General features: G+C 64.1%; 785 protein-coding genes, 6 tRNA genes and 8 pseudogenes (1 of these 799 only partly in view). 438 read left to right on the top strand and 361 right to left on the bottom strand.

The window, feature by feature from the left end; genetic code table 11:
• From ACEN9O_RS26705 to ACEN9O_RS26665, 9 genes and pseudogenes are all read left to right on the top strand, one after another.
• Positions 1–1,145 carry the 3' portion of a TadA family conjugal transfer-associated ATPase gene (locus ACEN9O_RS26705; RefSeq protein ID WP_495614817.1) on the top strand. 646 nt of this gene lie to the left of the window's left edge, so the window shows 1,145 of its 1,791 coding nt (coding positions 647–1,791); its start codon lies off the left edge, out of view; its stop codon occupies positions 1,143–1,145.
• The gene (locus ACEN9O_RS26700) at positions 1,142–2,002 is read left to right on the top strand and encodes a type II secretion system F family protein (protein WP_495614816.1); all 861 of its coding nucleotides are present in this window, start codon (positions 1,142–1,144) and stop codon (positions 2,000–2,002) included. The genes ACEN9O_RS26705 and ACEN9O_RS26700 overlap by 4 nt, the downstream gene beginning before the upstream one ends.
• Positions 2,003–2,010: 8 nt before the next feature.
• Positions 2,011–2,931: a type II secretion system F family protein gene (locus ACEN9O_RS26695; RefSeq protein ID WP_495614815.1), complete on the top strand. Its 921-nt coding sequence runs from the start codon at positions 2,011–2,013 to the stop codon at positions 2,929–2,931.
• Between the two features lie 12 nt (positions 2,932–2,943).
• Positions 2,944–4,227, top strand: a complete 1,284-nt coding sequence (locus ACEN9O_RS26690) for a DUF192 domain-containing protein (protein WP_495614814.1) — start codon at positions 2,944–2,946, stop codon at positions 4,225–4,227.
• Positions 4,224–9,554 carry a DUF6765 family protein gene (locus tag ACEN9O_RS26685; RefSeq protein WP_495618545.1) on the top strand — a complete coding sequence of 1,777 codons (5,331 nt, stop codon included), beginning with the start codon at positions 4,224–4,226 and terminating at the stop codon, positions 9,552–9,554. The genes ACEN9O_RS26690 and ACEN9O_RS26685 overlap by 4 nt, the downstream gene beginning before the upstream one ends.
• The gene (locus ACEN9O_RS26680; protein WP_495614813.1) at positions 9,554–10,585 is read left to right on the top strand and encodes a right-handed parallel beta-helix repeat-containing protein; all 1,032 of its coding nucleotides are present in this window, start codon (positions 9,554–9,556) and stop codon (positions 10,583–10,585) included. The genes ACEN9O_RS26685 and ACEN9O_RS26680 overlap by 1 nt, the downstream gene beginning before the upstream one ends.
• 1,192 nt (positions 10,586–11,777) lie before the next feature.
• Positions 11,778–12,104: pseudogene (locus ACEN9O_RS26675) on the top strand (helix-turn-helix domain-containing protein); the annotation flags it as partial.
• A gap of 509 nt (positions 12,105–12,613) precedes the next feature.
• A complete protein-coding gene (locus ACEN9O_RS26670; protein ID WP_495614812.1) occupies positions 12,614–13,783 on the top strand; it encodes a metallopeptidase domain-containing protein in 1,170 nt (389 codons plus the stop codon).
• A gap of 57 nt (positions 13,784–13,840) precedes the next feature.
• Positions 13,841–15,859, top strand: coding sequence for an alpha/beta hydrolase family protein (locus ACEN9O_RS26665; protein WP_495614811.1), 2,019 nt, complete (start codon positions 13,841–13,843; stop codon positions 15,857–15,859).
• On the opposite strand, the gene ACEN9O_RS26660 is transcribed toward ACEN9O_RS26665, so the two are convergent.
• Both ACEN9O_RS26660 and ACEN9O_RS26655 read right to left on the bottom strand, forming a co-directional pair.
• Entirely contained in the window at positions 15,842–16,450 is a 609-nt protein-coding gene (locus ACEN9O_RS26660) for an isochorismatase family protein (protein ID WP_495614810.1), read from the bottom strand. The genes ACEN9O_RS26665 and ACEN9O_RS26660 overlap by 18 nt on opposite strands.
• A gap of 17 nt (positions 16,451–16,467) precedes the next feature.
• Complete coding sequence (locus tag ACEN9O_RS26655; protein WP_495618544.1) at positions 16,468–17,307, bottom strand: pirin family protein; 840 nt, start codon at positions 17,305–17,307, stop codon at positions 16,468–16,470.
• Between the two features lie 108 nt (positions 17,308–17,415).
• Between ACEN9O_RS26655 and ACEN9O_RS26650 the strand changes: the two genes are divergently transcribed.
• Positions 17,416–18,306 (top strand): LysR family transcriptional regulator, encoded by an 891-nt coding sequence (locus ACEN9O_RS26650; protein WP_495614809.1) that lies wholly within the window; start codon positions 17,416–17,418, stop codon positions 18,304–18,306.
• Here ACEN9O_RS26650 and ACEN9O_RS26645 read toward each other — a convergent pair.
• Positions 18,260–19,663: an MFS transporter gene (locus tag ACEN9O_RS26645; protein WP_495614808.1), complete on the bottom strand. Its 1,404-nt coding sequence runs from the start codon at positions 19,661–19,663 to the stop codon at positions 18,260–18,262. The two genes, ACEN9O_RS26650 and ACEN9O_RS26645, sit on opposite strands and share 47 nt — an antisense overlap.
• A gap of 111 nt (positions 19,664–19,774) precedes the next feature.
• Here ACEN9O_RS26645 and ACEN9O_RS26640 point away from each other — a divergent pair, with 111 nt between their 5' ends.
• The gene (locus ACEN9O_RS26640) at positions 19,775–20,326 is read left to right on the top strand and encodes a hypothetical protein (RefSeq protein ID WP_495614807.1); all 552 of its coding nucleotides are present in this window, start codon (positions 19,775–19,777) and stop codon (positions 20,324–20,326) included.
• Positions 20,327–20,349: 23 nt separating this feature from the next.
• Here ACEN9O_RS26640 and ACEN9O_RS26635 read toward each other — a convergent pair whose 3' ends face one another.
• From ACEN9O_RS26635 to ACEN9O_RS26615, 5 genes and pseudogenes are all read right to left on the bottom strand, one after another.
• Entirely contained in the window at positions 20,350–20,784 is a 435-nt protein-coding gene (locus ACEN9O_RS26635; RefSeq protein ID WP_495614806.1) for a copper chaperone PCu(A)C, read from the bottom strand.
• Positions 20,781–21,398 carry an SCO family protein gene (locus ACEN9O_RS26630; protein WP_495614805.1) on the bottom strand — a complete coding sequence of 206 codons (618 nt, stop codon included), beginning with the start codon at positions 21,396–21,398 and terminating at the stop codon, positions 20,781–20,783. Before ACEN9O_RS26630 ends, ACEN9O_RS26635 begins: the two co-directional genes overlap by 4 nt.
• 85 nt (positions 21,399–21,483) lie before the next feature.
• Positions 21,484–21,846 (bottom strand): DUF2946 family protein, encoded by a 363-nt coding sequence (locus ACEN9O_RS26625; protein WP_495614804.1) that lies wholly within the window; start codon positions 21,844–21,846, stop codon positions 21,484–21,486.
• Between the two features lie 119 nt (positions 21,847–21,965).
• Positions 21,966–22,736 carry a methyl-accepting chemotaxis protein gene (locus tag ACEN9O_RS26620; protein ID WP_495618543.1) on the bottom strand — a complete coding sequence of 257 codons (771 nt, stop codon included), beginning with the start codon at positions 22,734–22,736 and terminating at the stop codon, positions 21,966–21,968.
• Between the two features lie 27 nt (positions 22,737–22,763).
• Positions 22,764–23,831: pseudogene (locus ACEN9O_RS26615) on the bottom strand (Cache 3/Cache 2 fusion domain-containing protein); the annotation flags it as partial.
• 489 nt (positions 23,832–24,320) lie between these two features.
• Here ACEN9O_RS26615 and ACEN9O_RS26610 point away from each other — a divergent pair.
• The 3 genes from ACEN9O_RS26610 to ACEN9O_RS26600 all read left to right on the top strand — a co-directional run bounded on the left by ACEN9O_RS26610 (position 24,321) and on the right by ACEN9O_RS26600 (position 32,281).
• Entirely contained in the window at positions 24,321–26,579 is a 2,259-nt protein-coding gene (locus tag ACEN9O_RS26610) for a carboxy terminal-processing peptidase (RefSeq protein WP_495614803.1), read from the top strand.
• A gap of 250 nt (positions 26,580–26,829) precedes the next feature.
• Positions 26,830–30,051, top strand: coding sequence for a ligand-binding sensor domain-containing diguanylate cyclase (locus ACEN9O_RS26605; protein WP_495614802.1), 3,222 nt, complete (start codon positions 26,830–26,832; stop codon positions 30,049–30,051).
• Positions 30,052–30,133: 82 nt separating this feature from the next.
• Positions 30,134–32,281: a gluconolaconase gene (locus tag ACEN9O_RS26600; protein ID WP_495614801.1), complete on the top strand. Its 2,148-nt coding sequence runs from the start codon at positions 30,134–30,136 to the stop codon at positions 32,279–32,281.
• A 9-nt stretch (positions 32,282–32,290) separates the two neighbouring features.
• On the opposite strand, the gene ACEN9O_RS26595 is transcribed toward ACEN9O_RS26600, so the two are convergent.
• Entirely contained in the window at positions 32,291–32,956 is a 666-nt protein-coding gene (locus tag ACEN9O_RS26595) for a hypothetical protein (protein ID WP_495614800.1), read from the bottom strand.
• A 347-nt stretch (positions 32,957–33,303) separates the two neighbouring features.
• Here ACEN9O_RS26595 and ACEN9O_RS26590 point away from each other — a divergent pair, with 347 nt between their 5' ends.
• The 4 genes from ACEN9O_RS26590 to ACEN9O_RS26575 all read left to right on the top strand — a co-directional run bounded on the left by ACEN9O_RS26590 (position 33,304) and on the right by ACEN9O_RS26575 (position 38,145).
• Positions 33,304–35,136 (top strand): glycoside hydrolase family 16 protein, encoded by a 1,833-nt coding sequence (locus tag ACEN9O_RS26590; RefSeq protein WP_495614799.1) that lies wholly within the window; start codon positions 33,304–33,306, stop codon positions 35,134–35,136.
• A 217-nt stretch (positions 35,137–35,353) separates the two neighbouring features.
• Positions 35,354–36,544, top strand: a complete 1,191-nt coding sequence (locus ACEN9O_RS26585; protein ID WP_495614798.1) for an acyl-CoA dehydrogenase family protein — start codon at positions 35,354–35,356, stop codon at positions 36,542–36,544.
• A gap of 9 nt (positions 36,545–36,553) precedes the next feature.
• Positions 36,554–37,693: an acyl-CoA dehydrogenase family protein gene (locus ACEN9O_RS26580; RefSeq protein WP_495614797.1), complete on the top strand. Its 1,140-nt coding sequence runs from the start codon at positions 36,554–36,556 to the stop codon at positions 37,691–37,693.
• A complete protein-coding gene (locus ACEN9O_RS26575) occupies positions 37,693–38,145 on the top strand; it encodes a MaoC family dehydratase (protein ID WP_495614796.1) in 453 nt (150 codons plus the stop codon). Before ACEN9O_RS26580 ends, ACEN9O_RS26575 begins: the two co-directional genes overlap by 1 nt.
• Here the strand turns inward: ACEN9O_RS26575 and ACEN9O_RS26570 are convergent.
• The 16 genes from ACEN9O_RS26570 to ACEN9O_RS26495 all read right to left on the bottom strand — a co-directional run bounded on the left by ACEN9O_RS26570 (position 38,142) and on the right by ACEN9O_RS26495 (position 58,397).
• Positions 38,142–39,086, bottom strand: a complete 945-nt coding sequence (locus tag ACEN9O_RS26570; protein WP_495614795.1) for a diguanylate cyclase domain-containing protein — start codon at positions 39,084–39,086, stop codon at positions 38,142–38,144. The genes ACEN9O_RS26575 and ACEN9O_RS26570 overlap by 4 nt on opposite strands.
• Positions 39,083–43,660 (bottom strand): PAS domain-containing protein, encoded by a 4,578-nt coding sequence (locus ACEN9O_RS26565; protein WP_495614794.1) that lies wholly within the window; start codon positions 43,658–43,660, stop codon positions 39,083–39,085. The genes ACEN9O_RS26570 and ACEN9O_RS26565 overlap by 4 nt, the downstream gene beginning before the upstream one ends.
• Positions 43,661–43,757: 97 nt before the next feature.
• Complete coding sequence (locus ACEN9O_RS26560) at positions 43,758–44,825, bottom strand: phosphotransferase (protein ID WP_495614793.1); 1,068 nt, start codon at positions 44,823–44,825, stop codon at positions 43,758–43,760.
• 92 nt (positions 44,826–44,917) lie between these two features.
• Positions 44,918–45,481 carry a prepilin-type N-terminal cleavage/methylation domain-containing protein gene (locus ACEN9O_RS26555; protein WP_495614792.1) on the bottom strand — a complete coding sequence of 188 codons (564 nt, stop codon included), beginning with the start codon at positions 45,479–45,481 and terminating at the stop codon, positions 44,918–44,920.
• Positions 45,482–45,521: 40 nt separating this feature from the next.
• Positions 45,522–46,244, bottom strand: a complete 723-nt coding sequence (locus ACEN9O_RS26550; protein WP_495614791.1) for a hypothetical protein — start codon at positions 46,242–46,244, stop codon at positions 45,522–45,524.
• A 2-nt stretch (positions 46,245–46,246) separates the two neighbouring features.
• Positions 46,247–47,023, bottom strand: coding sequence for an ABC transporter permease (locus ACEN9O_RS26545; RefSeq protein WP_495614790.1), 777 nt, complete (start codon positions 47,021–47,023; stop codon positions 46,247–46,249).
• A complete protein-coding gene (locus ACEN9O_RS26540) occupies positions 47,020–47,730 on the bottom strand; it encodes a prepilin-type N-terminal cleavage/methylation domain-containing protein (protein ID WP_495614789.1) in 711 nt (236 codons plus the stop codon). Before ACEN9O_RS26540 ends, ACEN9O_RS26545 begins: the two co-directional genes overlap by 4 nt.
• A complete protein-coding gene (locus ACEN9O_RS26535) occupies positions 47,720–48,184 on the bottom strand; it encodes a hypothetical protein (RefSeq protein WP_495614788.1) in 465 nt (154 codons plus the stop codon). Before ACEN9O_RS26535 ends, ACEN9O_RS26540 begins: the two co-directional genes overlap by 11 nt.
• Positions 48,181–48,864, bottom strand: coding sequence for a hypothetical protein (locus ACEN9O_RS26530; protein WP_495614787.1), 684 nt, complete (start codon positions 48,862–48,864; stop codon positions 48,181–48,183). Before ACEN9O_RS26530 ends, ACEN9O_RS26535 begins: the two co-directional genes overlap by 4 nt.
• Positions 48,861–50,429 (bottom strand): hypothetical protein, encoded by a 1,569-nt coding sequence (locus ACEN9O_RS26525; RefSeq protein ID WP_495614786.1) that lies wholly within the window; start codon positions 50,427–50,429, stop codon positions 48,861–48,863. The genes ACEN9O_RS26530 and ACEN9O_RS26525 overlap by 4 nt, the downstream gene beginning before the upstream one ends.
• Positions 50,430–50,436: 7 nt before the next feature.
• Positions 50,437–51,639, bottom strand: coding sequence for a type II secretion system F family protein (locus ACEN9O_RS26520; protein ID WP_495614785.1), 1,203 nt, complete (start codon positions 51,637–51,639; stop codon positions 50,437–50,439).
• Positions 51,639–53,354, bottom strand: coding sequence for a GspE/PulE family protein (locus ACEN9O_RS26515; protein WP_495614784.1), 1,716 nt, complete (start codon positions 53,352–53,354; stop codon positions 51,639–51,641). The genes ACEN9O_RS26520 and ACEN9O_RS26515 overlap by 1 nt, the downstream gene beginning before the upstream one ends.
• 23 nt (positions 53,355–53,377) lie before the next feature.
• Complete coding sequence (locus tag ACEN9O_RS26510) at positions 53,378–54,868, bottom strand: tetratricopeptide repeat protein (protein ID WP_495614783.1); 1,491 nt, start codon at positions 54,866–54,868, stop codon at positions 53,378–53,380.
• Complete coding sequence (gene mshL / locus ACEN9O_RS26505) at positions 54,865–56,697, bottom strand: pilus (MSHA type) biogenesis protein MshL (RefSeq protein WP_495614782.1); 1,833 nt, start codon at positions 56,695–56,697, stop codon at positions 54,865–54,867. Before mshL (ACEN9O_RS26505) ends, ACEN9O_RS26510 begins: the two co-directional genes overlap by 4 nt.
• Before the next feature lie 63 nt (positions 56,698–56,760).
• Positions 56,761–57,678: an ExeA family protein gene (locus ACEN9O_RS26500; protein ID WP_495614781.1), complete on the bottom strand. Its 918-nt coding sequence runs from the start codon at positions 57,676–57,678 to the stop codon at positions 56,761–56,763.
• 2 nt (positions 57,679–57,680) lie between these two features.
• Positions 57,681–58,397: an ABC transporter ATP-binding protein gene (locus ACEN9O_RS26495; protein WP_495614780.1), complete on the bottom strand. Its 717-nt coding sequence runs from the start codon at positions 58,395–58,397 to the stop codon at positions 57,681–57,683.
• 167 nt (positions 58,398–58,564) lie between these two features.
• Between ACEN9O_RS26495 and ACEN9O_RS26490 the strand changes: the two genes are divergently transcribed.
• The 16 genes from ACEN9O_RS26490 (at position 58,565) to ACEN9O_RS26415 (ending at position 74,884) form a co-directional block, all read left to right on the top strand.
• On the top strand, positions 58,565–60,271 hold the full coding sequence (locus ACEN9O_RS26490) for a GspE/PulE family protein (protein ID WP_495614779.1): 1,707 nt from the start codon (positions 58,565–58,567) through the stop codon (positions 60,269–60,271).
• A gap of 1 nt (position 60,272) precedes the next feature.
• Positions 60,273–61,508, top strand: a complete 1,236-nt coding sequence (locus ACEN9O_RS26485; protein ID WP_495614778.1) for a type II secretion system F family protein — start codon at positions 60,273–60,275, stop codon at positions 61,506–61,508.
• Positions 61,508–62,044, top strand: coding sequence for a type II secretion system protein (locus ACEN9O_RS26480; RefSeq protein ID WP_495614777.1), 537 nt, complete (start codon positions 61,508–61,510; stop codon positions 62,042–62,044). Before ACEN9O_RS26485 ends, ACEN9O_RS26480 begins: the two co-directional genes overlap by 1 nt.
• Positions 62,045–62,112: 68 nt before the next feature.
• Positions 62,113–62,571, top strand: coding sequence for a prepilin-type N-terminal cleavage/methylation domain-containing protein (locus ACEN9O_RS26475; protein ID WP_495614776.1), 459 nt, complete (start codon positions 62,113–62,115; stop codon positions 62,569–62,571).
• A 33-nt stretch (positions 62,572–62,604) separates the two neighbouring features.
• Positions 62,605–63,147, top strand: a complete 543-nt coding sequence (locus tag ACEN9O_RS26470) for a prepilin-type N-terminal cleavage/methylation domain-containing protein (RefSeq protein WP_495614775.1) — start codon at positions 62,605–62,607, stop codon at positions 63,145–63,147.
• Entirely contained in the window at positions 63,137–63,700 is a 564-nt protein-coding gene (locus ACEN9O_RS26465; RefSeq protein WP_495614774.1) for a hypothetical protein, read from the top strand. Before ACEN9O_RS26470 ends, ACEN9O_RS26465 begins: the two co-directional genes overlap by 11 nt.
• The gene (locus ACEN9O_RS26460) at positions 63,697–64,530 is read left to right on the top strand and encodes a prepilin-type N-terminal cleavage/methylation domain-containing protein (protein WP_495614773.1); all 834 of its coding nucleotides are present in this window, start codon (positions 63,697–63,699) and stop codon (positions 64,528–64,530) included. The genes ACEN9O_RS26465 and ACEN9O_RS26460 overlap by 4 nt, the downstream gene beginning before the upstream one ends.
• On the top strand, positions 64,527–64,955 hold the full coding sequence (locus ACEN9O_RS26455) for an agglutinin biogenesis protein MshP (protein WP_495614772.1): 429 nt from the start codon (positions 64,527–64,529) through the stop codon (positions 64,953–64,955). Before ACEN9O_RS26460 ends, ACEN9O_RS26455 begins: the two co-directional genes overlap by 4 nt.
• A 10-nt stretch (positions 64,956–64,965) precedes the next feature.
• The gene (locus ACEN9O_RS26450; protein WP_495614771.1) at positions 64,966–68,136 is read left to right on the top strand and encodes a DUF6701 domain-containing protein; all 3,171 of its coding nucleotides are present in this window, start codon (positions 64,966–64,968) and stop codon (positions 68,134–68,136) included.
• Between the two features lie 149 nt (positions 68,137–68,285).
• Complete coding sequence (gene pilM / locus ACEN9O_RS26445; protein WP_495614770.1) at positions 68,286–69,224, top strand: type IV pilus biogenesis protein PilM; 939 nt, start codon at positions 68,286–68,288, stop codon at positions 69,222–69,224.
• Entirely contained in the window at positions 69,221–69,886 is a 666-nt protein-coding gene (locus ACEN9O_RS26440; protein ID WP_495614769.1) for an MSHA biogenesis protein MshI, read from the top strand. Before pilM ends, ACEN9O_RS26440 begins: the two co-directional genes overlap by 4 nt.
• Complete coding sequence (locus ACEN9O_RS26435; protein ID WP_495614768.1) at positions 69,883–70,698, top strand: type II secretion system protein M; 816 nt, start codon at positions 69,883–69,885, stop codon at positions 70,696–70,698. The genes ACEN9O_RS26440 and ACEN9O_RS26435 overlap by 4 nt, the downstream gene beginning before the upstream one ends.
• On the top strand, positions 70,683–71,054 hold the full coding sequence (locus ACEN9O_RS26430) for an MSHA biogenesis protein MshK (RefSeq protein WP_495614767.1): 372 nt from the start codon (positions 70,683–70,685) through the stop codon (positions 71,052–71,054). Before ACEN9O_RS26435 ends, ACEN9O_RS26430 begins: the two co-directional genes overlap by 16 nt.
• Positions 71,051–72,859 (top strand): pilus (MSHA type) biogenesis protein MshL, encoded by a 1,809-nt coding sequence (mshL, locus tag ACEN9O_RS26425; protein ID WP_495614766.1) that lies wholly within the window; start codon positions 71,051–71,053, stop codon positions 72,857–72,859. Before ACEN9O_RS26430 ends, mshL (ACEN9O_RS26425) begins: the two co-directional genes overlap by 4 nt.
• A 1-nt stretch (position 72,860) precedes the next feature.
• Complete coding sequence (locus tag ACEN9O_RS26420) at positions 72,861–73,754, top strand: ExeA family protein (protein WP_495614765.1); 894 nt, start codon at positions 72,861–72,863, stop codon at positions 73,752–73,754.
• Complete coding sequence (locus ACEN9O_RS26415; protein ID WP_495614764.1) at positions 73,751–74,884, top strand: tetratricopeptide repeat protein; 1,134 nt, start codon at positions 73,751–73,753, stop codon at positions 74,882–74,884. Before ACEN9O_RS26420 ends, ACEN9O_RS26415 begins: the two co-directional genes overlap by 4 nt.
• An 85-nt stretch (positions 74,885–74,969) precedes the next feature.
• Here ACEN9O_RS26415 and ACEN9O_RS26410 read toward each other — a convergent pair whose 3' ends face one another.
• From ACEN9O_RS26410 to ACEN9O_RS26400, 3 genes are all read right to left on the bottom strand, one after another.
• Positions 74,970–75,959, bottom strand: coding sequence for an HD-GYP domain-containing protein (locus ACEN9O_RS26410; protein ID WP_495614763.1), 990 nt, complete (start codon positions 75,957–75,959; stop codon positions 74,970–74,972).
• Between the two features lie 16 nt (positions 75,960–75,975).
• The gene (locus ACEN9O_RS26405) at positions 75,976–77,157 is read right to left on the bottom strand and encodes a pyridoxal phosphate-dependent aminotransferase (RefSeq protein WP_495614762.1); all 1,182 of its coding nucleotides are present in this window, start codon (positions 77,155–77,157) and stop codon (positions 75,976–75,978) included.
• A 69-nt stretch (positions 77,158–77,226) separates the two neighbouring features.
• Complete coding sequence (locus ACEN9O_RS26400; RefSeq protein ID WP_495614761.1) at positions 77,227–77,676, bottom strand: putative toxin-antitoxin system toxin component, PIN family; 450 nt, start codon at positions 77,674–77,676, stop codon at positions 77,227–77,229.
• A gap of 35 nt (positions 77,677–77,711) precedes the next feature.
• On the opposite strand from ACEN9O_RS26400, the gene yaaA reads away from it, so the two are divergent.
• Positions 77,712–78,479 (top strand): peroxide stress protein YaaA, encoded by a 768-nt coding sequence (gene yaaA / locus ACEN9O_RS26395; RefSeq protein ID WP_495614760.1) that lies wholly within the window; start codon positions 77,712–77,714, stop codon positions 78,477–78,479.
• A 155-nt stretch (positions 78,480–78,634) separates the two neighbouring features.
• On the opposite strand, the gene ACEN9O_RS26390 is transcribed toward yaaA, so the two are convergent.
• Complete coding sequence (locus tag ACEN9O_RS26390; RefSeq protein ID WP_495614759.1) at positions 78,635–79,435, bottom strand: outer membrane protein assembly factor BamD; 801 nt, start codon at positions 79,433–79,435, stop codon at positions 78,635–78,637.
• Between the two features lie 89 nt (positions 79,436–79,524).
• Here ACEN9O_RS26390 and ACEN9O_RS26385 point away from each other — a divergent pair, with 89 nt between their 5' ends.
• Together ACEN9O_RS26385 and pgeF are read left to right on the top strand one after the other, a co-directional pair.
• Positions 79,525–80,547 carry an RluA family pseudouridine synthase gene (locus ACEN9O_RS26385; RefSeq protein ID WP_495614758.1) on the top strand — a complete coding sequence of 341 codons (1,023 nt, stop codon included), beginning with the start codon at positions 79,525–79,527 and terminating at the stop codon, positions 80,545–80,547.
• The gene (pgeF, locus tag ACEN9O_RS26380; protein ID WP_495614757.1) at positions 80,547–81,335 is read left to right on the top strand and encodes a peptidoglycan editing factor PgeF; all 789 of its coding nucleotides are present in this window, start codon (positions 80,547–80,549) and stop codon (positions 81,333–81,335) included. The genes ACEN9O_RS26385 and pgeF overlap by 1 nt, the downstream gene beginning before the upstream one ends.
• 17 nt (positions 81,336–81,352) lie before the next feature.
• Here pgeF and ACEN9O_RS26375 read toward each other — a convergent pair whose 3' ends face one another.
• Positions 81,353–81,577 carry a hypothetical protein gene (locus ACEN9O_RS26375; RefSeq protein WP_495614756.1) on the bottom strand — a complete coding sequence of 75 codons (225 nt, stop codon included), beginning with the start codon at positions 81,575–81,577 and terminating at the stop codon, positions 81,353–81,355.
• A 46-nt stretch (positions 81,578–81,623) separates the two neighbouring features.
• Here ACEN9O_RS26375 and phaC point away from each other — a divergent pair, with 46 nt between their 5' ends.
• From phaC to ACEN9O_RS26335, 8 genes are all read left to right on the top strand, one after another.
• Positions 81,624–83,360 carry a class I poly(R)-hydroxyalkanoic acid synthase gene (gene phaC / locus ACEN9O_RS26370; protein WP_495614755.1) on the top strand — a complete coding sequence of 579 codons (1,737 nt, stop codon included), beginning with the start codon at positions 81,624–81,626 and terminating at the stop codon, positions 83,358–83,360.
• Between the two features lie 201 nt (positions 83,361–83,561).
• Complete coding sequence (gene phaR, locus ACEN9O_RS26365) at positions 83,562–84,125, top strand: polyhydroxyalkanoate synthesis repressor PhaR (RefSeq protein WP_495614754.1); 564 nt, start codon at positions 83,562–83,564, stop codon at positions 84,123–84,125.
• Between the two features lie 172 nt (positions 84,126–84,297).
• Positions 84,298–85,677: a GH1 family beta-glucosidase gene (locus tag ACEN9O_RS26360; RefSeq protein WP_495614753.1), complete on the top strand. Its 1,380-nt coding sequence runs from the start codon at positions 84,298–84,300 to the stop codon at positions 85,675–85,677.
• Positions 85,678–85,733: 56 nt separating this feature from the next.
• Positions 85,734–86,975 (top strand): ABC transporter substrate-binding protein, encoded by a 1,242-nt coding sequence (locus tag ACEN9O_RS26355; protein WP_495614752.1) that lies wholly within the window; start codon positions 85,734–85,736, stop codon positions 86,973–86,975.
• A 3-nt stretch (positions 86,976–86,978) separates the two neighbouring features.
• Positions 86,979–87,863, top strand: a complete 885-nt coding sequence (locus tag ACEN9O_RS26350; RefSeq protein ID WP_495614751.1) for a carbohydrate ABC transporter permease — start codon at positions 86,979–86,981, stop codon at positions 87,861–87,863.
• A gap of 32 nt (positions 87,864–87,895) precedes the next feature.
• The gene (locus ACEN9O_RS26345; protein WP_495614750.1) at positions 87,896–88,834 is read left to right on the top strand and encodes a carbohydrate ABC transporter permease; all 939 of its coding nucleotides are present in this window, start codon (positions 87,896–87,898) and stop codon (positions 88,832–88,834) included.
• 3 nt (positions 88,835–88,837) lie between these two features.
• Positions 88,838–89,923, top strand: a complete 1,086-nt coding sequence (locus ACEN9O_RS26340; RefSeq protein ID WP_495614749.1) for an ABC transporter ATP-binding protein — start codon at positions 88,838–88,840, stop codon at positions 89,921–89,923.
• 97 nt (positions 89,924–90,020) lie between these two features.
• Complete coding sequence (locus ACEN9O_RS26335) at positions 90,021–91,349, top strand: glycoside hydrolase family 27 protein (protein ID WP_495614748.1); 1,329 nt, start codon at positions 90,021–90,023, stop codon at positions 91,347–91,349.
• A 19-nt stretch (positions 91,350–91,368) separates the two neighbouring features.
• Here the strand turns inward: ACEN9O_RS26335 and ACEN9O_RS26330 are convergent, their stop codons facing one another.
• The gene (locus ACEN9O_RS26330) at positions 91,369–92,388 is read right to left on the bottom strand and encodes a LacI family DNA-binding transcriptional regulator (RefSeq protein WP_495614747.1); all 1,020 of its coding nucleotides are present in this window, start codon (positions 92,386–92,388) and stop codon (positions 91,369–91,371) included.
• 159 nt (positions 92,389–92,547) lie between these two features.
• Between ACEN9O_RS26330 and rimO the strand changes: the two genes are divergently transcribed.
• On the top strand, positions 92,548–93,939 hold the full coding sequence (rimO, locus tag ACEN9O_RS26325) for a 30S ribosomal protein S12 methylthiotransferase RimO (protein ID WP_495614746.1): 1,392 nt from the start codon (positions 92,548–92,550) through the stop codon (positions 93,937–93,939).
• 58 nt (positions 93,940–93,997) lie between these two features.
• On the opposite strand, the gene ACEN9O_RS26320 is transcribed toward rimO, so the two are convergent.
• Genes ACEN9O_RS26320 through ACEN9O_RS26310 form a run of 3 tightly spaced genes read right to left on the bottom strand, consistent with a single transcriptional unit; the run spans position 93,998 to position 96,057 of the window.
• On the bottom strand, positions 93,998–94,939 hold the full coding sequence (locus tag ACEN9O_RS26320; RefSeq protein WP_495614745.1) for a hypothetical protein: 942 nt from the start codon (positions 94,937–94,939) through the stop codon (positions 93,998–94,000).
• Between the two features lie 21 nt (positions 94,940–94,960).
• On the bottom strand, positions 94,961–95,452 hold the full coding sequence (locus ACEN9O_RS26315; protein ID WP_495614744.1) for a hypothetical protein: 492 nt from the start codon (positions 95,450–95,452) through the stop codon (positions 94,961–94,963).
• A gap of 11 nt (positions 95,453–95,463) precedes the next feature.
• Positions 95,464–96,057 carry an RNA polymerase sigma factor gene (locus tag ACEN9O_RS26310; protein WP_495614743.1) on the bottom strand — a complete coding sequence of 198 codons (594 nt, stop codon included), beginning with the start codon at positions 96,055–96,057 and terminating at the stop codon, positions 95,464–95,466.
• A gap of 133 nt (positions 96,058–96,190) precedes the next feature.
• On the opposite strand from ACEN9O_RS26310, the gene ACEN9O_RS26305 reads away from it, so the two are divergent.
• Positions 96,191–97,360: a cystathionine beta-lyase gene (locus tag ACEN9O_RS26305; protein WP_495614742.1), complete on the top strand. Its 1,170-nt coding sequence runs from the start codon at positions 96,191–96,193 to the stop codon at positions 97,358–97,360.
• Positions 97,357–98,421, top strand: coding sequence for a histidinol-phosphate transaminase (gene hisC, locus ACEN9O_RS26300; protein WP_495614741.1), 1,065 nt, complete (start codon positions 97,357–97,359; stop codon positions 98,419–98,421). The genes ACEN9O_RS26305 and hisC overlap by 4 nt, the downstream gene beginning before the upstream one ends.
• Here hisC and ACEN9O_RS26295 read toward each other — a convergent pair whose 3' ends face one another.
• Positions 98,422–98,790 (bottom strand): DUF4870 family protein, encoded by a 369-nt coding sequence (locus tag ACEN9O_RS26295; protein ID WP_495614740.1) that lies wholly within the window; start codon positions 98,788–98,790, stop codon positions 98,422–98,424.
• Positions 98,791–98,920: 130 nt separating this feature from the next.
• Here ACEN9O_RS26295 and ACEN9O_RS26290 point away from each other — a divergent pair, with 130 nt between their 5' ends.
• On the top strand, positions 98,921–99,511 hold the full coding sequence (locus ACEN9O_RS26290; protein WP_495614739.1) for a UdgX family uracil-DNA binding protein: 591 nt from the start codon (positions 98,921–98,923) through the stop codon (positions 99,509–99,511).
• Here the strand turns inward: ACEN9O_RS26290 and ACEN9O_RS26285 are convergent.
• Positions 99,478–100,368, bottom strand: coding sequence for an alpha/beta hydrolase family protein (locus ACEN9O_RS26285; protein WP_495614738.1), 891 nt, complete (start codon positions 100,366–100,368; stop codon positions 99,478–99,480). The two genes, ACEN9O_RS26290 and ACEN9O_RS26285, sit on opposite strands and share 34 nt — an antisense overlap.
• 10 nt (positions 100,369–100,378) lie before the next feature.
• Positions 100,379–101,347, bottom strand: a complete 969-nt coding sequence (locus tag ACEN9O_RS26280; protein ID WP_495614737.1) for an AraC family transcriptional regulator — start codon at positions 101,345–101,347, stop codon at positions 100,379–100,381.
• Positions 101,348–101,413: 66 nt separating this feature from the next.
• Between ACEN9O_RS26280 and ACEN9O_RS26275 the strand changes: the two genes are divergently transcribed.
• The 5 genes from ACEN9O_RS26275 to ACEN9O_RS26255 all read left to right on the top strand — a co-directional run bounded on the left by ACEN9O_RS26275 (position 101,414) and on the right by ACEN9O_RS26255 (position 104,481).
• Complete coding sequence (locus ACEN9O_RS26275; RefSeq protein ID WP_495614736.1) at positions 101,414–101,896, top strand: low molecular weight protein-tyrosine-phosphatase; 483 nt, start codon at positions 101,414–101,416, stop codon at positions 101,894–101,896.
• Between the two features lie 79 nt (positions 101,897–101,975).
• Positions 101,976–103,367 (top strand): serine hydrolase, encoded by a 1,392-nt coding sequence (locus ACEN9O_RS26270; protein WP_495614735.1) that lies wholly within the window; start codon positions 101,976–101,978, stop codon positions 103,365–103,367.
• 10 nt (positions 103,368–103,377) lie between these two features.
• Positions 103,378–103,827: a nuclear transport factor 2 family protein gene (locus ACEN9O_RS26265; RefSeq protein WP_495614734.1), complete on the top strand. Its 450-nt coding sequence runs from the start codon at positions 103,378–103,380 to the stop codon at positions 103,825–103,827.
• A 7-nt stretch (positions 103,828–103,834) separates the two neighbouring features.
• The gene (locus ACEN9O_RS26260) at positions 103,835–104,263 is read left to right on the top strand and encodes a GNAT family N-acetyltransferase (RefSeq protein ID WP_495614733.1); all 429 of its coding nucleotides are present in this window, start codon (positions 103,835–103,837) and stop codon (positions 104,261–104,263) included.
• A 5-nt stretch (positions 104,264–104,268) separates the two neighbouring features.
• Positions 104,269–104,481 (top strand): DUF6434 domain-containing protein, encoded by a 213-nt coding sequence (locus ACEN9O_RS26255; RefSeq protein ID WP_495614732.1) that lies wholly within the window; start codon positions 104,269–104,271, stop codon positions 104,479–104,481.
• Here ACEN9O_RS26255 and ACEN9O_RS26250 read toward each other — a convergent pair.
• On the bottom strand, positions 104,469–105,416 hold the full coding sequence (locus ACEN9O_RS26250) for an aspartyl protease family protein (protein WP_495614731.1): 948 nt from the start codon (positions 105,414–105,416) through the stop codon (positions 104,469–104,471). The genes ACEN9O_RS26255 and ACEN9O_RS26250 overlap by 13 nt on opposite strands.
• A gap of 203 nt (positions 105,417–105,619) precedes the next feature.
• Here ACEN9O_RS26250 and ACEN9O_RS26245 point away from each other — a divergent pair, with 203 nt between their 5' ends.
• Positions 105,620–105,949, top strand: coding sequence for a DUF3471 domain-containing protein (locus ACEN9O_RS26245; RefSeq protein ID WP_495614730.1), 330 nt, complete (start codon positions 105,620–105,622; stop codon positions 105,947–105,949).
• A 17-nt stretch (positions 105,950–105,966) separates the two neighbouring features.
• Here the strand turns inward: ACEN9O_RS26245 and serB are convergent, their stop codons facing one another.
• From serB to ACEN9O_RS26230, 3 genes are all read right to left on the bottom strand, one after another.
• On the bottom strand, positions 105,967–106,809 hold the full coding sequence (gene serB, locus ACEN9O_RS26240; RefSeq protein ID WP_495614729.1) for a phosphoserine phosphatase SerB: 843 nt from the start codon (positions 106,807–106,809) through the stop codon (positions 105,967–105,969).
• Between the two features lie 71 nt (positions 106,810–106,880).
• Positions 106,881–110,312, bottom strand: coding sequence for a transcription-repair coupling factor (gene mfd / locus ACEN9O_RS26235; protein WP_495614728.1), 3,432 nt, complete (start codon positions 110,310–110,312; stop codon positions 106,881–106,883).
• Between the two features lie 151 nt (positions 110,313–110,463).
• A complete protein-coding gene (locus tag ACEN9O_RS26230) occupies positions 110,464–111,393 on the bottom strand; it encodes a 5'-nucleotidase (protein ID WP_495614727.1) in 930 nt (309 codons plus the stop codon).
• Positions 111,394–111,567: 174 nt separating this feature from the next.
• On the opposite strand from ACEN9O_RS26230, the gene ACEN9O_RS26225 reads away from it, so the two are divergent.
• The gene (locus ACEN9O_RS26225) at positions 111,568–112,701 is read left to right on the top strand and encodes a GGDEF domain-containing protein (protein WP_495614726.1); all 1,134 of its coding nucleotides are present in this window, start codon (positions 111,568–111,570) and stop codon (positions 112,699–112,701) included.
• Between the two features lie 17 nt (positions 112,702–112,718).
• On the opposite strand, the gene ACEN9O_RS26220 is transcribed toward ACEN9O_RS26225, so the two are convergent.
• The gene (locus ACEN9O_RS26220; RefSeq protein ID WP_495614725.1) at positions 112,719–113,309 is read right to left on the bottom strand and encodes a DUF4337 domain-containing protein; all 591 of its coding nucleotides are present in this window, start codon (positions 113,307–113,309) and stop codon (positions 112,719–112,721) included.
• A gap of 283 nt (positions 113,310–113,592) precedes the next feature.
• Between ACEN9O_RS26220 and ACEN9O_RS26215 the strand changes: the two genes are divergently transcribed.
• Positions 113,593–113,901 carry a hypothetical protein gene (locus ACEN9O_RS26215; RefSeq protein ID WP_495614724.1) on the top strand — a complete coding sequence of 103 codons (309 nt, stop codon included), beginning with the start codon at positions 113,593–113,595 and terminating at the stop codon, positions 113,899–113,901.
• Positions 113,902–113,903: 2 nt separating this feature from the next.
• Here ACEN9O_RS26215 and ACEN9O_RS26210 read toward each other — a convergent pair whose 3' ends face one another.
• Together ACEN9O_RS26210 and ACEN9O_RS26205 are read right to left on the bottom strand one after the other, a co-directional pair.
• Entirely contained in the window at positions 113,904–114,824 is a 921-nt protein-coding gene (locus ACEN9O_RS26210; protein ID WP_495614723.1) for a lipase secretion chaperone, read from the bottom strand.
• A gap of 7 nt (positions 114,825–114,831) precedes the next feature.
• Complete coding sequence (locus tag ACEN9O_RS26205) at positions 114,832–115,746, bottom strand: lipase family alpha/beta hydrolase (protein WP_495614722.1); 915 nt, start codon at positions 115,744–115,746, stop codon at positions 114,832–114,834.
• 177 nt (positions 115,747–115,923) lie between these two features.
• Here ACEN9O_RS26205 and ACEN9O_RS26200 point away from each other — a divergent pair, with 177 nt between their 5' ends.
• Positions 115,924–116,604 (top strand): TetR/AcrR family transcriptional regulator, encoded by a 681-nt coding sequence (locus ACEN9O_RS26200; RefSeq protein WP_495614721.1) that lies wholly within the window; start codon positions 115,924–115,926, stop codon positions 116,602–116,604.
• Positions 116,605–116,610: 6 nt separating this feature from the next.
• Here the strand turns inward: ACEN9O_RS26200 and ACEN9O_RS26195 are convergent, their stop codons facing one another.
• Complete coding sequence (locus tag ACEN9O_RS26195; RefSeq protein ID WP_495614720.1) at positions 116,611–118,950, bottom strand: penicillin-binding protein 1A; 2,340 nt, start codon at positions 118,948–118,950, stop codon at positions 116,611–116,613.
• 174 nt (positions 118,951–119,124) lie between these two features.
• Between ACEN9O_RS26195 and glpD the strand changes: the two genes are divergently transcribed.
• Entirely contained in the window at positions 119,125–120,669 is a 1,545-nt protein-coding gene (gene glpD / locus ACEN9O_RS26190; protein ID WP_495614719.1) for a glycerol-3-phosphate dehydrogenase, read from the top strand.
• A 138-nt stretch (positions 120,670–120,807) separates the two neighbouring features.
• Here the strand turns inward: glpD and ACEN9O_RS26185 are convergent, their stop codons facing one another.
• A complete protein-coding gene (locus ACEN9O_RS26185) occupies positions 120,808–122,307 on the bottom strand; it encodes a peptide MFS transporter (protein WP_495614718.1) in 1,500 nt (499 codons plus the stop codon).
• A 256-nt stretch (positions 122,308–122,563) separates the two neighbouring features.
• Between ACEN9O_RS26185 and ppnN the strand changes: the two genes are divergently transcribed.
• Entirely contained in the window at positions 122,564–123,934 is a 1,371-nt protein-coding gene (gene ppnN / locus ACEN9O_RS26180; RefSeq protein WP_495614717.1) for a nucleotide 5'-monophosphate nucleosidase PpnN, read from the top strand.
• Positions 123,935–123,988: 54 nt separating this feature from the next.
• Here ppnN and ACEN9O_RS26175 read toward each other — a convergent pair whose 3' ends face one another.
• A complete protein-coding gene (locus ACEN9O_RS26175) occupies positions 123,989–124,762 on the bottom strand; it encodes a substrate-binding periplasmic protein (RefSeq protein ID WP_495614716.1) in 774 nt (257 codons plus the stop codon).
• A 208-nt stretch (positions 124,763–124,970) separates the two neighbouring features.
• Here ACEN9O_RS26175 and ACEN9O_RS26170 point away from each other — a divergent pair, with 208 nt between their 5' ends.
• Together ACEN9O_RS26170 and ACEN9O_RS26165 are read left to right on the top strand one after the other, a co-directional pair.
• Positions 124,971–125,333, top strand: coding sequence for an NlpC/P60 family protein (locus ACEN9O_RS26170; RefSeq protein ID WP_495614715.1), 363 nt, complete (start codon positions 124,971–124,973; stop codon positions 125,331–125,333).
• Positions 125,330–125,806: a DUF3828 domain-containing protein gene (locus ACEN9O_RS26165; protein ID WP_495614714.1), complete on the top strand. Its 477-nt coding sequence runs from the start codon at positions 125,330–125,332 to the stop codon at positions 125,804–125,806. Before ACEN9O_RS26170 ends, ACEN9O_RS26165 begins: the two co-directional genes overlap by 4 nt.
• 45 nt (positions 125,807–125,851) lie before the next feature.
• Here the strand turns inward: ACEN9O_RS26165 and lysS are convergent, their stop codons facing one another.
• From lysS to prfB, 3 genes are all read right to left on the bottom strand, one after another.
• On the bottom strand, positions 125,852–127,381 hold the full coding sequence (lysS, locus tag ACEN9O_RS26160) for a lysine--tRNA ligase (protein ID WP_495614713.1): 1,530 nt from the start codon (positions 127,379–127,381) through the stop codon (positions 125,852–125,854).
• A 26-nt stretch (positions 127,382–127,407) separates the two neighbouring features.
• Complete coding sequence (locus ACEN9O_RS26155) at positions 127,408–128,085, bottom strand: HAD family hydrolase (RefSeq protein WP_495614712.1); 678 nt, start codon at positions 128,083–128,085, stop codon at positions 127,408–127,410.
• A protein-coding gene (prfB, locus tag ACEN9O_RS26150) for a peptide chain release factor 2 (protein ID WP_495614711.1) occupies positions 128,085–129,189 on the bottom strand; the annotation gives its coding sequence in 2 pieces (ribosomal slippage) (positions 128,085–129,107 and positions 129,109–129,189; 1,104 coding nt in all). Before prfB ends, ACEN9O_RS26155 begins: the two co-directional genes overlap by 1 nt.
• Before the next feature lie 268 nt (positions 129,190–129,457).
• On the opposite strand from prfB, the gene ACEN9O_RS26145 reads away from it, so the two are divergent.
• From ACEN9O_RS26145 to ACEN9O_RS26100, 10 genes are all read left to right on the top strand, one after another.
• Complete coding sequence (locus ACEN9O_RS26145) at positions 129,458–131,473, top strand: bifunctional 2',3'-cyclic-nucleotide 2'-phosphodiesterase/3'-nucleotidase (RefSeq protein ID WP_495614710.1); 2,016 nt, start codon at positions 129,458–129,460, stop codon at positions 131,471–131,473.
• Between the two features lie 11 nt (positions 131,474–131,484).
• Positions 131,485–132,015: a tetratricopeptide repeat protein gene (locus ACEN9O_RS26140; protein WP_495614709.1), complete on the top strand. Its 531-nt coding sequence runs from the start codon at positions 131,485–131,487 to the stop codon at positions 132,013–132,015.
• Between the two features lie 197 nt (positions 132,016–132,212).
• Complete coding sequence (locus ACEN9O_RS26135; protein WP_495614708.1) at positions 132,213–133,370, top strand: ABC transporter substrate-binding protein; 1,158 nt, start codon at positions 132,213–132,215, stop codon at positions 133,368–133,370.
• A 79-nt stretch (positions 133,371–133,449) separates the two neighbouring features.
• Positions 133,450–134,340: a branched-chain amino acid ABC transporter permease gene (locus ACEN9O_RS26130; RefSeq protein WP_332855825.1), complete on the top strand. Its 891-nt coding sequence runs from the start codon at positions 133,450–133,452 to the stop codon at positions 134,338–134,340.
• Positions 134,341–134,343: 3 nt separating this feature from the next.
• Complete coding sequence (locus ACEN9O_RS26125) at positions 134,344–136,293, top strand: branched-chain amino acid ABC transporter ATP-binding protein/permease (RefSeq protein ID WP_495614707.1); 1,950 nt, start codon at positions 134,344–134,346, stop codon at positions 136,291–136,293.
• A gap of 12 nt (positions 136,294–136,305) precedes the next feature.
• A complete protein-coding gene (locus ACEN9O_RS26120; RefSeq protein WP_495614706.1) occupies positions 136,306–137,028 on the top strand; it encodes an ABC transporter ATP-binding protein in 723 nt (240 codons plus the stop codon).
• A 73-nt stretch (positions 137,029–137,101) separates the two neighbouring features.
• Entirely contained in the window at positions 137,102–137,941 is an 840-nt protein-coding gene (locus ACEN9O_RS26115; protein ID WP_495618542.1) for an aldo/keto reductase, read from the top strand.
• 9 nt (positions 137,942–137,950) lie between these two features.
• Positions 137,951–138,676: a hypothetical protein gene (locus ACEN9O_RS26110; protein WP_495614705.1), complete on the top strand. Its 726-nt coding sequence runs from the start codon at positions 137,951–137,953 to the stop codon at positions 138,674–138,676.
• Positions 138,677–138,724: 48 nt separating this feature from the next.
• Positions 138,725–139,798: a DUF4272 domain-containing protein gene (locus ACEN9O_RS26105; RefSeq protein ID WP_495614704.1), complete on the top strand. Its 1,074-nt coding sequence runs from the start codon at positions 138,725–138,727 to the stop codon at positions 139,796–139,798.
• A gap of 13 nt (positions 139,799–139,811) precedes the next feature.
• Positions 139,812–140,267: a YbaK/EbsC family protein gene (locus tag ACEN9O_RS26100; RefSeq protein ID WP_495614703.1), complete on the top strand. Its 456-nt coding sequence runs from the start codon at positions 139,812–139,814 to the stop codon at positions 140,265–140,267.
• Here ACEN9O_RS26100 and ACEN9O_RS26095 read toward each other — a convergent pair.
• Together ACEN9O_RS26095 and ACEN9O_RS26090 are read right to left on the bottom strand one after the other, a co-directional pair.
• Positions 140,264–140,890, bottom strand: a complete 627-nt coding sequence (locus tag ACEN9O_RS26095) for a pyridoxamine 5'-phosphate oxidase family protein (protein ID WP_495614702.1) — start codon at positions 140,888–140,890, stop codon at positions 140,264–140,266. The two genes, ACEN9O_RS26100 and ACEN9O_RS26095, sit on opposite strands and share 4 nt — an antisense overlap.
• A 25-nt stretch (positions 140,891–140,915) precedes the next feature.
• Complete coding sequence (locus tag ACEN9O_RS26090; RefSeq protein WP_495614701.1) at positions 140,916–141,461, bottom strand: carboxymuconolactone decarboxylase family protein; 546 nt, start codon at positions 141,459–141,461, stop codon at positions 140,916–140,918.
• 116 nt (positions 141,462–141,577) lie between these two features.
• On the opposite strand from ACEN9O_RS26090, the gene ACEN9O_RS26085 reads away from it, so the two are divergent.
• The 3 genes from ACEN9O_RS26085 (at position 141,578) to ACEN9O_RS26075 (ending at position 145,456) form a co-directional block, all read left to right on the top strand.
• Positions 141,578–142,477, top strand: a complete 900-nt coding sequence (locus ACEN9O_RS26085; protein ID WP_495614700.1) for a LysR family transcriptional regulator — start codon at positions 141,578–141,580, stop codon at positions 142,475–142,477.
• 183 nt (positions 142,478–142,660) lie between these two features.
• Positions 142,661–144,019, top strand: coding sequence for a nucleobase:cation symporter-2 family protein (locus ACEN9O_RS26080; protein ID WP_495614699.1), 1,359 nt, complete (start codon positions 142,661–142,663; stop codon positions 144,017–144,019).
• 75 nt (positions 144,020–144,094) lie between these two features.
• The gene (locus tag ACEN9O_RS26075; protein WP_495614698.1) at positions 144,095–145,456 is read left to right on the top strand and encodes an 8-oxoguanine deaminase; all 1,362 of its coding nucleotides are present in this window, start codon (positions 144,095–144,097) and stop codon (positions 145,454–145,456) included.
• Between the two features lie 7 nt (positions 145,457–145,463).
• Here the strand turns inward: ACEN9O_RS26075 and ACEN9O_RS26070 are convergent, their stop codons facing one another.
• A complete protein-coding gene (locus ACEN9O_RS26070; RefSeq protein WP_495614697.1) occupies positions 145,464–146,150 on the bottom strand; it encodes a GntR family transcriptional regulator in 687 nt (228 codons plus the stop codon).
• Positions 146,151–146,403: 253 nt separating this feature from the next.
• On the opposite strand from ACEN9O_RS26070, the gene ACEN9O_RS26065 reads away from it, so the two are divergent.
• The gene (locus tag ACEN9O_RS26065; protein WP_495614696.1) at positions 146,404–148,251 is read left to right on the top strand and encodes a carbohydrate-binding module family 20 domain-containing protein; all 1,848 of its coding nucleotides are present in this window, start codon (positions 146,404–146,406) and stop codon (positions 148,249–148,251) included.
• On the opposite strand, the gene ACEN9O_RS26060 is transcribed toward ACEN9O_RS26065, so the two are convergent.
• The 3 genes from ACEN9O_RS26060 to ACEN9O_RS26050 are packed head-to-tail and all read right to left on the bottom strand — an operon-like array spanning position 148,248 to position 149,708.
• Positions 148,248–148,577, bottom strand: a complete 330-nt coding sequence (locus ACEN9O_RS26060; RefSeq protein WP_495614695.1) for a DUF2288 domain-containing protein — start codon at positions 148,575–148,577, stop codon at positions 148,248–148,250. The two genes, ACEN9O_RS26065 and ACEN9O_RS26060, sit on opposite strands and share 4 nt — an antisense overlap.
• A 3-nt stretch (positions 148,578–148,580) precedes the next feature.
• Positions 148,581–149,270: an RES family NAD+ phosphorylase gene (locus ACEN9O_RS26055; RefSeq protein ID WP_495614694.1), complete on the bottom strand. Its 690-nt coding sequence runs from the start codon at positions 149,268–149,270 to the stop codon at positions 148,581–148,583.
• On the bottom strand, positions 149,271–149,708 hold the full coding sequence (locus ACEN9O_RS26050; RefSeq protein ID WP_116990893.1) for an antitoxin Xre/MbcA/ParS toxin-binding domain-containing protein: 438 nt from the start codon (positions 149,706–149,708) through the stop codon (positions 149,271–149,273).
• 70 nt (positions 149,709–149,778) lie between these two features.
• Here ACEN9O_RS26050 and ACEN9O_RS26045 point away from each other — a divergent pair, with 70 nt between their 5' ends.
• Positions 149,779–150,225 (top strand): YybH family protein, encoded by a 447-nt coding sequence (locus tag ACEN9O_RS26045; protein WP_495614693.1) that lies wholly within the window; start codon positions 149,779–149,781, stop codon positions 150,223–150,225.
• 5 nt (positions 150,226–150,230) lie between these two features.
• Here the strand turns inward: ACEN9O_RS26045 and ACEN9O_RS26040 are convergent, their stop codons facing one another.
• From ACEN9O_RS26040 to ACEN9O_RS26020, 5 genes are all read right to left on the bottom strand, one after another.
• Entirely contained in the window at positions 150,231–150,845 is a 615-nt protein-coding gene (locus tag ACEN9O_RS26040) for a hypothetical protein (RefSeq protein ID WP_495614692.1), read from the bottom strand.
• Positions 150,821–151,216 (bottom strand): VOC family protein, encoded by a 396-nt coding sequence (locus tag ACEN9O_RS26035; protein WP_495614691.1) that lies wholly within the window; start codon positions 151,214–151,216, stop codon positions 150,821–150,823. The genes ACEN9O_RS26040 and ACEN9O_RS26035 overlap by 25 nt, the downstream gene beginning before the upstream one ends.
• A gap of 68 nt (positions 151,217–151,284) precedes the next feature.
• Entirely contained in the window at positions 151,285–153,351 is a 2,067-nt protein-coding gene (locus ACEN9O_RS26030; RefSeq protein ID WP_495614690.1) for a response regulator, read from the bottom strand.
• Between the two features lie 128 nt (positions 153,352–153,479).
• On the bottom strand, positions 153,480–155,174 hold the full coding sequence (gene recJ / locus ACEN9O_RS26025) for a single-stranded-DNA-specific exonuclease RecJ (protein ID WP_495614689.1): 1,695 nt from the start codon (positions 155,172–155,174) through the stop codon (positions 153,480–153,482).
• 1 nt (position 155,175) lies between these two features.
• A complete protein-coding gene (locus tag ACEN9O_RS26020) occupies positions 155,176–156,219 on the bottom strand; it encodes a hypothetical protein (protein WP_495614688.1) in 1,044 nt (347 codons plus the stop codon).
• Between the two features lie 162 nt (positions 156,220–156,381).
• Between ACEN9O_RS26020 and ACEN9O_RS26015 the strand changes: the two genes are divergently transcribed.
• From ACEN9O_RS26015 to ACEN9O_RS25955, 13 genes are all read left to right on the top strand, one after another.
• Positions 156,382–157,647 (top strand): lipoprotein-releasing ABC transporter permease subunit, encoded by a 1,266-nt coding sequence (locus tag ACEN9O_RS26015; RefSeq protein ID WP_495614687.1) that lies wholly within the window; start codon positions 156,382–156,384, stop codon positions 157,645–157,647.
• Positions 157,640–158,335 (top strand): lipoprotein-releasing ABC transporter ATP-binding protein LolD, encoded by a 696-nt coding sequence (gene lolD, locus ACEN9O_RS26010; protein WP_495614686.1) that lies wholly within the window; start codon positions 157,640–157,642, stop codon positions 158,333–158,335. The genes ACEN9O_RS26015 and lolD overlap by 8 nt, the downstream gene beginning before the upstream one ends.
• A 4-nt stretch (positions 158,336–158,339) precedes the next feature.
• Complete coding sequence (locus ACEN9O_RS26005) at positions 158,340–159,146, top strand: TatD family hydrolase (protein ID WP_495614685.1); 807 nt, start codon at positions 158,340–158,342, stop codon at positions 159,144–159,146.
• 101 nt (positions 159,147–159,247) lie between these two features.
• Positions 159,248–159,763 (top strand): FxDxF family PEP-CTERM protein, encoded by a 516-nt coding sequence (locus ACEN9O_RS26000; protein ID WP_495614684.1) that lies wholly within the window; start codon positions 159,248–159,250, stop codon positions 159,761–159,763.
• Between the two features lie 175 nt (positions 159,764–159,938).
• A complete protein-coding gene (locus ACEN9O_RS25995) occupies positions 159,939–160,745 on the top strand; it encodes a CsgG/HfaB family protein (RefSeq protein ID WP_495614683.1) in 807 nt (268 codons plus the stop codon).
• Between the two features lie 110 nt (positions 160,746–160,855).
• Positions 160,856–161,032, top strand: a complete 177-nt coding sequence (locus ACEN9O_RS25990) for a hypothetical protein (protein WP_495614682.1) — start codon at positions 160,856–160,858, stop codon at positions 161,030–161,032.
• A gap of 67 nt (positions 161,033–161,099) precedes the next feature.
• Positions 161,100–162,110, top strand: coding sequence for an ATP-grasp domain-containing protein (locus ACEN9O_RS25985; protein ID WP_495614681.1), 1,011 nt, complete (start codon positions 161,100–161,102; stop codon positions 162,108–162,110).
• On the top strand, positions 162,095–162,973 hold the full coding sequence (locus ACEN9O_RS25980) for an SDH family Clp fold serine proteinase (protein WP_495614680.1): 879 nt from the start codon (positions 162,095–162,097) through the stop codon (positions 162,971–162,973). Before ACEN9O_RS25985 ends, ACEN9O_RS25980 begins: the two co-directional genes overlap by 16 nt.
• Positions 162,970–163,926, top strand: coding sequence for a MauE/DoxX family redox-associated membrane protein (locus tag ACEN9O_RS25975; protein ID WP_495614679.1), 957 nt, complete (start codon positions 162,970–162,972; stop codon positions 163,924–163,926). Before ACEN9O_RS25980 ends, ACEN9O_RS25975 begins: the two co-directional genes overlap by 4 nt.
• On the top strand, positions 163,923–164,723 hold the full coding sequence (locus ACEN9O_RS25970; RefSeq protein ID WP_495614678.1) for an ABC transporter transmembrane domain-containing protein: 801 nt from the start codon (positions 163,923–163,925) through the stop codon (positions 164,721–164,723). Before ACEN9O_RS25975 ends, ACEN9O_RS25970 begins: the two co-directional genes overlap by 4 nt.
• Positions 164,699–165,673 carry an ABC transporter ATP-binding protein gene (locus tag ACEN9O_RS25965; RefSeq protein ID WP_495614677.1) on the top strand — a complete coding sequence of 325 codons (975 nt, stop codon included), beginning with the start codon at positions 164,699–164,701 and terminating at the stop codon, positions 165,671–165,673. Before ACEN9O_RS25970 ends, ACEN9O_RS25965 begins: the two co-directional genes overlap by 25 nt.
• 54 nt (positions 165,674–165,727) lie before the next feature.
• The gene (locus ACEN9O_RS25960; protein ID WP_495614676.1) at positions 165,728–167,335 is read left to right on the top strand and encodes a GMC family oxidoreductase; all 1,608 of its coding nucleotides are present in this window, start codon (positions 165,728–165,730) and stop codon (positions 167,333–167,335) included.
• 122 nt (positions 167,336–167,457) lie between these two features.
• Positions 167,458–169,935: a DNA internalization-related competence protein ComEC/Rec2 gene (locus ACEN9O_RS25955; protein ID WP_495614675.1), complete on the top strand. Its 2,478-nt coding sequence runs from the start codon at positions 167,458–167,460 to the stop codon at positions 169,933–169,935.
• A gap of 38 nt (positions 169,936–169,973) precedes the next feature.
• Here ACEN9O_RS25955 and ACEN9O_RS25950 read toward each other — a convergent pair whose 3' ends face one another.
• On the bottom strand, positions 169,974–171,350 hold the full coding sequence (locus ACEN9O_RS25950) for an oxygenase MpaB family protein (protein WP_495614674.1): 1,377 nt from the start codon (positions 171,348–171,350) through the stop codon (positions 169,974–169,976).
• A gap of 130 nt (positions 171,351–171,480) precedes the next feature.
• Here ACEN9O_RS25950 and ACEN9O_RS25945 point away from each other — a divergent pair, with 130 nt between their 5' ends.
• Entirely contained in the window at positions 171,481–172,314 is an 834-nt protein-coding gene (locus ACEN9O_RS25945) for an alpha/beta hydrolase (RefSeq protein ID WP_495614673.1), read from the top strand.
• Between the two features lie 55 nt (positions 172,315–172,369).
• Positions 172,370–172,936 (top strand): dCTP deaminase, encoded by a 567-nt coding sequence (gene dcd, locus ACEN9O_RS25940; RefSeq protein ID WP_495614672.1) that lies wholly within the window; start codon positions 172,370–172,372, stop codon positions 172,934–172,936.
• A gap of 4 nt (positions 172,937–172,940) precedes the next feature.
• Here dcd and ACEN9O_RS25935 read toward each other — a convergent pair whose 3' ends face one another.
• Together ACEN9O_RS25935 and ACEN9O_RS25930 are read right to left on the bottom strand one after the other, a co-directional pair.
• Positions 172,941–174,491 (bottom strand): sensor histidine kinase, encoded by a 1,551-nt coding sequence (locus ACEN9O_RS25935; RefSeq protein WP_495614671.1) that lies wholly within the window; start codon positions 174,489–174,491, stop codon positions 172,941–172,943.
• Positions 174,492–174,494: 3 nt separating this feature from the next.
• Positions 174,495–175,187 (bottom strand): response regulator, encoded by a 693-nt coding sequence (locus tag ACEN9O_RS25930; RefSeq protein ID WP_495614670.1) that lies wholly within the window; start codon positions 175,185–175,187, stop codon positions 174,495–174,497.
• Positions 175,188–175,393: 206 nt separating this feature from the next.
• Here ACEN9O_RS25930 and ACEN9O_RS25925 point away from each other — a divergent pair, with 206 nt between their 5' ends.
• Both ACEN9O_RS25925 and ACEN9O_RS25920 read left to right on the top strand, forming a co-directional pair.
• Entirely contained in the window at positions 175,394–175,939 is a 546-nt protein-coding gene (locus ACEN9O_RS25925; protein ID WP_495614669.1) for a Spy/CpxP family protein refolding chaperone, read from the top strand.
• 26 nt (positions 175,940–175,965) lie between these two features.
• A complete protein-coding gene (locus tag ACEN9O_RS25920; RefSeq protein WP_495614668.1) occupies positions 175,966–176,838 on the top strand; it encodes a dioxygenase family protein in 873 nt (290 codons plus the stop codon).
• On the opposite strand, the gene ACEN9O_RS25915 is transcribed toward ACEN9O_RS25920, so the two are convergent.
• The 6 genes from ACEN9O_RS25915 to ACEN9O_RS25890 all read right to left on the bottom strand — a co-directional run bounded on the left by ACEN9O_RS25915 (position 176,839) and on the right by ACEN9O_RS25890 (position 184,929).
• Positions 176,839–177,645 (bottom strand): lipid II flippase Amj family protein, encoded by an 807-nt coding sequence (locus tag ACEN9O_RS25915; protein ID WP_495614667.1) that lies wholly within the window; start codon positions 177,643–177,645, stop codon positions 176,839–176,841. It lies immediately after the preceding gene.
• 115 nt (positions 177,646–177,760) lie between these two features.
• Positions 177,761–179,194: a DUF1501 domain-containing protein gene (locus ACEN9O_RS25910; RefSeq protein ID WP_495614666.1), complete on the bottom strand. Its 1,434-nt coding sequence runs from the start codon at positions 179,192–179,194 to the stop codon at positions 177,761–177,763.
• Between the two features lie 10 nt (positions 179,195–179,204).
• The gene (locus tag ACEN9O_RS25905) at positions 179,205–181,001 is read right to left on the bottom strand and encodes a DUF1800 domain-containing protein (protein ID WP_495614665.1); all 1,797 of its coding nucleotides are present in this window, start codon (positions 180,999–181,001) and stop codon (positions 179,205–179,207) included.
• A 352-nt stretch (positions 181,002–181,353) separates the two neighbouring features.
• Entirely contained in the window at positions 181,354–183,606 is a 2,253-nt protein-coding gene (locus tag ACEN9O_RS25900) for an Orn/Lys/Arg family decarboxylase (RefSeq protein WP_495614664.1), read from the bottom strand.
• 190 nt (positions 183,607–183,796) lie between these two features.
• A complete protein-coding gene (locus ACEN9O_RS25895) occupies positions 183,797–184,417 on the bottom strand; it encodes a DUF4337 domain-containing protein (protein WP_495614663.1) in 621 nt (206 codons plus the stop codon).
• Between the two features lie 5 nt (positions 184,418–184,422).
• On the bottom strand, positions 184,423–184,929 hold the full coding sequence (locus ACEN9O_RS25890; protein ID WP_495614662.1) for a dihydrofolate reductase: 507 nt from the start codon (positions 184,927–184,929) through the stop codon (positions 184,423–184,425).
• A 266-nt stretch (positions 184,930–185,195) separates the two neighbouring features.
• Here ACEN9O_RS25890 and ACEN9O_RS25885 point away from each other — a divergent pair, with 266 nt between their 5' ends.
• On the top strand, positions 185,196–186,962 hold the full coding sequence (locus ACEN9O_RS25885; protein ID WP_495614661.1) for a methyl-accepting chemotaxis protein: 1,767 nt from the start codon (positions 185,196–185,198) through the stop codon (positions 186,960–186,962).
• 16 nt (positions 186,963–186,978) lie between these two features.
• On the opposite strand, the gene yidD is transcribed toward ACEN9O_RS25885, so the two are convergent.
• Genes yidD through ACEN9O_RS25865 form a run of 4 tightly spaced genes read right to left on the bottom strand, consistent with a single transcriptional unit; the run spans position 186,979 to position 189,531 of the window.
• Positions 186,979–187,431 carry a membrane protein insertion efficiency factor YidD gene (gene yidD, locus ACEN9O_RS25880; protein WP_495614660.1) on the bottom strand — a complete coding sequence of 151 codons (453 nt, stop codon included), beginning with the start codon at positions 187,429–187,431 and terminating at the stop codon, positions 186,979–186,981.
• An 11-nt stretch (positions 187,432–187,442) separates the two neighbouring features.
• Positions 187,443–188,159, bottom strand: a complete 717-nt coding sequence (locus tag ACEN9O_RS25875) for a hypothetical protein (protein WP_495614659.1) — start codon at positions 188,157–188,159, stop codon at positions 187,443–187,445.
• Positions 188,160–188,219: 60 nt separating this feature from the next.
• A complete protein-coding gene (locus ACEN9O_RS25870) occupies positions 188,220–189,005 on the bottom strand; it encodes an anti-sigma factor family protein (RefSeq protein ID WP_495614658.1) in 786 nt (261 codons plus the stop codon).
• Positions 188,995–189,531 carry a sigma-70 family RNA polymerase sigma factor gene (locus ACEN9O_RS25865; protein ID WP_495614657.1) on the bottom strand — a complete coding sequence of 179 codons (537 nt, stop codon included), beginning with the start codon at positions 189,529–189,531 and terminating at the stop codon, positions 188,995–188,997. The genes ACEN9O_RS25870 and ACEN9O_RS25865 overlap by 11 nt, the downstream gene beginning before the upstream one ends.
• 174 nt (positions 189,532–189,705) lie before the next feature.
• On the opposite strand from ACEN9O_RS25865, the gene ACEN9O_RS25860 reads away from it, so the two are divergent.
• Entirely contained in the window at positions 189,706–190,587 is an 882-nt protein-coding gene (locus tag ACEN9O_RS25860; RefSeq protein WP_495614656.1) for a metallophosphoesterase family protein, read from the top strand.
• 6 nt (positions 190,588–190,593) lie between these two features.
• Positions 190,594–190,947: a cupredoxin domain-containing protein gene (locus ACEN9O_RS25855; RefSeq protein ID WP_495614655.1), complete on the top strand. Its 354-nt coding sequence runs from the start codon at positions 190,594–190,596 to the stop codon at positions 190,945–190,947.
• Here ACEN9O_RS25855 and ACEN9O_RS25850 read toward each other — a convergent pair.
• The 11 genes from ACEN9O_RS25850 to wrbA form a co-directional block, all read right to left on the bottom strand.
• Positions 190,937–191,635, bottom strand: coding sequence for an alpha/beta fold hydrolase (locus tag ACEN9O_RS25850; RefSeq protein ID WP_495614654.1), 699 nt, complete (start codon positions 191,633–191,635; stop codon positions 190,937–190,939). The two genes, ACEN9O_RS25855 and ACEN9O_RS25850, sit on opposite strands and share 11 nt — an antisense overlap.
• Positions 191,632–192,606, bottom strand: coding sequence for a thymidylate synthase (locus tag ACEN9O_RS25845; protein WP_495614653.1), 975 nt, complete (start codon positions 192,604–192,606; stop codon positions 191,632–191,634). The genes ACEN9O_RS25850 and ACEN9O_RS25845 overlap by 4 nt, the downstream gene beginning before the upstream one ends.
• An 84-nt stretch (positions 192,607–192,690) precedes the next feature.
• On the bottom strand, positions 192,691–194,235 hold the full coding sequence (locus ACEN9O_RS25840) for a DEAD/DEAH box helicase (RefSeq protein WP_495614652.1): 1,545 nt from the start codon (positions 194,233–194,235) through the stop codon (positions 192,691–192,693).
• A gap of 62 nt (positions 194,236–194,297) precedes the next feature.
• The gene (locus ACEN9O_RS25835; protein ID WP_495614651.1) at positions 194,298–195,383 is read right to left on the bottom strand and encodes a threonine aldolase family protein; all 1,086 of its coding nucleotides are present in this window, start codon (positions 195,381–195,383) and stop codon (positions 194,298–194,300) included.
• Positions 195,384–195,407: 24 nt separating this feature from the next.
• The gene (locus ACEN9O_RS25830; RefSeq protein WP_495614650.1) at positions 195,408–196,181 is read right to left on the bottom strand and encodes a sterol desaturase family protein; all 774 of its coding nucleotides are present in this window, start codon (positions 196,179–196,181) and stop codon (positions 195,408–195,410) included.
• Positions 196,182–196,246: 65 nt separating this feature from the next.
• Positions 196,247–198,082 carry an ABC transporter transmembrane domain-containing protein gene (locus tag ACEN9O_RS25825; RefSeq protein WP_495614649.1) on the bottom strand — a complete coding sequence of 612 codons (1,836 nt, stop codon included), beginning with the start codon at positions 198,080–198,082 and terminating at the stop codon, positions 196,247–196,249.
• Between the two features lie 66 nt (positions 198,083–198,148).
• On the bottom strand, positions 198,149–199,237 hold the full coding sequence (locus ACEN9O_RS25820; protein WP_495614648.1) for a lipocalin-like domain-containing protein: 1,089 nt from the start codon (positions 199,235–199,237) through the stop codon (positions 198,149–198,151).
• The gene (locus tag ACEN9O_RS25815) at positions 199,237–201,792 is read right to left on the bottom strand and encodes an FtsX-like permease family protein (RefSeq protein ID WP_495614647.1); all 2,556 of its coding nucleotides are present in this window, start codon (positions 201,790–201,792) and stop codon (positions 199,237–199,239) included. Before ACEN9O_RS25815 ends, ACEN9O_RS25820 begins: the two co-directional genes overlap by 1 nt.
• Before the next feature lie 20 nt (positions 201,793–201,812).
• The gene (locus tag ACEN9O_RS25810; protein WP_495614646.1) at positions 201,813–203,219 is read right to left on the bottom strand and encodes an FAD-binding oxidoreductase; all 1,407 of its coding nucleotides are present in this window, start codon (positions 203,217–203,219) and stop codon (positions 201,813–201,815) included.
• Positions 203,216–203,623 (bottom strand): DUF2069 domain-containing protein, encoded by a 408-nt coding sequence (locus ACEN9O_RS25805; RefSeq protein WP_495618541.1) that lies wholly within the window; start codon positions 203,621–203,623, stop codon positions 203,216–203,218. The genes ACEN9O_RS25810 and ACEN9O_RS25805 overlap by 4 nt, the downstream gene beginning before the upstream one ends.
• A 13-nt stretch (positions 203,624–203,636) precedes the next feature.
• Positions 203,637–204,248: an NAD(P)H:quinone oxidoreductase gene (gene wrbA / locus ACEN9O_RS25800; protein ID WP_495614645.1), complete on the bottom strand. Its 612-nt coding sequence runs from the start codon at positions 204,246–204,248 to the stop codon at positions 203,637–203,639.
• A gap of 65 nt (positions 204,249–204,313) precedes the next feature.
• Here wrbA and ACEN9O_RS25795 point away from each other — a divergent pair, with 65 nt between their 5' ends.
• The gene (locus tag ACEN9O_RS25795) at positions 204,314–205,687 is read left to right on the top strand and encodes a YihY family inner membrane protein (RefSeq protein WP_495614644.1); all 1,374 of its coding nucleotides are present in this window, start codon (positions 204,314–204,316) and stop codon (positions 205,685–205,687) included.
• Here ACEN9O_RS25795 and ACEN9O_RS25790 read toward each other — a convergent pair.
• Both ACEN9O_RS25790 and ACEN9O_RS25785 read right to left on the bottom strand, forming a co-directional pair.
• Complete coding sequence (locus tag ACEN9O_RS25790; RefSeq protein WP_495614643.1) at positions 205,684–207,144, bottom strand: aminotransferase-like domain-containing protein; 1,461 nt, start codon at positions 207,142–207,144, stop codon at positions 205,684–205,686. The genes ACEN9O_RS25795 and ACEN9O_RS25790 overlap by 4 nt on opposite strands.
• A 9-nt stretch (positions 207,145–207,153) precedes the next feature.
• Positions 207,154–207,738: a LysE family translocator gene (locus tag ACEN9O_RS25785; RefSeq protein WP_495614642.1), complete on the bottom strand. Its 585-nt coding sequence runs from the start codon at positions 207,736–207,738 to the stop codon at positions 207,154–207,156.
• 175 nt (positions 207,739–207,913) lie between these two features.
• Between ACEN9O_RS25785 and ACEN9O_RS25780 the strand changes: the two genes are divergently transcribed.
• From ACEN9O_RS25780 to ACEN9O_RS25770, 3 genes are all read left to right on the top strand, one after another.
• Positions 207,914–209,050: an HAF repeat-containing protein gene (locus tag ACEN9O_RS25780; protein ID WP_495614641.1), complete on the top strand. Its 1,137-nt coding sequence runs from the start codon at positions 207,914–207,916 to the stop codon at positions 209,048–209,050.
• Between the two features lie 136 nt (positions 209,051–209,186).
• The gene (locus tag ACEN9O_RS25775) at positions 209,187–209,822 is read left to right on the top strand and encodes a hypothetical protein (protein WP_495614640.1); all 636 of its coding nucleotides are present in this window, start codon (positions 209,187–209,189) and stop codon (positions 209,820–209,822) included.
• 3 nt (positions 209,823–209,825) lie between these two features.
• Positions 209,826–210,503, top strand: coding sequence for an RES family NAD+ phosphorylase (locus tag ACEN9O_RS25770; RefSeq protein ID WP_495614639.1), 678 nt, complete (start codon positions 209,826–209,828; stop codon positions 210,501–210,503).
• Here the strand turns inward: ACEN9O_RS25770 and ACEN9O_RS25765 are convergent.
• Together ACEN9O_RS25765 and ACEN9O_RS25760 are read right to left on the bottom strand one after the other, a co-directional pair.
• On the bottom strand, positions 210,500–211,309 hold the full coding sequence (locus ACEN9O_RS25765; RefSeq protein WP_495614638.1) for an alpha/beta fold hydrolase: 810 nt from the start codon (positions 211,307–211,309) through the stop codon (positions 210,500–210,502). The genes ACEN9O_RS25770 and ACEN9O_RS25765 overlap by 4 nt on opposite strands.
• A 1-nt stretch (position 211,310) precedes the next feature.
• Positions 211,311–212,621 carry an O-acetylhomoserine aminocarboxypropyltransferase gene (locus ACEN9O_RS25760; protein WP_495614637.1) on the bottom strand — a complete coding sequence of 437 codons (1,311 nt, stop codon included), beginning with the start codon at positions 212,619–212,621 and terminating at the stop codon, positions 211,311–211,313.
• A 196-nt stretch (positions 212,622–212,817) separates the two neighbouring features.
• Here ACEN9O_RS25760 and ACEN9O_RS25755 point away from each other — a divergent pair, with 196 nt between their 5' ends.
• Positions 212,818–213,273 carry a CBS domain-containing protein gene (locus ACEN9O_RS25755; protein ID WP_026334688.1) on the top strand — a complete coding sequence of 152 codons (456 nt, stop codon included), beginning with the start codon at positions 212,818–212,820 and terminating at the stop codon, positions 213,271–213,273.
• A 77-nt stretch (positions 213,274–213,350) separates the two neighbouring features.
• Here ACEN9O_RS25755 and ACEN9O_RS25750 read toward each other — a convergent pair whose 3' ends face one another.
• A complete protein-coding gene (locus tag ACEN9O_RS25750) occupies positions 213,351–215,612 on the bottom strand; it encodes a putative bifunctional diguanylate cyclase/phosphodiesterase (RefSeq protein WP_495614636.1) in 2,262 nt (753 codons plus the stop codon).
• 252 nt (positions 215,613–215,864) lie between these two features.
• Between ACEN9O_RS25750 and aroC the strand changes: the two genes are divergently transcribed.
• Positions 215,865–216,989: a chorismate synthase gene (gene aroC / locus ACEN9O_RS25745; protein ID WP_495614635.1), complete on the top strand. Its 1,125-nt coding sequence runs from the start codon at positions 215,865–215,867 to the stop codon at positions 216,987–216,989.
• Positions 216,990–216,995: 6 nt separating this feature from the next.
• Positions 216,996–218,147, top strand: a complete 1,152-nt coding sequence (locus ACEN9O_RS25740; RefSeq protein WP_495614634.1) for an MFS transporter — start codon at positions 216,996–216,998, stop codon at positions 218,145–218,147.
• Between the two features lie 4 nt (positions 218,148–218,151).
• Here the strand turns inward: ACEN9O_RS25740 and ACEN9O_RS25735 are convergent, their stop codons facing one another.
• From ACEN9O_RS25735 to ACEN9O_RS25720, 4 genes are all read right to left on the bottom strand, one after another.
• Positions 218,152–219,648, bottom strand: a complete 1,497-nt coding sequence (locus tag ACEN9O_RS25735; RefSeq protein ID WP_495614633.1) for an HDOD domain-containing protein — start codon at positions 219,646–219,648, stop codon at positions 218,152–218,154.
• Positions 219,645–221,318: a putative bifunctional diguanylate cyclase/phosphodiesterase gene (locus ACEN9O_RS25730; protein ID WP_495614632.1), complete on the bottom strand. Its 1,674-nt coding sequence runs from the start codon at positions 221,316–221,318 to the stop codon at positions 219,645–219,647. Before ACEN9O_RS25730 ends, ACEN9O_RS25735 begins: the two co-directional genes overlap by 4 nt.
• Positions 221,319–221,582: 264 nt before the next feature.
• The gene (locus ACEN9O_RS25725; protein ID WP_495614631.1) at positions 221,583–222,857 is read right to left on the bottom strand and encodes an enoyl-CoA hydratase/isomerase family protein; all 1,275 of its coding nucleotides are present in this window, start codon (positions 222,855–222,857) and stop codon (positions 221,583–221,585) included.
• A 2-nt stretch (positions 222,858–222,859) separates the two neighbouring features.
• Complete coding sequence (locus tag ACEN9O_RS25720; RefSeq protein ID WP_495614630.1) at positions 222,860–224,074, bottom strand: acetyl-CoA C-acetyltransferase; 1,215 nt, start codon at positions 224,072–224,074, stop codon at positions 222,860–222,862.
• Between the two features lie 109 nt (positions 224,075–224,183).
• Between ACEN9O_RS25720 and ACEN9O_RS25715 the strand changes: the two genes are divergently transcribed.
• The 6 genes from ACEN9O_RS25715 to ACEN9O_RS25690 all read left to right on the top strand — a co-directional run bounded on the left by ACEN9O_RS25715 (position 224,184) and on the right by ACEN9O_RS25690 (position 229,153).
• Complete coding sequence (locus ACEN9O_RS25715; RefSeq protein WP_495614629.1) at positions 224,184–225,344, top strand: acyl-CoA dehydrogenase family protein; 1,161 nt, start codon at positions 224,184–224,186, stop codon at positions 225,342–225,344.
• Positions 225,341–227,017 carry an isovaleryl-CoA dehydrogenase gene (locus ACEN9O_RS25710; protein WP_495614628.1) on the top strand — a complete coding sequence of 559 codons (1,677 nt, stop codon included), beginning with the start codon at positions 225,341–225,343 and terminating at the stop codon, positions 227,015–227,017. Before ACEN9O_RS25715 ends, ACEN9O_RS25710 begins: the two co-directional genes overlap by 4 nt.
• A gap of 15 nt (positions 227,018–227,032) precedes the next feature.
• Positions 227,033–227,614 (top strand): TetR/AcrR family transcriptional regulator, encoded by a 582-nt coding sequence (locus ACEN9O_RS25705; RefSeq protein ID WP_495614627.1) that lies wholly within the window; start codon positions 227,033–227,035, stop codon positions 227,612–227,614.
• 37 nt (positions 227,615–227,651) lie between these two features.
• A complete protein-coding gene (upp, locus tag ACEN9O_RS25700; protein WP_495614626.1) occupies positions 227,652–228,302 on the top strand; it encodes a uracil phosphoribosyltransferase in 651 nt (216 codons plus the stop codon).
• Between the two features lie 5 nt (positions 228,303–228,307).
• Positions 228,308–228,664 (top strand): Hpt domain-containing protein, encoded by a 357-nt coding sequence (locus ACEN9O_RS25695; protein WP_495614625.1) that lies wholly within the window; start codon positions 228,308–228,310, stop codon positions 228,662–228,664.
• Between the two features lie 285 nt (positions 228,665–228,949).
• Positions 228,950–229,153, top strand: coding sequence for a cold-shock protein (locus ACEN9O_RS25690; protein ID WP_008448165.1), 204 nt, complete (start codon positions 228,950–228,952; stop codon positions 229,151–229,153).
• Positions 229,154–229,237: 84 nt separating this feature from the next.
• Here ACEN9O_RS25690 and ACEN9O_RS25685 read toward each other — a convergent pair whose 3' ends face one another.
• Positions 229,238–230,149 carry a LysR family transcriptional regulator gene (locus ACEN9O_RS25685; RefSeq protein ID WP_495614624.1) on the bottom strand — a complete coding sequence of 304 codons (912 nt, stop codon included), beginning with the start codon at positions 230,147–230,149 and terminating at the stop codon, positions 229,238–229,240.
• A 200-nt stretch (positions 230,150–230,349) separates the two neighbouring features.
• Here ACEN9O_RS25685 and aceB point away from each other — a divergent pair, with 200 nt between their 5' ends.
• Positions 230,350–231,948, top strand: a complete 1,599-nt coding sequence (aceB, locus tag ACEN9O_RS25680) for a malate synthase A (RefSeq protein ID WP_495614623.1) — start codon at positions 230,350–230,352, stop codon at positions 231,946–231,948.
• 95 nt (positions 231,949–232,043) lie between these two features.
• Here aceB and gloB read toward each other — a convergent pair whose 3' ends face one another.
• Positions 232,044–232,850 carry a hydroxyacylglutathione hydrolase gene (gene gloB, locus ACEN9O_RS25675; RefSeq protein ID WP_495614622.1) on the bottom strand — a complete coding sequence of 269 codons (807 nt, stop codon included), beginning with the start codon at positions 232,848–232,850 and terminating at the stop codon, positions 232,044–232,046.
• A 21-nt stretch (positions 232,851–232,871) separates the two neighbouring features.
• Between gloB and ACEN9O_RS25670 the strand changes: the two genes are divergently transcribed.
• From ACEN9O_RS25670 to ACEN9O_RS25655, 4 genes are all read left to right on the top strand, one after another.
• Positions 232,872–233,651 carry a class I SAM-dependent methyltransferase gene (locus ACEN9O_RS25670; RefSeq protein ID WP_495614621.1) on the top strand — a complete coding sequence of 260 codons (780 nt, stop codon included), beginning with the start codon at positions 232,872–232,874 and terminating at the stop codon, positions 233,649–233,651.
• Complete coding sequence (gene rnhA / locus ACEN9O_RS25665) at positions 233,644–234,084, top strand: ribonuclease HI (RefSeq protein ID WP_492925467.1); 441 nt, start codon at positions 233,644–233,646, stop codon at positions 234,082–234,084. Before ACEN9O_RS25670 ends, rnhA begins: the two co-directional genes overlap by 8 nt.
• A 53-nt stretch (positions 234,085–234,137) precedes the next feature.
• Positions 234,138–234,854: a DNA polymerase III subunit epsilon gene (gene dnaQ, locus ACEN9O_RS25660; protein ID WP_495614620.1), complete on the top strand. Its 717-nt coding sequence runs from the start codon at positions 234,138–234,140 to the stop codon at positions 234,852–234,854.
• A gap of 63 nt (positions 234,855–234,917) precedes the next feature.
• Positions 234,918–234,992 (top strand) — tRNA-Val (locus ACEN9O_RS25655).
• 649 nt (positions 234,993–235,641) lie between these two features.
• Here the strand turns inward: ACEN9O_RS25655 and ACEN9O_RS25650 are convergent.
• Positions 235,642–236,674, bottom strand: a pseudogene (locus ACEN9O_RS25650) (IS110 family RNA-guided transposase).
• 197 nt (positions 236,675–236,871) lie between these two features.
• Positions 236,872–237,048 (bottom strand): hypothetical protein, encoded by a 177-nt coding sequence (locus ACEN9O_RS25645; RefSeq protein WP_495614619.1) that lies wholly within the window; start codon positions 237,046–237,048, stop codon positions 236,872–236,874.
• Positions 237,049–237,937: 889 nt separating this feature from the next.
• Here ACEN9O_RS25645 and ACEN9O_RS25640 point away from each other — a divergent pair.
• Positions 237,938–238,114 carry a hypothetical protein gene (locus ACEN9O_RS25640; protein WP_495614618.1) on the top strand — a complete coding sequence of 59 codons (177 nt, stop codon included), beginning with the start codon at positions 237,938–237,940 and terminating at the stop codon, positions 238,112–238,114.
• Between the two features lie 174 nt (positions 238,115–238,288).
• Entirely contained in the window at positions 238,289–239,251 is a 963-nt protein-coding gene (locus tag ACEN9O_RS25635) for a PDR/VanB family oxidoreductase (protein WP_495614617.1), read from the top strand.
• 89 nt (positions 239,252–239,340) lie between these two features.
• Here ACEN9O_RS25635 and ACEN9O_RS25630 read toward each other — a convergent pair whose 3' ends face one another.
• Positions 239,341–239,463 (bottom strand): hypothetical protein, encoded by a 123-nt coding sequence (locus tag ACEN9O_RS25630; protein ID WP_495614616.1) that lies wholly within the window; start codon positions 239,461–239,463, stop codon positions 239,341–239,343.
• A 314-nt stretch (positions 239,464–239,777) separates the two neighbouring features.
• Entirely contained in the window at positions 239,778–240,248 is a 471-nt protein-coding gene (locus tag ACEN9O_RS25625; RefSeq protein WP_495614615.1) for an Lrp/AsnC family transcriptional regulator, read from the bottom strand.
• A gap of 136 nt (positions 240,249–240,384) precedes the next feature.
• On the opposite strand from ACEN9O_RS25625, the gene ACEN9O_RS25620 reads away from it, so the two are divergent.
• Positions 240,385–243,864, top strand: coding sequence for an indolepyruvate ferredoxin oxidoreductase family protein (locus tag ACEN9O_RS25620; protein WP_495614614.1), 3,480 nt, complete (start codon positions 240,385–240,387; stop codon positions 243,862–243,864).
• A gap of 16 nt (positions 243,865–243,880) precedes the next feature.
• Here ACEN9O_RS25620 and ACEN9O_RS25615 read toward each other — a convergent pair whose 3' ends face one another.
• The 4 genes from ACEN9O_RS25615 to ACEN9O_RS25600 form a co-directional block, all read right to left on the bottom strand.
• Positions 243,881–245,308, bottom strand: coding sequence for an FGGY-family carbohydrate kinase (locus ACEN9O_RS25615; protein WP_495614613.1), 1,428 nt, complete (start codon positions 245,306–245,308; stop codon positions 243,881–243,883).
• Positions 245,305–245,457 carry a hypothetical protein gene (locus tag ACEN9O_RS25610; protein ID WP_495614612.1) on the bottom strand — a complete coding sequence of 51 codons (153 nt, stop codon included), beginning with the start codon at positions 245,455–245,457 and terminating at the stop codon, positions 245,305–245,307. Before ACEN9O_RS25610 ends, ACEN9O_RS25615 begins: the two co-directional genes overlap by 4 nt.
• Positions 245,458–245,515: 58 nt before the next feature.
• Positions 245,516–246,328: a DeoR/GlpR family DNA-binding transcription regulator gene (locus tag ACEN9O_RS25605; RefSeq protein WP_495614611.1), complete on the bottom strand. Its 813-nt coding sequence runs from the start codon at positions 246,326–246,328 to the stop codon at positions 245,516–245,518.
• A 119-nt stretch (positions 246,329–246,447) separates the two neighbouring features.
• Positions 246,448–246,675, bottom strand: coding sequence for a hypothetical protein (locus tag ACEN9O_RS25600; protein WP_495614610.1), 228 nt, complete (start codon positions 246,673–246,675; stop codon positions 246,448–246,450).
• Here ACEN9O_RS25600 and ACEN9O_RS25595 point away from each other — a divergent pair.
• The 3 genes from ACEN9O_RS25595 to ACEN9O_RS25585 all read left to right on the top strand — a co-directional run bounded on the left by ACEN9O_RS25595 (position 246,674) and on the right by ACEN9O_RS25585 (position 251,424).
• Positions 246,674–248,782 carry a bifunctional rhamnulose-1-phosphate aldolase/short-chain dehydrogenase gene (locus ACEN9O_RS25595; RefSeq protein WP_495614609.1) on the top strand — a complete coding sequence of 703 codons (2,109 nt, stop codon included), beginning with the start codon at positions 246,674–246,676 and terminating at the stop codon, positions 248,780–248,782. The genes ACEN9O_RS25600 and ACEN9O_RS25595 overlap by 2 nt on opposite strands.
• Positions 248,783–248,897: 115 nt before the next feature.
• Positions 248,898–250,193, top strand: a complete 1,296-nt coding sequence (gene rhaI, locus ACEN9O_RS25590) for an L-rhamnose catabolism isomerase (protein ID WP_495614608.1) — start codon at positions 248,898–248,900, stop codon at positions 250,191–250,193.
• Between the two features lie 181 nt (positions 250,194–250,374).
• Positions 250,375–251,424 (top strand): Rieske 2Fe-2S domain-containing protein, encoded by a 1,050-nt coding sequence (locus ACEN9O_RS25585; RefSeq protein ID WP_495614607.1) that lies wholly within the window; start codon positions 250,375–250,377, stop codon positions 251,422–251,424.
• 176 nt (positions 251,425–251,600) lie between these two features.
• Here ACEN9O_RS25585 and ACEN9O_RS25580 read toward each other — a convergent pair whose 3' ends face one another.
• Positions 251,601–251,867 (bottom strand): LysR substrate-binding domain-containing protein, encoded by a 267-nt coding sequence (locus ACEN9O_RS25580; protein ID WP_495614606.1) that lies wholly within the window; start codon positions 251,865–251,867, stop codon positions 251,601–251,603.
• Between the two features lie 231 nt (positions 251,868–252,098).
• On the opposite strand from ACEN9O_RS25580, the gene ACEN9O_RS25575 reads away from it, so the two are divergent.
• From ACEN9O_RS25575 to ACEN9O_RS25565, 3 genes are all read left to right on the top strand, one after another.
• Positions 252,099–253,118: a porin gene (locus tag ACEN9O_RS25575; protein WP_495614605.1), complete on the top strand. Its 1,020-nt coding sequence runs from the start codon at positions 252,099–252,101 to the stop codon at positions 253,116–253,118.
• 85 nt (positions 253,119–253,203) lie between these two features.
• Complete coding sequence (locus ACEN9O_RS25570; protein WP_495614604.1) at positions 253,204–253,632, top strand: cache domain-containing protein; 429 nt, start codon at positions 253,204–253,206, stop codon at positions 253,630–253,632.
• A gap of 337 nt (positions 253,633–253,969) precedes the next feature.
• Positions 253,970–254,758, top strand: coding sequence for a substrate-binding periplasmic protein (locus ACEN9O_RS25565; protein WP_495614603.1), 789 nt, complete (start codon positions 253,970–253,972; stop codon positions 254,756–254,758).
• Positions 254,759–254,857: 99 nt separating this feature from the next.
• Here the strand turns inward: ACEN9O_RS25565 and ACEN9O_RS25560 are convergent, their stop codons facing one another.
• The 3 genes from ACEN9O_RS25560 to ACEN9O_RS25550 form a co-directional block, all read right to left on the bottom strand.
• Entirely contained in the window at positions 254,858–255,910 is a 1,053-nt protein-coding gene (locus ACEN9O_RS25560) for an alpha/beta hydrolase (protein ID WP_495614602.1), read from the bottom strand.
• Positions 255,907–256,854 (bottom strand): alpha/beta hydrolase, encoded by a 948-nt coding sequence (locus tag ACEN9O_RS25555; protein ID WP_495614601.1) that lies wholly within the window; start codon positions 256,852–256,854, stop codon positions 255,907–255,909. Before ACEN9O_RS25555 ends, ACEN9O_RS25560 begins: the two co-directional genes overlap by 4 nt.
• Positions 256,855–257,582: 728 nt before the next feature.
• Complete coding sequence (locus tag ACEN9O_RS25550; protein WP_495614600.1) at positions 257,583–258,506, bottom strand: LysR substrate-binding domain-containing protein; 924 nt, start codon at positions 258,504–258,506, stop codon at positions 257,583–257,585.
• A gap of 64 nt (positions 258,507–258,570) precedes the next feature.
• Between ACEN9O_RS25550 and ACEN9O_RS25545 the strand changes: the two genes are divergently transcribed.
• Positions 258,571–261,273 (top strand): family 78 glycoside hydrolase catalytic domain, encoded by a 2,703-nt coding sequence (locus ACEN9O_RS25545; protein ID WP_495614599.1) that lies wholly within the window; start codon positions 258,571–258,573, stop codon positions 261,271–261,273.
• 89 nt (positions 261,274–261,362) lie between these two features.
• On the opposite strand, the gene ACEN9O_RS25540 is transcribed toward ACEN9O_RS25545, so the two are convergent.
• The 13 genes and pseudogenes from ACEN9O_RS25540 to ACEN9O_RS25480 all read right to left on the bottom strand — a co-directional run bounded on the left by ACEN9O_RS25540 (position 261,363) and on the right by ACEN9O_RS25480 (position 276,607).
• Positions 261,363–262,595 carry a metal-dependent hydrolase family protein gene (locus ACEN9O_RS25540; protein ID WP_495614598.1) on the bottom strand — a complete coding sequence of 411 codons (1,233 nt, stop codon included), beginning with the start codon at positions 262,593–262,595 and terminating at the stop codon, positions 261,363–261,365.
• A gap of 100 nt (positions 262,596–262,695) precedes the next feature.
• A pseudogene (locus ACEN9O_RS25535) lies at positions 262,696–262,962 on the bottom strand (MFS transporter); the annotation flags it as partial.
• Positions 262,963–263,049: 87 nt separating this feature from the next.
• Entirely contained in the window at positions 263,050–264,240 is a 1,191-nt protein-coding gene (gene argE, locus ACEN9O_RS25530) for an acetylornithine deacetylase (protein WP_495614597.1), read from the bottom strand.
• 257 nt (positions 264,241–264,497) lie between these two features.
• Positions 264,498–266,888: a TonB-dependent receptor gene (locus ACEN9O_RS25525; RefSeq protein ID WP_495614596.1), complete on the bottom strand. Its 2,391-nt coding sequence runs from the start codon at positions 266,886–266,888 to the stop codon at positions 264,498–264,500.
• Positions 266,889–267,101: 213 nt separating this feature from the next.
• Complete coding sequence (locus tag ACEN9O_RS25520) at positions 267,102–268,037, bottom strand: NAD-dependent epimerase/dehydratase family protein (protein WP_495614595.1); 936 nt, start codon at positions 268,035–268,037, stop codon at positions 267,102–267,104.
• A complete protein-coding gene (locus ACEN9O_RS25515) occupies positions 268,034–269,029 on the bottom strand; it encodes a fumarylacetoacetate hydrolase family protein (protein ID WP_495614594.1) in 996 nt (331 codons plus the stop codon). The genes ACEN9O_RS25520 and ACEN9O_RS25515 overlap by 4 nt, the downstream gene beginning before the upstream one ends.
• The gene (locus ACEN9O_RS25510; RefSeq protein WP_495614593.1) at positions 269,026–269,598 is read right to left on the bottom strand and encodes a cupin domain-containing protein; all 573 of its coding nucleotides are present in this window, start codon (positions 269,596–269,598) and stop codon (positions 269,026–269,028) included. The genes ACEN9O_RS25515 and ACEN9O_RS25510 overlap by 4 nt, the downstream gene beginning before the upstream one ends.
• 122 nt (positions 269,599–269,720) lie before the next feature.
• Positions 269,721–270,863 (bottom strand): FAD-dependent oxidoreductase, encoded by a 1,143-nt coding sequence (locus ACEN9O_RS25505; RefSeq protein WP_495614592.1) that lies wholly within the window; start codon positions 270,861–270,863, stop codon positions 269,721–269,723.
• Positions 270,864–270,977: 114 nt separating this feature from the next.
• On the bottom strand, positions 270,978–271,328 hold the full coding sequence (locus ACEN9O_RS25500) for a Rieske (2Fe-2S) protein (protein WP_495614591.1): 351 nt from the start codon (positions 271,326–271,328) through the stop codon (positions 270,978–270,980).
• A gap of 8 nt (positions 271,329–271,336) precedes the next feature.
• The gene (locus ACEN9O_RS25495) at positions 271,337–272,308 is read right to left on the bottom strand and encodes a VOC family protein (protein ID WP_495614590.1); all 972 of its coding nucleotides are present in this window, start codon (positions 272,306–272,308) and stop codon (positions 271,337–271,339) included.
• Between the two features lie 3 nt (positions 272,309–272,311).
• On the bottom strand, positions 272,312–273,481 hold the full coding sequence (locus ACEN9O_RS25490; RefSeq protein ID WP_495614589.1) for an alpha/beta hydrolase family protein: 1,170 nt from the start codon (positions 273,479–273,481) through the stop codon (positions 272,312–272,314).
• A gap of 16 nt (positions 273,482–273,497) precedes the next feature.
• Positions 273,498–275,879 (bottom strand): efflux RND transporter permease subunit, encoded by a 2,382-nt coding sequence (locus ACEN9O_RS25485; protein ID WP_495614588.1) that lies wholly within the window; start codon positions 275,877–275,879, stop codon positions 273,498–273,500.
• Positions 275,876–276,607, bottom strand: a complete 732-nt coding sequence (locus ACEN9O_RS25480) for a WD40/YVTN/BNR-like repeat-containing protein (RefSeq protein WP_495614587.1) — start codon at positions 276,605–276,607, stop codon at positions 275,876–275,878. Before ACEN9O_RS25480 ends, ACEN9O_RS25485 begins: the two co-directional genes overlap by 4 nt.
• Before the next feature lie 9 nt (positions 276,608–276,616).
• On the opposite strand from ACEN9O_RS25480, the gene ACEN9O_RS25475 reads away from it, so the two are divergent.
• Entirely contained in the window at positions 276,617–276,910 is a 294-nt protein-coding gene (locus ACEN9O_RS25475) for a hypothetical protein (RefSeq protein ID WP_495614586.1), read from the top strand.
• A gap of 47 nt (positions 276,911–276,957) precedes the next feature.
• On the opposite strand, the gene ACEN9O_RS25470 is transcribed toward ACEN9O_RS25475, so the two are convergent.
• Both ACEN9O_RS25470 and ACEN9O_RS25465 read right to left on the bottom strand, forming a co-directional pair.
• The gene (locus ACEN9O_RS25470) at positions 276,958–278,307 is read right to left on the bottom strand and encodes a DUF1329 domain-containing protein (protein WP_495614585.1); all 1,350 of its coding nucleotides are present in this window, start codon (positions 278,305–278,307) and stop codon (positions 276,958–276,960) included.
• Positions 278,308–278,329: 22 nt separating this feature from the next.
• The gene (locus tag ACEN9O_RS25465) at positions 278,330–279,994 is read right to left on the bottom strand and encodes a DUF1302 domain-containing protein (protein WP_495614584.1); all 1,665 of its coding nucleotides are present in this window, start codon (positions 279,992–279,994) and stop codon (positions 278,330–278,332) included.
• A 128-nt stretch (positions 279,995–280,122) separates the two neighbouring features.
• Here ACEN9O_RS25465 and ACEN9O_RS25460 point away from each other — a divergent pair, with 128 nt between their 5' ends.
• Complete coding sequence (locus ACEN9O_RS25460; RefSeq protein ID WP_495614583.1) at positions 280,123–281,031, top strand: LysR family transcriptional regulator; 909 nt, start codon at positions 280,123–280,125, stop codon at positions 281,029–281,031.
• A 302-nt stretch (positions 281,032–281,333) separates the two neighbouring features.
• Here the strand turns inward: ACEN9O_RS25460 and ACEN9O_RS25455 are convergent, their stop codons facing one another.
• Positions 281,334–281,603 (bottom strand): tyrosine-type recombinase/integrase, encoded by a 270-nt coding sequence (locus tag ACEN9O_RS25455; RefSeq protein WP_495618540.1) that lies wholly within the window; start codon positions 281,601–281,603, stop codon positions 281,334–281,336.
• A 148-nt stretch (positions 281,604–281,751) separates the two neighbouring features.
• Here ACEN9O_RS25455 and ACEN9O_RS25450 point away from each other — a divergent pair.
• A tRNA-Val gene (locus ACEN9O_RS25450) sits at positions 281,752–281,888 on the top strand.
• Between the two features lie 302 nt (positions 281,889–282,190).
• Here the strand turns inward: ACEN9O_RS25450 and ACEN9O_RS25445 are convergent.
• Positions 282,191–282,559 (bottom strand): annotated as a pseudogene (locus ACEN9O_RS25445) (transposase); the annotation flags it as partial.
• A 150-nt stretch (positions 282,560–282,709) separates the two neighbouring features.
• Here ACEN9O_RS25445 and ACEN9O_RS25440 point away from each other — a divergent pair.
• A complete protein-coding gene (locus ACEN9O_RS25440) occupies positions 282,710–284,314 on the top strand; it encodes an ATP-binding response regulator (protein WP_495614582.1) in 1,605 nt (534 codons plus the stop codon).
• A gap of 5 nt (positions 284,315–284,319) precedes the next feature.
• On the opposite strand, the gene ACEN9O_RS25435 is transcribed toward ACEN9O_RS25440, so the two are convergent.
• From ACEN9O_RS25435 to ACEN9O_RS25425, 3 genes are all read right to left on the bottom strand, one after another.
• Complete coding sequence (locus ACEN9O_RS25435) at positions 284,320–288,705, bottom strand: response regulator (protein WP_495614581.1); 4,386 nt, start codon at positions 288,703–288,705, stop codon at positions 284,320–284,322.
• Between the two features lie 10 nt (positions 288,706–288,715).
• Entirely contained in the window at positions 288,716–289,873 is a 1,158-nt protein-coding gene (locus tag ACEN9O_RS25430) for a response regulator (protein ID WP_495614580.1), read from the bottom strand.
• A 130-nt stretch (positions 289,874–290,003) separates the two neighbouring features.
• On the bottom strand, positions 290,004–291,242 hold the full coding sequence (locus tag ACEN9O_RS25425; RefSeq protein ID WP_495614579.1) for a glycoside hydrolase family 88 protein: 1,239 nt from the start codon (positions 291,240–291,242) through the stop codon (positions 290,004–290,006).
• 152 nt (positions 291,243–291,394) lie between these two features.
• On the opposite strand from ACEN9O_RS25425, the gene ACEN9O_RS25420 reads away from it, so the two are divergent.
• The 4 genes from ACEN9O_RS25420 to ACEN9O_RS25405 all read left to right on the top strand — a co-directional run bounded on the left by ACEN9O_RS25420 (position 291,395) and on the right by ACEN9O_RS25405 (position 298,807).
• Positions 291,395–293,584, top strand: coding sequence for a glycoside hydrolase family 88 protein (locus ACEN9O_RS25420; RefSeq protein ID WP_495614578.1), 2,190 nt, complete (start codon positions 291,395–291,397; stop codon positions 293,582–293,584).
• 217 nt (positions 293,585–293,801) lie between these two features.
• On the top strand, positions 293,802–296,246 hold the full coding sequence (locus ACEN9O_RS25415) for a TonB-dependent receptor (RefSeq protein WP_495614577.1): 2,445 nt from the start codon (positions 293,802–293,804) through the stop codon (positions 296,244–296,246).
• A 160-nt stretch (positions 296,247–296,406) separates the two neighbouring features.
• Complete coding sequence (locus tag ACEN9O_RS25410) at positions 296,407–297,465, top strand: LacI family DNA-binding transcriptional regulator (RefSeq protein ID WP_495614576.1); 1,059 nt, start codon at positions 296,407–296,409, stop codon at positions 297,463–297,465.
• Positions 297,466–297,475: 10 nt separating this feature from the next.
• A complete protein-coding gene (locus ACEN9O_RS25405) occupies positions 297,476–298,807 on the top strand; it encodes an MFS transporter (protein WP_495614575.1) in 1,332 nt (443 codons plus the stop codon).
• Here the strand turns inward: ACEN9O_RS25405 and ACEN9O_RS25400 are convergent.
• Entirely contained in the window at positions 298,785–299,606 is an 822-nt protein-coding gene (locus ACEN9O_RS25400) for an NAD-dependent epimerase/dehydratase family protein (protein WP_495614574.1), read from the bottom strand. The genes ACEN9O_RS25405 and ACEN9O_RS25400 overlap by 23 nt on opposite strands.
• A gap of 221 nt (positions 299,607–299,827) precedes the next feature.
• Here ACEN9O_RS25400 and ACEN9O_RS25395 point away from each other — a divergent pair, with 221 nt between their 5' ends.
• Complete coding sequence (locus ACEN9O_RS25395; protein WP_495614573.1) at positions 299,828–301,381, top strand: GH39 family glycosyl hydrolase; 1,554 nt, start codon at positions 299,828–299,830, stop codon at positions 301,379–301,381.
• 79 nt (positions 301,382–301,460) lie between these two features.
• Here ACEN9O_RS25395 and ACEN9O_RS25390 read toward each other — a convergent pair whose 3' ends face one another.
• A complete protein-coding gene (locus ACEN9O_RS25390) occupies positions 301,461–303,011 on the bottom strand; it encodes a sulfatase family protein (RefSeq protein ID WP_495614572.1) in 1,551 nt (516 codons plus the stop codon).
• Positions 303,012–303,117: 106 nt separating this feature from the next.
• Between ACEN9O_RS25390 and ACEN9O_RS25385 the strand changes: the two genes are divergently transcribed.
• The 3 genes from ACEN9O_RS25385 to ACEN9O_RS25375 all read left to right on the top strand — a co-directional run bounded on the left by ACEN9O_RS25385 (position 303,118) and on the right by ACEN9O_RS25375 (position 309,146).
• Positions 303,118–305,535: a polysaccharide lyase 8 family protein gene (locus ACEN9O_RS25385; protein WP_495614571.1), complete on the top strand. Its 2,418-nt coding sequence runs from the start codon at positions 303,118–303,120 to the stop codon at positions 305,533–305,535.
• Between the two features lie 234 nt (positions 305,536–305,769).
• Positions 305,770–308,784: a polysaccharide lyase family 8 super-sandwich domain-containing protein gene (locus tag ACEN9O_RS25380; protein ID WP_495614570.1), complete on the top strand. Its 3,015-nt coding sequence runs from the start codon at positions 305,770–305,772 to the stop codon at positions 308,782–308,784.
• A gap of 98 nt (positions 308,785–308,882) precedes the next feature.
• Positions 308,883–309,146: a hypothetical protein gene (locus ACEN9O_RS25375; protein ID WP_495614569.1), complete on the top strand. Its 264-nt coding sequence runs from the start codon at positions 308,883–308,885 to the stop codon at positions 309,144–309,146.
• A gap of 497 nt (positions 309,147–309,643) precedes the next feature.
• Here the strand turns inward: ACEN9O_RS25375 and ACEN9O_RS25370 are convergent, their stop codons facing one another.
• Positions 309,644–310,372, bottom strand: coding sequence for a DJ-1/PfpI family protein (locus tag ACEN9O_RS25370; RefSeq protein WP_495614568.1), 729 nt, complete (start codon positions 310,370–310,372; stop codon positions 309,644–309,646).
• A gap of 114 nt (positions 310,373–310,486) precedes the next feature.
• Here ACEN9O_RS25370 and ACEN9O_RS25365 point away from each other — a divergent pair, with 114 nt between their 5' ends.
• Positions 310,487–311,503 carry a GlxA family transcriptional regulator gene (locus tag ACEN9O_RS25365; protein WP_495614567.1) on the top strand — a complete coding sequence of 339 codons (1,017 nt, stop codon included), beginning with the start codon at positions 310,487–310,489 and terminating at the stop codon, positions 311,501–311,503.
• 126 nt (positions 311,504–311,629) lie between these two features.
• Here the strand turns inward: ACEN9O_RS25365 and ACEN9O_RS25360 are convergent, their stop codons facing one another.
• The 6 genes from ACEN9O_RS25360 to ACEN9O_RS25335 form a co-directional block, all read right to left on the bottom strand.
• The gene (locus ACEN9O_RS25360; protein ID WP_495614566.1) at positions 311,630–313,168 is read right to left on the bottom strand and encodes an alpha-L-fucosidase; all 1,539 of its coding nucleotides are present in this window, start codon (positions 313,166–313,168) and stop codon (positions 311,630–311,632) included.
• A gap of 312 nt (positions 313,169–313,480) precedes the next feature.
• On the bottom strand, positions 313,481–313,597 hold the full coding sequence (locus tag ACEN9O_RS25355; protein ID WP_495618539.1) for a hypothetical protein: 117 nt from the start codon (positions 313,595–313,597) through the stop codon (positions 313,481–313,483).
• The gene (locus ACEN9O_RS25350) at positions 313,546–314,025 is read right to left on the bottom strand and encodes a DUF4188 domain-containing protein (protein WP_495614565.1); all 480 of its coding nucleotides are present in this window, start codon (positions 314,023–314,025) and stop codon (positions 313,546–313,548) included. Before ACEN9O_RS25350 ends, ACEN9O_RS25355 begins: the two co-directional genes overlap by 52 nt.
• Before the next feature lie 176 nt (positions 314,026–314,201).
• On the bottom strand, positions 314,202–314,570 hold the full coding sequence (locus ACEN9O_RS25345) for a nuclear transport factor 2 family protein (protein WP_495614564.1): 369 nt from the start codon (positions 314,568–314,570) through the stop codon (positions 314,202–314,204).
• A gap of 56 nt (positions 314,571–314,626) precedes the next feature.
• Positions 314,627–315,157, bottom strand: coding sequence for a hypothetical protein (locus ACEN9O_RS25340; protein WP_495614563.1), 531 nt, complete (start codon positions 315,155–315,157; stop codon positions 314,627–314,629).
• Positions 315,085–315,564 carry a hypothetical protein gene (locus ACEN9O_RS25335; RefSeq protein ID WP_495614562.1) on the bottom strand — a complete coding sequence of 160 codons (480 nt, stop codon included), beginning with the start codon at positions 315,562–315,564 and terminating at the stop codon, positions 315,085–315,087. The genes ACEN9O_RS25340 and ACEN9O_RS25335 overlap by 73 nt, the downstream gene beginning before the upstream one ends.
• Before the next feature lie 136 nt (positions 315,565–315,700).
• Between ACEN9O_RS25335 and ACEN9O_RS25330 the strand changes: the two genes are divergently transcribed.
• Positions 315,701–316,087 (top strand): VOC family protein, encoded by a 387-nt coding sequence (locus tag ACEN9O_RS25330; RefSeq protein ID WP_495614561.1) that lies wholly within the window; start codon positions 315,701–315,703, stop codon positions 316,085–316,087.
• Between the two features lie 11 nt (positions 316,088–316,098).
• Here ACEN9O_RS25330 and ACEN9O_RS25325 read toward each other — a convergent pair whose 3' ends face one another.
• On the bottom strand, positions 316,099–316,926 hold the full coding sequence (locus ACEN9O_RS25325) for a helix-turn-helix transcriptional regulator (protein ID WP_495614560.1): 828 nt from the start codon (positions 316,924–316,926) through the stop codon (positions 316,099–316,101).
• Positions 316,927–316,928: 2 nt separating this feature from the next.
• A complete protein-coding gene (locus ACEN9O_RS25320) occupies positions 316,929–317,555 on the bottom strand; it encodes a YbhB/YbcL family Raf kinase inhibitor-like protein (RefSeq protein WP_495614559.1) in 627 nt (208 codons plus the stop codon).
• Positions 317,556–317,787: 232 nt separating this feature from the next.
• Between ACEN9O_RS25320 and ACEN9O_RS25315 the strand changes: the two genes are divergently transcribed.
• Together ACEN9O_RS25315 and ACEN9O_RS25310 are read left to right on the top strand one after the other, a co-directional pair.
• Positions 317,788–319,986 carry a putative bifunctional diguanylate cyclase/phosphodiesterase gene (locus ACEN9O_RS25315; RefSeq protein WP_495614558.1) on the top strand — a complete coding sequence of 733 codons (2,199 nt, stop codon included), beginning with the start codon at positions 317,788–317,790 and terminating at the stop codon, positions 319,984–319,986.
• Positions 319,987–320,073: 87 nt separating this feature from the next.
• Positions 320,074–320,478 carry a bacteriohemerythrin gene (locus ACEN9O_RS25310; protein WP_495614557.1) on the top strand — a complete coding sequence of 135 codons (405 nt, stop codon included), beginning with the start codon at positions 320,074–320,076 and terminating at the stop codon, positions 320,476–320,478.
• A gap of 8 nt (positions 320,479–320,486) precedes the next feature.
• Here the strand turns inward: ACEN9O_RS25310 and ACEN9O_RS25305 are convergent, their stop codons facing one another.
• From ACEN9O_RS25305 to ACEN9O_RS25285, 5 genes are read right to left on the bottom strand one after another with little or no spacing between them, the layout of a single operon-like run.
• The gene (locus ACEN9O_RS25305; protein WP_495614556.1) at positions 320,487–320,951 is read right to left on the bottom strand and encodes a DUF4405 domain-containing protein; all 465 of its coding nucleotides are present in this window, start codon (positions 320,949–320,951) and stop codon (positions 320,487–320,489) included.
• 3 nt (positions 320,952–320,954) lie between these two features.
• Positions 320,955–321,779: an FAD:protein FMN transferase gene (locus ACEN9O_RS25300; protein ID WP_495614555.1), complete on the bottom strand. Its 825-nt coding sequence runs from the start codon at positions 321,777–321,779 to the stop codon at positions 320,955–320,957.
• Positions 321,776–322,312, bottom strand: coding sequence for an FMN-binding protein (locus tag ACEN9O_RS25295; protein ID WP_495614554.1), 537 nt, complete (start codon positions 322,310–322,312; stop codon positions 321,776–321,778). Before ACEN9O_RS25295 ends, ACEN9O_RS25300 begins: the two co-directional genes overlap by 4 nt.
• A 1-nt stretch (position 322,313) precedes the next feature.
• On the bottom strand, positions 322,314–323,615 hold the full coding sequence (locus ACEN9O_RS25290) for a putative porin (protein ID WP_495614553.1): 1,302 nt from the start codon (positions 323,613–323,615) through the stop codon (positions 322,314–322,316).
• Positions 323,616–323,631: 16 nt separating this feature from the next.
• The gene (locus ACEN9O_RS25285) at positions 323,632–324,846 is read right to left on the bottom strand and encodes a cytochrome-c peroxidase (protein WP_495614552.1); all 1,215 of its coding nucleotides are present in this window, start codon (positions 324,844–324,846) and stop codon (positions 323,632–323,634) included.
• Positions 324,847–325,008: 162 nt separating this feature from the next.
• On the opposite strand from ACEN9O_RS25285, the gene ACEN9O_RS25280 reads away from it, so the two are divergent.
• From ACEN9O_RS25280 to ACEN9O_RS25270, 3 genes are all read left to right on the top strand, one after another.
• The gene (locus tag ACEN9O_RS25280) at positions 325,009–327,225 is read left to right on the top strand and encodes a TonB-dependent receptor (RefSeq protein ID WP_495614551.1); all 2,217 of its coding nucleotides are present in this window, start codon (positions 325,009–325,011) and stop codon (positions 327,223–327,225) included.
• Positions 327,212–328,309 carry a metallophosphoesterase family protein gene (locus ACEN9O_RS25275; RefSeq protein ID WP_495614550.1) on the top strand — a complete coding sequence of 366 codons (1,098 nt, stop codon included), beginning with the start codon at positions 327,212–327,214 and terminating at the stop codon, positions 328,307–328,309. Before ACEN9O_RS25280 ends, ACEN9O_RS25275 begins: the two co-directional genes overlap by 14 nt.
• Positions 328,310–328,391: 82 nt before the next feature.
• Positions 328,392–329,147 (top strand): substrate-binding periplasmic protein, encoded by a 756-nt coding sequence (locus ACEN9O_RS25270; RefSeq protein ID WP_495614549.1) that lies wholly within the window; start codon positions 328,392–328,394, stop codon positions 329,145–329,147.
• Here ACEN9O_RS25270 and ACEN9O_RS25265 read toward each other — a convergent pair.
• Positions 329,131–331,353 carry an ATP-binding protein gene (locus tag ACEN9O_RS25265; RefSeq protein WP_495614548.1) on the bottom strand — a complete coding sequence of 741 codons (2,223 nt, stop codon included), beginning with the start codon at positions 331,351–331,353 and terminating at the stop codon, positions 329,131–329,133. The two genes, ACEN9O_RS25270 and ACEN9O_RS25265, sit on opposite strands and share 17 nt — an antisense overlap.
• 9 nt (positions 331,354–331,362) lie before the next feature.
• Complete coding sequence (locus ACEN9O_RS25260) at positions 331,363–332,514, bottom strand: pyridoxal phosphate-dependent aminotransferase (RefSeq protein WP_495614547.1); 1,152 nt, start codon at positions 332,512–332,514, stop codon at positions 331,363–331,365.
• 134 nt (positions 332,515–332,648) lie between these two features.
• On the opposite strand from ACEN9O_RS25260, the gene ACEN9O_RS25255 reads away from it, so the two are divergent.
• On the top strand, positions 332,649–333,803 hold the full coding sequence (locus tag ACEN9O_RS25255) for a branched-chain amino acid ABC transporter substrate-binding protein (RefSeq protein ID WP_495614546.1): 1,155 nt from the start codon (positions 332,649–332,651) through the stop codon (positions 333,801–333,803).
• A gap of 97 nt (positions 333,804–333,900) precedes the next feature.
• Here ACEN9O_RS25255 and ACEN9O_RS25250 read toward each other — a convergent pair whose 3' ends face one another.
• Positions 333,901–336,099: a TonB-dependent receptor domain-containing protein gene (locus ACEN9O_RS25250; protein WP_495614545.1), complete on the bottom strand. Its 2,199-nt coding sequence runs from the start codon at positions 336,097–336,099 to the stop codon at positions 333,901–333,903.
• 165 nt (positions 336,100–336,264) lie between these two features.
• Here ACEN9O_RS25250 and ACEN9O_RS25245 point away from each other — a divergent pair, with 165 nt between their 5' ends.
• From ACEN9O_RS25245 to ACEN9O_RS25235, 3 genes are all read left to right on the top strand, one after another.
• Positions 336,265–336,654 carry an OsmC family protein gene (locus ACEN9O_RS25245; protein ID WP_495614544.1) on the top strand — a complete coding sequence of 130 codons (390 nt, stop codon included), beginning with the start codon at positions 336,265–336,267 and terminating at the stop codon, positions 336,652–336,654.
• 153 nt (positions 336,655–336,807) lie between these two features.
• A complete protein-coding gene (locus ACEN9O_RS25240) occupies positions 336,808–337,890 on the top strand; it encodes a choice-of-anchor J domain-containing protein (RefSeq protein ID WP_495614543.1) in 1,083 nt (360 codons plus the stop codon).
• Positions 337,887–339,299, top strand: coding sequence for a PA domain-containing protein (locus ACEN9O_RS25235; RefSeq protein WP_495614542.1), 1,413 nt, complete (start codon positions 337,887–337,889; stop codon positions 339,297–339,299). The genes ACEN9O_RS25240 and ACEN9O_RS25235 overlap by 4 nt, the downstream gene beginning before the upstream one ends.
• Here the strand turns inward: ACEN9O_RS25235 and ACEN9O_RS25230 are convergent.
• The 4 genes from ACEN9O_RS25230 to ACEN9O_RS25215 all read right to left on the bottom strand — a co-directional run bounded on the left by ACEN9O_RS25230 (position 339,280) and on the right by ACEN9O_RS25215 (position 345,574).
• The gene (locus ACEN9O_RS25230) at positions 339,280–340,716 is read right to left on the bottom strand and encodes an efflux transporter outer membrane subunit (RefSeq protein WP_495614541.1); all 1,437 of its coding nucleotides are present in this window, start codon (positions 340,714–340,716) and stop codon (positions 339,280–339,282) included. The genes ACEN9O_RS25235 and ACEN9O_RS25230 overlap by 20 nt on opposite strands.
• Positions 340,713–341,960, bottom strand: a complete 1,248-nt coding sequence (locus ACEN9O_RS25225) for an efflux RND transporter periplasmic adaptor subunit (protein ID WP_495614540.1) — start codon at positions 341,958–341,960, stop codon at positions 340,713–340,715. Before ACEN9O_RS25225 ends, ACEN9O_RS25230 begins: the two co-directional genes overlap by 4 nt.
• A gap of 1 nt (position 341,961) precedes the next feature.
• Positions 341,962–345,168 (bottom strand): efflux RND transporter permease subunit, encoded by a 3,207-nt coding sequence (locus ACEN9O_RS25220; RefSeq protein WP_495614539.1) that lies wholly within the window; start codon positions 345,166–345,168, stop codon positions 341,962–341,964.
• Between the two features lie 70 nt (positions 345,169–345,238).
• Positions 345,239–345,574, bottom strand: coding sequence for a PilZ domain-containing protein (locus tag ACEN9O_RS25215; protein ID WP_495614538.1), 336 nt, complete (start codon positions 345,572–345,574; stop codon positions 345,239–345,241).
• Between ACEN9O_RS25215 and ACEN9O_RS25210 the strand changes: the two are divergent.
• Positions 345,465–347,192: pseudogene (locus ACEN9O_RS25210) on the top strand (RecQ family ATP-dependent DNA helicase); the annotation flags it as partial. The gene ACEN9O_RS25215 and the pseudogene ACEN9O_RS25210 sit on opposite strands and share 110 nt — an antisense overlap.
• Before the next feature lie 22 nt (positions 347,193–347,214).
• On the opposite strand, the gene ACEN9O_RS25205 reads toward ACEN9O_RS25210, so the two are convergent.
• Complete coding sequence (locus ACEN9O_RS25205; RefSeq protein ID WP_495614537.1) at positions 347,215–348,645, bottom strand: MFS transporter; 1,431 nt, start codon at positions 348,643–348,645, stop codon at positions 347,215–347,217.
• 78 nt (positions 348,646–348,723) lie between these two features.
• On the opposite strand from ACEN9O_RS25205, the gene ACEN9O_RS25200 reads away from it, so the two are divergent.
• Positions 348,724–349,581, top strand: coding sequence for a LysR family transcriptional regulator (locus tag ACEN9O_RS25200; RefSeq protein ID WP_495614536.1), 858 nt, complete (start codon positions 348,724–348,726; stop codon positions 349,579–349,581).
• Positions 349,582–349,592: 11 nt separating this feature from the next.
• Here ACEN9O_RS25200 and ACEN9O_RS25195 read toward each other — a convergent pair whose 3' ends face one another.
• Positions 349,593–350,507, bottom strand: a complete 915-nt coding sequence (locus tag ACEN9O_RS25195) for a LysR family transcriptional regulator (RefSeq protein ID WP_495614535.1) — start codon at positions 350,505–350,507, stop codon at positions 349,593–349,595.
• A 140-nt stretch (positions 350,508–350,647) separates the two neighbouring features.
• Here ACEN9O_RS25195 and ACEN9O_RS25190 point away from each other — a divergent pair, with 140 nt between their 5' ends.
• Together ACEN9O_RS25190 and ACEN9O_RS25185 are read left to right on the top strand one after the other, a co-directional pair.
• A complete protein-coding gene (locus tag ACEN9O_RS25190; protein WP_495614534.1) occupies positions 350,648–351,379 on the top strand; it encodes an SDR family NAD(P)-dependent oxidoreductase in 732 nt (243 codons plus the stop codon).
• An 11-nt stretch (positions 351,380–351,390) separates the two neighbouring features.
• Positions 351,391–351,603, top strand: coding sequence for a 2-hydroxymuconate tautomerase family protein (locus ACEN9O_RS25185; protein WP_495614533.1), 213 nt, complete (start codon positions 351,391–351,393; stop codon positions 351,601–351,603).
• A 7-nt stretch (positions 351,604–351,610) separates the two neighbouring features.
• Here ACEN9O_RS25185 and ACEN9O_RS25180 read toward each other — a convergent pair whose 3' ends face one another.
• Complete coding sequence (locus ACEN9O_RS25180) at positions 351,611–352,276, bottom strand: Crp/Fnr family transcriptional regulator (RefSeq protein ID WP_495614532.1); 666 nt, start codon at positions 352,274–352,276, stop codon at positions 351,611–351,613.
• On the bottom strand, positions 352,273–352,992 hold the full coding sequence (locus tag ACEN9O_RS25175) for a helix-turn-helix domain-containing protein (RefSeq protein ID WP_495614531.1): 720 nt from the start codon (positions 352,990–352,992) through the stop codon (positions 352,273–352,275). The genes ACEN9O_RS25180 and ACEN9O_RS25175 overlap by 4 nt, the downstream gene beginning before the upstream one ends.
• 138 nt (positions 352,993–353,130) lie before the next feature.
• Here ACEN9O_RS25175 and ACEN9O_RS25170 point away from each other — a divergent pair, with 138 nt between their 5' ends.
• Positions 353,131–354,876: a putative bifunctional diguanylate cyclase/phosphodiesterase gene (locus tag ACEN9O_RS25170; RefSeq protein WP_495614530.1), complete on the top strand. Its 1,746-nt coding sequence runs from the start codon at positions 353,131–353,133 to the stop codon at positions 354,874–354,876.
• 3 nt (positions 354,877–354,879) lie between these two features.
• Here ACEN9O_RS25170 and hmpA read toward each other — a convergent pair whose 3' ends face one another.
• The 3 genes from hmpA to ACEN9O_RS25155 form a co-directional block, all read right to left on the bottom strand.
• Positions 354,880–356,061, bottom strand: a complete 1,182-nt coding sequence (hmpA, locus tag ACEN9O_RS25165) for an NO-inducible flavohemoprotein (protein WP_495614529.1) — start codon at positions 356,059–356,061, stop codon at positions 354,880–354,882.
• A gap of 51 nt (positions 356,062–356,112) precedes the next feature.
• Entirely contained in the window at positions 356,113–358,383 is a 2,271-nt protein-coding gene (locus ACEN9O_RS25160) for a TonB-dependent receptor (protein ID WP_495614528.1), read from the bottom strand.
• 71 nt (positions 358,384–358,454) lie between these two features.
• The gene (locus tag ACEN9O_RS25155; RefSeq protein WP_495614527.1) at positions 358,455–358,811 is read right to left on the bottom strand and encodes a DUF2946 domain-containing protein; all 357 of its coding nucleotides are present in this window, start codon (positions 358,809–358,811) and stop codon (positions 358,455–358,457) included.
• 88 nt (positions 358,812–358,899) lie between these two features.
• On the opposite strand from ACEN9O_RS25155, the gene ACEN9O_RS25150 reads away from it, so the two are divergent.
• A complete protein-coding gene (locus ACEN9O_RS25150) occupies positions 358,900–360,969 on the top strand; it encodes a TonB-dependent receptor family protein (protein WP_495614526.1) in 2,070 nt (689 codons plus the stop codon).
• Positions 360,970–360,971: 2 nt separating this feature from the next.
• On the opposite strand, the gene ACEN9O_RS25145 is transcribed toward ACEN9O_RS25150, so the two are convergent.
• Positions 360,972–361,136: a hypothetical protein gene (locus tag ACEN9O_RS25145; protein ID WP_495614525.1), complete on the bottom strand. Its 165-nt coding sequence runs from the start codon at positions 361,134–361,136 to the stop codon at positions 360,972–360,974.
• A gap of 236 nt (positions 361,137–361,372) precedes the next feature.
• Between ACEN9O_RS25145 and ACEN9O_RS25140 the strand changes: the two genes are divergently transcribed.
• Positions 361,373–362,821 (top strand): SulP family inorganic anion transporter, encoded by a 1,449-nt coding sequence (locus ACEN9O_RS25140; RefSeq protein WP_495614524.1) that lies wholly within the window; start codon positions 361,373–361,375, stop codon positions 362,819–362,821.
• Here the strand turns inward: ACEN9O_RS25140 and ACEN9O_RS25135 are convergent.
• The 9 genes from ACEN9O_RS25135 to ACEN9O_RS25095 all read right to left on the bottom strand — a co-directional run bounded on the left by ACEN9O_RS25135 (position 362,811) and on the right by ACEN9O_RS25095 (position 373,827).
• On the bottom strand, positions 362,811–363,266 hold the full coding sequence (locus tag ACEN9O_RS25135) for a DUF29 domain-containing protein (RefSeq protein WP_495614523.1): 456 nt from the start codon (positions 363,264–363,266) through the stop codon (positions 362,811–362,813). The genes ACEN9O_RS25140 and ACEN9O_RS25135 overlap by 11 nt on opposite strands.
• Positions 363,267–363,275: 9 nt before the next feature.
• Entirely contained in the window at positions 363,276–363,728 is a 453-nt protein-coding gene (locus tag ACEN9O_RS25130) for a DUF29 domain-containing protein (protein ID WP_495614522.1), read from the bottom strand.
• A 57-nt stretch (positions 363,729–363,785) separates the two neighbouring features.
• Entirely contained in the window at positions 363,786–366,155 is a 2,370-nt protein-coding gene (locus ACEN9O_RS25125) for a hypothetical protein (protein WP_495614521.1), read from the bottom strand.
• Entirely contained in the window at positions 366,152–366,883 is a 732-nt protein-coding gene (locus ACEN9O_RS25120; protein WP_495614520.1) for a hypothetical protein, read from the bottom strand. The genes ACEN9O_RS25125 and ACEN9O_RS25120 overlap by 4 nt, the downstream gene beginning before the upstream one ends.
• Positions 366,884–366,944: 61 nt before the next feature.
• Positions 366,945–368,384, bottom strand: coding sequence for a catalase (locus ACEN9O_RS25115; RefSeq protein ID WP_495614519.1), 1,440 nt, complete (start codon positions 368,382–368,384; stop codon positions 366,945–366,947).
• Between the two features lie 75 nt (positions 368,385–368,459).
• Positions 368,460–369,785: a chloride channel protein gene (locus tag ACEN9O_RS25110; RefSeq protein WP_495614518.1), complete on the bottom strand. Its 1,326-nt coding sequence runs from the start codon at positions 369,783–369,785 to the stop codon at positions 368,460–368,462.
• Between the two features lie 60 nt (positions 369,786–369,845).
• Positions 369,846–370,370 carry an OmpA family protein gene (locus ACEN9O_RS25105; protein ID WP_495614517.1) on the bottom strand — a complete coding sequence of 175 codons (525 nt, stop codon included), beginning with the start codon at positions 370,368–370,370 and terminating at the stop codon, positions 369,846–369,848.
• A 136-nt stretch (positions 370,371–370,506) separates the two neighbouring features.
• Entirely contained in the window at positions 370,507–372,690 is a 2,184-nt protein-coding gene (locus ACEN9O_RS25100; protein ID WP_495614516.1) for a 3'-5' exonuclease, read from the bottom strand.
• Positions 372,691–373,827: a LacI family DNA-binding transcriptional regulator gene (locus ACEN9O_RS25095; RefSeq protein ID WP_495614515.1), complete on the bottom strand. Its 1,137-nt coding sequence runs from the start codon at positions 373,825–373,827 to the stop codon at positions 372,691–372,693. It abuts the gene before it with no gap.
• 192 nt (positions 373,828–374,019) lie between these two features.
• Here ACEN9O_RS25095 and ACEN9O_RS25090 point away from each other — a divergent pair, with 192 nt between their 5' ends.
• From ACEN9O_RS25090 to ACEN9O_RS25060, 7 genes are all read left to right on the top strand, one after another.
• Positions 374,020–375,270 (top strand): Hsp70 family protein, encoded by a 1,251-nt coding sequence (locus ACEN9O_RS25090; RefSeq protein WP_495614514.1) that lies wholly within the window; start codon positions 374,020–374,022, stop codon positions 375,268–375,270.
• Between the two features lie 15 nt (positions 375,271–375,285).
• Positions 375,286–375,906 carry a 3'-5' exonuclease gene (locus tag ACEN9O_RS25085; RefSeq protein ID WP_495614513.1) on the top strand — a complete coding sequence of 207 codons (621 nt, stop codon included), beginning with the start codon at positions 375,286–375,288 and terminating at the stop codon, positions 375,904–375,906.
• A 54-nt stretch (positions 375,907–375,960) separates the two neighbouring features.
• Entirely contained in the window at positions 375,961–376,311 is a 351-nt protein-coding gene (locus ACEN9O_RS25080; protein ID WP_495614512.1) for a hypothetical protein, read from the top strand.
• A gap of 74 nt (positions 376,312–376,385) precedes the next feature.
• Positions 376,386–377,873, top strand: coding sequence for a putative porin (locus tag ACEN9O_RS25075; RefSeq protein WP_495614511.1), 1,488 nt, complete (start codon positions 376,386–376,388; stop codon positions 377,871–377,873).
• A 10-nt stretch (positions 377,874–377,883) separates the two neighbouring features.
• Positions 377,884–378,789, top strand: a complete 906-nt coding sequence (locus tag ACEN9O_RS25070) for a metal ABC transporter substrate-binding protein (RefSeq protein WP_495614510.1) — start codon at positions 377,884–377,886, stop codon at positions 378,787–378,789.
• Complete coding sequence (locus ACEN9O_RS25065) at positions 378,786–379,568, top strand: metal ABC transporter permease (RefSeq protein WP_495614509.1); 783 nt, start codon at positions 378,786–378,788, stop codon at positions 379,566–379,568. Before ACEN9O_RS25070 ends, ACEN9O_RS25065 begins: the two co-directional genes overlap by 4 nt.
• Before the next feature lie 106 nt (positions 379,569–379,674).
• Positions 379,675–381,060, top strand: coding sequence for a tetratricopeptide repeat protein (locus ACEN9O_RS25060; RefSeq protein WP_495614508.1), 1,386 nt, complete (start codon positions 379,675–379,677; stop codon positions 381,058–381,060).
• Between the two features lie 5 nt (positions 381,061–381,065).
• Here ACEN9O_RS25060 and ACEN9O_RS25055 read toward each other — a convergent pair whose 3' ends face one another.
• Complete coding sequence (locus ACEN9O_RS25055) at positions 381,066–382,886, bottom strand: GGDEF domain-containing protein (protein ID WP_495614507.1); 1,821 nt, start codon at positions 382,884–382,886, stop codon at positions 381,066–381,068.
• A gap of 166 nt (positions 382,887–383,052) precedes the next feature.
• Between ACEN9O_RS25055 and ACEN9O_RS25050 the strand changes: the two genes are divergently transcribed.
• The 6 genes from ACEN9O_RS25050 (at position 383,053) to ACEN9O_RS25025 (ending at position 393,536) form a co-directional block, all read left to right on the top strand.
• Positions 383,053–383,697, top strand: a complete 645-nt coding sequence (locus ACEN9O_RS25050) for a methylamine utilization protein (RefSeq protein ID WP_495614506.1) — start codon at positions 383,053–383,055, stop codon at positions 383,695–383,697.
• A gap of 14 nt (positions 383,698–383,711) precedes the next feature.
• A complete protein-coding gene (locus tag ACEN9O_RS25045) occupies positions 383,712–386,129 on the top strand; it encodes a putative bifunctional diguanylate cyclase/phosphodiesterase (protein WP_495614505.1) in 2,418 nt (805 codons plus the stop codon).
• A 116-nt stretch (positions 386,130–386,245) separates the two neighbouring features.
• Complete coding sequence (locus ACEN9O_RS25040) at positions 386,246–387,328, top strand: DUF5694 domain-containing protein (RefSeq protein WP_495614504.1); 1,083 nt, start codon at positions 386,246–386,248, stop codon at positions 387,326–387,328.
• Between the two features lie 157 nt (positions 387,329–387,485).
• Positions 387,486–389,657: a prolyl oligopeptidase family serine peptidase gene (locus ACEN9O_RS25035; RefSeq protein WP_495614503.1), complete on the top strand. Its 2,172-nt coding sequence runs from the start codon at positions 387,486–387,488 to the stop codon at positions 389,655–389,657.
• Positions 389,654–392,152 (top strand): zinc-dependent metalloprotease, encoded by a 2,499-nt coding sequence (locus tag ACEN9O_RS25030; RefSeq protein ID WP_495614502.1) that lies wholly within the window; start codon positions 389,654–389,656, stop codon positions 392,150–392,152. Before ACEN9O_RS25035 ends, ACEN9O_RS25030 begins: the two co-directional genes overlap by 4 nt.
• Positions 392,153–392,333: 181 nt before the next feature.
• Positions 392,334–393,536: an ammonium transporter gene (locus ACEN9O_RS25025; RefSeq protein ID WP_495614501.1), complete on the top strand. Its 1,203-nt coding sequence runs from the start codon at positions 392,334–392,336 to the stop codon at positions 393,534–393,536.
• A 99-nt stretch (positions 393,537–393,635) separates the two neighbouring features.
• On the opposite strand, the gene ACEN9O_RS25020 is transcribed toward ACEN9O_RS25025, so the two are convergent.
• On the bottom strand, positions 393,636–394,211 hold the full coding sequence (locus ACEN9O_RS25020) for a helix-turn-helix domain-containing protein (RefSeq protein ID WP_495614500.1): 576 nt from the start codon (positions 394,209–394,211) through the stop codon (positions 393,636–393,638).
• A 159-nt stretch (positions 394,212–394,370) separates the two neighbouring features.
• Here ACEN9O_RS25020 and kbl point away from each other — a divergent pair, with 159 nt between their 5' ends.
• The 6 genes from kbl (at position 394,371) to moaD (ending at position 401,181) form a co-directional block, all read left to right on the top strand.
• Entirely contained in the window at positions 394,371–395,576 is a 1,206-nt protein-coding gene (kbl, locus tag ACEN9O_RS25015; protein WP_495614499.1) for a glycine C-acetyltransferase, read from the top strand.
• A gap of 26 nt (positions 395,577–395,602) precedes the next feature.
• On the top strand, positions 395,603–396,574 hold the full coding sequence (locus ACEN9O_RS25010) for an NAD-dependent epimerase/dehydratase family protein (RefSeq protein WP_495614498.1): 972 nt from the start codon (positions 395,603–395,605) through the stop codon (positions 396,572–396,574).
• 33 nt (positions 396,575–396,607) lie between these two features.
• Positions 396,608–398,011 (top strand): L-serine ammonia-lyase, encoded by a 1,404-nt coding sequence (locus ACEN9O_RS25005; RefSeq protein ID WP_495614497.1) that lies wholly within the window; start codon positions 396,608–396,610, stop codon positions 398,009–398,011.
• Positions 398,012–398,231: 220 nt separating this feature from the next.
• A complete protein-coding gene (gene thrC, locus ACEN9O_RS25000; protein WP_495614496.1) occupies positions 398,232–399,710 on the top strand; it encodes a threonine synthase in 1,479 nt (492 codons plus the stop codon).
• A gap of 2 nt (positions 399,711–399,712) precedes the next feature.
• A complete protein-coding gene (locus ACEN9O_RS24995) occupies positions 399,713–400,927 on the top strand; it encodes a molybdopterin molybdotransferase MoeA (protein WP_495614495.1) in 1,215 nt (404 codons plus the stop codon).
• Complete coding sequence (gene moaD / locus ACEN9O_RS24990) at positions 400,927–401,181, top strand: molybdopterin converting factor subunit 1 (protein WP_495614494.1); 255 nt, start codon at positions 400,927–400,929, stop codon at positions 401,179–401,181. The genes ACEN9O_RS24995 and moaD overlap by 1 nt, the downstream gene beginning before the upstream one ends.
• Before the next feature lies 1 nt (position 401,182).
• Here the strand turns inward: moaD and ACEN9O_RS24985 are convergent, their stop codons facing one another.
• A complete protein-coding gene (locus ACEN9O_RS24985; RefSeq protein WP_495614493.1) occupies positions 401,183–401,431 on the bottom strand; it encodes a hypothetical protein in 249 nt (82 codons plus the stop codon).
• Positions 401,432–401,470: 39 nt separating this feature from the next.
• Between ACEN9O_RS24985 and ACEN9O_RS24980 the strand changes: the two genes are divergently transcribed.
• Positions 401,471–402,706, top strand: coding sequence for a TIGR03862 family flavoprotein (locus tag ACEN9O_RS24980; RefSeq protein WP_495614492.1), 1,236 nt, complete (start codon positions 401,471–401,473; stop codon positions 402,704–402,706).
• Between the two features lie 4 nt (positions 402,707–402,710).
• Here the strand turns inward: ACEN9O_RS24980 and ACEN9O_RS24975 are convergent, their stop codons facing one another.
• The 5 genes from ACEN9O_RS24975 to hpnD form a co-directional block, all read right to left on the bottom strand.
• Entirely contained in the window at positions 402,711–403,517 is an 807-nt protein-coding gene (locus tag ACEN9O_RS24975) for a head GIN domain-containing protein (RefSeq protein WP_495614491.1), read from the bottom strand.
• Between the two features lie 12 nt (positions 403,518–403,529).
• Positions 403,530–404,327, bottom strand: a complete 798-nt coding sequence (locus ACEN9O_RS24970; protein WP_495614490.1) for a DUF1700 domain-containing protein — start codon at positions 404,325–404,327, stop codon at positions 403,530–403,532.
• A 4-nt stretch (positions 404,328–404,331) separates the two neighbouring features.
• On the bottom strand, positions 404,332–404,469 hold the full coding sequence (locus tag ACEN9O_RS24965; RefSeq protein ID WP_495614489.1) for a hypothetical protein: 138 nt from the start codon (positions 404,467–404,469) through the stop codon (positions 404,332–404,334).
• 116 nt (positions 404,470–404,585) lie between these two features.
• Positions 404,586–405,998 carry a hydroxysqualene dehydroxylase HpnE gene (gene hpnE / locus ACEN9O_RS24960; protein WP_495614488.1) on the bottom strand — a complete coding sequence of 471 codons (1,413 nt, stop codon included), beginning with the start codon at positions 405,996–405,998 and terminating at the stop codon, positions 404,586–404,588.
• Positions 405,991–406,824 carry a presqualene diphosphate synthase HpnD gene (gene hpnD, locus ACEN9O_RS24955; RefSeq protein ID WP_495614487.1) on the bottom strand — a complete coding sequence of 278 codons (834 nt, stop codon included), beginning with the start codon at positions 406,822–406,824 and terminating at the stop codon, positions 405,991–405,993. The genes hpnE and hpnD overlap by 8 nt, the downstream gene beginning before the upstream one ends.
• An 87-nt stretch (positions 406,825–406,911) precedes the next feature.
• On the opposite strand from hpnD, the gene ACEN9O_RS24950 reads away from it, so the two are divergent.
• Positions 406,912–407,322 carry a VOC family protein gene (locus ACEN9O_RS24950; RefSeq protein WP_495614486.1) on the top strand — a complete coding sequence of 137 codons (411 nt, stop codon included), beginning with the start codon at positions 406,912–406,914 and terminating at the stop codon, positions 407,320–407,322.
• A 20-nt stretch (positions 407,323–407,342) separates the two neighbouring features.
• On the opposite strand, the gene ACEN9O_RS24945 is transcribed toward ACEN9O_RS24950, so the two are convergent.
• Positions 407,343–407,507 (bottom strand): hypothetical protein, encoded by a 165-nt coding sequence (locus ACEN9O_RS24945; protein ID WP_444843486.1) that lies wholly within the window; start codon positions 407,505–407,507, stop codon positions 407,343–407,345.
• A gap of 115 nt (positions 407,508–407,622) precedes the next feature.
• Positions 407,623–408,438 carry a squalene synthase HpnC gene (gene hpnC, locus ACEN9O_RS24940; protein ID WP_495614485.1) on the bottom strand — a complete coding sequence of 272 codons (816 nt, stop codon included), beginning with the start codon at positions 408,436–408,438 and terminating at the stop codon, positions 407,623–407,625.
• 198 nt (positions 408,439–408,636) lie between these two features.
• Here hpnC and ACEN9O_RS24935 point away from each other — a divergent pair, with 198 nt between their 5' ends.
• From ACEN9O_RS24935 to ACEN9O_RS24875, 13 genes are all read left to right on the top strand, one after another.
• Positions 408,637–409,731, top strand: a complete 1,095-nt coding sequence (locus ACEN9O_RS24935) for an efflux RND transporter periplasmic adaptor subunit (protein ID WP_495614484.1) — start codon at positions 408,637–408,639, stop codon at positions 409,729–409,731.
• Positions 409,728–412,823 (top strand): efflux RND transporter permease subunit, encoded by a 3,096-nt coding sequence (locus ACEN9O_RS24930; protein WP_495614483.1) that lies wholly within the window; start codon positions 409,728–409,730, stop codon positions 412,821–412,823. The genes ACEN9O_RS24935 and ACEN9O_RS24930 overlap by 4 nt, the downstream gene beginning before the upstream one ends.
• Before the next feature lie 209 nt (positions 412,824–413,032).
• Positions 413,033–413,119: transfer RNA gene (locus ACEN9O_RS24925), tRNA-Leu, on the top strand.
• Between the two features lie 32 nt (positions 413,120–413,151).
• On the top strand, positions 413,152–414,492 hold the full coding sequence (tig, locus tag ACEN9O_RS24920) for a trigger factor (RefSeq protein WP_495614482.1): 1,341 nt from the start codon (positions 413,152–413,154) through the stop codon (positions 414,490–414,492).
• Between the two features lie 167 nt (positions 414,493–414,659).
• Entirely contained in the window at positions 414,660–415,277 is a 618-nt protein-coding gene (clpP, locus tag ACEN9O_RS24915; RefSeq protein WP_495618538.1) for an ATP-dependent Clp endopeptidase proteolytic subunit ClpP, read from the top strand.
• A 173-nt stretch (positions 415,278–415,450) separates the two neighbouring features.
• Complete coding sequence (gene clpX / locus ACEN9O_RS24910) at positions 415,451–416,719, top strand: ATP-dependent Clp protease ATP-binding subunit ClpX (RefSeq protein WP_008448338.1); 1,269 nt, start codon at positions 415,451–415,453, stop codon at positions 416,717–416,719.
• A gap of 282 nt (positions 416,720–417,001) precedes the next feature.
• On the top strand, positions 417,002–419,413 hold the full coding sequence (gene lon, locus ACEN9O_RS24905) for an endopeptidase La (protein ID WP_495614481.1): 2,412 nt from the start codon (positions 417,002–417,004) through the stop codon (positions 419,411–419,413).
• A 213-nt stretch (positions 419,414–419,626) separates the two neighbouring features.
• Positions 419,627–419,899 carry an HU family DNA-binding protein gene (locus tag ACEN9O_RS24900; protein ID WP_008448340.1) on the top strand — a complete coding sequence of 91 codons (273 nt, stop codon included), beginning with the start codon at positions 419,627–419,629 and terminating at the stop codon, positions 419,897–419,899.
• A 49-nt stretch (positions 419,900–419,948) separates the two neighbouring features.
• Positions 419,949–420,024: transfer RNA gene (locus tag ACEN9O_RS24895), tRNA-Val, on the top strand.
• 39 nt (positions 420,025–420,063) lie between these two features.
• A tRNA-Asp gene (locus tag ACEN9O_RS24890) sits at positions 420,064–420,140 on the top strand.
• A gap of 27 nt (positions 420,141–420,167) precedes the next feature.
• A tRNA-Asp gene (locus tag ACEN9O_RS24885) sits at positions 420,168–420,244 on the top strand.
• 335 nt (positions 420,245–420,579) lie between these two features.
• Positions 420,580–422,490 carry a SurA N-terminal domain-containing protein gene (locus tag ACEN9O_RS24880; protein ID WP_495614480.1) on the top strand — a complete coding sequence of 637 codons (1,911 nt, stop codon included), beginning with the start codon at positions 420,580–420,582 and terminating at the stop codon, positions 422,488–422,490.
• A 234-nt stretch (positions 422,491–422,724) separates the two neighbouring features.
• Positions 422,725–423,234: an FxDxF family PEP-CTERM protein gene (locus tag ACEN9O_RS24875; RefSeq protein WP_495614479.1), complete on the top strand. Its 510-nt coding sequence runs from the start codon at positions 422,725–422,727 to the stop codon at positions 423,232–423,234.
• Between the two features lie 73 nt (positions 423,235–423,307).
• On the opposite strand, the gene mnmH is transcribed toward ACEN9O_RS24875, so the two are convergent.
• Together mnmH and ACEN9O_RS24865 are read right to left on the bottom strand one after the other, a co-directional pair.
• Positions 423,308–424,378, bottom strand: coding sequence for a tRNA 2-selenouridine(34) synthase MnmH (gene mnmH / locus ACEN9O_RS24870; protein WP_495614478.1), 1,071 nt, complete (start codon positions 424,376–424,378; stop codon positions 423,308–423,310).
• Positions 424,375–425,025, bottom strand: coding sequence for an arylesterase (locus tag ACEN9O_RS24865; RefSeq protein WP_495614477.1), 651 nt, complete (start codon positions 425,023–425,025; stop codon positions 424,375–424,377). The genes mnmH and ACEN9O_RS24865 overlap by 4 nt, the downstream gene beginning before the upstream one ends.
• Positions 425,026–425,056: 31 nt before the next feature.
• On the opposite strand from ACEN9O_RS24865, the gene ACEN9O_RS24860 reads away from it, so the two are divergent.
• A complete protein-coding gene (locus ACEN9O_RS24860) occupies positions 425,057–425,776 on the top strand; it encodes an ABC transporter ATP-binding protein (protein WP_495618537.1) in 720 nt (239 codons plus the stop codon).
• Positions 425,777–425,783: 7 nt separating this feature from the next.
• Here ACEN9O_RS24860 and ACEN9O_RS24855 read toward each other — a convergent pair whose 3' ends face one another.
• Positions 425,784–427,289 (bottom strand): NAD(P)H-hydrate dehydratase, encoded by a 1,506-nt coding sequence (locus tag ACEN9O_RS24855; protein WP_495614476.1) that lies wholly within the window; start codon positions 427,287–427,289, stop codon positions 425,784–425,786.
• Positions 427,290–427,385: 96 nt separating this feature from the next.
• Here ACEN9O_RS24855 and ACEN9O_RS24850 point away from each other — a divergent pair, with 96 nt between their 5' ends.
• The 3 genes from ACEN9O_RS24850 to ACEN9O_RS24840 all read left to right on the top strand — a co-directional run bounded on the left by ACEN9O_RS24850 (position 427,386) and on the right by ACEN9O_RS24840 (position 431,791).
• Entirely contained in the window at positions 427,386–431,000 is a 3,615-nt protein-coding gene (locus ACEN9O_RS24850) for a hydantoinase B/oxoprolinase family protein (protein ID WP_495614475.1), read from the top strand.
• Between the two features lie 104 nt (positions 431,001–431,104).
• Positions 431,105–431,530 (top strand): GNAT family N-acetyltransferase, encoded by a 426-nt coding sequence (locus ACEN9O_RS24845; RefSeq protein ID WP_495614474.1) that lies wholly within the window; start codon positions 431,105–431,107, stop codon positions 431,528–431,530.
• Between the two features lie 123 nt (positions 431,531–431,653).
• Positions 431,654–431,791, top strand: a complete 138-nt coding sequence (locus ACEN9O_RS24840) for a hypothetical protein (protein WP_495614473.1) — start codon at positions 431,654–431,656, stop codon at positions 431,789–431,791.
• Here ACEN9O_RS24840 and ACEN9O_RS24835 read toward each other — a convergent pair whose 3' ends face one another.
• The gene (locus ACEN9O_RS24835; RefSeq protein ID WP_495614472.1) at positions 431,792–433,432 is read right to left on the bottom strand and encodes a response regulator; all 1,641 of its coding nucleotides are present in this window, start codon (positions 433,430–433,432) and stop codon (positions 431,792–431,794) included. It abuts the gene before it with no gap.
• 268 nt (positions 433,433–433,700) lie between these two features.
• Here ACEN9O_RS24835 and purL point away from each other — a divergent pair, with 268 nt between their 5' ends.
• A complete protein-coding gene (purL, locus tag ACEN9O_RS24830) occupies positions 433,701–437,750 on the top strand; it encodes a phosphoribosylformylglycinamidine synthase (protein ID WP_495614471.1) in 4,050 nt (1,349 codons plus the stop codon).
• A gap of 41 nt (positions 437,751–437,791) precedes the next feature.
• Here the strand turns inward: purL and ACEN9O_RS24825 are convergent, their stop codons facing one another.
• The 7 genes from ACEN9O_RS24825 to ACEN9O_RS24795 form a co-directional block, all read right to left on the bottom strand.
• Positions 437,792–438,484, bottom strand: a complete 693-nt coding sequence (locus tag ACEN9O_RS24825; protein WP_495614470.1) for a DNA alkylation repair protein — start codon at positions 438,482–438,484, stop codon at positions 437,792–437,794.
• 124 nt (positions 438,485–438,608) lie between these two features.
• Positions 438,609–439,385, bottom strand: a complete 777-nt coding sequence (locus ACEN9O_RS24820) for a peptidylprolyl isomerase (RefSeq protein ID WP_495614469.1) — start codon at positions 439,383–439,385, stop codon at positions 438,609–438,611.
• Between the two features lie 103 nt (positions 439,386–439,488).
• Complete coding sequence (locus ACEN9O_RS24815) at positions 439,489–440,268, bottom strand: peptidylprolyl isomerase (RefSeq protein ID WP_495614468.1); 780 nt, start codon at positions 440,266–440,268, stop codon at positions 439,489–439,491.
• 122 nt (positions 440,269–440,390) lie between these two features.
• Positions 440,391–440,663, bottom strand: coding sequence for a BolA family protein (locus ACEN9O_RS24810; RefSeq protein WP_495614467.1), 273 nt, complete (start codon positions 440,661–440,663; stop codon positions 440,391–440,393).
• The gene (locus tag ACEN9O_RS24805; protein WP_495614466.1) at positions 440,660–441,289 is read right to left on the bottom strand and encodes a septation protein A; all 630 of its coding nucleotides are present in this window, start codon (positions 441,287–441,289) and stop codon (positions 440,660–440,662) included. Before ACEN9O_RS24805 ends, ACEN9O_RS24810 begins: the two co-directional genes overlap by 4 nt.
• A 13-nt stretch (positions 441,290–441,302) precedes the next feature.
• Entirely contained in the window at positions 441,303–441,698 is a 396-nt protein-coding gene (gene msrB, locus ACEN9O_RS24800; protein ID WP_495614465.1) for a peptide-methionine (R)-S-oxide reductase MsrB, read from the bottom strand.
• A gap of 14 nt (positions 441,699–441,712) precedes the next feature.
• Positions 441,713–443,191, bottom strand: coding sequence for a protein adenylyltransferase SelO (locus ACEN9O_RS24795; RefSeq protein ID WP_495614464.1), 1,479 nt, complete (start codon positions 443,189–443,191; stop codon positions 441,713–441,715).
• 146 nt (positions 443,192–443,337) lie between these two features.
• On the opposite strand from ACEN9O_RS24795, the gene ACEN9O_RS24790 reads away from it, so the two are divergent.
• The gene (locus ACEN9O_RS24790; protein WP_495614463.1) at positions 443,338–444,984 is read left to right on the top strand and encodes a 3-(methylthio)propionyl-CoA ligase; all 1,647 of its coding nucleotides are present in this window, start codon (positions 443,338–443,340) and stop codon (positions 444,982–444,984) included.
• A 12-nt stretch (positions 444,985–444,996) separates the two neighbouring features.
• Here ACEN9O_RS24790 and ACEN9O_RS24785 read toward each other — a convergent pair whose 3' ends face one another.
• Positions 444,997–446,421, bottom strand: coding sequence for an MDR family MFS transporter (locus ACEN9O_RS24785; RefSeq protein ID WP_495614462.1), 1,425 nt, complete (start codon positions 446,419–446,421; stop codon positions 444,997–444,999).
• A 2-nt stretch (positions 446,422–446,423) separates the two neighbouring features.
• Entirely contained in the window at positions 446,424–446,873 is a 450-nt protein-coding gene (locus tag ACEN9O_RS24780; RefSeq protein WP_495614461.1) for a MarR family winged helix-turn-helix transcriptional regulator, read from the bottom strand.
• Positions 446,874–447,194: 321 nt separating this feature from the next.
• Between ACEN9O_RS24780 and ACEN9O_RS24775 the strand changes: the two genes are divergently transcribed.
• On the top strand, positions 447,195–448,283 hold the full coding sequence (locus ACEN9O_RS24775) for a type II asparaginase (protein ID WP_495614460.1): 1,089 nt from the start codon (positions 447,195–447,197) through the stop codon (positions 448,281–448,283).
• A 68-nt stretch (positions 448,284–448,351) separates the two neighbouring features.
• Here ACEN9O_RS24775 and ACEN9O_RS24770 read toward each other — a convergent pair whose 3' ends face one another.
• The gene (locus tag ACEN9O_RS24770; RefSeq protein WP_495614459.1) at positions 448,352–449,044 is read right to left on the bottom strand and encodes a DUF4197 domain-containing protein; all 693 of its coding nucleotides are present in this window, start codon (positions 449,042–449,044) and stop codon (positions 448,352–448,354) included.
• Positions 449,045–449,257: 213 nt separating this feature from the next.
• Between ACEN9O_RS24770 and ACEN9O_RS24765 the strand changes: the two genes are divergently transcribed.
• Together ACEN9O_RS24765 and ACEN9O_RS24760 are read left to right on the top strand one after the other, a co-directional pair.
• The gene (locus ACEN9O_RS24765; protein ID WP_495614458.1) at positions 449,258–451,345 is read left to right on the top strand and encodes a 3-hydroxyacyl-CoA dehydrogenase NAD-binding domain-containing protein; all 2,088 of its coding nucleotides are present in this window, start codon (positions 449,258–449,260) and stop codon (positions 451,343–451,345) included.
• Positions 451,346–451,526: 181 nt separating this feature from the next.
• The gene (locus ACEN9O_RS24760; protein ID WP_495614457.1) at positions 451,527–452,177 is read left to right on the top strand and encodes a PEP-CTERM sorting domain-containing protein; all 651 of its coding nucleotides are present in this window, start codon (positions 451,527–451,529) and stop codon (positions 452,175–452,177) included.
• Between the two features lie 125 nt (positions 452,178–452,302).
• Here the strand turns inward: ACEN9O_RS24760 and ACEN9O_RS24755 are convergent, their stop codons facing one another.
• A complete protein-coding gene (locus ACEN9O_RS24755) occupies positions 452,303–454,000 on the bottom strand; it encodes an MFS transporter (RefSeq protein WP_495614456.1) in 1,698 nt (565 codons plus the stop codon).
• 197 nt (positions 454,001–454,197) lie between these two features.
• On the opposite strand from ACEN9O_RS24755, the gene ACEN9O_RS24750 reads away from it, so the two are divergent.
• The 9 genes from ACEN9O_RS24750 to ACEN9O_RS24710 all read left to right on the top strand — a co-directional run bounded on the left by ACEN9O_RS24750 (position 454,198) and on the right by ACEN9O_RS24710 (position 462,431).
• Positions 454,198–455,376, top strand: a complete 1,179-nt coding sequence (locus ACEN9O_RS24750; protein ID WP_495614455.1) for an acetyl-CoA C-acyltransferase — start codon at positions 454,198–454,200, stop codon at positions 455,374–455,376.
• Between the two features lie 3 nt (positions 455,377–455,379).
• Positions 455,380–457,272 carry an acyl-CoA dehydrogenase gene (locus ACEN9O_RS24745; protein ID WP_495614454.1) on the top strand — a complete coding sequence of 631 codons (1,893 nt, stop codon included), beginning with the start codon at positions 455,380–455,382 and terminating at the stop codon, positions 457,270–457,272.
• 14 nt (positions 457,273–457,286) lie between these two features.
• The gene (locus ACEN9O_RS24740; protein WP_495614453.1) at positions 457,287–457,589 is read left to right on the top strand and encodes a Dabb family protein; all 303 of its coding nucleotides are present in this window, start codon (positions 457,287–457,289) and stop codon (positions 457,587–457,589) included.
• Positions 457,590–457,707: 118 nt separating this feature from the next.
• Positions 457,708–458,490, top strand: coding sequence for an SDR family oxidoreductase (locus tag ACEN9O_RS24735; RefSeq protein ID WP_495614452.1), 783 nt, complete (start codon positions 457,708–457,710; stop codon positions 458,488–458,490).
• A gap of 2 nt (positions 458,491–458,492) precedes the next feature.
• On the top strand, positions 458,493–459,500 hold the full coding sequence (locus ACEN9O_RS24730) for an NADP-dependent oxidoreductase (protein ID WP_495614451.1): 1,008 nt from the start codon (positions 458,493–458,495) through the stop codon (positions 459,498–459,500).
• A 2-nt stretch (positions 459,501–459,502) separates the two neighbouring features.
• Positions 459,503–460,408, top strand: a complete 906-nt coding sequence (locus ACEN9O_RS24725; RefSeq protein ID WP_495614450.1) for an SDR family oxidoreductase — start codon at positions 459,503–459,505, stop codon at positions 460,406–460,408.
• 159 nt (positions 460,409–460,567) lie between these two features.
• The gene (locus tag ACEN9O_RS24720; RefSeq protein ID WP_495614449.1) at positions 460,568–461,281 is read left to right on the top strand and encodes a hypothetical protein; all 714 of its coding nucleotides are present in this window, start codon (positions 460,568–460,570) and stop codon (positions 461,279–461,281) included.
• A gap of 215 nt (positions 461,282–461,496) precedes the next feature.
• Complete coding sequence (locus ACEN9O_RS24715) at positions 461,497–461,931, top strand: GNAT family N-acetyltransferase (RefSeq protein ID WP_495618536.1); 435 nt, start codon at positions 461,497–461,499, stop codon at positions 461,929–461,931.
• 11 nt (positions 461,932–461,942) lie between these two features.
• Positions 461,943–462,431 (top strand): SRPBCC family protein, encoded by a 489-nt coding sequence (locus ACEN9O_RS24710; protein WP_495614448.1) that lies wholly within the window; start codon positions 461,943–461,945, stop codon positions 462,429–462,431.
• Positions 462,432–462,433: 2 nt separating this feature from the next.
• Here the strand turns inward: ACEN9O_RS24710 and ACEN9O_RS24705 are convergent, their stop codons facing one another.
• From ACEN9O_RS24705 to ygfZ, 3 genes are read right to left on the bottom strand one after another with little or no spacing between them, the layout of a single operon-like run.
• Positions 462,434–463,177 carry an NRDE family protein gene (locus tag ACEN9O_RS24705; RefSeq protein WP_495614447.1) on the bottom strand — a complete coding sequence of 248 codons (744 nt, stop codon included), beginning with the start codon at positions 463,175–463,177 and terminating at the stop codon, positions 462,434–462,436.
• On the bottom strand, positions 463,168–463,455 hold the full coding sequence (locus ACEN9O_RS24700) for a DUF4936 family protein (RefSeq protein WP_495614446.1): 288 nt from the start codon (positions 463,453–463,455) through the stop codon (positions 463,168–463,170). The genes ACEN9O_RS24705 and ACEN9O_RS24700 overlap by 10 nt, the downstream gene beginning before the upstream one ends.
• Before the next feature lies 1 nt (position 463,456).
• The gene (ygfZ, locus tag ACEN9O_RS24695; RefSeq protein ID WP_495614445.1) at positions 463,457–464,473 is read right to left on the bottom strand and encodes a CAF17-like 4Fe-4S cluster assembly/insertion protein YgfZ; all 1,017 of its coding nucleotides are present in this window, start codon (positions 464,471–464,473) and stop codon (positions 463,457–463,459) included.
• 156 nt (positions 464,474–464,629) lie between these two features.
• Between ygfZ and mltG the strand changes: the two genes are divergently transcribed.
• The 5 genes from mltG to ACEN9O_RS24670 are packed head-to-tail and all read left to right on the top strand — an operon-like array spanning position 464,630 to position 468,284.
• The gene (gene mltG, locus ACEN9O_RS24690) at positions 464,630–465,619 is read left to right on the top strand and encodes an endolytic transglycosylase MltG (protein WP_495614444.1); all 990 of its coding nucleotides are present in this window, start codon (positions 464,630–464,632) and stop codon (positions 465,617–465,619) included.
• A gap of 14 nt (positions 465,620–465,633) precedes the next feature.
• A complete protein-coding gene (tmk, locus tag ACEN9O_RS24685) occupies positions 465,634–466,257 on the top strand; it encodes a dTMP kinase (RefSeq protein WP_495614443.1) in 624 nt (207 codons plus the stop codon).
• A gap of 41 nt (positions 466,258–466,298) precedes the next feature.
• Positions 466,299–467,333 carry a DNA polymerase III subunit delta' gene (locus ACEN9O_RS24680; RefSeq protein ID WP_495614442.1) on the top strand — a complete coding sequence of 345 codons (1,035 nt, stop codon included), beginning with the start codon at positions 466,299–466,301 and terminating at the stop codon, positions 467,331–467,333.
• Between the two features lie 10 nt (positions 467,334–467,343).
• Complete coding sequence (locus ACEN9O_RS24675) at positions 467,344–467,724, top strand: PilZ domain-containing protein (protein ID WP_495614441.1); 381 nt, start codon at positions 467,344–467,346, stop codon at positions 467,722–467,724.
• Between the two features lie 38 nt (positions 467,725–467,762).
• Entirely contained in the window at positions 467,763–468,284 is a 522-nt protein-coding gene (locus tag ACEN9O_RS24670; protein WP_495614440.1) for a GNAT family N-acetyltransferase, read from the top strand.
• 3 nt (positions 468,285–468,287) lie between these two features.
• On the opposite strand, the gene ACEN9O_RS24665 is transcribed toward ACEN9O_RS24670, so the two are convergent.
• The gene (locus tag ACEN9O_RS24665; protein ID WP_495614439.1) at positions 468,288–469,292 is read right to left on the bottom strand and encodes an alpha/beta fold hydrolase; all 1,005 of its coding nucleotides are present in this window, start codon (positions 469,290–469,292) and stop codon (positions 468,288–468,290) included.
• A gap of 68 nt (positions 469,293–469,360) precedes the next feature.
• Here ACEN9O_RS24665 and ACEN9O_RS24660 point away from each other — a divergent pair, with 68 nt between their 5' ends.
• The 3 genes from ACEN9O_RS24660 to ACEN9O_RS24650 all read left to right on the top strand — a co-directional run bounded on the left by ACEN9O_RS24660 (position 469,361) and on the right by ACEN9O_RS24650 (position 471,962).
• Positions 469,361–470,140: a TatD family hydrolase gene (locus ACEN9O_RS24660; RefSeq protein ID WP_495614438.1), complete on the top strand. Its 780-nt coding sequence runs from the start codon at positions 469,361–469,363 to the stop codon at positions 470,138–470,140.
• Positions 470,141–470,146: 6 nt separating this feature from the next.
• Positions 470,147–470,818, top strand: coding sequence for an ankyrin repeat domain-containing protein (locus ACEN9O_RS24655; protein ID WP_495614437.1), 672 nt, complete (start codon positions 470,147–470,149; stop codon positions 470,816–470,818).
• Positions 470,819–471,149: 331 nt separating this feature from the next.
• Positions 471,150–471,962 carry a type II toxin-antitoxin system death-on-curing family toxin gene (locus tag ACEN9O_RS24650; RefSeq protein WP_495614436.1) on the top strand — a complete coding sequence of 271 codons (813 nt, stop codon included), beginning with the start codon at positions 471,150–471,152 and terminating at the stop codon, positions 471,960–471,962.
• A 105-nt stretch (positions 471,963–472,067) separates the two neighbouring features.
• Here ACEN9O_RS24650 and ACEN9O_RS24645 read toward each other — a convergent pair whose 3' ends face one another.
• Complete coding sequence (locus tag ACEN9O_RS24645; RefSeq protein WP_495614435.1) at positions 472,068–472,841, bottom strand: hypothetical protein; 774 nt, start codon at positions 472,839–472,841, stop codon at positions 472,068–472,070.
• Between the two features lie 193 nt (positions 472,842–473,034).
• The gene (locus ACEN9O_RS24640; RefSeq protein ID WP_495614434.1) at positions 473,035–473,337 is read right to left on the bottom strand and encodes a cyclic-phosphate processing receiver domain-containing protein; all 303 of its coding nucleotides are present in this window, start codon (positions 473,335–473,337) and stop codon (positions 473,035–473,037) included.
• A 352-nt stretch (positions 473,338–473,689) separates the two neighbouring features.
• Here ACEN9O_RS24640 and ACEN9O_RS24635 point away from each other — a divergent pair, with 352 nt between their 5' ends.
• Together ACEN9O_RS24635 and ACEN9O_RS24630 are read left to right on the top strand one after the other, a co-directional pair.
• The gene (locus ACEN9O_RS24635; RefSeq protein WP_495614433.1) at positions 473,690–474,613 is read left to right on the top strand and encodes a class I SAM-dependent methyltransferase; all 924 of its coding nucleotides are present in this window, start codon (positions 473,690–473,692) and stop codon (positions 474,611–474,613) included.
• Between the two features lie 59 nt (positions 474,614–474,672).
• Positions 474,673–474,921: a hypothetical protein gene (locus tag ACEN9O_RS24630; protein ID WP_495614432.1), complete on the top strand. Its 249-nt coding sequence runs from the start codon at positions 474,673–474,675 to the stop codon at positions 474,919–474,921.
• A gap of 14 nt (positions 474,922–474,935) precedes the next feature.
• Here the strand turns inward: ACEN9O_RS24630 and ACEN9O_RS24625 are convergent, their stop codons facing one another.
• On the bottom strand, positions 474,936–476,675 hold the full coding sequence (locus tag ACEN9O_RS24625) for a hypothetical protein (protein ID WP_495614431.1): 1,740 nt from the start codon (positions 476,673–476,675) through the stop codon (positions 474,936–474,938).
• A 131-nt stretch (positions 476,676–476,806) separates the two neighbouring features.
• On the opposite strand from ACEN9O_RS24625, the gene ACEN9O_RS24620 reads away from it, so the two are divergent.
• Complete coding sequence (locus ACEN9O_RS24620; RefSeq protein WP_495614430.1) at positions 476,807–477,007, top strand: hypothetical protein; 201 nt, start codon at positions 476,807–476,809, stop codon at positions 477,005–477,007.
• A gap of 13 nt (positions 477,008–477,020) precedes the next feature.
• Here the strand turns inward: ACEN9O_RS24620 and ACEN9O_RS24615 are convergent, their stop codons facing one another.
• Positions 477,021–478,121: a phospholipase A gene (locus tag ACEN9O_RS24615; protein ID WP_495618535.1), complete on the bottom strand. Its 1,101-nt coding sequence runs from the start codon at positions 478,119–478,121 to the stop codon at positions 477,021–477,023.
• A gap of 207 nt (positions 478,122–478,328) precedes the next feature.
• Between ACEN9O_RS24615 and fusA the strand changes: the two genes are divergently transcribed.
• Positions 478,329–480,440: an elongation factor G gene (fusA, locus tag ACEN9O_RS24610; RefSeq protein ID WP_495614429.1), complete on the top strand. Its 2,112-nt coding sequence runs from the start codon at positions 478,329–478,331 to the stop codon at positions 480,438–480,440.
• A 95-nt stretch (positions 480,441–480,535) separates the two neighbouring features.
• Here the strand turns inward: fusA and ACEN9O_RS24605 are convergent, their stop codons facing one another.
• Complete coding sequence (locus ACEN9O_RS24605) at positions 480,536–481,027, bottom strand: hypothetical protein (protein WP_495614428.1); 492 nt, start codon at positions 481,025–481,027, stop codon at positions 480,536–480,538.
• Between the two features lie 60 nt (positions 481,028–481,087).
• Complete coding sequence (locus ACEN9O_RS24600) at positions 481,088–482,233, bottom strand: alpha-hydroxy acid oxidase (protein WP_495614427.1); 1,146 nt, start codon at positions 482,231–482,233, stop codon at positions 481,088–481,090.
• Between the two features lie 158 nt (positions 482,234–482,391).
• Here ACEN9O_RS24600 and ACEN9O_RS24595 point away from each other — a divergent pair, with 158 nt between their 5' ends.
• The 12 genes from ACEN9O_RS24595 to ACEN9O_RS24540 are packed head-to-tail and all read left to right on the top strand — an operon-like array spanning position 482,392 to position 494,178.
• The gene (locus ACEN9O_RS24595) at positions 482,392–483,042 is read left to right on the top strand and encodes a cytochrome c3 family protein (protein WP_495614426.1); all 651 of its coding nucleotides are present in this window, start codon (positions 482,392–482,394) and stop codon (positions 483,040–483,042) included.
• A gap of 4 nt (positions 483,043–483,046) precedes the next feature.
• Positions 483,047–485,836, top strand: a complete 2,790-nt coding sequence (locus ACEN9O_RS24590; RefSeq protein WP_495614425.1) for a 4Fe-4S dicluster domain-containing protein — start codon at positions 483,047–483,049, stop codon at positions 485,834–485,836.
• Positions 485,833–487,221 carry an NrfD/PsrC family molybdoenzyme membrane anchor subunit gene (gene nrfD / locus ACEN9O_RS24585; RefSeq protein ID WP_495614424.1) on the top strand — a complete coding sequence of 463 codons (1,389 nt, stop codon included), beginning with the start codon at positions 485,833–485,835 and terminating at the stop codon, positions 487,219–487,221. Before ACEN9O_RS24590 ends, nrfD begins: the two co-directional genes overlap by 4 nt.
• Positions 487,218–487,742: a DUF3341 domain-containing protein gene (locus tag ACEN9O_RS24580; RefSeq protein WP_495614423.1), complete on the top strand. Its 525-nt coding sequence runs from the start codon at positions 487,218–487,220 to the stop codon at positions 487,740–487,742. The genes nrfD and ACEN9O_RS24580 overlap by 4 nt, the downstream gene beginning before the upstream one ends.
• A complete protein-coding gene (locus tag ACEN9O_RS24575; protein ID WP_495614422.1) occupies positions 487,739–488,413 on the top strand; it encodes a c-type cytochrome in 675 nt (224 codons plus the stop codon). The genes ACEN9O_RS24580 and ACEN9O_RS24575 overlap by 4 nt, the downstream gene beginning before the upstream one ends.
• Positions 488,410–489,531, top strand: a complete 1,122-nt coding sequence (locus tag ACEN9O_RS24570) for a hypothetical protein (RefSeq protein ID WP_495614421.1) — start codon at positions 488,410–488,412, stop codon at positions 489,529–489,531. The genes ACEN9O_RS24575 and ACEN9O_RS24570 overlap by 4 nt, the downstream gene beginning before the upstream one ends.
• On the top strand, positions 489,524–489,853 hold the full coding sequence (locus ACEN9O_RS24565; RefSeq protein ID WP_495614420.1) for a hypothetical protein: 330 nt from the start codon (positions 489,524–489,526) through the stop codon (positions 489,851–489,853). The genes ACEN9O_RS24570 and ACEN9O_RS24565 overlap by 8 nt, the downstream gene beginning before the upstream one ends.
• Entirely contained in the window at positions 489,850–490,776 is a 927-nt protein-coding gene (locus ACEN9O_RS24560) for an SCO family protein (protein ID WP_495614419.1), read from the top strand. Before ACEN9O_RS24565 ends, ACEN9O_RS24560 begins: the two co-directional genes overlap by 4 nt.
• A complete protein-coding gene (coxB, locus tag ACEN9O_RS24555; protein ID WP_495614418.1) occupies positions 490,773–491,717 on the top strand; it encodes a cytochrome c oxidase subunit II in 945 nt (314 codons plus the stop codon). The genes ACEN9O_RS24560 and coxB overlap by 4 nt, the downstream gene beginning before the upstream one ends.
• Positions 491,701–493,305, top strand: a complete 1,605-nt coding sequence (gene ctaD / locus ACEN9O_RS24550; protein WP_495614417.1) for a cytochrome c oxidase subunit I — start codon at positions 491,701–491,703, stop codon at positions 493,303–493,305. The genes coxB and ctaD overlap by 17 nt, the downstream gene beginning before the upstream one ends.
• A complete protein-coding gene (locus tag ACEN9O_RS24545) occupies positions 493,277–493,876 on the top strand; it encodes a cytochrome c oxidase subunit 3 (RefSeq protein ID WP_495614416.1) in 600 nt (199 codons plus the stop codon). The genes ctaD and ACEN9O_RS24545 overlap by 29 nt, the downstream gene beginning before the upstream one ends.
• Positions 493,873–494,178 carry a cytochrome C oxidase subunit IV family protein gene (locus tag ACEN9O_RS24540; protein ID WP_495614415.1) on the top strand — a complete coding sequence of 102 codons (306 nt, stop codon included), beginning with the start codon at positions 493,873–493,875 and terminating at the stop codon, positions 494,176–494,178. The genes ACEN9O_RS24545 and ACEN9O_RS24540 overlap by 4 nt, the downstream gene beginning before the upstream one ends.
• 5 nt (positions 494,179–494,183) lie before the next feature.
• Here ACEN9O_RS24540 and ACEN9O_RS24535 read toward each other — a convergent pair whose 3' ends face one another.
• On the bottom strand, positions 494,184–495,965 hold the full coding sequence (locus ACEN9O_RS24535) for a thiamine pyrophosphate-requiring protein (protein WP_495614414.1): 1,782 nt from the start codon (positions 495,963–495,965) through the stop codon (positions 494,184–494,186).
• A 165-nt stretch (positions 495,966–496,130) separates the two neighbouring features.
• Here ACEN9O_RS24535 and ACEN9O_RS24530 point away from each other — a divergent pair, with 165 nt between their 5' ends.
• Positions 496,131–496,586, top strand: coding sequence for a beta/gamma crystallin domain-containing protein (locus tag ACEN9O_RS24530; RefSeq protein ID WP_495614413.1), 456 nt, complete (start codon positions 496,131–496,133; stop codon positions 496,584–496,586).
• The gene (locus ACEN9O_RS24525) at positions 496,583–499,465 is read left to right on the top strand and encodes an FAD-binding and (Fe-S)-binding domain-containing protein (protein ID WP_495614412.1); all 2,883 of its coding nucleotides are present in this window, start codon (positions 496,583–496,585) and stop codon (positions 499,463–499,465) included. The genes ACEN9O_RS24530 and ACEN9O_RS24525 overlap by 4 nt, the downstream gene beginning before the upstream one ends.
• 61 nt (positions 499,466–499,526) lie before the next feature.
• Here the strand turns inward: ACEN9O_RS24525 and ACEN9O_RS24520 are convergent, their stop codons facing one another.
• Entirely contained in the window at positions 499,527–500,810 is a 1,284-nt protein-coding gene (locus tag ACEN9O_RS24520; protein ID WP_495614411.1) for a glucoamylase family protein, read from the bottom strand.
• Entirely contained in the window at positions 500,807–502,270 is a 1,464-nt protein-coding gene (locus tag ACEN9O_RS24515; RefSeq protein WP_495614410.1) for a GH39 family glycosyl hydrolase, read from the bottom strand. Before ACEN9O_RS24515 ends, ACEN9O_RS24520 begins: the two co-directional genes overlap by 4 nt.
• A 173-nt stretch (positions 502,271–502,443) precedes the next feature.
• Here ACEN9O_RS24515 and petA point away from each other — a divergent pair, with 173 nt between their 5' ends.
• Positions 502,444–503,010 carry a ubiquinol-cytochrome c reductase iron-sulfur subunit gene (petA, locus tag ACEN9O_RS24510; RefSeq protein WP_495614409.1) on the top strand — a complete coding sequence of 189 codons (567 nt, stop codon included), beginning with the start codon at positions 502,444–502,446 and terminating at the stop codon, positions 503,008–503,010.
• A 19-nt stretch (positions 503,011–503,029) separates the two neighbouring features.
• A complete protein-coding gene (locus ACEN9O_RS24505; protein ID WP_495618534.1) occupies positions 503,030–504,025 on the top strand; it encodes an SDR family oxidoreductase in 996 nt (331 codons plus the stop codon).
• Here ACEN9O_RS24505 and ACEN9O_RS24500 read toward each other — a convergent pair.
• Both ACEN9O_RS24500 and ACEN9O_RS24495 read right to left on the bottom strand, forming a co-directional pair.
• Positions 504,022–504,372, bottom strand: coding sequence for a hypothetical protein (locus ACEN9O_RS24500; RefSeq protein WP_495614408.1), 351 nt, complete (start codon positions 504,370–504,372; stop codon positions 504,022–504,024). The two genes, ACEN9O_RS24505 and ACEN9O_RS24500, sit on opposite strands and share 4 nt — an antisense overlap.
• Positions 504,373–504,476: 104 nt before the next feature.
• Positions 504,477–504,629, bottom strand: a complete 153-nt coding sequence (locus ACEN9O_RS24495) for a PEP-CTERM sorting domain-containing protein (RefSeq protein ID WP_495614407.1) — start codon at positions 504,627–504,629, stop codon at positions 504,477–504,479.
• Here ACEN9O_RS24495 and ACEN9O_RS24490 point away from each other — a divergent pair.
• A complete protein-coding gene (locus tag ACEN9O_RS24490; RefSeq protein WP_495614406.1) occupies positions 504,628–504,780 on the top strand; it encodes a hypothetical protein in 153 nt (50 codons plus the stop codon). The two genes, ACEN9O_RS24495 and ACEN9O_RS24490, sit on opposite strands and share 2 nt — an antisense overlap.
• 13 nt (positions 504,781–504,793) lie before the next feature.
• Here ACEN9O_RS24490 and ACEN9O_RS24485 read toward each other — a convergent pair whose 3' ends face one another.
• Genes ACEN9O_RS24485 through ACEN9O_RS24475 form a run of 3 tightly spaced genes read right to left on the bottom strand, consistent with a single transcriptional unit; the run spans position 504,794 to position 509,776 of the window.
• Positions 504,794–505,855: an acyltransferase family protein gene (locus ACEN9O_RS24485; protein WP_495614405.1), complete on the bottom strand. Its 1,062-nt coding sequence runs from the start codon at positions 505,853–505,855 to the stop codon at positions 504,794–504,796.
• Positions 505,856–505,866: 11 nt separating this feature from the next.
• Entirely contained in the window at positions 505,867–507,045 is a 1,179-nt protein-coding gene (locus tag ACEN9O_RS24480; protein WP_495614404.1) for a DUF5009 domain-containing protein, read from the bottom strand.
• Entirely contained in the window at positions 507,032–509,776 is a 2,745-nt protein-coding gene (locus ACEN9O_RS24475) for a TonB-dependent receptor (protein ID WP_495614403.1), read from the bottom strand. Before ACEN9O_RS24475 ends, ACEN9O_RS24480 begins: the two co-directional genes overlap by 14 nt.
• A gap of 169 nt (positions 509,777–509,945) precedes the next feature.
• Here ACEN9O_RS24475 and ACEN9O_RS24470 point away from each other — a divergent pair, with 169 nt between their 5' ends.
• From ACEN9O_RS24470 to ACEN9O_RS24460, 3 genes are all read left to right on the top strand, one after another.
• Positions 509,946–510,602 carry a response regulator transcription factor gene (locus tag ACEN9O_RS24470; RefSeq protein ID WP_495614402.1) on the top strand — a complete coding sequence of 219 codons (657 nt, stop codon included), beginning with the start codon at positions 509,946–509,948 and terminating at the stop codon, positions 510,600–510,602.
• The gene (locus ACEN9O_RS24465) at positions 510,599–511,990 is read left to right on the top strand and encodes a sensor histidine kinase (protein WP_495614401.1); all 1,392 of its coding nucleotides are present in this window, start codon (positions 510,599–510,601) and stop codon (positions 511,988–511,990) included. The genes ACEN9O_RS24470 and ACEN9O_RS24465 overlap by 4 nt, the downstream gene beginning before the upstream one ends.
• Before the next feature lie 61 nt (positions 511,991–512,051).
• Positions 512,052–513,449: a DUF2799 domain-containing protein gene (locus tag ACEN9O_RS24460; protein WP_495614400.1), complete on the top strand. Its 1,398-nt coding sequence runs from the start codon at positions 512,052–512,054 to the stop codon at positions 513,447–513,449.
• Positions 513,450–513,455: 6 nt separating this feature from the next.
• Here ACEN9O_RS24460 and ACEN9O_RS24455 read toward each other — a convergent pair whose 3' ends face one another.
• The 4 genes from ACEN9O_RS24455 to ACEN9O_RS24440 are packed head-to-tail and all read right to left on the bottom strand — an operon-like array spanning position 513,456 to position 517,147.
• A complete protein-coding gene (locus ACEN9O_RS24455) occupies positions 513,456–514,742 on the bottom strand; it encodes a glycosyltransferase (RefSeq protein WP_495614399.1) in 1,287 nt (428 codons plus the stop codon).
• A 58-nt stretch (positions 514,743–514,800) separates the two neighbouring features.
• Positions 514,801–515,529 (bottom strand): class I SAM-dependent methyltransferase, encoded by a 729-nt coding sequence (locus tag ACEN9O_RS24450; RefSeq protein WP_495614398.1) that lies wholly within the window; start codon positions 515,527–515,529, stop codon positions 514,801–514,803.
• On the bottom strand, positions 515,526–516,473 hold the full coding sequence (locus tag ACEN9O_RS24445) for a DUF2867 domain-containing protein (protein ID WP_495614397.1): 948 nt from the start codon (positions 516,471–516,473) through the stop codon (positions 515,526–515,528). The genes ACEN9O_RS24450 and ACEN9O_RS24445 overlap by 4 nt, the downstream gene beginning before the upstream one ends.
• Positions 516,474–516,481: 8 nt before the next feature.
• Positions 516,482–517,147 (bottom strand): TetR/AcrR family transcriptional regulator, encoded by a 666-nt coding sequence (locus ACEN9O_RS24440; protein WP_495614396.1) that lies wholly within the window; start codon positions 517,145–517,147, stop codon positions 516,482–516,484.
• A 173-nt stretch (positions 517,148–517,320) separates the two neighbouring features.
• Between ACEN9O_RS24440 and ACEN9O_RS24435 the strand changes: the two genes are divergently transcribed.
• Entirely contained in the window at positions 517,321–519,195 is a 1,875-nt protein-coding gene (locus tag ACEN9O_RS24435) for a serine hydrolase domain-containing protein (protein WP_495614395.1), read from the top strand.
• A gap of 5 nt (positions 519,196–519,200) precedes the next feature.
• Here the strand turns inward: ACEN9O_RS24435 and ACEN9O_RS24430 are convergent, their stop codons facing one another.
• Positions 519,201–520,883 (bottom strand): S53 family peptidase, encoded by a 1,683-nt coding sequence (locus ACEN9O_RS24430; protein WP_495614394.1) that lies wholly within the window; start codon positions 520,881–520,883, stop codon positions 519,201–519,203.
• A 197-nt stretch (positions 520,884–521,080) separates the two neighbouring features.
• Here ACEN9O_RS24430 and ACEN9O_RS24425 point away from each other — a divergent pair, with 197 nt between their 5' ends.
• Together ACEN9O_RS24425 and ACEN9O_RS24420 are read left to right on the top strand one after the other, a co-directional pair.
• A complete protein-coding gene (locus ACEN9O_RS24425) occupies positions 521,081–521,635 on the top strand; it encodes a sigma-70 family RNA polymerase sigma factor (RefSeq protein WP_495614393.1) in 555 nt (184 codons plus the stop codon).
• Positions 521,632–522,519, top strand: a complete 888-nt coding sequence (locus ACEN9O_RS24420; protein WP_495614392.1) for a hypothetical protein — start codon at positions 521,632–521,634, stop codon at positions 522,517–522,519. Before ACEN9O_RS24425 ends, ACEN9O_RS24420 begins: the two co-directional genes overlap by 4 nt.
• Here the strand turns inward: ACEN9O_RS24420 and ACEN9O_RS24415 are convergent.
• On the bottom strand, positions 522,512–525,427 hold the full coding sequence (locus ACEN9O_RS24415; RefSeq protein WP_495614391.1) for a DUF2135 domain-containing protein: 2,916 nt from the start codon (positions 525,425–525,427) through the stop codon (positions 522,512–522,514). The two genes, ACEN9O_RS24420 and ACEN9O_RS24415, sit on opposite strands and share 8 nt — an antisense overlap.
• A 164-nt stretch (positions 525,428–525,591) precedes the next feature.
• Between ACEN9O_RS24415 and ACEN9O_RS24410 the strand changes: the two genes are divergently transcribed.
• The 11 genes from ACEN9O_RS24410 to ACEN9O_RS24360 all read left to right on the top strand — a co-directional run bounded on the left by ACEN9O_RS24410 (position 525,592) and on the right by ACEN9O_RS24360 (position 534,592).
• On the top strand, positions 525,592–525,783 hold the full coding sequence (locus ACEN9O_RS24410) for a hypothetical protein (protein WP_495614390.1): 192 nt from the start codon (positions 525,592–525,594) through the stop codon (positions 525,781–525,783).
• A gap of 4 nt (positions 525,784–525,787) precedes the next feature.
• Positions 525,788–526,981 carry an acetate/propionate family kinase gene (locus ACEN9O_RS24405; protein WP_495614389.1) on the top strand — a complete coding sequence of 398 codons (1,194 nt, stop codon included), beginning with the start codon at positions 525,788–525,790 and terminating at the stop codon, positions 526,979–526,981.
• Complete coding sequence (gene fabI / locus ACEN9O_RS24400; RefSeq protein WP_495614388.1) at positions 526,978–527,754, top strand: enoyl-ACP reductase FabI; 777 nt, start codon at positions 526,978–526,980, stop codon at positions 527,752–527,754. Before ACEN9O_RS24405 ends, fabI begins: the two co-directional genes overlap by 4 nt.
• Positions 527,755–527,823: 69 nt before the next feature.
• Positions 527,824–528,219, top strand: coding sequence for a GNAT family N-acetyltransferase (locus tag ACEN9O_RS24395; protein ID WP_495614387.1), 396 nt, complete (start codon positions 527,824–527,826; stop codon positions 528,217–528,219).
• A gap of 97 nt (positions 528,220–528,316) precedes the next feature.
• On the top strand, positions 528,317–528,793 hold the full coding sequence (locus ACEN9O_RS24390) for a helix-turn-helix domain-containing protein (RefSeq protein WP_495614386.1): 477 nt from the start codon (positions 528,317–528,319) through the stop codon (positions 528,791–528,793).
• The gene (locus ACEN9O_RS24385) at positions 528,775–529,992 is read left to right on the top strand and encodes a nucleotidyl transferase AbiEii/AbiGii toxin family protein (protein WP_495614385.1); all 1,218 of its coding nucleotides are present in this window, start codon (positions 528,775–528,777) and stop codon (positions 529,990–529,992) included. Before ACEN9O_RS24390 ends, ACEN9O_RS24385 begins: the two co-directional genes overlap by 19 nt.
• A 188-nt stretch (positions 529,993–530,180) precedes the next feature.
• Positions 530,181–530,528, top strand: a complete 348-nt coding sequence (locus tag ACEN9O_RS24380; RefSeq protein ID WP_495614384.1) for a hypothetical protein — start codon at positions 530,181–530,183, stop codon at positions 530,526–530,528.
• 53 nt (positions 530,529–530,581) lie between these two features.
• The gene (locus tag ACEN9O_RS24375) at positions 530,582–531,940 is read left to right on the top strand and encodes a TolC family protein (protein ID WP_495614383.1); all 1,359 of its coding nucleotides are present in this window, start codon (positions 530,582–530,584) and stop codon (positions 531,938–531,940) included.
• The gene (locus ACEN9O_RS24370; protein WP_495614382.1) at positions 531,937–533,328 is read left to right on the top strand and encodes a multicopper oxidase family protein; all 1,392 of its coding nucleotides are present in this window, start codon (positions 531,937–531,939) and stop codon (positions 533,326–533,328) included. The genes ACEN9O_RS24375 and ACEN9O_RS24370 overlap by 4 nt, the downstream gene beginning before the upstream one ends.
• Positions 533,329–533,339: 11 nt before the next feature.
• The gene (locus ACEN9O_RS24365) at positions 533,340–533,711 is read left to right on the top strand and encodes a copper resistance CopC family protein (protein ID WP_495614381.1); all 372 of its coding nucleotides are present in this window, start codon (positions 533,340–533,342) and stop codon (positions 533,709–533,711) included.
• Entirely contained in the window at positions 533,711–534,592 is an 882-nt protein-coding gene (locus ACEN9O_RS24360) for a copper resistance D family protein (RefSeq protein ID WP_495614380.1), read from the top strand. Before ACEN9O_RS24365 ends, ACEN9O_RS24360 begins: the two co-directional genes overlap by 1 nt.
• Before the next feature lie 15 nt (positions 534,593–534,607).
• Here ACEN9O_RS24360 and ACEN9O_RS24355 read toward each other — a convergent pair whose 3' ends face one another.
• Entirely contained in the window at positions 534,608–537,799 is a 3,192-nt protein-coding gene (locus tag ACEN9O_RS24355; protein WP_495614379.1) for a di-heme oxidoredictase family protein, read from the bottom strand.
• Between the two features lie 275 nt (positions 537,800–538,074).
• Here ACEN9O_RS24355 and ACEN9O_RS24350 point away from each other — a divergent pair, with 275 nt between their 5' ends.
• The 4 genes from ACEN9O_RS24350 to ACEN9O_RS24335 all read left to right on the top strand — a co-directional run bounded on the left by ACEN9O_RS24350 (position 538,075) and on the right by ACEN9O_RS24335 (position 541,952).
• Positions 538,075–538,398 carry an ArsR/SmtB family transcription factor gene (locus ACEN9O_RS24350; RefSeq protein WP_495614378.1) on the top strand — a complete coding sequence of 108 codons (324 nt, stop codon included), beginning with the start codon at positions 538,075–538,077 and terminating at the stop codon, positions 538,396–538,398.
• Complete coding sequence (locus ACEN9O_RS24345; protein ID WP_495614377.1) at positions 538,395–538,808, top strand: SRPBCC family protein; 414 nt, start codon at positions 538,395–538,397, stop codon at positions 538,806–538,808. Before ACEN9O_RS24350 ends, ACEN9O_RS24345 begins: the two co-directional genes overlap by 4 nt.
• 128 nt (positions 538,809–538,936) lie before the next feature.
• Positions 538,937–539,665 carry a hypothetical protein gene (locus ACEN9O_RS24340; protein WP_495614376.1) on the top strand — a complete coding sequence of 243 codons (729 nt, stop codon included), beginning with the start codon at positions 538,937–538,939 and terminating at the stop codon, positions 539,663–539,665.
• A gap of 85 nt (positions 539,666–539,750) precedes the next feature.
• Entirely contained in the window at positions 539,751–541,952 is a 2,202-nt protein-coding gene (locus tag ACEN9O_RS24335) for an OsmC domain/YcaO domain-containing protein (RefSeq protein WP_495614375.1), read from the top strand.
• A 67-nt stretch (positions 541,953–542,019) separates the two neighbouring features.
• Here ACEN9O_RS24335 and ACEN9O_RS24330 read toward each other — a convergent pair whose 3' ends face one another.
• Entirely contained in the window at positions 542,020–542,913 is an 894-nt protein-coding gene (locus ACEN9O_RS24330) for a LysR family transcriptional regulator (RefSeq protein ID WP_495614374.1), read from the bottom strand.
• 200 nt (positions 542,914–543,113) lie between these two features.
• Here ACEN9O_RS24330 and ACEN9O_RS24325 point away from each other — a divergent pair, with 200 nt between their 5' ends.
• Together ACEN9O_RS24325 and ACEN9O_RS24320 are read left to right on the top strand one after the other, a co-directional pair.
• On the top strand, positions 543,114–544,130 hold the full coding sequence (locus ACEN9O_RS24325) for an alpha/beta hydrolase (protein WP_495618533.1): 1,017 nt from the start codon (positions 543,114–543,116) through the stop codon (positions 544,128–544,130).
• On the top strand, positions 544,127–545,338 hold the full coding sequence (locus ACEN9O_RS24320; protein ID WP_495614373.1) for an MFS transporter: 1,212 nt from the start codon (positions 544,127–544,129) through the stop codon (positions 545,336–545,338). The genes ACEN9O_RS24325 and ACEN9O_RS24320 overlap by 4 nt, the downstream gene beginning before the upstream one ends.
• A 45-nt stretch (positions 545,339–545,383) precedes the next feature.
• Here the strand turns inward: ACEN9O_RS24320 and ACEN9O_RS24315 are convergent, their stop codons facing one another.
• A complete protein-coding gene (locus tag ACEN9O_RS24315; protein ID WP_495614372.1) occupies positions 545,384–546,322 on the bottom strand; it encodes a LysR family transcriptional regulator in 939 nt (312 codons plus the stop codon).
• Between the two features lie 115 nt (positions 546,323–546,437).
• On the opposite strand from ACEN9O_RS24315, the gene ACEN9O_RS24310 reads away from it, so the two are divergent.
• From ACEN9O_RS24310 to ACEN9O_RS24245, 14 genes are read left to right on the top strand one after another with little or no spacing between them, the layout of a single operon-like run.
• Entirely contained in the window at positions 546,438–547,424 is a 987-nt protein-coding gene (locus ACEN9O_RS24310; RefSeq protein WP_495614371.1) for a 2Fe-2S iron-sulfur cluster-binding protein, read from the top strand.
• Between the two features lie 23 nt (positions 547,425–547,447).
• A complete protein-coding gene (gene gtdA / locus ACEN9O_RS24305) occupies positions 547,448–548,476 on the top strand; it encodes a gentisate 1,2-dioxygenase (RefSeq protein WP_495614370.1) in 1,029 nt (342 codons plus the stop codon).
• A gap of 32 nt (positions 548,477–548,508) precedes the next feature.
• Positions 548,509–549,210: a fumarylacetoacetate hydrolase family protein gene (locus tag ACEN9O_RS24300; RefSeq protein WP_495618532.1), complete on the top strand. Its 702-nt coding sequence runs from the start codon at positions 548,509–548,511 to the stop codon at positions 549,208–549,210.
• 2 nt (positions 549,211–549,212) lie between these two features.
• Entirely contained in the window at positions 549,213–550,466 is a 1,254-nt protein-coding gene (locus tag ACEN9O_RS24295) for an aromatic ring-hydroxylating dioxygenase subunit alpha (protein WP_495614369.1), read from the top strand.
• Entirely contained in the window at positions 550,463–550,942 is a 480-nt protein-coding gene (locus ACEN9O_RS24290; RefSeq protein ID WP_495614368.1) for an aromatic-ring-hydroxylating dioxygenase subunit beta, read from the top strand. The genes ACEN9O_RS24295 and ACEN9O_RS24290 overlap by 4 nt, the downstream gene beginning before the upstream one ends.
• Positions 550,943–550,952: 10 nt before the next feature.
• Entirely contained in the window at positions 550,953–551,267 is a 315-nt protein-coding gene (locus ACEN9O_RS24285; protein WP_495614367.1) for a non-heme iron oxygenase ferredoxin subunit, read from the top strand.
• A 24-nt stretch (positions 551,268–551,291) separates the two neighbouring features.
• Positions 551,292–552,458: an ABC transporter substrate-binding protein gene (locus ACEN9O_RS24280; protein WP_495614366.1), complete on the top strand. Its 1,167-nt coding sequence runs from the start codon at positions 551,292–551,294 to the stop codon at positions 552,456–552,458.
• 11 nt (positions 552,459–552,469) lie between these two features.
• Positions 552,470–553,393, top strand: coding sequence for a branched-chain amino acid ABC transporter permease (locus ACEN9O_RS24275; RefSeq protein WP_495614365.1), 924 nt, complete (start codon positions 552,470–552,472; stop codon positions 553,391–553,393).
• A complete protein-coding gene (locus ACEN9O_RS24270) occupies positions 553,390–554,403 on the top strand; it encodes a branched-chain amino acid ABC transporter permease (protein ID WP_495614364.1) in 1,014 nt (337 codons plus the stop codon). Before ACEN9O_RS24275 ends, ACEN9O_RS24270 begins: the two co-directional genes overlap by 4 nt.
• Entirely contained in the window at positions 554,400–555,152 is a 753-nt protein-coding gene (locus tag ACEN9O_RS24265; RefSeq protein WP_495614363.1) for an ABC transporter ATP-binding protein, read from the top strand. Before ACEN9O_RS24270 ends, ACEN9O_RS24265 begins: the two co-directional genes overlap by 4 nt.
• Positions 555,149–555,871, top strand: a complete 723-nt coding sequence (locus ACEN9O_RS24260; protein ID WP_495614362.1) for an ABC transporter ATP-binding protein — start codon at positions 555,149–555,151, stop codon at positions 555,869–555,871. Before ACEN9O_RS24265 ends, ACEN9O_RS24260 begins: the two co-directional genes overlap by 4 nt.
• Complete coding sequence (maiA, locus tag ACEN9O_RS24255) at positions 555,871–556,536, top strand: maleylacetoacetate isomerase (protein WP_495614361.1); 666 nt, start codon at positions 555,871–555,873, stop codon at positions 556,534–556,536. Before ACEN9O_RS24260 ends, maiA begins: the two co-directional genes overlap by 1 nt.
• A 54-nt stretch (positions 556,537–556,590) precedes the next feature.
• A complete protein-coding gene (locus tag ACEN9O_RS24250) occupies positions 556,591–557,691 on the top strand; it encodes a porin (RefSeq protein WP_495614360.1) in 1,101 nt (366 codons plus the stop codon).
• Between the two features lie 15 nt (positions 557,692–557,706).
• Positions 557,707–558,174, top strand: coding sequence for a cache domain-containing protein (locus ACEN9O_RS24245; protein ID WP_495614359.1), 468 nt, complete (start codon positions 557,707–557,709; stop codon positions 558,172–558,174).
• 68 nt (positions 558,175–558,242) lie between these two features.
• On the opposite strand, the gene ACEN9O_RS24240 is transcribed toward ACEN9O_RS24245, so the two are convergent.
• From ACEN9O_RS24240 to ACEN9O_RS24225, 4 genes are all read right to left on the bottom strand, one after another.
• Positions 558,243–560,219 carry a beta-L-arabinofuranosidase domain-containing protein gene (locus ACEN9O_RS24240; protein ID WP_495614358.1) on the bottom strand — a complete coding sequence of 659 codons (1,977 nt, stop codon included), beginning with the start codon at positions 560,217–560,219 and terminating at the stop codon, positions 558,243–558,245.
• 89 nt (positions 560,220–560,308) lie between these two features.
• Entirely contained in the window at positions 560,309–560,668 is a 360-nt protein-coding gene (locus tag ACEN9O_RS24235) for an alpha-L-arabinofuranosidase C-terminal domain-containing protein (protein WP_495614357.1), read from the bottom strand.
• A gap of 391 nt (positions 560,669–561,059) precedes the next feature.
• Complete coding sequence (locus tag ACEN9O_RS24230; RefSeq protein WP_495614356.1) at positions 561,060–563,213, bottom strand: galactocerebrosidase; 2,154 nt, start codon at positions 563,211–563,213, stop codon at positions 561,060–561,062.
• Between the two features lie 401 nt (positions 563,214–563,614).
• The gene (locus tag ACEN9O_RS24225; RefSeq protein ID WP_495614355.1) at positions 563,615–564,505 is read right to left on the bottom strand and encodes a hypothetical protein; all 891 of its coding nucleotides are present in this window, start codon (positions 564,503–564,505) and stop codon (positions 563,615–563,617) included.
• Positions 564,506–565,021: 516 nt separating this feature from the next.
• Here ACEN9O_RS24225 and ACEN9O_RS24220 point away from each other — a divergent pair.
• Positions 565,022–567,622, top strand: coding sequence for a glycoside hydrolase family 3 C-terminal domain-containing protein (locus ACEN9O_RS24220; protein ID WP_495614354.1), 2,601 nt, complete (start codon positions 565,022–565,024; stop codon positions 567,620–567,622).
• Between the two features lie 89 nt (positions 567,623–567,711).
• Entirely contained in the window at positions 567,712–570,675 is a 2,964-nt protein-coding gene (locus ACEN9O_RS24215; protein WP_495614353.1) for a TonB-dependent receptor, read from the top strand.
• Between the two features lie 80 nt (positions 570,676–570,755).
• On the opposite strand, the gene ACEN9O_RS24210 is transcribed toward ACEN9O_RS24215, so the two are convergent.
• Together ACEN9O_RS24210 and ACEN9O_RS24205 are read right to left on the bottom strand one after the other, a co-directional pair.
• Positions 570,756–573,143 (bottom strand): glycoside hydrolase family 3 N-terminal domain-containing protein, encoded by a 2,388-nt coding sequence (locus tag ACEN9O_RS24210; protein ID WP_495614352.1) that lies wholly within the window; start codon positions 573,141–573,143, stop codon positions 570,756–570,758.
• 108 nt (positions 573,144–573,251) lie between these two features.
• Positions 573,252–574,382 carry an endo-1,4-beta-xylanase gene (locus tag ACEN9O_RS24205; RefSeq protein ID WP_495614351.1) on the bottom strand — a complete coding sequence of 377 codons (1,131 nt, stop codon included), beginning with the start codon at positions 574,380–574,382 and terminating at the stop codon, positions 573,252–573,254.
• A gap of 232 nt (positions 574,383–574,614) precedes the next feature.
• On the opposite strand from ACEN9O_RS24205, the gene ACEN9O_RS24200 reads away from it, so the two are divergent.
• Positions 574,615–575,658 carry a LacI family DNA-binding transcriptional regulator gene (locus tag ACEN9O_RS24200; protein ID WP_495614350.1) on the top strand — a complete coding sequence of 348 codons (1,044 nt, stop codon included), beginning with the start codon at positions 574,615–574,617 and terminating at the stop codon, positions 575,656–575,658.
• Here ACEN9O_RS24200 and ACEN9O_RS24195 read toward each other — a convergent pair.
• The gene (locus tag ACEN9O_RS24195) at positions 575,655–576,668 is read right to left on the bottom strand and encodes a cupin-like domain-containing protein (RefSeq protein ID WP_495614349.1); all 1,014 of its coding nucleotides are present in this window, start codon (positions 576,666–576,668) and stop codon (positions 575,655–575,657) included. The genes ACEN9O_RS24200 and ACEN9O_RS24195 overlap by 4 nt on opposite strands.
• Before the next feature lie 359 nt (positions 576,669–577,027).
• Between ACEN9O_RS24195 and ACEN9O_RS24190 the strand changes: the two genes are divergently transcribed.
• The 8 genes from ACEN9O_RS24190 to ACEN9O_RS24155 all read left to right on the top strand — a co-directional run bounded on the left by ACEN9O_RS24190 (position 577,028) and on the right by ACEN9O_RS24155 (position 585,855).
• Positions 577,028–577,714, top strand: a complete 687-nt coding sequence (locus tag ACEN9O_RS24190) for a response regulator transcription factor (protein ID WP_495614348.1) — start codon at positions 577,028–577,030, stop codon at positions 577,712–577,714.
• Positions 577,701–578,978, top strand: coding sequence for a sensor histidine kinase (locus ACEN9O_RS24185; RefSeq protein ID WP_495614347.1), 1,278 nt, complete (start codon positions 577,701–577,703; stop codon positions 578,976–578,978). The genes ACEN9O_RS24190 and ACEN9O_RS24185 overlap by 14 nt, the downstream gene beginning before the upstream one ends.
• Before the next feature lie 75 nt (positions 578,979–579,053).
• Positions 579,054–580,418 (top strand): TolC family protein, encoded by a 1,365-nt coding sequence (locus ACEN9O_RS24180; RefSeq protein WP_495614346.1) that lies wholly within the window; start codon positions 579,054–579,056, stop codon positions 580,416–580,418.
• The gene (locus ACEN9O_RS24175) at positions 580,415–581,482 is read left to right on the top strand and encodes an efflux RND transporter periplasmic adaptor subunit (RefSeq protein ID WP_495614345.1); all 1,068 of its coding nucleotides are present in this window, start codon (positions 580,415–580,417) and stop codon (positions 581,480–581,482) included. The genes ACEN9O_RS24180 and ACEN9O_RS24175 overlap by 4 nt, the downstream gene beginning before the upstream one ends.
• Positions 581,479–584,589 (top strand): efflux RND transporter permease subunit, encoded by a 3,111-nt coding sequence (locus ACEN9O_RS24170; RefSeq protein WP_495618531.1) that lies wholly within the window; start codon positions 581,479–581,481, stop codon positions 584,587–584,589. The genes ACEN9O_RS24175 and ACEN9O_RS24170 overlap by 4 nt, the downstream gene beginning before the upstream one ends.
• 60 nt (positions 584,590–584,649) lie before the next feature.
• On the top strand, positions 584,650–584,982 hold the full coding sequence (locus ACEN9O_RS24165) for a metalloregulator ArsR/SmtB family transcription factor (RefSeq protein ID WP_495614344.1): 333 nt from the start codon (positions 584,650–584,652) through the stop codon (positions 584,980–584,982).
• Positions 584,979–585,410: a YeeE/YedE family protein gene (locus ACEN9O_RS24160; RefSeq protein ID WP_495614343.1), complete on the top strand. Its 432-nt coding sequence runs from the start codon at positions 584,979–584,981 to the stop codon at positions 585,408–585,410. Before ACEN9O_RS24165 ends, ACEN9O_RS24160 begins: the two co-directional genes overlap by 4 nt.
• Positions 585,411–585,420: 10 nt before the next feature.
• A complete protein-coding gene (locus tag ACEN9O_RS24155) occupies positions 585,421–585,855 on the top strand; it encodes a YeeE/YedE family protein (protein ID WP_495614342.1) in 435 nt (144 codons plus the stop codon).
• Here the strand turns inward: ACEN9O_RS24155 and ACEN9O_RS24150 are convergent.
• Positions 585,814–586,077, bottom strand: a pseudogene (locus ACEN9O_RS24150) (chromate transporter); the annotation flags it as partial. The gene ACEN9O_RS24155 and the pseudogene ACEN9O_RS24150 sit on opposite strands and share 42 nt — an antisense overlap.
• 59 nt (positions 586,078–586,136) lie before the next feature.
• Positions 586,137–587,960, bottom strand: coding sequence for a glycoside hydrolase family 35 protein (locus ACEN9O_RS24145; protein WP_495614341.1), 1,824 nt, complete (start codon positions 587,958–587,960; stop codon positions 586,137–586,139).
• Between the two features lie 200 nt (positions 587,961–588,160).
• Between ACEN9O_RS24145 and ACEN9O_RS24140 the strand changes: the two genes are divergently transcribed.
• The 3 genes from ACEN9O_RS24140 (at position 588,161) to ACEN9O_RS24130 (ending at position 591,127) form a co-directional block, all read left to right on the top strand.
• Positions 588,161–589,210 (top strand): ABC transporter substrate-binding protein, encoded by a 1,050-nt coding sequence (locus tag ACEN9O_RS24140; protein ID WP_495614340.1) that lies wholly within the window; start codon positions 588,161–588,163, stop codon positions 589,208–589,210.
• Positions 589,211–589,673: 463 nt separating this feature from the next.
• Complete coding sequence (locus ACEN9O_RS24135; protein ID WP_495614339.1) at positions 589,674–590,441, top strand: substrate-binding periplasmic protein; 768 nt, start codon at positions 589,674–589,676, stop codon at positions 590,439–590,441.
• Positions 590,442–590,461: 20 nt separating this feature from the next.
• Positions 590,462–591,127, top strand: coding sequence for a DUF6901 family protein (locus ACEN9O_RS24130; RefSeq protein ID WP_495614338.1), 666 nt, complete (start codon positions 590,462–590,464; stop codon positions 591,125–591,127).
• Here ACEN9O_RS24130 and ACEN9O_RS24125 read toward each other — a convergent pair.
• The 5 genes from ACEN9O_RS24125 to ACEN9O_RS24105 form a co-directional block, all read right to left on the bottom strand.
• On the bottom strand, positions 591,102–591,995 hold the full coding sequence (locus ACEN9O_RS24125; RefSeq protein WP_495618530.1) for a ribose-phosphate diphosphokinase: 894 nt from the start codon (positions 591,993–591,995) through the stop codon (positions 591,102–591,104). The genes ACEN9O_RS24130 and ACEN9O_RS24125 overlap by 26 nt on opposite strands.
• The gene (locus tag ACEN9O_RS24120; RefSeq protein WP_495614337.1) at positions 591,995–593,521 is read right to left on the bottom strand and encodes a thymidine phosphorylase family protein; all 1,527 of its coding nucleotides are present in this window, start codon (positions 593,519–593,521) and stop codon (positions 591,995–591,997) included. Before ACEN9O_RS24120 ends, ACEN9O_RS24125 begins: the two co-directional genes overlap by 1 nt.
• A complete protein-coding gene (locus tag ACEN9O_RS24115; RefSeq protein ID WP_495614336.1) occupies positions 593,518–594,879 on the bottom strand; it encodes an MBL fold metallo-hydrolase RNA specificity domain-containing protein in 1,362 nt (453 codons plus the stop codon). Before ACEN9O_RS24115 ends, ACEN9O_RS24120 begins: the two co-directional genes overlap by 4 nt.
• A gap of 113 nt (positions 594,880–594,992) precedes the next feature.
• Entirely contained in the window at positions 594,993–596,882 is a 1,890-nt protein-coding gene (locus ACEN9O_RS24110) for a sensor histidine kinase (protein ID WP_495614335.1), read from the bottom strand.
• Positions 596,883–596,889: 7 nt separating this feature from the next.
• Positions 596,890–597,579: a response regulator gene (locus ACEN9O_RS24105; protein WP_495614334.1), complete on the bottom strand. Its 690-nt coding sequence runs from the start codon at positions 597,577–597,579 to the stop codon at positions 596,890–596,892.
• A 280-nt stretch (positions 597,580–597,859) separates the two neighbouring features.
• On the opposite strand from ACEN9O_RS24105, the gene ACEN9O_RS24100 reads away from it, so the two are divergent.
• From ACEN9O_RS24100 to ACEN9O_RS24090, 3 genes are all read left to right on the top strand, one after another.
• On the top strand, positions 597,860–599,434 hold the full coding sequence (locus ACEN9O_RS24100) for a jacalin-like lectin (RefSeq protein WP_495614333.1): 1,575 nt from the start codon (positions 597,860–597,862) through the stop codon (positions 599,432–599,434).
• A gap of 85 nt (positions 599,435–599,519) precedes the next feature.
• Positions 599,520–600,611: a hypothetical protein gene (locus ACEN9O_RS24095; protein ID WP_495614332.1), complete on the top strand. Its 1,092-nt coding sequence runs from the start codon at positions 599,520–599,522 to the stop codon at positions 600,609–600,611.
• A gap of 8 nt (positions 600,612–600,619) precedes the next feature.
• Positions 600,620–601,447: a hypothetical protein gene (locus tag ACEN9O_RS24090; RefSeq protein WP_495614331.1), complete on the top strand. Its 828-nt coding sequence runs from the start codon at positions 600,620–600,622 to the stop codon at positions 601,445–601,447.
• A gap of 3 nt (positions 601,448–601,450) precedes the next feature.
• Here ACEN9O_RS24090 and ACEN9O_RS24085 read toward each other — a convergent pair whose 3' ends face one another.
• A complete protein-coding gene (locus ACEN9O_RS24085) occupies positions 601,451–602,248 on the bottom strand; it encodes a ferritin-like domain-containing protein (RefSeq protein WP_495614330.1) in 798 nt (265 codons plus the stop codon).
• 158 nt (positions 602,249–602,406) lie between these two features.
• Here ACEN9O_RS24085 and ACEN9O_RS24080 point away from each other — a divergent pair, with 158 nt between their 5' ends.
• On the top strand, positions 602,407–603,576 hold the full coding sequence (locus ACEN9O_RS24080; protein WP_495614329.1) for a diguanylate cyclase domain-containing protein: 1,170 nt from the start codon (positions 602,407–602,409) through the stop codon (positions 603,574–603,576).
• Here ACEN9O_RS24080 and ACEN9O_RS24075 read toward each other — a convergent pair.
• From ACEN9O_RS24075 to ACEN9O_RS24060, 4 genes are all read right to left on the bottom strand, one after another.
• Positions 603,569–604,495 carry a S66 peptidase family protein gene (locus ACEN9O_RS24075; protein ID WP_495614328.1) on the bottom strand — a complete coding sequence of 309 codons (927 nt, stop codon included), beginning with the start codon at positions 604,493–604,495 and terminating at the stop codon, positions 603,569–603,571. The genes ACEN9O_RS24080 and ACEN9O_RS24075 overlap by 8 nt on opposite strands.
• A 101-nt stretch (positions 604,496–604,596) precedes the next feature.
• On the bottom strand, positions 604,597–607,362 hold the full coding sequence (locus tag ACEN9O_RS24070; RefSeq protein WP_495614327.1) for a TonB-dependent receptor: 2,766 nt from the start codon (positions 607,360–607,362) through the stop codon (positions 604,597–604,599).
• Between the two features lie 195 nt (positions 607,363–607,557).
• The gene (locus ACEN9O_RS24065; RefSeq protein WP_495614326.1) at positions 607,558–608,448 is read right to left on the bottom strand and encodes a LysR family transcriptional regulator; all 891 of its coding nucleotides are present in this window, start codon (positions 608,446–608,448) and stop codon (positions 607,558–607,560) included.
• A 25-nt stretch (positions 608,449–608,473) separates the two neighbouring features.
• Positions 608,474–609,358: an N-acetylmuramic acid 6-phosphate etherase gene (locus tag ACEN9O_RS24060; protein WP_495614325.1), complete on the bottom strand. Its 885-nt coding sequence runs from the start codon at positions 609,356–609,358 to the stop codon at positions 608,474–608,476.
• A gap of 150 nt (positions 609,359–609,508) precedes the next feature.
• Between ACEN9O_RS24060 and ACEN9O_RS24055 the strand changes: the two genes are divergently transcribed.
• The 15 genes from ACEN9O_RS24055 to ACEN9O_RS23985 all read left to right on the top strand — a co-directional run bounded on the left by ACEN9O_RS24055 (position 609,509) and on the right by ACEN9O_RS23985 (position 626,595).
• Positions 609,509–610,777, top strand: a complete 1,269-nt coding sequence (locus tag ACEN9O_RS24055) for a serine hydrolase domain-containing protein (protein ID WP_495614324.1) — start codon at positions 609,509–609,511, stop codon at positions 610,775–610,777.
• Positions 610,778–610,781: 4 nt separating this feature from the next.
• The gene (locus ACEN9O_RS24050) at positions 610,782–612,020 is read left to right on the top strand and encodes a D-amino acid dehydrogenase (protein ID WP_495614323.1); all 1,239 of its coding nucleotides are present in this window, start codon (positions 610,782–610,784) and stop codon (positions 612,018–612,020) included.
• A gap of 63 nt (positions 612,021–612,083) precedes the next feature.
• Entirely contained in the window at positions 612,084–613,562 is a 1,479-nt protein-coding gene (locus ACEN9O_RS24045) for a sensor domain-containing diguanylate cyclase (protein WP_495614322.1), read from the top strand.
• 140 nt (positions 613,563–613,702) lie between these two features.
• Entirely contained in the window at positions 613,703–614,218 is a 516-nt protein-coding gene (locus ACEN9O_RS24040) for a PRC-barrel domain-containing protein (protein WP_495614321.1), read from the top strand.
• A gap of 108 nt (positions 614,219–614,326) precedes the next feature.
• Positions 614,327–615,409 carry an ABC transporter substrate-binding protein gene (locus ACEN9O_RS24035; protein WP_495614320.1) on the top strand — a complete coding sequence of 361 codons (1,083 nt, stop codon included), beginning with the start codon at positions 614,327–614,329 and terminating at the stop codon, positions 615,407–615,409.
• A 75-nt stretch (positions 615,410–615,484) separates the two neighbouring features.
• Positions 615,485–616,915, top strand: a complete 1,431-nt coding sequence (locus ACEN9O_RS24030) for a circularly permuted type 2 ATP-grasp protein (protein ID WP_495614319.1) — start codon at positions 615,485–615,487, stop codon at positions 616,913–616,915.
• A gap of 9 nt (positions 616,916–616,924) precedes the next feature.
• On the top strand, positions 616,925–617,875 hold the full coding sequence (locus ACEN9O_RS24025) for an alpha-E domain-containing protein (protein WP_495614318.1): 951 nt from the start codon (positions 616,925–616,927) through the stop codon (positions 617,873–617,875).
• Between the two features lie 13 nt (positions 617,876–617,888).
• Positions 617,889–618,692: a transglutaminase family protein gene (locus ACEN9O_RS24020; RefSeq protein WP_495614317.1), complete on the top strand. Its 804-nt coding sequence runs from the start codon at positions 617,889–617,891 to the stop codon at positions 618,690–618,692.
• A gap of 44 nt (positions 618,693–618,736) precedes the next feature.
• Entirely contained in the window at positions 618,737–619,612 is an 876-nt protein-coding gene (locus ACEN9O_RS24015) for a proteasome-type protease (RefSeq protein ID WP_495614316.1), read from the top strand.
• A gap of 58 nt (positions 619,613–619,670) precedes the next feature.
• Positions 619,671–620,069 (top strand): Hpt domain-containing protein, encoded by a 399-nt coding sequence (locus ACEN9O_RS24010; protein WP_495614315.1) that lies wholly within the window; start codon positions 619,671–619,673, stop codon positions 620,067–620,069.
• Between the two features lie 540 nt (positions 620,070–620,609).
• Positions 620,610–621,026: a hypothetical protein gene (locus ACEN9O_RS24005; RefSeq protein ID WP_495614314.1), complete on the top strand. Its 417-nt coding sequence runs from the start codon at positions 620,610–620,612 to the stop codon at positions 621,024–621,026.
• An 84-nt stretch (positions 621,027–621,110) separates the two neighbouring features.
• Positions 621,111–622,022 carry a LysR family transcriptional regulator gene (locus ACEN9O_RS24000; RefSeq protein ID WP_495614313.1) on the top strand — a complete coding sequence of 304 codons (912 nt, stop codon included), beginning with the start codon at positions 621,111–621,113 and terminating at the stop codon, positions 622,020–622,022.
• A gap of 104 nt (positions 622,023–622,126) precedes the next feature.
• Positions 622,127–624,055, top strand: coding sequence for a serine protein kinase (locus tag ACEN9O_RS23995; RefSeq protein ID WP_495614312.1), 1,929 nt, complete (start codon positions 622,127–622,129; stop codon positions 624,053–624,055).
• A 9-nt stretch (positions 624,056–624,064) separates the two neighbouring features.
• Positions 624,065–625,207, top strand: coding sequence for a DUF444 family protein (locus tag ACEN9O_RS23990; RefSeq protein WP_495614311.1), 1,143 nt, complete (start codon positions 624,065–624,067; stop codon positions 625,205–625,207).
• On the top strand, positions 625,204–626,595 hold the full coding sequence (locus ACEN9O_RS23985) for a SpoVR family protein (RefSeq protein ID WP_495614310.1): 1,392 nt from the start codon (positions 625,204–625,206) through the stop codon (positions 626,593–626,595). The genes ACEN9O_RS23990 and ACEN9O_RS23985 overlap by 4 nt, the downstream gene beginning before the upstream one ends.
• On the opposite strand, the gene ACEN9O_RS23980 is transcribed toward ACEN9O_RS23985, so the two are convergent.
• Both ACEN9O_RS23980 and ACEN9O_RS23975 read right to left on the bottom strand, forming a co-directional pair.
• Entirely contained in the window at positions 626,552–627,613 is a 1,062-nt protein-coding gene (locus ACEN9O_RS23980) for an SDR family oxidoreductase (protein WP_495618529.1), read from the bottom strand. The two genes, ACEN9O_RS23985 and ACEN9O_RS23980, sit on opposite strands and share 44 nt — an antisense overlap.
• Complete coding sequence (locus ACEN9O_RS23975; RefSeq protein WP_495614309.1) at positions 627,613–628,893, bottom strand: nucleotide sugar dehydrogenase; 1,281 nt, start codon at positions 628,891–628,893, stop codon at positions 627,613–627,615. Before ACEN9O_RS23975 ends, ACEN9O_RS23980 begins: the two co-directional genes overlap by 1 nt.
• Before the next feature lie 185 nt (positions 628,894–629,078).
• Here ACEN9O_RS23975 and ACEN9O_RS23970 point away from each other — a divergent pair, with 185 nt between their 5' ends.
• Both ACEN9O_RS23970 and ACEN9O_RS23965 read left to right on the top strand, forming a co-directional pair.
• Positions 629,079–631,505 (top strand): hypothetical protein, encoded by a 2,427-nt coding sequence (locus ACEN9O_RS23970; protein ID WP_495614308.1) that lies wholly within the window; start codon positions 629,079–629,081, stop codon positions 631,503–631,505.
• Complete coding sequence (locus ACEN9O_RS23965; RefSeq protein ID WP_495614307.1) at positions 631,499–632,254, top strand: S1 family peptidase; 756 nt, start codon at positions 631,499–631,501, stop codon at positions 632,252–632,254. Before ACEN9O_RS23970 ends, ACEN9O_RS23965 begins: the two co-directional genes overlap by 7 nt.
• Here ACEN9O_RS23965 and ACEN9O_RS23960 read toward each other — a convergent pair whose 3' ends face one another.
• Together ACEN9O_RS23960 and ACEN9O_RS23955 are read right to left on the bottom strand one after the other, a co-directional pair.
• A complete protein-coding gene (locus ACEN9O_RS23960; RefSeq protein WP_495614306.1) occupies positions 632,255–633,007 on the bottom strand; it encodes an N-acyl amino acid synthase FeeM domain-containing protein in 753 nt (250 codons plus the stop codon).
• A 108-nt stretch (positions 633,008–633,115) separates the two neighbouring features.
• The gene (locus ACEN9O_RS23955; RefSeq protein ID WP_495614305.1) at positions 633,116–633,724 is read right to left on the bottom strand and encodes an XrtA/PEP-CTERM system exopolysaccharide export protein; all 609 of its coding nucleotides are present in this window, start codon (positions 633,722–633,724) and stop codon (positions 633,116–633,118) included.
• A 156-nt stretch (positions 633,725–633,880) separates the two neighbouring features.
• Between ACEN9O_RS23955 and ACEN9O_RS23950 the strand changes: the two genes are divergently transcribed.
• Genes ACEN9O_RS23950 through ACEN9O_RS23890 form a run of 13 tightly spaced genes read left to right on the top strand, consistent with a single transcriptional unit; the run spans position 633,881 to position 651,034 of the window.
• Positions 633,881–635,407 (top strand): XrtA system polysaccharide chain length determinant, encoded by a 1,527-nt coding sequence (locus ACEN9O_RS23950; protein WP_495614304.1) that lies wholly within the window; start codon positions 633,881–633,883, stop codon positions 635,405–635,407.
• 9 nt (positions 635,408–635,416) lie between these two features.
• Positions 635,417–636,181, top strand: coding sequence for an XrtA-associated tyrosine autokinase (locus ACEN9O_RS23945; protein ID WP_495614303.1), 765 nt, complete (start codon positions 635,417–635,419; stop codon positions 636,179–636,181).
• Entirely contained in the window at positions 636,165–637,694 is a 1,530-nt protein-coding gene (locus tag ACEN9O_RS23940; RefSeq protein WP_495614302.1) for a TIGR03016 family PEP-CTERM system-associated outer membrane protein, read from the top strand. The genes ACEN9O_RS23945 and ACEN9O_RS23940 overlap by 17 nt, the downstream gene beginning before the upstream one ends.
• Positions 637,695–637,706: 12 nt before the next feature.
• A complete protein-coding gene (wecB, locus tag ACEN9O_RS23935; protein ID WP_495614301.1) occupies positions 637,707–638,849 on the top strand; it encodes a non-hydrolyzing UDP-N-acetylglucosamine 2-epimerase in 1,143 nt (380 codons plus the stop codon).
• The gene (locus ACEN9O_RS23930) at positions 638,849–639,682 is read left to right on the top strand and encodes an XrtA system polysaccharide deacetylase (protein ID WP_495614300.1); all 834 of its coding nucleotides are present in this window, start codon (positions 638,849–638,851) and stop codon (positions 639,680–639,682) included. The genes wecB and ACEN9O_RS23930 overlap by 1 nt, the downstream gene beginning before the upstream one ends.
• Entirely contained in the window at positions 639,682–640,710 is a 1,029-nt protein-coding gene (locus ACEN9O_RS23925) for a FemAB family XrtA/PEP-CTERM system-associated protein (protein WP_495618528.1), read from the top strand. The genes ACEN9O_RS23930 and ACEN9O_RS23925 overlap by 1 nt, the downstream gene beginning before the upstream one ends.
• A 4-nt stretch (positions 640,711–640,714) precedes the next feature.
• Positions 640,715–641,944 carry a TIGR03087 family PEP-CTERM/XrtA system glycosyltransferase gene (locus tag ACEN9O_RS23920; protein ID WP_495614299.1) on the top strand — a complete coding sequence of 410 codons (1,230 nt, stop codon included), beginning with the start codon at positions 640,715–640,717 and terminating at the stop codon, positions 641,942–641,944.
• Positions 641,941–643,512: an exosortase A gene (xrtA, locus tag ACEN9O_RS23915; protein WP_495614298.1), complete on the top strand. Its 1,572-nt coding sequence runs from the start codon at positions 641,941–641,943 to the stop codon at positions 643,510–643,512. Before ACEN9O_RS23920 ends, xrtA begins: the two co-directional genes overlap by 4 nt.
• Positions 643,496–644,668: a TIGR03088 family PEP-CTERM/XrtA system glycosyltransferase gene (locus ACEN9O_RS23910; RefSeq protein WP_495614297.1), complete on the top strand. Its 1,173-nt coding sequence runs from the start codon at positions 643,496–643,498 to the stop codon at positions 644,666–644,668. Before xrtA ends, ACEN9O_RS23910 begins: the two co-directional genes overlap by 17 nt.
• 10 nt (positions 644,669–644,678) lie before the next feature.
• A complete protein-coding gene (locus tag ACEN9O_RS23905; RefSeq protein WP_495614296.1) occupies positions 644,679–646,604 on the top strand; it encodes an XrtA/PEP-CTERM system amidotransferase in 1,926 nt (641 codons plus the stop codon).
• Between the two features lie 2 nt (positions 646,605–646,606).
• A complete protein-coding gene (locus ACEN9O_RS23900; RefSeq protein ID WP_495614295.1) occupies positions 646,607–647,815 on the top strand; it encodes a TIGR04063 family PEP-CTERM/XrtA system glycosyltransferase in 1,209 nt (402 codons plus the stop codon).
• Entirely contained in the window at positions 647,812–650,274 is a 2,463-nt protein-coding gene (locus ACEN9O_RS23895) for a glycosyltransferase (protein WP_495614294.1), read from the top strand. The genes ACEN9O_RS23900 and ACEN9O_RS23895 overlap by 4 nt, the downstream gene beginning before the upstream one ends.
• A gap of 13 nt (positions 650,275–650,287) precedes the next feature.
• A complete protein-coding gene (locus tag ACEN9O_RS23890) occupies positions 650,288–651,034 on the top strand; it encodes a class I SAM-dependent methyltransferase (RefSeq protein ID WP_495614293.1) in 747 nt (248 codons plus the stop codon).
• Here ACEN9O_RS23890 and ACEN9O_RS23885 read toward each other — a convergent pair.
• Genes ACEN9O_RS23885 through ACEN9O_RS23865 form a run of 5 tightly spaced genes read right to left on the bottom strand, consistent with a single transcriptional unit; the run spans position 651,031 to position 658,312 of the window.
• Positions 651,031–652,215, bottom strand: a complete 1,185-nt coding sequence (locus tag ACEN9O_RS23885; RefSeq protein ID WP_495614292.1) for a hypothetical protein — start codon at positions 652,213–652,215, stop codon at positions 651,031–651,033. The two genes, ACEN9O_RS23890 and ACEN9O_RS23885, sit on opposite strands and share 4 nt — an antisense overlap.
• A gap of 2 nt (positions 652,216–652,217) precedes the next feature.
• Entirely contained in the window at positions 652,218–653,702 is a 1,485-nt protein-coding gene (locus ACEN9O_RS23880; protein WP_495614291.1) for an MBOAT family O-acyltransferase, read from the bottom strand.
• Positions 653,692–654,765 carry a glycosyltransferase family 4 protein gene (locus tag ACEN9O_RS23875; RefSeq protein ID WP_495614290.1) on the bottom strand — a complete coding sequence of 358 codons (1,074 nt, stop codon included), beginning with the start codon at positions 654,763–654,765 and terminating at the stop codon, positions 653,692–653,694. The genes ACEN9O_RS23880 and ACEN9O_RS23875 overlap by 11 nt, the downstream gene beginning before the upstream one ends.
• A 10-nt stretch (positions 654,766–654,775) precedes the next feature.
• Positions 654,776–656,221, bottom strand: coding sequence for a lipopolysaccharide biosynthesis protein (locus tag ACEN9O_RS23870; protein WP_495614289.1), 1,446 nt, complete (start codon positions 656,219–656,221; stop codon positions 654,776–654,778).
• Between the two features lie 9 nt (positions 656,222–656,230).
• Positions 656,231–658,312: a glycosyltransferase gene (locus ACEN9O_RS23865; RefSeq protein WP_495614288.1), complete on the bottom strand. Its 2,082-nt coding sequence runs from the start codon at positions 658,310–658,312 to the stop codon at positions 656,231–656,233.
• A gap of 99 nt (positions 658,313–658,411) precedes the next feature.
• Between ACEN9O_RS23865 and ACEN9O_RS23860 the strand changes: the two genes are divergently transcribed.
• Together ACEN9O_RS23860 and ACEN9O_RS23855 are read left to right on the top strand one after the other, a co-directional pair.
• Positions 658,412–659,707: a putative O-glycosylation ligase, exosortase A system-associated gene (locus ACEN9O_RS23860; RefSeq protein WP_495614287.1), complete on the top strand. Its 1,296-nt coding sequence runs from the start codon at positions 658,412–658,414 to the stop codon at positions 659,705–659,707.
• Positions 659,704–660,594 carry a polysaccharide deacetylase family protein gene (locus ACEN9O_RS23855; RefSeq protein WP_495614286.1) on the top strand — a complete coding sequence of 297 codons (891 nt, stop codon included), beginning with the start codon at positions 659,704–659,706 and terminating at the stop codon, positions 660,592–660,594. Before ACEN9O_RS23860 ends, ACEN9O_RS23855 begins: the two co-directional genes overlap by 4 nt.
• Here ACEN9O_RS23855 and ACEN9O_RS23850 read toward each other — a convergent pair.
• The 3 genes from ACEN9O_RS23850 to ACEN9O_RS23840 are packed head-to-tail and all read right to left on the bottom strand — an operon-like array spanning position 660,571 to position 665,230.
• A complete protein-coding gene (locus ACEN9O_RS23850; RefSeq protein ID WP_495614285.1) occupies positions 660,571–662,403 on the bottom strand; it encodes an asparagine synthetase B family protein in 1,833 nt (610 codons plus the stop codon). The two genes, ACEN9O_RS23855 and ACEN9O_RS23850, sit on opposite strands and share 24 nt — an antisense overlap.
• Positions 662,400–663,641 carry a pyridoxal-dependent decarboxylase, exosortase A system-associated gene (locus ACEN9O_RS23845; protein WP_495614284.1) on the bottom strand — a complete coding sequence of 414 codons (1,242 nt, stop codon included), beginning with the start codon at positions 663,639–663,641 and terminating at the stop codon, positions 662,400–662,402. The genes ACEN9O_RS23850 and ACEN9O_RS23845 overlap by 4 nt, the downstream gene beginning before the upstream one ends.
• A complete protein-coding gene (locus tag ACEN9O_RS23840) occupies positions 663,638–665,230 on the bottom strand; it encodes an acyl-CoA ligase (AMP-forming), exosortase A system-associated (RefSeq protein WP_495614283.1) in 1,593 nt (530 codons plus the stop codon). Before ACEN9O_RS23840 ends, ACEN9O_RS23845 begins: the two co-directional genes overlap by 4 nt.
• A gap of 154 nt (positions 665,231–665,384) precedes the next feature.
• Here ACEN9O_RS23840 and ACEN9O_RS23835 point away from each other — a divergent pair, with 154 nt between their 5' ends.
• Genes ACEN9O_RS23835 through ACEN9O_RS23810 form a run of 6 tightly spaced genes read left to right on the top strand, consistent with a single transcriptional unit; the run spans position 665,385 to position 669,849 of the window.
• A complete protein-coding gene (locus ACEN9O_RS23835) occupies positions 665,385–666,104 on the top strand; it encodes a GNAT family N-acetyltransferase (RefSeq protein ID WP_495614282.1) in 720 nt (239 codons plus the stop codon).
• Positions 666,095–666,337: an acyl carrier protein gene (locus tag ACEN9O_RS23830; RefSeq protein ID WP_495614281.1), complete on the top strand. Its 243-nt coding sequence runs from the start codon at positions 666,095–666,097 to the stop codon at positions 666,335–666,337. The genes ACEN9O_RS23835 and ACEN9O_RS23830 overlap by 10 nt, the downstream gene beginning before the upstream one ends.
• Positions 666,334–667,140 (top strand): hydrolase 2, exosortase A system-associated, encoded by an 807-nt coding sequence (locus ACEN9O_RS23825; protein WP_495614280.1) that lies wholly within the window; start codon positions 666,334–666,336, stop codon positions 667,138–667,140. Before ACEN9O_RS23830 ends, ACEN9O_RS23825 begins: the two co-directional genes overlap by 4 nt.
• Complete coding sequence (locus tag ACEN9O_RS23820; protein ID WP_495614279.1) at positions 667,137–667,967, top strand: hydrolase 1, exosortase A system-associated; 831 nt, start codon at positions 667,137–667,139, stop codon at positions 667,965–667,967. Before ACEN9O_RS23825 ends, ACEN9O_RS23820 begins: the two co-directional genes overlap by 4 nt.
• Positions 667,961–669,208 (top strand): glycosyltransferase, encoded by a 1,248-nt coding sequence (locus tag ACEN9O_RS23815; protein WP_495614278.1) that lies wholly within the window; start codon positions 667,961–667,963, stop codon positions 669,206–669,208. The genes ACEN9O_RS23820 and ACEN9O_RS23815 overlap by 7 nt, the downstream gene beginning before the upstream one ends.
• Positions 669,205–669,849 carry a tetratricopeptide repeat protein gene (locus tag ACEN9O_RS23810; protein ID WP_495614277.1) on the top strand — a complete coding sequence of 215 codons (645 nt, stop codon included), beginning with the start codon at positions 669,205–669,207 and terminating at the stop codon, positions 669,847–669,849. The genes ACEN9O_RS23815 and ACEN9O_RS23810 overlap by 4 nt, the downstream gene beginning before the upstream one ends.
• Before the next feature lie 3 nt (positions 669,850–669,852).
• On the opposite strand, the gene prsR is transcribed toward ACEN9O_RS23810, so the two are convergent.
• Genes prsR through ACEN9O_RS23795 form a run of 3 tightly spaced genes read right to left on the bottom strand, consistent with a single transcriptional unit; the run spans position 669,853 to position 674,613 of the window.
• Positions 669,853–671,199, bottom strand: coding sequence for a PEP-CTERM-box response regulator transcription factor (prsR, locus tag ACEN9O_RS23805; RefSeq protein ID WP_495614276.1), 1,347 nt, complete (start codon positions 671,197–671,199; stop codon positions 669,853–669,855).
• Positions 671,200–671,215: 16 nt separating this feature from the next.
• Positions 671,216–673,231 carry an XrtA/PEP-CTERM system histidine kinase PrsK gene (prsK, locus tag ACEN9O_RS23800; protein ID WP_495614275.1) on the bottom strand — a complete coding sequence of 672 codons (2,016 nt, stop codon included), beginning with the start codon at positions 673,229–673,231 and terminating at the stop codon, positions 671,216–671,218.
• Positions 673,231–674,613 (bottom strand): TIGR03013 family XrtA/PEP-CTERM system glycosyltransferase, encoded by a 1,383-nt coding sequence (locus ACEN9O_RS23795; protein ID WP_495614274.1) that lies wholly within the window; start codon positions 674,611–674,613, stop codon positions 673,231–673,233. The genes prsK and ACEN9O_RS23795 overlap by 1 nt, the downstream gene beginning before the upstream one ends.
• A 185-nt stretch (positions 674,614–674,798) precedes the next feature.
• Between ACEN9O_RS23795 and nadB the strand changes: the two genes are divergently transcribed.
• Together nadB and ACEN9O_RS23785 are read left to right on the top strand one after the other, a co-directional pair.
• The gene (gene nadB / locus ACEN9O_RS23790) at positions 674,799–676,412 is read left to right on the top strand and encodes an L-aspartate oxidase (RefSeq protein WP_495614273.1); all 1,614 of its coding nucleotides are present in this window, start codon (positions 674,799–674,801) and stop codon (positions 676,410–676,412) included.
• A 9-nt stretch (positions 676,413–676,421) separates the two neighbouring features.
• On the top strand, positions 676,422–676,958 hold the full coding sequence (locus tag ACEN9O_RS23785) for a GNAT family N-acetyltransferase (RefSeq protein ID WP_495614272.1): 537 nt from the start codon (positions 676,422–676,424) through the stop codon (positions 676,956–676,958).
• 24 nt (positions 676,959–676,982) lie between these two features.
• On the opposite strand, the gene ACEN9O_RS23780 is transcribed toward ACEN9O_RS23785, so the two are convergent.
• Together ACEN9O_RS23780 and ACEN9O_RS23775 are read right to left on the bottom strand one after the other, a co-directional pair.
• On the bottom strand, positions 676,983–677,765 hold the full coding sequence (locus tag ACEN9O_RS23780; protein WP_495614271.1) for a PEP-CTERM sorting domain-containing protein: 783 nt from the start codon (positions 677,763–677,765) through the stop codon (positions 676,983–676,985).
• A 124-nt stretch (positions 677,766–677,889) separates the two neighbouring features.
• Positions 677,890–678,279, bottom strand: a complete 390-nt coding sequence (locus ACEN9O_RS23775) for an ester cyclase (RefSeq protein ID WP_495614270.1) — start codon at positions 678,277–678,279, stop codon at positions 677,890–677,892.
• A gap of 97 nt (positions 678,280–678,376) precedes the next feature.
• Between ACEN9O_RS23775 and ACEN9O_RS23770 the strand changes: the two genes are divergently transcribed.
• Positions 678,377–679,270 (top strand): LysR family transcriptional regulator, encoded by an 894-nt coding sequence (locus ACEN9O_RS23770; protein WP_495614269.1) that lies wholly within the window; start codon positions 678,377–678,379, stop codon positions 679,268–679,270.
• 20 nt (positions 679,271–679,290) lie between these two features.
• Here the strand turns inward: ACEN9O_RS23770 and nadC are convergent, their stop codons facing one another.
• The 6 genes from nadC to ACEN9O_RS23740 all read right to left on the bottom strand — a co-directional run bounded on the left by nadC (position 679,291) and on the right by ACEN9O_RS23740 (position 686,816).
• Positions 679,291–680,157 carry a carboxylating nicotinate-nucleotide diphosphorylase gene (gene nadC, locus ACEN9O_RS23765; protein ID WP_495614268.1) on the bottom strand — a complete coding sequence of 289 codons (867 nt, stop codon included), beginning with the start codon at positions 680,155–680,157 and terminating at the stop codon, positions 679,291–679,293.
• Positions 680,154–681,299, bottom strand: a complete 1,146-nt coding sequence (gene nadA, locus ACEN9O_RS23760; protein WP_495614267.1) for a quinolinate synthase NadA — start codon at positions 681,297–681,299, stop codon at positions 680,154–680,156. The genes nadC and nadA overlap by 4 nt, the downstream gene beginning before the upstream one ends.
• Positions 681,300–681,465: 166 nt before the next feature.
• Positions 681,466–683,067, bottom strand: coding sequence for an ABC-F family ATPase (locus tag ACEN9O_RS23755; protein ID WP_495614266.1), 1,602 nt, complete (start codon positions 683,065–683,067; stop codon positions 681,466–681,468).
• Positions 683,068–683,179: 112 nt separating this feature from the next.
• Positions 683,180–684,802 carry an ATP-binding protein gene (locus tag ACEN9O_RS23750; protein WP_495614265.1) on the bottom strand — a complete coding sequence of 541 codons (1,623 nt, stop codon included), beginning with the start codon at positions 684,800–684,802 and terminating at the stop codon, positions 683,180–683,182.
• Positions 684,803–684,835: 33 nt separating this feature from the next.
• Positions 684,836–685,816, bottom strand: coding sequence for a substrate-binding domain-containing protein (locus ACEN9O_RS23745; protein WP_495614264.1), 981 nt, complete (start codon positions 685,814–685,816; stop codon positions 684,836–684,838).
• A 16-nt stretch (positions 685,817–685,832) separates the two neighbouring features.
• Complete coding sequence (locus tag ACEN9O_RS23740; RefSeq protein ID WP_495614263.1) at positions 685,833–686,816, bottom strand: porin; 984 nt, start codon at positions 686,814–686,816, stop codon at positions 685,833–685,835.
• A 284-nt stretch (positions 686,817–687,100) separates the two neighbouring features.
• On the opposite strand from ACEN9O_RS23740, the gene ACEN9O_RS23735 reads away from it, so the two are divergent.
• Positions 687,101–688,030: an EDSAP-1 family PEP-CTERM protein gene (locus tag ACEN9O_RS23735; RefSeq protein WP_495614262.1), complete on the top strand. Its 930-nt coding sequence runs from the start codon at positions 687,101–687,103 to the stop codon at positions 688,028–688,030.
• A gap of 76 nt (positions 688,031–688,106) precedes the next feature.
• Here ACEN9O_RS23735 and ldcA read toward each other — a convergent pair whose 3' ends face one another.
• The 5 genes from ldcA to queE form a co-directional block, all read right to left on the bottom strand.
• Entirely contained in the window at positions 688,107–689,036 is a 930-nt protein-coding gene (gene ldcA, locus ACEN9O_RS23730) for a muramoyltetrapeptide carboxypeptidase (RefSeq protein ID WP_495614261.1), read from the bottom strand.
• A gap of 10 nt (positions 689,037–689,046) precedes the next feature.
• Positions 689,047–689,991 carry an alpha/beta fold hydrolase gene (locus ACEN9O_RS23725; RefSeq protein ID WP_495614260.1) on the bottom strand — a complete coding sequence of 315 codons (945 nt, stop codon included), beginning with the start codon at positions 689,989–689,991 and terminating at the stop codon, positions 689,047–689,049.
• A 73-nt stretch (positions 689,992–690,064) separates the two neighbouring features.
• Positions 690,065–690,547 (bottom strand): tRNA adenosine(34) deaminase TadA, encoded by a 483-nt coding sequence (gene tadA, locus ACEN9O_RS23720; protein WP_495614259.1) that lies wholly within the window; start codon positions 690,545–690,547, stop codon positions 690,065–690,067.
• The gene (gene queD, locus ACEN9O_RS23715) at positions 690,540–690,986 is read right to left on the bottom strand and encodes a 6-carboxytetrahydropterin synthase QueD (RefSeq protein WP_028819556.1); all 447 of its coding nucleotides are present in this window, start codon (positions 690,984–690,986) and stop codon (positions 690,540–690,542) included. The genes tadA and queD overlap by 8 nt, the downstream gene beginning before the upstream one ends.
• Before the next feature lie 2 nt (positions 690,987–690,988).
• On the bottom strand, positions 690,989–691,624 hold the full coding sequence (gene queE / locus ACEN9O_RS23710; protein ID WP_495614258.1) for a 7-carboxy-7-deazaguanine synthase: 636 nt from the start codon (positions 691,622–691,624) through the stop codon (positions 690,989–690,991).
• Positions 691,625–691,767: 143 nt separating this feature from the next.
• Between queE and ACEN9O_RS23705 the strand changes: the two genes are divergently transcribed.
• A complete protein-coding gene (locus ACEN9O_RS23705; RefSeq protein WP_495614257.1) occupies positions 691,768–692,589 on the top strand; it encodes a sensor histidine kinase in 822 nt (273 codons plus the stop codon).
• A 24-nt stretch (positions 692,590–692,613) separates the two neighbouring features.
• Complete coding sequence (locus tag ACEN9O_RS23700) at positions 692,614–693,600, top strand: sensor domain-containing diguanylate cyclase (protein WP_495614256.1); 987 nt, start codon at positions 692,614–692,616, stop codon at positions 693,598–693,600.
• Here the strand turns inward: ACEN9O_RS23700 and ACEN9O_RS23695 are convergent.
• From ACEN9O_RS23695 to ACEN9O_RS23680, 4 genes are read right to left on the bottom strand one after another with little or no spacing between them, the layout of a single operon-like run.
• Entirely contained in the window at positions 693,597–695,321 is a 1,725-nt protein-coding gene (locus ACEN9O_RS23695) for a DUF4214 domain-containing protein (protein WP_495614255.1), read from the bottom strand. The two genes, ACEN9O_RS23700 and ACEN9O_RS23695, sit on opposite strands and share 4 nt — an antisense overlap.
• A 53-nt stretch (positions 695,322–695,374) precedes the next feature.
• Positions 695,375–695,623: a hypothetical protein gene (locus tag ACEN9O_RS23690; protein WP_495614254.1), complete on the bottom strand. Its 249-nt coding sequence runs from the start codon at positions 695,621–695,623 to the stop codon at positions 695,375–695,377.
• On the bottom strand, positions 695,620–696,408 hold the full coding sequence (locus ACEN9O_RS23685) for a DNA/RNA non-specific endonuclease (RefSeq protein WP_495614253.1): 789 nt from the start codon (positions 696,406–696,408) through the stop codon (positions 695,620–695,622). The genes ACEN9O_RS23690 and ACEN9O_RS23685 overlap by 4 nt, the downstream gene beginning before the upstream one ends.
• 32 nt (positions 696,409–696,440) lie before the next feature.
• Complete coding sequence (locus ACEN9O_RS23680; protein ID WP_495614252.1) at positions 696,441–697,403, bottom strand: helix-turn-helix transcriptional regulator; 963 nt, start codon at positions 697,401–697,403, stop codon at positions 696,441–696,443.
• 85 nt (positions 697,404–697,488) lie between these two features.
• Here ACEN9O_RS23680 and ACEN9O_RS23675 point away from each other — a divergent pair, with 85 nt between their 5' ends.
• Positions 697,489–698,118 carry a LysE family translocator gene (locus ACEN9O_RS23675; protein ID WP_495614251.1) on the top strand — a complete coding sequence of 210 codons (630 nt, stop codon included), beginning with the start codon at positions 697,489–697,491 and terminating at the stop codon, positions 698,116–698,118.
• Positions 698,119–698,225: 107 nt separating this feature from the next.
• Here ACEN9O_RS23675 and ACEN9O_RS23670 read toward each other — a convergent pair whose 3' ends face one another.
• Together ACEN9O_RS23670 and ACEN9O_RS23665 are read right to left on the bottom strand one after the other, a co-directional pair.
• The gene (locus tag ACEN9O_RS23670; RefSeq protein ID WP_495614250.1) at positions 698,226–700,568 is read right to left on the bottom strand and encodes a WD40/YVTN/BNR-like repeat-containing protein; all 2,343 of its coding nucleotides are present in this window, start codon (positions 700,566–700,568) and stop codon (positions 698,226–698,228) included.
• A 495-nt stretch (positions 700,569–701,063) separates the two neighbouring features.
• Entirely contained in the window at positions 701,064–701,294 is a 231-nt protein-coding gene (locus tag ACEN9O_RS23665) for a hypothetical protein (RefSeq protein ID WP_495614249.1), read from the bottom strand.
• A gap of 377 nt (positions 701,295–701,671) precedes the next feature.
• On the opposite strand from ACEN9O_RS23665, the pseudogene ACEN9O_RS23660 reads away from it, so the two are divergent.
• Positions 701,672–702,727: pseudogene (locus tag ACEN9O_RS23660) on the top strand (methyl-accepting chemotaxis protein); the annotation flags it as partial.
• A gap of 123 nt (positions 702,728–702,850) precedes the next feature.
• Here the strand turns inward: ACEN9O_RS23660 and ACEN9O_RS23655 are convergent.
• Entirely contained in the window at positions 702,851–703,513 is a 663-nt protein-coding gene (locus tag ACEN9O_RS23655) for an HAD family hydrolase (RefSeq protein WP_495614248.1), read from the bottom strand.
• A gap of 101 nt (positions 703,514–703,614) precedes the next feature.
• Here ACEN9O_RS23655 and ACEN9O_RS23650 point away from each other — a divergent pair, with 101 nt between their 5' ends.
• The gene (locus ACEN9O_RS23650; RefSeq protein WP_495614247.1) at positions 703,615–705,981 is read left to right on the top strand and encodes a diguanylate cyclase domain-containing protein; all 2,367 of its coding nucleotides are present in this window, start codon (positions 703,615–703,617) and stop codon (positions 705,979–705,981) included.
• A gap of 6 nt (positions 705,982–705,987) precedes the next feature.
• On the opposite strand, the gene ACEN9O_RS23645 is transcribed toward ACEN9O_RS23650, so the two are convergent.
• Together ACEN9O_RS23645 and ACEN9O_RS23640 are read right to left on the bottom strand one after the other, a co-directional pair.
• The gene (locus tag ACEN9O_RS23645; protein WP_495614246.1) at positions 705,988–706,629 is read right to left on the bottom strand and encodes an FABP family protein; all 642 of its coding nucleotides are present in this window, start codon (positions 706,627–706,629) and stop codon (positions 705,988–705,990) included.
• Between the two features lie 29 nt (positions 706,630–706,658).
• Positions 706,659–707,078 carry an ATP-binding protein gene (locus tag ACEN9O_RS23640; RefSeq protein ID WP_495614245.1) on the bottom strand — a complete coding sequence of 140 codons (420 nt, stop codon included), beginning with the start codon at positions 707,076–707,078 and terminating at the stop codon, positions 706,659–706,661.
• A gap of 40 nt (positions 707,079–707,118) precedes the next feature.
• On the opposite strand from ACEN9O_RS23640, the gene ACEN9O_RS23635 reads away from it, so the two are divergent.
• Positions 707,119–707,580, top strand: a complete 462-nt coding sequence (locus ACEN9O_RS23635; RefSeq protein ID WP_495614244.1) for a FecR family protein — start codon at positions 707,119–707,121, stop codon at positions 707,578–707,580.
• Positions 707,581–707,583: 3 nt separating this feature from the next.
• Positions 707,584–708,171 carry an OmpA family protein gene (locus ACEN9O_RS23630; protein ID WP_495614243.1) on the top strand — a complete coding sequence of 196 codons (588 nt, stop codon included), beginning with the start codon at positions 707,584–707,586 and terminating at the stop codon, positions 708,169–708,171.
• On the opposite strand, the gene ACEN9O_RS23625 is transcribed toward ACEN9O_RS23630, so the two are convergent.
• From ACEN9O_RS23625 to ACEN9O_RS23615, 3 genes are read right to left on the bottom strand one after another with little or no spacing between them, the layout of a single operon-like run.
• Positions 708,172–710,283 (bottom strand): CHASE2 domain-containing protein, encoded by a 2,112-nt coding sequence (locus ACEN9O_RS23625; protein WP_495614242.1) that lies wholly within the window; start codon positions 710,281–710,283, stop codon positions 708,172–708,174. It abuts the gene before it with no gap.
• A gap of 7 nt (positions 710,284–710,290) precedes the next feature.
• Positions 710,291–711,259, bottom strand: coding sequence for an MBL fold metallo-hydrolase (locus ACEN9O_RS23620; protein ID WP_495614241.1), 969 nt, complete (start codon positions 711,257–711,259; stop codon positions 710,291–710,293).
• Positions 711,256–711,609 (bottom strand): STAS domain-containing protein, encoded by a 354-nt coding sequence (locus ACEN9O_RS23615; RefSeq protein ID WP_495614240.1) that lies wholly within the window; start codon positions 711,607–711,609, stop codon positions 711,256–711,258. Before ACEN9O_RS23615 ends, ACEN9O_RS23620 begins: the two co-directional genes overlap by 4 nt.
• 147 nt (positions 711,610–711,756) lie before the next feature.
• On the opposite strand from ACEN9O_RS23615, the gene ACEN9O_RS23610 reads away from it, so the two are divergent.
• Positions 711,757–713,055, top strand: coding sequence for an NCS2 family permease (locus ACEN9O_RS23610; RefSeq protein WP_495614239.1), 1,299 nt, complete (start codon positions 711,757–711,759; stop codon positions 713,053–713,055).
• Here ACEN9O_RS23610 and ACEN9O_RS23605 read toward each other — a convergent pair.
• Positions 713,040–713,339: a hypothetical protein gene (locus ACEN9O_RS23605; RefSeq protein ID WP_495614238.1), complete on the bottom strand. Its 300-nt coding sequence runs from the start codon at positions 713,337–713,339 to the stop codon at positions 713,040–713,042. The two genes, ACEN9O_RS23610 and ACEN9O_RS23605, sit on opposite strands and share 16 nt — an antisense overlap.
• 126 nt (positions 713,340–713,465) lie before the next feature.
• Here ACEN9O_RS23605 and ACEN9O_RS23600 point away from each other — a divergent pair, with 126 nt between their 5' ends.
• Positions 713,466–713,924 (top strand): Lrp/AsnC family transcriptional regulator, encoded by a 459-nt coding sequence (locus ACEN9O_RS23600; protein WP_116989168.1) that lies wholly within the window; start codon positions 713,466–713,468, stop codon positions 713,922–713,924.
• An 83-nt stretch (positions 713,925–714,007) separates the two neighbouring features.
• Entirely contained in the window at positions 714,008–714,820 is an 813-nt protein-coding gene (locus ACEN9O_RS23595; protein ID WP_495614237.1) for a beta/gamma crystallin-related protein, read from the top strand.
• A 69-nt stretch (positions 714,821–714,889) separates the two neighbouring features.
• Here the strand turns inward: ACEN9O_RS23595 and ACEN9O_RS23590 are convergent, their stop codons facing one another.
• From ACEN9O_RS23590 to ACEN9O_RS23575, 4 genes are all read right to left on the bottom strand, one after another.
• Positions 714,890–715,753, bottom strand: a complete 864-nt coding sequence (locus tag ACEN9O_RS23590) for an outer envelope protein (protein ID WP_495614236.1) — start codon at positions 715,751–715,753, stop codon at positions 714,890–714,892.
• An 87-nt stretch (positions 715,754–715,840) separates the two neighbouring features.
• Complete coding sequence (locus ACEN9O_RS23585; RefSeq protein WP_495614235.1) at positions 715,841–717,142, bottom strand: NCS2 family permease; 1,302 nt, start codon at positions 717,140–717,142, stop codon at positions 715,841–715,843.
• Between the two features lie 190 nt (positions 717,143–717,332).
• Complete coding sequence (locus ACEN9O_RS23580; RefSeq protein ID WP_495614234.1) at positions 717,333–718,958, bottom strand: HAL/PAL/TAL family ammonia-lyase; 1,626 nt, start codon at positions 718,956–718,958, stop codon at positions 717,333–717,335.
• Between the two features lie 108 nt (positions 718,959–719,066).
• On the bottom strand, positions 719,067–720,305 hold the full coding sequence (locus ACEN9O_RS23575) for a urate hydroxylase PuuD (protein WP_495614233.1): 1,239 nt from the start codon (positions 720,303–720,305) through the stop codon (positions 719,067–719,069).
• A 223-nt stretch (positions 720,306–720,528) separates the two neighbouring features.
• Here ACEN9O_RS23575 and ACEN9O_RS23570 point away from each other — a divergent pair, with 223 nt between their 5' ends.
• The 9 genes from ACEN9O_RS23570 to ACEN9O_RS23530 all read left to right on the top strand — a co-directional run bounded on the left by ACEN9O_RS23570 (position 720,529) and on the right by ACEN9O_RS23530 (position 731,690).
• Entirely contained in the window at positions 720,529–721,473 is a 945-nt protein-coding gene (locus tag ACEN9O_RS23570) for a LysR family transcriptional regulator (RefSeq protein WP_495614232.1), read from the top strand.
• Positions 721,474–721,662: 189 nt separating this feature from the next.
• Positions 721,663–723,417, top strand: coding sequence for an allantoate amidohydrolase (locus ACEN9O_RS23565; RefSeq protein ID WP_495614231.1), 1,755 nt, complete (start codon positions 721,663–721,665; stop codon positions 723,415–723,417).
• 13 nt (positions 723,418–723,430) lie between these two features.
• Positions 723,431–724,921 (top strand): xanthine dehydrogenase small subunit, encoded by a 1,491-nt coding sequence (xdhA, locus tag ACEN9O_RS23560; protein WP_495614230.1) that lies wholly within the window; start codon positions 723,431–723,433, stop codon positions 724,919–724,921.
• Positions 724,918–727,305: a xanthine dehydrogenase molybdopterin binding subunit gene (gene xdhB, locus ACEN9O_RS23555; RefSeq protein ID WP_495614229.1), complete on the top strand. Its 2,388-nt coding sequence runs from the start codon at positions 724,918–724,920 to the stop codon at positions 727,303–727,305. Before xdhA ends, xdhB begins: the two co-directional genes overlap by 4 nt.
• Positions 727,306–727,307: 2 nt before the next feature.
• Positions 727,308–728,408, top strand: coding sequence for a xanthine dehydrogenase accessory protein XdhC (gene xdhC, locus ACEN9O_RS23550; protein WP_495614228.1), 1,101 nt, complete (start codon positions 727,308–727,310; stop codon positions 728,406–728,408).
• Positions 728,409–728,650: 242 nt separating this feature from the next.
• A complete protein-coding gene (gene guaD / locus ACEN9O_RS23545) occupies positions 728,651–729,973 on the top strand; it encodes a guanine deaminase (protein WP_495618527.1) in 1,323 nt (440 codons plus the stop codon).
• A gap of 2 nt (positions 729,974–729,975) precedes the next feature.
• Positions 729,976–730,704, top strand: coding sequence for a class II aldolase/adducin family protein (locus ACEN9O_RS23540; RefSeq protein ID WP_495614227.1), 729 nt, complete (start codon positions 729,976–729,978; stop codon positions 730,702–730,704).
• Positions 730,705–730,714: 10 nt separating this feature from the next.
• Entirely contained in the window at positions 730,715–730,903 is a 189-nt protein-coding gene (locus ACEN9O_RS23535) for a 4-oxalocrotonate tautomerase (protein ID WP_495614226.1), read from the top strand.
• Between the two features lie 49 nt (positions 730,904–730,952).
• Entirely contained in the window at positions 730,953–731,690 is a 738-nt protein-coding gene (locus tag ACEN9O_RS23530; protein ID WP_495614225.1) for a substrate-binding periplasmic protein, read from the top strand.
• Here the strand turns inward: ACEN9O_RS23530 and ACEN9O_RS23525 are convergent.
• Positions 731,687–732,637 (bottom strand): NAD-dependent epimerase/dehydratase family protein, encoded by a 951-nt coding sequence (locus ACEN9O_RS23525; RefSeq protein WP_495614224.1) that lies wholly within the window; start codon positions 732,635–732,637, stop codon positions 731,687–731,689. The two genes, ACEN9O_RS23530 and ACEN9O_RS23525, sit on opposite strands and share 4 nt — an antisense overlap.
• Positions 732,638–732,732: 95 nt before the next feature.
• Here ACEN9O_RS23525 and ACEN9O_RS23520 point away from each other — a divergent pair, with 95 nt between their 5' ends.
• Both ACEN9O_RS23520 and ACEN9O_RS23515 read left to right on the top strand, forming a co-directional pair.
• The gene (locus ACEN9O_RS23520) at positions 732,733–733,629 is read left to right on the top strand and encodes a LysR family transcriptional regulator (protein WP_495614223.1); all 897 of its coding nucleotides are present in this window, start codon (positions 732,733–732,735) and stop codon (positions 733,627–733,629) included.
• 144 nt (positions 733,630–733,773) lie between these two features.
• Positions 733,774–734,355 (top strand): PEP-CTERM sorting domain-containing protein, encoded by a 582-nt coding sequence (locus ACEN9O_RS23515; protein ID WP_495614222.1) that lies wholly within the window; start codon positions 733,774–733,776, stop codon positions 734,353–734,355.
• 3 nt (positions 734,356–734,358) lie between these two features.
• Here ACEN9O_RS23515 and ACEN9O_RS23510 read toward each other — a convergent pair whose 3' ends face one another.
• The 6 genes from ACEN9O_RS23510 to gcl form a co-directional block, all read right to left on the bottom strand.
• Positions 734,359–735,180 (bottom strand): urea transporter, encoded by an 822-nt coding sequence (locus tag ACEN9O_RS23510; RefSeq protein ID WP_495614221.1) that lies wholly within the window; start codon positions 735,178–735,180, stop codon positions 734,359–734,361.
• Positions 735,181–735,212: 32 nt separating this feature from the next.
• On the bottom strand, positions 735,213–736,652 hold the full coding sequence (pyk, locus tag ACEN9O_RS23505) for a pyruvate kinase (RefSeq protein ID WP_495614220.1): 1,440 nt from the start codon (positions 736,650–736,652) through the stop codon (positions 735,213–735,215).
• 14 nt (positions 736,653–736,666) lie between these two features.
• Positions 736,667–737,935, bottom strand: coding sequence for a glycerate kinase type-2 family protein (locus tag ACEN9O_RS23500; protein WP_495614219.1), 1,269 nt, complete (start codon positions 737,933–737,935; stop codon positions 736,667–736,669).
• A complete protein-coding gene (locus tag ACEN9O_RS23495; protein WP_495614218.1) occupies positions 737,935–738,822 on the bottom strand; it encodes a 2-hydroxy-3-oxopropionate reductase in 888 nt (295 codons plus the stop codon). Before ACEN9O_RS23495 ends, ACEN9O_RS23500 begins: the two co-directional genes overlap by 1 nt.
• Before the next feature lie 125 nt (positions 738,823–738,947).
• Complete coding sequence (gene hyi / locus ACEN9O_RS23490) at positions 738,948–739,727, bottom strand: hydroxypyruvate isomerase (RefSeq protein ID WP_495614217.1); 780 nt, start codon at positions 739,725–739,727, stop codon at positions 738,948–738,950.
• A gap of 12 nt (positions 739,728–739,739) precedes the next feature.
• On the bottom strand, positions 739,740–741,515 hold the full coding sequence (gene gcl / locus ACEN9O_RS23485; RefSeq protein ID WP_495614216.1) for a glyoxylate carboligase: 1,776 nt from the start codon (positions 741,513–741,515) through the stop codon (positions 739,740–739,742).
• A gap of 130 nt (positions 741,516–741,645) precedes the next feature.
• Here gcl and ACEN9O_RS23480 point away from each other — a divergent pair, with 130 nt between their 5' ends.
• Positions 741,646–742,554, top strand: coding sequence for a LysR family transcriptional regulator (locus ACEN9O_RS23480; RefSeq protein ID WP_495614215.1), 909 nt, complete (start codon positions 741,646–741,648; stop codon positions 742,552–742,554).
• Here the strand turns inward: ACEN9O_RS23480 and ACEN9O_RS23475 are convergent.
• Both ACEN9O_RS23475 and ACEN9O_RS23470 read right to left on the bottom strand, forming a co-directional pair.
• Entirely contained in the window at positions 742,544–743,164 is a 621-nt protein-coding gene (locus tag ACEN9O_RS23475) for a PEP-CTERM sorting domain-containing protein (RefSeq protein ID WP_495614214.1), read from the bottom strand. The two genes, ACEN9O_RS23480 and ACEN9O_RS23475, sit on opposite strands and share 11 nt — an antisense overlap.
• Before the next feature lie 12 nt (positions 743,165–743,176).
• Complete coding sequence (locus ACEN9O_RS23470) at positions 743,177–743,587, bottom strand: hypothetical protein (protein ID WP_495614213.1); 411 nt, start codon at positions 743,585–743,587, stop codon at positions 743,177–743,179.
• Positions 743,588–743,713: 126 nt separating this feature from the next.
• Here ACEN9O_RS23470 and ACEN9O_RS23465 point away from each other — a divergent pair, with 126 nt between their 5' ends.
• Positions 743,714–744,460, top strand: a complete 747-nt coding sequence (locus tag ACEN9O_RS23465) for a DUF481 domain-containing protein (protein WP_495614212.1) — start codon at positions 743,714–743,716, stop codon at positions 744,458–744,460.
• A 5-nt stretch (positions 744,461–744,465) separates the two neighbouring features.
• Here the strand turns inward: ACEN9O_RS23465 and ACEN9O_RS23460 are convergent, their stop codons facing one another.
• From ACEN9O_RS23460 to ACEN9O_RS23450, 3 genes are read right to left on the bottom strand one after another with little or no spacing between them, the layout of a single operon-like run.
• Positions 744,466–745,215, bottom strand: a complete 750-nt coding sequence (locus tag ACEN9O_RS23460) for a LytR/AlgR family response regulator transcription factor (RefSeq protein WP_495614211.1) — start codon at positions 745,213–745,215, stop codon at positions 744,466–744,468.
• Positions 745,216–745,220: 5 nt separating this feature from the next.
• Positions 745,221–746,249 carry a sensor histidine kinase gene (locus ACEN9O_RS23455; protein WP_495614210.1) on the bottom strand — a complete coding sequence of 343 codons (1,029 nt, stop codon included), beginning with the start codon at positions 746,247–746,249 and terminating at the stop codon, positions 745,221–745,223.
• A complete protein-coding gene (locus ACEN9O_RS23450) occupies positions 746,246–746,815 on the bottom strand; it encodes a transcriptional regulator (RefSeq protein WP_495614209.1) in 570 nt (189 codons plus the stop codon). Before ACEN9O_RS23450 ends, ACEN9O_RS23455 begins: the two co-directional genes overlap by 4 nt.
• Positions 746,816–747,060: 245 nt before the next feature.
• Here ACEN9O_RS23450 and purT point away from each other — a divergent pair, with 245 nt between their 5' ends.
• Entirely contained in the window at positions 747,061–748,272 is a 1,212-nt protein-coding gene (gene purT / locus ACEN9O_RS23445) for a formate-dependent phosphoribosylglycinamide formyltransferase (RefSeq protein WP_495614208.1), read from the top strand.
• A gap of 20 nt (positions 748,273–748,292) precedes the next feature.
• On the opposite strand, the gene ACEN9O_RS23440 is transcribed toward purT, so the two are convergent.
• The 5 genes from ACEN9O_RS23440 to ACEN9O_RS23420 form a co-directional block, all read right to left on the bottom strand.
• The gene (locus ACEN9O_RS23440) at positions 748,293–749,048 is read right to left on the bottom strand and encodes a LytR/AlgR family response regulator transcription factor (RefSeq protein ID WP_495618526.1); all 756 of its coding nucleotides are present in this window, start codon (positions 749,046–749,048) and stop codon (positions 748,293–748,295) included.
• Between the two features lie 20 nt (positions 749,049–749,068).
• Positions 749,069–750,262 (bottom strand): sensor histidine kinase, encoded by a 1,194-nt coding sequence (locus ACEN9O_RS23435; protein WP_495614207.1) that lies wholly within the window; start codon positions 750,260–750,262, stop codon positions 749,069–749,071.
• A gap of 17 nt (positions 750,263–750,279) precedes the next feature.
• Positions 750,280–751,779, bottom strand: coding sequence for a carotenoid oxygenase family protein (locus ACEN9O_RS23430; protein WP_495614206.1), 1,500 nt, complete (start codon positions 751,777–751,779; stop codon positions 750,280–750,282).
• A 14-nt stretch (positions 751,780–751,793) separates the two neighbouring features.
• The gene (locus tag ACEN9O_RS23425; RefSeq protein WP_495614205.1) at positions 751,794–752,213 is read right to left on the bottom strand and encodes a DUF2141 domain-containing protein; all 420 of its coding nucleotides are present in this window, start codon (positions 752,211–752,213) and stop codon (positions 751,794–751,796) included.
• Between the two features lie 122 nt (positions 752,214–752,335).
• A complete protein-coding gene (locus ACEN9O_RS23420; RefSeq protein WP_495614204.1) occupies positions 752,336–755,008 on the bottom strand; it encodes an ATP-binding protein in 2,673 nt (890 codons plus the stop codon).
• A 174-nt stretch (positions 755,009–755,182) separates the two neighbouring features.
• Between ACEN9O_RS23420 and ACEN9O_RS23415 the strand changes: the two genes are divergently transcribed.
• The 12 genes from ACEN9O_RS23415 to ACEN9O_RS23360 all read left to right on the top strand — a co-directional run bounded on the left by ACEN9O_RS23415 (position 755,183) and on the right by ACEN9O_RS23360 (position 766,505).
• Positions 755,183–758,782 carry a CHASE domain-containing protein gene (locus ACEN9O_RS23415; RefSeq protein ID WP_495614203.1) on the top strand — a complete coding sequence of 1,200 codons (3,600 nt, stop codon included), beginning with the start codon at positions 755,183–755,185 and terminating at the stop codon, positions 758,780–758,782.
• A gap of 96 nt (positions 758,783–758,878) precedes the next feature.
• Entirely contained in the window at positions 758,879–760,537 is a 1,659-nt protein-coding gene (locus ACEN9O_RS23410) for a cbb3-type cytochrome c oxidase subunit I (RefSeq protein WP_495614202.1), read from the top strand.
• Between the two features lie 2 nt (positions 760,538–760,539).
• Positions 760,540–761,127, top strand: coding sequence for a cbb3-type cytochrome c oxidase subunit II (locus tag ACEN9O_RS23405; protein ID WP_495614201.1), 588 nt, complete (start codon positions 760,540–760,542; stop codon positions 761,125–761,127).
• Positions 761,124–761,720, top strand: coding sequence for a c-type cytochrome (locus ACEN9O_RS23400; protein WP_495614200.1), 597 nt, complete (start codon positions 761,124–761,126; stop codon positions 761,718–761,720). The genes ACEN9O_RS23405 and ACEN9O_RS23400 overlap by 4 nt, the downstream gene beginning before the upstream one ends.
• Positions 761,692–762,366, top strand: coding sequence for an SCO family protein (locus tag ACEN9O_RS23395; RefSeq protein ID WP_495614199.1), 675 nt, complete (start codon positions 761,692–761,694; stop codon positions 762,364–762,366). Before ACEN9O_RS23400 ends, ACEN9O_RS23395 begins: the two co-directional genes overlap by 29 nt.
• On the top strand, positions 762,363–762,995 hold the full coding sequence (locus ACEN9O_RS23390; RefSeq protein ID WP_495614198.1) for a hypothetical protein: 633 nt from the start codon (positions 762,363–762,365) through the stop codon (positions 762,993–762,995). The genes ACEN9O_RS23395 and ACEN9O_RS23390 overlap by 4 nt, the downstream gene beginning before the upstream one ends.
• Entirely contained in the window at positions 762,937–763,332 is a 396-nt protein-coding gene (locus ACEN9O_RS23385) for a group III truncated hemoglobin (RefSeq protein WP_495614197.1), read from the top strand. The genes ACEN9O_RS23390 and ACEN9O_RS23385 overlap by 59 nt, the downstream gene beginning before the upstream one ends.
• Positions 763,329–763,610: a TehB family protein gene (locus ACEN9O_RS23380; RefSeq protein ID WP_495614196.1), complete on the top strand. Its 282-nt coding sequence runs from the start codon at positions 763,329–763,331 to the stop codon at positions 763,608–763,610. The genes ACEN9O_RS23385 and ACEN9O_RS23380 overlap by 4 nt, the downstream gene beginning before the upstream one ends.
• Positions 763,611–763,642: 32 nt before the next feature.
• Positions 763,643–764,065 (top strand): hemerythrin domain-containing protein, encoded by a 423-nt coding sequence (locus ACEN9O_RS23375; protein ID WP_495614195.1) that lies wholly within the window; start codon positions 763,643–763,645, stop codon positions 764,063–764,065.
• A gap of 104 nt (positions 764,066–764,169) precedes the next feature.
• A complete protein-coding gene (locus tag ACEN9O_RS23370; RefSeq protein WP_495614194.1) occupies positions 764,170–764,610 on the top strand; it encodes a carboxymuconolactone decarboxylase family protein in 441 nt (146 codons plus the stop codon).
• A 270-nt stretch (positions 764,611–764,880) separates the two neighbouring features.
• Positions 764,881–766,083 carry a porin family protein gene (locus tag ACEN9O_RS23365; RefSeq protein WP_495614193.1) on the top strand — a complete coding sequence of 401 codons (1,203 nt, stop codon included), beginning with the start codon at positions 764,881–764,883 and terminating at the stop codon, positions 766,081–766,083.
• An 11-nt stretch (positions 766,084–766,094) separates the two neighbouring features.
• On the top strand, positions 766,095–766,505 hold the full coding sequence (locus ACEN9O_RS23360) for a type 2 periplasmic-binding domain-containing protein (RefSeq protein ID WP_495614192.1): 411 nt from the start codon (positions 766,095–766,097) through the stop codon (positions 766,503–766,505).
• Between the two features lie 42 nt (positions 766,506–766,547).
• Here the strand turns inward: ACEN9O_RS23360 and ACEN9O_RS23355 are convergent, their stop codons facing one another.
• Positions 766,548–767,450, bottom strand: a complete 903-nt coding sequence (locus ACEN9O_RS23355) for a carbohydrate kinase family protein (protein ID WP_495614191.1) — start codon at positions 767,448–767,450, stop codon at positions 766,548–766,550.
• A gap of 110 nt (positions 767,451–767,560) precedes the next feature.
• Entirely contained in the window at positions 767,561–768,970 is a 1,410-nt protein-coding gene (locus ACEN9O_RS23350; RefSeq protein ID WP_495614190.1) for an MATE family efflux transporter, read from the bottom strand.
• A 130-nt stretch (positions 768,971–769,100) separates the two neighbouring features.
• Between ACEN9O_RS23350 and ACEN9O_RS23345 the strand changes: the two genes are divergently transcribed.
• From ACEN9O_RS23345 to ACEN9O_RS23330, 4 genes are all read left to right on the top strand, one after another.
• Positions 769,101–770,027 (top strand): ABC transporter substrate binding protein, encoded by a 927-nt coding sequence (locus ACEN9O_RS23345; protein WP_495614189.1) that lies wholly within the window; start codon positions 769,101–769,103, stop codon positions 770,025–770,027.
• A 99-nt stretch (positions 770,028–770,126) separates the two neighbouring features.
• Positions 770,127–771,263 carry an ABC transporter substrate-binding protein gene (locus tag ACEN9O_RS23340; RefSeq protein ID WP_495614188.1) on the top strand — a complete coding sequence of 379 codons (1,137 nt, stop codon included), beginning with the start codon at positions 770,127–770,129 and terminating at the stop codon, positions 771,261–771,263.
• On the top strand, positions 771,263–775,402 hold the full coding sequence (locus tag ACEN9O_RS23335) for an EAL domain-containing protein (protein ID WP_495614187.1): 4,140 nt from the start codon (positions 771,263–771,265) through the stop codon (positions 775,400–775,402). Before ACEN9O_RS23340 ends, ACEN9O_RS23335 begins: the two co-directional genes overlap by 1 nt.
• Before the next feature lie 62 nt (positions 775,403–775,464).
• Positions 775,465–777,582, top strand: coding sequence for a TonB-dependent receptor plug domain-containing protein (locus ACEN9O_RS23330; protein ID WP_495614186.1), 2,118 nt, complete (start codon positions 775,465–775,467; stop codon positions 777,580–777,582).
• A gap of 12 nt (positions 777,583–777,594) precedes the next feature.
• Here ACEN9O_RS23330 and ACEN9O_RS23325 read toward each other — a convergent pair whose 3' ends face one another.
• Entirely contained in the window at positions 777,595–778,458 is an 864-nt protein-coding gene (locus ACEN9O_RS23325) for a type 1 glutamine amidotransferase domain-containing protein (protein ID WP_495614185.1), read from the bottom strand.
• 49 nt (positions 778,459–778,507) lie between these two features.
• Positions 778,508–780,151, bottom strand: a complete 1,644-nt coding sequence (locus ACEN9O_RS23320; protein WP_495614184.1) for a methyl-accepting chemotaxis protein — start codon at positions 780,149–780,151, stop codon at positions 778,508–778,510.
• Between the two features lie 187 nt (positions 780,152–780,338).
• Here ACEN9O_RS23320 and ACEN9O_RS23315 point away from each other — a divergent pair, with 187 nt between their 5' ends.
• The 5 genes from ACEN9O_RS23315 to ACEN9O_RS23295 all read left to right on the top strand — a co-directional run bounded on the left by ACEN9O_RS23315 (position 780,339) and on the right by ACEN9O_RS23295 (position 783,680).
• Positions 780,339–780,596 (top strand): hypothetical protein, encoded by a 258-nt coding sequence (locus ACEN9O_RS23315; RefSeq protein WP_495614183.1) that lies wholly within the window; start codon positions 780,339–780,341, stop codon positions 780,594–780,596.
• 113 nt (positions 780,597–780,709) lie between these two features.
• Positions 780,710–781,924 (top strand): SpoIIE family protein phosphatase, encoded by a 1,215-nt coding sequence (locus ACEN9O_RS23310; RefSeq protein WP_495614182.1) that lies wholly within the window; start codon positions 780,710–780,712, stop codon positions 781,922–781,924.
• Positions 781,925–781,935: 11 nt separating this feature from the next.
• Entirely contained in the window at positions 781,936–782,493 is a 558-nt protein-coding gene (locus tag ACEN9O_RS23305) for a SiaB family protein kinase (protein WP_495614181.1), read from the top strand.
• Between the two features lie 18 nt (positions 782,494–782,511).
• The gene (locus ACEN9O_RS23300) at positions 782,512–782,898 is read left to right on the top strand and encodes a DUF1987 domain-containing protein (RefSeq protein ID WP_495614180.1); all 387 of its coding nucleotides are present in this window, start codon (positions 782,512–782,514) and stop codon (positions 782,896–782,898) included.
• Positions 782,898–783,680: a GGDEF domain-containing protein gene (locus ACEN9O_RS23295; RefSeq protein ID WP_495614179.1), complete on the top strand. Its 783-nt coding sequence runs from the start codon at positions 782,898–782,900 to the stop codon at positions 783,678–783,680. Before ACEN9O_RS23300 ends, ACEN9O_RS23295 begins: the two co-directional genes overlap by 1 nt.
• A gap of 15 nt (positions 783,681–783,695) precedes the next feature.
• On the opposite strand, the gene ACEN9O_RS23290 is transcribed toward ACEN9O_RS23295, so the two are convergent.
• On the bottom strand, positions 783,696–784,664 hold the full coding sequence (locus tag ACEN9O_RS23290; protein ID WP_495614178.1) for a 2-hydroxyacid dehydrogenase: 969 nt from the start codon (positions 784,662–784,664) through the stop codon (positions 783,696–783,698).
• Between the two features lie 122 nt (positions 784,665–784,786).
• On the opposite strand from ACEN9O_RS23290, the gene ACEN9O_RS23285 reads away from it, so the two are divergent.
• A complete protein-coding gene (locus ACEN9O_RS23285) occupies positions 784,787–789,817 on the top strand; it encodes a response regulator (RefSeq protein WP_495614177.1) in 5,031 nt (1,676 codons plus the stop codon).
• A 118-nt stretch (positions 789,818–789,935) separates the two neighbouring features.
• Positions 789,936–790,190, top strand: a complete 255-nt coding sequence (locus ACEN9O_RS23280) for an NHLP-related RiPP peptide (protein ID WP_495614176.1) — start codon at positions 789,936–789,938, stop codon at positions 790,188–790,190.
• An 18-nt stretch (positions 790,191–790,208) separates the two neighbouring features.
• Here the strand turns inward: ACEN9O_RS23280 and ACEN9O_RS23275 are convergent, their stop codons facing one another.
• Positions 790,209–791,348, bottom strand: coding sequence for a putative peptide maturation dehydrogenase (locus tag ACEN9O_RS23275; RefSeq protein ID WP_495614175.1), 1,140 nt, complete (start codon positions 791,346–791,348; stop codon positions 790,209–790,211).
• 19 nt (positions 791,349–791,367) lie between these two features.
• Positions 791,368–791,958, bottom strand: coding sequence for a 2'-5' RNA ligase family protein (locus tag ACEN9O_RS23270; protein ID WP_495614174.1), 591 nt, complete (start codon positions 791,956–791,958; stop codon positions 791,368–791,370).
• 79 nt (positions 791,959–792,037) lie between these two features.
• Here ACEN9O_RS23270 and ACEN9O_RS23265 point away from each other — a divergent pair, with 79 nt between their 5' ends.
• Positions 792,038–792,418: a BlaI/MecI/CopY family transcriptional regulator gene (locus ACEN9O_RS23265; protein ID WP_495614173.1), complete on the top strand. Its 381-nt coding sequence runs from the start codon at positions 792,038–792,040 to the stop codon at positions 792,416–792,418.
• Positions 792,405–793,622 carry a M56 family metallopeptidase gene (locus tag ACEN9O_RS23260; protein WP_495614172.1) on the top strand — a complete coding sequence of 406 codons (1,218 nt, stop codon included), beginning with the start codon at positions 792,405–792,407 and terminating at the stop codon, positions 793,620–793,622. Before ACEN9O_RS23265 ends, ACEN9O_RS23260 begins: the two co-directional genes overlap by 14 nt.
• A 94-nt stretch (positions 793,623–793,716) precedes the next feature.
• Here ACEN9O_RS23260 and ACEN9O_RS23255 read toward each other — a convergent pair whose 3' ends face one another.
• The 7 genes from ACEN9O_RS23255 to cyoA all read right to left on the bottom strand — a co-directional run bounded on the left by ACEN9O_RS23255 (position 793,717) and on the right by cyoA (position 800,417).
• Positions 793,717–794,259: a response regulator transcription factor gene (locus ACEN9O_RS23255; protein WP_495614171.1), complete on the bottom strand. Its 543-nt coding sequence runs from the start codon at positions 794,257–794,259 to the stop codon at positions 793,717–793,719.
• Positions 794,249–795,625, bottom strand: coding sequence for an ATP-binding protein (locus tag ACEN9O_RS23250; RefSeq protein WP_495614170.1), 1,377 nt, complete (start codon positions 795,623–795,625; stop codon positions 794,249–794,251). The genes ACEN9O_RS23255 and ACEN9O_RS23250 overlap by 11 nt, the downstream gene beginning before the upstream one ends.
• Positions 795,626–796,330: an SURF1 family protein gene (locus ACEN9O_RS23245; RefSeq protein ID WP_495614169.1), complete on the bottom strand. Its 705-nt coding sequence runs from the start codon at positions 796,328–796,330 to the stop codon at positions 795,626–795,628.
• 65 nt (positions 796,331–796,395) lie between these two features.
• On the bottom strand, positions 796,396–796,797 hold the full coding sequence (gene cyoD / locus ACEN9O_RS23240; protein ID WP_495614168.1) for a cytochrome o ubiquinol oxidase subunit IV: 402 nt from the start codon (positions 796,795–796,797) through the stop codon (positions 796,396–796,398).
• Positions 796,794–797,423 carry a cytochrome o ubiquinol oxidase subunit III gene (cyoC, locus tag ACEN9O_RS23235; RefSeq protein WP_495614167.1) on the bottom strand — a complete coding sequence of 210 codons (630 nt, stop codon included), beginning with the start codon at positions 797,421–797,423 and terminating at the stop codon, positions 796,794–796,796. The genes cyoD and cyoC overlap by 4 nt, the downstream gene beginning before the upstream one ends.
• Entirely contained in the window at positions 797,416–799,416 is a 2,001-nt protein-coding gene (cyoB, locus tag ACEN9O_RS23230) for a cytochrome o ubiquinol oxidase subunit I (protein WP_495614166.1), read from the bottom strand. Before cyoB ends, cyoC begins: the two co-directional genes overlap by 8 nt.
• A gap of 2 nt (positions 799,417–799,418) precedes the next feature.
• Positions 799,419–800,417: a ubiquinol oxidase subunit II gene (cyoA, locus tag ACEN9O_RS23225; protein WP_495614165.1), complete on the bottom strand. Its 999-nt coding sequence runs from the start codon at positions 800,415–800,417 to the stop codon at positions 799,419–799,421.
• 133 nt (positions 800,418–800,550) lie between these two features.
• Here cyoA and ACEN9O_RS23220 point away from each other — a divergent pair, with 133 nt between their 5' ends.
• Positions 800,551–801,903 (top strand): MFS transporter, encoded by a 1,353-nt coding sequence (locus ACEN9O_RS23220; protein WP_495614164.1) that lies wholly within the window; start codon positions 800,551–800,553, stop codon positions 801,901–801,903.
• A gap of 142 nt (positions 801,904–802,045) precedes the next feature.
• Complete coding sequence (locus ACEN9O_RS23215; RefSeq protein ID WP_495614163.1) at positions 802,046–803,035, top strand: 2-dehydropantoate 2-reductase; 990 nt, start codon at positions 802,046–802,048, stop codon at positions 803,033–803,035.
• A 9-nt stretch (positions 803,036–803,044) separates the two neighbouring features.
• Here ACEN9O_RS23215 and ACEN9O_RS23210 read toward each other — a convergent pair whose 3' ends face one another.
• A complete protein-coding gene (locus tag ACEN9O_RS23210; RefSeq protein WP_495614162.1) occupies positions 803,045–803,236 on the bottom strand; it encodes a hypothetical protein in 192 nt (63 codons plus the stop codon).
• 314 nt (positions 803,237–803,550) lie between these two features.
• Here ACEN9O_RS23210 and ACEN9O_RS23205 point away from each other — a divergent pair, with 314 nt between their 5' ends.
• Both ACEN9O_RS23205 and ACEN9O_RS23200 read left to right on the top strand, forming a co-directional pair.
• A complete protein-coding gene (locus tag ACEN9O_RS23205; RefSeq protein ID WP_495614161.1) occupies positions 803,551–805,101 on the top strand; it encodes an SDR family oxidoreductase in 1,551 nt (516 codons plus the stop codon).
• Positions 805,102–805,158: 57 nt separating this feature from the next.
• Complete coding sequence (locus ACEN9O_RS23200; RefSeq protein ID WP_495614160.1) at positions 805,159–806,535, top strand: wax ester/triacylglycerol synthase family O-acyltransferase; 1,377 nt, start codon at positions 805,159–805,161, stop codon at positions 806,533–806,535.
• 200 nt (positions 806,536–806,735) lie between these two features.
• Here ACEN9O_RS23200 and ACEN9O_RS23195 read toward each other — a convergent pair whose 3' ends face one another.
• The 10 genes from ACEN9O_RS23195 to ACEN9O_RS23150 form a co-directional block, all read right to left on the bottom strand.
• A complete protein-coding gene (locus ACEN9O_RS23195) occupies positions 806,736–807,209 on the bottom strand; it encodes a cache domain-containing protein (RefSeq protein ID WP_495614159.1) in 474 nt (157 codons plus the stop codon).
• 615 nt (positions 807,210–807,824) lie between these two features.
• Complete coding sequence (locus ACEN9O_RS23190) at positions 807,825–808,865, bottom strand: hypothetical protein (protein WP_495614158.1); 1,041 nt, start codon at positions 808,863–808,865, stop codon at positions 807,825–807,827.
• Between the two features lie 587 nt (positions 808,866–809,452).
• Positions 809,453–809,854, bottom strand: a complete 402-nt coding sequence (locus ACEN9O_RS23185) for a hypothetical protein (protein ID WP_495614157.1) — start codon at positions 809,852–809,854, stop codon at positions 809,453–809,455.
• A gap of 78 nt (positions 809,855–809,932) precedes the next feature.
• Complete coding sequence (locus ACEN9O_RS23180) at positions 809,933–810,421, bottom strand: hypothetical protein (RefSeq protein ID WP_495614156.1); 489 nt, start codon at positions 810,419–810,421, stop codon at positions 809,933–809,935.
• 119 nt (positions 810,422–810,540) lie between these two features.
• On the bottom strand, positions 810,541–811,131 hold the full coding sequence (locus ACEN9O_RS23175) for a hypothetical protein (RefSeq protein ID WP_495614155.1): 591 nt from the start codon (positions 811,129–811,131) through the stop codon (positions 810,541–810,543).
• A 159-nt stretch (positions 811,132–811,290) separates the two neighbouring features.
• Positions 811,291–811,734 carry a hypothetical protein gene (locus ACEN9O_RS23170; protein ID WP_495614154.1) on the bottom strand — a complete coding sequence of 148 codons (444 nt, stop codon included), beginning with the start codon at positions 811,732–811,734 and terminating at the stop codon, positions 811,291–811,293.
• A 145-nt stretch (positions 811,735–811,879) separates the two neighbouring features.
• On the bottom strand, positions 811,880–812,431 hold the full coding sequence (locus tag ACEN9O_RS23165; protein WP_495614153.1) for a VOC family protein: 552 nt from the start codon (positions 812,429–812,431) through the stop codon (positions 811,880–811,882).
• A gap of 166 nt (positions 812,432–812,597) precedes the next feature.
• Positions 812,598–812,936 (bottom strand): DUF2489 domain-containing protein, encoded by a 339-nt coding sequence (locus ACEN9O_RS23160; protein WP_495614152.1) that lies wholly within the window; start codon positions 812,934–812,936, stop codon positions 812,598–812,600.
• Positions 812,937–812,980: 44 nt separating this feature from the next.
• On the bottom strand, positions 812,981–813,433 hold the full coding sequence (locus tag ACEN9O_RS23155) for a hypothetical protein (RefSeq protein WP_495614151.1): 453 nt from the start codon (positions 813,431–813,433) through the stop codon (positions 812,981–812,983).
• Between the two features lie 200 nt (positions 813,434–813,633).
• Positions 813,634–814,065: a GNAT family N-acetyltransferase gene (locus ACEN9O_RS23150; protein ID WP_495614150.1), complete on the bottom strand. Its 432-nt coding sequence runs from the start codon at positions 814,063–814,065 to the stop codon at positions 813,634–813,636.
• Positions 814,066–814,228: 163 nt separating this feature from the next.
• On the opposite strand from ACEN9O_RS23150, the gene ACEN9O_RS23145 reads away from it, so the two are divergent.
• From ACEN9O_RS23145 to ACEN9O_RS23115, 7 genes are read left to right on the top strand one after another with little or no spacing between them, the layout of a single operon-like run.
• Complete coding sequence (locus ACEN9O_RS23145; RefSeq protein ID WP_495614149.1) at positions 814,229–815,827, top strand: inorganic phosphate transporter; 1,599 nt, start codon at positions 814,229–814,231, stop codon at positions 815,825–815,827.
• A gap of 14 nt (positions 815,828–815,841) precedes the next feature.
• Entirely contained in the window at positions 815,842–816,762 is a 921-nt protein-coding gene (ppk2, locus tag ACEN9O_RS23140; protein WP_495614148.1) for a polyphosphate kinase 2, read from the top strand.
• Between the two features lie 50 nt (positions 816,763–816,812).
• Positions 816,813–817,184, top strand: coding sequence for a VOC family protein (locus tag ACEN9O_RS23135; RefSeq protein WP_495614147.1), 372 nt, complete (start codon positions 816,813–816,815; stop codon positions 817,182–817,184).
• Between the two features lies 1 nt (position 817,185).
• Positions 817,186–817,818: a VOC family protein gene (locus ACEN9O_RS23130; protein WP_495614146.1), complete on the top strand. Its 633-nt coding sequence runs from the start codon at positions 817,186–817,188 to the stop codon at positions 817,816–817,818.
• A complete protein-coding gene (locus ACEN9O_RS23125; RefSeq protein ID WP_495614145.1) occupies positions 817,815–818,186 on the top strand; it encodes a glyoxalase superfamily protein in 372 nt (123 codons plus the stop codon). Before ACEN9O_RS23130 ends, ACEN9O_RS23125 begins: the two co-directional genes overlap by 4 nt.
• Positions 818,179–818,544 (top strand): hypothetical protein, encoded by a 366-nt coding sequence (locus ACEN9O_RS23120; RefSeq protein WP_495614144.1) that lies wholly within the window; start codon positions 818,179–818,181, stop codon positions 818,542–818,544. The genes ACEN9O_RS23125 and ACEN9O_RS23120 overlap by 8 nt, the downstream gene beginning before the upstream one ends.
• 26 nt (positions 818,545–818,570) lie before the next feature.
• On the top strand, positions 818,571–818,921 hold the full coding sequence (locus ACEN9O_RS23115) for a DUF3147 family protein (RefSeq protein WP_332851816.1): 351 nt from the start codon (positions 818,571–818,573) through the stop codon (positions 818,919–818,921).
• Positions 818,922–818,924: 3 nt separating this feature from the next.
• Here the strand turns inward: ACEN9O_RS23115 and ACEN9O_RS23110 are convergent, their stop codons facing one another.
• From ACEN9O_RS23110 to ACEN9O_RS23085, 6 genes are all read right to left on the bottom strand, one after another.
• Complete coding sequence (locus ACEN9O_RS23110; RefSeq protein ID WP_495614143.1) at positions 818,925–819,989, bottom strand: porin; 1,065 nt, start codon at positions 819,987–819,989, stop codon at positions 818,925–818,927.
• Between the two features lie 31 nt (positions 819,990–820,020).
• Positions 820,021–821,325, bottom strand: a complete 1,305-nt coding sequence (locus tag ACEN9O_RS23105; RefSeq protein WP_495614142.1) for an MFS transporter — start codon at positions 821,323–821,325, stop codon at positions 820,021–820,023.
• A gap of 30 nt (positions 821,326–821,355) precedes the next feature.
• Positions 821,356–821,841: a gluconokinase gene (locus tag ACEN9O_RS23100; protein ID WP_495618525.1), complete on the bottom strand. Its 486-nt coding sequence runs from the start codon at positions 821,839–821,841 to the stop codon at positions 821,356–821,358.
• A gap of 254 nt (positions 821,842–822,095) precedes the next feature.
• Positions 822,096–824,420 (bottom strand): GH92 family glycosyl hydrolase, encoded by a 2,325-nt coding sequence (locus tag ACEN9O_RS23095; protein ID WP_495614141.1) that lies wholly within the window; start codon positions 824,418–824,420, stop codon positions 822,096–822,098.
• Between the two features lie 110 nt (positions 824,421–824,530).
• Positions 824,531–825,736, bottom strand: coding sequence for a cyanophycinase (locus ACEN9O_RS23090; protein ID WP_495614140.1), 1,206 nt, complete (start codon positions 825,734–825,736; stop codon positions 824,531–824,533).
• Positions 825,733–826,683, bottom strand: a complete 951-nt coding sequence (locus tag ACEN9O_RS23085; protein ID WP_495614139.1) for a MurR/RpiR family transcriptional regulator — start codon at positions 826,681–826,683, stop codon at positions 825,733–825,735. The genes ACEN9O_RS23090 and ACEN9O_RS23085 overlap by 4 nt, the downstream gene beginning before the upstream one ends.
• Before the next feature lie 133 nt (positions 826,684–826,816).
• Between ACEN9O_RS23085 and ACEN9O_RS23080 the strand changes: the two genes are divergently transcribed.
• Positions 826,817–827,257, top strand: coding sequence for a RidA family protein (locus ACEN9O_RS23080; protein ID WP_495614138.1), 441 nt, complete (start codon positions 826,817–826,819; stop codon positions 827,255–827,257).
• Positions 827,258–827,351: 94 nt separating this feature from the next.
• On the top strand, positions 827,352–828,710 hold the full coding sequence (locus ACEN9O_RS23075; RefSeq protein ID WP_495614137.1) for an amino acid permease: 1,359 nt from the start codon (positions 827,352–827,354) through the stop codon (positions 828,708–828,710).
• Here ACEN9O_RS23075 and ACEN9O_RS23070 read toward each other — a convergent pair.
• Both ACEN9O_RS23070 and ACEN9O_RS23065 read right to left on the bottom strand, forming a co-directional pair.
• A complete protein-coding gene (locus ACEN9O_RS23070; protein ID WP_495614136.1) occupies positions 828,707–828,976 on the bottom strand; it encodes a GlsB/YeaQ/YmgE family stress response membrane protein in 270 nt (89 codons plus the stop codon). The two genes, ACEN9O_RS23075 and ACEN9O_RS23070, sit on opposite strands and share 4 nt — an antisense overlap.
• Positions 828,977–829,105: 129 nt before the next feature.
• Positions 829,106–830,383 carry an aminotransferase class V-fold PLP-dependent enzyme gene (locus ACEN9O_RS23065; protein ID WP_495614135.1) on the bottom strand — a complete coding sequence of 426 codons (1,278 nt, stop codon included), beginning with the start codon at positions 830,381–830,383 and terminating at the stop codon, positions 829,106–829,108.
• A gap of 90 nt (positions 830,384–830,473) precedes the next feature.
• Here ACEN9O_RS23065 and ACEN9O_RS23060 point away from each other — a divergent pair, with 90 nt between their 5' ends.
• The gene (locus tag ACEN9O_RS23060; RefSeq protein ID WP_495614134.1) at positions 830,474–831,784 is read left to right on the top strand and encodes an amino acid deaminase; all 1,311 of its coding nucleotides are present in this window, start codon (positions 830,474–830,476) and stop codon (positions 831,782–831,784) included.
• On the opposite strand, the gene ACEN9O_RS23055 is transcribed toward ACEN9O_RS23060, so the two are convergent.
• The 3 genes from ACEN9O_RS23055 to ACEN9O_RS23045 all read right to left on the bottom strand — a co-directional run bounded on the left by ACEN9O_RS23055 (position 831,781) and on the right by ACEN9O_RS23045 (position 837,399).
• Entirely contained in the window at positions 831,781–834,846 is a 3,066-nt protein-coding gene (locus ACEN9O_RS23055) for a response regulator (RefSeq protein WP_495614133.1), read from the bottom strand. The genes ACEN9O_RS23060 and ACEN9O_RS23055 overlap by 4 nt on opposite strands.
• Positions 834,847–834,924: 78 nt before the next feature.
• Entirely contained in the window at positions 834,925–836,064 is a 1,140-nt protein-coding gene (locus ACEN9O_RS23050) for a glycerate kinase (protein ID WP_495614132.1), read from the bottom strand.
• Between the two features lie 12 nt (positions 836,065–836,076).
• Entirely contained in the window at positions 836,077–837,399 is a 1,323-nt protein-coding gene (locus tag ACEN9O_RS23045; protein WP_495614131.1) for an MFS transporter, read from the bottom strand.
• Positions 837,400–837,598: 199 nt separating this feature from the next.
• Between ACEN9O_RS23045 and ACEN9O_RS23040 the strand changes: the two genes are divergently transcribed.
• Both ACEN9O_RS23040 and bcaP read left to right on the top strand, forming a co-directional pair.
• Positions 837,599–838,747 carry a sugar diacid recognition domain-containing protein gene (locus ACEN9O_RS23040; protein ID WP_495614130.1) on the top strand — a complete coding sequence of 383 codons (1,149 nt, stop codon included), beginning with the start codon at positions 837,599–837,601 and terminating at the stop codon, positions 838,745–838,747.
• Positions 838,748–838,852: 105 nt separating this feature from the next.
• The gene (bcaP, locus tag ACEN9O_RS23035; protein WP_495614129.1) at positions 838,853–840,247 is read left to right on the top strand and encodes a branched-chain amino acid transporter BcaP; all 1,395 of its coding nucleotides are present in this window, start codon (positions 838,853–838,855) and stop codon (positions 840,245–840,247) included.
• 43 nt (positions 840,248–840,290) lie between these two features.
• Here bcaP and ACEN9O_RS23030 read toward each other — a convergent pair whose 3' ends face one another.
• Positions 840,291–841,256, bottom strand: a complete 966-nt coding sequence (locus tag ACEN9O_RS23030) for a hypothetical protein (protein WP_495614128.1) — start codon at positions 841,254–841,256, stop codon at positions 840,291–840,293.
• Positions 841,253–842,836 (bottom strand): AAA family ATPase, encoded by a 1,584-nt coding sequence (locus ACEN9O_RS23025; RefSeq protein ID WP_495614127.1) that lies wholly within the window; start codon positions 842,834–842,836, stop codon positions 841,253–841,255. The genes ACEN9O_RS23030 and ACEN9O_RS23025 overlap by 4 nt, the downstream gene beginning before the upstream one ends.
• 164 nt (positions 842,837–843,000) lie before the next feature.
• Here ACEN9O_RS23025 and ACEN9O_RS23020 point away from each other — a divergent pair, with 164 nt between their 5' ends.
• The 4 genes from ACEN9O_RS23020 to ACEN9O_RS23005 all read left to right on the top strand — a co-directional run bounded on the left by ACEN9O_RS23020 (position 843,001) and on the right by ACEN9O_RS23005 (position 848,643).
• Positions 843,001–844,302 (top strand): cation:proton antiporter, encoded by a 1,302-nt coding sequence (locus tag ACEN9O_RS23020; RefSeq protein ID WP_495614126.1) that lies wholly within the window; start codon positions 843,001–843,003, stop codon positions 844,300–844,302.
• Positions 844,303–844,363: 61 nt separating this feature from the next.
• The gene (locus tag ACEN9O_RS23015; protein ID WP_495614125.1) at positions 844,364–845,467 is read left to right on the top strand and encodes a GNAT family N-acetyltransferase; all 1,104 of its coding nucleotides are present in this window, start codon (positions 844,364–844,366) and stop codon (positions 845,465–845,467) included.
• 124 nt (positions 845,468–845,591) lie between these two features.
• Positions 845,592–847,658, top strand: coding sequence for a glycoside hydrolase family protein (locus ACEN9O_RS23010; protein ID WP_495614124.1), 2,067 nt, complete (start codon positions 845,592–845,594; stop codon positions 847,656–847,658).
• Complete coding sequence (locus ACEN9O_RS23005; RefSeq protein ID WP_495614123.1) at positions 847,642–848,643, top strand: hypothetical protein; 1,002 nt, start codon at positions 847,642–847,644, stop codon at positions 848,641–848,643. The genes ACEN9O_RS23010 and ACEN9O_RS23005 overlap by 17 nt, the downstream gene beginning before the upstream one ends.
• A 39-nt stretch (positions 848,644–848,682) precedes the next feature.
• On the opposite strand, the gene ACEN9O_RS23000 is transcribed toward ACEN9O_RS23005, so the two are convergent.
• Together ACEN9O_RS23000 and ACEN9O_RS22995 are read right to left on the bottom strand one after the other, a co-directional pair.
• On the bottom strand, positions 848,683–851,724 hold the full coding sequence (locus ACEN9O_RS23000; protein ID WP_495614122.1) for a type VI secretion system Vgr family protein: 3,042 nt from the start codon (positions 851,722–851,724) through the stop codon (positions 848,683–848,685).
• Entirely contained in the window at positions 851,721–852,464 is a 744-nt protein-coding gene (locus tag ACEN9O_RS22995; protein WP_495614121.1) for a hypothetical protein, read from the bottom strand. The genes ACEN9O_RS23000 and ACEN9O_RS22995 overlap by 4 nt, the downstream gene beginning before the upstream one ends.
• A 305-nt stretch (positions 852,465–852,769) precedes the next feature.
• Between ACEN9O_RS22995 and ACEN9O_RS22990 the strand changes: the two genes are divergently transcribed.
• The 6 genes from ACEN9O_RS22990 to tssA are packed head-to-tail and all read left to right on the top strand — an operon-like array spanning position 852,770 to position 861,790.
• Positions 852,770–853,609 (top strand): M15 family metallopeptidase, encoded by an 840-nt coding sequence (locus tag ACEN9O_RS22990; protein WP_495614120.1) that lies wholly within the window; start codon positions 852,770–852,772, stop codon positions 853,607–853,609.
• 38 nt (positions 853,610–853,647) lie between these two features.
• A complete protein-coding gene (locus ACEN9O_RS22985; protein ID WP_495614119.1) occupies positions 853,648–855,030 on the top strand; it encodes a hypothetical protein in 1,383 nt (460 codons plus the stop codon).
• Between the two features lie 32 nt (positions 855,031–855,062).
• On the top strand, positions 855,063–858,956 hold the full coding sequence (gene tssM / locus ACEN9O_RS22980; protein WP_495618524.1) for a type VI secretion system membrane subunit TssM: 3,894 nt from the start codon (positions 855,063–855,065) through the stop codon (positions 858,954–858,956).
• Positions 858,953–859,939 carry a type VI secretion system-associated protein TagF gene (gene tagF / locus ACEN9O_RS22975; protein WP_495614118.1) on the top strand — a complete coding sequence of 329 codons (987 nt, stop codon included), beginning with the start codon at positions 858,953–858,955 and terminating at the stop codon, positions 859,937–859,939. Before tssM ends, tagF begins: the two co-directional genes overlap by 4 nt.
• Positions 859,940–859,941: 2 nt before the next feature.
• On the top strand, positions 859,942–860,742 hold the full coding sequence (locus ACEN9O_RS22970; RefSeq protein ID WP_495614117.1) for an OmpA family protein: 801 nt from the start codon (positions 859,942–859,944) through the stop codon (positions 860,740–860,742).
• 16 nt (positions 860,743–860,758) lie between these two features.
• Complete coding sequence (gene tssA, locus ACEN9O_RS22965; RefSeq protein WP_495614116.1) at positions 860,759–861,790, top strand: type VI secretion system protein TssA; 1,032 nt, start codon at positions 860,759–860,761, stop codon at positions 861,788–861,790.
• A gap of 94 nt (positions 861,791–861,884) precedes the next feature.
• Here tssA and ACEN9O_RS22960 read toward each other — a convergent pair whose 3' ends face one another.
• The 9 genes from ACEN9O_RS22960 to ACEN9O_RS22920 are packed head-to-tail and all read right to left on the bottom strand — an operon-like array spanning position 861,885 to position 871,825.
• Complete coding sequence (locus ACEN9O_RS22960) at positions 861,885–862,529, bottom strand: hypothetical protein (protein WP_495614115.1); 645 nt, start codon at positions 862,527–862,529, stop codon at positions 861,885–861,887.
• 44 nt (positions 862,530–862,573) lie between these two features.
• Positions 862,574–865,231: a type VI secretion system ATPase TssH gene (tssH, locus tag ACEN9O_RS22955; protein ID WP_495614114.1), complete on the bottom strand. Its 2,658-nt coding sequence runs from the start codon at positions 865,229–865,231 to the stop codon at positions 862,574–862,576.
• A 16-nt stretch (positions 865,232–865,247) separates the two neighbouring features.
• Positions 865,248–866,330: a type VI secretion system baseplate subunit TssG gene (gene tssG / locus ACEN9O_RS22950; RefSeq protein WP_495614113.1), complete on the bottom strand. Its 1,083-nt coding sequence runs from the start codon at positions 866,328–866,330 to the stop codon at positions 865,248–865,250.
• Positions 866,294–868,138 carry a type VI secretion system baseplate subunit TssF gene (tssF, locus tag ACEN9O_RS22945; RefSeq protein WP_495614112.1) on the bottom strand — a complete coding sequence of 615 codons (1,845 nt, stop codon included), beginning with the start codon at positions 868,136–868,138 and terminating at the stop codon, positions 866,294–866,296. The genes tssG and tssF overlap by 37 nt, the downstream gene beginning before the upstream one ends.
• A gap of 1 nt (position 868,139) precedes the next feature.
• Positions 868,140–868,631, bottom strand: coding sequence for a type VI secretion system baseplate subunit TssE (tssE, locus tag ACEN9O_RS22940; RefSeq protein WP_020702961.1), 492 nt, complete (start codon positions 868,629–868,631; stop codon positions 868,140–868,142).
• 32 nt (positions 868,632–868,663) lie between these two features.
• A complete protein-coding gene (locus ACEN9O_RS22935) occupies positions 868,664–869,155 on the bottom strand; it encodes an Hcp family type VI secretion system effector (protein ID WP_444843881.1) in 492 nt (163 codons plus the stop codon).
• Positions 869,156–869,189: 34 nt separating this feature from the next.
• Complete coding sequence (gene tssC / locus ACEN9O_RS22930; RefSeq protein WP_495614111.1) at positions 869,190–870,674, bottom strand: type VI secretion system contractile sheath large subunit; 1,485 nt, start codon at positions 870,672–870,674, stop codon at positions 869,190–869,192.
• A 2-nt stretch (positions 870,675–870,676) separates the two neighbouring features.
• Positions 870,677–871,180 carry a type VI secretion system contractile sheath small subunit gene (gene tssB / locus ACEN9O_RS22925; RefSeq protein WP_495614110.1) on the bottom strand — a complete coding sequence of 168 codons (504 nt, stop codon included), beginning with the start codon at positions 871,178–871,180 and terminating at the stop codon, positions 870,677–870,679.
• 48 nt (positions 871,181–871,228) lie between these two features.
• Entirely contained in the window at positions 871,229–871,825 is a 597-nt protein-coding gene (locus ACEN9O_RS22920; protein WP_495614109.1) for a tetratricopeptide repeat protein, read from the bottom strand.
• A gap of 266 nt (positions 871,826–872,091) precedes the next feature.
• Here ACEN9O_RS22920 and tssK point away from each other — a divergent pair, with 266 nt between their 5' ends.
• The 19 genes from tssK to ACEN9O_RS22825 all read left to right on the top strand — a co-directional run bounded on the left by tssK (position 872,092) and on the right by ACEN9O_RS22825 (position 891,625).
• On the top strand, positions 872,092–873,432 hold the full coding sequence (gene tssK / locus ACEN9O_RS22915) for a type VI secretion system baseplate subunit TssK (protein ID WP_495614108.1): 1,341 nt from the start codon (positions 872,092–872,094) through the stop codon (positions 873,430–873,432).
• 14 nt (positions 873,433–873,446) lie between these two features.
• Entirely contained in the window at positions 873,447–874,211 is a 765-nt protein-coding gene (gene icmH, locus ACEN9O_RS22910; protein ID WP_495618523.1) for a type IVB secretion system protein IcmH/DotU, read from the top strand.
• Complete coding sequence (locus ACEN9O_RS22905) at positions 874,211–877,216, top strand: type VI secretion system Vgr family protein (RefSeq protein ID WP_495614107.1); 3,006 nt, start codon at positions 874,211–874,213, stop codon at positions 877,214–877,216. Before icmH ends, ACEN9O_RS22905 begins: the two co-directional genes overlap by 1 nt.
• A gap of 6 nt (positions 877,217–877,222) precedes the next feature.
• Positions 877,223–877,765: a hypothetical protein gene (locus ACEN9O_RS22900; RefSeq protein WP_495614106.1), complete on the top strand. Its 543-nt coding sequence runs from the start codon at positions 877,223–877,225 to the stop codon at positions 877,763–877,765.
• Positions 877,766–877,776: 11 nt separating this feature from the next.
• Positions 877,777–879,522, top strand: coding sequence for a LysM peptidoglycan-binding domain-containing protein (locus tag ACEN9O_RS22895; protein ID WP_495614105.1), 1,746 nt, complete (start codon positions 877,777–877,779; stop codon positions 879,520–879,522).
• The gene (locus tag ACEN9O_RS22890; protein WP_495614104.1) at positions 879,522–880,043 is read left to right on the top strand and encodes a hypothetical protein; all 522 of its coding nucleotides are present in this window, start codon (positions 879,522–879,524) and stop codon (positions 880,041–880,043) included. Before ACEN9O_RS22895 ends, ACEN9O_RS22890 begins: the two co-directional genes overlap by 1 nt.
• Positions 880,044–880,142: 99 nt before the next feature.
• Positions 880,143–880,280, top strand: coding sequence for a hypothetical protein (locus tag ACEN9O_RS22885; protein WP_495614103.1), 138 nt, complete (start codon positions 880,143–880,145; stop codon positions 880,278–880,280).
• A gap of 295 nt (positions 880,281–880,575) precedes the next feature.
• Positions 880,576–881,538, top strand: coding sequence for a hypothetical protein (locus ACEN9O_RS22880; RefSeq protein ID WP_495614102.1), 963 nt, complete (start codon positions 880,576–880,578; stop codon positions 881,536–881,538).
• A gap of 283 nt (positions 881,539–881,821) precedes the next feature.
• Complete coding sequence (locus ACEN9O_RS22875; RefSeq protein ID WP_495614101.1) at positions 881,822–882,040, top strand: hypothetical protein; 219 nt, start codon at positions 881,822–881,824, stop codon at positions 882,038–882,040.
• A 23-nt stretch (positions 882,041–882,063) separates the two neighbouring features.
• Positions 882,064–882,513 (top strand): hypothetical protein, encoded by a 450-nt coding sequence (locus ACEN9O_RS22870; protein ID WP_495614100.1) that lies wholly within the window; start codon positions 882,064–882,066, stop codon positions 882,511–882,513.
• A 386-nt stretch (positions 882,514–882,899) separates the two neighbouring features.
• Entirely contained in the window at positions 882,900–883,658 is a 759-nt protein-coding gene (locus ACEN9O_RS22865) for an ANTAR domain-containing response regulator (protein ID WP_495614099.1), read from the top strand.
• Positions 883,659–883,895: 237 nt separating this feature from the next.
• Positions 883,896–884,189 carry an STAS domain-containing protein gene (locus ACEN9O_RS22860; protein WP_495614098.1) on the top strand — a complete coding sequence of 98 codons (294 nt, stop codon included), beginning with the start codon at positions 883,896–883,898 and terminating at the stop codon, positions 884,187–884,189.
• Positions 884,179–886,317, top strand: a complete 2,139-nt coding sequence (locus tag ACEN9O_RS22855; RefSeq protein WP_495614097.1) for a chemotaxis protein CheA — start codon at positions 884,179–884,181, stop codon at positions 886,315–886,317. The genes ACEN9O_RS22860 and ACEN9O_RS22855 overlap by 11 nt, the downstream gene beginning before the upstream one ends.
• A gap of 23 nt (positions 886,318–886,340) precedes the next feature.
• Positions 886,341–887,990, top strand: a complete 1,650-nt coding sequence (locus ACEN9O_RS22850; protein WP_495614096.1) for a methyl-accepting chemotaxis protein — start codon at positions 886,341–886,343, stop codon at positions 887,988–887,990.
• A gap of 10 nt (positions 887,991–888,000) precedes the next feature.
• A complete protein-coding gene (locus tag ACEN9O_RS22845; protein WP_495614095.1) occupies positions 888,001–888,531 on the top strand; it encodes a chemotaxis protein CheW in 531 nt (176 codons plus the stop codon).
• A gap of 9 nt (positions 888,532–888,540) precedes the next feature.
• Entirely contained in the window at positions 888,541–889,347 is an 807-nt protein-coding gene (locus tag ACEN9O_RS22840) for a CheR family methyltransferase (RefSeq protein WP_495614094.1), read from the top strand.
• Between the two features lie 116 nt (positions 889,348–889,463).
• Positions 889,464–889,844: a nuclear transport factor 2 family protein gene (locus ACEN9O_RS22835; protein WP_495614093.1), complete on the top strand. Its 381-nt coding sequence runs from the start codon at positions 889,464–889,466 to the stop codon at positions 889,842–889,844.
• A gap of 77 nt (positions 889,845–889,921) precedes the next feature.
• Positions 889,922–890,764, top strand: a complete 843-nt coding sequence (locus tag ACEN9O_RS22830) for a universal stress protein (protein ID WP_495614092.1) — start codon at positions 889,922–889,924, stop codon at positions 890,762–890,764.
• A gap of 9 nt (positions 890,765–890,773) precedes the next feature.
• Positions 890,774–891,625, top strand: coding sequence for a universal stress protein (locus tag ACEN9O_RS22825; protein ID WP_495614091.1), 852 nt, complete (start codon positions 890,774–890,776; stop codon positions 891,623–891,625).
• A 13-nt stretch (positions 891,626–891,638) separates the two neighbouring features.
• Here the strand turns inward: ACEN9O_RS22825 and ACEN9O_RS22820 are convergent, their stop codons facing one another.
• On the bottom strand, positions 891,639–893,384 hold the full coding sequence (locus tag ACEN9O_RS22820; protein ID WP_495614090.1) for a PHA/PHB synthase family protein: 1,746 nt from the start codon (positions 893,382–893,384) through the stop codon (positions 891,639–891,641).
• 126 nt (positions 893,385–893,510) lie between these two features.
• On the opposite strand from ACEN9O_RS22820, the gene ACEN9O_RS22815 reads away from it, so the two are divergent.
• The 5 genes from ACEN9O_RS22815 (at position 893,511) to ACEN9O_RS22795 (ending at position 901,492) form a co-directional block, all read left to right on the top strand.
• Entirely contained in the window at positions 893,511–894,914 is a 1,404-nt protein-coding gene (locus ACEN9O_RS22815; RefSeq protein ID WP_495614089.1) for a bifunctional enoyl-CoA hydratase/phosphate acetyltransferase, read from the top strand.
• A gap of 149 nt (positions 894,915–895,063) precedes the next feature.
• On the top strand, positions 895,064–896,548 hold the full coding sequence (locus ACEN9O_RS22810) for an efflux transporter outer membrane subunit (RefSeq protein ID WP_495614088.1): 1,485 nt from the start codon (positions 895,064–895,066) through the stop codon (positions 896,546–896,548).
• Positions 896,545–897,618, top strand: a complete 1,074-nt coding sequence (locus tag ACEN9O_RS22805) for an HlyD family secretion protein (protein ID WP_495614087.1) — start codon at positions 896,545–896,547, stop codon at positions 897,616–897,618. Before ACEN9O_RS22810 ends, ACEN9O_RS22805 begins: the two co-directional genes overlap by 4 nt.
• A complete protein-coding gene (rbbA, locus tag ACEN9O_RS22800) occupies positions 897,615–900,350 on the top strand; it encodes a ribosome-associated ATPase/putative transporter RbbA (RefSeq protein ID WP_495614086.1) in 2,736 nt (911 codons plus the stop codon). Before ACEN9O_RS22805 ends, rbbA begins: the two co-directional genes overlap by 4 nt.
• A gap of 2 nt (positions 900,351–900,352) precedes the next feature.
• The gene (locus ACEN9O_RS22795; protein ID WP_495614085.1) at positions 900,353–901,492 is read left to right on the top strand and encodes an ABC transporter permease; all 1,140 of its coding nucleotides are present in this window, start codon (positions 900,353–900,355) and stop codon (positions 901,490–901,492) included.
• Between the two features lie 6 nt (positions 901,493–901,498).
• Here the strand turns inward: ACEN9O_RS22795 and ACEN9O_RS22790 are convergent, their stop codons facing one another.
• Complete coding sequence (locus tag ACEN9O_RS22790) at positions 901,499–902,428, bottom strand: Gfo/Idh/MocA family protein (protein ID WP_495614084.1); 930 nt, start codon at positions 902,426–902,428, stop codon at positions 901,499–901,501.
• Positions 902,429–902,595: 167 nt separating this feature from the next.
• Between ACEN9O_RS22790 and ACEN9O_RS22785 the strand changes: the two genes are divergently transcribed.
• Positions 902,596–903,705 carry an acyl-CoA dehydrogenase family protein gene (locus ACEN9O_RS22785; RefSeq protein ID WP_495614083.1) on the top strand — a complete coding sequence of 370 codons (1,110 nt, stop codon included), beginning with the start codon at positions 902,596–902,598 and terminating at the stop codon, positions 903,703–903,705.
• Positions 903,706–903,888: 183 nt separating this feature from the next.
• On the opposite strand, the gene ACEN9O_RS22780 is transcribed toward ACEN9O_RS22785, so the two are convergent.
• The 5 genes from ACEN9O_RS22780 to ACEN9O_RS22760 form a co-directional block, all read right to left on the bottom strand.
• Complete coding sequence (locus tag ACEN9O_RS22780) at positions 903,889–904,329, bottom strand: hypothetical protein (RefSeq protein WP_495614082.1); 441 nt, start codon at positions 904,327–904,329, stop codon at positions 903,889–903,891.
• Positions 904,330–904,350: 21 nt separating this feature from the next.
• Positions 904,351–905,652, bottom strand: a complete 1,302-nt coding sequence (locus ACEN9O_RS22775; RefSeq protein WP_495614081.1) for an ATP-binding protein — start codon at positions 905,650–905,652, stop codon at positions 904,351–904,353.
• Complete coding sequence (locus ACEN9O_RS22770; RefSeq protein WP_495614080.1) at positions 905,649–906,311, bottom strand: response regulator; 663 nt, start codon at positions 906,309–906,311, stop codon at positions 905,649–905,651. The genes ACEN9O_RS22775 and ACEN9O_RS22770 overlap by 4 nt, the downstream gene beginning before the upstream one ends.
• An 11-nt stretch (positions 906,312–906,322) precedes the next feature.
• Positions 906,323–907,294, bottom strand: a complete 972-nt coding sequence (locus tag ACEN9O_RS22765) for a hypothetical protein (protein ID WP_495614079.1) — start codon at positions 907,292–907,294, stop codon at positions 906,323–906,325.
• Between the two features lie 95 nt (positions 907,295–907,389).
• A complete protein-coding gene (locus tag ACEN9O_RS22760) occupies positions 907,390–908,556 on the bottom strand; it encodes a 4-hydroxybenzoate 3-monooxygenase (protein ID WP_495614078.1) in 1,167 nt (388 codons plus the stop codon).
• A 125-nt stretch (positions 908,557–908,681) separates the two neighbouring features.
• Here ACEN9O_RS22760 and ACEN9O_RS22755 point away from each other — a divergent pair, with 125 nt between their 5' ends.
• The gene (locus ACEN9O_RS22755; RefSeq protein ID WP_495614077.1) at positions 908,682–909,563 is read left to right on the top strand and encodes a helix-turn-helix domain-containing protein; all 882 of its coding nucleotides are present in this window, start codon (positions 908,682–908,684) and stop codon (positions 909,561–909,563) included.
• A gap of 12 nt (positions 909,564–909,575) precedes the next feature.
• Here ACEN9O_RS22755 and ACEN9O_RS22750 read toward each other — a convergent pair whose 3' ends face one another.
• Positions 909,576–910,349, bottom strand: a complete 774-nt coding sequence (locus tag ACEN9O_RS22750) for an IclR family transcriptional regulator domain-containing protein (RefSeq protein ID WP_495614076.1) — start codon at positions 910,347–910,349, stop codon at positions 909,576–909,578.
• Between the two features lie 144 nt (positions 910,350–910,493).
• On the opposite strand from ACEN9O_RS22750, the gene pcaH reads away from it, so the two are divergent.
• Genes pcaH through pcaCD form a run of 4 tightly spaced genes read left to right on the top strand, consistent with a single transcriptional unit; the run spans position 910,494 to position 914,402 of the window.
• Positions 910,494–911,186 (top strand): protocatechuate 3,4-dioxygenase subunit beta, encoded by a 693-nt coding sequence (gene pcaH, locus ACEN9O_RS22745; RefSeq protein WP_495614075.1) that lies wholly within the window; start codon positions 910,494–910,496, stop codon positions 911,184–911,186.
• Between the two features lie 13 nt (positions 911,187–911,199).
• Positions 911,200–911,721, top strand: a complete 522-nt coding sequence (locus ACEN9O_RS22740) for a peptidase associated/transthyretin-like domain-containing protein (protein WP_495614074.1) — start codon at positions 911,200–911,202, stop codon at positions 911,719–911,721.
• Positions 911,722–911,739: 18 nt separating this feature from the next.
• Complete coding sequence (gene pcaB, locus ACEN9O_RS22735; RefSeq protein ID WP_495614073.1) at positions 911,740–913,143, top strand: 3-carboxy-cis,cis-muconate cycloisomerase; 1,404 nt, start codon at positions 911,740–911,742, stop codon at positions 913,141–913,143.
• The gene (pcaCD, locus tag ACEN9O_RS22730) at positions 913,140–914,402 is read left to right on the top strand and encodes a bifunctional 4-carboxymuconolactone decarboxylase/3-oxoadipate enol-lactonase PcaCD (RefSeq protein WP_495614072.1); all 1,263 of its coding nucleotides are present in this window, start codon (positions 913,140–913,142) and stop codon (positions 914,400–914,402) included. Before pcaB ends, pcaCD begins: the two co-directional genes overlap by 4 nt.
• Before the next feature lie 8 nt (positions 914,403–914,410).
• On the opposite strand, the gene ACEN9O_RS22725 is transcribed toward pcaCD, so the two are convergent.
• The 3 genes from ACEN9O_RS22725 to ACEN9O_RS22715 are packed head-to-tail and all read right to left on the bottom strand — an operon-like array spanning position 914,411 to position 917,605.
• Positions 914,411–915,598, bottom strand: coding sequence for an ABC transporter substrate-binding protein (locus tag ACEN9O_RS22725; RefSeq protein ID WP_495614071.1), 1,188 nt, complete (start codon positions 915,596–915,598; stop codon positions 914,411–914,413).
• 13 nt (positions 915,599–915,611) lie between these two features.
• Positions 915,612–916,577, bottom strand: coding sequence for a PDR/VanB family oxidoreductase (locus tag ACEN9O_RS22720; protein WP_495614070.1), 966 nt, complete (start codon positions 916,575–916,577; stop codon positions 915,612–915,614).
• Entirely contained in the window at positions 916,574–917,605 is a 1,032-nt protein-coding gene (locus tag ACEN9O_RS22715; protein ID WP_495614069.1) for an aromatic ring-hydroxylating dioxygenase subunit alpha, read from the bottom strand. The genes ACEN9O_RS22720 and ACEN9O_RS22715 overlap by 4 nt, the downstream gene beginning before the upstream one ends.
• Between the last annotated feature and the right edge of the window lie 123 nt (positions 917,606–917,728).

Here is a 917,728-nt window from a genome sequence, read left to right as displayed (position 1 = left end):
AACGCGCGAACCTCCCCGAGGAGCTGGATCACGAATTATTAGCAAGGCAAGTGCTTGATGAGGCCGTCGGCCTGGGGCCGCTGGAGGAGTTGCTGGAAGACGCCGGGGTCACCGAAATCATGGTCAATCAGTTCGACAAAATCTATATCGAACGCGATGGGCGGCTGGAGAAGCACCCTCTGACATTCACCAGCGAGCGGGCCGTATTGGGCGTCATCGAACGCATCGTCGCACCATTGGGCCGGCGGATTGACGAATCCTCCCCCATGGTCGACGCACGCTTGAAAGATGGGTCACGTGTCAACGCCATCATTCCGCCGCTGGCATTGAAGGGCCCCGCGCTTACGATACGAAAATTTGCCAAGTACAAAATGACGGCGGACGACCTGGTGTCGCTGGGTGCGCTCAGCGCCGAGATGGCGGTCTTTCTGGATATATGCGTCGCAGCCCGCAAAAATATCGTCGTTTCCGGTGGGACGGGGTCCGGCAAGACGACCCTGCTCAACATTTTGTCCAATTTCATCCCGTCGGGCGAACGCATCATCACTGTCGAAGACGCGGCCGAGCTACAGCTGCACCACGAACACTGGATCAGCTTGGAATCACGCCCAGCCAACGTGGAAGGGAAGGGCGCGGTCTCCATACGCGAGCTGGTCAGGAACACGCTGCGCATGCGGCCTGACCGCATCGTGGTCGGAGAATGCCGCGGCGGCGAAGCGCTAGACATGCTGCAAGCGATGAACACAGGGCACGACGGTTCGCTCACGACGCTGCACGCCAACAGCCCGCGCGACGCGCTATCACGCCTGGAAACCATGGTGCTCATGGCCGGCATGGAATTGCCGCTGTCCGCTATCCGTGAGCAAGTGGCCTCCGCCATCCAGCTCATCGTGCAGCAGACACGCTTCGCCTGCGGCACGCGCGTGGTCACCAGCATCACCGAAATCACAGGGATGGAGGGTGGCAAATTCCAGATGCAGGAGTTGTTCCGTTTCGTGAACCTGGGCTATTCGACGACGGATGGTCAGACCAGGGTCCGCGGCTACTTCAGCGGCTGTGACATGGTGCCGGGCTTTTACGAAGGCTTGCACGCCGTCGGCAACGCGCTCGACATGAGCATCTTCAAACAAGGAAAGCGGCCATGAGCGCGACGCACATGCTGATTTTCATCACCGCAGTCGCGGCGCTGGCGGCGGCCATTCTGGCCTGGCTGGTCATCGATATCGGCATCGTCACGATGACCAGGTACCGTGCCCATTTCACCGAACGCACCCGTTTTCAGGTGCGCGAATTTTTCCTGTTTGTCGATCCAGCCAAGATATTCATGGCGCATGCCGCGCTGATGACGCTGGGTGCGATTGTCGCCGGCCTAGTCACTGGCAGCGTGCTGGTGGCCGCCGCCATGTTCATCGGTCTGGCACTGCTGCCGCGAGCGGTCTATGCGTGGCTGCGCGTGCGCAGGTTGCGCAAATTCGAGGAGCAACTGCCGGATGCCCTGATGATGCTGGCCGGCGCGTTGCGCGCGGGGCTGAGCCTGAACATGGCCATCTCGCAGCTGGTGGTGGAGGCGCAAGCGCCGCTGGGCCAGGAGTTCACGCTGATGCTGCGTGAACAGCGCCTTGGCGTGACGCTGGAGCAAAGCCTGAACGGCCTGGTGCGCCGCATTCCCACCCAGACCACGATATTGGTGGTCTCCGCCATGCGGATCGCCACCGAGACTGGCGGCGGCCTGGCAGAAATGTTGGAGCGCACCGCCAACACCGTGCGTAGCCGCCTGCAAATCGAGGGCAAGATACGCGCGCTGACGGCGCAGGGGAAATTGCAGGCGTGGATAGTCGGCCTGCTGCCGATGTTGCTGATGCTGGTCCTCGACCATATGGAGCCCGACGCGATGAGCCAGCTGTGGCACACACGCATGGGCTGGGGGGCGCTGGCCGTCATCATCACGCTCGAATGTCTGGGCATCCACGTTATCCGTCGTATCGTCGCCATCGACGTCTAGGCCGCGCCATGCCCTCTACACGCACCGAACTGATCATCGCGGCGCTGGCCGTGCTGTCCGGCCTGGCAGTCGCGCTGGTCGCCACGCTAATCGCCCGTGCCGTTGCCACCATTCCTGCAGAGGACCGCAGCTACAAGGACGCGCCGCCGCTGGGTTTCCGACTGTTCTGGTGGCCTATTCATTGGTGCGGTCATGCATTGCGCCCCTTCATCTCGCGGGCGCCGACCGCCTCGCTGCCAGTGCGCTTGCGCAAGGCCGGGCTGGAATACAGCATTAGTCCATCCCAATTTACCGCAGCCCGTCTACTATGTGCGCTCGCCGTCGCGGCCTTTTCATGCTGGGTGCTGGACTCGCTGGGCCAAGGTAGCACGTCGGGCGGCTTTGGTGTGTCGCGCTACTGGGAGGTGGGTGTCAGCGCCGCGCTTTCCGGCTGGAGCTATGTGGGCATCTGGCTGCGCGACCGCATGGCGCTGCGCAAGAGCGAGTTGCACAAGACTCTGCCGTTCTACCTCGACCTCATCACCCTCTGCGTGGAGGCTGGCCTCAATCTTCAGGGCGCGCTCAACCAAGCAGCGCTCAAGGGGCCAAATGGGACTTTGCGCGACGAAATCAACCGCGTGCTGCGCGACGTACGCAACGGCAAGGTGCGGGCCGAGGCGCTGCGCGCCATGAGCGAGCGCGTCCAGGAGCCAGCCGTCACCAACTTCATCACCGCAATGATACAGGCCGAGCGGATGGGTATGAACCTGGGGCCGGTGTTGCGGGCACAGGCCGACCAGCGGCGCTCCGAGCGTTTCCTGCGCGCCGAGAAGCTGGCGATGGAGGCACCCGTCAAGCTGCTGTTTCCGCTCATCGCGTTCATCTTCCCTTGCACCTTCATCGTCCTGTTCTTCCCCATCGTCATTCAGTTCATGCACTCGGGGCTATAAGGAACCATCGCCATGACCACACAAGAAACCTGCACCCTATACACGGCCAACGGCGCTCACCAGCTCGACCTGCGGACCGCTGAGAGCTTCCTGTCTCGGTTTCGAGGCCTGATGCTGGCGCGCCCGCTGCATAGCTCGCAAGGTCTGCTGATCACCCGCTGCCCCAGCGTGCACAGCGCCTTCCTGCGTTATCCCATTGATGTGGTGTACCTGGACAAATATGGCGTCGTCACTCAATGTGTCGCGCAGCTGCGGCCCTGGCGGATAAGCTTCAGCGGTTTGGGCAGGGACAGCGCAGGCAAACGGTATGCGCGAGCGGCGCACACGCTGGAATTGGTGGCCGGCGCGGTCGCCGCGATGGACATTCGTCCGGGCGACCGACTGGACCATTCGCGCCTGACTAGGGCAGCGCCGCCTGGACGGAAGACTCCGCATAGATCGCAGCGCGGCTCGGCGATGATTGAGTTCACAGTCGTTGGTCCTATCATCACATTGCTTGGGCTGTCGGTGCTGCAATACGGCATGCTGTTTTTCGCCAAGACGCAAATCAACTATGCCAGCTTCATGGCCGCGCGCGAAGGCGCCACCGCCAATGCCAGCATCGACAGCGTCTACGCGGCCTATTTGCGCGCCCTGGTGCCGATGTATGGAGGCGGCCAGACGCCGGACGACTTGGCCAACTCGCTGGTCAAGGCGGCTGAGGATATCGGGGCCAATGGCGTCGGGAACGTCAACATCGAGCTGCTCAACCCGACCAAGGAAAGCTTTGATGACTGGCACGATCCGGTCAGGCAGGCGGCGCTGCACACCAGCAGGCGCGTCATTCCAAACAGCGGGCAAGCGTTCAAAGACCAGAAGGTTGGCGCCAAGTCAGGTCAGACCATACAGGATGCCAATCTCATCAAGCTCCGCATCACCCACGGATATTTGCCCAAGGTGCCACTTATCAAAAACCTATACGGCACCTACCTGAAGTGGCTTGACCCGCATACAGACGCTTTCCATACCAAATTGCTCGCCGACGGACGCATTCCGGTCGTGACCAGCATCACGCTGCATATGCAGTCAGACGCCATTGAACCAGGTTCCCCGGTTTCCTCTCCCGGCCCGGGCAACGGCGGAACACCAACCAATCCCGGCGACCCGCCCGTCACGCACGACCCGCCACCACCTTGTAACAACCTTAGTTGCACGGACCCGCCGGCGCCACCAACACCGCCGCCACCTTGCAACCCACTTATCGATCCTGCGCATTGCGAGCCGCCGCCGTGTTCCGTGATGTGCTGCACACCATGAGGCTTCCAATGAATACGACATTCCATCTAGGCCGCGCGTCCGGCGCCTCGCGCCAGTCAGGTCGCCAACGCAGACTGAGCGTCGCGATGACAGGCGTTTTTCTGACCGTCTGTTGCCTGGTCCTGTCCGACGCCGCGAGGGCGGACTGTGGCCCCGTGCCTGGCGGGCCTCCGGCCGCATGCGCCCCGAGCTCCCCTGCCAGCATCGGCGCGAGTGGAGGCGTCGACACTGGGGCCGGAAACCCGATCAACGTTATCACCGGCAACAAGTACCAACGAGAGGAAGACATGCCCGCGCTGCCCGGCGTACTTGGATTGGAAATCGTACGGCACTACAACAGCGCCTATAACAAACCAGGTTCGCCAAGCGGGCCGATGGGCCGCGAGTGGAAGCTGTCCTACGAGACGGAACTATTCGACAAATTCGGTAAGATTCAGATACTTCAGGCCGACGGCGCTCGGGTTATCTTCGACAGAGACCCTAAAAATCCCAACTTGTGCAGCACTTCGTTGCCGGCCAATGGTCACATCACACTCACGCGGCAGTCTAGCGGGATGACGGACTACACCTGGACCTGGCCCAACGGACGCCGGCTGCACTTCAACAACTGGGGAAAACTCGATAGCATCACTGTCCCCACCGGCGAAGCTGTCTCCCTCCAGTACGACCCCGACCAGGTCCTGGTCCGGGTCACGGACCCGCAAGGGCGCAGTCTGCACCTGGGTTACCTGGACCGGCAAACCGCCAAGGCTGGAGACCGCTTCCGTGGTGTGCAATACATCGACAGTCCGGTGGGGCGCTTCACCTATGAGTATGGAAGCGCGGTACCCCAAGGTAGCGCCCTGATCGACGCGCGCATCCTATTGTCCAATATGGCCCGTGTTCGGCTACCGACTGGCTACGACCCGGATCACAAAGCCCATCCGCTCGCCGACCGCGGCACCACGACCAGCGCCGTCAGCCGGGTCTATCATCACGACGACCCGAGATTCCCCTGGCTGCTGACGGGCATCAGCATCGAAGCGGCAGGGACGGATGGCAAGCCCATCGCCAAGCGGTTTGCTACCTTCGGCTACGACGACAACGCGCTGGCCAATCTCAGCACGCACGCCGGCAATGTCGATAAGGTCACACTCGACTCCCGCGAAGGCGGCAAGACCGTCCTTACCAATAGTCTGGGGCAGCGCACTGTTTATCGCCACGCCATTGTCGGTGGCGAACACCGCATATTGGAAGTACGCGGCGCCGGCTGTTCAACCTGTGGCGAGACTAATGTGCGCTACGGCTACGACAAGTTCGGCCAGCTCGTTGAGGCAACCAAGCTGAACGAGAACGGGGAACCAGTCAGCGTCATCCGGCGCAAGCTGGACAAGCGGGGACGCTTGGTCGTGATCAGCAAAGTCGACTATCAGGATGGAAAGCCTGGTACGGAGGTACCGCAATTACGCTTGGAATACCTGGGCGAAGCCGGCGCGCCAACGCTCCTTGCCGGGCCCAGCGTGGTCCCCGGCAAGGAGCGGCAAACGCGTATCGTCTACAACTCTGTCGGCCAGCCGCTGAGCGTGACTGAAACCGGTTGGATTCCCACCTATGACGGCAAACGCGCCGCGGCGCAGATCACGCGTACTACAACGTACCAATACGCCACCATCAACGGCCACAGCCTACTTACGCGCATTGACGGCCCTCTGCCTAACGGCAAAGCCAACAGTCCGCTCGACTCGGACGTCACTGTGTTCGAATACGACGGCCGTCCTGATAGCGGATCAGAGAAAAGCGCCGACTCGAGGCCTGGCAAACTGGCGCGATATGACGAGCATGCGGGACGACGCGATGGACTGCTCACACGCATCATCGCGCCCGGCAATCTCGTCACTGAGGTGCTCGCGCGCGACGAGGCATTGCGGCCCATAAGACTGCGCGTCACGGACGGCGATCTGGTTCGGCTTTCCAGTATCCGCAGCAACTGGCGCGGCCAACCGGAAGATATCGAACTGACCGGCGGCGCCATCCGGCGGCACCTGCATTATGACTACGATGCGGACGGCCATATTCAAACTGTGACGAGGCCCGGAAATCTGCGCAGCACTTTTGAGTATGACCAGGCAGGCAGACCCAACCGCATCATTCTGCCCGACGGCAGCGGTATCGCGATCACCCACGATACGGAGGATCGTGCTGGCAGCATTGCACACTACAACGATATGACAGCGGCACAGGCTCAAGCGCTGTCATCGACGCGCTTCGACTATGGCAGCGATGTGGACAAGCCCAGTCGCCTTGCGGGAATGACTGACTCGCTGGGGCTGCTCAAAAACTATCGATACAACGACATCGGGCAGGTCATCGCCATTGCGAACTCCATCGGCACCAATTCCACGTTCGAGTACGATGCAAATGGCCGTCTAGCCAATCGCACCGATGCCGCCGGCAGCGCGGACGCGGCCACGCTACGCCTGGCCTACGACATTTCCGGCCATGCCACGCAGGTCACAGCCCCTAACGGAGTCAACACATTGCGGCGCTATGACGACTTCGGCCTCAAGGTGTTTGAAGTGGACCCGGACCGGGGTGTCGCGCTCTTCCGCTACGACGCCGCCGGTCGTATGCTGGTGCGTATTGACGAAACGAAGTCAGCCACGCGCTACACCTACGACAACGCCGGCCGGCTGCTCACGGTGGGCAAGGACAAGATCGCCAATCTGCTCCAATACCGATATCGGGGAGGCCGACTGGTCGGCATGGTCAGCACCATCGATGGAGACCCGGCCCATGCCACTGAGCGCTTAGAGTACCAATATGACGCGATGGGGCAGATGACGAAGGAGACGCGCTGGCTGGCCGACGCGGCCGCGCACGACGGCTCGAACGCAAGTATCACGTCCAACGGGCTGCTCTTCGTTACGCGATTCGAATACGACGGGGCCGGTCGCATGATCCATCAAATCCTGCCGGACGGGCACAGCCTAAGCTATCGCTTTACCGCCGGTGGCGATGTTCGGCAACGAGCGGATGTGCGCCACCGATCAGGCCAGCTAGAAGCCATTTTGTTCGACGACCATATCGTCGTCGGCAACATCGAACAAAGCATTGCCGGCGGGCTGACCGGCTATACGATGAGTAACGGCGCACGCCAACAAATCCAGCTGGACCGGCGCGGCCGCATTGAGCAGCTGCGTACGGACTGGAACGCCACGGCGGTCGCGCCCTGGTGGCATCGCGTCGCGGCATGGTTCTCCTCCAAGTCGAATGGAGCCGATACCCCGCTGTACCGCCAAGTCAACCGTTACGATGAAGCCGACAGGCTGGTGCGGATTGAACGGCAGATTGCCGCGGCAGATGGCGGGAAACCAGCTAGTGCTCGGCGCGAAGGGTATGCCTACGACAGGATGGACCGGCTGACAGGCATCATCTCCAACGAAGGAGGGGATGTGCATTTCCGCTACGACCAAGCCGGCAACCGGGTCGCAGAATCGAACGTGCCCACGCATCAGCCCGGAGACAAGACTTCTGTCGCTAAGCCAACAGCGCGGGGATTTAATTACGCGCCGGGCGGAAACTGGCTGCTCTCCACCACACAGGCGAACGCCGACGGCTCGACGGCGCCATCTGTCCAGAATGCATGGTTCTACCACCCTATAGGGCTGCCAATGATCCAATTGCGATGGCAAACCGGCGGCGCGACGAACAGACATATCGTTTATAACAGCGACAAGCGCCCGGTCGCCGTCTACGATAATGGCCAGCTCATAGCACGCTACCACTACAACAGCCAGGGCGAGCGCATCGCGAAGACGGTCTATTCACCAAGACCGGCGCTCGTACCGGTTTCACGTTCCAAAGTAGCGATCCAAGGTGAAACCACCTATTCACTCTATAGCGGCGAGCGTCTAGCTGCCGAGTCGGACAGCCGCGGGCATATCACCGCCCACTACATTTACCTGTACGGCAAGCCAGTGGCCAAGATTGAAATGACGGATAACACCAAGCTCACCCATCGCCTGTGGAACGCCATCATGATGCGCACCGAAGACAATACCCGCGACAGCTTGGCGCAATTCTTCACCATCATCACAGACCACTTAGGCACCCCTCAGGAGGTTCTTGACGCGCAGGGGCAGCCGGTGTGGGAAGCAGTCACGGCCGCGTTCGGCCAAGCCCGCGTGACGTTTGTGGCGGCCGGAGCGAACGGCAAACCATTCCAGATGAACCTGCGGCTACCCGGCCAGGTCTACGATGCCGAAACCGGCCTGCACTACAACTACCTGCGCGACTATGACCCGACGCTGGGACGCTATCTTGCTCCCGACCCGATGGGGCTCAGTGCGGGAACGAATCCGTACACGTACGTGTCAAACAATCCATTGGCGAGCGTCGATCCGCTCGGTTTGTATCAAATCGACGTCCACTACTACATGACTTTTTTCCTGGCTATCACCGCCGGCGTGGACAAAGACGTTGCCCGTCAGATTGCACTGGCAACTCAGTACATTGACGAAAACCCGGTGACTAGACCAATGAAGGACGGGAAGTTGCCGGACTATTGGGACAGTGTTTTTGTAAATCAGCCTGCGCTGGTGCGCTACCACTTCGTGGAGGACGGTTACGACCCTCCGCGAACGACGGCCGAAAGCCTGTACCACCTTGTGACTGGTGGCGATTTACAGAGTTATATAGACCGACGTATCGCCATGCCAGCAAGTCCACAGCTTCAGCGCCTCCTCGACGCATCAAATTTCGCCAAAACAGACCCTAATGCCAACTGCCATTCAAGCGCTCAACTCTTCGGTGAATATCTTCATGCTTTTGAAGACACGTTTGCACATCGAGACCGGTTCAACGAACCTTATGCAGCTACTACCGGAGGATTGGGTAGCGGCCACTTGATGGGGGGCGAAGACCCGGACTTTACATACAACCATCCTACGCTAACGATAGCAGGTATTCCTATTGCCCCGTGGGACAACAACCAATCGCGTACTCTGGAGATGGAAAAAGAAGTCTTCAGAAAATTAAAGGCGTTCAGCAATCCGACAAATCACCAAGAGTCATCAATAGCTACGATTGAATACGCTTTGGAAACATTCAATGAGATGCCCGCAAATTTCAGTGCAAACAATCTAGAACCCAAGGTCGCGATTCTGAACAAGGCATTAGATTATCTAGGCTACCATGGAATTGATATGACATATCAGAAAGGAGCTGACGCATATGATGAAAAGAGAGCTGCGGGAAATCGCGGAGACTCACTAAATAGGCTGAATCCCTCGGACTATATAGGTACGATTCTTCCTAGTGGAACCGCGCCGCTACCGGGGATCAAATAATGAAACTACTTCGCAAGTTCTATGCGCCTCGCCCCCGAACTCAGGTGTTTCTTATGGTTATACCGATAATTACCCTCTGGATGCTGTGGCCGACAGAGGACAGGCCCCGGACCCTGCATCCGCCCACACCGGTCGCGATTTATCACAAACCGTGCATCGATGTTCGGCCGGAAGTCGGACCATATCAGGAGGCAACAATCGAAATGCCTGGGCTACATTGCACGGCGGTCGATTTTTGGCAGCGGCGTCTTTCTGACTTCGCGGGGCATGTCGGGCCAGAGCCCTATCGACATTTACTTGGCGTGAGGGCCAACGATGTCACTATCGATTTGGCGAGCCACACTTTGCATAGCGATGGAGATTCCAGTGGCATTGTCGCAGTCCGCCTTGAAGAGGGTGAAAGACCTGTGCCGCAAAACATTACTATTAAAAATGGGATTCTCGAAATTAAAGGGCTAGGCTCTGCAGTAAAAGTTGTAGACCACTGGTCCTTATATGACATTAATCCTCCGCCGCCTACAAAGTTCTCCGGATTTAAGAAATCTGGGATCGTCCTCGAAAATTTGCTCATTAAAACCGACAACATAGGCGTCATACTTGAAGGAAACGGGAATGTCATCCGCAATTGCATAATCGAGAGCGGAGGCGACAGCGTCATTATGATGGCGGGTACAGGGGGCCAAATTCTGAACAATACAATCATTCTTACCGAGCCGCTACCACCCGCGAATGGTCCAAGGGGTTTCCTCACCCAGTTCGACAATCTATCTGATTTCAGAAGAGTCCAACGCGCAGCCATAGTCTTGCATGGGGCGACTGGCGCAGTAATCAGCGGCAATCGGATTGAAGTCAAAGGAACGTCGCAAACCTACCACAATATCTACCTCACCGATGCCAGCATTGGAGTACATGTGACGGGCAACATTATTGTAGGCTCCGCAGATATTGTGACTACCATTAAAGGAAGTACCGTCTCATTGAAGAATAATGTAGTTGAAAGACCCAAGGAAAAACCGTGGTGGAGGTTGTAAAACCTCTATCTGTAATGTTCGCTTAGCACACCGGGACTTGGGATGGAAACGCTTAAAGTAATTAAGATTCCTTACGGTATGCTTTCGCCGCTAGGCTTGTATTTACTATATCTTCTAAGCATACTCATACTGCCTGTGCCAAAGCTGGTTTCTGCGTTCAGCCTCACCATCTATTTTAGTATTCTGTTTCAGGGATGCAAATTCATTGTGACGGTGGTGTACACATTTTCCCTAAGCGTGTTCTTAAAGCGACCGCTAACCCGAGCGTCGTTCAACGCAATTGCACTATGCCTTATCAGCCAATTGACCTGCTGGCCTTTATTTTACCTGCATAGCACTTATATTATGCTACTGCCCTATGCAATTCGGATAGGCGCATTGGATAGTCCTATTACGATGCCAGTTGCATTCAGCGCCGTAGCTCCGCTTTACTTACTATGTGTTCTATTAATACCTTCTTTGCTAGTGATACTCGGATTTATCGTATTCCTATTTTGTTCCTGCCGGCCATATCGGGAAAAATGTGTCGCTTTCACCGTCTTCGTCTGCACGTTTACTGTCGTGCTGGTACTGAATGCAAGCCGAATAGCGCCAACACCCAATGAGTTGCTACCTATATTTTGGCTACTACCGTCCATCCTAATGTTCGCGTACTTGGACAATAGTTCGAAACCAGAGTGCCAACCTGCTCGTTAGACTGCGGAGGACTAGTTGATGAAACTACTCCGCAAGTTCAGTGCGGTTCGCCGCCGGACCCAGGTGGTTTTTGTGACTACTCTGACAATTGTCCTCTGGATGCTTTGGCCCACGAAGGACTGGGACCATATGTCCTGGCATGATTAGTGCTGCCAGTTGGTGTAGGCTTTGAGCTTGCGTTGATAATGCCCAAAACGTCAGAGCGGTGTCGATGCTCGTGGCCGCTTGGCATCGTTCACCTAAGAGAGACGCTAATTTCATGAAGACCTCTTCGAGGTAGCGCGAATGTTCTGATGAAAAAATTAATTGCCACATAGAAATCTATCGTTCAGACTACGTCATGTAGGCTTTCATATAGAGGCGGCATTGTGGAAACAGCGATATATAGAGTGTTGATTTGCACCGAAAACTGACCCATCTTACCCCGTAATTTGCATCAGAATCTGACCCACGTTTAGACCACAATCCTACTTATGATGATGAGTAGGGGATTGGAGTGATCGACGTGGCACTACTTGGAATTATTAGACGCTGGCACATTCGTGACCAGATCCCCTTGAGAGAAATCGCCAGGCGATTGGGCATCTCTCGCAACACCGTCCGACGCTACCTGCGCGCGGAGATGACTGAGCCTTCCTATGCAGATCGGCGAACGCCGAGTGCGATCGACAAGTATGCGTTCCAACTATCGGGGATGCTAACGGACGAAGCAGCAAAGTCTCGCAAGCAGCGACGTACGTTAAAGCAGATCCACGAGGACCTAAAGCAGTTGGGTTTTGAAGGTTCTTACGACAGGGTCGCAGCGTTTGCGAGGGTATGGCGGGCGGGTCAAACTGAGCGGGTCAATTCGGCAAGCAAACGAACAGAGTATCGCTGGATCGCCGTGATGCGTGCGCTGGAGCAGGATCCGCCGGCGTCGGGCTACTACGATCTGGCGGCGCTGGGGCGGGAGCGGGCAGGCGGGCAGAGCCGCTTGCATATCGTGTTCGGCACCAAGCCCGACCGGCCCGGTTCCACCGAGTCGGTCAACCTCGACGCCATGCATGCGCATCGTTTGGCGGCGATGGGCAATTGCACACTGTATCCGTTTCCGCAGTCGGGCCACACGGTGGTGCAGCACCTGATCGACAGCAAGCGCATCAACCCGCTGCTGGCGGGGATCATTACCGGCACCGAGCTGGCGCCGGAGCCGCTCGTCATCACGCCCGCATGGCGCGCCTGGGTGGCCGAGCACCTCAAGCTGGGCAGCACGCCGGAGGAATTGGTGGACATCCTTCAACAGCATGGCTTTTCGTATGAGAGCAGCGTCGCGGCGGTTGCGGGCGGCGGCGCATGAGGGCGCTGCTGTTGCGATGCGCAGCCGGTGCGCTGGCGGCCCTGCTGGCGCTGCCCGCCTTTGCGGCCGGGGCCAGTGCCGCAGCTGGGAAGGCCGATCCGTTGGCCGCTTGCCGGCTGCCGGAAATGCGCTTGCGCAGCGACGTCGGCCTCGGCTTTCCGCGCAATCCACTGCGCCTTAAGACCAGCGGGCAGCTGCGCTTCCGCGTGCTGTTCGTCGATTTCAGCGATGCTCCGGCCACGATGGCGCCGCGCGAGGTGATGGCGATTATCTCGCCGCGCGCGGAGCAATACTTTAAGGCCGTCTCGTACGGCCAACTGGAGGTGACGCTGGCTCCCGATGCGCGCTGGATACGCATGCGCAAACCCTCGGCCGACTACCACTTCGGCCGCGGTGCCTCGTTCATGACGCACCGCGCGTATTTGCAGGAAGCGATCGACCTGGCCGGGCCGTCCGTCGACTACGCCGGCAGCGACGCCATCCTGGTGATCGCCAATCCCGCCACCGGGGCGATCGACTGGGGACCGGCCTTCACCGCCTCGCCGGGCTTTGGCGTGCAGGCAGGCGGCAGGGAGTTCATCAACGGCGCCACCTCGGGCAGCGATTTGCCGATCCTGGGCTGGACCTGGTTCGTGCACGAAATTGGCCATGCGATGTCGCTGGTCGACCTGGCCGGCCCGCGCCCGCCCAGGCAGCTGTGGCACACCTACGTCGGCGAATTCAGCGCGATGGGCAACCCGACGGGCAGGGCGCCGGAGTACCTGGGCTGGGAGCGCTGGCAGCTGGGCTGGCTGGACGACACACAGGTGCTCTGCACCGACACCACCACTACCGTCACGCTGACGCCGGTCGAACGTGCGGGCGGCGTCAAGCTGGCCGTGGCGCCGACCGGCCCGAACACGGTGCTGGCGGTGGAGAGCCGGCGCGCCGAAGGCTACGACAGCAAACTGCCGCGCGCCGGCCTGCTGGTCTACACCGTCGATACACGGCTCACCTTGCATGGCGGCGCGGTCCGCGTGCAACCGCCCGGCGACAGCGATGAACAACACTTCCAGGCGCTGCTGGCGGTCGGCCAGACGGTGGTGGTGGGCGAACTGTCGGTCACGCTGTTGAGCAGCGACGCACAGGGTGATACGTTCCGTGTCCAGCGCGCGGCGCCGCGCTAGCGAAGCTGTCGCGTTCTGGCATAATCCCGTTATATTAACTATTTAATAAGGCGGAAAATGGGCGGGATCTACCAGAAAAAGCTGTTTTTCCGCCGATCTCCCGCAGTTCAGCTTCAGTTGCTTGCCGCATGGGCCTGCGTGTTCATGCTGGCGGCGCCGTCTTGGGCTACGCCGGCCACGCCGCTGGTGCCGGCCGAGCATTTCGTCAGCGAAGACACTTACCGTGATCCGGTGCTGTCGCCCGATGGTAAATACATCGCGGTGATCACCACGATGCCCGACTGGATCGGCACGGTGCCCACATTGGCGATCCTCCGTTTGCAGGACCACAAAATCATCACGGCAATCAAGATGGAGCGCTTCGAAGTGCCGGCGCGTCACTGGTGGGTCAGCAACACAAGGTTGATCGTGACCAAGGCGCGCGACTTCGGTCTCAAAGAAAAGCCGACACCGACCGGTGAAATCCTCACGGTCGAGCTCGATGGAAGCCATCAGGATTATTTGTATGGGCGCTGGCGCAGGAAGGGCGCCGATTACGGCTATGGCATCGTCTCCGGCTTGCCGTCCAAACGCAATGGCAGGTTCTACTTGACTGAGATCGACTTTGAACAAAAGTCCAGCGCGCTGTACGAGGTCGACAGTGTGGCGAACACGCGCACGACCTTGCTGGAGCTGCCGTTCGCGGGGCTCAGCATGCTGCTTGACCACCAGTCGCAGCCGCGGTTCGCCATCGGCTACACCGCTGACGGCAAGGCCTTGTACCTGAAATTCGACTCCAACACGCTCACCTGGGAGCCGAACCGCCGCCGCGACGGTGAAACGAAGCTCGAGCCGCTCGCCTTCTCGGCCGACGACAGCGCGGTGTATGCGCAGATTGCCGAAGCCGGCAAGCCGGCCTATCTGGTGAGGCAAGACATGGAAAGCGGCGCCAGGACGGTGATAGCCGCCGACCCGGTTTTCGACGTCGAACTGGTCCGCGCCGGACGTAATTCGGCCGAGCCCTTCGGCTGGGTGCTGGCTGGCGGGTTGCCGCGGCTGCATTATCTCGATCCGGCCTCGCCGCTGGCGCAGGTGCATCAGCGCCTGAGCAGCCAGTTTCCCGACAGCTTCGTGAGCCTGCTGAACACCGCCGACGACAACAGCAAGATGCTGTTCAGTGTCAGCAGCGGGCGCGATCCGGGTGCGTTCTACATCTACGACGCCGCCACCAATCGGGCCGACTTGCTGTTTTCCACGCTGGAAAAAATCGATCCCGACGAAATGGGCGAGCGCAAGCCGATCAGCTTTAGCGCGCGCGACGGCGTCCAGCTGCACGGTTTCCTGACCCTGCCTTTTCAGCGCCGCGCCGGGCCGCTGCCGATGGTGCTGCTGCCGCACGGCGGCCCGCACGGCATCGCTGACGACTGGACCTTCGATCCGTACGCGCAATTCCTGGCCAGCCGCGGGTATGCGGTTTTGCAGGTCAACTATCGAGGATCGGGCGGCAGAGGCGATGCTTTCATCGAGTCCGGGTACACGCAGTGGGGTGGGAAAATCCAGGAGGATCTGATCGACGGCGTTCAATGGGCGATCGCCGGCGGCGTCGCCGACAAAAGCCGTGTGTGCGTGTTCGGCATCAGCTTTGGCGCCTACTCGGCGATGATGCTGCCTGCGCGCGCGCCGCAAATGTTTCGTTGCGCAGTGGGGTATGCCGGGGTGTACGATCTGCCGCTGTTGCTCAGTACCGCCGACAAGGAAGAGCCCAAGGTCGCCGACGGAATATTGCGCAGATACCTGGGCACCGACGCTGCACAGCACCGACTGAATTCGCCGACGTTCCTCGCGGACCAGATCAAGTTGCCGGTTTTGTTAATTCACGGTAGCGCCGACGATATCACGCCACTGGCCCAAGGCACTGCGATGCGTGACGCCCTGCGACGCGCCGACAATCCGCCGGAATATTTGCAAGTGAGGTCCGAAGGCCACGGCTTTTTCCTTCCCGCGAATAAGCTGAAAGTATTGAAGACGCTGGAGGAGTTCCTGGCGCGCTACTTGAATGCAGCGGACCAGGCCAAAGCATCAAGCGGTGGTCGTTGACGGCGCCGCACCGGCGTCGGTGCCCATCAGCATCTGAACCAGCTGGCTGCCTTGCGGCGTGGACCAGCTGCCTGCCAGTTCAGCGATCAGTTGATTGGTTGTGGTCAACGTGACGCCGGCCCGTTCCATGCGGCGCAACGCGATGTCGTCGGCCATCCTGGTCGGCGAACCGCCGGCATCGGCAACCACCTGCACCTCGTAGCCCTGGCTCACCAGGCTTAACGCCGGGTAGACCGTGCACACGTCATTGGTCACGCCAGCCAGGATCAGCCGCTTGCGTCCGGTGGCCTTGACGGCGGCGGCGAAGTGTTCATCGTCCATGGCGTTGACGATGCCCAGACGCTTGACGCGGCCGGCAAACTCGGTTGGCAAGATGGATGCCAATTCGTCCAGCAGCGGGCCTTGGGCGGCTTCCTCCATGCTGGAAGTCAGCACGGTCGGCAGCTTCAGGATCTTGGCCGCCTGGGCCAGGATCAGGGCGTTGCGTTTCATTTCGTCGAACGTGGTGGACTTGACCCAGCCCATCGTACCGACCTGATGGTCGATCAGCAGAAGGGCGGCATTGTCGCTGGTGAATCGCTGGAAGGTCATGGTATTTCTCCTTGGGGTTAAATGGGGGATTCCAATGTGCCGAAATCACCGCGTTGATAAGCCGCGATGGCGGCGGCAAGGGCCTCGGTCGAAGCGAGCGCCATCGGGCCTTGCCAATGCACCGGCTGGCGCAGGGGCGAACCGGTAAACAGCACGGCCTTGGCGCAGCCCTGAACGGCCGCGAGCGAGATCGCGTGGGTGGCCGCCTGCGCCGAAAAGGCCGGCAAGGTGAATTTGTCGAGCTCGTAGGTCTGCCCGTTGACCGTCAATTCGCCGTGGATCGGCATGACGAAAGCGCTCTGGCCTGCCGGAACCGGAACCGTCAGTTCGGCGCCGTCGTCCAGGCTGATATCAAGCAGGGTGATCGCGGTCGGCGGGCGCAGCGGAGACCGCGCCTGGCCGAAGCTGCCGAGCGGCACGCGCACCTTTGTGCCGGGCAGTTGCACAACCGGCACATCCTCCGGCGCCAGGCTGAGCGCATGCGGTGCGTCGTGCTGCTTTTCGCGGGCGAGGTTGACGAAGATTTGCAGCATGTGGACGGTCTTGCCCGTCTCGACGGGGACCTCTTCGTGCACCAGACCGCGGCCGGCGGCGGTCCAGTGCAGGCCGCCCGGCGCGATCAGGTTGCGATTGCCGAGGGAATCCCGGTTGTCGACGCCGGTTTCCGAGTCGAGGAACAGATACGAGACCGCCGAGAAACCGGCATGCGGATGCGGCGGAAACGTGGGCGCGCTGATCCACGCGTGATCGACGCCAAGGATCGGATCGATCGGCTCGGCCGCCTGGCCCCCGCGCAGCGTATAGGCGCGGAAGTGGCTGCCGTGGTTCATGGGCTGCAGGCGGGCGATGGTGGGCAGAGTCATGTGCTACTCCTCGATGATGGTGAGGCGCCATCATGCATCGGTGCATATTTGATGTAAATATGTGAAAATGGAGATCACTGATCCATTTTTGGCGCAATAACCATGAAACGACTGAATGACATGGCGCTCTTCGTCGAGGTCGTCAAAGCGATGAGTTTTCGTGGTGCGACCGCCGCGACCGGCGTGCCGAACTCCACCTTGTCGAGGCGCGTCACTGCACTGGAGAAGTCGATCGGGTTGCGGCTGCTGCACCGGACCACGCGCAAGATCGAATTGACCGAAGCCGGTCAGCTCTATTTCGAACGCTGCAAACGCATCGTCGACGAAGCCAATTTGGCTCACGAGCAGCTCGGGGACATGCTGGAGCAGCCCAGCGGCGTGTTGCGCGCTTCGATGCCGGAAGGTTTCGCCAATATCTTCCTGGCGCCGCTGATCGCCGAGTTCGCCCGCAGTTATCCCGGCATCAGGTTTGAATTGGATCTGAGCTCGCGGCCGGTCGATCTGGTCACGGAGCCGGTCGATGTGGCGATCCGCATGGGAGAGCCGCCGAGCTCGAATTTGGTAGCGCGCCAGCTCGCGGTACTGCCGCGCTATCTTTATGCTTCGCCTGGCTATCTGGAGGCCGCCGGAGAGCCAAGAAAGGTGGCCGACCTGGCCCGGCATGAATGCCTCAGATTACGCGCCTCCGAGCCCGATAGGTGGTCTTTGCTTCAGGGTGATACCCTGACGGAGGTCGTGGTTGGCGGTCGTTTTCTGCTCAACAGCGTCAGTATGATTCAGCGTCTCGCCGCACGACATATGGGCATCGCCGTGCTGGCCAGGGACATCGCCGCTGACGACGTGGCCGCCGGCCGGCTGCGCCGGGTGTTGCCGGATTGGCAGGCCACACCGATTCCCGTCTATGCCCTGACGGAAACGCGACTGCTGCCAGCGAAGATTCAGCGCTTCATTGATTTCCTGCGGGAGCATTTGGGGAAGATTGAGCATACGTAGCATCCCGCGTCGTACCGTCGATATGGCGCAGCACCGGCGTCCTGAATTCGAAGCGCTTGATTTCGCCGACCATCAGCACGTAGCACAGCACCGTGACGGCGGCGTTGGCGCCGACGAACACCAGGGCGCCGGCGAACGAGCCGGTCTCCTGCAGGATGTAGCCGATCACGATGGGCGTGGTGATGCCGGCCGTGTTGCCGAAGGTGTTGAACAAGGCGCCGCTCATGCCGCCGGCTTCCTTCGGCGAGGTATCCGCCACCACCGCCCAGCCCAGCGCGCCGACGCCCTTGCCGAAGAAGGCCAGCGACATCACCAGCACCACCAGCCAGTCGGCATCGACGTAGTTACAGACGATCATCGACATCGCCAGCAGCATGCCGCCAACGATGGGCGTCTTGCGCGCCATCGACAGCGAGGTGCCGGATTTGATCATGCGGTCGGAGATCACGCCGCCCAGCACGCCGCCGAGAAAGCCCGCCACCGCCGGCAGCGCGGCCACGAAGCCGGCCTTCAGGATCGTCATGTGCCGCTCGCTGACCAGGTAGACCGGGAACCAGGTCAGGAAGAAGTAGGTCAGCGTGTTGATGCAGTACTGGCCGATGTAGACGCCCAGCAGCATGCGGTTGCCCAGCAGTTGGCGGATGCACGACCAGGTGTCGAGCGTGGTGGTGGCGACCGCCTTGTCCTTGCTTTCCAAATCCACCAGCGCGCCGCCCGCTTCGATGTAGGCCAGCTCGGCCGCGTTGATGCGGGGATGGTCCTTCGGCCCGTAGACTGTCCTGAGCCAGATGAAGGCCATGACGATGCCCAGCGCGCCCATCACATAGAACACGCTCTCCCAGCCGTAGCTGTGGACCAGCCAGCCCATCAGCGGCGCGAACAGCACCGAGGCGAAATACTGGGCGGAGTTGAAGATGGCCGCCGCCGTCCCGCGTTCGGCCGTCGGGAACCAGGCCGAGGCCAGCCGGCTGTTGCCGGGGAAGGAGGGCGCTTCGGCGGCGCCGATCAACAGGCGCAGGCAGAACAGCGTCGTGACCGCGGCGGCACCCGTCAGGAAGCCCACGGTGCCCATCAACATCGTAAAGCTGGACCACAGGAAGATGCTGAAAAAGTAGGTGCGCTTGGAGCCGAAGCGGTCCAGCAGCCAGCCGCCCGGCAGTTGCGCCAGCACGTAGGACCAGGCGAAGGCCGAGAATACAAAGCCCATCTGCACCGGTGACAGGCCCAGCAGCTTCTTGATTTCCGGCCCGGCGATCGCGATGGTGGCGCGGTCGGCGTAGTTGATGGTGGTGACGGCGAACAGGGTGGCGAGTATCAGCCAGCGTACCCGGCTCGCTTTGATGGGCTGCGATGTCATGCGGTCTCCTTGTTATGGTGGTTTTGAAGCGATCATAACTTAGATGTCAGACGTCGTACAACTATATTGTGTGCAATTGACGGGCTGCCGCCAGCGTGCGACGATGCGGCCATGAGCAGCCTGTTTGAATGTAGTACGCTCGCGCCGGCGTGGTTATGCCATCACCGCGACATCCTGTTGTATCTGGCGCCGTCCCTTGTGCTGGCGTTGCTGATCCGTGCCTTGTCGGCGCGGCATCCCATCTTTTTCTTGTTTACCGTCGCTGGAACGATCTGTCACGAGCTGGCGCATTTCCTCGCCGGCCTGGTGACGTATGCGCGGCCGGCCGCCTTCACCGTCATTCCGCGCCGGGTCGGGCAGGGCTGGGAGCTGGGCTCGGTGCGCCTGACGCGGGTGCGCTGGTACAACGCGGCGCCGTCCGCGCTGGCGCCGTTTGTGGTGGTGTTGCTGCCGTTCGTGGTGGCGTGGTGGCGCACCCGGGCCGGACTGCATTTCCAGTGGATAGACCTGGCGCTGGCGTTCGCCGTGGCGCCGCAGTTCCTGGCTTGCTGGCCGTCGACGGTCGACTGGAAAATCTCCCTGCGCTCCTGGCCCTATCTGCTGATCGCCGGCTTGCTGTGGTGGTCGGTGCCTTACTGGTGGCCGCTGCTTAGAGCGATCTGACGGCCACCGCGCGCGCTTAGCGCTTAGTGCTGGGGCGCGCTGTTCAAGGGCTTGACGACGGCGTCCAGCGCGACCTTGCTGCGGACCTTGTTGGCATCCTCAAACTCCAGCGTCAGCGGAATCTTTGCACCGTCGGCCAGCGGCTGCTTCAGCTGCATCAGCATCAGGTGGTAGCCGCCGGGGGCCAGTTGGACCGCCTGGCCGGCTGGCAGCGCCAGGGCGTCGATCTGGCGCATGCGCATCATGTCGTTGACCATTTTCATTTCGTGCACCTCGACCACGCCGGCCGCCGGCGAGCTGGCGCCGACCAGGCGGCTGTCTTTCGCCGAGGTCAGCGTCATGAAGGCGCCGGTGGCTGTTTGCGAGGCCACGGTGCCGCGCACCCAGGCCTCGCTGACGGTGACTTGGGCGAAGGCGGGCAGGGCGGCGAGGAGCGTCAGGTAGATCATGCGTTTCATTGGAATAATCCTTTCAGGAAGCTGGTTTCTTTTTTAGGTTGCATCAGTTGGCGCAGATCGGCTGCGCACTGCTGGGCGGTTTGCTCGTGCTTGAAGGCGAGGCGGATCTTGCCGGTGGCGTCGAACACATAGGTGATGGCCGTGTGGTCCATCGTGTACGAGCTGCCGCTGGGGACTTTGCGGTAGAAGATCTTGAAGTCCTTGGCGGCCCTGGCGGTTTGCGCCGCGTCGCCGCGCAGGCCGACAAAGGCCGGATCGAAGGCGCGCATGTACTCGGCCAGCAGCGCGGCTGTGTCGCGTTCGGGATCGACGGTGACGAAGACGACTTGTAGCTTGTCGCCATCGGCGCCCAGCAGCCTCTTGGTCTCGACCGCGCGCGACAAGGCGGTCGGGCAGACGTCCGGGCATTGCGTGAAGCCGAAGAACAGCAGCACGTATTTGCCCTTGAAGTCGTGCAGCGAGGCGGGCTTGCCGTCGTTGTAGAACAGGCGGAAGTCCGGGCCTATGCTGCTGCCGGTGATGTCGATGCCGGTGTAGGCCGGCGACGCGGCATGCGCGGCCAGCGGCAGTGCAGCCACTGCGGCCAGCGCGGTAATCAGGGTACGGCGTTGCATGGTAAATCCTGTGAGTTTTGTTGCGTGAACAGGCGCACGCCAGCCGTCGCCGGTGTGGCGCAGCTGCATGCGGTCTACGGGAACATCAGGACAGGGCGGGCGGTCCGCGCGGCTGCGCGCTGGACCCGTTGAACAGCGGAGCGGGGGATTGATAGTGCAGCGCCGGATAGGCGTCGTGCCCGCGCTGCATCGTGAGCAGGCCGGCCGGCGTTGGCGGCGGCGCGTAGGTGTCGGCGTGGGTGGCGCAGAACACGCAATGCTTGAGCACGTGCGCGGAGGTGTCGCCCGGCGCTGGCCTGGCCAGCGTGGCGCTGCAGATTTCCAGCACCAGCGGATCGCGCGCCAGCGTGGCCATCGCGTGGCCGATCGCCGGGGCGAGCAGGTTCAGCAAAATCGCTATGCAGACGATCAGGCTGTGGCCGCGCCGGTGCTTCAGAAATTTACCCATGCCGCAATTATAGGGCAATAGCGGACGTCGAACCCCGCACACCTCAGCGATGGGCGGGCCACACCACTTAGGGGTCTGACCCCGAACGGGGTCAGACCCCACCCGGCGGTGGGGTAAGACTACTTCAGCGCAAGCGGGGTCTCGCTGAGCTTGAAGATCCGCACCACTTGTTCCAGATCGGCGGCCTGGTCTTGCAGCGCATGCGCGGCGGCCGCCGCTTCCTCGACCAGCGCGGCATTCTGCTGCGTGACCTGGTCCATCTGCGCGATCGCCTGGTGCACCTGGCCGATGCCGGCGCGCTGCTCGTCGCTGGCGCTGCTGATCTCGGCCATGATGTCGGTCACGCGGCGCACGCTGACCACCACTTCCTGCATCGTCGTGCCGGCCTGCGCCACCTGCGCGCTGCCGATGTCGACCTTGCTGACCGAGTCGTCGATCAGCGCCTTGATTTCCTTGGCCGCGGTGGCTGAGCGCTGCGCCAGGTTGCGCACTTCCGACGCCACCACCGCGAAGCCGCGGCCTTGTTCGCCCGCGCGCGCCGCTTCCACCGCCGCGTTCAGCGCCAGGATATTGGTCTGGAAGGCGATGCCGTCGATGACCGAGATGATGTCGACGATCTTGCGCGAGGACTGGTTGATCGAGCCCATCGTGTCGACCACCTGCGCCACCACTTCGCCACCCTTGGCGGCGATGCCGGAGGCGGCCAGCGCCATCTGGTTGGCCTGGGCGGCGTTGTCGGCGTTCTGCTTGACGGCGCTGCTCAGCTGCTCCATCGACGCCGCGGTTTCTTCCAGGCTGGAGGCCTGCTCTTCGGTGCGCGACGACAGGTCCAGGTTGCCGGCGGCGATCTCGTTGGAGGCGGTGGCGATCTGCTCGGCGCCCAGCCGCACCTGGCCGACCACGCCGGACAGGTTCTTGCTGATGCCGTTCAGTGCGCGCAGCACCAGGCCGATCTCGTCCTTGTTATCGATGGCCAGTTGCACGTCCAGGTCGCCCTGGGCGATGCGGCTCGCGGCCGCTTCGGCGCGGGCCAGCGGACGGGTGATGTTGGCGCGCACCAGCAGGAACAGGATTACGGCAAACAAGGCCAGCGACACCAGGCCCAGCGCGGCGTAGCGGTTGCGCAGCTGGCCGGCTTCGCGGGTGATCTCTTCGCTGTAGGTGCCGCCGACGATCAGCCAGTTCCACGGCTTGAAGGTATGGAACTCGACCATTTTCTCGCGCGGCGCGGCGTCGGCGCTGTCGGCCCAGTGGTAGCGCATCGAACCTTCCTTGGCCTCCAGCATGTCCTTGATGAACGGGCGGCCGTCGCTGCTGGCGCTGTCGATCAGGTTCTGGCCCTCCTTGGTCGGGTGCACCAGCGCCGTGCCCAGCGTCTTGCCCGGCGCGGCGTTGACCACGTAGATGTAGCCGGTGTCGCCGATCTTGATGGCCTTGATCTTTTCCTTCAGCATGGCCATGTTCTTCGAGATGTCGAGGCCGATGAACAGCACGCCGATGACCCGACCGCTGGCGTCCCGGATCGGATCGTATTACGTGATGTACTGCTTGCCGAACAGCGTGGCCAGGCCGATGTAGTTGCCACCGGCGCGCAGCGGCGCGTAGCTCGGATGGGCGTGGTCGAGCTGGGTGCCGACGGCGCGCTCGCCGTTTTCCTTCTTCAGCGAGGTGCTCACGCGCACGAACTCCTCGCCGCTGGCGGCAAAGATGGTGGCGACCACGCCGGTGTCGGCGGTGAACTTGTCGGGAATGGTGAAGTCCAGGTTCAGCGTCTTGCCGTCGAGCTTGAGCGAGGGCGTGGCCTTGCCGCCGATGTCGACGGCGGCGGCGCTGTCGAGCGTGAACTTGCCGTCGCCGAAGCCGGCCGCGAACAGGCGGGCGAAGCTGGACGCCTCGTTGGTCATGGCGGTGTTGAACACGTCGACCGTGTTGCTGATGCCGCCCAGCGTGTTGGCGACGTTGGCCTTGGCGCGCTCGGTCAGCATGGCCGAGGTGCTCATGTTGATCAGGCTGAGCAGCATGGCCAGGATGACGGCGATCAGGCCGAAGGTGAACACGGTAATCTTGGTGCCGACACCCCAGTCGCGGGGATTCATAGTAAAGGTTTGCATTGTTTTTGAGATCAAGGTGCTGCGGATTGAGGGCGCTCTGAATCGAGCATGCTCCGGGGGAGCGACTGCGTGAGGCGAAGCTGCTGCTAAGGCGCCTCGCGAGTCGAGGCGTACGGGCTCTGCCGGAGTATTGCGTGGCGGGCCGTCAAAAAATACAAGACCGGCATAATACCACATTTTTGCTGCACGGCAACATATTTATCGAAAAAACTGAAACCAGTTTCATTTCAGTCTGGCTTAAGCCTGGGCAGGGACACTGCAAACTCCCAGCGCCGGGGTGCGGCCTATCCTGTAGAATGGAACGGCAGGCAGGAGCACTGCGCGCGACGATTAATTGATAACACTACGTTTCGGAGTAAGCCGATGAAGAAGCAAATACTGTTAGTGGCCGTGTTGGCGGCGCTGTCAGTGCAGGCCGGCGCTGCCGTGCCGGAAAAAGCGGCAGCAGATACCGTACTCAAACCCCAGCCGGGCCAAGCCCAGGCGGCCGTCTGGGCCTCGCGGGTATTGACTAAACTGCATTACAAAGCCACTCCGTTAGACGATGCGATGTCGGAAAAAATCTTCGACCGCTATTTCAAATCGCTGGATTCGGAAAAATTGTTCTTCACCCAGGCCGACCTCGACCAGTACGCCATCGTCCGCACCCGCCTGGACGACGCCATCAACGGCGAGAACCTCAGCGTGCCGTTCGCCATCTACAATCTGTATCAGCAGCGCTTCAACGAGCGCATCGCCTACGCCCGCGAGCTGCTCAAGACCAAGCCCGATTTCTCGCTCGACGAGAGCTATCAGTACGACCGCGAGAAGGCCGACTGGGTCAAGAGCGACGCTGAGATGAAGGAGCTGTGGCGCAAGCGCGTCAAGAACGACTGGCTGCGCCTGAAGCTGGCCGGCAAGGACGACAAGGGCATCCGCGAGACGCTCGACAAGCGCTACGAGAACTACGTCAGCCGCTCGCGCAAGCTGACCAATGAAGACGTGTTCCAGATCTTCATGAACGCCTACGCCATGTCGATCGAGCCGCACACCAATTACCTGGGCCCGCGCGCGTCGGAGAACTTCGACATCGCCATGCGCCTGTCGTTGGAAGGCATCGGCTGCGTGCTGCAGACCCGCGATGAATACACGGTGGTGCGCGAAGTGGTGCCGGGCAGCCCGGCCGGCCTGTCGGGCAAGATCAAGGTTGGCGACAAGATCCTCGGCGTGGCCAAGGACGACAGCTCGCCGATGACCGAGGTGCTGGGCTGGCGCATCGACGACGTGGTCGCTCTGATCCGCGGTCCTAAGGATTCCACCGTGCGCCTGGACATCCTGCCGGTCGACGCCGGCGTCGACGGCAAGCACACCACCATCTCGCTGGTGCGCAAGAAGATCAGCATGGAAGAGCAGTCGGCCAAGAAATCCATCCTGGAGGTCAAGGACGGCACGGCCAAGCGCCGCATCGGCGTGATCTCGCTGCCGACCTTCTACCAGGACTTCGAAGCCAGCCGCAAGGGCGACAAGGACTACAAGAGCGCGACCCGCGACGTGGCCCGCCTGCTGGGCGAGCTGAAGAAGGAAAAAGTCGACAACGTGCTGATCGACCTGCGCAACAACGGCGGCGGTTCGCTGTCCGAGGCGGTGGCGCTGACCGGCCTGTTCATCGACAAGGGGCCGGTGGTGCAGCAGCGCACTGGCGACAACAAGATCGAGGTCGAAAGCGACACCAATCCCGGCATGGCCTGGGACGGTCCGCTGGGCGTGCTGATCAATCGCGGTTCGGCCTCGGCCTCCGAGATCTTCGCGGCCGCGATCCAGGATTACGGCCGTGGCGTCATCATCGGCGAGCCGAGCTTTGGCAAGGGGACGGTGCAGACCATCTTCGGCCTGGACCGCTTCGCCCAGAGCGACAAGGTGCACTACGGCGAGCTGAAGATGACCATCGCGCAGTTCTTCCGCATCAACGGCGGCACCACGCAGCTGCGCGGCGTCACGCCCGACATCAAGCTGCCGACCATGGGCGATTCCGACACCTTCGGCGAATCGAGCTACGACAACGCCTTGCCGTGGACCTCGATCAAGCCGGCGCCGTACATCCCGACCGGCGACCTGAAGGACATCCTGCCGCTGCTGGACAAGAAACACGAGGCGCGCGTGGCCAAGGACAAGGACTTCCAGTACCTGACCGAGGACATCGCCCTGGTCAAGAAGCAGCGCAAGGACAACCTGATCTCGCTGAACGAGACCGTGCGCCGCAAGGAACGCGATACCCAGGAAGCGCGCGCCAAGTTGCGCGAGGCGCGCCTGCTGTCGAACACCCTGGGCGCGGATGACCCGGTCCTGCTGCCGGATCCGAAAGACGCGCTGAACAAGGCGATCTCCGCCAAGCCGGCCAACGGCAAGACGGCGCCATCGCCGAAAGTGGCGGCGGTCAAGGGCGCGTTGCGCACCGACGACGGCCTGCAGGGCGACGAGCGCTCGCTGACGGCGGAACTGGATGCGGAAAAAGCCGCCAAGGCCGCCAAGGACGTGCTGCTGAACGAAGCGGTGCACATCCTGGCCGACGAGGTGGGCTTCCTGAAAACCGACACCCGCATGGCCTCACGCGTGCTGCCTTACGCGATGGACGCCAGCAAATAAGCTGCCTGTCGAAGATAGCCCCGCGTGGTTTGCGGGGCTATTTTTTTGAGTTATTCACATCGAAAATAACTGCTATTGCCAATATAAATTGGATCTATATGCCGCGATGCAGCATCATTCACCTGTCTCCTCTATTCTCCTCCAAGGAAATAGATTTAGCCCGCTCCCGTAGCGGGCTTTTTTTTGCTCAAAATTAAATGCGTGCGTGCAATAATGGCATTCTCAACATTGCACTTTGCGAGCGACTGTCGTGAAATCTTTACTGGTGCGTATGGTTGCGGTGCTGTGGCTGCTGTTGGCCGTGACGCCGGTGCAGGCGCAAAGCCGGCCCGGCCTCGTCTCGTTCGAGCGCATGGCGGTGCCGGACGACGTGCCGGCCCATTTGAGCACGGCCATGGCGCAGGACCGGCACGGCCTGATCTGGATCGGCACCCAGGATGGCGTGGTCCGCTACGACGGCTATGCCTACCGGGTATTCCGTCCCAAGGCGAGCGACGCCACCACGCTGGGCGGCAGCTATGTGCGCTCCTTGCTGGCGGCGCGCGATGGCCGCGTGTGGGTCGGCACCATCAGCGGCGGCCTGGCCGTGTTCGATCCGCGCAGCGAGCGCTTCACCCAATACCGGCATGACGGCGCCAATCCGGCCAGCCTCGGCAACGACCGCGTCGAATCCATCGTCGAGGACCGCGACGGCCGCCTGTGGATCGCCACCGACAACGGCGTCGACCGCTTCGATCCCGCCAGCGGCGGCTTCCGGCATTTCCGCCACGACGAGCGCGATGCGTCCAGCCTGGCCAGCAACCAGGCCCGCGCCGTGCTGGCCGACCGCGACGGCGGCATCTGGATCGGCACGCGCGGCGGCCTGCAGCGCTGGACCGGGGCCGGCTTCGAACGGGTCGCTTCCGACCCGCGCGATCCGGGCTCGCTGGCCGGCCAGTCCTTGACCCGGCTGTTCCAGGACGAGCGCGGCCGCATCTGGATCGGTACCGCGCAGAACGGCGCGGCGGTGCTGGACCCGGCCAGCGGCCGCCTGCAACGCCTGGCGCCGCGCGGCAAGAGCGGCGGGGCGGGACTGAGCCACTTCTGGATTTACGCCATCGCCCAGGCCACGCCCGATGAAATGTGGCTGGGCACCTTCGGCGGCGGCATCGACGTCGTCGACATGCGCACCCTGCAGGTGGTGGACCGGCTGCGCCACGACGGCGGCGACCTCAACAGCATCGGCGGCGACCGCATCGGTGCCCTGATGGTTGACCGCTCCGGCCTGGTCTGGACCGGCTCCTGGGGCGGCGGCCTGGCCTGGCACGATCCGCGCGGCCGCGCCTTCCTCAAGTTCCGCCACAGCCCCGCCAACAGCGAAGGCATCAGCCATCCGGCGGTGGTGCGCATGCTGGAGACGGCCGATGGCATGCGCTGGCTGGGCACCAACGGCAACGGCATCGACGTGCTCGACGGCGACGGCCATCTGCGCGCCGGCTTCCGTCCCGGCGCGGCGGCCGACGGCGCCTTGTCGGACGGTTCCATCAGCTGCATGGCGCAGGGACCGGACGGCGTGATCTGGGTCGGCACGCTGGACGGCATGCTGCACCGCATGGCGCCTGGCCAGCGTCGCTTCCGGCGCTACGACCAGCGCAGCGGCCTGCCCGGCGGCACGATCCGGGCGATGACCTTCGCCGCCGACGGCGCTTTGTGGCTGGGTTCGCTCAACGGCATGGCGCGCATCGCGCCCGGCGAGGCCGGCCGCATCACCGCCTATGCGCACGACCCGGCCGACCCCGGCACGCTGTCCGGGCGCGAGGTCGAGTCGCTGGCCTTCACGCCGGACGGCACGCTGTGGATCGGCACCAATCACGGCGTCAACGCCTTCGACACCGCCAGCGGCAGGGCGCGCCGCATCGTGCGCGATCCGTCGCGCGCCGACAGCCTGCCCGACGACTGGGTGCCGGACCTGATGGTGGCGCGCGACGGCAAGCTGTGGCTGGCCACCCAGGGCGGCGTCGCCATCCTGCAGCGCTGGGACGGCCAGACCGCCCATTTCGACGTGCTGGGGCCGCGCCTGCACCTGCCCGCGCATCCGCCCGAGTCGCTGCTGCAGGACGCGCAGGGCCAGGTCTGGCTCGGCGGCCGGGTGCGCATCGATCCGGTCAGCTGGCGCTGGCGCAGCTTCGAGCGCGCCGACGGCAACGGCTTTCGCACGCTGTACATCGCCAGCCGGGTGCTGGCGCGCAACGGCGACCTGATGTTCGGCTCGCCGGAGGGCTTGCTGGTGGTGCGGCCGGCGTTGTTGCGCAACTGGGATTACCAGCCGCCGGTGATCGCCAGCGGCCTCAGCATCGACGGCGCCGCCCAGGCCGGCGCGGCCGAGCTGGCGCAGCGCAGCCTGCAGCCGGGCCAGCACAACCTGCGGCTGGAATTCGCGGCACTGGACTTCAGCGCGCCGCAGCAGCTGCGCTACCGCTATCGCCTCGACGGCTACGACCGCGACTGGGTCACGCTGAACGCCGGCGACCGCGTGGCCGCCTACACCCAGCTGCCGCCGGGGCGCTACCGCCTGCATGTGCAGGGCAGCAACCGCAACGGCGTCTGGAGCCCGCACGAATGGGGCATGGACCTGGCCGTCGTGCCCGCGTGGTACCAGACCTGGTGGAGCAGGGCGCTGGCGGCGCTGCTGGCGGCCTTGCTGGTGGCCGGCCTGTTCCGCCTGCGGCTGCGCCAGTTGCGCCGGCGCGGCGCCTGGCTCGAACGCACGGTGGCCGAACGCACGGCGGCGCTGGAGAGCGCCTACCGCAGCATCGAGCAAGCCAGCCTGACCGATCCGCTGACGCAGTTGCGCAACCGCCGCTTCCTCGAACACGCCATCCAGGCCGATTTCGACCTGGCGCAGCGCCGCCACAGCACCGGCCAGCCCGATTCCGACCTGCTGATGTTCATGCTCGACCTCGACCACTTCAAGCAGGTCAACGATATGTACGGCCACGCCGCCGGCGACGCCGTGCTGATCCAGACCGCCGGCGTGCTCAGGCAATGTCTGCGGGCGTCGGATTACGTGGTGCGCTGGGGCGGCGAGGAATTCCTGTTGCTGGCGCGCTTGGTCGATCGCCGGCAGGGCGCGCAGCTGGCTGAAAAAATCCGCGCCGCCATCGCCGCCCATGCGTATGTGCTGCCGGACGGCAGCGTGCTGCGCAAGACGGTGTCGATCGGCTTCGTCGCCTATCCTCCGGTGGCCGGGCTGCCGACGGCGGCGTCGCTGGACACGCTGCAGCGGCTGGCCGACGCCGCCCTGTACGCGGCCAAGCGCGGCTGGCGCGACGCCTGGGTCGGCGTGGAAGCGGTGGCGGCGCCGGACGCCCGCGTGGTGGACGCGGCGGTGCGCCGTTTCCTGACCGATGCCGAGGCGGCCGTCGCGGCGGGCGAGATGCGGGCCATCGTCGCGCCGCCCCATCAGGGACCGTTGCAGTGGGCTGCTCCGTGAAGGGCCTGCGGCCTGTATTGTTGGCGCGGCCGTTATCGGTTAAGCTAGTTTTCTTTGAATTAACTTTTCAGGTGTGGTGAACGTGACTCCGACTCAATTCAAATTCATGGCGCTGGCCCTGGCGCTGGGCGGCGCGCTGGGCGGGGGCGGTGCGGCGTATCTGCTGACCCACCAAGCGGCGGGCGGGGCCGGCACGGTGGCACGGCCGTCGGCCTTGAAGGGCACGCAGCCGCACTGGAGCGCGCGGGTCACCTCCATCGCCGGCGACGGCATGCCGGGCGCGAACAACGGCCGTGGCCGCACCACGCGCTTCGCCGATCCGTTCGGCGTGGTGGCCGACGACGCCGGCAACCTGTATGTGGCCGACGGCGGCAACAACAACAGCATCCGCAAGATCGCCCAGGACGGCAGCACCACCACCCTGGCCGGCGCGGTCGAGGGCTATGCGGAAGGAGCGGGGCAGGCAGCCGCCTTCAACACCCCGTCCGGCCTGGCGATCGACGACGCCGGCAACCTGTACGTGGCCGACACCGGCAACAACGCCATCCGCAAGGTCACGCCGGAAGGCAAGGTCAGCACGCTGGCCGGCGACGGCCTGCCGGGCGACAAGGACGGCCTCGGCGCGGCAGCCCAGTTCAACGGCCCGATCGGCATCGCGGTGGACGCGGCCGGCGTGGTCTACGTGGCTGACACCTACAACGACCGCATCCGCCGCATCGCGCGCAACGGCGAGGTCACCACCATCGCCGGCGGCCGCCGCGCGGGCTATGCCGACGGCGCCGGCGCGCAAGCGCTGTTCAACACGCCCACCGGCCTGGCGCTCAGCGCCGCCGGCGAGCTCTACATCGCCGACACCGGCAACCACGCGATCCGCAAGCTGGCCAAGGACGGCACTGTCAGCACCGTCGCCCAGGCCAAGGACGGCGAGCGCGGCCCGCTGCTGCAATCGCCGGTCGGGCTGGCGATCACGCCGGACGGCTTTCTTTACGTGAGCAGCAACGCCCACGGCCGCCTGGCGCAGATCACCCCGGGCGGCGATGTGCTGACGCTGGAGGATGCGGATCATCCGGCGCAACCGGGCTACGGCGCGGACGGCAGCGTGCGCTTTTACGCGCCGCGCGGGCTGGCGCTGGCCAGGGATGGCTCGCTGTTCGTCACCGACGCCGCCACCTTCCGCCTGCACCACGTGGCGCCGGCGCTGGCCGGAGAGCCGGCCGCGCCGGAGCTGCCCTTGTCCGGCGCGCCGGCCCACGGCGCCACGATGCTGTGGCCGGTCAAGCCGCAGGACAAGGCGCACGAAGTGGTCGGCCTGATGGGCGAGGTGCGCGGCAACTTCGACGGCGAAAGCCGCGACCATTTCCATTCCGGCCTCGACGTGCAGGCCGCCATCGGCACGCCGGTGCTGGCCGTCACCGCCGGCAAGATCACCGATCCGAACGCCAGCTGGGGCTACGGCGAGCTGTCGGAAGGGGTGGCGCTGGACGGCCTGCAGTACATCCACATGCGCGTGGGGCGCGGCGCCAACGACAAGCCGCTCGACCCGCGCTTCCAGTTGTTGAAGGATGAAAAGGGCGTGCCGTCCGCGGTGCGCGTCAAGCGCGGCACCCGCTTCCTGATGGGCGAAACGCTGGGCACCGTCAACCGCATGGCGCACGTGCACCTGGACTACAAGCCGAACGGCGATGCGCTCAACCCGCTGACCCTGCCGTTCATCGACCTGGAGGACACGATCGCGCCGCAGATCCAGTCCATCGCGCTAGCCGACAGCAGCGGCAAGCTGCTCAAGGACAAGGCCGACGGCCGCCTGCGCGTGCCGCGCGCCTTGGGCGAAGTGCAGATCATCGTCGACGCCTACGACCAGATGAACGGCGACCAGGCACGCCGCCGCCTGGGTGTGTACAAGCTGGGCTACCAGTTGCTCAACGCCGACGGCGCAGTCATCCCCGGCATGGAAGAGCCGTTGATCACCCAGCTCTATGACCGCCTGCCGCGCAACCGCGACGCGGTCAAGCAGGCCTACGCGGCCACCAGCGGCATCACCGTCCACGGCGCGGCGGAGACGCGCTTTTCCTACGCCATCAACAACACGCTCATCCACGGCAAGCTGACGCCGGGCAGCTGGAAGGTCGGCACCCTCGGTCCCGGCAACTACACACTGCGCATCACGGCCGAGGATTACGCCGGCAACGCCGCCAGCAAGGGGCGCGATCTGCTGATCACCGTAGACTGAGTCGGCGCGCTACTGGGTTTGCAGGCAGGCGTTGCAGGCGGCTTCGGTGTAGCGCGACCGGCATACGCGTTCGCCGGGGTACTTGCGCTCGTACTCTTTTTGCTCCGCGCAGGTGGCCTCGGAGAGCGAGGCGATGGCGGGCTGCTGGTGCGTGACGCCCGACTTGTCGGCCGCGCTCAGGCGCGAACCGTTGGAGTCGGAGCGCAGCTCGATCGAACTGCCCGCGGTCCACAGCTTCATCGCGCTGGCCTGGCTTTGATCGGGGCCGGCGACGAACAGCGCGGCCTGGCGGTATTTGGAGTCCAGCGTCAGCATGACGTTGCTGCCTTCGTCCTGCGTGACGTAGCCGCCGCGCTCGATGCCTTGTTCGTCGTACAGCATCACGCCTGCTGCCTTCGAGCCGCGTTTGGATACATGGCCATCGGCCATGACGGCATCCGGCAAATCGCCGCCCAGGCGGGCGCGGATCACGCCTTTGCCGTCGACTACGACCACTTCCTTGGCCCTGACGCTGTCGAATACAGCGTTCTTGATGCTGTTGCCGGCGATCGCGCCGCCAGCCAGTGCCAGCAGCAGGCCCAGCACCCACGCGCCGTTCTGCCGGTTGATCTTTTTGCGCAGACGGACATTTTCCCGCTCGCAGGCGCGGATGCGTTGTTCGAGAGTGTTTTCCATGCGGCGTCCCAGGTTGTGAAAACACCAATCTTATCGAAGTTGTGCACGATTGCGCGCCATCGTTGACAAAAAATATTAATCAGAATATATTTTGAACATGGAATTGGAATCGTTTCCAATTCTAATCAGCGACACAGTCCGGGCCACGACCCGGTCGGCACGGAGACTGCAACAACAAGCGAAACGCCTCGTAGCGAAGGCGCCCCCGCGCCCGTTTTTTTGCCGGGTTGCGCCTCGCGCCATGCTCCCTGACCGCAAACGGAATAGCCGGCGTTGCCGGCGAAGGTGCGGACCGGACGGCCGTCCGGTTCGAAATGTGGAAGTATGGATACGAGGAGTCAACCATTGTGAATAAACAGAAATTCGTTCTGTCCGCCGTCGCCGCCGGCATCCTGATGGCATATGGCACGCAAGTGTCGGCCAGCGTCACCAGTCCCGTCATCGGCCCCTTGCTGTGGTCGGAGGAATTCAACGCCGCCACGCTCAACACCTCGCTGTGGACGGCGGTGGACGGCAACGGTTGCCAGATCAACCTGTGCGGCTACGGCAACCAGGAGCTGGAGTACTACAGCCCCAGCAACGTCTCCATCGTCAACGTGCCGTTCGAGCCGAACACGCGGGCGCTGGCGATCAGGGCGCAGAACCAGACGGTGGGCAGCAACGTCTTCACCTCCGGCAAAATCGGCTCCTTCGGCAAGGTGCAGGTGCAGTACGGCATGGTCGAGATCCGCATGTCGACGCCGCCGCTGGGCATCGGCCTGTGGCCGGCCGCGTGGATGCTGGGCGTGAGCCCGCAGACCTGGCCGCGCAACGGCGAGATCGACATCATCGAGATGGGCCACAAGGCCAGCAGCCGCGCGGCGGCCGGCTCGCCGACGCCGGCGATCGACAACTTCGTCGGCTCCAACGTCATCACCTGGCAGCAGGCGGCCTGCGTGCCGGGCAACGAGAGCTGCGCCGCCTCGACCGCGTGGCAGACCAAGAACTGGTACACGCCGGGCCAGTCGCTGGCGAACCGTTTCGTCATCTACCGCCTGTACTGGACCGACACGCAGATGCGCTTCACGGTGGTGGACAACGGCGTCGAGTACGACATGTACAACAATCCGCTGCCGGTCAACTCGGCCGCACTGCAGGCGCCGTTCTACCTGCTGTTCAACCTGGCCGTCGGCGGCAACTTCACCGACGCGGCCACGCCGGCGCAGGTGACGGCGCCGCTGCCGGGCACCATGTACGTCGACTATGTGCGCGTTTATCAGCTGGACGGCAAGGGCGCGGTCAAGCTGGGCAGCCAGACCACGCCGGAGGTGGGCAAGTTCGGCGTCTTCACCGACAACACCGTGGTCGACAACAAGCTGGTGGCGGGCACCAGCTCGGACGTTTTTGTGTGGAACAACGCCTCGGTCACCCAGGGCAACCTGCCGCCGTACGAAGGCAGCAACGTGATGGCGTGGAGCTTCAACACGCCGGGCCAGTGGTTCGGCGGCAGCGTGGAATCGCGTCAGGCGCGGGACATGAGCAACTTCCGCAACGGCACCATGAAGCTGAAGATCAAGATTCCGGCCAACGTCGCCTTCACGGTGGGGGTGCAGGATACGTACACCAACCAGAACGCGGTCAAGTTCCCGGCCAACGCCACCACGTACGGCCTGGTGCGCAATGGCGACTGGGGCACGGCGACCATCCCGGTGGCCGACCTGGCGGGCAGCAAGATCGCCCTGCAGTCGATGCTGGACCTGTTCCAGATCGCCAGCGATGGTGCCGCGCTGCCGAGCTCGGCGTTCCAGATGGCGATCGACGACATCGTCTGGGACTCGGGCGTGCCGACGCCCACGCCAACTCCGACCCCCACGCCAACGCCGACTCCCACACCAACGCCGACTCCCACACCAACGCCGACGCCGACGCCAACTCCCACCCCGACGCCAACGCCGGCCGCACAGCAGACCAGTGCGACGATGTTGAAGTTCTCGCTCAATTCGAGCAGCTGGGCGGACGTGCACTACACGGTCAACGCCGGCGGCCAGTTGAACGTGCGGATGACGCAGAACGCCGGCACCAACAGCTACACCGCCAGCGGCCTGAAGATCGGCGACGTGGTGAACTACAGCTTCACCTACTGGGACACGGTACATAACTACGCCGTCGATACCGCGCCGCAAAGTTACACAATGAAATAAACCAACTGGGGGGCAAGTCTGACATTCGGACACGAGCTCAACCGTAGCAGCTTGTTACGGCTGAGCTCGTGTCCGAATGTCAGACTTGACCCCCGCGTTTTGGAAACAACGCCATTCTGTCGCCCTTTAAAAATGCCACAATACAAAGTGGGATATCGGGTACAATTATTTGAACGATCGTGCTTTTTTAGCGGGGTCATAAGAATATGGAGACAGCATGGATTTGAATTACACGGCGGCGGATCTGGCGTTTCGTGACACGGTGCGCGCTTTTCTGGACGCGAACCTGCCCAGCGATTTGCAGAAGAAAGTCCGCAACCACCTGCGCCTGAGCCGCCAGGATTATGTGCGCTGGCATCAGATCGTCGCCAGGCAGGGCTGGGCCGCGCCGGCCTGGCCGGTCGAGCACGGCGGTCCGGGCTGGAGCGCCACCCAGCGCCATATCTGGGAGGAAGAGTGTGCCCGCGCCGGTACCCCGCCCATCCTGCCGTTCGGCGTCAACATGGTGGCGCCGGTCATCATGGCCTTCGGTAACGAGGCGCAGAAGGCCCACTATCTGCCGCGCATCTTGAGCTGCGAGGATTGGTGGTGCCAGGGCTACTCCGAGCCGGGCTCCGGCTCCGACCTGGCTTCGCTCAAGACCACCGCCGAACGCGCCGGCGACCACTACATCGTCAACGGCCAGAAGACCTGGACCACGCTGGCCCAGCACGCCGACATGATCTTCTGCCTGGTCCGCACCGACGCCACCGTGCGCAAGCAGGAGGGCATCTCCTTCCTGCTGATCGACATGAAGACGCCAGGCATCACCGTGCGCCCCATCATCATGCTCGACGAGGACCACGAGGTGAACGAGGTCTTCTTCGACAGCGTCAAGGTGCCGGTGCAGAACCTGATCGGGCAGGAGAACAAGGGCTGGACCTACGCCAAGTACCTGTTGGGCCATGAGCGCACCGGCATCGCGGCGGTGGGCCGCTCCAAGCGCGAGCTGCTGTTCCTGAAGAAGATCGCCTCCGAGCACTACAAGCACGGCAAGCCGCTGCTGCAGGACCCGGTCTACGCCGCCAAGGTGGCGAGTCTCGAAATTGAATTGATGGCGCTGGAGACCACGGTGCTGCGCGTGATCACGCGCGAGTCGCACGCGCCGGGCCCGGAGGCGTCGCTGCTGAAGGTGCGCGGCTCGGAGATCCAGCAACTGCTGACCGAGCTGATGGTCGAGGCCCTGGGCCCGGACGCGCTGCCGTTCGACACCGACTACCTCGAAGGCAAGGCCGACCACGCCGTCACCGGCGACGACGCTGCCGCGCCGCTGGCCGGCTACTACTTCAATTTCCGCAAGACGTCGATCTACGGCGGCTCGAACGAGATTCAGAAAAACATCATCACCCAGATGATCCTGGGACTGTAAGGGGCAGCGATGGATTTTAATTTGAAAGAAGAACAGCAGCAGTTCGCCGACGCGCTGCACCGCTGGGTCGACAAGGATTACGGTTTCGACGTGCGCCAGCGCATCGTGCACTCAGCCACGGGCGTGTCCGACGTGGCCTGGAACACGCTGGTGGAACTGGGCATGACGGCCTTGCCGGTGCCGGAAGAGCAGGGCGGCTTCAACGGCAGCGCGGTCGACCTGTGGGTGGTGATGCAGGAGATCGGCCGCGGCCTGGTGGTCGAGCCTTATTTCGCCACCGTGTGGGGCGCGCAATTCCTCAAGCTGGCCGGCAACCAGCACCATCTGCTGGAGGAGGTGGCCAGCGGCGAGCTGAAGCTGGCCTGCGCGCTGGGCGAGAAGCACGCGCGCCATGAGCTGTCGGACATCAAGACCATCGCCAGCATCAACGGCGAAGGCTACCGCATCGACGGCAGCAAGACCGTGGTGATCCACGGCGCCCAGGCCGGCGCGCTGATCGTCTCGGCCCGCAGCGCCGGCGCCCAGCGCGACACCAACGGCATCAGCCTGTTCGTGGTGCCGGCCGACACGCCCGGCGTCATCGTGCGCGACTACCGCACCATCGACGGCCAGCGCGCCGCCACCGTGCAGTTCAGCCATGTGGCGGTGCCGGCCTCGGCGCTGCTGTGCAAGCTGGGCGGTGGCTGGGAGATGCTCGACGAGGCGGCCGACTACGGCGCCAGCCTGCTGTGCGCGGAGGCGGTGGGCGCGATGGACGCGCTGTTCGCCGCCACGCTGGACTACCTGAAGACGCGCAAGCAGTTCGGCACGCCGATCGGCGGCTTCCAGGCGCTGCAGCACCGTATGGCCGACATGTACATCCACCTGGAGCAGGCCCGTTCGATGGCGATGCTGGCGGCCGCCCGCATGTCCTGCGGCGACGCCGAGGAGCGCCGGCGCGTGGTGTCGGCGGCCAAGGTGCGGGTGGGGCAGGCCTCGAAGTTCCTCGGCCAGCAGGCGGTGCAGCTGCACGGCGGCATGGGCGTGACCGACGAACTGCCGGCCGCGCACCACTTCAAGCGCCTGGCCATGATCGAGCTGACCCTGGGCGATGTCGACCACCACCTGGAGCGTTTCATCGCCCAGCGTGGCTTCCAGCAGCATTCCTGATGCGCAGCTTCGCCAACCTGGCGGCCATGAAGGCCGAGATCGGCAACGAGGTGGTGGTGTCGGCCTGGGTGGCCATCACCCAGGCCCGCATCGACCTGTTCGCCGACGCCACCGGCGACCACCAGTGGATCCACACCGACGCCGAGCGGGCGGCGCGCGAGTCGCCCTACGGCACCACGGTGGCGCACGGCTTCCTGACGCTGGCGCTGCTGCCGGCGCTGCTGGTCAGCGCGCTGCACATGGTGGACATGACGATGGGCCTGAACTACGGCCTGAACAAGGTGCGTTTCCCGGCCCCGGTGCCGGTCGGCAGCCGGGTGCGGGCGCGGCTGACCATCGCCGCCATCGACGACATCGCCGGCGGCGCCCAGATCCTGTGGGGTGTGGTGATCGAGCGCGAGGGCGGCGACAAGCCGGTCTGCGTCGCCGAGTTCGTGATGCGGCGCTACTAGTCCTTGGCTTGATCGCCCGGCAGCACGCTGCTGCAGTGGCGGTTGCGGCCGCCCTGTTTGGCGCGGTAGAGCTGGCTGTCGGCGACCCGGATCGCGGCGTCGCTGCCGCTGACGTCGAGCGGCGCCAGCGCGGTGCACACGCCCAGGCTGGCCGAGACGTGCGGCGACGTCGGCGAGGCGGCGTGCGGAATGGCCAGCCGCCGCACCTCGTCGAGGATGCGGCGCGCCACCACGTCGGCGCCGTCCGCGCCTTCCTGCGGCAGCAGCAGGATGAATTCCTCGCCGCCGTAGCGGGCCAGCAGATCCTGCGGCCGCGCGGCGCAGCGCGCCATGGCCGCGCTCACCTGTTGCAGGCACAGGTCGCCCGCCTGGTGGCCGTAGTGATCGTTGTAGAGCTTGAAGTGGTCGATGTCGATCATGATCACCGACAGCGGCAGGCCGGCGCGTGCGCAGCGCCGCCACTCGGCCTCCAGGGCGTCGTTGAAGCTGCGGCGGTTGGCCACGCCGGTCAGGCCGTCGGTCATGCTGAGCTCGCGCATGGCGTCGGCCTGGCGCTTGATGGTGAGCTGGCTGCGCACGCGCGCGCGCACCACCGCGACGTTGAAGGGCTTGCTGATGAAGTCGACCGCGCCGGCCTCCAGCGCGCGGGTCTCGTCTTCCGGCTGGCTCAGCGCGGTGACGAAGATCACCGGGATGTCCTGCAGCCGCGGCGAGTTGCGCAGCGCCGCGCACACCGCGTAGCCGTCCATGCCGGGCATCACCGCGTCCAGCAGGATCAGGTCGGGTTGCTGTTCCAGCGCCATGTCGAGCGCTTTCTCGCCGTCCAGCGCGAACAGCACGTCGTGCTCGTCGCGCAGGGCGTGATGCAGGATCTGGATGTTTTCCATGGCGTCATCGACCACGAGTATGCGTCCGTTCCTGGCCAGGTTGGTCCAGCTCATGCACTGTCCTTTCGTTGCAACATATCTGCCACCATTTTTTGCGCAACGGTGAAATTCAGCGTCTCGATCGCTTCCGCCAGCGCGCCGGCCTGCGCGCCGGGCGCCAGGGCCGGGCGCAGCTGCCGGAAGTGGTCCAAGGCTTTTAAGTTGTTATTCTGAAGCAAACACTGCAACTCCGCCAGCTTTTGCGGCAAGTCGTGTGTCACAGTGTTGCCTGGAGGAAGATCCGGCACCGCCAGCTGGCGGGCCGCCGCCACCAGCGCTTGCAGGGCGGACTCCAGCTGGTCCAGCGCGGCGTGCAGCGCGGCCGGCTCGGGCGCGGCCTGGTGCAGGACGGTTTCGGCGTTGGAGGTCAGGCCGGCGACCTCGGTCGCGCCCAGGTTGGCGGCCACGCCGCGCAGCCGGTGCAGGCTTTGCGCCGCCTGCAGGCGCTCGCCGGCCGCCAGCAGCGCCCGGACCTCGCTCACGGTGGCGCCCTGCGACTGCTCGAAACGCTTGAGCAGCGCCACCAGCGCGTCGGCGTTGCCGCCCAGCCGCGCCAGTGCCGCCGCCAGATCGATGCCGGGCAGCGCCGCCAGCGCGGCGGCGTCGCGGCCCCGCCGGGCCGGCGCGGGATCCGCGCGGCCGCCGGCGTGGGCAGCGGCGGGCGCAGCGGGCGTGGCCGCGGTGCCCGCAGCCGTCACGGCGTCGCCGCGCACCAGCCTGTTCAGCACGGTGATCAATTCCTCGACATCGATGGGCTTGGCCACGTGGGCGTTCATGCCGGCCCGGTCGGCGCGGCGGCGGTCGTCCGCCATGACGTTGGCGGTCATGGCGACCACCGGCAGCCGGGCCAGCGCGCCGCCGGCCGCGCGGATCGCCACCGTGGCGTCGTAGCCGTTGAGCACCGGCATCTGCACGTCCATCAGCACCGCGTCGCATCGCTGCGGATCGGCCAGCAGCAAATCCACCGCCAGCTGGCCGTTGGCCACCGTCTCGACGTTGGCGCCGGCGTGGTGCAACATGTACTGCGCCACCTCCTGGTTGATTTCATTGTCCTCCACCAGCAGCACGCGCATGCCGGCCAGCCGCGCGTGCAGCGGCGAATGCTCGCCGGGCGGCGCCATGCCGGCGTCGCGGCGGTCGCCCGCCAGCAGCGCGGCGACCCGCTCCAGCAGGCGCGCCGGGCTGACCGGCTTGGACAGCATGCCGGCCGCGCCCAGGCCGCCGCACTGCTGGCCCTGCGTGGCGACGACGTGCTCGGCCGCCATCAGCAGCAACGGCGGCAGCGGCTGGCCGGCGCGCAGCTTGTCCTGCAGGGCGGCGCCGTCCGGCACCGGCAGGTCGCAGTCCAGCAGCATCAGGCCGTAGGGCTGGCCCAGCTGGCTGCGCTCGTGCAGCAGGGCCAGCGCGGCGTCGGCGTCGGCCGCGCTGCTGGCGACCCAGCCCAGGTGCCCGCAGGCGCGCTGCAGGGCCTGCCGCACGCTGGCGTTGTCGTCGACGATCAGCACCGCCAGGCCGGCGGCCAGCGACGGCGCGGCGGCCGGCGCGCCGCATTCGAGCGGGCAGGTGAACAGGAATTCCGAGCCGACCCCGGGTTCGCTGCTGACCTCGATCGCGCCGCCCATCATGTCGGCCAGCTGGCGGCAGATCGCCAGGCCCAGGCCGGCGCCGCCGAACTGGCGGCTGGTGCTGCTATCGGCCTGCGAGAAGGCGCCGAAGATGTGGGCCTGCTGTTCCGGCGCGATGCCGATGCCGGTGTCGCGCACGCGGAACTCCAGCAGGATGGCGCGCAGGCCCGGCTGCTCCGGCGGCGCCGTGCCCGGCGCCTGCCGCACCTGCAGCACCACCTCGCCGTGCTCGGTGAACTTGATGGCGTTGCCGATCAGGTTGAGCAGCACTTGCTGCAGCCGCATCGGGTCGCCCGCCAGCTCGGCCGGCAGGCCCGGGTCGATGTCGTAGACCAGCTCGATGCCCTTGTCGCAGGCGCTGCCGCTGACCAGCACGCTGATGCTGCCAAGCAGATGCTCCAGGCTGAAGCTGGCATGCTGCAGCACCAGCTGGCCCGCCTCCACGCGCGAGAAGTCCAGCACGTCGTTGACCAGGCCCAGCAGCGATTGCGTGGCCACCTGGATCTTGTCCAGGTAGCCGCGTTCGCGCGGCGCCAGCCCGGCCTCCTCCAGCAGGCGCGCCAGGCCGATGATGGCGTTCATCGGGGTGCGGATCTCGTGGCTCATATTGGCCAGGAATTCGCTCTTGGCGCGGCTGGCGGCCTCGGCGCGGTCGCGCGCCAGCACCAGCTCCTCGTTGAGCTCCTGCAGGTGCAGCTCGGTTTCCTTGAGCTCGGTGACGTCGGACACCAGCACGAAGAAGCCGCGCACCGGGCCGCCTTCCTCCTGGTCCGGGATGTAGTTGACCCAGGTGTGACTGAGCTCGCCCGACGGCCAGCGCAGCTGGTCGGCGTAGCCCTGCGGCTGGCCGGCCAGCGCGCCCTGCACATAGGGTGCGCTGACGGCGTACTGGGCCGCGCCCACCAGCTCGGGCATGTGCGCGCCCAGCATCTGTCCGGTGTGGCGGCCGTGCCAGTCGAGGAAGTAGCGGTTGGCGAAGCGGCAGCGCAGGTCGGCGTCCCAGTAGGCCACCATGCCGGGCAGGTTGTCGGTCACGGTGCGTACGAAGTGCTCGCTCTGCGCCAGCTGCTCCACGGTGGCGCGCAGCGCCTCCCTGGCCTGCTTGCGTTCGGTGATGTCGAGCGAGATGCCCAGCACGTGGGTGGCGGCGCCGTGCTCGTCGCGCAGCGCCACCTTGCGGGTGGTCAGGTAGCGGGTCTGGCCGCTGGCGTCGGTGATCGGCTCCTCGGCGATCTCGGTCACCTCGCCGGCGGGCGCGGCTAGCACGCGGCGGTCGGCGGCGGTGAAGAAGTCGGCCTGGGCGGTGGGCACCAGGTCGTAGTCGCTCTTGCCGATGAAGGCTTCGCCGCTGGGGCGGCCGAACATCTGCGCGCCGTGGCGGTTGAACAGCTCGTAGCGCAGGTCGGCCGCGCGTTTCAGGAAGATCATGGCCGGCATGTTTTCCAGCATCGAGCTGAGCAGCTGGCGCGAGCGCCGCAGTTCCGCCTCCGTCCGCTTCAGCTCGCTCACATCCATCAGCAGGGCGGTGATGCCGATGATGCGCCCGTCTGTGCCGAACTGCGGATAGTAGCTCAGCACCCAGTGGCACAGCTGGTCGGGCGAGGCGGCCGGATAGCCCGAGCGCTGCAGGCCGGTCAGCGGCTTGCCGCTGTCGAGCACGGCGCGGTAGTCGGCCAGCACCCCGCGCCGCACCTCGGCGTCCGGGATCATCTCGCCCACGTGGCGGCCCAGGTGGGCGATCACCGGCTGGTCGTTGAGCGCGGCCAGGTAGTCGTTCAGGCGGACGAAGCGCAGCTCGCTGTCGACATAGCTCAGGCCGACCGGCGCGGTGGCGTACAGGGTTTCCAGCTGGGCGCGGTTTTTTTCCAGCTGGGCGGTGCGCTCGGCCACCAGCTCTTCGAGCTGGGCCTGGTTGCGGCGCAGGTCGCCCTCGAGCGCGAGAAAGGCCAGTCCGACCTCGTCGGCCTCGCGGAAGGTCAGCCTGCCCAGCGTGAACGGGCTGCCGCTGGCCAGCGCCTGGGCCGGCCCGACCAGCTCGCGCACCGAGCGGGCGATGCGGCCGCCGACCCACCAGGCCAGCGAAAAACCGGCCAGCAGCACCGCCGTCATGGTCAGCGAGATGGCGGTGACGGCGGCCAGCAATTCGTGCAAGGCCTGGTCCTGCGGGGTGGCGATGGCGACGGTGACGCGGCTGACCGGCGCGCGGCTGAAACCGAAATAAATCGGCGTGCCGTCGGCCGCCTCGGTGGGCAGCAGGGCCTCGCCGGATGCGCGCAGCTGGGCCCGCATTGCCGCTTCGGCCGGGCGCGCCTGCAGCTGGCGCGGGCCGCCGGCCTGGGTCACGAAGACGCCCTCGGTGTCGTACAGCGTCATGGCCTGGTGCGGACCGATTTTCTCGTCGCGCAGGATCTCGGCCAGCCGCTCCGGCTTGAACAGCGCGGTCAGGGCGTAGGCCAGGCGGCCGTCGAGCATGACCGGCAGGTCGAGCGCCAGCAGGGCCTGGCCGTTGATGGCAAGCACCGACAATTGCGGCCGCGACTGCGCGTACAGCAGCGCCAGGCGGCGCCGGTTGTCGGCGCTGCTGAAGCTGGCGGGCAGGTCCGCGCCCAGGTGCAGCGCGACCTTGCCGGCGGCGTCGCTGAGCAGGAAGTGGGCGACCGGGAATTGCGGGCCAAGCAGGGGGGTGGCCTGGCTGCGCAGCGCCGCCAGGTCGCCGCTGTGCAGGCTGGGCGAGGCGGCCAGCGCGCGCAGCGCACTGTCGGCCTGCAGCAGGTCGCGGTCGATGGCGGCGGCCACCAGCCGGGCCGACTGCCGGGTGTCGTCCATCAGGGTGTTGCGTTCGCGCTGGTAGAACTGGCCGACCACGGCGCCAAAGCCTATCGCTGTCGGCAAGGCGCAGGCCAGCACCAGCAGCGCGATCTGCGAGCGGATGGAAGGCAGGCGTGGACGGTTTGGTTCTGGCACGTGTGGGACCCCGGCGGCGGCCAGCGACGGGCTGGCTGCACGATAGTAGCCGACGCCGGCCGTTTCAGAAAGCGATTTTGTCCACCACAGGCAACGGTCAGATCGGCTTGCCGCAGGCGTAGCTCCAGGCCAGCTCGGCCATCGGACGCGCCATGCGGCCCGATTCCAGCGCCTGGGCGCTGGCGGCCGTGCCGTCGACATGGCGCTTCATGATGCCTTGCATGATGCTGGCGAGGCGGAACATATTGAAGGCCAGGTAGAAGTTGAAGTCCTCCAGCCGGATGGTCTTGCCGGTGCGCTCGGCGTAGCGGGCGATGTAGTCCTGCTGCGAGGGGATGCCCAGCGCCGCCAGGTCCAGCCCGGCGATGCCGCGGAACTGCCCCGGTGCGATGTGCCAGCTCATGCAGTGGTAGGAGAAGTCGGCGAACGGGTGGCCCAGGGTCGACAGTTCCCAGTCCAGCACCGCCAGGATGCGCGGCTCGGTCGGGTGGAACAGCATGTTGTCGAGGCGGAAGTCGCCGTGCACGATGGCGGTGTCTTCTCCCGGCGGGATGTGGCCGGGCAGCCAGGCGATCAGCCGGTCCATCGCCTCGATGGTCTCGGTCTGCGCGGCCAGGTACTGCTTGCTCCAGCGCTCGATCTGGCGCCCGAAGTAGTTGCCGGGCTTGCCGTAGTCGGCCAGGCCGATGGCCGCGTAGTCGACCGTGTGCAGCTGGGCGATCACGCGGTTGAGCTCGTCGTAGATGGCGGCCCGTTCGGCCGGTGTCATGCCGGGCAGGGCCTGGTCCCACAGCACCCGGCCCTCGACGAACTCCATCACGTAGAAGGCGCGTCCGATCACGGCCTCGTCGGTGCACAGCGCGTACTGGCGCGCGGCCGGGAAGCCATGGCGGCTGAGCGCGTCCATCACGCGGTACTCGCGCTCGATCGCGTGCGCCGACGGCAGCAGCTTGGCGGCCGGCGCCGGCTTGGTGCGCAGCACGTAGTGCCGGTCGCCGATGCTGAGCTTGTAGGTGGGGTTGGACTGGCCGCCCTTGAACTGCTCCACGCTCAGCGTGCCGTCCGGGTAGCCTGCCACGTGCTGGCGCAGATAGGCGTCCAGCGCCGCCACGTCGAACTGGTGGCGCGCTGACACCGCCTTGGTGCCGATGAATTCTTCGAACATGCTGTCTCCCGGGTTGTAGGTGTCAGCTATTCTAGACTAATAAAAGTACGTGCGTGCTTTTTATTTTATCGGCGGCGCGGATCGCCGCCGCGTCAGAAGAACAGGGCGGTGCGCTGGATGACGGTGCCGTTGTTGGTGTAGGCGGCGGTGGCGCGCACCGAGCCGGTGTTGTATTTGCCGTCGTCGAGCTTGCTGTCGACCTGCTCGGCGAACGAGTCCGGCAGGTTGTCGAGGCGGATGCCGTTGCCGCCGCGCCCGCCCACCACGTCGTTGTAGATGTAGACCGCGCCGCCCTGCGCGCTGGTCATGAAGTCGGTGGTGCCGTTGAACGAGCCGGTGATGAAGCCGGCCAGCGCCAGGTGCTGCGGCGCCAGCTGGTACTCGGCGATCTGGCCGTCGCCGTTGCCGTTGCCGGTGGCGCCGGGCGCGTGGGTGGTGCCCTGCGGATCGTCGCCCGGCAGCGCGCGGAACTTGTCCTGGTAGGCGTTGACGGCCGCCGTCAGCGAGGTCGATTGCTGGATGATGTTCTTGACGCGGGCGCTGTCGATCAAGCCCTGTCCCTTGAGCACGCCGCCCAGCAGCAGGCCGATGATGACAAGCACGATGGCGATCTCGACCAGGGTAAAGCCGCGTTGGCGCAGTTGGATGGCAGGCATGGTGTTCCTTTCTTTGGATGGTGCTATCTTACAACAATGCTCAGTGCTTGGGGGCGGGCGGAGGGCCCAGCCGGTCCAGCCGCTCGGACAGGAACTGCAGCTCGTGCGGATCGGTGATCAGGCCGTCGCGCAGCAGGCCGCCGATCAGCGCGCGGGCGCTGTCGAGTTCGTTCATGTCCTCGGCCATGAACACCTCCAGCTCGCGCGCCCACGGCGGCACCCCGGGCCCGGTGGCGCGCAGCCGGATCGCCTGCGCGTAGCGGCGCGCCAGCGGCAGGTCGTGCAGGCGGTGGCGCGCCACCAGCGCCGCGTGCGCCAGCCACGGCCAGCGGCGGTCGGGGTCCTCGGCAAAGCGGGCGTAGACGAAGTCCAGCATCAGCCGGCAGCGCGCCGGGTCGCTGACCGAGCCGTACACCTCGCTGGCGGCCAGCAGCGGATACTGGCTGCGCGGATCGAGCTCCAGCGCCCGCTGCAGCCAGCCGGCCAGGCGGCCGTAGTCCAGCGTGCGCCAGGCGATGTCCAGGCCGGCCTGGTCGTCGTAACCCTGCACATACAACATGGTGGCGCGCGACAGCGCGGCCGGCTCGCCCAGGCTGGCCAGCTGCAGCGCCGCCAGCGGCGGCGGCGGCGGCAGGTCCTGCGCGCGCGCGCGCGGCGCCGGCCGGCCGCCCTGCCACAGCAGCTGCAGCAGCAGCGCCGCCGCCAGCAGCAGCGGCACCGCGCGCGGCACCGACGACAAGGGCCTGAGGGCGGAGGCGGCCATGGTCAGAGATTCTTGCGGTACAAGTCGAACAGCGCGGCCAGCGCCAGCAGCGCCACGTACAGGGCGGTCTGCGCCGCCACCGCCAGCAGCGCGGCGGCGCTGCCGTCGTGGTACACCAGCCAGCTGCTGCGGGTGAACTGGTCGAGGTGGGGCAGCAGCAGCGCCAGCAGGTCGACGCCGCCGCCCAGCGCCCGCTGCAGCAGGCCATCGTCCTGGCGCGGGCCGTGGCCGAGCAGCTGCAGCGTGCCGACCACCCGCGCCAGCAGATAGAAGGCGCAGGCGGCCGCCAGCGCCGGCAGCGCCTGGTTCAGGGTCAGCATGCACAGCACGCTGAAGGCGGCCACGATCCAGCACTCGCACAGCAGCGACACGGCCCACAGCGCGGCCTGCGGCGGCGGCGCGCACAGCAGGCCCAGGGCGCCGAACAGCAGCGCCGGCGCCAGCGCCAGCGCGCCGAAGCCGGCCAGCTTGCCGGCCAGGTAGACGGCGCGCGGCTGCGGCAGCGCCATCAGCAGTTCCAGGCCCTTGTCGGCCGCCTCGCGCGCCATGCTGGTGACGACGAAGCCGGCGACGACGAACACCGCGGCCAGCCGCAGCAGCGTGCCCAGCAGCGCCGCCTGCAGCTGCACGCTCTCGGTCAGCGCCAGCCGGCCGAGGAAGGCGCCCAGCGCGAGCGCGGCCAGCGCGCTCGCCACCAGCAGCCACAGCAGGCGGTTGCGCAGCCCTTCAAGCAGGGTATAGCGGGCGATGGTGAGCGCGGCAGGCAGCATCGGCATCATGGCAGGCGCTGCGCCGTGACCATGCGGTTGTACAGGATGTTGGGCGAGATCCAGACGACCACGTCGTCGTAGGCGCCGCCCGGCGCGCGCGGGTTGTCGCTGGCGTCGCGGCTGACCAGCATGGTGCCGCCGCCCAGGTTGGTTTTCTCGTCGTCGTTGCCGGTGCCGGCGTCGGCCAGGCGGCTGTTCTGGTCGCTGGTGGCGCCATAGCCGTTGCGGCCGAACGAGATCAGCGCGGCCGGCACGTCGTTGTTCTCGGTCAGCGGCATGAGCCGGCCCTGGCTGTCGCGGGTGAGCACGCTGATGTCGCGCGGCGTCTTGAGCGTAAACAGCAGCACGCTGTCGCTGAAGGCCGGCGTGACCGTGTAGCCGAGGATGCGGTTCCAGCCGTCCAGCCGCGCCACGCCCAGCGTGGTCCACGGCAGAAAGCCATAGCGCTTGTTGCAGGCGCTGCCGATGCGGTCTTCCAAGCCGTTGACGGCGGAGATCGCGGGGCAGGGCAGGTAGCCGTTGCGCACCGCAAAGCCCATCAAGGCGTCGCGGGCCTGCTCCATCGCCTGCTGGGTGTCGTGCAGCTTCTTTTGCTCGAGCTGCGAGCTGAGCGGCGCGATCATGCCGCCGATCAGCAGGCCGACGATCAGCAGCACGATCGCGATCTCCACCAGCGTAAAACCGCGCTGGCCGCGCTGGCGCAGGCTAGGGTTCATTGACATCCTTGACGCGGCCCTCGCCGAGGTCGTAGCGCTGGCCGGGCTTGAGCACGATGCGCTTGCCCGAAGGCAGGGTCACCGTCAGCGCCGTGCTGCGGCGGTTGGCGAAGTGGTTTTGCGCGCCGCTCTGCGGCACGTCGTTGAGCCACACCGTGCTGCGCCCGCTGCTGCTGCGCAGCACGCCGTTCATGACCAGCGTGGGCGGTGGCGCGGCGGCCGCCTGCTCGCCGGCCGGCGCCGCGTTGGCGGCGGCCCCTGGGCCGGCCTGGCCCGGCTGGTCCCCGCCCTGCTGCATCAGCGCGGCGCTGCCGTCGCGGTGGGTTTCCATCTCGGCCCGTTCGGCCGGCGTGGCGAACAGCCGGCCCAGCACCGGCCCGGCCGCCGCCGGCAGCGCCAGCCCGGCCGCCAGCAGCACCGCCAGCAGAAGCGCCGCGCGCAGGCGCGCGCTCATGGTTTGCCCCTGCGCGCGGCCGGCGCCGGCGCGGCCTTGGGCGCGGTGTCGAGCGTGATCCAGTTGAGCGTGCAGTCGGCGCCCAGGCTGGGGCCGCCGACCGCGCCGGCGACGCGGCCCAGGCGCTTGATGGCGCAATCCTGCACCGCGAGGAAGCTGCGCAGGCGCAGGTCGTCGAGGAAGTTGAACAAGTCCATTTCGTGCAGCAGGTCCATATGCAGCCGCATGCGGCTGCCGTACAGCTGGTATTCGCCCAGGTCCAGCGCAGATTCCAGCCGCACCGCCTGCTGCGGCTCGATCTCGTAGCTCAGCGGCAGCAGCTTGCGCTGCTCCTGCGAGCGGCGGATGATGTCGACCCATTCCAGGCGCCGCTCGGCGCCGATCAGGCCGCGGTCGCGCAGCTCGATGTAGCGCGGCTGGAAATTGCGGATGTCGCGCTTCTCGTTGTCGACGTGGGCGAAGCGCGCATAGGCGACCTCGCGCGTGCGCTGGGCCTGCTCGAGGCGCTCGTCGGCCTCGTGCAGCTTCCAGCCGCTCACCAGCAGCGCCGTCAGGCTGATGGTGACGCAGGCGATGGCCACCAGCACGGCGGTGCGGATCAGCGCGAACTCGGCCACCCAGTAGGGCAGCGCGATGGTGGCCCTGGGCTTGCTCTTGCCGGGAACGGGATGGGCGCTCATGGATTCCATACCAGGTTGAGGGAGAATTTGGCGCGCGCATCGACCGTGGCCGGGCCGGCCTTGCCGCTCAGCTTGACCGAGGAACGGGTGTCGAGCGGCGGCTTGTCGATCGCCACCGTCAGGCGCGGCTGGCGCGCCAGCTGCTGGGCGAAGCGGTTCATGCTGTCGACCGCGCCGCGGTAGTCGTCCTGGTCGGCCACGATCTCGGCCTCCACCAGCAGCGCTTGCGGCGGCCGGCCGGGGATGCCGGCCAGCAGCGACGAGATCGGCACGGCCTGGGTCTCGTCCAGGCCGGCGGCCGGCGCCGGGCCGGGCAGGCTGACCTTCCAGTCCAGCTGCAGCAGGCGGATCTGCGGCGACTGCTCCAGCGCGGCGCTGACCATGGCCACCATGGCCAGCGGCGACGGCGCCTGCGTGGCCAGCATGCGCTCGACGTTGACCGCGGCCCGCATATTGGCGGTGCTGGTCACGCGCGGCGGCATGGCCGCCATCACCGCGCGGTAGCGCTGGTCGTACTGGCTGGCCTCGGCCAGCAGGCCGGCGCTGGCGGCGTCGGCGTCCCCGGTCTGCCACAGGTTGGCGCCCAGCCACAGCAGGCTGCACAGGCCCAGCCCGGCGCTGGCCACGTACAGCGTCAGCCGGGTGCGCCACAGCAGGTAGTAGCGCCGCAGCGCGCCCAGCGCGTAGAGGCCGTCCGGGGCCTGGCGCCCGAGCCGGCCCAGCAGCATGGGCTCGGCCACGCGCGCGCCCAGCTCGGCCACCGCGCTGTCGTCGGTGCGCAGGCCCATGGCGCTGGCGGCCGCGCGCAGCGCGATGAAGCGGAACGCCGTCTCCGGCCCGTTCTCGCATTGCGCGCTCAGCGCCGGGGTGGCGGCGGCCGGCGCCACCACCACCGCGTGCAGCACGGCGCCGCGCCCGAGCAGGCGCACGCTGGTCAGGAACTGCTGGGTCTTGGCGGTCTCGGCGCCGATGTCGATCGGCCGGTTGTCGCGGTCGATGGCCGGCGTCAGCCGCGAGAACTTCAGCTGGCCGTGCTGGAAGTAGCTCTGGCGCCAGCCGGCGCTCTGCTGGGTGATCAGCAGCAGGTGCTCGTCGCGCAGGCCCAGCTTGCGCACCAGCTCCGTGCTCAGCAGGGTGGTGCTGGTCAGCCCGGCCAGCGGCATCTTCAGCTGTTCCAGCGCCTTCACCCACGGCTGCACGGCGGCCACGTTGGTCAGCGCCGCCAGCAGCACCAGGTCGTCGCGCCGGCCGCCGCTCTCGCGGCCCTGCACCTCGGCGTGGCGGTACGGGGTGTCGCGGTATTGCTGCAGCAGCCGGCGCTGCAGCAGCTTGCGGCCGCCGGCGCCGCCCACGTGGGGCAGTTGCACGCGCTGGAAGTCCTCCTCGATCAGGTCGGCCAGCAGGTAGGCCGGCATCATGCCGTGGCTGTCGACATAGTCGAGGAAGCGCTCGACGCCGGCGTGGTCGTTGCTGAACAGCGCGCCGCCCGACAGGCGCCCGCCCTGCCACAGGTAGGCGCACAGCTGGTCGCCGCTCAGATAGAATAAGTGTTTGCTAATTAGCACGGCCGCCTCAGGTTCGGATCTTGCTGATCGTGTCGTAAATCGGCCCCATCACCGAGAGCATGATCCAGCCCACCATCAGGCCCAAGATCACGGTCATCGCCGGCTCTATCATGGTCTGCACCTTCTCGATCATCTCCTTGACCTCGCGGTTGTAGAAGTAGCTGACGTTGCGCAGCGCGCCGTCCAGGCCGCCGGTGGCCTCGCCCACCTTGAGCATGCGGATCACCAGCGGCGGGAAGATGCCGGTGATCTGGAACGCCGCCGTGATGCCCTGGCCCTCGGAGATCAGCTGGGCCGCGCGGCGCAGCCCGGCCGCGATCACGCGGTTGCCGACGATGCCCTCGGACAGGTGGATGCATTCGAGCACGGTGATGCCGGAGCCGTACATCATGGCGAAGAAGGTGGCGAAGCGGGCCAGGATGATCTTGTGCAGCACCGGGCCGATCATCCAGATGCGCAGGGTCAGGCCGTCGGCGCGGTAGCGCGCCTGCTCGCTGCGCGCCAGCCAGGCGCGCCCGCCGAACCAGGCGAGCGGCGGCAGCGCCACCAGCACATACCAGTAGTCGATGAAGATGCCGGAGACGAAGATCAGCGCGCGCGTGTGCAGCGGCAGCGTGTTGCCCATGTTCTTGACGAAGGAGGCCAGCTGCGGCACCAGGTAGATCATCAGGAAGAAGGTGACCGCCACCACGAAGCTGCCGACGGCGGCCGGGTACATGACGATCTTCTTGGTCTGCGAGGCCAGCTCGTCCTGCCACTTCAGGCTGTCGGCCAGGTTCTTGAACACCTCGGCCAGCTTGCCGCTCTGCTCGCCCGCGGTGATCAGGCTGACGAAGGTCAGGTCGAACACCTCCGGATAGGCCGCCAGCGCCGCCGAGAGCTGCAGGCCGCCCTCGATGTTCTCGATCAGGCCGGTGATCATCTCGCGGAAGCGCGGATGGTCGATGCTCTCGCGCAGGTCGTTCAAGCCCTCCAGGATGGGCACGCCGGCGCCGGTCAGCTGCTCCATGTGGAAGCAGAAGTTGATCAGGTCGTGCCGCGTGATCAGGCGCTTGAGCGCCAGCACCCGGCTGCGCGAGACGCGGCACTCGATCAGGTCCAGGCCCATGCGGTGCAGCCGCAGCTCCAGGTCCGGCTCGTTGGCGGCGTCCATATTGCCCGGCTGGATGTGGCCGGTGGCGTCCATCGCGCGGTAGTAGTATTGGGCCATCAGGCGGGCCGCTCGCTGAGGCGTTCGGTCAGGTCCACCACGCGGCCCACTTCCTCCAGCGTGGTCACGCCCTCGAGCACGCGCCGCACGCCGTCGTCGATCAGCGTGTGGAAGGCGCCGGCCGCGGCGGCCGTCTTGAGCTCGCGGGTCGAGGCGCGGCGCGCCACCAGCTCGTCCAGCGCCGGCGTCATCTTCAGCAGCTCGATGATCGCCAGCCGGCCCTTGTAGCCCTGGTGGCCGCAGGCCGGGCAGCCGACCGCGTGGTACAGGGTGGGCGCCGGCGCCGCCTGGTCCAGGCCCAGCAGGCGGCGCTCGACGCCGTCGGCCTCGTGCGGCGCGCGGCAGGCCAGGCACAGCTTGCGCACCAGACGCTGGGCGATGATGCCGATCACGTTGCCGGCCATGATGTCGGGCACCACGCCGATGTCGAGCAGGCGCGGGATGGCGCCGATGGCCGAGTTGGTGTGCAGGGTCGAGTACACCTGGTGGCCGGTCATGGCCGCCGAGAACGCCATCTCGGCGGTCTCGCGGTCGCGGATCTCGCCCACCAGGATGATGTCCGGGTCCTGCCGCATCATCGAGCGGATGCCGTCGGCAAAGCCCATCTTGGCGGCCTCGTTGACGGCGGTCTGGCGTATCATGTTCATCGGGTACTCGACCGGGTCCTCCAGCGTCATGATGTTGACGCTCTCGGTGTTGATGTGGTTGAGGATGGAGTACAGGGTGGTGGTCTTGCCCGAGCCGGTCGGGCCGGTCACCAGGATCACGCCGTCGGGACGGGCGATCATCAGCTTGAGCAGGCTGAGCTCGTTCTCGCCCAGGCCCAGGCCGTCCAGCGGCACGATGCCCTTCTGCCGGTCCAGCACCCGCAGCACGAAGTTCTCGCCGTGCGTGGTGGCCTGCGCCGAGGCGCGGAAATCGATCTGGCGGCCGGAGAACTTGATCGAGATGCGGCCGTCCTGCGGCGCCCGGGTCTCGGCGATGTTCATGCCGCTCATCACCTTCAGGCGCACCGCCATCGCCGGCCAGTAGGACTTGTGCAGGCTGCGGATCTGGCGCAGGATGCCGTCGATGCGGTAGCGGATGCGCAGGAAGGACTGCTCCGGCTCGAAGTGCAGGTCGGAGGCGCCGTTCTGCACGGCGTCCGCCAGGATGGCGTCGATCAGCCGCACCACCGGCTGGCTGTACTCGTCCGAGGTGCTGCCCAGGCTGGCGTAGTTGACCTCGCCCGTCTCGATCTCGTGCAGGATGCCGTCGATCGACAGCTCGAAGCCGTAGTACTGGTCGATGGCGCGCTGGATGTCGGACTCGTTCACCAGCAGCGGGCTGATGGTGATGCCCTTGACCAGCATGGCGCTGATCTGGTCCAGCGCGACGATGTTGCTGGTGTCCGACATGGCCAGGATCAGGTTGTCGGTGGCGCGCTCGTAGACGATGGGGAACACCTTGTAGCGCTTGGCCACGTCCTTGGGGATCAGCTTGAGGGCGATCGCGTCCACCACCAGGCTGGTCAGGTCGGCGCTCTGCTGGTTGAGGTTTTCCGACAGCGCCATGCGCACCGTGGCCTCGGTCACGAAGCCCAGCGTGATCAGCAGCTTCCCCAGCGGCTCGCTGCTGCGCTTTTGTTCGATCAGGGCGATGCGCAGCTGGTCCTCGCTGATCACGCCTTTCTGGATCAGCAGCTTGCCGAGTGGAAGTTTTGCTTGTTCTGCCATGGATCTGTTCTCTCGCTGCCGGCTCAGCGTGCGCCGGCGTTCAATTCCTGCATGCGGGTGCGCAGCGCGCTGCGGTCGAAGGCGGCCGCGCGGTTCTGCGCCAGCGCCAGCGCGCGCTGGTAATAGCCCAGCGCCAGCTTGCCCTGGTTCAGCCGGTCCAGGCCGATGGCCAGGTTGTAGGCGTAGTCCGGATTGTCCGGCGCCGCGCTGAAGGCGCGGAAATACGCCTGCTGGGCCTCGGACCAGCGGCCCTGCTGGGCATACAGGTTGCCCAGCGCGAACTGGGCCGGCGCGGCGTCCGGATTGGCGGCCAGCAGGGCCTTCAGGCGCGTCTCGTTCTGGCCGGGGTCGCCCTGGCGCAGGCCCACCAGGCCGGCCACGGCGGCGGTGTCGTTGGGGTCGAGCTCGAGCAGGCGCAGGTAGCGGCTGGCGGCGGCCTGGCTCTGGCCGGCGCGCGCGGCCAGGGTGGCCAGGCCGAGCAGGGCGTCGCGGTTGTTCGGGTCCTGGCGCAGCGCGGCCTCGTATTGCTGCTGGGCGGCGGACAGGTCGCCATTGTTGAGCGACTGGTAGGCGCCGTTCAGCGCCGGCGCCAGCGGTGAGGCCTGCACCGCGCGCGCCACCTTGATCTCGCTGTTGTCGGGCGCGGCCAGCGGCGGCAGCTGGTCGGCCTGCGGCGCGGCGCGCTGGGCCTGGACCGCCTGCTGGGTGGCGGCCAGTTGTTGTTCGGTCTGTGCCAGCCGGCGTTCCAGGTCGTCGCGCGCGGCGTCGTGCCGGGCGGGCGGCGCCAGCAGCGGATCGGTGCCGTCGGCGGGCGCGGCCTGGCTGTCGGGCGCGGCCCGCACCAGCTGCGCCGGCGTGGCGCCGGTGGCGCCGGGCGGCGGCATCGGCACCGGCGGCAGGCGCGCGCCGGCGCCGGGCGCCATGATCGCCTGCCAGTAGTAATAGCCGAAGCCGCCGACGATGAGCAGCAGCGCCGCGACCAGGCCGATCAGGCGCAGCCGCGCCGGGTCGATGCCGGTCGGCTCGACCGCCTCGGCGGCGGCGCGGGCGCGGGCGGCGCCGCGCGGCTTGCCGGCTTTCTCCGGCTTGTCGGCCTTGTCATTTTTGCCGGCGTGCTCGGCGCGCGCCTGCGGCCTGGCGGCCGGCTTGGCAGCCGTCGGCGGCGGCGCGGGAGCGGGTGCGGGGGCCGGGGCCGGGGCCGCCGCGGCCGGGTCGGCCGGATCGGGCGCCAGGTCCAGCGTCAGGCCGGGCGGCTGGTGGTCGCTGGGCGCGGGCAGCGGATCGGGCATGGGGCGCGGCGCCAGGCTGGCGGCCGGCGCCATCGGCTCCAGGCTGAGGCCGGCCAGCGGATCGGCATGGCGCTGCGGCTCGGCGCGGGCCGGCGCCTGCGCCGCGTCCGGCGTCAGCGCCAGGATGGCGTCGAACGCTTCCGACGGCTTGTCGACGTCGTCCTCGCTGGCCGAACCTTGTTTGGCGCGTTCGGCCTTCTTGAGCGCCTGCATCAGTAGACTCATGATCCGTTCGCCTTGGCGGTGGGGGAAGCGGGCACGGGCACCGGGTAGGGCGCCTTGTCGGCCACTTCGCCCGGCAGCATGTAGCGGTATTCCTTGTAGTCGCCGTTGACGCTGGCGTCCTTGACCACCACCGGCCGCATGAAGATCACCAGCTCGGTCTTGGTGGTGGTCTCGTTGCGGTGGGCGAACAGGTTGCCCAGCAGCGGCACGCTGCTCAGGCCCGGCATGCCGTCCCGGGCGTTGTCGACCGAGTCCTGCATCAGGCCGCCCATGACGGCGATCTGGCCGCTGCTCACCTTCATCAGCGATTCCAGCTCGCGCGCCTGGATCACCGGCACCTGGCTCTCGACCTTGGCGTCGGCCAGCGCCGGATTGGGGTCCTTGACGTAGCCGACGATGCGGGTGATGGTCGGGCGCACGTTGAGCGTGACCTCGTCGCTGTCGGAAATCTGCGGCGTCACGCTCATCACGAAGCCGACCGGCACCGTCTCCAGATGGGACTCGTAGGTGGCCTGGGAGATCGGCGTGCCGTTCTGGCCCAGCACGGCCGGCGTCACCTTGATCGAGAAGAAGACGTTGTTATCGACCACCTTGAGCAGCGCGGTCTGGTTGTTGAGCACGCTGATCTTGGGGCTGGACAGCACCTTGACCTTGCCGAACGATTCCAGCAGCTCGATGGTCGCGGCGATGTTGCCCAGGCGGCTGGCCGGGTTGGTATAGTTCAGCACGAACACGCCGGGATTGGTGGCGGTGGGGATGGTGGCCGAGCCCAGCGCGCCCTGGTTGAGCTTGAGGCCGCCCCGGGCCAGCGATTGCCAGTTGATGCCCTGCTGGTACTGGTCGCTCAGGCGCACCTCGATGATGGTGGCCTCGATCAGCACCTGGCGCTTGGCGGCGCCCAGCACGATGTCGAGGAATTCGCGGATCTTGGCGTGCTGGCGGCCGGTGGCGCGCACGGCGATCAGGCCGCCCTCGGCGTTGACGATGACCGACGAGCCGTTCTGGGCGCTGGCGGCGCGGCCGCCGAAGGCGCCGTTGTCGGCCGCCGGCGCCAGGCCGTTGGCAGGCGCGGCAGTGGTCGCCGGCGCGGCCAGCGGGTCGACCGGGTTGTCGGCCAGGTTGGAGGCGCGCAGCATGTCGCGGATATTCTTCTCCAGGCTGTACCAGAAGTTGTTGTCGGAACGGTTGTTGACCACGGTGGTCGAGTTGTTGCTGCCGTTGCCGTTGGCGCCGTTGTTGGTCTGCGCCTGGCTGGCGTTCTGCTGCTGGCCGCCGGCCGGCGTGGTGGCGGCCACCGGATTGGAGGCGGCGACGCCGCTGCTGCCACCGCCGCCGGTGGTCGAGATCTGGGTGGCGATGTTGACGCTGCTGTTGGTGCTGCGCGCGATGTTGACGTAGTCGACCTTGTAGTTGCGCCATTCCGGCGTGTCCGGCAGCACGGTCAGCGTGGCGCCGTTGATTTCGTAGCGCATGTCGACCTGGCGCTGGATGCGGTTCAGCAGCTGCGGCAAGGTCTGGTCCAGCGCGTTCAGCGTGACGTTGCCCTCGATGCCGGGGTGGATGTCGATGTTCAGGCCGGCGTCGCGCGCCAGCGCGAACAGCAGCGACTGCACCGGCACCTTGTGCACGGTCACGCTGTAGGTTTCCACCTTGGGCGCGGCGGCCGGCGGCGGCAGGGTCGCGCTTTGCTGCACCGGTTCGGGGATGGCGCCGGCGGCGCGTGGCGGCTCCGTGATGTGGGTCGGCGAGATGGGCAGGGTATGGGTCGCGCACGCGCTCAGCAACACGCTGCACACCATGGGGACAATGGGAGAGGCGAGTTTTTTCATTGTTTCTTTCCGGCCCGGGGGAAGTGCAGGATGTTGTGTATTTGCAATATAGACACCATGATCTTACAAATTCGGTGCCACCGCAAGGATGGCGCCGTAAATTGCCCAAATTAGCAGGGCCGCCAGAGCCCCCACTGCAACAGCGTGCAAAGGGAAAGTCTGTCGCCAGCCGCGCCGGTGGAAGGCCGATTCGCGGATCGCCTGGCGCGCGTGGCGGGCGCTGACGACGCTGGCGTCGGCCGCGTAGGCGGCCAGCAAGGCCTTGTCGGCCAGGATGTTGATGCGGCGGACGATGCCCTCGGAGCGCTCGGCGATCAGTTTGGCGGCGGCCGGGCTGAACACGCTGGGGCCGTCGTGGCCGGCCGCGCGCAGGCGGAATTCGAGGAACTCGCCGATCAGCGACGGCGCCAGCGCCGGCACCGTGAAGCTGTGGGTGATGCGTTCCCTCAGCTGGCGCATGCTGGCCAGGGCCAGGTGCTGGTCCAGCTCCGGCTGGCCGAACAGCACGATCTGCAGCAGCTTGCTGCGCGCGGTCTCCAGGTTGGTCAGCAGGCGGATCGCTTCGAGCGTGTCGAGCGGCATGGCCTGGGCCTCCTCGACCAGCAGCACCACCTGGCGGCCCTGGCCGTGGCGGGCGATCAGGTCGGCCTGCAGGCGGCGCTGGACCTCGTCGATGCGCAGGCCGTGGCCGGCGATGCCCAGTTCGGCGGCGATGGCGTACTGCACTTCCTGCGGATCGAGGTTGGGATTGACCAGGTAGATTACGTCGACATGCGGCGGCAGCTGGTGTTCCAGCATGCGGCACAACATGGTCTTGCCGGCGCCCACTTCGCCGGTCACCTTGACGATGCCTTCGCCGTGGCAGACCGCATACAGCAAGGCTTGCAGGATTTCGCCGCGGGTATTGCCGGCGTAGAAAAAGGCCGGATTGGGCGTGATGCCGAACGGCGATTCGCGCAGGCCGAAGTGCGACTGGTACATGCTCACGCGATGCAAGCCAGGAAGGCTTGCTCCAGGTTGGCCGCGCCGTAGTGGCTGCGGCACTCGGCCGGCGAGCCGGCAAAGCGGATGCGGCCTTCATGCAGGATGGCCATGCGGTCGCACAGCTCGTCGACGTCGGCCAGCATGTGCGAGGTCAAGAACAGCGTGCAGCCGGCCTGGTGCAGCTGGCGCAGCTGTTGTTTGAGCAGCGCGCGCGCCTTCGGGTCGAGGCCGCTCATCGGCTCGTCCAGCACGTACAGCGGCTTGCGCGCCAGCAGGCAGGCGGCCAGGCCGAGTTTCTGCGTCATGCCTTTGGAATAGCCGCGCACCGTGCGCCTGAGCGCGTCCGGGTCCAGGTCCAGCGCTGCCAGCATGGCGTGCACGGCGGCCGGGTCGTAGGCCGTGCCCTGCAAGGTCAGCAGGTAGCGGATGAAATCGGCGCCGGTTAAATAGTAGGGCGGGGTGAAGCGTTCGGGCAGGAAGCCCAGCGGCTGGCGGCTGGCCGGCCGGCTGTGCGGCTGGCCGAAGATGTCGATGGCGCCGCCGTCGAGTGCGCAGAAGTCCAGCAGGCACTTGATCAGGCTGGTCTTGCCGGCGCCGTTCACGCCCACCAGGCCGAAGCATTCACCCGCTTGCAGCGTCAGGTCCACGCCCTGCAGCACGCTGGCCTGGCCATAGCGTTTGACGACTTGCTGAAAGCGCAGGGCAGGGACGGTCATGAAAGGTGCTGGCTCTGTGGGGCAGGGAAACGAACGACACTGTAGCGCATTCGTGAGAAGAAAGCGACACCCTGTCGCGCCGGGCGCATGCGGAGTGTCGCAAGCACCGGGTTCTGCACTAGAATGGCCGCAGGCCGGCAGGCGGCGGAGATCACAAGGAGCGGTGCATGACAAGGCCAGAGAAAGTACGGCTTGGGGAAATTTTGGTGCAGCAGAAGCTGCTGACGGAGGAGCAACTGGGCCTGGCGCTGGCCGAGCAAAAGCGCAGCGGACGCAAGCTGGGCCGGGTGTTTATCGAAAACGGCTATGTCACCGAGGAACAGATCGCCGGCGCGCTGGCGCGCCAGCTGAACATTCCTTATCTGAACCTGAAGTTCTTCAACGTCAATCCCGAGATCGTCCGCCTGCTGCCGGAAACCCAGGCCCGCCGCTTCCGCGCGCTGGTGCTGGAGGACCGCCGCGGCGCGCTGCTGGTCGGCATGTCCGATCCGAGCGACCTGTTTGCCTACGACGAGATCGTGCGCATCGTCAAGCAGCCGATCGAGCTGGCCGTGGTCAACGAGACCGAGGTGCTGGGCGTGATCGACCGCATCTACCGCCGCACCGAGGACATCTCCGACCTGGCGCGCGAGCTGGAGCAGGACCTGGGCGACGCCTCGGTCGACTTCGGCGCGCTGGCCGCCGCCAACCCCAACCTGGAAGAGGCGCCCATCGTCAAGCTGCTGCAGTCGGTGTTCGACGACGCCAGCCAGGTGCGCGCCTCGGACATCCACATCGAGCCGCAGGAAGGCCGGCTGCAGATCCGCTTCCGCATCGACGGCGTGCTGCACCTGCAAACCGAGGCCGATATCAAGATCGCACCCTCGCTGGCGCTGCGGCTGAAGCTGATGTCCGACCTCGACATCTCGGAAAAGCGCCTGCCGCAGGACGGCCGCTTCGCCGTGCGCGTGAAAAACCAGCGCATCGACGTGCGTATCTCCACCATGCCGACCCAGTACGGCGAATCGGTGGTGATGCGTCTGCTCAGCCAGAGCAACACCCAGCTGCGGCTGGACGCCATCGGCATGCCGAAGACCGTCCTGGACAAGTTCCGCGCCATCGTCCAGCGTCCCAACGGACTGGTGCTGGTGACCGGGCCGACCGGCAGCGGCAAGACCACCACGCTGTATTGCGCGCTGGCCGAGCTCAACTCGGTGGAGAAAAAGCTGATCACGGTGGAGGACCCGGTCGAATACCGGCTGCCCGGCATCAACCAGGTGCAGGTCAACGACAAGATCGAGCTGAGCTTCGCGCGCGTGCTGCGTTCCGCGCTGCGGCAGGACCCGGACATCGTGCTGGTGGGCGAGATGCGCGACCAGGAAACGGCCCAGATCGGTTTGCGCGCCGCCATGACCGGACACTTGGTATTATCGACTTTGCACACCAACGACGCGGCCAGCACGCCGCTGCGGCTGATGGACATGGGCGTGCCGCGCTACATGGTGGGGAGCTCGCTGCAAGCCGTGCTGGCGCAGCGGCTGGTGCGGGTGATCTGCGAAAGCTGCACCACGCCGTACGAGCTGACGCCGCCCGAGCACGAGTGGCTGCGCATGGAGCTGCACGACAAGGTGGACAAGGCGCGCTATTTCCATGGCAAGGGTTGTTCGCATTGCAATGGCATGGGATATCGCGGCCGTACCGGCGTGTACGAGCTGCTGGAAATGACGCGCGAGGTGGTCGATGCCGCCAACGACCCCGATCCGTCGCATTTCCTGAAGACGGCGGCGGCGCAGATGGCCGGCGACACCTTGCGCCGCCACGCGGTGGCGCTGGTGATACAGGGCCGTACCACGGTGGCCGAGGCGATGCGCATCAGTAACCAGACGGAGGATTAAGGTGCCGTTCTATGCCTACAAGGCGCGCAGTGCGCGCGGAGAGCTGATGCAGGGCGTGCTGGAGGCGGCCGACAGCGGCGCCGTGGCCAATCACCTGGTCGGCGCCGGCGCCATTCCGGTCGAGATCGCGCTGACCCGCAAGGCCGCCACCGGCGGTTCCGGCGGCGAGGCCTGGTGGAGCACGCTGCTTGAGAAAAAGGTGACGGCGATGGATGTGCAATTGTTCAGCCGCCAGATGTACACGCTGCTCAAGTCCGGCGTGCCCATCATGCGCGGGCTGGCCGGCTTGCAGGAATCGGCGATCAGCAAATCGTTCGGCAAGGTGATCAAGGACCTGCGCGAATCGCTGGACGCCGGCCGCGAACTGTCGGCCGCGATGCGGCGCCACCCCACCGTGTTCAACGACTTTTACCTGTCCATGGTGCGCGTGGGCGAGATGACGGGGCGGCTGGAGGAGGTGTTCCTGCGCCTGTTCGACCACCTGGAGTTCGACCGCGAGATGCGCGCCCGCGTCAAGAGCGCCACCCGCTACCCCATCTTCGTGATTGTCGCCATGATCATCGCGATGGCGATCGTCAACATCTTCGTGATCCCGCAGTTCGTCAAGGTGTTCGAGAGCTTCCATGCCCAGCTGCCGCTGATGACGCGCCTGCTGATCGGCACCTCGCACTTCACCGTCGCCTACTGGCCGCAGCTGCTGGTGGTGGCCGGTGGGGCCGTGTTCGGCTTCCGCTACTGGGTCAGCACCAGCGCCGGCCAGTTCCTGTGGGACCGCTACAAGCTGAAGTTCCCCATCGCCGGCAAGATTATCCAGAAGGCCACGATGGCGCGCTTCGCCCGCAGCTTCTCGCTGTCCAGCCGCAGCGGCGTGCCGATCGTGCAGGCGCTGACGGTGGTGTCGCAGACGGTCGACAACGCCTACCTGTGTTCGCGCGTCGAGCAGATGCGCGACGGCGTCGAGCGCGGCGAGAGCATCCTGCGCACCTCGATGACGGCCAATGTGTTTACACCAATTGTGCTGCAGATGATCGCCGTGGGCGAGGAATCGGGCTCGCTCGACGACTTGATGGACGAGATCGCCCAGATGTACGAACGCGAGGTGGACTACGAACTGAAGACGCTGGCGGCGCAGATCGAGCCCATCCTGATCACCTTCCTCGGCATGCTGGTGCTGGTGCTGGCGCTGGGCATTTTCGTGCCGATCTGGGATCTGGGCAAAGTGGCGTTGCCGCACTGATGGGGCGCTGGACACGCATCGCTGTTGTGCGGCCACAACGACGGCGGGCTCGGGGTTTCACGCTGTTCGAGTTCGCCGTGGTGGCCTGTATTTTCGGCCTGCTGATGATGGTGGCGCTGGAGCGGGTGGCGTATTACCGGCGCGCCGGCGACGAGGCGGCGGTGCAGGCGCTGCTGATTAATATGCGCAGCGCCTTGTCCGGCAAGGTGATGGCTTTGCAGGCGCAGGGCAGGGAGGCGGAGATCGCGGCGCTGGCGGGCGCCAATCCGGTGGCCTGGCTGGAGCAGGCGCCGGGCAACTATGCCGGCGAATTAACGCCGGCCGCGGCCAAAAATGTTAAAGCTGGCAACTGGTATTTTGATCTGGTGCAACAAAAACTGATATTCGTGAGGGGAGCGCAAGAAAATTTGTTAAATGGTGCCTCAAAGAACATTTGTTTCAAGGTAGAATTACTGCGCTTGCCCTCAAAAAACGCCAATGCAGAGCGCCAGCCGGGAGCCGTTGCCGGTATCGCGCTAAATGAAGTCCCCGAATAATTGCCGCTGCCGCGACATGCCGCAGGAAGGCGTTGATGAACTTTTCTTAGCAAGGTCTGGAGATTTATATGCATACCCCACAAGCGCGCGTTTTTCGTAGTCGGCCACAGCAAGGCGGTTTTACGCTGATCGAATTGATTGTTGTGATCGTTATTCTGGGCATCCTGGCAGCCACCGCGTTGCCGCGTTTCGCCGGCCTGGGCGCCGATGCCCGTGCCGCCAAGCTCAACTCGGCGCGCGCCTCGATCCTGAGCGCGGCCAATATGTACCATGGCCGCTGGCTGGCCGCGGGTTCGCCTGCAACCGGGACCACGGTCTTCGACGGCAATGTCACCGTTGACAATACTACCGGTTACCCGACCGCGGCAACCATCGAGAATGCTCTTACCCTTACCGATTTCGACACGACCGCCGCCAACACCGGCGTCTTTTACAGTGATGCCGCCCACAAAACGGGGTGTAGCGTCACTTATGCAGCCACTTTGGCCGGCGGCCCTACCGCGGTGGTCGACAGCTCCAGTTGCTGACGCAGCGACCATGAGCGGCCGGAGAGGGGCGTGATGGGTCCGGCGCCACGGCGCCGCACCCGGCCCGCGAGGCCGGATGGCTTCACCTTGGTCGAGCTGGTCGTTATTATCGTGGTGATCGGCATCCTGGGCGCGACCGCCGCGCCGCGTTTCTTCCAGCGCCAGGGTTTCGACGCTGTGTCCTACACCGATCAGGTCAAAGCCGTGATGCGCTACGGCCAGAAGGTCGCCATCGCGCAGAGCCGCAACGTCTTCGTGCGTCTGAATGGCAGCAGCGTGGCGCTGTGCTACGACACCGCCTGCACGGCGCACGTGGCGCCAGCGGGCGGCGCCAACAGCGGCACCAGCGCCACCCTTGCCAGCTGCGGTTCCACTGCCTGGGCTTGCGAAGGCGTCCCCAACGGTCTGGCGCTGTCCTCGGCCACTTTCTATTTCGATCCCGCCGGCCAGCCCTTCGCGGCGAGCGATCCGTTGGGCGGGCTGAACTCGACTTTCGCCCAGCTGACAGTGGCCGTCAGCGGCGACGGCAGCCCCCACAGCGTCACCGTCACTCCGGTAACCGGCTATGTCTTTTAAGCCGGCCGCGCGCGCGCAATCAGGCCTGAGCCTGGTTGAGCTGATCATGTTCATGGTCATCGTCGGCATTGCCGTGGTCAGCGTGCTGCAGATGCTGGGCTTGGGTGCGCGCTCCAGCCCCGACCCGATGCGGCGCAAGCAGGCGTTGGCCCTGGCCGAAGGCATGATGGAGGAAGTCCGGCTGGCGCGCTTCACGTTTTGCGACGGCAGCGATCCAAAGGCCGAGCTGCCAACCACGCTGAGTCCGGCCAATTGCACGGTGGCAGAAGGATTGGGGCCGGAAGCGGGCAACACCCGTCCTTTCGACAACGTCAGCGATTATGGCGGCACCTACAGCACCGACGCCGCAGGCAACAACTTCCCGACGGGCTACTCGGCGATTGTCGCGATCACGGCCGGCGACCCGCTGGGTCCCGCTGCCGCCCAGATTACATCCACGTCAACGGCGGCCACGATGAACGTGCTGCACATCACCGTCACTGTCACCTACACCGGCGGCGACCCCGTGGTGCTGGAAGGCTACCGCACCCGCTACGCGCCGAGGTCGCTATGAGCAGGCAACGCGCGCGCGGCTTTACGCTGGTGGAGGCGATCATCGTCATCGTCGTCACCGGCATCCTGTCCGGCGTGGTGGCGGTGTTTCTCAAGACGCCGGTGCAGAATTATGTCGACACGGCCGCCCGCGTCGACATGACCGACGTCGCCGACCTGGCGCTGCGCCGCATGACGCGCGAGCTGCGCCTGGCCCTGCCCAACAGCGTGCTGATCTCCGCCGACCGCCGCACCCTGCAATTCCTGCTGACGCGCACCGGCGGCCGCTACATCGACGTCAGCGATTCGCCGCCGGCCACGCTGCTGCCGCTCGACTTCAGCCCGGCGGCCAATCTGTCGTTCGACCTCGCCGGCGCTGCGCCCAGCGGCCGCATGCAGATCGTGCCGAACGACTGGATCGCCGTGTTCAACATCGGCACCGCGCCGGCGGACGCCCGCACTTTCGGCAACATCGCCCGCGTGACGGCGGTCAACGGCACCCGCATCACGCTGGCCAACAACCCGTTCGCCACGCAGTCGCCGTCGATGCAGTCGCCGACCAGCCGCTTCCAGGTCGTGACCGGCACCGTGACCTATGTGTGCGCGCCGTCCGCCACCGGCGGCACGCTGACGCGCAACTTCACCAGCCAGATCATCGGCCTGAACGGACTGGGCGCGCCGCCGTTCGGCGCGGGGGCGTTGTTGGCCAACCTGGTCACCGGCTGCGGCTTCGATTACACGGTGCTGGCCAACACCAATGCGGCACTGGTCGGCGTATCGTTGACGCTGTCGCGCAGCAATGGCGAAAACATCAGCCTGGTGCGCCAGGTTCACCTGGATAACACGCCATGAGACCGATCCGCCACCGGCTTGCCGCCGGCTTTTCCATCGTCTCCGCGCTGTTCCTGGTGGTGGTGCTGTCGGCGCTGGGCGTGGCCATGCTGAGCCTGACCACCTCGCAGCAGGCCAGTTCAGCGTTGGATTTGCTGGGCGCGCGCGCCTACGAGGCGGCCCGCTCCGGCGTCGAATACGGCCTGTATCAGCAGCAGATCAACAACAGCTGCGCCCCCAGCCGCAGCTTTGGTTTCGGCGGCACCTTGTCGAGCTTCACCGTCACCGTGCTGTGCACCGTCAACGCCACGCCAGGCATGGGCGCGAGCATGAACCGGATCACCGTCACCGCCACCGCCTGCAACCAGCCGGCCGCTGGCGCGTGCCCGAACGCCGCCACCACCAGCGCCGACTATGTGCAGCGCACGGTCACGGTGCAGTTCTGAGGAGGCGACGATGCGAGCGACGATGCACACCCTGAACCGCGCGCCACGCTGGCTGACCTGCCTGCTGGCGCTGCTGTGCTGGCTGGCCGCCGGCATGGCGCGCGCCGATTCGCCGATCACGCTGTTCAAGAGCTTCGCCGGCAACGTCAGCTTTACCGGCACCCAGGTCACCATGCGCGCCAAGGACAACGATACCGATCCCTGCGACCTGCGCAACGGCACCCTGCAACTCAAGCTGAAGGATGTGCCGCGCAACGCTACCATCCTCAGCGCCCAGCTGTACTGGGCGGGTTCCGGCTCGACCCCGGATTTCGATGTGACGTTCGACGGCGATGCGGTGAGCGCGCCCAGCAACCGCCGCTACACCTCGGCCACGGTGGGCTATGACTTCTTCGCGGGCGCGGTGGATGTGACCGCGCAGGTGATAGCCAAGGGCAACGGCAACTACAAGGTCGACGACCTGACCATCAACAGCGGCAGCCCCTATTGCGCGGTGGAGGGCGTGCTGGGCGGCTTCCAGCTGCTGGTGGTGTACTCGGATTCCAGTGAACCGTTCCGCGTGCTCAACGTCTACGAAGGCTTCCAGTACATCCGCTATTCCTCCGTGACGCTGACGCTGGCCAACTTCAAGACCCCCACGCCGATCGGCAGCCTGACCGGCAAGATCGGCCACATCACCTGGGAGGGCGATCCCACGCTGTCGGGCGGCGGCGAGATCCTGCGCTACAACGGCGTCGAGATGGTCGACTCGATGAACCCGTCCGGCAACCAGTTCAACTCGGCCTCCAACATCGACGGCGACGACAAGTCCTACGGCATCGATTTCGATGCCTACACCGTGTCGTCACCGACCATCCAGGCCGGGCAGACATCGGCGCGCAGCGACTACCAGTCCGGCCAGGACCTGGTGCTGCTGAACGCCGAGGTGATCGCCGCGCCCAACGTGCCGGCGGCCGACCGCGCCATTTCGATGACCTTGCAAAGTCCGCTGCAGCCTTCGCAGGTCAGCAACTACATCATCAGCGTCAGCAACAACGGCCCGCTGGCCGAGGGCGGACCGACCACGGTGGTCGATGTGCTGCCGGCCTCGCTGATCTTCTCCAGCGCCAGCGGCACCGGCTGGGTTTGCGGCATGGCCGGGCAGAAGCTCACCTGTACCTACAGCGGCGTCATGGCGGCCGGCACGACACTGCCGCCGATCACGCTGCGGGTGACGACGGCCGCCGCCGCCAGCGGCCTGGTCAACAACAGCGCCACCGTCAGCGGCCAGCTGTTCGACTACTACGATGGCAACGATACCTCGACCGTCAGTTCGCTGGTGGGGGGCGCGGCCCTGACGCCGAGCTATATGTTCACCAAGGCGAAGGACGACAGCCGGCCTGCCGACGGCCAGTGCGTGAACGGTTTGGCTTTCGGCGATCCGGGGCAGACCTGCCAGCTGGTCGCCTTTACCGGCCAGCAGTATCTGGCCAATAAGGATATCCCGATGTACCTGACCTACGTGGTCTCGGGCGTGCCGACCGCGCTGTCGAACGCGGACAGCACCATCAGGATCAAATATGCGCTGTCCTGTTACGATCCGGTCCAGGACGCGGGCGTGCAGGCCACCTTCAGCATGGTCGGCGGCGGCGCCACCACGCTGCCGCTGTGCGCGCGTTCCGGCGCGCTGCCGGCGCAGAACTCGGCCACCTGGACCAGCCTGAACAACGTGACCATGGCCGGCGGCACGGCCAGCTCCACCAACCCGTACAACTTCCATTACGCCGACGTCGGCCGGATCGAGTTCCTGGTCAGCGACGATACCGGGCGCTTTGGCACCAGCGGACCGTTCGTCGAGCGGCCGGAGCGCCTGGTGCTGGCAGGCCCGGTGGGCAACCAGGCCAATATGCCGGCCTCGGCCACCGATCCCAAGTTCACCGCGGCCGGCGCGCCGTTCGGCCTGACGGTCAGCGCGCTGATGTACGGTGGCGCGCTGGCGCGCAATTTTGGCCAGGAGACGACGCCGGTCACCATCGATCTCACCGCGCGGCGGGCCAAGGACCAGAGCGGCAACCGGCTGAGCGACATGGTGGACATTGGGGCGGACCCCGAGGCGCCCCTGGTGCTGAGCGGCAGCCTGGGCGGTTTCAGCGGCGGCAGCGCCACCGGCAGCGCGTTTTCCTATGCCGATGTGGGGGTGCTGGAAATCGCGCCGACCATCCACGCCGCGGCCGGTTCCAATCCGAGCTACCTGGACACCGGCGACGTGCCGTCGGTGCCGATCAATGTCGGCCGTTTCGTGCCCGACCATTTCGATACGGTGGTGACGGCGCCCATGGCCTGCGACCCGGCCGGCATGAGTTGTCCGGTGACGGTGGCCGGCATGGCGTATTCGCGCCAGTCGTTCGGGGTGAAGGTGACGGCGGCCAATCTGCAAGGCGCCGCCACGGCCAACTATCGCGGGGCGCTGGCCCATGCGGTGACGTTGTCGGCCTGGTCGGCGCCCGGCGGCACGACGACGGCCAATCCGCCGGCCGCGCCGGCCGGCTCGGCGCTGAGCGCCAACAACCTGGCCGCCGGCGATTTCGGCGTCGACCCCAACACGGGCAACCCGAGCGTCCCGGGGACCGGCGTGGCCAACGCCAGCCCGGTCTACACCTTGCCGAACGCCTTTGTCGCGACCGCGCCGTACGCCAACAACTGGGTGCCGCCGACGATGGTGTATGTGCGCGCCAGCGAGAGCGGCTCGCCCAGCGATGGCGTCACCTCCTTGCGCACCGGCGCGGTGGAGGGTGGCTTGGCGGTGGTGGCCGGCCGGCTGTTTGTACCGAATGCCTACGGCGCGTCCAACCTGCCGCTGTCGCTGCAGCTGGGCGCCCAGTATTACGGCCAGACCACGGTTGGCGGCGCCGCCGTCGGCGCCTGGCGCAACAACGCCAGCGACAGCGCGACCGCGCTGCTGCCGGCGTCGAACTTGCAATACGCCAGCTGCCTGCTGGCCTGTCCGACAGCGGTCAGCAATGCGCAGGTGACGATGAACCTGGGCGCCGTGACCGTCGGCCTGAAGGCCGGCAGCAGCGCCGGCAAGAGCGGCGCCAACGTCACGGTGATCAACGGGCCGGTCTGGCTGCCGACCAGCCAGGGGCGCGTAACCTTCGGGGTTTATCGCAGTCCGGTGATTTTCTTGCGGGAAGTGTATTGAATCCGCGTCACTTTATTTGGGATCTGAGCATTAAAAAGGCAAACTGGAGGGACAGGTCCAAATTGGAGAAGTGGCGCATTGAAACTTGAATATAATCAACGATGTGCGGCGACTATTGAATCCCGTGCTTAATCATTTGAGACAGTCGGATGCGTTTATTCGGAAAAGCGGAAAAAAAGAATGGCTGGCTGGCCATCGGCCTGACGGCGGACGGCGTGCAGGCCGCGGCGATCGAACGTCGTACCGACGGCCTGCCGAAGGTAATGCTGACCGCGTCCTACCCCGGCCAGGCCGACCAGGCCGGCGCCAGCCTGGCGCGGCTGGGCAAGGAATTGCAGGCCGCCCGCTATCGCTGCACCACGCTGCTCGGCGCGGGCGGCTACCAGCTGCTGATGGTCGAGGCGCCCAATGTGCCCGAAGCGGAAATGAAGACCGCGCTGGGCTGGCGCGTCAAGGACATGATCGATTTTCCGCTGGAGCAGGCCACCATCGACATGGCACTGCTGCCGCCGGCCAACGGCTCGAACCAGGCGCGCCAGGTCTTCGCGGTGGCGGCCCGCAACAGCGTGCTGATGCCGCACCAGCAGCTGTTTGCCGACAACAAGATCGCGCTGACGGCCATCGATATCGGCGAGATGGCGCAGCGTAACATCTCGGCGCTGCTGGAGCCGGAAGGGCGCGGCCTGGCGCTGCTGGCCTTCGACGCGGACGGCGGCCTGCTGACCGTCAGCTATCAAACCGAACTCTATCTGGCGCGGCGCATCGACATCACCCTGAACCAGCTGCTCGACCCCGACACGGATCGCGTGCAGCATCTGCACGACCGCATCACGCTCGAACTGCAACGCTCGCTGGACCACTTCGAGCGGCAGTTCTCGTTTGTCACCGTGGCCAAGCTGGTGCTGGCGCCGGTGGGCGATGGCGGCTTGCGCGCCTACCTGGCCAGCAATCTGTACCTGCCGGTGGAACAGCTGGACCTGGCCAGTGTGCTGGACCTGGACGAGGCCCCGCTGTTGCAGGACCCGGCGCAGCAAGCCGGCTTCCTGCGCACCCTGGGCGCGGCCTTGCGCGAACAGGAGGGCGCATGACTCAGCAAATCAACCTGTTCAGCGCCGGCGCCCAGCGCAAGACCAATTATGCCGGGACGCCGGTGCTGGTGGCCGGCCTCGGCGTGCTGATCGTCGTCCTGACCGGCATGTCGGCCTTGGCCAAGGCCCAGCTGGCGGCGTTGGAGACCGAGGCCGCCACGGTCAAGGCCGGGCTGGACCGCGGCGAAGCGCGCCGCACCGCCGCCACCGCCGCCTTCGTGGCGCCGCGCAAGAGCGAGGCGCTGCAACAGGAGCTGGACCAGGCCGGCGCGCAATACCGCAATCTGCAGCAGGTGGCCGCGATCCTGGAGCAGGGACAGCCGGGCGCGACGCGCGGCTACTCGGCGTACTTCCGCGCCTTCGCGCGGCGCGGCGTCGAGGGCTTGTGGCTGACCGGCGTCACCATCCAGGGCAGCGGCGAGGCGATCGGCCTGCAGGGGCGGGCGCTCAAGGCCAGCCTGCTTCCGGGCTACCTGAATGGCCTGGCCAGCGAGGCTGTATTGCGCGGCAAGACCTTCGGTCAGCTGGAGATGAATGAACCCAAGCCCGCGCCGCAGGCCGAGGCGACCGGGACGGCATCGGCGCCGGCGGCGCCCCGTTATGTGGAATTCAGCCTGCAGTCGGCCGCAGCCGGCGAGCATGGCAAGGTGGAGCATCCATGAAAGCCTACTGGATCAAATTCGATACCTGGCTGATGGCGATGAGCCAGCGCGAACGCCTGATGGTGGTGGGCGCCACGGCGGCGATGCTGGTGTACCTGGTGTTCCAGCTGGTGCTCGACCCGGCCTACACGCGCCAGCGCAGCCTGCGCGCCGCCATGCAGCAGCAGCGGGTGCAGATCGGCGGCATCGATTCCGAACTGGCGCAACTCGACGCTGCCGCGCGCCGCGATCCCGACCGCGAAGTGCGCGAACGGCTGGCCGCCCTGCAGAAGGATAGCGCAGACTTGCGCGCCAGGCTGCGCAGCGCGCAAAAGGGCCTGGTCTCACCAGAGCATATGGGGGCGCTGCTCCAGCAGATGGTGCAAGGCCATGGCAAGCTGCGTCTGGTGTCGTTGAAAACCTTGCCGCCGCAAGGCACGATGGATGGTAACTTCGCCGTGCTGGATGCGGCCGCGCCGGCGCCGGCGCATGCGGCCGCGTCGCCGCAACTGACGCCGGCCACCGTCGTGCAAGCGGCGGCAGCCTCGGCCAAGCAGCCGTCCGCCGGCGCCGCTGCGGCCAGCGCGCCCGCCGCAGCGCCTGCCGCACCTGTCGCTCCCTCCGCGCCCACGCCGCTGCTGTACCGCCACGGCGTGCAGCTGGTGCTGCAAGGCAGCTACCTGGAGATGATCGAATACCTGGAAGCGCTGGAGGCCTTGCCTACCCAGCTGTTCTGGGGCGCCGCCGCGCTCGATGCCGGACTCTACCCGCAAGCCCGGCTGACGCTGACCCTCTACACTCTGAGCCTGGACCAGAAATGGATAGCACTGTGAACCGCCGGCTGACATGGCTGCTGCCGCTGATGCTGGCGCTGCCGGCGTCCGCGCAGAAGCTGGCCGACCCGACCCGCCCTCCGGCCACGATGGCCGCGCCCGAAAGCGAGGCTGCAGTGGAAGGCGTTGCGGCCGGGCCGCGCCTGCAATCGATCCTGGTCGGCCGCGCGCGGGGTGGCCGGCGGCTGGCGGTGATCGACGGCGCCACCGTGCGGGTCGGCGCCAAGGTGGGCGACGCGCTGCTGGAACGCATCAACGACAACTCGGTGGTACTCCGCCGTGGCAAGAATCTGGAAACCCTGACCCTGTTTCCCAAACCGGCCGAGGCCGCAGACCCGACAGGGAAAACCAAATGAGCAAACATAACCACCCCCTGCACCAGCTGATGCGCTGGGCCGGTCTACTGGGCGCGGCGGCCGCGCTCGCGGCCTGCCAGACCCAGGCGCCGCGCGACACCTACAACGCCATCGACCAGCAGGTGCGCGACGCCGCCGCCAAGGCCCACGCCCAGCCCGCCAGTCCGGCGGCGGTGGAGGCGGCGCTGCTGCCGCCGCCGGCCGCGGCCATGGCGGCCGAGCTGCCCAAGGCGCGCACGGTGATGGAGGAGCGTTTCAACGTGTCCTTCAACCAGGTGCCGGTGCAGCAGTTCTACAATTCCATCGTGGCCGGCACGCGCTACAACATGCTGATCCACCCGGACGTTAGCGGCACCGTGACCGCGAACCTGAAGGACGTGACGCTGTTCGAGGCGCTCGATGCGGTGCGCGAGCTGTATGGCTATGACTACAAGGTGGAAGGTACGCGCATCTACATCCGGCCGCTGACGATGCAGACACGCATCTTCCAGGTCAACTACCTGAGCGCCACGCGCAAGGGGACGTCCAATGTGCGGGTGTCGTCGACGTCGGTGAACACGGTGGGCTCGGTGGTGTCCGGCCAGAGCGGGCAGAGCGGCAACGGCAGCAATGGCCAGAGCAACCAGCCGCAGCAGCCGGGAGGGCAGGGCAACCAGCAGTATGCGATGGAAGACTCCAGCAACGTCAAGACGGCCTCGGCCACCGATTTCTGGGGCGATCTGAAGGAGGCGCTGCTGGCCCTGGTCGGCGGCGCCGGCGAGGGGCGCAGCGTGGTCATCAGCCCGCAGTCGGGCGTGGTGGTGGTGCGCGCCTTGCCGGAGCAGCTGCGCAGCGTCGACCAGTATCTGAAGGCGACCCGCCTGGCCGTCGAGCGCCAGGTGATCCTGGAGGCCAAGATCCTTGAAGTCCAGCTGAACAGCGGCTTCCAGAGCGGCATCAACTGGGCCAGCTTCGCCTCGTTCGGCGGCGGCGGCAGCAATCGCTTGTCGGGCGGCTTCCTGGCGCCGGGCACCGGGCTGGCGCCGTTGCCGGCCAACGGCGGCCAACCGGCGGTGCTCACCAGCGGCGGCACGGCGGGCATTTCGGCCAGCACCGGTTTCTCGCTGGCCAACGCGGCCAACAACGCCGGTTCCCTGTTCGGTCTGGCGTTCCAGACCAGTAATTTCGCCGCCATGATTTCCTTCCTGGAGTCGCAGGGCTCGGTGCATGTGCTGTCCAGCCCGCGCATCGCGACCATGAACAACCAGAAGGCCGTGCTCAAGATCGGCACCGACGAGTTTTATGTGACCGGGGTCAGCACCACCACCAACTCCAACGTCAGCGGCAACACCACCAGCCCGAACGTGACCTTGCAGCCGTTCTTCTCCGGCGTGGTGCTGGACGTGACGCCGCAGATCGATGACGAGGGCAACATCATGCTGCACGTGCATCCGTCGGTGAGCCAGGTGTCCACCGTGAACAAGGTCGTCAACCTGGGCAGCGCCGGTTCGCTGCAATTGCCGCTGGCGGCGTCGAGCACGTCGGAAATGGACAGCATGGTGCGCGGCCAGGACGGGCGCATCGTCGCCATCGGCGGCCTGATGCGCCAGTCCAGCACCGACGACAACAGCCAGGCGCCCGGCATCGGCAGCATACCGGTGGTCGGCGCCCTGTTCCGCAACACCGAGCGCAGCACGCAGAAACGCGAGCTGGTAGTGTTGATCAAGCCCACCATCGTCGACGGCGCCTCCAGCTACGCGCAGGACCTCGACGATGCCAGCCGCCGGGTCCAGCAACTGGCGCCGCCTGCGGGAGGACGAAAATAAAATGTACCAGGCCCACTTTGGCTTGGGCGAGATGCCGTTCGGGATCACGCCTGACACCAGCTTCTTCTTCACCAGCCCGCACTCGCAGCAGGCGCTCAACACGCTGCTGGTGGCGGCGCGCAGCGGCGAGGGCTTTATCAAGATCACCGGCGAAGTCGGCACCGGCAAGACGCTGTTGTGCCGCAAATTCATGGCGACGCTGGGGCCGGGCTTTGTGACGGCCTACATTCCCAATCCCTACCTGGAGCCGCGCTCGCTGATGCTGGCCCTGGCCGATGAACTGGAATTGCCCTTGCAGCGCGACGTCGACCAGCATCAGCTGCTGAAGTCGCTGACCCTGCGCCTGATGGACCTGGCGCGCGAAGACAAGCAGGTGGTGATGTGCCTGGACGAGGCGCAGGCGATACCGCTGGAAAGCCTGGAAGCCTTGCGCCTGCTGACCAACCTGGAAACCGAGAAGCGCAAGCTGCTGCAAATCGTGCTGTTCGGGCAGCCGGAATTGAACCAGCATTTGCAGGCCAATTCGATCCGCCAGCTGGCGCAGCGCATCACCTTTCATTATCACCTGGGGCCGCTCAGCCGCGACGACCTGGAATATTACCTGGCCCATCGGCTGCGCGTGGCGGGCTATACCGGCAGCCGTCTGTTCAGCCGCAGCGCCATCGGCCGTCTGTTCAAGGCCAGCGGCGGCATACCGCGGCTGGTCAATATTATGGCGAACAAGTCGTTGATGCTATGCTTCGGCGAGGGCAAACAGCAGGTGACGCGCCGTCATGTGGCGATGGCGGCGGTCGATACCGTGCAAGCGAAGACGGGCTTGCGGTGGCCATGGCTGATGGCCGGCATGAGTTTGCTGATCGCCGCGTGCGGCCTGACTTGGGCGTTGACGAAATGAGTTTGATTAATAAAATGTTGCAGGACCTGGATGCGCGCGGCGGTGCAGGCGATGGCGCTTTGCGCCAGCAGCAATTGCACGCGGTGGGCGGACAGGTGCGCGACAAGCGGCCGCTGGTGATCGGCGGCGCGCTGGTGTTGGCGACGGTGGTGGCGGGCGGCGGCTGGTATGGCTGGGAGTATTGGCAGGCCCGTCGCGCGGCGGCGGCACAGCCGGCTGTCATGGCTGCTGTGCCCGTCAAGGCGCCGGTAGTCGTGCTCGCGCCCGCAGCTGCGCCAGCCCCGGCAAGTGCACCAGCGCCGGCCGAGGCGCAGCTTGCAGCCCAGGCTCCGGCGGCGCCTGCCGCCGAGCGCGCGTCGTCAAAGGCGGCAACGCCCAAGGTCGCGTCGATGCCGGATGTACCAGCTACTGAACCCGCGCTCGACAAGCCCGCCGCAACGCTGGCTGAGGCCGCACCGCGCAAACCCACCGCAGCGCAGGCCGAACGCAAGCCCACCCGTCAGGCCGCCACGCGCGGCGCCGACGATGCGGCCGGCGTGGGCACAATCACGCACGACATCAGTCCGCAGCAGATGGCGGAAAACACCTATCGCCGCGCGCTGGTGGCCTTGCAGGAAGGCCGCATCAGCGCCGCGCTGGCCGACCTCGACCGCGCATTGGAAATCGACCCGCGCAACGAAGCGGCGCGGCAGACCAACATCAGCCTGCTGCTGGAGCAGAAGCGCAATGACGAAGCGGTGCGGCAGTTGCGCCTGGCGTTGGGCATTGATCCGCGCCAGCCCGGCCTGGCCATGGTGCTGGCGCGCCTGCAGCTGGAGAAGGGCGGTCCGGCGCTGGACACCTTGATGACGACCTTGCCGTACGCCGGCAGCAGCGCCGAGTATCAGGCCTTCCTGGCCGGCGTGCTGCAGCGCGAGCAGCGCCACGCGGAAGCGGCGCAATACTATCGCGAGGCGCTGAAGCTGGCGCCGCAAAACGGCGTGTGGTGGATGGGCCTGGGCATCTCGCTGCAAGCCGATATGCATTTGCCGGAAGCGCGCGAGGCCTATCGCCGTGCCCGCGCGGCGAACGGCTTGTCGCCGGAGCTGCAAGCCTTCATCGACCGCAAGATCGATTCCTTATCGCGCTAGCACGTCATTCCCGCGTACGCGGGAATCCATGCTGAGTTTGCTCCGGACGCGTTCTATGGGTTCCCACTTTCGTGGGAACGACATCTCAGAGGCTGGCCTGCTGGCCCCAGATCTGTTTCATGCTGAAGCGGGTCGATGCCTCATCCTCGCTCAATGCCTCGGCGATGGCGCCGGCCTCGTCGGCGGCGCTGCGCAGCGGCGCAGGCGACAGCAGCGCGCCCGAGGGATCGCGCAGGCAGTGGATCAGCACACCCCCGCCGCCGCCCGGCCGGCGGCTGACCACGCCGATCTCCCCGCTCTGCAAACGCACCAGCGAGCCCGGCGGGAAGTCGCCCAGCTCGCGCTGGAACACCTGCACCAGCATCGGATCGACCGGCGCCACCTTGTCTTCGATCAGGTTGCGCAGGGCCAGGTTGGGCAGGATGGAGCGGCGATAATTGCGGGCCGACACCTGCGCGCAATAGCGGTCGGCCAGGCTTAGCAGCTTGGCGTTCAGCGTCACCTCCGGGCTGGCGATGCCCGCCGGATAACCGCTGCCTTCATCGTTCTCGTGGTGCAGCAGCACGCAGGAAATCCACTCGGCGTCCTCGACGCCGGCGCATTTGAGCATGTCCGCGCTTTCCTCCGGGTGGCGGCGGACGATGGACATTTCCTCGCTGGTCAGCGGCGTGTTCTTGTTCTGGAAGGTGTCGTTATGGCGCAGCATGCCGACGTTCATCGTCAGCGCGGCCGCCGTCACGGTCAGCGTCTCGGCCGCGCTCTTGTTGAGGCTGCGGGAGATCACCACCACCACCACGGCCGTCTCGATGCAATGGCGCACCGCGTAGCTGCCGGCGATCTGGCACAGGAAGATGCAGGCCAGCGCGATATCGGGATTGAGCTCGACCGCGTGGATCACGTCGCGCGCGATGTCGCGCAGTTCGCTTTCGGCGTTGTGCTCGTTGCGCAGGTTTTGCAGCAGCCGCTCCAGCCGGCGGTTGGACTGGTTGAGCAGGTGCAGCACCGATGGCGGCGGCTCTTGTTCGGCGAACTCGCCCGCTACGAGCGGCGCGTCCGCCTGGTTGGTATCGGCCATGATTCTTGTCCCCGAATTAAACTTTGCCCAGTCGCTCCAACGCGAGTGCCAGGGTCTCATCTTTCTTGGCAAAGCAGAAGCGGACGATGCCCGACTCCTTGCCTTGCTGGTAAAACGCCGATACCGGTATCGCCGCCACCTTGATCTCGGTGGTCAGCCACTCCGCAAACTGCGCTTCCGTTTGCGATGAAATTTTGTCGTAGCGCACGCACTGGAAATAGGTGCCGTCGGCCGGCAGCAGTTCGAAGCGCGAGCCTTGCAGCCCTTCGCGGAACAGGTCGCGCTTGCGCTGGTAGAAGGCCGGCAGTTCCAGGTAGGGCTTGGGATCGGTCATGTAGCTGGCGAGGCCGTGCTGCATGGGCGTGTTGACGCTGAAGACGTTGTACTGGTGGACCTTGCGGAACTCGACGGAAAGCCCGGCCGGCGCGGCGACGTAGCCGATCTTCCAGCCGGTGACATGGTAGGTCTTGCCGAAACTGGAGACGACAAACGCGCGCGCGGCCAGCTCCGGATGGCGGCACACCGACTCGTGGCGCTGGCCGTCGTAGACCATGTGTTCGTAGACTTCGTCCGACAGGATCAGCACGTCCGTGCCGCGCACGATGTCGGCCAGCGCCTCCATGTCGGCGGCGCGCAGCACGCTGCCGGTGGGATTGTGCGGGGTGTTGATGACGATCAGGCGGGTCTTGCCGTTGACCGCGGCCGCCACGGCGGACCACGGCACCGTGTAGCCCTCGGCGCCGGCCTGCATCTGCACCAGCACCGGCACGCCGCCGGCCAGCGTGATCGCCGGCACGTAGCTGTCGTAGCTCGGCTCGATGACGATGACCTCGTCGCCTGGATGCACGCAGCACAGGATGGCGGTGGTCAGCGCCTGGGTGGCGCCGGCGGTCACGGTGATGTCGGTGTTGACGTCGTACTGGTGGCCGTAGATGGCGGCGATCTTGGCGACGATGGCCTGGCGCAGCACCGGCGCGCCGGTCATCATCGGGTACTGGTTGAAATCGGCCTGCATGGCGTCGTTGACGGCTTGCAGCAGGCTGCGCTCGCAGGAAAAATCAGGGAAGCCCTGGCCCAGGTTGACGGCGTTCGATTGCGCGGCCAGCGTCGACATGCGGGTGAACACGGTGGTGCCGACGGCCGGCAGGCGGCTGGTCAGGATTGGCGTGCTGCTCGGCAGATTGTTACGGCTATTCATGGCGGCTGTGTAGTGGACAGATAGCCTATTCTAGCTCAGCGCGCCGGGTTTGGTGTGGCGAAAAACTCCTTAAGGCTCCGGGCTCCACGCCTCTGGCACCATGACCTTGAACATGCCGGCCTTGGCCAGCCGGCGCGCCAGTTTCAGCAGCGCCTTGTCCTTGGTGATGAGGATGGCGGCGTTGGCGTCGCGCGCCACTTCGAGGAACTTCTGGTCGTCCTTGTCGGTGCAGACCGGCAGGCGGATGCCGGACTCGGGCGGGGCCACCACAGTGATGAGCTCGTCAAAGCGGGCGGCGGCCAGCGGGCGGGACTCGTCGTCCAGCGGCAGGTGCTTGTAGTGCAGCACGATGTTGTACTCGTCGCGGCAGTCCGAGCGGGTGATGGCTTCGACCGTGCCGTTTTCCAGCGCGGCCAGCAGCGCGGCCCAGCGCGGGTCCTTGAACACGAACAGGTCGAGGCAGACGTTGGTGTCGATGACGATGCGCGTCGGTGTGAGTTTCTCTGGAACAGGTATCATGTGCTTAGTTCGTAAAAATGTTTATCTGGAATCTTATGCTGATAGTGCTTTCGCCTGCAAAAAGTCTCGACCTGGAGACCCCTCCGACCACCAAGTTGCACTCCCAACCTGATTTTCTCGACCACTCGGCCCAGCTGATCAGCCGCCTGCGCGAATTCTCGCCGGTGCAGATCGGCGAGCTGATGGACCTGTCCGACAACCTGTCGGCGCTCAACGTCGCCCGCTACGCCTCGTGGACCCCCGACACCGCCGACGGCCGCCAGGCCGTGATGGCCTTCAACGGCGACGTCTACGGCGGCCTGGACGCGCGCACCCTCAAGCCGGCCCAGCTGGACTACGCGCAATCGCGCATCCGCATCCTGTCCGGCCTGTACGGCATGCTGCGGCCGCTGGACCTGATCCACCCGCACCGGCTGGAGATGGGCACCCGCCTGGCCAACCCGCGCGGCAAGGACCTGTACGCCTTCTGGGGCGAGACCATCACCCGCGCGCTCAACCAGACCGCGGCCGAGCAGGGCGCCGAAACGCTGGTCAACCTGGCGTCCGAGGAATACTTCAAGTCGGTCAAGCCCAAGCTGCTGGACGTGCCGGTGATCACGCCGCAGTTCGAGGACTGGAAAAACGGCAAATACAAGATCATCTCGTTCTACGCCAAGCGGGCGCGCGGCCTGATGGCGCGTTACGCCGCCGTCAAAGGCATCACCGATCCGCAGAAGCTGAAGAAATTCAACGTCGACGGTTATGCGTTCGACAAGAAGGACTCCAGCGATAACACCTGGATTTTCCGCCGCCGGGTCGAATAAACCGCCTGGGGTCAAGTCTGACATTCGGACACGAGCTCTGCCGTAAGTACTGTTACGGCAGAGCTCGTGTCCGAATGTCAGACTTGACCCCACTGTAAAACGGGGTAAATAATAAAAAACCGGGACCTGGGTCCCGGTTTTTATGAGTTTTCAACTTAATTCCAGAGCTTCCACCAGTGACGTTCGGCTTTTTTGCCTTCGTCCAGGAACTTGCTGGTAGGGTAGTTCAGCTTGAAAACGCGCATCGTGTCGTCGCGCAGTTCGGTCATGCCCAGCTTGTCGTAGCTGCGGATCATGATGAACAGCGCTTCCTCGATCGCCGGCGAGTCGCGGTAGTCGTTCATGATGCCCATGGCGCGGTTGGCCGCTGCCAGGTAGGCGCCCCGACGGTAGTAGTAGCGCGCCACGTGCACTTCATACGATGCCATCGCGTTGATCAGATAACGCATACGATCCAGCGAATCCGGCGTATACTTGCTGTTTGGGAACTTGTCCACCAGCTGTTTGAAGGCCGCGTAGGCTTCGCGCGTGGCTTTCGGATCGCGTTCGGTGGCGTCCTGCTCGTAGATGAAGTTCAGGAAGCCGATCTGGTCGTTGAAGTTGATCAGGCCGCGCAGGTAGTACATGTAGTCGACGTTGGCGTGGTTCGGGTGCAGCTTGATGAAGCGCTCCACCGCGGCCAGCGCCTGGGCCTGGTCCTGCGACTTGTAGTAGGCGTAAGCGATCTGCATCTGCGCCTGCTGGGCGTAAGTGCCGAACGGATAGCTCGATTCCAGCTTCTCGTACAACTGAATTGCGCGTTCGTAGTGCTGTCCGTCCAGCTCTTCGCTCGCCTCCGAGTATAATTTCGTAGCGCTCCAACCTTTAGTCTCGTCGACTTTCTCCGAGAACAAACCGCAAGCGGACAAACTAAGCAGAACCAACGTTGCTGCGACTACTTTCAATTTTTTTTGCATATGTTTTGCAAGAAGCTGTTTAACCAAAGTTTTACAATAGGCTGATTATAGCCGATGGGAATGCTGTGATATTAACTCCAAAGCCGAATTTGGCCGAATCTTCCTCCGAACACGATGCCGACGCCGACCTGCTGGTCGAGCAGGACGGTGATTTTGGCGAAGACGATGGCCTGGCTCCGATCCATCTGGAACTGACCCCCGAAGTCTGCGGCCAACGCCTGGACAAGGTGATTTCCCACCTGGTCCCGCAATTTTCACGCGGCCGCCTGCAAATGTGGATCACCGACGGCTTCGTCACCGTCGATGGCAAACCGGCCAAAAGCACCAAGGACACCGTCTACGGCGACGAGAAGATCGTCATTCTGCCCCAACCGGCGCCGGAAGACGAGGCTTTTAAACCGGAACCGATGGAACTTAACATCGTTTACGAAGACGAGCACCTGATGGTCATCAACAAACCGGCCGGCCTGGTGGTCCACCCGGGCGCCGGCAACTGGTCCGGGACGCTGTTGAACGGCCTGCTGCACCACTGCCCGCAGCTGTCGGGCGTGCCGCGCGCCGGCATCGTCCACCGCCTGGACAAGGACACCAGCGGCCTGATGGTGGTCGGCAAGACCTTGCCTGCCCAGACCGACCTGGTGCGCCAGCTGGCCGCCCGCACCGTCAAGCGCGAGTATTTCGCCGTGGTCTGGGGCATGCCGCGCATCAGCGGCACCATCGACTCGCCGATGGGCCGCCACCCGAAAGACCGCATCAAGATGGCGGTGTCGACCGGCATGGGCTCCAAGCCGGCCATCACCCACTATCAGGTGCTGGGCGGCGGCAAGCTGGGCGAAGGCCGTCCCGTGACGCTGGTGCAGTGCCGCCTGGAAACTGGCCGTACCCACCAGATCCGCGTGCACATGATGTCGATCGGCTTCCCGCTGGTGGGCGACACCACCTACGGCAAGCAGCACCTGGCCGATTATTTCCCGCGCCAGGCGCTGCAGGCGCGCCGCCTGGGGCTGGTCCATCCGGCCACCGGCGAGCAATGCGAATGGACCGTGCCGCTGGCCGATGACTTTGCCGAGCTGCTGGCGCGCGCCGGCATCGAAGTCCCGGAAAATATCTGATGTCCACTCCGTCACATTGGCTGATCCCGCATTGGCCTGGATTGCCGGACCATGTGGGCGCGTTGTCGACCACGCGGCGCGGCGGCGTCAGCCCGGCGCCGTATGACGACGGCATGGGCGGTGGCGGCCTGAACCTGGGCACCCACGTCGGCGACCAGCCGCATAACGTGGCCCGCAACCGCGATATCCTGGGCGCCCTGTTGCCGGGAGCGCCGGCCTGGCTGTCGCAGGTGCACGGCACGGCGGTGGTCGATGTGGCCCGGATCGGGCCGCAGGATGTGCCCGAGGCGGACGCCAGCCTGTCCACCACGCCGGGCAAGGTCTGCGTCATCATGACGGCCGATTGCCTGCCGGTGCTGTTTTGCGATGTCGAGGGCAAGACCGTGGCGGCCGCGCACGCGGGCTGGCGCGGGCTGGCGGCCGGCGTGCTGGAAAACACCGTTGAGGCGATGCGCGCGGCCGGCGCCGGCGAACTGATGGCCTGGATGGGCCCGGCGATCGGTGCCTACCAGTTCGAGGTCGGACATGAAGTGAAGCAGACTTTCCTGAACGGCGCGGTCGACGCCTCCGGCGTGCGCCACGTGGAAGCGGCGTTTTCGCCCATCGACGGCAAGCCTGGCAAGTATCTGGCCGACATCTACGGCCTGGCGCGCTACCTGCTGCATCGCGCAGGGGTGATGCAGGTGCACGGCGGCGAGTTCTGCACGGTATCCAATTCAGGCCGTTTTTATTCCTATCGCCGCGACGGCGTGACCGGACGGCAGGCGGCTTTGATCTGGATCAAATGAAGCATACGTGCGCTGGCTTAGTCTTCGGCTTCGGTTTTAGCTGCGGCCTGGCGGGCCTGATGCGCCGCCAGTTCGGCGGCGCGGCGGCGGGCTTTACGCTTGCCGGTGCCGGAGATGTAAATCAGCGTGCTCAGCGGCAGCACGCAGTAGAACAAAAACGTTACAATTCCCGCAACGACGGTAGGCTCGGTCAGAGCCATCAGTCCGACCACGTAGATCCAAGCAATAGCAACAATCAGCATCAGCAGCCCAGTTAAAGATATTTAAACTATTTTTAGGGAATCAAACATGAATTTGCCAGATCCTCAAGCCATTGCCAACGCCTGGATGTCGCAGATGAGCGACCCCGGACAGTGGCAATCCTGGTTCAATATGGCGCCCACCACGGATGCCAATCCGCTGGCCGCCATGATGCAGGATGTGGGCGCCTCGGTGAAGCCGGAGGCCATGGAGCAACTGAAAAACCAGTATCTGCATGATTTTGGCGATTTATGGCAGGAGTTTTTGTCCGGCAAGTCGCCCGAGGTGGCCGATCGCCGCTTCACCTCGTCCGCCTGGCAGGGCAATCCCATGTCGTCGTTCAATGCGGCATCATACCTGCTCAACGCCAAATTCCTGAACGCCATGGTCGATACGGTGGAAACCTCGGCCCAGCAAAAGCAGAAAATCCGCTTTGCCGTGCAGCAGATCATCGACGCCATGTCGCCGGCCAACTTCCTGGCCACCAACCCGGAAGCGCAGCAGAAGCTGATCGAAACCAAGGGCGAAAGCCTGACCAAGGGCCTGGCCAATATGCTGGCCGACATGAACAAGGGCCATATCTCGCTGTCCGACGAATCGGCGTTCGAGGTGGGCCGCAACCTGGCCACCACCGAGGGCACGGTGGTGTATGAAAATCCGCTGTTCCAGCTGATCCAGTACAAGCCGGTAACGGCCACCGTGCACCAGCGTCCGCTGTTGATGGTGCCGCCTTGCATCAACAAGTTCTACATTCTTGACCTGCAACCGGAAAACTCGCTGGTGCGCTACGCGGTGGAGCAGGGCAACAGCGTGTTCCTGATCTCGTGGAGCAATCCGGACCAGTCGCTGGCCGGCACCACCTGGGACGATTACGTCGACCAGGGCGTGATCGAGGCGATCCATGTGGTGCAGGACATCAGTGGCCAGGACAAGATGAACATGCTGGGCTTCTGCGTCGGCGGCACGCTGGTGTCGACCGCGCTGGCGGTGCTGGCGGCACGCGACGAGCAGCCAGCCTCCAGCCTGACCCTGCTGACCACCTTCCTCGACTTCAGCGACACCGGCGTGCTGGACGTGTTCGTCGATGAGGCCCAGGTATCGATGCGCGAGCAGCAACTGAAGGGCGGCGGCCTGATGCCCGGCCGCGATCTGGCCAGCACCTTCTCCAGCCTGCGTCCGAACGACCTGGTGTGGAACTACGTGCAGTCCAACTACCTGAAGGGCAACGAACCGCCGCCGTTCGACCTGCTGTACTGGAACTCGGACAGCACCAATCTGCCGGGGCCGATGTTCTGCTGGTATCTGCGCAACACCTACCTGGAAAACAAGCTCAAGACCGGCAAGCTGAAGGTGGCGGGCCAGAAGGTCGACCTGGGCAGCATCGACGCGCCGGCCTTCATCTACGGCTCGCGGGAGGACCACATCGTGCCGTGGATGTCGGCCTTCGGTTCGATGAACATCCTCAATCCTGGCAAGGCCAAGGCCAACCGCTTTGTGCTGGGCGCGTCCGGCCACATCGCGGGCGTGATCAACTCGCCGGCGAAAAACAAGCGCAGCTACTGGACCAACGACAAGCCGCTGGGCCGCGCCACCGCCAAGCCGCTGGATGGCGAGGCATGGATGGCGGGCGCCACGGAAAACCCGGGCAGCTGGTGGCCGGAATGGGCCAACTTCCTGGCCGAGCACGGCGGCAAGGAGGTCAAGCCTAAAGCAAAACCCGGAAATGCCCGTTGCCAGGCCATCGAACCGGCACCTGGCCGCTACGTGAAGGTGCGGGCTGATTAATTACGGCAGGGGAAAAGCATGCTGTTGTCGATCTGTAAATTTGGTTGCGTTGCAATAAAACCCAAAACTTATATCAGATTGTGCAAGATATGCTTTTTCCCCTCTATAATAGAAAAAGTAGGCTAGTGGGAAAGCGGACCGAAGTTCGCTTTTTTTTCGAATTGTTAGAGTACGCGCTGCGGCGCAATAAGTGGACTTGTGATGAGTAGTGCGAAAAAAAACGCTGAACGTCTGATTAAAAAATACCCGAACCGCCGGTTGTACGACACGCAGACCAGTTCCTACATCACGCTGACGGACGTCAAGCAGCTGGTGCTGGACAACGAAGAATTCACGGTGGTCGACGCCAAGAGCAATGAAGACCTGAGCCGCAGCATCCTGCTGCAGATCATCCTGGAAGAAGAGGCCAGCGGCGCGCCGATGTTCTCCAGCGACGTGCTGGCGCAGATCATCCGCTTCTACGGCCACGCCATGCAGGGCATGATGGGTTCCTACCTGGAAAAGAACGTGCAGGCGTTCACCGACATCCAGCGCAAGTTCACCGGCACCGCGGTCGGCGGCCTGGAAGGCAAGCCATTCAGCCCGGAAATGTGGACCCAGTTCATGAACGTCCAGGGCCCGATGATGCAGGGCATGATGAACAACTACATCGACCAGAGCAAGAGCCTGTTCGTGCAGATGCAAGAGCAGATGCAAAGCCAGAGCAAGAACATCTTCGGCACCTTCCCCTTTGTTCCGGGCGTGCCGCCGACCGACAAGAAGTAATCCTTCACGGTCCGCAGCGTTAAAGACGGCACAGCCACTTCGGTCGCTGTGCCGTTTTTGTAGCTAAGTTACAAAAACTTCAGAATTCCGTTGACCCCAGAATTTCTTCGGTAGTACTATCGTCAACATCTGTGGAAGCGTTTCCACTTTGTGATCAGACTAAGGAGTTGCTGTGGTTGTTGATGCATCAGTTGCACTGGAAGAGACGTTCTCGCCGCCGGCCGATTCGGTCCTGTGGAATAAGGATTTCCTGCTGGGCGCCGCCACGGCGGCATACCAGATCGAAGGCGCGGTCGCCGAAGACGGCCGCATCCCCTCGATCTGGGATACCTTCTCGGCCACGCCGGGCAAGACGCTGGCCGGCGACACCGGCGCCGTCGCCTGCGACCATTACCACCGCTGGCAAGAAGACATCGAACTGCTGGCCAGCCTGAACGTCGGCGCCTACCGCCTGTCGATCTCCTGGCCGCGCGTGATGACTGCGGACGGCCAGCCGAATCGACAGGGCATCGCCTTCTACCGCAAGCTGCTGACGGCGCTGCGCGCCAAGGGCTTGAAGACCTTCGTCACGCTGTACCACTGGGACCTGCCGCAGCACCTGGAAGACCAGGGCGGCTGGGTCAACCGCGACACCGCCTATCGCTTTGCCGAATACGCCGGCATGATCAGCAAGGAACTGGCCGGCCTGGTGGACGCCTGGGCCACGCTGAACGAGCCGTGGTGCTCGGCCATGCACGGCTACGGCACCGGCCACCACGCGCCGGGCAGGCAAGACGTGGCCTGCGCCACGCAGGCCATGCACCATCTGCTGCTGGGCCACGGCCTGGCGGTGGCGCATCTGCGGGCCAATGATCCGGCGGCGCAGGTGGGCATCGTCGCCAACGTCGGCCGCGGCACCAGCACCGGCGACAGCGACGCCGACCAGCGCGCGGCCTGGCTGTTCGAACTTCAGCACAATAACTGGGTGCTCGATCCGCTGCTGAAGAAGTCCTATCCATCGGCGCTGTGGGAACTGTGGCCGGGTGCCGAGCCGCTGGTCGTTGCTGGTGACATGGAGATCATCGGCAGCAAGCTCGATTTCCTCGGCATTAATTACTACTTCCGCACCAATGTCGTCAGCGACGGCAAGCACGGTTATCACGAAGTGGACCTTGAAGGCGTTGAGCGCACCCAGATGGGATGGGAGGTCTACCCGGACGGCCTGCGCCACCTGCTGGTCGGCTTCCACCGCAGCTACCCGAACCTGCCGCCGATCTATATCACAGAGAACGGCATGGCCACCGACGACGAGGTGATCGCCGGAGAAGTCGACGACCGCCAGCGCATCTCGTTTTTGAACCGCCACCTGGAAGCGGTGAACCAGGCGGTGAAGGCGGGCGTCGACGTGCGCGGCTACTTTATCTGGTCGTTGATGGACAATTTCGAATGGGCCTTCGGATACGAGCGCCGTTTCGGTATCATCCACGTGGACTATGCCACGCAAAAGCGCACGTTGAAGCGCAGCGCGAAACTGGTGACGCAATTTTTGGCCGAAAGGTCCGCAAAAAGTTAAACATCCGGCAAAGCCATCCGAATAAAATGGGCGCTCGACGCCCACAGGGAGACAGTATGTTCAAGGCCTCAAAACTGGCGAGCGCCGTCGCGCTTGCCGTGGCGGCATGCGGCGCAGCGCATGCGCAAGCACCGTTGAAAGCGACCGTGATCCATTGGTGGACGTCGGGCGGCGAGTCGCAGGCGGTCAAGCAGTTCGCGGATGCCTACAACAAGGCCGGCGGCCTGTGGATCGACAACGCCATCGCCGGTGCCGACCAGTCGCGCGCCACCACCATCAATCGCATCGTCGGCGGCAACGCGCCGACGGCGGCGCAGTTCAACACCTCCAGGCAGTTCCGCGATTTCGTCGAGCAGGGCTTGCTGAACAACGTCGACGACGTGGCGGCCGCCGGCAAGTGGGACCAGGTCATGCCGCCGTCGATACTGGCCGCGATCAAGATCAACGGCCATTTCTATGCCGCGCCGGTGGACATCCACATGCCGGCCTGGTTCTTCTATTCCAAGGCCGCGTATAAAAAAGCCGGCATCGCCAACGAGCCGCAGACCTGGGACGAGTTCCTGGCGCAGCTGGCCAAGTTGAAGGCCGCAGGCGTGGTGCCGCTGGCCTTCGGCGGCCAGGTATGGCAGGAGAAGATCACCTTCGACGCCATCTTCGCGATGGTCGGCGGCCCGGACCTGTACCTCAAGGTGTACCGCGACCGTGACCAGAAAGCCGTGATGTCGCCGGCCTTCAGGCAGGTGCTGGTCGACTTCAAGAAGCTCAAGGCCTTTGTGGATGCTGGCTCGCCAGGCCGCAACTGGAATGACGCCACGGCCATGGTCGTCAGCGGCAAGGCCGGCGTGCAGATCATGGGCGACTGGGCCAAGGGCGAGTTCTCGTCGGCCAAGCAGGTGGCGGGCAAGGACTTCGGCTGCTTCCCCGGCTTCGGTCCGAAAGCGCCATACATCGTCGCCGGCGACGCCTTTGTGTTCCCGAAAACCACGGACGCCAACGCCATCAAGGCGCAGAAGCTGCTGGCGACGGTGGTTACTTCGCCGACCGCGCAGGTGGCCTTCAACTCGCGCAAGGGCTCGATCCCGATTCGCGGCGATGTCGATGAATCGACACTGGACATCTGCGCGAAACAGGGCCTGGCCATCATCAAGGACAAGAGCCGCCAGCTGCCGAACTCCGAGATGCTGGCGACGCCGGACACCACCGGCGCCTTGCAGGACGTGTTGACCAGCTACTGGAACAAGAACCAGTCGCCGGACGACGCGCAAAAGGCCTTTGCCCGCGCGCTGAAGGACCAATAAGCCATGGCCAAGAAGCGTCAAAGCGTTTCCATCGCCGCCTACGTCGCCATGATACCGATGGCGTTGACGGTGCTGCTGGCCTACCTGGGCACGATGCTGTGGACGGCGCGCGTGTCGGTCAGCAGCTCGCGCACCTTCCCGGCCAGCGATTTTGTCGGCGCCTCGCAGTACATCCGCTTGTTTAACAACGAGCGCTGGCTGCTGTCGCTGCAAAACGTCGCCGTGTACGGCGTGCTGTTCATCGTCGCCTGCCTGGCGATCGGCTTCCTGCTGGCCGTGTTCATCGACCAGAAGGTGATGGCTGAAGGCGCGCTACGCACTATCTTCCTGTATCCATACGCGATGTCGTTCGTGGCCACGGGCCTGATCTGGCAGTGGATACTCAATCCCGAACTGGGTATCCAGGAGGTGCTGCACAAGCTGGGTTTCGCCGACGCCAAATTCGACTGGATCGTCGACCAGGACATGGCGATCTACACCATCGTCATCGCCACCGTGTGGCAGGCTTCAGGCCTGGTGATGGCGCTGATGCTGTCCGGCCTGCGCGGCGTCGACGAGGAGCTGTGGAAGGCCGCCCGGATCGACGGTATCCCGCGCTGGCGCGTCTACGTCAGCATCGTATTGCCGATGTTGGGTGCATCCGTGTCCACCGCGTTTGTGCTGTTGTTTGTGATGGTGGTGAAGGTGTTCGACTCGGTGGTCGCAATGACGCAGGGCGGCCCAGGCACGGCCAGCGAGGTGCCGGCCAAGTTCATCATGGACTACCTGTTCGGCCGCGCCAACATCGGCCTCGCTTCGGCCGCGTCGATCGTGCTGCTGTCCACGGTGCTGGCCATCGTCGCGCCGCTGTACTATGTGCGTAACCGCCGCGCGGCCAAGGGGGCATGATGGGGCAGGTCGTCAAACTCGATAAGGCAGCAATGAAAGATGCAGCAAGCCCGGCGCCGCGTGGCGCCGCCAACGACAGCACCATCGGCGCGCCGCCGGCCATCAAGCCGCGCCGCAAGCTGGCTTGGACACCGGCCCGTATCGGCGTCTATGGCTTCCTGATCGTGGCGGCGCTGTTCTTCCTGCTGCCGCTGTATGTGATGCTGGTGACATCGGTCAAGCCGATGGAAGAGATTCGCCTCGGCACGCTGTTCGCGCTGCCGGTGCATGCGACGCTGGAGCCGTGGTTGCAAGCCTGGCAGTCCGCCTGCACGGGGCTGGAATGCAACGGCATACGCGGCGGCTTCTGGAACTCGGTCGCCATCGTGGTGCCTAGCACCGTGCTGTCGATCGCCATCGGCGCGGTGAACGGTTATGCGCTGTCGTTCTGGCGGCCGCGCGGTGCCGGCCTGCTGTTCGCCATCCTGATGATGGGCGCCTTCATCCCTGTGCAGGTGATGGTGTATCCGCTGGTGCGCGTGCTGGCAGCGGTGAATTTGTTCAGCTCCTTGCCCGGCATTGTGTTGATTCACACCATCTTCGGTATGCCGGTGATGACGCTACTGTTCCGTAACTACTACGCGGGCCTGCCGATGGAACTGTTCAAGGCCGCGCGCATCGACGGCGGCGGATTCTGGCGCATCTTCCTGCAGCTGATGCTGCCGATGTCGACGCCGGTGATCGTGGTCGCCGTGATCATGCAGGTCACGGGGATTTGGAACGACTTCCTGCTTGGCCTGGTGTTCGCGGGTTCCGAACACCTGCCGATGACGGTCCAGCTGAACAACATCATCAACACCACCACCGGCGAGCGCCTGTACAACGTCAACATGGCTGCGACCATCCTGACGTCGGTCGTGCCGCTGGCTCTCTATTTCATTTCCGGCCGCTGGTTCGTGCGCGGCATCGCGTCCGGCGCTGTGAAGGGTTAAACAATGTCTAACGTAGCTATTCGTAATCTGCAGATTCAGCTGGGCGGTAACAAGGTGATTGAGTCGTTGAACCTGGACGTGAAAGCAGGGGAGTTCGTGGTGCTGCTGGGGCCTTCGGGCTGCGGCAAATCGACGCTCCTGCATTCCATCGCCGGCCTGATCGACACTACCTCCGGCCAGATCGAAATCGGCGGCAAGGACATGACCTGGGCCGATCCGAAGGACCGTGGCATCGCGCTGGTGTTCCAGTCGTACGCGCTGTACCCGACCATGAACGTGGAAGCCAATATGTCCTTCGGCCTGCGCATCAACGGCACGCCGAAGGCGGAAATCGCCCGCCGCGTTGCGCGCGCTTCGGACATGCTGCAACTGGGGCCGCTGTTGAAGCGCAAGCCGGCCAACCTGTCCGGCGGCCAGCGCCAGCGCGTGGCGATCGGCCGCGCCATCGTGCGCGAGGCGGACGTAATGCTGTTCGACGAGCCGCTCTCCAACCTCGACGCCAAGCTGCGCACCGAGCTGCGGCGCGAATTGAAGCAACTGCACAAGCAATTGGGCGCCACCATGATCTACGTGACCCACGACCAGGTCGAGGCGATGACGCTGGCGCAGCGCATGGCCGTGATGAGGGGCGGCGTGGTGCAGCAGTTCGACACCCCGGCCAACATCTACAACGAGCCGGCCAACCTGTTCGTCGCCACCTTCCTCGGATCTCCGGGCATGAACCTGTTCAAGGGACGGCTGGAGCAGGAGAGCGGCCGCACCGTGTTCCGCAACGATCACATGTCCGTCGACGTGACGGATTATCCGTTCAAGCAGCAGCCGGCCGGCCGGCACGAGTGCGTGCTGGGCGTGCGGCCTGAAGACATCGACGTCGGTAATTGCGACGGCGTGGACAACGTGGTGTGCGCATCGGTCTCGCTGATCGAGGCGATGGGGGCGCACCGCGTGTTGTGGCTGGACTTCCACGGCACCCAGGTCGCGGGCATCGTGCAGGACCAGCAGGCGATAGAAACCGAGAAGGACATCAGCTTCTCGATCCGCACCAAGCGCATATCGCTTTTCGACGGCGCCAGCGAGCAGCGGCTTTGACGCAATATCCAAACTGGCATTGCTGGCGAAGAAATTGTGATTGGATCGTGTTCGCGCAAGGCGCTACATTGAGCTCTTTTTATCCACGGTCCTTTCTATGTTCAAACGTATTCTGATGTTGCCCTGCGCTTTGCTGGTCAGTGTTCCGCTGCTGGCTGCCGCTGCCAGCGATTTTCACACTTGGGCTCCGACCCCTCCGATGGGCTGGAATAGCTGGGATAATTTCGGAACCACCATCACCGAGGCTCAGACCAGGCAGCAGGCCGACTATATGGCACGGACGCTGAAGCCGCATGGTTGGGAGTATCTGGTCGTCGATATCCAGTGGTATCAGCCCAGTTCCAAAGGCCATGGCTACGAAAAAGGGGCCAAGCTGGCGATGGACGAATTCAGCCGCCTGGTTCCGGCGCCTGAAAAATTCCCATCGGCGAGCGCTGGCGCTGGTTTCCGGCCGCTTGCCGATTATGTCCACGCCAAGGGACTCAAATTCGGGATACACATGATGCGCGGGATTTCGCGCCAGGCCGTGGAGCAGAACACCCCGTTGCTCGGCACCGGTATCCGCGCCGGCCAGATCGCCGACCGCAATAGCGTCTGCGACTGGAACCCGGATATGTATGGCGTGGACATGAGCAAGCCGGGAGCACAGGCTTACTACGATTCGCTGATCCAGCTGGTCGCCGACTGGGGCGTGGATTTCATTAAGGTCGATGACCTCAGCCGTCCTTACCATCAGCCGGAGATCGAGGCGATCCGCAAGGCGATCGACAAGACCGGACGGCCGATCCTGCTCAGCACCTCGCCTGGCGAGACCCCGCTCACCGCCGGCGCGCACGTCACGCAACACGCCAATATGTGGCGCGTCAGCGACGACTTCTGGGATGACTGGAAGTCCTTGCGCGATCAGTTCAAGCGCCTCCACGACTGGACCCCTTTCCGCATTTCCGGCGCATGGCCGGACGCCGACATGCTGCCCTTCGGGACCATCCGGTTCAATGAGCATAGCCGCTTCACGCCGGACGAACAAATCACGGTGATGACGCTGTGGAGTATCGCCCGCTCGCCGCTGATGCACGGCGGGGATATGACGAAGACCGATCCGTTCACGCTGTCCCTGCTCACCAACGATGAAGTCATCGCCGTCAATCAGCACAGCGAGAACAACCGCCAGCTGTTCCGCACCGACGATGGCCTGATCGCGTGGATCGCCGATGTGCCCCAGTCCAGGGATAAATACCTGGCGGTCTTCAATGCCGGCGAGGCGGTCGCGCGGGTCGCCGTCAAACCTGCCTCCCTCGGTGTTGGCGACGCGGCGCCGGTGCGGGACCTGTGGAGCGGAAAAGACCTCGGCCCCGCCGGCCGCGATTTCGCGCCCGAGGTGGCCCCCCACGGTGCACGCCTGTTCCGCATCAAGGCGGCGCAGTAGGGCGCGCCGGCCCGGCCAGTCAGTTGTGCTGGGCCGTGCGTGCGGCGACCGAGCCGCGCATCGTCACCGTAACCGGGAAGTCGCGGACGATTTCGTGCTGTGTGCCGTAGCACAGGTTGAGTAGCCAGCGCACGGCGTTCTGCGTCAGCTGTTCCATCGGGATGTGGACCGAGGTCAGTCCCGGCGACGTATATTCGGCCGAGTAGTCGTCGTCATAGCCGATGACGGAGACCTGGCCCGGCACGTCGACGCCAACGCGGTGGAAGCAGGACAGGGCGCCGACCGCCATTTCATCGTTGGCGCAGAACAGGCCCGTGAATTTGCGGCCCTCGTTGACCAACTGCTGCGTGGCGCTGAAGCCGCCCTCGCGCGAGAAGTCCGATTCGATCAGCCGCACCGTCGCACGCTCGATGCCGTTGCGTTGCAGCTCGGCGAAGAAACCGTCCATGCGTTCCTTGTTATCCGACGTGGCGGCCGGGCCGGAGATCACCGCCAGCTCGCGGTGGCCCGCTTGCAGCAAGGTCCGCGCCGCCAGTTCGCCGCCGTGATAATGGTCGGGGCAGAAGGAGGCGTCCGGCAGCTGCGGGCTGCGGCGGTTGAGGAAGGCCATCTTCGGGTGCATCTTGTGCAGCGAGATCAGGTCCTCGTCGTACAGGTCGTGACCCAGCACCACGATGCCGTCGCAATCGCGGCCGATCAGGAACTTGACTGCTTCCACCGCCTCGTCGCGCGGCGAACCGTCGCCGCAGCCGGTGGCCACGACCACGTGGCGGCGCATGGCGCGCAGCTCGACGTCGGTCTGTTTGAGGATGGTGCCGTAGTAGGCACCGAAGAAGGAGGGCGTGAAGATCCCGATCATGCCCAGCGACTGCGCCGACAGCGAGCGGCCGATGGACGAGGGACGGAAATTGAGCTGTTCGATCGCGGCCTGGACCTTCTTCATCGCCTCTGCCGACACCGGGCCGGCGCCTGAAATGGCGCGCGATGCTGTCGACATGCCTACACCGGCGAGCACTGCGACGTCTTTCAGCGTTGCCACGAATTCTCCTGAACTGGGTGATGGAAGCCGCGCCGATGCGGGCCACTGGGTTAGCCTCTATCCTATCATGATCTCCCTATGACGAATGGGGTATAATGTTCGATTGCTCGTAATTTTCGTGGCGTTTATCACAACCCATCGCAACCTATCGCACCTATCATGCAATCGCAACCACTCTCCCGTCTCCCCATGCCCGCAGCCGGCGCACCTGCGCCTAAAGTCGGCTTCGTCTCGCTCGGCTGCCCTAAAGCGCTGGTCGACTCCGAACAGATCCTGACCCAGTTGCGTGCCGAAGGCTACGAGACGGCCAAGTCCTACGACGGCGCCGATCTGGTCATCGTCAACACCTGCGGCTTCATCGACGCCGCCGTGCAGGAATCGCTGGACGCCATCGGCGAAGCGCTGGCCGAAAACGGCAAAGTGATCGTGACCGGTTGCCTGGGCGCGAAAAAAGACGCCGCCGGCGACGACATCATCATGAAGGTGCACCCGAAGGTGCTGGCCGTGACCGGCCCGCACGCGCTGGCCGAAGTGATGGATTCGGTCCACCTGCACCTGCCTAAACCGCACGAGCCTTTCCTCGACCTGATCCCGGCGCAGGGCATCAAGCTGACGCCGAAGCACTACGCCTACCTAAAGATCTCCGAGGGCTGCAATCACCGCTGCTCGTTCTGCATCATCCCGTCGATGCGCGGTGACCTGGTCTCGCGTCCGATCGGTGAGCTGATGCTGGAAGCGGAGAACCTGTTCAAGTCCGGCGTCAAGGAGTTGCTGGTGATTTCGCAGGACACCTCGGCCTACGGCGTCGACGTCAAGTTCCGCACCGGCTTCTGGAACGGCCGTCCGATCAAGACCCACATGACGCAGTTGATGGAAGCGCTGGGCGAGCTGGCCAAGTCGTACGGCGCCTGGGTGCGCATGCACTACGTGTATCCATACCCGCACGTCGACCAGGTCATCCCGATGATGGGCGAGCATATCCTGCCTTACCTGGACATCCCGATGCAGCACGCGCATCCCGATGTGCTGAAGCGCATGAAGCGTCCGGCCAGCGGCGAGAAGAACCTGGACCGCATCCTGGCCTGGCGCGCGATGAATCCTAACCTGACCATCCGCTCGACCTTCATCGCCGGCTTCCCGGGCGAGACCGAGGCCGAATTCGAATACCTGCTGGACTTCCTGAAGGAAGCGCAGATCGACCGCCTGGGTTGCTTTGCCTATTCGCCGGTGGAAGGCGCTACCGCCAACGAACTGGCCAACCCGGTGCCGGAAGAAGTACGTGAAGAGCGGCGCGGCCGCGTGATGCTGCTGCAGGAAGAGATTTCGAAAGCACGCCTGAAGGCCAAGGTTGGCACGACCGTGCGTGTGCTGATCGATGAAGTCAACCGCAGCGGCGGCGTAGGCCGCTCCAGCGCCGACGCGCCGGAAATCGACGGCGTGGTGTACGTCAAGCCGCCGTACGAGCCGCACAAGAAGCTGGCGGTCGGCCAGTTCGTCGACGTCAAGATCACCACCTCCGACGCCCACGACCTGTGGGGCGAGGCCCAATAAGCCAGTTGTCGTAGGCACGAAAAGCAGACCGCGGAAACGGGTCTGCTTTTTTTTCGGCTTACTTCTTGTCCGCCATCGCTCCCAACGCTTTTTCCGGCCCTTCCGTAATGTCGTTGATCGTGTAGTCGGACGGCACGGCAAACAGCGCGGCTGCGGGCTCCTCGCGCTTCAGGTTGGACATGCGGTAGACGATATCGCCGGTGCGCGGATCGCTGTGTTTCGAGTACAGCGTCACTTGCAGCTGAGGCGAATACCAGTTTTCGTCGGTCACCACGATAGCCTTGCGGTTGCCCGCCTCGCCGGCCGGAATCTCGTAGCTGCGCAACTTGCCCTCGGCCTTGACGCCGTCGATGTTCTTGGTGCCCAGCTCCTTGGTGGTGGCCTTGACCGCCCATTTCAGGTCGCCGTAAGCGGACGCAAGGAACGGCAGGGCCTCCATATAGGCGTCGGCATTCGGTGCTGCGCGCTTGACGACGATCTCCTCGCTATCCTTTTGTTCAGCCGCGCCCTGCTTGCCTTCTTTGCGCTGCGCCTCGGCCCGGGCCTTGATGGCGGTGCCGGCGGCAGTGCCGATGGCCTTGGCCTTGGCGGCGATTTTGTCCAGCGAGAGCTTGATCGCCAGCTTGGCCGCCGGCACCAGGGTATAGCTGGTGTTGTCGGCGGTCTGGATCACGATGCTTTGTACTTCGCCGTTGTTGGAGAGCGTTTCCTGGCGTGAGTTGCCAAGGCTGTCGCGGTAGTAGCGCGTGCTGGTCTGGCTGGTGATCTGATTACCATCGGTCAGGTTGCGCTGCGTCTTCTGATTCCCTGTGGCGCTGAAGGGGGCGTTCTTCACAACCTTGCCGCGCAAGGGGTCGACGCTCGCGGCGCCGGGCATGGGCGCACTTGCGCCGATCATCGGGCTTGCTCCACCGGCCGGCTGGTCGGCGGCATCCTCAGCCCAGGCCGATACGGCGAGGCAGCTGATCAAGGCTGAGAGAAGAATTTTCTTGGTGTTCATGTGGTCCTCTGGTGGTGGTGGTTACTGTACGGTTGTAAGGCGAAGTGCGAGCGGCTGTCCATCGGCGCCGACCAGCATATCGGCGCGTATCTGGTCGCCTGCGTTTTCCGGTGTGACCGGCATACCGAGCGAGGCCAATGCGGTGCGGGCGATTTCGGTCTGGACGATACGCGGATCGGGATCCCGCCGGATGCGCTCCAGCGGTTCGAGCGCAATGAACTCGCCGCCGTGGCCGAAATCGGCCAGCGCTGCGGTGCCATCGCTGTCTTGCTGTGGGGCGTGCGGCGGCAGCATGATCAAGATCACCAGGGCCGCCGCGGAGGTCAGGCCAGCGGACATGGCCCACTGGGCGCGGTGCCAGCGCTGGTACCAGCGCCGGGGGGGATGCTGCCGGGCGAAGGCGGCCATCAAATCAGCTTCCACGCCGGGCGGCGTGTGGTGGGCCGCCAGGCCATCGCGCAGGGCGTCGAAGCAGGGGGCGAGCTGCGGGTCTCGGGTGTCGTCGGTATGCATGGTCGGGCCTTTCAGGCGGAATTAATTTCGGTGGGGCGATGCTTCCCCAATTTTTTTGCCAGCGCCGCCCGGCCTCGCGACAGCCGTGAGCGAACGGTGCCAATATCGATCTGGCAGATCGCGGCGATCTCCAGATAGGACAGTTCGTGCAGTTCGTACAAGATGAGGGCGTCGCGGTAGGGCGGCGGCAACAGCGCCAGCGCGCACCGCACTTCTTCGGCCAGTTCGTTGGACAACAGGCGGGCCAGCGGTTCGGCTGCCTCGTTGCCGGCGTCAAGTTCAAGGTCGCCATCCTCGTCCGGCTCGGGCAGGCTGGTGTGGCGCTGGAGCGGCGCCTCGTGTTTTAGTACCAGGTTGCGCGCAATGCCGAGCAGGAAGGAGCGCAGCTCGCCGCGCAAGGCGTCGAACTTGAAGCTGTCCGTCAGCAGCCCCATAAACACTTCCTGCACGATATCGGCGGCGGTGTCGGGCGAACCGCTGCGCAGCAGCGCGAATCGAAACAGCGAGGCCTGGTGGCGCCGGTACAGGGCCTGAAAGGCGGCTGCAGTACCGGTGCGCATCTGGCGCAGCAATTCAGTATCGGAGGTGGTGGTTAAGGGCGTCATCGTCGGATCATCGTTGGGTCTTAATGATATTCCAGCGGCGGTGCCAAAAAGTTCCAACAAATGTGTGAAAAACCCGAAATATCATTCAATGGAGCGATTAAGTCTGATCGGGCAAAGCGTTTATAATCAGGCCATGACTATCAAAAAATCCCCGCAGACCACGCTCGTACATACCGACTACCAGGCCCCGGAAGGCTTTGCCGCCTTCCCCGGCGCCATCCACCATGCCTCGACGGTGCTGTTCAAGAACGTGGCGGCCATGCGTTCGGGCGACTGGAAAGAGAAGAACGCCTATACCTACGGCCTGCATGGCACGCCGACCACCTTCACGCTGGAGGCGCGCCTGGCCGAGATCGAGGACGGCAAGTACTGCCTGCTGGCGCCGAGCGGCCTGGCGGCGATCGCGATGGTCGATTTCGCGCTGCTCAAGGCCGGCGACGATGTGCTGTTGCCGGACAATGTCTACAACCCCAATCGTGAGCTGGGGCGCTGGCTGTCTGCCGATTTCGGCATCACCGCGCGCTACTACGATCCGCTGATCGGCGAGGGTATCGCCGCGCTGATCCAGCCGAACACAAAGCTGATCTGGACCGAGGCGCCGGGTTCGGTGTCGATGGAAGTGCCGGACCTGCCGGCCATCTGCAAGGCGGCGCACGAGCGCGGCGTGGTGGTCGCGCTGGACAATACCTGGTCGGCCGGCCTGGCGCTGCGCGGCTTCGAGCTTGGCGTCGACATCATCATGCAGGCGCTGACCAAGTACCAGTCCGGCGGATCGGATGTGCTGATGGGCGCCGTCATCACGCGCGACGCCGCGCTGCACGAACGGCTCAGCCTTTCGCATATGCGGCTGGGCATGGGCGTCGGCGCGGACGACGCCTACCTGGTCTCGCGCGGCCTGCCGACCATGCGTCTGCGCTTCGACGCGCACGACGCGGCGGCACGCAAGCTGGCCGCTTGGCTGCAGGCACGTCCGGAAATCACCAAGGTGCTGCATCCCGCGTTCACCGATTGCCCCGGGCACGAAATCTGGAAGCGCGACTTCAGCGGCGCGGGCGGTTTGTTCTCCGTGCTGTTTGACGAGCGCTATACCGAGGAGCAGACCGACCGCTTCATCGACGCGCTCAAGTTCTTCAAGATCGGCTACAGCTGGGGTGGCGCCAATAGCCTGGTGATGCCTTACCGGATCCAGCACATGCGCAAGGACTGGCAGGACAAGGGCATACTGGTGCGCTTCAACGTGGGCCTGGAGGACGTCAACGATTTGATCGCGGACATTGAGCGCGCGCTGGGAGAACTGCAATGAGCCGCTTCTGGAGCGATGTGGTCCACGGCCTGACGCCGTACACGCCGGGCGAACAGGTGCAGATGCCTGGCCTGGTTAAACTCAACACCAACGAGAACCCATATGGTCCGTCGCCCAAGGCGATAGCGGCGATGCAAGCCGCCGTCGGCGATCAGCTGCGTAAGTACTCCGACCCGGGCAACGCGGTCGTCAAGGATGCCGTGGCGCGCCGCTTCGGGCTGACGCGTGAACAGGTCTTCGTCGGCAACAGCTCGGACGAGGTACTGGCGCATACCTTCCACGCCTTGCTCAAGCATGAGCTGCCGCTGCTTTGCCCGGATATCAGCTACAGTTTTTATCCGACCTATTGCAGCTTGTACGGCATAGCCGCGGTCCAGGTGCCGCTGAACGAGCGCTTCGAGATCGACGTCGAGGACTATCGCCAGCCGTGCGGCGCCATCATCATCGCCAATCCGAATGCGCCGACCGGCATCGCGCTGCCGCTGGAGCGGATCGAAGCGCTGCTGGCCGGCCATCCCGACCAGGTGGTGGTGATCGACGAAGCCTATGTCGACTTCGGCGGACAAAGCGCCATAGCGCTGCTGGGCCGCTACGACAATCTGCTGGTGATCCAGACCTTGTCCAAATCGCGCTCGCTGGCCGGGCTGCGGGTGGGCTATGCCGTCGGTCACCCCGACCTGATCGCGGGCCTGGAGCGCGTGAAGAACAGTTTCAACTGCTATCCGTTGGGACAGGTCGCGCAGGCCGGCGCGGTGGCTGCGCTCGACGATCTGTCCCATATGGAGCAGACGTCGCAGGCCATCATCGCAACGCGCGTGTGGCTGACCGCGCAGATGCAGGCGCTGGGCTTCGAGGTGCTGCCCTCGGCGGCCAACTTCATCTTCGCCCGCCACCCCGGCCACGACGCGGCACAGCTGGCGGCGGGCTTGCGCGAGAAGGCGATCCTGGTGCGCCACTTCAAGCAGGCACGTATCGACCAGTTCCTGCGTATTTCCATCGGCACGGACGAGGAGTGCGCGAAACTGGTCGATGCCTTGAAAGCGATACTTTCGACCGGGTGATCAGGCGTTGATGGCGGCAGGCTCGTTGCGGTTGAGGCGCTGCACGCCGGTGATCAGCCGATAGGCCTTCCATAACCAGGCGCCCAACCAGACCAGGTAGGCCAACGGGATGCCGATGATGGTGACAAACAGCAGGGCGCCCAGGACGACGAACACCACATACCACCAGAACGAGCGGATCATCCAGCTGTGATGGCTGTGGACGAACGTCCCTTCGGTGCTGGGCCGCTGCAGATAGTTGAGCGCCAGCGGAATGACGGAAAACAGGCCCAGTGAAAAGACGAAGCTTACCGCGTGCACGATATAGAGCCACCAGGCGGTAGTCTTGGCCGATTCGAGGCGACCGTCCAGAACCAGTTCTTGCGACATGATCACTCCTTTGGTTGAGTAACGGTTCCAGTATAGCCTCAGTGCGGATTCCACGGCGCGCGGCGCTGGCGTGCGCCGACGGCCATTGGTTTGCTGTATAAAAAACCGTAGACCGCCTTGAGGAAAACGAATGCAGAGCAAGCAGCCGACCACGCTGGACCAGTGCCGCCGGTGCGATCTGTGGCAGCATGCCACGCAGGCGGTGCCTGGCGTCGGCCCCGCGCGCGCCCGCATCATGCTCGTGGGCGAGCAGCCCGGCGACCAGGAGGACCTGGAAGGCTTGCCGTTTGTCGGGCCGGCCGGCGCGCTGCTGGACAAGGCCCTGGCGGAAGCCGGCGTCAATCGCAGCAGCATCTACCTGACCAACGCCGTCAAGCATTTCAAGTGGGAGCTGCGTGGCAAACGGCGGCTGCACAAAACCCCGGTGCAGAAGGAAATCATGGCTTGCCGCCTGTGGCTGGAAGAGGAGCTGGCCCGTATCCGGCCGGAAGTGGTGGTGGCGCTGGGCGCCACGGCGCTGAAGTCGGTAGTGCAGAGCAGCGGTATGACGATGACATCGGTCATCGGCGCACCGTTCCAACACGAAGGGCGGTGGGTGGTGGCTGTGTACCATCCATCCTATGCATTGAGGGCTCGGGATGAGGCCAGCCGCAGGCAGGCCTACCAGGTTATCGTTGACGGGTTGCGTCAGGCGCTGGGCCTGCTGGAGAGCGTGCGCTGAAGGAAGCCGGTTACGTCGGCGAACAACTCCGGCTGGACGGCGTCGCGGTCGAAGCCCGGCGGGTCCTGCGAAGGCTTGAAGTTCGGCCGCGTCATCTCGGGAGGGAACTTGCTCATGAAGGCGAAGTGTCCGGCGCCGGCTATCTCGCGGTGCTCGACCAGCGCGGCATCGGGCACGCCGGCGATGATTTTCTCCGCATGTTCAGCCGGCGTGATCTCGTCCTTTTCGCCGGTACGCATCAGTATCGGCACGCGCACCGCTTGCAGCGATCCGGCGACGAACCAGAACGTGGCGGGATTGAGCAGCACCAGCGCCCGCACGCGCGGATCGGCCTTCACCGGCACCGGCTGCGGCTGGCCGTTCTTGTTCTCGCGCGGGCCGGACCAGGGCTGGCCGCCGGCCACCGCCAGCGCCGTATAGCCGCCGATCGAATGGCCGATGACGGCTACTCCATCGCCTGCGATATGGCTTTTGAGGACGGGATCGGCCAGCGCCGCATCGATGGCAAGCGTGATATGGCGCGGCCGGTTGGCCAGGTTGGCGGCGGTGCCGGCCAGGCTGTTGTCGTGGCGTGTATTGCCCGTATGCGCGGGCAGCGCCACCACAAAGCCTGCCTGCACCAGGTGCCTGGCCATCTGACGGTAGGCCCAGGGCGTACCGGAATTGCCATGTGAGATCAGCACCAGCGGATGCGCGCCGGCGGACGGCGGCGCATCCCTGGCGACGTTCACTGTATAGGGGCCGAAATGTTCGGCCGCTTCGACACCATCGGCGGGATAGAGCAGTGCCAGCGGCACCACCGCACCCTGTGCCGCGTCTTCGATGTCGACCAGGCGACAGCCGCATACCTGAACCATGCTTTGCTCCTTACAACGGTCGGACGGGAATGCAGATGTCGAGGGTCATCGCACCGGTCTTTGGATTGATCGCCAGGTCGGGCCTGAACATTTCGAAGCAAGGGCGGTCGTCGCACTGCAAGCCGCTGGAGGGCAGCCAGTTGCGCGTGATCCAGGTCCAGGCGTCGGCAATGTCGGTGGGCTGTCCCTCGAAGCGGGCGACGGCGTAACGGCCGCCGGGCAGGGTGGCGATGTCGGCCGAGCCGGCGGCGACGAAGGTTTCCGGCACGGTGATGCAGGCGTCGTAGCGGCACTTGTCGGCCGGCGTCACGCTTGGGTCGTCGTAGCCGACGCCGTAGCACAGTTGCTGGTCCAGGCCGTGCGACTGTATCCACGGCGTCACCGTGGCGCGCCAGAAGGCGCCTATGCCTGGGCCGTAAGGGCCGATGTGGCGATGATAGGCGACGCGTGCGGCAGGCAAGTCGATCACTTTTACGTCCATATTGAAATCTCCTGATTCGTGGTTGGAGATGTCATCGTCGCCGATACCGGTTTGCGGCGTCTGATCGTAGTTGCTCAACACCTGATCCAGATTGCTCTGCGCGCGGCGGTTGCTGCCAAGCGCCTGCGACGCCAGCCGCTCTAGCGTGTCGCGCCGCCACTCGGTCGGCGTGCAGCCGAACCTGAGCTTGAAGGCGCGCGCGAATGCCTCGCCTGAGCCGAAGCCGGTGGCCAGCGCCGTTTCCAGCACCGATTCCGGCGGCATGCAGCTCAGGCGGAACGCGGCTTTTTCCAGCCGGCGCCGGCGTGCGTAGTCGCCCAGGGTTTCGCCCATCCAAGACTGGAAGATGCGATGGAAGTGGAAGCGCGAGAAGTTGGCGACGTCCGCCAGTTGTGCCAATTCCAGCGGCTGGTCCAGATGAGTGTCGATGTAGTTCAGCACGCGATTCATGCGCCGCGCGTACTCGGCGCGCGGAGACTGGTCGTTAGGGAGGTTCATTTATTGTGCCGGCGCGGCGCCGGGCGCGAATTAAAATCTATAAAATATAAGCTGATTATATAAGGAGTGGGTGTGGCTGCGAAAACATCGGTACTGTTTGTCTGCATGGGGAATATCTGCCGTTCGCCGACCGCGGAGGGCGTGTTCCGCCATCGCGTCGAGGCGGCCGGCCTGGCCGAGCGCTTTCTCATCGATTCCGCCGGCACCCACGGCTATCACGTCGGCGAGCCGCCGGATGCACGCTCGATGGAGTATGCCGCCAAGCGCGGCTACGATTTGTCGGCGCAGCGCGCGCGCAAGGTGGCGGCCAGCGACTTCGAAACCTTCGACCACGTGCTGGCGATGGACCACGATAATTTGCGCCTACTGGAAGCTGCGTGTCCGCCGCAGCACCGCCATAAACTGGGGCTGTTCATGGCCCACGCCAGCCGCAGCGCATCCGATGTGGTGCCCGATCCCTACTATGGAGGCGGCCGCGGCTTCGACACGGTGCTGGACTATATCGAGGACGCCTCCGATGGTCTGATCGTCGCCCTCAGCGCGAAATAAGCGATTGCGAAAAAAATAAGATGATGGCAGCATACGGCGGTTGATCGCCAATTGAGAGCGATCCGCCTCAGGAGAAAATATGTCGCAACATCGCAAGTGGATGCTATCCGTGGGCCTGGCAACGGCCGTTCTGTTTGGTGGCGCTGTGCAGGCCGAGGATCTGAAGCAGCTCGAAACGCTGGTCGACAAAGCCGCCGCCCGTGATCATTTTTCCGGCGCGGTGCTGGTGGCCAAGGGCGACCAGGTCTTGCTGGACAAGGGCTACGGCTCCGCCAACCTGGAATGGAATATCCCCAATTCGCCGAGCACCAAGTTCCGCCTGGGCTCCGTGACCAAGCAGTTCACGGCCGCCAGCGTGCTGCTGTTGCAGGAGCGCGGCAAACTCGCCATCTCCGACCCGGTCAGCAAATACCTCAGCGGCCTGCCTGCCGCCTGGAGCAAGGTGACGATTTTCCAGTTGCTGAACCATACCTCCGGCATCGCCAACTTCACGTCGACCAAGGAATACCAGACGATAGAGCCGTTCACCAAGAAGCCTGAGGAATCGGTGGCGCTGGTGCGCGACAAGCCGCTGGAGTTTGAGTCGGGCTCCCGTTTCAGCTACAGCAACACCGGCTATGTGCTGCTGGGCGCCTTGATCGAGAAGGTCAGCGGCCAGACCTACGACGCCTTCGTGCGCCAGAATATCTTCGAACCGCTCGGCATGAAGGACAGCGGCTACGACTGGAACGCCAACGTGCTGCCGAACCGCGCCGCCGGTTACGCGCGCGGCAAGCATGGCATGACCAACGCCGGCTTTATAAATATGAGCATTCCGCACGCCGCTGGCGCTCTGTACTCCACCACCGGCGACCTGCTGCGCTGGCAGCGCGGCCTGTATGAGGGCAAGCTGCTGTCGCCGGCGTCGCTGGAGGCGATGACCACCCCTTACCACTCCGGCTACGGTTTCGGCCTGGCTATACAGCAGAAGGACGGCGGCAAGGAAGTGGGCCACGGCGGCGGCATCGAAGGTTTTGCCACCGAGGTGCATTACCGCATGGCCGATAAGATCAGCGTGATCGTGCTCAGTAACGTCGAAGGCAGCGAGCTGGAAGCGCTGACCGCCAAGCTGACCGCGACCGTGCGCGGCGCCAACTATGTGATGCCGGCGGAGCGCAAGGATATCGCCCTGTCGGCCGAGCAGATGGCCGCCATCGCCGGCACCTACACGATGACGGACGGCCGGCGCCTGTGGCTGCGCGCCAGTAACGGCGGCATGACGACGCAGTTGCAAGGCCAGGGTTCGCTGCCCATTTATGCGGAGTCGGCGGACAAGCTATTCCTGCGCAAGGTGGACGCGCAGCTTGAGTTGCACCGCGACGCCGCAGGCAAGGTGGATGCGGTGACGCTGCTGCAAGGCGGCCGCACCATGCGCATGCCGCGTGTGGACGAAGCGCCGCCGGCCGACGACGGCGCGGCTGCCGGTCAATAAGGGAGGCGACATGAAATTCAAATCTGTTCTATTGGCGACGATCGCGCTGGCCGCCGCGCAGCTGCATGCGCAGGAAAACGCCCAGCAGCAGTTGCTGAAACTGGTGCAAAGCTACACCGAGGCGCAGCGCGATTTCGAGCCAGCGAAGATCGACGCCATCGTCACCCGCGATTTCTACGAGGTGTCGCCGCTCGGCGAGGTGGACCCGCGCGAGAAGGTGCTGGGTTTCTACCTGCCCGCCAACAAGCGCGAGACGCCGACGATGGAGGTGTCCGAGCCGGCTATCCAGATGTTCGGTAACACCGGCACCGTGGTGGTCAAGCTGTCCGGCACCGTGACCGTGAATGCGGAGAAGCGGAACTTCGCGCTGCGCGCCGGCTATGTCGCGGTGAACGAGGGCGGCAAGTGGAAGCTGGCCTCGGCGCAGTACACCGGCATCCGTCCCGCCAAAGCTCAGTGACCGGACCATGAGCGCACATATCATCAAACTGGAAGAGTCACCCGATGGCGGCGACATGCAGGCGCTGGTCAAAGGCCTGACCGCCTACAACGCCGCGCATGCCAACGGCGAAACGCCGAACTACCTGCTTGCCACCGTCAAGGACGACGATGGCAAGCTGGTTGGCGGCCTGCTGGGTGCCACATATCTCGGATGGCTGCAGATCCAGGTGGTGTGGCTGGACGACTGTGTGCGCGGCCTGGGCTACGGCAGCGAGTTGATGGCGATCGCGGAACGCGAGGGCTTGCGGCGGGGCGTACAGAATGCCTTTGTCGAGACGCTCAGCTTCCAGGCTTTGCCGTTCTACGAAAAGCTGGGCTACACCGTGTTCAGCCGCCTCGCCGATTTTCCTCCAGGCGGGGCGCGCTATGCACTGACCAAAAAACTGAAAGGCTGACAGCAATGGACTTCGATTGGCACGGAACACCCATCTCGCGCACGACCGTGGTCGATGCGTCATATCGCAGCACGCAGAATGTGCGGCGCTTCATGCGTGAGCAATGCGGCGACGACTTCAAGTTCGACCGCGACCTGATGGCGTGGATACGCAGCGGCGCCGCACGCTCAATGGGCGACGTGGTGGATGAATGGCGGAGACGCCGTCAGGGCCGCTGATTGTCATGCGAGGCGGCGAACACGGGACCGCCGAGGTATGAATAGTAGAAGCGCCGCTGGCCGGTCGACAGCAGCACGTGGTGAGCGCGCAGGAAGTCGCGTCCCAATATCATCTGATGCTCCCTTGGGTCTAAACCGCGGTCTTCCGATTCGATGACCGTGATGCGCGGATGAGCGATCTCTTCTTCGCCGATGGCGAAGCTGTCGAACGAGGTGACCCACGATTGCCGGCTTTTTCCGTTGACGCCCCGCAGTTTTCCGCCCTTGCGCGCGCCGGCGGATGCGGGATCGAATCCCAGTCGCTCGGCGGTGGACTGGTCGATCACCGAAATGGAGGCGCCGGTATCGATCAGGGCCATCAGCTTGCTGCCGTTAATCGTCACCTGCACGACGGCGCGGCTGTCACGAGATGGTATGTCCATCGGCACGTCCAGCGCTTTGGCGTCCCAGTAGGCCAGGGACCTGTCGTCGCAGCCGGCACCGCGGAAGAACTTGAGCTTCTTGTCCGTCAGCGAGATTTCCAGATCGGCTTGCAGCAGGTAGTCGGCGCCGATGATGCCGCCGTAGCCGGGAACGTCGTAGCCTTCGATGACGGGGAATAAAGTCTGGCGTACGTGCGAAGGGCCTATGGTCACTTCCTTAGGGCGAGCCGAAAACATCGGCGCGCGTCCCCCTACGCCATACGCGATCTCGCTGGTGCGGGTCAGCGTGATTTGCTGGCGGTCGAGTTCCGCGCGCGTCAGCAGGGTTTTGGAGGCGCCGGTATCGATCAGCATGTGCACGGATTTACCATTGATTTGGGCGTCGAGGTAGGGCGTGCCGGAAACGTGTTCGTCCACGTTGATGTCCAGGGCTGCCAATTCGGTATAGCGGCATTCCGCGGCGGCTTGAGCGAAGACGGCGGCCAGCAGCATGCAAACGAGGAGTCGGATCATGAATAAGGGAGAGCGGTTGGCGGGCGTCGATATTATCATTTTTGATAACTTATGTGTGCGCCCACACCCCCATAACAACCGTTCATCCGCCCGCCGGCGGTGTTTGTCGGATGTGGCGTGCAAAAGGTGATTTTTTGTCTAGAGTGTAGACATTGCCATCCACATTGAGAGCGATGGCGATATCTACCTGGATGGGAAATATCATGCGTACTTTTGTGTGGGCATTGCTGTTGGGCTGCTGCGTTTCCGGCGCGGCAGGCGCGGGCGAGAAGCCGCTGCGGGAGGGTGACTTGCAAGAGTTTAGGGGACAGTACGATCTGGCCGATGGTCGGACCCTGACGGTCACGCAGCATCGCAAGAAGCTGTTTGTGCAGATGAACGGCGGCCCGGAGGTCGAGCTTGAACCGGTGGGCAAAAGCGCCTTCATCACACGCTGGGGCGGACTGCGCGTGGAGTTCGACCAGCGCGACAACGGCAACGTCGCCGGGGTTCGTTTGCTCGGGCCCGAGCAGGTGGCGCGCCGGCGGGATTAAACCGGCGCTTGATGGAATCAGGTCAGCAGCGGAAGGATGCCGTCCAGACCGACAAAGTTGAGCGCGACGTTGGCCTGCTCGCGCACCACCGGCTTGGCGCGGAACGCCACCGACATGCCGGAGATGCTCATCATCTTCAGATCATTGGCGCCGTCGCCCATGACGATCGCCTGCGACGTCGCTATGCCCAGCTCCGCGCACACGCGCTCCACGGTGCGCTTCTTTTCTTCCGCATCGACGATGCCGCCCACCACGCGGCCGGTCAGCCGGCCGTCGACGATTTCCAGTTCGTTGGCGTGGGTGTAGTCCAGGCCCAGGCGCTCTTTCAGGCGCGAGGTGAAGAAGGTGAAGCCGCCCGATACCAGCAGCGTTTTCATGCCGGCCTGCCGCACCGCCTTGAGCATGGCTTCCGCGCCCAGCGACAGTTGCAGGCGCTCGTCATACACGCGCTCCAGTGCCGACGCCTCCAGGCCTTCCAGCAGCGCCACGCGGCGCTTCAGGCTCTCGGCGAAATCAAGCTCGCCGCGCATCGCCGCCTCGGTGATCTCGGATACCTGCGGCTTGAGGCCCTGCATGTCGGCGATTTCGTCGATGCACTCGATGGTGATCAGCGTCGAGTCCATGTCCATGGCCACCAGCTTGAAATCGCTCATCTTGTGCATGCCGATGGAGTAGGTGGCGTCCAGCTGGGCCGCCTGGGCCGCCACTTCGATGGTCTGGCGCAGCGCCGGCGAGAAGGTGATGCCTTCGCAACGCAGCGCGCGCTCGCTCAGCCAGGTGATGTTCTTTGGTGCCGTCAGTGCGGCGATGCGTTCCAGTCTGGCCTTGCAGTCGTCCAAGCCTTGCAGTACAAGATTCATAGTATTTTTTGCAGTCTTCATAAATGCGGATAGCGTTTTTTGGGCTAAGCGCCCAAGTTACGTGTTAAGGCTCATGCAGTCAACTGTTTGATCGCACCCTTGATCTGGGCGACGCGCGCCGCCAGGTCGGGCATGGCGGCGGTGATCTTCAGTTTGTCCTGGCCATTGAGCTTGATCTGCCGGTTCTTCTGTATCAGCTCGATGATGCGCATTGGGTCGATCGGCGGCTTGGCCATGAACTGCAAGGTGGCCGCTTCGCCGTGGGCGTCGATCTTGACGATGCCCACGGTCTTGGCGGCGATGCGCAGGCGGTGGGTTTCGATCAGGGCCTTGACTGGGTCGGGCAATTTGCCGAAACGGTCGATCATCTCTTCCTGCATGTCGTCGATCTTGTCCTGGACGTTGCAGTTGGCCATGCGCTTGTAGATGGACAGTCGTTCGTGCACATCGCCGCAGAAATCGGCCGGCAGCAGCGCCGGCACGTGCAGGTTGATTTCGGTGGTGGTGGCCAGCGGCGCCGCCAGGTCCGGCTCCTTGCCGGCCTTGAGCGAGCGCACCGCCTCGTTCAGCATGTCCGAGTACAGCTGGAAGCCGATCTCGGTCATCTCGCCGGACTGGTTGTCGCCGAGGACTTCGCCGGCGCCGCGGATCTCCAGGTCGTGCATCGCCAGATAGAAGCCGCTGCCCAGTTCTTCCATCTGCTGGATCGCGTCGAGGCGGCGCTGCGCCTGTTTGGTCAATCCCTGCACGTCGGTCACCAGCAGGTAGGCGTAGGCCTGGTGGTGCGAGCGGCCGACGCGCCCGCGCAGCTGGTGCAGCTGCGCCAGGCCGAACTTGTCGGCGCGGTGCATGATGATGGTGTTCGCGGTCGGCACGTCGATGCCGGTCTCGATGATCGTGGTGCACAGCAGGATGTTGTAGCGCTGGGCCACGAAGTCGCGCATCACTTTTTCCAGGTCGCGCTCGTGCATCTGGCCGTGGGCCACGGCGATGCGTGCCTCCGGCAGCAGCTCGGTCAGCATCGCCATGCGGTTCTGGATGGTCTCGACCTCGTTGTGCAGGAAGTAGACCTGGCCGCCGCGCTTCAATTCGCGCAGGCAGGCTTCGCGGATGATGGACTCGCCCTCGCTGCGCACGAAGGTCTTGATCGCCAGGCGCTTTTGCGGCGCGGTGGCGATCACCGAGAAGTCGCGCAGGCCTTCCAGCGCCATGCCCAGCGTGCGCGGGATAGGCGTGGCGGTCAGCGTCAGCACGTCGACTTCGGCGCGCAGCGATTTCAGGGCTTCCTTCTGGCGCACGCCGAAACGGTGCTCCTCGTCGATGATGACCAGGCCGAGACGGGTGAACTTGACGTCGTCCGACAGCAGCTTGTGGGTGCCGATGATGATGTCGAGCGTGCCGTCGGCCATACCCTTGATCGCCTGCGCGATCTCCTTGCCGGTGCGGAAACGCGACATTTCGGCGATGCGCACCGGCCAGTCGGCGAAGCGGTCGGCGAAGGTCTGCGCGTGCTGCTCGGCCAGCAGCGTGGTCGGCGCCAGGATCGCCACCTGCTTGCCGCCCATGACGGCGATGAAGGCCGCGCGCAGCGCCACCTCGGTCTTGCCGAAGCCGACGTCGCCGCACACCAGCCGGTCCATCGGTTTGCCGGAGGTCATATCCTTGATGACGTTGTTGATCGCTTCCTGCTGGTCCGGCGTTTCGTCGAAGCCGAAGCTGTCGGCGAAGCGCTCGTAGTCGTGCGCCGAATATTCGAACGAGTGGCCCTGGCGCAGCGCGCGGCGGGCGTACAGGTTGAGCAGCTCGGCGGCGGTGTCGCGCACCTGTTCGGCGGCCTTGCGCTTGGCTTTTTCCCAGGCGCCGGAACCCAGCGCGTGCAGCGGCGCGTCTTCCGGCGAGGCGCCGGAGTAGCGCGAGATCACGTGCAGCTGCGATACCGGCACATACAGCTTGGTGTCCTTGGCATATTCCAGGTGCAGGAATTCGGTCTCGCCTTCGCCCAGGTCCATGCTGGTCAGGCCCATGTAGCGCCCGATGCCGTGGTTGATGTGCACCACCGGATCGCCGATCTTCAGCTCCGACAGGTCGCGCACCATCGATTCGACCTGGGTGACGGCTTCCTGCTTCTTCTTGCCGACGCGGCGGCCGGAGCCCGCATACAGCTCGGTCTCGGTGAGGAAGATGAGATTTTCGTCAGGCGTGGACAACTCGAAGCCGGCGTGCAGCGGGGCCACGCCCAGCATCAGCTTGGCGCTGGAGGTGGCAAAACCCTCGTAGCCTTCGACCGGCGTCAGCGCCAGATCGTATTCGGTGAAGTACTGCTGCAGCGTTTCGCGGCGGCCGTTGGTCTCGGCGCAGATCATCACGCGGCGGCCCGCTTGCAGCAGGTAGGCGCGCAGATTGGTCAGCGGGTCGTCGCTGTGGCGGTTGACGGCGATGTTGGGCACCGGCGCCGACAGCTCGGAGGCGCCGCTGTCGGCGTCCTTCGAGATCGCCAGCCGGCCGTAGGGCTTGGCCAGCGTGAAGAACTGTTCGTCCGACAGGAACAGCGCTTCCGGCGCCATGATGGGGCGGTCGCGGTCGGACTTGAGGAAGCGGTAGCGTGAGCCGGTGTCGGTCCAGAAGCGCTTGATGGCGGCGTCGATGTCGCCCACCAGGGCCAGCGCCGCGCCTTGCGGCAGGTAGTCGAACAGCGTGGCCGTCTCTTCGAAGAACAGCGGCAGGTAGTACTCGATGCCGGCCGAGGCGATGCCGCTCTTGATGTCCTTGTACACCACCGAACGCGAAGGGTCGCCTTCGAACTGCTCGCGCCAGCGGTTGCGGAAGGTGGTGCGCGCCGCCTCGTCCATCGGGAACTCGCGGCCGGGCAGCAGTCGCACCTCGTTGACCGGATACAGCGAGCGCTGGGTGTCGGCGTCGAAGGTGCGGATGGTTTCGATGGTGTCGCCGAACAGGTCGAGCCGGTAGGGCAGGGCGGAGCCCATCGGGAACAGGTCGATCAAGCCGCCGCGCACCGAGTACTCGCCGGGCGACATCACCTGCGCGACGTGGGTGTAGCCGGCCAGCGTCAGTTGCGACTTCAGGCGCGCTTCATCGAGCGACTCGCCTTTTTTGAAGAAGAAGGTGTAGGCCGCCAGGAACGACGGCGGCGCCATGCGCACCAGCGCGGTGGTGGCCGGCACCAGCATCACGTCGCACTGGCCGCTGGAGATTTCGTGCAGCGTCGCCAGGCGCTCGGACACCAGGTCCTGGTGCGGCGAGAAGGTGTCATAGGGCAGGGTTTCCCAGTCCGGCAGCAGATGGCAGCGCAGCTGGTCGCCGCCGAACCATGGGATTTCGTCCAGCAGGCGTTGGCCGTCGCTGGCGTTGGCGACGATCACGGCCAGCATCTGGCCCTGGGATTTGAGTTCGAGCGCGGTGAGCGCCAATGCGTAGGCGTCCGACGAGCCGTGCAGCGCAGGCAGGACGAAGCGGGTGCCGGGTTTGGGTAGGAATTTATTCAACGGTCAAGGAGACATCAATGCACCGCCAGAGGGGCAATGCCGCAGCCGACATTATAGACGAAGCCCGGTCTTCGAGTGAGCGGGGCCCCACCCCGGAGAGGCCGGGGTCTGACCCCGCAGGGGTCAGACCCCTTGGGGCCGCAGTGCGGGGTCAGGCCTTGCGGTTGGCGATGCCGAAGGGCACATGGACCATCGGTATATTGCCGCCGGCCGACTTCAGGTGACTGATCTGGTCGTCGAAGAAGATGTGCGGCTTGAAGATGCCCAACACCCGCGCTTTTTCCATGCCGCCCAGGAAAAACGTCTCGTTGGCGGACACGCCCCAGCTCTTTAGCGTGGTGACCACCCGCTCGTGCGACGGCGCGCTGCGGGCAGTGATGATGGCGATGCGCAGGATGCGCTTGTACGAGGGATCGCGGCGCTGGGCGCGCTCCTCCAGCCGCTGCATCAGCGACAGCTTCTGGAACAGGTCGGCCAGCGGGCCGGGCTGGTGCGGGATGGCGACCCGTTCGCGCTCGTGCGCATGGAACTCGTCGACATCATTGTTGCGCTTGAAGACGGTCTCGGATTCGTCGTCGGCGATCACGCCATCGAAGTCGAAGGCGACCCGCAACTCCTCGTCGTCATCGTCCTCGGTGCGCGAGGGCAGCACCAGGCCGGCCGGATAATTGGCCTCGAGCGCGTTGCGGACATCTTCCTCGTTGGCGCTCAGGAACAAGGAGGTATTGAAGGCCGGCAGGTAGCTGTACGGCGATTTGCCGGTGACGAAGCAGGCGCGCGAGATGTCCAGCCCGTAGTGGGCGATGGAATTCATCACCCGCAGACCGGTCTCCGGCGAATTGCGCGACATCAGCACCACTTCCACCGGCGCCGACTGCGCATAGTGCTTGTTGATGTTGAGGAAGCGGCGGATGAAGGGAAAGGCCACGCCCTTGCCCAGGATGACGTCGATATGCTGCTCCTGGTACTTGCGGTACTCCTCGGCGCCGCCTTCCAGGTAGATCTTGTGCGATTCGGTCAGGTCAAACAGCGCGCTGGAGGCGACGCCGATCACCAGTTTGTGCTCGATAGGGTAGGCCATGGTCTTGTCGGTGGGTTGCTATGGGTTGCAATATGCACCACTTTAACCGATACACCAGCTACAGCGTCGCCAAAAACGCTGCCCCAGTGGCTTTTTTTGTTTCTTTCTTGCATGGGTGATTGCCACTGGCCTTGCGCTGCGATACATTGAGGCATCCACAGGGCGGAGTCCGGCGTGCTCGATCTCGACACTCTATTGTTGGTCCAGGTTTGCGTCACATTGCTGATGACGGCGCTGCTGGTCGCTGCCGCCTGCTACACCGGCAGCCCGCCGGAATTGCGCTGGTGGGCACTGGGGAATCTGCTGGGGGCGGTCGGCGTGGCGATGATCAACCTGGACGGTCTTCCCGCCCTCGTGAACAATGTCCTCGGTTACGGCGTGATCGCCTTCGGCCTGGGCCTGGTGCTGCGCGGCCTGCGCGTGTACTGCTCCGATACACTGAGCTGGCGCAGCGTTGCCATCATCACCGGGCTGGCGCTGCTGGTCTCCCTCTATTTCACGCTGGTCGTGCCCAGCCCGCGGGCGCGGTTGTGCTTCAGCGGTTTCTATTTTGCGTTGCTGACCTGGATGTGCGCCGTCACCATCGCGCGCTACGGCGGCTGGCGCGGCATCGTTATCAGCGTGGCCGGTTTTACGGTGTTGGGCCTGGCCCTGTTCACGCGCGGTGTGCACATGCTGTTCCATGGCGATCCGGCCGAGGTGCCGGGTTCCCTGGTGATGGGGTTAAGCATGCTGGCGATTCCGCTGGCCCAGATCTGCATCGCGTTCGGCCTGATCCTGATGGTGATGTGGCGTTACGCCGAACGGCTGCGGCGCCTGTCGACGCTCGATGCGCTGACCGGGGCGCTGAACCGGGCCGGCCTGGAAATCGAGGGCAAGCGGGTGGCGCTGCGGGCGCAGCGCGGACGGCGCAGCATGGCGGTGATCATGATTGACGTCGACTTTTTCAAGCTGATCAACGACACCTACGGCCATCCGGTCGGCGACGAGGTGCTGCGCCATCTGACGCGGATACTGAAGCTGGAACTGCGGCCCTACGATTTGCTGGCGCGCTTCGGCGGCGAGGAGTTCGTGCTGGTGCTGGACGGCTCGGATCGGCCATCCGCGATCAAGGTGGCCGAGCGCCTGCGTGCGCGCATCGAGCTGGAACTGGTGCAGATCGATGCGCTGTCGGTGCGCTACACGGCCAGCGTCGGTGTGGTGTCGTCGGATGAGCATGGACACGACTTGATCGGCCTGATCTCGGCCGGCGACGCCGCCATGTATGAAGCCAAGCGCGCCGGCCGCAACCGCGTGATCGGCGGCTGAGCGCCGGACGCCCGGCGTCAGGAGAGCAGGGCGATCAGCGAATCCGGGTGCAGGCCCCAGCCGGCCAGGCCCGATAGCCCCATCAGCACGCCAAACGCGGTCGGCACCAGCGCCGCGAAGTACAGCGCCCACAACTGGGTCAGCGCGGTGATGGCCAGCAGCGAAATGGCGATGGCCAGCAGCGCGTCCGACAGGTCGAACTGATCGTCCTTGAAATTGGCGGCGTCGTAGGTTTTCTGGTCCTGTTCGGCCTGGGTCCTGGCTTCCGCCTTCTTGCTGTCCTGGTCCTGCGCCACCTTTTCGTATTGCTTGATCGCTTCCTGATACGCCGCCTGCTCGGCCGCCGGCTTGCCCGCGGCGGCAAGGCGCAGCTGAACCACGGTGGACTTGGCGACTTCCTCGCGGACGTTGCGGGCCTGGTAGAAGGCCCAGTGGTCGACCCGGTTGGCCTGCGCCTGCTGCATGCTCTGGTTGATATTGTCGTCCTTGACCTTGCAGATGCCCATGAAGGTGGCCAGTAATGCGACCGTGATGGCAACGGTGGCATTGAGTTTGCGGCCGGCGGCGGGGGTATCGGTCTGGGTCTCGACGATGTCTAGTGGTTCCATGTTTCGTAATAGGCAATGTGAAAACCGCAAGCTTAACCTACAACTGTGCGTGTGGCACCACATACCAGACGAATCTGGTTGACGCTGCCTTGGCTGGGCAGCATATTGGCTCCTGAGGGCCACGGTGGCGAGCGACGTTCGGGAACGGTATTAACAATAAAGTAAGCCACTATCTGGCGCAGCAGCAAAGTCAAGCGGCCTTCGGGCCGCTTTTTTTTGATCTGACTCAATCGTGGCGGCGGGGGCGGTGCTACGGGGGCAGCTTGATCATGCGGAGGTTGATGTGGCTGTAATACGGACAAGTTTTGCTACCAAGGATGACGTGCAGTCGTTGCGTGAGGAAATACATGCCTCGACTGTACGCATCATGAAGGTTTTGTACGAGCAAAAGCTGGAATTTACGACAGCGCTGGCCAAACAGCGCGAAGACTTTACCGCCGCCCTCGCCAAGCAGCGCGAAGAGTTAAACGCGTCCATAGTGGAACAGCGAGTCGAACTTCACAAGACCCTGATGAGCCATACCTGGAAGCTCTACGGCTTCGCATCCCTGCTGATGGGCGGTGTTTATTTTATCGCCCGTTACGTGCACTAAAGTCATTCATAAGCGGCCAGGCGCTTTTGTTCGTTGGCGGAGAAAATGGAATCGCGCAGTTTCTGTAGCGCTGCCGGATCGGCACCGCCTGCCAGTTGCTGGCGCTGCGCCAGATAGCTGGCGATGCGGCGGCGCCAGTCCGCTTCGTCGATGTCGACATCGGCCAGGCGGGCCGCCGCTTCGGGTGATAGCGCGGCGGCGCGCATGCGGTAGATCTCGTTGTCGCCCATGCCTTGTTCGCGAGCCTTCGCCACGGCTTCCTCAAGCTTCAGTACCTTGGTCGGCGCGTCGCGTTCGTCGCGCAGTTGCTGCGGCAAGCGCGCATCGAGCGCCGCAATGCGCTCCTTGCGCTGTGCGTCGCTCAAGCTCTTGTCGGCATTGATCGCCAGCCGCGCCACGGCATCCAGATCGTAGGCGTCGCTGGCGCTGAACAACCCTTCGGCTTCCGCGTCACTGAAGTACGAATGGCGCAGGCGCTGCATGGCCTCCAGCCGCTGACGCGCTCCCTGCGCCAGATCCAGCGTGGCCGGCAGGCCGCGCTCCACATCGACCAGCGCACGCTTGTAGGCCAGGTAGACATCCAGCAGGCGCTTGGCCTGCGCCGCCGGCGCGGCGCTCAGGCGGCGATCGAGCTCGCGGCCGATCTCCACGCGTATCGCTTCCAGCGGCTTCTCGCCCAGGCCCGCCAGGTAGTAATCGAACAGGTAGGCCAGCTCCGCGTTGACGGTCAGCTTGTTCGCCGCAGTCTGGCGCACATCGCCGTCGGGCCGTGTGCCGATCATCGACGGCACAAACGCAAAATAGTTCGGATCGGCGGCGTTGGTCGGCGGCGGCTCGTTGCGCGGCAGCGCCAGATACAGGCCGGCGCCGACCACAACGGCCAGCGCGCCGAAGCGCAGCAGTTTTACGTTTGTGCTCATCATGCGCTCCTTACAGTCCCAGGCCCTGCAGGCGATTGGCCTGCTGGCGGAAGATGGTCACGGGGCTGGTCTCGAACAGGTTGGTGATGCCCACCAGCTGATTCACCTCGTCCAGGTGGTTCATCGCATAGTCGTCGCGGATCACGCGGCCCAGGTGGCTGGAGCAGCTGCTGACCAGGCCATCGTTCTTGGCGCCGTCGAAGGCGATGGCCGTCAAGGCCAGTACCGGATCGCTGACGTCCAGCAGATTGGTGTAAGGCTGCGCGCCGCTCCACGAGAAGTAGTACACGCCGTTCACCTGGTAGTCGCCCTCGCCGCAGGCCGACGTCGGCACCCCCTCAGGATGGTTGCCGTTGAAGGCCAGCGTGCCGGCGGTGCTCAGCGAGGTCGCCGCCGCGCGCGCATCCTGCGGCAAGGTCGGGCTGCCGGACAGGAAGCTGATCAAGCCGGACACCGCGTTGGCCAGGCTGTAGGTCACGTTCGGCACCGCGCCTATCAGCACGTCGGCCACCTTCGAACCCTTGTTGACGCCACCGACGCTGCTGACCGAGGCCACCAGGTCCGGCCGCACCGACGCCACATAACGCGCGGTAGGGCCGCCGTGGCTATGGCCGACCAGGTTGACCTTGGACGCGCCGGTCGCCGCCAGGATCTGCTTGACCTGCACCAGCAATTGCTCGCCGCGCACTTCGGTGCTGTTGGCGGCAGACACCGAGGTCACATACACATTGGCGCCGCCGCTGCGCAGCGCCGACGCGATGCCGTAGAAGTAATCGACCGGGCCGATGTTATCGAAGCCGAACAGGCCGTGCACCAGCACGATAGGGTATTTGGTTTGCGTGTAGCCGGCAGCCCAGGATGGCGCGGGCAGGGAGGTCAGGGCGATCAGGCAGACCGCGAGGTACTTCCAGAAGCGTTTTTTCATTGAAGTCTCCGAGTGTATTTTTGAGGTCCGGGTATTTCCCCGGTCAACAAAATGTAGCACCGAGCCGTTGGCCTTGCAGTCCGCACGCTAGGCCCTGGGAGCCAATCTGAAGGGCCTCTGAGCCGAGTTGTTTTCCTGCGCTATAATCGACACCAAAAATCAAACTACGAGACTACCTTGCCGTCGCGATTCGACTTCCAACAATTTCAGGGGATGACGCCGCTGGACGGCGTCAATATCTGGGCGTACCTGCTCGACCACAACGCTGAACGCATCACCGTCAAGCGCCGCAAGCCGGCGCTGGAAAACCTGGAGAGGATCTTCCGTGCCACCTTCAAGCTGGCCAACGACGTCGGCTTCCGCGCCATGAACCTGCGTGACCTGTGCCAGGAGACCGGGCTGTCGATGGGCGGCTTGTACGGCTACATCAGCAACAAGGATCAACTGGCGGAGATGATCGAGGACGTGGTGCGCTACGCCACGCTGGAGATGCCGCGGCTGTTCGACGACGTCACCGATCCGCTGGACAAGCTGGAAGCGCTGATGCGCGCCTCGATCTACGTGTCGGAGATTTTGCAGCCGTGGTTTTATTTCGTCTTCATGGATTCGCGCGTGCTGCAACCGGCGCAGCGCACCACGGCCAAGGAATCGGAATTGTACGTGCAGGCCTTGTTCGCCGATGTGATCGCGCAGCTGCCGCAACGCCCGGCCGGTAGCCCGGAGCTGCAGGCCGCGCACATCCTGGCGATGTTCCAGGACTGGTATGTGAAACGCTGGAAGTACCGGGCCGCCGATGTCAGCCCGGACCAGTTTGCGGACAGCGCCGTGCGCATGATGCGCGGCTACCTGGCGGCCTGACCTGACTTAGTTAGCTGGCGGCGGAGGCGGCGTCGTGCCGGCCGGCTGCGGCGCCACGTTCTCCGCGCCCGGCGCCACATCGTCCATGTCCAGCGTGTGGCGCGCGGCGTCGCCGGTGAACTCGTCGTACAGCCACTCGCCGTCCACCTGCGTCAACCCGGCCGGGACCGGGCGCTCCTGCGGCGGACGGTTTTGCAGCGCCACCTTCATGTAATCGATCCAGATCGGCAGCGCCACGCTGGAGCCGAACTCCTTGCCGCCCAGGGATTTCGAGTCGTCGTAACCCATCCACGACACCGCCACGATGCCGCCGCCGTAGCCGGCGAACCAGCCGTCGACCGCATCGCTGGAGGTGCCGGTCTTGCCGGCCAAGTCAGGGCGGCCCAGACGCGCCACGGCGGCGCCGGTGCCGGTGCGCGTGACCTGGCGCAGCATGCTGTCGGTGACGAAGGCGTTGCGCGGGTCGATGACGCGGGCCTCGTCCGGCAGCGTGGTGCGCGGCTTGGCTTCGGTGATGATCTTGCCGCCGCCGTCGACGATCCTGGCGATCAGGTAGGGTTCGACCGTGTAGCCGCCGTTGGCGAACACCGAGTACGCGCCCACCAGCTGCGCCGGCGTGACCGAGCCGGTGCCCAGCGCCATGGTCAGGTTCTTCGGATGCTTGGCCAGGTCGAAGCCGAACTTGCCCAGGTAGTTGTGCGCGTACGGCACCGTGATCGAGCGCAGGATGCGCACCGAGGCCACGTTCTTCGATTCGGCCAGCGCGGTGCGCATGGTGATCGGGCCGTCGAACTTGCCGTCGTCGTTTTTAGGGCTCCACGGTTCGTTGCCGGTTTCGGCGCCGGTCAGGTCCAGCGGCACGTCGTTGATCAGGGTCGCCGGCGAGAAGCCTTTTTCCAGCGCCGACGAATACACGAAGGGCTTGATCGAGGAACCGGGCTGGCGCCAGGCCTGCGTGACGTGGTTGAATTTTTGCAGGTTGTAGTCGAAGCCGCCGACCATGGCGTGGTAGGCGCCGCTGACCGAATCGATGGACACGAACGCCGCCGCCACCTGCGGCACCTGGGTGATGGACCAGCCCCGATTCTCCTGCATGATGCGGATCACCGCGCCGGGGCGCAGGCGGACCGTGTCCTTGGCCTTGTCGGTCAGCGCGTTGGCTGCCAGGCGCAGGCCGTCGCCGCTGATGGTGATCTCTTCACCGAACGGATCCTGCACCTTGACCGACTTGGCGCCGACCTCCAGCACCACGGCCGGGATCAGCCGGTCGCTGCCCGGACGGTGTTGCAGCGCCTCCTCGATGGCGTCGTCGCGCTCTTCCTCGCCGGCCGGCAGCGTGATGAAGGCCTCCGGGCCGCGGTAGCCGTGGCGCTGGTCGTAGTTCAGCACATTGCGGCGCACCGATTCGTAGGCCGCGTTCTGGTCGGCTTTCAGGATCGTGGTGTAGACCTTGATGCCCTTGTTGTACGAGTCCTCTTTGAATTGGGCGTACACCACCTGGCGCGCCAGTTCGGCCACGTACTCGGCGTGGGTGTCGAACTCCTGGCCGCGATGGCTGACATGCAGCGTTTCGTGCAGCGCTTTCTGGTACTGGTCCTCGGTGATGTAATTGAGGTCGCGCATCGACATCAGCACCACGCGCTGGCGTTGCTTGGCGCGTTTGGGATTGACGGCCGGGTTGTGGCGGGCCGGATTTTGCGGCAGGCCGGCCAGCATCGCCATCTCGGCGATGTCCAGGTCCTTCAGCGATTTGCCGAAGTAGACCTGCGCCGCCGCGCTGAAGCCGAAGGAACGCTGGCCCAGGTAGATCTGGTTCATATACAGTTCGAGGATCTGCTCCTTGCTGAGCGCCGCCTCGATCTTAAACGCCAACATGACCTCATTGAGTTTGCGGCCGTAGAATTTGTCGCGGGTGAGGAAGAAGTTGCGGGCCACCTGCATCGTGATGGTGGAGCCGCCCTGGCGCATGGCGCCGCCCAGGTTGGCGCGCGCCGCACCCAGCGCGCGGCGCCAGTCGATGCCGTTATGATCGTAGAAGCGCTTGTCCTCGATCGCCACCACAGACTTCTTCATCATCTCGGGGATGTCCTTGATCGGCACGAAGTCGCGGTGCTCCTCGCCGAATTCGCCGATCAGGGCATTGTCGGCGGTGTAGATGCGCAGCGGGATCTTGGGCCGGTAATCGGTGATGACTTCCAGCGACGGCAGGTTGGGCGCCACGTACAGCAGCAGATAGCCCAGCAGCAGGCCGCCTGCGATCAGCGCGGCGATGCCGGCCACGATGAAGCCGCGGATGGCGTTGCGGCGGGTCAGCCATTTGGACGGATTGATAGGGGAAGCAGTCAAGGCGTGGTCTCACGGTAGCAGCGGTAGGCGCGATTATAGACCAACAAAATTTGGGCACACTTAATTGAAAAGTGGCTTTTTCTGCAAATAGGCTCGCCCGGCCCTATGACTATTGGTGATTTTGTCGTAACGTAACAGATATCTGAATCATTTCGCTCTAAAACCGGGGAAAACATGGCGGAACCGCAGCACACTCTCGATTGCGACATCCTGATCGTCGGAGGCGGCATCAACGGCGCCGGCATCGCGCGCGACGCGGCGGGACGGGGCTTGTCGGTGGTGCTGTGCGAAAAGGACGACCTGGCCTCCCACACCTCGTCGGCCTCCACCAAGCTGATACACGGCGGCCTGCGCTATCTGGAGTATTACGAGTTCAATCTGGTGCGCAAGGCGCTGATCGAGCGTGAGGTGCTGCTGCGCGCCGCGCCGCACATCATGTGGCCGCTGCGCTTCGTGATGCCGCATGCACCCGGCCAGCGCCCGGCGTTGCTGATCCGGGCCGGTCTGATGCTGTACGACCTACTGGCCAAGCGCGAGCTGCTGCCCGCGTCGGCCGGCATCAACCTGCGCACGCATGCGGCGGGCAAGCCGCTCAAGCCGGAGTTCCAGCGTGGCTTTATCTATTCGGACGGCTGGGTGGACGACGCCCGGCTGGTGGTGCTGAACGCCATCGACGCCTGCGAAAAGGGCGCCACCATCCTGACCCAGACAGTGTGCGGCGCGTTGACGCGCAAGGCGGATGGCTGGGAGGCGGCGCTGCACAAGAGCGGATGCGGCGATGTCCGTGTCAACGCGCGTTACGTGGTCAACGCCGCCGGGCCGTGGACCGCGAGCCTGCTGCATGCCACGTTGCCGAAGGAGGGGGGCGGCAACCTGCGCCTGATCAAGGGCAGCCATATCATCGTCAAGCGTATCTTCGAACACGACAACGCCTACATCTTCCAGCACCCGGACGGCCGCATCGTGTTCGCGATTCCGTATGAGCGCGACTTCACGCTGATCGGCACCACCGATCTCGATTACCGCGGCGACGCCAACCAGGTCGCCATCAGCGAAGACGAAATCGCCTACCTGTGCGAGTTGGCCAGCCAGTACTTCGTCAAGCCCATCGTGCCGGCCGACGTGGTGTGGACCTATTCCGGCGTGCGGCCGCTGGTGGAGGACGGCGCCGACGCCAAGGCCGTCACGCGCGACTACCGGCTGGAGGTCGACAGCGACGGCCCGCCGATGTTGAGCGTCTTCGGCGGCAAGATCACCACCTTCCGCAAGCTGGCGGAGGAAGCGGTCGACCTGATCGCCAAAGCGCTGGGCAACCGCCACGGCGCCTGGACCCACAACGCCTGCCTGCCGGGCGGCGATCTATATGGCGCCGAGCCGCAGAACCGCTCGGTGCAGGAGTTCGATAACTGGGTGCGCACTGTCCAGGGGCGCTACGGCTGGCTGCCACCCTTGCTGGTGGCGCGCTACGCCCGCGCCTACGGCACGCGCATCCACACGCTGCTTGGGAAGCGCGAAGACGTCGCCGGGATGGGCGAGGAGATCGCGCCCGGTTTGTACGCGGCGGAAGTGGAATACCTGCGCCGCTACGAATGGGCACGTACCGCGCAGGACATCCTGTGGCGGCGCTCCAAGCTTGGCCTGCATCTGCCGCCGGACACCGGCGACAAGCTGCAAGCCTGGCTGACCGCCAACCCATACCAATACCAACAGGCGGTATAAGACAAACCCGCGTGCTGTCGGCGATACGCGTGCGTCACCACTTAGGGGTCTGACCCCGTACGGGGTCAGACCCCGCCTGGCCCTGCGGGGTAAAAAAAAGCGCCTCAATGAGGCGCCTTTTTCACTGGAGCGTAGAGCTTACTTCACGCCGTGCATCAGCTTCTGGATCAGCGGTGCGATCAGGAACAGCAGTGCGCCGCCGGCCATCAGCGACCAGAAGCCGAAGGTATAGCCGGACAGCGCCGACGTCACCGACATGCCGCTCTCGCCGCTGACTGCCGAAGCGAAGATGCCCGACAGGTTGTTACCAATGCCGGTCGACAGGAACCAGCCGCCCATGCCCAGGCCGACCAGGCGCGTAGGCGCCAGTTTGGTCACCATCGACAGGCCGATAGGCGACAGGCACAGCTCACCGATCGACTGCAGCACGTAGACCATGACCAGGGTCCAGAACGGGATATGGTTGTCGGCGCTGACCAGCGACGATAGCGCGAACATCAGCAGGCCGAAAGCGGAGCCGTTGAACAGCAGGCCCAGGCCGAATTTACGCGGAATCGAAGGATTCTTGCCGCGCATGGCGACCCAGATGAAGGCGATGATAGGCGCGAAGCCGATGATGGCCAGCGAGTTAAAGATCTGGAACCAGGCCACTGGGAAGGTCCAGTTGAACATCTGGCGGTTGACGATTTTGTCGGCCAGGAAGGTGAACGAGCTGCCTGCCTGTTCGAAGAACATCCAGAACATGATATTGAAGAAGAAGATCAGCAGCATGGCGATGACCTTGTCTCGGGCGACCTTGCCGTTCTTGACCCCTTCAATCAGCAGCATCACCGACAGCAGGACGAACAGCGCGGACAGCACGATCTGCAGGTTGTTGGCGCCGGCGGCCAGCAGGAAGTACACCACAGGGATCACGCACAGCGAGCCCAGAATCACGTACATCACGCGCTTCGGATCGGAGTTCGATGCGTCCGGTGCACCGATGCCTTTCAGGTTGCGGCGGCCGATGAGGAACCACACCAGGGAGATCAGCATGCCGACGCCGGCCGACATGAACACCACTTTGTAAGCGGGCATGCCGTTGGTGCCGAAGATGGTCGCAGCGAGCCACTCGGTGAGCACCGGTGCGACCATCGCGCCGGAGTTGATCCCCATGTAGAAAATGGTGAAGCCGGAATCGCGGCGCGGATCGGTGGCGCCATACAGCTTGCCGACCATGGTCGAGATGTTCGGCTTGAACATGCCGTTGCCAACGATGACGGTCGCCAGGCCAAGCTGGAACACGGTCTGGTTGGGGAAGGCGATCATGAACAGGCCGGCCGCCATGAAGGTCGCGCCGACCAGGATGGAGCGCTGGTAGCCGAGGACGCGGTCGGCCACGTAGCCGCCGAACAGCGCGGCGGCGTAGACCAGTGCCAGGTAGGAGCCGTAAATCAGGTTGGCCGGGGCCTCGCCGGTGGGGGCGCCGCTGTAGAACTGCGCTACGACGTAGAGCACCAGGGCCCAACGTATGCCGTAGAACGCGAAACGCTCCCAGAACTCGGTCATGAACAACATCCACAGCGGAGCAGGGTGACCCATGATCTGCTTGAATTCGGGAATAACGACTTCCGTATTGGTGGTGGTAGCACCGCTCATGCGGCTTCTCCTAATTTATGATCTATGAAAAGTGTCTCGGGTTCCCTTATGGGGAGCCAAATTGGGCGCCATTTTAATCTACAAATCGCCCCGGTCGTACATTTTGATGGTGCGCCTGCAAAGATATGTCTTTTGTGCTAATAAACATGTACTTTCCTGCTATGCCAATCTCCGCCCCAAAAAGTGCCGGTTTGTCGTATATTGGCAGTGCAGGCTTACCTGTTATGCATCGAATTTGAATAAGGATTTACGCATCATGGAACATGACGTTGTCGATACCCTGATTTCGCCCGAAGGCCAGTTGGAAGTGCTTTCGAAGGCGGAAGTGAACAAGCTGCTCGACACTAGCCAGGGCGGTCTCTATAACATCTTCCGCAATTGCGCACTGGCTGTGCTCAATTGCGGCAGCACTATCGACGATGGAAAGGAACTGCTGGAACGATACAAATCATTTGAGATCAGCATTGTGCAGCGGGAGCGCGGCATCAAGCTCGATATCAAGGGGGCGCCGGCGATCGCTTTCGTCGACGGCAAAATGATCAAGGGCATACATGAACACCTGTTCGCAGTGCTGCGCGATATCGTCTTCGTCAGCAATGAGGTGACGGACAATCCGAAGTTCGACATGGGCGTCACCGAAGGTATCACCGATTCGGTGTTCCACATCCTGCGCAACGCCGGGGTGCTCAAGCCTATGCTCAATCCTAACCTGGTGGTGTGCTGGGGCGGGCATTCGATCAATCGCGCCGAGTATAACTACTCGAAGGAAGTCGGCTATCAAATGGGCTTGCGCGATCTGGACATCTGTACCGGCTGCGGCCCCGGCGCGATGAAGGGCCCGATGAAGGGTGCCACCATCGGCCACGCCAAGCAGCGTTTGCACAAGGGACGCTACCTGGGGATCTCGGAGCCGGGCATCATCGCGGCGGAGTCGCCGAACCCGATCGTCAACGAGCTGGTGATCATGCCGGATATCGAGAAGCGGCTGGAGGCATTCGTGCGCACCGGTCACGGCATCGTGGTGTTCCCCGGCGGCGCCGGCACGGCCGAGGAGATCCTTTATATATTGGGCATCCTGCTGCATCCCGATAATGTCGATATTCCGTTCCCGCTGGTGTTCACCGGACCGGAGACCTCGCGCGAGTACTTCGTGCAGATCAACCAGTTCATACACGATACGCTGGGCCCTGAGGCGCAGCAGCGCTACAAGATCATCATCGACGATCCCGAGCTGGTGGCGCGCGAGATGCAGGCGGGGATCAAGCAGGTGCGCGAGTTCCGCAAGTCCCGCAGCGACGCCTATTACTTCAACTGGGGCCTGAAGATCGACCAGGAGTTCCAGCATCCGTTCGCGCCCACGCACGAGAACATGCGCAACCTGAGCCTGCACAAGAACCAGGAAGTGCATCTGTTGGCGGCGAATCTGCGCCGGGCGTTTTCGGGTGTGGTGGCGGGTAACGTCAAGGATGAGGGCATACGCGCCATCGAGAAGTTCGGCCACTTTGAAATCCATGGCGACAAGGAGATCATGGGCCCGATGGACGAGCTGCTGGCATCGTTCGTGGCGCAGCATCGCATGAAGCTGGCGGGCAAGCAGTACACGCCTTGCTATCGCGTGATCCAGTAACGTCAACCGGCGTTCGCGTGCAGTTGGCGCGGGCGCCGGATGACTATCCCGGACTCACTTCGCTGCCTGCTCGGCGCGGGGCGTGTAGTTGTCGAAACCGTAGCTGCTGTAGATGCGCTTGACCGTGCCGTCGCGGTGCATGGCGCGCAGCAGGGTGTTGAGCCGGGCCACCTGGTTGGCATCCATGCCTTTGTTACAGGCCAGGTACATATCGTAGTGGGCGAACGTCAGTACGGCTTCCACGCCGGTGATGCCCAGTTCATTCATGATGTATATGCCCGGCAGGCGTCCTTCTGACCACAATTGGATGCGTTGCATCTTCAGCTTGGGCGCGTTGCTCTGGTTGTGGGGGACCATGCTGAGGTTCAGCTGGTTCGCGCGCAGCATTGGCACCATCGCATCGCCGATGATGGTGCCGACGGTGTAGGGCCTGGCGTCCTCCAGGCTGTTGAGATGGATATGGTCCTCGGTGCGCGCGTACATCACCCATTCGTTGCGGCCCACCGGGCCTACCCAGGCGAAGCTGGTCTCGCGTTCCGGCGTGCGCGCCATCGAGAACAGGCAGGTGTTGGCGTTCTTGGAGGTCAGTGCCATGGCGCGTGCCCACGGCATCAAGGCCGGTGCGGTGACGGGCAATTCGGCCCGCCGCATCAGCTCCAGGACCATGTCGGTGGACAGTCCGGTGGCGGCGCCGGTCTGCTTGTCGGCCCAATTGAAGGGTGGGTATTCTTCGGTGTACAGTGTGATGGTATCGGTCGCACGCGCAGCGGGACACACGACGAACAGCAGCGCCGCCGTCAGGCATAGCAGCATGTGGCGGCCGATCATCTTGCTTCCCTTTCTTTTAAATAGTCACTCCTCTGGAGACTACCCGGTTTATCGGCGTCGGTCGAGCAAAAAAAAGCCGCTCAACGAGCGGCTTTTGCTTACGTAGGCTTGATCAACTTCATGATGCGGGTTTTCTTAATAGATAGATTGGATATTCCAATTATCGCCATTTCCGTATGGGAGTGGATGATGTCCATAAGGAGGAGCTATGTGGGACAAAAAAACTGCAGTGACTTATCTCGATAAGCATGCGCGCTCAACCAGTCACGGCAAGTGCGCGGAATATGTCAGGAAAGCAGTCGAGGCCGGGGGCGTTCGATTGCACCGGCACACTTCGGCGAAGGACTATGGCGACAGCTTGGCTGCAGCAGGTTTTACGATTCGGGACGCGGCAATATTAGATGTCGGTGATGTTGTGGTAATACAGCCGATTGCGGGGCATCGTCACGGGCATGTGGCGATGTATAACGGGACGAATTGGATTTCCGACTTCAAGCAGCGCCATGGGCTTTATCCTAGTGAATCCTATCGAAAATTGAAACCGGCGTTTACAATTTATCGGCATCCATGAAAACGCCACTTTCCCATTCCAGGGCAGCCAGAGCGTTTTTATTTTCGCTGTTGGTGGTGCTCCTTATCGCCTGGGGGCAGGTATTGGCTGCTCCCGTCCCGACTGCGGAACGGACCGTTTCTGTGTTCTACAAGTGGTATTTGCATTCGCTCGCGGCTGGCCGCGAGCCGGTTTCCGATGATCGGAAGACGATGTCAAGGTACCTCTCCCAGTCCCTGATGCGCGAAATTGGGCGGCGCGTGCGCAGTGAAGAGGGGGCGGAAGAGGACTACTTCATAAAAGCGCAGGACTATCTCGATGACTGGGAAACGAACGTTATTGTTGACAGTGCCGTAGTTGACGGCGATAGGGCAGTAGTGGCGTTGCAGTTGGGCGCGAGTAGTTCAAGCCGTCGCAAGTTTTCCATCTCCCTCACGCGAGAAGAGGGTGTCTGGAAAATTGGCAGCGTTCAGCTTATTCAAAGCGATAAATGATCGCGACAAAAAAAGGCCGCTCAATTCGAGCGGCCTTTTGCTTGATTACTCTTCGCGGCGCAAATGCGGGAACAGCAGCACGTCGCGGATGTTCGGCGAGTCGGTGATGATCATCATCAGGCGGTCGATGCCGATGCCGCAACCGCCGGCTGGCGGCATGCCGTATTCCAGCGCGCGGATGTAGTCGGCGTCATAGAACATCGCCTCTTCATCGCCTGCGTCCTTGGCCGCTACCTGCGACAGGAAGCGTGCCGACTGGTCTTCCGCATCGTTCAACTCGGAGAAGCCGTTGGCGATCTCGCGGCCGACCATGAACAGCTCGAAGCGCTCGGTGATGCCTTCGCGCGTGTCCGAAGCACGGGCCAGCGGCGACACTTCGACCGGATAGTCGATGATGTAGGTCGGTTCCCACAGTTGCGCTTCGGCGGTTTCCTCGAACAGCGCCAGTTGCAGCGCGCCCAGGCCTGCGGTGGCGAACGGCTTGACGCCGAACTTCAGCAGCTCCTTCTTGATGAACTCGACGTCGGTCAGCTGCTCCGGCGTGTAGCCCGGCGCGTACTTGTTGATCGCCTCGACGATGGTCAAGCGGTGGAACGGCTTGGCCAGATCCAGCTCGCGGCCGCCGTAGGTCAGCGTCGCGGTGCCGTGCGCATCGATCGCGGCCTGGCGGATGATAGCTTCGGTGAAGTCCATCAGCCAGTGATAATCGGTGTAGGCCGCGTAGAACTCCATCATCGTGAATTCAGGATTGTGACGGACCGACACGCCCTCGTTGCGGAAGTTGCGGTTGATCTCGAACACGCGCTCGAAGCCGCCGACCACCAGGCGCTTCAGGTACAGCTCGGGCGCGATACGCAGGAACATCTGCATGTCCAGCGCGTTGTGGTGGGTGATGAAAGGCTTGGCCGCGGCGCCGCCAGGGATGGCGTGCAGCATCGGCGTTTCCACTTCCATGAACTCGTTCTTCTCCATGAAGCGGCGCATCGACGAGATCGCGGCGGTACGCGCCTTGAAGGTGCGGCGCGTTTCCTCGTTCATGATCAGGTCCACGTAGCGCTGGCGGTACTTGGTTTCCTGGTCGGCCAGGCCGTGGAACTTGTCCGGCAGCGGGCGCAGCGACTTGGTGATCAGGCGCAGTTCCGACACCTTGATGGTCAGTTCGTCAGTCTTGGTCTTGAACAGCGTGCCGGTCACGCCCAGGATGTCGCCCAGGTCGTAGTGGTGCAGCGCGGCCATGGCAGCTTCGCCGGTCAGGTCCAGCGTGGCGTAGATCTGGATGCGGCCATCGGCCTTGGGACCGGACGAATCCTGCAGCGTGGCGAAGGCGGCCTTCTTGCCGGCTTCGCGCTTGAGCATCATACGGCCTGCCAGCACCACGGTGACCGGGGTGGCTTCCAGCTCTTCGCGCGACTTCTCGCCGTACTGCGCGTGCAGGTCGGCGGCTTTATGTTGAGGCTTGAAGTCGTTCGGGAAGGCGACGCCTTGCTCGCGGATGGCGGCCAGCTTGGCGCGGCGCTCGGCGATGATCTTGTTTTCGTCTGGCGCTGCTGCTTGTTCTTGAAGATCCGTAGTCATGGTCTGTTCTTTTGTTGAGGTGATGATTAGTTGATTGCGGCGGCGAAGAGCTCTTCGACATCCAGCTCGCTGAAGTTGCTCACCACGGCGATGACGTTGTCGAATTCGGCGAACGCCTCGGCCGGCAGGGTGGTGGTCAGCACCACCGCGCGCATGCCGGCGCGGCGCGCCGCTTCCACGCCCAATGGCGCGTCTTCGAACACGATGCTGTTGGCGGGCAGGGCGCCGCTGCGCTGGGCCGCCAGCAGGAACACGTCCGGCTCCGGTTTGCCGCGGGCGACATCGGCGGCGCCGGCGATGGCGTCGAACTGCTTGCGCAGGTCCAGGCCATCGAGCGTGAAGTCGATGTTCTCGGTCGGCGCGGCGGTGGCCACGGCCAGCTTGACGCCGGCGTTTTTGGCGCGGGCGATGAAGGCTTCGAAGCCGTCGACCGCAACCAGGTGCGGCGCGTACAGCTCGCGGTACAGCGACTCCTTCTCGAAATCGAGCGCGGCGCTTTCTTCCTTGGTCATCTGCTTGCCAAAGTAGGTGCTCATGATTTCATGGCCCTGGCGGCCGGCCGTGGCGCGGAAGAATTCGTCCGCGTCGATCTGATGGCCGCGACGGGCGAAGAAGGCCAGCCACGATTTGGTGTGGAAGGCCATGTTGTCGACGATGGTGCCGTCCATGTCGAAGATGAACGCGCGCTGCGAAGTGGAATTCATTAAACGCCTTGTTTGAGGGATGCGGAGATGAAGTCGTCCAGATCGCCATCCAGCACGCCCTTGGTATTGCCGGTCTCGAAGTTGGTGCGCAAGTCCTTGATGCGCGACTGGTCCAGCACATAGGAGCGGATCTGGTGGCCCCAGCCGACGTCGGTCTTGGAGTCTTCCAGCTTCTGCTGCTCGCTCATGCGCTTGCGCAGTTCCAGCTCGTACAGCTTCGCCTTCAGCATTTCCATCGCCTCGGCCTTGTTGCGGTGCTGCGAGCGGTCGTTCTGGCACTGGACCACGATGCCGGACGGGCCGTGCGTCAGGCGCACCGCGGAGTCGGTCTTGTTAATGTGCTGACCACCGGCGCCGGATGCGCGGTAGGTGTCGATGCGCAGGTCGGCAGGGTTGATCTCGATGTCGATCGAGTCATCCACTTCCGGGTACACGAACAGCGACGTGAACGAGGTATGACGGCCGTTGGCCGAGTCGAACGGCGACTTGCGCACCAGGCGGTGCACGCCGGTCTCGGTGCGCAGGTAGCCGTAGGCGTAGTCGCCTTCGACCTTGATGGTGGCGGTCTTGATGCCGGCCACCTCGCCGTCGGATTGTTCCATCACTTCGACCTTGAAGCCCTTGCGTTCCGCGTAGCGCAGGTACTGGCGCAGCAGCATCGACGCCCAGTCCTGGGCCTCGGTGCCGCCGGCGCCGGCCTGGATGTCGATGAAGCAGTTGTTCGGGTCCATCGGATTGTTGAACATCCGGCGGAACTCCATGCCTTCGATGACCTTGCGGACTTCCTCGGCGTCGACGATCAGCGCTTCGAGCGTGTCGTCGTCGCCTTCTTCCTTGGCCATGGCGAACAGGTCGCCCATGTCTTTGAGGTCGGTGTCGGCCTTGGTCAGCGCGAAGACGATGGCTTCGAGCGATTTCTTTTCCTTACCGAGATCCTGGGCCTTTTTCGGGTCGTTCCAGACCGTCGGGTCTTCCAGTTCTTCGTTTACTTGTTCGAGTTTCTCTGACTTTTTATCGAAGTCAAAGATACCTCCGAAGTTCGGCTTCGCGCGAAGTCATATCGGCGAGCAGGGCGGAGAGGGCGTTGATGCGTTCGGCTTCCATGTTTTCTTCTTTTCTAGGGCTGAAATCAAACCTTCGATTATACCCTAGCCGGGCCGCTCCCTCCCAGCTAAATAGCCTGTGAGGCGCAGGGCGACGCCGGTGCCGTTTGCTTGGGGCGCCGACAGATGCAAAATGCTGGCATTTTTACCACAAAAAACACAAAATTATGCCGACTACGCCTTAAGTAGCTTGATGCAAGGAAATTCACTGCGTATGATGTTGCGCATCGGTCCGTTGCCAAAAAGTTGCAACTTTAGATAATCCAGTCATGCGTTCAGCGGTTTGCTGCTTTTCCATCGCCTTACCCTCATTGTTGCTCGGCTGTGCCGGTCTGCCGCAGGGTGCCCGGCCGCCTGTGGGCGCGGAAGCCACGCTGGCATTGATGGAAACCACCGACCTGCACGCCACCGTGCTCAGTTACGATTATTACAAGCTGAAGGCCGATCCGTCGATCGGCGTTGAGCGCACCGCGACGCTGATCAAGCAGGCGCGCGCCGAATTCCCCAACAATCTGCTGCTCGATAACGGCGACGCCATCCAGGGCACGGCGCTGGCCGACTACCAGGCGCTGGTCGCGCCGGTGGCTTGCGGCCAGACGCTGGCGATCTACAAGGCCATGAACCTGCTGGGTGTGGATGGCGGCGGCATCGGCAATCACGAATTCAATTACGGCCTGGCCTACCTGAATCAGGTCACAGGCAGCCATTTCGACGTTGACGGCGTACCTGCCGACGCGCCGCGCTGCGCCGGGCCGAACTTCCCCATCGTGCTGGCGAATATCTACAGCGCCAAAACCAGACAGCCACTGTTCCAGCCATACCGCATCCTCACGCGGCAGATCGGCGCCACCGGGCCCGATGGCAAGCCGGTGACGGCGACGATCAAGGTCGGCATCATCGGCTTTGCGCCGGCGGTGGTGATGTCGTGGGATAAGCACTGGCTGGAAGGTAAAGTCTACGCCGAGGGCGTGCGCGAGACAGCGCAGAAGTACATCCCGCAAATGCGCGCGCAGGGTGCGGACCTGGTGGTGGCGATCTCGCACGGCGGCCTCGATGGCGCGCCGTATTCGCCGCAGATGGAAAACGCCAATTACTACCTGGCGCAGGTGTCGGGTGTGGATGCGATGATGATCGGGCATTCGCACCAGCCCTTCCCGGACAAGGCCAGCAAGGTGCCTGAATTCGATCTGCCGAACGTGGACAAGGCCAGGGGCACCGTCTACGGCGTGCCAGCCGTGATGGCCAACCTGTGGGGCAAGCATCTGGGCGTGATCGGCCTGCGCCTGAAGTATGACGGCAAGGCCTGGGTGGTGGATAAAAGCCGTACCACGGTCGAAGTCCGCTCGACCCGGAACGCCGACGGCAGTTACGTCGCCGCCGATCCGGCCATCGCGCCGCTGGTGGCGGCCGAGCACGAGGCCACCATCCGTTATGTGAAAACCCCGGTCGGCAATAGCGACTTCCGCATGACGACTTATTTCGCCGACGTCGGCGACATCAGCGCCATCGAGGTGGTGAACCAGGCGCAGACCGCCTATGTGCAGAACTACGTCAAGGCCAACCTGCCGCAGTACGCGACGCTGCCGGTGCTGTCGATGGCGTCGCCGTTCAAGGCCGGCGCCGCCGGCGCCGGCGATTACACCGACGTCAAGCCGGGCGGGCTGGCGCTGAACAACGTGGCCGACCTGTATCTGTACCCGAACGCGCTGCACGTGGTGAAGGTGAACGGCTCCGGCCTGAAAGCCTGGCTGGAGAAAGCGGCGGAACGCTTCAACCGCATCGATCCGGCCAACGGCGCGCAGCAGGAGCTGGTCAACACGGCCACGCCGGGATTCAACTTCGACATGCTCAGTAGCGCCGATGTCAGCTACCAGATCGACGTCACGAAACCGGCCGGCCAGCGCATCACGGCCCTGCAGTACAAGGGCGCGGCGCTGGCGCCGGCGCAGGAATTTCTGGTCGCGACCAATAACTACCGCGCCAGTGGCGGCGGCGCTTTCCCTGGGCTGGACGGCAGCAAGACCATTCTGGCTTCCCCGGACGCCAGCCGCGATGTGCTGATATCCTACATCCAGCGGCAGAAGAACATTACCCGCGCCGGCAACGGCTCGACGCGCAGCTGGCGTTTCGCGCCGGTGGTGACCAAGGGGGCGGTGGTGTTTCACTCTGCCCCCGACATGGTGGAACTGGCGAAGGAGGCCGGCCTGAAGGCGGTCTCGCAGATTAAAACGGACGATGGCGGCGGCAAGGGCCTGGCCCTGTACGCCATCGATTTGTCGATATGAACGGAGGGCGCATGAAGCAAGTGCGAAAAGTGCTGGCAGTGAGATTGATGGCGGTGGTGTTGACCGGAGCCGCAGGCTTTGCCGTGGCCGGACCGGTCGACGAAGCGCGCCTGTACCTGCGCGGCGGCTCCGGCGTACCCGCCAACCTGCCGAAAGCCTTTTCGATCTTCAGCGCCGCCGCCAAGGCTGGCGATCCGCTGGCCGCCTACTATCTGGGCATGATGTACCGGAACGGCATGGCGGTCGCGCGCGACGCCAAGGCTGCGGCTCGCTGGCTGGAGTTCGCGGCTGGCCGCCAGATGCCGGCCGCGATGTTCGCGCTGGCGAACCTGTACCTGAGCGGCGACGGCGTTAAACGCGATGAGCAGGCCGCACGCCGGCTGATAGAAAAAGCCGCCGATCTGGAGTACCCTGAAGCGGTGATGGCGATGGCCATCGGCCTGCGCGACGGCTCCATGGGCTTCGACCGCAACGAAGCGCTGTCCGAGACGCAGATGCGCTTCGCCAATCGCGCGCTGGCGCATCGCACTTCCGGCATGTAAAGCCGACAAAATATCCGCCCGATTCTTACTGCCAGCTTACACGCGGCAGCCCCTTGGAGGCTTGCTGCGACGCCGCACATCTATCTGTTGCTGCTGTTGAACTACTAACCTACAATGCTCCATCGATGGTGCGGCTAGCCAGCCGAGTTTCGCACGTAAGCAGCTATTATAAAAACGTTGTAAACAGGAGATGACAGATGAATTTCAAGTTGAAAATGCTCGTCGCAGGCATGGCGCTCGGTTTCTCGGCTTCCTCGATGGCGGCTGATCCCATCAAGATCGGCGTGGCCGGTCCTTTCACCGGCGGTTCCGCGCCGATGGGCGTGTCCATGCGCGACGGCGTCAAGCTGGCCGTGGCGGAGATCAACGCCAAGGGCGGCCTGCTGGGCCGCCAGATCCAGCTGGTCGAACGCGACGACGAAGCCAAGAACGAGCGCGGCGTGCAGATCGCCCAGGAGCTGATCAACAAGGAAAAAGTCACCGCCACCGTCGGCTACATCAATACCGGCGTGGCCCTGGCCTCGCAGCGCTTCTACCAGGAAGCCAAGATCCCGGTCATGAACAACGTCGCCACCGGCTCCATCGTCACCAAGCAGTTCGCCGACCAGCCGGAGAACTACATCTTCCGCAACTCGGCCAACGATACGATCCAGTCGCACATGATCGTCCAGGAAGCTGTCGATCACCGCAAGTTCAAGAAGGTCGCCATCCTGGCCGACTCCACCAACTACGGCCAGCTTGGCCGCGAGGACCTGGAAAAGGCGCTGGCCCTTAAAAAGATGAGCGCCGTCGCCATCGAAAAATACAATCTGAAGGACGTCGATATGACGGCCCAGCTGCTCAAGGCCAAGCAGGCCGGCGCCGAAGTGGTGCTGACCTACGGTATCGGCCCGGAGCTGGCGCAGATCGCCAACGGCATGGAAAAACTGGGTTGGAAGGTGCCGCTGATCGGCAGCTGGACGCTGTCGATGGCTAACTTCATCGACAACGCCGGCAAGAACGGCAACGGCACCCGCATGCCGCAGACCTTCATCCAGGAGCCGAACACGCCCAAGCGTAAAGCCTTCATCGACGCTTATGTGAAGGCCTACCATCCACCTGGCGACCGCATGCCGTCGGCGGTGTCTGCGGCGCAGGGCTACGATTCGATCTACCTGCTGGCGGCCGCCATCAAGCAGGCCGGTTCCACCGAGGGACCGAAGGTCAAGGCCGCGCTGGAGAACCTGAACGAGAAGGTTGACGGCGTCGTCACCTCCTACAACAAGCCGTTCAGCAAAGACAACCACGAAGCGATCACCGCCGACATCACCGTCTTCGGCGAAGTCAAGGACGGCAAAGTAGTGCCGGCCAAGTAAGCGCGCGCTGCATTGGTACCGGCCAGTCTTGAGGATTCAAGCCTGGCCTTTTTCTTGTCGTTCTACAGTGGTGGTCATCATGGAAATCTTCCTGCAACTGGCATTCAGCGGCATCGCGCTCGGCATGATCTACGCCGTCATCGCGTTCGGCTATCAGCTCACCTTCGCCACCTCCGGCACGCTTAACTTCGGCCAGGGGGAGTCGCTGATGCTGGGCGCACTGGTCGGGCTTAGCCTGGTCGGCACCATCCACGGCGGACCTTACATGAGCTACCTGCTGATGATCCCCCTGGTGATCGTGTTCGGCGCGCTGCAAGGCATGTTCGTCGAATGGATAGGCGTGCGGCCGGCGATCAAGATCAAGTCGGAGTTCGGCTGGATCATGTCGACCATCGCGCTGGCCATCATCTTCAAGAACGTGGCCGAGAATATCTGGGGCAAGGACGACCTGACCTTCCCGTCGCCATTGAGCTCCGCGCCGTTCCAGGTGCTGGGCGCGAACGTGCAGCCGATGCAGGTGGCGGTGATCGTCGGCGCGCTGGCGATCATGGCGGCGGTGGAGATCTTCAACCGCAAATCGATCTATGGCAAGGCCGTGGTGGCCACCGCCAACGACCGCGACGCGGCCGGCCTGATGGGCATTAACACCCGCATGGTGATCACCTTCTCGTATGCGCTGTCGTCGGCGACGGCGGCGTTTGCCGGCGTGCTGGTGGCGCCGTTGACGCTGACCGGCGCCACCATGGGCGCCTCGCTCGGCCTGAAGGCGTTCGCGGTGGCGATCATCGGCGGCCTGACCTCCGGCGTCGGCGCCATCGTCGGCGGGCTGATACTGGGCATCGCCGAGACCACCACCGGCTACTACATCTCGACCGGCTACAAGGAAGTGCCGGGATTGCTGCTGCTTCTGCTGGTACTGGCGATCAAGCCGTCCGGCCTGTTCGGCAAAGCCGCCATCAAAAAGGTCTGACCCATGAATAAGAAACTCCTCGCGGCGAGCATCGTGGGCCTGGCGGCGCTGGTGCTGTACCCGGTGCTGATTCCGAATCCGTACTACGTCCACTTGTTCGAGACGATCCTGATCTACGCCATCCTGCTGTTTGGACTGGACATCGTGGTTGGCTACACGGGGCAGGTGTCGCTGGGCCACGCTGGTTTGTTCGGCATCGGCTCCTACGTCACCGGCGTGATGGTGTTCAAGCTCGGCGCACCGTTCTGGATCGCGATTCCGGCCAGTGTGGGCGGCGCGGCGGTGTTCGGCGCCATCCTCGCGCTGCCGGCCTTGCGCGTCACGGGCCCATACCTGGCGATGGTGACGCTGGCCTTCGGCACCATCATCCAGATCCTGATCAACGAGATGACCTTCCTCACCGAAGGCCCGATGGGCATCAAGATCGCCAAGCCGGTCATCATCGGCCAGAAGCTTGGCGAGATAAGCTACTACTACATGGTGGCGGCGCTGATGGTGGTGTCGCTGATCGTCGTGCACCGGATATTGAAATCGAACCTGGGCCGCGCCTTCGAGGCGCTGCGCGACAGCCCGATCGCCTCCGACTGCATGGGCGTTTCGGTATATCGCTACAAGGTCTACGCCTTCGTCATCAGCGCCGGCTTTGCGGGCCTGGCCGGCAGCCTGTATGCGTATTCGGAAGAGTATATCTCGCCCAACACCTATAACTTCGAGCTGACCATCCTGTTCCTGCTGGCGGTGATCATGGGCGGCCGCAAGACGCGTTCCGGTTCGCTGATTGGCGCGATGATCGTGGTGATGCTGCCTAGCCTGTTGGCCGATATTGAGCTGTTCCGCCAGATCGCCGTGGCTGCCGCCGTGTTGGGCGTGATCGGCTCGGCGCTGATGCTGTACAAAAAACGCGCCACCGTGCGCGGCGTGATGGTGCCGCTGATCGCCACCATCGGCATGGCGGGCTACTCCTACAAGCTGGAAAACATCGTCGACTGGCGCCTGACCATCTTCGGTTTGATGACGCTGTTCGTGGTCTACTATCTGCAGGATGGCATCGTCGGCTTCCTGCAAAGCCTGATGGGGCGGGGCACCGTGCACGCCAAGGCGGTGCAGGCCAGCGGCGCCGAGCCGTTCGCGCGGGCCAAGGGCGGTGCGGCTGGCGAGACGCTGCTCAGCGTCGACCAGATCCTGATGCAGTTCGGCGGCCTGAAGGCGCTCAACCAGGTCGACCTGAACGTGGTGCAGGGATCGGTGCATGGTCTGATCGGTCCTAACGGCTCGGGCAAGAGCACGATGATGAACGTGCTGACCGGGATCTACAAGCCCACCGCCGGCAAGGTGGCGTTTGCGGGCGCGGTGATTTCCGGCCGCACGCCGTCCGAGATCGCGCTGGGCGGCGTGGCGCGCACCTTCCAGAACGTGCAGCTGTTCGGCGAGATGACGGCGACCGAGAACGTGCTGGTCGGCCTGCATAACACCTTCGAATCCAATGTGCTGGACGTGATGCTGCAAACGCCGCGCTACAAGCGCGAAGAGCGCGCCGCGCGCGAACGTGCCGCCAGCATCCTGGAGTTCGTCGGCCTGACGGCGATGGCCGACGAAGAGGCGCGCAATCTCCCGTACGGCAAACAGCGCCTGCTGGAGATAGGTCGCGCGCTCGGCCTCAGTCCGCGCCTGCTGCTGCTCGACGAGCCGGCGGCCGGCCTGACCGCGCCGGACATCAAGGAGCTGATGGCGATCATCCGCAAGATCCGCGACCACGGCATCACCATCATCCTGATCGAGCACCACATGGACGTGGTGATGGCCTTGTCCGATACGGTGACGGTGCTGGACTTCGGCCAGAAGATCGCCGAAGGCAAACCGGCTGCGGTGCAGAGCGACCCCAAGGTGATCGAAGCCTACCTGGGCGGCAGCGGCGAAGAACACGGTGGCACCAAAGCGCCCGCGGCGCATTAATGAGGACAGCACATGCTATCGATCACCAATCTGCACGCGTCATACGGCAAAGTCGAAGTCCTGCACGGCATCTCGCTGGAGGTCCCGAAGGGCAAGCTGGTCACGCTGATCGGCTCCAACGGCGCCGGCAAGACCACCACCATGCGCGCCATCTCCGGCATGCTCAAGCCGAAGGAAGGCAAGGTCACACTGGACGGCAAGGACATCACCGGCGCCGATTCGCACAAGATCGCGCGCGCCGGCCTGGCGCATTCGCCGGAAGGACGGCGCGTATTCGCCTCGATGACGGTCACGGACAATCTGCTGCTGGGCGCCTTCCCGCGCTTCACGCGCGCGCGGCCGAAGGGCGACATCAAGCACGACCTGGAAAAGGCGCTGGAGTTGTTCCCGCGCTTGAAAGAGCGCCAGCACCAGCTGGCAGGCACGTTGTCCGGCGGCGAGCAGCAGATGCTGGCGATGGCGCGCGCCGTCATGCTCAACCCGGAAGTGATCCTGCTCGACGAACCGTCGATGGGCCTGGCGCCTATCCTGGTGGAGGAAGTGTTCCGCATCATCCAGCGCCTGAAAACCGAAGGCGTGACGATGCTGCTGGTGGAGCAGTTCGCGGCTGCCGCGCTGAACGTGGCCGACTACGGCTATGTGCTGGAAAATGGCACGATCTCGGTCCACGGTCCGGCGGAGAGCCTGAAGACCGACCCGAAAGTCATCGCGGCCTACCTCGGCGGCGGGCATTGAACCCGTCCGCGTGCGTTTGCTAAAAAAGCACGGTTGGGGATACTATACGTTTTGTTGAATGGCGGGAGCCATGATGAAAACCGTAAAATTCCCTTCGGGAGCGACCGTGCCCGCGCTGGGCCAGGGAACCTGGAACATGGGCGAGGAATCTGCGCGCAAACGCGATGAGATCCGCGCCCTGCAGCTGGGCCTGGACCTCGGCATGACGCTGATCGATACCGCCGAAATGTACGGCGAGGGCGGTGCGGAGGAGGTGGTGTGCGAAGCGATCGCCGGCCGCCGCGACGAGGTCTACCTGGTCAGCAAAGTCTATCCGCATAATGCCAGCTTCGAAGGCACGCAGGCCGCGTGCGAGCGCAGCCTGCGCCGGCTCAAGGTCGATTGCCTCGATCTCTACCTGCTGCATTGGCAGGGCCACTTCGCATTGGACGAAACCGTCGACGGCTTCGAGGCGCTCAGGAAGGCCGGAAAAATCAAGGACTACGGCGTCAGCAACTTCGACCTCGAAAGCATGCAGGATGCCGTCGGTTTTGGTGCCCTCGCCACCGACCAGGTGCTGTACAACCTGTGCAAGCGCGGCATCGAATTCGATCTGCTGCCGTGGTGCCGCCAGCAGGGCATGCCACTGATGGCTTACTCGCCGCTGGAGTCGCACGGCCGCGAACAGGCCGCGCTGCTGAACAACCCCGGCCTGCATGCCGTCGCCCATGCCCATGGCGTGACGCCGGCGCAGATCGCGCTGGCCTGGGTGCTGCATCAGGACGGCGTGATCGCCATCCCCAAGGCCACCGACCCGGTACATGTGCGCGCCAACCGCGCCGCCGCCGATATCAAACTCACCCCGCAGGATCTGGCCGCATTGGATCAGGCCTTCCCTCCACCACGTAGGGCCCGTGTGCTCGACATGCGTTAATCAGGATTTATGAAATTACTTTGTTTTAGTCTGCTGCTGGCCTGCGCCGGCGCAAGCGCGCAGGAAGTCCCCGAAGCCGATGCGGAGACACCGCAGGTGGTTGAAGTGGGTGGCGTAAAGAACCCCGAACTGAAGTCCTATAAGGTGATGCTGAGAGGTGTGGATGCGTTCGAAGAGCATCGCAAATACGCGCCGGCCGCACCGATGAGATTTCAGCTGGTGTCAACCATGGTCGGTGGATCGGTCGCCGGCGTCACGCTGCGTATCGCCGGCGACAATACGTCGGAAAACATCCCCGTCGCAGCAGATGGTACCTTCGTCCTGCCGCGCATTCAGGCGGCGATCGATGACAAGGCCGACTTGGTCACCAACAAGAAGAAAAGTGTGGTGCGCTGGCGCGGTGATATCCATACACCGGGCGTTCCCGCCAACGCGCGCCGCCTTGGCGACCTGAGGATGGAGTGCGAAATCGCCTGGGCCGTCAATCGGGAAGACATCAGCTTCCTGATTCGCGGCGGACTCACGCTGGCTGGCGGCATATGTCATATCAAGAGCCTGCACCTTAACTACCAAGCGCCGTTGAACGCCACTGGCGTGACCCTGGTTTCCGGAGACCGTCGTCAAACGCTGCCCTTCGTCGAAAAGAAGAAAAACGTGTTCTCGCCACCTCTGGCCGACCCCAGCTGGGATGACGAAGCGCTGATCGAATACGACATTCCGGCGGCGCCTATGTGACAGGCGGCTCTGCTACACTGCTGGACAGCCCTAACTGTCCAGCGAATTATGCTAAACCGAATTAAAAACCTGTTCTCTCCCAAAGACACCAGTCACCACATCCTGATCAACGCCTACTGCACCGTTGCCGATGTTCCCAAGCCTGGCTTCCCGCATGTGCTCAACGCCCGGCGCGACCTGTCCGATCCGGAATTGCAGCCCCATCTCAACGGCTTCATGAACCACATGGCGCAAGCTGGCGGAGGGCGCATGACGCAGGTCCGCTATCACGTGATCCGCCATGTCCAGCGCGTGCGCCAGCATGTCAGCCTGTCCATCGAGGCCAGCGCGATGGACAGTTTCGCCGCTTGGGCGGAGGCGGCAAACGCCGTCGTCTTCATGGCTGACGGCAGCGTGCGCGATCCACAAGGACGCATCCTGCTGCCAGCAACCGGTGACGACGGCGATCCGCAGGCCGTGGTCCCTTATCCGCCGCAGGCCTGGCAGCGCAAGGCTGGCTCGGAGGAGCTGCTTGCCGCCCGCAAGGTCGCGGTGCCGGCAACGTTGCCACCGCTGGTGTCCGAGCCGGAGCTGCGTTTGCGTACGCCGGAAGATGTGCTGCGCAGGATGCTGGCGCTGTTTGTGGTCGCGATCCGCGCGGAGTCGCTGGCGGGCGGCCGCGCCATCGCTGTCGACGATCTGAAAAAGCGTTTTCCACCAGCCTTCGCTGGCCTGACCGATGCGGAGCGCGCCTTCCTCGCGCAGGAGACGCCCACAGAGCAGGAAACCACCCAGTTCCTGTGGCGGTATGAAGCCATCCTTGTGCTGCAATGGGTGCTGGGTATGCAGGAGGCGCTGCCGTTCGCCGACGCGATCTGCGACGTAGCCGCGATCTCGCGCACCGTCATCGAACGCGGCACGGAAGGCTTGCGCAAGCAGTTGGCCATGCGACCGGCGGCGGAAATCCTGGATGCGCTGGACCTGCACTACCGCCTGCACTGGGCCACGCGCCAGGCAATATTGAAGAAGACCGCCACTCCAGCGGGGCTGAACGACGGCGTGCTGCAAGAGCGTCATCATGCCTTGAACTGGCTGGTACATTTCGAAGACCGCGACTGGGACGAAGTCGATACACCAACCTGACCTGTAAACATCTATGAGCCTGCAATCCGTTCGTGAGTTTTTCCTCGCCCGGGATCTTCATCTGCCCATCGTGGAGCTGGACGTCAGCACCGCCACCGTGGCGCTGGCGGCCGAGGCGCATGGCGTCGAGCCGGGACGCATCGCCAAGACGCTGGCCTTCCGCGTTCGCGATGGCCGTGTGATCTTGCTGGTAGCCAGCGGCGTCGCGCGCATCGACAATCGCAAATTCCGCGATGCCTTCGGTAAGGGCAAGATGCTGCCGCCCGAAGAGGTGGCCGAGACTACTGGTCATCCCGTCGGCGGCGTTTGTCCATTCGGCCTGGCGCAGGCGCTGCCGGTGTATGTCGATGAATCGCTGCGCAATTTCGACGAGGTGCTGCCTGCCGCTGGTTCGGTCAACAGCGTGGTGCGGATTGCGCCGGACTTGCTGGCGACAGTCACGCAAGGACAATGGGTGGACGTCTGCTAATCAGGCGATGCCGCCGGACCCTGTAGCTTCGCCACCTGCTCTTTCAGCAGCTTGAGTTGGGCAAGCAGGGGCGCCGTCATGGCGGTGACCTCCTGCTCCGTGTAGCGCGGTGTGATGTGCTGCGGGCAGTTCCAGTCGTAGCCTTCGACCGTGATAATGAAGGCGCGCTCGATGCGGGCCTTGTAGCCCGGCATGCGCAACATCTCCATCAGCGCAGGATCGTCGGCCGCTTCAATGATGCGTGTGCGGCCGATGATTTTCATGCGCACCTGTCTCGCATAGTCGACCAGTATCATCGAGATGCGGTCATCCACCTTCAGATTGCCGACGCTGAGGTACTGCAGGTTGCCGCGAAAATCCGCGAACGCCAGTGTTTTCGCATCGAGCACGCGCAGGAAGCCTTTCGGGCCGCCGCGATGCTGCACATAAGGCCAGCCGGTTTCGCTGACGGTGGCCTGGTAAAAATGGTCCATCTCCTCGATGAAGGCGATTTCCCTTTCGCCCAGGCTGTCCTGGCGGTCTTCCATTTGGTCGAGGAAGGCATAGCGGTCGCGGCTCCCCACGCTGCGTTGAACCTCACGCACCGCTGGCGTGAAGGTGATATCGGAATAGGCGCGACCCATGATGTGCTCCTCGATCAGTGTGAAATCAGGCTGCGATTTTCAGGTCGACTTTCGGGAAGTCGATCTCCACGCGGCTGGCTTTGGCGAGGATATTGGTCAGGAAGTTCATGCCGACGTGGGTGATGATCTCGACGATATCCGAGTCGCTATAGCCCGCGTTGCGTATGGCCGCAAGTTCGAGGGCGCTGACGCCGCCTTTATTCTCCATCAGGCTTTGCGCGAACGTGACCGCGACGGCGGCTTGCGCATCCGCGCTGCTGCCGCTGCGGGCAGCCGTCATTTCGTCGCCGCTCAAGCCGGTTTTGCGGCCGATCGCGGTGTGGGCGGAGACGCAGTATTCGCAGCTGTTCTGCTGCGCCAGCGCCAGCGCGATGCGCTCGCGGGTCAAGGCGTCGAGCGTGCCGCCGTTGGCCACGCCGTGCAGGCCGAGGAAGGCGCGCAACGCGACCGGCGAATTGGCGAACACTTTCAGGAAGTTGGGCACCATGCCCAGTTGGCCCTGGATGGCATCCAGCAGGGCTTTTTGTTCGGCGTTGGCGGTAGCGGTTTCGATGGTGGCGATGCGGTTCATGGTCATTTTCCTTTGGGTTGGGTTGTTTGTTCAGCGAACACTTGCAGTTTCATCGATAAGCGAGATAATGAGAATCCGTTAAATTAACAATAAACTATTTCTAATTCAGGAATAATATGGACAAGCTTTCCGCCATGGCGATCTTTGTGGCCGTCGTCGATGAAGGCGGTTTTGCCGCCGCCGCCCGCAAGCTGAAGATATCGCCGCCGGTGGTCACGCGCGCCGTCACGGAGCTGGAGGAGGGCATGGGCGTGCGCCTGCTGTTGCGCACCACGCGCGTGGTGCGGCTGACCGAAACCGGCGCGCGCTACGCCGCCGACTGTCGCCGCATCCTGGCCGACGTCGCGGAAACCGAAACCTCGGCCGCCGGCGCGCACGGTGCGCCGCGAGGGCGGCTGGTGATCACGGCCTCGGTGATGTTCGGTGCGATGTACGTCACGCCCATCGTCACCGAGTACCTGCGGCGCTACCCGGAGACCGACGTCGAATGCCGCTTCCTCGACCGCGTAGTCAACATGATGGACGAGGGTGTGGACGCCGCTATCCGCATCGGCACCCTGCCGGATTCCAGCTACCAGGCGGTGCGCGTGGGGCAGGTCAGGCAGGTGGTGTGTGCCACGCCGGCCTATCTGGCAGCGCGTGGCGTTCCCGCCACGCCGCAGGACCTGGCCGGGCATGACCTGATCGCCGCCATCCCGGTGACGGCGACCAACGACTGGCGCTTCGAATGCGACGGCAAGCCGGAGTCGGTGAAGGTGCATCCGCGCCTGAGCAGCACCAGCAACGACGCCGCCTTGCGCGCGGCGCTGGACGGTTTTGGCATCACCCGCGTGCTGTCCTATATGGCTGCGCCATACCTGGCCGATGGCCGTTTGAGCGCGATCCTGTCCGGCTACGAGGCGGCAGCGGTGCCGGTCAGCGTGGTGCATCACGAAGGCCGGCATTCGTCCCGCAAGCTGCGCGCCTTCCTCGATCTGGCGATTGCCACGCTGGGCGAAGACCATGCGCTTCGATAGAAAAATTGTATACAAAATTCGTTGACAATGTATCCGACGAGGCGCAATATCGTTGTCAATTAAACGCGTCGGTCACGAGCTGCTGCGTTGCTAGGCATCATTTCTACGCACGGTTAAGGGCAGCCCGTGTGGGTAGTAGTTGCAAAGTAACGCCCAATAAAAAAGACAGACGGAGACGCGTTTATGAATCACTTGTTATTTCAGGTCGAGGATCGGCCCCCCCTATTCACAACCGTATTGCTGGCGGCCCAGCACATGCTTGCCGCATTGGGCGGCATCATCGCCGTGCCGCTGGTGGTGGGCGCCGCGCTCAAGCTACCGGCCGACCAGATCATCACGCTGATCAACGCCGCCTTGCTCGGCTCCGGCATCGTCACGATCATCCAGTGTAAAGGCGTAGGCCCTGTCGGCATCAGGCTTCCCTGCGTGATGGGCACCAGCTTCGCCTTCGTCGGCGCTGCCATCAGCGTCGGCCTGGAACACGGCGTTCCGGCGATACTGGGCTCCTCGCTGGCGGCGTCGGTGGTGATGATCGTCGGCAGCTACTTCATGCCGAAGATCCGCAAACTGTTCCCGCACGCCGTCACCGGCGTGGTGGTGACGATGATCGGCCTGTCGCTGGTGCCGGTGGCGGTGGACTGGGCGGCGGGCGGCCATGCGCCGGGTGCTGTCTATGGCTCGCCGCTCAATCTGGGCATCGCCGCGTTCGTGCTGGTCACGGTCATCATGTTGGTCCAATTCGGTAAAGGGATTGTATCCGCTGCGGCCGTGGTGATCGGTATGTTCATCGGCTACCTGCTGTGCGTTTCGCTGGGCATGATCGATTTCACGCAGGTGCAGAACGCGCCGGTCTTCGCGCTGCCGCAACCGCTCCACTACGGCATGACCTTCCCGGTGGCCGGCATCGTCGCGATGGCGATCGCCTACCTGGTGACGATGGTGGAAACCACCGGCACCTTCATGGCGCTGGGCGCAGCCACCAATACCAAGATGCGCGGCAAGACGCTGGCGCGCGGCATCCTGTGCGACGGCGTCGGCTCGGCCTTTGCCGCGCTGATGTCCAGCCCTCCGGTATCGACCTTTGCGCAGAACGTCGGCGTGGTGTCGTTGACGGGCGTGGCGAGCCGCCACGTGGTGGCGCTGACTGGCGTGATGCTGCTGCTGGCGGGCTTATTCCCGATATTGGGAGCGGTGGTGGTGACGATACCGCAGCCGGTGCTGGGCGGTGCGGGCCTGATGATGTTCGCGATGATCATCTCGGCCGGCGTGCAGTTGCTGAGCCATGTGGAGCATACCAAGCGTAACGGCGTCATCATGGCGGTGGCGATCGGCTGCGGCCTGGCGGTGACGGTGCGGCCGGAACTGCTGTCCAAGCTGCCGGCCTTCGTCAAGGAAGTCTTCGGCTCGGGCATCACGGTCGGCGCGCTGGTCGCGGTGGCATTGAACCTGGTGCTGCCGGAACGTCCGGTGGAATTGACCGATGACGATGAAGACGAGGATGTACCGCAGGCTTTTTTAACCTCCGAGCGTGAAGCGGCTTAAAATACGCTCGATATCAACCCAACTGTTTCCGCAGTGCCCGCGCATTGTTTCCGCAGTGTTTAACCATCATGGAACATGACTAAAACTCTACTGATCAAAAATGCGCGCGTGCTGGTAACGATGGATGACGAACGCCGTGAAATCGCCGACGGCGCCGTCTACATCCGGGACAACGTGATAGAACAAGTCGGCCGCAGCGCGGACCTGCCGCAGCAGGCCGACGAGATTATCGACGCGGCCAACCATGTGGTGATGCCCGGCCTGGTCAACACCCATCACCATATGTACCAGAGCCTGACGCGCGTGATCCCGGCCGCGCAGAATGGCGAGTTGTTTAACTGGCTGACCAACCTGTATCCGATCTGGGCCAACCTGACGCCGGAGATGGTCAACGTGTCGACGCTGGCGGCGATGTCGGAGCTGATCATGTCCGGCTGCACCACCAGCAGCGACCACCTGTACATCTACCCCAACGGCTGCAAACTCGATGACAGCATCGAGGCGGCCGGCAAGATCGGCATGCGCTTCCACGCCGCGCGCGGCTCGATGAGCGTGGGCCAGTCCAAGGGCGGACTGCCGCCGGACCGCGTGGTCGAGGAGGAGGGCGCGATCCTCAAGGATACGCAGCGCCTGATCGAAACCTACCACGACGCCGGTCGCTATGCGATGCAGCGCATCGTCGTGGCGCCATGTTCGCCGTTCTCGGTCTCGCGCGATCTGATGAAGGAAGCGGCGATGATGGCGCGCAGCTTTGGTGTGTCGCTTCACACGCACCTGGCTGAAAACGCTAACGACATTGCCTACAGCCGCGAAAAATTCAATATGACGCCCGCCGAATATGCCGAGGATTGCGGCTGGGTGGGTCACGATGTCTGGCACGCGCACTGCGTGCAGCTGGACGGCGACGGCATCTACATGTTCGGCCGCACCGGCACCGGGATCGCGCATTGTCCTTGTTCGAACATGCGGCTGGCGTCAGGCATCGCGCCGATACGCAAGATGCTCGACAGCGGCGTCCCGGTGGGCCTGGGTGTCGATGGTTGCGCCTCCAACGATTCGGGCCACATGATGGGCGAAGTGCGCCAGGCGATGCTGCTGCAACGCGTGGGCTTCGGTCCGGATGCGATGACGGCGCGGCAGGCGCTGGAAGTGGCCACGCTGGGCGGCGCCAAGGTGCTGAACCGCGATGACATCGGTGCACTCAAGCCTGGCATGGCGGCGGACATCGTGATGTTCAAGCTCGATACGATAGGGTTCTCCGGAGCGCTGCATGATCCGGTTGCGGCGCTGGTGTTCTGCACGCCGCCGAATGTCTCGTACAGCATCATCAACGGCAAGGTGGTGGTGCGTGACGGCGTGCTGTGCACGATCGATCTGCCGGTGGTGATCGAGCGGCACAACGCGCTGGCGCATCAACTGGCGCAAGCTGCGCGCTGATAGCTGCCTACATCAGCAGCGCTGAGACCAGGTCCTTCCTGGCCGGGCTGGCGTTGACGTCGAAATTGAGCGCTGCCTCGACATGGCTCAGGTGGTGCAGCATCAGCTCCGCGGCCTTGTCCGCGTCGCCCGAGCGGGCGGCGGCCAGGAAGGCGGCGTGTTCGTCGGATGAGCAGGCGGCATCGCGCTCGGACTGATACAGCATGGTGATCAGCGAGCTGCGGCCGACCAGTTCGCGCACGATTTCCTTCAGCACCTGGTTGCCCACGACGTCCGCCAGCAGCACGTGGAAATCGCCCAGCAACTGCTGCCGCATCTTCGACGGTACTTGCGACAGCGCGCTGCGCTCTTCCTTCAAATGCTTCTCCAGCATTTTGTAATCGGCCGCCTTGGCCTTGGCGGTGAACTCGCGCGCCAGCGCTGCTTCGATGATGCGGCGTGTCGCGAAGATCTCGCGCGATTCCCGCTCGCTGGGTTGGCTGACCACGGCGCCCTTGTCGGGAACCATGTTAATCAGCTTGTCCTTCGACAGGATCAGCAGCGCCGCGCGGATCTTGGTGCGACTGACCGAATACAGGCGACACAGCGCTTCTTCCCTCAGTTTGGTCCCGGGCGGCAGCTTGCGCGCCGCGATGGCTTCGGCGAGGTTGTTGGCGATGTCGTTGGCGCTGTCGGCGGCGGGTGTGGTGGACATGAGGTGGCTATGAATCTCGTAGTGTCGTTTTTTCGCCCCATCATACATGGGCTGCCGGGGATTGACTATATGGCAGTCTACACAGCGTAATCGCATTACATCTGTGTCGTCGTGAAATTATGTGGAAGCGATTCCTTTGGCTGATTGTAAAAAATCGTAGCGAATTTCACTTGTTGTTTACTGTAGTTCTGCTACATTTTATCTGGGCTGCAGCATTTCCCAAAATACAAAATATAACGACACGGAGACGAAAATGATGAAAACCTTACTGGCCGCCGGCCTGCTGGGCGGTTGCGCCCTCGCGCCTGCGCATGCCGCCTTCAACCCCGCCGACACGTCGGTGCAGATGTTCCGCTGGAAGTGGAACGACATCGCCAAGGAGTGCACCAACTGGCTCGGACCGCAGGGCTTCGGCGCGGTGCAGGTATCGCCGCCGCAGGCTTCGGCCAGCCTGGGCGCCTGGTGGGATGTGTACCAGCCGGTGAACTTCGCTTCCTTGAAAAGTAATATGGGTACCGAGGCCGAGTTCCAGGCCATGATCAACACCTGCCACACCGCCAAGGTGCGCGTGTATGCGGATGTGGTGGTCAATCATCTGGCGGCCGGTTCCGGCACCGCCACCGACGGTTCGACATGGAATTCGTCGACGCTGGCCTATCCCTTCTTCAGCTCCGGCGATTTCCATCCCGCCTGCGACATCGCCAGCGGCGACTACGGCTCGCCGGGCAATCGCTACAACGTGATGTTCTGCCGCCTGAGCGGCCTGCCGGACCTTAAGACCGACGGCTCCTACGTGCAAGGCCAGGTCAAGACCTACCTGACCAAGTTGATCAACATGGGTGTGGACGGCGTGCGCTTCGACGCCGCCAAGCATATGCAGCCCAGCGACCTTCAGGCGATCATGGGCGGCGTCACGCACACCACCACGGCTGGCGAGGCGCTGTGGATCACGCAGGAGGTGATCCCGGACAGTAACGTGGTGCGCTCCGACTACTACAGCGTCGGCACGCTGAACGAATTCCAGTACACCTTCGCACTCAAGGCCATGTTCCGCAACGAGAACGGCGCCAGCCTGTCGCAGGTGCGCGCCATCATGGGCACGCCGGGCAACTGGGGCGGCACCTGGGGCTTCGTGCCGAGCGAGAAGGCGACGGTCTTCGTCAACAACTGGGACACGGAGCGCAACGGCAGCTCGCTCGTGGCCAGCAATTACGTCTCCGGCACCACCAACGACACGCAAGGCACCAAGCGCTACGATCTGGCGAACATCTTCATGCTGGCATGGCCGTATGGTTCGGCGCAACTGCACTCCGGCTTCCGCTTCACCAATTACGACCAGGCCCCGCCGAGCGCCAGCCCGTTCGACGCCAGCGGCAACCCGCTGATCAACCAGCAGTGGGACTTCATCCACCGCTGGAGCGACATCTCCAATATGGTCGCCTTCCGCGCGGTGACGTCGGGGCAGGGCGTGGACTACTTCACCAACGGTACCGCCAACCAGATCGCATTCGGACGCGGTGCCAAGGGCTTTGTCGCGATCAACAATGAGTACTCGGCCTGGAACGCATCGCTGCAAACGCTGCTGCCTGCGGGGACCTACTGCAACGTGGTGCACGGTCAGTTGAACGCGGCCGGCACGGCCTGCACCAGCGACAGCGTCACCGTTGGCAGCAATGGCGTGATCAGCGTGAGCATCCCGGCCAATGGCGGCGCGACGGTGCCTGCGGTGGCGCTGCATATCAACCAGAAGATCGGCGGCGGTGGTGGTGCTACCTGCACGACTGTGCCGGTGACCTTCCGCGTGGCGAACGCAAATACGGTGGTGGGCCAGAACGTGTATGTGGTGGGTAATCGCGCGGAGCTGGGCAACTGGGTGCCGGGCACCAGCGATCAGCTGAATATCGAAGGCAGCGGCGCCAACGTGCCTTGGTCGCGCACCTTCCAGCTGCCGCCGTCGACCGCGATCCAGTACAAGTTCATGAAGTACGGCGTGAGCACCGTGTGGGAGAGTAACCAGTCCACCGCCAGCGGCAATCGCGAAGCAACCACGCCGGCTTGCGGCGGATCGGTCACGCTTGACGCGGGCAGCTTCCAGTTTTAATGCACGCTGGCTGGAACAGCCTTTTCCTGCTGGACGAGGATGAAGGGACTGACCACGACTGCCCACAGTTCGGCGTTGGTCTCCAGCCAGTTCGCAGCCTGCTCGTCGCTGACTTTGGCGAGCAGGCCGGCGCTCATCCACTGGCCGATGTTGGCCTTGTCGTCGTGCGAGATGCGCACGGCCACGTCGACCAGGTCCAGCGAATTGGCGACCCACACCACATTGCCGGCAGCGAAATGCTTGAGCAGTTCGGCCCAGGGCAGGCGCGCGGTCTCACGGTTTACTTTGAGGCGCAGGTCGGTGTCGTTTTCAGGTTTGGTTTGCATGATTCAGGTAATTTCGATGATCGGTACAGGGCTACCCCGCCATGTTAACCGATAGGCCGCACCTTTGCGAACATTGCCCACCAGCGCGGGGCGGAAGCAGGCCAGGTTGGTGCCGCCGTCCCGCCGCACGCTGGGATAGATGATGCCCAGCGAGCCGCCGTCCAGCAGGCGCTCGGCCAGGATCTGCGATTCGATGTAGCTGTCCGGTGCCAGGCAGCCCAGGTAGCGCGGCTGGCCGCGCAGGTCGTGGAAGGGCGCAGTGAAGTCGGCCAGCATGGTCTGGTATTGGACGCTGTCGTCGAAGCGGTTGATCTCGGCGTATTCGACGGCCTTGTGGAAGCTTACCTCTGCCAGCGCGGTTTCGACGTCGAAGGCGCAGTACCATGCGCCGCGATCGCCGCCGTTGAAGCGGCTGCCTTCAGGGCGGGCGTAGGTAAAGGCGGCGTTCACGATGCGGAAGTTCGGCACGCCGAACACCAGTTCATCCATCGTGATGCCGGCGGCGCCGCCGTTCTGCGCCTGCAGGCGGGCATTGGTGGCGTTATCCAGTTCGAACAGGTCGTGCAGGTCTTGTTCGTTGTCGGCCAGTGGCGACAGCACCGAGTCTTCGAGATCGGCGAAGCGCGAGGGCAGCAATCGGCAGGTGTCGAACTGGCGCAGCGTGGTGAGGGGTGGAATCAGGCTGACCGGCACTTACAGTCCTCCGCGGCGCGCGTCCAGCAACTGGCGCACGATCTGCATGGCGGGCAGGCCGCCGGCTGCGATGTAGGTCAGTGGCGTGCGGCCGCCGAAGATCAGGTTGGTGTTGGCAAGGCCCATCCATTCGTCGGCGAGCTTGTCGCCGTAGAGGATGTGCAGTGCCTTGTAGATGCCCAGCAGGTAGGAGATGCGCGTGATGCAGTCCACCTCCAGCGTGCGTTCCGGGTTCTTTTTCCACTCGTAGTAGGCGCTGCTGGAGATGCCGCCCAATAGCTCGCGGGCGTCGTCGTCGCGCAGCTTCCAGGCGGCGGCCAGTTTGAAAAAACCCTTGAGGGCAGCCTTGGACAGCCGTTCGCGTTCGGGCTTTGCGTTCAGGTCGACAAGAATGGTAGGCTCGAAGCGGCTGCGGGGGTAAGCGTAGGTAAGATTCATAAATCCTCCGTTGATGGAGTAGTTATACTCCTTTTCAGGATAAAAGGCAAACCAGCACAGGGAGACGGGCATGAAGTGGCTGAACCTGGCAGTGGCGGGTGTATTGGCGGTGGCGACGACGTTGGCGGGCGCGGCACCGGTGTTTACAGGCGTACAGGAACAGGTGGCCAACGTCGAGCGCGCCTTTGCCGCCACCATGAAGGCGCGCGACCACGCGGCGTTCAGCGCCTTCCTGTCGGACGAGGCGGTGTTCAGCGGCGAGGGGGCAGCGCTGCACGGCAAGAGGGCGGTGGCCGATGAATGGAAGAAGTTCTTCGTCAAACCCGACGCGCCGTTCAGCTGGGAGCCGGACGAGGTCGAGGTGCTGGCCTCCGGTACCCTGGCCAAGACGTCCGGCCCGGTGTATGCCCCGAACGGCAAGCTGATCGCGCGTTTCAGCTCGGTCTGGCGGCTGGAGGCGCCGAACACCTGGCGTATCGTGTTCGACGGGGGTACCGAAGTGTGCGGCAGCAAATGAGGATATTACTCAACTACCGAGATGCGCATTAAAAGTTTGTTTGTGGAAAGTTGGTTGGTGGGTGATTCAGGAGTGAAATTTCCTGGTTCAATCGATACAGTCCACAAGGGTTTCGAACTGGAATTGTCGGTGCAGCGAACGGTGCCAAGGGCGCCTTTGCTGGCTGCTGTCGCATAGGCCATAAGCAACTTGTTCCGATCCAATATGCGCTCTTCGCTTGGATTAATTCCCGTGGCGAATGGTAGCGGCGCTCCGCTGATAGGATTTTTGGTCGATGGTTTAACAACTTCGAGTACACCGTTCCTGGCTTGGCAGTAGATTGCTAAATCCATTTTAGGCCGATAGAGTTCCTTGCTGTTTATGTCATTGAAATACGCGAGATACTCTCCGGTATCGGAGGACTTTCTTGCGGGCCTGATGGGGAAGCTGGTCCTGATGAATTCATCAATAGACTGATTCTTGATTTTCGCGATCCTGACTTCAGGGCTGACAGAAGAACAGGCTGCGATTCCCAGCGCTAGCGAAATTAACGGAATCGAAATCAAGATACGAGATACTTTTTTCACATCTACTCCTTTTAATCCGAATGATTGATTCAGGACGCGCAGTTCAGCATCCACTGCACGCCAAACTGGTCGGTCAATTTACCGTAGTAATCGCCCCAAACCTGCATGTCCAAGGGCGTGGTGACCACGCCTTTATCCGCCAATTTGTCAAAAAGCTGCTTCGTCAACTGCCGGTCGGTCATCTGCAAGATATGTGCGGACCCTCGCATTGGCTCCGCATCATCATTATCAGAGGCGAAGAACAAAACACCGGGGCCTTCAAATCTTGCATGCATGATTTTGCCGCGCATGGACTCATTGCGAACCGGCATGCCATCTACGCCAAACCGCAACACGTCGGTAATCCGGCCCAGTCCGCACCGGGTATAAAACTCCAGCGCTTGCTCGCAAGTCGTCGTGAAGAAAAGGTAATTGGATAACTGCATCGTTCCATCCATGTAGAGAGGGGGATGCCTAGAATACCATCTTGCCAATCTGGAAAGTACGCGCATTCTCACATGGCGTCTTGGCCGTCCTTGTTCTGCATGATTTGCCGGGCCACCTGTGTCAGCAAATCCCGCAGTTGCGCCACTATGGGCTGGGCGAACGCCAGCTCGCTGCTCGTCTCTCCCGGTGCCAGTTGCTCCAGGTTCCAGCACAAATCGGCCATGCCGAAGGCGCCAGCACTCCGCGCCGACGATTTGATGCGGTGGCCCAAATCACGCACGGCCTGCATTTCGCCACGCGCCAGCGCTGCCTCCATGTCGCGTACGCCGTCCTGTGCAGTGTGCAAGAACTTGAGGGCGAATTTGCGCACCTTCTGCAGGTCGTCGCCAAACAACTCGGTCAGTACCGAGAAGTCGATCGCGGCCGAGTCGGGTCCAGGCGCGGACTCGGAGCCCGGCGCCGCTGGGCGCGGCTCTTGCGGCCCCGCCCGCAGCGTGCCTTGAGGCAGCCAGTTGGCGATGGTCTGGTACATCAACCCCGGCTGGATAGGCTTCGAAATGAAATCGTTCATGCCGGCATCAATGCAGCGCACCCGGGTGTCGATGGTGGCGGTGGCCGTCATGGCCAACACCGGCATATGGGCCAGCCGCGGGTCGGCGCGGATGCGGCGGGTCGCTTCCAGGCCGTCCATTTGCGGCATTTGCAGGTCCATCAAGACGCAATCGAAATGAGTCTGGTGCAGCAATTCCAACGCTTCGACGCCGTTGTTGGCGATGCAAACCGTGGCGCCCACTTCCTCCAGCATTTCCCGCGCAATTTGCTGATTGAAGATATTGTCCTCAACCAGCAGAACGCGGGCCACCTTGAGCGCCACCGTCGCGGCCGAGGTATGTACGCTGGCCAGCAACGCAGCGGCGGCATCGCTGAGCTGGTTAATTAGCATGGACACGGTCTTGCTCGATATGCCAAGCCGGGCCGTGAACCAGAACGTGCTGCCGACCCCTTGCTCACTGTTGACGCCGACGTCGCCGCCCATCAGCTGGGCCAGCTCCTTGCAGATTGCCAGGCCGAGGCCGGTGCCGCCATATTCGCGCGTAGTCGACGTGTCGGCTTGCTGAAACGAGATAAATAATTTGGCCATTTCCGCTTGGGACAGGCCGATGCCCTGGTCGCTCACCTCGAAACGCAGCAGGCAGCCGCTGGCGTCGCTGGCCTCCTTGCGCACCCGGATCTCTATCCGGCCCTGCTCGCTGAACTTGATGGCGTTGTTGGTGTAGTTGATGAGCACCTGTCCAAGCCGCAGCGGATCGCCCACCAGCGTCGCCGGTAAAGCGGGATCGAGATCGAACACCAGTTCCAGGTTGCGGCTGGCAGCCTTCGGCGCCACCACCGTCGTCAGCGTCTGCATCACATGGTCGAGCGAAAAGTCGATATGCTGGATTTCCAGCTTGCCGGCCTCGATCTTGGAAATGTCGAGGATGTCGTCGATGATGCCCAGCACGTGCTCGCCAGCGAAGCGGATTTTTTCCAGATAGTCACGCTGGCGTGGATCGAGCTCGGTCTTCAAGGCCAGGTAGGCCATGCCAATGACGCAGTTCAGTGGCGTGCGGATCTCGTGACTCATATTGGACAAGAACTGTCCTTTGGCCAGGCTCGCGGCCTCGGCCAGCTGCTTGGCCTGTTGCAGCTCGTTGTTCTTGGCCTCCAGCTCTTCCTCATGGCGCTTCTCGGCCGTCACGTCGTGATAAATGGTCACGAAACCACTGACCCCGCCATCTGCGCCATAGATGGGGCGCCCAACGATATTGAGCCGTACGCCGTTCGCCATGGTGCGGGTGAAATTATGGGGCTGGAATTTCAGGCAGAGTTCAATCCGGGCGGCCACCAGCTCGTCGATGGCGCCAGCCCCATAATCCCCACGCACGGCAATGTAGCGGAACACTTCGGCCATGGTGACGCCAGGATGCATCACGCCTTTCGGAAAACCCTGCACCTGGCAAAAAGCCGGATTCCAAAACCTGATGGTCAAGTCGCGATCGACTATCGTCACGCCGACCGGCATGTATTCCAGCGCGGCGGCCAGTCTGGGGAAATTCGACCTGATGAACTCATCATTTTGAATTGGCGACTCCATACGTTCCCGTTCGGCTGTAGTCCAAAATCCGCCCCGCACTCATCGGAAAGAAAGCGACCATGGGTAGCAACACGGGGATGTTCAGAATACCATCATGCCCATGTGGAAAGTACACTTATTCTCACATCCTATGCCGGCTCGGCGTGCTCCACCATCAATTGCACCTTGGTGACGCCATTGTATTCATTGGCATCGAGCCGGAAGGCGACTTTGGCGCGCTCGCCCAGCGAGTCGACGTGGCCGAACCAGATGGCGTCGTAGCGGGCGCCGTTCTTCTCCAGCAGCAGCTTGAGGTGGCGCTCCTTCAGGATGCGTTGGCTCACCACGCGGAACTCGTCGCAGAACACCGGCGGCGCGAAGCCCTGGCCCCATACCTGGCCGTCCATCAGCTCGATGAAAGCGGTGGTGTAGTAGGCATCCTCCAGCGGGCCGTCGGTTTCGATCACACGCTCCAGCTGCTGCTTGCTCAGCCACGCGCGGCCCACTTCCTCGAAGGCGGCGGCGAAGGCGTCGAAGGCGTCGGCGCGCAGCGTCAGGCCGGCCGCCATGGCGTGGCCGCCGAACTTGTCGATCAGCGACGGCGCCTTCTTGTACACCAGGTCCAGCGCGTCGCGCAGGTGGAAGCCGGGGATGGAACGGCCGGAGCCTTTGATCCAGCCGTCGGCGCCGGGCGCGAAGGTGATGGTCGGGCGGAAGAATTTTTCCTTCAGGCGCGAGGCGACGATGCCGATCACGCCCTGGTGCCACGATGCGTCGAACACGCAGATGGTGCTGCTGTTGGCCGGCTCGAACGCGTCCAGGTGCAGCAAGGCCGCATCCTGCATCTCGGCTTCGATCTCGCGGCGTTTCAGGTTGATTTCGTTGAGCTGCTGCGCCAGCTGCCATGCGCGGCCTTCGTCGTCGGTGATCAGGCATTCGATCCCCAGCGACATGTCCTCCAGCCGTCCGGCCGCGTTCAGGCGCGGGCCCAGCGCGAAACCGAGGTCGAAGGGATTGGCGTTGCGCGGTTCGCGGCCCGCCACGCGGAACAGTGCGGCCACGCCGGCGTGCATGCGGCCGGCGCGCATGCGCTTGAGGCCTTGCGCCACCAGGATGCGGTTGTTCGGGTCGAGCCGCACCACGTCGGCCACGGTGCCCAGCGCGACCAGGTCGAGCAGGTTGTCCAGCTTGGGCTGGGTCTGGGCGTCGAACACGCCGCGCTGGCGCAGCTCCGCGCGCAGCGCCAGCAGCACGTAGAACACCACGCCGACGCCGGCGATATGCTTGCTCGGGAAGCCGCACTCCGGCTGGTTGGGATTGACGATCACGCGCGCGGCCGGCAGCGTGTCGGCCGGCAGGTGGTGGTCGGTGACGACGACTTCGATGCCGCGCCGGTTGGCCTCGGCCACGCCGTCGATGCTGGCGATGCCGTTGTCGACGGTGATGATGATCTCCGGCTGCTTCTCGCGCGCCGTCAGCGCCACGATCTCCGGCGTCAGGCCGTAGCCGTACTCGAAGCGGTTCGGCACGATGAAGTCGATGTTGGCGCCCATCGCGCGCAGGCCGCGCAGCGCGACCGCGCAGGCGGTGGCGCCGTCGCAGTCGTAGTCGGCCACGATCACCATGCGCTTGCCGGCGGCGATGGAGTCGGCCAGGAACACGGCGGCGGCGCCGATGTGCAGCAGGCCCGAAGGCGGGATCATGGCCGCCAGTTCGCTCGACAGCTCCTTGGCGTCGGTCAGGCCGCGTGCGGCGTACAGACGCGCCAGCACGGGGTGGATGCCGCCCTGGCGCAGCATTTCGGACTCACGGAACGGGCAGGGGCGGATGGCGATACGGGTCATGTCAGGCTTGTTTGAGTAAGAGGTTCAGGTTTTGCTTGCGCCAGAATTTGCGCAATGAGAGTTTGCTGGTGTCCACGCTGGTCCAGCCGTTGCGGTGGCTGAGCAGCAGCGTCAGGCGGCTGATGCGGCCGTCCTGCAAGGCGGCCAGCAACGGCGCCAGCCAATCCTGCTCGATGCGCTGCAGACGCGTGATCCAGTCGGACCAGTCGCCGGTTTGCGCCGACGGTATCAGCTCGGCCAGCATCACGGTGCCCGGCTTGGCGATCAGCTGCGCGGCGGACGGCTGGCGCAGCGCGGGCGCGGCCAGCGCTTGCATCCATTCCGGGCCGCCGGCGATCGCCAGCGCCCGCGGCGCAGCGTTCAGCGGGCCGGCGCCGCCCCACAGCCAGAACGAGTTCACCGCTTGCAGGCCGCGCGCCTGGCGTGCCTCGTTGACCGGCTGTTCGTGCCACTGCATCTGGATTTCGTTTTGCAGCTTGCGGTAGCTGCGCGCGTGCTCACCTTCGGGCATCCAGTCGCTCAGGTTTTGTGTGGTTGCGGCGTCGGGCGTGGCGGTGTCCAGGCCGGACCAGTCATCGGCCCGCGCAAACCAAAGGCCGGGCGCCGCGTACAACAGGGTCTTGCCTTGTTCTTCAAAGCAGGGCCGGGCCAATTCGTAGAGCGCGCGCGATTCCGCTTCGCTCAGATGCATGGCGCGCGGGTCGGACAGCAGCAGGTGCGTGCGCGACAGCTGAATGTGCGCCGGCTGCACGATGAACCAATGGCCTTGCGCGGCCTCGGCCTGCAGGCCGCAGCCATGCATGACGGCGGTGGCCAGCGGTGTGCCGGTGTCCGGCTTATCCGGCGCGGACGCCAGGCCCAGCGCATGCGCCAGCCAGGCTTCGTGCGGCAGCAGCCGGGCCTTGGCGTTGTAGGTCTGGTATTGATAGTGTTTATTGAGAGACAACAGTGCCGCCAGGGCGGGGGTATTCAGGGCGCGCATCAGGTCGGGCGCCATCTCCGGCGGGGGCAAGGCGTAGGGCAGGGCAAGAGTGATTTCAGTCATGCCGAGATTGTAGGGCATAGCGGGCGGCGACGGGACGTTTACATGGGTTGCCGCTGCCCGACGCCGCCTTTTTTATGGGGCGGCCGTGGGGTGTTTCACCCATGACATGCTATTTATATGGCAAACTGCGGGCTCACCAAGTTTGATTCCCCTACGGAGCCCATGAGCATTATCCAGAACCTGCCCTTTGAGTGGCTGGTCGGCCTGCGTTACACGCGGGCCGGCAAGCGCAGCGGGCGCAATAGTTTTATCTCCTTTATCTCGCTTATTTCCATGGCCGGCATCGGCCTGGGCGTGGCCGCGCTGATCGTTGTGCTGTCGGTGATGAACGGCTTCCAGAAGGAAGTGACGGACCGCATGCTGTCGGTGCTGGCCCACGTCGAGATCTTCGACGCCCGCGGCTCGATGCCGGACTGGCACGCCGCCGCCGCCGAAGCGCGCAAGAATCCCGAAGTGATCGGCGCCGCGCCGTTCGCCGAAACCCAGGGCATGCTGGTGCGCGACGACGTGCTGCGGCCGGCCATCATCCGCGGCGTGCTGCCGGAGCAGGAACCCAGCGTCTCCGACGTCGTCAAGCAGACCAGGCGTGGCAGCTTCAACGCGCTGCAGCCGGGCAGCTACAACATCGTGCTGGGCATCGAGCTGGCGCGCGCGCTGCGCGTCAACCTGGGCGAGAAGGTCACGCTGGCGCTGGCCCAGGGCCAGCCCACGCCGGCCGGCGTGCTGCCGCGTTTGCGCTCGTTCACCGTGGTCGGCATCTTCGAGGCGGGCCACAACGAGTTCGATTCGGCGTTGGCCTTCGTCCACCTGACCGACGCCGAAAAGCTGCTGCGCATGGACGCGCCGGCCGGCCTTCGCCTGCGCCTGTCGGATATGCACCGCGCGCCAGAAGTGGCGCAGGACCTGAAGAACAGCATGTCGGGTGACCTGATCATGCGCGACTGGTCCAAGCTGAACGCCAACTGGTTCGCCTCCGTGCAGATCGAGAAGCGCATGATGTTCATCATCCTGACCTTGATCATCGCGGTGGCCGCGTTCAACCTGGTGTCGACGCTGGTGATGACCGTGACCGACAAGCAGGCCGACATCGCCATCCTGCGCACGCTGGGCGCCTCGCCGCGTTCGATCATGAAGATCTTCATGATCCAGGGTGCGCTGGTGGGCATCCTCGGCACTGCGCTTGGCGTGGGGCTGGGCGTGCTGGTGGCGCTCAACATCGATGTCATCGTGCCGTTTATCGAACATTTATTGGGAGTGCAGTTCTTGTCGAAGGATATTTACTACATCAGCAGTGTGCCGTCCGACCTGCGCTGGCCGGACGTGTTCAAGATCGGCGGCGTGGCCGTGGTGCTGGCCTTTGTGGCGACGCTGTATCCGAGCTGGTGGGCCGCCCGCGTGAAACCTGCGGAGGCGCTGCGCTATGAGTAATCTCGAGCCTGTGGTCCTGTCCTGCCGCAACCTGGGCAAAACGTTCACGCAAGGCGCCTACTCGGTGCAGGTGTTGAACGGTATCGACATCGACGTGCGGCGCGGCGAACGCGTGGCCATCGTCGGCGCCTCCGGCTCCGGCAAATCGACGCTGCTGCACCTGCTGGGCGGCCTCGATACGCCGACCAAGGGCAGCGTCACCTTGCTGGGCAAGGACTTCGCCAGCCTGAGCGAAACTGCGCGCGGCGACCTGCGCAACGCGTCGCTGGGCTTCGTCTACCAGTTCCACCACCTGCTGCCGGAATTCAGCGCGCTCGATAACGTGGCGATGCCGCTGATGATACGCCGCGTCAAACGCGCCGAGGCCACCAGCGTGGCGCAGCAGATCCTCGCCCGCGTCAACCTGGCCAAGCGCGTCACGCACGTGCCGGGCGAGCTGTCGGGCGGCGAGCGCCAACGCGTGGCGCTGGCGCGGGCGCTGGTCACGCAGCCGGCCTGCGTGCTGGCCGACGAACCGACCGGCAACCTCGATCACGCCACCGCGCAGACGATCTTCGATTTGATGCTGGAACTGTCGCGCACCTTGGGCACGGCCTTTATCATCGTCACCCACGATATCGAGCTGGCGCGCCGCTGCGACCGCGTGCTGCGCCTGACCGACCAAGGCCTGCACCCTTACCAGGACTGACGTCATGTGGATCGACACCCACTGCCATCTCGATGCCCATGAATTCGGCGGCGAGTCGGCCGCGCAGGCGGCGCTGGCGGGGCAGCAGGGCGTGTCGATGATCGTGATCCCGGCGGTGGAGACGGCCAACTTCCCGGTGGTGGCGCAACTGGCCGCCAGCGTGGACAATGCCTGCTACGCGTTGGGCATCCATCCCATCTACGTTCCGCATGCGGAAGAGGACGACCTGCGCCTGCTGCGCGAGCAGGTCGCCGCCGCGATGGACGACAAGCGCTTCGTCGCGCTCGGCGAGATCGGCCTGGATTTCTTCATCCCCATGCTGACCGAGCCGGCGATGCGCGAGAAGCAGATCTTCTTCTTTCGCGAGCAGCTCAAGATCGCCCGCGATTTCGAGCTGCCGGTGCTGACCCACGTGCGCCGCTCGCAGGACGTGGTGCTCAAACACGTGCGCCAGATCCGCCCCGCAGGCGGTATCGCGCATGCGTTCAACGGCAGTTTCCAGCAGGCGCAGGGCTATATTGAGCTGGGCTTCAAGCTGGGCTTCGGTGGCGCCATGACGTTCACGCGCGCGCTGCAAATCCGTCGCCTGGCGGCCGAGCTGCCGTTGGAATCCATCGTGCTGGAAACCGACGCGCCGGATATCTCTCCCAGCTGGATCCACCCCGGCCGCAACAGTCCCGACCAGATCCCCCGCATCGGCGCCGTGCTGGCGGAGCTGCGCGGCATCTCGCCCGACGAGGCTGCTGCCGCCTCCAGCACCAATGCGCGCGCAGTCCTGCCGCGTCTTTCGACGTTGCTTTTTGTCACTTAAAATTATCCGAAGTAAATTCCATCTTTGTAATTTTGTTGGTATCATTGTCATCTGGCGTAAATGTGCCGTTAATAAAAATTAATTAGCTAGGGGTAACAAAGATGAAAAAATTGCTTTATGTTATTTTGGCCGTGTTGAGTCTGAATGCCTCTGCCGCTCAGGAATTCGTTGTCAACGGTACTTTCAACGATAACGCTGGCACGCCTATGCGTACTCAAACGGGTTGGAGCGTCAGTTCGAATAATGGGTTCTTTTGGCAAAATGGTTATTGGGAAGGTGCCACCCGCGCAACCGGCTCGCTCTCGCAAAACGTCCTCGGCGCCCACGGCACCGTTCAGTTGTCGTTTGACTTCATTTCCATCGAGGGTTTCCAGTCGGTAGTTTGGAATGGCGTGACGCTGGGCACGGTGTCGGGTTCGACCGGCCTGACCCATTACAGCTACGACGTTTTGGCGACCGGCAAAGATTTGCTGACCTTCAGGGGACGGGATGATCATTCCTGGAACACGCTGACGAACGTGAGCGTGATGGCCGTCCCGGAACCCGAGACCTATGCGATGCTGCTGGGTGGGCTGGGCCTGCTCGCCGCCGTTCGCCGCCGCCAGCGCCGCGCTTGAGCGCTTTTCGCTTCACAGAAACCCGCCGCGTGCGGGTTTTTTTGCGTCTTCAGCCGCCGCGCCACGTGGTTTTTCCTGCGAAGTGATTCTTCGTCGTTGTGATATTTGGATAGATTTGGCATTTCTATAACGGTGCATAATCGTAAATTTTAATATCCAAACAACGGAGCGAAGCATGAAACCACACGCCCTCAACCGTAGCCTCGCGGCCCTGCTGCTTTTGCCAGTTATCGGTTTTGCCGAACCCAGTGAAGTTTCTGAGCGTTCCATCGATGTGCCGAAGTGCGCCACGCCGGCCGCCAAGGTTGTGTTCACCGAATTCAAATGCAAGTCGGCCGATTGCTCCTCGGGCGCCGGGCAGCAGGACCCGCGCCAGTATCGCTGGTGGGAGCGTTCCGGCAACGTCTCGCAGCCGAGCTTCACCGGCGTCGGCACCGGCATGACCGAAATGCTGGCCACCGCGCTGACCCAGACCGGCTGCTTCGACGTGCAGGAGCGGGCGGAGATGGAAGAGATTAACAAGGAGCTGGCGTTGATCGGCAAGAAGGTCGAAGCCGAGGCGGCCGATTACATGGTCACCGGCTCGATCACCTCGCTGGGCTTCGAGCAAAGCTCCACCGGCCTGGGCGGCCTGGGCTTCCTCAAGGGGCCGCTGGGTCTGCTGGCCGGCTCGGTCGACTTCAAGAAATCCAAGGTGCACATGAATATGGACATCCGCGTGGTGGACGTCAAGCGCGCCAAGATCGTCGCCTCCAAGACCTTCCAGGCCAATAACGAGAAGAACGGCTTCGGCGTGTCGGCCCTGGGCTGGGGCGGCGGCGTCGGACTGGGCGGCAACCACGCCAGCATCAGCGGCTCGCCGCTGGAAGAGGTGGCGCGCGACCTGTTGGTCAAGTCGACCTCCTTCCTGGCCGAAACCATCGCCGCCAAGAACATCACCGAGCGCGTGGCGGTCAAGTCCACCGACGTTTCGGTAAAATGATACGTGTGAAATAATGTCTTGTTGACATGCGAAATCGGCAATGATACCTTTCTTGCACCACTACCCGTGGTCATCGTTTGAACTTTAACTATCTGAAAAGGTTCTAAAAAATGAAAAAGCAAAATGAGGCAAAGCTGTTCGCATTCAAACTGGCAGAGAAAAAAGTCGCCGCTGTAAAAACCGCTCCGCAGTGGAAGACGCGCGAAGGCGCGGCATTGGCCGGCTGCTCCGGCCCTGACGCCCGCGGCCCACGCAACAACATCTCCGATACCGGCATCTGGTGCTAAGCTTCTGACCGGCCGCGCCTCGGACGCTAGCCGTCCGTCGGCGCGGTATCGGAGAACAGCCCATTCCATGACTGGCAAAATCCTGATCGTCACCCACAGCGACGACCTGCACGCGGATCTGCTGACACCCATCCTGACGGCCCGAGGCGGCGCGTTCTTCAGGCTGGACCTCGACGCCTTCCCCCGCGATTACGAACTGATTCAATCCTTCCATCCGCACGGCTGCCATGGCGAGATCCGCCACCTGCCATCGGGCGCGCGCATCGCCACCGGCGAAATCGGCGCGGTCTGGGCCCGCAAGCCCGGCGACTTCGCCTATCGCAGCGACGATCTCGGCGCACAGGAACTGGCCTACGCCCGGCTCGAAAGCGAGCAAGCCTTGTTCGGCCTGTTGTATGGCCTGGACTGCTACTGGATCGGCCATCCGCTGACGATGCGCGGCGCCATGTGGAAGGGCGAGCAATTACAGCGCGCGCAGCGCATGGGCTTTCGCATACCCGAGACGCTGATCACCAATTCGGCCGGGCAGGTGCGGCAGTTCCGCGGCCAGCTGCCGGACCGGATGATCTTCAAAGCCATGTCGACGCCGTCGTTGGCGGCGGAAGAGGTGGACGCCGACGATTGCGTCGCCGAGGGCTTGACCACCACGATCGTTGACGAAGGCATGATGGAAGCCATCGACGCCGTGGCCGAACTGCCTTGCCAGTTCCAGGGCTATATCGCCAAGCAGTACGAGCTGCGCGTGACCGTCATCGGCCGGCGCGTGTTCGCCGCCAAGATCCACAGCCAGGACGACAGCCGCACGGCAGTCGATTGCCGCGACATGTCGGCGCCCATCCGCTACGAGCCGACCATGCTGCCGCCGCAGATCGAGCAGCGCTGCCTGGACCTGGTGGCCAGCTACGGCTTGAACTTCAGCGCGCTGGATCTGATCGTCACGCCGGAAGGCGAATACGTCTTCCTCGAAAATAATCCCGCCGGACAGTTCCTCTTCATCGAGCAGCTGATCCCCGAATTCAATCTGCTGGAAACGCTGGCCAGCCAGCTGTTGGAGGAGGCAGCATGCCGCACGCACTGAACGAACATCTGCCGGAGAAAATCAAACAGCTCGAAACGTTGCGCGGCAGCCGGGTGCTGGTGATGGCCGCGTCCCAGCTGGACATGGAAATGCTGCCCGCGCTGTACCAGCAGCTGCGTGCCATCGGCCGCCGCGAGCAGCTGGACGTGGTGCTGCAATGCCGGGGTGGGGTGGTCAACGCCGCGCGCCGCATCGCGCTGCTGCTGCGCGAGTATGCGCAGCGGCTGACTTTTATCGTGCCGTTCTATTGCCAGTCGTCGGCCACGCTCTTGACGTTGGCGGCCGACGAAATCATCGCTGGCGAGATGGCCATATTCTCGCCCATCGATCCGCATCTGCAGGGCGATGCCGATGGCGGCGAGTCGGGCGCCGTATCGTCCCAGGACATCCAGCTGTTCGGCGACATGTGCGCCGCCTGGTTCGGCGCGGAGGCAGGGCAGGCGCGCGCGGAGGCCTTGGCGCTGTTGAGCGCAAGCGTGTTCCCGCCGACGCTGACGGCGTTCTACCGCACCACGCTGGAACTGCGCCAGATCGGCGAGGAGCTGCTGCGCCATCAACTGCCGCAACATGACGCCGAAGCGCGCGCGAAAATCGTCGAACACCTGATGTCAGGCTATCACTCGCACCATTACGCCATCACGGCCGACGAGCTGGCGTCGCTGGGCCTGCGCGTGCGGAGCGAGCCAAAGATCGATGACCTGACATGGGATGTCTCGCTAATGCTGCAAGCCCATATCGGCGGCGGTGCCCGGGCCTCGGTCGAGGCGCCGGTGCAGGAGGCCTTGCTGGCCACGCGCGATGGCGTGACGGTTCGCTACCGGCGGCAAGACGGATTGCTGCCACGCTGGTCGGGCACCGCATGATCGCGACGGCGGCAGCGGCATTGGTGGTGCGCTTGCTGGTCGGCGGCGTTTTCCTGCTGGCCGTCGTCGGCAAACTGCGTGCGCCGTTGCGCTTCCGCGCCAACCTGAGCGAGTCCATGGGCATGAGCGCGGACGCCGGCGCGGTGCTGGCGCCGCTCGTGATATCGGCTGAAGCGGCGCTGGCCTTCATGCTGTTCAGCGACACGCAGGCCAGGGCTATCGCGATGCCGGCCGCGTTGACGCTGCTGGTACTTTTTACGGTCTTCGTCGGCTTCAAATACGTCACCGCCGACAGCGTGCGTTGCAGCTGCTTCGGCGAGGCGGATCGTCCCTTGTCCGCCTATGACTTGCTGCGCAACGCGCTGCTGATCGTCGTCATCGCCGCTTGGCTTTATTGGCCCGCGCCTGCCGTGCGCTGGAATCCGATGCAGTGGACGCTGGCTGCCGCCGTCGCCATGGTGCTGGCGGCGGGCTTGGCCCGGCTGCACGAGCTGATTGTCCGGCTCCTCGCTTCGCGCGCCGCGCAGCCGTTGCAGGTGGGCGCGCAGGTTGCCTCGGTGATGGGACGCGTGCTCGATGACGGTACGCCGGTGATGTTGCCCGGCGTAGAGCAGGCGGTTGCGCTGCTGTTCCTGTCCAGCCGTTGCCCGACCTGCCGCAGCAAGCTGGCGGAGATCGCCGGCCTGGTGGCGCCGGCGCAAGAGGCCGGGCTGAAAATCTATTTGGTCAGCGCCGAACCAGCGTGGCGTCTACGGCGTTTTCTGACCGACGATGCGCTGCGCACCGCCACCGTACGTGTCAGCGCACGCCGCTATGCGCGGCTGAATCCGGCGATGTATGCGCCTTACTACCTGTTCATCGGCGCCTCCGGCGACTTGCAGGCGGCAGGCCTGATCGGCGACGACGACTGGCTTAGCCTGCGCGCGCAGATGGACGAAGTGGCCGCCGCATGAGCAATCCGCACCTGCAAAGGCTGGCGCTGCTGCGCGTGTTTGCGCCGCGCCTGGCCTTGGGCCTGTTGTTCATGGCGCTGACGGTGCTGGTGGAATTGAGCTATCCGAGGGCGCTGTCGTACTTCATCGACCATATCGGCTTGAAGAACGACAGCAGCTGGTTCGCGCCCTTCGCCGCGATCGTGACGGCGGTGCTGGCGCTGCAAGCGGTGGCGACCACCATGCGGTTCTACCTGTTCGAGTCGACCGGGCACATGATCGTCGCGCGCATCCGCCGCTTGCTGTATGGCGCGCTGATACGACAGCCGGTGGGCTTCTACGACAAGCACAACGTCGGTGAGCTGACCAGCCGCCTGTCGGCCGACGTCGAAATCCTGCACGACACGCTGACCATGGGCCTGGCCATCTCACTGCGCTCGCTATGCGTGCTGGCCGGCTGCGTCGTCATGCTGCTGCTGATCTCTCCGGTGCTCAGCCTGATCTTGCTGGTCTACGTGCCGTTGACGCTGTACATGGGCGATTGGCTGGGCAAGCGCGTGCGTCAGCGCTCGCGTGACATCCAGCTGCGCCAGGCCGAATGCGGTGGCGTGGCGCACGAATACTTCACCAACATCCGGCTGGTGCATGCGTTCAACCAGCAGCGCGGCGCCGGCGCCAAATATGCCGACGCCACCGCACGTGCATTGACGGCGGCCATCTCCAACACGCGCCTGGTCGCATCGTTTCGCGGCGTGTCGTCGTTCGTCATGTACCTGGCGTTGCTGGTGACCTTGTGGCTGGGGGCGCGGCGCGCATGATCGGCCAGGGCAGCTTGTCGGTCGGGGAGCTGACCAGCTTTGTGATCTACGCCGGTATGGTCACCAGTTCGTCGGGCGCGGTCAGCGATTTCTGGAGCGACTGGATGCGCACCATCGGCGCCACTGAGCGGGTGTTCGAGATTATCGAGAGCGAAGCGCAGCCTGCCCCGTCGCCTGCGCACGCTGTAACGCTGCGTGGCGACCTGGCGTTCCGCGACGTCAGTTTTGTCTACCCCGAGCGGCCGGAGAAACTGGCGCTCGACGGCGTGAGCTTCACGATCGCGGCGGGCGAGTGCGTCGCGTTGGTGGGTGCGTCGGGGGCGGGCAAGTCCACCATCGCCAGCTTGGTGCTGGGCTTTTACCAACCGCATAGCGGCTGCATCGCCTTCGACGGGGTGCCGTCGGAGCGGCTGGACGTTGCTGGCGTGCGTGAGCACATCGCCATCGTCGAACAGGAGCCGTCGCTGTTCTCCGGCAGCATCTTTGAGAACATCGCCTTCGCGGTGCCGGACCGTCCGGCGACGCGCGACGAAGTGGCCGATGCCGCGCGGCTGGCCAACGCGCACGATTTTATCGACGGCTTCCCGCACGGTTACGACACCGTGGTCGGCGAGCGTGGCGTGCAGCTGTCCGGCGGGCAGAAGCAGCGCATCGCGATCGCCCGCGCCTTGTTGCGCGATCCGAAGATACTGATCCTCGACGAAGCCACCAGCGCGCTCGATTCGGCCAGCGAGCTGCAAGTGCAGCAGGCGCTGGACAAGCTGATGGAAGGGCGCACCACCATCGTTATCGCGCATCGTTATTCGACCATTGTCAAGGCAGACCGCGCGTTGGTACTGCAAGGTGGTGAGGTTGTGCAGCAGGGCGCGCACGCGGAGCTGATCCAGCAACGTGATGGCTTGTACTTCCACCTGATGCAGAACCAGCTGACCGCTTACCGTACCGGCTGATCTATTTGTTTTACCGGAATGTTTTTAACCTGAACCTTAAAACAGGACTATAAAGTGAACAGTAAAATTGAAAATAGCAGCACGGTATATGACTATGTCGTCATTGGCGCAGGAGCGTCCGGCCCTATCGTTGCAAGCAGCCTTGCAGCGGACGGATTTACGGTACTTCTTCTGGAAGCTGGCGGCGCTATTGATGCTGGCAACCAGAATGTATGGGACCCCCAACGTTGGTTCCTCGTGCAGGCCGACAAAGATATTGAGTGGGGGTATCAAAGCGTCCCTCAACAAAACCTCAACCAACGAACGCTATCTATGCAACAGTCACAGGGACTTGGCGGTTGCACAATCCACAATGCCATGGTTTATGTGCGGGGTGGAAAAACCACCTACGATCATTGGGAAAATTGCCTTGGCTGTAGCGGATGGGGTTATGAAAGCCTTGAGCCGCTTTTTGATGAATTCGAAAAGAAAATAGGCATCGTTAAAGGTGAACCCGATGAATGGGTGAATAGTGTTTTTGCGGCGGCAGAAAGCCAGGGGCTGCCATATAATGAAAATTACAACTCAAATAAAACCGAATTTGGTTGCGTACCATTTCAGTTTGCGATTGACAAAGACGGGGCGGGTTCCAGGCGTACAACCAGCTATGAAAAATACATTGGTAGCGCGAACCAGCCAGAAAAATTAAAAGTTGAATGCGGCGCATTTGTACATAAAATTCTTTTTAATGAAGAGGGCGAACTGACCGCGACCGGGGTGTACTATCACAAAGACAAGGAGTTTAAAACTGTTTATGTAAAGCGGGAGGTAATTTTAAGCGCAGGCACTATCGCCAGCCCTAAAATACTGCTTCATTCCGGGGTTGGGCCTAAACATGAGCTGAAGGCGCTTGATATAAAGGTAATAAAAGATTTGCCTGCTGTGGGAAAGAATTTCTACGACGATCTTGGACTGCCATCCCTGTTTGTCCAGAAAAAACAATTGCCTGCACAGCCGTACGGTTTTATAACGTCGGGAGCTTTTGCATCTGATAAACCGGATTTTGACCCAAAAAATCCGAAATATGCGGAAGTCAACCTTGAAATGCAGGTTTGCAGCAGCGACCTTCCTGGCGCACCGCAAATACCGAATGTTCCATATTACAGCGTCGGCATGGCAGCCATGCATCTTAAAAGCCGTGGATCAATCACGCTCGCTTCCAACGACCCGTGTGTATTGCCTTTGGTTGATCCGAACTATCTGAGCGATCCTGCAGACATTGAGCAATGTAAATCCGCTCTTAAACTTTCCCTCAAAATTTCATGGGACGATGCGATGAACGATTGGCGGGGGATACCATTACTGCCCACCGTATTTCCATGCCCTTCGGCACCTGATGGTTGGTTTTGGTTTGGTTTGGAAACGTCTTTTGACGAATACCTTGAGGACTATATTAAACGATTTGCCGTATCAATTCAGCACTACATTGGCACCTGCACAATGGGTACTGATCCGCTTAGTTCAGTAGTGGGGCCGGACCTTAAAGTACATGGCATTTCAGGTCTTCGTGTTATTGACGCTTCAATTGCACCTACTCCCGTAACCGGTAATACAGCGGGTGTTTCCTATTTGATCGGGGCCAAGGGCGCTCAACTGCTGAAAAAGCAAAATAGCCCGTCCTAGCCTGCGTGATGCAGATGCAGGCCGCTGGATGATCTGCATCAAGGTACGATAAGGTCACTCACGTCGCCATAGCACTACTGCGTAGTATCGGACTGTTGCGATACTTGAGGAGCGGCGGCGCGATGAGGGCGGTGATGACAGGCTTCGCTGCGGGAGCGGGCTTGCTGCAAACGCAGGCGACGCTGCCCTCTGCATCCTCTGGCGTGGCGGCCGCGCTGTTGCTCGCCATCTGGCTGGCGTTGTGGCGCGGCTGGCTGCTGCGGCGCGTTTGCCGTTTCAGCGCGTACGCTGCGACCGCGTTGCGTAGCGCCACATCGCTGCTGGCCGGCGGCACGGTGGGATTCTTCTGGGCCGCCTGGATGGCCAGCCGCGTGCTGGCGCCACAACTGGCCCCCGCCGATGAGGGCCGCGATTTTACTCTGGTAGGCACGATCGACAATCTGCCGTACCGCTTCGATCAAGGCGTGCGGTTCAACTTTGCGGTGGAGCGCGTGCTGAACGGCGCGCAGGCCGCGGTGCCTCCGCATATCTCGCTGGGCTGGTACGCGGGCTTCCGCGACCAGGTAACTGAGGTCGGCGATGTGCAGCCCGGCGAGCGCTGGCAGCTGACCGTGCGGCTGCAACGCCCCCACGGCAATGCCAACCCATATGGCTTCGACTACGAAGCGTGGCTGCTGGAACAAGGCCTGCGCGCGACCGGCTATGTGCGGCCGGCGCCCGGCAACTTGCGCCTGGACGGTTTCGTTCTCAGCGTCGGCAACGTGATCGAACATGCCCGTGCGGTGCTGCGGGCGCGCATATTGGCTGCGCTGCCGGGCAAGCCTTACGCCGGCGTAATCGTCGCGCTGGTGGTTGGAGATCAGCGCGGCATCGACCAATCCGACTGGAATGTCTTCAACCGGACCGGCATTGGCCATCTCATATCCATCTCCGGCTTGCATATCACGATGGTGGCGGGGCTGTTCGCGCTGGGGGCTTTCAACTTGTGGCGCCACTCGTTCTTCACGCGTGCGCAGTTGCCCTTGCTGCTGCCTGCGCAAAAAGTGGCGGCACTGGTCGGCGCGACGGTGGGGCTGGCCTACGTGCTGTTGGCCGGATTCGGCGTGCCGGCGCAGCGCACCTTGTACATGCTGACGGTGGTCGCCGTCGCGCTGTGGCTGAACCGCATCGCCAGCGTGACGCAGGTGCTGTGCAGCGCCCTCGGCGTGGTGGTGCTGATCGATCCGTGGGCGGTGCTGTGGCCGGGTTTCTGGTTGTCGTTCGGCGCGGTCGCCACGATCTTGTATGCCACCGTTGGACGCGTCGCGCTGCGGCCTGCGCGTCCGCCGCGTGCCGCGCATGATGCCGGGCCTGCGCCTGCGGGCGGACCTTCGCGCCGCGAGCGGCTCTGGCAAGCCTTGCTGCTCGGCGCGCACACTCAGTACGTCGTCACGTTCGGCCTGGTGCCGTTGACGATGCTGTTGTTTGCGCAGGTCTCGGCGGTCAGTCCGCTGGCGAATGCGGTGGCGATCCCGCTGATCAGCCTTGTGGTCACGCCGCTTGCGCTGGTCGGCAGCGTGCTGCCCTCGCTGCTGGCGGCGCCGGTGCTCGGCCTTGCGCATCTGCTGGTGGAGTGGCTGGCCGTCTGCCTGCAATGGTTCAGCGGCTTGCGTTATGCGGTATGGAGTGCGCCGACGCCGCCGTTCTGGCTATTCTGCTGGGCCACGGGCGGCACCATCTGGCTGCTCGCCCCGCGCGGCTGGCCGGTGCGTTGGCTGGGCCTGGCGAGCTGGATACCGCTGCTGGCCGCCGAGCCATCGCATCCGGCGTCGGGCCGCATGACCGTTACCGCGTTCGATGTGGGGCAGGGCATGGCATTGCTGATCGAGACCAGTCAACATCGCCTGCTGTACGACACCGGTCCCGTCTACGCGCCCACCTCCAACGCCGGCAATCGCGTGATACTGCCTTACCTGAAGGCGCGTGGCATCGCCGCATTGGACGGCATCATCGTCACCCACAGCGACGCCGACCACTCCGGCGGCGCCTTGTCGGTGCTGGACGGCGTGCGGGTCGACTGGGTGCTGTCCTCGCTGCCGCCGCTGCATCCGATTGCGAAGGCCGCGCGCCAGCAGCTGCACTGCGCGGCGGGACAGCGCTGGGAGTGGGACGGCGTGCGCTTCGAGATGCTGCACCCGCTGGCGGCCAGCTACGGCGACGTGGCACTGAAATCGAATGCGCGCGGCTGCACCCTGAAGATCACGGCCGGCACCAGGTCGATGCTGCTGGCGGCCGATATCGAGGCGCCGCAGGAAGCCGCGCTGCTGGCGCGCGCTGGCGGCCAGTTGCGGGCCGATGTGCTGCTCGCGCCGCACCACGGCAGCGGCACGTCGTCCAGCATGCCATTCCTGCTGGCGGTGCAGCCCTCGGTCGCCGTGTTCCAGGTCGGCTATCGCAACCGCTACCACCATCCCAAGCCGGAAGTCTACGAGCGCTATGGCGCCATGCACATCGAACGCCTGCGTACCGACCGGAGCGGCGCGCTGACGCTGGCTTTTGGCGACACGGTTGAAGTGGACGCATATCGCGACACCCACGCCCGCTACTGGTACGGCCGCTAAATTCCGCACAGGTGGAAGAGGTGGCGACATCGCACCGTCTACTGAGCGGCGCGGCCGCTCAGGCGCGCTTCCAGCTTGTTGACCCATTGCGGCGCCTTGGGATCATGCTGCCAATGCTGCATCGTTGCGCGCATCTGGTTCAACAGCCCGGTGGGCAGCTTGAGAGGACGGGTCTGGTCCATTAGCACCTTGACGGTAAAGCGGTAGCCGACCGCGCGGGTCAGCATCCGGCAGATCGAAAACTCCGGCACGAACAGCCGCATCATGCTGTCGAAGGCGCGGGTCAGGCCCAGGCCCAGCGCGAACACGGCGCGCGACAGCAGCGACACGCGGCCGGTGAGGCCCAGGTCGGCCGCGGTCCGGGCGCCGCACAGATGGCGGGTCAGCAGCACCGGGAAGGGTTTCAGCAGGCGCACCGGAATCTGATCCTGCATGGTTTGCATCAGCGCCGCGCCCAGGCTGGGCCGTGGATCGGGTAGCCAGGACTGGCCGCGCCCGCGCGCCTGCATGCGCGCGAATAGCTGTTCTGCTTCCGCCATGGTTTCCGCCATCAAGGGCCGTTCGATGCCGAGTATATGCCCCATGACGTTCCAGGCGTGCAGGTAGGCCGTTTCGTCGGCCGCCGGCAGGCCCAGGCCCAGCGTGCGCAAGCCGCGCAGGTAGATGTAATGGAAGGTCAGCAGCGTGTAGGCCAGTTCCTGCTGGTTGCAGGGCAGGCCGCCGGCATTGATGTCCCAGCCGCAGGCGTATAAGGACTGGTGCAGGCTGGAGGCGCCGTCGGCCTGCAACGCCAGCGGCGCAAGCGCCGTGCCCTTGGCGGCTGCCGCAGCGGGACTGCCGCGCAGGATCAGGTGCCGGATGGTGGCGTGGATCAGGCGCACCTTCAGCGTTTGCGCCACGCCGCCGCCGTCGGCGCCGGTCAGGCCATGCTTCATCATCACCGGGAACAGCATGGCGGCGGTGGCGCGGATGCGGTAGTCGGCATGGCCTTCCAACTGGCCGGCCACGTGCAGCACGCCGGACAGGTCGGGCAGCATATAGCACTCCGGCAGGCTGGAGCAGAACAGCAGCGTGCAGGACATCATGCTCATGTCGAAGAACAGCGTTTCGGCGCGCTCGATCTTGGCAGTGTCGGCCCACGCCGGCAGTGCCAGGCCGCTGCGGAGGTAGTCCTGCAGCGCGGTGGCGATGTCGGCCGGCGTCTGGGCGCCGGCTTGCCAGCGGGCCAGCTGGCCATTGGTCTGCCATTGCGCCAGTTCGCGGTTGACGATGCCGATCGCCGTCCACATGGCGGGCGTGGCCGCGCCGTCGAATTGTCCGAGGATGCGTTCGATGGTGTTATCGGCCAGCGGGTCGGCGCGCAACTCCCAGGCGCGCGCGTCGTCGGCGGCCGGTACATGGTTTATAGGTTCCATGTCGGGGATGATACATCGGTTGATTTGGGCATTGCGTTAGTATCGGCATGTCAAATTAGAACCTTTCCCCCAAGCTTGGCGCGGTTCGAACCATTACAATGGCTCGAAAACTATCCTACGGAGACCGCTTGTGACCAAGCCCAAGCTGCATTTTGCCCATGCCAACAGTTACCCGGCGGGCGTGTACCGCCAGTACTTCGAACTGCTGGCCGACGATTTCGATATCCAGGCGCTCGACATGCACGGCCACAGCGCGCGTTACCCGGTCAGCGACGGCTGGCCAAATCTTGTCAACGAATACATTAACGAACTCACCACCCGCTACGACGAGCCGGTAATCCTGGTCGGCCACTCCCTGGGCGGCATGCTCAGCCTGATGGTGGCGCACGCCCGGCCTGACCTGGTGCGCTGCGTCGTCATGCTCGACGCGCCGGTGGTGGCCGGCTGGCGCGCGCTGTTCTGGCGCCTGATCAAAATGAGCGGCAATGCCAACCGCGTGCCGCCGGCGAAATTCTCCATCCGCCGCCGCAATGTATGGCCGGACGCACAGGCGGCCTACCAGCACTTCGCCGGCAAGGACTTGTTCGCCGCCTGGGCGCCTGGCGTGTTGGCCGACTACATGGAGAGCGGCCTGAAGCCGCATCCTGAAGGCGTGCAGCTGCGCTTTACCCGCGAGGTGGAAACCAGCATCTACGCCAGCTTGCCGCACCACCTGCCCAAGCTGGTCCGGGGCCAGTTCCCGGCGCCGATCGGCTTTATCGGCGGCACCGATTCATGGGAAACCAGCCAGTCCGGCCTCGGTCACACCCAGGCGCTGGTGGGCAAGCACTTCCGCATTGTGCCGGGCGGGCATCTGTTCCCGATGGAGTCGCCAGCGCTGGCGGCGCAGGCGACCCGCGAGATGATCGCCGGGCTGCTGAGCGAATCTGGTAAAAAAGTTCTTAAAAAGCAGGCTTTCGCGTAAAATCTTGGGCATTCGGCGCAATTGCGCCGCCCCTGAACTTTAGGAATGCCTTGCGATGACGATTAAAAGCGATAAATGGATACGCCGTATGGCGGAGCAGCATGGGATGATCGAGCCGTTCTTCCCGGAACAGGTACGCCTGGAAGAGGGCCGCAAGGTCATTTCCTACGGCACCTCGTCGTATGGTTACGACATCCGTTGCGCCGATGAGTTCAAGGTCTTCACCAACATCAACAGTACCATCGTCGATCCGAAGAACTTCGATTCGAACTCCTTCGTCGACGTGAAGAGCGACGTCTGCATCATTCCGCCGAATTCGTTCGCGCTGGCGCGCACCATGGAATACTTCCGCATCCCGCGCAGCGTGCTGACGGTTTGCCTGGGCAAGTCGACCTATGCCCGTTGCGGCATCATCGTCAACGTGACGCCGTTCGAGCCGGAATGGGAAGGTTATGTGACGCTGGAGTTTTCCAACACCACGCCGCTGCCGGCCAAGATCTACGCCGGCGAAGGTTGCGCGCAGGTGTTGTTCTTCGAGAGCGATGAAGTGTGCGACGTGTCGTACAAGGATCGCAACGGCAAGTACCAGGGCCAGCACGGCGTCACTTTGCCGAAAGCTTAAGCCGTCAGCGTTTCACCGGCAGTATCATCTCCACGCACAGGCCACCACCGGCACGGTTGCTGGCCTTGATGCTGCCGCCGTAGGCTTCGATCACGTGCTGGGCGATCGCCAGCCCAAGGCCGTGGCCTTCGGTGCCGGCGCTGCTGGAGCGGAAGAAGGGCTGGAAGATGGTGTCCAGCTCGTCCGGCGCCACGCCCGGCCCCCGATCGAGCACGCGGATGCTCAGGCTGCGGGCATCGGCCAGGGTCTGCAGCTGCACCACGCCGCCCTCAGGGCTGTGCTTGATGGCGTTGCGCACCACGTTTTCGATGGCGCGGCCCAGCAGATCGGCCTGACCGGCGACCAGCACGTCGGCTTCGCCTTCCTGTACCACGCTGCGCTGCTGGCTCGACGCCTCATAGTTGGCGTCGTCGGCGATTTGTTCCAGCAGCTCGGCCATGCTGATTTCTTCCTGGCTGGCCTTGATGGCGCCCGCTTCCAGGCGGGCCAGCGTCAATAACTCTCCCACCAGTTTATCCATGCGCACGCTTTCGCGCTCGATGCGCTCCAGCGAGGCCGCCAGCTTTTCCGGCTGCTGGTGCGCCAGGCCGATCGCCGCCTGCAGGCGCGCCAAGGGCGAACGTAGTTCGTGCGAGACGTCGTGCAGCAGGCGGGTCTGGCCGTCGATCAGGCTGCGCAGGCGCGCCGTCATGCGGTCGAAGTCGCGGCCGAGGTCGTTCAGCTCGGAGTTGCGCCTGCCGTTGCCGGCCGCGCCGAAGCGCGGCGCCAGGTCGCCGCCGGCGGCGGCGTCGAAGGCTTGCCGCAGCGCACGGATCGGCCGCGAGAAGTACCATGCCAGCAGCATCGAGAACAGCAGGCTGGCCATCGTGGCGGCGGCGATCGGCACCCACAAGGTCGGCGGCTGGAAGCGCGGGCCGCGCATGTCGCCGGGGCCGCCGGGGCCGCCAGGACCGCCAGGACCGCCGTAGCCGCGGTCGTTGCCCGGAGGGGCGTCCGGCGGCGGGCCGGCGCGACTGGGGTCGAAGCGGGGATCGGGGCCTGGACCGGCACCGCCTGGCGCGTCGGGCCGGCCGCCGTGCGGCATCCCCGGTCCGCTTTGCAGCGCCATTTGCGTACTGCCCAGGCCGGCCATCAGTGGACGGTCGAGACCCAAGCCATGCGACGGTATAAATAATATATATCGTTTCCCTTCCGGGTCGCCGACCTGGCGCACCACGTGCCGCTTGCCGTCCTGCTTCAGCAGGGTGTGCGATTCGCGCAGCATGGCGGCGCTGATCGTGCGCCCCAGCAGCTCATGGCCTTGCTCGTCGACTGCGAACACCTTGTGCCGCTCCATACTCTCCAGCAGACGCCGCAGTGCCTTGACGCCGCCGAACTCCAGTGTCGCGGCGGCCGAGCTGATCGCCATCTCGGCCGGCGGGCTGGTGTCCAGGTCGTTGGCCTGGTTGGCTTGCTGATCGCGGTTCTTGAGCCAGATGGCGCCGCCGATGCCGACGGTGGCAGTCAGCTGCGCCAGCAGGATACAGACGAAAAACTTCCAGAACAGACGGCCCACGGGCTACTCCTTGATCAGCTGATAGCCCAGGCGGTACACGGTTTGCAGGCAGGAGCGGCCGTCGGCGATGGTGCCGAGCTTGTGCCGCAGGCTGCTCAGGTGGACGTCGATGTTGCGGTCGAAGCGCGCCAGCGGCCGGCCCAGCCCCTGTTCGGACAAGGCGCTCTTGCTGACCGGGCGGCCGGCGTTGCGGGCCAGGACTTCGAGCAGGTTGAATTCGGTGCTGGTCAGTTCCAGCTTGTTGCCGGCCCAGGCCGCGCGCCGCTGTTCCGGCCACATGGTCAGCTGGCCGACGGTCAGCGCGGCCGCTGTGCCGTTGTCGAGCGGCGCGCTTTGCGACCGGCGCAGGATGGCGCGGATGCGGGCGGTCAGCTCGCGCGGGGTACACGGCTTGGCCACGTAGTCGTCGGCGCCCAGCTCCAGGCCGACGATGCGGTCGGTATCGTCGCCGCGCCCGGTCAGCATCAGGATGGGCAGCTGGCTGTTGGTGCGGATGCGGCGCAGCGTCTCCAGGCCGTTCATGCGCGGCATCATCACGTCCAGGATGGCGATGGAATACAGGCCGGTGAAGGCCTCGGCGGTGCCGGCCTCGCCGTCGTGCACCATTTTGACGTCGAAGCCTTCCTGTTCCAGGTATTCCTTGAACATGCCCACCAGCTCGATGTCGTCGTCTATCAGCAGTACTTTGCTCTTCATGCCGCGCGTTTCTTTCTATGTCGATGCGCCGATCATATCAGCCAAGCAGGCCGGGCCGGCGGTCTTTTACCCCGATTTACAACGCGTTGCCTGGCACCAATTGGGTGTCAAAACGGCCATCTTTACATCGATTTACCCGTGGCTTACGGCGCTTTACACGGGGCGGCCAGAGAATGGCCACTCCCTACCAACCAAGGATTGTTTGTATGAAAACTCCCAAAACCAGCTTACACAATATCTTGCTGGCCGCCGCCATGGCGTTGCCGCTGTTTGCCGCGGGCGGCGCCGTCCGTGCCGATGACCTGGGAGGCGACGATGGCGGCCGCCCATCGATGATGAGGCAGGACGGCCCGGAACATGGCGCCGCCGGCCGCGGCCCCGGTCCGGGCTTCCACCCGGGCATGCCGCCGTTTGGCGGCCCCGGCATGCTCGGCCGTCCGCCGTTCGTGCACGGCATCGAACTGAGCGAGGCGCAGGAAGACAAGGTCTTTGCCATCCTGTATGCGCAGGAACCGTATCTGCGCGACCAGGGCAAAGCCGCCGCCAAGGCGCACGAAGCCTTGCGCGCGCTGGGTGGCGCTGACCAGTACGACGATGCCAAGGCCGCAGCGCTGGCCAAGGATGCCGCGACGGCGATGGCCAACATCGCCTTGCAGCATGTGCGCACCGAACAGAAGCTGCTGGGCGTGCTGACTCCGGAGCAGCGCAAGAAACAGGTGGAAGGCGAAGCCCGCCGCATGCCGCGTCCGTGACGCACTTTTATACGCAAGGAGAAGAAATGCCATTCCACGACGAGACCCACGAGCACTGCCTGGCGGCCGACCTGAGCGCCATGTTGAACCTGGCCACCGGCCGTCGCCAGACCTTGCGCTGGCTGCTGACCGGGGCCTCGGCGCTGCCGGTCCTTGGCTGCGGCGGAGGCGGCTCATCGTCCAGCGACAGCACCAGTGCCACCTCGACGTCGGGCACCGCCTCGACCACCACGACCACCACCCCGGCCAGCTCGTGCGCAGTGATCCCCGAGGAAACCGGCGGCCCGTATCCGGGCGACGGCACCAACAGCAACAACGGCGGCGTGGTCAACGTGCTGACGCAGTCGGGCGTGGTGCGCAGCGACATCCGCAGCAGCTTCAACGGCCCGACCGGCGTCGCGGCCGGCGTGCCGCTGACCATCAAGCTGCAGATCGTCAACGCCAACGGCAGTTGCGCCGTGCTGTCCGGCTACGCGGTCTATCTCTGGCACTGCGACCGCGACGGCAACTACTCGCTGTATTCGAACGGGGTCACGGACCAGAACTACCTGCGCGGCGTGCAGGCCAGCGACAGCAGCGGCAACGTCACGTTCCAGACCATCTTCCCCGGTTGCTATTCGGGCCGCATGCCGCACGTGCACTTCGAGGTCTATCCGACACTGGCCAGGAGCACCAGCGCGGCCAACCGCATCAAGACCTCGCAGTTCACCTTCCCGATGGCGACGCTCAACGAGGTCTACGCCGCCGCCGGCTACAGCGCCAGCGTGCGCAACCTGGCGCAGATCAGCTACGCCACCGACAACATCTTCAGCGACGGTTATTCCCTGCAGCTGGCCACCGTCACCGGCAACGCCACCGACGGTTATGTGGCGACGCTGACGGTGGGCGTGGCAGGCTGATCACAGCACCTTGGCCACCCAGACGATCAGGGCGGCCGAGGGCACCAGCAGCATCTGCGCCAGCAGCGTGCCGGCCAGGCGGCTGCCGACCAGCCAGACCACGGCGCGGCGGAACTGGGTGTCGCTGACGCGGCCTTCGACCACGTCGTCGGTCATGCCCGACATGTGGGGATCGATGAACACCGCCATCATCACGGTGGCGCCGCCGTTGATGATGGAGGACAGCGTGCTGGACGTGACCCGCACTTCGGGATCGAGCACGCCCGCGTACAGCGAGGCGAACACGCCGACGGTCCACAGCGCCACCGCGCCGACGTTGAGCAAGGTCACCGACATCGACACGCTGCCGCTGTCGCGCAGGCCGCGCACATTCCCGGTCGACGGCATGGCGGCCACGTCCTTAACGTAGGACAGCCCGCCCTTGAAAAAGCCGTGCAGCAGTAGCTTGGGCACCGAGCGGTGCACCTGGAAATGCTCGACCGCGCGGCAGAACACGCGCTGGAAGGTCGGGATCAGGATCGCCCCGGCCAGCGTCGCCAGCGTGGCCGCCAGCAGCAGCCAGCGCAGGTCGGACAGCACATGGTCGGCCGCCAGCGGCTGGGCCAGGCTCAGCTCGATGCGCTTGGCCAGGAAGGGGCCGAGGAAGGAATTGGAGGTGCGCGACACCAGCACCAGGATGCTGAACAGGGCCAGCGACACGGCGATGCGCCGGGTGCGCACCCCGGCTATCCTCACCGAGTAGGCGAGGGTGCCGATGATGTGTATCACGAACGTCAGAAAACAGATGAATACCAGTTGCTTGTCCATGAGGGATGCGCGGGCGCTTGTTGCGGATCCGGCATCATCTCATAAAGCCACGGTGACGGGTGCTGAAGTAGCCGATAAGCGGGCGTGCTCAACGTGCTGACGCGCGCCCGCGTGATCAGGACATGAAGCCCAGGTTGCGATTGCTGAAGTTGGCGATGTTCGGGAACACGTCGACGATCTGGGTGGCGGTCAGGCCGAACCAGCTGGCCAGCGTGGCACCGTACTGGTCGACCGACGTGGTCGGCAGCAGCGAGCCGGAGCCCACATCCAACTCGTGACCGAGGCCGGTGGTCGGCATGGCGCCGTAAATGTCCTGCCCCTTGACGGCGCCGCCCATCACGAAGTGATGACTGCCCCAGCCGTGGTCGGTGCCGTCGCCGTTGCTGGAGAAGGTGCGGCCGAAATCGGAGGCGGTAAATAACGTGACTTGCTTGCGCATGTCGATGCCCTGCAGGCTGGCCATGGTGCTGTCGAAATAAGCCAGGGCGTGCGCCAGCTTGGCCATCAGGTCGGCGTGCTTGGACTTTTGTATATCGTGCGTGTCGAAGCCGGTCAGGCTGACATAAAACACCTGGCGTTTGGCTCCCAGGGTGTTGCGGCCGGCAATGATGCGCGCGATCGTCTGCAATTGCACCGCCAGCGGATTGACGGCGGCGACGCCATTCACCGGATTGACATACCAGGTCGGATTGGGCACGCCGGTGCCGGCGGCGGGCATGGCGGCAGACAGCGTCGCTTGCGCAGCGATGGCGTTGCGCACCACCGCCGCATGCTCTTTCTGGAACAGGTTGCTTTGGTCGGCAGTGATGATGGCGCGCAGCGGATTGGCGCTGGCACTGGTGCCGTACAGGTTGCCGTCCAGGTTGAGGATGGGTGCCATGCTGGTGCCGCTGATCTGGAACTGGCGGGCGCTGGCACCGCTCAGGAACAGCGCGTTGCCTGCATTGGAAATGGACGTGAAGGTGGCGTTGCTGTTGGAGGACATCATCATGTCGGCCATGCGGCCGCCCCAGCCGGTCTTGCTGCCCTCGGGCTGCAGCGATTGCCAGATCGCGGTCTGGTCGTTGTGGGAAAACAGGCGTGGCGGCACCGGCACGCTGCTCGCCAGATATTGGGTCTTGGTGGTGGGCTGGATCAGGGTGCCGACATTCGAGACGATGCCGACGCGGCCGGCGTCAAACAGCGTCTTTAACGGCTGCAGGCTGGGATGCAAGGCGAAGCTGCGGCCGGCTTGCGTGGTGAGCGGGGTGATCGGCAGCACGCCGCCGACCGCGCCCACCGCTGGCAGGGCGATCGTGTCGTTGCTGCCGCCGACGTTGCGGATGCGCATATATTCGCTCCAGGACGTGCTGTCGGTGGCCAGCAGGGTGTTGAAATTGTCGTTGCCGCCGGCCAGGTACACGCAGACCAGCGCCTTGTAGTCGCTGGCGGTCTGCGCCGCCGCCGTGCCCATGGCGGCCAGGTTGAGAGTGAAGGGCGCGGCGCTGCCGCCGGCCAGCGCCAGCATATTGCCCAGGAAGCGGCGACGGGATGGGTGATGGTTGGACATGTTGTGCTCCTTATTGCTGGATGATGTATTCAGGCGAGGCCATGGCCAGGAAAATGGCGGCGTAGACCCGGTAGCTTCTCTGTTCGGTGACCTTGGCGTCGTTGGTTCCGTTGGGTACCGCCTGCGGCACGTTGTTGAGGGCGGCCAGGATCTGGCTGCGCAGCGTGGTGGACATATTGCCGTTCATGAGCAGGAGGTTGATACGGTCCAGCAGCAGGTCCGGCGTCGCGGCCAGGGCGATTTCGGTGCTGTAGTTGGGCTTGATCGCACTGCCGACCCCGGTGCCCCAGACAATGGCGTTTTGCATGTAGTTCAGATAGCCAATCACCGAAGGCTCGGCCGTGATCTGCATTTCCGGCGCCACCAGTCCTGCCGTCTCCAGTGTGGTGTTGGCCGGCGAGTATGAAGGGCGGTAGAAGTTGAACACGGTTGGCGATCGCAGCGGGCTCTCAGCCAGGCCCATGGCCGGATCGTCCAGCGGCCCGATCATGTACAAGCCAGTACTGGCCTTGGCGTTGAACGCGCGCATCCAGTTGGTCAGGCGTATCACCGGCTCGCGCATCTTGGCGGTGCTGCCAGGCGTCATCGCTTCCTGATCGAGCAGAATGGCCCGGATGACCGCTTTCATGTCGCCGCGTACGCCCTGGCCGTTGTCGGCGAAGGCTGCCGCCACCCGGCCGACGTACGCGGGGCTGGGGTTGCTGGTGACCAGCCGTTCAATCAACTGGCGACCGATGAACGGACCGACGTTGGGATGGTTGAACAGCGTATCGAGCGCCAGCTTCAGATCTTGCTCGCCGGTTGCGCCGCCTACTGCGGTAACGCCCAGGAAGGTTTTGTCGGAAATCGAGTGATAGGCCGGGTACATCAGCATCGGCACAAACTCGCGTGTCGGATCGACCGTTACGCCCATAAACCGGGCCTCGGTGCGGTCCGGGCCGGCCCAGCTCCAGCCGGTAAACACCTTGGCCAGGCCGGCGACATCCTCGTGACGGTAGGTTTCCACCTCCTTGCCGTTGACCAGTGTGGGCGTGCCATCCGGGTTCAACTGGTAGAGGCCGATGGACATCAGTTGCATGATTTCGCGCGCGAAATTCTCGTCCGGCATGCGCGTGCCGCTTTCCTTCTGGTTGTGCAAATGGCTCAGGTACAGCCCCATCATCGGATGCAGCGCGACCGCCTGCAGCAGATCGCGATAGTTTCCGAAGGCATATTTTTCAAGCACGTCGTAGTACGAGGCGACTCCCGCGGGGCGCATATAGATGTTGCTGTCCTGCTGAGAGATGACAAATATCTGCGACAGGGCGAAAGCGACACGCTGGCGTAGCTGGTCGTCGCCGGCCACCATTTGCCGCCAAATATTGGCGTTGAGATTATCGATACTCATCGCGGCCGGGCCTTGGGTTGCCACCAGACCATTTAAATAGGTCAGGTGCCCGTTTTGCTGCTTGGTGAACTCATTGGTGATCCAGGCGTCGCGGCCGCTTGCTGCCACGGCATTGATGCTGGTGATGGTGGGGCCAAACGTGGCCTGGGTCAGGAAGCGGGACGCCTCCGCAGGGGTGATCTGCGCGGTGGCTTCGGTGCTGGCACCCATGCGGACCCGGCCCGTAGCGGGGCTGGTAGCGCTGGCGGTGGACGCCGCGGTCGTGGTATTGGTGTTGGTGTCGCTCAGGCCGACGCTCGATAGCAGGCGTTCCAGGGTGCCGCCAGAAGAGGAGGTGCCGGCGTTATTGCCGCCGCCACAGGCGCTCAAAGCCAGGATGGCTATGACACCGATACTGCGCTGAAATTTTCCTGTGTGCATTTGTTGCTCCAAGTAAAGATTCGATGGAGCTGATTATAGGAAAAATCTGAATCTGCGGTATTTTCGGTTTTCATTGGTGTTAGGAAACATTGACAATTGAAAATTCTTTTAGCTGATTTTGGGCGAAGATAGCGCATTTTTATGAGAACTTATATAGAAGAACATGAATATTAATTTTTGATAATGTCACAATTGGGCAACATAATATTTGAATATTGACACGTGCGACTAAACTTTATTCTGTGTAAATTTGGTGTTTTTGATCGCAGAAATTGCCAACAGTGCTATCAAAATGGCCATAAGCAAAAAAAAAAGCGGCCGAAGCCGCTTTTCTTGTCTATACAACTGGAGTTTATTGCTTGACGCAATCCACAAAGTAGCCGCGCTTGCCGTCCACCTCGCGCTTGACCAGGCCGTGCACGTCGGTCTCGAAGCCGGGGAAGCGCTCGTTGAAGTCGCGCGCGAAGCGCAGGTAGTCGACGATGGTCTTGTTGAAGCGCTCGCCAGGGATCAGCAGCGGAATGCCCGGCGGGTAAGGCGTCAGCAGGATGGACGTGATGCGGCCTTCCAGCTCGTCGATGGCGACGCGCTCGATTTCGCGGTGCGCCATCTTGGCGAAGGCGTCCGACGGCTTCATGGCCGGGATCATGTCCGACAGGTACATCTCGGTGGTCAGGCGCGCCACGTCGTAGGCCTTGTAGAAATCGTGGATCTGCTGGCACAGGTCGCGCAAGCCCATTTTCTCGTAGGTCGGGTTGGCGGCCGCGAACTCCGGCAGGATGCGCCACATCGGCTGGTTCTTGTCGTAATCGTCCTTGAACTGCTGCAGCGCCGTCAGCAGCGTGTTCCAGCGGCCCTTGGTGATGCCGATGGTGAACATGATGAAGAACGAGTACAGGCCGCACTTCTCGATGATCACGCCGTGCTCGGCCAGGTACTTGGTGACGATGGACGCCGGAATGCCGGTCTCGGCGAACTGGCCGTCCAGCGACAGGCCCGGGTTGACGATGGTGGCCTTGATCGGGTCCAGCATGTTGAAGCCCGGCGCCAGCTTGCCGAAGCCGTGCCAGTCGTCCTCGGCGCGGATAACCCAGTCCTCGCGCGAACCAATGCCTTCCTCGGCGAACTCCTGCGGGCCCCACACCTGGAACCACCAGTCCTTGCCCCATTCCTGGTCGATCTTCTTCATCGCGCGACGGAAGTCCAGCGCCTCAAGGATCGATTCTTCCACCAGCGCGGTGCCGCCCGGCGCCTCCATCATGGCCGCGGCGACGTCGCACGAGGCGATGATCGAGTATTGCGGCGAGGTCGAGGTGTGCATCAGGTAGGCCTCGTTGAAGGCGTCGCGGTCCAGCTTGACGGACTCCGACTCGCGCACCAGCACCTGCGAGGCCTGCGACAGGCCGGCCAGCAGCTTGTGGGTGGACTGGGTCGAGAAAATCATCGACTCCTTGGCGCGCGGGCGGTCCTTGCCGATCGCGTGCATGTTCTTGTAGAAATCGTGGAAGGTGGCGTGCGGCAGCCAGGCTTCGTCGAAGTGCAGGGTGTCGATCTGGCCGTCCAGCATTTCGCGCAGGGTCTCCACGTTGTAGACCACGCCGTCGTAGGTCGACTGGGTGATGGTCAGGATGCGCGGCTTCTTGTTCACGGCTTCGCGCGCGAACGGGTTGGCCTCGATCTTGCGCTGGATGCTCTCCATCGTGAACTCTTCCAGCGGAATCGGACCGATGATGCCCAGGTGGTTACGGGTCGGCATCAGGAACACCGGAATCGCGCCGCACATGATGATCGAGTGCAGGATGGACTTGTGGCAGTTGCGGTCGACCACGACGATGTCGCCCGGCGCCACCGTCGAGTGCCAGACCATCTTGTTCGAGGTCGAGGTGCCGTTGGTGACGAAGTAGCAGTGGTCAGCGTTGAAGATGCGGGCGGCGTTGCGCTCGGACGCGGCCACCGGGCCGGTGTGGTCCAGCAGCTGGCCCAGCTCTTCGACGGCGTTGCAGACGTCGGCGCGCAGCATGTTCTCGCCGAAGAACTGGTGGAACATCTGGCCGATCGGCGACTTCAGGAAGGCCACGCCGCCGGAGTGGCCGGGGCAGTGCCACGAGTAGGAGCCGTCGTTGGCGTAGTGTACCAGCGCGCGGAAGAACGGCGGCGACAGGCCGTCCAGGTAGGACTTGGCTTCGCGGATGATGTGGCGCGCCACGAACTCCGGCGTGTCCTCGAACATGTGGATGAAGCCGTGCAGCTCGCGCAGGATATCGTTGGGGATGTGGCGCGAGGTGCGGGTTTCGCCGTACAGGTAGATCGGGATGTCGGCGTTCTTGTAGCGGATTTCCTCGACGAAGGCGCGCAGCGACTTCAGCGCGGTGTCGGTCTCCTCGACCGAGCCGCCGCCGAATTCCTCATCGTCGATCGACAGCACGAAGGCCGAGGCGCGCGACTGCTGCTGGGCAAACTGGGACAGGTCGCCGTAGCTGGTCACGCCCACCACTTCCATGCCTTCTTTTTCCATGGCGTCGGCCAAGGCGCGAATGCCCAGGCCGGACGTGTTCTCGGAACGGAAATCCTCGTCGATGATGACGATGGGGAAACGAAATTTCATGCATGTCTCCAAAAAAGCAAGCCGCCCCTGACTTTGTGTGGAGGGGCGGACTAGGGCGCGACCACCCACTGAGCAGTCGCATAAAAAAAATAAGAACGGGATTCTCGCAGAAATGGGGCCGCTGCGGGAAAAAAATATTGCAACAACCCGGTTAAGGTTGCCGCAATACTATGACCACGGTATTACACGTTCAGTGTCCGACCGCGCCACCGCCCAGTTTGGCCAGCATCTGGCCGACCGGATCGACGTGGAACCAGGCAAACGCGCCCAGCGCGATGCCGACGCCGGCCACGCCGTAGGCCAGGCCCATCATCCATTTCTTGCGGGTCAGCAGGGTGATGGCGGCCAGCGAGATGGCGATCTGCTCGGCGGTGGTGGCCAGCGCCCACTGGTGGTGCTCGTGCATGGCCTCGTCCGACTTGTGGTTCCACTCTTTAGAGGATTCCTCCCACTTTTCGGCATCCTTCTTGATGTCTTCCTTCTCCGACTTGTAGCGGGCCATGTCGGCCTCGTACTTCTTCGGATCGATGCCCGGCAGCGACATGGCCAGCTCGGCCAGGTTCTGCTTGCCGGACTTGGCCTGGTAGTAGTTCCAGCTATTGGCGGCCTGGGTCTTGTCGATGGCCGCGTTGTTCTTGAACAGCGCCGCGTCGTTCTGCGTGGCGCCGCCCAGGTAGCCGAAGGTGGCGCCGACGGTGGCCAGGATCGCCGTCATGACGGCGATATTGTTGGAAAAGCCATCGCTGCCGTGGGCAGCGTGTTCGACCGCGTGATCATGCGGTCCGTGTACGTGAAAACCATCTCCAGACATCGTTGTTATTTCCTATCGGTAGGGGTGGACGGGGTGGCGCGTTGCCACTCGACGATGGCATAGCGCAGGCCATTGGCCGCTTCATAATTCTTGCGTTCGCTTTGCACCCATTGTGCGTGGTCCAGCACGGGGAAGAAAGTATCGCATGCGAAACTGGATTCTATCTCGGTGATCACGAGGCGGTTCGCCAACGGCAAAGCCTGCTCGAAGATCTGGGCGCCACCAATAATAAACAAGGGCTGCTCTCCCGCCAGCGCCAGGGCGGCGGGCAGCGAGTCCACTGCTTCCACGCCGTCATGGCGCCAGTCGGCGTTGCGGGTGACGACGATGTTGCGCCGGTTGGGCAGGGGGCGGCCGATGGAATCGAAGGTCTTGCGGCCCATCACGATGGGGTGGCCGCTGGTCAGGCGCTTGAAGTGCGCCAGGTCCTCCGGCAGGTGCCAGGGCAGGGTGTTGTTGAGGCCGATGCCGCGCTGGGCGTCGATGGCGACAATGATGGTGATTTCATTCATGACAATTAGCAGACAACCACTGAAAATTAACAGGTGAAGCGGCGCGGGATCGCGGCTGCCGTCATTATCGTTCAAATTTTGACATAGCGGAAATTGCAGGGCCGGCATGCTTGCCACAAAAGATAGGCAGCCCTGCCACATATCGTTATTAATTTGCCGTATAGCAAGGAAAAGGTGCAACAAAGTGAGTTTTCGAGAGAATTGGCCGGTCCAATTCCACGTATTGTAATCCGGCGATGTACGACCGATCAAAGCAAGGAGAGTTTATGTTCGCCAATTTAAGAATCAGGACGCTGGTGATGGGGGCGCTGGGCGTGCTCCTCGCGCTCATGCTCGCCAACGGCCTCATGGGCATCTACAGCGCCGACCAGTCGGTCAGGCTGCTGCGCAACGTCACGGTCGATAACCAGAAAAATACGGCCGAGCAGAACGCCATCCGGCTCGACATGGAGCTGGGGCGCAGCCAGATCCTGCAAGCCTTGCAGCACAATCCGGAGTTGGCCTGGTCCAAGCTCCACGATCACGCGCTGACGGTGCACTTCGACCTGATCGACCAGGTTTCGACCCGCATCGGCAAACGCTGGGAAGCTTATCTGTCCAAGCTCAGCTCGCCCGAGCAAAAAAAGCTGGCCGAAAAATGGTATGCCGACAGCGCCGGCCTGGGCGTGGAAGACGTGCGCGCCGCCAGCGCCGCGATCCGCAACAACCAGTGGGACGAGGCCGAGACCATCCTGATCAAGAAAATCAATCCGGGCTACCGCGTGGGCGACGTCGCGCTCAAGGCGCTGGTCGAGTTCGACACCGGCCGCGCGCTGGCCGATGAGGCCGAAGTCAATTCCCGCCTGAGCACGTCCAGCTACACCATGTTCGCGATCCTGATCGTCGGCCTGGGCTTGGGCATCGTGGTGGGCACGGGCATGCTGCGCGCGATTACCGTGCCGCTGGCGCAGGCCACTGACATCGCCACCCGCGTGGCGGCCGGCGATCTGACCGGCCGTAACGAGGTGCGTGGCGGTAACGAGATTGGCATCCTGCTCAGCGCGCTGGACAAGATGAAGGACAATCTGGCCGGCATCGTCCATGAAGTGCGCGGCAGCACCGACACCATTTCCAGCGCCTCGCGCGAAATCGCGGCCGGCAATATGGATCTGTCCAACCGCACCACCGACCAGGCCGGATCGCTGGCGCAGACCGCGACCTCGATGGAGCAACTGACCAGCACCGTCAAGCAAAACGCCGACAACGCCCGCCAGGCCAATCAGCTGGCGCAATCGGCGTCGGAGGTGGCGCTGCGCGGTGGCAGCGTGGTGGCCCAGGTGGTCGACACCATGGGCTCGATCAACGATTCGTCCAAGAAGATCGTGGACATCATCGGCGTGATCGATGGCATCGCCTTCCAGACCAATATCCTGGCGTTGAACGCCGCCGTGGAAGCGGCGCGCGCCGGCGAGCAGGGACGCGGCTTCGCCGTCGTTGCCTCCGAGGTGCGCAACCTGGCCCAGCGTTCGGCCGGCGCCGCCAAGGAAATCAAGGAACTGATCGGCGATTCGGTCGAGAAGGTGGAGAGCGGCGCCAGGCTGGTCGACCAGGCCGGCGCCACCATGCAGGAAATCGTCACCAACATCCAGCACGTGGCCGACATCATGGGCGAGATCACCCAGGCCAGCCAGGAGCAGACCTCGGGGCTGGATCAGATCAACGGGGCGATCGGGCAGATGGACGCCATCACCCAGCAGAACGTGACGCTGGTGGAGGAGGCTGCCGCCGCAGCCACCTCGCTGCAGGATCAGGCTGGCGCGTTGACGCAGGTGGTGAGCATCTTCAAACTCGATGGCGCCGTCCATCGTGCTGCGCCCGCCGCACCGGCGGCGCGTCCCAAGCCGGCTCTCCGTGCCGTCGCGCCGTCGAGGCAGTTGCAGTCGAGCGTGAAGGTCAAGCCGGCCGCCGCGCCTGCAGCGGCCAGGTCCGCAGCCAGGTCCGCGGCCAGGCAGCCGGCGATGGCCGGCAGCGAAGGCGAATGGGAAGAGTTTTAAGTCGGCGCCGGCGTGCTCATTTTTTGATGTCGTTCGGCTCGGCCTTTTTCGGCGCGGCCGATTTCTTGCGGCGTCTTCGTGTGCTGGTCTCCGTGTAGTTGTCGTCGAGTTCGGTCGGCGCGGTGCTGAAGCTCCAGCTGCAGCAGCGAGCGCTGCGCGCCCAGTCGGTGAAGAAGTCGCAGCCGAACTCGAACACCTCGCCCCAGCTGCAAAAGCCGGCCTGCCTGCGGTGGCGCGCCGACAGCACCGGGCGCGGCGGCTGGTGCCGGTGGTGCAGGTCGCCACAGGCCGCCATGCGGCGCTGTAACAGCAGCAGGCCGGCCACCGTGCCATGGCGGGCGATGACGCGCTTGCCGTACTGGGAGCAGCTGTCCCGGCCGGTATGGATGCGGAAGGCGCAGCTGAAGCCCTTCAGCGGCGACAGGTAGCGTTGGTAGACCGCGATGGCGGCAAGCACTGGACGTTTCATCGTTGCCCGGTTTATGGAGTGTATTCGGCCGCGATCTTCGCATACTGGCCGCTAGGGTCTTCGAACAGCGTGCCGTTCCAGCGCAGCTCGATGGTCCGCTCCGCCTGCTTGCCTGCCTTGACCCGGTAAATTATGAGCGGCTGGCCATCGCGCGTGCTTTCCTCGACGGTGGCACGCAGCTTTTGCGGCGTAAGGCCATTACCGTCTTCGACCTCGCGCTCGGTGACCAGGCTGACCAGCTCCTGAAGGCGGTCGCCTTCAATGCGATAGAGTGAATATGTGCCGAGGGTGCCGGCGCCACGGCTGAGCAGCTGGCTGCCCTTGCAGAGGATTTGTTGGCGCGCATCGCCAGGGATCACGTCCTTGAGTTCAAAGTTGTCGCCAGGTGCGAAGGTCGCGTTGGCGAGTTCCGAAGCCTGGCCTGACACCGAACGCAACAGGCGAACCTGCCCGCCGTCTGCCATGCTGATGTCCAGGTTGCGGAAAGAATCGTTGCCGTTGACCAGCACCTCCAGCGTGAAATCCTTGCCCTTCAGGGATTGGGCGATTTCAAGTTCCTCTCCGTCGTAGGCGCCCTCAGGCTGCGGCGCGTGCGAGCCGACGGCTGCCTGGGAGGCGACCGCCACACGCGGCGTGGGCGCTGCCGGCGCTGGCTTGTCCCGGCAGCCGGTCAGCAGGCCCTGCGTCAATGCCAGCGCGACGACGGTGCCGGTCAGATTTTTGTTCATATAGTAAAGTGGTCGAATAAACAAGCCACAATACCATGCCGCCGCGAAAAACCGCGTCCGCTACTGCGCGTCGGCCTGCGCCACTTTCTGGCGCAGCAGCGCGGCGAACTGCGCCAGGTCCTGCGGGTTCATGTCCGACACGGCCGAGTACTGCATGCCGTCCTGCCACCATCGCAGCAGGTGGAAGCCCTGGCGCATGCCTGCTTGCGGCGCGCTGGCCTGGCCGGTGGCGTCCGGCCAGATGTACAGGTTGAGGATGTGCTGGCGGTGGCGGTAGGCCAGCGCCGCCACCGGCCGCTGCTGAAGATAGTCCAGGCGGCCGCCGACCAATGGGTAGCCTTGCTCCGCCAGGTCGACCACGGGCGGCGAATAATCCAGCTTGCCGGCGAACCAGGGCTTGACCGTATGCTGGTCGGTCGAGGCCACGTCGGCCAGGTGGTTGGGCATCAGCGCGCGGAAATGGCTGCCCACCAGTTCCTGCTCGATGCGCTCGTTGGCGGTGGGCTGGCCCAGGTACAGCGTCAGCGTGACAACAAAGGCGGCCGTCGCGGCGCCCGCCAGCCCCAGGTTGATCCAGGCCCACGGCCACGCACGCGGCGCCGCACGGCGCGGACGCTGCCCGGGCTCGGCCCGCAGCGCGGCATGGATGCGCTGCTTCAGATACTCGGGCGCGGCGTGGCGGCTCGCCTCCGCGCCGATCCGGCCGCGCAGCGCCTCCAGCTCCGCCAGCGCGGCGCTGCAATCGGCGCAGCCGGACAAATGCGCCTCCAGCTGGCGGCGGTCGGCCGCACTCAGTTCGGCGTCGAGATACGCCGACAGCATTTCCTGGCTGTGTTTAGATTCCATCCTGCTCTCCGTGCTTCAGATACCCCAGCAGCAGCTTGCGCGCGCGGGCCAGCCGCGACATCACCGTGCCGATCGGCGTCTCGGTCACTTGCGCAATCTGCTTGTACGACAGATCGTCCATTTCCTTCAGCACCAGCACCTCGCGAAACGCCTGCGGCAGCTGGGCCAGCGCGGCGTTGACGGTGCGGCCGGTGTCGCGGCTGGCGGCGATGGCGGCCGGATCGGTGGATTGGTCGTCGCCGTGCAGCGTCTCGTCGAAGCTGACATCGCCGCGCTGCGCGTGGCCGTCGCGCAGCGCGCTGTAATAGGTGTGGCGCACGATGGTCAGCAGCCACGCGCGCACGTCGCCGCCGCGAAAGCCGTCGGCAAAGCGGAACGCGCGCAGATAAGCGCTCTGCACCAGATCGTCGGCGTCATGCTCGTTGCGGGTCAGCCAGCGGGCCAGGTTGTAGGCCGCGTCCAGGTGCGGCATGGCCATCGCCTCGAACCGCGCGGTTTTATCGTCGTCGCCCAAATACTTATCCATTGCAGTGGTCCAGTGGATGAAGACTCCGCCCGGTGGGGTTTTATTCCCGGCTGAGAAATAAAAAAATAATCGGGAATATCCGGGCCGCGCTCCGGGTTTTAGCCGGTACGACCGTCGCCTGCCGATTATGCCATGTCGCGGCGCCGTCTTTACAACCACATCACGGAGTACATCATGATCGATCGCAGAGGATTTTTAAGGCTGGGCGCAGTGGGCGGCGGCGCCGTCTTCATGTCCGGCTTGTACGGCAGGGCCATGGCCGCCGCCGGCTACGAGGATTTCTACTTTGTGCAGCTGTCCGACTCGCATTGGGGCTACAAGGGACCGGCCAATCCGGAAGCCCAGAACACGCTCAGGCAGGCGGTGGAGAGCGTCAACGCGTTGACCACGCCACCGGACTTTATCGTCTTCACCGGCGACCTGACCCACACCACCGACGACGCGGCAGAGCGCCGCCGGCGCATGGCGGAGTTCAAGCAGATCGCCGGCGGCCTGAAGGTCAGGGATGTGCACTTCCTGGCGGGCGAGCATGACGCCTCGCTCGACAACGGCGCGGCGTTCCAGGAGTTCTTCGGCCCCACGCACTACAGCTTCGATCACAAGGGCGTGCACTTCATCGCCATCGACAACGTCTCCGACCCCGGGGCGCGCATCGGCGACGCGCAGCTGGCCTGGCTGAAGGCGGATCTGGACAAGCAGGCGAAGGACGCGCGCATCGTCGTGTTGACCCACCGGCCCTTGTTCGACCTGGCGCCGAAATGGGACTGGGCCACGCGCGACGGTGAGCAGGCGATGGCGCTGCTGATGCCGTACTCGAACGTCACGGTGTTCTATGGCCATATCCACCAGGAGAACCACCACATGAGCGGCCACATCGCGCATCACGCGGCCAAGTCGCTGATCTTCCCGTTGCCGGCGCCGGGCTCGCAGGACAAGCGCACGCCGTTGCCGTGGGATCCGGCGGCGCCGGGCAAGGGGCTGGGCTTCCGCGAGGTGGAGGCGGAGGCCAAGCCTGTGGCGTATCAGATCACCGAATTCCCGGCAATGAAAGGATAAATCGTTATGTTGACCAAACGTAGACTGCTGATGTGCGCCCCGTTGGCGCTGGTTGCACTTGGCGCCGTGCAGGCCAAGGCAAAGGAAAGGGTCATCAAGATCGAGGCCCGCAAGTTCCGCTTCGCGCCGAACGTGATCGAATTGAAGAAGGGCGAAGCGGTGGTGCTGGAACTGACGGCACTGGACTTCCCGCACGGCTTCAGCCTGCCGGACTTCAAGATCCGCGCCGATCTTGTGATGGGCAAGCCGGTGCAGGTGAAGCTCAAGCCGGAGACTGCCGGGCAGTTCGGCTTCTTGTGCGATAACTTCTGCGGCAGCGGCCATGAGGAGATGGCCGGCACGATCATCGTCAAGGCCTGAGCGGACGGAAGCCCGATATGTCGGAGGCCAGCGCTTGCGGGGCCTCCAGCGGGATCATGTGGCCGGTGCCGTCGTGGAGCTTCAGCTGCGCATCGGGCAGGTGGCGCTGCATCTCCTGCAGGTGGGCTGGATCGACCAGCTGGTCGCCGGTCGCGCCGACGATCAGCACCGGGCAGGTGATCTCGGCCAGCCGCTCCATCAGGTCGGGCCGCTCCATCGAGGCGGTGAACTGCGCCAGCAAAACATCCTTGCCCAGCTCCAGCGCCATCTGCTGGATGGTGTCGATGATGGACTGATCGCCGAGGTGCGACTCATGCAGCAGCTCGCGCAGGCGCATGCGCGTCATGCCGGTGTAGGCATTGTTCTTCAACATGGGGATGATGCGGCGGCGGGTCTGGATCTCGGTTTCGCTCAGGCCGCGCGCCGAGTTCGCGATCAGCACCAGCGATTGCACGCGCTCGGGATGCAACAGCGCGTATTCGATGGCGAGATAGGCGCCCAGCGAGAACGCCACGATGTGCGCCGACGGCGCGCTGTGCGCCGCGATCAGCTCCTGCATCTGCAAGCGTGTACGCGCCTTGTGCAGCGGGACGTGATTGAACTCGAAGCCGCTGCCCAGCAGCGGCGTCAAACGGGACCACATCCTTTCGTCGCACAGCGTGCCGGGGATGAAGTCCAGTCGGGTCATACCGCCATCGGCGCCGTGATCGGCGCGTGGTGCTGGTAGCCTTCCAGCGAGAAGTCCGACGGCTCGACCTTCTCCAGCCATTCCGGTTCGTACTTGCCGGTCTTGGCGAAGTCCGGCACGCGGTCGGAGATGCGGAACTGCGGCGCCGGGAACGGCGTGCGGGTCAGCTGCTCCTTGACCATGTCCATGTGGTTCTCGTAGATATGGGCATCGCCGATGAAGTAGGTGAACCAGCGCGGCGTGTAGCCGGTCAGGCGGCCGACCAGGTGCATCAGCGCGGCGCCTTCCGCCAGGTTGAACGGCGTGCCCAGGCCCAGATCGTTGGATCGGACGTAGAGGCACATCGACAGCTCGCGCGTGGCCGGATTCGGAATGAACTGGTACAGCAGGTGGCAGGCCGGCAGAGCGACCGAATCCAGCACCGCCGGGTTCCAGCCATGGAACAGGATACGGCGGCTGCCGGGATTGTTGACGATCGTGTCCAGGCACTCACGCAGCTGGTCGATGGCCTTGTGCAGCAGGACCTTGGTCACGCCCTGGTCCTCGATCTGCGAGATCAGGCGGAAGCCGTTCTTTTGCGCGTCGGCGATCTGCGCCGGCTGGTCGACGGGGATCAGCTTGAAGCCTGGCCATTGGCGCCATTGCACGCCATAGACCGGACCCAGGTCGTCTTCGCCCAAGCGGTAAGGGTTGTCCAGCCACTGCTTGTTTTCGTTGGCGTTCTGGTCCCACACTTTGCAGCCCAGCGCGCGGAAGTCGGCGGCGCTGCTGGAGGCGCGCAGGAAGGCGCACAGTTCACCAACCACGGATTTGAATGCCAGTTTTTTGGTCGTCACGGCAGGGAAACCGCCGTTCAGCAGGTCGAAGCGCATCATCGCGCCCGGTACGCTCAGCGTGCGGATGCCGGTGCGGTTGTCTTGCCAGCTGCCCGTATCGAGGACGGTCTGGATCAGTTCCTGGTATTGCTGCATTCAATTCTCCAACGTGGTGCGCGGGCCGCAACAGCCCGGAAAGGTGGCTATTTTATCAGGCGGCGCCCATGGCCGCCCAGGCGCTCAGCGTGGACCGGGCTTGCGGCCGCCAGGCTTGGCGGTGGCCTTGCCTGCTGCCCGCGCCAGCGATTTGGCGCCACGTCCGCCGGTGACCACGACCTCGCCCTTTGGCGCTGCCGCCGCCGGCTTGCCGCCACCGTAGATGCGGCCTGCGCCGGGTTTGCCGCCTGCGGAACGCGCGCCGCCGGATGGCTTGCCCGATGGCGGAGGTGGCGTCCAGGTGCCCAGCGACGCGTCGCCGCCGGCCGGTCGGGCCGTCACTGCCGGCTTGCCTGCCGCTGGTGCGGCGCCGCCGGTTGCCGCCTTGCCGCCGGCAGGGCCGGTGAATGGACGCTTCTTCTTGGCCGGCGCTTCGGCTGCGGCCTTCTTGGCCAGTGCCGCTGCAACGCCTTTCGGGCCGGTTTCCGGCACGCGGTGGTCCGCCTCGAAGCCCGGTTCCTCGATGCGGAGGATGACCTGGCGGGTCAGCGTTTCGATGGCCTTCAGCATATCGACTTCGTCGGCGCAGACCAGCGAGACGGCTTCGCCCTCCATGCCGGCGCGGCCGGTGCGGCCAATGCGGTGGATATAGTCCTCCGCCACGATCGGCATGTCGAAGTTGACCACCTGCGGCAGCGCTTCGATATCCAGCCCGCGCGCGGCGACATCGGTGGCCACCAGCAGCTGCACTTCGGCGTTCTTGAAGCGGGCCAGCGCGCGCAGGCGGGCCGGCTGGGTTTTGTCGCCGTGGATAGAGTCGGAGGAAATGCCGTGTTCCTGCAAGGTCTTGACCAGCGCCTCGACGCCCTTGCGGGTCTTGACGAACACCAGCACCTGGCCCCAATTCAGCTTCTTCAGCAGGTGCAGCAGCAGTTCCGGCTTGCGGCGCTTGTCGGTCGGGATCAGCCACTGCCTGACGGTCTTGGTGGCGGTATTGCTGGCACTGACCTGGATCGATATCGGGTCTTTCAGCATGCCGGCGGCCAGTTTGCGGATCTCATCGGAGAACGTGGCCGAGAACAGCAAGGTCTGGCGCTGCTTGGGCAGGGCCGCCAGCAGGATGTCCAGGTCGCGCTCGAAACCCAGGTCCAGCATGCGGTCCGCCTCGTCCAGCACCAGCGTTTGCAGCATGGCGAAGCTGATCGCGCCCTGGTCGTGCAGGTCGATCAGGCGGCCCGGCGTGGCCACCAGCACGTCCAGGCCCTTGCGCAGCTTGGTGATCTGCGGCTCGATCGGCACACCGCCGTAGGCCACGGCCGATTTCAGCGGCAGGTTGCCGCCGTAGCTGCGGAAGCTCTCATAAACCTGCTCGGCCAGTTCGCGCGTCGGCACCAGCACCAGGCAGCGGATCGCTTTCGGGCCGGTCATGCCGTCCATGGTCAGGCGCTGCAGGATGGGCAGGGCGAAGCCCGCCGTCTTGCCGGTACCGGTCTGCGCCGCCGCCATCAGGTCGCGGCCCGCCAGCACGGCGGGAATGGCTTGCTTCTGGACGGGGGTGGGCTGTTTGTAGCCCAGCGTGTCCAGCGTGCGCTGTATGGGGTCGATCAGGCCGAGGGCTTGGAAGGTCATGATGTATGCAGTCAAACGAAAAGAGGGCGCAGTGTAGCCGGTTGCGCCGGCTTGTGCAGGAATTAGTTGGTCATCGCGTCCGACCATAGGGTCAGGATCTCGCGCACGCGCTGGTCGGGCATGTTGAGCAGGTTGTCGCCGATATAGAGCTCGACCGAGCTGCGGCCGGGCAGCGCGGCATGGCTGGCGGCGTTGAACAGCCACACGCCATGCTGCTCGGCGATGCGGTTGCGGATCTCGTTGGCGCGCTCGCGGCTGACCGGCAGGTGCAGATGCAGCATGCTCGCCTGCGGACGGGCGGGGTTGGGCGTCAGCTGCGGGTAGTCGCGCAGCACCTCGTACAACCATTCGGTGCGGCGGAAGTAGCTTGGCATCGCCGCCATCCGCGCATCGAACTGCATCGCGGCGGCCACCACGTACGGCGTGCGCTGGTAGACATTGCCGCCCTGGCGGCGGAACCACTCCTGTGCCTTGGCGATAAACGACTCGCTCCCCAGCAGCATGGCGCCGCCCATGCCGCCTATGCCCTTGTACATCGACAGGTAGACCGAGTTGAAGCCGGCGGCGATCTCGCTGGCCGGCCGGCCATATGCGGTGGCGGTTTCGAACAGGCGCGCGCCATCCAGGTGCAGGTGGATGGAGTGTTCGCGGCAGTAGGCCTTGATGGCCGCCAGGTCCTCCCAGCTTGGGCATTGGCCGCCGATCTCGCGCATCGGCAGCTCCAGCGTGGCGGCGCCCAGCTTGTCCGGGATGCCTTTGAGTTCATCCAGCGTCCACGGGCGGTGCGGGTCGCCGATCTGCAAGGCCTGGAAATGGTCGAGCAGCTGATGGTTGCCGCGCTCGTGGCGCAGGATGTGCGATGTGGGATGCAGAGCCACCAGCCGGCTGCCGCGCTCCGAGCAGGCGATGCGCAGCGCGGTGGCCTGCGCCATGGTGCCGGTGACGCAGAACAGCGCCGATTCAAAGCCCAGCAGGGCGGCGACCTTCTGCTCGAAATCCTGGATCAGCGTGCCGCTGCCGTAGGTGTCGTGCGCCACGCCGTTGGCCTCGCACCATGCGGACATCGCCGCGAACAGCTGCGCGGGCGAGGGCTGGCGGTGTCCGGGAAGGTGGGTGGTGCAGCTGAGGCGCAGTTCGGCGTCGGTCAAGGCGTTCTCCTGAAAAGGAGAATGTTACCGGCTTTTTGCCGCCGGGGCCAAAAAGCCGGCTTTGCGATACTGTTCGTCGTAGTCCGGCGACAGGGTGCCCATCATCCGGTCCCAGAACAGGAAGTACCAGCCATAGTTGTAGCGTCCCCGCGCATGGTGGGTGTTGTGGGCGGTCGAAGTGTTGATCCAGCGGCCCAGCCAGTGCTTCGACATCGCGCGCGGGAACAGCTCGTAGCCCAGGTGCGTGTACACTGCAAAAGTCGTATTAATCCACGTGAAGATGACCAGCGACCAGAACGTGACCGGCACCACCAGCAGGATAATGATGCTACCGCCGCTGTCGACCACCGCCTCCAGGGGGCTGATCGAGTAGGTGGTCCATGGGCCGGTGTTGACGGAGCGGTGATGGGTGATGTGCGCCCAGCGGAACAGGCGGCGGTGGTGCATCAGCCGGTGCGTCCAGTAGAACCAGGTGTCCTGGATCAGCATCATCAGCACCACCATGGCGGCGATAAAGCCCCATCCGCGGCCATAGGCGTGCACACTTTGATAGAAGTGGGCGTGCCGGTCCAGGCCCAATGCAAAAGTCACCGGCATGACGCTGCCAAGCACCACGATGCTGACGATGGAGGTCAGGACCTCGCGGCGGACCTGCGGCATGCCGATCGGTTTGGCCTGCAGGCGCCGTCTGCTGCCGGGCCGGTGGCGCCACCAAAGCCACAATGCGGCGAAGACGCCGACCACGATGACGTAGTTTCTCGCTACGTGTCCGATGTTGTTCAAAAGTTGGCCCAGCATACGCGTCCTTGAAAATCAGATAACGCATGCTAAGGCCGGTGGCGCTGGCCGTGCTTATGAATTGATTAATGCTCGACGTGGACGTTATGGAATTGTAGCGCCGCCAGGTTGGCGTAGATGCCGCCCAGCGCCACCAGCGACGCATGCGTGCCGGTTTCGACGATGCGGCCGTCCTCCATCACGATGATGCGGTCGGCGCGCTGCACGGTGGCCAGGCGGTGCGCGATGATGACGGTGGTGCGGCCCACCATCGCCGCTTCCAGCGCCGTCTGCACCAGCCGCTCGGACTCGGCATCCAGCGCGCTGGTGGCTTCGTCGAGCAGCAGCAGCGGCGGATTTTTCAGCAGCGCGCGCGCGATCGCGATGCGCTGACGCTGGCCGCCGGACAGGCGAACGCCGCGCTCGCCCAGGAAGGATTGATAACCCTGCGGCAGGCGTTCGATGAACTCGTGGGCGGCGGCCAGCTTCGCGGCCTGGATTACTTCGGCGTCGGTGGCGTCGGCGCGGCCGTAGCGGATGTTTTCCATCGCGTCGGCCGAGAAGATCACCGTATCCTGCGGCACGATGCCGATGGCGCCGCGCAGCGTGTGCAGATCGAGCCTGGTGATGTCGACGCCATCGAGCTTGATGCAGCCGCTCTGCGGATCGTAGAAGCGCAGGAACAGCTGGAACAGCGTGGTCTTGCCGGCGCCGGAAGGGCCGACCACGGCAACCGTCTCACCCGGCTGGATCTCCAGCGACAGATGCCCCAGTGCCGCGGTGTCCGGGCGCGAAGGGTAGGAGAACGATACGTCGTGCAGGCTCAATGCCGCGCCGTTGGCGGCGCGCGGCGGCAGCGACAGCGGCTGCGAAGGCGACTGGATCTGCGATTTGACCGACATCAGCTCTAGCAGGCGCTCGGTGGCGCCGGCGGCGCGTTGCGCTTCGCCCATCACTTCGGACAGCGCGCCGATGGCGCCGGCCACGATGGACGCATACAGGATGAACTGACCGAGGTCGCCGCCGGTCATGTCGCCGCTGAGCACCGCGTGCGCGCCCAGCCACAGCACGAAGACGATGGTGCCGAACACCAGCACGATGGCGATCATGGTCAGCAGCGCGCGCGCGCGGATGCGGCGCATGGCGGTGCCGAAGGCGCCTTCGACCGAGGCGCCGAAGCGGTCCGATTCGATCTTCTCGTGGGTGAAGGCCTGCACCGTCGGCATGGCGTTGAGGATCTCGCCGGCCATCGCGGAGGCGTCGGCGATGCGGTCCTGCGAGTCGCGTGACAGCTTGCGCACGCGGCGGCCGAACATCACGATCGGCAGCACGGTCAGGATCAGCAGGCCGATGATGATGGCCGACAGCTTGGCGCTGGTCACGAACAGCATCACCAGGCCGCCGATGAACAGCAGCACGTTACGCAGCGCCATCGAGATGCTGGTGCCCACCACCGCCTGGATCAGCGTGGTGTCGGTGGTGATGCGGGACAGGACTTCGCCGGTCTGGGTGGTCTCGAAAAACTCCGGGCTCTGGGTGACGACGTGTTTGTAGACTGCGCTGCGGATGTCGGCCGTAACGCGCTCGCCCAGCCACGATACCGTGTAGAAGCGCGCCGCCGTGGCCAGGGCCAGCACGGTGGCCACGCCGAACAGCGCCAGGAACACCAGGTCCACGTGCTTGATGCTCTTGGCGCCGGAACCGCCGAAGCCCAGGTCGATCATCTGCTTGAAGGCGGCGGGTATCGCCAGCGTGGAGCAGGCGGCCACCACCAGCGCGATACCGGCCAGGATGAACTGGCGCTTGTAGGGCAGCAGGAAGGGCGTCAGTCCGCGTAGAGTGGCGAGGCTGCCTTTCTTTGCTTCCCTTGCGGTGTTGGGGGCGGCGGCGGACGGGGTGCTGGCGGTGGTACTGTTGGTCATCGTATGGCTGCTGTTTGTAAGTATTCTTTGTTGACGATTCGGGTGTCGCTAAATTGTTCGGTGTTGCTAAAACTTGATCGGCCGGACATAGCCGGTCAGCTCCAGGTAGGCGTGGCCGGCCGGCTTGCCGTCCCGTTCCAGCGTTACCGCGCCCTCCCAGTACACCGCGCCGGTGGAGCGCCGCGAGTCCAGTTCCTGGTCGTCCTGCAAAGGAATGACCTGCCACACGGTGCTGCCGGTGGTGAGCTGGGTCGCGACGGGATACTCGGCATTGGTGCGGGGCGAACGCCACCGCCTTTGCGGGGTAAAGCTGACCTGGTCCGGCGAGAACTGCGTGATCTTACCGGATGCATCGCGCCATGTCGCGTGCGCCCATAGTTTAGCACCTGTCTTGCTGCGCATCTGGAAAGCCATCAGCGCGCCGCCGTCGGCGAGATTGGCGCCTATCCAGTCCCAGCCTGCGGCATCGGTGGCGACATATTGGGTGGACCACTCGTGATCGAGCCAGCTGGCGCCTGTGACGGCGACCGCCTTGCCGGCGCTGGTGATGGTGCCGGTGGTGGTCAGCTGCGGCTCGCTGTAGTAATAACTGCTGTCGGAAAGCTGCGCGCCTTTGCGGGAATACCCACGGTCGCCCTGCAGCAGCACGGGCTGCGATGGCGCCAGTTTCAGCTCCAGCTTGAAGCTGGCCGCATCGAGGTGGACCTGGTAGCTGCCGTCGGCGGCGCGTGTCATGCGCCAGTCTTCGAGCTTGACGTCGGTGTCGCCGACCTTGACATAGGACAGGCCGAAGCCTTCGCGCGCGCTGCGCTGGTCGTGCAGCAGCTTGCCGTTGGCCGGGTCGGAGACGGCCGCATGGCCGATGATCAGCTGCTTGGGGGCGAACCGGCTGGGATTGGCGCGGTCGTGCTGGGTGGCGGTGCGGAAGAAGGTGACCTGGAAGCCGAGCGGCTTGCCTTCGCTTGTGTTCAGCCAGCCGGTGACGTACCACCATTCGGTCTTGTAGTCGGGATGGGCGCCGAAGTCCGCGGGAAAACTCAGCGCGGCGCCCGGCGCCAGCGGTGCGACAGCCTTGAATATTGGCTCGGCGGCCTGCGCCGACATGGCCGCCAGCAGCGACAGCCCAGCGACGCAACGTTGTACGAAATGCTTCATCACCAGTCCTCCCTGACTGCGCGTATCGGCCCGCCCGACAACGACTGGCGGCCGGCCAGCAGCGCCGTCAGCGCGGAGGCGGCCAGCAGCAGGCCCGCCACGGTGGCCAGCAAGGGCCACGGCAAGTGCATCTGCATGGTCCAGTGGAAGGACTGCGGGTTGACCACAAAAACCAGTATCAGGCTGATGACCCAGCCCAGCGCGAAGCCGGTGACGATGCCCAGGCCCGTCAGGGCGCCGCCTTCGATGGCCAGTATCGACAGGATCTGGCGCCGCGTAACGCCGACGTGGCGCAGCATGCCGAATTCCTTGGCCCGCGCCAGCGTCTGCGCAGAGAAGGTGGCGGCCACGCCGAACAGGCCGATGACGATGGCGATCGCCTCCAGCAGGTAGGTGATGGCGAAGCTGCGGTCGAAGATCTTCATGCTGATCGCGCGGATCTCGGACGGCGCGGTGGTGGTCAGCGCGGCGCCGAACGGCAGGCGTTTCAAGGCGCGTTCCGTGTCGGCGGCTTTGGCGCCGGGCTTGAGCCACAGCGCGGCGTTGCTGGCGTCCATGTCGCCGGTGATGACGCGGTAGTCGCTCAGCCGCATCTGGATCGAGCCGGTCGGGCGCGCATAGTCGCGCCACACGCCGGCCACCTGGAAGGCGTGCAGTTTGCCGTTCAGCGGCAGTTCGATGTGCTGGCCCACGCTCATGCCGTATAAATCGACCATCGCTTCCGATATCCATACCGGCGGCGGGGCGCCGGGGCCGGGCACCTGCGTGGCGCCCACGATAGCCAAGGTTTTGCCGGGATCGGCCGGGTCCACATGACGCGCCATCAGGGCCACCGGCGGGCGGGCCGATGCCAGCGAGATGGCGCGCACGCGCAGGAAGTCGGCGCTGGCGACGCCCGGCAGGGTGGCGATGCTGGCCTGTTCCTGCGGCCGCAGCCCTGCGGTGGTGCCGGCGCTGGTGGTGCCGACGTAGATATCGGCCGGCAGGATGTGCTGCAGCCAGTCGTCCAGCGACACGCGGAAGCTGGCGACCATGATCGCCATCGCCACCATCAGGCTGAAGCTCGACAGCACGCCGCCCAGCGCGATGCCGGCTTGGCTGGAGGCGTTGGCGAGGCGCGACAGTGTCAGCGTGACCACCGGCGAGGCACTGGGCTTGCCGGCAGTGGCGGCGCTCCAGCGCAGGTGCGCCTGGCGGAACACGATGGCGGCCAGGCGCGGCATCAGCGCGATGGCGCCGACCAGCAGCAGCGCTATCGACAGGTAGCCGAACAAGGGCAGCTCAAATATCGGCGGCGCTTGCGACAGCAGTGCGGCCAGCGCGATGCAGGCGAGCGCCGGCCAGGCCTTGGACAAGCGCGACATCGCCGCTTCCTCGGTGCCCGATTTGAGCGCGACGGCCGGCTTGGCGCGGGCCGCGTCCAGCGCCGGCGCGGCGCAACCCAGCAAGGCCACGGCGACGCCCAGCGCGAAGTACACCGTCGCGGCGACCGGCGTGAACTGCACCTGCGGCCGCACGCCGGAGAAGAAGCCGGCACCCAGGTCGGCCCCCATGAAGTGCAGCGCGGTTGCTGCCATGCCGTAGCCGGCGGCGATGCCGATGGCCGATCCGGCCACGCCCAGGCTCAGGCCTTCGATCAGGATCTGGCGCAGCAGGTGCTTGCGGTCCATGCCCAGCACGCGCAGCAGCGCGAACTGGCTGCGGCGGCGTATCACCGACAGCGCCTGGGTGGAGAACACCAGGAAGGCGCCGGTGAACAGCGCGACCAATGCCAGCACGGTCAGGTTGACGCGGTAGGCGCGGCTCATGCCCTCGTTGCGACTGTTCTGGTCTTCGTCGTTGGGCTGGCTGACGCGGAAGCGGCCGGGATAATCGTGTTGTAGCTGTTGTTCCAGTTCGGCCTTGAAGGCGTCGCGATTGACGCCGTCGCGCAACTTGAGGTCGATGCGGGACAGCAGGCCGAGTTTTTCGAAGCGCCATTGCGCCGCGCCCAGGTCCATCACGCCGATGCGCTGGCCGGCGCGAGCGCGTTGCAGCGAGCCGGCCACGCGCAGTTTCAGTTCGCCCACGCCCACTTGCAGCGTCAGCGGCGCGCCCTTGGCGGGCTTGAGCCATTGTTGCGCCGCCGTCGACAGGAACAGCGCATCGTCGGCCAGTATGTCGGTCGGGTGCTCTTCGCTGGGCACGCCGACCAGATCGGAGGAGATGAAGCTGGCGCGGAAGGCGTCGATGCCAAGGATCTTCAACGCGGTCTGCTCGCCGGGTACGGAAGCGTCGAACTCCAGCACCGGCGACGCCACGGCCACCCCGGCGCGCTGCGCCAGCACCGGATAGATGGCCTCGTCGAAGAACGGTTCGGTGCCGCGCACCTGGATGTCGGCCACGCCGGACAGGCCCTTGATGGCGGAAGAGAATTCGTTGAAGGCCGCTGCGTTGATCAGGTGGATGGCAAAGCCGAGCGAGATGCCGACCGCAATCGCGGCAATCGCCACCAATGCGCGCAGCGGATGCGCGCGCCATTCGCCCAGCAGCAGCCAGCGTGACAAGCGGCCCATCGCAGCCGTACCGCCGCCGCTCACAGCACTTTACCGGGATTCATGATGCCCAGCGGGTCCAGCGCGGCCTTGATGGCCCGCATCATGTTCAGTTCCACCGCCGATTTGTAGCGCGCCAGCTCGTCCCGTTTCAGGACGCCGATGCCGTGTTCGGCCGAAATCGAACCGCCGAAACCGACCACGCTGTCATGCACCACGCGATTGACCTTGTCCTGGTTGGCCAAAAAGTCTTCGTTGGAGATGCCGTCCGGCGGCGCCACGTTGTAGTGCAGGTTGCCGTCGCCCAGATGGCCGAAGCACACCAGCTGGCAGCCGGCGAAGGCCGCTTCCAGCAAGGGGCCGGTGGCCGCGATGAAATCGGCGATGCGCGATACCGGCAGCGAGATATCGTGCTTGATGTTCTTGCCGGCCTTGGCCTGTGCCAGCGGAATATGCTCGCGCAGCTGCCACAGCCCGGCCGATTGCGCCACCGATGTGGCGACCACCGCGTCGCTGATGACGTCGCGCTCCAGTGCCGCGCCGATGGCTTGTTCCAGCAAACCGACGGCGTGCTGCTCCGATTCGCTGCTCGACAACTCCAGCAGCACGTACTGCGGATGCGGTGCCGCGAACGGCTTGGGCAGCGACGGGAACTGCTGCGCCACCAGCTCCAGGCAGTAGCGCGACATCAGCTCGAAACCGGTCAGGCTGGAGCCGCAATGGTCCTGCATCAGATTGAGTAATTGCAGCGCGTGTGCGGGCGAGGGCAGGGCCGCCAGCGCGGTGATGCTGGCCTTGGGCTGCGGATAAAGCTTGAGCACCGCGCCGGTGATCACGCCCAGCGTGCCCTCCGCGCCGATGAACAGGTCGCGCAGGTCGTAGCCGGTATTATCCTTGCGCAGGCCGCGCAAGCCGCTCCACACTTCACCCTGCGGGGTGACGACTTCCAGGCCGAGGCACAGCTCGCGCGTATTGCCGTAGCGGAGCACCGCCGTGCCGCCGGCGTTGGTGGACAGGTTGCCGCCGATGGTGCAGCTGCCTTCCGCCGCCAGCGACAGCGGGAACAAACAACCCGCGGCGGCCGCGGCTTCCTGCACCTGCTGGAGGATGCAGCCCGCGTCCACGGTCATGGTGCGGTTGACGGCATCGACCTGCCGGATGGCGTTCAGCCGAGCCAGGGACAGCACGACGGCGCCGCCGCCGGCGTCCGGCACGCTGCCCAGCACCAGCCCTGTGTTGCCACCTTGCGGCACCAGGGCCACGCGCCATTGCGTGCAGGCGCGCACCAGCGCCGCCACCTGGTCCACCGACGCAGGCCGCAGCACGGCCAGCGCCTTGCCGGTAAAACGTCCCCGCCAATCGGTGAGGAAGGGCGCCATATCGGCGGGCGTGTCGAGCACAAAGGCGTCGCCCACCACGGAGCGGCAGTGGGTGAGGAAGTCTGTCATTTAACGGTGTTGACCTTGACCTTGTCCAGCAGTTCCTTGGCCAGCTTCTTCGCCGCCTTTTTGTACGGACGCAGGTACATCACGGCGCACACGAAGTAGACGCAGACGATCAGCGCCTCGCCCCAGGCCAGCCATGCGGACAGGCTGCCCCTGTCGCTCCAGCCGCGCACCACGCCCTCGGTGAAGTACAGCAGTATCATCATCGAGGTCCACTGCAGGGTGTAGATGTCGCGCTTCCATACGCCGTACAACGGCAGCAGCAGCGGCAGGGCCTTGAGCACCAGCCAGGAGCCGCCCGGCTTCAACGGCGCCAGCACCATCTCCCACAGCACGCACCAGATTATCAGCGTCGCCAGGCTGCCGATGGCGCCCCAGTGAAAATACTTTTGCATTGTGTTTTCCATCATCCGTCCCCGTTCAAGCGACGGCGCGCAGTTTGACGGCCGTTTCGGCCAGGCGCCGGCCCAGCGCGATAGCCAGGCGTTTTTCATCTTCCGTGATGGTCTTCTTGCCGTCAAGTCCGGACCAGTGACTGGCGCCGTAGGGCGTGCCGCCGCTGGCGGTGGTCATCAGTTCGGGGTTGGTGTAGGGCAGGCCGAGCACCATCAGGCCGTGGTGGAACAGCGGTATCATCATGGACAACAGCGTCGATTCCTGGCCGCCGTGCAGGCTGCCGGTGGACGTGAACACGCACGCCGGCTTGCCGGCCAGCGCGCCGGACAGCCACTGGGCGGCCGTGCCGTCCCAAAAATACTTCATCGCGGAGGCCATGTTGCCGAAGCGGGTGGGCGAACCGAGCGCCAGGCCGGCGCATTCGGCCAGGTCCTCCAGCTCGACGTAGGGAGCGCCGTCGGCCGGCACGTCCGGCTCGGTGGCCTCGGTCACGGTCGATACGGCGGGAACTGTGCGCAGGCGCGCATCGCAGCCTGGCACGCTCTCAACGCCCTGAGCGATCAACTCGGCCAATTTGCGCGTGGCGCCGTGGCGGGAGTAAAACAATACGAGAATAATCAGATTAGCTTGGTTCATCAGCGGTATTATATGGCGCTTTAGCGGGTGGCATCGCTGCCACTCTTGTATTTCGATTATCGCTCATGTACGAAAAATATATTCATCCGGTTTTCCAGTACGTTTCCCGCAGCTGCCGTGGCGGGATAGATACAGTGCGTTCGCTCTCCTGGCCCGAAGTGCGGGACCTGTTCATCTTTGCTCAACGCCGCCTGCGCGAGGAAAGCCTGCCGCAAGTCGCCGGCAGCCTCACTTTTACCACGGTGTTCGCGCTGGTGCCGCTGCTGACGATCGCGCTGGCGATCTTCACCACCTTCCCGCTGTTTAACTCCTTCCGCAGCTCGCTGGAAGCCTACTTCGTGCAAAGCGTGATGCCGAAGTCGATTTCCACCACCATCCTGAGCTACCTGACCATGTTCGCCTCCAAGGCCACGCGGCTGTCGGCGGTGGGCGCGGTGGCGCTGATTTTCACGTCGATCGCGATGATGAACCTGATCGAGCGGGTGTTCAACCGCATCTGGCGGGTGCGCGCGGAGCGGCGCTGGACCAAGCGCATCCTGGTCTACTGGGCCATCATCACGCTTGGCCCCTTGCTGATCGGCGTGTCGCTGACCTTGTCGGGTCGGGTCTTCATGGCCACCAGCGACTTGATCGGCGATGTGCCGGTGGTCGGCGCCCTGATTTATACGGTGCTGTCGCTGGCCCTGACCACGGCTGGCTTCACGCTGCTGTACGTGGCGGTGCCGAACCGCGACGTCGACTGGTACGACGGCGCCTGGGGCGGCCTGGTGGCCGGCCTGGCGTTCGAGGTGGCCAAGCGCGGCTTCGCGATTTTCATCACGCAGTTCCCGACGTATTCGAAGATCTATGGTGCGCTGGCGGCGCTGCCGCTGTTCCTGCTGTGGGTGTATGTGTCGTGGTTGATTACGCTGTTCGGCGCGTTGCTGGTGGCCGCGCTGCCGGTGGTGAAGTACGAGCGCTGGTGGCATGAGGCGCAGCCGGGCGGCGAGTTCGTCGATGCGATGGCGATCCTGCGGGTGCTGCACGTGGCCTGCAAATGCGGCGACACGGCGCTGGTGAGCGCGGGCGCGATCCGCGCGCGCACGCGGCTGGGCTTTGACGAGATGGACACCCTGCTGGAAAAAATGATGGCCGAGGGCTGGGTGGGGCGGGTCAAGGTCGATGCGCCGCAGCGGGTGCAGTGGGGTAAGCGCGTCAGCGACGGCGATAACTGGGTCATCCTGGCCAATGTGGAGAAGCTGACCTTGGCCGAAGTCTATCGCCTGTTCGTGTTCTCCGGCCAGCCGATCAATGCCGGCGTGGTCAGCGACAGCGACGATGCGCGCGACCAGCAGGCCGCACGCGATGCCGCAGCGCTGGCGCGCGAGGTGGAATCGGCGGTCGAGGCGGGCCTGGGCAAGACCCTGGCCGAGCACTTCGGGCCGATCGACTGCCGCTAATCGCCCAGGCTAACCTTGCCGCTGGCGCGCGCCAGGCTTGAGCGCGCTCCGGCCACGGCTTGCAGGCGCTCCTGCAGGTAGCTGCTCAGGCGCGGATGCTGGCTGAACGCGACGTTGAAGCGGATGTGCTGGTCGGGCGTGTCGTTTGCCGAGAAGGCGGCGCCGCGCATCAGCAGGATATTGTTGCGGTAGGCGTCCTGCACCAGCAGGTCGACGTCCAGGCCTTCCGGCATCGTGCCCCACAAGAAAATGCCGGCGTCGCCGGGCCGCTCGAACAGCACGCCCGCCGCGCTCAATTGCTGTGTGCTGGCGTTACGTGCGGCCATGATCTTGCGCTGCATGCGGTCCAGGTGCTTGCGCAGGTTGCCGGCCCGGAGTACTTCCAGCAGCACGTACTCGTTCAGCGCCGGCGTCGTCATGATGGTATGGATCTTGGCCCGCATCAGCACCTTGAGCAAGGCCGGGGCGGCGGCCAGGTAGCCCATCCGCAGGGCCGGACTCAGCGCCTTGCAAAAGCTGGAGTAATAGATCACGCCGTCAAGCCCGGCCATGGCGGCCAGCCGCGTGCTGTGGCCTTGCTGGAAATGGCCGTGGACGTCGTCCTCGGCGATCAGGAAGCCGTGCTGCTGCGCCAGCATCAGGACCTTGTGCAGATTGGCGGCGCTGCTGGTCCATCCGGTCGGATTGTGCAGGGCCGTCTGCACGAACAGCAGGCGCGGGCGGTGCTCGCGGCAGGCGGCCTCCAGTTCATCCAGGTCAAGGCCATCAGGACGGCGCTTGATCGGCACCAGCCGTATGCCGTCCTGGCGCAGCCGGCCAAACATCAGGAAGTAGCCGGGGTCTTCCACCAGCACGGTGTCGCCGGGCTGCAGAAAGCTCCGGCAAATCAGGTCGATCGCGTGAGTGCCGCCAAAGGTGGTGAGTATGTGGCCGGCGTCCAGCGCGATGCCGATGCCGCGCAACATCAGAGCGATATGCTCACGTAGTTCCGGCAGCCCTTGCGGCGGACAGCGCGAGGCCATGCCGGCGGCGCTGCGCGTCATGGCCCTCTGCACCGCGGTGGCCGGTACCGCGTCCTGCAGCCAGGTCGGCGGCAGCGCGCCGCTGCTGGCCAATAATATGCCGGCGCGCTGATCGTTGACTTGCTGCGCCAGCCAGACCGGCTCTTGTTCCGCGCCCGCTTCCAGCGCGACCTCGTCGGGAATCGACTTGCCGGCGCCGTTGTTTGTGGCGACAAAAAAGCCCGCCGTGCCGTGGGAATCGATGACGCCTGCCGCCACCAGCCTGTCATAGGCCACCACGACGGTATTGGTGCTGACCGCCAGTTCGGTGGCGAGCTGGCGTATCGACATCAGTTTGGCGCCGCCAGGCAGCGCGCGGCTCTCGACCATGTGGCGCAGCTTTGCCTCTATCTGCTTGGACAGGGCGATGGGAGAGGAGCGGTCGATGGCGAACATGGCGAGAGTCTAGCGTAAAAACATCACCGCCAGTACCAGCAGAATGGCGGCCATCGCCAAATTGAATACGCGCTGCTTGCGCGGATCCTGCAGGAAGCGGCGAATCGAGACGCCAAACAAGGCCCACATGGCGTTGCAAGGCGCGCCGACCAGTGTGCCGATCACCGCCACCAGCAGCGCGCTGGCCAGCGTGCCGTGCCCCTCCGGCATGAAAACCGATGCCATGGTGATGGCCTTCACCCAGCTCTTGGGGTTCAGCGCCTGAAAGGTCGCGGCCTGGGCAAACGACACCGCCTTGGGCGCTTGCGCGCCGCTCATCGATGCGCCGCTGAGCTTCCAGGCCAGGAATACCAGATACAGCGATCCCGCGATGCGCAGCGCTTGTTGCGCCATCGGGTAGGTGACAAAGATGCTGCCCAGTCCCACGCCCATCACCAGGGTCTGCACAAACAGGCCTACCTGTATGCCCATGATGGCCGGCAGCGCGCCGCGGCCGCCGAAGTTGGCGCCCGTGGTGGCGAGCATGACGTTGTTTGGTCCGGGAGTGGCCGACATTACAAGGCAGTAGCTCATCAAGGGCAGGAGTTCGGTCATGGTTGGCAATTCGCAGTGTGGAAGTGGCACCAGTCTAGGGGCGCGGTGGGGAGGGCGCAAGGCACAAGGCAAGGGCGACAGACCCATGCTGTATCAGTCGCTCTACGGTGACAGTTGCTGGTCGTCCGGATATCGTTATAGAATCGACATTCATAAAAAACAACTGGGAGACGTCATGCTGAGAATGCCGATTGCGGTGGTCTTGTTAGGTTTTGCCGGCGTGGCGTCTTCCGCCCAGCAGTTGCACCCGCCGGGCTTGGGCGAGCGTGGCAACGAGGCCAGTATCGCGGTGGACATCAACGCGTCGGGCCAGGTGGCGGGCATCATCGAGGAAGAGAACGGCCGCCAGCGCGCGGTGCTGTGGAATAAGGGCCTGGTGGAACTGGGCACCCTCGGCGGCAGCGACTCCTTCACCACCGGCATCAACATCCGCGGTGACGTGGTCGGCACGGCGCAGGACAGCGACGGCCACTGGCGTGCCTTCGTCTACCGCGCCGGCATGGCGATGCGCGACCTGGGCACGCTGGGCGGCGGCAGCAGCTATGGCACGGGCATCAGCCGCTCCGGCCAGACGGTGGGCTTCGCCGACACCAGCGACGGCTACTTCCATGCTTTCTCCACCGGCGCCAATGGCGACGGCCCGCTGGTCGACCTGGGCACCCTGGGCGGCAATATCAGCTACGCGGCCGGCGTCAACACCGACGGCGTGATCGTCGGCACGGCGGCGCTGTCGGACGGCTATCGCCGCGCCTTTATCTACCGGCCCGGCGTCGGCATGAAGGAGCTGGGTACGCTGGGCGGACGCTCCAGCGGCGCCACCGCCGTCAACGATTCCGGCGTTGTGGTCGGCGCATCCGAGACGCCGGACCGGCACTGGCACGCCTTTGTCCACGATGGCAAGAAGATGGTCGACCTGGGGGCGATGATCGGCTACGGCAACAGCTTCGCCACCGCCATCAACGCCGCCGGCCACGTGGTCGGCAGCATCCGGGTCGGCGACGAGCGCCGTTCCTTCGTCTACCGCGATGGCAAGATGACGGTGCATCCGGGCGGCTTCGGCCTGTACCTGGTCAACAGCATCAACGCCGAGGAGTTGGTGATCGGCGCCAAATACGTCGGCAAGAAGTTCGAGGCCTCGACCATGCACTCGGCACAGCGCGCCGTGGTCACGCACGGGGGCAACGATCTGCTGATGCTGATCCTGGTGGTGCTGACCACCACGGCGGGCATCGTGATCTACCGCCGCCGCTATCGCGGCATCGTGCTGCAAGGCGCGAACCGCGTCATCCGCTTCAAGTTCCCGCAAAACTGAAAGTGAAGTACAGGGCTTTGCCTTGTTGGTGAGAATGTTGAGAATCTTGAGAAAATGTGTTAATTTGAATTGATCTGCCAGAGTCGTGATGAACAATTCAGATAGCACGCCTCCATTCGCTGCTTAAGAGGGTATCTTGGTGCAATCAGTGAAAAATAGAGACGCCGAACGCAGTCCGGCGCAACACGATGCCGTCGAGCGTGTGCTTGAACAGTTTACGCAGCTTGTTGAGGATCGTTTGGAAGCTCTTGCTCGCGGCCGTGATCGTGAGAAGGTGATCGCGCTAGGTATGCAAGCTCTAAGCGAAGCGCGTGCGTCGCTGACGAGTATCTTTATTAAAAAATCGCTGCCTACTACCAAGCTAAAGGCTTCGGATGTTATTTCTCAGGGGTTGGTGTCACTTTCACAGGCCACGCTTTACCGGGCTGCTGAAAGTGGGCGCTTCTACTTTATCACCCCCAGGGGGCGTAGTATCGGCAGGGAATTCCCGGCGTGGCAATTTATTGAGCCTGTGCCTGAGTTGATCGAACCGGTGCTACACCAACTTGAGAATCAGCCGAGTAGCGAAATTCATGCATTCTGGGTGGGCGCGGTTGACGATATTAATGAGCTTTCGCCGGCGGAGCTGCTGGCGGGTAAGCCTTTCGAGACGCGTATTGAAGTTCACGAAAGTCAGCGTCGGTTGTTGAGTCTTCCCGCAAGTGAGCGCTTGCGGAAGGTTCAGGAACTGGCTGAACTTTATACCAGGGGCATGGCCGACATCATAGGCTAGAGTATGTCTTCAAAAAAGAAGGCCCATGTACCACCTCCACATATCGCTCGGACCTTGCCATCTGACTCGCATATATGGCAAGCATTGAAGGGCGGCATCTGCGAATTCGAAGCAGGCAGCTTGATGGTCCGGGCAGCATGGAACCCGGAGTCTGTATGGCCTGAGAAAGTAGATAAGACTTACCGTTTCGGACCGCCTGCCATACTTACGGAAGACAACGGCGCGTTCGCCTTTCACTGGATTTATCTTGGCGATAATACGATTACTGCCGCGTGGGAGGCCCAGTTGTGCGTCAACGACGCGAGCATGCCGGGAGCATTTTTCTTTGGGCGCAATGCTGCTGATGCATTGATCGTGAAGATGGCGTTTACTCGGGATCTTCGATTGTTGGACTTGACCGGCGACGCCGTCAGCAAACTTGGCATCTACGCGGAACTTCTCGAACCTGGACACGAATGGTGTCAGTGGCTTGGCTGTGCCTTGGATCGCATCATCGCAAGACATCCTCACTTGGATGGCATACGCTACATGTCCAGAAAGCACCCTGGGCACTACGCATACGCCATCTCGTCGCGGGTGATGGTCAATCTGGATGTGTTTCGGCAAACATCAATCGTGCGCTTCGAGGACACTGCCGAATACGTGAAGCTGCAACAGGATTCTTGCTTCTCCAGGTCCTAGCCACCGGTTCTGGCGAAACTGAACAGGGCGTCCAGCACCGCGTCCGGCTGCTCGCTCATCAGCGAGTGGCCGCTGTCCACCGTCACCACCTTGCCGTGGCGGATGGTGGAGGTCAGCAGCCTGGTGGATTTGGGCGGCGTCATCATGTCGCGCGCGCCGAACAGGAACAGGGTGGGGCAGCGCACCGCCTGCGCCGCCGTTTCGCCGTTGGCGTAGGCGTTACAGGCCGAGAAGTCGGTGTAGAACACCTGCTGCGGATTGATCTGCGAGATGCGCTGCATCAGCCGGCGCGAGCCGCCCATCGTGTTGAAGCCCGGTCCGGGACAGGACGGCTTTTGCGCGATCGTCGAGTGCGACCAGATGTTGACCATGTCGATGGCGCTTTGCTCGTCGCTGCGCGAGGTTTCCAGCAGCGCGTCCGAGACCTTCATCGGGTAGGTCGAGCCCACCATGCCCAGATGCGTCACGCGTTCAGGCGCCTTGTGCGAAGCCTCCAAAGCGATCAGCGATCCCATGCTGTGGCCGAACAGCGCGGCCTTTTGCACGCCGGCGGCGTCCAGCACCTGCAGCAGCCAGTCCGCCAGTTCGGCCACGCTGGCCATGGCCGCGCCCTTGCTGCGGCCATGGCCGGGCAGGTCCACCGCCAGCACGCTGTAGCCGTGATGGGCGAAATAGCGGGTCTGCAAAATCCACACGGAGTGATCGTTTTGCGCACCGTGGATGAAGACCACGGTCGGCAGGGCGGCGTTGAACGGCTTGCCGCCGGTGTAGCAGTAGGCGTCCACGCCTTGTACGGTCAGCAGCATGTCATGCTCCTTTCTGCGACAGCTTCAGGCCGCGCGCCAGGTCTTCGATCAGGTCGTCCACGTCCTCCAATCCCACCGACAGGCGCATCGTGCCTTCGGTGATGCCCGCTGCCGCCAGCTGCTCGGCCGGCACGCGGAAGTGGGTGGTGGAGGCGGGATGGATCGCCAGCGACTTGGCGTCGCCGACGTTGGCCAGGTGCGAGAACACTTTCAGGCTGTCGACGAAGCGGCGGCCGGCGGCGCGGTCGCCCTTCAGGTTGAACGAGAACACGGCGCCGCAGCCTTTGGGCAGCAGGCGCTTGGCCAGTTCGTAGTCCGGGTGCGACGGCAGCTCGGGATAGGACACCGATTCCACGGCGGGATTCGACAGCAGGAATTCGACCACCTTGCGGGTGTTGGCCACGTGCCGGTCCATGCGCAGGCCCAGCGTCTCCACGCCCTGCAGCACGGCGAAGGCGTTGTGCGGGCTCATGACGGCGCCGAAATCGCGCAGGCCTTCACGGCGCGCACGCAGCGCGAACGCCGCCACCGTCGACTCTTCGGTGAACACCATGCCGTGGAAGCCGTCGTACGGCTCGCACAGTTCGGCGAAACGGCCGGTCTTGTCGTAGGCGGCTTGCCAGTCGAACGTGCCGCCGTCCACCAGCAGGCCGCCGATGGCGGTGCCATGCCCGCACAGGAACTTGGTCGCCGAGTGGAACACCAGGTCGGCGCCGTGCTCGAAGGGCTTGAGCAGGTAGGGCGTGGTGAAGGTGGAGTCCATCATCAGCGGCAGGTGCTGCTCGTGCGCGATGGCGGCGACGGCTTCAATATCCAGCACGTCCAGGCCGGGGTTGCCCAGCGTTTCGGCGAACAGCACCTTGGTGTTGGGGCGGATCGCGGCGCGCCAGGCGTCGAGGTCGCGCGGATCGACGAAGGTGGTTTCGATGCCGAAGCGCTTGAGCGTGTAGGCCAGCATATTGTGCGAGCCGCCGTACAGCGCGCGCGAGGCGACGATGTGCGAGCCGGCGCCGGCGATCGTCACCAGGCCGAGGTGCATGGCGGCCTGGCCGCTGGCGGTGGCGATGCCGGCCACGCCGCCTTCCAGCGCGGCGATGCGTTCCTCCAGCACCGCATTGGTCGGGTTCGAGATGCGCGAGTAGACGTGGCCGGCCCGCTCCATATTGAACAGCGAGGCGGCGTGGTCGGAATCCTTGAAGGCGAACGATGAGGTGAAGTAGAGCGGCGTGGCGCGCGCGCCGGTGGCGGGATCGGGCGCCGCGCCGGCGTGCAGCGCGAGGGTGTCAAAGCCGGGATATTGGGGGCCGCTCATAAGGTCTCGTTGGAGTTATAGGAATGCTGGGCATCCTACCCTGAATCGCGGCCTGGCAACAGCTCTGTAAGAATGTTGTGATTTGCTTATCCGCAGCGCTGGATTTTTTACCGGGCATACGCTACATTCGCTATAAGGCTACAATAATTAGAACTCCCATTCACACAGCCTATATCAGCGGACAGGACGGCCCAAAATGAAAGTCTCCGAAATTCTTCAGGTTAAAGGCAGCATTCTCTACACTATTTCGCCTGACCAGCCGTTGGCGGATGCCGCTAATACGATGGCGGAAAAGGACATCGGCTCGCTGGTGGTCATGGAATTCGGCGAGCTGGCCGGCATGCTGACCTTCCGCGAGGTGCTGCGCGCCCTGCACGAAAACGCCGGCACGGTTGGCGCGGGCACGGTGCGCAAGCATATGGACGATCATCCGATCACGGTCACGCCGGATACCGAGGTCAACGAGGTGCGCCGCATCATGCTGGAAAAGCATGCGCGCTACCTGCCGGTGATGAACGCCAAAACCATCCTCGGCGTGATCTCGTTCTACGACGTCGCCCGCGCGGTGCTGGAAGCGCAGAGCTTCGAGAACAAGATGCTGAAGGCGTATATCCGCGACTGGCCGGCTGAAACGGCTGACCAGGCGGATTAAGCCAGCCTAATATAAAAAAACGCCATGTGGCATTGCGACGATCTTGAGCGTCGCAAGTGCACATGGTGTTTTTTTATTTAAGCCGCGCCTTCCAGCGCGTCGTTGCTGAGCCAACCGTTGAGCGCTGTCGCCGTCATCGGCCGCGCGAACAGGAAGCCCTGCGCCAGCGGACAGCCCAGCGTTTGCAGTATCTGCGCCTGGCGCTCGTCCTCCACACCTTCCGCGATCACGGCCAGGCCCAGGTTGCGGCCCAGCTGGATCACCATCTCGGCGATGCTGCTGCCGCGCGCGGAGCCGGTGATCTCGGTGACGAAGGCACGGTCTATCTTCAAGCGGTCGATCTGCAGGCGCTGAAGGTAGGACAGCGACGAGAAGCCGGTGCCGAAATCGTCGATCGCGATGCTGACGCCGGTCTGCTTGATCTGGCCCAGCATCTTGATCAGCATGTCCGGCTCTTCCATCGCCATCGATTCGGTGATCTCCAGCTCGACGTATTCCGGCGGCGCGCCCGTGTCTTCCAGCGCCTTGCGCAGCATTTCCATGAAGTGCGGATGGCGGAACTGCACCTGCGAGACGTTAATCGACATCATGAAGTCCTGATGGCCGGCCTTGCGCAGGTCCACCAGCTCGCGGCAGGCGGTGCGCATCACCCATTCGCCCAGGTCAATGATCAGGCCCGAATACTCGGCGATCGGAATGAAGCGGTCCGGCGAGATGAATTTGCCGTCCGGCGTCTGCCAGCGCAGCAGCGCCTCGGCGCCCACCGGGCGGCGCGTGGCCAGGTCGATCTGCGGCTGGTACACCACGAACAGCTGGTTCTGGCCGAAGGCGGTGCGCAGCGCGTGCATCATGCGCACCCGCTCGCGGATCTCCACACCCATCGAGCGCGAGAAGTAGAAGTGGCCGGCGCGCTGCTGGGACTTGGCGCGCTTGAGGGCGATGTCGGCGTCCTTGAGGGCGTCGGCGCCGCTGCCTTCGTGCTCGCCCAGGCGCACCAGGCCCAGGGTGGCCGACAGCTGCACGTCCTGGCCGTCGATGCTGAACGGGTGGGCAAACAGCGCCAGGATGTTGGCCGGGTTGACCTGCGAGGAGTCGCCCAGCACGCAGAAGATGTCGCCGCCGATGCGCGCCACCGTCAGCTGGTCGCCCAGCTGCGTTTGCAGGCGGCCGGCGACGGCCACCAGCAGCATGTCGCCGAACTGGTGGCCCAGCGCGTCGTTGGTCTCGGCAAAATGGTCCAGGTCGACCAGCGACAGGGTGGCCTCGTCACGCGCCGGGCCGGACAGCGTGGCGTCGAGGATCTCGACCAGGCGGGTGCGGTTGGGCAGCTTGGATAGCTGGTCGTAGAAGGCGGCGTTGTGCAGGTGCGTGACCAGCTCGACGTTGTCCAGGCCGACCGCCACGTTGGCGCAGAACACGTCCAGCAGGCGCTCGTCGATCTCGGTCGGCGCGCTGCCGACGTCGAGGTAGGCGACGAAGTCGCGGCTGGCCTTGCCGGCAAAGTACAGCGTGATGAAGTCCGGGCCGTAGATGTTGCGGCGCTGGCCCAGCGTCAGCTCCATGGCGTCGTACACTGGCTTGTGGTCGCGGTCGCACAGCGTGGTGTTGTCGAGGTGGCGGTAGCTGCCGATGGTGGCCATCACCATCAGCTGGTGGCAGCCGTCCTCCGGGCATTCCTGCACGCACAGCACGCCGTTGCCGTCCTGGCCCAGCAGGTCGGCGATCTGGGCCAGCACGCCGGAGGCGAAGTTCTGCACGCCGTGCAGCGACATCAGCTGGGTGCTGGCGTGGACGATCTGGCTCAGGCCGCGGCGGCTGTCGTTGATCTTGCGGATCTGCTCGTAGGAGCGGATCGCCGCCGTCACCGTGGTGAACAGCTTGATGCGGGTCAGCTCGGATTTGGTTTTGTAATCGTTGATGTCGAAATCGCGGATGGCGTCGATCTCCGGCGCGTAGCCGGGCTGGCCGGTGCGCAGGATGATGCGCACGTCGGCCAGGTTCAGCGTTTCGCGGATGTAGCGCACCAGGTGCAGGCCGGCGTCGTCCTGCTCCATCACCACGTCCAGCAGGATGACGGCGATTTCGGTTTCGTGTTTTAACAGTTCGCGCGCCTGCCCGGCCGAATACGCATGCACGAATTCGAGTGGGCGCTGCTGCATGTCGAGGTTGCCGAGTGCAAAGGTGGTCGTCGAATGGACATCTTCATCGTCGTCGATGATCATGACCCGCCAAACATTGCGGGCACCCGGTACCGCGGGCGCCGTCGGATGCTCTTCTAAGAATACCAGATCGTCTTGATCGTCCTTGGATTGCTCAAGGGGTGTGATCGGTGGGGGCATGTGTAGCTTCTCCAGGATTTCTCGGTGTTCTTGAGATCAAGTATATAGCGAATTGTTAAAAAGAATGCGGTTTTCCGGCGGTTTACACAGAACGTTGCATACTGGTGTGCAAGTTCGCCATGCTTTCATTGAAAGAATGGTATTTTACCAATAGAAACTTGTTACTTGGAAATTATTGTGCCGGCACGGCGGCAATCGCCTCTGGCTGGTAGAATTAGGTACTTTCCACCTTTTTCCAAAGATTCTCTTCCTATGTCCGGCAATACATTTGGCAAATTGTTTTCAGTTACTACCTTTGGTGAGTCGCACGGTCCCGCGATTGGTTGTGTGATCGATGGCTGCCCACCGGGACTGCCTTTGTCGGAAGCCGATATTCAGCCGGAACTGGATCGCCGCAAACCGGGCACCTCGCGTCACGTGACGCAGCGCAAGGAACCGGACACGGTGGAAATCCTGTCGGGTGTGTACCAGGGCGTCACCACCGGCACGCCGATCGCGCTGCTAATCCGCAACGAAGACCAGCGCAGCAAGGATTACGGCAATATTGCCGAGAGTTTCCGCCCCGGTCATGCAGATTACACCTATTGGCATAAATACGGCGTCCGCGATCCGCGCGGCGGCGGCCGCTCGTCGGCACGGTTGACGGCGCCGGTGGTCGGCGCTGCCGCCATCGCCAAGAAATGGCTGAACCAGCAATACGGCACCGTGTTCAAGGGCTGCATGAGCCAGCTCGGCGAGATCGAAGTGCCGTTCCAGGACTGGATCCACGTGCACGACAATCCCTTCTTCGCGGCCAGCGGCGACGCCGCCCTGATCGCCCGCATGGAGGAGGCGATGGACGAGCTGCGCAAGGCCGGCGATTCGATCGGCGCGCGCATCGACGTCGTCGCCCAGAACATCCCGGTCGGCCTGGGCCAGCCGATCTACGACAAGCTCGACGCCGACATCGCCTACGCGATGATGGGCATTAACGCCGTCAAGGGCGTGGAAATCGGCGCCGGCTTCAAGTCGGTGGCGCAGAAGGGCTCCGTGCACGGCGACTCGCTGACGCCAGGCGGCTTCATCGGCAACAACGCCGGCGGCGTGCTGGGCGGTATCTCGACCGGCCAGGACATCACGGTGTCGATCGCCATCAAGCCGACCTCGTCGATCCGCACGCCGCGCCAGTCGATCGACAAGGACGGCAATTCGGTGATGGTCGAGACCTTCGGCCGCCACGACCCGTGCGTCGGCATCCGCGCCACGCCGATCGCCGAGGCGATGCTGGCCCTGGTGCTGATGGACCACGCGCTGATGCACCGCGCGCAGTGCGGCGACGTCCACGTGACGACGCCTAACATTGCGCCGCCGCAGTCGCCGATCTTGCCGACCGCCTGATAAGCGGTGCCGGTACAAGCCTTCAGCTTCGCCTTATTCCTGTTCTGCTACTACGCGCACGCGGGGACCTGGAGCACCTACGCCACGCTGTTCTTCGCCGATAAAGGCATGACGGTGGCGCAGATCGGCGTACTGATGTCGATGATCCAGGTGCTGCGCATCGTCGGTCCCAACGTGTGGGGCTATGTCGCCGATCATTACGACCGCCGCGTGCTGGTGCTGCGCATGGCCGGCTTTGCCGCGCTGGCGGGGTTCTGCGGCTTCTTCTTCGGCAGCAGCTTCGCCCACTTCATGCTGGCGATGATCGTGCTGAACCTGTTCACCAGCGGCCAGGCGCCCATCTGCGAAGCGCTGATGCTGTCCGAGATGCGCGGCGACCTGACCTTCTATGGCCGCATCCGCATGTGGGGTTCGATCGGCTTCATCGTCTCGGTGACGCTGGCCGCGTATGCGCTGGAACATTACGGCATTGTCGCGCTGCCGTGGGTGGCTGCCGCGCTGCTGGTGCTGACCATCGGCGCCGCGTTCCGCCTGCAGGACGTGCCGCGCCGCGTGCACAAGGTGGCGCCGCCGCCCTTGCTGTCGCTGCTGCGCCGGCGCGAGGTGATCGCCTTCTTCACCTCGACCGCGTTGATGGTGGCAGCCCACACTTCGCTGTACACCTTCTATTCGCTCTACCTGGAACGCAACGGCTACAGCAAGACCGTGATCGGCGCCATGTGGTCGCTGGGCGTGCTGGCCGAGGTGCTGCTGTTCTACTTCCAGGCGCCGCTGTTCAAGCGCTGGGGCGCGAAGCTCATGATGTATGTGACGCTGGCGGTGGCGCTGGTGCGCTTCCTGATGATCGGCTTCGGCCCGCACGTGCTGTGGCTGCTGATCGTGGCGCAGGTGCTGCACGCGGCCACGTTCGCGCTGCATCACTCGTCGAGCGTGATGACATTGCAGCGCTGGTTCTCCGGGTCCTTGCAGGCGCGCGGCCAGGCGCTGTACATGAGCATTTCGTATGGCGTGGGCGGCTCGCTGGGCGGGCTGTTCCTGGCGCAGTGGTGGGAGAGGGCGGGGCCGCAGTCGGTGTACTACGTGGCGGCGGCGATGGTGCTGGGCTCCGCGCTGGCTGCCGTGCTGTCCTTCCGCTGGCAGCAGCGCGATACCTACTAAAAAATCAACTGCGGCTGGAGATGGCTTCCTGCCTGTGGCGGCGTTCCACCGCCTTGACCACCAGCGCCCGCATGTCGTTCAACAGCGAGAACTCGGTCTGGCTCAGCTGGATCGGCGGGAAGGAATCGTCCCAGTCGCCGTACAGGAAGCCGGCCGGCTGGCCGTTGGCCGACAGCGGCAGGATCACGAAGCTGCGCGCTTCGGACAGGGAACTCTTCCACCACAGCGGCAGCTTGGCGGCGAACTTGGCGTCGCGGGCGTTTTCGATGAAGATCACGCGGTCGCTGTTCAAGGCGGCGTGGAACACGTTCGGCTCGTAGGCGTCGTCAAAGCTCAGCGCCGGCAGCAGCTCCTTGCTGCCTTCGCCAAAGCTGATCTTGGCGGCGTACTGGTTGTCCTTGCGGTTGCGCACGAAGGCCACGGCGCGCGAGAAGTCCAGGCCTTTGTACACGGTCTCCAGCGCGATCTGCACCATCTGGCCCGGGTTGGCCGTCTCCAGCATATCGCGCATGTCGGCCAGGCCGCTGAGCAGGATCTTGTTGCCGGCGGCGCGCTGGCGCGTCTTGGCCAGCGCCTTGGCGCGGCGTTCGGCGGGGCGCGACAGCGGTGCGATGGTCAGGTCGGCCGCCGCCACCACCTTGGCCTGCTCGATGGCGTGCATCAGGTTGTCCGGCGCCACGCCCAGCATGGCGGAGTAGGCCTGGGTCAGTTGCTGGACCACGGCGGCGCCATCGGCGTCGTCGTGCCACAGCGATTCCGCGCACAGCGCCGACATCGTCGACAGGCCGGCGATCCAGTCGGAGGTGCTCACTTCCGCGCCAGGCGCCGGTGGCGCGACTTTGCGCATGCCCTTCACCAGCGTGCCGGGCAGGCCCCAGTGCACGGCGGCGGCGTGGCCGATCTCCTCCATCGTCAGGCCGAGCATGTCCGGTGCGATGTCGTCGATGTTGCGGCCTTCCTGGTTGGCGGCGCGCTGCAGCTCGTGCCAGCGTTCCGGCATGTAGAAGGTCATCATCATGCGGCCCAGCGTGTGCAGCATCGAGCACACCACGGCTTCCTCGCCGTGGCGGCTTTCAGCGGTGTAGGCGATCTGCTGCGCCACGATCCCGGCCAGCACGGCCTTTTCCATTTCGATGTGGGCGATGGTGGCGTCGGGCGAGCCGGCGGCCAGTTCCTCGATCAGCTTCAGCCCCAGTGCCAGGTGGCCGATGGCCTCCGTGCCCAGTACCAGCACCGCCTTGGAGACGGTGTTGACGTGCTGGCCGAAGGCCGAATACATGCCGCTGTTGGCCAGCCGCAGCACCTTTTGCGTCAGCACCGGATCGGACAGCACGGTGCGGGTCATATTGAATTCCTGCTCGTCCTCGCCGCGCATGGCGCCCAGGATGGCGGTGATGGCCTTGGCGAAGCCGGGCATGTCGCCGCGGCGGCGGGTGCAGTCCCACAGCGTCGCCAGCGTGGCGTCGCCCAGCGGGCTGCTGGCGGCGAAGCGCGGCGTCATTGCGCCACCTGGCGCAGTTCGGGCGGCACCACCTTGACGTGGATGCTTTCCTTGAGCGCGGCCAGCGCCACGTTGGCGGCCATCGGCTTGCCGGTCAGGTAGCCCTGGATGTACTGGCAGCCGCGCTGTTCCAGGTATTCCATCTGGCCTTCGTTTTCCACGCCCTCGGCCACCACCGACAAGCCAAGGTGCTTGGCCAGGTCGAGCACGGCGTTGCAGATGGCGCCATCCTTCTGCGAACCGGGCAGGTCGCGGATGAAGGTGCGGTCGATCTTCAGTACGGAAATCGGGAAGCGCTTGAGGTAGGCCAGCGAGGAATAGCCGGTGCCGAAATCGTCAATGGCGATGCGGGCGTTGCGCTCCGCCATCTTGGACAGGATGGACTCGGCATGCACCGGGTCGATCATCAAAGTGCCTTCTGTGATTTCTAAAACCAATTGCTCACCAAGTAGGCCGGAGAAGGCGATCGCATCGTCCAGCACGTCGAGAAATTTATCGTTGCGGAATTGCCGCGGGCTGATATTAACAGAGATGTACAGGCTGCGCTTGGCCACCTCTTCGAACTGTTTCAGCTGCACGCAGGCCGCCTTCAAGGCCCAGGCGCCCAGCAAATTGATGAGGCCGTTGGTCTCGGCGATCGGGATGAAGCGGGCCGGCGGCACCATGCCCAGGGTCGGATGCTTCCAGCGCATCAGCGTTTCGAAGCCCTGGATCTCGCGCGTGCGGGCGTCGACGATGGGCTGGTAATACAGCAGGAACTCGCCTTCGCGCACGGCCTGGAACATCGCCGCCTCCAGCGAGATATCGTGCTCCGGCGGGCCGGACTGGGACTGGCTGTAGACCACGCAGCGCGCCTTGCCGGTTTCCTTGGCGCGCGACATGGCGGCGTCGGCCAGCGCGACCAGCCGCACCTCGTCCTCGGCGTGCTGCGGATAGACCGCCACGCCGACCGAGGCGCCGACGTAGATCGTGTGGTTGTCGATTTCAAACGGCGACTGCAAGGTCGCGATCAGGCGGCCTGTGACCAGCTTGATCTGGGCCTCGGTGGCGGTGCCGGGCAGCACGGCGACAAACTCGTCGCCGCCGACGCGGGCCAGCGTGTCGCTGTCGCGCAGCGTCTTGCGCAGGCGGGCGGCGGCGGTGCGCAGCAAGGCGTCGCCGACCGGATGGCCGAGGCCGTCGTTGACTTTCTTGAAACCATCCAGGCCGATGGTGGCGACCGAGAAGCCTTGGCCGGAGCGGCGCGCGTTGGCGATCACCATGCGCATGCGGTCCGACAGCAGCAGGCGGTTGGGCAGTTCGGTCAGGGCATCGTGGGTGGCCATGTGGCGCAGGCGTTCTTCGGTGGCGCGCTGCACCGTCATGTCGCGCCCCACCACCAGCAGCTCGCTCAGGCCGTGCTGGTTGACGTAGCAGGATACCCGCAGTTCGTGCCAGATCTCGGCGTCCGGTGTCTTGATGCGCGCTTCCAGCAGACGGGACTGTCCCGATGCGCCCACTTCGGCCAGCACGGTGGTCAGCGGGGCCTGGTCGTCCAGCGACATCAGGCGCGGCAGCGTGTCGCCGGCCAACGGCGCCTGGCTGGCGATCAGGCTGACCGCGCGCTTGCTGGCAAACAGTATCTGCCCCAGTTGATTGAGGCGAAAGACAACATCGCCCGCCTCTTCCATGAGGTTATCCAATTCATGACGCGGGGATGGGGCTGGGATACTGGAAAACATCGCGAGGATCTAATCTTTCATTTTATACATGTAACGTGGCTGCGCGAATCTTGCAAAACCAGAACGCAATGTATCACTGATGAGAGTGGATTTACATGAAAAATGACAACATCCGGGTGACTTTTACAGTTTTCTATTGAGTTGCGATAAAAAAACGTTGGACAGAGGGGAATGCACGGCTGTTCGGGGCAGCCGTGCGGGGCGGTTCAGGCCTCAGCGTAAGCCGAGCTCTGCAGCGCGGTTGGCGAAGTGCTGCGCGCCGACGTGCTGGACAAAGTGGACCGGGCCGCCGGTGTGGGCCGGGAACCCGAACAAGCGCACGGCAGCCAGGTCGGCCTCGTCGCTGGCGAGGCTGCCTTGTCCGACTTGATCTTGAGCGGTAATGGACAGTGCATACAGCAGACGGTCGCGGAGGTCGGCCACGTCGGGGCCCGGTGCCGTGCCATCGGTCCGGGCGGGGACCGCGGCCGTGTCGGGCGGCGGCGGCAGGCCGGCGGCGCTGGCGGTGTTGCGCAGCAGCGCTTCCGCCACCGATGCGGACCGCAAGGCTTGCACTTCGTCGGCGTAGCGCTGCTGCAGCGCGGCGGCCAGTTCCAGCGCCGGCCTGGACGTCAGGTCGGCGCGGATCTGGCTCAGGCGCATCAGGTTGCGGGCCACGGGGCTGATCGCCGTCTGGCAGAAATAACGGCTTTCGATCAGCAGCGCGCTGTCGAAGTCGACTTGCAAGCCTTCGACCATGGCGCACAGGATGGCCTCCGGTGCCGGAGCGTGGCCGCCGGTGCGCGCGCGCAGCATGGCGGGCGCCACTTGCAGCAGGGTCTGCACCGGCGCGGACGTGAGCGCGCCGCCGGGCAAGCGAAAGCCCTTGACGTCCCACGGCTGCACGGCCTGCGCCTCGGCAGCCATGGTGCCGTGCGCCAGTTCGGCGACTTCCTCTTCGCTGTCGGCCACGGCGTGCAGCAGGCCGGCGTGCAGCGCCTGGTTAGCCGTCAACGTCGCGCCTTCCAGCAGCAGCGGCATGGCGGCCTGCAATCCAGCCAGGCGCACGCTGCGGACGATTTCGCCGGCCACCGGCGCCACGCCCAGCTGCACTTGCGGCAGGCTGAAGGTGGCGTCGACCAGGCTGATGCGGCGATGGCAGGCCAGCGCCAGGCCCAGCGCATGGCCGCTGACCGCGCCACCCAGCGTGGCGATCACCGGGATGCCCAGACATTCCAGCCGCCGCAGCAAGGCGTTGTAGGCGCCCAGCATCTGCATGCAATCGCTGGCCTGGGCTTTGGTCAGCGACATCAGGTGTTCCAGTTCGTGGTCGGAGTCGCCGCCGTCGGCGTGGAAGCCCAGGATGACGCCATGCAGCTCGCTGCGCTTGGCTTCCAGCTTGTCGATCAGGGCGCCAAGCTCGCGCTGGAACAGGCGGCTCAGCGGATTGATGGCGCGTGGGGCCAACAGGACGGTGACGACGCCGCCGTTTTGATTGGTGGTGATCATGATCATGCTCCGTGCCCCACGCGTTCGATGATGGTGGCGATGCCCATGCCGCCGCCGACGCACAGGGTAATCAGGCCGCGCTTGAGTTCGCGGGCTTCCAGTTCGTCCAGCAGGGTGCCGAGCAGCATGCAGCCGGTCGCGCCCAAGGGATGGCCGAGCGCGATGGCGCCGCCGTTGACGTTGACCTTTTCTTCCGGCACGCCCAGCTCCGTCATGAAACGCATCACCACCGAGGCGAAGGCCTCGTTCACTTCGAACAGGTCGATGTCGGCGATGCCCAGGCCGGCCTTCATCAGCGCCTTGCGGGCGGCGGGCGCTGGGCCGGTCAGCATGATGGTCGGATCGGTGCCGGTGACGGCGGTGGCCAGCACGCGCGCGCGCGGCCTCAGGCCGAGCCGGTCGCCGGCGGCCAGGCTGCCGATCAGGGCGAGCGCGGCGCCGTCGACGATGCCGGACGAATTGCCGGCCGTGTGGATATGGTCGACCCGTTCCAGCTGCGGATATTTGCGCAGGGCCACGCTGTCGAAGCCCATCCTGCCGGCGGCCTCGAACGAGGGCTTCAGGCCGCTCAGCGTTTCGATGGTGGTGTTGGGCTTGATGAATTCGTCTTCGGCCAGGATCAGCACGCCGTTCTGGTCGTGCACCGGCACCACCGAGCGGAAGCGGCCGGCGGCGCGCGCGGCGGCGGCCTTCTGCTGCGAGCGCATGGCGTAGGCGTCGACCTGCTCGCGGGTGTAGCCGTCCAGCATGGCGATCAGGTCGGCGCCTATGCCTTGCGGCAGGAAATCGGTGTTGAGGCTGGTTTCCGGATCCAGCGCCCAGGCGCCGCCGTCCGAGCCCATGGGCACACGCGACATCGATTCGACGCCGCCGGCCACCACCAGGTCTTCCCAGCCGGAGCGCACCTTCTGCGCCGCCAGGTTGACCGCTTCCAGGCCGGAGGCGCAGAAACGGTTCAGTTGTACGCCGGCCACTTTCCAGTCCCAGCCGGCCGCCAGCGCGGCGATCTTGGCGATATCGGCGCCCTGGTCGCCGACCGGCGTCACGCAGCCGAGCACGACGTCGTCTATCAGCGCGGTGTCGAGCTTGTGGCGCGATTGCAGCTCGCGCATCAGGCCCGACAGCAGCGAAATCGGCTTCACGCTGTGCAGGCTGCCGTCCTTCTTGCCCTTGCCGCGCGGCGTGCGGATGGCATCGTACACATAGGCTTCGGTCATGGAATCTCCTTGTCTGGACGGCTATCATAGAGTGCAAACGACAACAAAGCAACTGCTTGCTTCGTGCCTGTATTTGCGCTAGTCTGGCCTGATAAAAAGGAGACAGCCCATGTTTGACAGCCACGAACATCAGGAATTACAACGCACACTGAAGCGCTTCATCGAGAGCGAAATCAATCCGCACGTGGATGAGTGGGAGGAAGCCGGCATATTTCCGGCCCACGCCTTGTTCGGGAAAATGGGCGAGCTCGGTTTGCTGGGCTTGACCAAGCCGGTCGAGTATGGCGGCCTGGGTCTCGACTATTCGTATTCGATGGCCATGGCCGAGACGCTGGGTCATGTGGACTGCGGCGCGATCCCGATGGCGATCGGGGTCCAGACCGATATGTGCACGCCGGCCCTGGCGCGTTTCGGCTCGGATGCCTTGTGCCGTGAATTCCTGGCGCCGGCCATCAGCGGCGAGATGGTGGGCTGCGTGGGCGTGTCGGAGGCGCATGCGGGCTCGGACGTGGCGGCCATCAAGACCTACGCGCGCAAGGATGGCGGCGACTACATCATCAACGGCAGCAAGATGTGGATCACCAACAGCCTGCAGGCCGACTGGATGTGCGTGCTGGTCAACACCTCCGATGGGCCGGCGCACAAGAACAAGACGCTGGTGATGGTGCCGATGGACACACCCGGCGTCTCGGTCGGCAGGAAGATCCGCAAGATCGGCATGAACGCCTCCGATACTGGCCTGATTTACTTCGACGAGGTGCGCGTGCCGCAGCGCCATGCCATCGGCGAGGAGGGGCAGGGCTTTGTCTACCAGATGCTGCAGTTCCAGGAGGAGCGGCTGTGGGCAGCCGCCAATGCGGTGCAGACGCTGGCCAACTGCATCGAGCTGACGGTGGAATGGGCGCGCGAGCGTGCGATGTACGGCGGCCGGCTGCTGGATAATCAGCATGTCCATTTCAAGCTGGCGGAGTTGAAGACGGAAGTGGAGAGCCTGCGCGCGCTGACCTATCGTGCCGGACAGCTATATATTAGCGGACAGGATGTGATGGAACTGGCGTCGATGTGCAAGCTGAAGGCGGGCCGCCTGCTGCGCATGGTGCCCGATGCGTGCATGCAGTTCTGGGGCGGCATGGGCTACAGCTGGGACAACCGCGTGGCACGTATGTTCCGCGACGGCCGGTTGACGTCGATCGCCGGCGGCGCGGATGAAGTCATGTTGGGCATCATCGCCAAGCAGATGGGCATCCTGCCTAAAAAGGAGAGGAAATGAATCCATTCGATACGCATGAAGTGCGCAACACGGTTGCGCCGTTCGAGAACGTCAATCTGTATGCGGCCGATCCGGCCTTGCAGGAAGCCTTGCTGCGCGAAGGCGGCGCGGCAGCCGCTGAATCGCTGCACGCGCTGGGGGCGCAGCTGGGACGGGCCGAAGTGCTCGACCTGGCGCGGTTGGCCAATCTGCACTCGCCCAGGTTGCATAACTTCGACCGCAGTGGCAAGCGCGTGGACGAGGTGGAGTTCCATCCGGCCTGGCATAGTTTGATGGCACTGCTGATCGGGAACGGCGCTCATTCGTCGCCGTGGCTCGGCGGGCCTGGTGCGCAGGTCGCGCGGGCGGCGCGCTACATGCTGTTCGGCCAATTGGAGAACGGCTCGCAATGTCCGGTGACGATGACGTATGCCTCCGTGCCGGCGCTGAAGCAGGTGCCGAAGATCGCCGCCAAGTGGCTGCCGAAGATTTTGTCGACCGAATACGATCCGCGCTCGCTGCCGATTGAGCAGAAACGCGGCGCCATTATCGGCATGGGCATGACGGAGAAGCAGGGCGGTTCCGACGTGCGCTCCAACACCACGCGCGCAGAACCCCTGCTGCCGGCGGAGGCGCGTGCGATGTTCGGCGATGAAGGCGAGGATGTGTACCGTATCGTCGGCCACAAGTGGTTCTTCTCGGCGCCGCAAAGCGATGCGCACCTGATCCTGGCGCAGACCGATGACGCGGGCAGCGCAGGCCTGTCGTGCTTCTTCCTGCCGCGCTACCTGCCGGACGGCAGCCGCAACCAGATCCGCGTGCAGCGTCTGAAGGACAAGCTGGGCAACCGCTCCAACGCGTCGTCGGAAGTCGAGTTCACCGGCGCTTACGGCTGGTTGATCGGCAAGCCGGGACGCGGCATTCCGACGATCCTGGAAATGGGCAGCCACACCCGTCTCGATTGCGTGTTGGGCAGCGCCGGCACCATGCGCGCCGCGCTGACGCATGCGCTGCATCACGCGCGCGGCCGCTCGGCGTTCGGCCGTCCGCTGTCCGAGCAGCCGCTGATGCAGAACGTGCTGGCCGACCTGGCACTGGAATCGGAGGCGGCGGCCGCCTTCGGCATGCGGCTGGCGCGCTGCTTCGATGAGGGCGATGATACGGCGCAGGCGCTGCTGGCGCGCATCCTGACGCCGGCCGGCAAATACTGGATCTGCAAACGCGGCCCGGCCTTCGGCGCGGAGGCGATGGAAGTCATCGGCGGCAGCGGCTACGTGGAGGACGGACCGCTGGCGCGCCTGTACCGCGAGCTGCCCGTCAATTCGATCTGGGAAGGCTCCGGCAACGTCATGTGCCTTGACTTGCTGCGCGCCTTCGGCAAAACTCCTGCCGCGCGCGCAGCGTTGGCAGCCGAACTGGCGCTGGCCGGCGAGGGCGATGCCGACTATGTGCGTTACACCCAAGCCTTGCTGGACGATCTGAACCAACCGCAGTCCGACGAATTCGGCGCCCGCGTGCTGGCCGAGCGCGTCGTGCTGGCGGTGCAGGCGGGCCTGCTGCTGCGGCATGCGCCGGCGTATGTATCGTCGGCGTTTGTCGCATCTCGGCTGGCACGCGAGCCGGGCGGCGCGTTCGGGCGCTTGCCGGCGGGTGTGGATTGCGCCGCGATCCTGGCGCGTGCGCTGATTGAATAAACTGGATAAATAGTTATGACGAATACAGCTCCTGTCGATAACCGCCGCGCCGATCTGGTGCGCGTGGCCGCGCGCCTGTTCCGCGAGCAGGGTTTCGACGGCACCACCACGCGCGACATCGCCGATGCCGTCGGCATGCGTTCCGGCAGTCCGTTCTATCACTTCAAGAGCAAACAGGAGATCCTTGCCGCGGTGATGGAGGAGGGCCTGGTGGCGGGGCTGCCGGCCGCCGAGCAGATCGCCGCGGGCGACCTGCCGCCGCGTGCCAAGTTCCAGGCGCTGGTACGCGCGCACCTGGAGATCGTGCTGGGCGAGGGGCACGACTTCATTCCGGTGCTGCTGTACGACTGGCGCCGCCTGACGCCGGAGCTGCGCGAACGGGTGCAGGTGCTGCGCGACCGCTACGATCAACTGTGGCAGGACGTGGTGAACGAACTATCGGCCGCCGGCCTGCTACGCAGCGACAGCGCGGTCGCCCGTCTGCTGCTGATGGGCGCCATCAACTACAGCGTGTTGTGGTACAAACCGGGCCAGGGATCGAGCCTGGACCAGATAGCGGAAGAGGCGGTCGCCATGTTTCTGGGACCTGAGGCCTAGTATAATAACCGCCACATACCGACTAAAAGAGCAAACAATGAAACAAGATCCGCGCTTTCCCAACCTGTTCATCACCGACCACCCGCTGATCCAACATAAACTGAGCCACATGCGCGCCAAGGATACGTCGACCCGTACCTTCCGCGACCTGCTCAAGGAAATCACGCTGCTGATGGGTTACGAGATCACCCGCGACCTGCCGCTGACCACCCGCACCATCGAAACCCCGTTGATGACGATCGACGCGCCGGTCATCGCTGGCCGCAAGCTGGCCATCGTCCCCATCCTGCGCGCCGGCATCGGCATGAGCGACGGGCTGCTGGACCTGGTGCCGTCGGCCCGCGTCGGCCACATCGGCGTATTCCGCGACCCGGAAACCCACCAGCCGGTGGAATACCTGGTGCGCCTGCCGGACACGGTCGAGCGTACCTTCATCCTGTGCGACCCGATGGTGGCGACCGGTAACTCGGCCGTGCACGCGGTCGACGTGCTGAAAAAGCGTGGCGTCACGGACGAGCAGATCATCTTCCTGGCGCTGGTGGCGGCACCGGAGGGCATCGAAGTGTTCCAGAAATCGCATCCTGGCGTGAAGATCTACTGCGCCTCGCTGGATTCGCACCTGAACGACCACGCCTACATCGTGCCTGGCCTGGGCGATGCCGGCGACCGTATTTTCGGTACCAAGTAATCATCATGGCGATGTCTGAGGATCCCGCCTTCCGTGCCCGCCTGGCCGCGTTGAGCGAAAAATTCGCCGCGACCGTGCCGGGAACGATGGAGCGGATCGCCCAGGCGCTCGCCGTCTGCAAGGCCTTCGGCGACGAACTGCCGCCGGAAGCGGCTCTGCGCCAGCTGCACGAACTGCTGCACGGCGTGGCCGGATCGGCCGGGACTTTTGGCTATGGCATGCTGGGGCAGCAGGCGCGACGCATCGAACACATGGTGCGTGGCGTTTTAACCGAGCACAGCGGCTGGCCTGAGGTGATTCCGGAGGTGGAGCAGCTGTTGAAATGGATGGCCCGTGACGCCAAAGCAACAACTTATGAGTAAGCGTGCGCTTGATCCATCTCAAGTGACGTACTATTAAGTTGTCTATAGTGACATATGTACCCTATCGTACGAGGGTTGAGCGACGGAAAGTTATCCTTTTAGGTTGTTTTCTACCAAAAAAAGAGTGGCTTTGCATTTATTTTCGCGAAAACGTGCTTTTCTCTCGTAAATGGGTATAATGCGGGATCGTTTAGATTCAAGAGTAGTGCAGTTTGTCTGTCATTTCTTTCTTGCCTCAAACGATATCACGGGCGCAAGCCCAACTTAACTGAAATAGGAATTGTAATGGCAACTGGTATCGTAAAATGGTTCAATGATTCGAAGGGCTTCGGCTTTATCACCCCAGACGAAGGCGGCGAAGATCTGTTCGCTCACTTCTCGGCGATTCAGTCCGCAGGCTTCAAGTCGCTGCAAGAGAACCAACGTGTTTCTTTTGAAGTGACCGCTGGTCCTAAGGGCAAGCAAGCTTCGAACATTCAGCCACTGTAATACGCTGAATCAAACGAAATAAGAAATCCTCGGTATCCGAGGATTTTTTTTCGCCCGCGTTTTGTGCGGGCTGTTAAATCGGCATTATTTCCAGGATTTGCGCCAGTAATCCGGCTGCGCGTATGTGTGCCGCAGGAAGTCGACGAAGGCGCGTATCCGCAGCGGCAGGTGCCGGCGCTGCGCGAACACCGCGTAGATGTCGTTGCCCGGCGCGGCGTGTTGATCGAGCACGGTCTGCAGCTTGCCCGATTCGATCTCATTCCCCACTTCCCACATCGAGCGCCATGCCAGGCCTTTGCCGGCCAGCGCCCAGTCGTGCAGCACTTGGCCGTCATTGCTGCCCATGTTGCCGCCGACCTTCATCACCACGTTCTTGCCGTTGTCGTGGAAGGTCCAGCCGCGCTGGCTGCCTTCGCTGCTGATCGCCAGGCAGTTGTGCTTGGCCAGGTCGGCCAGCGTCTTCGGCTCGCCATAACGCTTGAGGTAGGAGGGCGCGGCCACCACCACCCGTTCGTTGTCGGCCAGCTTGACGCTGACCAGGTTGGAATCGGACAGGCTGGCGATGCGGATTGCCACGTCGATGCCTTCGCCGACGATGTCGACCACGCGGTCGCTCATGTTCAGCGTGACGCTGACGTCGCGGTGCTCGGCCAGGAAAGACGGGATCAGCGGGGCCACGTGCTGGCGTCCGAAACCGGCCGGCGCCGAGATCATCAGGTGCCCTGTGGCGTGCGCGCTACGTTCGGCGACGGCGGTTTCGGCTTCCTCCAGCTCGGCCAGGATGCGCTGGCAATCTTCCAGGAAGGCCGCGCCCTCGTTGGTGAGCGCCAGTTTGCGCGTGGTGCGTTGCAAAAGTTTGACGCCCAAACGGCTTTCCAGCGCGTCCAGGCGGCGGCCTATCATGGCGGGGGCGATGCCCTCGGCCCGCGCGGCGGCCGACAGGCTGCCCTTGGAAACCACTTCTACAAAGGTGGAAATCTGTCTGAATTGACCCATGGATAGGCTAGCCCGTCATTTGTGATAAAAACGCATAGATGATGTGATTTTTAGTCTCGTTTGCATAACTTATTAGTGAATATACTGTAAAACATATCAAGGCGTAACTGAGTCCGCACACTAAAAGAATCGGCGTGCAACAAGAAGGCCAGTGCTTATAATTTGATCGTGTAGTTAATATTTTCTTTCGGAGAGACCTCATGACGCAGTCCACCATCAATCTGCCGGCAGGCATGGAAATTACGGGCGAGATCAAGCCTGGCTACGAAAACATCCTGACCACCGAGGCATTGTCGCTGGTGGTCAAGCTGACCCGCGAGTTCGAAGCTCGCCGTCAACAATTGCTGGCCGTGCGCGTCGAGCGCGCCAAGCGCCTGGACGCCGGCGAGCGTCCCGACTTCCTGAAGGAAACCGCGCACATCCGCGCCGGCGACTGGAAGATCGCACCGATTCCCAAGGCGCTGGAATGCCGCCGCGTGGAAATCACCGGCCCGGTCGAGCGCAAGATGGTCATCAACGCCTTCAACTCCGGCGCCGACAGCTACATGACCGACTTCGAAGATTCGAACACGCCGAACTGGGACAACCAGATCACCGGCCAAATCAATATGTTCGACGCTGTGCGCCGCACCATTTCGCTGGAGCAGAACGGCAAGTCCTACAAGCTGAACGACAAGATCGCCACGCTGGTGGTGCGCCCGCGCGGCTGGCACCTGGACGAGAAGCATGTGCTGGTTGACGGCAAGCGCATCTCCGGCGGCATCTTCGACTTCGCGCTGTTCATGTTCCACAACGCCAAAGAGCAGCTGGCACGTGGCGCCGGCCCTTACTTCTACCTGCCGAAGATGGAATCGCACCTGGAAGCGCGCCTGTGGAACGACATCTTCATGATGACGCAAAACGAACTGGGCCTGCCACAGGGCACGATCAAGGCCACCGTGCTGATCGAGACCATCCTGGCCGCTTTCGAAATGGACGAGATCCTGTATGAGCTGCGCGAGCACAGCTCCGGCCTGAACGCCGGCCGCTGGGACTACATCTTCTCGTGCATCAAGAAGTTCAAGCTGGACAAGGATTTCTGCCTAGCCGACCGCGCCAAGGTCACGATGACCGCGCCGTTCATGCGCGCCTACGCCTTGCTGTTGCTGAAGACCTGCCACAAGCGCAACGCGCCGGCGATCGGCGGCATGGCCGCGCTGATTCCGATCAAGAACGATCCGGAGAAAAACGAAGTCGCCATGGGCGGCGTGCGCAACGACAAGGCGCGCGACGCCACCGACGGCTACGACGGCGGCTGGGTTGCCCACCCGGGCCTGGTGGAACTGGCGATGACCGAGTTCACCAAAGTGTTGGGCGACAAGCCCAACCAGATCGACAAGCAGCGTCCCGACATCGACGTGACCGCCGCACAGCTGCTGGACTTCAAGCCGGAAGCGCCGATCACCGAAGCCGGCCTGCGCTACAACATCAACGTCGGCATCCACTACCTGGGCAGCTGGCTGGCCGGCAACGGTTGCGTGCCTATCCACAACCTGATGGAGGACGCGGCCACGGCGGAAATCAGCCGCTCGCAAGTGTGGCAGTGGATCCGTTCGGACAAGGGCGTGCTGGAAGACGGCCGCAAAGTCACCGCCGACATGGTGCGCGCGATGATCAAGGAAGAGCTGGTCAAGGTGCAGCGCGATGCGCCGGGCGGCGAAGGCCCGACCTACGTGCGCGCCGGCCAGATCTTCGAAGAGATGTCGACCTCGACCGAGTTTGCGGAGTTCCTGACGCTGCCGCTGTACGAAGAGATCTAACCGGCGTGTCGTCCCCGCGCACGCGGGGACCCATGCTGAGCCGGCGCGTTCCACTCAGCATGGATTCCCGCGTTCGCGGGAATGACTGCATCTAATCAAAAATCATTTTTCCACAAGCGCAGCGCGGTGAAGGTGGCCAGCGGCGTATCGATGCGGTCCAGCCGTCCGGCCTGCACCAACTGTTCTGCGATGGCCGCCTCGCGGTAGCGCAGGAAGGGATTGGTCGCCTTTTCCACGCCTATCGTGCTCGGCACCGTCGGCAGGTTGTGCTCGCGCTTGTCGGTCTCCACCTTCACCCGTTCCTGCAAGGCCACGTTGTCCGGGTCCACCACGCGCGCGAAGCGCAGGTTGGACAGCGTATATTCGTGGGCACAGTAGACCTTGGTATCATCCGGAAGCGCGGCCAGTTTGCCCAGTGAGCTGATCATCTGGGCCGGCGTACCTTCGAACAGGCGGCCGCAGCCGCCGGCAAACAGCGTGTCGCCGCAGAACAGCCAGGTCGGCGCGTCGTCGGACGCTTCGCGCACGTAGGCAATGTGGCCCATGGTGTGGCCGGGCACGTCGAGCACCGACAGCCGCAGCGGCAGGCCGGGCACGTCGAACACCTTGCCTTCGCCGACCGGCAAGGTGACCGCGGCTATGGTCTCGTTGCGCGGACCGAAAACGGGAACCGGATAATGCTGTAATAATTCAGGAACGCCGCCAATGTGGTCAGCATGGTGATGGGTGAGTAGAATGGCGGTGAGCTTGAGCCCGTTCGCCTCGAGCGCCGCCCGGATCGGCTTGGCGTCGCCGGGGTCGACTGCGACAGCGTGGACGCCGTCATGGATCAGCCACAGATAGTTGTCGTGGAACGCGGGAACCGTCAGAACACTGAGTGTTTGAGTAGATGAATTGGTCATTGGATCGCAAAAAGGCTAGGCATGGACAAGGCAGGATCTGAGAAATCCATTATAGCGCTGGAAGGCTGGCTGCAAACGCCCGCCGGTGTGTACTTGCGTGAGTGGGAACAAACCTGTCTCGATAATTTAACAGCTGATATCTTCGGATTCAACGCGCTGCAGATCGGCATGCCTCAAATCGATGCACTGGCCGCTAATCGCATGCCATACAAATTCCTGGCGGACCGCAAAGTGCGCACCGCCAGCGATGCCGCGCAGCGCTCGGTCTCGCTGACGCTCGACTACACCGAGCTGCCGTTCGCTTCGCAATCGATCGACCTGGTGGTGCTGCCGCACGTGCTGGAATTTTCCACTGACCCGCACCAGGTGCTGCGCGAAGTCGAGCGGGTGCTGATCCCGGAAGGGCAGGTCATCATCTGCGGCTTCAACCCGGCCAGCCTGTGGGGCGCGCGCCATGTGCTGCGGCGCGTCGGCGGCACCTCCTTCCTGCCGCGCACGGAGGAGCTGATCTCTATGCCGCGCATGAAAGACTGGTTAAAATTATTGAATATGGGCGCCAGCCAGAGCCACTTCGGCTGCTACGCGCCGGCCTGCCGCACAGAAAAATGGCTGCATCGCTACGCATTCATGGATAATGCCGGGCCGCGCTGGTGGCCGTACTTCGGCGGCGTCTACATCGTGCAGGCGATCAAGCGCGTGAAAGGCATGCATTTGATCGGTCCGGCTTGGACCAAGAAAACGGCGACGGCCCCCGCGGTCGTCCCGGCAACAAATAAAAGGCGGGAACAGCAGGATGGATAAGGTAGAGATTTTTACGGACGGCGCATGCAAGGGTAATCCCGGCCTCGGCGGCTGGGGCGCGTTCCTGGTGGCCGAAGGCGCTGAAAAGGAAATTTGCGGCGGCACCCGCGACACCACCAACAACCGCATGGAGCTGCAGGCGGTGATCGAGGCGCTCAACGTGCTCAAGCGTCCGTGCATGGTCACGCTGCACACCGACAGCCAGTATGTGCAAAAAGGCATCAGCGAATGGATACATGGCTGGAAGGCGCGCGGCTGGAAGACCGCTGCCAAGGAGCCGGTCAAGAACGAAGACCTGTGGCGCGCGCTGGACGCCGCGCAGGCCATGCACACCGTCGAATGGCGTTGGGTGCGCGGCCACAACGGCCATCCGGGCAACGAGCGCGCCGACATGCTGGCCAATCGCGGCGTCGAACTGGCACGCGGCCGTTGAGCGGCGCCGGCCTGTTATACTCTTCCGTTCAGTTGTAGCCACCACAGAACACTATGCGCCAAATCGTACTCGATACCGAAACCACCGGTATCAACCCCAAGCTGGGCAACCGCGTCATCGAGATCGGCTGCGTCGAGCTGAACAACCGCATGCTGACGGGGAATAACTTTCACGTCTACATCAACCCGGAACGCGAGTCGGAAGAGGGCGCGCTGAACGTCCACGGCCTGACCACGGAGTTCCTGAGCGATAAGCCGAAATTCCACCAGATCGTCGACGATCTGCGCGCCTACATCCAGGGCGCCGAAGTCATCATCCACAACGCGCCGTTCGACCTGGGTTTCCTGAATCACGAATTCAAGCTGCTGAACCTGCCGGACTTCTCCAGCCACATCGGCGGCGTGATCGACACGCTGGTGCAGGCCAAGGAACTCCACCCGGGCAAGCGCAACTCGCTGGACGCGCTGTGCGACCGCTATGGGGTGTCGAACTCGCACCGCAAGCTGCACGGCGCGCTGCTCGATGCGGAACTGCTGGCCGACGTCTACCTGTCAATGACGCGCGGGCAGAACAGCCTGGGCATGGACGCGGAAGAGGAAGCGGTGGTGGGCGCCGAGCTGCTGGAGCCGGTGCCGCTGGCCGAGATCATCTTCCTGCCGGCCTCGGACGATGAGCTGGCGGCGCACGCGGCCACGCTGGCGGGGCTGGACAAGGCGGTCAAAGGCCAGTGCATCTGGACCGCGGCGGTGACGCCGCCGGCCGCCGCGTAAAAAGAATTTTCGCTATCGGCCTTCCCCTGCGGGCAGGTTGTGTGCGATAATTCGCCCCGCTTCGGGAGGTTAGCTCAGGGGTAGAGCACTGCATTCACACTGCAGGGGTCGCAAGTTCGAAACTTGCACTTCCCACCAGAATTTATCAAGAAATCAAAGGCTTGCGTCGATCTGGCGCAGGCCTTTTTTCTTTCAGGTGTCGAAAAAATACGGAGTCTCGAATATTTTGCTTGATCTCATTCTTTGGCAGAGTGTGGTAAATGCAGTAGATTGTTCGGTCTTACTGGAAAAGTGGCTATTGTTAACGCTTTGCGCTTCCGAGTAGCGGTTGGGGTGCTGCAATACGTCTAGCAGACACCATCTCCGCCAGAATCAGACCAAAAGCCATTGATTTTCAAGGGCTTTTTGTTTTTCTCAGCTGTTAGTCTGCTCTCTGCCCACAAACCTGCCCACAAACACGCGGGTCTGTTCGTTTGCTAGCTGGATTGACCCTCTCAGTTTGACCCTCCCCGCCATACCCTCGCGAACGCCGCCACCCTGTCGTAAGATGGTTTGCATGCATGTATCCGGCTTGCTATGGGCTCGTGTCGGATGCATGCCCGCAGCCTTGATGAGATCCGCACATCCATTCCTTAGCAAATCATCGGCTTAGCCCTTTAGGCTGCCTGCAGCGAAAGCAGGTTGCTGGATGTTGGTCTTACCAGTTTCGTCATCACTTTGAGAAGCTTCGCAAACTTGATGTTGGGTTCTGAGTTTCCTCCTTGGTTGGACAAATACTGCATACCGATTATGCGGGTACTGTCGGAGACCGATAGTACTCTGTCCCGCTAAGCAAAGCCTGTATTACTCGCGCATTCTTCATTCTTGTTAGCCAGCGCCACCGCTGCGCGGTTGTATCCGCGTCGTGCGATCAGGTCTTGAAGCCATCGGCTGCGCGCATCGGCCTTGCCGATCGCGTAGCGCAAAACCACGCGCGCCCCGTGAATCAGCAGCGTTCGCAAATAGATGTCTCCACGCTTACTGATTCCCTGCAGTCGCGACTTGCCTCCTGAGGAGTGCTGTCTTGGTACTAGTCCAAGCCAGGCCGATAAATGCCGGCCATTCTCAAATTCTTTGGCGTCTCCTACCGCCGCTACGATTGCGGTGGCGGTAATCGGACCAACGCCGTCAATGGCTTCAATTTTCTTGCAGAGCGCCGAACTTTTTAGGAAGCTCGTAATCCACTGATTTGTTCGCGCAATGCGTTCTTCGAGAATTCGCAGCTGCTCCAGCAATTCTGTGACAAGTGTTTGGCAGATACTAGTCAGTTCGCCCTCGCATTTCGCCAAGATCGATGGCAAGGCGCGCTTAAACACGGTGGGCGTTTGGGCCATGATCACGCCGCGCTCGGCCAGCAGTCCTCTGACTTGGTTGATCAACGCCGTTCGTTGATGCACCAGTAGCTCACGTGCGCGACGAACTGCCCTCATATCCTGCTGCTCCACCGACTTTACAGTGACGAAGTGCATCGTCGGCCGGCTCGCTGCCTCGACGATCGCGGCCGCATCGTTTGCATCGTTCTTGTTGGTCTTCACGAAGGGCACGACGTACTGCGGACTAATTAGTCGCACTTCGATGCCCATTGCCTGGAATTGCCATCCCCAATGATGGGCTGAGCTGCAGGCTTCCATTGCGACGATCCGAGGCTGCAACTTGCGCACTGCATCAAGCAACTCTGCGCGCAGCACTTTGAAACCGCGCAATGCGTGGCCCCTACGATCGGCACCATGCAGTTGGAACACTCGCTTGGCCAGATCGATTCCGAGAATATCGATATCCATGATAGACCTCCACGCGTAAATCGGATGAAACGTTAGTTTGATCCGATTCGATGGTGTCGGGTCCATCTCAGTAAATCAACAGCCCCTAGGGGGGATGGCCGTGCGCTTCCTGCTGCGATTCGAACGTTGAAAGAACTTCCTAGACGAAAATCTGTTCCGGCCCCGTCACGATGTTTTTCGCGATTACTCGCCTGTCCTTAGCGCCGGAAGGCTCGCCCCAGCACGCCGATGTCGACTGCCGGGGGCGGAGGCACCTGCAGGTATTGCGCGGCAAGCGACGGGATGGCCGCCGATGCCGCGTCGACAAGGTGCGCCATGCCCGCTCCGGTTGCGCTGAGTGCGATCACTGCGAGCACGATTTTGGTGATGACCATGGTGTCTCCATTGATATGTTGTTAGGAGACCAGCTTAGCGGACGACGAACGGATGCGGAAAACGTTTTTACCGATACCAGCCATCGAAATGCTCGATGACTTCCCTTCGCGCGCTTTGGCTGCGGGTGCGATACCTGCTCGGCACACTGGCCAGCCAAGCTCGCACGTCTGCAGGACAAGCACTTCAGCGATCCCGGCAACCTGGCGACACTGGCCATGATGGCGAGGCTTGGACCGGGCCAGTGGGCCGTCGCGCGCGAACCGGGTGTTCCCATCGCGACCGAATCTTTCGGCGGTGTCATGGCAACCGAGCTCGAACGGCTGCACCAGCAGGGGATGCTCGGCAGCGACAACATCTTCAACCACTGCGCCTGTCCGCCTGCCTCCAGCGGAAAAATCTGCGCGATGCGGGTGTGCGCGTCAATATATATCCGCGTTCCGATGCCCGCTACGGTATCGAGGATGGCATGTACGTCTGGCAGGCGGCGCTACAGCACGGCATGCGCCCTTCCGAGGTATTGCCGAACCGTTCGCGTTGATTCGCCATGCGTAAGCGGCATCCGATGAACGCGGTCCTGTTACCCGTCGCTGGGCTAGCCGTCGCAGGGCAGCTCACGTCATCGCTCATCATCGATCACCCGACACATTCTGCAGAAGGGCGTTTCGGATGACTTGACATCGGCAAGTGCGATTGTTTGATCGTCGGAGTTGGGGCCGCTGCGTGGTGGGCAGCTCAACAAGGAAGAGTCGGCACTTGGTGTCGCGATGTATTGAAAATATTGATAGCTGCCATTTGAAATATTCGTTATCGCGATGGAAGATGTTCCAGTATTGTCGCGGATACCCCGTACACCGGTGGGAAACGATATTTATAAGAACTGGAGACGACATGAACGCCACGGAGCAGACTGCCACCGAATTCGACCCTGCCGTTCACGATGCCGACACCCCCTGTCCGCAAGGCAGAGGGGGCATGTTTGATGCCGACAGCGTTTGTTGCGCGGCCGCCGTCGCCTTCAGCATCGTGTGTTGCCTCGTCTTCGTTTCCTTTTCGGAGTGGTTCTGAGGCGGCAGCGTTTCGCTGAGAAAATATAGATATTGGCGCCGCTCGCGTCGACGATTAGAACGCGTGAACGATAATCCGGACATCGTGTCGATCAGATCTGAGCAGGGCTTCCCGCTGAGGAGGAGAACGGCGCGCCGCCTTGACCGGAACTTGCATACATTACTCGGAGAACAGATGGACCAAATTACAGTAAGGGTCGCCAAGAAGTCGCAAGAGGCGGTCGATATCGTCAGTTTAGAACTGGTAGGCTTGGATGGGCACAGCCTCCCGCCGTTCAGCGCTGGAGCCCACATCGACGTACAGATCGGCCCAGGCCTGGTGCGCCAGTATTCGCTCTGCAACGCGCCGAGCGAAACCCACCGTTACCTGATTGCTGTGCTGCGCGATGCCAACTCGCGCGGCGGGTCGGCGGCCATGCACGACCAGGTCAAGGAAGGCGATGTGCTGCAGATCAGTACGCCGCGCAACCACTTTGAACTGGTGCCGGCGCGTCGCTTGCTGCTGTTTGCCGGCGGTATAGGAGTCACCCCGATTCTATGCATGGCCGAGCGGCTGGCACATGGCGATGCCGACTTTGAGATGCACTACTGCACCCGCTCGGCGCCACGTACCGCGTTTGTCGAGCGCATCGCTGCCTCGGGCATGGGCGGACGGGTCAAGTTCCACTTCGATGACGACAGCGGCGCCGGCGCCGGCCCGCTGGACTTGCCGGTCCTGCTGGCGGAGCCGCAGGCGGACCTGCATCTGTACGTGTGCGGACCGGGCGGATTTATTGACCACGTCATCAACACCGCCAAGGCATTGGGTTGGCCCGCATCCCAGCTGCACCTCGAGTATTTTGCTGGTGCGGTGCAGGACACGGCTAATGACGGTAGCTTCAAGATCAAGATCGCCAGCAGCGGCGCGGTGTTGACCGTTGCCGCCGCGCAAACCGTGGTGGCGGCCTTGGCCGGGCATGGCATCGAGGTGCCGATGTCGTGCGAGCAGGGTGTGTGTGGCACCTGCGTCACGCGCGTGCTCGACGGTGTGCCGGAACACCGCGACATGTTCTTCAGCGATGAAGAAAAAAGCCGCAACGACCAGTTCACCCCATGTTGCTCGCGTTCCTGCTCAAGCATGCTCGTGCTGGACCTGTAAGGCGGCTCTGCAAGGCCCGCGCTTAATTTCGCTCATATCGCTTCCGCCGTGCTTGGATGGTGCTGATAGAACTGGCCGGTGACCGGTTGCTACGGCGGATGCTCGGCAAACTCCGGGCCGTCCTCCAGGATCACGTCGTCGCCGCGCCGGGCCGCCAAGTGGTGCAGATAGGCCTCGCCGCAAGGCCTGCGGCCGACCAGATCCATGCACATCGCAATCGCCTTCAATCGATCAGGACCGATTAACACTAGTGAGAACCTGACATCCACGTGACGCGCGGCGCTAGCGGCATGCATCTATTCGGTGTCGCTCGTACCGACCGCGCTGGCGGCGGCACTCGGGGCGGGTAAAGGCGCCCTGGCGCACGGCAATTTCCCGGATCTGAAGCATCCTATTTACTTCCAGCAGAAGCTATTCTCACATTCCTTATTTGCCGGCTCAGCGCCGGCTATGCGCACGGTGGAGTTCCGTGGATGGCGACTTTGCTGCGATCGTGCCCCTGCGCTGAGCGCTTCCCATTGTCCCTTCACAGAAGCGGTGATGAGCGGATCAGTACGGTTTTCAGGGCGAAGCTGGATTTGATGTGCGCCACACCTGGAATACGGGTCAGGGTCCGGGTCAGGAACCGATGATAGGCCTCGAGGTCGGGCACGACCACGCGCAGATTGTAGTCGGCGTCGCCGGTCATCAGGAAGCAACTCATGACCTCCGGCGCCAGGGCGATTTGTTCTTCGAAGGCGAGGATCACCTCCTCCGATTGGGTCGCCAGGGTGACTGCGGTAAAAACGCTCATGGGACCGGCCAGGCGGCCTTCGTCCAGCGTGGCCACATACCCTTTGATATAGCCAGCCTCTTCCAGAATACGCACCCGCCGCAGTGTCGGCGTCAGCGAAAGGCCGATGCGCTCGGCAAGTTTGCTCCACGCCATGCGCCCATCACTCGCCAATTCCTTGAGTATCTTGACGTCAAATCTATCAATGTTGGGATGTGTAGTCATATTCGCCTAATTTAATTATAGATCGTTCGAAATAATACTAAAGTCTTGGGATTTGTTGGCGATTATCAGCTCCAATCGCTAACCGTTCGGTCGTACTATGCAAGTCACTTTTTCGTCCTTCACCTGGAGCAGTATCATGTCGAGTCCCGCCAAAATCCCCCGAGCGATGTCCATCTATACGCCCACCGAAGGCGCGTCGTTCCTGACCGGGATCCAAGCGCTGGTCCTGCTGCCGATGCTGCAGCGCCGCCTCGACCGTGCCCACAAGCTAAGCACCGGTGGCTTGGTATCCGGCTACCGCGGCTCGCCATTGGGCGCATATGACCAGCAGCTGTGGAAGGCGGCGGACGACTTGGCCGCACACGACATCGTGTTCCAGCCTGGCTTGAACGAAGACTTGGCGGCAACCGCGTTGTGGGGGGCCCAAATGCACCGCGCCTACGGACCCACCAAGGTCGACGGCGTGTTCGGAATCTGGTACGGAAAGGGGCCGGGGGTGGACCGCACCGGTGACGTGTTCCGCAGCGCGAATATGCTCGGTACCGCGCCGCTTGGCGGCGTGTTGGCGGTGTCGGGCGATGACCATGCCGCGCAATCGTCGATGTATCCGCACCAGACCGACGGTATTTTTCAGTCCGCGTCGATGCCCGTACTGCAGCCAGCCAGCGTGCAGGAGGTCATCGGGCTGGGCCTGGCCGGCATCGCACTGTCGCGCTATTGCGGCCTGTGGGTCGGACTTAAGACGATTGCCGAAGTGATCGAGACCGCGGCCTCCTTCGAACTCGGTCCGCTGCCTTCATTCGTCGCACCGGATGATTTCACCGCGCCGATGCACGGTTTGAACTGGGATCCGCGTGTCGCCTGGCCAAGTCAGCGCGCGGAATTGGAACGCCGCCTGATCGAAGAGCGCCTGCCGGCAGCGCGCGCGTGGTCGCGCGCCAATCGACTCGACCGCGTCATCGTGGCTGCGCCGAAGCGCAGGTTCGGCATTGTCACGGTGGGCAAGGCGCACCAGGACGTGATGCAGGCAGTGCAGGATCTGGGACTGGACCAGGCTAGCTTGCAGGAATTGGGCATCTCGGTCTACAAGGTCGCGATGAGCTGGCCATTGGAGACCGTGGGCGCCCTCGCTTTTGCCGATGGACATGAAGAGCTCATCGTCGTCGAGGAAAAGCGCGCCAGCGTCGAGACGCAGATCAAGGAGGCCCTGTATCACAGGGCAGGCGCGCAGCATCCGAGGGTCAGCGGCAAGACCGACCCGGCAGGCGCGGTCCTGCTGCCCGAAGTGGGCGAATTCACCCCGCGACTGGTCGCGCAGGTGCTGGCGGCCCGGATGGGCGACGCGCTGCCGGTCCTGCGCGCACGCCTTGCTGCGCTGGAAGCGCGCATGCAGCCTGTGCCGCCGGCCGTCGTGCCGCTGCGCACGCCATACTTTTGTTCGGGTTGTCCGCACAATACTTCGACCAAGACGCCTGATGGCTCGGTGGCCGGCGGCGGTATCGGTTGCCACGTGATGGCGCTGGCCCAGCCCGAGCTGAAAACATCGACATTCAGTCAGATGGGCGGCGAGGGGGCGCAGTGGATAGGCGCGGCCCCATTCTCGGCCGTGCCGCACATCTTCCAGAATCTGGGCGACGGCACATACCAGCATTCTGGCTTGCTGGCGATCCGCGCCGCCGTGGCCGTGCACGCCAATGTGACCTACAAGATCCTCTACAACGACGCCGTCGCGATGACCGGCGGCCAGGCCGCTGAAGGGCTGATCGACCCTGCACGCATTACGCGCCAGTTGCATGCGGAAGGCGTCGGACGCATTGTGCTGGTGTCGGAAGACCCCGCGCGCTGGCGAGGCAACGTCGATTTGGCGCCCGGCACCGAGATCCACGGACGCGGCGATCTCGACTCCGTGCAGCGCGCATTGCGCCAGGTGCCGGGAGTGAGCGCGATCGTGTATGAGCAGACCTGCGCGGCGGAAAAGCGCCGTAAGCGCAAGCGCAAGGAAATGCCCGATCCGGACAAGCGCGTCTTCATCAACGAGCGGGTGTGTGAAGGTTGTGGCGACTGTTCGGTGCAATCGAACTGCATCTCTATCGAACCGCTGGAAACGGCGTTCGGGCGCAAGCGCAAGATCAACCAGAGCGCCTGCAACAAGGATTTTTCCTGCGTCAAGGGCTTCTGCCCAAGCTTCATCGAAATCGAAGGCGCGCGCCTGAGCAAGCCGGACGACGCGCGGTTGAAAACCCTGGAAGCGAACGCCGCCGCGCAGTTGCCCATGCCGGTGATCGCACCGCTGGTCGGCGACTTCAACATTCTCGTCACCGGCATCGGTGGTAGCGGCGTGCTGACTATGGGCGCTCTGCTTGGCGGCGCCGCCCACTTGGAAGGCAAGGGCTCGACCGTGCTCGATTTCACCGGTTTGGCCCAGAAAAATGGCGCGGTCATGAGCCAGGTACGCATCGCGCCGTCGGCGCAGGATATCTGCGCCGTGCGGATCGGGCCGGGCGCCACCGACCTACTGCTGGGCGCCGATCTGGTTGTCGCGGCCGCCGCCGATACCCTGCTCAAGCTGTCGGTGCAGCGCTCGGGCGCGATCCTCAACCTCGACGAAACACCGACCTCACAAACTATCACCCAGCGCGACGCCACCCTGCCGACGGAAATGATGGGCGAACGGGTACGCCGGCGCTGCGGCGCGGCGCGCTTCCATACGCTCAATGCCGCTACCCTGGCGCAGAAGATCTTCGGCGACAGCGTCACCGCGCACACGCTGATGCTTGGCTACGCCTGGCAAAAAGGCATGGTGCCGCTGTCGTTTGAGTCGATCGACCGCACCATCGAATTGAACGGCGCTGCGGTCGCCTTGAACAAGCGCGCGTTCACCTGGGGCCGGATCGCTGCGGCCAACCCACAGGTTATCGACCACATCGACGGGGAGCCGCGCCGTTTGGCGCCCGCGCCGCGCACTTTGGACGAATTGATCGAACATCGCTGCGGAGACCTGGCCGCCTACCAGGACGCGCGCTACGCGCAGCGCTACCGAGCGCTGCTGGCCGCAGTGCGCCGCGCCGAGCATCCGCTGGGGCAGGGGGACGCCTTGTCGCGCGCCGTGGCCCACAGCGCGTATCGCCTGATGGCCTACAAGGACGAATATGAAGTGGCGCGCTTATACGGCAGCGCTGAGTTCAAGGCATCGCTGGCCGCGCAATTTTCTACCTCGAAGCGAATCTCGCTGTGGCTGGCGCCGCCAATCATTTCGCGCCTCGATCCGGCGACCGGGCGCCCCAAGAAACGCAATTTCGGCGCCTGGATTCTGCCCGTTTTCGCGCTGTTGGCGCGCTTCAGGGCGGTGCGCGGCACGGTTTTCGACCCATTCGGCTACACCGACGAACGGCGCCGCGAGCGGCGCCTGGTGGCGCAATACTTCGGATTGGTGGAAGAGATCTGCGCTAGCCTGAGTGGGCGCAACCTGGCGCGCGCGGTCGAATTGGCCGCCCTGGCACAAGAAGTGCGCGGTTACGGTCCGGTGAAGGCGCAGGCCATCGAACAGTACGAACGTCGCCTGGCGGAACTGCTGGCCGCGCCGTCCGTCATCACACTCAAGAAGGGCACAAAATAAGCACTGCATGCACCATTCAAGGACCGCCGTCGCCAGGCTGCGGTCCTGCTGTCGTGATATCTTGCCGGTTGACGACCAGCGCCCGCCAGCGATCCCGGTAGTCCTGCAGTCCCGCAAGATCAATAGGCGGGGCCGAGCTAGCGTTCCCGGTGGGCAGCGTCTTTCCGGGATGGCGAAGAAGCCATGCGCCGTGCGTGGTGCCGCTTGTGTCGTCCGAGCGGCATACGGGCTGACCGCGCAAGGCTGAGAGCAGAGATGAGAAGTGAGGATTGTCGGCGAAACTTCCTTCGACAACGACCGTCCCCGTGCTTCCCAGCGCATTCAGGCAGTAGTCGCTCATCAACGCGCAATATATCGTCGCCAACGCGTAGCGTTCACCGGCGTCGCGCGGCGCGGGCCCGATCAACACGCCGTTGCCGCCGCCGAACGGCCCGCCAGCCTCGGCAAATGACGGCAAGGCCATAGTGGCGCCATCGATGATGCGCTGAAGGTCCGCGTGCGCGCACGGCGTGATATCCGGACCCGCCAACTTGGCGAATTCGCGCCCTCCCATGAAGCGCATACATGCCACCGGACGCCGCGCGGCATCAACGTTGGCGAGCATGTCCGAAGACGCCCGCAAGTCAGACAGCGGCGTATCGAACGAGGCTGCAATCACCCAGGTGCCCGTCGAGAGCACGGTGCGTGGTCCATCTGCGTCGTCTGCGGCGAGATAGCGCCACAACGACGCGTTACTGTCGTGCATGCCGCACAAGACCGCGCAATCCGGTGCCAGCCCGGCTTGCAGCGCCAGCGCGGGACGTACCGGACCGAGCACGCTCCACGCCTCTCGCAGCGGCGGAAACAGCGTCGACCACTTCAATTTTTTTACCAGCGACGAATAGTCGCGCTGCTGCGGATGCCACAGATCGGTATGGCAACCCAACGACGTCACCTCGCTGGCCGCAACGCCGGACAGTCGCCATGCCCAATACTGGGGGTAGGTCAAAATATGCCGCGCGCGCCGAAACTCGTGGCGAAATGTCTGGGATTGCCAGTACAGCTGCCGGCCGAGATTGAGACCCGCTGGCAAGTCCGGCGAGCAGGTCTCGTCGAAGCGAGGCCGCAAGGCGGGGTAGGCCAGCGCGTGATCCGTCGGAAGGTGGAATTCGTAATCAAGCACAGGCAAGACGAGCCCGTTTTCATCGACCAGCGCGGCTGTCGCCCCATGGGTGACGGGCACCAACGCCGTAATGCTGGCCACGCCAGACAATGCCTTGAGGGTTTCAAGCAGCCAGGACCAGATCCGCTCCGTATCATGGTGCGGATAGAGCCCGGTCGCAACGACGGCATTGGCAATTCGCCGTTCGGCTAGTGTCCGGCCGTCCGCGCCGATCACGCTCAGCTTGACATTGGTCTTGCCGATATCGAGAACGGCCAACGCTGGCGGGAGTGTCGTCATCATGCGGCCCGGCGTTTAGCCTGTTTGCCGCCATGGCCCAGGCACTTGACGACCATGGCGATTCTCACCTTGTCTGTTGCGCCGGCATTCAATGTCGCCGCGTCAATGGCGGCACCAGTCAGGCCCGCGACCGTCAGTGCTGTCAACTTCATGCGATGTCTCCTAATTGAAAAATATTGCTCTGTGCTTCAACGAGTGAAGCGGAAATTGTTAACCGGGATCGTCCACGCCGTGATCGGGAAGCGCCTCCGGCTCCACCGCGAGGACGCGCACGCCAGCATGCTCAAGCATTTGAACGGCGGCATCGGACACGCCGCTGTCGGTGATGACGCACGACACACGACTCAGGCCACATAGGATCAATCCTGTCTTGCGGCCAAACTTGGTGCTGTCGGCCAATACGATCAATTCCTCGGCCTGGCCGATCAGGCGCTTTTCCGCCTGAATCAAGAGCGGATCGGCCTCCATCAAGCCCAACATCGACAGCCCATAGACGCCCATGAACATCTTGGCCGCGTAGTGATGCTGGGTAATATCGCTGTCGAAGGGACTCAGAATGACATTCTGCTCGCGATAGACCTTGCCGCCGGGCACAATGATTTCATTGGCGCTGGTGCGCAGCAGCCGTTCCGCCATCAAAAAAGAATTTGTCAGTATCTTGAGCTGGGCGTCGACCAGGAATTCGCCCATCATGAACGTGGTCGTACCGCCGTTGATGATGATCGTTTCGCCATCGGCGCACATGCCCGCCGCTCTTCGCGCAATAGCCCGTTTTTCCGGCGCGGCCGCTTCAATATTTTTGTCGAATGCTTCACTGGATAGCCCGAAATTGCGCTGTTTTTGGGGAAGGTGTTCGGCGCCGCCGCGGGTGCGCAAGAGTAGCTTGCGCTCCACCAACCAAGCAATGTCACGCCGGACCGTGGCGGGAGAGGCGTTGAGCCATTCCACCAGTTGATCGACGCTGGCCGTCGTGTGTTGCGACAGTAATTTCAGCAAACATTTGCGACGTTTGTGATTGACCATCTGTGGTCTCCTTGGTGAGCTCTCTCTGCGCGCCGCTGGCCTGCGCCAGCAGTCATCACGGACAACTTCTTGGTCGGTCACTCAGGCTAAGCATTTGAGCGGATCCTGTCAATATTCACTCAGTCAATCTGTTGATTATTTCGAGTTCCAATCAATTCGTTGATTGGTTCTTTAATCAAGTTTTTGATTATTTGCGCTTCGGTCAGCATTCTGATCGAAGCTGGATTGACACGGTTCAGCCGCTGCATTCTACTTGTCCCTGTTGCGTTGGCGCTGCAAACAACCGACCGAACACGCAGCACGCCTTCGCTGATTCCACGCACTGATAAACCACGGAGAAATCGCATGACCGCAACTGCTGAAACCGCGCCTCAGGCACCGATCGCCTCGCGATGGGACGACGCCTTCGCCGCCACCTTGAGCGAACCTGAATTATTGTTATACCGGTCGAATCTGCTCGGTTCGGACATGCGCATTACCAATTTCGGCGGTGGCAATACGTCGGCCAAAATCGCCATGACCGATAGCCTCAGCGGCGAGCAGGTCGAGGTGCTGTGGGTGAAAGGGTCCGGCGGCGACCTTGGCAGCATCAAGCTCGACGGCTTTTCCACGCTGTATATGGACAAGTTGCACGACCTGAAGAAGCGGTACCGCGGACTTGCCAATGAAGACGAGATGGTGGCGTACCTGCCGCACTGCACCTTCGATCTGAACCCGCGCGCGGCCAGCATCGATACGCCACTGCACGCCTACATCAAACGCCGCCACGTCGACCACATGCATCCGGATGCGGTGATCGCGATCGCCGCCTGTGCCGATAGCGAGGCGTTGACGGAAAAAATATTCGAGGGTGAATTGGGGTGGCTGCCGTGGCAACGTCCTGGTTACGATCTGGGCCTCAAACTGGAGGCGTTGGCTGACGCCCAGCCTCACCTCAAGGGCATCATCCTCGAAGGCCACGGCCTGTTTACGTGGGGTGACACCGCGCACGATTGCTATCTGGTCACCGTGGGCATCATCCGGCGCGCCGAGGAATGGCTTAGCGCAAACGCCAAGCTTCCCGCATTTGGAGGCAGCAAGTTCAGCGCACTGCCTGGACCGCAACGCGCAGCGCTGGCCGCGCGCCTGATGCCGCTGCTGCGCGGGAAGATCAGCAAGGAAGAGTTCAAGCTCGGCCATTTCGACGACAGCGCTGCTGTGCTCGAATTCGTCTGCAGCGCTGATTTGGCGCCATTGGCCGCGCTGGGCACTTCCTGCCCCGATCATTTTCTGCGCACAAAAATCCGTCCCTACGTGATCGCATTCGACCCGAGTAAGCCAGACTTCGAACAGCTCGTCGCAAGCCTGGACGACGGCTTGGCCGCTTACCGCGCCGACTATATCGCCTACTACGAGCGCTGCAAGCACGACAACAGCCCAGCCGTGCGCGATGCCAATCCCATCATCTACCTGATCCCCGGTGTCGGCATGCTCTCCTTCGCCAAGGATAAGGCCACCGCGCGCATCGCCGGCGAATTCTACGTCAATGCGATCAACGTGATGCGCGGCGCTAACGGTGTTGACCGTTATGTCGGCTTACCGGAGCAGGAGGCCTTTGACATCGAATACTGGTTGCTCGAGGAAGCGAAGCTGCAACGCATGCCCAAACCGAAGAGCCTGGCCGGGCGCATCGCCTTGGTCACCGGCGGCGCCGGCGGCATTGGCCAGGCTGTGGCTCGACAGTTTCTGCAAGAAGGCGCCTGCGTCATGCTAACCGATATCGACAGCGGTGCATTGGAAGAGGCGCACGCAGCGCTGATGAAGGTCGCAGGACGCGACAACGTCGCCACCGTGCGCGCCAACATCACGAGTGAAGACGATGTCGAGGCCATCCTGAGCGCAGCCGCCCTGCAGTTCGGCGGCGTAGACCTGCTCGTTTCGAACGCCGGTATCGCTTCGTCGGCACCGCTCGAGGAAACCACACTGGAAATCTGGGAACGCAATCAGTCGATTCTCGTGACCGGCTATTTCCTGGTCAGCCGCAGCGCCTTCCGTATCATGAAGCAGCAGGGGCTGGGTGGCAGCATGGTATTCGTCGCAAGTAAGAACGGGCTGGTGGCATCGGCCGGCGCGGCGGCCTATTGCACCGCCAAGGCCGCCGAGATTCACTTGGCGCGCTGCGTTGCTCTGGAGGGCGCGCCGCACGGCATTCGCGTCAACGTCGTCAATCCGGATGCCGTCATCCGCGGTTCGCGCATATGGGATGGCAAGTGGAAGCAGGAGCGCGCGGCATCGAACAAGATCGACTCGGACAATATCGAGGAGTTTTATCGCGAGCGCAGCATGCTCAAGCGCAGCGTGCTGCCGGAAGACATCGCTGAAGCCGTATATTTCCTGGCAAGCGACAAATCGGCCAAGAGTACTGGCAACATCCTCAACGTCGACGCGGGCAATGCGGCCGCTTTTACCCGCTGAGTGTCGCAACGGCATGCGCACCAGCGGCAATCGCGCATGCCCCATGCATTTTGCACCAATAACAAGCAGTGGCGGAGGCCAGCCGGTCATCCAGCCTGCTATCAGGAGACACACCATGAACAACCTCATCGATCGCGACTTGGTGGCCAGGCACAACGCTGGTCTGCAAGCGAACCTGGATGCGGACTATGCGGCGCTGGGCGCCATGTTGACGCGCCGCGGCCTGGACATCGACCAACTGACCACCCTGGCGCAGACGTTTGCGGTGGCGCTGCCAAGTTGGGGCGTCGGCTCCGGCGGTACCCGCTTCGCGCGCTTTCCGGGCCTGGGCGAACCGCGCAATGTCTTTGAAAAGCTCGAAGACTGCGGCGTCATTCACCAGTTGACAATGGCGACACCCACTGTCTCGTTGCACTTCCCATGGGACAGCACCAACGACCCAGCCGCCCTGCGCGAAGTGGCGGAAGGCTACGGCCTGGGTTTCGATACGGTGAACTCGAATACCTTCCAGGACCAGGCCGGCCAACTTGAAACCTACAAATATGGCAGCCTCACCTCCACTAGCGCCGCAGTGCGCGACCAGGCGGTCAAGCACAATATCGAGTGCATCGAACTGGGCCGGGCCTTGGGTTCGAAGGCGCTGACGGTCTGGGTCGGCGATGGCGCCAATTTCCCTGGTCAGCACAATCTGCGCGGCGCGCTCGAGCGTTACCTGGACAGCATGCGCGGCGTTTACGCCGCGCTGCCGGCCGACTGGAATATGTATATCGAACACAAACTGTTCGAACCGGCATTCTATGCGACCACCATCGCCGACTGGGGCACCAGCTACGCCTGCGCCAACGCGCTCGGGCCGAAGGCGAAGTGCCTGATTGACCTCGGCCACCACGCGCCCAACACTAATATCGAAATGATCGTTGCGCGCCTGGCGCAGTTCGGCAAGCTGGGCGGCTTTCACTTCAATGACAGCAAATACGGCGACGACGACCTCGATTCCGGCAGCATCAACCCGTTCCAGTTGTTCCTCGTATTTAATGAACTGGCCGACGTGGCCGAGCGCGATGGCGCGACGTTTTCACCATCCTACATGCTCGACCAGTCGCACAATGTCACCGATCCGATCGAAAGCCTGATGAGCAGTGCGGTGGAAGTGCAACGGGCATTTGTTCAGGCGGCGCTGGTCGACCGTGCCGCCCTCAAACACTACCAGGAGTCAAACGACGTGCTGCAGGCGGCGCAGACGCTCAAGCAGGCGTTTCGCACCGATGTCAGCGCCATACTGGCCATGGCGAGGCTGCGCGCCGGTGCCGCCATCGACCCTGTCGGGTGCTACCGCGGGGCGGGCTATCGCGCCAACAAGGGCGTGGAACGTCCGGCTAAAGCGGGCGCCAGCAGCAGCGGCATCGTCTGAGCCAGCAACGCGCTGCGCCCGCAAGTTCACAGGAAAACCATATCGGCTTTCGGCGCCGGGGGGCAGGGGTGTCTGCGTCGGGTGCCCCGTTCCTGTATCAGCTCGGAGCGCTGGGCGAAGCGGGCGTCCCAATGAATGTGAACGTCGCTGACATAATGTTAATAAAATGAAGGAGATAAAGATGAGTTTTCTGCGCAACGCCTGGTATCCAGCCGCTTGGGACAATGAAGTGCAAGATGATGCGCTGTTCCAGCGCACCTTGCTGAACGAATCGATTTTGTTTTTTCGCGATGACACTCGTAAGGTACAGGCTATCTCCAACCGGTGTCCCCACCGCTTTGCTCCGCTGCACATGGGTAAGCGGGTCGAAGGCGGCGTCCAGTGTCCTTACCATGGTTTGAAGTTCAATGGCCAGGGACAGTGCATGCACAACCCGCATGGTGACGGCACCATTCCGCGCGCCGCCGTCGTGCGCAGCTACCCAGTGATCGAAAAGTACAGCATGCTGTGGATCTGGATGGGGGCGGCAGAGCTGGCGGACGAGTCGAAGTTGCCGGACTTTAGTTGCATGGATCCCCAACATTTTTACGTGGGCAAGCGCTACCTGCATGCGCGCGCCAACTATGTGCTGGAAACCGACAACATCATGGATCTGTCTCATATCGAATTCCTGCATCCCGGCACGCTGGGCAGTTCGGCGGTCAGCGATGCCGTCACGTCGGTGGAACAGCACGGCGATACAGTGCTGTCTAAACGTAAGACCCATGCTGAGAAAATGCCGGACTTTCTCTACGAAGCAATGGGGATACCACACGGTGTGCTGGTGGACCGCTGGATTGACGTGCGCTGGGACGCACCTGCTTCCATGTTGCTCGATGCCGGCGCGGTGCCCGCCGGTGGTGAGCGCGCTGAAGGCAGATCGTATCCGCTGCCGCACCTGTTCGCACCCGAGACGGATACCACCACGCACTATTGGTTCAGTTTTTGTGTCCCCAAGGCCATGGGCGAGATGGGCGCGACGATTGCGCAGCAGCAGGTAGACGGTCTGGCGGTGCCCTTCACGAATGAAGATTTGCCGATGCTTGAAGCACAGCAGAACATGATGGGACAAGCGCCGTTCTGGTCGCTCAAACCTGTACTCCTGCCTGGCGATGCCGCAGCAGTGCGCGCGCGCCGCGTGCTCGACAAAATGATCGAAAGCGAACAGGCCGGGGCGGCCCCGAAAGCGTGATGCGCTGGCGGAGCGACACACTTGCGGCACCCTGTCACCAGACGCCCGAGGCGCCATTCTCGATCAATTTTATGACGGTGCGCCCGGCAAGGCTAAGATGGCCGTGGCGCGACATGGCCAGGGCGATGTGGCGAGACAATTCCGGCTCCACCGCACGCGCCGCCCGCAGGCGCAATTCAACCTTGGCCCCCGGCGATCGCATATGGCCCCAGCAGCGCATAAATACCGCCATCGCTGACGATTCTGGTTTGCAGGGCCAGCGAATCGGCTTCGGCCGCCACATCGAGCGCTATGCCGCGCTCGGCAGCGAGCTGGTCGAGTCGGTCACGCCAGGAGTTGGGGCGCCAGAACAGCACCAGCGGCAGCCGGTCCAGGACGTCGAAGCATACGGTCTCGGCGCGCGTCAGCGGATCGGCCGGCGATAGTCGGCGTGGTGCTGGCAAGGAGGGGATCGCCAGGGTCTTTCTGGTGTTCGCTGGCGTCACCGTCGTCGGGCTCATCGCGAGCTGGCGCATGCTCGAAACGAGCAATCGCTCGCTCGAAGAGTTTCCCCATAAGTGGCGCGACTCGCGACGGCGTCGACTGTGGCGATTCAGGACCTGTGCGGACAATTTATTTGCTGTGAAGAATTACCTGGTGTAGTCTAGGCTCACACCAGGAGACAAGGAGACGATATGAATAAGAACCGTTTGTCCATGCTGGTGGCGCTCAGCTTTGCCTGTGGCGCGGGAATCGATGCCCACGCCCAATCATCGCTCGAGGTCTACGGGCTGGTCGGCGCCTACGCTGGGAAAATGCAACGCAGCGGCGATGCGGCTGCCGTCATGCAAGTCAACGGCGGTGGACTGACCACCTCGTTTCTTGGCTTCCGCGGCAAGGAAGCCCTGGGCGGCGACTTCAATGCAGTCTATTCGCTGGAGAGCTTCTTCCGTCCCGATACCGGCGAACAAGGCCGCAGCGCGGCCGATCCCCTGTTCTCCCGCAACGCCTGGGTTGGCCTGGAAGGAGGCTGGGGGCGCCTGACCTTGGGACGCCAGACCAATCCGGCCTATGCCGCGATGACCCAACTGAGTCCGTTCGGCTCGTCGGTGGTGTTCTCGCCCCTGGTGCTGCAAACCTTCGTCGCCACTTACGGCAGCAACGTGCTCGGCGACACGGTCTGGAATAACGTCGTCCAATACACAATGCCGACTGTCAGTGGATTCCGCGGCATGGTGCAGTACGGCCCCGGCGAAGTGGCCGGCAGCGCCGGGGTGGCCAATCTCGGCCTGCATGGCATGTATACCAGCGGCGCTTTCGTGGCGGCGCTGTCGGCGCAGCGCTTGCGGGTCAATGTCCTGACGCCGCTGGCGATCGAGCAAAAGGTCGTGCTCGGCGGCGCCAGCTACGATTTCGGCCCCCTCCGGGTCTACGGCAACGGATCGCGCACACGGATCGATGGCGGCCGTTCCACCCGCACCGGCGACCTCGGCGTTTCGGTGCCGGTCTCGGCGGCCGGCGCGTTGATGGCGGAGATCGCTTGCTCACGTATCGAGGCGCCGCGCGTGGCTGACACGCTCCGCACCACATCGTCGTTTGGCTACGACCACCGGCTGTCGAAGCGCACCGACGTCTATGCGGTCTACTCGCGCGACAAACGCAGCGGCGCCGCCTCCGCCGGCAGCGAGGCTATCGGCCTCAGACATAGCTTTTGACACGGCGGCCGACCGGCCGCGTCCATTCACACCATAAAGAAACGGGGGAATTATGCGCACGATTTTTAAACTGACGATCGCGTCGATGCTGCTCAGTCTGGCCGGAGTGGCTGCCGCTGGCTCGGATCGGGGAACGCCCGACGAGGCTGTCGCGATGGTCAAAAAAGTTATCGAGGACATGAAGAAAGACGGCAAGGAGAAAGTCATCCAACAGGTGCAGGCTGGCAACGCGCGCTACAAGGACCGCGACATGTATGTGTTCATCAGCGGCATGGATGGCGTCACCCGCGCCAACGGCGCCAATCCAAAAATCGCCGGCAAGAACCTGAACGATATCAAGGATGCCGATGGCAAGTCCATCGGCAAGGAACGCTTCGAACTTGCCCGCACCAAGGGCAAGGGGTGGCAGGACTACCGCTGGCCCGATCCGCTGACCAAGCAGATCAGAATGAAAGCGACGTACCTGGAAAAATACGAGGATCTGGTGGTCAGTTGCGGCATCTATAAGGACTGATGTGCGGGTGACCAAGGGCCTGCACACCGCCTTGGCCGAGATACGCCGCTGGGCGCTTTCCCATCAGTTGGCGTTCCGCTTGAGCGAGGTGGTGAGGGCGTTCAGGCTGGTATCGGCGGAGATCCGCGCTATTCCGGCGCGGCGCACGGAATTAGCGAGCGCAGGCCAGTCGATCCGGTTGGCTCAACCGGTGCCACCCAAGGTAGCCGCGCGCCCGTCCAGGGAAGACGGCTGGGAGACTTTTTAGTCACCGCGTGGTGCTTCGGTTCGCTAGTATGAGAGCCCGTTTGGGCAAAGATTCAGGCCGCGTGCGGGACGGTCCTGATCACGCAAATCTATGATCGATACTGCCATGCATCGTTACGGTAAGTCCAGCCATTGCGCTCTGATTTTTGCCTGCCTAGTAACGGCACGGATGGCCGTGGCGGGCGCTGAGGTCGAGTTGCGCGTGGCGGCACAGGAAGAGACGGCACCTAAGTACGTCAGTGATGGCGCAGGTGTGAGTGGTCTTTGTGTCGACCTGCTTAGCGGACTGGAACGCGCCGCACCCGATCTGCGGTTTGTAGGCGGTTTGCGCTGGATGCCAGTGATACGAGTATTGAGCGAGCTGTATGCCGGCAAGCAGGATGCCGGCTGCGGACTGGCTCATACCCCGGAGCGCGACAAGCGATTGATCTTTATTGGCCCGCCGCTTCTAACCATAGACTTTGTGCTGGTGGCCCGCGCCAACGATGCCGTCGATATCGCCGGCTGGGACGATGTGCGTAAGCTCGGAGGCAACGGTATTGTCTTAGGCAACCGGGGATTGTTCGCGGGCGGAATGCTGGCTTCGATCAGCGGTATCCATTATGACACCGGCTCGGCGACATCGACCCAAAACCTACAAAAGCTGCTGCGGGGGAGGGGGCGTTTCCTCTTGTTGCGCGCGCAGGGGATAAACGAGGCGCTGCTGCAAGCGGGGGTGGCCGATCGAGTGCGCGTGCTGCCCGCTGTTATGGGAAGAGCCGAGCTGTATTTCACGCTCGGCAAACATCTCGATGGCAGGACGATCGAGCGCGTGCGTCAGGCCTTGGAACAGATGCAAGCTACTGGAGAGCTCGAACGTCTCAGGCGGCGCTGGTATTGATCCGCACATTGGGCCCCACGTCGCGTTGCGACCAATCAGCTCTTGCAGTTCAACCGCAACGAGCCATTGGTGACGGGGGACCCTTCGAGCTTCATCGACTCATGGCCATGCTTCTGCGGGCGCTGTACTCGTGGAATTGGCGGGCCCCAACAATTTCGCTAGTGCGGCGATGATGTCGTCGAGGCCGCGTCGCGCGATCGGCACCTCGCTTATGCCCACGAAGGCGTGCGGCAACGCGGCGTAGCAACGATAGTCGACCTTTACTCCCGTAGCGGCGATGGCGTCGGCCAGCGCCGCGCCCTCGTCGCGCAGCAGATCGCATTGGGCCGTCACAAACAGACAAGGCGGCAAGCTACCCAGGTTGGACGCCAGCAGCGGTGAGACCCAAGGGTGCAGCGCGTCGTCGGGGGCGCGCAAGTAAAGACCCCGGAAGTAGGCAACGGCACGCGCGGTCAGGCCGTATTGGCGGGTGCCGAATTGCCGCCGCGACGCATGAATGCTTGGGGCGCGCAGGTCGGTCACGGGGCAGATCGGCGCAATCGCATGCACAGCCGGTCCGCCTTCGGCGGCGCAGCGCAAGGCGGTGGTGATGGCAAGCGTGGCGCCCGCGCTGACGCCGGCGAGCGTCAGGCGCGTGACGTCGGCGCCCAGTTCGTCCGCGCGGGCCGCGGCCCAGCGTGTCGCGGCCAGGCAGTCGTCCGGTGCCGCCGGAAAGCGATGCTCGGGCGCAAGCCGGTACTCCACCGATACCAGCACGCAGTCCAGGTCCGCGCAGAAATCGCGGCAGACCCCATCTTCACCTTCCACGTCACCGATGATCCAGCCGCCGCCGTGGAAATATACGATCAGCGGTCGCGCCGCCTTCTCACCCTCGGGCTGGTAGATACGCAGCATTAGTGGCCCGCCGGGCCCGTCGATGGAGACGTCGCGCACCGAGCCAACCGGCCGTTTGGGCAGCGCCGTTACGGACATCTTCCTCATCAAGTTGCGCAACATTTTCAGCGGAACCCAGTGCATCGGTGGCGCCCATATGGGGACCATCCGCCGCATCATGGCGGTCACTTCTGGGTCGAGCATGGCTACATCCTTTTTTGAATGCCGCTGGTGCTCCAGCACCAATTCAACCCCGTTTTTTTCCTGGGCGATTTTCATGGATGTTCGGGCTCCAGCAGCTTTGCCAGTGCCGCGGTGACGTCGTCGATGGCGCGGCGCGCGGCCGGCGCCGCGGCAAAGCTCATGAAACCATGTGGTAATGCGGGGAAGCAGCGATAGTCGACCTTCACGCCAGCGGCGGCGATGGCTCGCGCCAACGCTGCGCCTTCGTCGCGCAGCGCGTCGACTTCCGCTGTTACCAGCAGGCAAGGCGGCAAACTCCTCAGATCGGGCGATAGCAGCGGCGAGACCCAGGGGTGCAGCACGTCGCCGGGGTTGCGCACATAGCTGCCTGTGTACCAGGCCATGTCGCGCGGGGTAAGGCCGAAACTTTTGCGCGTGCCGAATTCCAGGCGCGAAGCATGGTTGCTGGGCGCGCGCAGGTCGGCCGCGGGGTAGAGCGGCGCCAGCGCACGCAGAGCGGGTCGTCCTTCGGCCGCCCAGCGTAGGGCGGTGGCGATGGCCAGCGTGCCGCCGGCGCTGTCGCCAACTAGCGCCATGCGCGCGGCGTCGGCGCCCAGTTCGCCTGCGTGGGACGCCGCCCAGCGCGTGGCGGCCAGGCAGTCGTCCGCCCCCGCCGGAAAGCGATGCTGGGGCGCTAGCCGGTAGTCCACCGACACCACGACGCAGTCCAGCTCCGCGCACAGGTTGCGGCAAATTTCATCGTGACTCTCCAGGCCACACAGCACCCAGCCGCCGCCGTGCATGAACACGACCAGCGGCCGCGACGCCTTCTCGCCCTTTGCTTGGTAGATGCGCAGTGGCAGCGCGCCGCCGGGCCCGTCGATGGAAAGGTCGCGCACGGCGCCAACCGCCCGCGTGGGCAACGGCGAGGTGGCCTTGTTCGATCCTTTTTGCATCCATTTCACCGGCAACATGTACACCGGCGGTGCCCATTTGGGAATCACACGCCGCATGGCGGCGACTACTTCGGGATCGAGCATGGGGTCTATCTCCTTTGCGTTTTTTGTCTTGTCCACCGGCGAACGACGCGCTGTGGAAGTGTCCCCCACTGTATAGCAGCGGGACATCGACGACAAGGCAGCCTGCCTACTGCAAAGGATTAGGCCGTCTTATATGATTGTCGGCACGGGGGCGCTGGCAGCAGGCCGGGGTCAGGACGCAGGTCCGAATGCGAGCGGACAGCTCAGCGCGTCAAATTAGCTGCGGGGGAGCGCACATAAGACAAGCTAATCAATTGCAGTAGGCGGCATGCCTTGTCGTCAATGTCTTTGTTCCGTAAAGTGCAGGCTGTCTCCAGGCGCTTCGCCGCGACGACCTTACCACCGAGCCTGTATGACCGAAACCAAGTCCGATCCTCACCGTGATGTCCAGTATGGCGCCTGCCTGACTGAGCCGAATCGGCTTCTTTATCGCTCAAGCGCGGCGTCCAGCGCCTTAGCCGCAACCTGCGCTGCGGTACGCGCGCGTGGAGCACATGTATCCTGAGGGCGTCATCGCTGTCGCGGCCATGGGCCACTGCGTGGAGAGCATCGAGCCGGTGTTTAGCGGCCCGGTGGCGCGGCCGCGGCCCGGCTACGAACCCGGTCGGCACCTCGCCAAAGACGATGCCGCGCCACCGGGGCTGTGCGGCATCGTCTTTGGCGGCCACGGCCCGCTCGGTCGGGGCGAGACGGCGCAGCCCCGTGATGAAAACACCGGTCGCGCCACGCTATGGGAGGAGGCCAATATCGCAAGCCGCGTGCCGGGCGCCTTCCTTCAACACGAACTGACGGAACGCGTCGCGAATGACCGGCACGCCTTGCTCGCGGCGGCTCAACACGCACCAGTCGAGCCACTTTGGCATGTCGACCACGTCCAGCACGACCATCTGGCCGGCCTGCAGTTCGATCTGGAAGACGTGCGCGGACAGAAAACTGATCCCCATGCCGGCCATGACAGCCTGCTTAACGGTTTCATTCCCGTGCAGTTCGATGTGGGCATTGACCTGCAGCCCTTGCACTTGCAGCAGATGTTCCAGGAAGCGGCGCGTGGCGGAGCCGGTTTCCCGGAAAATGAACGGATCGTCCCGCAGCTCGGTCCATGTGATGCCGCGGCGCCCTGCGAGCGGGTGGTCTGGACGCGCCACCAGGCAATGGGGATGGCGAGCGAAAGCCTCAGCCTCCACCTCGGTCTGGGCCGGCGGGAATCCGGCGAGCACCAGGTCGACCTGATGTTCCGCCAGCATGACAAGAAGCCGATCGCGTTTTTCCACCGACAGCTTGATCCGCACCTGCGGGAATTGCTGCCTGAACGCGGTGATCAGCCGGGGCGTGAAATAGTGTGCAGGAGAAACGACACCCAGATGCAACTGCCCCTTGAACTCACCTTCGAGGGAGCTGAGCGCATCGGCGGCCACGTTCAGTTGGGCCAGGATGATCCTCGTGTGTCGCAACAGTTCGCGGCCGGCATCGGTCAGTTGGATCGGTCGCGATTGAGTATCGAAAAGTTTTGCTCCGATCTCTTCTTCCAGGGAGCGTATCTGCTGGGACGCGGCGGACTGCGTCAGCTCCATCAGCTCGGCGCCGCGCGACACACTGCTGGCAGAGGCGACCGCCTCGAAGATGCGCAGAGCGCGCAGTGTGACATCATGCATGTTGGCAAGCCCAGCAATAAAAAGGCAATTATCTCAGTTAACCTATGTCGTTGAAAGGCAAACCATGACCCAAACACCTGCCACGCTGGTCAAATCCGGCCAGGCGAAGGCGTTTACGTTGAAGACGAACGCGATCGAATTTCCCCTGGGTGTCGACACTGCGCAGCCCGAGTTCGCATGGAAGCTGCAAGCGACTTCGGACGGTGTGTTGCAAACCGCATACAGATTGCAGGTCGCGCGGGAGGCCGGTTTTCAGGAATGCGTCTGGGATAGCGAAAAGGTAGGCACCCATGATCAGTTTGGAATCGTATACGCAGGCATTCCCCTGGTTTCACGGCAGCGCTACTTCTGGCGTGTTTGCCTTTGGGATGGCCGCGATGTGCAAGGTGAGTGGAGCGCGGTCAGCTGGTTCGAGACGGCGATGCTCGCCCCCGGCGACTGGACAGCCCAATGGATCTCGACGGAGGCGCCAACGGCCGAGGGCGACAAAGCCGCCCGGTACTTCCGGACAGTGGCGGACCTGCCCGCCAAGGTGGTGCGCGCAAGGGCCTATGTCAGCGCGTTGGGCTGGTACCGCCTCTTCGTCAACGGACAAGACATAACCGGTCCGGCATTGGTGCCGCGTTGGACACCGTTCGACCATCTGGTCGAGTACCAGACGTATGACGTGACCGAAGCGCTCGGTGTGGGATCGAATGTGCTCGGCATCGTCGTCGCGGACGGTCGCTTTCGGGGGCGCTTGGGCGGCCTGGTCCCGCAGTCGCCGCGCTACGGTGATCGCCATGCGGCCATCGCCCAGTTGCACGTGGACCTCGAGGACGGACGCACACTCTGTTTTCAGACCGACACGAGCTGGACGGTGGGACCGGGGCGCATTCTGTCTTCGGACCCGAAGGATGGAGAACAGGTGGACCTGCGCTTGCCGGAGCACGACTGGAGCCGTAAGTCGGCCGAGCCCGCCGGTTTCCAGCCATGCCGCCGGTTGGCGTCTTCGCAACGCCGGCTCATCGCCGAGGAACTTGGTCGCGTGCGGGTCATCGATCGATTGTCCGCGCAACGAATCGACAGAACGCCTTCAGGCAAGCAGATCGTCGACTTCGGACAGAACTTTGCGGGCGTGGCACGCGTACGTCTGCGTGGGCAGGTAGGCCAGAGGGTCCGCCTCGCGTTCAGTGAACTGCTCACCGTCGATGGGGAGCTCGACACACACTATCTGGACGTTCCGTTCATGAAGCACCCGGTCCAATGCGACCAGGTGACGCTGGGCGAGAAGGAAGAGTGGTTCCAACCCTGGTTCACCGTGCACGGCTTCCGGTACATGGAGGTCGAAGGCCTCGCGCTTGCTCTGGAACCGCAGGACGTCGAAGGCGTTGTCATCTCGTCGGATCTGTCCGTCGCGGGAAGTTTCGACTGCTCCAACGCCAGCCTGAATCAGCTGCATCGCAACGTATTCTGGAGCCTGAGGTCCAACTTCATGGATACGTCCACGGACTGCCCCACGCGTGAGCGCTCAGGCTGGACCGGCGACATCCAGGTTTTCGCTGCGACCGCCGCCACCCTGGTGGACGCGCAGGCGTACCTGCGGCGCTATCTTCGCAACCTGGCGCTGGAGCAGCACCCCGATGGGCGCGTCCCGCCTTTCATCCCCAGCGAGACGTCCGCGTTCTCAGGCCCGCCTTCGGGCGTCCTCAACAAGTTTTCCATCTCCGCGGGGTGGGGCGACGCCAGCGTGCTTGTCCCCGTGAACCTGCATCGCTACTACGGCGACAGCATCGTGCTCGCGCGCCAGTACGAAAGCATGAAGCGCTGGGTTGATTTCCTGGCGGGCCTGGCACGGAACACCCGCCGCCGGTTCGCCGCGTTGCGAAGAGACGACGACTGGCGGCGCTTCGTCGTCGAGGGCGGGTTCCATTTCGGCGAATGGTTGCGCCCCGGCGAGGTGGTGGGTCCGCTGGCCATGCTCAAGGCATTGCTGTTTCCCAGCGCGGTGGTCGCCACCGCGTACTTGGCGAATTCATCGAGGTTGCTGGGCGAGGCCGCTTCAACGCTGGGACTGCAAGACGATGCGTCGCGATACGACCAGCTGTCGGCGCAAGTACGCAACGCGTGGTTGCGAGCGTTCGTCCGCGAGGACGGACGGCGCATCGGCGAGGACAAGCAGGACGATTATGTACGCGCGCTGGCGTTCGACCTGCTCCCCCCCGCGCAGCAGCCCAATGCCTTGCAGCGGTTGATCGAGCTGATCGAGGCAGCGGGTGACCACCTCGGCACTGGCTTTCTCAGCACGCCCCTGCTGCTGCCCACGCTGGCAGCGCACGGTCGGCAGGACGTGGCTTACCGCCTGCTGCTGCAAAGGTCCAGTCCGTCATGGCTTTACCAGGTCGATCACGGTGCAACCACCATTTGGGAAACCTGGGAGGGTTGCCGCAAGAACGGCAAGGCCCATGGCTCACGCAACCATTACGCGCTGGGCGCAGTCGCGGCCTGGTTGGTGGAGGGCATCGCCGGCCTGGCGCCGTCGGAGCCGGGCTATCGGCGCATCCGCATCGCACCGTGCGTCGGTGGCGGTCTGACACACGCGTCGGCTACTGTCGACACGCCGTTCGGGCGCGCGAAAAGCGGCTGGCGCGTTCTGGGGCGCACGGTTCATCTGCAGATCACGGTGCCGCCCGGTACTCGGGCGACTGTTCGATTGGGGGATGGCACGACGCACGAGGTGGGCTCGGGTGCGCATGATTTCGAGTGGGCGCTCGCCGATGCCGAATAGCTCGCCTCGTCGGGGTTACCAAAGCGGAAGGCAAATATTCCGGGAGAAGTTGAATGCGCCGGTTGCCGCCAGGCGCGGGAAGCCGCGCTCTAGCCAGGTTGCCGGTACAGGCGACCGGCCTGCATCACCAGTTTGATATGTTCTCCCTGGCCTGTGAGCAGGCTGATGTCCGCCAACGGATTGCCATCCACAACAATCAGGTCTGCCACGGCGCCAGCGCGGATGGTGCCGAGCTCTCCTTCGCGCTGAAGGATGGCGGCCGCGATCGAAGTGGCCGAGCGGATCGCCTCCAAATTGCCAAGCAGGTCGGCTCGGATGAGGAACTCGTCGGATTGGTGGCTGTGCATCTCGCCCAGCAGGTCGGACCCGAAACCCATCGGCACGCCGGCGTCGGCATAGATGCGCAGCGAGTCGCGGCCCGCCTGGCGCACCGTTTGTATTTTTGCCACCGATTCCGCCGGCAAGCCGAGGCGGGCGCCGTCACGGGCGAGCGCGTCGTAGGTGACGAGGGTGGGCACGACGAAGGCACCATGGTCGCGCATGATCGCCGCTGCCTCGCGGTCGACCAGATTGCCGTGTTCGATAGTACGCACGCCGCAGCGTACCGCTCGGGCGATGGCCCGGCCTGTATAAGCATGTGCCATCACATACGTCTGCGCGGCCTCGGCTTCGGCAACAATGGCGCGGATCTCGTCCTCGCTGTACTGGGTATTGCCGATCGGATCGGTCGGCGAGGCGACCCCGCCCGACGCCATGATCTTGATTTGGGTCGCGCCCTTCTGGATTTCCTCGCGTACCGCAACGCGCACCGCGTCAACGCCGTCGGCCACGCGCGCGATGGCGCCGGCACGGAAGGCACATGAACACGGTTCCAGTACATCCGAGCGCGGCCGAAAATCGCCATGGCCGCCGGTCTGCGACATTGCTCTGCCGGATGGAAAGATGCGAGGCCCCGGCACCAGGCCTGTGGCGATCGCGTGCGACAGGCCCCAATCGGCGCCGCCGGCATCGCGTACGGTTGTGAAGCCACGGTCAAGCATGGCTTTCATGATGGGCAGGGCGCGAATGGCTGCCAGCACGTTGGGCTGCACCGCGTTCAGGCCGAGATTGGCAATCGAGGCCAGCACGTGGACATGACAGTCGATCAGGCCCGGCATGACGGTCTTGCCGCTGACGTCGATCGAGTGCGCGGCGGGCGCGTCGATCGGTGTCGCCGATACTTCGATGATGCGGTCGTCTTCAATCAACACATCATGACGGTGGAGCATGCTGCCATGTGCAGGATCGAGAACGTTTCCGCCTTTGAGGAGTATGTTGATCATATCGATGCTTTTTCAGGTAGTCAGGTTCGTGCACGAAACGTGTGCCGATACAGCTGATGGCCGCATCAGGATCAGATCGCCAAGCCACCGACCACGGAATAATGTAAAAACCCACTGGACCGATCACGATGGCGAGCAGGAATGGTAGACGCCAACCCCAACTGTGCAACGCTTCCGTGCCCAGCAAGCTGGTAACGAAGGTGCCCACGGCCGCACCCAGCAGCACCGCAACGCCGATGCTGGCCTGAACCTCACTAGAGCATCAGGCACGCTGCCGCAGCGGCGTGTACTCGGCCAGGAATGCGGTCGCACTACCCATCTCTCCGCCAGCGGAGCAACCCTGTATTGGTCTGGCGATGACGATCAGTCAAGTCCTATCATTCGAGGGCACCGCCGATAGCCGCGGCCGCAATGGTGCGCCCAATCGATGCGTGCGATTGCGTGAGATCCAATGTCACGAGCCTTCGCCCTCGTTGGCGCAATGCTCAACCAGCTTGGACATGAATGCCATGCACAGGCCGATCTGGTCCTTGTCGATGAATTCATTGGGTTGGTGGGCTTGTTCGATCGACCCGGGCCCGCAGATCACGGTGGGGAAATGGTGGGTCTGGAACTGTCCAGCTTCTGACCCGTAGGGCACCACCCGGATGCACGCGTCGTCGCCCGCCAGATTGCGCGCAAGCTCGATGGCCGGCTGGTTGATCTCGCCACCGAAGGCGGGGACATCAATCACGCGCATGGTCTTCACGCCGGCGTGCGGAAAACGCTCCCTGGCCTCACGGGTGACGCGTTCGACCTCGTCGAAGAAAGGTTGGAGGATCGCTACCGGATCATCGACAGGACGACATCTGAGGTCGAACGAAAACTGGCACTTTCGGGCCAGGATGTTGATGGCGGTTCCTCCTGCCATCATACCGATGGTGAGTGTGGCTTGCTTCGGTTCAAACGGCGACGCGTCATCGATGCCGCGTGCAAGGTCATCTGCGATCGCCAACAGGCGGTTCATCAGGCGCGCCGCGACATGGTTTGCGGATAGGCCGAGATGGGTCAGGCTTGAATGGGCCTCGTGCCCCGTCACATCCACCTGGTAGCAAACGATGCCCTTATGGGAGGAGACGACCTTCATGCTGGTGGGTTCGCCGATGATGACGGCATCGATCTGTGGGCATTCGTTGCGAATGACCTCGATCATGTCGGGCGCGCCCAGACAGCCGACCTCCTCATCATAGGAGAGCGCGAGATAGAGTGGCCGCCTCAAGGCCCGGTCTGACGCCAGAAGCGATACCGCCGCCATCGCGCAGGCGCTGAAACTTTTCATGTCACTCGTTCCGCGACCGACAAGCCTTCCGTCCACTTCGGTCAGCTGGAATGGATCGGTATGCCAGTCCTGGCCATCAACGGGGACGACGTCGGTATGACCGGACAGAACGATCCCGCCGTCGCTGGCGGGTCCGAAGCGAACCAATAGATTGGCCTTGCTTCCCTCCCGATTGGGAATACGCCGGCAAACCCCACCGTGCAATCCGGCGAAATGTTCTACGTAGTTCAGCAATGCGATATTGCTGTTCCTGGATGTCGTGTCAAACGCGATCAGATCTTTCAGGATGCTGATCGCAGAGCTGGTCAAATCGGAATTTTCGTGCATACAGCGCGCTCTCTTGTAATGGGGTTTCTGCGATTGCAGTGGTTGGTCGATAGGGGGAAGATCTTCCGCGAGCCCCGAACAGGAAAGCCGCTTGCTGCCACAGTTCGCCCATGCGATTTCCGTCCCGCTTTCTTGACTCTCACCACGAAGGAAGTTCCCTGCGGCGAAGGCTCGCGACCATGCGCGTCTTGGCCGGATCAGTTGCCAGCGCGGCGCTGGCAACTGATCCCGAGCAGTAGGGCAAACGCCATGCCCGGTTATTTCATGTTGTAGCCAACCCGGACGCCGAAGGTGCGCGGCGGCAGATAGTCGGCCGTTCTGACCGCCGCCACCACATACGTCGAGCCGTAAACAGTCTTGTTTTCCGCGTTGTGAACGAAAGCATTGACCGACCATCGTCCGTCCGCAGTCGTGTAGTCAAGATTCAAGTCGGTCTTGCTGTAGGCCGAACGTCCGCCGAGCGCCGGATCGCTGAGATTGTCCAGCGTAGTGAAACTCTTCGCCTGCCAGTAGACCTGGATCGAAGGCGTCAGCTTGCCATGGGCGCCCAAGTTGAAGTCATGCGCATACTTCGCTCGCAGGCTGATCCGCGGTGCGTTCGGCAGGCGGTTCCCCGAATTGTTGATAATCCCGTTCGGAATCGGTGTCGGGGCGAAGTTGTTGTACGAACTGGACAAATTATTCGAGTCGTCGGCGGCGTCGGCGACCTTCCCAAAGCGGGCGTCCAGATAAGCGATAAAGCCCTGCAACTGGTCATTGCGGGTCACTTTCCAGTCGGCTTCGAACTCCGCCCCCTTGAGCTTGGCGGCGGCCGCGTTGCCCGTCACCGGGAAATTGGTGCCGGTGTTGTCTTTCCCGAACGTGGTCACCTGCAGATCCTTGTAGTTCATATTGAACACGGTGACATTCAGACTGAGGCTGTTATTCAGCAGCAGGCCGCGCCAGCCCAGCTCAAAATTGGTCAGCGTTTCCGGTTTGTACACCGTATATTGCGGCGCCACGTTGGGGGTTACGCCGCCGCCACGATAGCCGGTCGCCACGGTGGCATAGAACAGGTGTTCTTTCGACATATCGTATTCCGCCGTCGTCTTCCAGCTGAGATTGGACCAGCTGCCGGCGGCAGCGGCGTGCGTGGGGGGACCGAATGGCATGCCACAGCTCAGGCCAGGCGTGAGCTCCTTCACTGAACCGTAGCCGCACACCTGGTTGTCAGCGTCGTCGTTGGTATGGTCCTCCGTGTGGCGCAGACCACCGGTGAGCCGCAATGCGTCGGCAACGCTATAGGTTGCCTGCGCAAATGCCGCCTTCGACGTGTTGGAAACGTCGTTGGCGCGTCCGATCAAGTTGACCAAACCAAAGGACGAAGGCTCGGATCCCTGGCCAGGTGCCAGGACCATATAGGGCGGCAACACCGCAGCAAAGGGCGACGGCAGGATGTCGCCAATGCTGACGTTGCTCAAGCCGGTTTGCTGGTCGTGGTAGTAATACAAACCGGCCACCATCTTCAGGCGATCGGATTCGTAGTTCAGATCCAGTTCATGGCTTCTGGTTCGGGTGGCCAGGTCCTTGGAGGTCAAGGAAATCCAGCCATTCGCCAATAGCTTGCCGTTGTCCACCAGACGCGACGCGCCCGCGAGATAAGTCAAAGTCCAGTGATCGTTCATCGTCCAGGCCAGTGACGAGCGCAGTGCGGACTGCTGGAGATTTCTGCCGATGTCGCTCACTGCGCGGTCGCCGAGAATATTGCCGGCCGGTGTCACGACGACTGGCTTGCCCAACGTGCCCGTGGCGATATTCGCGTTCGGGAAGTAGGAGTAGCTGATGCGATGTGCTTCGGAAAGCGTGCCCTTGTTTTCGGCATGGCTTAGCGACGCATTCCAGGTCAGGTCTGGTGTCAGCTCCCACGCCGCAGCCACACGGGCGCTCAGCAGGTCGATGGCGCCGTATTTCCTCGACGATGCTCCGCCGTCGTCGTAGCCATCGCTGGTGCGCTTCAGCACTGAAGCGCGCAATTGCAGGCTGTCGCTGACTGGCACGTTGACGACGCCGCGGACAGTGGCATCATTGAAATTGCCGTACTCGACATCGCCGAAGGCCAGGAACTTATTGACAGGCTTGGTGCTATAGATGTTGACGACGCCGGCGGTAGCATTGCGGCCGTAGACCGTGCCCTGCGGGCCACGCAAGACCTCGATGCGGTTGACATCGTAGGCGCCAAGGCCCAAGGCCGAGTAGTTCGGCTCGTAAATGCCGTCTACCTGGACCGCCACTGTCGAAAAGCCAGCGAAAGCGTTGTTATTGCCAATGCCGCGAATCGCGAAGCCGTTGCTGGCCGATTGCAGGTTCGGCACCGTCGTCACGATGTCGGCGACGGCCGTGATGCCCTGTGCATCCATGGCTTTCTGGCTCAGGACAGTCACCGCGACCGGAGATTTTGAAAGGATCTCCGAGCGTCGCTGGGCGGTAATGGTGACCACGTCGAGTTGTGCGCTCGATGCATCGCTGTTCGCTGTGGTGTCGGCAAGCGGCGCGTTGGCGGCTGGAGCCGGGACCGGCTTGGCGCTCTCGGCCTGCTGCGCAAAGGCTGCACCCGATTCCAGCAGCATGGTGATACAGGCGAGGGCAACCGGGGTGAGACGACGTGTCATAGTTCGCTTCCTTTGGAATAGTTTTATGGTTGGAAATTTATAATAGGCTGTTGGAAAACCGACCGCAATCGCAGATCAAATATAATCACCAACTTGATTGATTGGCGTTGCATCGGTCCGGCACGCCAGGAGAGTTCCAGGTGAGAGTCAGGCCATCACGTCCTGCCCGGATAGCTGTCGCTACAGTTCCTCGTGCGGAAAGTTTCAAGCTTTTCATTCGAGCGACGCCTGGATTAGATTGTCCGCACTCCCGTCATGCCGGAAGCCCGCCGACAGTGCAGCCGGCGCGTGCAATGGCGGCATACGTGCGAACAGCGCGCTGATGCGCTCGTCAGGCTGATAGTCGATTAGCTCCCGGCATTGCGGGCCGTAACGGCGCACCAGCGCGGCCAACACGTCCTCGATGCTCAAGGTGAGCACGGGGAGCTGCCAGCTGCGGGAAGCCGGCGCCGCAGTGGTGGACATCGCCGCGGCGTGTAGCAGGTTGGCGACGCAGCAGGGCAGCGACATCCACCACGCGGTGCCATGCGCCGGCACGGGACAGACATAGGACTGTCCGGCGGCAAGCTTGCGCATGATTAGGCTCATGAAAGCCGAGCCATGTCCGGACTCCGCCGGGGGGCGGGCCACGATGCCGGGCAGGCGCAGGCTTACGGCGTCGAGGGCGCCACGGCGGCTCAGGTCCGCCAACGCGATCTCGGCCATCAACTTGTGCGCGCCGTAGCTGAGCGCGGGATGCGTCTCCTGGTGCTCGTGCACCGCGCTGCTGCCAAGCTCACCATACACGGCTATAGAACTGGCGAAAACCAAACGCGCTGGGCGGCCGGATTCGTGACCCTGTTCCGCCAGACGGTGCGCGAGCGACAGCGTGCCTTGCAGGTTGACCTCGTAGCCTTGCTGATATTGTTGCTCAGCTAATGCGCCGGGTACGCTGGCCAGGTGAAAGACCGTGTCGGGGCGGTCTTGACAAGCCCGTTCAAGTACGGCGGCGTCGATCAGCGACCCCTGCAGGTGGCGCACGCCGGACGGCGGCGGGTTGTCGAAACGGTGGTCAAGCAGCGTGAGTGTGTGTGCGGTCGTGGCGCGCAGTTGCCGGACCAGTGCGCGGCCGACAAAACCGTTCGCGCCGGTGATGAGGATGTGGCTCATGCGGCGCGCTCCGCCTTGGTCACCTGCTGCTCGATCACGCCGAACGGGCCGGCGCCGGCTGCGGCGCCGGGCGCGCGCGCCTCCATCCGCACCCGGTCGCCGAAACGCATGAAGGGCGTGCTGGCGTGGCCGCCGTCCACGATCTCAATCACGCGGCGCTCGGCGATGCAGGCCGAACCCGCCGCGCGACTGGCATTGGAGACGGTGCCGGTGCCGATGATGGTCCCGGCCGAGAGGCGGCGGGTGCGGGCGGCGTGGGCGATCAGTTCGCCAAAGCCGAAGTGCATCTCGCCGCCATGCGGCTGGCCGAAGCGCGCGCCATTCCATTCCACGTGAAGTTCCAGCTGCACGCGCCCGTCGCGCCAGTGTTTCCCCAGCTCGTCCGGGGTGATGGCGACCGGTGCGAAGCTGGTGGAGGGCTTCGCCTGTAGAAAACCGAAGCCGGTGCGCATTTCGCGCGGTCCCAGCGCGCGCAGGCTCCAATCGTTCAACTGCACCAGCAGGCGCACGCTGTCCAGCGCGGCCTGTGCGGTGCTGCCCAGTGCGACAGCGTCGACGACGACGCCGAACTCGCCTTCGAAATCGATGCCGTCAGCCTCGTTGGGCAGGGGAACGTTCGCGTGCGGCCCCAGCATGTCGTCGCTGGCGCCTTGGTACATCAGGGGAACGGTCAGCAGGTCGGGTATGGGCGGCGTGCCGAAGGCTTGCTCCATCAAATGCGCATGATTGAGGAAAGCGGAGCCGTCGCACCATTGCGGGCTGCGCGGCAGCGGAGCGGCGCAGTTGCGCGGCTCGAATGGCTGGCCGGCGACCGCCCCCGTGTTCAGGGCGTCGTACAGCGCGCTCAGCGGACCTTCCACGGTACGCCAGTTCTGTAGCGCGTGCAGCAGCGTGGGTGCGATGGCGCCGGCGTCCACGCAGCGCGCCAGGTCGCGCGACACGATCAGCAGGCGCCCGTCGACAGTGTGGTCTTGCACAGTGGCGAATTTCATGACAGTTTGGCGGCGATGGCCGGCTCGTAGCTGCCGTCGACCAGAATGAACAGCATGCGGCACGGCGCACCGGAGCGGTTGGCCCAGGCGTGGTTGGTGCCGCGCTGGACCACCACGCTGCCCTTGCGCAGTGCCACTTCGGTGTCGTCGAGCACCAGGGTCAGTTCACCCTCGATCACGATCCCATAGTCGATCGACTCGGTGCGGTGCATCAGCGGGTGGGGCGAACCGGCCCCGACCGTGGACGCGTTCGCGTCGCCGATCTGGGCGAACGCCTCCTTCATGCGCGCCGCGCCATGGGCGAGGTACTCCTCGGTGTCGGGCGGAATGTCGACGTAACGGATGCGTGTGCCCAGCTTGGGCGGTGGCAGGACCAGCGGTCCGGTGGTCGGATCGGCGCCGTTGCCGATGGTGGCTGGCGTGGCGCCGGTGTTCCACACTTCATGGAAGACGGTGCCCGGGATGGCCGATAATTCGACCACCGTCGGCAGCGCTCCGTCGCTGCTGATGATGGCCTTGCCGTCGGCGTCATGGCCGGTTACGACACGGTGGATGGTAGGGAAGTTCATGTTCGAGGCTCCTTGGATTGAATGGATGTGAAAAGGGGGTATGCCGGTCCGGTGCGCCATCAGCAACGCCAAGCGGCCGGTCCGGTGTTTGTCGCAGGGATGTCAGCCCATGGCCGCCCCGCTTAGATCGGCGCGGCCAACGCCATCAGCGACGCCCGCATAATTTCCGCGTGTTCGGCCTTGTCGCCGCCGGAGATTTCGATTTCGCCAAGGCGGGCGGAATTTTCCACCACCATGCGGCATCGTTCCCAGCGCCGCGCCTCGAATCGCGCCAGCGCCTGCTCGACATGGGCGGCGCCTTCCAATTCCTCGGCCAGCACGATGGCGTCTTCAATGCCGATGCAAGCGCCGGAAGCCAGGTGCGGCGTCGTTGCGTGAACGGTATCGCCGATCAGCACCACGCGGCCGCTGTGCCAGGGTTGCTGCACCAGCAGCGATTCCAGCGGGCGATAGACGATCAGGTTGGCGCTGGCGGCGTTCTGGTCGATCTGCGCGCGGCACTGCTGCATAATGGGCGCCGTGAATGGCGCCAGCAATGCAGACAGCATGGGTGCGAACGTGGCGGGTTCGATGGCGACGTTGTCGACCCGGTCTTCCGTGACGAACAGGTACATCTGGTCGCGCGAGACGGGATTCACGCCGGTCTTGATCTTCGGTCCGAGCCACATCATCGCGCGCTCGACTTCCTGCGGGCGAGGCAACACGGCGCGCCAGACGCACTGTCCGCTGTAGGAGGGCTTCGGCGCATCAGGCAGTACGGTCGCACGCACTTTTGAATACAGGCCGTCGGCGCCGATCACCAGGTCGTAGCTACGGGTGCTGCCGTCCGTGAAGTCCACCTCGACGGCGTCGGCGTGCTGGCGCAGCGCGGTGAAGGTGCAGCCCAAGCGCACGTCGGCGCCGCTGGCCCGCGTGGCATCGGCCAGGATCCGCGCGAGGACCGGACGCATGATGGCGCCACCGCCAGGGACGTCCGGACCGGCCAGGCGCGGGGTCGGCAGGCTGCCGATCTGCAAGCCCTGTGGCAGGAACAGGTCGACGCGGTCGCTGGCCGCTCCCTGTTCAAGGAATTGCGGCAGGATGCCCAACGTCTTGAAGGCGCGCAGCGTGGCGCCGCCGAGGCTGATGCCGGCGCCGTAGGATCGCCAGCCCGGATCGATTTCCACGATGTTAATGTCCAGGCCTCGCTTGCGTAGTTCGATAGCGGCGGCCATGCCGGAAAAGCCGCCGCCGATGATGAGGATTTTCTTTGCGGGCGATACCATGTTGTCTCCTTTAGTATAGGTTCTATTGCGGGCCAGTCTGACGACGGACCGGCCACTTGTAAAGTTGATTGCTTGCATAGGTCGTATCGAATTCGTCGATGCGCCTGTCCCGGGCTAGGGCGTGTCCAACAGGTAAACCGCGCCGTTCCCTCGCACTTCCAGCCGCACCGCCGTCAGAGACCGGCCGAGACATGGTCCGCGCGTGCATAGGCCGCTTTCGATGTCGAACAGCGCGCCATGTGCCGCGCACACCAGTTGGCTGCGCTCCGCATTCAGGTAAGCGTGGCGACGCCACGCCATGGGCGTGTCGCCGTAATGCGGGCACAGGTCGCGGTAGGCGTGCAGGCGCTGGCCCTTGCGCACCACCAGCACGCTGTCCTGACCAGTGCGTAGCGGATCGAATCCGCGCGCGTCGCCATCGGGCAGGTCGGCCAGATGACAAAGCAGGAGGGCGCCGGCGCGCACGGCTGGCCTTAGTGGGCCGGGTCCGGACGGTTTGGCGCCGCACCCGGAGGCCCGCCAGCCGCGCCGGGAGGGCCGCCCGGCGCCCACTTCTCGCGCGACTGGAACAGGAAGAGCTGCGAGGCGTCGGCACTCATCGGCGTGGTGCGCGCTTGCCAGCTGGCGTCGTGCAGGTCCATGTCGGCGTCGTATTCGACGTGGCAGCCGAGCGGGCTATTGAAATACCAGAACCAGTTGGAGCCGAACTTGTGGCGGCCGGGACCCCAGAACGACTGATGGCCTTTGTTGACGAAGCGGGTGCCGGCCAGCATCAATTCGGTCGGACCGCCGAGGTGGAAGGTGAAATGCTCCACACCCTGCATGAACGGCGGTGTTTGGATCAAGAACAAAGTGTGGTGATCCAGCGTGCCGGCGGGCTGCAGGAACGGTCCGGCGCCGTCCAAGCGGTCGGTGCAGCGAAAGCCGAGGCGATCGATATAGAATGCTTCCGCCTTGGCCACGTCCGGAACGAAATACACGACGTGCGACAGGGTGCGCGGTCGCACCGACGCCTGTTCGTCGAAGGCAAGCACGTTCGGCGCGCGCTGGGCCGGCGCGCCCGGCGCATTGACCGTCTCCGCGGCGACCGCGATGGCGCGTCGCACGGTCAGCTGGAAGCCCAGTACGAAACCAGCATCGTCGGTGGTTTCCAGCGAACCGTCCGGAAGTTGTTTGACTTCGCGGTCGCGCGCCAGGTTGTCGGCCAGTTCCGCCAGCGTAGCCTGGTCGGCGACGCCGTAAATGGTCTTGCGCAGCATGCTGGCGGTCGGCAGCGGCGCCGGCAATGCGGGATCGTCCTTGTGCGCGATGACGATGGCGGTGCCGTCCATGGCTTCGAAGCGGCCGCCCGCGAGCGGCGTCAAGCCGTAGTCGCTCAGGTACTGACTGCAGGCGGCGACGTCGTCGACGCCGAAAATCAATGCATCTGGTCCGATGATATTCATGGATTATCCTTTTTGAATGGCGACACGGCCGCGGAGCGTCTCGGCGACCCAGTCGGCAATGTAGGCACCGGCATTGGCGGAGTTGTCGAAGCTGGAGTGCTGCACGCCGCCTTCGCGGTCGGTGAAGATTTTCAGTTCGCGCTTGGGGCTATTGACTAGCTGGTCGTAGGTGCGCTGCGCCCAGTGCTGCGGGATCTGCGTATCCTTTTCGCCATGCGTGACCAGGAACGGCACCTTGATGCGCTCGACCACGCCGTCCAGGTGGACGTTCTCGGCAATGCGCATGAAGTCGTCCATGTCCCTGGCGCCCCACACCCACTGCACGTGCTGCCAGTAGTGCGGCACCGGGAAATTACCTTCCTTTTGCAGACGCTTCTTTTGCACGTCGCGCCAGTCGTGGTTGGCGCCCCAGACCACGCCGCAGGCGAAGCGCGGTTCGAACGCCACCGCGCGCGGGCAGTAGTAGCCACCCAGCGACACGCCTTCGCAGCCGATGCGTTGGGCGTCCACATCGTCGCGGGTTTCAAGCCAGTCGACCACCTTGCTGGCCCACAGTTCAGCGTTGTAGACGGCGGTCAGGCCGTGCAGACGCAGCGCCTCGCCGGTGCCCGGCTGGTCGATCACCAGCGACGACACCCCGCGTTGCGCCAGCCATCGCGGCAGGCCGACGCGGTACTTCATTTCCTTGGTTGAATCGAGGCCGTTGACTTGCACCAGTATCGGCGCGCGGCCGCTGACGCCTTCGGCGCGCACCAGCAGGCCGGAGATATGGCTATCGCCGTAGGGGATCTCGACGCGCTCGCAGTTTTCGCCGGCCAGCCGGATGCCCTTGTTGAACACTTCCTGGAAGCGCTGGTAAAGCGCCACGCGACCCTCGGCGCCATGCGCCTGCAGGCGCTCGGCGGTCAGGTAGTAGGTGGCGGCGCGGCCGTACTTGTCGCCGGCCGATATCAGCCGGCCACGCGCCTCGTCTTCCGCCGCCAGTTCGCACAGCTTGTCGGCCATGCGTGCCCAGGTGGTGCGGAAGGCTTGCGTGCCGGTGGCGTCGGGCTGTTTGGCCGCTTCCTGCAACGGCGCACACATCTCCTGGATCTCGCCCATCTTGGCACCCATTTCGATGGCCAGGTTGACGGATAGATCCCAGACGTAGTTGGTGGGGAAATAGCGAAACATTGATGCTCCTTCGTGGTTAAATCTGTTTTTTCGGTTTGAGCAGGAAGTGCCCCAGCGCCGGCACAAGCACCAGCGCGCCCAGCATGTTCCAGATGAACATAAACGCCAGCAGCAAGCCCATGTCGGCCTGGAACTTGATCGGGCTAAATACCCAGGTGACGACGCCGATTGCCAGCGTGACGCCGGTCAACATCACGACCTTCCCGGTGAACATCAGCGCGCGGAAGTAGGCGTCCGACAGGCTGGCGCCCTGGCGCAGTTGCGCCAGCGTGATACTGAGGATGTACAGTGCGTAGTCGACGCCGATGCCGACGCCAAGCGCGATCACCGGCAGCGTGGCGACCTTGACACCCATGCCGAACAGCACCATCAGCGCCTCGGCCATGACGGAGGTTAGCATCAGCGGCAGTACCGCCACCACCACCGCGCGCCATGAGCGGAAGGTGGCGAAGCACAGCACCACCACTGCGCCGTAGACCAGCAACAGCATGCTGCGCCATGCGTCGCGCACGACGATGTTGGTGGCAGCCTCGATGCCGGCCGATCCGGCCGCCAGCAGGAATTGCGTATCTCTGGTGTTGTTCGCGGCAGCGAAGGCTTCGACATGCGATACCACGCGCGCCAGCGTGTCGGCCTTGTGGTCGTGCAGGTAGACGTAGACCGTCAGCAGGTTGCAGCTGTCGTTGTACAGGCCACGCGGCGCGCCGGCGGTGGCTGTGTTGAGCATGTCCTGGTTGGGCAGAAACTCATACCATTTCGGGCTGCCTTCGTTTAGTCCGGCCAGCACGCGGCGGTTCAGCAGCGCCAGGCTATTGGTGCTCTCGACCCCGTCGAGCTGGCGCAGCTGCCATTCCAACGCATCGATCTTGTTCAGCGTGTCGTACTGGGAGCACTGGCCGTCTGCGGTCTTGACCATGATCGCCAGCACGTCACTGGCGGCGCCGTAGGAGGCGTTGAGCGCCGCCACGTCGCGGTTGTAGCGGCTGTCGGCGCGCAGTTCCGGTGCCCCGGGATCGAGGTCGCCTATCTTCAACTGCGTGCTCAGGGCATAGGCGCCGGCCGCCAGCAGCACCGCGACGACGATCGCGCCGGTGGCCCAGCGACGTTGCGTGTACCGGTCCAGCAGCGCCCACAATGCATGGCGGGACTTGCCGTTGGCTTCCGCCTCCTCCGCGCGCAGGCTGCGCTCGGCGGCTTGTGGGCTGACGCCCACGTAGCTGAGCAGGATGGGCAGCAAGATCAGGTTGGTGATGATCAGCATGCCGACGCCCAGCGATGCGGCCACCGCCAGCTCGCGGATGACGGCGATGTCGATAGCCGACAGCACGGCGAAACCGACGGCGTCCGCCAGCAGCGCGGTCAGCCCGGCCAGGAACAGGCGGCGAAAGGTAAAGCGCGCGGCGACCAGCTTGTGCATGCCGCGGCCGACGTCCTGCATGATGCCGTTCATCTTCTGCGCGCCGTGGCTCATGCCAATGGCGAAGACCAGGAAGGGCACCAGGATGGAGTAGGGGTCGAGCGCATAGCCCAGCATCGGCAACATGCCGAGTTGCCAGACCACGGCCACCAGCGATGCCAGCACCACCAGCGCCGTCGAACGCCAGCATCCCGTGTACCAGTAGACCGTCACGGTGGCAATGGCGACAGCGATGGCGAAGAACAACAACACCACGCGTACCCCGTCGATCAGGTCACCGACCAGTTTTGCGAAGCCGATGATGTGTATGCGCACGCCTTGCTGCTCGTATTTCGTACGCAACGCCTCCAGCCGTTGGGCGAACTGGCCGTAGTCGAGCAGCCTGCCGTCGGCGTCGCGCACCTGTATGGGCACATAGATGATGGTCGATGCGCCGTCGAACGACACCAGTTGGCCGATCTCGCCGGAACGGGCGATGTTGGCCTTGAGCTGCGTCAGGCTGCTCTCGCCCCCATCGTAGCTGTCCGGGATTACCGGGCCGCCTTCCAGTCCTTCCTCCGTCACGCCGACCCAGCGAGTACCTGGCGTCCACAGGGATTTCATCTGGTTGCGCGCGACGCCTGGTACCAGGAATACCTCTTCGCTCAGCTTGCGCAGTGTGTCGAGATACGCGGCGTCGTAGATGCTGCCTTTGGGATTGTCCACCGCTATGCGCACCGCGTTGCCCAGCCCCGTCAGCTCGTTCTGGTGGCGCAGGTAGTTCTGGATGTAGGGATGTTGTGCCGGAATGGTTTTTTCGAAGCTGGCGTTGATAGCCAGCTTGCCACTCTGCCATCCAAGCAGGATGGTCACCAGCACGCATGCGATCACCACCAGCAGGCGATGGTTGAACAGCATGCGTTCGACGATCGAACCCGAAGCGCTGTCGAACTCCGACAGGTCGCCGGGCGGAGTTGGCGGAAGTTGGTCGTACATCTTCATCGTGCCGCCCCCGCGTCGATCACGCCCTGGCTGGAAAGCACCAACAGACCGCCGTTGTCCATTTCCAGCACGCCGTTAAGAGGCGCCATCGGCGCTGCGCGGGCCGGCGCCAGCGCCGCGCCGCGCAACGTCAGCAGCATGCCGGCCTGGTTGGCGAAGACCAACGTGCCATCGGCACGCTCGGCCGACGCGGTGATGGAGACCGGCATCGGATTGGCCAGCTGGTGCCAGGTGGCGCCACGGTCGGTCGATTGCCAGGCGTTGCCGCGCAAGCCGGCTAGAATCATGCCGCCGTTGGCAGATATCTCGGCGGTGAAGAAGCTCCCCTGGTAGGGCACGGTCACGCGACGGAAGTTGGTGCCGCCGTCGGTGGACAGCAGTGCCAGTCCGCGTTCGCCGCCGATCAGGATGGTGTCACCCTGGCGACGTACAGCATTGAGGTGCAGACCCTTTGGGTTGTCGAAGCGTTGCAGCCAGGGCGCCCATGTGCGGCCGCCGTCTTCGCTGGCCACGGCCAAGCCGTAGGCGCCCACCACTAAAATACGGCCCGCGCCAAGCAGGCAAACGTCGAGCAGCGGCTTGTCGGCGCCGTCGACGACGAGACGTTGGGCCTCGCGGATGGCGGCATCGTCGTTTGCCGCTTTTGCCGCTGCCAGCGTCAGCGCGGCGATGCGCCGGCCGTCCAGCGCCAGTTGCCAGCTGGCGCCTGCGTCGTTTGTGGTCAGCACAACGCCCGCGTGACCGACAGCTACGCCATTGCGGGCATCGCCAAAGCGCACGGACGTCAGTGTGACGCTGGTGGGAACGACGGCCTGCCGCCAATGGCGGCCGTTGTCGTCCGAAAGGAGTATCAAACCACGCTCGCCGACGGCGACGATCCGCTTGCCGGCCTTGGCCGCGCCCAACAGCACCGATTGCGCGGCGTTGCGGGACAGGAGGGCCTGACGGTGCATGGCCGCCGTGACAGCGCCCGGCGCCGCAACCGGCGCATCATGGGTGGCGCTTGCGGCGTTGCAGGCCATGCCGGTTAGCGCCGCAAGCTGTAGCGCAGTGACCACCGAGTACAATTTCTGGGACATCAGCGTGCGCCCTCGCCAGCCATTGCATCGGGCGTGAAGACGTTGTCCTGGTAGCGCGGTTTCAACGGATACTGCGCCGCCTTGGCGTTGTACAGATTGCCGACGAAGCCGGTGCCGGATATCAAGTCGTTGAAGCCGAAGGCGCCGATGACGGTACCCGGCAGGTCCGGCGCGACAAAGGTTTGCGACCATAGCGTCTTCCACAATTGCCCGTTGGCATCCCAGCGGTCTCCCAGCACGCAGTTCCAGGTGTCCTCATCGCAGTAGTAGCGGCTCTTCGGCGCCTGGTGACGTTGACCGGCGCGCAGCGTGGCTTCGACCACCCACACGCGATGGCGCTCCCAGCGCACGTGGTCTGGGTTCAGGTAAGCCTTGCCCAGCACTTCCGCATCGGTCTTCGGCTGCAGCAACTTGTTACCGTTATAGGGAATCAGCATCTCCTGTTTACCGACCAGCTTCCAGTCGAAGCGGTCAGTGCGGCCGCTCCAGGTTTCGATCTCGTCAAAGCTCATCACACCGGCGGTCGATGGCGTTGGCGTATCACAGCACGGGTTCGGCAGCTTGCGCACGCGGCGCTGGCCGGTCAGGTAAACCCAGGCCGTATCCTTGGCCGGATCGATGTTGCTGCGGCCGACGATCGCTTCACCGGCGCGGATCGGCGGGCCGGAGTTAATCAGGCGCAGCAGCCAGAACTCGTTTCCCTTGGCGAATTGTTCCGGCGTGCCGTCGTGGAAGTAGTAGGGCATTTGCTGGTCCCCGGTGCCGCTGGTAGTCAACACGGCCTTGCCGTCCGCAGTCAGCAGGTATTGGTTGACGTTGAATTGCCAGGAGGTGCCGCGCCAGCGCAACATGTGGTTCCACATCACCTCGGCTCCGGTTTTCGGAATCGGGAAGGGGATGCCGCCGTAGGCGCCATGGGTGATGTCTCCGGCCATTGTGGCGCGCGTGGCGTTCTTGAAGGTGTTGTCGTAGACCCATTGCGGGGCGGCGCCGGTACGATGTGTCGGGTAGACGTCGAGCCGGAACTCCGGATACTTCTTCAGCATGGCCTTGGTGCCGTCGGTCAGCACGGCGCTGTACTGCTCGGCATTCTTTGGGGTGACGGTGTAGAGCGGCTTCTCGTCCTTGAACGGATCGCCGCGGCGACCGCCGGATTTGTCGCCGGGGATGGCCGTCGTGTAGCCGCCGGTCCATCCGGGAATGCTGCCATCCCTGTTGCCCGCTTTTTCCGCGCCCAGCGGCGTCAGTTCAGACTTCAGCTTTGCCGCCTCGTCGGCGGTGACTGCCGCCATGACCGGAAGGGATACGGCGGCCAGCATCGCCAGCGCGGAAGTGATACGTGGATTCATGGTGGTCTCCTGTTTCGGTCCGTTAGAAGGTGCGGCGCAGGGACAGCGCCAGATAGTCGCGGTCGGCCAACGCGTTGCCGCTGCTGTAGACCGCATGGCCGCCGGTCAGCAGCGGCTGGTAGTTGACGAAGGGTTCGGCCTTGCCCAGATATTTGTTGAAACTGACGCTGAGTTGCCAGACGCCCTGGTAAGTGCCGTCCAGTCCCAGCGTGGCGGTGCCGCTATGCCGGGCGCCCCATCCCAAGCCGGTGACGGAGGAATTGCCGTCGACGACGTAGCGCAGGCCGAGCGGCACATTCAGGTCCAGGCCAGGCAGCACTTGGCGGTAGCTTGGCAAGTACACCACCTGAAAGGCGGTGGCATCGCGCGTGCGCAGTTCGTCCAGCGTGTGGTACGAGTCCTCCTTGGACAGCACACGGTTCCACGCCAGCTCTCCGAGCAGCGTCGCCTCGCGGGCCAGAATGCTCGGCCCCATCGTCGTCAGCCACGATAGGTTGGCGTGCGCAGTGCGGCCGGTGGCGTACATCGGCGCCGGCTGTACATTTGAATAGACGATATTGGTGTTCACCAGCGGCATGTTGTCGCGGGCCGACACCTCCAGCGATAAATTGGTGTTGCCGATCGAACGGGTGGCGCTGAAGCCTGCCGTGGTGACGGCGTCCGGGAAAACGTAGTACCAGTTGCCCGGCGCGGGGCCGGTGACGTTCAGTTGCGAATAGAACACGCCGGACTTGTCGTGGTAGCGCGCGGCATAAAAGCCAAGATCAGTCTCGTCGAGGCGCCATTTGAGCTGGGCGCCGTATTGGCCGCTGTCCGACGGATGCCGTTCGGCGCCAGGCAGCAGCACGTTGGTGGCAATCACCTCCGGCAGCGGCGAGCCGCCCCAGATATTGTTGGCGGAGCTAAAGTAACTGCCGGCCGGCGCCATGCGATCGGCCTGCCAGCGGAATTGATAGTAGGCGCCCAGCGTCACGTCCTGGCTCAGCGCCATCTGGCCGGACAGCTGCGGCACCGGGCGGATGATCTCCTTGAACTGGGCGTTGGGCGACGACTGCAATTTCCAGATATCGATCGGGCCTTGCGCGCGGGCGATGCCGTTATCGCCGAAGAACAGTGTCTCGCCGTAGACCAGCGCGTGCTGGCCCAGGCGCGCGGTTAGCTTGTGGCCTTCGCTGATTTCCCAGCCGCCGAAGATAAATGCATCCAGCAGCTCGGCCTTGCGGCCGGCCAGCTTGCGCGTGCTTGACGGCATGGCGTTGTAGGGCAACTGGCCGTTGAGCATGTCGGCAGCATCGGTCTGGCCGTCATAAGCCTGGTCATACCACGCTGCGCCGCTGATGCGCAGGCCGAAATCCCTGCGGTAAACGGCGTCGAATTCGCTCAGCAGGTCGACCCGCTTCGAGACCCAGCCCCGATCGCGGAAATTGTCGTTGCCGGCGTTGAAGTTCATCGCCTGCGGGAACGCCGACGCGTGAACGCCGGGCACCACCAGGCGCTGACTGTCGACCAGCGCCGCATCGGCATGGTGGAGGCGATACAGGGCGGTGGCCTTGATTGTGTTGTCGAAGCGCAGGTTCCAGTCGGGATTGGCGGTCTCCAGCTCCACAGCGGCGGCGCGGCCTGCGGCCAGCAGGGCTGTCGCGATACAGATCATCTGTAGACGGTGACGTGCCATCGAATATTTCATTTTGTCTCCATTGTGTTTTTTGTAGTTGGAGCGCACAGTGTGCCGATCACCGTTATATGTGTAAAATTGATTGTATTAATTCAACATATCGATTTTGTGGATACGTAAAAATATGTAGGGAGACCGGAATGCGTTTTAATAAGCTGGATTTGAATTTACTGGTGGCGCTGGATGCGATGTTCTCGTTGCGCAGCGTCAGCCGGGCGGCCGAGCAGATGAACATGAGTCAGTCGGCGCTGAGCAGTTCGCTTGCGCGGCTGCGCGAATACTTCGACGACCAACTGTTGGTGCAGGTGGGGCGACAGATGGAACTGACGCCGCGGGCAGAGGTGCTGCAGGAAGCTGTGCGTGACGTGCTGGTGCGGGTCAACACCACGATCACGGCGATGCCGCACTTCGACCCTACCCAGTCGGACCGCGAGTTCCGCATCTTCGTCTCGGACTTCTCGATGGCGGTGCTGATGCCGCATGTGCTGGCGCTGGCGCAGGAGCAATCGAGTTCGGTGCGTTTCCACCTGTTGCCGCAGACGCGGCAGCCCCAGCGCACGCTGGAGCATGGCGACGCCGACCTGTTGGTCATCCCACATGATTACTGTTCGCCCGACCATCCGATCGAGCCGCTGTTCGACGAGCAGTTCTGCTGCGTGGTCTGGAACCAGAGCCGTCACGCACGGGATGGCTTGACGGCCGAGCAGTACGCGGCCGCAGGCCATGTCGTCATGCAGCCGCCAGGCATGGAACGCTCGTTCGAATTCACCTTGGTGCAGGGGACCGGATTGGAGCGGCGGGTCGAGGTGACCTCGTTCAGCTTCTTGGCGGCGCCTTACCTGGTGGTCGGCACAGAGCGCATCGCCACCGTGCATCAGCGCCTGGCGCGGAGAGTCAGCGGCGGGCCGCCGATCACGATCCTGCCGCTGCCACTACCGATGAAGCACATGACCCAGTCCATCCAATGGCACAAATACCGCACCCAGGACCCAGGGCTGTTGTGGCTGCGCGCGCTGATGCACCAAGCGGCGCAAAGGATGGATGGCTGATGTCGAATTGGTTCTAGCAGGCGTCGACCTGCCGCGCCGGATATCGCGCTGCTCCTGCGTCAGTTGGGCGATCTGGAGGGCGTGGCCCAGCCTGTTCGTTTTCTGGCCGGCTAATGGGTGACCCTCTCATTTGTCCTTCCCTCCATCTCCTCGCGAACGCGTCGCTCTGGCTTAATGGTTTTCGATCGCAGATAGCGGGGTTGAGTCTTATGCGGCTACGGATTGCGTCTGGTGCTGTGTCGAAATACGACCTTGGCATCCCGTGGCGGAGGCGTTCATTGGGCACGAAGACGAGAAGGTCATCAAGCGATGTCGCCTCGCAAATGTCCGTAGTGCTTCTCGATCATGGCAACAGAAGTGCCACTGATTTGTGCGACCGTCAGCAGATCAAGGCCGCCGTGCACAAGATCGGTGATCACACTGTGGCGGATGGTGTAGGCGGTCGTCCGGTCTGGCAGGCTTGCCTTCCTGACGGCGTCTTTGACCGGTGTTTTCCAGGAATCCTTGTTCCAACGGGTGCCGTCCGGTCTGGAAAAAAGTGGCTCGTGTGGCCGCTTGGTGCCGATGGACACCAGCAAGACTGGTCGATTTCCGGCGGCAGCACAATTGTACGGCTGTGCCCGCCTTTAGCATTATTCGATATTTCGCCCAATCCAGCATATCAAACACTGCGCCATTGAATGTTCGGAGGCGGAGTACGGAGTTGGTACGGAGTATGGCGGGAGTTTCCGGGATTCGGTGGGAGTCATCAATCGGCAGCGTACCCTATGAAGGTTGTCTTCGGAAAGCTCCCAGAGTCTCGTCTGACAGCATTCACACTGCAGGGGTCGCAAGTTCGAAACTTGCACTTCCCACCAGAATTTATGAAAGAAATCAAGGGCTTGCGCCGATCTGGCGCAGGCTTTTTTTCTTTCGGGCTTCGAAAAAGGTAAGGAAAAAAATACGAGTCCCGAATATTTTGCTTGATTGTATTCTTCGGGAAATTGTGAGCAATGCAGTAGATTGTTCGGTCCTACTTCGAAGTGGCTATTGTTAACGCTTTTTGTTTCCGCGTAGCCGCCGGACTGCTGCAATACGTCTGGCAGACACCGTCTCCGCCAAATCAAGAAAAGGAGCCCTAGTGATGAACTGACCCCGAATAGTTGGACGGTTTAGTTTGCTAGGCAGCTAAGGGCTGAGTTCTGTATTGCACAGGACTCAGCCCTTTTAATTTGAGCTTGATGCGGTCGTGATTATAGTAGTGGATGTACTTTTTGATTCCCTTTTGTAGCTCGTCGACGCTGCTGAATTTGTTCAGATGGAAGAACTCCGATTTCAGCACGGCGAAGAAACTCTCCATCGCCGCGTTATCAAGGCAGTTCCCCTTGCGTGACATGCTTTGTTCCACGCCTTTTTGCCGCAACGCTCGCTGATATGCCGGCATGCGGTACTGCCAGCCCTGGTCCGAGTGCAGCAATGGCTTGTCATGAGCTTTCAGCTTGGCTAGTGCCTTCTTGAGCATCGCCCCCACCAGTTCAAACCCGGGGCGATTCAGTTTTAGGCTTCGCCCCTCTGAGCGACCGGTCAATGTGTATCCCCGCCCGCTTTTGTCGGCAAAAATATAGCGTTTTGGCAAAAATACCCGATAATGGGCACAGGCCATGGTCGATCCGTCGGCGGCCGACTGGGGAGGAGATGCATGGCGCAAGTACTGAAGGTGCTGGTGGTCGATGATGTCGAGACGATGCGCAAGGTGACGGCCGGCCAGCTCGTCGCGCTGGGCTGCGGATCGCCGGATGTGGCGGGCGATGGCGCCGAAGCTTGGCGGATGCTGGAACGGATCCGTTACGACCTGGTGATCTCTGACTGGAACATGCCGGCCATGACTGGCATCGCGCTCTTGCAGCTGATGCGGGCCAGCCCGCGCCACGCGCATACGCCGTTCATCATGATCACCGCCGAAGCGGAGCGCAGCCGCATCGAGTCGGCCATCGCCAGCGGCGTCAGCGACCTGCTGGTCAAGCCTTATACGGCGGGGCGCCTGGCCACCAGCATCAAGCGCGCGATGGCGCATCAGATTGCGCCGCCAGCGGCGGAGCCGGCGCCGGCAAAGGCGACAGACCACGTCGCCGCATCGGCAGTCGAGGTGGTGATCGAGCCGCAGGGCGCCGTTCACTTGCCGCCGACGGCGCCGCCGCCGCCCACCATGCTGTTGGTCGACGACACCGCCGACAACCTGCACGTGCTGGCCAATGTCTTCAAGGGCCAGTACCGCATCAAGGCCGCGCACAACGGCGAGAAGGCGTTGGCGCTGTGCTGCTCGGATACGCCGCCCGACCTGGTGCTGCTGGACGTGATGATGCCGGGCATGGACGGCTTCGAGGTGGCGCGCCGCATGCGCGAGCATCCGAGCGCCGAGAGCGTGCCGATCATCTTCGTCACCGCACTGACCGACGACAGTTCCCGACTGCAGGGCATGGAACTGGGCGCGGTCGATTTTGTCACCAAGCCGATCGATCCGGTGCAGCTCAAGCTGCGGGTCGATAACTTCATGCGCTATGTGGAGCTGCGCCGCCAGTTGCAGGCCGATTACGACAACATGCTAGCCATCGCCCGCCTGCGCGACGATGTGGAGGCGATGACGCGCCACGACCTGAAAGGGCCGCTGGCCGGCGCCATCGGCATCGTGCAGTCGCTGGCCGATGCCGGCGACCTGGATCGGCGCCAGGCCGAGCAGCTGCGGCTGGCCGAGCAGGCCATGCTGCAGGTGATCGACATGGTCAACCTGTCGACGGAACTGTACAAGATCGAGACCGGCAAGTACGTGCTGCACGCGGTACCGCTGGCCATCGGCGACATGCTGCGGCGGGTGGTGGAGACGGCACGCGCCTCTTATGCGGGCAAGCAGCTGGTGATCGCGGTCGATACCGATTTCGATGTCGGCACCGATCCGCCGACAGGGCTGGGCGACGCGATGCTGACTTATTCGCTGCTGAATAACCTGATCAAGAATGCCTGCGAGGCGTCGCCGGAGCGGGGGCGGGTCAGCGCCACGCTGTTTGCGGGCGCGCCGCTGCGGATCGAGATCGTCAACAAGGGGGGGATACCGGAGCAGATCCGGCCGCGCTTCTTCGACAAGTTTGTCACAGACGGCAAGGCCGGGGGCACCGGCCTGGGAACGTATTCGGCCCGGCTGCTGGCGCGGGCGCAGCATGGTGAGGTGGCGTTCGCGGTCGATGACGACGCGCATACCACCACCCTGATTGTCACCTTGCCGGCCGGGCCGGCGCCCGCGCCGCCATAACCGGATTACGCAGGCGGCGTGCCGAGGGCGTCCAACGCCAGCAGCGCCGCGTCGAAGTCAAACCGTTCCACTTCCTGGCTGGCGTGGCGCAGTTGGCGCGCCAGCGGCTGGCCTTGCACCAGGTCTGCCAGTTCACCCAGCACGTCGAGGGCGGCGGTGTCGCTGTCGGCCAGCAGGGTGCGTAACTGGGACAGCAGGGCGGCGGCCTTGGGCGATAGCGGCGCGTCGGACGGATTGGCCGTATTGACAGTATTGACCGAAGCGCCGGCCGCGTCGAGCGCTGTCAGTCCCGCCAGCACTGGCGTCAGTTCCTGCACCACTTCAGCGAGCCGCAGTGCGATTTCGTCCGCGCCGGCGCCGGCCTTGCAGGCCAGTTCCAGCGCCGCCGCTGCGGCTGCTGTCGCCTTGGCGCCGATATTTCCTGCCGTGCCGCGCAGCGTGTGCGCGACCCGTGCCGGCGCATCCGCATCGGCGCCGCCAAGCGCTGCGTCGAATTCGGCGCGGAACCGGGCCTGGCCTTCGCGGAAGCGGCCCAGCAGGCGCCGGTACAGATCGGGGCGTCCCATGCTGGTGGCCAGGCCGGCGGCGGTGTCGATGCCGGGCAAGCCGGGTATCGCCGCCTCTGCCGGGCTAGCTGCACCCCGGTCGCCTTCGCCGGCGCCAGGCAGCCTGTTGATCGCCTGCGCCGGCCGTATCCACTTGGCCATGGTGGCAAACATGGTGGTCACGTTCAGCGGTTTGGAGATGTGGTCATTCATGCCGGCCACCAGCGCCTGTTCGCGGTCGCCGGCCATTGCATTGGCCGTCATCGCGATAATTGGCAGCTGGGCAAAACGCGGCTGCTCGCGCAGCTTCCGGGTGGCGGTGTAGCCATCCATGACCGGCATCTGGCAGTCCATCAGCACGCCATCGAATTCCACACCGGTGGCCAGCAGGTCCAGCGCCTGCTTTCCGTCATTGACGATGGTCAGCACGATGCCGGCGCTTTCCAGCAGTTCGCGCGCCAGTTCCTGGTTCAAATCGTTGTCCTCGGCCAGCAGGATGCGCGCGCCCGTCAGGCTGGCCTGGTCGGCGGCGCTGCGGTCGTGACGCTCGGCCTGCCGGGTCTCGGTCACCACGCCTTTGCCCAGCGCCTCGCCGATCGCCTCCAGTAGCGTCGACGGCGTGACCGGCTTGGTCAGCAGCGCCGGCAGCACTACCTGCTGGCAAGCGGCCGCTTCATGGGCCTCGTCGCGGCCGAAGGCGGTTACCATGATCACCGATGGCACATGGGTGACGGCGCCGTTCTGCATGCGGCGCAGGGTTTCCACCCCGTCCATCACCGGCATACGCCAGTCCAGCAGTACCAGGTCATAGGGCAGGGCGCGGTGCTCGGCGTCCACCATGGCACGCAGCGCGCTGTGGCCGTTGTCGGCCACGTCCACCTCCAACCCGAAGCTGCGTGCCATGGTCGACAGGATGTCGCGCGCGCTGGCATTGTCGTCCACCACCAGCACCCGCAGGCCGAGCAGCTCGTCGGCGTGGAACATGCGGCGCGGCGCGACATCGGCCTGGCGCCCGAACCAGGCGTGGAAGTGGAAGGTCGAGCCCTGGCCGGCGGTGCTTTCGACCCAGATTCGGCCTTGCATCAGCTCCACTAGCCTTTTCGAAATGGCCAGCCCCAGCCCGGTGCCGCCGTATTTTCGGGTGATCGAGCTGTCGGCCTGGCTGAACGACTGGAACAGGCCAGCGCACTGTTCCGGCGTCATGCCGATACCGCTGTCCTTGACCCAGAAATGCAGTTCGACCTGGCCGTCCACCTCGCTAACCATCTCGGCGCCGACCACGATCTCCCCCTGGTGGGTGAACTTGGCGGCGTTGTTGCCCAAGTTGATCAGGATCTGGCCCAGGCGCAGCGGGTCGCCTAGGAGCGCGGTCGGCAGATTGGACGGCGCTGCGAACAGCAGTTCCAGTCCCTTGTCCTCGGCCTTAAGGCCTATCATGCTGGCGAAGTTCTCCAGCACGTCCTCGAGACGGAACGGCACCTGCTCGATGCTCATTTTGCCGGCTTCGATCTTGGAGAAATCCAGGATATCGTTGATGATGCCCAGCAGGTTTTCGGCAGAGCGGTGCACCTTCTCGATGTAATTGCGCTGCTTCTTGTCCAGCTCCGTCTTCAATGCCAGGTGGCTCATGCCGATGATGGCGTTCATCGGGGTGCGGATTTCGTGGCTCATGTTGGCCAGGAAGTCGCTCTTGGCGCGGGTCGCGTCCTCGGCGATCTCCTTGGCGCGCAGCACCTCGGCCTCGGCCAGCTTGCGTTCGCTGATATTGAAGTACCACTCGATGCGCAGCGGCCGCTCGCCCTGCGCCAGGCTGATCGACGACAGCAGTAAGGTCAGGCGGCCCCCATCGGCGCGCCGGAACTCGGCTTCGTAATTGAGCACATTGCCCTCGGCGACGGCCTGGCGGAAGCGCTGCCGCGCATCCTGGTCGCACCAGTAGTTGGCGTCGCCGCTGAATTCTTCCTTGCTGGCGCCGAACAGCGTTTCCAGCTGGTGATTGGCGTACACCAGCTCCCCATGTGCGTCCTCGATCACCATCGCCACCGGGCTGCTATCGAGTACGCTGCGCAGCTGGGCTTCGCTGGCCTCGACCGCGGCCTGCATCGCACGCCGCTCGGTGATGTCGCGCACCGAGGCGCAGACACACACGCCGCGGCCCTCGATGGCCGGCAGGCGCGACAGGCCGATCTCGACCGAGAATTCGCTGCCATCCTTGCGCAGGCCGTGTAGGTCGGCATCGGCGCTGCCCATCTGGCGCGCGCTGCCGTGGGCGATGAAGCCGTCGCGCTCGCCGACATGGCGGCCGCGCAGGGCCTGCGGCACCAGTGTCTCGATCGGCTTGCCGGCCAGCTCGCCGGCCGCGTAGCCGAACAACTTGTCCAACTGCGGATTGGTCAGCAGGATATGGCCGTTGGCGTCAACCACCAACATGCCGTCCGGCGCCGCTTCAATAATGCCGCGGTACCAGGCCTCGGTAGCCTTCAGCGCCACCTGTTGCTGCGCCAGTTCGGCCGATTGCTGTTCGGTGCGTTCGAGCAGGGTGCGCACGGCCTGGTCGCGGATCTTGATCTCCATCGTCATCGCCAGCTTGGGTAGCAACTCGTCCAGCAGGGCGCTCTCGACGCTGGCCGGCGGATCGAAGCTGGCCAGCTCCAGCACGCCCATCAGGCGCTCGCCGTGCAGCAGCGGCAGCACCAGCAGGTGGCGCGCATGGGCCTGGCCTAGCTGCGACTGGATGGTCGCATATTGTTCCGGCAGTTCGGCCAGACGGCGCGGCTGACGGTCCTGCGCGCATTGCCCCAGCAGGCCGCTGCCCAGTGGCAGCAGCGTGGCCGGTGGACGCCCGGCGTCGGTCGCGTAGCTTCCGCTCAGACGCAACTGGCGGCCCGACGCGTCCAGCGTGTACAGCACGCCGCGGCCGATGTTCAGCAGCGGCGCCACCAGCGTCAGGAATTGCTGCGCCAGTTGGTCTAGTGTGCCGGCCTGCTGCAGCTCGGCCTGGATCGCCGCTTCCTGCGACTTGATCCAGCGTTGCTCTTCCAGTTGCCGCGCCTCGATCTGCAGCAGGGCGATGGCGCGCGCCAGATCGCCGGTCTCATTGTTGTAGTCGGTATGCGGGATGACGGTGTCGAGCTGGCCGCTGGCCAGGCTGTCGACGGCCTGACGCAGCCGGTCGACTGGGCGCCGTATCGACATGCTGATGCCGCCGGCGCACAGCAACGCCAGGGTCAGGCCGCCGAGCAGCAGCCCGTAGGTCAGCAGGTTGCTGCTGTCGGCATATTGGCGGATGTTGTAGACAGTGCTGCGGACATTGGCATCCTTGACGGCGGCGATCTCGGCCAGCAACTGGTCGGCGCCGCGTACCGATTGCTGGAAGCGCTCGCTGTCGAGGATAGCCTGGGCCGCGCCGGGGTGTTTTTGCCGCACCAGATCGAGCGCCTCGTCGGCGGTGCGTTCGGTGCGCGTGAGCAAATTATCGAAGTTGGCCATGCGCTGCTGGTTTTCGACCCGCAGCAAGGTGTTGCGGGCCTCGTCGGCCGCGAAGTGCAGGTGCTCGCGGGCGTCTTCCAGGTGCTGCATGGCCTCGTCTTCGGCGACCGGGTCGGGCGCGTTGGCGATCTTGTACAGCGCCAGCTCGAAATGGTTCAGCTGGATGCGCGCTTCCTTGACCTGCACTATGCCGATCATGCCTTCGGCGAGCAGGCGCTGCATGTCGCGGCTCAGCTTGTCCTGGGCCAGCAGACTCTGCAGTCCCAGCGCCAGCGCCAGCAGCAGCACCACGCAAAAGCCGGCGACCAGTTTCTGGCGCAGGCGCAGTCGTTCAAGATATGGAAGCGGCGATCTCATTTGAATCGGTTCACGCGGCCGGCGCGGTGTGGGCAGCGGCCGCCGCTTTTCTGGCCATGTCCTGGTCGCTGTCGGCAAAGCGCGCGGCGATCTGCTGGAACACCGGCAGGCAGGCCTGGAAGGCGTCGCAGATGTCCGGATCGAAATGCGCGCCGCGACCGTCGAGGATGATTTGCACCGCCTGCGCATGCGGCATGCCTTCCTTGTAGACGCGGCGGCTGATCAGCGCATCGTACACGTCGGCCACCGCCATCAGCCGCGCCGAGATCGGGATGGCGTCGCCGGCCAGGCCTTCAGGATAGCCGCTGCCATCCCATTTTTCCTGATGGCTGTAGGCGATCTCCTTGGCCAGCCGCAGGAAGTCGACGTCGGTGCCCAGTTGCTGCTCGGCGTGGGCGATCGCGTCGCGTCCCAGCGTGGTGTGGGTTTTCATGATCTCGAACTCCTCCGGTGTAAAGCGGCCCGGCTTGAGCAGGATGCTGTCCGGGATGCCGATCTTGCCGATGTCGTGCAGCGGCGCCGACTTGAACAGCAGCTTGATGGTGTCGTCGTCGAGGAATTGGCGGAAGCGCGGATGCCCGCGCAGGTGCTCGGCCAGCACACGCACGTAGTGCTGGGTGCGGCGGATGTGGTTGCCCGTTTCGTTGTCGCGCGTCTCGGCCAGTGAGGCCATGGCGTGGATGGTGACGTCCTGGATCGCGCTCAGCTCGCGCATGCGACGCTGCACTTCCTGCTCCAGGTAGTCGTTCTTGTCGCGCAAGAAGTCGGCCGCGTCCTTGACCTTGAGCTGGGTGCGTACCCGGGCCAGCACCACGGGCGGGCTGATCGGCTTGGTGATGTAGTCGGCCGCACCCATTTCCAGGCCGCGCGACTCGTCCTCGCTGGAGGCCATCGCGGTCAGGAAGATGATGGGGATGGCGCGCGTGCGCGGCTCGGCTTGTAGCGCCTGGGCCACCTCGTGGCCGTTCATGCCGGGCATCATGATGTCGAGCAGGATCAGGTCCGGGGGCGGGTTGTCGTTGGCGATCTTCAGCGCCTTCTCGCCGTTGTTGGCGGCCTTGATGGTGTAGCTGTCCTTGAGCAAGTTGGCCATCAGCAGCAGGTTGTCGGGGGTGTCATCGACTACCAGGATGACCGGTTTGACAGGGTGATCGCTTGTGAGTGGCATGCTAATAGCTCCGGTAAGTGACGGGCTGCTGCTTTTCAGACTATATCTGTCAGTTGCGCAAGTGTAAATACCAGGTGCTGGTAGCGTGGTCCAAGCCAATATGCGAGGCGGCGGGCGGCCCCGATCCGGCTTACTGCGCGGCAGATGGAAACTGGTGGGCGGCGGCGCCCGCCGGCGGCGACAGTGCCGGGCGCGCAACGTCCCAGCGCGGATAGCGGTCAAAGCTGGTCCAGCCGGCGTGCTGGCGCGCCAGCGCCTCTAGATAGTAGTAGTCGCCCCATAGGGTGCATTCGTCCACGCCGAGGTTGGCCAGGCGGTGATAGGTGCCGTGGCGCAGCAGGCCGCCTGCCTCCGGATATTCGCCAGCGCAGCGCTGCACCAGCGCGTGCAACAGACGTTCGGCGGCCGCCGCGTAGTGGTGCCGACGCGGGCCGTCCGGCAGTTGCCGGGCCAGGTCGAACAAGCCGCAGGCGGCGATTGCGCAAGCCGAGCTGTCGCGCGGTTCGTCGCTGTCGTGCGGCAGCGCCAGGTCCCAGTGGGCGATCTGGTCGGGTGGCAGGTGGGCTAGAAAGTAGTCGGCCACGTTGCAGGCTTGCTCCAGCAGTCCCATGTCCGGCAGGTGCCAGTGATTTAGGGCCAGGCCGTATAGCGCCCAGGCTTGGCCGCGTGCCCAGCATGACTCGTCGGCCAGGCCTTGGTGGGTGGCGGCGCGCAGTGGCGCGCCGTTGTCGGCGTCGAAATAGAAGGTGTGGCAGGTGGAGCCGTCGACGCGCAGCAGCTGCGGATTGCTGCGCTCCAGGTGGCTGCGCGCCACCTCGGTGTAGCGCGGATCGCCGGTGATGGCGCTGGCCCAGTGCAGAAGCGGCAGGTTCATCATGCAGTCGACGATCACGCGGCCGCGCTGCTCGGGGTCGTCCAGCGTGCCCCAGGCCTGGATCACGCCGGCGCCGGGCAGGTAGCGGCTTAGCAGCAGGTCGGCGGCGGTCAGTGCGGTGCCGCGCGCGCCCGGCAGGCTGGCGATGCGGTCGGCCGCCACGTTGCTGAGCAAGTAGAGGAAGCCAAGGTCGTGGTGTTCCAGCTCGACGTGCGCGGCGAGGCGGGCGCCGAAGTCCCGGGCCTGCGCGCTGGCCGCTTCCCGGTAGCGGCCCTTGCCGGTTAGCTCATAGCCGAGCCATAGCATGCCGGTCCAGAAACCGCTGGTCCAACCAACGTTCGCGCCCGGCGCGTGCGCGCCATGCCGGCGCAGCCGATAGTGCTGGCCGGCGCTGGCGTCGTCTGGAAAACGGTTGCGGAATTCGACCAGCATCCGGTCCAGCTGGCCCAGGGCGCAGCGCAGCGCAGGGCGGTAGCGGTGAGAAGGTGCGTTCATTAGATAACGTTACCACAAATTCGCAACAAAAGTAAATGGAATAGCCTGGAACAGGCGAAAGCACTTCACATCGTGGAATATCGTGTGGTATCGTTATCTCATTGCCGGGCCTGCCTGGTACTTTGCCAACTTCAAAAAAGGATGGATAGCCTATGTCCGCTCGTAAATTTCCCCCGTATCCGCTGGCCGGCCTGTGCGCCAGCCTGATCCTGCTGGCGCCGGCCAGCATGCTATCGGCGCCGGCCGTCGCGTCCGAAGCCGCGCCGGCCTCGGCCCCGGCGCAGGCACCGAGGGCCGTGCTGGCCCTGATGGAGCGAGTGGCGGATTGGCAGCTGGCGCACCCGTCCAGCTATCCGCCGGACGACTGGACCGAGGGTGTCGGCGACACCGGCTTCATGGCGTTGACCGGTATTTCCGGCAGCGACAAATACCGGGCCGCGATGCGCGCGATGGGCGAGCGCAACGGTTGGCGCGCCGGTCCGAGTGTCTTCCATGCCGACGACTATGTGGTCGGCCAGACCTATGTCGAGCTCTATCTGCAGCTGCGCGACCCGAAGATGATCGCGCCGCTGCGCGCCCAGTTCGACGACATGCTGGCCCATCCTCGCCCCGGTTCGCTGAACTGGAAGACGCCGGGCGTGCAGCAGCGCTGGGCCTGGTGCGATTCATTGTTCATGGGGCCGCCTACCTGGGCGCGCATGACGGCAGCCACCGGCGACCAGCGCTACCTGGACTTCGCCATCAGGAACTGGTGGCTGACCTCGGACTACCTGTACGATAAGGAGGAGCACCTGTACTACCGCGACAGCCGCTTCTTCGAGCAGCGCGAAGCCAATGGCAAGAAGGTGTTCTGGGGACGCGGCAACGGCTGGGTGCTGGGTGGCCTGGCGCGCATGCTGCAGTACATTCCGGAGCATCACCCGGAACGTGCCCGCTTCGTGCAGCAGTTCCGCGAGATGTCGGAAAAGGTGCTGAGCCTGCAGCAGGACGATGGCCTGTGGCGTTCCAGCCTGCTCGATCCGGTCACCTATCCCAACCGCGAAAGCAGCGGCACCGCGCTGTACACCTATGCGCTGGCCTGGGGCGTCAACCAGGGCATCCTGCCACGCGCCAGGTTCGCGCCGGCGGTGCGGCGCGCATGGCAGGCGCTGGCCGGCCACGTTCAGGCTGATGGCAAGCTGATCCACGTACAGCCGATCGGCGAGGATCCCCGCAAGTTCGACCCGGAATCGACCGATGTGTTCGCGGTGGGCGGCTTCCTGCTGGCCGGCGGCGAACTGTATCGCATGGCGCTGCTGGAGCAGGGCGCGCCGCGCGTGGTCACGGTCAGCAACGACAGCCAGCTGTACCGCCCGGAGCAGTCGGTGGAGGTGCCGGCGGCAGGGGGCGACACGGTCGTGATGGATGCCTTGACCTCGCGCCTGCTGCCGGCGCAGCCGCTGGACCGGGGGCTGCTGTTCCAGTCCGACCTGATGCCGGGCGAGGCGCGCCGATTCCTGCTGCTGCCGCGTGCCCGGGTGCCTGCCGTGCCGCCGATGGTGCCGCGCGCGCATGCGCGCTTCGTGCCCGAGCGCATGGACGATTTCGCGTGGGAGAACGACCGAGTGGCGCATCGCGTCTACGGTCCGGCAATCATGACCGATCCGCGCGAGATGCTGGTGTCGAGCGGGGTCGACCTGTGGTCCAAGCGTTCGCACACGCTGGTGCAGGACGCCTGGTACCGCGCTGGCGACTATCACCTCGACAAGGGCGAGGGCATGGACTTTTACCACGTGGGCCAGACCCGCGGTTGCGGCGGCCTCGGCATCTTCGACGGCAAGGTATTGCACAACTCGCGCAACTACGCCAGCTGGAAAGTTTTGGCTGATGGCCCGCTGCGCGCTGTGTTCGAGCTGCGCTACGACGCCTGGGACGCGGGCGGGCGCCAGGTGGCCGAGACGCGCCGCATCAGCCTGGACGCGGGCAGCAACTTCAGCCGCGTGGAGAGCACCTTCAGCAGCCCGGTCGCTGGACCATTGACAGTGGGCGTCGGCATCGTGCAGCGGGAAGGGTGGGGGCATTATGTGCAAGGCGCCGACTACATGAGCTACTGGGAGCCGCAGATGGGCGACAACGGCAGCAATGCCTGCGCGGTGATCGTGCCGGGTGCCACCGGTTTCGCCGTCAACAATGGGCATTACCTGGCGTTGGGCGCGGCCTTGCCCGAGCAGACCTTCACGTACTACCTGGGCGGGGCTTGGAGCAAGGGCGGCAACTTCGCCGATGCGAAGGCCTGGGAAGCTTATGTCGCGGACACCGCCGCGCGCCAAGCGCGGCCGGTCAAGGTCAGCGTGTCGCAGTAAGCATGCCGGAAAGTACAGCGTTGTGGTTTTTTGAGCAGCAGAAATAATTTATCTTGAGCTACGATAAAAACGCTGGTATCGTTAACATAAATGCGCGGTGGAAGGTTGCCGCGTTTTTCAGAACTGATTGTGATAACGTTCACATTCGTGTTGTGAACAATAGAGACGCAGCTAAATGCGCCGGGCAGTGATAGATTTCCAACAAGGAGGAGCAGCAGTGAATACCTACAACAAACAACATCCGGCAGCCGGCATCGTCATTCGCCCAGTTGTGGTCGCCGTGGCGATTGCCCTGGCCAGCATGGCCCAAGCCCAGGAGGCTGCGCAGCCGCAGCCAGAGGCCGCCAAGGACACCGGCAAGCTGGAAACCGTGGTGGTGACTGCCAACAAGCGCGCCCAGAACCTGCAGGACGTGCCGCAGTCGATCACGGTGCTGAACGATGCCGTCATCCAGCGTAACAACTTGCGCAACATGGACGACCTGCCCAACCTGTCGCCGGCGCTGACCGTGTCCTACAGCACCCAGCCAGGCAACTACAGCCTGAACCTGCGCGGCATCGGCACCTTCTCGCTGGGCATTGGCGTGGAATCGGACGTGGCAGTGGTCATCGACGACGTGCCGTTCGCAATGCAGGCCAACGCCTTCAAGGACCTGGCCGATGTCAACCGCATCGAGATCCTGAAGGGCCCGCAAAGCACGCTGCTCGGCAAAAGCGCGATCGCCGGCGCGATGAACATCACCACCAAGCCGATCGACGGCATCTGGAAAGGCAAGGCCAGCAGCTACCTGACCAGCGACGGCGAATGGCGCGTGAACGGCTCGGTGGCCGGGCCGCTGAGCGACACCGTGCGCATGCGCGTGGCGGCCAGCAAGTCGTCGTTCGACGGCGTCGTCAAGAACTTGGCCGACGGCAGCCACCTGAACGGCGACCAGAGCGAAAGCATCCTCGGCAAGCTGGAATGGGCGCCGAATGACAACTGGACCGTGTCGGTCTCGCCGCACGCCAGCAAGGGCACCAAGAATTGCTGCGTGATGCCGCTGAATTCGATGTCGGCCGGCGGCACCACCGGCGGCCTGTACCAGAACACCGCGCAGCTGCCGTTCTCCACCGTGATGAAGGGCGTCAACCCGGGTCCAGGCAATGTTAGCGTACGCAACGATTACCCGGCCGGCGGCACCTACAAGGACATGGGCGTCAGCGCCAAGGTCAGCTACGCCTTTGGCCCCGGCAGCGCGCTGGACGGCTACACGCTGAGTTCGATCTCGTCGGTGTCGCACTACGAGATGCGCGACTACCAGGACGGCGACGGCACCGACGCCGACATCTTGGCTTACTACCCGCTGGTGGGCGGCAAGCCGACCGGCTTCCATGGCGGCCAGTACCAGTATGGCCTGTTCGAGGTCAACTCGCGCACCGAGGAGCTGCGTCTGGTGTCGCCGGATAAGGGCCCGCTGCGCTGGCTGGCCGGCCTCTGGTATGGCGACAACCAACTGGGCCGCGAACTGACCCGCGCTCCGGCGCCGACCACCTACACCACCGACTACGGCGCTTCCGCCTACAACACCAGCTACGCGGTGTTCGGCCAGGGCAGCTACGACCTGACGCCGCAGACCGCCGTGGTGGCCGGCCTGCGCTTCAACAAGGAAGACACCGGCTACACCTTCAGCCGCTACACGCCGCCACCGGCCGGCCGCTCGCTGACCGAGCACTACCAAGGCGACGACAGCGAGAACAAGGTCACCGGCAAGCTCGGCCTGCAGCACCACATCGATGCCGCCACCATGGGTTACCTGACCTATTCGACCGGCCACAAGGGCAAGGCCTACGACCTCACCAGCGGCTTCAGCGCGACCAGCGCCAAGTTCCAGCCGGTGCCGGGCGAAGATGCGAAGAGCATCGAAGCGGGCGCCAAGCTGACCTTGCTCGACAACCGCATGTCGCTCGATCTGGCCGTGTTCCGCACCCGCTTCACGGGCTTCCAGCAATCGGCCGGGGTGTTCGACGCCGACGGCGTGTACCGCACCACCTTGCACAGCATTGGCGGCCTGCAGACCAGCGGACTGGAGGCGGATCTGAGCTGGCGCGTGAACCGCCAGTTGACGCTGAACGGCGGCTTCGCCTACACCAGGGCCATCATCACGCAATTCGAGAACGGTCCGTGCTACTCGGTGCTGAACGCGGCGGGCTCCGCTACCACGCCGGGCGCCGGCTGCGTCGTCGCCAATCCCAAGTTCAACAACACCAACACCGCCGACCTGTCCGGCAAGACGCTGCCGAACGCGCCCAAGGTCAAGTTCAACCTGGGCGGCCAGTACGACCTGCCCATGGCGGGCACGTACGACGCCTTCTTCACTGGCGCCTACCGCTGGCAAAGCGCGACCCAGTTCAGTCTGAACCAGGATCCGATGACCATCCAGGGTGGCTACGGCATCCTGAACCTGGGCGCCGGACTGAAGGACAAGCAGAACAAACTGAAGGTGACCTTCATGGTCAACAACCTGCTCAACAAGTCCTACGCGTGGGGTCTATCGAACAGCCCGGTGGGGGCCCTGTGGAGTTCGAAGGCGCCCAATCCGGTGCTGCCGGTCAGCTACACCACCTGGATGCCGGCCCGCGACTATCAGCGCTCCTTCGCGCTGCGCGTGGACTACGCGTTCTGATGTAACGATTGTATCTCCGGTGGGCCTGGCCCCGCCTTCGCGCACAGGGTGTTACCGCCTTGTGCGCTTTTTTGCATTGCCGGGTAGCGTTAACAGCATCGATGCCGGTACAATGGCCCGGAACAGCCGCACAGGCTGGACTACGTTTAAGGGAAGGCCGATGAAGAAAAAAGCCACGGTGACGTTGGTGGAGGTGGCCCAGCGCGCGGGCGTTTCGGTGATGACGGCATCGCGCGCCTTGAGCGGCGAGGGCTACGCGTCCGACGAGACCCGCGCCAAGGTGCAGGCAGCGGCACACGAGCTGGGTTATGCGCCCAACGCGCTGGCGCGCATGATGAAGGGCGGTAAAACCAACGTCATCGGTGTGGTGGTCAACGACTTGTCGTCGGTGGTGGTGAACAGCTTCGTCACGGCCGTCAGCGAGGAAGTGCGCAAGTACGACATGGATTTGTTCATCTACAACTCGCTGGGCGACCTGGGGGATGGCAAGGGCAAGCGTGTCAGCCAGATGCTGCACGGCCTGTGGGACGGCCTGCTGTACGTGCTGCCGCGCATGAGCGACGACTACCTGCGCACGCTGGAAAAGAGCACCAGCCCCATCGTCCTGATCAACTACTGCCGCCACGAGACCACCTTGCCGGTGGTGCGCGGCGACAACGTCAACGGCGCGCTCGACGCGGTCTCCCACCTGATCGAGCTGGGCCACCGCCGCATCGCCTTCGTGCGCGGCACTGCCTACACCGGCCAGAGCGAGGAGCGCGAGCGCGGCTATCGCACGGCGCTGGCGCAGGCCGGTATTCCCGTGGACGAGGAACTGGTGCGGCAGGGCGATTTCAATGAACCTTCCGGTCTGGCCGCCGGCCGCGCGCTGCTGGCGCTGGCCGATCCGCCCACCGCGATCTTCGCCGCCAATGACAGCATGGCGCTGGGGTGCATCGGCGCGCTGCGCGAAAAGGACATCAAGATTCCGCAAGCGATGTCGGTAATCGGCTTCGACGATACGCCGCTGGCGTCGGTCATGCAGCCGGGGTTGACCACCTTGCGCCATCCGATGGCGGCCATGGCGCAGGCTGCGGTGCAGGAGCTGATCCGGCGCATCCAGGGCCAGCCGGGCCGGCGCCAGCGCATCGAGTTCCCCAGCGAGTTTGTGATCCGCGGCTCGACCGGGCCGTGCGCGACAGCGGTGCCGGCGCGCCGCCGCAGCCGCAAGCAAGCCTGACCAAGGGAACGTGGCCGGGCGGCACACTCCAACCACCGTGGCGGCAGCGGGTCTGCTGGCGCTGCTGCCCTTGTTTGTCTACCTGTTGCTCGGCGACCTGGCCTGGTCGCTGAAGGAGCGCGCGGTGCAGGAGCTGGTCAAGGTCCAGCTGCGCGAGTTCAGCCAGAATCCGGTACTGCTCAATACCTTGTTCGGCGCGGTGCCGGCCGTGCTGGCCCTGCTGTTCGCGCCGGCCGTTGGCGCCTGGAGCGACCGCATCCGCACCCGGCTTGGACGCCGCATTCCCTTTCTGCTCGTGGGCGCGCCGCTATTGTCGGCCAGCCTGGTGGGGCTGGCCTATAGCGAACCGCTGGGCGAGCTGCTGGTGTCGCTGGGCGTGTATCCGCCGGCCATGCGGCGCGAGGCAGTGGTCGCCTGTATGGCGCTGTTCTGGTCCTTGTTCGAGCTGTTCACCATCCTGGGCAACGCCTTGTTCGTGGCGCTGATCGCCGACACCGTGCCGCGCCCCTTGCTGGGTCGCTTCTTCGGCCTGTTCCGCATCGTCAGCCTGGCGGTGGGGGCGGGCTTCTTCTATTTCGTGTTCGGCAACGACCTGCCGGCGGTGGCGCGGCCGGTGATGCTGGCCATCGCGGCGATCCATCTGGCCGGCTTTCTGTTGCTGTGCGCGCGCGTGCGCGAACCCGCCTATCCGGCACCGGCAGCGGCAGCGCCGCGCGGCCTGCACCGGCTGCGTGCGCCGGGCGAGCAGGCGCCGTGGTTCTACGTGCTGCTGTTTGCCGCGCTGGGGATTTCGGCGATCTGTCTGCTGCCGGTGAATATCAACGGTTACAACGCGATGAGCCAGTTCGGCGCCGACCGCAGCAGCTTCGGCCAGGCCATCGCCGCCACCTATTGCATTTCCGTTCTGCTGGCCTTGCCGCTGGGCTGGCTGTCGGACCGTGTCCATCCGCTGCGCATCGCGCTGGTGGTGATGACGCTGTATGCGCTGTCGATGCTGGGCGCCTGGTTCCTGGTGGTGGAGCGGATGTCGTTCCTGGTGTGGCTGGTGGTGCACGGTGTGCTGGCCGGGGCCTTCTTGAGCGGCACCGCCGCGCTGCTGCCACGGCTGCTGCCGCAGCAGCGCTTCTCGGAGCTGGCCGCGTTCTCGACCTCGGTGACGGCTTTGCTGACCATGCTGTTCACACCGATGGTCGGCGTGGTGCTGGAATGGAGCGGTAACGATTTCCGGCTGATATTCCTGGCCGCCGGCATGGTGGCGCTGGTGGGCAGCGGGCTGTGGTACGCCGTGTTGCGGGCGCACCTGCGCCGCCGCGAGGAACTCAGTACATCGGACCGCGTGTGACGAATGGGCCGCCAATGTAGCGGGCTGGCAGGTCGTCGGTTGCGGGGCGCTCGCCGGTGTCGGGGAACAGATGGGCGAACTGGCGCGAGTTGTCGCGCGGGCGGAAGCCCAGGTGGCGCGCCTTGCTGTTGTCCCACCACAGCGCGTCGTTGTCGGACGAGCCGAATACGATGGTGTGGCCGACGCGCGGCGTCACCAGCGAGCAGCGCAGCAGCTCAACGAAGTCGTCGTGCGACAGCCAGGTCGACATGATGCGGCGCGTGGTCGGCTCCGGCAGCACCGAGCCGATGCGGATGCACACGGTCTCGATGCCGAAGCGGTCGAAGTAGTAGCGGCTCAGCGACTCGCCGAAGCACTTGCTGACGCCGTAGTAGCCGTCCGGACGCGGCGGCATGTCGGCGTCGATCACGCCGGTGTTCTCGTAGAAGCCCACCGCGTGGTTGGAGCTGGCGAAGATGACGCGCTTGACGCCGGCCTTGTGCACCGCTTCGTACAGGTGCACCAGCCCAAGGATGTTGGCCTGCACGATGGGCTCGAAACGGTCCTCCACCGAGATGCCGCCGAAGTGCAGCACCGCGTCCACGCCCTCCATCATAGCCAGCACCGCATCGCGGTCGGCCAGGTCGCAGCGGGCGATTTCTTCGCCGGGCCGGGCCTCGCCCAGGCCGTGGCGGTCGCTCAGGCGCACCACATCCGCCCATGGTTTGACTCTTTCGCGCAACAGTTGGCCCAGGCCGCCGGCGGCGCCGGTCAGCAGCAGGCGACGGAAAGGTTTGCGGGTGTCGTGGTTCTGGCTCATTAGGAAGTCTCCCGGTGTCATTAAGAATGTGTGAACGTTATCACGAGGCGGTGTATTAAACAAGTTTGTACTGTGTTGCGCCAGGGCGCTTTCCGGCTATTGCGCTGGGAAATAGGATGGGGTATCGTTAACACAAGGCATATAAAAGCTCCAGACAGCGTGCGACTGCAGTCCGTCAAGTTGCTGGTGACGGCGTAGCGGAAATCATGAAAGGAGAGTCCATGAAGATCAGGCGGTTTCTACTGGGGTCTGCAGGCCTGCTGGCGGCCTGCTTCTGTTTGTCGGCGGCGGCGCAGACGCGCAGCATCACGATCGACGCAGCCCGGGCCGATCAAGCTGTGGACCGTTTCTTCGACCTGGCGGTGGGCTCGGATTATCCGGGCACCCTGATGCGGGAAGACAGCCTGGCGCAGTTGAAAACGGTGGTTGATGAGCTAGGCTTTCGCTATGTGCGTTTCCACGGAATCTTCCACGACGCATTGGGGACCGTGCGCATCGAGCACGGCCAGACGGTCTACGACTGGAGCAAGATCGACCAGCTGTATGACGCGCTGCTCGCGCGCCACATCAAGCCCTTCGTTGAATTGAGCTTCACGCCGAAAGTAATGGCAACATCGAATCACCAGGTCTTCTACTGGAAAGCCAACTCGTCGCATCCGGAGATGGCGGCGTGGACAGCGCTGGTGAAGGAATTTATCCGGCACATCGAAGATCGCTACGGTAAGGAGGAGGTACAGACCTGGCCGTTTGAAGTATGGAACGAGCCGAATCATCCCGCGTTCTGGGAAAACGGCGACCAGCAAGCCTATTTCGACCTGTTCGTGCAGACCTCGAACACCATCAAGCAGATCGACCCGGCGTTGCGCGTCGGTGGTCCGTCCACGGCCGGTGCGCGCTGGGTGCCGGAGTTTCTGGCGCACGTGGCGCACAGCGGCGCGGCGCTGGATTTCGTTACCACGCACACCTATGGCGTGAGCGGTGGCTTCCTCGATGAGGACGGCAAGGCCGACCTGAAGCTGATTGAGTCCTCCGCTGCCATTGTCGGAGATGTGCGCAAGGTACGCGGGCAGATCAAGGCGTCCAGGTTCCCCGCCTTGCCGTTGTACTTCACGGAATGGAGCAGCAGCTATTCGTCGCGCGACCCGGTGCACGACTCGTACGTCAGCGCCTCCTACATCCTCGACAAGCTGAAAGGCTCGCAGGGATGGGCGCAAGCGATGAGCTACTGGACCTTTAGCGATTTGTTCGAGGAGGCGGGGCCGCCGCCCACGCCGTTCCATGGCGGCTTCGGATTGCTGAATCGCGAAGGCATCCGCAAGCCAGCGTATTTTGCCTACAAATATCTGCATGCGCTGCGCGGTAACGCTATTCCGGTGCCGGATGATCAAGTGCTGGCAGCGGCTGACAAGGATGGCGTCAGGGCGCTGGTGTGGAACTTTTCGCAGCCGGCGCAGGCGACCAGCAACCGTCCCTTCTACAGCCGTATCGTGCCGGCCGGGCCGGCCGCGCCGGTGACGCTGGTGCTGCGCAACCTGCGTCCGGGTCCGCATGCGTTGAAGGTGTACCGGACCGGTTTCAACGCCAACGATGCCTACACCGCTTACATCGGGATGGGCGCGCCGAAAGCGTTGACGGCGGCGCAGCTGGAACAGCTTCAGCGCACCACCCGCGACCTGCCCGAAGTTTCCCGCCAGATCGAGGTCGGCGACGACGGCGCCTGGACGATACCGTTGTCGATGCGTACCAACGATATCGTGCTGGTGACGCTGGAGTAGCGGCGTCGCGCAGGCGACGCCGCTACTCCAGCGGCCGCTCAGCTGTTACGGCGGCTCGTCATGAGTGCTCTTGGGTTTGTTAGTGGCTGACGCTGCCCTTGGCAGTATGAAACGCCTGCTGTGCGCTCGATGCACTGCTGTCGAACGGCGCCGGACGCCATGGGTCGCCGGTGCGTTCCAGCCACGGTGTCAGTTCTTTCTTGACCAGGTCATCGACCAGTGCCATGTTATCGGCGGCGATGTTTTGCATCTGCAGAGGATCGCGCAGATTATCATACAGCTGGTAGCCCAGCGTCTTTTGCTTATCGCGCCGGTTCAGCACCAATGTGTATTGGGCCGTGCGCACGCCGCGCAGGCCGAACGCCTGCTGGCCGTAGGGGATACGCATGTACAGCTGGGAGCTGGGCGTGTCGCCCTTGCCGGTCTTGACGCGCGCGGACAGGTCGCTGCCTTCTACCGTGTTGGGGATGGCCTGCTTGTGGCCAAGCAGCGACAGCATGGTGGGATACAGGTCCGGCAGCGACATCAACGCGTCGTCCATGTGCGGGGCGATGATGCCGGGCAGGCGCAGCATCATCGGAATGCGCATCGATTCCTCGAACGGATTGTTCTTGGTCGGCTCGCCATGGGCGCCCAGGTTGCAGCCGTGGTCGGAGAAGAACACCACCAGCGTGTTGTCGCGCATCCCCGCCTCGTCCAGCGCCGCCAGGATGCGGCCGAATTGTTCGTCCACGCCGCTGACGCTGGCGAAGTAGGATTTGGAGTTCTTCGGGCCTTTGTCGTCCTCGTAGTGCTTGTCCCAGTCGATATTGGCCTGCGGCGTGAGCTCGCGTGAGGTGTGTCCTTTGTACAGGTCGAGGTAGCGCTGCGGTACCTGGTCGTAGGGCGAGTGGGGCGGGTTCATCGAAACCACCAGCGCGAACGGCTTGGCGGCGTCGCGGAATTTTCCGCCTTCGTTCTTCAGGTAGCGGATCGCCAGGTCGGCTTCGTGTTCCGGCCCCCATTGATCGACATGGATGGGGGTGTCGCGGGTGCTGGCGTTGGTCCAGTACATCGGCGTCAGGTGCCGGTCGAAGGTGCCGTAGGAGTACCAGAAATCGAAGCCGTGGCGGCGCTCTGGCGGGCACCATTCATTCCACTTGCTGCCAAGCGGCGGATTGTTATAGCTGGCGACGTAGGGGGCATGCGGCGCGTCGAGATGCCATTTTCCGATGTAGCCGGTGGCATAGCCCTGCGCCTTGAGCACGTCCGACCAGCACACCGCGGTGCGCGCCAGGTCGACGCCGACCAGGGCGGAGTAGTCGAGGCAGTTGCCGACCATGCGGTTGCTGATCGGGTATTGCCCGGTCATGAACATCGCGCGCGAGGGCGTGCACAGCGGGTAGTTGGCGACGGCCTGACGCATCACGCAGGATTGGCTGGCAAAGCGGTCGATGTTTGGTGTCAGTACCGGATCCATGCCCATGAACTGCTGCGCTTGGGCGCGCATCTCGTCGGGGAAGACCACCACCAGGTTTAGCGGGCGCTGGGCGGCGCCGGCATCGCGCGCGCCGGCGGCACCGGACGCCAGCATCGGCAGCGTGCTGCCGACGGCGGCCTGTTTCAGGAAACTGCGGCGTGACTGGCTCATTGTCTCTCTTTCGTGTCGGGTTCAGGATGGGAAGCTCGGCAAATTTTCGCCACATCGGATTTTGAGTTAACGTTATCATGTTAAGATTCCTTTTTCAAGTGAGGTCATGATGCGATACCCAATCCTTGTTTCCGCGTTGTTGCTGGCGTCCGTGATTGCCCTGCCGGCACGGGCGGACGGCTTCGACGACATGCGGGCGGCGTGGTCGGCGCGCCAGACCGGTGTAGGTGCCGTGCCGCTGGATGGCGCCATGGTCGAGGTGCTGACGGCCCAGTGTGGGCAAGTGACGAAGTGGCTGGCACAAATGGATCTGCAGCCCGAGGCGAAAGCTCTGTGGGCCGACTTGGCCGACTGGAATAATCCATGGTCCTATGCGGCCTCGGGCATGGTGACCAGCAACTACGAGCGGCTTGCGGACATGGCGCGCCTGTGGGGCACGCCCGGCTGCGTCCTGCACCGCGACCCGAGGCTGCTGGCGGCGCTATTGCACGGCCTGGACTGGATGGAGACCCACCACTATCACGCCGGCCTGGTCTTTTATGGCAATTGGTGGCACTGGCAAATCGGCAGCCCGGTGCACCTGCTGAACACCCTGGCCTTGCTGGGCGACGCGGTGCCGCCGCCACTGCTGGCGCGGCAATTGGAGGCAGTGCGCTTCATGGTGCCGGACCCGCGCCGGCGCCGGCGTCCCGATGGCAGCTTCGAGACCGCGCTCGAAACCGGCGCCAACCTGCTGGACAAGATCCAGGCCCACGTGCTGCTTGGCATGCTCGGTAAGTCCGAGGCCACGGTGACCTCGGCCCGCGACGCGCTGGCGCCGGTGCTGCGCTATGTGACAAGCGGCGATGGCTTCTATGTCGACGGCTCCTTCATCCAGCACGGCGTCGTGCCCTATGCGGGCAACTACGGAGCGGTGGCGCTGGAAAACATGGCGCGCCTGATCGCATTGTTGGGCGCCGGTCCGTGGCCGATCCGGGATCCGAACCTGGCCAATGTCTATGCCTGGGCGCTGGATTCCTTCATCCCGTTGGTCGTGGATGGTGCCATGGTGCATACGGTGCGCGGCCGCAAGGTGTCGCAGCAGGGGCATACCGATCATGGCGTCGGGCGCGGCATCGCCGCCACGCTGGCCGAACTGGCGCAAACCGCGCCGCCAGCCACGGCCGTGCAACTGCGCGCCACCGTCAAAGGCTGGATGGCGCGCGACCGCAGCTTCGGTGCCGATTACCTGCAGGGAGCGGGCAAGCCGTCGCTGTACGCGATGCGGCTGCTGCGCGAGATCGCGGCCGATCCTCAGGTGCCGGCCGCGCCCGAGCCGCTGGGCGTGCGACTGTTTCCTTCGATGGACCGCGCCATATTCCGGGGGCCGGGCTTCGGTGTGGCGTTCAGCCTGTTCTCGCCGCGCATCTCTGCATTCTCGTATGGGAACCGGGAGAACGCGCGTGGATGGTGGACAGGCGCCGGCATGCTCAGTTTGTACGACGCCGACCAGACTCAGTTTGGCGGCAACTTCTGGCCTACGGTGGATTGGCAGCGTTTGCCCGGCACCACCACCGACCACAGCGCCGGCGGCACGCCGGTCGAGTGGCACGCCTACCTGAACAGCGCTGGCTGGGCCGGCGGCACCACGCTGGCAGGGCGCAATGGCGTGCTGGGCATGGACTTCAGCACGGCGGAGTTGACGGGCAGCGACTTGCGCGGCCATAAGGCCTGGTTCCTGTTCGGCGACAAGGTGCTGGCGCTGGGTTCAGGCATCCACGCCAGCCGGGAGTCCGAAACCATCGTCGAGAACCGCAAGCTGGGGGGCGGGAAGGGGCAGGTGTTGCTGATCGACGGCCGCGAGGTCGGTGCTTCGGATTCGCCGGTGCGGCTGGAAGGGCCGGCATGGGCCCATCTGGGCGGCAATGCGCCGGCTGCGGCAATTGGCTACTGCTTCCCGCAGCGGCAGACGCTGGTGGCCTTGCGCGAGCAGCGTAGCGGCCGCTGGTCGGATATCCATGCCACGCAGAGCCAGGCGCTGGTGAGCGAACGCTACCTGAGCCTGGCGCTGCAGCATGGAGTGTCCACCGGCGCGGAAGGCGCGTCCTACAGTTACTTGCTGCTGCCAGGCGCCAGCGTGGCGGACACGGCAGCCTATTGCAGCCAGCGCGCCCTGCGGATCGAAGACAACGCGGCGGGCGTGGCGGCGGCCAGCGACGATTCGCAGGGCTTGTATGCCGCGGTGTTTTGGCGTGGCGGGGAAAGCGCCCTCCGGCATGGCACACCATGGCTGGCGAGCGCCCAGCCGGCCGTCGTCGCCATGCAGGAGCAGGGCGGCGCATTGTCGCTCGCTGTGGCAGACCCGACCCAGCAGGCTGGCCAGCTGATCCTGGAATTGCAGCGCCCGGTCGCCTCCGTCGTGTCGCACGACGCCGGCATCGAGGTGGTGCAACTGGCGCCCACCTTGCGCCTGCGAATCGCGACCGCCGAAGCCCATGGCCGGACCTTCTTGGCCCGGTTCCTCCTGCCGCAGGACAGACCGTAGGCGGCTCCGAAATTGGTCGCCGAAGTATCGATAGCGCAACGGAAGCCACCCCTTGCTTGTGCCGGTCTGTTTGTTCGTGATAACGTTAGCATAGTCAATTTGAGAAAGACCTGAGCCGGGCGTACGCGGTAAGTCAATATCAAAGACCTGAAGCGCGATAATACGTGCATGGGTGCTAACGTTACCAGTTAGCGGCCTACTGAACTTGGATGAACTACATAGTGGAGACAAGCAATGAAACGACATAAAGGATGGCGCGTCAGCGTTCTGGTGACGGTATTGATGGGCGCGGGATTGCACGGCGGCGCGGCGCGAGCAGATGAGTTCGATGCACTGCTGGCGAAGTGGAACGGCCGCACCGCCAGTGCGCCGCCGTTGGCGCCGAATGATCCGGATGTGGCGATGCAAACCGCCAATTCGAGCAACAACAACGACGTTTATTGGAGCACGATGGAGACGGCGGCAAACCGTACCGAGCTGTGGCCGGATTTGCCGTTATCGACCGCGAGTAGCCCGACCAATCCTTCTGGCAATATTCTCAGCAGCTTCACCCGGCTGAACTCGCTGCTGGGCGCCTACAACTCGTCCAGTTCTTCCTACTATCACAATGCGGACGTCCTCGCCGCAGTACTGGCGGGCTACGATTTCCTGATGGGCACCTATTACGGCAGGAACGTTCCCTGGTACGACAACTGGTGGAACTTCCAGATCGGTACGCCGCAGGCGCTGAACGGCATGCTGAGCTCGACCACGAACCAGGGCTTGCTGGGGACAGCGCGGGTGGCCGCCATGATCGATGCCATCGACTTCTATGTCCCGGACCCGACCAACCGCGCCAATCCCGACGGCACGCCAGGCATATCGACGGAAACGGGTGCTAACCGTCTCGACAAGGCCTTTGTGGTGGTGCTGCGCGGTATCATCGGCAAGAACGGCGCCAAGATCGCCGCCGGCCGCGACGCCCTCAGCGCGGTGCTGCAAAACGTGACGACCGGAGACGGTTTCTATGCCGACAATTCCTTTGTTCAGCATACCCACCTTCCTTACCTGGGGGGCTATGGCTTGCCCTTGATCTCGGACTTTGCCAAGCTGTATTACATCCTCAACGGTTCCAGCTGGGACGTCACCGATCCCAACAAATGGGCGCCGTATACCTGGGCCATGAAGTCCTTCATGCCCTATATGTACAACGGCGCCATGATGGACAACCAGCGCGGTCGCCACATTGCCGACCAGTACTCCTGGGACCACGTGCAGGGCCGCTCGACGGTCGGCGCGCTGGCTGAACTGGCGGCAGTGCTGTCCAACGATGCGCCGGGCTACATGCAGAGCACGTTGCAGGCCGCCCTTGCGGGCCAGGTCCAGCGCGACACGACCTTCCTGAACCCGAATCTGTCGTACAGCAGCTACTTCACACCTGTGCCGACCGCCGTGGCAGGCGTGAATGCCGGGGTCAGCGCCTACGATATCGCGCTGATCAAGGGATTCCTGAATGATCCGAACATCACGCCAACGGCCGAGCCGGTGTTGACCCAGGTATTCCCCGCCACCGACCGCGCGCTGTTGCGCCAACCCGGCTATGCGTTCGCGTTGTCGACCTTCGACAGCAAGCGCATGGGCTCCTATGAGGAAGGCAATGCTGAAAACCTGAAGGGCTGGTGGTTTGGTGCCGGCACGACCAGCCTGTACAACGCCGACTTGACCCAATATGCCGGCAACTACTGGGGCACGGTGGACATGACTCGCCTGGCCGGCACTACCACCGACCGCAGCACCAGGGCGCAGACGGCAGATTGGACGTTCTACAGCAACTATGCCAAGAACAACGTCGGCTTCGCGTTGCTGAACAACCAGTTCGCCACCGCCTCGATGGACTTCGTGATGACTAGCGTCACCGGCAGCCCGTTGACCGGCAAGAAGGCTTGGTTCCTGTTTGGCGACCGTATCGTGTCCGTGGGCGCCGGTATCGCCAATACCAATGGCGCGGACACCGAAACCATCGTCGACAACCGCCAACTGAACGCCAATGGCGACAATGTCCTGACCGTAAACGGCAGCAGCCAACTGAGTACCAATGGCAGCGCGGTCTTGAGCGGCACCAGTTGGGCGCATCTGGCCGGCAGCGTGTCCGGTTCCGACATCGGTTATGTATTCCCTGGCACGGCGGCGGTGACGGCTGTGCGTGAAACCCGTTCCGACAACTGGATACACAGCGACTCGAATCCCCTCACCAACAGCGACGCCACCGTCAGCGCCAACTATCTGAGCCTGGCGCTGGACCACGGCGTCAACCCGAGCGGCGCAGCTTACACCTTCATCACGCTGCCGAACCGCAGCCCGGCGGATACTGCGGCCTTCGCCGCCAGCAATCCGGTCACGGTACTGCAGCGGGACACCAACATCACTGCGGTGAGCGACAGCTCGCAGGGCGTGACTGGCGCCGTGTTCTGGAACGACGGCAGCAAAACCCTGAATATCAACGGCCAGGCTTTCCTGACCAGCGACAAAAAGGCGGTGGTGACGCTACAGCAAAATGGCAACGACCTGCAATTGGCGGTGGCCGATCCGACCCAAGTGAACACCGGGAGCATCAACCTGGTGTTGAATAAAATTGCGGCCGCGGTCGTGAGCAACGATCCCGCCATCACGATCACACAGGGTAGTTCGACCACAACGCTGGCGGTGGCAGTGAACGGCTCGGCCGGCAAGTCCTACAATGCCCACCTGACGCTGAGCAGCAAGGCAGTGCTGTCGCCGACCGACGATGCCTATGTTCGTGACGGCACGTATGCCGGCACCAACTACGGTGCCGCGACCAGCATGGTGGTGAAGCAGGATAACACCAGCTATTTGCGCAAGTCCTACCTGAAGTTCGATCTGTCTTCTGTGGTTGGCACCGTCACCAGCGCCAAGCTGACGCTGACGCCGGTGTCGGTGGGTACGGTGAGCGGCATGGTCCACAACATCAACCAGACCGCGAGCGATACGTGGACCCAGGGCGCGCTGACCTTCAGCAATGCGCCGGCGAATGCCGGCGGCGCCACTGTCTCGTTCGCCGTGCCGGCAGTGAATACGCCAGTGACGATCGACCTGACCAGTCTTGCTGGCAGTGCCATGTCCGGTGACAAGAAGCTGTCGCTGGAAATCGAGTCGTCTGCGGCGTATGGCTCCAACGGCGAAGTGGACTATGCGACGAAAGAGCACGGCAACCTCAATTATCGTCCAGTCCTGACGGTGACCTCGCAATAAGCCGGGGTTCGCTCTCGTGGTGATTTCGGCCACGTCTTCGGCGGCGACCAGCCTGTGGCTGGCGCCGTTTTATTTTTCGGCGCCGCGAGGCGCGCGTAGTGCTGTCGCCAATCGGATTGAGCAGCGCCATACGCGCATCGCTTTTTGCGGGGACCTATCACACCGGCCAGAGCGCAGCGTGCTATTGGGCGGCGCGTAACGATGTGGGTGTGAGTCTGGGCGAAGCGCCGGTGCGCGATGCCTGGTTCAATGAGGCATTGGCGCGCAAGGCTACACCTGATTTATTGAGCCCGACCAAGCGGCCGATGGCGATCTTTTGTGCGGGCGATTATATGGTGTCTGCTTGCCGGTGCCGCGCGTGAGTTGTGCTTGCGGGTGCTGGAAGACAGCATGCGGCGCAAAGCTCTAAAATAGAACTATTCGACATTCAGCCCAATCGAGTATATCAAACGCCGCGCCGATGAAAATTTGGAATGAGAGTACGGAGTCAGTACGGAGTCCGGGGGGATTTTCTGGGAGCCTGTGGGAGCCGTTAATCGTTGGCGCTGCCTATGGGGGGCTGTCTCCGGGAAGCTCCCAATGTCTTGTCTCAGAGCATTCACACTGCAGGGGTCGCAAGTTCGAAACTTGCACTTCCCACCAGAATTTATCAAGAAAATTGAAGGCCTGCGTCAATCTGATGCGGGCCTTTTTCTTTTGGACGTCGAAAGTACGGACAAAGCGCATTCAATTAATATTGGGCGCTGTCACCGGTCCGTTTAGGTATCTGCACCGCGATGCGGTGCGGATCGCCGGCGTCAAGGGACTGCTGCCTGCGACGATAGTTGGCGGGGAGCGGGGAACGAAGGCGGGGAAGCACTTATTGGCTGTGAGGAACGGCGTTTGCTTGCCGTTGGGCCAGCGCCTGCACCGCCAGGTTCGCCTGCGCCACGTCGTCGGCGTACAAGCCGGTGGCCAGGGCAAGCGTGGCAGAATCGGCGCGGTCCGGATGGCCGCTTCGATAAGGCGGTTGAGGGTCATATTCGACCAGCAATTGCAGCGCCTTGCCAAATTGTTCGCCGCACAACTGACCTGCCAGTGTCAGCGCGAAATCCATGCCTGCGGTGACGCCGCCGCCCGTCAGGCGGTTGCGGTCGGCCACGACGCGCTGGTCGACGGGGATCGCTCCGAGCTGCAACAGAAGCGGACGTACCGCCCAGTGGGAGGTGGCACGGTAGCCACGCAGCAGTCCTGCCGCTGCCAGCAGCAGGGAGCCTGTGCAGACGCTGGTGACCCAAGCCGCCTGCGCGCCTCGGTCAGCGAGGAAAGCAAGCAATTCAACATCGCCCAGCAGCGGCCAAGTGGCGGCCTTGCTGCCGCCCACAAACAGGACATCCAGACGCTGCGGACAGTCCGCCAGGGTGGTGGTCGGCATGATCGCCAAACCGCTGTCGGACGCCACCGGGTCGAGGTTTTTCCACAACAGGTGGACGCGGGCATTGGGCAGGCTGGCAAACACCAGTTGTGGCGCGACCATGTCGAGGGCAGTCATGCCGGGGTAGATCAGCATGCCAATGTCGAGAGGGCGGTTGGTTGGGGCGACGGTCATGGTGGACTCCTTGATGTATGAGAGAGGCTCCACTGTAAATGAGGTAGGTGCGTCTGTTTGGACGCCATTGGGGCGAATTCTGCCACAATATGGTTTTATCCTTGTGTACTTGTCATGTCCAATTTTAAAAAAAATAATCCGCGCCGTATCGTGTTCGTCGCAGTTGGGCCGGTCGAAGAAGTCGATTTGTTTGGTCCGGTCACGGCATTTCATGGCGCAAACCGCTGCCAGTCGTTGCAGCAATACTATCGTGTCGAGATCGTTTGCGGAGGTGCGGGCGCGGAGGTGGCAGGGCATTCTGGAATGTCACTGATGAGTTCGGGTTCTTGTTTTGCGCTGCAGGGACAGATAGATACCTTGGTCGTCGTGAGCGGTCGCAGTGCAGAACAGCCGCATGCGCCCGAATTGCTGGCCTGGCTGAAAGGCGTGGCGCCGCATGTGCGCCGCGTGGTGTCGATCTGCACGGGGGCCTTCGTGCTGGCCCAGTCTGGACTGCTCGATGGCAGGCGCGCCACGACCCACTGGGACTACGCCGCCAGACTGGCCGAGCGGTTCCCGTCGATCGACGTGGCGGCCGACGCAATCTGGCTGCGAGATGGCAAGGTGTACACCTCCGCCGGCGTGACCGCTGGAATTGACCTCGCGCTGGCGTTGATCGAACAGGATGTCGGCGGCGAGGTTGCGCTTGAGGTGGCGCGGGGCCTGGTTGTGTTCCTGCACCGCCCAGGTGGGCAGGCGCAATTTAGCGTGGCGATCGCGCAGCGGCAGGCGACCTTGCCGACACTGCGCGAGTTGCAGGGATGGTTGGGCGAACATCTGGCCGAGGAATTGAATATTGAGCTATTGGCGGAGCGAATGGCGATGAGTCCGCGTCATTTCGCTCGGGTCTTTAAGCGCGAGCTGGGCGTTACCCCGGCCACCTATGTGCAAAATCTGCGGCTTGAGCAGGCGCGCTGCATGTTGGAGAAAAATCAGCACAGCATGAAACGGATCGCAGCGCTGTGCGGATTTTCCGGAGTGCAGCTGATGCGCCGGGCCTTGAAGAGCGCATTCGGTGTCACGCCGGGCCAATACCGGGCTCGGTTCCATGATGGCGAAGGCGATCAGGCCGGCCCGCTCATTTTGGGGTGATAGCAAATAAACGAAACAATGCCCCAGTAGTTTCCGGTTTTTTCATGTATTCGTTGTAAAAAAAGGCTTACATCCATCAGATGTAAGCCTTTTTTGTTTTCCGGACCCGCCCGGCAGGCGGCGCCGTCAGAAGGTGATGCGGAAGCTGGACGCCATTTTGGAGGGCAGGCTGGCCGGCAATTCGATGGTCAGGGCGTCGTCACTCTGTGTCCAGCGCAGCGGCGCGGCGCTGCCCAGCAGCGTGACGGTTTTCACCGGACGGGCTTCCAGCCCGGCCTTGCTGCCCAGCGACTGTATCCGCACCGACGTGGCGGGCGTGCCCAGGGTGATGGCGTACACGGCGCCACCCTTTGCGGTGAAGCGGATGTCTTGCGGCGTGTAGGCGGTGTTTTCCTGGAAGTGGCCGGCGGCGGCCTTGGTTGGCCCCTCGCCGAAGACTTTCCACGGACGGGTGCCGTAGATCGCGTCGCCATTGACGGCCATCCAATCAGCCATCTCCCGCAGGAATTGCATCGGCTCGGGCGGCAGGCTGCCGTCGGCATACTGCACCACGTTCAGCAGCAGGTTGCCGTTCTTGCTGACGATATCGGCCAGCATGTGGACCACTTCCGTGGTGGTCTTGTATTTGTAGCCGTCGCTGTAAAACCAGTCGCCGATCGAGGTGTCGGTCTGCCACGGCAGGGGATTGATGCCTTCCATCACGCCACGTTCCACGTCCTGCACCCCGGCCTCGCGGATGAACTCGCCGGAGCCGATGTTCTTGTGGTTGTACACGGCCGCCAGTTTGCCGCCATGGTTGGCGATGCTGGCGTTGTAGAAATTGGCCATCAGGGTGCGTCCCACCTTGCCGAAGGGGATGCCGCCGTCGGAATAGAGCAGGTCCGGCTGGTAGCGCGTCAGCAGATCGGTGATGCGGTCGTACCACTCCTGCTGGAAGCGCGTATCGGTGGTGTACCACGTGGCCGAACCGCGGTAAGGCTGGTTGTGGGCGCGGTGGTACAGCGAGGCGTACTTCGGATCGGCGCCGTCATAGCTCACGCCCAGCATAGGCCAGAGTTGATCGTAGCCATGGCTGGGGGCCCACCACGCGTAGCTGGCGCCGAGGTGTTCCGACACGCCAAAGGGCAGGCCGGCCTTGAGCGCGGCTTTTTTCCAGTCGCCCACGATGTCGCGGTGCGGGCCCATCTTTACGGCGTTCCATTCGTGATAGCGCGAATCCCACAGGTCGAAATTGTCGTGGTGCACGCCCATGCTGACGAAGTAGCGCGCACCCGCCTTCTTGTACAGCGCCATCAGGGCGTCGGGATCGAATTTCTCCGCCTTCCACAAGGGAATGATGTCCTTGTAGCCGTGCTTGGACGGGTGGCCGTAATGTTCCAGGTGGTGCTTGTACTGATCGCTGCCATACACGTACATATTGCGGGCGTACCAGTCGCCGGCACGCGGCACCGCCTGCGGGCCCCAGTGCGACCAGATACCGAACTTGGCGTCGCGGAACCACTCTGGAGTCTGGTAAGTCTTGAGCGACTCGGGCTCCGCGTTGAAGGGGCCGGCAACTGAGGTTAGTTGCACCGGCGCATCTTCAGCGGGGGCGGCATGGACGGGCATCTGCAAGGCGAGAAGGGGGGTGACAAGCGCGAACAGCGCGGTGCGGCGGGTAGGCATTAGGTGTCTCCAGGAAAGGGTGTGATGATTGTACTCGATATATTAAGTACAAACAACCGTTCTGGCAAGCTGTGCCGGCGCCCGGGGCGCGTGGTGGCGCTGGACCCGGTCGAACTTCCCCGACCGGGTCGCCGGCTTTAGTGTTGGACCAGGTTGAATGACTTCGTCGCTGCTGCCGGGCCGTCTGGCCTGGGCTGCGACGTCGGCGGCGATGGGGGCCAGCATCAGCATGGCCAGCAAGCTAATCAATGTGCGCATGGAGATCGTCTCGGGCGCCCCCCGGCGGCGGACCGGGGGCCGGGGGAGGAAGGCTTACGGCGCCTGGTGCGGTGGCGCCAGGTAAGGGAAGTCGTTACTGAACGGCACGTCGTTGTGGTTCACGCCGTCGAGCTCGCCACGGCGGTACAGGATGGGCAGGTCGGTGTCCAGGTTGGAGATGAAGATGATGTCGATCGAGTCGTCGTCGAGCCAGCGGCCGTTGGGGAACTTGACCGGCTTGGACGGTAGGCCTCGTGCCAGATGCCGACGTCGCCGCTGGTGCCGATTTTTTTATAGAAGCCGCGCCAGGCCTTCTGGTGGCGCTTTTCGCTGCTGTGGCTGTAGGCCAGCAGCGCCTCGTAGGAGCGCCAGTACTGGACGTAGCAGATCGGGTTGCCGACGGTCTGGTACTGGCCGCGCAGCAGGCCGCTGTCCGGGTCGTCGACCAGCTCGGTGATCATGCGGCGCATCGCGATGGCGATCGGCAGCCATTTGTGGATCTTCCACCATTTGTTGATGCGCATGCCGATCAGCAGCACGACGAAGTCCTCTTCAACGCTGATCGTCATGCGATCGTTAATCACTGATTCCTGTGTCATCTGTGTCCCGTTAAGAATTGGCGCCGCTGGCGGCGCGAGGCAGGTGACACGATAGGCGAGGTGTTGCCGGCCGCTCAATAGCCCGGTTGGTGGGGCGGTGGCTGGAACAACGGGGAGGGAGGTGCGGCGAAGGGGGCGGGGCGGACGTGGTCCGCCCCGCCGGTATTACGTGGCGTTTAGTTCTCGCCGAACGGCAGGAAGAAGCCGGTCATCTGCTTCAGGCGGCCGTCCGCGTGGTACTGGCCGAAGCTGGCGCCCTTGCCGACCACCTTGTCCGCGCCGACCACCAGGTTCCAGTGGGCCAGGCTGCGGCCATGGTGCTCGGCGAACTCGGTGGTCACGAAGCGGCCGCCCGGCACGTTCTTCTGGAACTCCGTCATGTAGGCCGCCAGCTGGTCGTGGCCGTTGACGTGCACGTGGGTGTCGGAATAGTCGCAGTCCGGGTTCAGGCATTGATCGAAAATCTTCTGGCGTGCCGCGGCGTCGGTTACGCTCCACGAGCCGGTGTAAACTTCCCACGTGCTTCTCAGCGCGCTGTGTTCCATGGTTATCTCCATTGTGTTAAAAAATCAATAATAATGCAATTTTCCCATCGGCTCGCTTACTGTTGCGCTTCGACGTCGGGGACGAACTTGTCGACCGCCGCGCCGGCCTCGAGCGGCTCCCAGAACACCAGCAGGATGCCGGAGTTCTCGATCGGCTGTTTGTGCGGGTTGGTGACGCTCAGGCGTGCCGTGATGACGTCGTCGGCATCGACCTTGGGACCGTAGATGCCGGGCATCCAGATCGGCGCGCCGTTCTGCGGGATGTGCTTGGGATGCACGTGCAGGAGCACCGTCGGCGCGCCTTCGCCGGCGCCGTAGTGGGCGGCCGGGTTGGACGCGTAGGTCGGCTCGAAGCGGTGGGCCTTGTGGTTGTTGATGCGCACATCCAGGTAGTCGGCGTGGTCCATCACGTGCGGCGCCACCTCGATGATGCGGGCCGCTTCGCCCAGCGTGTGCTTGGGACCGGTCACCACGTGGGTGCCGGGCTTGATCACCACTTCCTCGCGGCAGGGGTTCAGGCCGACCCAGGTAATGTTGAAGTCGCGGTACTGGGTGCTGCCCTCGTCCCAGTGCATATTGAAGCGCACGTACAGCTCTTCGGTCTCCGGCACGCGCGGCCGACGGCCAGCGGCAGGATGCCGCATTCGTCCTTGGCCGGCCGGCTGGGGGTGGCGTAGGTGAAGATATAGTGGTGCGGCAGCTGCGAATAGGCCGGGTTGTGCGACATGACCTCCAGGCGGCCGTCCGGGTGGCGCTTGACGACGTCGACGTCGGCGCCCAGGAACCAGCGCGTGACGCCTTCAGGCAGGCTTTCCTGGCTGGCGCCCGGCCGGTTGGGATTGTCCGGCAGGCGGTTGAAGTTTTCATCGTAGGTGTAGCCGGTGTCGGCCTTCAGGTCCATGCGGACATAACGGGTGGTGGTGAACGGCGCGGCGTGCGCCAGCGCCGGCGCCAGCGCGGCGGCGAGCAACAGGGCGTGTTGGAAAGAGGGCATGGCTGATCCTTTGGTTGATGGTGACGCTGCGAACAGTGCCCGTGCGGTGCCTGGTTCGCAATAGCCGCTACGAGCTATGTGGTGGCGCCAGGGTGATATGATTGAGGCAATACTTCGATAACCCCAGGAGCGTTCAATGAAGCGTGTTACCGGCATAGGCGGCGTATTCTTCAAGTCTCCCGATCCCAAGGCGCTGGCCGAGTGGTATCGGGTCCATCTCGGTCTGGAGGTCAGCCAGTGGGGCGGGGCCGCCTTCCGCTGGGCCGGCCCGGACAACCCCGCCGGCACCGGCACCACCGCATGGAATCCGTTCAAGGCCGACACCGACTACTTCGCCCCCAGCACGGCCAGTTTCATGATCAACTATCGGGTGGCCGACCTGCATGGCCTGCTGGCCGCGCTGCGGGCCGAAGGCTGCCAGGTCGAGGACAAGGTCGATGAATCGGAGTACGGCAAGTTCGGCTGGGTCATGGACCCGGACGGCAACAAGGTCGAACTGTGGGAGCCGCCGGAAGGCAAATGATCAAATGATGTTCAGCGCACGTGCGAGGGCGGGCAACCGAAGCGTTCCCTGAACCGCAGTGAGAAGCGCGCGTGCGCCTGATAGCCGCAGGCTTCGGCGACCAGCGCGATGCTCCAGCCGGTGGTCTGCAGCAGCGACATGGCGTGGTGCATGCGCACTTCCCGCAGCAGGGTTTCAAAGCGCAGGTCCTGCGCTGCCAGGCGCCGCCTGAGGGTGGCTTCGCTCATCGCCAGCTCGCGGCTGGCTTTGGCGGCGGTCCACTGCTGGCCAGGCGCCTGGCTCAGCAGGCTGGTCAGCAGATCGCCGACGTTCTGCCTGGCCGGGCGCGCAAACATGATGCCGCGCTCCGCCAGGGCAAGCAGCAGCCCGACCAGCCGGTGCATCAGCACCCGTTCGCTGACGCCCGCGTTGTCGGCGCCGCGGATGCAGTGCTCCAGGGTCTCCGCCAGATCGTCATCGAGCGGCGCCTGGCGCCAGTCGGCCAGCGGGGCATGGGCCAGCTCATCCTGGTCGTAGCGCCGGTAGAATTCGTGCAGCACTTCCGGCGCAATGGCCAGCAACAGCGAACCAAACCGCGATTGCTCGCCGCCCGGCAGCTTGACCAGGTCGGCGCAGACGTTGCGGGCCACCGCCATCAGCGCGGACGGTCCCTCCAGCCATGCCTGCGCGGCGCCGCTGTCCAGGCTCAGGCTGCCTGATTTGACCAGCAGGATGGTCGCCTCCATGAAGCGGAAGCGCGTGGTGCGCTGCGGTTGCCGCAGACACGGCCGCGCCAGCATGCACAGGCCGCGGCGGGCGACCGGCACCCCGGATGGCAGTGTCCACTGGCTTTTGTCCATCCTCAGAGCAGCTTGGGATTGAGCGTGTAGGTGCCGGTGAGGCTGGCTTCGGCCAGCACATGGCCTTCGATGGCGCGGCGGATGCCCTGGCCATCCAGCGGCAGGTCCGCCGGCAGTGCCGGGATGTCGAGCGCGTAGAGGGTGAAGACATAGTGGTGCAGCAGGGCGTCGTTCCACGGCGGGCAAGGGCCGTCGTAGCCGTAATAGTCGCCGCTCATCTGCGCATCGCCGGCAAACCAGCTGGTGTAGTCGTTGACGCCGTGCGTCATGCCGCCCGGCGCGGTGGGGCCGGCCTTGCCGCGCGGGGTCACGCCTTCGCTGTGGCTACCCGCGGCGATCTCGCGCGTCGCGGCGGGAATGTTCACCAGCAGCCAGTGGAAGAAGTCGACGCGGGGCAGGCTGGCCGGAACTTCCCGGCCTTCCTGGTTGACGTCGTCGCCACGGCTCGGCACGTCGGGATCATGGCAGATCAGCGCAAACGACCGGGTGCCGGCCGGTACCTCGTCCCACGCCAGCTGCGGGTTGCGGTTGGTGGAGAGGGTGATGTGGGTGTCCGGGGCGGCCACCGCAAAGGCGAACTTGCCGGCGATGGACTGATCGTTGGAGAAGCTGGTGCTGGTCAGTTTCATGGGGCATCTTCTATAAAAGGGCAGTGATGAAATTATAAAAGGCAGTAGTCACGCGTGTACTACCAATCCAGTCAAATATTGCGCTATTCCGATCAATGTGATGGCTTTGGTGCTGGCCGGCAGCCGGGGGCGGTGTCGCAGAGGCAGCGATCGCGGAAAATTGATCTGTATCAAATTTTTTATTGATCTGAATCAGTATGCTGCTGGGATCATCTCCGTGTGAGGCATTCCCATGATGAATCAGCAGCCCCTTCAGTTCGTGCCGGCGGCCGACGGTGCCCCTTGCGATTTTTCCTGCCCCGCTGCCGCCCATCAGGCGCCCGTGCCGCCGCAGGCCGCCGCCGGCGGCGTTTGCCATAGCTTCGCTTGCGCCCTGCTGGACGCCTTCGGCGAGCAGATCGCCGTGCTGGGCATGGACGGCACCATCCTGGCGGTCAACACCGCGTGGCGCCAGGCCGGCGCCGGGCGGGCCGGCCTGGCCACCGACATCGGCAGCAATTACCTGGCGCTATGCGTTGAGGCGGTCGGGCTGGGGGCGGAAGGCGCGGCCGAGGCCGAGGCCGGCATCAGCGCGGTGCTGGCCGGCCGCAGCAGCCGCTTCCAGATGGCGTATCCCTGCCATACGCCGACCGCGCGGCGCTGGTTCCGCATGACGGTGTCGCCGATGAGCCACGGCTGGCAGGGGGCGACGGTGGCGCACGAGGAGATCACCGAGCGCCATCTGGCCGATGCCAATTTGCGCATCGCCGCCATCGCCTTCGAATCGAACGAGGGCATGATGGTCACCGACAGCAACGGCGTCATCCTCAAGGTCAACCAGGCGTTCACCCGCATCACCGGCTATGCGATGGAGGAGGCGGTGGGCCGCACGCCGCGCATGCTCAGTTCGGGCCGCCACGATGCTGAGTTCTACCGGGCGATGTGGGCCGCGATCGGCGAGCAGGGCAGCTGGTCGGGCGAAATCTGGAACCGCCGCAAGAACGGCGAGGTCTATCCCGAACATCTGAGCATCACCTCGGTGCGCGACAACAGCGGCCGCACCTGCAACTACGTCGCGGCGCTGACCGACGTCACGCAGAGCAAGGCCGCCACCGACGAGATCCGCAACCTGGCGTTCTACGATCCGCTAACCCGCCTGCCGAACCGGCGCATGCTGCTGGAGCGGCTGCGCCAGGTGCTCGACGCCAGCAAACTGCACGAGCGCTATGGCGCGCTGATGTTCATCGACCTCGACAATTTCAAGACGCTCAACGACACGCTGGGCCACAACGTCGGCGACCTGCTGCTGCAACAAGTGGGCGGCCGCCTGCAGGACTGCCTGCGGCAAGGCGACACCGTGGCCCGCCTGGGGGGCGACGAATTTGTCGTCTTGCTGGAAAGCCTGGGCTGCACCGAGGCGGCCGCCGCGGCCCAGGCCGGGATGCTGGGGACGCAGATCCTGGCCGAGCTCAATCGGCCCTACACGCTGGGCAGCCATCTGTGCCACAGCACGCCCAGCGTGGGCGCCACGCTGTTCCATGACGGCTGGCCGTCCCATCCCGAGGAATTGCTGATGCAGGCCGACATCGCCATGTACCAGGCCAAGCAGGCGGGCCGCAATGGCATGCGCTTCTTCGACCGGAACATGCAGGAAAAGCTCAGCACCAAGGCCAGGCTGGAGGACGCGCTGCGGTGCGCGATCGAGGAGGAGCGGTTCGAACTGTACTACCAGCCCCAGGTCGACGAGCAGGGCCGCACGATCGGCGCCGAGGCGCTGATCCGCTGGCCGCAGGCCGACGGCAGCTTCCTGTCGCCGGCCCGCTTCATTCCGCTGGCGGAGGAAACCAGCCTGATCCTGCCGATCGGCCGCTGGGTGATGGAAACGGCCTGCGCCCAGCTGCGGCAGTGGCAAGACCATCCGCGCACCAAGCCGCTGGTGCTGGCCGTGAACGTGAGCGCGGCGCAGATCCACCAGCGCGATTTTTGCGCGCAGATGCAGGAGCTGATCCGGCGCCATGGCATCGATCCGTCGGGCCTGAAACTGGAGCTGACCGAGGGCCTGCTGCTGGAAAATATCGAGCACATCATCGGCACGATGGAGCAGTTGCGCAAGATCGGCGTGCGCTTCTCGCTGGACGATTTCGGCACCGGCTACTCCTCGCTGCAATATCTGCGGCGCTTGCCGTTGAGCCAGCTGAAGATCGACCGTTCCTTCGTCACCGAGCTGGTCAGCAACAGCAACGACCAGGCCATCGTGACGACCATCATCGCCATGTCGCGCAGCCTGGGCCTGGACGTCATCGCGGAGGGCGTGGAGAGTATCGAGCAGCGCCGCTTGCTCGAGCAGCTGGGCTGCCATCGCTACCAGGGATATTTGTACAGCCAGCCCGTGCCGGCGCAGCAGTTCCGGCAATGGCTGGATGCCCGCCCTGGCGCGCTTGGAATTTTTTGATCTGGATCATGGATTTCGGCGCGCCGCGCGTCCATAGTCCTTGCTGGCGGCGCATCGTGCGCCGGCCGGATCGACAAAGAGGACATCATGGATGATATCGGTTGGACCCCGGACATGGCGCTGGGCATACCGCTGTTCGACGAAGCGCACGAGGCGCTGGCCGAGCAAATCAAAGTGCTCATGCATTGCAAGGACGATGGCTTTGCCGCCGGACTCGAACAACTGGTCGACTGCCTGGAGGCTGATTTCCGCCACGAGGAAGCGCTGATGGAGGCCATCAACTACCCGGCCCTGAACAGCCACCGCGAACAGCATGCGCGCGTCCTGACCAAGCTGCACCAGCTGGAAACGCGCGACATCAAAAGCGGCCGGGAAGCCGTGGGCCTGGTGCTGCCCTGGTTCCACGCCCACCTGGCCACGGCCGACACCGCGCTCGCCATCGCGCTGCAAATGAGCGGCCTCGATCTCGGCGAGTCGGCCAAGGCCGGCTAGCGCCGTCCCTACGGGTGACGCACGGCGCGGCGGCCGAGCCACACGTGCAGCACAAACAGCAGGCCCGTGGCCAGGCCCACCGCCCAATGGATGGCCGACCACAGCGGACGGTCGCTTTCGCCGGCCAGGTAGTACAGGCCGAAGCCACTGGCGGTCAGCGCCAGCATGGCGGCGATCATGCCCCAGCCGGTGCGCAGATTGCGGCCGGCCTTGAGCGCGCGGCGGATGTGGGCGTTCATCAGGCTGCCGAGGAAGAACAGCATCACCATCGCCGCCGCGCCGTGCAGCTTCATTGACCACGGTTCCAGCGGATTGATGGTTTCGCCGAACTGGCCGACGGGGCGGAAGAAGTAGCGCGCCAGCAGCCAGGCGGCGCCGCTCAACAGCAGGGCCGCGAAGCTGGTGTAGATGCAGCGGCGGTGCCAGCGCTCGACGCGCAGGTTGACGTGGGGACGGGATCGGTGAGTATGCATCGGCTAGATTATAAACGCTGACGCCTGCAACGCGGCCAGCGCCGGATGTTGCGCATCGCCGCTGGCCAGCACCACCTTGGTCAGCGCGTCGGCCACGGCGCAGCATGGCGCGCGCACCGACACGCTGATGGACGCCACCAGCGGTTCGCCGCTGCGGCCGTCGACCAGTGCGCTGACCTGGCGGCCGCCGTGCTGGCGCGACGAGAAATAGGCGGCCGACGTGGCCAGCGCCTCGTCGCGCAGCAGCACCTGCGCGGCGGCGCGCCCTGGCGCCAGCGGATCGCGCACGGCCACCGGCCAATCGCGTCCACCGAAGCCGCGCAGATCGCCGCCGGCGTTGACGCAGCCGCTATCGGCGCCGGCGCCTTGCAGGGCCGCCACCGCGAGATCGACCGCATAACCCTTGGCGATGCCGCCCACGTCCACCCAGCCCGGCGCCAGCTTGCACACCAGCGGCTCCTGTTCGCAGCGGTAGACGGCCAGCGCCGGCTGATATGCCGGGATGGCGGTGGCGTCCGGGCGCGGCAGGCATTGCCAGTCCACCAGCCGCGGAGCGCAGGCGATGTTGAACAGGCCTTGCGACAGCGCGGCCATCCGCGCCGCCAGCTGCAGCACCCGCCAGCTGTGCGGATGCACCTCCAGCAGCTCGCCCGGCGCGGCGCGGTTCAGGCGCGAGACATCGCTGGCGGCGTCATGAAAACTCATCAGCCGGTGCACCAGCGCCACCTCCGCGAAGGCCTGCGTGATCGCCTGCGACGCCGCCTGCGGATCGCCGTCCGCCGTGATGTCGACCAGGGTACCCAGCCAGGGCTGGGCGCGCCGCATCATTTTTTCAGCGCCACCTGGGCGACGGCGGCGATACGCCGCACGCCGTCGGTCAGGTGGGTGCAGGAGAGGGTGGCGCCGCTAATGTTGGCGATGCCGTCGCCCACCGTCAGGCCGCCCGTTTGCGCGGACTTGCCGGTGAACTGGCGGCGCCAGGCCGGCAGGCGGATCTCGCCGCCGTGGCTTTCGCGGTAAGTCAGGATCTCGACCTGGCGCACCGTGGCGTCGGGATTGAGGCCGACCGCGTACGAGATCAGCTCGAACTTGCCGATCACGTCGTCGAGCACCATGTAGCCCAGCAGCTTGTCGCCGCTGTAGGCGCCCACCACGCGCCAGTTGACCGAGCGCGCTGCCAGCCCGGCCAACTTCTCCACCTGCTGCATCTGCGGCAGCGACAGCGCCACGTCCTGCTGGCGAAACGTGGTCGCTTCCGGGAACATCAGCTTCTGCGCCTGTTCCGCGTTCAGGTACTGCGCCGCGAAGGCCGGCGCGCCGGCGGCGCACGCCGCCAACGGTATCCAGTGAAGGTAGCGCATATCAGTACGAGAAGCCCATGCCGAGGTTCAGGCGGTCGCGCGACTTGTCTTCCTTGAACCACTGGTAATCGGCCTTCAGCACCACGCCTTCGCCGACCTTCAGGTTGGCGCCGACGGTGGTGACCTTCTCGTCCGGCGACGCGGCCACGCCCAGGCCCTGCGGCACGGCGGCGTAGCTCTTGGCGGTGTTGAACTGCTCGTAGCGCGCGAATGGGCTCAGCGTGTAGTCGCCGGCCTGCAGCAGGCGGTAGGCGGCCTGCGTGTACCAGCCGGCAAAGCTCTTCGGCACCGGCGTCGGATTGCCGACCAGGGTCTCGTTGAGCGCTTCGGTATTGCTGATCTGGCCGCGCGCATACAGCGCCGACAGATCCCAGCTGCCCGGCGTGTAGCGGGTGTGCAGGTCGACCATCGTGATGCGGGCGTCGTTGGCGGTGAAGCCGTCGGTCTTGTGGCCGGCCTTGCCGGTGAAGATGGAGCCGCCCACCAGCAGGCCTGGCACGCCGCGCCAGTTCAGCGCCGCGTGCACGCTCAGGTCGCGCGACTTGGCCTGTTGGCCTTCCTGGTGGATGGAGCCCAGCGGCGATTCGCGGCCGTCGCTGCCGGCGGCGTCCCACTTGCCCAGGTCGAAGCCGGTGGTGATGCCGGTGTCCCAGGTCAGGCCGGCGGCGGTGTCGCCGGACAGGCTCACGCCCACTTCGCGCCAGGTCGACGGGATGATCGCCGTCTCGACGAAGTTGCGCTCGACGCCGTAGTAGGCGGTCGGTTCGTGGTTGGTGTTCAGCAGGCCCATAGGGATCAGGTAGAGGCCGACCTTGCTGCGCAAGCCGTTGCCGAATTCGCGCTCGACGTACAGCTGTTCGACTTCGCTCTCGCCCTTGTCGTCGGCGGAGACGACGGCGTGCTCCCATTCGAATTCGGCGACCATCTTGGTCTTCGGATCGAAGCGATGCTCGACGCCGATCACGGCACGGCGCACGTCGGCCTGCGCGCCGCTGGCGTTCTTGCTTGGACGGTTGTAGTTGATTTCACCGTAGGCGCCGAAGATGGTGGCCGGTGCCGACGGCACTTCGACCGCCGCCAGCGATACGGGAGCGGCGGCCGGCGGCGCGGAGGCCAGCGCCTGCTGGCGTTGTTCGACCGCTTCGGTCTTCTTGACGCTGGCTTTCAGTTCGGCCTTCAGCTGTTCCAGTTCGGCGGCCATCTTGTCGATGCGGGCCAGCAGTTCGGCCTCGCCCGCGGTGGCGGCGAAAGGCGCGCTGAGGAAGGCGGCGGCGAGGGCGGTGGCGATCAGGTGTTTGTTCATGTTGATATCTCTGCGATTAAGGGGTGGTCTTGTAGCCGTCGGTCAGCGTGCCGAGGAAGGTCACGACATCGTCGATCTCGCTGGGCGACAGTGCCGGCGCCATGCCGGGCTGGCGGTTGTAAGGGACTTCGGTGGTGTTGACGTTCTTGCGGTACTCCGGCGGCAGGTCGTTAAACTTCTGCACCACGCCGTCGGCGCCGGTCGGGTACCACTCTTCCGGGTTGGTATCGCGCCGCACGTAGAAGCCCACCACGTCCTTCAGGTTGTCGAAGGCGCCGTTGTGGAAGAAGGTCTGGCGCGTGGCGACGTTGCGCAGCGTCGGCACCTTGAAGGCGCCGCACAAGTCGGTGCGCGCGACCAGGTCGGTGCGGTCAGGGCCGCACAGGCCAAGGTCGAAGTAGGCCGGGTCGGCGGTGGCCGCCAGCTTCCTGTTGCGCGGGACTCCGAGATTGTCGAAGGTGAAGTCGGTGAACAGCGGCGACGCGCCGTCGGCACCGCGCGCGCTGCTGTGGCAGGCGATGCAGTTGCCTTTGGCGGGATCGTTGAACAGCGCCAGGCCGCGCAGCTCCTGGTCGGACAGCTTGACTTTACCGGCCAGGAACTGGTCGTACTTGGAATCGAAGGGGTGGAATGACGGGTCTTCCAGCTGGAATTTCTGCAGCGCGAAGGTCATGCGGCCGAAGGCTTGTTCGGCGTCGTCCAGGATGGCGGCGCCGAACTGCGCGCGGAACTGTTCGACGTAGGGGGCCTTTTTCAGTTTGTCGATCACATCCTGCTTGCTGGCGTTGGCCATTTCGTGCGGCGCCAGGAAGGGACGCTCGGCCTGTTCCGCCAGGCTTTGCGCGCGGCCGTCGCGATCGATGCCGCCGGTCGGCGTGCCATCCTTGGCGAAGAAGAAGGCCGGATTCTGGTTCAGGTAGCGCAGCGACGGCGCGGCGCGGAAGCCCTGCACGTCGCCGTTGGCGCCGCCCAGCTGGGCGGACAGGTTGTTGGTCGGGCCGTGGGCGTGATCCGGGCTGTGGCAGGTGGCGCACGACTGCTTGCCGGAGGCGGACAAGGACTGGTCCTTGAAAATCAGCTCGCCCAGCCTGGCAGCCTGGCTCAGTCCGGCTTCGGCGACGGGCGGCGTCGGCGACGTGGCCGCTCCACCTCCACCGCCGCTGCAGGCAGCCAGGCTGGCCAGCAGCAGTGCCGCCGGGAGGAGGGCGGCGCGGGAATAATGTGTACGCATTGCGGGTTTCGGGTAAATGTAAATGACAACAATTCGCATTATCGCCGATGCGTTGGTTTTGTGCCAATGTATCGACGGCGGTTGTGGTTAATTTGTGTTCATACCCTTGTCACAATAGGTTCTTAGACTGTCCGGTTTTCACAACGCAAACTGGAAAGCCATATGAATCCGAAGCAGCACTTGATCTTGTCGACTATTTCGGCCCACGTCCTGGCCGCGCTGGCCGTGATGTCCGCCGCCGCCGCGCATGCCCAAACGGCGTCGCCGACTATCAATGATGTGCCGGTATCGAATACCGCGCTGGATTCGGAGGCGATCAAAAGCCGCGTGGTGATCACCGGCTCCAACGCGGCCAACCGCGCGCCGGTGCAGGCCTCGTTGAAGGCGACCCAGCCGCAGTCCATCATCACCGCAACCTTCATCGAGCAGGCGGTGACGCCGCTGGCGGACTTCAACGCCGTCGCGCGCATCGCGCCGAGCGTCGGCTCCGGCCTGTCGTCCAACGGCCCAGGGCTGGGCGAATCGAAGGTCACGCTGCGCGGCTTCCAGGACGGCGAGTACAACATCACCTACGACGGCATCCCGTTCGGCGACACCAACAATCCGACCCACCACTCGACCTCCTACTTCCCGGCCCGTATCATCGGCGGCATGGTGATCGAGCGCGGTCCCGGCAACGCCAGCAACCTGGGACAAGCCACCTTCGGCGGTTCGATCAACCTCTTCTCGAAGGAGCTGGCCACCGAGTTCCGCTTTTCGCCTTACGCCACCTACGGTTCATGGAACACCAAGATCCTCGGCGCGGAGATCGACTCCGGCCAGCTGGGCCAGTTCGGCGACGCGCGCATGATGTTCAACGCCTCGCGCCTGACCAGCGACGGCTACCAGACCTACAGCGGCGTCAAGGAAGACAACTACCAGTTCAAGTTCCAGAAGCCGCTGGGCAGGGACACCATGCTGACCGTGTTCTCGACCTATAACAAGATCCACAGCTACGTGCCGGACAAGGCCGGCGTCACGCTGAACCAGGTCGCGCTGTACGGCAAGAACTACTCGCTCAACAACGACAAGACCAGCCAGAACTACTTCGGCTACAACTACAACGACAAGCGCACCGACTTCGAATACGTCCGCCTGCAATCGAACCTGGACGGCGGCTGGACGATCGACAACACGCTCTACACCTACGCCTACGACAACAACACCTTCTCCGGCCAGGACGCCAGCGGCGCCACTGCCAACGGCACCAAGGCCGGCGTGGCCGGCAACAAGGACGTCCCCGGCTACAACAAGCTCAATTCCTACCGCGTCAACGGCGACATCTTCAAGCTGACCAAGCAGCTGCAGGCGGGCCTGCTGCGCACCGGCGTCTGGCTGGAGAGCTCGAACACCGAGCGCCACACCTTCGATCTGGACTGGACGCTGAACCTACCGAACCCGAAGGAGGCGAGCGCGCCGAAAGACGTCTCCTACAACCAGAACTCGTCGTGGAAGCAGTATCAACCCTTCGTCGAATTCGAATGGGCGGCGGCGCCGCAATGGACCGTGACGCCTGGCCTCAAATACGTCAACTTCAAGCGTTCGCTGGATGCGGTGGTCAATCAGGGCACGCGCATTCCGACCAGGGCCGACCAGACCTACGACACCACCTTGCCGTTCCTGACCGCGAACTACGCGGTCAACACGGAATGGTCGGCCTACGCCCAGGTGGCGCGCGGCTTCCTGGTGCCGGACCTGTCGATGTTCTACGTGAATAACCCGAACCTGAGCACACCCAAGCCGCAGACCTCCACCAACTACCAGCTGGGCACAGTGCACCAGTCGGGCAAGCTGACCTTCGATGCGGACATCTACTACATCGATTTCAACAACAAGATCGCCTCGACCGGCACCGGCAATGACCTGGTGTACTACAACCAGGGTGGTGTGATCTACAAGGGTATCGAAGGCGCGGCGACCTACTATGTCGGCAGCGGCTTCTCGCTGCATGCCAACGGTTCGGTCAACAAGGCCGAAGCCAAGGACACCGGCCTGCAGATCGCCAAGGTGCCGAAATCGACCTCCGCGTTGGGCCTGTTGTACAAGGATCATGGCCTGTATGGCTCGCTGATCGCCAAGACCAACGGCAGCCAGTACGCCAAGGACGGCGAGCCGGCCGCCTACCAGATCGGCGCCTACACGGTGACCGACTTCACGGCCGGCTACCGCTGGCGCGTGGGTGGTGTCGTCAAGATGCTCAAGGTGCAGGTCGGCGTGAACAACGTCTTCAACAAGCAGGATGCGACGTCGATCAGCGCGAGCAGCAAGGGCGCGGCGTTCGACCAGTACACCTTCGTGCCTGAACGTAGCTGGACGGTGTCGCTCAATGCCGACTTCTAAAGTGACGCACTTGCGCAGGTTCATGGCGCTGGCGCTGGTGCTGGCGCACATCCTCGCGCTGGCGGCGCCCGATCCTGTGGTGATGTCCTTCGCCACCGTCGGCGATTCGCGCGCCGATCCGGCCAGCGCCGGCACGGCGCAGGACCGGGTCTATTTGCAGAACACCCGCGCCTTGTCGCGCATCCTGCGCGAGATCCAGGCGGCCAGGCCGAAGGCGCTGTTCTTCAACGGCGACATGATCATGGGTTACACCGCCGACAAGGCCGCCATCGCCCGCCAGTATGCTTACTGGCGCGGCATGACGGCGGGCCTGATGGAGAGCGGCACCTACGTGGTGCCGGTGACCGGCAACCATGAAATGCAGTTCAAGGACAAGGACGCCGCCGGCAAGACCACCAAGATCGCCCGCCTCGAAAACGAAGATCTGTGGCGCGAGAGCATGGGCGACCTGATACTGGATACGGCGCGCTGGCAGGCCGTCACCGGCATCGCGGCCAGCGCCTTCGATGCCGGCAACGCGCCGCCGGTGGGCGGGCCGGACGGCAACCTGACCAGCCAGTCGCAGCTGACGTTCTCCTTCGACGCCGGCGGCAGCCACTTCGCCGTGATCGACACCGACCCGGTCGGCAACGACGGCCACGGCCCGGCGCACTGGCTGGCGGAGGACTTCCGCCAGGCCAGGGCGCGCGGCGCCAGGCGCTTCTTCGTGTTCGGCCACAAGCCGGCCTACACCTACTACTTCAAGCAGGGCGTGGAAGCGGACGGCATGGACATCTATCCGGACAACGCCCAAGCCTTCTGGCGGGTGATGGAGGAATACGGTGGCGCCTATTTCTGCGGCCACCAGCACATCTTCAACGCGCAGCAGCCGGCGCGCGCCGAAGGCGGCAAGGCGTGGCAGGTGATGGTGGGTTCGGGCGGCTCGCCGTTCAGCGCCAAGGCCGGAGACAGCCGCAATCCACAGGACCGGGCCTATGCCTGGGCGCTGGTGCGGGTGCATGCCAGCGGCAAGGTGCGCATCGAAGTGTATGGCTTCGATGAACACTACGGCAAAACCAAGCGGCTGAAAACCATCGAGTTCTGAGCCGACCCCCGCGTCGCCGGCAATTGGTGACGACGCGGTAACGTCGCGCTACAATGGGCCGATGCCACATGTGCCGACCAGGGTGTATATATTGAGCGCGATGCTGTCCTTGCTGTCGACGGCGTGGGGCGGCGTCGCCGCGAGCGATATTCGTACTGCGGCGCAGCAGGGCACCGAGCCCAAATTCCAGAACGCCGATGCCGGTGGGCGTGTGGTCGGCATCTGCATCGACATCATGCATGCAATCGAAAAGCTGGATACCGGCCTGAAATTCACCGGCGACCAGGCCTGGCAACCCTTGCCCCGCATTTACTCCGGCATGGACCGCGGCGTGCTGGATGCTTCCTGTGGGCTCTCGCATTCGCCCGAACGGGACCGGAAGTATTTGTTTGTCGGCCCGCCGCTGTTCTCCATCCGCTACCATCTGGTCGCCCGCAGCGACGACGCGGCGGTGATTGCCAACTGGGACGACCTGCGCAAGCTGGCACCCGATAACGTGGTGCTGGCCAACCGCGGCTTCGCCGGTGTGCTGGTGCTGGAGCAGGCCGGCGTCACCCAGGTCGATGCCGGTGCGTCCGAACCCAGGCTCAATCTGCAAAAGCTGATGGCGCACCGGGGCCGCTTCTTCTTCCATCGGATGCCGGGCCTGCAGGCGGTGCTGGATCGCTCCGGCCTGGCCGACAAGGTCAAGATCCTGCCGACCGTGATGGCCGTCAGCCCGCTGTATTTCGTCACCAGCAGAAAGTTCGATCCCGCGCTGGCCGAGCGCCTGCGCGTGGCCTTGCAGACGCTGGAAAAAAACGGTGAGCTGGAACGTATCGCTAAGGCGTGGGAGTAGCCGGCGACAGCTTGGCGATCAGCGCCAGCAGGGCTTCGACATCGACCGGCTTGACGAAATAATGATCGAAGCCCGCCTCGCTGGCCAGGTCGCGGTCTTCGCTGCGGCCGTAGCCCGTTACCGCCACCAGCGTGGCCTTGGCCGTTTGCGGCAGTGCGCGCAGGCCGCGCGCCAGGTCGTTGCCGCTGATGTCGGGCAGGCCGATATCGAGCAGGCATAGTTCAGGCGCCATGCGCTGGGCGATCTCCAGGGCTTCCAGCGCGGTATGCGCGACCAGCACTTCATGGCCGGATGCGTCGAGCAGCAGTTGCAGCGTTTGCGCGGCGTCGATGTTGTCGTCCACCACCAGCACCCGCAGCCTGCCGCCGCCTAGGGGCGCCGGCCCGGATGCCGCCGGCGCGTTCAACCCCGGCCCACCGGGCAGCGAGATGGTGAAGGTGCTGCCCTGATGCTCGCCCCGGCTATCGGCGGCAACGCTGCCGCCATGCAGTTCCACCAGCGACTTGACCAGCGCCAGTCCCAATCCCAGCCCGCCCTGCGAGCGGTCCGGATTGCGGTCGGCCTGGGCAAACAGTTCGAACACCCGGGCGCGCAGTTCCGGTGACATGCCGATGCCGGAATCGCTGACCACCAGCCGCACCACGCCCGCCTCGCCGTGCACCGACAGCTTGATGACGCCGCCGACCGGCGTGTACTTGGCGGCGTTGTTGAGCACATTGACCAGCACCTGCACCAGCCGTTTGTGGTCGCCGTTGACCTGCTGCGGCACCTCCGGCAGCGACAGTTCGAACTGCTGCTGCTTGTTGCTGAACAGCGGCTCCGCCTGTTCGACGGCGTCGGCCACGACGTCGGCCACGTTGAGCGGCACGCGCGTCAGCGTCACCAGCCCGCGGGTCACGCGCGAGACGTCGAGCAGGTCGTCGACCAGGCGCGTCATGTGGTGCACCTGGCGGACGATGATGCCGGCCGTGCGCCCGACCACCGCCTCGGTGGCGTGGCCGCTTTGCAGCAGCTGGGCGCCGGCGCTGATCGGCGCCAGCGGGTTGCGCAGCTCGTGCGCCAGCATCGCCAGGAATTCGTCCTTGCGCTGGTCGGCCAGGCGCAGCTGGTGTTCCGCGTTCAGGTGCTGCAGCTCCTTGGCCTGCAAGGCTTCGGCCATCGCGTCCAGCGCCCGCGCCAGTTCGCTGATTTCCTCGTTGCCGTAGACGATGCCGCTGCGCGCGCCCAGCGTGCCGGAGGCGATGCTGTTGGCGGTGGTGGCCAGGCGCTTGACCCGGCGCAGCACCAGCACGTCGCCGACAAACCAGGCCGCCAGCAGCGCCAGCGCCAGCGTGACGAACAGCGCCACCATGTCCAGCATCTGATCGTGGCGGGCGACGACGGTGATGTCGTCGGCCGGGATGCCGATGCTGACGGTGTAGTCGGACAGGCCGTTGCTGCCGACGCGGGCGAAGCGGTGCAGCCGCTCGATGCCGTCCGGTCCCTTCAACAGCACCGGCTTGCCCGGTTCGCCCGACATGGCGGCGCGCATCTCCGGCCACACCATCTGGCCGAACCACTGTTCGGGATTGGGCTTGCGCGAAATGATACGGCCTTCCGAATCGGCGGTCAGCAGCAGCGATCCCGGTGGCAGCTTGATGTCGGCGACGAAGCGATCGAGCTTGGTCAGGTCCAGCGCGGCAAACACCACGGCCTTGACCTGGTCGCCGTCGTCCAGCAGCGGGTAGGTGAGGTTGACGGTGTGCTTCTGGATCACGCGGCCGAACACATAGCCGCCGGCCACGAAGCGGCGCAGGTGGACGGCGCGGCGGAAGTGCGCGCGGTCGGCCAGGTTGACCGGCGCGTTCGACGGGATCGCGCTGCAGGTGACGTCGCCGTTCAGCTGGATCAGCCCCAGGTTGGCGTAGTCGGGATTCTGGCGCTGGATGTTGGCCAGCAGGCGGTTGCAATGGGCCGGGTCGCCGGTCAGGTCGGGGATGCTGGCCAGGTCGCGCAGGATCTGGCGCGCGCCCTCGATCGACTGCGCCTCGTTGGCGGCGGCCAGGTTGGTCAGGCGTTGCAGGTTTTCTTCCGCCACTTCGACCGCGTGCTCGCGTTCACGCACGCCGCTGACCAGAGTCATCACCGCAATCGGCGCGATCGCTAGCGCCACCAGCAGGATCAGGCGGCTGCGCAGGCTGTTGAGTTGAAAGAGAAGAAAGGCCATGCTGGGTGCTTACCGGGCCCGATAACGTGCGTTGCCGTAGCGGATGATCGCCTGGATACCGCGCCGCAGCGTGGCGATGTCGTCCGAAATATAACCGATGCGGATGTATCCTGGCGCACCCAAGGCTTCGCCCGGCATCACCGCCACCGCATACTCGTTCAGCAACTGCTCGGCGAATTGCCGGGTGTCCGTGGTCAGTGCCGAGACGTCGCCCCACAGATACGGGCCGGAAGCGGGGCGTTGCATGCGCAGCCAGGGCAGGGCGCCTACCAGGTCCAGCACCAGGTCGCGGCGCTGGCGGTAGTCGCACAGCATCGTCGTCGGTTCGCCGGATTCGAAGGCGGCGGCCAGCGCCAGCTGCATCAGCATGGGCGCGGCGGCGGTGATCGGTCCTTGCAGCGTCTCCATCGCGCTGACGATATGGGCCGGCGCCACCGCGAAACCGGCGCGCCAGCCCATCATCGCGTAACTCTGCGAGGCGGAATAAATGCTGACGATGCCGATGTCCTGCCAGTCCGGCCGCGCGGCCAGGCTGGTATGCACGCCTTCGAAGATCAGCTTTTCGTAGCTCTCGTCGACGATGGCGCCGGTGCCGCTGCGTTGGAGCCAGCCGGCGATGCGGTCGATTTCCTCGGCCCGCAGCACGCCGCCGGTGGGATTGTGCGGATTGTTGATGATGAGGATCTTGGCCGGCGGCAGACTGTCGAGGAATTCGGCGGTGATGGTGGCCGGCATGTCGACCAGCACCGGCTCCAGCCCCAGCAACTTGCAGGTGGCGACGTAGGCCGGCCAGTAGGGCTTGAGGATGATGACGGCGTCGCCCGGATCGGCCATTACGTACAGCGCCTGGTACAAGGCCTGCTTGGCGCCGTTGGTGACGATGATCTGGCTGGCGTCGGCGGCGATGCCGTTTTCCCTGGCGACCTTGGCGGCCAGCCGGGCGCGGATACCGGCGTCGCCGCCCACCGCGGTGTAGGCCAGGGACGGCTGCTTCAAGCCCTCCAGCACCGATTGCAGCACGCTGTCCGGCGCCTGGAAATGGGAAATCGCAATGGAAAAGTCGATCACATCCTCGCCGCGTGCCTTCATGACGTCAACGCGGCCGTGCATTGCGGTGGTCGCCAGCGGCTTGGAGCGGGCGATGCGTTGTGAAGTTTCCATGCAAAGTGTCTTTACGGCAAATGTTTCGATTTATTATTCTACTTCAGATAGAGAAGTCAGCACGCACGGCTGCATGGATATTTGCCTGATGGTATCCTTGATTAGTTAACCAATGAGGATGACTCAAAAATCTTATGCGACTGACAATAAAAACAACTGGCCAGGCGCTTGCGCTGGCTCTGCTTGCCACCGGCGCCGCGCAGGCGGAAGAGATCATCAGGATCGGCCATGTGGCGGCAACTTCGGGCGCCATCGCCCACCTGGGCAAGGACAATGAAAACGGTGCCCGCATGGCGGTCGACGAGCTCAACGCCAAGGGCGTGGTCATCGGCGGCAAGAAGTACAAGATCGTGTTGCAGGCGGAGGACGACGCCGCCGATCCCAAGCAGGGCACCACCGCCGCGCAAAAGCTGGTGGACGCCAGGGTCAACGGCGTGATCGGGCATGAGACCTCGGGCACGACGATCCCGGCCTCGCGCATCTACCACGACGCCGGCATACCGCAGATCTCGCCGTCGGCCACCAACCCGCTGTACACGCGCCAGCACTACGAGACCGCCTTCCGCAACATCGCCAACGACGAGCAGCTGGGGGCGGCGCTGGCGCGCTACGCGATGCAGAACGTCAAGGCCAAGCGCATCGCCGTCATCGACGACCGCACCGCCTACGGCAAGGGCCTGGTCGACGAATTCGTCAAGAACGTCAAGCGCTCCGGCGCCGCGACCGGCACCACGGTGGTGTCGACCCAGTTCACCACCGACAAGGCCACCGACTTCAACGCCATCCTCACCGCCATCAAGGCGACCAAGCCGGACATGGTGTTCTTCGGCGGCATGGACGCCGTGGCCGGCCCGATGCTGCGCCAGATGAAGGCGCTGGCGATGCCGCTCAAGTTCATGGGCGGCGACGGCATGTGTTCGGATGGGGTGCCGCGCCTGGCGGGCGACGCCATGAGTGACGGCCAGGTGATCTGCGCCGAGGCGGGCGGGGTCGAGCCCTCGCAGGAAAAAGGCATGGCCGATTTCCGCGTGGCGTACAAGAAGAAATTCGGCATCGACGTGCAGACCTACTCGCCGTACACCTATGACGCGCTGATGACGATGGTCGAGGCGATGCAGAAGGCCGGCTCGCCGGAGCCGGCCAAGTACCTGCCGGTGCTGGCCAAGATCACGCACAAGGGCGTGACCGGCAACATCACCTTCGACGCGCGCGGCGACGTGCAGGACGGCGTGCTGACGATCTTCACCTTCCGCAACGCCAAGCGCGAAAAGCTGGCGGTGGTGAAATAAACACGGGGGTCAAGTCTGACATTCGGACACGGCCTCTGCTGTAGCGGTCGCTACAGCAGAGGCCGTGTCCGAATGTCAGACTTGACCCCCAATGGATTCAGCCTTGCGGCGGGCCGAAGCGCGGCTCGTTGTGCGAGTCGGCCGCCGTCGCGGGGCCGCCCAGGCGGTAGGACAGGCCCAGGTAGAACACCCGGCCGTCGAAGCGGCGGGTGCTGGTCTCGCGCAGCGTGGCGCTGTTGATGATGGTCTCCATCTTGTTGGTGCTGAACAGGTCGGTGACTGTGCCCACCAGGCTCAGACGCGGCGTCACGGCCTGGCGCACGCTCAGGTTGAAGGTGTTGTTCGGCGAGCGGTAACCCTGGCCGGACAGTGTCTTGCCCTGCATCTGCAGCGCCATCTGCACTTGCGTGGCGACGCTGACCGCGTAGTTCAGGCGCACGCGGCCGCTCAGCGAGTTGGCGCTGCGGGTGACCAGGGCGCCGCTGTCGTCCTGCGTGGTCTGCTGGATGCGCGCCAGGTTGCCGCTGGAGTTCAGCGTCAGCGACGGCGTCAGCTTGCCGCTGACCGTGAATTCCAGGCCGCTCGCATGGCTGCCTTCGCCGTTCTGGCGGGTGGTCAGCAGCACGTTGTTGGCGATGAAGGTGCGGTAGTCAACGATGGCGTCGGTGTCCTTGCGGTAGTAGCCTCGTAGATTGCTCTCCAGCGCGCCGAACTTGGTTTCGTAACCCACTTCGAAGGAGTCGGTCTTGGTCGGCTTGAGCATCGGATTGCCGGACGAGACGTTGAACTCGTCGCGATACATCACGTAGGGATTGAGGTCGTTGGCGCTCGGACGGCGGATGCGGCGCGCGTAGGCGAAGCGCATATTGGCCGTCTCGCTTGCCTTGTAGGTGGCGAACAAGCTTGGGATCAGATTGGTGTAGCTGTTCCTGGCCTCGACTCCGCTGGTGATCTGGTGGATATCCATGTCGGTGTATTCGGTGCGCAGGCCGGCCAGCGCGCCCCAGTTCTCGTTCAGCTTGAGCTGGTAGGAGCCGTACAGCGCCACCACGGTTTCCTCCAGGTCGAAGCGGTTGCTGCGCGCCGGGTTGACCACGGCCACCGAGGTCAGCGGATCGATGTCGGTGTACAGCGTGTCGAAATTATTCTTGTTGGTGGCGACCTTGTAGCCGGCCTTGAGGCTGCCGCCGGCCAGCGGTCGCTCGTAGTCGCCGGTGAAGTCGACGATGTGCGTGCTGCTGTCGTTGCGCTGGTGGGCGCGGCTGTCCGGCCGGTTGCCGACGGCGTAGTCGTTGGCGTAGGCGCTGTTGCTGTCGTTCTCCGAGGCCGATACGCGCAGGTCAATCTTCAGCGTCTCGTTGGGCAGCTGGCCCTTGTGGTCGTAGCGGCCGCCCCAGCTGAAGTTTTTGGCGTCGCCGTCACGGACGGTGGTGCGCATGTAGTCGGTGGCCGGGAAGCCGGCGGTGGCGCCGTTGACGTAGTGGTCGAGGCCGCGCTGGTCGTTGCCACGGCCCATGACGTTGGCGCTGGCCGACAATGTGTCATGCTGGCCGAGGTTGTAGCTGACGATGCCGTTCATGCCGCCCATGTCGTTCAGGCCGGCGCCGGACGAGCTCTGGCTGCTGTGGACGAAGGCGCCGGTCGACGGATCGAGCCGGTCGCGGCTGACCACGGCGGTGGAGTTGCGGCCGTCATGGCGGGCGAAGACGCCGCCCTGGAAGCCCCACGGTCCGTCGTTGTAGCTGCCCGACGCGGCGCTGTTGTAGCGCCCGGCGTAACCGGCGTTGGCGTTGACGTTGGCGAAGCCGCCCGGCTTGCGGTTGCGGCGCATCACCAGGTTGAGGATGGGGCCGCCGCCGGCCTCGTTGCCGAACTGCGCGCCGGGATTGTTGATCACTTCGACGGACTCGATATCGTCGGCGTTCAAGGCCTGCAGCGTGGGGCCGCGGTTATCGCCTTGCAGCATGGCGGACGGCTTGCCGTCGACCAGGATCTGCACATTGGTGCTGCCGCGCAGCGTGACCGTGCCGTCCGGATCGACCGCCACCGACGGCACGTTGTTGAGCGCATCGGCGGCGGTGCCGTTGGTGCTGCTGATGTCGGACTTGACGTCGTACACCTGGCGGTCGATGCGGTTGGTCGGCCGCTCGCCGGACACCGTGACCGACGGCACCACCGGCGCCGCCTCCCTGGGCTTGGCCGCGGTGACCGGCTTATCGGAGGCAGGCTGGGTCTGATTCTGGGCGAGGGCGGTCAGCGGTGTGGCGAGGCAGGCGGTCAGGAATATCTTGTGCATGGTGAGTCGGGCCGACGCATCGGCGCCGTCTTGGTCATCGTTGAAGGTTCAATATTTTACATTTGATCCGTAGTAAGAATGATTGCTATATACAATACTTTACTTAAGGGAGGTGGCAGGGTGGGAGGCGCGGGATAAAATAGCGGCTTCACATAGGAGAATCACATGGCACGCGGCACCGCACATATCGGCAGGGACAGCTACCAAACCACCATCGAGGTCAGCGGCCACACGCTGGTCGGGGACGAGCCGGAACGCAACGGCGGCCGCGATGCCGGTCCGGCGCCGTACGATTTCGTGCTGGCGGGCCTGGGCGCATGCACCGCCATCACGCTGCGCATGTACGCCGACCGCAAGCAGTGGCCGCTGGACGCGGTCGATGTCGGCTTGCAGCTGACGCGCGGCAACGATGGCGCCATGATGGTCAAGCGCACGCTGACCTTCACCGGCGCGCTGGACGCCGAACAAAAAAACCGCATGGCCGAAATCGCCGAGAAGACGCCGGTGACCTTGACCCTGAAGGCCGGCATGGCGATCGCCACGACGGTCAGTTGACCATGCGAGCGTAAAGATCCCCCAACCATCCGGCCACTGCGCCGGATTTTTTTTGCCGGCGCGGGAACTGACGAGTAGCGCATCGGTCTAATCAAGGCAAGTTGAGCCGTACCTCTGGTTTCCCGATTCGAACTTCTTCTGATGGGAATAGACATGAACTTGATTAAACGTTGGGCGGGGCTGCTTGCAGTCGCCGCAGGTTGTACCGTTGCCACTTCCGCTTCCGCAACCATTGTGCAGTTGCTGGACGAAGGCTTCGACGACGTCTCCACGTTGTCCGCCAAGGGCTGGGTTATCGTGAACAACAGTTCGCCGCCGGGCAGCACGTCCTGGTTCCAGGGTAACCCGGCGGTGTTCAACTCCTACGGCGGAGCCCTCAACTCCTACATCGCGGCCAACTTCAACAACGCGACACTGGGCGGCGCCATTGACGACTGGCTGATGACGCCGGTGCTGCACCTGAGCGCAGGTGACGTGATGAACTTCCACTATCGCCTGCTCGCCAGCGATGCGGCCGGCCCCTTTGGCGGCGACGACTTCTTCGATAAGTTCGAGGTCTACCTCAGTCCCAACGGCGCCAGCACCGACGTCAGCGGATTCGGGCAGTTGCTGCACGAGTTCGGCTCGTCCTTCGACACCGGCTGGCAAGAAGCCGACCTGGGGTTGCCGGATGCCGTCGGCAGGTTGGCCTTCCGCTACGTGGGCAGCAACGAGGATTCCGGCGCCAACTACATCGGCATCGATGGGATCAGCGTGACATCGGAATTGGCGCCAGTACCCGTGCCGGTGCCAGGCACGCTGGCGTTGATCGCGCTCGGCCTGTGCGCCTTGGCCGGCGTATCGCTTACGCGCAAGCCGGCCAGCTGGCTGGCGCTGTCCGGCCTGGCAATGGCGGTAACGGCGGCGCAGGCCGCGCCCGATGACGGCGTGATGACCTTCCCGCACGTGACCGTGGTCGCGCAGCAGGTCACACCGCAGCAGGCCGCAGGGCAACAAGCAGACGGACTGAAGGCCTACAAGGACCCCGCGACCGGCAAGCTGGGCAACCCCACGCCCGAACAGGCCGCTGCGTTGGACGCCGCCATCCACGCCAGCGCAGCCGGGGTGAGGGCGCGTACCGCCCCGCCCGGGATGATCCACCCGCCGCAAGGCGGCGTCGGCATGGTGCTCGACAGCTCGCGCACCGCCTACTCGAGCACGCCCAAAGCCCGCGCCACCCAAGGAGAACAAAAATGAAGCGCACCGTGACAGCCTTCATCGCGGCAGTGGCGCTGCTGTGTTCCTCGCTGGCATGGGCGGCCGCGACCCTCACCGTCGTCAACGGCGATGCCCCCGGCGTCGGTTTCAATGACACCACGCCAACGGCCCCGGTCGGCGGCAATGCCGGCACCACGCTGGGCGCGCAGCGCCTCAACGCATTCCAGGCGGCGGCCAGCAAATGGGGCGCGACGCTGACCAGCGCGGTGCCGATTCGCATCCTCGCCACCTGGGAAGCCTTGCCGTGCGACGACGGCGGCGCGGTGCTCGGCTCGGCCGGCGCGCTCGAGATTTTCAGGGACTTCCCCGGCGCACCGGTCGCCAACGCCTGGTTCAGCAAGGCGGAAACCAATAAGCTGGTCGGCGCCGATGTCGATCCCGGCTCGCCGGACATCCGCGCCCGCTTCAACGTCAACCTGGGACAGCCGGGCTGCCTGACCGGCACGCCGTTCTATCTCGGCCTGGACGATAACCACGGCGCGGAAATCGACCTGGTGACGGTGCTGGAGCATGAATTCGCCCACGGCCTGGGCTTCCAGACCTATACCGACGAGATTACCGGCGAGCTGTACGCCGGCATCCCCAGCATCTGGGACTACTTCCTGCTGGACACCAGCACCGGCAAGCTGTGGAAGGACATGAGCAATGTCGAACGCGCCGCGTCGGCCCTCAAGTCCGGCAAGCTGGTGTGGAACGGCGCCATCGTCAAACAAACCGCGCAGACGGTGCTGCAGCAGGGCGCGCCGGTGTTGACGATGCTGGCGCCGGCCAGCGTCGCCGGCATCATCCAGGTCGGCACGGCCAGTTTCGGACCGCCGCTGGCCAGTCCCGGCGTGACCGGGGAAGTGATGCCGGTGGTCGACACGCCGCCCGATCTCGGCCTGGCCTGCGACCCGCTGTCGCAAGCGAACCGGGTCGCCGTCCGCAACAAGATCGCGCTGATCGATCGCGGCGCCTGCTTCTTCGTGGTCAAGGTCAAGAACGCGCAGGATGCCGGCGCCATCGGCGTCATCATCGTCGACAACACGGCCGGCGCGCCGCCGCCCGGACTGGGCGGCACCGATCCCAGCATCGTGATCCCGGCGGTGCGCATCACGCTGGACGATGGCAACCGGCTCAAGGCCGCACTGGCCACGCGCTCGCGCACGCATTCCGGCGTGTTTGCCAACCTGGGCGTGAACATCGCGATCCGCGCCGGCACCGACGCGGCCGGCCGCGTGCTGATGTACGCGCCCGACCCCAACCAGCCGGGTTCGTCGGTGTCGCACTACGATGTCAGCGCCTTCCCCAACCAGCTGATGGAGCCGTCCATCAACGGCGACCTGACGCACGAGGTGGCGCCGCCGCGCGACCTGACCTTCCCGTTGCTCAGGGATATCGGCTGGTAGTCCAGCCGCCGCCCAGCGCCTTGACCAGGTAGACCGAGCTGACCATCTGCTTGCCGCGGATCTGCACGGCCAGGCGCTGGTTGTTGAGCAGCGTCTGCTGGGCGGTGATGACGTCGAAATAGGTTTCAACGCCGCCCGCGTAGCGGTCGTTGGCCAGCTCCAGCACGCGCCGCGAACCGCGCACGCTGGCGTCGGACAGCGCCTGCGCGCGGCCCAGCGCGGCCAGGCCGGACATGCCGTCCTCGACTTCCTGCATCGCCACCAGCACGCTCTGGCGATAGCCGGCGACCGCGCCCGTGTAGCCGGCCTGGGCGATGGCGACGGTGGCGTCGCTCTTGCCGGCGTCGAACAGACTTTGCGTGACGGCCGCGCCGAGCGACCACAGCAGGCTAGGCGCTTGCAGCAGCTTGCTCATCTGGTTGCTGTCCCAGCCGCCGCTCGATTGCAGCGTCACGGACGGGAACCAGGCGGCGCGGGCGACGCCGATGTTGGCGTTGGCGGCCGCCACCGCGCGCTCGGCGGAGGCCACGTCCGGCCGCCGTTGCAGCAAGTCCGATGGCTGGCCGGCCGGCAACGACGGCGGCGTCAAGGCCACCACGGCGGGCGCCAGCCGGAAGGAGGGTGCCGGCGTGCCGGTCAGCGTGGCGATGGCGTGTTCGTATTGCGAGCGCTGGCTTTGCAGCAGTTCCAGCTGGGTCTTGCTGGCATCCAGCAGCGACTGCTGTTGCGCCAGATCGAGGCCGGTGGCCGCGCCCAGCTCGTGCCGGGCCTGGATGAAATCGTAGGCCTTCTGCTGCAACACGATGCCTTGCCTGAGCACGTCGATTTCCGCATCCAGCTCGCGCAGGTTGAAATAGTCGGCGGCCAGTTCGGCGCACAGCACCAGACGCATGTTCTCGACATCGGCGGCTGCTTGCTGGGCCGTGGCGCGCGCACCCTGCACACTGCTGCGCACGCGGCCGAACAGATCGGCCTCGTAACTGACGGCATAGCCCAGCTGGAAATTATTCTGCACCACCGATTGATTGCTCGCGTTGGAGGCCGCCAGCGGACGGTTGGCCGAGGTCTTCTGCCGCGCCGCGCCGGCTTGCAGGCCGGCCTGCGGGAACAGCCCGGCCGAGCTGACCGTCACCTGGGAGCGTGCCTGTTCCAGCCTCGCGGCGGCGCCGGCCAGGCTTTGGTTGTGTGCCAGCGTTTGCTGTGCCAGCTGGTTCAACTGCGCATCGCCGAACACTTCCCACCAGTTGCCCTTCAAGCCGTCGTCATTGGGCACGCCGGCGCGGAAGGGCGCGGCGGATTGCCACATCGCCGGCAGATCGATGGCGGGCCTTTCGTAGACCGGCGCACCGGCGCAGCCGGCCAATAGCAGCGCTGCAGCCATCGCGCCGTGCGCTCCCGGTATGCGGCGCATGCTCATTGCGCCGCTTTCCCTGGCGCGCCCGCGCCAGCTTCGGCCTTGGCCTGCTTGACCGACACCACATCGCCATCGGCCAGCGAATCCGCAGGATTGACCACCAGCCGCTCGGCCGTGGTCAGCCCGCTCAGCACTTCCATCCTGTTACCCAGGTCATGCCCCAGCGTGACCGCCTGCAGCCTGACCTTGCCGTCGCCGCCCACCACCGCCACACGCGGCCCCTCCGGCCGGAACAGTAGTACGTTGGACGGCACCAGCAGCGCGTTGGAACTGCCGCTGAGCGGCAGGGCCACCTGCACATAGGACCCGGCCAGCAGCGCATTGTCCTTGTTCGGCAGGTTGATCTCGATCTGCATGGTGCGCGTGGCCGCGTCGATGGCGCCCGCCGTGCGCACCACCGTGCCGCTGAACTTCTGGCCCGTCAGCTCGGCCTGCGTTATGGTGACGCGGTCGCCGATCTTGATGCGCTGGGCGTAGGTCTGCGGCACATACACGTACACACGCAGCGGGTCCACCTGCGCCAGCCGGAACAGCGCGCGATCGGCGCCGCCATTGCCGCCGTTGATCAGGTCGCCGACGTCCACGGTGCGGCTGGTGATCACGCCGGAAAACGGCGCGACCACGCGCTTGAACTCCTCGGTTTTTTGCAGGCGCCGCACATTGGCGTCGGCCGCCGCCAGGTTGGCCTGTGCCTGCGTGAAGGCGCTGTTGCGTTCATTGAGTTCCTGCTGCGTGACGGCGTCCTTCTTGCGCAAGGCCTCCCAGCGCTCGGCCGAGCTTTTCGCCAGCTCCAGGCTGGCCGCCGCCTGCTGGCGCGCCGCCACGGCTTGCGACAGCTGCTGGTCCACTTCCGGCGTATCGATCTCCGCCAGCACATCGCCCTTGTTCACGCGCGCACCGATGTCTTTGGTCCAGCGCAGCACATAGCCGCTGCTGCGCGCGTAGATCGGCGATTCGATGCTGCCTTGCAGTGTGCCGGGCAGGGACAGCGGCTCGCCGCCCGGCGCCGCCTTGGCGCTCGTGACCAGCACATACTGCTGGTTCAATTCGGCGGTGGCTGCGGCGAGCGCGTTCGCATGCACGGCGCGCTGCGCCAGCGTGGCCGCGCCGCCCGCCAGCAGCAGGACGATGGCGATCAGGCCAGCCAGCTTGGCGCGCCGGAGAATGGGCCCGCGATGCGGATGGTGGTGCGCGCCATCATCCGGCGTGTGATGGATGCCAAGTGTGGCATGGCGATTTTCGGACATGTCAGGTATTCCCTTCTGCGACGGCAGGCGTGGACGGAAGCCGGCGCGCGGCGCGGTGTTCCAGATAGCGGTGGATGCCCGCAAACACGATCGGTACAAACAGCAAAGTGGAGACGGTGGCGAACAGCAGGCCGCCGATGACGGCGCGGCCCAGCGGCGCGTTCTGCTCCGCGCCTTCGCCCATGCCGATCGCCATCGGCACCATGCCGATGATCATGGCCAGGGCGGTCATCAGCACCGGCCGGATACGCGTGGCGCCGGCCTCCAGCGCGGCCGACAGCGGCGGCAGGCCGTCGTTGAGCCGCTGCCGCGCGAACGACACCATCAGGATCGAGTTCGCGGTGGCCACGCCCATGGTCATGATGGCGCCGGTCAGCGCCGGCACGCTGAGCGTGGTCCCGGTCAGGAACAGCATCCACACGATGCCCGCCAGCGCCGCCGGCAGCGCGGTGATGATGATGAACGGGTCCACCCAGGACTGGAAGTTCACCACGATCAGCAGGTACACCAGCACGATCGCCATCAGCAGCCCGACGCCCAGGCCGACGAAGGACGAGTGCATGGTCTGGACCTGGCCGCGCACTTCGATCTTGCTGCCGCGCGGCAGTCTGCTGCTCATCTGGTCGACCAGCTTCTGGATGTCGGCCGAGGTGGCGCCCAGGTCGCGGCCTTCGACGCTGACGAAGATATCGATCACCGGCGTCAGGTTGTAATGCGAGACGATGGCCGTCTGCGCCGATGGCGATACGGTCACGAGGCTGCTCAATTGCTGGGTTGCGCTGGTGCCGTCGCCCACGGCGCCAGGCGTGCCGGCGCCGCGTACCGGCGTGCGCAGCAGCGCGTCGAGATCGTCGATGCGGTACTGCGGCGTTTGCACCGCCACGTTGTACACCACGCCATTGCTGGGATTGAGCCAGAACGCCGGCTGCGTCACGGAGCTGCCGGACAGCGTCACCAGCAGGTTCTGCGCCACGTCGATGGGATTGAGGCCCAGTTGCTTCATGCGGCTGCGGTCCACGGTCAGGCCCAGCGTCGGCAAGTCCATGCGCTGCTGGATGTGGACGTCGACCGCGCCGTGCACCTGCTTGACCTGCTTCATCAGCTGCGCGGCGAGGTTGTAGTTGCTGGCCAAATCCTTGCCGGCGATCTGGATGTCGACCGCCGCCGGCTGGCCGAAGTTGAGGATCTGCGTGACGATATCGGCCGGCTGGAAGAAGAACTCCACGCCAGGGAAGCGCTGTGGCAGCTCGCGCCGCAGCTGGTCGACGTAAAGCCTGGACGGCCGGTGGTCCTCGTGCAGCGACAGCAGGATCTCCGCATCCAGTGTGCCGATGGTGCCGGCGTTGCTGTACGAGAGATTGATACTGCTGTACGGCGTGCCGAGGTTGTCGAGGATGGTTTGCAGCTGGTCCTTCGGAATCAGCTCGCGGATGGCTTTCTCCACTTCGTCGGCGACGCGCGCGGTCTCCTCGATGCGGGTGCCGGTCGGCATGCGCATGTGCAGGCGGATCTGGCCCGAATCCACACTGGGGAAGAAGTCGCGGCCGATGGCGAACACCAGTCCGAGCGACAGCACGCAGAACAGCAGGAAGGCGCCGCCGAAGCGCTTGCGGTGCGTCAGCAGCGTGGAGAGGATGATGATGTAGCCGCCGCGGAAGCGCTCGAATGCGGCGTCGAAGCGCAGGTAGACCCGCTGCAGCAGGTTCGGCCTGGCCTGCGCCGCAGCGGGTGCGTGGTCCATCATCATCATGACCATGGTCGGCACCAGCGTGCGGGAGAGGATGTAGGAGGCGATCATCGCAAACACCACCGCCTCGGCCAGCGGTACGAACAGGTAGCGCGCCACGCCGGTCAGGAAGAACATCGGCACGAACACGATGCAGATGCACAGCGTGGACACCAGCGCCGGCACGGCGATCTCGCCCGCGCCTTCCATGATGGCCTGGTGCAGGTCCGAGCCCTGGTGCAGGTGGCGCTCGATGTTCTCGATGGTGACGGTGGCGTCGTCCACCAGGATGCCGACCGCCAGCGCCAGGCCGCCCAGCGTCATGATGTTGATGGTCTCGCCCAGCATGTACAGCACCAGGATGGACGACAGGATGGACAGCGGGATCGACACGGCGATGATGCAGGTGCTGCGCCAGTTCCCGAGGAACAGCAGGATCATGGCGGCGGTCAGCGCGGCGGCGATGATGGCCTCGCGCACCACGCCGCTGATCGCGGCCTTGACGAACAGCGACTGGTCGAACAGCGGCGTGATCTTCAGCTCCGCCGGCAGCGACTGCATCGCCTTCGGCAGCAGGGCCTTGAGGGTGTTGACGATGTCCAGCGTCGACGAGCCGCCGTTCTTCAGCACCGACAGCAGCACGCCGCGCTCGCCGTTCTGGCGCACGATGTTGGTTTGCGGCGAGAAGCCGTCACGCACCCGCGCCACTTCGGACAGGTAGGTGATGCTGCCGTTCTTGCTCAGCACCGGCAGCTGGTTCAGGCCGGCGATGGTGTCGGGCGAGGCGTTCAGGCTGACGTTGAATTCGGTGCCGCCTATCTTGGCGGTACCGGACGGCAGGATCAGGTTCTGGGCGCTGACGGCGGTCACCACGTCGGTCGGCGTCAAGCCCTTGGCCTGCAGCGCCCTGGTGTCCAGGTCCACCGACACCAGGCGCGATTTGCCGCCGTAAGGGTAGGGCACGGCCGCGCCGGGAATGGTGACCAGCTGCGGCCGCAGGAAGTTGACGGCGGTGTCGAACATCGCCTGCTCGGTCATCGACGGGCTGGAAAGGCCCAGCTGGATGACCGGGATGCTGGAGGCGGAATACTTGATGATCAGCGGCGGCTGCATCCCCGGCGGCAGCTGGCGCAATTGCGCCTGCGAGATCGCCACCACCTGCGCGATCGCGGTCTGGATGTTGGCTTCCGGCTGGAAGAAGATTTTGATGACCGACGATCCGGCCAGCGATTGCGACTCGATATGCTCGATGTCGTTGACCGTGGTGGTCAGGCTGCGCTCAGTCGAGTTGGCGACGCGCTGTCCCATCTCCTGCGCCGACAGGCCGCCGTACTGCCAGATGACGCTGACGACCGGGATATTAATTTCGGGGAAAATGTCGGTCGCCATCTTGGTCAGGACCAGTGGCGTAGACAAGAGAATCAGCAGCGCCATCACAATGAAGGTGTAAGGGCGCCGCAAGGCGATTTGAACGATCCACATCCTGGGCTTTTTCCGCGAGATGACACAAGCGGAAAATCATAGCACGGCGGGCGGGAGCTGACTTAAACCATCAGGCTTCGGGCGCGCTGGTGAGGTATTCGAATATCAGCTCGGCCGCCTGGTCGGGGATGGCCAGGAAGCGCGCGCCGTTGCGATAGCGGCCGTGGGTGCCGATCAGGGCGCTGTGCAGCACGGTCAGCGTGACTTTGTTTTGTATGGAACTGCCGGGGAAGCAGAAGGTCAGTACATAGTTGGTGTCGGTCGGCAGCGGGTGGTCGCTGAGGAAGGCTACGCCCATGCGGGAAATGTCGATGATTTGCGTCACCGCGCAGTTTTGGCCATCCACGTCGCAGATGTGGGCGTCCACCTGTAGCAAGCGTCGTACATGTTCTCGTCTCGGGTCCATCTATTCTTGCCAGCGAAAAAACATAAGTATGACAGATTTGGACGCCCGCCGGGACCTTGCGCCTGGCCTGAATGCGTCAGCCGGTTGCGGGCGGGGGTGCGCTGCCGTACATACCGCCGGCAGGCCGCTGGCTAATCTGTCCGCACCGCGGTGCATCCCGCTGAAGGAGAGTGATATGGCAAGCCCGCAAGGCAGGCAAAGAAAGCAGATCGACGACGTGCTGCGCAAGGTATTCGGTATGGAGGCGCTGCGCGACGGCCAGCGGCGCGTCATCGAGAGCGTGCTGGCGGGACGCGACACGCTGGCCGTCATGCCGACCGGCAGCGGCAAATCGTTGTGCTACCAGCTGCCGGCCCGCCTGCTCGACGGCGCCACGGTGGTGGTGTCGCCGTTGATATCGTTGATGAAGGACCAGGCCGAAAAGCTGGAGGAGGGCGGCATCGCCAGCGCGGCGCAGATCAACAGCAGCCTGTCGCGCGGCGACGAACTGGCCGCGCTGGACGCGATCAAGCGCGCGGAAAAGGAAGTGATCCTTTGTACGCCGGAACGGTTGGCGACGCCGGATTTCCTGGCGCTGCTCAAGCGCAGCAGCGTCTCGCTGGTGGTGATCGACGAGGCGCACTGTATTTCGCACTGGGGCCACGATTTCCGTCCGGCTTACCTGGAGATCGGCGCGGCGCTCGATGCGTTGGGCAATCCGCAAGTGCTGGCGCTGACCGCCACCGCGACCGATGAAGTGATCGCCGATATCCGCCAACAGCTGGGCCGTCCGCGCATGGAAGTCGTCAACACCGGCATTTTCCGCCCTAACCTGCATTACCGCGTGCGCCAGGTGACCAATCCGGAAGAGCAGTACGGGACGGCGTTGCAGCTGGCGCGCGACAGCGCCGGCGTCGGCATCATCTATGCGGCCACCGTCAAGGCGGCCGAGGAGATGCATGAGCTGCTGCGGCAGGCCGGCGAGCGCGTCACGATCTACCACGGCAAGCTTCGCGCCGCCGAACGCGTGGAAAACCAGAACCTGTTCATGAGCGGCGAGCGCCGCGTGATGGTGGCGACCAACGCCTTCGGCATGGGCATCGACAAACCCGACACCCGTTTCGTCATCCATTTGCAGGTGCCGGCCAAGCTGGAGGCCTATTACCAGGAATCCGGCCGCGCGGGCCGCGACGGGCTCGACGCCGAATGCACGCTGCTGTACTACCACGCGGACAAGCGCCTGCAGCAGTACTTCCTGAGCAAGCACTATCCGTCGGCCGATGAGCTGAAGGCCGTCTACGAGGCGGCCGTGGCGCTGGGCCAGGCGTCGTTCACGGAGGCGGAACTGAGGCCGCTGCTGGAGCAAACGCCCGCCGGGCAACTGAAGATCTGCCTGAAAATGCTCAAGGACGGCAAGCTGTTGAAGCGCAACCGCAAACTGGCCTATGTGCTGACGGGCGGCCGGCCGAAGGCTGCGGAATTCGAGAGGATGGCGCAGGTCTACGTCGACAAGAACGAGCGTGACCGCCAGGGCCTGGAGCAGATGGTGTCGTACGCCCAAAGCGGTTATTGCCGCTGGAAGCTGCTGCTCGATTACTTCGGCGACCGGCCGCCGGACTTCGAGCGCTGCTGGCGGTGCGACAACTGCCTGTCGCCGCCGTCTATCCAGGACAGTCCGCAACGGCTCGAAGCGGCGCCGGCGCCGGCCGGCGGATACACGCAAACGCCAGCAGCGCCGCCAACAACAGCAATGCGCTCGACACTGCCATCGCCAGCTGGATTCCGTTGATGATGTGGTGGTTGGCCAGTGCGGCACCGGCACCGGCGCCGGCCGCCACCAGCGCGCCGAAGATCGCCACGCCCACCGCGCCGCCCACCTGGCGCGCGGTGTTCAGCACCGCTGACGCCGTGCCGGCCTGGCGCCGCTCCACGCCGGACAGGATGGACGTGGTCATCGCCGGCACGGCCAGGCCCATGCCGGCCGGGATCAACGCCAGCCCGGGTAGCATCTGCAGGAAGGTGGCGTCGTTCGATATGCCGCACCAGCCCAGCAGCGCGTAGCCGCTGGCGCCGATCGCGGCGCCCAGTATCATCGGCGTGCGCAAGCCGGTGCGCGGCGCCATCCAGCCGCTGACGATGTTGGACAGGATGAAGGTGGCCGTCAGCGGCAGGAACACCAGCCCCGCGTGCAGCACGCTGAAGCCGCGTACTTTTTGCAGGTAAAAGCTGAGCACGAAGATCACGCCGTAATACGAAAAATTCATCAGCACGCCGAACAGCACCGCGCCGGAGAAAGGCGGGTTGCGGAACAGCGTCAACGGCAGCATGGGCGACTTGCTGCGCGCCTCGACGCGGAGGAACAGCGCGCCGGCCACCAGCGCCGCAACCAGCCCGCCGCGCACCATCCAGTGCGACCAGCCCAGGGATTCGAATTCGATGACGGCGCCGATAAACCCGGTCAGCGCGACGATGGCTAGCAGTTGCCCGGCCAGATCCAGCGAGCGATGCGGATCGCGGCCGGCTAACGCGGGCACCACGCGGCAGGTGAGCCAGAAGCCGGCCACGCAGATCGGGATATTGACCCAGAAGATGCTGCGCCAGCCCGCCACCGACAGCAGCAGGCCGCCCAGCACCGGCCCGGCCGCGATCGACATGCCGCCGGAGGCGGTCCACCAGGCGATGGCCTTGGCCAGCATGGCTTTGTCGTCGGCGTAGGTGGCGTTGAGGATGGCCAGCGAGCTTGGCACCAGCAGCGCGGCGCCGGCGCCTTGCAGCGCGCGGGCGATGTTGAGGGCGAGGGCGCCGGGCGCCATGGCGCACGCCAGCGAGGCAGCCGTGAACAGCGCGAAGCCGGTCAGGAAGGTGCGGCGCGAGCCGAACTTGTCGCCCAGCGCGCCGGCAGACAGCAGGAAGACAGCGAAGCCCAGCGTGTAGGCGTCCACCACCCACTGCAGGTCCGCCACGTCCGCGCCCAGCTCGCGGCCTATCTGCGGCAAGGCGACGTTGACGATGGTGACGTCCAGCTGGACGATGATGAAGGCGAAGCTGCAGGCGAGCAGGATGGCCGGGAAGGGTGTGCGGTCGGTTTTCATGACTGCACTATAGGACGGTTTGACTATTTCAAAAAATGAATAATAATGAAGCTATCTATCTCATTTTAAGAATTTACCATGGAGCTCTCCGCCCTGCGCATTTTTAAAGCGGTAGCCGAAGAGGGCAGCGTCACGCTGGCCGCCTCGCGGCTGAACCGCGTCCAGTCCAACGTGTCGGCGCGGCTGACGCAGCTGGAGGAGTCGCTGGGCGTGCCGCTGTTCCACCGCTCTGGCCGCAAGCTGCAGATCACCGTCGAGGGTTCGCGCCTGCTGGCCTATGCCGATCGCCTGCTGCAACTGGCGGAGGAGGCGCAGGCCGCCGTGCAGCCGGATCAAAAGCCGTCCGGCCAGCTGCGCATCGGATCGATGGAGACCACGGCGGCGGCGCGCCTGCCGCAGGTGCTGGCCGCCTTCAACCGCAAGCACCCGCAGGTGGACCTGATACTGGACACCGCGCCCACCGACCAGCTGCTGGACGGGGTCCTCAAGCACCGGCTGGACGTGGCGCTGGTGGCCGGCCCGGTGCCGCACGCCGAACTGGCGCAGCTGCCGGTGTTTGAGGAGGAACTGGTGCTGATCACCTGCCACGGCCATCCGCCGGTGAGGTCGCCGCGGGATCTGGCGCGGCGCAACCTGCTGGTGTTCCGTTCCGGCTGCACCTACCGGCGCCTGCTGGAAGCGTGGTTCGCCGAGGGCGGCCTGGCGCCGGCGCGGGTGTCGGAATTCGGCACCTTCGAAGCGATCATCGGCTGCGTGGCCGCCGGCATGGGCGTGGCGCTGATGCCGAAGGAAGTGCTTAACCAGCGCAAGCTGGCCAAGACCATACGCCAGCACGCGCTGCCGCCGCACATCGCCCGGGTCGAAACGCTGCTGGTCTGGCGCAAGGACGTGCTGCACCATCCGGCCCGCAGCGCCTTCGCGGACAGCCTGGCCTAGCCTGGCCTGGCCTAGCGGCGCGGCAGCTTCTCCACCAGGAAGTCGACAAAGGTGCGCACCCGCAGCGACAGGTGCCGCGCATGGGGATACAGCAGGATGAAGGGCCGCGACGTGCCGCCGTGTTGCGGCAGAAGTTCGACCAGGTCGCCGCGCGCCAGGTCCTGTTCGACGATGTAGCGGTAGGCCTGCACCAGACCCGCTCCCGCGCGCGCCAGCGTGACGATGCCCAGCATGTCCTCCGAGCAGCACAAGCCGCCGCTGGTCTGCATGTCGAACGGCGCGCCGTCCCGCATGAACTGCCACGGGATGCGTTTGCCGGTGCTGGGGAGTTCGAACTGTATGCATTCGTGCTGGTGCAGGTCCTCCAGCTTGCGTGGCTTGCCATGGCGCTTCAGGTAGGCGGGCGACGCGACCAGCACCAGTTCCGCATCCTCCAGCTTGCGCGCGATGAGGCTGGAATCGGCCGGCGCGCGGCCGCGTATCGCCAGGTCATAGCCCTCGTCGGCAAAGTCGATATTGCGGTTGCTGACGTGGATATCCAGCGTCACCTCCGGGTACTTCCTGCGGAACTCTCCCATCAAAGGCAGCAGGCGGTAGTGCGCGTAAGGCGTCGGCGCGCTGATGCGCAGGGCGCCGGCCGGCTTGGCCTGGCCGCCCGTGACCTGGCGCTCCGCCTCCGTCAGCTGCGACAACGCCTGCCGGCATTGTTCGAAGTAGGTGCGGCCGCCGTCCGTCAGGCGGATCTGGCGCGTGGTGCGCACGAACAGGCGCACGCCCAGCCGTTCCTCCAGCCGGGCGATGGAGCGGCTGACGGCGGCCGGCGTCACGCTGGCCGCTGTGGCGGCCGCGGTAAAGCTGCCCAGTTCCGCCGCAAAGCAGAACAGTTCTATGCTGCCCAACAGGACGTCGTCGAAATTGCGCTTCATACCGGCCTTATTGATTACATGATGTATCAATTATCTTGCATCGCTCCTCATTTATCAACGGCGAAGTCATAAGTATAGTGATCTGCATGGCGTCGCTGAACGCCACAACCAGAAACCAGAAACCCAAAAGGAGCATCATCATGAAAACAGTCATCGTCACCGGCGCATCGAGCGGCATCGGCTTCGCCATCGCAGAGGCTTACCTCAAACGCGGCTACAACGTGGTCGGCAACGCCCGCACGCTGGACCGCTTGCAGACCGCTGCCGCGCAGTGGGGCAACCCGGCCAACTTCCTGCCGGTGGCAGGTGATATTGCCGATCCGGCCACCGCCAGGGAATTGTTCGCGCGCGCCGTTGCGGCCTTCGGCAAGGTCGATGTCCTGATCAACAACGCGGGCATCTTCATCGCCAAGCCGGTCGCCGACTACACGCAGGAAGATGTGCAGGCCATCGTCAACACCAATCTGATGGGCTTCTTCTATCCATCGCAGGAGGCAGCGCGGCATATGAGCGCCAACCGCGCCGGCCATATCGTCACCATCACCGCCAGCCTGGCGTTGCAGCCGACCGTCAAGGTGCCGTCGCTGCTGCCCATCCTCATCAAGGGCGGCCTGAATAGCGCCACGCGCGGCCTGGCGCTGGAGCTGGCCGCTTCCAACGTCAAGGTCAACGCGGTGGCTCCCGGCATTATCGATACGCCGCTGCACGCCAAGGACGAGGGCACCCGCACATTTCTGAAGTCGCTGTCGCCGAGCGGCGAAATCGGCGGCGTGCAGGACGTGGTGGATGCGGTGCTGTACCTGACCGAATCCGGCTTCACCAGCGGCGTCGTGCTGCCGGTCGACGGCGGCACCACCGCTGGCACCTGGTAAGGGGGCATGCCATGCCATACGTGAATATCCGCGTGACCAGGGAAGGCGTGTCGGCAGCCCAGAAGCTGGAGCTGATCGAGGGCGTCACGGACCTGCTGACCCGCGTGCTGGACAAGGACCCGGCGACCACCTTCGTCATCATCGACGAAGTGGAGACCGACAACTGGGGCTTGAACCGCGAGAGCATCACCACCCGCAGGCGCCGTCCCAAGTCGGCGGTGTGACGCTGCGTCAGGCGGCTTGGGGGGCGATGGTCAGCGGCGCCCCGGCCGCCAGCTGTTCCAGCGCGGAGCGGGACAGTATGGTGAAGCCGCGCTGCCCCAGCGATATCCAGCCGCTGCGCTTGAGGGAGCTGAGCGTGCGGCTGACGGTGGCCGGGGTCAGGCCCAGGTAGTCGCTGATGTCCTGGCGCGACATCGGCAGCGGCGAGTGGGCTTCCAGCAGCGGCGCTTGCGGCGCTGGTCCCGCGCGCTGCAGCAGGAACATCACGATACGCTGGCTGGCGCCGGCGCTGCGCAGGATGGCGGCGGCCAGCTGCTGGCGGTCGATCTCGCGGCTCAGCATCGCGCTGAACAGATCGCAGCTGTACGGCTCCTCGTCCATCAACTCTGCCAGGTGGCGGTACTGCACCACGTCCACCTGGCAATCCGTCAATGCCAGCGCCGACGCGTGCCGATACTGCTCGCCTATCGTGTCGACGCCCAGCCAGTCGCCCGGACGGGAAAAGTCGATGATGCGCTGTACGCCGTCGTCACCGGGCTGGTACAGTTTCAGGTGGCCGCCGCGGACGAAATACAATTCGCCCAGCGCCTCGGTCCCCAAGCGGAACAGATGCTGGCCGCGCGCCAGTTGCACTTGGCTGCCAAGCTGGTACTGGGTCAGTTCCAGCGCGGTCATGATGCCACCATTGCCGCTTCCGGCGCGCTGCCGATGGCCATGCGGTGCAGCGCCGTCAGGTCCAGCAGCTTGATGTCCCTGCGCCGCAGTTCGAACAGGGCGCGCTGCCGGAACAACAGCAGCAGGCGGCTGACGCATTCGGCGGTCACGCCAAGGTAGCTGGCGATATCGCAGCGCGACATCGGCAACCGGAACTGCTCCGGCAGGTGGCCGTATTCGGCGTGGCGCTGCGACAGCGACAGCAGCAGGTCGGCCATGCGCTGCTCGGCCTGGGTATTGCGCAGCATGAGGGCGGCCCGCTGTTCGCGGCGGATCTCGCGGCTGAGCAGCGCGTGCAGGCTGGCGCGCATCACCGGGCGCCGGCGGCCCTCGAAGGCGTGGCGGTTCCAGTTGATGCTGCATACCTCGCTGTCTTCCAGCGCGATGACGGTGTTGGCGTGCCGCTGGCGGTCCAACGCGTCGAGGCCGAGGAAGTCCGGCGCCAGCGCGAAGCCGATGATCTGCGCCGGCTGCTGGGACGCGGCCCGCAAGACCTTGAAGCTGCCGGAGCGGATGTTGAAAATGTGATCGCTGACCGCGTCGCCGGCCTCGTAAAGGCTGGCGTGGCGGGCGATGCGTATGCGCTGGCTGGCGTCCCGGTTGCCGGCGGCGGCGCCCACGCATGTCATGCGATGCTCGCACTCGGCGCAATTGTTGCGTTCGATGGATGTGCTCATGAGTTTCTACTTCTCTTTTTTGGACGATTCGTTCATGGTAGTGACCCGCAACTGCAATTTCTTTGATCCAGATCAATTATTTTCTTGATGAGGATCAGTAACCTTCGCTAACTCCATTGTTAGTAACAAAGGTTAATCATGACTTCTTCCTTATGCGCCCGTTTGCCGGCGCGGGTCGCCACGCCCGACCCCGACGCTGACCCCGATGCGGCGCGGCGCCTGGCCGCCACCGTATTCGAAGCCGCGCAGGGCATGATGGTGACGGACGCGCGCGGCCGCATCGTGCGCGTCAACCGCGCCTTCGTCCGCATCACCGGCTACAGCAGCGAGGAGGTGGTGGGACAATCGCCGCGCCTGTTGAGCTCCGGGCGTCACATGGCGGACTTCTACGCCTCGATGTGGGCGGCCATCGCGCGTGACGGGCTTTGGGAAGGGGAGATCTGGAATCGCCGCAAGAACGGCGAGGTCTATCCCGAGCACCTGAGTATCACCGCCGTGCGCGACGCCAATGGCGCCATCACCAACTACGTCGCCGCGCTGACCGACATCACCCTCAGCAAGGCCGCCAACGATGAAATCCGCAGCCTGGCGTTCTACGATCCGTTGACGCGGCTGCCCAACCGCCGCCTGCTGCTGGACCGCTTGCGGCAAGTGCTGGCCGCCAGCACCCAACATGACCGCCACTGTGCGCTGATGTTCATCGACCTGGATAACTTCAAGACCTTGAACGACACGCTGGGGCACAACGTGGGCGACCTGCTGCTTTCGCAGGTGGCGGAGCGTCTGCAATCGAGCCTGCGCAAAGGCGACACCGTCGCGCGCCTGGGCGGCGATGAATTCGTGGTGCTGGTCGAAGGGCTGAACAGCGGCGCGCTGGAGGCGGCGGGCGAAGTTGAGTCGCTCGGCACCAAGATACTGGCGGCGTTGAACCGGCCATACCAACTGGGGCTGCATCATTGCCGCAGCACGCCGAGCATCGGCGTGACGCTGTTCCACAATGGCGAGCCGCCGCTGGCGGATGACCTGCTGATGCAGGCGGATATCGCCATGTACCAGGCCAAGCAGGCGGGTCGCAATGGCATGCGCTTCTTCGACCGGCAGATGCAGGAACGCATCAGCGAACGGGCGCAGATGGAAAGCGATTTGCGGCAAGCGATCGAGCGCTGCCAGTTCGTGCTGCATTACCAGGTGCAGGTCGACCAGCACGGCGAGGCGCGCGGCGCCGAGGCGCTGATACGCTGGATGCGTAGCGACGGCACAATGGTGTCGCCGTCCAGTTTCATCCCGCTGACCGAGGAAACCGGCTTGATACTGTCGATAGGCCACTGGGTGCTGGAGGCGGCATGCGCGCAGCTCAAGGCCTGGCAATCGGTGCCACGGATGGCGCATCTGGTCCTGGCGATCAACGTCAGCGCGCAGCAATTCCATCAGCCGGATTTCGAGCTGGAGGTGCGTACCGCGGTGGAGCGGCATGGCATCGATCCGCGCTTGCTGAAGCTGGAATTGACCGAGGGTGTGCTGCTGGAGAAGATCGAGGACACCATCGCCTGCATGCAGCAGCTGAAGGCGATCGGCGTGCGGTTTTCGCTGGACGATTTCGGCACCGGCTACTCATCGCTGCAATATCTGAAGCGCCTGCCGTTGAGTCAACTGAAGATAGACCAGTCCTTCGTGCGCGACCTGGTCAGCGACAGCAGCGACCAGGTCATCGTGCGCACCATTATTGCGATGGCCCGCAACCTGCAACTGGAGGTCATCGCCGAAGGCGTCGAGACGCAGGCGCAGCGCGCGCTGCTGGAGGAACTGGGCTGCCGGCGTTACCAGGGCTATCTGTACAGCCGCCCGGTGCCGGAGCCGCAGTTGCGCGCGTTGATCGGGGGATGAGGATCAGCCCAGTGCTTCGGCTGGACCGAAGAACTCGTAGTAGGTCTGCGATTGCGGCACGCCCAGTCCCAGCAGGTGCGACTTGATGGCCTTCATGAACGGCGTGGGGCCGAGGAAGTAGGCTTCGACGTCGCGCGTCTCCGGCAGCCATGCGTCCAGCTGCTGCTGGTTGATGTAGCCGGTGGCGTGCGGTTGCGGACCGCTGTCGTTGGCCGCTTCGTAGCAGTAGAAGCGTTGCAGCTGCGGGTGCTCCGCCGCCAGCGAGTCGATGTGGTCGCGGAAGGCATGCACGCTGGCGTGGCGCGCGGCGTGGATGAAATGGATGCGGCGGCCGGTGGTCAGCGCCGCCGTCAGCATTGCCAGCGTCGGCGTGATGCCGACACCGCCGCTGATCAGCACCAGCGGCTTGTCGCTGTCGGCCAGGGTGAAGTCGCCCGACGGCGGCACCAGTTGCAGGCTGTCGCCAACGCCGACGTGGTCGTGCAGGTGGTTGGACACCGCGCCGCCCGCCTCGCGCTTGACGCTGATGCGGTAGCTGCTGCCATTGCTGGCGGCGGACAGCGAGTACTGGCGACGCTGCTCCTCGCCGTTCACCTTGACCAGCAAGCCAATGTACTGACCCGGCGCATGCGCCACCACCTTGCCACCATCGGCGGGCTGCATGACGAAGGAGGTGACTTCGTCGCTTTCGGCCGTCTTCGAGACGACCTTGAATTCGCGGGTGCCGCTCCAGCCGCCTTCCGCCGCCTCATTCTTTTCGTAGATGCCTTGCTCGGCGCCGGCCAGGATATCGGCCAGCTGGCCGTAGGCCGCGCCCCATGCGTCGATGACGGCATCGGTGGCGACGTCGGCGCCCAGTACTTCGCGGATCGCCTTCAGCAGCGATGCGCCCACCATCGGATAGTGCTCGCGCTGGATCTGCAGCGAGACGTGCTTGTTGATGATGGTCGATACCAGGGGTCCCAGTTGCTCCAGCCGGTCGATATTCTTCGCATACATCAGCACCGCATTGGCCAGCGCGCGTTGCTGGTTGCCGTCAGCCTGGTTGGCCTGGTTGAAGATCGGCTTCACCTGCGGGAAGTCGCGGAACAGCGTCATGTAGAAATGACGGGTCAAGGTTTCGCCGCCTTGTTCCAGGATAGGGACGGTGGCGCTGATGATGGCTTTTTGTTCGGTGCTGAGCATTGTGCGATCCATAAGTGGTTTTTGATACAAAGAAGTATATCACATGTATCTTTATAGATCGAACCTCAGTTCAGCCACGTAGGTCCTTTGCGGATAGGGGTGGAAGTTCCAGTACTTGTAGTTGTTGAGGTTATCGATGCCGATCGCCGCGCTCCACTGCCGGTTGATGCGGTAGCGCGCGCGCACGTCGGTCGTGAAGTATTTGCTGGCGCCCATGTAGGCGTAGCCGTTGGCGTCCGTGTTATCCAGGGTCGAATACTGGCTGCCGCTGTAGCGCGCGGCCAGCGTCAGCGACAGCTGGTCGTTCATCGCGTAGCTGGCCACGCCGGTGGCGCGCCATTCCGGAATGCGCGGTTGCCACTTGCCCACGCTGTCCGGGAACTTGTCGTTGCGGGCGATCTTCGAATCGGTCCACGTTACGCTGGAACTCAGCGCCAGCCCGCGCACCCAGACATCGTCCGCCGTGTAGGCCGCTTCCATCCCTTTGGTGTTGATGCGGTCGACGTTCTGGATGGTGCTGACCGTCGATCCGGCCAGCACATTGGTCTGCGAGTACAGCGCATCCCTGGTACGTTCGCCGAAGGCGGTCAGGCGCAGCAGGCCGTTGGCGAGCCTGCGTTCCGCCGTCAGTTCGGTGGTCCAGGATTTTTCCGGCTTCAGGTTCGGGTCGTTGTTGATCAAGTCGCCGGCGGCGTTGATGCCGCCCTGGTAAAGCTCGGACACGGTCGGCATGCGCACGGCACGCCCCAGCGAGGCTTTCAACACCCAGTCGTCGCTGGCCTGGTATGCCAGCGCGGCTTTTGGCGACAGGTGGTTCCCGCTGCGCTCCGGGTGTGGCCTGGTGACGGTGCGGTTGGTGGTGGCGCCGTCATGTGCGCTCCAGCGCTCGTAGCGCATGCCCAGCACCGTCTTCCAGCGGGGCGCGAACTTCCAGCTGTCCTGCGCATACAGGCTGTTGGTTTCGGTCTTGCCGGTGAAGGCGGAATTGACAGCGCCGGGCGCGCCTTCGATCCAGTTGCTGGTGGCGTTTTCGACGGTGGAGAGTTTATAGGCTTCGCGCTGGTAGCCGAATTCCGTTACGTGGGCCGGATTGGGGCGCCATACGCCCTTGACGGACAATGTGTTCCAGCCAGTGCCGCCCTGGTTGACGATGCGGCCCGCGCCGCCGGCCAGCGCGGCCGGCACGTCGACGGTGGCGGCGCGCAGCACGTCCTTGTCGTAGTCGTACAGGCTGGCCGCCACCTCCCAGTCGAACACGCCCCGGGTGTTGGACTTGACGGTCAGGCCGTGCATCACATGCTGGATATTTTCGTTCGACAGATTGAAGTCCGTCGGTGCCAGCGTGTAGCTGCGGCCCGCGATGTTGACGGCGCCGCTGTAGACCGGGCGCCCGGCAGCGTCGCGCAGATAGGTGTCCGGGCGTCCCTCGGCGTCGTTGCGCCATACGCCGAAGGTGTAGGTGGCGCGCAAGGTCGGTGAGATGTCGTAGGCCAGTCTTCCTTTGAACTGGTCCTGCACCGTGTGGTACTGGGTGGCGGTGCCGAGGATCAGCCAGTCCTTGTTGCTGCGGTCCAGGCCAGCCACCGCGCCGGTGACGACGATGCCCGCGTTGCCTGGCTTGCCGGCGCCGGGCGCCTTGGTCGGGAAGGTCAGCGGCTGGCCGTCGCTGTCGGTGCGGTTGACGTCCACATACCACGACCAGCCGCCGTGGCGATCGCCCAGCGCGATGCTGGCCTGCTTGCCCTGGTAACTGGTGCTGGTGTTATACAGCTCGAAGGGCTGGTGCGTCAGCGTCAGCTTGGCGTGGGCTTCGAATTTGGCCGGCATGCGGGTCACGTAATCGACCACCGCACCAACCGAGTTGCCGCCGTACGCTGCGGAGAAGGGACCATACAGCACGTCGACGCGTTCGATCTGCTCCGGGCTGACCATGCCCCAGCGGGGCGCGAAAGTGGCGCCGTTGCCCAGGTAGTTGGACAGCAGGATGCCGTCGGCGTACACCATCGAGCGCGCGCTGTTGCCGGTGCCGGAGGCGCGGGTGGACAGCACGGCGTGGTTGTAGTCGCCGATGTAGCGCTTGCGCACCAGCAGGCTGGGAAGGTATTTTAAGGCGTCTTCGGCGTCGGTGGCGTTGATGGTGCGTTCGATTTCGGCCTGGGTGATGCCTTCGATCGTGGTTGGGATCTGGGTTGGCAGCGAGGTCGGACGGCTGCCGATGACGGTCACGGTGCCCAGTTGATGGATGGGCGCGTCCTGCGCGCAGGCGAAGGTGGAGAAGGCGGCAAGCAGCGCCAGCGCCAGTGCAGACATGGTCGGTTTCATGGTGTTCCTGATGTGGGGATGACGACCGCCGACCGCGCGCAAGGGGGCGGGTGGCGGCAAGTAAGGCTGAATCAGGAACGGGCGGGTGGTCCGCGAGGGTTGGCGGCGCTCCAGCTGTGCAGAGGCCCTGGTGCGCTGTAGAACAGCGGCGGGTAGTAGTCATGGCCGCCGATCACGGCGAAGCTGGCGACGGCTTGCGGCAGCAGCCCGAAACTGCCGCCATGGGTGGCGCAATACGGGCAGTGTTCCATGGCGTGGCCGGCCGGGGCGGGGGACTTCTTGACGTTGCCGACCGAGCAGATTTCGACGTAGCCATACGGCGAGGCCGGCGTCAAAGCGCGCGACACCGACGGCGCAAGCGCACTGAACAGGACGGCCAGCATGGCGATCCAGATGTGCAGCGTTCGGCGTTTCGCAAGTTTGAACATGGCGGAGATTATAGCAAATCCTTATGCTTACATTTGAGAATGAGAAGTGTTATCATTTGCGTTGTTGATACACCTCCGCGCTTACATCATGCTGCTGACCACCATTCCGTTTAAACGTACCCTGATCTCCGTTGCAACCTCCTTGCTGGCCATGCCGTCCCATGCGCAGGAGGCCGCCGCGCCGATGGAGTCGATCCAGGTCTCGGGCAGCTGGCTGGGGTCGGGCTTGCAGAACAGCGTCAAGAACTTCGCCGGCGCGCGCACCGTGCTGAAGAAAGAAGACATCGACAACACCGGCGCCGCCGATATCGGCGACGTCATGCGCCGTATTCCGGGCGTGCAGTCCACCGACAACTCCGGCACCGCCGGCAGCGCCATCTCGCTCAACATCGGCGTGCGCGGCCTGGCGGGACGCTATTCGCCGCGCTCGACGGTGCTGCTGGACGGGATACCGCTGGCGGTGGCGCCGTACGGCCAGCCGCAGCTGTCGTTTGCACCGGTCAGCCTGAACAACATCGAATCGATCGACGTGGTGCGCGGCGGCGGCGCGGTGCGCTACGGTCCGCAGAACGTCGGCGGCATCATCAACTTCCGCAGCCGTTCGATTCCCGATACGGCGGGCGTCAGCGGCGACGCCTCGTTCCGCTACAACGACTTCAACAACGGCGGCCAGAACCGCCAGTACAGCGCCTTCGTCGGCAGCCAGAACGAGAGCGGCCTGGGCGTGGCGGTGCTGTATTCGGGCATGGCCGGCACCGAATGGCGCGCCGGCAGCGATGAGAAGGTCAACGACCTGGCGCTGAAGTTCCGCTATCGACTGAACCCGCATAGCGAGCTCAACGCCAAACTGTCCTACTACGAGGTGAATTCGCGCACGCCGGGCGGGTTGACGGTGGCGCAGTACAACGCCGACCCGTTCCAGAACACGCGGCCCACCGACTTCTGGAGCGGAGACCGCCGCAGTGCCGACGTCGGCTACCTGAACACCTTGTCGGCCACGCAGGAGGTTGAAGTCAAGGCCTACTACAGCGACAGCTTCCGTCAAAGCGCGTTGATCAACGCGGCCAGGACGCAGCTGACCAGGCAGCCGCGCAACTACGAAGTGCTGGGCATCGAACCGCGCTACACGCAGCGCTTCGCCACCGGCGGCCTGACGCACGACGTCACGGCCGGCTACCGCTACCTGCGCGAACGGGGCGACGACAACAACTACATCCAGACCTTGAAGACCGGCGTCAACGGCGCGGTGACGACCTTTGCCAACAGCACCGATGCGCATGCCGTGTACGTCGACGACCGCATCGCGCTGGGTGCGTGGCGCATCACGCCGGGCCTGCGATACGAGCACATCAAGTCGGAACGTCAGGACATCAGCGCCAGGTCGGTCTTCGAGACCGACAACAACAAAGCCCTGCCGTCGTTGAACGTGGCCTACCTGGTGAACCGCGCATTGACCGTGTTTGCCAATTACACCACCTCCTTTGGTCCCGTGCAGAACACCCAGCTCAATTCGCAGACCAGCAGCAATCCGTTGAAACCGGAACTGGCCAGGACGGCCGAGCTGGGCGCGCGCTGGAAGACTGGCGCGGTCAACGCTGAAGTCACCGCCTTCAAGCTCAAGTTCGACAACCAGATCCTGCAAGTGCCGGGCACGACGCCCGCCGTGTTCCGCAACCTGGGCGCGACCAACCACGACGGCATCGAGACGGCGGCCGACTATAGCTTTGACGACGCTGGCGCGCTGGCCGGCCTGAACGTCTACGCCAACTACACCTACACCAGGGCGATCCAGGATTCGGGCGAGACGGCCGGCCTGGACGTGCCGTTCTATTCGCGCAACACCGACACGCTGGGCGCGCGCTATCGTGCCGGTGCCTGGACGGCCAATCTGTCGACCACGCACCAAAGCAAGCAGTATTCGGACACGGCCAACACCGTGCCGGAGGCGGCGAACGGCAGTAACGGCGTCGTGCCGGGCTTTCGTCTGTGGAATGTGCAGTTAAGCTGGAAATTGCCGGGCAAGCCGGCTTATGAGGTGATGGCCGGTATTAACAATCTCGCCGACAAGCGTTATTACACGCGCAACGTCGACGGCAACGCCGGCCGCATGGTGGGTACGCCGCGCATGGCATACATGCAATTGCGCGCCGCTTTTTGAGCTTAGTGCAGCACTCGCGGCGCGGGTTGCATGCTGAAGCCGGTGTAGTCCATGCGCAGCGGCAAAGGCAAGGCCTCGGCCTGATCCAGTTTGCGCTGCACCAATTTATGCCAGGCGCTGGCCCAGCGGGCCGCCAGTTGGGACTCCTCCGCTGAACGCGCACACAACGTCCTTTCCACGGCTATTTTCTGTCTGTGCAGGGCGTAGGTGGCAGATATCAGAGTAGTCATGATGGCGGTGACGCTGGCTAGGGTTATTTGCATAGTATGCCATGCCATTTTGCCCGGCTCGGTCACGATTGAATGTGCGCCATTTCACCCATGAGGACGAGAAATCCAATATGGACGTGTAAAATACGGCCTCTGTTGCGTTTTTGCATCACTTATGGCTTCAACTTCTTTGCATGCGGACAACTAATCTTTCCCGGAACGTCTTGGCGGGCTTGACCACGTCGTTCGCGCTCGTTCCAGAATGCATCGCTTTCGCGCTGGTCGCGCAGCTCAATCCATTGGCCGGCCTGTACGGCGCTTTCTTCATTTGCACCATCACCGCGGTATTCGGCGGGCGTCCCGGCATGATTTCCGGCGCCGCCGGATCGATGGCGGTGGTGATCGTGGCGCTGGTCGCGCGCCATGGCATGCAGTATTTTCTGGCGACGGTCGTGCTGAGCGGGCTCATCATGCTGTTGTTTGGCTTGCTGCGGCTGGGGAAGCTGGTCAGCCTCGTGCCGCATCCGGTGATGCTGGGCTTCGTCAACGGCCTGGCGATCGTGATCGCCTGGTCGCAGTTGCAGCACTTTAAGGTCGGTGGGCAATGGATGCAAGGCGAGGCGCTGATGTGGATGTGCGGCCTGGTGGCGCTGACCATGCTGATCGTCCACCTGCTGCCGCGCGTGACCAAGGCGCTGCCGCCGGCGCTGGTCGCCATCGTTGGCGTTGGCGTGGTGGCGCAGCTGCTGCATCTGCCGGCGCGCACGCTGGGCGACATGGCGCATATCGCCGGCGGGCTGCCGGCCTGGCAGATCCCCGCTGTGCCGATGACCATGGAGACCCTGCACATCGTGCTGCCGTATGCCGTGCTGATGGCCCTGGTCGGCCTGCTGGAAACCCTGCTGACCTTCAACCTGACCGACGAAATCACGGAAACGCGCGGCCTGCCGGACCGCGAATGTGTGGCGCTGGGCGCGGCCAATGTGGTGTCCGGCCTGTTCGGCGGCATGGGCGGTTGCGCGATGATAGGCCAGACCATGATCAACCTGAGCTCAGGCGGCCGCACGCGGGTGTCCGGCGCCGTCGCAGGGATAATGATTTTACTGTTTATACTGTTTCTGTCGCCGCTGATCGAACGCATTCCGCTGGCGGCGCTGGTGGGCGTGATGTTCGTGGTGTCGCAGCAGACCTTTGCCTGGGGTTCGCTGCGGGTGCTGGGCAAGGTGCCGCGCCATGACGCCTTGCTGATCGTGCTGGTCACCGCCATCACGGTGGCCACCGATCTGGCCGTGGCGGTGCTGTGCGGGATAGTGATCGCGGCGCTCAGTTTCGCCTGGCGCCACGCGCGCGACATTCGCGCCGACATCGTCCAGGGCGCTGACGGTGTGCGGCGATACACCCCGCACGGTACCTTGTTCTTTGCCTCGATCGCGCACTTCAATGAGCTGTTCGACGTGCAGGACGACCCGCAAACAGTGGTACTGGATTGCCGCCATCTGCGGCTGGTCGATCATTCGGCGGTGGTGGCGGTGTCCACACTGCGCGAGCGGTATGCGAAGGCGGGCAAGGTTCTGCAGGTCCAGCACCTGTCGCAGCGCTGCGAGCAGCTGCTGCAGCGCGCCGGCGTTGCGGTTATGGCGTGAAGTCCTGATCGAGTATCTGATCGACGGAAAACGGATTTTGCGACGGGAAGATAGTGGCCGGCAGTCCGGTTTCCGCAGATGCCAGTTTGACGGCGATTGGGTAGCCCTGTTCCACATACTCCGGCAGCGATGCGCGCAAGCTCGGACTGTCTTCCAGCAGCAATGCCAGACGTTCCCGCTGCTCGATCAATGTGGCGCGCCATTTATTTTGAAGATGCTCGGGCTGATATCGGCATTTGAGCAGGTGCATGATCAGCACGCGCAGCCGATTCTTCAGCGCTCTTATTTCTCTCTTCTTCATGTCGTCGAGCTCCGCAACCAGGTTTCCGGTGTCCAGCTCGGAGAATCTGCGATCCAGCAGCAGTTGGATTTGTGCATCTCTCCACAGCGCCATGTCGTCGTCGTAGCTCGGGTGCTTGCGGGATTGGACCAGTGTCTGCATCATGGCCTCCCTTTACGGTGTGAAGTCCTGGTCCAGCAGCTGCTCGATGGAATAGGGCAGGCTGGACGGAAAGTCTTCCTCGCTTAAACCGGTCTCTTCGGCTGCACGGCGGCGGGCGATGGGGTAGCACTCCACGGAAAATTGCGGGACCTGCTTGCGCATGCTGGGACTGGTCTTCAGCAATCGCGAGATGCGGTAGCGTTGCTCGATCAACGTGGAGCGCCACTTGTTTTGCGGATAATCCTTTTGATACTGGCACTTGAGCAGGTGCATGACGAGTACCGTCAACCGGCTGTCCAGCTCGTGCTCGTATTGTTTTTTCATGCCGTCGAGCTCCTCGACCAGGTGCTCCAAGTCCAGCTCGGAGAACCTGCGATCCAGCAGCAGTTGGACTTGTGCGTCTATCCACAGCGCCAGATCGTCGTCGTAGCTCGGATGTTTGCGGGATTGGACCAGGGTTTGCATGGCGCGCCTCCAGATTCGTCAGGCTAATCCTATGCCTGTTCCCGCGTTTGATTCCACTCAATAGAAATACGGTGTCTTGCGTGCCCACTCGTTGTTCTTGTAGCGCTTGTGCAGCAAGGTGAAGGCGCTTTTCGACAGGACCTTGGCATCGGCGTCCAGGCAGCCGCCGCGTGTCGATTGCACCGTCACATACAGCAGCCACGGCAGTTCCGGATCTTTGGGCACGGCGGTGGCGCGCTGCATGACGAAATCGCCGAGGTAGCCGGTGGCCGTCTTCAGGCCGGACAACTGCGCCAGCTCCTTGTCGCGCGCGGCGGCGTTGCCAAGTTCCGGCATCGGCGGCGCGTGTTCGGCCTCGGTGTTTTCGCCGTAGCTTTCGCCCGCCCTGGCCGGCACCTTGCACCACATGTCGGCCAGGGTGTCGTCCGGCGCGCGCACGGCGATGTCGGCGCTGGGGTAGCTGTACATCGGCGACAGGCCGTACTTCAAGGCGTTCACCAGCATCCAGGAATGGCGCTCCGGCGTGCCCGCCAGCTTGCGGTACTTCTGCATCACCTCCGTCAGTGCCGGCGCGTTCTGTTCGATCTGCAGGGCGGCGGCCAGCGCTGCCTCGTCCTGGCCCAGCAGGTCGGCGCGCATCCAGGTGGAGACGGCGATCTGCACGCGCAAGGCTTTCGGCAGTTTGGGATTCGCGGCCAGCGCGGACAGGTCGGCGGTGGACAGGCCGCTGTTGAGCCAACGGGTGCCGTCGGCGGCGATGTCCGTGCGGGCAGAGGCCGTGCCGGCTTCTTCGCTGGCCTTGAGTTCTCCGGTATCGGGATCGAGATCGCGGCTCGATGCGCGCAGCAGATAGTTGGCGGCGTCCGCCGGCGACGATGCCACCGCAAAGCGCTCTTGCAGGAACTGGTTGCGCGCGCTGGTGGAGTTGTTGGTCGCCAGCGCGGTGCCGGTCAACACCGCGTCGGCGATGGCGCGGGCCTTGTCGGCCTGCTTGCTGACGCGGTAGTGGCGGGTCAGCGCGTAGCGCATGGTCAGGTATTCGGGGGCCGTGGCCGGCGCTTGCAACGCGGCTTTTTCCAGTTCCGGCGTCATCTTCTCGGACAGCAGCACCGCCGCCAGCAGCCACACGCGCGCCTGTGCCTTGTTTCCTTCCTTGGCGTAGCGGTTCCACAGGTCGACCGCGTGTGTGCGTTCCGCCGCGCAGCCAGGCTTGGCCTGGTACTCCTGGCACTGCTGGACGGTCTGCATCCAGTCGATAAAGCCGGTGCCGCTGCGCAGGGCGGCGCGGGTGTCGGCTTGGTCGGCGACCGGCGCTTGCAGCAGGTCGTTGGCCAGCACGCGCCAGTCGCCCAGATGGTCGTCCAGGTAGGGATTGGCGCGCGGGTCTTCCAGCAGCTTGCTCAGTTCCGCGAAGCGCTGCGTTGGCGTCAGCCGCACTTGCATGCTGCGCACGATGGCGCGGCTGGCTTCGTGCAGCGGCGACAGCCCGGGATTGGCGAGGATATGGTCGGCGCTGGCTTGGATGGAGGCCAGCTTCTTCTGCGCCGCCGCCAGACGTACCGCGGCGGCGGCCGGTCCTTCGCGTCGGGCGTCGAGCCGCTCCTGCCAGGCTGCCTGCTCGGAATTGGGCCCCGGCACAAACACGGCGGCGCGCGCCTGCGAGCGCAGGCTCAGATACTCGCCCCACTGGCGCAGCGGATGCTTGTCGGTGGCGCCGATCCTGGCGAACAGACTGCCGCTCAGCGCATAGTTCTCGCCATAGAAGGCGGCCGACGCCAGCTGGTACTGCTGCATCTGGCGCCAGTACAGCGCCTCCGTGGCCGGCAGTTCCACCGGCGCCGGGATGACGCGCTTGGTGCCATCGAAGCGATTGTGCGGCGCTTCCGCATCGTCGCCGCAGAACTTGAAGACCTGGTGCTGCGTCGTCACCCACGCGTTCAGGCGGGCCGGCGTGGCGTCGCTGCGGCGCGAAAGTTCGTTCAGCGTGGCGGTGGCGAAGGTGTAGCTGCCCAGCGGGCATTCCAGATAACCGTTGGCCAGGCTGTCGTCATCCTTGGGCGCGACCGGCGCCCGCTTCAACGCGCCGTTGACGGCCGCCTGCCACGCGCCATAGACCTTCTTGCCTTCGGCTGCATCGATCCAGCCGCCATTGCGGCTGCCGATCGCGCGCAGCAGGCCGCCTTGCGGATTCGGCGCCGCTTTTAAACCGTCCGCGCCGAGCAGCACGCTGCGCCAAGCGGAGTACAGGTACATCCGCTCGTAGCTCGGCATCACGATACCCAGCTCACCGCCCTGATAGCGATTCAGCGCGATATCGGGCCCGCTGCGGTTGACATAGGAGTCCCACGGGCCGCCGCTGCTGGCGCCGGCGTTGGCGCAGGCAAGCAACGCGGTGGTGATGGCGAGTGGACGAAGTAGTCGGGTCATGGAGAGCTCCTTGAAAGCGGCGACAGGTCCGCGCCGCCTCGCTTCCACGCGTGGCGGTCGAACCAATAGGTTTTGCGATAGCGGGCCGCGACTTGCGGCGTGAACGGTTCTTGCGGCGAGAATCCGGCGCTGTCTGCGCGGCAGCTGGCGTGCAGCGTGGCGGGCGAGTGTTCGATGATGTCGCGCAGGCTGGCGCTGTCCCTGCCCATGCGGAAGAACATCGGCACCACCTCGTCGGCGGCCAATCCGTCCAGCCAGGCCGGCGAGCGGCACCACCATGCCAGCGCGGTCACACTGAGTTTGATCCGCGTCGGCAGCGCGGCGCGCAGCTGCGTGACCAATGAGCGATAGAACTCGCGTTGCGAGGGCTTGGCTTCCATGTCCAGCTGCACCCAGCCGGAGGTGCTGGCGGCGGCCGAGTTGAGCAGCGCCCGCACGATCATCGCGCGGCTGGCCTCAATATCCTGCGGCGGATTGACGGTGCTGACTTCCACGTGCAGCACCGGCGTAACCCGCGTGGCGGCGGGCATCGCGGGCTGGCGCATGCGCGGACGGGTGCGGGCGGTGTCGCCGGTCAGCAGGATGTGACGATGCAGGACTGCCGCTTCCGGTGTCGACCATGCGGGCAGCAGGGCCTCGTCCCACAGCCAGGCGACGGCCTGCGCGCGGACGGCGCAGTGGCATAGCAGCAGGGCGCTCAGGGCCAGGCGGAATAGAAGGGAGGGCATCGGAAAACGGGGCGACAAGGTGCCCCATTTTACCGATGTTTATTATTTCCGCAAGATTGTTCTATTTGCCTTCAAGCGCGGCGATCGCCGCCGCCACGCCCGCGCCGTAAGCCGGATCGGCCTGGGTGCAGTTGTAGATGTGACGTTCCTGCACCGGCTTCGATACGCCGTGGATGGCGCGCGCCGTGTTCTCGAACAGCAGCTGCTTCTTCTCGGCCGTCATGAGGCGGAACAGATTGCCCGGCTGCGAGTAGTAGTCGGTGTCGACGCGGTGGTCCCAGTGGCCCGCCGCGCCTTCCAGCGACAGCGGCGGTTCGGCGAACTGCGATTGCTGCACCCATTCGCCTCGGCTGTTCGGCTCATACGAGGTGCCGGCGCCGTGATTGCCGTCGGTGCGCATGGCGCCGTCGCGATGGTAGCTGTGGAACGGGCACTTGGGCGCGTTGACCGGAATCGCGTGATGGTTCACACCCAGGCGGTAGCGGGCCGCGTCGCCATACGAGAACAGGCGCGATTGCAGCATCTTGTCCGGCGAGAAGCTGATGCCGGGGACCACGTTGGCCGGCGAGAAGGCCGACTGCTCGACTTCCGCAAAATAGTTTTCGGGATTGCGGTTCAGTTCCAGCACGCCGACGTCGATCAGCGGGTAATCCTTGTGCGGCCAGACCTTGGTCAGGTCGAACGGGTTGTACGGCACCTTGGAGGCTTCGGCTTCCGGCATGATCTGCACCGCCAGCTTCCAGCGCGGGAAGTTCTTGTTTTCGATGGCGTCGAACAGGTCGCGCTGCGAGCTTTCGCGGTCGCGGCCCACCACCTCGGTGGCCTCGGCGTCGCTGAAGTTGGCGATGCCTTGCTGGCAGACGAAGTGAAACTTGACCCAGAAGCGTTCATTGGCGGGGCTGATGAAGCTGAAGGTGTGGCTGCCGAAGCCGTGCATGTTGCGGTAGCCCTTGGGGATGCCGCGGTCGCTCATGACGATGGTGATCTGGTGCAGGGCTTCCGGCAGCAGGGTCCAGAAGTCCCAGTTGTTCTCGGCGCTGCGCAGGTTGGTCTTCGGATCGCGCTTGACGACGTGGTTCAGGTCCGGGAACTTGAGCGGATCGCGGAAGAAGAACACCGGCGTGTTGTTGCCGACCACGTCCCAGTTGCCTTGCTCGGTGTAGAACTTGACGGCGAAGCCGCGGATATCGCGTTCCGCGTCGGCCGCGCCACGCTCGCCGGCCACGGTGGAGAAACGCATGAAGATATCGGTCTTCTTGCCGATCTCGGAGAACAGCGTCGCGCGCGTGTACTTGCTGATGTCGTGGGTGACGGTGAAGGTGCCGAACGCGCCGGAGCCCTTGGCGTGCATGCGGCGCTCAGGAATCACCTCGCGCGCGAAGTGGGCCAGCTTTTCCAGGTGCCACACATCCTGCAGCAGCACCGGGCCGTGGGGGCCGGCGGTCTGGGTGTTCTGGTTGTCGACGACTGGTGCGCCGGCTGCCGTAGTCAAGTTCTTCATAAGGTTCCTTCAACGGTGGTTGGGGTGAATGGAAACTTGCAGCTTAACGAACTATGGCGGGTTACACAGCTCCCTTTAGAGAGAGTGCGCCGGGGGCAGGCGTTGCATTTGCACCTGGGCCAGGTTCGCATACAAAGGGGGACTCAATACGCGGGAAACGGTGCGGGCCACCATGGCGCAAGCCATCAGGCTGAGTACCATTTCGTGGCCGTCCACCATCTCCATGACGATGATAAACGAAGTCAGCGGTGCCTGAGTCGCCGCCGCCAGGAAGCCCACCATGCCCAGCGCGATCAGCGCGCTGGCCTGCGGATAGTGCAGGAACTGGGCGACGTCGTTGCCCAGCGCGGCGCCGATCGACAGCGACGGCGCGAAGATGCCGGCCGGTACGCCGGACCAGGCGGTCAGCCAGGTGGCGACAAACTTGAAAAAGAAGAAGATGGCGGGCGTATGGTCGGAACCGGCCAGCATGTCGCGCGTGTGGCTGTAGCCGCTGCCGAACACGGCGCCGCCCGACTGCAGGCCGATGAGCGCCACCGCCAGCCCGCAGGCGCCGGCAAACAACATCGGCCGGCGCAGCCGCAGCCGGCTGAACCAGTCGGGCGAGTTGCCGCTCAGCGAGGTCAGCAACAAGCGCGAGAACAGGCCGCCGGCCAGGCCGCTCAGCAGCGTCACGAGCAGGCCGGGCAGCACCAGCGAGAGGTCGATGCCGGCGGCGTGGATCATGCCGAAGTAGGTGGCGTTGCCGTTGACCGACACCGCCATCAGGCCGGCCAGCACGATGGCCGCCATCAACAGACCGCTGCTGCGTTGTTCCGGTGTACGCGACAACTCCTCGATGGCGAACATGACGCCGGCCAGAGGGGTGTTGAAAGCAGCCGCGATGCCGGCCGCGCCGCCCGCCACCAGCAAGCCGTGGCTGCTGACGGCGCTGCGTTCGGGCAGCCAGCGGCGGGCCGCCAGCATGACGCCGGCCGCCACCTGCACCGATGGCCCCTCGCGGCCGAGCGACAAACCGGCCAGGAAACCGGCCGCCGTCAAGACCACCTTGGCCGCGCTCAGCCGCAGCGAGACGAAGACGCCGGTCTGGCCGGGGGCGACGGCCGGCTCCAGCGCGGCCATCACCTGCGGAATGCCGGAGCCGCCGGCGCCAGCCATGTAGCGCCGAGTGATCCATGCGATGGCCACGGTGGCCAGCGGGGTCCAGACCAGCGGCGCCCACCAGTACAGGGCGCACAGCGCCAGGAATTGTTCGAAGGCGTGCTCGGACAGCCAGGTAAAACCCACCACCACCAGGCCGGCGACGGCGGCGAACGCTACCACCAGGCTGCGCGCGCCCCAGACCCGCCAGTCACTGAATTCCTTGCGGAAGGCCCTGCGGATATTGTGTTTGGTATGCATAGCTTAAACCGGCCGCTCAATAAAAAACGCCCGGCTTGCGGCCGGGCGTTTGTGGAGCGATTACTTGCTTGGGTAGACGATGTCTGCGCGACGGTTTTGTGCGCGGGAGGCGTCGTCGCTGCCGGTGGCTTTTTCTTTACCGTAGCTGATGGCTTCCATCTGGCCGTCTTTCACGCCTTGTACTTTCAGGGCGGTGATCACGGCTTGAGCGCGCTTCTGACCCAGGGCCAGGTTGTACTCGGCGCCGCCGCGTACGTCGGTGTTGCCTTCGACTTTGATCGACACGTTAGGATTGGCCGACAGGAACTTGCCGTGATCGGCAACCAGGGCGTTGAACTCAGGCTTGACGGTGTACTTGTCGAAGTCGAAGAAAACGCTGCGGTTTTTGTAGATCGAGCTGTTTGGGTCCAGGTAGGCTGGCAGCGACACGGCGACTGGCGCGGCCACTGGTGCTGGTGCCGGTGCCGGCGCAGCCTTGACTGGCTCAGGAGCCGGTGCTGGGGCGACGACTGGGGCTGGGGTGCTGCAAGCGCTCAGAACAGCCAGTGCGCAGGATGCCAGCAGGAATTTTTGTTGTGCTTTCATGGAAATGCTCCCGAAATGGTTCAGTTTTTTGGACGTGCATGGGGTGTGAGGCCTGGACACCAGCCGCGACCGACATTATATAAGGGTTTCCCTCAGAAAAATTGGCTTGATGCATTATTTCGCATTATTTTTCGCATTATTTTTTTATCCAAGGTGCAAACGGCGCCAGATCCTTGCCCGCTTCGACGTACCAGGCGCGGCGCGTGATGTCGAATTGCGCCCCCAGCGCCTTGACCTGGTCCTTTTCGTGATAGGTGGCTGTCAGGTACTGGCGGGCGGGGGGCGCGGCGGCCAGGCCGGGCTGGCTGATTTGGCTGGCCTGGTTGCGGGCGATGGCGGCGTCGGCGGCGGCGGCCGATTTCGGCAGGCGCATCTGCGCGATGAAGCTGCTGCGCAGCGCGGCGTCGGTGGGCGAGAGCAGCGTCAGGCGCGCGCGGGCGCGGGTGGCGCCGACGTAGAACAGGTTTTCCTCCTCGGCCTTCGCCTGGGTCGGGTGCGGAAATTCGTCCGCCTGCAGGAAGGGCAGGATCACGTGGTCGAACTCCTTGCCCTTGGCGTTGGCCACGCATTCGATCAGCACCGCCTTGCGTTCGCGCTTGCGGCGCACGAAGGCTTCGCGGGCGTTGAGCGCGGCCCAGAACTCGGCCAGCGTGTGACCGGAGGCGGCGGCCGCTTCCAGCAGACCGGCCACGGATTTGTTGACCACGCCCGCCTCGTACGGGCGCACGAAGATGCGGCGCGCCGTCGCCACCAGCTTGACGCGCTCGCACACTTCCGCCAGCACGGCCGCCGCCGGCGTGGCCGGATCGACCCCGGACAGCCAGGCGATGGTGTCGATGACGGCTTTCTTGGTGGCCTGGCTGGCGACGTCGCGGTAGTCCGGCTCTTCGCCGTCGCGCCGTTCGTCTTCGATCAGGAACAGTTCGCCCAGCAGCGCCGGGTCCTTGATGATCTGGGCCTTGAAGTTGTCCATGCGGCGCGCGGAGAAGGGCATCTCGCTGAAGGCGGTCAGGGCGTCGACGATGGCGGTGCGCACCTGCTCGGTCTTGACGGCGCCGAAGTCCTTCAGCGCGATCGCCAGCAGGCCGCGCAGGAACAGGATCTCGTCGCGCTGCAGGTAGCCGGCCATGGCGGGGGTGCGGTAGTCGATGTCGGCCTCGATCAGCGCGTTCTCGATGGCCATCGACTGATGGCGGTCGCGTATCAGGATGGCGCAGCCGTCGAGCGCATGGCCGTCCGCCTTCCATTGCCGGATCGCGGCGACGGCCTGCTGGGCGCAGCCGGCGGCGTCGTCGTAGTGCGCGTGGCGGATCTGCGTGTGCAGCGGCAGGCTCGACTCCACCGGCTTCTGTTTGAACTCGGCCATCGCGTAGGCCAGGTGCGGGCCGTGGCGGTAGCTGTAGGTCAGCGGATAGCGCGCCAGCTTGGGGTAGTTCTGGGCGAAGCGGCGGTTCAGGTATTCGTCGCTGGCGCCCAGCTTGGCGTGGATCACCTGGTCCTTGTCGCCGGCGCCGACGAAGTAGCATTGCGGCTTGCCGATCAGCGCGTCGAGGATCAGGAACGCGGCTTCGTTCAGGTCGTGCAGCTCGTCGCACAGCACCAGCCGGTAGTCGGGGAAGTGCTCGGCCAGGCGGGCGCCCGCCTGCAGATTGCTGGCCAGGTCGTAGGTGGCGTCGAACGGGCCGCGGAAGACCGCGCCGGCGCCGCCGTCCAGGCGCAGCGTTTCGTATTCCACCGTGGTCAGGTAGTCGGCCAGCGGCACGCCCATCAACTCGGCGACTTCCTCCAGGCCCATGTATTCGACGTCGGCGGCCAGCGCCATCGTCGCCTTCAGCTGCAGCTGCACGTCGAGGAACTGGGCCAGCGCGATGCTGTGGGTTTGCAGATTGAGGCCGTCCAGGCGGCCGGCATAGCGGTCGCCGACGCGGTCGATCGCGGCCAGCGCGTAATCCTTCAGCTGGCGCGCTTCGGCGCACTGGCGCAGGTGGTCGCCGTCGATGCGGTCCAGTTGCAGGGCGGCGAAATCCTCAAAGCTCAGCACCGCGACGCGGCTGGCCAGCGCATGCGGCACGCCCACGTCGAGCAGGCGCTGGCGCATGACGTCGCGCGCTTCCGGCGTGAAGGTCAGCGCCAGGATCTGTTCCGGCGCCAGCTTGCGCGCCAGCGCCTCGCCGATGCGCAGCGCCAGCGTGGTGGTCTTGGCGGCGCCGGCGTTGGCGTCCACCAGCACCACCTTGTGCTGCGCCAGCTGGATGGCGGTCTGCTCTGGAGTCGGGATCAGGCCTTGCGGAGTGAAGCGGGGAGGGTTGGCATCGTTCATTTACTGCATTATAGCGGCCGGCACGCGGATGCCGGGGGCCGCTGCCGTCGTCGCGGACGGCGCGCCCGGTTTGGGGCGCAGGCGCGCGGTGGCGCCTTCGATGAACTGGGCGCTGAACACGCGTCGTTCGACCTGGGACTCGCGGCTGTCGATGACGGCGCACAGCAGGCTGGCGGCCGAGCTGGCCATCTTGGGCATGGGCTGGCGCAGCGTGGTCAGGTTGTAGCTCAGCCAGTTGGACGGCTCGACCGCGTCGAAGCCGGCCACCGACAACTGGCCGGGCACGTCGATGCCCAGTTCATGGCGGGCGCAGTCGAGGCAGCCGATGGCCATCACGTCGCTGCCGCAGATGATGGCGTCCGGGACGCCGCCCATTTGCGCGATCAGCGCTTTCAGGCCGGCGGCGCCGCTCTTGTAATCGTATTCGCCCGGCACCACGACCGGCGGCGGCAGGCCCAGTTCGGCCAGGCGCTCGCAGGCGCCGCGATGGCGCTCGCTGACGACGCTGGAATCGGCGCTGCCGCCGATGATGCCGAAGCGGCGGTGGCCGGCGGCGGCCAGCCGCGAGACCAGCATGCGGCCCGCTTCCAGGTGGTCGCAGGTGACGGTGTTGACCGACTGGTCGCGCAGCGTGCGGTTGAACAGCACCAGCGGCATGTGACGGCGTTCGAACTCGGCCACGTGTTCGTCGGACAGGTGGGCGGCGGCGATCACGCCGTCGACCTGGAATTGCCAGACGTCGGCCAGCACGCGGTCGACATCGGATTCGCGCGCCAGCGGGAACAGCAGCACGCGCTTGCCCAGCGTGGTCAGTTGCTGGCTCAGCTCGGCCAGCAGCTCAGGGTAATACAGGTTGGCCTGGTTGGTGATCAGCACCGCCACCATATTGGAGCGGCGTGTGATCAGGCTGCGGGCGGCGGCGTTGGGAATGTAGTCCAGCAGCGCGGCGGCCTTCATCACCCGCGCATGGGTGGACTTGGATACGCTGGCGCCGGGCTTGAAGCAGCGCGATACCGCCGATTGCGAGACGCCAGCCACCAGCGCCACGTCGTACGAGGTGACGCGGCGGGCTTCGCGGGCGATATTGGCTTTGTGTTCAGTCGCGCAGACTTCGATTGTCGGCTTGGTTTTGGTCATCGTATCGTGGCGTGCGTAGTGCGTCTTGCATCTTGTATAGTTCAACGAGCATAATCAAAAACTTACTCGATAGCAATAATTATCGTTTTTCTTTCAAGAAATATTAATCCAGGTGTGGTCCCGCTGCAATTTTTCCTGAAAGACGGGGTTTTCTGATAAGATAACGCCCCTTTATTCACGTGAAGGGTCGACATGGCCATTGCTTGCGGCGTCGATTTTGGCACGTCAAATTCCACGGTGGGCTGGGTGCGGCCCGGCCACCCGGTGATGTTGGGACTGGAAGAGGGCAAGACCACCTTGCCGTCGGTGGTCTTCTTCAACGCCGAGGACGAAGAGGTCACCTTCGGACGTGCAGCGCTGGCTGAATATCTGGCCGGCTACGAGGGGCGCTTGATGCGCTCCATGAAGAGTTTGCTCGGGACCAGTCTGATCGACGGTCAGACCGAGGTGGGCGGCCGCGCGCTGCCGTTCCGCACCTTGCTGTCCCAGTTCATTGGCGAAGTGAAGCGCCGCGCCGAGCAGTCGGCCGGGCGCCAGTTCACGTCGGCCGTGTTCGGCCGTCCCGTCCATTTCATCGACGACAGCAAGGAAAACGACCAGCTGGCCGAGGATACGCTGGCCGAGGTGGCCCGTTCGGTCGGCTTCAAGGACATCGCCTTCCAGTTCGAACCGATCGCCGCGGCGTTCGACTACGAGTCGCAGATCAGCCGCGAGGAGCTGGTGCTGATCGCCGACATCGGCGGCGGGACGTCGGACTTTTCGCTGGTGCGCCTGTCGCCGGAACGCGCCAACAAGACCGAGCGCCGCGACGACATCCTGGCCAACGGCGGCGTGCACATCGGTGGCACCGACTTCGATAAATACCTGAGCCTGTCGTCCGTGATGCCGCTGCTGGGTTATGGCAGCCGCCTGCGCAACAACAGCGAAGTGCCGTCCAGTTACTTCTTCAACCTGGCAACCTGGCACACCATCAACCAGGCCTACACCAAGAAAATGTGGACCCAACTGTCCGACTTGCTGCGCGATTCGGCCGAGCAGGAAAAGCTGGGCCGCCTGCAAAAGCTGATCGACCAGCGCGCCGGCCACTGGCTGGCGATGAAGGCGGAGGAGGGCAAGATCGCCCTGTCCGACGCCGCCAAGGTGCAGCTGGAGCTGGACCGCCTGTCGCCGCCGGTGACCTTGGAGCTGGACCGCGCGCAGTTCGACGACGCCATCGGCCACCTGGTCGGTTCGGTCGAGAACACCGTGCTGAGCCTGCTGCGCGACGCCGGTGTGGCGCCTGCCGATGTGGATACGGTATTCTTCACCGGCGGTTCCAGCGGCGTGCGCATGCTGCGCGAGCGCATCGGCGCGCTGGTGCCGTCGGCGCGCAAGGTCGAGGGCGACCTGTTCGGCAGCATCGGCGCCGGCCTGGCGCTGGATGCCGTACGCAAGTTCGGCTAACTAATAAGGAACACCATGCTCGACCAACCCATCGTCATGCTCGACTTCGAGACCACCGGCCTGTCGCCCGACATGGGCGACCGCATCACCGAGGTGGCGGCGTTGCGCATCGTCGGCGGCAAGGTGGTCGAGCGCTATGTGTCGCTGATTAACTGCAATGTGCGGATACCGTCCTTCATCACCGGCCTGACCGGCATCACGCAGGCGATGGTCGACGGCGCGCCGCCGGTGTCGCAGGTGGTGCCGGAGTTGCTGGACTTTATCGGCGGCGATGCGCTGTCGGCCCACAACGCCAGCTTCGACGATAAGTTCCTGCGCGCCGAGGCGGCCCGGCTGGGCCTGACGCCCGGCTATCAATCGCTGGTGTGTTCGCTCAAGTTGTCACGCCGCGTGTTTCCCAATTTGTCGAGCTACAAGCTGGGCAATCTGTCGGGCGAGCTGGGCATCCGTTTCAAGAGCGCGGCCCACCGGGCCGAGTCCGATGCGGAAGTGGCTGCCGAGGTGCTGATCCATATCGGCAAGCACATCGGTTCGACCTACGGCATCGGCGGCGTCGATCCGGCTTTGCTGGTGGCGATCAACAAACTGGCGGCGGCCAAAGTGCACCAATTCCTCGAAAAACAAAAAGTACGCTAAAAATCGGTAGCTCGCATTACAATACCGGCACTATGTATCAATAGTTGGTATTTTGTGAATATACGCCGCAACTTCTTCCATGTGCTGCTGTCGCTTCTGCTGGTGTTCTCCCAGCAGATGGGCTACTCGCACGCGCTGTCGCACGCTTCGGCCGCGACCGGCGTGGTGCAGGCCGCCACCCAGCAGGATGAGGATGCGAGCAGCAGTATCAACAAGCTGGGCCTGAATCACAATTGCGCGCAATGCCTGGCATTTGCGCAGATCGGCTCTGCGGCCGTTAGCCATTTCTATTCCTTCCCGCTGCTTGCCGATCCCTCGGTCGCCGTCACCCACGCGCCTGCGCGGTTCGATTGCCGGCGTACCGTCTGCGGCTTCCGGTCGCGAGCGCCGCCCGTCCTGTCCTGATCGCACACCCTGGATCCGTCACCGCTGCCGTTTGCGCAGGGGGCGGCTTATCGCAGCTGTCTACAGGAATTGACATGTTGAAACATAAAGTGATGCTGGCCGCCTTGAGCGTGGCCGCGGCGGCCCCGCAGGCCTACGCCGCAGATAAAAAAGAGCAGAAGGAACTGGCTGAAATCCGCGCGGAGATCCGCCAGATGAAGGAGGCCTACGAGGCCCGCTTGCAGTCGATGGAACAGCGCTTGCAGCAGGCGCAGTCGGATACCGCCGCCGCCAAGGCGCAGCTCGCGGCGTTAGGCGGGGCTGCACCGGCCGCGCCGGCGGCGCCTACCCCGGCCGCACCGGCCGCCGGCGCCGCGCCTGCGGTGGCCGCCTATGTCGAAACGCCGCCAGCGCCCGCCAGCGCGGCACCGGCCGGCGGCGCCAATCCGGCCAGCAATCTGTTCAACCCGAACATCTCGATGATCCTGGGCGGCACGCTGCAAAACCTGAAGCAGGACCCGACCCAGTACCGTCTGCAAGGCTTCGCGCCGAGCGGCGGCGAGGTTGGTCCCGGCAAGCGCGGCTTTAACCTTGGCGAATCCGAGCTGACCATGGCCGCCAATATCGATCCGCAGTTCGCCGGCCAGCTGACCTTCTCGCTGACCGGCGAGAACGAGGTCAGCGTCGAGGAAGCCTTTATCCAGACGCGCGCCATGGAGAGCGGCCTGAACATCAAGGCCGGCCGCTTCCTGTCGTCGATTGGCTACCTGAACAGCCAGCACGCGCATACCTGGGACTTCGTCGATGCGCCGCTGGCATATCAAGCCTTCCTCGGCGGCCAGTACAAGCCGGACGGCGTGCAGGCCAAGTGGCTGGCGCCGCTCGACCAGTTCCTGGAGATCGGTGTGGAGGCCGGCAACGGCACGGCCTTCCCCGGCAACGACCGCAACAAGAACGGCGCCGGCGCCGTCAGCGTGTTCGCCCACCTGGGCGACGATCTCGGCGATTCGGCCAGCTATCGCGCTGGCGTGTCCTACCTGCACACCGGCGCCGAACAGCGCGCCTACCAGGACCAGGGCCTGACCAACAGCTTCAGCGGAAAATCCAATATGTGGATCGCCGACGCCATCTACAAATGGGCGCCGAACGGCAATCCGACCAACACCAACTTCAAGCTGCAGGGCGAGTACTTCCGCCGCAAGGAAAGCGGCACGCTGAACTACGCGGTCGACACCGACGCCGCGGCCAGCGGCAACTACCGCAGCATGCAGTCGGGCTGGTATCTGCAAGGCGTCTACCAGTTCATGCCGACCTGGCGCGCGGGCCTGCGCTATGACCGCTTGTCGTCCGGCTCGCAGCGCATCGGCCTGATCGACAGCGGCGCGCTGGCCTGGGCCAACCTGCCGATACTGGAGGCGTACAACCCGTCGCGCAGCAGCTTCATGGTCGATTACAGCCCGTCCGAATTCTCGCGCCTGCGTTTGCAGCTGGCGCGCGACCAGTCCCGTCCCGGTGTCACAGACAACCAGATTTTCCTTCAATACATCATGAGCCTGGGCACGCACGCTGCCCACTCGTTCTAAAGGAGCAGGCATGAAACGCATACTCAAACATCTGCTGCTTGCCGCCGCCTGCGTGGCGGCCACGTCGGCGCACGCCGCCATCAACGTTCTCGCCTGCGAGCCGGAATGGGAAGCGCTGACCAATGAACTGGGCGGCGACAAGGTCAAGGTCTCCAGCGCCACCAACGCGCTGCAGGACCCGCACCGCATCGAAGCGCGGCCGAGCCTGATCGCGCGCACGCGCAACGCCAACCTGCTGGTGTGTACCGGACTGGAACTGGAAGTGGGCTGGCTGCCGGTGCTGATTCAGCAATCGGGCAACAGCAAGATCGCCGCCGGCCAGCCGGGCAACTTCGAGGCGGGCGCTTTCGTGCCGCGTCTCGACGTGCCGAACAAGGTCGACCGCAGCGAAGGCGATGTGCATGCCGCCGGCAATCCGCACATCCAGCAGAACCCGCACAATATCGCGCTGGTCGGCGTGGCGCTGGCCAAGCGCCTGGCCGAGCTGGACCCGGCCAACGCCGCCTACTACCAGGCGCGCCAGAAGGACTTCGCGGCGCGCTGGGATGCGGCCATGCTCAGGTGGGAGAAGCAGGCCGCGCCGTTGAAGGGCGTGGCCGTGGTGGAGCACCACAAGAACATGGAGTACCTGATGGGCTGGCTCGGCATGCATCAAGTCGGCACGCTGGAGCCCAAGCCGGGCGTGGAGCCTAGCGCGGCCCACCTGGCCGAACTGCTGGCGCAGTTGCAGCGCACGCCGGCCAAGATGGTGATACGCGCGGCCTACCAGGACGGCCGTGCCTCGCAGTGGCTGTCCGAGCACGCCAAGATTCCGGCGGTGGTGCTGCCGTTTTCCGTCGGCGGCGACGACAAGAGCAAAGACTTGTTCGGCCTGTTCGACTCGACTGTACAACGTTTAATGGATGCAAATAAATGAACGCTGAAGCGCTCGACCTGATGATCATCCTGCCGGCGCTGCTGGCCGGCCTGCTGGTGTTGCTGACCCACGTGCCGCTGGGCGCGCAGGTGCTCAAGCGCGGCATCGTGTTTATCGACCTGGCGATCGCGCAGATCGCGGCGCTGGGCGTGATCATCGCCGGCGCCGCCGAGCTCGATCCACAGAGCTGGGCCGTGCAGGCCGCCGCCGCCGCTGCCGCCGTGCTGGGCGCGCTGCTGCTGACCTGGACCGAGAAGCGCTGGCCGGAAGTGCAGGAGGCGCAGATCGGTGTGATGTTCATCCTGGCCGCGACGGCGGGCCTGCTGCTGGTGGCGCACAATCCGCACGGCGGCGAGCATTTGCAGGACCTGCTGGCCGGCCAGATCTTGTGGGTGCGCTACGACCAGCTGGCGTTGCCGGCGGTCGGCACGGTGGTGATCTGCGGCTTGCTGTACTTCCTGCGCGAGCGCCTGAGCCGGCTGGGTTTCTACCTGATCTTCGCGCTGGCCGTGACGGCGTCGGTGCAGCTGGTGGGTGTGTACCTGGTGTTCACCAGCCTGATCGTGCCCGGCCTGGCCGTGCGGCATTATGTCGGCAAGAAACGCCTGGTGCTGGCCTACATGATCGGCGCGGTTGGGTACGCCAGCGGGCTGGTGTTGTCCACGCTCTACGATTTGCCGTCCGGCGCCCTGATCGTCTGGTGCCTGACAATAATAGCTATTGCCGTGTATGCATTCGGTCCCAAACCTGACGGTGCGCGCCGGGTCGCCCATCACTAGAAACGATAACATTTCATCATGACTCGTTTGAGCGCGGTCAAACTCATGCCGGGGCCGCGTTTTACACTTTAACCAACATTTCGACGGTGTTGGCCAGAGGTGTACGATGAAAAATCAAAGCTCGGTGAAGACAGGTTACGACACCTTTGTATGGTACCGGGAGGCGGCCGAACGCGGCAATCCTTACGCCCAGTTCAATCTGGGCCTAGTCTACAAAAAAGGCGAGGACGTGGCGCGTGACGAGGTCCGCGCGTTCTACTGGATGTACAAGGCGGCCCAGCAGGGGCTGGCGTTCGCGCAGAACCACCTGGGCGTGATGTATTTTAACGGCCGCGGCGTCGCCAACAACGACAAGGAAGCCGTGCGCTGGTTTCGCGCGGCCGCGCTGCAGGGCGAGGTCTCGGCGCAGCAAAACCTGGGGCAGATGTACAAGAAGGGGCGTGGCGTGGCGCGCAACGACGAGACCGCCTTGTCGTGGTTTTACCGCGCCTCAGAGCAAGGCGTGGCCAGCGCGCAGACCCTGCTCGGCGAAGCCTATGTGCATGGCATGGGCGTGCGCCGCAATTATCCGTTGGCGCTGGCCTGGTTCCGCAAGGCGGCGCTGCAAAACGATGCCAGCGCCCAGCTCAATCTCGGCTTGATGTACAAACACGGCCACGGCGTGGCGCGCAACGACGCGCAGGCCCTGGCCTGGTTCCGGCAGGCCGGCGCCCAGGGTTGCGCGGTAGCGCAGCGGCTGGTCGGCGTGGCTTACGCCGAGGGCCAGGGCGTGGAGGCCGACCAGCTGCGCGCCTATGCCTGGCTGTTGCGGGCGGCGGAACAGGAAGACGCGGATGCGCAGTTCAACCTCGGCATCATGCTGGCCAACGGCAAGGGCGTGGATCGGGACGACGAGCTCGCCTTCACCTGGTATCGCCGCGCGGCGGAGTCCGGCCACGTGCTGGCCCAGTACAACCTCGGCGGCATGTACGTGCGGGGACGCGGCGTGGTGCGCGACGAGCAGCGCGCGCTGGAGTGGTACCGCATGGCCGCCGAGCAAGGCGCGCCCAACGCCCAGTTCAATGTCGGCGTGATGTATGCCAACGGTCAGGGCGTGACCAAGGACGAGGCGAGGGCGGTGGCCTGGTATCGCTGCGCGGCGGAGCAGGGCGACGCCAGCGCGCAAAACAACCTGGGCGTGATGTACGCCAACGGCCTGGGCGTGGCGCGCGACGAGGAACTGGCCGTGAGCTGGTACGGCAAGGCGGCCGAGCAAGGTCACGCGCTGGCGCAGTTCAACCTGGGCGGCATGTACGGCAGCGGGCGCGGCGTGACGCGCGACGACGAAAAGTCCTGCATGTGGCTGACGCTGGCGGCCGAGGCCAGCGAGTTGGCGGCGGCCAGCAATCGCAAGAATGCCGAACTGGACCTGACGCCGCAGGCCAGGGCGGCGGCCGTCGAGCTGGCCAGCCGCTGGCGTACGGCCCGTGCGATCCCGGAGCGTCCGGTTTGAGCGGCTCAGCCGGCTTGCTGGCGGCGATCCACGAACAGGCTGTTGCCGTGGATCTTCTTCGCCTGCTTCTTCGATTCCGTCGCCGCGGTGGCGATCTGGTGATGGGTGTAGTACTGGTGCGGTTCGACGCGGATCGCGCCTATCGATAAGCTCATCAGCGAGTAGAACACTTTCTTCCCCTGCCTGTCCTCGCTGATGTAGCCGCCGCGTTCGCAGTCTTCGATGCTGTAGAAATCCTCGGCGTGCCGCCCGAACTCTTCCAGGATGGCCTGGCAGCGTGCCTCCCAGTCTTCGCTCTGGAACAGGATCATGAAATCGTCGCCGCCGATGTGGCCGACGAAGTCGCGGTCGGCGTCGGTGCGCTCGCTGAGCAGGCGGCCGGTCAGCTGGATCACGTCGTCGCCGCGGCGGTAGCCGTAGACGTCGTTGAACGGCTTGAAATGGTCGAGGTCGAAATAGCAGACCCAGAAGCGCGTGCCGCTCTCCAGCAGGCGATCGATGTGCTCGTTGATCGGCACGTTGCCCGGCAGCTGGGTCAGCGGATTGGCGTAGCGGGCCGCGTTGATCTGCATCTGCGTGATCTCGCGCATCAGGTCGTGGCCGGTGCCCATGCCCAGGTAGCGTCCCTGCTCGGTGATGATGAAGCCGTTGAACAGCTGATGCGCGTCGGCCTGCACCATGCGGAAGCTCAGGTCTTGCAGGCTGGTGTCCTTGTCGGCGATCAGCGCGTTGCTGTCCATGAACTGCTTGCACGACTTCTTGCCGTACAGTTCGCGCTGGTAGGGGCGGGCGAAGTGCTCAATCATGTCGAATCGGCTGACCAGGCCCAGCGGCACTCCGTCGTCCACCACCGGAACGATCAGCAACTTGGGATGGCGCACGAAGATGTCGTATAGCTCGTTGTTGTTCATGCTGGACGGCACCGAGTCCGCCTGGTGCAGCAGCTTGTAAATGCTGACGCCGTTCTTTTCCACGCCGCGCTGCGGGTAGACCGCGACACCGTTGCGCGCCAGCGCCTTGACCACCTCGGCGGGCGCGGCGCGGGCCGGTTGGCTGTGGGGGCGGCCCAGATGGTAGCCCTGGCCGAAGGCGACACCGACATCGCGCAGCACCAGCAGCTCGGCCTGGGTCTCGATGCCCTCGGCGATCACCAGCGTGTCGGATTTGTCGGCGATCTCCTGGATCGAGCGCGCGAATTGCAGCTTGACCGGATCGTGGTTGATGCCCTGGATGAAGTGCATGTCGATCTTGACGTACTCCGGCCGCAGCTCCGACCATAGCCGCAGGCTGGAGAAGCCTTCGCCCAGGTCGTCGATCGCGATCTGGAAGCCCATATTGCGGTAGTGCAGCACCGCTTCACGCATCAGTTCGTAGTCGTAGGTGGGCTGGTTCTCGGTCAGTTCGATGATGACCCGCTCCGGGTTGATGCCGATCTGGTGGATGTATTCCAGCGTCTCGCCGTGCGGCGCGTCGCGCTGTAACAGGCATTCCGGGCTGACGTTGAGGAACAGCTTGCCGGGCAGCTGGAGCTCGGCAAAGCGCTCCAGCACCACGCGCCGGCACAGGTGCTCGACCTCGACCGTGAGGTCGTTGGCGCGCGCCACCTTGAACAAATTCATCGGCGCATGCAGGGGGCTGTCGGACGGCCCGCGTATCAAGCCTTCATATGCGATGATTTCGCCGCTCTGCATGTGTACAATCGGCTGGAACAGCGCGCTCAGCTGGCGGCGGGTCAGGATGTCGTACAAGTGGGCGCGCAACACCGCCTCCTCGTCTTCGGCCTTGGGAGGAAGATAGATGATGTTGGAGCTGAGAGCGGAATTCACGGTGAATGCTTGCCAAAAGTCGGTTTAACTGTACGATCGTAATGTGCTTTTGTGACCACGTGATGACGTGTGGAAATAATCTGCGGCAAATTGTGAAAAACCGTGTCGTAGAATATTGCCTACGCGCTACAATCTAAGTTGTATAAAAACCGAGAGCAGGCTGCCCATGCACCGTCACACCATCCGCCAAACCCTGTCCATCCTGTTGTTGCTGAGCTCGGCAGGCGCGGGCGCCACCGGCGTCACGGTGCAGGTGCAGGACGCTGGCGGCAAGGCCCTGGCCGATACCGTGGTCTACGTCGAGCCGGAAAGCGGCCCGGCCAGCGGTCGCGCGCCGGCCACGGCGGAGATCGAGCAGAAGGGCTTGAAATTCGTGCCCCTGGTCAGCGTGGTGCAGACTGGCGCCAAGATATTTTTCCCGAATAACGACAAGGTCCGGCACCACATCTATTCGTTTTCGCCGGCCCACAAGTTCGACCAGAAGCTGTACTCCGGCCAGTCGGCCACGCCGCAGGTATTCGACAAGGCGGGCACGGTGGTGCTGGGTTGCAATATCCATGACAAGATGCTGGCCTACGTCAAAGTGGTCGACACGCCGTACTTTGCCAAGACCGACGCCAGCGGCGCCGCCCGCATCGAGCTGCCGGCCGGCGGCAAGTACGTGGTCAAGGCCTGGCACTACAACACGGTCGGCGGCGCCACGCCGGAGCAGCTGGTGACGGTGAAGGCCGGCGACGCGCCCGCCGCCGCCGTCTTCAAACTGCCGATGAAACCGATCGTGGCCGACGACCCGTCGTCGACCACGCTTTAAGGGATAGCCTGAGCATGCGCATGCGCTTCCGCAGCCTGGAAAGCCGGATCGTCACACTGTTCCTGGTGCTGATCGTGGCTGTGCAGTTGATCGGCCTGCTGGTGATCCAGCGCGGCATCGACAACAATGCGCGGCTATCCATCAGCAGCGAGCTGGGCAATGGCGCCAAGGTGTTCCGCCGCCTGCTGGACCAGAACGCGCAAAACCTGCGCTTCGGCGCCCGCCTGCTGGCGCGCGACACCGCCTTCGTGGCCACCATCGGCAACAACGACGAGAACGACCGCGGCACCATCCTGTCGGCGCTGGCCAACAGCGGCGACCGCATCAAGGCCTCCCTGTCGATGCTGATCAATATCGACCGCAAGATCAGCGTCGCCACCAACGACAGCCAGGCCGCCGCGCTGGAGACGCAGGTGGCCGGCATGCTGGACGCCGCCGAATCGTCGGTGGGCGTGACCGGCATCGCCATCGTCGAACACCGGCCTTATCAGATCGTCGTCATGCCCATCCTGGCGCCGAGGACCATAGGCTGGATCGTCATGACCTTCCCGATCGACCGCCAGCTGGCCGGCGACATGCGGGAAATCAGCTCGCTCGACACCGCCGTGCTGACCCGCGACGCGCAAGGCAAATGGCTGGCCGCCGGCTCGACCTTTGCCGGCCCGGCGACGCAATCGGTGCTCGACCAGCTGCAGGCCTTGCCCGGAACGCCGGCCGGTCCGTTCGACCTGGCGCTGGCCAACGGCCAATACAGCGCGCGCCTGCTGGCGATCGGCCAGGACGGCGGCCAGACCGCCAACGTCCTGCTGGCGCGCTCGATCGACGAAGCGACCGCCGAATACAGCCGCCTGGAACGCTGGCTGATCGGCCTGACGCTGGGCGGCATCGTGATCTCTGCGCTGGCCATCGTGTTCACCGCCAAGCGCATCGCGCAGCCGATCAGCGAGCTGGCCGTCACCGCCAGGCGCCTGGAGCAGGGCGATTACAAAGGCCAGATCGACACCAGCCGCGAAGACGAAATCGGCGCCCTGGCGCACGCCTTCGACGCCATGCGCGAGGGGATCGCCAAGCGCGAACAGGAGATCCGCCGGCTGGCGTACTGGGATACGCTGACCAACCTGCCGAACCGCGCGCAATTCGTGCTGCTGCTGAACGATGCCCTGGCCGATGCCGCCAAGCGCGAGGAAACCGTGTTCGTGCTGATGATGGACCTGGACCGCTTCAAGCACGTCAACGACGTCATGGGCCACAGTTTCGGCGACGCCCTGCTGCGCCAGGTGGCCGGCCGCCTGCAACTGCTGCTGGCCAACCGGCGGCAGTCGTCGGCGCAGGTGGCGCGCCTGGGCGGCGACGAATTCGCCGTGCTGCTGCCTGCCTCCGACCTCGACGCGGCACAGCGCATGGCCGCCGAGATCCTGCAGGCGCTGGAGACGCCGCTGTCGCTGGAAGACCAGACGGTGGACATCGGCGCTGGCCTGGGCATCGCCGGCTACCCTGCGCACGGCAGCGACGGCGAAGCCCTGTTGAGCATGGCCGAGGTGGCGATGTACACGGCCAAGCAGCGCAACGACGGCGCCGTGATGTACGACCCGGCGATGGACAAGTCCAGCGAGAAGAGCCTGTCGTTGTTGACGGAGCTGCGCAACGCCATCGAGCGCAACGAGTTCCGCCTGCATGTGCAGCCGAAGATCATGCTCGATACCGGCAAGGTGGTGGGCATGGAAGCGCTGGTGCGCTGGGCGCATCCGGACCGCGGCAATGTGTTCCCCGACGAGTTCATTCCCTTCGCCGAGCAGACCGGCTTTATCCGCGTGTTGACCCGCTGGGTGATGGAGAAGTCGGCAGAACTGTGCCAGGAGCTGACGGCCAAGGGTTATCCGCTCAAGGTGTCGGTCAACCTGTCCACGCGCGATCTGCTGGACCAGGACCTGCCGGCCAAGTTTGCCGAAACGCTGGCGCGCTACAAGCTCGCACCCGGCTCGTTCTGCCTGGAGATCACCGAGAGTGCCATCATGGACGACCCGGTGCGCGCCCAGCACACGCTGGAGCGCCTGAGCGCCATGGGCGTCGATTTGTCGATCGACGATTTCGGCACCGGCTATTCCTCGCTGGCCTACCTCAAGCGGCTGCCGGTGAATGAACTGAAGATCGACAAGTCCTTCGTGCTGAACATGGAGAACGACATCGGCGACACCAAGATCGTCCGCTCCACCATCGACCTTGGTCACAACATGGGCCTGCGCGTGGTGGCGGAGGGGATCGAAAGCGAAGCCGTATGGCGATTGCTGGCCGCGCTGGGCTGCGACCAGGGGCAGGGCTATTTCATGAGCCGGCCCATCCCCGGCGACCAGCTGATCGCCTGGCTGGAGAACTGGCAGGCGCCGATCGCCAGCCAGGCGCCGGACTACAGCGTCATCGACACGGGCGGTTGAGTCCATCCCGGAAATCTGCATTTCGGTCAGCTTAATCTGCGGTATATCGCATAGTCTGCGACAGCCTTGCGCAGCCTCCTTAAGCTGGCGCGATTCCAACTATCCCAGGAGGCCCCATGCAGCGTCTGTTCGCGGGTATCATTGTTGCTGCCGTTTTTTCCGCTAATGTCTGCGCCGCTGAATCGCCTGGGACGGGATTCAAGCCGGGCGCGTTCAAGCTGCAAAATGGCCAGCCGAACGAGCTGCTGGTACTCGGCACCGCACACCTGTCGCAGTTGCCGAAGTCCTTCGATCCCGCCAATCTGAGCCTGCTGATGGAGCGCCTCGCAAGCTGGCAGCCCAAGGCCATCGCCATCGAGGCGCTGTCCGGCTCACAGTGCGCCTTCCTGCGCAGCTACCCCGAACGCTACGAGGACACGATCAAGTCCTATTGCTGGGACACCGCGCCGGCGTCCAGCGCCACCGGCCTGGACGTGCCCACCGCGACCGCGCAAGTGGATCGGATGCTGGCCGCGTGGCCCTCGGCGCCATCGGCGGGGCAGCGGCGCAAGCTGGCGTCGCTGTTCCTGGCGGCGGGCGAACCCGCTTCCGCAACCGTGCAATGGCTGCGGCTACCGGCCGACGAGCAGCACGCCGGCGACGGCCTGAATGACAAACTGGTGGAGATCCTGAACGGGCTGCGTCAAAAGCGCAATGAAAGTTATCTGATTGCCGCGTCGCTCGCGGCCCGTTGCGGACATGAGCGGGTCTACCCGATGGATGACCATACGTCCGATGCCAACATCGCCGATGAAAACGCCTACGGCGCGGCGATCAAGACAGCGTGGACCAATCCGTTTTCGGCGCAGCGCAAGCGCCAGGACGAAGCAATGCGCGGCGCATTGACGACACCGGCCGGCGTGCTGGCGATGTACCGCGCGCACAATGCCGCCGGCGCCGCCGAACTGGTGTTCCGAGGCGATTTCGGCGCGGCGCTGGAAGAACCGTCGCCCCAGCATTTCGGCCGCGGCTACGTCGCCTACTGGGAGACGCGCAATTTGCGGATGGCCTCCAACATCCGCGAAGCGATGTCCCTGCGGCCCGGCAGCCGCACGCTGGTTGTCGTCGGCGCCTCGCACAAAGGTTACCTGGAGGCCTACCTGAACGAGATGCATGACGTGCGCGTCGTCAGCACGGACGCCGTCTTGCTCGCCGAATAAAACACGCCGATGACGCTTTCCTATCGTTGCTAATTTGTTACAAAGCGCGCTATGATCGGTCACGTCACGCGTGGTAGTTACTGATGTCATTGAGCCCCGGCGGCGCCGTAGCCCGGCCAGCCGCTTCCGAATATTCTTCGATTTTACGGACTTTCGCATGAAGCATTTGAAGTGTGCGGCCCTGGTGGCCGCCGCGTTGCTGGCGCACAGCGCCTCCGCCCAAACCTGTGCCGTTTCCGGCCCCGGCATGAATTATCCTGCCACCCGCACCGTCGATCAGACCGACGACTATCATGGCGTCAAAGTGGCCGATCCCTACCGCTGGCTGGAAGACGCCAACAGCGACGAGACCCACGCCTGGGTCGTCGCGCAGAACAAGCTGACGCAGGACTACCTGTCGCAGATTCCCGGCCGCGACGCCATCAAGACGCGCCTGACCAAGCTGTGGAACTTCGAACGCTTCAGCGTACCGTTCAAGGAAGGCGGCCGCTATTTCTACAGCCGTAACGACGGCCTGCAGAATCAATCGGTGCTGTACACGATGAAGACCCTGGCCGACGTGCCGCGCATGCTGCTCGATCCGAACACCCTGGCCGCCGACGGCACCGTCGCGCTGGCCGGCCTGGCGGTGAGCCCGAACGGCAAATACCTCGCCTACAGCACCGCCGCTTCCGGCTCCGACTGGAACGAGATCAAGGTGCGCGACATCGACAGCGGCAAGGACATCGAAGACCACATCCAGTGGGTCAAGTTCTCCAACACCGCGTGGCTGCACGACGGCTCCGGCTTCTTCTACAGCCGCTACGACGAGCCGAAGGAAGCGACCAAGCTGGCCGACGTCAACTACTTCCAGAAGCTGTACTTCCACAAGATCGGCACGCCGCAAAGCGCGGACACGCTGGTCTACGACCGTCCCGACCACAAGGACTGGGGCTTCGGCGGCGAAGTCACCGAGGACGGCCGCTTCCTCATCATCACCGCCTCGCAAGGCACGGAGAACAAGAACCGCGTCTACTACAAGGACCTGTCGCGCAAGGACGCCAAGGTGGTGCCGCTGCTGGAGGAATTCGACGCAGCGTATAACTTCATCGGCAACGACGGCATGGTGTTCTGGTTCCGCACCGAGCGCAATGCGCCGCGCGGCCGCATCGTCGCCATCGACACCCGCAAGCCGGGTGTGCTGAACTGGAAGCAGATCGTGCCGGAAACCGCCAACACCATGGTGTCGGCCTCGATCGTCAACAACCAGCTGCTGGTGGACTACCTGAGCGACGCCCACAGCCTGGTCAAGGTGTTCGACCTCAAAGGCAAGCCGCTGCATGATCTGGAGCTGCCTGGCCTGGGTTCGGCGGGCGGCTTCGGCGGCAAGCGTGGCGACACGGAGACCTTTTATTCGTACACCAGCTTCACCACGCCGACCACCATCTACCGCTACGACCTGAAGGCCAACAAGAGCAGCGTGTATCGCCAGCCGAAAGTGGACTTCGACCCGGCCGCGTTTGAAACCCGCCAGGAGTTCTTCACCAGCCGCGATGGCACCAGGGTGCCGATGTTCATCGTCTCGAAAAAAGGCCTGAAGCTCGACGGCAGCAATCCGACCTACCTGTACGGCTACGGCGGCTTCAACATCTCGCTGACGCCGTCGTTCTCGGTGGCCAACCTGGCGTGGCTGGAAATGGGCGGCGTCTACGTGATGGCCAACCTGCGCGGCGGCGGCGAGTACGGTGAATCGTGGCACGCGGCCGGCACCAAGCTGCAAAAGCAGAACGTGTTCGACGACTTCATCGGCGCGGCCGAATGGCTGGTCGCGCACAAGGTGACGTCGCCGGCCAAGCTGTCCATCGGCGGCGGCAGCAATGGCGGCCTGCTGGTTGGCGCGGCGATGACGCAGCGTCCCGAATTGTTCGCGGCGGCGATTCCGCAGGTGGGCGTGATGGACATGCTGCGCTTCCATAAATTCACCATCGGCTGGGCGTGGACGTCGGATTACGGCTCGTCCGACAATGCCGACGAGTTCAAGGCGCTGGCCAAGTACTCGCCGCTGCAAAATCTGAAGAAGGGCACCTGCTACCCGGCGACCATGATCACCACCGCCGACCACGATGACCGCGTGGTGCCGGCGCACAGCTTCAAGTTCGCCGCGACGGCGCAGGCCGACCAGGCTGGCGCTGCGCCCATCCTGATCCGCATCGACAGCAAGGCGGGCCACGGTGCCGGCAAGCCGACCACCAAGCAGATCGAGGAAGTGGCGGACCGCTGGGGCTTCCTCAGCCGCGCGCTGAAGATGGACGGCGCGACAGAGGCAGTCAAAGCGGCAGGCCAGCAGTGAGGGCCGGGCCAGCCGCCGGACCGCTGCTGTTCTCCGTCCTGATGTTGGGCGCCGCGCCGGCGGTGCCGGTGCTGGCGGCGGCTGCCGAAGCCGCGGCCGTGCCTTCGGCCAGGAAGATCGCCGATGTCACGCGCGGCCTGCAATCGCAGCCCGGTTTCATCGACGTCTGGCGCGATACGGACAAGGGCAGGGTGCTGCTGTCCGTGTCGGCGCTGGACCAGCCCTTTCTGCTATTGAGTTCCTTGCCCTATGCGCTGGGCTCGAACGACGTTGGTCTCGATCGTGGCCAGCCGGGCGAGATGCGCATGGTGCATTTTGAGAAGCACGGCGCGCGCCTGTTCCTGGTGCAGGAAAACACTAACTTCATCGCCGCCTCGGCGGACAAGGATGAACGGGCCGCCGTCACCGAATCGTTCGCCAGCGGCGTGCTCTGGTCCGGCGACATACTCGCCAGCGAAGGCGAGCGCCATCTGGTCGATTTCTCCAGCTTCCTGCTGGCGGACCGCCACGGCGTCGGCGCGCGGCTGGCCGGTGCCAAGCAAGGCGCCTACCAGATCGACGCAGCGCGCAGCGCGGTGCTGGCCGAACAGGCCAAGGCCTTCCCCGACAACGTCGAATTGGAAGCGCTGCTGACCTTCGCCGGTCCCGGACAGGCCGAATACGTGCGCCACGTTGCGGCCGATCCCCACAGCCTGTCGCTGCGCCAGCGTATCAGCATGGTGCGTTTGCCCGCGACGGGCGCGCAGGCTGGCGGATGGCAGCCGCGCAGCTACCATCCATATTCCGGCGGCTTCGACGCCAGTTACTATGACTTCGCCACGCCGCTCGCCAGCAGCATCGACGTGCACTGGCAGGTGCGGCATCGCCTTGAAAAAACCGATCCGTCGGCGGCGGTCAGCACGGTCAAGAAACCCATCGTCTACTACGTCGACCGTGGCGCGCCGGAGCCGGTGCGTTCGGCGCTGATCGCCGGCGCTTCATGGTGGGCCAGCGCCTTCGAGAAGGCCGGCTTCAAGGACGCCTATCGCGTCGAGCTGCTGCCCGAAGGCGTGGACGCGATGGACATCCGCTACAACGTGATCCACTGGGTGCATCGCGCCACGCGCGGCTGGTCTTACGGGAACGCGCTGGCCGATCCGCGCACCGGCGAGATTATCCGGGGCGCCGTCACACTGGGTTCGCAGCGCGTGCGGCAGGACATCCTGATCGCCGAAAGCCTGCTCGCACCGTACGGCAAGAACGCTCCGGCCGACAAGCAGAAACTGGCCGAGGCCATGGCGCTGGCGCGCCTGCGTCAGCTGGCCGCGCATGAAGTCGGCCACACGCTGGGCTTTGCCCACAACTTCGCGGCCAGCCGCATGGGCAATGGCTCGGTGATGGATTATCCTCACCCCATCCTCAAACTCGACGCCAAGGGCGACGTCGATATCGCCGATGCCTACGGAGTCGGTGTCGGCCCGTGGGACGACTACATCGTCAAATACATCTACGGCGATTTCGGCGGCGGTGCGCAGGAACAGGCAGCGCTGGCCAAGCTGCGCGCCGATGCGCGCGCGGCCGGCATGCTGTACTCCAGCGATCAGGACGACCGCTCGCCGGGCTCCAGCCATCCCGACGGCCTGCTGTGGGACTTCGGCCCGGACACGCTCAAGACCTGGGACCAGCTGGGCGCGGTGCGCCAGCGCGCGCTGCAGACCTTTTCGGTCGACGTGCTGCCCGACGCTCGCCAGATCGGCGAACTGGAGGCGCGGCTGGTGCCGGTCTACCTGCTGCAACGCTATCAGGGCGAAGCGCTGGCGCGCCTGATCGGCGGCGGCGATTTCGATTACACCAGCAGCGGCGACGTCAAGGCCGGCCTGGCGAAAGCCGGCATCAAGGCCACGCCGGCGGCGGTGCAGCGCCAGGCCCTGAACCGCCTGGCGGACAGCCTGCGCGCCGAATACCTGGCGCTGCCGGCCGGCGTGCTCGATATTCTGACGCCGCCGGCGATGGGGCATCAGCGCAGCCTCGAATACTTCGCCACCCGCATGGACACCGTGTTCGACGCCTTCTCGATTGCCGAAGCGGGCGCCGCGCAGACTGCCGGCTTCCTGCTCGACCCGGCCCGCATCAACCGCGTCGCCTGGCAGCACGCGCGCGACGCGCAGCAGCCGGGCGTGCAGGAAGTGCTGTCGCTGCTGCTGCAAAAGACCTGGAAACGCGAACCGGTGCCGGCCTCCGTGGCTGGTGGCGAGGCGGTGCAACTGGCCGCCAACTGGGTCGTGGTCGACGCCACCTTGAATCTGCTCGACTGCGGCAAGCTGCATCCGCAGGTCGACGCGCAGGTGCGCCAATCCGCGCGCGAGCTGGCGCAATGGCTGCAGAAGAACCCCGGCAAAGGCGTCACCGCCGACAGCCGCAAACAGGCGGCGGGGCTGATTACCGCCTATCTGGCCGATCCGCGCAGCGTCAGACTACGCGCCATGCCGGCGATCCCGCCGGGCGCGCCGATCTGAGCCCTCGTCCGTGCGCACCAAAATGATGCCTTATTTCGGTGCGCACGGCTCTGGTGCATCCGCCTGCACAAAATAAAAACACCTTGAAATCAAGCACTTAAAATTTGCACCAAATTGGAACGAATATTGCTTTTGTCAGTGCTCGTTGTTAATTTTTGCATTATTTTGGGGAGAAATTTTGATGGGTGGATACAAAGAAGGCGCCGATGCATTGTTCATATTGCTTGGCGCCATTATGATTTTGGCCATGCACGCCGGCTTCGCGTTCCTGGAGCTGGGTACGGTGCGCAAGAAGAACCAAGTCAACGCGCTGGTCAAGATCCTGGTGGATTTTGCGGTATCGACGATTGCCTACTTTTTTGTCGGCTACAGCATCGCCTACGGCGTCAATTTCTTTTCCTCGGCCGAGGTGCTGGCCGCCAGGAACGGCTATGAGCTGGTCAAATTCTTCTTCCTGCTGACGTTTGCCGCCGCCATCCCGGCCATCATCTCGGGTGGCATCGCCGAGCGGGCGCGCTTCCACCCGCAGCTGATTGCCACCGCGTTGCTGGTTGGTTTGGTCTATCCCTTCTTTGAGGGCATGGTCTGGAACCACCGCTTCGGCGTGCAGGAATGGCTGGCGTCCGCGTTTGGCGCCGAGTTCCACGACTTCGCCGGTTCGGTGGTGGTGCACGCGGTGGGCGGCTGGATCGCGCTGCCGGCCGTGCTGCTGCTGGGCGCGCGCCGTGGACGCTACATGAAGAACGGCGCCATCGCCGCCCATCCGCCATCGTCGATACCCTTCCTGGCGCTGGGCGCGTGGATTTTGACGGTGGGCTGGTTCGGCTTCAACGTCATGAGTGCGCAGGCGCTGGACAAGATGAACGGCCTGGTGGCCGTCAACTCGCTGATGGCGATGGTTGGCGGCACGCTGGTCGCGCTGCTGATGGGGAAGAACGACCCCGGCTTCGCCTACAACGGCCCGTTGGCCGGCCTGGTCGCGGTCTGCGCCGGCTCGGACCTGATGCACCCGCTGGGCGCACTGGCCACCGGCGCCATTGCGGGCGCGGTGTTTGTCTGGATGTTCACGTTGGCACAAAATAAATGGAAAATCGACGACGTGCTGGGCGTGTGGCCGCTGCACGGCCTGTGCGGCGCCTGGGGCGGCATCGCGGCGGGGATCTTTGGCCAGAAGGCGCTGGGCGGTATCGGCGGCGTCTCGTTCGCCGCGCAGCTGGGCGGCACCGCGCTGGGCGTGGTCATCGCGCTGGCGGGCGGCTTCGCCATCTACGGCACGTTGAAGGCCACGCTGGGCCTGCGCCTGGACCCGGAAGAAGAGTTCCAAGGCGCCGACCTGGCGATCCACCGCATCAGTTCCACGCCGGAGCGTGAATCGAACTGGTAATCACCGGCCACCCCGCAAGCCTGAGCGATACGCCCGCTCACCGCTTAGGGGTCAGACCCCGCACGGGGTCTGACCCCGCCTGGCAGTGCGGGGTAAAAACTAGCGGTGTATCACCACCAGCAGCGCCTTCGCCTCGGTCTTGCCGACGTTGCGGATGATGTGCTGCTGGTCCCCCGGGTAGCGCGCCGTGCTGCCCAACTTCATCTTCTTCTTGTCTGGCCCGACCTCCACCTCCACGGAGCCGTGCAGCAGTGTCAGGTGTTCCTGCGCGCCGGGATCGTGTCCCTGCGACGCCAGTTCGCCACCCGGCGCCAGCGTCAGTTCATACCACTCATATTTGCTGGCCAGCTCCAGCGGCCCCAGGATGCGCAGCACATAGCCGGCGTGATGGCCGGGCAGGGTGGGGATCTCGTGCGCCTCGATCACGCGGACGGTCTCCTGCTCCCGCTCGGCCGTCGCCAGCAGTTCGCCGATCTGAACCCCCAGCGCATTGGCCAGCCGCCAGGTGATGGCGATGGTCGGATTCGCCTTTTCGCGCTCGATCTGGGACAGCATCGACTTGGAGACGCCGGCGATGCGCGACAGATCCTCCAGCGTCAGGCCACGGGCCAGGCGCAGCCGCTGCAGGGCGGCGCCGACTTCTGGAGGTGCATTGGACGAAACAGGTGTTTTCATTGTTTTATTCGGCAGATGGGCTAAATTTCAAGTGAATCATTGCGCGTGCACGGCTTGCGCTGTTCACTGGTGTTCTGTAATATTCGATATATTGAATTTGAGTTTGATATAACGGATTTCTCATAATGTAGTGAAATCGTACCACAGACAGGAACCATCATGACCATTCCAGCAAAAAGCACCTTCTTCAGCGGCCTGCAGCAAACCCTCGACCAATTGCGTGAGCAGGGCCTCTACAAGCCAGAGCGCGTTCTGGCCTCGCGCCAGGGCGCGGAAGTGATGAGCGAAGACGGTCGAATGCTGATCAATATGTGCGCCAACAACTATCTGGGCCTGTCCGGCCAGGAGTGGGTGGCGCAGGCTTCCATCGAGGCGACGGAAAAGTATGGTTATGGCCTGTCGTCAGTACGTTTCATCTGCGGCACGCAGACCGTGCACAAGCAGCTGGAGCAGGCGATCTCCAAGTTCCTCGGCACCGAGGACACGATCCTGTACGCGGCCGCCTTCGACGCCAACGGTGGCGTGTTCGAGCCGCTGTTCGACGAAAACGACGCCATCATCTCGGACGCGCTGAACCACGCCTCGATCATCGACGGCATCCGCCTGTGCAAGGCCGCGCGCTTGCGCTATGCCCACAACGACATGGCCGACCTGGAAGTGCAGCTGCAAGCGGCGGCTGGCAAGCGCCATAAAGTCATCGTCACCGACGGCGTGTTCTCGATGGACGGCACCATCGCCCAGCTGGACAAGATCTGCGACCTGGCCGACAAGTACGGCGCGCTGGTGATGATCGACGAATGCCACGCCTCCGGCTTCATGGGCGCGACCGGCCGCGGCACCCACGAGCACCACAACGTCATAGGCCGCATCGACATCATCACCGGCACCCTGGGCAAGGCCCTGGGCGGCGCGATGGGCGGCTTCACCTCGGCGCGCAAGGAAGTGATCGAAATGCTGCGCCAGAAATCGCGTCCTTACCTGTTTTCGAACACGCTGGCGCCGTCGATCGCCGGTGCCTCGCTGGCCGTGCTGAAAAAGCTGTCGGAATCGACCGAGCTGCGCGACCGCCTGCACGAAAACACCGCCTTCTTCCGCAAGGAGATCGAGCGTATCGGCTTCACCATCAAGCCGGGTACGCACCCTGTAGTTCCTGTCATGTTGTTCGACGCCCCCGTCGCCCAGAAATTCGCGGCACGAATGTATGAGCTGGGCGTTCTGCTCAGCGGCTTCTTCTACCCCGTGGTCCCGATGGGCCAGGCGCGCGTGCGCGTCCAACTGTCCGCGGCCCACACCCGCGAACAGCTGGAAATCGTGCTCAAAGCATTCGAACAGGCGGGCCATGAACTGGGTCTGCTGAAGAACTAAACATGAAAATCGTCAGGAACAATAATATGAACACTCAAGAACGCATCCTCGTCATCGGCGCCAACGGCCAGATCGGCAGCGAGCTGGTAGAGGCGCTGGCCGCCCAGCACGGCGCGCAGAACGTCATCGCCGCCGACATCAGCCCGACCAATCTGTATAACGCGGCGCGCTACACCACGCTCAACGTGCTGGATAAGGTCGCGCTGTCGGCACTGGTCACCGAAGAGGGCATCACCCAGGTCTACCAGCTGGCGGCGATGCTGTCGGCCACCGGCGAAGCGGCGCCGCTGAAAGCCTGGACGCTGAACATGGACGGCCTGCTGAACATCCTGGAAGTGGCGCGGGAACGCGGCGTGGTCGGCAAGCCGCTGCGCATCTTCTGGCCTTCGTCGATCGCCGCTTTCGGCCCGAACACCCCGGCCGTCAACACACCGCAAACCACGGTGATGGACCCGACCACGATCTACGGCATCAGCAAGCTGGCCGGCGAACGCCTGTGCGAGTACTACTTCATCAAGTACGGCGTGGACGTGCGCTCGATCCGCTATCCCGGCATCATCAGCTTCAAGTCGCCACCGGGCGGCGGCACCACCGACTACGCCATCGCCATCTTCCACTCGGCGCTGCGCGGCGAGCGCTATGAATGCTTCCTCGGCCCGCAGACCACGCTGCCGATGATCTACATGCCCGATGCGATTCGCGCCACTATCGAATTGATGGACGCGCCGGCGGCGCAGGTGAAGGTGCGTTCGGCCTACAACGTGGCCGGCGTGTCGTTCAACCCGGAGCAGCTGGCCGCCGCGATCACCCGCGCGCTGCCGGACTTCAAGATCGGCTATAAACCGGACAGCCGCCAGGCCATCGCCGACACCTGGCCGCAAAGCCTGGACGACGCCACCGCGACCGCCGACTGGGGCTGGAAAGCCCGCATCGGCGTCGACGAGATGGTCGCCGACATGCTGGCCAACGTCGACGTCCACCTGGGCAAAGCGGCGTAATTCACCACACTATAAAAAAGAGAGAGACAACTGATGGACATGAGCGTATTCGACCTGTTTAAGATCGGCATCGGACCGTCGAGTTCCCACACCGTGGGACCGATGGTGGCGGCCCGCCGTTTTCTGCTCGATAGCGCTCCGCTGGACGACGTCACCGGCGTCACCGCCGAGCTGTATGGCTCGCTGGCGCTGACCGGCGTCGGCCACGCCACCGACAAGGCGGTGATCCTCGGCCTGATGGGCGAAACCCCGCAGGACGTGGTGCCGACCAGCGTCGACTCTCAACTGGCGCACGCCGAGGAAGCGGGCGAGCTGCGCTTGTTAGGCACCCACAAGGTGCCGTTCAAGCGCGGCGTGAACCTGGTGTTCCACATGGCCGAATCGCTGACCGAGCACCCGAACGGCATGCGCTTCACGCTGACCCGCGCCGACGGCAGCACCTTCAGCAAGGTGTACTACTCGGTGGGCGGCGGCTTCATTAAGGAGGAGGGGGAGGCGCATCAGGCCGCGCCGACGGTGGGCAGCGCGCCGGCCGCCGCGATTCCCTTCGCCTTCGACACTATGGACCAGCTGCTGGCCCACGGCGAACGCGCCGGCCTGACCATCCCGCAGATGCTGCGCGCGAACGAAAACGTCAAGCGCAGCGACGATGAGCTGAACGCCGGCATCGACAAGATCTGGCACGTCATGCGCGACTGCATCGCCCACGGCCTGGAGACGGCGGGCCAGCTGCCGGGTGGCTTGCACGTCAAGCGCCGCGCCGCCAACCTGTGGAAGCAGGCCAGCGACGCTAAGGCCTCCGACAACCGCGCCAACGACCTGCCGCACGACGCGCTGCACCAGGTCAGCCTGTACGCGATGGCGGTCAACGAGGAAAACGCCGCCGGCGGCCGTGTCGTCACGGCGCCGACCAACGGCGCGGCGGGCATCATCCCGGCGGTGCTGCGCTACTACGCGGAAGACTGCAAACCCAGCGATCCGGTGACCGGTGTACGCAACTTCATGCTGACGGCGGCCGCCATCGGCATGCTGTGCAAGCGTAACGCGTCGATCTCCGGCGCGGAAATCGGCTGCCAGGGCGAAGTGGGCGTAGCCTGCGCAATGGCGGCGGCCGGCCTGGTGGCCGCGCTGGGCGGCAGCAACAACCAGATCGAAAACGCGGCGGAAATCGGCATCGAGCACCACCTCGGCATGACCTGCGACCCGATCGGCGGCCTGGTACAGATTCCCTGCATCGAACGTAACGGCATGGGGGCGGTCAAGGCGATCACCGCCGCCTCGCTGGCCCTGAAGGGCGACGGCACCCACTTCGTCAGCCTGGACGAAGTGATCGAAACCATGCGCCAGACCGGCGCCGACATGCAGGCCAAGTACAAGGAAACCTCGCTGGGTGGCCTGGCGATCCACGTGATCACGGTGAACCACGCGGCCTGCTGAACCTGCGGGGGTCAAGTCTGACATTCGGACACGTGCTCTGCCGTAGCTACCGCTTACGGCAGAGCACGTGTCCGAATGTCAGACTTGACCCCCGTGGTGATGTCTCCGGGCGATGGCAAAACAACAGGATTTTACGGGAATCGGCCGGGCGCACTATAATATCCGCTCGCTTCGTACCGTTCTGCCCTTTTGCCGTTAGCTCAACCGGACTTTCTAATCTATGCAATACGTGTCTACCCGCGCCGCCGCCTCGGCCGCCGCCTCGTCTTCCCAACAATTCTCCGACATCCTGCTGGGCGGCCTGGCCGTCGACGGTGGCCTGTTCCTGCCGGCTTCGTACCCGCAAGTGACCGGCGCCGAACTCGATGCATGGCGCCAGCTGTCGTATGCCGACCTGGCCTATGAGATCCTGAAGAAGTTCGCGACCGATATTCCCGACGCCGACCTGCGCGCGCTGACTGCCAAGACCTATACCAAGGAAGTCTACAAAAACGCCCGCAAAGGCGAAAAAGCCAGCCAGATCACGCCGCTGCGCGTGCTGGAAGAGGGCGAAAACGGCGCCAAGCTGGTACTGCAGGCGCTGTCCAACGGCCCGACCCTGGCCTTCAAGGACATGGCGATGCAGTTGCTGGGCAATCTGTTCGAATACACGCTGGCCAAGCAGAACGCGCAACTGAACATCTTCGGCGCCACCTCCGGCGATACCGGCAGCGCCGCCGAATACGCGATGCGCGGCAAGCAGGGCATCCGCGTGTTCATGCTGTCGCCGCATAAGAAGATGAGCGCTTTCCAGACCGCGCAGATGTTCTCCCTGCAGGACCCGAACATCTTCAACATCGCCATCGAAGGCGTGTTCGACGACGCCCAGGACATGGTCAAGGCGGTCTCCAACGACCTGCCGTTCAAGGCCCGGCAGAAGATCGGCACCGTCAATTCGATCAACTGGGCGCGCGTGGTGGCGCAGGTGGTGTACTACTTCCGCGGCTACCTGTCGGCCACCACCTCGAACGACCAGAAGGTGTCGTTCACCGTCCCGTCGGGGAACTTCGGCAATATCTGCGCCGGCCACATCGCCCGCATGATGGGCCTGCCGATCGCCAAGCTGGTTGCCGCCACCAACGAAAACGACGTGCTCGATGAATTCTTCCGCACCGGCGTGTACCGCGTGCGCAAGTCGGCCGAGACCTACCACACCAGCAGCCCGTCGATGGACATCTCCAAGGCGTCCAATTTCGAGCGCTTCATCTACGACCTGGTGGGCCGCGACGGCGACCGCACCCGCGCGCTGTTCCATAAAGTGGAAACCCACGGCGGCTTCGACCTGTCCGGCAAGCCGGGCGCCGACGGCGACGAGTTCAAGCTGGTGGCCAAGTACGGCTTCAAGTCCGGCAAGTCGACCCATGAAGACCGTCTGAACACCATCCGCGACGTGGCCGACGACTACGGCATCGTCATCGACACCCACACCGCCGACGGCATCAAGGTCGCGCGCGAGAACCTGGAACCCGGCGTGACGATGATCGTGCTGGAAACCGCGCTGGCCGCCAAGTTCAACGAAACCATCCTCGACGCGCTGGGCGAGGACGCGGAACGTCCGGAAGGCTTCGAGAACATCGAAGACCTGCCGCAGAAGTTCGTCGTCATGCCGCCGGAAGTGGAGAAGATGAAGGCCTACATCGCGGCGAACACCGGCCTGTAACGATGAGCGCCTACAAGCCCCTGCTGCCTGTCGGCGAAGCGCTGGCCCTGATGGCCGGCGCCGTGCGTCCGGTGGCCGATGTGGAAACCGTGCCGACGCTGACGGCCAACGGCCGCGTGCTGGCGAAGGCGCAGGTGTCGGGTATGAACGTGCCGACGATGGACAACACCCAGATGGACGGCTACGCGGTGCGCGCCGCCGACTGCGTCAGTGGCAACGCGGCGCTGACGGTGTCGCAGCGCATACCGGCCGGCCACGTCGGCCAGCCTTTGCTGCCGGGGACTGCGGCGCGCATCTTCACCGGCGCCTTGATCCCGGAAGGGGCGGACGCCGTCGTCATGCAGGAGCAGTGCGAGCTGGCGGGCAATGTGGTCACGGTGCGCCACGCGCCCAAGGCCGGTGAATGGATACGCCGTGCCGGCGAGGACATCACCAACGGCAGCATCATCCTGCCGGCCGGTACGCGCCTGCGCAGCCAGGAGCTGGGCCTCGCGGCCTCGGTCGGCCTGGCCGAGCTGCCGGTCAAGCGTCGGCTGCACGTGGCCGTGTTCTTCACCGGCGACGAGCTGACGATGCCGGGCGAGCCGCTGGCGCCTGGCGCCATCTACAACTCCAACCGCTTCACGCTGCGCGCGCTGCTGGAAAACCTGGGCTGCGAGATCACCGACTTCGGCATCGTGCCCGACTCGCTGGACGCCACCCGCTCCGTGCTGCGCGAGTGCGCGCAAGGCCATGACCTGATCATCACTTCCGGCGGCGTGTCGGTTGGCGAGGAGGATCACATCAAGCCCGCCGTCGAGGCGGAGGGCAAGCTGAATATGTGGCAGATCGCCGTCAAGCCGGGCAAGCCGCTGGCGTTCGGCGAGGTGGGACAGGCATTCTTTGTCGGCTTGCCAGGCAATCCGGTGTCGAGCTTTATCACCTTCCTGATGTTTGTACGTCCGTTCATCCTGCGCCTGCAAGGCGTGACGGAGGGGCTGGAGCCGCGCGCGTTCATGATGCGCGCCGACTTCAACTGGCCCAAGGCCGACAAGCGCAACGAGTTCCTGCGCGCGCGCATCAACGCCACCGGTGGACTGGAATTGTTCAATAACCAGAGTTCGGGCGTGTTGACGTCGACCGTGTGGGGCGATGGCGTGATCGACAATCCACCCGGCCAGACCATCGCGGCCGGCGACGTGGTTCGATTTATACCGTTTAGCGAGTTAATGCACTGATGGCTGTTACCGTAAAATTTTTCGCCAGCGTGCGCGAGTCGCTGGGTGCCTCGTCCGAGACACTGGAGCTGCCGGCCGGTGTGAGCACGGTCGGCGCATTGCGCGCCCACCTGGCCGCCCGCGGCGATGTCTGGCAGCAGGCGCTGGGCAGCCCGGCCTTGCGCATGGCGTGTAACCAGGTGATGTGCGGCGCCGATACGGCGCTGGCCGATGGCGCCGAGGTGGCGTTCTTCCCGCCGGTGACGGGCGGCTAGGCTACGGCTTCTTGCCCTTGACGGCGTTGCGGGCGGCGTCCAGGTCGTCGCACAGGCCGCAGGCCTTGGCGTTGCGGTAGCGCCGCCAGGCGGCGTAGGTAAAGATGCCCGCCGCGGCAAGTGCCCAGATGGCGGCGCTCAGATAATCCTCGCGCGTGGTCGAGCCCTTGATCCATTCCACGGCCGCCAGTATTGCGAACAAAGGCACGGCGGCCTGCACATAGCGTTTCACCCAAAATGTCGCGCCCATCTTGTCTCCTGTATCAATGTCTCATATCGGACCGAATTCATGCAGTCTAGTTTGACACCTTTTCGCGTTGCCGTCATCGGTGGCGGTCCCGCCGGCCTGATGGCCGCCCAAACCCTGGCGCAGGGCGGGGCGCAAGTCGACGTTTATGACGCGATGCCTTCGGTCGGCCGCAAGTTCCTGCTGGCCGGGCGCGGCGGCATGAACATCACCCACGCCGAGCCGTATGCCGATTTTGTCACACGCTACGGCCAGGGCGCCGCGCCGCTGCGCGCCATGCTAGACGCCTTCGGACCGCAGGATGTGCGCGACTGGGTGCATGGTCTGGGTGTCGATACCTTCGTCGGCACCTCGGGCCGCGTGTTCCCGACCGATATGAAGGCGGCGCCGCTGCTGCGCGCCTGGCTGCATCGCTTGCGTGAGAGCGGCGTGCAGTTCCACATGCGCCACCGCTGGCTGGGCTGGCGCGACGACGCCTTGGTGCTGAACACGCCCGACGGCGAGCTGCTGGTGCGCGCCGACGCGGTGGTGCTGGCACTGGGCGGCGGCAGCTGGGCGCGATTGGGTTCGGACGGCGCGTGGATGCCTCTGCTGGCGGAACGTGGTGTTGGCGTGGCACCGCTGGTGCCGGCCAACTGTGGCTTCGACGTGGACTGGAGCGAGCATTTCAGCAGCCGTCATGCGGGCGAGCCGCTGACCACCGTCGCCATCATCTCCACCGGCGCGGACGGCAAGGAGTTCCGTAAGCAGGGGCAGTTCGTCGTCACGCAAGGGGGCGTCGAGGGCAGCTTGATCTATGCGTTGTCGGCCGCCTTGCGCGACCAGATCGCCGCCGACGGCAGCGCCACGATCCACCTGGACCTGCTGCCGGACCTGCCGGCGCAACGCGTGGCGGACGAGGTGGCGCGGCCGCGCGGTGCGCGCTCGATGGCCAGCCATCTGCAAAGCCGGTTGGGCATCAAGGGCGTCAAGGCCGGACTGCTGCGCGAATGTCTGAGCAAAGAACAGTACGCGGACGAGGAGCAGCTGGCGCGGGCGATCAAGCGCTTGCCGGTGCGTCTGCTGCGCGCACGTCCGATCGACGAAGCGATCAGCAGCGCCGGCGGCGTGCGTTGGGATGCGCTGGAGGGAACGATGCTGAAGTCCGCACCGGGTGTATTCGTGGCGGGTGAGATGGTCGACTGGGAGGCGCCGACCGGCGGCTATCTGCTGACGGCCTGCCTGGCCGGCGGCCAGGCGGCGGGACGCGATGTCCTGGCCTGGCTGGGCCGAAGCTAGTCGCTTATTCCCAGGTGACGTCGCCGGAGCCGGTGCGGCTGACGTTGCGGTTGTCGGGGTTACCCAACACACGGATATCGCCGCTGCCGCGCAAGGTCAGGTCCGCCGACTGCTTGGCGAAGACCTGGCTGGTGCCGGACCCCTTCAGGTTGACCGTCACCTTGTCCGAGGACAGGTGGCGCGCATCCAGGTCGCCGGAGCCGGTCAGTTCCGCGTTCAGCGTCTTGCAGCTGCCGGACGAGGTGATCTGGCCCGAGCCCACCATCTCCAGTTCCACATTCTCGCTGCTGCCCGCGTTCAGGTTCAGGTGGCCGCTGCCATGGGCGCCGGCGTTCAGGTCGCGATAGCGGCCGGTGAAGTTCACATTGCCCGAACCGTGCAACTGCAACTCCAGCTTCTCGCCGCTGAAGCCGCTCACCTTGGTCTCGCCGCTGCTGCGCACCACCAGCTCTTCCAGCTGCGGCAGCACCAGCTCCACCTGCAAGGGATGGCGCGGATTGAGCAGCATGCCCTTGGTGCCGATGTGCAGGTCGCGGCCGTCCTGGATGGTTTCGATATTGGCCAGCGAGCGCTGCTCACCGCGCACCTTGAGCGACGCCACCGGGCCCTGGATCAGTACCAGGTCGATCGGCCCGCTCAGCTCCACGGCGCTGGCCATGGCGTCGATCTTGCGGGTTTCGCCGCCGAGGGCGCGGCCGGCCGAACTGGTCGGGCTGGTGCTGCCGTAGGCCTTCAGCATGCTGTAGCTGATGCCGATCAGGACAAAGGACAGCAGCAGCAGGCTGGTCCCGATTTTCAATAATGCGCGCATGGTCATGACTCCTTAGCGTCCGCGAAGCAGGGACACATTCATTGCTACATACCGTCTCAGGCCGATCATGGTGTAGCGGGTGACGACGATGCTGATCAGGCACAGCCCGATCCCGCCCAAGATCAGGCCGAAGCCGATCAGCGACTGGCTGGCGCGGGCGCCGCTGTCGAAATCCGTGGTGATGTGCAGGTCGCCGGTGGCGACCGCCTCGGCGCGGTTCAGCAGGCGGCCGCTGCGGCTCAGGTTGTCGTCGCCGTTGCCGCCGTCGGTGTTCTCCGGGTCCTTGCTGACCTGGATGCCCATGTTGCTGATGGCCATGCGCCAGCCCTGAATATCCTGTTCCTCGTCATTCGAGTCGAAATGCGAGTTGGTGAACGCCATGATGTGGCGCAGCGGGCCTTCCAGCGCCAGCTCGTTCTGGCCCGACAGGCCGCTCGACACCAGCGCGATGCCGGCGATGTAGAAGGCGAAGGCGGAAACGTAGACGGCGCCCAGCAGCGAGGCATACACCATCGCCGGGATCACCATGAACAGGTTGAAGATCGCCAGGCCGATGAAGGACACCACCATGCGGGCCAGGTTGACCGGGGTTTTCTTTTGCTCGAAGGCGTGCAGGTGCACACTGGCGCGCAGCGTCATGGCGACCTTGCGCGGCTCGTCGAGCTCCTTGTAGACCTCGGCTTCGCTGCGGCCGGCCACCAGGCCGTCGATGAAGCGCTGCTCGTAGTAGGCCAGGGTCTTGGCCACCGTTTCCGGCGGCAGGCCCTGCATGGCCTGTTTGAGCGCGTCGAGGTATGCCTGCTTGTTCATGATGTCAAATACCCAATGTTGCGCTGCTGTGTGCCATGGCCATCGCGCTGCTTGCCACCGGTGCGGTCTGCACGATGGATACCGTGCTGGCCGCCACGAAGGCGATCAAGGCAAGGATTTTCAAGCTGAGAGAGATGTTCATGTTGATTCCAATATTTGTCTTTTGTCGATGGTGCTACTGTACGCAAGCGCTCGCCCGGATGCCATCGGCATGTGACAGGCTGCATAAATTGCGGGGCAGGCGACAAAAAGCGGGGACTAGATGGTGGCCCCCTTGAGCAGCCCGGCGGCGGCGACCCCGCTGCGGACCGCCGATTCCAGCGTGGCCGGGTAGTCGCCGGCGGTGTAGTCGCCGGCGATGACCAGTCCCGGCAGGCCGCTGGCGTTGTCCGGCCGGACCAGGCCGGGCGTGCAGGCGTAGGTGGCGCGTTTCTCGGTGATGACCTTGAACCAGCTGGGCCGCCCCAGCTCCGGGCGCTGGAACACCGCCGCCAGCTGGACCGCGACGGCTTCGGCCAGCAAGTCCTGGCTTTGGGCGGCGGCGCTGCCGGAGGCGCTGATGACCACCGCCAGCAAACCGGCCTGGCTGGCGTCGAGTTGGCCGCGGTCGAACACGAACTGGCCCCATTGATGCTGGTCCGGATCGTCCAGCAGGGCGAAGAAAGGCAGGTCCAGCCGTGTGGCCGGGGCGTATTGCAGGTAGCAGGTGGTGATGGCTTCCGGCTCGAAGGCGGTCAGCTGGCGGCACAGGGCCGAGGTGTCGCAGTCGGGGATGCCGTGCAGCAGGGTGGCGGCCTGGCTGGCGCCGGTGGCCAGCACCACGCCGCTGAAATAGGTGCTCCAGTTGCCGCCCACGGCCGCGCCGCTGATGTCGAGCTGCCATAAACGGCCTTCGATCGAGCGCAGGGCCTGCACCTTGGCGCCGGTGCGCACCGATCCGCCGTGCGCTTCGACCAGGGCCGCCGCCGCGTCGGGCAGCAGGGCGGACAGGTCGGCGCGCGGCAGCAGCATGTCCGAGGCGCTGCGTTTGGCGCCCAGGCTGTCGCGCAGCACGTTGAGGAAGATTTGGGCGGAGGCGCGCTCCGGCGGCGTGTTCAGCGCGGCCAGGCACAGCGGGCGCCACATCAGCTGGATCAGGCGCGGGGTCTGGTCGAAGCGTTGCAGCAGCTCGGCCACGCTGCAATCGCTGTGCAGGGTCCAGCCCATCCAGCGCGCGGTGGTGGAGAAGCGCGCCAGGCTGAGTTTATCGGCCCGCTCCAGGCCCTTGGCGCGCAGCAGCGCCAGCGCCAGGTGCAGCGGCGCGGGCAGCGGCAGGCGTGGCGCGACGAAATCCATGCCGCCGCTGCCGGCCGGGTAGCGCATTTGCAGCGGCAAGGATAGCAAGGCCCGGTCGCGCTCGACGCCGGCCAGCTTCATCAGCCGCAGCGTCGCGCTGTAGGCGCCCAGCAGGATGTGCTGGCCGTTGTCCAGGTGGCGGTGGTCGGTTTCGATGCGGCGGGCGCGTCCGCCCAGGGTGCGGGCCGCCTCGAGCAGCGTGACCTTGTAGCCGGCGCGCGCCATCTCCACGGCTGCGGCGCAACCGGCCCAGCCGCTGCCAATCACGGCCACCGAGCGCGAGGTCAGCCCCGGCTCGCACTTGCCGGCGCGCTTGTCCACGCTCTTTTTAGCCACGAACGTAGGTCTTCCACGCCAGCCAGAGCTTGCGGATAGGCGTCAGCGAGATGCGCTGGCTGAGCACGTGGAAGCCGTCGGCCTGCACTTCGCTCAGCAACGTACGGTAGATGGCGGACATCATCAGGCCGGGGCGCTGGGCGCGGCGGTCTTCCTTGGGCAGCAGCGCGAACGCCTCGTCGTAGACCTTCTGCGCGCGGTCGGCCTGGAAGGCCATCAGCCTTTCGAAATTCTCGCTGTGGCGGGCGTTGAGCAGGTCGGCTGCGGTGACGTTGAACTGCTGCAGCTCGTTGATCGGCAGGTAGATGCGGCCTTTGCGCGCATCTTCGCCGACGTCGCGGATGATGTTGGTCAGCTGGAAGGCGTGGCCCAGTTTTTCCGCGTACTGCAGCGTCTCCGGCCGAGTCGCGCCGAAGATACTGGCCGACAGGATGCCCACCACGCTGGCCACATGCCAGCAGTACTTGGTCAGCGCGGCGTAGTCGAGGTAGCGGGTCTGGTTGAGGTCCATCTCCATGCCGTCGATGATCGCCTGCAGGTGCTGCTGCTGCAGGTTGTAGGCGGCCAGGTGCGGCTGCAGCGCCTGCGTGACGGGGTGGGTCTGCTGGCCTTCGTACATATTGGCGATTTCCTTGCGCCACCAGGCCAGCTTGATGCGGGCGATCGATTCGTCGGTGCACTCGTCGACGGTGTCATCCACTTCGCGGCAAAACGCATACAGGGCGGTGATTGCGCGGCGACGCTCCGGCGGCAGGAACAGGAAGCTGTAGTAAAAACTGGAGCCGCTCTGGGCGGTCTTTTGCTGGCAGTAGTCGTCGGGAGACATGAATAAAAAAGCAAGGATGACATCGAAGCCGCTATTCTATAGCTTAAGTGTCACAATGTGGGCTTATGTCGCCATGGAGGGAAGGGCATGATACGTATTCGTGAAATAGATCATCTGGTGCTGCGCGTGGTCGGGCTGGAGCGCATGCTGGACTTTTACTGCGGCGCGCTGGGCTGCACGATCGAGCGCCGGCAGGATGAAATCGGCCTGGTGCAGCTGCGCGCCGGCAGCTCGCTGATCGACCTGGTGCCGGTGGACGGCAAGCTTGGTCGCGCGGGCGGTGCGCCGCCGGGCGCCGAGGGGCGCAACATGGATCACTTCTGCCTGCGGGTGGAGCCCTTCGATGACGTGGTGATCCGCGCGCACCTGCAGGCGCATGGCGTGACGGCGGGACAGCTGGAGTCGCGCTACGGCGCGGAGGGCGAGGGGCCGTCGATCTACCTGACCGACCCCGAGGGAAATGTGGTCGAGCTGAAGGGCCCGCCGGCTTCCATGTGACTGATGCCGGCCCTGCGCTGTTAGCGCCGCAGGCTGCCGGCGCGGCGGCGTCCCGGCGGATCGGACAGTACCCGCACGATGACGCTGAACGGTATATTCCTGCGCACCAAAAACTCCGACGCAAACGCCCGTCCCCGGCTTTGCAGCAGGTTGACGCCCAATTCCACCACTTTCGATGTTTCCATATCCGGTCGCGATGACCGATCTTGCGTCTGCATGATGCCACCTCTCCATTTTCTACCTGCGAAGGTAGCATGAGGAAGGGAAATTGTGCAGAGGCAACGATTTAATCGTGCGCGGCTATTTCTTCATTCGCACGGCGGCCCAGAAAATGCCCAGCCAATCGCGCGTGGCCAGCTTGGGACGGTGCAGGAAGACGTCGTATTGGGCCGCCTCGATGGCGTCCAGGATGCGCAGGCCGCCTTGCACCACCATGCGCAGTTCGAAGCCGATGCGGCCGTTCAGGCGCAGCGCCAGCGGCGCGCCGCTCAGCATCAGCGCGCGGGCACGGTCCACCTCAAACTTCATCATCGAGCGCCAGCGCGGCCGGGCGCTGGCGTGGTCGAGCGCTGCCGGCGAGATCGCGTAGCGGTTCAAATCCTCCAGCGGGATATAGATGCGCTCCTTATGGATGTCGATCGCCACATCTTGCAGGAAGTTGATCAGTTGTAGCGCCGTGCAGATGGCGTCGGAATCACGGATGTTTTCCTCGCCGGCCTGGCCGTACAGATGCAGCATCAGGAAGCCGACCGGGTTGGCCGAGCGGGCACAGTAGTCCAGCAGCGCGTCGTAGGTCGCGTAGCGGCTCACCAGTACATCCTGCTTGAAGGCCGACAGCAGCTCATACAGCGGCTTGACCGGCAGCTGGTATTCGTTGATCGCCTGCGCCAGCCGTTCGAACATCGGCTCATGCCCTGTGCCGCCCGCCTCAATGCGCGCCAGCGCCGCCTCGTAGGCGTTCAGCGCGGCCAGTCGCTGCTCCGGCGTGACGTCGCCCTCGTCGGCCAGGTCGTCGGCGCTGCGGGCGAAGGCGTAGATCGCTTCCACTGCCGGCCGCAAGCGACGCGGCAGCAGAAATGATGCAACAGGGAAATTTTCGTAGTGTTCAACCGGCATAGATTGTATTGCTAAAAAGCATAGTTAAAATTAATGACGCGAAAGTCATTTGCAAACGGATGGGCTAGGCTTATAATAAATTAACGGAAAGTCATTAATTTCCGAGCCGTAATAGTAGTGCCATCTACACTCCAGAGCAAGCTAAAGGAATACACCGTGGTCGCCTTTAAAAAACAGCGTCAGATTTACCCCCTTATATTGAGTATTTTGGCCGCCGCCGTGCTGGCCGCATGCTCCAAGCCCGCCGAGAAGACCGAAGACATCCGCCCGGTGCGCGCCATCGTGCTCACCAGCAGCGACATCGACGTCAACGCCGAGTTTTCCGGCGAGGTGCGGGCCCGCGTGGAATCGCGCCTGGCCTTCCGCGTTGGCGGCAAGATCGTTACCCGCAAGGTCGATGTCGGCACCCTGGTCAAGCACGGCCAGGTCCTGATGCAGCTCGATCCGCAGGATTTGCAGCTGGCGCAGGCGCAGGCGCTGGCCGGCCTGCGTGCGGCAGAGACCAACCGCGACCTGGCCAAGGCCGAGCTCAAGCGCTATCAGGAATTGCGCAGCAAGAACTTCGTCAGCCAGGCCGTGCTCGATTCCAAGGATTCCACCTTCAAGGCGGCGCAAGCCAATGTGGACGCCTCGCAGGCGGCCTATCGCGGCCAGTCCAACCAGGCGGGCTATGCCAGTTTAGTGTCCGATGTTGACGGTGTCGTGACAGCGGTCGACGCCGAAGTCGGCCAGGTGGTGCAGCCGGGCACGCCCGTGGTGCGCGTGGCCAAGCAGGGCGAGAAGGAAATCGTCATCGGCCTGCCGGAAGACAAGGTCGAGACCCTGCGCCGCGTGCCGGACGTGCAGGTGCGGCTGTGGGCCGATCCGAAAAACGCGGTGGCCGGCAAGATCCGCGAAATTTCGCCGGTGGCCGATCCATCCACCCGTACCTATACCGTCAAGGTCTCGATTCCCGACTCGCTGGCCGAAGCCAAACTGGGCATGACCGCCGTGGTGCAGTTCGCCTCCAAGACGGCCACGCCGCAGATCAAGGTGCCGCTGACGGCGCTGTACTATGAAAAATCGGCCTCGTCGGTGTGGGTGGTGGACGGCGGTGTCGTCAAGCTGGTGCCGGTGACCATCGCCGGCGCGGCCGGCAACGAGATCGTGCTGGCTGGCGGCGTCAAGGTTGGCCAGACCGTGGTCACTGCGGGCGTCAACCTGCTCAAGCCGGGCCAGAAGGTCAAGATCCTCGGGAATGACTTGCCTGCTACGTCGACCCCGGCTCCTGTTGTAGCGGGGACCGCCAAATGAAGGGATTCAATCTTTCGCGTTGGGCGCTGGAGCACATCCCGCTCACGCGCTACCTGATCGCGGTGCTGCTGATAGGCGGCATGCTGAGCTATTCCAACCTGGGCCAGGATGAAGATCCGCCGTTCACCTTCCGGGCGATGGTGGTGCGGGCCAACTGGCCGGGCGCGACCTCGCTGCAGATGGCCGAGCAGGTCACCGACAAGCTGGAGAAGAAGCTGCAGGAGACGCCGGACATCGATGAGATCAGCAGCTACTCCAAGCCGGGCGAGACCACTATCATCCTGAAGCTGCGCGAATCGGCGCCGCCCAAGGAAGTGGCGCAGTCCTGGTACCAGGTGCGCAAGAAGATCGGCGACATCCGCGGCACCTTGCCGCCGGGCGTGCAGGGGCCGTTCTTCAACGATGAGTTCGGCGATACCTTTGGCTCGATCTTCGCGCTGTCCGGCGACGGCTTCACCTATGCCGAGATGAAGGACTACGCCGACTTCGTGCGCCAGCAGCTGCTGGGTGTGCCGCTGGTGTCCAAGGTCGAGCTGTTCGGCGTGCAGGATGAGAAGATCAACATCGAGTTCTCGCACAAGAAGTTCGCGCAGCTGGGCATCCCGATCGAAGCCATCGCCAACCAGATCGCCACCCAGAATACGGTAGAGTCGACCGGCGTGCTGGTCACGCCGACCGACAACCTGCAGGTGCGCGTGACCGGCGCGCTGAAGACCGTCAAGGACCTGGAAGAGCTGGAGCTGCGCGCCAACGGCACCACCTTCCGCCTGGGCGACTTCGCCACCATCAAGCGCCAGTACCAGGACCCGCCGGGCAACAAGATGCGCTTCAACGGCAAGGAAGTGATCGGCCTGGGCGTGTCGATGGAAAAGGGCGGCAACATCATCCAGCTCGGCAAGCACATGGAGAAGACCGTGGCCGCGATGAAGGCCAAGCTGCCGGTCGGTATCGAGCTCGAGCGTGTGTCCGACCAGCCTGAGGCGGTCAAGGCCTCGGTGGGCGAGTTCGTGCATACGCTGATCGAAGCGGTGCTGATCGTGCTGGCCGTCAGCTTCGTGGCCCTGGGCATGCACAGCAAGCCCAAGCTGCGGCTGGACGTGCGTCCCGGGCTGGTGGTGGCGCTGACCATTCCGCTGGTGCTGTCGGTGACCTTCCTGTGCATGCGCATGCTGGACATCGACCTGCACAAGATTTCGCTGGGCGCGCTGATCATCGCGCTGGGCCTGCTGGTGGACGACGCCATCATCGCCGTGGAAATGATGGTGCGCAAAATGGAGGAGGGTATGTCGCGCTTCGACGCCGCCACCTTCGCCTACACCTCGACCGCGATCCCGATGCTGACCGGCACCCTGATCACGGTGGCGGGTTTCCTGCCGATCGGCCTGGCCAAGTCGGCGGCCGGCGAATACACCTTCTCGCTGTTCTCGGTCAACGCGCTGGCGCTGGTGATTTCGTGGGTGGTGGCGGTGGTGTTCACGCCCTACATCGGCTACGTGCTGCTGAAGGTCAAGCCGCACGCCGAGGGCGGCAGCGAGCACGACCTGTTCGATACGCCGGGCTTCCGCAAGTTCCGCGCGGTGGTCAACTGGTGCGTCGAGTACCGCAAGACTACCATCGTCGCGACGCTGCTGGTGTTCGCGCTGGGCGTGTACGGCTTCAAGTTCATCGAGAAGCAGTTCTTCCCGGATTCCAGCCGTCCCGAGCTGATGGTCGAGCTGTGGACGCCGGAAGGCACGACCTTCACCGCCAACGAGGCGCAGGTGAAGAAGTTCGAAGCCTTCGTCCGCAAGCAGGAAGGCGTGGTCAGCGTGACCAGCTACGTCGGCACCGGCTCGCCGCGCTTCTACCTGCCGCTGGACCAGATCTTCCCGCAGACTAACGTGTCGCAGATCGTGGTGCTGCCGAAGGACCTGCATGCGCGCGCCGCGCTGCGCGACAAGATCGTCGACGTCTTCAAGCGCGACTTCCCGGAAGTGCGCGGCCGCGTCAAGCTGCTGCCGAACGGGCCGCCGGTGCCGTACCCGGTGCAGTTCCGCGTGACCGGCGGCGAGGTGGACAAGGTGCGCGCCATCGCCGACCAGGTGAAGGACATCATGCGCGCCAACCCGAACACGCTGGGCGTCAACGACAACTGGAATGAATCGATCAAGGTGTTGCGCCTCGACCTGGACCAGGACAAGATGCGCGCGCTGGGCGTGACCTCGCAGACCGTGATGCGGGCGGCGAACACCATCCTGTCGGGCACCACCATCGGCCAGTTCCGCGAGGACATCAAGCTGATCGACATCCAGATCCGCCAGCCGGTCGAGGAACGCAACACCATCTCGATCCTGAACGACACCAACATCCCGACCGCCAGCGGCAAGTCCGTGCCGATCAGCCAGCTGGCGCGCGCGCACTTCGTGTGGGAGCCGGGCGTGGTGTGGCGCGAAGGGCGCGAGTGGGCGATCACCGTGCAGTCCGACGTGGCCGACAACATCCAGGGGCCGACCGTCTCCGGCCAGATCGAGCCCAAGCTCAAGCAGTTGCGCGACAATTTGCCGGCCGGCTACGCCATCACGGTCAAGGGCGCGGCGGCCGACAGCGGCACGGCGGAGGCGTCGATCGCGGCCAACCTGCCGCTGGCGATCTTCATCATCTTCACGCTGCTGATGCTGCAATTGCACAGCTTCTCGCGGGCGCTGCTGGTGTTCCTGACCGGCCCGCTGGGCGTGGCGGGCGCGGCGATGGCGCTGCTGGTGCTGGGCCGTCCGCTGGGCTTCGTGGCCAACTTGGGCATCATCGCGCTGTTCGGCATGATCATCCGTAACTCGGTGATCCTGGTTGACCAGATCGAGCAGGACATCAAGGCCGGCCACGATCCGTGGACCGCGATCGTCGAATCGGCGGTGCGCCGTTGCCGTCCGATTATCCTGACGGCCGCCGCGGCGGCGCTGGCGATGATTCCGTTGTCGCGCTCGGTATTCTGGGGCCCGATGGCGGTGGCCATCATGGGCGGTTTGATACTGGCCACGGCACTGACTTTGTTATTCCTGCCAGCCCTGTATGCGGCCTGGTTCAGGGTGAAGAAACCCGTGAAAGGCGGGGTCTGACCCCTAGGGGTCAGACCCCAAAGCGGGCCGCTTTGCGGGTTTAAAGGCAAAAAATCAGCGGAATGTTGGCGACATATTAAAAATCGTCACATTTCGCTGAAAAACCCGTTAGAATACCGCGTTGAAGTTGAAAGCTCCTGCGGAATCCAGCGGGAATAGGGCGACCGTTTTCACTTACGGGTCGCCCTTTGCTTTTGTGCAAACATGCCGCGAGGATGGCGAAATTGGTAGACGCACCAGGTTTAGGTCCTGACGCCAGCAATGGTGTGGGGGTTCGAGTCCCCCTCCTCGCACCAACTGTATTACTATTTTTTTGGACGATTTTTACATGGCAACTGCAGTCGAAACCTTAGGCAAACTCGAACGTCGTATCACGATCTCCTTCCCGCTGACCGAGGTCCGCGCTGAAGTTGAGAAGCGTCTGAAAGTGCAAGCCAAATCGGCTAAGGCACCAGGCTTCCGTCCGGGTAAAGTTCCTATGAAAATGGTCGCAGCACAGTACGGTTATCAGATCGAGACCGAAGTGCTGAACGATAAAGTTGGCCGTGCTTTCAACGACGCCGCCAATTCCGCCGAACTGCGCGTAGCAGGCTATCCGCGCATCGAACCTAAGGAAGAGTCGCCAGCGGGCGTTCTGTCCTTCGACGCGACTTTCGAAATCTACCCTGAAGTAGTGGTTGGCGACCTGTCGACCGTGGAAATCGAAACCGTCAAAGCCGACGTGTCGGAAACCGAAATCGACAAAACCATTGAAATCCTGCGCAAGCAGCGCGTGCATTTCCACACCAAGGGCGAAGCTGGCGAGCACGGCGACGGCGGCGCAGCCATCGCAGCCAACGGCGACCGCGTGACCGTGGACTTCGTCGGTTCGATCGACGGCGTTGAGTTCCCAGGCGGCAAAGCTGAAGACTACGCTTTCGTGCTGGGCGAAGGCCGCATGCTGCCGGAATTCGAAGCAGCCACCGTCGGCCTGAAAGTCGGCGAAGCCAAGACCTTCCCACTGGCTTTCCCAGAGGACTACCATGGCAAGGACGTTGCCGGTAAAACCGCATCGTTCACCATCACCCTGAAGAAACTGGAATGGGCGCACCTGCCGGAAGTCGACGCGGAATTCGCCAAGTCGCTGGGCGTGGCCGATGGCGACGTCGCTAAAATGCGCGAAGACATCAAAGTCAACCTGGAACGCGAAGTTGCCGGCCGTGTTAAAGCCCGCAACAAGGAAGCCGTGATGGAAGCGCTGGTGAAAACCGCCACCCTGGACGTGCCACAATCGCTGATCGCCCAGGACACCGAGCGTCTGGCCGAAATGACCCGTCAGGACATGGCGCAGCGTGGCATGAACGTCAAGGACATCCCGTTCCCACCAGAACTGTTCGCGGAAAAAGCCGAGCGTCGCGTACGCCTGGGCCTGATCCTGTCGCAACTGGTCGGCGAGAACAAGCTGCAAGCCCAGCCTGAGCAGGTCAAAGCGCAAGTCGAAGACTTCGCACAGAGCTACGAAGACCCGCGCGAAGTGCTGAAGTACTACTACAGCGATCGTCGTCGTCTGGCTGAGGTCGAAGCCCTTGTATTGGAAGAAAACGTCGTCAACTACGTCCTGGGCCTGTCGAAAACGTCGTCCAAGGTTGTGGCCTTCGACGAACTGATGGGAAGCAACGCACAAGCGTAATCCAGCTAGGATAGAATAGAGACGGCGCCGTAGCCGCCGTCATTCCCGCGCAGGCGGGAATCCATACTGAGCATACGTTCTATGGATCCCCGCTTGCGCGAGGATGACGGCCAAGCGGCAAACGATTTCTGACCCTAGCTGCTTCACAAGGAAATGGAATGACTGGTATGAACCGTAATCCGGCGCTGGACACTGAAATGCTCGGCCTGGTGCCGATGGTGGTCGAACAAAGCGGCCGCGGCGAACGCTCCTATGACATTTACTCGCGCCTGCTGAAGGAACGTGTGATCTTCATGGTCGGCCCCGTCAACGACCAGATGGCGAACCTGATCGTCGCCCAGTTGCTGTTCCTCGAGAGCGAAAATCCGGACAAGGATATCTCGCTGTACATCAACTCCCCAGGCGGCTCGGTTTCGGCCGGTCTGGCGATCTTCGATACGATGCAGTTCATCAAGCCTGACGTGTCGACGCTGTGCACCGGCATGGCCGCCTCGATGGGCGCCTTCCTGCTGGCCGCCGGCGCCAAGGGCAAGCGCTTCTCGCTGCCGAACTCGCGCATCATGATCCACCAGCCGTCCGGTGGCTCGCAAGGCATGGCTTCGGATATCGAAATCCAGGCCAAGGAAATCCTGTATCTGCGTCACCGTCTGAATTCGATCATGGCTGAGCGCACGGGTCAAACCGTCGAGCAGATCGCCAAAGACACCGATCGCGATCGTTTCATGTCGGCGGAAGAGGCTGTAGAGTACGGTATGATAGACAAAATGTTGTCCAGCCGGGCTTGATGCTTCCTTCGCAGCATTGCTAAAAAAACGCCCGGGCGATTAATCGTTCGGGCGTTTCGTTTTTATTTCGGGTAGCATGTAGTCAAAGGCGGACTTTTCCGGACGCCAATGATGTCGATTACCTGCTTCCTGGCAACAGCTAAGCCATTCTGTAACCCAAAGAAAACTGCCCCATGTCAGACAAAAAATCCTCCAGCGGCGAAAAATTACTGTACTGCTCGTTTTGCGGCAAGAGCCAGCACGAGGTAAAGAAACTCATCGCCGGCCCGTCGGTCTTCATCTGCGACGAATGCATCGACCTGTGCAACGACATCATCCGCGATGAAACCTCGGCCATCGAGTCGGTCACGGGCGCCAAGTCGGACCTGCCGACCCCGCATGAAATCAAGGACTTGCTGGACCAGTACGTCATTGGCCAGCAAACGGCCAAGCGCATCCTGTCGGTGGCGGTGTACAACCACTACAAGCGCCTCAAGCACCTGGGCAAGAAAGACGACATCGAACTGGCCAAGAGCAACATCTTGCTGGTCGGTCCTACCGGCTCGGGCAAGACCCTGCTGGCCCAGACCCTGGCCCGCATGCTGAACGTGCCGTTCGTCATCGCCGACGCCACCACACTGACCGAAGCCGGCTATGTGGGCGAGGACGTCGAGAATATCATCCAAAAACTGTTGCAAAGCTGCAACTACGATGTCGAGAAGGCCCAGCGTGGCATCGTCTACATCGATGAGATCGACAAGATCTCGCGCAAATCGGACAACCCGTCGATCACCCGCGACGTGTCGGGCGAGGGCGTGCAACAGGCGCTGCTCAAACTGATCGAGGGCACGATGGCGTCGGTGCCGCCACAAGGCGGCCGCAAGCATCCTAACCAGGATTTCGTGCAGATCGACACCACCAACATCATGTTCATCTGCGGTGGCGCGTTTGACGGTCTGGCCAAGGTGATTTCCAACCGTTCGGAAAAATCCGGCATCGGTTTCTCGGCCAGCGTGAAGAGCAAGAAGGAACGCAGCGCCAGCGACGTGCTGCTGGAAGCGGAACCGGAAGACCTGATCAAGTTCGGCCTGATTCCCGAGCTGGTGGGCCGCTTGCCGGTGGTCGCCACGCTGTCGGAACTGACCGAGGAAGCGCTGATCCAGATCCTGGTCGAGCCGAAGAACGCACTGGTCAAACAGTACGCCAAGCTGCTGGACATGGAAGGCGCCGAACTGGAGATCCGTCCTGCCGCCCTGCATGCCATCGCCAAGAAAGCGCTGGCCCGCAAGACCGGCGCGCGCGGCCTGCGTTCGATCCTGGAACACGCGCTGCTCGACACCATGTACGAGCTGCCAAATGAAACCAATGTCACTAAAGTGGTTATTGATGAAAATACGATCACCAGTGGCGCCAAACCTTTATTGATTTACCAAGACCAGGCCAAGGCCTCTGGTGAGAATTAAATAACTTGTGCACACTTGCCGCACTCAGCAGAAAAATTCATTTCGCATCCGTGAGGCAAGGCGGTACAATTTAAATCAATAAAAGAATGCAGGCTTCATTCGGAAAGCCACACGTGACAGCATCGTTTGTCACGCGTGGCTTTTTTATTTGACGCGTTTTTTTAGAGCAGATTGGCTTCTTTGAAAATACTCTTTTTTAGGAGAATTATTTCTTGCAGGTCGGTCTTGTGATTCGGCAGAACAGCGCCCACATCATAATCACGCTTTCACATAAGGTACGCCATGACAACTTCCAAATTAACTGAGCAAACTCAACTGCCGTTATTGCCGCTGCGGGATGTTGTAGTTTTCCCGCATATGGTGATACCGCTGTTCGTAGGGCGCCCAAAATCGATCAAGGCGCTGGAAGCCGCTATGGAGCAGGGCAAGAGCATCATGCTTGCCGCGCAAAAAGCCGCTGCCAAGGACGAACCTTCTGCTTCCGATATCTATGAAATCGGCTGCGTGGCCAATATTCTGCAAATGCTGAAGCTGCCGGACGGCACCGTCAAGGTGCTGGTCGAAGGCGCTCAGCGCGCGCGCATCAACCGCATCACCGATGCGCCGACGCACTTCATCGCCGATCTGACGCCGCTCGATTCCGAGCTGGGCGACGATTCGGAGATCGAGGCGATGCGCCGCGCCATCGTTCAGCAGTTCGACCAGTACGTCAAGCTGAACAAAAAGATCCCACCTGAAATCCTCGCCTCGCTGTCGGGCATCGACGACGCCGGCCGCCTGGCCGACACCGTTGCCGCGCACCTGCCGCTGAAGCTTGAGCAGAAACAGGTGATCCTGGAAATCTTCAGCGTGGCCAAGCGCCTGGAGCACCTGCTGGGCCAGCTGGAAGGCGAACTCGACATTCTGCAAGTCGAGAAGCGCATCCGTGGCCGCGTCAAGCGCCAGATGGAAAAGTCGCAGCGCGAGTACTACCTGAACGAGCAAGTCAAAGCCATCCAGAAGGAACTGGGCGAGGGCGAGGACGGCGCCGACCTGGACGAGCTGGAGAAAAAAGTCGCGCTGGCCAAGATGCCGAAAGAGGCGCTGGACAAGGCCACCGCCGAGCTGAAAAAACTCAAGCTGATGTCGCCGATGTCGGCCGAGGCCACCGTCGTGCGCAACTACATCGACACGCTGGTCAGCCTGCCATGGAAGAAAAAATCCAAGGTCAACAACGATCTGTCGAACGCCGAGAAAGTGCTGGAAGGCGATCACTACGGCCTGGACAAGGTCAAAGAACGCATCCTGGAATACCTCGCGGTGCAACAGCGCGTCGACAAGCTGAAAGCGCCTATCCTGTGCTTCGTTGGTCCTCCGGGCGTGGGTAAGACCTCGCTGGGCCAGTCCATCGCCCGTGCAACGAATCGCAAGTTCGTGCGCATGGCGCTAGGCGGCGTGCGCGACGAAGCCGAGATCCGCGGCCACCGCCGTACCTACATCGGCTCGATGCCGGGCAAGGTGCTGCAATCGCTGGCGAAAGTCGGTGTGCGCAATCCGCTGTTCCTGCTGGACGAGATCGACAAGATGGGCGCGGACTTCCGGGGCGATCCGTCGTCGGCCCTGCTGGAGGTGCTGGATCCTGAACAGAACCACACGTTCTCCGACCACTACATCGAAGTCGACTTCGACCTGTCCGATGTGATGTTCGTGGCGACGTCGAACTCGTACAACATCCCGCCGGCGCTGCTGGACCGCATGGAAGTCATCCGCCTGTCCGGTTACACGGAAGACGAGAAGACCAGCATCGCCCAGCGCTACCTGCTGCCTAAACAGATCAAGAACAACGGTCTGAAGGAAGAGGAAATTTCGGTGGCTGAATCGGCGCTGCGCGACATCATCCGCTACTACACCCGCGAGGCTGGCGTTCGCTCGCTGGAACGCGAAGTGTCCAAGATCTGCCGCAAGGTCGTGAAGATGCTGTTGTTGAAGAAGTCGGAGAAAAAAGTCGCCGTCACCAACAAGAACCTGGACAAGTTCCTGGGCGTGCGTCGCTACGACTTCGGCGTGGCCGAGAAGGAAAACCAGATCGGCCAGGTCGTCGGTCTGGCATGGACCGAGGTGGGCGGCGATCTGCTGACCATCGAAGCCGTGCAGATGCCGGGCAAGGGCGGTGTGATCCGCACCGGCACGCTGGGCGACGTGATGAAGGAATCGATCGAGGCAGCCCGCACCGTGGTGCGCAGCCGCGCCAACCGACTGGGCATCAAGAACGAAGTGTTCGAGAAGAGCGACATCCACATCCACGTGCCGGAAGGCGCAACGCCGAAAGACGGTCCTTCGGCCGGCGCGGCGATGACGGTGGCGATGGTGTCGGTGTTCACGGGCATTCCGGTCCGCGCCGACGTGGCGATGACGGGCGAGATCACGCTGCGCGGCGAAGTATTGCCGATCGGCGGCCTGAAAGAGAAACTGCTGGCGGCGCAGCGCGGCGGCATCAAGACCGTGCTGATCCCTGAGCAGAACGTCAAGGACCTGGCCGACATCCCGGACAATGTCAAAAACAAACTGGAAATCGTGCCGGTGCGTTGGATCGACAAAGTGCTGGAAATCGCGCTGGAGCGCATGCCGGAAGCGCTGACCGAAACCGCCCCGGTGGAAGCCGTGGCAGCGGCGGCCGCCAAGGCCGACGGCCAAACGGAAGTGGTAAAACATTAACTTTTACTAGAGTTTAGTAACTGCTGATGCACAAACAGGCGCTTTTATAGCGCCTGTTTGTTATTTGTCCCCGTTTTTCTATGGTGCAGCGCTTGACACAGGGGCGGGCTGGCTTGTTTAATACGGCCTGAGATTTTTCTCGGCCCGGTAACGGTATTCAAATACCGTTATCCGCAGGCTAAAACGATATAACCTTTGTGACGGGGAATTGCTTTGAATAAGACTGAATTGATCGACCATATTGCTACTACCGCTGATATTTCGAAAGCGGCTGCTGCACGCGCACTCGACGCGGTGATCGACGGTGTAACCACCACCCTGCAAAAGAACGACAGCGTCACCCTGGTCGGCTTTGGCACCTTCTCCGTGAGCGAACGCGCTGCCCGTACCGGCCGCAATCCGCGCACCAAAGAAGAGATCATCATCGACGCAGCTAAAGTTCCTAAATTTAAAGCTGGTAAAGCTTTGAAAGATGCTGTAAACTAACGGACTTCAGTGAGCAGCAAGCAGTAAAGTTGCTCACTAAAGGCAAAACGGGCGGTTAGCTCAGTTGGTAGAGCGGAGCCCTTACAAGGCTTAGGTCGGGAGTTCGAGCCTCTCACCGCCCACCAGTTTTGCAGGCAGTAAAAAGCAGTACCCAGTGTTTTGTTGGAGCGGTAGTTCAGTTGGTTAGAATACCGGCCTGTCACGCCGGGGGTCGCGGGTTCGAGTCCCGTCCGCTCCGCCAACAAAATACGACAATAGCAACACCAAAGGAGCGGTAGTTCAGTTGGTTAGAATACCGGCCTGTCACGCCGGGGGTCGCGGGTTCGAGTCCCGTCCGCTCCGCCAAGAACAAGATACCCCGCAGCTAGTATTAGCTGCGGGGTTTTTCTTTTTCCGGCCAGTATTAATTCGGAATATTGCCTCTTTAAATGCCGCGCTCGCGGACATTATCTTCTTTGGAAACAAATATTTACAGATGGCATTCTTTGTCCATGTCGGCCGGCGCGTGGCTTGCGCTGCTGCGCCGCACCACGCGCGCCCTGGCGGCCATTTTGTTGTCCGCTGCGGCGGCGTGACTGTTTTGCCAAGGATTTACTCTTGCTATAGAGGGGGGCTCTCTGTAAAATCCCGCAACCGGAATCTTGTATGTGCAAGTTCCACTCAATCCGAATTGGCAGACCATGTTTGAATTTATTCGTACCCATCAACGTTTGATGCAGATACTCCTGGCGATCATTATCGTCCCGTCGTTCGCCTTCGTTGGTCTCGGCAGTTACAAGAGCTTCGGCGATGACGCCAATACGATCGCCAAAATCGACGGCAAACCCCTGAGCCAGCAAGAGTTCGACAACGCCGTGCGCAACCAGCTGGACAGCTATCGCCAGCGCCTGGGCGCGCAGTTCGACCAGAAGATGTTCGACACTCCCGAATTCAAGCAAAACATCCTCGACCAGCTGATCGCCGAGCGCGCGGTGGCTGCCGAGGTGGTGCGTTCGCACCTGAGCGTCAGCGATGCCCAGCTGCAAAAAGTCATCAAGGAGCAGTTCGGTGGCGAAGGCGCGTTCGACATGGAGCGCTACAAGACCATCCTGGCCGCGCAAGGCATGACGCCGAGCATGTATGACCAGCGCATCCGTCGCGACCTGACCCTGCAACAGCTGGGCAACGCCATCCAGTCGACCGGTTTCGCGCCGCGTGCCGTGGCCAAGTCCCTGTCCGATATCGGCGCGCAGGAACGCGAAGTGCAGGAACTGCTGTTGCCAGTGGCCGACTTCGTGCCACAGGTGAAGATCACCGACGACATGGTCAAGGCCTACTACGACAAGAACGCCAAGTTCTTCGAAGTGCCTGAACAGGCAAAAATCGAGTACGTGGTGTTCAACAGCGATGCCGTCATGAGCCAGGTCGCCGTGACCGACGCCGAAGTGGCCGCCTATTACGCCGCCAACCAGGCCGGTTTCACCGCGCCGGAAAGCCGCCGCGCCGCCCACATCCTGATCGCACTGAAGAAGGGCGCCAGCGCCGCTGAAGTGGCCGCCGCCAAGGCCAAGGCCGACGCCATCGTGGCCGAGCTGCGCAAGAACCCAGGCGACTTCGCCAAGGTCGCCAAGGCCAAGTCGGAAGATCCGGTATCGGGCGAGCAGGGTGGCGATCTGGACATCGTCACCAAGGGCGCGCTGCCGGCACCGGTCGAAGCGGCCGTGCTCAAGCTGAAGCAGGGCGAGATCAGCGACCCGGTGCAGTCGGATTTCGGCTTCCACGTGCTGACCGTGACCGCGCTGAAACCAGCCGTCGTCAAGCCGCTGGATGAAGTGAAAACCGAGGTTGCCGCTGCGCTGAAAAAGCAAAAGGCCGCCAAGAAGTATTCCGAGATGGCGGAAGCCTTCACCAACACCGTCTATGAGCAGTCGGACAGCCTCAAGCCGGTCGCCGACAAGCTGGGCCTGAAGATCGAGACCGCCGCCAATGTGTCGCGCACGCCGTCGCCGATGGCCGGTCCCGCGCCGTACAACAACGCCAAGTTCCTGGCCGCGCTGTTCAGCAACGACTCGATCAGCAGCAAGCGCAACACCGAAGCCATCGAGACCGCGCCAAGCACCCTGGTGGCTGGCCGTATCGTTGAATTCAAGCCCGCCAGCAAGCGTCCGCTGGCCGAAGTCGATGCCGCCATCCGCCAGCGCGTGACGATGGAAGAAGCCGCCAAGCTGGCTGCCAAAACCGGTGCCGAGAAACTGGCCGCGTTCAAGAAATCCGGCGACGCCACCGGCTTCGGCGCTGCCAAGCTGGTCTCCCGTTCCAAGCCGGAAGGCGTGAACGGCCTGGCGATGCAGGAAATCATGAAGGCCGATACCGCCAAGCTGCCAGCCTACGTTGGCGTGGACGTGCCTGGCATGGGCTACGGCATCTACCGCATCGGCAAGGTGCAGCAGCCTGAGGTGCAGGACGAGGCCCGCCGCAAGTCGGAAGCCGAGCAGATCAACAGCATTGTGGCCCAGCAAGAGATGTACGAGTACATTGACTTGCTGAAACAAAAGGCCAAGGTCAAGATCCTGAAACCGATCACAAAAACCACAGTTGTAGAAGTGAAGTAAGTTGGTTCACCGGGAAGCGCGCCCGCGCTTCCCGGCCTCGCAGTGCCCTTCCTCTCATGGTGCGCCCGCACCGCCTCCTCCCCATTTTCCCTCCCGCCGCCTCAGACTTTGCTATGTAAGTTAGTTGTTCTTTTGGAATAATTTATTGACATGAAAATTTGGCAGGTGTAACTTTGAAAACGCACCGGGCTCATCAGGTGTACCTTTGGTTTTCACTTTCTTACCGGGAAAAATATGAAACTAAAATCGCTCTTTATCGGGACTGTGCTGGCGGCCACCTCGATGACAAGTTATGCCGCCACTGGCGATAGTCAGACTGTGAATGTCGCGTTAAGCGGGACTCCTGCAATGGGTTACAGCGCCGATCTTGGGATGACGCATGTGTTGGTAGGCGACTTTACGGACGTCTTCAATTTCAACCCAAGCGTGGGCCCCAGCTTGCTGAATGTCTACATCCACACCATGAGCCTGGGCGTTAAACACGATATCGATTTCCTGTCGGCCGACCTGAACGGCAATGCCTTGACGTTCTCGCCCAACGGCGGTTTCGAGTGGGGTTCGCTCGACCCGACTTGGGTCACGGGACCGCTGAAGCTGACCGTGACTGGCACCACGAAGAGCATTACCGCCAGCTATTCCGGCACGCTGAACGTCGATCCAGTGCCGGAGCCTGAGACCTACATCATGATGCTGGGTGGTCTGGGAATACTGTCCTTCATCGGCCGCCGAAGTAAGAAAAGTTGATCGCGTCGCAGCGTAAACAAAAACCCCGATAGTTGGAAGCCGACTTCGGGGTTTTGTGTTTTTGGCGGCAGGCTCAGGACCGTTCGCCGGCGCCGGCCATCAGGCTCTGCGCGGCGCGGAGGAAGGCGGCGGGGTCGATATCCTCCAGTTCCAGCGGCAGCGCCCGGTCGTATTTGACGAAGTTGCGGTCGATCGAGCGCAGGTAGGCCGGATCGTAGTGGTCGGCCAGCAGCTCCTCCACCAAGGCCGGCATCGCGCCTTCCGTGGCCATGGCTTGCCAGCGCTTGATCTTCTCGCGGCCGTGCAAGGCCAACAGGTATTCCAGCTGCTCGTTGAGCGAAGCCGGGCTGTCGGTGAAATGCGCATAGTCCTCCATCAGCAGGCGCACGCGATTCGCGCGCGACAGCGTCAGCGCGATGCAGTCCGAAGCGCGCATGGTGTCCATCAGCGCGGCCGGCACGCGCAGGTTGCCCACCTTTTTGCTCTCGGATTCGACGAACACCGGCAGCGCCGGATCGAAGCCGCGCAGCGTGTTCCAGATCGCGGTCTCGAAGGCCTTCTGGCCGGGTTGCGGCTGGCTCGGCAGGTTGCCCAGCACCGAGCCGCGATGCGCGGCCAGCTGCTCCAGGTCCAGCACCTGGGCGCCGTTCGCATGCAGCACCTCCAGCAGACGGCTCTTGCCGCTGCCGGTGGTGCCGCAGATGACCTTGAAGTTCAGCGCCGGTGCCTGTTCCAGCGCCGCGTTGACGTGGGCGCGGAAGGCCTTGTAGCCGCCGTCCAGTTGCGCCGCCGGCCAGCCGATCTTGGCCAGGATGTGCGCCATCGAACCGCTGCGGTTGCCGCCGCGCCAGCAGTAGATCAGCGGCCGCCATTCGCGTGGCTTGTCCAGCCACTGCGCCTCGATGTGGGCGGCGATATTTTTCGCCACCAGCGCGGCGCCAACCTTCTTGGCCTCGAATGAACCGATTTGCTTGTACATGGTGCCGACGCGGATGCGCTGTTCGTCGTCCAGCACCGGCGCGTTGATGGCGCCGGGCAGATGGTCGAGCGCGAATTCGGCCGGGCTGCGGACGTCGATGATGGCGTCGAAGCGGTCCAGTTGCTGGAGCACCTCGTCGAAGCCGATAATTTCTGGATACTTCATTTTGCCTTGATACTTTTCTGGAGAACCGGCCAGATATTGGCCAGGATGGTAGGGTGGGCCGTGGCCAATGGATGGAGACGGTCCGGCTGGAACATCTGCGGCTGGTCGGCGATCCCGTCGAGCATGAACGGCACCAGCGGCGCCTTGATCTCCTTGCTCAGGGAGCCGTACATGGCGTAGAACTTGTCGGCGTAGTCGCGGCCGTAGTTGGGCGGCATGCGCATGCCGATCAACATGACCTTGGCATCGGCCCTGGCGGCGGCGTCGGCCATCGCGCGCAGGTTGGCTTCGGCGGCCGCCACCGGCAGGCCGCGCAAGCCGTCATTGGCGCCCAGCTCGATCACCACCAGCGCTGGCTTGTATTTTTGCAGCAGCGCAGGCAGGCGCGTGCGGCCGCCGCTGGTGGTCTCGCCGCTGACGCTGGCGTTGACCACGGTGGCGTCGATCTTCTGGTCCCTGATTTTCTGTTCCGCCAGCGCGACCCAACCGGCGCCGCGCGCCAGGCCGTATTCGGCCGACAGGCTATCGCCGAGCACCAGTACGGTTTTTGGTGCAGAATAGGCGCTTGCCGCCGCCGATGCCAGCAGCAGCGCGGCCAGCGCCCGGGCACCCAGCTTTCTTGATAAACTATTTAACACATTCAGCATGCCTGATTTTCCTAAAGCGTCTTCCAATTTCATGCCGGACGGTCCGGGCGTGGCGGCCAGCGTCGCGGCCGCGCCGGCGTCCGGTGCGCAGCCAGCCATCGCCGTCAGCGGCCTGGCCAAGCGCGTGGCCGACGCCAGCGGCGAACTGACGATCTTGCACGAACTGGATTTTACCGTGCAAAAAGCCGAGACGCTCGCCATTGTAGGCGCTTCCGGCTCCGGCAAGTCGACTTTGCTTGGCCTGCTAGCTGGGCTGGACACGCCCAGCGCCGGCAAGGTGGTGCTGGATGGCGTTGATATCTACGCGCTGGACGAGGACGGCCGCGCCGCGCTGCGCAAGGAAAAGCTGGGCTTTGTGTTCCAGTCCTTCCAGCTGCTGCCGCATTTGACGGCGCTGGAAAACGTCATGCTGCCGCTGGAGCTGCGCGGCGCCAGCCATGCCCGCGAAAGCGCGCAGATCATGCTGGAGCGGGTGGGCTTGGCCAGCCGCCTGAAGCACTACCCCAAGTATTTGTCCGGCGGCGAGCAGCAGCGCGTGGCGCTGGCGCGCGCCTTCGTCACCGAGCCGCCGCTGCTGTTCGCCGACGAGCCCACCGGCAGCCTGGACGCGGCCACCGGCCAGGCGGTCATCAAGCTGATGTTCGACCTGAATCGCCAGCACGGCTCGACGCTGGTGCTGGTCACGCACGACCCGGCGATGGCGGCGCGCTGCAGCCGCACCATCACCATCGCGGCGGGACGCCTGGTTTAAATCACGGTCAGCGGCCGTGGTGCTGGACCATGCGGTTCAGCGCGACACGGATCGCCGGCACCAGTTCGCCGGCGGTCAGGCCGATCGGCCCGGTGCCTTCGGTCACCAGCACATCGGCCGCCATGCCGTGCAGCCAGACCCCGGCCAGCGCGGCTTCCCACAAAGGCCAGCCTTGCGCCAGCAGGCTGCCGCACAGGCCGGACAGCACGTCGCCGGTGCCGGCGCTGGCCAGCGCCGGATTGCCGGTGGTGTTGATGACGGCGTCGCCGTTGGGCGCGGCGATCACCGTGCCGGAACCCTTCAGCACCACATTAGCGTTCAGCTTGGCCGCGAGCCTGCGGGCCGCGGCCACGCGGTCGGACTGCACGTCCGCGATGGTGATGCCCAGCAGCCGCGCCGCTTCCAGCGGATGCGGCGTCAATATGCAGCCGGCCGGCCGCTGCGCCAGCGCCGCTTGCAGGGCCGGGTCGGCCGCCAGCAGATTGAGGGCGTCGGCGTCGGCCAGCAGCGCACTGTCGCTGGCGATGGCGCGCGCCAGCAGTGCCGAGGCCTGGCGCGACGCGCCCAGGCCGGGGCCGATCACCAGCGTGGACGAGCGCATGTCGAAATCGTCCGCCAGCCGGCACATGAGCTCCGGCTGGGCGCTGTCGTAGGCCAGCGGGTCCTCGACGAACAGCGCGTAGACGCGGCCGGCGCCGCTGTTGAGTGCAGCGCGCGCGGCCAGCAACGGCGCGCCGCTCATGCCGCGCGCGCCGCCGATCACCGCCACGTTGCCGTAGCTGCCTTTGTGCGAGTTGTGGACCCGCGAGCGCAGGTGGCGCGAGAAAAACTTGACGTCGTTCAGGTGCAGCCGCGCCGGCCTGAAATGGCCGATGTCGATGTCCAGCCGCGACACGTCCACCAGGCCCGCGTAGTCGCGGCCGTCGCAGGTGTGCAGGCCCGGCTTGTTGCCGATGAAGGTGACGGTGTGGGTGGCGTGGATGGCCACGCCGTCCGGGCCGACGATGGCGCCGGTGTCGGCATCGAGGCCGCTGGGCAGGTCCAGCGCCAGCACCGAGCATTTGAGGCCGTTGACCGCCTCGGCCAGCTCGCGCAGCGCACCGCTGAGCGGCCGCCGCAGGCCGATGCCGAACAAGCCATCCACCACCAGCGTCCATTCGACGCCGGCCACCGCCACCGCATCGAGGTCGGCAAAGCGGGCGTCGCTGGTTTGCGCGCGCTGCATCGCCACCGCGCGCTCGGTGGACGGCGTCGACTGTGGAGGGAAATGCAGGATCGTCACTTGCGCGCCGGCGTAGGCCAGGTGGGCCGCCGTCTCCAGCGCGTCGCCGCCGTTGTTGCCGGGGCCGGCCAGCACCAGCACCCTGGCCTTGGCGGTGGAGAACGGCAGCAGGTCCAGCGCGGCATTGGCGCCGGCCTGGCCGGCCCGCTGCATCAGCACACCTTCGGGCAGCGCAGCGCTGGCGGCTTGTTCGATGGCGCGTAGTTCGGCGCAGGAGTAGAGTGGGTTCATGGTGCAATTTTAGCATCTAATTATCTTGTAAGGCCGCTGTCCCGCGCGCGACCGAGCCACTACAATATACGCTTCAGTCATCGTAACGAGGCATGCATGGATTGGCAATTCTGGATAGACCGGGGTGGTACGTTTACCGACATCGTGGCGCGACCGCCCGATGGGCGCTTACGCACGCTCAAGCTGCTGTCCGAGAATCCCGAACAGTATGCCGACGCGGCCATCGCCGGCATCCGCCAGCTGATGGGTGTCGCCAAGGGCAAGCCGATTCCGGTGGCGCAGATCGGCGCGGTCAAGATGGGCACGACGGTGGCCACCAACGCGCTGCTGGAGCGCAAGGGCGAGCCGACCGCGCTGGCCATCACGCGCGGCTTTCGCGATGCGCTGCGCATCGCCTACCAGAACCGTCCGCGCCTGTTCGACCGCCACATCGTGTTGCCCGAGCTGCTGTACAGCCACGTCGTCGAAATCGACGAGCGCATGGATGCGCATGGCGACACCGTTGCCGGTCTCGATATGGAGACCGCCCGCGCCGGGCTGGCCGGGGCCTACGACATGGGCCTGCGTTCGCTGGCCATCGTCTTCATGCACGGCTACCGCTATCACGCGCACGAGGTCAAGGTGGCCGAGATGGCGCGCATGATGGGCTTTACCCAGGTCTCGGTGTCGCACGAGGTGAGCCCGATGATGAAGCTGGTGGCGCGCGGCGACACCACCGTGGTCGACGCCTATCTGTCGCCCATCCTGCGGCGCTACGTCGACCAGGTGGCGAAGGAACTGCCTGGCGTGAACCTGCAGTTCATGCAGTCCAGCGGCGGCCTGACCGACGCCCGCGCCTTCCACGGCAAGGACAGCATCCTCAGCGGCCCGGCCGGCGGCATCGTCGGCATGGTCCGCGCCAGCAAGCTGGCCGGCTTCGACAAGGTGATCGGCTTCGACATGGGCGGCACCTCGACCGACGTCTCGCATTTCTCCGGCGAGTTCGAGCGCGTGTTCGAAACCCAGGTGGCCGGCGTGCGCATGCGCGCGCCGATGATGAGCATCCACACGGTGGCGGCGGGCGGCGGCTCCATCCTGCATTTCGACGGCAGCCGCTATCGCGTCGGCCCGGACAGCGCGGGCGCCAATCCCGGGCCGGCCAGCTACCGGCGCGGCGGTCCGCTGGCTGTCACCGACTGCAACGTCATGCTGGGCAAGATCCAGCCTAATTATTTCCCGCAGCTGTTCGGCGCGGAAGGCCGGCAGGCGCTCGACGCCCACGCCGTGCGCGCGCAGTTCGCGGCCCTGGCGGTGCAGATCAAGGCCGCCACCGGCAAGGAGACCACGCCCGAACAGGTGGCCGAGGGTTACATCGAAATCGCCGTCGGCAATATGGCCAACGCGATCAAGCAGATCTCGGTGCAGCGCGGGCATGACGTCACCGAATACACGCTGACCAGCTTTGGCGGCGCGGGCGGGCAGCATGCCTGCCTGGTGGCCGATGCGCTGGGCATGACGACGGTGTTCGTGCATTCGCTGGCCGGCGTGATGTCGGCCTACGGCATGGGCCTGGCCGACCAGACGGCGATGCGCGAGGCGGCGGTGGAAAAGCGCCTGAACGAGGAAGGTTTGGAAGAACTCGAAGCGCGCCTGCATGCGCTGGGCCGCCAGGCGCGCGCCGACCTGCAGCACCAGGGCGTGGAGGACGCGCGCATCGTGCTGATACGCCGCGTGCACCTGCGCTACGAAGGGACCGATTCCGCACTGATCGTCTTGTTCGATACCGTTGACAGCATGAGGCAGCAGTTTGAAGCGGCCTACCGCAAACGCTATTCCTTCCTGATGCCGTCCAAGGCCCTGATCGTGGAGGCGGTGTCGGTGGAGGCGATCGGCAAGTCCGACGCGCCGTCCGAATCGGTGGAGCCGGCGCCACGCCGGGTGTCCGGCCTGATGCCGCATGCGGTGGTGCCGATGTACGCCGGCGGCAAATGGCGCCAGACCAGCCTGTATCAACGTGGCGCCACGCGCATCGGCGATATCGTCAAGGGCCCGGCCATCATCGCCGAGGCGAATGCGACCACCATCGTCGAACCGGGCTGGCAGGCGGAAGTCACGCTGCACGACCACCTGGTGCTCAGGCGCGTGGTGGCGCTGCCGGAACGCCGCGCCATCGGCACCAGCGCCGACCCGGTGATGCTGGAGATCTTCAACAACCTGTTCATGTCGATCGCCGAGCAAATGGGGCTGCGCCTGCAGAACACCGCGTACTCGGTCAACATCAAGGAGCGGCTGGACTTCAGCTGCGCCATCTTCGACGCCGACGGCAACCTGATCGCCAACGCGCCGCACATGCCGGTGCACCTGGGTTCCATGGGCGAGAGCATCAAGACCGTGATGCGCGAGAACGCCGGCCAGATGCGCGCCGGCGACGTCTTCATGCTCAACGATCCGTACAACGGCGGCACCCATCTGCCGGACGTGACGGTGATCTCGCCGGTGTTCGACGAGGCGGGCGCGGACATCCTGTTCTACGTCGGCTCGCGCGGCCACCATGCGGACATCGGCGGCACCACGCCGGGATCGATGCCGCCGGATTCGCGCGTGATCGAGGAAGAGGGCGTGTTGATCAATAACTTCAAGCTGGTCGATGGCGCCGCCGGCGGCCAGTTGCGCGATGCCGAGACGCGCGCCATGCTGGCCAGCGCGCGCTACCCTGCGCGCAATCCCGACCAGAACATGGCGGACCTGCGGGCGCAAGTGGCGGCCAACCAGAAGGGCGTGGAAGAGCTGCGCAAGATGGTGGCGCATTTCGGCCTGGAGGTGGTACAGGCCTACATGGGCCACGTGCAGGACAACGCGGAGGAGGCGGTGCGGCGCGTGATCAGCGCGCTGAAGGACGGCGCCTACACGCTGCAGTTGGATAACGGCGCGCAGATACAGGTGGCGGTGCGGGTGGATCACGCCGGGCGCAACGCGGAGATCGATTTCACCGGCACCTCGCCGCAGCTGGAGAATAACTTCAACGCGCCGTCGGCGGTGTGCATGGCGGCGGTGCTGTACGTGTTCCGCACGCTGGTCGATGACGAGATTCCCTTGAACGCGGGCTGCCTGAAACCGTTGAAGGTGCTGATACCGCAAGGCTCCATGCTCAATCCGCACTATCCTGCATCGGTGGTGTCAGGGAACGTCGAGACCTCGACTTGCATCACCAATGCGCTGTATGGCGCGCTGGGCGTGATGGCGGCGGCGCAGGGCACGATGAACAATTTCACGTTCGGGAATGCGCAGTACCAGTACTACGAAACCATCAGCGGCGGCTCCGGCGCCGGGCCGGGCTTCGACGGCACCAGCGTCGTGCAGACCAATATGACCAACTCGCGCCTGACCGATCCCGAGATCCTGGAGTTCCGCTTCCCGGTTCGACTGGAAAGCTATGCGATCCGCGACGGCAGCGGCGGGGCGGGGCAGTGGCAAGGCGGGAACGGCGGCACGCGCAAGGTGCGCTTCCTCGAAGCGATGACGGCGGCCATCCTGTCCAACAACCGCATCCATCCGCCGTTCGGGATGGCCGGCGGCGAGCCTGGCGCATTGGGCCGCAACACCGTGGTGCGGGTGGACGGCAGCGTCGAGGAACTGCCGCACATCGGCAAGACCGATATGCGGCCGGGTGACCTGTTCGTCATCGAAACGCCAGGCGGCGGCGGCTATGGACCCGTAAAGGATCGTCAATGACGCAACTACAGGCAGGGAATTTTTTGCTGCGCCCCTTCATCGCAGCGGATGCGCCGGCGTTTGCAGCGGCCATTTGCGAGTCGATGTCCAGCGTCGGCAAATGAATGTCGTGGGCGCATGCGGAGTACACGGAGGAGCAGGCGCTGTCGTGGTTCGCGTTTTGCGATGCTGGCCGCGCCGAAGGCAGCGTGCACGAATTCGGGATCTTCCTGCGGGACGGCAGCACGCTGGTCGGCGGCGGCGGCTTGAACCAGCTGAACGCCGTTAACGGCTTCTGCAACCTGGGTTACTGGGTGAGGGAGTCGGCACAGCGGCAGGGCGCGGCGGTCGCCGCCGCCGCCGCGCTGGCGCGCTACGCTTTCCAGCACCTGAATCAAGCGCGGGTGGAGATTGTCGTCGCCGCAGGCAATGAGCCCAGCGCCGCCGTGGCGCGCAAGGCCGGCGCCACGCACGAATGCGTCGCGCGCAACCGGCTCAAGCTGCGCGGGGCGTCGGTCGACGCGCATGTCTTCTCGCTGATACCGGATTAGCGACGCGCCATCCGATACCGTCGGCATCAAAAAACAGTACCAGCGATTCCCGGCTTGTCCAGCACAGGGCTGCGGCGTACAGTTTTGGTTCGATGAACAGGTGGAAGGGAGGACTCAGTGCGTATGCTACTCAAGCTCCTGCGCGGGCGCAGCTCGGCCAACCGCGCGATCGTGTCGGCCTTCCTGCTGTGCGCCCTGTATTTTGTGACGTGGTACCTGATCTCCCACCTGTCCAACTTCCCCGGTTCGCTGATCCTGTAATTACGCCGCCGTCGCGATACCGTACTTGCGTTGGGTGTGCGAATACTGCGCCTGCAGCGCCTCCAGCGAGGGATGGGTCGGATCGATCTTGCGCATGCGCTCCAGCAGGAAGGCGCATTGTTCGGCCAGCGGCACTTCCCAACCCAGATCGTCCAGCTGCTTGAGTATCGCCGACGTCGCCGCCGGCAGCAGCGACATATTGGCCGGCGCCTTGCGCAGGGCCGCGCTCAGCGTATCGACCGCCGCCCGCAGGTCGCCCTGGCTGCGCTGCTCGGACGCGTGGGCGATCAGCTCTTCCACGTGATGCTTGATCTGTTCGCCCATACCCTCGGCCAAGTCATGGCGGCCGGCCTTTTCAAACACCTGCACCGCGTCGTCCATCGACACGCCGCTTTCGGTGTCGTTCATCAGGTTCAGCATCAGCTCCGACGCCTGCTGGTCCAGCTTCACGTTCAGGCAGCTGTGCACCAGGCCGATCTTCAGGCCGGTCGACAGGCCGCGGCTGGCGCCGATGGCGGTGACGGCGTTGCTCAGCTCCGCCGCCGCGCCGGTGATATTGCCCGTCATTTCCTGCAGTAGCCCCGCAGCGATCGCGCGGCAGGCGTCGACGTTGGCGCTGGCGCGCAATGAGCGCTCCATATCGCGTATCACCCCGCTGGCCTGGTTGGCGTCGCCTTTCTTGACCAGCGTCTTGACCAGCTTGACGTGGTCCTCGGGGTCGCGGAACTCGGAGTACTTGGCCTTGGCCACCACCTGCTTGAAGGCCTTCTCGGCGACGCCGACATCGCCCGTCTCGAACGCCACTTCGCCGAGGTGCCGCAGGCGGCGCACCATGTTGGGGGAGATCGCGACGGCGTCCTCCAGTATCTTCTTGGCCGCCTCCTGCTGGCCCAGCGCTTCCAGGGTGCGCGCCAGCAGATCGTAGGCGGCCATGAACTTGGGATTATGGATCAGCAGTTCCTGCAGCGTCTCCTGTGCCTCGATGTACTTCTGCTGCTCGAACTGACAGCGCGCCATGCCCAGGTGCGCCCAGGCGATGGGGCGGTTCATCAGGATGACCTGGTACACCACTTCGGCGTCGGCCAGTTCGTCCAGCGACACCAGCAGCTCGGCGCGCAGCCGCGCGAATTCGATCGCGTAGCGTGGATACTTCTCTTCGGCGATGCCGCACTCGCCGATGGCCTTGCGGATGCTGCCCGCTTCAACCAGCTGGTGGATCGGCAGGAACACGTCGCGCCGCTCGACCGCCTTGCGCATGCGTTGCAGCAGCGCGTCCACGGTGAAGGGTTTGAGCACGTAGTCGGTCGGGGTCAGCTCGGCCGCGCCGATCACCTTGCTGTAGACGCCTTCGGAGGTGAGCATGATGAAGATCGTCGATGGCGCGATCAGCTTGTGGTGGCGCAGGTCTTCCAGCAGTTGCTGGCCGTCCTGGCCGTTGTTCTCGCCGCTGCCGTTGCCCAGGTCGTACTCGCACAGGACGATGTCGAACGGCTTCTTGGCCAGTTGGCGGATGGCCGTGCCGGAACTGACCGCGTAATCGATCTTGGTGATGCCGGACTGGTTCAGCATGTTGTGCAGGCTGCCGCGCATCCCCGGATTAGGATCGACGATCAGCACCGACAATTCACTATATTCCGCCATGTTACGCATCCTAGCTAAAGTTAAATCTAGCATACTCCATGGCAAGTCAAAATGTTATGAAAACCCGGCGCTTTGTCCTGCTCAGGGGCATATTCGACGCGGAAAGGGCCGAAAATGTTGCTTCGTCAGCACTTTTTGGCCCGAATTGGCGCTGTATAGGCAGCGTGGTAAGAGGTATAATGCGCGCAAAGGAAATTCTGCATTACAAGTATCTCGTGCTCCATCTACCTTTAATCCGCAGCCACGCTGCATCAACCATCTTCCAACCATGTTGATTCTGCCGGGCTCCAACGCCCTGTCCGCATTCCGTAGCCAACGCCTGTTAACTCAACTGCAAGCCGCGCTGCCTGCCGTCGCCGCCGTCCAGGCGCGCTATGTCCACTTCATCGATGCCGCCGAACCGCTGTCGGCCGACGACACCAGCCGCCTCGGCGCGCTGCTGACCTACGGTGAGCCGGCCCACGCCGACAACACCGATGGCGCGGTCGAAGAGTTCTTCGTCATCCCGCGCTTCGGCACGATCTCGCCGTGGGCCTCCAAGGCCACCGACATCGTCCACAACTGCGGCATGGCGCACATCAAGCGCGTCGAGCGCGGCATCGCCTTCCGCATCAATCTGAAGAGCGGCATTTTGGGCAGCAGCATCGGCGCCGCCAAGAAGCTGTCGGACGAAGAAGTGCAGGCCGTCGCCGCGCTGCTGCACGACCGCATGACGGAATCGGTGCTGCGTCACCCGGACGAAGCGGCCGGTTTGTTCCGCACGCTCGAAGCGAAGCCGCTGGAATCGGTGGACGTGATCGGCATGGGCAAGGCCGCGCTGGAGAAGGCCAACACGGACCTGGGCCTGGCGATGTCGGACGACGAGATCGAGTACCTGGACGCCGCCTTCACCAAGGCCGGCCGCAATCCGACCGACGTCGAGCTGATGATGTTCGCGCAGGCGAACTCGGAGCACTGCCGCCACAAGATCTTCAACGCCGATTGGACCATCGACGGCGAAGCGCAGACCAAGTCGCTGTTCGGCATGATCAAGAACACCCACCAGCTGCAGCCTAAAGGCACCATCGTCGCCTACAGCGACAACTCGTCGATCATGGAAGGCGCGGAAGTGATGCGCTTCTTCCCGCAGGGCGATGCGCATCAGTACGCGCCGACCACCGAGTTGACGCACACGCTGATGAAAGTGGAAACCCACAATCACCCGACCGCGATCTCCCCATTTCCAGGCGCCTCCACCGGCGCCGGCGGCGAGATCCGCGATGAAGGCGCGACCGGCCGCGGCGCCAAGCCCAAGGCCGGCCTGACCGGCTTCACCGTGTCGAACCTGATGCTGCCGGGCGCCGTACAGGCCTGGGAGAACGATGCCGCCGTCACCGCGCCGCTGGCCGATTACCGCAGCAGCGGCAAAGCGTATGGCAAGCCAGACCGCATTGCCTCGGCACTGCAGATCATGATCGAAGGCCCGCTGGGCGGCGCCGCCTTCAGCAATGAATTCGGCCGTCCGGTACTGGGCGGTTACTTCCGTACCTACGAACAGAATATCGGCAAGCAGTTCGCCGGCGCGCACGACACCGTGTTCGGCTATCACAAGCCGATCATGATCGCGGGCGGCATCGGTAACATCTCCGGCCAGCACACGCACAAGAACGACATCCCGATCGGCAGCCTGCTGGTGCAGCTGGGCGGTCCCGGCATGCGCATCGGCATGGGCGGCTCGGCCGCTTCGTCGATGGCCACCGGCACCAACACTGCGGACCTGGACTTCGACTCGGTCCAGCGCGGCAATCCGGAGATGGAGCGCCGTGCGCAGGAAGTGATCAACGGCTGCTGGCAGCTGGGCGCGAACAATCCCATCATCTCGATCCACGACGTCGGCGCCGGCGGTCTGTCGAACGCCTTCCCGGAGATCACCAACGACGCCAAGCGCGGCGCGATCTTCGACCTGCGCAAGATCCCGCTGGAAGAAAGCGGCATGGCGCCGAAAGAAATCTGGTCTAACGAATCGCAGGAGCGCTATGTGCTGGCGATCTCGCCGGACAGCCTGCCGATGTTCAAGGCGCTGTGCGAACGTGAGCGCTGCCTGTTCGCCGTGGTCGGTACCGCGACCGAGGAACGTCAACTGAAGCTGATCGATCCTGAGCTGGGCAACGAGCCGGTCGACATGCCGATGGATGTCCTGCTGGGTAAACCGCCTAAGATGCAGCGCGACGTGCACCACGTGCAGAACGAATTCCCGGCCATCGACCTGACCGGCATGGACCTGGAGGAAGCCGCCAAGCGCGTGCTGCTGCTGCCTACCGTCGGCGATAAGTCCTTCCTGATCACCATCGGCGACCGTACCGTGGGCGGCATGTCCGTGCGCGACCAGATGGTCGGTCCGTGGCAGGTGCCGGTGGCCGATTGCGCCGTCACCGCGATGAGCTTCGAAGGCTACCTGGGCGAAGCGATGGCGATGGGCGAGCGTACGCCGCTGGCCGTCATCGACGCCGCAGCGTCGGGCCGCATGGCGGTCGCCGAGGCGATCACCAACATCGCCGCCGCGCCGATCAAGGATATCTCCGACATCAAACTGTCCGCCAACTGGATGGCCGCCTGCGGCCAGCCTGGCCAGGAAGCGGCGCTGTTCGACACCGTCAAGGCGGTCGGCATGGAGCTGTGCCCGGCGCTGGGCATCAGCATCCCGGTCGGTAAGGATTCGCTGTCGATGCGCACCACCTGGAAGGACGAGGACGACGCCAAGGCTGTCACCTCGCCTGTATCGTTGATCGTTTCGGCCTTCGCGCCGGTGCACGACGTGCGCAAATCGCTGACGCCACAGATCAAGACCGATGCCGGCGACACCGCCATCATCCTGATCGACCTGGGTCGCGGCAAGAACCGCCTGGGCGCGTCGGCGCTGTCGCTGGTCATGGGCCAGCTGGGTAACGAGACCCCGGACGTGGACAGCCCTGAAGACCTGAAGGCCTTCTTCACCGCGATCCAGCAACTGAACAACGACGGCAAGCTGCTGGCCTACCACGACCGTTCCGACGGCGGCCTGTATGGCACGCTGACCGAGATGGCCTTCGCCGGCCGTGCAGGCCTGTCGATCAACCTCGACATCCTGACGCTGGAACAAGGCCACGGCGCCGACCAGGGCGACGCGAAGAACTGGGCCGGCCAGATCGCCGAACGCCGCAACGAGCAAACCCTGCGCGCACTGTTCTCCGAAGAGCTGGGCGCAGTAATCCAGGTTCGCGCCGAAGAGAAGTCGCTGGTGATGGACGTGCTGCGCACCTTCAACCTGGGCGCCTGCAGCCATATCATCGGCAAGCCGAACGACCGTGGCGTGATCGAATTTACCCGCGACGCCAAGACCGTTTACAGCAAGCCGCGCTCGGAACTGCACCGCCTGTGGAGCGAGACCAGCTGGCGCATCGCCCGTCTGCGCGACAACCCAGCCTGCGCCGATGCGGAATACGACCGCATTCTGGACGAAACCGATCCTGGCATTACGCCGAAGATCACCTTCGACCTGAGCGAGAACGTGGCCGCGCCGTTCCTGGCGACCGGCGTGCGTCCGCGCGTGGCGATCCTGCGCGAGCAGGGCGTCAACTCGCACATCGAGACCGCCTATGTGATGCACCAGGCAGGTTTCAACGCCGTCGACGTACACATGAGCGACCTGATTGCCGGCCGCGTCAAGCTGGATGACTTCCAGGGCATCATCGCCGTCGGCGGCTTCTCGTACGGTGACGTGCTGGGCGCCGGCGAAGGCTGGGCCAAGACCATCCTGTTCAACGCCGCGCTGGCCGAGCAGTTCGCCCGCTTCTTCGCGCGCACCGACAGCTTCGGCCTGGGCGTGTGCAACGGCTGCCAGATGATGAGCAACCTGAAGTCCATCATCCCGGGCGCGCATGCGTGGCCTAAGTTTACCACCAACAAATCGGAGAAATTCGAGGCGCGCTTCGCGATGGTGGAAGTACTGGATTCGCCGTCGATCTTCTTCAACGGCATGGCTGGCACGCAAACCGCCATCGCCATCGCCCACGGCGAAGGTTATGCGGACTTCACGCAGACCGGCAATATCAACGAAGCCGTGGCAGCGATGCGTTTCGTTGATAACCGCGGCGCGGCTACCGAAGCCTATCCATATAATCCGAACGGCTCGCCGCAAGGTTTAACTTCGGTAACCACGGCGGATGGCCGCTTTACGGTAATGATGCCGCATGCCGAGCGTGTATTCCGCTCGGTGCAGCAATCGTGGCATCCTGAATCGTGGGGCGAAGATTCTCCTTGGATGCGTATGTTCCGCAACGCGCGTAAATTCGTTGGATAATAAAAGTTGAATAAAAAAGGCCGGAGCGATCCGGCCTTTTTTTATGGTATGGCGAGATGTTTATTGGCCTCACGATAACTGAGTGCTGAAAGCCGTTGCTTTTCTTTTTGCGTGAATGCGCGGATGGCCTCCGGATCATGGCGTGCATAATCCCGTAATGCCCAGCCTATCGCTTTTTGTATGAAGAATTCTTTTTCATGCGCGAGCGCCAGCGAGTAATTAAAAAGCCGATCCGTATCCACCTTATCGCGCCAGCCTAGTTGATGCAATATGGCGATTCGGCGCACCCACATATTATCGTGGGACAAAGCGTCGTCCATGCCGTCGTGGCGGTAGCGCAAAACATCGCTGATTACCGAGGCTAGTGCATCAACCGTATCCCACCAGGATCTATGCTGCGCCAATTCGAGCAGCTTGGGAATATGCACAAGCTCCAATTCCTTGTGGTGCATCGCAAGCAGGTCGATGGCGACGTATTGATATTCCCTTTGCGGTAATTCCCATAATTCGCAGGCGTAATGGAGAATATTATTCGCTCCGGTGCCTTTCAGTTGCTTCAGTAGCGGCTTTACGGCGGTCCGACGCTGCGGTGTGCCGACGCCCAGGAAATCAAACTGGTCGCGCATATAAGCCCGCATGGCGGGTGCGCGGCCGGGCGTGGCGGCGGAGGCGAGGGTGGCGTCGAGCGCGGCACGGAATTGGGAATTCATCCGGCAAGTATAGATGATTTCCACGCCAGCCCCGTAGGCAAGCCAGAACTTGGCACGTTCCAGCCAGATTCTGGCTTCAGAACCTTGTGGAGTCCGAAATAAAAAAAGCGCCTCAATGAGGCGCTTTTTGAATCAGGCGAAAACCGGATTACTGGATCTTGGCTTTCTTGGTCAGCTCGTCGCGGTAGGCGGCGATTTTGCGCTGTTGCAGGGCTTCTGCTACTTGGCCTTTAACTTCTTCCAACGAAGGCAGTTTGGTGGGGCGGGATTCTTCCAGCTTGATGACGTGGTAGCCGAATTCGGTTTTAACCGGGGTCTGGGTAATCTCGCCATTTTTCAGGGCAACCATCGCATCAGCGAAAGGCTTGACCAGTTTACCTGGAGTCATCCAGCCCAGATCGCCGCCGTTATTGGCCGAACCGTCTTTCGATACTTTAGCCAGTTCTTCGAACTTACCGCCGGCTTTCAGCTTGGCGATAATGTCTTTGGCTTCCTGCTCGGTCGCTACCAGAATATGACGCGAGTGATATTCTTTCTCGCCCATGGCCGCTTTGTACTTGTCGTATTCAGCTTTGATTTCGGTATCTTTAACCGGATTCTTTTTAACGTAATCCGCCAGCATCGCATTGATGATAATGCTTTGACGCGCGTTTTCAATTGCAGCCTTGACTTCAGCCTTGGTGCCGAAACCTTGTTTATCCGCTTCCTGGATCATTACTTCGCGGCCGATCAATTCTTTCTTGACCATTTCACGCAGTTGCGGGCTATCAGGCTGTTGGCCTTGAGCGACCACTTGCTTGACCATTTGATCTACTTTGGCGGCTGGAATAGCCTTGCCATTGACGGTCGCGACGTTTTGCGCGAATACCGGTGCTGCAACAACAGCGATCAGAGCTAACAACAGGCGGGCTGGCTTCAACATCATTATTAAATCCTATAAAAAAACAAGAGATCGCACTCGGGCGGTGCATTGTACCAACGTAAAATTAAAAACGGCGCCCCGCAGGGCGCCGCCTTCATCTATAACATTACTGCACTTTTGCTTTCTTGACCAGTTCTTCCTGGTAGGCTTGCAATTTCTTCTGGGCCAGTGCTTCCGCGACTTGCGGCTTCACTTCTTCCAGGGTAGGCAGCTTGGCTGGACGGATATCGTCCACTTTGATCACGTGGAAGCCGTTCGGGGTTTGAACTGGCTTCTCGGTGACCTGGCCTTTTTGCAGGCCGACGAAAGCAGCCGAGAACGCTGGTGGGAAGGACGATGGTACTGCCCAGTCCAGATCGCCGCCGTTGGCTGCGGAGCCGGTGTCTTTCGACGCTTTGGCCAGTTCTTCAAACTTGGCGCCGCCCTTGATCTTGGCGATCACGTCGTTCGCTTCGGCTTCGGTTGCCAGCATGATGTGGCGTACGTGGTATTCCTTGTCGCCGTTCTGGGCCACGAAGCGGTCGTATTCAGCCTTGATGTCGGCGTCCGACACCGGGTTCTTCTTCATGTAGTCGCCGACCAGGGCGTTGACGATGATGGCCTGGCGGGCGTTTTCGATTTGCGTCTTGACCGCTGCATCTTTACCGAAACCTTGTTTTTCCGCTTCCTGCATCATCACTTCACGGCCGATCAGGTCTTTCTTGATCAGTTCGCGCAGTTGTGGCGAATCAGGTTGCTGGCCTTGGGCGACAACTTGCTTGACCACTGCGTCCACGCGCGAGGTTGGGATGGCTTTGCCATTAACTACGGCAACGTTTTGTGCGAAAGCAGGTACGGCGGCAACGGCGAGAAGTGCAATCAGCAAACTGGCTGGCTTGAAAGTCATTATTAATTCCTGTAAGGGGAAAGTTTTAGCGAAATTGCCTGGGCAGGAGTTGGATCAGCTATCTGTCTTTGTGTTCAATTATTTTGAAACCGATAGCGACCGTTCCCAGACCAAGCGCTACATCATACTTCGGACGGAGCCAATGCGGTAATGGCCAATGCATGAATTTCTTTATGCATCATATCGTGCACGGAATCATACACGAGTCGATGTCTTGTGACGAGTTTGAGCCCTTCGAATTGTAACGAAACAATTCTAACGTTGTAATGACCCCCACCGGAAGCCGCTCCAGCATGGCCTGCGTGCAGCGCCGAGTCGTCTTCCAGCGTCAATTCCAGCGGCGCCAGGGCGGCCTGGAAGCGGCTGCGCATGCGCTCCATACGCGTATCGGTCATGCTTCATCCTTCATGTGGCGCGACAGGTAAATGGTTTGACCGACGATAAACAAAAACATGATCGCGGTCGAGCCAAACGCTTTAAAGCTGACCCATGAACTGGTGTCGCCTTTAAACAAAACGAAGGCGACATACCAGTTCAGGAAGCCCATTGCGATGAAGAAACAGATCCAGGCCAGGTTCAGGCGGCTCCAGATCAGGTCCGGCAATTGGACGATTTCTTCCATCGATTTGCGCATCAGGTTCTTTTTAAAGATGAACTCGCTTACCAGCAAGCCGGAAGCAAAGAACCAATAGACGATGCTCAATTTCCATTTGATGAAATCCTCATCGTGCAGATAAATGGTCAGGCCGCCGAAGAATACAAACATGGCCAGCGAGAACCACAGCACGAAGTCGACCTTGCGTCCGCGCAGCTTGATATAGCCTATCTGCGCCATCGTCGCCAGGATGCCGACCAGCGTGGCGATCACGATCGGTGCCTGGTCCGGCGTGACGGTGCCGCCGGAGACCATGCCGCTCAGATAGGTGTTGATGAAGTGCTGGGCCGCGTCGGCATTCCATCCCGACAGCTTGTATGCAACGAAGAACAGCAGCAGCGGGATCAGGTCGAACAGAAATTTCATGAGGTCTCAAACGTTATTGTGGATCGAAGCGCAGCGAGGCCGAATTGATGCAATAGCGCAATCCGGTTGGTGGCGGGCCGTCCGGGAACACATGGCCCAGATGGGCGTCGCACACCGCGCAAATGATTTCGGTGCGCAGCATACCATGGGTGCGGTCGGTTTTTTCAATGACATTGGCGGGATCGAGCGCTTCAAAGTAGCTCGGCCAGCCGCAGCCCGAGTCGAATTTGGCGTCGGAACGGAACAAGGGCGTGTCGCAGCAAACGCAGGTGTAGACGCCGTGTTCGTGATGATCCCAGAACTTGCCGGTAAAAGCGCGTTCGGTGGCGGCGTGGCGCGTGACTTGATATTCCATCGGATCCAGCATGGCGCGCCATTCGGCGTCGGATTTGCTAACTTTATTGCTCATGGCTTATTTCTCGCTTAAGAAGAACAGCTTACTTCAAGTTGGCTTGCCCAGTCCGGGGGCAAGGCGGCGTATTGATCGTGCTCAGGCTGTTCGTCGTATGGGCGCTGCAAAACTGACAGCAGACGCTCCACTTCAGTAAAGTCCTTGTTTTGCGCTTTTTCAATGGCGACTTGCGCCAGGTAGTTGCGCAGCACGTATTTGGGGTTGACCTTGTCCATCGCAAGCTTGCGCGCGGCGTCGTCACTGGCTTCGGCTTGCAGGCGGGCGCGGTACTGCGTGGCCCAGGCATCGAAGGCGGGGCGGTCAATGAACAGGTCGCGCAGCGGTTCGTCGCCGCTGGCGTCGGCTGACTTCAAACCTCCCAGTCGGCGGAAGAAGAGCGTGAAATCGACGCCGTTGGCCTGCATTAGCGCAAACATCGCGTCGAATAGCGCCCGATCGGCGTCGCTGTGGCTGGCCAGCATGGTCAGGCCCAGCTTGGTACGCAGCAGCTCATCCATCTTGGCGGCGAATTCCGGCTGGTAGACGTCCAGCGCGGCTTGGGTTTCTTCCACTTCGCCGATCAGCGGCAGCAGGGCCTGGCCCAGCGCGTAGCAATTCCAATGGCCCACCTGCGGCTGGTTGGCGTAGGAATAGCGCCCTTGCTGGTCGGTGTGGTTGCAGATATGGTCGGAATCGAAGGCTTCCATGAAGCCGAACGGGCCGTAGTCCAGCGTCAGGCCGAGGATGGACATATTATCGGTGTTCATCACGCCGTGCATGAAGCCGACCGCCTGCCAGTGGGCGATCATATGTGCGGTGCGGCGCGTCACCTCGGCTAGGAATGCCTTGTAAGGATTGGCTTCAGCGCGCAACTCCGGATAAAAACGGTCGATCACGTAGTCGGCCAGCAGCTTCAGCTCGTCGTTCTTGTTGCGGTAGAACCAGTGTTCGAACGAGCCGAAACGCACGAAGCTGGGCGCCATGCGCACCACCACGGCCGAGGTTTCCACGGTCTCGCGTATCACGCCCTGGTCCGAACCGGCGACCGACAGCGCGCGCGAGGTCGGGATACCCAGGCCGTGCATCGCTTCCGAGCACAGGAACTCGCGGATCGACGAGCGCAGCACGGCGCGGCCGTCGCCCATGCGCGAGTAGGGCGTCAGGCCGGCGCCTTTCCATTGCAGCTCCATCGGGCCTTCGGCGGTGGCGACGTCGCCGAACAGCATGGCGCGGCCGTCGCCCAGCTGGCCGGCCCAGACGCCGAACTGGTGGCCGGAATACACGGCGGCCAGCGGCAACGCGCGCTCCGGCGCGGCATTGCCGGCCAGGACGTCAAGGCTGTCGGCCACTTGCTCCGGCGTCAGGCCGATCAGCGCGGCAGCCGGCGCGCTGACGGCGACCAGGTAGGGCGCCGGCAGCGGCGTGGGCATCAGGCGGGTGTAAAAAGCGGGCGGCAGGGACGCGAAGGAATTGTCCAGCGGCAGTTTAGAGGCAGTAATAGCAGTTCCCATTTCGCAGTAAGGCCCAGCAGGGCGTGAGCTAGCGATTTTACCGCAGCGGGAGCATGCTGCAGTGCAGCATCGAAATGCATTGACGGTCTTTGTGCGGACCTTTCAAACTCGTTCATATTGAATCAACTTTTCCGGAGTCCGCATACATGTATCCCCAGAGTCCGCTGATGGGCCAGATGATGAATCAGCCGCTGCTCGTGTCCAGCATCCTGGATTTCGCGGCGCGGCATTATGCCAACAGCGAGATCGTTTCGGCGCGTGTCGAAGGCGACCTGCACCGTTACACCTTCCGCGACTGCCAGCAACGCGCCAAGCGTCTGGCCAACGCCTTGCACGGCCTCGGCGTGCGCATCGGCGATCGTGTCGCCACCTTGGCCTGGAACGGCTACCGCCACATGGAGGCCTACTACGGCGTGTCCGGTTCCGGCGCCGTGCTGCACACCATGAATCCGCGCCTGCATCCCGAGCAGCTGGCCTACATCTGCAACCATGCCGAAGACCAGTACCTGCTGTTCGATTTCTGCTTCCTGCCGCTGGTGGAGGCGTTCGCGCCGCTGTGCAAGGGCATCAAGGGCTTCATCCTGCTCGGCGCCGCCGACCGCATGCCGGCCGAGACGAAGATCCCCAACCTGCTGTGCTACGAAGACTTGATCAACGCCCATTCGCCCGACTATGAATGGCCGCTGTTCGACGAGAACTCCGCCTGCACGCTGTGCTACACCTCCGGCACCACCGGCAATCCCAAGGGCGCGCTGTACTCGCACCGCTCGACCGTGCTGCACGCCTACGCCTCGGCCATGCCTAACGCGCTCAACGTCTCCTCGCGGGACACGGTGATGCCGGTGGTGCCGATGTTCCACGTGAATGCCTGGGGCTTGCCGTACTCGGTGCCGCTGTCGGGCGCCAAGATGGTGTTCCCCGGTGGCGCGCTGGACGGCAAGTCGGTCTACGAATTGATGGAAAAGGAGCAGGTCACGTTCTCGGCCGGCGTGCCGACCGTGTGGCTGGGCCTGATCAACCACGCGCTGCAGAACAAGCTGAAGTTCTCGACCTTCCGCCGCACCGTGATCGGCGGCTCGGCTTGCCCGTCGGCGATGATGAGCACCTTGATCGATGAATTCGACGTCGAAGTGATCCATGCCTGGGGCATGACGGAAATGTCGCCGCTCGGCACCACCGGCGGTTTGCTGGCCAAGCACCTGGGCATGAGCCGTGAAGAGCAGCGCAAGATCCTGCAGAAGCAGGGCCACGCGATCTACGGCGTCGACATGAAGATCGTCGACGACGACGGCAAGGAGCTGCCGTGGGACGGCGTCAGCTACGGCCATCTGCTGGTCAAGGGGCCTTGGATCATCTCGCGCTACTTCAAGGACGAAGGCGGCGACGTGCTGGAAGACGGCTGGTTCCCGACCGGCGACGTGGCCACCATCGATGCCGACGGCTTCATGCAGATCACCGACCGCAGCAAGGACGTCATCAAGTCCGGCGGCGAATGGATAGGCACCCTCGACCTGGAGAACGTCGCCATGTCGCACCCCGCGGTGATGCAGGCCGCGTGCATCGGCGTCGCCCATCCGAAGTGGGATGAGCGTCCCCTGCTGGTGGTGGTGCTGCGGCCCGGGCAGGAGCTCAGCCGCGACGATTTGCTGGCCCACTTCCAGGGCAAGGTCGCCAAATGGTGGCTGCCCGACGATGTGGTGTTTGCCGATGCATTGCCGGTCGGCGGCACCGGCAAGATCCAGAAAAACAAGCTGCGCGAACAGTACCGCGACTATCGCTTGCCGACAGCCTGAATCGGGCTGCTCCTATCGCTTGGCGGCAGGGTGCGCGGCCAGCGGCAGTTCGGGCAGGAACATCAGCATCAACAAGCCCAGGCCGACCATCACCGTGCCGGTCGTGAAGATGCTGGCGATGGCGTGGCGATAGATGTCGGCCGTGCCAGCCTGCCCGTGCAGGCGCAGCGCCAGGATCGCGCCGGAGCCGGTCACGCCGATCAGCCCGCCTAGCGAGCGGAAGAAAGTCAGCATCGCCGTGCCGACGCCGCGCCGCGTGGCGGGCAGGGCGTTCTGTACTGCCATCGTCATGTTCGGCATCACCAGGCCGAGGCCCACGCCCAATGTGAAGATGGCCGGTTCCAGCACCAGGTAGCCGGCCGCGTGCGCGATACCCCAGGCCAGCACGCCGAACGACAAGGTCGCCAGGCTCAGGCCCAGTGTCTGTGCCGGCTTGTAGCGGCCGCCGAACCTGGCCAGCACGCGGCCGTTGGATGACGACGCGATCACCAGGCCTATCATCATCGGCATGGTCAGCAGGCCGGAGTGGGCCGGGCTGACGCCCATCACCATCTGGAACAGCAGCGGGAAGAACACGCTCGAACCCATCATGCCGACGAAGGTCAGCGCCAGCACCGCGCTGGCGACGTTGAACACGCGGTTGTGGAACAGGTCCGGCGGCAGCACCGGTTCCGGCACGCGCCGCACATGCCACAGCAGGGTCGCGGCCAGCGCCACCGCCAGCAGGCCCAGGTACTTCACCTGGTCTGAATTCCATGGCCATTGGGTGCCGCCCAGCGCCAGCACCAGCAGCGCCGCTGTCACCGCGCCGGTCAGCAGTGCCGAGCCCAGGTAGTCGATCTTGTGCTCGCGGTGCGGACTGGTGTGATGCAGGGATTTGGAAGTCACATACAGCGCCAGCGCGCCCAGCGGCAGGTTGACGTAGAAGATCCAGTGCCACGACAACCAGTCCGTCAGCAAGCCGCCCAGCACCGGTCCGAGCACGCTGGCCACCGCGTACACGGCGGCGATGCTGCCTTGCCGCTTGCCGCGCTCGGCCGGCGGGATCAGGTCGCCGATGACGATCTGCGCCAGCGGCAGGAAGCCGCCCGCGCCCAGGCCCTGGATCGCGCGGAAGGCGATCAGTTCGGTCATGTTCTGCGCCAGGCCGCACAGGGCCGAGCCGGTGAGGAAGGTGATGATGGCCGTGTACAACAGCGGCTTGCGGCCGTACTGGTCGCTCAGCTTGCCGTACAGCGGCATGGTGGCGGTGGAGGCCAGCACGTAGGCCGTCACCACCCACGACAGGTGCGCCAGGCCGCCCAGGTCGGAGACGATGCGCGGCAGTGCGGTGGCGACAATGCTCTGGTCCAGTGCCGACAGGCTGATCATGATGACCAGCCCCATGTAGATCGCGTGGATTTCCTTGGCCGTGACCGGTTTGGTATCTGTATGCATCGTCATTCGCCGATCTCGTTCAGGTATTGGAGGGCGTTGCGCAGCGCCTGCGCGCCCTCCGGTGGTAATTGCGCCAGTTTGCGGGCCATCCAGTCCAGGCGGCGGCTGCGTATATCGTCCAGCAGCGCCACGCCTTGCGCGGTCAGCAGCAGGCCGACGCGGCGCCGGTCTTCGGGATTGGGCGTGTCGCGCCGCACCAGGCCGGCGCTTTCCAGTGCCTTAATGTGGCCGCTCATGGTGGGGCCGCGCAGCTTTTCCATGCGGGCCAGTTCGGCCACGCCGATGCCGGGCGTCTGGTGGATGGTCGATAACAGCAGCCTGTGCTGCAGGGACAGGCCGTGCGGGTCGCTGTCGCCTTCCTGGCGTATGCGGCGGAACACGTGGTGCAGCGCGGCCCGCAGCTCGTCTGCCAGCGCGATGGCTTCCTTGGGGATGGCGGTTTCTTTGGTCATGGCACTCAATATAGGTAGGCTACCTATCTATATTGAACCAAGCTGGCCCGAATATCAACCCCCCTATTGCGGTGCTCTACCAAAATTGAGACTCAGATCGAGGCCGTGGTATGAAAATCCATACGCTGGCACCGCCGCCAAGCCCCATCCATCTCAAAACAAGCACATGTAATCAAGGCCTTGATTCAATAGTCCGGCTTGCTATCCCCATGGCACGGATAGTGCTATCTCTGTCCGAATAAAACCCACAAAGTACCACCGGGGTTTGAACCCTGTCGGGATCTGACCCTTTTCCATCCCTTTATTTACCTTGGAGACTCTATGTTCGTTGCTATTTCCTCCCGTCTGTTGTCCGCGCTGTGCGCCATGGCGTTGCTGGCCGGGGCAGTCCCAGCGGTCCGCGCCGCTGATGCCGCGCCATCGGCCCATGTGACCATCCTGGCCACCGGCGGCACCATCGCCGGCAGCGGCGCCACCAGCACCACCACGGTCGGCTACACCGCCGCCACGGTCGGCGTCGAGCGTCTGATCCAGGCTGTGCCGGAACTGGCCAAGGTGGCCCAGGTCAAGGGTGAGCAGGTGTTTCAGATTGCCAGCGAAAACATGAGCAACGAGCATTGGCTGACCCTGGCCAAGCGCGTCAACACGCTGCTGGCCCAGCCTGACGTCGATGGCATCGTCATCACCCACGGCACTGACACGCTGGAAGAAACCGCCTACTTCCTGGACCTGGTGGTCAAGAGCAAGAAGCCGGTGGTGCTGGTCGGCGCCATGCGTCCGGGCACCGCGCTGTCGGCCGACGGCCCGATCAATCTGTACAACGCCGTGCTGCTGGCGGCCAGCAAGGAAGCCGTCGGCAAGGGCGTGCTGGTCGCGATGAACGACCAGATCCACGGCGCCCGCGACGTCACCAAGACCAACACCTCGACCCCGGACAGCTTCAAGACGCCGGAACTGGGCATGCTGGGCTACATCCAGGGCAACAAGCCTTACTTCTACCACGCGTCGACCCGCAAGCACACGGTCGACACCGAGTTTGACATCAGCAAGCTCGATGCGTTGCCGCAGGTCGACATCGTCTACGGTTACGCCAACATCAGCCCGGTCGCGCTGAACGCCCTGGTGGCCGCTGGCGCCAAGGGCATCATCCACGCCGGCGTCGGCGACGGCAGCCTGGCAAGCAAGGTCGTGCCTTCGCTGACCGCAGCCCGCAAGCAAGGCGTGCTGATCGTGCGCGCGGCGCGCGTCGGCCAGGGCATCGTGGCCCGCAACGGCGAAGCCAACGACGACGAGCTGGACTTCGTGGTGGCCGATACGCTGAATGCGCAAAAGGCGCGCATCCTGCTGATGCTGGCACTGACCAAGACCAGCGACAGCAAGGAAATCCAGCGCATGTTCTACACCTACTGATCATCACGGTAGTCCGCGATAACCAAAAAAAAGCCCGGCGAACCGGGCTGAGGTAGAAGACGCGCTGCTTACTTGAGGGCGCCGAACACCTTGCCGATCAGTTTGCTGCCTGCGCCGAGCGGATCGGCGCGGATGGCTTTTTCTTCCTCGCCTATCATCGTGTACAGGCCGTCCAGCGCACGCTGGGTCACATAGCCTTCGACCGTGGTCTGTTCCTTGGCCAGCACGCCCAGCTTGGGCGCCATCGCCATCGCGGTGTTGTACTTGTTGGCCAGGTCGGAGCGGTCGGTGATTTTTTTCACGATCGGCAGGAACTGCACCGCCAGCTTGGGCGCGGTCTTCTCGCGGAAGAAATCGGTCACCGAGGTGTCGCCGCCGGTCAGGATGTTCTTGGCGTCGGTGATGCTCATGGACTTGACGGCGTCGAGCAGCAGCGGCTTGGCCATCGGCACCGCCGCTTCTGCCGCGTGATTCATCTGCACCACCAGGTCGTCGAGCTGCTGGCCCTTGCCGGTCATCTTCAGCAGCGGGCGCGCCTGTTCGAGGATCTTCGGCAGCGGGATGCGCACCTTCTCGTTGTTAAGGAAGCCGTTCTCAGCGCCCAGCTTGGAAACCGCCATCGTCGAGCCCTTGTCCAGCGCCGCCTTGAGGCCGCCGCTGGCGTCCTGATTGCTCAAGTCGGCGAGCGACAGCGCATAGGCGCTGGCCGCGGCCAGTGTCAGGGGAAGCAGCAGGGCGATAGCGCGACGGGACATAAACATGGTGGACCTTTTGGTTGGCACGGCCGGCGGCCGCCGGCATGCCGCCAGTTTACCGCAGCGCCGCTCGTGCCGCCAGTTTGCGTGGCCGCCCGCCGGACCATCCTGTACCATGCTGAGAGGTCAACAAAAATAATAATACGACCGTTCTTTTATGCGGTATAGTGGGCGGGGTGACGATCGTATTAAAGCCCCACTAAAACATAAGGAAGAGACATGACTGCTGAATATGAAGTCCGCGGCACGGTTGCCGTCATCACGTTGAACAATCCGCCGGTCAACGGCCTGGGCCTGGCCACCCGCACGGCGGCGGTCAAGGGCATCCAGCAGGCGCTGGCGGACGACGCCGTCAAAGCCATCGTCATCACCGGCGCCGGCAAAGCCTTCTCCGGCGGCGCCGACATCAAGGAATTCAATTCGCCGAAAGCGCTGACCGAGCCCAGCCTGCACACGCTGATCGCCACCGCCGAAAGCGCGACCAAGCCGGTGGTGGCCGCCATCCACACCGTCTGCATGGGTGGCGGGCTGGAGCTGTCGCTGGGCTGCCACTACCGCGTGGCGATGCCGGGCGCGCAGATCGCGCTGCCGGAAGTGAAGCTGGGCCTGCTGCCGGGCGCCGGCGGCACGCAGCGTCTGCCGCGCGTGCTGGGTCTGGAAATGGCGCTGAACATGATCGTCTCCGGCACGCCGGTGCTGTCCGACAAGCTGGCCAACACCGCGCTGTTCGACGCCGTGTTCACCGCCGACGCCGACCTGGTCAGCTCGGCCGTCGCCTTTGCCGAAACCATCGCCGATGCGCGGCCGCTGCCGAAAGTGCGCGACCGCAAGGTCGACTACCCGAACCACGAAGCCTTCCTGCAATTCTCGCGTAACACGGTCAAGGCCATGTCCGGCCCGTTCCCGGCGCCGCTGGAGTGTGTGGAAACCGTGGCCGCCTCGGTCACGATGAAGTTCGAGGATGGCATGAAGTTCGAGCGCGAGCGCTTCCTGCACCTGATCCAGACCACCGAATCGAAAGCGCTGCGCCACGCCTTCTTCGCCGAGCGCGTCGCCAGCAAGGTGCCGGACGTGCCGGCCGATACGCCGGTGCGTGCCATCAAGCAGGCGGCCGTGATCGGCGCCGGCACGATGGGCGGCGGCATCGCCATGAACTTCCTCAACGCCGGCATCCCGGTGGTCATGCTGGAAACCAGACAGGAAGCGCTGGACAAGGGCCTGGCGACGATCCGCAAGAACTACGAAAATACCATGAAGAAGGGCAAGCTGACGCAGGAGAAGTTCGACCAGCGCATGGCCCTGGTCAGCGGCACGCTGGCGTATGAAGACATCGGCCAGGCCGACATCGTGGTCGAAGCCGTGTTCGAGGACATGGGCGTCAAGGAAGCCGTGTTCCGCAAGCTGGACGAAGTGATGAAGCCGGGCGCTATCCTGGCCTCCAACACCTCGACCTTGGACCTGAACCAGATCGCCGGCTTCACCAGGCGTCCGCAGGATGTCATCGGCACCCACTTCTTCTCGCCCGCCAACGTGATGAAGCTGCTGGAAATCGTGCGCGGCGCGCAGACCGGCAAGGACGTTCTGGCCACCGCGCTGGCCTTGTCCAAGAAACTCAAGAAGACCGGCGTGGTGTCGGGCGTATGCGATGGCTTCATCGGCAACCGCATGATCGAGCAGTACAGCCGCCAGGCCGGCTTCCTGCTGGAAGAGGGCGCCCTGCCGGAGCAGGTCGACAAGGCGGTCGAGAAGTTCGGCTTCGCCATGGGCCCGTTCCGCATGGGCGACCTGGCCGGCAACGACATCGGCTGGGCCATCCGCAAGCGCCGCTACGTCGAGAAGCCGGAGATCAGCTACTCCAGGACCGCCGACCTGCTGTGCGAAATGGGCCGCTACGGCCAGAAAACCGGCGCTGGCTGGTATGACTACAAGGCGGGCGACCGCAAGGCCTATCCGAACGAGCAGGTCAACGCGATGATTGTGCAGCACTCGGCCGACATCGGCGTGGTGCGCCGCAAGATCAGCGACCAGGAGATCGTCGAGCGTCTGGTGTATTCGATGGTCAACGAGGCGGCGCACATCCTGGAAGAGGGCATTGCCTTGCGCGCCTCGGACATCGACATGGTCTACCTGACCGGCTACGGCTTCCCGCTGTTCCGCGGCGGCCCGATGTTCTACGCCGACACGGTGGGGCTGCCGAACGTGCTGGCGGCGATCAACAAGTACGCGCAGGGCCACCAGGGCAGCGCCTGGAAGCCGGCGCCGCTGCTGGTCAAGCTGGCCGAAGAGGGCAAGGGTTTCAATAGCTGAGCCCTGACGGTTGTCTGAAAAAGCTCACATGCACAAAAAAATTCGTTGCATGTGAGCATTTCTCTCCAATTGTCGCTATACTTTATTCCAACCAGCAGCACCATCTTCGAAGCCCTAAAAAACGGTTCGAGTTGCGGCGTGAAGTACACGTTACTACCTTGATCATTTTTTAGAGGCCATCATGAAACGCACCATCATTGCCGCAGCAGCGGCCTTCGCAGCCATCTCTTCCGCGCACGCAGACGGCATCAATGGCCTGGTCAATACCGGCGTTGGCGCGGGTGGCAGTTCCGATACCCACTACAGCCTGAGCGCAGCCAGCAGCGATACGGTCATCGCCAACACGGCGCCCGTGATCACGCTCGACAACGTCTGGCCGATCACCCCGTGGCTGGCCAACGACGGCGTGTCGAAATGGATCACGCCGACCGCATCGCAGGGCCAGAGCTTTGACGCCTACAGCGCCGGCAGCTACATCTACACGCTGTCGTTCGACCTGAGCGGCTACAACGCCGGCAGCGCCGCCTTCACCGGCCGCTTCGCCGCCGACAACAGCGCTGTGGTCAAGCTGAACAACCAGGTCATCGCCAGCGGCACCGGTTTCACCGGCTGGAGCGACTTTGCCGCCGGCAGCGGTTTCCAGTCCGGCCTCAACACCATGCAGTTCGTCGTCAACAACTGGGCGCAAAACGGCGGCAATCCCACCGGCCTGCGCGTGGAGTTTTTGTCCTCCAACGTGACTGCCGTCCCGGAACCATCGACCTGCGCCATGCTGTTGACAGGGGCTCTCCTGTTGGGTGTGGTTGCTCGCCGTCGCATACGAATTCGATAAAATTACCGCTTTCTCGTTTAAGCGTTTCGGCCGCCTCTCCAGGCGGCTTTTTTTTGCCCGCCAGGTGCAGAGGGCAAAAAAATAGCCGCCATCGCTGGCGGCTATTTCGGGCTACGCAAGGCGGTTTAGTCGTTGGCGTAGATGTTGTTATCCTTGGTCTCGCGGACGAACAGCGCGCCGATCACAGCCGTGATCAGGGCGATGATGATCGGATACCACAGGCCGTAGAAGATGTCGCCCTTGAACGCCACCAGCGCGAACGAGATGGTCGGCAGCAAGCCACCGAACCAGCCGTTACCGATGTGGTAAGGCAGGGACATCGAGGTGTAGCGGATGCGGGTAGGGAACATCTCCACCAGCATCGCGGCAATCGGACCGTACACCATCGTCACATACAGCACCAGGATGAACAGCACGGCCACCATCATCGGCTTGTTGATCTGCGTCTCGTCAGCCTTGGCCGGATAGCCCGCGCCCTTGATGGCGGCGCCGACTTCCTTCTTCAGCGCGGCTTCGCTGTCCTTGCTGGCCTTGTCGAAGTTCAGGCCGTCAGGCGTCATGGTCGCGTTGAAGGAAGTGATTTCCTTGTCGCCGACCTTGATCTTGGCGACGCTGCCGGCCGGGGCAGCCTGCGTGGTGTAGTTGACCGAGGCCAGCGACAGCATGCCGGTCGCGATATCGCACGACGAAGGGAATTTCTTCTGGCCAGTCAGGTTGAACTGGAAGTGGCACGATTCCTGGTCGGCGATCACCACCACCGGCGAATTTTTCAGCGCGGCTTCCAGCGCAGGATTGCCGTAGTGGGTCAGCGCGCCGAACAGCGGGAAGTAGGTGGCCGCAGCCAGCACGCAACCGCCCAGGATGATCCACTTGCGGCCGATCTTATCGGACAGCATGCCGAAGAAGATGAAGAACGGGGTGGCCAGCGCCAGCGAAATCGCGGTCAGGATGTTGGCGTTGGCGCCGTCGATCTTCAGCACTTGCATCATGAAGAACAGCGCGTAGAACTGGCCGGTGTACCACACCACCGCCTGGCCCATGGTCAGGCCGATCAGCGCCAGGATCACCACTTTCAGGTTGCGCCACTGACCGAATGCTTCGCTCAGCGGTGCTTTCGAGGTCTTGCCTTCGGCCTTCATCTTGGCGAATGCCGGCGATTCGTTCATCGACAGGCGGATCCACACCGACACGCCCAGCAGCAGTACCGACACCAGGAACGGCACACGCCAGCCCCATGCTGCGAACTCTTTCTCGCCGATGGCGGTACGGGTGCCCAGGATCACCAGCAGCGACAGGAACAGGCCCAGCGTCGCCGTGGTCTGGATCCAGGCGGTGAACGAACCGCGCTTGCCGTGCGGTGCGTGCTCGGCCACGTAGGTGGCTGCGCCGCCGTATTCGCCGCCCAGGGCCAGGCCTTGCAGGATGCGCAGCGAGACCAGGATGATAGGCGCGGCTATGCCGATCGCCTCGTGACCGGGTAGCAGGCCGACAATGAAGGTCGAGGCGCCCATGATCAGGATGGTGATCAGGAAGGTGTACTTACGGCCGATCATGTCGCCCAGGCGGCCAAACACCAGCGCGCCGAATGGGCGCACAATGAAGCCGGCGGCAAACGCCAGCAGCGCGAAAATAAAGGTGGTGGTCGGATCGCCGATAAAGAACTGCTTGGCGATGATCGGAGCGAGCGAACCGTACAGATAGAAATCGTACCATTCGAAAATCGTCCCCAGCGAGGACGCAAAGATCACCTTGCGCTCTTCCGGCGTGATCGAGCCGGACGCCGGCATGTTGCGCGGATCGGCGGTGCCTGATGTTGTCGTCATTTTTGTCTCCTGTAATATTTTGGATTTCCCCAGCCGAGATAGTTACACCTTTGTCAGCATGTGCGCAGTGTGTACCGTGAACCTTACGTCAAGCTTGCTTCAAACTTACACGAACCTTACATAAATATTTGCGAACGACCGTACTAAAATATGCTATTCTGGTTTCACTAAAAAACACCCACCCATAGGAGACTTTCATGATCGATGCCGTCATTGTTTCAACCGCCCGTACTGGTTTGGCCAAGTCGTGGAAAGGCGCGTTCAACATGACGCATGGCGCCACGCTGGGCGGCCATGCACTGCAGGCGGCGATCAGCCGCGCGGGCATCGAATCGGGCGAAGTGGAGGACGTGCTGATCGGCTGCGCCAACCCCGAGGGCGCCACCGGTGGCAACATCGCGCGCCAGATCGCCATCCGCGGCGGCTGCCCGGTGACCACCGCCGGCATGACCATCAACCGTTTCTGCTCGTCCGGCCTGCAGACCATCGCCACCGCGGCCCAGCGCATCATCGCCGGCGAAGGCGACATCTACGCGGCCGGCGGCGTGGAATCGATCTCCTGCGTGCAGCAGGAAATGAATATGCACATGTACAAGGAAGTCTGGCTGTCGCAGCACAAGCCGGAAATCTACTGGCCGATGCTGCAGACGGCGGAAACCGTGGCCAAGCGCTACAACATCAGCCGCGAGCGGCAGGACGAGTACGGCGTGCAGAGCCAGCAGCGCGCCGCCGCAGCCCAGGCCGCTGGCCTGTTCGACGCTGAAATCGTGCCGATGACCACCACCATGGGCGTGGCCGACAAGGCCAGCGGCATGCTGCTGACCAGGGAAGTGACGATCTCGGCCGACGAAGGCATCCGCGCCGACACGACCTACGAGGCAGTCTCGAAGATCCGCAGCGCGGTGCCGGGCGGCGTCATCAGCGCCGGCAATGCCAGCCAGTTCTCGGACGGCGCCTCGATGTCCATCGTGATGAGCGCGCAGACCGCGGCAGCCAAGGGTTTGCAGCCGCTGGGTATCTTCCGCGGCTTCGCCGTCGCCGGTTGCGAGCCGGACGAGATGGGCATCGGCCCGGTGTTCGCGATTCCCAAGCTGCTCAAGAAGGCCGGCCTGAAGGTCGAGGACATCGGCCTGTGGGAACTGAACGAAGCCTTTGCCGTGCAGGTGCTGTACTGCGCCGACAAGCTGGGCATCCCCATGGATCGCCTGAACGTGAACGGCGGCGCGATCGCCGTCGGCCACCCGTACGGTGTGTCGGGCGCGCGCCTGACCGGCCATGCGCTGCTGGAAGGCAAGCGCCGTGGCGTCAAATATGTGGTCGTCACCATGTGCATCGGTGGCGGCCAGGGAGCGGCGGGCCTGTTCGAAGTGGTGTAAGCCATGCCGTCCCTCCTGCTGTCGCGCCGCGACATCGCCTTCATGCTGTACGAATGGCTGGATGCGGAGGCGCTGACCCGGCGCGCCCGCTTCCAGGACCACAACCGCGAAACCTTCGATGCCGCCATCGATACGGCCGAGCAGCTCGCCACCGAGCTGTTCGCGCCGCACAACAAGAAGGGCGACAGCGAGGAGCCGCATGCCGTGCAGGGCGAAGGCTGCCTGCGCGTCCAGCTGATCCCGGAGGTGAAGACGGCGCTCGACGCCTACTCGGCTGCCGGCCTGATGGCGGCCGGGCAGGACTACGAGCACGGCGGCATGCAACTGCCGGTGGTGGTGCAGAAGGCCTTGTCCGCGTACTTCACGGCAGCCAACGTCGCCACCAGCGCCTACACCTTCCTGACCATGAGCGGGGCCAACACCTTGCTCAAGAGCGGCACGCCGGAACAGGTGCGCCGCTATGCCGAGCCGATGTTCGCCGGGCGCTACTTCGGTACCATGTGCCTGTCGGAGCCGCAGGCCGGCTCCAGCCTGTCCGACATCACAAGCCGCGCCGTGCCCGATCCGCAGCCCGGCATGGAGGGCGAGCGTCAGTTCCGCCTCAGCGGCAACAAGATGTGGATCTCCGCCGGCGAGCACGAGCTGTCGGACAACATCGTGCATCTGGTGCTGGCCAAGATTCCCGGCCCGGACGGCAAGCTGATCCCCGGCGTCAGAGGCATCTCGCTGTTCATCGTGCCCAAGTTCCTGGTCAACGACGACGGCAGCCTCGGCGAACGCAACGACGTCGTGCTGGCCGGCCTGAACCACAAGATGGGCAACCGTGGCACCAGCAACTGCCTGCTCAACTTCGGCGAAGGCAAGTTCCAGCCGCAAGGCAAGGGCGGCGCCATCGGCTATCTGGTCGGTCAGCCGCACCAAGGCCTGGCCAATATGTTCCACATGATGAACGAGGCCCGCATCGCCGTCGGCCTGGGCGCGGCGGTGCTGGGCTACACCGGCTATCTGCACGCGCTGGACTACGCGCGCAACCGTCCGCAGGGCCGTCATCCCGCGCAAAAAGATCCGGCACAGCCGCAACTGCCCATCATCGAACACACCGACGTGCGGCGCATGCTGCTGGCCCAGAAGGCTTATGTTGAAGGCGGCCTCGGCCTGGTGCTGTACAGCGCCCGCCTGGTCGACGAGCAGAACAGCGCCGAGACGCCGGAGGCGCGCGAACACGCGGGCCGCCTGCTGGACTTCCTGACGCCGATCACCAAATCGTGGCCGTCGCAATGGTGCGTGGAGGCCAACAGCCTGGCGATCCAGGTGCACGGCGGCTACGGCTACACGCGGGAATACAACGTCGAACAGTTCTACCGTGACAACCGGCTGAACGCCATCCACGAGGGCACGCACGGCATCCACGGGCTCGACCTGCTGGGCCGCAAAGCCACCATGCAGGACGGGGCCTTGTTCAAGGCCTTCGGCGCCGAGCTGCGCAAGACAGTACGCAAGGTGCGCGGCAGCGTCGGCGCGCCGGATGCGATGCCGGCCGGGCTGGCCGGCATCAGCAAGGAGCTGCTGGCGCATGCCGATGCGCTCGATGGCGCGTGGCAGGCAGTGGAAGTCGTGACGCAAAAGCTGTATGCTGCCGGCGACCTGAACAAAACCCTGGCCAACGCCAGCCTGTACCTGGAAGCGGTCGGCCACGTAGTGGTCGCCTGGATCTGGTTGCAGCAGGCCTTGCTGGCCGCTGCCGCGCTGGAAACCGGCGACGCCGATTTCTATTGCGGCAAGCTGCAGGCCTGCCGTTATTTCTTCCACTGGGAATTGCCGAAGGTCGAACAGCAGCTGGAACTGCTGGCCAGCATAGACACCACCACGCTCGACATGCGCGACGCGTGGTTCTAACCGAGCGAGACAAGATGATCAAGCACATCGTAATGTGGAAATTGAAGGACCATGCCGAAGGCGCCGACCGCGCCGCCAACGCGGCCAAGATGAAGGCGCTGCTGGAGGGCTGCGTCGGCCTGGTGCCCGGCCTGCTGAAGCTGGAGGCCGTGCTGGCCCAGCCCGGCCTGGAGGCGACGTACGACGTGATGCTGTACTCCGAGTTCACTGACAAGGCTGCGCTGGACGACTACCAGAACCATCCCGACCATGTCGCCATCAAGCCCTTCTTTGCCGCGGTGCGCGACGCGCGCCAGTGCATGGACTACGAAATCTAACCCCCGTCATTCCCGCTAACCCCGTCATTCCCGCGCAAGCGGGAATCCATGCCGCGCATCCTGGCCGGCGAAGTATGGACTCCCGCGTGCGCGGGAGCGACGCTTTATAGGAAACTTTATGCGTACAACCCAAGAATTGTTTTCCCTGGCCGGCAAGACCGCGCTGATCACCGGCGGTTCGCGCGGACTGGGCCTGCAGATGGCGCTGGCGCTGGGCGAGCAGGGCGCCAAGGTCGTCATCTCCTCGCGCAAGCAGGCCGATCTGGATGAGGCGGTCGCGATCCTGAGCGGCCACGGCATCAGCGCCCACGCCATCGCCGCCGACCTGTCGCAGGACGCCCATGCGGACGCGCTGGTGACGGCCGCGCTGGCCCACCTCGGCCATATCGACATCCTCATCAACAACGCCGGCGCCAGCTGGGGCGCGCCCGCTGAAGACCACCCCGTCGAAGCATGGGACAAGGTGATGAACCTGAACATCCGCAGTATCTTCGTGGTGTCGCAGCTGGTCGGCAAGCGCTCGATGATCCCGCGCGGCTACGGCCGCATCATCAACATCGCCTCGATCGCCGGCCTGGCCGGCAATCCGCCGGGCACCATGCAGACCATCGCCTACAACACGTCCAAAGGCGCGGTGGTCAACTTCACGCGCACGCTGGCGGGCGAGTGGGGCCGCCACGGCATCACCGTCAACGCGTTGGCGCCGGGCTTCTTCCCGTCGAAGATGACCAAGGGCCTGCTGGAGAAGCTGGGACCGGACGAGCTGTCCAAGGACGCGCCGCTGGGCCGCCTGGGCGACGACGAAGACCTGAAAGGCGCCGCAGTGCTGTTCGCATCTGACGCCGGCAAGCACATCACCGGCCAGATCCTGGCGGTGGACGGCGGCGTGTCGGCAGTCTGACAATGGCCGCGATACCCGAGACTTACCAGCGCATCGTGCTGGCGGCACGTCCGCGCGGCCCGGTGGCGGCGGAGAACTTCCGGCTGGAGACAGTCGACGTGCCCGAACTGGCCGACGGCCAGGTGCTGGTCCGCAACCACTACCTGTCGCTGGATCCGTACATGCGCGGGCGCATGAGCGCAGCCAAGAGCTACGCCAGCTCCCAAGCGCTGGACCAGACCATGATAGGCGGCACCGTGGGCCAGGTGCTGGCGTCGCGCAACGACTATTACAAACCCGGCGACTTCGTCGGCGGCATGCTGGGCTGGGCCGAACTGGGCGTCTCCGACGGCGTGCTGCTGCGCAAACTCGATACCACGCGCATCCCGCTGTCGGCCTACCTCGGCGTGGTCGGCATGCCGGGCATGGCGGCGTGGTACGGCTTCAATCAAATTCTGGAGGCGGGCGTTGGCGATACGGTGGTGGTGTCGGCGGCCAGCGGCGCGGTCGGCAGCGTGGTCGGGCAACTGGCCCGGCTGCGTGGCTGCCACGTGGTCGGCATCGCCGGCGGGCCGGAGAAGTGCGAGTACGTCGTCAGCCAGTTGGGCTTCGATGCCTGTGTCGACTACAAGGCCGGCAACCTGGAGGCCGACCTCGCCGCCGCCACGCCGGACGGTGTCGACGCGATCTTTGAAAACGTCGGCGGCGCCTGCCTTGACGCGGCGCTGGCGCGCACCAACGCCTTCGCCCGCGTGGCCTTATGCGGCCTGATCGCCGGCTTCAACGGCCAGGAAATGCCGATCAAGAACTCGCGCCTGCTGCTGATCAACCGCTTGACGCTGCGCGGCTTCATCGTCACCGAGCACATGGAATTCTGGCAGCAAGGCTTGCAGGAGCTGGCCGTGCTGGTCGCCAACCATCAGATCAAATACCGGGAATCGGTAGCGGAAGGCCTCGCGGCCGCGCCGCAAGCATTCATGGGCCTGCTGCAAGGGCGGAACTTCGGTAAACAACTGGTGAAGCTTATCTAATCATGAAAACATTCAGAGACAAGGTCGTCGTCATCACGGGCGGCGCAAGTGGTTTGGGCCGGGAATTCGCCAACGTGGCGGCGCGCGAAGGCATGAAGCTGGTGTTGGCCGACGTGCAGGCCGACGCGCTGCACCGCGCCGTCGACGAGCTGAAGGCACAAGGCGCCAGCGTGATCTCGCGCCTGTGCGATGTGCGCAAGGGCGAGCAAGTGCAGGCGCTGGCTGACGCCGCTGTGGCCGAATTCGGCGCCGTGCATCTGATGTTTAATAACGCCGGCGTGGGCTCCGGCGGCCTGATCTGGGAAAACACCGAAGCCGATTGGGAATGGGTGATGGGCGTGAACGTGTGGGGCGTGATCCACGGCGTGCGCATCTTCACCAAGCTGATGCTGGAGTCGGCGAAAAACGATCCATCGTTCGAAGGGCACATCGTCAACACGGCTTCGATGGCCGGCCTGGTGAACGCGCCGGCGATGGGGGTGTACAACGTCTCCAAGCACGCGGTGGTGTCGCTGTCGGAGACCTTGTACCAGGACCTGCAACTGGTCGGCGCGCCGATCGGGGCGTCGGTGTTGTGTCCGTACTTTGTGCCGACCGGGATCAGCCAGTCGCACCGCAACCGTCCCGAGGACGTGCGCATGACGCAGGGGCCGACCGCCAGCCAGCTGGCCGCGCAAGCGATGACGGACAAGGCGGTATCGTCCGGCAAGGTGTCGGCGCAGGACGTGGCGGAGATTACCTTCAAGGCCATCGCCAACGGCGACTTCTACATCTACTCGCATCCAGGCGCGCTGGCCGGCGTGCAGGAACGCATGCAGCACATCGTCGACGGCACCAACCCCGGCGATCCGTATGCCGCCACGCCGCATGTGCGCGAAGCGCTGCGCGCCAAGATGAAGGTGGCCTGATTGAAAAGACAGGTATTACTGGTGTCTGTTCTCGTCGCAGGCGCAGGCGTTTGGTGGGGTGTCGACACACTGACCCGGCCAGCGCCGGAAATCCTGCGGCCCCTGATCGCGCCCAACAGGGGAGTACCGCAGGCGCGGTCCTCCGCTGTGGCAACGCCCTTGTCGCAAAAACGCCAGGTTCACGAGTCCGTCGAGGGCAAGCTTAAGGCGCTGGCCGCATCCAGTGATCCGGAGCAGTACTACCAGGCTTTCCAAATGATCGAAGAATGCTTGACGCTGGAGCGCGACAAGGAAATTGTCGACCAGGTGGATGTCAAAGTCGTCAAGGTCGGAAACGGGAATGAAGTTCAACTGCTATCCCACAAAGCGGATGAGCAAAAGCTGCAAGCACTGAGGGCCTCTTGCGCAACCATGACGGGGCGGGACAGGACGGACCGCTTCCAGCTGCTCCAATACGCACTCGATCATCATGTCGGCGGCGCGCTGGCAACATACATAATGAAGGGGCCGCAAGGGGATCGCGAAGCGTTCCATGAGCGGCCGGACGACCCCACGGTTCGTGCCTGGCGCGATGACGCCTTAAAACGGCTGGAGGAAAGCGTCGAGGCGGGCTATCCGGACGCCTTGCTGTTCTCTACCACCGGCTTCAACGTTTTAGGCAAGGAGCAGCCACTCGCTGCGCTGTATATGCAGTTTTTGGCGACCAATAAAGTGCTCGGAGCCATCAATTCCAATGAGGGGTTGCTCCCCCAGTCGACGCTCGATGTCTGGGCCAAGAGTATCAGCGAACAGCAAAAAAGCGATGCGGACGGGCAGGCCGAGCGCATCTTCCAGGCCTGGAAGAAACGTCAAACAGCGCCGCATACGCCTTAAGGGCACCTCGAAAAACCGTCATTTCCCCTCCCAGGGGAAATGACTTCCCGCGAAAGCGGGAATCCATAAGCCGCATGATTGGAGGCACCGCATGGATTCCCGCCTGCGCGGGAAAGACGAAATCTCGGTTTCGAGGTGCCCTTAAGCCAGGCGGACTTCCGAGAGAGTCGTCTTGCGTGCGACAATCCAGCTCTCCCCAACAAGCCTGCACGCCGATGACCAACACCGCCAAGCACGACATCCGCACCGGAGACTGGACCGCCCTCAACGCCGACGCAAAACTGATACGCTTTGAAGTCTTCGTCGAAGAACAGAAAGTCCCGGCCGAACTGGAAATGGACCACATGGACGCGGCCTGCCTGCACGCGGTGGCCTATGATGCCAGCGGCACGCCGGTCGGCACCGGCCGCCTGCTGCCGGACGGCCACATCGGCCGCATGGCGGTGCGTCAGGCCGCGCGCGGCAGCGGCGTCGGCGGCGCCTTGCTGCAAGTGCTGATGGCGCAGGCGCGCGCCCGGGGCGACACGCAGGTGGTGCTGAGCGCGCAATCGCACGCCGCGCCGTTTTACGAGCGCCACGGCTTCGCCATCGACGGCGACGAATTCTTTGAGGCAGGCATCGCCCACATCAACATGCAGTACACCTTTTAAGGAGCACAGCCATGACGCACATCGTCGAGAATTTCGATCCCAAGCTGGACCTGGTGTTTGAGCGCGACATCGATATCGCGCCGGAACTGGTATGGGCCGCCTGGACCAAGCCGGAGCATCTGGTGCACTGGTTCACGCCGTCGCCGTGGAAAACGCTGGAAGCGCATTGCGACCTGCGACCCGGCGGCTTGTTCAGCTCCGTGATGGCAGGCCCTAACGGCGAGCGCCACGACAATCGCGGCTGCTATCTGGAAGTGGTGGAAAACCGCCGCCTGACCTGGACCGATGCGCTGGGGCCCGGCTATCGCCCGACCGGCAATTCCTTCATCACCGCCGTGGTGACGATGGAGCCGCTGCCCAACGGCGGCACCCGCTACATCGCCTGCGCCCGCCACAAGGACGAAGCCACCCTTGAAACGCACAAGCAGATGGGCTTTCAGGACGGCTGGGGCAAGGCCCTTGACCAGCTGGTCGCCTACATGAAAGTGAAAGCGCAATAAAGCTAGTGGATGAGCATCTCTTGCAAGGTCGCCGGCGCGTCGGCGTAGAGCTTGACCACGGTTGAGGTGCGGGTGCCGTAGCTCGGGCTCTCGATGCGCACCGCCGACAGCACACGTTCCAGGTCCAGCGGCACGCCGGTTTCCGGCAGGCGCTGGTCGGGCGCGGGCGTGGTGTCGGCCAGCATTTCGAAGTAGGCGTCGTCCGGCGCGCCCAGGCACAGCAGGCTGGCGAACTGGGCTTTGGTCTTCAGCACCTTGGGCCACGGCGCGTCCAGCAGCGCGTTCGACAGGCCGTAGACACCCGGCTCCAGCGGCTTGCCGTTGCGCGGATCGTCCCCGCCGCGGTTGGAGAACCAGATCAGCGTGTCGCCGTCGCTCAGTACCAGGTTGAAGCCGTTGTAGGCGGCGGCATCGGCGCGGATGGCGTCGACGTATTCCTGCGGCGTCATGCTGCCGGCCAGGTAGTCCGCCACCAAGTGGCCGCGCGAGGGCGCGTCGTCGCGGTGCTCGGACGGCGCGCGGATGTTGGTGATGGCGGCGAAGCGCGAGGCCTTGCCGTCGGCCGCCGGCTGGGTGATGCCCATCCAGCTGCCGCCGGCCTGCAGGTCGCGGCCGGCGTAGATTTGCGGATGCTCCGGCCACGGGGCCGCCGGCGCGGTGGCGCGCTGGTAGAACTCATCACGGTTGGCGGCTGCCACCAGCGGTACTGCAGGTATGACCCGCCAGGCAAAGACGATCAGGCACATGGGACTAAATCCATAAACAATTCGGTGTGACGCGGTCCGGCGGTCCAGGCGGACAGGCCGGCCTGTTCGACGGCCTGGTCCAGCGCGGACGCGAAGCCGGCCGGCGTGGCGGCATACACTTCCATCCACGTCTGCTTGCCGTCCCTGGCCTCCGGGCGGCGCTTAAGCTGGCACGCGACCCCGTGCTGCGCGCGCAGCGCTGCCTGCATCGGGACGACCGCCGCCAGCAAGGACGCCGTGTCGGCATCCTTGACCTGATAGTAAATGTAGAGATCCATGCTAGAGGTCGAGTGGGTCCAGCACGTAGGGCATGTCGAGGAAGGCCAGCGGCGCGCCGCCGGCCGAGCCGAGACGGACCGAGGCCGCCTCGATGGCGGCCAGCTTCATTTCCACCAGCGCGTCGATGCCGCCTTTGCCGTTGGGCGCGGCGTTGACCACCATGCCGCATGGCTGCTCCGGATCGGCGGTGGCGAACACCTCGACCCCGGCCGCCGCGGCCGCGTCGGCGATGCTGACCAGCGTGGTACGCCGCTTGAGCTTGCCCAGATACTGGCTGCGGGCGACGATTTCCTGGCCCGGGTAGCAACCCTTCTTGAAGTTGACGCCGCCCAGCAGCTCGAAATTAATCATCTGCGGGACGAACTGCTCCTGCGTCGCCTTGGTGATTTGCGGGATGCCGGCGTGGATTTCCGACAGGTGCCAGGCGTCGGTGCGGCCCACCGACAGCTTGGCGGCCAGTTCGGGCGCCACCGTCTGTGCGACCTCGGCCGACATCAGCCACTGGTAGCGCGGCGCGCCGAAGGCATCGGCCACGCGGATCAGCGTGCCCAGTGGATGGTCGACCTTGGTGAACGGTTTGGCCGGCAGCGGGTCGAACCAGTTTTGCAGCACGTCTTCGGCCATGCCGCCGCCCAGGCCGAGGACGGCCTGGTTGGCCGGCAGCTCGGTTGCGTCGCTCAGCTTGGTCTTGGCGCGCAGCACGAACATCGCCAGCCGCTTCTGCACCGGCGCCTGGATCTCGCGCGGCAGTTGCAGGAAGATGGTGGTTTCGTTACGCCACATCAGGAACGAGGCCAGCAGCCGGCCCTTGGGCGAGCAGTAACCGGCCAGGCGGACTTCGCCCAGGCCCAGGTGCTCGACATCGTTGGTCAGCTGGTTGTGCAGGAAACTGGCCGATTCCTCGCCGTCCAGCGCGATCAGGCCCTGGTCGCTGATCGGCGCGACAAAGCCCACGGCCAGCTGGGTGGTGGTCAGCGCCTGGGCTTGCTGAGCTAAAAGTTCATTCCAAGAAGACATAATTTCCAATAATTTGACGATTAAAGCATTATCATTACGGGCTCATTATAGTGATGTCGGACGGATCGCGTCGGATACCGCGCAAAACGCGCACTGGCGGACTGTGCCAAGAAGTGGCAAGCTGTGCGACTTGTTCCAAACCCTACGGCTTTAACAATGGCTTTTATCAAAAAAATCATTACCTTGTGCATCATGCTGGCGGTCGCCGGCGGCGCTTATTTCATGTATTGGTCCCAGCACCCGATCATCGGCGATGAGATCGAAGCCATTGAATTCAACATCGCGCCCGGCAGCGGCGCGCACGCGGCCGGCCAGCAGATCGCCGAGGCGGGCGTGCCCATGGAGCCATTGCTGTTCAATTTGCTGGCGCGCGTGACCAACAAGAGCGGCAAGCTGAAAGCCGGCGCCTACGAACTCAAGCCCGGCACCACGCCGCTGCGCCTGATCGAGCAGCTGGTGCGCGGCGAGTTCGCGCAGGAACAGCTGACCATCATCGAAGGCTGGACCTTCCGCCAGATGCGGGCCGCCATCGCCGCCCACAAGGGCCTGAAGCACGACACGGTCGCCATGTCGGACAAGGAAGTGATGCGCGCCATCGCATCCGAATACAAGCAGCCTGAGGGGCTGTTCTTCCCGGACACCTACCTGTTCGCCAAGGGCGCCAGCGACTTGCAGATCTACAGGCAGGCGCACGCCATGCTGCTGACCCGCCTGAACGACGCCTGGGACAAGCGCGACCCGGCGCTGCCGTACAAGACCCCGTACGAGGCGCTGACCATGGCCTCCATCGTGGAAAAGGAAACCGGGCAGAAGTCCGAGCGCGGCATGATCGCCGGCGTGTTCGTCAACCGCCTGAAGCTGGGCATGATGCTGCAAACCGACCCCACGGTGATCTACGGCATGGGCAGCAAGTACGACGGCAAGATCCACAAATCGGACCTGGAGACGGACACCCCGTACAATACCTACACCCGCACCGGTTTGCCGCCGACGCCGATCGCCTTGCCGGGCGTGCAATCGCTGTCGGCCGCGCTGGCCCCGGCCAACACGGCGGCGCTGTATTTCGTTTCCAAGGGCAACGGCACCAGCCAGTTTTCCGATAATTTGACCGACCACAATCGGGCAGTAAACAAGTTTCAAAGATAAGTTTTAGAGAATTCATGACTCAACACCGCGGTAAATTCATCACGTTCGAAGGCATAGACGGCGCCGGAAAATCGACCCACATCGCCTTCGTCGGCGACTACCTGAAAGCGCGCGGCATCGACCTGGTCAGCTCGCGCGAGCCGGGCGGCACGCCGCTGGGCGAGAAGCTGCGCGACCTGGTGCTGCACGAAAAAATGCACCTGGAAACCGAAGCGCTGCTGATGTTCGCCAGCCGCCGCGAGCACATCGCCCAGGTGATCGAGCCGGCGCTGCATCGCGGCGCCTGGGCCATCTCCGACCGCTTCACCGACGCCAGCTTCGCCTACCAGGGCGGCGGCCGCGGCATGGACCTGGCCAAGCTGGAGGCGCTGGAGCAGTGGGTGCACCCGCATCTGCAACCGGACCTGACGCTGCTGTTCGACGTGCCGCTGGAAGTGGCGCGCGCGCGGCTGGACGCCACCCGCTCGCTGGACAAGTTCGAGCAGGAAAAGGCCGATTTCTTCGCCTCCACCCGCAACGAGTACCTGCGCCGCGCCACTCAGTTCGCCGCGCGTTTCCGCGTGGTCGACTCGACCCAGACCATCCCGGATATCCAGGTCCAGCTGGCCGCCATCCTCGATGAATTGCTTGCACTTTAAAAGTATTGCATAAGCGCTTGTTTTAAAACAGAATACCAATAATGAGTAATTCCATATATCCGTGGCAGGAAGCATCCTGGCAGCAGCTGCAACTGCTGCGCCAGCGCATGCCGCACGCCATCCTGTTTCATGGCGCCGCCGGGATAGGCAAATCCGATTTTATTGAGCGCTTCGCTCAGGGCTTGTTGTGCGAGGCCGTGCTGCCGGACGGCCATGCCTGCGGCCAGTGCGCGTCCTGCGGCTGGTTTTCCCAGCAAAACCACCCCGACTACCGCCGCGTGCGGCCGGAGGCGCTGGAGGACGAACCCGCCGCCGAGGGCGAAGAGGGCGACGGCGAAGCCAAGAAGAGCGCCAAGTCGGCCAAGGCGCCGTCCAAAGAGATCAAGATCGAGCAGATCCGCAACCTGGCGGACTTCATGAATATTTCCACCCACCGCCAGGGGCTGCGGGTGGTGGTGCTGTATCCGGCCGAGGCGCTGAACATGCCGGCCTCCAACGCGCTGCTGAAGACGCTGGAAGAACCGCCCCCGGGCACGGTGTTCCTGCTGGCCTCCAACAGCTTGGACCGGCTGCTGCCGACCATCCTGTCGCGCTGCCGCAAGTTCGCCTTGCCGATGCCCAGCCACGCCGAGGCGCTGGCCTGGCTCAAGACGCAGGGTGTGGCGGACGCCGACAGCTGGCTGCGCGAGCAGGGTGGCGCGCCGCTGGCCGCCATGGCGCAGGCCGAAGCCGGCAATCGTGACGATCTGGAAGTATTGCTGCAGCTGCTGGCACACCCCAGCGTCGAAGGCGCGTTGAAAGTTGCCGATAAACTGCAAAAAGTGCCGCTGAGTGCACAAGTTTCATGGTTGCAGCGCTGGCTTTATGATGTGTTTTCCTACAAACTGGCAGGTAACATCCGGTACTATCCTCGTTACCAGAAGGAACTAGCCAGCCTGGCCGGCAAGATCCACGTCAGCCGCCTGCTGGCCGCGATCAAGGGCGCCAACGAGCGCCGGGCGACGGCCGATCATCCGCTGTCGCCCAAGCTGTTCCTGGAGGATATGTTGCTCGACTACGCAGCCTGCTGCGCCTGAAAGGGATTCAATGTCTGCTGCCAGCCCACTCGACCCGAACACCGTGCCTGTCGCGCGGCCGACGGTATTGTCGCTGGCCATCAAGGAGAAGGCCGCGCTGTACGCGGCCTATATGCCGTTCCTGAAGAACGGCGGCATGTTCGTGCCGACCCAGAAGCCCTACAAGATCGGCGACGAGATCTACCTGATCCTGGCGCTGATGGACGATGCCAACAAATATCCGATCGCCGGCAAAGTCGCTTGGATCACGCCGGCCGGCGCGCATAACAACAAGGCGCAGGGCGTCGGCGTGCACTTCCCGGAAGACGAAAGCGGCCAGCGCGCCCGCCTGCGCATCGAAGAAATCCTCGGCGCGGCGCTGCGTTCCTCGCGCGCCACGCACACGCTTTAGCGCTTTAGTTTTAAAACACTCCCTCACCGTTTTCCGACATGACCACAGCTTTCCGCCATCGCCTCGCCACGCTCGACGACTTGCCGACCATCGTCGCCATCTACAACACCACCATCGCCTCGCGCGAAGTCACGGCCGATACCGAGCCGGTGTCGGTGGAGTCGCGCCTGGCGTGGTTCCACGAGCACACGCCGGAGAAGCGGCCGTTGTGGATCATCGAGCGGGCCGGCGATGCCTGCGCCACGCCGGAAATACTGGGCTGGATGTCGTACTCGAACTTCTATGGCCGCCCCGCGTATTCGGGCACGTCGGAGATTTCGATCTACATCGCCGAGGCCTGGCGCGGCAAGGGCATAGGCGGCTACTGCATCGCGCAGGCCATCGCCCATGCGCCGGCAATCAAGGTGCACACCTTGCTGGGCTTTATCTTCGGCCACAACCAGCCCAGCCTGGGCCTGTTCGCCAAATTCGGTTTCGAGACCTGGGCTAACCTGCCCAAGGTGGCCAATCTGGACGGCATCGAGCGCGACCTGATCATCCTAGGCAAGCGCGTAGGCTAGGCTTTATTTCAACGCGCGGTCGACCGCCGCGCGGATCTGGTCGGTCGCACAGATCACCGCCGAGTGGCCGCAATCGCCTTGCAACACCGTGGTGGTGGCCCGGATCCGGCGCGCAAACGCCAGCGCCGGCGCTGGATTGACGATCAGGTCCTGGCGCGGGTTGATGATGTGGACCCGCGCCTTGACCTTGCTGGCGGCATCGTCGCCGATGTCCTGTGTCAGGAAGGCACGCATCTGCCAGCGCAAGTCGTTGGCGTCAGCCGCGTCCGGGTCGTCCGCGACCGTCTCCGCGATAAACTTTTCCACTTCCGCCGGCCTGGTCTTGGCCGAGCGGTAGGCCGGCGTGTCGAAATTCAGCGAAAAGATCTGGTGGTACAGCGCCAGCTTGGGATTTTGCTGGTACTCGCCGTTGGCGTACTGCGGGTCGGCCAGCATCGCCGCCTCCTCGGTGCGCCAGAACAGCAGGTCGTAGCTGGTCTGGCGCGGCGTGCCGGCGATCGGCACGGCCACGTCCATAAAGCCGGGGTGGCTCACCATCCACTGGAAAGCCTGGGTCGCGCCCATCGAGTAGCCGACGATCGCGTGGACATGCTGGAGGCCCAGCTTCTCGCTCAGCAGCCGGTACTCGGACTCGACCATGTCGCGCACATTGAAGGCCGGGAAGGCCGTGCCGTGCTGCGTCGCGCTGTTGGACGGCGAGCAGGCCACGCCGTTGCCGATCGCATCGATGACGATCACATAGCGCCCGTCAGTATTGAACAGGCCCTTGGGGCCGAGCAGCGACACCGCCTCGACACTCTTGCCGGTGTGCCAGGGCAGGAACACGACGGCGTTGGAACGGGCCGCGTTCAGCGTGCCGATGGTGCGGTAGCCCAGCTTGCAATCCTTGATGACTGCGCCGCTTTCGAGCCGGACGTCGCCGAGGTCGGCAAACTGCTGCGGGGCGTCGGCGGCGCTGCCAGCCAAGGGCAGGGCAAGTGCAACAGCAAACGAAAGGCGGCTGAACATCAGGCGAACTCCTGAAGTGAATGGGAACGCCGATTCTAGGCCAGGCGCGCTTGGGTTACAATCACGGCATGTTTATCGATTCCCATTGCCACATCAATTTCCCCGAGCTGGCTGCTCGCATGCCCGAAATCCTGGCCAAGATGGCCGACAACAAAGTCACCCACGCGTTGTGCGTGTCGGTGGACTTGCCGGATTTCCCACAAGTGCTGGCGCTGGCCCACGAGTATCCGCACATCTACGCCTCGGTCGGCGTGCACCCGGATTATGAGGACACGCCCGAACCGACCGTCGAACAACTGGTGGAGCTGGCCGACGACCCGAAGATCATCGCCATCGGCGAGACCGGGCTCGACTACTTCCGCCTGCAGGGCGACCTGGAGTGGCAGCGCGAGCGCTTCCGCACCCACATCAAGGCGTCGCGCATCACACGCAAGCCCTTGATTATCCACACCCGCAACGCCAGCGAAGACACCATCCGCATCATGCGCGAAGAGGGCGCGGGCACGGAGGCGGGCGGCGTGGCCGGCGTCATGCACTGCTTTACCGAGTCGCTGGAGGTGGCGCGCGCGGCGATCGGGATGGGCTTCTACATCTCGTTCTCCGGCATCGTCACCTTCAAGAGCGCCAAGGACTTGCAGGCGGTGGCGCTGGAAGTGCCGCTGGAGCGCATCCTGATCGAGACCGATTCGCCCTACCTGGCGCCGATGCCGCATCGCGGCAAGATGAACGAGCCGGGTTTCGTGGCCCACGTCGGCGAGTACATCGCCAAGCTCAAGGGCATCCCGGTGGAGCAGGTGGCCCAGCAGACGACGGCCAATTTCTTCAAACTGTTCAACGTGGCTGCGTAAATCCTCATGCTGAATCTCACCAAACGCCGCCTGCTGCTGACCGCCCTGGCAGTCGGCCTGACCTTGCCGGCGCTGGCCGCCGAGCAGACCGGGGATGAAGTCGACCTGTTCCGCGCCGCGCAGCTGGACAATGTCTCCGGCGTTAAGAAATTGCTTGAGCGCGGGCTGAGCCCGAATCTGCGCGAGCCGGGCGGCGAAACCGCGCTGATCATCGCGATACGCTACGAGGCCTACCGTGTCGCCACCTTGCTGATGGACCAGCCCGGCATCGACCTGGAAGCCAAGGCGCCCAACGGCAATACCGCGCTGATGATGGCGGCCTTCCGCCAGAACAAGGCCACCGTGCTGGACATGCTCAAGCGCGGTGCGCAGGTGAACCAGAAAGGCTGGACCGCCTTGCACTACGCGGCGGCGGCCGGCAGTACCGAGATCACCGGCATCCTGCTCGACCACCACGCCTACATCGACGCCGAATCGCCATCCGGCATGACGCCCCTGATGATCGCCGCCCGCGAGGGCCAGGAAAAAGTCGTGGAATTATTGCTGGAGCAGGGCGCCGATGCGACCCTGAAAGACGGCGGCTTCCACCAGACCGCCGCCGAGTTCGCCCTCAAGGCCGACAAGCCCTGGATCGCGAAAACCATCGAAGCCCACCTGGCCGGGAAAAGCAAACATTGATCATATTCGGTGGCGGTGACTAAGAAGTGAAATTAGGGTATCTCAAATAACCTAGAATTTGTCGTTCCCGCGCAGGCGGGAATCCATGCTGCGCCTCTAGTCATGTGACATATAGAGATCCCCGCTTCCGCAGGAATGACGATTTTTCGCGCCCCCCCCATTGGCGCTTAAGCATAATGCGTTATGCAATGTTTCTCTTTTGTTTATTTTATCGGAATCCGTTGTTTCATTGTCACAAGGACGCCGTTTAGTGTATAGATATCATGAATTTCATTGTGACTGAAATTCATAACGCGGGAGGGCGAGTACAATTGCATTTAGGCTATTTTAAATGCACGATAAAAATATGATCTATACCCTTGAACCAGCTGAAGTTCGGGCAATCCACGAGATACTAACTGCCGATTTTGAGCGTGCAGAAGATCCAATAAGCCCTGCAGGAGTAAAATCAGAACACCTTCTAGAATCAGCTATTTCACGTCAACACACTGGATATTCAGGGCGAATGAAATATGATACCGCCGTTTTAAACGCGGCAGCATTAACGTATGGAATATGTTCAAATCACCCATTTCATAACGGCAATAAACGAACTAGTTTGGTAGCGATGCTATGCCATTTGGATAAAAATGACTTTACCTTCAAAGAAGATGTCTCGCATGACGAGCTTTATCAGTTTATGCTTGATATCGCGAGCCATAAGTTTGCCAAGAAATCTGTGAAAGGGAGTACTGACGCTTCGGATAGTGAAGTTCAGGAGATGGCGCAATGGATGCGTAAGAGGACGAGACGTGTCGAAAATGGAGAGCGCATAGTCACATATAGGGAGCTACGCCAGATATTGCAAGCGCATGGTTATCATCTCGAAGACCCGCATGATAACACTATTGATGTCGTGATGTACGAGAATTCAACTAGTTGGCTTGGGCTGAAAACTACCAAGAAGCGAAACAAAGTAATGCGCATGTCGTATCCGAGCGACGGACAAGTTGTTGGCCGTGGCTTGCTTCGAGATTTACGAAAACGTTGCAAATTGTCTGAGCGAGATGGAATCGACAGTAAGATGTTTTACGCTAAATCTCTACCAACAGATCACTTTGTCGCAAATTATCGAGGGACGTTGCGGCGGCTGGCCAGGGTCTAACCTGCACTGGCTCATAGTTGACTTGAGACTACTTGTGGTCCACTACCGGTTAGCGGCGGGCGGGGTATTCAGCTAACAGCAAAGGGCTCAATGGCCAGAAAGAATTTATTTCCCATTTAGCCAGAGAATCAATTGCCACAAGCCGACAATAATTGTAAGTAACGTTGCGAACAGCCCAATCGTTTTTGCTGTCCGGCTTTCAAAGATCCTCTCAAGCTTCACTCCAAATCCTTTTGATGCCGTATTAAGTTTTCCATTTACGAGCTTGCGCATCGAGGAGCTAAAGAATCCAACTTTTGAAAGTGTAGAGGCGTGCATGCGCAGAAATTCCTTGTTCGCAAAAGCCGTAACTTCTTCCTTTCCTTCGAGGAAGTCTCTGTGTCTCCCTCCATTTCTTTCCATCAGTGACGCCATTTTTGGATGCTTCGCATAGTCTGCCCCGTAGCGATCAGCTATTAGGTCATTCAAATTTAATCTCCGCTCTACTGCGATGACGGAAGCATCCTTTCCGCCTAGCGCGCGATAGCGATGATCCAAATGCTCGAATCCGAAGGTAAGATTCCGCATGTTCCAGTGCACCCAGTATTTATCTCGGCGGTCTCGAATGAATCTGTAGAATTGGGTCAACAACGCAAGTTCAACTTCATCAAATCTCTGAAGTACTTCATCGCGCGGAATTCGCAGTTCCTCTGCAATTGAGTGTGTAGAATAACTTACTGATTGGCCTGTAGCGTAGTGATTTATAGCAATGGAAGTTATGCGCGGCGAAAGCGCTTCATTTTCGTCGTTCAGATTTTGGCAGGAGTAATGAATAACATAAAAATTTTCGGGATTTGACTTGACTGATTTTATAAACTGATTGCTATCAACTATGCTCACTGCGCTCCCCATTGGTGTTGCAAAAAATCAATGCTTCCATGCGAAGTCGGTACTGTCATCGCTCAGCAGGTAATTGTACTATCAATATGTAAAATTCGATAAATGCCCGCCTCAAGGAGCTACCGCTCGTCGGACGTCTTTTGTCAATCAAGCCTGAGCTAGTACTTGATTTGTTCATGTTTCATCGGGATTGTTATTGCTGCATTTGTTTGACAAATCGCTCGATAGAGGCGATCCCTGATGTCATTTTAATACGAGCAGAAGAGTTGGCTGAATGAACAAAGACCTTGGGGGGGGTAAATCCTCTTAGCGCGACTGCTTCCTCTATCCACAAAATGACATCGTAACCAGTGCCTCGAGATTCATCACCGAGATCGTGGTCTAAGCTGAGTTCCTCAACTTCACCAGTTTTTAACAGTTCAAAAACCTCGTCAGGCCAGTACGTGCGAACCCAGCCCTCGGGTGTCGCACGCAAATCGTCCAAAAATACTTTCATAGGTTCCTCCTGTCGGCAAAATGCTATCTGTATCGCTCGCTTTTCGCGTTTGCTTAGATATTACCCACTACCGAGGTACTCGTTACTGGTTCTGTCAATGTTCCTGCCTCTGTGGCTAGACTTACTGATTCTTTCAATAATACCAAATGTAGGGCGTCGTGCTGCTGCGGGTGGCGATATCTTTTTACGCCTCGGCAAATGGAGCAACGCTAGCATGGCAGACCATCTTCTTGTAAAGCGAGAATTGGCACGGTTTCTGTGCGTAGTTCGTAGCTTGGTTCGTCAACATTGTTAAGGATAATGGTTCCAGTGCATTGCTTCCAGACGCAGTGCTCATCAACCAAGGATATCCATGCTGAACGAACGCGAGATTGAAAGCTGCTATCTGGGGCAATTCATTCCAGTCCACTACCATCACAATATGCTGATGGATCAAAACCGTATGCACGGCTTCAAGTCGGCCATCGACTACGCGGTCAAGCCCGGCGCGAAGGTGCTGGAGCTTGGCGGCGGCACCGGCGTGCTGTCGTGGTTCGCGGCGGCCAAGGCGGACAAGGTGTATTGCGTCGAGTTCAATCCCGACATGGTCAAGGAGGCCCGCAAGATGCTGGCCTTGAATCCCAACGGCGAAAAGGTCGAAGTGGTCCACGCTGACGCCTTCGAATACCTGCCTCCGGAGCCGGTCGATGTCGTCATTTGCGAGATGATTCACGTCGGCATGCTGCGCGAGAAGCAGGTGGAGGTGATCGAATCGTTCAAGCGCCGCTATACCGAGCGCTTCGGCGGACCGCTGCCGGTGTTCCTGCCGGAAGCCGTCATCATGGCGGTCCAGCCCCTCCAGCAGGAATACGACTTCGAAGGCTTCTACGCGCCCATCGTGCAGTTCCAGGAAACCAATGTGATTTATCCGGGCACCGTGGAAGTGGCGCAGCCGGCCGTGTACAGCATCATCGACTTCAACCAGCCGAATGATCTGACGTATACCTGGCAGGGCAAATTCGTGGTCGAGCGCAGCGGCGAGATCAATGCCATGCGCTTCGTCACCAAGAACATCCTGGCCGTGGTGGCCGAGCGTTCCACCACGATTGACTGGCTCAACCACTACATGACGCTGCCGCTGGCCAGCCCGGTCAAGGCGCGCGAAGGCGACGTGCTGCAGGTGAGTTTCCAGTACCGCGCCGGCGGCTCGATTCCATCGCTGCAAGCGTCGCTGCGCGCTGAAATCCTGTACGAAGCGGCGCTGCAACCGGCCAGCTACGTGCCGGCCTACGCTTAAAAAGCCCTTCACGCGGGTCGTTCTGAAGCGTATATTTCGTCTTTTGCAGAAAGAAATATATGGAAAAGAACGACCAGCGCTACCTCATCCAGCAGAACAAGATCGCAGACGGCGAGACCAAACCGCCGGTGTTTGCCAAAGTCATGCGCAGCAAGGACGGCGTCTTCGAGGGCGTGTCCTTCATCAAATCCAAAGAGAAGGCCACGGTGTTGACCATCGAGGAAGCCAATCAGGCGGTGGCGTGGGCGACCAACAAGAAGCCCAACGCCAAAGAGTACGTGACCAAGATTATCTGTGTTGGTCAGTAAGCCCCCCGCTAGTCTTAGCGCGTGTCGAAGGTCGCTTGTGCGGCCTTATCCAGATTGGGCGCGTTGGACGGCTTGCCGTTTTGCTGGCCGCTGAGGAAGTTGCGCGCATCCTGCAGGCCGGCGTTGTACTCCACATCCTGCATGACCATCGAATTGGCGATGGTCCATTCGCGGAACACCGTGCCTGAGGCCGGCTGCACCCGCATCTCCGCCAGCACCTCGGCCTGGCCGGCGCCCGCCGCCAGCTTGTCCAGCCAGATTTTCGCCCAAGCCCCGAGTTCCGGTTCGCGGATGTTATGCGCCATCAGCTTGAGGGCGTTGCGGGCCTGCGGCATCTCGCCGGCGTAGGCGTAGGCCAGCGCGGCTTGACGGGCCAGGGTGTTGACCTCGTGCGCGTTCTTCCAGCCGGTGATGGCCGCCTGCAGCGTGGCCTGGTCCGGCGTGGCGCTGGCTTTGAGCCCGGCCTGGTACAGCGCGGAGGCCGCCTCGGCCGATTTCGGGTCCAGCGTCAGCGCGCGGTTCAGGCTGGCGCGCGCCGCGTCCAGCTGGCTCAGGCGCAGCTGGGCCTGGCCCAGCAGATAAAACACTTCCGCGCCGGCATCCGGCTTGGCCGTCGCCGCGTTCAGGTAGGGCAGGGCGTCCTGGGGATTGCCCCAGTCGATCTGCGCGCGGCTGAGCACGCGCTGGGCGTAGGCGTTAGCCGGGTAGCGCGCGGCCGCCTCGGCGGTCCGGCGCAGCAGCGCCTCACCGGTCTTGCCATCCGGGCAGGACTTGAGCGCCGCCTCCGTCAGCACGAACTCGCCCGACGACGCCGGCAGGCTCTCGAAGTTCATCACGGCCGCTGGCAGCGTGGGGATGTGCACCGTCAGCACCAACTGCTTTTGCAGCCGGTAGCGCCACAGCGTGGTGCTCAGATCGTTCACCTTGAGGCCGTACGCCTGCTCGAAGGCCTCGGTGATCGGCACGTCGCGGTAGACCGCGCTCAGGTAGTCGACCATGCGCTTGCGGTTGTCGTCGGTCGACAGCATGTAGTTGGTCAGCAGCCAGGAGCGGGCGGCGAACTCCAGCCGGATGCCCGCGGTGGAGGCGTAGTTCTGGCCGCGCGAGTCGTTCTGCTCCAGCACGTCCTTGTAGTCGAGGCTGTGGCGGCGGCCGCTTTCCACGAAGTTCAGGTAGCGTCCCATATTGACCGGCGTGCGCCCGACCACCATCTCGGTATCGGTGAAGCGCACGCTGGCGAAGTAATGCGCCATGCCGTCGATGAAGGAGATCGGCGCGCGGATGTCGGTGTAGCGGTACAGGAAGTGGCGGGTGTAGGCTTCGTACAGCGCGGACAGGCCTTCCTGGTCGTCAGGGCTGAGCAGCACGCCATAACCTTGCACGCCGGCGCTGCAGCTGTTGTACAGGCCGATGGCATTGGCCGGCTGCCTGACGCCCAGCGGATTGAGCGCCACCGCGCCGTCGTGGTAGTAGAACGTCAGCTTCGGTTCGGCGCCGCTGGACTTGAGGAAGGGCTGGGTGTACAGCCGCAGCATGTAGTCAAGTTTCTCCAGCTGATTGAGCAGCAACGCCACCTGGCCGTTGCTGGTGTTCGAATACACCACCAGGTGCTGGCTCTCGACGCGGAACCACGGCGAGGCATGGCGCTGGCCGGCCACCGACACGCTGGGCGTGGTCTCAGGTTGCTGCTGGGCTTGCGCGTTCATCAAGGCGGAACTGCCGAGCAGGACCGCCGCATACCAAGGTTTGAGCATTATTTTTCCATTTATCCCATGAAAGTCGCGGTTGATCGCGGCTATGCGCAGCTGGTCGCACGGCAATTGCATCCGGCCGGCTACCTAAACTACAGTGGCATTATAGATAGTAATGACTTCGGGAGCATCGTATGCTGAGTTTTATTCTTTGGCTGGGCCTGCTTTTCCTGTGCTGGCCGCTGGCTTTGCTGGCGCTGGTGCTGTATCCGCTGTTCTGGCTGCTCACCTTGCCGTTCCGCCTGATCGGCATCGGCGTCGAGGGCGTGTTCGAGCTGCTGCGCGCCATCGTCCTGCTGCCGGCGCGCATCCTGCGCGGCTCGCCGGGCCGCTGATGTTCCCGCCGGCTCAGAAATCGACCAGGAAGCCGGCACCCAGCGACTTTTGCTTGTAGTTGTAGTCGATCAGGCTTTGGCCGTAGCCGTTGAACAATTGCAGGTAGCCCTTCAGGTTGGCGAGCACCGGGAAGGCCCAGCCGGCCTGCAGGGCGCCGCGTCCGTTGTTGAAGTTGTGGCGCGCCATCAGCGAGTATTCATGGCCGTCGCTGCGGTAGCTCAGGTTCAGGTCGCCATGTCCCATGTAGTCGACGATGTCGATGTTGTCGTTGTCCGAGCGGGCGTTATCCAGCCGCTTCCAGATGCGCAGTTGCGCGGCCAGCTTGCCGTGCTCGGCGCCCACCTCCGCATACACCCGGTTCCAGCTGCGCGACAGGGTCGAGGTCTGCCCGTTCGATTGGTGCACCAGGCCCAGCGTCAGGTAGCGGATATCGAGCGCGCTGCCCAGGCCCAGGTTCAGCGGCGTGGTCAGCATCAGTTCGGGCTGGTAGTTGGTCTCGCGGAAGGGGCTGGACGCGGCGCGGTTGTAGGCCTGCCAGTAGCTGTTCTGGGTGTAGCCGAACCACAGGTCGACCGGCGTCTTGAGGACCTGCTCGATCAGCTTCATCTTGAAACTGAGCTGGTAGGTCAGCTCGGTGTGCTGCGACTTGATGCCGGCCGGCGTGAAATCCTTGAAAGGCGCATCATTGGAGCTGGTGCTGTAATTGGCCAGCAGCAGATAGGTATCGCGGTGCGGACGGAAGTTGAACACGCCGCGCTTGGCCGAGCGGTCCAGCTCCCACCACTGCACCATGCGCGAGACGGCGTCTTCCGGCGGGATGGTGGTGATCGCGGCCACCTTCGGCGGCAGCACCGGCGCCACCGGCGGCTCGGCCGGCTGGGTGCTGGACGGCAGCGTCAGGGCAGCGGCCAGTTTGCTGACCTTGCCGGGGTCGGGCACGCCGACCGCGGCGCCGCCGGCGGCTTCGATTGCAGGGCCGGCCTTGGCCAGGCCGTCGTAGCAAGCCAGGCGGGCGCTGGCGTCGCCCAGCACGGAACAGCGTTCGATGCGCAGTTCCAGATCGGTGGCCGCAGGCGGCGTTGCGGACTGGGCTAAAGCCAGAGCAGGGCCCATGCCCAGGGACAGAAGCAGGGCGTGTTTCGATCGAACAGTCATGGAGAACTTTCAGTTAAACTTACTACCAAGCTTGCAACTTATTCTACAGCCTATATTAATTGCCGTTAGTCATGTCGCACGACAGGAAACCCATCCGTACTTGAAATTTGCAGGAAGCGCCGCACGTGAGACTTCCTGCATTCACACTGCATCAAGGAGAGAATGATGACCCGCAAGACCCCCATCGAGCGTTACCGCAACATTGGCATCAGCGCGCACATCGACGCTGGCAAGACCACGACCACGGAGCGCATCCTGTTTTATACCGGCGTCAACCACAAGATCGGCGAGGTGCACAACGGCGCCGCGACGATGGACTGGATGGAGCAGGAGCAGGAACGCGGGATCACCATCACCTCGGCCGCCACCACCGCCTTCTGGAAAGGCATGGCCGGCAATTTCGCCGAGCACCGCATCAACATCATCGACACGCCCGGTCACGTCGACTTCACCATCGAGGTCGAGCGGTCGATGCGCGTGCTGGACGGCGCCGTCATGGTGTATGACGCCGTGGGCGGCGTGCAGCCGCAGTCGGAAACCGTGTGGCGCCAGGCCAACAAGTACGCCGTGCCGCGCATCGCCTTCATCAACAAGATGGACCGCGTCGGCGCCGACTTCTTCCGCGTGCGCGAGCAGATCGCCTCGCGGCTGAAAGGCGTCGCCATTCCGATCCAGATCCCGCTGGGCGCCGAGGACAATTTCCACGGCGTGGTGGACCTGGTCAAGATGCGCGCGATTAACTGGGACGACGAGAGCCTGGGCGTCAAGTTCACCTACGAGGACATCCCCGCGCACCTACAGGCGCTGGCGCAGGAGTGGCACGACAAAATGGTCGAGGCCGCCGCTGAGGGCACGCCCGAGCTGCTGGAGAAATACCTGGACGGCGGCGTGCTGACCGAGGAGGAAATCAAGACCGGGCTGCGCCTGCGCACCATCCGCAACGAGATCGTGCCGATGCTGGCCGGCAGCGCCTTCAAGAACCGCGGCGTGCAGGCCATGCTGGACGCGGTGGTCGAGTACCTGCCGTCGCCGGTGGACGTGCCGGCGATTGCCGGCCACGACGAGGACGACAATCCGATCGAGCGCCATCCGACCGACAGCGATCCGTTCTCGGCGCTGGCGTTCAAGATCATGACCGATCCGTTCGTCGGCCAGTTGACCTTCTTCCGCGTGTATTCGGGCGTGGTCAATTCCGGCGACACGGTCTACAACCCGACCAAGAGCCAGAAGGAGCGCCTGGGCCGCATCCTGCAGATGCACGCCAACGAGCGCAAGGAGATCAAGGAAGTCTACGCCGGCGACATCGCGGCGGCGGTGGGCCTGAAGGGCGTGACCACTGGCGACACCTTGAGCTCGCCGGACCACGTGATCGTGCTGGAGAAGATGATCTTCCCGGAACCGGTGATCTCGCAGGCGGTCGAGCCGAAGACCAAGGCCGACCAGGAAAAGATGGGCATCGCCCTGAACCGGCTGGCGCAGGAAGACCCGTCGTTCCGCGTGCACACCGACGAGGAATCGGGCCAGACCATCATGTCCGGCATGGGCGAGCTGCACCTGGAAATCCTGGTGGACCGCATGCGGCGCGAGTTCAGCGTCGAGGCGACGGTGGGCAAGCCGCAGGTGGCGTACCGCGAAACCATCCAGCGCGCGGCCAGCGACGTCGAAGGCAAGTTCGTCAAGCAGTCCGGTGGACGCGGGCAGTACGGCCACGTGGTGCTGACGCTGGAGCCGCTGGAACCGGGCAAGGGCTACGAGTTCGTCGACGCCATCAAGGGCGGCGTGGTGCCGCGCGAGTTCATTCCGGCCGTCGACAAGGGCGTGCAGGAAACCCTGCGCAGCGGCGTGCTGGCCGGCTATCCGGTGGTCGACGTCAAGGTCACGCTGACCTTCGGCTCCTACCACGACGTCGACTCGAACGAGAACGCCTTCCGCATGGCCGGCTCGATGGCCTTCAAGGACGGCATGCGGCGTGCCGACCCGGTGCTGCTGGAGCCGATGATGCAGGTGGAAGTGGAAACGCCGGAAGAGTTCATGGGCAACGCCATGGGCGACCTGACGGCGCGGCGCGGCATGGTGCAGGGGATGGACGAGATTCCGGGCGGCGGCGGCAAGATCATCCGCGCGCTGGTGCCGCTGGCCGAGATGTTCGGCTACTCCACCACGCTACGTTCGCTGACGCAGGGCCGGGCCACGTACACGATGGAGTTCAAGCACTACGCGGCCGTGCCCAAGCACATCCTCGACCAGATCGCCGTCTCGTCCAAGGCGCGCCACTAAACCACGGGGGTCAAGTCTGACATTCGGACACGGCCTCTGCCGTAGCGGCTGCTACGGCAGAGGCCGTGTCCGAATGTCAGACTTGACCCCCACGCTTATTCGAAGACCTTCAGCTTGAGCTGGACGGAAATGGCGCCATAGAGCCGGTCCTTATAGGTCGGCACGATGGCGACATTGACGCCGACGCTCTTGTATTCGAAGCTGGCGGTGGGGATCGCCGCCAGGAACCAGCCGCCGTCGCGCATCTTGGGGTAGCCGCTGAAGCCGCCCGCCACCGCGCCCAGCCGCACCGGGCCGATCTTCCAGGGCTGGTAGTACAGGCCCACGTAATTCGAGTAGGCGCGGTCGCTGTTGTAGAAGCGGCCGGCCGTGACCGACGCCACCGTCGAGAAGCGGTATTCGCCGCCCAGGCCGGGATTGCTGTCATTCAGGCCCTTGTTGCGCTGAAAGTGGTAGGAGTAGAAACCGCCGTTCAGCCACACTTCCTTCAGCGGCGCCGCTTCGATGGTCTCGAAGGTGTCGGCCGCCGCCGCGCCGCACAGGCAGGCCACCAGCACCGCGCCGGCAATACGCAAACTTTTGATCATCCGAAGCTTTCTTCGTCAGGTTGAGGACGATGGATTATAGCGAAGGATTGCACTTGCCGGTCACAGCGCTGGCGGCGCCGTGACCGCGCCGGCGTCGATGTCGCGCACGTCGGCGGTCCCCAGCAGCGCCATGCATTCGCGCAGCCCGGCGTCGAGCAGCTCGATGGCACAGCGCACGCCGTCCTCGCCGCCAGCGGCCAGTCCGTACAGCCAGGCGCGTCCCGCCAGCGCCGCGCTGGCGCCGCGTCCCAGCGCCTTGACCAGGTCGGCGCCGGTGCGCACGCCGCTGTCCATATACACTTCCAGCGGACCGGCCGCCGCCGCCACCTCCGGCAGCACGGCGATCGCCGAGGGTGCGCCGTCGAGCTGGCGGCCGCCGTGGTTGGAGACGATGATGGCGTCGGCGCCCAGCGCGCCGGCCTGCCGCGCATCGTCCGCGTGCATCACGCCCTTGAGGATCAGCTTGCGCTGCCAGCACTGGCGCACCCAGCGCACCGCGTCGGCATCGAATCCCGGATCGAACTGCGATTTCACCCACGCCGACAACTGGTGCATGCCGCCGGCCCGGCGCACTTCGTCGGCCAGATTGCCGAGCGTGTAGCGGTGGCTGGCGGCCATGCGCAGCAGCCAGCCCGGATGGGACAGCAAATCCACCGCGTTGGCCAAGGACAGACGCGGCGGCACGCCCAGCCCGTGGTGGACGTCGGCCCAGCGGCTGCCCTGCACATGCAGGTCGAGCGTGAGCACCAGCGCCGCACAGCCGGCATCGTGCGCGCGCCGCAGCAGGCGTTCGGTGATGCCGCGGTCCTTCATCAGGTACAGCTGGAACCAGAAGGGCTGCGGGCTGGCCGCGGCCACCTCCTCGATCGAGCAGACCGACATCGTCGACAGGCAGAACGGCACGCCGCAGCGTGTGGCGGCGCGTGCGGCGGCGCATTCGCCATCGGGCCACAGCAGGCCCGCCAGCCCGGCCGGGGCCAGCGCCAGCGGCAGGCGGGCGTGACAACCCACCAGTTCGGCCTGCGTGCGCAGGTCGGCCACGTTGCGCAGCGTGTGCTGGCGCAGGACCAGCGCCTCCAGGTCGGTCCGGTTGCGCCGCAGCGTGAGCTGCTGTCCGGCGCCGCCGGCCACGTAGTCGTACAGCATGCGCGGCAGGCGCCGGCGCGCCTCTTGCTCAAGGTCGAAAATGCTGGCGATGGCGCGCATGCCGGGGCTCCTCGGGCAGGGATGGGTCATGGTCCGACCCGCACGCGGCCCGTTGGTTCCGCAACTGCCGCGATATGGCGACAGGCAAGGTAGCGCCGGACCGCGTCGAACTGTGAAAAGATCAATGCGCACATCCCATTCACTCACGCGGATAGCTCATGCCACAAACCTTTACGCCAGCGGGTGTCTTGCTGCTCAAAGCGGCGGCGTTGCTGGCCTGCGTGCTGGCGTTATGCGCGGTGGGCGCGGCGCGCTGGGCGATGGCGCCGGCCGCCGAACGCGGCGCCGCGCAGGACCAGCCCATCCCGTTCAGCCATCAGCACCACGTCGGCGAGGACGGCATCGATTGCCGCTTCTGCCACGCCACGGTCGAGCGCGCGGCCTTTGCCGGCATGCCGTCCACCCAGACCTGCCTGACCTGCCACTCGCAGCTGTTCCTCGACGCCGGCGTGCTGGCGCCGCTGCACGCCAGCGCCGCCAGCGGCCGGCCGATCGTCTGGCAGCGCGTGCACGACCTGCCGGACTTCGTCTACTTCGACCACCACATCCACGTCGGCAAAGGCGTGGCCTGCCAGGCCTGCCATGGTCGCGTCGACCGCATGCCGCTGATGCTGCGCCAGGCGCCGCTGGAGATGCAGTGGTGCCTGGGCTGCCACCGCGGTGGCGGCGGCCAGCTGCGACCGCTGTCCGAGGTCTACCAGATGGGCGAGCGCGCGCCGCTGTCGGCCGCCGAGCTGCGCCAGCTGCGCCGCCTGCTGCAGATCCAGGGCCGCGAACGGCTGCAGGACTGTTCGACCTGCCATCGGTGAACCCATGCCGGACTATCGCCGCATCCCCATCACCCCCGCGTCCGCAACCGGCGTCACGCGGCGCGACGCGCTGCGCTGGATGGCGGCGTCGGCCGCGCTGGCCGGTGCCGGCTGCAGCGGGCCGCCGGCCGAGTCCATCGTGCCGTGGGTGCGGATGCCCGAGCAGGTGGCGCCCGGCACGCCGCAGTTCTACGCCACGGCCTGGGAACGTGGCGGCGTGGCGCAGGGTGTGCTGGTCGAGAGCCACGACGGCCGCCCGACCAAGGTCGAAGGCAATCCCGCCCACCCGTCCGGCCTGGGCGCGACCGACGTCTTCGCGCAGGCCTCGATCCTGCAGCTGTGGGACCCGGACCGTTCGCAGGCGCTGCGCCGCGGCGATACCATCGCCGCCTGGGACGAGCTGCTGGCGGCGCTGGCCGCGCGCCGCGAGCAATGGCGCGCCGACGGCGGCGCCGGGTTGCGCATCCTCAGCGGCAATGTCGGCTCGCCCACGCTGCAGGCGCAGCTGGCGCGACTGCTGGCGCGCTATCCGCAGGCGCGCTGGATCTGCCACGACCCGTTGCACGACGAGACCGCCGCCGACGCGGCGCAGCTGGCGTTCGGCCGGCCGCTGGACGTGCTGCCGCACTTGGCCGCTGCGCGCTTCATGCTGTGCCTGGACGCCGATCCGCTCGGCGCCGGCCCCGCTTGCGTGGCGGCCGCGCGCGGCTGGGCGCAGGCGCGCGAAGGCCGGCCGCGCCTGGTGGTGGCCGAGCCCACGCCCAGCCTGACGGGCGCCGCCGCCAACGAACGCTGGACGCTGGCGCCGGCCGCCATCGAGCAGGCGCTGGCGCGCATCGCCGCCCGCTTCGGCGTCTGCCCGGCGCCGGGCGGGACGATGCAGGCGTGGGAGCAGGAGAGCGCGCAGGCGTTGGCGGCGCAGCGCGGGCAGGCATTAGTGCTGGCTGGCGGCGCGCTGTCGGCGCCGGCGCGTGCGCTGGCGCTGGCGTTGAATGTCCGGCTGGGCAATGTCGGCCATACGCTGGACCTGATCGCGCCGGTCTGCGCCCAGCCGCTGGGCCGGCGGGCGGCGCTGGCGCAGCTGGTGGCCGAGATGGCGGCTGGACAAGTCGACACGCTGCTGGTGCTGGGGGCGAATCCGGTCTACGACGCTCCCGGCGGCAGCGCGTTGGCCGAGGCGCTGGCGGCGGTGCCGTTGTCCATCCACTGCGGCCTGTACCGCGACGAGACGGCGCGCGCCTGCCAGTGGCATGTGCCGGCCGCGCATGCCTATGAACAGTGGAGCGACGCGCGCGGCCACGACGGCACGGCCAGCATCGTGCAGCCGCTGTTGGCGCCGTTGTACGGCGGTCGCTCGCCGCATAGCTTACTGGCATTGCTGGCCGAAGGTAGCGAGCAGCCGGCCCACGCGCTGGTGCGCGCGCACTGGCAGGGCAACCGCCAGGCCGGTGCGGACTTCGAACACTGGTGGACCGATGCCTTGCAGCGTGGCCTGATCGAAGGCAGCGCGCATGCGCGGCAGCGGGTGCGCGCGCCAGCCACGCTGCCGCTGCTGCCACCGTTGGGTGTGGCATTGCCGCCACGGTTGCGCGTGCCGCCGGCGCCGGCCGCGCTGACGCCGCTGTTCCGCGCCGACCCGTCCGCCGGCGCCGGCGAGTTCGCCAACAGCGGCTGGCTGCAGGAGCTGCCGCGCCCGCTGACCGGGCTGACCTGGGACAACGCCGCGCTGCTCAGCGCCGCCACCGCCGCAGCGCACGGTGTGACCAGCGGCGACGTGGTGCTGTTGCGAGCCGGGACCGGCCCAGAGGTGGCGGCTCCGGTGTGGGTGATGCCGGCGCAGGCGGACGGCTGCATCACGCTGCCGCTGGGCTATGGACGGCGCGCTGCAGGCCGGGTCGGCGACGGTGTCGGCTTCGACGCCTGCCCGCTGATGGCCGCCGCCGACGACGCGCCGCTGACCATGCGCGCAGCCGGCCGCCGCCACAGCTTTGCCCGCATCCAGACCCAGACCGACGCGCTGGGCCGCGCACCGGTGCGCAGCGGGTCGCAGCTGGCGCAGCAGGGCGCTGCGCCATCGCTGTACCCGCCGGTGCGTTACGACAGCTACCGCTGGGGCATGAGCATCGACCTCGATGCCTGCACCGGTTGCGGCGTCTGCACCATCGCCTGCCAGGCGGAGAACAACATTCCGGTGGTCGGCAAGGACGAGGTGGCGCGCGGCCGCGCCATGCATTGGATACGCGTCGACCGCTATGACAGCGCCGCGCGCAGCGTCTTCCAGCCCGTGCCGTGCATGCATTGCGAGAACGCGCCGTGCGAGGAGGTGTGTCCGGTGGGCGCCGCCGTGCACGACAGCGAAGGCTTGAACGTGCAGGTCTACAACCGCTGCGTCGGCACGCGCTTTTGCTCCAACAATTGTCCGTACAAGGTACGCCGCTTCAACTTCCTGCAATACAGCGGCGCCGACTGGCCGCTGCTGCGCGAAGGCCGCAATCCCGAGGTCACGGTGCGCCGGCGCGGCGTGATGGAGAAGTGCACCTACTGCCTGCAGCGCATCACCCGCGCACGGCTGGACGCGGAACTGCTGGGCCGGCGCGTGCGCGACGGCGAGGTGGTCACCGCCTGCGAGGCGGCTTGTCCCAGCGCCGCCATCGTGTTCGGCGACCTGGCCGATCCGGCCAGCCGGGTCAGCACTGCCCGCCGCAGCGAACGCGCCTACCTGCTGCTCGACGAGCTCAACACGCGTCCGCGCACCGCCTACCTGACGCGGCGCGGCGACCGGGAGGACGCATGAACGGCGCCGGCCAGCCGCCAACCGGCGCGCCTGCTGTCTCGGCCGGCTCGCCCGAGCTGGCCGCCGGCTGGGGCTACGGCGCCGTCACCGACAAGATCGCCGGCATCGTGCTGGCGGCGCCGCCCGGCCGGCGCTGGTGGCTGGCCTTCCTGCTGACGCTGGCCGGCGCGCTGGCCTTCTTCGGCGCCACGGCCTGGCTGTTCGCGCGCGGGGTCGGCATCTGGGGCGTCAACATCCCGGTGGCGTGGGGCTTCGCCATCGCCAACTTCGTCTGGTGGATCGGCATCGGCCACGCCGGCACCTTCATCTCGGCGGTGCTGCTGTTGCTGCGCCAGCGCAGGCGCACCTCGATCAACCGCTACGCCGAAGCGATGACGCTGTTCGCCGCCGGCATCGCCGGCATCTTCCCCATCCTGCACCTGGGACGGCCGTGGTTTTTCTACTGGCTGGTGCCGTACCCGGACGTCATGCAGCTGTGGCCGCAGTGGCGCAGCCCGCTGGTGTGGGACTTGTTCGCCATCAGCACCTATCTGCTGGTGTCGCTGCTGTTCTGGTACGTCGGCCTGATCCCGGACCTGGCCACGCTGCGCGACCGCGCGGCCACGCGCCCGCAGTGGCGCGGCCGCCAGCTGGCATACGGCCTGCTGGCATTGGGCTGGCGCGGCGAGGCGCGCCACTGGGCCGCCTACGAATCGGCCTATCTGCTGCTGGCCGGGCTGGCCACGCCGCTGGTGGTGTCGGTGCATACCATCGTCTCGCTCGATTTCGCGGTCGGCAACACGCCGGGCTACCATTCGACCATCTTCCCGCCGTACTTCGTGGCCGGCGCGCTGTTCTCCGGCTTCGCCATGGTGCTGACGCTGGCGCTGCCGCTGCGCCACGCCTTCGGCCTGCACGATTTCATCACCGCCCGCCATCTCGATTATGCGGCGCGCATTTTGCTGGCCACCAGCTGGCTGGTGGCCTATGGCTACCTGGCTGAAGTGTTCACCGCGTTCTACAGCGGCGACCGCTACGAGCAATTCATGACCGTCAACCGCTGGGTGGGGCCCTACGCGCCCGCGTACTGGACCATGCTGGCCTGTAACGTCGGCCTGCCGCAGCTGCTGTGGCACCGGCGCGCGCGCGCCAGCGTCGGCCTGCTGCTGGCGCTCAGCCTGGCCATCAACGCCGGCATGTGGATGGAGCGCATGCTGATCGTCGTCTCCAGCCTGCACCGCGACTTCCTGCCGTCGGCCTGGGGCATGTTCTATCCGACAGGATGGGACTGGATTATGCTATTGGGCTCGATATGCCTGTTCGCCTGGCTGTTCCTTGTGTTCGTGCGGCTGCTGCCGGCCATCTCGATGGCCGAGATGCGCAAGCTGATACGGGAGGAGGCATGAGCGCCGCGCTGTACGGCCTGCTGGCCGAATTCGCCGACGCCGATAGCCTGCTGGCCGCCTGCGCGCAGGCCCGCGCGGCCGGGCTGGGCCGGCTGGAAGCGTATGCGCCGTTCGCGCTGGACGGCTTGGCCGATGCGGTGGGCGCGCCGCCGCCCCGAGTCGCGCCGTGGACGCTGGCCGGCGGCGTGGGCGGCGCCGCGCTGGCCTACGGCTTGCAATGGTATGCGGCCGTGGTCAGCTACCCGATCAACGTTGGCGGCCGTCCGCTTAACAGCTGGCCCGCCTTCCTGCCGATCACGTTCGAGCTGGCCATGCTGGGCGCGGCCATCGCGGCGGTGGTGGCGATGCTGTGGCAGAACGGCTTGCCACGCCTGGTGCATCCGCTGTTCGGCGTGCCCGCTTTCGACCTGGCCAGCCGCAGCCGCTTCTATCTGTGCGTGCGGGCGCCATGCGATCCGGCGCGGTGCCGTGCTGTGCTGGCCCCGCTGGCGCCGCTGCTGGTGTGCGAGGTGCCGCTGTGAGCGCGCGCAGCGCATGGGCGGCCTTGCTGAGCGTGACGCTGTTGGCGGGCTGCGAGCCCGCGCGGCAGGACATGTACGACCAGCCCAAGGCCAAGCCGCTGGCAAGCAGCAGCCTGTTTGCCGACGGCACGGTGGCACGTACGCCGCCGGCGGGCGTGGTGGTGCATGCGGCCGGGGCATTCGCCGCCACCAGCAGCGGGCGGGTCGGCGAGGCCACGGCGCAGGCCGACCGCGCCGCGCGCGAAGCGCCGGCGCAGCCGTATCCCTTGACGGCAGCGTTGCTGGCGCGCGGCCGCGGGCGCTACGACATCTATTGCGCCGCCTGCCACAGCGTCAGCGGCGACGGCGATGGCTGGGTGGTGCGGCGCGGCTTCCCGGCACCGCCCAGCTACCACCTGGCGCGCCTGCGCACCGCCAGCGACCGCCATCTGTACGAGGTGATCACCAACGGCTACGGCATCATGTACCCGTTCGCCGACAAGGTGGAGGCGGCGGACCGCTGGGCCATCGTGGCCTACATCCGCGCGCTGCAATTGAGCCAGCACGCGCCGGCCGCCGAGCTGCCGCCGGCGTTGCGCGCGCGCTTGCCAGCGTGGCCGCCGGCGCAGTTGCCGACGCAGCCGGCGGCGCGGCGGCCGACACAATCGCCGGTGCGGGAGGGGCCATTATGAACGACGCGTCGCCACTCGCTTCGGCGCCTGATCCGGCCGAGGCCGGCCTGCCGCAGCCGCCCGGCTGGCGCGCCGACGTTCCGCCTGTGGTGGCCGGCGTGGCAGCGGCGCTGCTGGGCGTGGCCGGCTGGCGGCTGGCGCCGCAGGCTTTCCTGGCCGCCTGGCTGGCCGCCTGGTGGTGCTGGTTGGGCTGGGTGTTGGGCGGACTGGCCAACGTCTGGCTGCACAATCTGACCGGCGGTGCCTGGGGCGAGGCGATCCGCGCGCCCCTGCTGGCGCGCGGGCGGCGGCTGTGGCGCCACGCCGTGCTGTTCGCGCCCGTGCTGGCCGGCTTGCCGGTGCTGTATCCCTGGGCCGCGCCCGGCGAAGGCGCGTGGGCCGCTGCACTGGCGTCGCCGACGTTCAAGGTTGCGTGGCTGACACCGGCAAGCGTTGAAGCGCGCGCCGTCGCCTGCCTGTCGCTGTGGAGCGCGCTGGGCCGGGCCAGCAGCCGGCCGGCGCTGGCGCGTTCGCGCGGCTACGCGGCGGCGGCGCTGCTGCTGTTCGGCCTGAGCGTGAGCGTGGCGGCGGTCGACTGGATCATGTCGCTGCTGCCGCTGTGGTATTCCAGCGTGTTCGGCCTGCTGGCCGCCACGGTGCAGATGTTGGGCGGCATGGCGCTGGCGATCGCCGGCTGCACCCGGCGTACGCCGCCGCTGCCGGCACCGCTGCTGGGCGATCTGGCCAATCTGCTGCTGATGTACGTGCTGGGTTGGGCCTACCTGGAGTACATGCAGTTCCTGATCATCTGGGCCGCCAACCTGCCGCACGAAATCATCTGGTATGTGCTGCGCGATACGTACGGCGGACGCGCGCTGGCCTGGATGCTGGCGGGATTGCTGCTGGCGGTGCCGGCGCTGGTGCTGTTGCGGCGTCCGCTCAAGCGCTCGCCGCGCGCGCTCGGCGCTGTGGCCGCGCTGGTGTTGGGGATGACGTTGGTGCATGCGTGGTGGCTGGTGCTGCCATCGCTGACGCTGCCGTGGCGCGCATGGTGTGTCGGACTGCCGCTGGGCAGCCTGTCGCTGGCGGCGGCGGTATGGGCGACACAAATCGGAAAGGCAGGACCGGACGATGCCTGAGCGCGACGACATCGACCTCCAAGGCGTGCGCCGGGCCGCGCTGGCCTTGCTGTTCGCGCTGCTGGCGTCGGTGCTGCTGGCCGGGCTGGCGTGGTGCACCTGGCGTCCGCGCGAGCCGGCCGTGCCACCAGCGCCGGCCGCTCCCGCGCCGCAATTGCAGAGCGACCCGCGCGCCGACCTGCAGCGGTATCAGGCCGGGAAGCAGGCGCAGTTGCAGCGGCTCAGCTGGTCCGCCACCGAGCCGGGCATCGCCGTGATCCCGCTCGACGAAGCCATGCGGTTGCTGGTCGAGCGCGATGCGGCAAGCAGGAGACATCCATGAAGCGGCAGCCATTGGCGGCGCGCCGCGTTCGCCCGGCATCTATGCGTTCCATGCTGAGCTGCGCGCTGGTGGCGTGGCCGGTGCTGGTCGCGTCGGCGAACGCCCGCTTCAGCGCCGGGGCGCCGGCTACGCAGGCGACTGCGCAGGCGGCCGCGCCATCGCCCGGTTGGACGCGGCATCCGGGCGCGCCGCTGCCGCCCGGGCTGCCGCTGCGCGCCGCCGACGGCCATGCGGTCCGGCTGGGCGACTATTTCGGTTCCGGTCCGGTGGCGCTGGTGTTCGGCTACTACCGCTGCCGCAACGTCTGCAGCGTGGCGTTCGACGCGGCGTTACAGGCGCTGCTGTTGAGCGGCGCTCAGGGCTGCCGTTATCTCGGCGTCAGCATCGATCCGCAGGACGGCCCGGATACCGCCATACCGCGCCAAAGCCGCTACCGGGCACTGGCGGCCGGTACGCCGGTCGATCTGCTGACCGGCGCGGCCGAACCGCTGCGGACGCTGGCCGCCGCAGCCGGCTTCGGCTACCGCTACGACAGCGTGAGCGCGCAATACGAGCACGCGGTCGGCATGCTGATCCTGACGCCGTCCGGCCGCATCGCCCAATACCTGCCGGGCCTGCGCTACGACCCGCCGGCGCTGCGAGCGGCGCTCGCGCACGCGGCAGCGGGCGAGGGCAGGAATGCGAGCGAAGCAGGCGAGGCGAACGGAAACGGCTATGCGGGCGAAGGCGGCAAAGCGGGCGCGATCTCCGTGCTGCCGGCCGAGGTGCTGCTGTCCTGCTTTGGCGGCATGCCGGCCGGGCGCCACAGCGGCGCAGCCCTGCTGGCGGTGCGCCTGGCCGCACTGGGCGCGCTGGCCGTACTGGCCGCGTTCGCAATGGCGCGGCTGCGGGCACAACGCGCCGCCGGTAGGAGCCGGCCATGAATCCGCTGTTCGAATGGCTGCCGGTCGCCGCCTCCAGCAACGCGCGGCGGGTGGACTGGCTGTTCCTCGCGCTGACAACGCTGTGCGGGCTGGTCGTGCTGGTGCTGGCCGTGCTGATGGTGACGCTGTGCGTGCGCTACCGGCGCGGCTCGCCGGCCGACCGCCGCCAGGTGCCGCTGCAGGCACGGCTGGTCGAAGTGGCGTGGACCGTGGTGCCGCTGCTGCTGTTCGTGGGCCTGTGTGGCTGGGGCGCGTGGGACTACCTGCAGCAGAAGCGCTGGCCGGCCGACGCCATGCCGGTCTTCGTGGTCGGCAAACAATGGATGTGGACCCTGCAGCACCGCAACGGCCGGCGCGAGATCGGCGAACTGCATGTGCCGGCCGGCCAGCCGGTGCGGCTGGTGCTGACCTCGCAGGACGTGATCCACAGCTTCTATGTGCCGGCCTTCCGCCTCAAGCAGGACGCCGTGCCCGGCCGTTACACCGTGCTGGCGTTCACCGCCACCCGGCCCGGCGCCTACGAGCTGTTCTGCGCCGAATACTGCGGCACCGACCACGCCCGCATGGGCGGACGCGTGATCGTCATGCCGGAGGCGGCCTTCGCGCGCTGGCTGGCCGAAGGGCAGGGGACGCGGCCCGCGCTGGCCGCGCGCGGCCGCCAGCTGTTCGTCCGCCACGGCTGCGACGGCTGCCACGGCGCCGGCGCCACCGTGCGCGCGCCGCCGCTGGCCGGCGTGGCCGGCAGCCTGGTCACGCTGCAGGATGGCCGCCGCGTGCTGGCCGACGACAACTACCTGCGCGACGCCATGCTGCTGCCGGCCCGCGACGTGGTGGCCGGCTACGCGCCGGTGATGCCGTCCTACGCAGGCCAGCTCAGCGAGGAGGAGGTGCTGGCCATCATCGACTATCTGCGGGGAGGACAGGATGGACCAGTACGCTGAACCGGACTACGGCTACCTGGCCGCGGGCGCCAGCTGGCGCTCGTGGCTGCTCACGCACGACCACAAGCGCATCGCCGTGCTGTACGCGCTGGGCATCACGGCCTTCTTCTTCCTCGGCGGCGCGGCGGCGGCCATCATCCGGCTGACGCTGATGACGCCGGACGGCGCCCTGGTCGGCGCCGCCACCTACGGCAAGCTGTTCACCGCGCACGGCGTGATCATGGTGTGGCTGTTCCTGATTCCATCCATCCCCTCGGTGCTCGGCAACTTCCTGCTGCCGCTGATGCTGGGCGCGCGCGACCTGGCCTTTCCGCGCCTGAACCTGGCCAGCTGGTACGCCTACATGGCCGGCGGCCTGCTGATCGTGGCCGCGCTGGCGGCCGGCGGCGTCGACACCGGCTGGACCTTCTACACGCCGTTCTCCACCATGTTCTCCAACACCCACGTGCTGCTGACGCTGGCCGGCGTGGCGCTGACCGGCGTGTCGTCGGTGATGAGCGGGATTAACTTCATCGTCACCGTGCACACGCTGCGCGCGCCCGGCATGGGCTGGTTCCGGCTGCCGCTGTTCGTGTGGGCGATCTACGCCACCAGCGTCATCCTGGTGCTGGCCACGCCGGTGCTGGCGATGACCTTGCTGCTGCTGGCCGCCGAGCGGCTGCTGGGCGTGGGCATCTTCGACCCGGCGCTGGGCGGCGATCCGCTGCTGTTCCAGCACCTGTTCTGGTTCTACTCGCATCCGGCGGTGTACATCATGGTGCTGCCGGCGATGGGCGTGGTCAGCGAGATCGTGCCGTGCTTCGCGCGCCGCCCGGTGTTCGGCTACCGCGCCATGGCCTACGCCATTGTCGCCATTGCCGGCGTCGGCTTCCTGGTGTGGGGCCACCACATGTTCGTCAGCGGCCAGTCGGCGTACGCCGGCATCGTGTTCTCGCTGCTGAGCTTTGTGGTGGCGATCCCGTCGGCGGTCAAGGTGTTCAACTGGACCGCCACGCTGTACAAGGGCGAGCTGAGCTTCCCGGCGCCGATGCTGTACGCGCTCGGCTTCATCGGCCTGTTCACGCTGGGCGGGCTCACCGGCCTGTTCCTGGCGTCGCTGGCGCTCGACGTGCACCTGACCGACACTTATTTCGTCGTCGCCCACTTCCACTACATCATGGTCGGCGGCGCCGTCACCGCCTACCTGGGCGGGCTGCACTTCTGGTGGCCCAAGCTGAGCGGACGGCAGTATCCCGAGCGCTGGAGCCGCGCCGCCGCCATCCTGATCTTCTTCGGCTTCAACCTGACCTTCTTCCCGCAGTTCCTGCTGGGCGTGCAGGGCATGCCGCGCCGCTACCACAGCTATGCGCCGCACTACCAGCTGCTGCACGTGCTGTCGTCGGCCGGCGCGGTGGTGCTGGCGGCGGCCTATTTGCTGCCGCTGGGCTACCTGGGCTGGTCGCTGCGCTACGGCGCCCGCGCCGCCGCCAACCCCTGGCAGGCCACCGGACTGGAATGGCAGGCCGCGTCGCCGCCGCCGTCCCACAACTTCGACAGCCCGCCCGCGGTGGGGGATCCGTATGACTACCCGGTCGACCGCCGCGCCTGATGCCGCGCCGGCCCGGCTGGGCGTGTGGCTGCTGCTGGCGTCCGAGCTGATGCTGTTCGCGCCGCTGATGCTGGCCTACGCCTACTGCCGCCTGCGCTACCCGGACGGCTTCGCGGCCGGCAGCCGGCTGACCGACTACGCACTGGGCACGCTCAACACGGCGCTGCTGCTCACCAGCAGCATGACCATGGCGCTGGCTGTCGGCGCCAGCCCGCGCGCCGCGCGCCCGCTGCTGGGCGTGACCGCGGCGTTCGGGCTGGCCTTCCTGGCGATCAAGGGCGTCGAGTACCGCCATGACTGGAACCAGGCGCTGGTGCCGGGCCAGCATTTCGGCGCGCATGGCCACGCCGTCGAGCTGTTCTTCCTGCTGTACTTCGGCATGACGCTGCTGCATGCGCTGCACCTGGCCGCCGGCATCGCGCTGCTGGCGTGGCTGGCCGCGCGTCCGCTGGACCGATGGCGCGCCCGCACGGTGGCGCCGGCCGGCCTGTACTGGCACTTCGTCGACCTGATGTGGATCTTCCTGTACCCGCTGCTGTACCTGGTGGGGCGGGCCGGAGCGGCGCCATGACGCCGCGCCGCTTGCTGCTGGTGTGGGCCGCGCTGCTGGCATTGCTGGCGTTGACGGCGGCCAGCGCGCTGCTGCCGCTGGGGCCGTGGAACAGCATACTCAACCTCGGCATCGCCGCCGCCAAGGCCGCGCTGGTGGCCGGAGCCTACATGGAGCTGCGGCTGGCGCACGCTGCGCCGCGCCTGGTGGCCGCGACCGGGCTGGCCACGCTGGCGCTGCTGCTGGCGCTCAGCGCGACCGACTACGCCACGCGCGCGCACTGGCCGGCGCCGTGGCAGCCGCCGCCGCATCTTCATCGGTAGCTGCCTCAGGGCGACGGCGGGAACCATTGCTGCCACACCTGGCGCGCGGTGGCGCGCACCATGGCCACCGATTCCGCGTCGCCCCGGATCAGCGCCGACAGATAAGCCCTGGCCTGGTCCAGCGTGACGTCCGGCGGCAGCGGCGGCACGTTGGGATCGACGACCATCTCCAGCAGGCAGGGACGGTCGGCCGACAGCGCCCGCTCCCAGGCCGGCGCGATCAGGTCGGGATGGTCGACCCGCACCGAGTCCAGTCCCAGCAGGGCCGCGTACTCGGCGTAGGGGAAGGCCGGCACGTCCTGCGACGGCGCGTAGCGCGGATCGCCGGCCATGGCGCGCTGTTCCCAGCTCACCTGGTTGAGGTCGCCGTTTTTCAGCACCATCACCACCAGCCGCGGATTGCGCCAGCGGCGCCAGTAGTGGGCGATGGTGATCAGGCCGTTCAAGCCGTTCATCTGCATGGCGCCGTCGCCCACCAGCGCGATGACGTCGCGCTCCGGGTGGGCGAACTTGGCGGCGATGGCGTAGGGCACCGCCGGCCCCATTGTCGCCAGCCCGCCCGACAGGCTGGCCTGCATGCCGCGCCGCAGCTTGAGGTCGCGCGCATACCAGTTGGCGGCCGAGCCGGAGTCGCAGGTCAGGATGCACTGGTCGGGCAGGCGCGGCGACAGTTCCCAGAACACCCGCTGCGGGTTGACCGGATCGGCGTCGACCAGCGCCCGGCCCTCGATCACGCGCCACCAGCGCGCCACGTTGCGTTCGATCTCCAGCTGCCAGCTGCGGTCGGCCTGGCGCTCGAGCAGCGGCAGCAGCGCCTGCAGCGTCAGGCGGGCGTCGCCGATCAGGTTGTATTCCATCGGGTAGCGCAGGCTGGTCATGCGCGGGTCGAGCTCGATCTGCACGCCGCGCGCCCGGCCCTCCGGCGGCAGGAACTCGGAATAGGGGAAGGACGAGCCCACCATCAGCAGGGTGTCGCAGCGCTCCATCATGTCGTGGCTGGGCTGGGTGCCCAGCAGGCCGATGCTGCCGGTCACGTAGGACAGGTCGTCCGGCACCGCGGCCTTGCCCAGCAGCGCCTTGGCGACGCCGGCGCCCAGCCGCTCGGCCACGGCGATCAGCTCGTCGGTGGCGTGCAGCGCGCCGGCGCCCGCCAGGATGGCCACGCGGCGGCCGGCGTTGAGGATCTGGGCCGCGTGCATCAGGTCGGCCGCGCCGGGCACCTGCGCCGTGCCGCTGGCGCCGATGCCGCTGTGGACCGTGCCATGCTCGCGCGGCGGCGCCTCGGCCGGCAGCTCCTGCAGGTCGTTCGGCAGGATCACGCAGGTCACGCAGCGGCGCGCGGTGGCGATGCGCAGCGCGCGGTCGATCACATGGCGTACCTGCGCCGGCTCGGTGGCGGTCTGCACGTACTCGTGGGCGACGTCCTTGAACAGCGCCGCCAGGTCGACCTCCTGCTGGTAGTCGCCGCCCAGCGCGGCGCGGCGCTGCTGGCCGACGATGGCCACCACCGGCTGGTGGTCCAGCCTGGCGTCGTACAGGCCGTTGAGCAGGTGGATGGCGCCGGGGCCGGAGGTGGCCAGGCAGACGCCGGTCTCGCCGGCAAACTTGGCGTGCGCCGTGGCCATGAAGGCCGCCAGCTCCTCGTGCCGGGACTGGATGAATTCGATCCGGTCCTGGCGGCCCAGCGCGCCGATCAGGCCGTTGATGCCGTCGCCCGGGTAGCCGAAGATGCGGCGCACGCCCCAGTCGGCCAAACGCTGTATGACAAAGTCGCCCACTGTGCCCATGATGTCACCTCGCTGTCGTTGAATGGCCGTTAGACCGGCGGCGCGCGTAAAGATGCGGCCCGGCCCGCCGCGCGCTTGAGAGGGCGCAAAGCCTGCCCGGGCACCGCGTGCGCCGCGCCGATTCTGGCCTATACCGTAAGCTCACACAGACACCGGGAGGACAGCATGCGGAAATTGATATCGATAGGGCGCGCGGCGCTGGCCGCCGCCGGTCTGGGGGCCGCGCTGGCGGTGCCGGCCCGGGGCGCGCAGCCGGTCGCGGTGGTGGACGAGCTGCCGTTCGCGGTGGTGCTGATGCCGCCGGCGTTGCTGGCCAGCAGCACCCTGCAGAACGGCTGCTGGGCCAAGATCTACGACCGCAACGGTTACACCGGCGACAGCCTGACGCTGAGCGGCCCGGTGGCGCTGGCGCAGATGCGCGACGTGTTTGGCCTGCGCTGGCGCGACCGCGTGCGCAGCATCGAGGTCGGCCCCAAGACCACGGTGACGGTGTACGACAATGCCAACTTCCGCGACCGGGTGGCGCAGTTCCTGCCGGGCCAGCGCTACCCGGACCTGAGCAAGCGCATGGGCTTTTTCGACGACTTCGGGTCGATCCAGCTGACCTGTCCCGCCGCATGAACGCGCCGCCGTTCAGCCGCGCAGCCGCCCGCGATCTGGCCGCCGAGCTGGCGCGCCGCATCGAGGGCGAGGTGCGCTTCGACGACGGCAGCCGCGCGCTGTACGCCACCGACGCCTCGAACTACCGCCAGGTGCCGATCGGCGTGGTGCTGCCGCGCTGCCGCGCCGACGTGGTCGAGGCGGTGGCCGTGTGCCGGGCCCATGGCGCGCCGCTGCTGCCGCGCGGCGGCGGCACCAGCCTGGCGGGGCAGTGCTGCAACGTGGCCGTGGTGCTGGACTGCTCCAAATACCTGAACCGCATCGTCGCGCTGGACCCGCAGGCGCGCACCGCGCGCGTCGAGCCCGGCGTGGTGCTCGACACGCTGCGCACCGCCGCCGAGCGCCACGGGCTGACCTTCGCGCCCGATCCGGCCACGCACAGCCACAACACGCTGGGCGGCATGATCGGCAACAACAGCTGCGGGCCGCACTCGGTGATGGCCGGGCGCACCGCCGACAACGTCGCCGCGCTCGACGTGCTGACCTACGAAGGCCTGCAACTGCAGGTGGGCGCCACGCCGCCGGAGGCGCTGGCCGCCATCATCGCCGGCGGCGGCCCGCGCGCCGCGCTGTACGGGGGCTTGCAGGCGCTGGCGGCGCGCCACGCGGTGCAGATCCGCACGCGCTATCCGGCCATCCCGCGCCGCGTGTCCGGCTATAACCTCGACGAGCTGCTGCCCGAGCGCGGCTTCCACGTGGCGCGCGCGCTGGTGGGCTCGGAAGGCACTTGCGCGACGGTGCTGGAAGCCACGCTGCAACTGGTGCCCAGCCCGCCGCACAAGGCCTTGCTGGTGCTTGGCTATCCCGACATCTGCGCCGCCGCCGACCACGCCGCGCAGCTGGTGACCGAGGGCGTGACGGCGCTCGAAGGCTTCGACGACGCGCTGGTGCGCGACATGCGGCAGGTGGGCCTGCACACGGACGAGCTGGCGCTGCTGCCGGACGGGCGCGCCTGGCTGATGGTGGAGTTCGGCGCCGACACGCCGGCAGCCGCCACCGCGCTGGCGCGCGCGGCCTGGCAGCGCCAGCGGCAGGACGGTCCGGCGCCGCCGCACCGCCTGCTGGAGCAGCCGGCGCAGCAGAAGCGCCTGTGGCAGGTGCGCGAATCGAGCCTGGGCGCCACCGCCCACGTGCCGGGCCAGCGCCTGACCTGGGAAGGCTGGGAGGACGCCGCCGTCCCGCCGCAACGGCTGGGCGACTACCTGCGCGCCTTCACCGCGCTGCTGGCGCGCCACGGCTACCGGGGCGACATCTACGGCCACTTCGGCCAGGGCTGCGTGCACGTGCGCATCGACTACGAGCTGACCACGGCGGCCGGCATCGCCCGCTTCCACGCGTTCGCCAGCGAGGCGGCCGACACCGTGCTGCGCTTCGGCGGCTCGCTGTCGGGCGAGCACGGCGACGGCCAGTCCCGCGCCGAATTCCTGCCGCGCATGTTCGGCGCCGAACTGGTCCAAGCCTTCGAGGCCTTCAAGACCCTGTGGGACCCGCAGTGGAAGATGAACCCCGGCAAAGTGGTGCGGCCCAACGGCCAGACCGACAACCTGCGCCTGGGCACGCAGTACCAGCCGGCCCAGCCGCTGACCTTCTTCAAGTACCCGAACGACCGCGGCGACTTTGGCCGCGTCAGCCTGCGCTGCGTCGGCGTGGGCGAATGCCGGCGCGCGTCGCGCGGCACCATGTGCCCCAGCTACCGCGCCACCGGCGAGGAGCTGCACTCGACGCGCGGGCGGGCGCGCATGCTGTTCGAGATGCTGCAGGGCGAGGTGATCCGCGACGGCTGGCGCTCGGCCGCCGTGCGCGCCAGCCTGGACCTGTGCCTGGCCTGCAAGGGCTGCAAGGGCGACTGCCCGGTCGGGGTCGACATGGCCAGCTACAAGGCCGAGTTCATGGCCCACCACTACGCCGGCCGCCTGCGCCCGCGCGCAGCCTGGCTGTTTGGCCGCCTCGACTGGTGGGCCGGGCTCGGGCTGAGGGCGCCGCGCCTGGTCAACGCACTCAGCCAGGCGGCGCCGGGCGCCGCGCTGCTCAAGGCCGCCGCCGCCGTGGCGCCGCAGCGCCAGTTGCCGCTGCTGGCCACGTTCGACGTGCGCCGCTGGCACGCGGCGCGGGCGCGACGGCCGGGCGGGCGGCCGGTGCTGCTGTGGCTGGACACCTTCAACCGCAGCTTCACGCCGGCCGTGGTGCAGGCCGCGGTGGCGGTGCTGGAGGCGGCCGGCGCGCAGGTGCTGCTGCCGCCGCCCGGCCTGTGCTGCGGCCGGCCGCTGTACGACTACGGCTGGCTCGATGCGGCGCGCCGCCGCCTGCAAACCATCCTGGCGGCGCTGCGGGAGCCGATCCGCGCCGGCGTGCCGCTGGTGGTGCTGGAGCCAGCCTGCGCCTCGGTGTTCCAGGACGAGCTGGCCAACCTGCTGCCGGCCGACCAGGACGGGCGCCGCCTGCGCCAACAGACCATGTCGCTGGCCGCGTATCTGCAGCGCGAGGCGCCGTCGTATGCGCCGGCGCTGCATGGCGCCTTGCTGCTGCACGGGCATTGCCACCAGCAGGCGCTGACCGGCGTCGGCGCCGAAGCGCAGTTGCTGGAGAGGATAGGTATGGACTGCACGGTGCTTGACAGCGGCTGCTGCGGCATGGCCGGCGCCTTCGGTTTCCAGCGCGACCATTATCCGGTCTCGCAGCGCATTGCCGAACTATCGCTGCTGCCGGCGCTGCGGGCGGCGCCGCCGCAGACGCTGCTGGTGGCCGACGGCTACAGCTGCCGCGAGCAATTGCGCCAGGCCGGGATGCGGCCGGCGCTGCACCTGGCCGAGCTGCTGGCCGGCGCCATGGATGCGCGCTGAGCCGTCACCGGGGCGCACGCCCAGCCGCCCAGCCGCGCGCCGACCGCAGCGTATCGCGCCGCTACAGCCAGCCGCCGCGAAAGCCCGCCAGCCCCAGCGCGCGGCGCAGCAGCGGACTGCCGCGCCACAGCCGCCACGGGAAATCGTGATAGTGGTTGGCGATCATCAGCACCGTCGGGCCCAGGTTCAGGCCGTAGTGGTGGGGCGAGATCCAGCCGCGCCGGCCGTCGGCGTCGCGGTAGCTGGCATTAAACGAAGCCTTGAAACCGTAGGGTTCCTGGTTGCCCTTCAAGTCCATCTGCTGGAACTGCGCCACGGTCGCCTGCACCAGCTCGGGCGCGAACGGCAGGCTGGCGGCCACCGCCCACGGCGCCAGCGTGCCGTCGTCCGGGCCGCCGGGCGCGCCGCGCGCCAGGTAGCCGTGGAAACGCCGCGGCCTGCCGTCGATCACGCGGCTGACCTCGCCGGGTCCGTCGCACGCCGTGATCCCCCAGCAGTGGCCGCGGTAGCCCTCCCACTGCTGCGGATTGTCGATCGCGTACAGCTGCTGGGCCAGGGTGGCGCGGCGGCTGTTGTCGAAATAATCGCTGCCATGCGCGCGCATGCGCTTGTCCTGCAGGCCGCGCAAGTCCAGCCACAGCTGCGGCATCTGGTGGATGAACAGCGGCCCCGCGTGCAGGTAGTCGATGCCGTAATGACGCTGCCAGGCGCCGCCGGCGGCCCACGCCGCGTAGCTGTCGGCACCGATGGCCGCACCGGGCGATCCCAGCGCCAGCAGGTATAGCAGCAGCGCCTCGTCGTAGCCGGCCCAGCGCGACGGCAGGAAGCCGCGCTCCGGCAGCCATCCATGGCTGAGCAGGGGACCGCCGTTGAGCATCCAGCGCCAGTCCACGCGCTCGTACAGGACGCTGGCCAGGCCGCGCACGGCCGCCTCGGCCGGATCGTCGCGGTCGAAGTACAGCGCCGCCGTCAAGGCGCCGGCCAGCAGCAGCGCCGTGTCGATGCTCGACAGCTCGCTGCCCCAGGCGCGCCGCCCGCCGGCGGCGTCGAGGAAGTGGTAGTAGAAACCCCGGTGGCCGCTGGCGTCCGGCGCCGGTCCCTGCGCGCTGCCGGCAAAAAACCGCAGCGTGGCCAGGGTGCGGTGGCAGGCTGCGTCGCGCGCCAGCCAGCCGCGCTCGACGCCCACCGGGTAGGCGCTCAAGGCCATGCCGGTGGCGGCGATGCTGGCCGGCGCGCCCGGCGCCGTGCTGTCGCGCACCAGGCCGGTGGCGGCGTCGGCCTCGTGCTCGAAATAGCGGAACGACTGGCGCTGCAGGTCCGCCATCATGTCGGCGTGGCCGTTCATGCCGCTTCCCAGTCCAGCCGGACCAGGCCGGCCGATTGCGGCGCCATGTCCCAGCGCAGCACGGCCTTGCCGTCCGCCTCGTGGCGCTCCAGCGGATGTTCGTGCAGCGCCGAGGCCTGGTGCAGCCGGGACAGCTGCTGCGGCGTCAGCGTGGCCGGCCGCCCCATGCGCCGCCACAGCTGGGCCGGATTGCCGTGCTGCTCGTCGATGCGGACCAGCGTGGCGGCGCGCGCGCGCCGGCCCGGTGGCGGCGTCAGCGTCAGCTCCACCGTCTCGGTGGCGATCGGGTGGTGCGGCATGGCCTGGTTGATATACAGCACGCGGGTCTGGTGCGCCGCGCCGTCGCCATCGGCGCCCACCCACAGCCGCACCGTCGGATGGTCCTGTTCCAGCGGATGGCGGTGCGTGCCCAGCGCCGCCATCAGTTCGAAGCCGCGGTACGCGGGCTTGCGCACGCCGTGTATGTTGAACAGGCCGAAGCCGCCGTGGAAGGGCTGGTCGGGAAAGTAGTTTTCCTCGAACAGGTCGCTGAAGGTCCAGTAGCTGCAGGCGTCCACCACGTCGTCGACATCGAGCGCGATGCGCAGCGCCAGCGCGGCGCCGAAGGCGGCGTCGTGCAGCGGGTCGCGCGGGTTGGAGCTGATGCTCCATTCGGTGTACAGCAGCGGCAGGGCGCCGGCCTGCGCGCGCGCCGCCAGCGCCCGCTCGCGCATCACGTGCGGCGGCGCCTGCGCCAGCTGCTCCATCGTGTCGGCGCCGGGCTGGCCCAGCGCGTCGGTCGGATAGTAGTGGGTGCTGACGAAGTCCACCGGCGCCTCGTGCGTCGCACACCAGGCCAGGAACTCGGCGATCCAGGCATTTTGCGCGGTGGCCGGGCCGCCCACCTGCAGGCGCGGATCGACCTGCTTGAGCGCGGCCGCGGTGGCGGCGTACAGCGCGTGGTAGGCCTGCTGGCCGGCCGGCCAGAAGGCCGGCAGGTTGGGCTCGTTCCAGACCTCGAAGCGCCATTGCGCCACCTCGCCGATGCCGTAGCGCGCCACCCAGTGCGCCGCCAGCCGCCGCACCAGTTCCGCCCATAGCCCAAGGTCGGCCGGCGGCGAGATGTTGGCGCGGTAGCGGAACACGGTGTCGCCGCCGGAAGCGAGCGCGGACGGCATGAACGACAGCTCGACCAGCGGCCGCATGCCGATCGACAGCAGGAAGTCGCACAGCAGGTCGGCGTTGTGGAAGCTGTACAGCAGCTGCCCGTTCTGGCAGACCACGGTGCCCATGTCGTCGTCGAGCAGGCCGTGCATGCGGACGCAGCGGAAACCCAGTTCGTCGTGCGCCAGCCGCAGCTGCTGCTGCCAGTCGGCACGCAGCGCCATCACGGCGCGCGAGCTGCCGACGCATTCGCGCCATGCATGGCGCAGCGGCTGGGGCGCCTGGTTCAGGTCGCAGTGCAGGGAGATGTGCGTCATGGCTGGCCTCCATCGAACAAGGCCGATGCTAGCACCGCGCCGCGCGCGCCGGCGCAGGTTTGCCGCGCCGTATGCTGCGCGCGGCGCGCGCCTGCTTCTGGCATCATGGGCGCCTGGCACGGGAGGTGGGAGAGAGGTGGGAAATGCAGCACGCACCCGAAGGAACATCCGGCATGGACGCCGCGAGCGAGCGGCGCCTGCTGCTGCGTGCCACCGCGCTCACCGGCGGCGTGATGGTGGCGGCGACGGCCTGGCCCTTCATCGCCAGCCTGTGGCCCAGCGCCCGCGCGCTGGCGGCCGGCGCGCCGGTCGATGCCGACCTGACGCGGCTGGCCGCCGGCGATCTGATGACCGTCGAATGGCGCGGCCGGCCGGTCTGGATCCTGCACCGCACGCCGGCCATGCTGGCCTCGCTGGCGTCCGACGCGGCCCGGCTCAACGATCCGGTCTCGGCCCGGTCGCAGCAGCCGCCGGCTTGCCGCAACCCCGTGCGGGCGCTGCGGCCGGACTACTTCGTGGCTGTCGGCATCTGCACCCACCTGGGCTGCGTGCCGACGTTCCGGCCGGAGGCCGGCGCGGCCGACCTCGGCGCCGACTGGCCGGGCGGCTTTTACTGCCCGTGCCACGGCTCGCGCTTCGACCTGGCGGGCCGCGTGTTCCGCAACGTGCCGGCGCCGCTGAACCTGGAGGTGCCGCCGTACAGCTTTCCCGATCCCGCGCACGTGCGGATCGGCGCATGAGGGCGCGGCCATGCAGCCGATCGACACCGTCGTCATCACCGGCGCCTCGGCCGGCGTGGGGCGCGCCGCCGCGCAGGCGTTCGCGCGCGCCGGCAGCCGGACGGTGGTGCTGATCGCGCGCGACGCCGACGGACTGGCCGCCGCTGCGGACGAAGTGGCGATCGCCGGCGCTGCCGCGCACACCATCGTGGCCGACGTGGCCGACGCCGAGGCGTTGCGGACGGCGGCGGACGGCATCGAGCGCGACATCGGCCCGGTCGATGTCTGGGTCAACAACGCCATGGCCACCATCTTCGCGCCGGTCGAGCGCATCGGCGCCGACGAGTTCCGCCGCGTCACCGAGGTGACTTACCTGGGCGCCGTGCACGGCACCATGGCCGTGCTGCCGGCCATGCGCGCGCGCGACCGCGGCGTCATCGTGCAGGTCGGCTCGGCGCTGGCCTACCGCGCCATCCCGCTGCAATCGGCCTACTGCGGTGCCAAGCACGCGCTGCGCGGCTTCACCGACGCGCTGCGCTGCGAACTGCTGCACGACCGCAGTGCCGTGCGGCTGGCCATGGTGCAGCTGCCGGGCCTGAACACGCCGCAGTTTGACTGGGCCCGCAGCCGCTTCCCGCATCATCCGCAGCCGGTGGGCACCGTCTACCAGCCGGAGGTGGCGGCGCGCGCCATTGTCTGGGCCGCGCGTCATGCTCCGCGCGAGCTGCACGTGGGCTGGTCCTCGTGGCTGACCATTGCGGCCAACAAGCTGTGGCCGGGGCTGATGGACAGGCTGCTGGCGCGGCGCGCCTACGAGCAGCAGTTCAGCGCGGTGCCGCTGGCGGCCGACCACGACGACAACCTGTATGCGCCGGTGCCGGCGCTGGCGCGCACGCACGGCAGTTTCGACGACCGCGCCCATGGCCGCAGCACGCAGCTGTGGTTGTCCACGCACGGCGCCGCGGTGGCAGCCGGTGTGGCGCTGGCGTTGCTGGCCGTTAGCCGTTGGCGGCGCCGCGAGGTGACGCGGCGTTAGCTTCGCGGTTCGGCGGCAGGCGTTTCGCTGAGGCCGTAGGCCGCCGGCCAGCCGGCGGGCAGCACTTCCGCGATCAGCAGCGACAGCGGCGGCTTGACCGCCAGCGGCAGCGCGCCCACGGCGGCCGGCACGGCGGCCGGCAGCACCGCTTGCGCCGCCACGGTAATCACGGACATCAGCGCGCCCAGGATGGCGGCCGGCAGCAGGCTGTTGAGGAAGTACATTCCCAGGTTGACCGCCAGCCAGCGCTCAAGCGGCACAAACACCAGCGACAGCAGGACCAGCCACAGGCACAGCCGCGCGACGTTGACGGCAAAGGTGGGCAGGTAGGCGAGCAGTGCGGTCATCGAAGTCATGGTGCGGATAATGATAGCGGAAACAATAGCGGAAACGATAGCGGAAAAAAAATGCCGGACGCGAGCGTCCGGCATCGATGCAGGCTGGCGCCGAATTAAGCAGCCTTGGCTTTGCGACGGCGCGCGGCGAACGCGACCAGGCCCAGGCCCATCATGCCCCAGGTTTGCGGCTCAGGCACGGCGGCGGTCATCGACACGCCATCGAGCAGCGAGAACGGCGGCACGCCGGCAGGCGTACCCACGGCCATGAAGCTCAACACTTCGCTGGCGCTGTTGGCGGTGAAGGTGAAGGTCTCCTTCTGCCAGCCGGTGAAGCCGTGGCTGGTGTTGCTCTTGACTGCGGTCGACTGGGTCTGGTTGCCCAGCGATACTTCCGGGAGCGCTACCGCGATGAAGTAAAAAAAACGGTGGCTCAGATCGTGACGCGCCAGCCGCGTTTTTCGGCCCCGGCCATGGCCAGCCAGAAGAGCGCCGTGAAGCAGGCGGCAAACGCCAGCGAGGCGGCCTTCGGCCCCACTATCGGGGTCAGCGGGGCGCTGAAAACGCTGCGGTAAAGCGGCTCCATCAGGCCGCTGCCTTCAAGCACGCAAGTCGCAATCCATGAGCCGGCGTAAGCGGCGATGGCATTGAGACCCATCGCCCGGCCCAGCGCCGGCCAGCCGCGCACGTCAATCAGCTGGTGGGCCAGGGCGATGGCCAGCATGCCGCAGCCGCCGGTCCACAACACGAACGACGAGGTCCACAGCTGCTTGTTCAGCGGCAGCGCCAGCGACCACAGACCGCCCAGCAGCATCGCCGCCGCGCCGGCCAGCGCCAGCGCGCGGGTCTGGCCGCGCCGCAGCCAGTCGCCGGCGCGCAGGCCGAGGATGACCGTCGCCAGCGACGGCAGCGTGCCCAGGATGCCTTCGGGATCGTGGGCAATGCCGGTGGCAGCGTCGTACTGGTAGGCCAGGGGACCCAGCAGCGCGCTGTCGATGCGGTCGGACAGGTTCAGGCCCGGCTCCAGCGAGCCGCCCGCCGCCAGCAGCGCCCAGTAGCCGAGCAGGATCGCGGCGCAAGCCGTCCATTGCGCCCTTGCGCTGCGCACGTGGATGGCCAGCAGCCCGGCCGCCGCGAAGCAGATGCCGGTCCTCTGCAGCACGCCGAACAGGCGGAAACCGCGCCCGTTCAGCAGCAGCATCGCCACCACGTGCAGCGCGACCCCCAGCAGGATGATGCGCGTGGCGCGCAGCAGCACCGGGCGCGCCAGCGGCGCGGTGGCGGCGCCGGCGTCCAGGCGGGGACCGAGCGCCAGGTTGATCGACACGCCGACGATCAGCAGGAAGATCGGGAAGATGAAGTCCGGCGGCGTGCAGCCATGCCACTCGGCGTGCTCCAGCCAGGGGTAGACGTGCGACCAGTCGCCGGCGTCGTTCACCAGCAGCATGGCGGCCACCGTCAGGCCGCGCACCGCGTCGATAGAATTGATACGCATAGTTTTAAAGTTTAAAGCTGCAATTTGAGATGCATGCGGTTGAGGCCTGCCGCCAGTGCCATGACGATGGCGGCGTAGGCGAGGGCCCAGAGGAATCCCGGCATACCGGAGCCCAGCACCTCGGGGAACGACAGGTGCAGGACCTGCATCAGCGCATAGACGATGTAGGGAATGATGTAGACCAGCAGCGGGTTGGCCGCCGCCGGCCGGAACAGCGCGGTCCAGCCGCGCAGCCGTTTCAGGTCGACCACCCAGTACAGCAGCGCGAACACCAGCACGCAGATGGCGGAACTATACAGCGCCCAGGCAGGCGTGGCGTAGATCTTCGATATCCTGAAGCAGGGCCGCATTGCGTACGCCAGCGCGGCCAACCCCAGCGCCAGCAACAGCGCGTCGCGGAAAGGCCGCTTGCGTCCCTGGCCGAAGAAGATCAGCGATGTCAGCAAACCGCACAGCGCGATCGAGGTGTGTACCGCGTTCTCGGCCTGCCCGCCCAGCAGCTGCGTCAGCGCAAGCGGCTGTAATGCCGCCGTGTGGGCCGCGCTGTACAGGCCTGTGCAGGCCAGCACCAGCACGCCGAGCGGCAGCAGGCGGGCCCGCGTCAGCGCCCATGCCACCGCGCTGTACAGGTACGCCCAGCCTATCAGTCCCAATATGCCCCACCACTGCGGCGCCAGTCGCAGGCTGCCGTCGGCACCACCGCGGTACATGAGCGCCAATGCCAGCAAGCCAACCGCGCCGGCTGCACGCAAGGCCGTCGCCAGCGCCTTGTTCTCGAAACGGTAGACCGCCCACACCAGGATGGCGCAGGCGTAGAAAAGCAGCGACCACAGATGGATGGACATGCCCATGGCCGCTTCGTTGTAGCCATCTTCCGCGTTGACCATGAACACGCCCAGCACCAACAGCCCGGCGGCGCGCGCCAGCACATGCCGCCAGCGCCGCGCCGCCGTATCGCCCGCCGCCTGCCGCTGCGCCATGGCGAACGGTATCGACATGCCGACGATGAACAGGAAGGCCGGGAACACCACATCCGGGAAGGTCATGGCGTCGGCATCCGCCGCGGCATGCTCCATCCAGGCCGGCATGCCACGCACGCCGGCCAGCGTGTTCACGAAGATCATGACCAGGATGGTGATGCCGCGGAAGGCGTCGATCGCCAGTATCCGCGGGGGCTTAGAGTTTTCCACGCAGTCCCAGGTAGTATTGACGGCCGTTCGAGTACGAGGCGATAGGCTGGTCCTTGTTGGAACCGTAGTAGCGCAGCACGGCGTTGTTCAGGTTCAGCGCATCGAAGGTAATCGACAGGTTCTCGTTGATCTTGTAGCTGACCGACGCCGCCAGGTTACCGGTTCCCGCCATCACTTGCGGGAAGCTGTTGTACAAGCCGCCGGAGAAGCTGGAACGATAGGTATAGGCCAGGCGCGCGCTCAGTCTATCGTCTTCATAATAGGTCTCCGCGTTGTAGGTGTTTTTGGAATTGCCCACGACCGGCAGGCCGTCGCCGGCTTTGCCGTCGGTGTAGGTGTAGTTGGCCACCACGCCGAAGCCGGCGAACAGGTCCTGCTGGTATGCCAGCTCCGTGCCCTTGTTCTTGGCGCTGATATTGGTTGGCGACGAGATGGCGTAGCTGTCGAAGCGCTTGAACGAGTTGTTGAAGTAGGTGAGGTTGGCCGTGCCGTAGGTGACGTAGGACGACATGTCCATGTAGAACACGCCGGCCGACAGCAGCGCCTTCGGTGCGAAATACCATTCCAGCGCGACGTCGTAGTTGGTCGAGCGTACCGGCTTCAGCTTGGGGTTGCCGCTGCTGCCGGTCAGGTTGGTGTCGTTCAGCGTGACCGCGCCGACCATGGCGCTGAAGTCGGGACGGGCCATGGTCTTGGCGACGGAGGCGCGCGCCACCAGGTTGCGCGACAGGTCGAACTTGAAGTTCGCGCTGGGCAGCACGTCGTTGTAGCCGCTCTGGTTCAGCGTTGGCGTGTAGGCGCCGTTCACGTTGTCCTGGCCGATGGGATGGTCGCCGCCGGGGATGTTGGTGATGGTGGCCTGGTTGGTGTGCACATAGCGCACGCCCACGTTGCCGCGCCAGCCGTCGCCGGCCAGGTTGACCATGCCGTAGATGGCGCTGGATTTCTCCTTCACGTCCATCTCGCCGGCCCAGTTCTCTGTGGTCGGGCCGCCCGCCAGATCATATTTGGCGGCCCAGGCGGCGATGTCGCCGGGATTGATCTGCCACACATTGCGCAGGAAGCCCGCGCCGCTGGTGATGCCGTTACCGAAGTTGGATGGATAGGTCGAACCGTTCCAGGCCGGCAGCGGTGCCGAGGTGGTGCCGTCGCAGGCCTTGCAGCTGCGGTTCTCCGGCTGGCTCACGCTGCGATGGTGTTCCGCGTAACGCACGCCGAATTTGGCCGATTCCAGCACGCCGCGATCAAGCCGCAGTTCGCCGTCGGCCTGCGCATATTTTTCGCTGTCCTGCGTGATCACGTGCGAACCCCAGGCCGAAGCGGTGACGTAGTTGGTGAACCTGGACGTGTCCGCGCCGGGGAAGGACATGGTCGCCGGCGACAGGCCGTTGAGCGTGTAACTGGAACCGGCGCCGGTCAGGCCGGCCTCATAGCCGATATCGGCGGGCGTCTTGCCGGAGCCACGCGTGTAGCCGACGGTGCCGCTGACGCGCAGGTCCTGATTGACCTTGTAGCTGCCATCGAGATCGAGGTAGGCCGACGAGGACGACGAGCCGGGACGGTAGATCTGGTCGCCGAAGGCCGAGTACAGCGATGAGTTGTAGGTCTGCGTGGCGCTGACGGCGGGGTACTGCGACGCCGGTATGGTCGCCGCGACCAGCGTGCCGCTCTTGATGGTATAGGCCGAAGGCACCACGCCGACCGCAGCGCCGGTGTCGGGATTGGTGGCGTTGATGTTGGCGGCGATGTTGTTGTAGAAGCTGCGGTTGTAGTTGGCCGCGTCCAACTGGGAGCTGAAGCCGTTAATGTCGAAACTCAGGTCCTTGCTTGGCTTGAATTGCAGGTCGAAGGCGCCGCCGGTGCGCTTACGGGTCTGCTCGAACAGCGAGGCACTGATGCCGGCCGGCGCCAGGATGCCCGCCAGTTCGGGATGCGCCTTGGCTGCGTTGCTGTCGGCGGCGATGGCGGTGTAGCCGTAGAACTCCTGGCCGTCGCGGCGCTCATGGCGCTTTTCCGAGAACAGCTGCACCAGCACGCCGAAGGTTTTGGCGTCGTTTTTCCAGCCGATCAGCGCATTGAGCTGCGGATCGGTCTTGCCCGGCAGGTCGGCGCGGATGGCTTGCGCCGAGGCCTCCAGTGTCAGCTGCTTCTTGAAGTCGAGCGGCTTGCGGGTCTCGATGTTGACCGAGCCGGCCACGCCGCCTTCGACCATGTCGGCCTGCTGGCTTTTCTGTACCGTGACGGCGCTGACGATCTCCGACGGCAGCAGCGCGTAGCTGACGCTGCGCCCGACGGCGCCCGCCTGGTCCAGCACGAACCAGTCGCCGGTGCCGATGGAGTGGCCGTTGACCAGCGTCTGCGTCAGGCTGGAGCTGGTGCCGCGGATGCTGACGCGGTCATTCTCGGCGAAGCCGCCTTCGCCGCCGGCGGAGGAGGAGATGTTCACGCCGGGTACGCGCTGGATGGCGTCGGCCACGTTCTTGTCCGGCATTTTGCCGATGTCTTCGGCCGATACCACTTCGGACAGCGTGTCGCTATTGCGCTTGCGCGCCAGCGCCTGTTGCAGGGAGGCGCGGATGCCGGTGACGTGCACCTGGTCGGGCGGCTGGGTACTGTCGCTGGCCTGCTGTTGCGCCATCGCCGGCACGGCCGCCGCCGCGCATGCCAGCATCAATCCCACTGCCGAAGCGATCGGCGTGAGCGTTGTTTTGATCCCTGCTTTGCTGTCCATCTGTTCTCCCTCGTTTGACGACTGTTTTGGTGTGGGCAGATTGTCCGCAGTCTTCCTTAACGCAATCCAAAAGAAACCTTAAGGTTTTCCTAACGTTGTGGCGCGCAGGCGATTGACAGTCCGGCAGGAAGATGCGTAGATACGGGCTTCACGAATGAGGTGGCGACATATGAAGATATGCCTGGTCGAGGACGACCTGGAATTAGGCAAGGCCCTGCAGGCGGCCTTGCAGGATGCGGGACAGGAAGTGGTTTGGGTGCGCCGCGCCAGCGATGCACGCCATTGGGTGGAAAACGAGCCGTTCGATGCGGTGCTGCTGGACCTTGGCCTGCCCGACGGGAATGGCATCGACGTGCTGCGCGAGCTGCGCGCGGCCGGCCACACGCTGCCCATACTGGTCATCACCGCGCGCGACAGCCTGGAGGACCGCCTGAATGGCCTCGATCGCGGCGCCGACGATTACCTCGTCAAGCCCTTCGCCGTCACGGAACTGCTGGCGCGCTTGCGCGCGGTGATGCGGCGCGCGAGCGGCTGGAGCGAAGCCGGTGAGCCGGTGTGGAAGGTCAAGGACCTGGTGCTGGACGATAAGCGCATGCTGCTGACCCGCGCGGGCGTCAATGTCGTGCTGTCGAAAACCGAATTCGCGCTGCTGCACGCGCTGATGCGCTACCCGGAGCGCGTGCTGACCCGGCGCGAGCTGGAATCGCGCGCGCTGCCGCACAGCGAAGGCGCGGCGCTGGACGTGCACATGTCGCACCTGCGGCAGAAAATCGGCGAGGGTTATATCCGCACGGTGCGCGGCGTCGGCTACGTGGTCGACAAATGACGATACGCGACCTGACGATGCACAACCGCTCGCTGTTCAAACGCCTGCTGTTCGGCTTCATCGCGGTGATGATGCTGGTCTGGCTGGCGAACCTGGCGCTGGATGTCTACGAAACCCGCACCAGCAAGCGGCGCGACATGCAGCGCGAGCTGCGCGCCAGCGCTTTGCGCATCCTCGTGCTGATGCAGACCGTCGGCGAGCGTCCTCCTGAAGAGCTCAAGCCGCTGGTGCGCAGGATGGAGCGGCTGCATTACGCGCTCTACACGGAACTGGGATGGTACATCCCGGCGCTGCAAACGCAGGTGTGGCGGCATGGGCGGCTGGTCTACACCTCGCCGGACGCCGGCCTGCCGCCCACCGATGCCGCCGCCGGTCCGTATGCCCAGCCACTCAGGGACGGCTGGGTGGTATCGGTCGAGGAGGATCCCGCCACCGGCGTCACCGTGCGCATGGCGACGGAGGTGATCGGCGAGTGGCTGCTGCAGGTATCCAGCATCGGCTACTATTTCGCGCCGCTGCTGTTCAGCGTACCGTTCCTGCTGCTGCCGGCGTGGTTCATCATCCGCGTCGGCTTGCGGCCGTTGAAATCCATCGTCGGCGAGATCGAGGAGCGCTCGGCCACCGACCTGTCGCCGCTGGCGCCGTCGCCGTACCTGGAGTTGTCGCCGCTGGTGGGATCGGTCAACCGCCTGATGGAGCGGCTGACCGAAAGGCTGGAGCGCGAACAGGAATTCCTGATCGACGCGGCCCACGAACTCAAGACCCCGCTGTCCATTATCCAGATCAACGCCGATACGCTGACCACCGCCCGCACGGCACAGCGGGTGGAGGAGGCCGGGCGCGGCCTGCGCACAGGCGTGCATCGCGCCACGCACACGGTGCACCAGTTGCTGGCCCTGGCCCGCTCCGGCGGCGACCGCGACCACACCAGCCTGGTGCCGCGCGACCTGGTCGAACTGGTGGCGGACCGGTTGGCGGTGGCCGGGCAGATCGCCGCTACGCGCCACGTCGACATTGAACTGCAGGCGCCGGAGCGCTGCCTGCTGCCGATGCATCTGGAAAGCATGGCGTCGCTGATCGATAACCTGGTCAGCAACGCCGTCAAGTACTCGCCCGAGGGCGGCCGCGTGATGGTGACCGTGGCTGAAGCGGAGGGGCGCATCGTCTTCTCGGTGGCGGACCAGGGGCCGGGCATCGTGCCGGAGATGCAGCGCAAGGTGTTCGAACGCTTCTTCCGCTTGCCCGGCCAGGACCAGGCGGGCAGCGGCCTTGGCCTGGCGATCGCCGAGCGTGCCGCCGCGCGCAACCAGGGACGCATCGAGTTGGCCAACCGCGACGGCGGGACCGGATTGCGCGTGGCCGTGAGCTTCGCCGACATAAGGGAGTGACGTATATTTTCTTTATTATTTATCCCATATAATCGGGCCGCCGACATTCTCAAAAGCCGCCATGAACCATCTGACCCGTTTTCGACCACTGATCCTCGCCTTGCCGCTGCTGCTGGCGGGCTGCCAATCCACCATGCAGCGCATCGCCGATTGCAAGGTCGGCGACTGGAACGCCATCGGGCATAAGGACGGTGTGCTGGGCGACCCTTCCGACTACGCCGAGCGCAAGGACTTCTGCGACGATCACGCCGACGACAAGAAGCCCGCAGCCGTCGGCGCGGAGGCGCAGTACATCGCCGGCTGGACGCAGGGTAATTGGGAGCTGTGGTCGTTGCTTGGTCAAGACGACGGCGGCAAGGGACTCCAGCCGACGCAATACGATACGCATGCCGCCAGCGACAAGGTCCGCCAACACAAGACGCCGCTGAACCGTCCCGCCTACGACGCCGGCTGGGCGATCGGCAATGCCGAATACTGGAAAGGCCTGGGCAAACGCGCCGGCACCGACGGCCAGCCGCTGGCAGCCCAGAAGGATGCCGCGCGCGCCAAGGCCGCCGGCATGCAGCTGCGCTTCGACGAAGCCGCCTACAGCGATGGCTGGCAGATCGGCAACCGCACCTTCTGGCAGGATGCCGGCTACACCGACGCCCGCAACGGCACGCCGGACAGCGCCTTCCGCGACCGCGCGGCCAATGCCCGCAGCGCCGGCGTGCAGGTGCAGGAAGAAGCCTATCGCGCCGCGTGGAACGGGGAGATCGTCAACTACTGGCGCAATCTCGGCACGCAGGATGCCGTCAGCGGCAAGGACTTCGCCCTGCGCGGCAAGGAAGCGCGCGCCAAGGGCCTGAAGATTTTCGAATCCGAGTATCGCCAGGCCTGGGAAACGCGCCTGACCGACTACTGGCGCCAGGCCGGCGCCGACGACGGCTACGGCAAGCCCTTCATGCTGGACGACCGCATCGCCAATGCGGGCCGCAACGGCGTGTTCGTGATCGCAGCCACGCGCGATTTGTACACGGCGGCATGGGACGCGCAGAACGCCAAATACTGCATGCCGGAGAATGCTTTCGAACGAGGCCGCAGCAACAGCGGCATGGCGGTCGAGGTCTGCCGCGTCGAATTGCGCAACCAGTTAAAACATGCCTACGTCAGCGGGCAGGATTATGAGGTGACTGCGGCCAAGCATCGGCAGGCGGTCGAAGACTTCAACGAAGTAACGGGCCGCCTGAATGACGCCCACCACCGCCAGGACAGGCTGCAACGCGAGATCCGCTCGAACCTGGAGGCCAAGGACCGCGTGGTCAACGACGAGACCAGGAAGCAGGATGCCCGGCGCGAGCAGGAGCGCCGCGATCTGGCCGACTATATCCGGCAACTGGAGCGCCAGCTGGATGACGCCCGCCGCTGGGTGGAACGTCACGATCAGCAAATGCAGCGCCTGCGCCGAGAGATCTACTAGCTTGGATTATTCGGCCTCATGGTGTGCTGCCGGCACAAGGCGCTCGATCTCTCTGCAAAGCGCGATAGGGTCATGAGGTGGCGTGAAGCGTGACGCAATTAGCGAGCACTGAGCGCGAATGGTTTCAGCGCCGCAGAGATCCAGGAGGGCTCGCGCCAACTTGCGCGGTCGTAAACGCTTCGCATGAATGACCGTACCGACGCCGAGCGACGCGATGCGAGCTCCGTTGTCAAACTGATCCCAGGCGAATGGGACAATCAGCTGTGGCGTGCCGGAGCGCAGGGCTTCGGCGGTAGTGCCGACGCCGCCATGATGGACAAGTGCCGCGGCGTGCGGAAGAAGGGCGGACAGCGGCACATACGCTTGCCATAACACTGACCCAGGAAGGTCCGCTGGAATTTGCGCGCGCTCCTTGGACAAAAAGATGGCTCGACGCCCGAGCCTGTTGAGGGCCGAGAGGGCGCAGGCAAAGAATTCGGCGGCGTGAAGATTCCCGGTGCCCGCAGTGAAAACGAGCGGTTTCTCTCCTGCGGCAAGGAAGGCGGATAGCTCTGCCGGGAAGCCGTGTTCTGTGGCGGACTCAAACAACTGGAAGTCGCCTTCAATCAACGGGCGTGGCCAATCAGGTACGGCAGGCGCGAACCACGAGGGGAAAAGGGTGAGCGAGAGATCGGGAGCCTCGGCGATATGCGTCAGGAAGGAATCAACCTCGGAAAGCCCCAGCGGTGTTCGGACCGCGTTAAGGTGGGCAAGCGCAACAGGATCTATCCAACCTTTTTCCACGAACCGCCAGAGCGCACGTCGCCAGCTCATCGGCACCCAACGAGGCACGGCCAGCGCGCCGATGTTTAGCGGGTCATGGCAGGTTCGCAGGTTCGATGGTGCGAGATACGCGGCAACGACTGATTTCACCAAACCGCGTTCCCGGGCGATTACAGCGCCGGGCACGGCGAACGGATGGGCAATCACCACTTGCGGCGCCTGTATGGAAGAAGAGTGGATGGCGTCGAGAACTTGTCTTAGACCATTGCTGTAGTCGGCGAAAAGGGCAGCGAACCCTTTCTGGGGATCCCATATGTCTGGATTTCTGAGGACACGAAGAAAGTCTTCATCTGTTCCAACTCCGACAAACGGAAGCCCGGCATCACGAACGATGTTCTCGTAGTAGGAATGGGTTATGAACGTTACCTTCCGACCGAGCGTCTGCAATGCCCGCGCGATACGCATGAACGGGTGTAAGTCGCCGGTGGTGCCGACGGTGATAACGAAATAGTGTGGAGCGGTTTCTGGCATGACGACCAACTTTCAAACAACTGCATGGGAGGATTTTGTGGATGGCCAACGTTTGAAGTTAGACGCGTTGCGCGACAAGACGAACCATTCCACGCATTCCGGTCTCGCGCCGGACATTGAAGCCGCTTGACTGGAATCTGGTGATCAGATACTCAGGTGATAGCCGAAGCTTTCTGTAGTGACTTACCTGCGTTTGCCAGCCATCCGGTGTGCGCTGATGGAGAATGTCGTGAACCAGGACAGACTCCGGCTCGTATTCGAGGAAGCAGGTAAGGATGCGGCTGTCGTCGCTCCTTACCGGGATGAAGCGACCGTCTCCGACGAGCGGCTCAGAGTAGTCTCGGAAAGAGATGACGAACGTCCCGCCAGGCCGCAGCTCTGCAGATGCTTTCTCAATCAGATTCTCTACAGCTTTGAAATCCGGCAAATGCGTGATCGTGTCTCCCATGCACAGGATTGCGGAGGGCGCTTCTGAAATGTGGAGCTGGAATCTGAGTAGCTCGTCGTTGACTGTCTGGATAGATAAGCCGCCGCCGACTTCCGTGAGCGTGCGCAGCAGCTCTGTCGACGTATCGATAGCCGTTACTCGTGCGCCCCTGCGTGCGAGCGGGATGGCATGCATGCCAAAGCCAGCCCCAAGGTCGATGACGACGGCGCCTTGAGTGAGCGGCAAGTTCAACGCCTCTATCTCGGCGGTGCCGGCCTCAAGCGCTGCGACAGGGCCTCCCGCCATCCAAAGGTAGATCGGGGCAAGGTGTTTTGCGTAGTGCTCCGCGACGGTGCTCATATGCCAGGCGACGCCAGGGGCCAACCGACTCGCGCGGCGCTACGGAGGTTGGCCTGAACCACCATGCGGTGAAACGGCGCGATGAGACGAATATAGAACCGGCCGAGGCTGTTGTGGCAATGAACAACGGTAGACATGGTGACTTGCCCCTTACCTGTTGACGAAGGCTGGCCGGAGCAAAGGATGGAAAGCCTGAAGTCCAGGTGCTTGTCGTCTTCACCGAGAACGATTTCCGTCGGTGTTGTACTGTATATCTTGAAAAAGCCGACGCGGCTCCCCTTGTTCATCGCGCCTAGCGACTCGAGTTGCCCGGTTGTCTTGAGACCGAAGCCAGCAACCAGTGCGTCTCGAACGGCCAAGAGGCCGTTGATCCAAGCTGGTTGGTGGGAGAAGATGAACCGCGCCAGTTGCTCGGCGTTTGTTGAGGCTCCGATCGGGAGCTCAATCGCGTAGGCGTCGGCGAGATTCACTGAGGAATAAACCGCGGCTATTCGCGACTCAGGAGGGATCGACACAGGCTTTATGTGATGGTATTGGGTCGCTGTTGCGTCCGCCTGACGTAACAGTGCCCGGTCGGCTCGCCAGAGGGCGATGAAGACCACTGCTAGCGCAATCTCGGGGATGATGGCACTTCCGATGCCGGCCCCAGCAGCGCCGCTCGCATATTCGAATATCCCAAGCGTCGCAAGAATCAGGCAGGCCAGCGCGAAACCGGCACATATTCCTGCTCGAGCCACGCTGGCCGGAGCATTGCGCACCAAGAACAGCATGAGACCGATCCCGGCAAACAGCGCAGCATTGCGGCGCGCTACCAGTCCGGTCGGGGAGGAATAGCCGACACCCCAGAGTTGCAGCAGGGTGGCGGGAGCGAACATCCAGACGCAGAACAGGAGGCAGCAAATGGCGCAGGAGATTAGCGCGACATTCTTGAATCGAATAGTCATATTGACTTTCAGTTGGAAGTGGATAACTGGGTAGGAGTCGCTCTACGGTAGGCTCCGTTGAAAAAAAGCTGAATCATTTCCGCGTAGAGCGGCGCGAGTGGCGCTTCGGGTGTTGCAATCCACCGCATCAGAGTAGCCAGGCGCAAAAAGACCACGTATTCAGCCATCTTATCGGCGCTGATGTCGGTAACTATCTCGCCGTCGACTTGCCCCTGCCGGATCAGATCGGCAACCAGGCCTTCAAAGCCATCGCGTTCGATAGGATGTTGCTGGATTTTCTGCCCTCGCAGACGGTGGTAGAGGTAGGGTGCGGCATATGCGCGCATGCTTTCGCTATATGCCGCCTCGTTTTGGAACATATACAGAAAGCGTTCAGCGATAGTCGGCATGGTCGCCATTGCGGCGCGCATCTCAGCTCGGCGCGGCAACAGATCGTGGTAAAAACGGTGCTGAATAAACGCTTCCTTCGTCGGGAAATGCTTGTAGAGGGTACCTCGCGCCACGTCAGCGGCCTGAGCGATGGCTTCCATCGTCACCGCCTCGTAACCGTGCTCCTCGAACAATTGCCAAGCGCACGCCAATAGGTCGGCACTGGTCTGATGCAGCTTGCGGGCTCGACGGCCGCTGCCTGTCTGTGGCTGCCCGGTTTCGGACGGAGGGAAGTCGGAAGTCATGGAGCTATTGAATTATGTACGATGTCAAATATTGTACACTGTTCATTAATTCCCCTCCATTCAAAATTGCCTTGCATTTCAACTAAGATGCATTATCATTGCGCTAGTGTGCTGCATGACTACAACACTAAATCACTGCGTTTTGCGCCCAACTAATATCTTACGGAGCACCGATGCCATCATCGCCGAGCCACCGCATGCCCAGCGCGGTCGCGCTGTTTTCCTTGTTTTTGTTGGCGATGGCCGGCGCCGCCGAGCCCTTGCCAGCCCCACCGTCCACGCTGGAAGAGCTGGACCATCGGCTGGCAGAAATGTTTGTCCAGCGCGGCATCCCGGGGGCCGCCCTGGCTCTGGTGGAAGACGGCAAGATTGTCTTTATGAAGGGGTATGGCGTGGCCGACAAGGCCAGCGGTGTACCGGTCACGCCGGATACGATTTTCCGTGCCGCCTCGGTCTCCAAGAGTTTCACCAGCATCGGCATCATGCAGCTGGTCGAGGACGGCAAGCTGAAACTGGACGCACGGCTGGCCGACCTGGCTCCCGAGATCCCCTTCAATAATCCATGGGAGCAAAGCGACCCTGTACGTCTGGTTCATCTGCTTGAACATACGACGGGCTGGCCTGACATCAGTACGCGTGTCGAACTGCAAAACGGGCCCGGCTGGTCGGTACGGCGCGGCATCGAGTTCGCCAGCCCGGAGTTCGTCAGCCGTTGGAAGCCCGGTCAGTTTGGCGTCTATGCGAACGCCGGCCCGGCCGTGGCGGGCTATGTGCTGGAAAAAGTGGCCGGGCAAGATTTCGCGGCCTTCGAGCGCGAACACGTGCTGCGGCCGATGGGCATGGCCAGCGCCGATTTCACGCTGACGCCGGAACTGGCGACCAAGCTGGCCAGGAGCTACGCACCCGATGGCGCATCGACGCCGTACCAGCACATCATCATGCCGCCGTCCGGATCGCTGCTCACCAGCGTGCGGGAATTGTCGCGCCTGGTTTTGTTTTTTGTTGGCAGAGGTACGGTCGACGGGCATCGCATCCTGTCGCCGCAGGCAGTCGAACGTATCGAGCATGGCGAGGCCTCGCTGGCCGCGCGGGCAGGGTTGGATGGAGGTAGCGGCCTGGGCAATTTCCCGTTGAATGACACCGGGCCGGCCTTTCGCGGCCACAACGGCGAAATCGACTCCTTCACCTCCGTCTACGGCTATTCGGCAGCGCAAGGCAGTGGTTACGTGGTGCTGGCCAATGGCGGCGAGGGCGTCGACTTCCGCACGCCTGTTACCAGCCTGATCCAGGCTTACCTGAGCCGCAAGCACGTGTTTGCGCCGGCTCCCTTGTTCCCCGTCGACCAGGCGGAACTCGCCGCGCTGACCGGTTTCTACCGCAATGTGACGCCGGCCAAGGACTTGCTGCGGCCGTATGCGGAAGTATTAGGCATGTCGAGGGTCACCCTGGTCGATGGAGTGCTGCGTGTCGGCGGCAAGCAATATCTGCCGACCGGTAAGCACAGCTTCCGCCGCGCCGATCGCGAAGTGGCCAGCCTGGCCTTCGCCGAACAGGACGGACAAACCTATCTCCTGTCCGGCGGTCTGGGCGACCGCAAGCGCGAGGCCGGATGGCGCGTCGCCGGCTACGCGGTGGTGGCAGCGCTGGCCTTGTTTGGTGGAGTGTCCGGCTTGCTGGCATTGCCGGTCTGGGGCATGGCCGCCTATCGCAAGACCCTGCAAGCCAAGGGCGGCTGGAAGGTGCGGCTCCTGCCGTTGTTGGCCTTTGCCAGCATGTGCGCCACGTTCCTGCTGCCCCTGATCGGTATAGGCGGAGGCATAGGCACGATGGCGATGCTGGCCGCGCCAAGCGCGCTTTCACTGCCGATTCTGCTGTGCAGCACGGCGTTCCCGCTGTTGGCGGCAGCCGGCCTGTGGTATGCGCTGAGGGACCAGCGCGCCAGCCGGCTGGTGCGCTGGCATGCCGGGCTAAGCTCTACCGGCATCCTGGCCATCGCCTGCTACGCAGGGGCGATCGGCTGGATCGGCCTGCGCACCTGGACCATGTAACGCGGTCAGAACTTGCCGCTGGCAGTGACGAAGGCGGCGAAATTGCCGACGTTCAGGCTGCCGAAACCAGTGGTGTAATCCCAGCCCTTAGCGGCGGAGTAGCCGCCGTTGGTGCCGGAGATAACATCGTGGAAAAGCCCGGTCTGTGCCACGCCGTATTTGTACAGGGCCGGGGCAGGGAAGGCCAGGCGGTTGCCGTTGGCCGACTGGATCCGCGCCCAGAAGCCGGCGAAGATGGGCGCGGCCAGGCTGGTGCCGCCGTACTGCACGTACCTGCCTTTGACGATGGTGATCGCGCCGGTCGCCGGATCGCCGGCGAAGGAGATGTCCGGCACGCCGCGCCGCGTCGAGCTGCCCAGCACCCGGGAGCTCAGCTGCCACGCGGGTGCAGCTTCAATCAGGCTGGCGCCGCCGCCGGTGCCGCCATTGCTGGCGCAGGTGCTGTAATTGCTGCATGCCCAAACGGTTTCGCCGCTCCACGCACCGGTGCTGCTGGTGCTCACCGAGGTGCCGCCAACGGCGATCACATACGGCGACACGGCGGGATAGCTCTGGGCGTTGGCGCTGCCGCCGCATTCGAAGGAGCCTGAATCGCCGCTGGCGACCACGAAGGTCTGGCCCTGCGCCACGGCGGCCAGGAAGATCTGGTCGTCGGTGGCCTGGGCGCCGGTCAGGCGCGCATTGGCCTCGCACTCGCCCAGCGATACGCTGATCACCTTGGCGACGTTGGCGGCGACCGCCGTGTTATAGGCCGCGGTCAAATCCGCCTCGCTGAGCGAGTTCGCCGCGTAGAAGACGATGGACTTGGCGACGCCGCCCGCTGCGCCCAGCGCGTTCTGGCTGTCGATATCCCATTCCGCCGTGTTGTCCGTGCTGGCGCTGGTGGAGATGCTTTGGCGGCGGCTGGCGCTGGCGACCGTGACCACGCTGACGGTCGGCTGCGCGTAGCCGACGGTGCGGGCGAAAGTGCTCAGGTCCGTCAGCGTTTGCGTCATGCTGCCGGCGGTGATGATGCCGATGGTGGTCTTGGATGCCGTCGGCAAGGCGCTGGCGTTGTAGATGGTCGGCCACGCGGTCGGGCTGTGACCCACCTTGCCGGCCGTGGCGTAGACCGACGCCTGCGCCTCCACTTGCGCGGTGTGCGCCAGGTGGACGGTTTGCAAGCCATGCACGCCCAGCACAATGCCGCTGAGCGCCGTTGGCACCACCGGATCGTTGGTATTGGCGTAGGCGGCGCGTTCGCCTTTCGAATAGTGGCGCATCTGGACGTTGAAGGCCGCGCGCGCGGTCGCCACCGAGCCGTCGGCGCTGACCAGCATGTTGTTCGGGCTGACCTCGATGTTGGTGAAGCCGCTCTGGCTCAGGTGCTTGACCACGGCGGCGACATCGGCGGCCGTCGGCGCGTACTGGGACAGGAACTGCTCGCTGGTCAGCGGAGTGCTGGCCTGGCCCGACATCAGGCGGGCGGCGAAGGCGTCCAGCTGTTCGCGGTTGCGCAGCTGGAGCGAGACAGCGACGTGCAGCGTATCGCCCGAGCGCATCTCGGCGCCCGGCGTGTAGTCGCTGGCGTCGGGGGCGTGGGTGCGCGTGGCGTGCCAGTGCTGCGGCTGGGCCATGGCGGGCAGGGCGAGCGACAGCGTGAGGCCGCATGCCAGCGCGGACAAAATAGGGCGATGGGTAAAGTGCATGGCGTGCTCCTGATTGTTACTAGCTAAAGTTTATCTCAGGAAACTTATCTTGTGGAGGGATTTACACGTCTTTACAGCCCGCGTGGCGCGAAAGCCTTTTTGGATCGGCAATATTTGGTAACAATACACGGGCATTGGCGGGCCGGCCGGTGCGTTATCATTACGCCATGTCCGCGCCACGATCCGATGAAGTCCTCATGCTCAGCTATCGCGATGGCGATCTGGCGGCGTTCGCGGAACTGTATCGGCGGCATAGCCAGGGCTTGTACCTTTTTTTGACGTGGCGTTCGCCGCGCCGGGAGTGGGTCAACGACATCATGCAGGACAGCTGGGCCAATCTGCATCAGGCCCGCGCGCGCTACGAGCCCGTCGCCAGCTTCCGCACCTATCTTTTCCAGATCGCCCGCAATCGGCTGATCGACCTGGTACGCATGAACGAACATGTGCTGCTGGCCAGCGACGGCGGCGAGGACGACTGGTTCGATCACGTGGCGGATGCCGCGCATGACAGCCATGCGCCCGACGGCGCACTGGAACGCAAGCAGCAGACCAGCCGTTTGCATGCGATGATACGGCTGCTGCCGGTCGATCAGCGCGAGGCGCTGGTGCTGCAGCAGTTCAACGGCATGAGCCTGGAAGAAATCGCGGAGCTGGTGGCCGCGCCGGTGGAGACTGTGAAGAGCCGCCTGCGTTACGCGATGCGCAAATTGCGGCAGGAACTGGCGCCGGCGGCCGTAGAGGCGAGAGCATGAATCCACACGATCATACTGAAGACGCGGAGTTTGAAGACTTCCTCAATGGCGAGGGGGAGTTGGCGCGCCAGTTGCAGGCCATGCCTCAGCCGCAGCTGCCGGAGGCTTTGTCCGCCGCCATCCTGGCGCGGGCGGCGTCGGATCTGAACGGTGCGGCAGCGTCGGGTGCATCGGCAAACGACGCGGTGCATGATGCGGCGCCCGCCGCACCGCCGGCGCGCCACTACCTGCGGCGGGCGCGGGTTCCGCTTGGCTTGGCCGCCAGCGTGGTGCTGGCGTTGTTCGTGGTGCGCGGCTTGATGCCGCAGGCGTTCGCGCCGGTGGCCGAACAGGAAGCTGTCCAGGAAGGGGTTGCGCACGAATCAGCGAAGCCTGATGCGAGCGTCGCTGCCCCAAGCCCCGCAGTCGAAGCGCCATCCGCTGCCGAATCGGCGGCCCCGCCGCCGTTCGCGCCGAAGGCAGCGCCGGTGGCGCGGCCGGTGATACGCCCAGTGAGGCCGTCGGCGCCGGCCGCTGATCTCGGAATCGCCGATAGCGCAATCGCTGATGGTGCAACTGCACCGGCGCCTGGGCAAGCCAAGTCGGTCCTTGCTGAACCGCCTGCCATTGCCGCCTACGCGCCCGCGCCGGCGCCGCTGATGCGGGCAGCGCCGGCGCCCGAGCAGAAGATACTGGGCTATTCCGGCGCGCCGCCAGCGATGGCTATGCGAAGCGCACTAGCGCCGGAGGTCTTGTCCGCGCCGGCCTGGCTGGCGCGCATGACCGCGATGCTGAACGCCGGCCAAACCAAAGAAGCGCATGCGGAATGGCTGAAGTTCCGCATGCGCTATCCCGATGCGGAGGTGCCGCCTGAACTACGGCAGCAGCTCGACGCGATCAATTAACGTCAAATTCTCCCACCAGTACAGTACTGCCGGTGTCGCGCAGACGCAGCGTCACCATCTGGTCTCGCTGCTTCGCGGTGCCGAAGCCGGTGCTGAGGCGCAGTTGTACGGTGGTGGCGCCGGCCACGATCTGCTGGCGATGTCCGAACGAGTTGACCTCCACCCGATACTTGCCCGGCTTGGCCACCCGCAGCGAAAACTCCTCCGGCCCGTAGCCGCCGGTGAAGTCGCGCGACATGCGGCCGCCCTGGTAGGTGTAGCGGTTGGCGTAGTAGCATTTCTCCCCGTTCGGATCGGTCACCCACAAATCGATATCGGTGTTGTCGGCATCCCAGGTTAGTACCGCCCGCAAGGCCAGCGGCAGGTTGCGCAGCAGGCGCGGATCGACGCGGCTGGTATCCGGCTTTGTGCCGGCCTTGGCTACGATAGCGTTCAGCTCCGCCAGCGTCACCAGTTCGACCTCGGCAAAGCGGGCATCCCACGGACGGTTCAGCAACTCCGCAAGTTGGTCCACCGCAGGCTGCACTTGCCCGGCTGCGGCGTATGCCAGGCCCAGGTCGCGATACGATTGCGGCTCTTCTTCGGCCAGCCGCAGCACCTGCTTGAAGACAGGGATCGCCAGCGCCGGCTCGCCGGCTTGCAGCAGGCGGTAGCCCAGTATCCGCAGCACCTGGCGATTTTCCAGATCCATCTCCGCCAGATTCGACAGCACGCGCAGCGCCAGGTCGCGCTGGCCTTGTTCGAGCAGCATGTCGGCGCTGTCCAGGAAGAAGGCGCTGCTGTTGGTGTAGTTCGGTTTTTCGTCGAGATAGATGGCATACAGCTCGCTGGCCTTGGCGGCCTTCATGCGCGCGCGGTACGGCTCGTCGGGCGACCACTTTTTCAGCTGGATGCCTGCGTTTGACATGTCGCCAACGGACGCCGCCACTGCCTTGCTGGCTGGCGCCAGGCGCTGTGCATCGGCGCGGCTATAACTCAAGCTTTGCGCAACCGGCGCTGGCGCTGGCACTGGCCGTGGAAGCGCCATTTCCGCGGCAACCATTGGCGAGTTTGCTGAGCGCGCCGCCCGGCTCAGTTCCGGCATGGCGTCGGCCGGCATTTCGCCGCTGGGTTCGAAGTCGAGATGCTTGGGCGGACCGGACTTCGGATATTTTTTTTCCCACCACGCGACCTTCTGTTCAAATTCGCGCACGATCTGATCGCTGTGCTGCCTGGCGCTGCGGCGTTGGAGCGCCAGGTAATTCTGCTTGAGCTGAGCGTATGCCTCCTTGTAGGCCGCAGGCGGCTCGATGTCGTAGCGCACATAGTCTTCGAGCCGGTCCAGCACCAGCAGCGAGGTCTCGCGCGTTGGAATGCCGAAGCGCTGGCCGATGCGGCGGATTTCGCCGCGTTTTAAATCGTAGTCCGCCTCCAACGCTTGCAGCCGGTAACTGGCCCACATGCCGGCGGCCAGCGGATGATATGGCGCGATGGCGTTGACTGGTACCGTCATCGAACTGCTCTTGCCCTGCTGCGTCAAGGTCAGCGTCAGTTCGGCCGAGGGTTGCGTCAGTCGTCCGGCGATGCGCAGCATGCCCTCGTGCGGTTCGTGCGATTCGACAGCGAGATCCTTGGCACCGGCGGCGGTGATGTCGCTCAATCGCAGCGTGTCCGCCAGCAGTGCCTGCGCCGCCTGCGCCGGCTGGTTCGCTTGCAGCTGCACCAGGCGGCCGCCGTTGCGTTCCGCCAGCGCGGCCAGGCGTCCGCTGTCCGATACCAGCGCCGAATTCAAGGCGTACAAACGCTGGGCCTTGCCCAGTGTGGGGAAGGGGGCATCGCCATAGTTGGACAGCCCGTCGCTGACCAACAGGTATTCATTGATGTCCGCTTCCGGTTTCCACGCGCTCAGCGCGCTGGCGCCGTCGTAGGCGGTGCTTGCCAGCGCTGCCCGCAAGGCGCTCCAGTTGCCGTTGACGATGCGGAAGCGCTGGCTGGCTTCAGCGCGGTCGCGAAGGCGTATCAGCCGTACCTCGACATTGGGCACGGCCTTGAAGTAGTGGTCTAGTACGGCCAGTTCGGCTTCGGTCTGGCGCTGCGCGCCAGAGCCGGAGCTGTCCCATAGCAGTCCCAGTACGGAGGGCGCCAGGCGCATTGGATGCGTACTGTCGCCGGCGATGGCGATCTCGCTGAGGAAGAAGGTATCGCCGTTAAACTCCTGCACGAAGGTCTGCGTTTGCGTGGATGCTGGCAGCGCCAGTTCCAGCGTACCGTCGGCGCGGTAGCTGCTCCTGGTCACGCGGGCGCGATAGCCGTCCTGTTGACGTTCGAACTGCATGCTGCCCAGCGCACCGCGTGCCTGCGGCGGTGCGGTAGCGCCATACACATTTAGCGCTAGATCAAATTCCGCAATGTCGTCACCGTAGGCCAGCGGCAGGCGATAGAGGCGCTGCGCCTCCTGGCGCGCCAGCGGTTCGGCATATTTGAGCTGCACGGCGCGGGTGCCGCGCGGCGGTATCGGGTACACGCGCAGCTTGAAGTTGTTCCCCTGCGTGACCTCCAGCAGCGCCGGATCGACGCGGCGGCGTTCGACCTCTTCGAAGATCATGCGACCCTTGGCCTTTTCGACCGGTACGGCAGACCGCAGCGCGCCGTCGATATCCAGCGCGAAGGCCGTCACGCGTTGACCGGGCAGCAGCGGGAATTGCAGTTCGCCTTCCAGCTGTACCGCATTGGGATTGTAGAACACCATCTCCACGGTGGTCTGCGCCAGGGCGCCGCTGATCTCCGCGCTGATGCGCAGGCTTTGCAGGCGCACCGGTGTCTGCGCGTGCGGCACGTTCAGGCGGGGCGGCATGATGGGCGGCAGCCGCGTGGCTTGCGCCACCATCGATACCATCAATAGAAATGCGACTAACAGTGGGCGTAACATGGGGTCTCCTTCACCGGAAAAGTCCGGCGTCCTGCATGTAACGGAGCGGCGGGACAAACGGGGTTAAACCGTCCGAAAAAAACCATGCGGCAGCGCAGCAATATTCAATTGCTTTATTTGCAGTTATTGCTATCATTTCCCTGGCTTACAGCCCAGGAGAGTAGATGAATGCCCCGAACACGCCTCACCCGAATTACGAAATACTGATCGCTGCGGCGCGCAACGCAGGGCCGGCGACGGTCGCCGTAGCGCATCCGTGCGACCGCTATGCGCTCGAAGCCGCGCGGCTTGGATTGATCAAACCGATACTGGTGGCGCACAGAAAATTGGCCGAAGGCCGCATCCTGGGAGCGTGACCTCATGGCACCAAACGATAGCATCGTCGTCATCAACGCAGGCTCGTCGAGCATCAAGTTCTCGCTGTTCAGCGGCGCCGCTCTGGCGTTGACCTTCAAGGGCAAGATCGAAAACCTGTACAGCGGCGTGACGCGCTTCAGCGCGCAGGACGCGCAGGGCCAGTCCATCGGAGAACACAGCTGGCCGGGCGCTCCGCTGGACCATGAAGCCGGCATGGGCTTCCTGATCGATTTTGCGCAAACCCATCTTGAAGGACATCGCGTGGTGGCGGTTGGCCATCGCATCGTCCACGGCGGCGTGGCTTACAGCGGGCCGCAGCGCCTGAATCCCGAAGTGCTGGCGGCGTTGGCGAAGCTGATACCGCTGGCGCCGCTGCATCTGCCGCACAACCTGGCGCCGGTACGCGCGGTGATGGCGATGGCTCCGCACGTTCCGCAGATCGGCTGCTTCGACACGGCCTTCCACGTCGGCCAGCCAGCCGAGGCGCAGGCCTTCGCTCTGCCGGCGCGGATCACGGAGCGGGGCGTGCGGCGCTACGGCTTCCATGGCCTATCCTACGAATATATCGCCGGCCGCCTGCCGGAAGCCGACCCCGCGCTGGCGGGCGCCAAGGTGGTGGCCGCGCATCTGGGCAACGGCGCCAGCATGTGCGCGATGGCGGCGGGGCACAGCGTCGCCAGCTCGATGGGCTTTACCGCCGTCGACGGCCTGCCGATGGGTACCCGCTGCGGCACGCTCGATCCCGGCGTGGTGCTGTATTTGATCGACGAACTGGGCATGGATGTCGGCGCGGTGCAGAAGCTGCTGTATCAGGAATCGGGCCTGCTCGGGGTCTCGGGCATTTCGTCGGACATGCGCACGTTGGAGCAGAGCGACGATCCGCGCGCAGAAGCGGCCATTGCGCTGATGGTCTATCGCATCGGCCGCGAGCTTGGTTCGCTGGCGGCGGCCTTGGGTGGACTCGACGCGCTGGTCTTCTCCGGCGGCATAGGTGAGAACAGTGTCGCCTTGCGCGCCGCCGTTTGCCGCGATGCCGCGTGGCTGGGCGTGAAGCTGGATGCGAACGCCAATGCGACCAATCCACGCGGCATGGCGCGTATCAGCACCACCGACAGCAAAGTGGCGGTCTGGGTGGTGCCCGCCAACGAGGAGTTGATGATTGCCCGCCACACGCTGACATTACTGGAGCAAGCATGAACACGGAAACGATTTATCCTATTTTGACCGGCAAGCGCGCGCTCGTGGTGGGCGTCGCCAATGAGCATTCGATCGCCTGGGGCTGTGCGCTGGCGTTTCGCAAGTTTGGCGCGGAAGTCGTGCTCACTTATCAGAACGAGAAGGCGTTGCCGCATGTAGCGCCGCTGGCTGAGGAAATCGGCGCGCAGTTGCTCCCGCTCGACGTGACGCAGCCTGCGCAGATGGAGGCGCTGTTTGCGACGCTGGCCGGGCAGGGCAAGCTGGATATCGTGGTGCATTCGATCGCGTTCGCACCCAAGGCCGATCTGCAAGGCGGACTGCTGGACTGTTCGCTGGACGGCTATTTGCTGGCGATGGATATATCATGTCACTCCTTCGTGCGCATGGCCAAGCTGGCGGTGCCGCTGATGACGGAGGGTGGTAGCATGTTCGCGATGAGCTACCACGGCGCCGAGAAGGTCGTCCCGAACTACAACGTCATGGGGCCGGTGAAGGCGGCACTGGAAGCGTGTTGTCGCTATCTGGCGTATGAGCTGGGCCCGCGCGGCATCCGCGTCCATGCCATCTCGCCGGGGCCTTTGCAAACGCGCGCCGCTTCCGGCCTGAAGGACTTCGAGCTGCTGCTGCGCGACGCGGTCGCGCGGGCGCCATTGGGGCAGCTGGTGGATATCCTGGATGTTGGCAATACCTGCGCCTACCTGGCCTCGCCGTATGCGGGCCGGCTGACCGGCAGCACCGTGTATGTCGACGGTGGACTGAATATAATCGCTTGAGGGAACCGGACTTTAATGGCATCAAACGTCACACTGCAAGACATCGATGAAGACAATTTTGAGAGCTTCATGGACATGGAACTACCGGAGCACCAGCGCGATTACCTGGACAGCAATGCCTACTCGATCGCGCAGTCCAAGTTCTATCCCGATTTATCCACGCGCGGGATCTACTGCGAGGGCGAACCGGCCGGCTTTCTGCTGTACGACTGTCGGGTGGACGATGTCCCCGGCCTGTATGGCATCTACCGCTTCATGGTCGACTATCCGCAGCAGGGCAAGGGCATCGGCCGCAAGGCGATGGCGCTGCTGCTGGACGAGTTGCGCGCCAAGCCCAACGTCCAGCGCATCATCATCTACTACAAGCCGGGCAACGCGGTGGCGCGCGAGTTCTACCGCAGCTTCGGCTTCCGCGAATGCGGGCTCGATGACCAAGGCGAGATGATCGCCGAGATCCTCCCGTAAGTTGCACTACCCACGGCGCGCAGCCATAAATCCGTCTTGGAATTTCGATAATCCACACTATAATGTTAAATATACTTAACATTAAATGGGTGTGACCATGGACTTGGCCCAGATCGGCGGCGAAATTCATAGCAGGCGTATCCAGGCTGGCCTGCTGCAGGAGCACGTGGCCAAGTTCGCTGGCCTTTCTCGCGTGACGATCAACCAGTTAGAGAACGGGACGCTGAAGGATCTCGGCTATACCAAGTTGAAGGCCGTGATGGATGTTCTGGGCCTTGATATGGAGACCGTGCAGCCATCCAGCATGAAGAGCGCGCTGGCGGTCGCCGCGCGCAGCATCAGCACCAGCTACCGGGACGTGATGACGCCAGACGTGCTGTCGTTGGCGCTGCGTTCCGGCCACGCGCCGGAACAGTTCCAACCACATTTGATGGCTCTGCTTGATGAGACACCGCTTCCTGTCGTGGTCAAGGCCGTCGCCGAGGCTGCCACGACCGACGTGCCAGCAAAAAAAATCATGAAAAACCTCGGCCAGTGGGCTAAACAATGGAAAGTATGCAGAGCGGTCTGGTGATGGCAGGTGCACCGGGAATTCCTCGCACCTGGGAGACGTTGTTCACCCAAGCGTTGAGGATTGTCGGCGAGATCGCCAGACATGGCCGGGATGATCCGTTCTGGACCTTCGGCGGTGGGACCGTCCTCATGCTGCGCTACGGTCACCGCTTCAGCAAGGACATCGATATCTTTGTACCAGATCCGCAGTCGCTTGGTTTCGCTACGCCCCGGAGTTTATCAATGGTGAAAAGGGCCTTTAGGCAACCCGAAAGCTACGAGTTGGAAAGCCGCTCCCGAGATGCAATTGCACCATTTCTGGAAAGCCGAGGGTTTTCTATCACGGAAGATCGACGTAATTTGCATGGGAAAGTGCAGTCCCAAGTCATCCTTGCCGAGGCGCCTGGCGGCGAGCCACTTAAAATGCGCGTACGCCTTTGTTGGCGCCGGGAGGCTGGAACTAAATATTCCGCTGCCCAACTTAAATCGGAATTGGTGAAAGGCGACTGGGATTTGACTCTGCAATATATCGTTGATCGAGACTTGGCAGAGTCAATTACACATGCATTGATCGCGCAGCGAGACGGCGACATAATGACATTTGCGGCCATGGTGCCGATTAGCCAATTGCCGGCAATTTGGCATACGCAAGCCGCCGTAAGTGAGCGACTGATCTCCACCGGAAAAATGGAACGTGTTAAAAAAAATCACGCGAGAAACGGCTCTAGTCCTACCATCTACCTGCAAGATACAAGAACGCCAGATGCGCATGAAGTACCAGACGTATTGTGGGAATGGCCAGATGTTATTGATCTGGTCGATCTCCCAGAAGTTCGAAGAATTCCGGTGGTTATAGACGATACTTTCGACGATTGCCCGCATCCGAATGAAGATCTATTCGGAACAGGTGCTCCTGAAACTGGCTTGGTAATACGATCGGAAGTCAAGCGCAATCCGCAGGTTCGCGCCGCAGTGCTGGCGCGCGCCGAGAGCATCTGCGAACGGCCAACCTGTGGCGCTACCAGGTCGTTTCCCGGCTTTCTCGACGTGCATCATATTCTTGGGATCGGCACAAGCGATCACCCACGAAATTGCGTTGCGATCTGCCCGAACTGCCACAGAGAGGCACACTACGCGCCAGATCGAGAGGTCATCAATACCACTATGTTGGAATTTGTCGAGCGAACATACATGGCCGATGGACTTACGCCTGCACGATAGACTCTTATAGACAGCGCAGCAGTGGCTTTCCAGCTTCCACTGGACGCGCAAGGGACTTCCATGTAGCGATGCTTTCCGAATGACGTTACGCCGACAGACAAACTAATGCTTGACCTTGCCGCAGTGGGAAGGTGTAAGGTGTGCAGAGTTGCCTGTTCAAGAGAGACTGCTGTACCATTTAGCCCACCATGCGTCCATTCATCCGTTTCCTGCTCTGGATTTTGATTGCAGCCCTGCCGCTGCAAGGGATGGCTGTCGCCTTGATTCCGTGTGCGACGGTGACGCTGCCGGTGCAGAAGGCCAGCCAGCCAGCGGCGCAGGCGGACCATTGTGCGCCCGCGAAATCGGACCTGCAGACTTCCGGTGCGCATGGCAAGTGTAGTCATTGCGCCAGCTGCGTTGGCGCTTCCGCGCCGCCAGGCGTGCCGTCTCTCGTGCTGCCAGCATCGTTTTCCGGTGCTGACTTCATCGCCGCCGAACCGTCGATGATCACCCATATTCCCGCCACGCTGGAGCGTCCGCCGCGCCTGTCCTGAATTTGCCGAAGCTGCGGGCCTGTCCCGCGTATCCGTAATTTTCCAGGAATCCTATGAAACACTTCCATATACTGCTGCCCGCAGGAGTTTCGCTTGCGCTGCTGACAGGGTGTGCCAGCTTGTCCAATGACGGCGGGCTGAATGAGGTCTCCCGTCTGACGCAGGAGCGCATTGGCCAGCCGGCCCGGTTTGCCCCCGACGCCAACAACGACCAGCAAGTAAGCACGTTGCTGGCGCAAGCGCTCACCCCGGAAAGCGCCGTGCAAGTAGCACTGCTGAACAGCCCAGCGCTCAAGGCCTCCTTTGCGGAACTGGGCGTATCCGAGTCCGAGTTCGTCCAGGCCGGCCGCATGCGCAACCCCAGCCTCGGCTTCGGCCGCATCCGCGGCGGCAGCGAGACCGAGATCGATCGCAGCGTGATGTTCGACATCGCCGGTCTGCTGATGCTGCCGGCGCGTTCGCGCATCGAACAGCGGCGCTTCGAACAGGCCAAGCTGCGCGCCGCCGCGCAGGCCGTCCAGCTGACGGCGGACACCCGGCGTGCCTACTTCATGGCGGTGTCCGCCGCGCAATCGGCCGCGTTTGCGGAGCAGGTACGCGGCGCCGCTGAAGCCTCGTCCGAGCTGGCGGCACAAATGTTCAAGGCCGGCAACTGGAGCAAGCTGGATCAGGCCCGCGAGCGGGCCTTCTATCAGGACGCGTTGACGCAGCAGGCCCGCAGCCGCCACGAAGCGCTGGCCACACGCGAACAACTGATACGCCTCCTTGGGCTGCGGGACGGACAGCAGAGCTTCACGCTGCCGGACCGCTTGCCCGATCTGCCGCAGCGGCCGCAGGAGATCAACAACGCAGAAGCCCAGGCGCTGTCGCAGCGGCTGGACATGGTGACCGCGCGCCGCGATACCGAAGCCACTGCCGATGCCCTCGGCCTGACCAAGGCCATTGGCTTTATCAACGTGTTCGACGCCGGCTACGCCAACAAGAGCACCACTGGCCTGCCGCGCGAAAACGGCTACCAGGTCACGTTTGAACTGCCGATCTTCGACTGGGGCGGCGCCAAGGTGGCGCGTGCGCAGGCGCAGTACATGCAGTCCGTCTACCGTGCGGCGGATACAGCGGTGCGCGCCCGCTCCGAGGTGCGCGAGGCGTATTCGTCGTACCGCACCACCTACGAGATCGCGCGCAACTACCGCGACGAGGTGGTGCCGCTGCGTAAAAAGATCTCCGACGAGGTCCTGTTGCGCTACAACGGCATGCTGGCCAGCGTGTTCGAACTGCTGGCCGACTCGCGCGAGCAGCTCAACAGCGTCAACACCGCCATCGAAACACAGCGCGATTTCTGGATCGCCGACACCCGCCTGCAAGCGGCCGTCAACGGCGGCAGCGCCAGCGAAACAAGGATGAACCCATGACTTCACGTAGAGACTTCTTCAAAGGCGCTGGCGCCATCGCAGTCAGCGCGGCCGCTGTCAGCAGGGCCGGCGCGGCGACGCTGCCGGAAGCGATGACGATGGATAACGCGAGCACTCACGTGCCGCCGCTGCCGTCCAACGGCCGCCCATTCAACCCTGTGGTGACGCTGAACGGCTGGTCGCTGCCGTGGCGGATGAATAACGGCGTCAAGGAATTCCACCTGATCGCCGAGCCGGTGGAGCGCGAAATGGCGCCCGGCATGAAGGCCAGGCTGTGGGGTTATAACGGCCAGTCGCCCGGTCCGACCATCGAAGTGGTGGAGGGCGACCGCGTGCGCGTCTTCGTCACCAATAAACTGCCGGAACACACCAGCGTGCACTGGCACGGCCTGCGCGTGCCGAACGGGATGGACGGCGTGACCGGTCTGACGCAACCGGGCATCGAGCCGGGCAAGACCTTCGTCTACGAGTTTGTCGCCAAACGCCCTGGCACCTTCATGTATCACCCGCACGCCGATGAGATGACGCAGATGGCGATGGGGATGATGGGCTTCTGGGTGACGCACCCCAAGGATCATACGCAGTACGCGGTGGACCGTGACTTCGTCTTCCTGCTGAATGCCTACGACATCGATCCCGGCAGCTACACGCCCAAGACCAACACCATGCTGGACTTTAACCTGTGGACCTTCAACAGCCGCGTATTCCCCGGCATCGATGCGATGCCGGTGCGGCAGGGCGACAAGGTACGCATCCGCGTCGGCAACCTGACGATGACCAACCATCCGATACACATGCACGGCCACGAGTTCTTCGTCACCGGCACCGATGGCGGCTGGACGCCGCCGGCATCGCGCTGGCCGGAAGTGACGACCGATATCGCGGTAGGCCAGATGCGGGCGATCGAATTTGTCGCCACCGAACCGGGCGACTGGGCCCTGCACTGCCACAAGTCGCACCACACCATGAACGCCATGGGCCACAACGTGCCGACCATGATCGGTGTGGACCATAGCGGCATCGCCGAAAAGATCAACAAGATCGTGCCGGACTATATGACCATGGGCGACAAGGGCGGTTCGATGGGCGGCATGCAGATGCCGCTGCCGGAAAACACGCTGCCGATGATGTCGGGCGAAGGTCCGTTCGGCGGCGTGGACATGGGCGGCATGTTCACGGTGGTCAAAGTGCGCAAGGAGCAGAAGCGCGGCGATTACACGGACCCGGGCTGGTACAAGCACCCAGCGGGAACGCTGGCCTACGAATGGACCGGCGCCTTGCCGGAACCAGCACGAAAATACACCGCCGGCGGCCAGTCCATGCCGGCCTTGAACCAACCAGACGTCGAGCTGACCGTGCGCAAGCCGAGCAGCCATAGCGGACATTAAGGAGAAAACACATGAAGATATTGCATACCCTGGTAGCCTCGTTGATCGTGGCGGCGGCGACGCTGACCACGCCATTCGCTGCGGCTCACGCAAGCCTGAAGAATGCCAATCCTCCCGCCAATGCCGTGCTGGACGCGGCGCCGAAAGAGATCGCGCTGACATTTAACGAAAAGGTGGAGCAGGCGTTCAGCAGCATCACCTTGATGGATGCCGGTGGCCATGCGGTTGCCGACAAGGCCAAGGCCACGGTCGATGTGGCCAATCCGGCTATCCTGCGGCTGGTCTTGCCGCCGCTGCCAGCTGGCGCATACACGGTCGGGTGGGCGGTGGCGGGCCATGACGGTCATCGCCGCAAGGGCGAGTTCACGTTCACGGTCAAATAGTGGGTGCTGGATTCGATGCGGTCTGGCTGCTGCAAATCAGCTCTGCGTTCCTGTTGATTTGCGGTGCCAGCTGGCTGGCCGGTTCCTGGTGCGCGCGGCGCTGGCTGCCGTCTGATGCCGACGTGCAGTTACGCAGTTTCGATTCGCTGGCGGCCGGTGTTGCCATCGTGGCCAGCGTCGTATCGCTGCTGGCTGCGACCGCCGTCATGGGCGGTACCGGCCTGCCCGAAGCGTGCGGCATGTTCTGGATGATGGTCACCAGCACGGCTTACGGATGGACTGGCGGCGTCGCCGCCATGGCGCTGCTCGCGGTGTTTGGGTTGCGTTGGGCGCGGCGCCTACCGGCCGCTGGCGAGCTGGCAGTTGCTGTGGGCTTGCTTGTCTTTGCGGTGGCCCGGTCGTCCATGGGGCATGCTGGCGAGGAGGGCATCTGGACCGTGGCGATGGCTGCGGAGTCCATCCACTTGTCCGCGATCGCGGTCTGGGTGGGCGTGGTGGCGGTGTCGGGTTGCTGCGTGCTGTATGCGCGGATGTCGGCGGCGCAGATGCACCGGTATCTGGATTCGATGTCGCGCACCGCGACGGGCGCTGTAATCGCCATTATCGCCACGGGCATTTACAGCGGCTGGCACCGTGTCGGCAGCGCCGACAATTTGATTAATACCGTTTACGGCTATATCTTGCTGAGCAAGGTGGCGTTGGTTCTGGCTGCCGTCGGCATCGGCGGCTATAACAAATTTGTCGGCTTGCCAGCCGCGTCCCGCTCGTATCAGGGCGTTGTGACGGTGCGGCTGGCTTTGCGGGTTGAGATGGTGCTGCTGCTCGGCGCCATACTGGCCGCCGCCATCCTCACGTCCCAACAGCCGCCGACAGCAATGTGACGGCGGCTGCCGTCGCTACAGGGATTTCAGGAAGGCCAGCAAGGCATCGCGGTCAGCCTTCGACAGGTTCTCGAAGCGCTGGCGCGATTTGTCGGCCTCACCGGCGTGCCACATGACGGCTTCGGTCAGGTTGCGTGCGCGGCCGTCGTGCAGGTAGCCGACCTTGCTGCTGTTGCCCATCACCTTGTCGGTATAGCCTATGCCCCACAGCGGCGAGGTGCGCCACATGCCCCCCTTGGCCTGGCCTTCAATGAACTTGTCGGCCAGGCCCGTACCCATGTCGTGCAGCAGCAGGTCGGAGTACGGATGGATGGTCTGGTTGCGCAGTTCCGCGAACAGGTGGCCGGAGCCGGTCTTCATCTCGGCGGTGTGGCAAGCCACGCAGCGCATGCCCTGGAATAGCTTGGCGCCGGCGGCGACCTGCTGCGCATCGACGCGATGCTCATCCAGCGGCGCCACGCCTTTCGGGAAGCCGCTTGGGATGCTGCGTTGTGCCGGTACCGCGACCAGCGACAGATAACGCGAGATCGATTGCAGGTCGGCTTCGGAGATGCCTTTCTGCGTGCCGCCGGCGGCGCAGCCGGTCGGGCCGGTGGCGCAGGCGCGGTTGGGATAGACAGGTGATGTGACGGCCATGTCCAGCAGCAGCGCCTCGCTGGCCTGGTGGCGCAGCGTCGATTTGCCGGCCTTCCAGCCGAAGCGGCCCAGGCGCACCGCGCCCGTTTCCGGTTCGTAGACATAGTTGGCTACGCCCACCACGCCATCGGGATCCGGCGTGGATCGGGCGCGGGCGATGATATCCGCCTCCGGTATGGCTTCCAGCAGGCCGGCGCCTATCATCGGCTGGGCGGCGCGCAGCGAGTAGATTTCCGGTACCGGGCCCTCGAAGGCCAGCGTCGGCTTGCGCAGTTCGACGGCAGTGCCGTCGGCCAGCTTGACGGTGTGGGCCTCGAAGCCGCCCACGCTGACAGTATTGCCCCAGTTTTGAGGCGCACCGCTGGCAGATACCGCGTTCATCTGGATTGCGGTGCCGTACTGCGCATGCGGCAGTTGCTGGCCTTGCGCGTTGGTGGTCGCGACACGGATGGCCATGTTGTCCAGCTTCTGGCTGATCGCGGTGGGCGCCGGGCTGCGGCCGTTGTTGACGTGGCAGGCGATGCAGGCGGATTGATTGAAGCGTTGTCCCTGCAAGCCCACAGCCGGCAGGTAGCGGTCGTTGCCCGGTTCATTGTGGTCGCCGGTGGTGAAGTTGGTGTGCACCAGGCGGCGGCCTTCAACGAAGCGCTGCATATTCTGCATGCCGATGTTGTTGTGCGGCTGCTGGAACATGAACAGGCCGTTGTCCGAGTAGTTGTACGACACCGAACCCTGGCCGCCGGACAGCGTCTCTTCCGGCAGCGGCACGGAGTTCAGGCGCGGCTGCACGCCATACCACGGCTTGAGGCCGGCGCCGACCACATAAGTCCACTCGTAGGAGTAGTAGCGGATGCCACCGGTGTCGCCGTGGGCGGTCATCGATGCAGTCGTGGAGAACATCGACGGCGAGACTTCGATGATGTCGCCAGCTACCAGTGGACGCGCCTTCACGTCCAGACCATTCGGCATGCCGTTGGCGTCAAGGTCGCCGTGGCCTGGATATTCCTTGATGCGTAGTGTGCACGCGCCGTTGATGCCGTCGACGCTGGCCAGCTTGCCGGCGGCGGGGAAGGCCACCGGGTTGCAGACCGCCACGCTGCGATCCACCAGCTCGCCCGGCGCCATCCAGCCGTAGCCGGTGACGCCGGGACGGTCGAAGCCGCGGAAGAAGGCGATGCCGCCGGACAGGAAGTCGACCGTGGTGTACTGGTTGACGATCAGCACAGGCTTGGTCACGCCGGGCACGCGGCTGTTGTCGATGATCTCGACGCCCCAGGTGCGGTTCTTGAAGTAGTTCGACACGAAGGTCAGGTAGTTGCCCGGACCTTTGTCGAGCGGCAGGCCGGTGGCGGGATCGACGGTGTCGTTCGGGCCGTAGCCGATTTCATTCCATTCCTCGCCGCGCTCGCGGCCGTGACGGGCCAGGCCGCGCGCGCCGAAGCGGGTGACCAGGGTGCCGTCAGGCAGCGTGAATTGCAGCGTTTCCAGCGGCTGGGCGGCGGCGGGCAAGGGCGCCCAGCCGGCGCCGCTGGCTGGATATTTCAACGGCGAGGTGGCGGTGCTGGCCAGGGTGTTGTCGCTGCCGGGCGTCTTGAATTCCACTTCGTACAGCGAGTAGCCGTACTGGGTGGCGCGCGCCACGCCTTGCAGGCGGATGTAGCGGGCGTTGATGCCGAGGTTGTAGAACTCCTCGGTGCCGCCCTGGCCGGTGCTGACGTAGCGCACCTGCGACCAGCTTTGGCCATCATCGGACACGCGCAGCGCGTACTGTTTGCCGTAGGCGTTCTCCCACAGCAGTTTCATGTAGCCGACCTGGGTCTTGGCGCCGAAATCGAACTGGATCCAGGCGCCGTCTTCGGCCGTGCTGGCCCAGCGGGTGGTGGTCTTGCCATCGATCGCCATGGCCGCCGACAGGCCGCCGTTTTCCACCGCCGACGACGTCGCGGCCACAGGCTTGATCGCCACGCCCGGCTTGGTCGGGTCGATCACCACAGGCGGCGGAGTGTCCACCGGCGGCGTCGTGACCGGGGTGCCGGTGAAGGCCTGGATCTCGAAGATCGAATAGCCGTACTGGGTGGAGCGCTTGACGCCTTTCATGCGCAGGTAGCGGCCCTGGCCGGTCAGGCCGGTCCAGTCCTCGCTGCCGCCCTGGCTGTTGTCGACGGTCTTGATCGTGGTCCAGGTCGAGTTGTCGTCGGATACTTGCAGCAGGTATTGGACGGCATGCGCGTTTTCCCACTCGATGTGGACGCGGGTGATGGCTTGGGACGTGCCGAAGTCCAGCGTCAGGTACTGGTCGTCGCTGAATCCGCTGCTCCAGCGGGTGCTGTCGTTATGGTCGATGGCGGCGGCGGCGGACAAGTCGCCCCGCTCGGACGAGCTGGCCGTGGCGCTGAGCGGCGTCAGCGCGGTTTCGGCCGAGGCAGCGCCGCCCTGGAGCTTCATCGCGCCGAGCGTGCGCGCCGCCTGCGGCGTGGCGGCCTGATCGCCACCACCGCCGCAAGCTGCCAGCAATAGCGACAAGGCGACGGGGAGGCCATGCAGCGCTAGATTCCTGCAACGATTATTCATTGTGCATCCTTTGTGTGAATGGAATCGATTCCATTTTCGGCCGTGGCTTTGCTGTCGGGCGCGGCTATTCAGTCAAGGTTAGGGTTGCGAGAGGCGTGTAGCTGACACTTGCCCCGCTTGCGTTTTGTGAAAACTTTCGATGGAGCAACAGCTACCAAGATAGCCCCAGGCATCGTGCATGTCAAGCGTGCGCGCGCGACGCCGGCATATTTCGCTTGACTATTCATAACCGGATGGCTATGATTTAATCCATAACTTAGTGGCTATGGATTGAAATGACTAACTCACATGACGAGCTGTTTCGGGCGCTTGCCGATCCCACCCGGCGGGCCATCTTCGAACGGCTATGTACTGGCGGCGAACAAACCGTAGGCGGGTTGACCGTCCACGCGCAGGTGTCGCAGCCGGCTGTGTCCAAGCACCTGGCTGTGCTGAAACAAGCCGGGCTGGTGCTGGACCGGCATGCGGGACGCCAGACCCACTACAGCGCCCAACCGAAGGCGCTCACGCCGCTGCTGGACTGGACCCGCCAGATGAGCCAATTCTGGAACGACCGGTTCGACGATCTTGATGACCTACTGAAAAGGATGGACCAATGAACGATATCGCATCTCAACTCCGCACCGTCGTAGTCGAACGGGAATTTTCACATCCGCCGGAAAAGCTGTGGCTGGCGCTGACCCAGCCGCACCTGATCGAGGCCTGGCTGATGAAGAATGATTTCCAGCCTGTGTCGGGCCACCACTTTAACTTCCGCGCGGACTGGGGCTCGGTCGATTGCGAAGTGATGGAAGTCGAACCGCAACGGACGCTGTCCTACACCTGGAACGCCATGGGGCTGGAGAGCGTGGTGACCTGGACGCTGGATGCGACCGCCAACGGCACCCATCTGCGCATGGAGCAAACCGGCTTCCGGCCGGACCAGGAGCAGGCCTACCAGGGCGCCCAATATGGCTGGCAGCATTTCTTCAACTCGCTGGAGCAGGTGGTGGCGAAGGAAGGCGCCTGATCGCCCGTCGGCGCGGCCGCTTCACATTAATTTACAAAAACCACATAAACCAGCATCGCAGTCCCCTTAAAGTCGGTTCCGGCGTGAGGAATCAACCTCACGTTCAACCGACTATCTAAGGGGACAATATGTATCACTCAGCACAGACCTTGGCCGACAAGCAGCAGCGCTCCGCAGTCCGCAGCGCCGGCCTGGCGATCGCCGCCGCGACGATCCTGTCGACGATCTTCGTCGCCCTGGACCAGGGCGCCACCGGCGCCACGCCGCAGGAAATCATGGCCAGCATGGTCGCGATGCGACCGATGAAGGCGTTGGTGCACACGGTGGCGATTGCCAGCGTGCTGGCATATGCCTTCGGCTACGCCACCCTGGCCAACCGGCTGGACCTGCGGCGGCCACTGGTGCTGGCCAGTTTGACGACCTACCTGATAGGCTGCGTGGCGATGATAGGCGCGACCACGCTCGATGGCTTTGTCAGCGGTGACCTGGCCGCGATGTTCGCCAGCGCCTCGCCCGATAGCGCCAAACAGGGCTATAACATGATCGCCTTCACAGGCGTGGCCTTGACCGATATGGCGCGCGTGGGTTGGGTGTTACAGGCCGTGGCGGGAATAGGGTGGTCGTTGGTGTTGCTGGGTGGGCGCGGCGTCCAGCGCGTGCTCGGCGTGATCGGGCTGTTGTCCGGCGCGCTGGTGGTGACCACCGTCGTTGTCGCCGGCGCTAACATGAACCTCACGGCCATCCTCAGCATTCTGGCTGCGCAAGCGATCGGGAATCTGGCGGTTGCGGTCCTGCTGGTGCGTAACAAGTTCACGGTTACCGTTCACGCCAGCGGCGGCGTACCGCTGCCGGCGTAAGGGGCACGGCCGGTCAGCAGCCTTTGCTGTCCGGCTAAAAGGGCGGATAATGCTGGATTATTTTGCGCAAAATTGGAATTCAGCTATGGAAATCAAGGTCAACTTTCTCGACAAGCTCCGTTTGGAAGCCAAGTTCGACGACTTCACGGTGATCGCCGACCAGCCTATCCGCTACAAGGGCGATGGCTCGGCGCCCGGTCCGTTCGACTACTTCCTGGCCTCGTCGGCCTTGTGCGCGGCTTACTTCGTCAAGTTGTATTGCTCGACTCGCAATATTCCTACCGATAACATCCGCCTGTCGCAGAACAATATTGTTGACCCTGAAAACCGTTACCAGCAGATTTTCAAGATCCAGGTTGAATTGCCGGCCGATATTTCGGACAAGGACCGCGAAGGTATCCTGCGCTCCATCGATCGCTGCACCGTGAAAAAAGTGGTGCAGGCCGGCCCGGAGTTCGTGATTGAATCGGTGGAGAATCTGGATGCCGATGCGCAAGCCTTGCTGACACTGAATCCTGACTCTGAAGCGAACACCTATATCGCCGGCAAGGATCTGCCGCTGGAGCAGACCATCGCCAATATGTCGGGATTGCTGGCGGGCCTGGGCATCAAGATTGAAATCGCCTCCTGGCGCAATATCGTTCCCAATGTGTGGTCGCTGCATATCCGCGACGCGCACTCGCCGATGTGCTTCACCAACGGCAAGGGTTCGACCAAGGAAAGCGCGTTGGCGTCGGCGTTGGGCGAGTATATCGAGCGACTGAGCAATAACCATTTCTACGCAGGTAGCTTCTGGGGCGAAGACATCGCCAACGCGGCGTTTGTGCATTACCCGAACGAACGCTGGTTCAAGCCTGGCCGCAAAGACGCGCTGCCGGCTGAAATTCTGGATGAGTACTGCCTGGAAATCTACAATCCAGATGGAGAGCTGCGCGGCTCGCACCTGTACGACACCAACTCGGGCAACGTCGAGCGCGGTATTTGCTCGCTGCCATACGTGCGGCAGTCGGACGGCGAGGTGGTGTATTTCCCGTCCAACCTGGTCGAAAACCTTTTCGTCAGCAATGGCATGAGTGCCGGCAATACCTTGGTCGAAGCCCAGGTGCAATGCTTGTCGGAGATTTTCGAAAGGGCGGTCAAGCGCGAAATCCTGGAAGGCGAAATCGCCTTGCCTGACGTGCCGGACGAAGTACTGGCGAAATACCCCGGCATTGTGGCCGGCATCAAAGGCCTGGAAGAGCAGGGTTTCCCGGTGCTGGTGAAAGATGCGTCGCTGGGTGGCGAGTATCCGGTGATGTGCGTGACCCTGATGAATCCGCGCACAGGCGGCGTCTTCGCGTCGTTCGGCGCGCATCCAAGCTTCGAGGTGGCGCTGGAACGTAGTCTGACCGAATTGCTGCAGGGCCGTAGTTTCGAAGGTCTCAATGATTTGCCGCGGCCTACCTTCGTCAGCAACGCCGTAACCGAGCCGAATAACTTTGTCGAACACTTCATCGATTCCAGCGGTATCGTGTCGTGGCGCTTCTTCAGCGCCAAAGCCGACTACGATTTTGTCGAATGGGATTTCTCCGGCCAGGGTGAAAACTCCAACGCCGAAGAAGCCGCGACCTTGTTCGGCATCCTCGAAGGCATGGGCAAAGAGGTGTACATGGCCGTGTACGACCAGCTGGGCGCCGCCGCGTGCCGCATCCTGGTGCCGGGATACTCGGAAATCTATCCGGTGGAAGATCTGATCTGGGATAACACCAACAAAGCATTGCGGTTCCGTGCCGATATTCTGAACTTGCATCGCCTGGATGATGCCAGCCTGGAAGCGCTGATTGAGCGTTTGGAGAACAGCGAGCTGGATGAGTACTCCGATATCGCGACCTTGATCGGCGTTGAGTTTGACGAGAATACGGTCTGGGGTCAATTGACTGTGCTGGAATTGAAACTGCTGATACAACTCGTCTTGCAGGACTTTGAAGCGGCACAGGAATTGGTGGAAGCCTTCCTGCAATACAACGACAACACGCTCGAACGCGGGCTGTTCTATCAGGCTTTGAATGTGGTGCTGGAGGTGGTCCTGGACGACGACATGGAACTGGACGACTACGTGGTCAATTTCCGCCGGATGTTCGGCGACGAGCGCATGGACGCGGTGCTTGGTTCGGCGGACGGCAGCGTGCGCTTCTACGGATTGACGCCGACGAGCATGAAGCTGGAGGGACTGGAAAGGCACCAGCGCCTGATCGACAGCTACAAAAAACTGCACGTGGCGCGCGCCAAGGCGGCTGAATCCAGCTAGGACTGTCTGTCACTGGAGTGAGGTGACGTGTCGGCACCAAGTGCCCGGTGACCGACAGCATCCTCACTCAGCCTCGGTATCTAAGTGCCTCGATAAATGCAGTAAAGGCAGGCGAGGCTTGTCGTCGATTCGGGTAATACAGGTGATAACCTTGGAAGTACGGGCACCAACTTTCAAGAATCCGTTTGAGTCTTCCATTCGCCAAGTAAGGTGCGGCCAATTCTTCGGGAACATAGGCCAAGCCGATTCCGTCCATAGCAGCATTTAGAACGTGCATGATGCTGTTGAAAACAAGCTGTCCCTCCACCTTTACGGTAAAAGCTTTGCTGTCATTCTCGAACTCCCACGCGTAAATGGAACCTGAAGGTCTATGTCTGATATTGACACAGGAATGCTTAGTCAATTCGTGAGGTGTTTTCGGTTCAGGATGACGGTCAAAGTAATCTGGTGATCCCACTACAACTAATCGCCAGTCTGGGCCGATACGGACAGCAATCATGTCTTTGCTGATTGCTTCGCCTAAACGGATGCCTGCATCAAATCGTTCTTCAACGACATTGGTGAAGCCGTAATCAACATAGAGTTCCAATGTTATGTCTGGATAGTTCTTCAGGAACTCGGCCAACCTAGGCCGCAGGCACATTTCAATTTGATCATCTGTGCATGTCACACGGATGTTACCTCTTGGCTTATCTCGTAGTTCACCAAGCGCATCAACCTCTAAGGCGATTTGATCAAATAGTGGCGCGATGGCACGCATAAGCCGCTCCCCAGCGTCGGTAGGGGCGACGTTGCGTGTAGTGCGGGTCAGCAGCCGCACCCCAAGCCTGTCTTCGAGAGTTCTCATCGTGTGGCTTAGGGCAGACGGCGTGAGTCTTAGCTTGGCCGCTGCCTTGGTAAAGCTCCGATCCTGTGCCACGGCCAGGAAGGCTTGAAGATCGTTGACTTTGAAGTTTGTCATTGCTGAAATTTTCTCACAACTGCATGAAGATTGCACCATCTAATCAACGGGCGGCATAGACGGCATCATTCGGGGTGTGATTTTTAACGGAGCCGACCATGAACATGCCAACAATTTCCAGCCTGGAGAGCGAACTGAGTTCTGCTGCCCGGCGCGATTTCCTCAAAAACAGTACCACATGCCTGGCTGCACTAGGGTTCATGTCTGTCTCTGGTACAGCCTTTGCAACCGATAAGAAAGTGAGTCCTGATATGTCCCATGGTGCAGATAACTTCTACAAGAGTGACAAGCTGAATGTGCAAAAAGTCAGCTTCAAGAATCAGTATCAGATGAATGTCGTGGGGAATTTGTTCACCCCTAAGAATTTGGATCAGTCCAGGAAATACCCAGCGATTATCGTGGGTCATCCAATGGGCGCCGTCAAAGAACAAAGTTCCAATCTTTATGCACAGAAGCTGGCTGAACAAGGTTTCGTTACCTTGTCGATTGATCTGTCATTCTGGGGTGAGAGCGACGGCCAACCACGCAATGCCGTCCTGCCCGATGTGTATGCAGAAGACTTCAGTGCGGCGGTGGACTTCATGGGCACACGGCCCTACATTGACAGGGAAAAGATTGGTGTTCTTGGTATCTGTGGCAGCGGTAGCTTTGTCATCAGCGCAGCCAAGATTGACCCTCGTATGAAGGCCGTTGCCACGGTTTCCATGTATGACATGGGAGGAGTCAATCGCAATGCCCTTCACCATTCAATGTCGGTTGAGCAGCGCAAAGCCATCGTTGCTGAAGCGGCCCAGCGTCGCTACGTGGAATTCCAGGGTGCTGAAGCCGCCGTTGCAGGAGGCACCGATCTGGAACTGACTGCGAACACGCATCCCATCCAGCGGGAGTTCTATGACTTCTATCGCACACCGCGCGGTGAGTTCACGCCAGCTGGTGTCTCCCCGTTGAGGACGACGAAGCCAACAGTCACAAGTAATGTCAAATTCATGAACTTCTATCCGTTCCATGATATTGAAACGATTTCCCCACGTCCGATGTTGTTCATCACCGGTGATCAAGCCCATTCCAAGGAATTCAGTGAAGACGCTTACCGGCTGGCTGCAGAACCGAAGGAATTACACATTATTCCTGGCGCTGGTCACGTTGATCTGTATGACCGTGTGAATCTCATTCCGTGGACCAAACTGAGTTCGTTCTTTGCACAGCACTTGGCATGAACGGCAATTTGACAGCAACCGCGGGAAGCGAACGCCTGACAAATTGGGACGGTGTATTTGCAATGACCCTTTGCGTGTTCGCCTTGATCGCCTCTGAATTCATGCCGGTCAGTTTGCTCACTCCGATAGCTGCTGACCTTCACGTAACGGAAGGAATGGCGGGAAAAGGCATTGCCATATCTGGTGCGTTCGCAGTGCTGGCAAGCCTGTCTGTTTCTACGCTCGCCGGTGGCATGAACCGCAAAACACTGCTGCTTGGGCTTACCTTGTTAATGGCGGTATCCGGAGCCTGTGTCGGGCTGGCTCCAAACTATGAAATCTACATGCTGGGCAGGGCACTGATTGGTGTGGTAGTCGGCGGCTTTTGGTCCATGTCTGCTGCAACTGCGATTCGTTTGGTGCCCGCTGCCCAGGTGCCAAAAGCACTAGCATTTTTTAATGGCGGCAATGCCCTGGCTACAGTGATCGCTGCGCCATTGGGTAGCCACCTTGGAGCCGTCATTGGGTGGCGTGGCGCCTTCTATTGCCTGATGCCCGTTGCATTGATCGCAGCGGCATGGCAGTGGATCAGTCTGCCTAATATGCGACCTGAGGCAAGGGCGGCAGGAATCGGCAATGCTTTCAGGCTGCTCAAGAGCCGAACCGTTGCTTTGGGCATGGTTGCATGTGGTGCATTCTTCATGGGGCAGTTCGCACTGTTCACCTATGTGCGGCCCTTCCTTGAGACGATAACGCATGTCGGGGTGTCCACACTGTCGTTGGTATTGTTGCTTATCGGCGTAGCGGGGTTCATTGGCACGGTAGCCGTGGGTCCGGTGTTGAAGCGCGGCCTCTACAAAACTCTGGTCGTCATTCCGATATTGATGGCCGTAATTGCCTTGACGCTGATTCCGTTTGGAGACCGGATTGCACCTGTGGCTGCTCTGCTGGGTCTTTGGGGCCTGGCAGCAACCGCTGCCCCAGTGGGTTGGTGGAATTGGATTACTCAAACCATGCCCAACGATGCCGAAGCTGGCGGTGGTCTGCTGGTCGCTGTGATTCAGTTGGCCATCGCCTTGGGCTCCACGATTGGCGGTGTATTGTTTGATCATCGTGGTTTTGAGAGCACATTCGCGGCAAGTGCGGCAATATTGGCGCTTGCTGCCATTCTCGCTGGACTGACTGCGCGATCAGTAGTGAAAGGAGGCGCACATGTGGATGTTGGCTGACAATGCCATGGCTCGTGCATTTACAGCATTCCATATCGAATGGCGTCATGCGCCGCCGGCGGGTACGGGCTTGATGTCTCGCCCATCCGCGAAGTGATCGAAGATCAGGCCGCGTAGCCATTTGTTGGCCGGGTCCTTGTTGAATTTGGCGTGCCAGAACACGTTGATATTAATCTCGGGCAGCGCCAGCGGATGGGCCACATAGCGCAGGCCGAACGGCTCCACGCAGGCCATCGCATAGCGCTCGGGCACGGTCGCGATCATCGTGCTGTTGGACAGGATGTGGCCCACCGCGACGAAGTGGGGCACGGTCAGGCCGATGTTGCGCTTGATGCCGTGCCGCTCGATGGCCTGGTCGGCAATGGCGTGGCCGGTGCCGGCTGAGACCACCGTGACATGGTCCGCATTGCGGAAGTCCTCCACCGTCAGCTTCTTCTTGTCGAGCGGGTGCCCCTTGCGGAACATGCACACGTAGCGCTGGTGGAACAGGCGGCGCTGGAAGTAGCCGGACTTCAGCTGCGGCAGCAGTCCCATCGCCAGGTCCACATGGCCCGCTTCCATTTCATCCTGCAGGTTCACCGCAGTGTTGCGCACGGTGCTGACGGTCACCCCCGGCGCGTGCTTGCGCAAGACCTCCATCAGGCGCGGCAAAAAATACACCTCGCCGATATCGGTCATGCCGAGCGTGAACCTGCGCGTGCTGCTGGCCGGGTCGAAGTGTGAGACTTCGTTCAGCGAATCGTGGATGGTTGACAGCGCATAGCCGATAGGCTCGGCCAGCCGCAGCGCGTACGGCGTGGGTTCCATGCCGCGCGCGGTGCGCACGAACACCTCATCCCCCAATAACAGCCGGAGGCGCTTGAGCGCGTTGCTGACGCCGGGTTGGGTCATGCCCAGCGCCTCCGCCACCTTCGAGACCCGCCGTTCGGCGAGCAGCTGGTTAAACACGAGCAGCAGATTGAGGTCGACGTCTTTCAGTTCCATGGCTTTGTAATATTGCTGACAGTGATTTGTAGCATTCACGAGATGCTATTTATTTATATTACTCTGCTTTCTATACTTTGCCCATCAATCAATAAAACAGATGGGGACAGGAGTCATGGAACTAGTCGTGCAACCGCTGGGGCGCACCCTGAACGTGGAGGCCGGCACCAATGTGCTGACGGCGCTGCGCGAGCACCAGATCCCCATCTCCTACAGCTGCACCGCCGGCCGTTGCGGCACCTGCCGCTGCAAGGTGCTGCAGGGCGAAGTGCTGGAAGCAGGCCGCGAAGCCAAGATCACCCACCCGGACGACGAGGGCTACGTGCTGGCCTGTATGAGCACCGTGAGCACCAATTGCGTGATCGAAGTGCCGGAGCCCGATGAAGTGGTCACCCACCCGGCGCGCATCATCAAGGCCACCGTGCTGGCGATCGAAGCGATGACGCACGACATCCGCCGCCTGCGCCTGAAGCCAGCCAAGCCACTGGAGTTTTCGCCCGGCCAGTACGCCACGTTGCAGTTCGGCCCCGGCCTGGTGCGCCCGTATTCGATGGCGAATGTCCCCGGCGACGAAGAACTGGAATTCCACCTGCGCCTGGTGCCGGACGGCCGCGTGACCGGGCATGTCGAGACCGCGCTGGCGGTGGGCGACGCGGTGCGCGTCAGCGGTCCGCTGGGCACCGCCTACCTGCGCCGCAAGCACCAGGGCCCGATGCTGTGCGTGGCCGGCGGCACCGGCCTGGCGCCGGTGCTGTCCATCGTGCGCGCCGCGCTGGCCGAGGGCATGAGCCAACCCATCCACCTGTACTTCGGCGTACGCACCGAGCGCGATATCTACGGCCTGGAATGGCTCGAACAGCTGCGCGCACGCCACGCCAACCTGCACCTGCACATCATCGTCAGCACCGGCGAGCACGATCCGCAGTGGCGCAGCGGCCTGGTGACCGACGCCTTCAACCATGACTGGGACAGCCTGTCCGGCTGGCGCGCCTACCTGTGCGGCGCGCCGCCGATGGTGGAGGCGGCGGCCATGCTGGCCAAGAGAAAAGGCGTGCTGCCCGAGCACGTTTATGCGGACGCTTTCTACGCCAGCGGCATCTGAACACCATTAACCGGAGACGAGACATGACCAACACTGCCCGCCAGGATTTCTACCGGCGCATCGACCAGCACTGCATGACTCCTTTGTGGGAGGTGCTGGGCGCGCTGGTGCCCAAGCAACCGGCATCGCCGCTGCAAGCCGCGCTGTGGCGCTACGCCGACGTGCGTCAGCATGTGATGGAAGCGGGCCGACTGATCACCGCCGCCGAGGCGGAGCGCCGTGTGCTGATCCTGGAAAATCCGGCCCTGCGCGGCAATTCGTCGATCACGCAGTCGCTGTACGCAGGCCTGCAGCTGATCATGCCGGGCGAGGTGGCGCCGGCCCACCGCCACAGCCAGTCCGCGCTGCGGCTGGTGCTGGACGGCGAGGGCGCCTACACCGCCGTCGACGGCGAACGCACGACCATGCGGCGCGGCGATTTCATCATCACTCCGTCCTGGACCTGGCATGACCACGGCAACTTGGGCGACGAACCGGTGGTGTGGCTGGACGGCCTGGACATCCCGACCGTGCGCTTCTTCGATGCCGGCTTCGCCGAGCATGGTGCGCAGGCGGTGCAGCAGGCGACACGGCCGGAAGGCGATGCGCTGGCCCGCTACGGCAACAACATGCTGCCGGTCGATTTCGCCCAGACTGCGGCGCAGCCGACCAAGGTGTTCGTCTACCCGTTTGCGAAAACGCGCGAGTCCCTGCTGGGCATAGCGCGCGGCGCCATCGACGCCCACTTCGGCCACAAGCTGCGCTACGTGAACCCGGCCACCGGCGCCTCGCCGATGCCGACCATCGGCGCCTTCGCCCAGCGCCTGTCTGCCGGCTTTGAAACGCTGCCATACCGCTGCACCGACAGCACCATCTACGTCTGCCTGGAAGGCGAAGGCAGCGCCGACATCAACGGCCAGCAATTCGACTTCGCGCCCAACGACGTCTTCGTGGTGCCGTCCTGGCAAACGCTGCGCCTGCGCGCCGGCGCCGACACCATTCTGTTCAGCTTCTCGGACCGCCCCATCCAGCAGGCGCTGGGCCTGTGGCGCGAAGAAAAGCTGGCGCACTGATACCACCTCCCTCACAAAACCTGGAGACCATGATGAAATACGCAGTCCCACCCGCACCTGTCTACAGCCTGGCCATCGCCGGCAGCGAAGAGCGCTTTCCCGTCAACCGCATTTTCTGTGTGGGCCGCAACTACGCGGCGCATGCGCGCGAAATGGGCCGCGACCCGGACCGCGAAAAGCCGTTCTTCTTCATGAAGCCGGCCAACGCCGCCGTACCGGTTGGCGCCGCCGAGGTGACGATTCCGTATCCACCCAAGACCAGCAACTTCCACCACGAGATCGAGCTGGTGGCCGTGATCGGCAAGGGCGGCGCCAACATCCCGCTCGACCAGGCGCTGGAACACGTGTATGGCTACGCCGTCGGCCTGGACATGACCCGCCGCGACATCCAGCTCGATGCGCGCGACAAGGGCCGTCCATGGGAGTTCGGCAAATCGTTCGCCAAGTCGGCGCCGATCGGCGTGATTTCGCCGGTGGCGCAGGTCGGCCACCTGGAGCAGGGCCGCATCGCGGTCACCGTCAACGGGCAGCCGCGCCAGGGTTCCGACATCTCCATGCTGATCTGGTCGGTGGCCGAGTCGATCGCCTACCTGTCCGAGTACGAGACGCTGGAGCCGGGCGACGTCATCATGACCGGCACGCCGGAGGGCGTGAACAGCGTGGTGGCCGGCGACGTGATGGTTGGCGAAGTGGCCGGCCTGGCACCGATCACGGTGCGCGTCGAGGGAGCCTGATCATGGCCGCCGTATTCCCCATCAAGCCTGTATGGGACCAGCCGGGATCGAGCCGCATTCCGTTCTGGGCTTACACCGACGAGTCGCTCTACAAGCGCGAACTGGAACGCCTGTTCTACCAGGGCCACTGGTGCTACGTCGGCCTGGAGGCCGAGATCCCCAACCCGGGCGACTACAAGCGCTCGGTGATCGGCGAGCGTTCCGTGATCCTGACCCGCGCCGCCGACGGCAGCGTGAACGTGGTGGAGAACGTGTGCGCGCACCGCGGCATGCAGTTCTGCCGCGAACGTCACGGCAACAAGAAGGAATTCGTCTGCCCCTACCACCAGTGGAGCTACACCCTCAAGGGCGACCTGCAGGGCGTGCCGTTCCGGCGTGGCGTCAAGCAGGATGGCAAGGTCAATGGCGGCATGCCCAAGGAGTTCGACACCGCCGACCATGGCCTGACCCAGCTGAAGGTGGCGGTGCGCGGCGGCGTGGTGTTCGCCTCGTTCGACCATGACGTGGAATCGCTGGAGGACTTCCTCGGCCCCGACATATGCGGCTACTTCGACCGCCTGTTCAATGGCCGCAAGCTGACCATCCTGGGCTACAACCGCCAGCGCATTCCCGGCAACTGGAAGCTGATGCAGGAGAATATCAAGGACCCGTACCATCCGGGCCTGCTGCACACCTGGTTCGTCACCTACGGCCTGTGGCGCGCCGATAACAAGTCGGAGCTGAAGATGGACGCGCACTACCGCCACGCGGCCATGATCTCGACCCGCAGCCAGCAGGCCGCGACCAGCGAGGTGACGGCTGGCGTCACCAGCTTCAAGGCCGGCATGGAGGTGAACGACAAGCGCCTGCTCGACATCGTGCCTGAGGCGTGGTGGAAGGGACCGACCGCCGTGATGATGACCGTGTTCCCCAGCGTGATCTTCCAGCAGCAGGTGAACAGCGTCTCGACCCGCCACATCCAGCCCAACGGCAAGGGATCGTTCGATTTCGTCTGGACCCATTTCGGCTTCGAGGACGACACGCCGGAGATGACCGAGCGCCGCCTGATCCAGGCCAACCTGTTCGGGCCCGCCGGCTTCGTGTCGGCCGACGACGGTGAAGTGATCGAGCTGTCGCAGAACGGCTTCGAGCAAAAGCCCAGCCACCGCACGGTGGCGGAACTGGGTGGCTACGACGCCGAAAACACCGACCACATGGTTACCGAGACCCTGATACGGGGCATGTACAACTACTGGCGAAAGGTGATGGACGTATGAGCGCGATAGACATCGACACCTTCCTGGCGCTGAACCGCCTGTACGCCGAGTATGCGGCGGTGGTCGACAACGGTGATTGGGACAAGTGGATAGACCTGTTCGTCGACGACTGCGACTACCGCGTGACGCCGCGCGAGAACCACGAGCGGGGCTTCCCGCTGGCCACGTTGGCGCTGCTGAGCAAGGGCATGCTGCGCGACCGCGCCTATGGCATCAAGGAGACGCTGTTCCACGACCCATACTACCAGCGCCACGTCACCGGCGCGCCGCTGGTGGAGAAGGTGGAGGACGGCGTGATCGTGGCGCAGGCCAATTACGCCGTGTTCCGCACCAAGCTGTCGCAGGAGAGCACGGTGTTCAACGTGGGCCGCTACCTGGACCGCATCCGCATTACGCCGCAGGGCCTGCGCTTCGAGCAGCGCCACTGCATCTACGACACCGAGATGATCGCCAACTCGCTGATCTATCCAATCTGAGGAGACCACCATGGCAAACAACTGGATCGACGCGGCCGCCGAGGCGGACGTGCCGGAAGACGACGTCACGTCGGTGGCGGCCGGCGGCACCGAGCTGGCCCTGTACAGCGTGGAAGGACAGGTCTACGCGACCGCCAACCTCTGCACCCACGGCAACGCGCGCCTGTGCGACGGTTTCCTCGACGGGCATGAGATCGAATGCCCTCTACACCAGGGCAAGTTCGATATCCGCAACGGGCGCGCCAGCTGCGAGCCCGCCACCGAGGCGGTGCGCTGCTATCCCGTGAAGATCGAAAACGGCCGGGTCTACGTAGATCTGGGCTGACCGAATAAAAACCAGGAGACAGAAATGAATAAGAAATACATCGCCGCCGCTCTCGCCATGATGCTGGCCGGCGTCGCACAAGCCCAGGCACAAATCAAGATCGGCTTCTCGGCGCCGTTGTCAGGCCCGGTGGCCGTGGTCGGCCAGGACCAGTACGACGGCTTCATGCTGGCGCTGGAGCAGGGCGGCGGCAAGCTTGGCGGCCAGACCATCACGGTGCTGAAGGAAGACGACCAGCTCAAGCCGGAAGTGGGCAACCAGATTATCCGCAAGTTCATCGACAAGGAACACGTGAACGCCATCGTCGGCCTGGGCTTCTCCAATGTCCTGATGGGCAGCCACAAGTTGATCGTCGATGCCGGCACCGTGGCCATCGCCACCAACGCGGGACCGTCGCCGGTGGCTGGCGCCTCGTGCGCGGCGAACGTGTTCTCCATCGCCTGGCAGAACGACGGCTCGGCCGAGAGCATGGGCAAGTTCATGCAGGAGAAGGGCTACAAGCGGGTCTACCTGATGGCGCCCAACTACCAGGCCGGCAAGGACATGCTGCAGGGCTTCAAGCGCTACTTCAAGGGCGAGATCGTCGACGAGGTCTACACCCAGGTGGGCCAGTCCGACTACTCGGCCGAGATCGCGCAGCTGCAGTCGGCCAAGCCGGACGCGGTGTTCGCGTTCTACCCGGGCGGCATGGGCGTCAACTACATCCGCCAACTGAGCCAGGCCGGCATGATGGCCAAGCTGCCCAACTACTCGGTGTTCACGGTGGACGGCACCACCATGCCGGCGCTGCGCGAGGCGGCCGTCGGCACCACCTTCGGCGCCATGTGGGATGCGGCGCTGGATACGCCGGAAAACCGCGCCTTCGTCAGCGCCTTCAACACCCGCTACAAGCGCCTGCCGAGCGAATACGCAGCCACCGGCTATGATGCGGCCCGCCTGCTCGATGCGGCGCTGCGCAAGGCCGGTGCGCAGGCTGGCGACAAGCGCGCGCTGGCTGCCGCCGTGAAGACGGCCGGCGCCGAGTTCAAGTCGGTGCGCGGTCCGTTCCGCTTCAACAAGAACAATATGCCTGTGCAGAACTACTACGCCTTCCAGGTCGTCAGCGAGGCCGGCAAGCCGACCGTCAAGCTGCTGGGCACTGCGCTGACGGCCCACGCCGACAGCTACCAGTCCAAATGCAGCCTGCCTTGAGGTAGAACGGCATGACCATCCAACTGCTATTGACGCAGCTGCTCAACGGGCTGCAGTACGGTGTGCTGCTGTTCCTGCTGGCGGCCGGCCTGACGCTGGTGTTCGGAATCATGAGCTTCGTGAACCTGGCGCATGGCTCGCTGTACATGCTGGGCGCCTATTTCGCGGCGACCGCCTGGCAGCATACCGGCTCCTTCGGACTGGCGCTGCTGGCCGCCATCGCCGGCTGCGTGGCGCTGGGCTTCGCGCTGGAACGCGCCGCCATCTCGCGGCTGTATGGGCGCGATCACCTGGACCATGTGCTAGCCACCTTCGGCCTGGTGCTGTTCTTTAATGAAGTCACCCGCATGATCTGGGGGCCGCAGCCGTATTTCTTGCCGCTGCCGGGCTTTTTGGAGAGCACCGTCGACCTGCTCGGCATCAGCTACCCCAGCTACCGCTTCGCGATCATCGTGGTCGGGCTGGCGGTGGCGGTGGGCGCCCATCTGCTGATGCACAAGACCCGGCTCGGCATGTTGATTCGTGCCGGGTCGGTCAATCCTGCCATGGTGTCGGCGCTGGGCGTGGACATCAAGCTGCTCAACGCGGTGCTGTTCTCGCTGGGCGCGGCGCTGGCCGGGCTGGCCGGCGTGATGGCCGGTCCCATCATGTCGATCCAGACCGGCATGGGCGAGCCGGTGCTGATCACGGCACTGGTGGTGATCGTCATCGGCGGCATCGGCTCGGTCAGCGGCGCGTTCTATGCGGCGCTGATCGTCGGTACCGCCGACACGCTGGGCCGCGCCTTCCTGCCCACGCTGCTGCGCGAACTGGCCAGCCGCGACGTCGCCAATGCGGCCGGACCGGCGCTGGCGTCGATGCTGGTGTATCTGCTCATGGCCCTGGTGCTGGCGTTGCGCCCGCAAGGCCTGTTCCCGACTGAGAGGACTCGATGACTCCATTTAACTCCCTGCGCCGGCCGGCGACGCTGGTGCCGGTGCTGCTGCTGGGCGCTCTGGCGCTGGTGCCCTGGGCCGCCGGCATCGCCGACCAGCCGTTCTACGTGGTCTTCTTTGCCCGCATCCTGATCTACGCGATCGCCGCCAGCGCGCTGAACCTGGCGCTGGGCTTCGGTGGACTGGTCAGCCTGGGCCACGCGCTGTTCCTCGGTATAGGTGCCTACAGCGTGGCGATCCCCGCCTATCACGGCATCGACAACGGCTGGCTGCATCTGGCGGTGTGCGTGGTGGCCTGCGGCCTGGTCGGACTGCTGACCGGCGCCATCAGCCTGCGTACCACTGGCATCGGCTTCATCATGATCACGCTGGCGTTTGCGCAGATGGGATATTTCGTCTTCGTCAGCCTGAAACAGTACGGCGGCGACGACGGCACGCCCATCGCCGCCACAAGCCGCTTCTTTGGGATGGACCTGGGCCAGCCGACGGTCGCCTACACCGTCGCCTTCGTCGTACTGTGCCTGGTGATATGGTGGTCGGCGCGGCTGCGGGTGGCGCCGTTCGGCATGGTGCTGCGCGGCGCGCGCCAGAATCCGCGCCGCATCAACGCCATCGGCTTGCGCGGCCAGCGCTATCAACTGGCGGCCTATGTCATGTCGGCGGTGCTGTGCGGCGTGGCCGGCATGCTGCTGGCTAACCTGACCGCGTTCGCCTCGCCGGCCACGTTGAGCTGGATGGTGTCCGGCGACTTGATCGTGATGATCGTGCTGGGTGGCCTGGGTACGGTGTTTGGTCCCTTGCTGGGCGCTGTGGTGTTCATGGGCGCCGAGGAGGTGCTGAAGATGGCCACCGAATCCTGGGCCGCGATCTTCGGCCTGGCGATCTTCCTGGTTGCGCTGCTGCGCACCGCCGGCCTGGCGGGCCTGCTGGAGAAGCTGGCGCCGCGCAAGGCCGCGGCGGTCCCCGCGATAGCGACGGTGCCGGTGCGCGCGGTGGAGGAACACGCATGACCATCCTGAGAACCGAAGCGCTGGTCAAACGCTATGGCGGCATCCTGGTCACGGACTCGGTGTCGCTCGACATTCGTCCCGGAGAACTGCACGCCATCATCGGCCCCAATGGCGCCGGCAAGACCACGCTGATCAACCAGCTGTCCGGCGAACTGGCCTCCAACGAGGGCAAGGTCTGGTACGACGGCGAGGACGTGACCGCGTTGCCGATCCACAGCAGGGCGCGGCGCGGGCTGCTGCGATCCTACCAGATCACCTCCATCTTCGAGGACTTCACGGTGCGTGAAAACGCCGTGCTGGCCGCAGTGGGTGCGCGCGAACATGGCTGGCGCTTCTGGCAGCCGATGATGTCGCGTACCGCCCAGGTGCAGGCGGCCGACGCGGCGTTGCGCGACTGCGGCCTGGCGCCGCTGGCAGAGCTGCCGGCCGCCGACCTTGGATACGGCGAGCGCCGCCAGCTGGAACTGGCGATGGCGCTGGCCGCCCAGCCCAAATTCCTGCTGCTCGACGAGCCCATGGCCGGCATGAGCGTGCAGGAGTCGGCGGAGGTGGTGACCATGCTGGCCCGCCTCAAGGGCCGCTATTCGATCCTGCTGATCGAGCACGACATGGACGCGGTGTTCGCGCTGGCCGACCGCATCACGGTTCTGGTCTACGGCAAGGTGCTGTTCAGCGGCACGCCGGACCAGATCCGCAACCACCCCGAGGTACGCGCCGTGTACCTGGGCGAAGAGGAGGGCGAGGCATGACGAATTTACTGGAAGTGCGCGACGTGCACGCATCGTACGGCCATGCGCAGGCGCTGTTCGGCGTCAGCTTCGACGTGCAGGCCGGCGAGGTGGTCACGCTGCTGGGCCGTAACGGCATGGGACGTTCCACCACCATCAAATGCCTGTTCGGCATGCTGCCGTTGAAGGCCGGCGCGATCTCGTTTGGCGGCAAGCCGCTGGCCAGCCTGGCGTCGCACCACATCGCGCGGTTGGGATTGGGGCTGGTGCCGGAAGGGCGGCAGGTGTTCGCCAATTTGTCGGTGGAGGAGAACCTGGTGGCTACCGCGCGCGCGCCGCGCCATACGCAGCGCAGCCTGCAGCCGTGGGACCTGGAGCGCGTCTACCGATTCTTCCCGCGCCTGAAGGAGCGGCGCGGCAACCATGGCTGGCAGCTGTCCGGCGGCGAGCAGCAGATGCTGGCCATCGGCCGCGCGCTGATGACCAACCCGCTGCTGCTGGTGCTGGACGAGGCCACCGAAGGCCTGGCGCCCATCATCCGCGCCGAGATCTGGGCCGCGCTGGCTGCATTGAAGGCGGAGGGCTTGTCGCAGATCGTCATCGACAAGAACGTCGGCGCCTTGCTCAAGTTCGCCGACCGCCATGTCGTGCTGGAAAAGGGCAAAGTGGTCTGGCAGGGCAGTTCGGAAGCGCTGCGCGCCGAGCCGCACATCGTTCAACAATACTTGGGAGTGTCGTAATGCAGGAAAGCGCAACGCAGCTGGTGCTGCACAATTATTTTCGCAGTTCTTCCGCCTACCGCGTGCGCATCGCGCTGGGCTTGAAAGGACTGCCGTACGAATACCTGTCGGTGCACCTGAACCGCAACGGCGGCGAGCAGTTCCAGCCTGGCTTCCGCGCCCGCAATCCGCACCAGCTGGTGCCGGTGCTGAGCGATGGCGTGCTGGATATCAGCCAGTCGCTGGCGATCATCGAATACCTGGACGAAGCCTATCCGGCCGTGGCGCTGCTGCCGGCCACACCGGGCGAGTGCGCCCGCGTGCGCCAGCTGGCGCTGTCGATGGCCTGCGACATCCACCCGCTCAACAACCTGCGCGTGCTGAAGTATCTCACCGGGCCGATGGGCCTGGACGAGGCAGCGAAAGGCGCCTGGATCAGCCACTGGCACGGCATCGGTCTGGCTGCGCTGGAAGCGGACCTGATCCGCGATGAGCTGCGCGGCCGCTACTGCGTCGGCGATACGCCGACCATGGCCGATTGCTGCCTGGTGCCGCAGCTGTTCGCGGCGCGCCGCTTCGGCCTGGACCTGACGCCGTTCCCGACCTTGCTGGCCATCGACGCGGCCTGCCAGCAGCTGCCGGCGTTCCAGCTGGCGCATCCGGGACTTCAGCCCGACAGCGAATAAACGAATAAACCGTTTCACCCCGTAGCACCTCATTTACAACCTGGAGACAAAGTAATGAAGAAAACCGCAATCGGTGGCGCCATCGCAATGATTGGCGTCCTGGCCGCCCATGCCGCCACGGCGCAGAGCAACGTGACGGTCTACGGCATCGTGGACAGTGGCGTGGCCTACACCAACAATACCAATGCGGCCGGCAATTCCGTCGTCAAAGTGCCCAGCCTGACCAGCAGCTTCCCGTCGCGTATCGGCTTCCGTGGCACGGAAGACCTGGGCGACGGCTTGCAGGCCGTGTTCGTGCTGGAAAGCGGCATCGGCGTGGACACCGGTACGATGGGGCAGGGCAACCGCCTGTTCGGCCGCCAGGCCAACGTCGGCCTGAAAGGGAGCTACGGCACGCTGACCGTGGGCCGCCAGAACAATATGACCTTCATGGCCACGCTCAAGTCGGACGTGATGGGGCCCAACCTGTTCAGCATCTCCAGCATCGACCCGTACATCCCGAATGCCCGCAGCGACAACGCCGTCGGTTACCTCGGCATCTTCGGCGATTTCACCGTGGGCACGACCTACAGCTTCGGCCGTGACGCCTCCAGCGCCGGCGGCCCGGCCGCCACCAACTGCGCGGGCGAGGTGGCGGGCAACGCCAAGGCTTGTCGCCAGGTGACGGCGCTGCTGGGCTATGACAACAAGCGTTTCGGCGTCACCGCCAGCTACGACATCATGTACGGTAACACCGGCGCAGCGGCCGGTTTGACCACCAGCGACAGCAACGACCGCCGCACCACGCTGAACGGCTACGCCATGGCCGGCGACGTACGCATCGGCGCCGGCATCATGGCGCGCAAGAAGGTGGCGGCCACGCTGGCCAATAACCTGGAGTCCAACCTGATCTACGTCGGGGCCAGCTACCCGTTGCTGCCTTTCATGACGCTGGATGGGCAGGTGGCGCGTCACGACGTCAAGGACAGTGGCAACGACTCCACGCTGGCGGTGCTGCGCTTGACCTATTATCTGTCCAAGCGTACCGCAGTCTACGGCTCGGTAGGCTACATGAAGAACGCCGGCCAGGCCGCCATTGCGCTCGACGCGGGCGGCACGGTGGGTACCGGGATGAACCAGTCCGGCGTTTCGACCGGCATCCGCCACTCGTTCTAATCAGGAGACCAGATCATGCGTGCAAAAGTGTTTAAATTTATCTTCGCCTGGTTGTTCATGTCTTCGTGCTTCGGCGCGATGGCGGCCGACCAGCAGGCTGCCTCGAAGGAGGAGGCGGTGGCCATGGTGAAGAAGGCCATCGGCTACGTCCGCCAGAACGGCAAGGACAAGGCGCTTGCCGAATTCAGCCGGCCGAAAGGCCAGTTCGTCGACCGCGACCTGTACATCGCCGCGCTGGACCTGAACGGCGTGATGCTGGCCCACGGCGTCAATCCCAAGTTGATCGGCAAGAACCTGCTCGACATCAAGGACGTCAACGGCAAGGCCTTTGTACGCGAGCAGATCGAGCTGGCCAAGACCAAGGGCAGTGGCTGGGTCGAGTTCGAATGGGTCAATCCGGTCAGCCAGAAGATGGAACCGCGCGTCACCTACCTGGAACGGATCGACGACTATTTCGTTCTCAGTGGCGTGTACAAGAAATAACGTAGAGGCAATGAGCCGGGGGCTGCAGCGCGCTCCCGGCTGGTCGTCATCGCGGTGGCTACGCCGATCTATGTGCCGACTATGGGCAGACGGTCACGGACTGTGTCTTTGCGAAGGCGCCAGTAAACGGAATAACGTTGATGGTGCAGGTCAAATAACGGTCGAAGGACTATTCCGTCTGCCGGACCGGCGTCCTTAATCTTGAACGCCGACGGATCGCCGGGGAGTGGGGCGAGCCAGTCCGCGGGATTGCTCGAGGTGCTAACGATATCGGGAACCGGCGCCCCCGCGTTCTTCAGGTAGGCATCCTTGTCGCCCACGTCGCTGCCAGGCATGTTGTCCTTGCCGAGTTCACCGGCCAGCAATACAGGACCGTGGAATACAGAGACCATCGAGGAGATGTCCCTGGCTTGCTCCAGCCGCAGCCCTGCGGGAAGGGTAAGGACGATCACGTCACCGGCTTTCCATCGCCGCGTTAGCGAGATATAGCTGGTGGGCTTTGCGTCCACATTTTGCGGCTTCCCGTTGATCTCTAGTGCGACCGGTTTGGCGACCCACGCCGGAATTCGTAAATTGAGCGTCACGGCGTTGGGTCCAGGCTTGATCACCGTAAAGCGCACGGGCTCACCCCGCGTGATATCCCCTTGCTGCCTCAAAACAATTCCGGCCTCGTGCCAGCTGAGCTCGGATGGGATATACAGGTTCACCCACAGTGCATCATTCTTGTGAAAGTAAATGCCTTCGTTGTAGCGCCCGGTGTTTTCAATACCGGTGCCCGAGCAGCAAAAGCTGCCGTTAAGATAGGTGCGAAAGCCGCCATGGAACGGCGTGAAGTAGGTCATGGCGCCCGAATCGGTCGCCACCGACGCCAGCACGTGGTTGTACAACGCACGCTCGTAGTAGTCGGCAAAATCCGCACGCGGGTTGCGCTCGAAAAGCCGGGCGGTCAGCTTGAGCATGTTGTGGGTGCTGCAGGTTTCGGCGGTTGTGGCGGGCAATACCTTCCCATCATCGATGGACGGGCCGGCCTCCACGCCGGGTTTGTCGAACCATTCGTTGAACGAGTTGCCTCCGTTGGCAAACGTATGCTTTTGAACCACCAGTCGCCAGAAGTTCTCGGACGCCTTCAGTTCCACCAGGTTGCCATCGGCGTTCGCGCAGTTGGCCAAGCCCACTGCCTGCGCGATGTGCGTGTTGGCGTGCAAGCCGCCCAGCCTGTCCTCGCCGTCCGCAAGCGGGCCGACAAACCATGTGCGGTTGAACATGCGGGCGGCGTCGAGATGCCGGGGATCTTTGCTGATTTTGAAGAGTTCCGTCAGAGCGTCACTCATCGCGCCAAATTCGTTTTGCGGATTGCGGCTGCCGTCCGTGCGGAACATCTTGTCAATCTGCGCCGCGTCGAGCCCCGCGAGGCGTTTTTCAAAATAATCGGCCATCTGGGTGGCCACGTCGAGCGCCTGCGCGTTGCCGACATAAGAGTGCGCGTCGAGCAGGCCCGACATGATTTTCTGGATCGTATAGTAAGGCACACCGATGCCCTCGGCATCGGCCCCGGGCCTGCCTTCAAGCTGGTCAAAGGCGGCCGTGGAAAAGGCGGCCAGGTAACCATGCAGGTTCAGGGCCTTCTGACATTTGGCGAGCTCTCCCACGAGGTAGTTGACCCGGTCGCGAAAAAGGATGCTTCCCGTAGCCGCCGCCATGCGCGAGGCGGCGGACAAATAGTGTCCTGTCATGTGCCCCCGGAGAAATCCACTGTCCCAGCCGTCGTAGCCGCCCACTATGCCTTCTTTCTGGGGAAGCTTGGCCAAAGCGCGGTAGGAGTACAGCAACTTATCAGGATCGTAGGACGCGAGCACGCCTTTGCGATGCAGCTCCTGTCGCACATAAAACGGACTTCCCGGCAGCAAACGCACCTGGTTTGCCAGGAAGGCACGCGCCGCATCAACTGGAATAGTCACTGCGGCACCCGGCACGGGAGGCGCAAGCTCGTCAAGTTCGCGAGCGGCACAATGTGCCGGCAGCATCGCGAGGGTGGCCTTGAGCATGGAACGTCGGGTGAAGGGCATAAGAAAGTCTTTCTTTGGATGCGATAGTTGAAGTACGTGCCGCCGGAGCAGGGGAGCGGAGCGGGCGACTATCTGGCGTTGATTTCAAGCACCGACACGGAATATGCCGGCACGACGACCGTGAATTCCCGCGCCACGTTCTTGATGCTGCGTGTCACCGGTACGATGCGCTGCGGCTCGGCCAAGGTGTTGCCGACGTCGGGATGGGCCGAGCTCAGCACCGTCAGCGTGCCGGTGGGCGCCACGTGTTTCACGCCCGACAGGGAGACGCGCACCGACTGCGGCGTTGCGGCGCGGCTCGCCAGCTTGAGCTGCATACGCCCATCCTGCTCGCGCCGCGTGGCCACCCAATACAGCGCCGGCGCGGCCAGCGGGGCACCGGCGAGCAGCGCCGCGATGGTGCTGGCTGTCAGGAAGACTGGTCTCATGGTTTATTCGCTTTCTGTGTCGATGCTGACTGGGGATCAGGTCACGGTGAGCGTCGTCGGCTGGAGGTCGTCGTCATTGGTTTCGCGCCATCATGCGTGACGGATCCTACGGAAATACGTTTTGCGCGGCAATTGTGAAAAACGCCAATGCGGCAACGTTTTCTCTCCAACTTTGCGGCGGCGCCTAAATTTCGCATAATTTATATTATGTAAAATAGATTTTGGTGCCGAAAAGTAATTACTATTTCTTTGATCATGCACAGTTCCTCGGGGGCTGGATGTGGGCAACCGCATCTGGCTACCCTCCTGCGCGGAAGTGCTTAATTTCGATATGCATGCCTATCACGCAAATCGTCGAAAGTCCCGCACAGGATTGTGATTAGGTCGCGAACTATTTCGAGCGGCGATACATCGGTCCCTGCCCAGGCAGAGCGGTCGAAGGTTTAGGCAGCGGGCCGTTGACCTGATTTACCGTCACGTTGTCGAAATACGGCATGTCGAGCTTTTCCGCGTGCGCCCCCGCCATCAAGCCCGCCATTCCTTTGCCGTACAAACCGTCCGTCGCGGCGAGGACCGGTTTGCCGTCCACGTAGCCCGTGATCGCAGTGCCCTTGAACTGTAGCTTCAAGTTATGCCAGCGCTTCGCACCGACTCCCGGCACTTGCGCGACAGCGAGCACTTTCTCGCCGCCCTCGCTGGCATCATTCTGCGCTTTGATCAAAGCCTGCTGCTCGGCGTCGCCCACCAGCGCCTTTTTGTCCGCCGGTCCGCGCACCACCAACAACTCGATCTGGCCGCCCTCGCTCAATTGCAGGAAGTAGCCTTTCGGGACGACGCCGAAACCCGTTCCCACGTGATTGATGCGTCCCATCACCCCCGCCGTGTCACCGGGGTTCAGGTAGACGTCGGCGCTGACCTCGTAATCCGACCACTGGTCGTCGCCGATGATGGTATAGGGCTTCCATTCCGGCGCCCAGGAATGGGTGGGTACGGGAACGGCCTGCCGCATGCATTTGCCCTTCCCGCCCGGACAGGACGTCAGTTCAAATACGGCCGCAATGTCCGCGAAATAGCGCGGCAAATGGCCCCATTCCTTGGGCCGCGCGTACTGCTCGAAAGTCTCACGATATGGGAATGGGAAAGCCTTCAGCACGGGGACGTCGGAAAATACGCCTTTTTGCTGGCCCCGCGTCGTTGTCAGAGAATAGATGGAATTCGGATCCAGCGCGAGCGTGACCACGCCCTGCTGTGGCCGGAGATCGGCGAGGCGGACGAATTGCTCCTTCTCATTGCTGCGCCAGACCGCCAGGTCTTGCGTGGACAAGCCGCCGCCCACCTCGAGGCGCAGCTGCTGCGGCGCCTTGGCCTCCCTGGTTTCGATGATGACACTGAAGTCCTTGCGGGGCGACATGAGGGTGACGAAGCTGCCGCCGCCGGCCAGTTCGCCGCTTGCCCCGTTCAGGTAGGTCCAGCCGACCTCCGTGAACTGGCCGTAGTGGGCATAGGCCCACACCTGCGGATTCAAGCGGTAATGGCCACTCCACGGCCAGCTCGCGCGGATGGCCGCTTCCTTCTCGCCGTTATAGGGCTCCGTGGTGTAGACGCCGGCGATGCCATACCAGTTGACGATCTTGGTAATGCCGCTATGGATGTAATTTTCGTTGAAGGCGCGAACCACGCCTATCGCCCCGTCATAGCCCGCGATGTACACGTGTCCCTCGGAATTCCACAAGGGTTTGCCCATGCTGGCGGCCGCTTCCCGCACTGCCTGCGGGACCCTGTATTTATCGAGCACGTTGACGTGAGCGCTGATGATGTCGATGGAATCGCTCAGCTCCTTATCGCCAAGCATGTCCTTGACGAAATCATACTTCGAATCCATCCAATTGTCGAAACTGTGGACCTTCACATTGCCGAAGCCATTCGCGTTCAGCCTTGCGCGCAGCGTCTTGACGAAATCGTAGTTGACGCCCTTCTCATTGCGGCTGCCGATTGCGTCGAGCTCCAGCCTGTACACCGCGCGCAGTCCCTTGAGCCAGCTCACGTAGTAATCAACCGCGTCCGGTGTAAAAAAATCCCGATCCTTCGTGAAACGCTTGCCATTGTCGCCGAGCCACCCTGGACCGCTCCAGGCCGTGGCATCCAGGGTGAGTGCGGGATTTCGTCTCTTTGCCTCCTGCATCACCCACCAGGTATAGCCGCGGGTGTAATCGAGTTCGTTCCGGGTATGCATATGGCTGGGCATGGAGCCCTGCGTCGAGTTGCCGTCGCCGGGGATTTCAACCATCAAGGCGCTCACCGAGGCGCCGAACTTGGGCTTGTACATCAAGTCCAGGATCTGGCTACGCTGAGGCTCCGGGTAATCCTTCAGCAGGACCGACGTGGCCCCGCCACCGTCCACAATGCCGATGCCATCAAAGCGCTTTCCGCCGGCGTCCCCCTTCAGCTCGATGCGTTGGATGCCGGATGATTCGGCCGCGGCCATCCCGCTGGGCAGGACGGTCAATGCTGCGATCAATAGCGGCCAAATGATGTGCTCGTGCATCGTAAGATTCCCTCAGAGTTTTCTTTATAAACCTACGGCGGAGACGTCGGATCGGCCCGTACTACTATAAGTTGAAATTAAAGGTGAGCAATTTTATACAAGTTTATGGCCGCGAAGTTTGCCATTTCCGCGATTGTTGAGAACAAAAAGCCCAACATTTAGGAGTTGTAAGCGCAAATCGGCGAAAATTACAGAACCATAAAAATCAACAGGTTACATCACTGTCACTCGACCGGTCGTTGGCGTGACAGATTGCTCGCCAATGGTGTGTGAAGTAAATCTGACAATGTGCAGGAGCGTAACATTATCAAATCAAAGACTTACGTATTTGATGAGGCGACAGTTTTACTTCACTGGACGGACAGCGTCCTGAGCGCTCCGAAGTAAATGTGGGGATCGACTCAGCCTAACTGAAGCGCTGCGGCGAGATGGCGCCTGACTCGGTCAATCTGATCGCTGACTTCCTTGCTGGCGCCCTTCGCTCCCCGATCCTCGCCCTCGTCCAGTTTCTGCACTTTGCCGAAAGCACTGGGGTGCCGCAAAAACATGACCAAGACCTTGGACGCGCCGCCTTGCCTTTCAATCTCCCATTCGCGCGTCTGGACCTCACCGGCCCGGCCCTGAAAGTCGGTTAGGTCGTCGTCCTTGCCTAGCGCTAGATGGAGTGCACGGCACGCGACGACACCCATGCACACAATCACGGCGGCGCCGCTGAAATACAACGTGCGCCGCATGTACAATCCGGCGCAGTTTCCCAGCGCCTCATCCAAGCCAAGCGCATGTCTGGCTTTGCATCGCACGCCCTCCGTCAGCGCGTAGTCGCGGCCGGGAACTGGATTCCAACCTGGTCCATAAAGGTGCTGCGCCACTTTCTTGACACGGCCTAGAAACCGATTGGCGGGGGCATACTCCCGATCCTGGCCGGGCAGCTGCTTCACCCTGACGCCGTCCTGAATCCACTTATCAAATCGCTCTTGGAACCGCAACGTCATTACGGAACCGTCGCCATCCTGCAGCGCCTCCTTAAGTCGGGGGTAATCCTCGGCAAAACTTGCGGAAGGATTCTGGCCGATGAATAACAGCGGTGCGCGGGCCAGGTCACCGTTCCATGGCTCTGGCACCAGCCAGCGGTCCGCATTATCCTCCGCGCTGCGATGGGGATCGGTGGGCGGGCTGTCTTCCGCAATCAACTGCGACAGCACAATTGGTGCGCAGCGTACCGCGCTGCTATCGAGCGCCGCCCCGGCCTGTCCCAGCACCTTACGGGCCAGACGACATCGCGTGATATCCATCACTAACTGCTGCAACGAATCAGTCGCAGTGTTCGATATGTCAGGGTGTGAACGCATCTCTTTCCGTTAAAAATGTGCCGCGTCAAATCAATTCCCTGGCCGCCATGGCTCAGAAGTGCCTAGCCAATCGGTACGCTCGTACTCAGAAAATATCATGGATACGGTGCAATAAGGTGTTTTTGGGAACCGCGAACTGCTTGTCAGGCAGCTTCCCGGAAAATGGCGAAGCAGTACCAATAAAACATCAGAAATCATCACTTCGAGCCTATCTTTGCGCCCTCATGGCCTGATTGCGGACCAATGGCCAATTGGAATCCTTTCCGTGCGATACCAATTTAGATATCAATCGCAACAAAAAATTCATTGGTCAATTGATATATAACGATTACATTTGTCATATTGAAAAAAAATGTTATCGCAAACATTTTTGGCTTCACTAACATGGAACCTAACATGCGAAATAAAAAGGCCCGCCAACAGGGCCAAGCTGGAGACACGAATCGCAGGTGGAAAGGCATGGCGGCACAGGCATTCGTGCTGGCTGCTGCCATGCCCCTCCCCGCCCACGGCGCAGACACGCGCGGTGCTGCGGAGGCGCACGCCCATAAGCTGGTGGCGCAACTGACGCTGGACGAGAAGATCGATCAGTTGCTGAACGTGGCGCCAGCCGTGCCGCGCTTGGGCATCCCGGCCTACAACTGGTGGACTGAGTCGCTGCACGGCGCGCTGGGGCCGCTGCCCACCACTAACTTCCCCGAACCGATAGGCCTGGCCGCCAGCTTCGACGCGCCGATGCTACAACAGGTGGCCGCGGCCATCAGCACCGAAGTGCGGGCCCTGCACACGCTGGGACGTGAGACCGGCCACCTGGGACGCATCGGCACCGGGCTCGATACCTGGTCGCCCAACATCAACATCTTCCGCGACCCGCGCTGGGGGCGCGGCCAGGAAACCTATGGCGAGGACCCTTACCTGACAGCGTCGCTGGGTGTCGCGTTCATCCGCGGCATCCAGGGCAGCAACCCGGATTTGCCGGACGTGATCGCGACGCCCAAGCACTTCGCCGTGCACAGCGGACCGGAATCGACCCGCCATGCAGCGAACGTGTTCGTTTCCGCGCACGATCTGGAGGACACCTATCTGCCGGCCTTCCGCGCCGCCATTGTCGATGCCCAGGCCGGCTCCATCATGTGCGCCTACAACCGCATCGACGGCCAGCCGGCCTGCGGCAGCGAGCTGCTGATGAAGCAGCATTTGCGCGGCGCCTGGGGGTTCAAGGGCTATGTGGTTTCCGATTGCGATGCGGTGACCGATATTTCGGAACAGCACAAATACGCCGCCGACCCGGCCGCCGCCGTGGCGGTGGCGCTGAAGGCCGGCACCGACAACGAGTGCAATACCAGGACCCTGGGCGAAACGCCGGGACTGGGGGAGCGCTATCGCGAAGCCTGGCAGCGTGGACTGATCAGCATGGCCGACATCGACCAGGCCCTGGTGCGCCTGTTCTCGGCGCGCTACCGTAACGGCGACCTGGCCGGCCTGCCGCAGCGCCAGGTCCAGGCGGTGCCGGTCAGCGCCATCAACACGCCCGAGCACCAGGCGCTGGCGCTGCAAGCGGCTACCCGCAGCCTGGTGCTGCTGAAGAACGACGACGGTGTGCTGCCGCTCAAGCCGGGACTGAAACTGGCGATGATCGGTCCGCTGGCGGATGCCACGCGCGTCCTGCGCGGCAATTACTCGTCGACCCTGTCGGCGCCGCCGGTGTCGGTGCTGGAAGGCTTGCGCCGCGTGCTGCCGCAGGCGCAGATCACGCTGGCATCCGCCGGCGCCTCGATCACTGACGGCGATCCGGTGCCGGCCTCCGCCTTGCGCGCGCCGGATGGCCAGCCGGGCTTGCGCGTCGAGTACTACAACCGCAACGGTCAGCAATACGACAAGCAGCCGGTGTTGAGCCTCAATGAACCGGGACTCGAGGCGCATGGCCTGCAATTCAAGGCGGTCGCCGATCATCACAAGGTCGTCTGGGATGGCGAGCTGAGCGTGCCGGAAAGCGGCTTGTACCGGCTGGGCGTCAGCGGCGTCAAAGGCGCGCTGAAGGCAGGCGGCAAGGCGGTGGTCGAGGCCACCGAGTATTCGAAATGGGGCGAGCCGCTGCAACTGACCACGGTGCGGCTGGAGCAAGGCCAGCACTATCCCCTGCACTTCGAGGCGGAATCCGGCAGCTCCGGCGTGCCTGGCTTGTTCTGGAAGCGCATTTCCAGCGACGCCGATGCCGATCTGCGCCGCGCCACTGCGGATGCCGACGTGATCGTCGCCGTGGTCGGCCTGACGTCCGATCTGGAAGGCGAGGAAATGGCGATCAAGGTGGACGGCTTTGAGGGCGGCGACAAGACATCGCTGGACCTGCCGGCCGAGCAGCGGCAACTGCTGGAACGCGCCAAGGCGCTGGGCAAGCCGCTGGTGGTGGTGCTGATGAACGGCAGCGCGCTCGACCTGTCGTGGGCCAAGGAGAACGCCGCCGCCATTCTGGAAGCCTGGTATCCCGGTCAGTCGGGCGGCATGGCGATTGCCCATGTGCTGAGCGGCCGCGCCGATCCGGGCGGCCGCCTGCCGTTGACCTTCTACCGCAGCCTGGCCGATCTGCCGCCGTTTGACGACTACAGCATGCGCGGCCGCACCTACCGTTATTACCAGGGCACGCCGGTCTACGCCTTCGGCGCCGGCCTCAGCTATACAAGCTTCGGCTACGCGCCGCTGCACATTGCGCCGGTCGATGGCGCGCCGGAAAACGGTGTGGTGGTTACCACCCGAGTCACCAACACCGGCAGCCGCGACGGCGACGAGGTGGCGCAGCTGTACCTGACGCCGCCGGCGTTCGAGGGGGCGCCACGGCTGGCGTTGCGCGGCTTCCAGCGCGTCACGTTGAAGGCGGGCGAGAGCCGTCAGATCAGTTTCCGCCTGACGCCGCGCGACCTGAGCTTTGTCACGCGCGAAGGCAGGCGCCAGCTGACACCAGGGCAGTACCAGCTGAGCGTGGGCTCCGGGCAACCCGGCACGGGCGTGGCGGGACAGCAGGCGCCCGTGGTATTGAACCGCACCGTGTCATTAAAACTATAAAACATCAACAGTAACAAGGAGGCGAGCAACCGGATATCAAACCGTTAGACCACGTAAAAGATACGCAGTAAATAAAAATCGGAGATTTTATGCAGAAACCATTTCAACGTCGTTTGATGTACCTGGCAGTTGCCGGCGCTTGCAGCGCACTGGCCATGCCCGGCCACGCCCAGCAGGCGCCAGCCCCCTCCTCCCCCGATGCCCAGCAAGTGATGGTGACGGGTATCCGCGCCAGTATGCAGTCGACCCTGAACCTGAAGCGCAACGCGGACGGCATTGTCGACGGTATCGTTGCCGAAGACATGGGCAAGTTCCCCGATACCAACCTGGCCGAATCGCTGCAGCGGATTTCCGGCGTCTCGATCGACCGCAGCAATGGCGAAGGGCAGAAAGTCACCGTGCGTGGCCTGGGACCGGACTTCAACCTGGTGTTGCTGAATGGCCGCCAGATGCCCACCACCGATCTGAGCGATTTGTCCGGCCGTTCGTTTGACTTTTCGAACCTGGCGTCGGAATCGATTTCGCAACTGCAGGTGTATAAAACCGGCCGCGCCGACAGCCCGACCGGCGGCATCGGCGCCACCATCAATGTGATCACCGGGCGTCCGTTCGACAATCCCGGCATGCATTCCAGTATCGGCGTCAAGGCAGTCAAGGACACCTCCAACGACCATTTGCCAGATTCCATGAAGGGCAATAGCACCACGCCGGAGGTCTCGGGCATTTATTCGAACACCAGCGCCGATGGCCGCTTTGGCGTATCGCTGAGCGCCAGCTTCCAGTCGCGCGATTCCGGCTTCAACCGCGCTGGCCTGTTCAATGGCTACCAGGGCCCGTACCTGGGATCGGCGGTCATCGACGGACAGACCCTGCCGCAACCCGGCCAGCCTGGTTCGCAGAACATCACCAACCGTCCGGCGCCGGACGCGCTGTATTCGGTTCCACAGAATATGAACTACAACGTTGCCGCAGTCCAGCGGCAGCGCACCAACGGCCAGCTGACCTTCCAGTTCCGCCCGGTCAAGGACCTGACCACCACGGTCGACTACACCTATTCGGAAAACAAGATACAGACCAAGCGTAACGAGCTCAGCGTATGGTTCGCCCAGACGCCGACCTCGACCAGCAGCTGGCCGAGCGGACACGTGGTCAGCCCGCTGACCTATTCCGAGGTCTACCCGACTCCGCAGGATATCTCGATCGTGGGCAGCGACTTCGCCACCAAGACCAAGAACCAGTCGATCGGCTTCAACGCCGCCTGGAAAGTCAGGCCGGGCCTGAAGCTGGAGTTCGACGCCCACCACTCCACCGCCGAGTCGGGCTCGGACAGCCCGTTTGGCAGCGAGAACGTGCTGTCCAACGCCAGCTTCAGCCGTGGCACGACCAAGGTCGACTTTACCCACGAGCTGCCGATTCTGAGCATGCCGGCCGCCAACCTGGCCGCCGCACCGATCCAGGCCGCAGGCTCGTGGTTCCACAACGGCTACGAAAAATCGGTCATCAAGCAGGCGCAGGCCAAAGGCAGCCTGCAGTTGATGGAGGCATCCGAGCTGAACTTCGGCGTCGGCTACACCGACACCACCAACCGCTCGACCTTCTCCAACGTGCAGAACAACACCTGGGGCGGCGCGACCAAGGCGTCGGACTATCCGGCCAGCCTGTACCAGGCCAACTCCCTGCCCTCGTTCTTTAACAAGCTGGGCGGCGCCAACTCTCCCGACCTGTTCGCCACGCTGTACACCTTCGACTTCGCCAAGGTGCGCCAGGTGACCGCGAACGCGGTGGGCAACCAGGCGGCCTATCTGCCTAACTTTGGCACCCCCGACACCGACCGCACGCTGCAGGAAAAAACCACGTCGGGCTATCTGTCCCTCAACAGCGATTGGGATACCACGATTCCGTTCCACTCCTCGGTCGGGGTGCGGGTGGAACGCACCCAGGTCAGCTCGGTCGCCCAGGTGCTGCCGGCCTCCGCCGTGGTGTGGGTGGCGCAGAACGAGTTGCCGCTGACCTTCGGTGGCCAGGCATTCAGCAACACCGATGCGTCCTACACCAGCGTGCTGCCGGCCATCAACCTCGATGCCGATCTGCGCAGCGACATGAAGCTGCGGGCCAGCGTCGGCGCCACCATTGGCCGCGCGCGCTACGACCAATTGCAAGGCGGCCTGACGCTGGGCACCATCGCCAGCGTCTTCACCGGCGGCAGCGCCTCGGTCGGCAACCCGGCACTGAAGCCGGTCAAGTCCAAGAACCTGGATCTCTCGTGGGAATGGTATTACGACAAACAGAGCCTGGTATCGCTGGCCTACTTCCGCAAGCAACTGGATAACTACGCCGGCCAGACCCTGGTTTCGCAGACGCTGTACGACCTGCACACGCCGGTCGGCGGCACCTATTACAAGGCGGCCTTGGGCAGTGGCTGCGGCGCTGCGGATACCAACTGCATCCGCAACTACATCCTGGGTCATTACGACGGCCAGCCGGGCGTGACGAAAACCGGGGTGAAAGGCGATGGCATGCTGAACGGTACCATTACCGGCCTGCCGACCGACCCGCTGCTCGTTTTCCAGACCACCACCTATGCCAACCAGAAATCGGCCAACGTCAGTGGCGCCGAGGTCAACGTGCAGCATATGTTCGGCAACAGCGGTTTCGGTGTGCAGGCGAACTACACCTATGTGCACTCGCCGCTGAAGTACAACAACGCCGATGTCAACGATCAGTTCGCCATTCTGGGCTTAAGCAATTCAGCCAACGTGGTGGGTATTTTCGAGAACAAGGACTGGTCCGTGCGGGTGGCGTATAACTGGCGCGACGAGTTCCTGGCCGCGACCGTCGATGGCAGCAACCGTGCGGCGCCGGTGTACACCGATGCCTACGGTCAGGTCGACGTCAGCGTGGGCTACAACTACAACAAGAACCTGAGCTTCCAGCTTGAGGCGATCAACCTCACCGATGCCACCCAGCGTCAGCATGGTCGCACGGCAGCATCGACTTTGAACGTGACCCAAGCCGGGCCGCGTTACATGATCGGCGCGCGCTACAAGTTCTAAGCACCGTCTTCATCGCTCTCCCGACCACGCTCGTGGTCTTGGCCGCTCCCCTTGAAGGGAGCGGCTTTTTTATTATTGGTTCACGACACCATTAATTTGACGGATTTCAGCCGGACGCTATCCGGGCCGGCATGGATGGTGAAACTGCCCGGCTCGACAACCCGCTTCATGTCGATGTTATAGAACCACAGGTCGGCCGGCTTGATGTCGAAGGACAGCGTGCGTTGCTCGCCCGGTTGCAGCGTGACGCGCTGGAAGGCCTTCAGTTCCAGCACCGGACGGGTGACCGAGCTGACGTCGTCGCGGATATAGATCTGCACCACTTCGTCGCCGGCCAGCTTGCCGGTGTTGCGCACGTCCACTTCGACCCTGGTCGATTCGCCGGCACGGATGCTGGCCTTGGCAAGGCGCGGCGCCGAGATGTCGAAGCTGGTGTAGCTCAGGCCGAAACCGAAGGGATACAGCGGCGTGGTCAGGCCGTCGATGTAGCCGCGGCGCGCGGACGGCTTGTGGTTGTAGAAGACCGGCAGCTGGCCGACGCTGCGCGCGATCGACACCGGCAGCTTGCCACCCGGGTTGGCGCGGCCGAACAGCAGGTCGGCGGCGGCGTGGCCGGTTTCCTGACCCATGTACCAGCCTTCGATTAGCGCGTCGGCCTTCTCCGCCAGCAGGTTGACCGACAGCGGGCGTCCGTTCAGCAGGAACACCACGGTCGGCTTGCCCAGTGCGAAAATGGCGCGCGCCAGGTCGTTCTGCTGGCCCATCAGATCCAGGTTGTCGCGGTCGCCCAGGTGATTGTCGGCCCAGGCCTCGCGGCTGGTCTGCTCGTTGTCGCCGAGGACCATGATGATGGTGTCGGCCGATTTGGCCGCTTCCACCGCCTCGGCGATCAGCCTGGCGTTGACGTCCGGCGCCGTAAACTTGATCTCGTCCGCGCCCCAGACGTGGCCTTCGGTGATGCGCACGCCTTCCGCGTAGCGCAGTTCGAAACCCTGTGCCCGGCTCTCGGCCTGCAGGCCGTCGTAGATCGACACCACCTGGCGCGGCACGTCGGAGTAGCCGCCGATCGGGCAGTCCTTGGCGTGGGTGCCGAGCAGCAGCACCTTGCCGACCTTTTTCGCGTCCAGCGGCAGCAGGCCCTTGTCATTTTTCAGCAGTACCGGCGTGCGGGTCGCGGCGCGGCGCGCCAGCGCGACCGCGTCCGGCGTCGCGGTCAGGCTGTCGGCGGCCCTGGCGTCCACGTAGGGCTGCTCGAACAGGCCAGCCAGGAATTTCAGTTCAAGGATGCGGCGCACCACGGCGTCGATGTCTTTTTCGGCGATCTTTTTTTCGCGCACCAGTTCGCCCAGCGTCTTGTAGGCCAGGCCGTCCGGCGTTTCGATATCGACGCCGGCCTTGAAGGCGGCCAGCGCGGCCTCCTTCGGCGTGGCGGCCAGCTTGTGGCGGGTGATCAATTCATTGATGCCGAAATAGTCCGACACCGTCACGCCCTTGAAGCCCCACTCCTCGCGCAGCACCTTGGTCAGCAGCCAGCGGTTGGCGTGCGAGGGGACGCCGCCGATCTCGTTATACGACGGCATGACGGCGCTGATATGGGTTTCCTTGACCAGCTTCTCGAACGGCGGGAAGAACTCCTCGCGCAGCGTACGCTCGCTGACTTCGGCCGGGCCGATATTGGTGCCGCTCTCCGGCTGGCCGTGTCCCGTCATGTGCTTCAGCGTGGCGAACACCTTGTCCTTGCCCAGTTGTCGCGATTCGCCCATGAAGCCCAGCACGGCGGCCTTGCCCATCTCGCCGCACAAGTGCGGGTCTTCGCCATAGGTTTCCTCGATGCGCCCCCAGCGCGGCTCGCGCGCCACGTCCACCACCGGCGCCAGCGCCAGGTTGGCGCCGCGCGCGCGCATCTCGCGGGCGGCGGCGCTGAAGATGTCGCGCACCATGTCGGTATCGAACGACGATGCCAGGCCGATCGCCTGCGGGAAGCTGGTCGCGTCGCGGGCGACGTAGCCATGCAGCGACTCCTCGTGCATCAGCAAGGGGATGCCGAGGCGGGTTTGCTCCAGCGCCCATTTCTGCATGGCGTTCACATAGGTCGCGGTTTCAAACGCATTGCGGTTGGCCACCACGCCGGTGTCGCCGGCACCGGCCGCCTGGCCTACTTGGCGGTCCGACGGACGGGCCACCATGCCCAGGCCATGCGGGTAAATCCGCGTCGCCTTCTCGGCGGAGAATTCGTTCTGCGCGTCCTGGATCAGCTTTTTATCCTGCCAGATGCATTGCATCTGCGCGATCTTCTCGTCCAGCGTCATGCGGCCCAGCAGGTCGTCGACACGCCTGGCGAGCGGCAGCGACGCGTCCTTGTAAGGCAGGCGGGCGGTGGCACCCAGCGCCATCGCGGGCGCCAGCGACGCCGCGCCGGCCAGGCCGGTCATTGATTTCAGGAACTGCCTGCGCTTGTCATTACTCATTTTGTCTCCTTGGGTTTTTATTGGTAGCGTCGTGATGTCTATAACTTCTAATGAATAGCGCTACCATTTTCCCAGTGTGATGGATTGGGATTGCCAAGTCAACACGTCTTAGCCAAGCGCGCTGGACCTGGCCGGCATGGCCTTGATGGCATCCGCGATGGCTGCGCGCAGCGGCTTGCCGTTCAGCCGGCTGTCGAAAGGAGCGGGCCGCATCGGCAAGCCATCCATCCGCGGCGCCTCCTTCCACCCTTGCAGCCAATTCATATGATCGGCCATACCCCACATCACGAAATCGTGGCAGTTCGGGTAGCTGAGGGTCACATCCAGATAGTCCCTGGCCAGCGCCGCGACGCCCGCATCGCGCGCCGCGATATCGGCCGGCAGCTTGCGGTCGTTGACGTCGAATTCGGTGATCAGCAAGTCCAGTCCCATGCCGCTCACCTCGTCGAGGAATTTGCGCCACTCCTGCAGATCCTTGCTGCCCGGCCCCATCTCATCCCATGAGCCGATATGGCTCTGCAGCCCCAGCGCCTGCACCGGCGTGCCGCGCGCCTTCAGCGCCTGCAGCAGTTTCAGCACGCCTTCGCGGTGTCTGGCGCTGCCGTCATCGGGCCGCATGTAGTCGTTATAGACCAGCTGCGCCTGCGGCGCGTGCTCACGCGCCAGCCGGAACGCCAGGTCGATCTCCTCGACCGCACCCAGCCGCACGGTCAGGACATTCGGCCGCAGCGTGCCGTCGGCCGGATCGACGGCCTCGTTGACCACGTCCCAGCTATGGACCTGCGAACCGAAGTGCTGGCAGACGGCGCCGATGTGCTCGCGTATCAGCCGCTCCGCCGCCAGCGCCGGCCGCGCGCCGAAGTCATACTGATTCATCCAGGCCGGCTGCCACCTGGCCGTCTGCCAGAGCAGGTTATGCCCGCGTATCAGCATGCCCTGCTCCCTGGCCCAGGCGAACATCCGGTCCGCCGGTTCGTAGTTGGTTTGCCCCTGGCGCGGTTCCAGCGCCGGCCATTTGCATTCGTTCTCGGCGACGATGACGTTGCACTCGCGCGCCATCAACGCCCGGTAGGCGGGATCGCGAAAGCCCGCTGCGCCGATCGCATTGCCGACATGGAGGCCTTTGCGCTTGCCGAGCGCCTTCAAGGATTTCGGTTGATCGGCTCCAAACACGCTGGTCAGCGGCATCAGGCCGGCGCCGGCCAGCATGGCCAAGGTATTTCTGCGAGAAATCGTCATCGACACGCTCCGTGGTGAAAATGTTTGTTCATACTCATGGCACAATTAAAATGTTACGCTAACATAAAGCCAGCAGGCCGTGGATAAGGGGCAAAGTCTGTGGCCTGAGATCCACATGTGGTAAAGTCCCCCAGGCATGACGACCATACAACACAGGGTTAGCAAAAGGCCGATGACAAGCATCAAGGTGAAATTAAAACCCGCAGCGGGTTCCCGGTCGGGGGCCCCGACGATGATCGACGTGGCCAAGCTGGCCGGCGTTTCGCCGATGACCGTGTCGCGCGTGATGAACGGCGACACCCGTGTCCGCGAAGTCACCCGCAACCGCGTTGGCACGGCAGTGGCGGCGCTGAACTATGTGCCCAACCAGGCCGCGCGCCGCCTGGCGGGAGCGCCGCCCATCCGTGTCGGCTTCTTGTACAGCAACCCCAGCTCCGGCTACCTGAGCGAATTCCTGGTCGGCCTGTTGAACCAGGCCAGCCCCAACAACGTACAACTACTGGTGGAAAAGTGCGACGCCGACGAACAAGGCGCCGAACAGGCGCGCCGCATGATCGCCAACGGCATCGACGGCATCATCCTGCCGCCGCCGCTGTGCGACACACCCAACCTGATCGATGCCATCGTAGTTTCCGGCACGCCGGTCGTCACGGTGGCCTGCGGCAGCCCGGATGACCGCGTCTGCGCGGTCAGCATCGATGACTTCCACGCGGCGCACGCGATGACCTGCCATCTGATCTCGCTGGGCCACCAGCGCATCGGTTTCATCATCGGCCATCCCAACCAGACCGCCAGCGCGCGCCGGCTGGCCGGCTTCCAGGCCGCCATCGCCGAGAAACGCGCGCAAGGCGCGGCGGAGCTGATCGTGCAGGGGCTGTTCACCTACCGCTCGGGCCTGGACGCCGCCGAAAGCTTATTGGGGCTGGAACAGCGCCCCACCGCCATCTTCGCCAGCAACGACGACATGGCGGCAGCGACGGTGGCCATCGCCCATCGCCTGGGCCTGGATGTGCCGGGCGACCTGACGGTGGCCGGCTTCGACGATACCGCGCTGGCCACCACCATCTGGCCGGAACTGACCACCGTACGCCAGCCCATTACCGACATGGCGGCCGCGGCGGTGCAGTTTCTGGTCAAGCAGATCAACGCCCAGCGCGATGGCGAGGACGAGACGCCGGAGCACGTGGTGATGGATTATCAGCTGATACGACGCCAATCCGACGCCGCCCCGCGTACCCGCCCGTCGACCAAGATCGCGGGTAAGCTCAAGGTTTAACGCCTCATCATATTCATTAGTTGCGCGCGCAGCCTGCGGGCCGCGTCGCCATCGAACGGCGCCAGCACCCCGCGCGCATGCGGCGGAATATGGCCGGCTTCGCCGCCATCGCTGTCGAAGACGTAATGGCGGAAGATTTCCTGCCACGCCTGCCGCTGCGCCGGCGGCAGCTCGCGCAGCGTCATCAAGGCCTGCAGCAGCGTGTTGACCGGCGTGTCCATATAGTCGGGCGATTGGCGCCACCAGTAGTTCACCAGCACATTGAAGCTGTCCAGCGCCTCGATGTGGTGCCACCACATGCTGGGAATGAAGAGCGCGTCGCCGGCTTCCAGTTCGGCCGTCTGCGCGTGTTCGAGCGCGGTGGCGAATTTGGGGAAGGCGGCCAAATCGGGCGCGGCGAAGTCGACCAGGCTGATCGCCTGGCCGGCCGGCGTCAGGTCCAGCGGGCCGACGTACAGATTGCCCAGCTGGTCCGGCGGGAACAAGGTGAAGCGGCGCCGTCCGGCCGCCACGCACGCCAGGTTGTCCGGCAAGTCGTAGTGCGCCGGGATGCGCGTGCGGTTGCCCACCCAGATGCTGGCCAGAGGATCGCGCGCGCCCAGGTCGATATCGTTCTCGGCGCGAAAGCCCGGCAGGCAGGCGTCGATCGTGGTCGAGCCGACATAGAAGGCCGGAGGCTGCTCGTCATCCAGGTGCTCGCGCAGCGCGTCGAGCACAGCGTCGAAGCGGACGCGCACCGACGTGAAATTGAAGCCGGTCATATCGGCGTTGTAAAAGAAACGCCCGCCTATCCCGGGCGCGCCGTGCATCGCGTTGACGCTGGCGTCGCGGTAAAAGCGCCGCAGATAGGCGTCGGCTGCCTGCGGCGAGGTTTGCGCGACGCGCACCATCGGCCATGCCGCCGCCAAGCCACGCAGCACAAGCGGCTGCGTGGCCGTCAGGATGGCGTCCGTCAAGCCGTCCGGAGCGACGCCGTGGAGTTCTCGTATCGGCTTAGCGACGGGCGGCATGTGCGCGGTTCCCGTCGTGCCTGGTGATGACGCGAAGGCTCTTGTGATCGGCGTTGTTAAGTAAAACAGCTATAGGCATCGTGGTTCACCGTGGTTGCATGGCGCGTGCCATTTTTCACAAAAATGCTACTACGACGCAGTGTAGAAGGGTTGAAAAGTTATTGTCAATAAAAACCATTAAAAATGATATGCGCAACCATTATCAGGCTCGGCTACGAATGAAGGCCCCCCATCCCCGAGAAGGGTGGCGCCCTCCGGCCGGCGCCGAGCCCATGGCGGCGGCCAGCCTGCCATGCGAGAGAATGTATGCGACACTATATTCCCCGATCAAGACAGAACAGTCTGCATACGCATAGCACATGAAGATATTGATAGTTGAGGACGATCCAGACATCGCGGCCAACCTTTACGAATACCTGGAAGGCGCAGGCCATATAGTCGACCTGGCCGCCAACGGCGTGACCGGGCTGCACCTGGCGACGTCTCAAACCTGGGATGCATTGCTGCTGGACCTGTCCCTGCCCGGCCTCGACGGCCTGCAGCTGTGCCGCAAGCTGCGGGAAGAAGCCCGCTGCGACGTGCCGGTATTGATGCTGACCGCGCGCGACACCCTGGACGATAAGCTGCAGGGATTTCACCACGGCGCCGATGACTATCTGGTCAAGCCGTTTTCATTGAAGGAAGTCGCGGCCCGTCTCGGCGCCCTGGTCAAGCGTGCGCAGGGGCGCGTGACGCCGGCCGTCTTGCAGTGCGCCGACATCCGCCTCGACCCCGAACGGTTGGAGGTCGACCGTGCGGGTCGTGCCATCAAGCTCTCGCCAAAATGCCTGCAACTGCTGCACTTGCTGATGTTGTCACCAAACCGGGTGCTGCGCCGTGCCGACCTCGAAACCACCATCTGGGGCGAACCGCAGGCCGACAGCGATACCCTGCGCACCCACGTCTACAGCCTGCGGCGCGCGCTGACCGCAGGCGGCGAAGCCGATCCGATCGAAACCTGCCATGGCCATGGCTATCGGCTGTTAATGTCCGATGCGCCGCATTAGTCTGCGCCGCAAGGTCGCCCTGGCGTTTTCCGCGCTGACGATCATCCTGCTGCTGGCCCAGGCACTGGGGCTGAAGGCGCTGGTCGAACGCCAGGAGGAAAAGTTCATCGACGCCATCATCGCCGACGACATGCGGGATCTGCTGCAGTCCTATCGCAGCGATCCGGCGCTGCTGCCGCCATTGGATGCGCGGCTGGGCGGCCACGTCTCGCAGGAAGGCGGGCTGCGGCTCGCATTGCCGTCCACCGTCAGGCAATTGGCATCAGGCACCCACGAAATTATGTTGGACGACCGAGAGATCCACGTGGCCGTCAGCGCCTTCGGTGAGGAGCGCATTTATCGCATCTACGATTTCAGCGCCTATGAACGACGCTTCAAGCAAGTCTTCGAAGCGCTGTTGATAGGTACCGGTGTGATCTCGCTGCTGACGGCCTGGCTGGCTTATAGCTTGTCTGGATTGCTGGTTGCTCAGGTCGCGGGACTGGCGCAGCAGGTGCGTGCGGTCCGTTCCGGAGCAGCGCAGGAACTGCAGCCGGGCCGCTACGACGAGATTGAAGTGGCTGAACTGGTGGACACGTTTAACGACTACCATCGCCGCATGGCGCAGATGATAGCGCGCGAGAAGGAATTTACCGGCAATGTCAGCCACGAACTGCGCACGCCCCTCACCACCATCAAGACCAGTTGTGAGCTGCTGGCGCAGGATTCCTCCCTCAGCGAGAAGTCGCGTGCGCGCCTGTCGCAGATCGAACGCGCCTGCGCCAATATGGAAGCCATGGTCAATGCGCTGCTGTCGTTGGCGCGAGAGGAGTCCGCTGCCGCGCCAACACCGGTCGCTTTGTGTGAGGTAATCGCCGGTACGCTAGCCGACTTCGCCCCCCGTTTGGCAACTCAGGACATCGTGGCAAACAATGATATCGATCCTGCGCTGCTGGTGCAGGTCCATGCGCCGGCGCTGGCCATGGTGCTGTCCAATCTCGTGGATAACGCAGCACGCCATACCCGCCAGGGACGGTTGCACTTTTCTTATGCCGACGGCGAATTGCGGATCTCCGATACCGGCAGCGGGATCCCGGCCGACGAATTGCCGCGGGTATTCGAGCGTTTCTATCACAGTGGACCATCGCATGGAGGCCAACAGGGCTTCGGCATCGGACTTGCAGTTGTTAAGAAGATCTGTGAACGTAACAACTGGCCGATACGGATCGCCAGTGAGGTTGGCGCCGGCACCGAGGTGTTCCTAGGTTTGCCGTTGGCCAGCTGATTTTGCCGTCTTCACAAAATTTTGACGTGGCCCTCCGTATCATGACGCCTTTGACTGTCAACGGAATGCGCCTCGATGTACCGATCATGGATCTGCGCGTGCGCCCTCCTCGCCGGCTGCGCGAGCTACCAACCTAAACCGATCGCGCTGGAGCACGAGGCTCAGCTCTTTGCGCAGCGTACGCTGGCCGGCGCTCCACTGCAGCAGTGCATGGCCACCTCGGCCTGGCCAGTGAGCAGTTGGGACAGCGATTCATTGACAGCGGCGGCGCGCTGCTACAACCCGGCACTGGAACTGGCGCGCAAGCGCTGGGAGACTGCCAAGGCAGGCATCATGAGCGCGGGCGCCCGCAGCAATCCGGTGCTGCAACTCCCATTCGAATATGCCACCAACCAACGCGACGGCGCCAGCCCTTACACCACAGGCCCCATGCTCGACATCCCGCTGGAAACAGCAGGAAAACGTGGCCATCAACTTGACCATGCAAGTTGGCTGGCACAAGCGGCGGCACTGAATTTGACGAACGAGGAATGGCAAGTGCGCAGCCAGGTCCGCGACGCGTTGCTGGGCCTATACGGTGCGCAGCAACGCTTGCAGATTCAGGAACGGCAGACCATGCTGCGGCAGCAGATGACCGACATGCTGCGCCGGCGCGAGGACGAAGGCGCAGCCGCGCGGCCCGAGGTGCAGCAGGCCGCATTGCATCTGCTGCAGGCGCAAACCGAACAAGCGGCGTCCAGACAATTGGTGTTCGAATCGCGCGCCCGCATGGCCGCTACGGTAGGCGTACCGGTGGCCGCGCTGGATGGCGTGACCTTTAATTTCAGCGGTTTGGAAATGGCCGGTCCGTTACCGCCCCAGGAGTCGGTGCGTCAAGCAGCATTGTTGCGGCGCGCCGACCTGCTCGCAGCGCTGGCCGACTATGAAGCCAGCCAGTCCGCATTGCAGCTTGAAGTGAGCCGCCAATATCCGGACGTCCATCTCGGCGCAGGTTATACCTTCGATGCCGGCACCCGGAAGATCAGCCTGGGGTTGGCCAGTCTGACGCTGCCGCTGATGGACCGTAACCAAGGACCGATCGCGCAGGCTGAAGCCCGCCGCAGCGAGGCGGCAGCACACCTTGCGGCGCTGCAGGAGAAGATCATCAACGACGCAACGCTGGCCAATTCCGCCTACCTGGCATCTCTCCAGGCGTGGGAGCTGGCCAAGCGCAGCCTGGCGGCCGCCGCGCGCCAACGTGACAGCCAGCACGCCGCCTATGACGCCGGCATGCTGGATCGACTGGCACTGGTCCAAGCGCAGGCAGACTACCTTGGTGCCGCAGCCAGCCACCTGCATGCCCAGATCACCATGCAACAGGCCAAAGGCGCGCTGGAAGACGCCCTGCAGCAAGCCTTGCCGGCAGACGGCCGTCGCCGGTCCCCTTTGGAGTACCAATGAAACGCAATCACATTTTTATTGCATCAGTAGCCGTAGTGGTCGCCGCGGCAGCTGGCGGCGCAGGCGGTTATCTCGCCGGCGGCGGCCTGTCAGCGGCGGTATCGCCACCGCCACCGGCGCCGCCGCGTGTGCAGACCTTCAATGGCGAATCCGTGCTCACACTGGAAATCGCGATGCAGCGCGCCGGCGGCCTCGAAGTCGCGGCATTGGCGGCGCCGCTAGGCGGCGGTGAAACAAGCGCCTACGCCAGCGTGATCGATCCACAGCCGCTGTTCGATGTGGCGCAGCGGCTGGCGACGGCCCGTGCCGAACAGGAGGCGCTGCGAGCCGTGACGCAGACATCGCAGTCTCAGTACGAGCGTGTGCAGAAGCTTTACGACGACGAGCATAATATGTCAGCCCGCAGCGTTCAGGAAGCGCGGGCGGCCGCGCTGTCGGATCAGGCCAGGTTGAGTGCCAGCGGCGCAACTTGCGCCGCGCTGGCCGCCAGCCTGCGGTTGCAATTCGGCGAAGCATTGGCGCAAGCGGCAGAGAAACCAGGCACTCCCCTGCTCCACCATTTGGTGCAGGGACAGGCATCGATAGCGCGCGTCACCCAGGTTGCGACGGCACACATGTCCTTCCCCGATCGCATCACGCTCGACGCCGGCGACGGACGAATGGTGGCGGCGCGGCGGTTGTCGGCAGCGCCGCAGGCCGATCCGATTATGCAAGGCGTCTCCTATCTGTATCTGCTGGAGTCCGCGCTCCCGGCCGGCACGCATACGCAGGCCCGCCTTTCGGTACTGGCTGGAACGGCTGCGGGCGCGGGCGCAGTCATACCCGCCAGCGCCCTGGTCTGGTACGGCGGTCAACGCTGGAGCTACGTCCGCATAGCGCCGGAGCGCTTTGCACGGCGTCTGGTCGAGGCGGTATCGGAGACCCGCAACGGAGTCGTCGTCGCCAGCGGCTTCCATGTGGGCGATACGGTGGTGACGCGCGGCGCCCAACTGCTGCTGTCGGAAGAGCAGCGCCCGCAGGGCGTCGCAACCGTGTGCAAAGATCCGCCGGAGTGCGACGATTGATGAACGCCCTCCTCCGTTTTTCGCTGCGCTTTCGCGGGGTCGTCTACGCGCTGGCCGTACTGCTGTGCGGCTACGGGCTGCACACGCTGACGCGGTCTACCTTTGATGTCTTCCCCGAGTTCGCGCCGCCGACCGCGGTCATCCAGGTCGAGGCACCGGGCATGTCCAGCGAACAGGTCGAGACGCTGGTAACGCAGCCGCTTGAAAGCGTCCTGGCCGGTACCAGCAGCGCACAGTCGCTGCGATCGAAATCGCTGCAAGGCCTGTCGTTCATCACCATGGTATTCAAGGAGGACGCCAACCTGCTGCAGACGCGCCAGTTGGTTGCCGAGCGCCTCGCTGTGATGGGGGCGTCGCTTCCGAGCGGTGTGTCGCCACCCCGGCTGTTGCCGCTGACAAGTGCGACCGGCGTCGTCATGATGGCCGCACTCAGCTCACCGACGCGCAACTTGATGGAGCTGCACGATGCCGCCGAGTGGACGGTGCGGCGCCGGCTATTGGCGGTACCGGGCGTGGCCGACGTGATCGTGTTTGGCGGCGCGGTGCGGCAATTGCAGGTGCAAGCCGATCCGGCCCGCTTGCTGCGCCATGGCCTGTCGCTACAGGATGTCGCCAGCGCCGCGCGCCAGGCAGCGGGCTTGCGCGGCGCCGGCTTTATCGAGACGGCCAATCAGCGCATCACGCTGCATACCGATGGCCAGAACACCACGCCGGAGGCGCTGGCGCAGGTGGTTCTGCGCTGGAGCAACGGGGCTGCGATCCGGCTGGGCGACGTCGCCACCGTGGCCTACGGACCCGCGCCCGCGGTGGGAGCCGCTGCTGTCATGGGCCAGTCCGGCGTCATGCTGGTGATCGAAAGCCAGTACGGCGCGAATACGCTGGCTGTCACCGACGCCTTGGACCAGGCCTTCGCCACGCTCAAGCCGGCGCTGTCGAGGCAAGGCATCGAACTGCGGCAGGATGTCTTCCGGCCGGCCACCTTCATCACGGCGGCAACGCATCACCTGGGTGTTGCGCTGCTGGTAGGCAGCGCGCTGGTCGCGCTGGTGCTATTCCTGTTTTTGCTCAACGCGCGCACGGCCGCGATCTCGGCGCTCGCGATTCCGTTATCGCTGCTGGCCGCCGTGATCGTGCTGCACCATCTGGGCATTCCGCTCAATACCATGACGTTGAGCGGCCTGGCGATCGCGCTGGGCGAAGTGGTCGACGACGCCGTCATCGACGTCGAAAACATCTACCGCCGTCTGCGCGAAAATCAGGAGCTGGCGCAGCCATTGGCGCCGTTTCGCGTGGTATTGCGGGCCGCGCTGGAGGTGCGCGGCGCCGTGGTCTATGCCACCTTCATCGTCATGCTGATTTTCCTGCCGGTGCTCGCCCTGCCCGGCGTCGCCGGCAAGCTGTTTGCCCCGCTGGCGATGGCGTACATGCTGGCCGTGCTGGCCTCTCTCGGCGTCGCGCTGACCGTGACCCCGGCATTGTCGCTGGCGCTACTTACCCGGCGCACCTTGCCGCATGCGGTTCCGCCGCTGCTGGCAAGGATCAAGCAGCGCTATCTGGTGCTGCTGGAGCGGGCCGAACGCAACAGCCGCGCCGTTTTGATGCTGACGATGGTGTCTTGCATCGCTGCCCTGGCGCTACTGCCGTTCTTCCGCGGCAGCTACCTGCCCGCCCTGCGCGAGGGACACTACATTGTCCATCTTGGCCTGGCTCCCGGCACCGCGTTGAGTGAGACCATGCGGGTCGGAGGGCTGATGTCCAAGACGCTGCTGCAAGTGCCCGGCGTGCGCCTGGTGGCGCAGACCGCAGGCAGGGCTGGCGATGTGGTCGATCCTGCCGGCGTGCAGCTGAGCGAGCTCGAAGTCGATCTGAACGCCATGGACGGCGCGGCGCAGGAAGTGGCGTTGCGACGCATCCGCGCCGCGCTGGCGCTATTCCCCGGGGCGACCACGTCGGTCAATACCTTCCTGGTCGAGCGCATGGACGAGACCATTTCGGGCAGCACGGCGCCGGTCGTGGTGAACTTGTTCGGCGACGACCTTGACCTGCTGGACCGCGCTGCGCAGCAGGTCGCCACGGTGATCGGCAAAGTGCGTGGCGCGGCCAATGTGCGCACCGAAGCGGCACAGGCTCAGCCCCAACTGTCGGTGCGCCTGCGGCCGGAACGCCTGCAGCGTTGGGGCTTCAAGCCGATGGATGTGCTGGAGGCGATACAACTGGCCAGCCAGGGCATCACGGTAGCCCAGACGATACAGGCCGATCGCAGCTACGATGTGACGGTGGGGTTGGCACTGCCGGCACGCCAGGATATCTCCCAGGTCGCGGGTCTGTTGATACGCAATCCGGATGGTCAGGCGTTGGCTCTGCGCGAACTGGCGGAGATCCGCATGGAACAGGGCCGCTATCAGATCAGTCATCGCGGCGGCCAACGCAGCCAGACTGTGACCGTCGAACTGGGTTCACGCGCGGTCGCCGAATTCGTCCGCGAGGCGCAGCAAAAGGTCGCCAGCGAAGTGGCGCTGCCCAAGGGGATGTATCTCGCCTTCAGCGGCGAAAATGAAGCCCGCCGGCAGGCGATGCAGGACTTGCTGGTGCGCGGTGCCCTGGCGCTCGGCGGTATCACCATGCTGCTGGTGCTGGCCTTGAAGCGCTGGCGCAGCGTGGCGCTGATTATGGCTAATCTACCGTTTGCGCTGGTCGGTGGCGTCATCGCGTTGGCACTGGGCGGCGGAGATCTGTCGCTCGGCGCCATGGTCGGCTTCATCACCTTGTTTGGCATTTCGCTGCGCAATTCGATCATGCTGGTCAGCCATTACGAGCATCTGGTTCGCGCCGAGCGCCAACCATGGACCATGACAACCGTGGTACGCGGCGCCGGCGAGCGGCTGATTCCCATTTTAATGACGGCGTCGGTGACGGCATTGGCGTTGCTGCCGCTGGCCATTACCAGTGGCGCGCCGGGTAACGAAATCGAAGGGCCGATGGCGATCGTGATACTCGGCGGCCTGGTGACGTCCACGCTTCTCAATTTGCTGGTGCTGCCGACCATGGCATGGCGCTACGGGGCGTTTCGGGCGCCCCGGTGTCTTCCGCCTTTAACATTATATTGAATTATAGTTTATTATGTTATATAGTATTATCATGCAAATGACCAGAAGGACCAGTCAGCCATGAACCAACCCCGCCAGTTTGATCCGACCGCGATGCGCAGCGCCGCATCGCGGGCCTGTGGTCTGCTCAAAGTGCTCGCCAACCCTGACCGGCTGCTGCTGCTGTGCCAGTTGAGCCAGGGCCACCATTGCGTCAGTGAGCTTGAGGCCATTTTGGGCATTCAACAGCCCACGCTTTCCCAGCAACTGAGTGTGTTGCGCGACGAGGCGCTGGTGACCACGCGGCGCGAGGGCAAGCAGATCTTCTACAGCCTCGCCAGCGGCGAGGCGATGGCGGTCATGCAGGTGTTGTACCAGCTATATTGTGAACAACCGAATGGAGCGGCATCATGATGATCGATGTCGGCAGCTTCACGCTGTGGGCCGCGTTGGCCGGCGGCGCGTTGATTGGACTGGCGGCGGCGATACTTGCGCTGTTCAATGGACGCATCGCCGGCATTAGCGGCATCCTCGGCGGCTTGCTGGCCTGGCCGAGGGGCGACATCGCCTGGCGTGCCGCGTTCCTGTTCGGTCTGATTGCGGCACCCGCCGCCTACGGGCTCTTTGCGCCCTTGCCGGACGTGCGGGTCGAGGCCGGCACGACAACGCTGATCGCCGCTGGCCTGCTGGTCGGCGTCGGCACGCGTTATGGCGCCGGTTGCACCAGCGGCCATGGCGTGTGCGGGCTGTCGCGACTCTCGCTGCGCTCGCTGGTGGCGACGTGCGCCTTCATGGCGGCCGGCTTCGTCACCGTTTTCATCGTTCGCCACCTCATTGGATAAGGAGCGCGTCATGCACATCATCACCGCATTGGTAGCCGGTCTGGTTTTCGGACTCGGCCTGATCATCTCCGGCATGACCGATCCCTCCAAGGTGATCGGCTTTCTGGATCTGGCGGGGCGCTGGAATCCTTCGCTCGGTTTCGTCATGGGCGGCGCGATCCTGGTGGGGCTGGTCGCGTTTCGCTACGCCGCCGGCCGCAGCCAGTCGCTGCTTGGTGAACCGATGCGTTTGCCCGCCGCGACGCGGATCGAGCGTCGGCTCGTGCTGGGTGCTTTGGCTTTCGGCGCCGGCTGGGGACTGGCCGGCTACTGTCCCGGCCCTGCGCTCACATCGCTCGCCAGCGGCGGCAGCAAACCACTCATCTTCACTGCGGCCATGATAACGGGCATGGCGGCGTTCGAATTACTGGAGCGCATAGCGAGGCGCCGCCAGCAAACCGCCTAGGATTCCGCCATCTTCGGCGGCCAATTGTACGACCGCCACCAAAGCGATCGCCAAGGTCGGCAGATCGACGATAGAACGACGGGCGATCACGATGACCGAACCAGTGATCGCGCCCACTGCCGCTGCCGTGATGCCGTCGACAAAAGCCACCACGCCGGGCAGCTTGCCGTACTTCTTGAAATATGGCGCGGGCAGGACCGTGAACAGGTAGCACGGAAGGAAATCAGCGCCATCAAACCGGCCAGCTAAGCGTCGCCCGCGCCGTCCAGCCCATTGGCATTTCAGCCTGGCGTGGAGAAAACCGGATCGCGCAAGCCCTGCACGCTTGGCGCTTCCGCGTTGCCGTCCATGTCGAGAATGACGATTTCGTTGTCCCCTTGGCGTAGCCAGGGTGCGGGCAGGAACAGGCTTTGTTGCGGGCCAATGCGCCAATAGCGGCCGAGGTGATGGCCGTTCACCCACACATGTCCCTTGCCAAGCGTGCGCGTGTCCAGGAAAGTGCTGCCTGCCGCGTTGGTGTTGAAATGGCCCCGCCAGAAAGTGGGACCGCGTTTAGCCGGCGACCCGTGCGCAAAGCGCAGGCCGGATACATCGGCCAGCGGAAGGGGGAACACCTCCCAGTCGAGCAGCGGCTTGTCGCCAAGGGACACCGAACGTGTGAGGCCCTTGCGCTCATCCGCCAGCATGGGACCGAAGTTGACCCGTCCCATGTTCTCGACCACCACGTCCAGCGTGCTGCCGGCCGCGAGATCGAGGTCCATCACATGCTCGTCGCGCCGGCGATCCAGCGTGGCGATGGTGGTGCCGTCGGCCAGGACATGGGCGTAATCGCGGACCGCCCCGAGGTCCAACTTGCCGGACGCGCCTTCAGCAAAGCGCTTGCGGTAGACGATGAAGCCATAGCCCTGTCCATACGCCTCCATATTGCGGGCCAGGCGGGACGCGATGGGCCTGGGCAGCGCATCGACCAGCGCCACAGACTCATCCAGCGCGAAGCGCGGCACCGCGATGGTGGACGCGCTCTGTCTGGGCAAATCCGGCAGGCGTTCGCCTGGCGCCAGATGGCGTTCTATCGCGGCGCGGATGGCGTAGAACTTGGGCGTGGGCCGGCCTGCTTCGTCGATGGCGGCGTCGTAGTCGTAGCTGGTCGTATCGGGCTGATAGGTTGTGCCATGGCTGTTGGCGCCGGGCTGCCAGCCGAAACTGGTGCCGCCGTGCGCCATGTACAGATTGAAGGAGATGCCTTGCCCCAGCATCCAGTCCACCGCGTCGGCCGCCAGCTTGGGGCTGACCTGATGATGCCGCTCGCCCCAATGGTCGAACCAGCCGGCCCAGTATTCTCCGGCCATGCGCGGCACGTTCCGGCGGAAGCCTGCCAATTGCGCGAAGGCGTCCTTCACCTCGTCCACGTTGCCGTTGAAATTGACCACCGGCGTCAGGCCGGGCAAAGTGCCGCGGTCAAGCAGGGTCGGGTCGGGGCCGTCCGACGTGAACAGCGGCAGGTCGAAACCGGCATCGCTTAACTGCTTCTGGATGGCCGCCATGTAGGCGTGATCTTCGCCGTAGGAGCCGTATTCGTTTTCCACCTGTGTCATCAGGATCGGGCCGCCGCGCGAGGACAGCAACGGCGCCACCTCCTGCGCCACGCGCTTGAAGTAGCGCGCCGTCGCTTCCAGGAAGCGCGGATCCATGCTGCGCACCCGCAGCCCCGGTGTCCGCAGCAGCCAGGCGGGAAAGCCGCCGAAGTCCAGCTCGGCGCAGACATAGGGGCCGGGCCGCAGCACCACGTTGAGGCCGACCTCCTGCGCGGTGCGGATGAAGGCGGCCAGGTCCAGGTTATCGCTGAAGTCGAAGCGGCCCGGCTCGGGTTCATGCAGGTTCCAGAACACGTAGGTGGTGACGGTGTTGAGGCCCATGGCCCGCACCTGCTGCAGGCGCTCGCGCCAGAATGCGCGGGGAATGCGGGCATAGTGCATTTCGCCGGCGCGGATGACGTAGGGCTTGCCGTCCAGCTCGAAGCGATCTCCCGCCACGGCAAAATGCGGCACAGCCGCCTGGGCACCCAGAGCCGCCATCATGATGCCCAGCGCCGCGAGTTGCTTCATGTCTGTGTACGCCAATCTCGTCTCCCGAAAGATTTAAAACATAAACATAAGACCATAACGAAAGATGGTCGTCAATGTCGGCGAAAAATCGAAAGATATCGTGCTGCCTTCCTTGCGTTTCGAAAGATTGTTGGCGCGCCCTCTGGCCTGATGCCGCGACGCACGGAACGGAGTAATATGGCAATACTCGGAGGAACGTCATGAACGATCGCCGTACCATCATTGCATTGCCGCTGTTATTGGCAGGGCTATTGGCATTGCCGCCGTTCAGCGCCGCTGCTGCACCGGTCAGACGGCTGCTGGTCGTGGACACGCAAAAGACGGAACCGTATATCACCATCACCGGCGCCATGCTCGACGCGCTTGCCGGCCACGGTTTCGTGGTCGGACGTAACCTGGAGGTCGAACGCTATTCGCTCTCCCAGTTTGAGGGCGCGGCCACGCACATCTGGGAACTCAAGCACGGCGCTAGCTTCGACGTGGTCTACATCGCCGGCACGATCGCGGCCAAGGCCTTCGCAAAGATCGCGGCCGAGCATCCGCGCAGCCGTTTCGTATTCGCCTCGGTCACCGATCCGGTGGGCCTGGGTTTGATCGGCGGTTTCGGCACCGCACCGACCGGGAACGTCACCGGCGTTTCTTTTCCAGTGCCGGTCAAGGAACGTCTGCGGTTTATCCGGCGGCTGATGCCGCGCGCGCGTACCATCGGCCTGATTTACGGCGATATGCCGCAATCGCTCAGCTATCGGACGTGGCTGGAACAGTTGCTGTCCACCGATCCGGAGTTTAAGGATTTGAAGATCATTTACCGGAGCGTGAAGTTCGTCAGGGGGGACAACGGCACGCAACGCATGGCGATGCAGACGGTGCCGCTGATCGAAGAGCTGAATCCGCTGGTGGACCTGTTTCTCGCGCCGAACGATCAAATGGGGATCAACCCGGAGTTCGCGCGCACGATGGCGAAATATGCGAACAAGCCCCTGGTCGGCGTGATCGAGCCGGACGCCCGCGCGGGCTGGGGCGCGGCCATGTGCATGTACCCGTCGCTGCCAGGCATGGGGCAACAAGCAGCAAAAATGATCGCCCGCTTGCTTGCCGGCGTATCCATTGCCGCGATTCCCGCCGAGACGCCGTCCAGGACAGGCGTGGCCTTCGACTTCAAACTGATCAAGCACTTTGGGATTGCCGTGCCTCCCGACCTGATGGACGCCGCGAGAAATTCCGGTACGATCAGCGGCCAATCGCGGTGACGCCTAGCCGCTGTCGTAAAGCCGCTGTCGTAAAGCCGGCTTGCCGCCGCCAGAAAACCCCGGAATGCTTGATTCACGTCACTATGCGGTGTAGAACGTAAATAGTGTGCACTCAAAAGGCCCCCGACAATGAGGTCGCCCCGCCCGCTACCAGGCAGGAGAGATCGCGTGAAAACATGGCGAATTATGCTGCTTCCGCTTGCCTGCCTGGATCCCGGGGTGCGCACGGACAACACGGTAAAATACTCGCGTTGTTCGCAAGACGGACCGCTTGATCCGGAATGCGAATGCCACCCAGCTGGCGCTGGGTTATTACTACACACTTACAAAGCGGACCAATCTGTATGTCGTCAGTTCATATTTACGCAATGGCAGCGCCGCAAACTACCAGGCCACGCTGCCCGGCGGCACCCGCCGTCAGGTCGCCGCTGGCATGCGCCATCAATTCTTGGCGGGGAACGCCGTGAGTTCACGCCACCGGCTTGCGCCGTTGCTGCTGGGCGCCCTGCTGGCCTGCTGGAGTCCGCTGGCCGCCGCCGACACCGTCCGCATGGCCTTCGGCGAGAAGATCCCGCCGTTTTGTTTTCCCGAAACCGATTCCGGCATTGAAGTGGAAATACTGCGCGAGGCGCTGGCCTATCGCGGCCACGTCATGACGCCGCACTACTATCCCTTCGCCCGCATTCCGGTCGCGTTCAAGGCCGGCGACGTCGATGCCGCGATGACCGATCTTGGCGAGGACATGGAAAAATGGGGTGCCCACTACGGCGATCCGGCGGTTTTCTACGACAACGTCTTCATCAGCCTGAAGCAGCGCCATCTGGATATCAAGACGCCGGAAGACCTGCGCGGCCTGACCGTGATCTCCTTCGCCGGCGCCGCCAGGCGCTATCCGGAATGGCTCGACGAGGTCAGGAAGGCCGGCCATTATTTCGAGCAGAACGACCAGGCGCTGCAGGTGCTGACCCTGGATCGCGGGCGCTATGACGTCGTGCTCAGCGACCGGAATATTTTCAGGTATTTCACGCTGCAACTTAAGCTGAACAAAACCTTTCATCCCAAGCCCGTCGTCGAGCAGAGCTTTGTCAAGTTCAACCCGATGGACTACCGCGCAGTGTTCCGCGATAAAAAAGTGCGCGACGATTTCAACATCGGCCTCAAGCACTTGAAAGACAGCGGGCGGTTTAACGCGATCTATCAAAAATACCTGGGCGATGGCAAGGGCGGCTAGGCATAACCGGAGGGACGCTGATGCAGAACGTGGTCTATCACTTTCACTTCGCAGACGGCCAAAGCGCGCGCTGCGCGGTCGGCGACGAGGCCGGCGGCGAACCGGCGCACTTGCCGGCGTGGACCGCGCTGGAGTTCCAGCAGTGTCCCAACTGCGCGCTGCAGCCCGGCAGCACGTCGCATTGCCCGATGGCGGTGCGCTTCGTGCCGCTGATCGCCATCATGGGCAAGCTGCGCTCCTATGAGCAAGTCGAGGTGCGGGTGGAGACGGCGGAACGCAGCGTCGCCAAGCACACCACGGTGCAGCGCGGGGTGGGCGCCCTGATGGGCCTGCTCGCGGCCAGCAGCGCTTGTCCGCACACGGCGTTTCTGCGGCCCATGGCCCACTTCCACCTGCCGTTTGCCTCCGAGGAGGAAACCATCTACCGCGCGGCCTCCACGTATTTGCTGGCGCAGTATTTCATCGCCCGCGAAGGCGGCCAGCCGGACTGGGAGCTGGAAGGCCTGAAGGCGCGCTACCTGGCGCTGCAAGGCGTCAACAGCGCCATGGCCAGGCGCCTGCGGCAGGCGGTGGACGAGGATGGCGCGCTCAACGCGCTGATCATCCTCGACCTGCTGGCCAAGGCGCTGCCCTACTCCATCGACGATAAACTGGACGACATCAAAGCTGCCTTTGCATGCGCGTAACCGCCGCCGCTATAGGTGCGCTCATGCTGATGGCGTTGCTGGCGTGCGGAACGCAGTCGCACGTGACAATACGGCCGGCGCCCGCCGCCTTGAGTTCGGCGTAGGCGGCGTCGGCGAACAGCGCATGGACCCCGATGCAGATTGGCGCTTCGCAGGCGGCTTCTTTTAGCTGCGTCGTGGCGGCGATCATGGTCGCCGCGGTCGAGATGATGTCGTCCACCAGCACCGGCGTCCTGTCGGCCAGGACCGCGGCGGGCGGCAGCGATACCGCCACCTCGCGGTCGCCGCTGCGCACCTTGCGCAAGACAGTGTAGGGACAGCCGACGGCGGCGGCCACCTGTCCCACCCATTGTTCGCTTTCCTCGTCCGGTCCGACCAGCACCGGACGCGCCACATTGGCCGAGACCCAGCGGGCGATTTCCGGCGCGGCCGGCACCATCTCCGTGGCGATGCCATACAGTTCGGACAGCTTGTGGAACCGGTGCAGATGCGGATCGACCGTCACCAGCCAGTCGAAACAGCCCGACAGCAGGCGCGCAAAATGCCGCGCCGTGACGCCTTGCCCCGGTGCGAAGCTGGCGTCCTGGCGCATATACGGCAGGTACGGCGCCACCAGGCCGACGCTGCGCGCCCCCAGCTCGCGCGCCACGCAGGCGCACAGGTAGACGGCCATGATCTGGGTATCGGGCCGGTTCAGCGCCGCCACCAGGATCACGTCGCGGCCCGCCACGGCGGGCGTCAGCTGCGGGCAGGTTTCGCCGTCGGGGAAGCGGTGCACCAGCAGCTCGCCCGCGTCGCAGCCCAGGCTTGCCCGCAAGTGGCCGGCGAATTGTTCGGCGCCGGGCAGCGCCATCAACATCGCAGTCATCATGCCTCCTGTATCGAAAAGATATTGTCCTGCGCCTCGGCATATGCCAGGGCGTACGCCAGCTCGCCCGGCGATTCTGCGTGCAAGGTCAGCAAGGGCTGGCCCGCGCTCAGCATGGTGCCCAGCGGCGCGTGCAGTGCCAGCCCGGCGGCCGGCGATTTCGGCGCGCCGGCCAGCTTGGCCAGCCGCGCCAGGCGGCGGTTGTCGATCGCCACCAGCCGTCCCTGATGCAAGGCGGTCAGCACATGGGTGTAGGCCGCCCGTGGCGGCGTGCGCATGCCGCCCTGGGCCTCGCAGATGGCCTGCAGCTTGGCCCAGGCGGCACCGCTGTCGAGCACGCGGCGCGCCAGCGCCAGGCCCTCGCCGGGCGCGGCTTTGCGACCGAGCTCCAGTACCCGCGCCGCCAGCTGCAGCGCGCGCTGGCGCAAATCGTCCGGCGCGCCGGCCTGGTTCTGCAGCACCGCCAGCACATCCCACGCTTCCAGCGCCGGGCCGACGCCGTGGCCGACCGGCTGGTTGCCGTCGCTGAGCATGACGTTGACGTTGATGCCGAGCGCCTCGCCGACCGCATCCAGCCGCCGCGACAGCGCATGCGCCGCCTGCTGCGAACGCACCTTGGCGGTACGCCCGACCGGTATGTCGATCACCACATGGGTGGAGCCGGCCGCTATCTTCTTCGACAGCACCGACGCCACCATCATGCCGTCGCTGTCCAGGCCCAGCGGCCGCTCGACCCGGATCAGCACATCGTCGGCGGGACTGAGCGAGACCGCCCCGCCCCAGGCGATGCAGCCGCCTTCCCGCTCCACCACGCGCCGCATGGTCGGCAGGTCCAGCGCCACCGGCGCCAGCGTCTCCATCGTGTCGGCGGTGCCGGCCGGCGAGGTGATCGCCCGCGACGACGTCTTGGGGATGGTCAGGCCGCAGGCGGCCACGATCGGCACCACCAGCAAGGTGGTGCGGTTGCCGGGCAGGCCGCCGACGCAGTGCTTGTCGACCACCAGCTCGCTGTTCCAGTGCAGCCGCTGGCCCACCGCCACCATGGCGCGGGTCAGCGCGATGGTTTCGGCCACGTCCATCCGGTCGCCCGAGCAGGCGGTGATCAGGGCCGCCAGTTCGATGTCCGAATAACGGCCGTCGACCACGTCGCGCACGATGGCCTGGGCCGCTTCGGAGCCCATCGGGCGGCCATAGATCTTGGCCCGCACCGCCGACATCGAGGCCACCGGCTGCGCATGCGCCACCCGCAGCGGCGCGCCCTCGCTGCCGCCCAGCGCGCGCCACGCCGCTTCCGACAGGCCCAGTTGATTCATCGCTATCCAGTCGCCGTGCACCACGTTGAGGGTGGCCACTATGTGCCGCTCGCCGTGCCAGATCTCGATGCGCGAACGCGTCTCGAAGCCTTCCGACTTGCAGACCGGGCAGTCGCTGCGCAAATAGGCGACCGGCTCCTGGTAGGTGTCGATGCGCAGGCGGTGCAGGTGCAGGCCTGGGACCGGGCTGTCCAGCGCGGCCTGGCGGTTCATGTCAGCTCCTGCTGTTCCAGATAGTCGGCCACATGGCAGTCCCAGTGCAGCTGCTCCTCGATGCGGCGGCGCAGCGCGTCGGCCGCCGCCGGTTCGCCGTGGGTGATGAAGGTGCGCCGGGGCGGCTGTTCGAAGTGGCCCAGCCAGGTCATGATCTCGCCCGCGTCGGCATGTGCCGACAAATTGTCGATCTGCCGCACGCTGGCCCGCAGCGGCACGTATTCGCCGTAGATCTTGATCTCCGGCGCGCCGTCGAGCATGGCCGCGCCGCGCGTGCCGCCGGCCTGGAAGCCGGCGAACAGGATGGTGTTGCGCGGATCGCCGGCGAAGGCCTTCAGGTGATGCAGCACGCGGCCGCCGGTGGCCATGCCGCTGGCGGCGACGATCACCATCGGCAGCTGCTTCTGGTTGAGCGCGATCGACTCCTCGACGCTGTTGACGATATGGGCGGCATGGCACATCGCCTCGCACTGATGGCGGTCGAGGCGGTGCAGATGGCGGTGCTTCTGATAGAGCGCCGTGGCATCGGTGGCCATCGGGCTGTTCAGGTAGACCGGCAGCGCCGAAGGCAGCTGGCCCTGCTGCTTGAGCTGGTGGATGGCGTACAGTATCGATTGCGCCCGGCCCACCGCGAACGCCGGAATGATGGTGACGCCGCCGCGCGCAGCGGTCTCGCGGATGGTTTGCCCCAGCAGGATGGCGGGATCGGCCGGGTTGTGCAGGCGGTCGCCATAGGTCGATTCCAGCACCAGGTAGTCGCTGCGCGTGATGGCGGCCGGTTCGGCCATGATGGCGTCGTGCATGCGGCCCAGGTCGCCGGAAAAAGTGACGCTGCGGCTGCCGTCACTGACGGTGACGATGGCCGCGCCCAGGATATGGCCGCCCAGCGCCAGTTGGCCGCGCAGCGGGCCGCAGATGGCGAACGGTTTTCCGAACTCCACCGGCGAGAAATATTTCAACGCCCGTTCGGCGTCTTCCTCGGTGTACAGGGGCAGCGCCGGCGCGTGCTTGGAATAGGCATGGCGGTTGGCATGGTTGGCCTCCTCCTCCAGCAGGCGGCCGCTGTCGGGCAGCAGGATCTTGCACAGATCGTAGGTGGCCTCGCTGCACAGGATCTTGCCGCGGAAGCCGTTCTTGACCAGCAGAGGCAGGTAGCCGCTGTGATCCAGGTGAGCGTGGGTCAGCACCACGGCCTCAATCGTGGATGGCGCGACCGGCAGCTCCGCCCAGTTGCGCAGCCGTAGTTGCTTGTAGCCCTGGAACAGGCCGCAGTCGAGCAGCATGCGCGCGGCACCCGAGGTCAGCAGGTATTTGGAGCCGGTCACGGTGCCGGTCGCTCCTAGGAATTGTATTTTCATGGTCTCCACCTCGGCTGGATTGAACGGATGTGTGGTCCGGCTCGCTTTACAGTCTATTGAGGTGAAGTAACAAAAACCTTGACGCAGATCAAAAACGCCGGAAGGCGGGGATTTCACAGGACTTTGACGATGGGCAGGCACAAGGTCAGGCGGGTACCGGAGGCGTCCGACTCCAGCCTCAGCTCCGCGCCGATCGACGCCGCCCTGCGTATTTGATTGCGCAACCCCTTGCCCTCCTTGCTCAGTCCCTCGTCAACCGAGAAGCCGAGGCCGTTGTCGGTAAGGATGACCAGCACCGAGCCGGCCTCGACGCCGGTGGCGACGCGGATTTCGGTGGCCGCCGCATGCTTGACGATATTGGCAAACGCCTCCTGCAGGATACGCAGAATATGCAAGGCGTTGCGGGGATCGATCCAGGCCATCGGCGGGACATTGTCCACTTCCCATCGCAGCTTGATGCCGGCGCTCTCAAGCCGTGGCCCCAGGCGGTAGCGCAGGGTAGCCAGCAGCAGCAACAGGTCGGCCTGTATCGGTTCCATCGAGTCGATCGTCAATTTGAGGTCGTCGATGCAATTCTTGAGCACGTCCGCGACCATCGCTGTGTCGATGTGTCCGCGCTCCACCGCCAGCAGCGCGGTGAGCAGCGACGAGCCCATGCCGTCGTGCATATCCTGCGTCAGGCGCTGGCGCTCGTCGTGCAGCGTCTGGATCAGGGCGATCTCGCGCAGGCGCCGGTGGGTCTCCTGCAGCTCGTCCTCGCGTTGCTGCAAGCGCTGCTGCAAGCCGGCGTTGACCAGCCTGACGTTGTTGTTCGCTTCCAGAAAACGAAGGTAGATGATGTACATGAAAATCAGGAAGGCGCCGATGTTGTTGTAGGGACCCAGATAGATGTTCTCGATGTCCACGTAATTATTCTGCAGCAGCCAGTCGTAGATGCCGAGCAGCAGGCCGATGATGCCCCATGCGCTCAGGAGCAAACCATCGTGCGAATGCGTGCGCCAGCATTGGTAGCCGCCCACCGCCCCCACCGCCGTCCCCACCAGCATCAGGACGATATAGGCCAGCGGCGCCAGCGTGTAGGAGTCGAGCACGAAGGAAAGCCAGGGCAAGGTCAGGATGCCGATGCACACCGTGACCGCGCAGACCATGCGATTGAGCCAGCGCACCGGATGCCGGTGCAGAAAGTTCAGGAAGAAGTGGGTGACCAGCACCATCCAGAAGATCGCGTTGATGGTGATCCAGCTGAACCATTCGTCGCTGATGGGCAGCCGGCTCTCCCCCACGTGGTAATGCAGGGTGCGCAAAAAGGACGCGACCGAAATCAAGAAGAACAGCAGGTAGATGGTTTCGCCGCGCAGACGCAGCCACACGAAGAAGGAAAACAGGCCGACGGCCAGGAAGGCCGCGCTGCTGGTGTAGGGCAGTTGCACCTGCACCAGATAGCGCGCGCGGTAGCGCCAGTTCAGGCTGGCGTCGGTGCCCAGCCAGAGCGTGGAGATGCCGCCGCCGGAGGTGCTGGGACGCTCGATGCGCAGCAGGATGGTGCGCGGCGGTGCGGCGTGGGCGGTGCCGTCCAGCGCGATCCAGAGCGGGATGTTCCAGCCATTCCAGTACACGTTCTCATGCGACTGGTACAGCAGGCGGTGGTCGCCGTAGACGGCGATCTGGCCGTCGGTTTTCCAGCGCGGGATGTAGAGATAGCGCGGTGCGGAGGACGCCGGCAACGCCGGCACCTGCATGCGGTACCAGGTCACCACGGTAGCCGGGCCGGATGGCTGGTCCGGGCTGGCAAGCGGAGTCAATTGTCGGACTAGCGCATGCGGCAGCGCCACCGACTCCCATCGGCCTTGCAGTCGGCTGGTGTCGGCTTCGTAGGGCGGTGCGGAATAGCCGTGGCCTGCCGCGACCAGCAGCTCGGCTTTTGTGATATGCAGGGGTGTTTCGGCTTGCGCCGTGCCATACCAGAACAGGCTGCACAATATCGGCAGACATGCGACGCGCAACACCGTATTAGTTTCGGAGCAAACCCTGCTGCCTGGCCTCGTAGATCGCCTCGGCCTTGGAGTTGACCTGGAGTTTTCTATAAATGCGGCGCACGAAAGTGAGCACGGTATGACGCGATACCGCGATCAGTACCGCAATTTCATCTGCGGTAAAGCCTTTGGTGATGAGTTCAAGGACTTCCTGCTCGCGGGCGGATAGCAAAGGGCGCGTCGCTTCCTGCTCCAACGGGACAGGAAGCGACGGGGCAGGATTCTGCTGGCGAAAGCGCATCAGGACCTGGCGAGCGATAAGTGGGCTGATGGGGCTGCCGCCCAGATGCAGGCTGCGAATCTCGCCCACCATGCTGTGGGCTTCGCTATCTTTGAGCAAGTAACCGGTGGCGCCGGCTTCCAACGATTGCATGACATGCATTTCATCGCCAAAGACGGTGCAGACCATGATGCCGCAATCGGGCTGCTTCAGATGCGCGGCGCGAATGACGTCGATACCCGATCCATCCGGCAAACCCAGATCAACCAGCAGCACGTCCATCGCCAGCGCGTCAGCAGCCCGCAAGCCTTGCGCCCGAGTGCTGGCGACCGTGAGCAACTCCATGTCCGGCGCGCCGTTGATCATGTTCCGCAGCATTTGCTGAAAATCGACGTCGTCCTCCACGAGGACTACACGGATCGGGACGTTGGCGGAGGGTGTCTGCATGAGGAAGCGACAGGCCGATGCTGGTACTGGCCGGTAAAGGGTTATGCACGACGCGGGTTACGCATGATGCCACATTCGGGGGTCTCCGCTGATGCCCCGCGTTGATTCTTTGTCCGCAATTCTGGGGACAGACCGGAATAAGTTTGAAGCATACCATGATTACATCCCTGACAACACTGTATCCGGCGGATGCACGCTGGAACAGCGATGGCATGGTACCGATGCGGCACGCGGCAGCACAGCGCGCCGTCAATTTGAATCATTACATTAAGGAATGAAAATGAAAAACCTGACCACACAAGATGCACTGGGAATCGCAGCATCCATTAACGCCAGGCCTGAGCTGTCCCTGGCGGTGGGGAGCGCCGGTGCCACAGCGGAACCCGCCAGTCTGTTTGTCGGATATGACTCCTTCATGAGCGCGCCGCGTTCGACGGCGGTCAAAGGAACATTCACCAACGGCGGCCTGGCAGGCACCATGGGCTACACAGTGTGCACCTGCATCGAGGACGTCAGCAACGCCTTGAGCATTTCCGCCTCAGTGTCTGCCTCCTGTGGGTTTGGCTCGGTTGACGCGAAGTCCGATTTTCTCCGCAAACTCAAGGTGACCACGACGAGCGTGCATATCGTTGCGTACGTTAACGCCATCACGGCGGCCGCCCAATACTCCACCGTCTCGTTCGATGATCCATCGTACACCGATGCCAAGTCGTTCTTCTCGGTTTACGGCGACAGCTTCGTCGACGGCATCAAGCAAGGCGGCGAATACGCCGCGGTCTATTCCTTCCATTCCCGGTCGGTCGATGAACAAAGCTCGGTAATATCGACGCTGAAGGCGCACGGCATTGGCGAGGGCGGCACCATCGATGCATCGCTACAGGTGAGTTTGCAGAATGCATTTTCGAGCATAACAACCGAAAAGTCGCTGAAACAATTCCTCCGCGGATCGGCGGCGGCCTATCCTGCGACGGAAGATATCGTGCAGTTTGCGCTGAATTTCCCGACCCAGGTGTCGGCAAATGGTGCAGTGACTTTGTCCTTCTCGACTTCGCCCTATACCCGCGTGCCGTACTTCCCCGCAAACCTGGCGGATGACTACCAGAAGATCGTAACGAATGTCCAGCGCTTTCTGGAGGCGGCAGCTAGTCCAGCCTTGTCCACCGTGTACGCCAACACCTACGCTTTGGCCAACAGCGTGGCGGCGGTTGAGGATATTTACAGGACCTACGCGTATAACGACGATGCACTGTCCCGGAACGGCGCGCTGGTGATTGCCGACCTGGCTACATTGAGGGAGCTGTTCAACAGCTTGGAGAATAATCCAACGCAAACGCTGACGGTGCCCGCGTTGAACTCCACCGGTTGGCAAGCGCCGGTTCTCAATTGTACGCTCGGCTCGGTGATGCTTTCGACAGGCGGCGGCGATCAAGTCTTCACGGATGTCTCGCTGAATGACGTGCCGCAGAAGACAACCATCAAAAGCATTGCGCTAAAAGGCGACAAAGTGCTGGACTCGATCGCCATCGTCTATGCAGCCGGCGACAACACCAATCAGTGTACCCACGGTGGCGATGGCGGCTATGGCCCCAGCACCATCACCTTCGGCGAAGGCGAACGCATCACGAAGATCGCAACGACCTATGGCAATGTGATCAACCAGATCACCTTCACCACGTCGCGCTCGTCGACCCCCACCAGTTGGCCTCCCAATCCACGCGGCTGCGATTACAACGGCTCCTGGGAGGAGTCGGGCTCCACGCGGCTATTGGGCTTCTCCGGGTCGTATGGCGACTACGTCGACCTGCTCCGGGTTGTGACAGTCACGTTCGCGCCGGCGACGTTCGGCGCCAATTAACGGTTCGCCTGCTGTGACTCCCTGCCGGCCAAGCGGCGGCATGGGGTCATCAGGTTATAACAACTTCCAATCTATGAGGTCCATCATGATCCAGTCCCAAGCCTTTGATGCCGGCAACGGCATTATCGCAGCCAATCTGCAAATGAATGACATCCGGGCGGTATTCGAATCGCTGCCCATCCAGGCTACACGTGAATACTACGAATGCAAGAGCGCCCCGATTACGCCGGCGGGGCTGATCGAATCCCACTTCAAAGGCATCGCCGCATTCGGGGACAAGCTCATCTTTTCGCATACCAACCTCATCCCACTTTTCCCGGCATCCAACGGAAAATACTTGATCGGAGACGCCATAAGCGCGGGCGATCAAGGCCAGATTGATTGCACCTACAACACGGCGCATCCCGGCTGGTGTCATCCATGCGGCGCGCAGGCATGCGGAAGCTTTATGGCGATGGGCATCCAGCTATCGGCATCCGGCAAGGGAGCCGAAGTGTCTGAAATTCAGATCTACGATATCCGGAATGCACGGCACGATCAGCCGATCGTTCTTATCGGCGCAATCCCAAGGCCGAACGACGGGATCAATGGCGTTGCGATGACCAAGGAGGTTGGTGAGGATGGAAAATATATCGTGGCCGGCGTTAACGGTCGTTCGCTGACTGTCTACAAATCCGCCAACTCATCCTTGCTGCCTGACGGGACCGTCTCTTTCGCCGAAATATTTCGCGACGATGATTTTGAGGCGTCCGGCGCAGGCTTGGCACTCATCACTCAAGTGGACGGTGGCATTTACCTGGTCTCGATGAACGCGGACGATGACGGTTCCAATTCCCTGATCGCCCTTTACAAGTTGGATCTCGAGAGCGCACCGCCTGCTTGTATCCAATTGGCGCAGAAGGCGATGCCGGTCCCTGGGGTGAGCGACTCGATCACCCTTCTGGAAAAATACCTTGCCTGCATCGATCCGCCGATGGGACTTGCACTGGCGGCGCTGCTGGCACTCGGTAGTAGCAGCCTCAACAGCTCCTTCCGCTGGGGTAAAGGCCTTTCAATTACTTCGCCCGATAGCATCGAGATCTACGCCACGGACCGAAATGTCCTGCCGCTTTCCCACATACCGCAGATCGGATCGAAAAAGGACTTCTCCCTGGTTGTTTGGACCAGTCTGGGGTAGGAAGCATCATGAATCCCGAACGCCGAAGTATTTTGCTTGGTGGATTGGGCGCTGTCGCAAGCTTATCCATGCTATACCCCTATGCGCAGCGCATGTCCAAATTTGAGACGCTGTTTGCGCAAGCGCTCAACGATCCAGACCATTTGGAGCGGGTGCGGCACTTGCGTGAGCGACACCAGAACGGCGCAGCCAGCGCGGTTCCGCCACGCAGAAATCCCTCTGAGCGACACGTGGCCAACGAAGCCGTCCGACTGATGGTGCTGTTGGAAGTGACCAGCGAACCCCGCTACGAGGCCTTATATCGGCGACCTGTCTGGCCTGGCGGCAGGTCTGGCGCGACGATAGGCGTGGGCTACGATTTGGGGTATTCCAAGAGCGCCTGGATCAAGGAGGACTGGAGCGGCTATGTGGACACCGCCGATTTGGGGCAGTTACAAAAGGTCTGCGGAAAGACCGGCACCAACGCCGGTGGATTGATACTTGGCTTGCACGACGTTCTGGTGCCATGGACCGTCGCCTTTTCCCAGTTCAAGGAAAAGGCGCTGCCGTTGTACATAGGAGAAACGCTGAGCGCCGTGCCGTTGGCGAATAAGTTATCTGATAAATCACTGGGTGCATTGGTATCGCTGGTCTACAACCGAGGTGCCTCCTTCAACGCGCACGGCGATCGCTACAAGGAAATGCGCGCGATTAAGCATGCATTGGTGTCAGGCGACTATGCCGTCATTCCCGACTTGATTCGTCAGATGGCACGGCTATGGGAGGGTAAGGAACTTAAAGGATTGCGCCATCGCCGAGAACTGGAAGCGACGCTGTTCCAGGAAGGACTGGAGTGAGGGCTACAGCGCCTTCACCTCTTCCTCGGTGAAGCCGGCTTTCAGGCGCGCCTCAATGTTGAACGGTCCGCGCGGCGTCGGCGCCTTGTAGCGTATGGCCAGCTCGGCATAGGTGGCGCGCGGTTCCAGGCCGCGCTGCTGGCACAGGTAGTTGTACCAGCGGTTGCCGATCTCCACGTGGCCGACCTCGTCGCGCAGGATGATGTCCAGGATAGCCGCCGCGTCGCGGTCGCCGGCTTGGGCCAGCTTGGCGCGCAGCGGCGGGATCGCGTCCAGACCGCGCGCTTCGAGCGTGCGCGGCACCAGTGCCATGCGGGCCAGTACGTCTTCGGTGGTCTTGCCGACCATTTCCCACAGGCTGTCGTGTGCCGGGAAGTCGCCGTACTGGTAGCCGAGCGTTTGCAGGTGGGCGGCCAGCATCGCGAAGTGGGTCGCTTCCTCGGCGGACACGCGCAGCCAGTCGATGTAGTACTCCTGCGGCTGGTCGGGGAAGCGCCATAGCGCGTCCAGCGCCAGGTTGACGGCGTTGAATTCGATGTGGGCCAGCGCGTGGATCAGCATGGCCCTGCCCTCCACCGTCGCCATCGAGCGCCGTCCCACCGACAGCGGCGGCACCAGCTCCGGTTTGGCCGGCCGGCCCGGAATGGCGCCAGACGGCACGATGACGCTGGCCGGTTCCAGCCCGCATTGGCCCGCGCGCGATGCCGCCGCCATCGCCGCGACCGCCGCCACCTTGGCGCCGGGGTCGCTCTCCAGCAGGCAATGCAGCGCATAGGCGCGCAACTCGGTTGGGGTGGGCATGGGATTCCTTGAAACTTGAAAAAGCACGCAGTGTAGCAAATCCCCGGTGTGATGCGCGGCAACAACACTGCGTCGCCCGCACCCGGGCCAAGGCAACTTGATTCCAAATTAATATCTTCCCTGAGGTAAGATTTACTGATTGCACAGGAGAAGGTCCCATGTCGCACGCGATCATCCATACGATGGGCAGCACCATTTATTTTATGTTCGCGCTGCTATTCCTATGGGTCGGGACGATTCCGCGGACCAATCGGGGTTCGGGCTGGTGGGCCATGTCGATCTCGTGTGCGCTGATTGCGCGTCTCGTTGTCGTTTTGCTGCTCCCGATGGAAGACCGGCGCATCGCTACGGCGGCCTACGCGGTCTTCAACATCATGGAAAAGCCGCTGCTGTTGACCGGCATGGTGCGCTTCCTGAACATCGACATGCGCATCCGCGGTTTCTGGATCGCCGGCCTGGCCGCGGAAACCTGGCTGCTTGTGACCTTGATCGCCGACACCCATCCGCTGTTCCGGTCGATGGGCTACGCCACCGTCAATGCCGGCCTGCTGGCATGCATGGCCTGGCTGGCCTTGTGTCGGCGTGGCGACTACCCACGGTTTCCGCTGCGGGTCACGGCCGTGGCCAGCGGTCTGCTGGCGATCCACTGGTTCGTCGCGCCCATCGTCGTCTACTTCCATCCGACCTGGTTCAAGGACAGCTTCCTGATCGGTACCGTGCTGGTGTTGCTGCAATATCTGTCGCTGCTGGCTGCCGTGCTGACGCTGTTCCAGCTACGCCTGGTGGACGCCGAAGCCGAGGCGCTCGATCTCGCCTTCCACGATCCCCTGACGGGCCTGAGCAACAAGCGCCATATGGCGACCTTGTTCGACCAGGCCTTGTTGCTGGCGACCCGGCCACACCAGGTCGTCGCCATGTTGTACATTGACCTGGATAACTTCAAGCCCATCAACGACAAGGCCGGGCATGACGTGGGGGATGAGGTGTTGAAAATCATCGCGGCACGGTTGAAGACCCACACCCGCAGCACCGACATCTGCGCCCGGATAGGCGGCGACGAGTTCGTCGTCATCGGCACCCAGTTGATCAATGAGGAGCAGGCGCTGGAAATCGCCAACAAGCTGCTGGCGCAAATGATGACGCCGGTCGAGGTGAACGGCGTCTCTTACACGCTGGGCGCGAGCGTAGGTGTAGCCCTCTACCCCAGGCATGGCAGCAATCTGCCGGAGCTGATGAAGCACGCGGACTGCGCCATGTACGAAGTCAAACGCAGCGGCAAAAACAGATGCGAGCTGTATCAGGCCGGCATGGCTTGCGCGCCTAGCTGACGGCCGGCTCCAGCAGGGTCAGGGTTTGCTGCCCCGTGTCCAGCCTGGCGCGCAGGCCGACGGGGAGCGTGAACTGGTGCCGGATGTGGCCGAAGGAATAGCCCGCCACGGCTGGCCGGGTCAGCGGCAGCAAGTGCTGGTCGACGGTATCATCCAGCGACAGCGCGTTCTCGCCCTCCACGCCCTCGCAGTTTTCAAAGATGCCCAGCACGACGGCGGCGGCGTGGCGGTAGCCCTGGCTGAGCTGAAGCTGCGTCATCATGCGGTCGACGCGGTAGGGTTCTTCATTGACTTCCTCCAGGTAGAGGATGGCATCCTTGAAGTCGGCCGCGTACGGCGTGCCCGCCAGCGCGCTGACCAGCGACAGGTTGCCGCCGATCAGCCGCCCGGTGGCGACGCCGCCATGCACGGTGCGCGGCGGCGGATAGTCGGCGCACATGGCGATCGTGTAGTTGTCGTGCGGTGCCATCAGTACGTTGCGCAGCTGCTCCACCGAGTAGTCGGAAAAAGTGGACGTGGCCACCGGGCCGTGGAATGTGACCAGTCCCGCCTGTTTGAGCAGGGCCAGGTGCAGGCAGGTGATATCGGAATATCCGATCAGCACTTTCGGATGCGCGCGGATCAGCCGGTAATCGATATGCTCCAGCAGCGAGATGCAGCCGGAACCACCGCGCACCGCCCACACAGCCTTGATGTCGGGATCGAGAAACATCGCGTGCAGATCCGCCAGCCGCTGCTCGACCGTGCCGGCGTAATTGCCGTAGACGTAATGGATGTTGTCCCCCAGCCGCACGCGCAATCCCAGCGATTCGATATTGGCGACGGCCTCGGCCAGCGCCGCGTCATTGGTGTGGCCGCCGGGCGCGATCAGGCCGACCAGGTCGCCCGGCAGCAAGCGGCGCGGTTTGATCAGTGGCATGGTTTTCCTCCGGGCCGGCGCGGCGGTGGCGGCGGTGGACATACCCAGCGCGGCGGCGGCCACCAAATGGCCGAACCGCCGCCGGCTGTGCTCTGCCGACATTACAGGAATTTGTACTTGAGCAGTACGTTGAGCGCACGTCCGCGCGGATCGGCCACCCGTGGATCCCAGCCCGCGCCCACCACTTCATCCACGTTGTGCGCGGTGAACGGCGGATCGGTGTCGAGCAGGTTCTGGATGCCCAGGGTGATCGTCACGTTCTTGAAGCCGGTGTAGGTGGCCGACAGATCGTACTTGGTGTAGGCCTTCACGTTGGGATTGAAGCCCGGTGGCGGCGCCGCCTTGCCGCCGTCCGGCAGCTGGTCCTTGTAGCCGGAGCTGTAGCTCTGGATCAGCATGCCGCTCCAGTCGCCGCGCGACACGCTCAGGCTGGCGTTGTGCTTCCAGCGCAGGTACAGGTCGCGGGTGTAGAAGTTGCCGACATACTCTTGGTACGGCTGGCCTTCGATCTCGGCGAACTTGAAGCTCTGCGTATAAGTGCCGTCGAGGTTGAAGGTCCACTTGTAGCTGTTGAGCTTACCCTCGCCGCGCAGGCTCAGGTCGGCGCCGCGCGTCTTGGTGCCGGCCGCGTTGATCCAGCCGGCGTCGACGTACTTGATCGTGTTGTCGGGATTGCGGACGATGTTCTGGGACAGTAGCCCCGCGTTGGCCAGCACGATTTGCGGCGTGCGGTTCAGGATGCGGTTCTGCGAGTTGATGGCCCAGTAGTCGAGCGACGCCGAGTAGCCGCGCACCGGCTCGATCACCATGCCCAGGCTGCCCTGCTTCGAGGTCTCCGGTTTCAGCGCGGGGTTGCCGCCGCCGTAGTAAGGCAGGCGCGCGATGGCACAGAAGGCGGGATCGCCGGGATGGGTCGGGCAATAGACGGGATCGATGGTGCCGTTCGGCAGTTCCTGCAACAGGCGGCCGGAATACAGCTGCGTGAAGCTCGGCGCCAGGAAGCCCTTGTTGGCCGAGCCGCGGAACACCAGCATGCCATTGGGCTGGTAGCGGAACGAGATTTTCGGATTGGTGGTCGCGCCGAACACGCTGTAGTGGTCGCGGCGCACCGCCAGCTGCGTTTCGAGTTCCTTGGTGATCGGTACGATGAGCTCGGTGTAGACCGCCTTGATGTCGCGGCTGGCTTCCTTCAACGCGGCGTTCCCCGGCGACAGCAGGATCTGCGTGGCGTCGACATCCTGCTCGAAGTTGTAGCCTTCGCGGCGCAGGTCGAAGCCCACCGCCATCGACAACGGACCAGCCGGCAGCTGCCAGACTTCGCCGGACAGATTGCCGTCCAGCTGGGTCAATGTGGTTTTGCCGTGCTGGAAAGCGCCACGGAACTTGGTCGACTCGACCAGCTGCATGGCTTCCGGTGTCTGCGTCTGGCCGGCGGTCAGCCATGGGTTGATGATGCCGCTGCCCAGCGCCGAGTAGATCTTGCTGGTGTAGCCATAACCGTCAAGCAGCGCGGTCTTGGTGGTGCTCTCGCCATGCGACAGGCCGGTGCGGTAGTCCCACTTGCCGAACAATATCCCTTCCGCGCCGATCAGCAGCCGCGCGTTGTCGGTGACGTTTTCCTGGACGCGGTTGCCCCACGGGTTGGCGCGCCATTTGTAGATGATGGGCTTGGTCTTGTCGAAGGTCGGAATGAAGGCCGACAGGTCCTGGTAGTACGCGCCGCCGACCGGGTAGGCATTGCCGTTGGCCAGCGAGGTCGAGATCTGCACCGGGGTGAACTCCGCCGTGGCCTTGTTGTGGCCGTACAGCGCTTCAACGAACAGCTTGTGGTCCGGGCTGATTTGCAGCGTGCCGCGCGAGACCGCGTTCAGGCGCTCGACCGGGAAGCTGATGATGTAGTCGGCGCCGTAATCGTAGGCGCAGGAATAGGTGCTGCGGGTGGCGGCGGTGACATCCTTCCACAGCGCGGTCTGGTACTGCGACATGCCGGGGATGGAATCGCACTTGCCCTGGAAGCTCAGCGGATTCGCCTGCAGGTAGGTGGTGGGATCGCCCGGCCGCTTGAAGCCGGTGCCCAGCGCGGTGCCGGCACCGGTCAGCTGGTTGGCGTAGGGCGTGCCGGTGGTGTCCGGCGACAGGCCGCGCGCAGGCTGGAAGCCGTTGGCGAAGGCGCGGTCGTGCGAGCTCAGCTTTTCGTTGTTGTCATAGGTGACGCTGCCCATGACGTTGTAGCCGTCTTTTTGCAGCGAGCCGATGCCGCCCAGCAGAGACAGCCGGCGGTTGGCGCCGCCGCCGTGCTGGGTGAAGTTGTCATTGAGCGCGGCTTCGACGCCGTGGTAATCGGTGCGCAGGATGAAGTTGATGACGCCGCCGATGGCGTCGGTGCCGTAGATGGCGGAGGCGCCGTCCTTCAGGATCTCCACGCGCTGGATCGCGCCCAGCGGGATCGCGTTCAGGTCGACCGCCTTGGCGCTGGCGCCGAAGGTGGCGATGCGGCGGCCGTTCAACAACACCAGCGTGCTGTTGGGACCCAGGCCGCGCAAGGACGCATACGAGGCGCCGCCGCTGACGCGGTCGGCGTCCGCCCCGAAGACGTTGTTCCCGGAAGTCATATTGTCGGCGCCGGTGCCGTTGGCGGACAGGCTGCGGATCAGCTGCTCGGTGCTGGTGATGCCGGACTTTTCAATGGTGTCGTAGTTGATCACCTGGACCGGCAAAGCGCCCTCCTTCGCCAGGCGCTTGATGCTGCTGCCGGTGATTTCCACGCGCTGCATGACGGCAGCGCCATCCTGTGCGAACACCGGCCCCGCGGCCGGGACGAACACGCCCATCAGCGCAATCATATGCGCCAGTTTTTTAACCTTCACGGTCTCTCCCTGTGGTGAATCTGAAAACTTATCCGTCCAGATTAGCGCCTTGCTTCCTTGACCAGCCAATGAAATTAGCGCTTGTCGCTATAACCTTTAGTCATGAACTGGAGCTGTTCCCACCAGCATGCCAGTGGCGGGAACTTTCAGGAATGGCACTTGTAGCATTTAAGCCACATTTCCTTCGAATAAAGACTAGGCGAGCAAGGCGCGGGCGGCCTCGGCGATGCTGGCGGCCAGCTGGCTGGCGCCGTGGGACAGCGGCGCATGGGCCGGCGTCAGCAGATACAGCTGGATAGCGATTTCCGGCGCCCACGGCCGGCTTTGCAGGCGTCCGCGCCCGGAAGCGGCGGTGAAGGGATCGACCACCGCCATGCCGCCGCCCGCCTCCACCAGCGAACGGGCGATCTGGTAAGTCTGCACGACGGTATGGAAATGCGGCGTGATGCCTTGCGCTTCGCAGGCCGCCAGCACCTGGTCGCCGAGCGGATCGTTGTCGGCGTAGCCGATCAGCTCACCTTCCAGCTCCGGCGCGGAGAACGGCTGAGCGGTTCGCGCGGCGGACCAGCGGCCGAGCGGCGCGATCACCGTCATCACGCCCTGCGCGATCGGCTCGGCGACGATGCCCGGATGGCGCGGGTCTTGCAGCGACAGGCCGAGGTCGGCCTCGCCCAGCCGCAGCGTGTTGACGATTTCGCTGGTGTGGTGGGTCGCCAGTTCGCAGCGGGTGTCGGCGAAGGCGCGGCGCCAGTTGCTCATCGCCTGCGGCAGCACGCTGGCGGCCACGGTCGGCGTCGACACCAGGCGGATGGTCTCCACCGCGCGGCCCTTGAGGCTGGCCGCCAGGCGGCGTATGCCCTGCAGGTCGCGGTTCAGTTTTTCGGTTTCGGCGAACAGGCGGTGCGCTTCCGGCTTGGGGTACAGCTTGCCGCGCACACGTTCGAACAGCGGCATGCCCAGTTGCAGTTCGCAGTGCTGCAAGACCTTGGTGACGGCCGGCTGGGAGATGTGCAGTACCTGTGCGGCGCCGCTGATGGTGCCGACTTGCATGATCGCGTGAAAAACTTCTATGTGACGCAGCCGCATCTTCCTCTTTCGCTATGACGGTGCGCTACTGTAGCAGGAGTGCCGCCCGGACGCTGCCAGCGCTTTGGTCGAGCAAGGCCCGCGCCCGCGCCACCGGGACCTGGCGCAGCAGCACCACGATCGCCGCCTTGACGTGGTAGTCGCATTGCTCCAGCACGAAGTGCGCGCTGGGCTCGTCGGCGCCGGTGGCATGCATGGTCAGCGCCACGGCGCGCCGCAGCAGCTTGGCGTTGGTGGCCTTCATGTCGACCATCAGGTTGCCGTAGACCTTGTGCAAGCGCACCATGATGGCGCTGGAGATGGTGTTGAGGACGATTTTTTGCGAGGTACCGGCCTTCAGGCGGGTGCTGCCGGAGATCACTTCCGGTCCGGTATCGAGCGTAATGCCGAACTGGGCTCGCGCGGCGACAGGCGCATCGGTATTGTTGGCGATGCCGATGGTGAGCGCGCCGGCAGTGCGGGCGGCGTCCAGCGCGCCGAGCACGTAGGGCGTGCTGCCGGAGGCGGCCAGCAGTATGATCACATCGCCGGCTTGCGGCAGCAGGGCCGCCAGGTCGAGGAAGCCTTGCTTGCCGTCGTCCTCCGCGCCCTCCACTGCCTTGAACATGGCGCCCTTGCCGCCGGCCAGCAGCGACAAGGCGCGGTCGTGCGGCCACGAAAACGTCGGATGCAGTTCCACCCCGTCCAGCACGCCGAGCCGGCCCGAGGTGCCGGCGCCGACGTAGATCAGCCTGCCGCCGGCGGCGATGCGGGGCACGGCGGCTTCGACCGCAGCAGTAATGACGTCGGCCGCCGCGCGCACCGCGGCGACGGCGGTAAGCTGGTCGGCGATCAGCGTATTGACCAGCGCGGCTACCGGATACTGGTCCAGGCCGGCATGTTCCTGGCTGGGGGTTTCGGTTTTGAGCATGTTGAAAGTGTAAGCTCAGATATCGCCGCGTAGTCATGAAAGCTTGCTCGGCAGGCATTCCGAAAAGTTATACGGCAAGATCCGGTTTTCATTGGCAGGCGGCCTGCGCTCACAGTATTCTTGTCCATCGAGTATATTTTTAAGGCCACCATGAAACGCGAGATGCAGGCCTTGATGGGGATGTTGCTGATGGCCGGCGCCAGCGGCGGTGGCATGGCCGCCTCGCTGGACCAGGAACTGGCCGCCATCGCCGCCGATCCGGCGATGCCGCTGGCCAGCCTGTCGGTGCTGGCTGTGCGCGGCGGCAAGGTGCAGTACCAATATCAAACCGGCCAGCGCCGCATCGGCGCGGCGGCTGCGCCGGCCAATGCCGACACCATGTACCGCATCGCCTCGATCTCCAAGATGATGACGACCTTCGGCGTGATGCGGCTGATCGAGCAGCATTTGCTTGAATTGGATACGGACGTGAGCCAGTATCTCGGCTATGCGTTGCGCAATCCGCACTTTCCCGACCAGGCGATCACCCTGCGCATGCTGCTGACGCATACGTCGTCCTTGCGCGACGAGGCCGGCTACTTCTGGAGCGCGGATGTCGCCATCCGCGACAAGCTGAACAGCGGTACGGCCGGCATGTGGGCCGGCGATCATGGTCCGGGCGGCTACTTCATGTACACCAACCTGAACTGGGGCGTGATCGGCACCATCATGGAGAAAGTCAGCGGCGAGCGTTTCGACCGGCTGATGAAGCGATTGCTGCTGGAACCGATGGGCCTGCGCGGCGGCTACAACCCGTCCGAGTTCTCCGCCACCGAGATCGATAACGTGGCAACGCTGTATCGCAAGCGCACCGTTGATACCGAGGTGTGGAATCCCGATGGTCCGTGGATTGCGCAGGTGGACGACTACGGTGTGCGTCCGCCGGCGGCGCCGGCTGGCATGGCTGGCTACGTCATCGGCAGCAACGGCACGCTGTTCAGTCCGACGGGCGGCTTGCGCATCTCGGCCGCCGACCTGGGCAAGGTCATGCTGATGCTGACCAGTCACGGCCGCTATCAGGACCGTCAGATCCTTCAGCCCGAATCGGTGGCGCTGATGTTCAGCCAGCAGTGGACGTACAACGGCAGCAACGGCGATACCTATCGCGGCCTGTATCACAGCTGGGGGCTGGGCAGCCAGCGCTTTGACGACAACCGGCTGGTCGAGGGCGGCGGCTTCCGCGCGGCCGGCCATCTGGGCGAGGCGTATGGTTTGATCTCCACCTTCGTGGTCGATCTGCAGCGCGGCAACGGCATGGTGTCGCTGATCGGCGGCACCGGCACCGACCCGGACAGCAATCCCGGCCGCTACTCGGCGATGACGCGCAGCGAAGAGCGCATCCTGACGGCGCTGTACCGTCAGGCCATCCTCGGCAGGTGACGCGATGAGCGAGGTCATCGTTATCGGCGGCGGCGTGGTGGGCTTGACCTCGGCGTGGTGGCTGGCCGAGGCCGGCTATCGCGTGACGCTGGTCGAGCGCGAGGCCCAGGTCGGCAGCATGGCGAGCTACCGCAACGGCGGGCAGCTCAGCTATCGCTACGTGGCGCCGCTGGCCGATGCGGGCGTGCCGTTGAAGGCCTTGCGGTGGTTGTTCCAGCCGGACGGTCCGCTGCGCTTCCGGCCGGAGGCGGACTGGCGGCAGTGGCGCTGGCTGCTGCAATTCCTTGGCAACTGCAATGCCGCCGCCAACCGCCGCACCACCGCAACGTTGCTGCAGCTTGGCGAGTTGAGCCGCCAAGCAATGCAGGCGTTGTCGCTGCATGTGCCGCTGTCCGACTTCGCCTGGCGCGATGCGGGCAAGCTGGTGGTGTATCGCAGCGCGCGGCTGTTCGAGCATGCGGCCGCGCTGGCCGCCGCCGATGCCGAAGTGCTGACGCCGGCCGGCACGGCGCTGCGCGAGCCGGCACTGGCTGCGCTGCAAGGCGATCTGGCCGGTGGCATCTTCAATCCCGGCGAGGCGGTGGCGGACTGTCACGCTTTCTGCGAACTGCTGATGCGGCGCTTGAAAACCCATCCCAACTTTATTGGCGTGGTGCGTCGCGATGTGACCGGGATCAGGGCCGACCGTGGCAAGGTGGCGTGGCTGTGCACGGCGGCCGGCCCGCTGCGGGCAGACCATTACGTGCTGGCCGCCGGCATCCAGAGCCGCGACCTGGCGGCGAGCGCTGGCATCTATCTGCCGCTGTATCCGCTCAAGGGCTACAGCCTGACGGCGCCGATCCGCGCCGGCGATGTGGTGCCGGAAATCAGCGTGACCGACTTCGAGCGCAAGGTGCTGTATGCGCGCATCGGCTCGCAACTACGGGTGGCGGCCATGGTGGACATGGTGGGGGCCGACACGCGTATCGATCCGCGCCGCGTGCAGGGACTGGTGAGGTTGGCGAAGGAGGCCATGCCTGGTGCGGCCGATTACGACCGTGCCGACGCGTGGGCCGGCCTGCGGCCAGCCACACCGGGCAGCGCGCCCATCATCGGCGGCACGCGCTTTGGGAATCTTTGGCTGAATGTGGGGCACGGTCCGCTGGGATTCACCTTCGCCTGCGGCACGGCCAGCCTGCTGGCGGGCATGTTGCGCGGCACGGCCTCGCCCATCGCACTCGATGGGCTGACGCTGCGCCGCTGACAATCAGGCGTAGCAAGTCGGCATAGCCCCGCGATACAATCCCGTATGCAACGAGGATTCTTTATGAGATACAAGCAGCCGTCTGCGGAGCTGCCACATATGGCGCGCGCCTTGTCGGTGCGGCGACTGTTCCGGCATGGCGACCGGGGTGAACGGCTGTCGGTCGCGGCGCTGTGGCTGCTGTCGCTGGCCGCCAGTATCGGATTGGGGCTGGTTTCGGTGATTTATCACTGGTCCGGCCTGCCGCTGCGGCTGGGCGGGGCCGAGCTGTATATCACCGTCTATCCGCCGCTGGTGATCTGCCTGCTGTGGACGCTTACCTGCGGCTGGTGGTGGGGCGCCATTCCCGCCTATCTGGCGACGCTGACGCTGGCCCTGTACGGCGGCATGCCCCTGCCCTGGGCGCTGCTGTTCAGCGCCGCGAATCCGCTCGGCTTCGCCGTCATGGGGCTGGGCTACCGGGCGATCGCCATCAGCCGGCATTTGAGCAGTGCGGGCGCCATGCTGTTCTACATACAGCTGTCGTTCGTCGGGGCGATCTTCAGCTCCAGCGGTGCGCTGGTCTGGTGCTACACCAATCGTATCGACTCCACCGCGCTGCTGCCGATCTGGCAGGGCTGGTGGCTGGGCGCCTTCCTGCAAAGCGTGTTGCTGTGCGCTCCGGCGATGGCGCTGCTGTGGCCGCGCGTGGAGCGCTGGCAGCAGACGCGCCCGCAATTGCTGGCCGACGCCAGCCATGATCCGCGCGGTTCCGTGCTGCGCCTGCTGGGCTGTGTTGCCTTCGGCGTGCTGGTCTACGGCTTCGTGACGCTGCGACTGGCCGATAATCTGCTGCAAGTACAGGCTGCCGGCATTCCGGCCGCGCTGGCCCGCGCGCTGGACGTGGCGCGCGATACCACCTGGGCGTTCTACTGGGTGTTCGCGCTGATCATCCTGTTCATCGCGGCGTTCGGCTATCACATGTTCATCCACTGGCAGACGCTGACCAACCAGCTGCTGACCGACTTGCGCCATGCGAACCAGCGGCTATACATGCTGGCCGGCACCGACAGCCTGACCGGCCTGCACAACCGCCGCGTGGCGGACGAGCGCATCGCGGCCGAATGGCAGCGTTCGCAGCGGCTCGGTTCGCAAGCGGCGCTGGTGATGATCGACATCGACCATTTCAAGCAGATCAACGACCGCCACGGTCATCCGGTCGGCGACGAGGCGATCCGGGTGCTGGCGGCGCAGATCCGCGCGCTGTCGCGCGAGGTCGATTGCGCCTGCCGCTACGGCGGCGAGGAATTCGTCATCATCCTGCCGCAGGCCGATGCCGAGGGCGCCTGCCTGTTCGCCGAGCGCCTGCGGACCCGCGTGGCGGCGGCGCCGGTGGCCAGCGAGCACGGCCCCTTCCACTTCACGGTCAGTGTCGGCGTCGGGCTGTTGAACGCCGACGATCCCGGCCATGAAGCGTGGATCGAACGCAGCGACCATGCGCTCTACCGTGCCAAGCGCGACGGCCGCAACCGGGTGGTGGCGGCAACGGACCTGGCGGCCTGAGTTTGGTTCCTCAGGAACTCATCCCCGTCCTACATCCACACCGCTCGCGCACCTATAGCTGTACCGGGGCGCGCCAAGCATGATGAGTTTTGTCGCCGCGTAATCCAGCGCGGGACCTTACTCATCATCTGGAGACCACCATGAGCTACCTAGACCGCGATACCTACGGCATTTACAGCGACACCTCGGACGGCCCCGGCCCTCGCCTGATGGGCGCCGATACGCTGATCGGTGAAGACGTCTACAACCTTCAGGACGAAGACCTGGGCGACATCAAGGAAATCATGCTCGACATGCGCCAAGGCAACGTCGCCTACGCGGTGCTGTCGTTCGGCGGCTGGCTGGGCATGGGCGACAAGCTGTTCGCCGTGCCCTGGCAGTCCTTGCAGCTGGACACCGCCAACAAGCGCTTCCTGCTGGACGTGTCCAAGGAGCACCTGAAGAACGCCCCCGGCTTCAACAAGGATAACTGGCCCGACATGGCCAGCGCCGAATTCAGCACCCAGATCCACAACTTCTACGGCACCCAGCAGAACGCTCCCGGCGCCCGCACCGCCAGCGGCAGCGTGATGGGCAGCGGCACCGGCAGCCTGCAAAGCGATCCCGGCGCCAGCACCAGCCGCTCCACCCCCGGCAGCAGCAGCGGCAACTTGTAGCGGCTGGCCCACAGAACGCGCAGATTGGCTCGTCAAGGCATGCGATAGCAGGCATGCCTGACGGGCATCTCTGGTCTAATTGTTGCATCGACAGCAATTAGACCAGCCATGCAAAAATCCCTCGCCCTTCCCCTGATCGCGCTGGCGCTGTGCGCCGGCCATCTCACCGCCCTCGCCTTTGAACCCCTGCCGCCGGAAACGATGGACGACGCCCGCGTCTTCAAGGTCGAGATATTGCAGGTCACCGACATCGAGCCCTACCAGCAGGCCTACAACGGCTTCATCAAGTCGCTGCAAGGCAGCGGCCTGGTCGAGGGCAAGAACCTGAGCATCAACCGCGTGGCGATCGACTTCGATGTCGAGAAAGGCGGCTTCTGGAGCCGGCTGGGCGTGCTGCTGCGGATCCGGCAGGAAACCAGCCGCATCGTCACGGCCAAGCCCGACCTGGTGCTGACCATCGGCACGCCGGCCACCAAGTATGCGCGCGGCATGCTGGTCGACGCCCATATCCCGCTGGTGTTCACGGCGGTGGCCAATCCCGAGGATGCCGGCTGCGTGTCGCTGGTCGACGGCGGCGAAGGCGCGACCGGTTCCACCCTGTACACCGATATGTCCGATTCGCTCAAACTGGTGCGCGACGTATTTCCCAATGTGCACCGGATCGGCATGGTGCATACCGACGACGAGAACGGCGTCGCCAACGTGGCGGCGGCCACCCGCGACGGCAAGCCGCTGGGCGTGGACGTCAGCACGCGGCTGGTGAACAAGAGCGACCCGATCGCGCCGTCGCTGAAGGAGCTGTACGACGGCGGCCGCGGCGTCGAGATGTTCGCGGTGCCGCTCGATACCTACTACGGCCTGCACCGCTACGAGGCGGCGGTCGACCTGGGCGATTTCGGTATCGCGAACAAGATTCCGGTGGTGACGCTGGCGATGGTGCGGGTGCCGGGCGCGGCGCTGTACGTGGGCGCCGATTTCACCCGGGTCGGCCGGCTGGCCGGCGACCAGGCCGCCAAGATCCTGCAACGCCACACCAAGCCGGACGTGCTGCCCATCCTGCGCCAGGAAACGCCGACGGTGATGGTCGACCCGGCCCGCATGGCGGCGCTGAAGGTCACGCTGCCGGCCGCGATGGCGGCGCATAAAACCGAGACCAGCAACGGTTTCTGGCAGATCGACCTGGCCCAGTAAACGCACCAAGATTGGGCATTTCCTCTGGCACGTTTCTTGATAGAAGAGAAATGTACTCATCAGGGAATGTTCAATATGGCTAAATTCTTCAACGAAATGACTGCCGACGGGCTGGCCCATCATGCCAGCGCCGAGGTACGTGAACACTACCGCGAGTTTTGCGGCTGGCTGCAACGCCAGTCGGCCGAGACCATCGAGCGCAAGCGGGCCGAGGCCGATCTGACCTTCCGCCGGGTCGGCATCACCTTCGCCGTCTATGGCGACGATGCCGGTACCGAGCGGCTGATCCCCTTCGATACGATCCCGCGCATTATCCCGGCGGGCGAATGGAAGCAGCTGCAGACGGGGCTGGTGCAGCGGGTCCGGGCGCTTAACATGTTCATCCATGATATTTATCACGGGCAGAACATCATCAAGGCCGGCATCATCCCGGCCGAGCAAATCTACAAGAACGCCCAGTACCGGCCGGAGATGCAAGGCATCAAGGTGGTGTCGGACATTTATGCGCATATCGCCGGGGTCGACATCGTGCGCGCCGGACAGGGCGAGTTTTATGTGCTGGAGGATAACCTGCGGGTGCCGTCCGGCGTCTCCTACATGCTGGAAGACCGCAAGATGATGATGCGGCTGTTCCCCGAACTGTTCGCCCGCAACAAGATCGCGCCGGTGGATCACTATCCCGACTTGCTGCTCGATAACCTGCGTTCGGTGGCGCCGATGGGCATCAACGATCCCACCGTGGTCGTGATGACGCCGGGCATGTACAACTCGGCCTACTTCGAACACGCCTTCCTGGCCCAGCAGATGGGCGTGGAGCTGGTCGAGGGCAAGGATTTGTTTGTCAGCGATAACACGGTGTTCATGCGCACCACGCGTGGCCCCAAGCGGGTGGACGTGATCTATCGCCGCCTGGACGACGATTTCCTCGACCCGCTGGCGTTCCGGCCGGATTCGTCGCTGGGCGTGCCGGGCTTGCTGTCGGTGTACCGCGCGGGGCGCGTCACGCTGGCCAACGCCATCGGCACCGGCGTGGCCGATGACAAGTCGATCTATCCCTTCGTTCCCGACATGATCAAGTTTTATCTGTCGGAGGAGCCGGTGCTGAACAATGTGCCGACCTACCAGTGCCGCAAGAAGGAAGACCTGGCCTACACGCTGGCCAACCTGCCGGACCTGGTGGTCAAGGAAGTGCATGGCGCCGGCGGCTACGGCATGCTGGTCGGCCCGGCCTCGAGCAAGCAGCAGATCGAGGACTTCCGGCAACGCCTGATCGCCAAGCCCGACGGCTACATCGCCCAGCCGACGCTGGCCTTGTCGGCCTGCCCGACCTATGTGGAAAGCGGCATCGCGCCGCGCCACATCGATCTGCGTCCCTTCGTGTTGTCGGGCAAGACCATTTCCATGGTGCCCGGCGGCCTGACCCGCGTGGCCTTGCAGGAAGGCTCGCTGGTGGTGAACTCGTCGCAAGGCGGCGGCACCAAGGATACCTGGATTTTGGAACGCTAAGGAGACCCCATGTTAAGCCGTACCGCCGATCACCTGTTCTGGATGGCGCGCTACACCGAGCGCGCCGAAAACACCGCCCGCATGCTCGATGTCAATGTGCAGACGTCGATGCTGCCGCAGTCCGACGAGGAAAACGCCCACGGCTGGCGCGCCATGCTCGGCATTTCCGAGCTGCAATCCGCGTTCGACCGCAAGTATGACTCGCTGGAGGCGCGCGCCGTCATCGATTTCATGGTGCGCGACCCGGATAACCCCTCCTCCATCGTGGCTTGCCTGACCGAGGCGCGCGAGAACGCCCGCGCGGTGCGCGGCACGCTGACCACGGAGGTGTGGGAAATCCAGAACCAGACCTGGCTGGACATGCAGAAACGCCTGGACAGCGACCTGCTGGAGAACGATCCCAGCAAGTTCTTCGAATGGGTCAAGTTCCGCTCGCATTTGTCGCGCGGCGTCACCGTGGGCACCATGCTGCGCGATGAGGCCGTGCATTTCATCCGCCTGGGCACCTTCCTGGAGCGGGCCGACAACACCGCCCGCATCCTGGACGTGAAGTTCCACGGCGGCGGCGCGGAAAGCACCGGCGAGACCATGACCCAGCGCGACTTCTATTACTGGGGTGCGTTGTTGCGCTCGGTGTCCGGCTTCGAGATCTACCGCAAGGTGTATCGCGACGTCATCACCCCGGCGCGCATCGCCGAGCTGCTGATGCTGCGCGGCGACATGCCGCGCTCCCTGCTGGCCTGTATGGACGAGGTGGTGCAGAACCTGCGCGAGGTGCGCAACGGCGTTTCGGCCGATACCGAACGATTTGCCGGCCGGCTGCACGCCGAGCTGCAATTCGGCAAGATCGACGACATTCTGGAGGCCGGGCTGCACGACACCCTGACCCGTTTCCTGGCAGACATTTATCAACTGGGCAACCGCGTCAGCCGCGATTTCCTGGTGCCGCTGGCGGCATGACACGAGGCACTCTATGCAACTGACGATACGTCACGAAACGCGCTACACCTACACCACGCCGCTGGCCTACACCATCCAGCAGCTGCACCTGACGCCGCGCGCGGAGGCGCAGCAGCATGTGCTGTCGTGGAACATCGCCATGCCGGGCCAGGTTCACGCCTACACCGACGCCTATGGCAACCTGTCGCACATGATGACCATGGATGTGCCGCACCAGGGGCTGGCCATCGTGGCCTTCGGCGTGGTCGAGACCACCAGCCCGAAGCAGGGACGCATCCCGAGCGGCGACAGCCTGTCGCCGCTGATCTATACGGTCTCGACCCGGCTGACCGAGCCCACGCCCGGCATCCTGGAGCTGGCGGCGTCCTGCCTGCCGGACGGCAAGGCGCGCACCAAGGACCTGATTCGCCTGGCGGAGCACATCTTTGGTGCGGTTCGATACCAAAGCGGTGCGACCGCCGTGACCACCACGGCCAGCGATGCGCTGGCGCTGGGCGAAGGGGTGTGCCAGGATCACGCCCACCTGTTCCTGGCCTGCTGCCATGCGCACGGGATACCGGCGCGCTACGTGTCCGGCTATATCGACCCGGAAACGAGCGACCACGCCGCCAGCCACGCCTGGGTGGACGCCTGGGCCGAGGACAAGGATTACAGCGGTTGGGTCAGCATCGATGTGACCCATGCGCGCTTGATGACCGATGCGTATTGCCGCCTGGCCATCGGCCGCGACTATGACGCGGCGGCGCCGGTGCGCGGCGTGCGGCGCGGCGGCGGCACCGAGTCGATGAGCGTGGATGTGCAGATTGTGCCCCAGTGACGGAGGTGTACAATAATAATTATTCTAATCAATAACTTGTAACGATGACCTATTGTGTGGGCATGCGCCTGAATGCCGGGCTGGTGTTTCTTTCCGATTCACGTACCAATGCAGGGGTGGACCAGGTCGGCACCTTCCGCAAGATGAGTGTGTTTGAAATCCCCGGCGAACGCATGATGGTGATGATGACCGCCGGCAATCTGTCGATCTCGCAATCGATACGCCAGCTGGTGTCCGAACAGCAGAATGCCGACGGCCGCAGCATCTGGACCGCCAGCAGCATGCACGAGGCGGCCCGCCTGCTGGGCGACGCCGTGCGCCAGGTGCACGAGCGCGATGCCAAGGCGCTGGGCGAGTTCGGCATCGAGTTCAACGTCAGCATCATTTTCGGCGGTCAGATCAAGGGCGAGCGCTGCCGTTTGTTCCAGATCTATTCGGCCGGCAATTTCATCGAGTCGCACGACGAGAATACCTATTTCCAGATCGGCGAGGCCAAGTACGGCAAGCCCATCATCGACCGCGTGGTCACCCCCGCCACCAGCCTGGACGACGCCGCCAAATGCGCACTGATCTCCATGGATTCGACCTTGCGTTCCAACGTATCGGTCGGCCTGCCGCTGGATTTGCTGGTGTACGAGACCGAAAAGCTGGCGGTCACCCATTTCGTCACCATCGACGAGCGCAACCAGTATTTCCAGATGATACGCAGCACCTGGGGCGATCAACTGAAGCGCGTGTTCGAAGGACTGGACCATCCGGTCTGGGACGCGGCGCCCGAGGCGACCAGCAATGTGTTGCATTCCGCCAAGGCCAGCAGCAAGCCGGTGCGGGTGGCGCCGCCGGCGAATGTGGCGATGCCGCCGCTGTCGGACACGCCATTACAAACCCTGACGCAACAGTTCCATGACGGACAACAGTAACGCCTGCACCGGGGAAAGAGTATGATGCAGGAAGTTTTCACCTCACACGGAGCGATGCATGTCTGACGCCTTAACGCCGGCAGCCGAGGAACAAGTGTTTTCGGTCGATACCTTGCTTAAGTATATGGGCAACGACGATAAGGCGCTGGCCGTGGTGTCCAAGATCGTGCGCGACGCCTGCGCGCCCGGCATGGCGCCGATGCAGCAGGCCGCCGTCGCACTGGGCGAGGAGCGTTACACCGACGCCGGCAAGATCCTGCACAGCCTGCGGGGATCGATAGGTACGCTGGGCGCCAAGCGCATGGTGGCCTCTTCACTCAGGCTGGAACAGGCAATCGCCGGGCGCCTGCTGGACCAGATCCCTGCCCTGTTCACCGATCTGGAATCCGAGTATCAGCTGGTGTTGCAGTCGGCCGACCGCTGGCTGCAAGGTGGCGGGCAAACCGCCTACGCCTGAGGTGACCGTTACACGCCGGACTAACACCACTTTCACCGGCGGTCACCAGGACCGCTGCATCCGTTCCCATCCCATGCTTGTCTGAACAGTTCATTGCTGCCTCAGAGTCAACTATTTACAACGCTTTTCGTGTAAATAATCAAAAAAAACGGGCATATTATTCAGTTATTGTGAATACTTATCCGTGTTGCAGTGCAACCGGGCGGGGCCAATTACCGCTTGATAGCCTATCTTAACGAATGGTTACAATTGTTACCCCGAATATCGACTTGCGTACAGGTGCCCGAAAAGCTTCGTGATAATATCCGACCCGTACTGGCAAATCCACGCCGGCTAGCAAGGCAAAACCTAGTGTGCGCCATGTTTGCCCGCGATTTTGTAGAATGGAAAGATTAGTTTATTGCGCTAGAGCATCTTGCGCAATTGATAATTTGTCTCGGCGCAAGTATAATGGTGCATTGCGTCGAGACAGACAGATGACGCGCGCGGCATTTGAAGTGCCACAGCTGAAGGCCTCGGCTAACCAAGGGTAACTAAAATATGGAATTATTCAACAAGTCTGGCGTGCTGGTATCGTCGGTGCTGGTTCTGGTGGGAGCGTTGATCGCCTGCCAGGCACAGGAAGACGCGATCCCCTCGCCGACCGCGATTGAAGCCGCCGCCATGCAGTTGGGGCCACAAGGCCAGCCGGCCGCCGAGCGCCGCTTGCAGGAGTGGGCCGAACAGGGTTCGCCGGTGGCCCAGCGCGAACTGGCGCTGCGCTATCTGGCCAATCCGGCCAAGCGCGGTGAAGCCCAGCAGTTGTTCGAGCGCGCCGCCCACGCCGGCGATGCCCAGGCGGCAGTAGGCCTGGTCGGCATGTATCACAGCGATTCCGCCGACACCGCCGGCAAGGCGACCATCAACGCCGGCCGCGTGATCAAGGAAGCGGCCAACGTGAACTACCTGCCGCGCTGAACGTTTTGTTCCCGCCGCCATGGAGCCGCAACACCTGTTTGGTGCTGCGGCTTTTTTATTGCAAAACATGAATGGGAGTGCTGCATGGACCGCTTGCGTGCACTGGAAGTGTTCGTTGAGGTAGTACGCCGGGAGGGTTTCGCCCGCGCCGCGGACGCGCTCGATACGTCGCCCGCCAACGTCACCCGCTACATCAGCGACCTCGAGGCGCATCTGCAAACCCGGCTGCTGAACCGCAGTTCGCGCAAGATGTCGCTCACCGCCAGCGGCGAGGCGCTGTTCGAGCGTGCCAAGTCCATCCTGGACGACGTGGCCGAGGCGGAGGCCATCGTTTCCTCCGCCACCTTGCAGCCGCAGGGCGTGCTGCGCATCAACGCCCCGCTGAGCTTCGGCGTGCTGCACCTGGCGCCGCTGTGGGCCAGGTTCATGCAGAAATATCCCGATGTGCAGCTGGATGTGGCGCTGATCGACCGCGTGGTCGACATCGTCGAAGAAGGTTACGACATGGCGATCCGTATCTCGCGCGCCGGCTCGGCCTCCAACGTGGCGCGCAAACTGGCCACTTCGCACAATATCCTGTGCGCGTCGCCGGCCTACATCGCGCAGCGCGGCATGCCCATGCACCCGGCGGAGTTGCTGCAGCACAGTTGCATCGGCTACAGCTACGCGGCCACGGCCGACGAGTGGCAGCTGCTGGACGCTCACGGGCAGCCGCATGCGGTCAAGGTGCGCTGCGTGATGCACACCAATAACGGCGACACCGCCCGCAGCGCGGCGCTGGGCGGGCTGGGCGTGATCTGGCAGCCCAGCTTCCTGGTCGGCGCCGATCTGCGCGCAGGCAGGCTGGTGCGGGTGCTGCCCGATTACCACATGCCCGATATCGACGTGCTGGCGGTCTACCCCAGCCGCCGTCACCTGAGCGCCAAGGTGCGGGTGATGATCGACTTCCTGGTCGAGGAGTTTGCCGGCACGCCGCCCTGGGATCGCGCTGACTAATTTTCAGCCATAAAAATCCCCGAATCCATTTGATGTACCTCATATAGCCCGCCCGTCCGGGCGCGATACTTGACTGTGCTGACAGTACAGGAAGGGATGCGGCGATGGATCAACGCGAGGAATACCGGGAGCAATTGCAAGCCTTCACGCGCCAGCACCGGGCGGCCCACTGGAGCGGCAGCTTCGCGCAATTCATGGAGCAGGTGCTGCCGAAGGCGCCCTGCCAGTTCGCGCGCAGTTCGCATCAATACATCTGGGACATGCTGGGCTGGAGCGGCCAGCAAGACGAAAACGGCAAGCTGCGCTGCAAGCTGTTCGCCGACGAACTCTTCGGCATCGACGATGCGCTGACGCGCGTGGCCGACTATTTCAAAGCTGCGGCGGCGGGATCCGAAGTCGGGCGGCGGCTGCTGCTGTTGTTGGGGCCGCCGTCCGGCGGCAAATCCACATTGGTGATACGGCTCAAGCGCGGCCTGGAGGAATACAGTTACACCGACGCCGGCGCGCTGTTCGGCATCGCCGGTTGCCCGGTGCACGAGTCGCCGCTGCACCTGGTGCCGCACACCATGCGGCCGGGCTTCCGCGAGGCTTACGGCGTCGACCTGACCGGCGAGCTGTGTCCGCATTGCCGGATGCGCCTGGAACAGGAGCTGAGCGGCGACTTCCTGCGCATGCCCGTCGAGCGCATCTGCATATCCGAGGCCGGCCGCAGCGGTGTCGGCACCTATGCGCCGCACGACCCCAACACGGCCGATATCGCCGACCTCGTGGGCTCGGTCGACTTGTCCAAGGTGGCCGAGTTCGGCGATGAAGGCGACCCGCGTGCCTGGTCCTGGTCCGGCGCCGTGTATGCCGCCAGCCGTGGCATGTTGGAGATGATAGAGATCCTCAAGGTCAAGCGCGAATTCCTGTACTTGCTGCTGACGCTGACGCAGGAGAAAAACGTCAAGGTGGCGCGTTTCCCGCTGATCTATCTCGACGAGACCATTCTCGCCCACACCAACCTCGCCGAGTTCCGCAAGTTCCTGCAGGAGAGCGAGAATGAAGGCTTGCTGGACCGCATGGTGATCGTGCAGGTGCCGTACACTCTGAACTACCGGGATGAGGCGCGCATTTACCACAAGCTGATCCTGGGGGCGGCGCCAGCCTTCCGCAGCGTGCACCTGGATCCGCATGTGCTGCACGCCGCGGCCGTGTTCGCCGTGCTGACCCGCCTGCACGAAGGCGATGAGCGCGACGGCGAACTGGCGAGCCGTGTGCGCATTTATGCGGGCGAGGATGCGGACGGCGCCCACCCGGCCGAGGCCCAGCGGCCGCGCGGCAAGGAAAAGTCGCCCGACGAGGGGCTATCGGGCGTCTCGCCGCGCTTCGTGATCAATGCCCTGTCCAATGCCATCATTCAGTCCTCCCGCAACAGCCTGACCACGATGGACTTGCTGCTGGCGCTGAAGGACGGCATCGAAAGCGATGCGCGGATCGAGCCGGCGCGCAAGCGCAAATGGGTGGACTATCTGGTGTTGACGCGCAAGGATTTCTATAACCGCTGGGTCAAGGAAGATGTGCACAAGGCCTTGTTTGTCTCGTTCGAACAGGAGGTGGAGGATTTGCTGGGCAAGTATCTGGACGAGGTCGAGGCCATGCTGGACAACCGCCAGGTCAAGGACCCCATCACCAGCGAGACACGGCGGCCGGACGAACGCTTCCTGCGCGCGGTCGAGGAGAAGATCTCGATTTCGGATTCCGGCAAGCAGTCATTCCGGCAGGAGGTGGTGCGCAAGGCGATGAGCGCATATAAACGAGGCCAGCGCTTCGGCCTGGGCAGCCACGCACAGTTGCGCGAGGCCTTGCAGCAGTATCTGTTCGAGCAGCGCCGCGATGTGCTGCGCCTGGTCAGTTCCAGCAAGCGGCCCGACGACGAGGTGGGCGCCAAGATCTCCGCGGTTGAGCAGCGCCTGGTCGACGAGTATGGCTATGACAGCCACTGCGCGCGCGAAGCCTTGAACTATGTCACCACGCTGTTGGCGCAGGAGTGAGGTCAAACCATGCAGACCGGGCAACGCGACTGGTACGAATTGTTCTCTCGCGGCGCGCGCGACTGGTTGCGGCACAACGACAAGGTGCGCAACGCCGTGCGCGATCACTTGCCGGAGATCCTATCCTCTTCCGATCTGATGAGCACGCCCGACCAGCGCAGCGTGCAGGTACCGCTGCGCTTGCTGGAACACGCGCGTTTTCGCCTTGCCGAGAACAACACCACCGGCGCCGGCCAGGGCCCCGGTCAACCGGGCGACCTGCTGCTGCCGGCGGACGACAACGGTGGCGATGAGGGCGGCGCCGGCAACGCGCCGGGCAAGGTGACCTTGATGATGGAGTTCGGCATCGACGACATCGTGGACTGGTTATGGCAGGAATTTCAATTACCATCGCTGCAGCCGCGCGGCAACGCCACGCTGGAGCAGCCAGAGCACCTGCATCGCGGCTGGGATAAGCACGGCGCCCGTTCGCGGCTGGACCGCCGCCGCACCGTCAAGGAGGCCGTCAAGCGGCGCGCAGTGCAGAGCGCGCCAGCAGCATTTACCAATGAGGACTTGCGCTTCCGCCAGCTGATAGAACGGCCGCGTCCCAGCAGCAACGCCGTAGTGTTCATGGTGCTCGATGTTTCCAGCAGCATGACGCAGCCCGAGCGGCGCCTCGCCAAGACCTTCTTCTTTCTCGCGTTGCAAGGTCTGCGCCGTCGCTACCGGAGGCTGGAACTGCGCTTTCTGGCGCATGCGGCGCGGGCGTGGGAGTTTAACGAAAAGGATTTCTTCGAGGTCAGCGGCATGGGCGGCACGATGGCGTCGACCGGCCTGGACCTCGTGCGATCGCTACTCGATGCGCACTATGATCCCGCCAGCTACAACAGCTATCTGTTCTACGCTTCGGATGGCGACAACTTTTCCGAAGACCGGGCGGCGGCCGGCAAGCTGCTGGGTCAACTGGCCAACCGCATGAACTATCTGGGCTATGTCGAGACCCTGCCCGGCATGCCGCGCATGCTGGAGACCGAGATGGGGCGCTTGTGGAAGGAGCGCGAGCGGCAGGGGCTGCCGTTGTCCAGCGTGACGCTGACCCAGAGCGAAGACATCATCGGCGCGCTGAAACAATTCCTGACGCGGCAAGCGGCGGCCGAGGAAAAGGCATGAGTACGCTTTCCGACTGGAGCGACCGCATCGAACAACTCGCCCGCGAGCTCGGGCTGGAGTACTGTCCGGTCGATTTCGAACTGGTGCCGCAAAACTTCATGCTTGAAATCGCGGTGTACGGCGTGCCGGTGCGCATGCATCACTGGTCGTTCGGCTTGCGCTACATCCACCAGCTGCTGCATCAGAACATGGGGCACTCGCGCATCTTCGAGGTGATGTTCCCCGGCGATCCGTGCCGGGCCTATATGATGAACCAAAACAGCCTGGCCGAAAACACGCTGGTGGCGGCCCATGTTATCGGTCATGCCGATTTCGTTCGGCGCAATAGCCTGTTCGATCGCTTCCTGAAGATGGCTGGCGGACACATCCTCGAACAAAGTGCGGCCCGCGCCCACCGCCTGGAGCTGGCGCTGGCGCGGCACGGCCAACGGCGGGTAGAGGCCGTGCTGGACGCGGCGCTGGCTTTGGAACCGCACATCGACATCCAGCAAGAGTTGTACCGGCCGCCCTACTCCGACGCCAAGCCGCCGTTGCCGGCGGCTGCATCCGGGCCTTTTCAGCAACGCTACCGGTCGCTGCCGGGAGAGATCGCCGCGGCGCCACCGGCAACCGGGCGCGCGCCGCTGCCGCCCCATCCCGAATACGACTTGCTGTGGTTTATGGCGCAGTACGCGCCGGAACTGCAGGATTGGGAGCGCGACATCTTCCTGGCGGTGCGTGAGGAATCGTTCTATTTTTATCCTGTGCACGCCTGCCAGATCATGAACGAAGGCTGGGCTTGCTACTGGCACGCGCGCTTGTTGCGGGAGGCGGACTTCCTGCCGCACGCGGTCTACCTGCACGCCCTCAAGGCACACTCCGACGTGGTGCGGCCTTACGCGGGCGAGCAGCAGCTGGCGCTTGCGCTCAATCCCTACCACCTCGGCTTCAGCATGTGGGAGCGCATCGTCGAGCGGCAAGGCATCGAGGCGGCGCGCCGTATTTGCAGTGAGGAGGACGATTTTGGCTTCATCCGCAACTACCTTGACGCGGAGCTGGCTGCGGAGCTCGGACTGTTCAGCTACCAGATGCGCAAGGACGGCGAGACGCGCATGCTCAGCCGCGATATCCACGAAGTACGGGAAGCCATTCTGGGACCGAAATACAACTACGGTGCACCGCGCATCGCCGTCGACAAGGTGCAGGACGACCGCAGCCTGGTCTTGCGGCACGACCACGCCAGCGATGGCCGTGGGCTGGACCTGGCCACCGCCGAGCAGGTGCTCAATTATGTGGCCCGCCTCTGGCGCAAGCCGGTGACCTTATACACGGTGGATTTTCGCGGTGTGCCGCGAACGTTGACTGTCAGTCACCCAGATACTGCACATACCACCGCAAAGCCTGCCTGAGTCCGCGGCGCAGATCGTGCGTGGGCGCGTAGCCCAGCAGGTTCCTGGCCTTGGAGATGTCCGCTTGCGAATGGCGCACGTCGCCGGCGCGGAATTCGCCGTACTCGGCTTGATAGTCGCGCAGGTGCGGGTAACGCTCCACCAGCAAGCCATGCAGCATCAGGTAGAGTTCGTTCAAGCTGATGCGCGCGTTGAGGGCGACGTTGTAGACCTGGTTGACGGCGTCCTTGCGGTCGGTCAACGCTGCCAGCAGGTTGGCCTGCACGGCGTTGGCGACATAGCAGAAATCGCGGCTGGTTTCGCCGTCGCCGTTGATCACCAGCCGGCGCTGCCCTATCATCGCCGCGATCCACTGCGGAATGACGGCGGCGTAGGCGCCGGAAGGATCCTGGCGCGGCCCGAACACATTGAAATACCTGAGGCCGATGCATTCGGTGGCGTAGCAACGCGCATAGACGTCCGCGTACATTTCATTCACATACTTGGTCAAGGCGTACGGCGACAGGGCCTTGCCGACCTGGGCTTCCTGCTTGGGCAAGGCGGGATGGTCGCCATAGCTGGCGCTGGAGGCGGCATAGACGATGCGCCGCACGCCGGCCAGGCGCGCGGCCTCCAGCACGTTGAGATAGCCGCCGATATTGATGTCGTTGCACAGCAGGGGCTCGCGCAGCGAGCGCGTCACCGAGCCCAGCGCGGCCTGGTGCAGCACGAAATCGGCGCCATCGCAGGCGCGCTTGCAGGTCAGCGCGTCGCGTATGTCGCCCTCGATCAGTTCGAAACGGCGCCAGGCTTCCGGCGCCACAGCGTCGCGGACCTGGTCCAGATTGTGGCGATAGCCGGTCATGAAGTTGTCGAGCCCGACCACCCGCTGGCCCAGTTCCAGCAGGGCCTGCAACAAGTTCGATCCGATGAAACCCGCCACCCCGGTAATCACCCAGCGGTACTGCTGCTGTTGCAGATGCTCGCGCACGGTCTGGTAGCTGGTGGTGACGGGTGTGCCATCCTCGTAGTCGGTCATCATAGCCTCCAGACGTTGAGTCCGCTTTCGCGCAGGGCCAGCTCGTCGAACTGGGACTTGAGGTCGATGAAGCAACCGTCCTGGACGATCTTGGCGCGGATCTGGTGCAGGGGCCGCGCGGCCAGTTCGCGATGGGCCACCGCGCTGATCATGGCTTCCGCGCAGGGCAGCTCCTCCCACCGCTCCAGCCGCACCCCGTATTCGTGGTGCGCTTCGTCCGCGTCCGCCACCGGGTCGTGCACGTGAACTTGCAAGCCATAGGATTCAAGCTCGGTGATCAGATCCGCGACCTTGGAATTGCGCAGGTCCGGGCAGTTCTCCTTGAACGTCAGCCCCAGCACATTGACCCGGCATCCCTTGAGCTTGAACCCCGCGCGCACCATTTCCTTGACTGTTTTCTCGGCAACGAACTTGGCCATGCCATCATTGATGCGGCGCCCGGCCAGGATCACATGCGGGTGGTAGCCCAGCATTTCCGCCTTGTGCGTCAGGTAATAGGGGTCGACGCCGATGCAATGCCCGCCCACCAGGCCGGGCCTGAACGGCAGGAAATTCCACTTGGTGCCGGCCGCCTGCAACACCTCCAGCGTGTCGATGTCCAGGCGGTCGAAGATGATGGCCAGTTCGTTCATCAGCGCGATATTGAGGTCGCGCTGGGTGTTCTCGATCACTTTAGCGGCCTCGGCGACGACAATGCTGGAAGCGCGGTGCACACCGGCGTCCACCACTTCCTCATACAGCGCGGCCACACGTTGCAGGGTGGCGTGGTCGTCGGCCGCGACAATCTTGCGTATGGTCGCCAGCGTATGTTCGCTGTCGCCTGGGTTGATGCGCTCGGGCGAGAAGCCGACGTGGAAATCCCGCTGCCATTTCATTCCCGAACACCGCTCCAGTACCGGGATGCAGATCTCCTCGGTGGCGCCGGGGTAGACCGTGGATTCATAGACCACCACGGCGCCTGCCTTCATGTGGCGCCCCACGGACTCGCTGGCACCGACCAGCGCCGAAAAATCCGGCTGGTGGGCGCTGTCCACCGGCGTCGGCACGGCAACCACGATGTAGTCGGCCTCGCTCAGCGCCGCGGGATCGCAGCCCATCTCCAACATGTCTGCCGCAGCGAATTGCTCGCGACTCACTTCCCCTCCCGGATCGACCCCGCGCCGGTAGCTGGCCACCTTGCGTGCGGACAGGTCGACGCCAATGGTGCGCCGGCGCGCGCCGAAAGCCACTGCCAGCGACAGCCCCACATATCCCAATCCCACCACGGCCACGACTTCCATAACTCACCTCGCGTTTGAGCGTTAGATACACATCTCGGCCGATTCTACGGAGCGCTTTCAGGGTGCTGTTGAGGTGCCGCAAACCAGCGCCGATTGCACTGCGAGGCTGTTCCGTTTGTGGCGTATCAAGGAGCGACACATCCAGAGTTCCTACCCTGTCCCTACCGTTTGCCAAGGAGAGTCTGATGCTGCGCGTCTTGTGGAGATACGACATGGGAGCGATCGCGCGCTTTCCGATGTGGTGCGTCCGTCTGCTGTCCGTGGCTTTCTTCGGCGGATTGATACTGGCGCTGAGTGTCTATCCCTGGCAGGACAGCTGGCTGCCCGCCATCTTGCTGGGATACGGCGCGCTGCTGTGGTGGCGGCCCGCGCTGTGGCTGCTGGGCTTGCCGGCATTGCTTCCGGTACTGGATCTGGCGCCGCATACGGGCTGGTTCTTCCTGGAAGAAATCGACTTGCTCCTGCTGTTGACGGCTGGCACTTGCTACTGGCATTTCGAGCCAAGCGGGATGCGCCCGGTGTTTCCACCCTTATTCCGCCTCAGCTTATGGCTGCTGGCCGGCGCCTGCTGCATCGCGCTGTGGCGCGGGTTGCAGCCCTTGCCGCCGATTGACGCCAATTCCTTCAACAACTACCTGAGTCCCTATAACGCTCTGCGCGTCGGCAAGGCCTGGTTCTGGAGTTTCGTGCTGCTGCCGCCGCTGAAGCAAACGCTAGGGCCGGACCTGGCGGGCCTACGCCGTTTCCTGATACCTGGCATGTTGACCGGCCTGCTATTGACAAGTGCGGCCGCGACATGGGAGCGCTGGCAGTTTCCGGGTTTGCTCAATTTCTCCAGCGACTATCGCATTACCGCGCCGTTCTCCGCCATGCACACCGGCGGCGCGGCGCTGGACGGCTACCTGGCGCTGAGTTTTCCCCTGCTGGCCGCCTGGCTTTTCAGCAAACAATGGTCGCCGCGCCAGACTGCAGCCTTGCTGATGCTGCCGTTGGCGCTGTACGCCGGCCTGGCGACCTTCTCGCGCGGGCTGTACGCGGCCTATGCTCTGGCCGGGCCCATCCTCGCTGGCATCCCACTGATGCAGCGCTTACGCACCGGTCCAGCCAGGCGCCGATGGCAGGCGCCGCTCGTCATCATCGCCGCTGTCGCGCTGGCCGCCTGCGTGCTGGGCGTGGTATTTGAAAGCAGCGGCTATCGTGGTTTCGGCGCGGCCCTGGGTTTGTTAATAGCGGCGTTGATCCTGTCCGCCCTGCCGTTGCGACGGCTGGTCCTGGTGAGCGGCTTGATCTGCGGCGCCGTGGTCGCCGGCGGCCTGGCGTGGCTGTTGCCGGTTGGCGAACCGCCGCTGGGCATATTGAAAAGCCCCTATCTGCTCTTCCTGCTCTCGTGCGCCGTCTTCGCGCTGGCCGCCAGCCGCACGCGCCCGCTATTGCCGCTGGCCGTGCTGGCGTTGGCGGGACTGGCGGTCAATACGGTATGGATCGCCTACCATTATGCTGGCGCAAGCACGTTCTGGCCCAGTGCCGGCTTGCTGGTAACGGCCATGTCGCCGCTCGCGCTCAATGTTCTTCGGCGGCGTCCGCTGTGGCAGCTGCGACGCCGCAGCCTGACGGCGCTGATGACTTGCGCGATGGTGCTGGCAACCGCCGTCCCCATCTACCACGGCTACTTTGTCGCCGAGCGTTTTTCCAGCACCGCGAGCGACCTCACCGGCCGCTTGCAGCACTGGCACCACGCGATCGGCCTGATGGATGACGATCTCAACACCGCCTGGCTGGGCGCGGGACTGGGTAAATTTCCCTTCCTGTACTTCTGGCGTAATCCGCAACACGAAGTGCCACCGAGCTATCGTTACCTCGATCAGGATGGCAATCGTTTTCTGCGCTTGACCGCCGGCGAGTATCAGGCGGGGTACGGCGAATTGCTACGCCTGCTGCAAATCGTCCCCGTCGACAACGGCACATCCTACGTATTGGCGCTGGACGTCTGGAACAGCGGCGCTCCCGCCTTTCTGCAGGTGCAACTGTGCGAGCGTCAGCTACTCTATCCACAGGGCTGCATCCCCCTGCCTATGCGCCAGGTTGCGCACGCGCCGTACTGGCAAAGGTATCAGTTTCCCGTGTCGTCCGGCGCCCTGGGGAATTCCGGCCGGCGGGTTCAGCTGGAAATCGCCGTGGACGGCGAACATGCCACGCTGGATATCGACAATGTGAGCTTGCGCAATCTCGACAGCCGGAATGAACTGGTGCGCAACGGCACGTTTTCCGATGCCAACAATTACTGGTTCTTCAGCAGCGATCGCCACCACCTGCCATGGCACATCAAGAACCTGGGACTCAACCTGTATTTTGAAATGGGCTGGCCAGGGCTGCTGGCCTACACCGGCCTGCTGTGCAGCGCGGTCGCCGAATTGCTGCGCTGCGCGCGCGACAGCGCCGACAGCGCCCAGGCGCTGGCCTTGCTGGCCGCGCTGAGTGCGTTTCAAATCGTGGGGCTGTTCGACAGCTTGCTGGACGTGCCCCGCATCACGTTGCTGTTCATGTTGCTGTTATGCGCCGCCGCGCTGCGGCCCGCCCCGTCCATCCCTGCTGCCGCGAGTGCCCCATGTTAAAAACCATCTGCCTGCCAGCGCTGCTGGCCCTGAGCCTGGCCTCGCCCGTCGCCGCGGACGAACTCAGCCGCACAATTGAGCTCGTCAAGCCTTCCGTGGTCGGCATCGGCAGTTACCAGAAGACCCGTAGCCCGGCCTTGTCGTTTATCGGATCGGGCTTCGTCATCGAAGACGGCTTGACCGTGGTGACCGCCGCCCATGTGGTCCATGAGTTGTTGCGTACCGATCAGGGCGACAACCTGGGCATACTGGTGCGCCAGGGCGACAACGCCCAGTTCCGCGCCGCCGTCGTGACGATGGTCGACAAGGAACACGACCTCGCCCGCCTGCGGGTTCAGGGCGCGCCGATTCCAGCCCTCCGGATGGGTGACTCGGCCAAGGTGCAGGAGGGGAAATCGCTGGCCTTTATGGGTTTCCCGCTGGGCATGGTCCTCGGCTTGCGCCATGTTACCCACCGTTGCACCGTGTCGGCAATTACGCCCGTGGCCATGCCCTCGGTCAGTTCAAGCAAACTCGACGGAAAGCTGTTGAACCAACTGCAGAAAACCACCTTCGTCGTGTTCCAACTGGACGGCACGGCCTATCCGGGCAATAGTGGCAGCCCCCTGTTCGACCCCGATACCGGCGAAGTGATCGGTGTGGTCAACATGGTATTTGTCAAGGGCGTCAAGGAAACAGCGATCTCCGCGCCTAGCGGCATCGCCTATGCTATCCCCACCAGCTTGCTCGCACCGTCTCCGTCGAAATAATCAGGTCTTGCCCGCGATCAAACGCCCGGTGATACCCGGCTCGTCCCAGGTCGGGAAGAAAAACGGGTAAAACGAGCGTTCCGTGGTTTGCTGTTCCATCATGCCGCCGAACTTCCGTATCTGTTCGCCCATATAGTCCAGCTCCAGGCGCAGCAGCACGGCCGGCGCCCCCACGCGCGTGCACGGCCGCTCGCCGCCAAAATCGCGAAAGCCCAGCATGCGCTTATAGAACATGACATGACGCGGGTTTACCTCGATCACGTAGTCGGTAAAGCCATGGATGTTATGCGCATAAATATAGGAGATGTGAATCAGCGCCGCGAACACGCGCTTGGATACCCCCTTGTCGATCGCCAGCCGCGAAGGCTCGCACAGGCGCCGGTGCTGGGCGCGCAGATCGTCCAGCTTGTCCCGGAAATTTTCATCGGCCGGAAGACCCATCTCTTCGCTGTCCAGGCACAAGGACATGGTGCCCACGGTGTGTCCGCCGGTTTCCGCAAACAGGGTGATCTTGTTGAGCGCGTGGCTGGCGTTGGGGTCGACCGAATAGCCGCGCCAACCATACATCTTTTTTAGCAACAGGCTGGCCGCTTCCCGGCGCCCTTGCGAATTAGCCATACGGATGTGGAATATCTGCTGGTCGATTGTGTGGTCCCATTCCTTGTTGGTGTCGCCTTCGCCGACCACGAGGTCGCGCAGGCCTGGGCCAGCTTCAAATGAAACTATTGCGTCGTCATGTTGCACGGTTGGCATCCTGTCAGGTCTGTCGGCCAGCTGTCGGCAAAGGACAAACTGGGCTCATGCTCTTCAGACCTGCCTTGTGAACGAAAAGTTCCCCAAAATCGCAAATATTTTTGAGGCTCAGAACCAACTTTCGGGGATCACCAATACATCGCCGGGCAACACCGCTACGTTGGCAGAAATATCGCCGTCGCGCAACAAGTCCTGCAAACGAACAGGCAGGCTCTGCCGTGTACCGTTCACGGTGCGAATGATGTTGGCTTTGTTGCCTGCGGCGAAGTCGGTGATGCCGCCCACCGCGATCAGCACGTCCATCAGCGACATGCCCTGGCGGTAAGCCAGCGCCTGCGGCTTGGCCGCCTGGCCAATGACGCGGATCTGCTGCTCGTAGGGGCCGACGAAACTGGTGACGATGACGGTCGCCATCGGCTGCTGGATGTACTTCTCGAGCGCCTTTTCGACATCGCGCGCCAGCTGGGTCGAGGTCTTGCCGGCGGCCTGCAGGTCCTCGACCAGTGGCGTGGTGATTTTCCCGTCAGGCCTGACCGGCACGCTAACCGACACCTCCGGATTGCGCCAGACATTGATGTTGATTACGTCGCCGGCGCCGATCAGGTAATCGCCCTGGGGCGCCACCGGCGCGTCCGGCGACAGGGCGACGCGGTGCGCGCAGCTTGCCAACAGCCAGGCCGCCCCAGCGGCAGCGGCAATACGCAGAAGAGTATGCATGACCAATCCCGTTTGAATAATCCGGCTTCCATGATTGAGAAAAGCCGTCCGCCGCTGCTTGATCTGGCTCAATCACTGCTCAGTTAAGAAAAAACCCCATATTTCGAGCCATATAATTTGAATTCACCTTTCCTTGAACCCTGGAGAAAACACACTATGGAGCAGATGATTAGCCAGTTGTTAATCAGCTTGCAGGGGATATGGAAATATCGCTGGTACGCAATCGCGGTCATGTGGCTGGTGGCCTTGGCCGGCTGGACCAAAGTGGCGCTGCTGCCCGACGATTATCAGACCACGGCGCGGGTCTTTGTCGATACCCAGAGCATCCTGAAGCCGCTGTTGTCCGGCATGACCAGCGTGCCCAACGTCGAGCAGCAGGTCTCCATCATGAGCCGCACCCTGCTCAGCCGTCCGAATGTCGAGCGCGTCATGCGCATGGTGGACCTGGACCTGAACGCCAGGACCGCGCGCGATCACGAGCAGCAACTGGACGAATTAATGAGCAAGATAAAAATCGGTAGCACCAGCACCTACGACATTTACACCATCACCTATAACAACCGTAATCCGAAACTGGTGCGCGACGTGGTGCAGTCGCTGCTGACCATATTCGTCGAAGGCAGTTTCAAAGGGAAGAACGGCGAGACCAGGAAAGCCGTGCAATTCATCGACGAGCAGATTAAATCCTACGAAGACAAACTGATTGCGGCAGAAAACTCGGTCAAGGAATTTAAATTAAAGAATAACGGACTGTTGCCGCGCCAGGGCGTCGACTACAGCAACCAGCTGATGCAGTCGTCGGACGCGCTGAACGCCGCACGGCTGGAACTGCTGGAAGCCGAGCAGTCGCGCAACGCCATCCGCAGCCAGATCAGCGGCGACGAGCCAGTGCTGGGCGCCGACCTCAACCCTGCCAGCATTGACAGCCCCGAGATCGACGGGCGTATTGCCGCCCTGAACAAAAACCTCGACGCCTTGCGCATGCAATACACCGAGCTGCATCCGGACATCATCGCCGCCAAGCGCCTGGTGGCGCAGCTGGAAGCCCGCAAGGTCGAGGAGAACAAGCTCAAGCCGGCCGGCGATCCGGGCAAGAATTATAGCCCGATGCTGCAGCAACTGAAGGTCGCGCAAACCGAGGCCGATGCCAAGGTAGCGGCCGTCAGCGCCCGCGTTCAGGAGTTCGCGGCCCGCCACCAGCGGCTGCTGGCGCAAGCGAACGCGGTGCCGGAACTCGAATCCGAACTGGCTCAGCTGAACCGCGATTACCTGATCAACAAGGACAACTACGAAAAACTGATCGGCCGGCGCGAGGCGGCCAAGCTGTCGGGCGAGCTGAGCTCCACCACCGAGATGATGACCTTCAAGATCATCGACCCGCCCACGGTGCCGTTGACGCCGGTAGGGCCCAACCGCTTCCTGCTGTCGAGCCTGGTGCTGGGCGGCGCGCTGCTGACCGGGCTGGCCGCGGCCTTGCTGATCAGCCAGGTGCGCCCCACCTTCCTGAGCCCCAGCGAACTGCGCGAACGCACCGGTTTGCCGGTGCTGGGCACGGTCTCCATGAACTGGACCCAGCAACAGAAGATTAAACGCAAGCGTGGCCGTTATGCCTTCGGCACCGCCCTGTCCTGTCTGTTTGTAGCCTACGGCGCCGTGCTGGCGATGGCGGCGTTGCGATATTAGGAGTAGTGCATGGAGCAATCGACCGAACAAATACTGGCCGGCACCGCCGCGCCGCGCCATATCGAGATCAATCTCGAACGGCTCCACCAGCTGGGCATGGTGACCCATGACGGCGGCCGCACCGCCGTGGCCGAGGACTTCCGCATCATCAAGCGGCCCCTGCTGCGCAATGCCCGCGGCGATCACGACATCCCCGCGCTGCGACACGGCAATCTGATCGTCGTCACCAGCGCCCTGCCCGGCGAAGGCAAGACTTTTTGCGCGGTGAATCTGGCGATGAGCATCGCCATGGAAATGGACATCACGGTGTTGCTGGTCGATGCCGACGTGGCGCGGCCGTCGGTGCTCAAGGTGCTGGGTCTGCCCGCCGAGCCGGGCCTGATGGACATCCTGCTGCGCGAACGCAGCGAACTGTCCGACGTGATTCTGAAGACCAACGTCGCCACGCTCAGCATCTTGCCGGCCGGGCGCGCCAACAAGCACGCTACCGAACTGCTGGCCAGCCGCAGCATGAGTCGGCTGTTGACCGAAATCGCTGAACGCTACGCCGATCGCATCGTCATCTTCGACTCGCCGCCCCTGTTGATGACCACGGAGGCCAGCGTGCTGGCGGCGCAGATGGGGCAGATTGTCATGGTGGTCGAGTCCGAGACGACCAGCCAGCACGCGGTCAAGGAGGCCTTACGCCATATCGAGCATTGCCCGCACGTCAGCCTGATCTACAACAAGAGCAAGTCCTTCCCCGGCGGCGAATACTATGGTTATTATGATTAGCCTGGCTCCGCGCGGCGCTCCCTATCAGCTCAGCGTGCTGGTGTTGCTATCGCTACCGGCCTGCGCCATTCCGGCCGAGTGGAACGTGACGCCGACGGTGCGCCTGCGCGAGTCCTACAGCGACAATATGAACCTGGCGCCGCCCGGCCAGGCGCGCGGCGAGTTCACCACCGAGGTCTCGCCCGGCATCGCCATCACCACCAGCGGCCCGCGGCTCACATTGGCGCTCGACTACGCACTGCAAAGGATAGCCTACACTCATCAGGCTGACCGTACCACCCAGAACCTGGACGCCAGCGGCCACGCCGACGTGCTACGCGATTGGCTGTACCTCGACGCCCGTTCCAGCATCACGCAGCAAAACATCTCGGCCTTCGGCCCGCAACTGGTCGATACGACCCAGGTCACTGGCAACAACAGCACCGTGCGCGCGACCAGCATCAGTCCCTACCTGAAACACTACTTCCATGGCTTGGCAACGGCGCAGCTGCGCTACGACTATCAGCGCGTCAGCAGCGGTCGCCTGATCAGTGTACGCAGCGACGACACCACGCTGCAGCTGAGCGGCGACAACGGCGGCCAGGGATGGAATTGGGACTTGCGCGCCGACCGCAGGAATATCGACGATTCGGCGCTGCCCACCGTCACCATGAGCGATGTCGCGCTGACGTTGAGCTATCCGCTCAACAGCCGCCTGTCCCTGTTTGCCACCGACGGCTACGAAAAAAACGACTACCACTCGAGCGGCGCCCAGCCGCATGGCCGTCACTATGCTGTTGGCGGCAACTGGACGCCGTCGCCGCGCAGCAAACTCGTTGCCAGCGTGGGGCGTCGCTATTTCGGCAACACCTACCAGCTGGACGCCGAATACCGCCTGCGCAGCATGTTCTGGACACTCAGCTACAACGAGGACATCACCACCACGCACGGCGAGTTCCTCAGCATACCGCCTACCGGGCTGGGCGATTTCCTGAATCAGCTGTGGGCCAGCCGCATCCCCGATCCCCAGACCCGCCAGCAAACCATCAAGCTGTTCCTGCTGGTGTCGCAGTTGCTGGGCCCCAACGGCAACGTCAACTTCTTCAGCCATCGCTACTATCTGCAAAAAGACTGGCGACTGGCGACCGTCTACAGCGGTGCGCGCAGCGCGCTGGCGTTCACCCTGAACAGCACCCGCCGCACCGCCCAGACCAGCAGCGCCATCGACAGCCCTCTGCTGGGCCCCGACCAACTGGCGCTGGAAGACCGCACCCGCCAGAACGCCGCCCAGGTGGGCTGGAACTACCGCATGTCGCCGCGCAGCAACCTCACCGTCAGCGCCAGCCTCAGCAGGGCAGAATCGCTGAGCACCGGCCGCACCGACCGCAACAGCGCGCTGATCCTGTCCTTGAGTCATCAGTTGCAGCCCAAGGTCAGCGCCAGCGTCGATCTGCGCCATGTCCGTCACAACAGCAACGCCGGCGGCGACTACCGTGAAAACGGCATCGGCGCGGCCTTGATGGTCGCGTTTTAAACGGAGCCAGCCATGCACTCGCCTGCCCGCATCGTCTGTGTCGTCGCCGCCCGCCCCAATTTGATGAAGATGGCCCCCATCCTGCGCGCGCTGGCCATGTCCGAGTACCCGCTCGAGTCCGTGCTGGTGCACACCGGGCAACACTATGACGCCGACATGGACAGCGAATTCTTCACCGCGCTGGAAATGCGCGCGCCGGATGTGCAGCTGGAGGTCGGTTCCGCCAGCCACGCGGTGCAGACAGCGCTGGTCATGCAGCGTTTCGAACCGCTGCTGGACGCCAGCGCCCCGGCTGCCGTGCTGGTGGTTGGCGACGTCAATTCCACCCTGGCGTGCGCGCTCACGGCCGCCAAGAAAAACATTCCGGTGCTGCATGTGGAGGCCGGCTTGCGCAGCTACGACCGCAGCATGCCGGAAGAGCTCAATCGCGTCCTCACCGACCAGCTGTCGACGCTGCTGTTCACCAGCGAAGCGAGCGGCATGAGCAATCTGCTGCGCGAAGGCATACCGGCGACGCGCATCCACTTTGTCGGCAACGTCATGATCGATACCCTGCAGCGCGAACTGGCGCGGGCCACGCCGGTGCAGGACGTGTTGCGTCAAGTCCACTTGGCCGGCTTCCTCCCGCACGACAGCCGCTACGCGCTGTTGACGCTGCATCGGCCCTCCAATGTCGACGATCCGCGCCGCCTGCGCCTGCTGATGGAAACCATCGTCAAACTCAGCGACGACGTGCCGGTGCTGTTTCCGCTGCACCCGCGCACCCGCGCCAGCTTGCAGCGCCACGAACTGGGCCGGCTGCTGGACGCGCCGCGCGTGGCCTGCCTGCCGCCGCAATCCTACCGCGCCATGCTGGGCCTGATGAAACATGCCAGCCTGGTGCTCACCGATTCCGGCGGCGTGCAGGAAGAAACCACGGCGCTGGGCGTGCCCTGCCTCACCCTGCGCGACAGCACCGAGCGCCCCGTCACGGTGACCGAGGGCAGCAACGCCATCGCCGGCCGCGATCCCGCCGTCATCCTGGCGCTCAGCCGCGACATCCTGCGCTACGGTGGCAAGGCCGGACGCATCCCGGCCTGCTGGGATGGCCACGCGGCCGAACGCATCGCCGGCCATATCGGCCACTGGCTGGCCGCCCCCCGGGAGCTAACGTGATGCGCAACGCCTTATCGATCGATGTCGAAGACTATTTCCAGGTCTCGGCCTTCGCCGGCCATATCAGCCGTGCGGACTGGGCCACCTTGCCGTGCCGGGTCGAGCGCAACGTCGAGCTGATCCTCGGCCTGCTGGCGCAGCAGCGCACCCAGGCCACCTTCTTCACGCTCGGCTGGATTGCCGAACGCTATCCGGCGCTGGTGCGGCGCATCGTCGAAGGCGGCCACGAGCTGGCCAGCCACGGTTACGCCCACCTGCGCGCCAGCGAACAGACGCCCGCGCAGTTTCTCGACGACATACAGCGCAGCAGGCAGTTGCTGGAACAGCTGAGCGGTACGGCCGTGATCGGCTATCGGGCGCCCAGCTTTTCCATCGGCGCGGCCAATCTGCCGGCGTTGGACAGCTTGTACGCCGCAGGCTACCGCTACAGTTCCAGCATCTATCCGATCCGCCACGACCACTACGGCATGCCGGACGGCGCGCGCTTTGCCTGGCGCCCGCGCGGCGAGCACGGCGTGCTGGAGCTGCCGATCAGCACCGTCCGCCTGTTCGGACGCAACTGGCCGGCCGGCGGCGGTGGCTACTTCCGCCTGTTGCCCTACGCCGCCTCGCGCTGGGCCTTGCGACACATCAATTCCGTCGATGGCCAAGCTGGCATATTCTATTTTCATCCTTGGGAGCTCGATCCCGGCCAGCCGCGCCAACACGGGATCGCTTTCAAGACCCGGTTTCGCCACTACCTCAACCTGCACCGCATGGAGGGACGCATCGTCCAGCTGTTGCGTGATTTTCAATGGGGCAGGATCGACCACATCTTTCTGGGGAATGCATGATGCAGTGGAACGTCGGACAGATGGGGACGCATGACCACGCGCGCTGGGACGCCTTTGTGCAGCGCTGCCCCGGCGCCACCTTCTTTCACCGCGCCGGCTGGCAGCAGGTGATAGAAAGCGCGTTCGGCCACCCCACCTGGTACTTGTACGCCGAATCGGCGGGCCAGATCCAGGCGGTGCTGCCGCTGGCCCAGGTCAACAGCCGCCTGTTCGGCAACACCCTGTGTTCGCTGCCGTTCTGCGTCTACGGCGGCGTGGCCGCGATGGAAGATGGCGCCGCTGCTGCCGTCGACCAGGCGGCACAGCAACTGGCCCGCCGCCTGCGGGTCGACCATCTGGAATATCGCCAACTGCAATCGATCCACGCGGACTGGCTGCACAAAGACCTGTATGCCACCTTCCGCAAGCCGCTCGCCGCCGACCCCGAACAAAATCTGCTGGCCATTCCCCGCAAGCAGCGCGCCATGGTGCGCAAAGGCATGGCAGGCGGTCTGAGCAGCGTCATCGATACCGATACCGACCGCTTTTACGCCAACTACGCCACCAGCGTGCACCGCCTGGGCACGCCTGTGTTCAGCCGCCGTTATTTTCGCACCTTGCAGCAAACCTTTGGCGACGACTGCGAGATCCTCAGCGTGCAGCGCGGCGGTCAGGCGATCTGTTCGGTGATGAGTTTCCATTTCCGCGACGAGATCCTGCCTTATTACGGTGGCGGCGGCGAGGCTGCGCGCGTCCACGCCGGCAATGATTTCATGTACTGGGAAGTGATGCGGCGCGCCACCGAACGCGGCCGCCGGCTGTTCGACTTCGGTCGCAGCAAGTACGGCACTGGCGCTTTCGCGTTCAAGAAGAACTGGGGCTTCGAGCCGCAGCCCTTGTGCTACGACTATCAGCTGCATCGGGGGAAACAGTTAAAGGATGTCCAACCCTTGAATCCCCGCCTGCAACTGCTGATACGCGCGTGGCGTATGTTGCCCTTATCGCTGGCCAATGCAATCGGCCCCCACATTGTGCGGCAACTGGGCTGATGCCATGCGCGAGCTGCTGTACTTAACCCATCGCATTCCCTACCCTCCCAACAAGGGAGACAAGATCCGCGCCTACCACGTGCTGCGCTACTTGCAGCGCCATTTCCGCGTACACCTGGGCAGCTTCATCGACGATTCCGCCGATCTGGCCCATGCGGAACACCTGGCGGCCGACTGCGCCAGCTCCTGTTTCGTCCGCTTGCATCCGCGCCTGGCGCGGCTGGCCAGCATGCCGGCGCTGTGGCGCGGCGAGTCCCTCAGCGTTGCCTATTATCGTCACCCGGCGCTGCGCGACTGGGTCGCGGCCACGCTCAAGCGCCACCGCATCGACACGGCGCTGGCTTTTTCCGGCCCCATGGCGCAATACCTGCCGGCCCGCACCGCGCGGGGCCCGCTGCACCGGGTACTGGACCTGGTCGACGTCGACTCCGAAAAATGGCAAAACTACGCCGACCACCACCGTTGGCCGCTGTCATCGTTGTACCGGCGCGAGGGCCGCAGTTTGCTGGAATTCGAGCGCGCCGCCGCCCGCGCCTTCGACCAGACCTTGCTGGTCTCGCGCGCCGAGGCCGACCTGTTCCGGCTGCGGGCACCGGAATCGGGACACAAGACCGGTCATTTCAGCAACGGCGTCGACTGCGAATATTTTTCACCGCAGCCCGACGCGCCCGATCCCTACCACGGCGCCCGCGTGCTGGTATTCACCGGCGCCATGGATTACCGGCCGAATATCGACGCCGTCAGCTGGTTGGCGCAGCGCGTCATGCCGGTGCTGCGGCTGGAATTCCCCGAGTTGCAGTTCCACATCGTCGGCGCGCGTCCCAGCCCGGCGGTGGCGGCCCTGGGCCGCCTGCCGGGCATCCATGTCAGCGGCACGGTGCCCGACATCCGCCCCTATCTGCAGCACGCGGCGTTGGCGGTGGCACCGTTGCAAATCGCGCGCGGCATACAAAACAAGGTGCTCGAGGCCATGGCCATGGGCAAGACCGTGGTGGCGACGCCGCAGGCGCTGGAAGGCCTTGCCGCCGTGCCTGGACGGGATCTGGTCAGCGCCACCGGCGTGGCCGGCTTCATCGACCACATCGGCCAGCAGTTGCGCGCGTCAAGCGGTCTTGGCGCTGCGGCCCGCCAGCACGTGCTGCGCGATTATCAGTGGCACAGCAATCTTGAACGACTGGGCGTGGTGCTCTACGTCGCCGAGTCTGAGCGCCTGCCAGCGGAACCCCTGACATGACCGCCGCACTCTCGTCCGTCGCGACAGCGCGCGCCGAACCGCCAGCCAAGCCTGCCCGGCCCTGGCCCCAAGCCTGTTTGCTGGCAGCGCTGTGCGCGCTGCTGGCCGCCTACTGGCCGACGGCCGCCGGTATGATCAACCAGTGGTGGCACTCGCAAACCTTTGCCCACGGCTTCGTGGTGCCGCCGCTCTGCCTCTGGCTGGTCTGGCGGCAACGCGCCGAACTGGCCGGCCTGCCGCTGCAACCGGCGCCCATCATGCTGCTGCCGCTCGCTCTGCTGGGGCTACTCTGGCTGGTCGCCACGGCGGCCAACGTACCCGTCGTGCAGCAATACTGCCTGGTGCTGATGGCGGCGGCGATGCCTGCCCTGGTGCTGGGCTGGCGCTACGCGCGCGCCATCTCCTTCGCCCTTTCCTATCTGCTGCTGGCGGTGCCCTTTGGCGAAGTGCTCATCTCGCCCCTGATAGACTTTACTTCCAGCTTCACGGTAGGCGCCTTGCAGCTGGCAGGGATCCCCGTGTTCCGTGACAACAACTACCTTTCGCTGCCCAGCGGAAACTGGTCGGTGGAGGAGGCGTGCAGCGGCCTGCGCTATCTGATCGCGTCAATTGCCCTCGGCACGCTGTATGCCTACCTGACCTATCACAGCCGCTTGCGGCGGGCCGCCTTCATCATCGTGGCCCTGCTCCTGCCCATCGTCGCCAATGGCGTACGCGCCTTCCTGATCGTGCTGATCGGGCACTACAGCAACATGACGCTGGCGGTCGGCATCGACCATCTGATCTACGGCTGGCTTTTTTTTGGCTTGGTCGTCAGCTTGATGTTCGGGCTGGGCGCGCGCTGGCGGGACGACGCTCCGCCGGCACCACGTTCACCGGCCACCGGCCAGCCGGCCCAGCCGGCCAGGTCACGGCCATCAGCCTGGCTGGCCGCGACGCTGGCAGGAGTGCTGTGCGTCGCACTCTGGCCGCAACTTGCCCGGATCGCCCTGCGGCCGCCGACCGACGCCGGCCGCACAGCATCGTTCCTGACGCTGGCGCCGCCGCCCCCTCCATGGCGGGCCAGCGCTATGCAGGCCGGCGACTGGCGCGCCCAGCACGCGGGACAGCCACAGCGATGGTCCGCCAACTACCGCGACGGCCCGCGTCAGGTGTCGTTGCAACTGACCTGGTACCGCCACCAGTCCAAGGACGCGGAACTGCTCACCCAAATCTGGAGCACGCGAGCCGCCGGGCCCGCGTGGAAAGAAATGGCAGCCACCAGCCGGCAGATCCACCTGGGACAACAGCGCCTCCAGGTGCGGCAGACCATTGTCCAGGCCGGCGAAACCAAGATGCTTGTCTGGCGCTGGTACCGCCAGGCGCGGCGCGATACCGCCAGTCCCTTGCTGCTCAAGCTGCTGCTGGCGCGCAGCAAATTGCTCGGCGACGAAGACGACGGCGCCGAGATCGCGCTCGCCGCCCGCTATGACGAGCGGCCCGAACAGGCTGCCGACGCCATGCAGGCGCTGCTGTCGACCATGCGGCCCGCCATCGAACAGGGACTTGCCCATGTCGCCGGACGCTGAACTGGCCGCCGCGCCGTTGATCGTGCACCTGATCCATCGCCTCGACGTGGGCGGGCTGGAGAACGGTTTGATCAACCTGATCAACCACCTGCCGCCCGACCGCTACCGCCACGCCATTGTCTGCCTGCGCGACTACACCGACTACCACCTGCGCATCCAGCGGCCCGGCGTGGAAATCATCAGCATCAACAAGCGCGACGGCAAGGACTGGGGCCACTACCTGCGGCTATTCCACACGCTCAGGCGGCTGCGGCCGCTGCTGGTCCACACCCGCAACCTGTCCGGCATCGAAGGCCAGTTGCTGGCCGCCGCGGCGGGCGTGCGCCTGCGCGTGCACGGCGAGCACGGCCGCGACATGGATGACTTGCACGGCCAGAGCCGGAAATACCGCTGGCTGCGCAAGCTGCTGCGGCCGCTGATCGGGCATTTCATCGCCGTCAGCAAGGACCTGGAAGCCTGGCTGATCGACTCCATCGGCGCCCGGCCGCAACACGTCACCCACATCGGCAACGGCGTCGACAGCCTGGAATTCCACCCCCGCCTGGGCCCGCCCGCCGCCGTCGGTCCGCCGGGTTTTCTGTGCGAGGACGCCTACGTCATCGGCAGCGTCGGCCGCATGGCCGAAGTCAAGGATCACCTGACGCTGGTGCAGGCCTTCATCCTGCTGGTCGCCGAGCATGCGCTGCCGCGCACACGCCTGCGCCTGCTCATCGCCGGCGACGGCCCCTGCCGCCAGGCCTGCCTGGACCTGCTGCGCCAGGCAGGCATGGATGAGCTGGCCTGGCTGCCGGGCCGCCGCGACGACATCGCGCAACTGATGCGGGCCATGGACGTGTTTGTCCAGCCGTCGCTGGGCGAAGGCATGTCCAACACCATCCTGGAAGCGATGGCGACCGGCTTGCCGGTCGTGGCCACCACGGTCGGCGGCAATCCGGACCTGCTCGACAGCGGCCGCGCCGGCACCCTGGTCCCCGCGCGCGCGCCGGCGCTGCTGGCCGACGCCCTCAACGACTATTACCGCCTGCCGGCGCTGGCCAGCAGCCATGGCCAGCGCGGACGGCGGCGGGTGCTGGCCCACTACAGCCTGCATGCCATGGCCGACGCCTACCTGGCGGTCTACGACGCCCTGGCCACCCCACCCCAACGCGACCGATGAAAGGAACACCATGTGCGCCATCGCAGGGATCTTCGATCTTCACCGTCATGCCAACATCGACGCCGACATGCTGCACGCCATGACCGAGCGCCAGCGCCATCGCGGCCCCGACCAGGGCGGCGTCCACCTCGAGCCGGGCATAGGACTGGGCCACCGGCGTCTGGCCATCATCGACCTGGGCGGCGGCCAGCAACCCCTGTTCAACGAAGACCACAGCGTGGTCGTGGTCTACAACGGCGAGCTCTATAATTTCCAGGCCCTGATGCGCGAATTGCAGCAGTTCGGCCACACCTTCCGCAGCCATTGCGATACCGAGGTCATCGTCCACGCATGGGAGCAATGGGGCGAGCGCTGCGTCGACCGTTTTCGCGGCATGTTCGCCTTCGCGCTGTGGGACCGCCGCCAGCAGACGCTGTTCCTGGCGCGCGACCGGCTGGGCGTCAAGCCGCTGCACTACGCCCTGCTCGACGACGGCCAGTTGCTGTTCGCCTCGGAGATCAAGGCCCTGCTGCTGCACCAGGGACTGCGGCGCGAGCTCGACCCGCTGGCGGTCGAGGACTACTTCGCCTACGGCTACATCCCCGAACCGCGCAGCATTTTCCGCCAGGTGCGCAAGCTGGCGCCCGGCCACACGCTGCTGCTGCGCAAGGGACAGGCGCTGCCGGCGCCGCAGCGCTACTGGGACATTCCCTTCGCGGTCCAGCCGGCGCCCAGCGCGGCCCAGGCCGCCGATGAGCTGATGATGCGCCTGCGTGAAGCGGTGCGCATCCGGCTGGTGGCCGAGGTGCCGCTGGGCGCCTTCCTGTCGGGCGGCGTCGATTCCAGCGCCATCGTCGCGCTGATGGCGCAGGAGTCGGCGGCGCCGGTCAACACCTGCTCGATCGCTTTTGGCGATCCGCAGTTCGACGAAACATCCTACGCGCAAATGGTTGCCCAACGCTACGGCACCCGCCACCATTTGCAGCGCGTCGAGCAACACGACTTCAGCCTGGTCGACCGTCTGGCCGGCCTGTACGACGAACCCTATGCCGACAGTTCCGCGTTGCCCACCTACCGCGTCTGCGAGCTGGCGCGCCAGCGCGTGACGGTGGCCTTGTCCGGCGACGGCGGCGACGAGAACCTGGCCGGCTATCGGCGCTACCGCTGGCACCTGCACGAGGAGCGCTGGCGCACCCTGCTGCCGCTGGGCCTGCGCCGGCCGCTGTTCGGCGCCCTGGGCCGCCTCTATCCCAAGGCCGACTGGGCGCCGCGCCCGCTGCGCGCCAAGACCACCTTCGAGGCGCTGGCCAGGGACAGCGTGGCGGCCTATTTCCACAGCGTCAGCATCATGGATGACACCATGCGCCGCGCCTTGTTCAGCGCCGAACTCAAGCGCGACCTGGCCGGCTACCATGCCCAGGAAGTGCTGTACCGCCACGCCGCCAATTGCCCGGCCGAGGACCCGCTGTCGCGCATCCAGTACCTGGACCTGAAGACCTACCTGCCCGGCGACATCCTCACCAAGGTCGACCGCGCCAGCATGGCGCACGGGCTGGAGGTGCGGGTGCCGCTGCTCGATCATTGCCTGGTCGAATGGATGTCCAGCCTGCCGCCGGAACTGAAGCTGCGGGGCGGCGTCGGCAAATACCTGTTCAAGCGCGGCCTTGAGCAGCATTTGCCCAGGGAGCTGTTGTACCGCAACAAGATGGGCTTTTCGGTGCCGCTGGCCGCCTGGTTCCGGGGGCCGCTGCGCGCCCACCTGGAACGCAGCCTGCGCAGTCCGGTGCTGGCCGATTGCGGCATGTTCAATCTCGAGCAGGTCCAAGCGCTGCTCGCGCAGCACTTGTCCGGCCGGCGCGACCACAGCGCGCCGCTGTGGTCCTTGCTGATGTTCGAGTCCTTCCTGCGCCAGCTGCCCGCGGCCGCGCCGCACAAACTGATACGGCAGGCGGCATGACGATGCGCGTACTTCACATCCTCGATCATTCGCTGCCGCTGCACAGCGGCTATACCTTCCGCACGCTGGCAATCTTGCGCCAGCAGCGCAGGCTGGGCTGGCACACCGTCCACCTGACCAGCGCCAAGCAAGGCGGCGGCCAGCGCGAAGAGGAAGTCGACGGCTGGCATTTCTTCCGCACCCAGCCGCTGCGCCGCTGGTGGGCACGGCTGCCGCTGCTGCGCCACTGGGGCGTGGTGCTGGGCTTGCAGCAGCGTCTGATGGCGATCGCCGCCACGCAGCGCCCGCAGGTGCTGCACGCGCACTCGCCCGCGCTCAACGGCGTCGCCGCGCTGCGCGTGGGGCGCGCGCTGGGCATCCCGGTGGTCTATGAAATCCGCGCGTTCTGGGAGGACGCCGCCGCCGACCATGGCACCAGCCGCGCCGGCGGCATCCGCTACCGGCTGACGCGCGCGCTGGAAAACCACGTGCTGCGGCGGGCCGACGCCATCACCACCATCTGCGAAGGATTGCGCAACGATATCATCGCGCGCGGCATCCCGGCCGCCAAAGTCACGGTGATACCGAACTCGGTCGATGGCGAGCAGTTCGCGAAGGCCTCCGCCGCGCCGCCCAGCCTGGCCCGCAGCCTGGGCCTGGACGGCCATCTGGTGCTGGGTTTCATCGGTTCCTTCTACGCCTACGAAGGCCTGGCGCTGTTGATCGCGGCGATGCCGCGCCTGCTGGCCGGTGCGCCCACGTTGCGGCTGCTGCTGGTCGGCGGCGGTCCGCAGGAAGCCGAATTGCGCGCGCTGGTTGAGCGCCTGGAGCTGCGCGCCCATGTCAGATTTGCCGGCCGCGTGCCGCACCAACGCATCGCCGACTACTATCAGCTGGCCGACATCCTGGTCTATCCCCGCCTGCCCATGCGCCTGACGGAACTGGTGACGCCGCTCAAGCCGCTGGAGGCGATGGCGCAGGGCCGGCTGGTGGTGGCGTCGGACGTCGGCGGCCACCGGGAGCTGATCGAGCATGGCCGCACGGGCATGCTGTTCAAGGCCGGCGACGCCGAGGCGCTGGCGCAGCAGGTCCTGCAGCTGCTCCGCCAGGCCGACAGCTGGCCGGCCCTGCGCCAGCGCGCGCGCGCCTACGTGGAAAACGAGCGCAACTGGCCGGCCAGCGTGGCCCGCTACGGCCCCATCTATCAGCGCCTGAGCGCGCGCGCCGCATGAACGGCCCGCACCCGCTGCCCGCCGCCCCCATCGCCGGCCTGCGCATCGCGCTGGTGGGGCCGCTGCCGCCGCCGGCCGGCGGCATCGCCAACCAGACCGCGCAACTCGCCGGACTGCTGCGCCAGGCCGGCGCCGAGGTCGACCTGGTCCAGGTCAACCTGCCGGCGCGGCCAGCGTGGCTCGCGTCCGTGCGCGGGCTGCGCGCGGCGCTGCGGCTGCCGCCCTACCTGTGGCGCCTGTGGCGCGCGGCCGGACAGGCCGAGCTGCTGCACGTCATGGCCAATTCCGGCTGGTCGTGGCACTTGTACGCCGCGCCGGCGATCTGGATCGGCCGCCTGCGCGGCAAAGGCGTGCTGGTCAACTATCGCGGCGGCCAGGCCGGAGAGTTTCTCCAGCGGAGCGCCGCCCTGGTCCGCTTCAGCATGGGCCGCGCGCACGCGCTGATCGTGCCGTCGGCCTTCCTTGCCGAGGTGTTCGCCCAACACGGCATAGGTGCGCAGATCGTGCCCAACATCGTCGATCTGGCGCGCTTCCACCCGTCCGGCCCGGCGGCGCCGCACGCCGCCATCCTGGTCGCCCGCCATCTGGAGCCGCTCTACGACCAGGCCACCGCGCTTCGCGCCTTCGCCATCGTGCGCCGCCAGCTGCCCCAGGCCCGTCTGACCATCTGCGGCGCCGGTCCCGAGCTGCAGCGCTTGCAGCAACTGGCCCGCACACTGGCGCTGGACGACGATGCGCTGCGCTTCACAGGCAAGCTGGATAATGCAGCCATGGCCGACCTCTACCGCCAGAGCGACCTCGCGCTCAACGCCAGCCTGGCCGACAACCTGCCGATCTCGATACTGGAGGCGTGGGCCAGCGGCGTCCCGGTGGTCAGCACGGCGGTCGGCGGCATACCGTATCTGGTGCGCGACGGCGTCAACGGCCTGCTGGTCCCGCCGCAGGACGCGCCGGCCATGGCCGAGGCCATGCTGACCGTGCTGCAAGCACCGCAACTGGCCCGCACACTGGCCGAGGCCGGCAAAGCCGAAGCCCGGCGCTACGCCTGGCCGCAAGTCGCCCCCTTGCTGATGGCGCAATACCGGCGCGTGCTCAAGCGTCCACCGGCCAGCGGCTACACGGCGCTGGTGTCGCGCCTGCTTTTTCCGCTGCATGAAATGCTCAAGCAACATCGCAGCGTCGCCCTGCGCCACCACATGGAACAAACCCAGTGGTGGCCGCCCGAACGGCTGGAAGCGCTGCGCCTGCAGCGCCTGCGCGCGCTGCTGCTGCACGCGTCCGAACACGTGCCGTACTTCCGCCAGCTCTACGCCCGCCTCAACTTCGACGCCACCCGCGTGCACGACCTGCGCGACCTGCGCCGGCTGCCCATCGTCTACAAGGCCGACATCAATCACCACCGCGACGAGTTCGTCGCCGCCGACGCCGGCCCGCTGCAGCGCCTGAACACGGGCGGCTCCAGCGGCGAGCCCTTGATCTTCTACCAGGGCAAGGGCCGCGTCAGCCACGACGTCGCCGCCAAATGGCGGGCCACGCGCTGGTGGGGCGTCGACATCGGCGATCCCGAGGCCTTGATGTGGGGCTCCCCGATCGAACTGAAGGCCCAGGACCGCTGGCGCATGCGGCGCGACCGGCTGCTGCGCAGCCTGCTGCTGCCGGCCTTCGATTTGTCGCCCGCCCGCCTCGACGACTACCTGCGCCGATTGCAGCGCCAGCGCCCGGCCATGCTGTTCGGCTACCCTTCGGCGCTGTGCCTGCTGGTCAAGCACGCGCAAGCGCGGCAGGTTCCGCTTGACGGGCTCGGTGTCAAGGTCGTGTTCGTCACCGCCGAACGGCTCTACGACGAGCAGCGCGCCCTGCTGGCGCAAGCGTTTGCCGCCCCGGTCGCCAACGGCTACGGCGGCCGCGACGCCGGCTTTCTGGCCCATGAGTGTCCCGAAGGCGGCCTGCACATCACCGCCGAAGACGTCATCCTGGAAATCGTCGATGCGCAAGGCGCCGCCGTCGCGCCCGGGGACAGCGGCGCCATCGTCGTCACCCACCTGGCCAGCCGCGACTTTCCGTTCATCCGCTACGCCACCGGCGACGTCGGTGCGCTCGACACCCGCCCCTGCCCGTGCGGACGCGGCCTGCCGCTGCTGAAGCGGGTCGAGGGGCGGGTCACGGATTTCGTGGTGGCGCGCGACGGCACCGTCATGCACGGCCTGGCGCTGATCTACGTGCTGCGCGACCTGCCGCAGATCCGGGCGTTCAAAATCGTCCAGGAAAGCCTGGACCTGACCCGCGTGCTGCTGGTCAGCGTGAGCGGCTTGCCGGGCGCGCTCAGGCTGGACATCATCCGCCAGTTCCGCGCCCGCCTCGGCGCGGAGGTGGAGATACTCATTGAAGAGGTGACCGAGATACCGGCGGAGGCCTCGGGCAAGCACCGTTACGTCATCAGCAAGGTAGCCGCCAACTGAACCAGGAGCACACATGTCCATTCTCGCCTTCACCGCGCTGGCTTTGCTGCTGGCGGTATCGCTGTACGTCCTGCACAAGGTGCGCCAGGTGCACCTGCTGCTGTACGATGTGCGCGACCAGACCCGCCACGATCAAGCCGGCATGTTTCGTCAACTGGAGGCGCTGCAAGGCCTCTACGTCGAACTCGATCTCCAGCACGGTTTGCCGCCGACGCGGGGCTGGGCCGCCTCACCGGATTTTCTATTTGAAGTGGCGCGCCACGCCCGCAGCTTGCGCCAGGCCACCGTGCTGGAGTGCAGCAGCGGCATCTCCACCCTGGTGCTGGCCCGCTGCATGCAGTTGAGCGGCGGCGGTAAAGTCTACAGCCTGGAGCACGACCGCGATTTCGCCGCGCAGACCCGCGCGCACCTGCGGCGCCACGGGCTACAGGATTGGGCCACCGTAATTGACGCACCGTTGACGCCGTACGACATCGACGGGCAATCATGGCCCTGGTACGACCTTGCGCAGCTTCCCGCGCTGCCTGGCATCGACCTGCTGGTGATCGACGGGCCGCCGCAGGCGACCCGCCCTCTGGCGCGCTTCCCGGCCGGGCCGCTGCTGTTTCCGCGCCTGAATGCAGGCGCCGCGGTCTTCCTGGACGATGCCGCCCGTCCTGACGAGCAAGCGATACTGCTGCGCTGGCGACAGGTATTCCTGGAGCTGGCTTACAGCAATCAAGCTTGCGAAAAAGGCTGCGCGATCCTGCGCAAGGTCTAGCGCTGCGCGGCGACCTCACGCGCCATCCCGGTTTCCACGGGGTGCGCGCGATGATAGCGCTCGCGCTCCAGGCGCATCGCCGCCTGGAGGCCTTCCACATTTTCGGGCCGCAGCTCGACGCCGAAGTCCCGCGGCGCCGGGCCGCCGCCAAACATCCGCGCCAGGACCATGGCACCCACATTGCTACGGTAGTGCGACGCTTCCCAGTAATACTGCATGGTGGGCTGCCGGCTCACTTGCGGGATGGTCTCGGTCGTCACGCTGTTGAAACCGGAAAAATCATAGATACGCGCATCGCAGCCCGCGTCGCGATGGCGTTGTACCATGGCCGCCAGCGTGCGCTGCCAGGCTTCCATGGCCGGCCACCTGCCGCTCCAGTACAGGGCGTCGGTGGTCATCGCGTGGGTCGGATTAAGATAGAGGCGGATGCGGGTGCCGGCGCCACATAACTGGCCCATGCTGCGGTCCAGCGCCCGCATAGCCTCGTCCGTGGGCCCCGCGCCGCGCAGGTAGTCCTGCACCCGCGGCAGAATGGTCGCGGCGGTCCCGCCCAGTTCCTCGATGCGCCCCTGCGCGCAGGCCTCGTCCCGCTGCCCATGGGACGCGAGGCTGGAAAGACAAACGCTGCCAAAGGTTCCGCGCAGCAAGCGGAGGGAATCCGCTGTCATATCAAAAGCGAGGGCGCGCCTGACATTGATCAAGGCGCGCCGCCACAAATAGAACGGTCCATTGGCCACCAGCTCGCGGTCGAACTCGGTGTTTCCTGGCTCCATCGTGAACGACGGCGCGTCTATGCCCCAAACCAGGGTCTTCAGCTGCCCGACCTTCGCGGCATGCTCCACCATCGCGATCGCGTCGCCCAGCGTGGCGCCGGACAATGCGCCGTTGAATACATCCCGGTCGGCAAACGGTGCCGCCCGCGTCGGCAAACCCAGTTCCGTGCGGGAATTGCCGACGTACAGCACGGTGGGCTTGAATTTCGCCAGTGCATAAGTCTTGCCCCAGGCGCTAAGCTGCTCCTTGCCCGGCCGCAGTTGCTGAAGCCGCGGCGTTTGCCATTGATGGATCAGGTACGGATCGACCAGGTAATTCAACACCGTCACCCCGGCAATCACCAGGGTGCTGCTGGCGCAAAACACGGTCACATAGTTGCGCCATTCGGCGCCGGCTGCCTGGCTCATGGTCAGAATTGGAAATAGAGAAATTCGCTGACGTGGTTCATACTGAACAGGCAGCCGAGAAACAATAGGGAGAACGCCAGGCCCCACGCCTTGCGCGGCCGCCAGGCCCAGTGCCAACGTCGCGGCGCTGCGAAAAACTGTTCTATGCACGGGGCGTAGTGGCGGAAGATTTCCTGCGTGTTCGGCGCCATCAGCGCCAGCACCATCGCCAGCATCAGCACCGGCATCGCGATGGTGCCGAAGTCTATCCAGCGTATCCCGGCAAAACTGAAGCCGGGGGGGAAGTAGCCAGCATATGTGGCCATTCCGCGCGGCAAAGCCACGCCGTTCGCGCCCGCCATCGCGCGCAGGACATCGGCGGCGCTCGCCAGATCTGGCGCCCGGAACACCGCCCACGCCGCCACGACAGCGAACAAGGTCAACCACCTGCTCCACCAGCGCGGCGGCCCCTCCCCGGCCAGCGCCAGCCACCCGCGATACAGCATCAGATACAAGCCGTGCAAGCCGCCCCACACCACAAACGTCCAGCCGGCGCCATGCCACAGCCCGCCGAGCAGCATCGTCAGCATCAGGTTGCGATAGCGATGATGGCGGTTGCCCCCCAGCGGCACATACAGGTAGTCGCGCAGGAAACGCGACAACGTCATGTGCCAGCGCCGCCAGAATTCGCCGATATTGGCGGCCTGGTAGGGGGAGTTGAAATTCAGCGGCAATTTCACGCCGAACAGCCGGGACAAGCCGATCGCCATATCGGAGTAGCCGGAAAAATCGAAATACAATTGAAGCGTGTAGGCCAGCGTGCCGATCCAGGCCTCCACCAACTGCGGATGGGCTCCTGCCGCAAACACCGGCCCGACCAGCGTTGACAGCGGATCCGCCAGCAGCACCTTCTTGGCCAGGCCGAGCACGAAGATCGACAGCCCCACGGCGACATCGGCCGCGTTCAGGCCCGGCGGACGCTCGAATTGCGGCATCATTTCCTTGTGATGCAGCACCGGTCCGGCGATCAAATGCGGGAAATAGCTGACAAACAAGGTGTAGTGCATGAAGCGGTATTCGCCGGCCTTGCCACGGTAACAGTCAAGCAGGAAGGCGATCTGCGTGAAGGTAAAGAACGAAATTCCTATCGGAAGGACGACCTCCCACCCACGTGGCGGTGCGGCCGTCAAGGCATAGACGTTGTCCATGAAAAAGTTCGCGTACTTGAAGAAGGCCAACAACATCAGGTTCGCCGCCAGCGCCAGCACCAGCCAACGCCGGCGCAGGTGTCGGACCGCCGCCTGCATGCGGCCGGCGCTCCAGTAGTTGAACCCGATTGACAACATCAGCAAGGGCAAGTAACGCAAGTCCCAATACCCGTAAAAGAACAGCGATGCCAGCGCCAGCCAGCCGGTCGCCCAGCGTGGGCGCAGGCGCGCCAGCAGATAATAGCCGGCCAATACCGCCGGCAAATACAGGAACAAAAAACTGAAGGAATTAAACAGCACGGCTCGCCTCTTGTTCGCGGCGCGTGCGGTGATACAGCTCGGTATAACAGGCCACCATCTGCCCGGCGACCCGCTGCCAGCTGTAAGTTTCGACCAGGGCGCTGACCCGCGCCCGCTCCGGCGGATGGGCCAACCAGCCCTCCACGGCAAGGCGCTGGCCGGTCGCATCATCCCACGGCAACTGTTTCAAGGCGAAAGCGCTGTCGGGCAAGTTGAGCGCGCTCTCGTCGGTCATGACCACCGGCGTGCCCGCCGCCAGCGCCTCCAGCACCGACAAGGGCAACACCTCGCCCTGGCTGGGCAGCGCCAGCACGGAGGCACTGGCGTAGGCGCTGGCCAGCAGCGGATCGTCATGCTCCAGCTGCCCCAGCCAACGCACTCCCGGCTGCGCCAGTAATTGTTGTAAATAATTCTGATGCTGGCGTTGCGCCCGGCCGATCAGCACCACCGGCACGCCTGTCGGCGCCAGCGCGCGCACCAGTCCCAGCTGGTTCTTGTACGGCGAAATCGCGCCCACCATCAGCACGAACGGCCCGTTCAGTCCGGTACAGCGGCGGAACTCGTCCTGACGCGCGCCAAAGAAATGCGGACTGATGCCATTCGGTAGCACGCGGATCTTGCTCTCGTGGATCTGGAACGCGCTGACGATCGCGTCACGCTCGGCCGTGCCCAGCGCGATCACCATGTGCGCCAGTTGCAAGGCGCGCTTGGTTTGCGCATAACTGGTTTGCACGTTCCAGCCGGTCAGGCGCCCGGTCAAGCGGTCCGCCAACCGGGCGCGCATGCCGTCCAGCCGCCCCCAGCCCGGCGACAGCACCGACGACAGCAGCACCGGCACATCCAGATCGGCCGCCAGTTCCACCAGGCGGTGATTGCCATTGATCGCGGAAAACACGTGTATCAGGTCGAACTGGTCCAGCCGCTCACGATTGGCATCGACCAGCGACACCTCCAGGCCGGCTACCGATTGCTCCTGCAAGGCGCGCAGCGTGGCGCGCACCTGCACCTGCAGGCCGCCTTCGCGCTGGAACAACATGGGATAAGACAGGATGCCTACGCGCATAAGATGTCCCCTATTTGACTAGCCGCGCCCAGACCTTGCGTCCCGCCAGGCTGCATTCGGCGGCAAGCTCGTGCTGGAAAAGCAGGATGGCCGCCAGCCACAGCGGCACAGCCACCAAGCCGGCCATGAACAGCTGGTATAGCGCACGTTCCGGGGCCAGCGGATGCCAGGCAAACAGCAGCGCCGGACCGCTCAGGCTGGTGAGCGCGACCAGTGCACTGCGCTTGAGCGCGCCCAGCAAGGCTGGGGCGTGCAGCGCCGCCAGCTGCCGCAGGTAGCGAAACGTCCAGATGCTCCTGAACACACCGCCTACCACCACGGCCCACGCCACCCACTTCAGCCCGAACGGCGCGGCCAGTAGCACGGCCAGCACGCGCACCGGCGCCGACAAGGCGTCCAGCTTGGCCTGGGTGCGCACCGCGCCCATCGCCACGAACAGATAACGCGCCATGCTGAATATGCTATATAAGGCGCTCGACAGGCACATGATGCGTATCAAGGGCACGCAGGCATCCCACTGCGGGCCATACAGCACGCGCACCAGCGCCGGCGCCGAGATCGCCACGAATCCGAAGAACGGCCAGGCCAGCACGGTCACATAGCTGGCGGTGGTCAGGTAGGCCTGCCGCAGATCGCCGCCGGCCCGCGCCTGGGCCGAAAACAAGGGGAAGATGACGGGGGAAATAGCGCTGGTCACCAGCTGGTTGAACACGTTCAGCACGCCCTGCGCCTTGCTCAGGATGCCCACCTCGGCGACGCCGATCAAGCGGCCGACGATCAGGTCCGGCGCGGACACGCCCAGCTCGTCGATCACGCTGCCGGCCGTCGAAATCGTGCCAAACGACAGGATAGCCGCCATGCCGCTGCGCGCCGGCAGCCAGGGCAAGCCACTTGGCCAGCAGCATATGCTCGCCAACAAGCCCGCCGCCGTGCCGGCCACGGCGCCCCATACCAGGCTCAGATAGCCCAGCCCCCACCAGGCCAGCCCCACCGAGACCAGCAACTGCGCGCTGCTGCTGGCGGTGTTGATCGCGAAGATGGCCGAAAACCGCATCTGGCGCCGCAGGCATGGCAGCGCCAGCGCGCTGAACGGGATCAGCAGGAAATTGATCGACAGCAGTTGCAGCACCGAACTCAGTCGCGGATCGCGGTAGAAGCTAGCCGCCAGGCCGCTGCTCAGCAACACCACCAGCGCCAGCGACCATGCCACCAGGATGCTGCTGCCCAACGCCGCCCGCAATTTCTGCTCGTTCAGCTGTTTTTCCTGGATCACATATGGGCCGACGCCGAAGTCCCGGACCGCCTGCACCAGCCCGACCAACACGGCGCCAACCCCGTAGACGCCGATCTCGGCCGGCGTCAGCAGCCGCGCAAGTATCATCGTGCCGGCAGTGTTCAACAATAGCAGGGTGTACTTTTCAGTGAAGGACAGCAGGAAGGACATACGCGGTTGCATGGCGCCGCCTCAGATCAGCTGATCGTAGAAGGCCAGCACCTGCTTGCCCACCACCGCGCAGCTGTAGCGCTCGACGGCTTCCTTGCGAGCCTGGCGCGCCATGGCCTGGCGCCGGGCCGGCTGGTCCAGCAGTTCCGCGACCAGCGCCGCCGCCGCCCGGATATCATCGGCCGGCACCAGCAGGCCGCCGCCGCTGTCACCCAGGATATCCGCGCTGCCCGGCACATCGGTTGCCACGGCGGGGACGCCGCATGCCATCGCCTCGATCGTCGCGATGCCAAAGCCCTCGTTCCTGCTCATCAAGACGTGCAGGTCCAGCGCCGGCAGCAGCGTTTCCAGCGTCGGCACAAAACCGGTGAACACCACATAGGGCGCCAACCCGGCCGCCTCCACTTGCCGGCGCAGCCCGGCTTCGAGCGGGCCGCTGCCCATCATGACCAGATACAACTGCGGATATCGCTGCCGCAGCAACACGAACATTTCCAGCAAGACGGCCGGCCGTTTTTGCTCGGACAGGCGGGCGGCAACGCCGATCACCAGCGCCGACGGCGGCAGTTGCAGCGCCCGGCGCGCGGCGCGGCGCGCGCCCGCGCCCGGCTTGAATTTATCGGTGTCGACACAATTGGGAATCACGGCCACCCTAGCGGTGATCGGCAAATACGGGTGATAGATGGCCATGAAATGCGCCATCGCCGAGCGCGACACGGCGTACACCCCCCGCACCGCTCCGAAAGCATGGCGCAGCAAGGGCTGGTGCCAGTCGCTGATGGGTGCGGCGGGAAACGCGTTGTGCACGCTGATGACGGCGGGCAGGCGGCAGTAGCGGGCCAGCCACAGCGCGGAGGCGCCGTAATTGTTCCAGCACCAGGCGACATGTACCAGGTCGGCGCGGAAGGCGCGCAGCCGCCGCGCCGCCCCGAGCCGCGCCCGCAGCAAGTTCCAGCGGCGCCAGGCCCACTGCTCGAAGAACGGCGGCGGATCGAATTCCGCCACCACGATCTGCTCGTGCGCCAACCGTCCCGCCCAGGCGTCGATGCCGGCAAAGCGGCGCAGCGCCAGACTGCCGTCGGCGCCGGCCAGCCGCAGGTAGCGCAGCTCCTGCGCCATGCGCATCTCCATCCCGCCAAGTTCGCCCGAATAGCTGGTGATCAGTACCCGCTTGCCGGCTGCGCCGCGCCCCCGCCTGGCCTCAAAAAAATAGCCCCGCAGGAAGGCCAGCTCCCAGCGCCGCTTGAACAACGCGTCGGCATCTCTCCGCAGGCGCGCGCGCAGGTAGCCCAGGCACTCAAGCGCAAACCGCGCCAGCATCCAGCGAGGCACGCCCGACCATTCGGGAAAAGTGCCCGGCCGGTCTTGCCGATACTTGCCACGCCCGAAACGCCAGGCTTTGTCCAGCACGTACTCCCGCGTCAGCTGCTGCCTGCGGATGTGGTGCGCCACCTTCGCATGGTGGCAGAACCAGGCCGGATAGCCCGCCAGTGCCAGCCGACGTGTCAGTTCGGTTTCGCTGCCCATGGCATAGGCGCCACCGTTCGGGCCGATCGAGGTATCGTAACGATATCCGGCGTCGAACACCGCCCGCCGCACAGCCATATTAGCGCCCCATACCAGGCCTGGGAACACCGGCCCCTCGGGCAGGTCTGCGGCGGTCAGGCCGAACGTCAGCCCGACCGGCGCCAGGCGGGACAACCACGCCGGCGGCGCCACCGCCCAATCGGCCTCTATCGCTCCGCCAAACACGGCGTAATCGGCATGCGCGGCGGCGCAGCGCTCCCATTGCAGCAGCCAGTCCGGCGCCGGTGTCGCGTCGTCGTCGCTGAAAATGAACAGGGCGTCGGCGCCGCTGTGGCGCAAGCCCCACTCCACGGCCAGGTTCAGGGCCGCGTTCTTGCCCTTGTCCGGGATACTGAGCAGATGCAAAGGCAAGCGGGCCTGATATTGCGCAAGCAAGGCGCCGGTACCGTCGCTGCTGCCATTCTCGACGATGATCAACTGCCACGCCTGGCGGGGTGCTTGCAGGCGGCAATAGCCATCCAGCACTTTGGGCAGGGTTTGCGCACCATTGCAGGTCGCCATGAGAACGGTCAACAAGGGTACATCTCCCATATCCTAAGATTGCAGAACGTGACAACCCAGTGTAATGACAGGCTCAAATGCATCGTTGAGCCGCATCAACGAGTTCTATTACCCATGCGCGACATCCTGATCACCCTCATCGTCTTCGGCAGCCTGCCGCTCATCCTGCGTAATCCCGTCAACGGCGTGCTGATGTGGGTTTGGATCAGCGTGATGAATCCCCACACGCAGAGTTGGGGTTTCGCCGCCACCTTCCCGTTCGCCTACATCGTCGCGGTGGCCACCTTGTTCAGCTTTGCCATCTCGCACCTGCCCAAGACCCTGCCGGTGTCGGGCATCACTTTCACCCTGATCCTGTTGGTGCTATGGATGAACGTCACCACCCTGTTCGCCATGTTCCCCGCGTTCGCCTACGTGCAATGGAGCAAAGTGATGAAGATCATGCTGATGAGCCTGGTCACCATGATGGTGATACGCCATCGCGAAGACATCCAGCGCCTGCTGTGGGTATTGGTGATGTCGCTGGGCTTCTACGGCGTCAAAGGCGGCATCTTCACGCTGCGCAGCGGCGGCGTTGACCGGGTCTGGGGACCGGATGGTACTTTCATCGGCGATAACAACGAGATCGCGCTGGCCCTGATCATGACCATCCCCCTGATGCGCTACCTGCAACTGCGCAGCGGCCAGCGCTGGCTGCGGCATGGCCTGAGCGCGATGATGCTGCTCAGCGCGCTGGCGGCGCTGGGCTCGTACTCGCGCGGCGCCTTGCTGGCGATCGCCGCCATGATCGTGGTGATGTGGCTCAAGAGCCGCCACAAATTCACCGCGGGCATCCTGATCGCGCTGCTGGTGCCGCTGGCCCTGGTCTTCATGCCGGAGCGCTGGAGCGAACGCATGGACAGCATCGGTGCCTATGAGGAGGACGAGTCCGCGATGGGACGCATCAACGCCTGGCATATGGCCTGGAATCTCGCCAAAGACCGCTTCTTCGGCGGCGGCTTCGAGATCGCCGAGCCGACCACCTTCATGCTGTACGCGCCCAATCCGCACGACGTCCACGCCGCCCACAGCATCTACTTCCAGGCGCTGGGCGAACACGGCTTTGTCGGCCTGGCGCTGTACCTGCTGCTGCTCGGCCTGACCTGGCGCTCGGCGGCCTGGATCGTACGCCACAGCCGCGGCCAGGCGGATCTGGAATGGGCGCAGCAACTGGCCACCATGGTGCAAGCGAGCCTGGTCGGCTTTGCGGTCGGCGGCGCCTTCCTCAGCCTGCTCTATTTCGATGTCCCCTATTATTTGATGGGCATCATCGTTGCCACCCGCGTCCTGGTCGCGGAACGCCAGCATGCCGTCACCCCGGGCACGCAAAGCGGCCTGGGCAGCCGCCAACCGGCGATCGGCCCATCATGAGCCGCCGCCTGTCGATCCTGGTCTACCACCGGGTGCTGGCGCAAGCCGATCCCCTGCTGCCGGAGTTGCCGGACACGCGGCGCTTCGACCGCCACATGGCCTTGCTAAAACGCTGTTTTCAAGTGCTGCCCCTGAAGCGCGCCAGCGAACAGCTGCGCCTGGGCACGCTGCCCGCGCGCGCCGCCTGCATCACCTTCGACGACGGCTACGCGGACAACCTCACCCAGGCGCTGCCGATATTGCAGCGTCACGGGCTGAGCGCCACCTTCTTCATCGCCAGCGATTACCTGAACGGCGGCCAGATGTGGAACGACGACGTGATCGCCTGCGTGCGGCAGGCCCGGCCAGGCATGCTGCACGCGGGCGTGCCGGGTTGCGATGTCTTGCCGCTGCATACCGTGGGCCATCGGCAGCAAGCCATCGAGCAACTGCTGGAGGCGCTCAAGTACCTGCCTTGCGCCCAGCGCCAGGCGCTGGCGCGCCGCCTGGCTCCGCCGCACGGGGAAGCGCTGATGATGCGCCCCGATCAGGTCCGCGCGCTGCATGCGGCCGGCATGGAAATCGGCGCGCACACCGCCTCGCACCCCATCCTGGCGCGCCAGAGCGACGCCGACGCCGGCGCCGATATGGCCCGCGGCAAGTCGTTCCTCGAGGAGCTCATCCAGGCACCGGTCACGCTGTTCGCCTATCCCAATGGAAAACCCGGGGTGGACTACGACCACCGCCACGTAGACATGGCGCGCGCGCTCGGCTTCGCCGCGGCGGTCAGCACCGCGCCCGGCGCCGCGCACGCCGGCAGCGATCCGCTGCAACTGCCGCGCTACACGCCGTGGGAGGCGGACCGCCCGCGCTTTCTGCTGCGCCTACTTGCCAGCCGGCGCGCCTGATTTGGCCAGCCATTGCTCCAGCATCATCAGCACCCACACCATCGTGCCGTGATAGGCCGGATGTTCGGCAAGCAAGGTGTGCATCAGATGGTCGATGAAATCCTCGCGGATGAGGCGGCGCTTCTTCAGGTCGCTCAGACTATCCAGCACCAGCCCTTGCAATCGCGCATCCCGCTGCAACCAATGGCCGAAGGGCAAGCCGAATCCGTGCTTTTTCTTGCGCAGGATGGCGGCCGGCAGATAGCCCTGCAGCGCGCGCTTGAAGAAATAGCGCAGTTGTGTGCCGTTCAGCTTGTTCCTGGGCGTCAAGCGCGCGGAAAAGGCCAGCATCTCATCGCTCAGGAAAGGGAAAGCCACGTCCACCCCGCCGAGCTCGCAGGCCAGGCGCACCTTGCGCAAATCATTGTCGGCCAGGGTGTAGCGCAGGTCGAGGGTCTGCATGCGATTGATCTGGCTCAGTCCGTCGCCCTGCCAATAGCAATCGCTCAACTGGTCGCCGGGCGCGCGCTCGTCTACGCTGGCCAGAAAGTCGGCGTGCAGCACCGCGGCGGGTCCATACCGGTGCAGCAGATTATAGCTTTCCAGGCGGGCCGGCATCGGCATGACCGCCTGCGAGATATAGCTGCGTGCCTTGCGCAGCAACGCCAGGTCCAGCTTGCCGGTCAGGCCGAACAGCAAAGGCTCGAGCGCGACCTGCCGCACGGCCGAGGGCAACTGCTCATAGCGCGACAGCACCGCCTGATCGGCATAGCGCTCATTGCCGCCAAACAGCTCGTCGCCGCCGTCGCCGCCCAGCAGACGGGTCACGCCGTCGGTGCGCGCCATGTTGGCACAGTAGTAGGCCGGCACCGCCGACGAATTGCCAAAGGGCTGGTCCGATGCGGCGGCAATGCGCGGTATGGCGGCGGCGACGTCGCCCGCTGTCACGTACAGCTCGTGATGATCGGCGCCAAAATGACGTGCGGCGATGCGCGCGTAGCGCATTTCATCGTAGCCGGCCACATCGAAACCGATCGAATAGGTGGACGGCGCGCTGCCGCTGACGCTGGCCAGCATGCCGGCCAGCGTCGAACTGTCGGTGCCGCCGCTGAGGAAGGCGCCGGTGCGGGCGCCGTCTGCCGCGCGCCGCACCGAGCCCTCCAGCGTCGTCAGGAATTGCCGCTTGAGTTCATCGAAGGGGATGGTGGACTGTTCCTGGTATTCCATCTTCCAATAGTCGCCGGTCTCCAGATGGCCGTGCCGGTACTGCAGATATTCCCCAGGTTGCAGACGGCGCTGGCCGCGATACACCGTGCGCGGCGCCGGCACCATATGAAAATACAGATAGTTGTAGAGCGACTGCGGATCCAGGGCGCCCACTGCGTGCGGATGCGCCTGCAACGCGGCGGCCGAGGATGCGAACAACACCCCCTGCGTCACCGACTGATAATGCATGGCATGCACGCCGCTGCGATCTATGGCCAGCAGCAACTGCCCGCCCGCATCGGCCATCGCGCACAAAGCGAACGCGCCGGACAAGGCCGCGCAAGCCCGGGCGCCGTTGATCAGCCACAGGGCGGCAAACCGCTCCGCCAGATTCTCGCCGCTACCGTTCAGCAAAGGCCGGCCCCAGAGCGCGACCAGCACGCCACCGGCGCAATGCAGGCTGACGCTGTCCGCCGCGGCGGCCACGGCCACGCCGCCGCGCGGCGCCAGCACCATGCGGATGGGACTGTCGTCAAAGCGCGCCAGCGGCGACGCCATGCCAGCCAACATTTGTTGCACGCCGCCGGCGTCGGCCGCCGCCAGGTAACCGCACAGGCCGCTCATACCAGCACCTCCAGCGCCATGGGATGGCTGAGGAAGGCGGTCGGGCTGGCGGTCAGCCCGTAGGCGCCCGATTGGAACACCACCACCAGGTCGCCGACCTCGGCGCGCGGCAGCTCCATGCGCTCCGCCAGCATATCCAGCGGCGTGCACAAGGGCCCCACCACCGACACCGTCTCCAGCGGTCCGCCTTGCATGCGGTTGCCGATCGCGACCGGATAATTCTTGCGGATCACCTGGCCGAAATTGCCCGATGCTGCCAGATGCTGATGCAGGCCGCCATCGGTGATCAGAAAAATCTGACCGTGCGAGCGTTTGCGTTCCAGCACGCGGCAGACGTAGATCCCCCCCTCGGCCACCAGATAGCGCCCCAACTCCAGTATCAGCTGGGTCTCCGGCGAGCCCCGACGCAGCAATCCCAGCGAATGCTCCAGGCCATCGGCGACGGCCGGCAGGTCCAGCGCCCGTTCACCGGGAAAATACGGCACGCCGAAACCGCCACCGATGTTCAGCATGCGCATCGGCGTACGCGCGTGGCTGGCCAGGCGCAGGCCGAGCTCCACGCTGAGCCGTTGTGCCTCGCAAATCGCCGTTGCCGACAGATTCTGCGCCCCGCAAAACAGATGGAAGCCGTGAAAATCCAGATCCAGCTGCTCCAGCCGGCGCAGCATTGCCGGCACCCGCGCAGCGTCCACGCCGAACGGGCGCGGGCCGCCGCCCATTTTCATGCCGGCCAGTTTCAACTCGAAATCCGGATTGACCCGCACCGCCACGCGCGGCCGCATGCCCAGCGCCGCGCCGATAAGGGCGACCCGCTCCATCTCGCCTTCGGATTCCAGATGCAACAGCACCCCGGCCGCCACTGCGCGGCGCAATTCCGCGTCCTGCTTGCCGGGTCCGGCAAAGCTGATGTGGCCGGCAGCCATGCCGGCGTCCAGCGCCACCTGCATCTCGCCGGCGGAGGCCACGTCGAAGCCATCCACCAGCCCCGCCATCATCTGCACCAGCGCCGGCATCGGGTTGGCCTTCAGCGCGTAGTGCAGCTGCACGCCCTGCGGCAGCGTTCGCCGCAGCTCGCCGACGCGGGTGGCAATGTGGTTGCGCTCGTAAGCGTAGAAAGGCGTGCGCCCCACCCGCTCCGCCAGCCGCGTGAGCCCGATGCCGCCGAGCTGAAGCACGTCATCCAGCGTCGCGAACTGCTTGAGCTCAGCGTGGCGGGGCAGCCCGTCCGGCGCGGTCACGACTGACCTCGCGCGGCGGCCAGCTGATCGGCTATCTGGTCGGCCAGCAGCTTACGGTCGATCTTGCCATTCGGATTGCGCGGCAAAGGCAGGGCGCGGATTTCGATGGCGGTCGGCACCATGTAGGCCGGCAAGGCCTGGCGACAGGCCGCCAGCAGGGCCGCGCTGTCGATGGCGCCCTGCGGCATGGCAGCCGCAACCAGGGTGATCGACTGCCCCAGGCTGGCATGCGGCACGCCGATGGCGGCCGCTTCGGCCACCATGCCGGTGGCATACACCACCTCCTCCACCTCGGTCGGACTGACGCGGTAGCCCGAGGTCTTGATCATGTCGTCGCTGCGGCCGATGAAGTACAAATAGCCCTCGTCGTCGCAACGCACGGTATCGCCGGACCACACCGCCAGCTCGGGCACGGGCAGTCCGCCCATGCGGTCGGGCAAAGGCCGGAAGCGCTCGGCGGTGCGCTGCGCATCATTCCAGTAGCCCATCGCCACCAGCGCGCCGCGATGCACCAGTTCTCCCGGCTCGTTCGGCGCGCAGGGCGAGCCGTCGCCGCGCAGTACCAGGATTTCCGCGTTGGGGATGGCCTTGCCGATCGAATCCGGCCGGCGGTCCAGCTGTTCGGGCGCCAGGAAAGTCGAGCGGAAGGCCTCGGTCAGGCCGTACATCAGATAGATCTGCGTGTACGGCAGCGCCTTGCGCAGGCTGGCCAGCGTATGGCGCTGCATGGCGCCGCCGGAATTGGTGATGTAGCGCAGCCGTTGGGCGTGTCGCCAGTCCAGCTCCGCCAGCTGCATCCATAGCGGCGGTACGGCGGCCAGGCCGGTGATGCGTTCGTGTTGCACGGCGTCGAGTATATCGCGCGGCAACAGGTGGTTCAGCAGCACCGCGCAGGCGCCGACGGCAAACGCCGTGGTCAGCTGGCTCAGGCCGTAGTCAAAGCTCAGCGGCAGCACGCACAAGATGCGATCCTCCGGCGTGTTGGCCAGATAGGAGGACACGCTCAGCGCGCCGGCCACCAGATTGCGGTGCGACAGCACCACCCCCTTGGGCCGACCGGTGCTGCCGGAGGTGTACAGGATGGCGGCGACGTCGCTGTCGATACAGGCAGGCAAAACGGTCTGCGGCGCATCGCGCATGCACTCGCGCCAGGACAGCAGTTGCACGCCGTCCGGCGGCTCCAGCGATTCCATCGAACCGATCACCACCACCTTGCGCAAGCCCGGGCAAGCCACCAGCGCCGTCGCCAACAGATTGTAGCGCTCGCGCGTGGTGACCAGGATGCGTACCTCGCAGTCGCCCAGGATGTGCGCCACCTGCTCCGGCTTGAGCACTGGATTGACCGGCACGAACACCGCGCCGGCGGCCGTCGCGCCGAACATGGCCACCACCGCTTCCTCGCGCTTTTCCATGAACACCGCCAGCCGCTCGCTGCGCCCCAATCCGTGATGCGCCCAGGCGGCGGCCGCCAACTGCACCATCTGCGCCAGCGCAACGTAATTCAGGCCGACGCCCTGGTACGACAGCGCCTGGCGCCGCGGCTCGCGCTGCGCCGACTGAAAGATGAATTCATGAACTAGCTGCGTCATAGCGATATCCCATAGATAGACTGCCCTCTATGTTGAGATAAATCGCCATCCGGTCCTTGATGTTGCTCAAGCATGAAGCCCGCTTGTGCTGGCTCAAACTGGCGGCGTGACGGTCGCGGTCTAATCGATATTCCGCTTCCATCTGCCCGCCGCGATGACTACTGGACTGCGTCACACCTACATACAACTGGGCTGGCTGAATGCCATGCTGTACTGGATCGCCCAACTGCTGGAGGCGGCCAGCGCCGGCACGTGGGCGCTGCACCGCTACCATTTCGTGGCCCAGTACGTTGGTGACACGCCCCTGTGCGGCACACGCGGACAGGACATCGACATCCACCAGCATGACGCCGCCGATGCCACGGTGCCCGGCTATCCGCGACCGGAAAGCGTCGTCCGGCAACGCCTGGCACAAGGCGCCCTCAGCCTGACGGCCTGGCGCAAGGGGCGGCTGGCCGGCTTTCTGTGGCTGATATCCGATACTTACCTGGAAGATGAAGTGCGGGTCCGCTACCGGCTGGCCAGCTCACGCGCGTCCTGGGATTTCGACGTCTGGGTCCTGCCCGAGGAACGCCTGGGCTGGGTTTTCCCGCGCCTGTGGGAAGCGGCCCGCCGCCACTTGCGCCAGCACGGCATACGCTGGACATGCAGCCGCATCTCCGCCTTCAATCCGGCGTCGCTGCGCGCCCACGCCCGCATCGGCGTGGTGCGCATGGGCAGCGCCATTTTTCTGCGCTGCGGCCGCTGGCAATGGATGTGGGCCAGCCAGGCGCCCTATGTGCACCTGTCGCGCCACGCCGGCAAATGCCCGCAACTGCTGTTCGATACCAGCGCCTTACCCGAAATCATCCACGAGGAGCCACCATGCCGGTAATAGATCAAGTCTGCCAGACCTTGCGCGCCACGCTAGGCCTGGCGAAAATGCCACTCAATCAAGACACCCTCTTACTGGGCAGCCTGCCAGAACTGGATTCGATGGCGGTCGTCAACCTGCTCCTCGCGTTGGAGCAGCAATTCGGCATCACTGTCGACGACGATGAAATCAGCGCCCGCCATTTCCTCTCGGTCGGCACGCTCACGGCCTTCGTGCAGGGCAAGCTGGCGTGAACGGCTACGCACAACGCAGCCACGCGCTGCCCTTCTTTCTCAAGGCGGACGCCGGCGACCGTTTCTGCCTGTACTATCCGCCGCACCCGGAAACCCCAGCCCGCGGATCGCTGCTGTACGTGCCGCCCTTCGCCGAGGAGCTCAACAAAAGCCGGCGCATGGCGGCGCTCCAGGCGCGCGCCTACGCCCGCGCCGGCTACGGCGTGCTACAACTGGATCTGTACGGCAGCGGCGACAGCAGCGGCGACTTCTCCGACGCCCGCTGGGATATCTGGCTGGCCGATCTGGCGCTGGGCTGGCAATGGCTGGCCGCGCATTCGCCCGGTCCCGCCTACCTGTGGGGCCTGCGCCTGGGCGCATTACTGGCCCTGCAGTTCGCCGAGCAAGCCAGTCCGGCGCCGGCCGGACTGGTGCTGTGGCAGGCGGTCGTCAGCGGGCGGGCGCACCTGCACCAGTTCATGCGACTGCAAACCGCCGCCAGGCTCTTCGACACCAGCCCGGCGCCGGACACGGGCGAAGTAGCCGGCTACACACTGGCCACCGAACTGTGCGAAGCCATCAGGAACGCCGAGGCCGGCAAGCGCCCAAGGTGCGCGGTGCAATGGCTGGAGCTAGCCGCGCCCCCCCAGCCGGTGGCATTGCAGCCGGCATCGGCGCTGCTGCTGGAACGCTGGGAACACGCCGGCGCCCAGGTCGACGCCTGGCCGCTGGCCGGGCCGCCCTTCTGGTCCACCCCCGAGATCGCAGAAGTGCCGGCGCTGATCACCGCGACCCTGGCCGCCATGCCGTTGGGGCGAGCATGAACTGGCAACGCCTAGCCTTGCACTTCCCCTGCCGGGACAGCTGGCTGGTCGGCGTCCTGCACCTGCCGGAGCAGCCGCAGCCGCGCGGCGTGCTGATGGTCACCGGCGGGCCGCAATACCGCATCGGCAGCCACCGGCACTTCGTGCTGCTGGCGCAGGAATTGGCGGCGTCCGGCATCCCCGTCATGCGCTTCGACTATCGCGGCATGGGTGACAGCGAAGGCGATCCGCGCCACTTCGAACAGCTGGACGACGACCTGGACGCCGCGATCGCCGAGTTCTTCAGCAGACTGCCGGCCATGCGGGAGCTGGTGCTGTGGGGCCTGTGTGACGGCGCCACCGCGGCCGCCCGCCACGCCCCGCGCGATCCCCGCGTGAGCGGGCTGGTGATGCTCAATCCCTGGGTGCGCACCGAGCAAGGCAACGCACGCGCCACGCTCCGGCACTACTATGTGCACCGTCTGCTGGAACGCGACTTCTGGCGCAAGCTCAAGGGCGGCGGCGTGCAGATCGACCGCAGCTTGCGCTCCTTCATCGCGCTGGCCACCGCAGCAAGAACCGCGCCGGCGCCGGCTGCCGCCCTGCCGCAGCGCCTCTACCACGCGCTGCATCAATTCCAGGGCCGCACCCTGATCGTGCTCAGCGGCGCCGACCTGGGCGCGCGGGAATTCTGCGCGCTGTACGACCACCAGACGCACTGGCGCCAACTGCTCGACGGCCCGCGCGTGCGCCTGGTCCACGTGCCGCAGGCCAACCACACTTTTTCCAGCAGGGTCTGGCGCGCCGACGTCGCCACCGCCTGCGCCGACTGGCTGGCGTCATGGTGAAGCGCGTCCTGATGATCGCCTACCATTACCCGCCGCTGTCGGGCGGCAGCGGCATCCACCGCACGCTGGCGTTCACGCGCCACCTGCCGGAATTCGGCTGGCAGCCGACGGTGCTGACGGTGCACCCGCGCGCCTACGAAACCTGCGGCGCCGACCAGGCGGGCCACCAGGTCCCGGTGCATCGCAGCTTCGCGCTGGACAGCGCCCGCCACCTGGCGCTGCGCGGCCGCTATCCCGATCTGCTGGCCCAGCCGGACCGCTGGATTTCCTGGTGGCTGGGCGCGGTGCCGGCCGGCCTGCGCCTGATCCGCCGGCACCGCCCGGACGTCATCTGGTCCAGCTACCCCATCGCCACGGCCCACCTGATCGCCCTGACCCTGCACCGCCTCACCGGCATTCCCTGGATCGCCGACCAGCGCGACCCGATGGTGGACCACGATTACCCGCCCGATCCGCGCCGCCGCCGCATCCACGCCTGGATCGAGCGCCAGTCCATGCGGCAGGCGGCGGCCGTGGTGTGCACCACGCCCGGCGCCCTGCGCGGGCTAGGCCAGCGTCATCCTCAGGCGGACACGCGGCGCCTGGCCTTGATCGAAAACGGCTATGACGAGGCCAGCTTCCGCATGGCCGAAGCCAGCGCGGTGCCGCCCGGGCCGCGTGGCCCCTTCCGATTGCTGCACAGCGGCGTCATCTATCCCTCCGAACGCGACCCCGGCCCCTTGTTTGCGGCGCTGGCCCAGCTGTTGGCCGAGCGCCGCGTCGCGCCGGACAACTTCCGCCTGCTGCTGCGCGCCAGCGCACACGACGACCACCTGCGCGCGCTGATGCGGCACCACCCGGGCGTGGCCGAACTGGTCGAGCTGGCGCCGCCGCTGCCCTACCACGCCGCGCTGGCGGAAATGCTGGACGCCGACGGCTTGTTGCTGCTCCAGGCCGCCAACTGCAACACCCAGATCCCGGCCAAGCTGTACGAATACCTGCGCGCCCGCCGCCCGCTGCTGGCCCTGACCGACGCCGCCGGCGACACGGCGGCCGCGCTGCGCACCGCCGGCATCGACACCATCGGCCAGCTCGACAACGCGACCGACATCGCCGGCGCCCTGATGCGCTTCCTGCATCTGTGCCGGACACGGCAAGCGCCGCTGGCCGGGCGCACCGTCATCGAAGGCCACTCACGCGCCGCCCGCAGCGGCCAGCTGGCCATATTGCTGAACCACGCCGCCCACAAGGACACGCCATGAAACCACCACGCCACCTGGCCATTCCGCTGCTGCTCATCATCGCCGCCGGCGCCGCCGCGGCGCCGCCCGCGCCCGCCGGTGAGGACTGCGGCGTCTACGTCCGCCACGACCCCGGCGGCGACTACACCAACCCCACCGACCGCGAAGGCTTGAGCGTGGTCGAAACCTACCATTTCACGCCCGAGGTCGAACGGCTGGTGCGCGGCGCCTCCGGCTCGCTGGGCAGCGACATCGGCTACACCCTGGAGCATTTCCCCAACCATCACCGGGCGCTGGCCGCAATGAGCAAGCTGGCGCTGCGCGACAAGCAACGCAAGCCCTACGGCGCCCACTATTCGATCGACTGCTATTTCGACCGCGCCCTGCGTTTCCGTCCGGATGACGCCCGGGTCCACGCCCTGTACGGCGGCTATCTGCTGGGCCTGGGTCTGTCCGACGCCGCGCTGGAGCAACTGCAGGAGGCGGTCCGGCTCGAACCGAACAACGCCACCGCGCACTACAACCTCGGCTTGCTCTACCTCAAACGCAAGGATTATGCCCAAGCCCGCGCCAGCGCGCACCGGGCCTACGACATGGGTTTCCCGTTGCCGGGGCTGAAAAATCAGCTGACCGCGGCCGGCCAGTGGCGCGAGGCCGAATAGCCGCTACTTCAGGCCGTGGTGGTTCATCAGGTCGTACAGCGTCGGCCGGCTGACACCAAGCAGCTCCGCGGCCTTGACGATATTGCCGTCGACCCGCGCCAGCGCCTGCACCATCACCTTGTACTCGGCCGCCTCGCGCGCCTGCCGCAGATTGACGCTGGCGTCGGCGGCCGCGCCATCGGGCAAGCCCAGGTCCAGCGGGGAAATCTGCGGGCCATCGGCCATGATCACGGCCCGCCGTATGCAATTTTCCATCTCCCGCACATTGCCCGGCCAGGGATAGGCCTCGATCGCCGCCAGCGCCTCGGGACTGAAGTGCAAGGCCGAGCGCGACTCGCTGGCGCAAAACTTGTTCTTGAAATGGTGGGCCAGCAAGGCGCTGTCGCCGACGCGCTCGCGCAGCGGCGGTATCCTGAGCACGATTTCGCTGAGCCGGTAATACAAATCTTCACGAAACCGTCCGCTGTCGGCCAGCGCCTTCAAGTCCTGATGGGTTGCGCAGATGATGCGCACATCGATGCTGATCTCGCTGCGCCCGCCCACCCGTTCGATCACGCGCTCCTGCAGGAAACGCAACAGCTTGGCCTGCAGGTGCAATGCCATGTCGCCGATCTCGTCAAGAAAAAAGGTGCCGCCGTGCGCCAGCTCCAGCTTGCCCAGCGTCTGCCGCTGGGCGCCGGTGAACGCGCCTTTTTCGTAGCCGAACAACTCGCTCTCCAGCAGATGCTCGGGAATGGCGGCGCAATTGATCGCCACCAGACGCTTGTCGTGGCGTGAACTCAGGCGATGCAGGCCGCGCGCGACCAGCTCCTTGCCGCTGCCCGAATCGCCCAGCAGCATCACCGTCGCCGACGAGGGCGCCACCCGCTCGACGCTGCGGCACACCTTCAGCATGCCGGGATCGCGGCTGATGATGCCGGCCAGCGGCGAGTCCGACTGGATTTGCAGCATGCGCCGGTTTTCCTGCTGCATCGCATGCAGATAGAAGGCCCGCGCCACCACCAGCGACAGCGTGTCCCCGTCGAGCGGCTTCTGGTGGAAATCATACGCGCCCATGGCGATGGCCTTCAGCGCATGCTCGCGCACCTGGTTGCCGGACAGGATGATGACCTTGGTATCCGGCGCCGCCGCCAGCATCTGCTGCAGCAAGGCCAGGCCCTCGCGTGCGCCGTCAGGATCGGGCGGCAAGCCCAGGTCCATGGTCACCACCGCCGGCTGGTGCCGCCGCAGTTGCGCCATCGCGGATTCGCGATCGTCGGCCAGCACCACCTCGTAGGCGTCCAGCCGCCAGCGCAGCTGCTTCTGCAAGCCTGGATCGTCCTCCACCACCAGCAATTTACTTTTTCCCATGTCTCTCCTCTGAAGATCAGGCTGCCGCCGCGTCCACATGCAAAGGCAGGCGCAGGCGGAAGGTGGTGCCGCGTGACAGTTCGCTGCTCACCTCCAGGCGGCCGCCGATCTCGCGCGCATACTCGCGGCTCTCGAACACGCCGATGCCCATGCCGGCGCGCTTGGTCGATTCGAACGGGTGGAACAGCCGTTCGCGGATGAATTGCTCACTCATGCCGTGGCCAGTGTCGCTGAGCTCGATCACGGCGGCGGCGTCGCTGCGCGACAGGCGCAGGGCTACGCGGCCGGTGCGCGGCGTCGCCTCCACCGCGTTCAGGATCAGGTGTCCGATCACCCGCTCCAGGCGCTGGCGGTTGGCCAGCACCACCAGCCCGTCCGTGCACTGTTCCAGCACCGGCCTGGGCTCCAGTTGCGCGTAGCCGCGCAGAAGCTGTTCCAGCACCGTGTTCAGCTGCAAGGGCACAGCTTGCTCGGCCACCTCGTCGCGGCTCAGCTTGAGCAGCAGCGACTTCATCTTGCTCAACGAGTGGCCCAGCGTCTCCAGCATGTCTTCCTGAAACGCCGGATTGGCCTTGTGCCGCTCGGCGTTGACCAGCAGCAGCGACAGCTGCGACACCAGGTTCTTCAAGTCATGCACGACAAAGGTCGACATGCGGTTGAACGATTCGAACTGGCGCGCCACCGCCAGGCTGTTGGCCGATTCATGATGCGCCAGATAGCTGGCGGCCTGCCTGCCGGCAATCTTGAGCACATCGCAGACCTCCCAGTTCAGCAACAACCGCGCGCGCGGCGGCGCCAGGCAGATGTAGCCATACAGGCTGCGCTCCAGCATCAGCGGCACCACCAGCCGCACCGTGTCGGCCTCGGCCAGCCAGGACGGCAACGCCGGTATGCCGTAGCGCTGCGGATACTCGCGCCACTCGGCGATATCGATCACCCAGCCGCGCGCCTGCAGGAATGCACACAGCCCGCCGTCAGCCGGTTCCACCGCGGCTGGCAGCGGCATATTCCAGCGCGCCACCGGCTGGAAATCGGCACCATCGCGACACAGCCACAGCACTCCCGCAGGACTCTCGACCAATTCCGCCACCGCCTGGATTGCCCGCTGCGACAACGCCGCGCTGTCCTCGGCCAACGCGTGGGTAATACGCTGCCATTCCCGCCGGTAGTCGTAGCGCCCCTGATAAAAGTGCTTGCTGATAAATACCTTCAGCCGCGAGCGCACCGTGCCGGAAAACAGCACGCCCGACAGCAGCAGCGCCGCCCCGAACAGGCAAGCCAGCTGCATCAATGTGCCCCACACGCCGCCGATGTAGCGCAAATACCAGGCGCTGGCCGCCATCGCCATCAGGTACAGCGCGGAACCCAGCAACGCCGCCGAGCCGAACATGATCTGGCGCGACAGCAGCAAGCCCTCGGTCCACACCGGATTGCGCGCCACCGCCAACGCCAGCAACGGAACGCTGAGCGCGTTGACGGCGCCGCGCGCGGCCCAGATTTCCTTATTGACACGATGGAACAGCAGCGCCTCGCTGTACAGGTAGAAGTCGTAGGCGAACAAGGCGCCCGCGCCCAGACAGGCAAACTTGATGCCCCAGCGCGAGGGCGGCGGCGTGCCCCGGTACAGATGCTCGACCAGCAGCATCCCCAGCACGGCCAGCCCGAGGCGGATGACGATCGCCGTCAACGCCCGTTGATCGGCTGCCGCCAGCCAGCCCAGCACCGCCAGCATGCCGACGGCGGCCAGCCAGCCGCGCCGCCGCGCGCCACTGTCGGACAGCACCAGCAGCAACGCCAGCCAGGCCGCCGTGCGCAGCGCTTCCAGCCCGTCCAGTGGCGCCAGCAGATCGGCGCGCCAGGCCGATCCCGCAGCCGCCAGCGCCGCCCACGCGGCTGTGGCGACACAGGCCGCCCCGAATGCGCCAGCATGACCGCGCTGCCGCCAGCCGCCGCGCAGCAGCAAAGCCGCCAGCAGCGCGAACGCCAGCGCCGCCAGGCCGTAGCTGAATCCCGCCACCAGCGACCAGGACATCAACGCCCGCCCTTGCCAAACAACACCACTTGCACCGTGTCGATGAGTATCAACAAATCAAGGAACAGGCTGTTGTTCTTCACATAGTACAAATCATATTGCAGCTTGCGCAGCGCGTCCTCGACCGAGGCGCCGTAGCTGTAGCGCACCTGCGCCAGCCCGGTGATGCCCGGCTTGATGCTGTGGCGCACGTTGTAGTAAGCGATCTCGCCGCACAACTGCTCGACGAAATAGGCGCGCTCCGGGCGCGGCCCGACAAAACTCATCTCGCCCTTGAACACGTTCAGCATCTGCGGCAATTCATCGATGCGCAGCTTGCGTATCCAGTGGCCGACCACGGTCACGCGCGGATCGTTCAGCACCGCCCACCTGGGCTTGCCGTCCTGCTCGGCATCCAGACGCATGCTGCGGAACTTCAGCACGCGGAACAGGCGATTGTCGCGTCCCACCCGTTCCTGCTGATAAAACACCGGCCCACCGTCCTCGATCCGGATCGCCAGCGCGGTAAGCAGCATCACCGGCAGGGCCGCCAGGCAGATGGCGCCGCTGGCCACCAGGTCGAAGGCGCGCTTGACCGCCGCCCGCAGCAGGCTCTGGTCAAAACCGCCGCCGAAGATCAAATAGCTGGGCTGCAGGGAATCGACCCGGATCTGGCAGGCCTCGCGCTCGAAGAAGGTGGCGGCGTCGGTCACCGGCACGCCGCCCAGCGCGCATTCCAGCAGTTGCCTCACAGGAAACGCACCGTTGCGGCGGTCGCCGACCGACACCACGATTTCGTCGGCCGCGTAGCGCCGCGCCAGTGACAGCAACGACAGGTCGCCCGGCAGCAGCAGCGCCGCCGGCACGCAGGACGCCTCTCCGGCCACCGGCACAAAGCCCACCACCTTGAACGCGTGGAAGCCAACGCTGCTGGCGCCCAGCTCCAGGCACTCGCGCGCGATGGCGCCGTCGCCGATGACGATCAGGCGCTGCTCCAGCATGCCCGACTGCGCCGAGGTGAACACCACCAGCCGCGCCAGCACCACCGCAGCCCCACCCAGCACAAACACCACGCTGCCGACGCGGCCGAACTGCGCGCCCGGCAGCATGTTCGACAGCAAAGTCATCAGGCCGAAGCCCAGCACGAACGACGGCAGGATGCGCAGCAAGCTGCTCTTGATATCCTCCCTGGATTGATTGTGCTGATACATGCCCAGCGTGCCCATGCTCAGCACCATGACCAGTGCAAACGCCAGCGCCGGCAGATACAGCTGGTCGCCGCCATGGCGCCCCTTGAGCCACAGCGGCGCACTGGCCACTGCGGCCGTCAACAGCATCAGCAACTCCAGCAACAACAGCATGAAGGCTATTTTAGACACATAGTGGTGGAATATCCTGATCACGATCCGCTCCCCTACACCAAAACGGCGGTGTAACTCAGATCATCGCCAACTGTGGGCACCTGTGCCTTGAGCGGCCACAATTGGCTCGTCGGTTCAGGCCTGAAAAAGCCGAAAATCAGCCGGATATGACGCGTTCATGACAAATGGTCTATAGTCATGGTTCTCTACCGCATCCAAACGTAATCATGAAATTTGATGTTGCAATTGTCGGCAGCGGATTGGCCGGCCTGTCCGTCGCCCTCCACCTGGCCGAAACGCGCACAGTCGCGATCATTTCCAAACGTGCGCTGAAAGATGGCGCCAGCAACTGGGCCCAGGGCGGCATCGCCGCCGTGCTCGATTCCGGCGACAGCCACACCCAGCACATCGACGACACCCTGGTCGCCGGCGGCGGCCTGTGCGATGAAAGCGCCACGCGCTACATCGTCGAGCACGGCCGCGAGGCGATCGAATGGCTGATCGAGCAAGGCGTGCCCTTCACCAAGGACGACTCGGCCGAGCTGGGCTTCCACCTGACCCGCGAGGGCGGCCACAGCCAGCGCCGCATCATCCACGCGGCCGATGCCACCGGCCACGCGGTACAGGTCACGCTGGAGGAAAAAGTCCGCGCCCATCCGAACATCACCCTGTTCGAGCACCATTGCGCGATCGACCTGATCACCTCGGACAAGCTGCACCCTGTCAAGAAAGCCAACGCCCAGCCCAAGTGCTACGGCCTGTACGTGCAGGACGAGAAGAGCGGCCAGGTGCTGACCTTCGCCGCCGAACACACGGTGATGGCCACCGGCGGCGCCGGCAAGGTCTACCTGTACACCACCAATCCCGACACCGCCAGCGGCGACGGCATCGCCATGGCCTGGCGCGCCGGCTGCCGCGTGTCCAACATGGAATTCATCCAGTTCCATCCGACCTGCCTGTACCACCCGTACGCGAAGTCCTTCCTTATCACCGAGGCGATCCGCGGCGAAGGCGGCCTGCTCAAGCTGCCGCCGGAAGCGGGCGCCGCCGCCGGCACCCGCTTCATGCTGGCCCACGACGAGCGCGCCGAACTGGCGCCGCGCGACGTGGTGGCGCGCGCCATCGACTTCGAGATCAAGAAACGCGGCCTCGACTACGTGCACCTGGACATCAGCCACAAGCCGGCCGAGTTCCTGATCGAGCACTTCCCGACCATCTACGCGCGCTGCCTGGAACTGGGCATCGACATCACCAAACAGCCGATTCCCATCGTGCCGGCCGCACACTACACCTGCGGCGGCGTGGTCACCGACCTGCACGGCCGCACCGACCTGCCCGGCCTGTATGCGGTGGGCGAGACCGCCTGCACCGGCCTGCACGGCGCCAACCGCCTGGCCAGCAACTCGCTGCTGGAATGCGTGGTCATCGGCCGTGCCTGCGCCACCGACATCGCGTCCAAGGAAAAAGGCGAAGTGCCCTACCTGCCGGACTGGGACGAAAGCCGCGTCACCGACGCCGACGAGGAAGTGGTCATCGCCCACAACTGGGATGAACTGCGCCGCTTCATGTGGAATTATGTCGGCATCGTGCGCACCACCAAGCGGCTGGAGCGGGCCCAGCACCGCATCGCGCTGCTGAAGGAAGAAATCGACGAGTACTACCGCAACTTCCGCATCACGCACGACTTGCTGGAGCTGCGCAACCTGGTCGACGTCGCCAACCTGATCGTCAACAGCGCCTTGCAGCGGCGCGAAAGCCGCGGCCTGCACTTCAGCCGCGACTACCCCGAGACGCTGCCGAAAGCGCTGCCGAGCATCCTGACGCCGGCGCGCCGCAAATAAGGAGCGGGCTTGATCACGGTACGCGCAGCCCTGCCGGGCGATATCCCCGCGATGGAAGCGTTGATCGCCCGCTCGGGCATCGAGCTGAGCGACGGCTTCTACACGCCCGAGCAAGCCGAGGCGATCACCCGCCACGTGTTCGGCGTCGACACGCAACTGGTCGCCGATCAAACCTATTTTTTAATTGAGAAGCACGGGCAGCTAGTGGCCTGCGGCGGCTGGAGCAAGCGCAGCACATTGTTCGGCGCCGACCGCACCAAGCAAGGCGCCGATCCGCTGCTCGATCCGGCCACGGAAGCGGCGCGCATCCGCGCCTTCTTCGTCGATCCGTCGGCGGCCCGCCAGGGCCTGGGCCGGCTGCTGCTGACCCATTGCACCGACGCGGCCAGCGCCGGCGGCTTCCGCACGCTGGAACTGGCCGCCACCATGCCGGGCGTGCCGCTCTACCTGGCCTGCGGCTTCACGGAGGTGGAACGGTTTGAGATCACCCTGCCGGGCGACGTCAAGGTGGCGCTGGCAAAGATGAGCAAGCGTATCAACGCCTGACACCGGCCAGCGCCACCAGTTGACTTAAGCCGATTTCTTGCGGCGCGCCATGTAACCCAACAAGCCCAGGCCGGCCAGCATCATGCCGTAGGTGCTTGGTTCCGGTACTGGCGGGGCAACCGAGCCGAAACCGTCCAGGTAGGCGTAGCCGGTGTGGGCGGTCGGCTCGCAATCGGAAGCCAGCAGCGACAGCGTGAAGCTGTGGCCGGACAACGATTGATCGATGGCCAGTTGCTCGACCTGCCATTTAGGCGTGTAGAAAAAATTCCCTTCGGTCGCAAAACGGCTGTCCACGCCACCGCCATCCAGGCCGGCGTTGTAGCTGCGGCTGATCAGCAAGTTGCCGGTGGTGTCATCGGTCAGGGTCAGCTTCATCAGCGCCGATTCATCGGCCACATGGCCGCCGTTTTCCAGCACAGCTTTCCATGTGAAATAGATATTCGCGTCGGTATAGTTGCTGACTTTCTGGCTGATCACGGTCGCAAAACCGCCGCTGTAGGTATCCTCGGCGCGATAGGCGTATTTGCCGGCGCTCACGGTCGTGCCCAGCAGCCCACCCAGATTAGGATCGACGTAGCTGCTGTCGATCACGGCACCGCGCGAGCCGTTGTCGCTATTCAAGCTGCCACCAGGCAGGAATTGCGAAGGCAGCATGCCCGCGTTATCGATGCTGCCGCGGTAGCCGCCCCCGGTCGCCCAGCCGGCCGTGGTGCCGGACTCGAAGTTACCGTTGACGAAACCATCCGCATGCGCCAGACCGCTCAAACCCAGCATTGCCACCACACCAGCCAAAAATTGCAATTTCATCTAGTTGCTCCTTTAGTTAATGGTATTAAAAAAACAAGCCAGATTATATTGCATTTAAGGCATTCATAATTAATAAATTTTACATTTATGCATGCTAAATTTTCATGCCGCGCGGAGCGCCGGCTTACTTCGGGATGGCGCCGATCTGCTGAAGCAGGCCAAACATATCCGGTAGTCCTCGTTCCTCGACAATTTGCCCGCCGGCATAGCGGTAGAAATTAAGTGCCTGAACTTCAATCTTCTTGCCAGTGGCGGGCACGCCAAAGAACGTACCTTGATGCGTACCCCGCATCGTAAATCGCGCGGCCACTTTGTCGCCTTCCGTCACCATCTCTTCCAGTGTCCATTGAATGTCTGGAAATCCAGCGCGCATCATCTGAATAATCTCCAGATAGCCGGCCGGCCCACGGACGGGTTCCGCACGGCCTGGCACGTAAAAGATCGCCTCGGACGACACCAACTCGGACGCCAGCTTCTCATCCGCCGTATTGATAAACTGCACGAATCGTTTCATTCCCATGCTCCTGTGTGTTAAGGTCAACCACTGTAATCTGGAAACATATTGTGATAAATAAGTGTTATGTTTCGTCATTCAAAACAGAATGCTTACAATGGACCGATTGACAAGTATCAGCATCTTCGTGAAAGCCGTGGAACTGGGGTCATTTTCAGCGGCCGCCAATGCGCTTCACATGTCGCCGCAACTGGTGGGCAAACACGTCCAGACACTCGAGCAGCAATTGGGCGTGCGGCTCCTGAACCGAACCACGAGGCGTCAAAGCCTGACCGACATTGGCAACACGTATTACGAACGCGCACGGATCATCCTGGCGGAAGTTGAAGCCGCGGACAACCTGGTTGCGGAAACCCGCGCCGTGCCGCGCGGTCGCTTGAAGATCAATGCGCCTGTCACGTTTGGCATACACGCACTCGCGCCGAGATTGCATGAGTATCTTGGAGCCCACCCGGACGTGTCGATTGAGCTCACGCTCGCCAATCGCTTTGTGGACTTGATCGATGAGGGATATGACGCTGTGTTCCGCGTCGGCGAGTTGTCCGATAGCGGCCTGATCGCACGGCCACTGGCGCCGTACCAGTTAGTGCTGTGTGCCGCCCCCGCCTACCTTGCCGCGCACGAAGCCATTCTGAAACCGATGGACCTGCAGCAGCATGAGTGCCTTGGTTTTTCTCACACTAGTCTGCGCACCCATTGGACGTTCGATGGCCCCGACGGACGTATTACGGTGCCGATTTCAGGCCGGTTGATGGTGGATAGCGGAGAGGCGCTGCTGTCAGCCGCCGTCGCCGGGCTTGGCGTGATGCTTCAGCCCCTGGAACTGGTGAAGGCCGAGCTGGCAGCCGGGGGCCTGGTGGCCGTGCTGCCGGAATACAGCATCCCGACGCGCGCGATGCATATCCTTTACGCCCCGGATCGACGTATCACGCCAAAGCTGCGCAGCTTCCTGGACTTTGCGCTGGCAACTTTTGGCCAGCCGTCCGCTTGACGGACAGGCTGGCTGCAACCCTAGCCGACGATGCGCAAGGAATAATCCGTTGCGCGCACGTCCTTGGTCAGGCTGCCGATCGAAATCCGGTCCACGCCGGTTTCGGCAATGGCGCGCACGGTATCGAAATTGATGCCGCCGGAAGCCTCCAGCAAGGCGCGGCCGGCGTTGAGCCGCACCGCGTCGCGCATCATGTCCAGGCTGAAGTTGTCGAGCAGGATGGAGCTGGCGTCGGCCGCCAGCGCCTCTTCCAGCTCGGCGATGCTCTCCACCTCGACCTGGATCGACACGCCCTTCTCCAGCCGCTTGGCCGCCAGCACCGCGGCGGTGATGCCGCCGGCCGCCGCGATATGGTTTTCCTTGATCAGGATGCCGTCGTACAGCGCCATGCGCTGGTTCTGTCCACCGCCCACGCGCACCGCGTACTTCTGCGCCAGACGCAGGCCCGGCATGGTCTTGCGCGTATCGAGGATGGCCGCGCGGGTGCCGGCGATCACGTCCACATACTTGCGGGTCGCGCTCGCCACACCCGACAGCAGTTGCAGGAAATTCAGCGCCGCGCGTTCCGCCGTCAGCAGCGCGCGCGCCGGTCCCTGGATGGTGCAGACCAGGCTGTCGGCCTTCATCAGATCGCCTTCGGCATATTGCCAGTCGATCTCGATGCCGGCCTGCATGCAGTTCATGATGCCTTCGAACCAGGGCGCGCCGCACAGCACCGCGTCCTCGCGCACGATCACACGCGCGGTGGCGCGGCCGCCGTCCGGCACCAGCAGGCCGGTCAGGTCGCCGCTACCCACGTCTTCCAGCAGGGCCGCCAGCAGGTTGCCTTCAAAGGCGGATTTCAGCGCGTCGTCGAACGGCGCAAAGGTGTTGATTAAGGTACTCATGCCGGACCGATTCCCGAAAACAGTTTAGCTTCTTTCGCCAGGTCAGCGCCCGGCTGGACCCTGGCCTTCTTGGCCGCCGCAAAATCGAGCATGCGGTTGATGGACGTGACCGCCTGCTTGCCGATCTCCGGATCGACGTGGATCTCGTTGGCCGAACTGTTGTCCATGTTCTCCAGCACGTCGGCCAGGTTTTGCAGGCCGTTCATCGCCATCCACGGGCAATGCGCGCAGCTCTTGCAGCTGGCGCTGTTGCCGGCGGTCGGCGCCTCGATGAAGCGCTTGCCCGGCGCGGCGGCGCGCATCTTGTGCAGGATGCCGTTGTCGGTGGCGACGATGAAGGTATCGGCGTCCGACTCGACGGCGGCGTTGATGATCTGCGTGGTCGAGCCGACCACGTCGGCCAGCGCCACCACATTGGCCGGCGACTCAGGGTGCACCAGCACCTTGGCGTTCGGATATTCCGCCTTCAGCAGATCGAGTTCGATGCCCTTGAACTCGTCGTGCACCAGGCAGGAGCCCTGCCACAGCAGCATGTCGGCGCCAGTCTGCTGCTGGATGTAGGAGCCCAGGTGCTTGTCCGGCGCCCACAAAATCTTCTTGCCCTGCTCGTGCAGGTGCTTGACGATGTCCAGGCCGATCGACGAGGTCACCATCCAGTCGGCGCGCGCCTTGACGGCGGCGCTGGTGTTGGCATACACCACCACGGTGCGATCCGGGTGGGCGTCGCAGAAGGCGGTGAATTCGTCGGCCGGGCAGCCCAGGTCCAGCGAACAGGTGGCGTCCAGGTCCGGCATCAGGATGCGTTTTTCCGGGCTGAGGATCTTGGCGGTCTCGCCCATGAAGCGCACGCCGGCCACTACCAGCGTCTTGGCCGGATGGTCGCGGCCGAAGCGCGCCATCTCCAGCGAATCGGAGACGCAGCCGCCGGTTTCTTCGGCCAGGTCTTGCAGGTCGGCGTCGACGTAATAGTGGGAAACGAGCACCGCCTGCTTTTCCTTCAGCAAGCGCTTGATGCGCTCCTTGAGGGCGATGCGTTGCTCGGGGGATGGCGTGGCTGGCGTACGCGCCCAGGCGTGGGCGGTGCAGCTGGCGCCGTCTTGTGGATGCTCGTACTCGACGGCTTTGATCTCTATGGTTTGCATGGTGTTCAGTACGTGATGCGAGAAACTACACTATCGCATATTACAAAAAACCCTGCCGACGGCACTTGTCATTCCCGCGAAAGCGGCGGTTCGCCGTCGCGAAATCCATAGAGCGCCGGCCAGGATGCTCAGTATGGGTTCCCGCCTGCGCGGGAACGACACCCTATCAGTCGATGCCCTGGCTGGTCAGGTAGTCTTCGTAGTTGCCGCGGAAATCGACGATCTCGTTTTCCTTGATCTCGATGATGCGGTTGGCCAGCGACGACACGAACTCGCGGTCATGCGACACGAAGATCAGCGTGCCGGCATATTTTTCCAGCGCGATGTTGAGCGACTCGATCGATTCCATGTCCATGTGGTTGGTCGGTTCATCGAGCAGCAGCACGTTGTGGCGGCCCAGCATCAGCTTGCCGTACATCATGCGGCCCTTCTCGCCACCGGATAGCACCTTGACCGATTTCTTCACCTCGTCGCCGCCGAACAGCAGGCGGCCCAGGATCGAGCGCACGGCCTGGTCGTCGTCGCCTTCCTTGGTCCAGTGGCCCATCCAGTCGGTCAGCGTCTCGCCGGCCGCGAACTCCTCGGTGGGATCCTGCGGCATGTAGCCGACGTTGGCGTTCTCGGCCCACTTGACTACGCCGTGGTCGGCGTGCAGGCCGGCGATATCGTCGCCGCCGATGCAACGCAGCAGCGTGGTCTTGCCGGCGCCGTTGGCGCCGATGATGGCGATGCGCTCGCCCGCTTCAACCATGATGCTGAAGTTGTTGAACAGCTGGCGGTCGTATTTCTTCGCGATCGAATCGACCTCGACCGCCAGGCGGTGCAGCTTCTTCTCGCCGTCGAAACGCACGAAGGGATAGGCGCGCGACGATGGCTTGATGTCGTCGACCTTGATCTTCTCGATCTGCTTGGCGCGCGAGGTGGCCTGGCGTGCCTTGGACTTGTTGGCGGCGAAGCGGCGCACGAAGTCCTGCAGCTCGGCGACCTTTTCCTTGGCCTTGGCGTTGTTGGCCAGTTGCTGGTTGCGCGCCTGGGTCGAGGCGAACATGTACTCGTCATAATTGCCCGGGTAGATCTTCAGCGTGCCGTAGTCCATGTCGGCCACGTGGGTGCAGACCTGGTTCAGGAAGTGGCGATCGTGGGAAATGATGATCATGGTGGAGTTGCGCTCGTTGAGCACGTCTTCCAGCCAGCGGATGGTGTTGATGTCCAGGTTGTTGGTCGGTTCGTCGAGCAGCAGGATGTCCGGGTTCGAGAACAGCGCCTGCGCCAGCAGCACGCGCAGCTTCCAGCCTGGCGACACACTGCTCATCGGGCCCTGGTGCAGGTCGATGCTGACGCCCGCGCCCAGCAGCAGCTCGCCGGCGCGCGATTCGGCCGTGTAGCCGTCGTATTCGGAGACCTTGCCTTCCAGGTCGGCCGCCTTCATGTAGTCGTCGTCGGTGGCTTCGGGGTTGGCGTAGATGGCGTCGCGTTCCTGCATCGCCGCCCACATCTCGGTGTGGCCCATCATCACCACGTCCAGCACGCGCATTTCCTCGTAGGCGAACTGGTCCTGGCGCAGCTTGCCCAGGCGCTCGTTCGTATCCAGCATCACGTTGCCGCCCGACGGCTCCAGATCGCCGCCCAGGATTTTCATGAAGGTGGACTTGCCGCAACCGTTGGCGCCGATCAGGCCATAGCGGTTGCCATCGCCGAATTTGACGGAAATGTTTTCGAACAGCGGCTTGGCGCCGAATTGCATGGTGATGTTAGCGGTCGATAGCACGAATAAAGCCCTTAAAGCGTTGAATTTAGCGGTGAAGCTGGATAACCGGGCATTTTACCATTGATGGACCGTTGCCGGAATGCCCCGGGCAAAATCATCTGCGCGGCCTGCCTCAGGCGACGCGACAGGCGACCAGTGGCAGCGCCATGGTGAAGCAAGTTCCCTGCCCCAGCTCGCTGTGGACGGCGATCCGCCCGCCCAGCACCCCGTGCACCGTGTTGTAGACAATATTCAAACCCAGGCCGGAGCCGCCCTTGCCCAGCTTGGTGGTGTAGAACGGGTCGTAGATGCGCCCCAGCCGGTCCGGCGCGATGCCCTGGCCGTTGTCGCGCACCAGCAGCTCGATCCAGTCGGCATCCAGCACGCGGGCCTCGACGTCGATTTCGCCGCCCTCGATCCCCTCCAGGCCGTGGATCACGGCGTTGTTGACCAGGTTGGTGACGACCTGCCCCAGCGGGCCCGGGTAGCTGTGCATGACGATGCCGGCCGGGATCTCGTGCGAGACCATCACGCCGCTTTTCTTCAGCGTCGGCCACAGCGTCAGCATGATTTCCGCGATCACCTCGTCCAGCGCGAACCGCCGCGCCTGCGAACTTTCGCGGTCGACCGCCACCTGCTTGAAGCTGGCCACCAGGTCGTCGGCCCGGCTCAGGTTGCGCAGCAGGATTTCACCGGCCTGGGTCACCTCGGCCAGATGTGCGTCCAGCTCGGATTTGCGCAAGCCCTGGGCGCAGGCCTGCTCGAACGTGCGCGCATGGTCGAGCAGCGAACTGGCGGCCAGCACGCCGTTGCCGATCGGCGTGTTCAGCTCGTGCGCCACGCCGGCCACCAGGGCGCCGAGCGCGGCCAGCTTTTCGCTGCGCACCAGGTCGTCCTGCGTCTGCTGCAGGGAAACGATCGACTGCTCCAGTTCCGCATTGGCGTCCTGCAAGGCGTTGCTGCGCTCTTCCAGCCGGTCGCGCATCACCTTCATCGCGAACAACAGGCTGCCGCGGTCGCGCGGAGCGATCGTGATGTCCAGATCCAGCCGGCCGGCGGCGATCTGGCGCGCGATCGAGGTCGCGTAGTCCGGCTCGCCGCCGAGCTGGCGCAGCAGCGTACGCGTGATGTAGAACGTGACGCCCACGCTGAGCAGCGCTGCGAAGGCCGTCAGCCCCAGCATCACCGTGCGTGCGCGGCGGTAGGACACGCGGATCTGGTCGCTGGCCTGCGCCATCAGGGTGCTCTCGTTTGCCAGCAGCAGGCCCAGCGCGCGGAAGTAGTCGCTCTGGTAGGGATCGAGGTCGACCAGCAGCAGGTTCTTGGCCTCGCCGCGGCGCCCGTCGGCCAGCAGGGCGATGAACTCCTCCTGGTTGACGATGTAGGCCGAGCGGATGATCTCGATCTGCTGCAGCAGCTCCTTGCCGCGCGGGTCGCGCACGCGCTGGTTGAGCTGATCGATCAGCCCGGCCATCTTGCGCTTGGCGTTGACAATATCGTCCAGCTGGGCCTTGACCTGCTCCGGCTCGGTCATGATCAGCGTGTTGCGCATGGCGCGGGCGATCGCGCCCAGTTCGCCGATGACTTCATTGACCGTCAGGGTATTCGGATACTTTTCGCGCAGCGCGTCGTCCGTGGTGCGGCTCAGCGCGCCCAGTCTGGCGACGCCGACCAGCGTCATCGCAATCAGCAGCAGGATGACCAGACCGTAGCCGAACGCCAGGCGCTGGCCTATCCTCAGGTGCGGGTAGCGCATGGCTGTACCCGCCCTTGCCGCCCGGCGTGGCGCCTATTTTGCATCGATGCCAAACACCGTCTTGTTCGCGACCGGCATCAGCTGGCTGATGTTCCTGCCGGTGGCGACCAGGATCGGCACCAGGATCTGCTTGGCCGGCGGCTTGCCCTGCAGGCTGGCCACCAGGGCCTCGGCCGCCTTCTCGCCCATCAGATAGGGCTGCTGCATGCCGACCGCCACCAGCGGGCCGGTCTTGAGCAGCTCGGCCACCTCCGGCATCGCGTCGAAGGAGCCGATCAGCAGTTCGTTCTGCTTCCTGGCCGCCTTGATCGCCTGCAGCGCGCCCATGGTCGGCTGGTCGGTCTCCACGAAGATGCTGCGCACGCCGGGCGTGGCGGCCAGCAGTTCCTTGACGTAGGCGCTGGTTTCCTCCGCCGAATAGGTTTGCATCTGCCGCAGCCCGCCTTCGCGCACGATGCCGGCGTCCTTCATCGCATCGCGGAAACCGTTGGTGCGGTCCTGGCCGTTTTTGCGCGCCAGCGAAATCGTCACCAGCGCGAACGGTTCGCCCTGCCAGCCCTTATCCTTGAGCGCAGCCGCCAGCGCCGTCCCCACGTCGTAGGCGCCGCGGTAATTGTCGGACTTGACGTAGGACACATACTGCCCGCCGTTGGTGCCGATATCGGCGATCACCACCGGAATGCCGGCCTTGCGCGCCAGCTCCAGCACGTCCGGCGCGCTCTGGCTGTCGATCGGCGAGATCACGATGCCGGCCGCGCCACGCGCGATCGCCTCGCTGGCGTTGCGCAGCTGGGTCGCGCGATCAAGCCGGCTGTCCAGTGCGCGATAGGTGTAGCCGCTGGCCAGCGCAACCGACTCGGCCCCCTTGCCCAGGGTGCGCCAGAACGGCAAGTCCAGCTTGGCGGTAATGTAGACAATTTCCCTGGCCGCCGCATCGACCCGGGCGTGGCACAGCAAGGCGCCGGACAGGACGGCACACGCCATGCTCCAGTGCAGAAATGAGCGCGGGTTCATCACGCCTCCCCTCCGGTCAGAATTGATGCCGCAGGCCGAGCGACGTCAGTCTGCGCGCGCCGCCCGGGACGGCGGCCTGGTAGCTGGCCGCGCTGTCGTTGCTGAGCCCGGAATGCGCGAGATATACATTGGTCCGTTTGGACAGGTGGTAATAGTAGCCCAGCGCGATCTGCGTGACATCGGCATGCTGGTGGTAGCGGTCATGCTTGTGCACGTAGTCGGCCGCGACGACGCTGGCGCCGAACGGCACGCTGACACCGATCAGCGCGTCGCGGGTGTCGAGCGTCGTATCGTTGCGGCTGCGGGCCAGCGCCATCCACAGCTTGAACCGCCCGAAGTCATGGGTGGCGCCAACCATGTGATTGCGCGCAGCCTTGTTGCCGAGGCTATCGTTGGTGGCGTGGTAGGCCGTCTCCAGGTTGACCGCACCAACCGCATAGCCGGCGTTCATGCTGACCTGGCGATTGCCGGCGCTGTTGCCCGCCACCTCGCCGGCGCCGTAGGCCAGCTCGCCATAGAAGCCGTGCAAGCCGTCCGGCAATGTGTAGCTGACCGTGTTATCCATCCGCACGCCAGAGTCGGCAAAGACGCGCGTCGATTCGCCGGGGCCGCAGGCATCGAAGGGATCGTTGCGGACGATCGCCGCGAAATACGGCGTAAACATGCGCCCCACCCGCAGCGTGCCATAGCGGCCGGCAAGCCCTGCCCACGACTGGAAACCGAAAATCCGGTCGGCGAAAAACAGCTGGCCGGTGTCTACCCTGAAGAACGAGGCAATGTTGAAGATGGCGCTCATGCCACCGCCGAGGTCTTCGCGGCCCCGCAAGCCCAGGTGGCTGCCAGTCTGCTGCCCGCTCTCGATCCTGGTGGCCGACTTGCCGGAATCGCTATCGGCCGCCAGGCCGGCATCGATGACGCCGTACACGCTGACGGCACTCTGCGCCCGTGCCGCCGACACTGCCACGACCAGCATGGCCAAGCCCCACAGCGATCGCTTCATGACGGCTCTCCCCGGTAAAGAAGAAACGGTCAACGATGAATAAGTTCACCGATGCAAGTACCGTTTTACTACCAGCGTTGATGCCCGTCAATCAATCCTGGAAAAGTGTGTCCCTGAGCCACAGTGTTCTGGCTGACTGTAACGCTGGCCACAGTTCACGACACACTTGATGCGCATCAAATGGCCGATTCAATGATGTTTTAGCATCATGTCTCCACGCATGCCTGCGGATGTCCATCGCATCCAGCTGCATGTCTCACATCAATAATCGTAAGGGGAACTTAATGAAGAAAGCAATTATCGCCATGGCGATTGCAAGCGCCTGCCTGGCTAGCGCCGCCGCAAACGCGGACACCTATGCCCGCGCCTACAACGAGGTCACCAACCTGGTCATCAGCTCCAGCAACGGTATCGGCACCGGCCTGTCGGTCAACAGTTCCTTCGCCACCGCATGCATGCCCAACGGCACATGCGTATCGAATGGCGGCGCCGGCGTGACCGACAGCGCACCAGCCCAGCTGGGTTGGTCCGGTTATGTCAACAACAGCTATGCCAGCAATGCGGCGTCCAGCACTTCCTTTGTAGTGGCCGATGCCTCCATCGACCAGTTGCAATTGAATGGCGCGCCATTCACCCGCGCCCGCAACTTCGCCGAAGGCAAACTGATCGGCAACGGCACGGCCAACGCGGTCGCCGGCAACTCCTCCGCCACGCTGCTGACCACCAAAATCGTCGCCGGCGCAGGCGACAAGCTCAGCTTCAAGTTCGACGCCAACCCCTTTATCCAGGCCTACCTGACCAGCAATGCGATCGCGCCGTCGCAAGCGCAAGGCTCGATCGGCCTGAACTTCAATCTGATCGACAATTCCGGCAAAATCGTCTTCAACTGGGCACCGGACGGTATTGCCGGCGGCATCCAGGGCGGCAACGAAACCGCGGACGCCTATACGCTCAACACCTCGTTGACCGCGTTGAACGGCAACCCGGGTCCGCTTACCTTCGCACCGACCAGCTGCGCAATCGGCGGTGGCGGCTGCTTCAGCGCCACCACCAACGCGCTGGCCGCCGGCGTCTACACGCTGAACCTGGCGATGCATGAAAACGTTGCGCTGCAATCCGCCGTGCCGGAAGCCGATACCTATGCCATGCTGCTGGCCGGCCTTGGCGTCATGGGCATCGTCGCCCGCCGTCGTCAGCGTCCGCATGCCCGCTAATCGCTGATCGCCAGACCGAACCCACGTTCGCTCTATCCCCATGCGCCATGCCGCCGTAAGGTGGCATGGCGTTTTTTTATCGTGCCGGCAGCGTCGGGTAATCGCTGACGCGCAGCTCGAAACCGCGCGCGGTCGACACCAGGTGGGCCATGCCGCCATACGGCAGCGTTGCCCGCTCCCGAACGTGGCCGAAAGGCAGCCCGGTCAACACCGGCATCGGCAGTCGCTCGCGCAGATAGGCCAGCATGGCCTCGAAATCGTAGCCGTTGTCGAAGGCGCTCAGCTTGTACCCGGAGAAATCGCCCAGCACCAGCGCCCGCTGGCCTTCCAGTGCGCCGGCATACAGCAGTTGCAACACCATGCGCTCGACGCGGTAAGGATGCTCGCTGATGTCCTCCAGGAACAGGATGCCGTTCGCCTGCGCCGAGAAATACGGCGTGCCCAGCAGGCTGACCATCATCGCCAGATTGCCGCCCCACAGCTTGCCGCTGACGTCGACCAGCGGATTGTCCGAGCCGCCGTCCGCCACCGTGCCGTGCACCGTGTGGACCGGCCCGCGCAGGCAATCCCAGAATTGCCGCATCGTGTAATCAACCGGCGTCTCGCGAATAAAATCGTCGCACATCATCGGGCCGCCAAAGCTGACGCGGCCGGTCTGCTTCATCAGCGCCATCTGGAACGCCGTGAAGTCGCTGTAGCCGACGAACAGCTTGCCGCTGTCGGCCATCGCCCGGAAGTCTATGCTCGGCAGCAGGCGGCTGATGCCGTAGGCGCCGCGCAGCGCGATCACCACCTGCACCTCGGGATCGGCGGCGGCCGCGTTCAGCTGCGCCAGACGGCCGGCATCGGTGCCAGCGAAGCGCTGGAATTTTTTATCGTCGTCGTAATAGTTGTGGACCAGATGGCCTTGCTGACGCAGGCGCTCGATGCCGTTTTGCAGTGCTGCATGGTCGGGCGCGTAGCCGCCCGTGGCCGCAATCGCGATGCCGATAGTGGATGTGCTCAAAGTGTCTCTGTCAATGATGGGTGCCGCTGCCCGCGCGGTGCGGCGTCGGCGGAGAAATGTCCGGCAATATATTACCGCGCAGATGGTGCTCAAGCAAGGCGAGCAGCCGTTCGATCAATTGCGGCGGCAAATCGTGACCCATGCCCTCGATCACGTGCAGCCTGGCGTTGGGGATGGCGGCCGCCGTGTCGGCGCCGCATGCCAGCGGCACCAGCGGATCGGCGGCGCCGTGGATCACCAGCGCCGGACAGCTGATCTTGCGCAGCAAAGGCGTGCGGTCGCCGGACGCGACGATCGCCACCATCTGCCGCGCCATGCCGGCCGGATAGACGCTGCGATCGAGCGCCCGTTCGATGTTGTCGCGCAGCTGGCGCTCCGGCGTCGGAAACGATGGGCTGCCGATGACGCGATACACCTGCACCATGCTGTCGATCACCTCGCGCCGGTTGTGCGCACTGGCGGGCGCGCGCATCAAGGCATTGCGTGCGGCCGGCGTCGGCCCCGGCAGCCCGCGCCGCCCGCTGCTCGACATGATGGAGCTCAGGCTCAGCGTGCGGTGCTTGAAGCGCGCCGCGAAGATCTGGGCGATCATGCCGCCCATCGACACGCCGACCACGTGCGCGCCGCCGATGCCCAGCGCATCGAGCAGGCCCAGCGCGTCGTCGGCCATGTCGTTCAGCGTGTAGGCGGCCGCCTGCTTCCAGCCCACCAGCGATTTCAGGTAGGCCAGCACCAGATTGGGTTGCTTGAGATGGGAGAATTTGCTCGACAGGCCGATATCGCGGTTGTCGTAGCGGATCACGTAGTAGCCCTGCTCGACCAGACCATCGACCAGGTCCTGCGGCCAGGCGACCAGCTGCATGCCCAGGCCCATGATCAGCAGCACGGCAGGATCGCGCGGATTGCCGCTGGCCTCGTACGCGATCGTTATTCCGTTTGCGGGTGCTGTAGCCAAAACGACCTCCCTTGATGGTGCCGGTGCCAGTAGCTTCAGCATACCATTTTTACCGGGCAGGGGAAAAGCGCCGCTAGTCTGAGGTGTTACGCTTGGCCGCGGCTGCGGCGGCGCGGCGGGCGGCAAAGAAGGATTTGAGCATGGCGCCGCACTCCTCGGCCAACACGCCGCCGGCGATGTCGGTGTGGTGATTGAGCTGCTCCTGCTCGAACAGATTCAGTACCGAGCCGCAGGCGCCGGTCTTGGGGTCGGTGGCGCCGTACACCACCTTGGCCAGGCGCGCATGCATCATCGCACCCGAGCACATCACGCACGGCTCCAGCGTCACGTACAGCTCGCAGCCCGGCAGGCGGTAATTGCCCAGCGCCTCGGCCGCCGCCCGCAGCGCGACGATTTCCGCGTGCGCGGTCGGGTCATGCCTGCCGATCGGCTGGTTGTAGCCGCGCGCGATCACCACGCCGTCCTTGACGACCACGGCGCCCACCGGCACCTCGCCCAGGTCCCATGCATGCTGGGCCTGTTCAAGGGCCTGCCGCATAAAGTCCTGCTCAGGCATCGGTGATTTCTGCCCAGCAGTTAGGGGTTTCGTGCAGCACAAGCTTGTGCAGGTGCAGGCCGGTGCCGTAGCGGTCCTTGTAGGCCGCCTTGAGGATCGCGAAGGCCACGTGGGCCAGGTTTTCCACGGTCGGGATACGGTCGATCACCACGGTCTTGTGGCCCGGCAGCGTGGCCAGGAAGTCGCGCACCGCGGCATCCTTCTCATAGACGATGAAGGCGTGGTCCCATACGTCGACCAGGTGCTCCTTGGCCAGCGCCTTGATGTCGGAGAAGTCCATGATCATGCCGTTGTCGGAATTGCCTTCGGCCGTGATGATGTTGCCGGTCAGCGTGATTTCCAGCGTGTAGCGGTGGCCATGCAGGTTGCGGCACTGGCTCTTGTGGTCGGGGATGCGGTGGCCGGCGTCGAATTCCAGCTTGCGGGTAATGGTCAGCATGATTAGGGTATCTGTAAAAGTTTATGGGTTTGCAAGCTCAGCTTCCATTTCGGATGGCGCTTGCAGGTTTCGATCGCCAGTTTGATATTGAACGCGGCCAGCGGGCCATCCATCGCCTGGACAAAGAAATTGTCGAAGTCCAGTTGCTCGTAGGCGCTCAGGTCCTGGCCGGCCTGCGGGATCACCACCTTGATTTCGCTGCCCTTGGTCACCACCAGCTTCGAGCCCATCTTCGGGCTGACGCAGATCCAGTCCACGCCCTCGGGCACCGGCAGCGTGCCGTTGGTTTCAATCGCGATCGTAAAGCCGACCGCGTGCATCGCGGCGATCAGCGCGGTATCGAGCTGCAACAGCGGTTCGCCGCCGGTGAACACCACGTATTTGCTGGCGGTGTAGGTCTCCGGCCACAGCGCGTTGATGGTGGCGGCCAGCGCTTCCGGCGTGGTGAACTTGCCGCCGCCCTCGCCGTCGGTGCCGACAAAATCGGTATCGCAGAACTGGCAGACGGCGCTGGCGCGGTCGCTCTCGCGCCCGGTCCACAGATTGCAGCCGGAAAAACGGCAGAACACGGCGGGACGCCCGGCGTGGGCGCCCTCACCTTGCAGCGTGTAAAAAATCTCTTTGATGCTGTACGTCACGGCAGTTCCCAATAGGACAACCCTCAATTATATCTTACGCTACACTTTCCGGTCCATGCCGGCAGAGGTTGACATTTCACAATGCTACCGTACAGCAACTACGATATGTTGGGCTGGTGAACGCTTACCGGGGAAAACCAACTATGCGCTACGCTCCACCGCTCCTGGAAATCGATATCATTGTCGCAGTCGCCGTCATCCTTGCCGGCATCGGAATGCTGTTGCTGTGGCGGCAGCGGCGCCTGCGCAGCGCCCTGCTCCTGCTGGAGAGCAGGCTGGGCGAGGAACGCGGCCGCCGCGAGCTGGCCGAGCAGGCGCTGGACGACACCCGCCTGCAAGTGACGCGCCTCAGCGCCAGCCAGCAGTCGCTGCGGGACGCCGAGCGCCGCCGCATCGCCCGCGACCTGCACGACGACATGGGCCAGCACCTGCTGGCCATGTCCTTCGACATCGCCGACCTGGCGCAGCGCCACAACAGCCTGGCCCAGCCGCTGGCCCAGGTCGAGGCCAGGCTGCGGGCCGCCACCCGCTCCATGCGCACCATTGTCCGCGATTTGCTGCCGGAGCAGCTGGAAAGCGGCCTGCAAGGCGCGGTCCAGCAACAGGTGGAGCAATTTTCGCGGCTCAGCGGCATTCCCTGCCGGCTGGAGGCCGAGCCGGCCGCCTTCAACATTCCCAACGACGAGCGGATGGACGCCGTGGTGTTCCGCATCCTGCAGGAATCGCTGAGCAATATTGCACGCCACGCCCAGGCATCCGAAGTATGCATCGGCCTGTGCCGCGTGGCTGGCGGCCTGAGCCTGACGGTGCGCGACAACGGCGTCGGCCTGCCCGACCCGCCGGCGCGGCGCGGCTGCGGCCTGCGCGGCATCGCCCAGCGTGTGGCCGAGGCCGGCGGCCGTTTCGACATCTCGAGCCAGCCCGGCCAGGGCACGGCGCTGACCATGTCTTTCCCGCTCCAATAAACAAACCGATAACGGGGATCATCCATGCCGACTCAAAAAATCCAGCACCTGATGGAGTACTCGCAAGCCGACATGCAACATGGTTTCGCGCTGAAGCTGATGGAATTGCTGGTCATCCCGACCTTCGTGATCGACATCCACGGCAAGGTCATCATCTGGAACCGGGCCTGCGAACGCCTCACCGGGGTCGACGCCTGGGAAGTGCTGGGCACCAGCGACCATTGGAAAAGCTTTTATCACGAACAGCGCCCGACGCTGGCCGACCTGGTGATCCAGGGACGGGACGGCGACGTCCAGACCCTGTACCACCAGCACGCCCGGCGCGCCGACAACGACAGCGGCCTGCGCGCGGAGAACTGGTGCGACATGCCGCGCGTGGGCCGGCGGCGTTACCTGGCGGCCGATGCCAGCCCCATCCTGGACGCCGACGGCAAGCTGGTGGCGGTGGCCGAAACCCTGCGCGACGTCACCGACGAGAAGCGCGCCCAGGTGGCGCTGGAGCAGCTGGCCACGCGCGACGGCCTGACCGGCCTGGCCAACCGCCGCTGCTTCGACGACACCCTGCGCGCCGAGTGGCAGCGCGCGCTGCGCCAGCAGCAGCCGCTGTCGCTGTTGATGGTCGACGTCGACAACTTCAAGCAGTACAACGACGCCTACGGCCACCTGGGCGGTGACGAGTGCCTGCAGAGAATCGCCTGCGCGGTATCGAGCGAAATGCGCGCCAACGACCTGGTGGCGCGCTATGGCGGCGAGGAGTTCGCGGTGATCCTGCCCAACCAGTCGCTGAAGGGCGCGGCCATCGTGGCCGAGCGCATCCGCTGCCGGGTCGAGCAGCTGCACCTGCCCAACCTGGGCAGCGCGCAACATGTGGTGACGGTGAGCATAGGGGCGGCCACCGCGCTGGCGGCGCCCGGCACCGACCCCAGCCAGCTGGTGGCCACGGCCGACTCGGCGCTGTACCGCGCCAAGCACATGGGCCGCAACCGCATCAGCCTGCCGGAACAGCCCTAGGCGGTCAGGGTGTATTCGAAGCCGTTGACGATGGATCCGACCACATGGGCGACATTCTCCAGCGATTCGGAGATGTCCGCCAGCACGGCCGCCCGCGACGCAGCGCCGATGGCGATGTTGTGCACGTAGAATTGCGCGCCGCCCGCGTCCGGCTCCCGGCCCAGCACATTGCGGTACACCTGGTTGACGAAGTCCGTATCGGTCAAATTGGCGCCGTAGGTGTGGATGAATTCGTCGCTGACTATAAAGTAGTCCGCCACCTGGGTCAGGGTGTAGCCGACATCGAGCGCCTTGACCCAGAAGCCCAGCCCGCCGACGTCCGGCGCCCGGTGGAACGCCGCCTGGTACAGGCGATATGCCTCGCCGCCCACCTGGTAGCGGCCGACGTCCAGCGCGATCGCGTTGCCGCTGTCAAAATACAGCCGCTCGACACCTGTCAAGGTATCGACCCCGCCGGAACCGGCGTTGGCAGTCACGGTAAAGTCGCTGCCGCTGGCGCTGATCGTGTAATCGCCATGCGCCCCGCCGTAACGCACGGTATCGAAGCCCGCGCCGGCGTTGATGAGATCGCTGCCGGGGCCGGCGACCAGCGTGTCGTTCGCGGCGGAGCCACTCAAGATCTGCCCTACGCCGGTCAAGTCGATCGTGCGATCGCTGAACCGCAACGTTTCGACGCCGCTCAGATGGTCCGTGCCGTCGCCGGCCACGACCAGGTCGGCCAGGCTCCCCGACAGCGCGTAGTGGGCATAGGCGCCGGAAAACACCACCGTGTCCGATCCGCCGTTGCCGGCGATCGTATCGCTGCCGGCGCCTTCGTAGATGACATCCGCGCCAGCCCCGCCGGTGATCGTGTTGCCGCTGTTGTTGGCGTAAATCGTCGAACCGCCGGAGCCGGCGACGGCGCCCTCGATCGTCACGTTGTAGGCGATCGAAATATTTTCAAAGCCCGGCGCGGTCGAGCTGAAACTGCCCGCGTTGAGGTTGATGGTCACCGCACCGGTGCAGCCGGAGAAATCGAACGTATCGTTGCCGCCCGCATCCCAGATACATTGCATCGGCGAACTGCGGACAAAACTATAATTATCATTGCCCGTGTGATAGCTCATGTTGGCGCCATACAGGTACTGCATCGCCTGGATATCGTACAGCGCCGGCGTGATGCCGTATTTATGGCTCAAGTCATAGCCGGGGCCGGTGTTATACGACATCTGGCTATATTCCAGGTTATCCGTCGCCGCCGGCAGGAAGGGACCGTCGATATCGCCACCGGTGGAATTGTAGTTGCCCGGATGCTTCAAGCCCAAGGTATGGCCCAGCTCGTGGATCAGCACCGACGGACCATAGCTGCCGGGCGTGAACACGGTATTCACGCCATCGGCGTTGTTGGTGAACAGATAAGTCGGATCCGCGCCGTTCGGCAAATACGCATAGCCGCTGCTCTGGCTTCCCTGATTGTTGGTCGCCAGCTGGATATCGCCGCCCGTAATCACCTCGCTGAACCTGATATTGGCCACAGCCGCCCAGCTGGCCAGCGCCGTGCGCGCGGCCTGCTGCTGAGAGAATGACATCGGTGCGAAACCGTTGACGTCGTCGGCACTGCCGTCGCTCGGCGCCACACTCATGAAGCTGTAGCTCAACGAGACGGCGGTGCCAGGGTTGCTGGCCCAGCTGCTGTAGACCAGCGCGTCGATCGAATTATTACCTGTCGTGAAGAAAGTCATGATGTGGCCAACGCGGTTGAATGCAATTGCACCATAGTATCATCAGCGTCCACCTAGGCAAAAGGATTCGGCACGGTTTCACCTGGCGGCGGCGGCAGTTTGGCGGGCAGTTGTTGCGCCTCCAGCCGCGCCACCACCGCGCCCAGCAGCGCGTGCAGGGCGCGGGCATCGGCCAGTCCGGCCTGGTCGGCTGTCAGGTCGACGTCGCCGCTGAGGGTGATGCGATCCAGCCGGTTCTCGATCATCAGCCGGCCGATGTTCAGTACGTCTGATTCGTTGGCATAGGGGACAAATTTGCTCATGACTGGCTCCGGGACTTACGTGGTTTGACCTTCGGCAGGCGCAACATCGCCTCTTTCTGGGACGCCGGCAGCGACGGCAGCAGGTTGATGCCCACCCGCGCCTCCAGCTGCGCCACGCTCAGTGTTTCATATTCGGCATCGGCACGGTTTTCAATGAAGAACGCGGCCCCCGCGCGCTGGCGCGGGCTGTACACCAGCTTGTACAAATGCGTGGGCACCAGCACGTTGCCTGCCTTTTGCAGATTGCCGCCGATGAAGGCCGGTCCCGTGATCACGTACAAATCGCCCTCCTTCCGCGCCAGCTTGCGCACCGCGCCCTCGATGCCGGCCCAGATATGGCGGTTATTATCCGCGTCCTGCGGCACCATGTTCGCCAGGGTGAAGCTTTCGTGCTGAGTCTCGCGGTCCGGCATATCGCCATTTGGCGCCATGTGGCCGCGGTCGTAGCCGCTGCGGGCGTAGTCCGTCAGCTCGGCGCGCTGGCCGGCCGGCAGCTGCGGCTCGGTGTGGAAGGAGTTCTCGCGCGACAGGTTCTTGGCCGCTTCGACATTGTCGGCGGTCAGATGCTCGGCCGACCACAGCGGCGTACGGGTGATCCCGGAATACATGACGCCGAACACGCCATAGCACAGCTCGGTAGTGGCGGCGGTCATCTTGACGTTGTGGATTTCCGGCAGGCGGCCATCGACATAGTGCGCCGGACAGTTGCCGGCCCAGGCCGGGCTGGCGCCCAGCAGTCCGCAGGCGAGCGCCGCCGCGGCGACGGTTCGTTGAATCAGATACATATTTTCTTCGGATAAATTGACGTGGCGGCATTCTAGCGGAGCTCGGCCGCCTGCAACAAGCGCGCGGCAACCGTGCGCAGCTCGTCGCGCAAGGCCGGCGGCTCCAGCACCGTGAAGCCGAACGGCGCCGCCGCCAGCTGCCGCGCCAGCCAGCCCAGCTCATCGGACTGGTTGTGCAGCAAGATGCCGTCGGGCGTCTGCTCAAACAGCCCGATGGTGTCGATGAAAGCGCGCCGCGCGGCATCCAGGTCGGTGTCCAGCAAGATCCTGGCGGTGAACTTGCGCGGCAGCGAAGCCACCGAGCGCCGCAGGTGCTCCAGCGCGTCGAAGCCGGCCGGCGGCTGGAACTGGCCGCGCGCCGGCGCCACCCGCAGCACGCGGTCGAGGCGGAAGGTGCGGATATCGCCGCGCAAATAACAGTGGCCGAGGGCATACCAGAAGCCGCCGTAATACACCAGGCCGTAGGTATCCACATCCCGTTCAGTGTCGACGCCGCCGGCACGGTAGTGCAGATGCACGCGCCGGCGCGCCTTGGCGGCCAGGCTGAGCGCGCTCAGCGCCGCATTGTCCGGCGGCGCCCCGCCCTGCTGGACGATGGAACGCAGGTCCAAGCGCACCGTCTCGTCGATGGCGTCCACGCGCTGACGCAAGCCGTCCGGCATGATGCGGCCCAGCTTGGCCTGGGCGCTGGCCACCGCCGGCGCCGCCTCTGCCAGCCCCAAGCCACGCGCCGCCAGCAAGCCCAGCGACAGGGCCAGCGCCTCGTCGTCGGTGAACATCATCGGCGGCAGCTTAAAGCCAGGCATCAGCGCATAGCCGCCGTAGCGACCGCGCTCGGCCGTGATCGGTATGCCGATCTGCTCCAGCATGACGATGTAGCGGCGCAAAGTGCGGCCGTCGACGCCAAGCCGGCTGGCCAGGTCGGCGCCGCTCATGCGGCCATGGGTCTGCAGCAGTTCCAGCACTGCCAGCACGCGGGTGGTTGGATGGTACATGCCGTAAAGATAGCAGATTTATAGGGCCAAATCCGTCCTATTTAATCGCTAAGCTTGCGCAAACACACCAACAAAGGAGCAAAACATGAGTCAAACCGCCAACCTCGGGCTGTATTTTGTCGTGGTATTCGGCGTGATCGCCCTGCCCGGCCTGGACATGGCCTTCGTCATGGGCAGCTCGATGCTGGGCGGGCGCCGCTCCGGCATGGCGGCGGTGGGCGGCATCATCGCCGGCGGCTTCTGCCACCTGTGCATGGGCGCGCTGGGCGTGGCGGTGGTGCTGCAATACTGGCCGCCGCTGTTTCGGATCATGCTGCTGGCCGGCGCGGTCTACATCGCCTGGATGGGCTACAGCCTGCTGCGCAGCGACAGCATCTTCCACCCGACACCGGGCGCCGAGGTGATGGCCGACGCCGTCATCTTCCGCCGCGCGCTGACCACCAGCCTGCTCAACCCCAAGGCCTACATCTTCATGCTGGCGATCTTCCCGCAATTCCTCAAGCCGGGCCAGGGGCCGCTGTGGGTGCAATCGGGCGTACTGGGCGGCATCACCGCGCTGACCCAGCTAGGCGTCTACGGCGCGCTGGCCTACGCCGCCAGCGGCGCCAGCGGCTGGTTCGCCAGCCATCCGGCGGCCGCCACGGTTGCCGCCCGCATCATGGGCGCGCTGCTGATACTGACCGCCGTGCTCAGCGCCAGCCAGGCCTGGGCCTGAAAGCGGCATGACTTCAAACGGTGCCAGCCGGGCCAGGTGGACTGAAAAAACCGCTGCGGCCCGCTTCCGGTGCCGCAGCAGTCATGCGCTACTCAGGGACGTACTGCTCAGTTGGTGTAGATCACGCCGCGGCCGGCGCCGCTGAAGTAAATGCGGCCATCGGTGTTCCAGTCGCCCGCGATCGCGCCGATGCCGCCGTACTGGTGGGCGTCATCGTTGAAACGCGACCAGGTCGCACCGCCGTCGTCGGAGCGGTAGATGCCCCACACGCCACTCCTGGTGCCGACGACGTAGACCGCGGCCGAGTACGACGAGCCTGTCGCCGCCTTGCCAAGCGCGATCTTGCTGGCCCCCTGTAGCGTATCCGTCGAGCCGCTGGCGGCGACCGTCGCGAAGCCGGACACGTTGGTCCAGTTCGCGCCGCCATTGGTCGAGTGGTACACGGTGTTGCCGTCGGCTACCCACAGGTCGCCCGAGGCATTGGGGTTGCCCACCATCGTCGTGATCCCGAACAGATTTTTGGCGAAGTTCGCCGTGACCGAACCCTGGACCAGCGTGAACGAATGGCCGCTGTCGGTCGAGAGATAGACCTTGCCCGTCGTGTTCATCCACGGCGCGCCGCCCCCATCGAAGGCGTAGACCTTGTTCGGACTCTGGCGGTCGACCACCAGACGATAGGCGTTAGAGATGCCGTTGTTATTGGGCACGGACAGGCCGCTGACCTGGGTCCAGCTCGCACCATTGTTCGTGGTGTAGGACGGGATCGTGTTGGCGGGCGCCCAGACGACGTTGTTGCGCGACGTCGTCACGATGCTCATCGTGGCGTCGGTATGGGCACCGTTGGGCAAGGTCGCGAAGTTCGACCACGTGGCGCCGCTGTCGCCGGACCAGGAGCCGTAGGGGACGTCGGGGTTGGCGGCGTAGCCGGCAGCGACGATGTACGACGAATCGGACCACAACACGTCGGCGGCGAGGCCATTGCCAAATGCGCTCGTCGGCGTCCTGGTTGGTGTCGCCGCGAGGTCGGTCTGGACCCAGGTGTTGATGTCGCCCGCGCTGTTGACGAACTTGTACGACGCGCCGGCCGGCGGCGTGGCGAGCGACAGGGTGACGGTTTCCTCCAGGTTGTTGACCGGGAAGTCCCAGCTCGGCGTGGCCGACGACGCGTTCCAGGTTTCCCAGACGCCGCCGCCGGTGACGTGCATGATGTGATCCTTGTTGCCCGGATCGATCTCGATGTCGTCCACCCAGCCCCGGTAGCCGCCGCCCCAATGCGTCATGCCGTCCGCGATTTCGCGCCAGGTGGCGCCGCCGTTGTCGGACAACTGGACGGCCTGCTGGCCGTTGTTCCATGAGGTCACGGTCAGCGCGATGCGGGCCGTCGAGCCGTTGCCATAGACGGACACGCCGCCGTAGGCGCCCTGATTGGTGCTGGCGAGCTGGGTCCAGGTCTCGCCGTTGGTCACGCCGCCGAACCGGTAGAGGACGCCGGGACCGGAGCCGCCCGGACTGGCGGTCCCGCTGAATGCCACGTAGTAGTTGCCGTCGGTGGTGCGCACCATGTGCGGGACGTAGTAGCCGGAGACGTTGGACGGCACCGACACCGGCGTCCACGAGTAGCCGCCGTTGGTGGACTTGTACATGGTCGAGCTCAGGCCCGCCTTTTGCACGTAGTCCGGCGCGACGGTGGCATACAGGATCCAGGTCGTGCCGCCGCCGCCCACGTTCGAATTGTCGAACATGATCTGCTCGACGCCCACCGAACCACCCATCGCATTGATCTCGGTGCCGGTCAGTACCTTGCTCGCCAAACTGGTCTGGGTCCAGGTCTGGCCCGAATCCGTGCTCTTCCACAGGCCGGCCGTGCGCGAGGCGTAGAACATGATCGACGGATTGGTGGGGTCGACTTTCAGGCGTTCGCCGGTGGAGCGGCCTTTCTCGTTGCCGCCCACCGGGAATGGCAGGTCGTAGTGCGTCCAGGTGGCGCCGCGGTCGCTGGATGCATAGATGCGTCCGTTGTACAGGGCGCTGCCGTCCCAGCTGGTCGTGGCGATGCCCGTGGTCAAGTACACCTTATTGTCGTTGGTTGGATCCAAGGCGAGGCTTTCGACGCCGTGGAATCGACCTTCGCCCCCGCCGAAGCCGAGGCCGTCGGTGATAGGCGTCCACGAACCGTTCGAATTATTCCAGCGGTAGGCGCCGCCGACGTCGGTGCGCGCGTACATGACGCTCGAGTTGACCGGATGGTAGATCAGACCGGGGACGTAGCCGCCGCCGCCCCACTTCGCGCTGGTCCAGCTGGTGGCCGCCGCGCCGGCGAGGGCAGTGCTGGTGATCGCGCCAGCGAGGGTGCGGGCCGGCGCGGCTGCGGTGGTTCCGCTATCGCCACCGCAGCCGGCCAGCAAGGTGGCCAGCAAGGCCGGTATGATCAAGTTGTTGTTTTGCCTCATGATTGTGTCTCCTCCATTTATAGATTGTCAACGAACGACCTTGGAGCATCTTCGAGCGAAGAGATACGGCACGCGCCGCCGGGGAGTCCGGTAGACACGCTCCCGGTAGAAAATGTCTTGGGGTCCATTTTTTATATTTCGCACTGCTCGGGCAGTGTGCGGAGAAGGGACTGCCTACCGCAATATTAAAAATCATCAAATGGCTGAATAAAATTTCACAATTCAAGATGTCATAAAACTATCATTCAGCAATCATGCGATCCCAGCGAGTGAATATTTAGTTGCGAGAAATTAAAGGGATATTTCTTCTGCGCCTACGTGCTCTCGTGGCTTGCGTAGACATCTGGCTATGTTGGACGCATAACAAAAAAGGGCTGGAACCATGACGGTTCCAGCCCTTCCAAACATCCGCCCTACCAGAGGCTTAGTTTCATTTCAATTGCGACAACTCTGCTTGCTATTTTACATCGATTTGCCATAAATAGGTGAAAGTTGTCAAGACGCCTTCTTGCGGCGCGCGGCCCGCGTGGTATTGGCGCGCCGGTGTCCGGTGCCGCCGCGCGGCGCCGGCTTGCTGTCCTTGGTCTCACCGGCCTCGGCCCGCTGCTTGTTGACGATGCGGGCCGCCACCTCCTCCTCGCGGCCCGGATAGCGGCCTTCCTTCTCGAATTTATGTTCCAGTTCCTTGTATTCGCGCTCGCGCTTGGGACTCGCTCCTTTGGGCATGATGGACTCCTTTACTCTGGTCTGCATAACCATGCTACCGAAAGCGCAACATTGTCGTCGCACGGCAGCCAAATATTGCTAAAAGTTATAGATTCGCACGACCGTTCGCTGATACACTTTCCGTTCCCCGGAGCAAATACCGGTTCTTACAAACATAAAAAAGACGAGACATGAACATTGCCGACATAAAGATAGGGCCCCGCCTGACAATTGCATTTTCACTCACAACATTGATGATGGCCGTGGTGGTCGCGGTGGGCATCCTGGGCCTGCGCGCCACCAGCGTGGAACACGCTACCGGCAACGCCCAGCGGATCGCCGCCTTCTACAGCGAGCTGATGATCGCCCTCGGCGTGGCCGGCGGCGTGATGAGCCTGTTTACCGCCTGGCTCATCACACGCGGCATCGTCGGCCCGATCCGTCACGCGGTGCGGGTGGCCCGCACCGTGGCCAGCGGCGACCTCAGCTCCAATATCGAAGTGCGCTCGCGCGACGAGATCGGCCAGTTGTCGGCCGCGCTGAAAGAAATGAACGCCAGCCTGATCGGCATCGTTTCCGAAGTGCGCGGCGGCACCGAAGCCATCGGCACGGCGTCGGCAGAAATCGCCGCCGGCAATATGGACCTGTCCGAGCGCACCGAACGCCAGGCCGGTTCGCTGGAGGAGACCGCGTCTTCGATGGAGGAGCTCACCTCCACCGTCAAGCAGAACGCCGCCAACGCCCACCAGGCCAACCAGCTGGCGGTGTCGGCGTCGGCCGTCGCCGGCCAGGGCGGCGCGGTGGTGGCGCAGGTGGTCGACACCATGGCCTCGATCAACGCCTCCGCGCGCAAGATCGTCGACATCATCGCCGTCATCGACGGCATCGCCTTCCAGACCAACATCCTGGCGCTGAACGCCGCCGTGGAAGCGGCGCGCGCCGGCGAACAGGGACGAGGCTTCGCCGTGGTCGCGAACGAGGTGCGCAATCTGGCGCAGCGCTCCGCCGCCGCCGCCCGCGAAATCAAGGGCCTGATCGGCGACTCGGTCGACCAGGTCGATGCCGGCGCGCGGCTGGTCGACCAGGCCGGCGTGACGATGACCGAGATCGTCGCCAGCGTGCGCCGCGTCACCGACATCATGAGCGACATCGCCGCCGCCAGCCAGGAGCAGCTGTCCGGCATTGAACACATCAACGGCGCCATCGTCGAAATGGACCAGACCACGCAGCAGAACGCCGCCTTGGTGGAGCAGGCCTCGGCCGCCGCCACCACCATGCGCGACCAGGCGGCGCATCTGCAAGCGGCGGTGGGCGTGTTCAAGATCAGCGGCGACGGCCCGCGCAAAAGCGCCGTCGTCAAGCCGATCAAATCGGCGCGGCGCGCCAGCATCGATCCGTCGGAACACTTCGCCGAACTGAAAACGCCGCCGCGCCGCTCCTCGTCGGGCGGTTAAGGGACGTCAATCCCGCGCAGGCGGGAATCCACACCCCGCGTGCCCATAGTCTCAGCATGGACCGCGACGGCGGACCGTCCCGCCTGCGCGGGAACGACAGTTTGCTAGTTTTTCGAAGCGCCCTTAAGTAGCGGCAGGCGCCGCGATCAGCAACTCGATTTCGGCCAGCAGCTGCGGCATGGTGTCGACCACGCGCCAGGCGCCGGGGAAGTCATGCCCGCGCGTCAGCTCATTGCGCAGGATGATGCAGCGGATGCCGGCCGCCGTCGCCGCCTGCAGGCCGCGCGGCGAGTCCTCCACCACCAGGCACTCGCCGGCCTGCACGCCCAGCCGCTCAAGCCCCAGCAGATAAGGCTCCGGCGACGGCTTGCTGGTCGCATAGGACTCTTCCGTCAACACGAATTCAAAATGCGGCAGCAAATCCAGGCGGTGATGGATGATCTCGAAGTGCTCGCGGTTGGCGCTGGTGACCACGCCCATGCGCAGGCGCGGCGACAGGCTGGCCAGCACGGCGCCGACGCCGTCGATGGCAGGTATCCGTTCGGAAGCCAGCGTGGCGGCGTAGCGGCGATTGCGCTCGCTGCGCCAGGCATCCATCCCTGCCTGGTCCATTTGCGGATCGAGCAGATGCCACGCGCCACAGTTGTCGGCCAGGTACCAGTCGAAGAAGTGCTGTTCGCTCAGCTCCAGCCCCAATGGCCGGAACAGCTCCCGGTTCGCCTCGTAAAACAGGCGTTCGGTATCCACCAACACGCCATCGTTATCCCACAAAATCGCCTGCAGCATCGTCACTGTCCCGTGTAAATCGTCACAGCGCGCATTGTACCCGCTGGCCTTGCGGGGCCGGGTATGTAATACTCCGTCCAACATACTTAGAACAGAGCAAGATGGCCGTTTTAGCACTGCTGCCTCGCAGCCTTAAATTCCGCATGACGGTGGTGGTCGTCATGCTGGTGCTGGCTGCGACCGTCATCGTCACCTGGGTAGCGCTGGTGCTGGCCGAACGCGATATGAAAAGCGTGATCGGCGACCAGCAATACACCCTGCTTTCCTCCGCGGCCGCCCAGCTGGATGCCCAGATCGCCGCGAAAAGAACCCTGTTGGCCAGCCTGGTCGACGACATGCCGCCCGACGCCGGCCAGGACCCCGAGCGCATGAGCGCCTTCGTCGCCCGCCATCCGGCCATACGCAGGGAATTCCTCAACCTGCATATCTTCAACCAGAACGGCGTCCTGATACACACCAATGGCGAAGGCGCCGCCGTGCTGGCGCTGGATGCGCGGGCGCACGCCTACATGCAAAAGGTGCTGGCCGGCGGCCGTGCGGTGGTATCGCCGCCGTTCAAGAGCATCTTGTCCGGCAAGCCCGCCATCATGTTCATCCAGCCGGTGCTGAACAAGCAGGGCAAGGCAGTGATGCTGCTGGGCGCCACCATCGATCTGATCCACTCCGACTTCCTGGCGCAGATCGCCGCGCAAAAGCCCGGCAAGACAGGCTATGTGTTCATCATGACCACCGGCGGCATCCTGGTGCACCACCCTAATCCCAAGCGGCTGCTGGAACACATCAATGCGCGGCCGGGCTACAACCGCGCCACCGAAATGGCACTGCAGGGTTTCGAAGGATGGACCGAAGCGGCCAACAAGGACGGCAGCGACGGCATCTACTCGTACAAGCACCTGTCCTCGACCAACTGGATCATCGGCGCCCGCTTCCCGGTCGACGAGGCCTTCGCGCCCATGATCGAAATGCGCCGCCACGCGATGCTGGCGGCCGGCGCCTTCGCCGCGTTGGCCGGCCTGATGGCGTGGCTGGCGATCCAGGTCCTGCTCAAGCCCCTGGGCCGGCTGCGCAGCAACATCAACGACATCCGCAGCGGCGAGGCCGGCATCAGCGTGCTGCAACGGCGCCGCCGCGACGAGATCGGCGAATTGAGCGGCGCCTTCCACGAACTGATGGCGGAGCGCGAACAGGCGCAGGAGGCGATACGCGCCAGCGAATCCCTGATCGCCGCCAGCGAAAAGCGCCTGCGCATGATCGCCGACAGCCTCCCCGCCATCGTCGCGTATATCGACCGGGATTACCGCTACCACTTCACCAACGAATACTTCCGCACCATGCTGGGCCTCGATCCGCAGGCGATGATAGGCAGGACCATGTCCGAGGTGCTGGGCAAGGATTTCGTCGCCTCCATCGCGCCATACCACGAGGCGGCCCTGCGCGGCGACCGTGTGCACTACGAACGCGAGGGCCGCAAGGACGGTCTGCCGCAACAGGTCATGGGCGACCTGATACCGGACATCGCGGCCGACGGCAGCGTCGTCGGCGTCTACGTCATGGCGGTCGACATCACCGAGCGCAAGAACGCCGAGCTGCGCCAGGCCGCCAGCGAAAAACGCCTGAAACTGTTGACCGACAATCTGCCTGTGCTGATCTGCTACCTGGACCAGAAGCGCCGCTTCCAGTTCGTCAACGCCACCTTCTTCCAGTGGTTCGGCGTGGACCCGGGCCGGCTGATCGGCCGCCACCTGGTCGATGGCATAGGCCGCGATCACTACGAGCACGCGGAGCCGCATCTGGCGCTGGCCTATCACGGCCAGAACGTCACCTACGAACTGAAGGCGCAGATCGACGGCAGCCTGCACACGCTGGAGACCACCTTCGTGCCGGAGCTCGCGGCCGACGGCACGGTGATCGGCATCTACTCGCTGACGCACGACACCACGCGCATGAAGGAAATCGAAGAGCGCCTGACGCAACTGGCGCGCATCGACACGCTGACCGGCATCGCCAATCGCCTGATGTTCGAAGAGATCCTGCAACTGGCGCTGGTGCGGTCCCGGCGCAACCGCCGGCCGCTGGCGCTGGCCTACCTGGACATCGACAACTTCAAGACCATCAACGACACGCTGGGCCACGGCGCCGGCGACGCCGTGCTGAAGGAATTCGCCTCGCGGCTGGTGGGCAATGTGCGCGCCTCGGATACGGTGGCGCGGCTGGCCGGCGACGAGTTCGTGATCGTGCTGGAACAGGTGGACGGCCCCGGCGAATGCGCGCGGCTGGCGGCCAAGATCATCGAATCGGTGCGGCGGCCGTTCGAGATCGCCGGCAAGCCTATGCAAATCACCACCAGCATCGGCATCGCGCTGCACCAACACGACACGGAAACCGCGGCCGAACTGGTGGCCCGCGCCGACGGCGCGCTGTACGCGGCCAAACGCGATGGCCGCGACGGTTACGCGCTCGCCGATTAGGCGATATCAGGCAGGGATGCCGCTCGCCTGCGGATTCGGCAGCGGCTCGGACACCTTGAACAGCAGGTTGCGATCGACGTGGTGGAACGGTTCGTCCTGGCCGCGTATCATCATCACGGTGTCTTCCTCGTAGCCCCAGCTGCCGTCATCGTTGATGGTGACCTTGATGCGGTACTCGACGGTCTTGAAGCCATATTCCAGGAAGGGATTGGAACGGATGCCGTAGGTATCGGACTCCAGCCGCGCCACCAGTTCAAACTCCTTCGCGTCCGGCGCCACCACGGCCGAGGCCATGGCGATCTGGCCGCGCGGGATGCCCAGCGTCTGGATCACGGTGCTGGTGGCGGGTTCCCACAGCCAGTAGCCAACCTGCTCGTGATAGGTCTTGGCCTGGCCAGGCTTGTTAATGATGATCAGGTAGCGCAAGCCGTAGAACAGCTGCGGACCATTGGTGACCGGATCGATAGGCTGCAACTCGATGCGCTCGACGTAGGCCTGCTTGCGCGGACCATCCGCTTTCGGTTTGATATCGAGGCCGCGCTCGCCCTTCCAGATGCCCGCCATCGGCGCCAGCGGACCAAGGTTGTCCAGGGTGTTGATGTCGATCGGGGTTGGCTCGGTGTAGATATCTTTGGAAAACTCGCTCATGCAAAATCCTGGGTGGTTGGTGATAGTCGCTATTGTAAGGTGATCTCGATACGGTTGCGTCCTTCGACATAACGATAGGCCACCGCGCTGCCCAACTGCCGTATCAGCAGCAGCCCCACTCCGCCCACCGCCAGCTCCTCGACAGGGCGGGCCGGATCGGGCGGCTGTGGCCCCTCGGTGAGCGGATTGAAGGCCGGCGCGTCATCCTCGTACACCAGGCGCCCGCCATCCACGCCGACCCACACCGAATGCGAGCTGTCGCCGCCGTGGCCGTGCAGGATGCTGTTACGCAGCAGCTCCTCCAATATGAGTTCCGCGCGCGCGACCATGCCCGGCCCAAGGCCAGCCTGTTGCAGCGCCATCGCGGCAAACGACATCGCACCGGAGACCGCGTCCAGCCGCGCCGGAAACCGCAAGAGGTGCGCAATACCGGTTTCTTTTCTGTCCATTCGAGCATATTATCGGAATGCTCATCTCAGGAGAAGAATCATGCAAAACTTAAAAGCCGCCGTTGCGACCCTTGCCACAGCGGCCGCCCTGCTCGCCATAGGCGCCGCCAGCGCCGCCGAACAGCCGGCCGGCATGATCAAGACCACCAAGGGTGCCGCCGCCATAGAGCACGCCGGCAAACAGACCCCTGCGGCGGCCGGCGCCGCGCTGATGGCCAGCGACCGCGTGGTCACCGGCGCCGACGGCAGCGTAGGTATCACGCTGCGCGACGAGACGCTGTTGGCGGTGGGCCCGAACAGCAACGTGTGGCTGGAAAAATACGCTTTCGATCCGACCTCGCACGACGGCGTGCTGAATGCCACCGTCAAGCGCGGCACGCTGGGCGTCATCTCCGGCAAGCTATCCAAGCAATCGCCGGGCGCGGTGCAGTTCCGCACCCCGACTTCCATCCTGGGAGTGCGCGGCACCGAATTCGTTATCGACGTCAAAGATGGAGAGTAAAGCATGGCTATGCTGATCTGGATCGCCTGCCTGCTGGCCGCCGTGTCGCAGCAACGTACCCCGACCGAACAAATCACACTGCTCCCCAGCCAGGACGGCAAGGCCAGCGCGGTGATCATCACCACCGCCGGTGTCGACACGGTGCTCGACCAGCCCTACCAGACCGCCTCCATTGACAGCAAGGGCGCCATAGTCAGCGCCGGCAACAGCGCAGACATCGGCAAGCGCTACGCCTCCACGCTGAGCGCGATGCCGCAACGGGCGGCGGTATTCACCTTGTACTTCATCACCGACACCGACGCGCTGGTGCCGGAATCGGCGGCGCGGCTGGCGGACATCAAGGCGCAGCTGGCGTCGCGCCCCGCTCCCGAGATCATCGTCATCGGCCATACAGACACCGTCGCCAAGCAGGATTACAACGACCAGCTGTCGCTGCGGCGCGCGGCCACCGTCAAGCGCCTGCTGGTGGAAGTGGGCATCGACGCCGACCGCATCACCGTGCAGGGACGCGGCGAGCGTGAGCTGCTGGTGCCTACCGCCGACGGCGTGGACGAGCCGCGCAACCGCCGCGTCGAAATCCGCGTGCGCTGATCAGGCCACTCCGTCCCAGCGCAGCACCAGCAAGGTCAGGTCGTCCGAAGGTTCGGCCTGTCCCACGTGCAGGCGCACATCGTCACGCACCGCCCGCACTACTGCGGCGGGCGTGGCAGCCTCGGTGGCCGGCAGTGCGGCCAGCAAGCGGTCCAGCCGTTCATTGCCGTACAAGTCCCCTGCTTCGTTCATCGCCTCGTTGATGCCGTCGGTGGTCAGGCACAGGCATTCGCCGGCTTGCAGCTGGTAGCGCTGCACCGGATATTCGAAATCGTCCAACACGCACAGCGGCGGGCCGTCGGCCGCTTGCAGGTGCTCGACGCGGCCATCCACGGTCAGCCGGCGCGGCGCGTCATGACCGGCGTTGCAGAGGAAAACCTGGCCGCTCGACGCATCCAATATGCCGGCCACGCTGGTCACGAACAGCATCTCCGGATTCTCGCGGGTCAGCTCGCGGTTGGCGCCGTTCATGATGGCCGCCATCTCCGACGGTCCGCGCAGCGCGATGCTCTTGGAGAGTGCCTTCGCCACCACCATGAACAGGCTGGCCGGCAAGCCCTTGCCCGACACATCGCCGACCATGAAGAACACACGGTCGCGGTCCAGCATGAAGAAATCATACAGGTCGCCACCCACTTCGCGCGCGGGCTCCAGCAAGGCCTCCAGCGAGAAGCGCCGCTCGCCGGGGAAGGACAGCGCGGCCAGCGGCAGCGTCGCCATCTGGATGCGCCGCGCCGCCCCCAACTCACCGGCGGTTTTGGCGGCGGCGACACGCGCCACCTGCAAGGCGCGTTCGCTGTGCTTGCGGTCGCGCACCGCCGCCGCCAGCATGCTGGTCAACAGGCTTAGTCCGATCAGGACCACGGCACACGCCACGCTGGTCGCATCGAACAGCAAGCCGGCCCGCGCAAACAGCAAGACGCCAACGCCGTACGTGGCCAGCACCAGCGCGCCGCCGAACGGCACGGCCAGCAGCAGGCGCAACTTGGGCAGCTGCCACACCAGCAGCAGGCTGCACGCGCCGAACGTCGCCACCTCGGCCCAGCGCATCCATTCGGGGCGGCGCAGGAAGGCGCCATCGAAGAAGCTCTCTATCATCTGCGCATGCGTATCCACGCCGGGCATGAAGTCGCCGCGCGCATTGGTCTTGTAGTCGGTCAGGCCCAAGCCGGTCATGGCGACGATGACGATCTTGTTCTGCAGCGCGCCGTCGGCCAGGCGGCCGCGCATCACATCCAGCGCCGAGATGTAGCGGTCCATCGCAGGCTCGGAGTAGTTGACCCACACCGTACCATCGGGCGCGGTCGGAACGCGCAGGTCGCCGACTGACACGCTGTGGACGCCGTCGGCGTCAGCCTCGACCTCCAGCGCGGAACTGCCGGTGGCCACGCGCAGCAATTCCATCGACAGCGCCGGCACCAGGGTCTCACCGATTGCGCCGACCAGCGGCGCGCGCCGCACGATGCCTTTTTCCAGATGCACCGACAACAGGCCCTGTCCCCGGGAAGCCGCCTGCAACAAGGGCAAGCTGGACATCGCCTGCGGGAAGCGCATCACCGGCAGCGACGACGCCGCCGCCTTCACATGCACCGGCCACACGCGCAGCGCATCGCTGGTGCCGGCCTCGGGATGCTCGAAACCGGCCGCGCCCAGCACTATCGGCGCACGCCGCATGGCCGCCGCCAGCACATCGTCGTACGCGGGCAGCGCCGCCAGGCTGTCGCGCAACGCACCGGCCGGCAGCCGGGCAGCCAGCGCCTCGGGCGAAGTGGTATCCGGCTCCGGCATCAGGATATCGAGGCCGATGGCCAATGGCTGCTGGGCGTTGATCCGTCCTATCAACTCGGTCAGGCGGGTGCGCGGCCAAGGCCACTGACCGAACTCCTTGAGCGAGGACTCGTCGATGGCGATAATCTGGACCGGCCCCGATGCGCGCTGGCGCGGAAAGTGGACCTGGTAGGCGTTGAACAAGGCAAGCCGCAGTTGCGGCAGCAGGCCGTCGCCGCCGGCGGCCAGCGCCACGGCCAGCAGGCAGGCCAGCACCAGCGCCAGCGGCCTGCCCTGGCCTGCGCGCACGCCGCCCAGGGCCTGGGTTCGCAAACGGAGCAGCATGCCGCGCTTACAGTTCGATTTCCATGCCGTCGTAGGCGGAGACGATTTCCAGCGGCGCCTCGCCGGTGATCTCGGCGTAGCGCCGCGTCTCGGCCAGCACACGGGCGATCTGCGCGTCGTCGTAGATGGGTTCGTGGTGGAACAGGCAAAGCTGGTGCACCCCGGCCAGCTGGCATAGCTCGACGCCGACCACGTTGCTGGAGTGGCCCCAGTCGGCCTTCACCGATATCGAATCGGCCAGCGAATACATGGCGTCGAAGATCACCAGGTCGGCGTCGCGGAAGAAGTCGACGAAGGCCACGCGTTCGGCGGCGTTATCCAGCTTGTGCTCGGAGTCGGTGCTGTAGATCATGACCTTGCCGCCCTGCTCCAGGCGGTAGCCGTAGGAGTCGCCCGCATGTAGCTGCAGCTTGGCGGTCACGGTCAGGTCGTGCAGGCGCAGCGGAACCCCAGGCTCCATCTGCACAAACTCGATGGTCGCGCCCAGCTGGTGGAAGCCGACCGGGAAGCTGATCGGCTCCTGCTGGCGGCGGAAGGCCGTCTCCAGCTCCGCATGGCAGCCGTAGATGATGATACGGTTGCCGGGTATGTAGGCCGGCGTGAAAAACGGGAAGCCCATGATGTGATCCCAGTGGAGATGGGACATGAACACATGGTAGGTCTGCGGCTTGGCCGGGCCGTAGCGCGCCAGCTTGGCGCCGGCCAGGGCGCGCACGCCGGAGCCCAGGTCGAGGATGATATGTTCGTGCGTGGTGTCCGGGTTCCACACCTCGACCTCGACGCAGCTGGAATTGCCGCCGTAGGTGCCGCGCACATCGAAGCCCAGGTCGTTGTCGATATACGACGCCACCTTCTCCGGCGTATCGAGGTTGCGGCCGATGGCGCCTTCCAGCGCCGTCACCAGCTTGGAGCGGATCTGCTTGTGGTTCAGCGCCACCGGCAGCGAGCCGCGCGCGCCCCAGATGCGGGCTTTCATGAGGCGCCGCCCACGGCTGCCAGCGCGCCGGCGCGGTCCGGGAAGATCTCGAACAGCATGTCGAAGCGGCTGATGGTGAACACCTCCAGCACCAGCGGCTGCAACGCGGCCAGCACCATGCGTCCGCCCTGCGCCTTGACCTGCTTGATCGCCAACATCAGCGCCCGCAGGCCTATGCTGCTGATGTAATTGACGTTGCTGAAATCGAGCACCAGCCCGGCGCCGTCCCTGGTGCAGTCGCGCAGGTGCGGGTCGAGTGCGAGCTTGAAAGCGTCGGCGTGGGTATGATCGATGCGGCCGGCGGGGCTGAGCACCACCGTGCTGCCGGCTTGCTGCGGTTGAAGTTCCATATGGGTGCCCTGTGCGCTGTGCGGCTAAAGATGGCGTTTTGTCCTGATTTTTTCCATTTTTACATCTTTCTGTGCAATAAGCAATTCCGAGGAGAATCGCCTGCGCATGATATTCTTCCGACCTCGACGCAATCAGGGAGAACGCACATGTCGCCGCTCGACAAATTTTTCAAGCTCACTGAGCATGGCAGCAACGTCCGGACCGAAGTAGTCGCGGGCGTGACCACCTTCCTGACGATGGCCTACATCATCTTCGTCAACCCCGCCATCCTGGGCGACGCCGGCGTGCCGAAGGACGCCGTGTTCGTCGCCACCTGCCTGGCGGCCGCGCTGGGCACCGTCATCATGGGCCTGTACGCCAACTACCCGATCGGCATGGCGCCGGGCATGGGCCTGAACGCCTACTTCGCCTACGCCGTGGTGCTGGGCATGGGCGTGCCCTGGCAATCGGCGCTGGGCGCGGTGTTCATCTCGGGCTGCCTGTTCATTTTGGTGAGCGTGTTCAAGGTGCGGGAATGGATCGTCAACGGCATACCGCATTCGCTGCGGGTGGCCATCACCGTAGGCCTGGGTCTGTTCCTGGCGCTGATCGCCATGAAGGGCGCCGGCCTGGTGGTCGCCAGCCCCGAGACACTGGTGCGCGTGGGCGACATGCACAAGCCGCAGACCATCATGGCCGTCTTCGGCTTCCTGCTGATCGTCACGCTGGACCGGCTGCGGGTGCCGGGTGCGCTGTTGATTGGCATCGTGGCCGTGACGGTGATGAGCTTTTTCTTCGGCGGGAACACCTTTCACGGCTTCATGTCGCTGCCGCCGTCGCTGGCGCCCACGTTGTTCAAATTCGACTTGAAAGGCGCAGCCTCGATAGGATTGTTCAACGTGGTGCTGGTGTTCTTCCTGGTTGAACTGTTCGACGCCACCGGCACGCTGATGGGCGTGGCCAGCCGTGGCGGCCTGCTGGTCGACGGCAAGATGAAGCGCCTGAACAAGGCGCTGCTGGCCGACAGCTGCGCCATCGTGGCCGGCTCCATGCTCGGCACCTCCAGCACCACGGCCTATCTGGAAAGCGCGGCCGGCGTGCAGGCCGGCGGACGCACCGGCCTGACGGCGCTGGTGGTGGCGCTGATGTTCCTGGCGGCGCTGTTCTTCGCGCCCATCGCCGGCGTGGTGCCGGCCTACGCCACCGCGCCGGCGCTGCTGTTCGTCGCTTGCCTGATGCTGCGCGACCTGGTCGAGGTCGACTGGAGCGACACCACCGAGAGCGTGCCGGCCGCCATCACTGCGCTGGTGATCCCGTTCACCTACTCCATCGCCCACGGCATCGCGTTCGGCTTCATCACCTATGCCGGCCTGAAACTGCTGACCGGCCAAGCGCGTCAGGTCAAGCCGGTGGTGTGGGTGATCGCCGCGCTGTTCCTGTTCAAGTACGCCTACCTGAAGGCCTGAGCGCGGCCAGCCATCGCCCGCTCCGGGGATGCCACCAGCGTCGGCATCTCCCGCACCGCCAGGACGCCGACCACGTTGTTGAGCCGCATGCGGCATAGCGTCAGCGGGTCCTCGTCCTGCGCCGCCAGCCGCAGCTGCACGTCCACGCCCTGCGGATGCGTGGTCGTGCGCAGGCTGCGCAACTCCAGTCCCAACCGGCGCACAATCGCCAACACCGCTTCCAGCGTGGCGATGGGATCGTCCGGCTCGATACAAAATCGGTAGCTTTTTTGTGTGGTATTCATGCAACCAGAATATCCGGGAGCCGGCAAAATAGGCTCCTTTGTTTTGCTCGATATACGGCCTAACAAAGGAGATTATCCCGTCCCATGTAAAATATCGGGAATAATCATCTTTTATGGGCAGGTAACATGGAAATCGACGAACTCGACCGCCGCATCTTGCGCGAACTGCGCCGTGACGGCCGCCTGAGCAACACCAAGCTGGCGGAAAAGGTCGGCCTCTCCACCACACCATGCTGGAACCGCGTGCGGGCGCTGGAGGAAGGTGGCCTGATCGAGGGCTACACGGCGCTGCTCAGCCAGCAGGCGCTGGGCTACCCGGACACCGTCATCATCGAAGTCACGCTGGACCGCCACGACGACGACATCTTCGAAAAATTCGGCCAGGCGCTGGCGGACCTGCCGGAAGTGATGGAAGCCTACCTGCTGACCGGCGAATACGATTACCTGATCAAGGTGGCGGTGGCCGGCACGGCGGGATACGAGGAATTCCTGCGCCGCAAACTATACAAGCTGCCCGGCCTGCGCCACAGCCGCTCCACCTTCGTGCTGCGCTGCCTGAAACGCGCGCATTCGGTCGAACCCTGATCCGGCTATGTTGTCGACCGCACAGATGGCCCGCCGGAAGCGGCGCATTGTGCAGGTGCTCGAACAACTATAAAAGGATGACCATGAACAAGCCTACTAAAATTGCCTTCGCGCTGGCCACGCTGACACTGGCGTCGCAAGCCATGGCGCAAATCACGTTTTACGAACATGACGGCTGGCGCGGCCGCACCTTCACCGCCGACCGCCCGGTCAACGACTTCTCGCGCGCCGGCTTCAACGACCGCGCCTCGTCCGTGGTGGTCGAACGCGGCCAGTGGGAGGTCTGCGACGACGCCAACTTCCGCGGCAACTGCATGGTGCTGCGCCGCGGCAGCTACGAGTCGCTGCGCGGCATGGGCATGAACGACCGCATCTCGTCGGTGCGCCCGGTCGGCCATCGCGTCCGCTACGACAACGAAGCGCCGGCACCGCTGCCGCAACCAACCTACGAATACCGCCGCCGTCCGCGCGAGCGCGTGATCGACGTGCCCATCACCTCGGTGCGCGCCGTGGTCGGCACGCCCGAGCAACGCTGCTGGGTCGAACGCCAGCAAGTGACGGAGCCGGCTCGCAGCGGTAACAACGTCGGCGGCGTCATTGCCGGCGCGCTGATCGGCGGCATCCTGGGCCACCAGGTGGGCGGCGGCACAGGGCGCGACGTCGCCACGGCAGGCGGCGCGGTTGCCGGCGCGGCCATCGGCAACAACATGGCCAACAACAGCAACTCGCAAAGCTATGCCCGTGACGTGCGCCGCTGCGAAAACGTCAGCAACCCCACGCCGGAATACTGGGATGTGACGTATAACTATCGCGGCCAGCAACACCGCGTACAGATGAGCACGGCTCCCGGCGACACCATCGCCGTCAACGCCAGCACCGGCGAACCGCGCATGTGATCCTGAGCTCCGGTACCGAAGAAATAAAGGGCAGCCACGGCTGCCCTTTGATTGCCCGGTCGCAGCAGCTTAGAAGTGGTACTCGGCCCGGAGCATCGGCGTCTTGGCCACGTAGCCCTGGCCGCCGGTGGTGGCCGAGGTGTTGCCGAACTTGTTGCGCCAGTACTGGTACTCGACGCCGACGCGGAAGGTGTTCTTCGCGCGGCCCATGGCGGCGCCCGCGTCAAACATCAGCTGCATGTCGATATTGGTCTCGGCGCCGGTATCGTTGCCCGTTTCGTCCTTGCCCTTGGATGCGATAAAGTTCGCAAAGCCCTCGAAGGCCAACAGCGAACCCACTGGGATGCCCCATTCCGACGACAGCATCGCATGCGTCTTGTAGGTATAGCGTCCATTGACGGTGGAGATCGGAGGGAAGGCACCGCTCGGCGCGTTGCTCTCGTTGAGCAGCAACAGGCTGGTGTTGAAGTGACCGGCCGGCACGTTCCACATAAAAGTCGGTCCCAGTACGAACATGCGCTTGCGCGAGTTGTAGCCCACGTCGTTCTTGGTATTGACGTCGAAACCGCCGGTGATGCCCAGGCCACGCACCGGGCCGAATTTGTATTCGCTGCCGGTCACCTTGCTCAGGTCCACCGTGTTGCGGTACAGGATATAGGCTTCGTTGGCGCCGGACTTCTGCGTCAGCGAGGCCGGATCATTTTTGTCCGACATCAGGAAGTCGGCGTTGAAGAAGTTGGTGCCGTACTTATAGCCGCTGACGTGGGTCAGCGCCAGGATGTTCTTGGAGATGTCGTTCGGATTAAACGGCTCGCGATAGTCGTTACCGTAACGCCAGCTGACGGAGGTGTCGCTCCAGTCGGCGGCATGGGCCGATCCGGCCAGACTCAAAAAGGCGATGCACAGCAGCTGTGGAATTTGTCTCGTTTTCATTTTAGTTTTCCATATTTTAGGACGTGACTATCCCCTCCGGCGCCGTGAGGGCACGCCGGTGACGGGACAGTCGTTGGGGTTAGTTCCTCAGCCTGCGCCGAGGTAGACGAACTTGAAGGTGAACACGCAAGCGATCGCCCAGATCACTGGACGCACTTCGCGCACACGGCCGGTCAACAGCTTCAGCACCGCGTAGGAGATGAAGCCGAACGCCACGCCAAGTGCGATCGAGTACGTGAACGGCATGGTCAGCGCCGCGATGGCGGCTGGCACGCTTTCGGTGGTGTCGGACCAGTCGATGTCGACCAGTTCGCGCAGCATGAGGCAGGAAACGTAGAGCAGCGCAGGCGCCGTGGCGTAGCTAGGCACCACGCCGGCCAGCGGCGAGATGAACAGGCAGGCCAGGAACAGCACGCCGACGGCGACGGCGGTCAGGCCGGTGCGGCCGCCCGCTTGCACGCCGGCGGCGCTTTCGATGTATGCGGTGGTACTGGAGGTGCCCAGCAGCGAACCGGTGACGATGGCGGTGCTGTCGGCCAGCAGCGCCTTGTTCAAACGTTCCATCTTGCCGTTGACCAGCAGGCCGGCGCGGTTGGCCACGCCCATCAGGGTGCCGGTGGCGTCGAACAGCTCGACCAGGAAGAACACCAGCACCACGTTCAGCAGGCCGACCGAAATCGCGCCCATCAAATCCAGCTTGAACAGAGTCGGCGCCAGCGAAGGCGGCGTATCGATGATGCCGTTGAACTGGTTGCCGGCGACGAAAAAGCTCAACACCGTCACGGCCAGGATGCCGATCAGGATCGCGCCCTTGACCTTCAGGCGATCCAGCGCAACGATGATGAAGAAGCCGACGATGGCCAGCAAGGTAGGCGCCTTGTGCAGGTCGCCCACGCGCACCAGCGTCTCGGGGCTGCTGACGACGATGCCGGCGCTCTTCAGCGAGATCAGGCCGAGGAACAGGCCGATGCCGACGGTGATGGCGGTGCGGATCGAATGCGGAATGCCGTTGACGATCATCTCACGCAGCTTGAAGATACTGACCAACAGGAACAGGCAACCGGAAATGAAGACCGCGCCCAGCGCCATTTCCCAAGGCATGCCCATGCCCTTGACCACCACATAGGCGAAGTAAGCGTTCAACCCCATGCCCGGCGCCATAGCAATCGGATAGTTTGCGTACAGGCCCATAATCAGGCAGCCCAGCGCCGCCGCGATACAGGTGGCGACGAACACGGCGCCCTTGGGCATGCCGGCGTCACCGAGGATGGAGGGATTGACGAAGATGATGTAAGCCATCGTCAGGAACGTGGTCAGACCCGCCACCAACTCGGTGCGAACATCGGTCCCGTTCTCTTGCAGCTTGAAGAATTTTTCTAGAAATAACATAACGTCTCCGTGTTCTATTTTTAACTGCTTTTAGTGTCATCCGCCGATTAAACATGGGAACAATCGACCTAGACCTTATCTCAGGGGCCACCGCTTGAAATTCATCCTGTGGCATACCTGCTATCTGTTATGACCTATAACAGCCGGGGCGCGCCGTATTGAATTACGGCGTAGCCCCGTTTTAACCCTCCTAAACGAATTCGCCGATTTTCGACACCACGGCCTTGCGTACCGAGCCGCTCACGATGAAGGAGCGCGCCACTTCGAGGTCGTTGTGCAGCCAGCGGTCGCCATCAAGGCAGGCCGGAATCTGCGCGCGCACCGATTCGTAGGCCGCCTGCGTGCCTTTGCCGAGCACAAAACCGGGTAGCAGATTTTCTGTCATCGTCAGTGCCTGCGAGGCCAATAACATTTCTACGCCGACAATGTACTGTGTGTTCGACACCACAGTGGCGGCCTTGCGCGCGCACCACGTGGAGTTGGACACGTGGTCTTCGCTGTTGCCCTTGGCCGGAATCGAGTCCACGCTGCCCGGCATGCACAGCGTGCGGTTCTCCATCACCAGGGAACTGAGCGAGCATTGCATCACCGGGTAGCCGGTGTTCACGCCGCGCACGCCGGACATCAGGTTGCGCGGCAGGCCCCACGACAGCGTAGGATCGATCAGGCGCGCGACGCGGCGCTCGACGATGCTGCCCAGGTCCGCCACCGCCATCGCCAGCAGGTCCATCGCCTGCGCCAGGTATTGGCCGTGGAAGTTACCGCCGGAGATAATCTCGAAGCCGCCGCCGTCCTTGCCGAAGATGAGCGGGTTGTCGGTGGCGGAGTTCACTTCCTTGTCGAGGATGGTGTCGATATAGTCCAGCGCATCGAACACAGGGCCATAGACCTGCGGCGCGCAGCGCAGCGAGTACACGTCCTGGATGCGGGCCGTGTACGGGATGTCGGTGCGGCGCAGCTCTTCAGGGAACTGCACGGCGCGCGCTTCGTGCGTGGTGCGGGTGGAACCGTCCAGCAGGTCGCGGATGATGGCGGCGGTCTTGATCTGGCCAGCATGCGGGCGCGCCTCATGGATGCGCGGATCGAAGGCCGACATCTCGGCGCGCATCGCTTCCAGCGTCAGGCCCAGCGACAGGCAGGCGTCGGACAGCATGTTGCGCGCATCGGCGGCGGCCAGCAGCGCCACCGCCAGCGAGACGGTGCAGCCGTTGATCAGCGCCGACGCATCCTTGGCCTTCAGTTCAAACACGACCGGGCCGACGTTGGCAGCGCGGATCGCGTCGGGGGCCGACATGCGCTGGCCCTTATACATCACTTCCGCTTCGTCGAAGCCGGCGATGGCGGCTGCCAGGTAGGCCAGCGGCGCCAGGTCGCCCGAGGCGCCGACTGAGCCCTTCTGCGGCATGATCGGATGGATGCCGGCGTTGACGAAAGCCAGCAGGCGGTCGACCACTTCCACGCGCGGCGCGGAGTAGTTACTGGCGAAGGCATTGGCGCGCAACAGCATGGTGGCGCGGCTGACCTCTTCGGAGAACGGCTCGCCCATGCCGCAGGCGTGGGCCTTGATCAGCTGCGTCTGGAACAGGACGATGTCCTGGACCTTGACGCGGGTGTCCTTCAGCATGCCGACACCGGTGTTAAAGCTGTACATCATCGGCGCCTCGTCGTGCATCCAGGTCGACTCGATGTAGTCGCGGCTTTCCTTCAACGCGGCGCGCGACGATGCGGCCAGGTTCACTTCGATGGAGTGGTCGCGGGCGACGGCGACAACTTGGGCCGCGGTCAGGTTGAAACCATTGATGGTGGTAGTAGTCATAATCATCTCTTTCGATATCCAACGTCGTCCCCGCGAAAGCGGGGACCCATGCTGAGCGGTCGAAGCCAGCTCAGTATGGATTCCCGCCTGCGCGGGAATAACGGGGTGTTAATTGGCGCCGGCGGCGAACCACGCACCGAGTTCGGAGCGTTCTTCTGGCGTGATGTTGGTCATATTCCCGATCGGCATAGCCTTCAGCACCACGGCCTGCTGGTTGATCTTGGCCGCGTTCTGGTGGATCAGCTCCGGCGTGTGCAGCATGATGCCGGCAGGCGCGGTGGCAAACCCAGGCTGTGTAGGCTGCGCAGCATGGCAGCTGACGCAACGCTGGTTGACGATCGCCTGCACACGGTTGAAGTCAGGCGCCGCAACACTGGCGTGAGCCGCACCGGCTGTATCGCCGGCGATCGCTGGCGCAGGTGCAGCCGCCGGACGAGGCGCAATCACCACCGCAACCGCAGCGAGAATCGCCACACCGGCCGCAGGGAACTGCCAAGCAGTCTTACCATGATGGCGCAGATTGAAGAAGTGACGAATCAGCACACCGGCGGCGATGATCGCGCCCAGCAGCGCCCAGCTGTACGCATGGCTGTAAGTCATCGCATAGTGATTACTGATCATGATCAGCAGCACCGGCAGCGTGAAGTAGTTATTGTGGACGGAACGCTGCTTGGCCTTCTTGCCGTGGATAGGATCGGGCGACTTCCCCTGCTCCATCGCTTCCACCAGCTTGCGCTGACCAGGAATAATCAGCATCAGCACATTCCCGACCATCATGGTGCCGATCATGGCGCCAACGTGGATGTAGGCAGCGCGGCCGCTCAGGAACTTGGTCAGCACATAGGCCATCGCCACGATGAACACGAACATCACAATACCCAGCAAGCCATCCTTCTGGCCCAGCGGCGAGCGGCACAGCGCGTCGTAGAACAGCCAGCCCACCAGCAGCGAGCCGAGGCCCACGCCGATCGCCTGCAACTGCGTCAGGTCCGCGACCGACTTATCGATCATCATCGCCGAAGCGTTGAAGTAGTAGACGATGAACAGCAGCGAGAAGCCCGAGATCCAGGTCGCGTAGGCTTCCCATTTAAACCAGTGCAGGTCCGACGGCAGTTCGGCCGGCGACACCAGGTATTTCTGCGGATTGTAAAAACCGCCACCATGCACAGCCCACAACTCGCCGGACACGCCCTTCTTGGCCAGGTCGGAACCCGGCTTCGGCGGACGTATGCTGTTGTCCAGCCAGACGAAGTAAAAGGATGCGCCGATCCACGCTATCCCCGTGATGAGATGCAGCCAGCGCACCAATAGATTGAGCCAGTCCACGCCGTAAGCGAGCAGTTCCATGTTGTCCCCATGATTGGATTAAGCTCGTCTGCCACCGCGGGCGCTCCAGACGATTGGGATGATTTCCCATTTTGGCCGCGAACTGTTGAAAGCTCCGCTGCGACCGATTGAAAACCACGCGCAGAATACGCATGGTGCGGGACGAACGATAAAACTAATTCTGGCTTTTCGTATGGCAGTAGCCGTATATTAAAAATAGGCTCACCGTTATAGATAGACCATCATGGCACAACTTCCCGACCACCTCGACCTGCACCTCATACGCATTCTGTACATGCTCCTCTGCGAGAAAAACGTTTCACGCGTCGCGATGAAACTGGATCAAACGCAGCCCTCCATCTCGGCCTCGCTGCAAAAACTGCGCGAGCTTACGGGCGATCCGCTGCTGGTGCGCGGCGGCCGTGGCATGGTGCCGACCCAGCACGGCGAGAGCCTGAAGGCGCCCGCCAAACGCATCCTCGACGAAGTGGGACAGCTGTTCCTGCACAAGACACCGTTCGCCTCCAAGGAGGAAGGGCGCACCTTCCGCATCGGCGCACCGGACTACCTCGATATTCAATTCCTGCCCAACGTTGTGGCGCGCCTGCGACGCGAATCGCCCAAGAGCCGGGTCATCATCCACAGCCTGGGCGCGGAGGTGGACGCGATCCGCATGCTGTCCGACGGCGACCTCGATCTGCTGATCGGGAACTGGGAGCAGCCGCCGGAGCACCTGCACCTGTCGCGCCTCTTCGAAGACCCGATCATCTGCGCCATGCGCGCCGACGCCCCCTACGCCAAGCGCACCGACTCCAACGACATGACGCTGGACGATTATCTGAGCCTGCCCCACGTGGCCCCCTCGCCCACGCTGCCCGGCTTCCACGGCGTGATCGACTCCTTCCTGGCGCAGCAGGGCTACCAGCGTAACGTGGTGGTGGAATCGGCGTATTTCAGCCTGATTCCCTACATGTTGACGCAGACCGATATGGTGCTGACCACCGGGCGCCAATACCTGCGCTTCTACGAGCGCAACCTGCCGATCAAGACCTTCACGGTACCGGTGCGCTTCCCGACGATGCGCTTCTACCAGCTATGGCACGAACGCGTACACCAGGCACCGGAGCACAAGTGGCTGCGCGACCAAGTCACGCAAGCCGCGCAAGCCCTCACCGCAAAGCACCCCTAAGACGAAGGGGTCTGACCCCACGGGGTCAGACCCCGGCCTCCGGTGTGCGGGGTAAACAGTCGCACATCCACAACACTCTCCATAAGCCCCGGCTGAATGCGGATATGGCTACGGGCGTATATAACAACCTCCCTCGCCATATATCATTCCTCTTATACCAAGAGGAGACGGGCCACCGCCTGCACAACAATGACAATCACACTAGATCACCTGAACCGCTGCGGCGCCGAAGAATTCACCCAGCTGCTGCATGGCCTGTACGAGCACTCGCCGTGGATCCCGGAGCGCGCCGCCGCGCAGCGCCCGTTCGCCACCCTCTCCGCGCTGAAACAGGCCTTGCAAGGCGTGGTGCGCAAAGCCACCGAAGACGAACAACTGGGCCTGGTGCGCGCCCACCCGGAGCTGGCTGGCAAGGCAGCCCTCGCCGGCGAACTGACCGCCGAATCGACCGGCGAACAAGCGCAGGCCGGCCTGACCCACTGCACCGCCGAAGAACTGGCGACGCTGCACAAGCTGAACGCCGACTACAACGCCAAATTCAGCTTCCCCTTCATCCTCGCCGTCAAAGGCCCAACCGGCAACGGTCTGACGCGCCAGGAGATCATCGCCGCCTTCAGCCGCCGCCTGCGCTCGCAGCGCGACGACGAGCTGGCCGAGTGCCTGCGCCAGATCGGCCGCATCGCCGAGATGCGTCTGAACGCGCTGCTGCAGGTGGAGCTGCAATTCGGCCCCACCATCATGCAATGGGCCGAAACCATCGGCGCCTGGAGCGACGACGCCGACAACCTCACCTGCGCCTACATGACCGACGCCCACCGCAAAACCGCCTCCCAGCTGGCGACGTGGATGAAGGAAGCCGGCATGGAAGTAGCCATCGACCCGGTAGGCAACGTCGTCGGCCGCTACAAGTCGGACCAGCCGGGCGCCAAGGCCCTGCTCACCGGCTCCCACTACGACACCGTGCGCAACGGCGGCAAGTACGACGGCCGTGAAGGCATCCTGCTGCCCATCGCCGTGGTCAAGCACCTCAATGAACGCGGCGAACGCCTGCCGTTCGACCTGGAGATCATCGGCTTCTCGGAAGAAGAAGGCGTGCGCTATCAAAGCACCTTCCTCGGCTCCAACGCCGTCATCGGCCAGTTCGACATGGCCTTGCTGGACAAGGCCGACGCGCACGGCATCACCATGCGCGACGCGCTGACCGCCGCCGGCCACGATGTCAGCAAGATCGCTTCGGTGGCACGCAAGCCGGAAGACGTGCTGGCCTTCGTCGAAGTCCACATCGAACAAGGCCCGGTATTGCTGGGCAAAGGCCTGCCGACCGGTGTCGTCACCTCAATCGCCGGCAGCTGCCGCTTCCAGGTGGAGCTGACCGGTCTGGCCAGCCACGCCGGCACCACGCCGATGATCATGCGTAAAGACGCCGCCGCAGCCGCAGCGGAAATCGTGCTGTACGTCGAAGACCGCTGCGGGCGCGAACGCTCGCTGGTTGGCACCGTCGGCCAGCTGCACGTGCCGGACGGCTCGGTCAACGTGATCCCCGGCGCCTGCAAGCTGTCGCTGGACATCCGCGCCGCCGACGACGCCACCCGCGACGCCGCCGTCACCGATATCCTCAATCAAGCGGAAGCCGTCTGCGCGCGCCGCCAGATCGGCCTCAAAGTCACCAAGATCATGCAGGCGCCTGCCGTACCGTGCGCGCCTTGGCTGGTCAAGCAGTTCGCCGCCGCCACCGAGCGTGCCGGCGTCGAAGTATTCGAACTTCCGTCCGGCGCCGGCCATGATGCGATGGCGCTGGCCCGCATGACCGACGTCGCCATGCTGTTCACGCGTTGCGGCAACGGCGGCATCAGCCACAACCCGCTCGAAACCATGACCGCCGACGACGCCGAAGTATCGGCACAGATCTTCCTGGACTTCCTGCGCCAGTTCCAAACCAAGTAATTGCGGAGCAATCATGTCTGAACCTATTCGATTCTTCTACCGCGGCGAAGTACACAACGTCGCAGACGGCGCACCGACCCGCACCCTGCTCCAGCACCTGCGCGAAGACCTGCACTGCACCGGCACCAAGGAAGGCTGCGCCGAAGGCGATTGCGGCGCCTGCACCGTGGTCGTGGCGGAACTGCAGCCCGATGGCGAAGTGGCAATGAAGTCGGTCAACTCCTGCATCCAGTTCGTGCCTACGCTGGATGGCAAGGCCGTCTTCACCATCGAAGACCTGAAGCAGGCCGACGGCAATATGCACCCGGTGCAGGAAGCGCTGGTCGAATGCCACGGATCGCAATGCGGCTTCTGCACGCCGGGCTTCGCCATGTCGCTGTGGAGCCTCTACCTGAAACAGGAGGGCCAGACCACACCGCCATGCCGCAAGACCGTGGACGAAACCCTGTCCGGTAACCTGTGCCGCTGCACCGGCTACCGCCCTATCATCGATGCCGCGCGCCGCATGGGCGAGCTGCCTCCCGTCAGCTTCGACCGCGAGGCGCTGAAAGCCTCGCTGCAAACCATCCAGCGAACCGAAATGTACAGCTATACCCACGACGGCCAAACCTTCTACGCCCCGCGCACGCTGGCCGAACTGGCCGCACTGCGCGCAGAAAAGCCCACCGCCACCATCGTCGCCGGCTCGACCGACGTAGGCCTGTGGGTGACCAAGCAAATGCGCAACCTCGGCGACATGATCTACGTGCGCCAGGTGCAGGAGCTGCACCGCATGGAAGAGGAAGACGGCATGCTCTATATCGGCGCCGCCGTCTCCCTCAACGACGCCTACGAGGCAGTCTGCAAGCACTACAAGGAAGAGCTGCACGAAATGTGGCAGCGCTTCGCCTCGCAACCGATCCGCAACACCGGCACCCTGGGCGGCAGCGTCGCCAATGGTTCACCGATCGGGGACTCGGCGCCGTGGATGATCGCACTGGGTGCGGAAATCGTCATCCGCAGCGATAAGGGCCAGCGCTCCATGCTGCTGGAGAAGTTCTACCTCGATTACATGAAGAAGGATTGGCAGCCGGGCGAATTCGTCGAAGCCGTGCGCATTCCGCTGCCGCGCAAGGACATCCACTTCCGCACCTACAAGCTGGCCAAGCGCTACGACCAGGACATCTCCGCCGTCTGCGCCGGCTTTGCCTTCACGCTGAAGGACGGCATTGTCAGCGACGCCCACATCGCCTACGGCGGGATGGCCGCGACCTCGCGCCGCGCTCCGCTGGCCGAAGCAGCCGTCAACGGCAAGCGCTGGGACGAAGCCACGCTGAAGCTGGCGATGGCGGAACTGGCGAAGGACTACACGCCGCTGACCGACATGCGCGCCACCGCCGCCTACCGCATGAAGACCGCGCAAAACCTGCTGCGGCGTTATTGGCTGGAGACCAATCCGGACTCCGCCCAGCCGCTGCAATCGATCAACGCCTATCACTACGCAGAGGGAGCCTTGACAGCATGAACAGCAAAACCGAAGCATTCCTGACGCAACCCGCCACCCCAGGCGTCCCGATGGCGTGGGCCGAAGTCGGCCTCTCGCGCCCGCACGAATCGGCGGTGCTGCACGTCCTCGGCGAGGCCACCTACACCGACGATATCCCCGAAGCCGCCGGCACGCTGCACGCCGCGCTGGGCATCTCGGCCAAGGCCCACGCCAACATCCTGTCGATGAACTTCGACGCCGTCAAAGCCATGCCTGGCGTGGTGGCCGTGTACACCCACAAGGATATCCCCGGCACCAACGACTGCGGCCCTATCATCCACGACGATCCGATCCTGTCGGAAGGCCTGGTTGAATATGTCGGCCAGCCCATCTTCATCGTGGTGGCGAACTCGCACGACAATGCGCGCCGCGCCGTCAAGAAGGCCGTCATCGAATACGAAGAACTGCCAGCCATCCTGACGCCGCAAGCAGCACGCGACGCCAAGTCCTTCGTCGTGCCGCCTATGCACCTGGCGCGCGGCGATGCGCAGGCCGCGTTCGAGCGCTCCAAGCACCGCTTGAAAGGCGAGCTCCATGTCGGCGGCCAGGAGCAGTTCTATCTGGAAGGCCAGATCTCCTACGCCATTCCAAAGGAAGGCAAGGGAATGCTGATCTACTGCTCGACCCAGCATCCCACAGAGATGCAGCACGTTGTCGCCCACGCCCTGCACCGCCATTCGCACGATATCGTGGTCGAATGCCGCCGCATGGGCGGTGGCTTCGGCGGCAAGGAATCGCAGTCCGCACTGTGGGCCGCATGCGCCGCCATCTCGGCCGCGCATCTGCGCCGCCCGGTCAAGCTGCGCGCAGACCGCGACGACGACATGATGGTCACCGGTAAGCGCCACTGCTTCTACTACGAGTACGAGATGGGCTACGGCGACGACGGCCGCATCGTCGCCGCCAAGGTGGAGATGGTCTCCCGCGCCGGCTTCTCGGCCGACCTGTCCGCGCCCGTCGCCACGCGCGCCGTCTGCCACTTCGACAACGCCTACTACCTGGGCGACGTCGACATCCGCGCCATGGCCGGCAAGACCAACACGCAATCGAATACCGCCTTCCGTGGCTTCGGTGGCCCGCAGGGCGCCATCGCCATCGAATACATCGTCGATGAAATCGCCCGCAACCTCGGTATGGACTCGCTGGACGTCCGCAAGATCAACTTCTACGGCCGCAACGACGAAGAAGGCCGCAACGTTACCCAGTACAACCAGAAAGTGGTCGACAACGTCATTCACGACCTGGTCGCGCAGCTGGAAAACGAGAGCGACTACCGCAAGCGCCGCGAGGACATCAACGCCTTCAATGCGAAAAGCAAAGTGCTCAAGCGCGGCCTGGCGCTCACGCCGGTCAAGTTCGGCATCGCCTTCAACGTCACGCACTTCAACCAGGCCGGCGCGCTGGTTCACATTTACACGGACGGCTCGGTGCTGGTCAACCACGGCGGTACCGAAATGGGCCAGGGTATCAACACCAAGGTATGCCAGGTTGTAGCACATGAACTGGGCATCGACCTCGCCATGGTGCGCGCCAGCGCCACCGACACCAGCAAGGTCGCCAACACTTCGGCCACCGCCGCATCCACCGGTGCGGACTTGAACGGCAAGGCGGCACAGGACGCGGCCAACACGATCCGCAAGCGCCTGGCCGAATTCGCAGCCAAGCGCCACGACGGCGACCCGGCCACGGTGCGCTTTGAGGCGAACTTCGTCCACGTCGGCGACGAGGCGATTCCGTTTGCCGAGTTGGTGCAAAAGGCCTACATGGCGCGCATCCAGCTGTGGTCCGACGGCTTCTACGCGACGCCAGGCCTGCACTGGGATCCGAAAACCATGAGCGGCAATCCGTTCTCGTACTACGCCTACGGCGCCTCGGTGTCGGAAGTAGTGGTCGACACGCTAACCGGCGAATGGAAGCTGCTGAAAGCCGACGCGCTGTACGACGCTGGCAATTCGCTCAACCCGGCCATCGATGTTGGCCAGGTCGAGGGCGCGTTCATACAGGGCATGGGCTGGCTGACCACCGAGGAGTTGTGGTGGAACCCGGCCGGCAAGCTCATGACACATGCGCCATCCACCTACAAGATCCCCGGCGTGTCGGACTGCCCGGAGAACTTCAACGTTCGCCTGTTCAAGAACCGCAACGTCATGGACAGCATCCACCGCTCCAAGGCGGTCGGCGAACCGCCGCTGCTGCTGCCGTTCTCCGTGTTCCTGGCGATCCGCGACGCCTGCTCCAGCGTCGGCGATCATCGCTTCAACCCACCGCTGCGCGCGCCGGCAACCAGCGAGGCGATCCTCGACGCGATCAGCGCCGTGCAGGAACGCGCTGCGGTGCAGGATGCGGCGGAAGCGGCGAACTGATTATGTCCACTCCGTTCAATCTCAACGCACTGACGGCGGCGGCCAGCAAGGCTGTGCCGCGCGTGCTGGTCACGGTGGCCCAGGTCGCCGGATCCGCGCCGCGCGAACCTGGCGCCAAGATGCTGATCACCCAGTATCACGCCTTCGACACCATCGGCGGCGGCCACCTCGAAATGGTCGCCACCGACATCGCCCGTGAAATGCTCGCCATGCCGGCCGGCGAGCTGCGCGCCGAACGCCGGCTGGAACGCTTCCCGCTCGGCCCCAGCCTGGGTCAATGCTGCGGCGGCGTGGTGCACGTGGCGTTCGAGCGCATCATGCCGGAAGCCGGGGAGCACTTTGGCGCCCTCGCCCGCCGCTGGCGCGACGGCCAGGACAGCTGGCGCATGGTGCCGCTGGATTGGGTCGAACCGGCCAGCATCTATGACGCCACCGGCGCCCATCTGTGCGGTCCCGGTCCTGTCGCGCTGGCGCGGCCCGGTCCCGGCATCGAGTGCAAGGTGCGCATCGACGATCACGGCAAACGCTGGCTGATCGACTCCTGCCTGCCCTATCGTCCGCGCCTGTACCTGTTCGGCGCCGGCCACGTGGGCGCCGCCATCGTGCGCGCCTTGTCCGAGCTGCCATGCCAGGTGGTGTGGATCGATGAGCGCGAGGATATGTTCCCGTCGGTCTTGCCGGCCAACGTGCGCGTCGAAGCCACCGATACGCCGGAAGCCGTGGTGGAAGAAGCGCCGGCCGGCGCCTCCTTCCTGGTGCTCACGCACAGCCATGCGCTGGACCAGCAGCTGTCCGAGCATATCCTGCGCCGCACCGATTTCACGTGGTTTGGTCTGATCGGCTCCAAGACCAAGCGCGTGTCCTTCGAGCGCCGTCTGCAGGAGCGCGGCATTCCCGCCGCGCGCATGGCCGACATGACCTGTCCCATCGGCCTGCCGGGCATCCACGACAAGGCGCCGGCGGTGATCGCCATCTCGGTGGCCGCGCAGTTGATGCAGGTGTGGGAAGCCGCCGCACTGGCCGCGCCGGTGGAAAACGGTGCTAAAATGAGCGCATCTGCTCAAACCGTATTGTCGGAAACGCAAACCACATGCACCAACTGATGTTCTTCCAACTGCCTGCACGCCGGGCGCCCTCACTCTCCGGCAGCGCCGGGGCGGGAGCGCGCTATCGCAGCTCAACGCGCGCCTCTCAATAACTAGCCACCGCGCTAGTTAAAAAACCAGCAAGTACAGATCCGGTGTGGCGCCAAGCGCCCGCCATCATCGCCGACGACCATGTCAGTCGCGCAGCGCAGCCGCGCGCGTCAACTGGCGTCCGCAACACGGAACAAGGAATGAATATCATGGCAAGCATCATCACCCAAAGCGGCACCTTCCAGGCCTATCGCGCCAGCCTCCTGCACTTCAGCGACGACCCGGCGTTCGCCACCAACGCCTGCTCCTGGCACGAGGACGGCCTGTTGATCGTCAACGACGGCAAGGTCCACCTGGCCGGCGATTTCAGCCAGCTGATCGCCTTTCTCCCGCAAGGCACGCCGCTGCACGACTATCGCGGCAAGATCATCATGCCGGGCTTTATCGACACCCACGTGCACTACCCGCAGACGGACATGATCGCCTCGCCGGCCCCCGGCCTTCTGCCATGGCTGGAAAAGTACACCTTCCCGACCGAACGCAAGTTCGCCGATCCAGAGCATGCGGCCAACGTCGCCAGCTTCTTCCTCGATGAGCTGACCCGCTGCGGCACCACCACCGCCATGGTCTACTGCACTGTGCATCCGCAATCGGTGGACGCGTTCTTCACCGAAAGCGAAAAGCGCAACCTGCGCATGGTCGCCGGCAAAGTGCTGATGGACCGTAACTGCCCGGACTTCCTGCAGGACACCGCAGAAAGCGGCGCGCGTGAAAGCGAAGCATTGATCAAGAAATGGCACAAGCGCGGCCGCCAGCTGTACGCGATCACCCCGCGCTTCGCACCGACTTCCACCGAAGAGCAGCTGGAACTGGCCGGCGCCCTGGCCAAGGCCTACCCGGACACCTTCCTGCAGACCCACGTCGCCGAGAACACCGACGAAGTGGCCTGGGTCAAATCGCTGTTCCCGAATGCCCGCAGCTACATGGACGTCTACGACCATTTCGGCATGATGCGTCCGCGCTCGATGTACGCGCACTGCATCTGGCTGGACGACACCGACCGCGCGCGCATGGGCGAAACCCAGTCCGCCATTTCGATCTGCCCTACTTCCAACCTGTTCCTGGGCAGCGGCCTGTTCGACTTCGAACGCGCCGATGCCAAGCGAGTACCGCTGTCGCTGGCCACCGACGTCGGCGGCGGCACCTCGTTCTCGATGCTGCAAACGATGAACGAAGCCTACAAGGTGGCCCGCATGGGCGGAACCTACCTGCAGGCGATGCGCATGTTCTATCTCGCCACGCTGGGCGGCGCCCGCGCCATGCAGCTGGAAGGCACGATCGGCAACTTCGTGGCCGGCGCGGAAGCGGACTTCATCGTCCTCGATCCGAAGGCCACGCCGCTGCTGGCGCGCCGCACGGAGCGCACCGATTCGGTCGAGGAGCTGCTGTTCGCCATCGCCATGCTGGGCGACGACCGTTCCATCTCCGCCACCTACGCCGCCGGCAAGGTGGTGCACCAGCGCCAGGACTGAGCATGAGCCCAAGCGAATGGCAGGCACGCGTCGATCTCGCCGCGTGCTACCACCTGTGCGCGCTGAACGGCTGGGATGACGTGATCTACACGCATATCTCGGCCGCCGTACCGGGCGAGGCGGAGCGCTACCTTATCAACCCGTTCGGGCTGCGCTTCGATGAAGTGTGCGCATCGAACCTGGTGAAGGTGGACCGCGACGGCAACCCGGTCGACGCCGCGCAGTACGACATCAACCGCCCAGGCTTTGCGCTGCACGCGGCGGTACACGGCGCCCGCCACGACATCGCATGCGTCATGCATCTGCATAACGTGAACGGCATCGCGGTCGGAGCCCAAAGCGAAGGATTGCTGCCGCTGTCGGCGCACGCGCTGCGCTTTTACGGCGTGCTGGCCTATCACGACTACGAAGGCCTGGCGATGACAGACGGCGAGCAGGCGCGCCTGCTGGAGCGCCTGGGCAGCCAACCCGCGATGCTGCTGCGGAATCACGGATCGCTGGTCTGCGGCAGGACCATCGCCGAGGCCTTCGTGTTGATGGAGGCGCTCGACAAAGCCTGCGCGATCCAGTTGAAAGCGCAATCCGCCGGCGGCCGGCGCCACGTGCCGCCGCACGAGATCTGCCTCAAGGCGCACCAGGAACTGCTGGGCGACGGTACGCCGGACGGCAAGCTGGAATGGCCAGCGCTGCTGCGCAAACTGGACAAGCTCAGTCCCAACTATCGCTCCTGAAGGAATCGCCATGCCAACTATTAACGTACAACTGTTCGAAGGCCGCACGCTGGAGCAAAAGCGCGCATTTGTCAAAGCCATCACCGAAGTCACGGTGCAGACCCTGGGCGCATCGCCGGAATCGGTGGACATCATCATCCACGAGTGCAAACGGGAGAACTGGGCCACCGCCGGCAAGCTGTGGTCCGAACAGGATTAATCGGTTACGATACGGTCAGCACAACCGGCGCTGATCAGCCTATCGCACTATGAAACGAAGAACTTTACTCAGCCTCGCCGCGGCTCTCAGCTGCGGCGCAGGCTTTACGCGGGCGGCGCAAGCCAGGGAACTACGAGTCGTCACCACGCACCTGCCCCCGCTGGTCATCGAAAACGACGACCAACATCCTGGCGCGCTGCGCGAACTGCTGAATGAGCTCTGCAAGCGGCTCCAAATGCCCCTCAAGCTGGAGTTCGTACCGTGGAAGCGTGCCTTGTTCCTTGCCACTTCGATGCCTCAAACTGCGATCTTCCCCGTCACGCGCCTATCAGATCGCGAGACCAAATTCCGCTGGCTGGCGCCGCTGTATGAGGAGCACTACATGTTCCTGGCGGCGCGCAGCAGCAAGTTCGACATCCTGCATCCAGAGGACATGAAGGCCCGTCCCATTACTCTGCTGCGCGGCGCGGCACAGGCGAAGATTTTGCAGGAACTCGGCTATCAAAATATCATCGAAGCCAATTCGATCGAAGAAGTGCACCGCTATCTGCTCAAAGGAATGGCCGATGCGGCGTTCGGCGAGGAGCACATCATCCAGAGTTCACTCCATAGCCGCTCCGCGCAAAAGGACTTTCATCTCAGCGCGCCGGTACGCACCACCACCGCGTGGCTGGCCGGCTCGCTGGACTTTGACGAGGCCACCGCCCAGCTGTTCCAGCATGCGAAGGCCGCCATGGACGCCGACGGCACCAGCCGTCGCATCCTGGCCAAATACAAGCTCGCTTAAATGCTGCCCAAGCCGGACAAGGTGCGCTTCACGGCGACGTCCAGCGGCGTGCGCGGTTCGGCGCCGAGCATCCGCACCAGACGCTTATTCGACATCTGAACCGGCTGCTGCCACAGGTAGCGCATCTCGCGCAGTTCGCGGAACACCGTCACAAACGGCGAGGCCAACGCCAGCAGCCACCATGGGAAGGCGCTCGCCTTCAGATCAGGCTTGCGTGCCGCGCGGGCGATGGCCGCGACCATCTGGGTGCCATCGGCATCCCAATGGCCTTCCATCTGGAACCGGGCGAAGGCCGCCAATTGGTCCTCCTTCTCGACCAGCTGCACCATCGTCTCGGCGACGTCCGGCAGGTAGGCCCATTGGTGGCCCACGCCTGTACTACCCGGATAACTGATGCCCGTCACAGGCTTGCCCGGCTTGACCAGGCCTTGCGCGAACCAGTTGTTGCCGGCCTTGGGACCGAAGAAATCGCCGGCCCGTACGATCAGAGTACGCACGCCATCAGCAGCCGCGGCCTGCAAGCGCGCTTCCATCTCAACGCGGATGGCGCCCTTGCGGGTGACCGGCTGTTGTGGCGATTCTTCGTCGAGGAGCGGGAATGCGTCAGGCCCGTAGTTGTACACGGTGCCTGGCAACACGATACGGGCGCCACTGGCGCGGGCGGCGGCGATGCTGTTGTCTATCATTGGCAGCACCAGCGCGCCCCAGTTGCGATAGCCGGGCGGGTTAACCGCGTGGACGATCAGCTGGACACCTTGCGCGGCGTTGACCACATCGTCGCGGTTCATCGCATCGCCGGCCAACCACTGCATGCCGTCGCCCGGCTTGGCGGCGCGTTGCGGATCGCGATGCAAGGCCTTCACCTGCCAGCCGCGCGCCATCAAAACACGTGCCACCTCGCCGCCGATGCCGCCAGTGGCGCCCAGTACCAATGCTGTTTTTTTCATGGTGTTCTCCGTTTGGTGAGTTGATGCAGCCAGTGTCACTCAAACCGGGCTAAAAGAAAATTACCGAAAACAGCATAGCCGCTATACAATTTCGTATGACTAAAAACGAACCGAACTGGGATCTTTACCGCTCCTTCCTGTCCGTGCTGACGGAAGGATCGCTGTCGGGGGCCGCCCGCGCGCTGGGTCTGACCCAGCCGACGGTCGGCCGCCACATCGACGCGCTGGAGCAATCGCTGTCGCTGTCGCTGTTCACGCGCTCGCAATCGGGCTTTATTCCGACCGAGGCTGCCCATGCGCTTCAATCGTACGCCGAGACGCTGGCCGCCACCTCCTCGGCGCTGCTGCGCGCGGCTTCCGGCCTGGGCCACGGGGAAATCAAGGGCACGGTCCGGATCACGGCCGGTGAAGTCGTCAGCGTTGAGGTGCTGCCGCCGATACTGGCGCGGCTGACGCGCACACACCCCGGCATCACCATCGAGCTGGCGACGTCCAACCGCATCGAAAACCTGTTGCGGCGCGACGCCGATATCGCGGTTCGCATGACGCGTCCCGAACAAGACGCGCTGGTGGCACGCCGTATCGGCAATATCGACCTGGGGCTTCATGCACGTCGCGACTACCTGAAACGCCGGGGCACACCACGCACCTGGGCCGAGTTGGCCGGCCATGCCATCATTGGCATCGACCGCGAGACAGCGTTCACGCGCAAGCTGCAGCATCTGATGGGCGACCTGCAAAACAGCTCCTTCGCGCTGCGCAGCGACAACAACCTGGTGCACCTGGCCTCGATCCGCGCCGGACTGGGAATAGGCATCTGCCATACCAGACTGGCCGAGCGCGACGACCGGCTGGTCCGCGTACTCCCCGACCTGCTGACCATTCCGCTCGATACCTGGCTGGCGATGCATGAAAACCTGCGCAACAATCCCGCCTGCGCCACCACCTTCGCGGCCCTCGCCGAAGGCCTCACCGAATACGTCAACGCTTGATCAAAATCATAGTTAAGCGGAATTTGTTGTTTCAAGAATGGAAATTAAGTTATTTTTATTGCAGTTAAAAAAATCCATGATAGCATTGCTACTTAATTAAGTAAGATTTTTAACTGCAACTTTTCAATTACCTTGGGAGCAACGATGTCCATAGCTAAAAAAGCCGTATTTGCAATTGCCCTTGCCGCATCCTCTTACGCGTCCGCGAAGCATAACAATCCACCTGCACCTGCTTCTGGTCCTTTGTGGGTAAACATTTCCAACCCGAGCATGAGCGGCTTTACCGTTGGCTCCCAGACGGTTAGCTATGGCGCTTTAGCCGCAGCCCAAGTATGGGTATATGACGGCGCCAATCCCCCAGGCAGCCAGGGCCTGGCGGCTATCGAATCGCTGGTTGAAAGCAAGTTCAGCCTGCCATCCAGCGGCCCAGGCTCGCTGACGCTGACCAGCAGCGGCGATCTGGCGAGCACCAAGAGCGGCAATTTCACTATCGATACCAGCTATAACTACCTGGCAGTGCACTATGGCCAAGGCGAATTGCTGTTCCATTTTGACCAGCCGGTGGCAGCCCACACGGTATTCAGCTTCTCCAATTTGCCTCACGGAATCAGCAACTTCCGCGCATTTTCGACGATCTCCGCCGTGCCTGAGCCAACCACCTACGGCATGCTGCTTGCCGGCCTGGGCCTGATGGGCTTTGCCGCACGTCGCCGCGCACGTCGATAAGCGCTACGCCAGCGCCCGCACCAGCCAGATCGCCAGAATAAACGGCAAGGTGAAGTACGGAAGACTCAGGATGCCAAAGGCCATGGACAACGCTATGCTGAGCGATGCGCCAGCAAAGCGCCAGGACCAGCGGCATTGACGAGACGCCAGCGCAAGCATCACAAGTGTGCAGTTGATGCCTGCGCCGGCGGCGCCGGCTTCGATACCCGAATCCGGACACAATCGGCCTGCCAGCATGATCGCCAACCACGCCAACATGGCGCCGGATAACGCCCACATCGCCAGATGCCAATCACGGCGCGCCAACGCTGCCCACAACAACATGCCCAGCGGCGCAACGCCGACAAATGCGGCCTGCCCCATCGAACAAAACAGATAGTTGACGACGGACGTTCCGCAAACGCCAGCCGATGGCGCCAGCGCCGTTAAGCCAAAGTCCGAGCCCACCGCGCCCGCAAGCCACATCATCACAACAAACGGCAGCGTCAATGGCGGAACGCGCAAACGCTCGACGCACCAGGTCAGCATGGCCGTCAGCAGGCCGGCCATCGCGATCCATACCAACAGCGCACCGCCCGGCTGATAGCTGGCGCACAGGCCGATACCGGTCAGCGCACCGTTAAAACCATATAAACCATTATGCCGGCGTTGTTCCGGAAACCTCAGCGCCCAGGCGGCAAACGAAGCGCAACCCACGCCCAGCACACAACCCAGCGCCAGCACCGGTCCGCTCAGATACAGGCAAAGCAGCAGCACCGTGCCAAATATCGGCGAGTCCTGAAGGTAGATCTGCGCTATCGCCGTCAGCTGGCGTTGCAGCGCCACGGGCACTGCAACGCGAGGAACCGACGATAAAATCACGCCGCTGCCGGCTCGTCGTCCGGCCATATCTGCGCGATGCGCAGCAGGTTGGTACTGCCCGGCTGACCGAACGGCACACCCGCCGTAATCGCGATCTGGTCGCCCGGCTTACCGAAGCCCTCCCGCAGTGCCGCCCGGCAAGCCGCAGCCACCATGCGATCCACATTGCGCACATCCGGACTCACCGTCGAATGCACGCCCCAGGCCAGCGCCAAACGACGCGCCGTCGACAGGTTCGGCGTGATGCTCAGAATCGGCGCCATCGGCCGCTCGCGCGCCGCGCGCAGGCTGGTGTGGCCGGAGCTGGTGTACGTCACCGTCGCCACGGCGCCCACGATCTGCGTCACATCGCGCAGTGCCGAGCAAATGGCGTCGCCGCTATTGGGCATCGGCGCCTGGTTCTGGGCGTCGATCATCTGGCGGTACAGCGGGTCCTTCTCCACCTCGCAGATGATGCGGTTCATGATCGACACCGCCTCCGTCGGATAAGCACCGCTGGCCGATTCGGCCGACAGCATCACCGCATCGGCGCCGTCATAGATCGCGCTGGCGACGTCCGAAGCTTCCGCCCGCGTCGGCACCGGCGCCGAAATCATCGACTCCAGCATCTGCGTGGCGATCACGATAGGCTTGCCTTGCAGGCGGCAGGCGCGCAGGATGCGCTTCTGCACGCCGGGCACCCGCTCCGGCGGAACCTCCACGCCAAGGTCGCCGCGCGCCACCATGATCGCGTCCGACACAGCGACGATGGCGTCCAGCGCATCCAGTGCCGCCGGCTTCTCCAGCTTCGCCAGCAGCGATGCGCGCTTGCCGACAATCGCCCTTGCCTGTACCAGATCCTCCGGCCGCTGCACAAACGACAGCGCGATCCAGTCCGCGCCCATCTCCAGCGCAAAGTCCAGGTCGCGCAAATCCTTCTCCGTCAGCGCGGGGATAGGCAGCACCACGTCGGGCACGTTGACGCCCTTGCGGTCCGACAGCACGCCGCCGTTGACGACGCGGGTGCGTATCACCCGGCCTTCATTGCCCAGCACCGCCAGTCGCAGCTTGCCATCGTCCAGCAGCAGCGATTGACCGGCGCCGATCACCTCGAACAGTTCGGGATGCGGCAGGCATACGCGTTGTGCGTTGCCGGGCGTGGTATCGCGGTCCAGCGCGAACTCCTGCCCCGCCGCCAGCGTCACTTTACCTTCGGCGAACTGGCCCACGCGCAGCTTGGGGCCCTGCAGATCGGCCAGGATGGCAATCGGTCGGCCGGCGCTGCGTTCGATTTCGCGCACGATGTTGCAGCGCGCCTGATGGTCCTGATGGGTGCCGTGGCTGAAGTTAAAGCGGAACACATCGGCGCCCGCTTCAAACAATGCCTGGATGGCTTCCCTGCTGCTGCTGGCAGGACCGAGCGTGGCCACGATTTTGGCCTGACGTTGACGTCGCATTGGGTGTTCCTTTTTTACAGAATTAAGACGGCGCGGAAGTCGTTGACGTTGGTGCGGGTCGGGCCGCTGACCACCAGGTCGTTCAACGCGCTGAAGTAGCCGTAGCCGTCGTTGTTTTCCAGCAGAGCCTTGGCCCGCAGTTTCTGCGTCAGGCCGCGCTCCAGCGAATCCGGGCCATACAGTGCGCCGGCGTTGTCCTCGGAACCGTCGATGCCGTCGGTATCGCAGGCCACCGCATGAATGCCGGGGTGGCCGTCCAACGCCACCGCGAGGCTGAGCAGGAATTCGGCATTCCGTCCACCGCGTCCGGAACCGCGCACCGTAACCGTGGTCTCCCCGCCGGAGATGATCACGCAAGGCCGCTGGAACGGCTGGCCGCGCGTCGCCACCTGACGCGCCATCGCCGCGTGGACGATGGCGACATCGCGCGATTCGCCTTCGATGCCGTCGGACAGGATGTAAGGCGTGATGCCGACCGCATGCGCGTGCGCTGCCGCAGCCTCCAACGCATCCTGCGCGATGGCTATCACGTGATGGCTGTTGCGGGCAAAGCGCGGATCGCCCGGCTTCGGCGTCTCGCCGGCGCCGGATTCCAGATGCTCGCGGATGCTGTCCGGGATGGCGATGTCGTACTTGCGCAGCACCGCCAGCGCATCGGCGCAAGTGGTCGGGTCGGGCAGCGTAGGGCCGCTGGCGATGATCCCTGGATCGTCGCCAGGCACGTCCGAGATCAGCAACGTGACCACGCGCGCCGGCGCGCAGGCCAGCGCCAGCCTGCCGCCCTTGATGGCCGACAGATGCTTGCGCACGCAGTTCATCTCGGAGATGGCGGCGCCGCTCTTCAGCAAGGCCTTGTTCAGCGCCTGCTTCTGCTCCAGCGTGATGCCGGGCGCCGGCAATGCCAGCAGCGAGGAGCCGCCGCCGGAGATCAGGCACAACACCAGATCGTTCTCGCTCAGGCCCCGTACCATCTCCATCATGCGACCTGCGGCAGCAAGCCCCGCTTCGTCCGGAACCGGATGGGCCGCCTCGATCACTTCGATGCGTTCGCAGTCCACGCCATGCTCGTAGCGCGTGACGACCAGCCCGGAGATGTCACCCTTCCAGTGACGCTCGACGGCGCGCGCCATCGCGGCGGCGCCCTTGCCTGCGCCGATCACCAGAGTGCGGCCGTTCTTCGGCGGCTCCGGCAGGTAGGCCGGCAGGCACTTCTCCGCACTGACAGCGTCCACCGCGCTGCCGTAGAGATCGAGCAGGAATTGGCGTGGATTCAAGGTATTCATTACGCCTCGGCGATCTGGTGGTTGGACATCAGTTCGATCGCGCGGCACAGAGCCGAGTGATCCATGCCGCCCAGACCATTGGCCGCGCAGGCATTCATCAATTCCTGCGCCATGGCGGTATTCGGCAGCGACACACCCATCGCCTTGGCGCCTTGCAGTGCCAGGTTCAGGTCCTTCTGGTGCAGTTCGATGCGGAAGCCTGGATTGAAGGTGCGCTTGACCATGCGCTCGCCGTGCACTTCCAGGATGCGCGAGTTGGCGAAGCCGCCCATCAGCGCCGAACGTACCTTGGCAGGATCCGCACCGGCCTTGGATGCGAACAGCAACGCCTCGGCCACGGCCTGGATGTTCAGCGCCACGATGATCTGGTTGGCGACCTTGGTGGTCTGGCCGTCGCCGTTGCCGCCGACCAGCGTGATGTTCTTGCCCATCAGTTCAAACAGCGGCTTGACGATGTCGAACGCCGCTTCCGAACCGCCGACCATGATCGTCAGCGAACCGGCCTTGGCACCCACTTCGCCGCCGGACACCGGCGCATCCAGGTATTCGCAGCCGAGGGCATTGATCTTCTTGGCGAACTTCTTGGTTTCGATCGGCGAGATCGAGCTCATGTCGACCACGATGGTGTTCGGACGCAGGCCCTTGGCCACGCCCTCTTCGCCGAACAGCGCTGCTTCAACGTGCGGCGTATCCGGCACCATGACGATGATGATGTCGGCGCGCGCGGCCACTTCGGCGGCCGAGGTGCAAACCGTGGCACCGGCTTCGATCAGCGGGAACGGCGGGTTCTTGATGTCGTGCAGGTACAGTTTGTGGCCGCCGTCCAGCAGATGCTGCGCCATCGGAGCGCCCATGATACCCAGACCAATAAATCCAACTCGAGACATGATATTTTCCTTTAGATGTTATGTTGACTTGTCGTTCCCGCGCACGCGGGAACCCATACTTCGCATCCGACGCCAATTCAGCATGGATTCCCGCCTGCGCGGGAACGACGCGTTGGTAACTCTCGTTACACCCCGTGCGCTGCGCGCCAGCCCAGGCCCGCTCCCGTCGTGGTGCGCGGCTTGTATTCGCAACCGATCCAACCGTCGTAGCCGGCGGCGTTCAACTGGTCGAACAGGTAGCGGTAATTGATTTCGCCGGTGCCTGGTTCGTTGCGGCCGGGGTTATCCGCCAGCTGCACGTGACCGATCAGCGCCAGATGCTTCTTGATAGTGTTCGTCAGCTCACCCTCCATGCGCTGCATGTGATAGATGTCGTACTGGATGAACAGGTTGTCCGACCCGGTAGCGGCGATCAGCGACGCCGCCTGCGCGGTGTTGGTCAGGAAGAAGCCGGGAATGTCGTAGCTGTTGATCGGTTCAATCAGCAGGCGAATGCCCTCGTCCTTCAGCGCCGCGGCGGCGAAGCGCAGGTTGTCCACCAGCGTGATTTGCGCGTCCTGCCGCGTTACACCTTGCGGCAAGATACCGACCAGGCAGTTCAACTGCTTGACGCCCAGTTCCTTGGCGTACGCGATAGCGGTCCACACGCCGTCGCGGAACTCGGCCACGCGGTCCGGATGGCAGGCGATGCCGCGCTCTCCGGCTTCCCAGTGGCCCGCAGGCAGGTTATGAAGCACCAGCTCCAATTGGTTGGCCTTCAGTCGCTCGGACAGGTCGCGGGCGCTGTACGCATACGGGAACAGGAACTCCACCGCCTGGAAACCGGCGCGGGCCGCCGCCTCGAAGCGCTCAATGAACGGCACTTCGGTGAACAGCATGGTCAGGTTGGCTGCAAGTTTGGTCATGACGTTTTCCTCTCAGTCCAGCAGGGAGATTGCGGTCGGTGCGTCGGTGCCGCGCAGCGCCAGCTCTTCAAACTCGTTGACCTTGTCGAGGTCTGTGCCCATTGCGATGTTGGTCACACGCTCCAGTATCACTTCCACTACCACCGGCACCTTGAACTCTTCCATCCACTTGTGGGCCTGCTCGAAAGCGGCCGGCAGATCGTCCGCATTCATGACGCGAATCGCTTTGCAACCCAGGCCTTCCACCACAGCGACGTGATCGACGCCGTAGCCGTTCAGCTCAGGAGCGTTGATGTTCTCGAACGCCAGCTGGACGCAGTAGTCCATGTCGAAGCCACGCTGGGATTGACGGATCAGGCCCAGGTAGGAGTTGTTGACCACCACGTGCAGGTAAGGCAGCTTGAATTGCGCGCCCACGGCCAGTTCCTCGATCATGAACTGGAAGTCGTAGTCGCCCGAGATCGCCACCACTTTGCGCTGAGGATCAGCAGCGGCCACACCCAGCGCTGCCGAGATGGTCCAGCCCAGAGGGCCAGCCTGGCCGCAGTTGATCCAGTGACGCGCGTTGTACACGTGCAGGAACTGCGCGGCGGCGATCTGCGACAAGCCGATGGTGCTGACGTAGCAGGTGTTGCGGTCGAAAGCCTTGTTCATTTCTTCGTACACGCGCTGCGGCTTGACCGGCACTTGTTCGAAGTGGGTCTTGCGCTGCATGGTGCGCTTGCGTTCCTGGCACTGCGACACCCATGCCGAACGGTTTTTCAGCTTGCCCGCCGCTTTCCACTCGGTGGCCACCTCGATCATGAGCTTCAGCGCGGCGCCGGCGTCGGAGACGATGCCGAAGTCCGGACCGAAGACGCGGCCGATCTGGGTCGGTTCGATATCGATGTGGACGAACTTGCGGTCCTTGGTGTACACCTCGATGGTGCCGGTGTGGCGGTTGGCCCAGCGGTTACCGATACCGAACACGAAGTCCGATGCCAGCACGGTGGCGTTACCGTAGCGGTGGCTGGTTTGCAGGCCGGCCATGCCGACCATCAGCGGGTGATCGTCGGGGATGCAGCCCCAGGCCATCAGGGTCGGGATCACCGGAATGCCGGTCAGCTCGGCGAATTGCACCAGCAGTTCGGATGCGTCGGAGTTGATCACGCCACCGCCTGGAGTCAGGATGGGGTTCTCGGCATCGTTCAGCATCGTCAGCGCTTTTTCGATCTGGGCGCGGGTGGCCTTCGGCTTGTAGGCTTCGAGCGGCTGGTAGGTATCGGGGTCGAATTCGATTTCAGCCATCTGCACGTCGAACGGCAGGTCCACCAGCACCGGGCCTGGACGGCCGGAACGCATGATGTGGAAGGCCTGCTGGAACACCATCGGCACCAGCGCCGGCTCGCGCACGGTCACGGCCCACTTGGTCACCGGCTTGGCGATCGATTCGATATCGACCGCCTGGAAGTCCTCCTTGTACAGTCGGGCGCGCGGCGCCTGGCCGGTGATACAGAGGATAGGTATGGAATCCGCCTGGGCCGAATACAGGCCGGTGATCATGTCGGTGCCTGCGGGGCCGGAGGTGCCGATGCACACGCCGATGTTGCCGGCTTTGGCGCGGGTGTAGCCCTCGGCCATGTGCGAGGCGCCTTCGACGTGACGCGCCAGTATGTGCTTGGCGCTGCCCTGCTTCTTCAACGCCGCGTAGAATGGGTTGATCGCGGCGCCCGGAACTCCGAACACCTGATTCACGCCCTCTTTTTCCAAAACGATTGCTGCTGCCTGCGCTGCTGTCATCCGTGCCATGCTAGTCCCCTGATGGTTAAGTTCTGAGTTGATGGGATCATCGTAGCGGGAAAGGTGGGCCGTGATAAGAAGACAAACTCTCGCTTTATTCGGTACTCAAAATATCGAATAAGTGTGAAATAATCCGGATATGGATAAATTGACGCAAATCGAGGCCTTCGTCGACGTGGCCGAAAAAGGCAGCCTGGTACGGGCGGCGATGGGTCAGCACATCACGCCCGTCATGCTGGGCCGGCGCATCGACGCGCTGGAAAAGCGCCTGGGCGTGAAGCTGATGCACCGCACCACCCGCCACCTGACGCTGACCGAACAGGGCACGCTCTACCTGGACCATTGCCGCAAATTGCTCGCGGATCTGGGCCATGCGGACCGCATGGTCTCCGAAGGACGGCACCGCGCCACCGGCCACCTGATCGTCTCGGCGCCGGCCGCCTTTGGCCGCAAGCACGTGGCGCCCCATGCTGCGGGCTTTGTACGCGCCCATCCCGACGTGCAGATATCGTTCAACCTGACCGACCGCGTGGTCGACCTGGTGCGGGATGGCTATGACGTCGGCATCCGCATCGGCGGCGTGATCGATCCGAGCTTCGTGGCCGTCAAGCTGGCCAGCAACCGGCGCGTGGTGTGCGGCACGCCGGAATACTTCGAACGCCACGGCATTCCGCGCACGCTGGACGACCTGTCGCAGCACAACTGCCTGGCCTTCAACCTGCAAGGCGGCCAGCAGCGCGGCTGGTACTTCCAGGATCAGGGCAGGCAGGTGACGGTGCGGGCGGACGGGAATTTGAACTGCAACGACGGCGAGCTGCTGCACCGCTGGGCCACGGAAGGCCTGGGGCTGGCGTGGCGGTCGTCATGGGAGATCCAGTCGCAACTGGCCTCCGGGGAGTTGATTACGGTCTTGGACGACTACGCGCTGCCGCAGTACGACATCGTCGCCGTCTACCCGCAGCAACGGCACCTGCCGGCCAAGGTGCGCTTCTTCATCGACATGCTGAAGGAGATCTACGCCCGGCCGGACTACTGGCTTACGACTTGAACTTCCCGCGGCTGGCGAGTCCGAGCACCGCCAGGCCCGCAGCCAGCATCAAGCAGGCGGCGGGTTCCGGCACCGGCGACGGATCGGTCGAAGGCGCATCGTCGACGACCAACTCCCCCATAGCCTGGAACTCGGCGATCGAATAGTGATTATCACCGCGCGCGGATATACGGAACGCCCGCGCCTCCACCGGCGCCCCCAGCAGGCCGTCGAACATGTTTTGTCCAGGAGGGTCGCAATTCGTATCGAGAGCAGTCAGCCCTTGCCAGACATGGTCGCGGTCCAGGTATTCGATGTGGTAGTCGCTATTGCTGCTTGCCTCCAGCACCAGCCGGCTCACCACCGCGATATGCGCCAGCGTGACGATCACGCCACTGTCCGTCCCGGACCAATAGACCGAATCGAAATTCCACTGCTGGCCGACCGGATTGAACCCGCCGTCCGTCACGCTGTTCAGCCGCGCCATGCCGCCGCCCCAGAGCGCGCCGGCCGAGTCGCCGATGCCGGCGCCGTATGTCGTGACGTCGGCAAGATAGGCCACATTGTCGTCGGCGCGTACCGCGCAAGAGAACATCACTGAAACCACTAATGCGACAGTCAAGAACCTCATGCCGACTCCTGGTTAGCGCAGCAGGACAGGATGCCGTTGACGGCGCATCTCATCCTGTATCTGCATGGTCTGATATGCAGCCTGCAGCGTTCCCGCATCCAGGCCTATGCTCTTGCGTACCAAGGGATGCGGCAGATCGGCCCAGGTGCTGCGCGGCAGCTGCGGCGCAGCCGTCGCCACGCCCGCCGCCACGCGCTCCACGTCATCGACAGCCTTGCGCGCGACATCGCCACTGTTGATCGCAACGCCCACGGCACCATCGTCGCTGGCGTCCGGCCGGCTGCCCTGCGGACAATCGGCGTCGGTCAACAAGACCTTGCCGTCCTCAGAAACGCAGCGGTTCACCCCGGGGCTGGCGTAAACGGTACTGGCGACTAATCCAACGCATAACAACAACTGAGATACCTTGAGCGCGGCGTCCATGATCAATATCCCTTTATTAAGTATATTGATCTTCGCGCAAGCTTGGTTATTTTTCTGTACGGGCCCGCACGTACCCTTGGCGCGCTCTTGAATGCGTTGTTTTTTGAGCTAAGGTACAATATCGCCATGAAAGCGATCTTCCTCATCCCCACCCTTACCCTCGCCCTGGTCCACGGCTATGCCGCCGCAGGCTCCGCCCCTCCGTACGGCTGGAACAATTCCGCTGAACTGGGCGCCATCTCCACTTCCGGTAACACGGTCGGTACTTCGGTGACTGGCAAGCTGGATGCCAAGCAGGAGCTACCCGAGTGGAGTAACGAATACGTCCTGGCCGGATACTTCAAGGACGAACAGGTCACGCAAGCCGACGGCGAAAAAGTGCGCGAGCGTTCCGCCCAGCGCTATTCGTTCTCCGCCAAGGCCGCGTACAAGCTGCTTCAGGATCACGACAAGCTGTTCGCGCTGGCCACCCACGTCAACGACAAATTCGGCGCATACACGCGCTACTCCACCGTGGGCGTCGGCTACGGCACCGAGACTTACAAGTCGCCGGACCACAGCATGGACGTGGAAATCGGCCCTGGCTATTTCAACGGCATCCGTTCGAACGGCGAGATGGAAAGCGGCATGACGGTACGCGGCGCGGCCAACCTGAAATGGAAGTTGAGCGATAGCGCCCTGTTCACGCAGAACGTTAGCGTGGAACGCGGCACCTCGAACATGCATTCGCTGGCCGAGACGGCGCTGCGCACCAAAATCAACAGCACCATGCAGATGAAGGCCGCGTTCAGCGTCCGCAACGACACCAATGTGCCGGAAGATAAAAAGAACACCGATACCCAAACGTCGGTGACGCTGGTCTACTCGTTCTGATAGCGCTACATGCCCTTGAACCGGTGCTGGAAGCGCTGGCTCACGGGCAGTTTGTCCTGATGGCCGCGCAGGCTTAGCCACAATGCGCCGTCGGCATCCCGGCTGACCGCTGCGATGCGCTTGACCGCCACCACGTAACCCCGGTGTATCTGCCAGAATCCCGCCTCCTCCAGTTCGGACGCCAACTCCTTCAACGGCGTGCGGATATGGGCCTCGGCCTGCTGCGGCGTCACCACCCGCGTATATTTGAACTCCGCGCAGAAGTAAATCACCTCGCTCAAGTCGATGAAATGTATCGAGTTGCCGACGGTAGCCTGCAACCATGACGGTGCGGCCGGTTTAGGCGACAGCTGTTGCATCAGCCGCGCCAGGTCGGGCGGCGGCGTGCCGAGACGGGCGCGTACCCGCTCGATGGCGCGGACCAGCCGCACAGGATCGGTGGGCTTGAGCACATAATCGATCGCCCCTTCGTCGAACGCGGCCAGCGCATGCTCCTGATAGGCCGTGACGAACACCACATGCGTGCGCGTGCCGAAGGTGCGGGCCACTTCCAGCCCGCTCAAGCCGGGCATGCGGATGTCGAGAAAAGCCACATCCGGCTCCAACGCGCGCGCCAGGCGCAGCGCTTCGTAACCGTCGGCCGCCTCGGCCACCAGTTCGGCCTCCGGCCACAAGGCGGCCAGCGACTGCCGCAATTCCGCACGCAGCAAAGGCTCGTCATCCGCGATCAATATACGCGGGCGATGAGGTGACATCGACATCATGCGGCCCCCAAAGGTAAGGTGATTTCAGCTTCGGTCCAACCGTCCGCCGCCACTTGCAGCCTGAATCCGGCGGCGCTGCCGTGCAGGGCCGCCAGCCGTTCACGCAGGTTGCGCAATCCTACGCCGCTGCCCAACACGGATTTTCCGGGACCGGCGCCGTTGTCGCGCACCGCCACTACCAGCGCCCCCTCGCGACGGCGCACCAGCATCCGCACGGTGACGTTGCCGGGATGCGGCTCCACGCCGTGCTGTACGGCGTTTTCCACCAGTGGCATCAGCATCAGCGGTGGCAGCTCCACCGCTCCCAGCTCGACAGGACAGTCGATCTCGAATTGCAGGCGGTCGCCGAAACGTATGCCCATCAGCGCCAGATAGTGTCCCGCCAGTTCGCATTCGCGGCCAAGGCTGGACATCGGGCTGCGCAAATCCGGCAAGGCGGTATGCAGATAGCCGATCAGATGATCGAGCATCGCCACCGCGCGTTCGGGATCGTGGCGCGCCAGATAGCGCGTGTTGGCGAGCGTGTTGTACAGGAAGTGCGGTTCGATCTGTGCCTGCAAGGCCTTCAGGTCGGCGGACAGCGCGGCCTGCGTCAGCTGCGCCATCAACAACGCGCGCGACTGGTGCTGCGCGATCCACAGGCGCGGCACCAGCAGCAACAAGGCCAGCGCCCCGACCGAAAACTGCACCGTCAAATCGTTGTGCGTGCTCACGCCCACCGTTAACAAGCTGCGGTGATACAAGATGCCGGCCACCCAACTCGACAAGCCGACCAGCAGTAGCAATCCCGCCCACAGAAAACGCCAGTCGCGCAGCCGGGGCGCGGTCGTCAGCGCGGCCAGCAAGGCGGCCGCACTGATCCCCACCGGCAGCAGCATCGCACCGAACAAAGCCAACAAGGTATAGGCACGCAGCGCCAGGCACACCAGCGCGAAACCGGCGGCCAGCGCCGCGCTCAGCACCTTTTGACGAACGGTGCTGAGCGCCGCGCGCCGCAGTCCATCGAGAACGGCGATGCCGTTCATAAGCTCGGCGACTCCGGCAGTTTATTGTGCGGCATCGTATCCACCGGCACGTCCTTGCCGACCGCATCCAGCGACAACTCGTCGATCCAGACCTGGCCAGTGCCTGCATTAATCACGCCGAAGTTGATACTGGTCGCATCGTCCGGAACATCCAGCGTGACGCTGCGGATTTGCCAATCGTTGGAACCGACGATAGGCTTGTCCATGCTGTTATAGAAAGCGACGTTATGGCCGACAGGGCCATCGATACGCAGCCACAAACCCGCCCAACCGTTAACGTCGCGCGACTTGACCCGCGCCTGGAAACGCACACGCTGCCCCTGATAGCGTTGCGCTGATACAGACTGCATCAGCGTACCCCAGCCCTTGGCATCGCCCTGCGCATAGCGCAGGAACTTGGAGCCCTTGCCGCTGGTGGTTTCAACGTTATCGATACCGGCCTGGTAGGAAGACGGCGTCTGGCCGGCCACGATCCATGGCGCTGGCAGCTTGGTGGTCGATTCAGCGGCAACGACCCACAGCGAGGTGGCGGCGAGTGCGGCGGCGATTACGTGCATTGGTTTCATCTTTTTTCCTTAGTCATGTCCATGACGAGATGTCATGGTCACACTGTGCCTGACGACTCGGTGGCGCGGGTGGCCATGCGACTGGCGCAGCCCGCGACGGATAAACGCGGCAGCCCCGCGATAAGCGCTCCGCTTAATCCGGCGCCAAGGTTGAGTTTATTACAATGCCGCTGCCGCTGTCCAAAATTGCCGCATTTTGCTATAGTCGGCCCGCCCTCATTTCCTCTTTATCCCCGGACGATTACATGAACACTCCCCGCATTTTCGGCACGCCCCTGTCTCCCACCGCCACCAAAGTCATGCTGCTCGGCTCCGGTGAACTCGGCAAGGAAGTCATCATCGCCTTGCAGCGCCTGGGCGTTGAAGTGATCGCCGTCGATCGTTATCCGAATGCGCCAGGCCACCAGGTTGCGCACCGCGCCCACGTCATCAACATGGCCGACGGCGCCGCGCTGGCCGCGCTGATCGAACAGGAAAAGCCGGATCTGATCGTGCCGGAGATCGAAGCCATCGCCACCGACACCCTGGCCACGCTGGAAAAAGCCGGCAAGATCACCTGCATCCCGACCGCGCGCGCCGCCCAGCTGACCATGAACCGCGAAGGCATCCGCTGCCTGGCCGCCGAAACCCTGGGCCTGGCGACGTCGCCATACCGCTTCGCCAGCAGCCTGGCGGAACTGGAAGCGGCCACCGCCGCCATCGGCTTCCCGTGCGTGATCAAGCCTGTCATGTCCTCGTCGGGCAAGGGCCAGTCCAAGATCGACAGCGCCGCCGAAGTCAAAGCCGCGTGGGACTACGCCGCCGCCGGCAGCCGCGTGGATTCGGGCCGCGTCATCGTTGAAGGCTTCATCGACTTCGACTACGAAATCACGCTGCTGACGGTGCGCTCCATCGGTGCCGATGGCCAGGTCGAGACCCAGTTCTGCGATCCTATCGGCCACGTGCAGGTGCAAGGCGACTACGTCGAATCCTGGCAGCCGTGCCGCATGAATCCACTGGCGCTGGCGCGCGCCCGCGACATCGCCGAGAAAGTCACCGGCGACCTGGGAGGCCTCGGCCTGTTCGGCGTCGAGCTGTTCGTCAAGGAAGACATGGTCTGGTTCTCGGAAGTGAGCCCGCGTCCGCACGACACCGGCATGGTCACCATGGCGACCCAGGTGCAAAGCGAATTTGAGCTGCATGCCAAGGCCATCCTCGGCCTGCCGGTCAACGTGGCGTTGAAGGCGCCGGGCGCGTCGGCCGTGATCTACGGCCAGCATGAAGCGGCAGGCATCGCCTTCGAAGGTGTGGCAGAAGCGTTGCGCGTGCCGGGTACCGACATCCGCCTGTTCGGCAAGCCGGAATCGTTCGCACGCCGCCGCATGGGCGTGGCGCTGGCCGTCGCCGACGATGTCGAAACCGCGCGCGTCCGCGCCAAGGAAGCGGCAGCCAAGGTCAAGCCGGTACTGGGCAAGTAAGACCTTTGGTCGCGGGCCGCCTACATCTGCCGGAACAGGTCGACGTAGTTGCGGCTCACGACCAGCTGCTCCTCGCGACCCTTGAGCTGCACCATCAGGCGGCCGCGAAAATCGTGGCGGGTGCCGGCCACGTGGCGCGCGGCGACGATCACGCTGCGGTGGATCTGCCAGAACTGCTGCTCGTCCAGCTGCTCGCGCAGCTTGCTGATCGGCGTGCGTATCAGGCTCTCGCCGTCCGCCAGGAACACGCTGGTGTATTTGTCGTTGCTCTGGAAGTAGATCACCTCGTCGATCGCGATCAGGCGCGTATGTTCGCCTTGCGAGGCGCGTATCCATTGCAAGGTCGGCGCCGGCGCGGCGGCGACGGGCGCAGCACCGCCCAACTGCTGCAACAGCGCCTGCAGCGTCGCCGCGGTGACACCCGTCGCAGCCGCAGGCTCGTTGGTGCGCAGCGCCGCTTTCAGCTTGCTCACTGTCTTATCCAGCCGCTCCAGGCTCGCAGGCTTCAACAGATAATCGACCGCCGAATGTTCGAACGCCTCCACCGCATACTGGTCGAAGGCGGTCACGAAAACGATATGCGGCGGCTTGGCGCCGTCCACCAGTCGCGCCGCCACATCCAGCCCCGTCATGCCGGGCATGCGGATATCGAGAAACACCACGTCCGGCGCCTCCTCGTCGATCAGCCGCAAGGCTTCAAGGCCGTTGGCGGCCTTGGCCACCACCTTCAGTTCAGGCCACGCTGTCTTCAGCTGGCCTTCCAGATAATCGCGCAGATGTTCTTCGTCATCTGCGATCAAGGCACGGAATGTATCGATGTCGGACTCGCATTCAAAGGCAGCATGAGACGCACCGTCATGCCGCAGGGTTGATTTTCCAATAATTCTACCTTAGCGGCGCCGCCATACAAACTGCGCAAGCGCTCGCGCAGATTGCTCAGCCCCACCCCGCCTCCAGGCTTGGCCGACATGGTGCTGCCCAAGCCCACGCCGGTGTCGCTAATTTGCAGGTACAGGTGCTCGCCCTCCGTCCGCGCGCTGACGACGATCTCACCGCCCTCCACCTTCGGCTCCAGTCCGTGCGAGATGGCGTTTTCCACCACCGGTTGCAGCAGCATGGGCGCGATGACGTGGTGGCGCAAGGCGTCCGGCAACTCGACGCGATAGCGCAGCCGCTCGCCCATGCGCACCGCCAGCACATCCAGGTAGGCGGCGATCAGTTTGGCCTCGGAGCCCAGCGTGGCTTCTTCGCTGCGGCTCGCGGCCAGGCTGGCGCGCAGGTAATCGATGAACCGCTCCAGCATATGCTGGGCCTTGGCCGGCTGCGGGCCAATCAGGCTCACCACATTGGCCAACGTGTTGTACAAGAAGTGCGGCTCGATCTGCGCCTGCAATGCGCGCAGCCGCGCCTCCGCCAGCAGCCGCGCTGTGGACGCGATCAGTTCCTGCTGCCGCGCCTTTTCCATCGCATACGCCACCCGCCGCTCGGCGCTGCGGCTGACCACATACATCAGCAAGGCGACGGCCCCGGCCAGCACCAGCGACTGGCTCAGCGCATTGCGGTTGTCCACCACCTGCACCACGCCTTGACCGTTCAGCAGCGCGGTCCCCAGCCCCAGGCCCAGCAGCACACTGGCCCCCACCAGCGAGATGCTGAATACCAGCCGTGGCAAGCCCTTGGCGCGGCGCGGCCAGCCGCCGCTGACGGCGTTGGCCAGCAGGTGGCCGAAGTGGATCAGGAAGCCGATCAGGTTCGAAATGAGCAGCATCGGCAGCCAGTGCCCCGTCACCAGCCGCTCGCTCCCCGACAACAGCACATCGACCGCCGTCAAGACCGTGCCCAGCCCGCAGTTCCAGATCAAGGTGTACAGCAGGTTGCGCCGCGTCGACGCCGGCCAGCGCTGGAAAAACGGCATCATGTCCAACGGATGCGCCAACCGCGCGTTGTCGGCGTTCAAAGGCGCGGTGGCTTGCTTGCAGCTGTCGTTCATCGTGGTATCCAAAATAATCAGGCCGGCAGAAAGTTACCATGAATGCAGGGTGGCGATGCATAAGAAAGCCGCGCCATTGCCCGTGGCCCCGCTTTGATGTTGTGCGCATCAAACACCGTCAACACCGTCTGGCCGCGCCGCGCATCCTGGGCGACGCCGACCAGATAGCCGTCGATCTCGGAACGCGCCCCGCGCCGTGGCACCAGCACGTGCTCCTCCGCCACCCAGCCGGCGTCGAAGCGGTAGCTGTCTGCCTTGCCGCTGTCGATATCGATCAGGTTCACGGTATTGAAGCTGTCGTCCGCGCTGCCGGGCGCCACGCCTAGCACCGCCAGCTTGCGGTGGCGGACCGATACCACCTGCGGCGCCACCCTGGGGAATTCGCTGGCGCCGAACAGTCGCGCCTCGCGCGCCTGGCCGGTGGCGTAGTCCAGCGTGATCTGCACCGTGCTGGAGCCGTCACGGAAAGGCCGTATCTCGCCATGCATCACTTCCGCCAGCTCGTGCAGCGTGTCGCCCTCGTGCATCACGGCGTCCAGGCGGGTGCAGGCGCCGTCTTCGAAGGCGTTCCCGAAGTGGAAGACGGTGCGCGCCGGCAGCTCGAACACCTGGCGCAGTTGCAGCGTGTCCTTGGCGATGACGACCGCGCGCAGCGGCCGCGTCGCGCCAGCCCAGTGCAAGCTGTCGCCCAGGCTGAGCTCCGGGCCGGATTTCATATCGTAAGGCGGCACCAGGAAGATCAGGTGCCGTGCGCTGACGACAAAGTCGTGCACCATATTCAGTTGCGGCACATCGACCACGGCAGTGCGCATCACTTCTCCGGCCGCGTTCAAACGGTAGATCATCAACTTGTCCGCGCCGGGCATGTTCCCGAAGTTCCACAGGCCGCCGTCCGGATCGATTTTCGGATGCGCGGAAAACGGCATCGCCTTCAGGTCCGGGCGCCAGGTCTTGACGCCGCGCGTATCCAGCGTCTGCGGATCGACTTCGATGGCCGAGCCGCCTTCCCACAAGGCGTACACGTGGCCGCCGAACGGCAGCAGATTGGTATTGGCGACGTTGACGGTGTCGTTGGTCTTGACCGGCCGGCGGTCGATGTAGGTGCCGAAGGCCGGATACAGGAACTGGCCGGCCGCCGTCTCCTCGGTGAACTTCTGGGTGGCGACGAAGCGGCCGCGATGACTAACCTTGCCGCCGCCGAGCTGCCAGCGCTGGACGTAGCCGTCGCCGTCGAACCAGTGGTGATAACGCTCGCCGCCCAGTTCGAAACGGCCAGGCCCGTTGCGGTAAAAGGCGCCTTGCAGGTCATCCGGCATGCGGCCGTGGATCGCCGCATCGCCCGACAGTTCGCCGGCAACGCCCGCATAGGCCGACAGCCGGGGGGCGTGTTCCAGCGCCTGGTGGAAGCGGCGGAAGGTGTCGCTGTCTGCCAGCGCGGTGCCGGAGCTTAGGCCCAGGGCGGCCAGGCTGATGCTGCGGGACAGGAATTTGCGGCGCTGATTCATCGCGTGGCTCATGTCTGGCTCCCGGATCAGCGCAGGCTGACGCTGGACACCGCACCGGCGGCAGGCAGCGCAAAGTGCGCGGCCGCATACTCCGGCGCACCGCGCTTGCCCATGGCGTTGTTACTGAAGGCATAATCCTCGGTCGGCATGCCGACCAGGTTGCGGTCCATTTTTCCGTTGGCGTTGACGTCGTGGTACAGCGAGAAGGCGTAGTCGCCGGCCGGCAGGTCCTTGAACTCGACTTGCGTGGTACCCGCCACCGCTGGCACGGCGATCGCGCGGAACGGCTTGTCCAGGAAGGTCTCGGCCGAGTTATACAGGGCGATCATGATCTGGCCGTCGGCGCTGGCGACGCCGGTCACGGAGACTTTCAGGTCGGCGGCGGCGGCAGGCGCCAACGCGGACATGAGCGACAGGACGGCGACGGCAAGGCTGGTGGATCGCATGATGAACTCCGGTGAGTGAATGTGACTCCACTCTAGCCAGCGGCCCGCCGGCCCGGATATCGATGCGACGAAATGCGTGGCTGCGGCGCGAAATGCGTCCGGCCGGCGCGAAATGAACAACGTCAGGAGCGACGTCCAGCCGGTATGTGGCGCGAAATGATGTCCAGCATCTGCTCGACGTCGACCGGCTTGGCGATGAAGTCGTTCATGCCGGCGGCGATGCAGCGCTCCTGCTCCGATTGCATCACGCCCGCCGTCATCGCCAGGATGGGCAGGTCCAGTTTGAGCTCCCGCCGTATCACGCCGGTCGCGGCGAAACCGTCCATCACCGGCATCTGCACGTCCATCAGCACGATGTCGTAGTCGTTGGGATGGTCGCGCAGGCGATCCACCGCCAGCTGGCCGTTCTCCGCCACGTCCACACTGGCGCCAGCGTATTCCAGCATGCCGCGTGCCACCACCTGGTTGAGCGGATGGTCCTCCACCAGCAGCAGGCGCACGCCCTTCAGGCACTGTGCCGCCGGGTCCTCGCCGTTCGGCTCCGGCTCCGGCTCCTGCTCCAGCGCCGGCGGCAGCTCGGCCTTCGGCAGCAGGAACGGCAGCGTGACGACAAATTCGCTGCCCTTGCCCGGCATGCTGCTGACGGCGATGGCGCCGCCCATCAATTCCGCCAGCCGGCGGCAGATCGCCAGTCCCAGTCCGGTGCCGCCGAAGCGCCGCGTGGTCGAGGCGTCGGCCTGGTTGAAGGCTTCGAACAGGCGGCTCTGCTGCTCCAGGTCCATGCCGATGCCGGTGTCGCGCACCACGAAGCGCAGGCCGACGGCATCGCCCGCATAGCCGGCCATGCCGTTGGCCGAACGTTCCACCCGCAGCTGCACCTGGCCATGCTCGGTGAACTTGATGGCATTGCCGACCAAATTGATCAGGATCTGCTGCAGGCGCATGACATCGCCCACCAGCGCCCGCGGCACCGCGGCGTCGGCGACGATGTCGAACCGGATGCCGCTGGCGGCCACCGTCGTCATCATCACCGTGTTCACCGCCGCCAGCACCTCGTCCAGCTGGAAGGTCGACGGCGCCAGTTCCATGCGCCCGGCCTCGATCTTGGAAAAATCCAGCACATCGTTCAGGATCCCCAGCAGCACATTGCCGGACGACCGTATCATGTCCACGTACTCCTTCTGCTCTGCGCTCAGTTCCGTATTCCCCAACAAATACGCCACGCCCAGCACCGCGTTCATCGGCGTGCGGATCTCGTGGCTCATATTGGCCACGAACTCGCTCTTGGCGCGGCTGGCGGCGGCGGCGCGCTGCTCGCCGGCGGCCTGGATCAGCTCCGCGTTCTTGCGGTCCGTGATATCCATCGCCATCAGATAGGTGCCCACCACCTTGCCGTCGGCGGCGACGTCCGGCACCAGGTCCACCATGAAGTGCTGCGTCAGGCCATGCTGCTCGAAGGCGCGCTCGAAGTGCAGGCGCCGGCCCAGCAGCGCCTGATCCAGGTCGCCCAGCCAGCTGTCGGCGGCGTCACCGAAAACGTCGGACACGGTCTGCCCCAGCATCGCCTGCGGATCGAGGCCGAATTGGGTGCGATAGTGCTCGTTGGTGAACAGGAAGCGCCGCTCGCGGTCCAGGTAGGCGATCAGCAGCGGCAGGTTGTCGGCCAGGATGCGCGCCCGCTTTTCGCTCTCGTAGGTGCGCAGCTGGGCCGCCTCGCGCTCGGCCATCAGGCGGTAGAAGGCGCCGCTCAATTCGCCGATTTCATCCTTGCGGTCCAGTTGCAGCACCTGGATGCCGGCGCGGCTGTTCTTGATCTCGGCGATGTTGCGGCGCAGCCGCTGCAAGGGCCGCAGCAGCCGCGCGATGCCCAGCCAGGACAGCACACCGGCCAGCACGGCAAACACCGTCGCCGCGCCCGCGGCCTCGTAGCGCATCTCCCGCAACGGCGCCAGCGCCTCGTCGCTGGGAAAACGCGCCGCGACGATCCAGCGCGCATGCTGCAGGCGGCGATAGGAGTAAATGCCCTTGACGCCGTCCTTGTTCTTCGCCTCGGTCCAGCCCTGGAAGCCGTTGAGCGCCATCTCGGTGGCGCGGTTGGCGCCCGGACGCTCGTTGATACTGTGCAGCAGCCGCGCCTTGTTCGGATGGCTGAGCAGGACGCCTTCGGACGTCATGATGAAAGTGAAACCGGTGCTGCCCGGCCTGAGCGCGCTGAGCGACTCGAACGGCGCATAGTGCAGCAGATTGATGCCGCCGGCCAGCACCAGCGCCACATGGCCGTCGCTGTCGAGCACCGGCGCCGTGATCAGCACCGTCGGCGCGCCGGCCAGCTTGCTGGCGAACGGCGCCGACACCACGCCGCGCCCGCGCGCCAGCGTCAGGTCGAACCACTCCTGGCCTGCCGCGTGGTGGGGCTGTTGGGGCATGGCCTCCTCCAGCGCGCCGGTCAGCAGGCCGTCGGCATTGTAGACTTCGAGGAAGGAGAACTGGCCGCGCGCGGTCGGCCGCGCCTTCAGGTAGGCCAGCAGCGCGGCCGGATCGTGCAGCGTGGCCGCCGGCAGCGATTCGGCCAGCGCCGCCAGCATGGCCTTCTTGCCGGCCAGGTGCTCGTCGATATGGGCGGCGGCGCCGGACAGCAAGGCATACTGCTGGCTGCCGATGACCTCCTTCATATCGCGCTCGGCCAGTATCAGCGCCACCACCGTCACGGTGACGGTCGCACCCAGCACCAGCAGCATGACCAGGCCGCTGAGGCGAAACCGCAGGGTGGACGGCAGATACTGTTTCAACGCCATTGGCAGCGCACTCGCTAGAAAGATGATATTAAAGTATTACATGCTGCAGCCCGGTTTGGCTACGCCCGCACGCCATAAACCCAACAAATATACAGCCACCGCCATATCCTGAGTACCCAGCATGACGACGTTTCGGAGTATAGTGATTGCCACCGAGACAACCCATGATCCGCCATGCGCGCAGGCTCCGAACCGCTCACGCCGGCCCCATCTCCACCTGGTCCCGCGCCGCTCGCGCTGGTGCTGCTGACCGCCTGCTACTACCTGATCGCCCATACCAGCCTGCTGCTGGCCTTCGCCCACACCAACGCCACGCCGGTATGGCCGCCGTCCGGCATCGCCTTCGCCGCCGTGCTGCTGCTGGGTTACCGGGTCTGGCCGGCCATCCTGCTCGGCGCACTGGCCGCCAACCTGGCCACCTTTACCGCCAACGGCCTGCCCTTCAATGCCGGCCTGGTGACCGCCTCGCTGCTGATCGCCGTCGGCAATACGATGGAAGCCCTGGCCGGCGCCTGGCTGATGCGCCGCCACACCGACGCCGCGCGGCCGCTGAGCCAACTGCAGGACGTCTACAAGTTCGCCATCATCGCCCTGCTGGCATGCCTCATCAGCGCCGGCATCGGCAGCGGCACGCTGGTGCTGGGCGGCCTGGTGTCGGCCGGCGCCTGGAATACCGTGGCGTTGACCTGGTGGGTGGGCGACGTCTCCGGCGTGCTGCTGGTGGTGCCGGCCATCCTGGCCTGGCGCCGGCTGCGCTGGCGCCAGGCCGTCGCGCTGGAAGCCGCGCTCTCGCTGTTGCTGCTGGCCGCGTTGATCGCCGCGGTCTTCGGCCGCCATTACACCGCCAACGACGATCCCGGCTGGCTGCCCTATGTCTTCATGCTGTGCGTGGCCTGGGCCTCGTACCGCTTCGGCCTGCGCGGCGCCAGCCTGGCGTGCCTGGCCACCGCCGGCGGCGCCGTGCTGTGCACCGTCCGCGGCCTGGGACCGTTCGCGATTGGCACCTTGAACGACGCCCTGATTTCGCTCGACAGCTTTGTCATGTTGTGCAGCCTGATCGGCATGGTGCTGTGCGCCGATGCCAGCGAGCGCCGGCGTATGAGCGGCTCCCTGCGCAGCCACAGCGCGGCGCAATGGGCCACGCTGCTGGTCGGCGTCGGCCTGACCGTGATCGTCTGGCACCTGGTGGCGCTCAGCACCGAGCGCCGCGCGCGCGAGCAGTTCGACACCGAGTGCGCCGACATCGCCGAACGCATCACCGCCCGCATGGCCTTGTACGAATCGGGCCTGCGCAGCGCCCGCGCGCTGTTCAACGCCCAACCGGATCCCACCCGCGCCCAGTGGCGCGACTTCGCCGAGGCGCTGGACTTGCGGCACAGCTTTCCCGGCGTGATGGGACTGGGCTACGCCGCCGAAGTCACGGCCGGACAGCGCGACGCGCTCGAGGCGCAAGTGCGCAGCCACGGCTATCCCGGCTTCCGCATCTGGGCCAGGCCGGGCGGCGCCATGGGTCCCGTCTCCACGGTGGTGCTGTACCTGGAGCCGTTCGAGGGACAGAACCTGCGCGCCTTCGGCTATGACATGATGTCCGAACCAATCCGCCAGGCCGCGCTGCTGGAGGCCGCGCGCACCGGCGAACCGGTATTGTCGGCCAAGGTGGTGCTGGTGCAGAACGACGCCGAACAGGGCCAGCCCGGCTTCCTGATGTACTTCCCGATCTACCGCAAGCTGGCCGCGCCGCCGGGCAGCGCGCTGTCGCCGCCGCAGCGCATGGCGGCGCTGCAGGGCTACTCGTATAGCCCGATCCGCGCCGACGACATGATGGCCGGCCTGCTCGGACCGTCCGATCGCGTGGTACAGCTGGAGATCTTCGACGGCAGCGAAGCCGATCCCGGCGCCCGCCTGTACGCCAGCGGCAACCGCACCGGCAACGACCACCTGCAATACCCCAATCCCTACCTGCACACCTCGCCGCTGGTGCTGATGCAGCACCGCTGGACGCTACGCTTCACGTCCCTGCCGGCGTTCGAGAATTCCATCGACCGCCAGAAGTCGCACATCGTGCTGCTGGCGGGCGTGATCATCAGCCTGTTGTTCTTCGGCGTGGTGCGGGCGCTGACCGCGCGCCAGGCCTACGCCACCGCGCTGGCCGAGGAAAAGACCGCGGCGCTGCGCGAATCGGAAAGCTCGCTGATCGTCGCGCGCGACCTGGCCGAAGCGGCCAGCCGGGCCAAGTCGGAATTCGTCGCCAACATGAGCCACGAGATCCGCACCCCGCTCAACGCCGTGCTGGGCATGACGCACCTGTTGAACAACACCTCGCTCTCGCCCGACCAGCAGAAATACCTGGAGATGATACGGTCGTCGGGCAACTCCCTGCTCAGCATCCTCAACGACGTGCTGGACTTCTCCAAGATCGAGGCGGGCCGCATGGAGCTGGCGCCGGCGCCGTTCCAGCTGAGCGCCGTGCTGGAGGCCATCGCCACCATCATGACCGTCAACTCCGGCGAGAAAGACCTGGAGCTGGCGATCGGTGTCGAGTCGAACGTGCCGCAGGCGCTGCTCGGCGACGGCCATCGCTTGCAGCAGATCCTGATCAACCTGGTCGGCAACGCCATCAAGTTCACCGAAAGAGGCTCGATCTCGGTGCTGGTGGAGCGGACCGGCGGCGACCTGGCCGGCGCCGTCACGCTGCGCTTCACGGTGCGCGACAGCGGCATCGGCATTCCGCCCGACCAGCTGGCGCAGTTGTTCGCGCCGTTCTCGCAGGCCGACGCCTCGATGACCCGGCGCTTCGGCGGCACCGGACTGGGACTGACGATCTCGCGCCGCATCGCCGCGCTGATGGGTGGCGCGATCGAAGTGCAGAGCATCGCCGGCGCCGGCAGCGTCTTCGTGCTGACCGTGCCGCTGCAAGCCTCTGACGACGTGGCGCCGGCCGGCGCGCCGCTGCCGCTCCAGCACCTGCTGGTGGTGGACGACGATCCGGTCAGCGCCGACTATCTGGGCCGCACCATCCGCGCGCGCGGCTGGAGCAGCGACAGCGCCGGCTCCGGCGAGCAGGCCCTGACGCTGTTGCGCCGCGCCGCCAGCCGCTACGACGCCATCCTGGTGGACTGGGACATGCCCGGCATGAACGGCCTCGAAACCATGCAGGCGATCCGCAAGGCCTTGCCGCAGGACTGCCCCGCCATCATCCTGATGGTCAGCGCCTTCGGCCAGGGCAAGCTGCTGCACACGCAGGGCGCGGATGCGGCCAACGCGGTGCTGCTTAAACCCGTCACCATGGCGCGCCTGAGCGAGACCTTGCAACAGGCCCTGGCCGGGACGCCGGTCCGCGCCAGCTCGGACAACGGCGCCCAGTCCGGCCTGCGCATCGATGGTGTGCGCATCCTGCTGGTGGAAGACAATCCGATCAACCAGCTGGTGGCGCAAAGCATGCTGTCCTACGCCGGCGCCAGCATCGACGCGGTCGACAACGGCCGCGCCGCGCTCGACCGGCTGCGCACCGACGCCCACCGCTACGACCTGGTGCTGATGGACGTGCAGATGCCGGAGATGGACGGCTTCGAAGCGACCACCCGCATCCGCACCGAACTCAAACTGTCGCTGCCGGTGCTGGCGATGACGGCAGGCGTCCTGCTGTCCGAGCGCGAACAGTGCATCGCCTCCGGCATGAACGACTTCATCGCCAAGCCTATCGACGTCGAACAGATGCTGCGCGCGATCGCCCGCAACCTGCCCGCAGCCCAGCGCGCGGCCGCCGGCCGCTAAACAAACCAAACGCCCGCGCCGGCGCCATGCGGCGATTGTTTTTTGTTGAAAATTAATGTAGTATTACATTTACTTGTTTAAGACCAAGGCCCTTTTATGGATACCGTCACCATACTTTTGTCCTCGTTCGTCCTGTCGCTTACCGGCCTGTTTGTCTTTATCTGGTCGCTGCGCAAACGCCTGTTCGACACCACTTCCGCCGCCGCCCATGTCATCTTTTCGTCGGGCGAGATCGGCCGCGGCGAAGAGCCCTCCGCCACCGCCGCCCAGCGCGCCGGCCTGGCGCTGCGCGTCGCCGGCGACACCCGCGTCGAGCTGACGCCCGCGCAGGAAGTCACGCTGCAGCGCGAACTGGCCGAGCGCATCGAGGAGGACCGCTCCACCGCCTTTGTCTCCTTCGTGTTCCTGTCCTGCGCCGTGGTGTGGCTGGTGGCCGGCTCGCTGGCGGGCCTGACCAGCTCCATCAAGCTGCACGAGCCGGACTGGCTGGTGCAGCAGGCCTGGCTGAGTTTTGGCCGGCTGCGCACCATCCACCTGAACATCGTCGCCTACGGCTGGGCGCCGATGGCGGCTTTCGGCATCGCCAACTGGATGCTGCCACGCCTGCTGAAAACACCGCTGGTCGGCGGCCGCTTCGCCATCCTCGGCTGCATGATCTGGAACGCCGGCCTGATCGCCGGCGTCGGCTGCATCGCCGCCGGCATCAGCGACGGCATGGAGTGGCTGGAGATACCGTGGCAGGTCGACATCCTGATCGTCGTCGGCGGCGCGCTGATGGGACTTCCGCTGGTGTACACGCTACAGGCGCGCAAGGTCGACCACCTGTACGTGTCGGTCTGGTACATGGGCGCCGCGCTGTTCTGGTTCCCCATCCTGTTCCTGATCGCCAACCTGCCGGCGATGCACTTCGGCGTCGAGCAGGCCACCATGAACTGGTGGTTCGGCCATAACGTCCTGGGCCTGTTCTACACGCCGATGGCGCTGGCCTCGGTCTACTACTTCCTGCCCAAGATCATCGGCCGCCCGGTGCAGTCGTACAACCTGTCGCTGCTGGGTTTCTGGACGCTGGCCTTCTTCTACGGCCAGGTCGGCGGCCATCACCTGATCGGCGGCCCGGTGCCGGGCTGGCTGATCACGCTGTCCATCGTGCAGAGCGTGATGATGATCGTGCCGGTGATCTCGTTCTCGGTCAACCAGCACCTGACGATGAAGGGTTACTTCTCCAAGCTGCTGTATTCGCCGACGCTGCGTTTCATCGTGCTGGGCGGGATGATGTATACCCTCAGCTCCCTGCAAGGCTCGATCGAAGCGATCCGCGCGGTCAACACGGTTGCCCACTTCACCCACTTCACCGTGGCCCACGCCCACCTTGGCCTGTATGGCTTCTTCACGATGGTGATGTTCGGCGCGATCTACTTCGTCATGCCACGCGTGATGTCGTGGGAATGGCCTTATCCCGGCCTGATCGCCGCGCATTTCTGGCTGGTGGTGCTGGGCTTCTCGATCTACTTCATCGGCCTGTCGATAGGCGGCTGGCTGCAAGGCCTGGCGATGCTCGATGCGGCCAAGCCGTTCATGGAGTCCGTCAAGGTCACCATCCCTTATCTGCAAAGCCGTTCCGTGGGTGGCGCCATCATGACGCTGGGCCACCTGGTATTCGCCGGCCACTTCGCCGCGATGGCGCTGCGCCACGGCCCGGCGCGCACCGGCGCCGCGCTGCTGCACGTCGGCCCAACCAGCCTGGCGGGAGCCTGATCATGCATGATGAACTCAAACTGCTCAGCGGCGCCATGGTCACGCTGGCGCTGGCGACATCGGCGCTGGTGGTGGTGCCCTTCCTTCAACTGAAAGACGTCGAGCCACCGGCCGGCCTGAAGCCCTACACCTCGGCGCAGCTGCGCGGGCGCGAGGTCTACATCGCCAACGGCTGCATCTACTGCCATTCACAGCAGCCGCGCGACAAGGCGCTGGCGCCGGACGACAAGCGGGGCTGGGGCCGTGCGCCGGTGGCCGGCGACTACCACTACGACAAGCCGCATCTGCTGGGCACCATGCGCACCGGTCCGGACCTGTTCAACATCGGCGCGCGCCAGCCCAGCCAGGATTGGCACCTGGGCCACCTGTACCAGCCACGCGCGTACACGCCCGGCTCCATCATGCCGGCCTATCCCTTCCTCTTCGAGATCAAGGACAAGGCCGATCCCGGCGACCGCGTGGTGACGCTGCCGCCGGGGTACAAGCCACCGGGGAAAGTGGTCATCGCCCGCCAGGAGGCGCTGGACCTGGTCACCTACCTGCAAGGGCTGGACCACACCTATCCGGTATTCGAGGGGAAGATAAAATGATCGAGCAGCCCAAGCATGACGCGCGCCAGCGCGAAAACCCCGATCCGCACGAAAGGAACCGTCCGGTGCCGCGCCTGGTGCTGGTGGTGGTGTCGGCGCTGGTGATCTGGGCGGTCGGCTACATCGTCCTCACCCAGCGCAACGACGCGCCGGAACTGGGCGACCGGCGCACGCTGTCCACGTTGGAAGGCAAGCCGGCCGGCGCAGGCGGCACGGCCGACGGCGCCCAGGTCTATACAGCCAATTGCGTGGCCTGCCACCAGGCCACCGGCGCTGGCCTGCCGGGCGTGTTCCCGCCGCTGGCCGGCTCGGAGTGGGTGCTGGCGGCGGACCGGCTGCCGGTCAATATCCTGCTGCATGGGGTCACCGGCAAGCTGACCGTCAAGGACGCGCCGTACAACGGCCAGATGCCGGCCTTCAAGGACAAACTCAGCGACGCCGAAATCGCGGCGGTGCTAAGTTATGTGCGTGCCAGCTTCGGCAACGGCGCCGGCAAGATCGGCGCCGACATCGTCAAGGCCGAACGCGAAACGGGCAAGGATCGCAAAAATCCATGGAACGGCGATGAAGACCTCAACCAGCTCAAACGGTAGCAGCCTGCTCTCCACACTGGCCGCGCTGGCGGTGGTGTGCGCGGCCGGCATGGCGGCACTGTACCAGGCCACCATGGGCTACCAGGTGGTGTCGACCGAAGATGGCCGGCGGCTGGCCGTCAGCCGCAGGCCAGTGGGCTTGCCGGCGGCCGCGATCCACCAGCCGCAGGTCGGCACGCTGGCGCGGATGCTGGGAGAGGATGGCCGCGTCGCCATCGTCAGCTTCTTCTACAGCAGCTGCAACGCCGTGTGTTCGGCAGTGGGCAGCGAGTTCCAGCAGATGCAGGACGAGATCCGCAAGCGCGGCCTGCAGCGCGATGTGCGACTGCTCAGCATCAGCTTCGATCCGCGCGACACGTCGCCGCTGCTGGCGGACTACGCCATGCGCATGCACGCCGATCCGGCCTTGTGGCGCATGGTCGGCGTGGATCGGGCGGACCAGCGCAAGGCGCTGCTGGACGCATTCGGCATCGTGGTGCTGCCTGCGCCGCTGGGGGAGTTCCAGCACAACGCCGCCTTCCACCTGATCGACAAGCAAGGGCGCCTGGCGCGCATCGACGACTACGACGATCCGGCGCAGGCGCTGGAAGACGCGGTGGCGCTGGGCCGCATGGCCCGCACCGCTGCGCGTGGAGGCCAGCCTTGAACCGCCGCCGCATCCGCATCGCCGTCGGCCTGACCTGCCTGGCGCTGGCCGCGCTGCCGCGCCATTGGCTGGAGGCCGCGATGCTGCGCCACATGCTGCTGCAATTGCCGCTGCTGGTCGCCGCCGGCTGGCTGCTGGCCACTGGCGCCACACGGCCAACGGCGCCCGCCGCCATCGCACGCTGCGACCAGCATGGCGTCTGCGGCCTGGCCTTGCTGCTGTTCGCCACGGCGTACTGGATGATACCGCGCGCGCTGGAACAGAGCATCACGGCCCCATGGTCCGAAGCGGCGAAATTCGCCTCCCTGCTATCAGTGGGCGCCATCCTTCCCGGATCGCTGAAGCGCGCCAACTGGATCGTGCAGCTCTTCTTCCTTGGGAATTTCAGCTGGATGATGGCGGTCGCCGGCATCCAGTATCAAAGCATGCCGCAACGCCTGTGCAACGCCTACCTGCTGGACGACCAGGGCTGGACCGGCATCGGCCTGGTCGCAGCTTCCGTAACGATTGCAGCTATCTGGTGCTGGCGCCTGGCGCCAGCGTTTATCAACAACTCAAGCAAAGCACATCATGTCCCCACTACCGCTGAACCCCACATCGATCGCCACGCTGGTCCACGAATTTTATGACGAAGTCCGCGCGGACCCGGTACTGCAGCCGGTGTTCGACGCTGCCATCGGCGGGCACTGGACGCCGCACCTGGAGCGCATGGTCGACTTCTGGTGCACGGTCATGCTGGGCAGCCGCAACTTCCAGGGCAACGTCTTCGGCAAACACATGCTGCTCAACGGTGTTACGCCGGAGCACTTCGTGCGCTGGCTTACCCTGTTCGAAGCCGCCGCCACCCGTCTGTTCAATCCCACCGACGCCACCGAATTCAAAACCGTAGCCCGCCGCATCGCCGCCAGTCTCCAGTACGGTTTTTTCGGCGAAGTGAAGGTGACCACACCCCAGGAGCAAACATGAAAACCCTACCCGACACCGTCAGTCACTACAAAAGCAGCCCAGTCTTCACGCAGGACAGCGTGCCGGCGGCCCTGCAACGCAGCCACACCACCGCCGCCGGCGTGTGGGGCCGCATCACGATCCTGGAAGGCAGCCTGCTCTACCGCATCACCGATCCGTCGCAACCGGCAGAGGAAGTGCTGCTGTCGCCTGAGCACCCGGGCGTGGTCGAGCCGCGCATCGAACACGAAGTCAGCGTGGTGGGACCGGTGCGCTTCCGCGTCGACTTCCACCGTTAATCCCTCACCCTCAGTCAGAATCAGGAGCCAACATGAACATCGACAAATTCAAACACCAGCACATCGACATCCTCAGCGCCATCGCCGGCCTGCGCAAGCTGGTGCAAGCCGGCATCGCCGAACACGCGGCCGATATCTCGCAGCGCATCGTCGCCATGAGCGGCATCATCAAGCTGCACCTGGCCGTCGAGGACCGCATGCTCTATCCGACGCTGGAGGCCAGCGGCAACGCCGCGCTGGCCAGCATGAGCCAGCGCTACCGCACGGAGATGGACGGCATCGGCGGCGAGTACCTGGGCTTTGCCGGCCGCTGGAACACACCGCGCCAGCTGGCCGAACAACCGGAAGCCTTCCGCGATGAAGCCAACCGCGTGCTCAAGACGCTGTACGAACGCATGAAGAAGGAAGACCGCGAGTTCTATCCCGCCATCGAAGCGGCGCACGCGATGGCCTGACGCGCCGGCTTGGACTAGCGTTTTTTGACGTGATTGGCCTCCCGCAGGCCGTGATTGGTCTCCTAGAATGGACTCACTGACCAACCACTCTGAAGGAACCCATCATGAACGCACGTACCGACTTCTACACCGCCTCGCCGGACGCGATGAAAGCCATGATCGCGCTGGAAGTCGCGGTCAACAAGCTGGGCCTGGAAGCGCCGCTGCTGGAACTGGTGAAGCTGCGCTCGTCGCAGATCAACGGCTGCGCCTTCTGCGTCGACATGCACACCACCGACGCCCGCAAGGCCGGCGAGACCGACCGCCGCATGCACGGCGTGGCGGTATGGCGCGAGACGCCCTTCTTCACCGAACGCGAACAGGCCGCGCTGGCCTGGACCGAGGCCCTGACCCAGCTCTCCATCACCCACGCGCCGGACGCCGACTATGAACGGCTGCAAGCCCAGTTCACGCCGAAGGAACAGGTCGATCTGACGCTGGCGATCAATACCATCAACGCCTGGAACCGGCTCGGCGTCGGCTTCCGCAAAATGCCGGCGCTGTAACGGCGCACGCCGGCGTCAATTGTGTCTTATATGTTCAGAACAACGTTGCTCGCCGGCGCAAAAAAAACCGCTCCAGATCAAGCACATCCTTTAGACAAGCTTGCCGTTTGCATCATGTGATACCGCTTCCAACATGCTATTCGTTGCCTTCGAACAACGAGATTGTGACATTTTGCCATAAAAACACCCACTCCTCCCCTGCTCCGGTCCACACTAAAAAAGGCACACAACACCACATAACATCGCCATTAACCAACGGAGGGGTACACGATGAAACAACCCAAGCTTGCGATTACCACCTTAGCGGTCCTGAGTGCCCTGGCGGCCACCGCTCACGCACAAGACGGCATACCCATCACCGTCAGCGGATTCGGCACCGGCGCCCTGACCATGACCAATTCCGACCAGGCAGAATTCAACCGCGTCAACCAGGCTGCCGGCGTCGGCAAGGACGCCCGCCCCGGCGTCGATTCCAATCTGGGCATCCAGGTCACGGCCAAGTGGAGCGACACCGTCTCCTTTACGGCGCAAGGCCTGGTGCGCAAGAACGGCAACAACGATCAATTCGGCGCCGAGCTGGCATGGGCCTTCGCCAAGATCAAGCTCAACGACGACTTCTCGCTGCGCGTGGGCCGCGTCGGCCTGCCGGTGTACATGATCTCCGACGTGCGCAACGTCGGCTACGCCAACACCATGCTGCGCCCGCCCAATGAGGTGTACCGCCAGGTCACCGTCGACAACGCGGATGGCGGCGACGTCGTGTACCAGCACAGCTTTGGCGACACCACCGTGACGGCGCAAGCGGCGATCGGCCGCTCCAAGGTGCGCGCGCCCGGCAATTACTACGTCGATTTCAAGCCGGTGATATCGACCCAGCTGGTGGTCGAGAACGGCCCGTTCACCTATCGCCTGGGCCGTTCGCAAGCCACCTTCGGCATCTACGACAACCCCAGCCTGACCGGCCTGGTCGGCACGCTGAACAAGGTCGGCCTGACCTCGGTGGCCAGCGAAGTCCAGCTCACCGACCTCAAAGGCACCTTCACTTCGGCCGGCATCGCGATGGACTACAACAACATCATCGGCCAGGCCGAATACGCCAAGCGCAAGACCGAATCGCGCCTGGTGCCGGACACCAGCTCCTGGTACATCATGGCGGGCTACCGCTACGGCAAGTTCGTGCCGTTCATCGTGCACGGCGACGTCAAGCAGGACAGCATCCGCGACTTCGCCGGCATGCCGACCACCGGCCCGCTGGCCGCGCTCACCGCCGGCACCAATGCCGCCATCAAATCCGGCCTGCAGTCGACCACCGGCATCGGCCTGCGCTGGGACTTCTATAAATCGGCCGCGTTCAAGGTGCAGATGGACCGCATCAAGACGCGCGACGGCGACGGCTACTTCATCAATCCCAAGCCGGGCTTCGCGGGCAGCACCGTCAACGTGTACGCGGCCGCCATCGATTTCGTGTTCTGAGGAGAGCCCACATGAAAACGATAATCGGAAAACTATTGCTGGCGGCCGGCGCATGGCTGGCCGTCGCCCCGGTGTTCGCGGCGGAGATCGTCGTCATCGTCAGCCCGAAGAATCCGGCCACGCGCATGTTCAGCGAACAGGCGGCCCAGTTCTTCCTCGGGAAGTCGACGCTGTTCACGCCGATCGAGCACACCGACGGCCCGCTGCGCAACGAGTTCTATAAGAAGGTGCTGGACAAGGACTCCACCCAGGTCAAGGCCATCTGGTCCAAGCTGGTGTTCACCGGCAAGGCCAGCGCGCCGAAGGAGCTGGGCTCCAGCGCCGAGGTGAAAAAGGCCGTGGCGGCCGATCCGCAGGCCATCGGCTACATCGAGAAGTCGCAGGTCGACGACACCGTCAAGGTGATCCTCACGGTGCAGTAAGCGGCACCGGCCCCCGAAAGTTGGGCGCCAGCTTTCGGGGCATCACAGATAACGCGCCAGTTCATCGAACGACAAGCTGCGTTCCGCGGTACCAGCCACGCTGCAGGCGAAGGCGCCGGAGATGGCGCCCAGGCGCATGCAGTCCTCTATGTCCATGCCTTGGAATTGCCCGTGCAGGAAAGCGCTCACGAAGGCGTCTCCCGCGCCGTTGCTATCGACCACCGGTAGCCCAAGCTTTGCGCATGGCACATGCAGCACGTCGGCATCGCCGCGCCGCAACAGGTAGCTGCCCTGCGCCCCGGCCATGGCGACGACCGCCCTGGCGCGTCCCGCGTCAAGCATCCCGCGCATCACCTGCTCGTGCCGGCCACGCAAGGCTGCCGTGCTGAGAAAGACCAGGTCTGAGCGCCGCGCGAAATCATGATAATAGGGATGGCTGCCGTCCCAGTCGTGCAGGTCGGTCGATACCGGCAAGCCGCAGGCGGCGGCGTCGTCGTACCAATGGCGCGCCCACGGCATGATGGTCAGGTGCAGATGCTGTGCGCGCTCCATATGCGGCAGGTAGAAGTCGCGTTCCATGCGCAAGTCGTCGGGATGGCGGCCATCGTACAACGACAGGCGGCGGCCATCGGGCGATACCAGATTGACGCTGCGCCGTGTGCCGCTTGGGTGCACCACGCCGTGAAATTCCAGGCCGCGCTCGCGGTAGCGCGCATGGACCAGTTCCGCTTGCGCATCGGCGCCGATGAAATCGAGCAGCACGGGACGGTGTCCCAGCGCCTGCAGACCCAGCGCCACGCCATTGCCGGTGTGGGCCACGTAGTCGTGCACGGCGGGCACGTGGATGGAATCCGCCTCGGCCAGCGGCAGCGATGGCACCATCACTATGGTGTCGATGCCGACACCGCCGGCGACCAGCACGCGCAAGTCAGAAAGCTGTTGCATTACACACTCCCGGAAGGCTGAGAATGTAGCAAAGTAACAGTCGATATTTATTAAGTCAACAACATCTCGTGGGGATATCGATGTAAATGTAGCTTAATTACAAAATTAAGCTAGCCCTCGACCACGATGGCAGGCCGCAAACGTTTGCGCGATGTGCGCGCGTGCGGCACCCAGGCGTGGGTCTGCCAGCGGCGCCACATGATCAAGCCGCGTATCCATTCGTCCGCGGCGTAGGCGATCCACACGCCCGGCAGGCCCCAGCCCAGCACCACGCCCAGCAGCCAGCTGCCGCCGGCCAGCACCAGCAGCATCGACAAGGCGCCCGCCATCACGGGAAAGCGCGCGTCGCCCGCCGCGCGCAGCGCGTTGATCACCACCAGGTTGAAGGTGCGCCCCGGCTCCAGCAGCACGGTGATCCACAGCAGCATGGCGCCGGCAGCGATGATCTCCTGGTCCTGCGTGAACCAGCCCAGCAGCCAGCGCCCCAGCAGCGCGGCACAGGCCGCGATCAGGATGCACACCACCAGCCCGCGCGCCAGCGACCGCCGCACCACGCCGTGCGCCTCGCGCAGCCGTCCGGCGCCGATCAGATAGCCGACCACGATCTCCACCGCCAGGCCGGTGGCGATGCTGAACATCATCACGCCGCCCATCAACTGCAGCACATAGGCCTGGGTGGCCAGCGACTTGGCGCCCAGTTCGGCCGCCGTCGCCACGCTGACCATGAAGGCCAGCCGCCAGGCGATGTTCTCGGCCGCGCCGGGCAGGCCGATATGCAGCACCGCGCCCAGTTCGCGCCGCGGCAGGCGCCACCAGTCGTCGCGCGCCACGCGGATGCCGAGATGCAGGCGCCACATCAGCAGGTGCAGGCCCAGGCCCAGGGCGCGGCTGATCGCCAGCGCATACGCGTAGCCGGGCAGGCCCAGCGCCGGTATCGGGCCCCAGCCGTGCATCATCGGGATCGCCAGCGCCAGGTGGCTCAGGTGCATGATCACCAGCACCACCAGCGTGTCGCGGGTGCGCAGGTGGGCGCGCATCACGCTGGCCATCGAGGCGTTCCACGCGTCGAGCAGCATGGCCGGCGCCAGCGCCTGCAGGAATGGCGCGGCCAGCGGCAGCACCTCGGCCGGCGCGTTCAGCAGATGCAGCAGGCCGTTCGCGCCCAGCAGCGCCAACATGCCGGTGACTGCGCCCAGCCAGGTGCTGGCGCCCACCACCGCGCAGGCCACCCGGTTGGCGGCCTCGCGCTGGCCGCCGCCCAGGTTTTGCGTCACCACCACGCTGACGCCGGCGCCGATGATGCGGAATAAAATGAACAAGGTGGCCGACACCTGGCTGGCGATAGCGAAAGCGCCGCCAGCCTCGTCCGAAATGCGCGACGCCAACCCGGTGCCGATGACGCTGGAAGCGATCGCCAGGCCCAACTCGACGAGCAAGGGCCAGGCCAGATTGAACATGGGTGGGGTAGGTATGGGCGTTTTGGCTGCGTGCATCTTGAGCTGGCGGGTGGTGTTGTGCAAAGTGTTGCGAATTAATCTTAGTTTACATCAACTGGAAGCGCTCTCAGTTCCACCATTGAAATTATCTATGGATGTAAAATCGTTAGCAAAGGATACACTTCCGCTGACTCAACACGCTACGACTATCACTGTGCGATTAACCCTCAACGTCGTTGCCCTTTTGACCACCTTGCTGCTGACCTTGCTTGGCGGGCGGGCCGACGCCCAGACGCTGACGGTGTTGTATCCCGACATCGGCGAACCCTATCGCACCGTGTTCGCCGAAATCCTGCAGGGCGTCGAAGAACAGGCCAAGGCCAGGCCGCGCGCCATCGCCCTCGGCGCCGGCAGCGACCTGGGCGAACTGCGCAACACGCTTAAAAACGGCAAGGTGGTGATCGCGCTTGGCCGCCAGGGCATGAAGGCGGCCGCCATGCTCGACCCGGCCCAGGGCGTGGTGGTGGGCGGGGTCGGCATGGCGCCGGATGCCGAGCACCTCAACGGCATCAGCCTGGCACCCGACCCGGCCCTGCTGTTCGGCCTGCTCAAGACCCTGCTGCCCGGCGTCCGGCGCGTGATCGTGGTCTACAACCCGGCCAGCAATGAGGCGCAAATCCGCCTGGCGCGCGAGGCGGCCTGTGGGCTGGGGCTGGAACTGGTCGCGCTGGAGGCGAGCGACCTGGCCGGCGCCGCGCGCGCCTACGAAACCCAGTTCGCCACCGCCGACGGCCGCCGCGACGCCCTGTGGCTGCCGCAGGACGCCACCACCGTCGAGGAAACCACCATCTTGCCGCTGGTGCTGAAGGAATCGTGGAGCCGCAACCTGCCGGTGTTTTCCAGCAGCGTGCTGCACGTCAAGAAAGGTGTGCTGTTCGGCATGTATCCAAACAACGTGCAGCTGGGCCGCGACCTGGCCGCGCTGGCCCTGTCCATGCAGAACGGCGAGCCGCTGAAACGCGGCGTGACCCCGCTGCGCGCGGTGCGCAGCGCCCTCAACTCCCGCACCGCCAGCCACATCGGCCTGAATCTTGTATCCAGCCAACAACGCAGCTTTGACGCCATATTCCCGGAGCCTTAGCATCGATTTTATTTCCGAATTGCAAAGTCTCGGCTTATACTATGAAAGCATCCCAACAGTGCCGTTCCTGGCGCCGTGTAGCGATGCAAAGAAGATAGTATGATGAAAAAAACAATACTTAAACTGCGACGCTTGCCGCGCGCCGGCGCCCTGCTGCTGGCCGGCGTCGCCGGCGCGGCGCACGCGGCCGGCGGCATGCTGCCATCGAGCATCGCGCTGGTCAGCGCCAGCGCGGCCCACGGCGGCATGCTGATCGCCCCGATCGAGACGCTGACGCCGCCGCCTCAGGCGCCGCTGCGCGACGACGTCCGCGCCGTCACCCTGGCCCAGCTGGAGGACCAGCTGCGCCGTCCCGAATTGCAGGCCTCGATCGGCAAGGGCAGCATCGCCGTGGTCTATCCGAATGTCGAGGAACCGTTCCGCTCGGCCTTCATCGCCATGATCCAGGGCATCGAAGAGCGCACCAAGCTCAAGGTGCGCAGCTACCCGGTCGATCCCAAGGTCGATACCGCCGAACTGAACGCCACGCTCAAGCGCAACGGCACCAAGGTGGTGATCGCGCTGGGCCGCCAGGGCTTGAACGCCACCGCCGGGCTGGACCGTGAGATCGCGGTGCTGGCCGGCGGCGTGCTGCTGCTGTCGGACGCGGAAAACGTGATGGGCATCAGCATGACGCCCGATCCGGCCATGCTGTTCTCGCGCCTGCGCACGCTGCTGCCCGAACTCAGGCGCGTGATCGTGGTCTATAACCCGCAGAAGTCCGAATGGCTGGTCAAGCTGGCGCGCGAGGCGGCCAGGGCCCAGGGCCTGGAGCTGCAAACCCACGTGGCCGGCGACCTGGCCCGCGCGGCCCAGCTGTACACCCAGGTGATCGGCGCCGCCGACAACCGCCACGACGCCGTCTGGCTGCCGCACGACAGCACCACCGTCGAGGAGAGCACCATCCTGCCGCTGGTGCTGCGCGAATCGTGGAACAGCGGCGTGCCGCTGTTCTCCAGCAATGTGCTGCACGTGAAGAAAGGCGCGCTGTTCGCCATGGTGCCGGACAACGTCGAGCTGGGCCGCACCCTGGCCGCCTCGGCGCTGGGCGTGATCGCCGGCGACGTGCGGCGCCGGCCGCTGGTGCCGCTGCGCGAACTGCAGACCGCCATCAACCTGCGCACCGCCAGCCATATCGGCCTCAACCTGGGCGCATCGCAACAGCGCAGTTTCGACTTTGTCTACCCGCAGCCCTGATGATCTCCATAGTCCGTAACTTCCTCCGTCGTACCGGTTTTCAGCGCCAACTGACGGTCATCGTCTCGGCCGCCATCCTGGGCCTGGCCGTGTTCTCGGCGCTGATGAATTCGTGGGAAGCCAATGCCCGCATGCGCGATTACTTCATCGGCCAGGGCCAGCGCGTGGCCGACAACCTGGCCCGCCAGAGCACGCTGGCGCTGCTGTTCCATTCGGCCGAGAACGCCCGCGAGGTGGTCAACTCCACGCTCTCCTTCCCGGACGTGGCGGCGCTGCAGATCATGGACGCCAAGCGCAAGGTGCTGCTGTCCAAGGTGGTGGCCGGCGCCACGCTCGACGTCGCCAACCTGAACAACGCGGTCCCGGCGCGCGCCGGCCTGGTCGGCGAAACCTCGGACGGCTGGCTGTTTGCCGCGCCGGTGTATGGCGGCCAGAGCGAGGCCTCGCCGTTCGAATTGCAGGAGCACCAGCAGCAGCTGCTGGGCTATGTGCACGTGCAGATCGCCAAGAACACGCTCAAGCAGCTGACCTGGTCCCTGCTGCTGGGCAACCTGGCGCTGACCCTGTCGTTCGCCGTGGTGCTGCTGGTGCTGGGCCGCCTGCTCACGCGCCACCTGATCGATCCGCTCAACGCGCTGTCGGCGCTGATGCGGCGCGCCGAGTCGGGCCAGTCCGGCATGCGCGCCGCGCCGGCCGGCCCGCGCGACCTGATCGACATGGCGCACGCCTTCAACCAGATGATGAACGTGCTGGAGCAGCGCGAGGCCGAACTGAAGGAGTCGCGCGACGCCGCCGTCAACATGGCGCAGATGAAGGCGCAGTTCGCCGCCACCGTCAGCCACGAGGTGCGCACGCCGCTCAACGGCGTGGTCGGCATGCTCGACATGCTCAAGGAAACCCGCCTGACGCCGCGCCAGCAGGAATTCATCGACGTCGCCTGGAACTCCTCGCGCACGCTGATCGCGCTGATCAACAACATCCTGGACTACTCCAAGATGGAGGCCGGCAAGCTCAAGCTGGAGGAGACCGAGTTCAGCCTCGGCACCCTGCTGTCCGAGGTGCTGGAACTGGTGGCCCGCCCGGCGCAGCAAAAAGCCGTGGCTGTGAACTGGAGCATCGCGCCCGACGTGCCGGCGCGCATCGCCGGCGATTCGCTGCGCCTGCGCCAGATCCTCATCAACCTGGTCGGCAACGCTGTCAAGTTCACCGAGCAGGGCGAGGTGGCGGTCAGCGTGGCGCGCGCGCCCGGCGCCGAGTTCGGCCTGCGCTTCGAGGTGCGCGACACCGGCATCGGCATGAGCGAGGAGGTGCGCCGCCACCTGTTCGAAGCCTATGTGCAGCCGGACCCGACCACCACGCGCCGCTACGGCGGCACCGGCCTCGGCCTGGCCATCTGCAAGCAGCTGGTCGAGCTGCTGGGCGGCCAGATCGGCGTCGACAGCGTGACCGGCAACGGCACCACCTTCCACTTCACGATACGCTGCCGCCCGGCGCAGCAGCAGGAGGCGGGGCCGCCGCTGCCGATGCGCCCGCCAGCCGGCGCGCCGCTGGCGGCGGAACTGCCGCTGCCGTCGATCAGCCCGCCCGCCCTGCCCGATCGCCAGTTCCGCGTGCTGGTGGCCGAGGACAACCGCACCAACCAGATGGTGGCCGCCGGCATGCTGGCGATGAACGGCTGCGTCTGCGAGTTCGCCGCCGACGGCGTCGAAGCCGTGCGCGCCGCCCAGCGCGAACGCTTCGACCTGATCCTGATGGATTGCAGCATGCCGGAAATGGACGGCTACGAAGCCACCGCCCACATCCGCCTGGCCGAGCTGGCCATGGGCCGGCGCACGCCGCTGGTGGCGATGACCGCCAACACCCAGGTCGGCGACGCTGAAAAGTGCCTGGCCGCCGGCATGGACGATTACCTGGCCAAGCCGATCACGCTGGTCGAGCTGCGCCAGAAACTGGAGCGCTGGCTGCCGCACGGCGGCGCGCTAAACGCGGCAGCCCACCAGCCGGCGCCGGCCGCCGCAGCCAGCGCGCCCAGCGAGCCGCGCAGCCACGGCGGCCCCTGCCCGGTCGATCCGGCCGTGTTCGACAAGCTGCGCGAAGTGCTGGGCGACACCCTGCCGCACGCCGTCACCCCCTACCTGGAGGACACGCCGGCCTGCCTGGACCAGCTGGAGCAGGCCGTGCTGGCCGGCGACATGGCCACCGCGCGCATCCGCGCCCACGCGCTCAAGGGCGCGTCGGGCAACTTCGGCGCCGAGACGCTGGCGCAACTGGCGCAGCAGGCCGAGCTGTACGCGGCCGCCCAGCAGCCGCAACAGATCGAGCCGCTGCTGGCGCCCTTGCGCGCGCACTACGAAGCGCTGGCCGCCTTCCTGCACGCCGAGATCAGCGACGCCATGCCGCTGGCGCCGCTGCCCGGCGACGACCGCCCGCAGGTGCTGGTGGTGGACGACGACCGCAGCACCCGCAGCACCCTGCGCCACACCTTGCAGCGCGACGGCTTCCACGTCGAGGAGGCGGCCAACGGCGCCGAGGCGCTGGCGATGCTGGCGCGCTTCCAGCCCGACGTGATCCTGATGGACGCCATGATGCCGGTGATGGACGGCTTCACCGCCTGCGCCCGCATGCAGGAGCTGCCCAACGCCGGCGCCGTGCCGGTGCTGATGATCACGGCGCTGCAGGACAATTCCTCGGTCGAGCGCGCGTTCGCCGCCGGCGCCAGCGACTACATTCCCAAGCCCATCCACTACGCCGTGCTGTCGCAGCGGGTGCGCCGCATCATCGAGGCCAACCGCGCCGAGAAGCGCATCCGCCACCTGGCCTACAACGACGTGCTGACCAACCTGCCCAACCGCACCCTGTTCTTCGAACTGCTGGGCGCCAGCATCGACCAGGCGCGCCAGGCCGGCGACGGCCAGCAGGTGGCCGTGCTGTTCATGGACCTGGACCGCTTCAAGTACGTCAACGACAACCTCGGCCATGACGTCGGCGACCGCCTGCTGCAGGCCGTGGCCCAGCGCGTGCGCCACACGGTGCGCGCCGACGACGCCGTGGCCCGCCTGGGCGGCGACGAGTTCACCGTGGTCCTCAACGAGCTCGACAGCCCGGCCGCGGCCGCCACCGCGGCCCACAACATCGTGCGCGTGCTGTCGGCGCCGTTCCCGATCGACGGCCACGACATCTTCGTCACCGCCAGCGTCGGCATCGCCATGTACCCGCACGACGGCGCCGACGTCGCCACCCTGGTCAAGCACGCCGACAGCGCCATGTACCGCGCCAAGCGCACCAACACCGGCTTCCAGTTCTACGAGGCGTCGATGGAGCATTCGATCTCCGAGCACGTGCGGCTCGAGAGCGACCTGCGCCGCGCCATGGAACAGCAGCACCAGCTGGAGGTGTTCTACCAGCCGCAGGCCTGCCTGGACAACGGCAAGATCATCGGCATGGAGGCGCTGGTGCGCTGGCGCCATCCGACGCGCGGCATGATCCCGCCGGTGGACTTCATCCCGCTGGCCGAGGAAACCGGCCTCATCAATCCACTGGGCGACTGGGTGCTGCGCACCGCCTGCGCCCAGCTGCAGCAGTTCATCTGCGCCGGCCTGCCGGCTATGCGGGTGGCGGTCAACCTGTCGGTGCGCCAGCTGCTGCAAAAGGATTTCGCCGCCTCGGTCGAGGCCGTGCTGGCCGACACCGGCCTGCCGCCGCAATTGCTGGAACTGGAGATCACCGAGAGCACGCTGATGGAAAACGCCCAGGACACGCTGGCCGCGCTGCACCGCCTGCACTCGCTGGGCGTGCGCCTGTCGATCGACGACTTCGGCACCGGCTACTCCTCGCTGTCCTACCTGAAGCGCTTCCCGGTCGACATCATCAAGATCGACCGCTCCTTCGTGCGCGACGTGCCGCAGGACGCCGACGACGCCGCCATCATCAGCGCCATCATCGCGCTGGCCCACAGCCTGCGGCTGGAGGTGGTGGCCGAAGGCGTGGAAACCGAGGCCCAGCTTCAATACCTCAAGGGCCGCGAGTGCGACATGATGCAAGGCTTCTACCTCAGCCCCGCGGTGCCGGCCGAGCAGTTCGCCGAACTGGTACGACGACATATGGACACGGCTACAACAGTTGCGGCGCGGATCTGCTGATTTTTACACCGGCGCAACAAGGCTCGGGCTAGAATCGGAAAAAAGTAACAGGAGATAGCATTTTGAAAGCCTTGAGCGCCCACCGGTTGTATCTGTCCGCGGCACTCACCCTACCGCTGCTTGCAGCCCACGGCATGGCCCAGGCCGGTCCCGTGTCCGAGGAGGACGAACTGGCGCTGGTCTACGGCGCCAGCGACAGCGTCAGCATCGCCACCGGCAATCTGCAAACGCTGCGCCGGGCGCCGGCGGTGGCCACCGTCATCACCGCGGCCGACATCGCCGCCATGGGCGCGACCGACCTGGACCAGGTGCTGGAAAGCGTGGCCGGCGTGCACGTCAACCGCACGCCCAACAGCAACTCGCCGCTGTACGTGGTGCGCGGCATCGTCAGCGCCTACACGCCGCAGATCCTGATGCTGCAAAACGGCGTGCCCATCACCACCGCCTACGTCGGCAACAAGGGCAACATCTGGGCCGGTTATCCGCTCGAACACATCGCCCGCATCGAGATCATCCGCGGTCCCGGCTCGGCGCTGTACGGCGCCGACGCCTTCTCCGGCGTCATCAACCTCATCACCAAGGGCCCCGGTGAAGTGCAAGGCACCGAGATCGGCGCCCGCACCGGCTCCTTTAAATCGCGCGACGGCTGGCTGCAGCATGGCGGCAGGCTCGGCCCGGTCGAGGTCGCGGCCTACCTGCGCGCCGGCCGGACCGATGGCAACGACCGCACCCTCGAGGCCGACGCCCAGAGCCGCAACGACACGCTGTTCAAAACCCACGCCAGCCTGGCGCCCGGCCCGCTCAACAGCCAGTACAAGGCCATCGACGGCAACCTCGACCTGATCTACGGCCAGTGGCGCGCGCGCTTCGGCTACAAGAAGCGCTACGACATGGGCACCGGCGCCGGCATCGCCTCGGCGCTGGACCCGCTGGGGCGCCAGCAGAGCGAACGCATCACCGGCAACCTGGCCTGGGCCAACCCGCAGGTCACGCGCGACTGGGGCCTGGGCGCCAGTCTCAGCAGCCAACAATATTCGCAGGAAGTGAACCGCTGGTACCAATTGCTGCCGCCCGGCGCGACCTTCCCGACCGGTACTTTCGTGAACGGCATGATCGGCGTGCCGCAGAGCTGGGAACGCATCTACCGCTTGTCCGGCTATGCCGATTACAACGGCTACAACGGCCATCACGCGCGCATCGGCCTGGGCCACGACGACATCGACCTGTACCGCGCGCAGGAATTCCGCAACTTCAACTATGCGGCCAACGGTACGCCGATTCCGCTGCCAGCCGTGATCGACACCTCCAACACCACGCCTTTCTTGCGGCCGCAGCGGCGCAAGGTCGACTATCTGTACCTGCAGGACGAGTGGAACTTCGCCAAGGACTGGAACCTGACGGCCGGCATCCGCCACGACCACTATTCGGACTTCGGCGGCACCACCAACCCGCGCCTGGCGCTGGTGTGGGACGCCAGCTTCGACCTGACCGCCAAGCTCCTGTACGGCCGCGCCTTCCGCGCCCCGGCCTTCCTGGAAAGCTATGGCATCAGCAATCCGGTCGCGCTGGGCAATCCGAACCTCAAGCCGGAGCACAACGCCACCACCGAGATGGTGTTCAACTGGCAGGCCCGCGCCGACGCCACCGTCAACCTGACCTGCTACCGCTACGACATGCAGGACATCATCCGCACCGTGGTCAACCCGGTGCCGGGCACCGGCGCCACCTACGCCAACACCGGCAACCAGACCGGCCACGGCATCGAGCTGGAATCGAACTGGACGGTGACGCGCGACCTGCGCCTGGCGGGCAACTATGCGTGGCAGCGCTCGATCGACCAGACCACCCACACCGACGCCGGCTATGCGCCGCGCCATCACGCCTTCGGCCGTGGCGACTGGGCGTTTGCCAGCGGCTACCAGGCCGGCGCGCAGCTGAACTGGGTGGCGGGCCGGATGCGCGCCTTCGGCGACGCCCGTCCGGCGATCTCGGACTACACCACCGTCGACCTGACGCTGGCCACCCGCAATGGCCGCAACCAGTGGAACTTCGCGCTGGTGTTGCGCAACGCCTTCAACACCGACGTGCGCGAACCCAGCCCGGCGCCAGGCCTGACGCTGCCGCACGACCTGCCGATGGCGCCGCGCACCATCTCGCTGCAAGCGTCGTACAAGATGTGAGCCCCACCGCCGCTACGCCAGCATGTCGGCGTAGCGGCGCGCGAAGGTGTGCACATCGCCCGGCCAGCGTGCCGACAGATAGTTCCCATCCCGCACCACCCACGCCGCGCGGTCGTCGCCGGCGCGATCACGCACCAGGCCGCCCGTTTTGCGGAAGTAGTCCGGCGCACTGCGCGGGACGTCAATGAAATCGGACTCCGACGCCAGTGCGCGCTTGACCTCCTGCTCCACGCTCCAATAGCCGGCGGGCTCGCCCTTGTCTTCGCCGTAGGTGCGGTAGTAGCCGGGGTCCCAGAAGCGGGCCAGGAAGCGCGTCAAGTCCCAGGCGCTGCGTTCCAGTTTCCAGGTCAGCGCCGTGGTCTTGCGGCCGTACAGCACCGAGCGTTGCGTGCGCGGCGAGACCGCGCGGGCCGCCAGCAGCACGCCGTGGCAGACCGCCGCCACCGGCTTGCCGCTGTCGAAGAAGTCCGCCACAAACGCTTGCAAGACCTGGTCTTCCAGGTAGGGCCGCATACCCTTGGCATGGCCGCCCGGCAGCAGCAAGGCGTCGTACTGCGCCACGCCCAGGTCCTGGAAGCGCTTGGGTTGCAGGAACGCCGGATCCAGCTCCAGCGCGGCGTAGGCCTGGCGGCCGTGATGGTCCGCGCGCAGCATCAGGCCGAACAGCCGCAGCTTGCGCAGGCCGGGCAGCCAGCCCCACGGGTCCAGGCCTTCGCCGCTGAGCATCAGGGGATCGGCATGGCCGCGCGTGCCATCGACGGTGGCGAACTCGATATGGTGGCCGGCGTCGCGCAGGATGCGCCAGCTCAGCGCGACCTCGGTCGGGTCGAAGTCGCGCAGTGGAATCGGGATCAGGATGCGGCGGGAATCAGTCATGGAATGAACGCGTGGTCGGCACGCGTTCATTCTACAGTCAATGCGGCCCTCAGGCGGCGCGACGCAGGCCCGCGGTCTGCGGCGCCGGCAAGACGGGGCGTGGCGCGGCGGCCGGGAAAGCGCGCACGTCGCTCCGGCTCCAGCCGTCGGCATCGACCTTGAACGAGCCCACCAGCTGCGCCAGCTCGCGCGCCTGGTCCTGCATCGCATCGGCCGCCGCCGCGGCTTCCTGCACCAGCGCGGCGTTCTGCTGGGTGACATCGTCCATGTCGCCGATGGCGGCGGTGACCTGCTCGATGCCGTGCTCCTGCTCGGCGCTGGCGGCGCTGATGGCCGACATGATGCCGGTCACCTTCTCCACGCTCAGCACGATCTCCTCCATCGTGGCGCCGGCCGCCTGCGCCAGCTCGCTGCCGCTGGCGATGCGCTCGGCGGACTCGTTGATCAGCAGCTTGATCTCCTTGGCCGCGCTGGCCGCGCGCTGGGCCAGGTTGCGCACCTCGGACGCCACCACCGCGAAGCCTCGGCCCTGCTCGCCCGCGCGGGCCGCTTCCACGGCGGCGTTGAGCGCCAGGATGTTGGTCTGGAAGGCAATGCCGTCGATCACGCTGGTGATGTCGACGATCTTGTGCGCGTAGGCGTTGATGCTGGCCATGGTCTGCACCACCTCGGACACCACCTTGCCGCCCCTGCCCGCCACCGCCGACGCCGACACCGCCAGGTGGTTGGCCTGGCGCGCGTTGCCGCTGTTCTGCCTGACCGCCGAGGTCAGCTCCACCATCGCCGACGCCGTCTCCTGCAGCGCGCCGGCCTGGTGCTCGGTGCGGCGCGACAAATCCATATTGCCCTTGGCGATCCCGCGCGAGGCGGCGTCGATGGCCACCGCGCCGTCGCGCACGCGGCCGACGGTATCGGCCAGGCGGCCGGTCATGTGGCTGAGCGCGTCAAACAGCTGGCCGATCTCGTCGTTGCGGCCGTGCTTGATGGCGACATGCAGCTCGCCGGCCGCCACCTGCTCGGCCAGCGCCACCGCCTGCGTCAGCGGACGCACGATGCTGCGGGTCAGCGCCAGCGCCAGCCCAGCGCCCAGCACCAGCGACGCCAGGCCCAACCCGGCCAGCATCGCGCGGCTGCCCTGGAACTGGCTGGCCGATTCGTCGGCCAGCGCCCTGGCTTGCTGGGTCTGATACGCCAGCAACTTGCCCAGCGCGCCGGTGTAGGCCCCGAACACGGTCGCCATCCTGTTGTCCAGCAGATCGCCGACTTCCTGGGTGCGGCCGCTGTCCTTCAGCTTGAACAGCTGCGCCCGCAGCGCCAGGTAGACGCTCTTGTTGGCCGCCACGGCGCGCAGCAGTTCGGCCTCGGCGCCCTGCGCCGGCATGGCCGCGAGTTTGGCTTCCATGGCCGCGGCCAGCTTGTCGCCCGCGTCCAGCTGGGCCTGGAAGATGTCGGCCACTTCCAGGCTGTCGCTGCGGGCGATGGACGTGGCGCGCAAGCCGTTCAGTTCGGTCATGCCCAGCAGCTCGGACGTCAGCTGCTGCCTGGCCAGCTTCTGGTTGACCAGGTTGGAGGTGGTGTCGTTGGCTGTCTGCAGGCGCCACAGCGCCACGCCGGACATGCAGGCCATCAGCAACAACAGGGCGGCAAACGAGGCCATCACGCGGACAGCGGTGTTGAGTCGGGGAATATTCATGGCGTTTCAATAAGAGAAGTGCGGTTCGCACAAGATGGAGCCGACTATACGCGCCGAATGTGACCGCGCTATTACCATGCGGAAACTAATTCAAATGTATTTATTAGGAAACAATAGATATTTTTCAAGAGCAATATTTTGGCAAATCCGTATATACTGCTTTTACCACTTGCTTCCCTTGGAAATCGTGAGCCCTCTCCCCGCCGCCGAAGCCGAACTGCTGCAATCCGAACAAGAAGCTCTGCTTGCCCTGAGTAAATTGTTGCACATCTGGTACAACGAGGCCGGCCTGCACGGCATGCTGCGCTCGCTCGACGCCACGCTGGCGCAGTGCCACGCCATCCGCGACGACTTCGCCGCCGAGAGCGAGGAATTGCACCTGGCCGCCGAACGCGGCGCCATCAGCCAGCACCTGAGCTTCATGCTGTCCTTGTGCGCAGACTGATAACACTCTTTTCTTTTGGTTAAGATGTAATCGGCTCGTAACAATTTCCTATTAGCATTACCGGCACTGTAGTCAACCAAAGGTTACTGGCCGTGGAGTTCAACGCCTCTCGTTTGCACCTGCCCCGTTTTCGCCTGTCCGTCGCCGCCGACCTGTGCGTAGAAACGGTCTCGGTGCTGTCCGACACCAGCAATTTCAGCGTGCTGGAATTGTTCACCGAACGCCGCGACCTGATGAGTTTGCCGGTGCTGGAAAGCGAGCGCCCCATCGGCCTCATCAGCCGCAACATCTTCATGTCGCAGATGTCCAAGCCCTTCTACCATGAGCTGTACGGCAAGAAGAGCTGCATCGCCTTCATGGACAAGGAACCGCTGATCGTCGATGCCGCCATGAGCATCGAGGCGCTGACCTTCCGCGCGGTCGAATCGGGCGAGAAGGCGCTGGCCGACGGCTTCATCGTCACCCGCGACGGCGGCCTGGCCGGCGTCGGCTTCGGCCTGCAGCTGATGAACGTGGTGGCCAATATGCAGGCCGAGAAGAACCGCCAGATCATGCACAGCATCGACTACGCCAGCGTGATCCAGCGCTCGCTGCTGCGCCCTTCCGACCTGGCGCTGGCCGCCACCCTGCGCGACGCCCACCTCGAATGGCAGCCGCGCGACGTGGTCGGCGGCGACTTCTATCACTTCGCGCGCTACCCGGACGGCTGGTTCGCCGCCATCGCCGACTGCACCGGCCACGGCGTGCCGGGCGCCTTCATGACCCTGATCTCCTCGTCGACCCTGGCGCAGGCCTTGCAGCAATTGGGCCCGCGCGATCCAGCCGCGCTGATCGCCGAGGTCAATCGCGGCGTCAAGGGCATGCTGGGCCAGGTCGACCAGCGCCACAGCCAGCACGGCGCGCCGGCCTCCAACGACGGCATGGACGCCGCCTTCCTGTGGTTCGACAACGCCAGCCGCCAGCTGCACTACGCCGGCGCCAAGCTGCCGCTGTTCCAGCTCGACCCGGACCAGCAGGCGGTGCAGACGGTGGACGGCAAGCGCATGGGCGTGGGCTACGTCGACACGCCGCTGGACTATGCCTGGACCAACAAGGTCATCGCCATCCCGGAGCGCAGCCTGCTGTTCCTGACCACGGACGGCCTGATCGACCAGATCGGCGGCCCCAGGGAAATCGCCTACGGCAAGCGCCGCATGCGCGACGTGATGCTGGCCCGGCGCGGCGCCGGCGCGCGCGACGTCAGCGACGCCATGCTGGCCGACCACCGGGCCTGGCAAGGCGGGCAGCCGCGCCGCGACGACCTGACCTTTTTCTGTTTCCGCCCATAGGAGCACCGATTTTGCTGTACCAAGAATTCAACGATTTCTGGGACGTGGCCCGCAAGCGCCACATCATCTTTTTCTACGTCGGCTATTTCTCGCAGCACGTGGTGGCGGCCATTTCCGAGACCATCAAGGCGCGCCTGGACACGGCCGGCGCAGCCGGGCCGACGCGCCGCCGCATCTTCTCGTCCTTCGTCGAAATGTCGCAGAACATCATGCACTACTCGTCGGACGCGCTGACGCCGCACGAACAGAGCGACCAGCAGATGCGGCGCGGCTCCTTCTGCATCGGCATGAAGGACGACAGCTTCTTCCTGCTGTGCGCCAACCCGGTCGACAACGCCAACGTCGAACGCATCCGCAGCCGGCTGGAGCCGCTGCACACGATGACGATGGAAGAGATCAAATCCGCCTACAAAAAGGCGCTGCGCGACGAGACACCGGCCGACAGCAAAGGCGCGGGCCTGGGCTTCCTGACCATGGCGCGCGACGCCAGCGAACCGCTGGAGTTCGAGTTCGTGCAGGAGGCGCACCACCCGGACAGCACGGTGTTCTGCATCAAAGCGATCATTTAAATCAGTACTGGAACAGTTATGGAACCACTCTTCATCAGCGCCTCGCCCACCTCGCCGGAAATCGACTTCCGCTTCGACCAGCACACCCTATCGATCAAGGGCGAGTCCTATCCCGAAAACGCGGCCGCCTTCTACGGTCCGCTGATCGCGCGCGTGCAGGCGTGGCTCGATGGCTGCGCCGACGCCAGCATCACCGTCAACGTCTCGCTGGCCTACTTCAACAGCTCCAGCACCAAGATGCTGTTCTCCTTCTTCGATGCGCTGAACCAGGCCGCCATCGCCGGCAACCAGGTGCGCCTGAACTGGTACCACGACGAGGACGACGACACCATCCTCGAATTCGGCCAGGAATTGCAGGACGATTTCGGCGCGCTGGACTTCCGCGATCACCCGGTGAGCAACTGATGATGACCATCCCTGGCCGCGAAGAAGCCGATCTGTTTGCGCTGGAAAGCGCGGCGCTGGCCAACGCCAGGGCGGCCCACGCCGATCCGCGCGCCGACGCCCGCGCGGCGCTGGCCGAAATGATCGTCCACTACGAGCGCCTGATGCGCGAGAGCCGGCGCCTGATCCGCCGCAGCGACCGCGCGGAGCTGGACATGAACCAGATGAACCGCCAGCTGCACGAACTGGCGCAGCAGCTGGAATACCGCGCCACCCACGATCCGCTGACCGGCGCGCTCAATCGCGCCGCCGTCATCGAGCAGGCCTCCGGCTGCCTGGAGCAGGGCGACCTGGCCCTGATCGTGCTCGATATCGACCACTTCAAATGGATCAACGACGATTTCGGCCACCCGGCCGGCGACGCCGTGATCCAGACCGTGGTGCGCTGCCTGCAGGCGCTGCTTGGGCCCACGGTGGCGATAGGCCGCGTCGGCGGCGAGGAATTCTCGGTGGTGTGGCCGACCAGCGCCGTCGACGAGGCGATGCGGGTCGGGGCCAGCATCTGCGACGCCATCGCCGACCAGGTGTTCGCCGCGCCGATCGACCGCCAGATCATGGCCAGCGTGGGCGTCAGCTGGAACCGCGCCGGCACCAGCTTCGAAACCGCCTACAGCCATGCCGACGAGGCGCTGTACGCCGCCAAGCGCGCCGGCCGCAACTGCGTCAAGCTGCACACGCAGCTGCCGCCGCCGTCGGGGACACCGCCGGCGGCCGAAGACACCGCGGCGCCCTGCCACTCCTGAAGCGGCTTGAAGCGGTCAGGCGACTGGCGTCAGCAGCGGCCGGCCGCCGAAGTAAGCCAGCAGGTTGTCGACCACCAGCTGCCCCATCGCGTGGCGGGTCTCCACCGTCAGGCTGCCCACGTGCGGCGTCAGCACCACGTTCTCCAGTTCGCGCAGCGCGGCCGGCACATGCGGCTCGTTGTCGAACACGTCCAGCGCCGCCATGCCCAGCGTGCCGTCGCGCAGCGCGGCGATCAGCGCCTCCTGGTCCACCAGCGAACCGCGCGCGACGTTGACCAGCGTGCCGTCCGGCCCCAGCGCCGCCAGCACCTCCGCGTCGACCGCATGCCGCGTGGCCGCGCCGCCGGGCGCGCACACCACCAGATAGTCGCTGGCCCGCGCCAGCTCCAGCAGCGAAGCGCAGCGCACGACCGCCACCCCGTCCACCGCGCGCGGCTGGAAGTAGCGCGTGCGCATCCCGAACGCCGCCGCCCGCGCCGCCACCGCCTGGCCGATGCGGCCGAAACCGAACACCCCGCACACCTTGCCCCGCAGCGCGCGGGTCGGCGCCAGCGGCATGCCGCGCTCCCAGGCGCCGCTGCGCACGTGCCGTTCCAGCGCCGGCAGCCGGCGCGCGGCCGACAGCAGCAGCGTCAAGGCCAGGTCCGCCACATCCTCGGTCAGCACGCCAGGCGTATTGGTGACAAAAATGCCACGCGCGCGGGTCACATCCAGCGCCACCGCGTCGACGCCGATGCCGTTGACGGCGACGATCTCCAGCCGCGGCAACTGCGCCAGCAGCGCCGGGCCGATGCCGATCGCCCCGGTCGTCAGCACCCCGCGTATGCGCTCCGCCACACCGGCGAGCCAATCGGGCTGGGCCTCGCAGGGCTGGCGCCACAGGTGGTGGCAATGGAACGCGCGCTCCAGCTGCGCCATCACGCCCGCCGACGGACTCGCGGCCAGCACCAGTATCTCCGGCTTTATATTGGTTTCATGGTCCATGTGGCGATTGTACCGATTGTGCCGATTGTGCATACGGCGGCGCAGGTTTCGCGTGGCTTTGCGTAGACTTTCTGCCGGCATTTCCGTATGCTGGAAGCTACCTATCAGGAGCGCGCCCCGATTTGAACGACCACGCCCCCACCCTGCCCACCTGTCTGGCCGCCCGCCGCTGGCTGCGCGCGGCGCTGGCCGCCTGCATGATGCTGTGCGGCGTCGCTGTCGCCGGCCCGGAGCGCTGGGACCAGCTGGCCACGCCCCTGTTCGAGCACCTCGGCCTGGAACAAGGCCTGCCCCATCCGGTGGGCATGGCGCTGGCGCAGGACGGCGACGGCTATATCTGGGTCGGCACCCAGGCCGGCCTGGCGCGCTGGGACGGCTATCATATGCGTAGCTTCCATCACGACAGCGCGTCCCTGATGGCGCTGCCCGGCGACTTTATCCAGGCGCTGCACGTCGATGTGCGCGGCCGCCTGTGGGTGGGCACCGCCACCGCCGGCATCACCATGTTCGACCAGCGCCGCGAACAATTCACCCGTCCCATCGAGGAGCTGAGCAAAGGCCAGATCAACGCCATCGCCAGCGACGCCAAGGGCAACCTGTGGATAGGCACCTCGGAGGGCCTGAAGTACTACGACACCGTCGAGCGCACGCTGCGCCGCTACACCCACGAGGAGCATCCCGGCCTGCCGGACAACCAGGTCCGCTCGCTGCTGATGGACCGCGCCGGCACGCTGTGGATAGGCACCGGCACCGGGCTGGCCCGGCTCAGGGAGGGCGGCGCCATCGCCCAGGTGGCCGTCACCGGCGAGGGCCGCGGCGGCTGGAGCGACACCGTCATGTCGCTGGGCGAGAACAGCCTCGGACAGATCGCCTTCGGCACGCTCAAAAGCGGTATCGGCCTGGTCGACGCCGGCGCGGACAACGGCCGCATCCTCGGCATCCCGGGGGTCAGGGAAATGCAGGGCAATATGGTGCTGGCGGTGATCGAGACCACGCCCGGCACCTGGTGGGCCAGCACCTACGGCGGCGGCCTGGTGGAGTACCGCAACGGCAAGGGCCATCGCATCCTGCACCAGCCGGCGGTGGCGCAAAGCCTCAGCAACGACCGCACCGCCGCCCTGCTGCGCGACCGCAGCGGCATGATCTGGGTGACCACCGAGCGCGGTGTCGACATGTTCGATCCGCATAACGAGAGCGTCGATTCGGTGTTCGGCGCGGAGGGCGCGCCGGAAGCCGGCGTCAGCGCCCTGATGACCGACAGCCAGCGCCAGGTCTGGGTCGCGCTGGCCGACCAGGGCATCGACATCGTGCGCCCGGACGGCGCGCGCCGCGCCGCGTTGCGCCCCGACCCGGCCCATCCCGACACCGCGCTGCCCAACCGCATGGTCCTGTCGATGACCGAGGCCGACGCCGGCGACGCCTGGATCGGCACCCAGCTGGGCCTCTACCGCACGCAAGGGCAGGCGCGCGGCGTGCGCCGCGTGCCGCTGCCGCAGGCCAGTGCCTATCCGCGCATCGGCACCATATTGCGCCAAAAGGATGAACTCTGGCTGGGCACCTTCGACGGCCTGCTGCGCTACGACCCCAAGGCCAACACCGTGCGGCGCTACGCGCAGGGCACGGCCGATGCCGGTGGCCTGACCGACAACCGCATCCACGCCGTGATCCAGGACGTCGACGGCGCGCTGTGGATCGGCACCCGCGATGGCCTGAACCGGCTGGACCCGGAAAGCGGCAAGGTGGAACAGATCCGCGCCGATCCCGGCCAGCCGACCGCCTTGTCGGAAGCCGTTATCAGCTCGCTGGTGCTCGATACCCGCGGCCGCCTGTGGGTGGGCACCTACGGCGGCGGCATCTGCGTCATGACCGGGCGCGATGCGCAGGGCGCGCCGCAGTTCGCGCGGATCGGCACCGCGGCGGGCCTGGCCACCGGCAGCATCACGGCCTTGCAGTCCGACCTCGTCGGCCGGGTCTGGGCCTCCACCGCCGACAGCATCGCCGTGATCGACGCCGCCAGCCTCAAGGCGCGCGCGCTGACCCGCGCCGACGGCCTGGCCTTCCGCACCTTCTTCCTCGGCGCCAGCACCGTCACGCCGGAACGCGACCTGGTGTTCGGCGCCACCGCCGGCATGGCGGTGGTCTATCCGGGGCGGCTGAACGACTGGGGCTATCGTCCGCCGCTGGTCATCAGCGCGGTGCGGGTGGACCAGCACGCGTTGACCCCGGACCGGCTGGCCGGCGACCAGGGGCCGACGCTGACGCTGAAACCGGAGAACCAGAACTTCGAAGTGGAGCTGGCGGCGCTGGACTTCTCGGCCCCGCAGCACAACCGCTACGCCTACCTGCTGGAAGGCTTCGACCAGCGCTGGGTGGAGGTCGACGCCAGCCGCCGCATCGCCAGCTACAACCGCCTGCCGCCCGGCACCTACCGCCTGCGCCTGCGCGGCAGCAACCGCGACGGCCAGTGGACCAGCGATGAACTGCAACTGCGGGTGGTGGTGCTGCCGGCCTGGCACCAGACCTGGTGGGCGCGGCTGGGATATTTCCTGGCCGTCTGCGCGCTGGCCTGGGCGCTGGTGCGCTGGCGCCTGCGGCAGCTGCACCACAAGGGCGAGGTGCTGCAAGCGCTGGTCTACTCGCGCACCCAGCACCTTGAAAAGCTCAACGCCATCGTCAAGTCGATCAACGAGCAGCTCGATTTCGACGCGCTGCTGCACGCCATCCTGCATGAATCGACCGTCATCCAGGGCATCGACTCGGCGGTGGCGCTGGTGCGCGAAGCCGGCACCGAGACGCTGACGCTGCGCGCGGCCTGGGGCCGCATCGACACCGCGGCCGACACCTACAACATCGACCTGCGCCAGGCCGAGCTGCGCTACGCGCCGGCCAGCAGCATGATCGCGCCGGACATCTTCGAGGTCCACCACCAGCACTCGCTGCCCGGCGACGTCTGCGCGCTGCTGGCGGTGCGGGTGGTGATCGACGGCCAGGTGGAAGGCTACCTGGTGTTCGAGAACTACCAGTACCGGGCGGCCTTCGCCGCCAGCGACCTCGATCTGCTCAAGGCGCTCAAGGAGCCGTTCGTATCGGCCTACCAGAAGGCGCGCGCGCTGCGGCTGCTGGAGCAGGCGCGCGCCAACGCCGAAGCGGCCACCCGCGCCAAGAGCGACTTCCTGGCCAATATCAGCCACGAGATCCGCACCCCGATGAACGCCATCCTCGGCTTCGCCGGCCTGGGCACCCACCTGGACCTGCCGCCGCAGCCGCTGGACTACTTCCGCAAGATCGGCCGCGCCGGCCAGAGCCTGCTGGAGATCATCAACGACGTACTGGACTTCTCCAAGATCGAATCGGGCAAGCTGGAACTGGAGGCCCTGCCCTTCGACCTGCCCGACACCCTGAGCCAGCTGGCCGACCTGTTTGCGTGGCGCGCCGCCGAACGCGGGCTGGAGCTGGTGATCTGGGCCGCGCCGGACGTGCCGTCCAACCTGCTGGGCGACCCGCTGCGCCTGAGCCAGATCCTGGTCAACCTGGTCGGCAACGCGCTCAAGTTCACCGCGCGCGGCCACATCGAGCTGCGCGTCGAACGCGATCACGCGGCGGCGGTGCCGGCGGGCGGCCCGGCGGACAACTCTATCGCGCTGCGCTTCGTGGTCGAGGACAGCGGCCTCGGGATCAGCCAGGAACAGCAGGCGCGCCTGTTCCAGGCCTTCGCCCAGGCCGACGCCAGCACCACGCGGCTGTACGGCGGCACCGGACTGGGGCTGGCGATCTCGCAGCAGCTGGTGCGCAAGATGGGCGGCGTGATCCAGGTCGACAGCGAGCCTGGCGTCGGCAGCAGCTTCAGTTTCACGGTGGCGCTGCAACCGGCCGCCGACCAGACGCCGCGCCAGGCGCCGCTGCCGCCGTCGGTGCTGGGCAAGCGCGTGCTGGTGGTGGACGACAGCGAAGCGGTGCGCCACATGATGAAAGTCCAGCTGGCCAGCATGGGCCTGAAGGCGCGCGCGGTGGCCTCGGGCGGCGCGGCGGTGGCGGCGATGCAGCAGGAGGACTACGACATCCTGATGATGGACGCCGACATGCCCGACCTGGACGGCATCGAGACGCTGCGCCTGATGGCCGAGGAGCCGCCGCTGGCGGCGGTGCCGGCGGTGCTGATGGTGACCGCCTACGCGCGCGAGCATAACCGCCAGACCGCCGAGCAAAGCCGCCTGATGCCCTTCCTCGACAAGCCGGCCAATCCCTATCTGCTGCGCAGCGCGGTGCTGGCGGCGCTGGGCCTGGAGAGCGGCCAGCCGGTCGCCAAGCTGGCGGCGCCGCCGTCGGTGGCGGTGCAGCGCATACGCGGCGCGCACGTGCTGGTGGTGGACGACAACAGCATCAATCAGCAGGTGGCCAGCGAGATCCTGCAACGCGCAGGCGTCAAGGTGGACCTGGCCAACAGCGGCGAGGAGGCGGCGCGCATGACCGCCGCCGGCGACTACGACGCGGTGCTGATGGACATCCAGATGCCGGACATGGACGGCTACCAGGCCACGGCCCTGATCCGCGCCGACGAACAGCACGGCAAGCTGCCGATCATCGCCATGACCGCGCACGCGGTGGCCGGCTACCGCGAGCGCTGCCTGGCGATGGACATGAACGACTACGTCACCAAGCCGATCGACCCGGACACCCTGTACGCCGTGCTGGCGACCTGGGTCGAGCCGGACCTGAGCCGGCAGGACAGCGCCGTGCCGGCGCCGGCCCGCCATTCCGACCACACCGCCTCCGCCAGCGCGCGGCGCGGCATCGACCTGGAAGCGGCGATGGCGCGGCTGGGCGAGCACGGCGGCCTGCTGTCACGGCTGCTTGGCATATTCGCCCAGGATTTTGGTGCGAGTTTGCAACAGATTCAAGATGCAATCCACCACGGCGATTTTCTGGAAGCGGCCGAGCTGGTGCACAAGATACGCGGCGCCGCCGGTAATATCTCGGCAACGGAATTATTTGAAACCGCCACCGCGCTGGAAGACCGGCTACGGGACGATCCCTCTGGGCTGACCGAATTGCTGCACGCATTCGCCGAGTCGTTCGGGATCGTGATGGGAAGTGCGCATCAGGACATGCTTGAGCAAGATGCAAGGATGGCCGACCTGGCCCAGACTACCTAGCAATTTGCGAGTTGCAAGGCGCATGCGAAAGATGCTTGAGATCATTTCGGCTTTGGCCTAGGATGAACTTGCGTTTCGACACGCGAGATTTCCCTAAACCCACACGAAAGGTAACGACATGGCCACGCATTCCCCGCAAGATCTCGATCTGCTGCTGTCCAAATTGTCCGGCGACGACGCGTTCCGCGCCAGCTTCCTGAATGATCCGCAACTGGCGCTGGGCACGCTGGGCATCAAGCTCGACGCCGACAAGATCCCAGCCTTGCGCAGCCTGCCGGCCAAGGAAGTTTTCATCGCCAGCCGCCACGCCATCAAGGGCAAGCTGGAAAACGCTGCCGGCGCGATTCCGTTCTTCCTGTCCGGCCAGCGTTAAGCGATACCCGGGGATCGCTCACGGTTCGTAGCGCATTTCCACCGTGTCCTGCGCGCCGGACGCCTGTCCGCAACCGCACACAGCGATCACCATCTCCTTCAAGGGATCGAGCCCAAATACCCGCTCGATATCGATCTCGTTCACCGCCGCCGTCACAAATGCCGGCATTCCCGCCTCCGTCGCCAGCAGATAAAAGGTCTGCGACAGATGGCCCGCGTCCAGCAGCAGCGCGCGATAGGCCTTGGCGTGATTGCGGTACTTCCAGAAATTGCGCTCCACCCGCGCCGCCAGCACCACCATCATCGGCGCATCGACAAACCAATCCTGGTCGGCCACCATGCGCATCGCCAGTTCCGCCGTTTGCGTGGTATCCATCGCCGCCAGCGGCTCCAGCGCATGACGTACCGGATGATAGTGATACAGGCCGGGCGCGACGCCTTCGATGCGCTGCGCCAGCACATAGGCCTCGACCGGATGCAGGCCGCCGGCCGAAGGACTGAGCTTCTTCAGCACGAAGGCGCCGGGCGCCATTTCGCGTTCGCCCTGCGAGCCGAAGGCGCGCTGCAATAAGCGGGCGACGGTGGCGACGGGCAGCACGGCGGCCGGATCGAAGTTGCGGCCGGTGTAGCGTTGGAACAGGGTGTCGTCGAGCCGCGCACGCTCGGGAAACGGCAGCGCGATGGCCTCGCCCTCGGCGCAACACTCGATGGCCGGACCGGGCGGCGTGCCATATGAAACCACCAGCTCTTCAAAGCTGGGGAACTGCATGCCTTTGTCGACCCGCATATCGCCCCAGCGGCTGAAGATGTGCGCGGCGGCCGACAGCGGCCGCCAGTTCTGCGAGCGCAGCACCTCGTCACGCTCGCGGAAGCGCGCGTCGTCGCCGATCAGCAGGCCGCATTCCAGCAGGCGGGCGATGACGGCGGCGCCGTACTGCGCGGCGCAGTCGGCGCTTTCCTGCCACAGCGTCAGGCCGATGCCGCCCAGCGCCTCAACCTCGTCCGCGGAGACTTCCACCTCCTCGCCCAGATGCGGCGCCAGCGCCATCCAGCGGATGGATGCGCCGAGCGGGCCATCGCCGGCAAACAACGCCGACCAGTCGATATCCAAATCCTCGCGGGGTTCCAGGAACAACACGGCGCAACGTCTGATCAGCATAGTGGACTCACCTTGAAAGTTAGCCTTGCAAGCTCCAGCGTCCCAGAGCGGTGTAAGGCAGGTTCTGGCCGATGTGGCTGTGGACCAGCACCAGCTCGCGCACCGTCCACTCAACGGGGACGACGGCTTGCGGCGGTGCCGTGACATCATCGTACAGCAGCGTGACGTGCGGCGTATAGCCCGGCGGATTTCCGGGCAGGCCCGCCTTGAGCAAGGCCGTTGCGAGACTTTTATATAAGGAGCCAAGGCCGGTCGTGCCATCGCCGCCGGTCAGCACGAACGGCCGGTTGCGGGCGCGGTTGATGAAGGTCTGGGCGACGTCGAAGCTGACGGTGAAAGGCGCCGTTGCCGCGGCCACCGAAGCGGCGGCCTGCCCCGCCAGCGCCACCAGGCGGTCCGGCATGCCGGGGAAGTCGCCCAGGTTGCACAGCGTGGCATGCAGGCGCGTATCGGCGATGGGCCGGCCGCGCATGGCGTGCGCGGTCTTCAGCTCGGCGGTCAGCTGGCGGATGCGGGCGATGGCGCCGGCGTCGGGCAAGACCGCGAAGAAGATGCGGTCCGTCAGCTGAGGTTCGGGTTCGAAACCCGGCAATAAGGTCTGTTGTGTCATGCCTGGCAGTTTAACGCTTGACAGTGTCGATTACAACTGTAATCATTTGCAGCGATTACACTTGTAAATGAAGAAAGCGATGAAAGCCATCCCACAGATCAGCGAAGCCGAATCGGTCGTCATGGAGGCGCTTTGGGCGCATAGTCCGCGCAGCGCGGAGGAAGTCGCCGCCGCAATCGGCAGCGAGCGCGCCTGGCAGGAGTCCACCGTCAAGACCCTGCTCAACCGGCTGCTGCGCAAGAACGCGGTCAAGGTATTGAAGGATGGGCGGCGCTATCTGTACTCGGCGGTGTTCACACGCGAGCAATGGCTGCACAGCGAAAGCAAGGGCTTTTTGGATCGCATGTTCGACGGCCGCCTCGCGCCGCTGGTGGCGCACTTCAGCCGTCACCGCAAGTTGAGCAAAGCGGACCTGGAAGAACTCAAGCGCCTGATTGGAGAGCTCGATGACGGCAAATGACATCGACACGCTGCTGTCCATGCTGCTGCGCGCCACCGGAGCCCTGAGCGTGGCCGCCGTGGTGGTGATGGCGCTGCGCCAGCCCTTACGCCGCAGCTTCGGTCCCGGGGTCGCCTATGCGGCGTGGCTGGCCGTGCCCTTGTGCGGACTGGCCGCGCTGCTGCCCGCCGCACCGGCCGGCAGCGTGCTCGCGCTGCACGCACCCGCCACTGTTCGGCCGTTGGCAGCAGCAATGCGTGGGCTGGCGCCGGCGGCTTCGTCAGCGCCGGCAAACACCCTGATTCTGCTGGCCTGGCTGGCCGGCGCCCTGTATTGCGCGGCGCGCCTCATGGGCCAACAACGCGCTTACGTGCGCAGCCTGGGCAAACTCGCACGGCGCGGCGACATCGCCAATGCGGAGTGCCTGTGCGCTGGCCCCGCACTGGTCGGCCTGTGGCGGCCCATCATCGTGGTCCCGGCGGATTTCGATCTTCGCTACACGCCGATCGAGCGCGACCTGATACTGGACCACGAACGCACCCACGCCAGGCGCCGCGACCCGCTGGCAAACGCCGCCAGCGCCGCGTTGCGCTGCCTGAACTGGTTCAATCCCCTGATCCACGTTGCCGACCGCCTGATGCGCACCGACCAGGAACTGGCTTGCGACGCCGCGGTGGTCCGCAACCACCCGCACGCGCGCCGCTGCTACGCCACCGCCATGCTGAAGACCCAGCTATCCGCCAGCGACGCTCCGCTTGCATGTCAATGGCAATCCGCCCATCCACTGAAAGAGAGAATCATGAGCCTGAACCACGCCACGCCGTATGCTCTACGTCTGACCGGCCGCATCGTCATCGCCGCCGCCATCGCAACCGGCAGCTGGACCGCCTGGGCGGCGCAGGACGCACCCGGCGGCCCGCTCTACGACGTCGCAGTGAAATTGAATGGAGACGGCGCCGCAAGCACGCCGCACCTGCATGCGCGCAGCGGCGAACCGGCCACCATCCGCAGCGGCGAAGGCGCGCAGCAATGGGAGACTCAATTCGTGCTTAAGCCGACCGGCGACGGCAAGATGTTCATCAGCGCAGTCGTCAAGCACGCCGGCAAGCCGGTCGGCCAACCGGGCCTGCTGGTGGCGCTGGGCGAACCCGCCACGGTCAAGATCGACCTCGATGACAAGACCCACATGGAAATGCAACTAACGGTCACGCAACTCGCGCAGTAAACATGGGGGGTCAAGTCTGACATTCGGACACGATCCCTGCTGTAGATAGCTCTACGGCTGACCTCGTGTCCGAATGTCAGACTTGACCCCGCTTTTATTTGACGCGCTGCTTTTCCAGCTTGCGCGCCAGGGTGCGGCGGTGCATGCCCAGGCGCCGCGCCGCTTCCGAAATGTTGAAGTCGGTCTCGGCCAGCACGGTGTGGATGTGCTCCCACTCCAGCGTCTTGACCGATGTGGCGCGGTTGGTCAGTTCCAGCTCGGCCGCGCCGGCCACGTGCTCGAAGGCGGCTTCGATGTCGTCGGTGTTGGACGGCTTGGCCAGGTACTGGCAGGCGCCCAGCTTGATCGCTTCCACCGCCGTGTTGATGCTGGCGAAGCCGGTCAGCACCACGATCAGCATTTCAGCGTCGTGCTGGTGCAGCATCTGCACGCAGGCCAGGCCCGATGAATTGCCCTTCAACTTGAGGTCCACCACCGCGTAGCCGGGCGAGTGATCGACCAGCAGCGCGCTGGCTTCGTCCACGTTCTCGGCCAGCAGCACCTTGTAGCCGCGCCGCTCAAAGGAACGTCCCAAGGTACGGGCGAAGGCGGCGTCGTCCTCGACCAGCAACAGTACGCGTTCTTCTTCAGTAGTCATATTGATTCGTTTCCGGTTGAATTTCAATCTCCGACAGCGGCAGCGTCAGGCGCACCAGCGCCCCGCCCTGCGCCCGGTTCGACGCCGTCACCGCGCCGCCCAAGGTGCGCGCCACGTTCACCACCAGGAACAGGCCCAGGCCACCGCCCGGCCGCCCCTTGCTTGAATTGTACGGCTTGCCCAGCTGCGCCAGGATGTCCGGCGCGAAGCCCGGGCCGGCGTCCATCACCTGCAGCACCAGTTGTTCCTCTTCCACGCTGGCCTCCATCCGCAACCACTGCGGCGATGCCTCCAGCGCATTATCGAGCACGTTGCAGATCATCTGCTTCAGCGTCGAGTCCGATACCACCGGGTGATCCGGCACGATGCGGTTTTGAAATTCAAACTCCACCACCGGCCGCCCCACCCGCCATTCCGCCACCAGGTCCGCCAGGAAGGTGTTGATGGTGGTGGCCGCCGACGATTCGCCGCGCGTCTCGCCTGCCGACAGCAGGATGCCGCTGACGATGGACTTGCAGCGCTTGAGCTGCGTCTGCATCTCGACGATTTCCTCCAGCAGCACGGCGTTGGCCTTGAACTCGGGCATGTGCTGCCAGTCGCCGAGGATCACCGCCAGCGTCGCCAGCGGCGTGCCCAGTTCATGCGCCGCGCCCGATGCCAGCAGGCCCATGCGGATGATATGGTCTTCCTCCGCCGCGCGCTGGCGCAGGTCCGCCAGCTTGGACGCCGTCACCCGCACGTTGCTCATGATGCGCGTGATGAAGACCACCAGCAGCGCCGCATCGAGCACAAAGCAGATCAGCATGCCCTGCACATACAGGCTGAAGATGCCGCGTCCGTGGTCCAATGGCAGCGCCAGCGGTTCGGAGAACAAGGCCAGCCCCGCGATGCAGGTGCCGGTGACGCCGACGATGGTCCAGGTCGACCATGCCTCCAGCAGCACCGCGCCCAGGATCACGTGCAGCAGGTACAGGAACACAAAGGGATTGGTGGCGCCCCCGCTCAGGTAGAGCTGCGCCGTCAGGCTGGCGATGTCCACCGTCAGCGCCAGCAGCAGCTCGCTGTTGGACACCACCTGGTTTTCCTGCCAGCGCAGGGTGCTGGCGATGTTGAAGGCGATCAGGCAAGCCAGCACGTTCAACATGGCCGGCAGCGGCAGGCGCACGTCGAACACCATGGTGGTGGCGAAGATGGTGGTGATCTGGCCCACCACGGCGATCCAGCGCAGCTGGATCAGCTGCTGCATGTTCTTGTGGCCGGCCGCGTGGGTGATGGTGTTGGCCGACGCCTTCACCGCCGCCAGCGGTTCGATCACCGGCGCATTCGGCCGGCCCCTGTCGTACGGATTGTCGTTTTTCCTGGCCATTTACGCTTTAGTCTTTGATTTGCGCCCTTCGCGGACGACCCATGCGGCGCCCCCGGCGACCATCAGCGCCAGCGCGTACCAGGTGACAGCATAAACCAAATGGTTGTTGACGAAGGAAACCACGGTCAGGCCGCCGATCGGCTCGCCCTCTGCGACCGCCGCGCCGGCGTCGGCATCGACGAAGTACGGCGCCACGGCCGGCAGACCGCGCGCCCGGGCGATGGCCTGCACGTCGCGGGTGTACCAGTAGTTGCGGGCCGGCTCATTCTGGCGCAGACGGCCGGCGACTTCGCCCAGGCGCAGCAGGCCGGTGACCGTGACCGCATCGCCGCCCGCAGCGCAGGCATCGGCCGCGGCGGGCGGCGGCGCTGGCTGTGGCGCCCAGCCACCGGAACCGGCGCGGATAAAGCCCCGGTTGACCATGACGATGGCGCCGTCGGCGGTGCACAGCGGCGTCAGCACCCAGTAGCCGATGCCCCGGTCCAGCGAGGCCAGCACCTGCGTATCCGAACCCTTCAGGTAGTGGCCGCTGACGCGCACGCGGCGGTAATCGTCCGCCTCGGCGTTCAGCTGCGGCCATTGCGTCACGCCGGGCGCGTCCACCGGCGCCGCGTGCACGCGTTGCTCGACGCGCTCGATCAGCGCCAGCTTCCATTGCAGGCGGAATAATTGCCACGTCCCCAAAGCAAAAAACCCTGCGAACATCAGCCCGGCCGCAAGGGCCAGGATGACGCGCAGGGCGCGGGAACGTGGGCGCGATGCCCCGTCCATTATTGCATGTCGCGCATGTTGTGCACGTCCGTACCCATGGACGGCATCATGTTGACGTTCATGTGGTACATGACCCAGATCGAGCCGGCCAGTACGATGACCAGCAGCACCAGCGTGAACAAGGTGGCCAGCAGCGACCAGCCGCCTTCGATCTTGCCGTTCATGTGCAGGAAGTACACCATGTGCACCACTACCTGAACCGCCGCGAAGGCCAGGATCACCGCGGCGGTGGTGCTGGACTTGTCGAAGGCCTTGTGCATCACCAGCCAGAACGGGATCGCGGTCAGGATCACCGACAGCACGAAGCCGATCGCGTAGTCCTTCAGGCTGCCGTGCGGCACGCCGTCGTGGCCGTGGCCGTGGTCGTCATGGCCGTGGTGGTCGTGATTGTGTGCGCTCATGGCAGGACTCCCATCAGATAAACAAAGGTGAACACGCCGATCCAGATCACGTCCAGGAAGTGCCAGAACATCGACAGGCACATCAGGCGACGGTTGTTTTCCGGCGTCAGGCCGTGCTTGGCCAGCTGGAAGATCAGCGTGACCAGCCAGATCGAACCGAAGGTCACGTGCAGGCCGTGGGTGCCGACCAGCGCGAAGAACGAGGTCAGGAACGCGCTGCGCTGCGGACCGGCGCCTTCGTGGATCAGGTGAACGAATTCATCCAGTTCCAGGTACAGGAAGGCCATACCGAACAGGCCGGTGATGGCCAGCCAGACGATGGTGGCCTTCACGCTCTTGCGCTGCGCGGCGATCATGGCGAAGCCGTAGGTGATCGACGACATCAGCAGGAAGCCGGTGTTGAGGGCCACGGTTGGCAGGTCGAACAGCTCGGCGCCGGTCGGGCCGCCCGCGTAGTTGCGGCCCAGCACAGCGTAGGCGGCGAACAGGCCGGCGAACAGCAGGCAGTCGCTCATCAGGTAGAGCCAGAAGCCCAGCAGCGTGCCGTTCTCCGGGTGGTGTTCGCGCACGTAGTAGCGTGCGCTTGGGTCGGCGCTCACGGCGCCGTTAGCGATAGTTTCAGACATGGCTTTCCAGCAAACGAGTATGCGCTTCTTCGGTGCGGACGACTTCTTCCGCAGGGATGTAGAAATCGCGCTTGTAGTTAAAGGTATGCGTGATGATGGCGGCCATCATGGCGATGAACGACAGGCCGGCAGGAATCCACATCTGCCAGATCATGCTGAAGCCCAGCGCGAACGACAGCGCCGAGATGATGAAGCCGGCAGCGGTGTTCTTCGGCATGTGGATAGCAACAAAACCTTTGGTCGGACGCTGGTAGTGGTTGGCCTTCATGTCGGCCCAGCTGTCGCTCTCGTGCACCACTGGCGTGAAGGCGAAGTTGTAGTCCGGCGGTGGCGACGAGGTGGCCCACTCCAGCGTGCGGCCGCCCCATGGGTCGCCGGTGACGTCGCGCAGCTTCTCGCGGTTCTTCCAGCTGACGTAGAACTGCACCAGCATCGCGCCGATACCTGCGGCGATGATCAGCGCGCCGATGGCGGCGATCACGAACCATTTTTGCAGCGAAGGATCTTCGAAGTGGTTCATGCGGCGGGTAACGCCCATGAAGCCCATCACGTACAGCGGCGTGAAGGCCACCCAGAAGCCCACCAGCCAGCACCAGAACGAGACCTTGCCCCAGAATTCGTCGAGCTTGAAGCCGAACGCTTTAGGGAACCAGTAGTTCAGGCCGGCGAAGCAGCCGAACACCACGCCGCCGATGATGACGTTGTGGAAGTGGGCGATCAGGAACAGCGAGTTGTGCAGCACGAAGTCGGCAGGCGGTACGGCCAGCATCACGCCGGTCATGCCGCCGATGGTGAAGGTCAGCATGAAGCCGACGGTCCACAGCATCGGCACGTCGAAGCGCACGCGGCCCTTGTACATGGTGAACAGCCAGTTGAAGATCTTGGCGCCGGTCGGGATCGAGATGATCATCGTCGTGATGCCGAAGAACGAGTTCACCGACGCGCCCGAGCCCATGGTGAAGAAGTGGTGCAGCCATACCAGGTAGGACAGGATGGTGATCACGACGGTGGCGTACACCATCGAGGTGTAGCCGAACAGCTTCTTGGAGCTGAAGGTCGAGACGATTTCCGAGAACACGCCGAACACCGGCAGCACCAGGATGTACACCTCGGGGTGGCCCCAGATCCAGATCAGGTTGACGTACAACATCGGGTTGCCGCCGAGGTCGTTGGTGAAGAAGTTGGTGCCGACCATGCGGTCCAGCGACAGCATCGCCAGGGTGATGGTCAGGATCGGGAAGGTGGCGACGATCAGGGCGTTGGTGCACAGCGCGGTCCAGGTGAAGACCGGCATTTTCATCATGTTCATGCCTGGCGCGCGCATCTTGACGATGGTGGCGATCAGGTTGACGCCCGATAGCGTGGTCCCTACCCCGGCCACCTGCAGCGACCAGATGTAGTAGTCGACCCCGACATCCGGCGAGGCGGCGATGCCCGACAGCGGCGGGAAGGCCAGCCAGCCGGTGCGGCCGAATTCACCGACGAACAGCGAGACCATGGTCAGCATGGCGCCGAAGGTGGTCATCCAGAACGAGAAGTTGTTCAGGAACGGGAACGAGACGTCGCGCGCGCCGATCTGCAGCGGCACCACGTAGTTCATCAGGCCGGTAACCAGCGGCATCGCCACGAAGAAGATCATGATCGTGCCGTGGGCCGTGAAGATCTGGTCGTAGTGGTGCGGCGGCAGCATGCCGGCGTTGTCGCCGAAGGCGATCGCTTGTTGGGCGCGCATCATCAGCGCGTCGGCGAAGCCGCGCAGCATCATGATAATCGCCAGCACCATGTACATGATGCCGATCTTCTTGTGGTCGATGGAGGTGATCCAGTCGCGCCACAGCGGGCCCCACAGGCGGAATTTGAACATCGCGGCCAGGAAGGCCAGGCCGCCGATCGCCACCATGGCGAAGGTGCCGATCAGGATGGGCTCGTGGTATGGAATTGCTTCCAGCGACAGCCGCCCAAAGATCAGTTTGGTCAGGTTGAGATCAGACATGGTCATTCTTTACGGAGTGGTTGGGCCGTGGCGGTGGCGACTTTAGGCTCGCACACATCTTTCGGCAGTTCTTTCGCGGCGGCGGCGGCCTGCATGCGCATGGCGTCCTGCTCCATCTGCGCGTTCATGCAGGTCGAGCCTTCGGCCACGCAGCGGTTCAGCACCAGGTCGTACAGGCCTTTGTCGACGCTGCCGAAGTGCATGATCGGATGCTTGATGGTCGGCTTGTCCAGGTCCAGGTAGCCGGCGCGGGTCAGCGTGCCGCCACCGGCGCGGGTTTTCGCGACCCAGGCGTCGAAGTCAGCCTGGCTGACGCCGTGGTACTTGAACTTCATGTCCGAGAAACCGGCGCCGCTGTAGTTCGACGAGAAGCCGTCGTACACGCCCACCTTGTTCATCACCGCGTTCAGCTGGGTCTCCATGCTGGGCATGGTGTAGACCATGCCGGCCAGCGCAGGGATGTAGAACGCGTTCATCACGGTCGACGAGGTCATGTGGAAACGCACCGGCACGTCGATCGGGGTCACCAGCTCGTTGACGGTGGCGATGCCCTGCTCCGGGTAGATGAACATCCACTTCCAGTCCATCGCCACGACCTGCACTTCCAACGGCTTGACGCCGACGGCCACAGGACGGTTCTCGTCGATGCGGCTCAGCGGACGGTATGGGTCCAGCAAGTGGGTGTAGATCCAGGTGATCAGGCCCAGCACGATGATGATCAGCAGCGGTGCGCCCCAGATCAGCAGTTCGAGCTTGGTCGAATGGTCCCAGTTCGGTTTGTATTCAGCGGAGGTGTTCGACTTCCTGTAGCGCCAGGCGAACAGGCAAATCAAAAACATGACGGGTACGATAATCAACAGCATCAGCAGCGTTGACACAACAACAAGGTGTGCCTGCTGGGCTGCGATATCACCGGACGGGTTCAGCACCACCGTGTTGCAGCCTGCTAGCCACAACAGCGGTGCGAGGAACAGTCCACGACGCGCGAGAGGAGGAATCATGAGGTAATCTACGTTACAGTATGTGGATGATGTGGTACTGTACCAATCACGGAATGTTCTTGCCATTGGACACTTTGTCCTAGGAGCCGGGACATATTCGTGATAAAAAAATCAACGTAAAGAGACAGAGATTATGGCCACTACGACTACACCAAATGGCGTGCATGTTGGCGCCCAAGAACCATCTCAGGCCGGTAATGATGCACGCAACATCAATGCACGGGACGACGATCACATTTCACCAGGCGAAATAGCGGTCGGCGTGGTGATAGGCCGCGCTTCCGAGTATTTCGATTTCTTTGTCTACGCGATTGCTTCCGTACTGGTGTTCCCTTCGCTGCTGTTCCCGTTCGACGGGCGGCTGGAAGGCACCTTGTACGCGTTCACCATCTTCTCTTTTGCCTTTATTGCAAGGCCTATCGGTACCGTGATATCAATGGCGATTCAGCGCCGCTACGGGCGTGAGGCCAAGCTCACCGGCGCGCTGCTGCTGCTGGGTTCGACCACCGCCGGCATTGCTTTCCTGCCATCCTACGCCGACACCGGTTTTTACTCCATCCTGATATTGTCGGTGTTGCGTATCGGCCAGGGCCTGGCGCTGGGCGGCTCGTGGGATGGCCTGCCGTCGCTGCTGGCGCTCAACGCCCCTGAAAACAAGCGCGGCTGGTACGCGATGCTGGGCCAGCTGGGCGCGCCCACCGGCTTCTTCATCGCCGCCGGCCTGTTCTGGTACCTGATCGGCAACCTGAGCGACCTGGACTTCATGGACTGGGGCTGGCGCTATCCGTTCTACGTGGCCTTCGCCATCAACGTGGTGGCGCTGTTCGCCCGCCTGCGCCTGACCTCGACCAGCGAGTACGCCAAGCTGCTGGAAGAGCGCGAACTGCAGCCGACCAGCGTGATCGAGATGGCCAGCTCGCAGGGCCGCAACCTGATCATCGGCGCCCTCGCCGCCCTGGCCAGCTATGCGCTGTTCCACCTGGTGACGGTGCTCCCGCTGTCGTGGATCACGATTTACTCGCCACGCTCGGTGACCGGCTTCCTCGGCACGCAGATGGTGGGCGTGGTGCTGATGGCTGTCGGCGTGGTAGCGTCCGGCGTGATCGCCGACCGCATCGGCCGCCGCCGTACGTTGGGCTCGCTGGCCATCCTGATCGCGGTGTTCAGCGGCTTCGTGCCGATGCTGCTCAACGGCGGCGAAGGCGCGCAGGATACCTTTATCATGCTGGGCTTCGCCCTGCTGGGTCTGTCGTACGGCCAGGCAGCAGGCGCGGTCACGGCCAACTTCCCGGCGCAATACCGCTACACCGGCGCGGCCTTCACGTCCGACCTGGCATGGCTGGTGGGCGCGGGGTTCGCGCCGCTGGTGGCACTGGGCGTGTCGTCGCAGTTCGGGTTGGCGTATGTGGGCTTGTACCTGCTGTCGGGCGCGGTCTGCTCGCTGGCGGCACTGAGCCTGAACCGCGCGCTCGACATCCGTAACTAACATACCCCGTCGTTCCCGCGAAAGCGGGAACCCATGCTGAGTCAGCTACGGCTGCGAAGTATGGATTCCCGCGTGCGCGGGAACGACGTGCGTGCTTCTCTGCTGTGGCAAAATAAGCAAACTTTCCCACACGGAGTATCGAATGAAAGTATGCATAGCAGGCGCCGGCGCCATCGGTGGTTTCATCGGTGCGCGCCTGGCCGCAGCCCGGTCCTGCGACTTGAGCGCGTACGCGCGCGGCGACACGCTCGCCGCCCTGCGGCAAGAAGGCTGGCGCCTCCAACAGGACGGCGTGCTGACCCAGGTCCCTGCCCGCGCCAGCAACGACGCAGCCGAACTGGGCCCGCAGGACGTGGTGATCATCGCCGTCAAGGGCCAGGCGCTGGCCGCCGTGGCCCTGCAGATCGCGCCGCTGATCGGCCCCGACACCCTCATCCTCCCCGCAATGAACGGCGTGCCCTGGTGGTTCGGCCAGGGCGTGCCCGCCATCGGCGACGAACCGCTGGCCAGCGTCGATCCCGGCGGCGTCATCGCGGCCGTGCTGCCCTACCGGCAAGTGCTGGGCTGCGTGGTCCACGCCAGCACCGCTGCGCCGTCGCCAGGCCTGGTCAGCCACAAGATGGGCAATGGCCTGATCATCGGCGAACCGGCCGGCGGCGACTCCGAACGCGCCCGGCAACTAGGCGCCCTGCTGCGCCTGGGCGGCTTCGACGTCAAGGTATCGGCCGATATCCGCTACGACATCTGGTACAAATTATGGGGAAACATGACCCTGAATCCAGTCTCGGCCATCACCGGCGCGACGGCGGACCGCATCCTGGACGATCAATTGGTGGCAGAGTTCTGCCGCGCCGCGATGCGCGAGGCGGCCATCATCGGCGAGCGCATCGACTGCCGCATCGCCGAAACGCCCGAGCAGCGCCACCTCGTCACGCGCAAGCTGGGCGCCTTCAAAAGCTCCATGCTGCAGGACGCCGAAGCCGGCCGCATGCTGGAACTGGACGCACTGGTGGGCGCCGTGCGCGAGATCGGCCAGCGGTTGCAGCTGCCCACCCCGCACATCGACGCCCTGCTGGGACTCACCCGGCTGTTCGGCCGCGTCCACGGCCTGTATCCCGAGGCCCCCCGCTAAACTACGGGCCTAGCGCTCGTCGCGATTACCCCGCTCATCGCGGCTGCCCGACTGCCGCTGGGCAGGATCGCTGTTTTCCTTGTTCTTCGTATCACGGCTGGTGTCCACGCTTTGCTGCTGACTGCCGCCACGCGTGCCGCTCTGCTGCGAGCCTGGCGTGCCCGATTGCTTAGCCTCTTCCGGTTTTTGACGCTGAGTCATGATGATCTCCTGTAGAAGTAGTTGTATGCCGGCATTACCGGTAAACCATCATCTTCCAGCCAGCCACAGCGCGGTATAGGAGCGCCGCTCAGGCCGATGTAAGACCAGACTGAGTTCCCAGCGAACATAGAGCGTTGCGCAAATGCCTCAATATTGCAAATGGGACCATATCCGTTTCTCCGGTGCTCACTCCGCATGACTCGCGCAGCCATGCGTTTGGCTTCCAAAGCCACTGCAAAATCGCCAGTCACTCCCCGGTTTCGCTCTAAGATCGGCTCATTGCAGTAATGACACCGTTTCTGAGAAAACCTCCTATGAAACCAGCATTGAACGTACACGCAGCACTGTCCGGTAAGCGCGTACTGATTACCGGCAGCACCGGTTTTCTCGCCAAGGTAGTGCTGGAAAAGCTCATCCGCAGCGTGCCCGACATCGGCCGCATCGTGCTGGTGATCCGCGGCGGCCGCGGCAAGACCAACGGCGACGCCCGCACCCGCTTTGAGCGCGACATCGCCACCTCCTCCATCTTCGACCGCCTGCGCGCCGAACGCCCGGCCTTCCTGGCCGAGTTCTTCGCCGAGCGCATCGAATGCGTGACCGGCGAAGTGACCGAGCCCTGCTTCGGCATGCCGCTGGCCGAGTTCAACGCACTGGCCCGCCGCATCGACCTGGTGATCAACGCAGCCGCCAGCGTCAACTTCCGGGAAGCGCTGGATGTGGCGTTGGCCATCAACGCCCTCAGCGTGCAGAACGTCGCCGAACTGGCGCGCGCCAACAACGCGCCGCTGGTGCAGGTATCCACCTGCTACGTCAACGGCTACAACCGGGGCGACATGCTGGAGCAAAACGTGACCCCGGCGCGCGCCGCCATCCCGCGCCACGCCGACGGCCATTATGATTTATACGGTTTACTCAAACACCTGCAGCACCGGGTGGCCGCAATCAAGGCCGACACCAGCGACGCCGAACAGCTGCCGCGTCGCCTGACGGAGCTGGGCATCGCCGAAGCCAACTACCACGGCTGGAACGACACCTACACCTTCACCAAGTGGATGGGCGAGCAGCTGGCGATGCAGGCCATGCGCGGCAAGACGCTGACCATCGTGCGCCCGTCCATCATCGAAAGCACCCTGCAGGAGCCGGCGCCCGGCTGGCTGGAAGGCGTGAAGGTGGCCGACGCCATCATCCTGGCCTACGCGCGCGGCAAGACCAGCTTCTTCCCGGCCAAGCCGAACGAGATCGTCGACATCGTGCCGGCCGACATGGTCGCCAACAGCATCGTGCTGGCGGCCGCCGAGGCGCTGGCCGCTCCCGGCGCCACGCGCATCTACCAAGCCTGCACCGGCTCCGCCAACCCGATCTCGGTGGGCCGCGTGATCGAACTGATCCAGACCGAATCGCAGCGCAACTGGCGCAACTACGAGCGGCTGTTCTACAACGAACCTAAGCACGGCTTCCGCGTCGTCAGCCGTCCGGCATTCCTGTTGATGCTGCGGGCCATGAGCCTGGGCGCGACAGCATGGAGCGGCGTGCGCCGCCTGCTGGGCGCGGGCGAATCGCCCAAGCTCGAAGCACTGCGTACCACGCAGCTGCTGGCGTTGACGTTCTCGTTCTACACCGCGCCGCGCTACGTGTTCCATAACAAATCGCTGATGGCGCTGGCGCAGCGCTTCGGCAGCGAAGACCGGGCGCGCTACATGGTCGACCCGACCGTCATCGACTGGCCGGAATACCTGTGCCGCATCCACATGTCTGGCTTGAACCGCTATGCCCTGCGGCCGCGCTCACCCAAATCCGTGGAGGCGGTGGCGGCAGCGGCGCCGGTTCCAGAACAGGAAGCGGAAGCACGGCCAGTAAAAATATAAGCGAAATATAAGCGGACATCGGCAAAGATCCGGTGCCGCATGAGGAGACAGCATCAAATGAGCAAACCAACCGCAGCACCGGCGGCAATGACGCGTCGCGACTATGCGTGGCATCGCATGGACACAGACAAGAACCTGATGGTCATCAACAGTATCCTGCTGTTCGAGGGCGCGGTTGACATGGAGCGGCTGATCTCCACCATCGGCCTGCGCCTGCCCAACTACCCGCGCTTCACGCAGAAGGTGGTGCAGCGGCGCGGCCGTCCGCACTGGGTGGAGGACGACCAGTTCAACATCGCCCAGCACATCAAGCTGGAACAGATGTCGCAGGAAGTCAGCCGCGAAGAGCTGCAAGGCCACATGACCCGCATCGCCCACCTGCCGCTGGAACGCGAGCGGCCGATGTGGCACATGACGGTGCTGGACCGCGTCAACGGCGGACACGCCATCGTATTCCGCGTCCACCACTGCATCACCGACGGCCTGGGGCTGGTACACGTGCTCAATCACCTGACCGACGACAACGGCGTGCATGGCCGCACGCCCTCGCCGGTCGGCCATCCGCACCGCGCAACGGTGGCGCACAACGCCGTGTGCTCGGCGGTGGCGCGCGGCGTGTCGTGGTTGAAGATCGCCTTCCACGTGGCGCGCCTGTCGGTGCTGTGGCCCGATGCGCCCAGCCAGTTTAAGGCGCCGATGACCGGCACCAAGCAGCTGGTGTGGTTGCCGCCGCTGGAGATGGACCGCGTGCGCGCCATGTCCAAGCGCATGGGCGTGACGTTGAATGATGTGTGGGTGGCGGCCGTCTCCGGCGCGCTGCGCCAATATCTCGGCGAACGCGGACAGCGTCCCGATGGCCGCGCGCTGCGCGCTGCCGTCACCTTCAACCTGCGCGAGAAAGCCAATGCCTTCCAGCTGGGGAATGAGTTTGGCCTGGTAGCGGTGGACCTGCCGACCAATATGGACGATCCATGCGTACGCCTGCGCCAGTCCAGCGAACGCATGACAGCTATCAAACGCTCGCACCAACCGCGCGCCACGATGGCCTTCTTGTCGATCGCCGGCTGCCTGCCAACGGCCTTGCAGCACTTTGCGCTGAACCTGTTCACGTCCAAAGGCTCGGTGGTGCTGACCAATATCGAAGGCCCCGGCAGCCGCCGCTACCTGGCCGGTTCGCGCATGACGGATCTGATCTGCTGGGTGCCGCAGGCCGGCAAGCTGGGTGTTGGCCTGGCGTTCATTTCGTATGCGGGACAGATCCAGCTCGCGCTGTTCGTGGACACCGACTTGGTCCCCGACCCGGAGCGCCTGATGACGCTGACCTACGACGCCTTCGAGGAGCTGGAGCTCGCCACCCGCACCGCGCCGTTCGAAACTCCCGATGAAGCAGCCGAAAGTGAACTGACAGGAACCCCGTTAGCCCCGGCACGCTGATCAAAACGGCTTCCGTCGGTCCGGTAAGCCGCGCCTCAAAGATTCCAACTGTGGGCTTCAGCCGCCGAAATAACGATCGGCGGCTACCGCCCCGTTACGGACCTTCGCAGTTCCGCCCTCTTACTAAGCACTTTGTTATACCTAAAATGTAACATATTCGCTACAGAAACTCGTGACGGTTCAATCGAAGAAACATCCGGTCAGGGGTGTATGCCGACGCACACTATCGTGTTCGGCGCTCCAGGCTCACAATAGGATTTCTTGGGATCGTAGGTGGACGTCTTTATGTTGTTGAACTTGTAGGGACCGTACCAGCCCTTGCCCTTGCTCTTGACCATATCAATCATGCCTTTGATGAAAGAATTGCCATCGACATCCTTAATGATGAGCAAATTCTTGCCTACCATCTTGGGATTTGCCCCTTGTGCCAAACAGTTCCCGTCGAAGTCATATACAAATACATAAAGATCGCGGTCCTTGAATGCGCCGCCGGGATGTTCGGTGAATACCTTGTAGGCTTTCTCCGGCCCGGCGGATTTGATCAAGGCAACGGCCTGCTTGACCATGGCTTCGCCTTCCGGCGCACTGGCTTGCTCATTCTCCGCCAGGGCGCTTGCACATACAATAAATTGAACTGCGGTCAGCAGCGCAATAGACTTCCTATTCTTACTCATGTTGCCCCCTGAGAAAGGTTTGCGCCGTTGTCAATGGCGAGACTGTGCCTGATTATGCTCTTATTTCAGACTCGCACAAGAGTCTCCCTCGTAGCCGTTAAACGAACACGCAGCATCGACGCACAGGCTGAATGTCGCGATTCAGCCCAATTTATGCCCTTCATTTTGTTCGAGCTTAGCCCGTTGGAAGAGATGTATGGCTACCCGCGCCCGCTTGCGCCAGACGGTCTCGGAACAGCCAGATCGTCTTGGCGTCGGGGATGCTGCTACTCTCGGTCAGATCCAGAAATAACGGGCTGTCGGTAGTTATCCAGATGTCTATCAAAGATTTACTTGATGCAGATCAAAGCGATCCATCATGCACAGGCCAGCAATGCCAATCCTGCGGGATTCTTTTTGTGGAGGTGGGAGCCACTGAAGAGAATGAGACAATCTTATCGAAAATACTGGTGTGCTCCCCTTGCTCAGCTCAGGCAGAATTCGCCCCGAAGCGGTCGATGGGTAATGTCGTGCAGATTTGCAGCGTAGCTAAAATGAGCTCTGTCACGCATACTGGCCTTAACTTGCCGCATTGCTTGACGATGATTCTGATGTAAATCAAAAAGCGACTTGGTGTTACTTGGTCAATCCAGCCACTAGAAGCGAAGGCGGTTTTAACTCCCTATATTTTCTCTCAATCAAATCACAAGCCAGATGTATGGCAGCCTCATCAGATTGAACTTCCTTAAAAGCAAACTCAAATGCATACATAACAAATCTTTTCATTTGGTGGTATTGCACTAACTCTAGCAATCTGATTAGTTTCTTTTTTGCAAATTCATCAGTGTATTTTTCTTGATTTTTATAAATTGCAATATTTGAGGAAGATAAAAAATTATCTGGAACTTCTATGGCAAACTCTTTTCCTGTGATAATATCAATTCCGTGACTAGTGTCGCATAAAACATTTCCAGGAAGAAAAACCAATGCGGAAAAAATGTCGAATACATTAATGTAAGCTTTGCATATCGCCCCTTCGTTCTTTATGACAATAGAGTGCGTAATCGAATAAAGCGGGGCTTTAATTTTGAATTTGCTTTCACACAAAAAGATATATTCAGTTGACTTTCTGTCGACTATTTTTTTGAATTTTTGACCAAAATTTAGACCGTTTCCCGCAGCATAAGTGCATGCAAATATATTCAATGCAGGAAGAATTTTTGAATAGTCGAATTCAAATTTTGTTGCTATTTCTGGAGAAAATATATCTGTACTATTGATATCGACTAGCTTTAAATTGTCTTCCCATGATTGAAATTTTTCTATTAACTTTTTATTTTTTCTCTTGCTCGGAGAATAAAGAAAAGTATTTTCACCAAATTTCAATTTAAATGGCTCAGCGATTTCCAATTGGACTCCGCCAGGAGATTTTACGACCTTGATTCCATCTTTGGTAACGTACTCCTTTGCAAGTGGCGCCCCACGCTGTCTTACTGGATTTATGTCAAGCAATAAACATCCGAAGAGGTCGCAAAAAGGCTTTTCAATAGAATTTCCGATTGTGGAATTAGAGTCTTTTGACAAAATTCCTCTGTAGCCTTTATGACCACCTATAGAATTTGGAAATACATGCGCAAGAGAATCCTTGTTTTTGTCGCTTGCCAACTTATCTTGCACAATGATTTCGCCGCTATAAATACATCTTTTCATCAAACAACCATTTTCGTAGAAGTCATCGCGTATTATCCTATGTCTCGTCGGTCCGCTGGTGGCCGAACTGGCAACTACGCGCCGTCTATTACTTGGTTGCGATATGCCGTCCAGCTTTCAAGTCCTGCGGCCGAGGCTGATGCTTTTTCCAAAAACACACCCTCGCTACAATCAAGAGCCTGCCAACGTTCCGACAGACACATGGCCACGATTATGGGGATTACATGATTGGAGGCGCGCACGTGCATCATGAATCCATTATTCTGTTCGTCTGCTCCTATGTTGAATTCCACAGAACCATAGTCAGACTCGAAGATACCCCAGGCACTGTCAGTCCAATCGACAGCAAGAAAAAATCGACTTATCACAGTCCGAACCTCCGCGCTGCTTCCAAGAACTGAACACTACTCGTCGTCTGGAATTTCGGCGATGGATGCATACTCCTTGCTGAAGCGCTGGACAGTTATGTCCCAACTCATAACTATTCCCTTTCTCACACTCTTTGACCGGCTGGTTTTGGCCGATTCCAGCCATCAATATTTTTTTAATAGCGATTATTTTAGCAAATTCGGCTTAACGCACAAAAGAAGTAGCCATAACGTAAAAATGCAAAATATAATTGCAATTTCCTTTGGTGGGAACTGCGTTCGACTGGCATTAATTAAAATAAAACTAACTACTAGCGGAAATAGTAAAAATAAAAAAGTTAGGCGCCTAAAATTCAATCTTGTGAAAGTTTTTGACCACCCTAAAGAAAACATAATAAAGCCCGCTGCTACTAGAATTCCGTTTCCTACAACGAAGCCGATAATTTCCCAAGTTGGCGTAGATGGTTCTCCCTGAGGAAATGCGGCGGCAAGTAATGAAAGTGGCAAGGAAAGAATAACAAAACCGAAACCCACAAATCCGCTCAACAATCGCGTACTATTTGTGAGAAAAATTAGAATTTTTTTCATTTTTATTCCTATGATTCGTCAATCGAGCGGTTGCTTCTGACCGATCTCGGCCGAAAATTATCAAAATGTAACGCTATATTAGCGAGGCTTATTAACGCGGACACGGACTAAATTCTGTAGAACCTTGACGTCGTAGGTTGCAAAATCAAATGGCTGTGCCATATCGTGCGCTGGCATCTGAGTATCAGACTGATTTCGGTATAGAAGCCATTTCCGTGACAAAACAATCGGACCTTTATTTCCATTCCATTTTTCTACAACATAATTGGCACAAGTGGTGTACGTATTAAGGATCAGTTTGCCGCCTGACTTTGCGCTTCCCTTGAATACACGATCGATCCTGAAGGTTGACTTTTCTCCCTGAAGCTCAATTTCCATTTCTATCTTTTTTACTTTCCTAACATCAAGGAGAGTAACGAGCATGACCGAATCAACGCTCTCAAATCGTTCACGGACACGTTCTTCTGTCTTTGCATAATCTTGAGATGCTGCCGGCCCACACGCAAGCGCTGGAACAGCGCTCCCAGCCATAACGATAGCTATAAAATTGCGGAAGATTCGATTCATGGTAACCAGGCGTTGGTGGATGCAATCTTAGGCAAAGCTGATGCAGCGATGAAGACCGCTTTTGGCCGGTGGCAGCCAGGCAGATTTTCCACCGGCGGTACGGGGACCTATTTCGTCGCTCAATCGCGGAATTCACACACTGCAGAGGAACAGTGATATTCTAGGATTTCGGCTTTGAAAGGAACAGGGAAGGTTTCGTCCTTGCCGTTGATTGAAAATATCAACTGATCCGACTTCTGTTTAACCGTAATGTTGATCGCTTGGCCCAAAGCAGATTTGTGACCCACCAAGATCAGGTTATGATGGCGTGGCGCCTGCTTGTTATCCAGGTAGTAGAAGGTTGCTCTGAAGTCGGGGCCCATATCCGAGATCCGTAGGAACTGCATGCACGCCGATGCTTCGGAAGATGACTGCTTGAGGCAGACACCAATTACCGGCGACCATTTTATAACCGCATGCTCTTCTATCATGCGCATCTTAAAGCTCAATTCATCGGAAAACTCCTGGCTAACTTCTCGCATAAATCCACCTTCCACATTCATGCTGATCCTTGTGTCGTTAAGCTTCAGAGGCTCAGACACGATAGGCGAACCCACTTGAGAAGATTTCGCTACGGGTGCGCTTTCCTCTATGCGAACATCAGGCGCAGTCACACAGGCGGATAGGACACTGGAAAGCAGAATAAGGATTACAAATTTTAAGGTACGCATTTTCTCTAAATAATTCGAATTGAATGCAAGTAGTTCAATGTCCGCTGATGGCCGAATGGCGACGGTCGATTGTCGTCCGAAGCGGCCCGTCATTGAATGACAAATTGCGATGCCTTTCTAACAGCTAATGTCTTGCCTTATTGTCTCCCATCCGTAATATCAGCACATAGTAACGGTGCGGAGATCGTCAGGCTTCCAAGCACCTCCCGCATCCCGAGCGATAAAGAAGTGCTCAGTCACACCGCAGTTTAGGTTGGCATTTTTTGGGATAACACCACTCGTACTTCGGAATTCAAAACGGTCGCCGCTCAACGCAAGCTGGCGCACCCTGAGGTAGCCCCCTGGCGGCAATTCAAAGTTGTCTTTGTTTGGGAGTTCGTTAATTGATATCGTTTTGCGTAAGTGTTTTATAGCATTCTGAGCGGGTATGGGTAGGTTATCGTCGATCACGATAATGGACTGGTTTGAATGGTCAACTGCCGCTAGAGAAACCCGGGCGGCAGCAATCCAGTCGTCGTCACTCAACGTCGCGGGCGGATTGGCGTTCGCAGCCGCAGCCCAGATAGCGCTAATAAACATCAAGACCTGCACAGATTTTTGCATATCAATCTCTCCACTAACTCGGCCACAGGGGTTCAGGATAGCAGCTTGCTAATCAAAAAAACTCACAAATTCTCATTTCATGCTGAAGCCGCCCATAAACGTCCATAGCGTGCTCCCGAAACCGGCAGGTCGATGTTACATTAGCTCATCCGCTTGGATAATCCCAGTTAACAGGGCAGGGTTGCGTTTCGCGGCCTTCCATCTCGATAAGCTTCGTTAGTGCTATATCTTGCCGACAGTCCGTGACATCAATGCAAACGGTCCAATCAATACCGGTTCGCTCTTTAACAAGGGTCAATTGTGACTTGCAATAAAAGGCAAACGCCTTCTTCAAATCGGATACGTAAATGCCTACGTGGTAGCCGGCAATAAAATGCTCTAGCCCGAGTCTGGCCACATCGCTTTGCTGGTTTTTTGAAAAATATGTCGCCAGCGTTTTTATTGGAAGAATAATATTTGTTGGGCAGATATCGACGTAATCCTTACCATCAGCACCTTTATACTTGTAAGGTGTAAATGAAACAAAATACGTGCCGCTCCCCATCTCCAATCCGCCATACACATAATAGAAGCAGAGCGCCTGCCTTAAACGCGTGCCATCCAAATTTTCAATGCTTCCTGTATCCTTATAAAAGTCTACACGAACACTTTTTTTCCTATCGATGACGCAACGTGAATGTACTAACTCAAACGCCATCGTCTACACTCCAGATTTCTGAAAATCACTCATAATTTAGCTCTTTAGCTTCGTTAAATGTATCTGCTAGAAATCAGGAAAATAAAAGACGACTTTTCCGGCGACAAAAAATCACTAATAAAACTTCATCACATTCGTCGGTTACGCGAAAGTCTGAAACTGGCCGTTAGCTGAATCGTCGGACGAGCTTGGCGCATGTTGACTCCGCCTGCTCCCTGGCCCAAATTTCAGCAGCGTCAATTTCAGGCTGAAGCCGGTCCAGCGCGCCCCTGTCCCAGTGCTGTCGAGCAGTCCCCAAGGGGAAATCGTCCGTTTCTGAAGCAATCGCGACGAACACTCTAAAATCTGCATCGTCATCCTTTACCGAGGCTTCATGTCGAAGGGCATCGAGTTTTCTTGCGCCGAGAAGGTAACTAAGTTCGCCGTTTTGCATTGCCTTTGCGGTTTTTACGACTTGGTCGCGAACCGATTGGACGTATTCCTCATGACTAATTTTCTCGCGCATAGCATGTACCGTTCATTCAGTCGCTAGTGTCATCTGCCGGTCGTTTAGCGTCGCTGATCTTTTTCAAAACCCGCAAAATATTTTCGAATGCCGTCAACATGTTCGATTCGTATATCGCGGCCATTCGATTCCATTGTCACGACTCGGCACGCGTCAGGAATACCGCGCTGGTTAGCGTAATCAAACGCCACGCTCCATCCCGATTGCCCACTTTTTCGACCATATTTCGCTCCAATGGCCGTTGGCAACAAGGTGTTACGTCGCCCCTTTAAAAGCTCTTTTCGGGCAGAGGTCCACTCAATGCTCTCGTAATCGAGTGCATGCTTAACGCCTGACTCGGGCAGGTCTGTATAACCGTTCGCCGCGACAAAGACTTCGGCAAGCTTTACGGCGGTCTCCATGGTTACAATTTCGGAGGCATTCACATGAAGACATGCCAACAGAACGACCAGACTCACAACCAAATTCCGCATTTTAAAGTCCTCAATATCGCTCAACGGCTACTCTTGGCCGGTAGCCGATGCGTCTCAATTCATGTTTTTAAAAAAGCGAGAACAAAAACAGGCCAACCATCACTGCAAAGGCGGCAAAGCTCACGATACGCCAGCGCGAATACCTTTCAGTGAGAGGCGACTTGACCGTCATTTTTGGAATACCCGTTGTTATGGCAGGCTCATGTCCGCTAGTGGTTACACATTCAGCCAAGTGGTAGGCGTTTCATTGCCAACACAGCTTGCCCTGCTGAAACGTAAGCTGTAAGTCTACTCAGAAGGATCGGCGGAAGCTCATCCGCCTCCGCAACTGCAAAATTAATCTGCTCATAAAATCGGACTAAGTGATTGTATGGCAAACAGTAGGCATGACCGTCATTAAGATGAGGCACGCAATGAGATAGCAGAACGCTGCCGACGCCTTGCTGCTGGAAATCGGGATGCACATGCATACCTCGTAGAACTTTAAATGCCCCCTCATTACATAGGCGAACCTCGCCAATCAGGCGGCCTTCCTTTCGAGCTATGACTGTTACGTCGTCAGCGGAGACCCCGCCACCGTACCCAACAATTTTGTACAACTGCACGACCTCGGCAAGCTCATCGCCCTGTGCCACGGTAACTGAAATATCTGTCATTTTGAAAATACGGTTAAATCGGCACTTGCAGAACTATACAGTGACTCCCAAGAAAGATATTCACGCATTCTCACTATGCACACTGCAACCATAGATGTCGTCATACCTCTGTCATATTCGACAAGTACATTCAGCTACCAACTTTAGACTGGAGCTGAATGGCATGAATACGGTCGTCCAACCCGTGCGGGTCAGCCCCGCAGACAGCAAGAACACCCCCATCACCGCCCTCATCTTCTTCGTGCTGCTGGTCGCTGGCCTGCTGTTCAGCGGCTACAGCCTGCGCTCCGACGTCACCGAAGCCGGTCCGGTCGCCACCAGCTGGCTGCCTTACATGCTGCTTGGCCTGGCCCTGCTGATCGCCCTTGCCTTCGAATTCGTCAACGGCTTCCACGACACCGCCAACGCCGTTGCCACCGTCATCTACACCAACTCGATGCCGGCCAACGCCGCTGTCGTCTGGTCCGGCTGCTTCAACTTCCTCGGCGTGCTGACCTCCAGCGGCGCCGTCGCCTTCGGCATCATCTCGCTGCTGCCGGTGGAGCTGATACTGCAGGTAGGCTCCGGCTCCGGCTTCGCCATGGTGTTCGCGCTGCTGATCGCCGCCATCGTCTGGAACCTCGGCACCTGGGCGCTTGGCCTGCCGGCGTCGTCCTCGCACACCATGATCGGCTCCATTCTCGGCGTCGGCATCGCCAATGCGCTGATGCATGGCCGTGACGGCACCAGCGGCGTCGATTGGGCGCAGGCGGCCAAGGTTGGCTACTCGCTGCTGCTGTCGCCGATGGTCGGCTTCTTCTGCGCCGCCTTGCTGCTGCTGGCACTGCGCGCCTTCGTCAAGAGCCGCGAACTGTATGAGGCGCCGGTCGGCAACACGCCGCCGCCCTGGTACATCCGCGGCCTGCTGATCTTGACCTGCACCGGCGTCTCCTTCGCCCACGGCTCCAACGATGGCCAAAAAGGCATGGGCCTGATCATGCTGATCCTGGTCGGCACCGTGCCGATGGCTTATGCGCTGAATCGCGCGCTGCCGGTCGACCATGTGACGCAGTTCGTCGCCGTAGCCCAGGTCACGCAGCAGTCGCTGCAAAAATATGCGCCGCCTAGCGCTCCGGCGCTGGCCGAGCCGCGCCCCGTGCTGACGACCTACATCCGCGACAAGCAGTTGACTCCAGCCGTGGTGCCAGCGCTGGCCACACTGGTCGGCGATATCGGCCAGGCGGTCAAGCAGCATGGTTCGCTAGCCAAGGTGCCGGCTGAAACCGTGGGCAACGTCCGCAACGATATGTACCTGGCGGCGGAAGCGATGCGCGTCATGGACAAGACCAAGGCCCTGCCCTTCGATGCCGACACCACCGCCAATCTGAAGGCCTTCAAGCAGCAACTGGACGACGCCACCAAGTTCATTCCGCTATGGGTCAAGGTGGCGGTGGCGATCGCGCTGGGACTGGGCACGATGGTGGGCTGGAAGCGCATCGTCGTGACCGTCGGCGAGAAGATCGGCAAATCGCACCTGACCTACGCGCAAGGCGCGTCGGCCGAACTGGTAGCGATGCTGACCATCGGCGCGGCCGATATGTACGGCCTGCCGGTTTCGACCACGCACGTGCTGTCGTCCGGCGTGGCCGGTACGATGGCCGCCAACCGCTCCGGCCTGCAATGGTCCACCGTCCGCAACTTGGCCATGGCCTGGGTGCTGACGCTGCCGGCCGCGATCCTGTTATCGGGTTCGCTGTTCTGGCTGTTCTCCCACATTTTCTGAACCAAGGAATCAGCATGCGATTGAACGAAACCGATTTGATGGAACGCGTGCAGCGCGAACTGACCGACAGCTATGACGAAGAACTGGAGATGGAACTGGAAGACCGCGAGATCGACCCGGTCACGCGCGAGGTGGTGGTGAGCGAACGTAGCGAAGCGGCCAAGGAAGCCCGCCGCCAGTACTTCCGCGAACTGTTCCGTCTGCAGGCGGAGCTGGTCAAGCTGCAGGATTGGGTGGTCCACACCGGCCACAAGGTGGTGATCCTGTTCGAAGGCCGCGACGCCGCCGGCAAGGGTGGCGTTATCAAGCGCATCGTGCAGCGCCTGAATCCGCGCGTGTGCCGCGTAGCCGCGCTGCCGGCGCCGAACAATCGCGAACGCACGCAGTGGTACTTCCAGCGCTACACCTCGCACCTGCCGGCCGCCGGCGAGATCGTGCTGTTCGACCGCAGCTGGTACAACCGCGCCGGCGTCGAACGCGTGATGGGCTTTTGCACCGACGAGCAGTACGAAGAGTTCTTCCAGACCGTGCCGGAGTTCGAGCGCATGCTGGCGCGTTCGGGCATCCAGTTGATCAAATACTGGTTCTCGATTTCGGACGAGGAGCAGAACGCCCGCTTCCTGGGCCGCATCCACGATCCGCTCAAACAATGGAAACTGAGCCCGATGGACCTGGAGTCGCGCCGCCGCTGGGAGGAGTACACCAAGGCCAAGGAGATCATGCTGGAGCGCACCCACATCCCGGAGGCGCCGTGGTGGGTGGTGCAAGGCGTGGACAAGAAGAAGGCGCGGCTGAACTGCATCCATCACCTGCTGCAGCAGATGCCTTATGTGGAAGTCGAGCATCCATCGATCCAGCTGCCGGAGCGCGAGTACCACGAGGACTATGTGCGCCGTCCGGTGCCGGCCGAGATCATCGTGCCTGAGGTGTACTGAGCGGCGTCGGTGTGCTAAAGTTAGTCGATCGGCTATGTTAGGAGATCGGCATGCAACTCGGCGCATTTTCCATCAGCCTGGCGGTCAAGGACTTGGCCGCCTCGCGGGCTTTCTATGAAAAGCTGGGCTTCAAGAAGTTCGGCGGCGACGCTACGCAGAACTGGCTGATCCTCAAGAACGGCGACCATCTCATCGGCCTGTTCCAGGGCATGTTCGAAAAAAATATGCTGACCTTCAATCCCGGCTGGGACCAGAACGCCAAGCCGCTGGACGGCTTCACCGACGTGCGCGAGATCCAGCGCCAGTTGAAGGCACAGGGCATCAGCCTCGCTGCCCAGGCGGACGAGAACACCACCGGTCCGGCCAGCATCATCCTCACCGACCCGGACGGCAATCCCGTCTTGATCGACCAACATTTATAACATGGCCGCGAGCCGCCTCGATCATCTCACCGTTACCGCGCCAACGCTGGACATCGGCGCGGCCTTCGTAACGAGCGCGCTCGGCGTCGTGCCTCAGCCGGGCGGCGAACATCCGCGCATGGGCACGCACAACCTGCTTGTGAGGTTGGGCGACACGCAGTTCCTGGAAATCATCGCCCCGAATCCCGCCGCGCCCTCCCCTGGACGACCGCGCTGGTTCGGACTCGACAAGCTGCAACCGGTATCGCCGGCATCGCTCACCACCTGGGTCGTCAGCACCGACGACATCGGCTCGGCCGTGGCCGCGAGCTCCGAAGATCTGGGGCAGATAGAGCCCATGTCGCGCGGACAGCGCAGCTGGCTGATCACCATACCGACAGATGGTTCCATTGCGCTGGGCGGGGCGGCGCCCGCATTGATTGAATGGGATGACCATCCGCACCCCGCCGCAGGCTTGGCCGACCAGGGTTTGTCGCTATCCAGGCTGGAGATTTTTCACCCCGATCCGCAGCGGATCGCCGCACTGCTGACTTCCCTCGCGCTGACAGATGTGGTTGAATGCCGGCATGGCGACCAGCCGCGACTGGTCGCCCACATCAACACGCCGCATGGCATGAAAGAACTTTCGCTATGACCCTGAAACGCGTCACACCTGTCCTGAGAAGCTGCAACGAAGCGCAAACGCGTGAGTTCTATATCGACTTCCTGGGCTTCAAGGTCGACTGGGAACATCGCTTTGAGCCCGGCACGCCCCTGTACATGCAAGTCTCCAAAGGCGACTGCGCCCTGCACCTGACCGAGCATTTCGGCGATTGCACTCCTGGCGGTGCGATCCGCATCGCCACCGATGGCCTGGATGAATTCCATGCCGAACTTATCGCCAAGCAGTTCAAGTATGCCCGCCCCGGCGTCGAGGACATGCCCTGGGGCAGCCGCGAAATGTCGATCCGGGACCCGTCCGGCAACCGTCTGACCTTCGTCGCCACAGACGGCGATGAATAAGCTGGCGCTTCCGCTATTGATCGGGTGTCTTGCATCAGTCGCGGCGCACGCCGCGGATGCGGAAGGAAAGTCGCGGACGACCGAGGCCGCACTGAGTTCATCCGGCGGACAGCTGGCCCGGCTCACATTTGACAAAGGGCTGCGAGAATTCGGCTTTGAGACCATACGTGACAACACCAGCTCCCGCAACGCGCAGCTCTCCGTAGCAATTGCCGGCGCCGCGAAAAAAGACTTCATCGAAGCAGGCATCGAGGAATCCAGGCGCGCCTTGATCGAATGCCAGAAGGAGACGTCTACCCTGCTGGTCATGCCATCGTTGCGCAGCGATAGCCAGCAAGCCCACTGCTATCGATTTTAATCACCACCTACAGGAAGGCAAGGCACATGGCCTGGCTCATCATCAAATATCTATTGACGTCCGCCGTCGTGGTCGGCGTCTCCGAGTTCGCCAAGCGCAGCGACCGGATCGGCGGACTGATCGCGGCGCTGCCGCTGGTCACGCTACTTGCGCTGATCTGGCTGTACGTTGAAAAACAGCCCGAGCAGAAAATCGCTAATCACGCGTGGTACACCTTCTGGTATGTGGTGCCGACGCTGCCGATGTTCCTGGCGTTTCCGGCGCTGTTGCCACGGATCGGCTTCTGGCCGACCCTGCTGGCCTGCATCGTCATCACGATAGTCTGCTTCGGGCTGTTCGCGCTGCTGGTGCGTCGATTTGGTATCGACTTGCTGTAGCGCTTAGAAGCGGTGGCGCAGTCCGACGGCGAATTGGCGATTGCCGATACCCGGTTCCTCGCTGTTACCTTCCGTATAGCCGCCGCCGTTGTGGTTGCGTATCATCGCGTACGAGGTGTAGATGTCGGTACGGCGGGAGAACGCGTACATATAGGCTAGCGCATATTGCTGCGCATCCTGGTTCCGTATAGTGCGGTCATTCTTGCGGATATAGGTCGCCACAACAGTGCTGAAGCCAAACGGCGCCGATACGCCTAGCAGCATATCCGTACTGTCGGTGGAAGCGACCGGCGCCGGGCCTCCGAAATTGATCGCCGAACTATTGAGCGGCGCGCTGTTCAAGCCTTGGTCGACTCCATAACCAAAAAATACTTTGGCCGGACCGAAATCGTAATTCGCACCCAACAGCGTGTTGCGCGCCGTGCTGGTGTTCTTGAGCGTCACCGTGTCGTTGTTCTTGTTGTGGTAGGCCAGGCGCACATTCAAGGGACCATTGCTGTAGCCGAAAGAGCCGCCCAATGCCCGGCTGGCGCTCTGGTCGCCGGCTACCTCGCCTGCCACATACATGGCGTCGGCGCTGAAACCGTTGATACTCGGCGTGCGATACAACACCGAGTTACCGGCGCGGAAGCCGGTCGACGCCATCAGGTTGTTGGAGCGCGCGATGCCGTTGCGCAGAGGGTCGACGATGGTGTTGAGTGTCGTGAACAGCGGCGTATCCTGCAAGCCGATCGACACCGCACCGTACTTGCTGCCAAGGCCGACGATACTGGTGCGGCCGAACAGCGTGTTGTTCTGCGTGGAGCCGCCCGTATCGGCGTGAATCCCGCCTTCGATCACGAAGAAGGCGTTCATTCCGCCGCCCAGGTCTTCGCTGCCACGGAAGCCCCAGCGGCTTTGGGTCGCCATGCCGCTGGTGGCGCGGGTGGAGGTGCCGGCGATGCCGCCGCGATCCTGCGAGATGCCCATGTCCATCACACCATAGAAAGTCACGTTGCTCTGCGCGAAAACGGCGCCGTTGCAAGTGGTAAGGACGAGCGCACCCAGCGCATATATGCATTTTTTCATTTTGGTCTCCAGGGATAAAAGGTCGTACGGCTTATGCGGCGGTGCGTGGTTCCGGGTCGGGAATCGCTTCGATCTTGCCGAGTACGAAAACAAACGAGATGATGCCAACCAGCAGAATGACGCCGGCAACCATGAACGCGTTGGTGAAGGAGTTGGTGGCGCCGACGATCATGCCGGTAACGATCGGTGCTGCCGCGCCCATCAGGTTGTTGGCGAAGTTCATGATGCCGCCGATGGTGCCGGCGCCACCCTTGGGTGCGATCAGCGATGGCAAGGACCAGCCCACCGGTGCCGCCGAAGCCAGGCCGCCCAGCGCGATCGAGATCCAGAAAATCGCCCAGACCGGATCGGTGGTCTGCGTGGCGCCGAACACAGCCAGGCCCAGCACCATGCCGCATACCAGCACGCCTTTGCGCACCAGCGATTCGTCCTTGCCCCGCGAGACCAGGTGATCGATCAGCCAGCCGCCAACGAACAGGTCGGCCACCGTCGCCACCAGCCACGGGATCGCGGCAAAGCCTGCCGACTTCAGAATACTCATGTGCATGGTCTGCACCAGGTAGCCAGGCAACCAGGTCAGGAACAGGTAGAACGAGTAGCCATACGCCGCGAAGCCGATGGTCAACCCCCATATCTTGGATTTGGTCAGCAGATAGCCCAGCATGTTCAGCGCGCCGGCTTCGGACGGACCTTCTGGCGAGGCGCCACCGTCCTGGATGTAGCGCAGCTCTTCCTTGCTCAACTTGGGATCGGCGCTAGGGTCGCGGTACAGCACATAGAACGCGATGAAGTAACTGAAGCTGAGTGCAGCGGTCAAGCCGAAGCCCCAACGCCAGCCGAAGGTGACGATGGTCAGCGCCAGCAGCGGCACGCCGATCACGTTGGAGAATTTGGCGGCGGCGTCGAAGATCGCCGTGGCCATGCCGCGTTCATTGCGCGGGAACCAGTAGCCGGTGGCCTTGGCGCTGACCGGGAAAGCCGGCGCCTCGGCGATACCCAGCAGGATGCGCGCCGCGAAGATGCCGGCGAAGCCGCTCGAAAAAGCCGTGATGGTTGCGGCCAGGCCCCACAGGAACGCGCCCCAGCGGCCGACGCGGGTAGGACCGAAGCGGTCCATCACCATGCCGACCGGAATCTGCAGCAGCGAGTACGACCAGGCGAAGGCGCTGAACAGCAGGCCCAGCTCGACCGGCGTCAGGTTGAACAGCTCCTTGATCTGTGGCGCAGCCACGGACAGGCCGATACGGTCGATGTAGTTGATCAGTACGCCTACGCCCAGCAGCGCGCCTATGCCCCAGCGCCGCTTGGGAATTTTTGTTGTCATTGATGTTTTCATGGTATCTCCAGAGTGGTTATCGATTGCCCGCTATTGCTGCGGCTTTGGGTACTGCAAAATAAGGCTGACCAGCTGCTCGGGCGGCAAGGTCAGGTCCAGGCGCAGGCCGGCTTCATCGGCCTGCAATGGTTCGAGGTCACGCAACTGGCTGTCGAGCAGACTAGGCGGCATGTAATGGCCGGCGCGGGCGCGCATCCGGCCTTCGATGACGGCGCGTTCGCCGCTCAGGTGGGCAAAGCGCAGGTCCGGGTCGGCCTGCCGCAACAGATCGCGGTAGCGGCGCTTGAGCGACGAGCACGACAACACCAGCCCCTCGCCGCGCTGCTTCGCTTCGCGGATTTTTCCCTGCAAGGTCAGCAGCCAACCGGCGCGGTCGTCGTCATTGAGCGGAATGCCGGCCGACATCTTGGCGACGTTTTCCGCCGGATGGAAACTATCGCCCTCCAGGAACGGCAGTCCCAGTTCAGCGGCCAGGCGCGAACCGATTTCGCTCTTTCCGCAGCCACTGACACCCATGACGACCCACCGGGTAACCACACCACCGCTCATATTCCCTCCGTTTGATAGCGCTAACATGTTTGTAGTGTAGCGATTCGTGAGTCGTTGTAAAGAATATTTCGTGCTGCAACGCAGCAAATGTGGTGCCGCTTAAACGCTGGGAGATAAGCTGGCCGCTTCCACGTCGAAGTCATTGAAAATCTTTGCGCTGTGTGGTAGCGCTATCAGAGATGCGGGTTTTAACGGCGCCCGAAGCGCCGCTAATGATCCTCTTAGTAAGCCGTTTGCGTGTAGGGTCGAGCGATGCGCTCCTTGCCCCACTCGGCGTTCGGCTTGCTGGACATGGTGAATACCAGCTCGCCGCCCGCAGTGATCTGCTCATGCCGCAGGAAGCTTTGCGTCAACGGTTTGCCGTTCAGCGTGACGCCAGCGACGTATGCATTCTCCGCGCTCAGGCCCACGCTGCGAATGGTGAAGACCTTCCCGTTCGGCAGGTTCATCACCGCCTTGTCCAGGAACGGCCGGCCGATCACGTACTCGTTGCTGCCCGGCGCCACCGGATAGAAACCCAGCGCCGTAAAGGTCAGCCATGCCGACATCTGTCCCAGATCGTCATTGCCCGACAAGCCGGCCGGCGTCGTGTTGTACTGCGACGCCACCACCTGCGTCAGCCGCTTCTGCGTCTTCCACGGTGCGCCGGCGTAGTTGTACAGATACGCCACATGATGCGAAGGCTCGTTGCCATGCGCGTAGTGGCCGATCAGGCCGGAGATGTCCTCCATGTGGGCGTAAACCTTCTCGTCCACCTTGGCGTCGAACATCATGTCTATCTTGTTCTGCAAAGCGGCATCGCCACCAAGCATCTTGATCAGACCCGCGTTATCGTGCGGCATATACCAGGAATACTGCCACGCGCTGCCTTCGGTGTAGTCGCTGCCGAAGTTGGACAGCACCGGATCGAACGGTTCGCGGAAGCTGCCATCGGACTTCTTCGCGCGCAGGAAGCCGGTCTTGGTGTCGAAGGAATTGCGATAGTTCTGCGCCCGCTTGTAGTAGCGCGCAGCGATATCCTTCTTGCCCATCTTCTCCGCCATGCGAGCGATGGTCCAGTCGTCGAAGGCATATTCCACCGTCTTCGACGCGGCTTCCGGCTCCAGGTCAATCGGCACATAGCCGAGCTTCATGTAATGCTGAAGGCCGCCGTATGGGCCGTATTCCGCGCTGCTGGTCATCGCCTTCAGCGCCTCTTCGGCATCGAAGCCCTTCAGGCCTTTCATGTAGGCGTCGGCGATCACCGGCACGGCGTGATAACCGATCATGCACCAGGTCTCAAGCCCGTGGAACTGCCACACCGGCAGGATGCCATACGGGCTGGCCTTCTGCGATTCGATCAGCGAGCGCACGAAATCCGCGTTGCGCTGCTCCGGCTGGATCAGCGTCAGCAAGGGATGCAGCGCGCGATAGGTATCCCACAGCGAGAAGGTGGAATGGAAGCGGAAGCCCTGCGCCTGGTGCACCTCGTTGTCCGGTCCACGATAGCGGCCATCGCGGTCCATGAACAGGCTGGGCGCCAGCATGCTGTGATACAGCGCCGTGTAAACCATCTTGCGCATATCGGGCGCCGCTTCGATCGCCACCGCGCCCAGCGCCTCGTTCCAGGCGGCGGAGGCCTTGGCGCGTTCAGCGTCGAAGTCCCAACCCGGCATCTCGCCCAGGTTGGCAATCGCGCCCTCCTCGCTCACCGCAGATATCGCCACCTTCACTTCCAGCTGCCCGTCCGCCGTCACGCCGAAGTCCAGCGCGCCGACCAGCGCCTTGCCCTCGACCACGGCCTTGTCTCCCGGACCGCTGCCGGGACCGGCGAAGCCCTTGTACTCGATGTCCGCCTCCATGTTACGCAAGGCGCGCGACGTCAGCGGATGCGAGAACGCGATGGCGAAGTATAGCTGGCGGCCAGCTGCCCAGCCGCGCGTCTCGCGCATGCCGGTGATGAGCGTGTTGTCGCGCACGCGCAGGCGCGACCACAGGTTCTTGGCCTTGTAGTCGTAGATGCTGCTGCGCAGATCCAGGATCACCTTGGCCTCCGCTCCTTTGGCATAACGGTAGCGATGCAGACCCACACGTTCGCTGGCGGTCAGCTCGACATCGACATCGCTGTCCATCAGTTTGACGGCGTAGTAGCCCGGCTCCGCATGTTCATCCTGATGCTTGAAGCGCGAGCGGTAGCCGCTGAAAGGACGCTCCGGGTAGCCCGGTTCCAGCTTGGTCTCGCCGCTGTAAGGCATCAGCAGCAAGTCGCCCAGATCGGAATGGCCGGTGCCGGAGAAGTGCGTATGCGAGAAGCCCAGTATGCTGTCGTCCTCGTAGCGGTAGCCGGCGGCCCAGGGATAGCTTTGGCGGAACGGCCGCACTTGCGTATCGGGGCTCAGCTGGATCATGCCGAACGGCCGCGCCGCGCCGGGGAAGGTATGGCCGTCGCCACCGGTGCCGATAAACACATCGACGGCAGCGGCAGGACTGGACGGTTCCGCGGCGATGGCGGGAAGGACCAACGCCAGCGCGAGTGCGCCGGCAGGTATCAGTTTAGTGGCGTGCATTCGGCTTCCTGAGGTAGGGACGATCTAACTTTATAGCGCTGGACGCCGAACCGGTCAACCGCATGGCCTTGTGCAAGCCGATTGTTTAGCGAATCCGCTAAACAATCGGCCTATTTGTACCAGGGCCGCGTTATTTGCAGCGGTCGCACGTCGAGCCGCAGGTTCAGGATCGAATAGCCCTCGGTCGTGGCGGACGCGTAGCCGACGCTGTCCGCCAGGCGGCTGAACCTGAACTCGAAGCCCAGCTCCTGGCGCGGCTGTCCCGGCCCTGCGGTGGCGATGCCGATTGCCTCGGTCTGTGCATTGTCGATCAGCTTTTCCATCACCACCAGCACGGCGTTGTGGCCGAGGATATCGGCGGAATACACCGCCTCGCTCATTGCCGGCTTTCGCGGATCGACTTTGCCGTCCACCTTGTCCGCCGACGGCGTGAACTGGCGTGTCTGGAGGTTATAGCGGTCGCCACGATCCAGATAGCTGATGCGTACATTCGAGATGTTGAACTCCCCGGCGGCGCTGTCGCTGGCCGCCTGCGACAGGTCGAGCAGCAACGCGCCCTGATAGCCCAGCACTTCAACCTCCCGCTCCGGGTTGATCACCATCGCCGTATTTTCGTCGATGCCCAGACCGAGCTTGTATCCCTTTTTCAGCATGGCCGGCAGCATGCGGGCAAAGCGACCGCGCGCCAGCAGGTGCTGGTCGACGAAGACGTCGTTGCCGATGAAGCCCAGCCCCGCCGCCAGCTCGCGGCCGTCGTTGACGCCTTGCGCGAGCGTGTCGAACACCGTCCTGGCGTTGTAGTACATGGTGCTGCTCATGATCGCCGCACCGGCGCTGGTGCCGGCGATAACGCCGCCACGCCGGTAGACATCCCAGATCGCCTCCAGCACCGCAGTGCGGCTGCCGTCCGGCCGAACCAGCGCCTGCGTGATCCGTGCCTGGTCGCCGCCTGCGAAGTAGACGCCGCCGGCCGCGCGGATCGTTCCGGCCAGCGCATCGTCCTCGGCGTCGCGGCGATAGTCGCGATCCTTCCACTTTGCCGACAGCGGCACCACAAAGGCGGCCGCGCCATAACGATTCAGGTAGTTGGCCAGATTAGCGCCGGAACGTTCGGGATTGCCGGCGGCGCAAGGCAGGACGGCGATACGTGCGCCCGCCCCACCCGCCAACTGCACCACGCGCTGCCACACCACGGCGTTATCGGCGCGCAGCGCACCACCGACGATGACCAGCGAGCCTTTGGTCGCAACGTCCGCCGCGCCAACCTGCGCGCACCAGACCAGCCCCGCCAACAACAACCCGACCAAACGCTTCATGCCTTGCTTCCCTTCCTGACTTTGCGCTGCTTTGTCTCCGGGCCGTACAGATAGGCCGATATCGCCTCCGTCAGCCGCGCGGCTTTTTCCACATTATCCTTGTTCGACACCATCAGCGACACCGCCAGCGCCTCGATCACCGCCACCGCCGCCGTCGCGCTGCTCGGCAGCACGGCATGGCCGCTGTGCGCGTACAGCACGTGCTCGGACACCTCGACCAGCGGCGAAGCCGGAGCGTCGGTGATCGAGATCACGCAGGCGCCATGGTCGCGCGCGAACTTGGCGAGCCGGATCACGTCCAGCGCATAGCGCGGGAAGGAGATCACCACCAGCAAATCGTTGGGGCCAACCGTCGCCAGATGGCCGGCCGCCACTTCGGTGCCGCCCTGCCCCGCCACCTCCACCACGTGCGGGCAAAACGGCTGCAAATGCAACGACAGCAAGCCCGCGAGATAAGACGACAGTCCGAAACCCAGCACGTACACGGTGCGCGCGCGGCTCAACTTGCGCACCACCTGCTCCATCTCCGCCTGCGACTGCGCATTGCGGGTCGCGCTGATATTGGCCAGCGCGCACTGCATGCTCTGGTCGCACGGCCACACGGCCCCCTCGCGATTCTCGATCATGAGGCGCAGCTTGTCCACCGGCTGCATCTCCGAATGCAGCGTTTCGGCGACCGCGCTGCGCATCGCGCCGTAATTGGCAAAACCGATGTCGCGCGCAAAACGGCTGATGGTCGCGGTGGATACCTGGCAGCCTTCGGCCATCTCGTCTATCTTCAGGGCCGTCACCCGCATCGGATTGCGCAGCACGAAATCGGCGATGCTGCGGTTCGACGCCGAACCCTCGGCCAGGACGCCTGACAGCACATGGCCCAACGGCGACTGCGCGAACGCGACATCCGCCGACGACGACCGTGCCTTGCCCCCTGATCTACTGCTTGTCATCCAGCTCTCCCACATCCGAAAGATCGTAAGCATACTTACATTTTCTGAGATTATGGCATCCTATTTTCAGTCAACTGGAAGTTACAAGGAAATTCGACTACCATAGTAAAAAAATCGACCAGGAGGCTAACCGATGACGCGTACATGGCTGAAGAAGTTGGTCTGCATGCTGGCCGTATTTGCGTCCGGCGGCGCCACCGCCATCGACTTCTACAACAAGGGCAACGAGCCGGGGCGCCCGTTCTCGCTGGCGGTGCGCGCCGGGGATTATGTGTTCCTGTCCGGCCAGCTGGGCACCGGCCCCAATGGCCTGGTCAAAGGCTTCGAAGCGCAGTCCCGCCAGGCGATGGATAACATCGCCACCATCCTCAAGGGCTACAACCTCGGCATGAACGACGTGATCAAGTGCACGATCATGATCGTCGACATGGCCAAGTGGGAGGACTTCAACAAGGTCTACGTCAGCTACTTCAAGCCCGAACGCCTGCCGGCACGCAGCGCTTTCGGCGCCAACGCCCTGGCGCTGGGCGGCGAGGTCGAAGTGGAATGCATGGCCTACTCGCCGCGACGGTGAAGGCAGCGGTAAATGCAGGCCTCCCCGATTTTCTGTTCTACCAGCCTGCTTATGCATTAGAATCGTCGTCTTTGCTCACCACTCAGGGAATCCGATGGCAGATGGGAAGAACGAACTCAAACGCGGCCTCAAGAGCCGGCACATCCAGCTGATCGCATTGGGTGGCGCCATCGGCACCGGCCTGTTCCTAGGCATCGCTCAGACCATCCAGATGGCCGGGCCCTCGGTGCTGCTGGGCTACGGCATGGCCGGGCTGATCGCCTTCTTCATCATGCGCCAGCTGGGCGAGATGGTGGTCGACGAGCCGGTCGCCGGCTCGTTCAGCTATTTCGCCGACAAATATTGCGGCCATCTGGCCGGCTTCATGTCGGGCTGGAACTACTGGGTGCTGTATGTGCTGGTCAGCATGGCCGAGTTGTCGGCGGTGGGCATCTACGTGCAGTACTGGTGGCCAGCGGTGCCGACCTGGATGTCGGCGCTGGCCTTCTTCCTGGTCATCAACGCCATCAGCCTGGCCAACGTCAAAGCCTTCGGCGAGATGGAATTCTGGTTCGCCATCATCAAGGTGGTCGCCATCGTCGGCATGATCGTGTTCGGCGCCTGGCTGCTGATCTCCGGCGCGGCCGGCCCGGAGGCCACCGTGGCCAACCTGTGGCAGCACGGCGGCTTCTTCCCCAACGGCCTGGGCGGCCTGGTGATGGCGATGGCCGTCATCATGTTCTCCTTCGGCGGCCTGGAGCTGATCGGCATCACCGCCGCCGAGGCGGACGATCCATCGCGCACCATCCCCAAGGCCACCAACCAGGCCATCTACCGCATCCTGATTTTCTACATCGGCGCGCTCGGCATCCTGCTGTCGCTCTACCCCTGGCAGAAAGTGGTCACCGGCGGCAGCCCGTTCGTGCTGATCTTCCACGCCCTGAACAGCAACCTGGTGGCGCACGCGCTGAACGCCGTGGTGCTGACGGCGGCGCTGTCCGTGTATAACAGCGGCGTCTACTCCAACACCCGCATGCTGTACGGCCTGGCCAAGCAAGGCAACGCGCCGCAGCTGCTGTTGAAGGTGAGCCAGCGCGGCGTGCCGCTGGCCGCGCTGGGCGTCTCGGCGCTGGCGACCGGCGTCTGCGTGCTGGTGAACTACTTCATGCCCGGCAAGGCCTTCGGTTTCCTGATGGGCCTCGTGGTCTCGGCACTGATCATCAACTGGGGCATGATCAGCTGGATCCACCTGCGCTTCCGCGCGCAGAAAAAAGCTGCGGGCCAAAGTACGGCATTCCGCAGCCTCGGTTACCCGCTGACGAACTATCTGTGCCTGGCCTTCCTGGCCGGGATCCTGGTGGTGATGTACCTGACGCCGGACCTGCAGCTGTCGGTCTACCTGATCCCGGTGTGGCTGGCGGTGCTGGGTGCGGGCTACCTGGCACGCCAACGCCAGAAGGCCGTAGCAGCCTAACGCAGCCGGCCGCGGAACAGCAGGTTGACGAGCGCCAGCAAGACCAGCGCGCCGACGAAGGAGACCGCCAGCGATTCGATGCTGAAGTCTTCCGTGTTGATGGTGCCGGTGCCCAGCATCGGCGCCAGCAACCATCCGCCCAGCAGCGCGCCGACCACGCCCACCACCACGTTCAGCACCAGCCCTTGCTGTGCATCCGTCTTCATCACCAGGCTGGCCAGCCAGCCCAGTATGCCACCTATCACTACCCAGATTATCAGATTCATCGCATCCCCCTTTTCAAAACGCCCGGCCTTTTGGCCGCTGTGATGATTATCCGAAGCCGCCGATGCCGCGGCTATCGGATCGCGCGCCGCACCGGCGTCGGACTACTCCTGCGTCGTGATCGAACAAGGTCAGCTCTGACTGAGCACTACGATGGCCAGCGCCAGCCGCTCCAGCTGGCGCGGCTGGGTGAACAACGCCGGCGTCACACGCACGCAACTGCCGCCCAGCGGACCGTTGCGCGACACGGTGAAAATGCCGTGTTCGTCCATCAGCCGCCTGGCCAGCCGCTGGTTGTCTTCCTTGCTGGTCTTGCCGGCGAAGCGGAACGAGGTGCTGGCGCCGTACATGGCCGGATCGTCCGGGGTCAGTATCTGCAAGCCCTTGACGTGGCGCACGCGCTCCACCCAGTAGCTGCGCAGGTACTTGAGCCGGGCCGACTTGTTGGCGACGCCGATCTGTTCGTGGAAGCGGAACGCCGCCGGCACCGTCATGATGTTGGCCGTGTTGAGGGTGCCGGAATGAACCCGCGAACGGATGTCGGTGACCGCATAATCCTGGTCCGACATGTGGACGCCGATATCCGCCAGCCGCGCCTTGCGGATGTACATAAAACCCACGCCCAGCGGCGCGCCCAGCCACTTGTGCAGATTGAAACCGATGAAGTCCGCCTTCAGGTCGGCCACCATGAAATCGGTCTGCCCCCAGGACTGGGCGGCGTCGGCGATGACGTCGATGCCGCGCTGGCGCGCCATTTGCACCAGCTCCGCCACCGGCAGCGCCAGGCCGGTGCGGTGGCTGATGTGGGTCAGCAGCAGCAATCTCGTGCGCGGATGGCGCTGCATCGCCTGCTCGTAGGCGTCCAGGATGGCCTGGCGGCTGGGCGGCTCCGGGATGCGCACCACGGCGACCTCGGCGCCGCGCCGCAAGGCCAGCTCGTTCATCGCGTATTGCGTGGCGTCGTAATCCAGGTCGGCATACATGATCGTATCGCCGGCCTTGACCTGCTTGTAGTTGGTGATCAGGTTTTGCAGCGACTCCGTGGCGCCGCGTGTGATGGCGATCTCCGACACGTCGGCGCCGACAGCGGCCGCGATCTGCGCCCGTATCGCATCCATGCCCGGTCCGTCGAACTGCTGGCGCAGGAAGCGCGAGCTGTGCGCGTTCAGGTAATCGATGTTGCGCTTGTAGTCTTCCGCCACCGGACGCGCCATCATGCCGAAGTAGCCTTGCTCCAGATTGATGAAGTCCGGCGCCGGATCGTACTGCGCGGCGACCTTGCTCCAGTAGGCTTCGTTCTGCGGCAGCGCCTCGGCGATGAGCGGCAGCTCGGCCAGCGCGGGCGGCGAGATGAGCGATCCGCCGGCGACGCCGGCAGCAACATGAAAGAAACTGCGGCGTGTGAGCATGCGAACTCCTGAAGGCGAATTGGTGCGCCCAATATAGCACCGGGCGGCGAGGCTTAGGCTAGAATCTCCTTTCAACCACAGGAGCGACACTTGACACGCACGACCGCAATGCTGGAACTTGAAAATCAACTGCTGCACCCGGGCGTCAAAGGCCTGCCGGTCACCGCGCCGCTGCGCCAGGGCGACATCGGCTCCCGACACTGGAACGTGCTGCGCGCCGACACCAGCTTCCCGGTCGCGCTGTTGAAGACCTCCGCGCTGGAGCACAACCTGCAATGGATGCGCAGCTTCTGCGAACAATACGGCGTGCAGTTGGCGCCGCACGGCAAAACCACCATGAGCCCTCAGCTGTTCGACGCCCAGCTGGCCAACGGCGCCTGGGGCATGACGCTGGCGACGGCGGCGCAGGTGCAGATCGCCTACCGCTACGGCGTGCGGCGCGTGCTGCTGGCCAACCAGCTGGTGGCGCCGGCCGACATCAAGGCGGTGCTGACGCTGATGGGCGACGATCCTTCATTCGAGTTTTATGCGCTGGTCGATTCCAGCGCCGGCGTTGCGCGCCTGTCGCAAGCGGCGCAACAGCAAGGCATGGAACGGCGCCTGCCGCTGCTGGTGGAGCTGGGCCTGGCCGGCAAGCGCGCCGGCTGCCGCAGCATGGACCAAGCCCTTGCGTTGGCGCGCGAAGTGGCTGACGCGCCGGGCCTTGAACTGGCCGGCATCGAAGGCTACGAAGGCCTGCTGGTCAGCCCGGACCGCGACCAGGACCACCAGGCGGTGCGCAGCTTCGTTACCCAGTTATCCGAATTGCTGCGCCAGGCCGACGCCGAGCAGCTCTTCAAGCGCGGCGAGATCCTGCTGTCGGCCGGCGGCTCAGCCTATTTCGATTTCGTCGCCAGCGGTTTTGCGCAAGTGAAGAAGCTGTCGCGCCCCGTTCTGCCGGTGCTGCGCAGCGGCTGCTACCTGACCAATGACCACGGCTTCTATCACGGCCTGATCGAGCAGCTGAACGCGCGCGAAGGCCTGGCGCCAGGACAGGGGCTGCGACCTGCGCTGGAGGTCTGGAGCATGGTGTTGTCGCGTCCCGAGCCAACGCTGGCGATCCTCGGCATGGGCAAGCGCGATGCATCCTACGACATGGAGCTGCCGCGCGCGCTGGTGTCGCACCGCCCCGGCGCCACGGAGCCTGTCGCGCTGCCGGAGGGATGCGTCATCGAGAAAATGAACGACCAGCACGCGTACCTGCGGCTGCCGGCAGCGCATGCGATCAGCGGCGAACTGGCGGTCGGCGACCTGATAGGCTGCGGCATCTCCCACCCCTGCACCACGTTCGACAAATGGCCGTTGCTGCTGGCCGTGGACGACGACTACAACGTGCGCCGCGCCGTCAACACCTTCTTCTAACCGACCACGGGACGCAGATGCTTCGCGATGGTGGCGAACATCTGCTCCAGGTCGAGCGGCTTGCCGATGAAGTCATCCATGCCGGCGGCGATGCATTGTTCGCGCTCGGACTCCATTACGCCGGCCGTCATCGCAATCACCGGCAGCGTCAAGCCCAGTTCATCGCGGATCGCGCGGGTGGCAGTAAAGCCATCCATGACCGGCATCTGCACATCCATCAGCACCAGGTCGAAGGACGTATCCCCGCGCAGCAGCTGCAGCGCCTTCTCGCCGTGTTCCGCCAATGTCACCTCGGCGCCGGCCTGCTCCAATATCCCTTTCGCCACCTGCTGGTTGATGGGATTGTCCTCCACCAGCAGCATGCGCACGCCGTTCAGCGCCTGGGGGCCGGATACGTCCGGATCTTCGTCGACATCGGCATGGCGATGCGCCAGCGCGGTCTGCACCGCGTCGTACAGGCTGGACGCCGTCACCGGCTTGGTCAGGAACACCGGCGCGCTGATGCCGGCCATATCCTGTACCAGCTTGCTGCGGCCGTAGGCATTGACCATGCAGATCACCGGCGTGCCCGATTCCTCCTGCAGCGCGCGCATGGTGGCCGGGCCATCCACACCCGGCATCTGCCAATCGACCAGCGCCGCGTCGTAGACCCGCCCGTCGCGTATCAGCGCCAGCGCCTCCGGTCCCGATGCCACCACGTCGCAGCTCCAGTTCCAGGCCTCGATGGTCTTGCCGAGGAAAGCGCGGCTGGTCGGGTTATCGTCCACCACCAGCAAATGGCGGCGATAGGCGGCCCTTGGCGGCTCGGCCTCGTCGGCGCGCTGCATCGGCAGCGTGAAGGAGAACGCGCTGCCTGCGCCCTCCGCGCTGCGCACTTCGATGGCGCCGCCCAGCAATTCGATCAGGCCCTTGGAGATGGTCAGTCCCAGCCCGGTGCCGCCGTAGCGGCGCGTGGTCGACAGGTCGGCCTGCGTGAACGGCGAGAACAGCCGCGCCAGTTGTTCATCGCTCATGCCGATGCCGGTATCGCGCACAGTGAACCGCAGCGACAGCGCGGCACCTTCGCCGCCGGCGTGCTCCACCAGCACCGAGACTTCGCCCTGCTCGGTGAACTTGATGGCGTTACCGGTCAGGTTGACCAGGATCTGCTGGAGCCGCAACGCATCGCCGACCAGCACGCGCGGCACGTCCGGCTCCACGCCGAGGCACAGCTCCAGGTTCTTGTCGCCGACGGTGACGCTCATGATGCTGGCCAGCGAATGCAGCACCTCCTCCAGCAGGAAACGCACCGGATGAACCTCGATCTTCCCGGCCTCCATCTTGGAAAAATCGAGGATGTCGTTCAGTATGCCGAGCAGCGTCTGTCCCGAAACCCGTATCATCTCCAGGTAGCGCGCCTGCTCCGGCGACAAGCTGGTGGTGTTGAGCAGATGCGCCATGCCCAGCACCGCGTTCATCGGCGTGCGCAGTTCATGGCTCATGTTCGCCACGAAGACGTCCTTGGCGGCGCTGGCGATCTGCACCTGCTCCATCGCCAGCCGCAGCTCCCGCTCCGCCCGCTTGCGTTCCGTGATATCGCGCACGATGCCGACGAACAGATGCTGGCCATCGATCAGCAGCGCGCGTATCGACAGCTCCAGCGCGAACGTGGCGCCATCCTTGCGCAGGCCTTGCAGTTCGACGTTGTTCTTGCCCACCACCGTGGGTACGCCGCCGGCGAGATAGCGCGCCATGCCGGCATGGTGGGCGCCGCGCAGACTGGCGGGCATCAGGCGCATGATGTTGGTGCCTATCACCTCTTCCGGCGTGTAGCCGAAAATGCCGCAAGCCCCGTGGTTGAAGGCCTCGATGACGCCCTGGGCATTGATGGTGATGATGCCGTCGCCGACATTGTCCATCACGGTGCGGGTGCGCAGCTCCCTGTTGATCGCCTCGCGCTTCGCCGATTGCAGCTGCAAGGTGCGCTCTTCGATCGCGCCTTCCAGGCGATTACGATATTGCTGGAGTTCCGATTCCACCGCCCGCAAAGTCTGGATGGCGTCGTCGGCCTCGCGGAAAACCGGCCGCGCCTGGTCCAGCCGCATGTCGCCATTTTTCCCCAGCGCGCTGGCGGCGTAGGACAGCGCGCTGACCGAATGGTCGATGCGGCGGGCGAAATACCAGGCGCAGGCCAGACCGACGCCAAGCAAGCCGGCCACGGTCAGCACGATCCACTGGATCGAGGCCAGCATCTCCGACAGCACCGTGCTGCGTGGTACGCCTATCGCCACCGCCCATCCGGACAGACGGGAATGGCTGTACATCGAGTACACCTGCATGCCGTCCAATGTGACCGATTCCAGCGTGCCTTCGCCGCCGCTGGCCATCCGGGCCCGCAGGATCGGAGAGCCGGGCTTGCCCACATATTTTTCCGGATCCCTGGAGCGGGCGACAATCACGCCGCGCGAATCGAAGATCCCGGCCACACGCTCACTGGGCAGGTTCTGCTCCCTGAGCACCATGCCCAGGCGCTCCGGCACAAAGCCGACCGACAGGCAGTAAATCACCTTGCCGTTCCTGATCACCGGCACGTGCACCGCGACCAGCGGCCGCTTCAAGGCGCCGCCGACGAAGACGTCGGAGATCACCGTCCGGCCGCTGTCGAACACCTTGGCGATCCGTTGCCGGCTGACGGGATCGGACACGGGCGGGCCGAAAGGACGGGCGGTGTTGAGCAGCTGGACCGAGTCGCGATCGCTCAATACAAAATTAAATCCGGGGAATTCGGGACGCACCGCCTTGCTGGCCAGCGTGTAGAACGCGGCCAGGTCGCCGCTGTCGAGGCTGGGGGAATTGGCCAGCGCCAGCGCCATGATGATGCCGGTGTTGAGGTCGCGGTCGACCGCCTGTATCAAGGCGCGTGCCGTGATCAGCGATTCCTGCTGAATCTGGGTGCGCTCGCGCTCGTAGAAGTGCGACGCCAGCAAGGAGAAGCCCACCACGGCCGGCAAAGCGCAGGCCCACACCAGCGTGTAGATTTGCGCTCGGATCGATGGCAGGGGGCGATGGACTGCTGGCTTCATTCTCGATGGCGGTGGCTCTGACGAGAACGACTCTAGCACAGATGAGCGCGTATCAGCGCCTGTTGGGTGCAGCCGTTTTCACAGGCTGATGCCAAGGCTGAGCACGGCAGCGATATTGCGGGCGGCGCTGCGCACATTCTGCGCCGCCTCGGCCAGCGCCTGCTCGACCGTGCACGGCCGGCTGACCGCGCCGAACACCGCATGAATGCCGTGCCCGTGCACCACCGCCGCGCCCTGCGCCAGGCAGCCGGCAATCGCGATCACCGGCTTGCCGTGCCGCTGGGCCACGCGGGCCACGCCGATCGGCGTCTTGCCCTGGATGGACTGGCTGTCGAGGCGGCCCTCGCCGGTGATGACGAGGTCGGCGTCGGCCACGGCCGCATCCAGGCCCACCGCCGCCGTGACGATCTCGCTGCCCGGACGCAGGCGGCCGCCCAGGAATACCAGCATCGCCGCGCCGATGCCGCCGCCGCCGCCGGCGCCCGGCACGTCGGCCACCTGCTGGCCCAGTTCATGGGCAATGACGTTGGCGTAGTGGCGCAGGTTGGCGTCCAGCTGTTCGACCATCGCCGGGGTGGCGCCCTTTTGCGGGCCGAAGACCTGCGACGCGCCTTGCGGCCCCACCAGCGGGTTGCTGACATCGCAGGCGATGTCGAACACGCAGTCCTTGATGCGCGCGTCCAGCCCGGACAGGTCGATATGGCGCAAGCCGTCCAGCGCGCCGCCGCCGGCTTGCAGGTCGCGGCCGGCCTCGTCCAGCAAACGTCCGCCCAGCGCCTGCACCATGCCGGCGCCGCCGTCGTTGGTGGCGCTGCCGCCCACGCCCAGCACGAAGCGGCGGGCACCGGCGTCGAGCGCGTCGCGGATCAGCTGGCCGGTGCCGTAGCTGCTGGTGCGCAGCGGATCGCGTTGCGCCGCCGGCACCAGCTCCAGGCCGCTGGCGGCAGCCATCTCGATCACGGCCGTCGCGCCGTCGCCCATCAGGCCGTAGAACGCGGCCACCGGCTCGCCCAGCGGGCCGGACACCTGCAATTCCACGCGGCGGCCGCCGCTGGCGTCGATCATCGCCTGCACCGTGCCCTCGCCGCCGTCGGCCACCGGCAGCTTGACGTAGTGGGCGTCGGGGAAGAACTCGCGGAAGCCGGCCTCGATTTCGTTGGCGACCGCCATCGCGGTCAGGCTCTCTTTAAACGAATCGGGCGCAATCACTATTTTCATTCAGGGACTCTATCAACGGTTGACCAGTTTGGCGGGTACGCGCAGCACCAGTATCGCACCAAGCAGCAGCACGCTGGACAAAATATACAGCGCCGTGTCGGTGCTCTGGGTGGCGTCCTTGATCCAGCCGACCAGGAAGGGGCTGACGAAGCCGGCGATCTGGCCCAGCGAGTTGATCAGCGCCAGGCCGCCGGCCGCCGCCGCGCTGCCCAGGAAGGCCGACGGCAGCGACCAGAACATCGCCAGCGCGGCCAGCGCGCCCATGGTGGCCATGCTCAGGCCGACCATCACGATCAGCGCATTGCTGGAGAAGTTGGCCGCCATCATCAGACCGGTCAGGCCCATCAGCATCGGCAACGAGACGTGCCAGCGGCGTTCGCGGCGCTGGTCCGCCGAACGGCCGGCCCACACCATGAACAGGGCCGCGCACAGGTAGGGAATCGCGCTCAGCCAGCCCACCGTGGCCGGGCCCTGGTAGCCCAGCGACTTGATGATGGACGGCAGCCAGAAGTTGATCGCATACACACCCATCTGGATGCAGAAGTAGATCACTCCCAGCATCCAGACACTGCCATTGCGCAGCACGGCCGAGAAGGTCTGGCCCACATCGCTGCTGGCCTGGCGCTGTTGCTCATCGCCCGCCAGCGCGGTTTGCATCGCGGCTTTTTCCTCGACAGTCAGCCACTTGGCGTGGGCGATGCCGTCGTTGAGGTAGAAGTACACGGCCACGCCGAGTATCACGGTCGGCAAGCCTTGCAGCAGGAACAGCCACTGCCAGCCCGCCATGCCGCCCTGCCCGGCAGAAAAATGCTGCAACATCCAGCCCGACAACGGGCCGCCGACCAGGCCGGAAATCGGTATCGCCGACATGAACAGCGCCATCACCTGGCCGCGCTTCTGGGCGGGGAACCAGTGGGTGAAGTACAGCACCATGCCGGGGAAGAAGCCGGCCTCGGACACGCCGGTGAAGAAACGCAGCACGTAGAACGAGGCCGGGTTGTGCACGAACAGCATGCTGGCCGACAAGGCGCCCCAGGCCACCATCATCGTCGCGATCCAGCGCCGGGCGCCGATCTTGTGGAGGATCAGGTTGCTCGGCACGCCGCTCAGCACATAGCCGACGAAGAAGATGCCCGCGCCCAGTCCGTACACGGTATTGCTCAAATGGAGGGCGTCCAGCATCTCCAGCTTGGCGAAGCCGACGTTGACGCGGTCCAGGTAGTTGAAGAAGTAGCAGATGAAGATAAACGGTATCAGGTGCCAGCTGGCCTTTTTGTAAGCGCCGTCCAGGACGGACGCCGCCGGCCACGGCGTGGCGGTGGTGGTCGTGTTCATATTGTCTCCTTGGTTTTTATAGGTGGTCTGTGCAGACGATTATCTGGAATCGACGTTGAAAAAACATCGGCCATATGCACCATATTTCCGGCGCCATTGCGGTTTTTATTGGGCGTTTGCACAACAAACACCACCAAACCACCGAAATTTATGCGAATTCCTTGTTCTTTGGCACAATGTAGAACCAGGAGAAACGCCCATGTACATACTCAGCACCGAGCTGGCCCAGGACATCGTCGGCCGGACCATGAAAATCATCCCCTACAACGTCAATGTAATGGACGCCAACGGCACCATCCTGGCCAGCGGCAATCCCACCCGCATCGGCGAGCTGCATGCGGGCGCCATGCTGGCCCTGGCCAAGCGGTTGACGGTGGAGATCGACAGCGCCAGCGCCCGCAATATGCACGGCGCCCAACCCGGCATCAACCTGCCGCTGACGGTCAATGGCCAGGTCTGCGGCGCGGTCGGCCTGAGCGGTGCGCCGGACCAGGTGCGCCAGTTCGGCGAACTGGTGCGGCTGACGGCGGAGATGATCCTCGAGCAGGCCCACCTGGCCGGCGAGTTGCAGCGCGACTCGCGCTACCGCGAAGCCTTTGTGCTCAACCTGATCCGTTATGAAGCGGCGCGCGAGGCCGACCTGGCCGCGTGGGCGCGCCGGCTGGGCGTCAATTTCGAGCGCAACCACCTGGTGTTCCTGCTGGAGCTGGACGACAAGGCCATCGGCACCGATCAGGCGCTCAGCGAACTCCAGCGGCTGCAACTGCGCATGCTGGCCCGGCAGCCGTCCGCGCTGACGGCCTCCGCCGGCGCGCACCAGCTGGTGCTGCTCGACTTCTACGACGTCCCGCCCGCCCCCGACGCCCATTGGCCGCAGCGCCAGCTGCAAGCGCTGGCCGCCATGCTGCGCGAGGAATGCCAGCAGCCGCACACGCTGACGATGGGCATCGCCCAGTCCGGCATGGCCGGGGTGGCGATTTCCTACCAGAGCGCGCAGGCCGCCGCCCGCATAGGCCGCGCCCGCCATCCGCGTCGTACGCGCTTCAGCTACTACGAGCAGACCTTGCCGGTGCTGCTGTCGGGCCTGGATTCCGGCTGGGAGGCGGCCCAGCTGCGCCTGCCCATCGCGCGGCTGAAGGCGCAGGACAAAAGCAAAGAGTTGCTGCAACGCACGCTCAATGTGTGGTTTGAACACGACGGCCACCCGGCCGCCACGGCGCTGGCCCTGCACGTCCACCGCAACACACTGGATTACCGGCTGCGCCGCATCGGCGAGATCACCGGCCTGGACCTGGCCAGGCTGGAGGACCGCTTGCTGTTATATATCTCGTCGTTATTAACCACATAACTCTCTCGGCATAGCCAGAAACTTACTGTAATATGTGCCGTCGCCCGAGCGCCCACAAGGCACACATTCGGGCACGGAGATAACCAAAATAAAACTGGAGCCATTTTGAGCCTTTTTCGCACTAAGAACCTGGACGATATGATCGCCAACAGCCGCAAACCCGGCGGCCTGGCGAAGGTACTCGGCCCCTTCGACCTGATACTCATGGGCATCGGCGCCATTGTCGGCACCGGTATTTTCGTACTGACGGGCACGGGCGCGGTAACGGCCGGCCCGGCGCTGACCATGTCCTTCGTGGTCGCCGCGATCGCCTGCGGCTTCGCCGCCCTCTGCTACGCCGAATTCGCCTCCACCGTGCCGGTGGCCGGCTCCATCTACACCTACACCTACGCCACCCTGGGCGAACTGGCCGCCTGGATGATAGGCTGGGACTTGCTGCTGGAATACGGCCTGGCCACCTCGGCCGTGTCGGTCGGCTGGTCCGGCTACTTCCAATCGCTGATCTCCGGCTTCGGCATCAACCTGCCGGTGGAGCTCACGGCCGCGCCCGGCGCGCTGCCCGGCGTGCATACGCTGATCAACCTGCCTGCGCTGTGCATCATGCTGGTCCTGACCGCGATGCTGAGCTGGGGCGTGCGCGAATCGGCCCGCCTGAACAACATCATGGTGGCCATCAAGGTCGGCGTGGTGCTGCTGTTCATCGTCGTCGGCGCGCGCCACGTCGAGCCCGCCAACTGGAAACCGTTTATGCCGTTTGGCTACAACGGCATGCTGAGCGCCGCCGCGCTGGTGTTCTTCGCCTTCATCGGTTTCGACGCGGTGACCTCGGCTGCCGAGGAAGTCAAGCGTCCCGAACGCGACCTGCCGATCGGCATCATCGGCTCGCTGGCAGCCTGTACCGTGCTGTATGTGGTGGTCTCGGCCATCATGACCGGCATCGTGCCCTACCAGCAGTACCTGGGCATCGACCATCCGGTGTCGCTGGCGCTGAAACATGCCGGTGAAAACTGGTTCGCCGGCTTCGTCGACCTGGGCGCGATCCTGGGCATGACCACCGTGATCCTGGTGATGGCCTATGGCCAGACCCGCATCATCTTCGCCATGTCGCGCGACGGCCTGTTGCCGAAGCGCCTGTCGACCGTGCATCCGCGCTTCCACACGCCGTTCTTCGCCACCTGGCTGGTCGGCATCGTGTTCGGCCTGATCGCCGCCGTGGTGCCGCTGAACGTGCTGACCGAACTGATCAACATCGGCACGCTGGCCGCCTTCAGCCTGGTGTCGATCGCCGTGGTCATCATGCGCAAGAAGCGTCCCGACCTCAAGCGCGCCTTCCGTTGCCCAGGCGTGCCGGTGATCCCGGCGCTGGCCGTGATCTTCTGCGTTGTGCTGATGACCTACCTGAGCTGGTTCACCTGGGTCGCTTTCGCGATCTGGCTGGTGGTCGGCCTGGTCATCTACTTCGGCTATGCGCGCAAGCGTTCGGCGCTGAACCCGGCTTGATGCCAGGCGCCGGCCCCTGAGCAAACGGGGCCGGCCTGCGCGCTCAGGGCGAGTAGCTCGATATCAGGCTGTCGGCGATATCCTTGATGCACTTGCCCAGCGCATGCTCGCGTGCATTGGCCTGGCTGAATCCATACACATAGCGCTTCATGCCCACCATACGTCCCAGCGCGCCGCTCTTGTCCCGTTGCGACAATATGCGCGCGTGCATTTCCGCGATTTCAGGCCGATACCACTGATAGCGCTCCTGCAGATAAAAAAAGTCCACTGAAGGCTGTGACCAGGATTGCAGGGCCGTCAACTGGATTTTGATTTGCTGCGCTTGGACTATCCTGTCCAATGCCAGCGGCACCGTCGGGTCGGCGGCCGCCAGGCTGAATTTGATTTCGCTTTCATCTATTTCAGTGGGATGCCTGAGCTTTTCATCCAGGGGATTCTTGCTGCTTTTTACCGACGAGTTACATTGGTAGCAGCTGGGAACCAGGTTATGCAGGCTGACGCCCAGGTAGGGATAACGCGAACGCGGATAGAAATGATCCAGCGGCGGACGCATATCCTTGGACTGGTAAAAATGAAAATTCAGGTGCGAGGCGTGACAGTAAGGGCATATCCTCAGCCTGTGCGCCGCCACCAGCGCGTAAGCATTCCAGCCCGGCGGCAGCCAGTCGCAGAACCCCTTGTAGTCGAAAACCCATTTCATGCCCTCCGCCAGATCGCTTTCCTGCGCCGAGCGGGATTGCCCCGGCCTGGCCAACGCCCGGTCCAGTTCCGGGAACTCTTTGCCGAACTCCAGGATAATGTGCCTCAAACGGTCGGGTTTCGCGCGCAGTAGGTCCTTGACGTTGGCCCGCAGATAATCCAGCAGCCGGTCCAGGAACGGCGTGTTGAAGGAATTTGACCGCCGCAGTTTTTTTGTCTTGATCGTGCCGAGACGCGCCAGCACATGCGGTTCCAGCGTAGCGACGTGCGTCTGCACCACGTCGCCGCCGAGATCGTTAATTTTGATCATACCCCGCCGCGCTCCATCGCTTCGGCAACCTGCCCCTCAAGAAATTCCCTGACGGGCACATCGGCAAGCGCCGCCGTCAGCGCCAGCACTTCCTGATAATCTGCAGGGCGAGGCTCGCGTATAAAGTCTTCAATACGCTTGAATTCCGCCTCGGAGTGCTCGCCATGAAATACCTCGACCTGATAAATATCGGCCAGCGTGCTGCGCGGCCCCAGTCCGAATCCGTTGACCTGCCGGCCGGTCAACACATTGACCAGGGCATGGGGCGGCGCATCGGCCGCGACGATAAGCGAATGCGTCGCCAGCAGCAGGTACAGGCGCCCTTTCAGCTTGGGCAGCAGCCGTACAAACTCCAGCAGCCTGGCGATGTACGCGCGTTGCCAGCGCGGATGCAGGAACATCTCCCCCTCGTCCAGCAGCAGCAGCACCGGATGGCGGCCGCCGATCCGGCTGATCCGCTCCAATCCGCCGTGCAGCGACGAAAACAGCATCGCATAAGCCGTCTCGCCCGAGCTCAGGCCGGACATCGAAAACTCCAGCAACCCCAGGTCGGTACACTGCCGCAGGCTCTCGTTGCGTCCGCCAAGCTGCTGGTCTATCAGTTCCTGCAGTGCCGCCGGCGTGAATTGCCGCGCGAGCTTCTTGGCAAATTCGGGCTCAGACAACAGCTGCAGCAGTTCCATGACGCGCTCCATCTGATCCCGCCCCATGCAGCTGTCACAGGCGCGGATGATGTCCTTCCACAGGGCATACAGATCGGCGCGCGGATTGCTGGATTTCGGGAACTGATCCAGCAAGCGGGTGAATCGGACCGGGAACGGCCGCTGTTCCCGCTCATGGACTGCGGCAAATAAACTCAGCCAGCAGCGCAGCTGCATTTGCTCGTGCTCGGGCAATTCCCCGGCGGCCGCGGCCAGCGCGCGCCGGACCAGCGGCACGTGCGGGCTGCGGTTGTTGCCCATCTGGTTGGATATGGCGATGAGCGTGTTCGACACGCTTCTCACCAACAGTCGGACGCGGATGCTGGCGCGATCGACAAACGGCATCCCCAGCTGGCCACGGATTTTCAACAAGGACAGGCCGTCGAAAGTATTCCTCTCGCCATAGGCCGGCGATACATCGCGCGCCAGCCGGTTACGCCAGAGTCTGCCGCGGCGATCGGCGTCGAAGGGCGAGGTGGTGTAGAACACCGATACGCAGCGCATGCTCTCATCGGCCTCCGTGGCAATCGTCCGCCCGCAAGATACCTCATACTCCTGCAGCGCCTTGCCGCGACGCAGGAACAACTGACCGTCGCGCTCATATAGGCCGCCTGCGGTTTTAGCCTTCCTGTTGTCGCCGAACACATTGGCGGCATCGATCATCGCGCCGGTCTTGCCCGCGCCATTCTCTCCATACAACACCGCCATGCCCGCCACGCCAGCGTTCCTGACGCTGTCCGTCACATAGCGCACTTCGTTGGGCGTGATGGTCAGCGCCTTCGCCGATGGGAATGTCACGATAAAAGCATTGGTCAGGTTGATGACCAGCGGCGGCCGATCCTTCATCTCGATAAACAGACAATGTACGACTTCGGTCATCAACGCTCCCATTGGCAAATGATTATTGTTGCAAGCATTGTAGGAGCACGCCTACATTATGTATAGCCCCCGACCTGATGCGCACGGTGAACCACGCCACAGACACAACCCGGAGGCCGGGCCACACTACGCGGCAAGTCAGCGCCCCGCTGCGAAGGAGACTTGTGAACACCACTCTATGGTTTTTGCTCGTCGGCTGCCTGATGCTGGCACGCGGGCTGGCGGCCACCACGATCTCGAAATCGCCCTTTACCTCGGCCATCGTCTACCTGGGGGCCGGCATCCTGCTGGGGCCAAGCTGCCTCAACATCTTTGGCTTCGATCCCAAGTTGCAATCGGCCCTGCTGGAAGTGCTGACCGAGGTCGCGCTGCTGATCTCACTGTTTTCGGCCGGGGTCAAGATGCCGGTGCCATTCAAGCGCCAGCGCTGGGACGCGCCGCTGCGGCTGGCCTGGCTGTCGATGTCGCTGACGGTGGGGCTGGTGGCGCTGTTCGGCTACTACGTGCTGCTGCTGCCGGCCGGGGCCGCGATCCTGCTCGGCGGCATCCTGGCGCCCACCGATCCGGTGCTGGCCACCGACGTCCAGGTCCGCCACGCCGGCGACAAGGACCAGCTGCGCTTCACCCTCACCTGCGAAGCCGGCATGAACGACGGCAGCGCCTACCCTTTCGTCATGCTCGGCCTCGGCATGCTCGGGTTGGCCGATACCGGCCACCATCACCTCGGCTGGCTGCTGATCGACGTGTTGTGGGCCACGGCGGGCGCGGTGCTGGTGGGCGTGGCGGCCGGCGCGCTGCTCGCGCGGCTGAGCTGGCGTCTGCGCGGCAGCGATCCGAAACATGAAATCATGGACGACCTGGTGGGCTTGGGCACGATCGCCATTGTCTATAGCATTGCCACGCTGCTCAAGGCGTCGGGATTTTTGGCGGTATTCTTCGCCGCCGTCGCGCTGCGGCAGACCGAGCTGGTGCTGGCCGGCGCCCCCAAGGACCGCCACGGACTGATGGAGCCGGACACGGCGAAATCCGAATCTGCCAGGACCAGCGAAACCCACGAAGCACCACTCACCGTCAGCGCCGAATCGCTGGTGTTCAAGGAACATCTGGAACGATTGTCGGAGCTGACCCTGGTGCTGCTGTTGGGCGGCATGATCGCGCTGAACAGCGTGCAATGGGATGCCTTGTGGACAGCCTTGTTCCTGTTCGTGATCGCCCGCCCGCTGAGCGTGTTCGCGGGCTTGACCGGCAGCGACACCAGCCTGCGCATGCGCGCCATGACCGGCTGGTTCGGCGTGCGCGGCATCGGCTCGATCTACTATCTGATGTTCGCCATCGAAGCGGGCCTGGCGCCGGAGCTGGCGGCCAGGCTCACGCGCATCGCGCTGTTCGTGGTCATGCTGTCGATACTGGTGCACGGCTTCAGCGTCAAGCCCTTGATGGACACAGTGTGGCGCCGGCGCCGCTGATCGCGCTGCTTCGATGTGCATCAAGGAGCACGGGCGCGGGATGTGGGATCGTCTTGCGACCATGTCCAACGATACCTACCTTATTGAAGACGCCAGCGAGCGCATCGGCGACAGCGCCCTGCTGCAGCGCTGGCGCGAGCTGCTGACCGAGAGCGAAAGTCATGATCGCATATATCAGAGTCCGGAGTTCTTCAACTATCTGCTCAGTACAGCATCACAGCATGCGCCGCCGCGGCTGTTCACGGTGCTGGAGCGCGCCAGCCGCACCGTGGTCGGCATCGTGCCCCTGATGCTGAGGCATCGCAGTTTCGAGTTTGCTACCGGCCGCCTGCGCCTGGGTTCGCTGCCTGCGTTCAGCATTGTCCTGCTCGGGAGCGCGCCGTTGATGTCCGCGCGGCCTGGCTTGCTGGATTTGCTGTTCGAATTCCTGCTGGAGCAGTTCCCTCAGTGCCATGCCGTCTCGCTGACGTCGCTGCCGCTGGACAGCCAGCTGTGGCGCTGCATCAACGATGCCGCTGGCAACGCACGCAACTATCGCAAGCACTTGCTGAACAACTGGCGCGACTGTCATCGGATTCCCTTACCAGCCAGCTTTGAAGCGTTCATGGCACAGTTCGGTTCCAAGCGACGCTACAACCTCAAACGGCAGCAGCGGCAGTTGCGCGATCATGGTGGCGGCCAGTTGGCTTTGCATCGCATTGAGCGGCCGGAGCAACTGCCGTCCATGCTGGAGGCGCTGTCCAGGCTGACTACGCCAGAGCATCGCGCTCAATTGTGGACGGCGGAGGAAATGCAGGGACTGGCGCAACACGGCATGCTGCTGTGCTATCAGGTCGATTGCGGAGGCCAGCCCTGCGCGCTGATACTCGGCTTGCGATCCGGCGACACGCTACACCTGTTCAACATCTTCCACGATAACGCGCTCGACCATCTGTCGGTGGGAACCACGATACTGCACATGGCCATCGAAGACCTGTGCGGCCATCGCTTTGCCTGCATCGATCTCGGCTACGGCACGCCGGCCCACAACTACCAATCCAGCAACGTCACCGTGCAGCGCGGGCATGTGCTGCTGATGCGGGCGGGCCTGAGAAATCGCCTTGTCTGCGGCTTGCATGGCGGCTTCGTTGCCGCCACCGCAATGGCCCGACGGTTCATCAAATAACATGACTGACGCACGCCTGAGGTGCAGGTACCGCTACGGGCGCACGATTGAAGAGCTAACGTTATTTTTGCCGATAACCAAGTTAAAATAAAGGCAATCAAGACTTGAGTAACTTCCGTAGCATATGCCAGACACCTCCAACCACGATCCAGACGATCTCCGAAGCACAGTCAACTTGCACTTGCTTGATCCGCTGGGAAAAAGCATCGCAGGCTTGAAATATCACATAGTGCAACAGGGAAAAATTATTGCCAAAGGCGTGACCGCTGCCGACGGTCGTATCGCTTCATTTGTATCGGAGATAGGTCTCCCCCTAAGCTTGCATGTCGCCCGGTTTGCCAGCGATGAAATGAAGAAAGTAAAAACTTTCGTTCCATGGGCAAAAGATTTTTCAATCAAGCTGCTAAGTGGAAAAGTCAAACAGGAACTCCCGTTGGCCAAAGACAGCGGCGCAGCCGGCGAGTACAAGCGCAAAACGTATATCGTCAAGTCTCACGACACACTCGATAAGATAGCTAAGAATAACGGCACCACCGCGCAAGCGATCGCGAAATTGAACGACATTCCGCTGTCCGCCATTATTCATCCGGACCAGGTCCTCAAACTGCCTCCGGATACCCGAGGCGGAGCGGCACCCGCCGGCTCGCCAGCTCCGGCATCGCCCCCGCAGACGTCAGCGCCTGCGGCAAAACAAGCGCCGCCTGCCCAACCACCAGCAGACACGCCGCCACAGGCAAAAGCTCCTGCCGATAGCGTTCCCGTGCCAACCCAGACCGTTGATGACCGCGGGCAGACCGGCACCCCCAAGACGACTGTTGCACTCGAGTGCGACAAATCTGGCTGTATCAAAGTGGGCGACAAAGGACCGCTGATCGAGGAAATCAATATTCGGCTGACGGGATTCGGCGGTACCGTCATGGAGTCCAAGGGTTGGGATGAGTTCACGTCCAAAACTGAGGCCGCCGTAAAGCAGTTTCAACGCGATTACATGGGTGTGCCGGAAACCGGCAAAGTCTGCGGCAACGTTCTGGTGGCGCTGGACGACTTCCGCAAGAAATATCCGATTAATCTGGCCGACATGAAATGCAAATGCGGCGAGTGCGGCGGATTCGGGAATGGTCAGTCTACATCGGCACAGGCCAACATGCTCAGTGCCTCCAAGCACCCGCACGCCGGCATCGAGTACCCGGGTATGCATCGCGGTCTGCTGTGGGGCTTCCGCGCAGCACTGTTTTATATTGCGGACAAGGACAAGCAGCTGGGATATCACTTCCTGCGTATTTCTTCCGGCTATCGCTGTTGGATGGACAACAAGGCCCACAGTCGGCTTACCACTAACCATATGGGTAACGCGCTTGATCTTCAGTTCCGCAAAGGCGCGGTCCAGACCCGCTGTGCCGGCGCCGACATCGACAAGCTAAGGAAAGATGTCTTTATCGGCCGCCTCGGAGCCCAGATGAACTGGCCCGACAGCACCAAGCTCTCGATGGAGCCAGCCAGCATGGGTGCAACCAGCTGGGTGCATGTCGATGTTCGTGAATTTGACGATGCCTTCAAAAAGGATCGCTATTACGCGACCACGCAAGCGATGGCGGATGGTGCCCCGCTGATGGAGGCGGCAAAACTCGAAGGGCGTTTAAAACTCGTCAATTGCGGCGGAATTCCCCCAAAGCCTGCGCAGGAAAAAACCGACCGCATTCCCATGGCGTCGCTGTCGCTGTCGAAAGCCGGACTGGATTTCATCAAAGGCTGGGAAAAATTCGGCGAAAACCCTTATGACGATTCTGAAAATTACTGCACGATAGGCTGGGGGCATCTTATCGCCAAACAGACCTGTGCCAGCATGGCAGCCGCCAAGGATCCCAAGTATGAAAAATATAAAGGCGGTGTAACCGGACCTCAAGCAGAGGAAATCCTGAAGAACGACGTTCGCCGCATCACCGATAAGGTTGCGTTGTTTGTGCAGGTTCCACTCTATCAGCAAGAGTATGATGCCTTGGTCAGCCTTGCCTTCAATACAGGCGGGTTCAGCAAGTTCCCCAAGTTGCTATCCAAACTTAATACCAAGGACTACAACGGTTGCTGCGACGAATTTGCGGACATCACGAACAACGGCACCGACGGTCTGGTAAAACGTCGCAAGGCGGAAATGAGGATTTTCAGGAATAACGTATATGATTCATCTCACTAAAGGATTTTCGATGCACCCCAAGCTTACTGTACTGTTTTCCCTTGCCATCCTGCCGTCAGCTGCAGTTCATGCGACCGATCTGTCGGGTACCTGGCAATACGAAAAAGGTGCGGAATATTTCGGCCAGCTGAAAAGTGTCCCCGCTCCCGCGTGGCAGACACTGCAGATAAGCAATGGCCAACTTGCGTTGTCCGCCAAGTGTATTGTCACCCTAAAGCCACAGAAATATACTTATTCTGATGCCTTTCAATCTCTGGCCAAGGAAGACGTGGACGAGCCTTCATTGGAAAAATATCTGCTGAAGAATTTTTCCGTTACGCTGACAAAAGCCACTAGCTACTACCAGGCCAGCACGCAGCCGTCCGATTGCAACAAGCCGCTGCGCGATTTTTTTGTCGTTGACAATAAGCTGATCATACCGTTTGCCGGCTCGGCGTTTTACAGCTTTGTGCGAGCGGACGCCACAGGGAGCAAATCAGCAGGAGCGGCTGCCCCCTTGTATGGCCACAAGCCTAGCCAGCTGCCTTTTAACATGGCAAGCTATGCGAACTTGTGCCTGGCAACGCTGCCTCGCATTAAAGGCGCTCCACAGGCTATCGAGAAATGCGGGCCCGTGTACTTCCCCTATGTGGCGGCACCCAACAGCGACGTTTTGACGCAGTTGATCGGCACACATGATTATCAGAAAGGAGGCGCCCGCCATGCGGACGATTACGCTAATCCGTTCGCCCACAAGCTGCATCCGACGTTCGTTGTACTGCCTCCGCTCAATGACATATTGCTTGTACGCGTAGACGACCTGGAGCCGGGTGCAGGCGAAAAGCGGGACACCATGTCGGGCGCATTCCTGGCGATCAAGGATGGCAAAGTTACCGATCAAATCAATCGAGGCTGCATCATCACCAAGGACTATATTTGCACCGATGAGGATGGAAAGCCGCAGTATCAGCTTCAAAATACCGGAAAATTCCAGAAGCTAAACTAGGGTCAAGGGAGTGTGATTCTATCGAATCACGCTCCCACCCTATGCGTCTTTGTAGTCGACGATCATGTCCCATTCATCCAGAGATGCCCCGGCAAGTATCTCCAACTTGTCCGCATCATCCTTGGCATAAATTTGCTCCGACCTTCCATGCTGGTCCAGCACTCCCTTGATAGCGCGCTTCTTACCTACCTTTGCGGTATAAGCGATGTTGCCAAACGCATGTTGAACAAAGACATCATAGATATCCAGGCGATTGCTATATTTATCCGGCAGATTTGAAACCGGTAGATATGGCATGGCGTAACTGGTACGCTCCGGTCCCTGGAAATTCTTGGTGCCTGCATGTATAGTCAATTTTCCGGGGCACTGCACCGTGATGTTCCCCCCAGTGATAGTGATATTCGCCCCACCCGCTGTCGACAAACTGATACTCTTTGCAGCAGCCCAATCAATTGCTGCATTAGCACTGATCACATTGATCTCATCGCGCGCCTGCACCTTCAGCACATCTGCTTGCGCCTGGATATCAACCGCATCCTTGGCAGCGATCATCTGCACACCAATATTGTTGTCGCCCGCTTTGACCGCGCCGCCCAACACGCCGATGGCCTGCTGGCTTTGCACACGCAACTGTCCGCCACTGACGAACTGCGTATCGCCGCCGCTCATCAAGGCGATCGTTTCACCGTTGGAGATCTGCATCGCCTGACCCGCCGTCACGCTCAGGCCACCCTTGCCGCTGACGGCGATGATCGGCGAACTGGCATGCGGTAACTGATCATCCCCAGGTGCGGTTTTCTTCTCACCTGCATCGGCCTTGGCTGCATCCAGGCTGGCGTTGCCCACCATGCCAGACACTGCGGCCAGCATCGCCTTCAACGGCGCCGACTTCTCGTCCAGCACGCTGCCATTTGCCTTGGTGGCGCCCAGATGCGTAGCCAAGGCAACCGTCTCATGCGTCTTGGCCGCATCGCTGAACGTCTGGCCCAACTGCACCGCCTGTTTCAACAACGCGATGCCGGCCGTGTTATCGCCCATCGGCTCCCGCTCACTGCCGCTGTGACTGATCGCATAGCTCGACACCAGCAAGCCGCCTGCCGCACGCACCGCGCCATACGCATCGGTGCGCAGCTCGGCCCCCTGCCCGCGCAGACTGCCGCGATAGTTGTCGGCGCTGTGGATCAGATGACCCAACGTCAGCTCGCTGGCCGCGTGCGTCGAGCGCAGCTGCACGCGCCCCTGCGCATCGGTATCGTCGAACAGCAACTGGTTATAGCCAGTCCCACCAAACTCCTTGCTGCGCAAGCCCCACTGCGCCGTCGCGTTGCCGTGACCGGCCGTATCGGCGGAAGCGCCGTGCCACACGGGACTGTTGCCGGCCGCCAGATTGCCCTGCGCCGAAGGCGCATGATCGCTGGCCGGATTGAACACCGAAGCCTGGCAGTCGCCGGCAGCCTGTCCCGCCGGCGTGGGCGCCACGCCACCCTCGCCCTGGCCGTTGTACAAGGCGCCAACGATGACGGGCCGGTCGATATCGTTCTCGATGAATTGCACCAGCACCTCCTGCCCCACGCGCGGCAGGAACTGGCTACCCATGCCGCCACCGGCCGAGCGCTGGGCGACGCGCACCCAGCAGCTGGCGTCTCCGCTGTCCTGCCAGTGATAGCGGATGCGCACGCGGCCCAGCGCGTCGCAATGCAGCTCGTCGGCGCCGGCCGGCTGGTCTGAACCGTCCGCGCTGATGACGATGGCGCTCTGCGTGCCCAAGGCCGTCGGCTTCTGATGGTTGCGGCCATCGCTGTCCGGCAGTTGAGGACGCCAGATCACGTCCGCGGCGACCGCCTCGAAGCTATTCGCATAGCCGGTCTTGCGCGCCTGCTCGATCACCAGCGCGAACTCGTCGTCGTGCTGCAGCGCCAGCTCTTCCAGCAATTCGGGGATGGGGCCGAACAGTTCGGCCAAGCCGTGCTGGGCCGGCGACGGCAAATTGTTGACGCCGACGCTGCTCACGCGCAGCACCGTGTAAGCCGGCACAGCAGCCCCCTCGGCGGCCACCAGCGGCCCCTGCGTGACGCTGACGCGCCGGCCCGCTGCCAGCGTGCGCACCGTCGAGCGGCCCCGCCACAACTGGCTGCGGGCTTCGCGCGCCTGCATCTGCAATTCGGCGTAATGCTGCGCCAGTCCGTTGTTCGTATAGGCGTATTGGCCGGGAACGTCGTAGCTCTCCAGCGCCGGCAATTTCTTGTACTGCTGCATGGCCGGCGCACTGGCGCCGACAGCCTGCTTGGCCTTGTAATCGTAGCTGAGCAAGGTGGTCAGCGTCGCCGAGATGGCCCGCCGCGCCTGTAAGGCCTGGATGGTGTCCTGCTGCTCGCCGGCGCGCACGCCGTGGTAGCGGATGCCGCCGCCAGCCTCGCTGCTGGCGTCCTCCGGCACCGCGCTGAGCTGGCTGCTGTCGGCAAACAGCACCAGGCACAAGCCGTCCTCGGTCTCCTCGAAGCGCCAGGCAAGGCCCTCCTCGGTCAGCAGGCGCAGCACGAAATCGTAGTCCGACTCGCGGTATTGGCAGCAATAGCTGCGCCGCGGCACGTCGGCCAGGAAGCTGTCGACCTCGTCGCTCCAGCGCCATTGCGCCAGCGGCTGATATTGTTCGAAGACCGATTCGACGATCTCGACGACCGTCTTGTCCTGCCATACGCGGCTATTGCGCGCTTGGCTCAGGCGCCACAGCCACGGGGTCAGCCGCAAGCGGAAACGCGCCAGGCCACCTTCACTGCCCAGCATGGCCGCCTGCGAGATGTCGCCACTGAAGGTGATGCGGCTGCCGTCCGCCAGGCTTACTTCGAGGCTGGCCGGCTTGCCCAGCAACGATGCCAGCTCGACGTGCGCGTTGGTCGACAGCACGATGATGTCGCGCACGCCCGTGCCTTGCACCAGATCGTCGGCGGCAAAGGCTTCCACCAGCAAGCCGCCTGAGCCCAGGTCGGCATCGTCGCTCTCCAGCTCCAGCGCGTACAGACGCGTGGCGCTGGAAAATTGCGCCAAGGCGGTGGTGATTTGTTCCAGTAAGGCGGTACTCATGAGTTCGATGCGGTTTTCGCTCCGGGAGCAGCCTTGCATTCCGGCTCTTTCTTGGCGTCGGCTGCGCACAGGCGTGCGCGGCACTGCTCTTCGCCGGCAGCGTTGTACTGCTTGCAGGTCTTGAGCTGCTCGGCAGGCGTGCTGGTCTTCTTGACCGGTGGACGGGTCTGCAAGTGCGCCATCAGCGCGGTAATCAGCGTAACGTCGTTGTCAGGCTGCTTGGCCGCCGGCTTGTCCTTATCCTTGGCCGCCGACGTCTTCTGGGCCAGCTTGACGTTGTCGGCTTTGCGCTCAGGCTTGTGCTCGGCCTTGTGTTCAGTCTTGTGCTCAACCTTGGCCAACTGCGGCGCCTTCGCTTGCGGCCGTTCCAACGCCCGCGTCAATTCGTCGGGCGCGGCTTTCGGCTTGGCCGGAGCGACCAACATTTCCTTCAGTGAGGGCAGCTTCTCGGGAACGGCAGCGGCGGCGGGCGCCTCCTCCAATATCGCCGCGGTCGACACCTCAGGCTCGGCCGGAGCAGCAGTCGCCGCCACCGCTACCGGCTTGACCGGCGCAGCGGCCACAGCGGCCACAGCGACCGCCACGCTGTCCTCGTCCGGCGTATTGCTCATCCAGGCCAGCGCGCCGCCTGCCGCCACCAGCACGCCAGCGCCCAGCGCGCCCCATACCATCAACCTGCCGGGGCGTTTGTCCGCGCTGCGGGCAACGGCGGCCCCAGGCGCAACCGGTTTGCTGTCCAAGGTGCTCAGAATGCGCTGGCGCTCGGCCTCCCCTTGCTGTTCCGAGGAAAGAAGACTGGGCCTGCCTCCCTTCGAAGGGCGATCGTCTTGACGTTGCAAAATGTACTCCTTGTTAATTTCGCATTACTTTACGCGATTCAAGGAAAACGCGACGCATAGTACGAAGTCAACAGTGCGCACCCCGGATTCCCGTCGTTTCATAGGGCGATTTCAATCGTGCGCTGGATTGTCATAACTGTAAGATATACTGAAAGCAATGCTTTAAGGACACTATTGATGCAACGCTATGCTGGAGAGGAACTGCCGTGCTGATACTGGCAATCGCACTCTATTTCGTACTTGCCTGCTTGATCAGCTGGATGGTCTTGTTCCCGGCCGGGCGCGAATTCGTGCTCAACGCGCTGGCCGGCGCCGGCCAGCGGCTGCAGCAACGCATGGGCCAGATTGCCCGCCGCCGCCAGCAGGACGCCAGCGCGTTCGGCCGCACGGGGCGCGCCTCGGCCAGCGAGCTCGCCGGCTTCCTGCGCCAGCACTATGCCTTGTGCCTGGGCGGCGCGGTGCTGATCTGCGTGCCGCCGCTACTGGCCCTGCTGATGAGTTCCAAGACCACGCTGAGCGGCTTCGACACCTCGACCAGGGAAGTCAACACCCAGGTCGCCGATCTGCTGCAAGGCGAGCAGCTGGTGCCGCCGCAGGCGCTGCCGCCGCTGGTGTTCGCCTCGGCCGAAGTGGCGCTGGAGCGGCCGATGCTGGTCTCCGCGAGCCGCGACTGGGCCTTGATGGACGCCGCCTACGCGCAGCGCTTGCTGATGGCCTTCAAGATCATGAAGGAGAAGCACGGCTACGATATGGCGATCCTGGAAGGCTACCGCAGCCCGGAACGCCAGAACGCGCTGGCCGCATTGGGGCCTAACGTCACCAACGCCGCCGCGTTCCAGAGCTGGCACCAATACGGCCTGGCCGCCGACTGCGCGTTTCTGCGCGACGGCAAGCTGGTGATCTCGGAAAAAGACCCGTGGGCCATGCGCGGCTATCAGCTCTACGGCGAAGTGGCCGAGTCGCTGGGCCTGACCTGGGGCGGGCGCTGGAAAATGATGGACTTCGGGCACACGGAACTGCGTATGCCCGGCGTGATGAAACGATAAGGTACGGGCAAAACATGGCGGTATGGCTTAAAAATCTGATGATAGCGATCCTGGCGTTCGGCGCCAGCTGGATGGGTGCCGTCTGGTACTGGCGGGCGAACAACCGCATGCCGGCCACCGATGATCTGGTGCTGTACCTGCTGGTGCTGCCGCTGGCCTTGCTGGCCGCGTTCTGGCTGGGCCGGCAGATCTATCGCGCCATCAGCGCGCCTGCCGCCGGCGCCGCAGCCGGCGATGTCGCCGCGCAGGGCGAAGCACCGGTGGAACCAGCACGCGGACCATGGTTGTCGCTGGTGGCCGCCGCAGTGCGCGCGCCGCACGGCATGTCGCCCGCTGAACTAAGCGCCGCACTGGCTGACGACAATCCGCGTCCCGCGCTGGACCCGGAACTCATCGACGCATACGGCTACCCGATCATGAGTGCCCGCATCGCCGACCTTGATGCCGAGGCACTGCGCGCGGAAATGATGGACTGGCTGGCCGCCAACGCACAGGAGCCGCACTTCAACGACGAGCAATGGCGCGCGCTGAGCGCCGGCAGCGAAGTGGTGAACGAACTGTCCGGTCATCTTGCCGTCCACACGCTGCTGGAGGCCCACGCCGGCCACATCGCCCAGCGTGAACCGTCACCGCTGCCAGTACTGAATCTACATCCCGTATGGCCGCCAGAATGGAAACCTGAACAGCGCCAGGCCGCAGCCCTCTGGTTCCGTCACCTGGCGATCCAGGCCGGATGGCCAGAAGACCGCATCGCCATCGCCCCCGAACGCGGCGCGGCCGACACCGAGGCGGGCACCGTGCTGGCGCGGCTGCTGTCGAGTGAGCCGCCCGCACTGAGCATGGTCGTGGCCTGCGGCTCGCACATCGGTGCCGACAGCGTCGAACGCATGGCCAACGCCACCGCGCTGTTCAGCTCCAATCATCCGCAAGGCCGCATCCCCGGCGAAGGTGCGGCCGGCCTGCTGCTGGCCGACGCCACCCAAGCCAGGCTGCTGGCGTACGGCGGCGAGCTGCCGCAATTACTGGCCATGAGCAGCGGCCAGCTGCCCCATTCCGCCGACGACTCCAAGCGCTCCAGCGCAGACCTGCTGCAGGAACTCAGCACCAAGGCCCTGCACGGCGCCCGCCGCGAGGCCTCGTCCATCGCCCTGGTCGCCGCCGACACCGATCACCGGACCAGCCGCGTCATGGAGTTGATGGGCGTGATATCGACATCGACGCCGCAGCTCGATCCCGGCATCGATGTGCTCAGCGTCGGTGCCAGCTGCGGCAGCTGCGGCGGCGTTACCTGGCTGACCGCGCTGGCCCTGGCGCGGCAGGAAGCCGAGAACCGCAGCGCCGCCATCCTGTGCATCAGTAATCTTGACCCGTTCCGGCGCGATGTCGCCGTGATCGGCCCCGCCGTTGCCGTACCTGTTTGACTTTGACGAATTTTTCTAGAGCCCCAATCATGATGCAAAAAACCTGGCAATTCCTGACGACCCGCAACAGCCTGATCGTGATCGGCTGGCTGGCTTTCGCCGCCTGTTTGCTGATCGCCTCCGCCATCTTCCAGTGGCCGGCCAGCGTCGCCTGGACCGTGCTGGCGATTGCGCTGCTGTTCGGCGCCATCGTCTGGCTATGGCGTCGTCAACGCCGCCAGCGCGCCGCCGCGCAACTGGGCGACATGCTGGAACAGCAGGTCAACAAGGCGCCCGCCAAGCCGGATCCGGCCCAGCGCCAGGAGACGGACGTGATCCGCAAGCGCCTGCTGGACGCCATCTCGACCATCAAGGGCTCCAAGATCGGCCAGTTCTCCGGTAACGCCGCACTGTACGAACTGCCGTGGTATATGGTGATCGGCAATCCGGCGGCCGGTAAGAGCACGGCCATCGCCAGCTCCGGCTTGCAGTTCCCGTTCGCCGACACCAAGATCGTGCAAGGCGTAGGCGGCACCCGCAACTGCGACTGGTTCTTCACCACCGACGGCATCCTGCTCGATACAGCCGGCCGCTACTCGGTCGTCGATGAGGACCGCGGCGAGTGGTTCGGCTTCCTCGACCTGCTGAAAAAATACCGCAAGAAGGCGCCGATCAATGGCGTCATCATCGCCGTCAGCATCGCCGAACTGACACGCAACCGTCCGGAGTTCGCCATCAACCTGGCCAAGAACCTGCGCCAGCGCGTGCAGGAACTGACCGAGCGCCTTGAAGTGTATGCGCCAGTGTACGTGGTCTTCACCAAGGCCGACCTGATCACCGGCTTCAACGAATTCTTCCAGGACTCCGAACGCGGCGAGCGCGATAAAATCTGGGGCGCCACCCTGCCCTACAGCCAGTCCACCACCAGCGAGCAGATACTCGACCAGTTCGACGCGCGCTTCGATGAGCTGTACGACGGCCTGAAGGACCTGAGCCAGGCCAATATGGCGCTGCAATGGCGCGAGCGCATGCCATCCGGCGTGTTCACCTTCCCGCTGGAATTCAGCTCGATCAAACCGTCGCTGCGCGCCTTCATCGCCACGCTGTTCGAAGAAAATCCATTCCAGTTCAAGCCTGTATTCCGCGGCTTCTACTTCACCAGCGCGCTGCAGGAAGGCGAATCGGTATCCGCATCCTCGCACCGTGTGGCGCAACGCTTCGACCTGAAGCTGCAACCGCAGGAACACGAAGAAACCCATCAACAGCAAGGCTACTTCCTGCTTAACCTGTTCCGCAAAGTGATCTTCGCGGACAAGGACCTGGTCGCCCAATACGCCAGTCCGGCCAAGACGCGCATGCGCTACGCCGCCTTCTTCGCCGCCACCGCCTTCGTCGGCCTGGCGCTGGCCGGCTGGAGCTGGTCGTACATGAACAACCGCCAGCTGGTCGCCAACGTCCAGGCGGACCTGGACCAGGCCATCAAGGTGCAGCAGAACCGCATGGACCTGCAATCGCGCTTCCAGGCGCTGGAGATCCTGCAGGACCGCATCGAGCAGCTGGACAGCTACCACGAACACCGCCCGCTGTCGCTGGGACTGGGCCTGTACCAGGGCGACCTGCTGGACCGCAAACTGCGCGAAGAATACTTCGCCGGCGTGCGCGAAGTGATGCTGAAACCCGTAGGCCAGTCGCTGGAAGCCTTCCTGGCGGAAGTCAACAGCGGCGCCGCGCAGCTGCAGCCGATGGCCAAGCCGGTGACGGCCGCCACCACCGCGGCAGTGGGCGGCGCGCCAGCCGATGCCACCGCTTCCGCCGCGCCGGTCAACAACGGCGCCACCCAGTTCAAGGACGCCTCGCCCGCCAACGCGGAAGACGCCTACAACGCGCTGAAAACCTACCTGATGCTGAGCGATAAATCGCGCGCCGAAGCCGGCCACCTGAACGACCAGCTGACCCGTTTCTGGCGCGTCTGGCTGGACGGGAACCGTGGCGCCATGCCACGCGAGCAGATGATACGCAGCGCCGAACGCATGATCTCCTTCTACCTCGCGCAGATCAACGATACGTCGTGGCCGCAGATCGACGGCAAACTGGCGCTGGTTGACCAGACCCGCGACAACCTGCGCCGCGTGGTGCGCGGCATGCCGGCGCGCGAGCGCGTCTACGCCGACGTCAAGGCCCGCGCCGCAACACGCTTCCCATCGATGACCGTGGCCCGCATCGTCGGCGACCAGGACAAGGAACTGGTACTGGGCAGCTACGCCATTCCCGGCAGCTTCACGCGCCAGGCTTGGGAAGGCTTTGTGCAGGAAGCCTTCCGCGATGCGGCCAACCGCGAAATGCAAAGCGCCGACTGGGTGCTGAAGACCTCCTCCAAAGACGACTTGACGCTGGAAGGCAGCCCGGAACAGATCCAGAAATCGCTGGTTGAACTGTACAAGAACGACTACGCCAAGGAATGGGAGAAGTTCATTCAAGGCGTCACCGTCCGCGACCTGGAAGGCTTCGACAACGCCGCCGTCGCAATGAACCGCCTGGGCGATCCGCAAACCTCGCCGATCAACAAGCTGGTCACGACGGTCTACGAACAGACCTCGTGGGATAACCCGTCGCTGCTGGACGCCGGCCTGCAACGCGCCCAGCGCGGCGTGACCGGCTGGTTCCGCGAAACCATCCTGCGCCAGAAGCCGTCGCAGCTCAACATCAACGTCAGCACGACCGGCAATGTGCAGAACGCCGCGCTGCCGCTGGGCCCTGTCGGCCGCGAGTTCTCCGGCGTCGCCCGCCTGGTGGTCGCCAAGGACAAGGATGCATCGCTGATGCGCGGCTACATGGAGCAAATGTCCAAGCTGCGCACCCGCTTCAACCAGATCAAGAACCAGGGCGATCCGGGCCCCGGCGCCAAGCAGCTGATGCAGCAAACGCTGGACGGCAGCGGCTCCGAACTGGCCGACGCGCTCAAATACGTCGACGAGCAAATGCTGACCGGGATGACGGACGCGCAGAAGCTGGCGATCCGCCCGCTCCTCGTGCGCCCGCTGATGCAGACCTTCGCCGTGATCGTCAAACCGACCGAGACCGAAATCAACAAGGTATGGGCCGCCCAAGTGCTGCAACCGTTCAGCAAGAACCTGGCGCTGAAGTATCCGTTCGCGACCGAATCGCGCGCGGAAGCCAGCAACGCCGAAATCGGCGAGATCTTCGGACCGGACGGCGCCATCGCCAAGTTCTTCAACACCACCATCGGACCATTGGTGGTGCGTCGCGGCGACTCGCTGAGCGCCAAGACCTGGGCCGACATGGGCGTCAACCTGGCGCCGCCAGTGGTGGCGGCCTTCCCTAACTGGATCGCTCCATTGTCGGCGGCAGGCGTCGCCAACACCGCGGCATCCAGTGGCGGCGAGGCGCAGACCATGTTCGACCTGCAGGCGCTCGGCTCCACCGGCGCCAGCGAATTCACCATCGAGATCGACGGCCAGTCACTGCGCTGGCGCGGCCAGCCGCAGCCTTGGGTGCACATGGCCTGGCCGAATCCGCAAGGCGTGCCTGGCTCGAAGATCACCGCCATCACGCCGGAAGGCCGCAGCGTGATACTGCTCAACGAGCCTGGCCACTTCGGCCTGAAGAAAATGATCGACGCGGCCAACCGCAAGCGCAAGGACAACGGCGTGTTTGAACTGAGCTGGGACAACGCCGGCGTGGTCGTCACCGCCAACCTGAAGATCGTCACCACCACCCAGGCCCCGGCGCCGCAGCCGGTGCAAGCGGCGCAAGGCTTCAAACGCCTGCGCCTGCCGGAATCGATCATCGCCGCCGGTCCGCTCGCCGCCCCGGCTGCAGCGCCAGCCACGCCTGTCGCTCCTGCCGCGCCGGCGGCAACGCCCGCGCCAAAACCGCCGGCCGCGCCATCGCGCACCGCCGCCGCCACCTCGGGAGCCGTTCAATGAGCCGCGGCGCCACGCCGATCAGCGTCGGATACTTCGGCAAGATTCCGAGCCGGGGCGATTTCGTCAAAGGCAGCGATAGCCCGGCACTGATCAAGGTGCTGGACGACTGGCTATCGCAGGCGATGGACCTGATGAGCACAGACGCGCGCTGGAAGCTGAACTACGACGCCGTCGCGCCGCTGCACTTCGCCTTCGTCGGGCCGCGCCGCCGCCACGCCATCGCCGGCCACATCGTCGCCAGCAGCGACCAATCCAGCCGCCGCTATCCCTTCCTGATGATGGGCTCAATGGAAGTGGCCGAACCGACCGCCTTCGTGGAAAAGTCGCCCATGGTGCTGACGCGCATGTGGAACCGTCTCGAATCGCTGACCGCCAGCGTGCGCGAAGCGGGCGACCCCACGCTGCCGCTGCAAAGCGCGGCCAACCACCTGATCGAACTCGATCTGCGCTCGGCCGCCTACGACGCCGCCTTCGAGGACTTCCTCGAGCTGCAAACCGTGGGCGCGCTGGACGCCATGCTGGCGCAAACCGGCTTCAAAGGTTCGGTGAGGCAGATCCTGCTGGCCCTGGGCATGCTGCTGCAACCGGTCATGGCCAGCAGCTCCAGCCGCCTGGAGAAGAGCCTGCTGCTGCCGCTGCCGACCGATCCGATGTACCGCAACCTGGTGGCCGCCTTCTGGATGCACCTGATCACGCCATTCCTGGCGCGCGCAGATTTCGAACTGGCGCTGTTCGTCACCCGCATCGAGCAGCGGCCGTCGCTGGTGCTGGGCTTCAGCGGCGCCTCGGCGCAGACGCTGCGCGCCATCATGGATCCGCAAACGGCACTGGAGCACCACATCGACTTTGAACAACTGGACTGGGTGGAAGAGCAAATCGACTCCGACTACGGCATCAAGAAGCTGTCCACCTATCTGGCGCAAGCCAACCTGTCACTTAAGTCCGCGCTCGATTCCGTCGGCGCGGCGTTTATCGGAACCTGATCATGCGCTCTAACCATTACATCGCCAACGCCCTGCTGGCCGCTCTGTGCGCGCTCAGCGCCGCCGGCGCCGGCGCCCAGAACCAAGGTCTGGCGCCTGCCGCGCCGGAACCTGGCCAGGTACTGGCCACCGGCACCGTGCCGGACGAAGGCAGCAAAGCAGCCGTGCTGGCCAAGCTGCGCGAAGTCTACGGCGCCGACAAGGTGGTCGACCAGATCGCCATCGGCCCGGTCGCCATGCCGGCCAACTGGAACGGCTACGTGCAGAAGCTGATCACCACTGACCTGAAGCAGATCAGCCGCGGCCAGCTGAAAATCGACGGCAGCAACGTCAGCTTGCGCGGCGAAGTGGCCAATGAAGCGGTGCGCCAGCGCATTGCCAGCACCGTCGCCACCAGCCTCAATCCGACCTACACCGTCAACAACGGCTTGCGCGTGTCTGCGGCCGACCAAGGCATCCTGGATACCACGCTGGCCAACCGCACGGTCGAATTCGAAAGCGGCAAGGCGACACTGACGCCGGCCGGTAAAGCCATACTCGATGAGATGCTGGCTGCGCTGCTCAGGCTCAAAGGCCGCAAGGTCGAAATCATCGGTCATACCGACAGCGCCGGCCTGCGCGCCACCAACCTGGGCCTGAGCCAGGCGCGCGCGGAGACTGTCAAAACCTACTTCGCCAGTCACGGCCTGAATGGCGACCTGCTGACCGCCAGCGGCCAGGGTCCCGACCGGCCAATCGCCAGCAACGACAGTGCGGACGGACGCGCGCGCAACCGCCGCATCGAGTTCCGCATGGCCCAATAATCAATCAGAGGACATCATGTTTTCAGCAGAGCAGTTATTAATCCCCATCAGCGACAACCGCCCTTCGGGCGAGGACCTGTCCTTCTCGTCCGACCTGGACGCCATCGGCCAGGCACGCAAGTTCGACGATCCATCGCTGGACCAAGGCGAATGGGTAACGGAGTTGAAGGAAGCGGATTGGGAATTCGTCGTCAAGCGCTGCACGGCGCTGCTGACGGAAAAGAGCAAGGACCTGCGCCTGGCAGTATGGCTGACCGAAGCAGCCGCCAAGCAGCATCACCTGCGCGGCCTGGCGGAGGGCTATCGCCTGTTGGCGGGCCTGTGCGAGCAGTATTGGAACATGGGCTTGTACCCGGAAGCGGACGATGGCGACAACGAACAGCGCATCGGCAATTTAAGCTGGATATTGGCACGCACACGCACGCTGATCCGCGAGCTGCCGCTGACGGAAGGCCGCAACACGGCCTACTCCACCATCGACTTCGAATATGCCCGCAAACGCGCCAATGGCGGCGACGACCAATCCGGCGCGCCCAAGCTGGCGGACATGGAAGCAGCCAAACGCTCCAACTCCGCGCAATTCTGCGACAAGTTCGCTGCGGATGCACAGTACTGCATGGACGCCCTGCTGCAACTGGAAAAAGCGGCCGACGCGAAGCTGGGCCAGGACAGCCCCGGTTTCTCCGCCGCGCGCGACGCTGTGCAATCGATGCTGCACGCGATGCCGGCGACAAGCAAATCCAACGGCGCGCAGGTCGACGACGCGGACGACGCACAACCATCGCACGCGGAAAACGGCGCAGCCGCACCGCAGCAGCGCGAAGGCGCCTCCGGTCCGATCCGCAACCGCACGCACGCCATCGCGCAGCTGCGGGCGGTAGCGAAGTTCTTCCGCGATACCGAGCCGCATAGCCCGGTCTCCTACTTCGCGGAGAAGGCAGCCACCGCCGGCGAACAAGACCTGCACACCTGGCTGCGCTCCGTCATCAAGGACGAAGGCTCGCTCTCCCACATCGAAGAGATGCTGGGAGTGCGCCCCCCCAACTAAGCCCCCGTCGTTCCCGCGCAGGCGGGAACCCATACACAGCATCCGCAGCCGCTCAGCATGGGTTCCCGCTTGCGCGGGAACGACGGCAGGGACTTTACTCGCCAACCAGCTGGACGGCTTCTACTTGCTTGTAGCCGTGCTGGATGTTGTTGGCGATAGTGATCTTGGCGCCTTTGACTTTATAAGCGGTCTTGTCGAAGGTACGCACGAACCAGGTACGGTTGCCGCGCCCGTCCTTCTTCACCTCGCTGATGCCGGACCAGATGGTGTTCCACTTGCCATCCGTGTCCTGCAACTCCACCTTGTTCACGGCCTCCACACCTTCGCCACTGGGAATGATCACCCGCAGCTCGGTCGCATTGACCGGTTTGGCGTAACCCACCTCCAGCCAATCGAATCCCTTGTCCTGATTGTTGTTGGTCCAGCTACGGTCATCCGAAGGGCCGACCACGTTCTTGGCCACGTTGACGTCCGATGGCGTCTTGCCTTCGTCATCGCCGAAGGTCGAACTGGCCTTCGCCGTCGCCGCCCACTGCCCCTTCGGGTCATTCAGGTACTTGTCTTCCATCGTGCCATAATCAAGCAAGGCCTGCTTGTGCGCCATCTCCTGCTGGTCGGCGGTGGGTTCGGCGGCCGGAGCAGCTGGAGCCGGCGCAGCCGCCGGCACTGGTGCGGCGGCGACCGGCGCCTCTTCCACCTTGTCCTTCTTGTGGCAAGCGGTCAGGATCAATGTGGACATTAACATCGCAATGGTGGCTTGGCGTTTCATAATCATGGTTCTCCTTATTTAACGGTATATTTAAACTGGCCCTGTTTGTTGGCACTAACCTTGATCCTGCTGATCGCGGCTCCTTCGGCCATCTTGGTCAACACGGATTCGGCCACCTCCGGCAGCAGCGTGCCGTTGAGGATATTGTCGACGTTGCGTGCGCCGGAATCGACTTCCGTGCAACGCGCCAGCACCGCTTCGACCAGTGCCTCGTCGTAGCTGAAGTCCGCCTTGTGATTGACGCTGATGCGCTGCTGGATCTTGCCCAGTTTGAGCTTGATAATCTCCACCAGCACATCGTCGGGGATCGGGTAGTACGGGATCACCTTCAGGCGACCCAGGAAGGCCGGCTTGAACTGCTTCATCAGGTGCGGACGGATCAGCTCTTCCAGCGCCGCCGGATCGGGCAACTCATCGCCGGTCTTGTTCAGGCAGGCCTGCATCATCGCTGCGGATGCCACGTTCGAGGTCAGGATGATGATGGTGTTCTTGAAGTCGATCTCGCGACCTTCCGCGTCGTCCATGACGCCCTTGTCGAACACCTGGAAGAACAACTCCATCACATCCGGGTGCGCCTTTTCCACTTCATCCAGCAGCACCACGCTGTACGGATTGCGGCGTACGGCCTCGGTCAATACGCCGCCTTCGCCATAGCCCACATAACCCGGCGGCGAACCTTTCAGGCCGGAGACGCTGTGCGCCTCCTGGTACTCGCTCATGTTGATGGTGATGAGCTTGCGTTCGCCGCCGTACAGCACATCGGCCAGCGCCAGCGCGGTCTCGGTCTTGCCGATGCCGGATGGGCCGACGAACAGGAACACACCCTTAGGCTTGTTCGGGTCGTCCAGATTGGCGCGCGACGTGCGTACGCGCTGCGCCACCGCCTCGATCGCATGCGGCTGGCCGAGCACGCGCTGCTCCAGCATGGGCTTCAGGTTCAGCACCGTCTTGATCTCGTCCTTGACCATTTTGCCCAGCGGGATGCCGGTCCAGCCGGCGACGATCTCCGCCACCACGTGACCGTCCACCTGTACCGGCACCATCGGCGTTTCGCCTTGCAGCGACTTCAATTCGGTCTGCAGCGCCTGCAGGTCCTTGCCCTGGCTGGCGTCACCCGCGCCGCCAGCCTCCAACGTCACGCGGCCGGCCTTGATCTGCTCCGTCAGCGCTTTTTCCTTCTCCCAGCGTGCGGACAACTCGGCGTGCTGCGCAGCAGCCGCAGCGCGGCTGGCTTCCAGCTCCGCCAGGCGGGCAATGTGCGCGCTACCGCCGGTGCTCTGCTCACGTTGCAGCGATGTCGATTCCGCAGCGATGCGTTCCAGCTTGCGTGCCAGGTTTTCGATCAACGCCGGCGTGGCGTTCTGGCCCAACGCGACCTTGGCGCACGCGGTATCGAGCACGCTGATCGCCTTGTCCGGCAGCTGGCGACCCATGATGTAGCGATGCGACAGGCGCACCGCCTCGGTGATCGCCTCATCGTACACGCGTACGCCGAAGTGTTTTTCCATCAGCGGCGCCATGCCGCGCAACATGGCGCAAGCCAGTTCCTCGCTCGGCTCCTCGACCTTGACGACCTGGAAGCGGCGCGCCAACGCGGCGTCCTTCTCGAAATACTTCTTGTACTCGCCCCAGGTAGTGGCTGCGATGGTGCGCAGTTCGCCGCGAGCCAATGCTGGCTTCAGCAGGTTGGCAGCATCGTTCTGGCCAGCCTGGCCGCCCGCGCCGATCATCGTATGCGCCTCGTCGATGAACAGGATGATGGCGTGCGGGCTTTTCTTCACCTCGTCGATCACATTCTTCAGCCGGTTCTCGAACTCGCCCTTGACGCTGGCGCCGGCTTGCAGCAGACCCATATCCAGCGTGTGAATCTCCACGCCTTTCAACACGTCCGGCACGTCGTTCAGCGCGATGCGCAGGGCCAGGCCTTCCACCACGGCGGTCTTGCCGACGCCGGCCTCGCCGGTCAGGATAGGATTGTTCTGGCGGCGGCGCATCAGGATGTCGATGGCCTGGCGGATTTCCATGTCGCGGCCGATCACCGGATCGACCTTGCCGTCGCGCGCACGCTGCGTCAGGTTGGTAGTGAACTGGTCCAGCGCCGGCGTCTTGGACGCGGCCTTGGCCGACAGATCGCCGACCGGATCGCCGTCCAGCTCTTCGTGTTCGCCGCCCTGCGATGCCGCCACCGCCTCGTCCGAACCGACGGTCAGCTTGTCCAGGTTATGCTTAATCTGATCGACTTCGAATTTGGCAAACAGCTTGGAGCCGCGATACGCCAGCTGCGCCAGCTCCGGCTCCGTCAACAGCGCTTGCAGCAGATGGCCGCTGCGGATCTGCGCCTGTTGACCCGCTTGCAGGTCCAGCGATGCGATCAGCCATGCGTGCTCGAACAGCTTGGGCAAACGCTCCGAAAATACCGGCGTGCGCGAGTTGCCTGTCTTCAGGCGCGCGATCTCGGCCTGCAAATCCGCCTCCAACATGCTGACGCTGATGCCATTCTGGCGCGCGATGACGACGAAATCGCTCTTGGGCTGCTCCAGCAGCGCCAGGAACAGGTGTTCGATGTCCACCTCATACTGCCCCAGCGAGACGCACAGGCTGGCGGCGCGGGTGGCAGCCGTACGGCTGGTGTCGTTCAGTTTTCCGATCAGGGTTTTCAGATTGATGCTCATGATAGTTCCTTATTTTTTATACTGTATGGATCTCGTAGCGCACATCGGCGCGGTCTTGCGTCTGGGCGTCGCTCACAAGGAAGCTGTCCCACCCCAGGCGTCCGCCGACGCGAGCATCTTCCAGCCGCGCACCCTGCACGTCGGCCGCGCGCAGCACCAGCTGCACCTCATACTCCAGCGAGAGGCCGGTAAACATGGTCAACATGCTTTCCAGCGCCTTCGCCGCTTTACCGCCGGGCAGGAAGGATTCGTAGCCTTCCAGGTCCAGCGGGCCTATCACCAGCCGCAATCGCAGGTCGCGCTGCCACACGCGCGAGCCAGCCATCGCGCCTGCGCCCAGCATGGCGTTGCCCAGGCCTAGCGCCGTCTGCTGCTCTTGCGGCACGTCGTACCAGCAGCCGATGAACTGCTCGGCCTTGATTTTCTGGTTGAAGTACTCCGACAGCACCTTCGCAATCTGCACCGCCGACGCTGGACGCTGGCGCATGGCGGTGGCGAAGTAGCCGATCGACTCATCGAGCACGCCGTCGCCTTCGTCCGACAGGCGCTTGCGCAGCGACTCGTTGCCCATGCCGGCCAGCGACAGCAGCAACGGCAGGAAGGTGTCCTTGCCATCGACCTCGTACCGCAGCTCCAGCCGGTACTTGCGCCAGGCTTCGTAGAACAGGGCCAGCGCACGGTTGGAGAAAGTGTCCAGGAAGGCGCGCGGGCCATCGTCCTTTTCGTACAGCGCATGGGCCGCGATGCGTTCCGTGTAATGCGCGGGCAGCGTGCCGCTGCTGCCCAGGAAGCCCATGAAGGCCGGCGTGATGCGGATGTACTTCAGCTGCGTCGATTGCAGCGCCTGCGCCAGCGCGCGGGCATCGGTCGGCACTTCGCGCGGCTCCGGCTGCATCGCTTCCAGCTGGCTGGCCGGGAAGTTCAGCGACGTCGAGTTCTGGAAGCGCAGGAAGTTGGCGACCGCGCCCTCGCCCGGCGCGCCATGGCGCTTGAGCCACAGCTCCAGCATGCGCACGGCCTGGAAGTATTCGAACCGGTACGGCTGCGCGAACAGCCGCTCGATTACAGCAGGCTCAAATCGCCGCTTCGTGGCGTGCATCGCAACAGCTCCTCTCCGGTTTTATTCGATACGATCACCAGCTGGGTGAAGCTGTTGGCATGCACGTACAGGCCGAGGAAGCGCTCAACGATGTGGGCGAAAGCGTGGATGCCGCTACCCACGAAGGCTTCCTCGTCGATGGTCAGGCGCACCTCGATGCCGCGCACCAGGCAGGCGAACGGATTCCCCGGAAGCCAGGTGTTGGCTGCCTTGTGCGACACCGCCAGGATGCCGCCGATCTGCCGCTGCGACGATGGTGAACGCGGCAGGTCATACAACGTCAACATCTCGCGGAAGGCATCGAGGCCGCCGTCGGCCAGCGACAAATGGTTCAGCGACAGGTGCGAAATCAGGCGCCAGTGCGCGCCGCGGCCACGCTCGAAGCGATGCGAGGACGTCGGCTTGCGCAGGAAGCTGATGGCGCGCACGCTGGAGCCGCCTTCCAGGAACAAGTCGCCACCGCGCTGGCCGTAGCTCAACGAGGCCGGCAGGTCGCGGTTGGTGCAGCTCAGCTCCAGGCTCAGGGTATCCGTTTCCACCTCGGCCGGATCGAAATCGATATCGACGATGGAAATCTGCGTTTCATAGCCGGGGCTCTTGTCGGCGATGATGTCGTCGCGCCGCATGACCCAGTAATGGCCATTCTTTTCCGGCGTCTGGCCGTGGCGCAGCGAGTAGAACGGACGGAACTCCAGCACCGATTCGCCCTGCGGCGTTTGCCGCACCAGCTTTACGGAATCGATGGACTGCACCTCGTAGGCGAACGCGCGGCGCGCATCGGCCAGCACCGGATAACTGGCGGAGGTATGGGTCAGGCGAATCGGCTCGCCGCGCTGGCGGAACAGGTTGACCACCGGCGTGCAGCCCAGCAGCACGTTGTTGATGTTCAGTGTGCCGAGCATGCGCGCGGTATTGGAATCGGTGCGCATGCCGGACAAGGCCAGGTGCAGCGTGACCGACTTGCAGCCGGACGGCAGCACGCCGGCCAGCGCGTGCAGGTCGATGTCGAAGAAGTTGAACTTCTCCGGGAAGCAGAAATATTCGGTCAGCAGCCGGTAGGCGGCGTGCGAACGGGCGGAAAAATCGATCAGCGATTCCTCTTCCTCGAACCCCGCCGGCGCCACCGGGCTTTTGTGCAGCGGTATCCAGCGGCCATTGCCGTCCGCTTCCGCATAGGCGCATACGCCGCGCATGAACAGCGCATCGCGCAGCGCGGCGCAGAAGGATGGCTCGCCGTCGATGAATACGCGCAGCTTGGACAGCCCAAGCTGCGGCACCGCGACCTGGGCCGAGGTGCTGGCAATGGTCAGGCTGATGCTGGAGGTGGCATTTGGCGGCGTGCGCGTCGCCTCAGGCGCGTCGATGATGGCGGCGAAGGCCGCATGCGTCAGCGCCAACGGCGCGACCGTCACCGGATACGCGGTGCGGAAGGTGCACACGGCGCCGCGCACCGGGCGCGTGGTCAGCTGCGTGCCGCGCGGGATTTCGCTGGCGGTGGTCAGCTGCGCTGCGGCGCCGCTGAAGTCCATGCGGGCGATCGAGCACGATGGAAAAGGCCGCAGGTAGTGCGGATACAGCACCTCGAACAGTGCTTCGGTAAATTCTGGATAGTCGTCGTCGAGCCGTTTGGCGATGCGCGAATTGAGCAGCGCGAACGATTCGATCATGCGTTCGATGTGCGGGTCTTCGCACACCTCGCCGCCGATCAGCAGCCGGCCGGCGATCTTGGGGTAGCGTTCGGAGAATTCGCGCGAGTAGCGGCGCAGGAATCCCAGCTCCCTTTCGTAATACGGTAATAATTGGTCCAACTCAGGCTCCCGATTGCGCCACGCGGCGCGCCTTGCTTATGGTGTAGTGCAGGCTGGACGGCTGCAGCACAGCGTCAAAATTGACCGGTTCATGGGCCGAACTCACCACCAGCAACGCCGTGATGGCGAAGTTGAGGCGGTTGATGGAGTCGGCGCGCAGCTCGAGCGAAGCCTGCACATTGCGCAGGCGCGGCTCATGGCGCGCGATGGCCTTTTCAAGACATCGGCAGATGAAAGCACGATCATCGGTGCTCGACAATGACAAGCCGGCAAAATCATTCAAGCCGTATGTCACGATCGAGCGTCCGCATTCGGGATACCGCTTCAGCAGCTCTTCCGGGATCACGGTGCGCGTATTAAGGAGCGCTTCCAGATCGCGCGCGACCGAGTCCTTCAGGTCCTCGATCGACAAGCGCGATACCGTGCCGCTGGAGGCGCCGTTGACTGGCATATCCATCAGCCGGTCAAACAGTCCCGGCGTAAAACCCTTCATCGGTATCCCATCAAACAGTCAGTCGCAGTCGATTACGCGGTCTTGTTAGCCGACAGATCCCAGCCGCCGGAAGTGTTACCGCCCGAACCGCCGCCAACTTTCTGTTGGGTGTACTTCCACTTCACTTTCGAATACTTGATCGCGACGTCTTCCGTCAGGATGTTGCCCTGCTTGACGGTTGGTGCGACGCTGCTGATCAGGACATTTTCCAGTTCGATTTCGAAGTACTTGATACGCTCGCCATTGCCGTCGGCGCGCAGGAATTCCAGCTTGGCCTTAGGAATGGTTTTACCCGACGAGCAGGTTTGCAGCAGCAGAGGAGTAGCCAGGTCAGCCAGCTTCGAGACCACAATGTCTTTGTGCTCGGTGCGTTCGGCAGTGTGGCCGCCGCCGGTCGATGCGGTAGCCGACTTAGGCTGCAGCACTTCCCATTGTACGGTCGAGACCTCGATCCAGTCCTTGTGGGTAGAATCGGCGGATTCGCCTTTGATACCGTCGATTTGCAGATAAACGTCGATTGCCATTGTTATTCCTTTCGGTTGTTAAAGTAAGTACTGCTTAGTTCTTGGTCGATGCAGGGAGCTCCGCGACCAAACGGAGTGAAACGGACAGCTCGTCGAGCTGGAAGTGCGGACGCAGGAACGACACGGCGCGGTAGACGCCTGGACGGCCCGGCACTTCGGATACTTGTACCGACGCTTCGCGCAGCGGGAACTGGGCCTTCTGTTCCTGGCTGGCGTTATCGTCCAGCAGCACGTACTGGGTCAGCCAGCGGTTCAGGAAGTCTTCCACGTTCGAGGCGGCAGCGAAGCTGCCGATTTTGTCGCGCATCATCGCCTTCATGTAGTGGGCGATGCGCGAGACGGCGAAGATGTACTGCAGCTGCGCCGACAGCACGGCGTTGGCGTTGGCGGCCTCGCTGGCGTACTTGCGGGCCTTCTGCGCCGATTGCGCGCCGAAGAAGGCGGCGTAGTCGGTGTTCTTGCAGTGGACCAGCGAGATGAAACCGAGGTCGCTCAGTTCTTTTTCGCGGCGGTCGGTGATGGCGATTTCGGTCGGACACTTGAGCGCCACTTCACCTTCGTCGGTCTTGAAGGTGTGGGTCGGCAGGTCTTCCACCAGGCCGCCGCCTTCCACGCCGCGGATCGCCGCGCACCAGCCGTAGTCCTCGAAGGCCGCGGTCAGTTTGGTGCCGAAGGCGTAGGCGGCGTTACACCACAGGTATTTCTGGTGATCGGTGCCGTCGACATCCTCGACGAAGTTGAAGCCTTCGGTGGTGGCGCCATCGGCCGGATTGAACGGCAGGCGGCCCAGGAAGCGCGGCAGCGTCAGGCCGACGTAGCGCGAATCTTCCGATTCGCGGAACGACTTCCACTTCGCGTATTCGACGGTGTCGAACACCTTGGACAGGTCGCGCGGCTTACCCAGGTCGCTGTAGCTCTCCAGGCCGAACAGCTCCGGCGACGCGGACGAAATGAACGGCGCGTGCGCGGCGGCGGCCACGTGCGACATCTGCTCGATGAAGTACATGTCTTCCGGCTGGCGAGTGATCTCGTAATCGCCCAGCAGCGCGCCGAACGGCGCACCGCCGAAGGTGCCGAATTCTTCTTCGTAGACCTTCTTGAACATGGTGCTCTGGTCGAATTCCAGCGCGGACTGGAAGTCCTTGACCAATTCCTTCTTGGTCGCGTTGAGCATCTTGATCTTCAGGTTCTGGCCGGTGGAGGTATTGCGCACCAGGTAGTTCAAACCGGTCCAGCTGCTTTCCAGCTTCTGGAACTCCGGCGCGTGCATCACGGCCGACAGCTGCGCCGAGATCATGCGGTCCAGTTCCGCGACGCGGGCGTCGATGGTGGCGGCCAGGTTGTTGGACACAACCACGGTACCGTCCATGACCTGGCTCACCAGTTCGGTGATCAGATCCTTGGCGCGCGCGTGTTCGGCGCTGGATTTGGCGACCTTGCTTTGTTCGACGATCTGGTCGAGCAAAGCCATTTCAGAGGCGGCGGCGGGTGCGCCGCCTGGAGTCAATTGAGCGGACATGATCAGGCTTTCGTGGTTTGCTGGCCCAGTTCGGCCAATTTCTCGGTGCTGTTCAAGACGTCGTTGAGGATGTCTTCCAGCTTGTCGTTACCGGCCAGTTTGTTGCGCAGGTCGGCCAGCTTGGTGCGCGCTTCCAGCAGCTTGCGCAGCGGTTCCACCTGCTGCACCACGGCTTCGGGACGGAAGTCGTCCATCGATTTGAATTTGAGGTCGACCGCGAACTCGCCGCCCGCCTCGCTCAACTCGTTCGATACGCGATAGGCCGCGCGCGGCTCCACGCCCTTCAGCACTTCGTCGAAGTTGTCGGCGTCGATGCCAACGAAGGTGCGGTCCTTCAAGCGCTTTTGCTCGACTTCCGAATTGCCGCCGAAATCGCCAACCACGCCCATCACGAAAGGCAGTTCCTTGTTTTCGATGGCGTCGCCGATTTCAACGTCGTAGGTCATCTGGACCCGTGGCGGGCGAATTTTTTGCAGCTTTTTCTGGACACTGGAATTTTTTGACATGGGAGTCCCCTATCGTTGGGTTAAATACAGATTTTTTACGATCGTTTATTACTTCAAGGCGTTGAACGGATTGGCGCTCGAATCATCCTGGACCTTGGCCTTGCCTTTTTTACCCTTGACGTTGCTGTGCGGCGGCGTGACGGCCTGCGGCGCGGGAGGCGGCGGCACCAACACGGTCTCGCCCAGGCTTTCGCGCAGCAGCTTGGCCAGATCCTGCGACTCGGTGCGCAGCGATCCGGACAGATTGTTCTGGCGGCTCAGGTCAGACAGCGCGCGCGTCGACAGGCGCAGGCCGCTGATGGCGATGATGCTGTTGGCCAGGCGGTCGTTCGGATCGCGCACCAGCACTTCCTGTGCGCTGACGATGGCGTCGCCGTATTGACCGGCTTCATAGCGGGTCTGCGCGATATTGGTCCACGGCGTCTTGTCGGCCGGGTAGGCGACGGCCGCCTCTTTCCATATCGTTATGGCTTGCTCCTTCTGGCCCGAACCGCTGGCCTGGCTGGCTTTGGCCAGCATGTCTTCCATGGTAGGGACCACGGGTTTCTGGACTACCGGGGCGGTCATACAAGCGCTGAGCGATGCGGCGCAGACAGCGGCGCCAATGAAACGGCCGATGCGGCCAAGGGTGATAACGGTGTTCATGCTGTCCTCAAACTAAATATCAAAAAAGAATGCTTAATCACTAATTGTTCCAACAGGCGCCACGTTATCAGAAATTTATTATTGACCGCGTTCAATTGAATTTTTGGTTGTGGACGGGAACTTTTTAGTGCTGCAGAGGTCCGAGTTGCTTATTTTTTAAGCTGCGCACGATAGAAACCAAGCGAGCGCGCCAATTGGACAAGAAATGTTATTGTTCTGCTACTTAACAAATGGCATCAATGCGCCACACTCTCAAGGACGCACGCATGAGCAGCAAAATTTTATGGGGCGAAGGCTTATTCCTGCGCCCGCAGCACTTCCAGCAACAGGACCAGTACCACGAACAGCGCCTGCATCACAGCATGCTGGCGTTGCATCCCTACGCCTGGGGTGTGAACCAGCTGCAAATCGACCGCGACGCATTGGCCAACAACACCTTGCGCGTGCTGGAGCTGTCGCTGCGCTTCCAGGACGGTGAGCTGTACAGCGCCCCCGGCGAGGACGACCTGCCGGATACGGTGGACCTGAGCCAGCTGCTGCAATCGCAGCAGAGCGTGACCTTTTACGCCGCCCTGCCCGCGTTCAAGCCCTTCGGCGGCAACTTCGGCGACGGCGCCAATGGCGGCAACGCGGTGCGCTTCCTGCAATCGAACCGCGAGACGCCGGACCTGTACACGCAAGCCGCATCGGCGCAGCTGAGCTACCTGAAGAAGACCGTGCGGCTGGTGTCTGAATTCGAAGCCCGCGACTCGTACACCCACTTCCCGCTGCTGCGCCTGCGCCGGGCGGCCACCGGCGGCTTCGAGCTCGACGCGGCCTTCGTCGCACCGAGCCTGTCGATCCGCAGCTCGCCGCAGTTGTTCCTGCAACTGCGCCGCCTGATCGATGCGCTGCAGGCGAAAGTGAGCGCGCTGTATGGCCACCACCGCGAGCCCAGCAAACATGTGATCGAATTCCGCTCCGGCGACATGTCTTCCTTCTGGCTGCTGCATACGGCCAGTTCGGCGTTTGCGTCGTTGTCGCACTACTTCCATCATCCGGCGCTGCATCCGGAGCGGCTGTACGAACAGCTGCTGTCGCTGGCCGGCGCGCTGATGACCTTCTCGAAAAGCTGGACCCTGGCCGACCTGCCGCCCTACCTGCACACCGATCCCGGTCCCGGCTTCGCCAAGCTGCACCAGATCATCCGCGAGCTGCTCGACACGGTGATCTCGTCGAAGTACTTCGCCATCGCGCTCAAGGAAGTCAAGCCCTCGTACCACCACGGCATGCTGGATTCGCAGAAGATCGACGACAAGACCACCTTCTACATCGCCGTCTCGGCCGACCTGCCGGCCAGCGAGATGGTGGACATCGTGCCGCTGCGCTTCAAGATCGGCGCGCCGGACGACGTCGAAAAGTTCGTGCTGTCGGCGATGCCGGGCGTGCGCCTGTCGCACGCGCCGCAAGTGCCGGCCGCCGTGCCGGTGCGTCCCGACGCCTGCTACTTTGCGCTCGAAGCCAAGGGCCAGATGTACGAGCGCATGATGCAGGCCCAATCGATTTCCATTTACGTCCCCGGCGGCATGCACGACCTGAAGCTGGACCTGGTGGCCGTTACTTCCTGAACTGAGGATCAATGATGAATACCGTAACCGCACCCTCCCTGATGGGCGCAGGCGCTCCGCCCAGCGCGGCCAGCGCGCCGCAAACCCTGCTCGACCTGATGTACGACGGCTTCTACGCCCTGTTCATGCTCAAGAACGGCAACGGCCCGCAGGACGACGGCGAGTTCGCCCGTAAGATGACGGCCTTCCTGGACGACTTCGGGCGCGGCGCGAAAAAGCACAACGCCTCGCCGGACGATATCGACAACGCCAAGTACGCTTTCTGCGCGGCGGTCGACGAGATCATCCTGCGCTCCAGCTTCAGCATCCGCGACGCGTGGGAACGCCGTCCGCTGCAGCTGGTGCTGTTCGGCGACCAGCTGGCCGGCGAGAACTTCTACAACCGCCTGGAGAACCTGCGTGCACGCGGCAGCGCGCACCTGCAGGCATTGGAAGTGTTCCATATGTGTTTGCTGCTGGGCTTCCAGGGCAAGTACATCCTCGAGGGTTCGGAAAAACTGAACTACCTGACATCGCGCCTGGGCGACGAAATCGCCCACATGAAGGGCAAGCGCGGCGGCTTCGCGCCGCACGCCGAGCGCCCGGACCAGATCAAGCACAAGCTGCGCAGCGACCTGCCGGTATGGGTGCTGTGCTCCGTATTCGGCTTGATCTGCGTGCTGGGCTACATCGGCCTGCGCACTTCGCTGGACCACAATGCCGAGAACCGCATGAACGCGTATAACGACGTGGTGAAAATGGCGCCACGCGCCGCCAACCTGACGATCACACTACCCTGATGGACCTGCTGTCACAAATTCCCTCGGCGCTTGGCCTGTTCGGCACGGGCCTGAGCCAGCACGCGCGCCTGCTCACGCTGGCCAGCGCGCAGGCCTCGGACCTGCCCGAATCGCTGATGGCCGAACGCTTCAGCGGCCGCGAAGGCGTCAACGAACTGTATGCGTTCGACGTGGACGCGTTGAGCGCCTCGACCGATCTGGATCTGAGCATCTTCATCGGCGAGGAGCTCACCGTCACGCTGCTCCAGCCCGACGGCAGCCGCCGCGCATGGCATGGCCTCTGCACCGAAGCGGCCTGGCTGGGCGCCGACGGCGGCGTGGCACGCTACCGCCTGCGGCTGGAGCCGGCGTTGTCGCTGCTGCGGTTGCGGCGCGACAGCTACATCTTCCAGGACCAGAACGCACAGGACATCATCACCGAACTGCTGGCCGACTATCCGCAGCTGCGCTTTGAATTCGACGTCGCGCAAACGCTGGAACCGCGCGCGATCTGCACGCAATACCGCGAAAGCGATCTCGAATTCTTCACGCGCCTGCTGGCCTCCGAAGGCCTGAGCTGGCGCTTCGAGCACGATCAGCCCGACGACGAGAGCCAGGACGGCCAAGCCAAACACAAACTAGTCATCTTCGACAGCAAGGCGCGCGCACCGGATACGCCGGGCGACGCCGAGATCCGCTTCCATGGCGTGCGCGCCACCGACACCGACGACGCCATCGACCGCTTCTCCGCGCGGCGCCAGGTGCAAGCCAACGCCATCAGCATCAGCAGCTGGGATCCGGCGCAGTTGCTGGCGCCATCGGCCGAGCAGGCATCGAGCCTCGACGCGGGCGAGCTGCCGGTGCTGGCCGTGTACGACGGCAGCGGTGAACGCATCGCCAGCGGCGCGGACAACGGCATCGCCGCAGATCCGCACAGCCAGTTGATGCTGCAAGCGCTGGAGCTGGAGAACAAAGTCTTTGAAGGCAAAGGCGCGGTGCGCCGTCTGGCTGCGGGCCACGGCTTCCAGCTGACGCAGCACGAGCGCTACGCCGATGGCGACAATCGTTTCCTGGTGCTGTGGGTGCACCATGAGGCGCGCAACAACTTCCAGGCGCAGATCAAGACGACGGCCTCGCTGATCGGCGGCGGCATCGAGAACGGCACCTACCGCAACAGCTTCGGCTGCGTGCGCGACAGCGTGGCCGTGGTGCCGCGCGCTACCGCCGCGCCGAACGCCAGCACCGCGATGGGGCCGCAGACGGCGGCGGTGGTAGGCTTGGCCAGCGCGATCGCCACCACCGACCGCGATCACCAGATCAAGATCCAGTTCAGCTGGCAGCGCGGGCAAAGCGCCAACGCCGGCGGCATGGACCACAACACGGACAACAAGGGCAACGCGCCCGGCGACGAGACCTCCGGTACCTGGGTGCGTGTGGCCGAAGCGCTGGCCGGCCCGAACTGGGGTTCGCAATTCACGCCGCGCATTGGCACTGAGGTGCTGGTCGACTTCATCGAAGGCGATATGGACCGGCCGATGGTGGTGGCGCAGCTCTACACGGGCGCCGACCTGCCGCCGTTTTCGGCGGGTGTGGATTCGGGCGCCAATCATGCTGGCACGCTGTCCGGCATCCATAGCCACAATTTCGATGGCGACGGATACAACCAGTGGCAGCTGGACGACACGCCCGGTCAGGTGCGCACGCGCCTCGCCACCAGCAGCGCCGCCACGCAGCTGAACCTGGGCTATCTGATCCAGCAGGATCCCTCCTCCGCTCAACGCGGCGCCTATCGCGGCAGCGGTTTTGAACTACGCACCGACGCCTGGGCCACGGTGCGCGGCGCCGAAGGCGTGCTGCTGACCACCAGCGCGCGCGCGACGCAAGGCAGCGGCGTCACGTCGACGCAGATGGACGCGAACGAGGCGCTCGGTTCGCTGAAGTCGTCGAAGGAGCTGGCGGATAGGCTCAGCGAAGCGGCCGCGCAGCAGCAAGCCCTGTCCAGCAAGCTCGCAGCCGATGCGCACAAGGACTTCATCGCGCAGCTCGATCCGAAGGACAAGGGCAAGCATGCCGGCGCGGTCAATGGCCAGCAAGCCAACCAGGCCAAGGAAGGCGCGCGCGATCTCGACGCGGCCAAGCCGGTGGAAAAATTCGGTGCGCCGCTGGTGCTGATGGACGCACCGTCCAGCATCAACTGGGCCACACCGGCATCGACCGTGCTGTTCGCCGGCCAGCAGCTGCACTGGGTGACGCAGGGCGACCTGCACATGACGGCAGCGTACACGGTATCGTCGGTGGCGGCCAATGCAGTGAGCTACTTCTCGCACGCAGGCGGCATCCAGGCCATCGCGGGGAACGGCCCGGTATCGTTGCAGGCTCACACCGACCAGCTGGAGATCCTGGCCGACAAGTCGATCACCGTCATCTCGGTCAACGACAGCATCGAGATCAAGGCTAATCAGAAGATCGTGCTGCAGGCCGGCCAATCGTCGATCACGCTGGAAGGTGGCGATATCACGTTTGCTTGCCCAGGCAATTTCACGGTCAAGGGTGGGAAGCATGTATTTGAAGGCGGCGCGAGTATCGCAACCGCTATGCCTACCTTGCCGACCGGCTTACAGGACATTGCTCCGTCAGAGATTCCCCAGCCTGGAGAGCACAGCCTCAGATTCGCCTTCGCCGGGGCCGATGATGTGGTCAAGGACCACGCAATGGTCGGGAAAAAATACAGCATCGTAAATGCACTCGGAAAAGTTTTGTCAACCGGCGTCATTGCAAGCAGCGGCCGCTTGCCTCGTCTAGACTTCCCCGAAAAAGAGCTACTCACGTTTAGCGTAGGCGACGACAAATGGAAAACGCTAACGGTCATCCCAGAGGCCGAAAGCGAAGACTTGAAGCTCGTGTCGGACTTGCTGGCAGACGCTTCCGACCCCTATCATGCCATGCTCGGCCAAATGGGCGACGAGTTTCACCTGCCCGCAGATTTGCTGAAAAAACTGATAGAAGATCCACAAGGAGAGGAATAGTTCTAGATGATTAAAATGAAAAATAGCGCAGTCACGATGGCACTGGTGCTGGCCGTGACGGGGGCTGTCGTTCACACCGGCTTCGCGAAGGCCGAGACGATATCGACCGCGCAGCAGGGTATGCACGAATGGCGGGCCCTGAACGGTAAACTGATAGCCGTAGCAGGCAGTTATCACGACACCACCAGTTACAAACGCAGCCTGACATTTTACTTTGTCGAGAAGCCGGGCGGCGAGTGGTTACATGTCCCAGTGATCGAATCGGAAGCCGACCACACGTTGACGCTATTCAGTGTTTCGAGCGGCGAAAACACCGTTGAAGACGCGCTGCTGACAACCCAGAGCGATAGCTCGTATCTGATCGTCGCAGAGAAAAAAGCAGCAGGCATAACCGCCACCTGGTACAAATTCGGCCCGGCGGGGACAGAATTCCCTGACGGTCCGGCGTACATGTTTAAGCCGATATCGTCCAACGTCTACGCCAAGGCCAAGAATCCTACTATCGAAGATGTGCTGCAAAAAGAAGCCAAGCAGAAGGCGAAGAAATAGAAAGAGTCCGAATGAGCACCCGTTATATCAGCGCGAAATACGATGTTTCGATATTGACAGTCGACTACGCAGGTGGCGACGGCACACACCTGCTGCGTACCGGGGGAACCATCGCCTGGCGTTTCAACAATCCGGGCAATATCCGCCCGGTCAGCGAGACCGAATTGATCATGGGTGCCATCGGCATCGGCGTGACCAAGAGCAATGGCGCATTCCTGATCTTCGCCAGCTACGAAGATGGACGGGCGCAGAAAAAGTCGCTACTGCGCCGTAAGTACAATCAACGCACCATCTACACCATGCTGGCTGGCATACCCGATAAAAATGGCAAGATGGTGATGGGATACGCGCCGGCCAGCGACAAGAACGATCCGCAAGCTTACGCCGACTCTATCAGCAAGCATACTGGATTTTCTACCGACACCAAGCTGTGCGACCTTGACGATGCCCAGTTGGACAAAGTACTGGACGCTATGGAGATCAAGGAAGGATTTAACAACCAGAAGTCCACCCGCAAGGAAAAGCTTCTGGCAACGACCGGCGTTGTCATCTCCGATGGCGCCATGCCCAAACCGAATTTCCCGGCTCAGGTAAAAGTCGGGGATAAGACCTATGAGCAGAAAACTGATGCACGTGGCCAACTACCGCGCATTGCTCACACCAAAGCGGGTGAAAAAGTGGAGGTGTATCTGCCCACGCTGGACGGTTCATGGAAAAAGGAACTGGACTTCGTGATGGACGGCATCTCCGCCGCTCACGTCCTCTTCAGCGACCTAACCAGCTTCTTTTCGCCGACCGCGCCGAAGAAAGCACCAGCCAATCCAACCACGGCCGCGCGCCAGCCCATACGCTACATCGTACAAAAAGATGACACCTTGGGCAGCCTGGCGACCAGATTTCAGACCACCGTTATCGAAATCAAGCGCAGTAATCCCGAAATCAAAGATAACAATATGATTTACACCGGGCAGAAGCTGGGCATTTATGGCCCCCCACCGCCGCTGAAACCGCCACCGCCACCGCCGGCGCCTCAAAAAAACGCCGCAGCCGCACGGCAAAAAAGTGCAGCGGCCAATCCGCCCGCACAAGCAGCGGGTGCTGCGCGCACTAATGATGGTAAAGGTGCTCCTATCGCAGTGGTTCCCGCCGATCAGAAGCAAGCCCCGTGGATGCTCAAGGCTATTGAAGAGGCGCAGACCTGGGCCGGCAAGGATGAAAAGGAAATCACCAAGACTGAGAATTTTCACAAGAACATCGGGCAAGCTGGCACGTTGGCAAACACGCCTTGGTGCGCGTCGTTCGTCAACTTCTGTCTGAAAAGCTCTAACACTCCTTTCGAGGCCAGCGCCTCGTCACAATTTGCCGTATCGTCAAAGAAATTTATCAAAATCGACAAACCGGTCTATGGCGCATTGATGGTCATGCGAAATTATGTTCTTGAAACCGGAAAGTTCGCTGGAACCGGCCATGTCACCTTCGTCTATGGTAAAACCACGGGCGGAGATATCGCAGGGCTCGGCGGCAATCAGAAAGATTCCATTAAAATTTCGGAATATGCAACAACCGGGGACTCTGCTCGCTTCAAACTCAAGAAGGTGGCGATGGCGCAGCGTTTTTATGGTTTCTATATTCCTGCGACTTACGCTGAATACGCAAAACAGGCCGGTGAGCTGGCCACGGTCAATGCTCTCGATGTAAACAAGAACCTGCTAAAGATCAAGAACGCCGGTATATCAAAAAATGAAAGCGGCCGCTAATGAAAATCGTTAAGTACACCCTGCTCGCGCTGATTGCGGTAGCGTCGAATCCCATAGCATGGGGCGGCACGCCGGATGGACTGCAAATCATTTCTGTCGCTACCGAACGGGCCGAACCCTACGCCACTGCTATCAATGCATACTTCGACCGCTATGACAGCGACGCCACCGCGTCGCACTGCGAAAATGCGCGTCTGAACATCGGCGGCGTTTATGTCAAAAAGGGGAAGAAGGGAATTAGCAGCGAGTTGGTGCTCGCTGCGGCAACGAACAGGAAGAAGCGTCAGCAATTAGGCCTGCTGATGACAAAATTCAGAGATAAGAATCATGATCGCGGATTTGATGCCAGCTTGGTGTACGACGTAAAAGATGAGAGCCTGGTTCTGTATGGCGTGTCTGCTGACATTGATACCAAGGTTGTTTCGTCGGTACTGCCTATTGCGGACCTGCATAACCCGGCCAAAGTGAACGCAGCCATCTGCCATGCATTGGTGAACATTCCGGTACTAGCCGAACCTTAGCGGGCGGGCTGAACAATGCCTACGCTCAAATCTTGCTCTGCTCCCCAATAAGATGAAGAAGTCCTTGCCTTACTTGTTAAATGATCGTATGCGTTCGACGTGGACGCGTTGAGCGCCTCGACCGATCTGGATCTGAGCATTTTCATCGGCGAGAAGCTCGCCGTCACGCTGTTGCAGCCGGACGGCAGCCGCCGCGCATGGCATGGCATCTGCACCGAAGCGGCCTGGCTACGCTAGACTTGGCAAAATGGACAATCCTCCACGAAGTAGGCCACACGGCGTTGAATCTTATGGATATTGTCGATCCCACTGATTTCATGCACTTTAGCCAGGATAATACGGATCATCGCCTGCGCTATTGCCCACGGGAGAGCCGTTATAACTCAACAATAAAAGAAAATCAATGGGACACAATTCCGCGTCCGGCGCCTCGAAGCCTATGAGCTTACCCGTTATTCGGGCAACGCTATTTGCCCTTCTTACTATGACAACGGTGCTGTCGCAAGCTGCGGCAGAACCAGGAGGTACATCCGTGCAAAAAACCGCACAAAGCTATATCACTGCATTTCGCAATGGCGAGAACTTCAACCCCAGCGATTCGGTTGCAGGCATCCTGATCAATCACCGCGTAGAGAATGGCACTCTTACGCTCTTGACCAAAGAACTCTCCAGCGGCACAAGGGAAGTTCGCGTGAATATAGTGCTTCTGCTAGAAAAGCTTGGTTTGGAAATGGATACACCCACGCCGGACAAGTTTCCTATTATCCGCGACCAGGCGATTATTCGAGCGCTAGTCGTGGCTGGCTTTGCCAAAGACGACGCCGCAGCAAGCCGTGCGGCGACCATTTTGACCGAGCGCTGTAAGCCATCTGATCTGGCAGCGTTTAACGATGTCTACGCAGCTTCACTACGCCAATCGAAAGGCGAATACCTGTATATCGCCGCCAAAGCAAAAACGCTGGAGGCACGACAATCTGTCGAAAATATGGCCTTACAGCCGAAGTGGCGCGACGAACCAGAGCGACGCGAAGCGGTTCGGATTGCTCAAGCGGCACTGGGCAATATTCAAATTGAAGATGAGTTCATCAATGCCGTCATTCAGGCCGAAAAATCCGCGCCGCCCGCGCCACCCAATCGCTTCTACAACGTGGGGGCGGCCAAAGACGGCACAGAACTTGCCAAGCGGTTGGAACCCCTCGGTCTGATCGGCACGCGACGCAGCCTTTTGGTCCTATGCGGCCACCTTCGCTCACCACTGAAAAGCTATGTTCCCGATGTAAGCGAGAAATCGGTACGGTATGCCGCACTAGATGCCCTGCTCTACAATTTTCCTGACGAGCGGGTATTGACCGACCCGAGGGACCTGGCTGGTTGGAGCGCCGCTGAACAATTTTGCATCAAGAACGTCGGCGCGGTATTCGTCGGCCCGACCCCAGACATTCCGCCAGATCAGGCCTACCCTACCCGGGTCCTGCCGCGACCAGCGCGCAAGTAGCGATACGTCACATAGCCAGTAAGAGGCGCCGTCAAACCTGAGAACCGGACTAAGCGATGAAACGATGGATGCAAGCAGCCTCGTTACATATTCCACTTTGCACCCAATCGAAAACCTTGCTGTCGGCTACAGCACTGCTTGGTCTGAGCTCGGCATGCAGCGCCGGGGTGCCCGCACCGGACAGCCAGCCTGCGGATGCTTCGAAGCAAGGAACATCAATATGACAAAGCCCTCATGTCACCGTCCAACGCCGTATATAAACGACATTTAGATCAAGTGTGCAGTGCCGTTTCAGTCGATATTCGCAAGTAGTCCTGGCAAAAGCACCGATCTGACCAAAAATCGTTGGCTCGGCCAACAGGAATCAGCCTATCCCGACGGCCCGTTCTATCTGCTCAAGCCGGTGGGCCAGAAGTTCTACGCCAAGAGCAAAGACCTGACCGTCGAATTCATCCTGAAAAAAGAAGCCGCCGCTAAACCTGAAAGCCGCACAACACAATGAGATCATTCCTCGCAGCCGTGGCCTTGTCCGCCGCATTTTCCCTCGACGCGGCCCAGGCGCAACCTTCCCAGCCAGCGCCGCCCGATTCCTGCTCAACGAAAAACAAATCCGCCCTGCGCGCACAACTGCTCAAGGTTCCGGCACCGGACGACGCCTGGAACCTGGCCGAGCTGCTGTTGTGCGGCGCCAGGACGCCGGTCAACGCCGCCTATCTCCGCCGCCACATGCCGCCCAAAATCAAGGACAGCATCTTCGACACCGATGGCAAAGAGCAAGTTTCCGTCGTCAAAGTGGACGCCGCGCTGATCGACTTCCTGTTCGCCACCGGCGTTCCCACCGAAGCCGAACTGAACATAGCCGACGACGAAATCATCTTGCAATATCAACCAAACGAAGCCTGCATCAATAGCCGCACGCTGCGCTATGGCAAGGGGACTTGGCGCCTGGCCGCCATCGGCGTGGCGTGCGATTGATGCACCACGGGGCTACGGCGCGGCTGTCGCTTTTTCGCCGCAGCTTGCATTAATGCAGGCAACGGCGGGCTGCAAATTGAATTGACTTTGGGCAAGCAATCGTCAATCATACTTGTCAGGCAGCCGACCGACGCATCACAGACGCTCAACAGCGATGGAGGCGCGGAACGTTGCCGGGAACACGATTGCATGACCGAGCCAGCCTCCGGCAAAAGACCGCCGGCATCGCGTCCTCGGTTCGCGCCGGCCCAGCCCCTCGCCCGCGTTCGATGCCGATTAAGTCCCATCTCCGGCCGCCCTCCCTCCGCGGCCATCCTGTCCACCCCAGCTTGAGGCGACCCGTCGTTGCCGGGCGAGGTGCGGCCGTCGCGCAACATTGAACAAACATGAGCAGCATCCCGATCAAGACAAGGAACACCATGCATCCGACCGACGTCATTTCCCGCCGCGCCGATAAATCCGGCATGCCGTCGCACCCGCCGCGATCGGCTGGCGCCGCACCGGCGCGCCCTGTCGCCCGCCCTGCGCAAGCGGTGGCCGTGGCGCCGCAGCGTCAGCCGGCACGCATCCTGGTCGTCGACGACGACGACGTCACACGCATGGCTATTTCTGCCGGACTACAGCGCCTGGGCTACCAGACCACGCAGGCCGATTGCGCGCTGGCGGCGCTGGAGCGGGCGGCCGACTGGCAACCCGATTTCGCGATCATCGACATCACGATGCCCGGCATGTCCGGCATCGAACTGGCGGCGCGCCTGCGCGAACTGGGCGAGCTGCCGTTCATGTTCCTGTCCTCGCACGACGGCCCGGACGTGGTGCGCGCGGCCAGCGCCCATGCCGCCGTGGCGTACCTGGTCAAGCCGCTCGGCGTCGCGCAGATCATTCCCGCCATCGAAGTGGGCCTGGCCCGGGCGGCGGAATTGGCCGCGCTGCGGGAAAGACAAGCGGTGCTGTCGCAAGCGTTGTCCGACGCGCGCGACACCAACCTGGCCATCGGCGTGCTGATGGAACGCCATGGCCTGGAACGCGAGCAGGCGTTCGACATCCTGCGCGGCCAGGCACGCGCGCAGCGGCGCAAGGTTAACGCCGTCGCGGCGGAAGTGCTTGCCGTCGGCGGATCCGGCGCCATGCAGGGAAAATATTGAGCCTCGCGTCAGCAGTTTGAAGTCGTTGTAAAGCAAGCAAACCGGCCCTACCCCCGCCTATCGAAACCAGTCATCGCATGCGCCAAGCGGCGCAGGCCTTGACTGGCCGTCACGGTATGCAATCTATTTGGGGGCAAGTCACATGACAACATCCATTCGGGCGGCCGATCATTCGGCTCCCTCGCGGCGGCCGGCCGCCATCGCAGCGCGCGCCACGGCGCAGAGGCTGGTGCCGCGATGAGCGCGCTTCGTCTGCAGATCGATGGCGAGTTCAGCATCTATCGGGCCACCGAGCTCAAGGAGATGGTGCTGGCGGCCGTGGCGCAAGCGCCCTGCCTTGAGCTGGACCTGTCCGCCGTGAGCGAACTGGACACCGCCGGCGTCCAGATCCTGCTGCTGGCGCGGCAGACGGCGCTGGCGCGCGGCCACGCCCTGCGGCTGGTGGCCAGCAGCCCGGCGGTGCAAGCGACACTGTCGCTGCTGCGGGTGTGGCCGGAAGTCGATGGCGCGGAGGCCGGCCATGTATCTTGACCAGGCACTGCCCACCTTCATCGCGGAAAGCCGCGAACTGCTCGACGCCATGGAAAGCGCGCTGCTGCAGTTCGCGCTGGCCGCCCCGCAGGAAGACACGGTCAACGCCGTGTTCCGCGCCGCCCACACCATCAAGGGCTCGGCCGGCCTGTTTGGCCTGGACCATATTGTCGCCTTCACCCACGTGGTCGAGAGCGTGCTCGACCGCGTACGCGACGGCACCGTGACCGTGGCCGAGCCACTGGTGACGCTGCTGCTGTCGTGCGCCGACCACATGCGCGCATTGATCGAGACCACCGCCGCCGGCGTGTACGAATCCAACGCCGCCAGCACCGCCACCGGCGCCGCCCTGCTCGACCGCCTGCAGCAGCACCTGCCGGGAGCGCTGGCCGCCGCCGCGCCGGCCCCACGCGCCGAGCCCGTCGCCGCGACCGGCGCCGGCCACTACTGGCACCTGTCGCTGCGCTTCGGCAGCGAGGTGTTCAGGAATGGCATGGACCCGCTGTCCTTCCTGCGCTATCTCGGCCAGCTCGGCACCATCGTCGCGCTGGAAACGCTGGCCGACGCCTTGCCGCCGGCCGACGCCATGGACCCGACTCTGTGCTATCTCGGCTTCGAGATCGCCTTCGACAGCACGGCCGACAAGGCGGCGATCGAGGACGTGTTCGAGTTCGTGCGCGAGGATGCCCAGGTGCGCATCCTGCCGCCGCATAGCCGCGTGGCGGACTATCTGCGGCTGATCGCCGAGCTGCCCGAACAGGCCCCGCGCCTGGGCGAGATCCTGGTGCGCTGCGGCAGCGTGACGGCGCAGGAGCTGGAGCAGGCGCTGACCGCGCAGGCGGCCGCCGGCACGCCGCAGCCGCTCGGCAGCATCATGGTGGCGCAGGGCGTGGTGCCGCCGGTCGTGGTCGAGGCGGCGCTCGCGCAGCAGCAGCAAATCCGCGGCAAGGGCCAGGAAAACCAGACGGTCCGGGTCGATGCGGAAAAGCTGGACCAGCTGATCAACCTGGTCGGCGAACTGATCATCGCGGCCGCCGGCGCCAGCCTCACGGCCCGGCGCGCCGGCGATGCCGCGCTGCAGGAAAGCGCCGCCACCGTCTCGGAACTGGTCGAGCAGGTGCGCGACCGCGCGCTGCAGCTGCGCATGGTGCGCATCGGCGCCACCTTCGGTCGCTTCCAGCGCGTGGTGCACGACGTCGCGCGCGAGATCGGCAAGGATATCCGGCTCCAGCTCAGCGGCGAGGACACCGAGCTCGACAAGACCGTGGTGGAAAAGCTGGGCGACCCGCTGACCCACCTGGTGCGCAACGCCATCGACCACGGCATCGAACCGGCCGCGCTGCGGCTGGAGCGCGGCAAGCCAGCGCAGGGCACGGTGCGGCTGCACGCCTACCACGACGCCGGCAACATCGTGATTGAAGTCAGCGACGACGGCGGCGGCCTGCGGCGCGAGAAAATCCTCGCCAAGGCCGAGGCCCGCGGCCTGATCGAGCCCGGCCAGAGCCTGAGCGACGCCGAGATCTACAACCTGGTGTTCGAGCCCGGCTTCTCCACCGCCGAGCAGGTGACCAACCTGTCCGGGCGCGGGGTCGGCATGGATGTGGTCAAGCGCAACATCGTGGCCTTGCGCGGCAGCGTCTCGCTCGCCAGCACCGAGGGCGTGGGCACCACGGTCAGCGTGCGCCTGCCGCTGACGCTGGCGATGATCGACGGTTTCCTGGTCAGCGTCGGCAAGGCGCCCTTCGTGGTGCCGCTGGAGATGATCGAGGAATGCATCGAATACAGCGCCGCGCCCGGCCACCAGTACACCGACCTGCGCGGCGAGGTATTGCCCTTCGTGCGCCTGCGCGACGTGTTCGCGCTGGACGGCGCGGCCGCGCGGCGCCAGAGCATCGTCGTGGTGCGCCAGGGCGGCACCAAGGCCGGCCTGGTGGTCGACGCCCTGCACGGCGAGTTCCAGACCGTGATCAAGCCGCTGGACAAGATGTTCCAGCGGGCCGACCGCCTCAGCGGTTCGACCATCCTGGGCAGCGGTGAAGTCGCGCTGATCCTGGACGTGCCTGCCCTGATCCGCCAAGCCACGGCCTTCGCGCCGCCGGCCCAACCCCAATTTTCATGCAACAACTGACGTTCATCCTGGAGGAAAGCACCATGTTCTCAAACGTAAAAATCGGCGTCCGGCTCATTGCCGGCTTCATCCTCGTTGCCGCCATCAGCGCCGTGGTCGGCGTGATCGGCATCTCCAACGCCGGCAAGATTAATGATCTGGCCGACAAGATGTACACCAGCGAACTGCTGGGCATTTCCTACATCAAGGAAGCCAATATCGACCTGGTCTACGTCGGCCGCGCCCGGGGCAACGCGCTGCTGGCCACCACCGCCGAGGAACGCCAGAAGTACATGACGCTGACCACCAAGAGCCTGGCCATGGTCAAGGAAAACATGGACAAGGCCCGGCCCCTGTTCTATCGTCCGCGCGCCAAGGAAATCCTGGCCAAGTACAACAAGGTCTGGGAGGAATACGAAAAGGAAACGGCGCACACGCTGGCCCTGGTGGCCAACGAACCGCTGGGCCAGCGCAGCGACCAGCTCAACCAGACCATGCGCAGCGCCGCCGAGAAGGCCGAGCTGCTGGACGACTGGATGACCGACCTCACCAAGATCAAGGAAGAGAACGCCAAGGAGGCGTCGGACGCCACCACGGCCATGTATGAGAACAGCCGCAGCATCATGATGGCGGCCATCGGCTTCGGCCTGCTGCTGGGCATCTTCCTGGGCTACGTCATCAGCCGCAGCGTCACCGTGCCGCTGTCGAAGGCGGTGGAGGCGGCCGACCGCCTGTCCCAGGGCGACCTGACCATCAAGCTGGAAAGCCGCGGCAAGGATGAAACCGGCCGCCTGCTGCAATCGATGCAGAAGATGATCGAGAAGCTGTCGCAGGTGGTGGCCGAGGTCAACAACGGCGCCCAGTCGCTGGCCAGCGCCTCCGAGGAAGTCAGCGCCACCGCGCAGTCGCTGTCGCAGGCGTCCAGCGAGCAGGCCGCCGGCGTCGAGCAGACCAGCGCCTCGATCGAGCAAATGACCGCCTCGATCTCGCAGAACACCGAGAACGCGCGGGTCACCGACGGCATGGCCAGCAAGGCGGCGCGCGAGGCGACCGAGGGCGGCCAGGCGGTCAAGTCCACCGTGCTGGCCATGCGCCAGATCGCCAGCAAGATCGGCATCATCGACGACATCGCCTACCAGACCAATCTGCTGGCGCTGAACGCGGCCATCGAGGCGGCCCGCGCCGGCGAACACGGCAAGGGCTTTGCCGTGGTGGCGGCCGAGGTGCGCAAGCTGGCCGAGCGCAGCCAGGTGGCCGCGCAGGAAATCGGCGAGGTGGCCACCAGCAGCGTCAAGCTGGCCGAGCAAGCCGGCAGCCTGCTCGACGAGATGGTGCCCAACATCCGCAAGACGTCCGACCTGGTGCAGGAAATCACGGCCGCCTCGTCGGAGCAGTCGAGCGGCGTCAGCCAGATCAATTCGGCGGTCGGCCAGCTGAGCCAGACCACCCAGCAAAACGCCTCCAGCTCGGAAGAACTGGCGGCGACGGCCGAGGAAATGAGCAGCCAGGCCGAGCAATTGCAACAGACCATGGCGTTCTTCCGCCTGGAGGCCGTCGCGCGGGCGCCGGCGGTGCCGATCCGCAAGGCCGCGGCGGCACGCGCGGCGCGCCAGGCCGGCGCACCGCGCGGCACGGGCGCGCTGGCGCTAGCGCCTGCCGGTGAGGTCGACGAAGCCATGTTCGGTCGATTCTGAGGTGGCGGCCATGAACGCGCGCATCGAGGCGAACAACCTCCAGGCGGCCAACGACCGCACCCAATACCTGACCTTCATGCTCGGCGGCGAAGTGTTCGCCATCGGCATCCTGGCGATCAAGGAAATCATCGAGTACCAGGGCGTGACGGTGGTGCCGATGATGCCGGCCGCGATACGCGGCGTCATCAACCTGCGCGGCGCCGTGGTGCCGGTGATGGACCTGTCGGCGCGCTTCGGCCAGCCGCCGGGCGAGGTCAGCAAGCGCACCTGCATCGTCATTGTCGAGATCGAACTGGACGGCGAGCGGCGCGACGTCGGCGTGGTGGTCGACGCCGTCAACGCGGTGCTGGAGATCGCCCGCGCCGAGATCGAACCGGCGCCGGCCTTTGGCGCCCGCATCCGCACCGACTTCATCGCCGGCATGGGCAAGGTCAACGGCCGCTTCGTGATCCTGCTCGATGTCGAGTGCGTGCTGTCGAACGCCGACATGGAGTCGCTCGGCGAAGGCTGGCCGCCGGCCCCGGCCGCGCTGGCCGCGTGAGGCGGACCGATGAGCGGCATCGACATCACCGACCAGGAGTTCGGCCAGTTCCAGCGCTTTATCTATGCGGCGGCAGGCATCAGCATGTCCGACGGCAAGAAGGCGCTGGTCACCGGGCGGCTGGCCAAGCGCCTGCAGCAGCACGGGCTGGGCAGCTATGGCGCCTACTTCCGCCTGCTCAGCAGCGGCACCGCGCCGCAGGAAGTGCAGACCGCGGTCGATTTACTGACCACCAACGAGACCTATTTCTTCCGCGAGACGGTCCACTTCGACGCGCTGCGCGCGCATGCGCTCAAGGTGAGCGAACCGGGGCGGCCCTACCGGGTGTGGAGCGCGGCCTGCTCGTCCGGCGAGGAAGCGTACAGCATGGCGATGGTGCTGGACAACGGCCTCGGCCAGCGTCCCTGGGAAATCGTGGCCACGGACATCAGCACGCAAGTGCTGCGGCGGGCGCAGGCCGCGCATTATCCCGAGGAGCGCGCGCGGCACACGCCGCCGGAGTATCTGCGCCGCTACTGCCTCAAGGGCCATGGCGAGCAACAGGGCACGCTGCTGGTCGCGGCGGGCCTGCGCGAACGGGTGCGCTTCGCCCAGGTCAACTTGAACCAGGCCCTGCCGTCGCTGGGCACGTTCGACGCCATCTTCCTGCGCAACGTGATGATTTACTTTAGCTCGGAGACCAAACGGCAGGTGGTGGCCCGGGTCTTGTCGCTGCTGCGCCCGGGCGGGCTGTTCTGCATCGGCCGGTCGGAGAGCCTGAACGAGATCAGCGATGCCGTGCAGCCAATGGCGCCGTCGGTGTACCGCAAGGCTTGAGCGCGCCTGGCTGCAGCCGGAGGCGGTATCGCCGCCGGCGTATAGCGGCTATCGGCGCGGCGCGGCCACAGCCGCGCCGGGCTCACGTAGGATGCGCTCTCAACCGGGAGACTTCTATGGATAACACGCGCTTCAACGCCGAACAACTGGCGGTGCTGCAACCGATACAAAATTACTTCCAGGGCCATGCCCGGGATGACGCCGACTTCATGCGCAAGGCCTTCCTGCCCAGCGCCCACATCGAATCCATGCGCGACGGCGTCTTCACGTCGTGGCCGCTGGCTGTGTATTGCGAACGTTTCAAACGCACGCCGGCCGCCGACGAGGCGCAGCGCCGCCGCACGGCCGACTGGATCGAGGTACACGGCAACGCCGCCTGCGCCCGCATCACGCTGGAGCATGGCGCCACGACCTTCGTCGACTACTTTGTCTTGCTCAAGACCGGCGAAGGCTGGAAGATCGCCAACAAGGCCTTCCACGGCCAGGCAGCGCATTGAGCTGATTTTGATGCAGATCATATATTTTTCGCAGGGCACTTGTTAGTCTGAGTTTTTCACTTGACCAGGAGAACGTCATGTCCTACAAGACCATACTCGTCCACGTCGACAGCTCAGCCCACGCCCCCGAACGCATCGCCCTGGCCGCGCGCCTGGCCAGCCAGCAGGATGCGCACCTGATCGGCGCCGCCACCACCGGCATCGCGGCCGAGTTCTACCGCAACAGCGCCATGATGTATGCCGGCATGGTGCCGCAGGACCAGCTTGACGAACTGGTCAGCAACGCCGAACAGTCGCTGGCCCGCTTCGAGGCCCAGGCGCGCGCGGCCGACGTGCGCTACGAGCGCCGCATCAGCGACGACGAGGCCCAGGACGGCCTGGTGCTGCAGGCGCGCTATGCCGACCTGGTGGTGCTCAGCCAATGCGAGCCGGGCGAGGAAGGCATGCTGCTCGGCCCGGGCCTGGCGGCCCATCTGGCGCTGCACGGTGGCCGGCCGGTGCTGGTGGTGCCGTATGCCGGCACCTATCCGCACATGGACCGCCACGCGCTGGTCGCCTGGGACGGCAGCCGCTCCGCCACCCGCGCCGTCACCGACGCGCTGCCGCTGCTGCGCCGCAGCGCCCGCGTGTCGCTGGTGGTGTTCGATGCCGAACATCAATATGGCGTGCACGGGGCCGAGCCGGGCACCGATATCGCGCTGTTCCTGGCGCGCCACGGCGTCGAGGTCGAAGTCCTACAGCAACCGAAACCGCAGGCCATGAACGTGGGGGAAGCGCTGTTGTCGCTGTCGGCCGATCTCGGCGCCGACCTGCTGGTGATGGGCGCCTACGGCCACCTGCGCTGGCGCGAAACGGTGCTGGGCGGCGTCACCCGCACGCTGTTGGCGTCGATGACGTTGCCCGTGCTGATGTCGCATTGAGGCCCGGCGATGAGCTATAAAACCATCGCCGTGCATTGCGACCAGTCGCCGCACGCCGCCGCACGCTACGCGCTGGCGGCCAGGGTCGCCCTGGCCACCGGCGCCCACCTGACCGGGGTCGCGCTGACCGGCATTTCGCGCTACGTGGAATGGAACGACAGCCTCGGCGCTTGGCCGCTGCCGCCGCACGTGCTGGACCACTTGCGCCACCAGGCCGCCGCCGCGCTGGCCAGTTTTGAACGCGATGTGGACGGCGCCGGCGTCAAGCTGTGGTCCAGCAGCCTGTACGAGGACGACGCCGAAAGCGGCCTGCTGCTGCACGCGCGCTATGCCGATTTACTGGTACTGAGCCAGACCGATCCCGGCGACATCCAGTTCGGTGTCAGCCGCCCGCTGCCGCCGGAGCTGCTGCTGCACGGCGGCCGGCCGTTGCTGCTGGCGCCGGCGTCAAGCGATGCCGGGGTCCAACCCACGCCGGCCGTCATCCGTCACCCGCTGCTGGCCTGGGACGGCAGCGCGCAGGCGGCGCGTGCCTTCAGCGACGCCCTGCCTTTGCTGCGTCTGGCCGAACGCGTCACGCTGCTGGTGCTCAACGCCGACCGCGACCCGGCCCGCCATGGTGCCGATCCGGGCGCCGACATGGCGCTGTTCCTGTCCCGCCACAGCGTTCAAGTGGATGTGATGCGCGAGTTCACCACGGAGGAAACCGGCTCGGCCCTGCTGTGCGCGGCGGCCGAGCGCGGCTGCGACTTGCTGGTGATGGGCGGCTACGGCCACCGGCGCCTGCATGAAACGCTGCTGGGCAGCGCCACCCGCAGTATCCTGCGGCAGATGACGCTGCCGGTGCTGATCTCGCACTGAGATCAGTCTCTCTTCAATGCTCCAGCACGAAGTGGCCTGGCGCCGGGCCCAACACCCGGCCCAGGTCCATCGCCGGCGGCGCCACGCGCTCGCGGCTGCCATGCCGCACCAGCCATTGCTGCCAGTGCGGCCACCATGAACCGTCGCTACGCTCGGCGCTGTCCAGCCATTCGTCGGGACTCTTGTAGCCGGCCGCCGGCACGCTGGCGGGACGGCTGCGGTAGCTGCGATTGGCGTGGCCGGGTTCGGAGACGATGCCGGCGTTGTGCCCGCCGGAGGCCAGCACGAAATCGATGGTCGTACCGCACAGCAGATGGATCTTGTACACCGAGCGCCACGGCGACACGTGGTCGCGCTCCGTGCCGACCACAAACGTCGGCGTGCGGATATCGGACAGCGCGATCGGTTTGCCCAGCGCCAGATACCGCCCCTCGGCCAGGTCGTTGCGCAGGAACAGCCCATGCAGGTACTCGCTGTGCATGCGGAACGGCAGCCGCGTGCTATCGGCGTTCCAGGACATCAGGTCGTTCGCCGCGCTGCGCTCGCCCATCAGGTACTCGCGCATCATGCGCGACCACACCAGGTCGCGCGCGTGCAGCAGCTGGAAGGACGCGGCCATCTGGTCGCCGTCCAGGTAGCCCTGGTCCCACATCAGCGCATCGAGCAGGGCCAGCTCGCTGTCGTCGATGAACAGGCCGAGCTCGCCCGGTTCGCTGAAATCGGTCTGCGCCGCCAGCAGCGTGATGGAGGCCAGCTTGCCACGCTTGCCGAGCTCGCCCGAATCGATGGCTGCGGCGGCGATCGCCAGCAAGGTGCCGCCGAGGCAATAGCCCACCGCGTGCACCGGCGCGCCGCCGCCCAGCTGGTCGGCCTGCTCCAGCGCGGCCAGCACGCCGTATTGCAGATAATCGTCCATGCCCAGGTCGCGGTCCTGCTGGCCGGGATTGCGCCAGGACAGCATCAATACCGTGTGGCCCTGCTGCACCAGGTAGCGCACCAGCGAATTGTGCGGCGACAGGTCCAGGATGTAGTACTTCATGATCCACGACGGCACGATCAGCACCGGCTCACGGTAGACCTGCCCGGTCTGCGGCGTGTACTGGATCAGCTCGATCAATTCGTTGCTGTAAATGACCTGGCCCGGCGTGACCGCCACGTCCTGCCCCGGCACGTAGCTGGGGCCGGTCGGCTCCGGCACCGCCATATCGGGCGGTGCCAGGCGGCGGCACAGGTCGCGCCGCCAGTTGAGCGCGCCGTCGATCAGGCTGCGCCCGCCGCTGGCGGCCGCGGCCTGCAGCACTTCCGGATTGGTCCAGAGGAAATTCGATGGCGAGCACAGGTCCAGCAGTTGGCGCGCGGTGAACGCCACCACCTCGGCGTGGTGCGGCGCCACGCCGCGCACGCCCGAGGTGGCCTCGCCCCAAAACCGCTCCGCCTGCTTGAAGTTGCTCACGTATTGCGAGAACGGCCATTGACGCCAGGCGAAATTATCGAAACGGCTGTCTTCGGCGGCGACCGGCTGGCCCATCCCGGCCAGCTCTCCCAGACACTGCGCCGCCAGCTCGCTGCACTTGCCCGGCGACACGGCCAGGTGCTGCCACCAGTCCTGGAACGCCAGCGACATCGCGATCGGCGACACGCCGCCGGTCAGCCGCGCTATCTGGCTTTGCACGTACAAATCCAGCGCGTTGCCAGGCTGTTCGGCTTGCCGTTTTGGCGCCGGGGTGTCGGGAACTACTTTCAACTTTGCGGTCTTCACATGCCCTCCTGATTTAACATGCACAGATTATGGTTGGCGGGTGTCCCTGAAGTATTTGATCTGGATCAAATACTTCCCCGACCGCGCTCACTAGACTGCCCAGCATTGCCCACCAAAGCCACTACCATGAACGAAGCCGACGACATTATTGAAAACATCACCTACGATGAATTGCAGCTGGGCCAGAGCGCCCGTCTGAGCCGCACGCTGAGCAAGGATGATATCGCCGCCTTTGCCGCCGTCTCCGGCGATGTGAATCCCGCCCACGTCGATCCGGAGTACGCCGGCCACACCCTGTTCCACGGCGTGATCGCGCATGGCATGTGGGGCGCGGCGCTGATCTCGCGCCTGCTGGGCACCTGCCTGCCCGGTCCCGGCACGATCTACCTGGCCCAGACGCTGCAGTTCCTCAAGCCAGTGCGCGTGGGCGACGAGTTGCGTATCACCGCCACCGTGACGGCCAAGGAGCCGACCAAGAAACACGTGCTGCTCGACTGCGAGATCAAGAACCAGACCGGCGCCGTGGTGCTGACCGGCGTCGCCACCGTGATCGCGCCGGCCGAGAAAGTACGCCGCCCCCGGGTCCACCTGCCGCCGCTGAGCCTGTCCCAGGTGCACGCCAATTATGCCAGCCTGATGGAGGCGGCGGCGCCGCTGACGCCGGTGCGCTGCGCCGTGGTCCATCCCTGCGACGAAGCCTGCCTGCGCGGCGCCCTCGACGCCGGCACGCACGGCCTGATCGTGCCGGTGCTGGTCGGCCCGCAGGCGCGCCTGCGCGCGCTGGCCGAGAGCACCGGACTGTCGCTGGACGGCATCGAACTGGTCGACGTGCCGCACAGCCATGCGGCAGCCGCGCGCGGCGCCGCCATGGCCGCCGCCGGCGAAGTGGAGATGCTGATGAAAGGCAGCCTGCACACCGACGAGCTGATCTCAGCCGTGCTGGAAACGCCGGGGCTGCGCACCGCGCGCCGCCTGTCGCACGTGTTCCGCGTCGAAGTACCGCTGTACGACAAGGTGCTGCTGATCTCGGACGGCGCGCTCAACATCCAGCCCACGCTGGACCACAAGGTCGACATCGTGCAGAACGCCATCGACCTGGCGCATGCGCTGGGCACGGCCGAACCCAAGGTCGCCATCCTGTCGGCGGTGGAAACGGTAACGCCGAAAATCCCGTCCACGCTGGACGCGGCGGCCCTGTGCAAGATGGCCGACCGCGGCCAGATCAACGGCGCCCTGCTGGACGGCCCGCTGGCCTTCGACAACGCCATCTCGCCGATGGCCGCGCGCACCAAGGGCATCGACTCGCCGGTGGCCGGCCACGCCGACATCCTGATCGCGCCCGACCTCGAAGCCGGCAACCTGCTGGCCAAGCAGCTGGAGTACCTGGCCGGCGCCGCCGTCTGCGGCGTGGTGCTGGGCGCGGCCGTGCCGATCGCCCTGACCAGCCGTGCCGACAACGCCGCCGCCCGCACCGCCTCGGCCGCGCTGGCGCTGATGCTGGCCCACCGCTACCGCGAGCAACGGCCGTAAGCGGTGCCCCCCATGGACGGCGGCCCCCGCCCGCCGCCGTCCATTTGTTGAAATTTGATCCACATCAATTACACGCGCTTGACTGCCGCCGTACACTGCCCTCGTCGCTTAACCGAGCGGCCGCTCTGTCCTTCTCAAGGAGTTACCCCATGTTCCAGCCTGCGCCGTTCGCCAGGCCGCGCACCGCCGCGATCGCCGCTGCGCTCGCCGCGTCGCTGCTGCAAGGCTGCGCTTCGATGGCGCCGCCATATGCGCGGCCGCCGCTGCCGGTGGCCGCCAGCTATGCCGGCCCCGCCACTGCAACCACGGCCGCCACCGCCCTGCCCGAATGGCGCGGCTATTTTTCCTCGCCGGTGCTGCAAGCGCTGATTGTCGAGGCGCTGGCGCAGAACCGCGACCTGCGCATCGCCGCCCTGCGCGTTGAGCAGGCGCGCGCGGCCTACGGCATCGAACGCGCCGGCCGGCTGCCGCTGCTGGCCGCGCAGGCAAGCGGGCAGCGCCAGCAAGTGCCCGCCGACCTCAGCCTGACCCGCCACGAGATGATCGCCAGCCAGTACCAGGCCGGGCTGGGCGTGAGCGCCTGGGAAATCGACCTGTGGGGCCACCTGGCCAGCCTGCGCGACGCCGCCCTGCAAGACTACCTGGCCAGCGACGCCGCGCGCCGCGCCGTCACCATGAGCCTGATCACCCACGTGGCCGAGGGCTATTTCGACGTGCGCGAAATCGACCAGCGCATCGCGCTGGCGCGGCGCACGCTGGCCACCCGGCAGGAAAGCTACCGCATCTACTCGCGCCGGGTCGCCGTGGGCTCCACCTCGCGCCTGAACCTGACGCAAGTGGAAACGCTGCTGTTGCAGGCGCAGGCGCTCACCCGCCAGCTGGAACAGGAGCGCGACCGCAAACGCCATGCGCTGCAACTGCTGATCGGCAGCGCCGACGCGCTGGCGCCGCTGGACGCCGAAGCCGCGAACCTGGCCGCGAACCACGCCGATGCGCTGCCCGCGCTGGCCCCCGGCTTGCCATCCGTGCTGCTGGAGCGGCGCGCCGACATCGTCGCCGCCGAACACCAGCTGCAATCGGCCAACGCCAACATCGGCGCGGCGCGCGCCGCCTTCTTCCCGCAAGTGAGCCTGACCGCCGCGCTGGGCACCACCAGCGCCGAGCTGAGCGGCCTGTTCGCCGGCGGCAGCCGCTCGTGGACCTTCGCCCCCAGCATCACGCTGCCACTGTTCGACGGCGACCGCCGGCGCCAGAACCTGAGCCTGACCGAAGCGCGCCGCGACAGCGCCATCGCCAACTATGAAAAGACCATCCAGGGCGCCTTCCGCGACGTCGCCGACGCGCTGTCGGCCCAGGCCTGGCTCGGCCAGCAGCTGACCATCGCCGAACGCGCCCTGCAGGTACAGCGCGAACGCGCCCGCCTGTCGCAACTGCGTTACGACAGCGGCGCCGCCGCCTTCCTCGACGTGCTCGACGCCCAGCGCGACCTGCTCAGCGCAGAACAGCAATTGATCCAGCTGCGCCGCGCCCTGCTGGGCGCAGGCATCGCCCTGTACAGCGCCCTCGGCGGCGATCCTGCCATCGCCGCGCCGCCGCTCGCCGCTTTCATCTACCTACCCCCATCCCGCACATGACTCCTACCCTGACACGCAAACTCGGCGTCGCCGCCGTCGGCGCCGCCCTGCTGGCCGGCGCCGCCTACGGCTGGCAGCGCATGCACCCGGCCGGCCCCGGCCCCGAATTCACCAGCGGCAATGGCCGCATCGAAGCAACCGAGATCGACATCGCCGCCAAGCTGCCGGGTCGCCTGCAGGACATCGCCGTCAACGAGGGCGACTTCGTGGCCGCCGGCCAGGTGCTGGCTCACATGCAGGCGACCTCGCTGCAAGCCCAGCGCGACGAGGCCGCCGCGCGCCAGGCGCAAGCCCTGACCGCCGTCGCCAGCGCCGACGCCATGGTCTCCGTGCGCCAGAGCGATTACCAGGCCGCGCAGGCGCTGGTGGTGCAGCGCGAAAGCGAACTCGACGCGGCCCAGCGCCGCCTCAAACGCTCCGAAACGCTGGTGCTGGAAGGCGCCTCGTCGGAACAGGAGCTGGACGACGACCGCAGCCGCGTGCGCTCCACCAGCGCCGTGATCCGCGCCGCCAAGGCGCAGGCCGAAGCGGCCCGCAGCGCCATCGACGCCGCGCGCACCCAGGCCAGCGGCGCGCGCGCCTCGGTGACGGCGGCCCGGGCCACGGTCGACCGCATCGACGTTGACCTGGCCGACAGCGCGCTGACCGCGCCGCGCGCCGGCCGGGTGCAGTACCGCATCGCGCAGACCGGCGAAGTGCTGGGCAGCGGCGGCAAGGTGCTCAACCTGGTCGACCTGGCCGACGTCTACATGACCTTCTTCGTGCCCGAGCAGGCGGCAGGCAAGCTGGCGCTGGGCGCACCGGTGCGCGTGGTGCTGGACGCCGCGCCGCAGTACGTGCTGCCGGCGCGCGTGTCCTTCGTCGCCAGCACCGCGCAGTTCACGCCCAAGACCGTGGAAACCGCCAGCGAACGCCAGAAGCTGATGTTCCGCGTCAAGGCCCAGATCGATCCGGCGCTGCTGCAAAAGCACATGAAGCTGGTCAAGACCGGCCTGCCCGGCGTGGCCTGGGTCCAGCTTGACGCCAAGGCACCATGGCCGGCCAAGCTGGACATCAAGGTGCCGCAATGAGCGATGACGTCGCGGCCGGCGTCGCCGGTCTGCGCGGCGTGGCGCTGCAATACGGCGACACCCGCGCGCTGCGCGCCATCGACCTGGACCTGCCGGCCGGCTGCATGATAGGCCTGATCGGGCCGGACGGCGTCGGCAAGTCCAGCCTGCTGTCGCTGGTGGCGGGCGCGCGCGCGGTGCAGCAAGGCAGCGTGACGGTGCTGGGCGGCGACATGCGCAGCAAGCGCCACCGCGACGCCGTCTGTCCGCGCATCGCCTACATGCCGCAGGGCCTGGGCCGCAACCTGTATCCGACCTTGTCGGTGGAAGAGAACCTGCAATTCTTCGGCCGCCTGTTCGGCCACGACGCAGCCAGCCGCCGTCGCCGCATCGACGAGCTGACCGCCGGCACCGGCCTGGCGCCCTTCCTGCAGCGGCCGGCCGGCAAGCTGTCCGGCGGCATGAAGCAGAAGCTGGGCCTGTGCTGCGCGCTGATCCACGATCCCGACCTGCTGATCCTGGACGAGCCGACCACCGGCGTCGATCCGCTCTCGCGCGCGCAGTTCTGGGACCTGATCGCCCACATCCGGCGCCAGCGCCCCGCCATGAGCGTGGTGGTGGCCACCGCCTACATGGAGGAAGCCGACCGCTTCGACTGGCTGGTGGCGATGGACGACGGCCAGGTGCTGGCCACCGGCACGCCGCAGGAGCTGCGCGCCCGCACCGCCACGGCGACGCTGGAGCAGGCCTTCATCGCGCTGCTGCCGGCCGAAAAGCGCGGCGACCACCAGGCGGTGACGGTGCCGCCGTTCCAGCCGGCCGAGGGCAACGACAGCATCGCCATCGAAGCGCAGGGCCTGACCATGACCTTCGGCGACTTCACCGCGGTCGACCACGTGGACTTCCGCATCCGCCGCGGCGAGATCTTCGGCTTCCTGGGCTCCAACGGCTGCGGCAAATCGACCACGATGAAAATGCTGACCGGCCTGCTGCCGGCCACCGAAGGCAGCGCCCTGCTGTTCGGCCGTGAGGTCGACGCTGGCGACATGGCGACCCGCCGCCGCGTCGGCTACATGTCGCAAGCGTTCTCGCTGTACGGCGAGCTGACGGTGGAACAGAACCTGGTGCTGCACGCGCGCATGTTCAGCGTGCCTGAGGCCGACATCGCCGGCCGCGTGGCGGACATGGCGCAGCGCTTCGGCCTGGCCGGCGTGCTCGATACCCTGCCCGAACAGCTGCCGCTGGGCGTGCGCCAGCGCCTGTCGCTGGCGGTGGCCATGGTGCACAAGCCGGAACTGCTGATCCTGGACGAACCGACTTCCGGTGTCGATCCCGTGGCGCGCGACCTGTTCTGGCGCCTGATGATAGACCTGGCCCGCAACGACCAGGTCACCATCTTCATCTCGACCCACTTCATGAACGAGGCCGAACGCTGCGACCGAATCTCGCTGATGCATGCGGGCCGCGTGCTGGTCAGCGCCGCGCCCGCGGAGCTGCCGGCCATGCGCGGCGTCGCCACGCTGGAGCAGGCGTTCATCGCCTACTTGGAGGCAGCGGCCGGCAACGTGGCGCCGCCGGCCGCCGCGCCTGCGTCCCCCGTCGTGGAGGCCGCGCCGCGTGCCGGCTGGCGCCGCAGCCTGCAACGGGCCTACAGCTACACCCTGCGCGAGACGCTGGAACTGCGCCGCGACCCAGTGCGCGCCACGCTTGCGCTGCTGGGCACAGCAATCCTGATGTTCATCATCGGCTACGGCATCAACATGGACGTCGAGAACCTGTCCTACGCCGTGCTCGACCGCGACCAGAGCGGCCTCAGTCAAAACTACGCGCTCAACCTGTCCGGCTCGCGCTATTTCATCGAACGCCCGCCGCTGGCCGACTACGACGACCTGGACCGCCGCATGCGCAGCGGCGAACTGGCGCTGGCGATCGAGATCCCGCCCGGCTTCGGCCGCGACCTGCAACGCGGCACCCCGGTCGCGGTGGGCGCCTGGGTCGATGGCGCCATGCCGATGCGCGCCGAAACCACGCGCGGCTATGTGCAAGCCATGCACATGGGCTGGCTGGCCGACCTGGCGCAGCACCGGCTGGGCATGAAGCTGGCCGGCGCCGGCACGCTGGAGACGCGTTACCGCTACAACCCCGACGTCAAGAGCCTGCCGGCCATGATCCCGGCGGTAATCCCGATGCTGCTGATGATGATCCCGGCGATGCTCAGCGCGCTGTCGGTGGTGCGCGAGAAGGAGCTGGGCTCCATCCTCAACCTGTACGTGACGCCGGTGACGCGGCTGGAATTCTTGCTTGGCAAGCAGGTGCCCTACGTCGCGCTGGGCATGCTGAACTTCGCGCTGCTGACCGTGCTGGCGGCCACCGTGTTCGGCGTGCCGGTCAAGGGCAGCCTGCCGGCGCTGACGCTGGCCGCGCTGGTCTACGTGATCTGTTCCACCGGCCTCGGCCTGCTGGTGTCGACCTTTACCCACAGCCAGATCGCCGCGCTGTTCGTGACCATGATAGGCACCATCATCCCCTGCGTGCAGTTTGCCGGCCTGCTCAATCCGGTGTCCGGCCTGAGCGGCATGGGCGCGCTGATCGGCCGCATCTACCCGGCCACGCACTTCCTGACCATCAGCCGCGGCGTGTTCAACAAGGCGCTGGGGCTGGGCGAGCTGGGTGGTTCACTGTGGCCGCTGCTGCTGGCGGTGCCGGTGATCCTCACCTTGTCGGCGCTGCTGCTGGACAAACAGGAGCGATGAGCATGCGCACTCCCCTGACCACGCGCGCGGCGCATATCTACCGGCTCGGCATCAAGGAGTTGTGGAGCCTGCTGCGCGACCCCGCCATGCTGGTGCTGATCGCGTACACCTTCTCGCTGTCGATCTACGTCGCGGCCACGGCGATGCCGGAAAGCCTGCACAACGCCGCCATCGCCATCGTCGACCTGGACGGCTCGCCCTTGTCGGCCAGGATAGCCGCCGGCTTCTATCCGCCGCACTTCCGCACGCCGTCGCTGGTGACCGCCAGCCAGGCCGACGCGGGCCTGGACAGCGGCGACTACACCTTCGTGCTGGCCATTCCGCCCAACTACCAGCGCGACACGCTGGCCGGGCGGGCGCCGGCGATCCAGCTCAATGTCGACGCCACGCGCATGAGCCAGGCCTTCACCGGCAACGGCTACATCCAGCAGATCGTCGGCGCCGAGGTGGGCGATTTCCTGCGCCGCCAGCAGGCGGCGGCCGCACCGCCGGTGGACCTGGACCTGCGCATGCGCTTCAATCCCAACCTGGAGCAATCGTGGTTTGGCTCGCTGATGGAGATCATCAACAACGTCACCATGCTGTCCATCATCCTGACCGGCGCCGCGCTGATACGCGAGCGCGAACACGGCACCATCGAGCACCTGCTGGTGATGCCGGTGACGCCGATGGAAATCATGCTGGCCAAGGTCTGGTCGATGGGATCGGTGGTGGTGCTGGCGGCCCTGGCGTCGCTGGTGTTCATCGTGCAGGGCGCACTGCACGTGCCGGTCACCGGCTCGATCGCGTTGTTCGTGCTGGTGACGGCGCTGCACCTGTTCGCCACCACGTCGATGGGGATTTTCCTCGCCACGCTGGCGCGCAGCATGCCGCAGTTCGGCATGCTGCTGGTGCTGGTGCTGCTGCCGCTGCAAATGCTGTCGGGCGGCTCGACGCCGCGCGAGAGCATGCCGGCGCTGGTACAGGACATCATGCTGGCGGCGCCGACCACGCACTTCGTGGCGGCCGCCCAGGCCATCCTGTACCGGGGCGCCGGCCTGGGCGTGATCTGGCCGCAGATGCTGGCGCTGGCGGCGATCGGCGCGCTGCTGTTTGCGCTGTCGCTGCGACGCTTCCGCAAGACCATCGGACAGATGGCCTGAGCGGCGTCAGTCGTGGAAGGCGTCGACCAGCTTGCGTTGGCCGAGCATGAAGGCGTCGGCCACGTGGCGCAGCGGCGCCACATCGACATCGGCGCGGCCCTCCTTGACCAAGCCGGCGAAGCGGCGGTACAGCGACGGGTACTCGGCCTCCTTCTCGAGCGGCTGTTCGACGCCGTGTATCCACAGGCGCGCGCCGCCGTCGCTCAGTTTAAGCTCGCCATCCGCTGTCTGGACGACGATATCCCAGCTTTGCTTGCCGGTCTGGCGCCAGTCAAACACCGCATGCACCGGCATGCCGGCGCCGTCCTGGAAATGCAGCTCGGCGGCGATGGGGGCGTCGCGGTTCTCGGGGAATTCCAGCGTGGCGCGGTTCAGGAAGATCAGCGACGGCAGGATCTCGGTGACGATGGACAGCGCGTTGATGCCCGGATCGAACACGCCCAGGCCACCGGCCTGCCAGATCCATTCCTGGTTCGGATGCCATTGACGCACGTCTTCCTTCCAGGTCACCTGCATGCCGGTAGGCGCGTGGGCGGCCAGGTAGGCCTTGGCCGGCTGCACCGCCGGCGCGTAGCGCGAGTGCCAGCTGGTGAACAGGGTCACGCCCTTGGCGGCGGCCAGCGCCTCCAGATCGGCTACTTCGGACAGGGTCGCACCCGGCGGTTTTTCCAGGAACACGTGCTTGCCGGCGGCCAGCGCCACGCGCGCGGCCTGGTAGCGATACTGCGGCGGCATGCACAGCGACACGGCGTCGATCTCCGGCATGGCCGCCAGCATCTCCTCGATGGACTTGAAGCCGGGCAGGCCGTCGATAGTGTTATTCCGGCTGGCCGAGGCCACCAGTTGGAAATCGGCGTTGGCCGCGATGGCGGGCAGATGCTGGTCGTGGACGATCTTGCCGACGCCGACGATCGCAAGTTTGATTGCTGACATCATGTGTCTTTCATAAAGTGGGGGCTTGTACATCATCATGCTACGACGAACCATACCCGCTTAACCAATCATTTTTATCGCTGCAAACATACCGAAACGGCATGGGAGGGTTCTGAAACCCGCACAATAGTGCGAAAATACCGGGCATTGCTACTGCCTGAAGATCCCGCATGTCCCTGACCGCCGTCTCTCCCCTCCTCGCGCGCGACGCCCGCCGTATCGAGCGCTACGCTGCAATGGCCGATGCCGCCCGTTTTCTGCATCCGGTGCAGCAGGCCTTGCTGCACCGGCGCGGCTGGTTCAGGATGCTGGCTCCGCGCGCCAGCGGCGGCGCCGAGCTGTCTTTGCCGCAAGCGGTGCGTCTGGAGGAAGCGGTGGCCGGCATCGACGGCAGCATGGGCTGGGTGCTCACGCTGTGCGCGGGCGCTGGATGGTTCGCCGGTTTCCTGCCGCCGGCGCTGGCACGCGACATCATCGGCGGCAAGCGTGTCTGCCTTGGCGGCAGCGGCGCCCCGACCGGCTACGCCGACCAGGAAGGCGATGGGGAAGCCGCAGGGTTCCGCATCACCGGCCGCTGGGACTACGCCAGCGGCGCGCCGATGACCACCCACTTCACGCTGAACGCTGTCCTGCGCGCCAACGGACAGCCGCTGCTGGACCAACAAGGCGCGCCGCGCATCCGCGCCTTCCTGGTGCCGGCGCAGCAGGTACAGATCGTGCCGTCCTGGGGCAGCATCGGCCTGCGCGCCAGCGCCTCGCACAGCTACCGCATCGACGGCGCGTGGGTGAGCAAGGACCATGGCTTCACGATCAGCCCTGCTGCTGCTACGGCCGATGGTCCGCTGTATCGCTTCCCGTTTTATTCGCTGGCCTTCGTCACGCTGGCGGCCAATGTGGCGGGCATGGCGAACCATTTCCTGCAGTTGGCGCGGCCGTGCATGGCACGCCGCCGGCACGCGCTCAAGAACCTGCCGCTGCTGGAGGTCCCCGAAGTCGCCAGGCTGCTGCGCGCCAGGGAGCAAGTCCTTGCCGCCGCCCGTGCGCACTTCTACCATATACTGGACCGCAGCTGGGCGCTGGTCGAAAGCGGCGCACCGCTCGCTGCGGACGATGTGCACGCGATACAGGCAAGCTCCCTCGCGCTGGTGGCCGCCTCGCGGACGGCGGTCGATGAGCTGTACCCGTATTGCGGCCTGTACGCCGCCCACGAAGACAGCGCCATCAACCGGGTCTGGCGCGACTTCCACACCGCCAGCCAACACTCGCTGCTGCTGCCTTAAGGTCACTTCGAAAAAACGTCATTCCCGCGAAAGCGGGAATCCATAAGCCGCATGATTGGAGGCGCCGCATGGATTCCCGCCTGCGCGGGAATGACGAAATCTCGGTTATTCGAGGTTCCCTTGATGGCACTTCGAAAAACCAAATTGTCGTTCCCGCGCAGGCGGGAATGACGTTCTGTCTCGTCAAGCCAGAAGCAAAATAGCCGGCAGCAGCATGCCGGCGGCCAGCGTCAGGCCGACCGGGAGGCGCACCCGTGGATTGCTGAAGGCGATGTACAGCCCTGCCAGCGACGACGCGCACAAGCCTATCGCCAACGCCAGCACGAACAGCTTCAATGGCATGCTGGAGTGCTCCTCCGGCTGCGCGGCCTCATGTTCCGGCTCGGCCCTTGCGACTGGCGCGGCTGGCACGGCCTGCACCGGCTTGCTGACGTGCGGCTTGGCCAATTCCTGGTCCTGATGCAGCGACGCCATCGCCGCTATCCAGGGATAGGTCGGCGGATCGCCGCGATGCGGCCCCTTGTGCAGATCGAAGGTTTGCAATGCGCCTGAAAAGGCAAAGAACACAATGGCCGGTGTGAAGAAGACACCGAGGTAACGGTGCAGTTGTCGTATCGTAGGCATTTCCCTGTCCTCGTTAAAATATCAAACCGCCGAAAAATAAACGCTTACCACCAGGCCTGCCGCGCCGTTGCCGGATAACTCGATCTCGGCACCATGGCCATCGACGACATTCCTGACGATGGAGAGCCCCAGGCCGCAGCCCCAGACGGCATTGCCGTCCGGGCGATAGAAGCGGTCGAACAGGCGGCCGCGCTCCGCCTCCGGCACACCGGGACCGTTATCGGACACCCGCAAATATGGCCGTCCACGCTCCACGCCGGCCGTGACGTCCACCTGCCCGCCCGGCTGCGTGTAGCGCACCGCATTGTCGACCAGGTTGCTGAGCATGACCGACACGGCTTCCGGATGGACCGGCACCCACAGCGGCTCGTCGCTGCCCGCCACGCCCAAATCGATTCCGCGATTTTCGGCAAGGATGCTGTGATCGGCGACCACCTGCCGCGCCAGCGCCAGGACATCAACCGGCACCGGCGCAGGCAGCGCCTGGTGCTGTTCGTGACGGGCCAATGTCAACAACTGGTGAACCAGATGGGTGGAACGGTCCAGTCGCTCATGCAAGCGTTGGAAGGCGATGTCGCGCTGTTCCTCGCTGGCGGCCCGCTCGGCCAATTGCAGCTGCAATTTGAGCGCGGTGAGCGGCGAGCGCAATTCGTGCGCCGCATCGGCGATGAAGCTGCGCTGCGCCGTCATCGCGCTCTCTATCTTTTCCAGCAAGCCGTTCAGCGCGACCACAATAGGTAGCAGTTCGGGTGGCATGCCGCCAGTCTCCAGCGGTTGCAACACGCCCGGTGAGCGGCCGCGCACGGCCTGCGCCACCTGCTCCAGCGGCCGCAACGCCATGCCCACCACGATCCAGATCAGTGCCGCCAGCGCAGGCAGCAGCACCAGCAAAGGCGGCACGATGCGCAGCGCCATACGGGCCGCGATGCGTTCGCGTATCGCGACCGGCTGCGCGATCTGCATGTGGTAGTCCGTCCGCGATTCGCTGTACACCCGCCAGCGCTCTCCCCGGTAAGTGATGGTGATGTAACCCGCCATGGTCTGCCGCGGCAATGCCTGCGACGGTTCCGATACATACGCGGGCCGGCCGGCGCGGTCCCATACCTGAACCAGCACCGCGTCGTCCTCGTCATCGTCTTCGGGCAGCTGCACGCCATCGCCCAGATGCGGCGGCAACGCCCATGCCACCTGGCGCAGACGCAGGTCGGACTGTTCGTCGGCCTCATGATCGGCGCGCTGGTAGACCATCAATCCGGCGACCAGCGTGAAACACAACGTGCCAAACATCAGCCCCGCCAGCAGGCGCGCGCGGATCGACTTCATGCCACGCTGGCCAATTTATAGCCGACGCCACGCACGTTCTTGATAAAATCGCTGCCCAACTTCTTGCGCAGATGGTGGATGTAGACGTCGATGGCGTTGCTCTCGATTTCCTCGCCCCAGCCGTAAATTTTTTCCTCCAGCTGGGCCTTGGAAACCACACTGCCCGGCACATCGAGCAAGGCGCGCAACAAGGCGAATTCACGCGATGACAGATGCAGCGCCACGCCGTTGAACGTGGCCTCGTGCGCGGCCAGGTTGACGCTCAACGCGCCATGCGTGACCAGCGAATGAAGATGGCCGCCGCGCCGGCGCAGCACGGCGCGGATGCGGGCCAGCAGTTCGTCCAGGTCGAAGGGCTTGACCAGGTAATCATCGGCACCGGCGTCAAGACCCTCCACGCGTGACGCCGTGGCATCGCGCGCGGTGACGATCAGCACCGGTGTTTGCGCGCCCTGCGCGCGCAGGCGTCGCAGCACATCCATGCCCTGCCGCTGCGGCAGGCCCAGATCCAGTACCAGCAAGTCGTAGATATCCTGGCGCATCGACAGCTCGGCCGCCACGCCATCGCGCACCCAATCGACCGCATACCGCTCGCCGCGCAGCGCTTCGAGCATGCTTTCGCCGATCATGGGATCGTCTTCCACCAGTAACAGGCGCATGGTCAGTCTGCTCAGGGCTTGGCCACGATGACCGTGAAGTGTTTGTCGACCACGGTCGGCAGATACAGGCTGCCGCTCTCATGGTCCATGGCCATGGTGCGCGCGCCCTTCTCGGTGCGCACCGTCACTGCCTTGGCATAGTGGTCGGCATCGTCCTGATGGATGACGCTGAGCGTGCCGTCGCCGTTGGACGAAAACACGGTGGCGCTGGCAGCATCGAAGACCACCGCATCCGAATGCTGGCCGATGGCGGCGCGCGCCACAGCCTTGCCGGTGCTGGCGTCGGTAATGGCCAGCACGCCATTCTGGCACGCCGAGAACAGACGCTGGTGCGCGATGTCGAGCGCCAGGCCGGTCGGTTCCTCGCAGCCGCTCAAGGGCCAGCGCGCGAGCTGGCGGTCGCCGGCGATGTCGATCACCGCGATCTCGCCCTTGTCCTCGATGTTGACGTAAATGCGCTTGCCGTCGGTGACGGCGAATTCCGGCTTGCCGCCGACGGCGATGGTCGCCTTCAGCGCCATCGTGGCGGCGTCGAACACCGAGATATTGTTGGTTTTTCCGTTGAAGGCGTACAGCTTGCCGCTGCCTTCGTCGAACAGGATGGCGTCGGGATTGGCGCCCGACACCTTCACTTCCTGGCGGGTTTGCAGCGTCGCCAGATCGAAGACGACGATGCTGTTGCTGCCGCCGCTGCTGGCAAAGCCCAGGTTGAGCTTCTGCGCGAAGGCCACGCCGTGTGCGCGATCCAAACCGCTGATCTGGCCGGCCACTTTGCCCGACGGCAGATCGAGCACCTGCACGCGATCGCCTCGTGTGATGAACAGGCGATGACGCACCGGGTCGACTTCAAGATAGTCCCAGCGGCCCGCCTGGTCCAGCGTCCAGGTCTGTCGTACGCCGTAATCGGCCGCGTGGGCAGCCTGCATGGGTGCCGCCAGCAGCAGGCCAAGGGACAGCAGCGCGCTCGATATCGTAGTTTTCATTGCAGTGTGCCGAAGTGAGTGAAGGTCGCAGTGTATGGCAACCTTCATTAAGCGACTATTAACCCCGGCATTTTCGCACGAATAGAGCGCGCCCCTCAGAATGCGCCGACGTAGTTCTCCGCCAGCGCCGTCGCCATCGCCCGCGAGCTGACCACGCATTCCAGTTCGGCGCGCTGCACCTCGCGCTTGAACGGCGTAGCGTCGGCAAAGGTGTGCAACAGGCTGGTCATCCACCACGAGAAGTATTCGGCGCGCCAGACGCGCTTCAAGGCCGCCGCCGTGTAGCCCTGCAGCCGCTCCTCGCTGCCCTGGCGGTAGAACTGCTCCAGCCCCTGGGCCAGCAGTGCCACGTCCGACACGGCCAGGTTCATGCCCTTGGCGCCGGTCGGCGGTACGATGTGCGCCGCGTCGCCCGCGAGGAACAGGCGGCCCGACTGCATCGGCGTCGACACGAAGCTGCGCATGCCGATGATATTCTTCTGGAAGATGCGGCCTTCGTTGACGCGCCAGCCGTCGTTGTTCTCCAGCCGCGCGTGCAGCTCGGCCCAGATGCGGTCGTCCGACCAGTTGTCGACGTGGTCTGCCGGATCGCACTGGAAGTACAGGCGCTGCACGGTCGGCGTGCGCGTGCTGACCAGCGCGAAGCCGCGTTCGTGCCGCGCGTAGATCAGCTCATCGGACGATGGCGCCGACTCCACCAGCACGCCGAACCATCCGAAGCCGTAATTGCGCTGATAGTCCTGCCGCCCCTGCCCCGGCATCGCCGGCCGCGTGACGCCGTGAAAGCCGTCGCAACCGATGACGAAATCGGCTTCGATGCGCGCCGCCTCGCCACGATGGACGAAGCCGACCGACGGGCTGGCGGTATCGACACCATGCAGCTCCACGCCGCTGACTTCGAACAGCAACTGCCCCTGCGCCGCCAGCCGCGCCGCCACCAGGTCCTTGATCACCTCATGCTGCGGATAGACGGTAATAGATTTGCCAGTCAGTTCGGTCAGGTCGATCCGGTGGCGTCGGCCGCCGAACGCCAGCTCTATGCCGTGGTGCAGCGCACCCTCGGCCCGCATGCGGGCACCCACGCCGGCGTTGTTCAGGATGTCCATGGTGCCTTGTTCCAGCACGCCGGCGCGGATGGTCGCCTCGATGTCCGCCTGGCTGCGCGATTCCAGCACAATCGATTCGATGCCGTTCAGATGCAGCAGATGGGATAGCAGCAGGCCCGCTGGGCCGGCGCCGATGATGGCTACCTGGGTACGCATGATGTCTCCGTTATGGTGTTAATGTGTAGTCATCGTAGCGCCGGAGCGCGCCAAAAAAAATGGATGAAACTTCATAAAACTTGTACTATTTCGACACTCCATTCTTTTAAACGGCACGCCCCGCCATGTCCCGCACCGCCCGACCAGCACTACCAGATGTCCCTCAATTTGGCCTGTACGGCGAGCAAGCACGGGGAGAAAACGCCGAATTCGTACATATCGAGCTAATCGAAACCCGCAGCCGGGTGCATCATTGGCATATCGACAAGCACACCCACAGCGGCCTGTTTCAGGTACTTTTCCTCTACGGCGGCGAGGTGAGCGCCAGCGTCGACGGCGCCGTCTGGGAGTGCAGCGCACCGACCGTCATCACCATCCACCCATCGGTGGTGCACGGCTTCGACTTCTCGGCCGAGGCGCACGGCTATGTGCTGACGGTGGACCAGAACGTGATGTACGCCGGCCACGGCGATCTGTATTCATCTCTGTTTGTGGAACCGCTGGCGATCGACCTGTCCGGCCAGCCGGAGCTGCATGCGCGCCTGGAATCGCTGCTGCAAAACCTGCTGACGGAGGCGGCCTGGCCGCAGTATGGCCACACGCTGATGCTGGAGTGGCTGGCGCGCAGCGCCTTGCTGCTGCTGGTGCGCCTGCAGGCGGAACGGCGCCTGGCCGACCAGTCGGGTCGCAGCGATTTCGAGTTGTTCAGCCGCTTCCGCGCCGAGGTGGAGCGGCGGTACAAGGAACAATGGCAGGTCGGCCAGTATGCCGAAGCGTTAAGGGCCACGCCGACGCGGCTCAATCGCCTGTGCCTCAAACTGTCGGGCAAATCGGCGTTCGACATCGCCCAGGACCGGCTGATGCTGGAAGCCTGCCGCAAGCTGACCTATCTTCCGGCCAGCATCGCCAGCATCGCCTACGAGCTGGGATTCCAGGACCCGGCCTACTTCAGCCGCCTGTTCAAGAAGCGCATGGGCCTGACGCCCAAGGACTTCCGCGGCAGTTGAGCGCCAGCCTCCCTACAACAAGGCGCTCAGCTCCACCTGTATCTTGATCAGCGCCGGCAGGCAGCGCTCCACCATCTGCTCGCGCGGCATGCGGCCGGCGTGCACGCTGATATTCATCGCCGCCACCACCTCGCCGCGGAAATTCTTCAGCGGTACGGCGATGGTGCGCAGGCCCAGTTCCAACTCCTGGTCCACCAGCGCGTAGCCTTGCGCGCGGGCGCGGGCGATCTCCAGCGCCAGGCGCTCCTTGCCGACGATGGTGTGCTCGGTGATCCGCTCCGGCTGTGCGCGCGCCAGGAAGGCATCGATCTGCGGCTGCGGCAGGTGTGCCAGCAGCATGCGGCCATTGGCGGTGCAGTAAGCCGGCACGCGGGTGCCCGGCTGCAGCGTGACCGACACCAGCTGCCCGGCGCTGACGGCGGCCACGCACACCAGCTGGTCGTGATCGAGCACGCCCACCGATGCCGCCTCGCCCAGCGCGTAGGCCAGCCGGTATAACAAGGGCTGCACGATGCGCGGCAGACGCGCCGAATGCAGGTAGGACTGGCCAAGCCGCAGCACCATGGGCGTCAAGGCGAACAGCTTGTTCTCGTGCCGCATATAGCCCAGGTGCGTGAGCGTGATCAGGTAGCGGCGCGCCGCCGCCCGCGTCAGGCCGGTGCGCTCGGCCACCTCGGCGATGCTCAGGCGGCTGCGCTCCTGGTCGAAGGCGGCGATCACCAGCAGGCCTTTTTCCAGGCCGGCCACCATGTCACGCTGGGCTGGAGGGTCGTTTTCAGCGGTCATAAAGAGGAAATTGAGTCATTTGTGCGAGTATCGCACAAAATGTGCGGATAGCGAATATCACACGACTTCGGCGTATTGTGACGCGGCCCGGCCTTGCCTACTATGGTTTCCACGCAAACTACAACAACCATCAGGAGGCCAGCCTTGAAATTCGATGCCATTCCTTCCGGCGTCTATCCGGAACTGATCTACCCGCCCTACAAATCCACGCTCAAGCGCGGTCCCACCCAGCCGCTGCTGCGCATCCGCGCCGACCAGCCGGTGCAGGACAATGTGATCGCCTCGCCGCGCATCCTGCTGCCGAACGATATGGACCTGACGGCCCACGGCCACGGTGCGCCGCTGGGCGAGAAGATCGTTGTCACCGGCCGCGTGGTGGACGAAGACGGCAAGCCGGTACGCAATTCGCTGCTGGAAGTCTGGCAGTGCAATGCGGCCGGCCGCTATTGGCACAAGAAGGACCAGCACGACGCGCCGCTCGATCCGAATTTCTACGGCATAGGCAAGATGATGACCGACGACGATGGCCGCTACCGTTTCGTCACCATCAAGCCGGGTCCTTACCCATGGGGTAATCACGACAAGGCCTGGCGCCCGGCGCACATCCACTTCTCCCTGTTCGGCAACGTGTATGCGCAGCGCCTCGTCACGCAGATGTACTTCCCCAACGATCCGCTGTTCGACTACGATCCGATCTTCCAGAGCATCCCGGACCTGGCCGCGCGCCAGCGCCTGGTTTCCCGCTATAGCCTGGAGTACACCGACAGCGACAAGATGCTGGGCTATGAATTCGATATCGTGCTGCGCGGCCGCGACGCCACGCCCATGGGCATTTAAAGGAGCTAACGGCATGAGCCACATCACCACATCGCAGACCATCGGTCCCTTCTCGCACGCAGCCTGGCAGTGGGCGGTCGACGCCAGCGCCGCCGGCCAGCTGGAAACTACCGCTCCCACCATCACCATCAGCGGCACGATCTACGACGGCGACGGCACTCCGATCAACGACGCCCAGATCGAAGCCTGGCAACCGGAGGCCGCAGGCGCGGAGGCGGCGCAGGCGCTGCCGGGCTTCCGCCGCGTGCCCAGCGGCGAACAGGGGGAATTCAGCCTGCGGCTGTCGCAATGCGCGGCTCCGGCCAGCGGCACGCCGGCCACCTTCATCACCGTGTTCGCGCGCGGCCTGGTCAAGCACCAGTTCACCGCCGTGTTCCTGGAAGACGACAGCGGACTGGCCTCATCGCCGATACTGGAGCAAGTGCCGGCCGCGCGCCGCCCCACACTGATCGCCCGCAAGACCGCGCCGGGGGTCTATCATTGGGACATCTGGATGCAGTCCGAAAAAGAGACCGTATTCTTCGACTATGCCTGACCTGCCAGCGGAGTTCTCTTGAGCGTATCCATCTTCGACAGTTTTCTCACCACGCCGGACATGATCGCCGTCTTCGACGACGCCGCGATCGTGCAGGCCATGCTGCGCTTCGAGCAGGCCTTGGCGGAGGCCCAGGCCCGGCAAGGCATGCTGCCGCCGGAGTCGGCACGGGCCATCGCCGGCGTCTGCAACGCGCAACTGTACGACATCCCGGCCATCGTCAGCGCTGGCCGGCGCGCCGGTAGCCTGGCCATTCCACTGGTGCGTGAGCTGACGCGTACCGTGGCGCTGTACGATGCCGAAGCGGCCGCGCGCGTCCATTGGGGCAGCACCAGCCAGGACGTGATCGACACCGCCATGGTGCTGGCCACGCGCGACGCGCTGCAACTGCTGGACGATGGCCTGCACGACCTGACCGGACATCTGCTGCAACTGGCGGACCAGCATGTGGCGACGCCGGTGCTGGCGCGCACGCTGATGCAGCCGGCGCAGGTGAGCAGCTTCGGTTTCAAGATCGCCGGCTGGCTGGCGCCGCTGGTGCGGTCGCGCGCACGCCTGCGCGAGTGCGCTGCGCGCGCGCTGCAACTGCAGCTGGGCGGCGCGGTCGGCACGCTTGCCGTGATGGGCGAACAAGGCAAGGCCGTGGCGGCACTGGTGGCCGCCGACCTGGGCCTCAAACTGGCGGATGCGGCCTGGCACACGCAGCGCGACGAGTGGGTGCGGCTGGGATTGGAAGTGGCGGTACTGACCGGCAGCATGGGCAAGATCGCCACCGACATCAGCCTGATGGCGCAAGGCGAGATCGCCGAACTGGCCGAACCGTCCGGCAATGGACGTGGCGGTTCTTCCGCCATGCCGCACAAGCGCAATCCGGTATCGGCCATGATCGCACTCGCCGCCGCCACGCGCGCGCCGCAGCACGCCGCGGCGCTGCTGGCCAGCATGGGACAGCAGCATGAACGCGGCCTCGGTAACTGGCAAGCCGAACTCGCCGAATGGCCAGGCCTGTTCCTCGGCGCGCACGGCGCCTTGCAGGCCTTGAACGACGCCTTCGCCGGCCTGCATGTCGATCCCGCGCGCATGCTGCGCAATATCGACGCCTTGCAGGGACTGGTGTTCGCCGAAGCGGCATCGGCCTGGCTGGCGGGCGCCATCGGCCGCCCGGCGGCCCACGATCTGCTGGAAAAGATGAGCGCCGAAGCGCTGGCCGGCGGCCACCAACTTGCCGACCTGCTGGCAGATGCGGTGCGGGCCGACGAACAACTGAGCCAGCGGGTCGATCTGGCCGCACTGGCATCGCTGTTCGATCCCGCCACCGCCGCCGGCACGGCACGGCGCCTGGCGGAACAGCAGTTACCAGGCCTGCGCAAAGACATCGCCGCACTGAATTCCACCCCATTCCATCACAGGACACCCGCATGAGCTTCGATCCGATCGACCACGACTTCGAACGTGGACTGAACAACCGCCGCGCCATCCTGGGCGACGCCTGGGTGGAGAAATCCCTCGCCAATGCCAACAGCTTCAACGCGGAGTTCCAGAACCTGATCACGCGTTTTGCATGGAACGAAATCTGGGGCCGCCCTGGCCTGGAGCAGAAGACGCGCCGGGCAATGGTGCTCGCCACCACCATCGCGCTAGGCCGCTGGGAAGAATTCGAGCTGCACACCCGCGCCGCGCTGATGGGCGATGCCGCGAACTGTTTGTCGCCGGACGAACTGAAGGAAGTGCTGATCCAGTCCGCGATCTATGCAGGCGTACCGGCCGCCAATACCGCCTTCGCGCATGCGCAGGCGATCCTGCGCGAAGTGGGGCCGCAGATCGGCTACACGCTGGAACCGGTGGCGCCAGCCACCGCCTGCCATCCCGGAATCGGCCGCGAAGGCCGCAGCGCCGGCCAGCCCGCGCTGCACTACACGGTGCGCGAACCGCGCAACGGCAAGGCTCCGCGACACACCGTGGTGCTGAGCCACGCGCTCGGCTGCGACCTGACGATGTGGGACGGCCTGGCCAATCAACTGGCTGCGGACTGCCGCGTGATCGCTTACGACCATCGCGGCCATGGAAGCTCGGCCGCGCCGCAAGGCCTGTACAGCATGGCCGACCTGGCCGACGATGCTGCCGCCCTGCTGCGCGAACTCGATACCGGACCAGTGGTGTGGATCGGCCTGTCAATGGGCGGCATGGTGGGCCAGGAACTGGCGCTGCGCCACCCATCGCTGGTGCGCGCTCTGGTGCTGAGCAACACGACCTCGCGCTACCCGGAGGCTGCCCGCGAAGCCTGGCAGCAGCGCATAGTCACCGTGCGTGAACAAGGCATCGCGGCGATCGCAGACGCCGTGATGGGACGCTACTTCCATGATGCGTTCCGCGCCGAGCACGCGGCCACAGTGGCACGCTTCCGCCGCCGCCTGCTCAGCACAGACAGCACCGGCTATATCGGTTGCTGCAACGCGGTCGGCACGATAGCCACCACGGAACGGCTGGGTGCCATCGTCGTACCGACGCTGGTCGTCGCCGGTGAGCTGGACCAGGGCACGCCGGTCAGCATGTCGGAGGCCATACAACAAGCCATCCAGGGCGCCGCGCTGCTCGTGCTGCCCAACGCGTCGCACCTGGGCGCGGTCGAACAGCCGGCGCTGTTCGCGTCGGCCGTCGCCAGCTTCATCGCCGGTTTGTAGGCCTGCCGCTACACGCCAGGATCACGCACCTTGTCGGTCTGGTCGAACTCGATGTTGAAGTAAGAGCCGGCGCTGGCTTCGGCCTTGCGGATGTACACGGTCTGCACGATGTCGCGGCTGGCGGCATCGATGCTGACCGGGCCGCGCACGCTGGTCCACGCCATGCCCTTCATCGCCGCCAGCAGCTTGTCGCCGTCGCTGTCGCCGTTGGTCTGCTTGAGGGCCTGGTACAGCAGGTGCATACCGTCATAGGCGCCGACCGAGTGGAAGTTGGGCCGCATGCCCTGGTTGGCCTTGCCGAAGGCTTCGACATACGCCTTGTTCTCGGCCGACGGATGGGCCGCCGAATAATGGTGGCTGCTGACCACACCCGCTGCGGCCGGGCCGATGCTGGCCATCAGATCGTCGTCCAGCACATCGCCGGTGCAGATCAGCCGTATGCCGGCGGCGGCCAGGCCGCGCTCGGTGAACTGCTTGAGCACCGCCGCGCCCTCACCCGACGGCACGAACACGAACAACGCATCCGGCTTCAGGTCCCGCACCCGCGCCAGGAACGGCGCATAGTCCGGGTTGCGCAGCGGCGCGCGCAGGCTGTCGACCACCTTGCCGCCACCTTCGAGCAAGCCCTTGACGAACACCTTCTCCGCATCCAGCCCCGGGCCGTAATCACTGACCAAAGTCACCGCATTCTTGATCTTGTTCTTGGCAGCCCATTGCGCCATCGGCGCCGTCACCTGCGCCAGCGTGAAGCCGGTGCGCACGATGTACGGGGAACGTTGCGGCACCGCCGACGCGGCGGCGGCCATCACGATCATCGGCACCTTGGCCTGGGTGGCGACCGGCGCGGCGGCGAAAGCCAGCGGCGTCAGGCCAAAACCGGCCAGCACCTGCACCTTGTCGCGCGCCACCAGCTCCTGCGCCAATCGCTTGGTCACGTCCGGCGACACACCGCCATCGTCCTTCAGAAGAATCTCGATCTGGCGGCCGGCGACGCTGGCGCCGTTCTGCCGCATGTACAGCTTGACCGCCGCATCGATCTGGCGGCCGGTGGAAGCGAACGGGCCGGACATCGGCACGATCAGGCCGACCTTCAACGGCTCGCTGGCGGCCGAGGCGACGTTGGGCAGAACCCCGGCCGACAAGGCGGCGGCGCCCAGCAACAACTGACGGCGTTGGTGATTGATATAACCTGGCATGGTGTCTCCTTTTTTATAGGTCCAGCAGCAGCGTGCCGGATTTGGAACGTGAACAACAAGGGGTGAACTGGTCGTTGGCGGCTTGTTCCGATTCGTCCAGGTACAGGTCGCGGTGATCCGGCACGCCGTCCAGCACGCGCGTCAGGCAGGTGCCGCACACACCCTGCTCGCAGGAAGCTGGAATGAACACGCCGGCCTCGGTCAGCACGCGCAGCACGGTGCTGTCGGCGGGAATGGTGTACATCTTACCGCTGGACGCCAGCTTCACCTCGAATGGCTGGTCGCCGCCTGCGGCTGGCGCGGCAGCGGCGCCGAAGTATTCGAGGTGCAGTTGCTCCTGCGGCCATTGCTGTGCCTTGGCCGTGGCCTTGACGTGGTCGATGAATCCGGCCGGCCCGCACAGGTAGATGTGGGTCTTGCGGTCCAGTTGCGTCAGCAGGTCGGCCAGGTCGAGCTTCTGTGCGGCGTCACCGCTGTCGTAATGGAAGTGCACCTGCTGCGCGAACGGCGCGTCGGCAATGCGCTGGCGGAACGCGGTGCGCTCGGGCGAGCGTGCGCAGTAGTGCATCTCGAACGGCGCGCCGCTGGCCGATAAGGTTTCCGCCATCGCGAGGATGGGCGTGACGCCGATGCCACCCGCCAGCAGCAGGCTGCGTTCGGCGTCGACCAGTGGGAAGTGGTTCTTGGGCGCGCTGATGTGCAGCGTGGCGCCGGCCCGCACTTCGTCGTGCATGGCCTTGGAGCCGCCGCGCGAGGACGGATCGCGCAGCACGCCGATCAGGTAGCGGTGCCGTTCCTGCGGCGGATTGCAGAGCGAGTACTGCCGCACCAGGCCATCTCCAACGTGGACGTCGATATGCGCGCCCGCCGTGAAAGGCGGCAGCGGCGAACCATCGGCGCTGACCAGCTCATAGGTGCAGATATCCTCGGCCTCGGCATGACGGCGCTCCACCCGTACTTGCAGCAGCTCCGTACTCATACCCGCTGCTCCTTCTCCAGCCACTGATCCAGCACACGGCGCGACTGCACGCCGCCGGCGTCGATATTCAGCATCAGCAGCTTGCGTTCAGGATGACGCAGGATGTTGGCCTGCTGTAGCTCCAGCATTTCCCGGTCCTCGCCGAAGATCTTTCCCTGACCGGTGCGTATGGTGTCTGTCAGCTCCTTGTCCTCCGGCTTGAAATTGCGCGCCATGCCCCAGAAGTACCAGTGAGAAGTCTCGCTTTCCGGCGTGATGAAATCGACCACGATGCTCGACGCCTTGTGCTCTGGCGCGGCGTCGTAGCCGCCCTTGCCCGCATGCGCCACGCCGACTTCGATCATCACATGGCTGGGCGCCGTGAAGCGGCAGATCTGCCAGCGGTCCACCGGCACGTCGTCCGCCAGGCCGTTGCCACGCAAGGCCGCGCGCCAGAACGGCGGCGCCATGATGTTCTCCATGTAGCGGCTGGTGATCACCTCTTCGCCTTCGACCCGCGTACTGACCGGTGCTTCATCGATCTCCTTCTGGCCGATGCTCGACGCGTGCACATAGGTCTCGTGCGTCAGGTCCATCAGGTTGTCGATCATCAGGCGGTATTCGCAATTGATGTGATACAGGCCGCCGCCGTAGGCCCAGGCGGGATTGTCCGCCCACTCCAGATGATGGATCAGCGCCGGATCGGCCAGCTCGCGGTCGCCGGTCCAGACCCAGATAAAGCCGTAGCGCTCCTCCACCGGATAGCTGCGGATGCAAGGGAAGCCGCGTACGCGCTGGCCCGGCATGCTGATCACCTTACCGTCGCAGCCCATCTCCAGGCCGTGATAGCCGCATACCAGCTGGCCGTCGCGGACGAAGCCCAACGACAGCGGCGCGCCGCGATGCGGACAAAAATCCTCGACCGCCGCCACCTTGCCCTCCGCGCCGCGATAAAACACGATCTTTTCGCCGCAGATCTGGCGCCCCAGCGGCTTGCCTTCGATTTCATCAGGCGTGCAGGCCACGTACCAGGTATTTTTTGGGTACATCTCGTCTCCTTGTTCGATTTTCAGTTTATATTCAGTACACTGAATGTTGTAAAGTATAGACCGTAAATCAGCAAAGTAAACGGCCCAAACAAATTCTTTTTACCTTGCACCGCAACAGCAACA

It is taken from the genome of Duganella sp. Dugasp78 (genome assembly GCF_059491455.1).
This window is presented reverse-complemented; position numbering and strand designations above follow the sequence as displayed.

What these genes read in the sequence shown, in the direction of transcription:
- ACEN9O_RS26700 (WP_495614816.1), top strand. Translation starts at nt 1,142, where the DNA reads ATGAGCGCGACGCACATGCTGATTTTCATCACCGCAGTCGCGGCGCTG.
- ACEN9O_RS26695 (WP_495614815.1), top strand. Translation starts at nt 2,011, where the DNA reads ATGCCCTCTACACGCACCGAACTGATCATCGCGGCGCTGGCCGTGCTG.
- ACEN9O_RS26690 (WP_495614814.1), top strand. Translation starts at nt 2,944, where the DNA reads ATGACCACACAAGAAACCTGCACCCTATACACGGCCAACGGCGCTCAC.
- ACEN9O_RS26685 (WP_495618545.1), top strand. Translation starts at nt 4,224, where the DNA reads ATGAGGCTTCCAATGAATACGACATTCCATCTAGGCCGCGCGTCCGGC.
- ACEN9O_RS26680 (WP_495614813.1), top strand. Translation starts at nt 9,554, where the DNA reads ATGAAACTACTTCGCAAGTTCTATGCGCCTCGCCCCCGAACTCAGGTG.
- ACEN9O_RS26670 (WP_495614812.1), top strand. Translation starts at nt 12,614, where the DNA reads ATGAGGGCGCTGCTGTTGCGATGCGCAGCCGGTGCGCTGGCGGCCCTG.
- ACEN9O_RS26665 (WP_495614811.1), top strand. Translation starts at nt 13,841, where the DNA reads ATGGGCGGGATCTACCAGAAAAAGCTGTTTTTCCGCCGATCTCCCGCA.
- ACEN9O_RS26660 (WP_495614810.1), bottom strand. Translation starts at nt 16,450, where the DNA reads ATGACCTTCCAGCGATTCACCAGCGACAATGCCGCCCTTCTGCTGATC.
- ACEN9O_RS26650 (WP_495614809.1), top strand. Translation starts at nt 17,416, where the DNA reads ATGAAACGACTGAATGACATGGCGCTCTTCGTCGAGGTCGTCAAAGCG.
- ACEN9O_RS26645 (WP_495614808.1), bottom strand. Translation starts at nt 19,663, where the DNA reads ATGACATCGCAGCCCATCAAAGCGAGCCGGGTACGCTGGCTGATACTC.
- ACEN9O_RS26640 (WP_495614807.1), top strand. Translation starts at nt 19,775, where the DNA reads ATGAGCAGCCTGTTTGAATGTAGTACGCTCGCGCCGGCGTGGTTATGC.
- ACEN9O_RS26635 (WP_495614806.1), bottom strand. Translation starts at nt 20,784, where the DNA reads ATGAAACGCATGATCTACCTGACGCTCCTCGCCGCCCTGCCCGCCTTC.
- ACEN9O_RS26630 (WP_495614805.1), bottom strand. Translation starts at nt 21,398, where the DNA reads ATGCAACGCCGTACCCTGATTACCGCGCTGGCCGCAGTGGCTGCACTG.
- ACEN9O_RS26625 (WP_495614804.1), bottom strand. Translation starts at nt 21,846, where the DNA reads ATGGGTAAATTTCTGAAGCACCGGCGCGGCCACAGCCTGATCGTCTGC.
- ACEN9O_RS26610 (WP_495614803.1), top strand. Translation starts at nt 24,321, where the DNA reads ATGAAGAAGCAAATACTGTTAGTGGCCGTGTTGGCGGCGCTGTCAGTG.
- ACEN9O_RS26595 (WP_495614800.1), bottom strand. Translation starts at nt 32,956, where the DNA reads ATGGAAAACACTCTCGAACAACGCATCCGCGCCTGCGAGCGGGAAAAT.
- ACEN9O_RS26585 (WP_495614798.1), top strand. Translation starts at nt 35,354, where the DNA reads ATGGATTTGAATTACACGGCGGCGGATCTGGCGTTTCGTGACACGGTG.
- ACEN9O_RS26580 (WP_495614797.1), top strand. Translation starts at nt 36,554, where the DNA reads ATGGATTTTAATTTGAAAGAAGAACAGCAGCAGTTCGCCGACGCGCTG.
- ACEN9O_RS26575 (WP_495614796.1), top strand. Translation starts at nt 37,693, where the DNA reads ATGCGCAGCTTCGCCAACCTGGCGGCCATGAAGGCCGAGATCGGCAAC.
- ACEN9O_RS26570 (WP_495614795.1), bottom strand. Translation starts at nt 39,086, where the DNA reads ATGAGCTGGACCAACCTGGCCAGGAACGGACGCATACTCGTGGTCGAT.
- ACEN9O_RS26560 (WP_495614793.1), bottom strand. Translation starts at nt 44,825, where the DNA reads ATGTTCGAAGAATTCATCGGCACCAAGGCGGTGTCAGCGCGCCACCAG.
- ACEN9O_RS26555 (WP_495614792.1), bottom strand. Translation starts at nt 45,481, where the DNA reads ATGCCTGCCATCCAACTGCGCCAACGCGGCTTTACCCTGGTCGAGATC.
- ACEN9O_RS26550 (WP_495614791.1), bottom strand. Translation starts at nt 46,244, where the DNA reads ATGGCCGCCTCCGCCCTCAGGCCCTTGTCGTCGGTGCCGCGCGCGGTG.
- ACEN9O_RS26545 (WP_495614790.1), bottom strand. Translation starts at nt 47,023, where the DNA reads ATGATGCCGATGCTGCCTGCCGCGCTCACCATCGCCCGCTATACCCTG.
- ACEN9O_RS26540 (WP_495614789.1), bottom strand. Translation starts at nt 47,730, where the DNA reads ATGAACCCTAGCCTGCGCCAGCGCGGCCAGCGCGGTTTTACGCTGGTG.
- ACEN9O_RS26535 (WP_495614788.1), bottom strand. Translation starts at nt 48,184, where the DNA reads ATGAGCGCGCGCCTGCGCGCGGCGCTTCTGCTGGCGGTGCTGCTGGCG.
- ACEN9O_RS26530 (WP_495614787.1), bottom strand. Translation starts at nt 48,864, where the DNA reads ATGAGCGCCCATCCCGTTCCCGGCAAGAGCAAGCCCAGGGCCACCATC.
- ACEN9O_RS26520 (WP_495614785.1), bottom strand. Translation starts at nt 51,639, where the DNA reads ATGGCCCAATACTACTACCGCGCGATGGACGCCACCGGCCACATCCAG.
- ACEN9O_RS26515 (WP_495614784.1), bottom strand. Translation starts at nt 53,354, where the DNA reads ATGGCAGAACAAGCAAAACTTCCACTCGGCAAGCTGCTGATCCAGAAA.
- ACEN9O_RS26510 (WP_495614783.1), bottom strand. Translation starts at nt 54,868, where the DNA reads ATGAGTCTACTGATGCAGGCGCTCAAGAAGGCCGAACGCGCCAAACAA.
- mshL (WP_495614782.1), bottom strand. Translation starts at nt 56,697, where the DNA reads ATGAAAAAACTCGCCTCTCCCATTGTCCCCATGGTGTGCAGCGTGTTG.
- ACEN9O_RS26500 (WP_495614781.1), bottom strand. Translation starts at nt 57,678, where the DNA reads ATGTACCAGTCGCACTTCGGCCTGCGCGAATCGCCGTTCGGCATCACG.
- ACEN9O_RS26495 (WP_495614780.1), bottom strand. Translation starts at nt 58,397, where the DNA reads ATGACCGTCCCTGCCCTGCGCTTTCAGCAAGTCGTCAAACGCTATGGC.
- ACEN9O_RS26490 (WP_495614779.1), top strand. Translation starts at nt 58,565, where the DNA reads ATGACAAGGCCAGAGAAAGTACGGCTTGGGGAAATTTTGGTGCAGCAG.
- ACEN9O_RS26480 (WP_495614777.1), top strand. Translation starts at nt 61,508, where the DNA reads ATGGGGCGCTGGACACGCATCGCTGTTGTGCGGCCACAACGACGGCGG.
- ACEN9O_RS26475 (WP_495614776.1), top strand. Translation starts at nt 62,113, where the DNA reads ATGCATACCCCACAAGCGCGCGTTTTTCGTAGTCGGCCACAGCAAGGC.
- ACEN9O_RS26470 (WP_495614775.1), top strand. Translation starts at nt 62,605, where the DNA reads ATGGGTCCGGCGCCACGGCGCCGCACCCGGCCCGCGAGGCCGGATGGC.
- ACEN9O_RS26465 (WP_495614774.1), top strand. Translation starts at nt 63,137, where the DNA reads ATGTCTTTTAAGCCGGCCGCGCGCGCGCAATCAGGCCTGAGCCTGGTT.
- ACEN9O_RS26460 (WP_495614773.1), top strand. Translation starts at nt 63,697, where the DNA reads ATGAGCAGGCAACGCGCGCGCGGCTTTACGCTGGTGGAGGCGATCATC.
- ACEN9O_RS26455 (WP_495614772.1), top strand. Translation starts at nt 64,527, where the DNA reads ATGAGACCGATCCGCCACCGGCTTGCCGCCGGCTTTTCCATCGTCTCC.
- ACEN9O_RS26450 (WP_495614771.1), top strand. Translation starts at nt 64,966, where the DNA reads ATGCGAGCGACGATGCACACCCTGAACCGCGCGCCACGCTGGCTGACC.
- pilM (WP_495614770.1), top strand. Translation starts at nt 68,286, where the DNA reads ATGCGTTTATTCGGAAAAGCGGAAAAAAAGAATGGCTGGCTGGCCATC.
- ACEN9O_RS26440 (WP_495614769.1), top strand. Translation starts at nt 69,221, where the DNA reads ATGACTCAGCAAATCAACCTGTTCAGCGCCGGCGCCCAGCGCAAGACC.
- ACEN9O_RS26435 (WP_495614768.1), top strand. Translation starts at nt 69,883, where the DNA reads ATGAAAGCCTACTGGATCAAATTCGATACCTGGCTGATGGCGATGAGC.
- ACEN9O_RS26430 (WP_495614767.1), top strand. Translation starts at nt 70,683, where the DNA reads ATGGATAGCACTGTGAACCGCCGGCTGACATGGCTGCTGCCGCTGATG.
- mshL (WP_495614766.1), top strand. Translation starts at nt 71,051, where the DNA reads ATGAGCAAACATAACCACCCCCTGCACCAGCTGATGCGCTGGGCCGGT.
- ACEN9O_RS26420 (WP_495614765.1), top strand. Translation starts at nt 72,861, where the DNA reads ATGTACCAGGCCCACTTTGGCTTGGGCGAGATGCCGTTCGGGATCACG.
- ACEN9O_RS26415 (WP_495614764.1), top strand. Translation starts at nt 73,751, where the DNA reads ATGAGTTTGATTAATAAAATGTTGCAGGACCTGGATGCGCGCGGCGGT.
- ACEN9O_RS26410 (WP_495614763.1), bottom strand. Translation starts at nt 75,959, where the DNA reads ATGGCCGATACCAACCAGGCGGACGCGCCGCTCGTAGCGGGCGAGTTC.
- ACEN9O_RS26405 (WP_495614762.1), bottom strand. Translation starts at nt 77,157, where the DNA reads ATGAATAGCCGTAACAATCTGCCGAGCAGCACGCCAATCCTGACCAGC.
- ACEN9O_RS26400 (WP_495614761.1), bottom strand. Translation starts at nt 77,676, where the DNA reads ATGATACCTGTTCCAGAGAAACTCACACCGACGCGCATCGTCATCGAC.
- yaaA (WP_495614760.1), top strand. Translation starts at nt 77,712, where the DNA reads ATGCTGATAGTGCTTTCGCCTGCAAAAAGTCTCGACCTGGAGACCCCT.
- ACEN9O_RS26390 (WP_495614759.1), bottom strand. Translation starts at nt 79,435, where the DNA reads ATGCAAAAAAAATTGAAAGTAGTCGCAGCAACGTTGGTTCTGCTTAGT.
- pgeF (WP_495614757.1), top strand. Translation starts at nt 80,547, where the DNA reads ATGTCCACTCCGTCACATTGGCTGATCCCGCATTGGCCTGGATTGCCG.
- ACEN9O_RS26375 (WP_495614756.1), bottom strand. Translation starts at nt 81,577, where the DNA reads ATGCTGATTGTTGCTATTGCTTGGATCTACGTGGTCGGACTGATGGCT.
- phaC (WP_495614755.1), top strand. Translation starts at nt 81,624, where the DNA reads ATGAATTTGCCAGATCCTCAAGCCATTGCCAACGCCTGGATGTCGCAG.
- phaR (WP_495614754.1), top strand. Translation starts at nt 83,562, where the DNA reads ATGAGTAGTGCGAAAAAAAACGCTGAACGTCTGATTAAAAAATACCCG.
- ACEN9O_RS26355 (WP_495614752.1), top strand. Translation starts at nt 85,734, where the DNA reads ATGTTCAAGGCCTCAAAACTGGCGAGCGCCGTCGCGCTTGCCGTGGCG.
- ACEN9O_RS26350 (WP_495614751.1), top strand. Translation starts at nt 86,979, where the DNA reads ATGGCCAAGAAGCGTCAAAGCGTTTCCATCGCCGCCTACGTCGCCATG.
- ACEN9O_RS26345 (WP_495614750.1), top strand. Translation starts at nt 87,896, where the DNA reads ATGAAAGATGCAGCAAGCCCGGCGCCGCGTGGCGCCGCCAACGACAGC.
- ACEN9O_RS26340 (WP_495614749.1), top strand. Translation starts at nt 88,838, where the DNA reads ATGTCTAACGTAGCTATTCGTAATCTGCAGATTCAGCTGGGCGGTAAC.
- ACEN9O_RS26335 (WP_495614748.1), top strand. Translation starts at nt 90,021, where the DNA reads ATGTTCAAACGTATTCTGATGTTGCCCTGCGCTTTGCTGGTCAGTGTT.
- rimO (WP_495614746.1), top strand. Translation starts at nt 92,548, where the DNA reads ATGCAATCGCAACCACTCTCCCGTCTCCCCATGCCCGCAGCCGGCGCA.
- ACEN9O_RS26320 (WP_495614745.1), bottom strand. Translation starts at nt 94,939, where the DNA reads ATGAACACCAAGAAAATTCTTCTCTCAGCCTTGATCAGCTGCCTCGCC.
- ACEN9O_RS26315 (WP_495614744.1), bottom strand. Translation starts at nt 95,452, where the DNA reads ATGCATACCGACGACACCCGAGACCCGCAGCTCGCCCCCTGCTTCGAC.
- ACEN9O_RS26310 (WP_495614743.1), bottom strand. Translation starts at nt 96,057, where the DNA reads ATGACGCCCTTAACCACCACCTCCGATACTGAATTGCTGCGCCAGATG.
- ACEN9O_RS26305 (WP_495614742.1), top strand. Translation starts at nt 96,191, where the DNA reads ATGACTATCAAAAAATCCCCGCAGACCACGCTCGTACATACCGACTAC.
- hisC (WP_495614741.1), top strand. Translation starts at nt 97,357, where the DNA reads ATGAGCCGCTTCTGGAGCGATGTGGTCCACGGCCTGACGCCGTACACG.
- ACEN9O_RS26295 (WP_495614740.1), bottom strand. Translation starts at nt 98,790, where the DNA reads ATGTCGCAAGAACTGGTTCTGGACGGTCGCCTCGAATCGGCCAAGACT.
- ACEN9O_RS26290 (WP_495614739.1), top strand. Translation starts at nt 98,921, where the DNA reads ATGCAGAGCAAGCAGCCGACCACGCTGGACCAGTGCCGCCGGTGCGAT.
- ACEN9O_RS26285 (WP_495614738.1), bottom strand. Translation starts at nt 100,368, where the DNA reads ATGGTTCAGGTATGCGGCTGTCGCCTGGTCGACATCGAAGACGCGGCA.
- ACEN9O_RS26280 (WP_495614737.1), bottom strand. Translation starts at nt 101,347, where the DNA reads ATGAACCTCCCTAACGACCAGTCTCCGCGCGCCGAGTACGCGCGGCGC.
- ACEN9O_RS26270 (WP_495614735.1), top strand. Translation starts at nt 101,976, where the DNA reads ATGTCGCAACATCGCAAGTGGATGCTATCCGTGGGCCTGGCAACGGCC.
- ACEN9O_RS26265 (WP_495614734.1), top strand. Translation starts at nt 103,378, where the DNA reads ATGAAATTCAAATCTGTTCTATTGGCGACGATCGCGCTGGCCGCCGCG.
- ACEN9O_RS26260 (WP_495614733.1), top strand. Translation starts at nt 103,835, where the DNA reads ATGAGCGCACATATCATCAAACTGGAAGAGTCACCCGATGGCGGCGAC.
- ACEN9O_RS26255 (WP_495614732.1), top strand. Translation starts at nt 104,269, where the DNA reads ATGGACTTCGATTGGCACGGAACACCCATCTCGCGCACGACCGTGGTC.
- ACEN9O_RS26250 (WP_495614731.1), bottom strand. Translation starts at nt 105,416, where the DNA reads ATGATCCGACTCCTCGTTTGCATGCTGCTGGCCGCCGTCTTCGCTCAA.
- ACEN9O_RS26245 (WP_495614730.1), top strand. Translation starts at nt 105,620, where the DNA reads ATGCGTACTTTTGTGTGGGCATTGCTGTTGGGCTGCTGCGTTTCCGGC.
- serB (WP_495614729.1), bottom strand. Translation starts at nt 106,809, where the DNA reads ATGAATCTTGTACTGCAAGGCTTGGACGACTGCAAGGCCAGACTGGAA.
- ACEN9O_RS26230 (WP_495614727.1), bottom strand. Translation starts at nt 111,393, where the DNA reads ATGGCCTACCCTATCGAGCACAAACTGGTGATCGGCGTCGCCTCCAGC.
- ACEN9O_RS26220 (WP_495614725.1), bottom strand. Translation starts at nt 113,309, where the DNA reads ATGGAACCACTAGACATCGTCGAGACCCAGACCGATACCCCCGCCGCC.
- ACEN9O_RS26210 (WP_495614723.1), bottom strand. Translation starts at nt 114,824, where the DNA reads ATGATGAGCACAAACGTAAAACTGCTGCGCTTCGGCGCGCTGGCCGTT.
- ACEN9O_RS26205 (WP_495614722.1), bottom strand. Translation starts at nt 115,746, where the DNA reads ATGAAAAAACGCTTCTGGAAGTACCTCGCGGTCTGCCTGATCGCCCTG.
- glpD (WP_495614719.1), top strand. Translation starts at nt 119,125, where the DNA reads ATGGCGGAACCGCAGCACACTCTCGATTGCGACATCCTGATCGTCGGA.
- ACEN9O_RS26185 (WP_495614718.1), bottom strand. Translation starts at nt 122,307, where the DNA reads ATGAGCGGTGCTACCACCACCAATACGGAAGTCGTTATTCCCGAATTC.
- ppnN (WP_495614717.1), top strand. Translation starts at nt 122,564, where the DNA reads ATGGAACATGACGTTGTCGATACCCTGATTTCGCCCGAAGGCCAGTTG.
- ACEN9O_RS26175 (WP_495614716.1), bottom strand. Translation starts at nt 124,762, where the DNA reads ATGATCGGCCGCCACATGCTGCTATGCCTGACGGCGGCGCTGCTGTTC.
- ACEN9O_RS26170 (WP_495614715.1), top strand. Translation starts at nt 124,971, where the DNA reads ATGTGGGACAAAAAAACTGCAGTGACTTATCTCGATAAGCATGCGCGC.
- ACEN9O_RS26165 (WP_495614714.1), top strand. Translation starts at nt 125,330, where the DNA reads ATGAAAACGCCACTTTCCCATTCCAGGGCAGCCAGAGCGTTTTTATTT.
- lysS (WP_495614713.1), bottom strand. Translation starts at nt 127,381, where the DNA reads ATGACTACGGATCTTCAAGAACAAGCAGCAGCGCCAGACGAAAACAAG.
- ACEN9O_RS26155 (WP_495614712.1), bottom strand. Translation starts at nt 128,085, where the DNA reads ATGAATTCCACTTCGCAGCGCGCGTTCATCTTCGACATGGACGGCACC.
- ACEN9O_RS26145 (WP_495614710.1), top strand. Translation starts at nt 129,458, where the DNA reads ATGCGTTCAGCGGTTTGCTGCTTTTCCATCGCCTTACCCTCATTGTTG.
- ACEN9O_RS26140 (WP_495614709.1), top strand. Translation starts at nt 131,485, where the DNA reads ATGAAGCAAGTGCGAAAAGTGCTGGCAGTGAGATTGATGGCGGTGGTG.
- ACEN9O_RS26135 (WP_495614708.1), top strand. Translation starts at nt 132,213, where the DNA reads ATGAATTTCAAGTTGAAAATGCTCGTCGCAGGCATGGCGCTCGGTTTC.
- ACEN9O_RS26130 (WP_332855825.1), top strand. Translation starts at nt 133,450, where the DNA reads ATGGAAATCTTCCTGCAACTGGCATTCAGCGGCATCGCGCTCGGCATG.
- ACEN9O_RS26125 (WP_495614707.1), top strand. Translation starts at nt 134,344, where the DNA reads ATGAATAAGAAACTCCTCGCGGCGAGCATCGTGGGCCTGGCGGCGCTG.
- ACEN9O_RS26120 (WP_495614706.1), top strand. Translation starts at nt 136,306, where the DNA reads ATGCTATCGATCACCAATCTGCACGCGTCATACGGCAAAGTCGAAGTC.
- ACEN9O_RS26115 (WP_495618542.1), top strand. Translation starts at nt 137,102, where the DNA reads ATGAAAACCGTAAAATTCCCTTCGGGAGCGACCGTGCCCGCGCTGGGC.
- ACEN9O_RS26110 (WP_495614705.1), top strand. Translation starts at nt 137,951, where the DNA reads ATGAAATTACTTTGTTTTAGTCTGCTGCTGGCCTGCGCCGGCGCAAGC.
- ACEN9O_RS26105 (WP_495614704.1), top strand. Translation starts at nt 138,725, where the DNA reads ATGCTAAACCGAATTAAAAACCTGTTCTCTCCCAAAGACACCAGTCAC.
- ACEN9O_RS26100 (WP_495614703.1), top strand. Translation starts at nt 139,812, where the DNA reads ATGAGCCTGCAATCCGTTCGTGAGTTTTTCCTCGCCCGGGATCTTCAT.
- ACEN9O_RS26095 (WP_495614702.1), bottom strand. Translation starts at nt 140,890, where the DNA reads ATGGGTCGCGCCTATTCCGATATCACCTTCACGCCAGCGGTGCGTGAG.
- ACEN9O_RS26090 (WP_495614701.1), bottom strand. Translation starts at nt 141,461, where the DNA reads ATGAACCGCATCGCCACCATCGAAACCGCTACCGCCAACGCCGAACAA.
- ACEN9O_RS26085 (WP_495614700.1), top strand. Translation starts at nt 141,578, where the DNA reads ATGGACAAGCTTTCCGCCATGGCGATCTTTGTGGCCGTCGTCGATGAA.
- ACEN9O_RS26080 (WP_495614699.1), top strand. Translation starts at nt 142,661, where the DNA reads ATGAATCACTTGTTATTTCAGGTCGAGGATCGGCCCCCCCTATTCACA.
- ACEN9O_RS26075 (WP_495614698.1), top strand. Translation starts at nt 144,095, where the DNA reads ATGACTAAAACTCTACTGATCAAAAATGCGCGCGTGCTGGTAACGATG.
- ACEN9O_RS26070 (WP_495614697.1), bottom strand. Translation starts at nt 146,150, where the DNA reads ATGTCCACCACACCCGCCGCCGACAGCGCCAACGACATCGCCAACAAC.
- ACEN9O_RS26065 (WP_495614696.1), top strand. Translation starts at nt 146,404, where the DNA reads ATGATGAAAACCTTACTGGCCGCCGGCCTGCTGGGCGGTTGCGCCCTC.
- ACEN9O_RS26060 (WP_495614695.1), bottom strand. Translation starts at nt 148,577, where the DNA reads ATGCAAACCAAACCTGAAAACGACACCGACCTGCGCCTCAAAGTAAAC.
- ACEN9O_RS26050 (WP_116990893.1), bottom strand. Translation starts at nt 149,708, where the DNA reads ATGAATCTTACCTACGCTTACCCCCGCAGCCGCTTCGAGCCTACCATT.
- ACEN9O_RS26045 (WP_495614693.1), top strand. Translation starts at nt 149,779, where the DNA reads ATGAAGTGGCTGAACCTGGCAGTGGCGGGTGTATTGGCGGTGGCGACG.
- ACEN9O_RS26035 (WP_495614691.1), bottom strand. Translation starts at nt 151,216, where the DNA reads ATGCAGTTATCCAATTACCTTTTCTTCACGACGACTTGCGAGCAAGCG.
- ACEN9O_RS26030 (WP_495614690.1), bottom strand. Translation starts at nt 153,351, where the DNA reads ATGGAGTCGCCAATTCAAAATGATGAGTTCATCAGGTCGAATTTCCCC.
- recJ (WP_495614689.1), bottom strand. Translation starts at nt 155,174, where the DNA reads ATGACCCGTATCGCCATCCGCCCCTGCCCGTTCCGTGAGTCCGAAATG.
- ACEN9O_RS26020 (WP_495614688.1), bottom strand. Translation starts at nt 156,219, where the DNA reads ATGACTGAAATCACTCTTGCCCTGCCCTACGCCTTGCCCCCGCCGGAG.
- ACEN9O_RS26015 (WP_495614687.1), top strand. Translation starts at nt 156,382, where the DNA reads ATGAGCATTATCCAGAACCTGCCCTTTGAGTGGCTGGTCGGCCTGCGT.
- lolD (WP_495614686.1), top strand. Translation starts at nt 157,640, where the DNA reads ATGAGTAATCTCGAGCCTGTGGTCCTGTCCTGCCGCAACCTGGGCAAA.
- ACEN9O_RS26005 (WP_495614685.1), top strand. Translation starts at nt 158,340, where the DNA reads ATGTGGATCGACACCCACTGCCATCTCGATGCCCATGAATTCGGCGGC.
- ACEN9O_RS26000 (WP_495614684.1), top strand. Translation starts at nt 159,248, where the DNA reads ATGAAAAAATTGCTTTATGTTATTTTGGCCGTGTTGAGTCTGAATGCC.
- ACEN9O_RS25995 (WP_495614683.1), top strand. Translation starts at nt 159,939, where the DNA reads ATGAAACCACACGCCCTCAACCGTAGCCTCGCGGCCCTGCTGCTTTTG.
- ACEN9O_RS25990 (WP_495614682.1), top strand. Translation starts at nt 160,856, where the DNA reads ATGAAAAAGCAAAATGAGGCAAAGCTGTTCGCATTCAAACTGGCAGAG.
- ACEN9O_RS25985 (WP_495614681.1), top strand. Translation starts at nt 161,100, where the DNA reads ATGACTGGCAAAATCCTGATCGTCACCCACAGCGACGACCTGCACGCG.
- ACEN9O_RS25980 (WP_495614680.1), top strand. Translation starts at nt 162,095, where the DNA reads ATGCCGCACGCACTGAACGAACATCTGCCGGAGAAAATCAAACAGCTC.
- ACEN9O_RS25975 (WP_495614679.1), top strand. Translation starts at nt 162,970, where the DNA reads ATGATCGCGACGGCGGCAGCGGCATTGGTGGTGCGCTTGCTGGTCGGC.
- ACEN9O_RS25970 (WP_495614678.1), top strand. Translation starts at nt 163,923, where the DNA reads ATGAGCAATCCGCACCTGCAAAGGCTGGCGCTGCTGCGCGTGTTTGCG.
- ACEN9O_RS25955 (WP_495614675.1), top strand. Translation starts at nt 167,458, where the DNA reads ATGAGGGCGGTGATGACAGGCTTCGCTGCGGGAGCGGGCTTGCTGCAA.
- ACEN9O_RS25950 (WP_495614674.1), bottom strand. Translation starts at nt 171,350, where the DNA reads ATGGAACCTATAAACCATGTACCGGCCGCCGACGACGCGCGCGCCTGG.
- dcd (WP_495614672.1), top strand. Translation starts at nt 172,370, where the DNA reads ATGACGATTAAAAGCGATAAATGGATACGCCGTATGGCGGAGCAGCAT.
- ACEN9O_RS25930 (WP_495614670.1), bottom strand. Translation starts at nt 175,187, where the DNA reads ATGAAGAGCAAAGTACTGCTGATAGACGACGACATCGAGCTGGTGGGC.
- ACEN9O_RS25925 (WP_495614669.1), top strand. Translation starts at nt 175,394, where the DNA reads ATGAAAACTCCCAAAACCAGCTTACACAATATCTTGCTGGCCGCCGCC.
- ACEN9O_RS25920 (WP_495614668.1), top strand. Translation starts at nt 175,966, where the DNA reads ATGCCATTCCACGACGAGACCCACGAGCACTGCCTGGCGGCCGACCTG.
- ACEN9O_RS25915 (WP_495614667.1), bottom strand. Translation starts at nt 177,645, where the DNA reads ATGGACAAGCAACTGGTATTCATCTGTTTTCTGACGTTCGTGATACAC.
- ACEN9O_RS25910 (WP_495614666.1), bottom strand. Translation starts at nt 179,194, where the DNA reads ATGTCCAACCATCACCCATCCCGTCGCCGCTTCCTGGGCAATATGCTG.
- ACEN9O_RS25905 (WP_495614665.1), bottom strand. Translation starts at nt 181,001, where the DNA reads ATGCACACAGGAAAATTTCAGCGCAGTATCGGTGTCATAGCCATCCTG.
- ACEN9O_RS25900 (WP_495614664.1), bottom strand. Translation starts at nt 183,606, where the DNA reads ATGAAATTTCGTTTCCCCATCGTCATCATCGACGAGGATTTCCGTTCC.
- ACEN9O_RS25895 (WP_495614663.1), bottom strand. Translation starts at nt 184,417, where the DNA reads ATGTCTGGAGATGGTTTTCACGTACACGGACCGCATGATCACGCGGTC.
- ACEN9O_RS25890 (WP_495614662.1), bottom strand. Translation starts at nt 184,929, where the DNA reads ATGAATGAAATCACCATCATTGTCGCCATCGACGCCCAGCGCGGCATC.
- ACEN9O_RS25885 (WP_495614661.1), top strand. Translation starts at nt 185,196, where the DNA reads ATGTTCGCCAATTTAAGAATCAGGACGCTGGTGATGGGGGCGCTGGGC.
- yidD (WP_495614660.1), bottom strand. Translation starts at nt 187,431, where the DNA reads ATGAAACGTCCAGTGCTTGCCGCCATCGCGGTCTACCAACGCTACCTG.
- ACEN9O_RS25875 (WP_495614659.1), bottom strand. Translation starts at nt 188,159, where the DNA reads ATGAACAAAAATCTGACCGGCACCGTCGTCGCGCTGGCATTGACGCAG.
- ACEN9O_RS25870 (WP_495614658.1), bottom strand. Translation starts at nt 189,005, where the DNA reads ATGGAATCTAAACACAGCCAGGAAATGCTGTCGGCGTATCTCGACGCC.
- ACEN9O_RS25865 (WP_495614657.1), bottom strand. Translation starts at nt 189,531, where the DNA reads ATGGATAAGTATTTGGGCGACGACGATAAAACCGCGCGGTTCGAGGCG.
- ACEN9O_RS25860 (WP_495614656.1), top strand. Translation starts at nt 189,706, where the DNA reads ATGATCGATCGCAGAGGATTTTTAAGGCTGGGCGCAGTGGGCGGCGGC.
- ACEN9O_RS25855 (WP_495614655.1), top strand. Translation starts at nt 190,594, where the DNA reads ATGTTGACCAAACGTAGACTGCTGATGTGCGCCCCGTTGGCGCTGGTT.
- ACEN9O_RS25850 (WP_495614654.1), bottom strand. Translation starts at nt 191,635, where the DNA reads ATGACCCGACTGGACTTCATCCCCGGCACGCTGTGCGACGAAAGGATG.
- ACEN9O_RS25845 (WP_495614653.1), bottom strand. Translation starts at nt 192,606, where the DNA reads ATGCAGCAATACCAGGAACTGATCCAGACCGTCCTCGATACGGGCAGC.
- ACEN9O_RS25840 (WP_495614652.1), bottom strand. Translation starts at nt 194,235, where the DNA reads ATGACCTTCCAAGCCCTCGGCCTGATCGACCCCATACAGCGCACGCTG.
- ACEN9O_RS25830 (WP_495614650.1), bottom strand. Translation starts at nt 196,181, where the DNA reads ATGCTGGGCCAACTTTTGAACAACATCGGACACGTAGCGAGAAACTAC.
- ACEN9O_RS25825 (WP_495614649.1), bottom strand. Translation starts at nt 198,082, where the DNA reads ATGACCAACAGTACCACCGCCAGCACCCCGTCCGCCGCCGCCCCCAAC.
- ACEN9O_RS25820 (WP_495614648.1), bottom strand. Translation starts at nt 199,237, where the DNA reads ATGAAGCATTTCGTACAACGTTGCGTCGCTGGGCTGTCGCTGCTGGCG.
- ACEN9O_RS25815 (WP_495614647.1), bottom strand. Translation starts at nt 201,792, where the DNA reads ATGGGCCGCTTGTCACGCTGGCTGCTGCTGGGCGAATGGCGCGCGCAT.
- ACEN9O_RS25810 (WP_495614646.1), bottom strand. Translation starts at nt 203,219, where the DNA reads ATGACAGACTTCCTCACCCACTGCCGCTCCGTGGTGGGCGACGCCTTT.
- ACEN9O_RS25805 (WP_495618541.1), bottom strand. Translation starts at nt 203,623, where the DNA reads ATGGAAAACACAATGCAAAAGTATTTTCACTGGGGCGCCATCGGCAGC.
- wrbA (WP_495614645.1), bottom strand. Translation starts at nt 204,248, where the DNA reads ATGAACCAAGCTAATCTGATTATTCTCGTATTGTTTTACTCCCGCCAC.
- ACEN9O_RS25795 (WP_495614644.1), top strand. Translation starts at nt 204,314, where the DNA reads ATGTACGAAAAATATATTCATCCGGTTTTCCAGTACGTTTCCCGCAGC.
- ACEN9O_RS25790 (WP_495614643.1), bottom strand. Translation starts at nt 207,144, where the DNA reads ATGTTCGCCATCGACCGCTCCTCTCCCATCGCCCTGTCCAAGCAGATA.
- ACEN9O_RS25785 (WP_495614642.1), bottom strand. Translation starts at nt 207,738, where the DNA reads ATGACCGAACTCCTGCCCTTGATGAGCTACTGCCTTGTAATGTCGGCC.
- ACEN9O_RS25780 (WP_495614641.1), top strand. Translation starts at nt 207,914, where the DNA reads ATGCTGAGAATGCCGATTGCGGTGGTCTTGTTAGGTTTTGCCGGCGTG.
- ACEN9O_RS25770 (WP_495614639.1), top strand. Translation starts at nt 209,826, where the DNA reads ATGTCTTCAAAAAAGAAGGCCCATGTACCACCTCCACATATCGCTCGG.
- ACEN9O_RS25765 (WP_495614638.1), bottom strand. Translation starts at nt 211,309, where the DNA reads ATGCTGCTGACCGTACAAGGCGTGGACGCCTACTGCTACACCGGCGGC.
- ACEN9O_RS25760 (WP_495614637.1), bottom strand. Translation starts at nt 212,621, where the DNA reads ATGAGCGGCCCCCAATATCCCGGCTTTGACACCCTCGCGCTGCACGCC.
- ACEN9O_RS25755 (WP_026334688.1), top strand. Translation starts at nt 212,818, where the DNA reads ATGAAAGTCTCCGAAATTCTTCAGGTTAAAGGCAGCATTCTCTACACT.
- ACEN9O_RS25750 (WP_495614636.1), bottom strand. Translation starts at nt 215,612, where the DNA reads ATGCCCCCACCGATCACACCCCTTGAGCAATCCAAGGACGATCAAGAC.
- aroC (WP_495614635.1), top strand. Translation starts at nt 215,865, where the DNA reads ATGTCCGGCAATACATTTGGCAAATTGTTTTCAGTTACTACCTTTGGT.
- ACEN9O_RS25735 (WP_495614633.1), bottom strand. Translation starts at nt 219,648, where the DNA reads ATGACGCCGCGCTTCGCCGCCAGCAGCCCGCTGGGCGACGCCACGCTG.
- ACEN9O_RS25730 (WP_495614632.1), bottom strand. Translation starts at nt 221,318, where the DNA reads ATGGAAGAGGCGGGCGATGTTGTCTTTCGCCTCAATCAACTGGGGCAG.
- ACEN9O_RS25725 (WP_495614631.1), bottom strand. Translation starts at nt 222,857, where the DNA reads ATGATCACCACCAATCAAAACGGCGGCGTCGTCACCGTCCTGTTGGCC.
- ACEN9O_RS25720 (WP_495614630.1), bottom strand. Translation starts at nt 224,074, where the DNA reads ATGACCGAAGCCTATGTGTACGATGCCATCCGCACGCCGCGCGGCAAG.
- ACEN9O_RS25715 (WP_495614629.1), top strand. Translation starts at nt 224,184, where the DNA reads ATGTTTGACAGCCACGAACATCAGGAATTACAACGCACACTGAAGCGC.
- ACEN9O_RS25710 (WP_495614628.1), top strand. Translation starts at nt 225,341, where the DNA reads ATGAATCCATTCGATACGCATGAAGTGCGCAACACGGTTGCGCCGTTC.
- ACEN9O_RS25705 (WP_495614627.1), top strand. Translation starts at nt 227,033, where the DNA reads ATGACGAATACAGCTCCTGTCGATAACCGCCGCGCCGATCTGGTGCGC.
- upp (WP_495614626.1), top strand. Translation starts at nt 227,652, where the DNA reads ATGAAACAAGATCCGCGCTTTCCCAACCTGTTCATCACCGACCACCCG.
- ACEN9O_RS25695 (WP_495614625.1), top strand. Translation starts at nt 228,308, where the DNA reads ATGGCGATGTCTGAGGATCCCGCCTTCCGTGCCCGCCTGGCCGCGTTG.
- ACEN9O_RS25690 (WP_008448165.1), top strand. Translation starts at nt 228,950, where the DNA reads ATGGCAACTGGTATCGTAAAATGGTTCAATGATTCGAAGGGCTTCGGC.
- ACEN9O_RS25685 (WP_495614624.1), bottom strand. Translation starts at nt 230,149, where the DNA reads ATGGGTCAATTCAGACAGATTTCCACCTTTGTAGAAGTGGTTTCCAAG.
- aceB (WP_495614623.1), top strand. Translation starts at nt 230,350, where the DNA reads ATGACGCAGTCCACCATCAATCTGCCGGCAGGCATGGAAATTACGGGC.
- gloB (WP_495614622.1), bottom strand. Translation starts at nt 232,850, where the DNA reads ATGACCAATTCATCTACTCAAACACTCAGTGTTCTGACGGTTCCCGCG.
- ACEN9O_RS25670 (WP_495614621.1), top strand. Translation starts at nt 232,872, where the DNA reads ATGGACAAGGCAGGATCTGAGAAATCCATTATAGCGCTGGAAGGCTGG.
- rnhA (WP_492925467.1), top strand. Translation starts at nt 233,644, where the DNA reads ATGGATAAGGTAGAGATTTTTACGGACGGCGCATGCAAGGGTAATCCC.
- dnaQ (WP_495614620.1), top strand. Translation starts at nt 234,138, where the DNA reads ATGCGCCAAATCGTACTCGATACCGAAACCACCGGTATCAACCCCAAG.
- ACEN9O_RS25645 (WP_495614619.1), bottom strand. Translation starts at nt 237,048, where the DNA reads ATGGTCATCACCAAAATCGTGCTCGCAGTGATCGCACTCAGCGCAACC.
- ACEN9O_RS25640 (WP_495614618.1), top strand. Translation starts at nt 237,938, where the DNA reads ATGAACGCCACGGAGCAGACTGCCACCGAATTCGACCCTGCCGTTCAC.
- ACEN9O_RS25635 (WP_495614617.1), top strand. Translation starts at nt 238,289, where the DNA reads ATGGACCAAATTACAGTAAGGGTCGCCAAGAAGTCGCAAGAGGCGGTC.
- ACEN9O_RS25630 (WP_495614616.1), bottom strand. Translation starts at nt 239,463, where the DNA reads ATGTGCATGGATCTGGTCGGCCGCAGGCCTTGCGGCGAGGCCTATCTG.
- ACEN9O_RS25625 (WP_495614615.1), bottom strand. Translation starts at nt 240,248, where the DNA reads ATGACTACACATCCCAACATTGATAGATTTGACGTCAAGATACTCAAG.
- ACEN9O_RS25620 (WP_495614614.1), top strand. Translation starts at nt 240,385, where the DNA reads ATGTCGAGTCCCGCCAAAATCCCCCGAGCGATGTCCATCTATACGCCC.
- ACEN9O_RS25615 (WP_495614613.1), bottom strand. Translation starts at nt 245,308, where the DNA reads ATGATGACGACACTCCCGCCAGCGTTGGCCGTTCTCGATATCGGCAAG.
- ACEN9O_RS25610 (WP_495614612.1), bottom strand. Translation starts at nt 245,457, where the DNA reads ATGAAGTTGACAGCACTGACGGTCGCGGGCCTGACTGGTGCCGCCATT.
- ACEN9O_RS25605 (WP_495614611.1), bottom strand. Translation starts at nt 246,328, where the DNA reads ATGGTCAATCACAAACGTCGCAAATGTTTGCTGAAATTACTGTCGCAA.
- ACEN9O_RS25595 (WP_495614609.1), top strand. Translation starts at nt 246,674, where the DNA reads ATGACCGCAACTGCTGAAACCGCGCCTCAGGCACCGATCGCCTCGCGA.
- ACEN9O_RS25600 (WP_495614610.1), bottom strand. Translation starts at nt 246,675, where the DNA reads ATGCGATTTCTCCGTGGTTTATCAGTGCGTGGAATCAGCGAAGGCGTG.
- rhaI (WP_495614608.1), top strand. Translation starts at nt 248,898, where the DNA reads ATGAACAACCTCATCGATCGCGACTTGGTGGCCAGGCACAACGCTGGT.
- ACEN9O_RS25585 (WP_495614607.1), top strand. Translation starts at nt 250,375, where the DNA reads ATGAGTTTTCTGCGCAACGCCTGGTATCCAGCCGCTTGGGACAATGAA.
- ACEN9O_RS25575 (WP_495614605.1), top strand. Translation starts at nt 252,099, where the DNA reads ATGAATAAGAACCGTTTGTCCATGCTGGTGGCGCTCAGCTTTGCCTGT.
- ACEN9O_RS25570 (WP_495614604.1), top strand. Translation starts at nt 253,204, where the DNA reads ATGCTGCTCAGTCTGGCCGGAGTGGCTGCCGCTGGCTCGGATCGGGGA.
- ACEN9O_RS25565 (WP_495614603.1), top strand. Translation starts at nt 253,970, where the DNA reads ATGATCGATACTGCCATGCATCGTTACGGTAAGTCCAGCCATTGCGCT.
- ACEN9O_RS25560 (WP_495614602.1), bottom strand. Translation starts at nt 255,910, where the DNA reads ATGAAAATCGCCCAGGAAAAAAACGGGGTTGAATTGGTGCTGGAGCAC.
- ACEN9O_RS25555 (WP_495614601.1), bottom strand. Translation starts at nt 256,854, where the DNA reads ATGCTCGATCCCGAAGTAGTCGCCGCCATGCGGCGTGTGATTCCCAAA.
- ACEN9O_RS25550 (WP_495614600.1), bottom strand. Translation starts at nt 258,506, where the DNA reads ATGCATGATGTCACACTGCGCGCTCTGCGCATCTTCGAGGCGGTCGCC.
- ACEN9O_RS25545 (WP_495614599.1), top strand. Translation starts at nt 258,571, where the DNA reads ATGACCCAAACACCTGCCACGCTGGTCAAATCCGGCCAGGCGAAGGCG.
- ACEN9O_RS25540 (WP_495614598.1), bottom strand. Translation starts at nt 262,595, where the DNA reads ATGATCAACATACTCCTCAAAGGCGGAAACGTTCTCGATCCTGCACAT.
- argE (WP_495614597.1), bottom strand. Translation starts at nt 264,240, where the DNA reads ATGCACGAAAATTCCGATTTGACCAGCTCTGCGATCAGCATCCTGAAA.
- ACEN9O_RS25525 (WP_495614596.1), bottom strand. Translation starts at nt 266,888, where the DNA reads ATGACACGTCGTCTCACCCCGGTTGCCCTCGCCTGTATCACCATGCTG.
- ACEN9O_RS25520 (WP_495614595.1), bottom strand. Translation starts at nt 268,037, where the DNA reads ATGAGCCACATCCTCATCACCGGCGCGAACGGTTTTGTCGGCCGCGCA.
- ACEN9O_RS25515 (WP_495614594.1), bottom strand. Translation starts at nt 269,029, where the DNA reads ATGAAATTCGCCACTGTGCAAGACCACACTGTCGACGGGCGCCTGCTG.
- ACEN9O_RS25510 (WP_495614593.1), bottom strand. Translation starts at nt 269,598, where the DNA reads ATGAACTTCCCTACCATCCACCGTGTCGTAACCGGCCATGACGCCGAC.
- ACEN9O_RS25505 (WP_495614592.1), bottom strand. Translation starts at nt 270,863, where the DNA reads ATGGTATCGCCCGCAAAGAAAATCCTCATCATCGGCGGCGGCTTTTCC.
- ACEN9O_RS25495 (WP_495614590.1), bottom strand. Translation starts at nt 272,308, where the DNA reads ATGAATATCATCGGACCAGATGCATTGATTTTCGGCGTCGACGACGTC.
- ACEN9O_RS25490 (WP_495614589.1), bottom strand. Translation starts at nt 273,481, where the DNA reads ATGTTTCGCTATTTCCCCACCAACTACGTCTGGGATCTATCCGTCAAC.
- ACEN9O_RS25485 (WP_495614588.1), bottom strand. Translation starts at nt 275,879, where the DNA reads ATGAAGATGTACGACCAACTTCCGCCAACTCCGCCCGGCGACCTGTCG.
- ACEN9O_RS25470 (WP_495614585.1), bottom strand. Translation starts at nt 278,307, where the DNA reads ATGAATCCACGTATCACTTCCGCGCTGGCGATGCTGGCCGCCGTATCC.
- ACEN9O_RS25465 (WP_495614584.1), bottom strand. Translation starts at nt 279,994, where the DNA reads ATGAAATATTCGATGGCACGTCACCGTCTACAGATGATCTGTATCGCG.
- ACEN9O_RS25460 (WP_495614583.1), top strand. Translation starts at nt 280,123, where the DNA reads ATGCGTTTTAATAAGCTGGATTTGAATTTACTGGTGGCGCTGGATGCG.
- ACEN9O_RS25440 (WP_495614582.1), top strand. Translation starts at nt 282,710, where the DNA reads ATGGCGCAAGTACTGAAGGTGCTGGTGGTCGATGATGTCGAGACGATG.
- ACEN9O_RS25435 (WP_495614581.1), bottom strand. Translation starts at nt 288,705, where the DNA reads ATGAGATCGCCGCTTCCATATCTTGAACGACTGCGCCTGCGCCAGAAA.
- ACEN9O_RS25430 (WP_495614580.1), bottom strand. Translation starts at nt 289,873, where the DNA reads ATGCCACTCACAAGCGATCACCCTGTCAAACCGGTCATCCTGGTAGTC.
- ACEN9O_RS25425 (WP_495614579.1), bottom strand. Translation starts at nt 291,242, where the DNA reads ATGAACGCACCTTCTCACCGCTACCGCCCTGCGCTGCGCTGCGCCCTG.
- ACEN9O_RS25420 (WP_495614578.1), top strand. Translation starts at nt 291,395, where the DNA reads ATGTCCGCTCGTAAATTTCCCCCGTATCCGCTGGCCGGCCTGTGCGCC.
- ACEN9O_RS25410 (WP_495614576.1), top strand. Translation starts at nt 296,407, where the DNA reads ATGAAGAAAAAAGCCACGGTGACGTTGGTGGAGGTGGCCCAGCGCGCG.
- ACEN9O_RS25400 (WP_495614574.1), bottom strand. Translation starts at nt 299,606, where the DNA reads ATGAGCCAGAACCACGACACCCGCAAACCTTTCCGTCGCCTGCTGCTG.
- ACEN9O_RS25395 (WP_495614573.1), top strand. Translation starts at nt 299,828, where the DNA reads ATGAAGATCAGGCGGTTTCTACTGGGGTCTGCAGGCCTGCTGGCGGCC.
- ACEN9O_RS25390 (WP_495614572.1), bottom strand. Translation starts at nt 303,011, where the DNA reads ATGAGCCAGTCACGCCGCAGTTTCCTGAAACAGGCCGCCGTCGGCAGC.
- ACEN9O_RS25385 (WP_495614571.1), top strand. Translation starts at nt 303,118, where the DNA reads ATGATGCGATACCCAATCCTTGTTTCCGCGTTGTTGCTGGCGTCCGTG.
- ACEN9O_RS25380 (WP_495614570.1), top strand. Translation starts at nt 305,770, where the DNA reads ATGAAACGACATAAAGGATGGCGCGTCAGCGTTCTGGTGACGGTATTG.
- ACEN9O_RS25370 (WP_495614568.1), bottom strand. Translation starts at nt 310,372, where the DNA reads ATGACCGTCGCCCCAACCAACCGCCCTCTCGACATTGGCATGCTGATC.
- ACEN9O_RS25365 (WP_495614567.1), top strand. Translation starts at nt 310,487, where the DNA reads ATGTCCAATTTTAAAAAAAATAATCCGCGCCGTATCGTGTTCGTCGCA.
- ACEN9O_RS25360 (WP_495614566.1), bottom strand. Translation starts at nt 313,168, where the DNA reads ATGCCTACCCGCCGCACCGCGCTGTTCGCGCTTGTCACCCCCCTTCTC.
- ACEN9O_RS25350 (WP_495614565.1), bottom strand. Translation starts at nt 314,025, where the DNA reads ATGACACAGGAATCAGTGATTAACGATCGCATGACGATCAGCGTTGAA.
- ACEN9O_RS25345 (WP_495614564.1), bottom strand. Translation starts at nt 314,570, where the DNA reads ATGGAACACAGCGCGCTGAGAAGCACGTGGGAAGTTTACACCGGCTCG.
- ACEN9O_RS25335 (WP_495614562.1), bottom strand. Translation starts at nt 315,564, where the DNA reads ATGCCCTCTTTCCAACACGCCCTGTTGCTCGCCGCCGCGCTGGCGCCG.
- ACEN9O_RS25330 (WP_495614561.1), top strand. Translation starts at nt 315,701, where the DNA reads ATGAAGCGTGTTACCGGCATAGGCGGCGTATTCTTCAAGTCTCCCGAT.
- ACEN9O_RS25325 (WP_495614560.1), bottom strand. Translation starts at nt 316,926, where the DNA reads ATGGACAAAAGCCAGTGGACACTGCCATCCGGGGTGCCGGTCGCCCGC.
- ACEN9O_RS25320 (WP_495614559.1), bottom strand. Translation starts at nt 317,555, where the DNA reads ATGAAACTGACCAGCACCAGCTTCTCCAACGATCAGTCCATCGCCGGC.
- ACEN9O_RS25315 (WP_495614558.1), top strand. Translation starts at nt 317,788, where the DNA reads ATGATGAATCAGCAGCCCCTTCAGTTCGTGCCGGCGGCCGACGGTGCC.
- ACEN9O_RS25310 (WP_495614557.1), top strand. Translation starts at nt 320,074, where the DNA reads ATGGATGATATCGGTTGGACCCCGGACATGGCGCTGGGCATACCGCTG.
- ACEN9O_RS25305 (WP_495614556.1), bottom strand. Translation starts at nt 320,951, where the DNA reads ATGCATACTCACCGATCCCGTCCCCACGTCAACCTGCGCGTCGAGCGC.
- ACEN9O_RS25300 (WP_495614555.1), bottom strand. Translation starts at nt 321,779, where the DNA reads ATGATGCGGCGCGCCCAGCCCTGGCTGGGTACCCTGGTCGACATCACG.
- ACEN9O_RS25295 (WP_495614554.1), bottom strand. Translation starts at nt 322,312, where the DNA reads ATGCGCTACCTTCACTGGATACCGTTGGCGGCGTGCGCCGCCGGCGCG.
- ACEN9O_RS25290 (WP_495614553.1), bottom strand. Translation starts at nt 323,615, where the DNA reads ATGAACAAACACCTGATCGCCACCGCCCTCGCCGCCGCCTTCCTCAGC.
- ACEN9O_RS25285 (WP_495614552.1), bottom strand. Translation starts at nt 324,846, where the DNA reads ATGCGTACACATTATTCCCGCGCCGCCCTCCTCCCGGCGGCACTGCTG.
- ACEN9O_RS25280 (WP_495614551.1), top strand. Translation starts at nt 325,009, where the DNA reads ATGAATCCGAAGCAGCACTTGATCTTGTCGACTATTTCGGCCCACGTC.
- ACEN9O_RS25275 (WP_495614550.1), top strand. Translation starts at nt 327,212, where the DNA reads ATGCCGACTTCTAAAGTGACGCACTTGCGCAGGTTCATGGCGCTGGCG.
- ACEN9O_RS25265 (WP_495614548.1), bottom strand. Translation starts at nt 331,353, where the DNA reads ATGGCCTTTCTTCTCTTTCAACTCAACAGCCTGCGCAGCCGCCTGATC.
- ACEN9O_RS25260 (WP_495614547.1), bottom strand. Translation starts at nt 332,514, where the DNA reads ATGGAAACTTCACAACGCATCGCCCGCTCCAAGCCGCTGGCGACCACC.
- ACEN9O_RS25255 (WP_495614546.1), top strand. Translation starts at nt 332,649, where the DNA reads ATGCGACTGACAATAAAAACAACTGGCCAGGCGCTTGCGCTGGCTCTG.
- ACEN9O_RS25250 (WP_495614545.1), bottom strand. Translation starts at nt 336,099, where the DNA reads ATGCACAAGATATTCCTGACCGCCTGCCTCGCCACACCGCTGACCGCC.
- ACEN9O_RS25245 (WP_495614544.1), top strand. Translation starts at nt 336,265, where the DNA reads ATGGCACGCGGCACCGCACATATCGGCAGGGACAGCTACCAAACCACC.
- ACEN9O_RS25240 (WP_495614543.1), top strand. Translation starts at nt 336,808, where the DNA reads ATGAACTTGATTAAACGTTGGGCGGGGCTGCTTGCAGTCGCCGCAGGT.
- ACEN9O_RS25235 (WP_495614542.1), top strand. Translation starts at nt 337,887, where the DNA reads ATGAAGCGCACCGTGACAGCCTTCATCGCGGCAGTGGCGCTGCTGTGT.
- ACEN9O_RS25230 (WP_495614541.1), bottom strand. Translation starts at nt 340,716, where the DNA reads ATGAGCATGCGCCGCATACCGGGAGCGCACGGCGCGATGGCTGCAGCG.
- ACEN9O_RS25225 (WP_495614540.1), bottom strand. Translation starts at nt 341,960, where the DNA reads ATGTCCGAAAATCGCCATGCCACACTTGGCATCCATCACACGCCGGAT.
- ACEN9O_RS25220 (WP_495614539.1), bottom strand. Translation starts at nt 345,168, where the DNA reads ATGTGGATCGTTCAAATCGCCTTGCGGCGCCCTTACACCTTCATTGTG.
- ACEN9O_RS25215 (WP_495614538.1), bottom strand. Translation starts at nt 345,574, where the DNA reads ATGGACCCGAGACGAGAACATGTACGACGCTTGCTACAGGTGGACGCC.
- ACEN9O_RS25205 (WP_495614537.1), bottom strand. Translation starts at nt 348,645, where the DNA reads ATGAAAACCGACCGCACACCCTTCCCGGCCATCCTGCTCGCCTGCAGC.
- ACEN9O_RS25200 (WP_495614536.1), top strand. Translation starts at nt 348,724, where the DNA reads ATGGAGCTCTCCGCCCTGCGCATTTTTAAAGCGGTAGCCGAAGAGGGC.
- ACEN9O_RS25195 (WP_495614535.1), bottom strand. Translation starts at nt 350,507, where the DNA reads ATGAAGCGCAATTTCGACGACGTCCTGTTGGGCAGCATAGAACTGTTC.
- ACEN9O_RS25190 (WP_495614534.1), top strand. Translation starts at nt 350,648, where the DNA reads ATGAAAACAGTCATCGTCACCGGCGCATCGAGCGGCATCGGCTTCGCC.
- ACEN9O_RS25185 (WP_495614533.1), top strand. Translation starts at nt 351,391, where the DNA reads ATGCCATACGTGAATATCCGCGTGACCAGGGAAGGCGTGTCGGCAGCC.
- ACEN9O_RS25180 (WP_495614532.1), bottom strand. Translation starts at nt 352,276, where the DNA reads ATGACCGCGCTGGAACTGACCCAGTACCAGCTTGGCAGCCAAGTGCAA.
- ACEN9O_RS25175 (WP_495614531.1), bottom strand. Translation starts at nt 352,992, where the DNA reads ATGAGCACATCCATCGAACGCAACAATTGCGCCGAGTGCGAGCATCGC.
- ACEN9O_RS25170 (WP_495614530.1), top strand. Translation starts at nt 353,131, where the DNA reads ATGACTTCTTCCTTATGCGCCCGTTTGCCGGCGCGGGTCGCCACGCCC.
- hmpA (WP_495614529.1), bottom strand. Translation starts at nt 356,061, where the DNA reads ATGCTCAGCACCGAACAAAAAGCCATCATCAGCGCCACCGTCCCTATC.
- ACEN9O_RS25160 (WP_495614528.1), bottom strand. Translation starts at nt 358,383, where the DNA reads ATGAAACCGACCATGTCTGCACTGGCGCTGGCGCTGCTTGCCGCCTTC.
- ACEN9O_RS25155 (WP_495614527.1), bottom strand. Translation starts at nt 358,811, where the DNA reads ATGTTCAAACTTGCGAAACGCCGAACGCTGCACATCTGGATCGCCATG.
- ACEN9O_RS25150 (WP_495614526.1), top strand. Translation starts at nt 358,900, where the DNA reads ATGCTGCTGACCACCATTCCGTTTAAACGTACCCTGATCTCCGTTGCA.
- ACEN9O_RS25140 (WP_495614524.1), top strand. Translation starts at nt 361,373, where the DNA reads ATGCGGACAACTAATCTTTCCCGGAACGTCTTGGCGGGCTTGACCACG.
- ACEN9O_RS25135 (WP_495614523.1), bottom strand. Translation starts at nt 363,266, where the DNA reads ATGATGCAGACACTGGTCCAATCCCGCAAGCACCCGAGCTACGACGAC.
- ACEN9O_RS25130 (WP_495614522.1), bottom strand. Translation starts at nt 363,728, where the DNA reads ATGCAAACCCTGGTCCAATCCCGCAAACATCCGAGCTACGACGACGAT.
- ACEN9O_RS25125 (WP_495614521.1), bottom strand. Translation starts at nt 366,155, where the DNA reads ATGACCCGACTACTTCGTCCACTCGCCATCACCACCGCGTTGCTTGCC.
- ACEN9O_RS25120 (WP_495614520.1), bottom strand. Translation starts at nt 366,883, where the DNA reads ATGCCCTCCCTTCTATTCCGCCTGGCCCTGAGCGCCCTGCTGCTATGC.
- ACEN9O_RS25115 (WP_495614519.1), bottom strand. Translation starts at nt 368,384, where the DNA reads ATGAAGAACTTGACTACGGCAGCCGGCGCACCAGTCGTCGACAACCAG.
- ACEN9O_RS25110 (WP_495614518.1), bottom strand. Translation starts at nt 369,785, where the DNA reads ATGCATACCAAACACAATATCCGCAGGGCCTTCCGCAAGGAATTCAGT.
- ACEN9O_RS25105 (WP_495614517.1), bottom strand. Translation starts at nt 370,370, where the DNA reads ATGAAAGCACAACAAAAATTCCTGCTGGCATCCTGCGCACTGGCTGTT.
- ACEN9O_RS25100 (WP_495614516.1), bottom strand. Translation starts at nt 372,690, where the DNA reads ATGAACGATGCCAACCCTCCCCGCTTCACTCCGCAAGGCCTGATCCCG.
- ACEN9O_RS25095 (WP_495614515.1), bottom strand. Translation starts at nt 373,827, where the DNA reads ATGACCAAAACCAAGCCGACAATCGAAGTCTGCGCGACTGAACACAAA.
- ACEN9O_RS25090 (WP_495614514.1), top strand. Translation starts at nt 374,020, where the DNA reads ATGGCCATTGCTTGCGGCGTCGATTTTGGCACGTCAAATTCCACGGTG.
- ACEN9O_RS25085 (WP_495614513.1), top strand. Translation starts at nt 375,286, where the DNA reads ATGCTCGACCAACCCATCGTCATGCTCGACTTCGAGACCACCGGCCTG.
- ACEN9O_RS25075 (WP_495614511.1), top strand. Translation starts at nt 376,386, where the DNA reads ATGTTGAAACATAAAGTGATGCTGGCCGCCTTGAGCGTGGCCGCGGCG.
- ACEN9O_RS25070 (WP_495614510.1), top strand. Translation starts at nt 377,884, where the DNA reads ATGAAACGCATACTCAAACATCTGCTGCTTGCCGCCGCCTGCGTGGCG.
- ACEN9O_RS25065 (WP_495614509.1), top strand. Translation starts at nt 378,786, where the DNA reads ATGAACGCTGAAGCGCTCGACCTGATGATCATCCTGCCGGCGCTGCTG.
- ACEN9O_RS25060 (WP_495614508.1), top strand. Translation starts at nt 379,675, where the DNA reads ATGAAAAATCAAAGCTCGGTGAAGACAGGTTACGACACCTTTGTATGG.
- ACEN9O_RS25050 (WP_495614506.1), top strand. Translation starts at nt 383,053, where the DNA reads ATGCACCGTCACACCATCCGCCAAACCCTGTCCATCCTGTTGTTGCTG.
- ACEN9O_RS25045 (WP_495614505.1), top strand. Translation starts at nt 383,712, where the DNA reads ATGCGCATGCGCTTCCGCAGCCTGGAAAGCCGGATCGTCACACTGTTC.
- ACEN9O_RS25040 (WP_495614504.1), top strand. Translation starts at nt 386,246, where the DNA reads ATGCAGCGTCTGTTCGCGGGTATCATTGTTGCTGCCGTTTTTTCCGCT.
- ACEN9O_RS25035 (WP_495614503.1), top strand. Translation starts at nt 387,486, where the DNA reads ATGAAGCATTTGAAGTGTGCGGCCCTGGTGGCCGCCGCGTTGCTGGCG.
- ACEN9O_RS25025 (WP_495614501.1), top strand. Translation starts at nt 392,334, where the DNA reads ATGGGTGGATACAAAGAAGGCGCCGATGCATTGTTCATATTGCTTGGC.
- ACEN9O_RS25020 (WP_495614500.1), bottom strand. Translation starts at nt 394,211, where the DNA reads ATGAAAACACCTGTTTCGTCCAATGCACCTCCAGAAGTCGGCGCCGCC.
- kbl (WP_495614499.1), top strand. Translation starts at nt 394,371, where the DNA reads ATGACCATTCCAGCAAAAAGCACCTTCTTCAGCGGCCTGCAGCAAACC.
- ACEN9O_RS25010 (WP_495614498.1), top strand. Translation starts at nt 395,603, where the DNA reads ATGAACACTCAAGAACGCATCCTCGTCATCGGCGCCAACGGCCAGATC.
- ACEN9O_RS25005 (WP_495614497.1), top strand. Translation starts at nt 396,608, where the DNA reads ATGGACATGAGCGTATTCGACCTGTTTAAGATCGGCATCGGACCGTCG.
- thrC (WP_495614496.1), top strand. Translation starts at nt 398,232, where the DNA reads ATGCAATACGTGTCTACCCGCGCCGCCGCCTCGGCCGCCGCCTCGTCT.
- ACEN9O_RS24995 (WP_495614495.1), top strand. Translation starts at nt 399,713, where the DNA reads ATGAGCGCCTACAAGCCCCTGCTGCCTGTCGGCGAAGCGCTGGCCCTG.
- moaD (WP_495614494.1), top strand. Translation starts at nt 400,927, where the DNA reads ATGGCTGTTACCGTAAAATTTTTCGCCAGCGTGCGCGAGTCGCTGGGT.
- ACEN9O_RS24985 (WP_495614493.1), bottom strand. Translation starts at nt 401,431, where the DNA reads ATGGGCGCGACATTTTGGGTGAAACGCTATGTGCAGGCCGCCGTGCCT.
- ACEN9O_RS24980 (WP_495614492.1), top strand. Translation starts at nt 401,471, where the DNA reads ATGCAGTCTAGTTTGACACCTTTTCGCGTTGCCGTCATCGGTGGCGGT.
- ACEN9O_RS24975 (WP_495614491.1), bottom strand. Translation starts at nt 403,517, where the DNA reads ATGCGCGCATTATTGAAAATCGGGACCAGCCTGCTGCTGCTGTCCTTT.
- ACEN9O_RS24970 (WP_495614490.1), bottom strand. Translation starts at nt 404,327, where the DNA reads ATGAACAAGCAGGCATACCTCGACGCGCTCAAACAGGCCATGCAGGGC.
- ACEN9O_RS24965 (WP_495614489.1), bottom strand. Translation starts at nt 404,469, where the DNA reads ATGAACATCTCTCTCAGCTTGAAAATCCTTGCCTTGATCGCCTTCGTG.
- hpnD (WP_495614487.1), bottom strand. Translation starts at nt 406,824, where the DNA reads ATGTCTCCCGACGACTACTGCCAGCAAAAGACCGCCCAGAGCGGCTCC.
- ACEN9O_RS24950 (WP_495614486.1), top strand. Translation starts at nt 406,912, where the DNA reads ATGATACGTATTCGTGAAATAGATCATCTGGTGCTGCGCGTGGTCGGG.
- ACEN9O_RS24945 (WP_444843486.1), bottom strand. Translation starts at nt 407,507, where the DNA reads ATGGAAACATCGAAAGTGGTGGAATTGGGCGTCAACCTGCTGCAAAGC.
- hpnC (WP_495614485.1), bottom strand. Translation starts at nt 408,438, where the DNA reads ATGCCGGTTGAACACTACGAAAATTTCCCTGTTGCATCATTTCTGCTG.
- ACEN9O_RS24930 (WP_495614483.1), top strand. Translation starts at nt 409,728, where the DNA reads ATGAAGGGATTCAATCTTTCGCGTTGGGCGCTGGAGCACATCCCGCTC.
- tig (WP_495614482.1), top strand. Translation starts at nt 413,152, where the DNA reads ATGGCAACTGCAGTCGAAACCTTAGGCAAACTCGAACGTCGTATCACG.
- clpP (WP_495618538.1), top strand. Translation starts at nt 414,660, where the DNA reads ATGAACCGTAATCCGGCGCTGGACACTGAAATGCTCGGCCTGGTGCCG.
- clpX (WP_008448338.1), top strand. Translation starts at nt 415,451, where the DNA reads ATGTCAGACAAAAAATCCTCCAGCGGCGAAAAATTACTGTACTGCTCG.
- lon (WP_495614481.1), top strand. Translation starts at nt 417,002, where the DNA reads ATGACAACTTCCAAATTAACTGAGCAAACTCAACTGCCGTTATTGCCG.
- ACEN9O_RS24880 (WP_495614480.1), top strand. Translation starts at nt 420,580, where the DNA reads ATGTTTGAATTTATTCGTACCCATCAACGTTTGATGCAGATACTCCTG.
- ACEN9O_RS24875 (WP_495614479.1), top strand. Translation starts at nt 422,725, where the DNA reads ATGAAACTAAAATCGCTCTTTATCGGGACTGTGCTGGCGGCCACCTCG.
- mnmH (WP_495614478.1), bottom strand. Translation starts at nt 424,378, where the DNA reads ATGAAGTATCCAGAAATTATCGGCTTCGACGAGGTGCTCCAGCAACTG.
- ACEN9O_RS24865 (WP_495614477.1), bottom strand. Translation starts at nt 425,025, where the DNA reads ATGCTGAATGTGTTAAATAGTTTATCAAGAAAGCTGGGTGCCCGGGCG.
- ACEN9O_RS24860 (WP_495618537.1), top strand. Translation starts at nt 425,057, where the DNA reads ATGCCGGACGGTCCGGGCGTGGCGGCCAGCGTCGCGGCCGCGCCGGCG.
- ACEN9O_RS24855 (WP_495614476.1), bottom strand. Translation starts at nt 427,289, where the DNA reads ATGAACCCACTCTACTCCTGCGCCGAACTACGCGCCATCGAACAAGCC.
- ACEN9O_RS24850 (WP_495614475.1), top strand. Translation starts at nt 427,386, where the DNA reads ATGGATTGGCAATTCTGGATAGACCGGGGTGGTACGTTTACCGACATC.
- ACEN9O_RS24845 (WP_495614474.1), top strand. Translation starts at nt 431,105, where the DNA reads ATGTCGTGGGCGCATGCGGAGTACACGGAGGAGCAGGCGCTGTCGTGG.
- ACEN9O_RS24840 (WP_495614473.1), top strand. Translation starts at nt 431,654, where the DNA reads ATGCTACTCAAGCTCCTGCGCGGGCGCAGCTCGGCCAACCGCGCGATC.
- ACEN9O_RS24835 (WP_495614472.1), bottom strand. Translation starts at nt 433,432, where the DNA reads ATGGCGGAATATAGTGAATTGTCGGTGCTGATCGTCGATCCTAATCCG.
- purL (WP_495614471.1), top strand. Translation starts at nt 433,701, where the DNA reads ATGTTGATTCTGCCGGGCTCCAACGCCCTGTCCGCATTCCGTAGCCAA.
- ACEN9O_RS24820 (WP_495614469.1), bottom strand. Translation starts at nt 439,385, where the DNA reads ATGATGTTGAAGCCAGCCCGCCTGTTGTTAGCTCTGATCGCTGTTGTT.
- ACEN9O_RS24815 (WP_495614468.1), bottom strand. Translation starts at nt 440,268, where the DNA reads ATGACTTTCAAGCCAGCCAGTTTGCTGATTGCACTTCTCGCCGTTGCC.
- ACEN9O_RS24810 (WP_495614467.1), bottom strand. Translation starts at nt 440,663, where the DNA reads ATGACCGATACGCGTATGGAGCGCATGCGCAGCCGCTTCCAGGCCGCC.
- ACEN9O_RS24805 (WP_495614466.1), bottom strand. Translation starts at nt 441,289, where the DNA reads ATGAAATTTCTGTTCGACCTGATCCCGCTGCTGCTGTTCTTCGTTGCA.
- msrB (WP_495614465.1), bottom strand. Translation starts at nt 441,698, where the DNA reads ATGAGCAATAAAGTTAGCAAATCCGACGCCGAATGGCGCGCCATGCTG.
- ACEN9O_RS24795 (WP_495614464.1), bottom strand. Translation starts at nt 443,191, where the DNA reads ATGGGAACTGCTATTACTGCCTCTAAACTGCCGCTGGACAATTCCTTC.
- ACEN9O_RS24790 (WP_495614463.1), top strand. Translation starts at nt 443,338, where the DNA reads ATGTATCCCCAGAGTCCGCTGATGGGCCAGATGATGAATCAGCCGCTG.
- ACEN9O_RS24785 (WP_495614462.1), bottom strand. Translation starts at nt 446,421, where the DNA reads ATGCATACAGATACCAAACCGGTCACGGCCAAGGAAATCCACGCGATC.
- ACEN9O_RS24780 (WP_495614461.1), bottom strand. Translation starts at nt 446,873, where the DNA reads ATGACCAAAGAAACCGCCATCCCCAAGGAAGCCATCGCGCTGGCAGAC.
- ACEN9O_RS24775 (WP_495614460.1), top strand. Translation starts at nt 447,195, where the DNA reads ATGTTCGTTGCTATTTCCTCCCGTCTGTTGTCCGCGCTGTGCGCCATG.
- ACEN9O_RS24770 (WP_495614459.1), bottom strand. Translation starts at nt 449,044, where the DNA reads ATGTTTATGTCCCGTCGCGCTATCGCCCTGCTGCTTCCCCTGACACTG.
- ACEN9O_RS24765 (WP_495614458.1), top strand. Translation starts at nt 449,258, where the DNA reads ATGACTGCTGAATATGAAGTCCGCGGCACGGTTGCCGTCATCACGTTG.
- ACEN9O_RS24760 (WP_495614457.1), top strand. Translation starts at nt 451,527, where the DNA reads ATGAAACGCACCATCATTGCCGCAGCAGCGGCCTTCGCAGCCATCTCT.
- ACEN9O_RS24755 (WP_495614456.1), bottom strand. Translation starts at nt 454,000, where the DNA reads ATGACGACAACATCAGGCACCGCCGATCCGCGCAACATGCCGGCGTCC.
- ACEN9O_RS24750 (WP_495614455.1), top strand. Translation starts at nt 454,198, where the DNA reads ATGATCGATGCCGTCATTGTTTCAACCGCCCGTACTGGTTTGGCCAAG.
- ACEN9O_RS24745 (WP_495614454.1), top strand. Translation starts at nt 455,380, where the DNA reads ATGCCGTCCCTCCTGCTGTCGCGCCGCGACATCGCCTTCATGCTGTAC.
- ACEN9O_RS24740 (WP_495614453.1), top strand. Translation starts at nt 457,287, where the DNA reads ATGATCAAGCACATCGTAATGTGGAAATTGAAGGACCATGCCGAAGGC.
- ACEN9O_RS24735 (WP_495614452.1), top strand. Translation starts at nt 457,708, where the DNA reads ATGCGTACAACCCAAGAATTGTTTTCCCTGGCCGGCAAGACCGCGCTG.
- ACEN9O_RS24730 (WP_495614451.1), top strand. Translation starts at nt 458,493, where the DNA reads ATGGCCGCGATACCCGAGACTTACCAGCGCATCGTGCTGGCGGCACGT.
- ACEN9O_RS24725 (WP_495614450.1), top strand. Translation starts at nt 459,503, where the DNA reads ATGAAAACATTCAGAGACAAGGTCGTCGTCATCACGGGCGGCGCAAGT.
- ACEN9O_RS24715 (WP_495618536.1), top strand. Translation starts at nt 461,497, where the DNA reads ATGACCAACACCGCCAAGCACGACATCCGCACCGGAGACTGGACCGCC.
- ACEN9O_RS24710 (WP_495614448.1), top strand. Translation starts at nt 461,943, where the DNA reads ATGACGCACATCGTCGAGAATTTCGATCCCAAGCTGGACCTGGTGTTT.
- ACEN9O_RS24705 (WP_495614447.1), bottom strand. Translation starts at nt 463,177, where the DNA reads ATGTGCCTGATCGTCTTTGCCTGGCGGGTCATACCTGCAGTACCGCTG.
- ACEN9O_RS24700 (WP_495614446.1), bottom strand. Translation starts at nt 463,455, where the DNA reads ATGGATCTCTACATTTACTATCAGGTCAAGGATGCCGACACGGCGTCC.
- ygfZ (WP_495614445.1), bottom strand. Translation starts at nt 464,473, where the DNA reads ATGTCTTCTTGGAATGAACTTTTAGCTCAGCAAGCCCAGGCGCTGACC.
- mltG (WP_495614444.1), top strand. Translation starts at nt 464,630, where the DNA reads ATGGCTTTTATCAAAAAAATCATTACCTTGTGCATCATGCTGGCGGTC.
- tmk (WP_495614443.1), top strand. Translation starts at nt 465,634, where the DNA reads ATGACTCAACACCGCGGTAAATTCATCACGTTCGAAGGCATAGACGGC.
- ACEN9O_RS24680 (WP_495614442.1), top strand. Translation starts at nt 466,299, where the DNA reads ATGAGTAATTCCATATATCCGTGGCAGGAAGCATCCTGGCAGCAGCTG.
- ACEN9O_RS24675 (WP_495614441.1), top strand. Translation starts at nt 467,344, where the DNA reads ATGTCTGCTGCCAGCCCACTCGACCCGAACACCGTGCCTGTCGCGCGG.
- ACEN9O_RS24670 (WP_495614440.1), top strand. Translation starts at nt 467,763, where the DNA reads ATGACCACAGCTTTCCGCCATCGCCTCGCCACGCTCGACGACTTGCCG.
- ACEN9O_RS24665 (WP_495614439.1), bottom strand. Translation starts at nt 469,292, where the DNA reads ATGTTCAGCCGCCTTTCGTTTGCTGTTGCACTTGCCCTGCCCTTGGCT.
- ACEN9O_RS24660 (WP_495614438.1), top strand. Translation starts at nt 469,361, where the DNA reads ATGTTTATCGATTCCCATTGCCACATCAATTTCCCCGAGCTGGCTGCT.
- ACEN9O_RS24655 (WP_495614437.1), top strand. Translation starts at nt 470,147, where the DNA reads ATGCTGAATCTCACCAAACGCCGCCTGCTGCTGACCGCCCTGGCAGTC.
- ACEN9O_RS24650 (WP_495614436.1), top strand. Translation starts at nt 471,150, where the DNA reads ATGCACGATAAAAATATGATCTATACCCTTGAACCAGCTGAAGTTCGG.
- ACEN9O_RS24640 (WP_495614434.1), bottom strand. Translation starts at nt 473,337, where the DNA reads ATGAAAGTATTTTTGGACGATTTGCGTGCGACACCCGAGGGCTGGGTT.
- ACEN9O_RS24635 (WP_495614433.1), top strand. Translation starts at nt 473,690, where the DNA reads ATGCTGAACGAACGCGAGATTGAAAGCTGCTATCTGGGGCAATTCATT.
- ACEN9O_RS24630 (WP_495614432.1), top strand. Translation starts at nt 474,673, where the DNA reads ATGGAAAAGAACGACCAGCGCTACCTCATCCAGCAGAACAAGATCGCA.
- ACEN9O_RS24625 (WP_495614431.1), bottom strand. Translation starts at nt 476,675, where the DNA reads ATGCTCAAACCTTGGTATGCGGCGGTCCTGCTCGGCAGTTCCGCCTTG.
- ACEN9O_RS24620 (WP_495614430.1), top strand. Translation starts at nt 476,807, where the DNA reads ATGCTGAGTTTTATTCTTTGGCTGGGCCTGCTTTTCCTGTGCTGGCCG.
- ACEN9O_RS24615 (WP_495618535.1), bottom strand. Translation starts at nt 478,121, where the DNA reads ATGGGCCCTGCTCTGGCTTTAGCCCAGTCCGCAACGCCGCCTGCGGCC.
- fusA (WP_495614429.1), top strand. Translation starts at nt 478,329, where the DNA reads ATGACCCGCAAGACCCCCATCGAGCGTTACCGCAACATTGGCATCAGC.
- ACEN9O_RS24605 (WP_495614428.1), bottom strand. Translation starts at nt 481,027, where the DNA reads ATGATCAAAAGTTTGCGTATTGCCGGCGCGGTGCTGGTGGCCTGCCTG.
- ACEN9O_RS24600 (WP_495614427.1), bottom strand. Translation starts at nt 482,233, where the DNA reads ATGCGCGCCATCGCCAGCATTTTCGACCTTGAGCAAGAGGCGCGCCGG.
- ACEN9O_RS24595 (WP_495614426.1), top strand. Translation starts at nt 482,392, where the DNA reads ATGCCACAAACCTTTACGCCAGCGGGTGTCTTGCTGCTCAAAGCGGCG.
- ACEN9O_RS24590 (WP_495614425.1), top strand. Translation starts at nt 483,047, where the DNA reads ATGCCGGACTATCGCCGCATCCCCATCACCCCCGCGTCCGCAACCGGC.
- nrfD (WP_495614424.1), top strand. Translation starts at nt 485,833, where the DNA reads ATGAACGGCGCCGGCCAGCCGCCAACCGGCGCGCCTGCTGTCTCGGCC.
- ACEN9O_RS24580 (WP_495614423.1), top strand. Translation starts at nt 487,218, where the DNA reads ATGAGCGCCGCGCTGTACGGCCTGCTGGCCGAATTCGCCGACGCCGAT.
- ACEN9O_RS24570 (WP_495614421.1), top strand. Translation starts at nt 488,410, where the DNA reads ATGAACGACGCGTCGCCACTCGCTTCGGCGCCTGATCCGGCCGAGGCC.
- ACEN9O_RS24565 (WP_495614420.1), top strand. Translation starts at nt 489,524, where the DNA reads ATGCCTGAGCGCGACGACATCGACCTCCAAGGCGTGCGCCGGGCCGCG.
- ACEN9O_RS24560 (WP_495614419.1), top strand. Translation starts at nt 489,850, where the DNA reads ATGAAGCGGCAGCCATTGGCGGCGCGCCGCGTTCGCCCGGCATCTATG.
- coxB (WP_495614418.1), top strand. Translation starts at nt 490,773, where the DNA reads ATGAATCCGCTGTTCGAATGGCTGCCGGTCGCCGCCTCCAGCAACGCG.
- ctaD (WP_495614417.1), top strand. Translation starts at nt 491,701, where the DNA reads ATGGACCAGTACGCTGAACCGGACTACGGCTACCTGGCCGCGGGCGCC.
- ACEN9O_RS24545 (WP_495614416.1), top strand. Translation starts at nt 493,277, where the DNA reads ATGACTACCCGGTCGACCGCCGCGCCTGATGCCGCGCCGGCCCGGCTG.
- ACEN9O_RS24540 (WP_495614415.1), top strand. Translation starts at nt 493,873, where the DNA reads ATGACGCCGCGCCGCTTGCTGCTGGTGTGGGCCGCGCTGCTGGCATTG.
- ACEN9O_RS24535 (WP_495614414.1), bottom strand. Translation starts at nt 495,965, where the DNA reads ATGGGCACAGTGGGCGACTTTGTCATACAGCGTTTGGCCGACTGGGGC.
- ACEN9O_RS24530 (WP_495614413.1), top strand. Translation starts at nt 496,131, where the DNA reads ATGCGGAAATTGATATCGATAGGGCGCGCGGCGCTGGCCGCCGCCGGT.
- ACEN9O_RS24525 (WP_495614412.1), top strand. Translation starts at nt 496,583, where the DNA reads ATGAACGCGCCGCCGTTCAGCCGCGCAGCCGCCCGCGATCTGGCCGCC.
- ACEN9O_RS24520 (WP_495614411.1), bottom strand. Translation starts at nt 500,810, where the DNA reads ATGAACGGCCACGCCGACATGATGGCGGACCTGCAGCGCCAGTCGTTC.
- ACEN9O_RS24515 (WP_495614410.1), bottom strand. Translation starts at nt 502,270, where the DNA reads ATGACGCACATCTCCCTGCACTGCGACCTGAACCAGGCGCCCCAGCCG.
- petA (WP_495614409.1), top strand. Translation starts at nt 502,444, where the DNA reads ATGGACGCCGCGAGCGAGCGGCGCCTGCTGCTGCGTGCCACCGCGCTC.
- ACEN9O_RS24500 (WP_495614408.1), bottom strand. Translation starts at nt 504,372, where the DNA reads ATGACCGCACTGCTCGCCTACCTGCCCACCTTTGCCGTCAACGTCGCG.
- ACEN9O_RS24490 (WP_495614406.1), top strand. Translation starts at nt 504,628, where the DNA reads ATGAAGCTCAACACTTCGCTGGCGCTGTTGGCGGTGAAGGTGAAGGTC.
- ACEN9O_RS24495 (WP_495614407.1), bottom strand. Translation starts at nt 504,629, where the DNA reads ATGGCCGTGGGTACGCCTGCCGGCGTGCCGCCGTTCTCGCTGCTCGAT.
- ACEN9O_RS24485 (WP_495614405.1), bottom strand. Translation starts at nt 505,855, where the DNA reads ATGCGTATCAATTCTATCGACGCGGTGCGCGGCCTGACGGTGGCCGCC.
- ACEN9O_RS24475 (WP_495614403.1), bottom strand. Translation starts at nt 509,776, where the DNA reads ATGGACAGCAAAGCAGGGATCAAAACAACGCTCACGCCGATCGCTTCG.
- ACEN9O_RS24470 (WP_495614402.1), top strand. Translation starts at nt 509,946, where the DNA reads ATGAAGATATGCCTGGTCGAGGACGACCTGGAATTAGGCAAGGCCCTG.
- ACEN9O_RS24465 (WP_495614401.1), top strand. Translation starts at nt 510,599, where the DNA reads ATGACGATACGCGACCTGACGATGCACAACCGCTCGCTGTTCAAACGC.
- ACEN9O_RS24460 (WP_495614400.1), top strand. Translation starts at nt 512,052, where the DNA reads ATGAACCATCTGACCCGTTTTCGACCACTGATCCTCGCCTTGCCGCTG.
- ACEN9O_RS24455 (WP_495614399.1), bottom strand. Translation starts at nt 514,742, where the DNA reads ATGCCAGAAACCGCTCCACACTATTTCGTTATCACCGTCGGCACCACC.
- ACEN9O_RS24450 (WP_495614398.1), bottom strand. Translation starts at nt 515,529, where the DNA reads ATGAGCACCGTCGCGGAGCACTACGCAAAACACCTTGCCCCGATCTAC.
- ACEN9O_RS24445 (WP_495614397.1), bottom strand. Translation starts at nt 516,473, where the DNA reads ATGACTATTCGATTCAAGAATGTCGCGCTAATCTCCTGCGCCATTTGC.
- ACEN9O_RS24440 (WP_495614396.1), bottom strand. Translation starts at nt 517,147, where the DNA reads ATGACTTCCGACTTCCCTCCGTCCGAAACCGGGCAGCCACAGACAGGC.
- ACEN9O_RS24435 (WP_495614395.1), top strand. Translation starts at nt 517,321, where the DNA reads ATGCCATCATCGCCGAGCCACCGCATGCCCAGCGCGGTCGCGCTGTTT.
- ACEN9O_RS24430 (WP_495614394.1), bottom strand. Translation starts at nt 520,883, where the DNA reads ATGCACTTTACCCATCGCCCTATTTTGTCCGCGCTGGCATGCGGCCTC.
- ACEN9O_RS24425 (WP_495614393.1), top strand. Translation starts at nt 521,081, where the DNA reads ATGCTCAGCTATCGCGATGGCGATCTGGCGGCGTTCGCGGAACTGTAT.
- ACEN9O_RS24420 (WP_495614392.1), top strand. Translation starts at nt 521,632, where the DNA reads ATGAATCCACACGATCATACTGAAGACGCGGAGTTTGAAGACTTCCTC.
- ACEN9O_RS24415 (WP_495614391.1), bottom strand. Translation starts at nt 525,427, where the DNA reads ATGTTACGCCCACTGTTAGTCGCATTTCTATTGATGGTATCGATGGTG.
- ACEN9O_RS24410 (WP_495614390.1), top strand. Translation starts at nt 525,592, where the DNA reads ATGAATGCCCCGAACACGCCTCACCCGAATTACGAAATACTGATCGCT.
- ACEN9O_RS24405 (WP_495614389.1), top strand. Translation starts at nt 525,788, where the DNA reads ATGGCACCAAACGATAGCATCGTCGTCATCAACGCAGGCTCGTCGAGC.
- fabI (WP_495614388.1), top strand. Translation starts at nt 526,978, where the DNA reads ATGAACACGGAAACGATTTATCCTATTTTGACCGGCAAGCGCGCGCTC.
- ACEN9O_RS24395 (WP_495614387.1), top strand. Translation starts at nt 527,824, where the DNA reads ATGGACATGGAACTACCGGAGCACCAGCGCGATTACCTGGACAGCAAT.
- ACEN9O_RS24390 (WP_495614386.1), top strand. Translation starts at nt 528,317, where the DNA reads ATGGACTTGGCCCAGATCGGCGGCGAAATTCATAGCAGGCGTATCCAG.
- ACEN9O_RS24385 (WP_495614385.1), top strand. Translation starts at nt 528,775, where the DNA reads ATGCAGAGCGGTCTGGTGATGGCAGGTGCACCGGGAATTCCTCGCACC.
- ACEN9O_RS24380 (WP_495614384.1), top strand. Translation starts at nt 530,181, where the DNA reads ATGCGTCCATTCATCCGTTTCCTGCTCTGGATTTTGATTGCAGCCCTG.
- ACEN9O_RS24375 (WP_495614383.1), top strand. Translation starts at nt 530,582, where the DNA reads ATGAAACACTTCCATATACTGCTGCCCGCAGGAGTTTCGCTTGCGCTG.
- ACEN9O_RS24370 (WP_495614382.1), top strand. Translation starts at nt 531,937, where the DNA reads ATGACTTCACGTAGAGACTTCTTCAAAGGCGCTGGCGCCATCGCAGTC.
- ACEN9O_RS24365 (WP_495614381.1), top strand. Translation starts at nt 533,340, where the DNA reads ATGAAGATATTGCATACCCTGGTAGCCTCGTTGATCGTGGCGGCGGCG.
- ACEN9O_RS24355 (WP_495614379.1), bottom strand. Translation starts at nt 537,799, where the DNA reads ATGAATAATCGTTGCAGGAATCTAGCGCTGCATGGCCTCCCCGTCGCC.
- ACEN9O_RS24350 (WP_495614378.1), top strand. Translation starts at nt 538,075, where the DNA reads ATGACTAACTCACATGACGAGCTGTTTCGGGCGCTTGCCGATCCCACC.
- ACEN9O_RS24345 (WP_495614377.1), top strand. Translation starts at nt 538,395, where the DNA reads ATGAACGATATCGCATCTCAACTCCGCACCGTCGTAGTCGAACGGGAA.
- ACEN9O_RS24340 (WP_495614376.1), top strand. Translation starts at nt 538,937, where the DNA reads ATGTATCACTCAGCACAGACCTTGGCCGACAAGCAGCAGCGCTCCGCA.
- ACEN9O_RS24335 (WP_495614375.1), top strand. Translation starts at nt 539,751, where the DNA reads ATGGAAATCAAGGTCAACTTTCTCGACAAGCTCCGTTTGGAAGCCAAG.
- ACEN9O_RS24330 (WP_495614374.1), bottom strand. Translation starts at nt 542,913, where the DNA reads ATGACAAACTTCAAAGTCAACGATCTTCAAGCCTTCCTGGCCGTGGCA.
- ACEN9O_RS24325 (WP_495618533.1), top strand. Translation starts at nt 543,114, where the DNA reads ATGTCTGTCTCTGGTACAGCCTTTGCAACCGATAAGAAAGTGAGTCCT.
- ACEN9O_RS24320 (WP_495614373.1), top strand. Translation starts at nt 544,127, where the DNA reads ATGAACGGCAATTTGACAGCAACCGCGGGAAGCGAACGCCTGACAAAT.
- ACEN9O_RS24315 (WP_495614372.1), bottom strand. Translation starts at nt 546,322, where the DNA reads ATGGAACTGAAAGACGTCGACCTCAATCTGCTGCTCGTGTTTAACCAG.
- ACEN9O_RS24310 (WP_495614371.1), top strand. Translation starts at nt 546,438, where the DNA reads ATGGAACTAGTCGTGCAACCGCTGGGGCGCACCCTGAACGTGGAGGCC.
- gtdA (WP_495614370.1), top strand. Translation starts at nt 547,448, where the DNA reads ATGACCAACACTGCCCGCCAGGATTTCTACCGGCGCATCGACCAGCAC.
- ACEN9O_RS24300 (WP_495618532.1), top strand. Translation starts at nt 548,509, where the DNA reads ATGAAATACGCAGTCCCACCCGCACCTGTCTACAGCCTGGCCATCGCC.
- ACEN9O_RS24295 (WP_495614369.1), top strand. Translation starts at nt 549,213, where the DNA reads ATGGCCGCCGTATTCCCCATCAAGCCTGTATGGGACCAGCCGGGATCG.
- ACEN9O_RS24290 (WP_495614368.1), top strand. Translation starts at nt 550,463, where the DNA reads ATGAGCGCGATAGACATCGACACCTTCCTGGCGCTGAACCGCCTGTAC.
- ACEN9O_RS24285 (WP_495614367.1), top strand. Translation starts at nt 550,953, where the DNA reads ATGGCAAACAACTGGATCGACGCGGCCGCCGAGGCGGACGTGCCGGAA.
- ACEN9O_RS24280 (WP_495614366.1), top strand. Translation starts at nt 551,292, where the DNA reads ATGAATAAGAAATACATCGCCGCCGCTCTCGCCATGATGCTGGCCGGC.
- ACEN9O_RS24275 (WP_495614365.1), top strand. Translation starts at nt 552,470, where the DNA reads ATGACCATCCAACTGCTATTGACGCAGCTGCTCAACGGGCTGCAGTAC.
- ACEN9O_RS24270 (WP_495614364.1), top strand. Translation starts at nt 553,390, where the DNA reads ATGACTCCATTTAACTCCCTGCGCCGGCCGGCGACGCTGGTGCCGGTG.
- ACEN9O_RS24265 (WP_495614363.1), top strand. Translation starts at nt 554,400, where the DNA reads ATGACCATCCTGAGAACCGAAGCGCTGGTCAAACGCTATGGCGGCATC.
- ACEN9O_RS24260 (WP_495614362.1), top strand. Translation starts at nt 555,149, where the DNA reads ATGACGAATTTACTGGAAGTGCGCGACGTGCACGCATCGTACGGCCAT.
- maiA (WP_495614361.1), top strand. Translation starts at nt 555,871, where the DNA reads ATGCAGGAAAGCGCAACGCAGCTGGTGCTGCACAATTATTTTCGCAGT.
- ACEN9O_RS24250 (WP_495614360.1), top strand. Translation starts at nt 556,591, where the DNA reads ATGAAGAAAACCGCAATCGGTGGCGCCATCGCAATGATTGGCGTCCTG.
- ACEN9O_RS24245 (WP_495614359.1), top strand. Translation starts at nt 557,707, where the DNA reads ATGCGTGCAAAAGTGTTTAAATTTATCTTCGCCTGGTTGTTCATGTCT.
- ACEN9O_RS24240 (WP_495614358.1), bottom strand. Translation starts at nt 560,219, where the DNA reads ATGCTCAAGGCCACCCTCGCGATGCTGCCGGCACATTGTGCCGCTCGC.
- ACEN9O_RS24235 (WP_495614357.1), bottom strand. Translation starts at nt 560,668, where the DNA reads ATGAGACCAGTCTTCCTGACAGCCAGCACCATCGCGGCGCTGCTCGCC.
- ACEN9O_RS24230 (WP_495614356.1), bottom strand. Translation starts at nt 563,213, where the DNA reads ATGCACGAGCACATCATTTGGCCGCTATTGATCGCAGCATTGACCGTC.
- ACEN9O_RS24225 (WP_495614355.1), bottom strand. Translation starts at nt 564,505, where the DNA reads ATGGATATCACGCGATGTCGTCTGGCCCGTAAGGTGCTGGGACAGGCC.
- ACEN9O_RS24220 (WP_495614354.1), top strand. Translation starts at nt 565,022, where the DNA reads ATGGCGGCACAGGCATTCGTGCTGGCTGCTGCCATGCCCCTCCCCGCC.
- ACEN9O_RS24215 (WP_495614353.1), top strand. Translation starts at nt 567,712, where the DNA reads ATGCAGAAACCATTTCAACGTCGTTTGATGTACCTGGCAGTTGCCGGC.
- ACEN9O_RS24210 (WP_495614352.1), bottom strand. Translation starts at nt 573,143, where the DNA reads ATGAGTAATGACAAGCGCAGGCAGTTCCTGAAATCAATGACCGGCCTG.
- ACEN9O_RS24205 (WP_495614351.1), bottom strand. Translation starts at nt 574,382, where the DNA reads ATGACGATTTCTCGCAGAAATACCTTGGCCATGCTGGCCGGCGCCGGC.
- ACEN9O_RS24200 (WP_495614350.1), top strand. Translation starts at nt 574,615, where the DNA reads ATGATCGACGTGGCCAAGCTGGCCGGCGTTTCGCCGATGACCGTGTCG.
- ACEN9O_RS24195 (WP_495614349.1), bottom strand. Translation starts at nt 576,668, where the DNA reads ATGCCGCCCGTCGCTAAGCCGATACGAGAACTCCACGGCGTCGCTCCG.
- ACEN9O_RS24190 (WP_495614348.1), top strand. Translation starts at nt 577,028, where the DNA reads ATGAAGATATTGATAGTTGAGGACGATCCAGACATCGCGGCCAACCTT.
- ACEN9O_RS24185 (WP_495614347.1), top strand. Translation starts at nt 577,701, where the DNA reads ATGCGCCGCATTAGTCTGCGCCGCAAGGTCGCCCTGGCGTTTTCCGCG.
- ACEN9O_RS24180 (WP_495614346.1), top strand. Translation starts at nt 579,054, where the DNA reads ATGTACCGATCATGGATCTGCGCGTGCGCCCTCCTCGCCGGCTGCGCG.
- ACEN9O_RS24175 (WP_495614345.1), top strand. Translation starts at nt 580,415, where the DNA reads ATGAAACGCAATCACATTTTTATTGCATCAGTAGCCGTAGTGGTCGCC.
- ACEN9O_RS24165 (WP_495614344.1), top strand. Translation starts at nt 584,650, where the DNA reads ATGAACCAACCCCGCCAGTTTGATCCGACCGCGATGCGCAGCGCCGCA.
- ACEN9O_RS24160 (WP_495614343.1), top strand. Translation starts at nt 584,979, where the DNA reads ATGATGATCGATGTCGGCAGCTTCACGCTGTGGGCCGCGTTGGCCGGC.
- ACEN9O_RS24155 (WP_495614342.1), top strand. Translation starts at nt 585,421, where the DNA reads ATGCACATCATCACCGCATTGGTAGCCGGTCTGGTTTTCGGACTCGGC.
- ACEN9O_RS24145 (WP_495614341.1), bottom strand. Translation starts at nt 587,960, where the DNA reads ATGAAGCAACTCGCGGCGCTGGGCATCATGATGGCGGCTCTGGGTGCC.
- ACEN9O_RS24140 (WP_495614340.1), top strand. Translation starts at nt 588,161, where the DNA reads ATGAACGATCGCCGTACCATCATTGCATTGCCGCTGTTATTGGCAGGG.
- ACEN9O_RS24130 (WP_495614338.1), top strand. Translation starts at nt 590,462, where the DNA reads ATGCAGAACGTGGTCTATCACTTTCACTTCGCAGACGGCCAAAGCGCG.
- ACEN9O_RS24125 (WP_495618530.1), bottom strand. Translation starts at nt 591,995, where the DNA reads ATGACTGCGATGTTGATGGCGCTGCCCGGCGCCGAACAATTCGCCGGC.
- ACEN9O_RS24120 (WP_495614337.1), bottom strand. Translation starts at nt 593,521, where the DNA reads ATGAACCGCCAGGCCGCGCTGGACAGCCCGGTCCCAGGCCTGCACCTG.
- ACEN9O_RS24115 (WP_495614336.1), bottom strand. Translation starts at nt 594,879, where the DNA reads ATGAAAATACAATTCCTAGGAGCGACCGGCACCGTGACCGGCTCCAAA.
- ACEN9O_RS24105 (WP_495614334.1), bottom strand. Translation starts at nt 597,579, where the DNA reads ATGCAGACACCCTCCGCCAACGTCCCGATCCGTGTAGTCCTCGTGGAG.
- ACEN9O_RS24100 (WP_495614333.1), top strand. Translation starts at nt 597,860, where the DNA reads ATGAAAAACCTGACCACACAAGATGCACTGGGAATCGCAGCATCCATT.
- ACEN9O_RS24095 (WP_495614332.1), top strand. Translation starts at nt 599,520, where the DNA reads ATGATCCAGTCCCAAGCCTTTGATGCCGGCAACGGCATTATCGCAGCC.
- ACEN9O_RS24090 (WP_495614331.1), top strand. Translation starts at nt 600,620, where the DNA reads ATGAATCCCGAACGCCGAAGTATTTTGCTTGGTGGATTGGGCGCTGTC.
- ACEN9O_RS24085 (WP_495614330.1), bottom strand. Translation starts at nt 602,248, where the DNA reads ATGCCCACCCCAACCGAGTTGCGCGCCTATGCGCTGCATTGCCTGCTG.
- ACEN9O_RS24080 (WP_495614329.1), top strand. Translation starts at nt 602,407, where the DNA reads ATGTCGCACGCGATCATCCATACGATGGGCAGCACCATTTATTTTATG.
- ACEN9O_RS24075 (WP_495614328.1), bottom strand. Translation starts at nt 604,495, where the DNA reads ATGCCACTGATCAAACCGCGCCGCTTGCTGCCGGGCGACCTGGTCGGC.
- ACEN9O_RS24065 (WP_495614326.1), bottom strand. Translation starts at nt 608,448, where the DNA reads ATGCGGCTGCGTCACATAGAAGTTTTTCACGCGATCATGCAAGTCGGC.
- ACEN9O_RS24060 (WP_495614325.1), bottom strand. Translation starts at nt 609,358, where the DNA reads ATGCTCAAAACCGAAACCCCCAGCCAGGAACATGCCGGCCTGGACCAG.
- ACEN9O_RS24055 (WP_495614324.1), top strand. Translation starts at nt 609,509, where the DNA reads ATGAAACGCGAGATGCAGGCCTTGATGGGGATGTTGCTGATGGCCGGC.
- ACEN9O_RS24050 (WP_495614323.1), top strand. Translation starts at nt 610,782, where the DNA reads ATGAGCGAGGTCATCGTTATCGGCGGCGGCGTGGTGGGCTTGACCTCG.
- ACEN9O_RS24045 (WP_495614322.1), top strand. Translation starts at nt 612,084, where the DNA reads ATGAGATACAAGCAGCCGTCTGCGGAGCTGCCACATATGGCGCGCGCC.
- ACEN9O_RS24040 (WP_495614321.1), top strand. Translation starts at nt 613,703, where the DNA reads ATGAGCTACCTAGACCGCGATACCTACGGCATTTACAGCGACACCTCG.
- ACEN9O_RS24035 (WP_495614320.1), top strand. Translation starts at nt 614,327, where the DNA reads ATGCAAAAATCCCTCGCCCTTCCCCTGATCGCGCTGGCGCTGTGCGCC.
- ACEN9O_RS24030 (WP_495614319.1), top strand. Translation starts at nt 615,485, where the DNA reads ATGGCTAAATTCTTCAACGAAATGACTGCCGACGGGCTGGCCCATCAT.
- ACEN9O_RS24025 (WP_495614318.1), top strand. Translation starts at nt 616,925, where the DNA reads ATGTTAAGCCGTACCGCCGATCACCTGTTCTGGATGGCGCGCTACACC.
- ACEN9O_RS24020 (WP_495614317.1), top strand. Translation starts at nt 617,889, where the DNA reads ATGCAACTGACGATACGTCACGAAACGCGCTACACCTACACCACGCCG.
- ACEN9O_RS24015 (WP_495614316.1), top strand. Translation starts at nt 618,737, where the DNA reads ATGACCTATTGTGTGGGCATGCGCCTGAATGCCGGGCTGGTGTTTCTT.
- ACEN9O_RS24010 (WP_495614315.1), top strand. Translation starts at nt 619,671, where the DNA reads ATGTCTGACGCCTTAACGCCGGCAGCCGAGGAACAAGTGTTTTCGGTC.
- ACEN9O_RS24005 (WP_495614314.1), top strand. Translation starts at nt 620,610, where the DNA reads ATGGAATTATTCAACAAGTCTGGCGTGCTGGTATCGTCGGTGCTGGTT.
- ACEN9O_RS24000 (WP_495614313.1), top strand. Translation starts at nt 621,111, where the DNA reads ATGGACCGCTTGCGTGCACTGGAAGTGTTCGTTGAGGTAGTACGCCGG.
- ACEN9O_RS23995 (WP_495614312.1), top strand. Translation starts at nt 622,127, where the DNA reads ATGGATCAACGCGAGGAATACCGGGAGCAATTGCAAGCCTTCACGCGC.
- ACEN9O_RS23990 (WP_495614311.1), top strand. Translation starts at nt 624,065, where the DNA reads ATGCAGACCGGGCAACGCGACTGGTACGAATTGTTCTCTCGCGGCGCG.
- ACEN9O_RS23985 (WP_495614310.1), top strand. Translation starts at nt 625,204, where the DNA reads ATGAGTACGCTTTCCGACTGGAGCGACCGCATCGAACAACTCGCCCGC.
- ACEN9O_RS23980 (WP_495618529.1), bottom strand. Translation starts at nt 627,613, where the DNA reads ATGACCGACTACGAGGATGGCACACCCGTCACCACCAGCTACCAGACC.
- ACEN9O_RS23975 (WP_495614309.1), bottom strand. Translation starts at nt 628,893, where the DNA reads ATGGAAGTCGTGGCCGTGGTGGGATTGGGATATGTGGGGCTGTCGCTG.
- ACEN9O_RS23970 (WP_495614308.1), top strand. Translation starts at nt 629,079, where the DNA reads ATGCTGCGCGTCTTGTGGAGATACGACATGGGAGCGATCGCGCGCTTT.
- ACEN9O_RS23965 (WP_495614307.1), top strand. Translation starts at nt 631,499, where the DNA reads ATGTTAAAAACCATCTGCCTGCCAGCGCTGCTGGCCCTGAGCCTGGCC.
- ACEN9O_RS23960 (WP_495614306.1), bottom strand. Translation starts at nt 633,007, where the DNA reads ATGCCAACCGTGCAACATGACGACGCAATAGTTTCATTTGAAGCTGGC.
- ACEN9O_RS23955 (WP_495614305.1), bottom strand. Translation starts at nt 633,724, where the DNA reads ATGCATACTCTTCTGCGTATTGCCGCTGCCGCTGGGGCGGCCTGGCTG.
- ACEN9O_RS23950 (WP_495614304.1), top strand. Translation starts at nt 633,881, where the DNA reads ATGGAGCAGATGATTAGCCAGTTGTTAATCAGCTTGCAGGGGATATGG.
- ACEN9O_RS23945 (WP_495614303.1), top strand. Translation starts at nt 635,417, where the DNA reads ATGGAGCAATCGACCGAACAAATACTGGCCGGCACCGCCGCGCCGCGC.
- ACEN9O_RS23940 (WP_495614302.1), top strand. Translation starts at nt 636,165, where the DNA reads ATGGTTATTATGATTAGCCTGGCTCCGCGCGGCGCTCCCTATCAGCTC.
- wecB (WP_495614301.1), top strand. Translation starts at nt 637,707, where the DNA reads ATGCACTCGCCTGCCCGCATCGTCTGTGTCGTCGCCGCCCGCCCCAAT.
- ACEN9O_RS23930 (WP_495614300.1), top strand. Translation starts at nt 638,849, where the DNA reads ATGCGCAACGCCTTATCGATCGATGTCGAAGACTATTTCCAGGTCTCG.
- ACEN9O_RS23925 (WP_495618528.1), top strand. Translation starts at nt 639,682, where the DNA reads ATGCAGTGGAACGTCGGACAGATGGGGACGCATGACCACGCGCGCTGG.
- ACEN9O_RS23920 (WP_495614299.1), top strand. Translation starts at nt 640,715, where the DNA reads ATGCGCGAGCTGCTGTACTTAACCCATCGCATTCCCTACCCTCCCAAC.
- xrtA (WP_495614298.1), top strand. Translation starts at nt 641,941, where the DNA reads ATGACCGCCGCACTCTCGTCCGTCGCGACAGCGCGCGCCGAACCGCCA.
- ACEN9O_RS23910 (WP_495614297.1), top strand. Translation starts at nt 643,496, where the DNA reads ATGTCGCCGGACGCTGAACTGGCCGCCGCGCCGTTGATCGTGCACCTG.
- ACEN9O_RS23905 (WP_495614296.1), top strand. Translation starts at nt 644,679, where the DNA reads ATGTGCGCCATCGCAGGGATCTTCGATCTTCACCGTCATGCCAACATC.
- ACEN9O_RS23900 (WP_495614295.1), top strand. Translation starts at nt 646,607, where the DNA reads ATGCGCGTACTTCACATCCTCGATCATTCGCTGCCGCTGCACAGCGGC.
- ACEN9O_RS23895 (WP_495614294.1), top strand. Translation starts at nt 647,812, where the DNA reads ATGAACGGCCCGCACCCGCTGCCCGCCGCCCCCATCGCCGGCCTGCGC.
- ACEN9O_RS23890 (WP_495614293.1), top strand. Translation starts at nt 650,288, where the DNA reads ATGTCCATTCTCGCCTTCACCGCGCTGGCTTTGCTGCTGGCGGTATCG.
- ACEN9O_RS23885 (WP_495614292.1), bottom strand. Translation starts at nt 652,215, where the DNA reads ATGAGCCAGGCAGCCGGCGCCGAATGGCGCAACTATGTGACCGTGTTT.
- ACEN9O_RS23875 (WP_495614290.1), bottom strand. Translation starts at nt 654,765, where the DNA reads ATGCGCGTAGGCATCCTGTCTTATCCCATGTTGTTCCAGCGCGAAGGC.
- ACEN9O_RS23870 (WP_495614289.1), bottom strand. Translation starts at nt 656,221, where the DNA reads ATGCAACCGCGTATGTCCTTCCTGCTGTCCTTCACTGAAAAGTACACC.
- ACEN9O_RS23860 (WP_495614287.1), top strand. Translation starts at nt 658,412, where the DNA reads ATGCGCGACATCCTGATCACCCTCATCGTCTTCGGCAGCCTGCCGCTC.
- ACEN9O_RS23855 (WP_495614286.1), top strand. Translation starts at nt 659,704, where the DNA reads ATGAGCCGCCGCCTGTCGATCCTGGTCTACCACCGGGTGCTGGCGCAA.
- ACEN9O_RS23850 (WP_495614285.1), bottom strand. Translation starts at nt 662,403, where the DNA reads ATGAGCGGCCTGTGCGGTTACCTGGCGGCGGCCGACGCCGGCGGCGTG.
- ACEN9O_RS23840 (WP_495614283.1), bottom strand. Translation starts at nt 665,230, where the DNA reads ATGACGCAGCTAGTTCATGAATTCATCTTTCAGTCGGCGCAGCGCGAG.
- ACEN9O_RS23835 (WP_495614282.1), top strand. Translation starts at nt 665,385, where the DNA reads ATGACTACTGGACTGCGTCACACCTACATACAACTGGGCTGGCTGAAT.
- ACEN9O_RS23830 (WP_495614281.1), top strand. Translation starts at nt 666,095, where the DNA reads ATGCCGGTAATAGATCAAGTCTGCCAGACCTTGCGCGCCACGCTAGGC.
- ACEN9O_RS23820 (WP_495614279.1), top strand. Translation starts at nt 667,137, where the DNA reads ATGAACTGGCAACGCCTAGCCTTGCACTTCCCCTGCCGGGACAGCTGG.
- ACEN9O_RS23815 (WP_495614278.1), top strand. Translation starts at nt 667,961, where the DNA reads ATGGTGAAGCGCGTCCTGATGATCGCCTACCATTACCCGCCGCTGTCG.
- ACEN9O_RS23810 (WP_495614277.1), top strand. Translation starts at nt 669,205, where the DNA reads ATGAAACCACCACGCCACCTGGCCATTCCGCTGCTGCTCATCATCGCC.
- prsR (WP_495614276.1), bottom strand. Translation starts at nt 671,199, where the DNA reads ATGGGAAAAAGTAAATTGCTGGTGGTGGAGGACGATCCAGGCTTGCAG.
- prsK (WP_495614275.1), bottom strand. Translation starts at nt 673,231, where the DNA reads ATGTCCTGGTCGCTGGTGGCGGGATTCAGCTACGGCCTGGCGGCGCTG.
- nadB (WP_495614273.1), top strand. Translation starts at nt 674,799, where the DNA reads ATGAAATTTGATGTTGCAATTGTCGGCAGCGGATTGGCCGGCCTGTCC.
- ACEN9O_RS23780 (WP_495614271.1), bottom strand. Translation starts at nt 677,765, where the DNA reads ATGAAATTGCAATTTTTGGCTGGTGTGGTGGCAATGCTGGGTTTGAGC.
- ACEN9O_RS23775 (WP_495614270.1), bottom strand. Translation starts at nt 678,279, where the DNA reads ATGAAACGATTCGTGCAGTTTATCAATACGGCGGATGAGAAGCTGGCG.
- ACEN9O_RS23770 (WP_495614269.1), top strand. Translation starts at nt 678,377, where the DNA reads ATGGACCGATTGACAAGTATCAGCATCTTCGTGAAAGCCGTGGAACTG.
- nadC (WP_495614268.1), bottom strand. Translation starts at nt 680,157, where the DNA reads ATGAGTACCTTAATCAACACCTTTGCGCCGTTCGACGACGCGCTGAAA.
- nadA (WP_495614267.1), bottom strand. Translation starts at nt 681,299, where the DNA reads ATGCAAACCATAGAGATCAAAGCCGTCGAGTACGAGCATCCACAAGAC.
- ACEN9O_RS23750 (WP_495614265.1), bottom strand. Translation starts at nt 684,802, where the DNA reads ATGCGCTACCCGCACCTGAGGATAGGCCAGCGCCTGGCGTTCGGCTAC.
- ACEN9O_RS23745 (WP_495614264.1), bottom strand. Translation starts at nt 685,816, where the DNA reads ATGAACCCGCGCTCATTTCTGCACTGGAGCATGGCGTGTGCCGTCCTG.
- ACEN9O_RS23740 (WP_495614263.1), bottom strand. Translation starts at nt 686,816, where the DNA reads ATGAAGCGATCGCTGTGGGGCTTGGCCATGCTGGTCGTGGCAGTGTCG.
- ACEN9O_RS23735 (WP_495614262.1), top strand. Translation starts at nt 687,101, where the DNA reads ATGAAGAAAGCAATTATCGCCATGGCGATTGCAAGCGCCTGCCTGGCT.
- tadA (WP_495614259.1), bottom strand. Translation starts at nt 690,547, where the DNA reads ATGCCTGAGCAGGACTTTATGCGGCAGGCCCTTGAACAGGCCCAGCAT.
- queD (WP_028819556.1), bottom strand. Translation starts at nt 690,986, where the DNA reads ATGCTGACCATTACCCGCAAGCTGGAATTCGACGCCGGCCACCGCATC.
- ACEN9O_RS23705 (WP_495614257.1), top strand. Translation starts at nt 691,768, where the DNA reads ATGCGCTACGCTCCACCGCTCCTGGAAATCGATATCATTGTCGCAGTC.
- ACEN9O_RS23700 (WP_495614256.1), top strand. Translation starts at nt 692,614, where the DNA reads ATGCCGACTCAAAAAATCCAGCACCTGATGGAGTACTCGCAAGCCGAC.
- ACEN9O_RS23695 (WP_495614255.1), bottom strand. Translation starts at nt 695,321, where the DNA reads ATGACTTTCTTCACGACAGGTAATAATTCGATCGACGCGCTGGTCTAC.
- ACEN9O_RS23690 (WP_495614254.1), bottom strand. Translation starts at nt 695,623, where the DNA reads ATGAGCAAATTTGTCCCCTATGCCAACGAATCAGACGTACTGAACATC.
- ACEN9O_RS23685 (WP_495614253.1), bottom strand. Translation starts at nt 696,408, where the DNA reads ATGTATCTGATTCAACGAACCGTCGCCGCGGCGGCGCTCGCCTGCGGA.
- ACEN9O_RS23680 (WP_495614252.1), bottom strand. Translation starts at nt 697,403, where the DNA reads ATGTACCATCCAACCACCCGCGTGCTGGCAGTGCTGGAACTGCTGCAG.
- ACEN9O_RS23675 (WP_495614251.1), top strand. Translation starts at nt 697,489, where the DNA reads ATGAGTCAAACCGCCAACCTCGGGCTGTATTTTGTCGTGGTATTCGGC.
- ACEN9O_RS23670 (WP_495614250.1), bottom strand. Translation starts at nt 700,568, where the DNA reads ATGAGGCAAAACAACAACTTGATCATACCGGCCTTGCTGGCCACCTTG.
- ACEN9O_RS23665 (WP_495614249.1), bottom strand. Translation starts at nt 701,294, where the DNA reads ATGCCCAAAGGAGCGAGTCCCAAGCGCGAGCGCGAATACAAGGAACTG.
- ACEN9O_RS23655 (WP_495614248.1), bottom strand. Translation starts at nt 703,513, where the DNA reads ATGCTGCAGGCGATTTTGTGGGATAACGATGGCGTGTTGGTGGATACC.
- ACEN9O_RS23650 (WP_495614247.1), top strand. Translation starts at nt 703,615, where the DNA reads ATGGCCGTTTTAGCACTGCTGCCTCGCAGCCTTAAATTCCGCATGACG.
- ACEN9O_RS23645 (WP_495614246.1), bottom strand. Translation starts at nt 706,629, where the DNA reads ATGAGCGAGTTTTCCAAAGATATCTACACCGAGCCAACCCCGATCGAC.
- ACEN9O_RS23640 (WP_495614245.1), bottom strand. Translation starts at nt 707,078, where the DNA reads ATGGACAGAAAAGAAACCGGTATTGCGCACCTCTTGCGGTTTCCGGCG.
- ACEN9O_RS23635 (WP_495614244.1), top strand. Translation starts at nt 707,119, where the DNA reads ATGCAAAACTTAAAAGCCGCCGTTGCGACCCTTGCCACAGCGGCCGCC.
- ACEN9O_RS23630 (WP_495614243.1), top strand. Translation starts at nt 707,584, where the DNA reads ATGGCTATGCTGATCTGGATCGCCTGCCTGCTGGCCGCCGTGTCGCAG.
- ACEN9O_RS23625 (WP_495614242.1), bottom strand. Translation starts at nt 710,283, where the DNA reads ATGCTGCTCCGTTTGCGAACCCAGGCCCTGGGCGGCGTGCGCGCAGGC.
- ACEN9O_RS23620 (WP_495614241.1), bottom strand. Translation starts at nt 711,259, where the DNA reads ATGAAAGCCCGCATCTGGGGCGCGCGCGGCTCGCTGCCGGTGGCGCTG.
- ACEN9O_RS23615 (WP_495614240.1), bottom strand. Translation starts at nt 711,609, where the DNA reads ATGGAACTTCAACCGCAGCAAGCCGGCAGCACGGTGGTGCTCAGCCCC.
- ACEN9O_RS23610 (WP_495614239.1), top strand. Translation starts at nt 711,757, where the DNA reads ATGTCGCCGCTCGACAAATTTTTCAAGCTCACTGAGCATGGCAGCAAC.
- ACEN9O_RS23605 (WP_495614238.1), bottom strand. Translation starts at nt 713,339, where the DNA reads ATGAATACCACACAAAAAAGCTACCGATTTTGTATCGAGCCGGACGAT.
- ACEN9O_RS23600 (WP_116989168.1), top strand. Translation starts at nt 713,466, where the DNA reads ATGGAAATCGACGAACTCGACCGCCGCATCTTGCGCGAACTGCGCCGT.
- ACEN9O_RS23595 (WP_495614237.1), top strand. Translation starts at nt 714,008, where the DNA reads ATGAACAAGCCTACTAAAATTGCCTTCGCGCTGGCCACGCTGACACTG.
- ACEN9O_RS23590 (WP_495614236.1), bottom strand. Translation starts at nt 715,753, where the DNA reads ATGAAAACGAGACAAATTCCACAGCTGCTGTGCATCGCCTTTTTGAGT.
- ACEN9O_RS23585 (WP_495614235.1), bottom strand. Translation starts at nt 717,142, where the DNA reads ATGTTATTTCTAGAAAAATTCTTCAAGCTGCAAGAGAACGGGACCGAT.
- ACEN9O_RS23580 (WP_495614234.1), bottom strand. Translation starts at nt 718,958, where the DNA reads ATGACTACTACCACCATCAATGGTTTCAACCTGACCGCGGCCCAAGTT.
- ACEN9O_RS23575 (WP_495614233.1), bottom strand. Translation starts at nt 720,305, where the DNA reads ATGGAACTGCTCGCTTACGGCGTGGACTGGCTCAATCTATTGGTGCGC.
- ACEN9O_RS23570 (WP_495614232.1), top strand. Translation starts at nt 720,529, where the DNA reads ATGGCACAACTTCCCGACCACCTCGACCTGCACCTCATACGCATTCTG.
- ACEN9O_RS23565 (WP_495614231.1), top strand. Translation starts at nt 721,663, where the DNA reads ATGACAATCACACTAGATCACCTGAACCGCTGCGGCGCCGAAGAATTC.
- xdhA (WP_495614230.1), top strand. Translation starts at nt 723,431, where the DNA reads ATGTCTGAACCTATTCGATTCTTCTACCGCGGCGAAGTACACAACGTC.
- xdhB (WP_495614229.1), top strand. Translation starts at nt 724,918, where the DNA reads ATGAACAGCAAAACCGAAGCATTCCTGACGCAACCCGCCACCCCAGGC.
- xdhC (WP_495614228.1), top strand. Translation starts at nt 727,308, where the DNA reads ATGTCCACTCCGTTCAATCTCAACGCACTGACGGCGGCGGCCAGCAAG.
- guaD (WP_495618527.1), top strand. Translation starts at nt 728,651, where the DNA reads ATGGCAAGCATCATCACCCAAAGCGGCACCTTCCAGGCCTATCGCGCC.
- ACEN9O_RS23540 (WP_495614227.1), top strand. Translation starts at nt 729,976, where the DNA reads ATGAGCCCAAGCGAATGGCAGGCACGCGTCGATCTCGCCGCGTGCTAC.
- ACEN9O_RS23535 (WP_495614226.1), top strand. Translation starts at nt 730,715, where the DNA reads ATGCCAACTATTAACGTACAACTGTTCGAAGGCCGCACGCTGGAGCAA.
- ACEN9O_RS23530 (WP_495614225.1), top strand. Translation starts at nt 730,953, where the DNA reads ATGAAACGAAGAACTTTACTCAGCCTCGCCGCGGCTCTCAGCTGCGGC.
- ACEN9O_RS23525 (WP_495614224.1), bottom strand. Translation starts at nt 732,637, where the DNA reads ATGAAAAAAACAGCATTGGTACTGGGCGCCACTGGCGGCATCGGCGGC.
- ACEN9O_RS23520 (WP_495614223.1), top strand. Translation starts at nt 732,733, where the DNA reads ATGACTAAAAACGAACCGAACTGGGATCTTTACCGCTCCTTCCTGTCC.
- ACEN9O_RS23515 (WP_495614222.1), top strand. Translation starts at nt 733,774, where the DNA reads ATGTCCATAGCTAAAAAAGCCGTATTTGCAATTGCCCTTGCCGCATCC.
- pyk (WP_495614220.1), bottom strand. Translation starts at nt 736,652, where the DNA reads ATGCGACGTCAACGTCAGGCCAAAATCGTGGCCACGCTCGGTCCTGCC.
- ACEN9O_RS23500 (WP_495614219.1), bottom strand. Translation starts at nt 737,935, where the DNA reads ATGAATACCTTGAATCCACGCCAATTCCTGCTCGATCTCTACGGCAGC.
- ACEN9O_RS23495 (WP_495614218.1), bottom strand. Translation starts at nt 738,822, where the DNA reads ATGTCTCGAGTTGGATTTATTGGTCTGGGTATCATGGGCGCTCCGATG.
- hyi (WP_495614217.1), bottom strand. Translation starts at nt 739,727, where the DNA reads ATGACCAAACTTGCAGCCAACCTGACCATGCTGTTCACCGAAGTGCCG.
- gcl (WP_495614216.1), bottom strand. Translation starts at nt 741,515, where the DNA reads ATGGCACGGATGACAGCAGCGCAGGCAGCAGCAATCGTTTTGGAAAAA.
- ACEN9O_RS23480 (WP_495614215.1), top strand. Translation starts at nt 741,646, where the DNA reads ATGGATAAATTGACGCAAATCGAGGCCTTCGTCGACGTGGCCGAAAAA.
- ACEN9O_RS23475 (WP_495614214.1), bottom strand. Translation starts at nt 743,164, where the DNA reads ATGAGGTTCTTGACTGTCGCATTAGTGGTTTCAGTGATGTTCTCTTGC.
- ACEN9O_RS23470 (WP_495614213.1), bottom strand. Translation starts at nt 743,587, where the DNA reads ATGGACGCCGCGCTCAAGGTATCTCAGTTGTTGTTATGCGTTGGATTA.
- ACEN9O_RS23465 (WP_495614212.1), top strand. Translation starts at nt 743,714, where the DNA reads ATGAAAGCGATCTTCCTCATCCCCACCCTTACCCTCGCCCTGGTCCAC.
- ACEN9O_RS23460 (WP_495614211.1), bottom strand. Translation starts at nt 745,215, where the DNA reads ATGTCACCTCATCGCCCGCGTATATTGATCGCGGATGACGAGCCTTTG.
- ACEN9O_RS23455 (WP_495614210.1), bottom strand. Translation starts at nt 746,249, where the DNA reads ATGAACGGCATCGCCGTTCTCGATGGACTGCGGCGCGCGGCGCTCAGC.
- ACEN9O_RS23450 (WP_495614209.1), bottom strand. Translation starts at nt 746,815, where the DNA reads ATGAAACCAATGCACGTAATCGCCGCCGCACTCGCCGCCACCTCGCTG.
- purT (WP_495614208.1), top strand. Translation starts at nt 747,061, where the DNA reads ATGAACACTCCCCGCATTTTCGGCACGCCCCTGTCTCCCACCGCCACC.
- ACEN9O_RS23435 (WP_495614207.1), bottom strand. Translation starts at nt 750,262, where the DNA reads ATGAACGACAGCTGCAAGCAAGCCACCGCGCCTTTGAACGCCGACAAC.
- ACEN9O_RS23430 (WP_495614206.1), bottom strand. Translation starts at nt 751,779, where the DNA reads ATGAGCCACGCGATGAATCAGCGCCGCAAATTCCTGTCCCGCAGCATC.
- ACEN9O_RS23425 (WP_495614205.1), bottom strand. Translation starts at nt 752,213, where the DNA reads ATGCGATCCACCAGCCTTGCCGTCGCCGTCCTGTCGCTCATGTCCGCG.
- ACEN9O_RS23420 (WP_495614204.1), bottom strand. Translation starts at nt 755,008, where the DNA reads ATGGCGTTGAAACAGTATCTGCCGTCCACCCTGCGGTTTCGCCTCAGC.
- ACEN9O_RS23415 (WP_495614203.1), top strand. Translation starts at nt 755,183, where the DNA reads ATGCGCGCAGGCTCCGAACCGCTCACGCCGGCCCCATCTCCACCTGGT.
- ACEN9O_RS23410 (WP_495614202.1), top strand. Translation starts at nt 758,879, where the DNA reads ATGGATACCGTCACCATACTTTTGTCCTCGTTCGTCCTGTCGCTTACC.
- ACEN9O_RS23405 (WP_495614201.1), top strand. Translation starts at nt 760,540, where the DNA reads ATGCATGATGAACTCAAACTGCTCAGCGGCGCCATGGTCACGCTGGCG.
- ACEN9O_RS23400 (WP_495614200.1), top strand. Translation starts at nt 761,124, where the DNA reads ATGATCGAGCAGCCCAAGCATGACGCGCGCCAGCGCGAAAACCCCGAT.
- ACEN9O_RS23395 (WP_495614199.1), top strand. Translation starts at nt 761,692, where the DNA reads ATGAAGACCTCAACCAGCTCAAACGGTAGCAGCCTGCTCTCCACACTG.
- ACEN9O_RS23385 (WP_495614197.1), top strand. Translation starts at nt 762,937, where the DNA reads ATGTCCCCACTACCGCTGAACCCCACATCGATCGCCACGCTGGTCCAC.
- ACEN9O_RS23380 (WP_495614196.1), top strand. Translation starts at nt 763,329, where the DNA reads ATGAAAACCCTACCCGACACCGTCAGTCACTACAAAAGCAGCCCAGTC.
- ACEN9O_RS23375 (WP_495614195.1), top strand. Translation starts at nt 763,643, where the DNA reads ATGAACATCGACAAATTCAAACACCAGCACATCGACATCCTCAGCGCC.
- ACEN9O_RS23370 (WP_495614194.1), top strand. Translation starts at nt 764,170, where the DNA reads ATGAACGCACGTACCGACTTCTACACCGCCTCGCCGGACGCGATGAAA.
- ACEN9O_RS23365 (WP_495614193.1), top strand. Translation starts at nt 764,881, where the DNA reads ATGAAACAACCCAAGCTTGCGATTACCACCTTAGCGGTCCTGAGTGCC.
- ACEN9O_RS23360 (WP_495614192.1), top strand. Translation starts at nt 766,095, where the DNA reads ATGAAAACGATAATCGGAAAACTATTGCTGGCGGCCGGCGCATGGCTG.
- ACEN9O_RS23355 (WP_495614191.1), bottom strand. Translation starts at nt 767,450, where the DNA reads ATGCAACAGCTTTCTGACTTGCGCGTGCTGGTCGCCGGCGGTGTCGGC.
- ACEN9O_RS23340 (WP_495614188.1), top strand. Translation starts at nt 770,127, where the DNA reads ATGATGAAAAAAACAATACTTAAACTGCGACGCTTGCCGCGCGCCGGC.
- ACEN9O_RS23335 (WP_495614187.1), top strand. Translation starts at nt 771,263, where the DNA reads ATGATCTCCATAGTCCGTAACTTCCTCCGTCGTACCGGTTTTCAGCGC.
- ACEN9O_RS23325 (WP_495614185.1), bottom strand. Translation starts at nt 778,458, where the DNA reads ATGACTGATTCCCGCCGCATCCTGATCCCGATTCCACTGCGCGACTTC.
- ACEN9O_RS23320 (WP_495614184.1), bottom strand. Translation starts at nt 780,151, where the DNA reads ATGAATATTCCCCGACTCAACACCGCTGTCCGCGTGATGGCCTCGTTT.
- ACEN9O_RS23300 (WP_495614180.1), top strand. Translation starts at nt 782,512, where the DNA reads ATGGAACCACTCTTCATCAGCGCCTCGCCCACCTCGCCGGAAATCGAC.
- ACEN9O_RS23295 (WP_495614179.1), top strand. Translation starts at nt 782,898, where the DNA reads ATGATGACCATCCCTGGCCGCGAAGAAGCCGATCTGTTTGCGCTGGAA.
- ACEN9O_RS23290 (WP_495614178.1), bottom strand. Translation starts at nt 784,664, where the DNA reads ATGGACCATGAAACCAATATAAAGCCGGAGATACTGGTGCTGGCCGCG.
- ACEN9O_RS23280 (WP_495614176.1), top strand. Translation starts at nt 789,936, where the DNA reads ATGGCCACGCATTCCCCGCAAGATCTCGATCTGCTGCTGTCCAAATTG.
- ACEN9O_RS23275 (WP_495614175.1), bottom strand. Translation starts at nt 791,348, where the DNA reads ATGCTGATCAGACGTTGCGCCGTGTTGTTCCTGGAACCCCGCGAGGAT.
- ACEN9O_RS23270 (WP_495614174.1), bottom strand. Translation starts at nt 791,958, where the DNA reads ATGACACAACAGACCTTATTGCCGGGTTTCGAACCCGAACCTCAGCTG.
- ACEN9O_RS23265 (WP_495614173.1), top strand. Translation starts at nt 792,038, where the DNA reads ATGAAAGCCATCCCACAGATCAGCGAAGCCGAATCGGTCGTCATGGAG.
- ACEN9O_RS23260 (WP_495614172.1), top strand. Translation starts at nt 792,405, where the DNA reads ATGACGGCAAATGACATCGACACGCTGCTGTCCATGCTGCTGCGCGCC.
- ACEN9O_RS23255 (WP_495614171.1), bottom strand. Translation starts at nt 794,259, where the DNA reads ATGACTACTGAAGAAGAACGCGTACTGTTGCTGGTCGAGGACGACGCC.
- ACEN9O_RS23250 (WP_495614170.1), bottom strand. Translation starts at nt 795,625, where the DNA reads ATGGCCAGGAAAAACGACAATCCGTACGACAGGGGCCGGCCGAATGCG.
- ACEN9O_RS23245 (WP_495614169.1), bottom strand. Translation starts at nt 796,330, where the DNA reads ATGTTCGCAGGGTTTTTTGCTTTGGGGACGTGGCAATTATTCCGCCTG.
- cyoD (WP_495614168.1), bottom strand. Translation starts at nt 796,797, where the DNA reads ATGAGCGCACACAATCACGACCACCACGGCCATGACGACCACGGCCAC.
- cyoC (WP_495614167.1), bottom strand. Translation starts at nt 797,423, where the DNA reads ATGTCTGAAACTATCGCTAACGGCGCCGTGAGCGCCGACCCAAGCGCA.
- cyoB (WP_495614166.1), bottom strand. Translation starts at nt 799,416, where the DNA reads ATGTCTGATCTCAACCTGACCAAACTGATCTTTGGGCGGCTGTCGCTG.
- cyoA (WP_495614165.1), bottom strand. Translation starts at nt 800,417, where the DNA reads ATGATTCCTCCTCTCGCGCGTCGTGGACTGTTCCTCGCACCGCTGTTG.
- ACEN9O_RS23220 (WP_495614164.1), top strand. Translation starts at nt 800,551, where the DNA reads ATGGCCACTACGACTACACCAAATGGCGTGCATGTTGGCGCCCAAGAA.
- ACEN9O_RS23215 (WP_495614163.1), top strand. Translation starts at nt 802,046, where the DNA reads ATGAAAGTATGCATAGCAGGCGCCGGCGCCATCGGTGGTTTCATCGGT.
- ACEN9O_RS23210 (WP_495614162.1), bottom strand. Translation starts at nt 803,236, where the DNA reads ATGACTCAGCGTCAAAAACCGGAAGAGGCTAAGCAATCGGGCACGCCA.
- ACEN9O_RS23205 (WP_495614161.1), top strand. Translation starts at nt 803,551, where the DNA reads ATGAAACCAGCATTGAACGTACACGCAGCACTGTCCGGTAAGCGCGTA.
- ACEN9O_RS23200 (WP_495614160.1), top strand. Translation starts at nt 805,159, where the DNA reads ATGAGCAAACCAACCGCAGCACCGGCGGCAATGACGCGTCGCGACTAT.
- ACEN9O_RS23195 (WP_495614159.1), bottom strand. Translation starts at nt 807,209, where the DNA reads ATGAGTAAGAATAGGAAGTCTATTGCGCTGCTGACCGCAGTTCAATTT.
- ACEN9O_RS23185 (WP_495614157.1), bottom strand. Translation starts at nt 809,854, where the DNA reads ATGAAAAAAATTCTAATTTTTCTCACAAATAGTACGCGATTGTTGAGC.
- ACEN9O_RS23180 (WP_495614156.1), bottom strand. Translation starts at nt 810,421, where the DNA reads ATGAATCGAATCTTCCGCAATTTTATAGCTATCGTTATGGCTGGGAGC.
- ACEN9O_RS23175 (WP_495614155.1), bottom strand. Translation starts at nt 811,131, where the DNA reads ATGCGTACCTTAAAATTTGTAATCCTTATTCTGCTTTCCAGTGTCCTA.
- ACEN9O_RS23170 (WP_495614154.1), bottom strand. Translation starts at nt 811,734, where the DNA reads ATGCAAAAATCTGTGCAGGTCTTGATGTTTATTAGCGCTATCTGGGCT.
- ACEN9O_RS23165 (WP_495614153.1), bottom strand. Translation starts at nt 812,431, where the DNA reads ATGGCGTTTGAGTTAGTACATTCACGTTGCGTCATCGATAGGAAAAAA.
- ACEN9O_RS23160 (WP_495614152.1), bottom strand. Translation starts at nt 812,936, where the DNA reads ATGCGCGAGAAAATTAGTCATGAGGAATACGTCCAATCGGTTCGCGAC.
- ACEN9O_RS23150 (WP_495614150.1), bottom strand. Translation starts at nt 814,065, where the DNA reads ATGACAGATATTTCAGTTACCGTGGCACAGGGCGATGAGCTTGCCGAG.
- ACEN9O_RS23145 (WP_495614149.1), top strand. Translation starts at nt 814,229, where the DNA reads ATGAATACGGTCGTCCAACCCGTGCGGGTCAGCCCCGCAGACAGCAAG.
- ppk2 (WP_495614148.1), top strand. Translation starts at nt 815,842, where the DNA reads ATGCGATTGAACGAAACCGATTTGATGGAACGCGTGCAGCGCGAACTG.
- ACEN9O_RS23135 (WP_495614147.1), top strand. Translation starts at nt 816,813, where the DNA reads ATGCAACTCGGCGCATTTTCCATCAGCCTGGCGGTCAAGGACTTGGCC.
- ACEN9O_RS23130 (WP_495614146.1), top strand. Translation starts at nt 817,186, where the DNA reads ATGGCCGCGAGCCGCCTCGATCATCTCACCGTTACCGCGCCAACGCTG.
- ACEN9O_RS23125 (WP_495614145.1), top strand. Translation starts at nt 817,815, where the DNA reads ATGACCCTGAAACGCGTCACACCTGTCCTGAGAAGCTGCAACGAAGCG.
- ACEN9O_RS23120 (WP_495614144.1), top strand. Translation starts at nt 818,179, where the DNA reads ATGAATAAGCTGGCGCTTCCGCTATTGATCGGGTGTCTTGCATCAGTC.
- ACEN9O_RS23115 (WP_332851816.1), top strand. Translation starts at nt 818,571, where the DNA reads ATGGCCTGGCTCATCATCAAATATCTATTGACGTCCGCCGTCGTGGTC.
- ACEN9O_RS23110 (WP_495614143.1), bottom strand. Translation starts at nt 819,989, where the DNA reads ATGAAAAAATGCATATATGCGCTGGGTGCGCTCGTCCTTACCACTTGC.
- ACEN9O_RS23105 (WP_495614142.1), bottom strand. Translation starts at nt 821,325, where the DNA reads ATGAAAACATCAATGACAACAAAAATTCCCAAGCGGCGCTGGGGCATA.
- ACEN9O_RS23100 (WP_495618525.1), bottom strand. Translation starts at nt 821,841, where the DNA reads ATGGGTGTCAGTGGCTGCGGAAAGAGCGAAATCGGTTCGCGCCTGGCC.
- ACEN9O_RS23095 (WP_495614141.1), bottom strand. Translation starts at nt 824,420, where the DNA reads ATGCACGCCACTAAACTGATACCTGCCGGCGCACTCGCGCTGGCGTTG.
- ACEN9O_RS23090 (WP_495614140.1), bottom strand. Translation starts at nt 825,736, where the DNA reads ATGAAGCGTTTGGTCGGGTTGTTGTTGGCGGGGCTGGTCTGGTGCGCG.
- ACEN9O_RS23085 (WP_495614139.1), bottom strand. Translation starts at nt 826,683, where the DNA reads ATGACAAGCAGTAGATCAGGGGGCAAGGCACGGTCGTCGTCGGCGGAT.
- ACEN9O_RS23080 (WP_495614138.1), top strand. Translation starts at nt 826,817, where the DNA reads ATGACGCGTACATGGCTGAAGAAGTTGGTCTGCATGCTGGCCGTATTT.
- ACEN9O_RS23075 (WP_495614137.1), top strand. Translation starts at nt 827,352, where the DNA reads ATGGCAGATGGGAAGAACGAACTCAAACGCGGCCTCAAGAGCCGGCAC.
- ACEN9O_RS23070 (WP_495614136.1), bottom strand. Translation starts at nt 828,976, where the DNA reads ATGAATCTGATAATCTGGGTAGTGATAGGTGGCATACTGGGCTGGCTG.
- ACEN9O_RS23065 (WP_495614135.1), bottom strand. Translation starts at nt 830,383, where the DNA reads ATGCTCACACGCCGCAGTTTCTTTCATGTTGCTGCCGGCGTCGCCGGC.
- ACEN9O_RS23055 (WP_495614133.1), bottom strand. Translation starts at nt 834,846, where the DNA reads ATGAAGCCAGCAGTCCATCGCCCCCTGCCATCGATCCGAGCGCAAATC.
- ACEN9O_RS23050 (WP_495614132.1), bottom strand. Translation starts at nt 836,064, where the DNA reads ATGAAAATAGTGATTGCGCCCGATTCGTTTAAAGAGAGCCTGACCGCG.
- ACEN9O_RS23045 (WP_495614131.1), bottom strand. Translation starts at nt 837,399, where the DNA reads ATGAACACGACCACCACCGCCACGCCGTGGCCGGCGGCGTCCGTCCTG.
- ACEN9O_RS23040 (WP_495614130.1), top strand. Translation starts at nt 837,599, where the DNA reads ATGTACATACTCAGCACCGAGCTGGCCCAGGACATCGTCGGCCGGACC.
- ACEN9O_RS23030 (WP_495614128.1), bottom strand. Translation starts at nt 841,256, where the DNA reads ATGATCAAAATTAACGATCTCGGCGGCGACGTGGTGCAGACGCACGTC.
- ACEN9O_RS23025 (WP_495614127.1), bottom strand. Translation starts at nt 842,836, where the DNA reads ATGACCGAAGTCGTACATTGTCTGTTTATCGAGATGAAGGATCGGCCG.
- ACEN9O_RS23015 (WP_495614125.1), top strand. Translation starts at nt 844,364, where the DNA reads ATGTCCAACGATACCTACCTTATTGAAGACGCCAGCGAGCGCATCGGC.
- ACEN9O_RS23010 (WP_495614124.1), top strand. Translation starts at nt 845,592, where the DNA reads ATGCCAGACACCTCCAACCACGATCCAGACGATCTCCGAAGCACAGTC.
- ACEN9O_RS23005 (WP_495614123.1), top strand. Translation starts at nt 847,642, where the DNA reads ATGATTCATCTCACTAAAGGATTTTCGATGCACCCCAAGCTTACTGTA.
- ACEN9O_RS23000 (WP_495614122.1), bottom strand. Translation starts at nt 851,724, where the DNA reads ATGAGTACCGCCTTACTGGAACAAATCACCACCGCCTTGGCGCAATTT.
- ACEN9O_RS22985 (WP_495614119.1), top strand. Translation starts at nt 853,648, where the DNA reads ATGATAGCGATCCTGGCGTTCGGCGCCAGCTGGATGGGTGCCGTCTGG.
- tssM (WP_495618524.1), top strand. Translation starts at nt 855,063, where the DNA reads ATGCAAAAAACCTGGCAATTCCTGACGACCCGCAACAGCCTGATCGTG.
- tagF (WP_495614118.1), top strand. Translation starts at nt 858,953, where the DNA reads ATGAGCCGCGGCGCCACGCCGATCAGCGTCGGATACTTCGGCAAGATT.
- ACEN9O_RS22970 (WP_495614117.1), top strand. Translation starts at nt 859,942, where the DNA reads ATGCGCTCTAACCATTACATCGCCAACGCCCTGCTGGCCGCTCTGTGC.
- tssA (WP_495614116.1), top strand. Translation starts at nt 860,759, where the DNA reads ATGTTTTCAGCAGAGCAGTTATTAATCCCCATCAGCGACAACCGCCCT.
- ACEN9O_RS22960 (WP_495614115.1), bottom strand. Translation starts at nt 862,529, where the DNA reads ATGTCCACATTGATCCTGACCGCTTGCCACAAGAAGGACAAGGTGGAA.
- tssH (WP_495614114.1), bottom strand. Translation starts at nt 865,231, where the DNA reads ATGAGCATCAATCTGAAAACCCTGATCGGAAAACTGAACGACACCAGC.
- tssG (WP_495614113.1), bottom strand. Translation starts at nt 866,330, where the DNA reads ATGCACGCCACGAAGCGGCGATTTGAGCCTGCTGTAATCGAGCGGCTG.
- tssE (WP_020702961.1), bottom strand. Translation starts at nt 868,631, where the DNA reads ATGAAGGGTTTTACGCCGGGACTGTTTGACCGGCTGATGGATATGCCA.
- ACEN9O_RS22935 (WP_444843881.1), bottom strand. Translation starts at nt 869,155, where the DNA reads ATGGCAATCGACGTTTATCTGCAAATCGACGGTATCAAAGGCGAATCC.
- tssC (WP_495614111.1), bottom strand. Translation starts at nt 870,674, where the DNA reads ATGTCCGCTCAATTGACTCCAGGCGGCGCACCCGCCGCCGCCTCTGAA.
- tssB (WP_495614110.1), bottom strand. Translation starts at nt 871,180, where the DNA reads ATGTCAAAAAATTCCAGTGTCCAGAAAAAGCTGCAAAAAATTCGCCCG.
- ACEN9O_RS22920 (WP_495614109.1), bottom strand. Translation starts at nt 871,825, where the DNA reads ATGAACACCGTTATCACCCTTGGCCGCATCGGCCGTTTCATTGGCGCC.
- tssK (WP_495614108.1), top strand. Translation starts at nt 872,092, where the DNA reads ATGAGCAGCAAAATTTTATGGGGCGAAGGCTTATTCCTGCGCCCGCAG.
- icmH (WP_495618523.1), top strand. Translation starts at nt 873,447, where the DNA reads ATGAATACCGTAACCGCACCCTCCCTGATGGGCGCAGGCGCTCCGCCC.
- ACEN9O_RS22905 (WP_495614107.1), top strand. Translation starts at nt 874,211, where the DNA reads ATGGACCTGCTGTCACAAATTCCCTCGGCGCTTGGCCTGTTCGGCACG.
- ACEN9O_RS22900 (WP_495614106.1), top strand. Translation starts at nt 877,223, where the DNA reads ATGATTAAAATGAAAAATAGCGCAGTCACGATGGCACTGGTGCTGGCC.
- ACEN9O_RS22895 (WP_495614105.1), top strand. Translation starts at nt 877,777, where the DNA reads ATGAGCACCCGTTATATCAGCGCGAAATACGATGTTTCGATATTGACA.
- ACEN9O_RS22890 (WP_495614104.1), top strand. Translation starts at nt 879,522, where the DNA reads ATGAAAATCGTTAAGTACACCCTGCTCGCGCTGATTGCGGTAGCGTCG.
- ACEN9O_RS22865 (WP_495614099.1), top strand. Translation starts at nt 882,900, where the DNA reads ATGAGCAGCATCCCGATCAAGACAAGGAACACCATGCATCCGACCGAC.
- ACEN9O_RS22860 (WP_495614098.1), top strand. Translation starts at nt 883,896, where the DNA reads ATGAGCGCGCTTCGTCTGCAGATCGATGGCGAGTTCAGCATCTATCGG.
- ACEN9O_RS22855 (WP_495614097.1), top strand. Translation starts at nt 884,179, where the DNA reads ATGTATCTTGACCAGGCACTGCCCACCTTCATCGCGGAAAGCCGCGAA.
- ACEN9O_RS22850 (WP_495614096.1), top strand. Translation starts at nt 886,341, where the DNA reads ATGTTCTCAAACGTAAAAATCGGCGTCCGGCTCATTGCCGGCTTCATC.
- ACEN9O_RS22845 (WP_495614095.1), top strand. Translation starts at nt 888,001, where the DNA reads ATGAACGCGCGCATCGAGGCGAACAACCTCCAGGCGGCCAACGACCGC.
- ACEN9O_RS22840 (WP_495614094.1), top strand. Translation starts at nt 888,541, where the DNA reads ATGAGCGGCATCGACATCACCGACCAGGAGTTCGGCCAGTTCCAGCGC.
- ACEN9O_RS22835 (WP_495614093.1), top strand. Translation starts at nt 889,464, where the DNA reads ATGGATAACACGCGCTTCAACGCCGAACAACTGGCGGTGCTGCAACCG.
- ACEN9O_RS22830 (WP_495614092.1), top strand. Translation starts at nt 889,922, where the DNA reads ATGTCCTACAAGACCATACTCGTCCACGTCGACAGCTCAGCCCACGCC.
- ACEN9O_RS22825 (WP_495614091.1), top strand. Translation starts at nt 890,774, where the DNA reads ATGAGCTATAAAACCATCGCCGTGCATTGCGACCAGTCGCCGCACGCC.
- ACEN9O_RS22815 (WP_495614089.1), top strand. Translation starts at nt 893,511, where the DNA reads ATGAACGAAGCCGACGACATTATTGAAAACATCACCTACGATGAATTG.
- ACEN9O_RS22810 (WP_495614088.1), top strand. Translation starts at nt 895,064, where the DNA reads ATGTTCCAGCCTGCGCCGTTCGCCAGGCCGCGCACCGCCGCGATCGCC.
- ACEN9O_RS22805 (WP_495614087.1), top strand. Translation starts at nt 896,545, where the DNA reads ATGACTCCTACCCTGACACGCAAACTCGGCGTCGCCGCCGTCGGCGCC.
- rbbA (WP_495614086.1), top strand. Translation starts at nt 897,615, where the DNA reads ATGAGCGATGACGTCGCGGCCGGCGTCGCCGGTCTGCGCGGCGTGGCG.
- ACEN9O_RS22795 (WP_495614085.1), top strand. Translation starts at nt 900,353, where the DNA reads ATGCGCACTCCCCTGACCACGCGCGCGGCGCATATCTACCGGCTCGGC.
- ACEN9O_RS22790 (WP_495614084.1), bottom strand. Translation starts at nt 902,428, where the DNA reads ATGATGTCAGCAATCAAACTTGCGATCGTCGGCGTCGGCAAGATCGTC.
- ACEN9O_RS22785 (WP_495614083.1), top strand. Translation starts at nt 902,596, where the DNA reads ATGTCCCTGACCGCCGTCTCTCCCCTCCTCGCGCGCGACGCCCGCCGT.
- ACEN9O_RS22780 (WP_495614082.1), bottom strand. Translation starts at nt 904,329, where the DNA reads ATGCCTACGATACGACAACTGCACCGTTACCTCGGTGTCTTCTTCACA.
- ACEN9O_RS22775 (WP_495614081.1), bottom strand. Translation starts at nt 905,652, where the DNA reads ATGAAGTCGATCCGCGCGCGCCTGCTGGCGGGGCTGATGTTTGGCACG.
- ACEN9O_RS22770 (WP_495614080.1), bottom strand. Translation starts at nt 906,311, where the DNA reads ATGCGCCTGTTACTGGTGGAAGACGATCCCATGATCGGCGAAAGCATG.
- ACEN9O_RS22765 (WP_495614079.1), bottom strand. Translation starts at nt 907,294, where the DNA reads ATGAAAACTACGATATCGAGCGCGCTGCTGTCCCTTGGCCTGCTGCTG.
- ACEN9O_RS22760 (WP_495614078.1), bottom strand. Translation starts at nt 908,556, where the DNA reads ATGCGTACCCAGGTAGCCATCATCGGCGCCGGCCCAGCGGGCCTGCTG.
- ACEN9O_RS22755 (WP_495614077.1), top strand. Translation starts at nt 908,682, where the DNA reads ATGTCCCGCACCGCCCGACCAGCACTACCAGATGTCCCTCAATTTGGC.
- ACEN9O_RS22750 (WP_495614076.1), bottom strand. Translation starts at nt 910,349, where the DNA reads ATGACCGCTGAAAACGACCCTCCAGCCCAGCGTGACATGGTGGCCGGC.
- ACEN9O_RS22740 (WP_495614074.1), top strand. Translation starts at nt 911,200, where the DNA reads ATGAGCCACATCACCACATCGCAGACCATCGGTCCCTTCTCGCACGCA.
- pcaCD (WP_495614072.1), top strand. Translation starts at nt 913,140, where the DNA reads ATGAGCTTCGATCCGATCGACCACGACTTCGAACGTGGACTGAACAAC.
- ACEN9O_RS22725 (WP_495614071.1), bottom strand. Translation starts at nt 915,598, where the DNA reads ATGCCAGGTTATATCAATCACCAACGCCGTCAGTTGTTGCTGGGCGCC.
- ACEN9O_RS22720 (WP_495614070.1), bottom strand. Translation starts at nt 916,577, where the DNA reads ATGAGTACGGAGCTGCTGCAAGTACGGGTGGAGCGCCGTCATGCCGAG.
- ACEN9O_RS22715 (WP_495614069.1), bottom strand. Translation starts at nt 917,605, where the DNA reads ATGTACCCAAAAAATACCTGGTACGTGGCCTGCACGCCTGATGAAATC.